We start from the raw sequence: 922,746 nt of genomic DNA, 5'->3' as shown, positions 1-922,746 counted from the left end.
TTCCACAATGGCGTGTCGCACGGCGGAGAGAATCAGCACGGGAACCGTCCACCAGTAGGCATCCAGGCCGCTGGGCACAATGGCAGTGGTGATTCCCAGCGCCCGGCCGGCCGCGTAGAGGCCAAGGGACGGTATGCCGATAAGCGCCGCGAGGCCCAGGCCCTGAAGCAGATCCTTGCCGGGGCGGACCAAGTTGAAGCCGAGCCGGGCGAACGCCGAACCTTCACCGTCCCTGGTGGCCTGGACGTGCGTGGACAGGAAGTAGAACACCAGCGCCACGGGCACCAGGGCGAACAGGATATCCAGAAGCTGGTACGTGAGATCGAAATATTCGCGGGTGCTCTGGGACCTGTTCAGCGTGGACGTTGCATCAGCCAGCGGCGCCCGCGTCATCTTGTCGAGCAGTTGCACCACGGAGTAGACAGCCGACTGGCCCAGGGACAAGCCCAGGACAATGAGCACTTCGGCGCGCAGCCGGCGACGGGAAGCAAGGAACATGTACCTATCTTGCCCGCAGTTCCTGCCTCTTTGCCGGGAACCGCCGCCCTATGCTTGGTGGGATGGGTGCCCCAGAGAGAATATTCATGATCCGGCACGGACAGTCCGCCGCGAACGCCGACACGTCCATCTACAACCGCGTGCCGGATTATCGGATTCCGCTGACGGACCAGGGCGTCGAGGAGGCGCGGTTGGCCGGCGAGGACCTGCGGCGCAAACTCGACGGGCAGCAGGTCTGCGTCTATGTTTCCCCCTATTTGCGCGCCTACCAGACGCTGGAAGCCCTCAACCTGGGGTCCCTGATTGAGCGTGTCATCGAGGAGCCGCGGCTCCGTGAGCAGGACTGGGCCAATTTCCAGATCGCCGGGGACATTGAGGACCAGAAGGAACTCAGGAACCTCTACGGCCACTTCTTCTACCGCTTCCGCGAAGGCGAATCAGGCTCGGACGTCTACGACCGGGTGTCGTCCTTCATGGAGACGCTTTACCGGCACTGGCAGAAGCCCACGTACGCACCGAACACCCTGTTGGTGACGCACGGGCTGACGATGCGGCTGTTCTGCATGCGCTGGTTCCACTGGACGGTGGAGTACTTTGAGTCGCTCAACAATCCGGGCAACGCTGAGCTGCGCACGCTGGTCAAGAACGACGACGACCAGTACAGCCTGGATCTGCCGTTCAGCCAGTGGGTGCCCAGGGATGTGGACGATTCGGTGCTCCACGCCCCGCGGATGCGGTTCTAGGGGTCCCCGTCAGCCTGCCGGTGCGACGATGACTTCCGTGCCGTTGGCTTCGAACGCCGCTTTGTCGTCGGGGCTGATCCCGGAATCGGTGATGAGGTGCCTGAAGTCGTAGCCGGCCATGGCGGCAAAAGAGCGTCGGCGCACCTTTGAGGAATCGGCTACCACGTAGGATTCCGTGGCTCGGCGTGCCATCACGGTGTTCACCATGGCTTCGCCCTCGTCAGTGATGGTGGGGCCGAGGTCCGGGTCCACGCCGTTGACGCCAATGAAGGCGATGTCCAAGGCGACCTTTTGCATGATCACGTCCGTGTACGGTCCCACCAGCTCATAGGACCGCGGGTTCAGGATGCCGCCGGTGACCATGATCTTGATGTTGGGGCGCACCGCCAGTTGGGAGGCGATGTTGATTGCATTGGTCACCACGGTAAGCGTGGGCCTGTTCGACGGTGCGTTGAGGTCTTCGCGGGTGGACAGGACCTGGGCCAGGGCGGTGTTGGTGGTTCCGCCGCTCAGCCCTATGACCGCTCCGGGACGGATCAGCGCGGAGGCCGCGAGCGCAATTTCCTGCTTGGCCTCGGCGTGGTCGTCACGGTTGTATCGTCCGGGAAGGTCGTATGCCACCGATCCCGTCGTGGCGCCTCCCCTGGTGCGGCTCAGCAGCCGCTGCTTGGCGAGGCTGTCCAGATCCCTGCGGGCCGTGGCAGGTGACACGCCTAGACGCGTCACGATGTCCTCGACTTCCACGTGGCCGGATTCGGCCAGGAGATCGAGGATGGCGGTCAGCCGATCGGTGCGGGTCATGACAAGCCTTTCGCGGTTTCCGGCTATTTCGCTTTGGCGAACAGCGTCAGCATACGTGCCGACTCCAGCACCAGGGCCTCCCGGCCGGCCTTGATGTACTTCCGGGAATCCACCACTGCGGGGTTGGCAGCGAGGTACTCACGGACGGCGCGGGTGAAGAACCCGTTCAAATGTGTGGATACGTTGATCTTAGTCATACCAGCGCCGATAGCGGATACGAGCATCTCATCTGTGACACCGGATGAGCCATGAAGAACCAGTGGTTTTCCAACGGCGGACTTCAGGCGGGCGATCAGGTGCAGGTCCAGCGCTGCGCTGCGCTCCGTCATGGCGTGGGACGAACCGACGGCCACAGCGAGTGCGTCCACTTCCGTGGCCTCAACGAAATCCCGGGCCTCGGACGGGTCGGTCCTGACACCCGGTGCGTGGGCTCCGTCCTTGCCTCCAACTTTTCCGAGCTCGGCCTCAACGTACACACCGCGCTCGTGCGCGTATTTGGCGACGCGGCGCGTGACCTCAACGTTCCACTCATAAGGCAAGTGGGCGCCGTCGTACATCACGGAACCGAACCCGAGGTCGACGGCGGCGAGCGCCAGGTCTTCGGACTCGGCGTGGTCGAGGTGGAGGGCCACCGGCACGGAGGCCGAACGCGCGATCGCAAGCGCTGCGGACGCGATGGGTTCCAGGCCGCCGTGGTACTTGGCGCAGTTCTCGGAGATTTGGAGAATCAGCGGAACGCCGGCGGCCTCGGCACCTCCCACCAGGCCCTCCGCAGTTTCAATGTGGATGACATTGAACGCGCCTTGGCCGGTGCCGGCGGCAGCTGCCTTGTCCATCAGTTCCCGCGTGTTGACCAGGGTCACCGGGTCTCCTTCCATGTCACGATCAGTTGGTCCTGCAGTTCCTGGTACCGCGGCGAGATCTCGCCTGCTGCCGGCATGAGCACGGCTGCTGCGGACCAGGCGGTGGCACGGCGAAGAATCTCGCGCGGCTCGGTGATGCCTTCGGCGAGCGCGACGGCGGCAGCCGCCACACCGGCGTCGCCCGCCCCTGTGGGGTTGCCGCTGAGCGACTCAGGCAAGCGCGCACTCCAATAACCGCCGGGGGCGGCGTGGTCGAAGGCGAGCATGCCGTCCGCTCCGGCGCTCACCAGCACAGTGCGGGCGCCCATGTCGATCAAAGAGAGGGCCGCTGCCTGGAGGCTGGACTCCCCCGTGGCTTCGGCGAGTTCATGGTGGTTCGGTTTGAGGATGTCCGCGCCGGCCTTGGCTGCGGCGATGATCCCGGGACCGGAGGTATCGATGATGGCGGGAATGCCGGCGTCGTGAGCCAGACGGACCAGCTCCGGGTAGAAGTCAGCGGGAGCGCCGGGAGGCAGGCTGCCGGAACCGACCAGCACGGAGGCGGGGAGGTTGGGGTTTCCGGTGACGGCTTCAGCGACGGCGGTCCGCAACGAGCGCCACTCATCGGGAAGCAGCGCCTGGCCTTCCTCGTTGAAGATGGACGTTTCGCCGCCCACGGTATCCACCAGGGCAATGCTGCGGCGCGTCTCGGCGGCGACCCCTACCAGGATGTGCGGCACTCCGCTGGTCCAGAGCTCGGCCGCCAGGGTCTGGCCCGCGGCACCGCCTGTGGGCGCTATGGCCAGCACCGGGTATCCGAGTTGGTGCGTCACACGGGCAACGTTGATGCCTTTGCCCCCGGCACGGCTGATGGGAGTGGGGACGCGGTGGCTGGCGCCTTCAGTGATGCCGTGGACGGTATACGTCATGTCGATGGCAGGGTTCGGCGTGACTGTGATGATGCGGTTCACGTTGGCTCGCTTCATTGTCCGGCTCCCAGCAGCTTGCGTGCGTTGTGGGCGGCACCGAGCAGGCCTGCGTCCTGACCCAGCTGGGCACGGATCAGATGGGGGCGGCGTTGGAAATCCAGGGTCTGGTCAACCCGGGCGCGCAGGGGCTGCAGGAGGTCCTCACCGGCCTCGGCGAGGCCTCCACCGATCACCACCGCTTCGGTGCCGATGATGTTGACGCATTGGCAGATGGTGAAGGCGAGCGCGTCCATCGCCTCTGCCCATACGCGTTCCGCCAGGGCGTCGCCGGACTTTGCCCTGAGCAGCACGCTGCGGGCGCCGTTGACCTTGTTTCCAGATTTCAGGTGGTAGCGCTTTGCGATGGCCCCGGCTGAACCGACGGCTTCCAGGATGGTGGCTGCGGTGCCGCCGGGACCGGCGTCGGGATCCGGAACCTGCGCGTGGCCGAGTTCTCCGGCGAAACCCCCGGCAGTCACGGCTTTGCCTCCGGAGAAGACTGCGGCCGCGATGCCGGTGCCCACCACCATGACGACAACGTCGCTGAACTCCCTGGAGCCTCCAAGCGCGTGCTCAACGGCAGCGGCGGAGCGGACGTCGTGGTCGAAGGCCACCGGAATCCCGAGACGCCTTTCGGCTTCGGCCGTGAAGGGAAAGTTCCGCCATCCGAGGTTGGCCGAGTAAACGCCCACCCCTGCCACCGAGTCGACAATGCCGGGGACGATGATTCCGGCGGCTTTGGCAGGGGTGCCCGGGAACTCGGCAGCCAGCTCGGCGGCGAGCTCTGCCAGCCGCTCAACGACGGCTTCGCCAGGACGTGCCGGGTCCAGTGGCGTGGGGACGCGGCGCATACCCAGCACCACGCCCTTGGCATCCACCAAACCGGCTTTGATGTCGGTCCCGCCAACATCGAAGGACAGCACCGGTGATTCTGCGGCTCCGAGAACCATGACGTGTACCTAGGCGGAGGCGTCGAGAATGACCGAGCGGGTCAGGTTGCGCGGCAGGTCCGGGTTCAAGCCACGGACCCGTGCACGCTCGAGGGTGACCTTATGGACCCGGGCGAGCTCGGCCAGGGGGTGCTTGTCCGTGTGGAGGTAGAGGGCGCCGGTGGCGGCCATGTCCTGGTCCAGTCCTTCGGGCTGGGTGCCGAACAACCAGGTAACCCGGCCGGGAGCGGCGATGGAGATCGGACCGTGGCGGTATTCCATGGCCGGGTAGGACTCGGTCCAGCCTTGGACGGCTTCGCGCATCTTGAGGCCGGCCTCGTGGGCCAGTCCTACCGTCCATCCCGTGCCGAGGAAAGTGAATTGCTCGGCGTCCAGGAGCTCCTGCGGGACCGGAGCGGAGACGGCGTCGCGTGCAACGGCGATGGCCGGCTGCACGTCGATGTCGAGGCTGGTCAGCATGTACACCAGCGCGGTGGTGGCGAAACGGGTCTGCACCACGGAGCGCTCGTCGGCATACTGGAGGCCGATCACGGTGTCGGCCAGTTCGATGATGGGCGAGGTGGTGTCTCCGATGATCGCGACGGTGGGGACGATGCCCTTCAGCGCGGCGAGGATCTCCAGCACTTCGGTGGTGGTGCCGGAGCGCGTGATGGCCACGACGGCGTCGTACTGACGGTCCGCACTGTTGCTGTTAAGGAAAGCCTCGGAGGCCGCAAAGGCGTCCGTGACCCCTTTGCCTGCGGATTCGCGGGCAGCTGCGTAGCTTTGGGCCATGAACCATGACGTGCCGCAGCCAATGACGGCGATGCGTTTTCCATCTGCGGGAAGCAGGTCTTCACTGCGGGCCTGCTCAACGGCGCGCTGCCATACGACAGGCTGGGAAACCAGCTCTTCCTCCATGAAGGCACCCAGTATGTTCTCGCTCATCGTGTGTTTCGCTCCCGCTCAAGTAATGACGTTTTTTGATCTATAGAAACACTAAACGATCATTTTCGATCTCACAAGGATCATCTACTGGAGAAGACTGCTCATTTGCCGCTCATGACGGAAGAGGTCCCGCCCACGTCGCAATCATGTTCTTGCGTGTGCTTTTAAGTTAACTACCTGTTAACTCTTGTCATGTTCTTGTTCGTGCAGCAGGCTTGGATGAGTCCGCAAGAAAGTGATTATTACTCACTCGGAATAATCAATAAGGAGCATCATGCCCCGCTTATCATCCCCCAGACGCCTCGCCTCGTTGAGTTTGGCCTGTGTCGTCGCCTCATCCTCGCTGGGCTTGATGGCAATCCAGCCCGCCACCGCAAGCCCCCTGGTCCTGCCTGCCGAGCTCGTCAGCGCCGCTGAAGCCGCCACCATCACCTCCGGCAGCCTCGCCGTGGACATCGCCACCACCTTCCCCCAAGTCCTCGGCTACACCGACACCGCCACCAAGGCCCGCCTCGACGGCACCCCGGCCCGGTTGAACACCATCACCCTCAACGGAGTGGAGTTCAATGTCAGCGGAACGTCCACGGCCTCCGGAAAGGATGCCCGGGATTACGTCCTCACCGTGCCCGATTTCGGCAACACCGTGATCAAGGCGCGGCTCTCCGTCAAGAAGAATGTGGTGTCCTTCAACGTCACGGAAATCAAGGACTCCGCGGACCACCTCGTGAAGACCCTTCAACTCCCCCGGCTAAACCTGGTCACTGTAGGTTCCACCCAGGCCGGGGCCCAGGTCTCCACAGCCAATCTGTCCGTCGACCGAAGCGTCAGCGGAGACGAATTCACGCCCGTTACTGCAGCTACGCCCCTGGATACTGCACCCAAAAGCTCCGCGTACGCGCTGGCCAACACCGCCGCGCTGGGTGCCGCCGTCGAATCAAACGCCCTCTACGACACTTCCTCCGGCCCGGGAGCGAAAGACAAGGGACGCTTCTGGCGCCAGGCCGTCAGCGACGGCGCCGGCGGGGTGGCCATGGGCATCGCCAGCGGCCAGTGGCTGTACCGTGCCGATGGTTCCACCACCACGGAGGAACTTCCCTGGACCCGGGTTGCCATCACCACCGATGCGAATGCCGATGGCGGCGTGGATTGGCAGGATGCGGCCATCGCCATGAGATCCATCCAGGTGTCCGCCAACAAGGGCGAACAGACCCCCGACAACGTGGTCACCCACATCCCCTTCAACTTCGCCTCACAAGCAACCCACCCGTTCCTCCGCACTCTGGACGATGTCAAACGCATCTCCCTGGCAACGGACGGACTGGGCCAGGTGGCCATGCTCAAGGGCTACACCAGCGAAGGCCACGACTCGGCCAACACCGACTACGGAAACAACTTCAACACCCGTGCAGGCGGCCTGGAGGACCTCAACACTTTGGTGAAGGAGGGCAAAGACTGGAACGCCAGCTTCGGCGTCCACATCAACGCCACAGAGATCTACCCCGAAGCGAAGTCCTTCAGCGAAGACCTGTTGCGCGCCGACAAGGGACTCGGCTGGAACTGGCTGGACCAGTCCTACTACATCAACCAGCGCCAGGACATCAACTCCGGCAAGCTCGCCCGGCGCATCAAAGAACTCCGCGAAGCCACGGACAAAAACCTGGACTTCGTGTACGTGGACGTCTACTACGAGTTCGGCTGGCTTGCCGAGAAGCTGCAGCAGGAACTGGTCAAGAACGGCTTCCGTGTCGGCTCGGAGTGGGCCGACCATCTGTCCCGCAACAACACGTGGTCCCACTGGGCCAACGATGAGAAGTACGGTGGCTCCACCAACAAAGGCGTCAACTCGCAGATCCTGCGCTTCATCAACAACACCCAATCAGACGTGTGGAACCCGGACCCCAAGCTCGGCGTGAGCCACATCGTGGAGTTCGAAGGCTGGACCGGGCAGAACGACTTCAACGCCTTCAGTGAGAACGTCTGGACAGCCAACCTCCCGGCGAAGTTCCTGCAGCACCACCAGATCACCAAATGGACACCAGACCGGATCGACCTCGCCGATGCCGTGGCCGTCACCGGAAACACCGCGGAAGAACGCAACATCACCGTCGCCGGAACCTCCGTGCTGCAAGGCGGAAGCTACCTGCTGCCGTGGTCCTCCAAGGAAAACGGCAAGGCCGACAAGCTCTACCACTACAACCCCGCCGGTGGCGCCAGCACCTGGACGCTCACCGAGGAATTCGCCAAGTCAACATCGCTGGAAATGTTCAAACTGACCGACAACGGACGAGTGAAGGTCGCTGATGTACCGGTAGTCAACGGCCAGGTCACCGTCACCGCGGACCCGAAGCAGCCCTACGTCCTCACGACCAAGAACAACGCGCTCCCCAAGAAGGCGGACTTCGGCGAAGGCACAGCCTTCAACGATCCCGGTTTCAACGGCGCCGACCTCTCCCCCTGGAACCCCACGGGCAACGTCACCCAGGTGCGCGACGACAAGGGCCGCCGCTTCGCCGAGATGGGGGCAACGCCGTCGTCGATCAGCCAGGACGTCAAGCTGGACGCCGGAACCCAATCCGTCAGCGCCTGGGTTGAAATCCAGCCCGGCAAGGCCCGGCCCACCACCCTCTCTGTCGAGATCAACGGCAAGACCGAAAGCACCACCATCGATTCATCCAACGCAGAAAACTACGTGGCCGGCGACGAGAAGCACGGGACCTCGTTCCAGCGCGTGCGGGTACTGGTTGATGTGCCGCGGAACAACACGAAGGCCACTGTTTCCGTCAAAGCCGCCGACGGCGACGCCACAGTGCGCGTCGACGACTTCCGGGCGGTCAAGACCGCCCGGGTGGCCACCACCGGCGTGCTCAGCGAAGACTTCGAGAACGTGGACCAAGGCTGGGGACCCTTCGTGAAGGGCAACGCCGGCGGCTCAACGGACCCCCGGACTCACATCACCGAGCGCAACGAGCCCTTCACCCAGAAGGGCTGGGACACCAATGTGATCGATGAAGTCCTGGACGGCACATGGTCCCTGATCGCGCACGACGAAAACACCGCCCCTGACGGCGGACCGGGCATGGTGTACCGCACCACCGAGGCGGGCGTTCCGTTCCAGGCCGGCCGCAAGTACAAGGTGTCCTTCGACTACCAGAACTCCAAGGCCGGGCAATACGCCTGGGTTTCCGGCTACGACTCGCAGGCGGGCCCCGCAGTGACGGGCAGCCAGGCCATCGACGCGAAAACCACCACCACGCGGTTCGAGCAGATCCTCGACACCGGCTTCTGCGGTGACTACTTCGTGGGCTTGCAGCGTACGGGCAGCGCCAACGGATCGGACTTCACGCTGGACAACTTCCTGGTGGAGGACCTCGGTGCCTCGGAAGCCGTTCCGGCGTGTGCGCAACTCACCGCCGGACTTCAAGGCGACGTGGTCCAGCAGGGCAAGGCACAGGACTTCGTCACCACGTTTATCTCCGACGAACCGGCGGCCATCAGCGACCTCGCCGTTGCGCTTGAGCTTCCCGAGGGATGGACCGCGACACCGTCCACGCCGGCCACGGCAGCAACCCTGCCCGCCGGTGGCACCCTCACCACCACCTGGAAGATCACGGCACCCGCGTCCGCGGACGGCGACTACCCCATCACGGCCAAGGCCGGTTACACCGCCGCAGCATCGGGCAACAACCCGGTAGGCGGCCGGACCATCGGCACCACCACCACTGTCCGGACACTGCCCAAACCGCCGCAGGCCACAGTGTTCGCCAGCGACCACCCATGGGTCAGCGCCACCAACGGCTGGGGCCCTGTTGAAAAGGACCAGTCCAACGGCGGAACCGGGGCCGGCGACGGCACCCCGCTGACGCTGAACGGCACCGTCTTCGCGAAGGGACTTGGCGCACACGCAAACGGCAACATCCGCTACTACCTTGGCGGCTACTGCACCGCCTTTACCGCAACAGTCGGCATTGATGATGCCCAGCCGACGCGGGGCAGCGTGAAGTTCTCCGTGGTGGCTGACGGGACAACCAAGGTAACAACCCCCGTCCTGGGAGCCACAAGCGCTCCCCTGCCGCTCACCGTTGACGTCACCGGCGCCCAGTACGTGGAACTCGTAGCTGACGACGCCGGCGACTCCAACGGCAACGACCACGCCGACTGGGCTGATGCCAGGTTCACGTGCTCGTCCACGTCCCAGGAACCGCCCGCACCCGTCCTGCAAGGCACCGTGTTCGCCTCCGACCTGCCCTGGATCGGCAGCATCAACGGTTGGGGTCCAGCGGAAAGGGACCGGGCCAACGGTGAGCAGAACGCCGGTGACGGACCCGCATTGCGGCTTGACGGCGTCGTCTACCCCAAGGGAATCGGCGTCCACGCCGACTCGAAGATCAGCATCGCCACCGAAGCAAAATGCACCGCCTTCACCGCCGTGGCGGGAGTGGACGACGCGAAGCTGAACAAGGGCCTGCACGGCTCGGTGGTCTTCATCGTGAAGGGCGACGGACGTGAACTGCTGCGGACTCCCGTTCTCAGCGCCGACTCTGCAGCACTTCCCCTCAACGTGGACATCACGGGAGTCCAGAACGTCGAACTGATCGCCGACAGGAACGGTGACGACGCCGGCGACGACTGGGGTGATTGGGCGGACGCGAAGTTCAGCTGCGCATAGTCCCTTCGCGCCTCAGTCTTTCCACGCACCAGTAAAGAAGGGCGGTGTTCCTACCGGAACACCGCCCTTCTTTACTGTTATCCCTTTGCCGTCATCTCTTTGCTGTGGCCTCTTTACTGGTGTCCTGGAACGCGCGCACGCCCGCCCGCCACACCGAGTGCGTCAACGGGACTCCCGGACGGTACGCCAGATGGGTCGCCGACGGTGCCTTCAGCATGTGCAGGTCAGCCCGGTGGCCGACGGCTAGCGAACCCACCGCCCGTTCGCCGTCGACGTCGTTCCCGGACTCCCGGCCCAACGCCAAGGCGCCGCCGTACGTCGCCGCGCGGACGGCCTCGTGGACGCTCAAGTGCATCTGGAGAACAGCTGTGGTGACGCAGAAAGCCATGGACGTGGTGTACGACGTTCCAGGGTTGCAGTTGGCCGCCAGCGCGATCTGCACGCCGGCGTCGATCAATTCACGCCCAGGCGCCAAAGGCTGGCGGGTGGAGAGATCGCAAGCCGGAAGGCAGGTGGCAACCGTGCCCCGTGCTCCGTTGCCTGTAGCGGCGTCCCAGCCGGTCCAGGTTTCCGCGAGGGCGGCGATGTCCTTGTCCGAGAGATAGTTCACGTGGTCCACACTCGCAGCCGCGAACTCCACGGCCAGCGCCACACCCGGCCCCTCGCCGAGCTGGTTGCCGTGGACCCGCAGGCCGAGACCTGCGTTGCGGGCCGCCGTCAGGACGCGACGGGACTGGTCTTCGGTGAAAGCGCCGCGCTCGCAGAAGACGTCTGCCCAGCGGACGTGCGGGAGGACGGCGTCGAGCATGGCACCGCAGACCAGGTCCGTGTACTCCTCAGGGTCCGAACCGGCGGGGACCAGGTGCGCGCCGAGGTACGTGACCTCGTCGACCTCGGCCGCGGCGATCCTGGCGCTGCGGGTCTCGTTGTCCACGTCCAGCCCGTAGCCCGTCTTGCTCTCCAAGTAGGTGGTCCCCTGGGAGACTGCCTCTTTGACCCGGTCCCGCACGAGGCGGCTGAGTTCGTCGTCGCTGACGCTGCGCGTAGCTCCCGTGGTCACGGCGATGCCGCCCGCGCTGTAGCTCTGCCCGGCCATGCGGGCCTCGAACTCGGCGGTGCGGTCCCCCGCGAAGACAAGGTGGGAATGCGAATCGACCCAGCCAGGCAGGACGGCGCGGCCTTCGGCGTCGACTTTTTCATCGGCGGCCGGAGCGTCCTGGCGGGACCCGATCCAGGAAATCCGTTCGCCTTCAAAGACGATGGCCGCATCCGTGAGGACCCGGTGCTCCAGGTCCTGGGTCATCAGCTCGCCGATGTTGGTAATGAGTGTGCTGGCTGGTGTGGTTCCGCTCATATGCCTATTGTTCAGCGCCGGATGGACCAACGGGTGGCCGCGAGTTGCTCCGCTGTCCGGGATTCCGGACTCTCCGCCTCGACGGTGCCAAGGATGAGGGCCGCAGCCAGTTCAGCGATGGCAGAGGACGTCTGGAAACCGTAGCCGCCCTGTCCGGCCAGCCAGAAGAAGCCGGGTGCTTCGGCGTCGAATCCCACCGCCGGGATGCCGTCGGCGGCCTCGGTCCGCAGGCCGGTCCAAGCGCGGTCCACGGACTGGATGCCCAACGTTGTCACGCTGTTGAGCCTGGAGATGAGGCTTTCAACGTCCCCGGGCTGTGGTTTCGCGTCTTCCGGACCGCTGGGAACGTGCTCTGACGGCGAGATCAACACTTGCTTGCCTTCAGGCCGGAAGTAGAAGGAATCATCCGCCGCGCACACCATGGGCGTTTCAAGCGTCAGCGGATTCCGGACGTTCACGATTGCGGCGGTCCGCCGGAACGGCTGAAGCCCCAGCTTCTCCACGCCGCTGATGACTGCCAGCTCATCTGCCCAGGCACCGGCCGCATTCACCACGACGCCGGACTGGAACCCTTCGGTGCCGGCGCCCACCTGCCAGCCACTCCCCAAGCGCTGGGCCGAATGGACCTTGGCACCGGTGATGATGTCCACGCCTGCGGCCTCTGCGGTGCGCCGGTGTTCGTCGAGCAGCAGTGGAGCATTACATCCGAACGAGCCGTTGTCGAGTCCTGCGGCAGTGAAGGAATCCGGGGCGAGGACAGGGCACAGGTCCATTGCCTCAGCGTGGGTGATCCGGTGCATGTTGCCACTGGCCTCGGCACTCACCGTCTCCTCATCCCCCACCAGCATGAAGCCTCGCGGAGTGAGGATCGGCTCCGTTGCCCGGGCGTCGCGGGCGGCCAGCAATTCCAAGGTCCGGAGAGTCAGCTCCTGCACCACCGGCGGCCCGTAGCTGGGGATCAGTTGACGGGCCGAGCGTGAAGAAGTGTGGAAGGCCAGCGATTGCTCAGCTTCCACCAGAGCTACTGTGCATTTGCCCGCCAATGCCGCCGCCAAGGACAGCCCGGCGATACCGCCGCCAACGATTACCACGTCATAATTCGAAGCCATGGATCCATCCTGTCAGAAGCCCGCCGAACCGCCAGCGATCCTCGCTCACATCCCACGGGCTTCCCGGGATCGCTCGCTCACTTTCTTGGGAAAAGCGATAGAGGGACGCCTTGAAACTCGAGGGGTGTGAGGAAGCGACGGAATTATGCACGCGGGAGGTGAGGAAGCGACGCGGGCAAGCACGCGGGGTGTGAGCAAGGGTTGAGAAGAAGCCCGAGGGATGTGAGGAAGCGTTCGGAGGGGTGACCGCGGCGCGACTGTTGACGACGACCCGAACGCACGCACCGCCGTCGACGTCGCCTGTCCGGGCAGCACCAACTACCAACGCTCACTCACGAAACAGGCCGTTAAACCCCAACGCTCACTCACTTGTTAGAAGGAAGTGAGTGAGCGTCGGAACCAAGCACGCGGGACGTGAGGAAGCGTCGGAACCAAGCACGCGGGACGTGAGGAAGCGTCGGAACCAAGCACGCGGGACGTGAGGAAGCGTCGGAACCAAGCACGCGGGACGTGAGGAAGCGTCGGGATCAAGCACGCGGGACGTGAGCGAGCGTCGCGGGCAAGCACGCGGAATGTGAGCGAGCGCTGTTAGGCGACGGCGGCGCGGCTCTTGACGAACGCTTGGACGCACGCTTCGACGTCGTCAGCACTGTGCGCGGCCGAAAGCTGCACCCGGATCCGTGCCACGCCCTTCGGCACTACGGGGAAGCTGAAGGCGGTGACGAAGACACCATTGTTGAGCATCTCGTCAGCGATCTTGGCGGCCACCACGGCATCGCCGAACATGACGGGGATGATGGCGTGTTCGCCGTCGAGGAGTTCGAAACCTTCCTCGCTCATGCGGCGGCGGAACAGCGCGGCGTTCTCGAAGAGGCGGGTGCGCAATTCTCCGGATTCCTGGACGAGCTCGATCGCCTTGATAGTGGCCGCAACAATAGCCGGGGCGAGGGAGTTGGAGAACAGGTAAGGGCGGGCTTTCTGGCGCAGCATGGCGACAATTTCGCCGCGGCCGGAAACGTATCCGCCCGAAGCCCCGCCGAGGGCCTTGCCGAAGGTTCCCGTGTAGATGTCGACGCGCTCGGAGACTCCGGCGTGCTCCGGCGTGCCGGCGCCGGTGGGGCCCATGAAACCGACGGCGTGGGAGTCGTCAACCATGACCAGGGCGTCGTGCTTCTCGGCGAGATCGCAGATGGCTTCCAGCGGAGCGAGGTACCCGTCCATGGAAAACACGCCATCGGTGACGATGATCTTGCGGCGTGAGCCCTCAGCTTCGACCAGCTTGGCTTCAAGGTCCGCCATGTCCTGGTTGGCGTAGCGGAACCGCTTGGCCTTGCTCAGGCGGATGCCGTCGATGATGGACGCATGGTTCAGCGAGTCCGAGATGATGGCGTCCTCGGGGCCGAACAGGGACTCGAAGACACCGCCGTTCGCGTCGAAGCAGCTGGAGAACAGGATGGTGTCCTCCGTGCCGAGGAACTTCGAGACGCGGGCTTCGAGCTCCAGGTGGAGGTCCTGCGTGCCGCAGATGAAGCGCACGGAGGCCATGCCGAAGCCGCGCTCGTCCATGGCGGACTTGGCGGCGGCGATGATGTCCAGGTGGTCGGCCAGGCCAAGGTAGTTGTTGGCGCAGAAGTTCAGGACCTTGTTGGCCGGCTGGCCGAGCTGTCCTGCGGCGATGTGGCTTGCCTGCGGGGAATCGATGTGGCGTTCGGTCTTGAAGAGGCCGGCGGTGCGGATCTCGTCGAGTTCGCCCTGCAGTTGGTCTTTGATGGCTGAGTACATGGGTGCTCCTAAGTCTTTGGCGGTCCGGGTGGCGGTTCGGTCCGGGTGACAGTTCGGTCCGGTTTACAGTTCGGTCCAGTTACAGTTCGGTCCAGTCGAGGACCACTTTGCCGCCGGTGCCGTTGCGGGCGATTTCGAAGCCCTTTTCCCAGTCGGCTGCGGACAGCTTGTCGGTGACGACGGCGGAGATGCTGCGGTGCAGCACGGGGTTGGACGAGAGCATGGCGCTCATGGCGTACCAGGTCTCGAACATCTCGCGACCGTAAATACCCTTGAGCGTCAGCATGTGGGTGACAACCTTGCCCCAGTCGATGTCGATGGACTGGCTGGGAAGGCCGAGCATGGCGATGCGTCCGCCGTGGTTCATGTTGTCGATCATCTCAGGCAGTGCCGTGGGGTGTCCCGACATTTCAAGACCGATATCAAAGCCTTCGCGCATGCCCAGTTCCTGCTGTGCCTCGCGGACGCGCATCTTGGAAACGTCGACGGCGAGGTCCACGCCCATCTGCCGCGCGAGTTCCAGGCGCGGTGCGGAGACGTCGGTGATGGCGATCTTGCGTGCACCGGCGTGCCGGGCCACAGCGATGGCCATCAGCCCGATCGGGCCGGCGCCGGTGATGAGCACGTCCTCGCCGACCAGCGGGAAGCTCAAGGCGGTGTGGACGGCATTTCCGAAGGGGTCGAAGATGGCGCCGAGCTCAGGGGTGACGGATTCGTCATGGTGGACCCAGACGTTCGTCTCCGGGATCACGACGTATTCGGCGAACGCGCCATCGCGCTGCACGCCCACGGAGACCGTGTGGATGCACATCTGGCGGCGTCCGGCGCGGCAGTTGCGGCAGATTCCGCATACTACGTGCCCTTCGCCGGAGACGCGGTCGCCGACCTTGACGTCGCGGACGTCCTCGCCGACTTCAACCACTTCACCGTAGAACTCGTGGCCTGCGATCAAGGGGGTTTCGATGATGCTCTGCGCCCAGGCGTCCCAGCTCTGGATGTGGAGGTCCGTGCCGCAGATTCCGGTGGTCATCACGCGGATCTTGACGTCGCCTGCGCCCGCTTCAGGTTCCGGACGGTCGACGAGTTCGAAACCGGCGTGGGGTCCGGATTTGTAGAGAGCCTTCATGGGATTCCTCACTGCTGGGGCTGCTTCACTGCTGCTGAGTCCATTGAAGCCCCGGCAACGATTTAGCACAACTAGATTCTTCTCAATCAACGATTTAGGATTTGCTAATGGAAATTCATCAGCTGCAGATGCTCCGTGAGCTCGGCGACCTGGGCAGCGTCAAGGCGGTAGCAGAGACACTCATGGTCACTCCTTCGGCTGTGTCGCAACAGCTCGCCCTGCTCCAAAGGTCCGTGGACGTGCCGTTGACACGGAAGGAGGGCCGCGCCCTGGTCCTGACCGACGCGGGCCGCGTGCTGGCCGAGGCGGGTGCCGCCGTCGTAAATGCCATGGCAGACGCGCGGGCAGCGATCGGCGCGTATCACGATGCTCCCGACGCGCCGGTCAGCGTGAGCGCCTTCCACAGCGCAGGGCAGGCGCTGTTCGCGCCGCTGGCAGCGCTGTTGGCGTCCGACGGCGGGAACTCGCCTCGCCTGCGCCTGGCCGACGAGGACGTGGCGCAGGAGGATTTCCCGGGGTTGGCAGCACGGTACGACCTGGTTTTGGCACATCGCATGGACAACAGCCCGCAATGGCCGGAGGACAAAGTCGCGGTGATCCCACTGGCCGACGAGCCGCTGGACATCGCGCTTCCGGCGGATCACCCACTCGCATCCCGCCGCGAACTGGAGCCTTCCGACGTCGTGGATGAACCCTGGGTGACCAGCCGCGACGGTTACTCCCCCGCGGACGTCCTCGCCGCCGTCGTTGCCGTGAGCGGGAGGCCCGCGGAGGTCCTGCACCGCATCAACGACTACTCAACCGTGGCCGCGCTCGTCTCGGCCGGCGGCGCGATCGGGCTGCTCCCGCGCTTCACGGCCCGGCGTGTCCTGGACGCCGGCGTGGTGCTGCGCCCGTTGTCCGGCGTGAACTCGGTGCGCAAAATCGACATCCTGGCCCGTCCGGAGACGCTTAAACGGAAATCGGTCATGACGGTTTGCGAGTCACTTCAAACCGTCATGACCGGGCTTTCCGAACCGCGCTGACTCAGTCGCGGACCAAGGCGGGCTGGCCGGCGTCGAAGTAGGCCACCAGTTCGGCCGGGAGTTCCGGGACCTCTCGCGCTGAGCCGTCGCCCCGCAGCGATTCTGCCGCGAGGATGCCGGCAACCACCGCCTGCCGTGCAGCAATGGGGCTGGTTTGCGTCTGCCCGCCCTCCGACGCGAAGCGGAGGAACTCCTCGATCAGGCGCGGGTCGGCGCCGCCGTGACCGCCCTCGCCGTCCTGGATGGTGATGACCTCATCCGGTGCCGCATACCCCGACGTCCGGGAAGTCCACACATTGATGGTCTCCCCCGGTCCATCGCCCAGGTTCTCGATCCGGCCCTTGGTTCCGATGATCGTGTAGTTGCGCCAGTAATCCGGGGTGAAGTGGCACTGCTGGTAGGAGGCCAGCACACCGTTGTCCAGGACCATGTTCATCATGGAAATGTCCTCGACGTCGATCACTTCCGCCAGATCCTTCTGCTCCGTCGGCGGCCAGTTGTCCAGGGAGAACCAGTCCCCCATGCGTTTGCCGGTGTTGTCGGCACGGTTGGCGACATCACCATAGACAGCCAGATCTCCGACGGCGGCAACCCGCTTGGTGTAGCCACCGGCGAGCCAGTGGATGACGTCGATGTCGTGGGCGCCCTTTTGAAGCAGGAGGGAGGTGACGTTGGCGCGCTGGGCGTGCCAGTCCTTGAAGTAGTAGTCCCCGCCGTGGCCGACGAAGTGGCGGCACCAGACCGCTTTGACGTCCCCGATCCTGCCTTCCTCGATGAGTTGGCGCATCTGTACTACCACCGGCATGTGGCGCATGTTATGGCCGACGTACAGGCGTGTGCCGGTTTCGAAAGCCGTGCTGAGGATCAGGTCCGCGGCCTCAACCGTGATGTCGAGCGGCTTTTCGCAGAAGGTGGGGATGCCCGCCTTGAGCGTCCGGACCGCGACGGCGGCGTGCTGGCTATCGGGGGTCAGGACCAGTACGGCGTCCAGGCCGCTGGCCAGCAGTTCATCGAGGTCGGCAGTGATGCGGGCTGTGGGAATGCGCTGGGCAGCATCGGCCCTGCCGCGTTCACTGAGGTCGCAGATGATGGTGACCTCGGAGCCGTTGCCGGGTTTGTGGGCGTGCTTCCACAACCCCGAACGCAGGCCGAATCCTACGATTCCGACCTTCAAATCCTTATCCATGGTGTGCATTTTCCTTCTGCTGTTTCTTAGTAAAGTCTGGTGGCGGTGCTGCGGTGGGGCGCCGATTCGCGGACGAACAGATGCCAGGGGAAGTCGAGGACGGCGGGCTCGTCGTGTTCGCCGTGGCTGGCAGCACGCTTCAAGAGCCGCCGGGCGAGCTTGTCGAAGAAGTCCACGGGACCAACGGTGCTGAGCGAGGGCGACATCCGCTCACCCTCCACTGTGTTGCCGACACCGATGATGTCCACATCCACGCCGACCCCGAGCCCCAGGCGCTGTGCTGCATTGATGGCACTGACCGCCGCGTAGTCCGTGGTGGCGTAGATGGCGGTGGGACGGTCCGGCAGGCTGAGGAGCCGGGTGGCAGCGGCATAGGCACTGGCTGTGGTCCCATCGAAGAGCCCCACATAGTCCTGCCGCTCCGGGATGCCGGCCGAGGCCAAGGCTTCCGAGTAGGCCCGGTACCGCGATCCGCCGGAGGTGCCCGCCGCCATTGCCGGAGTCAGGCAAGCGATCTGCCGGTGGCCGTGGAGCAGGTGCTCCACGGCCATCCGGCAGCCGGGGCCGGCAATGGAACGGATGACATCGAAGCCGTCCGCTTCCAGAACCTCGTCGAAAACCACCAGGGTGGTCCCGCGTTCCGCGAGTTTGCGCAGGTCATCGCGCTGGTTCTCGCGGACAGCATCGACGAACACCGCGTCTGCGTTGTGCGTGCCGAGTACTTTGACCCAGTCAGCATCGCCGAGGATCATCGGCGTGATTCCCAGCGGGACCGCGGCCTTCTGCACGGCTTCGATGACGGACAACGACCAAGGATCGGAGAGCATGGTCAGCGACAGGATCACGGTGTTCGTGCGGCCCGTCCGGATGGCCCGGGCCGCCTGGTTGGGGCGGTAGCCGAGCCGCTCGGCAGCAGCCTTGACCTTTTCCGCCGTCGGATCCGAAACGCCTGGTCCGCCGTCACCGCGCCGCCCTGACAACACATAGGACACCGTGGCGGTGGAGACGCCGGCCAGTTCGGCCACCATTCGAATGGTGGGCCTTACTCCGGTGCTGCTCGCTTTTGCCATGGTTCCCCCTGATTGTTCGCTGATCTCTGGTCACGCCATTCTGTGTCGAGGCTAGCTCCTGAAGCGGCCTAGCTTCGGAAGACTGGCGCGTTGGGGTCCAACGCGGCCTGGTACTCATCGCGCATCTTGTCCCCGCCTTCGCTCTTCCAGCGCTTGACCGCGTCCTTGAGCTCGTCGATCTTCGCCCGGCCTGTGATGATGTCCACCACTTTGTCGCGCAGCTGCTTGGTGATCTTGGCACCCACCTTGGCGTTGGTGTCCGAGTAGGAACCGTTGGTGGGGTTGCGCCAAGCGAACTCGAGGAGTTTCTCCTCCTGCTGGCTGACGTAGCGGGTGTCGTCGTCGAATCCGGGGTTGAAGATGACGTTTTCCGGGCTGGACATGATGTTCAACGCCGACACCAGGCCGGGTGCGTTGGTGGTCCCGGTTTCCGTGCGGACCGGGTTGCCGGCGGCATCGATGGTGTAGTCCTGGCCGAGCTCGCCGAAGTTCTTCTGCATGTACTCGACGGTGCCGAAGGGTGCCGACAGGTAGTTGATGAGTGCCAGCAGTTCGCGGATCCTGCCTTCGTCGGCCTTCTTGAACGGGGTGAATCCAACCGTGCCATAGCCCATGTCATAGACAGGCTTGACCTTGCCGTCGGCGCTGAAGGGGATCAGGATGTCGAACTGTACGTCCTTGTTCAGCGCACGGTAGCTGCGGATGTCGTGTGGACCCACGACAACCTGCGCCGCCACGCTGCCGTTGGCCACGCGGGAACGGATATCAGTGGCCTTGGAGTCCGGGTAGAAGACACCTGCTGCGAACATTTTGGCGGTGAACTCGACGCCGGCCAGGTATTCGTCGGTCTCGTACAGGTGCGTCAGGGTGCGGTCCTTGTTGACCGCCCAGCTGTTCGGGGCGCCGAACCACTCAGTCACCATGTGGAGGGCGTTGATGTAGGCCGGTTCCAGGGCGTATTGCTGGTCCCCCGGACGTGTCAATTCCTTGGCTTTGTCCAGGAATTCATCGGCATTGGCCGCTTCAAAGCCGCCCACTTTCGACCAGACATCGTGATTGCCTACGTATACCTGTCCGAACGGGGTGCTCGGGATGGGCGCTCCCCAGATCTTGCCGTTCACGACGGCGGTCTTCCAGGAATCGGGCTTCAGTGCGGCCAGGTTGGGGTACTCGAGGACGGCGTCGCCGGAGAGGTACGGCGTCAGGTCCTGGAACTTGGCTTCAAGCATGGGGCCGACGTTGGGAATGCCCTGGTTCGGCGGAACCCACATCATGTCCGGGAGATCATTGCTGGCTAGGACGGTAGCGAACTTCGCAGGGTAGCCGTCTCCGATGTCTTCGGCGATCTGCAGTTCCAGGTCGCCGCCGAGCTTGGTGTTGAGCCGCTGCCAGAAAGGATTGTCCTTCAGACCGGGGCTCATGGTGTCGAAGGTTTCGGTCAAGCCGGTGACCTTGCCCTTGAGCGGCGGCGTCTTCACGGACTGCACGGCTGTGGGCAGCTTGAAGTAACCGGACTGCAGGCCCTTGGCGTTGCCGGCGATGTCCGGGGTGACGCCGGTGAATTCCTTGTAGGTGGGCAACTTGACCGAAGCGGAGGCAGCGGCGCCTCCGTTGCCGCCGGCTCCGCCGCCACCGCAGGCGGACAATCCTGCTGCGGTCACGGCCAGGCCCGCTAGGCCAAGGAAACCGCGGCGGCTGAATCCAGCCTGTGAGGAAGTGCTCGTCATGGCATAACCCTTTCTGGTTATTTGCTTCATGGTGTGGGTTTCAGTTCTTTCGGACTCCGCGGGTGCGGGTTAGCCCTTGACGGCGCCGGTGATGACGCCCTTGGCAAAGTGCTTTTGGAGGAACGGGTAGACCATCAGGATGGGAACCAGGGCTACGACCACCACTGCCATTTGGATGGACTGCGGCGGAGGGGTTGTAGTGATGCCGAGCTGGTCGGCCGCCCCGCTCCCTTGGACCACGAAGTTGCGGAGCAACAGCTGGATTGGCCATTTGCTGTGGTCGTTGATGTAGAGGAGTGCGTTGAAGAATGAGTTCCAGAAGCCCACCGCGTAAAAGAGGCCGACGACGGCGATCACGGCTTTGGAGAGCGGCATCACGATGCGCCACAGGATTTGCCAGTCGTTGGCGCCGTCGATCCTGGCACTTTCGATCAGTTCACCCGGAATGTTCATGAAGAACGAGCGCATCACCACAAAGTTGAAGGCTCCAAAGATGCCTGGAAGGATCAGCGACCACAGGGAGTCCAGCAGTCCGAGTTGACGGATCATCAGGAACGACGGGATCAGTCCCGGTGCGAAGAGCAGCGTGAAGAGCACTGCCAGGATGACGGGCCTGCCGAAGAGGACCGAACGGCTGGTGGCATAGGCCATGGTGATGGTCACGAACAGCGCCAGAATGGTGCCGACCGCGGTGATCAGCACGCTGACCCCAAGGGATTGCAGGACCATGGGGCCCTTGAAGATGGTGGCGTAGGCCTCCAGCGTGGGGCGTTCAGGCCACAAGACGAAGCCTCCTGCCTTGACCAACTGCTCCGTATCGGCCAGGGACGTTGAGACCACCAGCAGGATGGGAGTGAGGATGGACAAGCTGAACACGACCAGGACCACTGCCTTGACCGTTTGGTACAGCGCAGATGGCTTTTCTTTCCACACCGGGCGCTTGGGGTTGTACGTCAGTTCCCGGGGTTTCTTGCTAAACAATGGTGTTGCCATGAAATTCTCCTTGTGCGGCAGCCCCGCGGGCTGGCATGACTTTCAGCGCGCTTGTTTTGCGAAGATTCCGTCTTCGCCAAAGCGGTGGGCAAGTTTGTTGGCTCCGTAGATCAGCAGGGCACTGACAACGCCCTTGGCCAAGCCGGCAGCAGCACCCGAGCTCCACCCGCCACCCACTACGCCGGTGTAGTAGGTGAAGGTGTCCAGGACCTCGGCCGCGCCGGCTCCGACGGCGTCCCGTTGCAGGATGAACTGCTCGAATCCGACCGAGAGGATGTCGCCGATGCGCAGGATGAGGAGCAGCACGATCACGGGGCGCAGGCCGGGGAGGGTAATGTGCCACATCCTCCGCCACCTGCCGGCACCGTCGGCGGCGGCGGCTTCATACAGCGAGGCATCGATGCTGGCCAGGGCTGCGAGGAAGATGATCATTGCCCAGCCGGCGTCCTTCCAGATCATCTGGACCACGACCATCACGGGGAAGGTCTCCGGGTTGGTCATGAAGGGAATGGGCTCCATGCCCCAGTCACGGAGCAGGTTGTTGACGAAGCCGGCCCCGCCCAGCATCTGCTGGAAGAACGCGATAACCAGTACCCAGGACAGGAAGTGCGGGAGGTACGCGATGCTTTGGAAAACCTTCCGGACCCGCGTGCTAACGAGCGAATCCACAATCAGGGCCAGTACCAGCGGCACCGGGAAGAGGAAGACCAACTGCCAGGCCGCCAGGTACAGGGTGTTCCAGAAGGCGTGGATGAAGTCGGGGTTGCCGAACAGGTCCACGAAGTTCTGCCAGCCGACCCAGAGGCTGTCACCGATGCCGAGGTATGGCTGGTAGTCCTGGAAGGCGATGACGTTGCCAAGGATGGGGATGTAGAAGAAGAGCAGAAGGAAGAGCACTCCCGGGACCATCATGAGCAGCATCTGTTTGTCCCGCCTCAGCCGGGACCGGAAGCTCTGCTGCGGGACCTTGTTTCTTTTCCGCTTCTTCGCACCGGCTCCGGCGGTCTTTCCACCTGCCCGGGCGGGGACTCGGCGAGCTTCGGGCAATGCCGGAGCCTGTTCCGTCGTCGAGTTCATGCTGTCTCCTCAAGTGTTGAGCGAAAGCCATCAATGTGATTCAAGCCACGCTCGTTAACCGTTTAACAAACCATAAGTGACGCTTGTCGCTTTTTGCAAGATCATGATCGAAACTGCTCGCAGAAATCAGCTTTCATCATTTTCGACGGCGGGCAGGTGCCAGTAGGATGTGTTGAACGGGGCGCCCGGCGGGAAGCCCGCGCCGCGTGGAACAAAGCCGCGTGGAACAAAGCCGCGTGGAACAAAGGAGATCGGTGTGGCAGATTGTTGTGCCCCGGGCCCGGGTGCCAGGGATCATTCGACGCCCAAGCTGTCTTTGCCCCTGTCCCAGGCGAGTGGCGGCACCGGCGCGGACACCGGCGTCGGGATATCCGGGCATGGGAAGCCTTCCACCCCCGCGGCCACGGGCGGCGACGTCCAGATTTTGGCGGGGACTTTCGCCATGGGCGACCCGTTCGGAGAAGGCTATGAGGCCGACGGCGAGTCCCCGGTGCACCAGGTTCGGCTTCCTGCTTTCAGGATCAGCGCCACAACCGTCACCAACCAGGAATTCGCGGCATTCATCGATGCCACCGGATACCGCACCGAGTCGGAGATCTTCGGGACATCGGCCGTGTTCCACTTGGCTGTCAAAGCGGACAGGAAGGACATACTCAACAGCGTCGGAAACGTCCCGTGGTGGCTGAATGTCCGCGGAGCCGACTGGGCCCACCCTGCCGGTCCGCTTTCCCACTGGAGCGAAGCAGCGGACCACCCGGTGACCCATGTGTCGCACAACGATGCCCTCGCCTACTGCGGATGGGCCGGCCGCCGGCTGCCCACCGAAGCCGAATGGGAGTACGCAGCCCGCGGAGGACTGTCCGGGCAGCGCTACCCCTGGGGCAACGAACTGCACAGTGACGCGCCGGGACAGGCGGCCCACCATTGCAACATCTGGCAAGGCGACTTCCCGGCCCGCAACGACCTCGACGACGGCTATCTCACCACAGCCCCCGCGCGGTCCTTTGCCCCCAACGGCTACGGTCTCTACCAAACCAGCGGGAACGTGTGGGAATGGTGCAGCGACTGGTTCCTGCCCAAGTACTACAAAACGTGCCTGGCACAAGGAACGGTGGAGAACCCGCAAGGGCCTACCATCGGCCGGGGCAAGGTGATGCGGGGCGGCTCGTACCTCTGCCACGACTCCTATTGCAACCGCTACCGCCTGGCCGCACGAAGCTCAAACACACCGGACTCGGCCAGCGCGAACCTCGGCTTCAGGACCGTAGCTCTGTAGCCTGCCTGGGTCCGTGCCCGCGGTGCCCGCCCATGAGGCCGTGCCCACCCATGAGGCCGTGCCCACCCTTGATGCCGGCCGGCAGCTCACCGGCGACGATCTTTGTTGCGGTCACGGTGCCGCCGTCCTTGATGCCGCTGATGTGGACCTTGTCACCGGCTTTCAGCTCGGCAGCCGTCACCGACGGCAATGCAGGCTTGCTCTTGCCGTTGCCATTGCCGTTGCCATTGCCGTTGCGGAGCTGCGACACGTCGGCGGGAATCTTGGCGATCCTTGTGTCGGTGGTGATCGCATACCCCTGGGTGAAGCCGTCTTCGCTCTTCACCGTGATGTCGGAGCCACTCACCGAATCAATGGTTCCGGCCTGGGTGAGGACGGTGCGGTAGCTCCCGTCCGGCTGCTTGACGACGTGTTCGCCATGAATGGCCTGGCCCCGGGCCGCCTGGGATGGGGCCGCCTGGGAAGGCTTGGCGGAAGCAGAGGAACTTGGCGTGGCTGAAGGTCCCTGCGTCCCTGAAGGGCTCTGAGTGCCGGCCCACACGGCAGCGCCTCCGGCGCAGGTCAAGGTGACAGCGATTCCGCCGGCACGAAGGGCCTTCCGAAGGCCCGGTTTGAGAGTGGCCATGCATCCATTGTGCGCCCAAAACAAAGCAGGCCGCAGCATCAACTGCGGCCTGCTTTGTAGGGAAATACAGGCGTCTAGCCCTCGACGCCGAGCTTCTCCAGGATCAGCTCGCGGACACGGCCTGCGTCTGCCTGGCCACGGGTGGCCTTCATGACGCCGCCAACAATCGCGCCGATGGCCTGGATCTTGCCACCACGGATCTTCTCCGCGACGTCAGGCTGTGCCGCCAGGGCGGCGTCGATGGCTTCCAGGAGGGGACCGTCGTCGGACACGACCGCCAAGCCGCGCTTTTCAACGATCTCCGCCGGAGTTCCTTCGCCGGCAAGGACGCCGTCCAGGACCTGCGTGGCCATCTTGTTGTTGATCTTGCCGCCCTCGACGAGCTTGTTCAGCTCGACGATGACCTGCGGCGTGACGCCGAGCTCGGAAGGATCGACGTCGGCCACCTTGGCGCGGCCGACGATCTCACCCATCCACCACTTGCGGGCAACATCGGCAGATGCGCCGGCGGCAATGGTTTCCTCGATCGAGTCCATGACCCCGGCGTTCACGACATCGCGGAACTCCAGATCCGAGTAGCCCCAGGCTTCCTTGAGGCGCTTGCGACGCTCAGCAGGCGGCTCGGGAAGGGTGGCGCGCAATTCCTCAACCCACTCGCGGGAAGCGACGACGGGAACCAGGTCCGGCTCCGGGAAGTAGCGGTAATCGTCAGCGTCGGACTTGGGCCGGCCCGACGTCGTCGAACGCGTGTCCTCGTGCCAGTGGCGCGTCTCCTGGATGACCGGTTCACCGGACTCAAGGACCGCGGCGTGGCGCTGGATTTCATAACGTACGGCGTGCTCGACGGCGCGCAGGGAGTTGACGTTCTTGGTTTCCGAACGGATGCCGAAGCGTTCACGGCCATGCGGCCGCAGCGAGACGTTGGCATCGCAACGGACGTTGCCGCGCTCCATCTTGGCATCGGAGACGCCGAGGTTCTTCACGATCTCGCGGACGGCCGCGACGTAGGCCTTGGCCAGTTCAGGGGCGCGGCTGCCGGCACCCTCGATCGGCTTGGTGACGATTTCCACCAGCGGCACACCGGAGCGGTTGTAGTCCACCAAGGAGTAGTCGGCTCCCTGGATACGGCCCGCAGCGCCACCCATGTGGGTCAGCTTGCCGGCGTCCTCTTCCATGTGGGCGCGTTCGATCTCCACGCGGAAGACCGTGCCGTCCTCCAGCTCGATGTCGAGGTAACCGTCATAGGCGATCGGCTCATCGTACTGCGAGGTCTGGAAGTTCTTGGGGGTGTCCGGGTAGAAGTAGTTCTTCCGGGCGAAGCGGCAGGACTCGGCGATTTTGCAGTTCAGGGCAAGGCCGATTTTGATGGAGGACTCCACAGCGGCCTTGTTGACCACCGGAAGAACGCCGGGCATGCCGAGGTCAACTTCGTTGACGTTGGTGTTCGGCTCGTCACCGAAGACGTTGGGTGCCGAGGAGAACATCTTGGTCTTGGTGTTGAGTTCCACGTGGACCTCGAACCCCAGGACGGGATCGTACTTCTCCATGGCTTCTTCGAAGCTCAGGGTTGCGTCGACGGACATTAGTTGGAACCTCCGGCGGTGTTGGACGTTGCGCCAAGGGCAGCACTTTTCAGTTCCGGCGCCTGCGCCAGAATCGGGCCGCCCCACTTCTCTTCAAGGATGGACTCGAGGACCGCACCCACGCGGTACAGACGGGCATCTTCGCGGGCCGGAGCCAGCAGCTGGATGCCGACGGGCAGGCCGTCCTCATCAGCCAGGCCACCCGGCAGGGACAGGCCGGGGATACCGGCGAGGTTCGCGGGAATCGTGGCGACGTCGTTCAGGTACATGGCCAAGGGATCATCAAGCTTCTCCCCCAGCTTGAACGCCGTGGTGGGCGCCGTCGGGGAGATCAGGACATCGGCCTGGGCAAAAGCGGCGTCGAAGTCACGCTGGATCAGGGTGCGGACCTTCTGCGCGGAACCGTAGTAGGCGTCGTAGTAACCGGCGCTCAGCGCATAGGTTCCCAGGATGATGCGGCGCTTGACCTCATCGCCGAAGCCGGCAGCCCTGGTGGCACCCATCACGCGTTCGATGGTCATCGGACCGTCCTTGGGCAGGACTCGCAAGCCGAAGCGGACGCCGTCGAACTTGGCCAGGTTGCTGGAGACCTCGGACGGCATGATCAGGTAGTAGGCACCCAGGGCGTACTTCAGGTTGGGGCAGGAAACCTCGACGATTTCCGCACCGGCGTCCTTGAGGATCTGGAGCGACTCGTTGAAACGGTTCTCGACGCCGGCCTGGTAGCCCTCGCCGTGCAGCTCTTTGACGATGCCGATCCTCATCCCGGCGACGTTGCCCACGCGGGCGGCGGCAACCAGGTTGTTGAACGGATCGGTCAGGGACGTGGAGTCGAAGGGGTCGTGACCGCCAATGACTTCCTGGAGCAGGGCCGAGTCAAGCACGGTACGGGACACCGGGCCGATCTGGTCCAGCGAGGACGCCATGGCGATGGCACCGTAGCGGGAAACAGCGCCGTAGGTGGGCTTGACGCCGACGGTTCCAGTGACGGCACCGGGCTGGCGGATAGAACCACCGGTGTCCGTGCCGAGCGCCAGGGGCGCTTCGAAAGCGGCGACGGCGGCCGCGGAGCCACCGCCCGAACCGCCGGGGATGCGGTCCAGGTCCCACGGGTTGCGGGTGGGTCCGAACGCAGAGTGCTCCGTGGAGGAACCCATGGCGAACTCATCCAGGTTGGTCTTGCCCAGGATGGGCATCCTGGCCGCGCGAAGCTTCTTCACCACAGTGGCGTCATACGGGCTGTGCCAGCCCTCAAGGATCTTCGAACCAGCGGTGGTCGGCTGGCCAATGGTGACAATGAGGTCCTTGACCGCGATCGGCACGCCGGCAAGGGCGTGCAGTTCCTCGGCAGCGGCACCGCCGGCAGCGCGGGCAGCGTCGACGTCGGCGGCAACGGCCAAAGCCTCTTCGCTGTTAACGTGCAGGAACGCATTAACCTGACCGTCGACGTCGGCAATGCGGTCGAGGTGCGCCTGCGTCACCTCGACGGCGGAAACTTCGCGGGCGGCCAGCTTGGCTGCGAGGTCGGCAGCGGAGTGGCGGATGAGTTCGTTCTTCAGCTCAGTCATAGTGATTAGTCCTCATCCAGGATTGCCGGGACCTTGAAACGGTTCTCGAAAGCATCCGGAGCGCCGGACAGCGCCTGTTCGGCCGTGAATGTGTGACCCACGACGTCCTCACGGAACACGTTGGTCAACGGAATCGGGTGCGATGTCGCCGGAACATCGTCCCCGGCAGCCTCGCTCACGCTCTTTACCGAATCCACGATGACAGCAAGCTCAACAGCCATCCTGTCCAGTTCTTCGGCACTCATTTCAATGTGAGCCAGACGCGCAAGATGCGCGACGTCGTCACGGTTGATCGCAGCCATGGATCTCCCCTGCAAAGTTCAAATGGTTTTCCGAACCAGTCTACTTGGCTGTGCACCGGCTTCAGCGCCGGTTCAGGTGCTGCGCGTTCAGCTCCTCCAGTTGCGCGTCCGTCAGTTCATCGAAACCGCGCGCCTCACGTTTGTCGCTCCTGGAGAAACGGATGAACATGAGGATGATAAGTGGCAGATCGACGATTTCGCAGATGAACCAGAGGACATCCCCCGCCAGTTGCTGGTCGCGTAGCGGGTCCGGGAACCACCCCGCCATGGCCTGGGTTGTCATGACGTGGTCCAGGACCTGGCCGTTGAGACGCAGCAGGATACCCGGCACGGCATCTGCCAGAAGCTCAATGAAAACGAACACGAACTCCAGGGTGATGTACGCGCTGGAGCGCTGGAAATCCGCTTCTTCGATGATGGGCAGGGCCATCAGGAGGCCCAGCAAGGGAATGCAGACGGTCAGCAGGGTTTCGGCCAACGGATCGGCACGCAGCGCATGGAAGGCCGGTGTCAGGAAGGTGGAGAAAAGCGCCAATCCGATCAGCGGGGCGGCCAGCGAGTTGCTGAAGAAGCGCACAACGCGGTGGGCCAGCACTGCGTTCAGCACCGCTGTGCCCGTGTCTGGCAGTGCCGCACGGGCCAGCGTGATCGGCCGGCCCAGCCCCAGCAACAGTGGGACGACAAAAAGGAGCAAGGAGACTTTGAGGGTAAATGCCCAGCGAAGATCGGCACTGTAGACCCCGGTGAATCCGCAGCAAAGGACAGCCATGGATCCCAGGCCGGGACCGTAGAACGCAGCCGCCCGCCAGAGGGGCCATCTATGGCCGTTCCTGGTGGCGGCCCTGATCCCCAGGCCGTAGAGCACGCCAAACGTGCTGATCATTGCGACGGCTGCCCAGTCGATTCGCCAGGCACTGCCAAGGAGTTCAAGTGGCGGCACCAGCCCATGATATTCCCACCGCCTGAGCGGTTGGCCGATGGGGGAAATTCCCAGAATGGCTCAGTAATATGAGCCGCTTCTGACCCCCAAGGAAAGGCCGGCCCTGTGCAAGGTCGTCACGAAAGTCCCGACCCCAACCGCTCCGACCCAGCTCTTGCTGCCTACCCCGGGCAGGGAAACCTGGTTGACGGCAGCCTCGGTTCGCCCACCCGTAAACGTCGCCGCTGGCTGCGGCTCGGCGTCCTGGTGATAGCCGCAGTCCTCCTCGGTGTGCTGTGCTTCGGCGGCTATTGGTTGTGGCGGTTGCAGTCCAACATCTCCACGAGTGCGCTGGGAGCCGGAGGCGCCCGCACCGAGGGCCCGGTTGATGACCGCAAGGACCGGCTCCAGATCCTGGTCCTGGGCAGCGACACCCGCAGCGGCAAGAACAGCCAGTACGGTACGGCGGACCAGTCTTCGGGCTACGGTCAATCGGACGTCATGATGCTGGTGGATATTTCGGCAGACAACAACAACGTCAATGTCATCAGCTTTCCCCGCGACCTCATGGTGGATGTTCCTGAATGCCAGGACCAGGCCACCAAGCAGCAGCATGGTGCCCGTGAGGACGCGATGATCAACAGCGCCATGGCCGAAGCCGGCATTGGCTGCGCCGTGGATACCGTCAACAAGCTCACGGGCCTGGAAATCGACCACTTCATGATGGCGGACTTCAATGCCGTCAAGGAACTCTCCACCAAGGTGGGAGGCGTGGATGTATGCGTCAACTCGGATGTCTACGATCCCGATTCCGGACTGCGGCTTCCCAAGGGAACTTCCCAGGTGGAAGGCGACCAGGCCCTGGCGTTCCTGCGCACCCGGCATGCTTTCGCCGACGGCGGGGACTTGGGCCGCATCCAGGCCCAGCAGGCCTTCCTTGGCTCGCTGGTGCGCAAGCTCAAATCCGAAGGCACACTGACCAACCCGCAAAAAGTGCTGGATATCGCTGACACGATGACCAGCAACCTCACAGTGGACACCGGTTTGTCCTCCGTTCCGGCACTGCTGACCATCGCGGACCGGCTCAAGAACATCGACCCCGCAAAGGTCAACTTCATCACCGTACCTACTGTGCCCGCGCCGTCCGACCCCAACCGGCTGGCCTTGGCGGAGCCGGCGGCGTCGCAACTTTTCTCCGCCCTCCGGCAGAGCGCCGACCTCAGCCAGGGTGCGGCCCCTACGGCTGAGCCTTCCAGCCCGCCCGCCAAACCTTCCTTCGACAAAGCACTCCAGCCGGTTTCCGTTGCCAACGGCACTTCCGTGACGGGCCGGAGCAATGCCATCGCCGCGACGCTGGCCGCCGCCGGCTACACCAAGACAACCCGGCTGCAGGCCCAGCCACAAACCCAAACGATGATTTACTACCAGGCCGGTTTCGACGACGTCGCAACCGACATCGCCGCCATGTTCGGACTTCCGGCTACCAGCGTCCAGCAGGCCGCCGGCATTGAGGGCGTCCAGCTCTACGCAGGCGAGGACTTTGCCTCGGGCGACAAGCCGGTCCCGGCCCCGGCGGAGGGAAGCATTCCGAGCCAAACGGCAAATGACCAGACCTGCCAGGCAACAAACCCGGCAGGCTGATCATTTACAGCGGCGTATTCGGCGGTGCCGCAGCTTGTAGTCGAAGCTCGCGGCGCCTGCGGGCGGTCAGCCGATGCCGATCGCTCCGGTCAGGACACCGACGGCCAGCATGACGATCGAGATGACCGCGGTGCGCCAGAGCACCTTCTTGTGGTGGTCGCCCAGGTCGACCTTGGCCAGTGATACCAGCAGGAGGATGGCCGGAACCAGGGGGCTCTGCAGGTGGAACGGCTGGCCCGTGATGGAAGCACGCGCCATGTCGGCGGCGCCGACTCCGTAGTGGGCTGCGGTTTCGCTCAGGACCGGCAGGACTCCGAAGTAGAAGGCGTCGTTGCTCATGAAGAAGGTCATCGGGATGCTCAGCAGGCCGGTGATGACTGCCATGAACGGGCCCATGTCCGCGGGGATGATCTGGACCAGCCATTCGGACATTGCCTTGACCATGCCCGTGCCGTTCAGCACGCCGGTCAGGACAGCGGCTGCCATGACCATGCTGACCACGGCGACGATTGACGGCGCGTGCGCAATCAGCTGCGCGCCCTGGTCCTTGACCTTGGGGAAGTTCACCAGCAGGGCGATGGCTGAGCCGACCATGAAGACGAAGGGCAGCGGAACGATGTTGGCAACCAGGGTCACCATGACGGCAACCGTGAGGCCCAGGTTGAACCAGAACAGCTTGGGACGCAGCGTGGTGCGGTTGGGGTCCAGGGCCGTGTCGGCCATGGCGGTGTCGTGGTCGTCCACCAGGGTTTCGGGACGTTCAAGAACGGCGACGCCGGAACCTCCGCCGGTGCCGGGCTTGCCTGCGGTGCGGCCGAAGCCGAAGCGGCCCTTGCCCGAACCCGATCCGGAGCCCGTGCCGGAAGCTGCGGCGAGTGCGCCACCGCGTGAAGTGCCGCCGTCGAACGCTTCGGACGGATCAGCGACGTCGCCCCAGATTTCGGGGGCCGTGGTGCGGAGGCGGTTGCGTTCCTGCAGACCGAGCAGCCAGGAGAAGACCAGCACGACGATCAGGCCGACGATCAGGGACGGGACCATGGGGACGAAGACGTCGTTGACGTCGAGCTTCAGGGCTGTGGCAGCACGTGCGGTGGGGCCGCCCCAGGGCAGGATGTTCATGGTGCCGTTGGCCAGGCCTGCCACACAGGTAAGGACCACGGGGCTCATCTTGAGGCGCAGGTACACGGGGAGCATGGCGGCGGTAGTAAGGATGAAGGTGGTGGAGCCGTCCCCATCGAGGGACACTGCGGCGGCCAGGATGGCGGTGCCGAGGACAACCTTGGCGGGGTCGTTGCCCAGCTTGCGGAGGATGAACTTCACCAGGGGGTCAAAGAGTCCGACGTCGATCATGAGGCCGAAGTAGATGATGGCGAACATCAGCAGCGCCGCCGTGGACGTCATGGACTTCATGGAATCCATGACCATGGGACCGATACCGAGGCCTGCCCCGGCGAAAAGGCCGAAGACGGTGGGGACGATGATCAGCGCCAGGACGGGCGTCAATTTTTTGGTCATGATCAGGACCATGAATACCGCAATCATTGCGAATCCAAGCAAAACCAGCACGGCCGGCTCCTTACTACTGTGAATGGCGCCACGTCGGTGTGATGCGCACTACAGACATTAGGGTGGCGTCCGTCACTGGCAGGGGTTTCCGGGAATTGTTGGGAATACTGCTCGTTGCGAACGTTTTGCGCATTATGCTCAATGCTTCAATGGATCTGGAGGAAAGGAGTGACGGTGCCCCGCAACAACAGAACCAGCATGCGCTTTTCCACCCAGACCCTCCTCCTCCAGCTCGGGGTCGTACTGCTGGTAGTCCTGCTCAGCGGCATCGTCCACGCCTGGCTGGTGTATGAACGGATCGGTGACGAAGCAGAAAACCAGGCCCTGACCCTGGCAAGGACAGTTGCCGCCGATCCGGACATCCGCGCGGACGTCCAGGCCATCAGCAAAGAAGAGGGCACCCCGCCGCCCGACGTCCTCGCCGCCGGCCCCCTCCAGAACGCGGCGGAAGCAGCCAGGGTCCGGACCGGCGCGCTGTTCGTCGTCATCACGGACGAAACCGGGCTGCGGCTCGCGCACCCGGACACCGCACGCCTCGGTGAACGGGTCAGCACCGATCCCTCAGTGGCCCTCGCCGGCGAAGAAATCACCACACGCAATACCGGCACACTGGGGCCTTCCGCCGGTGCCAAAGTGCCCGTCTACTCCCCCGACGCCCCGGGCACAATCGTGGGCGAAGTCAGCGTGGGATACTCCGTGGAGTCCCTGACAAAGAGCCTGGTGCGGGACATCGCGCCCATCGCCCTCACCGCCGGCGGCGCCCTGCTCGCCGGTGTCCTTGCCTCGTTCCTGCTCCGCCGCCGGCTCCAGCGGCTCACCCTCGGCTTGGAACCTGAAGAGATCAGCACCCTGGTCCATGACCAGGTTGCTGTGCTCCAGGGCGTGGATGATGGCGTGATCGGCATCGCGGCCGACGGCCGCATCTCGGTATTCAATGCAGCCGCTGCCAGGCTCCTGGACATCCCTGATGCGACCGGCCAGGACTGGACCTCGGCCAACGTCCCGGAACAACTCAAGCAGCTCACGCGGCCGGCAGCGCGGGACGCCGAAGCCGTTGAAATCGTGGCGGGCGAACGGGTCCTCGTGGCAAGCGCACGCAAGGCGTGGCACCGGAAGGAAGACCTCGGCTGGGTGGTCATGCTGCGCGACCGCACCGAATTGCAGCAGCTGACCCGGCAACTGGATGCTGTAGGCACCATGTCCACCGCGCTCCGTGCCCAGCGCCACGAATTCGCCAACCAGCTGCACACCATCGCCGGATTCATGAGCATCGGCCAGTACGACTCCGCCAAGGAGTACCTGGCCAGGATCTCAGCCACCGGACCGTTGAAATTCCCGGTGGAGCAAGCCGAACTGTTGCAGGATCCCTACCTCCAGGCCTTCGTCGGCGCCAAGGGCGTGGAAGCTTCCGAACGCGGCGTCGCCCTGCGGATCGGCCCCGAAACCCTGGTGCGCGGGCACGTGGCAGACCCCCAGGACGTCACCACCGTGCTCGGCAACCTGATCGACAACGCAGTGAGCGCCGCCGTCGCCGGGTCTGCCGCGGAGCGCTGGGTGGACATCGAACTGCTGGACGAGCAAAGCCCCGGCGGCGGCGCGCTGCACATCGTGGTGGCGGACTCCGGCGACGGCTTGGGTGGCCTGGAACCCGAAGAGGTTTTCGCTGAGGGCTTCACGACGGCGGAGCAACCGTCACGTCCGGGGGCCGGACAGGGTTTGGGGCTCGCGCTGGTACGGCAGCTGGCGCGTCGGCGCGGCGGCGATGTCCGCGTCTTGGAACCGGGAACCGCAGGAGGGCCCGGTGCAGTGTTCATGGCCACCATCCCCGGAGTGATGGACGGCGCCGGATCCGGAACCACCGGATCCGGCTCAACGATGAGGGAGGACAACGGTGGCTGAGGACCTGAGGGTGCTGATCGTGGATGACGACTTCCACGTGGCACGGCTCCACGCTGCATACGTGGATTCAGTGGCGGGTTTCATGGCCCTGGCTCCGGCCGGATCTGTGTCCCAGGCACTCCAGGCGATCCACAGCCTGCGGCCGGACCTTGTGCTGCTGGATGTCTACCTGCCCGACGGATCCGGGCTGGATCTCCTGGGCCAACTGGACGTGGACGCCGTGATGCTCACCGCCGCTTCCGATGCCCAGTCCATCAAAGTGGCCTTCCGCAGGGGCGCTTTGGGGTATCTGCTCAAGCCATTTACTGCAGAGTCCTTATCGCAGCAGCTCAGGTCCTATGCCCGCTATCGCCGGATCCTGGGACAGCAGACCGCCATCGACCAGACCACCATTGAGCGGGCCAAGCGTTCCCTGATTCCCGGCGACGTCGCTCCTGCTGCGAAACCGCGGTCCGCCACCGAGGCTGCAGTCCTGGAATCCCTGCTCCCCGGCGAACAGTACTCCGCCGCGGAGGTCGCGGAACGGGTTGGCGTTTCCCGGGCCACAGCGCAAAGGTACCTGTCTTCGCTCGCGGACGACGGCGCCGTCGAGATCCAACTGCGCTACGGAACCACCGGCCGCCCGGAACACCGCTACGGCATTCCGGGCTGACCCGGCAGCCCACAAATCCGGTTTGCCGCGCTGCTACGCGGACTTCTGGGCCACCAGCTCGATCTCCACGAGCATTTCCGGATCCAGGAACGGCAGTACGTGGACCAGTGAGAGCGTCGGGCGGATCTCGCCGAAGACCTCGCCGTGCGCGCGGCCGGCATCTTCCCACTTGCTGATGTCCGTCAGGTACAGCTTGGACTGCACCACGTCTTCGTAGGAGAAACCGGCGTCTTCCAGGACCGTCCCCAGCTTTTCGAGGATGTACTTGGTCTGGGAGTAGAAGCCGTCGCCCACAATCGCCGGTTTGCCGTCCACGGTCCCGCTGGCAGCCGTCGCCGAAATGAAGAGGGTGTTGTCCACCTGGACTGCGCGGGAGTAGCCAAGGGTCTGCTCCCAGACCGAACCCGTACCGAATGTCTTGCGCATGTCGCGCCTTCCTGTCGTTGCGCCCGGCCCGGTGACCGGCGCTTCGAAGGAAACTTTATGACTGCCCGAGCTCGAGCCTGTAAACGAACAGTTTTATGTCGGTGCCGGGCACGAACCAGTCGCGATGCGGTGCGCGGTCAAAGCCGGTGCGGGCGTACAACGCGTTGGCGCTTTCCCAGGTGGCGCCCGTGGTCAAGGACACGGCGTTGATACCGTCCATGGCTTTGGCTTGGTCGACGACGGCCTGTACCAAGGCGCGCCCCGCGCCGGAGCGCTGGACAGCCGGATCCACCACAAGGGTGCGCAGTTCCAACTCGTCCTCAAGGCCAATGTCCGAAAAACCCCCGCCGGCCGGAGCAGCCGTGACGGAGCCGATGACCTCGCCGTTGCGCTCAGCCACCAGGATATCTGCGTGCTCTGCGCGGCCGGCCACGTCCTGAAGCTTCTGCAGGTACGGGTGGTCGGCATCGCCGTAGTACCCCGCGGTGACGTAAGAGTCCTGCGTAATCCGGGCAACGGCGTCGTAGTCTTCGGGCAGGGCGGGACGGACGGTAATCGGCGAAAGCACCTACCAATGGTAGTCGCGCCCCACCCATCCAGGTCACCAAAGGCGGCTTTCCGTGATGGAACTATCACCTCTGGTCACAGCACGACGCCGGATGGCCGACTTGCGCAGCCGTGTGGCGGAACCTCCCGCGGCGCCTTTCTGTTGCCTCCCGTGGCGTTCAATGCCGTTCCGTTGCGCCCGGTGAACCCCGGTTTCGCGCTGTTGCGGGCACATGTCGGGCTGCTGGCGGTGCTCTTCGCGGACGTGCTTATGTTGCCACACACCCGCCCCCACACCGTCCTGAACCGAGGAGAAACCATGACCCCGCCAGACCGCCAACTGCACCTCAACGCCTTCCTCATGAGCACCGGACACCATGAGGCCTCATGGCGCCTTCCGGAAAGCGACCCCTTTGCCTCGACCAAAATAGAGCACTACCAGCACCTTGCCCGTACCGCGGAACGGGGGAAGCTGGACTCCATCTTCTTCGCCGACTCGCCTGTCCTCTTCGGCGAGGTAGGCCGGCGGCCGGCCGGAAAACTCGAACCGACAGTGCTCCTGACAGCCATCGCCACGGCCACGGAAAAGATCGGCCTCATCGCTACCGCCTCCACCACCTACAACGACCCCTTCAACCTCGCACGCCGTTTCGCCTCCGTGGACTGGGTCAGCGGCGGACGCGCGGGGTGGAACGTGGTGACCACGGCCGGCCCTGACGCGGCACGGAACTTCGGAGTTGACGACCAGCCCGCACACGCAGTCCGCTATGAACGGGCAGCCGAGTTCATCGAAGTGGCGCAAAAGCTCTGGGACAGCTGGGACGACGACGCCATTCTTGCCGACAAGGCCGACGGAGTGTGGGGCGACGATAAGAAGATCCGCGTCATTGACCACGAAGGCAAGCACTTCCGGGTCCGTGGACCCCTCAACGTCCCCCGGTCACCGCAGGGGCACCCATTGATTGTCCAGGCAGGGTCCTCCGAAAACGGAAAGAACCTGGCGGCGCAGTATGCCGAAGCCGTCTTCACAGCACATCAGACGCTGGCAGATGCCCAGGACTTCTACTCGGACTTGAAGGCACGCACCGCGGCTACGGGACGCGATCCGGAGGGGATCAAGATCCTGCCCGGCATCGTCCCGGTGATCGGTTCAACCGAAGCCGAGGCCCTCAAGCTGGAGCGGGAGCTTGATCACCTGATCAAGCCCGAGTACGCGCGCGAGCAGCTTGCCCGGACACTGCGGCTTTCACCCGAGGACCTTCCCTTGGACCGGCCACTGCCGGCCGACCTGCCGTCGGAGGACGACATCGAAGGAGCCAAGAGCCGGTACACACTGATCGTCGAACTGGCCCGCCGGGAGCAACTGACCGTCAGACAGTTGATTGCCCGGCTCGGTGGCGGCCGGGGCCACAGGACGTTCACCGGCACGCCGGAACAGGTTGCGGATGCCATCCAGGAGTGGTTCCATGCCGGCGCGGCTGACGGTTTCAACATCATGCCTCCGGTCCTGCCTTCCGGCCTGGAAGTTTTTGTTGACCAAGTGGTGCCGATCCTGCAGGAGCGCGGTCTGTTCCGCACCGAGTACACGGCCTCCACGCTGCGCGGACATTACGGTCTGGAACGGCCCGTCAACCGCTACGCCGGAACTGCAGCGCAGGAGCTGACCTCCATCGGTTCGGCTTTCTAGTCCAGTCCATCCAGTCCAGTCCAGTCCATCCACTGTGGTGATCACCGCTTTGGCCAGCTCCACGATGGGCCCTCAAGCGCGCCGAGGCCCTTGATCCTGGTCTCGCCCATGTCCTTATAGAGTTCGTGCTCGTGTGCCGACCCGCTGGCCCGGAGTGCCGTGAGCAGGGCTTCGGAGTGCGTCACCACGATCACCTGGCTGTAGGCGCTGGCCTGGACAATCAGTCCGGCCAGCGCCGGCATCAGGTCAACATGGAGACTGGTCTCCGGTTCATTGAGCACCATGAGTTCCGGCGGCCGGGGAGTCAGCAAAGCGGCAGTGAGCAGAAGGAAACGCAGGGTTCCGTCGGAGAGCTCCGCGGCTTTCATGGGCCGGAGCATTCCGGGCTGTTTCAGCTCCACACTGAACCTGCCGTCAATTGACCGCAATCTCCAGCCGGCTTCCGGGAAAGGCATGGTGCACGGCGGCGTCCAGTTTCTGCTCGAAACCCACCTCGCGGAGGGTCTGGAGCGCGGCCGCGAGGTCCTTGCCGCTGTGGTGCAGCACAGGGGTACGGGTCCCGATCTGGGCTTGGCGGGCCGGTGCGTCCGTGTCGGTCCGAAAATGATCATAGAAGCGCCATGAACGGACCGAGTCCCGAACCCGCAGTACCTCCGGTGCCCGGTCCTGGTCCGACACTTCCGTGAGCATGCTTTGGAAGGTATCCAGGCGGCGCGACAGCTCGGTCCATTGGCCCTCGGCGTCACGGAGCCTGGCCAGGCTTCCTTTACGGTCCACCAACAAGGAGCCAGGCCTGGCGACCGGCCCTGAGAATATCTGCTCCCGCTTGATTTCGGGATCGAGTCCGAACGCCGAAGGCCTCGGGCGACCGGTTTCCTGGTCAAATCCGATGCCGCCGGGCACCGGCATGCCAAGATCCACCAGATAGCCGAATTCGTCCCCGGAATAGCCCAGTTTCAGGTTCACGGACTCCCGGCGGACAGTGCCTTGGACAGGAACTTCACCCCGGCGCATGGCGTCGCTGATGTTCTCCGGCCCTGCCCAGAGTGTCGATGACAAACCGCCATCCCTGGCCAGGGAGCCCACCACGTTTCCGGAGTCTCCCCCGGCGCATTCGGCCAACAACCGCAGGGCCCGGTACAGCGACGACTTGCCGCTGCCGTTGGCCCCGGTCACGACATCCAGGCCGTGAAGCTCGATGGCCAGATCCCGGATGGAGCGGTAGTTGGCGATGGCGAGTGTTTTGATCACGGAACGGTTTTCCTCCGGGGAAGTCGGATCACAGGGAAACCCGGGTCACGGCGAAATTCCGTCACAAGGGGAATTTGCCGGAAAGTTCCAAGGCACCAGCACACATCCACGCCGCCAGGCGATCCTCCGTGCTGGGCCCTCCATCCAGCGGACTCCTCAGTCTGGGCCGGCGAACCCAGCACCCCGCTTCTTCTGCGATCAACGCACCCGCGGCAAAGTCGTGTTCGTTCAAGCCACGCTCACCGTAGGCATCGAAGGTCCCGTCTGCCACCAGGCAAAGATCCAACGCCGCGGAGCCCAGGCGGCGCACATCCGCGAACCCCTCCATGAGCTCAGCCAGACCTGCCGACTGATCGGCCCTGGTCAGGGGATCGTAGCTGAAACCGGTGGCCAGGATCAGCCCTGTCCGGCCCGGCACGGGCCCCGACAAGGAGATGGTTTGCCCTCCGGTTTCCAGTTCCGCTCCCTGGCCCCGGGCTGCTGAGTACACGCGTCCCAAGGCAGGTGCGTGAACGACGCCGGCCAGCCATACGCCGTCGGAATCCGCCACGGCAACCGAGGTGGCGTAGTAGACAATGTTCCGGATGAAGTTGGTGGTCCCGTCCAGCGGGTCGATGGACCATCGGTAGCGGGAAGGCTCCGCGGGACGCGTGGTTCCGTGCTCCTCCCCCGTGATGGTGTCATCGGGCCGTTCGGACAGGATCGCCTCGCGGACCGCATTCTCCGCCGCCTCGTCAAAGGCGGTGACCCAGTCGCCGGCCTCGCCCTTGTTGGTGGTCTCCAGGCCGTGGCCTGCCGTACCGCTGACCGAGCGCCCGGCCAGCACGGCAGCCCCTGCGGCTGCGGCGCGCCTGGCAACGGCCAGTAACTCTGTGGTGTCCGTCATTCTGTTTCAGCCTCCGCCGCTGTGGCTTCAGGGTCTGCTTCGGCTTCGGGCTCTGCTTCGGTCTTGGCCGGTCCGTTGGCCAGCAGCTCACGGAATCCGTCCTCATCCAACACCGGAATACCCAGTTGCTCGGCCTTGTCCAGTTTGGTGCCGGCACTCTCGCCGGCCACCAGGTAGCTGGTGTTTTTGGAAACGGATCCGGAGGCCTTGCCGCCGCGGATAATGATGGCTTCCTTGGCCTCATCCCGGCTGAAATTCGGCAGGGTTCCGGTGACGACGACAGTGAGTCCCTCAAGGGTCCGCGGCATTGAGGTATCCCGCTCGTCCTCCATCCGCACTCCGGCTGCAGCCCAGCTGTCCACGATGTCGTTGTGCCAGTCCACAGCGAACCATTCCTTGAGTGCCGCCGCGATGGTAGGGCCTACGCCGTCAACATGGGCAATCTGCTCTTCAGTGGCGCTGCGGATGGCGTCCATGCTGCCAAAGGCGGTGGCCAGGGCCCGGGATGCCGTAGGACCTACGTGCCTGATGGACAGAGCCACCAGCACGCGCCACAGTGGCTGCTTCTTGGCCTTCTCCAGCTCAGCGAAGAGCTTCTCCGTGGTGGCTGTGGGCTTCGACGGCGACTTGGCTGTTCCCTTTGTGTAGAAGTACGGAACGAGCTCGTATTCACCGGTTCCCACACCCTTGGAACGCTTTTCACGACGGATCTTCACGTCCGCCAGGGCTTCACGGGTCAGGCTGAACAAGCCGGCCTCGCTCGTCAGGGGCGGGGTCTCGGGCTCTGCCGGCTGGGTGAGTGCGATGGCGGCTTCCCAGCCCAGGGCTTCGATGTCGAAAGCACCGCGGCCGGCCAGGTGGAACACGCGCTCACGGAGTTGGGAAGGGCAGGACTTGGCGTTGGGGCAACGGATGTCCACGTCGCTTTCCTTCGCCGGTGCCAACGGAGTGCCACAGGACGGGCACTCGGTGGGCATCACGAATTCGCGCACCGGAGGATCCTGCTTGTCGCGCAGTGCCAGCACGGGCCCCACGATTTCCGGGATGACATCGCCGGCTTTGCGGAGGATCACGATGTCGCCGATCATGACGCCCTTGGCCTTGACCACATCCCGGTTGTGCAGGGTGGCCATCCCCACTGTGGAGCCGGCCACTTTTACGGGTTCCATCAATCCAAAAGGAGTCACGCGTCCTGTGCGCCCAACGTTGACCGCAATGTCCAGGAGCTTGGTGTGCACTTCCTCCGGCGGGTACTTGTACGCTGCGGCCCATCTGGGGACTCGGGAGGTGTACCCGAGGGCGCGCTGGGTGGCGAAGTCGTCGATCTTGACCACAATGCCGTCGATCTCATGCTGAAGGTCGTGACGGTGAGTTCCGTAATGGGCGATGAACTCAAGCACTTCCTCAAAGGAGCCGAGCACTTTGAGGTAGGGGCTGACCGGGAGACCCCACTGCTCCAGCAGCTTGTAGGTCCCGGACTGGCTCTTCGCTTCCAGACCTTCGCGCGCACCGATGCCGTGCACGTACATGCTCAGGGGTCGCTTGGCTGTCTCGGCCGGGTCCTTCTGGCGCAATGAACCGGCCGCGGCGTTGCGCGGATTGGCGAGGGGCGCCTTGCCCGCGGCCACGAGTGTCTCGTTGAACTCCACGAACGCTTTGGAGGGAATGAACACCTCCCCACGGATTTCCACTTCCGAGGGGAATCCGGAGCCACTGAGTTCCCGCGGGATCTCCTTGATGGTGAGCACGTTATGGGTGATGTCTTCACCGGTGGTGCCATCGCCACGTGTAGCGGCACGGACCAGTTTGCCGTCCCGGTACAGCAGGTTCACGGCGAGCCCGTCGATCTTCAACTCCGTCAGCCACGCAATGGGTGGAACGCTTTCCCCGAGTTTCGCCACGGAAGCCTCGGCCTTCCGGACCCAGGCCTCAAGTTCTTCCAAGGAGAAGACGTCATCCAAGCTGTACATGCGCTGCAGGTGTTCCACGGCAGCGAACGCCGAGGAGACTTCCCCGCCCACTTCCTGGGTGGGGGAATCATTGGTGACGAGTTCCGGGTGGAGAGCTTCGAGTTCCTCGAGGCGACGGTAGAGTTCGTCGAACTCCGCATCGGAAACCGTGGGCGAGTCCTCCTGGTAATACGCATACCGGTACTTGCGGACGAGGTCTGCCAATTGCTCATGCTCGTCCCGCAAGGACTCCGCGGGCGGTGCTCCCTCCCCCTCCACGGCAACAGCCGGGGAGTGGTCACCTGTGGTTTCTACCGGATTCGCAGTTTCTGGTGTGCTCACAGGTCTATCTTGCCGCAAGCCACCGACATTCAAGCCCAACGGCCTCCTAGCTGCGGTTTTCCGGTGGCATGGCAATCTGCAGCTTGCGGACCTTTCCTCGACCCACGATGTACCCGCGGCCCGGGATGAAATCCTTGCTGATGCGGCCCAGGGAAGTGTTCAGGAGCGTGTCCCCTTCCACGTCCCCCGGGTTGAGCAGGAGGCCCCTGCGTCCGGACTTGAATGGCTGCGCCAAAGACCAGGCTTGGGACCAGGTGGATGTTTCGGACTCGCCAACCACCCATTGGTCTGCCTTGATGGCAGCGGTGACCAGCCGGCCAACCCCGGATTCGGCCAATGTGTCCGTGAACTCGGTCAGGCCCTCAATGAAGATGGCCATGCTGCCCGGGTTGTCGGAAGCCTTGTCAACGAGGTCGTCGATGACGTCGGAGACCTCATCGGCTCCTACCAGCGACCGGCTCCAGATGTTCAACGATGCCACCGCCGAGCGGCGCGAGCCGATGTAGATAAGGTCGGTGCGTGGGTTGGAGCGCCGCAGGGCGTAGGCCAACGTGACCAGCGCGACCGTCCGGCCCGAGCCGGGAGGGCCTGCCAGCAGGAGCGAACCCTTGGCGGCGATGGCCGCTGAACCCAGCGTTTCGTCGTCGACACCAATAACGGGGTTGTCCGGAGCGCCGATGGGCAGGATATCCAGATCCACAAGCTCCGGTAGGCGCTGGATCTGGGGTGCCTGCTCGAGGCCCTGGCGAACCATTGCCTGGCTCAGTTTGGACACTTCACGGGCCTGCAGAGCCAGGTTCGAGTTGCCGCCCAACACGGCGAGCTGGACTTCGAGGCCGTCCAGCAGTCCGCGGCCCGGAGGTGAGGCAGCGTTCAGGACATCCTTGGGGACGTCCAAGGTCATGTAGTCGTCTTCAGAACTGAGCCGCAGCACCAGTCGCTTCTGGATGGAGGCAAGCAACGACGCCGGAACGGAATTGGTGCGGTCACCGCTGACGACGAGGTGGATGCCCAGGGGACGGCCATCGGTTGCCAGGGTCAGGAAGATATCCCACAGCGCGGAGAGGTTGCTGTACTCATAGCTTTCCCGGAAAGAGGACATACCGTCCACCAGGATGAAGATGCGCTTCTCCTCCGGCCGGTTCGCCAGTTGGCGGTATTCAACAATGGTGGAGGCCCTGACTTCGGCGAACCTCGCTGCCCGGTCGTCGGCTACTTCCTTGAGCCACCGCAAAAGGCGCCCTACACGCTCGACGTCGTCACCATTGATGATCTCGCCAACGTGGGGAAGGCCGTCGAGCATTTTCAGGCCCGAGGAGCCACAGTCGATCCCATAGACGTGTACCGGTCCGCCACGGGGAGTTACCGCTGCCGCGATCGCGATACCCCGCAACGCTGCCGACTTGCCGGATCCACCCGTACCGTAGACGGCCATGTTGCCGTCCTTGTCCGGTTCGTAGAACACGGTGGGCTGGTCCTGGTGCGCGGGGTCATCGGCAACGCCCAACAGAAGCCGCTCATCGGTGCGCGGATTGGGGAGCTTGGAGAAATCGTAGGTTGTGGCGAGCTCGTTGAGCCACGGTTTCCGTGGCGGGGCAATGGACAGGACATCGGCTGCCCGGATGATGTTTCCCGTCATCCGCGCGATGTCGTTCGGGCCGGCGGGTTCTTCTTCCACCTGGGCTTCCAGCGGCGGCTCCCACACAGGTCCGGACCCGAAGGCCATCTCCACGATGTCGATCCTGGGACGCTGCGGTTTCTCGGTGGTCCAGCCACCGGCATATCCGGTCTGGAACCCCTGAATGCGCCCCGGTCCCGTCTTCGCGGCACCACGGCCGGGAATGGACGGATCAAAGTACGCGGCCGTGGGGACGCCCAGAATGTCCACGGCGTCCACTTCGTCAGCCATGCGCAGCGCGACACGGAGGTTGGTGTTGGCACGCAGGTTGTCCTTGATGACACCGGCGGGGCGCTGCGTAGCAAGGATGAGGTGCAGGCCCAGGGACCGTCCACGGGCCGCCACATCCACCACCCCGTCAACGAACTCGGGAACTTCGGTGGCGAGGGCCGCGAACTCATCGACAATGATGATCAGGTAGGGCGGAGCCTCGGGATCGGCCTCGCGTTGCAGAGCCAGCAGGTCCTTGGCCTTCTTGCGGTTCAGGAGACGTTCCCGGTAATGCAGCTCGGCCCGCAAGGAAGTCAGTGCCCGGCGAACCAGGTGCGGGGACAAGTCCGTTACCAGGCCCACAGTGTGGGGCAAGTGCAGGCAGTCGGCGAAAGCCGCACCGCCCTTATAGTCGACGAAGAGGAAGCTGACGCGGTCCGGGCTGTACGCGGCCGCCATGCCCATGACCCATGACTGCAGGAACTCGGACTTGCCGGCACCGGTGGTTCCACCCACCAGCGCGTGCGGGCCCTCGTTCTTCAGGTCCAGGTAGAACGGTTCCACGCCCTTGGATCCCACGAGGGCACGGAGGCTTCCGTTGTCCTTACGGTTGGGAACGGCCGTGGCGTGTACTGAGTTGTTTTCCTGCCACCGCTCGGCGACGGCCTGCGGGTTGTCCATCAGCTCCTTGCCGATCAACGTGGCGTAGGAGACAGCGCGCGGGAGGTCGGAGTCGTCCTCAAGCGGGTTGCCCACGTCCACCAGCGGCGACATCATGCGCGCCAGCTGCGTGGCGAGATCGGCGTCGAGGCTTTCACAGCTCACCGGGTAGGTGTGCCGGCCCAGGCGGACCTGGCCCGTAGTGGTGCCGTGGTCGCCGTCGACGGACAGGAAGTCGCGGCACGCGGCCGGAAGGGACTGCACATTTGCCGCCACCCACATGACGTGCACACCGTAGTCCGGACCCCGTTCAACCAGCCTGGTCAGGCGGCCGCGGTCCACGGGAGCGTCATCCTCCACGATCACCAGCACGGCGGGCACTACGGGAGACGGGATTTCCTGGTTCTCGTCCTTGAGGCCCGGACGCGGCTGGGGGCCCGGTTCCTTGGACAGGGACTCGCGCTCTTCCACGAGGTTTTCCAGGCGGGACAACAGGGCAGCGCCCGCGCCAGGGCCGGCCGCAAGGTGGTCACCCGAAAGGGGGCTGTGGCCTGAACCGACATGCGGGAGCCATTGCAACCAATCCCAGCGCTCACGCGAACGCGGCGACGTCAAGGCGGTCAGGACCACCTCGGCAGGCGAATGGAGGGCCACCAACTGGAGCACCATACCCCGGGCTACGTCATCAACCACACTGCGGTCCCCCGCAACGCCGAAGGAACCGGAAGTGCGCAGCTGTGACACGATCGGCACGCCCTCAATGACGCGCACCTGCTGCAGGCACTCCTGGATTTCGCGCATGTACTGCGGCTCTGTCGCGTTGGCGGCAGGCTCATCGAAGGGAATGCGCGAAGGCGCAGAGCCCAAACCGAAACGGACGCCCAGGAAGTGCTGGTGCTCGGGACGGTTGGTCCACAGCAAGGGCCCGAGCTTGTAGATCGCGTCCACGGTATCGCTCACCGAGGGCGCTTCCTGGAGCCGGACGGCGCGCTCAATGTTCTGTTGCTTGTCGATGTCCTCGCGGAATGCCAGCATGGCGGCCTTGAACTGCTTGTGGCCTTCCTTCGCCTGGCGCTTGCCCTGCATCTTGTGATCCACGTAGTGGCCCACAATGAACAGCGGCATCATCGCCATGAAGAGCACGGACAGGAGGTTCTGGGTTACCGCGAAGAGCACGCCGCCCATCAGCAGCGGGGCAACCAGCATGATGTACGGGAACGGCTGGTGTTCAGGCCGTTTCGGACCAGCTGGTGGAACCCGCTTGGGCGATTCAAACCGAGGCAGCACCCGCGGCGAGCGATTGAAATCCACCAGTGGCGACGACGGGCCGCCACCGTGGTTCCGGGAGAGGGAGACGACGCCCACCGTAGTGTCGCCCAGCGTCACGGTGTCCGATGATGCGAGCGTGGCCCGCGTTACCGGCAGGCCGTCCATGAGGAGACCGTTGGCGGAGTTCGTGTCCACGATCTCCACCGTCTCCCCCACGGTGATGCGCGCATGGCGCTTGGAGGTGAGCGGGTCGGAGAGCCGGATGTCGGCGTCCCGGTCCCGGCCGATGTAGCTGGTGCCGAACGGCAGCGAAAATTCGCGTCCGACGTCGGGCCCTGACATGACACGCAACGTCGCCGCGGCTGGGCCCCTGTTGGTGCCGTGGCCGTTGGAGGCGAATTCCTCACTGACGTGCGCCAGCGAAACCTTGGAACCCGGGCGAAGGCCCGATTCCAGGAGGTTCTCCGTGGGCCTGAGGACATGACCGGACAAGCCACCGCCGACGAACGCTTCGTCCACGCTGATGGACAGGTTCGACGGCGGTTCGGTGCCCTTGCGTGCGGGGTCGGCAGCCCACAGCTCGGTGGCGATGTCGGCCACGGTGGCGCGGCCGTCCACGGTTACGGCGAGGTCCTTTGCTTCCGCAGGGTCACGCCGCAATGTCAGGCGGAACTTCATCCTTCGTCGACCTCACTCATTTTCTCAAGAAGATGCAGGTCAGCCGGCGTCACCAGATGGGACGTCACGGCATGCTCCACCAGGCGCGCCCGGCGGTTGGTGGCCAATTTGCCGGCTCCACCGCGAAGACCCACGACGCCAACGCGGTCGAGCTTGTCGCACACATTGTCCAGCTTGCGGTTGAAACGGGTCAGGGCCCAGCCCAGGCGTTTGGCGGCCTCCGCAGAAGACGGTATGGCGCTGAAACCGGTACCCTCCCGGCGAAGCATCGGCTCGGCGAGGGCCACGATGAGTGCTTTTTGTGAATCGGTGAAGACCACGGGGCCAATGGTGGTGTCCCCGGCTTGGTCTTCCTCGCGTGCCTCGTGCCGGAAAGACGGCGTCTTCAGGTGTACCGCAAACTCGTAGGTGGTGGGGCCCGCGGTGAAAATGACGTTGGTGTGGCTGAACACCAACGGGATCCTGGCACCCGGTGCCAGCCATGCCTGCATGCCTCCGGAGCCATCCGCGATCGTGGCCGACAGCATGCTGCCAACGTTGCTCAGCCACCAGATTCCGTCGTAACGGGCAATCTGCAGGAAGCGGCGATGCAGGTACGGGTTGTCGTCTACTTCCAGGTCACCTTCGCGGCCGATGTCAAAGACGTCCTCGTCGGATGGTTCGTACCATTCCCCACAGAAATCTATTGCTAGATCCCCCATGATCTGTGCCTCCTTGCTGGACAACGTGTTTCTGTCATGAGCCGTCTATTTCTCCACACAGGCAATGGACTCGGGGCCGCCCGGCGATGCCGAACCATCCGCCCGGACCATGATGACCTGGATGCAGAGGGGCCGCTCGGCGTGGCCCGTGATGATGGCGTAAAGTTCGGACGTCGATTCGTAGGTGCCCTCGGACTTCGCGGATTTGAGTCGCCACTTGAAAGTGTCCGTCACCTTCCAGTCAGGGCTGTCCCAGCGAAAAACCACCAAGGGCGTCGTTGAGGTGCCCCCGCTTTGGATCTCGTAAGTGATGTCCGTAACCTCGGGAACCCCACCATCGCCTATCGGGTCCGCCGGCGGCTTGCTGGCCGCCTCTGTGGGTGCCACCTTCGGCTGCGCCTGGGCGCCCAGCACCACTCCGACCACGATCGCCACAACCAGCACCGCCGCGCCCGTTGCAGCAAGCCACAAGTTTCGTTTGCTGTGGTCCGCAGCCGGCGCTTCATTGCCGGTGTCCTGGGATGCCTGCGACGCGGAGCGACTGACAGTATCGTCAACGATGTCCTGCCTGCCCGAGGGTTGCCAGCCGCGAAGGACGGTGGACTCCGAAGAATCGGGCTCGTCCAAGACCGGCTGGGCCGTGTGGAATCGCGGCGGCGCTGTCTGTTGGGCAGCAGCTGCTGCCTGCTGGGCAGAGCCTTGGGACAGGGTCGGCCGTGCTGCCGGTTGCGGGGCTGTTTGCGGCGGGTTGTTCCCGGGAACAGTCGAAGGAAAAGTTCGGGCAGGGAAGGTCGGTGCAGAGCCTGTCGTGGCTGTGCCCGACGCGTCCGGGTCGATCGACGCGATGCTCCGGACCCGGGTTTCCTCGAAGTTGTCATCCGGGTGCTGCTCATCGCCGTGACCTGGTTCTTCGAGCACTTCGAAGGGCGTCACGGACAGGTTCAGCTCGGTCTGGATCCGCTGCAACGCCAAAGCGAAGGCGTGCGCTGAGGAGTAGCGGGAGCCTGGGGACTTCGCCATGGCGGTGGCCAGCACCAATTCCAACGATTCCGGAACGTCGGCGCGGCCCAGCCTGGGAAGGGGCGCGTTGGTGATGCGCGAGATCAGTTCCCGCTGCGAGTTGTCCTGCCCCGGAAGCACGAAGGGTGACCGGCCCGCCAGCAACGTGTAGAGCGTAGCTCCCAGGGCCCAGATGTCCACGGGAACGCCCTCCACGGCACCACCACGGAACTGCTCGGGCGGCGACCATGGAATGGACATGCCGGCGTCGTCCTCGGCATCGGCACCGATGGTGCCTGAGATGCCGAAGTCCGTGAGGGCCGGACGGTTGTAGTCGGTGACCAGGATGTTGGCCGGCTTGATGTCACGGTGCACGATTCCGGCCCGGTGGGCGGTCTCGACGGCGGACGCCACCTGGATGCCGACGGCAAGTACCTCGTCGACGCTGAAGCGCTGCCTACGGTAGCGCACGTCAAGGCTGGGCCGGGAGCAGTACTCCATGGCCAGATACGAGTGGCCGCTCTCAGTGATCTCCGCTTCGAAAATCGTCACGATGTACGGGTGCGAGGACAGCTGCGCCATCAGGTTGGCCTCGGACTCGAAGCGGCGCCGCGCCCCTTCCGTCTTGAGGTCTGACAGCAGCACCTTGACCGCTACCTTCCGGCGCGGCCGGTCCTGCTCGTAAAGGTAAACATCGGAAAAGCCACCGGAGCCAAGCAAGCTGATGTACTTGAACCCCGGGATGGGTGGAGGCGGCGCGGGGGGCCTCTTGGAACTCAAAGAATCTCCTCGAAACGCAATGAAATGTCGTCGCCGAGTTCGGCGATATCGCCATCCAGCAGGATGGCCATCTCGTTTTGGGCAAGCCGTCGGGGCGCTTGGCCCTCGCGGATAAGCACGGTGCCGTTGGTCGCCTTCAGGTCGCACAGCATCACGTGCCAGCCTTCCAGCCGGACCTCGACGTGGGAGCGTGAGATGTCCCCGCCGGGGCTCTCCACCTGGACCAGCCGTGGCATGGTGCCGCCCTGGACGCGCGAAACCGAGGGTTGGCGGCCGATGATGAGCGACTGATCCAGATCGATCAGTTCCCCGGTGGAAAGCCGCATACGTCCCAGACGGGGCCGCGGGACATGGACAGCATCCCCGGAGACGGGAACTCCGCACACCGAGCACAGCGGATAGGTGGGCGGGTTGGCATGTCCCTGGGAGCAGACCCTGGCCAGCACACTGGGACCGTTGGCGGCCGGCGTCGCGCCTGATGCGGCGGCAGCTTCCACGTCATCGGCCGCGGGCAGGCTGCTTTTCATGATTGTCTGACCGTCGTGGTCCGAGTCCTCGTCCACCGGGCCGCTGGCAGGCGCGGGTGTCCAGGCTGCAGGCACCTGTGGGGCGGGAGCAGCCACCGGTGACGACGTAGCGCTGCGCAGCCACGGCACCGAATCAATGAGTCCACCGGCCGGCGCCGCGGTGGCGGACTGACCGGCCACCGGCGCAGTTGCCTGCACGGGCGGGATGACCAACGGTTGAGGTGAAAGCGGTTCAGGTGAAAGCGGTTCGGGGCCAGCCGGGTCCGGGACGGTTCCTTCCGGCTCCGACGGCGGTTGCGGAGCCGACGGCGGTTGCGGGCCAAGTGCCTGGCCCGCAGGAGTGTCGTGGTCATCAGAGTCGCTCTGCAGACGGACTGCGGCGTCTTCGATGGTGCGCATCACCGTCTTGTCCCACAAATGGTCATAGTTCGTGGTGTTCTCCAGCGAGGGACCCACGGGATCAGTCGTGCTGGTGTGGACCGGGACTTCCGAATCGTCCACGGCACCGTCTTCGCCGGACCGGTCCGGAGCGGGGAGCTCTTCATCGCCGGAACGGACTTCAGCTTCTTTGGCTTCAGCAGCAATGTATCCCGCAGGGTCTTCCTGTCCAGCGGGCTCCCCCACTTCAGGCTCCCCCACTGCGAGCCCGGCCTGCTCCGTGTCTTCCTGTCCGCTGTCCCCGTCCTCGACGGCCCTCGTTTCAGGTGCGGCCGGGACAGGGCCCTCGATGGCGTGGGCTTGGGCTGGTGCAATCGTCAGCCCGAGGTCGGCTTCCTGGTAGCCGACCATGGTTTCGTCGGAAACAGACGCGACGTGCGCGTTCGGCATCACGGAGGTTTTGGGCGCCATGTCTTGTTCAGGAGCTGTGTCTTGTCCCGGCGCTATGTCGCTTTCCGGCACGGGATCCGCCGCTGAAGGGGCCGAACCGGCGGCCTCCAGGGAAGCCAACAGCACCACGCCGTCCTTGACGGGGAGGGAATCCAAAAGCGGGCGGTCCGTCCCGGCGGCAGCCGGCGCACCGATGTAGACGTTGAAGGAGGACACACCGACAATGCGGCGCTCCGTCCAGGTGGTGACGTCACGGCCTGTGAGATGTTCCTGGCGCCCGTCCAGATGCACTGCCAATTCGAGGTCGCCACGGAGGAACACCCGCAGCGCGTCCTTGGAATCAATGATGCCGAACGGCGGGATGCGGCTGAGCGAGACACCAAAAGCCCCGGTGACTTCGTTCAGTACTTCATGGGCCTCGGGTGAGGATTCCAGCAGCTCCCAGACAGTGTCGATCAAGGCATGGGGTGTTTCCGGCCCAAGAAGGACAACGGTTCCATTGCGAACAACACCAAACCATTCACCCTGCTGGTACCGCGTGTGGGAGAGGAGATTACTGCTTGCCATCGCTGCCTTCCTCTTGGTCGTTTTGCCCAATGCCGTTTACCCAGGCCTTGGGAAGGGTGTCCTCCTCCACCTCGGACCCGACTTCCGGGCGGGGCGCCGTAATGGCGATACCGGCGTCGTTCAGAACGTTCTTGGCGTCAACCACAATCACTGTGACGTTGTCCCGTCCACCGCTCCGCAGCGCAGCCTGGATGAGCGCGTCCACCGCGTCCTGCGGGTGGGCGACGGTGCTGAGGATGCGGAACATGTGGTCATCGCTGAGTTCGCCGTTGAGTCCGTCAGAGCAGACCATGATCCGGTCGCCCTCCTGGATGGGCAGCAACCAGAAGTCGGCCTCCGTCTCATCGCCGGTTCCCAGCGCGCGCGTCACAACGTGCCGGCGGGGATGAACGGCCGCCTGCTCGGAGGTGATATCGCCCGAGTCCACAAGCTCCTGGACTTCCGAGTGGTCAACGCTGATCTGGGCGAATTCGCCCTGGCTGAGCCTGTAGGTCCGGGAATCACCGATATTCATGACCAGCCAGTACGGAAGACCCATCTGCTCCACCACAACCACACCCGAAAGCGTGGTGCCGGCGCGGGCACCCGTGGCGTCGCGGATGGCGGCGTCGGCCTTCAACAGGCAAGCCTGCAGATCCGCCGCTGACGCCGTGCGGACCCCGGAAGCCAACTCGGGAGCGCTGCCCAGGGTGCGCACGCACATGCCACTGGCTATCTCGCCTGCCTCGTGCCCGCCCATGCCATCCGCGACGGCGAAGACCGGGTCCGCGGCGATGAACGAATCCTCATTCAGCTCGCGACGAAGTCCGCGGTCGGTTCCGTAACCGTAGCTGAGACGGAATGAGGTACCGCCTGCGGCTGGGCCGGCGTCGGCGTTTGCGGGAGTGGCCGGCTGTGAATTCATGCTTGTCCTAGGTGGAAGGAGCGGTCCCCGAAGTGGACTGTGGAACCGGGGCGGACGAAGACAGCTTCGCCCGGTTGGAGCCTGGTTTGGATGCCGTCGGGGGTGGTGACGGCACTGCCGTTGGTTGAATTGCGGTCCGTTACCCACACGCCGTCGCCGTCCACCCGGAGATGAAGATGGGTCTTGGAGATGGACCTGCCGGGATCGGACACCGGCAGGAGCTGCTCAACGTTTTCCCCGGGCTGGGCAGCGGGATTGCGGCCCAGCAGGACAGTTCCGCCGAGCTGGACATCCTGGCCGTCATCCACCCGTATCCGCAGGACTGCCTGGGCGCGGGCTGTGCCGGGACGCATCTGGGTGCGTTCGACGTCGTCGTCGGGGTGAGCGGCCGCAGCCGGCTGCGGACCGACCGGAGCCGCATGGGACGCGGCAGCCTGCTGGGGGGCAAGCTGCACCTGTGGCGTGGCAGGAACCTGGCGAGGCGGGGTCGGTGGACGCCACTGGTTGGGATCATGCGAGGGCTGCACAGCCGGTGCAACGGACGACGCCGGAGCGGCCTGGGCGGTCGGGGTCACCGGCGCGGTCGCCTGGGTTGGGTGAGCCTGCGCCGGGGCCGGGGCCCGCCCGGACGGCACGGGGGAAGCAACCGGTTGGACCGGCGGAAGGTCCATGGGAGCGAAGCTGTAGGGACCTTGGATGCCGCCCGAGATTACCGGATTCCGGCCGGCGTTGACATCGAACACCAAGGACTTTGCCGCTTTGTCATGCCAGCCGCGCAACTTGCCGTTTTTGTCCCAGGCGTTGGAGACCACCACCAGGATGGCCCATACAACACCGAGCACCATCAGCGGGAGCGCGATCCACGCGACAAGCCCCAGCAGGCCGAGGGCCGACAGGATGACTGCAGCCAAGGACCCCACAACGAGAAGGCCACCAGTCACGATGCCGCGAACGAAAACCGCCCCAGCACCCGGTGCGTAGCCGTCCGCGTCGGCGCTGCGGATGCCCATGAGCTGGTTGCCGATGGTGTTGCCCGACTTTGCCTCCACCCCCAGCAGAACGAACGTGTAGATCACGGTGACTGCGAGGCCGATGCTGCCAAGAAGAACCAGCAGGCCGGTGTCGTAGACAATAAAGCCGTTCCGGCGCGTCTGGGTGATGCCGGCGATGCCGATGGCAAATGTCGTGGCCAGGACGGCGACGGGACCCAACCAGTCCAAGGCTGCCGCGCCCATCCGTTTCCCGGCGGAAGCGGGTACGAGGTCGAGCTTGGTGGTCATGGTGGTCCCTCCCCCTGGCCCCTGCAGTCTGTCCGGTTCGGCACTTGTCCCCGGAAGCACCGGCGATACTGGCGCCGACACTACGGAGATACTACCGGGATCGGCCACGCCCTGCCGGGCGGCGGACTCCAGGGCCGCCCTTTGGGCATGGTTGATGTTGCCTTCTTTACGGGCGCCCCGGTTGTTCAGCGGCGATCCGCATTGGTTGCAGAACGCCGCCCCCGGACGGACAGCGTGACGGCAGGCCGGGCACAGTTCAACGTCACTGCTCATCCGTGGTGTCCTTCGTGAATGGCAGTTTCAAACGCCGCCCGCCGGGATTGGAAGGGTCTTGTTTCCGACGGCGGAGGGCCGCCCTGCCGTCGGACAACAACGAGCGCGGAGAGAACCGTGCCTGCTGCCGCTTCCAGAATCCGACGCTTCCAGTGATATCGGTCAGGGACGAGTCGACGATCTCCCAGTACTCCTTGACCTCCGACTCGCTCGGCTGGCCGGCACCGAACACCGCGGCGTCGGCGCGGTGCGCAAGCACGGTAGTGGTGTTGCCGGCTGTGGGGAAAGCGTCCGCAATCACCGAGGCAGACTCGCGCCTGGTGGACTTGGTGTCGATCGATGCACCCATGTCGGTGACAAGGCTCAATACCTCGCTCCATCCTGCGCCAACCCGCTGGGCCGGGTGGCCATCACGGAAACGTGCCTTCCGGCGTCGAGACTTCAACAGGAGGATCAACAGCAGCGGGATAGCCAGGATCCCCAAAGGAATCAGGGCAACACCGATCGCAGCCAGCAGGGGTCCCCAGAACAACCAGGGGTTGTTCTTCTTCTCGTCCGCGTCCAGGGCGTCGGGAGTGGAGTCCGGCGGCAGGTCCGCGGGCTCCTGCGGCGGCGGTGGCGGCTGCAGTACCTGGGGCTTCGGCTTTGACTTGTTCTGCGGATCCGGCGGGATGGGCACGTTGTCCTTGGGCGGTGTGGGATCGAAGGAAACCCAGCCAACGCGGTCAAAGGCCACCTCTACCCAGGCGTGGACATCCTTGCCCGTGATCTTGACATCGCCGGCGCCGTTTTCGGGGCTCTTGGGATCCGGGTAGAAACCCATCACAACGCGCGAAGGAATGCCCAAATGGCGGAGCATGAGGGACATGGATACTGCGTACTGCTCGTCATCGCCCAGCATCTGCTTGGCGGAGAGCATGTTGCGGATGCGGGCCGCGCTGTGGCCCGGAAGGCTGGGCAGCTGCCCCTCTGCCACCAGACCGTTGCTGAAGGCACCACTCTTCTGGAAGTGGGCCTCGATCTGCCGGACACGGTCGATCGCGGTGGGTGCATCCGCGGACAGTTCGTTGGCCTGCGAGGCAACGATCGGGGGAACTTCCTCAGCGTCGGGCAACGTGAGCTTCGCAAAGTCGTACTGGGTGAGCTGTCCATGCTCCAAAGTGCCGGGATCGGAAACCTGGACCGTGTAATTCTCGCCCTTGCCCAGTCCCTTGGTGGTCACCGCAGTATCAGTGCCCGCATTGAAGTAGAGCCCCGATGCCGCGCCGGAGGTGTCCGCGAAGCTCATCCCGGTGGTGTGGCGGCCGCCCGGGACAAAGTAACCCTGGTAGTCCTCCACCGTGATGTCCAGAGTGTAGTTGGTGCCTTCCACCGGGCTCCCGGAATCAGCCAGCGTGTTCAACGACTTGGCGTCGCCAACTTTGCTGAAGTTCCCGGAACTGTTCGGATCCATGGTGTAGTTCAGGCCGTTGAACGCATCCAGCGCTGCCAGCCGTACGCGGGCATCCTTGGGCAAGCCCTTGACTGTGAAGAGCGTGGTGTCCTTTTCGTCCTTGACGAAGCTCCGGAAGCTCGCCAGTGGAGTGATGTAATCACGGGGGTCGAACGGCGGGACGATCGTGTTCCGCAGCACCTTGCGGTCGTCGCTGGCGGTCACCAGGGGTGATGCGATGGCCGTTACGCCCACGGCCACGGCGATGACCGCGGCTGCAGTCCCCAGGCGGCGGAGCTGGCCGCGGCGGGCCGCACCGGCGTCGGAATCCGGCCTGTTGGCTGAGACGGTCCGGGTACTGCGCTGGCGGAGGACATCGCGGCGGAACGTCGCCCAGACGATCGAAACTATGGTCAAGGACACGCCGCGCTCCACGTTCAGGAAGCCCGAGCTGGTGCTGAAGGCGATGCCCGTGACGAACAGGACCAGAACCGGCAGCAACGGCCAGTAGGGGCTTTTCAGCCGCCAGGTCAGCAGCCCTGCCGCCAAGGCCATGAGCAGCGAGCTCAGGAACGGCACGATCAACGTGCCGTTGGCTGTTCCGACCGGAACGCCGACCGTGAGCATGTCCTTCCACGAGAACACAATGCCCAACAGGAGCGTTCGCAGGGAATCGAAGCTTGGCAGGAATCCGAGAACCGCGGAATCCGGCACGGCAAGCGCCGAACCGAACACCATGTAGGCGCCAAAGGCCAAAGCTGTTGTGATGAGGAGACCGAGCCGGAGATGGGCATTCAGGACGGCAACGCCGAGCCCGAGGATCACCCCGCCCAAACCAGCGACGAGGAAGCGTGCGTCCCCACCGAAGCTCAGCGTGAAGCCAAGAACGCCGAGGAACAGCAGCACTGTCAGGGCGCCGCAGTCCACGAAGAAGTGCCACAATGGCCGGTCGTCGGCAAAGACAGATCCGCCTGCGGCTCGTGCCTTGGCCCGGGCACCGGACTTAGCCTGCTTTTCCGCACGCGGACGGACGCGGAGGTTGGGCGCGGTGCTCATGCTGCCGCCTTTCGAAGGACAATGGCGAGATCGTCCAGGTCGCCCACAGTGAGGACCGTCAAGTCCGCGATGTTGGCCCTCGACGGCGCGGCGCCGGGTTGGACGCGGACGGCAAGGCTGCGGACTCCCGGTGGGACGGACGCTGAGGCCGAACGCAATTGCGTGGCCGTGACATGGCTGCCGACCACGAAGAACACCACGGAAGCATTCGGGACGGTATCGGAGAGGGTCCGGGCAAGATCGACGGCGGTCTTCCGCATCGGTGCACCGACAATCCTGGTCATGTCGTCCAGGAGGTTGCGGCCGGTTTCACAGCGGAGCGGCCCCTTCTGGGTCAGGACGTCCAGGTCCCGCTGTTCACTGATGGCTTGGCGGCCGATGGAGGCCGCCACCGAAATGGCCATTTCGAATTCCGCTTCGGTGTCGTACTCGTCGGTGTTGATGGACAGGGAAATGGCCAGGTGTGCCCGGCGCGTCTCCTCGAACTGGCGGACCATGAGTTTGTTGGTGCGGGCCGTGGTCTTCCAGTGGATGTGTCTCCGGTCATCGCCCGGCACATAGTCGCGCAGGGCATGGAAGGAGACGTCGGCGCTGGAAAGTTCCGTGGTGGGCATGCCTTCGAGGTCGCGGATGAACCCGGCAGCGGAACCCCCGAGCGCCACAGTCCTCGGGTGCACGAACAGATCGACCGGTTCGGTCCAGAGCACGCGGCGGCGCAGCAGGTGGAGAGGGTCGGCGCGAACGGAGCGCACCGGTCCGACCACGATCACCGCACGGCGGGCCGTGGGAATAGTGAAGAGGTCCTCGTGGACCTGGGCCGGCTTCATCCGCGGCAGGTGGAAGACGGCCGTGTTGGCTCCCACGGGAAGTTCCAGCGCGGCAGGCAGCAACGGGCGTGTGGAGACATTGGAAACGGCAATGCTCCCCACGGCGTCGTCACCCACCGCGACACGGGTGCGGGCAAGGTCCAGGACCACGCCGTACGCCGAGCGGCCCACAATGAAGCCAACGGCCAGCACGAAGAGCAGGAAGGCCACCAAGGCCGCGGACTTGGCTTCCTGCCAGCCCCAGGACTGGCCTGCCCACCAGAGCCCGATCGCCGCTGCGAGCACCACCCAGCCGAGCAGGCTGACAACGGAGAGTGCCGGCCAGACAAAGCGCAGCCATAGGGCACGGACTTTCTCCCAGGCCGGCGCGAGGAACTCCCCTGCCGTGCCAGCAGCCTCGGCCCACACAGCGGCGGGGTGCAGTTTCCTGGTTTTTCCGGACGTGCTTCGGCTGCCAGGGCGGTTGCCCGCTTCTTTGCCGGAGCCACGCAGGGAGCGCATCGTGCCGCCAACTGCTGACGTGGCGCGCTTAAGCGAATCAGCAGCCCTGGTCAGGGGTTTGCTGGAGGACATGTAGGGGCCTTTGTTCGAACGGTGCGAGAAGGGAACTGCGCTGGCTTAGGCGGTGGCGCGTTGCTGCGGGGCGGCCACTTCGGCCAGGACGCGCGTGAGCACGACGTCCGGCGTGGCGCCAGAGAACTCTGCCTCAGGATCCATCACCAAACGGTGCGTCCACACCACTGGAGCGAGCTCCTTGATGTCGTCCGGAAGCACAAAGTTCCGGCCCTGTCCCGCTGCCCACACCTTGGCCGCACGGACCATGGCCAGGGCTCCACGCACCGAAACGCCGAGGCGGGTTTCGGAGGCGTTACGGGTCTCCTCGCACAGCCGGGAAATGTACTCAAGCACTGCGGTATCCACGTGCGTGGTGGCGGCGAGATCCGCCATGTCGGCCACGGCCTGCGTCGTGATCAACGGCGTCAGATCCTTCGACCGGTCCTTCAGGTTGGCCCCGCCCAGCAGCCGGACGGTGGAGGCATGGTCCGGGTAGCCAATGGAGGTCTTGATAAGGAAGCGGTCCAGCTGGGCTTCCGGAAGCCGGTAGGTACCAGCTTGCTCGATGGGGTTCTGGGTGGCCAGGACCATGAACGGGCGGCCTGCCTCGTAGGTGGTGCCATCCACGGTCACCCGGGACTCCTCCATGACTTCCAGCAGCGCAGACTGCGTCTTCGGGGAAGCTCGGTTGATTTCGTCGGCGAGAACGATGTTGTTGAAGACCGGTCCCTTGTGGAACTCGAACTTCTGCGTCTTCTGGTCGTAGATGGTCACACCCGTGACATCCGAGGGCAGGAGGTCGGGGGTGAACTGGATGCGGTTGTGTGAACCCTGCACCGTGGCAGCCAAAGCACGGGCCAGGGAGGTCTTGCCCGTGCCGGGTGCATCTTCAAAGAGCACATGCCCCTCAGCAAGCATCGCAGTGAACGTCAGCCGGATGACGTGTTCCTTGCCCAGGACGGCTTGGCCCACGTTGGCAACGAGCTTCTCGAACGTTTCTGCAAACCACGCGGCCTGCTCGTTTGTCATGGTCATCGGTTGATCCTGTTCCTTGTGTTGGGGTGTTGGGATGAAGTTGTTGTTGGTGCCGGCCGGCCGGACGCGGCTAGCAACCGCCGGGCTTGGTTCCGCGCAGATCCACGGTGGTGGACTTCACGAACCAGCCGGGGTGGCTGCCCTGGGTGACGCGGTACCAGGGAGTGCCGTTGCTGTAGATGTCCTTGGTGCAGTTGACGTTCAACCACCCTTCGGAGTTGGAGACCCAGCCAACGCCGCAGCTCGGGCCGCTCGGGTTGTAGGTATCGGCCTGTCCGGGCTTACCGGGGCACGTGTTGTTGTGGGCCCTGATCTCGCCTGCCGGAGGCTGCGGGGGCGGCGGCGCATCGCCACTGCGCGAGGTGTCGCTGCCAACCCGTCCTGCCTGCCCGCCGCTGACGGCACGGACCCGCAGGGTCACCGTCTGGTTGTAGCCGACACTCGTGGAGAAGCTCCGCTGGCCCGTGTCCTGCCAGGCTCCGTTGTCAACACTGTACTGGTAGCCCGTCACCGGACGGCCGTTGCCGTTCGGGGCGTTCCAGGTCCACGACACCGTCTTGTCACCCACGCCGCTGCTCTTGCTGCCGGTCACAGTCGGCGCAAAGGCAAGGCCGTACGGATTGACTGTATTGGACGCCGGGCTCCTGTCGCCAGGGGTCGGGTTACGGGTCGAGATCGCCCAAACCACCACGGCGGTGTCTGTACCGTTGGGTGCTGCCACCACGCCGCCGCCGGCGGGAATGGCACCGCTGCCGCCGCCTGAGGTCAGCGCATATCGGTAACTGATCTCGTTGGCGTTGGCACCGTTGCGTTCTGACGCGGAGAGCGGGTTGAACGCGACGCGGATCTTGCCGCCGTCGGCGTTGGTTTCCACCAGGGCCGCCGACGGCGCGCCCACCATTCCGGGCTTGCCTGCAGCACGGATGGCATTGGACTGCTGGCTCACGCCACTGACGCCTGCCTTGTTCGTGGCCGAGACAGTGAACGAATAGTCGGCTTCGGAGTTGTCAACGGTCACGTTCTGGGAAGTCGCTGCTACAGCCTGCGAACCCACGACGGCGCCACCACGGTACGTGGTCAAGGTGTAGCTGGACACGGCGTCGCCGTTGTTGTTCGGCGCCGCCCAGCTGACCTGCAACTGGCTCTGGCTGCCGACCGATCCTGCGCCGGCCACCGACGGAGCGGCAGGTGTCGCGGGGACACCGGCCGGGGTCTCCGCAGCAGAGTAGGTACTCCACTCGGAAGGCTCCTTGGCGTCGTTGCGGGCCAGGACCCGGACCTTGTAGGCCACGCCGTTGGTCAGGCCCGTCCAGACGTGGCTGTTGCCCGTCAGGTTCTGGATTTGGGGATTCTGTCCTGCCGGGGCCGGGGAAATCTCAAGGTCGTACGACTTGATGGGCGAACCCTTGCTGCCGGGGGGAACCCAGGCAACCGACAATTGCTTGTCGCCGAACTTCAGCGTTGGAGCAACCGGCGTGTCCGGTTTCACGTCCGGCCGGACCTCGGCCGAGACCGGGGAGCGCTCGGATTCGTTGATGGCGTTCGTGGCAGTGACCGCAAAGTGGTATTTCACGTTGTTGGTCAGGCCGGTCAAGGTGCACGTGTTGGCCGGGCAATCCTGTTTGAAGCCGTTCTCGCCATAGACCGTGTATTTGGTGATGGGTGAGCCGCGGTCTGCAGGGGCGTTCCACGTGAGCAACGCTGTCTGGTCACCGACGCTTTGAGCCAAGGGTGTGGTGGGCGCCGCTGGTTTGTCCTTGACGGTCAAGCGGATACGCGCTGTGGCGTAGCGGGAAATTTCGCCCGTCTTGTCCTGCACCGTGTAGGCAACCACCATGGTCCCTGTGAAGCCGCCGGCAGGCGTCACGGTCACACTGTCGCCGCCGGCCTCGGCAGTTCCCTGCCCCGTCTCCGTGACCGCCGAGACTATCTTCAGCGGGGTGTCCGGGAACGGATTCGAATCATTGGCCAGCACGTTCACGGTGACAGGCTTCCCGGACTGTGCATCCGGTTCAGCGTCATCGTTGGCAACAGGCTTGGGACGGTTGGACGCCGAGAGCGCGAGCTTGTAGGTAGCAACAGCTTCCAGGCCACGGGGGTCCTTGGCCTTCACCTGGACAGTGCCGGACTGCCCGATCTGCACGGAGTCATCCGCGGAGACCTTCAGGGTTTTGCCGTCCACCGACACCTTGAAGCCACTCGTGGCAGAACCAGTGAGCTCGTACTTCATGTTCTGGACATCGTCGGAGTCAGGATCCGATGTCAGCTTCCCAAGATCCAGGCTTGCGGAATCACCCTTGGGAACTTCCACATCGCTGCCCAGGAGGACAGGCGGGTTGTTCTTGTTGGGATCAGGCAGGACCTTGGTGCGGATGCTCAGGGTGGACTTCAAGCCATTGGGGTCGTCCGGCCCGGTTCCGTCTGTAACTTCGAAGCTGATGGAGCCAGGACCCACGTATTCGGCTCCAGCAGTGTATTTCAGGCCGGTACCACCGTTGGCCACGGGATCAGCGCCGTCGGCGCCGATGAGCTTGATGCGGTCAGTCTGCGTCAGCCGTGGCGAGCGGCCCTCACGGACCTTCACCCATTCGGCCAGGTCAACGGTCACAGACTGGCCCGAAACGAGTTCAATGACCTCGTCCTTGGCGAGCGTCGGAACCTGCTGGCCGATGCCGGGAACCCAGATGATGGCCGTGGATTTCTGTCCGTCGACGTCCTCCACGGTGTAGGGCACCAACTGCGGCTGCTCGGTGAGTTCGACGATCACATTGCCCTCGGGACCCGGGCGCGCGGTTGTCACGTCGGTGCTGATCTTCAGGTTCTCCCCCACGCCGTCGGGGTCTTCGTCGTTCTTCAGGACCGGAACATCCACGGCGGTCTTGCCCAGTGTCTGTGCAGACGTCACCCGGTCATCGCGGGCGATCGGTGCCTGGAGCGGGATGTCGTTCTTCACCACCACGCGGATGCTGGCCTGTCCCACTGCGTCACGGTCATCGGCCACGGAGTAGCGGACGTTGACGGTACCTTCAGCGGCGGGCGCGGTAACCAGTATGCGGCCGCTGGTCTTGCTGACATGGGCGTCGAGGCCCGCATCGGCTTCAATGCTGTCCGTGAGGATACGGATGATGTCACCGTCGGGATCGGTGTCGTTGGCAGTGGCATCAACGGCGATCTGCCGACCGGGGCGAACCTTGGCCTCGTCATCGACGGGAGCCGGTTTCTGGTTGTTCTCCCCCCGGGGCGCGACGCCGACCGTGACGGTTCCGGTGTTGACCGCACCCTGCCGGTCAATCACCTTGTACCGGAAGGTATCCGTTCCCGCACCGTCACCAGCGGCGACGAAATCGATGAAGCTGCTTCCCGCCGTCGCGGTTCCCATGGTGGGTGTGCTGTCGATGCCGGTGAGCTGCACCGAGTCGCCGTCGGGATCGATGCCGTCCAGCGGCACCGGGATCCGGACGCTGCCTCCGGCCACGACGCGAGCGGTCAGGTTCTGCGGCTGCGGGCGCGAGTTCTGGGTGCCTTCCAGGGGAAGGATGTGGATGGTTACCGCGGCAGCACTCTTCTGGCCCTGCGGGTCCACTGCGTTATAGATGGCGCGCACCGTTTTCGGCGTGGGTCCGGCGATGAAGCGCAGGGTCTTCTCGGAAATGAAGGCCTTGCCGTCTTCTTCGGGAATGCCCTGGGCCAGGACGGGGTCCACGGAGAGCTCTTCGCCCTGCGGGTGCGTGTCGTTGTCCAGGACTGGAATGGTGACGACGTCGTTCACCCGCACGTTCACTTCGTCCGGTTTCGGTTGGGGAGCTTCGACGACGGCGGGAGCCGGCACCGGGACGACGCCCACCGTTCCGGTCGCTGAGGTGCGTCCGTTGGACATGGTGTAGCTGAAGACGAAGGGGTCCTTGGCACCGAGGACATCGGTGACACGCAGGACACTGTGGTCAATGACGCTGACCGACGCGGACGAGCCGTCCGGAACCGTCACTGACTGCAGGACCAGTACTCCCCCGGAAGGATCGGAGTCGTTGGCCAAGGGGTCCACCAGGACGCTGCCTCCAACGGGAAGCAAGGCAACGTCATGGACGGCAACGGGAGCTCCTGCGTCCTTGCCGGACTCGACATCGACGCGGATGAGGCCCTGGCTGCTCTGCGGCCCGTTGCTGGCGATGTACGTCAGGTAGATCGGACCCGGCGTGGTGCTCCGGAAGGTGAAAGTGCCGCCGTCGGTCACCGGTCCCAGCTCAGCGGGCCCGGCCGCCTCAACGTGGGCAACGCGCAATGCGCCGCCGTTGGGATCGACGTCGTTCTTCAACGGCGCAATGACGAGGTCTTGCCCCACAACGGCTGTCACGTGGTCGGCGTTGACCACGGGTGCCAGCGCGCCCGGGGGCTGTACGTTGACGACGATACGGCCCGTGGTGGTGGCCCTGCCATCCCACACGGTGATGGTGACGTTCTTCTTGCCCGGTGCTGCGCCGGAATCCTGGTAGGTGAGCAGGCCATCGCGGCGAACCTTCACCTGGTCCTGGTCGTTGTCCGTCTTGGCATCGAGCAGGACGAGGTCGTCACCGTCGGGATCCATCCAATCGGTGAGGATGTTCTGGCTGACGGACTTTCCCTGCTCCACGAGCATGGTGGTGGGCTCGCCCCGCTTGAAGAAGGGAGGCTTGTTCTCTTCGGGAGCCACCACATGGAGGGTGACCTTGCCACCGGCCGACAAACTCCGTCCGTCTGCGGCGTTGTAGTCGAAGACTTCCGTTCCCGGTTTGGCATCCGCGGGAACTTTGATCTGGAAAGCGGAGCCCCCGTAGATGTTTTCCAGCGTCCCCATCTTGGGGCCGTTGGGACCCACCGAAGCGGTGAGGACGTCGCCGTCGGGGTCTGAATCGTTGTCCAGCACGCTCAAAATGGAGGTCCGGCCCGGCCTGACGCCGAATTCGTCCGGCTTGGTCTCCGGCGGTCGGTTTGGCTTGGTGCGGTCCGGGAGGACGTTGATGGTGTTGTTGTCCGCGGACTCCTGGTCCTGGTCATCGGACTGGTTTTTGGGCGGGACAACGTCGTCCCAGTTGTTGACCAGCTGCATGTTCTGGTTGACCAGCCATACGCTGCCGGAGTTCACGTCGTTAAGCACCACGAGGTCGCGGTTAACGCGGAACACGTAGCTCGGGGAAGCGCTGGCTTTGGGGACGTCGTTCTTCTTGTCATCGGCGTCGTTCTCGCAGTCGCGAACGTACTTGTTGGCCCCTGACCAGGCCGCGTGGACACACTTGCTGACCTGGACAGGAGCGGCCGGTACGCCCTCGCCGTCGGCGTTGACTGTTGCGGCCGTGGATCCGTCCAGGGGTTGCTTCAGGAGGGCTTTGCGGGTCGCGATGGCGACGTAGCTGCTCTCCCCGCTGGTCTGCTGGAGTTTGGCTTCGCGGGCATCCTGGAGTTGGAGCTTGCGGCCACCGGGAAGGAAAAGGTTTCCGGAGGCGGCATCGAGGACAACGGGTTTGTCTCCCACCACCGAGATTTGAAGATCGCCTGCGCCCTTGAGCTCGTCCATCTTGGTGACTTCGGAGTTGGTCCGCTGGCCGTCCGCGTCCACGGTGATGGCCGTGATCTCGCCCTTGCCGGGGTCTGCGGTGTAGATGCGGTTATCCGCGCCGACTGCGGAGACGATGCCTTGATCGCCGGTCAGGACGGGTTCGGTGCCTTCCTCGTCGAAGCCGTTGACCGTGGACGGAGAAAGTGCCCACACCTTGCCACGGGCAGGATCGGTCACGGACAGGACCGTGGAACCATAGCTGACTTGCGACGACGACGGCAGCTGCTTATCGCCGCCAAGCTTCAGGTTGGCGGCGGACACCTGGTTGATGGTGGAACCGGATTCGTCATCGACGAAGACGTTGCCGTCGTGCTGCAGGACGTCGAACGTGGTGGTGGCAGGCGTTACGGCGCCATCGAGGACGCGGGACGGGTAGTTCAGCCGCCCCACAGCGTTCTTGGTTTTGCTCACAACCCACACGCCGCCGTCGTTCAAGTCCACCTCGGTGGTCTTGAAGCCCGGGTACAGAACAGCACCCGCGACCAGCAAAGCCCCTGCTGCAGTGGCAGCGGTGCCCGCTATGAATTTCTTGTTTTGACGCTTTTTCAGCCCCAGCTTGCCGAAGAAAGTTGTCACAGCCCCAGAATTCCCTTTGTTTGCAGCCGCCCCCCAGTGGCTTCCAAGCCATCCGGCAGGTGCCGGCAGCCGTACAATCCGCAGTACCCCCGAACGGCGGCGGAATTTTCAGTCCCTAAGACTATCCCACGCGCCCCACGGCCAGCCAAGGAAACCCGAGACCGGGCTATCCATTGGCTTTGACAGCGTACTGTCTTGGAGCCGTGAAGCGCGATGGGGACAACTGCCCCGCGCCGCGGTGCTGATGGCCTCAACATTGCGGTATCTGGTGGGGTCCGGGATCGCCCAGGGTGGTGTTGCCCTGCGCAATGAAGCGTCCGGCATTGGGACCGCTGGTCAGCCGGTACCACGCCGCGTAGTTCAGGTACGGGGTGCTGCGGTTGATGTAGCAATTGACCGTAAAGGAACCGTTTGACTCGTACTGCCACGGGGTGCCGTAGACCACGCCGTCACAGCGGTGGCCCGGCGTGTTCGGGTCCCAGGACGTCTGTCCCGATGCCGCCGTGTCCGTACAGGTACGGAAACTGCCGGCCGGCAGCGTAGCGTCCCACGACGTCTTCTGCGGACCGCTCTGGGCACTGGCCGAAGCCACGGCTCCACCCTGGCCCACCGAGTTGAAGGTCTGGACCTGAATGGTCCGGGTCTGGTTGTATCCGCCCGTGTTCACAACCCGGCTGCCGGAGGCGGATTCGTTGATCCACCCGGTGTCCGTTCCGCCGCCGGTGATCCTGATCTTGGTCGCGGCGACGTCGTTGCTGCCCGTGGAAGGCGAGGACCAGTTAAGGGTCAGCGTGGTTTGGTTCTGGCCACCGTTGGCACCGGACGCCGAGGGGGTGCCAGGCGAACCATACGGTGTGGTGGTGGCGGGTGCGCTGGGATTGGAGCTTGGGGCCACCGTGGACACGGCATTGACCGTGATGGTGGTGGCCTGCCCATTGGTGAAGCCGCTCACCGTCTGCCCTGGGCTGATAGGACCCGACTGTCCGGTACTGGCGACGTAGCGGTAGCTCACTTCGCTTTGGCTGGACCCATTGCGTTGACTTTGGTCGAGAACGGTGAAGTTGATGGTCACCGCACGACCTGCTCCCCCGGTGTTGGCCGGGGTTGCCGACACGTTGTTGACGGTGCCGAGCATGCCCGTGGCACGCCGGGGAGCGGAAGGCGCACTAACGCTTCCCTTTCCGGCCTTGTTCTCCGCTTGAACAGTGAATGTGTAGCCCTTTTCGTCGTTCTGTGCGGTGAAGACTGCGGAGCGGACGTTGCCTGGGATCGTTTGCGTCTGGGGCACCCCATTGCCACCACTCATGGTGACGTAGTACGCCTTGATGGGATCACCATTGACATCCGGTTCCGTCCAATCGGCGCGGATCTGGTTTTGGGCTCCCACGGACTGCACCACAGCGGTAGTGGGAGCCGCCGGTGCCCCCGGGAGGCCTGCGGGGTTGTCCTCAACGGAATACATGCCCCAATCGGAGGGCCCGAGCTCATTGACCGCTTGGGCACGCACCTTGTACTTCACACCATTGGTCAGTCCCGGCCAGGTGTATGTGAGTCCGGTGACCTCGTTCTTCACGGCAATGCCGTTGGCCGGAGGCGGTGAGATTTCCAGGTTGTAGTGCTTCACCGGCGACCCCTCCGTCTTGGCAGGGGTCCAGGTGATTGCCATGTTCTTGTCCCCGGCCTTGACCGTGGGGGCATCCGGGGGCGAGGGCTTCTCATCGGGCCGGATTTCGTTGGACGCCGTGGATGCCGGCGAGTCGCCTACCTCGTTCGTGGCGTAAACGGTGAACACGTACTTCACGTTATTGGTCAGTCCGGACAGCGTGCAGGTGGTGGTCGGGCATACCTGCTCGAAACCTGCCGCCTTCACGGTGTATTTGGTGATGGCTGCGCCATTGTCCGACGGCGGCGTCCACTTGAGGACGGCAGTCCTGCTCCTGACGTCGGTCGCTACGGGGGCGGACGGAGCATCGGGCTTGTCCCGCACTGTGATGCGGACACGGCCGGTTGCTTGCCTGGAAGGGTCCTTGGTCTTGTCCAGCACCGTGTACCGGACCACCATGACACCCTTGAAACCATCGGCCGGGGTGACGGTGATCGACTCTCCTGACACCGTCGGCTGGCCGGCGGCGGACCCGGTCTCCACTGCCGCGTTTTCGATGGTCAATGGTGCGTCGTTGAAAGGATTGAAGTCGTTGGCGAGGACGTTCACTGTTTCCGAACGGCCCGCGTTGGCCTTCTCAACGGCGTCGTCGTTGGCAACCGGCCGCGGCCGGTTAGACGAGACGACGGTGGCGGTGACAGTTGCGCGCACCGCGTCGGAGCGGCCATCGGTGACCTTGAGCGGGAACGAGCCTACGGCCCCTGGATTGAGCGAGAGGTCCGGGGTGATCTTAAGGACGGTACCTTCCACTTTGGCCTGGAAACCTGCCGCTTGCTGGCCGTCGAGCTCGAACTTCAGGTTGCCTTGGTCCCTTTCGTCGACGTCCTTGGCCAGGTTGGCCAGTTCAACGTCCGTAGTCTCACCCTTGGGAGCTTCCACGGATGCTCCGCTAAAGGTCGGCGGGTGGTTGGCGTTGGGGTCCGGAATGACCTTGGTAAGGATGGTCAACGTGGACTTCAACCCTTGGGAATCGTCCGGGCCGGAGCCGTCAGTGACCTCGAAGGTGATGGATCCGGGGCCAACGTAGTCGGCTTGGGCTGCGTACCGCAGCGCGTTTCCATCACCGGAGATGACGTTTGAGGGGTCCCCGCCTTGAACGCGGATCTTGTCCGCCACGGTGATGCGGGCTTGGCGGCCTTCCCGGACGCGGACATATTCCTGCAGCGCCAGCGTGACGTCCTTGCCGGACATCACTTCCACAGGTTCTGTTTTTGCCAGGGTCGGGTACTGGAGGCCCTGGCCTGGAATCCACATCACGGCGGTGGCTGACTGACCGTCCATGTCCGTGACGGTGTACGGGATCAGTTGCTCTTGCGGGACGAGGGTCACTACCACGTTGCCGGCGGTACCTACCCGTGCGTTTGGATTTCCATCCGGCAGTGAAATGGTGAGGTCCTCGGCGACGCCGTCGGGGTCGGAGTCGTTCTTCAATACCGGAACGTCGACGGCGGTCTTGCCCAACGTCTCAGCCAGTGTGACGCGGTCGTCCACAGCCACAGGAACGTGGAGGGCCGCCGTTGGACTTGTCTGGACCCTGACCACAGCGCTGGCTTCGGCCTTTTTGTCGTCCTGGATCCGGTAACTGATGCTCTCGGTTCCGGCAACGCCGGGTGCCGTCAGCAGGATCTTGCCGGAGGCAGCTTCCACCTGGAGATCAGGATTGGCTTCGAACGAATTGACCAGGCCGATGGGGTCGCCGTCCGGATCGGAGTCGTTCTTGAGGGCATCCACCGCAATGCGGCGCCCCGGCCGGACATCAATGGCGTCATCGACGGCGATCGGCTTTTGGTTGTTGGCCTCTGCCGGAGCGATCCCCACAATGACGGTGCCTGTGTTTTCGGCGCCGATGCGGTCCCGCACGCGGTAGCTGAAGGTATCCGTCCCGGCAGACTTGCCGCCGGCGGTGAACTCCATGTAGCCGTCCCGCACCACAGCGGTGCCCATCGCGGGTGCTTTGTCCACGCCGATGAGCTGGACGGAGTCGCCGTCGGCGTCAATGCCGTCCAGCGGGACCGGGATCTTGACGGTCATCCCGGCGACGACCCGTGCGGTCAGGTTCCGGGGCTCAGGGCGGGTGTTGGTGGCGTCATCCCTGGCGCGGATGCGTATGGTCACCTGCTGCGAGTCGGTCTGCCCCGAGGAGTTGCTGACCTTGTAGATCGCATACACCGTCTTGGGGACGTCGCCCGCAATGAAGCGCAGGTAATTGCCCGCGATGAACATCCGTCCGTCGGCCGCGTCCGGCTGCTGCGCCAGGACTGGATCGAGGGTCAGCTCACCGCCGTTGGGGTCGGAATCGTTCTCCAGGACGGGGATCGTGACCACATCGCCAACCCGTACTGAAACTTCGTCGGGCTTCGCCTGCGGTGCCTGCAGCTTGCTGGGGGCGGGGACCACCTGGACCGAGATGTCTCCGGTGGCGGAGGCCTTGCCATTCGAAATCGTGTACTTGAGGGAAAGTTGCCCCGTGGCATGGATATCGGTGATCTTGACCACCGAGTGGTCCAGCACCGCCACCGTGACTGGCAGGCCGTCCGCGGCTGTCACGGACTGGACAACCAGCACGCCGCCGGCCGGGTCCGAGTCGTTGCCAAGCACGTCCACCACTGTGCTGCCGCCGCTGGGAAGAAGGGCGATATCGCGCACCGCCACGGGCGCGCCGTCGTTGCTGCCGGACACGACGTCGACGCGCACCAGCTGCTGCGCGCTGGCAGGTCCGTTGGTGACCATGTAGGTGACGTAGTGCGGACCGACACTCGTGGAGTTGAACGAGAAGGTCTGCTGGTCCGGACCTATCACGGCCGTCGCCTGGTCATCCGCCTGCGCCTGAGCCAGGCGGAGCGTGCCTCCCTGTGGATCGGAGTCGTTCTTGAGGGGTGCAATAACCGTGTCCTGGCCGGCGACGGCCACCACGTGGTCTGCGTTGGCAATGGGTGGCAGGGCTCCCGGCGCACGGACATCCACGCTGATCCGCCCCTCGGAGCTCAACGTGCCATCGGAGACCGTCACGGAAATCGTCTTCTTCCCCGGACCGGCCCCCGAGTCCTGGAACGTCAAAAGCCCGTCGGGCCTGATCCGCACCTGGTCCGCGGGATCGCTGCTGCTGGCCGCCACGGCGAACAGGTCATCGCCGTCGGGGTCGATCCAGTCACTGAGAATGTACTGGTTGGCGATCTTTCCGGCCTGCACCACCAAGGCGTTGTTCCGGTTGGGCTTCTGCTGCGGTGCGGCGTTCTCACCGGGGGGAACGATCCTCAGATCCACAGTGGTCGAGGCAGTCCCTCCTCGGCCGTCATCCACGGAGTACTTGAACGATTCGCTCCCGGACTGATCGGCAGGAACCGTGATCTGGAAACCCGTGCCGCCGTACACGGGGGCCAACGCCCCCGATTTGAGCACCTGATCGGCCGAGACGGTCAGGACATCGCCGTCGGAGTCGGCGTCGTTGTCAAGCACGGGCAGGAGCGTTGTCTTACCCGCCCGCACGCCAAAAGCGTCCGGCTTCGCGACAGGTGGAGTGTTCGGTTTGCTGCGGTCCGGAAGGACTGTCTGCTGGACTTCGTCCGCGGAGTCCTTGTCGGCGTCGTCGGATGTTTGCTGGGGTGGGATGACGTCGTCCCAGTTGTTGACCAGCTGCATGTTCTGGTTGACCATCCAGACGTTGCCGGAGTTGACGTCGTTCAGTACCACGAGGTCCCGGTTGACCCGGAAAACGTACGACGGCGACGCACTCGCCTTGGGGACGTCAGCGCGGCGGTTGTCAGCCTCGTTCGTGCACTCGCGCAGGTACTTGTTGGCCCCGGACCAGGCCGCGTAGGTGCAGGAGCCCAGATGGACAGGCGCTGCGGGCACGCCTTCGCCGTCAGCTCGGATGGTTTTGGCTGTGCTGCCGTCCAGGGGCTGCAGCAACAGTGCCTTCTTGGTGGCGATGGCCACGAAGTCCGCGGCAGTCCCGCTCTGTTGGAGCTTGGCGTCGCGGGCGTCGTCCAAGTGGACGGTGGCTCCGCCCGGCAGGACGATGTTTCCTGTGGCCTCGTTGAGGACCACAGCCTTGTCCCCCACCGCGGTCAGCTGGAGGTCGCCGGCGCCCTTCAGCGCATCATCCTTGCGGACCTGGGAATCCACCGACTGGCCGTTGGCATCGACTTTGGTGGCCGTCAGGCTGCCGGTCTCCGGATCCACGGTGTGGATGGTGTCGTCGGTGCCAACGACGGACACGATGCCGGTGGACTGTTCCAGGACGGGCTCGGCCTCGTCACTGAATCCGCCGACCGAACCGGCTGTGAGCGCCCAGACTTTGCCCTTGGAGGGATCGGTGACGGCCAGGACCTTGTTGCCGAAGCTTACAGCTGCCGACCCCGGGAGCTTTTGGTCTCCGCCCAGGCGCATGTTGGCGGCGCTGACGGGATTGATGGTGGCGCCGTCGGCATCATCAATGAACACGTCACTGGCCTGCTGAAGGATGTCGAAGTCCTTGCTGGCCGGAGTGACGGCACCATCCAGGGACTTGGACGGATAGTTGAGCCGGCCGGCGGCATTCTTGGACTTGCTGACTACCCAGACACCGCCGTCGTTCAGGTCCACTTCAGTGGTCTTGAACCCGGGGTAGAGAATGGCACCCGTCACGAGCACTGCTGCGGCGGCTGTGAAGGCGGTAGCCGTGATAACCCTCCGCCGCCGGATCTTGCCACGACGATTCCCGGACCCATTGGTCAGAGTCATCCAAATTCCCCACTTTTAGGCAGCCAGCACCGAACCCCGGGCCATCACAACACAAACAAGCTAAGAGTACCGGGTTAATCCATCGATTAGCCAAGAGTGCGCAACATGGGCTGCCAGGAACGCAACAGTCCGTGGGGCCCGCCCAGCGATCGGCGGGGAACGTCGGGCATTGCCCGGGAACGAACAGTCCTAGTCGAGAACCAGGCCCTTGCCACGGCCGCGGGCCAGCATGACCGGATGGATCTCGCCAAAGCCACGGACGTTCTCCGACTTCTGGGGCACCAGCACGAAGCGGTCGTCCTGGCCGAGGGCAGCTGCGGTCATGGCGTCCACCAGCACCGTCCCGGGCTGGGCGAGCGTCGTGAGGCGCGCGGCCAGGTTCACGGTGGGACCATAAATGTCGCCGAGCCGCGAAAGAATGCGTCCCCACACCATGGAAACCCGGCATTGGGGCAGGATCTCGTCCTCGGTAAAGGCCTGCGCCAAAGCAAGCGAGATCTCGGCCCCGGCGGCCGGCGTCTCGGCAATGTACAGCACTTCGTCGCCGACAGTCTTGACCAGTCGACCACCGCCAACGGAGATGATTTCGGCGCATTTGTTCTCGAAACGCTGCACCAACTGGGCCAGCGTCTTCTCGTTCATCCTCCGGGAAAGGCTGGTGTAGGAGACGAGGTCCGCAAAGCCCACTGCGCGTGCCAAGGGCAACGGGGAATCGTCCTCGTCCCCTTCGCGGCCTTCCTCGCTGGCCTGCAAACCGGCTTCGGCCCGGACAGCGAGCCGTTGGACGCCGGCGTTGAGCTGGCGTCGGTACGAATAGACGAGGATCTCTTCCAGGGAATCCACCAGTGACGGCAAGCGTCCCACCAGTTGCTTTCGCGCAACGGCATCCGGAATGCCCTGTTCGGACACCATGTCCTCGACCAACGCTTCGATCTGCCAGACCACCATGCGGTCTGTCATCTGGCCGATGGAGCGGGTCACGGAGATGGCGGCTTCTTCGGTCAGGATGCCGGCGCGCACCAGGTCCAGGATGCTGGACAGTGCAGCCTGGTCGCGCTCGGTGAACGCGACGTCCTCGTCATTGAAGTTCGGGAAACCCAGCGCGCGCCACACCTTACGGGCAGACAAAATGGAAACGCCGGCACCAGCGGCCACTTCACGACGACGCAGCTTCCGTTCGCCGCCAAGAAGCTTTGCCTCCAGGGCCTTGATCGCCAGCCGCTCTGCCGACATCACGCCAGTGGGCGGGCCTGTAGGAACGGAGGCCTGGGATGGCCCGGCGGCTGTGTCGTCGTCTGTGTCGTCGTCGTCCGTGCCGTCGTCGTCCGTGTCGTCTTCTTCCGTGTCGTCGTCCACTGAAGGTTCGGGTACGGCGTCGAACTCCTGGTCCAGGTCCTCGCCGGACTGCTGATCCTCAACGCTCATCTCATCCACCTTCTCTCAATTCCCACGGCAATTCTTCATAGTCCCCCAGCAGTTCACCCTCAAAAACCTCACCTTGCGGGAGTTCGTCCAACGCGTCAAGGATGAAGCCCCTGAATTTCCCCACCTCCGGGACATCTGCCAGCAGCGCTGTTCCGGAGTGCCCGGTATCCAAGGATATATTCCCTGAGTGCAATGTCCGTTGGAGCAGGCTCTGATGGACTTCCACATGGCGGATGGCCGCCAGGGAAATCTGCCAGTCGTTGCGCCTGAACATTCCGTATCTGGCAAGTATGCGTCGACTGGTGAGGGTGTATCTGATGGATCGCCATTTCAGTACCCGCTTGATGCTGTAGGCCAGCAGGAACCACGCCGCCAGCACCACGCACGCACCCACGAGCCACGGTGTCCACTCCGTTGATATGAAGGGCACCAGCCGCTGGGCGTTGCCCTTGATGACCCAGGCACAGGCATAGGCAGCGACGGCAGGAACCACAATGAAGGCCAGCACTGGAAAGAAGAGCGAGCGGGCCTGTTGACGCGTGATGGTGATGACCTGCTCCCCCGGAAGCAACTCTTTACGCATAACCGCTTTCTGTGGCGCGGAGGTGCACCACATCGCCGGCAGTTATGACGTGTTCCCGGCCACCGTGGTCCACCACCAGCAACGAACCATGCTCATCCAGGCGGGACGCGTGGCCGACCAGCTCGAGGTCGCCCGGCAGATGCGCGCGCACCTCCCGGCCCAAGGTGACCATGGCCGATTCGACCCGCTTATGCAAGGACGCTCCCCCGGCCAAACCGGCCGAAGGGTCACCCTCGGAGTTGCAGAAGCTGCGGTAAAGCCGGGCGAAACGCGACAGGTAGCTTTTCAGCAGCGTGGTGCGGTCCGTCGTCGTGGCTCCTTCCACGGCGAGCGATGTCGCAGTCGGTACGGGGAGCTCGTCCTCGGCGAGAGAGACATTCAGTCCCACCCCGAGGATCACCGCTGGGACAGATCCGTCCCCGAGAGGCGTCATCTGGGCAAGGATGCCGGCGATCTTCCGCCCGTTAACAAGGACATCATTCGGCCACTTGATGTCGGCCGGCAGCCCGGCCGTTTCCTGCAGGGCTTCGCGCAGGGCAACGGCTGCGAGAAGTGACAGCCACGAGTAGCTTTGGGTCGGAACGGGCATTCCTTGGGACGTCACGGGCCGCAGCACGATCGAGACTGAGACCGCAGAGCGCTCTGGGGCTTCCCAGTGCCGGTCCAGGCGTCCGCGTGCGGCCGTCTGGTGTTCGGCCGTCAGCACCGCGAGATCGGCCCACTTGCCCGGCTCTACTGTCACGGCCCGAACCAGGTCCGCGTTCGTGGACCCTGTGGAGTCGACAATCTTCAGTTGCGAGATGCCGGCGGAGGACAGGAAGTCCGGATCCAGCAGCGCCGCGCGGTCCAGTGCGGGCCGCTCCATGCCGCTGGGCGGGTCAACTGCTTCGCTGCTGTCTGGCTGTTCGGCATCCATAGCTGAATCCTATCCAGTTGTGCCGTCCAGGAATGCCGGCGGCCCTGAAAAGAACCCGTGAAAACGCTTAGAGGAAGATGTCAGGCACCAGGCGGTCTTCCGGCGCACCGAGGCTGTAGGGGGAAAAGTCGGAGACGCCGGCCGCTCGCAGGACTTGCTCATCCGTATAGAAGTTGCCTGTGGCTCCGGACCCCGTCAGCACTGCATGCGCTGCGTCGGCCATGATTTCGGGGCCACGGGCTGCCTGTACCATTTGACGCCCACCGGGCATGTTGCGGATCGCGGCGGTGTCGATCAGGGTGCATGGCCACAACGAGTTGACCGATACGCCGTCGTCCTTCAATTCTTCCGCGAGGCCCAGGGTCGTCAGGCTCATCCCGTACTTGGCCATGGTGTAGGCCAGGTGCATCCCCGCCCACTTCGGGTCGAGGTTCAGTGGCGGGGACAACGTGAGGATGTGGCCGTGACTGGATTCCCGTAGGGCAGGCAGCGCCAGCTTGGACAACAGGAATGTTCCACGGACGTTGATGTCCTGCATGAGGTCGTACCGCTTCATGTCGACAGCGTCGGTGCGGGACAGGTCGATGGCCGAGGCGTTGTTGACCACGACGTCGATGCCTCCGAAACGCTCGACGGCGGCTGTGACTGCCGCGGCGACGTCGTCGTCATTGCGGACGTCCCCCACCAGCGGCAGGGCCTGGCCGCCGGCAGCGACCAACTGCTCCGCAGCCGTAAAGACCGTACCCTCCAGTTTCGGGTGGGGATCGCCGGTCTTGGCCATCAGGACGATGTTTGCGCCGTCGCGGGCCGCGCGGGTGGCGATGGCCAGCCCGATGCCACGGCTTCCGCCTGACATCAGGATGGTCCGGTCCTTGAGCGAACCCGTGGCGACGTAGGGGCTGCCACTCGGGGAAAGTGTGCTGGAAGCGTCGTTGCTTGAACTCATGGGGACACTCTAACCCAACTATGTTACCGACGGGTAACATAGTGAAGGATTTGGCTACGACGCGGAAAATTGTAGGGTTTCTACAGCGGTTCGCGGCAAAGGCGTCACTAGACTGGCCTGCGGGGCCTGTTCTTTGTACGGAAGCTACTTAAGTGAGCTTCTGTCCGCACCCAGGACTGCGCCAGCGAATATCAGCTACAGAGCCGGAGACACTTGATGAGCCACGATCTGACAACGACAGCGGGAAAGATTGCCGACTTCCGCGACCGCCAGGCACGGGCAGAGCAGCCTTCCGGCCCGGAAGCGGTTGAGAAGCAGCACGCACGCGGCAAGAACACCGCCCGTGAGCGCATCGACCTCCTGGTTGACCCGGATTCCTTCGTTGAGTTCGACGCCCTTGCGGTCCACCGTTCCACAGCCTTCGGCATGGAAAAGAAGAAGCCGCTCGGTGATGGCGTGGTCTCCGGTTACGGAACCGTAGATGGCCGCTTGGTGGCCATCTACAGCCAGGACTTCAGCGTCTACGGCGGCTCGCTGAGCCAGGTCAACGGCGAGAAAATCGTCAAGGTCCAGGAATTCGCCCTCCGCAACGGCTGCCCGGTTGTCGGCATCAACGACGGCGGCGGCGCGCGCATCCAGGAAGGCGTGGCCTCACTGGCCATGTTCGCGGACATCTTCCGCAACAACGTCCATGCCTCCGGCGTGGTCCCCCAGATCTCCCTCATCATGGGCCCTTGCGCCGGCGGCGCAGCATACTCCCCCGCCCTGACCGACTACGTGGTGATGGTGGACAAGACCTCACACATGTTCATCACCGGCCCCGACGTCATCAAGACCGTCACCGGTGAAGACGTGGACATGGAAACCCTGGGTGGCGCACGGCAGCACAACGCCACCACCGGTACCTCCACCTACCTGGCATCGGACGAGGCCGACGCGATCGAATTCGTGCGCGAACTCCTGGACTTCCTTCCGTCCAACAACCTCTCCGAAGCCCCGGTTGTTGAGCACGACCAGGAACTGGAACTCAACGACGACGACCTCGCCCTGGACTCGCTGATTCCGGACTCCGCCAACCAGCCCTACGACATGCGCAAGGTCATTGAGCAGATCGTGGACGATGCCCACTTCCTGGAGATGCAGTCGCTCTACGCGCCCAACGTGATCATTGGCTACGGCCGCGTCGAGGGACACACCGTGGGCATCGTCGCCAACCAGCCGATGCAGTTCGCCGGCACGCTGGACATCTCGGCCTCGGAAAAGGCGGCACGGTTCGTCCGCCATTGCGACGCCTTCAACGTCCCCATCATCACGCTGGTTGACGTCCCCGGCTTCCTGCCCGGCAAGGACCAGGAATTCCAGGGCATCATCCGCCGCGGCGCCAAGCTCCTCTACGCCTACGCCGAAGCCACGGTCCCCAAGCTCACCGTCATCACCCGCAAGGCCTACGGTGGCGCCTACATCGTGATGGGTTCCAAGAAGCTCGGAGCCGACCTCAACCTTGCCTGGCCCACGGCACAGATCGGCGTCATGGGCGCCCAGGGTGCCGTCAATATCCTCTACCGCCGCGATCTCGCAGCCGTCGCCGAGGCCGGTGGAGACGTAGAGGCCAAGCGCGCCGAGATCATCCAGGGCTACGAGGAAGAACTCCTCAATCCTTACCAGGCTGCACAGCTGGGCTACGTTGACGCAGTGATCGCCCCCTCGGACACCCGCCTGCAGATCATCCGCGGCCTGCGGGCCCTCCGCGACAAGCGCGCCAGCCTGCCCACCAAGAAGCACGGAAACATCCCGCTGTGACCGCACCCAAGCACCGCGCCGATTCCGCGCCGGACCAGTTGCCCGCCGAAGCAGCCGCCGAACCCCTGTTCTCAGTGGTCAAGGGCGAACCGACGGCCGAGGAACTCGCGGCGATTGCCGCCGTCGTGGTTTCCCTCAACGCTCCGCAGGAAGCGGCTCCAACCAAGCCGAATGTCCGGCACTGGGTCCGTCGCCAACAACTGCGCCTGGACCCCAGCCCGGGTCCCGGCGCGTGGCGGCGCAGCCGAGGGTAGTTTTCCTACCGCCCAAGAGTTCAACAACCCTTTCACGTAGACGCGGACGCGGTTAGGCTCTGTGGGTGACTACTGCAAACACCCCCGTACGCCCAAAGTCCGCCATTGATGCCGTCGCTGACGCGTACACAGAAAAGCTGATCGAACTCAATCCCGGTTTCGCCACCACGCTGGGCTTGCCAGGGCACGAAACGGAGTACCAGGACTACTCGCCTGCCGGGGCCGCAGCCCATGCGGAGGCCACAAGGTTGGCCTTGGACGCCCTGGCAGGCCTTGAGCCCTCCGATGATGTGGACGCCGTCACCCTCGACGCCATGCGCGAGCGGCTGGGTCTGGACCTTGAGATCCACGAGTCCGGCTGGGATGCCGCGGACCTGAACAACATCGCCTCTCCCGCCCAGGACATCCGCGCCGTTTTCGACCTCATGCCCACGGACACCGCGGAGCAGTGGGAACACATCGCCGGCCGCGCGGCCAACGTTCCCGGGGCCATCGAGGGCTACATTTCGTCCCTGCGCGCGGCCAAGGAAGACGGCAAGGTGGCCGCAGCCCGCCAGGTCCGGATTGTCATCGAGCAGACCGGCCGGTACGCCGCCGGGGACGGATTCTTCGCCAAGATGGCTGCCAACGCGGCCATTGATGGCGCGCCGCTGCCCGCCGGGGTCCAGGACAAGCTCGACGCCGGCACCGCAGCGGCACGCGCTGCCTACAGCTCTTTGGGTGCTTTCCTGCGGGACGAACTGCTCCCCGCAGCCCCGGAAAAGGACGCAGTGGGACGCGAACGCTATGCCCTCGCATCCCGCTCCTTCATCGGCGCCGAAGTGGATCTCGAAGAAACCTACGCCTGGGGTGTCCAGGAGCTTGAGAGGCTCATCGGCGAGCAGGAGAAAGTAGCCGGACAGATCAAGCCCGGCGCGTCGATCGAGGAAGCCAAGAACATCCTCAACAACGATCCTGCCCGCCAGATCAAGGGCACCGACGCTCTCAAGGCCTGGATGCAGGAGCTCTCCGATCGCGCCGTCTCGGAACTCGCCGACGTCCATTTCGACATCCCCGACGTCATGAAGACGCTTGAGTGCATGATCGCCCCTACCGATGAAGGCGGCATCTACTACACCGGCCCGTCCGATGATTTCTCCCGGCCCGGCCGCATGTGGTGGTCCGTACCGGCCGGCGAAGACACTTTCACTACCTGGTCCGAAACCACCACGGTGTTCCACGAGGGCGTCCCCGGCCACCACCTCCAGGTAGCGACGGCAACGTACCGGCGCGAACTCCTGAACAACTGGCGCCGCAACGTGTGCTGGGTCTCCGGGCACGGCGAGGGCTGGGCACTCTACGCCGAGCAGCTCATGCTGGAACTGGGCTACCTCAAAGACCCGGGCGACCACATGGGCATGCTCGATGGCCAGCGCATGCGTGCAGCCCGCGTGGTGTTCGACATCGGCGTCCACCTGGAACTGCCCGTCCCCGAACGCTGGGGCACCGGAACCTGGACCCCGGAAAAGGGCTTCGACTTCCTCAAGGCCAACCTCGATATCAGCGAAGGCCAACTCCAGTTCGAATTCGCGCGCTACCTCGGCTGGCCCGGACAGGCTCCGTCATACAAGGTGGGGCAGCGCCTCTGGGAACAGATCCGCGCTGAACTCGAATCGCAGGAGGATTTTGACCTGAAATCGTTCCACAGCAAAGCATTGAACATCGGCTCGGTGGGGCTGGACGTCCTGCGCCGGGCATTGCTGGGTTAGCCAAAACCCGCCCGGGACGGGCGTCCGGCGAGACGCACGCCACGTCCCGGGCGGGAATAACTTTCACGCACGTAACATTTCTCAACGTCCGTTCGCTATGTTATTTGAGGTGCACCTACCGTGTTCCGGTGAGCACCTCAACCAACACCTCCCCTTCAGCTGGAAAATCCGGCTTCCGGCTCCCCAAGTGGGCCGGATCCTTCGGCGTCCAGATCATCGCAGCCCTCATCATCGGCCTCGTTCTCGGCCTGATCGCCAAGTACACGGGCAGCACCAAGACAGCCCCCAACGGTCTCGGCGCAACCCTCCAGACGATCGGCTCCAGCTACGTCTCGTTGCTGCAGACCGCCGTCGTTCCCTTGATTTTCACCGCCGTGGTGAGCTCCATCGCGAACCTGCGCCAGGTCTCCAACGCCGCGCGCCTCGCATGGAACACGCTGCTGTGGTTCGCCATCACCTCGCTGGTTTCGGTGCTCATCGGCATCGGCCTGGGCGTGCTCCTGCAGCCCGGCGCCGCCACGGGCATCACCCAGAAAGCCGAATACGCCGGCAAGACCGGTGACTGGTGGGCCTTCCTGATCGGCCTGTTCCCGAAGAACTTCCTGGGCCTTGGTGCGAGCTCCACCGTCACGGAAAGCGCCAACACAGCCACCACGGTGAGCACTTCCGTCAGCTTCAACGTCCTCCAGATCCTGGTGGTCGCGATCGCCGTCGGCATCGCAGCCCTCAAGGTGGGCAAGCAGGCTGAGGCCTTCCTGACCTTCAACGCCTCCGCACTGGCCGTCATCCAGAAGGTCCTGTGGTGGATCATCCGCATCGCCCCGCTGGGCACCATCGGCCTGATCGGCAACGCTGTTGCCATCTACGGCTGGGACACCATCGGCTCGCTGGGCAAGTTCACCGCCGCCATCTACATCGGCCTGGCCCTGGTGCTGTTCGTCCTTTACCCCATCCTGGTACGGGCTCACGGACTCTCCATCAAGCAGTACTTCTCCGGCGTCTGGCCGGCAGTGCAACTGGCGTTCGTCTCCCGCTCCTCCATCGGCACGCTGCCGCTCACGCAGCGCGTCACTGAACGGAACCTGGGCGTGCCCTCCGGTTACGCTTCCTTCGCAGTGCCCCTGGGCGCCACCACCAAGATGGACGGTTGCGCTGCCATCTACCCGGCCGTTGCCGCAATCTTCGTAGCGCAGTTCTTCGGCATCAACCTGGACTTCACCCAGTACCTGCTCATCGTGCTGGTCTCCGTCCTCGGTTCCGCCGCTACGGCAGGCACCACCGGCGCCGTCGTCATGCTGACGCTGACCCTGTCCACGCTGGGACTGCCGCTGGCCGGCGTCGGCCTCCTGTTGGCCATCGACCCCATCCTGGACATGGGCCGCACGGCCGTCAACGTGGCAGGCCAGGCCTTGATCCCCGCCATCGTGGCCAAGCGCCAGGGCATCCTGGACGAGTCGCTGTACAACGCGCCGCGCAACGGTGCCGCCTTCGCCGATGAGTACGCGGCAGACAAGGCAGCAGCTGAAGCCGACGAGCGTGAACTGGCCGGTTCCAAGGCCTAACGCCTGCCGTCCTCAGCGCCAGTACGGACTGACGGAAATCCCCCGGGGAGATCTCCCCGGGGGATTTCCCCGTTAAAGGACCGAAAGCTGGATAGGCTCTGACCATGTTGATCGTCACCTCCAATGAAATCCCGGGCCACCGGATCGACGCCGTTTTCGGCGAAGTCATGGGCCTCACCGTCCGCTCGCGGGACATCGGTTCCCAGATGCTTGCCGGTTTCCGTTCCCTCGGCGGCGGCGAGCTGCCCGAAATGACCAAGGCACTCTACGAAAGCCGCCAGGAAGTCATGGCGCGCATGGTCAACGAGGCACAGCAGCGCGGCGCCAACGCCATCGTTGCCATGCGCTTTGACACCTCCGAAATGGGCACCAACTGGACCGAAGTCTGCGCCTACGGCACGGCCGTCTACGTCCTGCCCCTGGGCGAGGGCGAGCCCGGCGCCACGGGACAGTCGGTTTACCTGACAAAGACGGCCTCCCAGCAGCAGCCCGCTCCCGCGGCTCCGCCTCAGCAGCCGACTCCGCCAGCCCCGCCTCAGCAGTTCTGATCTGAAGCTCCGATAGTCCCGCCCTCGTTCGAACGAGGGCGGGACTTTCCACATTCACCATCCTCAAATTGCGCAGAGTGCAAACTTGCACTTAGTGTAATTACGTGACCCAAAGCAACACCCACGACCCCGCCGCCGATTCCCCTGCCCTCTCCGGCGCCGGCACCCCATCACGGCGCGAGCTGAACAAAGCGGCCACCCGCAGCTCCATCGCGGCCGCAGCCCTGGACCTTCTGCGCAGCCAAGGGTCCGGCAACTTCACCGTCGAAGACATCGCTGCCGCCGCAGGTGTATCGCGGCGCACGTTCTTCAACTACTTCCCCACCCTCGAAGCCGCCCTCGCCTCCGTGGCGGACGGCTTCATGGACCACGCATTGGAGCAGTTCCGGCTGCGCCCGGCGGACGAGTCCATCCTCGAATCAGCACAGGCCGCACTGATGGCCCTCGCTGACCCGATGTCCGTTGCCCCCATGGCCGAGTTGTTCAGCCTCACCCAGGACAACCGTTCGCTGGCCCGCTCCGAGCTTGAAGCCTGGGACCACTGCACGGAGCAGATCATCGACGCCGCCCGCACCAGATTGGGTTCCGGCGTCAGCGAGCTGTACCTCCACGCACTGGCGGGCTCTGTTATCTCCTGCGGCAAAGCCGCCATGAATGTCTGGTTCGCCGAACGCGGACCGGACCTCTCCTCCGAATCACTGGCGACCCTGCGCCAGCACCTCATCGATGCGATGGGCCTCCTCGGTGCCGGCTTCGCGCCGCCGTCGGGCGCCTCCCGCCATCCCGTCCCCACCTCCGCCGCAACCACCACAGATCGGTTCTGACATGGCTTCGTTCCTCTACCGTCTCGGCAAGTTTTCTTACCGCCGCCGCTGGCTGGTCATCTCAATATGGCTGGCCGTCCTGGTGGCAGTGGGCGGCTCGGCCGCAGCCTTCCACGGCACCATGTCCAACAACTTCACCATTCCGGGCACCGAAACCCAACGGATGGCCGACAAGCTCAAAGAAGCACTGCCTGACGCTTCCGGCGGGTCAGCCTCCGTGGTCTTCGACGCCGGGGATGCCGGATTCGACCAGGCCAAGAAGGACGCCGTGTCCGCAGCCCTTGAGAAGCTCAAGAGCCTGCCGGACGTCCAGGGAACGGTCAACCCGTTCACCACGCAGGAGCAGCTGGACAAGGCAGCCGGCGACATCGCCGCCGGTGAAGCCAAAGCCGCCGAAGGCAAGGCCCAGCTGAACGCAGGCCGCGCGCAACTGACCGCAGGCGAAGCACAGCTTGCCGGCGTGGAGCAGCAGCTTGCAGCATCCGGCCTCACGCCCGCCCAGATCGAAGCGCAACTGGCTCCGCAGCGCGCTGAACTTGCCGCAACCAAGGAAAAGCTCGACGCCGGGGCGAAGGAAGCCGCCGACGGCGCCGCGGCATTGGCGCTCGGCAAACGGCAGGCTGAAGCCTCCGAGGGGCTGCGTTTCGTCTCCAACGACAACAAGGCCGCCGTCGCGCAGGTCCAGTTCAAGACCTCCATCAATGCCGTCGATCCCGCTGTTCGCGAAGAAGTCCAGGAGATCGTGCACGGCGTTTCCTCGGCAGGCGTCACAGCCTACGCCAGCAAGGAGATCACCGAGGACGTCTCGGAAATCTTCGGCATCGCTGAAATCGTCGGCGTCGCGGTTGCGGCCCTCGTCCTGATCCTCATGCTGGGCACCCTTATCGCCGCCGGCCTGCCATTGCTCATGGCCCTGATTGGCGTGGCAGTGGGCGTCGGTGGAACGTTCGCGCTCACCGGCGTCATCGACATGAGCTCCATCTCCCCCATGCTCGCGCTGATGCTCGGCCTCGCAGTGGGCATCGACTACTCCCTCTTCATCGTCAACCGTCACCGCACCCAACTCCTGGCCGGCATGGACGGAGAAGAATCGGCCGCACTGGCTACCGGCACATCCGGCAACGCGGTGCTCTTCGCGGGCCTTACCGTGATCATCGCCTTGGCGGCCCTCGTGGTTCCGGGCCTGCCGTTCCTTGCTGTCATGGGTGTTGCCGCCGCAGCGACAGTTGCTGTCGCCGTCGTCGTGGCTTTGACCCTGACGCCCGCCGTCCTCGGCCTGATCGGCCGCAGGCTCATCTCCAAGCGCGCCTGGGCCAAGGCCGCCAAGCACAACGCCGAACCCGGCCACGAAGCTGCCGACCGCGAACTCGAAGAGAAGCGGAGCAGCGGCGGTTGGGGCGGGCTGGTGACGCGCCACCCATGGGTTTCCCTGATCGCAAGCGTCGTGCTGTTGGGCGCTTTGGCGCTGCCGGCTTCGCAGCTCCGCCTGGCCCTGCCCGACGGCGGATCGGAACCCGTCGATTCGCAGGCATATAAGGCCTACGACCTCACCCGCAGCAGCTTCGGCGAAGGCATGACCGGCCCGATCATCGTGGTGGGCGAATTCCCCGAGGGATTGAACGACAACGACGCCAAGAACAAGCAGTACGACGTCGCCGACCAGCTCCGGAGCGTCGACAACGTGGTTGCGGCCGTTCCGGTTGCGCTGAGCGACGACCACCGCACCGCAGTCTTCCAGGTCATCCCCAAAGAAGGACCTGCCAGCGCCGGGACCGTCCAGGTTGTCTCTGATCTGCGGGCCAAGGGCACGGCCATCCACGACGACCTTGGCGTGACCATCGGCCTGACAGGCCAGACGGCAGGCAACATCGACGTCTCCGCCAAGCTCGGCGCGGCCCTGCCGCCGTACCTCGCGATCGTGGTGGGACTCTCCCTGATCCTGCTGCTCCTGGTGTTCCGCTCCATCGTGGTGCCGCTGCTGGCCACGGGTGGATTCCTGCTCTCCCTCGCCGCCGCCTTCGGCGCAGTGGTCGCCGTTTACCAGTGGGGCTGGCTGGGAGGAATCTTCGACGTCGCCAATCCGGGTGCCGTCCTGAGCTTCCTGCCCATCATCTTGATCGGCGTGCTGTTCGGCCTGGCCATGGACTACCAGGTGTTCATTACGTCCGGCATGCGGGAGTCCTTCATGCACGGTGAGTCAGCCAAGCACGCCGTCCGCTCCGGCTTCAGCCACGCCGCCGCGGTGGTGACCGCGGCCGCCATCATCATGGTCAGTGTGTTCTCCGGCTTCATCTTCAGCCACTTGACCATGGTCCGGCCGCTCGGCTTCGCGATGGCATTTGGCGTGCTGATCGATGCGTTCGTTGTGCGCATGACAATCGTCCCGGCCATCATGTACCTGCTCGGCGAAAAGGCCTGGTGGCTCCCCAAGTGGCTTGGCCGGATCCTGCCGGACGTTGATGTTGAGGGCGCAAAGCTAAACCGCAGCGACCGCTCAAAGGACGGCGCCGAGGAACTGGTGCACTAACCCTTCCTCACATCACCACTGATAACCACGGACGCTCCCTCACTTGCTTCTCGCCAGTGAGGGAGCGTCCGGTATTTAAGGCCGGGATGTGAGGGAGGGTCTACGGCAAGCACGCAGGATGTGAGGGAGGGTCCACGGGCAGCACGCGGGATGTGAGGGAGGATCATATTAGGCTGGGGAGCGTGACCCGATTGATCCTTGCCTCCCAGTCCCCCGCCCGCACCAAACTCCTGGCCGAGGCGGGGATCAGGCACGAGGTCCTGGTTTCGGACGTGGACGAGGACGCAGTACAGGCAAAGTACGGCGTGACCGACGCCCACGACACCGCGCTCCTGCTGGCCAGGGCCAAGGCGGAGGCCGTCGCTGCCCTGCCTGAGGCCGAAGGTGCCCTGGTGATCGGCTGCGACTCCGTGTTCGAGTTCGACGGCGAGTCCCACGGCAAGCCCTACACAGCGGAGGTTGCCCGCGAGCGGATGCTGCGCATGAGCGGCTCACAAGGCGTGCTGCACACCGGACACTGGCTGGTTGATTGCCGGGACACTGCCGCCAACGTGGAAAACGATGAACCCGCCGAAGGCACGGGCGCTACTGTGGGAGCTGTGTCGAGCGCCGAGGTGCACTTCGCATCGATGAGCGAGAACGAGATCAACGCCTACATCGCCACCGGTGAACCGCTCCACTGCGCTGGCTCGTTCACCATCGACGGATTGGGCGGGGCCTTCATCCGCAAGGTGGACGGGGACCCGCACGCCGTCGTCGGTCTTTCCATCTCCACCCTCCGCGACTTGCTGGTGCATGCCAAGGTGGGCATCACCGAACTGTGGGGCGCGGACAGCCAGTAGGGAATTTGTAGCAACCCTACAAAGGAACATCGCCTCACACACGGAATCCCCCATCAATATGGGCGGAACCCTCACAATCGCGCTAGGCTCCCTGAAGGACAGAAGGAGTCAACAACTTGTCAGCTAACCCGGCGCAGCCCATTTCCAGCCCTCTTACCAAGGTCTTGATTGCCAACCGCGGCGAAATCGCGGTCCGCATCATCCGAGCCGCCCGGGACGAAGGCATTGCCTCCGTAGCCGTCTACGCAGACCCGGACCGCGACGCCCTCCACGTCCGCCTCGCCGACGAAGCGTACGCCCTGGGTGGGAACACGGCCGCTGAGTCGTACCTGGTGATGGACAAGATCATCGACGTCGCCAAGCAGTCGGGCGCGGATGCCATCCACCCCGGCTACGGCTTCCTGGCCGAGAACGCCGAGTTCGCCGCCAAAGTCATCGACGCCGGCATCAACTGGATCGGCCCGTCACCTGAGGCCATTTCGGCTTTGGGCGACAAGGTCCAGGCCCGCCACATTGCCGAAAAGGTGGGCGCACCCTTGGTCCCCGGCACGGCTGATCCCGTGGAATCCGCGGACGAAATCCTCAAATTTGCCGAAGAATTCGGCCTTCCGGTTGCCATCAAGGCTGCGTTTGGCGGCGGCGGGCGCGGCATCAAAGTTGCGCGCACCATGGAAGAAATTCCGGAGCTTTACGAATCCGCCGTCCGCGAAGCCACTGCAGCCTTCGGCCGTGGCGAATGCTTCATCGAGCGGTTCCTGGATGCCCCCCGCCACGTCGAAACCCAGTGCCTGGCCGACGCCTACGGCAACGTGGTGGTGGTCTCCACCCGCGACTGCTCGTTGCAGCGCCGCAACCAGAAGCTCGTGGAAGAAGCCCCTGCCCCGTACCTGAGCGAAGAGCAGAACAAGCGCCTCTACGAATCCTCCAAGGCCATCCTCAAGGAAGCCAACTACCTGGGTGCCGGAACCTGTGAGTTCCTGGTGGGCCAGGACGGCACCATCTCCTTCCTTGAGGTCAACACCCGCCTCCAGGTGGAGCATTGCGTCTCCGAGGAAGTCACGGGAATCGACCTCGTCCGCGAACAGTTCCGCATCGCCCGCGGTGAAGCACTCGGCTACGAGGACCCCGAGGTCCGCGGCCACTCCTTCGAGTTCCGCATCACCGGCGAAGACCCGGGCCGGAACTTCATGCCCGCACCCGGTACGGTCACCACCCTGAAGAACCCCACGGGCCCGGGTGTCCGCGTGGATTCCGGCATCGAGCAGGGCGACGTCATCAGCGGCAACTTCGACTCCATGCTGTCCAAGCTGGTCGTCACCGGCGCTTCCCGCGAGCAAGCACTCCAGCGTTCACGCCGCGCACTGGAAGAAATGGTGGTGGAGGGTATCCCCACCGTCATCCCGTTCGACCTCGCAGTGGTCACCGACCCTGCTTTCGCTCCCGCGGAGGGCCCCTTCTCGGTCCACACCCGCTGGATCGAAACCGAGTTCGTCAACAGCATCCCGGCCTGGTCTGCTGCGGGCGCAGACGCCGGAACGCCCGACGCCGGTGAGCGCCAGCGCGTCGTCGTCGAGGTTGGCGGCAAGCGCCTTGAAGTGGTTCTGCCGTCCGGCCTGGGTGCCGGCGTCGCCACCGCCTCTGCCGGGACGGGCACTAAGTCCGGCAAGTCCAAGAAGCGTTCCCGCTCGGCAGGTGCTGCGGCTGCCGCTGCCGGCGGCGATGCACTGACCTCGCCCATGCAGGGCACCATCGTCAAGGTGGCGGCCTCCGAAGGTGACGTGGTGGCCGAGGGCGATCTGATCGTGGTTCTCGAAGCCATGAAGATGGAACAGCCCCTCACCGCCCACAAGTCGGGCACCGTCCGGGGCCTGTCTGCCAGCGCCGGGGAAACCGTGGCCGCCGGTGCGGTCATCGCGACCATCGAGGACTAGGAACCGACGCTTAACGACGCCGGCCCCGCACCTTTCGGTGCGGGGCCGGCGTCGTTATTGGGCAGCTTGTTCTTAAGGTTCTTAGGCGACGTTGTTCTCGTAGTCCGTGTCCTTGGTCTCCCGGGTGAGGAGCAAGGCAATGAAGGTGACCACGGCAGCGGCGGCCATGTAGACGCCCACCAACCAAGTGCTGCCGTTTGCCGCCGACCACAGGGCGATGGCCACGAAGGACGCAGGGGCCGCTCCGATCATGGACGACAGGTTGTAGGCGACAGCCGAGCCGGTGTAGCGGACGTTCGCCGGGAAGAGCTCCGGCAGGATCGCCGCCATGGGGCCGAACGTCAGGCCCATGAGGGTGAAGCCCACGATCAGGCCCACCATGGCTGCGGCCTGGCCGGGTCCAAACATGGTGAACCAGAGGGCACCGAAAACGAAGATTCCGGCCGTAACGCCCAGCAGGAACTTCCGGCGGCCCCACTTCTCGGCCAGCGGGCCTGAAACCACAGTGAAGATGCCGAAGAAGACGACGCCGATGATCAGCATCCAGAGGAAGTCGGAGCGGGTGATGCCCAGCCCGGGGACGAACGCGGCGACCTGCTCGGCCGTCATCGGCTTGCCGGCCTTTTCGGCTGCGGCCTGAGCGCCGGCCAACGTTGGCTTGGTGCCGTAGGACAGCGTGAACGTGGTCATGATGTAGAAGAGCACGTACGTGGCGAACATGATGAACGTACCAGCGAGGACCGGGCGCCAGTGGCTCTTGAGCGTTGCAGCGAGGGGCAGCTTCTGGACCTTCTCCTGCTCGATGACCTTGGTGAAGGACACGCTCTCCACCAGCTTCAGGCGGACGTAGAGACCGACGATGACCAGCACGGCGCTGAGGATGAACGGCACGCGCCAACCCCAGGCAAGGAACTCATCAGCACTGAGCGCCACGTTCATCCAGATGAAGATCACGTTGGCGATGATGAAACCGATCGGCGCACCCAGCTGCGGGAACGTACCGTAAATTGCGCGCTTGCCTTCAGGCGCGTTCTCTGTTGCGAGCAAGGCAGCACCGGACCACTCGCCACCCAGGGCGAGGCCTTGGAAGAAGCGGAGCACGACCAGCATGATCGGCGCGAGGATGGCCCAACCCGGCATGGAGGCGGTGGGCAGGAGGCCGATGAGGAAGGTTGCAATACCCATGGTCAGCAGGGAGGCAACCAGGGTGCCCTTGCGGCCGATCTTGTCACCAAAGTGTCCGAAGACCACTGCGCCGATGGGACGCGCGAAGAAGGCGACACCGAAGATGGCGAAGGCGCTGAGCAGCGCGTTGATGTCGGTGGCGTCCGGGAAGAAGAGCTTGGGGAAGACGAGTACCGACGCGGTGGCATAGGCGTAGAAGTCGTAGAACTCGATCGTCGTGCCGATCAGGCTCGCGAAGATCACCTTGCCCCGCGAGTTCACTGGTTTAGTGGACTCGCCTTCCTTGGATGGTGCGGTGGAAGACATGTAGTTGCAGCTTTCGTTCATACCGGCCGATGCCCCTCGGAGCTTGCCCGGCGAAGGATTATTTGAGAGTTCAATAATAGTTCCCGCTGTCCATTGACTGGACAACCAAGTCCAGTATGCGGACGAACGAGAAAATCCCACCATGTGGTCTGCGCCACATTACCTCACCGCCGTCTCACGCGCTGGTGACCCCGCCGATAGGGAAATGTCACAGGGCGTTTACAAACAGCGACCGTCCGTGAAATGCGCCAAACCTACCTTGGAAGAACAACGTCCCCCACCAAGGAGGCACTCCGTGACTGTTGATAGCACCGCAGATGCACTGGCCCCCATCCAGTCCACCACTGCTGCCACCCCCGCCCTTGAGCACCGCCCCGGCCGCTGGATTGCCAACTGGGATGCCGAGGACAAGGGCCAGTGGGAAGCCGAAGGCCGGTCCATCGCCAAGCGGAATCTGTACTGGTCCATCTTTGCCGAATTCCTCGGCTTCGTCGTCTGGCAGCTGTGGTCCATCGTGGTGGTCCAGCTCCCCGCGGCAGGCTTCACCTTCGATTCCAACCAGATCTTCTGGCTCATCTCCATCCCCAGCCTCGTGGGCGCCACACTCCGCATTCCCTACACCTTCATGGTTCCGAAGTTCGGTGGCCGGAACTGGACCATCGTCTCGGCCCTCCTGCTCCTGATCCCCACCACCGGGCTGGCGATCTGCGTGTCGAATCCGCAGACTCCGTTCGGTGTCATGCTCCTCATCGCCGCCCTCGCAGGCTTCGGCGGCGGCAACTTCGCCAGCTCGATGGCGAACATCACCTTCTTCTACCCGGCGCGCGAAAAGGGTTGGGCGCTGGGCCTGAACGCCGCCGGCGGCAACCTCGGTGCCGCCGTCGCCCAGCTTGTTGTCCCCATCGCCATCACCCTGCTGGCCGCCGGAACCGTCAACCTGCCCATGGCGGGCATCATCTGGATACCGCTGATCATCATCGCCGCCTTCGGCGCGTACAAATACATGAACAACCTCACCAGCGCCAAAGGTGATGTGGCCGGCTCACTGGCCGCCCTCAAGGAACCTCACCTATGGATCATGGCGTTCCTGTACATCGGAACTTTTGGCTCGTTCATCGGCTTCGCGGGCGTCTTCCCCAAACTGATCAAGGACTACTTCCCGGACTTCTCCTCGTTCCACGTTGGCGCTGTGGCCTTGTCCCTGGCTTTCCTCGGCCCGCTGGTCGGTTCCCTGGCCCGACCCTACGGCGGACGCATGGCCGACCGCATGGGCGGGGCACGCATGACCATCGCCTCGTTCGCTTCCATGGCCGTCATCACGTTGACCATGATCTGGACGCTGCCGCTGAAGAACTTCTGGCTCTTCCTCAGCCTGTTCCTGCTGCTCTTCCTGGCCAGCGGCTTCGGAAACGGCGCGACGTACCGCATGATCCCGGTCATCTTCGCAACGTCCAGCCGTGCTGCCCGCTCCGGCGCCAGCAGCGCCGCCACAGCACGCCTCGCAGCATCGTCACTCGGCCTGATCTCGGCGATCGGCGCCTATGGCGGCTTCGTCATCCCGCAGGTGCTCAACGCATCCAACACAGCCAGCGGCTCCTACACCCCGGCCTTCTACGGCTTTGTCGGAGCCTACGTCCTGATGCTCACCGTCTGCTGGGTCTGCTACATCCGCCCCGCCCGGAAGCGCAACACGATCGGACACATCTAGATGCCCAACGGCGCCGATACCCACTGCCCCTACTGCGCGCTCCAGTGCGCCATGACGCTGACCCCGGCTGCACCCGCAGTCCAAGGCACAGCGGCAGCGCCCGCCGCAGAACCGGCCACCCCCGCCGTCCCGCTCGAGGTTTCAGGGCGCGACTTCCCCACAAACCGGGGCGGGCTGTGCCGCAAAGGCTGGACATCGGCGTCGTTGTTGCGCCATAGCGGCCGGGTCACGGAGCCGATGCTCAAAGGATCCGACGGCGTCCACCAGCCCATCTCCTGGGACCAGGCCCTCATGCTGATCGCCGCAGCCGTCAAAGACACCCAGCAGCAATACGGGAACGACGCTGTTGGGGTCTTCGGCGGCGGCGGCCTCACCAACGAGAAGGCGTACCTGCTGGGTAAATTCGCCCGCCTGGCACTGCGCACGTCCCGCATCGACTACAACGGCCGGTTCTGCATGTCCTCGGCCGCGGCCGCCGGCAACCGGGCGTTCGGAGTGGACCGCGGGCTCCCCTTCCCCGTGACCGACCTCGATTCGGCGTCGGTCATCCTTATGCTCGGATCCAACGTCGCCGAGACCATGCCCCCATTCGTCCAGCACCTCCAGGGCGCCCGCGACGTCGGCGGGTTGATCGTGGTGGACCCCCGCCGCTCGGCTACCGCCGCGTTTACGTCCGACGGCGGCGGCCTCCACCTGCAGCCGACGCCCGGCACCGACTTGGCACTGCTGTTGGGCATCTCGCACGTGGTGGTCCACGAAGGGCTCGTGGACGCTGAATACATCGCCGAACGCACCAGCGGATACTCAGCCCTGGTGCGCAGCCTCAACGCGTTCTGGCCGGAGCGGGTCCAGTCCATCACCGGCGTCCCTGCCAACCTCATCCGCGAAACGGCCCGGCGCCTGGCCCAGGGTGCCCGCGCGGGCGGCAGCTACATCCTCAGCGGCCGTGGCGTGGAGCAGCACGTGGACGGCACCGATACCGCCACCGCAGCCATAAATCTAAGCCTCCTCCTCGGACTGCCCGGCTCGGCACTCAGCGGCTACGGCACCCTCACCGGCCAGGGCAACGGACAAGGCGGCCGGGAACACGGACAGAAAGCCGACCAGCTGCCCGGCTACCGTAAGATCACCGACCCCGCCGCGCGTGCCCATGTGGCCAGCGTCTGGGGCGTTGACGAGTCGCTGATCCCCGGACCCGGCCTGCCCGCCGTCGAACTGCTCAAGTCGCTGGGACAGCCCGACGGCGTCCGCTGCCTTTTCGTGCACGGCGCCAACGTGGTGGTTTCCGCACCGGACACCAACGCCGTGACACAGGGCTTGCGCAGCCTGGATTTCCTGGTGGTGTGCGACTTCTTCATGTCCGAGACGGCCGCCGAAGCGGACCTGGTCCTGCCTGTCACGCAGTGGGCCGAGGAAGAAGGAACCCTGACCAACCTGGAGGGCCGGGTGATCCGCCGTCGCAAGGCACTCACTCCTCCCCCGGGCGTGCGCAGCGAGTTGTGGCTTATGGCCCGGCTCGCCGAGATGCTCGAAGCCCCTTCTACGTTCAGTGATGACCCTGAGACCGTTTTCGAAGAGCTGCGCCTGGCCTCGGCCGGCGGCCTGGCGGACTACTCGGGCATCGACTACGCCATGCTGGACCGTGGCGAGGCAGCCTATTGGCCGTATCCAGCCGGCAGCACCGGCACTCCGCGGCTCTTCGGTGACGGCTTTGCCCACGCTGATGGCCGGGCCGTGATGGTTCCCGTGACGCCGTCGAAACGGGCTGCGCGTTCATTTGCGGACGACTCCCTGGCGCTCGCTACGGGTCGTCTCCTGGAGCACTACCAGTCCGGCGCCCAGACCCGCCGGGTTGCCGAGCTGCTGGCGGCGCAACCCCAGGCACGGCTCCTCATCCATCCCGGAACCGCGGCAGCACGAGGGATTTCCGACGGCGATTACGCCACAGTGACCAATGAGCGGGGAGAAGTCCTGTGCCGGGCCGAGCTGAGCACCTCGGTCCGCCCCGACACCGTCTTCCTGCCCTTCCACTTCCCCGGCCAGGAAAATGCCAACCGCCTGACGGAGTCGGCCACAGATCCCATCTCCGGCATGCCGGAGTTCAAGACCAGCAGGGTGTGGGTCCGGCGCGCGGTCTCTTCACGAACCCTGGATGGCGTTCCTGCCGGAGCGGGAATTCCACTGCACATCAAGGAGGCTTCATGAGCGAGCGCATTGTCGTCGTAGGATTCGGGCCAGTGGCTGCCCGGCTCGTTGAGGAGCTTCTCCCCGCTGTCCGGACCGGTCTCGTGCAGTTGCTGGTGGTCGGTCAGGAAAGCGACGCTGCGTACAACCGCGTGATGGTGGCAGAACTAGGTGTCGGGCGGACAAGCGCCGAAGCACTGGCCATGGCTGATGTTCCCGGGCTGGAGGCCGACGGCGTGCAGCTCCGCCTGGGCGTCAAGGTCAAGAGGATCGACCGTGCCCGGCAGCACGTGGTCCTCGCCGACGGCACCACGGAGCACTATGACCGCCTGGTGTTCGCTACCGGGTCACGACCCGTCATTCCCAACCTCACGGGGCTCAACCCGGATCCTTCCGGTCCCGTCCTTCCTCCCGGCGTCATCACGCTTCGCGATCTTCAGGACGCCGCTGTGCTTCGCGCGGCGGTTAGGCAGCAGAAGCGGGTTGTCGTCCTGGGCGGAGGCGTCCTCGGCCTGGAAACAGCACTGGCAGCCTCGGAGGAGGGCGCCAAGGCCACCGTGGTCCACAACGGCCCCTTCCCCTTGGCCCGCAGCATCGACCGAGGCAGCGGCTCCGTCCTTAGCAACAGCCTGCGTGCAAGTGGCGTCCGGATGGCCGGCAATGCCCGCTCCACCGGGGTAGAGACTGCAGGTCCTGGTGGCTCATTCTCGGCCCTGCTGCTCGATGACGGATCCGCGATTGACGGCGATCTGCTGGTGTTGTCCTGTGGTGTCCGCCCTCGCCTTGAACTCGCCGAGGGCTGCGGGCTTCCCGTGGCGTCCGGCATCCTGGTGGACCACCACCTCCGGACCCATCACGAGCCTCACATGTTCGCGATCGGTGACTGCGCCGAAGTCCATTGCGCCGATCCTTCCTGCAAGGAGTGCCGGACCGCGGGCGGCCCTTCAGGACTGGTGGGGCCGGGCTGGCGACAGGCGGAATGGCTGGCGGAGTACCTGTTGGTCCTGGCCCGCGATGGCCAGTTGGCCGCGGACTCCCTGGAACCCCTGTCCTCGGAAAAGCCCGGCGTTGTGGTCCTGAAGGCCCGCGGCATCAACCTGGCCATGGCAGGCGACAACCAAGCCGATCCCTGGGACGAAGAAGTCCTGGAAGCCGGTGCTGCGGCTGGACGTGCACGACGCCAGATCTCCCAATGGGCCGACCCCGAGCACGGCCGCTACGTCAAGATGACCACGCGCGGCGGAGTGCTGGAGGGCCTGGTGGCTGTGGGAATGCCCCGCACCGCCGCTGAACTGGTGATGCTCTTCGAACGTTCCTCGGAGCTGCCCGCGGACCGCTCCCTGCTGCTCCGGCTGGACGGGCCCGACCACCTCGACGCCGGCGCCTCCAGCAACGATCCCCAGCGGACCGTGTGCCGTTGTGCTGGCGTGAATGCGGCCAGCATTGAGGATTCCGTGCTGGCTGGCTGCGCCACCGTAGGAGAGGTTTCCAAGGCCACCCGCGCAGGGACCGGCTGCGGAGGATGCCATGAGGACATCAAAGGGATCATCGAAAAGCACTTCCAGGCCGCAACCGCCTGAATCCGCCATTTCGTGGCCTCGCTGCTCACAGTGCCGCGCCTTCGGCATTGTGCGCAGCGAGGCATCGAAACAGACGGTCTAAACTTCCGGAGTGAACATCTCCGAACCCGCGCCCGGCGTCCACTTCGTCGAAGGACCCGCATCCAACTGGCTCATCGTCCGTAGTGCACCGGCCCCAACGGACGACTCCGGCTTCATCCTGATCGACAGCGGTTACCCCGCCGACCGCGACCTGGTGCTGCAGTCTGTCCGCGAACTCGGCCTGGACCCTGCTGATGCCAAAGCCATGCTCATCACCCATGGACACGTGGACCACACGGGATCGGCCGCCTACTTCTCAAGGACTTTCGGCACAGCCATCCTGTGCTCCCCCGAAGAACTTGCCCACGTCCAAGGCAAGGAGAAGCACCAGGTCACCCTCGGCCAGGTCCTGGCCCGGGTGTGGCGTCCGAAGGTGTTCCGCTGGATGCTCCACGTCATCAAGGCAAAGGCCCTCCAGGCAGAGCCGGCCACGCACGCAGAAGCCTGGACCCAGGACAGGCTCGCCGGCCTTCCGGGCAAACCCACGCCGATTGCAGTGCCGGGCCACACTCCGGGCAACGTAGCGATCCTGCTGCCGGATACCGGAGCGATTGCCGTAGGAGACACATTTGTCAGCGGGCATCCGATCAGCAGCAGGCAAGGCCCGCAGATGCTGCACAGGATGTTCCACCATCATCCTGCGGCCGCCCTCGAAGCAACCCGCCGGCTGGAGGAAGTCCAAGCACGCGTGATCCTCCCGGGGCACGGACCCGCGCTGCACCTGCCCGTGGCCGAAGCGGTGAACCAACTGCACTCCTAGGAACGCAAAACCCGTTTCGATGGCTCGCTGCGGATCATGCCGCGCGTACGGCATGGCCCGCAGCGAAGCCCCGAAACGGGCGTGTCTGCGCTGGAATTACATGTGCACGTGAAGGCGTCGTGCAGCTTCCGAGATGGATCCTGTCAGCGACGGGTACACGGTGAAAGCGCTCGCGACGTCGTCAACATGCAGTTTCTGGGTCACGGCCACGGAGATCGGGAAGATCAGTTCCGAAGCGTTCGGCCCCACCACCACGCCACCAATGACGGTGCCGGATCCCTTGCGGGCGATGATCTTGACGAAGCCGTCCTTGGTGTTGCGCATCTTGGCACGGGCGTTGCTGAGCAGGGACAGCATCACGACATCGCCCTGGTACTTACCGGACGCGAGGTCGGCCTCCGAAACGCCCACGGAGGCGATCTCCGGGGACGTGAAGATGTTGGACGCCACCTGGTTGAGCTTGAGCGGCTTCACGCCGTCGCCCATGAAGTGTGCAATCGCGATGCGGCCCTGCATGGCAGCAACGGAAGCCAACGCGAAAACACCCGTGCAGTCGCCGGCAGCGTAGATGTTGGGGGCCGTGGTGCGGGAAACGCCGTCAACCTTGATGTGCCCGGATTCGGTCAGCGTTACGCCGGCTTCCTCGAGTCCGACGCCGGCCGTGTTCGGGATGGATCCGACACATACCAGGCAGTGTGAGCCCGTGACGACGGAACCGTCACCCAAGGTGACCTTCACGCCGTCGTCCGTCCGCTCTACCGCGTTGGCCCGCGACTTGGACAAAACGCGCACGCCGCGGCGCTCGAAGACGCCTTCCAGCAGTTTGGCGGCGTCGGTGTCCTCGCCGGGGAGGACCTGGTCGCGGCTGGAGATAAGGGTGACCTTGGAGCCCAGGCCGTTGTAGGCGGAGGCGAATTCGGCGCCGGTCACACCCGAACCCACCACGATCAGTTCCTCGGGCAGTTCGTCCAGGTTGTAGATCTGGGCCCAGTTGAGGATGCGCTCGCCGTCGGGCTTTGCAGTGGGAAGTTCGCGCGGGTGGGCGCCGACGGCCAGGAGGATGGCGTCGGCGTCGATAGTCCGGGTCCCTTCGAGGGTCAGGACCTCAATGGTGTTGTTGTCCAGCAGCCGGCCGGAGCCAATGACGATCTCCACGCCCAGGCGCTCGAGGCCGGCGCGGATGTCGTTGGACTGGCCGTGGGCGAGGTTCAGGACGCGGTCGTTGATGTGCTTGAGGTCGGCGCGGGGCTTGGAGGCCGTGCCGTCGCCGTCGAACTTGACTCCCAGCTCGTCCGCCTCACCCACGCGGGTCATGAGGTCGGCGGTGGCGATCAGGGTCTTGGAAGGCACGACGTCGGTCAGCACGGCGGATCCGCCGAGACCGGCACGCTCAATGATGGTGACGTGGGCGCCGAGCGAGGCGGCTACCATGGCAGCTTCATATCCGCCGGGACCACCTCCCAGGATCGCGATACGGGGGGCACTGAAGTCAACTTGGGTGGTCACAATCCTCAATTCTCGCTCATTGCCTCCGTGGCTGCCAGTCAGCCCACCCTCACCTCCGCCCCTACCTGATTCAGCTGGCGGCAAGGTAGCTTGTACCAGTGAGTAACACTGAGCTGATGAACACAGACCCTTTCGAAGCCGCACAGGCCGCCGCAGACTTCATAGCCGCGGAGACCGGCGTCGAGTCCCACGACGTAGCGCTGGTGCTCGGATCCGGCTGGGCCGAAGCCGCCGATCTGATCGGCGAAACGACGGCCACACTGAACGCCTCGGAGGTCCCGGGCTTCCACAAACCAGCCGTGGTGGGGCACGTCGGCACCATCCGCTCCGTCCTCACCAAGGAGGGCAAGCGAGCCTTGGTCCTTGGCGCCAGGACGCACTACTACGAAGGCCGCGGCGTCCGCTCTGTCGTGCACGGCGTACGCACTGCGGCAGCCGCCGGATGCAAGACGCTGGTACTGACCAACGGCTGCGGCGGACTCAACGAGGATTGGACCCCGGGCACTCCGGTACTCATCAGCGACCACATCAACCTCACAGCAACATCGCCGCTGGAGGGCGCCACGTTCGTGGACCTCACGGACCTCTACTCCTCGCGCATCCGTACGCTGGCCCGTGAGGTTGATTCCTCCCTGCAGGAGGGCGTGTACGCGCAGTTCACCGGTCCGCACTACGAGACACCCGCCGAGGTGCAGTACGCCAAGCGGATCGGAGCGGACCTGGTAGGAATGTCCACCGCGCTGGAGGCAATCGCGGGCCGCCACGCGGGCATGGAAGTCTTCGGCATCTCCTTGGTTACCAACCTCGCTGCAGGCATCAGCCCGGTTCCCCTCAGCCACGCCGAGGTACTGGAAGCGGGACAGGCGGCCGGAAAGCGTATCTCCAAGCTCCTGGCGGAAATCATCGCCAAGCTCTGATCCACCGGCAACAATGCGCGGCCACCGCCTGGGTGCCCGCGCATTGTTGTTTAACCGTCAATGGAGTGTGCACGCTAACAGGCACGGCCGAAAGTAAACGCACAGTAAATTCCTAGATTAAATAGGATTTATTGCGCAACATTTGATTCCTGCCGCCGACCTGTGGCACGCGCGCCTGTTGGCAATGTAAGCGCTTGCGCATCTACCGGCGGGTAGCCCGGACGACCCACGAAACACCCTTTGATTTGCGGCCTAACACGTGTCTAGCGTGGAGTGTGCTCCGGTAAGTCGACGTGCCGGAGCCATGTGCGGCGAGCGCCCTGACGGGCTCACCGCCACCTCGAAACGATGGCGTCCCTCGAAGACGCCACCAGCGGATCGAGGGACGCCGGAGTAGAGATCCCCAACCGGGGAACAGGGCATGCGCCCCACTCCACGAAGTCCAACACTCCGCGAGAAGAGCAAGCATGAACACGCACTCAACCCCTCAACGGCCGCGGCGCCGTCTGCGACGGGCAGTAGCCGTCGCAGCGGCCGCCAGCGTGGCGGGCAGCATCCTGCTGGTCACGCCGGCGGCACAGGCAAACCTGCCGGCCGATCCGCCGTCGAGCACCATGCCGGCGCCCACGCCCGGCTTCCCGCTGCCGAGCCTGCACACCCAGCAGGCGTATGACCCGGCCGCGGACTTCACGTCCAAATGGACGCGCGCCGACGCCAAACAGATCATGGCCCAGAGCAACACCAATGTGACATCCGGCCAGAACTCCATGAGCCCCAACGTCACCATGCCGGAAATCCCCAAGGACTTCCCCGCCATGAACGACGACGTCTGGGTTTGGGACACCTGGTCATTGACTGACGAGAATGCCAACCAGATCAGCTACAAGGGCTGGGATGTCATCTTCGCCCTGGTTGCCGACCGGCACGCCGGCTACGGCTTCGACCAACGCCACTGGAACGCCCGGATCGGCTACTTCTTCCGGAAGACCAACGCCGATCCCGCCAAGGACAAGTGGAACTACGGCGGACACCTGTTCCTGGACAACACCTCCATCGGCAACACCGAATGGTCCGGTTCCACCCGCCTTATGCAGGGCAACAAGATCAATGTGTTCTACACGGCCACCACGTTCTACGACGTCGCCGAACGGAACGCAGGCGGTGGCGGGATCGCTCCCGACGCCGCGATCGCCAAAGCCCTGGGCAACATCCACGCCACCAAGAACGGCGTGACCTTCGACGGCTTCCAGCACACCAAGCTGCTGGAACCGGACGGAAAGCTCTACCAGAACAAGGCCCAGAACCCGGGCTTCGCGTTCCGTGATCCGTACACCTTCAGCGACCCTGCGCACCCGGGCAAAACCTACATGGTGTTCGAAGGCAACACCGGCGGCACCCGCGGCTCCTACAAGTGCAAGCAGGAAGACCTGGGCTACCGGCCCGGCGATCCCCACGCCGAGACCGTCGACCAGGTCAACAGCACCACCGGTGCCTGGTACCAGACCGCCAACGTGGGCCTGGCAGTAGCGGACAACAAGGACCTCACAAAGTGGACCTTCCTGCCCCCGATCCTGTCAGCGAACTGCGTCAACGACCAGACTGAGCGTCCGCAGATCTTCATCCAGAACGAGAACGGCAAGAACAAGTACTACCTGTTCACCATCAGCCACCAGTTCACCTATGCCGACGGCATGCGTGGCCCCGACGGCGTCTACGGCTTCGTAGGCGACGGCGTCCGCTCCGACTACCAGCCGGTGAACAACAGCGGGCTGGCCCTGGGCTCGCCCACGGACCTGAACATGCCGGCCAACGCACCGGAGGGTCCCGACCCCCGCCAGAACGGGCGGCAGTTCCAGGCCTACTCGCACTACGTGCAGCCCGGCGGCCTCGTCCAGTCGTTCATCGACAACGTCGACGGCGTCCGCGGCGGCTCCCTGTCACCCACCGTGAAGATGAACTTCAAGGGCGGCGTGACCCAGGTTGACCGCAGCTTCGGCCAGAACGGCCTCGGTCCGTTCGGCTACCTGCCCACCAACGTCCGCGTTGGCGGTGAAGGCCTCTACAAGTAGGCCGGCACACCCCGGCCGTCAGGCCACGGCAGGGGTGCCGGTTCCAGAAGAGCCGGCACCCCTGCCACCCCCAACCCTTCAGGATTTCTCCCCATGACTTACCCCAACCCCCTCCTGTCCCGCCGCCGGATGCTGGCCGCAAGTGCCGCCGTCGTGGTCTCTTTCGCTGCTGCCTCCTGCACAGCCGGCCCGACGCCGTCCCCCACCCCGGCGGGCCGGACGCCTACGCCTTCAGACCCGTGGCGTCCCGTGGCGCACCTGACAGCCGAAAAGAACTGGCTCAACGACCCCAACGGACTGGTCTATCACGACGGCACCTACCACGCGTTCTACCAGTACAACCCGCGTGCGAACTCGTGGGGCAACATGTCCTGGGGCCACTCCACCAGCACCGACCTGGTGCACTGGGAGCAGCAGCCTCTGGCCATGGAGGCGAGCGGCGAGGAAGAGATCTTCTCCGGCTGCATGGTGATGGACACCAAGAACGCCTCGGGCCTCGGTTCGGCGGAAAACCCGCCCATGGTTGCCCTTTACACCAGCGCTTACGGCAAGAACGGCGCGCTCCCCCAAGGCGCCCAGGCCCAGTCCGTCGCCTACAGCCTTGACGGCGGCACCAAGTGGCAGAAATACCAGGGCAATCCAGTCCTCAACCTCGCGCCTACCAACAACAACTTCCGGGACCCCAAGGTCTTCTGGTACGAGCCGGGCCAGTACTGGGTGATGACCACGGTGGTGGCAGACGCCCAGGTGGTCAAGCTCTTCAAGTCCACCGACCTGCTCCACTGGGACTACCTCAGCGATTTCTCCGGCGCGGGTGCGCAAGGAGGACTCTGGGAAGTGCCCGAGCTTGTCAGGATGAACGTGGAAGGCTCAACCGCCAAGAAGTGGGTCATGCTGCTGAGCATCAACCCCGGCGGCATCGCTGGAGGTTCGGGCATGCAGTACTTCGTGGGCGAATTCGACGGCACGCACTTCACAGCAGAGAACGCGGCAGCCCCGGACGCACCCCTCAGCGACTCACAATGGCTCGACCACGGCGCGGACTACTACGCGGCGAACTCCATTACCGGCGCGCCAGGCGAAAAGCCCGTGCTGCTGGGCTGGATGGGCAACTGGGACTACGCCCAGCACGTTCCCACGACACCCTGGCGGGGTTCCATGGCGATTCCCCGGGAGCTGACGCTGGTCCGGGGCGGCCACCGTTACGAGCTGCGCTCGGCCATCGCCACCGCAGCCAGGGAGGCCCTGGAACGCCGCAGCGGTGAGGTCAGAAGGAAAAACCTCACCATCGGCTCCTCAGTCCAGGACCTGGGAGCGGACTTCACGGGACGCAGCCAGCTGATCGAACTGGAGCTGGACCTTGGATCGTCCAAGGAGGCCGGGGTCACCCTACGCCAATCCTCCGACGGCACCTCCGGCCTGCGCGTCTCCTACACCAAGGAAACCCGGACCCTGAAGGTCGACCGTTCGCAGGCGGGAACCACCAACTTCTCAGAGAAATTCAGCCCGTACCACCAAGTCCCGCTTCCTTCTGCCGGGAGCGACGGGAAAGTCCGGCTCACCATCCTCCTCGATGCCTCGTCCGTGGAAGTCTTCGCCCACGATGGCGTGGCCGTCATATCGGACACGTTCTTCCCGGATTGGGACGCTACAGGATCATCAGTGTTCAGCGTGGACGGCGAATCCACCATCTCGGTGCAATCCCGTCCCCTCTAAAGGCAACGCGGGGTCGGATATGGCCCATTACGACCCTGTTTATGGGCCATACCCGACCCCGCGTTGCCCTTGCTGTGCGCAATGAGGATAGTTTTGACCCTATGACATCCAGCGATGCCGCATTTGAACAGCTGATCACCGACGCCCGCCACTGGGCTTCCCAAGACCCGGACCCGACGACGACGGCGGCGCTCCTGGAGCTCGCCGACCTCGCCGGCGCGGGCGATGCGGGAGCTGCACAGGAACTGGGCGACAGCTTCAACGGCACCCTCCAGTTCGGCACGGCAGGCCTCCGCGCAGCCCTCGGTCCAGGTCCGAACCGCATGAACCGCGTGGTCGTCCGCCGGGCAGCAGCGGGCCTGGCGGCCTTCCTCACCGAAACCGTCGCCGCGGCGGCCCCGGGAACCCGGCCACGCGCCGTCGTCGGTTTCGACGCCCGCCACAACTCGGACATCTTCGCGGAAGAAACGGCCGCCATATTCACTGCCGCGGGAATCGAAACGTTCCTTATGCCGGCCGCGCTTCCGACGCCGTTGCTCGCCTACGCGGTCAGGAACCTCGACTGCGACGGCGGCGTGATGGTCACTGCCAGCCACAACCCGCCGCAGGACAACGGCTACAAGGTCTACTTGGGCCGCCATGCGGTGTCCGAGAGCGGCCGAGGCGCCCAGATCGTCGCACCGTACGACGCCAAAATTGCGGCGAAGATCGAGGCCGTCGGTGCCTTGGAGTCCATCGAGTTGGCCGATTCCGGCTGGTCAGTACTGCCGACGTCCATCGCCTCGGACTACGAATCCGCAATGGCCGGGCTGGTCGACCGTGAACACTTCCCGGCGCGGGAGCTGAAGATTGTCCTGACTCCGATGCACGGGGTGGGCGGCGGGACGGCCGTCTCCGTCCTGAATGCGGCAGGGTTCAGCGACGTCACCCTGGTGGCCGAGCAGGCCGAACCGGACCCCGACTTCCCCACCGTCGCTTTTCCGAACCCGGAAGAACCCGGGGCGTTGGACCTGGCGCTCGCTGCGGCGGCTGCGGCCGGCGCCGACATCGTGCTGGCCAATGATCCCGACGCCGACCGCGCCGCCGTCGCTGCCTTGGACCCCGCGACCAATGCCTGGCGCATGCTGCGTGGCGATGAAGTCGGAGCCCTCCTGGGAGCGCACATTGTGGCGCGTTTGGCCGCTGCCGCACCCGACGAGCCGCACGCCGGCGTATTCGCCAACTCGATCGTTTCTTCACGGCTGCTCTCGCGGATTGCAGCCGCCGCAGGCTACGCCCACGAAGAAACACTGACGGGTTTCAAGTGGATTTCCCGTGTGCCGGGCCTCACCTACGGTTACGAGGAAGCCCTGGGCTACTGTGTGGCACCGGAGCTGGTCAGGGACAAGGACGGCATTTCAGCCGCTGTGCTGATCGCCGAGCTGGCGGCAGCCGCCAAAGCTGAAGGCAGAACGATCTTCGACACCCTGGATGACCTGTACCTCGTGCACGGCCTTCACGCGAGCGATCAATTGAGCATCCGGGTTGCTGACCTGGGACTTCTCGACGCCATGATGAACCGGCTCCGGGTCAACCCGCCGGAAGCGTTCGGAGGGTCCACGGTGGAGGTTTCCGTTGACCTGGCCGAAGGCAGCGACAACCTTCCTCCGACGGATGGGCTGCTGTACATCACTCGCGACCAGAGCCGTGTCATCATCCGGCCCAGCGGCACCGAACCGAAGCTCAAGTGCTACCTCGAAGTGATCCGCCCCGTGGAATCCGCGGCGGAACTCGCGGAAGCACGCCAAGCCGCGCGGACCGCCCTGGACGATGTCCTCAGGGATGTCCGCGAAGCACTGGGACAGTAACTTCCTAGAGCCCGACCTCAACGAAGCCGTCCACCAAGCGTGTAGTGAACGCGTCAAGGCGGAGCTCGGGATTGGTGAAGCACTCCCCCGTTTCAAGGTCGTAAACCTCTTTGTGAAGCGGCGAGGCGATGGTGGGCCGGCTTCCGCGGGACCCGATGATGCCGCGCGCCATGACGTTGGCGAGTGTCGCCGGGTCCTGCTGGGCTACGGCGAAGACTTCCGAAGGCCCGGTGCGGAACAGGGCAACCTGCCGGCCTTCGATCAGTGCTGCTTCTCCCCAGGCGGGCTCAAGCTCGTCCAGCGGGCACACACGGTGCCAGGTGGCGGCTGCGGCCGGGCCTCCGGCACTGTCAAGAGTCTCGGCACGGTCCAGAATTACGGTCATTTCAGCCCCTCTCACTGTGTCCGGGTGCTGGCATATTCGGTCATCACTCCCCGGACCGGGCCACGCTTGCGGCCACTCCTCCACGCTAGGACCGGGGTGTTTCAGCCGGGGTGCTCGTTTGTGTCCGGCGGGTAAAAGACACCTCACACGAGCTGAAACGCGTTCGTGATGCAGAAGTTAAGACCACGAAACAAAAGGGAAACTGAAGCGAAACTGCCCGTCCCTAGGCTGGGATCACAAGTTGCGGAGATCCGTCTGCAACATCTGCGAAAGGCCCACCAGTGACCGGACACACTTCAAGCACAGTGACTCCACGCCGCGTCGTCGTTATCGGCGGCGGACCTGCTGCCCACCGTTTCACCGACGCCATGGTCAATCGCGGTCTTGAAGGCTGGCAGCTCACGGTACTGACCGAGGAGGCACACCTCCCCTACGACCGCGTTGCATTGAGCAAGGCCCTCACCGAAACCGACGTCGACCTCACCTTGGGCGACGCCTCCATGTGGGACCACCAGGCGGTGGAGTTGAAGACCGGCGAGCGCGCGGTCAGGATTGATCCCGTTGCCCGGAACGTGGTGACCGCGGCGGGCAACGTTTACGGATATGACCATTTGGTGGTCGCTACGGGTTCCGATGCCGCCCGGCTCCCCATTCCCGGGTCCGAGCACACCCACGTTTACCGCACGCTTGAGGACGTTTGGTCCATCAACAAGGCCATCGAGGAATTGACCGCGAAACTCGGCCGGAAGGTCAACGCGGTAACCATCGGCGGCGGCCTCCTGGGACTCGAATCGGCTGCCGGCACGGAGCAACTCGGGGCGACGCCTGTGGTCATCAACGGCTCGCCGTGGCTGATGAACACCCAATTGGACGAAGGCGCCGGCCAGGCTTTGGGCCGCTTGATCGCGGCCAAGGGGTTCGAAGTGCACGGCGGTGTCTTCCCCTCCGAAGTGAAAACGGACGACGACGGCCAGGTCACCGGAGTCCTGATGGCTGACGGACGCACCATCGACGCCGACCTCGTGATTGTGGCCATCGGTGTCAGGCCCCGCGACGAACTGTTCCGCGCAGCCGAAGGCGAAGAGCAGCTGTTCAGCCTGGGCCAGCGCGGCGGCGTGGTCATCAACGATTTCTGCGCCACCGAAGTGGAGGGCATCTGGGCCATCGGCGAAGTGGCCAACTTCGAGGGCATGTGCCTGGGCCTCGTGGCTCCCGCCAACACCATGGCCGAGATCGTGGCGGACCGGCTGCACGGCGGTGAGGCGACATTCCCCGGTTTTGACACTGCCACCAAGCTGAAGTTGTCCGGTGTGGACGTTGCCAGCTTCGGCGATGCCTTCGCCAGGACCGAACACGCACTTGAAATCGTCTACGCCGACCCCGCCCGCGGCGTTTACCAGAAGATCGTTACTACCGACGACGCAAAGACCCTCCTGGGTGGCATCTTCGTGGGCGACGCTTCGCCCTACATGAGCCTTCGCCCGCTCCTGGGCCGCGAGCTGTCCGCCGAACCGGGTGCCTACCTGAGCGCCGCCGGTGGTGGCGAGGCTCCGGAGACCGAACTTCCCGATGACGCGATCCTGTGCTCGTGCAACAACGTGGCCGCCGGAACCATCCGTGACACCATCAACGGCTGCGGCGCCTGTGAAGGCAACGCCCCGGTGCAGGAACTCAGCGAACTCAAGGGCTGCACCCGTGCCGGAACCCAGTGCGGTTCCTGCGTTCCGATGCTGAAGAAGCTCCTGGAAGGCGAACTCACCAAGTCCGGCATCGAGGTCTCCAAGGCCCTCTGCGAGCACATCAGCCTTTCCCGTCAGGAACTCTTCGATGCCATCCGTGTCCTGGAGCTCACGTCCTTCGAAGACATCATGGCCAAGTACGGCACTGGTGCCGGTTGCGACATCTGCAAGCCGACCATCGCTTCCATCCTGGCCAGCCAGCACTCCGCCTACGTCCTGGACGCCGGGCGTGGTTCCCTGCAGGACACCAACGACCGCGCCCTTGCGAACATGCAGAAGGACGGCACCTACTCCGTGGTTCCCCGCATCGCCGGCGGCGAGATTACGCCCAAGGGGCTAGGTGTCATCGCTGCGGTGGCTGAGAAGTACAACCTGTACACCAAGATCACCGGCGGCCAGCGCATCGATATGTTCGGTGCCCGCCTTGAGCAACTGCCGGATATCTGGAAGGAACTGGTGGACGCCGGCTTCGAATCCGGCCAGGCTTACGGCAAGAGCCTGCGCACGGTGAAGTCCTGTGTTGGATCCACGTGGTGCCGCTTCGGTGTCCAGGATTCCGTGGCCATGGCCATCGCACTGGAACTGCGCTACCGGGGCCTGCGCAGCCCGCACAAGCTCAAGATGGGTGTTTCCGGTTGCGCCCGCGAGTGCGCCGAAGCCCGGGGCAAGGACGTCGGCGTGATCGCCACCGCGGACGGCTGGAACCTTTACGTTGGCGGCAACGGCGGTGCCACTCCGGCGCACGCCAAACTGCTTGCCAAGGACCTGGACGACGAAACGCTGCTGAAGTACATCGACCGTTACCTGATGTACTACATCCGGACGGCCGACCGCCTGCAGCGCACTGCCCGCTGGCAGGAAGAACTCGACGGCGACATCAAGCACGTCGAGGACGTGGTGGTCCACGACTCCCTGGGCATTGCCGCTGAGCTCGAGGCCGCCATGGCCAAGCACATCGACACCTACGAGGACGAGTGGGCCGAGACGTTGAAGGATCCGGAGCGCCTCCGCCGTTTCCGTTCCTTCGTCAACGCCCCCAACCAAAAGGACGAGTCCATCTCCTTCGTTCCGGAGCGCGGCCAGATCCGCCCTGCCACGAACGAAGAAAAGGGCGGCGTGCTCATCGCCTCCACCATCCCGGTCCGCAGCGAATAACAAGGGGTCCCCATGCAGCTCACCATTGACCTGACCGACCGTGATGTCCTGGTCGCAGGATCCGACAAAACCGTCCGCCAGGCCGTCCGCCGCTATCGGAGCGCCGGAGCCAACGTCTACCGGCTGAGCACGCCCGACGGCGCACCGGCCGACGGCCAGCTCCCCGAGCGTCCGTTCCTGGTGGCGGTAGTGGACGACGGCGACGACGGCTGGGGTGCGCTGGTGGACCGGTGCCGTGAGGCCGGCATCCCTGTTGCGTTCGAGCCGCAGCCGGGCGCCGAAGGCCACGTGACATTGGTGGGCGGAGGTCCCGGAAGCCTTGAGCTGCTTACCGTGGGCGCTGTCGATGCTTTGCGGGATGCCGACGTCGTCTTCTTCGACCGTCTGGCCCCCTACCAGGAGCTGGCGGGCCTGACCTCCGCGGACCTCGTGGATGTGGGAAAGCAGCCCGGCCTACACAAGGTGACGCAGCGCGACATTGAGAAGCTCATGGTGGAAGCGGCGCTGCTGGGCAAGAACGTGGTCAGGCTCAAGGGCGGTGACCCCTACGTCTTCGGTCGGGGCGCGGAAGAGGTAGCCGCTTGTGTTGCGGCCGGTGTTCCGGTCCGGGTGATTTCCGGCGTCACCAGCGCCATCTCCGTGCCTGCTGCCGCGGGCATCCCGGTGACGCACCGCGAAGTGAGCCACATGTTCACGGTAGTGTCAGGGCACGCGCCCCTGACGGAAAAGGAGCACACCCACCTTGCCGGACTCGGCGGGACGATCATTGTCCTCATGGGCATCGGTACTCTCCCCCAGTTGGCCGCCGGACTGCGTCGGGCAGGGATGGATCGTGAAATGCCGATGGCTGTGGTGGAACGTGGGTATCGGCCGGGCCAACGCACCACAATTGCCGACCTCGGTAGTATCGAAACAGCAGCGACCGGCTGCAGCAACCCTGCCGTGCTGGTGATCGGCGAGGTGGTCCGGGTGGCCGAGGCCAACCGGAATCACGCCGAAGCATCCGCTGAACTGAGCCGACTCGCGGCTTCGCTTCTTGAAGCCTGAAGGTAAGAACACATGACTGTTGCACGTGCCATCGAAAGCCTGGACCCCAATGCCGCTCCGGACACTTCCGAGGCGCCCGAGGCGCCCTTGGACGGATTCCGCATCGGCGTCACCTCGCACCGCCGTTCCCGTGACCTCATCGAGGCCCTGGAGAGGCGCGGCGCCAGTGTCCTGCACGCCCCTGCCCTGAAGATCGCCCCGGTCCAGGAGGACATGATCCTCGTAGAGGACACCCGGACCATCATCGAAGCGAAGCCGGATATTTGCATCGCCACCACCGCCTACGGCATGCGCCGCTGGTGCGAGGCGGCCGATTCTTTTGGCATCGGCGAGCAGCTCCTGGAGACCTTGTCCGCCTGCCGCATGTTCGTCAGGGGGCCCAAGGCCCGCGGTGCAGTCCGCGCGGCCGGGCTTGCCGACGTCGGAATCAGCAGCGACGAAACCACCGCAACCTTGGTGGACATGCTGCTGGTGGAGGGAGTTCGCGGCAAGACCGTGGCTGTGCAGTTGCACGGGTACACGGACGTTCGCCAGCTCGAGCGGCTCCGCATGTCCGGCGCGACCGTGCTGACGGTAACTCCCTACCGGTGGGTGAAGCCCGATGGTGAGGACAAGTTGCCGCGCCTGATCGAGGCCGTGGTCAATGGGAACCTGGACGTCCTGACCTTCACCAGCGCCCCGGCAGTGGACGCCATGTGGAGCACGGCGCATGAGATGGGCCTCTACCGACAGCTCATTGAAGCGCTCAAGGGCCCGGTGACGGTCGCCGCGGTCGGGCCGGTGACTGCCCAGCCCCTGGTCGACGCCGGGCTGACGCCCCTGATCCCCGACCGTTACCGCATGGGTGCGCTTATTCGGCTTGTGACCGAGCACTTGTCCTTGAACCATGTCCGCCGCCTGGAGACGAAGAGTGCCACCATCGAGCTGCGCGGACGGTGCCTGCGGATCAACGGCGAAGTGGTGGAGCTGGCCCCCGCTCCCCTCCTGCTGTTGCGGGCGTTGCTCGGCGCGGGCGGCGCGGTCTTGTCGCGTGAGGCGCTCTCTGACCTGTTGGATCTGCGCGGTTCCGTGCACGCCTTGGACATGACGGTCAGCCGGCTTCGGTCCGCGCTCCCGGACGGCAAGCTCGTGGAAACAGTGGTCAAACGCGGATATCGGCTGCGGGCCTAGGGTTGCGGCCCTGCTACGCCGCTTTCACCAAGGGCAGTTCATCCCAGTTGGTGGTGTAGCGGGGGCTGAGCATATCCCTCTTCATTGACCAGTCCGGGCCGCCCTTGATGCCGGCATGCCCCAATCCGATGGAGCCGCGGCCATAGCGTTTGCTGACCTCCTCCAGCAAGCTTCCGATACCCCGTTCCTCGTGGCGGTTCTCGAAGATCTCCAAGGGCTTCTGGTTGCCGCTGGGACGGAGGTCGGTGACCATGATTCCGGCCTTGGCGTACCTGACGCCCTCCTGGATTTTGGGGACCAGGGCGTGCGCAGCCTTGGTGAGCAGCACGGGATCGGCGGTGGGCATGGGCAGCTTGACGTTCACAGCAGGAAACGATTTGTCGTTCGGGTTGTACACCGACGTTGCTGCGAACGCCGTCAGCAGCTTGGCTTGGAGGTCGTGCTTGGCCAGCCTGGCGCTGGCCATCTGCCCGTAGACGCTGAGCACCTGCCGCAGCTGGGCCGCCGTCGTAATCGGCGTCGAGAACGAACGCGAGAAGATCAGCTGGTCCCGTCCGATCCTTTCCTCTTCCATGGGGATGCACGGCGTTCCCTGCAGTTCCAGGACGGTGCGCATCATGACGATGGAGAACTTGTCCCGGAGGGCCACGGGATCTGCCCGAACCAGGTCCAGGATTGAAAAGATGCCCATCGCATTCAGCCGCTTGGTGAGCCTGGTAGCCACGCCCCAGATCTCGATGACGGACAGCCGGGCCATGAGCGCTTCGCGCCGGGCTTCAGGAACCGAATCCCAACGGCACACGCCGTTGAAAGCCGGATTGTGTTTGGCCCATTTGTTGGCCAGCTTGGCAAGCGTTTTGGTGCGGGCGATTCCGACGCACACCGGAACTCCAACGTTCCTGCGGCAAGCATCCTTGATGGTTCGCCCCAGCTGCAGCAACTCCTCTGGCCGGCCCTTGACGCCCAGGAACGCTTCGTCGATCGAATAGACCTCTTGCCACGCCGAGTAGCGCCGCAATAGCTCCATGACGCGCGAGCTAATGTCTCCGTATAGTTCGTAGTTGCTGGACAGCGCAATGAGCCCCCATTCCTTGGCCCGTGGAGCCAGCTTGAACCATGGGTCGCCCAGCCCGATGCCAAGCTGCTTCGCCTCCGGCGACCTCGTCACGGCGCAACCGTCATTGTTGGAGAGCACGATCAGGGGTTTGCCCTCCAACGCGGGATTGAAGGCCCGTTCTGCTGAGGCATAGAAACAATTGATGTCCACGTGGGCGATCTCCTGCATCGTGTGCATAAGGGCCGGCCTGGACATGCTCCTCCTCGATTGGTCACTAACATGCGCGACCTCGGAAAATAGGAGGACACGCCGCTGATTCGAAGATATGTTCGAATAAGTCAACTGTACCGCCACCCACCGACAACGAAACTTCTTTGAGCAATTGAGCCCGCTTCAGGAGGAAAGGGCTTGGCTAATCACCCATGCGCGGCACCACGATGCCATCGGCTCCGCAGTGGAGCACGAGATCGCTGCTTCCGTCCGTCAGTATGCAGTCATTGGGGTCGAAGACCTCTGTGGCGGACAGCCACGGGACAGTTCGTTGCCAGAGTCCCCACGATTTTTGTGAGTAAACGGAATAGGTTTGTGGATCGAAACCTGATTGTTCGACGACGACACTGTCTCCGCTGCTTGCCGTCACTTGGGCGTATGTTGCCGCCGCGGCGGCTAGCCCCATGCCGGCAGCATATATAGACCACGGCAGAGCCGCCGTGGCACTGGCCAGAACTGCAAGAACGGCAGTCAGCCGACGGATCCGGCCGCGTGGAATCCGCGCGACCAGCGCCGGTACCAGCAGAACCAGCGCTGCCAAGGCGGCAGCCCCGCTCAGAAGGTGACAACAGAGAATGAGCGTCCACCCCGGCATGACGAAGTAGACCAGAACCTCAGGCCATGAATCACTGACCCACGCTGCGGAAGCTTGGGCTGCTACTCCCAGCAGCACCGAGACGAGGGCCAACACGATGCCCCACTTGAGGCGCCGCCGCGCTGCGGTAGATCGCGCCGAATCCGTTTCCGCGGAAACCTCCGTCCCCACTCGAGAAGCGCCCAACCGGGTCGCCGTTACATCGTCGCCTGGCAACCGTTTCCTTACACCGTCATCCAACCACGCTTTTGACGTCATCGTGGAGCTTTGGCCAGCGGAGCCAACGAGGAGCCGGGGCTGTTTGCGCAGGCCTTATTGCGCACGTTACGAAACATCCCGCCCTCCGGACTGCGGAAAAGTCCGAAGAGCGGGATATTTCGCGCTATGAGATTCACACCATGAGCCCGGCTACGGGCGGGCGGCGGCGTCCTTCTTGTGCACCAGATAGATGGCCCCGGTAGTGACGTCCTCTTCAAGCGCTTCCAGGGTGCGCCCACGGGTCTCAGGGACCTGGGTGTAGATGAAGATGAGGGCCGCGATGCCCACGCCGCCGAACAGGAAAAAGGTTCCGGTGATCCCCACGCCGGCCACCAGGGTCGGGAAGAACAGGCCCAGCAGCGCGTTGGCGATCCACAGGCAGAATACCGACAGGCCGATGGCGAAACCACGGACGTGAAGCGGGAAGATCTCCGACAGCATGACCCAGACGGCGATATTCAGGAACGTCTGCATCGAGCCGACGAACGCCACCACCAGGAACAGGATCACGAATGGACGGGCCTCGTTTCCTACGGGAAGGAGGACGGAGGCGATGCCGATCAGGAAGTGGCATGCCGTGGTCAAGGTGAAGCCCAGGAGCAGGGTGGTGCGGCGGTTGACGCGCTGCATCAACGTCAGGGCAATGACGCCTCCGACCACCGCGATCACGCCGGGAGCGATGTTGGCGATGAGGGCTGCGTTGGAGTCGAATCCAGCCTCGACCAGCACCGACTGACCGTAGTACATGATCGAGTTGATGCCGGTCAGCTGCTGGGCCACACCCAAGCCGATGCCGACCAGGATGATGCGAAGGATCCACTTGTCTTTGAGCGCGCCCCACGACGTCGCCTTCGACGCCCGCCCTTCGTCGGCGAGGTGCTTGACGTCGGCCATTTCGGCCTCTGCGCGTTCCACTGACCGGATCGTCTTGAGGACAACGAGGGCTTCTTCCCAACGGCCCTTGGATATCAGCCAGCGCGGCGATTCGGGCATCCGGAGCATGCCGAAGAACAACGCGATGGCAGGCAGTGCGGCAACGGCGAGCATGAGGCGCCATACTCCCCCGAACTCTCCCCAGACGTTACCGATGATGGCATTGACGACAAACGCCGCCAGCTGGCCGATAACGATCATGAGCTCATTCCGGCCGGCCAGCGAGCCCCGGATCTCGTAGGGCGCCAGTTCGGCAAGGAAGACAGGCACCACGGTGGACGCTCCGCCGACGGCAAGGCCGAGAACAACGCGTCCGAGCACCATCACTTCAAAGTTGGGCGCGAAGACGCAGGCGATGGTGCCGGCCAGGAACAGCACCGCGAGCAGGAGGATGGACTTGCGGCGGCCCCACGAATCGGACAGGCGGCCACCTCCCACGGCTCCGGCTGCCGCACCGAACAACAGGGAGCTGGTCACGATCCCTTCCGTCAGGGGCGTCAGGCCGAGATCGGCCGTCATGGGCCTCAGGGCACCGTTGATGACACCAGTGTCATAGCCGAACAGCAGTCCGCCGAAGGTTGCAACCAGGGCTACGAGGCCAAGGCGCTTTCTGTGCGGGCCGTTGGTCAGCGGAGGAAGGGCGGCCGCTTGGGCGCCTTCCCGCTGCATTTGCGTTGCAGACATCAGGACTCCTTTGTCAGTGTGTTGCGGGTCATACTCATCCGCTCTGAGTACAGACTAACGCGCGAAAGGCTTAAATGTAAGGTCAAACTAACAAACACCCGAATTAACCCTTTCTGTGACGTGGGAAGATGGAGGACATGGCCCCCGACCGCCCACTCCGCCCAGCTACGCAAAGTGATGTCGCCCGGGAAGTAGGCGTTTCCCGAACATTGGTGTCTTTCGCCTTCCGGGGCGCTCCTGGAGTCAGCGCCGAAACCAAAGAAGCCATTTTCGAAGCCGCCCGGCGTCTCGGATACCGACCCAACGCCGTAGCCGCCGACCTGGCACGCAAGCACCGCTCCGCCGTCGGGCTTTACCTGATGGATATCCGCAACGAGGTCTATGCCGACATTCTCAGCGGCGTCCGCGTGGCCCTCCCGCAGGACGGCAACCGGCTCATCCTGAGCGTATCCCGCTCGGTTGATGGTGTTGACCGGGGCGCGCTGGAGTCGCTCATAGAGGCTCGGGCCGGAATCATCATCGCCGCCACGCTCTTGGATCCGGACGAACGCGTGCAGGAACTGGCGCAGATCGTGCCGCTGGTCAGCGTCACACGGCCGGTACCGGGCGTGGACAGCGTCTATTCGGATGACGTCGTCGGGGCCAGGGCCGCGACTGAACATCTCCTCACCCTCGGGCACCGGCGCATCGCCCATCTGGCGGGTCCCGTGTACGACGGACACACCGTCCGCAGGCGGAGCTACCAACAAGCCATGCGCGACGCCGGGCTGAAGCCCCAAACGCTGGCGGCCGAGGACTTCACGCAGGAAGCCGGGGAACGCGCCACCATGCTCCTCCTCAAACAACCCGAGCGCCCGACGGCGATTTTCACGCACAACGACCAACTGGCCCTGGGCGCCCGCGAAGCCGCCTATTCCCTGGGCTTGTCCATCCCGCAGGACCTGTCGCTGGTGGGCTATGACAATTCGCGGATCGCCAAGCTTCACGGCATTGACCTCACGACAGTGGACCTCCATGCCGCAGTGTTGGGCCAAAGGGCGGGCGCGATAGCGCTGGAACGGCTCGGAAACCCGGAGGGCCCCATCGCCGACGAAAGGCTCACGCCTGAGCTGGTGGTCCGCAACTCAACAGCACCGCCGCCCCTTCAGACGTGATGCAGGCACGTGGTTGCGACGCCCCAAATAGTCAACTCCGACAAGGCAGCCACCCTGATGTCCGGGAATGCAGGGTTGTCCGCCTGCAGCACCACGCCCGTCGGGGTGATGCGCAAGCGTTTGATGGTCAGCTCACCATCCAGGACAGCCACGACGACGGACCCATCCTTGGGTTCCAGCGCCCGGTTGACGATCAGCTCGTCTCCGTCGCTGATGCCGGCGGCCTCCATCGATTGGCCGGTCACCCGGACGACGAACGTGCTGGTGACGTCTTTGATCAGGTGCTCGTTCAGGTCGATGCGGCCATCGAAGTAGTCCTGCGCCGGCGAGGGATACCCCGCAGCCACGGACACGGGAGCCAACAGCACCGACATCAAGGACAAGCCCGCATCTATCACGCGGGGGCCGACTATCACGCCCACAACACACCTTTATTCGAATATATGTTCGATAACTGAGTGTACAGCGAACTGCGGACATTCACGTCGTGGATGAATTAGTCTAATGAAATGATTATTTGGCGTGGTTGGGGAATTTTGGTCCTCGTCGTGTTCGGTATTTGCGGTGGTTTGGCGGGCGGCTTGTCGCACGGCAATCCGATCGCAGTAGGTGTGGGCTTCCTGGCCGGTGCAGCCGGGATCTGGTATCTCGGAAACTGGTTCAACCGCACCAGGCCCACAGCGGGCTACGAGGCAGCGGTCAACGCCAGAAGCCAGGAATTGTCCAGAATGGTAGAGGTCGGCGCCTACCAGCACCCCGGCCTTCCCGCTCCTCAATCCTTCGAGGAGGCACGTGCCCTCGCGGATGAGCAACTGAAATACGAGGCCGAGTCCGCCCGGCGCGGGTACTTCAACCGGCACAGCCTCTTCTTCCTGCCCATGCAGTACTGGGCGTTTGTGGCGGCCTTCGCCGGCGTTGCGATGATCATCAGCGGCCTGGTCCGGGGCTGATCCAAGAAGGGACGGGTTCAGCCCACCTTGTACCGCAGATGCGAGACCAGGCTGGTACCACGGACCTGAAGGGGTTCAAGCTTCAGCTCGCCTACACCGTCCAGCAAACGCTCACCTGCGCCCAGGACGATCGGCGCGATATGGAGCCGCAACTCGTCAATGAGGCCAGCGGACAGGAATTGTCTGGCGGTTGAGGCTCCACCGGCGATGGCAACGTTCTTCCCGCCCGCAGCTTCCTTGGCGCGCGAGAGCACTGAGCCGACGTCGTCATTGACGAAATGGAAAGTGGTGCCGCCCTCCATCACCATGGGTTTGTGCGGGTGCGAGCTGAGAACGAACACCGGCGCGTGATACGGGGGTTCTTCGCCCCACCAGCCGCGCCACTGCTCCGGCCACAAGTGCTCGCCCGGTCCAGCGAACATGTTCCGGCCCATGATGTAGGCGCCGGCTTCGAGGATCCCGGCGACCTCGGCGGCGTTGGTATCCCGTTCCTTGAACTGCCAACGGTGCAGCTTCTCTCCCCCTTCGCCGAGCGGTTGTTCCATACTCTGGTTCGGTCCGGCAACAAAGCCATCAAGGGACACAGTGAGGTCACACGTAACGAGGGTCATGCGCCCATCCTGCCATCGGCGCACCGGGGCCACCAGAGCACGCCGGCCTCAGGAGACGTTGAATCCGCCATTGCTGTGCAGGACCTGGCCGTTGATCCAGGAACCCGCGTCCGAGAACAGGAACCGCACCAGGTTCGCGGTGTCCGTGGGTGTACCCAGGCGTCCGGTCGGGGTCGCCCGGGTCGTCCAGCCGCGTACGTCGTCGTCCATCCAGCCGGTGTCAATCGGCCCGGGATTGATCACGTTGGCCCGCACCCCTTTGTCCCCGAGTTCGACGGCGGCCGCCGTTACGATCCGGTCCAGGGCACCCTTGCTCGCACCATATGGCAGGTTATGGACGGTGTGGTCGCTGGTCAACGCCACGATCCTGCCGGCCACTTCGCCGGGAGGTACGGCGGGCAGCTGCTCTGCAAACGCCTTGATGAGCAGCCATGGGGCCCTGGCATTGACGGCAAAATGGCGGTCCCAGCTTTCCACCGAAGTAGTGAGGATACTGCTGTCCACAGATTCGCAGTGCGAGACCACCAGCCCGGTCACGGGGCCCAGTTTCCGTCCCGCTGCAACGAGTGCCGCCGGTACACCAGGGTCGCTGAGGTCCCCGGATACGAGTTCGACGGCGACACCCTCCGCGCGGCACCCGGCGGCTATGGCGGCGGCATCGCCAGGTGACGATTCGAGGCCAAGCCGGTCGTCGTAGGACTTCCAGTGGTTCAGGACAAGGGACCAGCCGTCGGCTGCCAGGCCCCTGGCCAGTGCTGCCCCGATGGAGCGGCGCCTGCCTACGCCTGTGACAACGGCAACCTTGGTTTCTTTTTCCAACGTCATCCCTTGACCCTATGCCGCGGCCCCGGCGGGTTCTACGCTGGACCTCTTAGCACCCACGAATCAGCACCGCGGAAAGAAGGCGGCCATGGCACGGAAACCAGGACCCACGCTTGAGCAACTGAACATCCTCGTGGGTTCGTGGGAGACCACCATCCCCAGTGCCGGAACACAGGGACGGACCACTTTTGAATGGCTGGAAGGTGGCGGCTTCCTCATCCAGCGTTCCACCGTGGCAAGGCCCGAATACCCCAACGCAGTCAGCGTCATCGGTGCAACGGGCTCGGACCGGGCATTCCAACAGCACTACTTCGACTCACGCGGCGTTGCCCGCATCTACGACATGACGCTCAGGGACAATGTCTGGACGCTTTTCAGGGACGGACCGGACTGGCCGCAGCGCTTTGTTGGCCACATCAGCCCGGACGGCAACACCATCACCGCCCGCCTGGAGCGCGGCACCTATCCCGGAGGCCCACTGGAGCACGACTTCGACATGGTTTACTCGCGGATTCATTGAACCCTGTGCACCAACAGCATTACTCCACCTCATTTACAGATCCCTTGCCCGGTGGGAACATAAGGCCCATAGTCCGCGGAGGCAACGCCCGGCCACGCCCGGCATCCTCTGCCGCTGCCATGTAGTCAGCTCTCCTCTGAGAGGAACGGCCATGGGTCGTCTGGGGACCGGGAACAGTGGGGATGCGGGTCCCGAACCCGCTGATGATCCCCGACGCCACAGCCTGGACCGCATCGAAAAGGTGGACGCGGTGGTTGTCGGATCGGGGTTCGGCGGCTCGGTGGCAGCCCTGCGGCTCGCCGAAGCCGGACAGTCCGTGGTGCTCATGGAACGCGGCAAACCGTACCCGCCCGGAAGTTTCGCCCGTACGCCGTCGGAGATGGGCAAGAACTTCTGGGACCCAGACCGTGGGCTGTACGGCCTCTTCGACGCCTGGACCTTCCGCGGGACAGAGGGGCTGGTATCCAGCGGACTCGGCGGCGGCTCCCTCATCTACGCCAACGTGCTCTTGCGCAAGGACGAGAAGTGGTTCGTCAACGAATCCCCCATCCCGGGCGGCGGCTACGAGAATTGGCCGTTTACCCGGGCCGACCTCGATCCCTACTACGACGCCGCCGAAGCCATGCTTCAACCCGTTCCCTATCCCTACCAGGACACCGCCAAGACCGTGGCCATGGAAAAGACGGCAGCAAACCTGGGATTGTCCATCACCCGGCCACCCATTGCGGTCACCTTCGCCGCGGAACCAGGAGCAGCACCCCGGACCAACCAGGCGCTCCCGCTGCCCCACTACGGCAGCATCCACGGCCCCAACACCGTGCGGACCACCTGCACGCTCAGCGGCGAATGCGACATCGGCTGCAACGCCGGCGCCAAGAACACCCTCGACCACAACTACCTCTCGGCGGCTGCCTTCAAAGGCGCCGATATCCGTACCTTCCACGACGTCCGCGGCATCCGGCCCCTGGACCGGGACGGCGGCGGCTACGAACTCCGCTACGTCATCCACGAACCGGATAGTGGGGGCGGGCTGCTCACCGAACGCATCATCCATTGCCGCCGGCTCATCCTGGGAGCGGGCACCTTCGGCACCAACTTCCTCCTGCTTCGCAACCACGGCTCCCTGCCCGCGCTCAGCGACGCCCTGGGCACCCGCTTCAGCGGCAACGGTGACCTCCTGACGTTCATCATGGATGCCAAGACACCCGCAAGCAACGGCTCGCGGCCAGGAGTCAGGGCACTCTCCGGGAGCAAGGGGCCGGTGATCACCACGGCGGTCAGGGTCCCGGATGGGAACGACGACGGCGGCGACGGCCGCGGCTACTACGTGGAGGACGCCGGGTACCCGGCCTTCATGAACTGGCTCATCGAGACGGCCCAGCTGAAGACCGCTGTAAAACGCACGGCGAAGGTGGCGGGTCAGTTGTTCAAGGACCGACTGTTCGACGCCGGCCGCTCCAACGTCTCGGCAGACCTCGCCGCCGCGCTGGGAGACGGGCGCCTGTCATCCAGTTCCGTCCCCTTGCTCGGCATGGGGCGCGACATACCCGACGGCGTCATGACACTGCGCGACGGACGCCTCGCCATCGCCTGGACCATGGCGACGTCCACCGCGTATTTCGACCGTGTCCGCCGAACGATGTCGGATATTGCCAAGGACCTCGACGGCAACTTCATCGACAACCCGCTCTGGTGGGCCAAACGCGTCATCACCGTCCACCCCATTGGAGGAGCCCCCGCCGGGCGGCACCCGGGCGAGGCAGTGTGCGACTCCTACGGTGAAGTTTTCGGCTACCCCGGGCTGTTCGTAGTGGATGGCGCCGCAATGCCCGGACCGGTAGGCGCCAACCCCTCGCTGACCATCGCCGCCTTCGCTGAGCGCACGTGCGCCCACATCGTCGAGACCAGTGATAAAGCCCGCCACAGGGGCATCAGCCCCAGCGATGCGGTGACCGTTCAGCAGGAGGCGGCGGGCGCCGTCGTCGACGTCGGAAGTGTGGCTCCGCGCGCTTTGGCCCCCGACGCCACCAAGGGCAAGTCCGCGCTCCCGGAACGGCCTGCGAGCGCCGTTGCCCCGGGCACAGCGCAGCGTCCGGAGGGGCCCGGCACCCGTGGCCTGGCAATGCCCGGGAGCTCAAGGAAGGAAGCGACCTCCGTTCGGTTCACCGAGCAGATGCATGGGTGGTTCAGTCCAGGAGTCAGTGATCCGGAGAAGGGGCGCAGCCTGGGCAGGGACCGGTCCCGGCGGATCATGTTCGAGCTCACGATTACTGCCGAAGACATCGATCAGTTCGCTGCGGATCCTGAGCATCCGGCCAAGGCCGAAGGGTATGTGCTGGCTGATTATTTCGGCGGCCGGATGCCGGTGGAACGTGGATGGTTCAACCTGTTCGTCGCGGACGCCTCCGACGACGGCGGGCCGGCCAGGCGCATGCTGTACAGGTTGTGGCTGCGCGACCCCGGCGGTACGCCGTTCACGTTCACGGGTCACAAGCTCATCCACAATGAAGCGGGATTCGATCTCTGGCCGGACACGACCACTCTCTACGCAACGATCGCCCGGGGCCATGTCCCGCCACCTGAAAGGGACGCGCCACCTGAGGTCCCTGCTGAACCCCCAAGGGTGCAACAGGAGGGCACCGTGGGCGCCGGCATCCTCTACATCCGGCCTTTGGACTTCGCCCGGCAACTGACCACCTTCCGGGCCGAGGGCGCTGAGCCGGCCGCTGGACTGCTGACGTTCGGGAAGCTGTTCGGGGGCGAACTCTGGCAGGTTTACGGGCGAACACCCCGACGCATATCCTTTCCATTCACGCCGAAGCAATGAAGATCCGGGAGCTCGCGCAACACCACGCCGTCCTGGGTTTCACTCCACGGACCGCGGTCCGCTGGCTCTCGCCCATGTCGCTGGCGCGTACCGCCCTGAAGGTCATGGCCGCCACCGTCTTCGCCGATTTTGGCGACAAACGAGAGTTGGAGGGCAGCTTCCCGGACGATCCGCTGAGCCTGGACAAGCTGCCCGACGCTGGCCAGCCTGCGCAACCGGTGGTCAGCGAGCGCGGCCTGCCGGATCCCGCTGGCCCGGATCCAGGCAGCCCGGATCAACCCGCCGAACTGTGGCTCGACTTCGCGGCGGACCTCGGCGACGGATTCGATGCCACGTACACGGTTGCCTCCCTGCTGGCCCAGGATGCCCTCAGCGTCGGGGGTCTGGTCCTCCCGAGGGGCCACGTCCTGGTCCTGGGCGGCGACGAGGTCTACCCCGTGGCGTCCCCGGCCGGATATAAGGACCGGATGGTCGGGCCGTACAGGATGGCGTTGCCACGAAACCAGGCGCCATCTCCCGGCATGCCACCGAACCGGGCGCCGATCATGCTGGCCCTCCCCGGAAACCACGATTGGTACGACGGCCTGACCTCCTTCATCCGGGTATTCACGCGGCAACGAAGCATCGGCGGATGGCGGACCATCCAGACCCGCAGCTACTTCGGCCTGCGGCTCACCGGACAACCACCACGGCCCGGCCATCACGGCGTTCCGGGCTGGTGGCTGCTGGGCCTGGACAGCCAACTGGGCCAATACATCGACGAACCACAACTGGAATACTTCTACCGCAGCGTCACGTCCCAGCTGCAGCCTGGAGACGCGATCATCCTCTGCGTAGCCGCCCCCTTCTGGGTCAAAGGAACCACTGAATTCCAGCAAGTGAGCTTCTTTGAGCAGGACTATCTGCGCCGCCGCTTCAATCCGGCCACGCAGCTGTTCGAGGACACAGGGGCCAACGTCCGGCTCTGGCTCACCGGGGACCTCCACCACTACTCCCGCTATGAACAGGACACTTCCGGCGCCGATGCAGGGAAGACACAGCTCATCACGTGCGGGCTGGGTGGGGCGTACCTGTCGGACGCCCACTGGCTGCCGGACGAACTCCTCCTGCCTGCACACGCCGTCCCGGGAGACCCGTTCAGTGTGCCCGCCGCCGGGAGCCACCCGGCAGCGGGACGCCGTTTCACCAGAAGCTCCACCATCTATCCTGACCAGTCCGACTCACACCTCCTGGGACCACGCCTGGCCAACCCCTTGTCCCCTTCATGGCTACCGGTGCGCAACCCGGGCTTCGGATTGTCCATTGGCCTGCTCCATGTGGTTGCCGCACTCACGGCATGGACGGTGTTCAGTGCTTTCCGCGGTGAATCGTTCGTGGACGGGCTCCACGGGCTCACGCACGGAAACACCGTTCTCCTTCTTGCCGTGCTGGTCCTTGTCGTCCCCGTGCTGCTGGGCGTGACCACCCTGGCGGCCCGGACCTTCCGTATCGCCAGTTCCGGCGTTGTCGTCTTCGCCCGGGGAGCGCTCTTCCAACTCGCGGCTCTCGCGGTGAGTGCCGGCGTCGTCATCCTTGTTCCGTGGCCCGGCAATTGGCCGGACGTGGTGGTGGTGCTCCTGGCGCTGGCATTGGTCCACGTTGGCGGGTGGGTGCTGGGCAGCGAAGCCTTCGCACTGTACATCCTGGCTACCCCAAGCGGGGAGGTGTCCACCTGGAAAATGTCAGGGCAATCCATCGAGGACCACAAAGGCTTCCTCCGCCTCCACCTGGACTCGGACGGCTCATTGACCGTCTACCCCCTGGCCGTGGACACCATCTGCCGCGACTGGCAGCTGACCGGAAACGACGACGGCGCGCGGCTGCTTCCCGAGGCCGGCCTTCCTGCCGTCCGGCTGCTTGAACAGCCCATCACCATCGCACAGGAGGGACCCGCATCATGATCATCACCCGTGCCGGACACCGGACCGAGGTCATCCCGTTCCGTGCCCGGGACAACGCTCCGCTCAGCCTGGTCCACGTGACTTCGCCGGCGGAAACCACCAAAGGGCCGGTGCTGCTGGTCCACGGATCCGGCGTCAGGGCAGAACTGTTCAGGCCACCGGTCAGGACCACCATTGTCGATGTACTCCTCGAGGACGGCTGGGACGTGTGGATGCTGAACTGGAGGGCCTCCATCGACCTCGACCCCCTGTCCTGGACGCTCGCCGACGCCGCCGTGTACGACCACCCTGCCGCCGTCGAACACGTCCTCAACGCGACCGGAGCCGAAACGATGAAGGCCGTCATCCACTGCCAAGGCTCGACGTCGTTCACCATGTCCGCCGTCGCCGGGCTGCTGCCCCAGGTGGACACGATCGTCTCCAATGCCGTCTCGCTCCATCCGGTAGTGCCACCTTTCTCCCGCCTCAAGATCGACTACCTCACGCCGGTGGTGAAAGTCTTCACCCCGTATCTCTCGCCCGCTTGGGGATACAAATCCCAGGGCTACTTCACCCGGGCCATCCGCGGCCTGGTCAAAGCGACCCACCACGAGTGCGACAACACCGTCTGCAAAATGGTCAGCTTTACCTACGGCAGCGGACGCCCGGCCCTCTGGTCCCACGAAAACCTCGACGACGCCACCCACCAGTGGCTCAGCGGCGAGTTCGCAGAGGTGCCCGTGACCTTCTTCGAAGAGATGGGCCGAAGCATCAAGGCCGGGCATATGGTGGCTGCCGGCAACCACGCCGAACTCCCCGACAACCTTGTGGCGGAAGCCCCGCAAACGGATGCCCGGTTCGCCTTCATAGCCGGTCTGGACAACCGCTGCTTCCTTCCCGAAAGCCAGCAACGTACCTACAACTTCTTCCAGCACCACCGTCCCGGCAAAGATTCGCTCCATCTCATCCCCGGATATGGCCACCTTGATGTCTTCTTTGGCCACCATGCCTGGCGGGACACATTCCCCGTCATCCTCCAGGAGCTGAACGGAACCAAGGAGCCGAACACATGAAAACCCTCACCCAACTGGTCACTCCCCTGCTCAAGCTCATGCCCTCACCGGTTCCCCGCAGACAGGAACGCCTTCGCGGCCAGCATGCTTTCGCCGACGGAATCAAATATGTGATGCCGGTCAATTCCGATGACTCACCAGTGCTGATGGCAGCCTTTCCCATCAACAAACGCGCGGCCGCAGCGGTTCTTCCCGGGACTGAAATGCGCCCCTTCAGCCTGGGCGGCAAAGGGCTGCTGGTAGTCACAGTGGTCAACTACAAATCCACGGACATCGGCAAGTACATCGAATACTCCCTGGCCATTGCCATCACCCATGGCAGCCGGCCGGCGCCGCCCATCCTGCCGTTGCTGTTCCAGAGGACGTTCAAGCTGGGCCAGTTCGTGGTGGACCTGCCAGTCAGCACGGAAGTTTCGGTCAAGGGCGGCAAGGGAATCTGGGGCATGCCCAAGCACCAGGCCAACCTCGACTTCGTCGTCACAGACTCAACCGTCTCAGCGCTCTACGAGAAAGACGGGAAGCTGGGCTGCTACATCGAAATAGAGCGGCCCGCCGCACCAAGTCCACTGGCGCTGCCCCTGAAACTCGCCGCATCCAACTACTGCGTCTTCCGGAACATGCTGTGGAAGTCCGATATCTACTTCGAAGCCATCGGAGACATCGCCCTGGGAGCACAAGCCAAGGCGCGCCTCATTCTCGGCGACGTTCCCGGCGTCGAACCCTTAAAGGAACTGCAAGTGGAGACCAAACCCGTCTTCACAGCCTGGCTGCCCCAGGCCCACGGCATCCTGGACGACCACTACGAAGCCTGGTTCCTCACCGCCCCCACCCCATTGGAAGCAGCGGCCCTTCCAGGGGGCGACATGCTGGACAGCGTCACGGACCTCGGCCAAAGCCAGGAATGGCTCGCGCCCCCGGACCGCAGCAGGGTACCGGGCGCCGTTTCCAACCCTCATGCCGGCGGCACACCGTGAACTGGCTCCTCCTGATCAACGCCCTCTACTTTCTCTTCGGCGCCACCATGTATGTCGGCACCATGTGGGTTCTCAAGTTCTTCCTCTACCCCACCTGGCACTCGCTGGCACGGGACAACGTGGACATGCATTTCGGCATCCCCACCCGCGCCGCCACGAAGTTCTTTACCGTCGTGGTGCCTGTCATGTTCATCTCCGGAGGCATCCTGGTGTGGTCCGAATGGGGAACCATCCGCGTCGTCTTCGCCATCATCTGCCTGGCAGGAATCATTGCACTGACAGTTGTCGGGCAAGGCCTCATCATCCCCATCAACGTGAGGATCCGCGGCGGCGACTTCGCAGATGACACCGAACTCCGGTCCCTGCTCAAACGGTGGATGATGCTCAACGACATCCGTTTCTACGTCTCCACCCTGACCTGGGCCTCGATGGTGTGGCTGCTCGTTGACCGTGGCCGGCTGCTGGAGTCCTTCACATGACTGATCCCCTCCGTGCCGTTCTCGCGGTCATTGCCGCCATCACCGTCCTCACCGGCGCCACGCAATTGCCCTTCGGCGGTCCAATCCTTCAATTGCTGGGCTCCGAGGACACTGCTACGACCCGCCAACTGTTCGGGACAGTGGGCATGTTCATGGTGGTGGTGGGCGGGCTGCTCCTCCACACACTCCTCAGCGGCGCCCCCTCACCCGACGTAGTCCTTTGGTCAGGACTGCAGAAGGCCGGAGCCTTCAGCGCGGTGGGCATCGGGGTGCTGAACGGGGTATTTTCTCCCCTTGCACTCTGGGTCGCGTTCTTTGACCTCGCGACGGCGGGACTCCTGTTCGTCTACTGGCGCAGGATCCGCTTCGCTGCAGCCAGCCCTGGGCTGGCCGGAGGAAGAACACCGTGAAGCGCTCCCTGGTCCTTGCCGGCGGAGGGATGCGGGTGGCGTGGCAGGCAGGCGTGGTCAAGGCGCTCGCCGAGGAGGGTTTGGAATTCCAGCACATCGATGGCACCTCCGGCGGCATCCTCACGGCCGGAATGATGCTCTCCGGAATTCCCGCCGAGGAAATGTGCCGCCGCTGGTCCGGCGTGGACGTCAAAGACTTCAGCTCCGCCCTGCCCTTTGCTGATTACGTCAAAGGGCCGTGGTCCCTCCCCGCGCTGGGAGACGCCGACGGCATCCTGGGCAAGATCTTCCCGGCCCTCGGCATCAACGCAAAAAGCATCCGTGACCGCGCGGCCGGACCGGACGCTGTCGAAGGCTCCTTCAACGTAGTGGAGTTCACTTCGAAACAATGCCACGCCATCGATGCCGCTCACATTGACGCCGAACTGATGGCGGCCGGAATGTCGTTGCCCATCTTCCTCAAGCCGCTGCGCCGGGACGGGAAAATCTGGACGGACGCCGTATGGGTCAGGGATGCCAACATTGGCGAAGCCTTGCGGCGGGGGGCCGAGGAAATCTGGTTGATCTGGTGCATCGGCAACTCGCCGTACTGGGGGGACGGGCCGCTGGAACAGTACGTTCACATGATCGAGATGAGTGCCATGGGTGCCCTCCTGGCCGACTTCGAAGCTGCCGCCGCAGCGGGGCGCGAGTTTGTGCTGCATGTGATCCGGCCCGAGCACCCGTTGCCGCTGGATCCGGAGTTTTACCTGGGCCGGATCGACGCCGACACACTGATCGGCATGGGGTACCGCGACGCCAGGGCATATATGCGGACGATGTCGCCGACCGGACTCGCCAAAGACCCCCTCTGCACGGCGATGACCGAGCCGTCGCCTGGTGTCCGTTTCATCGATGTCCTGCACGGCGAACTGGACGGTCAACCGCTGACATTCCGGGCCGCCGTCGTGACGCCCTCCGAGCCCGGAGAAGGACTGGCGCAGCTCAGCGGACACCTTGACTACCCGCCGTGGGGGCGCGTCTTCCTTGCCGGCGGTCATGTGGAGACCGTGGGGGATGACATGGCCTATCGCTTTCGTTTGCGGCTGAACGGTGGGTGGCGGGATGCGGCCGTCATCCGGACCCTGCACGACGATCCCGGAGCAGATGCGTGGTCAGACAGCCGGAACGCCCGGCTCCACCTGGGCGAACAGGTGGTGGATCTCACTATGAGCCTGATCGATACGGCCGGCCTCCTGGCTTCTGTTGAACCCGTGGGCGTACACGGCCTGGCCGGGCGGGCACAAGCAATAGCCCGCTTCACAGCCAACGGATTCCGGGAGCTGTTGCGCCGATACTAACCGCGTCCCGGCTTCAATGTGATGCACGTTATTACCGGCGGGTAAACGGCACGCTACGAATGCGCCAAAGATGGCAACAGCGGTGAAACACCCGCGAAAAACCGGCATCCTACGCTGATGAACAACAGCACCAAACAGGTCATCAGCGAAAGGGCCCACCATGTCCTCTACTTCCCTTCACATCGTCATCGCCGGCGCAGGCCCGGCAGCCCAGGCACTGGTGCGGCGATTGGCTGGCAGGACCGACACCCGTCAGCGGCCCTTCGCCGGCACCATCACAGTGCTCAGCAATCGCGACGACTGCCCGGACGCCCTCCTCGAACTTGCCGAACTGCCCCAGGTTTCCGTGCGCTTCGGCCAGGCCGCCAGTTTCATCGACGCTGAGGCCAAGGTAGTCACCACGGTGGACGGCATGGAGTTCGCCTACGACCAACTGGTCATCGCCACGGGTTCGGCCCCCCTCCTTCCCCCGGTAGACGGTGCCGAGGCGGTCCTGAGCTACTCCACCATCGACGATGCCGCCTCCATTGGCGAAGCCGTCAAGGACGTCACCCGTTCTGTCGGCCGCCGTCCGCTGGGAATACTCGTCGGCAACGGTCCAGCAGCGGGCCAGGCCGAAGCGGTTCTCCGGGCACGCGGCGTCCGTCCCGTCCGAACCACCCTCCGCCCCACAGCTGTGGTTGCCTCTATTGCTGATTCGGCCATCCCCGGGCAAGCCCTGTCCCCCACGGGAATCGTCTTTGAGGACGGCAGCAGCATGAAGGGCGACCTCGTGGTCCTGGCCGAGGAACGCACCGCACGCAATGGCCTCGCCGAAAGTGCCGGCCTCCGGATCGCGTCCGACGGCGGGATCGCCGTGGGGCGCGACCTCGCCACGTCCGTCCCTGGCATCTGGGCGATCGGTGATGCCGCTTCCTGCGACGGCCTTCGCCTGGGCCTGCTCCTGTCCGCAGAATCTTCCGCGATGCTCTGCGCTTCCGGCATGCTGCTGGGAGCCGTGAGCAGCGAACCCCAGCCAGCCATGGCGGCGTGATTCGCCGACTCCGTAGCTCCCGCCGGGTGTCGGGCATCAGGGAACAGCAGGTGACGATTTCCTACGCAAGCAGTCTTCAGGCGCGACGCGTGCAACTCACGGCCTTGACACCTGGGAAACTTCACTCACGGCCGCCAGCGATAACTAATCCCGGCCATCCTTGGTCGACCTGATTCTGTCCGAGCCCCCTGGCAGCGGTGGGGCTTTGGATTCGTAGTTGTGCCCGCTGGGTGTTCGGAGTTTGAGGGTGTGGCGGGTTCTCGTGCCGGGATTTGCCGGGGTGGGGTTACCGGGCCTGGTGTTTGCGGCCTCGGTTGTTATGGGCTGGGTGGTTCCGGCCTCCGTGGTTGCTGCGGTCCAGCCAGGATGTTCTTTGGTGTGGTTGCATGCTTCGCAGAGCCCGGCGCCGTTGTCCACAGTGGTAGGTCCGCCGTGCTGCCAGGGCACCACGTGATCGATGTGCCTGATGGGCGCGTCGCAGTAAGGGGTTCGGCAGGTGTAGTCACGGGTTTCGATGAAACGCCGGAGCCGCGGCGGGAACAGCCTGGATTTGGAGTCCGTGGTGAGCAGTTCCCCGGAGGTCGGGGCGGTGTAGAGCCGCCGAAGCCAGAGTCCGTACTCGGAATCCCGAACCGGCGCTAGGGTTTGGGAAAGCGTTCCTGCCCGACCCATGCCACCGGTTCTGCGTCCTGAAATCCCGGCCTGTCCAGCGTCAGCGGTTGTGTTCCCCGCCGCCTCCGGGTTTGCAAGTTCGCGCGCCCATTGTGCCGGGACGACGCCATAGCCCTGTAACCGGGCGGGTTCACTATCGCCTTGGAAAAGGGCCCGATCGGTCATGACGAGCTGGACTTCAACCCCGCTGATCCCGCCGGCCTTGCCCGTGAGACGTTCAACCAAGGTATCTGCCATGACCTGGCCCCGGCCCCGTTCCGCAGCCCCTGAGCCAGCACCCCCGCGGGCCCGGACCGAATCCGCAGCACGAGACAACGCCGCGTAAGCTGCAACCCCCTGGGCCGCCGGCAGCAGGGCAGTCAAAACCGTCATTGTCTCCGGCGCCGGTCGCAACGTCACCGTTCGGTCCGCGGCTGCACGGGCCGCACGCTGGGCAACCGAGCGAGGATCACGCTGATACGCAGCAGCCCTGGCAGCCGCGATCACGCCCTTATCCCCCACGCCTTCAAAAGTCCCGGTATCCGCGGCCAATTCCGCATCTACCCCAGCCCGGTCCTCCACTGACAAGCACGCTGTTTCCTTCACCAACAACGTCGCCCGCCACTCATTCAACATCCCCGAGTCCAAGGCCGCCATCGTGCGCGGCATCTCGAACACCAGCGCCTTCGCCAGCCCCAGAAGCCGCGCTCCCCGGTTCGGGGATTCCCGCCGCGCCAACGCGATCTCGGCTCCCACATCATCGCCGCGTTCGGACACCGGCACCCCGGCAGCGGCCCGCTCAGCAGACCGGGCTGCCTCAAACGCCGCCGCAACCCTGGCCTGCAATCCGCAAATCGCCGACTTCATCTCCTCCAACACCCGCAACTGCCCAATCAAGTCACCACTTAGGGACCCAGGGCCCTCAACACCCGAACCGGGAACAGCCGGCCCGGGATCACTCTCAACCACCGACGCCCCAGCAGAACCAACCGGCCCCGCCGCCGACTGTCCTTCCACCGGCTCCCGCCCCTCCCGAATCCACTCCATACCGCAACCCTTCCAGCCACCACCAACAGCCAAAAGACACCGAGCCCCCTATGTGGAAAACCCCGCTCCAGCACCCGCGGAAATCCCCGCGCCCCACCCACCAGCGACCCCCACGGGGCCGCGGGGAGCCCCGCCGGATGTGGCAAGATGGTCCTTTGACGGGCAGTGACAACCCTGCGGCCACCGGGCCGGCCACGCCCTGCACGGAAGGATCCCATGAGCAACGAAGCCGTCGCCCCTGCAAACATCGCCTCCTACATCGACCACACGCTGTTGAAGCCCGAGGCCAGCGAGGCAGACATCCTCAAGGTGTGCGCGGAGGCCGTGGAGTACCGGTTCAAATCTGTCTGCGTGAACCCCGTGTGGGTCAAGTCCGTCACCAAAGCGCTCAAGGGCTCAGGAGTCCTGACCTGTTCGGTGATCGGGTTCCCGCTGGGTGCCACGCCCACCGACGTCAAGGTTTTTGAGGCCCGTGGTGCCGTGCTCGATGGTGCCAACGAAATCGACATGGTGATCAACATGGCTTCGGCCCGCGCCAATGACAAGGGCGCGTTGGTGGACGACATCCGAGCTGTGGCCGAAACGGTCCACGCAGGCGAAGCCATCCTTAAGGTGATCATTGAAACATCCATGCTCAATGACGAGCAGAAGGTCATCGCCTGCGAGGCAGCAGCGGAGGCAGGCGCGGACTTCGTCAAAACGTCCACGGGATTCAACGGCGGTGGTGCCACGGTTGAAGACGTTGCCCTGATGCGCAAGACCGTTGGGCCCGGCCTCGGCGTCAAGGCCTCCGGTGGCGTGCGCTCCCTGGCCGACGCACAGGCTATGATTGCTGCTGGTGCAACACGTATCGGAGCGAGTTCCGGAATTGCCATCGTTAAAGGTGAACAGGGTTCATCTGCCTACTAAGGCTTCCGCTACCGCCAGAGATTTTTGAGCCCTGCGGGGCCGAGGAGGAATGAATGTCCAAGAACACCACAAGTGCCCCCATTGAAAAAGAGAACAATCTCGGCACGAGCATTGTCTTGTTCCTGGTCATGATCGTGCTCTTCCTGGGCGCCATCTACTCGCTCTCCTTCCTGAGCCTGGACAACCCGTGGCCGATGGCCGTGTGCCTTGGCCTCTTCGCCCTGGCTTTCTGGATCCCCCAGACCATTCTCGGCCGGTCGGACTCCGCCGGCGAAAGCTAAACCTCAAACAGCAACGCGGTGTGACTTACGGCCCATCCCGAAGGGGACCATGGGCCGTAAGTCACACCGCGTTTGGCTTTTAAAGCGCGAGCGCGGCAAGGAACGCGGGCCAGTGCAGCTTCGCCAGTGTCCAGGCAGCGGCCCCCATCCCCACCATGGCGTAGCCGCTCACAGGAATCAGCACCAACCATTCCCGCCGTGACCCCGCCCTGCCCAACAGCGGCAGGGAGAAAGCCCCGTTCGCCCGCCAGATTCCACTGACAACGGATTTCCGCAAAAATTTCGGTGGTTTGATGACGATCGGCCACAAGAGCGGCACCCCGCCAACGGTGATCATGTCCCCCACAATGTGGACCACCACGCCCGTCAGCATGGACAACGGGAGCCAACCCCATTGGGCCGGGGCGAACCACGTCACTAGGCCGGCCATGAGCAGGGCGAACAGCCAGTTGGTGATCCACCCGGATTTGGGGAACAGGTTCAGCGCCTTGGCGGCCAGGTTGATCATGAACATGCACAAGAGTCCGGCACCCACCGACAGTTTTCCCACCGGCGTCACCATCTGGAATTGCGCCGCCATGGCGGCCAGCACCACGAAGGCCGAGGCGCCGAGCAGTGAGTGCGTTCCTTGCCGGTGCCCACCGCTGGCTTTCTCGATGCCCACGGCAATCACGTTGGACAGTGGCGGCAGCGAGTTGGCGATGGTGCTGTGCCGGTGGTCCCAGTCGCATACCAAGGCCGTTCCCGCCGTCGCCATGGCGCCAATCAGGATTCCAGTGGCATCCAGCGGGTACCAGCCGAGCGCGTAGGGGCCGGTTGAGGCAATAGCTATCCACGCCGCGGCTCCCGACGCGGCGTGGTGTCCTCCCATCATTCGCCTAGCCTGCCTTCACGGGGGCTTCGGCGAAGATCGCTTCAATGACGTTGTTGGCCCACTGCAGGATCTCGGCGTCCTGGAGGTCACGTCCGCCGATCCGGGCCGTCTTGGGCTTGGGGATCAGCACGGCGTCGAGCGCAGGCTTGACCTGGGAGCCCGGGTACATGCGGTTCAGGCGCATGGTTTTGGATTCGGGCAGTTGCGCCGGCGAGAAGCGGATGAAGTTGCCTTGGAGCGCGACGTCGGACAGGCCGGCTTCGCGGGCACCCACCCGGAAGCGCGCCACGGCAATGAGGTTTTGGGCCGGCAGCGGCGGCTCACCGTAACGGTCCACGAGTTCGGCCAGGACTTCATCAATGGCCTCATATGTGATGGCGGCAGCGAGCTTCCGATACGCCTCAAGACGCAGCCTCTCCCCGGGAACATAGTCATGGGGCAGGTGCGCGTTGACCGGCAGCTCGATCTTCATCTCGGCGGCCTTCTCTTCAGCCTCACCGCGGTACTCGGCCACGGCCTCGCCCACAAGCCGGATGTAGAGGTCGAAGCCGACACCTTGGATGTGGCCGGACTGTTCTCCGCCGAGCAGGTTGCCTGCGCCGCGGATTTCCAGGTCCTTCATGGCCAGTTGCATGCCGGCGCCGAGCTCGTTGTGTGCCGCCACTGCCTTGAGCCGTTCCAGCGCCACCTCACCCAAGGGCTTCTCGGAAGGGTAGAGGAAGTAGGCGTAGGCGCGCTCACGGCCACGGCCTACGCGGCCTCGGAGCTGGTGCAGCTGCGAGAGGCCGTACTTGTCGGCCCCGTCCACAATCAAGGTGTTGGCGTTGGAGATGTCCAGGCCGGTTTCGATGATGGTGGTGCACACCAGGACGTCGAAGCGTTTTTCCCAGAAGTCCACGATGATTTTTTCCAGGCGGCTCTCGGACATCTGGCCGTGGGCAACTTCCACCCGGGCTTCGGGAACCAGTTCACGGATCTGCGCGGCAATGCGTTCAATCGAGGACACCCGGTTGTGGACGAAGAACACCTGCCCTTCGCGCATGAGTTCACGGCGGATCGCGGCGGAGGTTTGCTTGTTGGTGTACGGACCTACATAGGTCAGCACCGGGTGGCGTTCCTCCGGCGGTGTGGCCAGTGTGGACGTTTCGCGGATTCCCGTCAGGGACATCTCCAGTGTTCGCGGAATGGGCGTGGCACTCATCGCCAGGACGTCCACGTTGGTGCGCATCTTCTTCAGCGCTTCCTTGTGTTCCACGCCGAAGCGCTGCTCTTCGTCCACGATCACCAGGCCGAGGTCCTTGAACTCGAAGTCCTTGGACAGCAGCCGGTGGGTACCGATCACGACGTCGACAGCGCCGCTCTTGACGCCCTCGGCCGTTTCCTTGGCTTCCTTGCTGGTCTGGAACCGGGACAGCGGCTTCACGCGCAGCGGGAAGCCGGAGAAGCGTTCAGTGAAGGTTTCGTAGTGCTGCTGCGCCAACAGGGTGGTTGGCACGAGCACCGCCACCTGCTTGCCGTCCTGGACAGCCTTGAAGGCGGCGCGGACGGCGATTTCGGTCTTGCCGTAGCCGACGTCACCCGATACCAACCGGTCCATGGGGATTTCCCGCTCCATGTCGGCTTTGACCTCGTTGATGGTGGTCAACTGGTCGGGTGTTTCCACGTAGGGGAACGCTTCTTCGAGCTCGCGCTGCCACGGTGTGTCCGGTGCAAAAGCGTGGCCGCGGGATGCCATGCGGGCAGAGTACAGCCGGATCAGTTCCCCGGCGATTTCCTTGACGGCCTTGCGTGCCCTGGACTTGGTGCTGGCCCAGTCCGCGCCGCCCATTTTGCTCAGCGCAGGCGTGTCCCCGCCCACGTAGCGGGTCACCTGGTCCAGCTGGTCCGTCGGTACGAACAGCCGGTCGCCAGGGGCACCGCGCTTGGACGGCGCGTACTCCAGCACCAGATACTCGCGCAGCCCGGCGTCGGACGACGACGTCCCGGTCACCTTGCGCTGGATCAGCTCCACAAACCGGCCGATTCCGTGCTGTTCGTGGACCACGAAGTCACCCGCGTGCAGCTGCAAAGGATCCACGGCGTTTCGCCGTTTGGACGGCATGCGCCGCATGTCTTTGGTGGAGCTCGCTGTCGCCCGTCCCAGCAGGTCGGCTTCGGTCAGCAGCCCCAGTTTGAGGCCGTCCAGGACAAAACCGCGTCCGACGGCGGCAGTGGTCACCTCGATGATGCCCGGTTGGGGTTCCTGATCCAGAGAGTCGACGCGGGAACAGGGAATCTCTGCGTCGTGGAACAGTTCAGCCAGGCGCTGCGCGGGACCCGGGCCGTCCGTAACCACTACGACGCGCCACTGCTCGCGGACACGGGAGCCGATGAACTCCAGCATCTCGGCCACATCTCCCTGGTAGCCACGCGGTTCGCGGGCACGCATGTTGAGGACATCGATGTCCAGGACCAGGTCCTCGTCAGAGGCGAGGGAGGTGATGGACCACCAGGACACGCCGTGTTCCAGCGCTGCCGAGCGGGTATCGGTCAGTGAGCGGAAACTGGCGGCGTGCAAGTCAGTGGAGGCCTGTGACGACAAATCAAGGGGCGCCGCACCGCCGTCGGACGCCGTGGACCAGGCCGCTTCCAGGAACTCTTCGTTGGTCGCCGCGAGGTCGTGCGCGCGCGTGCGCACCTTCTCGGGTTCGATCACAACGGACAGGGAGCCGGCCGGGAGCTGGTCCACGAACGGAACCATGGCATCCACCAGCACCGGGGCCAGGGATTCCATGCCCTCCACGGCGATGCCCCCTGCGATCTTCTCCAGCATGTCGGCCGCCGCGGGCATGTCTGCCTTCAGCTTCGCCGCACGGGACATTACCGAGGGTGTGATCAGGATTTCCCGGCACGGAGGGGCATGCAGTTCCGTGGGGTGGTGGATCCCGGGTGCACTCAAGGAACGCTGGTCGGCCACGGCGAACCAGCGCATCTGATCCACCTCGTCGCCGAAGAACTCCACCCGGATCGGGTGGTCCTCGGTGGGTGGGAAGACATCGAGGATTCCGCCACGGACGGCGAATTCGCCGCGGTGCGTCACCATGTCGACGCGCGCGTAGGCGGCGTCGGAGAGGGCCCGGACAACGTCGGTGAAGGAGCGTTCCTGGCCTACTTGCAGGGTGACCGGCACCAGGTCACCCAAGCCGGCCACGATCGGCTGGACCACAGCGCGGACCGGAGCCACCACCACACGCAACGGGGCCGCCGTCGAGGTTTCCGGATGGGTCAGGCGGCGCAGAACGGACAGGCGGCGTCCCACGGTGTCCGACCGCGGCGAAAGGCGCTCGTGCGGGAGGGTTTCCCAGCTGGGGAAGGTGGCCACAGAGTCCGCGGGGAGGTAGGAGCAGAGCGCCGCGGTGAGGTCTTCGGCTTCACGGCCGGTGGCGGTCACGGCCAGGACCACCGGGGCTGCCGCGTCATCGGCGCCGGTGTCCGCCAGGGCATCGGCCATTTCGGCGAGCAACACCGCACGCATCCCCGTGGGGGCGCTGATCTGGTAGTCGGCGTTCCGGTCGCTGAAGGACCGCTCCGCCTCGGTACGAACGCGCGCGAAAGTCTTGTCCTCCGCCAGTGCGCGGCGCAGACCGTTGAGGCTCATGGCAGAAACTCCTAGGGTGGGTCCAAGGGCAGGCAACACAAATGCCCGGAAATTCAGATGAATGCCGGGTCATTCCAGCCTACCTCCACCCCCAGCCACAGGAGTTCCTTTGCAGCCTTCGGAAGCTACGCATTCCAACACCACGCAGGACACCAGGACAGTGCTGGTGACCGGCGCCACCGGCTACATCGGCGGTCGGCTGGTCCCCCGGCTCCTCGAAGCCGGCCACAAGGTCAAAGTCCTGGTCCGCACGCCCCAAAAAATCGCAGACGTTCCGTGGCATGACGACGTCGACATCATTGAGAACAGCCTGTCCGACGCCGACGGCCTCTCCGAGGCGCTCAACGGCGTGGACGTCCTGTACTACCTGGTCCATTCCATGGCGTCGGGCAGCGGTTTCGAGGCCAAGGAAGAAGCCATGGCCCGCCTCGTCGCCGGGGCAGCTGCGGAGGCCGGAGTGGACAGGATCGTGTACCTCGGCGGACTGCACCCGGAGAACACGGAACTGTCCACACATATGCGTTCCCGCGAAACCGTGGGCAAAGTCTTCCTCGAATCACCCGTGGACTCGATCGTGTTCCAGGCGGGCGTGGTGATTGGTTCCGGCTCCGCATCCTTCGAAATGATCCGGCACCTGGCCGACACCCTCCCGGTCATGCCCGCGCCGAGCTGGGTCAACAACCGGATTGAGGCGATCGCGGTGCGCGACGTCCTGCACTATCTCGTGGCGGCGGCGGCCCTGCCGGACAAGCTGAACCGCTCGTTCGACATCGGCTCACGGGAGGTCCTGAAGTACAAGGAGATGATGAACGAGTACGCCGTGGAACGTGGCCTGCCTCGCCGGCTGGTCATCGCGCTTCCCGTTCCCGCGCCGAAACTCGCCGGACTGTGGGTCGCCTTGGTAACGCCGATTCCACTGTCCATGTCGCTGCCGCTGGTGCAGTCGCTGCAGCACGACGCCGTATCGCGGGAGCACGACGTCGACCGTTACATCAAGCAGCCCGACGGCGGCCTGACCTCCTACCGGCGAGCCGTAGCCTTGGCGCTGGGCAAGGAACGGGACGGTCAGGTGGAGACCACCTGGGCCAACGCCGGTATCGACGCCGATCCCCTGCCCAGCGACCCCGATTGGGCCGGCTACAAAGTGTTCCTGGACGAGCGGACCTTCCATAGCGAAGCCAAGCCGGAGCATGTGTGGACCATCATCGAGGGCATCGGCGGCAAGAACGGCTGGTACTCGCTGCCTTTGGCGTGGCGGGTGCGCGGCTGGCTGGACAAGCTGCAGGGCGGCGCGGGGCTGCTCCGCGGCCGCAGGCACCCCAAGACGCTGAACACCGGCGAAGTGGTGGACTGGTGGCGGGTTGAAGCCATCGACCGCGGCCACCTGCTGCGGTTGCGCGCCGAAATGCGCGCCCCGGGTGGTGCCTGGCTTGAGTTGTCGGTGGAGCCCGACGGCGACGGGAGCCTCTATAAGCAGCGCGCGATTTTCTTCCCCCGCGGCTTGGCCGGACGGCTGTATTGGTTGGGCGTGTATCCGTTCCACGGCTTCATCTTTCCGTCCATGGCCCGCAACATTTCGGCAGCCGCGACCACCCTTCAGGAGGAATCGGGTTCAAGTGTGTCCACCCGGACCCCGTAGGATGTTGGGAGCTAAAAAGCTTCACCACCACCATCCACGGAGGACCCATGGCCCTGAGTGCATCCACCACCCTGCCCCACAGCGTTGACCGCGTAGCGGCCGTCTTTGTCGACGAGGATTTCCTGCGCCACACGAGCGAATACGTGGGCGGCTCGCTGGAATCGTTCACCGTTGACGGCGACACTGCCGGCGCTTTCACCACCACCACCGTCCGCACGTTGCCCACCACCCGCCTGCCGGAGATCGCCCGCAAGTTCGTCGGCGAAACCTTGAAGGTCACCCAGACCGAGCAGTGGGAAGCCCCGGCTGCCGACGGCTCGCGCGCCAGCACCATCGCGCTGAAGATCGCCGGCGCACCGTTGGATGTCACCGCGGTCCAACGGCTCGTGGCCGAGGGCGGCAGCACCCGGATCGAACTCGAAGGCAATGTGACGTCCTCGGTTCCGTTCCTGGGTGGAAAGATCGCTGACGCTGCCGAGCCCATGGTGGGCAAGGCCTTGGGCATCCAGTCGCAGCAGGCCCAGGCCTGGCTCGAAAGCCACTAGCATGCAGATTCCCGCAATCCTTGCGGTGGTCCTGATTGTGGCCGGCGTGTGGTCGCTGGCTGTGTGGCCGCAGTTCCTCAAGCGCGTCATGAAGGATCCCCGGGCCCGCGACGCCGCAGGCAAGGCCACAAAGTTCCTGACGGTCCACGTCGTCCTGGTCACCATCTCCATGGTGCTGGGACTGGCGACGGCGGTCATCGGAATCGCGGGCCTCGTCGCCTGAGCCTCGTCCCACCCGACCGGGGACGGCAAACGCTCCACTGAGCCCTCAGTGGAGCGTTTGCCGTCCCCAGGTTGGGTAAGATGGACATTGGTGTGCCGGGAAGTCTGGTCGGCGTGTATTTGCTGTACCCGCCCTATGACCGCCCACTGTTAGGAGCCCTCAGTGGCCCAGCTGCCTCCCGTCCCGCCCAAAACCCCCTCCAGCAAAGTCTTCACCCGCTCCAGCTACCCGGAGTATCGCAGGATCCTCTCGATCCTGCGTACGGAAACCGTGGGCGGAGCACTTCTCCTGGCCGCAACAGTGATAGCCCTCATCTGGGCAAACTCCCCCGCAGCCGACGGCTACTTCGCACTCCGCGACGTCAAGATAGGCTACGAACCCTGGCACCTTGAGCTCAGTCTGGGCCACTGGGCCTCCGACGGACTGCTGGCGGTGTTCTTCTTCCTGGCGGGACTGGAGCTCAAACGCGAATTCGTGGCCGGGGAACTCCGCAAACCAGCCCGGGCTGTTGTTCCTGTGGCTGCAGCGATCGGCGGAGTCGCAGTCCCTGCGCTGATTTTTGTTCTCTTCAACCTCGGTTCCCCTGAAACCCTCAAGGGCTGGGCCATTCCCACGGCGACGGACATTGCCTTCGCACTGGCGGTCCTGGCTGTGATCAACACGCACCTTCCCGCCGCGCTCCGGACCTTCCTGCTCACGCTTGCCGTGGTGGACGACCTCATCGCCATCGGCATCATCGCCTTCTTCTACTCCACTGGGCTCCAGCCGCTCATGCTGCTGGCCGCGCTCGTCCCGTTGGCGCTCTTCACGTTCCTGGTCCAGAAGCGGATCCGCAGCTGGTACCTCGTGGTGCCGCTGGCCCTGGCGACATGGGGGTTCGTTCACGCATCCGGCATCCACGCCACCGTGGCAGGGGTGTTGCTGGGCTTCGCTGTCCCTGTGTTTGCCAGTGGGAAGAAGGGTGAGCCCGCCGAGGGCCTCGCCGAGCACTTTGAGCACCGCCTGCGCCCGTTCTCGGCAGGTTTTGCCGTTCCGGTGTTCGCGTTCTTCTCCGCCGGCGTAGCCCTGGGCGGGCTGGACGGCATGGGCGCGGCGTTGCGGGATCCCGTGGCGCTGGGCATCGTGGCCGCGTTGGTGCTCGGCAAGGCTGTGGGCGTCTTCGGCACGACGTTCCTGGTCACCAAGACCACGCGCGCCAGCCTGGATTCCGGCATCGCCTGGATCGACCTTTTCGGGCTGGCGCTTCTGGCCGGTATCGGCTTCACCGTCTCGCTGCTCATCGGGGAGCTGAGCTTCGGTGCAGGTTCAGCCCACAACGACCACGCCAAGGTGGCCATCCTGGCGGGTTCCTTGATCTCGGCGCTGTTGGCCGCCGTCGTCCTTAAGGCCCGTAACCGGCGGTACCGGCAGGTGCAGGCGGACGAAGAACGGGACGACGACGGCGACGGCGTACCTGATGTCTTTGCCCGCAGCTGACGCGGAGGTGCCTCGGAGCTAGGCCGTTGCCTGGTTGAGGGCGTCCTCGGCAGCCACCCACGAGATCATGGCGCACTTGACCCTGGCTGCGTAGCGGGCTACTCCTTCGAACGCTGCGGCGTCGCCCAGGATCTCCGGGTCTGCCTGCACTTTGCCGCGGGAACGCAGGACTTCCCGGAAGTTGTCGATCACGGAATGCAGTTCCGCCACGGACATCCCCTCCCCCATCTCGCTGAGCACGGAGGCCGAGGCCATGGAAATGGAACAGCCGGCACCGTCCCACCTGATCTGCTGGACTGTTCCGTCCGCGACGGCGAGCCGCAACGTCACTTCGTCCCCGCACACGGGGTTCAGCTGGTGCGATTGACCGGTGGAGGCACCCGCAGGGGCCAGTGTTTCGGCGAGCCCGCTGCCGTGCCGCTGCTTGGAATGGTCCAGGATGATCTGCTGGTAAAGCTGGTCAAGACTCATGGTGCTGATGCCCGTTTCTTTGCAAAGTCAGTGTGATCAGGCCTGGAAGTAGGCCCGCACGCCCGAGACGGCGTCGAGGAAAGCATCGACGTCGTCCGTGGTGTTGTAGAGGTAGGTGCTGGCCCGGGTGGTGGCCGTTAGGCCGAGGCGCCGGTGGAGCGGCTGGGCGCAGTGATGGCCGACGCGAACAGCGATGCCGCGGTCGTCGAGGAACTGCCCGACGTCGTGGGCGTGGACACCGGCGACGTCGAAGGCTGCCAAACCGATCCGCTCAGCGCCGGACGCAGGACCAACGACGCGGATACCCTCGATGCTCTCGAGTCCCTTGACCAGGCGCTGGCCCAGGGTGGCCTCCCAGGCGTGGATGCGGTCGATTCCCGTTTCGGAAAGGTAATTGACGGCTGTTGCCAACGCCACAGCCTGGGAGATGCGCTGCGTTCCGGCTTCGAACCGCTGCGGCGCGGGCAGGTATTCCGCACGTTCCATGGTGACTGTGGTGATCATGGAGCCACCCGTGAGGAAAGGCGGCAGCACGTCCAGGAGCTCCTGCTTTCCATACAGCACCCCGACTCCGGTGGGAGCCAGCATCTTGTGCCCGGAGAACACGGCGAAGTCGACGTCGAGCTTCTTCACGTCCACCGCCATGTGGGGAACCGACTGGCAAGCGTCCAACACTACGAGCGCCCCGACACGGCGTGCCATGGCCACAAGATCGGCAACGGGATTGATGGTGCCCAGGACGTTCGAGGCATGGGTGAAAGCAAGGAGCCGGGTCCGGTTGCCGATGATCTCTCCAGCGGCATCAAGGCGAAGCGCGCCGTCGTCGGTAATGGGGATGTGCTTGAGCGTGGCACCGGTGCGGAAGGCGAGTTCCTGCCAGGGAATGAGATTGGCGTGGTGTTCCATCTCCGTGACCACGATTTCGTCGCCGGGACCGATGGCCAGTTCCTTCAAGCCGGAGCTGCCGCGGCCCTGGGCTGCCCACAGCGCCGCGTTGGACAGGGCATAGCTGACGAGGTTCAGACCCTCGGTGGCGTTGGAGGTCCATACGGTTTCCTCGTAGCGGGCACCGATGAAGTCCGCCACGGTCTGGCGTGCGTCTTCAAAGGCTTCGGTCGCTTCGACAGCCAGGTGGTGGGCGCCACGGTGTACGGCAGCATTGCGTTGCTCGTAGAACTCCTGCTCGGCTTCGATGACGCTGAGCGGATTCTGCGAGGTGGCACCGGAATCAAGGTAGATCAGCGGTTTACCGTTGACCAGTTGGTCCAGCACCGGGAAGTCGTTCCGGATCCGCAACACCTCCGCGTTGTCCATGGCATGCATGGACTGTTGCAGTGAGGCTGGAGTTGATACGGCAGTCAAGGGGCGCTCCTTGGGAATCCTTCAGGGACTCCTCATTATCCCACGTGGGCCCGGATCGGGCGGTGTGCCGTACAGCACGTCAGTTCCCGGCCCTCCCCGGAACCCAACCCAGGGGTGGCACGGCCTCGCTCTCCGTGACACCGCGGAGCCGCTCAACGAGGACCGATACCCGCCGGGCCGCCGCAGTGCGGGCCTTCGCCTGGTAACCGGCAGCCGCACGTGCGTAGCAAAGTGCTGCGTGGGCGAATTGCCGGTCTGCTGACAGTGAGCGGCCGGCCGCCTCCAGCGACTTGGGGTCGTCTTCCACCATGGCGGCCGCAAAAGTCCGCAACGCCGCACCACCGGTACCTTCGACGCCGGAAGCCGCGGCCGCCAGCCGCGGCAGGATGGCCGGATCCACGACGCCGGCACGGCCTGCGTTGAGCGCCAGGAGGGACAGCGCCTCAACCTCCAACAAGACACTTCCCGAGGATTGGGCTTCGTCCGCGAGCGCCATCAGGTGGGTGTAGGTACCGGACGAAACGTCCCTGGCCGCGGCACAGTAGAGGGCACTGATCCGGGACAGGAGATCGTCAGGCGACCCCCCAGCCAACCCTGTTTCGGCTCCCGAGGTGCTTAGTGCGGCCAGTTCCAGTGCCTCACCCGGGTTTCCGCTGAGCGCCTCGCAGTAGGCCATCATGGCCGCAGCCAAGGATCGCACCGGCGGCAGTCCGGCGTCGGACAGTTCTGCCAGTACCGCCTCAAGCGTGCCGCGCGCCGCCCCGGGGAATCCCTGGCCGAGCTGGGCGTAGGCCCGTGCTGTTTCTGAACATGCGGCCAGGTGGCTGGGCACCCCGTAGGCGGAGTACTCCAAGAGCGGGACCATGGCACTCCACCCCAGATTGTGCCGCAGGCAGATCACGTGCCGAAGTGCCGCGCCCGCACGGAACGTCGCCATGGACGGATCACCACCGACGACTTTCATTGCCTCAGTGGTCTTTTCCAGGGCCTCGGCGGCCGCACCGGACAGGAGCAAGCGTTCGGCCTCCCGCACCTTTCCTGCGATCCGCGCGGCGGGGTCGGCAACCGTGTCCCCTGCAGTCAGCCCGCCGTGCGCTGCGCCGAGCAGCTCCAGCGCCATGAGCCGCCCACCGGCGTCGGCCTTCACCTCCGCCGAGCTCGCCGCCGTGGCCAAGTGACGGAGGACAGGTGCGGCCTCAGCCAGTTGGCCTTCGGCAATCAATGCCCTCGCCCTGAGCATTCCTGCTTCGTCCCGGTGGCCCGGAGACTTCACAGCCGAGGCAGCCTGGAGGGCAAGTTCGGCGGTTACGGGCCGGTCGGCTGCCGGCGCCGCCGCCAGCAGGAGCTCATCCGGCAGGCCCAGCCCGCAGTCCAGGGTCCAGGTCATCCACCGCAACATGCTCGGTGCCGTCTCAAGCGTGAGTCCGGGGTCCTCGATCCGTTGATGAAGGGCAAGACTCTGGGACCTCGGAACTGCAAGCCGGAGGCCCTCCCCCCGCAACCACGAGCCCATCCGGACCATCGGAGACCTGCCGGGCAACAGCCTGATCTGGCCTTCGGACAGTAGGTTCTCCACGGCTTTGTGACCGCAATGGCGCTCCAAAACCTCGACGGCGACCGGCTCGGCCAGCGCTGTCAGCTCCAATGCCAGCCGCTCCTCAGGCAGCCGGGCAGCGTTTTCCGCCTGGACGCGATCCACGACGCCAGGCCACTGGCAATGCGCCCGGGTGTTGATCGTCCAATACCCTTCCCTCTGCACCAGGAGCCCGGCGCGGCGTGCGTCCTCCACGGCGAGGCACAGGATGCCCACGTTGAAGCCGCTGATGACTGCCAGAAGGCTGCTGGCCCGGCGTTGGACCTTGCCGCCGAGGAGAGAAACACACAGGGCGTGCGCCTCCGTGAAGGTGAAAGGCGGAAGAAGGTACTGCTCCATGAAGCCGTCTTCCCAGAGCTGATAGAGATCCTGCGGCAGCGGGCTCCGGCTGTCAGCGGTGGCAACGAGTTTTGCACCGAATCCAGGGATGAGCTGGAGCAGCACACCCAGGGAGGCAGGATCCACGTAGTGGATGTCGTCCACCAGCAGCACCAGCTGGGGACGGGCCTGCTGGTTTCGGCGTTTGTTGCCTCGCCGGGCGACGGGGGGCGAATACAGGTAGCTGGCCGGTCCGAGTGTGCTGGTCAGGGCGCGCAGGACATGGAGCCCCGGGAGCAAGCCCTCGCCGGTCCCCTCGGTGCCGGTCCCCCCGGTGCTGGTCCCCCCGGTGCTGGTCCCCCCGGTGCTGGCCCCCAGGACACGCGCGGCGCCACCCAGGACGCCTGTTGAGGCACCCAGGACACCGTATTGGGTCGCCGTCAGGTCCAGGCTTCCGGCGAAGGTCCTGACATCCATGGTCCCGGGAAGTCCGGCTTTGAGGGAGAGCAACATGTGGCTCTTGCCCGAGCCCTTCTCCCCTGCCACCAGGATGCCGCTCTTGGAAGATGACCGTACGGCGGAAAAGACGAGTTCCAGCAATTGCGCCCTATCGGGCAGTGTCGGAGATCCCAGCCTGGCTGCGACGGTGTCTTCGTCCAGCCAAGGGTCCGGCAGCATGCACACTCCAATAGCAGCAGTCCCATGTCCGGGAAGTTTTGATGTCCGCGATTCGCGGGGTCCCTGGCTTAGAAGCCGGCGGCGGCTGGGGGGAGAGTCTCGGTCTCAGAAGACTCTGTCGCCGCCGGCTTCGTTCAGGGCCGGACCACCCTTCGGTGGCCGGGGCATCGGCTGAAGAGACCACCGATGCGGTTGATGCGACTTTCGGAATCCCGGTGATGCTTGGGGCTGAACCGTTCTTCCAAGATCAATACTGCCGGGGGCGCAAAAGCCAAACACCAGTAATCGGTACTCGATTACTGGGGGGCTTTTCAGGGCTGGATACTGTGTTGTACTCAGTACGGGGAAGGGGCACTACTTGGTTCCGACACGAAAAACCCGCGAATTACTCCATTGATTGGTTAAATAGGGCAGGATTCCGCGTCAGAGCGCTAAAGGGAGTTTTCGGGTACTCGATCGGGCTCCGCGTCAGTGACGGACAGCAGCGCCAAGATCTTCACGACGACGGATGCCCAGCTTCGCGTAGCTGCGGTACAAGTGGCCTTCCACGGTGCGAACCGAGACCATGAGTTTCTCGGCGATCTGGCGATCCGTGAGACCTGATACGGCCAGCGCCACAATGTCCTGCTCACGCCGGGTCAGGGGCACGGCGTGATCGGACTCGGTGTTGGGGTCATGGACCACGGAGTCGCCCAGGCTGGCCTGGTTGACGTCCCGCATGACGGCGGCCTGCCGCGCTTCCGGACGCTTGCCTTCGGCGTCGAAGGTTGCCGCCGCCTTGTCGAACGCTGCTGCAGCAGGCCCCGGCATCCCGGCCGCGGACAGCAGGTTTCCTGCGTTCACGAAGGCCTGGCCGCCACCCTTCAATTGGGCTGCGGCGAGCGATTGCCATCCGGCCGCCCAGGCGCCCGTCATCAGGGATGCGGTCTCCTCGATGGACTCCACTGCAGCGACGTCCCCGAGTTCAGTCCTCAGGATGAGGTTCTGCAGGTGCAGGCCCGGCAACGTGTGCAAACGGCCGGTCTCCGGCAGGTCCCGCAGTTTTGGAAGTCCGGATCCTTTGCTGAGGAGTTCTTGGCCGGCCAGCGTGAACAGCCCGGCAAGCGCCTCAACGTAGTTGCTCCCCCTGCCAGGGACCTGTTCGCTTGCCAGCCGTTGTGCGAGCGCAGTGTTTCCGGTTTTGCCGGCCGCATAGAACGCCAGGGCGTGCCCCAGGCTCCTGAGCAGTTGCGGGTCCTTCACCCGGAGGGCTTCGACTGCGGGGGTCAGGAGTTCCGTGGCCTGCTCCGTGCGTCCTTGCCGCAGCAGGGCCAACCCCTTGAGCGCCTGGATGTCTCCGCTGAAGGTGATGAGCCCCATGGCTGAGCTTGCCGCATACCGGTCCAGGGCAGCATCGGCTGCACCCCAGTCCCCCGATTCCAAGGCCGCCAACGCGTATCGGACCAGGACGAAGTCGCCGAAGTACAGCAGGTTGTCGCTGTGTTCATCCACGAGGACCATGGCTTCGCGTCCGGCGTCGAAGGCTTGCTCGGGCTGGCCCTCAACGGTGAGGAGCTCGCATTTCATGGCCAGGAGGAAAATCCGGTTCATCACGCTGTCCGGCTCGTCGGTCCGGAGTCCTTCGGCAAACAGCTCCAGCCCCTCGCGAAGTTCACCGTAACGGCCTTCGTGGGCCAGTGCGGCCAGTTCCAGGGCCGAGGCATGCCTGTTGACCTGCGCGGCCATGGGGTCCGACGACGCTGACCCGTCCGTCAGGGATTTGGCGGCGTTGCGGGCGTCCGCTGCGATGCTGGACGCCGAATCGCCTTTGGCCGAGCGGGCGGCAGCCCACAACAAGCCCGCGCCCGTCGGTCCCAGCGGATCGGCGTCCAGGAACCCGTTTCCCTCCTCCAGCAGACGCACGGCACTGCTGTAATCGCCGTCGTTATAGCTGACCATGGCCATCACAGCGCGAGCCCGCGGCCGCAGCGCCTCTGAGCGGACTCTGCTGGCGGCGGCAACCGCCAAAGGATTCTGCAGGAGTTTGGCCGCAAGGAAAGCTGCCTGCAGCAGCTGTTCATCGGCGACGTCGGCACCACAGTCAAGCGCCCAGCTCACCATGCGGAGCAGCCCCTCAGCCGTGGCCGGTTCCACCGCAAGATGCTGCACCATCCGCTGGCGGATCTGGAGGCTGCGGGCAGGCGAAACGATCTGGCGCAGGGCCTCGCTGTACATCGGATGCCACATCTTCAATGGGCTGCCGGGGCCGTTCGTGGGGATCACGAGCCTGTTGTCCATCAAAGCCCGAACAGTGTCCCTGCCGACCTCCGCGTCCAGCAAAGCGGCAGGGACGGGCTCGGACAAGGCAATGACGAACATCGCCTCCCGTTCGGCCTCACTGGTTCGCAGCACCCTGTTCCGGACAACCTCGGCCAGGTTTTCGCCACTGCCCGAGGGTTCCCGTGTCAGGAGCCAGACGCCGTTTCGCCGCACCAGGTTCCCGTCCGCCCTGGTGTCATCCAGGAGACAGCGCAACAGCAGCGGATTGCCCTCGGACAATCCATGCAGCACGTCCACCGCGCTTGCCATGACCGTCCCGCCCAAGGTCTTCTCCACAAGTTCCGTGGCTGTTTCCTTGTCCAGGGGATGAAGCTCCAACCGCTCGGCCAAACCGTCGTACCAAAGTTGGAGCAGTGCCGCCGGAAGGCCAGGCCTGGGCCTGCTGGTTGCGACCAACCGGGCCCAGCCTGCAGTAACCAGTTCAGCCAGGATCTGCGTGCTGCCTTCGTCGAGCTCGTGGGCGTCGTCAACGATGAGCAGAAGGCGCGCACCTTCGCCGCCACGCCGCTTCTCGAACTGCGACCAGAATTCACGGAGGATGGCCACCGGCGATGTGGCCTGCTCCACAGGAAGGTCCAGCAAATAGGGCGCCAGGACACCATAGGGAACGGCGGACAGCGCAGGGCTGCCATGGACCCGCATCACCACCATTTCCGATGCCAGGCGGGCGGCTATCTCATCGGAAAGGGCGGTTTTACCGATGCCGGGATCTGCCACGACCAGAACGGCCCCGGCACCTTCCTGACGCAATATCTCCAGAGCCAGCTCCAATTCGGAGTCCCGGCCAACAAGGTGCTCAGCCTGCATGTGCAGCCCGTGCCGGAGTTGCGGATACTGCCCGTCCTACCTCACAGGAGCCCATTTAGCTCGCCCCGAGACGACACACCGAGCTTGGTGAATACCTGGTACAAATGGCCTTCTACTGTTCGCACAGACACCCCAATATCCATCGCGATTTCGCGGTTACTGACACCCTTTCCGGCGAGTTTAGCAATTTGGCGTTCCCGCTCGGTCAATACCGGCGCGTCGCTTCTTGGCTGGATGGGAAGAGCGGAGACGGAATGCTCCAGGCGTTCCAGCCTCAACTGGGCCGTCCGCGCTGTTGTCGTCTCGCCGGCATCGCGGGCGAAGTCCAATGCCATGGCCACGCACCGTGCTTCGACTACCAGCAAATCCAAGGAAGCGGCGGCGTCGGCGGCTGCCAACAGGGACCGTGAGCTCTTGCTCAACGAGCCACGGGCAAGGTCGCCGGAGATTTTCGCGAGCGGCCCTTGGCGGCGGCCGGCAATGTCCTCAAGCAGCCTGTACTCCTCATCGGAGCCTTCCACCGTGGCGCCGAAAAGGCAGATGCCCGCCGTCGTGTACCGCTGTTGCCCGATGTCGTCGTGGACCCTGGCAAGGAGCCTTTCCTTGACGTCGGAGTCGCCCATCCACCTGCCCGCCATCTCGGCGCAAAACTCCGCCACGGACTCGGAGAAGTACATCCCCATGCCCCGGCAGGTCCTGTACAGGTCCAGGTAGCGGCCTGCTTCGGCGGAATTGCCCAGTTGGGCGTAAGCGAACGCGGTGGCAGCGTAGGCCACCTTGTTCATGTTCATGGCGGGTCGGAGCTCGAGCTGGGCAACAGCGGAACGCAGCGGTTCGATCGCGCTGGCGGGCTTGCCGGCGTAGGCGTACGCCAAACCAACGCCCAGCTCAGTAAGTGCTCCGCGGTACTGGAGGCGGGACGGCCTTGACGGTGTGCGCCGCATCAGTTCGATGCATTTGCGCCACTGGCCGGACAGCAGGAGAACCAGGAAAGCGTGTTTGGCGAACGCCTCCTCCAGTTGGGCGGGCCTGTCCGTGTCCCCCAGATGCCGTGAAACACGTCGGGCGAGCTCCTGCGCTTCCAGCTCCCTTCCCAGAATGCACCGCGCTTCCATGAGGAAGAACGAGGACCTCAGCCAGTGCTCACGGTCCTCGCAGGGGTCCTTGGCCAGTTCCCGTTCCAGGTCCTCGATCATGGACGCGTACTCGCCCATGAACGTCTTGTACTCGTAGCTGCACAGCTGCAGACGGTTACGGGCCTTTGACAGTTCTTCTGCCGGATAATCGGCGGACTTCGCCTCGAGCGTTTCGAAGGCACCTGCGATGACACTCGGAACCATCCCGGACCGGCCGTCAATACAGGTCATGGCCTGGCATTGTGCTGCCGTGACCTCGGCGAACTCCAATGGGTCCAGCCCGGCGAGGTGGGACTCGGAGATTTCATCCAACGCCTGGGCAGCGTGCAGCGGCAGGTCCAGCATCAGGTAGGCAGCGGCTTTGAGCCGCTGGCCACGGACCCATTCACTGTCCTTGGGGTCCAGGGATGCGATGCACTGGATGGCGAAGTTGGGGTCGTAATCGTTCAACGCGGCGCGGCCTGCCGCAAGGGCCAACGCCGGGGAAGGCTGCGGTTCGTCCTCGCAGGCATGCATCCATGCGGCATAGCTCAACAGGTCCTGTGGAGCCAGTCCGCTGAGCTCCGGCTCTTTGGGGCCGTACAGCATCGTCTTGAGTTCCTTGGTGCGGCGCGTGCTCAGCCAGCTACGCACTACCTCGCCCACGTAGGGATCCCGCAAGGAGACCCAGTGTTCACCGTTCCTCTGGACGGTGAGCAGCCCGGATTCTTCCATCTCCACCAGGACCTGTGTCCCAAAGATGGCCGCAAGATCCACCAGAGTAGCGCGCTGCGCGCAAGCCAGGACTTCGACGACCGTCCTGCTGGCCTGCGGTTCGCGCGCCAATCTGGAACGGACGAAGTCCTCCACCACCGTGGCTCCCTCCAGTGTGATCCGGTCACGGAGGGTCCACACGGAGTCGTTGAGAACCAGGTTGCCCCTGTGGCGCTGATCCTCCAGGAGCGCGTGCAGCAGCATGGGGTTGCCGCCTACGGCCGCGTGCAGCGACCCCGCCAGGGTGGTTGATACGTAGTGGCCCAAAACCGAACCAAGCACCTGCTTTGCCTGTTCTTCGCTGAGCGTGTTCAAGTGAACCTCGCCCAGCTCACCGTCCAGGACCATGCGGTGGAAATCCGCCGGGAGATCGCTGGCCCGCTGCACCGTGGCCACCACTTTGGCCGTGCCCGTGGCCATGAGGTTCAACAGCACGCCGGTACTCATCGGATCCATGCCGCCCGCGTTGTCAACGATGAAGACCGTTTCACGTCCGGCGGCTTCGGTCCTGATCAGATTGGTGACCGCGTGCAGGATGCCTGTCGGGGAACCCACGGCTTCCGAGGGCAAACGGGCCAGCAGGAAACCCAGGCATCCATAGGGGGTTTGGCCGTTCGCAACGGTATTGCGGAGCTGCAGGCTGTGGACCTTGGGGCCGAGGGATGACACCACTGCCCTGGCCAGCCCCGATTTGCCGATCCCCCGTTCGCCGGTGAGGACCACTCCGAAGGTCAGGGGCGATTCAAGGTACTTGATGGCCTTGGACAGGTCGTGGCTGCGGGCCAGAAGCGACCAGGTCTGGCGATCGCTGGGTCCGCCCACAAGATCGGGAGCCGCAGCCCTCGCTGCGCCTCCACCGCTCCTGTTTAGCAACTCCGACGACATCCGCATCCTTAGCTAACACATTCGCGATAGTCCCCCACCGCTCATCTGCGTACCATGCACACTACCTTCGGGCGCCGACAGTTTGTAGGCCTTAAGGTCCTCCGGACCGTCAGTCTTTGATCAGGCTTTACTCAAGATTTGCTCAAGCTTTGGGCGGGTGGTGCTTCTGCTGGGCCGCCAACAGGCCCTGGCTGATAAGCAACTCCACAGCGTCAGCTGACTCGTCGAGGAGGAAGGGCAGCTCTTTCTTCTCCGCGGTGGCGAAATCCCGCAGCACGTAGTCGGCCGTATCCATCCGTCCAGGAGGCCTTCCGACGCCCACTCGGACACGCAGATAGTCCTTTGTAGCCAGGGCCTTCGAAATGTCCCGGAGACCGTTGTGGCCTCCCTCGCCGCCGCCAATTTTTAACTTGACTGTGTTAAAAGGGATGTCGATCTCATCGTGGACAGCAATCACATGGTCCGGGGCGATGTCGAAAAACTTGCACAGCCCCGCCACGGGACCTCCGGAAACGTTCATGTAAGTCATCGGTTTGGCCAGCACCACGCGGGGACCGCCGATGCCCAGGCGTCCCTCCACTACCTGTGCGCGGGCCTTGTGGACCTTGAACTTTCCACCCATGCGGGAAGCCAGTTCGTCCAGCACCATCTGGCCAACATTGTGCCGGTTGTTGCTGTACTCACTACCGGGGTTGCCGAGGCCGACGATCAGCCAGGTGTCAGTCATGGGTCTCATCCTAGGGAACGTAGTTGGGAGGAGCGGAGATGCGGAGGGCTGGAGCAAAGGAAAGTGGCCGGGACCCAAAGGGACCCGGCCACTGAACGGCGTCAGCCTCAAGCGGTCAAAAGACTACTCGGCAGCTGCTTCCGTGGTCTCTTCTTCTTCGGTGCTTGCCTCTTCAGCAACGCGGACCACCAGGGTGTCACCTTCGGTGAGGAGGGTGGAACCCTTCGGCAGTTCGAGGTCCGAAGCGTGGATGTTCTCGCCGGCCTTGCGGCCTTCGATGTTGACCTCGACGGCGGTGGGCACGTGGGTTGCCTCGGCTTCGAGGGAAACCGTGGTGGCTTCGAGGCTGGCAACAGCACCCGGAGCAACTTCACCGGAGACGTGGATGGCGATGTCGACGGTAACCTTCTCGCCGGCCTTCACGGTCTGGAGGTCAACGTGCTCGATGATCTGCTTTACGGGATCGCGCTGGATGTCCTTCACGAGCGTCAGGTGCTGCTCGCCGTCGACGTCGATTGCGAGGAGGGCGTTGGAAACGCGCACGGCCAGGGTGGTGGCGCGGCCCGGCAGGTTGATGTGGATCGGCTCTGCGCCGTGGCCGTAGATGACAGCCGGGATCTGGCCGGCCATGCGTGCACGGCGGGCGAAACCCTTGCCGAATTCGGTGCGCAGTTCTGCGGTGAGCTTCTGCTCAGACATGTGTACTCCTTGATTACTGTGGCGCCCGGAAGGATCCGGGCTGGTATTTCAGCAAGGGCGGAGGTCTGGAGACCTTCTACGCCCGGCTGAAGCCGGCCGCGGAGCAGCCGTTCTGCCTGTGTTGAAGGAGATGCAGACCCAGTCGATAACGGAGACCCGCAATCTGGTCCACGAACTGCGGACCGGATGTGCTCTCCCTCGCCAAGGTATCCCCAAGAGTTTAGCAGCGGAACGTCCGCTTTCTGAAAACGGGCATGAAAAAACGGGCCACCCACTCGCCCGGAGGCGGCGGATGGCCCGTTCAGTCAGCTGGCTTCAGGCCTAAGCTTTGCCGTCGAACAGGCTGGTGACCGAACCGTCGTCGAACACTTCACGGATGGCGCGTGCAATCAAGGGTGCGATCGACAGAACCGTGAGCGACGGGAATCGCTTCTCAGCCGGGATGGGCAGGGTGTTGGTGACCACAACTTCGCGGGCGCCGGAGTCGGCCAGCCGCTGCGCTGCGGGATCGGAGAAAACAGCGTGGGTGCAGGCGATGATGACATCCTTGGCGCCGGCATTCTTCAGCACCTGGACAGCGCCGGAGATGGTTCCACCGGTGTCGATCATGTCGTCGATCAGAACACAGGTGCGGCCCTCAACCTGGCCCACAACGGTCTTGGAGACAGCCTGGTTTGGCACCGTGAGGTCGCGGCTCTTGTGCACGAACGCGAGCGGGGCGCCGCCCAGGCGTTCGGCCCACTGCTCGGCAACGCGGACACGTCCGGTGTCGGGGGAAACAACAGTGATGTTGTCCGCTTCAACCTTGGTCCGGATGTAATCAGCCAGCAGCGGGATGGCCATCAAGTGGTCAACGGGGCCATCGAAGAAGCCCTGGATCTGCGAGGTGTGCAGGTCCACGGACATGATGCGGTCCGCGCCGGCCGTCTTGTACAGGTCCGCGACGAGGCGGGCCGAGATCGGCTCGCGGCCGCGGCCCTTCTTGTCCTGGCGGGAGTACGGGTAGAACGGCGAGACAACCGTGATCCTCTTGGCAGAGGCGCGCTTGAGGGAATCGATCATGATCAACTGCTCCATGAGCCAGTTGTTCAGCGGTGCCGGGTGCGCCTGGATGACGAAGGCATCGGTGCCTCGCACGCTCTCGGCCGAACGGACATAGATTTCACCGTTGGCGAAGTCGTAGGCGTCGATGGGCAGGAGCTCGGTCTCCAGCTCCTTCGCGATTTCCTGCGCCAGCTCCGGATGCGCCCTTCCGGCGGCGAGAATCAGTTTCTTCTCACCGTGTGCGGTAATTTCGCTCATGCCTGATTGCCTTCTTCTGTGGTTGCCGGGGATTGTGAGGGAATGGAGGAGGACTTCTCTTGCGCGGCCTCGGCCAGCTTTGCGGAGCCGCTGCCGGGACGGTTCGCGATGACCCAGCCTTCAGCGTTGCGCTGGGCGGCCAGGCTGACGGCCAGGGCGCCTGCCGGCACGTCCTTGCGGATGACTGCCCCGGCACCGCTGTAGGCGCCGTCACCAACGGTGACAGGGGCGACGAAGACGGTGTTGGAACCGGTGCGGACGCCCGAGCCGATCACCGTGCGGTGCTTCTTCTCGCCGTCGTAGTTTGCGGTGATGTTGCCGCAGCCGATGTTGGTGTCCTCACCGATTTCGGCGTCACCGGCGTAGCCCAGGTGGGAAAGCTTGGAACCGCGGCCGATGGTCACGTTCTTGGTTTCGTAGAACGCGCCGATCTTGCCGGTCTCGCCCAGCACGGTGCCCGGGCGGAGGTACGTGAAAGGTCCTACGCTTGCCTTGGCGCCGATCGTGGAACCGGAACCGTGCGTTCGGGTCACCTTGGCACCCTCCCCCACGTTCACATCGGTGAGCGTCGTGTCAGGACCCACGACGGCGTCGCGCGCCACGGTGGTGGAACCGTGCAGTTGCGTGTTGGGCAGCAAACGGACGTCTTCGTCGAGGGTGACAGTGGAGTCGATCCACGTGGTGGCGGGGTCCACCACGGTCACTCCGGCGCGCATCCAGGCTTCGATGATGCGGCGGTTGTGCTCGGCGCCGAGTGCCGAAAGCTGGATGCGGTCGTTGGCACCCTCCACCTGCCAACGGTCTTCGGTCACGACGGCGGCAACCCGGCCGCCGGCGTCGCGCGCCAAACCGAGGACATCGGTCAGGTACATCTCGCCTTGGGCGTTGTCAGTGGTCACCTTGGCCAAGGCAGTCCGGAGCACTGCAGCGTCGAAGGCGTAGATACCGGAGTTCACCTCGCGGATGCTGCGCTCAGCATCGCTGGCGTCCTTGTGTTCGCGGATGCCCGTAACGGTGCCGTCAGCGGCGCGAAGAATGCGGCCGTAACCGGTGGCGTCATCCAGGACTGCAGTGAGAACGGTGACGGCGTTGGCTTCGGACTCGTGAGTGGTGACCAGTTCGGCCAGGAGCTCGCCGGTCAGGAGGGGAACATCGCCGTAAGTGACCACCACGGTGCCCGTGAGTTCGCCTTCGGTATCCAGGGCGTTCAGCGCGACTTCCACTGCACGGCCTGTGCCGGGAACCTCGTCCTGGTCAACAATGAGGGCCTCGGGGTCCAGTGCAGAGACGTGCTCGGCTACCCGGTCTCGCTCGTGCCGGACAACCAGAGCGAGCTTCAAAGGGTTGATGGCCCGGGCTGCGAGGAGGGCGTGGCCAACCATTGACCGGCCGCCGATTTCGTGGAGGATCTTGGGAGTGCGCGACTTCATGCGCGTTCCGGCGCCTGCGGCCAAGACGATCACCGCTGCGGGACCGTTGGTTTCGGGGCTCACGTACTGGCTCTCCTTGCTCGGTATGTCCCGGGTAACCCGGCTTCGGAATGCTGCCATCCAACAATGGACCCAGGCACCGTTAGAGCCGTCGCAGGTACAGAGAAGGAGCGCGTTTTCCGACCGTTCCGCCCATAGGATTCGAACCTATACTCCACGGCTCCAAAGGCCGGGGTGCTGCCGTTACACCAGAGCGGACCGTGCATGGTTCATCCTTCGGACCAGCGGCCCGTAAGGTCTCCCGGCTCACCGGGTTCCACACACAAGAAACTAGTTTGCCATGACCTTTGCATGCTTCGCGACTTGACCCCTCGGCAAACGCTTCGCGACGCACCATTGCACGGTGCGTTCACCCGCACCACCGACCATCTGGGGCATGATGGTCACGTGAGCAAGCGCACTGATCTTTCCCGGCCTGTGGGCACCTCTGCCCCGCTCGACCAAGCGTCCGAAGGCCAGCCAGTGCGCGTCAGGATGACGGGCCAACAGCGCAAGTCGCAGTTGATCGGCATCGGCCGTGCGCTGTTTGCCAGCCGGGGCCTGGACGGCACCACCATCGAGGAAATTGCCGCTTCTGCCGGTGTTTCCAAGCCCGTGATCTATGAACATTTTGGCTCCAAGGAAGGGCTGTACCGGCAAGTCGTCGAGACCGAGTTCCGGATCCTCCTGGACTCCATCACCGAGGCCCTCAGCACCGAAGCCAAGCCCCGCGTGCTGGTTGAGCGGGCCGCTTTGGCTCTCCTCGGTTACATCGAGGACCGCACGGACGGCTTCCGGATCCTGATGCGCGACGCCCCGCCGTCGCAGCCCGAGGGAGCTTTCTCCACTCTGCTATCGCATGTCACCGCACGGGTGGAGCACCTGCTCTCCGACGAGTTCGCCCGCCGTGGCTTCAGCGCAGCCGATGGAGCAATGTACGCCCAGATGCTGGTGGGGATGGTAGCGATGACCGGCCAGTGGTGGCTCGACAGCCGCGAGCCCGATAAACGCGCCGTTGCAGCCCACTTGGTGAACCTTGCCTGGAACGGGTTGACGGGGCTCCAGAAGGAACCCGGACTGCGCTCCGAGGACTGACCCTCCCTCACATCCCTCAAGCTTCACCCCACCCCTCCCTCACACCCCTCAAGCTTCACCCCAACCCTCCCTCACACCCCTCAAGCTTCACCCCATCCCTCCGCGGCATGAGTAGGATGTGCGCATGACAGCACCCCAGCTTTATCTCAGCTTTCCCGGCACAGCACGCGAAGCTCTGGGTTTCTACGCAGGAGTGTTCGGTGGAGAACTTACTCTTCACTCCTATGAGGACTTTTCGCGCACCGACGGTCCCGCCGACGCCGTCGCCCACGGAGTCCTCACCGGCGTCGTTGCCCTATACGGAGCCGATGCAGCCGCGGACCAAATGCCTGTCCGGATCGAAGGCGCCATGCTCTCGCTGCTGGGCACGGCGGAGCCTCGGATCCTCCACGAGTGGTTCGACAAGCTCGCCGACGGCGGCCGCATCGTGGACCCCCTGGCCAAGAAACCGTGGGGAGCTTCCGATGGTCAAGTCATCGACCGTTATGGTTTGCACTGGCTGATTGGCTACGAACCCACGCCGTGATGTGAGCAAGCGCCACGCCCAAACCCCAGGAACGTGAGCAAGCGTCACGCTCAAACCCTAGGGATGTGAGGGAGCGTCGTGGCCAAGCGACGGCGGGACCCCGCCGGACGCAACACACGACGGCGGACCCCGCCGCCGCAGCCGACGAGATTGCCGCCGGACGCACCAAGGCGCGGACTAATCGCCCAGGATCTCAGCGGCCTCGAGCCACTCCAGTTCCAGGCCCTCTTTTTCGTCGAGCAACTCACGGAGCTTGGTATTGAGTTCTCCCAGGGCGTCGAAGTCACCGGATTCGGACTTCGCCGCCATCTGGGCGTGGAGTTTCTCTTCCTGCTGCGCGATCTTGCCGAGCTGCCGGTCGATCCTGTTGAGGTCCTTGCGGGCTTCACGCTTCTCGGCTTCACTGGCACCGGACGGAGCGGCAGCGGACGAAGAAGACCCGCTGGCAGAAGTCGGCGCACCGGATCCCCCACCAACAGCGCCCGACGCCAGGGCGGCTTCACGCAGTTCGAGGTATTGGTCCACCCCACCGGGCAGGCCACGGAGTTTGCCGTCACCCAGCAATGCCATCTGGTTGTCGGTGACGCGTTCCAGGAGGTAGCGGTCGTGGCTGACGACCACCAAGGTGCCCGGCCAGCCATCAAGAACATCTTCGACGGCGGCAAGGGTGTCGGTATCGAGGTCGTTGGTGGGTTCGTCGAGCATGAGGACGTTGGGCTCCCCTACCAGCAAGCGCAGCAACTGGAGCCGCCGCCGTTCGCCACCGGAGAGGTCGCTCACGGGCGTCCACTGCTTCTCCTTCGTGAACCCCAACTGCTCGACCAACTGTCCGGCGGTAAACTCCTTGCCGCCAACACTGAATGACCGCTTTTCGCGTTCGATGACTTCGATCACACGCAAGTCCGACACGTCATCGAGCTCTTTGACGTCCTGGGTCAGCACTGCCGTCACTACGGTTTTGCCGCGTTTGACCTTGCCGGAAGTCGGCTGGATCTCGCCGTTGAGCAGTTTCAGGAGTGTGGACTTGCCGGCTCCGTTGACACCGACCAGGCCGAGCCGTTCGCCCGGCGCGAGCCGGAGGGTGATGTTGTCAAACAGTTTTTGACCACTCTGGCCACCCTCGAAGTCCAGGGTGACGTTTTCAAGGTCCAGCACGTCCTTGCCCAAGCGGGCTGTTGCCATCTTGCTGAGCGCCACGGAGTCGCGGGGGTCCGGCACGTCGGCGATGAGGTCGTTGGCAGCTTCGATGCGGAACTTCGGTTTCGCCGTCCGGGCGGGCGCACCGCGGCGCAGCCAGGCAAGTTCCTTTTTGACGAGCTGCTGGCGTTTACCTTCGACGACGGCGGCCATGCGGTCGCGCTCGGCGCGCGCCAGAACGTAGGCGGCGTAACCGCCGTCGAACATGTCCACCATGGCGTCGTGGACTTCCCAGGTGTAGTTGCAGACCTCATCCAGGAACCAGCGGTCGTGGGTGACCACCAGGAAGGCGCCCTGGTTGGTGCGCCACCGTGTCTTCAGGTGCCGGGCAAGCCAGGCGACCCCTTCGACGTCGAGGTGGTTGGTGGGTTCGTCCAGCATGATGACGTCATGGTCTTCAATGAGGAGCTTGGCCAGGGCCACACGGCGCTTCTGGCCACCGGAGAGGGCATGGACGTTGGCGTGCCAGTCGACGTCCCCCACCAGGCCGCCCATGACTTCGCGGATCTTGGCGTTGGCCGCCCATTCGTGATCTGCGCGGTCGCCGACAATCGCAGCGCCGACCGTCAGGTCGCCGTCCAGCACGTCTCCCTGGTCCAGGTAGCCCACAGTGACGTCACCGCGCTTGGTGACGCGGCCGGAATCCGGGGTGGATCGCAGGGCCAGAAGCCGCATGAGCGTGGACTTGCCGTCGCCGTTGCGGCCCACCATGCCAATCCGGTCGCCATCCTCCAAACCGAGGGTGACGCCGTCAAGGACAGTGCGGGTCGCGAACGAAACGGTGAGGTTTTCGCCGCCAAGCAGGTGGGCCAATGGGTACTACTTTCTACTGCCGGGAATGCGGAGAGGTACTAAAGGAGGGTATCGGAGATGATCCGGGCTCCGGGAACGGGGCCGTGGACGGCCACCGCTGTGTGCCCGCGGTGGGTCAGCTCCTCGGCGAGGACGCTGGCGGAGACGGAGTCCCGGGCCAACAGGGCGATGGTAGGGCCGGAACCGGAGACCATGCCGGCGAGGGCGCCGCGTGCTTCGCCCAAGCCGATGGTGTCGCGCAGTTGCGGCGCAAGGGCGATCGAAGCCCGCTGGAGATCGTTGATGAGGACGCGGCTCAAGGTTTCGGGATCCCCGTTGCGCAGGGCCTGCAAAATGGTGGGATCCACGGCAACCGGCTCGGGAATGTCCGCACCTTCGGAGTCACGCAAGCCATCCAGGGTACGGAAGACGTCCGGGGTGGAGAGCCCGTAATCGGCGAAGACGAGCACCCAGTCCATTTGGGCCTTGGCCAGAGCCGGCGACAGTTTGTCGCCCACGCCGAGCCCGACGGCTGTGCCGCCAAGGAGCGAAAACGGCACGTCTGCGCCCAGTTCAGCCGCCAGATGCGCGAGTTCCTCGCGGGAAAGGCCGCTGTTCCACAGCGCATCGCAGGCCAGGAGCGTGGCCGCCGCGTCCGCGGAACCGCCGCCCATACCGCCGGCGACCGGGACCCGCTTGGTGATCTCAAGGTGCACACCCGTGGGCTTTTCGGAGACCTCGGCCATGATTGCTGCAGCCTTGTAGGCGAGGTTTCGTTCGTCCAGGGGAATGTCCACGCCGTCCAGGTCCAGCGTGCTGTCCGGACTGATGCTGACGGTGATTCCAGGGCCTTCGGTGCTGGTGGCCGCAACTTCTTCGTACAGGGAGACGGCCAGGTAGACGCTCGCCACGGAGTGGTAGCCGTCTGGCCTGAGCGGACCAACGCTTAGGGAGACGTTGACCTTGCCGGGTGCCTTGACGCGGACTGTCCGGGCGTGGAAGCGGTCTCCCGCGAATGGGAGACCGCCCGGTCTGCTGGTTCCCGGATTCATGCGCCCACGGGGTGGCGGGCTTCGGCAATCCTGACATAGGCGGAGATATCCAGGACTTCGCCGCGTGCTGTGGGGTCGACGCCGGCCGCCACGAGGCAGCGTTCAGCCTCTGCGGCGCTTCCGGCCCAGCCCGCCAAGGCGGCGCGCAGGGTCTTCCTGCGCTGGGCGAAGGCAGCGTCGATGACGGCGAAGACCTGCTCGCGGGTGGCGTGCGTAACGGGAGGTTCGTGCCGGGTGAAGGCGACCAGTCCGGAGTGGATTTTCGGTGCGGGCCAAAAGACGTTCATCCCGATAACGCCGGCCTTGCGCATGTGCCCGTACCAGGCTGCCTTGACCGACGGAACGCCGTAGATCTTGGAGCCCGGGCTTGCAGCAAGGCGGTCGGCCACTTCGTCCTGCACCATGACCAGTCCGTGTTGCAGGGTGGGGAAATGCTGGAGGAGGTGCAGGACCACGGGAACGGCCACGTTGTACGGGAGGTTGGCCACCAACGCCGTCGGATCGACGGGCAGCTCCGTGACCTTCATGGCGTCGGAGAGCACCAGGTGGAAATTGTCCTGGGCCTCGGGGCGCCATTCCCGCACCGTCTCGGGCAGTTTTCCTGCCAGGACGGGGTCGATCTCCACGGCCACGACATTCTTGGCCGCATCCAGGAGTCCGAGCGTCAGGGAACCCAGTCCGGGTCCCACTTCCAGTACGGTCTCGTCGGCATCGATAGCGGCCGCTGTCACGATCCTGCGGATGGTGTTTCCATCGATCACAAAGTTCTGCCCCAGTGTTTTCGTGGGGCGTACACCGATTTCCTCGGCGAGCCGTCGGATGTCGGTTGCGCCCATCAAAGGCGCGACGGCGGCGGGTTCGGAATTCGGTTCAGTCACCTAGGTATCGTATCGCCTGTCCGGGGTCAGGCTGCGTGCGCGCAGCCCCAGTCGCTGAGGCCGTTCTTGGCGTACAGGCGGTTGGCGATCTCGATTTGCTGGGCCTTGGTGGCGAGGTTTGCGGTCGGAGCGTAGGCGCCACCACCGTTGGCAAGCCAGGTGGGGCCGGAGAACTGGAGTCCACCGTAGTAGCCGTTACCGGTGTTGATGGCCCAGTTTCCACCGGACTCGCACTGGGCGATCCTGTCCCACATGGCCTCGTTCGGAGCACCGGTGGGACCGCTTGATACAGGGGCTGCTGCAGCAGCAGCGGCTGCGGGTGCTGCCACGGGGCGGGCCTTGGTGCCTACGCTGATCTTTTCTGCGACCGGCGGGGTGGCCACGTTGCTGGAGACCAGGGTTCGCGACGCTTCGCGCCCATCCACGAGAACCAGCTTGAAGGTCTTGACCAGGGAACCGGCGACGCCTTCCTGGGTGACTTTTTCCTCACCCTTGAAGAGATCGGCGCTTTCGGTCTTGACGCTGTCGAACGGCACTTCTTCAGTGGCCTCGGCCGTCTTGCTGGTGTCCACGCGGGAAACCTTGATGACCATGTCCTGGATGACGGGGGCGTTGCCGGGCTGGGACAGGCGGTCGTTGGCGCCTACCGTGACACCGGCGTCCTTGAGGACGGTGGCAACGTCAGCAGCTGTGGTGGTGGTGCTGGTGCTCTTGCCGTCGGCAACCACGCTGATGGTCTTGGGGGTGGAAATGGAGACGAAGGAGCCCGTAACTTCCAGGGCAGCTTCCTTCGGCTGGGAAACCTGCGAGGAGCTGGCTACACCAAGTTCACTGACCAGTCCGGCGACGTCGGAGGCGGTGGTGTTGACCGTCTTGCGGGCGCCGTCCAGTTCAATGGAGACCGCCTTGGCCAGGTTGATGTTCACCACGGAGCCGTTATCGACACGCGCGTCCAGGGCCGGTGAAACGCGGTCTGCGTCCTTCAGCTCGACCTTGGCTGCCTTGACTACTTCGTCAACAGTGCCGCCAAAGGTCTGGATGGAGCTTACCTTTCCGTCAACGTTGAGGGTGACGGTCTTGTTGTTGCCGACGAAGGCGACCACACCGACCACCAGTGCTGCAACTACCAGCAACTGGGCACCTACTTTGAGGAAGCTGAACTTGCCATCCGTTGTGAAGAACTTGATCACGATTGCCCATAACTCTCAGACCATCCGGGCACGGGGAAAAGCACAGAAATAATGCCAGCCGCAAAACCGAGGGGCCAGGCAAAACTGCCTGGTCCCACTCTTGCTGCCGGCATCTGTGCCGCCAAAAAACATTCAACTGAACGGTCCGGAATCAACCGGACCAGTTGTCCGAAGGCCTTCCCCGACCCCGGCTACTTGTTTAACACAGTAACCGATCTGTTATAAACGAACCAAGACTTCTGCATACCGGGTATCCATCCCCGAACGCCCGCTGCGCGCAAATCACTACTGGTTCAGGCCCAGGAACCGTAGGCTTCCAAGGTATTTTCGGCCAAGCGCGAACAGAGTTCGGCCAAGTCACTTTCTGTCACCTCGGCCATGGACCGGACGGTGTACGGGACCATGTAGCTCGCGTTCGGACGGCCGCGGTGCGGGTGGGGCGTCAGGAAGGGCGAGTCGGTTTCAACCAATATCCGGCTTGGCTCGGCGATGGCCAGCGCCGATCGCAGGTTTCCGGCATTCTTGAAGGTCATGGTGCCGGCGAAGGACATGTACCAACCGTTGTCATTGCAGATCCGTGCGAGTCCCTCGTCCCCCGAGAAGCAATGGAACACCACGCGTTCCGGTGCTCCTTCTTCCCGCAGTACCTGCACCACGTCGTCGTGCGCGTCGCGGTCATGGATCTGCAAGGTCAGTCCCAGGCGCTTGGCGATGTCGATGTGGCGACGGAAGGAATAGCGCTGGTGGGCCAGCCCCTCACCGTGGGTGCGGAAAAAGTCCAAACCGGTCTCGCCGATGGCCCGGACACGGGGATGTGCTGCCAGTTCCTCAATTTCCGCGAGCGCGGCATCCAATTCACCGCGGCCCGCATAAACGGGAGCATCGTTGGGGTGGATTGCCACTGCCCCCAGCAGCCGCGGATCAGCGTCCACGGCCTGCACAGTGAAGCGCGAAGACTCAAGGTCGCAGCCAACCTGCACAGCTCCCTGCACGCCAACTGCCTCTGCGGAGTCCATGGCGTCCCGGACCGATACCTCGATCAATCCGTGCCGGAAGTCCAGATGTGTGTGGTTGTCCATCACCGGTACGGGCAGGGGTTCGGGCGCGGGCGGGTATTCCCGGCGGGCGTCCGGCTTTTCGTCAGCGCCCGGTGACGCGCGGTAAGGGGCAGGAGCAAGGGAATTGCACATGCTCCCACCTTAATCGGACTGCGGTCCTCCTGCAGTCCGGATAAATTCCAGTTGGCACATAAATTCCGGGGAGCACTATGTCAGGGACGGCCAAAGTCTGGGTAGTCTGGAACGGACAGGCGGCCAGCACCGGCGGTGCCGCGGCGAAGGCTGAAGGGCATTCCATGGAGTCAAAGCGACAAGCCACCGTTGAATCCTCGCCTCTTCAGGGCGAGGATTACAGTTCGCTGCCCCGTGATGGCGCAGGACTGAACGGGCACAGGCCGCAGGTCCTGGACCAGGACAGGTTCCATGATGCCAGCGAGCGCATCCTTGGATCCATTAACAAAGTCATTGACGGCAAGGCCGATGCCGCCAAGCTCGCGCTCACTGTCCTGCTCGCCCAAGGCCATCTGCTGCTGGAGGACGTACCCGGCGTCGGAAAGACCCTGCTGGCAAAGACGCTGGCCCGCACCGTGGACTGCACCGTCTCCCGTATCCAGTTCACCCCGGACCTGTTGCCCTCGGATGTGACCGGCGTTTCCATCTACAACCAGTCGTCACGGCAGTTCGAGTTCCGCCCCGGAGCGGTGTTCGCGAACATCGTGATTGGCGACGAAATCAACCGGGCATCGGCCAAAACCCAGTCTGCTCTGCTGGAATGCATGGAAGAGCACCAAGTCACTGTGGACGGCCATTCGTACCAGCTGGGTTTGCCGTTCATGGTGGTGGCAACCCAGAATCCGATCGAGATGGAGGGCACCTATCCGTTGCCCGAGGCCCAGCGCGACAGGTTCATGGCCAGAATCTCGATGGGGTATCCGGACAAGGACGCAGAAATCGAGATGCTGGAAACGCACCAGGCCACTTCGCCCCTGGCCAAAGTGACCCCGGTGGTCACGGCCAGCGACGTCGCGGCAATGATCGCCACAGTCCAACAGGTCCATGTCTCCACTGCGATCAAGGAATATACGGTGGCAATCGGCAGGGCCACCCGGGACAGTGCCCGCCTTCGCCTGGGTGCCAGTCCGCGGTCCCTGTTGCAGCTGCTGCGAGCGGCGAAGGCCACAGCCGCTCTGGATGGCCGGGATTTCGTCCTTCCGGATGACGTGGTGGATGTCGCTGAATCAGTGCTCGCCCACCGGATCATCCTGGACCGCAAGGCGGCCAGTTCCGGTGATACGCCGCAGAGCGTCCTTCGTGGAATCCTGGGGTCGCTGCCGGTGGCCCAGGACCCGCCCGGTGCGTGGCGCAGGGACCGCCACGCCGTTTAGGAGGTACCCGCAATGGCACTCATGGACCGGCTTCCCAAACACCTGTTCACTACCCGGGGCTGGGGTCTGCTGGCCGCGGGCGCAATCTCCCTTGGGGCCGCCTACGTGATGGGCCGGCGCGATCTTCTGACCCTTTCGGTACTTCTGCTCCTGCTCCCCCTGGTTGCCCTTGCCGGAGTACGGGTCCTCAAGCCCAAGTTCCAGGTGTACAGGGAGTTCAATCCGTCCACGGTGGAAACATCCAGCACCACCACAGTCCGCCTGGCTGTAGCGCGGACGTCCTATTCCACGGGGCATGTGATCATGGAGGAACAATTGCCGCCCCGTTTCGGCCAGCCGCCTGCCTTCCGTTTCCCCGCCCGCTCCGCTTCGGGAGGCACAAGCCGCTACGAGTACCACCTCCGATCCGGTAAGCGCGGACAGTTCCGGATCGGTCCGGTCACCGCAGAGTTCAGCGATCCCTTCGGCCTTTCCTTGCGGCGGCACTCAATCGACGACGGCGACCTCCTCACCGTGACGCCGGCCGCCGTCGAGCTTCCGGTCACCGGCCTCGCCGGGGCCCGCGGGAACGACGGCGTGACGGCGACGCGGATCCGCGCCAACCCCAGCGACGACGACATCATGACCCGCGAATACCGGCACGGCGACCCCATGCGCCGCGTCCATTGGGCTGCCACGGCACGTCACGGCCAGCTCATGGTCCGCCAGGAGGAATCCGTGACCACCCCGGAAGCCACCATTGTCCTGGATCAGCGCTTCTCGGCCTTCGCTGCCGGCGCTGGTTCCGTTTTTGGCGGCCATGACGAAGACTCCGACCTGGTGACTGGCCCGGATTTTGAATGGATGGTGACCGCTGCCGTATCGATCGCGGCGCATCTGTCGGAGCGGAACTATTCGCTGCGGATTCTGGATGTGTTCGGCGCACCGGCATTCCTCCGTTCCCGCTCGGCACCGGATCCCGACGCGGAGGAATTCTCCGGTGTTGGCGGCCTCCAGGCCATCGCGGAAGGGTTGGCGGCCATCGAGCTCAGCGGTCCCCGGCACGCCAGGGCGGAGCATCACCGGCCGGAGAACGGTTCCGGTCGCCCGAGGCCCCGGCCTGCACGCACCGAACATCCGGCACCAGGGCAACGCGACGTCAGGACGGGCCAGGCACCGGCCGACGCTGCAGATTCAGTCTTCGACGACAGGCTTATGGACAAGCTGGCGGCACACCGTTTGCGGGGACCGCTTCTGGCGTTGTTGGGTGCGCTGACACCCGCGGAAGCCAGGGCGCTGGCCCCTGCGGCCGCCTATGGCGCCAACGCCTTCGCCCTGGTGGTCAGCGATTCTTCGCGAAGCAGCGAGGATGCCCTGGAGATCCTGCGCCAGGCGGGCTGGCGGGTTGCCGCCGTGACCTCGAAGACCCAGTTGGCGTCTGCCTGGTCCTCCTTCGATGAAGGTGGAATAGTCGCCGCCGCAGGGGCTGCCATGGATGTCAGGCGTGGAGCGGCGGTGCCCCGATGACGACTACTTCCCACCGGAACTCCCCGGCCTCAAACCCGGCGAACGGAACGCCAGGCCAGAAACAGCCAACACCACCGTCCCGCCCAAGGACTGCGGGTCCGGGACCCTACCCATGGGTCATGGCCGCTGCCATTTCCGTAGCCGTCCTGGGCGCCGCGTTGTCGCTGAACGGTGTCCTCAGGGGCTGGGCCTGGTTCCTGCCGCTGATCACCACTGTCCTGGTGGTTTCCCTGACCCTGGCCGTCCTTCGAGCCCTCCGCGCCCAGCCCTTGCTGGCCACGCTTGGATCCTTTGTCTCCCTGGCAGCCGTGCTCACCTTCACTTTCTGCCGCCAGGACAGCCTGGCCGGCTTTATCCCCACTACCAGTACCTTTACCGCCGTCGGGCGCCTGATCAAACGAGCGGCCGAGACGGTGGTCTCGGAGAGCGCGCCGGTGGCACCGAACGCCGGGATCGTATTTGTCATGTGCGCGTGCCTGGGGCTCCTGGTGATCCTCATTGACGCTTTGGCGGTTCCTTTGTCCATGCCTGCTGCCAGTGGCATCGGGATCCTGGCGGTGATGGTGGTCCCGGCGACCATCAAACCCCAGAGCGTGGGCGTTGCCGGTTTCCTGGGTGCCGCCGTGGGATACCTGCTGATTCTCGGGTGCAGCCACTGGTTCGCCCCCGATGCCCGCCTGCAGTCCGGGGCGGGGCGGGGCGCCGGGCAGTTCCGGCGGTCGTTGGTGACCGGCGGCCTGGCGCTGGCCTTGACTATGGTGGTGCCCCTGGCGATTCCGGGATTCGAAACGGGAACGTTTCCTGAGGGTTCGCGGCTGAGTCCCTGGGGTGCTTCCAACGGACTAAACCCGATGATCACCTTGGGCAACAGCCTTCGGAGCCCCACCGGATCAGGCCGGATCACTTACTCAACCAGCTCCAGCGCACCGCTTTACCTGCGCTCGGTCACCATTGACCACTTCGACGGCGAAACCTGGGCGCCGGATGACCGCACAGCGCAGCGCCGCGCAGGTGCGGACAGGATCGAAACGGGCTATGCAGTCCAGGGTGAAATCGTTTATGCCGTTACCTCCGTCAGCGCCGGCCAGTTCACCAGCCCCTACCTCCCCGCACCGTTCGCCCCTGCCTCCGTCAACGGCCTCAACGGTCGATGGACCTGGGACCCTGACACCCTGAGCATCATGAGCACGGAAACCACCACGCGAGCACAGCGCTACGTGGTTTTCTCGGCCGCACCCAAAGTCACGGCAGCGGCCCTGGCCCAAGCTACGGCGCCACCCCGCTCCATCTCCGATGATTTCCTCCGGGTTCCCGGCAACCTGCCGGACATCGTCCGGCAAACCGCAGACTCCGTTACGGCGCCCGCGGGCAACAACAATTACGCCAAGGCGTTGGCCATCCAGAAGTACCTGAGGTCGGGCGCGTTCACCTATTCACTGCAAGCACCCGTCCAGAACGGCTACGACGGCAACGGCCTCTCTGTCCTGGCCGATTTCCTCACGGTCAAGAGCGGCTATTGCGTCCACTTCTCCTCAGCCATGGCCGTCATGGCGCGCGCCGAAGGCATCCCGAGCCGCATCGCGGTTGGCTACGCTCCCGGCCGCCTCACGGGAGAATCGGTTGCCCTGGTGGGACAGGGTTCGTTCCCTGAATATGAGGTGGACGCCAGGGACGCCCACGCATGGCCTGAACTCTACTTTGAAGGTCTTGGCTGGGTCCCGTTCGAGCCCACACCCTCGCGCGGCGTGGTACCCGACTACGCAACGGAAAGCTCCGTTGCCGGCAACCTCAGCACCAACACTGACGAGAAAGAAACCCTCACCACTCCCGCCCCGGTGGCTACCGCTCCCGTCCCTATCCCGGAGGTGGGCACACCCGCAGCAGGGTCCCCCGGCGTCAATCCCCTCCCTGCGATCGCAGCCGCGACGGCAGGGGCGTTGTTGCTGCTTGCTTTCCTGTGCTCGCCGAGGCTCAGCAGGATTGCCCTTCGACGACGCCGGTTGAGCATCAAACCCAGGGCTGACTCGGACATTCTGCCGCCAGGATTCAAGGATCCCGCCCCGGAACTGGCATGGGCTGAACTGCAGGATCTTGCCAGCGACTACGGGGTTCCTTCGACCTCCAGCGAGACGCCCCGGCACTTCTCCAGCAAATTGAGTTCCAGCGCCGCTTTGGGCGAGTCGGGAGGGCTCGACGACGCCGCGCACCAGGCCGTTGCGTCCCTCACCTCGGACTTTGAACGGCAACGCTACGGCCGCCTTACGGTGGCGGCCCCGGCGGCCGCGCCCCGCATCGCCGTCGTGCGTGAGTCGTTGCGGAACAATGCACGCTGGCTGGTCCGGTTCCGCGCGGAGTGGCTCCCGCCGTCGATGATGCGGCGCTGGGCCCGGGCACTCGGTGCGCCGTTCCGGGCCGTGGCTGCGCTGGGCAAGGCTGTGGCTTGGGCAGCCGTCCGCGGGTGGCGGTCCCTGCGCGGGGTCCTCCCCCAGCGGCGCTGACGCAGCGCCGACGGTCTACGTCACTGAACGTCAAAGGGCCCGGCAGTGGAACTTGTGGTTCCGCTGCCGGGCCCTTCAATCGTCAACCGTCTTGTTGCGAGAGCGGTGGACGGGATCCCTGCGCAGTTTAGTCGGCGTACGGGTCCGCGATACCTACGTACTGGGTGTAGAGGTACTCTTCGATGCCTTCGGAGCCGCCTTCGCGGCCCAGGCCGGACTGCTTGACGCCACCGAACGGTGCGGCGGCATTGGAGATCACGCCGGCGTTGAGGCCAAGCATGCCGGTCTCGAGGCGTTCGCTGATCCGCAGGCCACGGTTCAGGTCCTTGGTGAAGACGTAGGCCACCAGGCCATATTCGGTGTTGTTGGCCAGGCGGACGGCATCGTCTTCCGTGGAGAAGGTGATGATCGGGGCTACCGGTCCGAAGATCTCTTCCTGCAGGATGCGGGCATCAGCAGCAACGTTCTTCAGCACCGTGGGCTTGTAGAAGTAGCCGGGACCATCCACGTGCGCACCACCGGTAACCGCCGTGGCGCCACCTTCGACAGCTTCGGTGACGAGGGCGTGGACGCCGTCGCGGGCCTTGCCGTCAATCAGCGGACCAACCTTGGACTCAGGCTCGGTACCACGGGCGGTGGTCAGCGAACCGATCTTCGCAGCGAACTTCTCAGCGAAGGAATCCGCGATGGACTCGTGCACGATGAAGCGGTTGGCCGCCGTGCATGCCTCGCCCATGTTGCGCATCTTCGCGGCGATGGCGCCTTCAACGGCCTTGTCCAGGTCCGCGTCCTCGAAGACAACGAACGGGGCGTTGCCACCGAGTTCCATGGAGGTACGCAGGACCTTGTCCGCAGCTTCACGGATGAGGGCCTGGCCCACCGGGGTGGAGCCGGTGAAGGAGATCTTGCGGAGGCGGTCGTCCTTGATCAGCGGACCCGTCACGGCGCCGGCCGTGGAGGTCTGGATGACGTTCAGGACGCCGGCCGGGAGGCCTGCTTCCTGCATGACCTGGGCGAACAACAGGCTGGTCAGCGGGGTCAGGTTGGCGGGCTTGAGCACCATGGTGCAACCGGCGGCGACGGCGGGGGCAACCTTGCGGGTGGCCATGGCCAGCGGGAAGTTCCACGGGGTGATCAGCAGGCAAGGACCAACCGGCTTCTTCTGCACGAGCAGGCGGTTCTTGCCATCCGGGGCTGCGGAATAGCGGCCGGAAACACGCACCGCTTCTTCGGAGAACCAGCGCAGGAACTCGGCACCATAGGTCACTTCACCACGTGCCTCGGCCAACGGCTTGCCCATTTCCAGGGTCATGAGGAGGGCGAAGTCCTCGGCGCGCTCAGTCACCAGCTCGAAGGCGCGGCGCAGGATCTCGCCGCGTTCGCGCGGGGCCGTGCGGGCCCAGTCAGCCTGGGCGGCAGCAGCGGCGTCGAGTGCGGCGGCGCCGTCCTCAGCACCGGCGTCGGAGATGCTGAGCAGGACCTTGCCGGTGGCCGGGTCCTCAACATCGAAAGTTTTTCCCGATCCGGCCGGACGCCACTGACCGTTGATCAGCAGGCCGGTGGGAACGGAAGCCAGCAGTTCGCTTTCGCGTTCAACCGTGACAGTCATGGCGACTCCTTCGTCTAGGGTGCTTTGGAGATTTGCACCACTGGGGGTTCCTTGCCAGAAGTGGCTTGAATTACTGCCACGGTACTGCCCGTCCGGAAGCAGTGTCTACGCCTTGACGCACTGCCATGCAGATGCCAATTTGTGCAGGTGCACAGCCATGTCAGCGGGCAGCAAGGACCGCCGAGTACAGCTCCCGTTTGCTGACCCGGGCGTCCTCGGCTACTGCCGCAACCGCTTCCTTGAGGCGGATCCCCTGCGATATGAGCTCGTTGACTGCCGCAACGTGGTCTTCGGGTTTGCCGGGCTCCTGTTCAGGCGCACCACCGACTACCACTGCTATTTCGCCGCGGACTTCGTTGTTCTCGGCCCACTCCAGCAGCTCACGGAGGGTTCCGCGGATGACTTCCTCGTAGGTCTTGGTGAGTTCCCGGCAGACAGCAACCCGGCGTTCGGCGCCGAAACGCTCGTGCAACGCGCGCAGCATGACCTCAAGCCGGTGCGGAGCCTCGAAGAAGACCATGGTGCGGCGTTCATCAGCGAGGTCGGCCAGACGCGAGTTCCGCTCTCCCGACTTCCGGGGGAGGAAGCCTTCAAAGCAGAAGCGGTCCGTGGGTAGCCCGGACAGGGCAAGGGCGGTCAGAACGGCCGAAGGACCAGGGACCGCAGTGACCGTCAACCCGGCCGCAACAGCGCCTTCCACCAAACGGAACCCGGGGTCCGAGACTGCCGGCATGCCGGCGTCGCTGACCATCAGGATGGTTTTTCCGGCGCGGACATGGTCCAGGAGTTCGCCTGTCTTGGCTACTTCATTGTGCTCGTGGTAGCTGATGACGCGTCCGGAAACCTCCACGCCCAGTGCTGTCACCAGACGGTGCAGGCGGCGGGTGTCCTCTGCCGCCACGATGTCGGACGTAGCCAGGAGCTCCACCAAACGGGTGGACGCATCGCCGACGTTCCCTATGGGAGTCGCCGCCAGGACGATCCTGCCGACCCCCGGTGCCGCACCGGAACCCGGGGCTAGCGGAGGAAGCGCCCCGTCCTCGTCGTCGCTGAAGCGGGCCTCGTCCGGGGTATTGCGCTGTTCGTCCACCTGCCAAGCCTAATGCCGCGATACCTGCAACGCCTCACCTCAACGCTGCGGCAAGCATGGAAAGGTAGCATGGGCGGGTGAACCAGTCGCCCGTTCCTGCCGCCGCTTCCGGCACTCCTGTGGCGTCGTCCGCCGTAGCCGAAACGGATGAGCCCGCAGTCCAACGTCCAGCCGGCCACCTCGACGACGCCGCGAAAGCACATAACGCAGTGCGCGGCGGCACCAGGCAGGCCGGCAACGGATACCTGCCGGGCCGGGGCCTTGAACGCCACCGTTGGATAGAGCGGCCCGCAGAGGCTTTCAGCGTGGAGGCCCTGCGCACCCGCCTGATCGGCGGCATCCAGAGCTGGCGCGACTACCCTGCGTCCCTGCGGTTGTGGTTCTGGCTGATTCCCACCATCACGGCCGTCCTGGGCGGAATTCTCCGCTTCTTCCGACTCGACGCCCCGCACAGCCTGGTTTTTGACGAAACCTACTACGTCAAGGACGCGTACTCCTACTTGGTGAGCGGCTATGAACGAAGCTGGCCGTCCAACGCCAACGACTCCTTCAATGCCGGCAATCCCAATGTCCTCCTGAACACCCCCGAGTATGTGGTCCATCCACCGGTGGGCAAATGGATGATCGCTTTCGGAATGTGGCTGTTCGGCGGAGACAACCCCTTTGGCTGGCGCTTCAGCGCGGCACTGACCGGCACACTGACGGTATTCCTCGTGGCGCTTATCGCCATGAAGCTTTTCCGCTCCCACACGCTCGGGGCGGTTGCGGGCCTGCTGCTCGCCGTTGACGGACACCACCTGGTGCTCTCCCGGACAGCCCTGCTGGATGTCTTCCTCGCGTTCTGGATCTTCGCCGCCTTCGGTGCCCTGCTGTTGGACCGCGACGACGGCCGCCGTCGTCTGGCTTCCCGGCTCGCCGCGCAGGCGGCTGCTTCACCAAGCGGCATCCCGTTGACCAGCCAGCTGGTGGCAGGTCCTTGGCTGGGCATGCGGTGGTGGCGCCTCGTTGCAGGTATCTGCCTCGGACTCGCTGTGGGCACCAAATGGTCGGCGCTGTTCTTCGTGGCCGCCTTCGGCGTGATGACTGTGCTCTGGGATCTGAACGCCCGCCGGATTGCCGGGATCCGGAATTGGTTCAGCGCAGGCATCATCAAGGACGGGATCCCGGCGTTCTTCACCATCATTCCGGTTGCCGTTGTCACCTATATCGCCAGCTGGACCGGCTGGTTCCTGTCCAAGGATGCGTACTACCGGCAATGGGCCGCCACCAACCCGGCACCTGGCTGGGACTGGCTGCCTGACCCGATAAGGTCCCTGGCCCACTACCACCTCGAAGCCTACAAATTCCACCAGGGGCTCAGCTCAGACCACCCCTATGAATCCAGCCCGTGGACGTGGCTGGTCATGGGCCGTCCCACGTCGTTCTATTACCAGTCCCCCAAACAGGGAACCTCGGGTTGCCTCGTGGAGACCTGCTCCTCGGCGATCCTGCCCGTGGGAAATCCCGTGGTCTGGTGGGGCGGAACCATTGCCCTGGTCATCCTCTTGTTCTGGTGGGCGGGACGTCGCGACTGGCGGGCCGGTGCCATCCTCGCCGGTGTTGCTGCCGGCTACCTGCCCTGGTTCATGTACCCCGAACGCACCATGTTCATCTTCTATGCGGTCTCCTTTGAGCCCTTCCTCGTGCTTGGCCTGACGTACGTGTTGGGATTGGTGCTGGGCCGCAGCAGCGATCCGCCGTGGCGGCGACGGTCAGGACTCTACGTCGTGGCCGTGGTCCTGGTGCTGGCTGTCCTCGCAACGGCTTTCTTCTATCCGGTGCTCACGGCAGAAGTCATCAGTTACCAGGAATGGCGCATGAGAATGTGGATGCCATCGTGGATCTAGGAGGCAAGCAGTGAGGGAAGCAAGCACGGAGCTCCTCTTCGAAGCCGACACGGACTCCAACGTCACCGACCTCCTTCTGGAGCGGTGCGCCAAGGATCCGTTCGGCGTCCTGTACGCGCACAACACCCCCAACGGGTGGCTGAACGTGTCAGCTGCCAGGTTCCTGGCGGACGTCACCGCCCTGGCCAAGGGCCTCATCGCAGGCGGCCTCACCCCGGGTGACCCTGTGGCGGTGCTGTCACGTTCGAGCTTCGAATGGACCTTGGTGGACTTCGCCATCTGGATGGCGGGCGGCGTCACGGTGCCCATCTACGAGACCTCCTCTGCCAGCCAGATCGAATGGATCCTGGCTGATTCCGGAGCCCGCCGCATCTTCGTGGAGGACGCCGCGAAGGCCGCGCTCGTCCATTCCGTCGTGGAAAAGTCAGGCCTCCTCGGCGAGGACCCCGTCGCCATCATCCGGATGGAGCACGACGGTGACGCACCCAACCTGACCAGTGTGTCCGCCGTCGGCATCGGCGTCATGGACGCTGAGCTGGAGCGGCAACGCAGCACGGCAAAACTGGCCGACATCGCCTCCATCGTTTACACCTCAGGCACCACAGGCAAACCCAAAGGGTGCGAAATCACCCACGGCAACTTTGTGCTGGTGGCCAGGAACGTTATTCCGTTCCTCCCGGAGCTTTTGATGCAGCCCGGCGCGCGGACCCTCATGTTCCTTCCGCTTGCCCATGTCCTGGCCAGGGCTGTGCAGGTTGTTTGCCTCACTGCCGGTATCACCCTGGGGCACAGCGCCGGTGCCAGCGGTCTGATGGCGGACCTGGGTTCGTTCAAGCCGACGTTCCTGCTTGCGGTTCCCCGGATCTTCGAGAAGGTCTACGCCGGGGCCAGCCACAAGGCCGCAATGTCAGGCAAGTCCGCCCTCTTCTCGGCGGCTTCTTCAACAGCGGTGGAATATTCGACGGCGGTGGACCTCGCCTCCCGCGGTGAGGGGCCGGGTCCGGGTTGGCTGCTGAGAACCAAGCACAGGACCTTCGACAAACTCCTGTATCCCAGGGTGCGGGAAGTCTTTGGCGGCGATGTCGGCTACACGGTGTCCGGCGCCAGTCCCCTGAGCCCACGGGACAACCACTTCTTCCACGGTGCCGGGGTTCCCGTCCTGGAGGGCTACGGGCTGACCGAGACCACGGCGCCCTGCACAGTGAACACCCCCACCATGTCCCGGATCGGAACGGTGGGCATCCCGTTGCCGGGCACCACCATCCGCGTGGCCGACGACGGTGAGGTGCTGGTCAAAGGCATCGGAGTGTTCAAGGGCTACCACGGAAACCCGGAGGCCACGGAGGCCGCCTTTGTGGACGGGTTCTTCCGCACAGGGGACCTGGGCGAGCTCGACTCCGACGGCTTCCTGACCATCACCGGCCGCAAGAAGGATCTCCTGGTGACGGCCGGCGGCAAGAACGTCGCTCCCGGCCCCCTGGAAGAAAAGTTGCGCGAACACCCGCTGGTGGGTCAGGCCGTGGTGGTCGGAGACGGGCGTCCTTTTGTGGCAGCCCTGATCAGTCTCGACCCCGAAGGCCTTGCGGATTGGTGCTCGGAGAACAAAACCGGTGCCCTGTCCCTCGAAGAAGCAGTCCACGACGACCGCGTCAAGGCGGCCGTGCAGTCTGCTGTTGATGAGGCCAACAAGCTCGTCTCGGCCGCCGAATCCATCAGGAAGTTCGCTTTCATCACGGCGGAGCTCAGCGTCGAGTCCGGACACCTGACTCCGTCACTCAAGCTCAAGCGGGCGGCTGTGGTGGGAGACTTCGCGTCGGTTGTCGAAAAGCTGTACGCCAAGTAGGCCCACCACCTAGTCGCTTTTTGCGACCACCTATTTCTGCGGCTTCCAGCACCTAATTTTGCCCAATCACCACCTAACCGGGCCAATCTCTGCCTAGGTGGTCCTGGTGCCCCCGTAGCGTTTCCTTCACGAACCAACGTTCAAACGGGACCTCATGACAAGTCCATCACGCATACCAACACCCGCGCTCTACTATTCGCGTGTCCGGTCTACGTTGGTACCGCGAATCATGGGTTTCACCATGATTACGCTAAGCCCGGTGCTGTTCGGGCTGATCGTCCTCAACAACTCCGCTATCTGGGGCCCGGGATGGTCGGTTACCTCGTCGGCGGTCGCGAGATCCATATCAAGATGAAAAGCGGCAAGGCCGTTATCGCCAGCACGGACCGCCCTGAACAGCTCATTGGTGTTCTGACCGGAAGTCACCCTCCGGGACAGTAGGGCTAGCGCTTTGAGCTCGTCGTTTCCTTGGAAAGGGCATCATCGTCATCGGCTGCGCCGTCAACCGCACCATCAGAATCCTCGTCATCGAGCTTCTCCTGGGAAACGGCAACGCCGCGGCGCCGCTTCGTGGGCCACGTGAAGATGAACGTCAACGTCGCCGCGATGAACACCAAAGCACCGATCACGATGCCCGCGTCAACCCAGAACTGTCCCGGGAAGAGCCGGATCAGGGTGTCCTCCAAGGAGAACGTCCATGTGCCATTGGCAAAGAAGATCCGGTGGAATTCGGTGAAGAACTGCTGCCAGCTCAAAGCTGCCAGAACCGCAAGGCCGATGATGATGACAAGCGTGACAATGGAGCCGGCGAACAAGCCGCGGCGGATCCCGCCATTGCTGCGCTTTCGCAGGTACACAATGGCGATAATGCTGAGGATGATGAGCAGGACTCCCGCGCCGAATGAGGACAGAATCACCATCTTGACGTCCGCCATGTGCGCCACTTCGCTGTCCTTGAACAGCTTGGCGCCGTCTTGGTTGACCAAGCCTCCCAGGTACCGGGGACCCGCCCAGTTGCTGAGGTAGTCAACGGCATAGGAGCCATAGGTCATACGGTCGTCAGTGTTGAAGCCATAGCCGTCACCGGGGAAACCGGGACGGTTGTACTCCACCCACAGGAACAGTGGACTCGTGACCGCCCTGACTGCCAGAACCAGGAGGATCACGGGGTAGAAGACAGCCAACAGCACTTGGAAAACCCGGGGCCCTACAGGCTTGACCTTTGCCGCCTGCTCCCGTTCAGCATTGCGCCTGGCCACCTCATCTTCCGGCGGCCGGACCTGGAGGGCCGACGTCGGCAGCGGTTCGGAATAGTGCGACGGCTGCTTGCCGGAAGAGGCATTCGCAAGTGTGTCAGCGAACAGCGGCGGCTCCGTGTCGGCGTCGGCGGCTTCTGCAGCCTTGCGGTCTGCGCGGCTCTCCGGCTGGGCCGTTCCGGGCGCAGCTGACGCTTTTTCAGGCGCTCCAGACGCCGGTGCAGGCGCGGCGGTTGAGGCCGCGGATGAGGCACCACTGGACGTCTTTGGCTTCATCCAGTCGAAGGCCGGTTCGTTGGGGTCCTCGTGGACGTCCGTGTCCGGTTCTTGTGGTTTTGGGCTCTTGTCGCTCACAGCGGGGGTTCACTTCCGTAGGCATCCACCGGCGATTGCGTGCTGCCGGCTCTCTTGTCTGCCTTCGAGCCTACCGCCCGGCTTTGCGCCGACACGAGGAACTACCCCGCCTTGGAGCAGATTGAAACGCAACTGTAAGGTCTACGCGGCGATGCTTCTGTAACCGCCATCGTTGGCGTCCAAGTCACCTGTCTCCCCCGCACGGACAGCCCGGCCGCCAACAAGCAGCGTGTACGTCCAATAGCCGGCCAGCACCAGCGCGCCGATGGTGATCTTGGCCCAGACGGGCAGCTGGCTCGGAGTGACGAATCCTTCAACGATGCCGGAAACCAGGAGGACCAGCACCAGGCCCAGTGCGATGGTGATCAATGACCGCCCTTCATCCGCAACAGCCTGCATCCGGGTCCTGGGGCCGGGCCGCACCATAGCCCAGAAAATCCTGAGCCCTGCGGCGCATGCAATGAACACAGCCGTGAGTTCCATCAGGCCGTGGGGCAGGATGTAGCTGAAGAAGACGTCGATCTTGCCCGTTGCCAGGAAGACACCGGCGGCAACTCCCACGCCCTGGGCATTCATGAAAAGAATGTAGGGCACCCAGAATCCTGTGATGCCGAAGGCCACGGCTTGGGCGGAAATCCAGGCGTTGTTGGTCCACACGGCGCCGGCGAAGGAAGCCGCCGGATTCTCGGAGTAGTAATCGATGAAGTCTTCCTCGACGTACCTGCGCACCCTCTCGTCGCTGCCGAAGACGGCTCGAAGCGCATCCGGGGAGGTACCTATCCAGAAGGCATAGGCGGCACCGACAACCGTGAAGGCAAGCCCGCACCAAAGGGTCAGCCACCTGATCCGGTAGAAGGCGGCCGGCAACGAGATGACGAAGAAGCGGGCCAGGTCTTCCATGAAGTTCGAGCGGGCACCGGTAAACCTGGTGCGCGCCTGCGCCAACGCGGCGGACAACGACGACGACAGACCGGTTTCAGGAGCCACCGAACGGATCAGGGACAGGTGCCCGGAAACTGTTTGGTACAAGCGCAGCAGTTCATCCGCCTCGTCTCCCGTCAACCGGCGCTTGTGCGCCAGGAAATGAAGCCGCGACCATTTGTCCCCATGTACGGCCGAGAAGGCATCGATGTCCACGGCACCACCCTAATGCCTGAGGCCCGCGCGAGCGCCTGATCGGCGTCGTTTTGGCCTGTCACGCCGCTAGACTCGTTGTGCAGGCGCTGCTGGGCGCCGCATTGTCCGGAAGGCGTGGGGGCTGGCTTGAGTTCGATCATCACAGGCGAGGCAGTGGTCCTCGAGCTGCGCTCAGCGTCTTTTGCGGCCCGGGGGCTGGGCCTGATCCTCGACGTCATCTCGCAGGTGGTCCTCGCGATACTCCTGATCATCCTGGTCCTGATGGCTTCTTCGGACCTGGACGAGTCGGCCATCCGGGCTCTGGTCCTCAGCAGCGTCGTTTTCTCTGTGGTGGTCGTCCCTGTCACTGTGGAAACCCTCACCCGCGGCCGGTCGCTGGGTAAGCTCGCCACGGGTTTGCGGATCGTCCGTGACGACGGCGGTTCCATCCGTTTCCGGCACGCCCTTATCCGCGGGCTCCTCGGTTTCCTGGAAATCTACCTGACCTTCGGCGGACTGGCCATCGGAGTGGCGCTGTTCAACGAGAAATCGAAGCGGCTGGGCGATATCGTTGCCGGCACGTATTCGCTCCGCCTGCGCGTTCCCTCGAAACCCCGTATCGTGCCCAACGCACCGCACTATCTGCAGGGGTGGATTGCCATGGCGGACATCGGCAGGGTCCCGGACGCCACCGCCCGCCGGGCAGGGACGTTTGTACAGCAGGCTTACCTGATGGCTCCCGCCTCACGCCTGGCCATGGCGATGTCCCTGGCCACGGAACTCACACGCTATGTCGCACCGCCACCGCCGCCCGGCACGATCCCCGAGGACTACATCGGCGCAGTCCTCGGGGAACGACGCAACCGGGAGCTGGCGCGCCTGCGTCAGGCCGAACAGCGGAACGCCACGGTGGGCGCCCGCTTGCGCAAGCTGCCGTTTACCCAGGAGCCCTAGTTCCGGGCTGCCGGAGCCAGTGATCCGGTCTGGTGAGTTCCGTGGGCAGGAGCGTCCGTGCATCGCCTTCGGCAGCATTGACCTGCGGTTGAGTCAGGTAGAGGGCCCTGGACAGGTCCGCCCCCGCCAGCTCTGCACCACGAAGATCCGCCCCCAGAAGATCCACGGCAGCCAGGTCGCTGCCTGCCAGGTTGGCCCCTATCAGGTACGAACCCCGCAGATCTGCTCCACAGAGGCGCTGGTTCCCCAGGTCTGCGCCCATCAGGTCGGCACCAGGCTGGAGGCCGCCGTCGCGACTTTGCCGGTCTTCCGCGCCGTAGGACGCGCGGACTTCTTCGCTGACCTCCATCAGGAGGGCCCGCACCTGCCCGTGGTAGGTTTCGACGTCGGCACCCAGGACCGTGGCTGCGTCACCCACGGCGGTGGTCGCCAGCTGTTCCGCAAGGTGGGCGGCTGCAGAGGCGAGCTCGGGGTCGAACGTCCGTTGCCGGGCCTCGTTCAGGTACCAGAGCATCTCGTGGAGTTGCCTGACCCTTTTGAAAACGTCGAACATCGAGGACGCGGAGGCAGGGTTGTCCCGCCAGCTGTTTCCGCCGAAAGTGTGCTGGGAAACGAGCTGGCCGGCGCCGAAGCAATCGAAAACTGTGCAGCCACGGAAACCGCGGGGGCGCAGCCGTTGGTGGATGGCACAGGAAAAGTCCCCGGCCAGGTTTGGGCACGCCGAGGCGGCAGGCTTGTCGATGGCAAAGTCCGCTGAGCGGGTAAATCCCAGTGCGGTGCAGCACAGCGCAAAGCAGTTGCTGCAGTCAGGGCGAAGAATTGGTGTGATGGTCATGCGGTGCTCCAAATGATGAAGAGGGTCCGGGGTAAGGAGGCGGGGAACCCGTCAGCGGGTTCCCCTGAGGGACACCCGTGATCACCAGAGGGCAGCACAAAGTGGAGGCCAACACATGGTCGGCACAAATAGTCCGGGTCAAAGCGAAGTCCGGGTCAAAGCGCGCAGGAAATAATCACTGCGGCCATCTTAACAGCAGGTCTACCGTTGGGCGTAGCTGGCCCAGGGAATGTTCCAGTCGCCGAAACCCTCCAGTGGCTCGACAGCCGGGGCTCCCGTGTTCAGGATCTGCACCACGTCGCCGGTCTTCATGTTGTTGAAGAACCAAGCGGCATCATCCGGCAGCAGGCCGACACAGCCGTGCGAGACGTTGACGCGGCCGATGGCTCCCCACGCTGATTCCAGCGCCTGGTGGACATAGACTCCGGACCACGTGAGGCGGTTGGCGTAGTCCACCACCATTGGGGCGTAGTAGCCCTTGTCGCCGGGCTTCAGGCCGATGCTGCCGGCGTTGAAATTGGATTTGCGTTCCTGCTCCAGGATCACTGCGTAACCGGTGGGCGAGAGCCAGTCTTCGCCGCCGAGAGACACGGGCGCGGTGTGGAGCAGTTGGCCATCGGAGTACACGTTCATGGTCTTGGTGGTGTCATCCACCACGGCAATCCGCTGCGGACCCGTCGTAAAGGTGGAGACAACGTCCCCATTACCGATCATGTTGTTGCCGAAATCCACACCAAGCAGCTTCATGTCCACTGTGACAGTAGTGCCGGAGGCCCAGAATGCCTCGGGCCGGATCCGCACTTTCTTGTCGGAGTACCAGTGCCATGCCACAGGTTGGCCGGACGACACAGTGATGGCCACCCGCTTCTCCATGGCCACCTTGTCCACGACGGGTTCGCTGAAGTTGATTTCGATGGGCTGGCCTGAGCCTGCCGTGGTGCCGTTGCGGGGGTAGATGGACGCGTCTGCCTCGTACGCGGCGGAAACCGTGGTGAAGGTCTGGGTCTTCTTGGTTTCCTTGCCGGCGGTGTCCACGACGGTGAAGGAGTAGTTGTACTGCGTCTTGAACTTCAGGACTTCCTGGGTAGTCCAGGTAGAGCCGTCAGGACTGATCTTGCCCACCACGGGCGCCCCGCCACCGGCAGGGGTCAAAACGACATCCTTGACCTTGCCGTTGACCGCCTTGATCTGGGGACCCACCACGGGATTCCATTCAACAGCCCCATCCAGCGGAGTGATGCCCAGTTCCACGGGCTTGGCCTCGATGGTGGGAGTCGGGGAAGGTGCAGCAGCGTTGTTCTGCGTAGAACCGGGGAGCAATCCGGGTACGGTGGCCACGCCGATTCCGCCTGCCACAATGGCGGCGCAAATCCCTATGATGGCAAGGACCTTGCCCGTTTTCCGTTTGGCGGCCTGTGTCATGGTTCCCGTCATCCTGTCCCCCGGCAAGCTATACCGAACACCCAATTCTAGCCGAAAGGCCGGCCACGCTGTTCGCGTGTCCGGCCTTTCGCCATCGAATGTTCTTTGCGGAGGGCTGCTAGTAGCGGTAGTGCTCCGGCTTGTACGGACCCGCAACGTCCAGGTCGAGGTAGTCTGCCTGGTCCTTGCTCAGCTCGGTCAATTCCACTCCCAGGGCGTCCAGGTGCAGGCGCGCCACCTTCTCGTCCAGAATCTTCGGCAGAACGTAAACCTGCTTCTGGTACTCGCGCTCCCCGGCTGGCTGGTCCTTCTTGGTCCAGAGTTCGATCTGCGCGATCGTCTGGTTGGCGAACGAGTTGCTCATCACGAAGGACGGGTGGCCCGTGGCGTTGCCCAGGTTCAGCAGGCGGCCTTCGGACAGGACGATGATGGACCGCTCGGAGGCTGTCCCGGAGTCGAAGACCCACTCGTGGACCTGCGGCTTGATCTCGACCTTCTTGACGCCGGCAACCTTGGCAAGACCTGCGATGTCGATCTCGTTGTCGAAGTGGCCGATGTTGCCCACGATTGCTTTGTTCTTCATGCCAAGCATGTGCTCGGCCATGATGACGTCCTTGTTGCCGGTGGTGGTGATGAAGATGTCGCCCTGCGCCAGCACCGTCTCAAGCCTGGCCACCTGGTAGCCGTCCATTGCTGCCTGGAGGGCGCAGATGGGGTCGATCTCAGTAACGATGACCCGCGAACCCTGGCCACGCAACGCCTCGGCGGCGCCCTTGCCGACGTCGCCATAACCGCAGACGACGGCGACCTTGCCGCCCATCAGCACGTCCGTGGCCCTGTTGATGCCGTCCGGGAGCGAGTGGCGGATGCCGTACTTGTTGTCGAACTTGCTCTTGGTGACGGAGTCGTTGACGTTGATGGCCGGGAACAGCAGCTTGCCCTGCTCGGCGAGCTGGTACAGGCGGTGGACACCGGTGGTGGTTTCCTCGGTGACACCCTCGATGCGTGCTGCCAGGCGGGTCCACTTCTGCGGGTCGGCTGCGAGGGTCCTCCGGAGGAGGTTCAGGATGTGGACGTACTCTTCGGGATCGTCCTCGGTGGCGGCAGGAACTGCGCCGGCTGCCTCGAAGTCCACGCCCTTGTGCAGCAGCAGTGTTGCGTCTCCGCCGTCGTCGAGGATCATGTTGGGACCCAGCTCGGGGTTGGTCTCAGCGCCGGGCCAGGTAAGGATCTGCTCGGCAGTCCACCAGTACTCTTCAAGGGTTTCGCCCTTCCAGGCGAAAACCGGAACACCCTGGGGATCTTCCGGGGTGCCCTTGCCCACAACGACGGCAGCCGCGGCTTCGTCCTGGGTGGAGAAGATGTTGCAGGAGGCCCAACGCACCTCTGCGCCCAACGCGGTGAGGGTCTCGATGAGAACGGCGGTCTGGACCGTCATGTGCAGCGAACCCGCGATCCGTGCACCCCTGAGCGGCTGCGAAGCACCGAACTCGGCCCGAAGCGACATGAGGCCGGGCATTTCGTGCTCGGCAAGGCGGATCTGGTGGCGGCCTGCCTCGGCGAGGGAAATATCAGCCACTTTGTAGTCGAAAGTCATGGAAGTCCTTAGGGGTACCGTGCGGGTGTTGAGAAAAAGGGGCTGCTAGGCCTTGGCATCATGCTGGCTGGAGCCGGCCGCGTTGGCCGCTGCCAGGAGTTCCGGCGGCAGGAGCAGCGGAATGCCGTCTTCGATCGAGTAGCGGAGCTTTTCGCCGTCCGCGGCGGCAGCTGTTGATACCAGCTCCTCGCCCTCCTGGACCAGCGGTGAACCCGTCACGGGGCAGCGCAGGATGGACAACAGTTCAGGACTGACCTTTGGCATGAATGATGCTCCCTGGGTGGCGCCGGCCTGGCGCCGCTGGCGGATTTATCTGCAGATTCCAGACTACCGCGCAAGATCGCAGGGTTTTGATCACGACGCCGCTTTGAGTCACGACGCCGGTGCAGTCACCTTCGGTGGCTTAGGACGGTTCGCGGAGGATCCGCAGGTGTCCCCGGCGGGTACCTTCGACGCTTGCGGGCGGCTCCATCTGCGTGTGGTTGTGGCGGGCCGGCGTTTCGGGTGCCGCGGAGGCAGCCTCACGGACGGCGTTGGCCAGAGCGAGCAGATCGTCGGGTCCGGGCTGCGGTGGCGTGCTGGGCATGGCCAGGCGCAGCACTTCCCAACCCCGGGGAACGGTGAGGCTCTCGGCGTGCTGCGTGCAGAGGTCGTAGGCGTGCGGTTCGGCGTACGTGGCTAGGGGACCCAGGACGGCCGTTGAATCGGCGTACACGTACGTCAAAGTGGCCACCGCAGACTGGCGGCAGGCTGATCTTGAACACTGACGAATAGCACCCACAACATCCCAGATTAGCGCCACTTGGCTCCCGTAGCGCGCATTGAGCGTCCGTGGCTGCCCGGGAGGGGCTGGTATCGGCAGCTCCGGCGCGGTGCGCACGATGATGTCGCGCTGGCGGTTCCTCAGGACTAAAGTCGATATATGCAGTCACAGCCACATGTTCCCGGGTTTACCGTCCGGTGGACTGACGCCGATGGCGATCAGACAGAGGAACACGCCGTACCGGGCGTGCGGGGATTCCGGAAACGCCGCCGCAACCGTCATGGCAGGGGACTGCGTGGCGAGCTGATGCTGCCCAATCTTCCGGGTTTCCGGACGCGTTCCGAGCGTTTCGACGACATGGTGCTTGACTCCGCCGAACGCCTCCAGGACATGTGGGGCAAACAATTGGACGGCGTTCTCTTCGCCGTTGATGAGATCCCGCCGAACCTGGAACAGCTCGTTGCCACCGGCAACCCTGCACCCATGGGGTCCTACACTCCCGGCGGCCGTGGAGAACCGCCGATGATCACGGTCTACCGCCGGGTGGTGGAGCAGGGCTCCAACACCAGGGAAGAGTTGCAGGATCTCGTCCATGACGTCGTGGTGGAATACACCGCGGAAATGTTGGGCGTACCGCCGGAGACACTGGACCCGGTGTACCGGCGCCGGTACCAATAGGACGACGCCGGTCACCCGGCTGGCCGGTGAGGCCTGTAGCGGACCGAACCGCCGCTAGTAGCCGACGGAAACGGGAACCTTTTCAAGTCCCGCCGCAGCATCCTGGATCGCGACAACAGACACATCGTTGCGGCCCTGTTTTCCAAGGACCAGCGCGCCGTAGACGGGATCGCCGGATGCGGAAACAACGTATCCCGCTATGACCGCGTCCCCGGCCTTTGCAGGGAGTTCAATGACTGACGTGGTTCCACCGGCAAGGTCCATGTCAACAGCCTTGCCTACTTTGCCGTCGGCCGTGACCGGGGCGTAGCTGACGGTAGCGCGGCCTTCGGGCACCCCGAAGCTCAGGGAACGCAGGCCATCGCGGGGAACGGCCACCAGGTGCTGACTGCCAAGCCGGGCCGATGCTGGAGACCAGGCGAAATCGGTGGCCTCTTCGGCCTTTGAGCCGCGGGTGACCCTGGCCGATGCCACGAAGGAAACGTCCGAGCTGGCACGGATTGTGTAACTACCGGCCGGAACTCCATCGAGGCTCAGCGAGGCAACGGATCCACCCTTGACCGTCACCACTCCCCCGTTGGGAAGCTTTCGCTCGCCGTTCGCACCATACAACTTGACCTGGACCACGGCGTCCGTTGAGCCCGGAACAGCGATCTGGAGGGCCGGCACAGCGTCCGCGAATCCTGACTTGGCGGCGAGTGCCTTGATGCCTTCCGAGTCCTGGATGTCGACGCCGGACATCACCTGGAGGTTCGACGGTCCTTCGCCCGGTGAGAGGTATTCGACTCCCCCGGGAGCCAGCCCGCGCAGTACGCTCTGCTGGATGGTCCCGGCCACCGGACCGCCAGTGCTGCGCACGCGGATGCCCAGCTGGGATTGGCCCGGAGCGAGCCCGGCGAGGTTCACGGAGCGGGTGGTTCCCGGCGCCACCAGAAGCCCCCTGGCACCCGGAGCCTGAATCTGACCTTCGTACCCGTAGAGATCAAGGCTCACCGTGGCGGGCGTCTCTGATGAATTGCTGAGATTGAGGACAGCTGTGCGGCCGACAGCCGTGTTCGCGCCCAGCACCCACGCATCGTTGCTCGGCGGCTGGCATTGTGCGGAAGCGAGGCCACGGAGGTCGCCGTCGGTTGCCGAGTAACTGAGGTGGGCTGCCAAGGATGCTTGCTCGTTTCCGATGGGCCCGGCTTCCACCACCGTGGGCGAGGTTACCGGACTGATGGAAGCCACGCCCGCAGCAAGCACAGGGGGACCCGCCGTCGGCGTAGGAGTGCTCGTGGGAGTCTTGGCGATTTCCGCGACGTTCCCGCCTCCAAGGGAAGTGACCTTGCTGCCGGGAACGGTGCCGGCCGGATTGCTCAGCACCACAGCGTTGAGCGCGCTGGTAGCCGTCGTCGACACGGGGCTGAAGTCAGCATCCGTGCCCACCACTGTCCCATTGACCAGGCGGGCCGGTTCCGGGCAGACGCCCAAGGCCCTGCCGGCGGGAACATCCGCCTGCTGCACGTCGGTGCTCGTGCCGCCGGAGGGACCCGGAACCATCGAGCTGGCAGCCACAGCGCCTCCCCCGGCAGCCAGGATGACCACTGCCGACAGAACACCGGTGACCATGCCTTTGCTGGAGCTTCGGGACCCCCGCATGCTGCGGGAAGACTGTTCGCTGCGGGAAGACTGTTCGCCGCGGCGAGACTTTCCTTTAAACGTTGGCTTGTCCTCGACCGGCGTTTCGCCGGCCGTCTGCGGTGCGTCGTCGGCGTTTTTCTTCTGCTCGTCAGACACTGCTGTACTCCTTACGGAGGGAGACTTCGTCCCTCGACATGCCGGTACGGGACCGGCGGGCAGGCATCGGGATCGCCAGCAGGACCGTCAAGGCGATCACTACGGCCTGCAGGATCCCGAGCCACAGGGCCCACGGGTTCGTGTAGCGGATCTCCAACTGTCCGCCACCGGCCGGCAGGTCGAACGCCTGTGACCACCCGGATGTTGTTGCCTGCAGCTGCTTACCGTCCAACGTGGCCGTCCAACCGGGATCGGATCGCTCAGCCACGACCACTTTCCTGCCCCCATCACCGGATGGGACGCTGGCGTTGACGTTCACATCCTCCGAAGGCAAGGTGCCCACAGTGCTTCCTTGGGCGTCGATGATACGGACACGATGCGCCGTTTCTGCGGCGCCCGCCGAGGGCTGGTTCCGCGGAGTTACGCGCCACAACCACCCGGCGTCGGTCTGGCCGACAGCCACCAACCCTGGGACGGCGTCGATTCTGCTTGCCGTCAGTTGGGCAGCATTGTCCGCGGCCTTGAGGACCACGAAACCGGCACCGAGTTGCTCGAGGTCGGGACGCGGGTCAACGCCGGTGCTCGCCACGATAGTGGCCACTGCCCGCCGCAAAGACGCTGTAGCGGCATCATCGCTCGTGTTTTCCTCGCGTCCGGGAGCGCCAATGATGGTCCTCGCCGAGGCGATGGTGGACAAGCTGTCCAGGGTTGTTCCGGCCCCTCGCATGAGCGAGGAGGTAAACGCACCTTGCTCGCCGCTGGTGATCACCAATGTCCGCGTCCGCTCGGGTCCCTGGCCGCGGTCGACGGCGGTAGCAGGCAGCGTGCCTGATTCCATCGGCCGGACCTGACGCGGGCTACCCAATGACGAGGCCGCTTGCCGGGCTGCCGGGGCAGCCGGTGAATCCGTCGACGTCGAGGGCTGCAGGACGTTCTGCGCAGCCCAGGCACCCATTCCGGCCACAGGCCCGGCAACGAGGAGAGCAACCACCACACCGGACGCGACGCGACGCACCTGGAACTTCCGGCGGGCAGGATCGGATGCCCGCCGGCTCGCCGAAAAGAGCTTCTCCGCTCCGAGCAGGGCAGCACCGAGCAGCAACATGCCTGATGCTGAAACCGCCGGACCGGTAAACGGCCCGACAATGACGTTGTTGTTGACGCCGGTGGCTACATGCCCCACCAACCAGGCGCTGGCCAAGGTGGCCAGCGCAGCCAGCCAGAACACCCTGGCCAATGCTGTGCGTTTGCCGGGGAGGAACAGCGAGGCCACCGCAAGCAGCAACACCGGAGCCCCAATCAGCAAAGCCAGGATCAAAGCCCACGGAACAGCACCGGGACCGAACACCGAGAGTCCCGTCAGGCCGCCGTCGATACTGAAAGCCAGCGGTTGGCCGAGTAGCTGCTGCCACAAGGGAGCCGCATCAAAAGCAAGGGGAAGTCCAGGATCAGCCAGCAGGGACCGGGGCCTGTCGAGGACGGAAATGCCGTACGGAAGGAACAAGGCAAGAGTCGGCAGCAACGACCACCACATGGTTTTGCCCCGCTGTCCCAGAACTACGGCAGCGAGGATCACTGCAACGGCAATGGGACCCAGCAACGATGGTGCTGAGGCGGTGACGACGGCCATCACCAGGCCGGCGGCCGCTGCAGCCGTCCAGGAGGGTGTCCCGTTGATGCCGGGCTTACCGCGAAGAGGGGCCGGGAACCGGCCCGCAACGGCTGACGCGCTTCGCTGCGCGCCCGCCGTGCTTGATTGTGCCGTGCTCGTTTGACCGATGGCAGATCCGGACGCCCGCACCAGGGCCAGGAGCAGCAACGGCATCATGATGTGCGCCACGAGGGCACCGACGCGGCCTTCGTTGATGGCGATCAGGAGACTCGGCGCACCGGCCCACAGCAGGGCTGCCACGGTCCGGAACCGGCGCTTGGTGGTCAAGGCACCCGATGCGAACCACGCTCCGACAGCGGACAAAGGCATGGCCAGGACGAGGAGCCACGCCATGGATGCATTCGCATCCCCGCCACCGAGGATCGACAGCACCCATAAGACGTAGCCAAAGGGATCACCGTGGCCCGGAAGTCCGGCGCCCAGGGAAATCCACCACGTGGAGGCGTTGGCCCAGATCCCGGCCGGTGTTGCGGAAAGCGGGAGAAGCCCACCACCGGTGATCGCGCCGGAACGGAGCAGACCCAGCAAACCCACGAGGGCCGCTGCCAGGGCAACGCATGCGGCGGCAACAGCACCCGTTCCCACCCAGCCACGTTCGTTCGTGGCCAGGGCGGCGAAGTCGTCGGCGGCGTCGCCACTTGGTTCGGGAGACAGCAAGTCGCTCACGGGCGCGGCGTCATCGGCAGGCCGGATGGCTTCCAGCAAGGACCGCCGGTTGGCCCGGACCTCGCGTGTTGGTGTCTGGAGGCCCCGGACGACGGAACGATGGACCCGTCGCGTTTTCGCAGCTGTGCGGCGCCCCCTCGCGATTGCGACAGGACGCATCAAAGCGGCAAGTGTGGCAGTGAACTGGGAGAAGCCATAGCCTGGCTCCTTCACCAGGATGCTCAGCACCAGGCGGACAACCGCGCCAAAAAGTGCTCCCAAAGCCTGGAAGGGAACGTTCCACCAGGGCGTGTGCTTCAGGCGCAGGTGGATCTGGGCCTTGCGCGCTGCCGAGGACGTTCCCAGGCCATGGGGGCGGTGCTCAACGTGGAACATCCGGGCGCTGGGCACAACCACCACGCGGTTCCCGGCGAGCCAGTTCCGCCAGCAAAAATCGACGTCGTCGCCGCTGCCGGGCAGCGCTGGGTCGAACCCGTCCAACTGTTCCCAGACATCGCGTCGGATCAGCATGCCCGCCGAATTGACCGCGAATGTGTCGGAGCGGGCGTCGTACTGCCCTTGGTCGACTTCGTCGGCGTCAATCAGGGTGAGTCGCTCAGCCCAGCGGCTCGTTGAGAGGCCCACATCCACCAAGTGCCGGTCGTTGTCCCAGCCGAGCTGCTTGCAACCAGCGACGGTTACCGACGGCGCGCGCTCAACGGCATGGAGCAGCTCCGCCAACGCGTCAGGCGCGGGCGCCGCATCATCATGCAGGAGCCAGATCCACTCCACGGTCCGGCTGTCACCGGTCGCAGCAGCGGCGGGAGCGAGCTCCTGCAACCCCGCACGGACAGCCGCGCCAAAGCCTGACTTGGCTTGGTGGAAGGTGGTGGCATTGCCTTGGCCAAAGGCCTCCCGGAGCAGGTCCAGGGAGTTGTCCGTGGAACCTGTATCAACGCCAATGGCGGCATCTGCCGAACGCGTCTGGTCCGACAATGCCGCCAATGTCCTGGGCAGATAGTTGCCGCCGTCGTGGGAAACCACGACGGCGGTAACGTGCACTTCCTTGAGAATTAGACCGCTCGCTTCCTTAGCCGACGGCGCTCCCGCTCGGAAAGCCCGCCCCAAATACCGAACCGCTCGTCATTGGCGAGGGCATACTCCAAGCACTGCGAGCGAACGTTGCACGCTCCGCACACTTTCTTGGCATCCCGGGTCGATCCGCCCTTTTCAGGGAAAAACGCTTCAGGATCGGTCTGCGCGCACAGCGCGTCCGTCTGCCAGCCAAGTTCACCTTCGTCATCGAAATCCCCTTGGCCGGGGAGACCGATCCACACAGGCTGTCCGGGCGTCTCAAGCGGACGGCGCAGCTCCATGGGAGGATCGTCGAGGTCTTCTTCCGGACCAGCCGGCAGGTCGCCAATCAATGCCTCATGTGCTGCGAGGAGGGCTGTCGCCTGGTCCTCCAAAGACTGCTGCACATTCTGGTTGTATCGGTCTGCCGCTTCCGGATCCGCAGGATCTACGTACCAGTCTCCCGGCACCTCCCGCGAACGGTATTTCACCGACGCATGTTCTGCGACGACTGCATCTTCCTGGATACGCAACGCTTGCCCCATGGCGTCCCTCCTGAGTTTGCAGCTGCTGCTTGGATGTGTTTCCGATTCCCGGTGTCCCGGTTGTCTGCGCAGCGGCGTTGATTACTAATTACACGCGTGTAACTACCCGCCAGTCAAGCCGCGCCGGGATAATAATCAAGAAGCTGTGGAAAAGTGGGATGCGCCACGCCCAACATCCAGGCCGCGGCTTCCGCGGATTGCCGCGGGAAATGGAAGCACAGGATCGGTTGAGGTTAACTTTCGTTGAATTTCCGCGGAAATAGCAGCGGCACCCTCCCGAAGCCCAGCGAATGGACAAACATTGATGTGTCGCAATTCACATCCAAGGGGTTGCTGCCCGGAGTGGCGCGGGACCTGCGTGGCAAGATTGATCCATGAGCATTCCGGCAGTGAACTTGATGACCGCCCTGAGGTCCGGGCATTCCACCTCGCCCAGGCTCACCTGGTACGGCCCCGGCTCCGAGCGTGTTGAACTCTCCGGACGGGTCTTCGACAACTGGGTGGCCAAGACGGGCAACCTGCTGCAGGACGAGCTAGATGCCGAGCCCGGAATGGCCGTCCGGCTGGACCTCCCCGCGCACTGGAAGTCCTTTGTATGGGCCCTTGCCGCCTGGCAACTGGGCATGGAAGTCGTGCTTGACGGCACCTCGGCGGAGCTGCTGATAACCGACAAGCCCGACGACGGCGCCGAGTCGGGCTTCGACGCGGTCGTCGCCGTGCCGCTCGCAGCGCTTGCGATGCGCTGGCCGGGCGAGCTGCCGTCCGGCGTCGTGGATTACGCAGCGGAAGTCCGCTCCCATGGCGACGTGTTCATGGCGCATGACGAACCCGGGGCGGAAAACCCCGCGGTACGTGGCACGGCCGGATACGCGCACTCGGCTCTTCTCGAGGGATTCGCGGCTGCGCAGGAACCGGGTGTCCGCCTCCTGGTCCACGCCGGCGATGGCTTGGAATCAGGCCTCTCGGCCGCCCTGGGAGCATGGAAAGAAGACGGCTCCGTAGTGCTGGTGCACGAAGATGTCGAGGTCACCGCGCATCTTCTGGACAACGAGCGCGTCAGCCGGCCTTAGCGTTTGTGCCGGCCTTAGCGTTTGTCAGGGCTTCTTGACCGAAGGAAACTCGCCGGTCGACGGGTTGCCGGCGCCGGCTTCCGCCCCCGCCTTGGCCTTGGGATGCATGTCCAGAAGTTCGTGGTCGTGCGAGAACTCGGGTTCCTGGTCGAGTTCCTTGTTGAAGACCAGGAAGCGGTAGGCAAAGAAGCGGACCACTGTCGCCACCAGGATGCCGACCACGCCGGCCGCGAAAAGCATGTTCTTGTCAGTGATGTTCAACCAGTAGTTGGCAATGAACGTGAAGCCGGTGGAGATACCGATGCCGATACCGTTGATGATGACGAACATCACGAACTCGCGCACAACGTTGTCCTGCCGGCGGTGCCGGAAGGTCCAGAACCGGTTGGCAATCCACGAGAAGATCGTCGCCACCACGGCACCGACAAAACGTGCCTTGGACGGGCTGTCGGTCATGGGGCCATGCATCAGGTAGTACGTGAGGCCGTTGTCGATAACGAACGCAACACCACCAACAGCGCCGAACTTGGCTACTTCGCGCCAAAAAAGCGAAGCAAGTCCGCGGATGCGATCTGCGAGTGTGGTGATCATGACCCTCCATGGCCGTTGAAAGTGGGCCGATGGGCCTCGACCATTTTAGCGCCGATTTCCAAGCGCTGCCCGGGAGTACGCTGTGAGAACGCCAATACAGTGGCCGGAACTGACGATAAATGGCGCCAAAAGGGCGGCAGAATCAGTGATCCCCCTGCCGGTTCGGTAGGCTGAACCTTGTGACTTTTCCAGTAATTGGCGTTGTTGGCGGCGGCCAACTCGCACGAATGATGGCTCCGCCCGCTACCGCACTGGGCTTTGAACTCCGCGTTTTGGCCGAAGGCGAGGACGTTTCGGCTGTGGCTGCCGTAGCCACGGCCCCCATTGGCGACTACAAGGACCTCGAGGCCCTCCTTGAGTTCTCAAAAGGCCTGGACGTACTGACGTTCGATCACGAACACGTCCCCACCGGGCACCTGAGGGCGCTGTTGGACGCAGGCGTCAATGTCCAGCCCGGCCCCGATGCCCTGGTCAACGCCCAGGACAAGCTCGTGATGCGGGCCGCCATTGACCGCCTGGGCCTGCCCAACCCCGAATGGTCTGCCGTGCACACGGTTGACGAACTGGTCGCCTTCGGTGACAGGATCGGCTGGCCCGTAGTGCTGAAGACACCTCGTGGCGGCTACGACGGCAAGGGCGTCAGAATTGTCGACTCCGCCCAGGAGGCCCTGGAGACCAACGATTGGTTCCAGGCCATGAGCCCCCTGCTGGCCGAAGCGAAGGTGGAGTTCAGCCGTGAACTCTCAGCCCTGGTGGCGCGCACGCCCAGCGGCGAGTCCCGGGCCTGGCCGGTGGTCCACACCATCCAGGTGGACGGAGTCTGCGACGAAGTCATAGCCCCGGCACAGAACATTCCCGTGGAAGTAGCTGCCGCTGCCGAGGAAGCTGCGCTCCGCATCGCCAATGAGCTCGGCGTCACAGGCGTGATGGCGGCAGAGCTGTTCGAAACTCCCGGCGTCGGCGCGGGCTTCCTGATCAATGAACTTGCCATGCGTCCGCACAACACCGGCCACTGGACCCAGGATGGTTCCATCACCAGCCAGTTCGAACAGCACTTGCGTGCAGTTCTGGACCTGCCGCTGGGCGCCACCGATGCGCTCGCTCCGGTAGTGGTGATGAAAAACTTCCTCGGGGGCGAAAACCAGGACCTCTTCAAGGCCTTCCCGCAGGCGCTGGCCTATGAGCCCGCGGCCAAGGTGCATTCCTACGGCAAGTCCGTCCGCCCTGGCCGCAAGATCGGTCACGTCAACCTCGTGGGCACCTCTGCCTCCGACGTTGACTCGGTGCGCCAGCGCGCGACCACCGTGGCCAACATCATCCGCGACGGCCGCAAGCCTGAGCAGCCCACTCTGGAGGAGACCGTATGACGACAACACCGCAGGCCCCGCTGGTAGGACTCGTCATGGGCTCGGACTCCGACTGGCCCGTCATGGAGGCCGCGGCCGATGCCCTGGCCGAGTTCGGCATACCTTTTGAAGCGGACGTCGTTTCGGCCCACCGTATGCCCACGGAAATGATCAGCTACGGACAGAACGCCCACCAGCGCGGTCTCCGCGTCATCATTGCCGGAGCCGGCGGCGCGGCCCACCTTCCGGGCATGCTGGCCTCGGTGACCCCCCTTCCGGTAATCGGCGTTCCGGTTCCGCTCAAGACACTGGACGGCATGGACTCCTTACTGTCGATCGTGCAGATGCCGGCCGGCGTCCCCGTCGCCACGGTGTCGATTGCAGGGGCCCGCAACGCCGGCCTCCTGGCCGTGCGGATGCTGGCCTCCGGTACTGATGAACTTGCCGCCAAGCTTCGTGGCGACCTCCTGGCTTTCGCCCAGGAACTCAACGATGTGGCCACCAAAAAAGGGGAGAACCTTCGCCACAAGGTTGAGGAAGTCTTCTCCCCTGCCAACCCGTCAGCCCGGAGCCCCCGCTAGGAAGGCAGCGGATGACTACCATGCACAAGAACACGAATCAGCCCGGTTCCGCCCTGACTGATCCTGTCCGCTATCCATCCGGCGCCAGTGCGCCGGTGCGGACCAAACGCGCCTTCGTGCTGGTCCTCCTCACGCTCCTGGTCCCCGGCAGCGCACAAATCGTTGCGGGCGACCGCAAACTTGGCCGCATCGCGCTGCGCGTTACGCTCACGGTGTGGGCGCTGGCGCTGATAACCATCGTCATCGCAGTCACCAACCGGACCATGCTGCTGAGCATTGTCACCCACCCCGTGGGGTCGCTGTTCATTATCGTGGTCCTCGTGGCGCTGGCCCTGGGATGGGCCTACCTGTTCCTCAACACCCTGCGGATCATCAGGCCGTCACTCCTGGCACCCGGCATGCGTCCCATCATTGCCGTCGTGGTGGCAATCTCCACCGTGCTGGCGAGCGGATCGCTGGGCTACATTGCCTATGTCCTGAACGTCAGCCGCAACGCAATCGGCAGTATTTTCGACGCCGGTCCCGCGATCGATCCCGTGGACGGGCGTTACAACTTCCTGATGATGGGTGGCGACGCCGGCGATGACAGGACGGGACGCCGTCCCGATAGCCTGTCCGTGATCAGCGTCGATGCGAAAACGGGCGAAAGCGCCATCATTTCAGTCCCCCGCAACCTCCAGAACGCACAGTTCAGCGAGAGTTCGCCCATGCGGAAGATCTACCCCGAGGGCTACAACTGCGGCGACGAGTGCCTCATCAACGCCGTCAACACCGAGGTGACCAACAAGTACCAGGACCTGTATCCGGGCGTTCAGGATCCGGGCGCACAGGCAACCCTGGAAGCTGTGTCCGGAACCCTCGGTATCACGGTCCAAGCCTATGTCCTGGTGGATATGGATGGGTTCGCCAAACTCATCGACGCCATGGGCGGCATCCGCATCAAGGCCGGCGGTTGGGTACCCATCAGCGGCCCCGTCACCGATGAGGCCAACGGAATCCATGGCATGCCCGAGGGCTGGATCCCTGCCGGCGACCAGCATCTGGACGGTTTCCACGCCCTCTGGTACGGCCGCTCCCGCGAATTCGTGGACGACTACGCCCGCATTGCACGCCAGCAATGCGTGCAGCAGGCCATGCTCAAGCAGCTGGACCCGGCCACTCTCCTGACCAAGTTCGAGGACATCGCCAATGCCGGGACCAAGGTGGTCGATTCCAACATCTCGTCCAACCAGCTGGGCAGCTTTGTGGACCTCGCCTTGAAGTCCAAGAACCAGCCCGTCAAACGCCTCACCATCGGGCCGCCGGACTTCGACGCATCGTTCTCCACGGTGCCTGACTTTGACCTGATCCACTCCAAGGTCCAGGAAGTCCTCGCCTCGTCCAACAGCCCCAAGGCAAGTGACGCCGTCGTGACCCATGACCGTCCGGGCGCCGGGCCCGTCATGGCCGCCGGTCCGGTTACTGGCCTGCTGCCCGCAAGCCAACTGCCTTCACCCTCTGCGGACTTCACTCCGGTGACCACAACCCCCGACGGCACGCCGATCACCATTGAGTTGTTGAACGGCCTCAAAGCCCAGGGCGATGAGCAAGGCATCCGCGACCTCGTGGCCACCAACGGCCAGTGCGCACCACTGTAAATTCCCCCTTTGAGTTCCATCCCACGTCCAGCGCAACGATAAGGACTTTCTTTCGTGTACCAGATTGAGAATGTTTTGCGGCCCTATGCGTGGGGTTCGACGACGGCCATCGCCGGACTGCTGGGCCGGCAGGCCTCGGGCGGCCCGGAGGCCGAAATGTGGATCGGGGCCCACCCGGACTCCCCTTCGACGGCCATTCACCCCAACGGTGTCACCCAGCCCCTGGATGCCTTGATCGCCTCGGATCCGCAGCGCTTCCTTGGCTCCGAAAGCCTCGCCGGATTTGGTCCCCGCCTGCCGTTCCTCACCAAGCTCCTGGCGGCCGAAAAGCCGCTTTCCCTCCAGGTCCATCCGAGCCTGGAGCAGGCCCGTGAAGGGTTTGCCCGCGAGAACGCCGCCGGGATCGCCCCCGACGCCGCTGAACGCAACTACCGCGATGACAACCACAAGCCGGAAATGATCTTCGCCCTCACGCCCTTCAAGGCGTTGTGCGGCTTCCGCTCCCCTGCTGACTCCCGCGGCATCTTTGAACACCTGGCGCACGTCCTTGACTCCGCCGCCATCGACGTTCCCTCCGTTATCGCCGACGTCGTCACCGACCTTGCGCAAGCTGATGCTTCCGCTGCGCTGAAGGCTGCCTTCAGCCGGCTCATCCAGGGCGGCAGTGACGTCTCCGATGCCATTAACGAGGTAGTCGCGGTACTTTCTGCCGGGGCACCGCTGGAGCCGCACCGGGAAGCGCTGACCGCAATGCTGGACATCAATGAAGCCTTCCCCGGCGACCCCGGCGTCCTCATTTCCCTGCTCCTGAACCATTTGTCCCTCGAACCCGGTGAAGTGGTCTACCTCCCTGCGGGGAACATCCACGCCTATCTGCACGGCCTGGGCGTCGAGGTCATGGCGTCCTCGGACAATGTCCTTCGCGGTGGACTCACGCCCAAGCACGTGGACGTTCCGGAACTGTTGAAGACCGTACGTTTCGAATCCCTCGGGGTTCCGCGCGTCGAGGCCAGCGGGACGGAGTTCGGACAGGAGCTGTACCGCCCGCCGTTCAAGGAGTTCCAGCTCCAGCGCATCGAGCTCGGCCCTGACGCAGCACCGGTGCCGCTGGCGCAGACCGGGCCCGCCGTCGTCGTGGTTGTTTCAGGCGCCGTGCTTCTCGACTCGCCCAAGAGCGACCTCCAGCTTGGACGTGGCGCTGCAGCGTTCATCCCCGACGTCGAAGCCCCGGTCAACGTCCACCCGGTCCAGGGCGCGACGGACACCAGCATTGCCTTCGCAGTCACGACAGGCTTGGGGAACTGAACCGTGGAATTCTTCCTCCAAACGCCCGCATGGGCGGCAGTCCAGCGTTCCCTGGGGCGCCGCGTCCACGAAAAATCCGGCCCCGGATGGAGTTTCCTCGCTATTGAGGAGAAGAACCCCGCCGGCAAAGTCATCTACGCGCCCTATGGGCCGGTGGCTGATTCCGTCGAAGCATTCGACGCCGCCACGGCGGCTTTGGTGGCGCTGGCCAAGGCGGAGCACGCCGTCTTCGTCCGGATGGAACCTGCTGCGGCAGGTTTTACGGCGTCCGACGCCGGTCCCCTACTCCGCGCGCGGGGCTTACGGCCCGCGCCGGTCAACCAGCAGCCGGAACTCAGCTGGATTGTGGATCTAGACGGGGATTTCAAGGACGTCCTCGCGGGCATGAAGCCAACAAACCGGAACCTGTACCGGAACATCCACAAAAAGGGAGTGACGTTCCGGACCTCCCAGGACCCGGCGGACATCTCCATCCTGCTGCACTTCCTCCACCTGACGGCGGCGCGGAATGGCTTCAAGCCGCAAAGCGACGAATACCTGACCCAGGTGGCGGCGTCATTGCTGCCTGCAGGGGCCGGAACCTTGTTCATCGCCGAACTGGAAGGTGAGCCCATCGCGGCCGCCTTCGCCTACGATTCGGCAGACACCCGGGTCTACGCCCACGCGGCACTCGATGACACGCACCGCAAGCTCAGCGCAGGCATCCCCCTCCTGGTAACCCTCATGGCAGACGCCAAGGAAAAGGGTCTCAAGCACGTGGACCTCTGGGGCGTCGCACCCGAGGACCAGCCGGACCACAAATGGGCGGGCTTCACGGCGTTCAAGAAATCCTTCGGAGGCCGCGAAGTCTCCTACCCCGGCACCTGGGACCTCCCGGTCAACAAACTCCGCTACGGCGCCTACCAGCTGGCCAGGAAGCTCCGCGACAAACTCCGCTAAGCCTTTCCCCGCTCCACCCGCGCCCGGCACACCCCACAACAGCGCGAAGCGGAAGCCGGCCGGACACAGAGAAGGACGGCGGGTATCGCGACAGCGGCATCAAATCGACGAGGTACGAGGAGATAGCCGCCGAGCGATGCTCGCCGTCCTTCTGTGAGCTGCGGAGGTTACGGCTTGCGCGCGTACGTCTCCCACTTGGATGCGTGGTGCTCAGCATCAACGAAGCGGACGGTGCCGGACTTCGAGCGCATCACGATGGACTGGGTCAGGACGCGGTCCTTCTGGTAGCGGACGCCGTGCAGGAGGTCGCCGTCGGTGATGCCGGTGGCTGCGAAGTAGCAGTTGTCCGAGGTGACGAGGTCGTTGGTGGACAGGACGCGGTCGAGGTCGTGTCCGGCGTCGATGGCCTTCTGCTTCTCGTCGTCCGACGTCGGCCAGAGGCGGCCCTGGATGACGCCGCCGAGGGACTTGATGGCGCAGGCTGCAACGATGCCTTCCGGGGTGCCGCCGATGCCCATGAGGGCGTCGACGCCGGTGCCGGTACGGGCTGCTGCGATGGCGCCTGCGACGTCGCCGTCCATGATGAACTTGGTGCGCGCGCCGGCTTCGCGGATCTCTTCAACCAGAGGGCGGTGGCGGTCACGGTCAAGGATCATGACGTTGAGCTGGTTGACCTTGACGCCCTTGGCCTTGGCGATGAGGTGCAGGTTCTGCTTGACGGGCAGGCGCAGGTCCACCATGTCGGCGGCCTCGGGACCCGTGACGAGCTTCTCCATGTAGAAGACTGCGGAGGGGTCGAACATGGAGCCGCGCTCAGCGACTGCCAGCACTGCGAGGGCGTTGTTGATGCCCAGGGCGGTGAGGCGGGTTCCGTCGATGGGATCGACGGCGACGTCGCACTCGGGACCGGTGCCGTCACCAACCTGCTCGCCGTTGAACAGCATGGGGGCTTCGTCTTTTTCGCCTTCACCAATCACCACGACGCCGTTGAAGTGGACGGTGTGAAGGAACGAACGCATGGCGTCGACGGCGGCACCGTCGGCTTTGTTCTTGTCGCCGAAACCTACCCAGTGGCCGCCGGCAATTGCCGCGGCTTCGGTGACGCGGACGAGTTCAAGCGCAAGGTTGCGGTCGGGTTCGTCGATGCCGACGGCGAGCGACGGCGAAATCGTGGAATACTGCTGGGTCATTGGTGCAGGAGACACTTGAACCTCTTCTTCGAGTGACGATTCACGGGACCGGACATGGTTGCGCGGGGCAACCCGGGGTTCCTCTACCAACGATCATAGTCGCCACGTCCACTCCGGGTGGTTGAATGACCACCGGCCGCAATACCGGCGGTGAGGTTGCCCGATGTGTGTTCCCTGCCCCGATAAGGGATCATGGAAGGGTGAGTGAAACGCAGGACAAGCCCGCTGCCGGCAACCAACCGGATGCTGCCGCGGCTGAGCCAACCAGTGCCCCGGATGCCCCCTTCAAGCCCGTCATCGCAGCGAAAGCTGCCAAACGGGCCAACGCGTCCGTGATTGGCATGGTCATTGCCCTTTTGGTCTGCGTGCTGGCTTTCCTCCCCATCGTCCTGATGAATCCGGCTCCGAAGGGCGACGGCTTCAGGCCTCCCATCGATGTCTCCTCCATCGCCAGGAACGCCGAAGGTGTGGCGGGATTCACACCTGTCACTCCCGATACCGGCGACACATTTACCCCGAATTACGCGCGGTGGGAATCGGGCAGCGGGACAGGCGTGCCCACTTGGGAGGTCGGTTTCCTGACTCCCAAGGAAGCTTTCATCGGCCTCACCCAGACCAATAAGGCCAATCCCACCTGGGTATTGCAGCAGACGGGCAACCTCCCGGTCACCGGCACGCGCAACGCCGGCGGGCAGGAGTGGGAACTGCGCGATTCGGGCAAGGAAAAGCGCAGCATGGTCCTGGACTACAAGGGCACCACCATCATCCTGAGCGGCACGGCAAGCCTCGAGGAATTCGCGACGTTGGCCACCGCCGTCGTCAAGTCAGCGGACCAGGGCACCGCACCTTCGGCCTCAGCTGCCCCGTCCGCCTGACCGATTGGCGCGCAACAGTTTCACTGACTGCTGCCTCTGCGTCGTAAAGTAAGGTTCGTGCCTACTTACCTGACTCCAGCCCTGGCGTGGCGCCGTCTCCGCGAGGGCAACGAACGCTTTGTCTCCGGCGAATCCCTGCACCCCAACCAGGATGCCGCCCGTCGCTCGTCCCTCATCGAGGACCAAAACCCCTTCGCCGTCATCTTCGGTTGTTCCGATTCCCGGCTCGCTGCAGAGATCATTTTCGACCTCGGCCTTGGTGATGCTTTTGTTGTGCGGACCGCCGGCCAGGTGATTGACGATGCCGTCCTCGGTTCCCTGGAATACAGCATCAGCCAACTCCGGGTTCCGTTGATCGTCATCCTCGGCCACGACAGCTGTGGTGCGGTGAAGGCCACCAAGGCAGCTGTCGAGACCGGTGAGATGCCTGCGGGCTTCATTCGGGACCTCGTCGAACGCATCACCCCCTCCGTCCTGACTGCCAAGCGCAACGAGCAGGAAGACGTCAACGACATGGTGGTGGAGCACGTGAAGCAGACCGCCGCACGCCTGGCTGACAGCTCCCGTGTGATTTCCGACGCCATCGACGACGGCCGCGTCGCCGTCATCGGCCTGTCGTACAAGCTTGATGAGGGCCGCGCGGCCCTCGTTTCCGGGATCGGCAAGCTCTAAGAGGACGTGCTCCGGCGGCAACGCCGGAGCACGTAGCACTCTCCTCCGGGTTTTCTGTGAGGCGTCGGATCGCCATAAGCTAGCCCCATGACTTCCACCACTGAGTTCCGTATTGAACATGACACGATGGGCGAAGTTCGCGTCCCCGTGAACGCCCTGTACCGCGCCCAGACGCAGCGTGCTGTGGAGAACTTCCCCATCTCCGGCAAAACGCTCGAGCGCACACACATTGAAGCCCTTGCCCGGGTCAAGAAGGCCGCCGCACTGGCGAACGCCGAACTGGGGGTGCTCGATGGCGAGCTCGCCGAGGCCATCGCCGCAGCTGCCGATGAGGTTGCAACGGGCAAGTACGACGGCGACTTCCCGATCGACGTTTTCCAGACCGGCTCGGGTACCTCGTCCAACATGAACACCAACGAGGTCATCGCGGAACTGGCTTCCCGCGCCCTCTCGGCCGCCGGCAGCGACAAGGTGGTCCACCCCAACGACCACGTCAACGCTTCCCAGTCCTCCAACGACGTCTTCCCGACTTCCGTCCACGTCGCCGCCACCTCGGCCCTGATCAATGACCTGATCCCGGCCCTCGAGTACCTGGCAGCTTCCCTGGACCGCAAGGCCGTGGAGTTCAAGGACGTCGTCAAGTCCGGCCGTACGCACCTCATGGATGCGACCCCGGTCATGCTTGGCCAGGAATTCGGCGGTTACGCAGCGCAGGTGCGCTACGGCATCGAGCGCATCAACGCCGCTCTCCCCCGCGTAGCCGAGGTCCCCCTGGGCGGTACCGCTGTTGGTACCGGCATCAACACCCCGGCCGGCTTCCCGGAGCGCGTCATCGAACTCCTCGCAGCCGACACCGGCCTGCCGCTGACCGAAGCCCGCGACCACTTTGAAGCACAGGCGAACCGCGACGGCCTGATCGAGGGCTCCAGCCAGCTGCGCAACATCGCGATCTCCTTCATGAAGATCAACAACGACCTCCGCTGGATGGGCTCGGGCCCCAACACGGGCCTGGGCGAAATCGCCCTTCCGGACCTCCAGCCCGGCTCCTCGATCATGCCCGGCAAGGTCAACCCGGTCATCTGCGAAGCGTCCATCATGGTGTGCGCCCAGGTCATCGGCAACGACACCGCCATCGCCTGGTCCGGCACCAACGGCGCCTTCGAACTCAACGTCGGCATCCCCGTCATGGCCGCCAACCTCCTCGAGTCCATCCGTCTGCTGGCCAACACCAGCCGCGTCATGGCCGACAAGATGATCGACGGCATCACCGCCAACGTCGAGCGCGCCCGGTTCCTGGCCGAGGCCTCCCCCTCGATCGTGACGCCGCTGAACAAGTACATCGGCTACGAAAACGCCGCCAAGATCGCCAAGACCGCCGTCAAGGAGGGCCTGACCATCCGCCAGGCTACCGAGCAGCTCGGCTTCGTTGGCGAAGGCGAAGGCAAGGTCTCCGAGGCCGACCTCGATAAGGCTTTGGACGTCACCACCATGACGTCGCCGACCCACAAGGCCTGATTCTTGGCTTAAACCCAAAGCACGACGACGGCCGGTACCTTTCGCACGAGAGGTACCGGCCGTCGTCGTACCCGGGAGTTTTTGTACACCAGGTGCCCTCAAGAAACCTCCTTAGCGGCATCAGGTGTACAAAACCTCCGGGCGATATTTTGCACCCTACGGCGAAAAGTGCAAAACTTTACTTTGTGAGCAATAGTGCAAATATCGACGGCGGCCTCCGCGAGCGCAAGCGCGCCGCCACGCGGCTGGCCATCACGGCAGTCGCACGAACCCTGACCGCCGAACGCGGCCTGAATGGCTACACCGTGGAAGAGGTGTGCGAAGAGGCGGGCATCTCCCGCCGGACCTTCTTCAACTACTTCCACTCCAAGGAAGACGCAGTCATCGGAGCATTCTCCGATGACCTGCCCCAGGATTCGCTGGATAACTTCAACCGGGATCCTGAACGGCTGCCGGACGGCATCTCCGCCACGTTGCTCGCTGCCCTGTACCACCTCACCGTGGACATCGTGGAGCGTTCCACCATCAGCCGTACCGAGATCCAGCAACTGATTGCTGCCATCAAGGCCGAGCCCCAGCTCCTGGGCCGCATGACCCTTGAAGGCGAGGCCAGGGAGCGGCAGTTCATGGAACTGATCGCCGCCCGTGAGGGCCTCTCCCCCGGACATCCGGAGATCATCATGGCCTCAGCCGTGTTCGGCGCTGTTTCCAAGAAGACATCCCATCAGTTCTTCTCGGAGGACAACACGCGGCCTTACCGCGAGCTCCTGGACCAGAACCTTGCCGCAGCCCGGAAACTCTTATCGCAACCGCTGGACACCACTCCTGCACAGACACCGAAGGACCCCGCATGAGTACACTCTCGAAGGCGGCAGAACCACTGCTGCTGACCCAGAAACGGATCTGGATCATCTTCTCGGCGCTGATCGCAGGCATGCTCCTGTCCAGCCTCGACCAAACCATCGTTTCCACCGCCATGCCCACCATCGTGGGAAAGCTCGGCGGTGTCGAGCACCAGGCCTGGATCACCACGGCCTATCTCCTGGCCACCACGATCGTCATGCCCATCTACGGCAAGTTCGGTGACATCCTGGGCCGGCGCAACCTGTTCCTGGTTGCCATCGCCCTGTTTACCCTCGCTTCGGTGGGCTGCGCTTTCGCCACCGACTTCTGGGGCTTCGTGATCTTCCGCGCCATCCAGGGTCTGGGCGGCGGCGGCCTGATGATCCTCTCGCAGGCCATCATCGCCGACATCGTTCCCGCCAAGGAGCGCGGCAAGTACATGGGTCCGCTGGGCGCCATCTTCGGTCTCTCCGCCGTCGCCGGACCGCTGCTGGGCGGCTTCTTCGTGGACCATCTCACGTGGGAATGGGCGTTCTACATCAACATCCCCATCGGAATCGCGGCCTTTATCACCGCATGGTTCACCTTGACGCTTCCCAACAAAAAGGCCGAAAAGAAGATCGACATCCTGGGAGTCATCTTCCTCTCTGCCGCCACCACCTGCCTTATCTTCTTCACCGACTTCGGCGGCAAGAAGGACGAAGGCTGGGATTCGCCCCTCACCTGGGCCTTTGGCGCCGGCATGGTGCTGGCCGCCTTTGCCTTCGTCATGGTTGAACGGCGCGCCGAGGACCCCATCATTCCGCTGAGCCTGTTCAAGAACCCGATCTTCATCAACGCGACCGCCATCGGCTTCACGCTCGGCCTGGGCATGTTCGCTGCCATCGCGTTCGTTCCCACCTTCCTGCAGATGTCCTCCGGTACTTCAGCAGCCGAATCCGGGCTGCTCATGCTGCCGATGATGGTTGGCCTGATGGGCACGTCCATCTACTCCGGTATCCGTATTTCCAAGACCGGCAAGTACAAGATGTTCCCGATCCTGGGTGCGGCGTTGACCATTGCGGCCATGCTGTGGCTGACCACCCTGACGGCAGCAACCCCGATCTGGGTCATCTGCGTGCAGCTGTTCATCTTCGGTGCCGGCCTGGGGCTGATCATGCAGGTCATCGTCCTGGTGGTGCAGAACTCCGTTCCGGCGGACCAGATCGGCACGGCAACCAGCACCAATAACTACTTCCGCGAGGTCGGTGCATCACTGGGTGTCGCCGTGTTCGGTTCCATCTTCACCAACCGCCTGGCTGAATCACTCAGGGAGGCATTCACCGGTGCCGGCGCTTCTGCGGAGCAGGCTTCGCAGTCCACCAGCACGCTTGATCCCCAAGCCCTGGCGCAGCTGCCTGAGCAGTTGCGGGATGCGATTGTGAACGCGTACGCCAATTCCCTGGCTCCAGTGTTCTGGTACCTGGTGCCGTTCATCGCCATCGCCCTGGTTTTGGCCATCACGCTGAAGCAGATCCCACTCTCCGACACCGCCGGCATGGTGGCCCGTGGTGAAGCAATCGGGGGCGCGGAGGCTGACAGGCTTGAGGCTGAGCGCCGTGAAACCACGCAGACGGCGCCGGACGAGGACGACCTCAGGACGGATCGCCCGACAGCCGACGCCGGAAGCCAACAGCACTAATCCTCCATTTGGTAAGCCACGGGGCCCTCGGGCTCCGTGGCAAGCCTGATGGCTTCAAGGTTGCCGGCGCTCATCTCCGGAAGATCATCCAAGGCGAACCAGCCCACGGCCAGTGATTCGTCGTCATTGACCCTGGCGTCTCCCGAGACATACCTGCACCGGAAGGTGATGTCCAGGAAGTCGCACACGTCGCCGTTCGGGAAGGTCACGGGACCTACAACGCCGACGCCGACAATCCGTTCCGTTTCCGCCACCACCGCAGTCTCCTCGAAGATCTCGCGCACCAGCCCGGGGGCGGGGTGTTCGCCCGGTTCGAGCATTCCGGTGATGAGGGCCCAGTGCCCGTTGTCGGCCCGCTGGCCCAGCAGCACCCTGCCTTCGTCGTCGAAGACCACTCCCCTGACGGCCGGCAGCCAGAGGGGGTCATGGCCGATCTTCTCCCGCAGTCTGAGCACAAAATCCGGGGCACCCATGGTTCAGCGTTCCTCACAAGAATGGTCGGTCCCGGCGCGGTTTGCAGCCTTGCAGACAGGCTAGCCTCATGCGGGCAGCAGCACCATCGCAACAGCTGCTCCGGCCAGCATGAAAGGACCGAACGGAATGGCCGACCGCAGCGTTCCCCGCCGTGCGGCAAGGATGAACAAGCTCCACAGCCCTCCCAGGAGGAAGGCCGCAAAGGTTCCGGCAAAGATGTGGCTCCAGCCCAAATAGCCCAGGTAGAGGCCCAGCACCCCGGCCAGCTTCACGTCGCCAAAGCCCATCCCTGGTGGATGGATGAATCGCAGCACGAAATAGAAGAACCAGAGGGCCGCGCCGCCGGCAAGAACCGCCAGCCCTGGCACCCCCAACAGAGTGGCGGATGCTGCCCCTTGCGTAGGGGTACCGGGGAGCGACGCCGCGATCGCGGCAGCGAGCAACAGCACTCCGGCCACACCGTAGGACGGAAGCACAATCCGGTTGGGCAGCAAGTGGCTGCGGACGTCGATGACCGTGAGCCGGACAGCCATCACCACGAAATACAGGCAGGCTGCCGCCACCAGCCAAAAACCCAGCGGGCTGGCTGTCCAGAGCTCGGAGAGTCGTCGGATCACCCTCGGATGCTACCCCGTTTTGCTCGTCCGACCCGTTTGAACGCTTGGGTAAACTGTGGATATGGGGCGCTACAGTGCAGACGAACCGGGCTTTGACTTGTCCTCCACATTCCGGAATCTATGCCGTTCTTCGCCATGGAAATGGACCACCCTGCGATTTGAATATCTTGAGCGGCCCGGCAGTGGCGCCAATATTGTCCGTGCCTGGCTGCGACGCCCGGGCGCCCTCCGCCTTGAGACGGCTGAGGGTCAACTGCTCCACAGCACCACCGGCATCAACGACTCCCGGGATGACCTGTACGTCAGCTCCACGCGACGGTCCTGGCTGCTGCCGGCGCATCTGGTGACGCCCGTCTACGACGACGCCGGGCTGGTGCGCAGGCGTCCCGAGGCGGCGTACGGTGAGCCGTCCTTCGGCAATGGCCGCCTGGCTGCAGCCTTGGATCCAGTGGAGTTGGCCGGCAACGCGCCGGTTCCCATCGAATTCCCGGACACCAACCGCGTCTTCTTCGAACCCCCCAGGGAAGTGGACCACGAGGGCCGTCCCGCCCTGGAAACCATCGTCACGCCCAGCCGGACCTACGTTCCTTCCGATCCCGCCCAGCCCTTGGTCCATCCCGGCCGGACGCTGATCAGGATCGACACCGGAACAGGGGTCTGCGTGGCCAGCCAGAGCCTGGACGGCGACACCTCCGGTACGGGCCATTGGCTGAAGATCCTGGGTGTCGACGAGTACATGCTCGATGACCTGTTCCTGGCGGAGTCCATGAACCTCACGGACGTCCGGCGGCACATTCCGTGGGACATCGGCCCGGCCGCCTGACCGCGCCGCCTTTTCGGGCTAAGCTACGGCGATGACATCGCTGGCAGACATCTGGCCCCCGTTCGGACTCATTCTCACCACCCCGAGGCTGACCGTCCGTCCGATTCTCGACGACGACATCCCCGCCGCCGTGGACGCGGCCCGCTCAGGTATCCACGAACCCGGCAAGTGCCCCTTCAGCACGCCCTGGGCTGAAAGGCCGGCGGACGAGCTGGCACCGAACATGGCCCAGTGGTACTGGCGGTGCCGCGGAAACTTCACCAAGGATTCCTGGACCCTCCTCCTGGCGGTCTGGCGCGACGACGAATTCCTAGGCGTACAGGACCTCGGTGCCAAGAACTTCGCGACGCTCAAAACAGTAAGCACGGGTTCCTGGCTCAAGCAGTCCGCGCAGGGCCAGGGCGTCGGCAAGGAGATGCGCGCCGCCGTCGTCAGCTACGCCTTCGATTACCTTGGCGCCGAAGTGGCCGAATCCGAAGCAGCGTCGTGGAACCAACAATCCCTGGGCGTCTCCACCAGCCTCGGCTACGAACTCAACGGCATCTCCCGGGACGGCTGGGGAGAAAAAATCGAAGAAGTCCAAAGAGTCCGTCTCACCCCCACCACCTTCAAACGCCCCGACTGGACCCTCAAAGTCCAGGGCCACGAAGAACTAAAGAACTACCTGAAGCTGTAACTGCACCTGCACCTGCACCTGCGTCGTGTCTAAGCGACGGCGAAGGGCCGTGGCCCGGCGAACCGGACCACGGCCCTGGACACCACGTTCCAAGGAGATGCTTAGATCTCAGCCCCCTCCAGCAATTCCGTAACAAGGGCAGCAATCGGCGAACGCTCGGACCGGGTCAGCGTGATGTGCCCGAACAGCGGATGTCCCTTGAGGGTCTCCACGACGGCGGCAACGCCGTCGTGGCGTCCCACGCGCAGGTTGTCGCGCTGGGCAACATCGTGGGTGAGGACGATCTTGGAGTTTTGACCGATGCGGCTCATGACGGTCAGCAGGACGTTCTTTTCGAGCGACTGGGCTTCATCCACGATGACGAAGGCGTCGTGCAGCGAACGCCCGCGGATGTGGGTCAGGGGCAGGACTTCCAGCATGCCGCGGTCCATGACTTCTTCCACGACTTCCTGGCTGACCAACGCGCCGAGGGTATCGAACACGGCCTGGGCCCACGGGTTCATTTTTTCGGACTCGGATCCGGGAAGGTAGCCGAGCTCCTGGCCGCCCACTGCGTACAGGGGCCGGAAAACGACCACCTTCCGGTGCTCACGGCGCTCCAGTACGGCTTCAAGGCCTGCGCAGAGGGCGAGCGCGGACTTGCCTGTGCCTGCCCGTCCGCCGATGGACACGATGCCCACGGAAGGGTCCATGAGCATGTCGATGGCCAGCCGCTGTTCGGCGGAGCGTCCGTGGAGGCCAAAGACGTCGCGGTCGCCCTTGACCAGACGGACCTGCTTGTCGGCTCCCACGCGCCCCAGAGCGGATCCCCTGTTCGACAGAAGCACCAGTCCGGTGTTCACGGGGAGTTCGGCGGCTGCGGGAATGAAGACAGGTTCATGGCCGTAGAGCGTGGTGATTTCGTCGTCGTTGGCTTCTAATTCCGCCATGCCGGTCCAGCCGGAGTCCTTGACGAGTTCGTTGCGGTACTCGTCCGCCTGGAGTCCCATGGCAGACGCCTTGACCCGCATCGGGAGGTCTTTGGAGACCACCGTGACGTTGTGGCCCTCGTTGGCCAGGTTCTTGGCCACGGCCAGGATCCGGCTGTCGTTGTCGCCACCGCGGAAGCCCGCAGGAAGCACGTCCGGGGAAATGTGGTTCATTTCCACCCTGAGCAGCCCGCCGTCGTTCCCCAGGGGAATGGCCCGGTCCAGTCCGCCGTGTTCAATCCTGAGGTCGTCGAGGAGACGCAGGGCTTTCCTGGCGAAGTAGCCAAGTTCCGGATCGTGGCGCTTTCCCTCGAGTTCACTGATGACCACGATGGGAACGATGACCTCATGTTCTGCGAACCGCAGGAGTGCGTGGGGATCGGAAAGCAGGACGGATGTATCGATCACATAGCTGCGGCCCGTGGCGGACGCTGTTGCCCGCGCTTTTTGTGGGACCCGCTTGGCGCGAGAGGTAGCTGCACTTTCCCCGTCGGAAACCATTGCGGGCAGTTGCTCAGAAATAGCCACATCGACTCCAGCCCCGGGCGGTCGCCCGGCCTAATGGTGAAGCGGCTCGGCCGGAAGGCCGGGCGTGGCCTCCCATGTAACTGGTGCGATGTTCCGCTCCATATACTGGCCTCCCCGATCAGCGGGCGGTTTTGCCTGCTGATGGGATTAACGTAATCCCCGACACATTCATTTCCGCAATCCGTCGTCGGCAAGTCGCATGTCGGGCTCGTTAATTTTCGGTGAACCGCGCCCGGGCTAGGTTCCGTAGCGGCGCTGCCGCCCGGCATAATCCCTGAGCGCACGGAGGAAATCGACCTTGCGGAAGGCGGGCCACAGGGCTTCGCAGAAGTAGAACTCGCTGTAAGCGCTTTGCCACATGAGAAATCCGGAGAGCCGCTGCTCGCCTGAAGTGCGGATCACCAGGTCCGGATCGGGCTGGCCCCTGGTGTAGAGGAACCGGGAGATGTCGTCCACTGAAAGTTCATCTGCCACCTCGGACATGGTGCGTCCTTTGGAGGCGGCATCGTGCAGGAGTTCCCTGACGGCGTCGACAATTTCGCGGCGGCCACCGTAGCCGACTGCGACGTTGACGTGGATCTTTTCGTGGACCGGCGTCCGGGACGTGAGTTTGTTCAGCCGGTCAGCCAGGTAGTCCGGCAAAAGTTCCGGTGCTCCCATGGCGTGGACAGACACGTCTTCGTCTTCGTCGAGCCGGTCCATGGTGTTGGCGATGATGCCCATGAGCAGGTCCAGCTCCTCACCGGAGCGGTTCATGTTGTCCGTGGAGAGCATGTAGAGCGTGACGACCTTGACGCCCAGTTCCTGGCACCATCCCAGAAATTCGTGGATTTTGTCTGCGCCGGCCTGGTGTCCTTGGCTGGTGGGGGCATTGAACTGGCGCGCCCAGCGCCGGTTGCCGTCCACCATGACGCCGATGTGCCGTGGGATCTGGTCCTGCTTGAGTGAGCGCAGGAGTTTGCGCTCGTAGAAGCCATAGAGGAAACCGGGCAGCTCCACCGGACTCTCACCTGACTTCCTTGCTTGTACGACGACGCACATCCAAGGCTACCTTCCCGAGCTGCCGGGGCGGTGCAGTGGACAGTCAAAAACCGCCCAACACTTGTTACCCAGAAGTAACTTACCGAAACGTAGGTTATTCTTGGAGCATGGCTGAGCTCCTCGAAACCAAGCCCCTCTGGCGTGGATGGATCCACGCAGTTGCCGCTCCTTTTGCACTTGCAGCAGGGATAGTCCTGGTGACGGTTGCTCCCACTCCGGACCGCAAAGTCACGTCCACCATCTATGCCCTGACCGGTTTCCTGCTGTTTGGCGTCAGCGCCGTGTACCACCGGGGAAACTGGTCCCCCAAGGTCCGCATGCTCCTCAAACGGCTGGACCATACCAACATCATGCTGGTGATCGCCGGGAGCTACACGCCCCTGGCATGGTCCCTGCTGGAACGCTCTGAAGCTGTCACCTTGCTATGGCTTGTGTGGTCCGGGGCGATCGTCGGCGTCTTGTTCCGGATTCTGTGGACCCATGCTCCGCGCTGGCTCTATGTCCCGGTTTACATCGCCCTCGGTTGCGGGGCCCTGTTCTACCTGCCGCAGTTTTTCGCCGCGAATGCCGCCGCAGCCATCCTCATATGCGTCGGCGGCGCCCTGTACATTGCCGGCGCAGTGTTCTACGCCCTCAAGAAGCCAAACTTCAGCGCCCGGAACTTTGGTTTCCACGAACTGTTCCACGCCTTCACCGTGCTGGCCTTCGCCGCGCACTTCATCGCCATCATGATGGCCGTCCTGAGCTAGCCCGGAAAGACGGGTTCACCGCCCACAGCCATGGCGGCCAGCCGCGCCCCAGCCATGGAGGCAGCAACGGGACGTCACTCCGGGGGCCGGGGACGCGTCGTCGTACGTTTGATGGGCGACCACCACCCCTGGGCGGGCGACGTCAGCAACGCGCCGCACAGTTCGCGGCGATGCCGCGAGCCAGGACCGGCGACGGCGGCCGCAACCCGGCAGCGGCAAACGCCAAGCCGTCATCCCCGAACGGACGGCAGTGGACGGGATTGCCCGCGTGTTGCCGGAGATAGGCAGAGGGTTCCGAACCCAAGGCATCGCTTGCCCCGGGACAGCCGGTTCCGCCCGTTTTAGCGGGCTCCGGGGCCGCCATTGCCGATCTCGTCAGTGGGACCGCCGCTTTGTGCCGGATTCCCGTCCGCGGACGGCTCACCCGCTTCAGCAGCCAGACGGGCTTCCTCTACCTGTGCGCGATAGCGGACGCGTCGGATCCTCCGGACCATGTCCACGATCAGGAAGGTAGTGAGGATCACGATGAAGGCCGTGAGGACGAAGCCCCACGTGCCCGGCGTCACCTGATCCTCGGACAGGCCGGGCCGCAGCGTGCCCGTGGGATCGGGCGACGGAGTGACGGTCAGGGCGAGAATCAAGTGGTGCACGGTCAAACCTTCTATGGGAACTGGTGCGCGCCGGCCGGCAAAGCGTAACCGGGATGCTGATGGGCCATCCGGTAATTTCTACGAACGATAGAAACTACCGGCGTTCTTATCTTATCCCTGCGAAGAGATCCTTTTCGGGCAGCTCGGAAGGCACACGGGACTTGATCAGGGTGTAGTCCTCCCAAGGCCACGTGGTCCGCTGCAGTTCCGGCGATACGGCAAAGAAGAAGCCCAAAGGGTCGATCTGGGTGCGGTGGGCCCGCAGGGCGTCGTCGCGGACCTCGAAGTAGTCGCCGCAGTCGATCTGGGTAGTGGTCTGGTGACCGCCGGCGGGTGGCGTGTGTCCCTCGGCGTCGGCCTCCAACCACGCCGCCAGCCGCTCGGCGTACGGAGACTGCAGCCCTGCTTCCTCCAACGCGAAATGGAGGGCACGGAAACGTGCGGGGCTGAAAGCACGGTCGTAGTAGAGCTTGTCCGGGGCCCACGGCTCGCCCATGCCGGGATAGCGTTCGGGATCGCCTGCGGCTTCATAAGCTTCAACCGCCACCTTATGGGCCATGATGTGGTCCGGATGCGGATAACCGCCGTTTTCGTCGTAGCTGAGGATGACGTGCGGCTTGAACTGACGAACCAGGCGCACCAGTGGAGCTGAAGCCCGCTCCAGCGGCTGCAACGCGAAGCATCCCGGCGGCAGCGGCGGGAGGGGATCTCCTTCCGGCAGGCCTGAGTCCACGAATCCGAGCCAGCGCTGCTTGATTCCCAGCACCGCTGCCGCGTTGGCCATTTCCAGCCGGCGCGCACCGGCCATGTCACGCTTGGGATGCGGGGCATCCTCCATGGCGGGGTTCTGGATGTCTCCACGTGATCCGTCCGTGCACGTGGCGACCATGACGTCCACGCCTGCGGCGGCGTACATCGCCATGGTTGCTGCACCCTTGCTGGACTCATCATCCGGGTGGGCGTGGACGGCGAGCAGCCGCAGCTGCTGGTCGGAACTGCTGGACGCTGTCACGTGACGGCTCCTCTTTCATGGATCTGCTTCAGGGGCGGCAAAGTGCCACCGGGATCGGCACTAAACTGGATGGGTGACTTCAGAGGACCTTTCGGCCACCCAAGTACCGGCAAGCACCAGCCTAGCCAATCGCTACGGCGGTCAAAAGCGCGCCATGACAGGCAAAACCAAGCGGAACATCATCATCGCCGCGCTGGTGGTCGCCATTGGCTTGGCCGGGTATGTCGCGACAGGGTCCGCGCAGGCTCCGGTCACGTTCAAAGACATTGGCTACAGCACGGTGGACGACACCCAGGCCGAGGTCGATTACCAAGTCACCAAGTCCCCTCGCGCCACCGCGAAATGCGCCATCAAGGCCCTGGACTCGAAGTTCGCAGTAGTGGGTTGGAAGGTGGTCGAGATCGGCGCCAACGAGCCCCAGGACGACCCCGACGGCGGGAGGACCACTGTCCAGCGGACCACCCTGAGGACCGAGTCCCCGTCTGTCTCCGGCGTCGTGGATAACTGCTGGATTGTGGACAGCGGCAAATAACAAACGTGTGACCTACGGCTCAACCGGTTTGGGTTCGTCCAGAGGATTTACTACAATGGATGAAACCTTCACCCCGTTAAGTTGGTTACTGAGTTTTACGAGTGGCCACCTCGGCGGGGTCTTTTGCATTGTCAGATCTAGAGGAGAAATCCGTGTCTACCACCAACAGCGCCACTGCGGCTTGGCTTACCCAGGAAGCTTTCGACCGCTTGAAGGCTGAGCTGGACCACCTTTCCGGCGCTGGCCGGGCGGAAATCGTCCAGAAGATCGAAGCTGCCCGCCAGGAAGGCGACCTCAAGGAAAACGGCGGCTACCACGCAGCCAAGGAGGAGCAGGGCAAGATCGAAGCCCGTATCCGCCAGCTGACCGCCCTTCTGCGCGATGCGCACGTGGGCGAGGCCCCGGCCGACGACGGAATCGTCGAGCCCGGCATGCTGGTTGTTGCCCGCATCGCCGGTGACGAAGAGACGTTCCTGCTGGGCTCGCGCGAAATCGCCGGAGATTCCGATCTGGATGTCTTCAGCGAGAAGTCGCCCCTCGGTGCAGCCATCATCGGCCACAAGGAAGGCGACAGCCTCAGCTACGTCGCTCCCAACGGCAAGGAAATCGCGGTAGAGATCGTCTCCGCCAAGCCGTACGTCGCCTAGGTATCAGCCCGGGCACCACAAGCACGACGCCGGCCCCCTCCTTCGTGGAGGGGGCCGGCGTTTTTTGTGCCCGGCCCAGCTTTGGGACTTACTGTCCCCGTTGGGTCAGGGGGTGATGGCGGGCTTGGGCCGTAGCAAGAGGGCCGCGATGATGCCACCGATGGCGCCACCCAGGTGGGCCTGCCAGGAGATGTAGCCCATCACCGTAGGCAACACCCCGAAGAGGATGCTGCCGTAGGCCATGAACAGCACCACGGACAGCAGGATCTGCCACCAGCTCCGGTTGAAGAAACCCCGGACCAGCAGGAACGCGAAGAAGCCGAACACCAACCCGGAGGCCCCAACCGTCACCCCTCCCCCGCCGATGAGCCACACAGTCAGCCCCGAGCCCAGCCAACTGAACGCCAGGGCGGTGATGAACACGCGGATGCCGGACAGGAACACCAGGAAACCGAAGATGATCAGCGGCAAGGTGTTCGAGATCAGGTGGTTGAAGTTTGCGTGAAGCAAAGGAAAGGTGAGGATGTCCAGGACACCGTCCATGGAGCGGGGGCGGAGTCCGAAAGTGGCGTTCAGGGCGTGCCGCATCAGCGTATTGAGAATCTCGATGACGTAGAGCAGGACCACGAACCCGCCCATGAAGAGCAGGCCGCCCTTCGCCCGTCCGGCCAGCGATTCCTCGGCTTCGGCTCTTGATCCTTCAGGCGTTCCAAGCACCATGGGCGCTCCTCCCGTCAGTGCACCACGATCGGCTGGAAGCCCTCGGCCCGCAAGGCGCCAAGGACCTGTTCGCCGTGTTCGTGGCCCTTCGTTTCCAGGTTGATGGTGATGGAGACATCGCCCATGCTGATGGAACCGCCCAGGCGCGTGTGGTCCAGGCCGGTCACGTTGGCATCGTTCTCTGCGATGATCCGGGCGATCGTAGCCAATGAGCCGGGACGGTCATCGAGCATCATACGGACCGTCATGAAGCGGCCTGCAGCCGACAAACCGCGCTGGATGACCTTCAGCATCAGCATGGGATCGATGTTGCCGCCGGAAAGCACGACGGCGGTGTTCCCTGGGTTTTCGATCTTGCCGTCCATCAGTGCGGCTACTCCCACCGCGCCGGCGGGCTCAACGACCATCTTTGCGCGTTCCAGCAGGAAAATGAGCGCACGGGCCAATGAGTCTTCGCTGACGGTGACAACGTCGTCCACAAGCTCGCGGATGATGCTGAACGGCAGCTGTCCCGGTCGTCCCACTGCGATGCCGTCAGCCATCGTGGATACCTTCTTGAGCGGCACCAGGGCATCGGCAGCCAGGGAGGGCGGGTACGCCGCGGCGTTTTCTGCCTGCACGCCAATGACCCTGATCTCACGGCCAAGCTCCTTGGCGCGGGCTTTGATGGCCACAGCCACGCCGGCCAGCAGTCCACCGCCGCCGACGCCCATAAGGATGGTGTCCACATTGGGGATCTGTTCCAGGATCTCCAGACCGATGGTGCCTTGACCCGCTACGACATCCACGTTGTCAAAGGGGTGCACGAACACGGCACCGGTTTCGTTGGCGTAGCGTTGCGCTTCGGCCAGTGCCTCGTCCACATTGTGGCCGTGAAGGATGACCTCTGCCCCGTGGCTGCGCGTGGCGGCGAGTTTGGGGAGGGCGACGCCCAGCGGCATGTAGATCCGGGCGTTGATGCCCAGGCTCTTGGCGGCCACTGCGACACCTTGGGCGTGGTTGCCGGCGGAGGCCGCCACTACACCGCGCTTCTTTTCGTCGGCAGTGAGGCGGGCCATGCGTACATAGGCACCACGGACTTTGAACGAGCCGGCGCGCTGCAGGTTCTCACACTTGAAGAAGACATTTCCGCCCACAAGGTGGCCCAGCGCCCGGGACGACTCCACCGGAGTCTTGGTAATAATGCCCTCGAGCAGCTCCTGCGCCTTGAGGACATCGTCCAGGGTGACGGGCAGGGTATCGAGGGTATTCACTGACTATTCTCCTTTGTTGGTGTCGGCCTCGGGGCCCTCAGCAGAGGTGCTCCCCGGAGCCTTGGTCGTGCCGGCGCCGCCCCTGGCGAGACGGGATTCGGACTTTGGAAGGTGCACTTCCTTGAAGTTGGCGTCGCCGGAACCCGCGGAAGCGGCCGCCGGTTGGAGTCCGGCGCCACCCAATCCTTCATCATGTTCCCACGTCCGGCCGGCAATGTAGCGAACTGCCGTGTTTACTACGGCGAGCAGGGGAACTGCGAACAGGGCTCCCGGGATGCCTGCCAGATAAGAGCCTGCAGCCACCGAGAGGATGACGGCCACCGGGTGCAGGGCAACAGCCTTGCCCATGACCAGCGGCTGCAGGATGTGACTCTCAAGCTGCTGCACCAGCAGGACGATGGCCAGCATGATCAGGGCATTGACGGGCCCATTGGCGACGAGGGCCAGCAGCACCGCGATGGCACCGGTGACCAGCGCGCCCACAACAGGGATGAACGAGCCGATGAAAACAAGGACGGCGAGGGGCAGTGCCAAGGGGACCTGGATGATCGCAGCACCGACACCAATGCCTACGGCGTCCACGAAGGCAACAAACATCTGGATACGGACGTAGCTGACCATCGAGGTCCAACCCCGCCGGCCTGCACCGTCAGTTGCCCTCCGCGCCGTTTTAGGCAGAAGGCGTACCAGGAAGGCCCAGATCCGGCTTCCCTCCAGCAGGAAGAAGATCAGGATGAACAGCGCCAGCACCAGGCCGGCCGCGAAGTGTCCTGCGGTACTGCCAAAGGACAAGGCACCGCTGAGGATGCTGCTGCTGTTGTTCTGCAGGGCGTTGGCACCATCGGCGATGTACTGGTCGATCTGGTCGGCGGTGAGATGGAGGGGGCCGTCGGCCAGCCAGGTCTGGATCTGCTGGATTCCGGCGAGGGCTTCCTGCCACAGTGCGCCGAAGCCGGACACCAACTGCCGGCCCACAAGAGCCAGGGCGCCGGCAATGACGCCGATGAACCCGACTACGGTAATAGCGACGGCAGCGCCATTGGGAAGTTTGCGGCTCCGCAACCAGGCCACCACCGGATAGAGCAGACCGGCCAGCAGCGCTGCCACCATGACGGGGATGATGAGGAAGCTGACCTTCCCCAGGAGCCACACCAGAGCACCGATCATGAGCAGTATCAGACCTGCCCGCCACGACCAGGCTGCAGCAATGCGCACCCCATAGGGGATGTCCTCGGCGATTTGGCGGTCAGAACGGGGCTTGGCGTCCGGTGTTGGCGTCATGAACCCATAATTCCGTAGCCCGCTCCGTATGGGAAACCGACCCGCAGGCAGCGCCGCGGACTAAAGGGATGCAGTAATGCCCCAGTTCATGGTGAACGCCTCCCCCGGCGCCAACCAGCGGAGGCCGTCACCACTGTTGAAGGCGTTCGCCGGGCCAGTCATCGGTTCGATGGCCACTGCCCTGGAACGTCCAGGAAAGGTGTCAGTGATGAAGACATGGACATACTGGCAGTTCGTGTCCTGCTCCAGGCTTACACTGCGGCCATCAGGTGCGGTGAGCGTATGGCGGGCCGCGCCGCCGTCGAACTCCAGGTCCGTTAACGCGACGTCCACCAATGACGGGCCAACCGGGATGCCTGATGAAAAGTCGTACGGCCCGTCCGCCGGGGCCGTGCTGCGCGGGATCAGGCGCTCATCCGCCACAAGCCGGGTCCGGGCGTTGACGGTAAGGATGAGGTCTTCGGGGGCAGTGTCGCCCAAGCGCAAGTAAGGGTGGGCGCCAAGGACAAAAGGAGCCGGGCTCTGCGCTTGGTTGATCAAGGTCTGGGAAACACGGAGGTCCAGGGCGTCGTCGAGTTCGTAGCGCACCCGGTGAAGCACCAGAAACGGGTAGCCGTGCTGGGGAAAAACAGTGGCTTCCAGGGTGACGGAGAATTCGGACTCATCCACCAGCGCATATCCGGTGTTGCGCAATAGTCCGTGGCTGGCGTTGTTGCGTGAAACTTCCGTGATGTCGAGCTGCTGCTTCTTGCCGTCGAGGTACCAGATTCCGTCTTCAACCCGGTTGGCCCACGGCGCAAGGGTGATGCCGGTGGCCCCTGGAGAGATTTCAGCGTCGCCGTAGCTCTCGGTCAGCTGGACGCCGCCGCGGGAGTACAGCCGCAGTCCCGCAGCCAGTTCCGTCACGACAGCAACGGCGTTGTCCCGTCGCAGCTCGAACTGCCGACCCGTGGCGAAACGGCGGGATTCGGGGTGGTGGGCGCTGTCGGCTGGCATCGAAGAGGCAGGCATGGCATTACCGTACTGCATCCGGGAGGTCGGACCGGACCCGGCAATGTTTGCTTTTGTTAGAAACTATGCGCTTTTGGTCATTTGTGGAACAATGAAGTCATGAGCCGCATCACCACAACCCGCCTGGCGGACAGCCGGGAGCTGATCTACTTTGACGACCCCGGAACGCCGGAACGGTCACCGGAATCACTGGTTGACCATCGCCGGCTCCCCGCACGGGGGGAGCCCGGCGAAGTCAGGTACGACGCATTGTCAGGAGACTGGGTGGCTGTGGCAGCCCACCGGCAAACGCGGACGCATCTCCCTCCGGCCGATCAGTGCCCCATCTGCCCCACCACTGCCGCAAACCCCTCGGAGATTCCGGCGCCGGACTACGACGTCGTGGTGTTTGAAAACCGCTTCCCGTCCCTGGGACCGGCCCTGGGCGACATCCCTCCGCTGCCTGCAGCGGGACAGAACGCCCACGGCATCACAGGTCCCGCTTTTGGCCGCTGTGAGGTCGTGGCTTTCACGCCGCAGCATACTGGCTCCTTCGCAGGGTTGGGCGAGACCCGCGCCCGGACAGTGATCGAAGCGTGGGCACAGCGGACCGAGGCGCTGAGCGCCCTGCCCGGCATCAAGCAGGTCTTCCCCTTCGAGAACCGCGGCGCCGACATCGGCGTCACCCTGCACCACCCGCACGGCCAGATCTACGCCTACCCGTACGTGACGCCGCGGGCCGCCCAACTCGGCGCCGTAGCCCGCAAGTATTACGACGACGTCGACGCGAAGGAAACGCTCGGGGCCTCGCTCCTGAAGGCGGAACGTGAAGACGGCAGCCGCATGGTCCTGGAGGCCGAGCACTTCAGCGCCTATGTTCCCTTCGCTGCGCGCTGGCCCTTGGAAATCCACCTGGTGCCCCACCGCAGCGTGCCTGACCTTGCGGCGCTCACAGGGGCCGAGCGGGACGAGCTCTCGCACGTCTACCTGGACCTGCTCAAGCGCCTCGACGCCCTGTACCCCACTCCCATGCCGTACATCTCCGCGTGGCACCAGGCCCCGCTGGATCCCTCGCTTCGTCCGGCGGGGCAACTGCACCTGCAGCTCACCTCCCCCCGGCGCGCGGCCGATAAGCTCAAGTACCTGGCCGGATCGGAAGCGGCCATGGGAGCGTTCATCAACGACACCACCCCCGAAGCCGTGGCCGAGCGGCTCCGCAACGTCGCCGCTGCACCGGCCACCGACAAAACCATGGAAGGCATCCGAGCATGACCACCACCACGGACGCCAGCGTCCTCACCGCCCGTTTCCAGGAAACGTTCGGAGCAGCTCCCGACGGCGTGTGGCAGGCACCGGGACGCGTCAACCTGATCGGCGAACATACCGATTACAACGAAGGCTTTGTGCTTCCCTTCGCCATCGACAGGACGGCGAAGGTGGCCCTGCGCGTCCGCGACGATTCGACGGTGCGCATGCTGTCCACGTTCGGCGGCCACGGGATGGTGGAAGCCAGTCTCGTGGAGCTGGAACCCGGCTCGGGCGAAGGCTGGTCCCGTTATCCCCTGGGAGTCGCCTGGGCTTTGCAGGAGCGCGGCATCACCGTACCCGGCTTTGACCTGCTGCTCGATTCCGATGTCCCCTCGGGCGCCGGGCTGTCTTCCTCCCACGCCATCGAGTGCGCCGTCATCTCCGCACTCAACGAACTCACGGGTGCCGGCTTTGCGGCGGAGGAGCTTGTCCTGGCCACCCAGCGCGCCGAAAACATCTTTGTCGGGGCTCCCACGGGAATCATGGACCAGTCGGCATCCCTGCGTGGCGCCAAAGGACACGCTGTCTTCCTCGATTGCCGCGACCAACACGTTGAGTTGGTCCCGTTCGACGCCGAGGCCTCGGGCCTGGTCCTGCTGGTTATCGACACCAAGGTCTCACACTCACACGCCGACGGCGGATATGCCTCGCGCCGCGCGTCCTGCGAGCTGGGAGCCGAAATCCTCGGCGTTAAAGCACTGCGCGACGTCGGCGTCGAGGATTTGGAGGAAGCTTCCGGGCTGTTGGATGAGACCACACTTCGGCGGGTGCGTCACGTGGTCACCGAAAACGACCGCGTTCTCCAAACCGTCGAGATACTTGGCACCCGGGGACCTGCGAGCATTGGAGCCCTGCTGGACGCCAGCCACGTGTCCATTCGCGACGACTTCGAGATCTCCTGCCCGGAGCTCGATCTGGCCGTGGATACCTCCCGTGCCAGCGGCGCAATCGGTGCGCGAATGACCGGCGGCGGTTTCGGTGGTTCTGCCATCGCCCTGACGCCGGTGGGCCAGGAACAGCAGGTGAGGGACGCCGTCGTGCGTTCCTTTGCGGAGGCGGGCTTCACCGCACCGGACATCTTCACTGTCACCCCCGCTGCAGGCGCCTTCCGCCTGGTCTGACGCGCCCGGCCTGCGCCCGGTAAGCACAGCGGTGCCGGGCGTAAGCTGGGGCCATGACTGAGGCTGTCATTGTTTCCACTGCCAGAAGCCCGATCGGGCGCGCCTTCAAAGGGTCCTTGAAGGATGAACGACCCGACGACCTCGCCACTGCCATGGTGCAGGCGGCACTGGCCAAGGTTCCTGGCTTCGACCCGGGCTCGGAGGACGGGCGCGGCCTGGACGACATCCTCCTGGGCTGCGCGGAGCCCAGCGGCGAAGCAGGCTCGAACATGGCCCGCGTCGTGGCGGTGCTGGCCGGATTGGACCAGGTTCCGGCAGCCACCATCAACCGCTTCTGCGCATCGAGCCTCCAAACCCTGAGGATGGCCTTCCATGCCATCAAATCCGGGGAGGCCCACGCGGTGGTTTCCGCCGGGGTGGAGAGCGTTTCCCGCTACCGGAACTGGGTGGGCGCCGGCGAAACCGACACCGCCGACCACAATCCGCGCTTCGAAGCAGCCGCCCAGCGCACCGCAGCCCGCGCCGCTTCCAACATCCCGTGGACGGACCCCCGTTTTGGCGGCCGCTTGCCGGACATCTACATCTCCATGGGCCAGACCGCGGAGAACGTCGCCACGAGCTACGGCATCAGCCGCGCCGAGCAGGACGAATGGGGCGTCCTGAGCCAGAACCGTGCCGAGGCGGCAATTGCCTCCGGGTTCTACGCCCGGGACATCACACCCTTCACGCGTAAGGACGGAGTGGTGGTTGACCGTGACGACTCTCCCCGGCCGGGGGTGACACTGGAGGCGGTGTCGGCACTGCAGCCCGTGTTCCGCCCAGGGGGCACTGTGACGGCAGGTAATGCCTGTCCCCTCAACGACGGCGCGGCGGCCGTGGTGGTCATGAGCGATACCCGGGCACGCGAACTCGGCCTGGAACCCTTGGCGCGGGTGGTATCAACAGGCGTCAGCGCACTCTCACCCGAACTGATGGGCATGGGGCCGGTGGAGTCCACCCGGCGGGCACTTTCCCTCGCTGGCCTGACCATGGACGACATCGATCTCGTGGAGCTTAACGAGGCCTTCGCCGTGCAGGTGGTGGCAAGTGCCAGGGAGTTGGACATCGATCCTGCAAAACTCAACGTTCACGGCGGCGCCATCGCCCTGGGCCATCCATTCGGCATGACTGGCGCACGCATGACCAGCACGCTGCTGAACGGGTTGAAGGAACGGGACGGGACACTGGGGCTGGCAACACTCTGCGTGGGTGGCGGCCAGGGCATGGCTGTGGTGTTCGAACGCCTGAGCTGACGCGAGGGGTTGGATCCCACCCCTTTGACGCACCCTTTCCCCCGAAACCTCGCCCCTCGAAGACACGAAAAAGCCCCGAAGACGAATCTTCGGGGCTTTTTGCTTTGTAGCTAGTCGTCGCCTCGCAGGATGGCGAGCAGTCGAATGATCTCGACGTAGAGCCAGACCAGCGTGACTGTCAGGCCGAATGCTGCAACCCAGGAGTAACGCTCCGGGGCACCGGCGCGGACGCCTTCTTCGATGCTGGTGAAGTCCATGATGAGCGAGAACGCTGCCAGGCCGATGGCCAGGATACCGATGAAGACACCCAGCGGGATGCCGGCAATGGTGATGCTGGTGCGAAGGCCGAAGGGCTCCTGCACGGCACCCGTCCACATCATGACCAGGTTGATCAGCGCGAAGACCGCATAGCCGATGGTCGCGATCATGAAGAAGCGCACCATCTTCGGCGTAGCGCGAACCTTGCCGCTCTTGAACAGCACGAGTGTCACACCGAAGACTGCAAGGGTACCGATGACGGCCTGCAGGCCGACGCCCGGGTACATGCCATCGAGGATCCGGGTCAGGCCACCGAGGAACAGGCCCTCGAGGCCGGCATAGGCCAGGATCAGGGCCGGTGAAGGCTGCTTCTTGAAGGTGTTGACCAGGGCCAGGACGAATCCGCCCAAGGCGCCAACGATCATCAGCAGGCTGGACAGGCCAGGTGCCACAAACAGCGTCACGGCTGCGCCGATCACGAGGACCACCAGGCAGGCAACGGTCTTCATGATGACATCGTCATAAGTCATGCGGCCGGTGTCAGCGGGGCCTGCCGCCGGCTGGTTGTACATCTGCTGCAGTTGTTCGTTGGTCATGCCCTGCTGCTGGGCTGACCATGCGGCCTGGCCGTCCATGACCTGTCCGGGCGCCCGGCCAGCCTGGTTAAACTGCTGGCCGTACGGATTTTGCGGTACAGGCGGGGCCTGCTTTGCTCCACGGAAATTCTTTCCGTTGAAGACTGGGTTTCCGCCAAGTGCCATTACGGGTGTCCTCCTGAAAAAGGGCTAAGTGATAGTTCACGGTACCAATTACCACGCGTGCGCGGCAGGGAAAGTTCCCCTGCTCACCGAGACGAAACGCAACCGTGACACGGCAGGGGACGAATCCGGGACGCGTTTCGGCCCGCGAAACTTAAGTGACACTGCCACACAACAAATTTTTTGTTTAGGAATCCTGCATTAATAGTTGCCTATAGCTTCACAGTTGTTATCTGATCGCGATCTTCGCACCCCCGAACTGGGCATTCATTCGGTCCGTCGAGCGGTAACATAGGCCACACATGGGTGACTTAGATCACAATCGAGGCAGCTAGGCAAGAACTGTTCACAAGCCCCATGACCCGTTCGCACCGGCTGCAATGGCGCAGTCGGGACCACCCCCACTGTGGAGGTTTCCATTTTGAGAAGCACACTGCGCGACCCGTCCAAGAGACGGTCCAAGGGACTGCAGAGAGTCGTGGGGGCACTGTTCGCAGCCCTGATCGCAACTCTGTTGATCGCCGCCCCTTCGGCACAGGCAACCACCCCCTCGCCTTCGCCATCACCCACCAATTTCCAAAACAACATCAGCGGGTTCCTCCGCGATGACGCCCGGGCCCCCATACCCGGCGTCAAGATCAAAGCCTCGGGCAACGGATTCGAAGGTGAAGCCACCTCCGGAGCCAACGGTGCGTGGAGCATCGGCGTACCAGTCCAAGGCACCTATACCGTTGAGCTCGATACCTCGACCTTGCCCGATGGCATCAAGCTCGCCGATGGCCAGGACAACCCCAGGGATGTCACCTTCAGCCAGACATCCAACTTGTCGGTGATCTTCGCCTTCGGCAAAGGCATCGTGGTCCAGCAACAGGACTTCGGCCAGAACCTCTTGAACCGCCTGGTGGCGGGTTTGAGCTTCGGCCTCCTCCTCGCATTGGCTGCAGTGGGACTTTCGCTGATCTTCGGAACCACCGGCCTCACCAACTTCGCCCACGGCGAGATGGTGACCCTCGGCGCAGTCCTCGTCTTCATGTTCAACGGCTTCGGCCTCCCCTTCTGGCTGGCGATCCTGCTGGCCCTCGTAGGCGGTGGGCTCTTCGGCTACGTCCAGGACGCAGGACTTTGGCGTCCCCTGAGGCGGCGCGGTTCCGGACTGGTCCCCATGATGATCGTCAGCATCGGCCTCGCCCTTGCCATCCGGTACGTCATCCAGTTCTTCTTTGGCGGTGCTACACAGCAGCTGCCGGGAGCACAGAGCGCTGAGATCCAGATCGGCCCCGTGTCCATCTCCCCCAACAACCTGTGGTCGTTGCTCATCAGTGCCGTGGTGATCGCCTTGATCGGGTTCATTCTGTTGAAGACCCGGCTGGGCAAGGCGACCCGCGCGGTCGCCGACAACCCGGCGCTGGCAGCAGCCTCCGGCATCGACGTCGACTCCGTCATCCGGATCGTGTGGATCGTCGGCGGCGTCCTGGCCTCCCTGGGCGGCATCCTCTGGGCCTACTACCGCCCGGGTGTCACCTTCGATATGGGTTCGCAGATCCTGCTGCTCATCTTTGCGGGCGTGACGCTCGGTGGATTGGGCACAGTATTCGGTGCGCTGATCGGTTCGATCGTCGTAGGCATCTTCGTGGAACTGACAACAGTCTTCGGCCTTCCCGCCGACCTCAAATACGTCGGTGCCCTTTTCATCATGATCGTTGTTCTTCTGTTCCGACCGCAGGGTATCCTCGGCCGGCGTGAGCGTGTGGGTTAGGAGCGGGCCATGGATTTCGGATTTATTTTCTCCAGCGCCCTTGGTGAATTGTTCAGCCCGACGACGGCGGCCTACGCGCTTGCCGCTTTGGGCCTTGCCGTGCACTTCGGCTACTCGGGCCTCCTGAACTTCGGCCAGGCAGGCTTCATGGCTGTCGGCGCCTACGGTTTCGCCATCTCCACTCTCACCTTCGATGCCCCGTTCTTTGTAGCCCTGCTCGTTTCGGTCATTTGTTCGGTCATCTTCGCCTTCATTCTGGGTATCCCAACGCTGCGGCTTCGAGCCGACTACCTGGCAATCGTCACCATCGCAGCCGCGGAAATTGTCCGCTACGTGGTCACCACCAACCAGCTCACCAAAGTCACCGGTTCCGCCAACGGCCTGGCTGCCTTCGAGAACACGTTCTACGCCATGAATCCCTTCCCCGAAGGGTCCTACATGGGTATGAACAACCGCGATTTCTTCATCCGCGTCGTGGGCTGGGGCCTGGTTATCGTCTGCTGTGTCCTGGTGTGGCTGCTGATGCGCAGCCCGTGGGGCCGCGTCCTGAAGGGCATTCGTGAGGATGAGAACGCTGTCAGGTCCCTGGGCAAGAACGTTTACGCCTACAAGATGCAGGCACTCGTCATCGGTGGTGTCCTTGGCGCCCTGGCTGGCATGATCTTCACGCTCCCCCGCGGTGCTGTCCAGCCGTCCAACTACGGAACAGAACTGACGTTCTTCCTCTGGACATGCCTCCTGCTCGGCGGCATGGCCACCGTACTGGGGCCCGTTATCGGAGCAATGATCTTCTGGGTTGTCCTCTCCCTGACCCAGAGCCTGCTCTATGGCCTCATCGAATCAGGGGCGGTCACCTGGCTGACAACGGTCCAGGCGGGCCAGCTGCGCTACATCCTTGTGGGCGTGGCGCTGATGCTCCTGATGATCTTCCGCCCACAAGGCGTGTTCGGCAATAAGAAGGAGCTTGCTTTCGCATGAGTGAGACCAACGACAGCAATATCGGCAACAGCGAAAATATTGATTACATGACAGATTCGCGCCCGATCGCAGTTGGGGAAAACACACCCGGTTGCAAGAAACGCGATCCGATCGTGGTGGCAGAGGACGTGACCCGCTCCTTTGGCGGCATCAATGCTGTGGATGTCGAGTACCTCGAAATTCCCCGCCACAAGATCACCGCATTGATCGGACCCAACGGTGCGGGCAAAACCACCCTGTTCAACCTGCTGACGGGCTTTGACACTCCCAACTCCGGGAAGTGGCAGTTCGAAGGCAACAGCCTTGCCGGTGTTTCCTCCTACAAAGTGGCACGCATGGGCATGGTCCGGACCTTCCAGCTCACCAAGGTCATGGGCAAGCTGACGGTTATGGAAAACATGCGTCTGGGGGCAGCAGACCAACCGGGCGAGCGGCTCTCCAGGGCTCTGTTCAAGGGCATGTGGGGCGGCCGTGAAAAGGAGATCACCGCCCAGGCCAACATCCTGCTGGAGAAGTTCAAGCTGGATGCCAAGAAAAACGATTATGCTGCGTCGCTTTCCGGCGGCCAGCGCAAGCTCCTGGAGATGGCCCGCTCCTTGATGGTCAAGCCCAAACTGGTCATGCTCGATGAGCCGATGGCAGGCGTGAACCCGGCACTGACGCAGTCGCTGCTGGACCACATCAAGAACCTTAAGGCCGAGGGCATGACCGTCCTCTTCGTCGAGCACGACATGAACATGGTCCGCCACATCGCTGACTGGGTGGTGGTCATGGCCGAAGGCAAGGTAGTGGCCGAGGGACCTCCTGGCGAAGTGATGAAGAACCCTGCCGTCATCGATGCCTACCTTGGCGCCCACCACGACGTCGATCTCGGCGACGCTGAAGGCATCAAGGAACTCGAGGCCGAGCTGGAGGCCGACGACGAGTCGGTGGTCGGCACGGAAGACGCCGGCATTCTGTCGGACATCGTCGAACCCAGGATCGTTGAATCGAAACACGCTGAACCGAAACACGTTGAACCCAATCATGTTGAACCCAGGAATGAGGAGGGGAAATGAGCAGCACCAGCGCCATGCCGGCTCCGGCTCCGGCCCCCACAGGCGATTCAGTGGTGAAGGTCACCAACCTCGTTGCAGGTTACATCCCGGGCGTCAACATCCTGAACGGCTGCAGCATCGAAGCCCGCAAAGGTGAACTCATCGGCATCATTGGCCCCAACGGCGCCGGCAAGTCCACGCTGCTGAAAGCCATGTTCGGTTTGGTCAAGGTCCACTCGGGCACCGTTGTGGTGCGAGGACAGGACCTCACCGGGTTGAAGGCCAACAAGCTGGTCACCCAGGGCGTTGGTTTCGTACCGCAGACCAACAACGTTTTTGCCACGCTGACCATCGAGGAAAACCTCCAGATGGGTATGTTCCAGCGGCCCAAGGTGTTCGCCGAACGCTTTGACTTCGTCACCAGCCTCTTCCCGGAGCTGGCCAAGCGGCGCGCCCAGCGTGCAGGGTCACTTTCCGGAGGTGAACGCCAGATGGTGGCCATGGGCCGGGCACTGATGATGGATCCCGCAGTGCTGCTCCTGGACGAGCCATCCGCTGGCCTCTCCCCCGTCAAACAGGACGAGACCTTCCTTCGGGTCCACGAAATCAACCGGGCCGGAGTGTCCGTGATCATGGTGGAGCAGAACGCCCGCCGCTGTCTCCAGATCTGCGACCGCGGCTACGTCCTGGACCAGGGCAAGGACGCCTACACAGGCACCGGCCGGGAGCTCATGAAGGACCCCAAAGTCATCCAGCTCTACTTGGGAACCTTGGCTGACGAGGTCTAGCGAAAAGCAAAGCGGGGTCACTTCCTGCCCATGTTGGGTCTCCCAACGGGCCGGAAGTGACCCCGCTTTGTTGTTGCTGGCATGCTGGACGGATGACTGAAGGCCTCACTGAAGAACAGCGCGCCTTGCTGGAGTCCTGGCTGGGCCACTACCGGGTGGTGCGGGATCATTCCTGGCCACTCCAGGACACCACCGTGCTGCAGTTGGAAACCGCCTACGGAGACCAGGTCATCATCAACGCGAGTGAGACCAGCCACCATATCCGCCGCGAGATTGCAGCCTATTCCCGTGGATTACCCGGGCTTGATGGCATCGTCCCTGTCATGCTCCACGCCGCCCCTGGCGCCGGTCTCCTGGTCACGCGCTACCTTCCGGGGGCGGTGGTGGCAGGTACGCCGGCAGAGGACGATGCGCAGACCTATCGGCAGGCCGGGGAACTCCTGCGCCTTTTGCATCAGCCGGCAGGAACGTCGGGCAGCTATCTGAGGTCACTCAGCATCAGAACCAGCTCGATGCTGGACAAGGCGCACGGGCTGTTGGCGCGGCCCGTGCTGCGCGCCCTGGCTTCGGCGATTGCCGCCGTCGAACATCTTCCCGTCGAGGTGGTGACCACCCATGGCGACTATCAGCCCCGGAACTGGCTCCACGATGCCGGGACCATACGCGTCATCGACTTCGGGCGGGCCGAGCTGCGGCCTTGGGTCCATGACCTGGTTCGTCTCGGCCATCAGCAGTTCCTGGAGCAACCCGGGCTGTCAGCGCCCTTCCATGAGGGTTTGGGCAGGCTTGTGGACACAGAAGAGGAATGGCAGTCGTGGCGGCTGGAGAACCTCAACCAGGCGGTCGGAACAGTGGTCTGGGCACACCACGTGGGAGACCGGGACTTTGAACAACAGGGCGTCCGGATGGTGGAAAGAGTGCTTGACGGTTTCGAACCCTATCCCGGTTGACGCAGCAAATCCCGGTTGACGCAGAACAGGCCCCCTTCCTGGTGTGGAAGGGGACCTGTTGCAGACCGTGGTCTGTCGGTGTTCGGCTTAGAGCTTGCCGAACTCCTCACGGACCGGCTTGTAGGTGTTGTCGTCCTGGTACTCGTAGATACCGATGTACGCCTCGGTGGGGTCACCGGCGTCGGAGAACGTCACCGGACCCGACTGGCCGTCATAGTCGATGTCCTTGCCCTCGCGGAGCAGAGTGACGCAGGCGGGGTAGCTGGTGCACTTCTCGCCACCTTCGGAGACTTCCTTCAGCTTGGCTGCGATATCCGTGCCCTTGGTGCTCTTTGCGGCTTCGGAAGCCAGCGCGATCAGGTTCACGGCGTCGTAGGATTCACCTGCGTAGCTGTAGTCCTTCAGCGCGGGATCGATGGCCAGGAGCTTCTTCTTGAAGTCGTCCTTGGCGAACGTACCGGGAATCGTTCCCTGTGCACCCTTCAAGGTGCCTGCCTGGAAGTCCTTGCTGTAGTCCGAGGTGTTGCCGTCGACCATGAACAGCTGCGTGGGCTTGATGCCCTTGCCGGTGATCAGGGGGACAATGCTCTTGGCCTGGTCAAAGGTAATCAGGGCAATGGCATCCGGCTTTGCGGCCAGGACCTTGTCAACCTGGCTGCTGAACTGCGAGTCGCCTTCGTTGAAGAGTTCCTCAGCTACAACCTTGCCGCCGGCCGCCTCGAAGGCCTCCTTGACGTTCTTCTGAAGGCCGGTGCCGTAAGCGTCGTTGAGAACGATCATGCCAACGGTCTGGGCGCCACAGGTAGCCATGTAGTTACCAAGGACCTTGCCCTGCAGGACGTCTGACGGTGCAGTACGCCAGTACAGACCCTTGTCATCCCAGGTGGTGAAGTCGGGCGAGGTGTTCGCGGGCGAGAACTGGATGACGCCGGCACCCGTGATCTGGTTGATGACAGTCTTGGAAACACCCGAAGACGCCGCACCGATGACCGCGCTGACCCCCTGGCCCAGAAGTGCCGTGGTGGACTGCGTCGCGATGTCGGTCTTGGTGTCGCCGGAGTCACGGTGAACTACGGAAACCGGAGCGCCAAGGACGCCGCCGGCATCATTGACTTCCTTGATACCAAGGTTCACACCAGCGATTTCGGGTGGGCCGAGGAACGCCAGCGACCCCGTTGTCGGCAGGAGCGAACCAATCTTGAGCGGTGTGGACGTTGTAGTGGTCGAGGGGGGTACAGGTCCCGTGTTGGTGGCAGCCTGGCTGTTGCCGGCTCCCGCTCCGCCGCTCGGTGCCGGGCAGGAGATGCCTGCCGCCGCGGAAGCGGAGGAAGACCCAGTCTGTGTCGGCGTCGAAGACCCGCCACAAGCTGTGGCCAAAAGGGCGACCCCAATGCCAAGCGCTGTTAGCTTGGCGGCTCGGGGCGCCGCTGGGGAAAGATCAAACATTCGTTGTCTCCTCGATCGAAAGGTGCGAACTGCCTTTGATGCGATTACTCAGGTGTTCCTGATTAAGACTCAAACTAGTGCAATTGATCGGCGAACATAAGTGATTCAGGTCACATCCCTATAACACTCGTTGCCTGTGGGGAATCTACGAGGTCACTGGGAATTTTCACTGAAGAGGGAATGTGCTCCCCCTGCTTCCTGTGGCAGGGGGAGCCGTCGACGGCCGTACCGGTGCCCGTCAACTGTTCAACGCGGCAGTAGGCGGTGTTCTCGCGGCCCGAACTGCGGGGACAACACCTGCCACGGCGCCTATGGCCACCGTGGCGCCAACTCCAGCCACGAGCACTTCACCAGGTATGTCGGTGAGCCATCCGTTGCTGCGGGAAACGATCGCGGTAATGAACCACCCGAGAGTGACGCCCGCAATCCCGCCGTAGGCGGCGAGCAGCATGGCTTCAACGAGGAATTGTGCTTTGATGTGCCGGCGGGTTGCACCAAGGGCGCGTCGAAGGCCGATCTCACGGCGTCGTTCCAGTACGGAGATGACCATAGTGTTAGCCACCCCGATGCCCCCGACCAACAGTGCGATTGAACCGACGCCTACGAGCAGCCCCGTGAAAGCTAGATCGACGGTGTTCTTCGCCGCGAGCGCATCCGACGGTCGGCTGACCAGCACTTCATTTGGTGCTTCAGGGTTGATGGTGGCGGGGACCAATTGACGAATGCGATTGACTTCGGAATCGGCGGAACGTTGGTAGATGGTGGTAGGGGCGCCGTCATAGCCGAACATCGATGCGGCAACAGGCTCGCCGATCAGCGCTGACATGTCCAGTTCAGGAGCCAGCGGTGAACGATTCAGGATTCCGACGACGGAAAAGGTGTTGCCGCCAACATCAACCAACGCCCCCGGCGCGTTGAGGCCCAGACGTTGTGCGGTATCGAACCCCAAAACTACGGCCGGAAGCTCGATGGTCGCTGAATTCAACCACGTACCGCTCAGCAAGGTAGCACTCGTAGCTTCGAGTAGGTTGACGTCCGCGGCAACTACCGTGAATCCGCCGGAGTGGCTCTTCGGTACCTCTGCATTGCGCAGAAGGGGGACGTTCTTTATCGTCGACGTCGAACTCGCAGAGTCGACGCCCTCGATACGGCGGACGGCCGCTACCGAGTTACTTGGAAGTGAGGTCTCTTTGCCAAAGGCGTCCTCGCCGCTTGTCACTGTCAAAAGGTTCGTGCCCAAAGAAGCCAGTTCGCGTTGAACCAAGGCTTGGCTTGATGAGGAGATGCCGATAACAGCTACCATCGCAGCGATGCCAATTGCGATGCCCAGCGAGGAGAGAACGATGCGCATAGGGTGGGCCTTAAGGCCATGAACGCCCAATACCAGGACATCACTGAGTCGTAGACGGGAGGTAAGCGGCGCACTCATGCGGTTCCGTTCTTCGTATCGTGGATGATTTCGCCGTCGCGAATAGCCACCCGTCGCGGTACTTTCGCGGCAAGCGATTCGTCATGGGTGATTATCGCCACCGTAGTGCCCGTATTGTTGAGTTCGTCAAGGATTTCCATCACGGTGCGACCGGACTTGGTGTCGAGGCTGCCAGTAGGTTCGTCCGCAAGGAGCAACGGCGGTTCCCCGACGATGGCGCGGGCGATGGCCACCCGCTGGCGTTCTCCTCCGGACATTTGCTTGGGCTGATGACGCATTCGCCGGCTAAGTCCCACACGTTCGAGTGCGATCGCGGCCCTGGCCCGACGTTGACGGGCGGGAGCACCCGTGTAAAGCAAGCCCATAGCGACGTTGTCGACCGCACTCACCCCGTCAAAGAGGTGGAACTGCTGAAACACAAATCCGATGGTGTAGGCGCGCAACGCTGAGAGCTGTGCGTCGGTCATCCCTTCCACGTCCCTGCCCGCAATGGACGTCGTGCCTGAGGACGCGCGATCAAGCGTGCCGATCAGATTGAGCAGGGTGGATTTTCCTGACCCACTGGGGCCAACGATTGCAAGGTACTCCCCCTGGGTAATGCGCAGGTCGACCCCTTTGAGCGCCTGGGTGGGCGGAGAACCGTAGACGCGCGTTACCCCCTGAAGGGCGACGATGTCAGTCGTCATCGTCCGACCACCACGTTGTCGCCTTCGGTGAGCTCTCCGTCGGTCACTTCAACATTGCCGCTGGCGAAGGCGCCCAACGTCACTGGAACGGAACGGGTCTTTCCCGGCTCCTCAAGAACATCGACGGCATATCCACCGCCGCTTTGGGCGAGCAACGCGAGTACCGGAACAATCAGCACGTTCCGGCTCCTGACCTGGGTAAGGCCCACGGTCACGGTGACGTTGTCGAAGTCGTTCGCCGCGGAAGGGTCGTTCAGGGTAACAGTGGCCTGGATCTTGAGGGACTTATCCTCCATTTCTTTCGGAAGTCCGACTTTGGAGATCGTTCCTGTCGACTTGGAACCGTTCGGCAGGGCAATGGTGACCTCTGCCCCTGCCACGGCCACAGACTGAAGCGACGGGTCCAGGGCTGCGACTACTTCTTTGCCGAGCGCGGACACAGTGAGCAGTGCAGGGCCCGAAGGGTCGCCGACCGATGCATTGATGGCCGATACCCGCACATCGCCGCCCGCAAAGACAATACGGCCTACGGGGATGGTACCAGTGACTTCCAAGCCGATTGACATTTGCCAGGCTTTGATCGCATCGGCTGTTTGCCAGCTGAATTCGCGGTCGGGCTGACCAGTAAAATACCCCAGAGCCGCCAGATTTTGCTCCAACTGGAGTACATCCGTTCCATCCTCCATCCCGGATGCGAACCCGCGCCACACCGGTAAGGCGCCGTGCATGAGAACAACAGGCTGGTCATCGACTCGAAACAGCTCCCGCCCTGCGCCAATTACGGACGCCAAGTCCGGTAGCGCTGTTAGGACGCCGGGAAGAGGGGTGCCTATTGACCTCATCCCGGCGTAAGCCAGGGTGCCGGAAGCCCGAACCTGTTCGGTGAGGTCTCCCCGGGTCACCGCGACCGACTCAAGCGTGACCGTCGTCGCCTTCGACTCCGGCGTCGGTTCCATGAGGACCCCAACAAGGGCCAGTGTCGCAGCGACCGCCAGCCCTGCGCCGGTGAAAGCCCTGATGCGCCGCAACCTTCGGGAATGTACCGGCGCCGGGCCTGCGGGTTCAGTCGTTGTCGAGGTCACTTGCTTCCTCCGAAACCATTAAGGAAGTTCTCGCCATAAGCCTTGGACATGCAGTCGGTGAGGATTGTGCGGTCAAAGTCCCCCGGGCTGACGGCTTGTCCGGCCGAGGTGTCGTCCGCGTCGGGGTCCGGGTCCGGGTAGTCGTATCCGGCTTCGCGCATGCACTTTGCAAAAGCAAGGTCCATCTTCAGGCTTTCCTCCCTGGACGGTCGCGGCGGACCGTCGACCTGCGGGGGCGGGCCGACCTCTGCGTAGCACTTTGTGTAGGCGGCCTGGGAACCACCATTCGGCTGTCTCTTCCGGTTGGGATCCACCCCCTCTGCTGCGAGGCAGTCGTTGAGTTTCGTCTGCCAATCCGCCATCAGTGCTTGCCCGTTTCCAGCACTCGGCGCCGTGCCAGGGTCCGCATCCGGTTCAGGGGAGCACGCAGCCAGCGACAATATCAGCGCCACAGCGGCCGTGCCCAGCAGTGAACATGCAAAAAACGGTTTTGAATGGGTTCGGGTTCTCAACAATCCGGGTCCTCGATACTTCTGCTTTGACGGAGACCTTGTGTCACCGTCTGGATGAAGCACATCAAGGAGAAGGTTTTGTTAGCGTAAAGTGATCGGCTTTCGGGCCTGGCATAGTCGAATTTGCCTTCAAGACGTCACCAGCGTTGCCTCAAACGAGGGCCCCGGGAGACCGGGGCCGGACCCGGCGTTGGATCATCCCTCGTCAGCGGCTTTACCAGGAAGTAACCCCGGCTCTGCTTAACTGTTTCCGGGAAGAGAGGAGGGTTCGCGCATGCGGGTTCTGATCGTGGAAGATGAAGCTTTCCTGGCCGAGGCCATCCGCGACCGTCTTGAAGTCGACGCTATTGCCGGGGATATCGCCTTTGATGGTGACGCTGCCCTGGAGGCGACGACGCACACACAGTACGACGTTGTTCTCTTGGACCGCGATATTCCAGGCATCCACGGAGACGAGCTATGTCAATTGCTGTCCTCGAACCCGGAGGGACCGGCTGTCATCATGCTGACGGCGTCCGGGCATCTGGATGACAGGGTTGGCGGACTCGGGCTCGGTGCAGATGACTACCTCACCAAGCCGTTTGAGTTCACCGAACTGATAGCCAGACTCCGTGCGGTCCACCGAAGGCAGTTTGTGTCCCACCCACCCGTCCTCCGTTCCGGCGGGATCTCGCTGGACCCGTTCCGCCGTGATGTGACTCGAAATGGCCGGGCTGTGAATCTTACCCGCAAAGAGTTCGCTGTCCTGGAACTATTGCTCCGCGCAGGCGGGGGAATCATCAGCGCAGAAACGATTCTGGAGAAGGCTTGGGATGAAAACAGCAACCCATTCACCGGAACCGTCAAAGTAACAGTGAGCAACCTCCGGCGGAAACTCGGGTCTCCGGATCCCATCACCACTGTGATTGGTGTCGGTTATTCCATCACTGACCCTGGCCGCTGATATGCCCGTCCGACCCGCTTCCCGGTCCCGCCGCCGTCGGCTGACCATTCGAACGCGCTTCGCACTCACCTACGCCGGACTATCCATTGCCACCGGCACCCTCATGCTGACGATGATCTACCTGTTCATGCGTTATGTGCCGAACTACGACTTCGCTGTGTTCGACGGCAAAACGCTGCAGGTTGGCCCGTCGATACCACTCGATGGTGGCAACAGCGTCACCAGTGGTGCGGCCGCTCCCTTTCTCATTTCCTCAACCGAAGCCCTCTTCAATGTACTGCTTGCGACCTCGGCTGTGGTCCTGCTTATCCTCATTGCCGCGGGGATCGCAACAGGTTGGTGGATAGCCGGGCGAATGGTCTCTCCGCTGCTGGCCATCAACGCAGCCGCCCTGCGGGCAGCCACCGGGACACTTGACCAGCGTGTCAATTTGCTGGGGCCCCGCGATGAGATCTCGGACCTTGCCGCGGCTTTCGACCATATGCTTGACCGGCTGCAACACTCACTGACAATGACCAGTCGCTTCGCCGCGAATGCCTCCCACGAGCTCCGCACGCCCCTTGCCACCAACCGGGCGATGCTCGACGCAGCCGTCGCGCGGGTAACCGATCCCGCGGAACTGAGCCTGCTGGGCCGTCTCCGGCTCACTAACGAGCGCAGCATCACCATCGTTGAGGCACTTTTGGATCTGGCCGAGATCGAGGCCACGAGTGCACCGCTGACGCCGACCGAACTGTCAACCGCCACACACGAGGCACTCGCCAGCTGTGCAGACGAGGCCCGGTCCCGCGGTGTTGCAATCGAGCTGCATCTCGACCCGGTTGTCATCTATGCGAACCAGGCGCTCCTCGTGCAGCTCATCTCGAACCTTCTGCAGAACGCAATTCGTCACAATGAGCCGGGTGGATTTGTGCAGGTGAGCGTCGCGGCGAGCACGGCCGACACGGTTCCCCGTTTGGAGATTCTCAACAGTGGCCCGGTGGTCGACGAGCAGACACTCGCGAAGCTGACCGAACCGTTCACCCGTGCCGAAGGTCGTACCCGCTCAACCGGCTCAGGGTCGACAGGTCGCGGCCTTGGCTTGTCCATTGTTTCCGCCATAGCAGTGCGCCTCGACGCAGACCTCGACCTGAAGGTGCGCCCCGAGGGAGGATTGCGGGCCACAGTGTTCTTCCCGCTCACAACGTGAGCGCGGCCCTCGCGCGCCGGTCCTGCTGGGAGGCGAATAAAACTGCATGACAAAAGGCAGATGTGCACCTCCGTAGACAGTTCGAGAACCCTGACCCGGCCCTGAAGACCGTGGCCTCCCGCCTGTCTCGGGGCGTTTACCAGAATAGTCGGAGGCCGTCGGAGCCAGCGATCACGGATACGCGAGGCCGGTTGGTGCGAGCGGTCGGGATGGTGCACACCTTTCTGAGTGCTGGCCAGATCGATGAACTGGTGGCTCTGTATGTGCAAGGCATGACTCTGCCGGAACTAGGCGAGAGATTCGGCGTACACCATCGGACTGCCACGGCGCATCTCGTTCGCCGGACGGTGCCGCAGCGGACAAGAGGGCTGGCAGATGAGCATGTGCCCGAGGCCCGGAATCTCTACGAGAGCGGGATGACGCTGATAGAGATCGGACTGCACTTTGGAGTCAGCCAGGGTTCAGCCCGTCGGGCGGTATCGACCGCGGGCAGGACAACCCGCCCGCGCGGCCGCTGAGGCGGATACCCACTGTGAGTTCGCTCGACCAGCGGTGCGACCGGGATCGCCTGGCGCGACTTGCTTGGCTATCCGTGTCTGTTGGCACGCTATCCATCGAAGGCCGTCCTCTCGGGCTGGGTGGTCCGTCCGTCTCGTATACGTGCCGACAGCTACATGCACGTTGCTCCCCACGGAGGGACAGGATGACGTACGCGAAGCGCGATTGGGTGTCCACCCTCTGATCCCACCAGGGTGCGGCGCTCGCGTCGCCCGAATGTCTCGTCGATCGTGGTCACCAGGGTCGGCAGGGTTACAGGAAAACTACTGTCAGAGTCCCTGGCGTGTCTCCATGGATGTCTTCGAAGAGCGCGGAGACGAAGGCCTCGCGCTCTTGGCTGGAGAGTTGGCTACCGGACTCGTCTAAAGGTTTCGGGATCTCAAAGCTGTCCGCATGGTCCGGCTTGGGGTCCGGGCCTGTCGGCCCGGACCAGACGTTTGCCACGTTGTACTCCCAGGGCCAGCTGCTGTCGACTGGCAGCCTGCTGACTGGCAGCTTGCTGACACCTTGGGCCGGCGCAGGAACGGCCATAATGCCTCGGGCAGACGCGGAACGCGCGGGGCTGTTTTGTTTTCCTTCCATCATGTCCCAGTAGTAGACCCCGCCGAGCCGCGGAGCATTCACCGACATCGCTGTCTGCTCCCACCAGTCGGACCGGCAAGGCATCCAATTGCCGCGAATAACTTGAAGCTCTCGCTGGTACAGGGCAAGGTAACCGTGTTTCTCATAGGTGTCGCCATCCCAGACGAACGAGGCCGTGTTGAGGTGGCCTAAATGTTTCTGAGTGAGCGCAGATTTTAGGACGTACTCGTTGGCGGCGAGATCAATTTCCTTGACGAGCTTGGCCTGATAGACGCGGATCGTCTTCGCTCTGTCGACGATTGCAAGATCGCCACCAAAAACGGCCTTCTCCGCCGCGGACGTCACGGCATATACCGCATTTTCTCCAGCATGGCGCCAGAGAGCGGTCATCACGGTGTCCGTGACACCGACCTCGTTCAAGGACCAGGCAGCCGGTTTTCCCGATGCCACCACGGAATTTTTCATTTTGAGTACCGCGCCTGTTAAGTTCGACGCATCTTCGTACTCGCGCAAGGTCGCCCGTGCCTTCCACGAGGCGATCCCCATCGCTCCGGCCAATAGATGCTTGGTTTTGGAAGCCATGTGGCGATTATGGCGTCCGCCGAGCCCGATTTGCGGGATCTCATGCATAGTTTTGCCGAGCATGTCATTGACGCGACGCGACGCCGTGCCCGCTGGTCGCGAGCAACCGCGGTCGTGCTGGCCGGCAGCGATCGCGTCTACTGCGGCGAGCGAGTGTGCATCACTGCAGTGAAGGCAAACCTTTCGTCAGGCGAGACGTGCAGGTGAAGGTTGGCGGGACCCGCTATTACAGCGTGGCTCACACGACGACCCTGCACCGGTTGCGCTAAGGGTTGCATCCGCAACTCCGGGGTTGCACGGCGCAATCGTGCGCACCAGTCCGCACCACCACTCAAACGCTCCAGCATCACCTTCGTGCACCCACGGAAAAGCCCTCTGACCAGCCTATTTGCAACAATGTTGCGGAGCGGGCACCCACTTGCCCTGTGTGCCCCAGGTGGGACTCGAACCCACAACACGCGGATTTTAAGTCCGCTGCCTCTGCCAATTGGGCTACTGGGGCGCCCGGACCATGGTATCCCAGCTACAGCCGGTTGAAGGGTTCGGCGTACCGGAAGGTGCCGTGAACGCCGTCGGGCCAGTCCGGCAGTGCCAGCAGCTGGAAGTGATCTCCCCACCCCGTTTCCGGTGGTGCCACGCCCAGGGACCTTGCCGGCACGAAGCCGAACCGCTGGTAGTAGCCCGGGCTGCCCAGCAGCGCGATCCCCGGTTCCCCCATGGCGGTGGCACGGGCCACCGTCTCGCGCATGAGGGCAGAACCGACACCACGGCCCTGGAACTGCGGAAGCACGCCGATCGGCCCCAGCCCAAGGAGCTCCAGGTCTCCCACCCACCCCCGGGTTGAGATCGCATGGCCCACTATTTCGCCGCCCGCCTCAGCCACCACACTGAGTTCCGGAAGGTACCCGCTGCAGTCAAAGAGTTCCCGGAGCAGCCCTGCTTCAATCGGAACGCCCTCCACCGGCTCGCCCGTCACCGGCGAAATGGCGAAAGCGCGCGCGGTCAGTTCCAGGATCTCCGGGCGGTCTGCCGGCCGCTCAGTGCGCAGGACCAGACCCTGCGCCAGCAGCCGCAACACACCCATCGCCCGCGGCGCGTCCGCCACCGGCACCAGCAGGTGGTCGTGGTGGAACCCGGCAAGGACGTTGCAGCTGATGCCCGCGTGCGTGAGCGCTGCGCTGACTGCAGCTGTCAGCCCCACGGCTTCCAGCGCGGAGTGGACCTGCAGCGTAATCCACGAGGCCACAAAGTCGTAGCTGAGGCCGAGCCTGTCCGCCTCAGCGCGGTGCAGCACCACCGTCAGGCCCTCAGCCTCCCGGACAGCGGCCTCGATGGCGCCTTCCAACGGCCGACCGTGCGGCCAGAGCGCGTACACATAGTCGCCGTCGCGGAATACGGGGTGCAGGGATTCCAGCAGGGTGGTCAGATCTGTTTCACCGGGCATGGCTTCAGTCTAGAAGACGGATTAAACGACGACGGCGGCCACTCCCCGCAGGGGGGGCGGCCGCCGTCGTGCTTGTACTACTTGGTGCTTGTACTACTTGGCGTCAGCAGTCACCGGGGTCTTGTCCTCGACAGGCTTCCCGGGCGCAGGAGCGGGCGCCGGAGCTGCGGCAGGCTTGGGAGCCGGCGTTGCTGCGGCCACGAACGCACCGCGCGGGTTGTCGAGGTCGATCAGCTGGGTGGTGTCGCGGCCTGCGAAGAAGGACAGGATCCAGCCAAAGATCACACGGAACTTGCGCTCAACCGTCGGCATGGCCATGCCGTGGTAGCCACGGTGTGCAAGCCAGGCGAGGCCGCCCTTGAGGCCGATGCGGCCCAGCAGGTTGATGTTGGCAACGCCCTTCCACTCGCCGAAGCCGGCAACAGCACCAAGGTTCTTGTGCTTGTAGTCGTGGAGCGGCTTGTCCCAGCGGGAAGCCCACAGGTTCTTGGCAAGCTTCTTGGCCTGGCGGAGTGCGTGCTGGGCGTTGGGGACGCAGGTGCCGTCCGGCAGGCCCTTGCCCGTGAGGTCCGGAACAGCGGCGATGTCGCCGGCCGCCCAGGCGTTCTCCACGATGCCTTCGTCGCCTGCGATGCGCAGGTCCGGGAGGACGCGGACGCGGCCGCGCGGTTCCAGCGGGAAGTCGGTGGACCGGATCATCGGGTTGGCCTGCACACCGGCAGCCCAAACGAGCGTGTCTGCTTCGACTTCACCGGCAGAGGTCTTGTCCGGCAGGTTGATGAGCTTGAGGTTGCCCTCGGCGCTGTCCAGGGAGGTGTTGAGCAGAACTTCGATGCCACGGCTGCGGAGGTGCTCCACGACCCACTCGGCCTGCGAGGCGGTGACCTCGGGCATGATGCGGCCCATGGCTTCAACCAGGATGAAGCGGACTTCTTCCTGGCGGACGCGCGGGTTGTTGCGGACTGCTGCGCGGGCGAGGTCTTCCATTTCGGTGAGGCACTCGATGCCTGCGAAGCCGCCACCGACCACTACGAAGGTCAGTGCCTTGGCGCGCTCTGCGGGGTCGGTCATGGTGGAAGCGGCTTCAATGCGCTCCAGGACCTTGTTGCGCAGTGCAACGGCTTCTTCGATGGTCTTCAGGCCGATGCCCTTGTCCGCGAGGCCCTTGATGGGGAAGGTGCGGGTGATGGCGCCGGCTGCGATCACGACGTCGAAGTACGGGATCTCGAAAGGCTCGCCGCCATCGGAAGGAGCCACGACCGCAGTGCGGTTGGCGTGGTCGATGCTGGTGACGCGGCCCTGGATGAGCTCAGTCTGCTTCAGGTGCTGACGGTGGGAGACGACGGCGTGGCGTGCCTCGATGTTGCCACCTGCCACCTCGGGGAGGAACGGCTGGTAAGTCATGTAGGGCAGCGGATCCACGACGGTGACGATGCCACCGGCATTCGCGATCTTCTTCTGCAGTTTGAGTGCTACGTACAGGCCGACGTAGCCGCCGCCGACGACGAGAACCCGGGGACGGTCAATGAGCTCTGGGGTGGTTGCCATGGATCCAGAGTACAACACTTTGTGAAAATCTTCACTAACTACGTTTTACCGGGCGGATCCACCGTCTCCAAGGTGCCCGTTTCAACCTCTTCAGGCACGGCGGGTGGATTCTTCGACACCCGCCGCAGCTGGATGGCGGCGCCGGCCACCAAGGCGATGAAAAGCGCGCCAAAGCCCAGTACGACGGCGGCGGGCAAGGCATCGTCGACGGTCGCCGGAGACTTGGCGACAGGAACGGTGGGGTCGGCCAGGGTGGGCACAGCACTGGTCGGGCTGGCTACCGGTGCTTGTGAAGGCTCACTGAGCACCCCGCGGCGATGCACCCGGATCCAGTCCGCGATGGAACCCAGCGGATTGCTGCTGGTGGTGGGAACATCGGCCTTGAGCGCAGCCTCGGCGTCGAGGACGCCATAGCCGTACAGCGGATCCTTCCCAGGCGCTCCGGCATCCTTGGCCGTACTGACAATCCGGTTGATGACCTGGCTGGCACTCATCTCCGGCCATTTGGAGCGGATGAGGGCCGCCACGCCGGAAACGATGGGAGCGGCGCCCGAGGTTCCGGCCCATTCGGCGTAGCCGCCGCCGGGAATGCCTCCCACAAGGTTCTCCGCCGGTGCGGCCACCCCGATGCTGATGCCCTGTGACGACGAGTCCACGCTGGCGCGGCCTTCGCCGTCGAGCCCGGCAACGGTAAGGACGCCCGGGATGGTGGCCGGGGCCCCTACCTGGACGTTTCCGCCCACGCGGTTCCCTGCGGCAGCGACAATGACGACATCCTTCTGCTCCGCATAGAGGAAAGCCGCGTCCCAGCTCTGCGGCCAGTCCGGTGACGTACTGCCGAGGGAAATGTTGATGACCTTCGCGCCGTTGTCCACGGCCCAGCGAACGGCGTCGGGAATTTGCTCCTGATCGGTCTTCCCGCCGGGGTTGGGCGAACCAAGCCAGGTGGACACCGACAGGATCTGGGCTTCCGGTGCCACGCCGGTGATCCCGTCCGGTCCCCCGGCAGGAGGAGTCGTGGGGACAGGCGGGGACGAGGGTGTCGCGGAGGCCGAAGCCGACGCCGACGGTGGCGGCGTGGGCGTCGCATGCCCTCGCCCTGCCAGCATGGTAGCCACCAGCGTTCCGTGCTCGGTCTTGGCACCGATGCTCTTTTGCCCGTCGGGGGTACCGGCTCCGGAGACATCCGTACCGCCCACCACGGCACCCTTGAGGTCGGGGTGGTTTCCATCGACGCCGCTGTCGATGATCGCCACTTTGACCCCTGCCCCCTTGGAGACCTGCCAGGCGTTGGCAACCCCGGAATCCTTGATCCAGAACTCCTTGTCACGCCAGGCGTCCGCCACCGCGGCCGGAGCCGTCACGACGGCACCCAGCAGCGCACCGCCGGCCAGCACGGAGGCAAGGGCGGCGGAGAGGGTACGGCGGCGCAGCACCGTCATTCAGCGTCCCGGATGCTCAGGGCAATGCCGTCCAGGATGTCGTGCTCGCTCGAAACGGCTCCACGGATCCTCCCGTTGCCGGCCTCAGCCAGCCGGGCCAGGATCCGGCGCCACACCAAGGCTCCGGCCCCGATGACATCCACGCGTCCGGGATGCATGTAGGGAAGCGCTGCGCGTTCGGCCCGGGTCATTTCCAGCAGGCTGGTGCAGGCGTCGCTGATGGTCACAAGGTCCAGGGATGCGCCGTGGATCCGCTCGGGCTGGTATTCGCTCAGGCCCAACGCGTGCGCGGTGATGGTGGTGATGGAGCCCGCCACTCCAACCACGGCTGTGGCGCGGTCAAACGGGACCGTCCGGGCCGCGAGGTCGATCGCGGCATCGACGTCGGCCTCTGCGGCAGCGATTTGAGCGGCAGTGGGCGGATCGTTGCGAAGGTGGCGTTCGGTGAGCCGCACGCAGCCGATGTCCACGGATCGGGCGGCGATCACGCCGCCAGAGTCGCCCAGGACAAACTCCGTGCTCCCGCCGCCGAGGTCCACCACCAGGATGGCGTCCTCCCCCGTGACGGGCAGGACGCTGCTTGCGCCGGCGAAGGACAAGGCAGCTTCCTCGTCACCGGAGATGACCTCGGGCTCAACTCCCAGCAAGTCCCGGATCCCGTCCACGAAAACCTGCCTGTTACGGGCATCGCGGGTAGCCGAAGTTGCTGCGAAACGGACCCGCCGGGCGCCATGGTCCTCGATCAGGCGCGCGTAATCGCGGGCGGCTGCGAAGGTACGCTCAAGGGCCTCCGGAGCAAGCTCGCCGGTGGCATCCACGCCCTGGCCCAGCCGCACCACGCGCATCTCACGCACGACGTCGGTCAGCGGCCCCGGTGCGCCGCTCGCCGAAGCGTCGGCGATGAGGAGCCGGATGGAGTTGGTTCCGCAGTCGATGGCGGCCACACGGCTCATGCGTTTCCCTCTTCTGCAGGGGTTGCGGACTGGGCCTTGCGCACCGGCGCCGGGCGTCCCACGATCTCCGGAAGACCCTGGGGTCCGTGTCGGCTCAAGTCCCGGGAGGGCGCCTCCCCCGCGGTGTCCCATGCTCCGTCGCAGTAACAACGGTCCTTGGTCCACCACTCGGAGATGGCTTCGATGGCCTCGTCGCCGAGCGGGTTGACGCCCGGACCAGCGGCCAGGGAGTGGCCCACCAGGACGTGCAGGCATTTCACGCGGGTCGGCATGCCCCCGGCGGAGATTCCGTCGATCTCGGGGACGGCACCGGTGCCGGAGCGGCCGGCGATGTCGTTTCGAGCCTGCAGATACGCCTCATGGGCGCCCCGGTAGGCGTCAGCAAGGTCCTGCTCACCGGTCAGGCGCTGGTTCATTTCGTTCATGAGCCCACCTGCTTCAAGCCGCGAAACAGCGGAGGTGATGACCGGGTGGGTCAGGTAGAACGTGGTGGGAAACGGGGTCCCGTTGCTGAGCCGCGGCGCGGTCGCCGCCACCAGCGGGTTGCCGCACACACAGCGTGCCGGGATCTCCACGACGTCCCGGACCGGCCTGCCGAGCTGGCGGCTGAGGACCTCGAGGTCGTGTGCTGATGGCTGGCGGGATTCCTGCGGCACGGCTGCCGTGTTCTCTTCCACTTGCGCTGCCAACCTTCCTGCCCTTGTTGCCGTGTCCCATGCGGACACGACGGCGGTGGGCGCCGCGTCTAGTCTGTTGCCGATCGTCTGATGGACTCCCAGAGAGCATCCACCCAGGGCAGATTCTCCGGGTTTGCAGTTGATCCGGAGCCGGTGCGGCCACCCGGCGTGCCGGCGGCATCTTCCCCGCCAAACACCCAGTAACCTGTTTCACCCGGCATAACCATGTTAATGCGGTCGCGGGCCTGCTGTTTCACATAGTTGGGATCCTGCCACCGTGAGATCTGCTTGTTCAGCTCAGTTTGCTCCGCCTTGCGGCTGGCAATTTCGGCCTCCAGGGCTGAGATTTCAGCACGCTTCTCCAGGAAGATCTTCACGGTGGGCGCCAACAGGATGGTGATGGCAATCATCACCACGGCCAGCGCCAGCATCCTGCCTGAGAAGGCTTTTGCGGGCACGGGATCGAGATTGTCGGAGTCCTTGTCCGTCTTGCCTGCGGTGTCGCCCGCCTTTGCTGACGCACCTTTGCCGCCGGAGCCCGTCTTGCTGCCGCCTGCTTTGCCGGAACCTGTTCCGGCCTTGCCGGTGCCTGGCGCGGGGGTGCCGGGCGCTGTGGTGCGTGGCGCCGTCGGTTTGTCAGAGGTGCGCGGCTTATCAGCAGCGCGTGAGGCACCCAGGGAAATGACGTCGGCGTCCTCGGAGGCCTGCGGGGTGGCATGGCCGCCAGCGGACGTCCCGGGAGGGCGTGTTGCGCCTGCGGGGCGGGCTGTGCCTGAAGGACGGCCAAGGGCGTCGGCCCTGGGTACTTTTGGACGACGGGTGGCCATGACACTCCTGTAATGCCCGGTGCTTGCCTGGCGGGGTTGCTGCACTTGCTTGTCGAAACTTGCTTGTCGAATCTGGCCAGCTTTAAACAGAACCGGTGGCCATGGTCTTTCCACCATAGCCACCGGTCAACTGATTTCGCTGAAGGCTAGCCCTTGAAACGCGGGAAAGCGCTGCGGCCGGCGTAGCGTGCGGCGTCGTCGAGTTCTTCTTCGATGCGCAGCAGCTGGTTGTACTTTGCGACACGCTCGGAGCGGGCCGGGGCACCGGTCTTGATCTGGCCGGCGTTGGTGGCAACGGCGATATCGGCGATCGTGGTGTCCTCGGTTTCGCCGGAGCGGTGCGAGGTGATGGTGGTGTAGCCGGAGCGCTGGGCCAGGGAAACGGCGTCCAGCGTCTCGGTCAGGGAACCGATCTGGTTGACCTTGACCAGCAAGGAGTTGGCCGTGGCGGCGTCGATGCCCTGCTGCAGGCGGACCGGGTTGGTGACGAAGAGGTCGTCGCCCACCAGCTGGACCTTGTCACCGATGGTGTCGGTAAGGGTCTTCCAGCCTTCCCAGTCGTTCTCGTCCAGCGGGTCCTCGATGGAGACCAGCGGGTAGTCGGCAACGAGTTCGGCGTAGTAGGCGCTCATCTCGGTGGCGGAGAGTGCTTTGCCTTCGAACTGGTAGGCGCCGTTCTTGAAGAACTCGGAGGAGGCAACGTCCAGAGCCAGTGCGATGTCCGTACCCGGGGTGTAGCCGGCGTTCTTGATGGCTTCCTGGATCAGGTCCAGTGCGGCGCGGTTGGACGGCAGGTTGGGGGCGAAGCCGCCTTCGTCGCCGAGGCCGGTGGAGAGGCCCTTTTCCTGGAGGACAGCCTTGAGGTTGTGGTAGACCTCAACGCCCCAGCGGAGGCCTTCGGAGAAGGTTTCGGCGCCGATCGGGGCGATCATGAATTCCTGGATGTCGACGTCCGAGTCGGCGTGCGAGCCACCGTTGAGGATGTTCATCAGGGGAACCGGAAGCACGTGGGCGTTCGGGCCGCCGAGGTACTTGTACAGCGGCAGGTCAGCCGAAGCTGCTGCAGCGTTGGCCACGGCCAGGGAAACACCAAGGATGGCGTTGGCGCCCAGCTTGCCCTTGTTGGGCGTGCCGTCGAGGTCGATCATGGCCTGGTCGATGCTGCGCTGGTCAGTGGCGTCGAAGCCAATGAGTGCCGGGGAGATCTCGTCGATGACGGCGTCTACGGCCTTCTGGACACCCTTGCCGAGGTAACGGCCTTTGTCTCCGTCGCGGAGTTCGACAGCTTCGTGCTCGCCGGTGGAAGCACCGGAGGGAACTGCTGCGCGGCCGATCTGGCCGTCAGAGAGCAGGACCTCAACTTCTACGGTCGGGTTTCCGCGGGAATCAAGGATCTCGCGTGCGTGGATGGCATCGATAAGCGCCATGGATGTGCTCCTTATGGGCAAATTACAGGAATGAGGAGGGAAATTCTCAACGTCCTCGTCGCTACTAGCGTAGTCCAGAGTGGCTCAGGTTACGGAACGACTTCCAACCTTTCACGTCATGAAGGCCGGGCCTGGCTGTTCTGAAACGATCGAACTGCGGCGCGGAGGGCGCGTTCGGCGTCGAGTCCCTGCTCCCTGGCCCCGGCGACGACCGCCAGCAGCAACTCGCCGAGCGCCTCTTCCGTGGCAGGGATGACGGGAACGGCGACGCCGGCCGGCGCGCCTTGCGCGTCGACGTCCAAGCCTGCACGGACCGCCCGGTCCAGGGACTTCTGCGCCGCCGCCAACGCCGGAAGGTGGGGCGGAATGCCCTCGAAGGGGTCCTCCCGCTCCGGTTTCTCCGCACGCTTGGCCGCGTCCCACTTGAGGATGATTTCCTCGACACTGGCCGGAGAGCTTTCCTGGAGGGAACCGTCGGGCTTGAAGACGTGCCGGTTCCGCCGGATCATCTTGGCATTGATGTCCGCGGCCACGGCCTCGAAGTCGAAGCTGCCGCGCTCCTCGGCGAGCCGGGCGTGAAGTACTACCTGAAGCAGTACATCGCCCAGCTCGCCGCGAAGCTCATCGTCAACAGCACCCGCCTCGATCGAGTCCACCACTTCATAGGCTTCCTCGATCAGGTACTCCACCAGCGACTCATGAGTCAGGGCACCCATCCAGGGGCAATGCTCACGTAATGCGGCGATCGTCCCGATGAGCTCTGTGAGCCCGTAGCAATTGTCAGCCGAGGTTGGCGTAGGCATCGTTGATGTACTCGACCAGCGCCTCGCGCTCATCCAGCGGCAGGAAGGCCGCTTCGGCTGCGTTGAGTGTCAGTTCCAGCAGGTCATCGAGGTCATAGTCGAACGTCTCCACCAGGAGCTCGAACTCATCCGTCAGGGTGACGCCGCTCATGAGGCGGTTATCGGTGTTGATGGTCACGTTGAAGCCGAGCTGGAAGAGCATGTCCACCGGGTGGCTTTCAATGCCCTCGCCAAAACCGGAAATGGCGCCGGTCTGGAGGTTGGACGACGGGCAGATCTCCAGGGCGATGCCGCGGTCGCGGACCCAGGCAGCCACGCTGCCGATGGTCACCATGCCCACGGTGTCTTCGCCGTCGTCGTCCGAGTTGTCCTCGAACTCAACCGAGATGTCCTCGGCGATCCGCACGCCATGGCCAAGGCGCAGTGCCCGGCCGTCCACGAGTGCGGACTGGATGCTTTCGAGTCCGGCTGCCTCTCCTGCGTGGACTGTGGCGGGGAAGTTGTTCTCCGCCAGGTAGGTGAACGCATCCTTGAAGCGCGAGGGCAGGAAGCCGTCCTCGGCCCCGGCGATATCGAAGCCGACGGCTCCATTGGCCCGGTGACGGACGGCGAGCTCAGCGATTTCCTGGCCACGGTCGGCGTGGCGCATGGCGGTGATTAGTTGCCCGACCTGGATCTGCTGGCCACGCTCTTCTGCTGCATCCACGCCCGCTTCGAGGCCGGTCTGGACGGCTTCCACCACTTCGTCCAGGGTCAGGCCCTTCTGGAGGTGCTGTTCCGGGGCCCAACGGACTTCGCCGTACACCACGCCGTCTTCAGCCAGGTCCTCAACGAATTCCTTGGCGACCCGGAACAGGCCTTCCTTGGTCTGCATAACCGCGATGGTGTGGTCGAACGTTTCGAGGTAACGGACCAGCGAGCCGGAGTCGGCGGACTCGCGGAACCATTCACCGAGGGCGACAGCATCGGTGGATGGCAGCGTGTGGCCTACGGCTTCGGCCAGTTCGATGATGGTGGCGGGGCGCAGGCCTCCATCCAGGTGGTCGTGAAGGGAAACTTTGGGGAGGCTCTTCAGATCGAAGTCGAGGGCAGGGGCGGCGTCAAGTATGGGCTCAGTCACGTACTAAGACTAGGGCGACGGCGGGACCTTAGCCAGCAGGCTTTGAACGGTCGACGCCGACAACCGCCTTTTGGGACTTTTCCACCTCAGGTGCCTCGGCACTCGCGGCGGCGTCCTTGGAGTGATCCTTCTTCTCGAGGTACTTGTGCCACCAGCGGAGCGCGTGATCGACGACGATACCCAGGACTACGGCAAAGGCAACCGCAATGCCAACGCCCAGGAGTGGGTTGTTGTGGACCCACTGCCCGGCGAGCAGACCGATCCCGATGGAATAGGCCACCCACGTGATGCAGGCGAAGGCGTCCAGTAGGAAGAAGGTCCGGTGCCGGAATCCGGTCTGCCCGGCGACGTAGTTGACAGCTACGCGGCCCCACGGGATGTAGCGGGCCGTGAAGATGAGCACCGCGCCGCGCTTGTCCAGTTCGTACTGGGCCCACGCGAACATCTTCTGCACCTTGGGGCGGCGCATCCATTTCCACCGTGTGAGCCCGATCTTGCGGCCGAGCATGTAGGCCATGTTGTCGCCCGCCATGGCTCCCACCAGGGCGGTTGCCCCCAGTATCCATAGGTTGGGCTCTCCGCTGTGAAGGGACAGCGCCGAGAGGCCAACGATGGCTGTTTCGCTGGGAAGGATGGTGGCAAATCCGTCGATGAAGAAAAAGACCAGAAGGACCGGATATATCCAGGGCTGCCCGGCTGCATGCTCGAGCATTTGGTTCAAAAACTCCACGCGGCGGTAGCTCCTAGATGAATATGACTTGACAGTGTGACCGAAGTCGCTCTTAGTGTCCCATGGCCGGGACGTCGTTCGCTACGCCCCAGCCCCGGGATCACACGCTTAACGCTATCGGTCACGCTTCGTGGAGGCGTCAACCGGCGGACTGATCTTGGGAGGCCGTGAGTGTCATACCGTGGGTGGAGGCGGGACGTCCTGCCCGGGAATGTTCTTGCCGTCCAGGGGCACGGATCCGCGCACCCGGCTGATGATGCGGTCAATGATGATGCCGAGGATCACTGCCACCACAATCGCTATAACGGCACCCAGCAGATGGTTGTGCTCGAACCAGACGCCGAAGAAGTATCCGAGCACCACTGAGTAGCTGGCCCAGAGAACTGCCGAGGCTGCGGTCAGGAGAACGAAGCGGCGGTGATTGAAATGCGTGGCTCCGGCGGTGAGGTTGACCGCCACCCTGCCGATGGGAATGAACCTGGCGACCATGATGAGCGAAGCAGCACGCCTGCGCAGTTCCTTGCCGGCCCAGCGGAAGGCGCCCTGCATCCGTTGCCTCCGCATCCAGCGCCAGCGCTGCGTGCCGATCCGCTGGCCGATGATGTAGGCAATGTTGTCGCCGGCGAAAGCCCCCAGTGCCGCCATCAAGCCCAGCAGCCAGATATTCGGCGAACCGCTGCTGCCCGAGACCGCGCTCAGGCCCACCACCACGGACTCACTGGGGATCGGTGGGAAAAAGCCGTCAATGAGGCAACAGGCGAGCACCAGGAACAACACCCACGGCTGTTCCGCCGCGGCGAGGATGAAGTCGTTGATGCCCTGCACGGTTTCCTTCGAGTAGCGGCTCCCCCACAGGCGCCGGACGACGATTATTCCGGGCCATCCGCAGGACGGCCCGGAATAATCCAGCCTAGGCGATGCGGCTGATAATTAGCTGACGGGCGGGACGTGAACCCTCAGGGGCAATGACCACCGCGTCCTGCAGGGCTTCCTTGGCACGATCAAACTTCTCCGGAGTGTCCGTCAGGAGCGTCATGAGCGGCTCGCCGGCGCGGACCAAAGCGCCGGGCTTGGCGTGCATGCGCACGCCCGCCCCGGCCTGGACCTGGTCCTCTTTACGTGCCCTGCCGGCGCCCAAGCGCCAGGCTGCGACGCCCACGGAAAGAGCGTCCAGTTCCACCAGGACCCCATCTGCCGGGGCGTAGACAACCTCGGATTCCTTGGCTACCGGCAGTGCGGCCCGGGGATCGCCGCCCTGGGCTTCGATCATCCGGTTCCAGACATCCATGGCCCTGCCGTCCTTCAGCGCCGCTGCCGGATCAGCATCGTGGATACCGGCACCGGCCAGCATTTCCTCAGCCAGGCGGACCGTCAGTTCGACGACGTCTTCCGGACCGCCGCCGGCCAGGACCTCCACGGATTCCTCTACCTCGATGGCGTTTCCGGCCGTCAATCCGAGCGGGGTGGACATGTCCGTTATCAGCGCCACGGTGTGCACGCCGGCGTCCTTGCCCAGGGCCACCATGGTTTCGGCAAGCTCCCGGGCCCGGGCTTCATCCTTCATGAAAGCACCCGAACCAACCTTGACGTCCAACACCAGCGATCCCGTGCCCTCCGCGATCTTCTTGCTCATGATCGAGGAAGCAATCAGCGGAATCGCCTCCACCGTTCCGGTGACGTCGCGGAGTGCGTACAGCTTCTTGTCCGCAGGCGCCAGCCCCGAACCTGCCGCGCAAATGACCGCTCCCACGTCCTGGAGCTGGGACATGATCTCGTCATTGCTGAGGTTGGCCCGCCATCCGGGAATGGCCTCAAGCTTGTCCAGGGTCCCGCCGGTGTGGCCAAGTCCGCGGCCCGACAACTGCGGTACCGCGACGCCGAAGACGGCCACGAGAGGTGCCAGCGGCAGCGTGATCTTGTCCCCGACCCCGCCGGTGGAGTGCTTGTCGCTCGTAGCTTTCATGCCGCCGTCGGGCCTTGTGAGGGACGAAAAGTCCATCCGCTCGCCCGAGGCGATCATGGCGGAAGTCCACCGCGATATTTCGGCGCGGTCCATGCCGTTGAGGAGGATGGCCATGTTGAGCGCTGCCATCTGTTCCTCGGCGATCACGCCACGGGTGTACGCGTCGATGGTCCAATCGATCTGCTCAGGCGTGAGCGTGCCCTTGTCCCGCTTGATGGTGATGATCTGAACGGCGTCGAACGCTTCGGTACTGGTCACGTGGTTTCCTCCAGGTGTTCCGGACCAAAGGCGTCGGGCAGTACCTGGTCCATGGTTTTGATGCCTTGGGTGGTCATGAGCTGCATGCCGGGGGCCCTGAATTCATAGAGCAACTGGCGGCAGCGGCCACACGGCATGAGGATGTTGCCTTGCCCGTCCACGCAATAGAACGCGGCAAGCCTTCCGCCACCGGTCATGTGGAGTTGGCCCACCAGCGCGCACTCGGCACAGAGGGTCAGCCCGTAGCTGGCGTTCTCGACGTTGCAGCCGCTGACGATCCTGCCGTCGTCGGTGAGGGCAGCAGCCCCCACCGGGAACTTCGAGTACGGAGCGTAGGCGTTTTCCATGGCCTGTTTCGCGGCTGCTTCCAGGGCGGGCCAGTCGACGTCGTTTTCCGGCATCGTCAACCCTTCACGTACGGTATGCCGCTTGCGGCCGGTGGCCGCGACTTACCCACCAAACCGGCGACGGCGAAGATGGTCACCAGGTACGGCAGCATGGCCATGAACTGGCTGGGCACCGGGGTACCGATGATGCCCAGGATCGACTGCAGGTTGTACGCGAAACCAAAGAGCAGCGACGCCAGGAACGCGCCGATCGGATTCCAACGGCCAAAGATCAGGGCAGCGAGGGCAATGAAGCCGCGGCCACCAGAGATGTCCTTGGTGAAGGAATCGATGGTCACCAGGGTGAACACAGCCCCGCCGATACCGGCGATCGCACCGCCCAGGGTGACATTCCAGAATCGGGTGGCGTTGACGTTGATGCCCAGGGTATCGGCCGCTTGGGGGTGCTCACCGACAGCGCGGACGCGCAAGCCCCAGCGGGTCTTGAACAAGCCGAACCACACCACGGCCACTGCGATGTACATGAGGTAGCCCGCGATGGACTGCTCGAACAGGATGGGCCCGATGATGGGGATATCCGAGAGCAGCGGGATCGGCAGGATGTCCAGGCGGCCCGGGGTGTTGAACTGCTCCTTGTTGGGAACCATGAGGGTGCCGTACAGGAAGCCCGTGAGGCCCGAGACCAGGACGTTGAGCACCACGCCGACGATGATCTGGTTGACGAGGTACTTGATGCTGAAGACCGCGAGGACCATGGACACCACCGCGCCGGCGGCAGCAGCCGCAATCAGGCCGATGTACGGGCTGCCGGTCATGGTGGCTACGAGCGCCGCCGTGAAAGCGCCGCCCAGAAGCTGGCCTTCGATGGCGATGTTGACGACGCCGACGCGCTCACACAAAACACCGGACAGCGAGCCGAAAACCAACGGAACGGCGAGGGTCACCGACCCGGCGACCAGGCCCGCCAATGAGATGGATGGCTGGCGGGCCCCGGCCACGATCCACACCAGGAGGGCGAAGACAAAGACCACGGCAAAGGCAATGGGGAGCCACTTCGGCGATTTTTCCCCCTGCGTCCAGAGGTAGATCGAGTAGGCAGCCATGGCCAGCAGCAGGATGCCGAAGACAATGCCGCCCACCTGTCCCGGAATCATGAGGGCAGGAACGGCAACGGCGTCACCGGCGTCGCTGATTTTCATCTCCGCGGTCTTGTCCGAGCCCAGGAAGCCGAAGAACACCAGCGCGATGAGGGCGAGGACGCCCAGCGAAACCGGAACCTTCAGTGAGGGCCGGAACCCCGGCAGGGCCGTGGACCCGGGCGTTGGAGCGGTGGTTGTCGCGCTCATTTGGCACCTCCGGTGGCATTGGCAAGGGCAGCTTCAGGAGCCGCCTTCGGTGTCTTGTTCTTCTTCTTTTTCTTGCCCTCGAGCCGGAAGATCGACCTGATCAGGGGCGGTGCGGCGATGAACAGGACGATCAGGGATTGGACCACGAGCACGATGTCGATGGGGGTTCCCGTCTGGATCTGCATCTGCACGGCACCGGCACGGAAAGCCCCGAACAACAGTCCGGCGAAGAAAGTGCCCCACGGTGTACTGCGGCCCAGCAGGGCAACAGTGATGGAGTCGAATCCGATCTGTGCAGCCACGCCGCCGGTGAGGACTTTCTCCGTGCCCGCAACCTGTGCGACACCGCCAAACGCCGCCAGGGCACCGGCCAAAGCCATCACCATGATGGTGGCGCGTGGCACCTTCACCCCGGCCGTACGCGCGGCCACGGGGTTGGCGCCGACGGCACGGAATTCGAAACCGATGGTGGAGCGGTTCAGCAGCCACCACACGCCATAGGTCAGCGCGATGGCCACCAGGAAGCCCAGGTGGAGCCGGGATCCCGGGATCAGCACCGGATAGGTGGCCGATTCATCCAGACGCGGCGAAATGGGGCTGTTGTCCCCAGGGCGCCGGAAGGCGGCGGTGTTCAGGAGGAAGTCCAGCAGGAACAGCGCCACGTAGTTCAGCATGATGGTCACGATGACCTCGTGCGCGCCGGTCCTGGCCTTAAGGATCCCAACGATTGCGCCCCATGCGGCGCCACCGAGGACACCCATGATGATCACCAGGAGGAGGTGCAGGCCAAACGGCAGGTGCCAGGTGAAACCAACATAGGCGGCCAGGGTGGCACTGATGATGATCTGCCCCTGCGCCCCGATGTTGAACAGGCCTGCGCGGAACGCCAGGGCCACGCCCAGGCCCGCGCAAATGAGCGGCGTCGCCACTGTCATGGTTTCAAGCAGCGGAGCGAACCCCTGGCGGCTGTTGAACACCGCACCTTGGAAGAGGGCCACGTAGCTGTCCGTCATGGCAGACCACAGCGCACTCAGGAAGTCGCTGGGGCGGGCGAACAGGTACCCTGCGGTCTTGGCTACCTGGGTGTCCGTACTGGCAATCAGCAGTCCACCGAGGAAAAGGGCCACGATCACGGCCAGGACCGAAACGAAGCCATTGCCCATCACGATCCGACGCATGACGTTGCCCTGTTGGTGCCCCGGTTCGCCGCTCTGGGAGGAGACAGGAACGATGGACGGCTCCAACGCGCCGCCGGCAGTATCCAAGGCAACGTCAGCTGCCCGGACTTCCGCTGTGGATTCTTCAGGTCTCTGGTCCTTGGCGGACCCGTCGCTGCTACTGGTCATCGGAGCCTCCTTCGGGGCCGACGCCGGCCATCATCAAGCCGAGCGTGTCGCGTGGTGTTCCCGCCGGGACGATGCCCACGAGTTTGCCCTTATAGAGCACGGCTATCCTGTCTGCGAGCTCAATGACTTCATCAAGCTCTGTGGAAACGATCATGACCGGCGTTCCGACATCCCGCTCGGCGACGATGCGCTTATGCAGGAACTCGATGGAACCGACGTCCACACCGCGTGTGGGTTGGCTTGCAATGAACAACCGCAGCGGACGCGAAAGCTCCCTGGCCATGACCACTTTTTGCTGGTTACCGCCGGACAGGGTCCCCGCAGCCGACCCCGCGGAGGGGGTACGGATATCGAATTCCGCGATCTTGGCCTTGGCATGCTCTGCAACCTTGGCAGGCTTCATGCTGATGCCGCTGGCAAACGGTGCTTGGTCGTAGAGGTCAAGCACCAGGTTTTCGGCCACGGAGAACGGGCCCACCAGGCCGTCCACGGTACGGTCTTCAGGAACGAAGCCGACGCCGGAACGCAGGACTTCCTTGACGGGCAGTCCGAGAAGCTGCTTCCCGTCCAGGACCACCGAACCTGTGACATGTTCCTGGATGCCGAGGATGGCTTCCGTCAGTTCCGTTTGGCCGTTGCCCTGGACACCGGCGACGGCGAGGATCTCACCTTGGGCGATATCGAAGCTGATGCCGTCCACGACGTTGGTGCCGTTTGCGGCGCGGACAGTGAGGTTTTCGACGACGAACGTGGTTTCCTTCGGCTGCGCGGCAGCCTTGTTCAGGCTCAGGCTGACCGGCCGGCCCACCATCATGGAAGCAAGCTCCGTGGCCGATGCCGTAGGAGGGGCGTCGCCTACCACTTTGCCGCGGCGGACCACGGTAATGACGTCGGAAACAGCCTTCACTTCCCGCAGCTTGTGCGAAATGAAGACGATGGACGTGCCGCCGGCTCTGAGCTGGCGCATGATGTCCAGGAGCTCATCGGTTTCCTGCGGGGTGAGCACGGCTGTGGGCTCGTCCAAGATGAGGACCTTGGCTTCCCGTACCAGCGCCTTGATGATCTCCACGCGCTGCTGGACGCCCACGGGGAGGTCCTCCACCAGGGCATCGGGATCGACGTCGAAGCCGTACTTGTCGGAGATTTCCCGGATCTTCTTCCGGGTTTCATCGATGCTGAGGACACCGCCGAACGACGTCGGTTCAGCACCGAGCGCAACGTTCTCGGCGACCGTGAAGACCGGGACCAGCATGAAGTGCTGGTGCACCATGCCGATGCCCGCCGCCATGGCATCGCCGGGGCCGCGGAAGTTGACGGGTTGGTCATCTACCAGGATCTGGCCGGCGGTGGGCTCGTAGAGCCCGTACAGCACGTTCATGAGGGTTGATTTGCCGGCACCGTTTTCGCCTAGAAGGCAGTGGATCTGGCCGGATTCGACCACGAGGTCGATGTCTTGGTTGGCGTAGAAGGTCCCGAAGGCTTTCGAGATCCCCTTCAATTCGAGTTTCACAACTCCCACCGTTCTGTGAGTCCGAGGGACAGCTGAACAGCTCCAAAGCAACGAGCTTTGGGTTCAGCCTAGTCAGGGCAAAAACGCGCCGCCAGTACCGGGGCTCGGTACTGGCGGCGCGTCCAGGAATTGCTTACTTCTTGGGGCTTGCCTTCGATTCGACCACGAGCTTGCCGGAGACGATATCCGCCTTCAGAGCGTCAAGTTCGGACTTGGTTTCTGCAGAAACAGCCGAGTCGAGATCGTGGAACGGGGCAATGGCCACGCCGTCGTTCTCCAACGTGCCAACGTAGGCTTTGTTGCTGAACTTGCCGTCCTTGTCGTCCTTCACCACGGTTTCGACGGCCTCGCCCATCTGCTTGACCACGGAGGTCAGCATGAGGTCCTTGTATTCGGGAGCCGTCAGGTAGCCGTCGGAGTCAACCCAGATCAGCTTGACGTCCTTACCGGCGGCTTTGGCTTCCTTAAGCGCGGCACCGGCACCCTTGCCAACCGGACCGGCGACGGGCATGACGATGTCCGCGCCCTGGTCCAGGAGGTTGATGGTGACCTGCTTGCCGGTGTCCTGCTTCTCGAAGTCGCCGGTGAAGGAGCCGTCCTGGGTGTTCTTGTCCCAGCCGACAACCTGGACGTTCTTGTTCTTGGCCTTGTTGTAGGCCTGGACGCCGTCGTAGAAACCATCCATGAAGATCGTCACCGTGGGGATCTTGATGCCGCCGAAGGTTCCCACCTTGCCGGTCTTGGTGGTTGCAGCAGCGGCGTAGCCCGCAAGGTATGCAGCCTGGGCGGTGTCGTACACGACGGGCTTGACGTTGGCGATCGGGGCGTCGTACGCGAAGTCGATGATCGCGAAGTGCTTGTCGGTGTTCTTTTCGGCAGCGGCCTTGGTGGCGTCGCCCAAGAGGAAGCCCACCGTGACAGTCAGGTTGCAGCCTGCGGAGACCATGCCGTTGAGGTTGGTCTCAAAGTCGCTGTTCGCCTTGGATTCGGCCGACTTGGTCTGGATGCCCAGATCTGCTTCGGCCTTCTTCAGTCCCTCGAAGGAGGACTGGTTAAACGACTGGTCGTCGAATCCGCCGGAGTCGGAAACGATGCATCCGAGGAAGTCGCTCTTGGTGGCGGCGCCGGATCCGGCGTCGGGGGCCTGGCCACAGCCGGTCAGCAGGAGCGCTGCTGCGCCGACGGTTGCAACACCGGCCATTGAACCGCGCTTCAGGGTGGCACGCAGTGGTTTCTTCAATTTTCCTCCAGGAAGAAAGTGATTGGCGCTACGACGGATGGTCAATGAGTGTCCGTTTCCTATACCTGAGGCAGAAATTCTGTTTTCACTGATGCTCGCAGCTGCGCCGAAGCGCATTGATGACACCACCCTAGTGGCCTGGAACACACCCGGATAGCACAAAGGCGGCCTGCCGCTCAGATTGTTGACTTTTTGTTACCAAGCAGTAGCCGGGTGTGCAAGTCACACCCGGCTACTGTCGCATCACAGGCGGACGAGCATCTTTCCTGTGTTCGCTCCATCCAGCAAATCAATGAACGCCTGGGGCGCATTTTCCAAGCCGTCGACGATCGTCTCGTCGTAGCTGATGGTGCCGTCGGCAAGCCATCCGGCCATCTTTTGGGCAAACTCGGCAGCATGCTGGCGCTGCCCGCCGACGAGGAACCCGCGAAGGGTCAGCTGCTTGCCGATCGCCACTGCCATGTTCCGCGGCGCTGCCGGAGGTTCAGTGGAGTTGTACTGGGCGATCGCACCGCACATTGCCACGCGTCCGCCTACCGTGAGCGTTGCCAGGGCGGCCTCGAGGTGTTCCCCGCCAACGTTGTCGAAGTACACATCGATGCCGCGCTCCCCTGCAGCTTCCTGGAGCTGCTCGAGGACGGGACCATCGTTGTAGTTGAACGCGGAGTCGAAGCCCAGTTCCAGCAGCCGTGCGACCTTTTCCGGCGAACCGGCGCTGCCGATGACCTTGGAGGCGCCCATGGCCTTGGCAATCTGGCCCACCATGGAACCGACTGCACCGGCCGCTCCGGAGACGAACACGACGTCGCCCTCTTTGAACTCGGCAACCTTCAGCAGGCCGGCATAGGCCGTGAGGCCGGTCATGCCCAGCGCGCCGAGGAAGGCCGAGGTGGGAGCGAGTCCGCCCGGCACCGGCGTGGTGGCCGCAGCGTCAACCACCGCGTGTTCGCGCCACCCCAGTTGATGCACGACGACGTCACCCACCTTGTGCGCGTCCGAACGGGACGCGATCACCTCACCTACGGCACCGCCGTCGAGCGCTGCATCGAGGCGGAACGGCGCCGAGTACGACTTGACGTCGTTCATCCGGCCGCGCATGTAAGGATCCACGGACATGAACTGGTTCTTCACCAGGAGCTGGCCTTCAGCGAGCTCCGGCAGTTCAGCCTGTGCCAGACGGAAGTTCTCCGGCGCCGGACGGCCGACGGGGCGGGAGGCAAGGTGGATTTCGCGGGTCTGCACCGGGGTGCCTGCTACGGCGCTCATGCTGCGAACTCCACGAGCTTGAGGTCAACGTTCATGTTGCCGCGGGTGGCGTTGGAGTAGGGGCAGATCTGGTGCGCCTTGGCCATCAGGGCTTCGGCGGTTTCGCGGTCCAGGGCAGGCAAGGCGATCTCGAGTTCGGCAGCGAGGCCGTAGCCTTCGCTGTCGGTCAGCGCGCCAAAGTGGATCTTCGCCGCAACGGCGGAGTCGCTGACGTCGGCACGCTCCTTGCGGCCAACCAGCCGCAGCGCCGAGTGGAAGCAGGCTGCATAGCCGGCTGCGAAAAGCTGCTCGGGGTTGGTTCCCTGGCCGTTGCCACCGAGTTCCACCGGGCTGGCGAGGGCTACATCCAGCTTGCCGTCCTTGGTGCGGGCGTTGCCGTCACGGCCTTCGCCGGAGGCAAGCGCCTCCGCTGTGTAGAGAGTCTTCATGGTGTTTCCGTTTCTCTTCGGGAATGGGATGGCTTGGAAAAATTCAGAGTGAGCTGTTCAGGGCCTCAAAGTGAGCTGTTCAGGGCTGCGGTGAGCTTGCCGAGAGTTGCGTGGAGCTGCTCGATTTCGGCTGCGGAGAGTCCGGCAGCGTCGGCCAACCGTTGGGGCACCGCCTGGGCCTTGGCGCTCAGCGCTGTTCCGGCGGCGGTCAGGACCACATCCACGCGGCGTTCGTCCTCGGCGGAGCGTTTCCGCTCAACGAGCCCCAGGCCTTCAAGCCGTTTTAGCAACGGCGACAATGTTCCGGAGTCCAGCCCCAGTTCGGCACCGAGTTCCCGGACACTTCGCGGCTCCTGCTCCCACAACACCAGCATCACCAGGTACTGCGGGTAGGTCAGGCCGAGGTCGTCGAGGACGGGGCGGTAGACCGCCGTCGCGGCCTTTGATGCCGAGTACAGCGCAAAGCAGACCTGGTGGCGGAGGCGGGGTGCATCACTCATGGATAAAACGATAGTGCACAATTCAATTGTGCACAACTCAATTGGAGGCAGGCTGCCCAAGCAAGGGACAGCGAATGCTCCAAAGAGGGCTCAACGGGACATCTGCTGTCCCCCGGTTGGACTACTGGGGAAGGTCGCGGATGGTACGGAGTGCAGCCGCAGTGAGGACGCGGACAGCGTAGCCAAGGGCGCGCTCATCAACGATGAAGTCGCCGCGGTGAAGATCGTATTCCTCGCCGCCGGGGGTGTGCGTACCCAGGCGCATCATGGCGCCGGGCAGGTCCGCCAGGAACCACGCAAAGTCTTCGCCGCCCATGGACTGCGGGGTGAGCACAACAGCGTTCTCCCCCAGTTCCGCGCGGGCAGAGGCTTCGATGAGGGCCGTCTCATGCTCGGAGTTCACCACGGGAGGCACGCCGCGGGTGTGCTCCAGGTGCACGTCCACGCCGTAGGGCGCAGCGACCTGCCTGACGACGTCGTCCAGCAACTCGCCCGCACTGTGCCAGGCATCGCGGTCCAGGCAACGCATGGTGCCGGCCATGTAGCCCGTACCGGGAATGGCGTTCGGCGCCGAACCTGCCGAAATCTGTCCCCACACCACGGAGACGCCACTGCGGACGTCCACCCGGCGGGACAGCACTGCGGGAACATTCACCGCTATCTGGGCCAACGCGAACACCAGGTCCTCGGTCAGGTGCGGCCTGGAGGTGTGTCCGCCGCGGCCGGAGAGCTCGATTTTGATGGTGTCCGACGCTGACGTGATGGCGCCGATGCGCGTGCCGATCTGGCCCACGTTGATCCTCGGGTCGCAGTGCAGTGCCAGGATGCGCGGCACGCCCTCAAGCACCCCCTGCTCGATGCAGGACAACGCGCCGCCTGGCATCGTTTCCTCGGCGGGCTGGAAAATGATCCGCACAGTGCCGCCCAGCGGGTTGTTCTTGTGCATCCGCTGGAGTGTCAGGGCAATGCCCAGCATCGCAGTGGTGTGGACATCATGTCCGCAGGCATGCGTCACGCCGTGGTTCTTGGAGGCGAACGGCAGGCCGGTTTCCTCGATGATCGGCAAAGCGTCAATGTCCCCGCGAAGAGCCGTGGCGATGGGACCCTCCCCCACGTCGACGGTGAGCCCGGTTCCTTCGAGCCGGCGCGGCTTGAGTCCGGCTGCTTCGAGCCGCTCCACCAGTTTGTCCGTGGTGCGGAATTCCTTGAACGACAGTTCCGGGTGCGCATGGAGGTCCCGGCGGAACTCAATGAGCCCGGGGAGCAGCTCATCAACCCAGGGACTCACAACGGGGGCGGGCTCGGTTTCAGTCGTGTAATTGCGCACGTCACAACTCTAGCCATCCGGGGCTCCTGAAGACCGAAAGCCACCTCTTGGTTACGCCGCGTTCAGACGCAGGACAAGCAAAGAGGTGGCTCACGGTATAAGGCTCGGGCTACAGGACGTCCGTGTCGCCGCTGGCTTTCAGGGCGTCAACGGTGCCTTTCACCAGTTGGGCATGCTCTTTCGTGGTGACCAGCAGGGCATCCGGGGTGTCCACGATGACCACGTCTTTGATACCGATCAGGGCGATCACACGCTTGGTGTCCGAGACCACCACACCGCTGGCATCCTCCGCGAACACGCGTGCGCCCTCGCCGAGAACCGTCACTTCGTCGACGTCGCCGGCGTTGTTCAGGCGACCGATCGCGGCAAAGTCGCCAACGTCGTCCCAGCGGAAGGTGCCAGGCACGACGGCGACGTCGCCGGCTGCCGCTGCGGGCTCGGCTACTGCATAGTCAATCGCAATCTTGGGCAGGGTGGGCCACACACGGGCGGTAACCTCAGCCCGCTGCGGGGTGTCCCAGGCCTCGGCGATCTCCTGGAGGCCGGCGAAGAGTACGGGCTGGTTGGCTTCAAGGTGCTTGAGCATCAACGCGACGGGAGCCACGAACATGCCCGCGTTCCAAACGTAGTCGCCTGCTTCGACGTACTTGTTGGCAACTTCCTGGCTGGGCTTCTCCACGAATTCGGCCACCGCCAGCGCGTTCGGAGCGCCGTCAACGTTGAGCGCAGCGCCCGAACGGATGTAGCCGAAGCCCGTGGAGGCGTGGGTGGGCTTGATGCCGATGGTGACAATCTTGCCCGTGGCTGCGGTGTAGATCGCCTCCCGGACAGTCTCCTGGAACAGGTCGTCGGGGCTGATCACGTGGTCAGCGGCGAAGGACCCCATGATGGTCTCCGGATCGCGGCGGTAAAGGATGGCAGCGGCCAGACCGATCGCCGCACCTGAATCCTTGGGCTCGCTTTCGAGCACCAATTCGTCGTCCCCAACTTCCGGGAGCTGGCGGCAGACAGCCGCACGGTGGGCCTCGCCCGTCACTACCAGTACGCGTTCGCCGGCCAGTGGCTCCAGGCGGTCGTAGGTAGCCCTCAACAAGGTGCTGCCGGACCCGGTCAGGTCGTGCAGGAACTTAGGCGCGGCGGCACGCGAGAGCGGCCATAGCCGGGTCCCCACACCGCCCGCCGGAATAACCGCATGGAAGCGGTTCATGGGCGATTCCGGGTATTTCGCGTCTTCTGTACTCACCGCAACACTTTATCCGACGCAAGCGGTAAGCTCCGCAGAACGCCACGCATGTGGCGTTCGTCTCAGACAGTATCCAAAATCGCCTGAATCCGGGCAGGAAACATGGAATTAACACGCAGAGAAGCCCGTCCTAAATTGAATATGCTGTGAGCGAAGCCTAGATTTAGGCGTGAGCTACGAGTGCTCTCGCAGCAGGCGTTCCCCCCGCGTGGATCCCATGCCAGCGCCGCTGTGTTGCAGGAAGGTTTAATCAGTGCCGACAAAACCAGCTGGCACCTTGTACCGCGGCCGTGAAGGCATGTGGTCCTGGGTTGGACATCGTATTACCGGTGTAGTGATCTTTTTCTTCTTGTTGGTCCATGTGTTGGACACCTCATTGGTGCGCGTGTCCCCTGAGGCCTACACGGCCGTCATTGGTGCTTACAAGAACCCCCTCATGGCCCTGGGGGAAACGGGCCTGGTCGCCGCGATCATCTTCCACGCCTTCAATGGCCTGCGTGTGATCGCGATCGACTTCTGGAAGAAGGGCGCAAAGTACCAGCGCCAGATGCTCTGGGTCGTGCTTGCGCTGTGGCTGGTCACGTTCGCCGGCTTCGCCATCCGCCACCTTTCCCTCGCGCTGGGAGGCCACTAAGCCATGACAACCATCGAATCTCCGCGCAGCGGAAAGATCGCCCCGAAGTACAACCGCACCGGCTCCAGCCGTGGCAACTTCGAGATGATCGCCTGGCTCTTCATGCGCCTCTCCGGCATCGTCCTGGTAGTGCTGATCTTCGGCCACCTCTTCGTTAACCTGCTGGTAGGCGAAGGCATCCACGCCATCGATTTCGGTTTCGTCGCCGGTAAGTGGGCCGATCCCTTCTGGCAGTTCTGGGACCTGGCCATGCTGTGGCTTGCCATGCTGCACGGCACCAACGGTGTCCGCACCATCATCAACGACTACGCCGAGAAGGATTCCACGCGCTTCTGGCTCAAGATGGTTCTCTACGCAGCCACGCTGGTCATCATCATCCTCGGCACCCTGGTGATCTTCACGTTCAACCCGTGCCCCGTCGTCGACGGCGTTCAGCTTCCTGGCGGATTCTGCCCGGCCCCGTAGCGGCCCGTGCCGCATTGGCGTGGCCGGCTTGCCGGCCCGCCTGACGTAGCGGAGCAGCCTCCGCCGACCATCTGAATTTTTGAAAGAGAGAGCATCTGGTATGCAGGTCCATAAGTACGACGTCGTCATTGTCGGTGCAGGTGGCGCCGGCATGCGCGCCGCGATCGAGTCCGGTCAGCGTGCACGCACAGCGGTACTGACCAAGCTCTACCCCACCCGCTCGCACACCGGTGCGGCCCAGGGTGGTATGTGCGCAGCACTGGCCAACGTCGAAGAAGACAACTGGGAATGGCACACCTTCGACACCATCAAGGGTGGCGACTACCTGGTTGACCAGGACGCAGCCGAGGTCATGGCGAAGGAAGCCATTGACGCCGTGCTGGACCTGGAAAAGATGGGTCTGCCATTCAACCGCACGCCTGAAGGGCGCATCGACCAGCGCCGCTTCGGTGGCCACACCCGTGACCACGGCAAGGCTCCTGTCCGTCGCGCTTGCTATGCAGCCGACCGCACGGGCCACATGATCCTGCAGACCCTGTACCAAAACTGCGTCAAGCACAACGTTGAGTTCTACAACGAGTACTACGTCCTTGACCTGCTGATCGTCGAGGAAGACGCCGTCCGCGAAGACGGCACGCCGTACAAGCAGAAGCGTGTCGCCGGTGTGGTCTCCTACGACCTCGCCTCGGGCGAGCTGCACGTCTTCCAGGCCAAGTCCGTGGTGTTTGCCTCCGGTGGCGCGGGCAAGGTCTTCAAGACCACATCCAACGCACACACCCTCACGGGCGACGGCATGGGCATCGCCTTCCGCCGCGGCATTCCGCTGGAAGACATGGAGTTCTTCCAGTTCCACCCGACAGGTCTTGCAGGCCTGGGCATCCTCCTCACCGAAGGTGCACGCGGTGAAGGTGCCATCCTGCGTAACTCGGAAGGTGAGCGCTTCATGGAGCGCTACGCCCCCACCATCAAGGACCTCGCTCCCCGTGACATCGTGGCCCGCGCCATGGCCAACGAGGTGCGTGAGGGCCGCGGTTGTGGTCCGAACAAGGACTACGTCCTCCTGGACCTGACCCACCTCGAGCCGGCCCACATCGAAGCCAAGCTCCCGGACATCACGGAGTTCGCCCGCACCTACCTGGGTGTGGAACCGTTCACCGATCCCGTCCCCGTGTTCCCCACAGCGCACTACGCCATGGGCGGCATTCCCACCAACATCACCACCGAGGTACTCCAAGACAACGACACGATCGTTCCCGGACTGTACGCCGCCGGTGAGGTTGCCTGTGTTTCCGTGCACGGCTCCAACCGCCTTGGCACCAACTCGCTCCTGGACATCAATGTCTTCGGCAAGCGTGCAGGCATTGCAGCTGCCGAGTACTCCAAGACGGCCGACTTCGTCGAGCTGCCCGAGGACCCGGAAGCAATGACCCGCGGCATCCTGGATGGCCTGCTCAGCGGCACCGGCACCGAGCGTGTTGCCCAGATCCGCAAGGAACTGCAGGACACCATGGACGCCAACATGCAGGTGTTCCGTACCAAGGAATCCCTGGAGCAGGTCCTTCGCGACATCGCATCCTTCGAAGAGCGGTACAAGAACGTCACCGTCCAGGACAAGGGCAAGCGCTTCAACCTGGACCTCCTGGAAGCAGTGGAGCTGGGCTTCCTGCTGGACATGGCCAAGGTCATGACCGTCGGTGCTCTGCACCGTGAAGAGTCCCGCGGTGGCCACTACCGCGAGGACTTCCCGGACCGCGACGACGAGAAGTTCATGAAGCACTCCATGGCTTACCTGGACACGTCCGTCACTGCCGCCTCCTCGGCGGAATCCGTTGCGGGCATCCGTCTGGAGACGAAGCCCGTGATCTTCACCCGTTACGAGCCGATGGAGCGTAAGTACTAATGACGACCGAAATGGCAGAGCCCGCATCAAAGATCGAGCTTCCGGCGAGTGTTGCCGGCGACGGTGAAATTCCCACGTTCCACATCACGCTCCGCGTGCGCCGCTACGACCCCGAGATCTCGGAAGAAGCGCGCTGGGACGACTACAAGCTGACCATGTACGGCACGGACCGTGTGCTGGACGCCCTGCACAAGGTCAAGTGGGAAATCGACGGCAGCGTCTCCTTCCGTCGCTCCTGCGCCCACGGCGTCTGTGGATCCGACGCCATGCGCATCAACGGCCGCAACCGCCTCGCCTGCAAGACGCTGCTGAAGGACCTGGACACGTCCAAGCCCATCACCGTCGAGCCGATCAAGGGCCTCCCGGTGGAGAAGGACCTGATCGTGGACATGGAACCCTTCTTCCAGTCCTTCCGCGAGGTCATGCCCTTCCTGATCAACAAGGGCCACGAGCCCACCAAGGAGCGCCTGCAGTCCGTTGAGGACCGTGAGCGTTTTGACGACACCACCAAGTGCATCCTCTGCGCAGCCTGCACCTCGTCCTGCCCGGTCTTCTGGACCGATGGCCAGTACTTCGGCCCGGCAGCAATCGTCAACGCACACCGCTTCATCTTCGATTCCCGTGATGACGCCGGCGACATGCGCCTTGAGATCCTCAACGACAAAGAAGGCGTGTGGCGCTGCCGCACCACCTTCAACTGCTCGGAAGCATGCCCCCGCGGCATCCAGGTGACCAAGGCAATCGCTGAGGTCAAGCAAGCCATCCTGGCCCGCAAGATCTAACCAGCCGTTCCTCGAAGAACAGCACGTCGACGGCGCCGCTCACCTCTGCAGGTGAGGGGCGCCGTCGTCGTTAATCAACTCCCGCAACCACACATCGCAACGCAAGGAGACCAGCGTGTCACGCTCTGAGAAGATCACCTTCACGGGAAGCACCGGCGATACGCTGGCCGGAATCGTGGACGTGCCCGAGGGACCGGTACGCGGCTGGGGCCTCTACTCGCATGGTCTTACCCTGGGTAAGGACAGCCCGGCCGCTTCACGGATCTGCAAGGGCCTGGCTGAGCAGGGAGTAGGGATGCTCCGGTTCGACAACCTCGGCCTTGGCGGCTCGGGTGGCGAATGGTCCGCCGGCTCATTCAGCGTCAAGGTGGCCGACACGATCCTGGCCGCAGCCTTCATGCGTGAGCAGGGACGCGCGATTTCCCTGCTGGTGGGTCATTCCTTCGGTGGCGCAGCCGTCCTCGCCGCTGCCCGCGACATCCCCGGCCTCAACGCTGTCGTGACCGTGGCGGCGCCCTACGAGCCCAAGCACGTGGAGCACATGTTCGACACTGAGATCGACTCCATCCTGCGCGACGGCAGCGCCGTGGTTGACCTGGGAGGGCGTCCGATGGAGGTTCGCCGCCACTTTGTGGAGGACGTCGAAAGCGCTGACCTGCGCGACTGCATCCGGACGCTTCACAAGCCGCTGATGGTGATGCACTCCCCCACGGACAATACGGTGGGTATCGACAACGCCAGCGAGATCTTCCAAACCGCCCGGCACCCGCGGAGTTTCATCTCCCTGGAGGGCAGCGAGCACCTCCTCACGGGGAAGGGCCAGGCTGCGCGCGTGGCGCGGATCATCGGCGCGTGGGCCGACCCCTACCTGGAAGTCTCCTAAAGCAACGCGGGGTCACTTGTGGCCCATGTTCCACCCCTGGACGGGCCAAAAGTGACCCCGCGTTGCTCCTGGCTACTTGCCGATGGCCGCTTTGCTCTCGCTGAGCCACTGCTCGGCAGCCTTCTCAGGAGTCAGGCGTTTGAACAGGACATCGGTGTTGATGCGCGCAGTGATCTCCGAAACCGCCGTGGAACCGGTGGGGCCGATGAACGTCGGCGCGAAGTCCATCTTGCCGATCTGGTCAATGTAGGCGGCCTCAACCTTGCCTTGGGGAGTGAGCAGGTCCTGGATGGCCGTGCGCATGCCCGGGTTGCTGGGCACCCCGCGGTCGCTCTGGATGATCTTGGCGGCGGCCTCGTTGTTGACCAGGAAGCTCACCAGTTTGGCGGCGGCATCAGTGTGCTTGCTGCGGGCCGAAATCGTGTAGAACTGCGAAGACTGGAGCCAGATGCCCGCGGTGGGAGCTTCGCCCGGGAGCTTGAGCAGCTTCAGCTCCGCGCCGGAAGCCTTGCTCAGTGCTGAAAGGGAGTTGCTCCAGGTAAGCATCATGCCAGCCTGCCCCATGCCCATCAGCGTCTGCTCCGTGCTGACATTGAGCTTCTCCACGGTCTCCGAAGCGCTGGGGGCCGCGCCGGACTCGCTGAGCTTCAGCGAGAAGTCGAAGTAGTCCTGCACAGTGTCCTTGTCGAGCCCCAGCTGGCCATCCTGGGTGTACAGGGACTTGCCGCGTTGACGGGCGAAGGCGTCCAGGGAGTCGTGCGTGAGGACGGTGGCCGTGCCGTACGTTCCCTTGGGACTTTTAGCCGTCACTTCCGAGGCGGTCTTGGCGAAGTCGTCCCAGGACCAGCTGCTGTCATCCGGGACGGCTACGCCGGCTGCCTGGAAGACAGCAGGATTCACTACAACCGCCAGCGCGTTGGCACCTGTGGAGACACCGTACTGCTTGCCCTGGACCTGGCCGTTTTCCAGGGCGCCTTGGTCCAGCTTCGACAGATCCAGCGAGCCTTGGACCTTTGACAGATCCAGGAGAGCACCCCGGTTGGCGTATTCGGCCGGGTAGGCACCACCCATGGTGATCACATCGGGAGCATCGTTGGCAGCCACTTGCGTGGCCAGTTTGTCGAAGTAGCCACTGATGTCGCCGTATTCGGGCTTGACCTTGATATTGGGGTTGGCGGCCTCGAATTCCTGGATTGCCTTGTTGGTCAGTTCGGCGCGGGACGCATTGCCCCACCACGAAAAGCGGATCTCCACGGGCCCGTCCTCGGGCTGGTTTGATGAGGGGCTGGAGCAGGCCGCGGTCAGGCCCAGCATGCCCACGGCCGTCACGAAGGCCAGGGATTTGCGAATACTTCGGAGGGATTTACGCGTCATTGGGTAAGCTTCTTTCAACCTTGAGAAAACGGTTCCTGAAACGTATCAAGGCGGTGTATATTCGTCAATAGTTTTGAGCTTGAACTATTCATTCCCAGAGGAGCCCGCCGTGTCACAGCCCTTGGAACAGATCCAGATCCGGGATCCCTACGTCCTGACGCTGCCCGGCTCGCAGGAGTATCTGCTCTTCGGCAGCACGGACCGGAACATCTGGTCCGGACCAGCTACCGGGTTCGACTGTTACCGAAGCAGCAACCTCGTGGACTGGGAGGGCCCGTACCCGGCTTTCCGTCCTGCTCCGGACTTCTGGAGCAAGGAGCAGTACTGGGCGCCGGAAGTCCATGAGTACAAGGGCCGCTACTTCATGTTCGCCACCTTCACCGCTCCGGGTCACACCCGTGGGACCCAAATACTGTCGGCTGCGGCCCCGCACGGACCCTATGAACCATGGAGCGACGGCCCCGTCACGCCCCGGGATTGGGAGTGCCTCGACGGGACGCTTCATGTTGATGACGACGGCGTCCCCTGGATGGTTTTCTGCCACGAATGGAAGCAGGTCAACGACGGCGGGATGGTCGCCCAACGCCTCAGCCCGGACCTGCGTACATCCGAGGGAGAACCGGTGGTGCTGTTCACCGCCTCCGAGGCTCCATGGTCGCGAGCCTTGGAGCAGGCATCCGGCGCAGCCAAGGACGGCCCCGTGTACGTCACCGACGGTCCGTTCCTCCACAGGCTCGCCACCGGCAAGCTCATCATGTTGTGGTCCAGCTTTGCCCACAACGGATATGCCATGGGCATCGCGCGCAGCGAATCCGGGACCGTCCTTGGCCCCTGGATCCAGGAGGTGGAACCCCTGTGGAGCACCGACGGCGGCCACGGCATGATCGGCCGGAAACTGGACGGCAGCCTGTTCCTGACATTGCACCAGCCCAACAAGAGCCCCCACGAACGGGCGGCGTTCTTCCCGCTGCGGGAACTGGAAAACACAGTGGTGCTGGAGCCGGCGGGTGGGCCGCACTCCCCCGGCGGTATCGACCGGAAATCACTCGTGCGGCGCCATAACGTCCACCAACAGGAACTGGATCCCCGGAGCCCCGTATCCGTGGGCAACGGCGAATTTGCCTTCACCATGGACCTCACCGGTTTCCAGACGCTGCCCGATGCCTACCCGGTTGCTTCCCGCGATAACCTTCCGGCGGGCACCCTACTGGGCACCCAATCGCAGTGGGGCTGGCACACCATTCCGCCGGCGGAACCCTACGACCTCGCCGGGTCCACCGTCCTCTACGATTCGCCGCGCGGGCCCGTCCCTTACGTCGACATGGTGGGCGACATCGTCAACGACCGCGAGACCAACACATCCGCAGCCGAAGATTGGCTCCGTGCCAACTCCCACAGGCTAGATCTGGGCCGCATCAGCCTCCGCTGGCTCGAGAACGGTGTGGAGCGCGAGGTACAGCCCGGGGAACTCACCCCTACCGTGCAGACGCTGGACCTGTGGACCGGAGTGGTCACCAGCCGCTTCTTCCTCGCCGGGCACCCCGTCAAGGTCACGACGGCGTGCCACCCGGACCGCGACGAGCTCGGCTTCCGTGTGGAGTCGCCTGCCCTCGGGGCCGGTTTGGTGGTGGGCGTCGCCTTCCCTTACGGCTCGGGTGCATGGCATGACGCGGCCGATTGGAACAACCCGGGGGCACACCGGACCGTCCTAGCTGGTGGGACGCCATCCGATCTACATGCTGGTTCCACTGTCTGGACGGCTGACCGTGAGCTGGACGAATCGCGCTACCAGGTCCTGATCACCGGCCCGGACCTCACGGTGGAGCAAACGGAGGAGCACCGGCTGCGCGTGCTCCCGGGAAGTCCAGCCCACCCCGTCACCAACGGCGTCCTCGACTTCAGCATCTCCTTCCGCTCTTCCGGCGACGGCGACTGCCTTCCGCGGGGTGACCACAGCTCCGGTGACCGTGCGCCGGACCCGGGCGGCGCCGCCACGGCACGTACCGGCGTCGTGCTTTCTCCGGGCAGCAGCATTGCCGCGGCCTCCTCGGCCCATTGGCCCGGCTTCTGGTCCACGGGAGGTGCCGTGGAACTCCATGCCACGGAGGATCCACGGGCCAAGGAGCTGGAACGCAGGATCGTGCTGTCCCAGTACCTGACGGCGATCAACTGTTCGGGTTCGCTGCCGCCGCAGGAGACGGGACTCGTCTGTAATTCCTGGCGCGGCCGCTTCCACCTGGAAATGCACTGGTGGCATGCGGCGCATTTCGCACACTGGAACCGGGTGGAGCTGCTTCTGCCTTCCCTGCGCTGGTACGCAAGCATCCTGGAGGTGTCGCGGCAAACCGCCAAGGCACAAGGATTCGACGGCGTCCGCTGGCCCAAGCAGGTAGGTCCGGACGGGCGGGAGAGCCCCAGCCCGATCGGCACCTTCCTGATCTGGCAGCAGCCGCATCCGATCTACCTTGCCGAACTGGTGTACCGGGCCAATCCCAGCCGTGATGTGCTGGAGGAGTTCGCGGAGATCGTGTTCGAGTCGGCCGCGTTCATGGCCGGCTTCGCACACCCGACCCAGCGGGGCTTCGAGCTGGGTCCACCCCTGATCCCGGCACAGGAGAGTTACGGCTCCATCAGGGCATCGGTCACCAACCCAACTTTTGAGCTGGCGTACTGGCAATGGGGCCTGGAAACAGCTGCTGCCTGGCGCGAACGGCTGGGATTGGACCCTGTGGAGGAATGGTCTGTCGTAGCGAAGGCGATGGTGAAACCCAGGGTGATGGACGGCGTCTACGCAGCCATCGACGTGGAACCCTTCACCATCCGCACAGACCACCCGTCAATGCTGTGCGCACTGGGTGTCCTCCCCAAGACCGAGCTGATCGATCCTGACATCATGCGGGCCACCTTGAAGGACGTGCTGGCGGATTGGGACTGGGCGAGTACCTGGGGGTGGGACTATCCAGTGATGGCGATGACCGCTGCGCGCTTGGGAGATCCCGAGGCCGCGGTGGAGGCGCTGCTGTTTGATGCGGGAAAGAACACCGTGCTTCCCAACGGCCACAACCGCCAGACTGATTCGTTGCCGCTGTACTTGCCGGGCAACGGCGGTCTCCTGGCCGCTGTGGCACTGATGGCGGCCGGCTGGGACAAGGGACCCGGGCGGAACGCTCCCGGGTTCCCCGAAGACTGGACCGTGGCGTGGGAAGGGCTGGTGCAATCGCCCTAGCTGGAGGGCACTGCTCCTAACCGCGGCGGGGGCCCACTGCTGCGCCCACGAGCGCTCCGAGGCCAACGCCGATCAGGATGCCCAGGAAAGGCGAATTGAAGATCAGCTGCCCTGTTATCAAGCCCGCGGCAGCGCCCAGGAGGCAGGCGATCCACAGCTGATTGTTCATTGCGCCTCCACTGGATGCTCAGGTGCGCGGTGCTACGCGACGCGAACCGAGGACTTTCTTGCGCGGGGTCTCCCCCGATGCGAGGTCGGCCTCGCGGATGGCTGACCAGGACGCTGAGACGAGGTAGACCTGGCTCACCAGGTTGAACCAGATCAGCAGGCCGATGATGATGGCGAACGAAGCCAGGACAGGGTTGTTGCCGGAGCGGGCCAGAAGTTCCGTACTGAAGAATTGCAGAACCGTTGTCCCGACGCCGGCCAGCACCACGCCTTCGAGGAACGCCCGGCGCGTCAACGCCAGGCTGCCGGCGACGCGGAACAGGACGGCCGCCGTCGCGCAGTTCAGAAGGAGGGGGACGACGATCTTGACGACCGCCGCGATGGGGGCCGCGACGGTTTCGTCGAGCTTCAGGAGGTCGAAGAACCAGTCGGCCGCGGTGCCGAAAATCAGGGATGCCCCGGCGCTGACCACCAGGATCACGCCAAGGAGCAGCAGGGTTCCGGCGTCGATGAGTTTTTGAAGGATGGCGTTGCGGACCAAGGGGCCCAAACCCATGACTCCGCGCAGCCCCTCCCTGACGCTTGCGATCCAGCCCAGCGACGTGAAGATCGTGACGGCGGCGGCGATGACCGCGGTCCAGCCCAGGCCGGAGGGGTTCAGCAGGGACTGCGGATCCACCAAGCCCTCACCGCCATTGACCTGAAGCAAGCCGGGCGCCGCGGAGGCAACGCTGCCGATCACGGCGTCCTCCAAAATCGGATTTCCGCCCAGGACAATCCCTGCGACGGCAAAGCCCGTGGTGAGCAAACCTGTCACCGAGAAGAACATGTTGAAACCGATGCCCGCACTCAACAGGGGCCCGTGCTGTCGGGTGTAGTGCTGGAAGGAGCGCATGACGCGATTGGTGTTCAGCCGCGCCATGAACAACGCAAAGAAGGCGCCGGCCTTCTTCAGTGCGCCGTCGCCGGCACGCTTGGCATGGCCCCAGTCCTGCCGCTTCCGGAGCAGCTCAAGCTTGAGCTTTGCCAGCTCAGTTGGCAGTGGAGGAGTGTCCGCCTCCGTGGCCTGAATCCGCTTGCTGTTCTTCGTCAGTATCGCCGCCAAAGTCGAGCTCTTCCCGTAGCTGCCATATTCCGTTGGTGTCGTGCTCGTAAAGTCCCATGCTAACCACAGGGAAGGTGGCCCGGTAATCTCTGAGGACCGTTTCGGCCTCATCAAGATTTTCCTGGGCGACATCGTGAGCCACAGTGACGTGCGGGTGATAGGGGAAGGGCAGCCGCCGCTCGAGGGGACCGGTTTGAAGTTTCTCGTGCAACTGCACGCATTCTTCAAAGCCTTGTTCGACGTTGACGAACACTACCGGCGACACCGGACGGAACGAACCAGTGCCGGAAATCGTAATGTGGAACGGCTCCTGTGTGCGGGCTACTTCCCTGACGTGTTCCCGGGTGGCGTCCCAGTCCTGGGTGGGAGTGGTGGTGATCAAGGTGATGTGGGCCGGGATGACTTCGGCCATGGGATCGCCGAAGGAAGCCCGCCATTGCTGGAGTTCGCGGGCTATCTCCGGGGGGAAGCCAAGGATCACTCCAACGCACATGGCGTCACCGGCGCCGCAGTCGGCGCCGGTGACAGCAGGCTGGCGAGAGTCGTCAGGACCAACACCCTTACGGGTGTCGGTCTTGACGTTGAGCTGGCCAGCAGAGCACATGGAGTTAGCGGACCCCTTGCTCACCGTTGGCAGTCCCGCGGTACGGCAGGAAGCCGACCTTGGAGTAGACGTCAGTCAGGGTGGCTGAGGCGATTTCCCGTGCCTTGTCCGCGCCGTGTGCCAGGAGCCGGTCCAGTTCCGCGGGATCGGCCAGGAGTTCGTTGGCGCGTTCACGGATGGGAGCGAGGTGCCCCGAGACCAGTTCCGCGAGGTCGACCTTCAGGTGGCCGTACATCTTGCCCTGGTAGTCGGCCACGATCTTCTCCACCGGCGTACCACTGATGGCCGAGTAGATGGTCAGCAGGTTGGAAACGCCGGGCTTGTTCTCGCGGTCATAGCGGATCTCAGTTTCGGTGTCCGTGACGGCGGATTTGATCCGCTTGGCCACGGTCTTGGGGTCGTCCAGCAGGTTAATGAGTCCCGCCGGTGATTCCGCGGACTTGGACATCTTGGCCGTGGGGTTCTGGAGATCGTAGATCTTGGCCGATTCCTTCTGGATGAAGGCCTCGGGGACCTGGAACGTTTCCCCGAACCGGCTGTTGAAGCGGTTGGCGAGGTCGCGGCTGAGTTCCACGTGCTGGCGCTGGTCTTCGCCCACCGGTACGCCGTGCGGCTGGTACAGGAGGATGTCGGCCGCCTGCAGGATGGGGTAGGTGAACAGACCTACACTGGCGTGGTCTGATCCCTGCTTCTGGGCTTTGTCCTTGAACTGGGTCATCCGGGCGGCCTCGCCCATGCCCGTGATGCAGTTCAGGACCCATGCCAGCTGCGCATGCTCGGGTACCTGTGACTGGACGAACAAGGTGCACTTGTCCACGTCCACGCCACCGGCGATGTACTGGGCGGCAGTAACGCGGGTGCGTCGTGCGAGTTCCGCAGGATCCTGGGGCACGGTGATGGCGTGCAGGTCCGGAATGAAGAAGACGGCGTCGTACTCATCCTGCATGCGGACCCAGTTGACCAAGGCGCCGAGATAATTGCCCAGGTGCAGGGAGTCCGCGGAGGGCTGCATGCCGGACAGGACACGGTGCTTGGCGCCGACTGCCGGTTTGGTGGACGTGGCGGCTTCCGGTGCGGCCACCGGGTCGGTTTCAGTCGTGGTGGAACTTGTCATGGAGAAATACCTTAGGGAGCTCAGAGCCGGTAGTCGACTACCAGCGGTGCGTGGTCGGAGAAACGGGTGTCCCACGAAGGCGCCCGGTCCACCACAGCGGAGAAAGCAGCTGCAGCAAGGTCCGGCGTAGCCAGGTGGTAGTCGATGCGCCAGCCAGTGTCAGTGTCAAAGGCCTTACCGCGCTGGGACCACCAGGTGTAGGGGCCGGCGACATTTCCTGCCAGGCCCCTGTGGACATCCCTCCATCCGATTTCTTCGCCGAGGAAGCGGTCAAAGTAGGCGCGCTCCTCCGGGAGGAAGCCGGCACGCTTGACGTTGCCCTTCCAGTTCTTGATGTCGAGTTCCGTGTGTCCGACGTTGAGGTCGCCAACCACCAAGGCGTGGTCGCTGTGCTTGGCGAGCTCAGGGAGCCGGGTGATCATGGCGTCCAGGAAACGGAATTTGTCGTCCTGCTTGGGGGTTCCCACTTCGCCGGAGTGCACATAGGCGCTGACCACGGAGAGGGTGGTGGACTCCCCCGCACTGTTCTTTAAGTTGAAGTCCGCTTCGACCCAACGACCGGAAGTGTCGAAGTAGGAATCTCCGATGCCAATCCGGGTAGCCGTGGGCTCTTCGCGGGATGCAATGGCAACACCGGCACGGCCCTTGGCTTCAGCTTCGGTGTGGAGGATGTGCCAGCCTTCGCCGATCAGCTTCCGGACGATGTCATCGGGGGCGCGGACTTCCTGCAGGCAGAGAATGTCAACCTCGCGGGGCTCCAGCCATTCCGCCATGCCGTTCTTGTAGGCAGCCCTGAGGCCGTTGACGTTGACTGATGCGATGCGAAGGAAGTCCTTCTTCAATGCCGTACTCACCCGCTCTACTCTAGTCGATGATGGTGCCGGCAACGGGCTCGTCCGAGCCGCCGGAAGACTTGATCATATCCCTGGCGTTGGTGGCCGTAATGGCAATGGTTTCCAGCGCACGGTTGATGGTGTCCTGGTCCGCGGCAGCGCCCTTTGCACGCTCCCCGTCAACCACGCGCACCTGCACCTGCACGATCTTGAACGAGTGGTCCAGCTTGAGGTCACGAACCTCATCGGCCTGGCTGCGCTCGGCCACCACCCGCGTGCCACCGTTGTCCGCAACGTTCGACGACGGCGCGCGACCGGTTGCCGAGTTGAAGGCGGCTTGGGCTTCGCTCAGCTTTGCCCCGGCCCGCTGTGCAGCCCTGCGGATGCTCAACACGACGAAGGTGGCAAGGGCCAGCCAACCGAAGGCGACGACGGCAACTACCCAGCCCACCACGTCGTTCTGGTTTGCCGCGAAGATGACGGCCACCAGGAAAGCGATGATGACAACGGTCATGCCCAGGCCGCCGATGCGGAAGCCCTTGAACATGCCTTTGCCGGCGGGGGACGTGGACGGGTGCGGGTCACCGAGAGATTGCATGAGCCCATTCTCTCAAACCCCGAAAGGTGCCCGGGACTCTTCCACGGACGGCGAACACGAGCCCCCTTCCGTGGGAGTTTTTGTACACCAGATGCCCTCAACACGCCCTTTTACGGGCAGGAGGTGTACAAAAACTCCATCACTTGAGGAACAGCCGGCGCAGCCTTCCGGTGGTCAGCATGATGCCGAGCGCAATCATCACGACGTAGTAGCCCACATGGATGGCCGTGGCCGGGCTGAAAGACCCCACGCTGATCTGCCGCAGCAACTCCACACCGTGCCACAACGGCATGGCCTGGATAAACCACTGGATGACCTGCGGGTAGACGCTGAGCGGGTAGAACGTGGCGCTGAACAGGAACATGGGCAGCAGGAAGAAGTTGATCCAGTCCATTTGCTGGAACGTCTTCATGAAGCTGGTGATGCCCATGCCGAAGCTTGCGAATCCGAAGGCGATCAGCACCGACGCCGGGATGACCAGGAGGGACCACCAACTGGTGAGCAGGCCCATGACACCCATGACCGCGGTGAACCCGGTGGCATAGAGAAGTCCCCGCAGCAACGCCAGGAAGATCTCGCCAATGGCGACATCCAGCGGCCCCAAGGAGGTGTAGAGCATCCCCTGGTAGAGCTTTGCGAAGTTCATCTTGAAGAAGACGTTCCAGGTGGAGTCGTAAATGGCGCCGTTCATGGCGGACACGGCGAGGAGCGCCGGTGCGATGTAGGCCGCGTAACTGATTTCCTGGCCGCCTGGGCCTTCGACTGTTCCGACGATCGAGCCCATGCCCACGCCCATGGCCAGCAGGAACAGCACGGGCTCAAAGAACCCGGACACCAGGACCAGCCAGGTACTGCTCTTGGCCGCCATCAGACCACGGCCCACAACAGCCCTTGCGTTGCGGGAGTACAGGGAACCAAACTTGCGTTCGCGGGCATGGTCGGTGGCGCTGTGGCCACCCGTGAGGACACTCATGAACCCATCCTTTTCACGAACTGCCGGCGCACGAGCACCCAGCCCCCAACGGCAGCCGCCACCAGGAACACCACGTGGGTAATGGTGAGCAACGGCGGTTCATCCAGTCCGTACGTGAACACCCTGCCCAGCTCGGTTCCATGCCAGACCGGCGAAATCCAGCCGATCCAGCGGACAGCCAAGGGCAGGGTATCCAGCGGGAAGAAGGTCCCGGAGAACAGGAACAAGGGCATCACAATGAACCGCTGCACCAGCGCGAACTGCCCTTTGTCCTGGGTGATGCTTGCCGCATAGGCCATCAGGGGCAGGCCAAAGGACAGCGCCGCCACGGTCGCCACCAGCGCAGAGACCCAGCCCCACGGACTCGGTGAAGCTCCAAAGATGGCCACTACCGCGAAGTAGACCACTGATTGGAGGAGGAAGCGCAGGGAGCTCGCCATGATGTGCCCGCTGGCGATCTGCTGCGGAATCAACGGCGAGGCGTGCGGGCCATAGAACACCCGGCGCCATTTGAAGCCATCCATGACGGGGTACGAGAACTCACCGGACGCCGTCATCACCGCTGCGGAGACCAGCAGCGCCGGCGCAACGAATTCCAGGTAGCTGACGCCGCCGAACGCCGACGCGCTGTTGGCGTCCACCAACGTGGCCAGCCCGACTCCCATGGCGAACAAGTACGCAACGGGCTGCCCCACGCTGTAGAGGACCACGGACCAGCCGTAGTTGCGCATCACGCGGAGGACTTGCTCCGCATAGTAGAAGGAACCCCAGCGGCGAGCCCTGGCGGCCGAAACCTGCGGCGAGTGGGCCCGCAAAGGCTGCTCCGTCGTCGTGGTTTGCTTCTCAGTCAACGAGGCTCCTGCCGGTCAACCGGAGGAACACGTCCTCCAGCGATGAGCGGCGGACCAGCGAGGTCATGGGCCGCAGCCCGCGGGCGGACACCTGCTCCAGCGCGGCCTCGCCGTCGTGCGCGTAGATCAGTACGCGGTCCGGGAGGGTCTCCAGCCGCTCACCGATGCCTTCAAGTTCGACGCCGATGGTCGCGTTCCGCTCGGACCCGAACCTGAGCTCGAGTACTTCGCGCGAGGAGTGCTCGCGGATGAGGTTGGCAGGCGAACCCTCCGCCATGATCCGGCCCTTGTCCACCACGATCAGACGGTCACAGAGTTGCTCCGCCTCGTCCATGTAGTGGGTGGTCAGGATGAGGGTGACGCCGCTTTCCTTGAGCCGGAACAGCCGGTCCCAGAGGATGTGGCGGGCCTGCGGATCAAGGCCGGTGGTGGGTTCGTCCAGGAGGAGTATGCGGGGCTCGTTGATCAGCGAGCGGGCGATGGTCAATCGCCGCTTCATGCCGCCTGAGAGCGCGTCCACCTTGGAACTGGCTTTGTCGGTCAATTGCGCGAACTCGAGCAACTCGTCCGCCTTCGGACGCAAGTAGCGCAGGGGCAGGCCGAAATAGCGGCCGTACACGATCAGGTTCTCGCGGACTTTGAGTTCTTCGTCCAGGTTGTCCTGCTGCGGCACCACGCCCAGATGCGCCCGTACCTCGGGGCCGTGGGTCTCGGGGTCCAGGCCCATGATGCTCAGCGAGCCCGACGTGCGCTGGGAGACGCCACCGATCATTTTCATGGTGGTGGACTTGCCTGCACCGTTGGGCCCGAGCAGGCCGAAGGACTCCCCCGCCGGAACGTCGAAGGAGATGTTGTCGACGGCGGTGAGGTCACCGAAGGCCTTGGTGAGGTTCCGGGCACTGATGACGGTGGGTCGGTTCATGTCGAAGCCGGGTTGCTGTGATTCTGACTGTGTTGGTGACGGTGTCGATGACGGTGTTGGAGACGGTGACGGGGAGCGGATTGCTTCATTGTGCACCCTCAGCAGACTAGTAGCGCCCGCCGACATGTGAAAGATGTGTTCCGCAACTTTCTGGATTTAGCCGATGCAGGCACCGGGGACCTGCGCCCGCAACCAGCTGTCCTTTCCGAAAGACAGGCCCGGAATCGCGTCACAAACGCGGGAGCAGCCGCACGACGTTCTTGGGGTGAACCGCCCCCAACGCAAACAACCTCCAAAACTGAAAGGCTCAGCATGGCCAGCCGCAATACCAAGACCATCCCACGACCCACGGATCCCGGTGCCGGCCCGGCTTTGGTCTCCAGGCTCGGCGCTGAAGCTTTGGGCACATTTATTTTGGTTTTCGGTGGCGTGGGAACTGCGCTGTTCGCAGCAAGCTTCCCGGATCCCGCTAACGCCGTGGGGGTTGGATTCCTGGGCGTGTCCCTGGCTTTCGGACTGACGGTCGTCGCCGGTGCCTACGCTTTCGGTCACGTCTCAGGCGGGCACTTCAACCCTGCGGTGACGATCGGCCTGGCAGTCGCCGGGCGTTTTCCGGCCAAGGACATAGCGGCCTACATTGGGGCGCAGCTTGTGGGCGGCGCGGCAGGCTCCAGCGTGCTGGCCGTCATCGCTGCCGGCGGCTCCGACGGCTTCTTCACTGCCGCCCGGGCAGCCGGATTCGCCTCCAATGGTTTCGGCGACCACTCCCCCGGGGGCTTTGGCCTTGGTTCGGCGCTGATGACCGAATTCGTCCTGACCGCTGTCTTCGTCCTGGTCATCCTTGGCGTCACTGACCGGCGTGCACAGGCCGGATTCGCCGCACTTGCCATCGGGTTCAGCCTGACCCTCATCCACCTCATCAGCATTCCCGTGACCAACACCTCGGTGAACCCGGCCCGTTCCATCGCCACGGCCCTGTATGCCGACAACTGGGCGCTGGGCCAGCTCTGGGTCTTCATCGTTGCCCCCATCGCCGGAGCCATCGCTGCAGCCGCCCTGTACCGCGTCGTATTCGCAGCGAAAACACCATGACCGAGGTCCACTAGGGCGCTCCCCGCGGGACGGAAAAGGGCGCCTGCTCCCAAACGGAGCGGGCGCCCTTTCAGCATTCAGCGAGGTTACGCGATGCCGGCCTGGCGTTCGGCGCTCTCCACGACGTTGGCAAGCAGCATGGCGCGGGTCATCGGACCCACGCCGCCCGGGTTCGGGGACAACCAGGCGGCGACGTCGGCAGCTGCCGGGTCCACATCGCCAGTGACAACAGCCTTGCCGTTGCCGTCGTCCACGCGGCTGACGCCGACGTCGAGCACGATTGCGCCCGGCTTGAGGTCTTCTGCCTTGATCATGTGCGGCACGCCAGCGGCGGCAATCACGACGTCGGCCTGCTTGAGTTCCGCGGGCAGGTCCACGGTTCCGGTGTGGGCCAGGATCACCGTTGCGTTGACTTCCTTGCGGGTCAGCAGCAGTCCGATGGGACGGCCGATGGTCACGCCGCGGCCAACCACCAGGACGCGCTTGCCCTTGAGGTCGATGTCGTGGCGGCGAAGCAGCTCCACACAGCCCTTGGGCGTGCAGGGCAGCGGCGACTTCATTTCACCGTTCACGTTGGCCACCAGGCGGCCAAGGTTCATGGGGTGCAGGCCGTCGGCGTCCTTCTCCGGGTCCATGGCTTCCAGGATGACGTCCTGGTCGATGTGCTTGGGAAGCGGGAGCTGGACGATGTAGCCGGTGCACTCGGGGTTCTCGTTGAGTTCCTGGACGACCTTCAGGAGGTCTTCCTGGGAGATGTCCTCGGGGAGGTCGCGGCGGATGGACTGGATGCCCACCTCTGCGCAGTCCTTGTGCTTGCCGCCGACATACCAGGTGCTGCCGGGGTCGGAGCCCACCAGGATGGTGCCCAGGCCGGGGACGATGCCCTTGGCGGCAAGGGCAGAAACGCGGGTGGTCAGTTCTGCCTTGATGGCAGCGGCGGTGGCCTTGCCGTCGAGGATCTGTGCGGTGGACTGTGTCATTCCATCTGCTCTTTCTGCTGGGAGGCTCATGCCAACGGGACCCGCCGCCGTAGGTGTGGCGGCGGATCCCGTTGGCTCCGGTTCAGTGCCGGGGTAATGCGTGTTCAGCGCTTGTTGTCGCAGGAACCGCTGGTTACCACTGCTCGTGCTGCGGGTACAGCGGGAAGTTGTCGGCGAGCTTGTCGACGCGTGCCTGGAGGGCCTCTGCATCAACGCTGCCGGCGGCGCCCTTTACGAGTGCGGTGGCGATGATGTCGGCAACCTCGGTGAACTCGTCGGCACCGAAACCGCGGGTAGCCAGGGCGGGCGTACCGATGCGGAGGCCGGAGGTGACCATCGGCGGGCGGGGGTCGAACGGAACAGAGTTCCGGTTCACGGTGATGCCCACCGAGTGCAGGAGGTCTTCGGCCTGCTGGCCGTCCAACTGGGAGTTGCGCAGGTCAACCAGGACCAGGTGGACGTCGGTGCCGCCGGTCAGGACCGAGACGCCGGCTTCGGCGACGTCGGCCTGGTTGAGACGGTCAGCGATGATCTTGGCGCCCTCAAGGACACGCTCCTGGCGTTCCTTGAACTCTTCGCCGCCGGCGATCTTGAAGGCAACGGCCTTGGCTGCGATGACGTGCATGAGCGGGCCGCCCTGCTGGCCCGGGAAGACGCTGGAGTTGAGCTTCTTGGCCCACTCCTGCTTGCCCAGGATCACGCCGGAACGCGGACCTGCCAGGGTCTTGTGGACCGTGGAGGTGACGACGTCGGAGTGCGGCACCGGGCTCGGGTGCAGTCCTGCTGCTACAAGACCTGCGAAGTGCGCCATGTCGGTCCACAGGAGCGCACCGACTTCGTCGGCGATGGAACGGAAAGCTGCGAAATCGAGGTGGCGCGGGTAGGCGGACCAGCCTGCGATGATGACCTGCGGCTTCTCGGCGATGGCCTGCTCGCGGAGCTTGTCCATGTCGATGCGGAAGTTGTCCTCTTCCACCTGGTAAGCCGCTACGTTGTAGAGCTTGCCGGAGAAGTTGAGCTTCATGCCGTGGGTCAGGTGTCCGCCGTGTGCCAGGGACAGGCCGAGGATCTTGTCGCCCGGGTTGATCATGGCGGACAGTGCTGCAGCGTTTGCCTGGGCACCGGAGTGGGGCTGGACATTGGCGTATTCGGCGCCGAAGAGTTCCTTGACCCGGTCGATGGCGAGCTGCTCAGCGACGTCGACGTATTCACAACCGCCGTAGTAGCGGCGGCCCGGGTAACCCTCGGCATACTTGTTGGTCAGGACGGAGCCCTGGGCTTCCATCACAGCGCGGGGGGCGAAGTTTTCGGAGGCAATCATTTCCAGGGTGCCGCGCTGGCGGCCAAGCTCCTGGTCGAGGACTGCTGCGATCTCGGGATCGAGTTCGGCGAGCGACTGGTTGCTGACAGACGCTGAAGTGGTGGTAGTCACGGAGATCTCCTGGCTAGGGAACGGGTGGTGCTACAGGTCAGGCTACCGGCAGCAGCATTCCCGCGTCCCCTTGATGACAGGAGGCATCGGTCACTTGCGTGCGACGGTAAGACATGACCCTCGGCCCAGGCGTACGATCCGTGGTCTTCGTGATTGCCGCTCCCTGGTGGTAGTCCACCCAACGCCAGTTGCGACCCGTTAACAGTACAACAAGGCAGCACCGGTAGGCTTGTCCGTGTGACTGACTCCACCGCTTTTGTTGTGACCCTCTCCTGCCCCGACCGCCCCGGCATCGTGCACGCTGTTGCCGGCGCACTCCTTGACGCCGGGTGCAATATCGCCGATTCGCAACAATACGGAAGCCCCACCACCGGCAACTTCTTCATGCGCGTGGAGGCGACGACGTCGAGCACCCAGGCGGAACTGGCCGCCGCCTTGCAGCCGGTGGCCGATACCTTCGGCATGACGTGGCAGATCAACCCCGTTGGCCGGAAGGTGCGCACCATCATCCTGTGCTCCAAGGACGCCCACTGCCTCAATGACCTGCTGTTCCAGCAGCGCACAGGCACCCTGCCCATCGAGGTTCCGGCCATCGTCTCCAACCACCGCGACCTGGAGGAACTGGCCAACTTCTACGGCATCCCGTTCCACCACATCCCCGTAACACCGGAAACCAAGCCGCAGGCCGAGGCTGAGCTCCTGAAGCTGGTCGCCGAGCATGACGTCGAATTGACCGTCCTGGCCCGGTACATGCAGGTCCTCTCCAACGATCTCTGCACGGAGTTGAACGGCAAAGCCATCAACATCCACCACTCGTTCCTCCCCTCTTTCAAGGGCGCAAAGCCATACCACCAGGCGCACGCCCGCGGCGTGAAGATCATCGGCGCCACGGCGCATTATGTGACCGCAGACCTGGATGAGGGACCGATCATCGAACAGGAGGTCATCCGAGTGGACCATGCGCGCACGGCGGCCCAGTTCGTCCAGATGGGCCGAGACGTGGAGGGCCGCACGCTGGCCCAGGCAGTGCAGTGGCACGCCGAGCACCGCGTCCTCCTGGATGGCACCCGGACCGTGGTGTTCAACTAACACCACTCCTAAGCTGGGGGTATGCAGGGCCTTCCTGATCCGGAGCGCGACCTCGCTGTCTATTACGACCGCCATGCCGCCGCACGGAATACCCGCTCGCTGACTCCCCACCGGGTTGAGTGCCGGGAGTGGTTCATCCGGCTACTCAAGTCCGAACACCGTCGTTCCTTGCTGGAGCTCGGCTGTGGCACCGGTGTTGAAGGCGTGGAGTTCGTCCGCGCCGGGCTGCACTACACGGGTGTGGACCTGTCGCCGGAGAGCGTCCACGTGGCCCGCGCCGCAGGACTCGACGCCTCGGTTGCGAGCGGGCGGGACCTGCCGTTTGCGGATTCGGCCTTCGAAGCGGCGTGGACCATGAGCACGCTGTTACATGTCCCCAACAGCGGAATTCACGACGTCGTCCGCGAACTCGTGCGGGTCACCGCACCGGGTGCGCCAATCGCCGTCGGACTCTGGTCCGGTGACGACGACGAAGTTCTGAACCCGGAGGACCTGGAAGAACCGCGGCGTTTCTTCAGCCGCCGCAGTGACGAAACCGTGCGGCGGATTTTTGGGGAACACGGCGTGGTGGAGCATTTCCGAACGTGGCCGGAAGGTGTGGGCGTGGAGTCCGGCCCCGGCGCGGGCAACTGGGTGCAGCACTACCAATTCCTGCTGCTCCGCACCCCTTCACCCAACTAGGCTGGGCCCATGGCTCCTTCTTACACTTTCGCCGGGGACACCCCGGCCATCCATGAAACCGCCTTCGTGGCACCCACTGCGTCCATTATTGGGAAGGCAACGTTGGCTGAGGACTCCAGCGCCTTCTACGGGGTCTCCGTCCGCGCGGATACAGCTGCGATCAGCGTAGGCGCAGGCTCCAACCTGCAGGACAACGTAGTTCTCCACGCCGACCCCGGTTTCCCGTGCACTGTCGGCGAGCGCGTCTCCGTCGGGCACAGCGCTGTGGTCCACGGCTGCACAGTGGAGGACGACTGTCTCATCGGCATGAGTGCCACCATCCTCAACGGCGCGGTGATCGGCACGGGTTCCCTCATTGCTGCCGGCGCCGTCGTGTTGGAAGGCACCGTCATTCCCCCGCGCTCCCTCGTAGCGGGCGTTCCTGCCAAAGTCCGCCGCGAATTGACGGACGAAGAATTGGAGGGCGTGAAGCACAACGCCGCCCACTACAAGGAACTCGCAGCGGCGCACCGGGACATGCACGCTTAACGCCGAATGCGAGGCCCGCTCTGCGTCCCCTGCGGTGGGTTTGGGGCGTAGAGCGGGCCTCGCAATGCAAAAGGGACTAGTCCAAGCTGATCGGGCCGAGCTCGTCCAGCAGGTCACCCGGGCCGGGGTTTCCGGCGGCGGACGAGCCACCCAGGTGGTTCACCACGCCCCAGACGGCATTCAGGCCCGTGGTGACGGCGCCCTCGGCCCAGCCGGCGGTGAAGGACACGTCATCACCGGCGAGGAAGATGCCGCGCTGGTTCCCGGGCAACTTGTCCTGCTTGAAGTGCGTGAACAGCCGCTGCTGGTAGCGGTAGTGTCCGGGCAGGTTGGCCTTGAAGGCCCCCATGAAGTTGGGGTCCGCTTCCCAAGAGACGGTGATCGGCTGCCCCACAATGTGGCTCGCGATGTCAACGCCCGGATAGATCTGCTCCAGCGAGTGGAGCATCAACTTGACGCGCTCCTCCGCAGTGAGGGCGAGCCACTTCAGGGCGTCGTCGTTCCACGTGTAGGACAAGAGGATGACGGCGGGCTTGTCCGGGCCGTCGTCGAGCAAGTACGTTGCCCGGTTGAGGCGGTCGGTGAGGGTCATGGACAAGACTTCACGCCCGGTCTCCGGGTCGTTGTCCTTCCAGAACGGCCGGTCCACCATCACGAAGGTCTTGGACGACTGCATGTAGTGCGAGCGTTCGATCGCGGTCCACATCTCCGCGGGGAACAGTGCCTCTTCGGTGTGGATACGGGTGGAGAGCAGCCACGACTGGCATGTGGTGACCACGGCCTGGTAGCTGGCTTCGCGTCCCCAGTTTTCCCGCACCACGAGGTCGCCGTTCTCTGCCCGGCGGATGTTGTCCACGGCCCCGCGCGGCGAACCTGAGTGCAGGGAGGCCAGAGAGGTTCCTTCCGGCCAGTGCTTCAGGCCCGACGGCGCGTGGTTCCAAAGTGCCTCCGGGAGCCTTTGCGCGCCTCCCGAAATGGAGCGGTGCTGGTCGTCGGCGTCGGTGTACACGACGCGCAGGATCTCGAGGATGGAGTTGGGGAAGTCGGTGTCCCAACCGCCCGTGCCGAAGCCGACCTGGCCGAATGCCTCGCGGTGGGCGAAGCCGGCTTCCTTGAACGACTTGCTGGCAGCGATGAAGCCGTAGAAGGTCTGCTCGTCGAGTTCGGGCAGGAGCGCGTTCCACAGTTCCTTGATCCGCTTGGTGTCACGGGCCTTGATGGCTTCCTGCATCTCCGCGAAGGCTGCGCCGTCGTTGATCGCGGCTTTCCAGGCGTCGGCAACTTCGCGGAAGAACACGGGCAGTTCTTCGGCGGTGGTGGCGTAATGCTTCTTGCCCGCGAGCTCGATCACAGTGCTGGATGTTGCCGGTGCCATGGGGTTGGGGAATTCGTTGGTGTCCAGCCCCAGGAGGTCCACGTAGTGGTAGAACGCCTTGCCGGAAACCGGGAAGCGCATGCCGCCGAGGTCGGCTACGACGCCGGGCGCGGACGGGAAGCTCGCGGTCCGGAGCCGGCCACCGATCTGGTCGGCCTCGTAAATGACCGGTTTGAGGCCAAGCTTCATGAGTTCGTAGGCGGTCACGAGTCCGGAGAGGCCCGCACCGATGACGGCGACTTCGGTGCCGTACATTTCCTCCGGGACGGAGCCAAGCCCGTCCGGGTGTGCCAGGTAGTGGTCGTAGCTGAAGGGGAAGTCCGGGTTCAGCATGGTGATCGGCGCTTCACTAGCGCCGGGTGCTGCGGGTTCCCCGGCGACGGGAAGTTCGGTGGCGATGGTCATGGTTTTGCTGCTTTCACAGGTTCCGGGCTCATGGCCCTGGTGGTCATTTCACGGTAGTCCTGCTCGCTGAGCGCGGCTACCTTGGAGTTCCGGCGTCCATAGCCGAAGTAGACGGCGATGCCCACCAGCATCCACACCCCAAAGGTGATCCAGGTATCTGCGCCGAGGTTGAGCATCAGGTAGGCGCACATCAGGGCGCCGAGGATCGGCGTGACCGGGTATAGGGGAACGCGGAAGCTTCGCTCGAGGTCCGGGCGGTTGCGTCGCAGGTAGATCACGGCGACATTGACCAGGGCAAAGGCAAACAGCGTGCCGATGCTGGTGGCGTCCGCCAGCGCGCCCAGCGGGACAAGGCCCGCAGTGAGGGCGACGGCGGTGCCGATGATGAGCGTTCCCGCCACCGGAGTGCCGGTCCGCGGGGAGACGCGGCCGAAGATTTTGGGCACCATGCCGTCGCGGGACATGGACAGCATGATGCGCGTCTGGCCGTAGAGGACCGTCAGGACGATGCTGGCGATGGCGAGCACAGCACCGATGGAGAAGACCAGGGCGATCCAGGGCTGGCCGGTGATCTCGTGCAGGATCTGCACCAGGGCAGCTTCTGTACCGTCGAACCATCCCCACGGGCGGGCGCCGATGGCGGCCACGGATACGAGGACGTAGATGCTGGTGACGATCACCATGGACAGCATGATGGCCCTGGGAAGGTCACGCTTAGGGTTCCTGGCCTCTTCCCCTGCCGTGGAGGCGGCGTCAAAGCCGATGTAGGAGAAGAAGACGCTGGAGGCGGCTGCCGAAACACCTGCGGCGCCCATGGGCAGCAGGGGCTCGAAGTTGCCGGCATTGAAAGCCGTGAAAGCCACTGCGCAGAAGAAGATCAGGATGCCCACCTTGATGATGACAATCGCTGTGTTGATCCACGCACTCTCGCGGGCGCCCCTGACCAGCAGGATCATGGCGAAGACCACGATCACCACGGCCGGTATGTTGACCAGGCCGCCATCCCCCGGAGGTTGGGACAACGCGTCCGGAAGGACCTGCCCAAAGGCGGCCAGGGTCTCATTGACGTACTGTCCGGCGCCGACGGCAACTGCTGCCACGGAGACGGCATACTCCAGCACCAGGCACCAGCCGCAGATCCACGCCATGCCCTCGCCCATGGTGGCGTAGGAATAGGAGTAACTGGAGCCTGCCACCGGGACCAGCCCGGCCATCTCCGCGTACGACACAGCAGAGAGCAGCGCAGCCAGACCCGCGATGACAAAGGAGATCCAGATGGCCGGACCTGCCAGCGGAACGGATTCGCCGAGAATGACGAGGATGCCGGTGCCGAGCGTGGCACCAACGCTGATCATGGTCAGCTGCAGCACGCCGAAGCTGCGGACCAGCGGAGTGCCGCCTTCGCCGCTGCCGGACTCGCTGACCATCTGCCCAATGGGCTTTCGGCGCAGCAACTGGGCTCCGAGGCTCGGCCTCGCAGCGCCCACCGCCGCTGGATTTTCGGTGTTCACAGGCACAGTCACCCTTGACGTCCCTTCAAAGTAGTTTCGATTTCCCCTCCACAAGACTGGCATGTGAGCCACCTCTCACCACGGTGCAAAATGACCTATAGTGTTCAACCATGAGACGTAATGCACACTATCAAGAGGCTGCCCCAGCGGCCCTCTCCGGACAGGTCACCGTTGACCTGTCCGCCATTTCAGACAACGTCAAGGCCCTGAAACAGCGCACCGAGGCGCCGTTCTTCATGGCCGTGGTGAAGGGCAACGCCTATGGGCACGGCCTGGTGGAAGTGGCCCGAACTGCTGCCGATGCCGGGGCCGATTGGTTGGGAACAGCCCAACTCACGGAAGCCATCGCCCTCCGCAAAGCAGGCATCACCCTGCCCATCCTTTCCTGGCTCTATCTGGCATCCCAGACAAGTGCCACCATTCTCGAGGCGCTGGAAAACGACATCGACGTGTCCCTCGGGAGCGTTGGCCAACTGGAGGTCCTGGCGGGTATCGCCGGCCGCCTTGGCCGCCCCGCCGTCGTCCATCTCGAACTGGACAGCGGCCTCAGCCGTGGCGGCGCGCGCAAGGAAGACTGGGCGGAACTCGTGGCGCACGCGCGGCAAGCCGAAATCGACGGAACCCTCCGCGTCCGCGGCCTCTGGACCCACCTGGCCTGGGCCGATGTCCCGGCACACCCTGGCAACGCAGCCGCCGTCGCCGAGTTCGAGGACGCCGTCCGTGAAGCCCGTGACGCCGGGCTGACCCCGGAACTGCGGCACGTTTCCAGCTCCGCCAACATCCTGGACCGCCCCGAATTCCACTTCGACATGGTCCGCGCAGGGCTGGCAATCTATGGCCTCGCTCCGGCGGACCACCTCAACCCGGCGGACTTCGGGCTGCGCCCGGCGCTGAGCGTGACTGCGCCGCTGGTCATGGTGAAAAAGGTCCCAGCGGGCACCGGGGTCAGCTACGAACACCAGGCCATCACCTACGAACCCCGGTATCTGGGGCTCATCCCGCTCGGTTACGCGGACGGCATTCCCAAGGGCATCAGCGGACGCTCGGTGGTGAACATCGCTGGCCGCAGCGTGCCGGTAATCGGCAAGGTCTGCATGGACCAGTTCATGGTGGACCTCGGGCCGGATGCGTCCGGAATCGCAGTGGGAGACACCGCCGTGCTGTTCGGCGATCCCTCCAGCGGAGCGGCGAGCGCCGACGACTGGGGTGCCGCGATCGGCAGCCATGGAGACGAGATCATCAACAGGATCGCACCGCGCCTCCCCCGTGCCTACTCGACTACCGCCTACCAATGCCCCGACTACCAGGAGCCGGCAGCCGCCGGGCAAGGCAATGTCGCCTGAACCCGCCACCGCCCGCCTGAGCTTCGTCACGCTTGAGCAGTTCCTGGAGCAGCTGCCGCCCGAGTTGAAAATGATTCACGACGGCGGCAGCGGCGGCTCGCTGCTGCGGTGGGTGGAACCCAGTGAGCTCGAAGACCCCACGCCCTACCTGCCCGAGGGCGAATTCCTCCTCACCGCCGGGCTGCCCTTCCTTGGGGAGGGCGGCACGGCGGCGAAGGTTGACGCCTACGTCCGCCGGCTCGTGGACGCCAAGGTCGCTGCACTGGGGTTCGGCATCAGGCCCTACTTCGACGCCGTACCTGAGGCCTTGGTCGAAGCGTGCCGCACCCACGACCTCACCCTTTTCGAGGTACCGGAGTCCGTCCCGTTCGCCGCGATCGGTCTTGAATTCTCGCAGCTTCTGGAGACAGACAACGCACGCGTTTTCCGGCAGCTCGCCGAGACCAACCGGCAGCTCATGCGCGCGGTCCTCTCCCCCAGGCCGGAACACGAACTGCTGGCAGCCCTCGTCCAGCGCGTACCGGTGTGGGCGCTGCTGGTGGGGGCGGACGGGCGGGTCAGGGCACGCGGGCACAATGCCGGCGGCAGCAACGGCGTCGAGCATTCACTGCTGGCACCGATGCTGGAGCGGCTGCTGTCCGGCAGCGGTCCCCGCGTGGAGATGGACGGCTTTGAGCAGCCGGGATCGGCGCTGGTGTTTGGGCACCCCCTGCGGAGTACCAAAGACGCGAACCTTGGCGCGTTGATCCTCGGTTCGGACGCGCCGCTGACACCTGCGCAGAACAACGTGGTGCAGTCGGCCGTGGGATTGCTGGAACTGCTGGTGCGGCAACGAACCAGCGGATCCCTGGCTCCGAGCCAGCTCGCCACCGCGGTGTTGCTTCATCCGGACTCCCTGGCTACCGGCGGGACCAAGCACGTCAACGGCCTCAAGGACCTGCTGGCACAGAGTTTGTCGTCCACCAGGTCGGCGCAGATGCGGGTGGTGCAGGGTGTCCGGGTGGATGGGGCGGCCGACGACGGTCCCGTCCGCGAGGTGCTCCAATGGCGGCGTCTGCTCGACACCAAGCTGGTGGAGATCACCGAGTACGGTTTCGCGGCGATCACCCGTTTGAGGGTCGATGATTCGCTGCTGGCCGACATCGAAAAACTGGGCTGGCGCCTGGTGATTGGCGAACCGACGGAACTTCACGGGCTCTCAGCGGCCTACCAGCGGGCAAGCTCCCTGCGGTCCCGGGTTGTCTCCAGTGGCATGAGCGCACGCGTGGACGAGGTGACGTGGTCGGTCACCGGCCTTCTGGGACGCGAAGCGGGGACCATGCTGGCCGAGCGGCTTCTGGCGCCCGTGCTGGCGTTGGAACCGGACCGCAGGGATCCGCTGCTGTCCGTGCTGCGGGGATGGCTCAGCGAAAACGGAAGTTGGGACGGCTCCGCCAAATTGCTCGGCCTGCACCGGAACAGTGTGCGCCGGCAGATCGGCGTCCTCGGGGAGCTGCTGGACATGGACCTCAACCAGGCGCAGGTACGGGCAGAGTTGTGGTTCGCGCTGCAGTACGTGGACGGATTGGTGACGGCGGACCGGGAGGCCACTGCCTAGGCCTGCTGCTCCCACTCGCTGTACAGTTCCGGCCTGCGTTCGCGCAGGTACGGGACTTCGTCACGGGCGGCCTTGACCGTTTCCGTACCGACCTCCGCGAACAACAACGCTGCGCCCTCCCCCGCGGCGGCGAGCAGCGAACCGTCAGGACCGGCCACCACGCTGCCGCCCAGGAAGTTGTAGATGTCCTCGTGGCCGGAATGGTTGGCGTAGGCCACGTTGAGCTGGCTTTCCAACGCTCTGGCGCGGATGAGGACTTGCGGCACGTTCTCGAACCCGGCGGAAAGGGCTGTCGGCACCAGCAGGAGTTCAGCACCGCGGGTGGCCGCGGCACGCACTGCTTCAGGGAACTCGACGTCGTAGCAGATCAGCATCGACGTGCGGATTCCGTTGAAATCCACGACGGCGGGAGGTACCTGGGCGCCGACGAACGCCTTGTGTTCCTCCGGACCGAAGAGGTGGACCTTGGCGTAATTGAGGATTTCATCGCCCGAAGCGTCCAGCAAAGTGGCCGTGATGTGCCAGGCGTCGCCGGCCAAAGCCGGCTGCGCGGCGTCGTCGTGTGCTGCCTCCTTGGGGGCGACGGCCGGCAGGCTGTAGACCAAGCCAATGCCGTGAGTGCGCGCGATCCCGGCCAAGCGTTCGCGAACTGCCGGCAAAGTGGCGGGGTCCAACTCGGCATGCAGGCGCAGTGGCGCGTAACCAACAGGGAACAGCTCCGGGGTGAGCAGCAGAGCAGCTCCCGCGCTGGAAGCACGCTGGGCTGCGTCCTCGATTGTGCGCAGGTTGGCGTCCACGTCCATGACGGAGGCGTTCGCCTGCAGGATTGCGAGCAGCATCATTACCACCTTGTTTCACCTGATCCCTGCCGTCCGTGGGCATGGGACATCTTCTTGGTTCAAGCCTAGGCTTCGCTCCGTTGCATGCGGCGATGCAATTGGACCTGCGGGCCGCGAACCCGGGACGCATTGCACGCGCCTCCCCTGTTGCGGGGTTCGCTCTGCGCCTAAAAAGTTGGGGATAGGGCGCATATCGGGCCTCACAGGGGGTACTTAGAGAGTGTCCTTGCGTTGGAGTATGTCAGCGATACTTGACTCGCTGTGTTCACTTCTTGACTACAACGCATCTTCTGGGGCAATCTTCTTGTCATGCCCGCTACGCAGCGCTCAACGAAGAGCCACCCAAGAAAACCCGGCTCGCAGTCCGCGCTCCGCCACCTCAATCAGCAGCGCATCATCGAGTGCTTGCTGAGCGGACCGTCCACGCAAGCCGAGCTTTCGCGGCAGACCGGCCTCTCCACCGCCACGATCTCGAACATCGTCAAAATCATGCAGGACGCCGGCCTGGTGTCCACCGAACCGACCACGAGCTCCGGCCGCCGCGCAACCAACGTACGGCTGAACAGCAACGGGGCTGTCGCCGTCGGAATCGACTTCGGACGCCGCCACCTGCGGGTGGTTCTGGCCTCGCTGGGCTACCACGTTATTGCCGAGGACTACATCGAGTTGCCCTTGGGTCACCAGGCGGAAGAGGGCATCGCCGCTGCGGTCCGCCTGCTGGAGAAACTGCTCCGGGAGAACGGCATCGACCGAACGGCCGTAGTCGGAGCAGGAGCCGGCATTCCCGGCCCGATCGACCGCAGGTCCGGCACCGTCGCGCAAGGCGCCATCCTTCCCGAATGGGTGGGCATCGACATCCTCCACAGGCTGGAGGAAGCACTGAATTGCCCCGTCTTTGTTGACAACGACGCCAATCTTGGCGCGCTGTCCGAAGTGACCTGGGGACCGCACAGCGGTGTCTCCAACCTCATGTTCCTCAAGATCGGTTCGGGCATTGGCGCCGGCCTGATCCTCAACGGATTCCCGTACTACGGCAACGTCGGCATCACCGGTGAAATCGGCCACGCGACGATCCATGAACACGGCCTCGTGTGCCGCTGCGGGAACCGGGGTTGCCTGGAAACGATAGCGTCCACCACCACCATGATCGAGCTGTTGGGCCGCGGCCAGGAGACATTGCTGACGCCCCAGGACATCGTGCGCAATTGCCTCGCCGGGGACTCCGCGACACAGCGCGTCGTGGACGACGCCGGCCTGGCCGTGGGACGTGCACTGGGGAACGTTTCCAACCTGATCAACCCCGAGGTCATCGTTGTCGGTGGCCCGCTGGCTGGTCTTGGCGACCTGCTCCTGGACCCCATCCGCAGGGGCCTGGTACGCCATGCCGTGCCCGTGGTGGGCGAGACGACGCACCTGGCAATGTCCTCCCTCGGCGCCCGGGCAGAGGCCCTCGGAGCGGCCGCTTTGGTGTTCCAGCACGCCGGTATTACTGGTAGGTAACGAAATCGTTAGCTGGATCATGCGTTCAAGTCTTGACGACAAGATAGGTGATCCAGTTTACTTTTTCATCAGACAGCTCCGCCGTTTGCGGGGCCGACAACGAAGTCATGCATTGGAGGCGTAAGGGCTGATGACAACCCTCGACACGCAAGGCGAGCCCATCCTTTTGGAGATGCGCTCCATCACCAAGGAATTCCCTGGAGTGAAAGCCTTGTCGAACGTAAGCCTGCGCGTAATGGCCGGCGAGATCCACGCAATCTGTGGTGAGAACGGTGCAGGCAAATCCACGCTGATGAAGGTCCTGTCCGGGGTCTACCCCTACGGCAGCTACACCGGCGACATCGTGTACCAGGCCGAGACGCAGCAGTTCAAGGACATCCGCGCCAGTGAAGCGGCCGGCATCGTGATCATCCACCAGGAACTGGCACTGATCCCGGAACTGTCCATCATGGAGAACATCTTCCTGGGCAACGAACCGACGAAGTGGGGTGTCATTGACTGGGCCGAGGCCCGTAAGCGGTCCCTCGAACTCCTTGCCCGGGTAGGCCTCCGGGAAGACCCGGACACCCCCATCAAGGAAATCGGTGTCGGCAAGCAGCAGCTGGTGGAAATCGCCAAGGCGCTGAACAAGTCCGTGAAGCTCCTGATCCTGGACGAGCCCACCGCAGCACTGAACGAATCGGACTCCCAGCACCTGCTGGACCTGATCCTTGGCCTCAAAGGCCGCGGCATCACCTCGATCATCATTTCCCACAAGCTCAACGAGATCGAACAGATCGCGGACGAGATCACCATCATCCGCGACGGCAAGTCGATCGAAACGCTGAACGTCAAACGCGATGGCGTGGATGAGGACCGCATCATCAAAGGCATGGTCGGCCGGACGCTCGAGTCCCGCTTCCCGGACCACGAGCCCAAAATCGGCGAAGTCTTCTTCGAGGTCAAGGACTGGACAGTGGGTCACCCCCAGATCCAGGACCGCCTGATCTGCAAGGGATCCAATTTCTTTGTACGCCGCGGTGAGATCGTCGGCTTCGCGGGCCTTATGGGCGCCGGCCGCACGGAACTTGCCAGGTCGGTCTTCGGCCACTCCTACGGCCGGTTCATCAAGGGCCAGATCTACAAGGACGGCAAGCCGATCCAGCTCCGCAGCGTCAGGGCAGCGATCGACGCCGGACTCGGCTACGTGACCGAAGACCGGAAGTCGCTCGGGCTGAACCTGCTGGACGACATCAAGACGACCACCGTTGCGGCCAACCTTCGCGCCATCAGCAAGTACACCGTAGTTGATGACCGCAAGGAGTTCAGCGTCGCGGAGGAATACCGGAAGTCGCTTCGGACCAAGACCCCATCGGTTGAAGAGGGCGTAGCCAAACTCTCCGGTGGCAACCAGCAAAAGGTGGTGCTGGCCAAGTGGATGTTCACCGACCCGGACCTCCTGATCCTGGATGAACCCACCCGCGGCATTGACGTGGGCGCCAAATACGAGATCTACGGCATCATCCAGAGGCTGGCCGACCAGGGCAAGGGAGTGATTGTCATTTCCTCGGAGCTTCCGGAGCTCCTGGGCCTGTCCGACCGTATCTACACCATCTTCGAAGGCGCCATCACCGGCGTCCTGGACAAGAACGAAGCAAGCCAGGAAAGCCTCATGAAGCTGATGACTTCCTCCCGCAAAGCAGCCTGACCCTTTGGCCCAGCCCCGCCCCTTCCTGACACAAGGACCAAAACAATGAACGCGCTCAAGAAGCTATTTGGTGGCAATACCCGCCAGTTCGGCATGATCTTCGCCCTGGTGGCACTTATCGTCTTCTTCCAGATCTTCACGGACGGCCGCACGTTGACGCCCGGCAACGTGATCAACCTGTTCAACGGCAACTCTTACATCCTCATCCTGGCCATCGGCATGGTCCTGGTTATCATCGCCGGCCACATCGACCTCTCCGTGGGATCCGTGGCAGCATTCGTGGGCGTGTTCGTGGCCCTCGCAATGCGTGACTGGGGCCTGCCCTGGTGGGCCGGTGTGCTCTTCGGGCTGCTCCTTGGTGCCGTGATCGGTGCCTGGCAAGGGTTCTGGGTGGCATACGTCGGCATACCCGCTTTCATCGTGACGTTGGCCGGCATGCTCCTGTTCCGCGGCTTCAACCAGTTTGTCGGCAAGTCCAACACCATCCCGGTCTCCAAGGACTTCCAGTACCTCGGTTCCGGCTACCTTCCGGAGATCGGCCCGAACACCGGCTTCAACAACCTCACCTTGCTCCTGGGCATCGTTGCTGCGGCATTCGTCGTCATCATGTCGCTGCGTGCCCGCGCTGCCAACAAGGCTTTGGGCGCAGACGTTCCCGAGCTCTGGGTTGAGGTCACCAAGCTGGTCCTCATCTGCGGAGCGATCCTCTACGCCACGTACTTGTTCGCCACCGGCCGCCCCGGAACGTCCTTCCCCATCCCCGGCCTGATCCTGGCCGTCCTGGTCCTCATCTACGGTTTCATCGCAGACAAGACGGTCCTTGGCCGCCACGTCTACGCTGTGGGTGGCAACCGCCACGCAGCCGAGCTGTCCGGCGTGCAGTCCAAGAAGGTCAACTTCATGGTCATGATGAACATGTCCGTCCTGGCAGGCCTGGCCGGCATGATCTTCGTTGGCCGCTCCACGGCATCGGGCCCGTTCGATGGCGTTGGCTGGGAACTGGATGCCATCGCAGCCGTCTTCATCGGTGGCGCAGCCGTTACCGGTGGCGTCGGTACCGTGATCGGCTCGATCGTCGGTGGCCTTGTCATGGCCGTCCTCAACAACGGCCTGCAGCTTCTGGGCGTCGGCGCCGACCTCACCCAGATCATCAAGGGCCTGGTGCTCCTGGCCGCAGTTGCCTTCGACGTCTACAACAAGTCCCAGGGCAAGCGTTCGATCACCGGTTTGCTGCTGAAGAACTTCCAGCGCAACAACAACGAACTCAAGCCCGACGAAACCACCTCCACCAAAGAGGTCATCTCCAAGGAAGCGTAATCCCGCTTCCGCTCGACTCGCTCCACCCCACCCACACAGAAAGTGAACCAAGATATGCGAATGTTTGGTAAAGCAGGAAAGGCAGCAGCAGTCGCTGCCATCGCGGCACTGGCGCTGACAGCCTGCGGCCGCACTGACAGCGGCTCAAGCAGCAGCACGGCAGGCGGGGAAGCGTTCCCCAAGGACTCGCTGATCGGCGTCGCACTTCCGCAGAAGACCAGTGAAAACTGGGTCCTCGCGGAGAAGCTGTTCAACGATGGCCTCTCCGGCGCCGGCTTCAAGGCCGACGTCCAGTTCGCCAACGGCGGCGTGTCCGAGCAGCAGAACCAGATCAGCGCCATGGTCACCAAGGGTGCCAAGGTCATCATCGTGGGAGCCATCGACGGCGCCCAGCTGGGTACCCAGCTTCAGCAGGCCAAGGACTCCGGCGCCACCGTTATCGCCTACGACCGTCTGCTCCTGAACACGGACAACGTGGACTACTACGTGGCATACGACAACTTCAAGGTCGGTGTCCTGCAGGGCCAGGCGTTGCTGGACGGACTGAAGGCCAAGAAGCCTTCCGGCCCGTACAACATCGAGCTCTTCGCCGGTTCCCCGGATGACGCCAACGCCAAGGTCTTCTTCGACGGCGCCATGAGCGTCCTGAAGCCGAAGATCGACGACGGCACCCTCAAGGTTGTCTCCGGCCAGACCTCCTTCGAGCAGGCCGTTACCCAGGGCTGGAAGGCAGAGAACGCTCAGCGTCGCGCTGACACGCTGCTCACCGGCAGCTACGGCACCGCTTCGCTCGACGGCGTCCTGTCCCCGAACGACACCCTGGCCCGTGCGGTGCTGACGTCCGTCAAGGCCGCCGGCAAGCCGCTGCCCGTGGTCACCGGCCAGGACTCCGAAGTTGAGTCCGTGAAGTCCATCATGGCCGGCGAGCAGTACTCCACCATCAATAAGGACACCCGCAAGCTCGTTGAGCACGCCATCACCATGGTGAAGGACCTCCAGGCCGGCAAGCAGCTGGAGATCAACGACAAGGACTCCTACAACAACGGCGTCAAGACCGTTCCTGCGTTCCTCCTGCCGCCGCAGATCGTTACGGCTGAGAACGTCAAGACGGCTTACGTCGACGATCCGGTACTCGGCCCGATCACCAAGTAACACCCGAGCACCAAGTATTACAGCAAGCCCCGGTCCGCCAGCAGGCGGGCCGGGGCTTTCGCTTGCTCAGGTTCTGCTGGATCATCGAGCCCCCGGGGCGGGCCAGAACTCCGGAATTCGGGGTTCCGGGTAACTGCGAAAGTGAATGATCCAGCAGAATTCGTGACCCCAGGCTTTCACAGCCCACACATAGCTTCGGCTGGAGTGCCGCACAGCAGCGCTCAGCAATGTTGGACCTGCAGCCCGCGTCCCGTGGGCCACGAACTTGCAGGTCCAGAGGAGAAACGTGAGCGTCCTTGCCCGAAGCGTAGGCAATGCCTTCCGCAACAAAATCAGAACAGCGGCGGTGGTCGCCGTCCTCGCCGTAGCGATCGGGCTGGCTTTGGCCATGCTCGTTGCCAACCAGGCGGTGGGCGCCAAAGTGCAGGAGCTCAACGCCTCCGTAGGCACTACCCTGACGGTCAACCCGGCGGGCGGGCAAGGCTTCGAAGGCGGCGGCGAACCCCTCACGACGGCGGAAGCCGGGACCGTGGCGTCGGTCACCAATGTCACCTCGGTAGTCGGAACCAAGGCCCTGCGCCTGCAGACTGCAACGACAGGAACCACAGGAACCACGCAGCAGGCGGGCCCTGGAGGCGGCTTCGGCCCTGGCGGCCAGCAGGCTACGGTCAGCACCAACCTGACAGCGGCCATCGACGCCGGCACCCTGGGCAACCGCAACAACGCCAACGGAAATTCGGGAACGGGCACCACCGCCCTGCCCGCCCGGGCCCTTCCGATCACGGCAACGGGCATCGGTGCGGAGGTCGACAGCACCGGCAAAGCACTGAATATCACCAGCGGCACCGGGCTGGGCGATTACACGGCTGCCGGTGGGAAGGCCCTGGTAGGCACGTCCTTGGCAGAAAAGAACAGCCTGAGTGTCGGGTCCACCTTCACCGTGCAGGACAAGACGTTCACAGTGGCCGGTATCTTCGACGCCGGCACCGCGTTCGGCAACAATGCCGTCTACCTGACGCTCCCCGAAGCCCAGACCCTGGCGTCAACACCGGACGAGCTCTCCAGCATGATCGTCACGGTCAACAGCATGGAGAACGTCGACAGCACCAAATCGGCCGTCCAATCGGCTCTCGGCACGGATAAAGCCGATGTCACCCAAGGCCAGCGCAACCTTGAAACAGCCGTCAGCTCCTTGGACAGCGTGAAGAACATTTCCATGGTCGCCTTCATTGCGGCCCTCGCCACGGCGGGGATCATCATCCTGCTCATCATGGTCATGCTGATCCGTGAACGCCGCCGCGAAATCGGCGTGCTGAAGGCCATCGGTGCTCCCAACCGCACCATCGGCCTGCAATTTGTCCTCGAGTCCCTGGTTCTCGTTGCCATGGGCAGCGTAGTGGGCGCGGTGATTGCATCGTTCGCCAGTGGCGGCATCGCCTCGGCACTGATCAGTTCAAACACAACCACGACGGCGGCCCCCACCAACCAGCGCGGCGGCGGCCTTGCCGGCGCCATGCCAAACGGGGCGGTACCCGGTGGTGGCGGCTTCCCCGGCGGCGGGCAGGGAGGTCCGTTTGGCGGGGCCTCACAGTTGCTCAGCTCCGTCACGGCCAGCGTCTCCCCCGGCGTCCTCGCGGCCGGCATCGCCGCGGTGTTCGCCGTCGCCATCATCGGTGCGCTGGTTCCGGCGCTGCTGACCGCCCGCATCCGTCCCATCGAAGTACTCCGAGGAGAATAGCCGTGATTGAAGTCAAGGACCTGGTCCGTCAGTTCAAGTCCGGTGACCGGACCATCAAGCCCGTCAACGGCGTGAGCTTCGAGCTCGAAAAGGGTTCGTTGTCGTCCATCGTGGGCAAGAGCGGCAGCGGCAAGAGCACACTGTTGTCCCTCCTGGGCGCATTGGACAAGCCCACCTCAGGGGACGTCGTTGTCGATGGCGTGAGCCTGGCGGGGCTGCCGGACGGCAAGCTGACCGAGTACCGCCGCCGCGACATCGGTTTCGTCTTCCAGCAATTCAACCTGATCCCCAACCTCAGTGCCGTGGACAATGTCATGCTGCCCATGGAGTTCGCCGGAGTCCGCAAAGCGGCCAGGCTGAAGCGGGCCAAGGAACTGCTTGAGCAGGTTCAGCTGGATCCGGAGAAGCATTCGCGGCGGACCAACCGGTTGTCCGGTGGGGAGCAGCAGCGTGTGGCGATTGCCCGGGCGCTGGCCAACGAGCCCAAGCTGATCCTCGCCGATGAGCCCACCGGAAACCTCGATGAGCAGACCGGCGAGCACATCATCGAACTCCTGAGCTCCCTGAGCCGCGACCACAACACCACCATCCTGGTGGTCACGCACGACCGCAGCCTGGCTCAGAAAACCGAACGCTGCTTCCGTCTCCAGCAGGGCCGGCTGATCGAGGAGCTCAGAACCGGATCGCGTCGATGACCTTGACGCGCACCGCCACGAGCGCCGGAATGGCTCCGGCGAGTGCGCCCACAGGACGGCTGTGCCCTTGGCCGCCAACACCTGCGCGGAATGAGAGGATGGCTGGCATGACTCTTCCTATTGCCGTGCCGTGGCTCACAACCCAGTACAACCAGGATCCTCGCGCTGCCACCGGGCGGCCTTTGCGGTGGGGCGTGGTGTCCACGGGCAATATCGCCAAGAGCGTCTCCCAGGACCTGGCCCTCTTGGAGGACGCGGAACTCCACGCCGTGAGTTCCCGGACCCAGGCTGCCGCGGATGCCTTCGCCAACGCTTCGGGTTTCGCCAAGGGATATGGGGACGACGCCGGTGTTCCCGGCTACCAGCGTCTGTTCGACGATCCTGCGGTGGACGTGGTCTACGTGGCGACACCCCACGCCCAGCACTTCCAGATCGCCTCTGCGGCGTTGCGGGCCGGGAAGCACGTCTTATGCGAGAAGGCCCTCACCATCAATGCCCGTGAGGCCATGGAACTGGTGAAGATCGCGCGTGAGCAGAACGTGTTCTTCATGGAGGCGGTGTGGAGCCGCTTCCTGCCGAGCATGCAGCGGGCTTTCGAGATCGCAGCGTCCGGTGAGCTGGGGCAAATCCAGTGGGTTACCGCGGATCTCGGATTCCCGGCACCGTACGATCCTTCGGCCCGCATCTGGGCCCTGAACGACGGCGGCGGAGCGCTCTTGGACATCACGGTGTATCCCTTGCTCTGGGCCTTGGGGACGCTGGGCTTCCCGCAGTCGGTCACGGCGATCGGATCGCTGAATGAGGACGGCGTGGACACGCAGAACGCACTGACGCTGGGATATGACACGGGCGCACAGGCGCAATTGACGTCGTCCCTGATGGCCCATGGGCCAAGGACAGCCACCGTTGCCGGCGGCCTTGGCTACTTGCAGACAGTGGGATCGGTAAACAATCCGCGTGAGCTGCTGGTCAGGGTCGGCTGGGACGAGCCCCGTCACGAGCACTTCGACGTTGCAGGCATCGGCTACACCTATGAACTGCGCGAGGTGACCCGCTGTGTTCAGCAAGGACTCCTCGAGAGCCCGGTGATGCCGCTGGAAGACTCCATCAATGTGATGCGCCTCTTCGACGGCGTCCGTTCACAGTTGGGTGTCCGTTATCCCAATGATGCCCGGTGATTTAACCAGAACGGGTTAAGACCCCTTGCGGCCTGGCTGCCTGGCCAGTTTGCGGTCCAGCGAGAAGGCCCCGGAGCCCAGGAAAACGAAGGCCACGGACACGGCGAAGTAGATGATGAGCAGCTCCGCCGTCACGCCCGCTTTGTCCGTGAGCAGGGGCTTGCCCGCTTCCGTCACGAACCAGATCGAGGCGAACATCAAAGCCGACAGGAATCCGGCCACCCGGGTCAGCGCTCCGAGGACCAGCAGCAGCCCCAGTCCCAGCTCACCGGCGATCACCAGCCACGCAACGACTTCCGGCTTCTGCACACCCATGGCAGCAACGGATGCTGCGAACGCGGCATGGCCGGCCATGAACTTCTGGAAGCCGTGGACCATGATGAGCGCGCCGAAGACCACGCGCAGGATCGTGACGCCATGGGCGGAGGACTTGGGTGACGGGTGAAGGAATTTCACGCAGTCCAATCTTCCATGCCCGGCGCTCCCGGCCAAACGCCCGCAATCCGGCGACCTTGGAAAGAGAAGCTAGGACAGCAGCGCCGGGATGTCCTTCACTCCGGCCAGGATGTGGTGATGCGGGTGCGCGGCAAGCTCGTCGCGCCCGAGCTTGCCGGTGAGTACGCCGACGGCCAGGACCCCTGCGTTGTTGGCCGCAGCGAGGTCGTTGACAGTGTCGCCTGCTGCCATGACCGAGCGGACATCCTGGACTCCCGTCAGCTCCATGGCGCGGTGGATCATGAACGGCGCCGGACGCCCGGCGGCTACTTCGTCGGAGCACACGACGGCGTCCAGCAGGTTGCCGTCGCCGACGCCCCACCCCAGCCGCTCAAGAAGCGGCCGGGCGACGTCGCGTGAAAAGCCTGTCGTCAGGGCCACCTTGACGCCCTGGCGGCGGAGTTCGCGGAACGCGTCTTCCACGCCCTCCAGCGGGACCGGCGGGTTGGCATCGTAGAACCCGCCCAGGAGTTCCTTGAACCGCGCGAACGCTGCGGTCACTGCGTCCTCCGTTGCGGCTCCTCCCCCGGCTTCGATCAAAGCGGTAATGGCCTCCACTTTGTCCGCACCCATCCACTCCTGGACGGCCTCGGGGCTGGTGGCGGCTCCGGTTTCTTCGACGCAGCGGGCCAGGGCAACATAGACGTCACCGTGTTCGTCGATGGTGGTTCCGGCCATATCGCAGGCTACGAGCTTGATCATGGGGTGGCTCCTTCGGTGTGGATGCGGACCAGGGCTGCCCTGCGCTCCACGGTGTTGTCGATGGTGAAGTTGGTAAGGGCCGGCAGGTAGCGGTCCTCTGAGTATTCAAGGGGCTGGCCGTCACCGGAACGGGTGATGCGGCGTTCGCGCAGGAGCGGAATTCCTTCGGGTTGCTCCAGGAGTTCTGCGTCCTCGTCGCTGGCCGCTACTGCGTCGATGGTGTGCCGTGCGCTGTGCAGATCCACGCCTTGGTCCTTGAGGAACGCAAAAATGGATCCCGAGTCGGTGTCGAAGTCGAACAGTTTCCGGCCTACGTCCAGGACGAACGTGGTGCGCTCAATCATGGCCGGAGCTTCATCCAGATAGCGGACCCGCAGGACTTCCACAACCGTTGTCCCCGGCACCAGTCCGAGCGCTTCCGCAGCTTCCGGGCTCGCTTCGCGTCGTGCCACCTCCAGGGTTCGCTGGCCGGGCTTCTTGCCGATCCCCAGCGCCCACTCGGTGAACGAGTTGAAGGTGGAGAACGACTGCGACGGCACGGACGAACGGACCATCGGGGGACGGCCCCGGCCACCTGTAACCGCGCCTTCGGAACGGAGGAAGGCGAGCGCCTGGCGGATCGGTCCGCGGGAGGTTCCGAACTCCCGGCACAGCTCCGCCTCGCTTGGAAGCTGGAAACCTGGCGGCCATTCGCCGTCAGTGATGCGGCGCATGAATTCCTCGCTGAGCCGGACATGGAGGGGTGCGTTTTGCTGAGTGCTCACCAGTTGATAATACAAGTCGCCAGCATCAAAAGAGCCTCTTTCGCTGCATCCCACATGAATCCGGCGTGAACAAACATGAACGGAGGTTAAATTTTGATTAACTTGTATATACAAGTGGCAATGTGGCTTGATTCACCTCTTGCGTGCCGTCAAGGTCGATAGTGTGAACAACGCAAGCAACCCCACCTCAGCCACCGGCAACAGCCCCGGCCAAGCCGTCGACGTCGTCGTCGTCGGCGCCGGCATCATCGGCCTGGCACATGCCGCTCACGCTGTTGCCAACGGACTGACTGTCACCATCATCGAACGCGACCACCACGCCGCCGGCGCCTCGGTACGGAACTTCGGCCACTGCTGCATCACGGCGCAGTCCGGCGATCTGTACGAGCTCGCAAGGACGTCCCGGAAGTACTGGCTCGAGTTCGCCGAGCAGGCAGGTTTTTGGGCCGTTGAATCCGGAGCAGTGGTCCTTGCCCGTACCGATGCAGAGATGGCTGTCCTGCGCGAACTCTCCGCAGCCCGGGAGCCCGGCCAAGTGCAACTGCTCTCCCCTGACGCGACACGGGAGCGCCTGGACCCGGTTGCGGCCGGACTGCCCGACGGCGGCACCCGCCAAGGCGATTGGCCCGGCCTGGTCGGTGGAGCCTTCCTCCGCGACGACCTCCGCGTCGATCCCCGGACCACCGTCGCAAAGTTGGCCGAATGGCTGAGCCGGCAGCCCGGCGTCGAACTTCACTGGAACACCGCGGCACTGGGCTTCAGCCAATCGCCGGACGGCGTGACCGTGCAGACATCGCGCGGCGCGCTGCAGGCGAAGCAAGTGTTCGTGTGCGTGGGCCACGATGTCGACTACCTGTTCCCGGACCTCGCTGCGGAACACAGGATCCAGCGGTGCGCGCTCCAGATGTCATTGGCTGCCGGGCCAGCCGGAGTCCGCTTCACACCGGCTGTGCTCACCGCAACGTCCATGCTCCGCTACCCGGCTTTCACCGATATGCCCGCGGCGGAGGCCCTGCGCTCCGAAGTGAAAGCCAAGCAGCCGGAACTGTTGGACATCGGCGCCAACGTCATGTTCACCCAACGCCCGGACGGCACCATCATCCTGGGCGACTCGCACCACTACCACCGCACCGCCGACCCGTTCCTGGACGAGGCAGTCACCGACGCCCTGAACAACGACATCAGCGGCAGGATCGGCCGGCCCCTGGAAATCATCGAACGCTGGCAAGGCATTTACGCGTCCTCGGACGTTGCCCCGATCCTGGTCCGCAACATCCAACCGGGCGTCACCGTGGTGTCCGTGACCTCCGGCGTCGGCATGACCCTGTCCTTTGGCCTGGCACACCGCAATGTGTCGCGTCTGTCCTGAGTTCCTCCGTTCCCCCACCCCTCCCTTCGCCTAAGGATTCCCATGAAAACCACGCTCTTCACCGGCTCCGCGCTTGCCCTCGCCGCTGCTTTGGCATTGACCGCATGCGGCGGCTCAGCCCAGTCCTCTCCAGACCAGTCCTCCCCCGGGACGGTGTCGGCCACCTGCCCCAACGGCGGGATCAAGTTCGGCATCGAGCCCTACGAGGACCCGGCCAAGCTGAAGCCCGCCTACGACGTCCTGGCCGCTGCCCTTTCCAAAAAGCTCGAATGCCCGGTCACAGTCCAGGTGGTGGAGGACTACGCAGCCGAAGTCCTCGCCATGCGCAACGGCAAGCTGGACCTGGGGCAGTTCGGTCCGCTGGGCTACGTGTTCGCCGACACCAAGGCAGGCGCAGAACCACTGGTTTCATTCGGCACGGCAGAAAAGGAGCTCAGCAGCTACACGGCCGGAATCTGGGTACCCAAGGACAGCCCCATCCAGGCAATCGGCGATCTCAAGGGCAAGTCCCTGGCCCTGGGCAGCGTCGGATCCACCAGCGGCGATGTCCTGCCCCGGTTCGGTCTCCGTGAGGCAGGCATCGCTGACGCCGACCTCACCATGGACTACACCGGCGGCCACCCGGAGGCACTCCTTGCCCTGACCAACGGGAAGGTGGACGCGGCCGAGATCAACTCGCAGACGCTGGCCACGGCGATCGCCGCGGGAACCTTCGCCAAGGACGATTTCCGCCAGGTCTGGACGTCCAACCCCATCCCGAACGATCCCATCACCGTTCGCGGCGACGCCGATCCCGCCTTCAAACAAGCCGTCAAGGAGGCGTTCCTGTCACTGGAGCCCGCCGACGTTGCCAAGGTTGGAGAGTTCCTGGACGTGACCCCTCCAGGCCCGTTGCTGGAGGTCACCAAGGACAACTACACGCCCCTGTTCGAGCTCGCCAAGACCATGCACCTCACGGAGAAGGATCTGTAATGCCGCTCTCCGTCCAAGGGCTGGGTAAGTCCTTCAACGGCAGGACCGTCCTTCAGGGTGTCGACTTCTCCGTCGCCCCCGGTGAACTGGTTGCCTTCCTCGGCGCCAACGGCTCGGGCAAGTCCACCACGCTGCGTTGCGTCATGGGCATCACCGCTCCCGATGCCGGAAGCATCAGCATTGACGGCACGGCACTGGACCGTCTCCAGGGCCGCGAGCTCCAGCAGGCGCGGCAGCGGATGGCCATGATCTTCCAGAAGATCCACCTGGTTCCGCGCCGCACGGCCCTGGATAACGTCTGCGCCGGAGCCCTGGCACGCATTCCCACAGTGCGTTCCCTCACTCCGCTGCTGTTCCCCGCCGAAGTCCAGCAGGAAGCCCTGGACTGCCTGGACCGCGTTGGCATGGCGGACCGTGCCTTCGAGCGAGTTGGCCGGCTTTCCGGCGGACAGCAGCAACGCGTGGCAGTAGCCCGGGCACTGTGCCAGCGTGCCGACGTCGTACTCGCTGACGAGCCGGTCTCCGCACTGGACCCGCACGCCGCTGAACAAGTCATGGCACTGCTGCGCGAACTCGCACACTCCGAAGGCCTCGCCGTCGCGGCCGTGTTGCACCAGCCGGACCTTGCACTGCGTTACGCGGACAGGTCCATCGGGCTGCTGCACGGCTCCATGAACTTCGACCTTCCCTCCACGGAAGTCACCGCCGAACACCTCAACACGTTGTATGCCCCGGACAGGAACATCGCAGCATGACACCCCATACCTTGACCCCCGCCGTCGCGCGCCGGGACTCAACAAGCAAAAGCCGCGTGGCTCTGGTCCGCCCGAAGAAGCCCCTGCGGTGGATCACGACGGCGGCAGGGGCGGCCGTCGTCGTCGGACTTCACGCTGTGGCCATCCAAGGGACGGGCTTCAAACCCGAGTTGCTGGTGGACGGCTGGAAAGGCATGGCGGCGTTCATCGGTGATGCCTTCCCGCCGGACCTGAGCTGGGAACGGACCGTGAAGCCCGGGCTGGAAGCGACGCTCGTGACCCTGTGGATCGGCTTGCTCGGCACCACGTTTTCCGTGCCGTTCGCCCTGCTCCTGGCCTCGCTTGCGGCAAGGAACACCAGTCCGCATCCTTCGGTGTACCAAGCTGCCCGGGCTGTGTTGTCCTTCTTCAGGGCGGTTCCGGACATAGTGTTTGCCCTGATCTTTGTCACCGCCGTGGGCCTGGGTCCGTTCGCGGGCGTCCTCGCGTTGATCTGCCACAACACCGGTGTCATGGGAAAGCTGTGGGCCGAGTCCATGGAGGAGATCGACGCCGGGCCGCAGGAGGCACTGCGGACCGCCGGCGCCAACCGGATCCAGCAGGTAGCCAATGCCACGCTGCCCATGGTGATCCCGCAATTCGTGGGCCTGCTGCTGTACCGCTTCGACGTGAACGTGCGGTCCTCACTGGTCCTTGGCCTGGTGGGCGCCGGTGGCATCGGGTTGCTGATCAACCAGTCCATCAAGTCCTTCCAGTTCGATTCCATGCTCACGCACATCCTGATCGTGCTGGTGCTGATCGTCGTGGTGGACCAGTTCTCCGCGTGGATCCGCCGGCGGTTGGCTGCGTAACCCGCATTCCGGCCCAATCCACGTTCCAACCCAACTGGGGGCAGAATGGGAGGTGGCTCTTCTTGGAGCCACGGTTGGTCTCGCGGACGTTGTGGATGGAGCAGGCATGCAGGTTGATGTTGTAGTTGTTGGCGGAGGAGCCATGGGATCGGCCGCTGCATGGCAGTTGTCCCGCTCCGGACGTTCGGTGGTCCTGCTGGAACAGTTCGAGGCCGGCCACCACATCGGCGCCTCCCACGGAGCAACCCGCAACTTCAACACCGCCTACGCCGAGGCCGACTACCTTGACCTCCTCGCAGAGTCCAAGACCCTCTGGGACGAGCTCGCGGCAGAAAACGGGGCGCCGCTGCTGGACCTCGTGGGCTTGGCCAACCATGGCAACATCCCCAAGCTGGAACTGGTGCGGGAAGCACACCAGGAACGCGGCATCGAGAGCTACTTCATGTCCGCCGACGAGGCCGCGGACCGTTGGCGGGGCATGAACTTCTCCACCGATGTCCTCTTTGTGCCAGGATCCGGCCGGATCCGCTCGGCTGACGCCTTGGTGGCGCTGCGGAAATCGGCGGAGTCGCACGGCGCGGTCTTCAAGTATTCGACGCCGGTCCGGGACATCCGGGTGGACGGCGCCGATTCGGTGGTGGTGGTGACGGAGGAAACCGAGTACACCGCCAACCGCGTGGTGGTGACGGCTGGAGCATGGACCCCCAAAGTCCTGAAGGGCCTCGTCAAGCTGCCCGCACTGGTGGTCACCCAGGAGCAGCCCGCCCACTTCACCCCGACCGATAACACCTTGGTGTGGCCGAGCTTCAACCATAATCCGGACCCCGACCCGAACAACGAGCTCTACGAATACTGGTTCAGCCCGGTCTACGGAATGCTCACCCCCGGAGAGGGCGTCAAGGCGGGCTGGCACGGCGTCGGGCCCGTCATGGACCCTGATGAGCGCACGTTTGAGCCCATCCCCCAGCAGCTCGAAGCCCTGGTGCGGTACGCGGAAGAGTGGCTCCCCGGCGTCGACCCTTCCACTGCGGTTCCCATCAGCTGCACCTACACCACCACCCCCACGGAGGACTTCGTCCTGGACGGTTTCGGCCCGTTGGTGGTGGGCGCCGGATTCTCGGGGCACGGTTTCAAGTTCACGCCGGCCATTGGCCGGGTGCTGAAGGACATCGTCGACGGCGGCGTGGCACCTGACCGGTTCCTCGCCGACCGCTAGGAGTTTTTGTACACCTAATGCCCTTTAGAGGGGCTTTTAAGGGCGCAATGTGTACAAAAACTCCAATGGGGGGACGAAAAAGACCCCGCAAGCGTGATGCTCGCGGGGTCTTTTCGCAGTGACTACTTCAGGGTCGCAACGACCTTGTTGAACGTAGCCGACGGGCGCATGATCTCGGCAGCCTTGGCGGCGTCCGGACGGTAGTAACCGCCAAGGTCGACGGCGGGACCCTGCACGGCTGCCAGCTCACCGACGATGGTCTCCTCGTTGGAGGTCAGGGCTTCGGCGATACCGGCGAAGTCCTTGGCCAACTCGGCGTCCTCGGTCTGCTTGGCCAGTTCCTGTGCCCAGTACATGGCCAGGTAGAAGTGGCTTCCACGGTTGTCGAGCTCGCCAACGCTGCGGCGCGGGGACTTGTTTTCCAGAAGGAACGTGCCCGTGGCGCGGTCCAGCGTGTCAGCAAGAACCTGTGCCCGTGCGTTGCCGGTGGTGGTGGCCAGGTGCTCGAAGCTCACGGCCAGGGCCAGGAACTCGCCCAGGCTGTCCCAGCGGAGGTGGTTTTCCTTGACCAGCTGCTGGACGTGCTTGGGAGCGGAGCCGCCGGCGCCGGTCTCGAACAGGCCGCCACCGTTGATGAGCGGAACGATGGAGAGCATCTTGGCACTGGTGCCGAGCTCGAGGATCGGGAACAGGTCCGTGAGGTAGTCGCGGAGGACGTTGCCCGTGACGGAGATGGTGTCCTCGCCCTTGCGGATGCGCTCCAGGGTGAAGGCCGTGGCCTCAACCGGGGAGAGAATCTTGATTTCAAGGCCTTCGGTGTCGTGTTCCTTGAGGTACTCGTTGACCTTGGCGATGAGGTTGGCGTCGTGGGCGCGGCCCTCGTCCAGCCAGAACACTGCCGGGGTCTGGGAAGCACGTGCACGGGTGACAGCCAGCTTGACCCAGTCGCGGACGGGGATGTCCTTGGTCTGGCAAGCGCGCCAAATGTCACCGGGGAAGACCTGGTGTTCGGTCAGGACGTTGCCCTTGCTGTCCACGAGCTGGACGGTGCCCGCTGCCTGGATCTCGAAGGTCTTGTCGTGGCTGCCGTATTCCTCCGCTGCCTGCGCCATGAGGCCCACGTTGGGGACAGTGCCCATGGTGGTGGGGTCGAACGCACCGTTGGCACGGCAGTCGTCCAGCACAACCTGGTACACGCCGGCGTAGGAGCTGTCCGGGATGACGGCCAGGGTGTCGGCTTCCTTGCCGTCCGGGCCCCACATGTGGCCGGAGGAGCGGATCATGGCCGGCATGGAGGCGTCAACGATGATGTCCGAGGGAACGTGGAGGCTGGTGATGCCCTTGTCGGAATCAACCATTGCCAGCGCGGGACCCTCTTCGAGGCCCTTGGTGATCGCTGCCTTGACGCCTTCGCGGACGTCCTCCGGCAGGTCTTCCAGGCCGCTCAGGATGGCTGCGAGGCCGTTGTTCGGGCTGATGCCGGCGGCTGCGAGCTGCTTGCCGTAGGTGTCGAACAGCTCGGAGAAGTAAGCCTTGACCACGTGGCCGAAGATGATGGGGTCGGAGACCTTCATCATGGTGGCCTTCAGGTGTGCGGAGAAGAGGATGCCCTCTTCCTTGGCGCGGGCAACCTGTGCTTTGAGGAACTCGTCCAGGGCGTCGGCGCGCAGGACGGTGGCGTCAACAACTTCGCCGGCCAGGACCGGGAAGTCCTTCTTGAGGACCTTGGTGGTGCCGTCTTCACGGACCAGCTGGACGCTGAGGGAGTCGGCGGCGTCGAGGACGACGGACTTCTCGTTGGAGCGGAAGTCGTTCTGGCCCATGGTGGCGACGTTGGTCTTGGAGTCAGCGGACCAGGCACCCATGGAGTGCGGGTTCTGGCGGGCGTAGTTCTTGACCGACAGGGGTGCGCGGCGGTCGGAGTTGCCTTCGCGCAGCACCGGGTTCACGGCGGAACCCTTGATCTTGTCGTAGCGCGAGCGGATGTCCGTCTCGGTGTCCGAGGAGGGGTTGTCCGGGTAGTCCGGGAGGGCGAAGCCCTGGGCCTGGAGCTCGGCGATGGCAGCCTTGAGCTGCGGCACGGAGGCGCTGATGTTGGGCAGCTTGATGATGTTGGCTTCCGGCTGCTTTGCCAGTTCACCAAGTTCGGCAAGGGCGTTGCCCGTGCGCTGCTCTTCGGTCAGGAAATCGCCGAAGACGGCGATGATGCGGCCGGCCAGCGAAATATCGCGGGTCTCCACCTCTACACCTGCGGTCGAGGCATACGCTTCCACAATCGGCAGGATTGAGTAGGTTGCCAGCATCGGCGCTTCGTCTGTGTGGGTATAGATAATCTTGGCCATTGGCGGGGTTCTCCCTGAAAGTCTGCAGATTTCAACACTCCTAACTTACCCGAGTAGACCGTTTTGGCGGCCCTTCGTGTCCGGGATCACTCTCTGGGTTACCGCCCGGGAAAGCGATTTACCCCCGACGGCGACCTGACCGCCGCAGCTGCCTGCCGCCGTCGTGTACTCCTCCCCACCGCACGACAAGGAAATGACAGCAAATTATCACAAACTCTGAAACATCTCTTTACAAACTTGTCATACGTTGGGTAGCTTCGATTCCGTCAGTCGGCGGTCGCCATCACTGGCCGCCTCACTCCCTCGATAGGTAGGAACAACGTGACAAAAACCAAGACCCTGGCCACAAGCCTGCTGAGTCTGTCCGCTGCCGCAATCCTGGCGCTGGTAGGAACAACCAGCGCCAACGCAGCACCGTCAAAGGACGCGGACACCAGCGGCGCAGCGGTCAGCAGCCATGCAGTCTCCGACGCCGGCGCTGCAGATTACTGGACACCGGAACGCATGAAGAACGCCAAGTCCGGCGACATCCTGGCCGCAAAGGCACTGGAACGCGGCCGGCTCCTCAACCTGGGCAAAGCGCCAGCCACCGAAGCCCCGGGCGCCATCAGCAGCATCGCCGGCCAGCCTGCGGCCACCGACTCCACCACGATCGACCGGAAGGTCAACCAAAGCGAAACCCCGGTCAAGCACATCGGCAAGATCTTCTTCACCCTCGGCGGCTCCAACTACGTCTGCTCCGGCAACTCCGTGACAGCGGCCAACAAGAGCACAGTGTCCACCGCCGGCCACTGCCTCAACGAAGGTCCGGGCGCCTACGCAACCAACTTCGTCTTCGTGCCCGCCTACCTCAACGGTGCAGCACCCTACGGGAAGTGGACGGCAAAGGCGCTGTACGCCCCCACCCAGTGGGCATCGAACGGCAACATGCAGTACGACACCGCCTTCGCCGTCATGAACACCCTCAACGGCCAGAAGCTCGCCGACGTCGTGGGCTCCTCCGGTGTCCAGTTCAACGCCGCCCGCGGCCTGAGCTACAAGTCCTTCGGCTACCCGGCAGCCTCACCCTTCAACGGCGAATCGCTGAAGAGCTGCTCCGGCACCGCCACTAACGATCCCTACAACCCGCAGTTCGCCACGCAGGGCATCCCCTGCAACATGACCGGTGGTTCCTCGGGCGGTCCGTGGTTCATCGGCAACAGCTCCAGCGGCTACCAGAACTCCGTCAACAGCTACGGCTACGGCAGCAACTCCAGCACCATGTACGGCCCTTACTGGGGCACCGTAATCCAGTCCACCTACAACACCGCTGCGGCTTCGTAACTGATGTAGCAAGTCCCTGTTAACAACGACGGCGGCCGTCCCCTTCCGGGGGCGGCCGCCGTTTCCGTTGTGGGCCCACGCCGCCCGGGTTCCCTGGCCGAAGCGCAGCGAGGTTAGGGCGGCGGTGGGGACTAGTGGAAGAAGTGGCGTGCGCCGGTGAAGTACATCGTGATGCCGGCAGCGTTGGCTGCGGCGATGACTTCCTCGTCGCGGACCGAGCCACCGGGCTGGACGACGGCGCGGACACCGGCGTCGATCAGGATCTGCAGGCCGTCAGCGAACGGGAAGAACGCGTCGGAGGCTGCAACCGCGCCGCGTGCCCGTTCCGGTGCGTTGGCACCGCTGGCGTTGGACGCGCCGCCGGCACCTTCGACGTCGGACTCCACCTGGACGCCCAGCGTGTTGGCGCGCTCCACGGCAAGGCGGCAGGAGTCCAGGCGGTTGACCTGGCCCATGCCGATGCCCACGGCAGCACCGTGGTTGGCGATCAGGATGGCGTTGGACTTGGCAGCGCGGCAGGCAGTCCAGGCAAATGCGAGGTCCGCGAGGGTGGCGGCGTCAGCGGCTTCGCCGGCAGCAAGGGTCCAGTTGGCGGGGTTGTCGCCCTCTGCGTCCACTTTGTCGCTCATCTGGACCAGGACACCACCGGAAACCTGGCGCATCTCGGACGGGTAGCGGCCATAGCCCTCGGGCAGGGCGAGCAGGCGGATGTTCTTCTTCTTGGAGAGGATCTCCACGGCTTCGGGCTCGAAGTCAGGTGCGATGACGACCTCGGTGAAGATGTCGGCAACGGTGCGGGCCATGCCTGCAGTCACGGTGCGGTTGGCAGCGATGACGCCACCGAAAGCTGAGACGGGGTCGCAGGCGTGTGCCTTGGCGTGGGCGTCGGCGATCGGGTCGGCCGCGTCAGCGGAACCGACGGCGACACCGCACGGGTTGGCGTGCTTGACCACTGCAACGGCGGGCTCGGCGAAGTCGAACGCTGCGCGGAGGGCGGCATCGGCGTCGACGAAGTTGTTGTAGCTCATTGCCTTGCCGTGCAGCTGGTCGGCCTGGGCGATGCCCGCCGGAGCGGCCTTGTCCACGTAGAGGGCAGCCTGCTGGTGCGGGTTTTCGCCGTAGCGGAGGACCTCGGAGCGCTCCAAGGCCAAGCCGGCGTAGGCGGGCCAGTCAATGACGCCGTCGCCGTCTTCGTCCAGGAACTGGCTGGCGGTCCAGGAGGCAACAGCGTTGTCGTAGCTGGCCGTGTGCGCGAAGGCCTTGGCAGCCAGGCGGCGACGGGTGTTCAGGTCGAAACCGCCGTGCGCAGCGGCGTCGACAACGGCACCGTAGAAGTTCGGGTCCGTGACGATGGCGACGGCGGCGTGGTTCTTCGCGGCCGAACGCACCATGGCCGGGCCTCCGATGTCGATCTGCTCCACGACGTCATCCTGCGCCGCGCCGGACTTCACGGTCTCGACGAACGGGTACAGGTTCACCACCACGAGGTCGAAGGTTTCGATCTCCATGCCGGCAAGGGTGTCCATGTGCGCCGGAACGCGACGGTCGGCCAGGATGCCGCCGTGCACGCGGGGGTGCAGGGTCTTGACCCGGCCGTCCAGCATTTCCGGGGAGCCGGTGACTTCTTCGACTTCCTTGACCGGGATGCCTGCGGCGGCAATCTTCTTGGCGGTGGAGCCGGTGGAAACAATGGCGACGCCTGCTGCGTGCAGGCCCTTCGCGAGCTCCTCCAGTCCCGTCTTGTCGTAAACCGAGATCAGTGCACGGCGGATGGGAACACGGTCAAGCTGCGTCAAGCTCACAAAAGTCTCCGTCTTAGTTCGCGTAGATGTCGCGGGTGGTGGGGATACGGAGAGTTTATCGTGTTTCGTTGGCACCCCGCTTTTGCGTCTTCGCTCCTGGATTTCGGCACCCCGTTGCGGGGCCCGCTCTGCGCGCCATCCTTCCGATATGGGACGCACACCAGGCCCCACAAATTCGCCACCCCCGTTGTGGGGCCCGCTCTGCGCGCCATCCTTCCCACATGGAACGCACACCAGGCCCCACAACTCACGACGGCAGTCGCAGCCACCCGCGCGAACTCAGGGCATCCCTGATCTTCCGCTCGGAATGTGCCCAGCCGGCATGCATCTGGACCTGCGAGAACCTCAGCACGATCCACCCCATGGCCCGGAGCCGGTCATCACGTTCAATGTCCTTACCCCATTGCACCGGGTCACTCCGATGATGGTCACCCTCATATTCGAGAGCAATCTTGTACTCCTCGTACTGCAGGTCGGGCGTGGAAATGTAGATTCCACGCTCGTCGAAGATCGGCCGGCTAACCGCCGGCTCCGGCAGACCGGCGTCGTCGATCATCACGCGCAAGCGGGACTCCTGCGGTGAGTCCACTCCTGGGCGCAACAGCGGCAGGACCTCTCGAGCAATCCGGATTCCCTTTACCTTGGGACGCCGGTCAATGACTTCCTGGATGGCATCGATCGAAGAAAGCGGGTTCGTCCGCGCCAGCAAGTAGTCGCCGGAGGCTACGAGGGAAGCCCGGCCCATGTGTCGCGCGAGATCCACCCACGTCCACTCCGGAGATGTCAGGTTGATGCCCTTGAAGACCCGGACATCCCTGGCCAGGAGTGGAGCCCGATGCCCAACCACTCCCCGACGTTTTACGCGGCCTATCTCCTGGCGTCGAGTGACATGGATCAGGCCGCTGCGGCCTTCCTCCTCCAGATAAAGGGGCAGCGGAATGGACCACAGAAGGGCGGCGGTCACATGGCTCACGGCGCTCCGTGGCGTCACTGAGGAGTGCAACCGGCCCAGCAACTCAAGGTCGTGCTCGCCGGTTCTTGGCACTCGTAGGCCCCTGCTGGGGGTGATGAGGTCGCCGGTCTGAAGGCGCCATCGCGGGACTCCCTCGGCGTAGGCGTCTTTCACGAGGAAGCCACCGGGATCAAGGGAAGCTGGCAAGGGTGTCGGATTTCGCATTCAACCATGCTCCCGAAAAACGATATCCAACATTCAGTTATCCACAGATTCGTCCCTCCGAGCCGGGGCGACCCCTCCTCCACAGGGCGTTGCGAGGCCCGGTCTGCGCCTGATATCCGAACAATGGCACGCAAAGCCGGCCCCACAACGACATGCAACATAGGGTTGAGCCATGGAAGCGCCCAACGATGTCGTTCTTGTTGCCGATGTAGGAAAGAGCCGCTGCCGCGTGGAATTGCGCCGCGGAACTGAGCTGCTGGGCGCCGCAGACCAACACGGTTTTCCCGGCGTCCACGTGGAGAATGGCCCCACACTGGCGTTCGAGCTGCTCCTTGAAACTGTCGCCCTGCTTCCGCCCGCTCTTCCCCTCGGTGTGGTCACCAGCGTCGGGGCGGCCGTAGCGGGCGTGGCAGCTTCCGAGACGAAGGCCCAGGAACTGGCCACCCTGTTGTCGCAGCGCTTCAGCGTCCCCGCAGCTGTCCTGTCCGACGCCACGGCCGCCCAGCTCGGCGCACTCCAGGGCGCCCCGGGCACTACGTTGATTGTCGGCACGGGCGCCGTTGCCTTCCGCTTTGATGAAGCCGGGGTCCTGCACCGGGCCGACGGTTGGGGACCGTATCTGGGTGACCGCGGCAGCGGCCGCTGGATCGGCCAGCGGGGTCTGCAGGCAGTCCTCGAAGCGCACGACGGCGGTCCCTCCACGTCTTTGTCGGCCGCGGCAGGGGCGCTGGTCGAGTCGCCGGAACTCCTTCCGGGATGGTTGGCCGAACAGGAGAACCTCTACCGGGCGATGGCCCGGTTCGCGCCGCTGGTTCTGCAGGCAGCGGAGGCGGGTGACGCCGTCGCGCATGGCATCGTCGGTGAGGCATGCCGCATCCTGTCCCGCACCGTGGAGCTCGCCTCCGGCGGGGACGGCACGTCACGGCGCGTGGCATTGCTGGGCGGAGTGGTGGGATCGGACTTCTTTGCCGCGCTCTTGCGGAAGTCCCTCGCTTCGGCTGGGATTGAGGTGGTGGCGCCGCTCGGCGATGGCTTGGACGGTGCTGCCCTCGCTGCGACGCGCCGCGGGCTCATCCAGGAAAGGTACATCCACCGTGACGGAACAAACTGGCCCGACTGACGCGGACAAACTCGCAGGCCTGCGCTCGGAACTAGCCGGATTGCAGACCGAAGCCGCCGCCGAAGGCCTGGACAACCTGGACATCCTGGGCACCGAAGAACTCGTGGCGGCCATGCTCGCCCACAGCGCGGGAGTACACGCCGCCGTCGCAGCGGCCAGCCCGGCCATTGTGCACACCGTCGACGCCGTTGCGGAGCGGCTCCAGCGCGGAGGCCGCCTTTTGTATGTGGGAGCCGGGACGGCCGGTCGTTTGGGTGTGCTCGATGCCAGTGAGTGCCCACCGACATTCGGCACCCCGCCGGGACTCGTCGTCGGGCTGATCGCAGGCGGACCCAAAGCGATCCAGCACCCTGTGGAGTACGCCGAGGACAACGCAACGGCCGGGGCACGCGACCTGCACGATATCAACGTGACCGAGGCGGACGCCGTCGTCGGAATCACTGCCTCCGGGCGGACCCCTTACGTGATCGGCGCGCTGGAGGAAGCCCGGAAGCGCGGCGCGTTCACGGCGTCGCTGGCGTGCAACAAGGGCTCGGCCGTGAGCCATGTGGCGGATGCGGCGATCGAGGTGGTGGTGGGTCCGGAGTTCATCGCCGGCTCCACCCGGTTGAACTCCGGCACGGCGCAGAAACTTGTCCTCAACATGATCAGCACGCTGGTAATGGTGAAGCTGGGAAAGACCTACGGAAACCTCATGGTGGACCTGCGTGCGACGAACGAGAAGCTGCAGGCCCGTTCGCAGAGGACCGTCCAGCACGCCACCGGGGTTTCCGCCCAGGAAGCCGCCGCAGCATTGGACTCCGTGGGCGGCTCGGTGAAAGCCGCGATTCTGGTGCTCCTGACGGGCATCGATGCTGGTCAGGCCAAGGGTGCGCTGGAGGAAGCCGGCGGTTTCCTGCGCAGGGCCATCGAGAACCAGAAGTAACGTTGCCCGGCAGCGCATAAAGTTGCATGCAGGAGGCCCAATGAATACATACACAGCCGTGCCCAGCGGCGAACAAGTAGTGCAGGAACTGCCGTGGCGGTGGAAGGTTCAAGGCAGGATTTTCCTGATCGGTGGCCTCGGGTTCATGTTCGATGCCTGGGACGTCACGCTCAACGGCATCCTGATCCCCCTGCTGTCCAAGCACTGGTCGCTGCAGCCGGCCGACGCTGCGTGGATCGGTACCGCCAACCTGATCGGCATGGCCGTGGGTGCGTTTGCCTGGGGCACTATCGCCGACACCATTGGGCGGAAGAGGGCTTTCACCGCCACCCTCCTGATCTTCAGCATCTTCACCGTTCTGGGTGCGTTCTCGCCGGACATCGTATGGTTCTGCATCTTCCGCTTCATGGCCGGCTTCGGCCTTGGCGGCTGCATTCCCGTGGACTATGCGTTGGTGGGTGAGTTCACGCCGCGCAAGCAACGTGGCCGGGTACTGACAGCCATGGACGGTTGGTGGCCGGTGGGCGCTGCCCTGTGCGGGTTCGTATCGGCCTGGCTGGTTGCGGCTTACGGCGACTGGCGGCTCACCATGCTGATCATGGTGCTCCCCGCGTTGCTGGTTTTCTGGATCCGGCGCAGTGTTCCGGAGTCTCCTCTGTTCTTGATCCGAAAGGGCCGGCGGGCCGAGGCAGCGGCCGTCATCGATGGGCTGGTGGACGCGACCGGGGCTGAGCCGCGGGCTTACAGCCTGCCCGAACCCCAAGCCGCTCCCAGGCTCTCGGCGGGTTCCGCGTGGACCCAGTTGCAGCGGATCTGGCAGTTCAACTGGAAGATCACGACGGCTGCCTGGGCTTTGTTCTTCAGCATTCTGCTGGTCTACTACTTGTCTCTGACCTGGATGCCGCGCATTCTCATCGGCGCGGGGTTTGAGGAGTACAAGGCGTTCGTGACCACGGCGGGAATGGCCGCCGTCGGGCTTTTGGGCGTCGTGGTGGCCGCAGTCCTGGTGGAGCGTGTGGGACGCAAGTGGATCCTCGCCATCACCGGTCCGCTGTCCGCGTTGACGCTGGTGATTGTGGCGTTCGTGGTGGATGTGCCTTCCGCGGCCGTGTTCTGGCTGCTGGTGTTCGGCTTTGTGGTGCAGGTGGCCATCCCGGTCCTGTACGCCTATGTTTCCGAGCTGTATCCGACGGAGCTGCGTGGCTCCGGCTTCGGCTGGGCTTCTACGTTTTCCCGCATCGGCGCCGGATTCGGCCCATTGGTGTTTGCTTCCTTCTTCTGGCCGGAGTTCGGGTTGGCGACGTCGTTCGCGCTGGCGGGTGGGCTGGTGCTGCTCTCGGTGCTCTGGATGGCGTTCTTCGCCCCGGAAACCAAGCAGCAGATCCTCGACTAGCCCGTTTAGCCAGCGAGGGGACGGGGGCCCGTGGGGCGCCCGTGCGTGGGCCCGCTCAGTTGGCTGCGGCGGCGAGCTCGGCGAGGGTCTGGACCAGGAGGCGGCGCTCCACTACCTTGATGCGCTCGTGCAGGGTTTCTTCGGTGTCGTCCGGAAGCACTGATACAGCTTCCTGCGCGATGATGGGCCCCGTGTCCACACCGGCGTCGGCCCAGTGGACTGTGCAGCCTGTGACCTTCACGCCGTAGGCCATGGCGTCGCGGACACCGTGGGCGCCCGGGAAAGCCGGCAGCAGGGCCGGGTGTGTGTTGACGTACTTGCCGCCGAAAGCGTCGATGAACTCCGCGCTGACAATCCGCATGAATCCTGAGGAGACCACAACATCCGGGCTGTAGGACAGGACCTTGTCCCGCAAGGCAGCATCCCACTCCGCACGGGTTTCGAACGAGTTGAAGTTCACCACGAACGTCTCAATGCCGGCTTCGTCAGAGCGCTCCACACCGTAGGTATCGGGACGGTCAGCGCCCACAGCGGCGATCTCGACATCCAGTTCACCCGACTTCACGGCGTCGATGACAGCCTGAAGATTGGAACCGGTACCGGAGACAAGGACAACAATGCGCATTGCACTAGCTTATGGGCGGCTCGCGTAGGCTGGAAAACATGAATCCCGACGTCGGCCACCGGCCGAGCCAGCAACCTCGCTCCGAGGCCGAAAAGTCCGCCCTCGGCGTGACCCAGAACCTCTTCCGCGCTTTCCTTTTGTCGGCTTTGGGCGCGTTCTTTGTGTTCTCCCTGAACGTGAATTACGTGTGGTTGAGTGCCATTCTGACGCTGGCCGCGTTGGTGTTGGGCATCGCGGTTCTGGTGCGAACCGTCAAGTACAAGCACCCGCGGTTGATTCTCTTCGGGACCATTTCAGGCCTGGTGGTGACCGGCGTTATGTGCCTGCTCATCCTGACGTCGGCCCTTTTCTTCAAGCAGGTCAGCACGTACCAGGATTGCGCACGGTCAGCACTGACGGAGTCCGCGAAGACGCAATGCCTTACGCAACTTGAGAAGTCCATGCCGGGCTCGCTCAGGTAGCCCAGCAACACCGGACCTGCGCGCTCAGGCGTGCTCGTCGTCGTACGCTGCCTCGTCCAGGTTGGCCTCACGCAGCTTCTGGCGGCGTTCCAGCCAGGGCCCGACTGCGTAGCCAATCACGACGCCGATACCCACTTCCGCAGCCAGCCAGACTGCCGTCCACAGCGGGTGGGGCCCAATTTCCGTGAGCCGCCCTATGCCGGCAGAACCGCGCGCGACCCACGCCAGTGCGCCACCAAGCAGGCCCGCGACGGAACCAATGAAAGCGCCCAGGAACAGCGTGGACACGGTGGCCGTGAACCAGCGGGCCTTGATCTTGATGGAAAGCCACTCGTCGAAGTGGTTTTCGCCTTCTCGGAGGAACCACCAGCCGGCCAGGATGCCTGCCACTACCGGCAACGCGAGCGCCATGGCTCCGAAATCCAATTGCCCAGCCGGCAGGCTGCCCAGGATCGGGACCGCCGGAAGTGGTCCCACGGAAGTGCCCAGCGGACCCGCGGTGGAGCCGATGCCCAGTGAGAAGCCGGCTCCCGAGGACCATGACAAAGCGAAGATCACCAGGTTGGGCAGGAAGCCGAGTTGGGCGATCGTGAGCACAGCGCCGCCCAAGGCGCCGGCCTGCAGGCCTTCGTAGACTGCGATGATCTCCGTCCAGTGCCACACAATGGTCACAGCCAACAGCACGGCTGCCAGGCACACGGCGGCCATCGCGGCCACGAAACCGGCCTTCAGTGCTGAGCCGACATACGAGCCTGCCCACCGTGAATGCTGACTGGTCTTGGAGAGCCAGGCGACGGCGTCGACACCGATCAGGCGGCTCCAGGAACCGGCCTCGCGTCGGGCGCCGACGATCATGCCCAGGCCGAACGAGATCAAGGGGATGGACATGGCCAACCACAGATTGATGACTACTTCGGGTGTGCGGCACACAAATCCGGTGGCTGCGCCGAACGCCGCGTACACAACGAAAGCGCCCAGGAACGCCTGCCACAGCTGATCGGTGTAGGAGGCGCGGGCCAAGCGACGGCCGGCACGCCATGCCAGCAGGAACGGGATGAGGGTCAAACCCAGCGGAATCAAAGACAACAGTCCCGACCCCGGCTGCGCAGCCGCGGCGCCAACGTTCACGTGAGCCAGTTCCAGCGGCACCCCGTGGATCAGCAACCAGGCCTGGCCGCCCAGCCGCGCAAGGGTGTCCACGGCGCGGTCCTGGAAACCGTCTGTAGCCCACACTCCGACGAGCGGAAGCACCACAACAATGGCCGAAATGAACGCTGCCTGGGCCGCTTCCAACCCGCCCTGCAGCCAAAGGGGCATAGGGAGGCCACGGTTTCCGGTCTGATCAGCGCGCAGTTTCATCGTGTTCAATCGTGCCACGACGAGCCGCTCTCCCCCGTCAGGCGCCCCTGAAATACCGCGAATTTCAGCGCTTTTTCCTGCTGGTCGCCGTAAGATGGGAGGTGTTCTCCCGGGGCAGACCACCACCCCCTGACTGACATTGAAGCCCGGAAACAAACCGAAGCCGGGAACTAGGAGCGGCCAATGGATAGGTGTCACAACTTTTAACAGAAAGTCGTACTAGCAGCTGGTGCAGCCGCCTTGGAATTCTTTCCCAGGCTGCACCAGCCTTCTTTTGCCCACGCGCCCTTTCGCCGAGGGGTTGGCTCTCGGCACTTTGGGGGCGTGCCTTTCGCCGAGGGGTTGGCTCTCGACACTTTGGGGGCGCACCTTTCGCCGAGGGGTTGGCTCTCAGCACTTTGGGGGCGCACCTTTCGGTCGAAACCTCGCCCCTCGCGCCAACCACGACGGCGGTCCGCCGGGTTGGGGCGGCCACACCTCCTGCCCTGCGCCACATTTGTGGTTCCACGCCACCCAACCTGCCCTGCGCCACATTTGTGGTTCCGCGCCACCCAAACTGCCCTGCGCCACATTTGTGGTTCCACGCCACCCAAACTGCCCTGCGCCACATTTGTGGTTCCACGCCACCCAAACTGCCCTGCGCCACATTTGTGGTTCCACGCCACCCAACCTGCCCTGCGCCACATTTGTGGTTCCGCGCCACCCAAATTTGGGTGTCGTCAATGCGTATCCATGGCGGCCATCGGTTTGCGGGTCATAAACGCTCGACGCCGGCCGAGGCGTCGGCACTCACCTCGCCGAGGGGTTGGCTCTCGGCACTTTGCAAGCACACCTTTGGGTCGAGACCTCACCCCTCGCGGCAACCCACAAGACGCTCGAACGCTCACTCACAACTGCGGGCCGTAGATGAACTCCTTGGCATGATTGACGGCCTTCTTGAAGGCGTCGTTGCGAAGTGTCACCTGCTCCTGGTTGGCGCCTCCTTTTGGTTCCACGAACGTGGTGGGTCCGGGGCGCAGCATCCAGATGTCACCTGCCGGCGGCAAATAGAACACCCCGAAGGAGCGATGCTCTGGATCGTCGGTCCAGATGGGGACGACGGCGACCGCGGCACCGGTGTCCGGGTTGATCCACTGCGCCCGGGGAAGGGGTTGTTCGTGGACTTCCGGGTCCAGGAACGGCGCTGTCCCCCTGCCCCAGCGTTGTTCGAACCGCTCGTAGAACGCGGGGATGATGTGGCCGTCATACGGACGCCAAGCACTCATGGATTACTCCTTGGTGTTCTCAGGTTTCTGGACGAAGGTTCCCAACGGGTGGGCCCAAAGGTGAGCGGTGACTGCTCGCCGCTCGTCCCAGGCCGTGCTTCGCGCCTGTGCACCCGGACCTTCACGGGTGTTCCGCCGGCACCAACAATGGATCCACTCCGCCGCGCCCGATCGTATGCCGCCCGCTTTCCTGGGTCCGACAACACGACGTACGCCTGCATGATGGCGTGCAGTTCCTGGAGGTCGGCCGCGGAGGTGGTGTCGCCGTCGTCGACCTTTTGGCGGGTGTCCGGGTGGTGGGTTCGCAGCAGTGCGCGGTAGGCGCGGGTGATTTCACGCGCCGTCGCGTCCAGCGGCACGTGGAGGGTGGCGTAGTAGTCGGGTTGCGTACTCACTGCGGGTTCCGGTTCATGCTGCGGATCAGGCGATGGCCCCCGGCCTGGGCCGGGGGCCATCAATCGGGAGACGACGGGCGGGGGTCGCTTTCATGTGCGCTAAGAAACGCTGTGACGTGGCACGAAGCCTGCGCCCGACTTTTCCGATGCGGCCGCCTCCGTCGTTCCCGGTCGCTGCCCTGCCGGTCGGCCACCCCCGGGTGAGCCTTCCGGCAGGACGGACTGGATTATGCGTTGATCTCCTGCCTCTGCCCATTGGATGTGATTTCAATGCGCCGTGGCTTGGCCTTCTCGGCGACGGGGATGCGGAGTGTGAGTACCCCGGCGTCGTAGCTGGCCTGGACGCCATCGGTGTCCAAAGTGTCACCCAGGATGAGTTGCCGGCTGAAGACACCCTGCGGGCGCTCGGCGGCAATCATCTCCGTGTTCTCGCCCGCGGGCGACTTCCGTTCTGCCTTTACCGTCAGGACGTTCCGTTCGACATCCAACTCCACCGAATCAGGGCTTACGCCAGGCAGATCGAAGGCAACAACGAATTGTCCGTCCTCCTGCCATGCATCCATCGGCATTCCGGCCGGGCGTGCTGTTGTGCCAAAAACCTGTTGGGCGAGCCTGTCGAATTCGCGGAACGGGTCAGTGCGCATCAGCATTGGGTTCTCACTCCTTTGGTTTTGATGCTGATTCTGTTGTAGGTTCCAGCCTGTTCGATCTGTGTTGGCTGGTATAGATTTTTTATAGCACTGGTGAGAGAGTGGTGCAAGTAGCTTTTTGGAGGATTTTCGGAGGTTCTAATGGCGGTTTCGGATCGCGCGAATGCTGCCCAGGAGCACGACGGCGGCCTGCCCACCCCAGCGTCCGACGGCGGCACTGATGGTGGCCGGGACACGCAAGGGGTCTATGCGATCTCAGTTGCCGCGGAACTGGTGGGAACCGGGCAGCAGAACATCCGGCAGTACGAGCGCAAGGGTCTGCTCACCCCCGAGAGGACCGACGGCGGCACGCGCCGCTACAGCGAAAACGACCTGACCACGCTGCGCCGGATCGGGGTGCTCCTGGATGAAGGGTTGAACCTGGCCGGTGTGAAGCGGGTACTGGAGCTCGAGGAGGAGAACCGCGGGCTGAGCGAGGACAACCGTGGGCTGAGTGAGCACAACGAGGAACTCCGCGCGGACAACCGGGGGCTGCGGAAGGATTTGAAGAGGGCACAGGGTGGGCGACCAACCGAACATCAGTAAGTCGCTTCCGGCTTTCCTACTCCCAGTGCGAGTGTTTTCTTCAAGATTCCCCCTGCTTGCTGCGAGTCGGAGACCAGCCCAACCCACCTGTTAACCCACTCTTCCCGCACAGGCCACCCCCGCGCACCCAGTAAGCCACCCGCCGCGACCACCGTGGGAGGCGTGAGGATCGCAATCGTCGCCGAATCATTCCTGCCACTGATGAATGGGGTTACCCACTCGATACTGCGGGTGCTGGAGCATCTGCAGGAGCGCGGGGATGAGGTGATGGTGATCGCGCCGTCGACCTCGGACACTGATGTTTCGAGCGTCGAGAAGGGCGCGTATGTGCACCGGCTTCCCTCCGTGCCGCTGGCCGGTTACACGAATGTGCGGGTGGCGTTGGGTGGTGTGAATCGGGTCAAGCGAATCCTTGCCGATTTCGCGCCGGACGTCGTTCACCTCGCCTCCCCTTTCGTCCTCGGCTGGCGCGCCGTGCAGGCCGCCCACCAACTCGGCATCCCTACGGTCGCGATCTACCAAACCGAAGTTCCCAGCTACGCGGGCCGCTATGGCGTGCCGTTCCTGGAGAACTGGGCCTGGAACCGCGTGGACAACATCCACCTCCTGGCCACCCGGACCCTGGTGCCGTCCACTTTCGCGCTGAACCAGTTGCGCGGACGCGGCATCCTTCGCGTGGACATGTGGCGGCGCGGTGTGGATACCGCGCGCTTCAATCCCGCGAAACGTTCGCCGGCGTGGCGCAGCAAAGTAGCGCCTAACGGTCAGCGCATCATCGGCTACGTCGGCCGGCTCGCCGTCGAGAAGCAGGTGGAGGATCTCGCCGTGCTGGCGGATGTGCCGAACACCAAGCTGGTCATCGTCGGCGATGGCCCGCAGCGCGAAGCTCTCCAAGCCGCGCTTCCCAACGCCCATTTCGCCGGTTTCCTCGGCGGCGAAGCCCTGGCGGAGGCCGTCGCCGGTTTCGACCTCTTCGTCCACCCCGGAGAGTTCGAGACGTTCTGCCAAACCATCCAGGAAGCCATGGCGTCGGGCGTTCCGGTGGTGACCACGGGGCGCGGCGGCCCCTTGGACCTGGTGGAAAACTCCCGCACCGGCTGGCTGTACGAGCCCGGAAACCTCACCCAGCTCCGCGCCTACGTCCAGGACCTGATGGGCGACGACGCCAAGCGCCGCGCGTTCGCAACGGCAGCTGCCGCTTCGGTCCAGGGCCGGACGTGGCCGGTGCTCAGCGCCGAGCTGGTCCGTCATTACAACGAAGTCATCTCCGGCGTGCCCAGCGAAACAACCGGCCCCTCGGAACTCACCTCAAGCAAAGGACCCTCTTCATGAAGATCTCCGTGATCGGCTGCGGCTACCTCGGGGCAGTCCACGCTGCAACTCTGGCGTCCATGGGCCACACCGTGGTGGGCATCGACGTTGATGCCGCCAAAGTGGAGCAGCTCAACAAGGCGCTGGCCCCGTTCCATGAACCGGGCCTCGATGAGCTCCTGAAGGATGGCCGCACCACAGGCCGGCTCGTGTTCACCACGGATTTCGCGGCTGCAGCGGACGCGCAGGTGCACTTTCTCTGCGTGGGTACCCCGCAGTCCAAGACCTCTGACACCGCGGACCTCTCGTACCTGATGGGCGCCACGAAGAGCCTCCTGCCGCACTTGGCGAAGGGCGCCGCCGTCGTCGGTAAATCCACGGTGCCGGTAGGCACGGTGGAAACGCTTCGCGCGGTGCTGGCCCGACGCTCTGACGTCCTGCTCGGCTGGAATCCGGAGTTCCTGCGGCAAGGCACCGCGGTGAAGGACTCGCTGGTGCCCGATCGGCTGGTGTATGGGGTTCCGGGTGGCAAGGGCGCCGCTGCGGGCGCGCCCGTCACCGCCGTGCTGGATGCGGTATACGAACCTCTGATCTGCGCCGGCATCCCGCGGCTGGTCTGCAACTTCGCGACTGCGGAGCTGATCAAGTCGGCGTCGAACGCGTTCCTGGCCACGAAGGTCAGCTTCATCAACGCGATGGCCCAGCTGTGCGACGCATCGGGCGCGGACGTGAGTGAGTTGAGTGAGGCGATGGGTCTGGATCCTCGTATCGGCAACCGCTACCTGCACGCCGGACTCGGCTTCGGTGGCGGCTGCCTGCCCAAGGACATCCGTTCCTTCCGGGCGCAGGCGCGTGAATTGGACGTACCGTCCGTGGATGAGTGGATGGCGTTGGTGGATTCAGTGAACCTGGACCAGCGTTCCCGCGCGGTGGAGGTGGCCCGCGAAATGTGCCGCGGTTTCCTGTCCGGCCGCACCGTCACGATCCTCGGCGCCGCCTTCAAACCGGACACGGACGACATCCGCGACTCCCCCGCCCTGGACGTCGCCCAGCAACTCGCCGACGCCGGCGCCCACGTCACCGTCACCGACCCCAAAGCCATCAACAACGCGTGGATCCGCTACCCGCAGATCCGTTTCGAGGCCTCCACCAAACGCGCCCTCGATGGCGCCGAACTGGTGCTGCTGCTCACCGAATGGGACGAGTACGTTGCGTTGTCGCCTTCTGTTGCCGGTTCACTGGTACGACGCCGGATGGTGCTGGACGCTCGAAACGTACTGGACGCAGAGGCCTGGCGGGGCGCCGGGTGGACGGTGCGCGGCTTGGGTACGGGCGCGTCAGTGGTTGTCGACGAGGAAGGCACCACCGGCGGTGCCGACCGGAAGCGGCACGCGCGGGCGTAGCCCGCTGATCAGCGCTGCCGCTGTGCGGCCTCTGTTGCAGACAGCAGCCGCGGCTGTTCGGGAAGAGTGTTGTCGACAACCCGTGAGGCGCGCGTCCATGGCCGGCTCTCTTCAAAGTAGAGCCGCTGCCCACCAACGTAGCGGCGCATAGAGGGGTGTTCAGGGTCCGGGTTGCTGCCATCCCTGATAGACATGCGCCTGGCCGTTTCCGCGAAGGGAACATCGAGGAAAACGGAGTAGTCCCAGTGGCCGGCCATCCGGTCGCGGTGGAGGAACATTCCCTCCACCAGGATGATCGCATCGGACGGCGCCTTCCGGGGTTCGGGGTGTAGCGGCACATCCTTTCGGACATCCGCAGCTGCCGGACGATACACGCCGTCGCCGCCCTTCCCGAGCGGGGTGAGGACGTACTTCTCAAGCGCCTCGTAGTCATATGTATCCAGCCAGAATCCCTCGGGCGATGCCCGGCCCCGGCGGTGTCGGACTTCCTGAAGATTGAGGAAATCATCGACGTGAATAATCAGGACGGGACGGGCCTGGGACAACGTGAGCGCTTCCGACAACCCCTCGGCGAAGGTTGATTTGCCACTGCCATCCACGCCGTCGATGCCAACGAGCTGCCGTCCAGCCCCGAGTGCCTGCAAGTCCGCTGCCAAGAGACGGAAAAACCCAGCCTTTCCCATGGTCTCGTTCTCCCCAAGCATCCACCCATGGTTACACAGGGCAGGCTCAGCCATGTGGCACGTAATATGCGACTTTTTCGCTCTCGCCCTTAAGGCGGGTGTTATGGTCGCAGCACGCGCCATCGCATCGGCGCACTAAAAGGGGGCATTACGTTGCAAAAACAATTTTCGCGCGCCGAAAAACAGTCAGCATCCAGCCGGAGTACTCGGCCCAAAGCACTTGGCATCGCGGCCATGGGGTCACTGTTCATTCTGTTGACGGCCTGCGCACCGATTGGAATTGCCAGCTCAGTGAGCAGCTCCAGCGGGTCGCCGGCCACCACCGCATCACCAAAGCCCACGCCAACACCCAGCAAGATCTCGGGAACGTCCTGTTCTGCGGAGAAAAAGACCCAGGTTCTGGCAGGCGAGACGTACGTGTGCGCCGTTGATCAGGCCGGGAAACTGACGTGGTTGGATTCAGCCGCAGCACAGGAACTGAATGACCAGCGTGCCGCCTCGGCCAAGGCAGTGGCGGATAAGGCAGCTGCAGACAAGGCGGCAGCTGACCAAGCCGCAGCGGTAAAGGCAGCAGCGGACAAGGCGGCCGCAGACAAGGCGGCTGCCGACCAGGCAGCTGCAGCGAAGGCCGCGGCCGACAAAGCTGCAGCCGACCAAGCAGCCGCGAACGCGGCACCCAAGGCGGTTCCCGTCGCGCCGGCACAAAGCCAATGCGACCCGAACTATGCCGGTGCCTGTGTGCCGATTGACTCCGACGTCGACTGCGCTGGCGGCAAAGGCAACGGTCCCTCATACGTCCGAGGCCCTGTGACTGTGATCGGTTCGGACATCTACGGCCTGGACAACGACCACGATGGCATCGGCTGCGAAAAGTAAATCCTCGCGCTCCATGGACAAGATGATCTATGCACAGATAGTCTGTGCATAGATCATCTTCCAGAGGAGGCAGCCATGTGGGACTACGAACACACCGTTGAGACTGGCGCGGCACAACAGGACATCTGGCGCCTGTGGGCCGACGTCGAAAGTTGGGGCGACTGGAACGCCGAGATCGAACGGATCGAGATCGACGGCCCCTTCGCTAAGGGCGCTACCATCCTGATGACACCGCCGGGCGAGGACGCCATCGCGCTGCAGCTCGCCGAGGTGGTGCCGGGTGAGCTTTTCGTTGACGAAGCGCGATTCGACGGCTTGCTGCTGCGCACCACCCACCGCATCGAAAAGCTCGACGGCGGCCGCGTCCGGGTTACCTACCGGATGGAGATCTCCGGCGCCGGGGCAGACGATATCGGGCCCGGCATTGGACCTGGTATCACGGCAGATTGGCCCGAGACTATGGCTTCCCTCGTCGAACACGCACAGCTCTGATGCCGCTCAGCCCCGGCGAAAGTCCAGGATTCCTGTTGTGGCACGCGACTCTTCGTTGGCAACGTGAGGTCGCGGCGGCCCTGGCCCCGCACGGCATCACCCACGTGCAGTTCGTCCTGTTGGCGTGCACCTGGTGGCTCAACAAAGAGGGCGGCCATCCCAATCAGCTGGCCGTAGCCCGTCAGGCCGGCACCGATGTGAAGATGGCGTCGCAGGTTCTGCGCACATTGGAACAGAAGGGCCTCATCGAGCGCGAAGTGGACCCTGCGGACACGCGGTCCAAGCGGCTGCGAGTCACAGCGGCGGGGGCAGAGCTGGCCCCGCTTGCCATTGCCGCCGTTGAACTCGCCGATGCCCACTTCTTCGGACCTGCTTCCGGCGGTGACCTAGTCCCCCTGTTGAAGCGGTTGGCGCATCCGGAGGATTAGCCGGCGGTAATTCGCGTCATGGGTCCGCAGTTCGTCGCACTACCCCTATGCCGGGGGTAGGGCCGACGAACGACGAGGATTTTCCAGTGATTACGCACTTCTACCCTGCAGCCCTTCGAATATTCACGAGCATTGTTGCTGTCTGTTCTGCGGTGTCGGCTACCCTCCTGGGAATGGCTCCACCCCCGGAAGGCCTGAAGGTGCTTGATCCCGCGGACCTGCGGGCTACCGCGGTTGTGCTCACCATGGCATTGGGTGTGGTGGCGCCGGTAGCCGCCTTGGTAATGGACCCGTTGAGGTGTTTGCTGCTGAAAGCGGGAGTGTTTGCGGCGTCCGGATTCGGCAACGCCATGATGCTCAGTCCGTTGCTGGTTGTTCCCTTCCAGGAGACTCCCGCAGTGCTGGCGGTGATGTGTTCCCTTGCCATGACCCTCGCCAGCATTGTCACGTTCATGGAATCCGTTGAGCGCAGGAATGCCCGACGACGTGCCAACACCTAGAGCGGCCACACCCAACACCTAATTTCATGCTCTTTGCGAACTAAACCGCGCCCAGGACCACCTAGTTTCGGGGTTTCGATACCTAGGGCCGGAAATCCGGCCATATGGTTCTTTTGTGCCTCCGGAGCAGGGATCCCGGTGTCCTGCGGGTAACCCCACCTGCTCCAGACGTAGGCGGCACTACGGCACGGCTCCACCCCACTACCCCCGGTGGAGTCGTGCCCAGCCGGACCTCATTACACTTAGGTCCGGTTTCGGCGGAGCCGCAAAAGGCGGTAGATGATCCCCGCCGCGAACATCAGCACACCAAGCCCCACGGAGAGCGGCGGCAACGTCATCACCAGACCCACGCAGGCCACAGCGCCAGCCACCTGAAGGAACTTGGGATATCGGCGGTCTTCCTGCGGTTGGGTGTACGCGGCCACATTGGCCACCAGGTAGTAGAGCAGCACACCGAAGGACGAGAACCCAATGGCGCCCCGGAGGTCCGCCACTGCGATCACGAGGCACACCACAACGGCCAAGGCCGTTTCTGCCCGATGCGGGACCTTGTACTTGGGGTGCACGGCAGCCAGCCATGGTGGTAGGTCACGTTCCCGGGCCATCGCCAGGCTGGTGCGTCCGAGGCCCGCAATCAAGGCCAGCAGCGCCCCCAACGAGGCCACGGCCGCGCCGACTCGAACCACCGGAGCCGCCCACGCCATCGAGCCTGTCGCTACGGCGTCGGCCAGTGGCGTCGGTGTCCCGGCTACCCCCTGCGGACCGAGCACTCCGAGCAAGGTAATCGCAATGACGGCGTAGATGACAATGGTGATTCCCAGCGCGATGGTAATTGCCCTGGGGATGGTCCGCCGGGGGTCACGTACTTCCTCGCCCATGGTTGCGATTCTGGCGTAGCCGGCAAACGCAAAGAACAGCAGGCCGGCCGACTGGAGGACGCCGTACCAGCCGTGTGCCAGGAGCCCCTCCCCCACAATGTTCCCGAAGTCCGGGCCGGAACCACCCCAGACTGCTGCAATAGCGATCGCCAAGGCACCCAGCACGGCAACCACGAGCACCCGGGTAAGGCCCGCGGTTCGGGTCACGCCGTGATAGTTCACGGCGGTCAGAAGTACGACGGCGGCGATCGCCACCGGCCGCTCCCAGCCCTGCGGTGCGGCATAGGCGGCGAAGGTCATTGCCATCGCGGCGGCACTGGCCGTTTTGCCGATGACGAACCCCCATCCGGCAAGGAACCCGGGCCATTGGCCGAGCCGTTCACGACCGTAAATGTAGGTGCCCCCGGAAGTGGGGTACCTCGCCGCGAGCTGCGCAGAGGAGGTGGCGTTGCAGAAGGCCACGAATGCCGCCACCACCAGCCCGATCAACAAGCCTGATCCGGCTGCTGCGGCTGCGGGGGTGAAGGCCGCGAAGACGCCGGCTCCGATCATGGATCCCAAGCCGATAAGGGAAGCGTCGAAGGTACCTAGGCGTCGGGCCAACGTGGGTGGCTGGTTCACAAGAGCCCTTTCAGCATCTGCCACGGCACTTATGTATGTGCCATGGGAGGGACGCTGACAGCATATCCAGTGTCACTCGGGCGGCAGTGAATTTCTGGCCAGGATGAAGAGACGATTGCGCGAAGTTGCGCCGGTCTTTCGCAGAGCGTTGGAAATGTGGTTCTCCACGGTCCTGGCACTGATTCCAAGTTGTTCAGCAATCTCCACATTCGAGCGGTACCCGGCCAGCAAGGCTATTTCGGTTTCCCTGTCCGTGAGGAGCATTGACTTCACCGCAATGAAGGAGACCGGTTCGAAGGCTGCCGGGAATCGGGCCGCGAACAGTGATGACTCCCCCGCGAGGACTTCCGCAGTGTCGGAGTCGCCGTCCAGAACATGACGTTTGAGGCCGCCCTGGAGCAACATGCCAACCTGGTAGAGGTCGATGTCCGGTTCGTAGTGCTTCAACAAACTGCTGAGCGTCTTGTGGTCTCCCTCCACCACAGCAGTTGCGATGGCCAGGAACTGTTCATGAACGGTGATGTTGCTTTCCCTGAGGATCCTTTTCAGCAGGTCCAGCACCGGGCGAGCCGGACTCAGGCAGGTGCACAGCAGCGCCGTCATCATTCCTTCCAGTACGTAACCGCTCTTCAGCTGCCGGTTGATCAGTTGTAAGGCGCGGCGGTCAAATCCCGCCGGCCGAGTGTTGCTGCCGGCGACCAGTGCGTAAGTCCCCTTACCCACACCAGGCAACGGACCGACGTCGGGCACTTCCGTCCGCGCCTGAGTGGCGATGGATAGTTCCGGCGCCGCCGAAGACGTGGCGTGCCGCAGGCCCGCAAGGCGCAGCATGGCGTCGTAAAGTACATCCACCACAAAGCCCGGCCGGCCCATCGCGAACACGCTGCTCATCAGGTATTCGGCTTCCTCGAAGTAGCCGCGGTAGAGCAGCCCGTGGACCGCGATGTAACTGCTGCTGACCACTCCGAACTGGTCGAGGTTCTTACGGGCTTCGGCACGCCAGTCCAGTGCGAACACCAGCGATTCGTCGATCTTGCCACTGGCAAAAAGGGAGAAGCCGGTGATGAATGGCCGTAGGTGCGGGAAGGTCTCGTCGTCTTTCGTGTCCTTGATGACTTCCAGGGCCATGGTCGGATTGAGGCGGTAAAGATGCATAAGGCCCTCGATCAGCTTGCCGATCCCCGGCACCTGGCCTGTTCCCGACTCAAGTCGGGCCATGGGGACGCGGCTGTGGGATCCGCTGAAAAATAGAATGGCGGCGTCCGCACCAAATTTTAGTCCTGGATGTGTTTCACCCAAGTTCTTCAGAATCCCAACGGCCGAGTTCAATCCCCTGCCCGTGTTGATGGCGAGGAGGGCCTTGGAGATGGTGAACAGCAGCAGGTCCGAAGGGTCTGCGTCGTGGGTTGATGTTTCCGTGCAGACGCGCTGGGCGCGCTTCACATCCACAGGTGCGCCCCAATAGATGCGCAACAGTGCAGCCGCATTGGCGACAGACTTTTCGGCTTCCCACCGTTCAAAGCGGGCGCGCTCACGGACCGTGCTGTGTTCATGAAAGTGCCTGGCCGTAACGGCGTCGTCGCTGCTGCGCTCTCGGCGGAGTGAGGCGAGCACACGGGAGAGGCAGTCTGCGGTGGTGAAGGTGTCGGCAGCCGCTGGCGTTGACTCCAGCACACCAGCGATTCTGCTCCGCAGCAGGTGCCTGTCCCGTAGGGACTTCTGCCCGTTGAAGTAGTCTGCGACCACAGGCGGGCTGACCGCCGCCGTGGCGCCGTTGTGGTGATCGTCCATGACGGACAGCAGGCCCTTGCGCTCGAGCGCATCCAGCACGTCGGGGTGCACGATCTTCTGGAGGACATCGATACGGGCCGTACCCAGAATGGCCATGGTGTTCAACCCCGTAAACTCGTCCGCGGTGAGCTCCGCCAACAACCCCTCGATGGTTCCGCGGAGATGATCGCTCCAAAGCGTCTCACCGGTCATGCGCCACAACCCACCACGCCTGACCAACAGATCGCTCAGTGAGGCGGTCTCTGCGATCTTCACGATGAGGCGAGGGTTGCCGGCCGCCTTGGTCAGAATCCGCGCTGTCGTGTCAGCATCGGCTGATCCGCCCAGCACTTGGGAGAGCAGGGTGTGGACTTGCTCGTAGTGAAGAGGGTCCAGCTGGAGGACGGCTTCCCGCCCGTGGTTGAGGACAGCCAGTTGGCTCTCGGAGAAGGTGACGTTCTCGGGTGCCGTGGCAATCAACGGGCTGCTCGAACGGCCACGGACAGCTTCAAGAACAGCCAAGGATTCGTCGTCAACGAAATGGATGTCATCCAGGATCAGGACATGTTTGCCACTCATGGCCAGGTGACTTGAAAGGACATCAGCCAGATCCAACACCCCGCTGCGGCCTGGCCGCAGATCGAGTCCAAGGCTCTTGATGGCCGAGAAGGGGATGTTCCTGTGTGTACGGAGACCTTCGATGACATGGACCATCGCTCCGGATTTCTCCAGGCTCGCGATGACGTTGCGCACCACCGTGCTTTTGCCGCTGCCGGGTACCCCAACGATGCGCACACCAATGCCGTGCGCTACATAGTCCAGGACACGCTGGACCTCTACATCGAACACCCGATCCAACCTTCTGCTTCTGTGCATGACCGACATTCGGCTCACCTCGCAGGTTAGATCTTGAACAGCGGACTAGGTGCTGAAAATGGCTTGCACAGGCGAGATCTGCCAAATCTAGGTGATGATTTGGGTCGATTCAGGTGGTGAGCGGCATCAACTAGGTGGTGGCGGCGGAGTTCGCGCTGGTGTTTGGTGTTCGGGCAGATCATCGGTACCCCTTGCGTCGTGGTCTCTTGCTACCGACGCTACGGTCTGCGTTGGATGAATTACATTGGTGTAATTCGCTATGTGGATATGTATTCGAATCCACTCTCCATCGGTAGTAGACATCTTCTACCCGGGGAGCGACAAAAGGAGGATACGTCCCTGACCGGCAGGGCTCAATGCCCACGGGACGCCTCATGGAGGGAGCCGCAGGCCGCTGGTGTGATCGCGGAGTAGGGAGCGGAGTCGACCCGACCTACGAACCTAGGCGGGCTACACCGAGAAACGCGGACTAGGTGGCAAAACCGTCATGCACAGACTCATATGCGGCTTTCTAGGTGGCGAAAAGAGCAAATTTAGGTGCTGAATGTTGTCACCTAAGTGGTGCCGACAATTGGGAAACTCTTACCTCATAACCCTCAAATAAAAATGCTTGACAAACTGCCGCTCCCGGCTGAGAGTATTGACAATCACCCGCGCAGTCTGCGGCGCAACGAGCCGCCAACAGCGAGAGTGATTTCTCATGCATCTGCGAGCAAATGCAACACATTTCTGCGCACAATTCCCATTTCCATTGGGGGAAACACGATCATGAAACCACGCTCCAGCATTGCCGCCGTATTTCTATCCGCAATCATTGCCACGACGGCGGTTCCCGCTCATGCCGCCAACGATCCTGACAGCACACAGACGCTCAAAGGCATGACCACCCCTAGATCTACATCAAACAATGGCAACACGATGCAGCCAACCCTCAAGAAGGGAGAACCAACTTTCTCAACCACTGCACTGACCGACGCGGGGATAGGCACTCCTACCCCGTGGGGCGACGTCAACATTTATCACACAACCGTCGTCCAGAGTGCAAATGTTTACGGCGATGGCGCTTGGTACGCGTGGCAGGACTAGGCAAATAACCCGCAGTCTTGGGGCCGGCCGTCAACGGCCGGCCCTCCAATGATGAGGACTCATGCTACGCATATTAGATCTTTCCAAACGCTATGGGCGTAAGGACGTATTGCTCAATGTATCATTGACTCTTCCTTCGATAGGAATACATCTACTTCGCGGAGATAATGGAAACGGTAAGACCACTCTCCTAAAGTGCTTGGCTGGACTGGAGAGGTACCAGGGAAGCATTCTTTGGCATAATGGTTCATTGGCGAATAACGTTGCCGCAGCTTTCGATGACTCCACAGTACATGGGAGTCTCACAGGTGCACAGAACTTGGGAGCCTTACTGGACGCATCGCCTAGGGCGGTTCTGGAGGAGCCTTCGGTGAAGGCATTTTTCAACCATGATCTACTTGCAAAGCGATCGGCAACCTACTCCCTCGGTCAAAAGAAAAAGATTAAACTAGCGGCCGCTTTTGCATCTGGGAGACCTTGTATCTTGCTGGACGAACCGCTATCCGGCCTGGATAACACGGGCCGCACCGCCTTACTAGAGCTATTGGAGCACGCTTCAGATAGGAGCTGTGTGCTCATCTCTGATCATGAATCCTCCTTCTATCGGGACGTCGCCTCCTCTGAGTTCTCAATACGATGCGGAAAGATCCAGCGAAATGCAGGCGAACCACTAATCCAGGTCGACGACTTTGATGAGTAACCTACTCCGTTCCATACGAACCGAACTGAGGTATCAGTACTGGGGCAGAATGCTGCTGCTGCCCATAGCCGGACTATCGCTGTCTCTAGTGTTCGCATTCACTGGGAGTGTCAGCAACGTAGATGCCAGCATGACTCGTCTCCAGGCGACGGAGGCCCAGGCATCCGCTAATGGGGTTTCCCTGCCACAGGCAATGGAGCAACCCGTAAGGTTGGCGGTCCAGGACGGTCAGAAGCTGGTGGACAATCCGCTACGTTACGACTATGAACGAGCCTATTTCGCTTTCCAAGCTCTTGAAGGGACGAACGCAGTCGGTACCGGGCTTGAGATGATCACGTTCTTGGTCATCCCACTACTTTTCTTCATATACGGATGCGGAGTGGCGGCTGGTGACGCTCGTCGTCGGATCCTGAAGGATAGGGTGGTGATGCAAGGCGCCAGGCCATACGTCGTGGCGAAGGCGTTTACTGTCGTAATCGTTTCCCCGGCTGCCGTGTTGATTGCAGCCACGTTGAGTCTGGTTGCGGCGCCTGTCCTCAGGGCTGCGTTTCTGCCCTCGGCCGGTGGGAGCTTTCCTTACCCTGTAGCTGAAGCCTCAGCTGGAAGCCCTGCAGTCCAGATTGCATTCAGCGCGTCAACGGCGATCCTGTTCGGGCTACTTGGTCTATTTGTCGGGTTGGTGACCAGAAGCATGCTGATACCATGCTTGGCCGCCGGCGGGCTGCTTATGGTGGCGCCCTTCGCAGGGCCCTACGATCCGCGAAATATCCTTACGGCCGCCGGAGAGGGCATCTTCAACTATTGGGGTGGATTCAGTCCACGTCCGCCATTCCCTGTTCAGGTAGAAGTCGGATTGGCCTTCATGGCGGGGGGCTTGGTTTTGGCTGGCCTGATGTCCATAGTTATCTGGTCGCGCATGACGAAGTTTGTCTGACGATGGGTTGAGGGCGACAAAAAAGCAGGGCCGGTCAGTGACCGGCCCTGCTTTTTGCGTTATCCGAAGACTAGATAGCCTGGATGTTTACTGCCTGGGGACCCTTGGGGCCCTGCTCGACGTCGAAGGAAACCTTCTGGTTCTCTTCGAGGGAGCGGTAACCCGAGGAGTTGATCGCAGAGTAGTGAGCGAAAACGTCCTGGCTGCCATCTTCAGGAGAGATGAAGCCGAAGCCCTTTTCGGAGTTGAACCATTTCACGGTACCTGTAGCCATTTTTTTCAGTCCTTACTGAAGGTGGAGATTCTCCCGACTTTCGGGTCTCCGGTGTGGGGTGTTCTCCACCGTTACTTCAGAAGGTCACGATCCAGATGGATCATGGGGACTGCCTGAACTACCAAATGCCAAACACAACAACACCATCAAGTCTACAGAGTTCTGAGCAGATAGCTAGTGCTGGGAAATGTTTTATCCATCGGATGTGCCGGATTGGCCTGGAATCGGCTGATTTATGGTCCCTGAGGTGCCTGTGCAGCGGCGGATTCCGGAGCTTCCTGCTGAAGTTTCCCGTCGGTGCCCCGGGCCCAGTGACGTCCGTCGCTGTCCATGAACGTCACATTGCCCATGTAGTCGACATTCCCCGGAAGGGGTTCGCAGACATGACTCGCGTCGATGTACGTTGGCCAGCGATCCTGATGGCTGAAGAAGTAGCGTCCCGGAGGGAGAATCTTGGCGGTCGCCTTGATCGCCGGGATCGGGACGCCTTTCCGGGTGACGCCTTCGGGCCGCTCAAGGGTCAGCCGGAAGATCGGTGCCTCACTGGAGTTGACCAGCTCAATCCCCCACTGCTCTTTGCCCTGGTACTTCTTGCTGACGGGCCAGAAGGCAATCCGCCCGGCCTGGCGCCGCTCCGCCGTCGTTATTGCTCTTTCGTCCCGTTCTGCCTCCAAGCGGCGCATCCGCTGGGACTCCTCCACCGTCTGCCGCGAATGGCGTGCTGCCTTGGCGACGAAGAACAGCGCCGTAGCTGTAGCCAGCGCCCCAATAATCTGCGCTATATCCACCCAAAAATCCATGCCCAGCCTTTCCGAGATCCGCCTTCACGTGCCCTTCCTCTGATACAAGGCACCTCTTGTATGTGATCCGAGCCGGCCGGATATGACGGCGTTCGCGTCACGACCCGGCCTCAGCCCGCACTTCTCCTAAAGGAACACTGCGAGCGCCCAGGGGGCCAGTCACATTGAGTACCACCGAGATCCCGCATGGCGGATCGTCGTCCGATCACGCGCATCCCAAGAGTCCTTGGAGCAGTCATTTGCTGCGGAACTTCGACCTCGAGGTCATCATTGAGATCTCTGGATGCGAGCGCAGCGCCTCACGCCTGCTGCGCGGGGAGCCGTTGTCCGGAGTCGACGTCGGACCTCTCGCCATGGCGAATCATGCCGCCCGGCACATGGGCTACCTGCCGCTTTTCGAGCTGGGCGGCAAGGCGCCGTCCGTTGCTCCCGGTGTGGAGGATGCGCTCCGCAAAGTTCTCCCCAACGCACTGTTCCCAAGGGGTGGCCGGGCGTAAAGTCCACCCATGGGACGCATCCCGGATACGGTCATCATCGGCGCAGGCCAAGCCGGCCTGACGACGAGTTATTGGCTCACGCAATTCGGCGTGGAGCATCAGCTCCTGGAGCGGCGTGACACTTTGGGTGGCGCTTTTCAGGATCGTTGGGACGGCTTCTACATGAACACGCCCAACCTTTCGCTGGACCTTCCGGGGATGCCGTTCGACGACGGCGACCGTGACGCCTTCATCCCCCGCGACGCCGCCGTGAACCTTTTCAGGCGATACGCGGAGCTGATTGCGGCGCCGGTCCACACTGGCGTTGACGTGACCCGGTTGTCCGTTTCTCCGGAGGGCGGGTTCCTGATCGAGTCCTCCCTAGGGAGCCTGCGAGCCCGGAACGTCGTCCTGGCCACGGGCGCCTATCAGGTGCCCAAGGTTCCCGCCCCGGCCGTCAAGCTCCCCGCCGCCGTGACCCAGCTGCACACCCACCATTACCGCAATCCGGAGCAGCTGCCCGACGGTGCCGTGTTGATCGTAGGGACCGGCCAGTCGGGCGGTCAGATCGCCGAGGAGCTACACGACGCCGGCCGCGACGTCCACCTCGCCATCTCTGTCGTTCCCGAAGCCCCTCGCCGCTACCGCGGCCAGGACCTCATCTACTGGATGCTCGAGACCGGCAAACACGGACCTGACTACGGCGTCAACGCCCTCACCCGTGAGGCACTGCCCTCCCCCGCGTTGCGGTTTGCTCCCAATCCCCTGCTTTCCGGTACCGACGGCGGCCACAGCATCCACCTCCGCGAGCTCGGCCGCCGCGGCATGCACCTGCACGGTCACCTTGAATCAGTCGACGACGGCGTCATCACCTTCAGCGACGACCTCCCCGAACGCCTCGCAACCGTTGAGTCCGCGTTTGGACAGCGTTCACGCAAGGCGATTGATGCGTATATTGCGGCAGCGGGGATCGATGCACCGGAGCAGGCGGCTGCGGAAGCGGATGACTGGTTGCCTGCGGAGCCTTCGCGGGTGAGCCTTGCGGAGGCGGGCATCACTTCCGTGTTGTGGGCTTCCGGATACAAGCTGGACTTTGGGTTTGTGGACCTGCCACTGGTGGATGAGTGGGGCTATCCGAAGCACTCACGGGGAGTGACGGAGTTTCCCGGGCTGTATGTGGTCGGGTTGCCGTGGCTGACCCGGCACTACTCGTCGATAGTTGGCGGCGTGGGACTGGACGCGGAGTACGTGGCGGGGCGGGTTGCTGGGAGCTGACGGATGTTATTGCAGCAAGCTGACATCCTTCAGATCCCCAATTCTTGGTTAGGCTCCACGGGCTCCGCATGGAAACCACCGCCTGCAGAGATTACACGGGGCCTTAATCCTCCGTTTCCTCTCCGTTCTTCTCGCCACGCCAGCGCAAGACACGCTCAGAAAAGCCACTCGAAAACTTCCCAGTTGCTGATTTCGCCTCATCAAGAGTTTCTCTGCCCGCCCTTCGAGTGGCATCGAACCTCTCCGCACCAATTTCCAGCACGTTGTCTGTCGCAATCTTTGCGCGATCGACCGTCTCCGCAGTCATGCGCCTAGCTGCGTCCACACCTCCTGCCCCGGTTTCCAGAGCCCTATCTCTCAGCTCGGCTGCTGCATCTATCCAGCGTTTGGACTCAAACTCCGGCCGCCCCCGCTCAAGACCGAGTGACCCGTGAAAGTCAACCACCCCTGTTGCCACCCGATTGCTGGAGGAAACAACAGCCCGGGATGCTCCGGGGTGCAGCAACACCTTTGCGTTCGCCTTCTCTGCGGCCGCGTCCATGCGTGACAAGAGGCGTTCGGTGCTCTGCGAAATCAAACTCAGGCGCTTGTGTCTGGCCGCCTTTAGTCCAAGGCGGTGCCGGTCCAGTTCTCCGGGAGACGCATCCAGCACCCGGTCGAGTTCGAGCAAGGCAACGGCATCTTGGAGCTGGAAGCAACGAGCAAGCACGGCGAGCCATTCGCGGACCTTTGGTTCGATCTCACTGATGACTTCAGCCACTTCGCCCAGTTTGCTCTTCCGTTCTATCTTCTCGGCGAGAGCATCGAGTTGACGTAGCGCATATCCTTGGGTGCTTTTCAAAGTGGTTGATGTCGCCTGAACTTTCGACCAGGTCGTTTCCGAGACTTTCCCCACGTGCTCGCGAATCAGAAGCGCCTCTTCAATTTCGATGTCCACTCCGATCATGGCAGCGAACACCGCGTCCTTTTGGGCACGCAAGAGATCATCGACCTTCTCATCGATTGCGGCGAGATAATCGGTGATCTCATTCATAGCCTGCTGCATGGCGACCTGAGACATGATTCCGGCCGCACCAGACAGGACCGCTGGATTACTGATCAGGGTCCCTGGGACTTTGGCGAATTGAACGATGCCCTTGATCTGCCCACCCTTCGCCTGCACGACTCCCAGGTTGAGGCCGGTCGAAGAACTCTTCATAAGCCCGTATTTCTTTACGAGCTCCGCAGACTCCTTAGTGAGCTTGACCCACCGGCCGGAGTTGGCTGCGATCTCGGAAGTAGACTGTAAGGCGCCTGCCGCGGCGCCAATGGCCGGACCTAGCCTTTGCAGTCCAAGGTCTTTCGAGGTCAAACCTTCGGAGGTGAGGAAACGCTGGACAGCGTTTGAGTCTCCAATGACTGCCAGACCATCGCCGTCGCTTATTAGTTGAATTTCGTTTTCCATCGTGTCCCAACTTCCCGACAGCTACAGGTCGCTCTCTGGACTGAGTGTATGTGGAGTAAGGAGAGACAGGACCCAAGGCGACCCCACGTCTCCTCGGCATGGCTGCAGAGCACGGAGAACACTTCCATCCGTGGTCCAAAGGCGGAACCACTTCGCTCCGAAATTTCGTTGACGCTTATGGTCACTGCAGTCGGCGTAAGGCACACGCATCCCGAATCCTGGTCTACTCACGCGCCTCGACCGATGTCGTGCATAGTATGTCAGCGCTGTTAACGCGCTTCCCGTGGATAAACGGCGAATCCATTTAAGTATTCAACTCACGCGTCCCGCGAGCACTCGCGGCCGCTACTCCTGATCGATCTCCGCCATGTTCCCCACCCCAGGAGTCCCCTCAACCAAGGCGTAGCGTTGCATCACGGCACCCTTCGGTGAAGCAACTACGGGCTCGACGAGCCTGAGGTTCGTCGGCACCACCCCATCGGCGAACACCTTCTTCCCGTGGCCCAAGAGGATCGGATAAACCCACAGATTGAGCTGATCGAACAAGCGCTCCGCGAAAAGGGTTTGAACGAAGTCGAGGCTCCCGATGACGTGGATGTTTTGATGCTTCCCGCGGAGCTCCCGCAGCCCGGCTACCGTGTGGGCGCCGAGCAGCGTGGAGCCCTCCCACTCAAGCTCCGGCGACTGACGCGAGGCCACGTACTTCGGAATCCGGTTGAACAGCTCCGCGATTTTGCCATTCTGGTGCGGCCAGTACGAGGCGAAAATGTCATAGGTCCGCCGTCCCAATAGAAGTGCGTCCATCCCAGCCATACCGGAATCGATCTGCTCGCCGACAACCTCGTCGATGAGCGGCGCCTGCCAGCCGCCGAACGCAAAGTCGTTGGCAGTGTCCTCTTCCGGCCCGCCCGGTGCCTGCGCGACCCCATCGAGGGTGGTGAACAGGTCAATGTGGATCAGTCCCATGTCGGGTTCCTTCCCTGCTGCCTGCCGTCACCCCGGCGGCAGGATCAAGTCGAGAGTTCCACAGGAGGGACTGTCAGGCAATGGTCACCGGAAAGATACGACGACGCCGACAGCATCTTGCGCTGGCACAGGCCCACCGTCTTGGCCTTATAGACGAGAAGCCGGGCTAAGCCGAGTCCCGCATTTTCTCCGCGCCCTGGCGCCGCTCAAGAATCACCCAGGCCACCGTCGTCGGGGCCCCTATAAGCACCAGGAGCGTCATGCTCCAGAACCCGTCGATCACTTTGGTGGACTGCAGAGTCAAAACAGCTAACAGCAGGACTGTGGCTGCAATGTTCAAAATGCGGAGCTTACGTGCCGTAGTCATTTTCAGAATCGTCCCCCTACGATGTCGTCCAAGAAGCCTAACGTCATCCGCAGAAAGCAACGACTTTCTAGGCTTCCTTCAAGTCCAGCTGAGGTGCCGGTCGGCGGAACCCGCGGGTCAAGTACGCGAGCCAGACCAAACCAACTGCAGCCCATGCCAGACCGAAGCCGATGGACAACCCGCTCAAACTCGTCCACAACCAGACCGTCAGCGCGAACCCAATAGCGGGCAGCACCAGGTTGTGAACGACTCCCCTGGCTCCGCGGGCCTTCTCATCAATGAAGTAGTGCTTGATCACGGCGAGGTTTACCACGGAGAACGCAACCAGGGCGCCGAAGCTGATGAGCGATGAGATGGTCAGAAGGTCCAAAACGAAGGCCAGAAGCGAAAGGGCTGAGGTCAATAGGATCGGCAGCACAGGCGTGCCAAAACCGGCGTGCAGCTTGCCGAGGGCAGCTGGGAAGACGCCGCTGGGACCCATGGAGTGGATGATGCGCGAGACCGATGCTTGGGACGTCAGGGCCGACCCGAGGCTGCCTGCGATGTAGGCAGCAGTGAAGAAGGCGACCAACAGGTTCCCACCGGCTGCGCCAATCACTTCGATCGCGGCAGCGTCGACGTCGTTAAACGTGCTGACCGGGAGAACCAGATGGCTGATGTACGCCAGTCCCAGGAAGATCACGCCGGCCAGGACCGTGGTGATCATAATGGCTCGAGGCAGGTTTCGCTTGGGGTCCTTCGTCTCTTCGGCGAACGTGGACACGGCGCCCAACCCCAGGTAGGAGAGGCACAGAATCGCGGAGTCGGCGAAGATCGGCGAGAGGCCGTCAGCGCCGTCGGCTCCGGTGAAGGGTGCCAACAGGTCGACGGTGCCCGCGCCGGTGATGGACGAGAGTCCCAGGGCGACGAACAGCACGATGAACAGCCCCTGCAGTCCGACGACAACGAAGTTTGCCTTCGCGATCGCCGTAATGAGGACTAGATTCGAGTCAGTAGACCAGAAGTCCGGCCATGGAGGGTTGCTGCCCATACCGACCCAAACTGTCCAACAGATTTGGCCAAGGCCGGGATGTCGTGTGAGATCCGTCACGCGACATAGCCTGGCATGGAGGCGGACTTCATTTTTCCTGCAGCATTCCGGGACCCGGTCAGGGCAAGGGCGACCTTCCAAAGAGCTACGGAGTACAACAGGATTTGCCCCTTGGGCGACCGAAGGGTTACTTGTTACTGCTTCCCACAAAATGTCTGTGTCCTCTGGCAGGGTCAGACACGCAGGCCTGAGCGGCAAAGACGAGACTCTTCGAAATGAGATGATGAACGACATGACTACGACCCCCAAACTCACCGTGCTCGAAATCTGCGCCGGAGCTGGAGGTCAGTCAGTTGGCCTGGAGCAAGCTGGTTTCGGTCATTCACTGGCGGTCGAAATCGACAAGGACGCCGCCGCAACCCTCCGCCTAAATCGACCTTCATGGGACGTACACCATGGTGACGTCCGCGAAGTCAACGGCAAGGACTACAAAGGTATCGATCTTCTCGCAGGGGGCGTACCTTGCCCACCGTTTAGTATCGCTGGAAAGCAGCTGGGCGCCGACGATGAGCGTGACCTTTTCCCAGAAGCGCTTCGCCTCGTGAAAGAAGCAAATCCGTCGGCTGTCATGCTCGAGAATGTTAAGGGTCTGGCATCAGCGAGGTTTTCGACTTACCGTCAGTCAATTCTTGATGCACTCGAAGGTCTTGGCTACGAAGCCGACTGGCAGCTCTTCTACTCGAGCGAATTTGGCGTCCCACAGCTCCGACCCCGGTTCATTCTCGTGGCCGTAAAAAGGCGGTACCACAAGAAGTTTGACTGGCCCGCAGCTCACGGCACTCCGCCGACCGTTGGCGAAGTGCTGCTGCCGCTAATGAAGAGCGGGGGCTGGGCCGGTGCCACAGCCTGGGCGAAGAAAGCCAACGGCATTGCCCCGACTGTTGTCGGGGGTTCCAAGAAGCACGGCGGGGCTGACCTCGGTCCGACGCGAGCCAAGGCGGCCTGGCTTCAGCTCGGAGTAGACGGCAAGGGCATCGCCAATGAAGTTCCGGGGATCGAAACGCCCCTGGACCACATTCCCCGTCTGACCAACGAAATGGTTGCCCGCGTCCAAGGGTTCCCGTTGGACTGGCAGTTCTCTGGCAAGAAAACATCCGTCTATCGCCAGATTGGGAATGCGTTCCCACCCCCGGTCGCTGCAGCCATCGGGACTTCCATTGCCACTGCCCTAGGCGTCAAGGCCCCTGCCAACCAGCAGTTTGAACAGTCGGTGGAGCGTCACCTACGCGCTGCTAGCTAGAGGCCGACTTCTTGTCGGCTTTACGCGCCTTTTCGCGTTGGCGAATTTCCGCTGCAACGTCGCCATGCGGCCATGGCGTCCATGCTGTTAGCTCGTAGTAGCTACGCTTGCGTCCGTCCTCGTATCGATAGTGGACCCTATACTGCCAGTCAAGGACTTTTAACTCGCGCATTCGCTTCTGCCAGTCCTCTTGGAATTGGTGCATGCACGCGACCACGGCAATAATCTGGCTCGGCGCCAACTCACCAGCTGCCTCAAAGGCCTTCAGCGCTTCGCCGATGCGCTTGTGCGGCTCGAGCCAGGTCGCGGCGGCTCGTATCTTATCCGTGTGCTGGTCGATAGACGTGAAGTAGTCGCGCTTGCCGTTGTTGCATTCGTGACAAAGGGCCTGGAGGTTATCTATGTCGCTATCCCCGCCCCACTTAAGGGGAAGTTTGTGGTCTACCTCAAGCTTTACGCCGTCTTCATTTGGCGTCTTGCCGCACTGTGCACATCGCTGGCCGAGGAGGACCTGAGCTCGAAGTCGGCGCGAGATTCCGATTCTTCGAGGCTCGGTAGGATCTCGAAGTCCTTCCAGAACGTACCTCGGCTTGCCGTCGATGCGGCGACAAGGCACCTCAATCCCGTATACGTCTCGGAGGTCGCGAACTCGACGATCTGTTTGGGAATGACTGGCCCCAGCGACGGCGGCAGCGTGGGCCCGAATTTCCACCATCGTTGGGGGATCGTTCTTTCGCTCGTGGAGGAAGTCGTAGAGTACGCGGTGCGGTCCGGATGCGATTAGATCGAGAAGTTCGGGACTGCCTGGCTGCGGCAGTAGCAGAAAGTCAACGATCATTGGGCGAGGATTTTGGGTGCATGTGATGGTGTGGCTGTAGGTTCGCCTTCAATACTTCGCCAGTGCCGTCCCTCGAGATGGACGGAGTTCGCCATCGCAAAGTCGACAGGGCCGACCCGAATGCTGACCAGCTCGCCAGGCTCTGGCACGACGCAGCCGAGAGATCGGGCGATCGTTGTTTGCGCACTGTAGTCACCTCCAAGTATGAGGTAGCCTTCCGACCGAAGAACACTACGTGCACCACCGTTCTCGCGAACCCTCTTCATAAAGTCATCCTGTTGAGCGACGGTCGCAATGATGTTGCGTGAGATCCTCATGTTCGTAGCGACTCTCAACAGCTCATTGACGCGGGCCTGGCCGCTTCTAGGCGCGAAAATCCGAGACACGTGCGACGCGGGCAGCTCCAATAGAATGTTGGGCTGCATTTCCGCGTTTTTGAACAGCCACCGAATGCGAGATTTCCCAAGCGCATTTAGGCTCCCTTTCTGGTCTCGATTCATGCCGACGTTTCGGTTTTCTGGCGTCGCGCGGACAAGACCTATACTCCATGTGGATTTTTCGTCACTTGCGACGGAGCCCAGAATAATGTGGTTGATACTCTCGGGTGGGAGCATCCATTGCGCGGTCGCCGAGTACTTGCTATCTACCTCGTACCCGGCAATTTTGTAGTCGAGGACTTCGCCATCATCGAAGCCGAACTCGCGCTGCAAGTTAATTTCGATGAGCGTGCCGTAGTGTGTCTTTTCCGTCTTGAACAGCTGATCCCAGCGGTAGCGCCCTGTCCTTTGACCGTCATAAAGCTGGTCGAAGGTGGATCGAAAAACTCGGGCCATTCGGCTGCCGTCGGGGTCCGCTGCCAGGAGTGTCGTGGCAACTGCTTCGAGTTCAAGATCATCCGGGATGGACGGTTCGTCCAGCTCAAAGGGCAACATGACCCTTACCCTATTGCACCGCCGCGCCAACCCAGAATCGGAGAGCTGACTAGCCACTGACCAGGTCTAATGGGCCGTTTGACGCATGCAAGTATTGGACGCCAAATTGTCATGGGTGCCAGCTTGAGTTGCCCTGCGAAAGGTGAGGCCAAATTGAGGATCAACAGCACGAGTGGCAATCCAGATTGTCGGAGGAATTCTTTCCGAGTCGCGCGAAGTCGCCGGGCATATGCCTTCTAAGTCATTGAGGGAGCACTTCAAATACGCGAGCTTGCGACTTGGGCGCACCCCGTAGTCCGGCATGATGGGCGGGTTTGCCCCCGGCTTTGACTCCTTGAACTAGCGGGACAGGGCTCGTGGAAGCATGTTGACTATGCCCCGGCCGATGTGGCGGAGTTTCGCCAGGATGTTATTGATTTGTCCCACAAGGACGAAGAGCCGCTGGCGCAGATTGCAAAGGATCTGGGTTGCGCATCTCTGTTTGGGGCGCGCCTGTGATTCTGGCAGATACCGGCGTGGGATTCGAAGACCGCGCGGCTGGCTCTATTGCTGCGCTCAACGCAGGCGGAGTCTCCCGCGTGAATCGATTCCTCCTAGTACGGTACGCAGACGAAGGAAACGCAGGGGCTGTTGCTGCTGCTGTCGAGGCCCTCACAGACAGCGTTGACTACTTCGATGCCAATTCCCACGTGGACCCGAGCGATGGTGTTCGTGATGCGGTGAGGTCGCTTCAGCCAGGGCCTGTGATCTTGGATGTTTCAGCGCTCACCAAGCCTTTGATCTATTGCTTCACGAAAGAGCTGCTCAGCACCGGGCGCCAAGTCTTCATTGTCCATAGCGCGGCGACAACTTATGAACCACTGCCGGAAGAGCTGCAACCCGTCATGGACCTCCTTGACGCAGGGAAGTTCCCGGAAGGACTTAAGAAGCTTGACGCCATCACCCCGGGGGAAGGAACCGAGTTCGTCCCACTGTCCCTGGGGCATCCTTGGCTCGACGCTTCGCTCCGATCAATTCTTGTCGCGTTTGTAACTCTCAAGTACCGCAGGCTCGACTCGCTGCTGGAGAGTGTCGCAACGGACAAAATTATTGGCGTCAGGACCACCCATTCCAGCACACCGAAGGGCATCGAGAGCAGAGCGGTGGGTTTGATCAGTGACTACCTCGTTGCAAGTCAGAATGGTGAACTCCGTTCGGTCAGCGCCATGGACGCCGCCGCCACCTACGATCTCCTTATGGAGTACTACGACCAGTACGTCCTCGACAACGCATATCGCATGGAACTAGCTCTTACAGGTACCAAAATGCAGACAGTGGGAGCCGCGGCGTTTGCCTCGGTCGCGAGAGTTGCAAACGTGCTTTATTCCATCCCGTTGAATCGAGACACCTCTCGTTTCACTCATGGCACGGGACAGACCCGTCTCTTTGAACTCTCCACTCGACTAGCACATTGAGTTCCTTGATTCGAGTCAGTCATAGGTGGGCGCCCCGCGCTGAACCCAGAACAGGCGGTCCCAGGCGGCGAACCAGGGGACGGATGGTCCGGCAACGGAGATCACGATCTGGGATCTCGAGAACGCCGGCCAAGCCACGAAGAGGACGGCCTTCGCCCCGCTGATCTGTGGCCCGTCGCCGAAGACGTAATGAAGCACGCCCGGGCTCGGTGATCTTCTGCCGGTGCACCCGGGGGTGCCTAGGCGCCGAGCGGCCGTGGCCTGCGCGGTCGTCCCGAGGATGGACTAATGCAAAAGCGTGTAGCCCAGAGCGACGGGCTCTCTCGTGGGCCATATCTACGCGGAGCGGACTTTAGACGCTCCGATGGCTTCCTCGATATTGGGCAGATAGGCGTACGTGACCCACCAATCACCAATCACCAACTGAGGATGAGCCAGCACCGCTCCAATCTCCCCCAGGCACGGAAGTCCCACCGGATACCCGTTAACCCACCACGCAGTCCCCCCCTACCCACACAACCGGTCCTGAACCTCCATAAGCGCCGACAGTATCTGGCTGCTCATCAGATCACGTTCGTACAGCGTGCCGGGATTCTGTCGCGCCGACGGCTCCGGAGCAGGGGAAACAGTCATGGTTGCTTCGTACCGCCCATCGCTGGAACTGAGCGCGATGGTCCGGAAGTCGAGGAAACCGCCTTTGGCGAAGAACCGCGGCGCGCCACTGCAGTCCGGGGACCACTTGAACACCCCCAGCGCGAAGGAGCCGATGACAGCCTTCTTCATCTCCGCCAAAGCGCCGGCGGAGATGAGCCGGCCACCAAACAGGGCAGCCATGAAGTCATTGATGTCGGACATGGTCGAGACCACGCTTGGCATAGGGGAACCGAGCCGTTCCAATGCGGTGCCGCCGGTGACACGCTTGCCGTCAATGCTGACGTAGCCCTTGAGCAAGTCAGCCGCTTCCGATACCTCCTCGTCAACGGAAGTGCTGCTTAGCCCCAGGGGGTTGATGATGTCGTCGCGAAGAATCTGAGGGTATGACTTGCCACGGAACTTTTCCAGGATCAGTCCCAATGCCAGGTTGTTCGAGTCGGAGTACTGGAATAGCCCGACAGTTCGCGCTTCCCAAGGCAACGTACCGGCGAGCCGAAGAGCCTGCGGAGTTGTCAGCCCCTGAGAGGAAGCAGACACAAAGTCCTCCAAGCTCCGGATCATCACGTCTCGGTAATCTGGCATTCCCGACGTCTGGGAGAGCAATTGCCTCAGAGTGATCGGGACGGGAGGTTTGAGACCAACCCCAAAGCTCTCCAAAAGCCCGTTGACGGGATCATCAAGAGCGATCAGTCCGTCGTCAACGAGTTTCAACACAGAAACCGCCGTCATGGTCTTGGTAACGCTTGAAACGGGGACTCGATCCTGCGGCCGGGCCGGTTGCCTCGTGTCCAGATCTCGCACCCCGTAAGCCTTCGACCATTCACCACCCGGCCACCGCAGCTGGGCGAGGACAGCCACAGCGTCTTGGTCCATGAAGGTCTGCATCGCGTACTCCAGCGAGCTGATGGCCTCAGCGTCGCTGAACGACGGCGACGGCGAGTCCGAAGGCGATGGAGACGGCGACGGCGACGGCGACGGCGACGGGCCCGGTGATGTGCACCCGGCAAGCACCGATCCGGAGAGCACCGACGCGACCATCACTCCAGCCAGTCGAACGAGCCAGCCATGGCGGTTCATCAACGCACCAACTTGAACGCGAAGTAAGACCTCGGGGCCAGCGCCAGTCCGGCTTACGTCCAGCCGATGATCACTGCCTCCTGGATACGGCTCGGGGCCGCGACGACACAACACCGCGAGCGCATTCCAGCGCTAGGGCTAAATTGATCGTCCTCCCGCCACCCCTGCGGGACAAGCATCAAAACTCCGCTCCCGTCAGCTAAGCACTTTCACCTTCGCCGGCACCGGCCGCCCCGCCGCCGCCCCAGCCCGCTGCACCAAATACACCGACCCCAACACCAACACCGCGCCCACAATCTGCCAGCCCGACAACGCCTCCCCCAGGAACGCGAACCCCAGCACGGTCGCCACGAGCGGGCTCAGGAATCCCAGGAACGAGACCACCATCGTGGGCAGCCGCTGGATCCCCCGGAACCACACGGCGTAAGCCACCAACGCACCAATGACGCTGAGGTACGCAAAGCCCGCAACATTGGGCAAGGTAACCGACGTCGGCAACCCTTCGACCAGCAGCGTTACCGGCAGCAGCATCACCCCACCCATCGCCAACTGAAGGCCGGTAAACCCAAGCAGCCCCACGCCGTCGGGCTTTCCCCAACGTTTCGTCAGAACAATGCCGGCCGCCATGCTCAGCGCACCCGCCATCCCGGCAAGCACACCAATGACCGTCAGCGACGCGTCGGAGCGCAGGACCAGCAAACCGACCCCGGCAGCTCCCACGGCGCACGCCACGACATGCGCGAGGCAGATCCTCTCCCCCAGCAGTAACGCACCCAGGAAGAGCACGAACAGGGGCTGGATCGACCCGACCAACGCCGCCAACCCACCCGGCAACTGGTATGCGGTGAAGAACAGCAGGAAGAAGAACAGCCCGATGTTCAGTGCGCCCAGTGCCGCTGCTTTGAACCACCAGGTTCCCCGCGGCCACGTCCGGGTGACGAGCATCAGCACGATTCCGGCAGGCAGGGCCCGCACGGTTGCGGCAAGGAGCGGCCTGTCGGCGGGAAGGAATTGAGTTGTCACCAGATAGGTGGAACCCCAGACCATCGGCGCGAGCGCGGTGATGAAGAGGTCGCGGGGAGACATCCGAGCCATTGTTCACTTCCATACATTTCGATGTCGAACTATTTGATGTATGACAATGTAGGTGTTGTACTGTTTGAGGTCAAGCATGGGAGGGCAATGGACCGCGACGCAGTGGACACGATTCTTGACCAATGGAACCGGGAGCGCCCCGATCTGGATGTCAGCTCCATGGGCATTTTGGGCCGACTCGCAAGGGCTAACCGTTTGGCGTCACTCGATGTGCAGAGATTCATGAACCAGTTCGGGCTGGAGCCTTGGGAGTTCGACGTCCTGGCAACCCTTCGGCGGTCGGCAGCCGAGGCGCCGCTCACGCCCGGGCAGCTCGCCAGCCTGACCATGATCGGCTCCGCAGCCATGACCAACCGCGTCGACCGCTTGGTGAACCGCGGCCTGATCCACCGCGAAACCAACCCCGGGAACCGCCGTCAGCTACTGGTCAGCCTGACGCCCGAGGGACTTGCCCTGGTTGACGAGGTGATGGAACATCACGTGGAGAATCAGCAGAAGATGCTCGACGGCCTCTCCAAGACCGAACGCGAACAGCTGGCGAACCTCCTGCGGAAGTTCCTCCTGGCAAACAACGACGGCGAACCCTCCTAACCAGCCAGCCTCACCCATGCAAGGATGAGGCGTGGACACTTCCTCTGAGCAGCTGGCGATCGCAATCGGCAAGGCCATGGTGGGTGGTGACGGCACTTCCTACGATGCAATCTCACTATGCCAAGCTGGTGGGCACACTGAGCGGTACGCCATCTCAGTGCTTCCAAGAGGCTTCATATGGTCCGCGACGCGGCTATTGGACGGAACCACCCAGAGCTTTGACCCTCACACCATGACTGTTCAGGTTGACGGCGCAGCCCAGCATTCCCTCTCTATAGAGCGCGTCCCCCGCGCCTTTCCTGAGTCCGTTCAGTTGGCCTTCCCACTCTCCCTCCCCATATGGGGCCGGAGCATGGACAGCTACCATCCGGCGGCCGTGGAGATAAATGCCACAGACACAACACTGCTGCTAAGGCACCGCTCCGACCCAACAATCTTTGGATCCTTCACGTTCGAAACGGAAAGCGGAATCGCGAAAAGCTACTTCACGCCCAGCGAGGTACGGAAGCTGGAGCGCGAGTCAAAACCGGACGACGTCGGAATAGACTTCGGCTTCGTAGCGGGCATTGGGGAGAGCCTGCCACCAGGCATGCAGTATCCCACGAAATCTACGCAGACATAGAGGTGGCATCCAGTCCATCACTACCGGATCACTCAGACTCGCCGGCCTCCCGGGGTGCAGCATTCCGCTTGGCTTTCCGCAGGACATAAACTCCGTAGCACCCGAATCCCAGCATGAGCACGGCTCCCGCGGCCCGCCACCAGACCAGCGGTGGCCACATCGCAAAGATGATCGCCAAGGCAAAGAACATCACTACTTGCAATGGGCTCGGTGCGTTCTTCACAGGCCTTCCCCCCGAACTGGCGAAATCTTCCTTGAACTGTGAGTCTACGAAACAACCCGAATGTCACAGCGTAAGACGACTAACTTTTCATTTCGGAAATTTCCGACATATCATAAACCCGTGCCCTCCGACGTCTTCGGCGCCCTCGCGAACCCTTCGCGGCGGACCATCCTCGACACCCTCCTCGCCGGTCCCCTGACCGCGGGCGAACTGACGGGTCGACTGGAGCTCAGCCGCTCATCGGCGTCGGAACACCTGGCCGTCCTCAAGGAGGCAGGCCTGATCCGCGAGGAACGGCAAGGCAGGCACAGGATCTACCACCTCCAGCCGCAAGGACTGGGTGAAGTCAGCGGTTGGCTGCAGCACTACGAGCATTACTGGAACCAGAGGCTCGATGCCCTGGCCGGTCTTCTGGATGAGGAGAACACCCATGACTGAAAACGCCATCCGCCTCGAGCGCACCTTCCCCCACCCCAAAGAATCAGTGTGGGCCGCCCTCACGACGCCGGAACTGCTCGCCCGCTGGTGGGCGCCTGGCGATATCGCGCCCGTCGTGGGCCACCGCTTCACCATGGACATGGGCGCCTGGGGCCAGCAGCAGTGCGAAGTCACCGCCGTCGAGCCCGGCGAGTCCATCACTTTCGTCTTCGCCGAAGGCAGCTTGGATACGACCATCGCCTGGACGCTGGAAACGGTCGACGCCGGGACAACACTTCACTTCGAACACGCCGGCTTCAACCTGGACTCACCCATGGGACGGCAGGCCATCGAGGGCATGGGCAACGGCTGGCCGGGCCTGCTGGGGCGGATCGAGCAGGTGTTGGTGAGCGTGGGCTAGGATCGCCGCGGTGACGGGTTCCCGCCTATGGCTCGAAGTAGGTGGAGAAGCACTCGTATGGGTGGATCTATGTATCAAGCGGCAAACGACTATTCAGTATCGGAGGATGCCCGCCGAGCTCGCAGCTCCCGCGCGGAGGAATTCGGCCAGTTCGCCTACGTATTCTCTGCTACCGCGCCGAGCCCGCTCTCGATCTCGGGTCCATCGGAAGTCGAGACAGGGCTCGTGGTCGATGCACGCTTCGACCATCCGCCTATTGAAGGTGAAACCAGCCCACCGACAGAATGGCTGATCACCCTCAAGCCCGTTCTCAACCATCCACTGGGTGCCGGGCAGCTTATTGACCTTCTAGCCAAGGAACTTGTTCGATTTGGTCTTGGTCAAATGGTTGCCACGAATCCCACGGAACTGCTCCGGGCACTCGCCAGCGCCAGCGCCCAGCCGACGTCCATAACCATCAACGGCGTCGCAACCGTCGGGTGGAGTCTTGAACTTGCTGAAGTCCGGGGGTTAGTCGCCGGTTCCCATGGTCGGGTGTTCATGTGGCTCGCCACGCGAGTCTCATCAGCTCCCAAGCTCTTGGTCACGAAAGACCTGGGCTCATATGTGCGGGCACTGCTCGGCACCTAGACCGGCTGCTACATTGCAGGGAACCGCATGTCCAAGGGGGAACGGCATGGAAGCTTTGCAATGGATACCAGCGATCTTGGCGGGAGCCGCGGCACTCTTTGTCATGGGATCAATCATTTGGGGCTTGTTCGACGTTCTTGGTGACAAGCGCCTTGACCAAGCAACGCGAACTGTATGGGCGCTACTGATCTTCGCCCTGCCGCTCATTGGCATCTTGGCATGGCTTTACACCAAACCCCAGATCGCCGGCGGCAGTGACCACGTCCGCCTGAAAAAAACCCTTTAGGGGCACTTAGCCGCCGGGCGCTTACCCGCCGGGCGCCCGGCCCCCGCAAGGCGCGTCTCGCCGTCGCACGCCTTCCGACGGGCCGGCCGTCACCCGCCCGCAATCTCCCGCAGCGTCTGCAAGTGCGCTGCCCACACTTCACGCCCAGTGGCCGAGAGGCTGGCCGACGTCCGCGGCATCTTCCCGGCGAAGCTCTTTTTGATCTTCACGTACTCGGCCTTCTCCAGGATGGCCAGTTGCTTGCTCAAGACGGAATCGCTCACCTGGATGGCATCGCGGATGTCCTTGAAGTCCATCGATTCCGCGCCGGCGAGCGCAGCCATGATGGAGAACCGGACGGGTGAATGGACCAGTTCGTTGAGCTTGTGGCGCGGGTGTTCTGCGGGAGTGGTCATGCGCGCAGCTCGCGGAAGGCCGCTGCCAGGCCGACTACACCGAGAGCAATGGCCGCCGGGAGGTAGAACCACAGGTTGCCGTCCCGGAAGAACGAGGCGCCCACCACGAGCGCCACTATGTAAAGGGCAAAGTACGCAAACAGGGACGTGAGGAAGCGCCTGGTGTAGCCAGCCTTGGTGGACCGCTGGAACATGGGCCAGACGGAGGCTGTGATGGCAGCCCAGGCACCCACCGAAATGGCTAACAGGGCTGCGCCGTAACCTGTCACGAGCACGATGTGCATACCGATCATGAGCAGCGATCCAATGATCGCGAGGCTGGTAAAGGTGACGGCAACCGGCCAGGCCGCTGCGTTGGTTGAGGTGGCGCTGATGGCCTCTGCCTTGGCAAGGAGCTCGCGTGCTTCTGCAGCGGAAGGGCCGCCTGTGGTGTCGTTCATGGTTCCCCCAAAGGTGCGTTTACTTGATAGAGCAACTCTAAGAAAGTACTTTCCACTCTGTCAAGTACTTTCCACTGCCCTCCCGTTACCACCAGCCCCACCAGACCCGGTAAATTTGATTCCACGAGTTTGACCCTCGGTGAGCAACACCACTCGCGCGCCTCACGAAAGCAGGATCATATGACCGTCTCTCCCCTCATCTGGGGCATCACCATCGTCGTCATTCTGGCGCTCCTGGCCTTTGACTACTTCTTCCACATCCGCAAGGCCCACGTTCCTTCCCTGAAGGAAGCAGCCATCTGGTCGTCCATCTACGTAGGCCTGGCCGTCGTCTTCGGCATCCTGGTACTGGTCTTTGGCGGAGCACAGATGGGTTCGGAGTACTTCGCCGGATACATTACGGAGAAGGCCCTCTCGGTCGACAACCTGTTCGTCTTCCTGATCATCATGGCGAGCTTCCGGGTGCCGCGTGAAGACCAGCAGAAGGTCCTGTTGTTCGGCATCGTGTTCTCGCTGATCGCCCGCACCGGCTTCATTTTCCTCGGCGCCGCGCTCATCAACTCGTTCGCGTGGGTCTTCTACATCTTCGGCCTCATCCTGCTCCTTACGGCCGGAAACCTCCTCAAACCCGGCGACCACGGCGACGACCAAGCGAACAACTTCATCATCCGGCTCGCCAAAAAGCTCTTCCACACCACGGATAAATACGACCGCGACAAGCTCTTCACCATGGTCAACGGCAAGCGTGCCCTGACTCCCATGCTCCTGGTGATGGTGGCCATCGGCGGCACGGACATCCTCTTCGCCCTCGACTCCATCCCCGCTATCTTCGGCCTGACGCAGAACGTCTTCATCGTGTTCACGGCGACGGCGTTCTCGCTGATGGGCCTGCGCCAGCTCTACTTCCTGATCGACGGACTGCTGGACCGCCTCATCTACCTTTCCTACGGCCTGGCGGCCATCCTCGCGTTCATCGGCGTCAAGCTGATTCTCCACGCGCTGCACGAGAACAACCTGCCGTTCATCAATGGCGGCGAACACGTCAACGTCATCGAGATCACCACAGGCCTCTCGCTGAGCGTCATCATCGGCGTCCTGGTCATCACCGTGGTGCTCTCACTGATAAGCCCGGCAGGCAAGGCCCAAACTGCCATCAACAACGCCCGCCGCCACGCCGTGGACTACTTGGACCTCGACTACACCGCCGACGCCAATGAGCGCGAGCGTATCTACCGGGCATTGACCGCGGAGGAAGCCCAGATCGTCCAGATGCCCCTGAAATATCGGAACAAGGCCAAGGACGTGGAGAAGATCCGCGAACAGGTGGCAGAAGCCCACCGCCAGCACGAGGCGTTCCTCAACCGCTAAGCATAGCCCTCGGTTCAGCATGAAAAACGGGACTCTGGCACCACTGCCAGGGTCCCGTTTCGATGTTCACCTGCACCTTCGATGACGGGCAACGTCGAATGCGCAGCGGACCATCGAACCGGGCCCAACCGATCCGCTAAACGGCCGCCGGTTTCCGCCACATCACCGCGAGCACCAGCACCACGGCACTGAGTCCGAGCATCACCAGGACCATGATGCCCCAGTTCGCCTGGTTCACACCCGGACCGTACAGCACGCCGATCAGCACGGTTGCGGTGATCGCGCCAAGGTAGCGGCACGTCTGGAAGATGCCAGCCGCCACACCCCTCTCCTCGGGACGGGCCGAAACATACAGGCCTTGGTTCGACGCCGTACTGACCACGCCATACGGAACACCCATCAAGGCAGTCAGCACGAACACCACCGGAGCCCACAACGTCATCGTCAGGACGCCAAGTGTTCCTGCCGCGAGCGTCAGGATCCCGACGCCGGCGATCAGCACCGAACGCACACCGAACCGCTCAATGAACCGCACCGTCAGTGGCGTCACCACAACCGACAACGCCGCAAGGGGAAGCATCAGCAGGCCCACCACACCGGCGTCGTAATGGCCTGCTTCCTGCAGCAGCTGCGGCAGGCCGAAGAACGCAAAGTAGTACACGCCGCTGAAAACAATGAACAGCATGTAGACCAGCAACAGCGGCCGGTTGCGGCCCAGCAGCCGGAGGTCCAGGAACGGCGGCCTGAACCGCAGCTCGCGCCAGGCAAAAAGAGCGCCAATCACGGTAGCCGCTCCCAGAAGGTACCAGCGGTAGCCCGGCATCACGTTGAGCAGCGCCATCATGGCGAGCATGAGGGAGGTGACGAACGCGAGGATGCCGGGGATGTCGGAATCCCGTATCAGCGTTCCCAGCGAACCGGTCTCCCTCCCGGAATCGGCAGGTGCAGTTTGCCGGACAACAAACAACGCGAGCAACGCGATGGGCACGTTGATCGCGAACAGCGCCTGCCACCCCACCAGGCTCACCAACAGGCCGCCCACCACGGGACCCACAGCAGCGGCCGAGGTGTTGGCCATCTGGATCCGGCCCAGCGGCCGGGTGGACGGCAAGTTCGCCAGCCGGCTTAGTTCGGTAACCATCACGACGGCGGACGGGTACGCCGTCGCGGTCCCTACAGCCATGAGCGCGCGGGCCACGCAAACCAGCGCAAAGTTGGGCAGGAACGGTGCGATCGCACAAGTAACAGCGACCAAGGCCATGCCGAACATGAACAGCCGCCGGGGCCCGAACCGATCCGCCAGCCTGCCCATGAGGGGTTGCCCTGCCGCGGACGCCAGGTAGAACGAGGTGATCACCCAGGTGACTGTTGCGACGTCGAGCTCAAAATGCTCCCGAAGGACCACCAGTGCCACAGCGATCATGGACGAGTTCAGCGGGTTCAGTGCAGTTCCGAGGCTCAGCGCAGCAATCGCGAGCCCGGGACGGGGTTTCTTGGCGGTCACCCAACCCAGTCTGCTCCATGGTTGCCTCGGGTTACGAAACGGGTTCGGTGGGCGGACTTACTGGTTCGGGCAAATTTTGCTGGATCATCCGGCGTGGCACCGGCACCCAACCCTGGAATTCCGCGGGTGCACCGATGTGCGGGCGACGATGATCCAGCAGAATGTACTCACTCCTCGAAGTGCGTGGTGATCTTCCCGGAAGACACAGCCGCGATGATGGACTTGGCCAGATGCCTCAGCTTGATGTTCCGGTTGCTGGAGGCCGTCCGCAGGATAGTGAAAGCTTCCTCCTGGCTGCAATGGTTTTGCGCCATGATCGCCCCGACCGCGAGGTCGATGACGGTGCGCGACTGCATCGCCGTTGCCAGGTCGTTCCGGGCATCGCTGAGTTGTGCGATTTTCAAGGCGAGACGCAGCGACTTGGAGGCGTGGGAGGCGAAAACCTCGGCCCGCTCCATGTCCTCGGCTTGGAACGCATCCGGTTTCTCGGAGTACAGGTTCAGGGCAGCGCGCGTATCGCCCTCGACCAGGAGCGGAACGCTCAGGATGGAGCGAAGCCCTTGGTCGGAGGCGGCCTGGATATAGGCCGGCCAACGCTGGTCGCTCAGGAGGTCCGGGACCAGTACGGGGGTGAGCTTGTCCATGGCCGTGAGGCAGGGACCTTCGAAGGTGCTTTGGAGCTGATCCATGACGCGGGCGCGCTCGTCACTGCTTGCGGCTGTTGCCGACTTCTTGCGACGTAACACTGTAATGCCGCTGTATACCGGGCTCTCCGGGTGAGAGAGGCTCTCGGCTGAGAAAGCCGCGAGGTCGCTGAGAAAAGCCTCAACGTCCTCGCTTCCCAGGACGAGATCCAAAAAGTATCCGTTCTGGAGAGCTTCATGCTCGGGGAGGGGGTTGACCATGCACGTTCCTACTGACTGAAATGCGTCCCCAGCAGACAGCAAAGGAGCGAAAAGGGCCGCCCTCTGCAAAACGGTCTGGCAATACCTTATCGCCCAACGATCGACGGTACAAAGTGCGGCGCAAGACGTCGTTGACCTGCGGCTATGCTGAAACGCCCCCTGATGGTTTACCCCCCACCCTGAGTCGGGCCCGCTAGCCGCGGGCCACGAGGGAAAGTCCATTCAGACGTCCACAGGGTCCTTGGAGAAGCGCGCTGCACGAGCGTCCAGCTCGTTTCCCTGCTGGCGGCCGAGGATGCCGTACAGCTCTGGCCTGCGGCCACGAATCCATCTGCGCCCGGTTGAAAGTGGCACGAGATCAAAGTCCAGATCTGCCGTTACCACGGCTTCGTCCGCCACCCAGGTCTCGGCCACGATCGTTCCGTAGGGATCGATGATCATCGCATTCCCCGTCCGGATCTCGTCGTCGTCGCGGCCCACACCGTTGCTGAAAAGGATGAACATGCCGTTGTCGTGGGCACGGGCAGGCAGCCACCGCATAAGCCACCCACGGCCGTTGACCCCCCGGAACGCGTCCTCGATGGCCGCGGGATCCGCTGCACGGTTGTCCCATAGCTCTGCCGGGACAGGCTTCATGCCCCGGGGACTGGCCGAGTTGGTCCCGCCCGTCTGGTGGGGAGCGATAAGCACCGTTGCCCCGAGGAGGGCCGTGGCACGCACATTCTCCACCAGGTTGTTGTCCCAACAAATCAGAATCCCTGCTTTGACACCCCAAGGCGTATCGAACACTGTGAACTCCGAGCCGCTACTGATGGCCTCGTGCTCGAAGGCGTGGAGTTTCCGGTGGGTGTGAACGGTCCCGTCCGGGAGGCAGACGGAGTAGGAATTGAAAAGTCTCCCGTCGGCCTGTACTTCCAGGAACCCGATACCGATCCCCAGTTCGAGCTCTGCGGCAAGCTTCCTGATGGTTTGGACGTGTTCACCGTCCTCGGACTGTGCTAATTCATACAAGCGTTCCGGGGTCTGCTTGCGTAGATGCCAGTAACCGATCAGGCACATTTCCGGGAACGCAACAATCCGGGCGCCGTCCCTCGCCGCCTTGATGGCCAGCCGGCGAATGGTCCTTAGATTGAGGTCCGGGCGATCCGGGGCGGCTTCGAACTGGACAACCGAAGCGCGAAGGGTGGGGGCGGTGATCATTGGTTTCTCCTTGGTTGGGACACCTCCCATGCTCGCCGCCACCTAGCATTCCGTCTAATGAAACTTTAAGGACTTTTGATTCCCTTCGGGAATGAAACTAGGATCCCAGAATGGAACTACGGCTGATTCGCTCCTTCGTTGCTGTCGCCGAAACCGGGAACTTCGGGTTGGCGGCCAAGGCGCTTTCCACCACGCAATCCAACCTCACCAAACAGATTCAGCTCCTGGAGCGTCAGGCCGGAAGCCAGCTGTTCACCCGGGGTCGGCATGGGGCAGCACTCACCCGTGCCGGAGAGGCGCTGCTTGCCGATGCGGTCGACCTCGTGCGCCGCGCCGACGGGCTCGCGCAGCGCATGGAACGTATCGCGGCGGGGGCTGAGGGTGCGTTGAAGGTGGGATTCGGCATGTCCGCGATCGACGTGGCTCCGCGTGCTGTGGCCGCCTTCAGGACCGAACATCCGGCCATCGACATCGGATTGGACGACATGTCATCCACAGCGCAGTTCGAGGCACTGCGCAACGGGACGCTCAGTATCGGATTTGTTCGGCTGCCTGCCCCACCGGACATTGCCACCCGGATGATTCGCCGCGATCGTCTGGCCCTTGCGATTCCCAAGAGTGAGTCGGCTCCCCTATCGACCCGGGATGCGCTGCATCGGTTCATCGATGGTCGTCCTCTCATTCGCCTTGATCCGGCGCGCGGCCCAGGACTCACTGCCCAAACCAGCAATCTCTTCTCGGATCTGCGCGCACGCCCAGGCGTCCTCTATGAGACCTCGGACCTTCTCACTGTGCTGGCGCTCGTTGCAGCCGGAGCCGGCTCCGCCGTGGTTCCCGCCAGCACCTCGGCCATCGTTCCGGAAGGCGTGCAATTGGTGCCCATCGACCTCGAGTCCTCAGTGTGGAGCATTGGAACCGCGTGGCTGCGCGGAAACAACGACCCACTCATCCCATTGTTCCTGCAATCCATCGACGCCCTCAGTCTTTAGCCGGCCCCGCCGTCGAGCCCCTCACCACCAACTCAGTCCCCAGCTCGATCCGCTGCGGCAGCTCCTCATCTCCTTCGAGGTGGCGGAGGAGCGCGCGCATGGCAGTTTCGGCCATCTGCACCACGGGCTGGCGGATGGTGGTGAGGCCGGGTTCTATCCATTCAGCGGCGGGGATGTCGTCAAAGCCGATGATGGAAAGATCATCGGGAATGCGAAGGCCTGCTGAGCGTGCAGCCCGGTAAGCACCGAGCGCCTGGGCATCGTTGCCGGTAAAGATCGCGGTGGGCCGGTTGGAAAGGGCCAGCAACGCTTCCGTCCCACGGGAACCGGACTCGGTGGAGAAATCGCCCGGCACCATCAGGGAATGATCCAGCTCAATACCACCCCGCCGCAGCGCTGCCACGTAGCCGTCCTCACGGGCGCCGCTGCATTGGAGGTCCTCGCGGCCCCCGATCATTCCGATCCGGGTGTGGCCCAACTTCAGCAGATACTCGGTGGCAGAGAAAGCGCCGTCCCAATTGGCGGCACCCACGGTCATGAGGTCCGGCCCGGGTTGCCCCACAGGATCGATCAGAATGACGGGGATACCCAAGGATTTGATGCGCTGAATCTGCTTCTGGTCCAGACCGAAAACGGCAAGCAGCACGCCGTCGGACTTCCGCTCAGCGAGGTTCGCCAGCCAAGGACGGATCCTGGAACCGTCCAGGGACAGGCTGCTGACGACGGTGCCGTAGCCGGCTTCCTGCGCCACGCGCTCTACGCCTTCGATAATCTCGCAGGCCCATTCGGAGCCCATGCCTGGGAACACAAGATCCACGAGCCCGGCCTTCTTGCTCCGTTTGGCCGGCCGCCGCGCATAGTCACGCTTGGCGATGATCTCTTCGACCCTGGCACGTGTGGCTGCGGCAACATGGGCATGGCCGTTGAGGACCTTGGATACGGTGGGCACCGAGACTCCGGCCTCACGGGCGATCTCGCTGATCGTGGCCCGTCCAGAGTCCTGCTTGGTCACCATGGGTCCCCACCTTTCCAGCCCGGGATCACCCCGCGGCGATGTCTGTTTCGGAAAGTTCCCACGCCTGGATCCGGCCGCACATGCCATAGATCCTGCGGGTTTTCCGTTCGCCCATCGTAGTCCTCGCATCCTGCAAGTAGAAACTTTCCATGGACTCGAGAGACTCCAACTGCCGCCCCGTCAGCTCCGCCTGCCGCGCAGCGCCCCCAACCAAGTAGTCTCGCCAATTTCCGGTCTTGCCGCTCACCAACCTCGCGGCCGCGGCATGAAATTCCGCCAGCGCCCCGACCCCCGACTCCTGCACGGCCGCCTTCAGGGCCAGATAACCCTCCAAAGCCAGGTCCCGACGACGGCGCGCGGCCGCCTCCGCCGCCGCGTCACCGCCGTCGGCATCCCGGGACGGAAGGGACGCAACACGCGCGTAAGCGTCAACGTCCACCAGGTGCTCGGGCGGAAAGGTCATCACCGCGTCGCCGTTCTCCGGAAGGCCGGCGTTCTGCATGACAATCAGCACCCTCAAATCGCCCGAGTCGTTGATGGCACGGTGGACGGTACCCGGCGTGAACCAGACCACCGTTCCGGGGGCCAACGGCGTGGAGGTAAACCCTCGCGAGTCCAAGGTTTCCAAGCGACCAGTCCCCTGCTGCACCACATATGCCTCCGTAGAGGCGGTGTGCACGTGCGGTGAGCCGCCGGCTCCGCCATCCGCCCCTGGCCAGTCATAGATACTGACCTCGGATACGGCGGTGGCCCCCGGAAATGTGTTGCACATGTCAGGCCCAGCCCTCCAGCGCTGCCTTGGCGGCGACCGCGAGCGCGGCAGCTTGCCCGCCTTCCAGGTCGCCGTCGGCAATCACGACGGCGTACCGGTACGTGAGCGGCTCGGCCTCCGTGAGCGGGACTACTTCGCTGAAGAATGGAGCCGACCCGAGGCAGGCGAACATGGAGGAGCGGGCGAACCACTGGTTGGAGGCACCAGGGTTGGCTTGGTCCTCGACGAACAGGATGCTGGACTTCCGGCATGTGACGTCGTGCTGACCGGTGAAAGCGATCCACTCTGAGCGCGTGCCCATGAATTCGTCAGCACCGGTCCCTGCTTCGGAGCGGAATTCCCCGCCTGTGAATGAGCGCGGCCCGCGCCAGAACAGCCCGCCGTAACCTGCGTTGTCGCGACCCTCTGTTGTGGGGCTCCCGATGCCGATCTCGGCGCCGGAGACGTTGCTCATCTCTGTTTCGAAGAGGAGTGCCCACGCATTGAGGGTGGGAAGGAGCTGAATGCCGAACCGGCGCTTCTCGACGATGAGCGGCTGACCATTCTGCCCGGCGCCGGAGGGTTGCGCACTCCAGAGCAGTGTTTCCGCAGCGGTGATGCCTTCGCCGGAGTCTTCAATGGACGTAAATGCCTGATGGTTCATGGCACCGTTATTGTCCAGGTTCGCGTAGCCGGTGTCCCGGGTGTAGGTGGCACCGCCCCAGAAGTTGTGCTCTCCCACGTTCGGCAGCGCCCAGGACAGGCCTTTGTGCCAGACGTGGTCCCACGGCCTGGAAATGGTAACTTCATCGCCTTCCAGTGTCTTCAGTGGGTGGAAGAAGGGTCGGGGGCTCTCGTACTGCTCATCTACAGGCAGATAGGTGTACGTGGCGATGTCCTGGGCGCCGACCGTGAAGGTCAGGGCACGGCCGTCGTCGGTGTAACCAAGGGTTTGAGTGTAGGAGCTTTGGGCTGTGCTGGTCATGGTGTTCTCCGTTTACGTGGTGGTTAGGCGCGGGCGGTGGCGGCCAGGACGCGGGTCCCCCGGCCATCCCCGTCCATGCCCTCATAGAAGGCGTGGCCGGGGACGATCTCTCCGCGACGAACGGGGTCACCTGTGAAGGCCGACGCGTAAATCGCGGCAGCGAACTCCAGTGTCTGCCGGGCTGAGTCCGCCCCGGCTGGGAGCGGCAGGCCGGCGTCGAGCGCGTCATACATGGCGAGGAACTGCGCAGAGTGCCCACTGCCCCGCTCCAACGGTTGGCTGGACCAGGCGGCGGAGACGGCGGCCTCGTGGCCAGGCGCGGGCGTAATGGTCCAGTCCTTGGTGCCGTAACCGTAAAGGTGGCTGAGTTCGACGGTGGCGTATTCGCAATCCACGCGGATGTCCGAGGTTTCGCGCGGTGAGAGCAGCGAGTTGATGACCGTTGCGGCCGCGCCGTTTTCGAAGCGGACGAGCGCGGCGGAGAAGTCCTCGGTCGACGTGGCCCGGGCTTGCCGCGAGGCGATTGCGTGCACCTCGTCCCATGGCCCCAGGAGGTGCAGGAGGAGATCGAACTGGTGGATGCCGTGGCCCATCGTGGGCCCACCGCCCTCCGCTTTCCATGTGCCGCGCCACGGAAGATCGAAATACTCATCCGGCCGGTACCACAGCGTGTCGCAGCGGGCTACGAGGGGTCGTCCGAAATCGCTGCCACCAATCAAACCCCTTGCGGCTGCCGAGGCGTCACCGAAGCGGTGCTGGAAGACGCACGAGAACTGGGCGCCGCCCTTGGCTTCTGCGGTGTTGAGCCTGTCGAAGTCGGCAAGGCTGAGTGCCGGAGGCTTCTCGGACAGGACGTGCACACCGGCCTCAAGGCACTCGATCGCCTGGTCAATGTGCATCATGGGCGGAGTACACAGGTGCACGATGTCCGGTTTGGCCTCGGACAACAACTCCGTGAGGCTCTGGTAGCGGCCGGCGATCCCATGCTCATCCGCGAAGGCCTGCAAGCGTGCGTCTTCGACATCGCACGCGGCGATCAACGTCGCTCTGTTGTCGGTGCGGGCCAGGTTGGACGCGTGAACAGCTGCGATCCCGCCTGTTCCGATGATGGCCACCCTGTAAGTCTGCATATGGGTCTCTCCGTTGAGCGTAGGCAATTATGTCCGAAAGTTTCTGATTTTTTAGTGAGCAACTTATCCACAACGGCCCACCAGTGACACAACGCTATGAAGAAAATCCTCATAAATCAACAGAAAATCTGCCTAGCAAGTTGATTAAAGTTTCTGATACTTTCTAAGAACCAACCCAGATCCCGAGGAGAAGCTTGTGAGCACCGGTGCCGCCGATCAGCACGCACTCGCCCGCGTTCCAGCGTCCGGCATCGTGGAGCATCTCATCCGTGAAATGACTCTGGAAGAAAAGCTGGCACAGTTGGCAGGCGTGTGGGTCAACGCCTCCACAGATGGTGATTCCGTTGCGCCTTTGCAGAGCCAAATGGCCGGAGACGACCGCTCCTGGGACGACATCATTGCCGATGGCCTGGGACAGATCACCCGCATGTACGGGACTGTTCCCGTGGAGCCCGCGGAAGGTGCGCGACGGCTGGCCGCAGCCCAGGAACAGATCATGGCCGCATCCAGGTTCGGCATTCCCGCCCAAGTCCACGAGGAATGCCTGGCCGGGTTGGCCGCCTGGAAGGCCACAGCCTTCCCCGTCCCCCTGGCTTGGGGCGCCACTTTCAATCCTGGCCTGGTGAAGGAGATGGCCTCCCGGATCGGTGAAAGCATGCGGTCCCTCGGGGTGCATCAGGGCCTGGCTCCGGTGCTGGACGTTGTCCGTGATCTCCGCTGGGGCCGGGTCGAGGAGACAATCGGCGAGGACCCTTACCTGGTGGGAACTGTAGCAACCGCTTATGTTCAGGGCCTGGAATCAACCGGGATCGTTTCCACCCTCAAGCACTTTGTGGGCTACTCGGCCTCGCAGGCCGGCCGCAACCATGCCCCTGTCTCCATGGGTCCCCGGGAACTCGCCGACGTCATGCTGCCGCCTTTCGAAATGGCCCTCCGGCATGGTGGCGCCAGGTCGGTGATGCACGCCTATACCGACATCGACGGCGTACCCGCCGCCGCGAATCGTGCCCTTTTGACCGGGCTGCTCCGTCAGGAGTGGGGTTTCAACGGCACAGTGGTGGCGGACTACTTCGGCGTCGCGTTCCTCGATGTCACCCACGGCGTTGCAGCAGATTCCGGAGAGGCGGCCATATTGGCCCTCTCCGCGGGCGTTGATGTGGAGCTCCCGACCGTGAATTGCTTTGGCGCGCCGCTCCTCGCCCGTGTCCAAGAGGGCGCCCTGGACGTAGCTGTGGTTGACCAGGCACTCCGCCGGGTCCTGACGCAGAAGGCCCAGGTGGGGCTCCTGTCCCCCGACTTCTCCCCTGCTCCGCCGGCCTTGTCAGCAGCTGTTGACCTCGATCGCGCCGAAGACCGGGCCCTTGCGCGTGAGTTGGCCGCGCAGTCCTTGGTCCTGTTGAGCAACGGATCGTTCGACGGAGCTCCAGCGCTCCCGTTGCCATCCGGCGGATCTCTGGGTGTGGTGGGTCCCTTGGCCGATGACCCGTTCGCCATGCTGGGTTGTTACTCCTTCGATGCCCATGTCGGCGCATCGCATCCTGATGTTCCCATGGGCATCTCCGTTCCTTCGGTCGCGGCTGTTGCGGCCGGGCGATTCGATTCTGTGCTCAGTTCCGTGACCGGAAATTGTGAGGTGGCGACGGAGACTGAAATTGCCGAGGCATGCCAGATAGCCGCCTCCGTGGACACCTGTGTGGTGGTGGTCGGTGACAACGCGGGACTCTTTGGTCGCGGCACCTCAGGCGAAGGGAACGACGCCGCCGACCTCCACCTTCCCGGCGACCAGCACCGGATGCTTGACCGGGTCCTTGCGGCCTGCGCAGATTCCGGCTCCCGTGCCGTGGTGGTCGTCCTGAGCGGGCGACCCTATGCACTCGGCGACTTCGTCGACCGGGCCGATGCGATCGTTCAAGGGTTCTTCCCTGGCGAAGCAGGCGGTGAGGCACTCTGGGACGTGCTCACCGGCGTCGTCAATCCCTCCGGCAAGTTGCCAGTCTCCGTGCCGAGGTCGTCCGGTGGCCAGCCCGGCACCTACTTGCACTCCCGGCTTGCCGGTCGCACTGAAGTCAGTGCGCTGGATCCCTCGCCGCTGTATGGGTTCGGGCACGGTTTGTCCTACACCAGCTTCGAATTGTCGGGTCACCAGAGCAGCGCACCGGCGATGTCGACGTCGGACTCGGTCACCGTCAGCTGTACGGTCACAAACACCGGTTTCCGTGATGGCGCCGAGGTTGTCCAGCTGTATCTGGAAGATCCCGTGGGCGAAGTAGTGCGTCCGGTCCGCGAGTTGATCGGGTATGCGCGGGTGGAGTTGCCAGCAGGAGCTTCTTCCGAGGTGGAGTTCGTGGTCCATGCCGACCGCACGTCCTTTACCGGATTGGACCTGCAGCGCGTCGTGACGCCCGGCCTGGTGAAGCTGCACGTTTCCACCTCCTGCGCCTCAGATGCGGCCACCCACGAAGTAATCCTCCACGGGCCACGCCGTGTGGTCGGGTTCGAACGGGAGATGCTCACTCCGGTGCGGGTGCGGGCTACGGCTTGAACGGGTACCCACGTGGGCTGCCTGTAGGTTCACGACCCACTTTGACATTCGGTGGCCCCAAATTCAGCCGATTCCGGTTGCATAAGCGTCCAACGGAGTTCAAAGAAGGTAACGGAAGCACGGCCCACGGCGGGGTCAGCTGCCGGTAGGCTTCGGAGATGCTCCCCCTCCCAACCAAACGATTGCGCTTTCGCGAGATGACGCCAGCTGACATCGACGGGATGAGCAGCCTGCTCGGTGACCCCCACGTCATGACGTACTACCCGGCGCCCAAAACCCGGGAAGAAGCAGCCGCCTGGATCGACTGGAACCGGGCGAACTATGCCCACCACGGGTACGGGTTGTGGATCGTGGAAACCCACGACGGCGATTTTGTCGGCGACTGCGGGTTGACGTGGCAGAACGTCAATCGCCGGTCCGAGCTTGAGGTTGGTTACCACGTACGCCTGGATCTTCAGCGGCGGGGCTATGCCACGGAAGCCGCTTTGGCCTGCCTCGAATACGCCCGGGACGTGGTGGAAGTTGATCGCCTGGTAGCCATCATCCACCCCGACAATGGTGCCTCGAGGCGCGTCGCCGAACGGATCGGAATGCGGCACCTTGAGGACGACCTTGCGGGCTCCACGGTTCGGACCGTGATGGGTGTCAAGCTCCGTTAGCTGCCTCTCCGCGTCACGCGAACTTCACGTCCGTGTCCGGGTCCTTCCGGGTATCCAGCATTCCGGCGATTTTGCCTTCCAGCGCGGCAACTGTTGCTTCGGGAAGGACAATCAGGCCGTCGAGTTCCTTGCGGGCGCGCTTGTACGCCGTTTGCCGTTCCGCAGGTGTAGCTGCGGTGTCCTCCGCAATGCGCAGCAGTTTCCGTGCCGTAGCCAGTCGTTGCCGCTCCGGGCCGCTGAAGTTACCGTCCTTGATTCTCCGGGCTTCGCGTTCGGCTACGTCGAAGGCCAACTCGTAGCTGTGGACTGCCGCGCGGTACTCGGCGAGCCGGGCCGGCGTCGAAATTTCTTCAGGCGCTCCGGGACGCAAGCCGTCGGCTTCCTTCTTGGCGCGCAGGAAAGCGACGGTCAGTGGCTCACGGACGTCGGTCATCAGCGGAAAGTCGATGAGATTGCCGACGTCGAGTTCGTACTCCAGCCATCTGTGATTGACCGAATCGTGGGCGGACATCAGGGAAACCACTTCGGCCTGGTTCGCTTCCTCATGCACGGCCAATTGGTTTCGCAGCTTCAGCAGTTCCACCTTGCGGCGGTGCCGCTCTTCACTCGCTTTGGACCACGATCTCGCCCAACCGCCAGCCATCCCGCCGATGGGGAAGATGAGCCACCAGTAACTGCCAAGGAAGTCGAAGAGGGGTTCCACCGCTCCATCCTCCCACCGCCGCCGACGGTGCCTCAACAGGCCATGGCGAGTCGCTCAATCATCTGGATTTTTGGGCCCGCAGACGCTGCCACCGATCGGAACTTCAACGTCAAGCAGCCACACTCACTGGCTTGCTTAGAGGACCCAATAAGCACTGAGCATTAGATCCTCTATCCCTAAGCTAATCTAGGCATAAGCCAACCTTGTCCACCGGATATGCTCCTTCCGACCGTGATTACGTCTTGGAAGGACACACCTTGCCTACTACGAATGACCACAACGACGTGGCATCCACCCCGGCCCTCAACGTTGTGGTGGCAGGATCAACCAGTGCCGCCGGCCAGGCGGTTGTGGCGGCACTCCTCGCTGCGGGAGCCGGGGTTGCCGCCGTCGACCTCGACGCCGCCCGCCTGGAGGAACTCGCCCAGAACCACGACGGCGTGATCCCCTACACGTGCAACCTCGCGAACCTTGAGTCGGTGGAGAAGCTGGCCGCCGCAGTTCGAAGCGACCTGGGCCCAGTGGACGGACTCATCCACTTGGTCGGCGGTTGGCGCGGAGGCGAAGGAATCACGGGCCAGAGGGACGAGGACTGGGACGTCCTGCACACCAGCATCATGACCACCCTCCGGAATACCTCCCGCGCTTTCTACCCGGATTTGGAGGCATCGCCGCGGGGCCGCCTCGCCATCGTTTCCGCCACGGCGGCAGCGAACCCCACCGCCGGGGGCGCCAGCTATTCGGCCATCAAGGCCGCCTCCGAAGCATGGGTCCTCGGCGTCGCCGACGGTTTCAACGCAGCCCAGTCCGGCCACAAGACTGAGCCCAAGGAACAGACCTCGGCCGCCGTGGTTTTCATTGTGAAAGCCCTTTTGGACGATGCCATGAAGGAGGCCGCGCCGCACCGCAAGTTCCCCGGCTACACGCATGTCAACGAACTTGGCGAACACATCGCCGCGCTCTTCGACGCCCCGGCTTCCCATCTGAACGGCACCCGTCAGCGCCTGAGCTAGCTTCCGGCGTCGTACCCTGTCGCTAGCATGTCCGTATGGACCAGCGACTGCACTTCATCACGTTCGCCACGCCTGATCTCGACCGGGCCCGCGCCTTTTACAAGGACGGGCTCGGTTGGGAGCCGCTCATGGACGTGCCCGGCGAAATCCTCTTCTTCCAGGTTGCCCCGGGTTTGATGCTCGGCCTGTTCGACGCCGAAAAGTTCGACCAGGACCTGGCCAGCGGCATCCAAACCCCTGGTGTGAGTGGAGTGACGCTCTCCCACAACGTCGGCAGCGCAGCGGAGGTCTCCCGCACCATCGACGCACTTGTGACTGCGGGCGCCACGCTGATCAAACCCGCACAGGCAGGCGCTTTCGGCGGCATCTTCCACGGGCACGTCAAGGATCCCAACGGCATCGTCTGGGAGATCGCGTACAACCCCGGCTGGCGGATCGACGAGGACGGAACGGTGGTTTTAGCATGAGCGCCTCCACGCAGGACGTCACCCACGACGACATCCGGACGCAATTCGAGGCTTTCCTGGACGAGCACCGCCGCGCGCTGAACGCCAGCTTGGACGGACTCACCGAGGAACAGGCACGACGGCGGTTGGTCCCCTCACGTACGACGCTGCTGGGTCTCGTGAAGCACGCCACCTTCGTGGAGAAGGTGTGGTTCGACGAAGCCATCACCTGCAGGCCTCGGGCCGAGATTGGCATTCCGGCCACACCGGATGAGTCCTTTATCCTCGGTGAAGAAGACACCATCGCCAGCATTCAAGCGGCTTACTCGGCGGCCTGCGAGGCTTCGCGGAAGGCTACGTCGGACCTGGGGCTGGACGACCTTCTCCCCGGCAACCGCCGCGGCCCCCTCCCCTTGCGCTGGGTGTATCTGCATATGCTGCGTGAACTGGCCCAGCACTGCGGGCACGCGGATATCCTGCGGGAACAGGTCACAGAAGATTGAGGGGGCTGCCACCAAGACTGCTTACCCAAAAATCGGATAGGACAGCAGTTCCAGGCGACATGCCCCCTCTGAGTTTTGACGACCTAGGAACCCTTCACCGCTGCGGCGAAGTCTTCCAGGGTGCCCTCAAACTTTGTTCCCTCAGCGTCGAAAGGTGTGACCCTTCCGTTGATGACTTCAAAGCGCCCTGACGGTCCACCGATTACATAAAATAGGCCAGGCTCCGGCTCTTTGAGGAACAGGACGGCATTTTCAGAAATCTTGAACAACGGGTCGTCTGAGATCTGATGAAGAACCCCGTCAACAGACCCGCCGGTCTGTCGCACGGTTATGCGGGTCCCCTCTTTCAGGGTGCCCGCGGGATCATGGATTACTTCGTCAACGGTGAACTCAAAATCCGTGATAGGGACAGTTTTGATCTTGGATTCGTCTATGATTCGCGTGAAGCTTCCCTCGACAGCCAGCGCGCTGTGCGCTTTTAGATCCGTCAAATTGTCGTAGCTCTCCGCCCAACTGGCGTCCATGCCTACAGTGTTGGCGGAGCTGCTGGGATTAGCCGCCTCGGGCGAACCTGCGCATCCCGAGAGACCCGCAATAGTAACTAGGGCGATTATCGTTGAAGCCATACGTGGAAATGCGGACTTCTTTATGAATTGTGTCCTCATGATTTCAGCATCCTCTCTGAACAGAGCAATTAGTACAGGGCAATAGTGCCGTTGTTGTCATCATTGGTTGGCCCAAATACCCCACAGCTATTTCGTGTGGAGGTGGAGGAAGTCATGAGAACGCAGCCGCCGGCGTGGCCTAGTCCGATAGCGTGACCCAGCTCGTGAGCTGCGACTCCTTGGATCGTGGCCGAAGAGTAGCCTGACGTGTAGTAATAGTTCAGATACGCGTTGGCATAAGCAAAGCAGTTTCCTGTCGAGCAGCTGTGCCAGCTGTAATAGGTGACACCATCCCATCCCACGGTAGAGGCGTACGCATCGTCAACCGTCAGCGCGCCGGGTCCGCTGGGAAGGTAGATGTTGTCCGGAGCGACGTTCCATGCATAACGACCATTATCCCAGCCTGCTATGTTGATGCTGTACATACTTGGCTGGTACTGAATGTAAATGGTTGCGCAACAACCGCTGGTCGGCGTGCCTTCCCACCGAACGCCCTCAAGGACATATGCCTTTGCAGGGCTCATGCCAAGTGCTGTCATCAGAAGTATCACCAACCCTACGGTCAGCGATTTAAGCCAAAGCGACGTCGGCCCTTTTGTGCCGAGTTGAAATTTGATCCGCGGACGCAATTCTCCCTGTTCATATTTTTCCCCATCACTTGCCACAGAGGACGCCCATTGCACCCCCTACTCTTTCTGTGGGGCCGCCCTCGAGAACGTGATGCAGATCTCTTGAAAGAGTGCTGATTGATTTCTGTCGGTTCGGATAGGACACCGCCAGGCAGGATCCTGCGCCGTCCTCAGGTGAACCTGGCTTCAACGAACCTCAGCATTGAAAGGGAATTGAGGCAGACGAGGTACAGCACCAAACCGGCTGTAAAGAGCATCAACCAGACGGTGGTCATTCCCAGAATGAAGGCGGTCACGAACAGGATCCCGGCGGTGCCCAACGACACCCTCTTCTCCACGCCCAAAGCGTAGAGGGACAACCGGTAGACGTCCCGGGCGCGGAAGCTGAAGCGGGAAAGGATGAGCATCGCGTTCATGGCGGCAGTGCAGACCAGGAGCGCGAGACCCACCAGACCTATCCGTGCGGCGAACTGCATCCCGAATCCTGAGGCAGCGTCCGGTGAGCCGGGGAGGACGCTCAGGTTGAAAGCGATGACACCCAGGAACAGCATGTAGGGCAGCCACACGAGCAGTGCCTGCTTGAAGTTCAGACGGTACGAAGCCAGGAAGTCACGGAACACTCCCCTGTCCCCGCCTGCAAGAAGTCGATTGAAGGCATAGCAGGAAGCCACAACAGAAGGTCCCACTAGGACAAACCCCAGCAGCGCACCTGGCCCGAGTACACCGACCAGCAACGGCATGAGAACCGCCGGTGCATTGGCCAACACCAACAGAGCACTCCCGGTCATGATGCCATATACAGTGCCGGCGGCTTTGAACAGTGGTCCCGTTCCGAATTCTGGCTTCCTGCCTGCCATCAGATCTACTTCTTGTCCGCGTACGCTTTGTAGGCCTTGTTCGCCAGCTCCACGTATTTTGTCTGGCCTTTGCTGTCGAGTTCCTTGACGTAGGCGTCGAACTCGCCGAGGGGACGTTGGCCGGTGATGAACTTGAGGGTGTTCTGCTTGACGTGGTCTTTCAGCGGGGTGAGCGCCAACGTGGCTTGTTCGCGATCGACGTCGTTGAACGGGACCGGCGGCGCGACCGGGCGCGGCTTCTTCGACTTCATCGCTTCCTGGAAGGCCAGTTCTTCTTCATTGAACGTGGACTGCAGGAGTTCCGTCGTGCCGCCGTAGGCGAAGTTGCCGCCGGAGAACCCGTAGTCAACACGAAGATCCTTGGTGCCTGCAGGGTTGAGTCCCTGGAAGTTGATGTCGGCCGCGAGCTTGCGCTTGCCGCCTTCCTTGGTAAAGGTGGTTCCTTCCACTCCCCATTTACTGAATTCCTGCCCGGCGTCACTGTAGAAGAGCCAGTCGATGTACTGGATGAGCGCGACGAAGCTGTCTTTGTCTTTGACGGACGAGTTCAACATGATGCCGTTCTCCAAGCGGCTGCCACCGATGATGTCGCCCGCCGGGCCACCTGGAACGATGATCTTGCCGACTTCGAAGTTGCCCTTGCCCAGCGACTGCTCCATGGATGTGCGATACGTAATGACGTTCTGCGAGTTGGCGCTGATGACGAACGACTTCCCCGAGACAAATTTCTGGATGGCGGAATCGTCCGTCTGGGTGAAGCTTTCCGGGTCCATCAATCCTTCGGAGACCAGTGAGTTGAAGTACGTCACCAGATCTTTGAACTTGGAGGTGCCCGCTGCGAACCCGAACTGCTTCTTGTCCTGATCGAACTGGAGCCCGTCAACCAATCCCCAACCGGCCACCGTCCCGAACGCTGCGCTGGCGATGTTGAGGACGCTGTCACCCTTGAACCGGTCGGAGAAGGGAACAACGTCCGGGTAGGCCTTCTTCAGCGAGCGCAGCACATCGCGGAACTCGTCCCACGTCTTCGGCTCGGAAAGACCTTCCTTCTTCAGCACATCCTTGCGGAAACACAGGGAATAGTCCGGCCACAATTCCTCATGCAATCCGGGAAGAACGTAGTACTTGCCGTCTTCCTGGGTCAGCGCTTCAATTTCCGGTTCGAGCTTCCACTTCTTCACTTTCTCCTGGAAGTGCGGCATCAGGTCCACATAGTCGCTGACGGGCAGCACCGCTCCCGCGGAGACAAACGCCGACTCCTGTCCCGGGTAGGTCTTGGCGATGATTTCCGGTGCACTGCCGGAGCTGATGAGCAGGCTGCGCTTCTGCTCGTAGTCACTGTTGGGGACGATGGTCGGTTCCAGTGTGACGTTGTTGTCGCTGGCCATCTTGGTGAACAGCAGCCAGTCCTTCTTGTAGGGATAGGTGGGTTGGTCGGAGAACAGGAACGTGAACGTCAACGGCGTCGTCGCCTTGAATGTGTCACCAACCTTGAAACTCTCCATCGCACCGTTGCGGGATTTGGAAGTGTCCACCTTCTCGGAGGTGTCGGAATCACAACTGGTCATCATCAGGCCGATGGTGACAACGGATGCGAGGCCGAGGAAGTCCCTCCTGCGGAACTCTCGTGTGCTGATCATGGGGTTTCCTTTCATAGGTTCATTCCTTGACGGAGCCGAGCATGACGCCCGAGAAGAAGTACTTCTGGACGAAGGGGTAGACGCAAAGGATGGGAATGACGGTGAGCACGATGGTGACCGACTGGATATTGGCTGCGATCTGCCCGACGTTTTCAGCCGTCCCACCCGCTGATCCGGCCGTGGTGACACCGGCAATCATGTTGCGCAGATAGATGGTGACCGGGAAGAGGTCCGGGTTGTCGAGGTAGAGGAAGGCCTGGAACCAGGAATTCCAGTTGGCCACCGCGTAGAACAGCACCATGGTGGCCACAATGGCTTTGCTCAGCGGCAGCACTACCCGGAAGAGGATCCCGTACTGGGTAAGCCCGTCAATCGATGCCGCTTCCTCCAGCTCACGGGGCATGTTCTCGAAGAACGACTTCATGATGAGCAGGTTGAAGACGCTGATGGCGTTTGGCAGCACCACCGCCCAGATGGTGTCCCGCATTCCCAAGGAACTGATGAGTACGTAGTTCGGGATCAGGCCGCCGTTGAAGAACATGGTGAAGACTGCCAGGCCGATGAACACACTGCGGCCCTTGAGGTCCTTCTTGGCAATGGCGTAAGCGAAGGCCGTGGTCAGCACCATGGAAATAGCCGTTGCCACCACTGTGTACAGGACCGTATTTCCGTAGTTGGTCCAGAACGTGGAGTCGGCCAGGATCAACTTGTAGGTCTCCGTGTTGAAACCCATCGGGAACAGGTTCACCTGCCCGGCGTTGATGAAGCCTTCACTGGAGAACGACTGGGCAATGATGTTCAGGAACGGATACATCGTCAGGAACACCACGAGCAGCAGGAACACCAGGTTGAAGGCCCGGAAGATCCGCATCCCACGGGAAACCCGCATGTTCTTCAAAAGGACCCCTTGGGCCGCAGCGCCCTTGTTGGCAGTAGCTGACTTGTTCACCACAGGCTCGTTCCTGCGAGGCGCTTGGAAATCGCGTTCGCTGAGAGGATCAGCGTGAGGCCGATGACGGATTCGAACATTCCGATCGCGGCCGCGTAGCTGAAGTTGCTGGATTCCAGGCCTACCCGGTACAGGTAGGTGGAGATGACGTCTGAGGTTGCGTAGTTGAGCGGGTTGTAAATGAGAAGGATCTTCTCGAAACCCACAGCCATGAACGTTCCGATGTTCAGGATGAGCAGGGTGATGATGGTGGGTCGGATGGCCGGCAGGGTCACATGCCAGGTCTGCTGCCAGCGGTTGGCGCCATCGATCCGTGCCGCCTCGTACAACGATTCATCGACCCTGGTGAGCGCGGCGAGGTAGAGGATCGCTCCCCAGCCCATGGTCTGCCAGACTTCCGAGCTGATGTACATCGGCCGGAACCAACCTGGGTCCTGCGTGAAGTTCACCGAAGTTCCGAACAGGGACTCCGCGATCTGGTTTACGGTTCCCGTCATGGAGAAGTTCTGCAGGATCATCCCGGCGATGATCACCACGGACATGAAGTGCGGCAGGTATGCCACGGTCTGGACGAACTTCTTGAACTTCTGCGACCTCAACTCGTTGAGCATCAGCGCGAAGATGATGGGCATCGGGAAGCAGAACACCAGGGTCAGGACACCCAGGACGATGGTGTTCTGGAATGCCTGCCAAAAGCTGGGGTCATTGATGAAGAGGGTGACGTACTTGAGGCCAACCCACTTCTCCCCGAAGATACTGCCACCGGGTTGGAACTGACGGAAGGCAATCACATTGCCGGCCATCGGCAGGTATCTGAAAATCAGAAGATACAGCAGTGGCAGCGCCAACAGCGTGTAGAGTCGCCAATCGCGTTTGAAGGCCAGCTTCCAGCTCCCGGGCTTGTCACGCCGCCTCTTCGCTTTGCCTGGCTGGTCGCCCGGCACCACCTTTGGTGGAACATCCAGTCTTAGTGCCATGGTCCCCGCCTCTCCTGCTGTTCTTCGAGGATCAGCACGTCGTACGCAGGGAGCTCAACCGCCCCCTGAAGCGCACGACCGCTGATCAGGTCCGTGCCGCCGTCGAGGACGTCCACCCGGGACGGCGCATCATTATGGTTCAGCACCATGAGAAAGCTTTTGGCGGTGCCGTCGCCGCTGGTGCCGGCACGACGGCGGACCTGGACTCCTGTGGGTGCCTTCAGTTCCGGCTCAACGCCTGCGGTCCGCAGTTCGTCGTCGAGAAGTTGCTTGAGGAGTCCGTCGTCGACGCGGGCCGACACGTACACGGCCGAGCCTTTTCCGAACGAGTTGCGCGTCACTGCCGGTGCGCCGTTCAGGCGACCGGACGCATACCTGGCCAGGACCTCCGCGGTTTCGGCGTGCAGGTGCTCGGTCCAGTAATCCGCGGAGAAAGTACCGCCGTCGGCCGTGGTCAGCTTCACTTGCTCTCCGTCCCCTGCCAGTGGATGCATCTCCTCGCTCCAGGCACCAAGGACATTTCGCAACGCGCCCGGATACCCGCCCAGGCGGATGGTGTTGTCGCGGTCCACGATGCCGGAAAGGTAGGACACCACCAGGCGTCCACCCTCGGACACGTAGTCTTCGACCTTTTTAGCGGCTTCGTCCGTGAGGAGGTACGACGCCGGCATGAGCACCACGCCGTAGGCGGAGAGGTCGCTGTTGGCATTGACGAAGTCAACAGTGATGTTGGCGTCAAATAGCGGGCGGTAGAAGCGCAATACTTCCTGCGCGTAGTTCAGGTCCGAGCGGGGGGAGTTACCCAGCTCCAACGCCCACCAGCAGTCCCAATCGAAGACGATGGCCACTTTGGCAGCGGAACGGGTCCCCGTCAGCCCGCCCAGTGCTTTGAGTTCCTGGCCCAGCTCGCACACTTCGCGGAAGATCCTGGTGTTGGTGCCCGCATGGTTCACCATGGCCGAGTGGTAGCGCTCGGTCCCACCCTTCGCCTGCCTCCATTGGAAAAAGAGGATCGAATCGGCGCCTTGGGCAATGGCTTGGTAGGAGCCGAGCCGCATCTTGCCAGGAAGCTTGGACACATTCACGGACCACTGGCTGACCGCGCCCGTGGCTTGTTCCATGACCATCCACGGTTGGCCGTGGCGGAGGGAGCGCATGAGGTCGAAGTTCAGGGCAGCCGCGATGTGAGCGTCTTCTTCCCGCGGGTCCGGGTAGATGTCCAGGGCGGCGGCGTCTTCTTCGGCTGCCCATGCCCAGTAGTCGTTGGTTTTGTAAAAGCGCATGAAGTTGGTGACGATCGGCAAGTCCGGGCTGTGGCGCCTAAGAATGTCACGTTCGGCTTTGAAATGTTCCAGCATGCTGTCCGACGTGAACCGATGAAAGTCCAAACGCCGCGACGGGTTGGACCACGTTCGGGGCTGGGCCGGGACCCGGACCTGGTTCCAGTCCGAGTAGAGCTGGCCCCAGACGGTAGTGCTCCAGGCCTCGTTCAGTTCATCCAGTGAGGAATACTTCCGCTGAAGCCATTCCCGGAAGGCCTTCTCAGCCCACGGTCCGTAGGAAACGGGCCCATATTCATTGCCCACATGCCACATTCGCAACGCCGGATGGTTGGCGTATTGCTCCCCCATCCGCTCGGCCAGTGCCAGCGACTTGGCCCGATACACGGGGTGTGACACGTCAAAGTGCTGGCGGGAGCCGAATCCGAAGATGCTCCCGTCCGGGCGTTCCGGCATGATGTCCGGGTGCTGCTCCACCAGCCAGGCCGGCGGGACGGCATCCGGTGTTGCCAGGTCCACGCCGATGCCGTGCTCATGCATGAGATCCATGACCTCGTCCAGCCAGCCAAAGTCGAAAACGCCATCGCTGGTTTCCAAGCGGCTCCAAGAGAAGACCGCAAGCGTCACCAGGTTCACCCCGGCCTGCTGCATGAGTTTGGCATCTTCCAACCAGACTTCGCGCGGCCATTGCTCAGGGTTGTAGTCCCCGCCGTACGCGATACCGCCTAATCGCTGATGCAGGTGCTGCAGCCGCGTTTTTGCGGTCCGCAAGTCCTCAGGGTGGATGGTCATCATTGTCCTTCACTCGGGGTTCGTCGCTCCGACTTACAGTGCGACGCACATCACAGAGAGAAACTATCGTAAAGTTTCAGCAATAACAACAGTCCAGTATCCGAAACTCGCAAGTAACTTAGAGGCCTGAAATCTGCGTTCGAGTACGGCTTTCGGGCGTATGGCCTCGAGTAATTGATTCGGAATCGCGGAATAGTTTTGAAACGAGCGGACTTGTTTCGACAACAGTTCGGAAACTTTCGGAGCTTGTTAACAACTGTCTTGAATTCGCGGGAGGCCTGCGAGCGGCCAGGGGATGTTCAGCGAACTCGACCGAGCACCCGCGATCTCGCCGAGCCCCTACGAAAATCCGTTGACACGTGACCAAAAGGTCACCTATCCTGATCCCATGGACGCCGTGTTCAAGGCCTTGGCTGACCCCACCCGCAGGGAACTCCTGGACGAGTTGTTCCGCGCGGATGGCCAATCCGCCACCGCCCTCGGAGCCCGGTTCGAGATGACCCGTTTCGGCATCGCAAAGCACCTCAAACTGCTTGAGGATGCCGGGTTGGTGGTTGTCCGCCGTCGAGGACGCGAGAAGCTGCACTTCCTGAATCCGGTCCCCATCCGCCTCATCCACGATCGCTGGGTGAGTAAATACGCAGAACCATGGGCCGCTGCCCTCAGCGACCTCAAATCCAGATTGGAAAGTCCCATGGAAAAGATCTTCGAGATTTACATCAAGACCACGCCGGAAAAGCTTTGGGAAGCCATCACCGACAGCGAAATCCGCAGCAAATACCAGTTCGGGAACACCTTGGCATCGGACTGGACGCCGGGCAGCCGCTTCGAGATGCGCAACCCCAAAGCGGACGCGCCGCTGGGTGAAGGCGAGAACATCGAGGTCGATCCCCCACGCAGGCTCGTCCAGACCATGACGGCGCTGTGGGGCGAGGACGTCAAGGCCGAGGGGACGTCGCGGATCACCTGGGAAATCGAACCCGTCGGGGATTCCTGCCACCTCACGGTCACGCACGATCAACTCCGCGAAGGCGCGAACGACCAGCTCTACGGCGGCTGGCCCATGATCCTCTCCGGCCTGAAAACCTGGCTGGAAACCGGGGAAAAGCTCACCACACCCGGTTCGCTGATGTACGCATAAGCCTCTTAAAGAAGGACGACGACGGCGGGCCGCTGCCGCCGTCGTCGTCGATACCTCAGTCTCCCGCCCGTCAGGCGACGGGCTGTACTACCTGCTCTTCGCTGAGCCAAGCCGTCTGCAAGGTGCCCAGCAGGTGTGGAGCGAAATCCTCGCCGATCTCCAGGACGACGCGGCATCGCGCGCCGCGCTGCTCCGGGAACCCCGCGTACTGTCCTCGGAGATCGCAGACCGTCTGGCCCCGGCCTGGGCCGTCGGTGGTGTCCACTTGGACCCGGACGGTCGGGGCCAGGGTGGGTTCTACTCCCCTGACGGCGATGGCGGCGGCAAGGGGATCGTGCATGGCCGAGCAGGCCCGTCCGAAAATGTCGACGTAGAAGCCGAAGTAGTAGCCCAGCATCTCCCCCAAGGCCTGGGACACCGGGTGTTCGGTGGACAGCAGCTCCTGGCGGTGGTTTTCCTCCAGCACGTTGGTCATGGTGACATCCAGGGGAACCAGCGTCACGTTCCAGTCCGCGGCCAGGACCTCGGCTGCGGCCTCGGGGTCGTTGGCGATGTTGGCTTCGGCCACAGGAGAGATGTTTCCCGGTGCCAGCGCAGCGCCGCCCATGATGGTCACCTCGGCAATAAGCTCAGGCAGCTTCGGTTCCAGCCGCAACGCTTCGGCGATGTTGGTCAGCGGACCGATGGCCACCAACCGCAGCTCCCCGGCGTACTGGTGGGCCAACTGGACCAACAGTGCGGCAGCCGTGGCCTTCACCGGTTCGCGGTCGGAAGGAGCCAGGTCCACTCCGCCGATGCCGTTATCGCCATGGACGTGCGGCGCGCCGCCGTGGAAGGTGCCCACCAGCGGATCGTGCGCGCCGACTGCCACGGGGATGTCCGGGTGGCCCGCAAGGTTCAGCAGGTCCAGGGTGTTGCGGGCGCCGCCGGCTGCACTGACGTTGCCGCTCACGGTCCCTATTCCTACGAGCTCGGCCTTGGGTGAGGCCAGGAGGTAGGCAAGGGCGAGGGCGTCGTCGATGCCGGTATCGCAGTCAAGGAAGAAGGGTGCAGGCTGGTTCACAGGTCTCTCGTTTCAGGTGTAGCGGTGATGGGGGGTTCTGCTGGGTGTCCGCGCGGAACCGGCGGACCGGCGTCGCGCGTTAGATCTTTTCGCCTTTCGGCGCGGCGATGAACAGGCTGACAATGAACGCCAGGGCCGTGATCGATACCGAAATCCAGAGGGCAGCAGAGTACCCGGCGGCGGTGCCCTGGCCTGCGAACGGCGCAACAACCACGACGCCGAGACTCGCCCCGATGCCGAAGGAGGCGCCGTTGATGCCCGGCAGCGCTGCGGGTGCTTCCTTGGGCGAGAGCAGGACGGACAGGCCGTTGATGGCAGTGAGGAAGAATCCGTTGTAGAAGATACCCAAGGCGGCGATGGCGATGAGGACCGCGATCTGGTTGTGGGCGAACAAGGCGGCGATGATCGCGCAGGCGAGGCTGGTTGCGGTACCTACACGGACGGTCTTGATCCAACCGCGGCGGTCGGCGATCCAGCCGGCGAGCGGAGCGGCGAACACGCCAATCAGTGCTGCAGGGGTGAGGAACAGCAGGGCTGCCACCGACGCGGACAGTCCGAAGCCGCTGTCCTTGTCCTGGCTGAGCAATACCACGGTGAAGTTGATGATGGCGAAGATGCCCGCAAGTGTCAGCACGGTGGTGGCGATGACGGGCCACACCTGGCGGGAACGGAGGTGGTGGACTGCAACCAACGGGGTTTCGCGCTTTTTCTCGATGAGCCAGAAGGCCGTGAACGATGCAATACTGCCGGCCAGCAGTCCGAGGGCTGCCGGTGAAGTCCATCCGGCAGAGGAACCCGTGGACACGAAGTAGGTGATGAACACCAGGAACACCGACAGGGAACCCGCTCCCCACCAGTCCATCCGGCCCGGAGCCACGCTGGACCTACCGCCCGGGACTACCTTGATGACACAGACGACGGCGATGGCCGCCAGCACCAGCACGGCGACGAAGATCGACTGGAAGCCCAGGGTCTCGGCCATGAGCCCGCCAAAGTAGCCGTCCACGCCACCAACTCCACCGTTGATGGCGGCAATGATCCCAATGGAGGTGCCGAAGAGCCGGGCGGGCAGGTACTCGTTCAGGACGATGTAGGAGAGGGCGAAAATCGCGCTGGAGACGCCCTGCATGAAGCGGCCCGTCACCAGCAGCGGCAAGGTCGGGGCGAAGATGCACAACACGGTTCCGGCGCCCATGATGGCCAGCACCAGCAGCAATGCGTTGCGGCGGCCTATGAAGTCGCTCCACCGGCCAATCACAGGACCTGAGATGGCGCCGGCGAGGAAGAACATGGATTGAACCTGTGCGACGGCTTCCGGGGTCTCGCCGAAGAAGGAGCCGACATGCGGCAGTGCGGGGGTGATCATGCTGGCGTTGAGTTGGAACGCCAGGACGGCCAGGACCAGCGTGGTGATCAGCAGTGCGGCAGCCTTGCCGTGGACCCTGCCTTCATCGGGGGCGTCAAGATCGCCGGCCGGGGTTTGCGGGTCTACGGCCTGCGGATCTGCAGCCTGCTGGCCTGTGGCGGTGGGGATGTTCACATCAAACTCCTTTGTCCAGGGGCGCGGGGCGCCGCCACGAGATGTGAGTTGTTATACAAGCATGTATTACGAGCTTGTGCAACCTGTCACATTCATCCGGTACAGTGTCGGTAACCCATTCCAAGTGAGGCCTCCCTTGACCGACAAAGCCGTCCAGTTCCTGTCCCGCCCCATAGCTACCCAGCCCGGGCAGCCCCTTCGTGTTGCCGCGTACTCGCGCATCGCAGAGGCGATCCGGACAAAGATCTTGCCGCCGGGTTCGCTGCTCCCCACCGAGACCGAGCTGGGCACCATGATGGATGTCAGCCGCACCGTGATCCGGGAAGCGTTGATGTTGCTGGAAGAAGACGGCCTCACCCGGGCACGCCGTGGAGTCGGACGGTTCGTGGCTGATTCACTCCCCAGGATCGGGATTGAACACATCCGCCCGTTCGATCAACTCCTTGGCGGGCCGGACCAGGACATCCAGGTCAAGCGCGTGGCAGCCATCAAACAACCGGCGTCGGAGTTCGTTGCGCCGGGTATCGGAGTGGAGCCCGATGAGGACGTCTGGTTCTGGGAGAGCGTGCTCATCCGCAACGGCGAGCCCGTGGCCCACCTCCAGGAAAACGTTGCACAGAGAATTCCCGAAGCCGACCAACTCGCCGAGGCCGCAGAGGCGCCCACGCTTTCCGCGTCCACACTCCTGGAGGTGCTCAGCGGACTACCCGGCGCTTCCCTGGGACCCGGCGAATGCGAGATCAGCCTCAGTACGGCCGGGCCAAGCCGTGCAAAGCTGCTGGGACTGCGCCCCTCTGATCCGGTGCTGGTCCTCACCCAGTACGTGCGCCGGAACGGCTCCCCGTTCTACCTCGCAAAATGCCTCGTAGCCGCGAAAGCCGGCCACCTCTCCGTCATCCAGTCCTCCTGACATTCAGCTGATTTCTTCCAAAAAGGACCTTCCATGAGCACTCCCCTGCACTCTTCCGCGCCCATTTCCAGCTCCACGCTCACGGTGGTGGGCAGCATCAACCTCGACATCACGGCAACGGCCAGCCGGCTGCCCTCCCCCGGTGAAACCGTCGGCGGAGCAGTCCTCCGCCAGCAGCCCGGTGGGAAGGGCGCCAACCAGGCAGTTGCTGCGGCCCGGCTTTCCGGCCGCTCCCGCATGGTGGGGGCCGTTGGCCAGGACGACGCCGGCCGGACACTTCTGGACGCAATGGCCGGTGCCGGCGTCGACATCCACAGCGTTGCCCGCGTGGAAGCGGCGACGGGAACTGCCTTGGTGCTGGTGGACAGCGACGGCGAAAACCAAATTGTGGTGTGCCCCGGCGCCAACGGCTCAGTGGCCTTGGACGGGGTGTCATTCGGCGAAGAAGAAGCCCTGCTGTGCCAGCTCGAAGTGGACCAGGACGTGGTTCTGGAAGCTGCCCGCCGCGCACCGGGATTCTTCGCACTCAACGCCGCACCGGCAGCGCCGATCCTGCCGGAACTCCTGGAGCGCTGCGATCTGGTAATCGTTAACGAAACCGAATACGAGCTGATCCCCGCCCTCAAGAATGCGCCGCTGGTCGCGGTGACCTACGGCGGCGAGGGCTCGGCAATCTTCGTCGACGGCGAACGCGTCGCCGAGGCTCCGGCGGTAAAAGTCAAGGACATCGCCAACACCATCGGCGCGGGCGACGCCTTCTGCGCAGCCCTGGTCCTTGCCTTGCAATCCGGCTTGGACCACAGCCATGCCCTGGCCGTAGCCAACGCCGTGGGCGCTGACGCCGTCCGCGATGCCTCGTCCCAGCCCGGCTTGCATTCCTTGGAACACTACATTGAGGCGACGCGCCTGCCTGATGCAGCGGGTTCCGCCGCCAGCAAGTAGTCAGCCCACCGCTTCAGGGCAGTCTCCACAGGCGGATGATGCAATCCGTGTGCCTCAGCCAAGGCGAGCGCTGCCGCGGTGGGATACCGCTCTTCCGAGAGGAACGACAACGTCTCCGGATCCGCGCCGGTGAGTTTGGGCGGGAGCCTCTTCAGAAGAGCACTGGGGATTCTCAACCACGGGACCCTGACCTTCAGGTGCTTCCCGAGCATGCGCAACAGTTCCGGCAACGGCGGCGTGGCGTCATCGAGAACCCAGTACGAGGCGTTTTCCGCCTCGGATGTGATGGGGACCAGCGCCATGAATGACGCCAGGTAGTCCACAGTCACCACGGGGACGAACGTGCGGTTGTTCCCGGGCAGTGCGGGCAGCTTTCCACGGGAGAGGTCCATGACGCTCGCCGCGAGGCCCAGACCCTGCTGCGACTCGCCGTTGACGGAATCTCCGATCACGGAGGCCGGATTGACCACGGTGAAAGGGACGCCCAGGGAACGCGCTGTCGCTTGCACCACGGCGTCGGACTCCACCTTGGAGCCTTCATAGGCGCCCAGGTGTTTGTATTCCCTGGCGCGGCGCGAGTCGTCCCACGGCACCTCGTTCGGGTCTTGGCCGCCCACCCGGTAGCCGGACAGATGGACCAGCCTGGTCAGCGCCGGCAGCTGCGAGGCGAAACGAACCACGCGTTCTGCGCTGGTCACGTTCGCGGAGTAGGCATCATCGGCCGTCATGCCAAACGCGAACGCACCGGCGACATTGTGGACTTCAGTCACGGTCCGGAATTCGTCCGACCCAGGATCAACACCCAAGCCGGCGTCGTTAAAGTTCACGAGCACGTGCTTTGCGGTGCCGTCGGCATCGTGACGCGCGAGCCAGTCCGCCAGCCGGTGGAAGGAATCTTCGCTGCGCACCGCGGCTGTGACGGTCACCCCCTGGTGCAGGAGTTCCCGCACCAGCCACTGCCCGATGTGGCCCGTGGCTCCGAACACCAAGGCATGGCGGAGGCTCATGCGCCTGCTCCGGCCTGGGTTGCTGCCAGCAATGTCTTGAGCGTCCCGGCGGCTGCGTCCATTGGCTGGGTGGACTTGTGAGCGCGGGACAGGATGAGCGAGCCCTCCACCAGGCAAATGATCGATGTCGCCAGGCTATGGGCGTTTCCCTCTTCCACCCCGAACGTGGACAAGTAGCCGGATACGGCCTGGATCCATCCGTCGTAGACGCGGCTGCACGCCTCCCTCAGCGGCTCATTCTCCGATGCCGCGTCCAAGGCGACGGAGGAAACGGGACAACCTGCCTGATAATCGCTGGTTTCCAGGATGTTTTTGAGTTCGGCAATGAGTGCGTCCACTACCGCCGCAGGTGAGGTGGCCGTCGTCGTGGCCTTGCCAATCAGTTCTCCGAAGTGATCGCCGGCCAGCGCCACGGCGGCAACGCCGAGCCCCGTCTTCCCTTCGGGGAAATGGAAATAGAGCGAGCCTTTGGGAGCACCGGACCGGGCCAGGACAGTGTTGAGTCCGGTTCCGTGATAGCCGTGAAGTTGGACCAGATCAAGCATGGACTCGACCAAACGCTGCCGGGTTGCGATTCCCTTGGGGTATGAAGAAGACATATCTAGATAATAGACCAGTCTATATATTACTTCCACAAACAGCCGGGTTAGGTGCTACAGTTGCTACGATTGCTACGGAGGATCATCATGACAACTATTCCCCACCGGGAACTGCGCAACCAGAGCAGCAAGATTCTGGAACGCGTCAAGAATGGCGAAGTCATCGACGTCACCAATAACGGCCAGGTCGCGGCCACCCTCATTCCGCCATCCGCTTCGCCCTTTGAACGATTGCTCCAAGCAGGAAGCATCCGGCCTGCGATCGAGTCACCCGTGGACTTCCGCCTTGTGGCGCGTGTCAGCAGCGATATGACCACGGCCGACATCCTGGCTGACCTCCGCGGGGACCGGTGATCGTTTACGCGGACACCTCCGCGATTCTTAAGCTTGTTGTGGATGAGCAGGAATCTGAAGCTCTGGCCGCGCATCTCCAGGGAGTCCGGTTAGCTGGAGGTCACTTGGTGGCTTCCATGCTCCTCTACACCGAGCTTCACTGCGCTGCACGCCGACGCAGCCTTCCCTTTGACCAAGTCAACGACGTCCTTGCCGGCCTCAACCTTGTTGATGTCACCCGTTCGGATCTAATGTATGCCTCAGCGCTGCCCAGGCAACTTCGGAGCGCAGACGCCATTCACTTGGCAACCGCCATCCGGCTTCAAGTGGACTCCATGGTGGCCTATGACCAGGAACTGTGCTTGGCCGCGAAGGAATCCGGGCTCACGACCACGTCGCCCGGAACCTAGCCAGGCCTACCCCACGATCCGGAAGTCATCGAACTCCCCTGTACCGTCGGAGAGTTCGAAAGCCACCTTCTCAACGTGGCCCGGCGCCTGCGTGGACTGGAGCCACTTCACGAGGCGGTCAACGTCGGCTGCCGAACCCTCGGCAAGCAACCGGACGGAACCGTCGTGATCATTACGGACCGTCCCTGTCAGCAGGAGTTCGTCGGCCTTCCGGGCAGTCCAGTAGCGGAAGCCCACCCCCTGGACGACGCCGGTGATGCGGGCTGTGAGCCGAACGGTCCCGTCAGTCATGGCTCCACTTTAACCAGATCCGCCCTTGTCCGGCCCGTTCACCGTATAAGGGCGTGCGGGCCTGACAAGGGCGGGATCCGGCAGCAAACAAGCTAGCCGATCACGATGTCGCGCGTTTCGTGGCTGTAGGTGATGGTGACCGTGCCGCCGTCGTGGTTCAACTCGTGGTTGGCGCCGTCACGGACGCCGAACGCACCGTAGTTCTCGTCCCACGAGCGGTTCAAGGCCACTTTGTAGGTGTAGAAACCAGCGGGCAGTTCAGCCGTCAGCGTCCATACCTGGACCAACGGGTTGAACGTCATCTGGGCTTCGTCATACTGCGGCGCCCAATCCTCGGGGGCACCAAGGATCTTGTTGAAGTCCCCGGCAATCGCGACGGCGTCCGGCTGCGGCAACGTCTCGACGGCGGTGGCCGCCTTGCCCTTGGCCGGCGCCTTGCGCGTGGTGGCCTTCTTTGCCGCAGGTGCGGCTTTCGCCGCGGCAGCTTTAGTGGCAGTGGCCTTCGGGGCCGACACCCTGGCGGCGGCAACCTTCGGCTCGGCCACGTCGGTGGCCGCTTCCTTGGGTGCGGTCACTTTCTTCGCAGCAGCACGCTTGGTCGCCGCTGCCTTCTTCGCCTGGGGCTTCACCGGCGGCGCGGTGGGAACCGGGACGTCGGCTGGTACCGGCGTTCCGGCGTCGAGCGCTGCTGCAAAAGCTGCAACGTCGCCGAACGCGACCGTCGCACGCAAGCCGTCCTCGGGAATGGTCCAGCCCGAACGTCCCTTGACCAGCCAGCCGGCCTTGACCAACTTGGCCGAGGCGGAGGTGAGCGTCTTGTGGCCGCGCGGAATTCCGCCACTGAGCAGTTCGGCCTCGTGGTCGTTGAAAGGAACGCGCGCAGTCGCTTCGGCCAGCACTTCGCCGGCGTTCAGCGTTGCCCCGGACCATACGCCCTCTGCGAGGATGTCCAGGACGGCCTTCAGACGAAGGTTGGTGTTCTCGGCGGTGTTCGCGCCCATGCTTCTCCTTCTACGGTGGTTATTCCCTTGCAGTTTGCCAATGAATTGTTAATTCCCGCGACTGCAGTTGGTAAACACCGTGTGTCGTGACTGAGTGTGACATCACAATCGCCGCAAGTGATCTACGGGTCTCGGCTGGAGCGGTTCAGGCCCGCGTCACCGATGATTTGACCCACTCTGTGACCTTGTCCAGGAGCTCTGTTTTGCGCGCCTCGCTGGCGAAGGATGACCGGATGGAATTGGCAGCCAAGGTAGCCTGCTCGGGCACCGAGAACTTCAGGACCTCAACCAGCTTTCCGAAGTTATCGTCCACGTACCCGCCAAAGTAGGCGGGGTCGTCCGAGTTGACGCAGACGTTCAGGCCGATCGCCAGCATTTCGGGAAGCGGGTGGTCCTCCAGCTTGTCCACGGCGCGAAGCCGGACATTGGACAGGGGGCAGACCGTCAGGGGCACCTGCTCGGCCACCAACCGCTGCACCACGTCGGTGTCTTCCATGCACCGGATGCCGTGATCGATCCGCTCAACATGCAACACGTCCAGCGCCTCCGTGATGTAGGAGGCGGGGCCCTCCTCGCCGGCGTGGGCGATCCTTCGCAGCCCGGCCTCGCCTGCGCGCTGGTACAGGCGCTCAAATTTCGACGGCGGATTGCCCACCTCGGCCGAGTCCAGGCCGATGCCAGCAATGGGAGCATGCATGGCAAGGAGCTGGTCCAGCACTTCCAGCGCGGATTCCTCGGACATATCCCGCAGGAAGGCGGCAATGAGGAGGGTGGAGACACCAAAGTCCTCTTCCGATGTTGCCAGGGCTTTGGCCACGCCGTTGACGCAGGTCTCCAAGGCCACCCCGCGTGAGATGTGGGCCTGGGGGTCCATCATGATTTCCGCGTGCCGTACTCCTCCGGCGGCGGCGCGCTCCAGGTAGGCGCGGGTCATGTCCGTGAAATCCTGTTCGGTCTGCAGGACGGCCATGTTGGCGTAATAGAGGTCCAGGAAGGACTGCAGGTCGGAGAATTCATACTTCCCGCGCAGTTCTTCGATGTCTTCATAGGGCAGTTCAATGCCATTGCGTTCGGCCAGGGCAAAGATCAGCTCTGGCTGGAGGGTCCCTTCGATGTGCAGGTGCAGTTCGGCAACCGGAGGTGCCGGGGTGGTTGTTTTCTCGCCAATAGTTTCCACCCTGCAACTCTAGGCCCGAACACGGGCACGTGTCCCGGAGCACTCAACTTGGTTCTCACGCCCGGCACCCTCAAACTGAAAGGATGCAGACTTTCCTCCCTTTCGCCGATTTCCGTCAGAGCGCTGCGGCACTCGACACGTCAAGGCTCGGCAAACAGCGCGTCGAAGCACTCCAGGTCCTCCGCGCGTTGGTGATCCCGGAGTACGGTTGGCAGTCCCACCCGGCGGTCCGCATGTGGATGGGCCACGTTCCGGCGCTCACCATGTATGGCCTGGCCATGGCCGACGAATGGATGGAACGCGGCCACCCGGACAACACCCGCACCAACATCGCGGAGTTCGCACCGCAGGCCGCCCACCCGGACTACGCGTCCAGGATCATCATGCCGCCGTGGCTGGGACACGAGGACCTGCACCTCAGCCACCGTTCAAAACTGATCAGCAAGGACCCCAAGCACTACACGCAGATCTTCCCGGGTACCGAGGAGAAGCTGGAATACGTGTGGCCGGAGCCCAAGCATGAGTTCCACCCGGAAGATCCCGAAGAGGACAGCCTGTGGATCCTGCGCTCCAACGTTGAGGACCTTCGTCCCGAAGAGCTCACCACCGTCAGCATGCCTCCGCATGGCAAGGCCCGTTCCGCGGCGCCGGCGGACCCTGACGAGTACCAGTTCGTCTATGCCGAGGAAAAGTCGCGGCGGCAGGTGAAGGGCCCCAAAAAGCGCCCGGTGAAGCAGCTTGAGAAGAAGCCCACGCGCAAGCGCCAGGCCCAGGAGCAGGCCTTCAACACCCTGCCCGGCAAGACCGAACTGGCCGTCCCGTTCGACGGCGGCCAGACCTTCGCCGTCGGCCTAATCCATGGGCGCCCCATCACCGTGAACGGCCGCTTCGCACGCAACTTCGAGGTCACCAGCGTGATCAACCGCTCCGACTTCGACTACCCGGCGCTGTTGCAGGATCCCCGGGTGTTCTTCCCGGTCCCCGCACCCGCGCAGTAGCGGCACGTTTCCACCGACGCAGGGAGGGCCATGGATTTCCAGCACATCATCGAGGCCGTTGGCAGGTACATGGATGCTGCGGGGGTGGCCGTCATGGTGGTTGGAGCTTTGGTTTCCATCCCCATGGCCCTGCGCGGCTACCAGCCGGAACGGGCCAGGGGCTTGGCGCCATTCACCCCGTACCGGGCCTACCGGCAGTTGCTGGGCCGCTCCATCCTGTTGGGCCTTGAGCTCCTGGTGGCGGCGGACATCATCCGTACCGTCGCGGTGACGCCAACTTTCGAGAGTGTCGGCGTCCTGGCGATCATCGTGCTCATCCGGACTTTCCTCAGCTTTTCGCTCGAGCTGGAAATAACCGGCCGCTGGCCGTGGCAGAAGGAAAAAAGCCCGGACGCCACCGTGCCGCTACGATCGGATGCATGACGCAGCCGTGGGGACCGGACATTCTTGGCGAAGGTTTTGAACAGCAAACGCTGAAGCTCGACGGCGACGCTGTCGCCACCTTGGTGCGTTACGTCGGTTCCGGTCCGCAATGGCTCGATGCTCCGGAGGGCGTTGGCCTCGACGCAGACGTCCTCTACGTTCATGGCTGGTCCGACTACTTCTTCCAACGCCACCTCGCCGAATTCTGGCAGCGGGCCGGGGCGCGCTTCTACGCCCTGGACCTGCATAACTACGGCCGCAGCCTGCGGCCTGGACTGGTACCGGGGTTCGTCACCAACCTCACGGATTACGACGCCGACATCGCGGCCGCCTTGGACGCCATGGGGCGTTCAGGTGCGCCGGGTGAAGACCGTCCACTCATCCTGCTGGGACACTCCACCGGCGGGCTGACACTAAGCCTCTGGGCGCACCGCCATCCCGGTATGGCCTCGGCACTGGTCCTCAACAGCCCGTGGCTGGAGTTCCAGGCCACCGAACTTGGCCGCCGCGCGATTGCGCCGCTTGTGGGTCTGCATGCCCGGCTCCACCCGCTGGCGCCGCTGCCGCCCGTGGATCCGGGAATTTACACGCGTGCAGTCTCAGCAGCCCTCGACGGCGAATGGGACTACAACCTCGACTGGCGCCCCGACCGGGGATTCCCCATCACGCCGGCATTCCTGGACGCTGTATTCCGCGGCCAGGCAACAGTCGCCGCAGGTCTGGGCATCGACACACCCGTGCTCGTGTTGCTCTCCGACAAGAGCTACCTGCAACCGAAGTGGTCCGCAGATGCGCTCACTGCGGACGTGGCACTGAACGTGGACGCCGTGGCCCACCGTGCCCTGTCCCTGGCGGACACAGTCACAGTGAGCCGGCTGCCCAACGCCTTCCACGACATCTTCCTCTCCCCGGAACCCATCCGCAGGGAAGCGTTTGAGCGCATCGGCCGCTGGCTGCCCATGGCCCTGCAACCGGCCGACGCCATGGAGTGGGAAGCCAGGACAGCGGGCTTGTAGCCCTCGCCCGGTCCTGCCGTTGTTAGCCCGCTGCAGTGGGCCATGCAGTCCGCAGCAGCACGGGAGGGTACGCCAGCGAGGGCAGCCCGCGGGGATCCGTAGGCGGCAGGCCTACTTGCCAAGCCCCGCCCGGCGCAAGGCCTCAGCCATGGCGGTGTTGGCCGGAGCTGCTTGGGCCTGCTGGGGTTTGCCCTGTCGCGGGTTGCGTTGTTGCGGGCTGCCCTGGCCTTGCCGCTGGCCCGGCTGACCGCCGCGCTGACCCGACTGGCCGCCGCCCCGCTGGCCAGGCTGACCGCCCGAGTCACGCCCTCCTGCTGCACGCCCACCCGAGGTGCGGCCACCTGCAGAGCCGGGTTCGTCGTCGAGCCTGAGCGTCAGGGAAATGCGCTTGCGCTCCGGGTCGGCCTCCAGCACCTTGACGCGGACCACTTGGCCGGACTTCACGATTTCGCGCGGATCAGAGACGAACTTGTTGGACAGGGCCGAGACGTGCACCAGACCGTCCTGGTGCACCCCGACATCCACAAAAGCGCCGAACGCGGCAACGTTGGTGACCGTACCTTCCAGGATCATGCCCGGCTTGAGGTCGGAGATCTTCTCGATGCCCTCGGAGAACGACGCCGCCTTGAATGCCGGACGAGGGTCGCGGCCGGGCTTCTCGAGTTCGGACATGATGTCCTTGACCGTCGGCAGGCCGAAGGTACCGTCAACGAACGCCTGCGGATCCAGCGCCGTGGCGGGACCCCCGCCCGCTGCCACGAGGATCTTGCGGGCCACGGAATACGCTTCGGGGTGCACGCTGGAGGCATCCAGAGGCTCCGCTCCCCCGGTGATGCGGAGGAAGCCGGCGCACTGTTCGAACGCCTTGGCCCCCAAACGGGGAACCTTCTTGAGGTCGCTGCGCTTGGCGAACGGACCGTTCTCGTTCCGGTAGGCCACGATGTTTTCGCTCAGCAACGGCCCGACACCGGCCACGCGGCTCAGCAACGCAGGCGAGGCGGTGTTCACATCCACGCCCACGGCGTTCACGCAGTCCTCCACCACCGCGTCCAAGGACCGGTCCAGCTTCGCGGCAGTGACATCGTGCTGGTACTGGCCCACGCCGATGGACTTTGGCTCGATCTTCACCAGTTCCGCCAAGGGGTCCTGGAGGCGCCGTGCGATGGACACAGCGCCACGCAGCGAAACGTCCATCCCGGGAAGTTCCGAAGCCGCCAAGGCAGATGCTGAATAAACAGAAGCCCCGGCCTCGGAGACAACAAGCTTCTGGATCCCCTTGGAGCCGGCAGCTTCAAGGGACTTGATCAGCTCGGTGGCAAGCTTATCCGTCTCACGGGATGCCGTTCCGTTGCCGATCGCCACGAGTTCCACGTTGTGCTGCTTGGCGAGCCGGCCCAGGGTTGCCAAGGCTTCGTCCCATTTCCTGGCGGGAGCGTGGGGGTAGATCGTGTCCGTGGTGACCACCTTGCCGGTGCCGTCCACCACAGCCACTTTCACACCCGTCCGCAGACCCGGGTCCAGTCCCAGGGTGGCCCGGTTGCCTGCCGGGGCGGCGAGCAGGACGTCGCGAAGGTTGGCCGCGAAGACGCGCACAGCCTCGTCCTCTGCGTCAGCGAACATGCGGCCGCGAAGATCCGTGGTGAGGCGGTCCAGGATCCTGCCACGCCAGGCGAGCTGAGCCGTCTGCATCAGCCAAGCATCGGCGGGACGGCCCTGGTTGGCGACGCCGAGGCACTTGGCCACAGCGTTCTCGTACTTGCCGCGGGCGGCGGCCAGGGCGTCGTCGTCGGTCGGGTCTGCTTCGGCGAGATCCAGCTCAAGGACGCCGTCCTTCTCGCCTCGCAGCAGGGCAAGCACGCGGTGCGACGGCATCCCGGACGGCACCTGCGTGAACTCGAAATAGTCCTTGAACTTCTGGCCCTCGGCCTCCATGCCCTTCTTGACGCGGGACACCATGCGGCCCTGCTTCCACAGGCGTTCGCGAAGGTCCTCGGCGAGGTCCGGGTCCTGCCCGACGCGCTCCACCAAAATTGCACGGGCACCGGCGAGCGCCGTGGCGGCGTCCTCGATGGAGTGCTCGCTGTTCAAGTACTTGGCGGCTTCGGCGGCGGGGTCCAGCTGCGGGTTGGCGAGAAGGCCGTCGGCCAACGGCTCAAGACCGGCTTCGCGGGCGATCTGCGCTTTGGTGCGCCGCTTGGATTTGAAGGGAAGGTAGATGTCTTCGAGCCGGGCTTTGGTATCGGCCCCGATGACGGCGGCCTCCAGTTCCGGGGTCAGCTTGCCTTGCGAGGCAATCGCCTCGAGGACGGCCTTGCGGCGTTCTTCCAGCTCACGAAGGTATCTGAGGCGCTCTTCTAGGTCACGCAGCTGGGTGTCATCGAGCATCCCGGTGACTTCCTTGCGGTAGCGGGCGATGAAGGGGACGGTGGATCCGGCGTCGAGCAGTTCCACCGCGGCCTTGACTTGCCAGGCTTTGACGCCGAGTTCTTCTGCGATTTGTGCGTGGATGGCGGAGTCGGCTGACTGGTGTTGGAGATTTGAAGTCACCATGACAGTTTGCCTCACGAGGGCTTGCCTGTGGGAACGGGCCGCGAGGCGTTCCCGTGGCGGGAGTGCCTCGCGGCAGCTGGCCTTGCCCTCCGGCGTGGTTTAGTGCGCCATGTGCTCCTTGGCGGAGATGTGCTCCACCATTTCGCCGAGGCGCTGCTCGGCGTAGTGGTTGCGGGCAATGTCACCCTGGCTGATGATGCCCACCAGTTTGTGGTCGCTGATGACGGGCAGGCGGCGTACCTGGTGCTCCTCCATCATGGCCACGGCGTCGTCAACGCTGGCATCGGCGTCCACCCAGTAGGGCTTGCCGCCGGCGAGCTCGCTGGCTAGGACTTGCCGGGCGTCCTTGCCCTCGGCCAAACACTTGACCACGATGTCGCGGTCCGTGATGAAGCCGGTGAGCTTGCCGTCATTGCCGCAGATGGGAAGCGAACCGCAGTCCAGGTCCCTCATCAGCACGGCGGCTTCCTGGAGAGTTTTGTCCTCGGCGATGCACTGGGCATTCGTCGTCATGAATTCACGCACGGCACTCATGGGTCCTCCTTCATCGATTGGGATTATCGACGCGGGGCCCTTCGGCTCCAACGCCGATGATGCCAGACTACGCCCGCCAAGTAGCCGTGACCAGAAGGATTTCAGTCCTCCGCGATGTCCTCGGCCCAGAGTTCCGGATGCTCATCCTGGAAAGCGCGCATCATGTCCACGCAGCGTTGGTCATCCAGCACAATGACCTCCACGCCGCGTGAGCGCAGGAGTTCGAATTCGCCCGGAAACGTCTCGGCCTCCCCCACCACCACGCGCGGAATCTTGAACTGGATGATGGTCCCGGTGCACATCGCGCACGGGGCAAGGGTGGTGTACAGGGTGGTGTCGCGGTAACTCTTTTGCCGGCCGGCCGCACGCAGTGCCGACATTTCCCCATGCGCAATGGGGTCGCCGTGCTGGACGCGCTCGTTATGCCCGCTTGCTATGACTTCTCCGGCCCTCGCCAAGGCGGCTCCGATGGGGATTCCGCCCTCGTTGAGGCTCTTCTGCGCGGCTTGGTAGGCGGCTTCGAACGCGGGATCTGCTGTGGGCATTGTTTCGGTCATGGGTGCAGTCTAAATCGGAGGGAGGCTACATTGCCGGGCTATATTGTCGGGGCCCGCTGATAGCTTGGCTTGCAAGGGTATTCACAGCAAGGAAGGCAGGTGGCCCGCGGTGTTCTTTCTCGATCCGGAGCCGGCAGGCGCCCCGCAGGATCTGGTCTTCTCGGCCAGCGATCTGGTGATCGCGGCTACCTGCGAGTACCAATTGCTCCGCAAGCTCGACGAAAAACTGGGCCGCACTCCGAAGCCGGATTTCCCTGCCGATGCCATGCTGGAACGCACTGCGGCACTCGGCGACGTCCACGAACACCGGGTTCTGGAGGAATTCGTGGACCGGTTCGGCCAGTGGGACCCGGCCACGGGAACCGGGGTTTACGACGTCGTTCCCGCCACTGCGATGGACCGCGGCACGTTGAGGGCCAAGCATGCGGAATCCCTCGATGCCTTGCGTGCCGGTGCGGATGTCGTTTTCCAGGCCGCCTTCTTTGATGGCACGTTCCACGGTCGATCCGACTTCCTGGTCAAGCGGCCAGGCGGTCAGTATGCAGTGTTCGACACCAAGCTGGCGCGCCACGCCAAAGTCACAGCCCTCCTGCAGCTGGCCGCCTATGGGGACCAACTCATTCAGGCCGGCATCACACCGGACCCCCAGGTCACCCTGGTGCTGGGCAACCGGGTCCAGAGCGATCATCCGCTTTCCCAAATTTTGCCCGTGTTCAAGGAACGCCGCGAACGGTTCCTCGGAATGACCGCTGCGCACCGTTCAGGCAGCGAACCGGTTGCCTGGGGCGACCCCCGGTACTCTGCGTGTGGCCGCTGCGACTACTGCGCGGAGCAGGTCCAGCTGCACCGGGATCTGCTCATGGTCGCGGGCATGCGTATCAGCAGACGCAAGAAGTTGATCGAGGACGGCGTCACCACCATCGACCAGCTGGCCGCCCTGCCGGCCACGGGCGATCCCACGCTGCTGCGGTTCCGGGAACAGGCGAGGCTCCAAACGGGAACCGGGACCCCGGACGGCACTGTGGAGTACACGGACGCGTCCGGAGAAGCCAAAGCAATCAGTTACAACGTGCTGGCTGACAACACGCTGGGACGCCTCCCGACGCCGGACCCCGGCGACATCTTCTTCGATTTCGAAGGCGACCCCCTGTGGCAGGATCCAGCTACCGGAAAATGGGGCCTGGAATACCTGTTCGGTGTCGTGGAGAACCCTGTTGAGCCTGGCGCATCTCCGGTGTTCCGTCCCTTTTGGGCGCACTCCCGGACGGAGGAAGGCCAGGCGTTCGTGGACTTCCTGGAATACGTCGCCAAGCGCCGCGCACAATATCCGGGCATGCATATCTACCACTACGCTGCCTACGAAAAAACTGCACTGCGCAATCTTTCCCTGACACATGTGGTGGGTGAAACCGCCGTCGACGACCTCCTGCGCGAAGGCGTCCTCGTGGACCTTTACGACACCGTCCGGCACAGTATCCGGATTTCCTCGAACTCCTACAGCATCAAGAAACTTGAGCCCTTGTACATGGGCCAGCACCTCCGCTCCGGTGACGTGACCGACGCTGGCGCGTCCGTGGTGGCCTACGCGGATTTCTGTACGGCCCGGGACACCGGACAGGCTGCCGTAGCCGCTGAGATCCTGGAAGGTATCCGGGACTACAACGAGTACGACTGCCTCTCCACGCTGGAACTGCGCAACTGGTTGCTTGCGCGGGCGGCGGAACGCTCCATCACTCCCGGATCGTTCCGCGACGAGACCAATGACGCAGCAGATGCTGAAGAGGACAGCAGTAAAGACACTCCCAAGTACGAGGCCGCACCCGAAGAGACGGCACTGTTCGACTACCTCGCCGGGCTCCCGGAGGCCGAACGAGCCACTCCGGATGCCCTGGCCATCCGCATTGTCGCAGCGGGTGTCGGCTACCACCGGCGTGAAGACAAGCAGCATTGGTGGGGCCACTTCGATCGTCTTGAGAAACCCACCTCCCAATGGGACGACGCCCGTGACTTGTTCATCGTGGACCATGCCGAGTTGCTGCAGGACTGGGCCAGGCCAACGCCCCGCAGCAACCCGGTCCGGATCGTCAAACTGCTTGGACGTTCCGGTGACGGTGCGGGGTTGGATCCGGGCAAGAGCTACTTCAGGATGTACGGCCCCCCGCTGCCGGAGGCCCTGTCAGCGAAGGAATCATCAGTTCTCGGCCGCGCCGGCTGGAGCAACACCAAAGTCACTGAGGTGGGCGAAGACGGGGACTTCGAGTCAGTCATCATCGCCGAAAGCCTTCGCAAGGACTCCACGGAGTTCACCCAACTGCCCATGGCTTTGACCCCTGACAGCCCCATTCCGACGAACGGTCAGAGGGCAGCGCTGGCAGCATTGGCCACCAAGCTCCGGGACGGGTTGCCCGCATGGCCCAAGGACGCGGCGCTGGATCTGGTCCGCCGGCAACCACCCAGGCTGCGCAGCCTCGACGCACTGCCCGCTGTTGGGTCCGGGCCCGACGGATACATTGACGCAATTACCGCCGCAGTGAAGGACCTTGACCATTCATACCTGGCGGTCCAGGGCCCTCCGGGGAGTGGAAAAACCCACGTTGGCGCGCACGTTTTGGCCCGGCTCGTGGCCGAGGGCTGGAAGGTCGGCGTCGTGGCACAATCACACGCCGTGGTCGAGCACATGCTGTGCGCCGCCGTGGAGAAGGCCGGGGTGGACCCGATGCGGGTGGCCAAAGAGGTCAAACACAACGACCCCGTGCCGTGGAACGGGTGCGGGAAGGCCGACGTGGCGGAGGCGTTGTCCATGCCCGGCGGTGCCCTGATCGGCGGCACAGCCTGGGCCATGGTGGGCAAGGAGGTCCCTGCGGGAGCCCTGGACCTGCTGGTCATCGACGAAGCAGGCCAGTTCTCCCTGGCCAATACCATGGCCGTCAGCCGGGCAACCAAGCGGCTCCTCCTGCTGGGTGATCCCCAGCAGCTCCCGCAGGTCACCCAGGGGACGCACCCTGAGCCCGTTGACGAGTCAGCTCTGGGCTGGTTATCCGACGGTTACAACACACTGCCGGCTGAGCTTGGCTACTTCCTGGCGCTGTCATGGCGCATGCATCCGGATCTGTGCAGTGCCGTGTCCGAGCTCTCGTACGACTCCCGGCTGGAAGCGGCACCCGCAGCCTCAGAGCGCTGGCTGGAAGGTGCCGACCCGGGAATTTCGACCGTCTACGTCCACCACACCGGGAACTCGACATCCTCAGCCGAGGAAGCGGCGGAAGTCCTCCGGCAAGTGCAGGCCCACCTCGGCCTGACATGGCACGACCCCTCCCAATCCCCGAAAAGCCCATCCCCGGAGGGCCGTGCTTTGGAAGGCCGTGCCCCGGAGGGCCGTGCTTCGGAGGGCCGTGCCCTGGACGAGAGCGACATCCTGGTGGTCGCGCCCTACAACGCGCAGGTACAGCTCATCAAGCATGAACTCCACGCTGCCGGCCTGAACAAGGTCCGGGTAGGGACAGTGGACAAGTTCCAAGGCCAGGAAGCTCCCGTGGTCATCGTGTCCATGGCTGCATCCGCCGCCGGAGAAGTCCCTCGCGGCATGGAGTTCCTGCTCTCACGCAACCGGATCAACGTGGCGGTCTCCCGCGGACAGTGGCGGGCCGTCGTCGTGCGTTCTCCCGAACTGACCAACTACCTGCCGACACATCCGGAAGGACTGGAAAACCTGGGCGGCTTCGTGGCCCTCTGCCAGCGGAGTTTTTGTACACTTACTGCCCTTTAGAGGGCGCCTTAAGGGCGTCTGCTGTACAAAAACTCAGGGCCTCATCCAGGACACGGCCAAAGTTCGCTGCGTCGTGCGCGAAGCGGCCAAGGAAGAGGCCGGAAACACCCGTAAGTCGGGGCAGGAGGCCGGGTTTCGCCGAGCCCCCGTAGATCACGGGAAGGCCCGCCAAAGCGTGCTGCGCCAAAGCCTCGCGCAAGGCGCCGACCACCTGGGAAACGTATTCGGCCGAGGCCGGTTCGGGAGCGCCAATGGCCCACACCGGCTCATACGCAATCACGAGCCGGGCAGCCACGGCCCAGTCGCCGGACACGGCCGCCTTGATCTGGTGGAAGACAATCTCTGCTGCGGCCTCCGGCGCGCAGGCCTCGGTCTCGCCAACGCACAACAGCGGAGTAAGGCCGGACCCGACGGCGGCGCCCACTTTCAGGGCCACCACCGCATCGTCTTCGGCAAAGTGCCGGCGGCGTTCGGCGTGCCCGATTTCCACCAGGCCAACGCCAAGCTCAGCGAGCATCGACGGCGCTACCTCACCAGTCCAGGGCCCGTCGGACCAACCACAGTTCTGCGCGCCGAGGACCAGCGGCGAGTCAGCCACCAGCGCAGCCGCCGCAGGGAGGACCGGGAACGAGGGGATGACAAACGGGACTACCCGCCCGGCCGCGAGGGCCGGACGGGCGTCCACTTCTGCCACCAACTGCTCCAGCCACGCGAGGCTGCGGGCGTACCCCATGTACATCTTGGTACTGACTCCGATGTACAGGGCGTCCTGAGAGGTCCTGGCTGCTGCGTTCATTACTACTTGTCCAGCAGCTCGTCGGCCTTGTTGGAGAAGACACGGGTGCCGAACATCATCACCGCGGCCAGGAAGGGCAGGACCCCAAGGGCGTAAACACCCATGGTCCCCGTGTCCGAGGCCGTCATCTGGTTGACTGAGGTGCGCAGGATCGGTGCGACGAAACCGCCCAGGTTACCCAGGGAGTTGATGAGGCCGATGCCTGCAGCTGCAGCCGTTCCGGTGAGGAACGCCGTCGGGTATGACCATGCGATCGGACCGATCGCCAGGAAGCTGCACACCGCCAGGGTGATAAAGATGATGCCGAGGACAGGCTGGTGGTTGGCGCCGGCCCAGGCGGAACCGAAGATGCACAGACCTGTGGAGACGAACAAAGCCGTGCCCCAGCGGCGCCGGCGGAGGACCGTGTTGGCTGCCTTCCCGATGAAGAAGCAGGCAAAGATGCCAAAGAACCATGGGATGGCGGTCAGCAGTCCGACGGCGAGCCCTACCTTTTGTCCTGTCAGCTGGGACACCTGTTGGGGAAGGTAGAACGTGACACCGTACACCGCGATCTGCAGGCAGAAGTAGATGACGGTGAAGTACCAGACCTTGCCATTCTTCATCGAAGCCATGACGCCGCGGGGGCCGGATTCTTCCTTCACGGTGTCTTCCAGCGCCATGACATCGGTCAGGGCCACCTTTTCTTCCTTGCTCAGGAACTTGGCATCTTGGGGGCTGTTGATGAGGAAGAAGAAGGCAGCAATACCGGCCAGGACAGCGAGCATGCCTTCGACGAAGAACATCACCTGCCACCCGGCAACCCCCGGAACCTGGTCACCAATGTTGATGAGCCAGCCCGAGAGCGGGGCGCCGATCATCTGCGAGAACGGCTGGGCAAGGTAGAAGATGGCGAACATCTTCACACGGACCTTGTTGGGGAACCATGCGGCGAGGAACATGATCACGCCGGGGAACAGCCCGGCTTCAGTCACGCCCAGCAGGAACCGGAGGATGATGAACGAGGTTTCACCCTGCACGAACGCGAAGCATGCGGAGACTATGCCCCACGTGACCGCAATGCGTGCAAGCCACATTTTCGCGCCAAACTTGGTCAGCAGCAGGTTGCTGGGGATTTCAAACAGGGCGTAGCCGATGAAGAAAATACCGGCTCCCAGAGCGTAGGCCCCGGCGGTGATGCCCTTGTCCACACCGAGTGCCGCTTCGGCGAAGCCCACGTTGGTGCGGTCAAGGAAAGCTACTACGTACAGGATGACCAACATGGGCATCAGCCGGAATGAAGCCTTGGATATGGCCGATTTCAGGACCGGCGAATCCAGCAATTCCTTGGTGGAACTCGAGGCAACAGACATCGAAACTCCTCTTTGAGTAGTCAATTGGGGGGAGATAACCTCATCGGGCTATCAGCGCGGGAAGAAAATGAGCACCAGGCCCACGACGCAGACGACGACGCCCACGGCAAGGTAGATCTTTCTTTCTCGGGTCCAGGTCTTCATCGGCGAAGGCCTAGTGCATGTACAGTCCGCCATCCACATTCAGCGTCTGGCCGGAGATGTATCCGGAGTCCTCGCTGATGAGGAAGGCGATGGCGGCAGCGATGTCACGCGTGGAGCCCACGCGGTTCACTACCAGGTCCTTGGTGAGTTCATCCTTGCGTTCCTGGCTCAGCGTGCCACCCATGATGTCGGTGTCGATGGGCCCCGGTGAGATGGCGTTGACGGTAATGTCGTATTCCCCCAGCTCGCGCGCCGTAGCACGGGTCAGTCCGATGACGCCCGCCTTGGCCACGGAGTACGGGGTCTTGGAGAACGTGCCGCCGCCACGCTGGGCGGAAACCGATGAAATGTTGACGATTCGTCCGATGCGGTTCTTCACCATGGATTCGGCAACGCGCCGGGTGGCGTAGTGGACGCCGTTGAGGTTGATGTTCAGCACGCGGTCCCACTCGGCCGGCTCGAGTTCGAGGTAGCCGATGGGCGAGCTGACGCCGGCAACGTTGGCCAGTGCCACGATCTGGGGCAGTTCTGCCTCAAGCTCGTCAATGGCTGCACGTACTTCGGATTCGCTGGCAACGTTGGCGCCTACGCCGTGGGCTAGGACACCGTATTCGGCGGCGATCTCCTTCGCGGCAGCCTTGCAAGCAGCGTCGTCGAGGTCGATGATGCCGATGTTCCAGCCCTGCGCGGCGAGGTAGTTGACGGTGGCGCGGCCGATGCCGCGCTCGGAAACAGCACCCGTGACGATTGCGGTGCGTTCTGCGGGGAAAGTCATGTGGTTTCTCCTGGATTAGTTGATCGGGGCCGGGCCAAGCTCTTCAATGAGCTTCTGCATGGCGACGTAGGCCTTGTTGCGGTAGGCGATCAGTTCCGGGGTGCGTTCTGCCGGAACATTGAGGAAGCCCGCACCGGTCTTGGTGCCGAGCTTGCCGGCCTCCACCAAGTCGGAGAGGATCTTCGGCGTCGCGAAGCGCTCCGGGAATCCGGTCTGCAGCGACTTGTAGCAGAAGTTGTAGACATCCAAGCCGGCCATGTCCGCAATGGCGAACGGACCGAAGAAGGGCAAACGGAAGCCGAACGTCGTGCGCACCAGCGTGTCGACGTCGTCGGCTGTTGCGATTCCCTGCTCCACCAGCTGTGCCGCCTCGTGGAACAGCGCGTACTGCAGGCGGTTGAGGACAAAGCCGGTGACGTCCTTCACGACGGCGGTCTGCTTGCCGGCCGCGTGGACGAGGTCACGCGAAGCGGACACCGTTGCCGCGGAAGTACCTGCGTGGGGAATGACCTCCACGCCGGGAATGAACGGTGACGGGTTGGAGAAGTGGACGCCCAGGAAACGCTCCGGGTTTGTCACGGCCTCGGCCAGCGCCGCAATGGAAATCGTTGAGGTGTTGGAGCCGATCACTGCATCCGGACGGGCTGCGGCGCTGATCCGTGCGAGCGTTTGGTGCTTGATCTCCAGCACCTCGGGAACGCATTCTTCGATGAAGTCGGCGTCGGCAACAGCTTTCTCGATGTCCTTGGCAGCCCACAGGTTCTGCTTGAGGATCTCCGTGGAGCCTTCAGGGAAAAGGCCGTCCGCGATGAACTGCTCGGACTCCACCAGGAGGCGGTCGTAGTTCTTCTGCGCAACTTCGGCGGACACGTCAGCCAGCGCAACGCGTGCTCCACCGAGTGCCAGGACCTGCGCGATTCCGCCGCCCATGTAGCCGGAGCCAACGACGGCGATCTTCCGGGCTGCGTTGTTTACAGCGGCTTCAGTGGTTTGAGTGCCTTCGGAAACGGTCATGATCAGACTGCCTTTGTGTAGTCGGGCTCGTACGAGCAAATGGCGTCCACCTTGGCGGCGGAGGATGAGTTTTCGTCAAAACGGTGGCTGAGCCACTCTCCGACCAGCTTCTTGGCCAGTTCAAGGCCAATCACCCGCTGGCCGAGGGTGAGGACCTGTGCGTTGTTGCTCAGGACTGAACGTTCCACGGAGTAGCTGTCGTGCGCGGTGACTGCGCGGATACCGGGCACCTTGTTGGCTGCGATGGCCACACCCAGTCCCGTTCCGCAGATCAGCAGTGCCCGGTCCGCTTCGCCTTCTGCCACCTTGCGGGCAGCGTCAACGGCCACGTGCGGGTAGGCAGTGGAATCGTTGGGACCCACGCCGACGTCGGTCACTGACGCAACACGCGGGTCAGCTTCCAACAGGGCCAGGAGGGCGTTCTTGTATTCCACTCCGGCTTCATCGTTGCCGACGATGATGCGCCAGCCTGGTGTGTTGCTCATTCTGATGCTCCGTTTCCGGCCGCTGTGGAGGGAGCCGCGGCGGCCAGTTGTGAATCGATGTGGTGGGAGATCCTTGCGGCGATCAGGCCGAAGGACACTGCACCGGGATCAGGGTGGCCGATGCTCTTCTCGGCGAGGGGACGTGCGCGGCCCTTGAGCGGCCGGAGGTCAGCGGTATTGGCGGCAGCGGACTCGGCCGCTGCAGCGGCGACTGCCAGTGCGCGGTCAACGGGAGCTCCGCCGTCGAGCTCTGCAAGGAAGGCGTCCCGGAACGGCAGGAGGGCATCCACCATGGTCTTGTCACCGGGGTCGGCCTTGCCGAGTTCGGTGATGGCGCTGGTGAAGGCTTCCACCGCAGCGGCGGCATCCTTGGAACTGTAGGACTCCCGGTTTCCGAGCGACAACCCGGCTGCGATGACTGCCGAACCCCACAGCGCCCCCGAAGTGCCACCGGCCCGCTCACTCCACGCCTCACCGGCGCTGGCAAGAATCCGCGCAACGGAAGAACCGCTCGCAGCTTCTCCGGCCTGCGCGGCGGCATCCACGCCGCGGCGCATGCCGATACCGTGGTCGCCGTCGCCGGCGATTGCGTCCAGCTTGCCGAGCTCCTCTTCATGCTCGACGACGACGTCCCGCACCTGGGCGAGGACCGCTACGGCCTGCCGCCCGAGTTCGGCGGCAGCCGGGGTGGGCTGTTCGACGTCGACGGTTTCGGCGTCGTCGATGGCCGCAGCCGCGCGGGCTGCGCGCGGTGCCATGCTGCCCTTTCGGAAGGCGGGAGTGTCGGCGGGTGCTGCCCAATACTGTTCGAGTTCTTCGTCCAGCCACAGCAGCGTCAGCGAGAGTCCGGACATGTCCAGGCTGGTCACCAGCTCGCCGCATTCAGGTTCAACGACCGTCAGTCCTGCGGCACTGAGCAGTTTTTCGATCTTCCCGAACAGCAGGAAAAGTTCGTCGTATTTGACGGTGCCCAGTCCGTTGACGATCGCTACGACGCGGTCCCCTGCGTCCTCCGGCTTGTCGGCCAGCAGCTTGGACACCAGGAGATCGGCGAGCTCGGAGGCCGTGGGCATGGGGTGCTCGGAGATGCCGGGTTCGCCGTGGATCCCCAGGCCGAGGGACATCTGGCCGGCAGGGACATGGAACAGCGGATCCGTGGCTCCCGGGAGCGTGCAACCGTCGAACGCCACACCGAGGGAACGTGTGCGGTAGTTGGTCTTGATGGCCAAACGCTCGACGTCGTCGAGGTTCAGTCCTGCTTCTGCGGCGGCGCCGGCGATTTTGAAGACCGTGAGGTCTCCTGCAATGCCGCGGCGCTTTTCGATCTGCTCAATAGGCGCACTGGCGATGTCGTCGGTGACGGTGACCGTGCGGGTTTCGATGCCCTCGGCGTTAAGCCGCAGCTGGGCCTGGCCGAAGTGGAGGACGTCGCCGGCGTAGTTTCCGTAGCTGAGGAGGACTCCCCCGCCCGCATTTGCAGCCTTGGCCACGCGGTAGACCTGGCCGGCCGCCGGGGAGGCGAACATGTTGCCGCACGCCGAACCAGCCGCAAGGCCGGGTCCGACGAGTCCTGCGAAGGCCGGGTAATGCCCGGAACCTCCACCAACCACCAGCGCCACCTGGCCGGCGGGTACTTCGGTGGAGCGCACCACTCCGCCGTCCACCCTGGCTACGTAGCCGCGGTTGGCAGCGACAAAACCGTCGAGGGCTTCGTCGGCGAAGTCTGCCGGGTTGTCAAAGATCTGTGTCATTTCGCGGCTCCTGCCAACGCTGCCGCGGGCTGCTGCCGTCCCTGGGCGACCTGGCTCGTGCCCAGCGCATAGCCATGGGACTTCGGGAGGACGTGCCGGCGGAGGTATTCCTGGTTGCTCGCGGTCACGCTGAGGCCGTCTCCGCCGTAGTGCTCAGTGCAGAGGATGCCCTGGAAGCCCACCGAAAGCGCCACTTTGAAGGCCTCGCGGTAGTTGATGAGTCCGCTTTCCATCGGGGCAGGCATGGTGATGTAGCTGTCGCGGGCTACGTCTTCGTCGCGGATGTAGTTCTTCATGTGCCAGTAGTTGGAGTACGGGAGGGTCTTGGCCACCATTTCCCGCCAGTCCTCAATGGGCCTGTGCAGGCGGATCAGGTTGCCAAGGTCCGGGTTCAGGCCAACGTTGTCCAGGCCGATGTCCTGGACCAACTGAACGGAAGAGTCGGAGGTGCCCAGGTAGGTGTCCTCATACATTTCCAAGGAGAGCAGGATGCCGGCCTCTGCTGCGTGCTTTCCGAGTTCCCGGATACGGGAGACCGCGTTGCCCCATGCTTCCTTGTCCCCGACCGGATCCTTATAGCCCTCTACGGTCCAGAACCAGAGTTGTTTCTGCTGCTCGGCAGTGATGGCCTGGTGGAGTCCGATGGAGACAACTTCGCAACCGAGCTCTGCGGCGGCGTCGATGGTGCGGTGGCTGTAGGCGAGGTTGTCGGCCCAGTCCGTGGTGTGGATGACGCTGCGACGAATTGCTGAGATCACCGGCATCCCGATGCCCACATGGTCCGCGGTCTGCTTGAACTCGGCGAGGCGGTCCTTGCTGAGGTCTCCCGGACGGACCCAGCTGTCGGTCAGGTCGGCGTTCGCGAACCCTGCTTCCTTCACTTCCTGAAGGACTTCGGCCCAGACGGAAGCATCGGCGTCATTGATGTCCCGGCCCGTGCTGTCGGTGCCCGGGAACTGCAGGAGGGCCGCTGTAATGGGCCAATTCTCGGCGGTATACGCCATGATGATCACTCCTTCGTGGAATCCTGTTTCCTATAGGATTTACGAACAGAGAGGAACTGTCAAGACTTTTCGGAAACTTCCTAGATCCTATATGTCATACATATGTCTGTGAAGGGGGTCACAGGATCTGGTGACGGGGCGCTGCGGGCATGCGCGTGCGGTCAGCGGGCAAGTCCATGCCCGAACCAGACGCGGGCCGGTTAGTCCGCCGGCGTGGGCCGGTTAGTCTGCCGGCGCGTCCGCGATCGCCCGGCCGCGCACCTTTTCCACGTGCTCGGTCATTTTCTGCGCGGCTCTCTCCGGGTCGCCGCTCATCATCGCATCAAGCACAGCCTGGTGCTCGGAGATTGCCTGCTCAGCATCCGTGATGCCCACTCCCCCGAACAGCCTGAAGCGCTGAATCTGTCCGCCCAGGGTGTTATAGGCCGCCAAGAGGAACTGGTTGCTGGCCTGGGCCGCAATGAGCTGGTGGAATCGCTCGTCCGCTTCGAGATAGTTGCGGTATTCAGCGAACGTCCCGCCCCTGGGAGCTGTCTTCAAGTCCTCCACAGCCTGCTTCAGTGCTTCCAAGCCCTCCGGGGTCATGCGGGCACACGCCAGGCGGGCGTTGACGGGCTCAATTGAGAGCCGGGCTTCCATCAATTCGGCGAAGTCTTCGCGGGTGAAGACCGGCGCCACCCGGTAACCCTTCAGCGCGACACGACGCACCATCCCCGTATGCTCCAAGCGGGCCAGCGCCTCACGCACCGGCGTCGGCGAAACGTCCAGTTCCCGCGCCATTCCGTCGATGCTGACGGCAGCTCCGGGCTCCAACCGGCCGTCCATGAGCCATTCGAGCAAGGCTTCATACACGTGGTCGGCCAGGACTTGGCGACTGACAGGAAAGCCGGGGCGGGCGACTGCCGGCGAAGGTTGAGACATGCCACAAATCCTATAGGAACGCGGACCCATGGCCGATAGGGAGACGTCGTCACATTGCGCTGGATGCCGGTAGTTAAGGTGACCGGTACTTAAGGCACGACGCCGGCACGCACCACTGGAAACGAGTGGTGAGTGCCGGCGTCGTGGCGTGCTGTGGGTTAGTTCGCGTAGAACGGGTAGTCCGTGTAACCCTCGGCGCCGTCCGCGTAGAACGTCGAAGCGTCCGGTTCGTTCAATGGCAGGCTTTCACGCCAGCGGCGGGCAAGGTCCGGATTCGCGATGGCGGGACGGCCAACCACTACGGCGTCGGCGAGACCTTCTTCGATGATGGCGAACGCTTCATCGCGGGTAGTGATCTCGCTAAAACCGGTGTTGACCAGGAAAGTGCCGTTGAAACGCTCGCGAAGATCCTGGACCAGCGCACCCTTGGGCTCGTGGTGCAGGATGCTCAGGTACGCGAGGTTGAGCGGAGCGATGGTGTCCACCAGCACTTCGTAGGTGGCCCGGACATCGGTGGCATCCGTCTCGGCGATCCCCTGCACGTTGTGCTCCGGGGAGATCCGGATGCCGACGCGGTTGGCACCCAAGGCTTCCACCACAGCGTTGACGGTCTCGATCACGAAGCGTGCGCGGTTCTCGGGAGAACCACCGTAGCTGTCGGTACGGACGTTGGAATTCGGGGCAAGGAACTCGTGCAGGAGGTAACCGTTGGCGGAGTGGAGCTCAACGCCGTCGAAGCCTGCCTCAATAGCGTTCTTCGACGCTGTGACGATCTCCTGGATCACTCCCGGGAGCTCGTCAGTGCGGAGTTCACGCGGCACGGGGTAGGCCTGCTTGCCCTGCGGGGTCCGTACCTCACCGTCAATGGCTACCGCGCTGGGAGCCACGATCTCGTGGCCACCAGTGATGTCGGCATGCGAAACCCGGCCGCCGTGCATGATCTGGGCGAACATCCGGCCACCCTCTGCGTGAACGGCATCAGTCACCTTTTTCCATCCGGCAATCTGGTCCTCGGTCACGAGGCCAGGCTGCCCCGGGTAGGACTGGCCTGCCGGCGTCGGGTAGGTTCCTTCGCTCACGATCAAGCCCAAGGAGGCGCGTTGACGGTAGTGCTCGGCGATCAAGGAACCAGGCACACCCTGTTCACCGGCGCGGAGTCGGGTCAGCGGGGCCATTACCAGTCGGTTGGAAAGTTCAAGCTCGCCGAGGGCCAAGGGGGAAAACAGCATGCGCAGTTCCTTTCAGAATGAAACAGGTTCATTGCGCACAACTGCATGGCGTCTGCAACTATTCCGACTGAGTGGCAGATCACATCCTCGTTGCCGCTCCTGCTTCGCCAGGTCCCCCCGCTTGCTGATCCAGCAACGCATTCACTCTGCGGAGGTAGGAGCCCCAGTAGCGGCGGTATTCTTCTCCTTCCAAGGAGAAGTCACCAGAAACTTCAAGGTCGCTCTCAATGGTCAGCCGGGATCCGCCTCCGGTGCCCTCCAGCCTGTACCTCGTCAGCATGTCAGGGCCGACCGGCACCCGCGGGCGGGTGACGGCCAGCTGCTCCGGAACCTCTTCGACGACTTCCAGTACACCAACGTAGCCGTTGCGGTAGAAGAAACACTGAAGTTCGCCCGGCCCATCCGGAATAGCCGGCACGGACAGGGCGTGGTACACGCCGTCCTCCAAGGAGAGGGACGATTCAGCAGGGCGAATGACGGCCCACACGGCGGACGGTGAGTGTGCAAAATCCTCGGAGGCAACGACGGTGGTCGTCGTCGACTCCCGCGCGATGGCCCCGGGAGACCCAACAGCGCACCCGGCCTTGCTTTTCCGCCCAAGCAACACCCCCTGAACGAAGGTCAGCAACAGGCCACCGACCACCAAGGCAAGAACAGGGATGCCTCGGTTGTCGTTGCGCTGCAGCATGGATGCACCAAGGACACTAAGGGACACCAGCCCTGAGAGCGCCAGCACCGCAAAATAGCCAATAACAGTACTTTTCACAGGGATAGAGTGTCACGGCCACGCGCCCAGCCCGGGCTGACACACGCCGCCGCTGTTACTTGGTCAGCTCCCGCATGGACTCGTCGAAGCACTCACAGAGGGCAAGGACGGCCACCAGGTGCGCTTCCTCGGCATGTGGGGGGTCCGTGTTGATGTTGATGGCTTCACTGACGGATTGGGCCAGGTCCTTGGAGTCCCTGCCTGTCAGAGCCCACACCTTGGCGCCGGCGGCTTTGGCAGCGGTCGCGGCGTTGCGGAGATCGTCCGTAATCCCCTTGGCAGCCAGGAGCACCACGATGTCTCCCTGCCTGACCACTGAGGGAATTTGGTCACTGATGGTTTCCCCGGTTTCCTTGCTGGCGACGATGGCCGTGAACGAGCCGGGGCTGCCGTCGTGAGGATGCGCAGCGCCATGGGCGGTCAGCTCGGAGGTAAACCGGTCGGCTTCGTGGGCTGAGCCGTCGCTTCCGGCAGCGAACACACTGCCTCCCCGCAGGCGGACACGGGCCAGCTCTTCGCCCCACTCGGCGAGCCTGGACGACTCCCGGCGCAATGCCGCCACGGCCGGGCCGATCTCACCAAGGTGGCCAAGGACGACGTCGACCGCATGCCGGTTCGCCTTCGACTCCGTACCGCGGATCGCCTGACCTGTCCGTCTCACCACAATGCTCACTTTCCTACCTCCGCTTCGTCGTTGAAACTACAGGTTCCTTTCATCCTCACGCGTCGAGCCGTCGCGCCTGCTCCGGTCGCGTGTGAGTCGCTCACCCTCAGCCAGATTGGAGCGGTCAGATGCGTCGGCACGGTCCCCGTCATGGGAACCGTTTACGTCCTCGGCACGGTCCGCGCCGGCAGTGCCGCGGTCGTTTGCGCGGCTGGCATCGGCGGGTCGGGCCGAAGCGGCATTCGGATCAAGCTTTTCGGCATGCCGAAGATGTTCCTCGACGCGTCCGTGCGCTTCGTCGGCCTTTTCCGCGTGCTTTTCGGCGTCCATACGAAGCCGGTTCGCTTCGGCTTCAGCTTGCAAAGCATTGGCCTCGGCTTGGGCAGCATCCGCTTTGGCTTGATGGGCGCCAATGGCTTCTTCCTGCGCCTTTTCGCGCAATTCCTCGGCCCTGCGATGGTTGACTTCGGCCTTCTTGCGGCGTCCGACGACGACCGCGAAGATCACAGCGGCGATGACCACCACGGCCAGCACGATGATCAGTACCAGTTGTCCTGTATCCATAAGGATTACCTCCCTGGTGAGCGGGCTTCTGTGGGCGCCGCTCGCGGCCCTCGCTGTGCTTAATATCCGAGTCGTACCCAGATCGGGTTATTCCTAAACGTTTCCGGGTCCGGCTCTCCTTTATGGTAGCTAGTTATCAGGTTACTTACTAGTTTCAGCTGCCGGTCTCCTCCGGATCTTCCCTGGCGCGCTTCGCGTCCGGCGTCTCCCCGGAGTCATCCGGGACAAAAGTAGGGTCCAGTTCAGTTGTGAAGTCGCCCGATCCGGCGGTGCCTTTGTCAAGTTCGACGGCGGCAGGCGCCGCTTGCCCGGACTGTTCCGCTGGCGTCTCTTCAGCCTTGTTTGCTTCCTCGCTCATGGCCTCAATGTAGGCTTCGCCGGGGAAGCCTGTCGAGAGCGGGCGACCTTGTGCCTCGGCATGATCTCTGTTTCGCTGGGAAGGTCTCCAGAAGAGCGGGACCCACCCCCAGCAGCACAGCAGGGAGATCCAAAAGTGAAAGCAGTGACATGGCAAGGCCGGCGCTCACTCAGCGTCGAAGACGTTCCGGACCCCTCCATCCAGGAGCCCACGGACGCGATTGTCCGCATCACCTCCACAGCCATCTGCGGCTCGGACCTTCACCTGTATGAAGTCCTGGGACCGTACATGCATAAAGGCGACGTCATTGGCCACGAGCCCATGGGCATCGTGGAAGAAGTGGGATCCGGGGTCCATCGCCTCAAGAAGGGCGACCGCGTGGTTGTCCCCTTCAACATTTCGTGCGGGCACTGCTACATGTGCAACCTCGGCCTGCAGTCCCAGTGCGAAACCACTCAGGTCAAAGCAAAGGGTTCTGGAGCGGCTCTGTTTGGCTATTCCGAGCTGTACGGCTCCGTTCCGGGCGGACAGGCCCAGTACCTGCGAGTGCCCTTCGCGGACTACGGCCCCGTGAAAGTGGACTCGGACGCGCCGGACGAGCGCTATCTTTTCCTCTCCGATATTTTGCCCACCGCGTGGCAGGCAGTGGAGTACGCCAATGTTCCCGAAGGTGGAACCCTGGCGGTCCTGGGCTTGGGACCGGTAGGCCAGTTTGTCACCAGAATCGGCCTGCACAAGGGCTTCCGGGTCATTGGCGTCGATCCCGTTCCGGAACGGCGTGCCATGGCAGAGTCGCGTGGTGTGGAAACACTGGACTACAGTTCGGACGTTTCCGGAAAAGTCCGCGAGGAAACGCTTGGCCGGGGGCCCGACGCCGTGGTTGACGCCGTGGGCATGGAAGCGCATGGCTCCCCGGTGGCTTCCTTCCTTCACCGGGCAGTATCCCTCCTTCCGGACAAGCCCGCACAGGTCGCCATGGAGACCATGAGTGTGGACCGGCTTGCCGCGCTCCACACGGCCGTGGATATGGTCCGCCGCGGTGGCACCATTTCCTTGAGCGGCGTCTACGGCGGCCAAGCCGACCCCATGCCCCTCATGACCATGTTCGATAAGCAGATCCAGCTCCGCATGGGTCAATGCAATGTACGCAGCTGGATGGACGACCTGCTCCCGTTGGTAGAGGACGACGCCGATCCCCTGGGAGTGATGAACCTGGTCACGCACACCGGTGGCCTGGATGAGGCGCCTGCGCTCTACGAGAAGTTCCAGAAGAAGCAGGACGGCTGCATCAAGGTGGTGCTGAAGCCCTGACGGCGGGACGGGTATCCCGGACGCCTACGCCAGATGCTTTCCGCCCGTGACACCGATGACCGAGCCCGAAATGTAGCTGGAATCCTCGGTGGCCAGCAACACATAGGCAGCCGCGAGTTCGGCGGGCTGTCCGGCCCGGCCCAGCGGAATGCCCAAAGGGGACTCCCCCCGTTCTTCGTGGGCTGGGTTCTGCGCGGGCGGGGCGGACGGTTGCGCCGTTGTTCCTATGTCCCCGGGAGCAACGGCGTTGACGCGGATCCCCCGGGGTCCCAAGGCTTCGGCCAAGGAAAAAGTCATGCTGTTGACGGCTGCTTTGCTGGCGGCAAAGTCGATCAGCCACCGGCCGGGTTGGTAGGCCTGGTATGAGGAAGTGTTGATGATGGCAGCCCCGGGCTGCAGATGCGGCAGTGCAGCCTTGCAGAGCCAAAACAGGGCGTAGACGTTGGTTTTGAAGGTCCGGTCGAACTGTTCGTTGCCCAGGTCTTCAAGACCATGGCTGGTAAAGAGCTGATAGCCGGCATTGTTCACTAGGACATTGAGTCCGCCGAATTCAGCAACGGTCTGCGCTACGGCTTCCTGGCAGAACTCCTCGTCCTGCAGGTCACCGGGAAGGGCGAGCGCCCGGCTTCCGGCGTCTTCGATGAGTTTGACGGTTTGCTCGGCCTCCTGCTCATCCTCCGGAAGATACGTAAAAGCGACGTCGGCGCCTTCACGGGCGTAGGCGAGCGCCACGGGCGTAGGCGAGCGCCACGGCCCTGCCGATACCGCGTTCACCGCCGGTGATCAACGTGCGCATGCCCATCATCCGGTGGTGGCCAACATAGTTGCGCTCGCCGTAGTCCGGGCGGGCAATCGCGGCCTCAGCCCACCCATGGTCCTGGAGCTGAGGCCCGCTGGCTGCGGCCGGGTTTGCACCGACAGGAGCTTCGGATTCCTGGGCGTCGTCTTCGGGAGGATCCTCGGAAGGGCGGATTACCTGGTTCACCAAGGCCATCGCAATGTCCTCGTCCAAGTCCGTTTGTCCCGATTCCCCATTCGGGGTGTCCTGAACCATGGCTTCAGTGTAAGCATCCTGGCCGCTGGCGGAGTACGTTCAGGAAGTACCCAGAATTGCTCGTTAGCCTAGCAATTGTCAGCGTTGGACTACATCGAAGGAGATCCCATGGGACTCGGAGACAAGATCAGCAACAAGGCACAGGAAGTCACCGGCAAGGCCAAGGAAGCCTTGGGTGACGCCACGAACAACGAGAAACTGCACTCCGAAGGTGTTGCCGACCAGGCAGCAGCCAAGACCAAGCAGGCAGGCGAGAACGTCAAGGACGCCGCGAAGGACGCCTTCGACAAGTAAGCCCCACAGCTCGACCAACAAACGCAGAACACACAGCAGAACGCCCCGGCTCCCCCAAAGGAAGCCGGGGCGTTCTGCGTCGGCCAAGCAGGTAGCAATCAATGCCGCCGGTTTCTGATAACCGCGTCGGCCGCTCCCCGTTGGGTGGGTCCGGCTACTTTTGAGCGGGAAGGACCAGGCCGCCCGACTTGTCCGTGGACAAGGCGAGGGACGAGATGTACTGCGGTTCGCCGTCGGGACCGTCCTGGCCGGAGCGGAGCATGTCGGGGCGTTCGAACTCCAGGCCTGTGACGTGGCAGAGGAGCTTGGCGTCGCTTGGGTTGCCGTCGGCGTCGAACATCGGCAGCTCGATGCCGTCGTCGGTGCGGCGCAAGTAGTAGCGGCCCTTGGTCGCCAGAGCCAGCACCGGCGGCAGCACCAACGCCAGGCCCACAGCGAAGATCGGCGAGAACGGCTGGACGGCGGAGCCGAAAGCACCGAAGAACACCGCGATGGAAACTCCGGCGGAAACCAGCATGGACACGAAGCCCACCGGGTTCACGGCGTACAGCATGCCGCGCCGGAATTCCGGAACCTTGGGCGAGATCTTCAGCAGGTACTTGTTGATGGCGATGTCCGAGGCTACCGTGACCACCCACGCCATGGCGCAGTTGGCGTAGAAGCCCAGAATGGTGTTGAGGAACTCGAACATGTTCGACTCCATGAGGATCAATGCGATCACCAGATTCACCACCACGAACACCATGCGGCCCGGGTAGGTCTTGGTGATGCGGGTAAAGGAGTTGGTCCAGGCAAGTGATCCGGAGTAGGCGTTGGTCACGTTGATCTTGATCTGCGAAATGACCACCAGCACCACGGCCAGGGTCATGGCGAGCCAGGCCGGCATCATCTCTTCGTAGACGCCCAGGAACTGGTGGACCGGCTCATTGGCGTGGACTGCGGCTGCGGGGTCGAGCTTGGCGATGAGGTAGATGGCGATGAACAGGCCGATGATCTGCTTGATGGCGCCGAAGATCACCCAGCCCGGCCCGGCGAGGATCACTGCACGCCACCAGGCGCCCTTGTTTTCGGCGGTCTTGGGCGGCATGAAGCGCATGTAGTCGATCTGCTCGGCGATCTGGGCCATCAGGGACAGACAGACGCCTGCGGCCAGCATCACCGACGCCAGGTTTGGTCCGCCGTCGCCCGAAGCACCGGTGAACGCGAAGAAGGCGTCGATGCTCTCAGGGTGTGAAAGAAGAAGGTAGCCCACCGGAACCACCATCAGAAGGAGCCATAGGGGCGTGGTCCATACCTGCAGCGTGGCCAGGGTCTTCATCCCGTAGATCACCAGCGGAATGATGATGATGGTGGACACGGCATAGCCGATCCACTGCGGAATGCCCAGGCCCAGCTGGAGGCCCTGGGCCATGATGGAGCCTTCCAGGGCGAAGAAGATGAACGTGAACGTGGCAAAGATGATGTTGGTGACCACCGAGCCGTAGTAGCCAAAACCGGAGCCACGGGTGATGAGGTCAAGATCGATGTTGTACCGGGCCGCGTAGTAGGCAAGCGGAAAACCTGTGGCGAAGATGATCACTGCGGCCACGATGATGCCGAAGATGGCATTCACCGTCCCATAGGCAATCCCGATGTTCGCTCCAATGGAGAAGTCGGCCAGGTACGCAATTCCACCCAGGGCGCTGGTTGCCACCACGCCGGCGCTCCACTTCCGGTAGGAACGCGGTGCGAACCGGAGCGTGTAGTCCTCCAGGCTTTCTTTCGCTGCGCTCATTGCGTCGGCGTTGCCTGACGCTGGAACGGTTGAGGTGCCGTTGACGACGGCGGGGCCTGCCGCCGTCGTCGGCTCCAGCGTTGCGGTACTCGTCGTGTCGTCGCTCATGCGGGCTCGCTTTCTTCGTGGGTCCTGGGCTCGTCCACGACGCTAGTCACGCAGCGCGTCAATTCAGTCACGGGCGTGTTTCGCAGTTGTAACTTCTGCATCAGGGCTACCAAAGCTTCCATCACCAAAATCCCGGATCACCCTTTGTGCGCACCCCACAAAATGTCCTTCCACCTGCACGGATACCGTCGAGGACATGACCCACGCACCCCAGGAAAAGACCGTCCACGCCATTCTTGACACCGCCCGTCGGCAGGTCCTGAAACGCGGCGAGGGCCTGAACGAAGACCAGCTTGTCGAGATTCTGCGGCTGCCTGACGACGCCATCCCGGCGGCCCTGCAACTCGCGCACGAAGTTCGGCTGAAACACTGCGGCGAGGACGTGGAGGTGGAAGGCATCATCTCCATCAAGACCGGCGGCTGCCCTGAAGACTGCCATTTCTGCAGCCAATCCGGGCTGTTCGACTCCCCCGTCCGCGGGGTCTGGCTGGACATCCCGGAGCTCGTCAAGGCAGCCAAGGAAACCGCCGCGACAGGTGCCACGGAGTTTTGCATCGTCGCCGCCGTTCGTGGCCCCGACATCAAGCTCATGAACCAGATCAAGTTCGCGATCGACCGCATCAACGAGGACGTGGACATCAACATCGCGTGCTCCCTGGGCATGCTCACCCAGCGCCAGGTGGACCAGCTGGCCGGGTGGGGCGTGCACCGGTACAACCACAACCTCGAAACGGCCCGCAGCTACTTTCCCGAGGTCGTCACCACGCACAGCTACGAAGAACGCCTCGAAACCTGCGCCATGGTCAAGGCTGCCGGCATGGAACTCTGCTGCGGCGCCCTGATCGGCATGGGCGAATCCGTGGAGCAACGCGCCGAACTGGCCACCCAGCTCGCCGCCCTTGAACCGCACGAAGTCCCCCTGAACTTCCTCAATCCCCGCCCCGGAACGCCTTTGGATAACCAAGGGATCATGGACGGCAAGGACGCCCTCCGCGCCATCGCCGCCTTCCGCCTCGCCATGCCACGCACCGTGCTCCGCTACGCGGGAGGACGCGAACTGACGCTCGGCGACCTTGGCACCCGGGAGGGTCTCCTCGGCGGGATCAACGCCGTCATTGTCGGCAACTACCTCACCACCTTGGGCCGTCCTGCCAACGCCGACCTCAATCTCCTGGTGGAGCTGAACATGCCCATCAAGGAGCTCCAGAAGTCGCTGTGAGGGCCGCGGTGCCGCCCGCCTACTGCGGGCACTGCGGAGGTGAGGGCCCGACGTCGGACGCTCACCAAAGCTGCCGACAGCAGTTGGTGATGGAGCCGCCGCGCTATTGCCCGGCGTGTCGGAGGCGCATGAAGGTCCAGGTCACGCCGTTGGGGTGGACGGCCGAGTGTTCACGCCACCCCCTCACGAGTTTTTGTACAGATAATGCTCCTAAAAGCGCTCCATAAGGCCATTATCTGTACAAAAACTCCCTGGGTAGAGTGGTCTTATGGGCGAAAGCCGGGACCTGTTGACACCGGAGCAGCGCAGCCGCAACATGTCCAAAATCCGGGGAAAGGACACCAAACCGGAGTTGCTGGTCCGCAGGCTCCTGCATGCCAAGGGCTACAGGTATCGCCTGCACGGCCAATCCGGCGGATCAAAGCTCCCCGGCCGGCCCGATCTGGTGTTCGCCGGCCGCCGCAAGGTCATCTTCGTCAACGGCTGCTTCTGGCATTTCCACGACTGCAAGGCCGGCCTGCATGCTCCTGCCGCGAATGCGGACTTCTGGGCGGCCAAGCGTTCCCGGACCCGGGAGCGGGATGCCCGGCAGCGGGAGCAACTCGGTGCGTCCGGCTGGCAGGTGCTGACGGTCTGGGAATGCGAGCTGAAGGATCTTCCGGTTCTCGAAAACCGCTTGACGGATTTCCTGGGCAGGCGCGCCGGCTACGGCCTGGAGGACGTTGAGGGGGCAGACTCGACGGGGTGATCGGAGCCAACACTGTGTGATCCCTGCTCCCAGAGAGCATAGGCCGCGGTCCCGCCGATGCCGAGGAGGATCGCCAGGCAAAAGGCAATAGTGACCATCAGCCCAGGCGATGGGCGAGCACTGCTGTCCACGCTTTTCCCCTCTCCTTGGTAGACGCTGGAAGGTCCCCCGGATCAGGGATTTCTTCTGTTCGACCTACTCTGCGGCCCGGGAATCAAGACTCCCTCTGAGTCCGCTCAAGATTGGATCAAGCTTTGCTTTTATGGCACTTCCGCTGTTCCACGGGTTCTACTGTTGAAGCGTGAATCGATTGTTCGGAGGCGGGAGGGGTTTGGTGTCTGAGTATGACGAGTGCACAGACGCCTTGGTGGATCACACCGTTCTCACTGGACTCCAAGCCGAGCTCGGCGGCGACCCCACCATCATCCACGCGTTCGTTCGCAATTACGTGGCCCTGCTGCCCTGGCGGGTTTCCCGGCTGCATCGCGCCCTGGACAATCTCGACATCGAAGACGCCATGGACGCGGTCTTGAGCTTGAAGACGTCCAGCCATATGGTGGGGGCGATCTGCATGGAGCGCCTGGCGACGGAACTGGAGATGAGCATCCGGCTGCTGCCCACTGCCGATCACCTGCACGAACTGACGGATCAAGTCCGTGCGATCGAGAACTTCGTCTTCGGGACCATCCGGGAGCTGGAAACCCCGATTCCGTAAAATTCTTCACCTTAATGAAGAAAACCATTGACTCGCTAAAAATCTTCACTATAGTTGTGTGAGTTAGCTCACCAACGAAGGATGCGGCAATGACCACCGAGACTCCTGCCCCACCAGCCACCAGCGAACTGCTGGCGACTGTAGGAAACAAGGTGCGCACCATGCGCAAGGCAAAGGGCATGACCCTCGCCCAACTCTCGGACATTACAGGCCTCAGCCAGGCAATCGTCAGCCAGATCGAACGCGGCATGGCCAACCCTTCCTTCACCACGTTGGCCCAGCTGGCCCACGGCCTGGACATCCCCGTAGGGAGATTCTTCATAGGCCAGGACGAATCAAAGTCCCCCGTGGTCCGCAGGTCCGATCGACGCAACCTGAAGAACGTCACGCGCGAATCCGTCGGTGAAGCAGTACATGAACTGCTCACCCCGAACCGCGATGGAAGCATCGAAGCACAGTGGATCAGCACGCCCCCAGGGCACGACACCAGCGACACCCCTTTTACCCACAGCGGTGAAGAGTTCTGCTACATCATCTCCGGCCGTAAAGACGTCTATTTGAACGGCGTCTGCTACAGCCTCGAAGAGGGCGACTCCATCACCTACTCCTCAGAGATCCCCCACTGGTACAAGAACAGCTACGAAGAGGTATGCGTAGCCATCTGGGTCAACGCACCACACGCGTGGTAACCCTGCCGCCGTACAACGGCGCCGGCGTTTTCCCTTAACCGTCCGGGCACGAACACGTGGCCGCTGACACTCCTTGCCACTTTCGCATCAAACGCCTCCAACGGGCGTTCCTGCGTCATACCCTCCCACGCCCTCCCGGGCGTCAGCGTAAGGACACTTCCATGCTCGACATCCAAACGGACAACGTAGTCCCCTCACCCAAAACCCATGAATCCACTGCCGTGAAGAACGCCAGGTTCACCCCGGAAGTCCGTAAGGGCCTCCTCGGACTTGGCCTGGGCAACGCCCTTGAATGGTACGACTGGATGGTCTTCGGCCTCCTGTCAGCCTTCATCGGCCCCAACTTCTTCCCCAATACCGATCCCCTCTCGGCAACGCTGAACGCCTTGGCTGTGTTCGCCGTCGGGTTCGCTTTCCGCCCCTTGGGCGGCATCCTCCTGGGCACGCTGGCGGACCGGATCGGCCGACGACGCGTCATGCTCCTGTCCATCATGCTGATGGCAGGCACCACCCTAATCATCGCTATCACCCCGAGCTACGCAACCATCGGCCCTGCCGCCGGCATCATCCTCCTGGTGTGCCGCGTCCTGCAGGGAATCTCGACCGGCATCGAAGCTCCGCTCTCCACGTCCCACGCCGTGGAACTGGCACCAGAAGGCCGCGAAGGGTACGTCGCAGGCATCATGTCCTTCTATGTGAACATCGGCATCCTCATGGCCTCCCTGGTCAGCTTCCTCTGCAGCCTGGTCATCGGCGGGACCGCCATGGGCGAGTGGGGTTGGCGGGTCCCGTTCATCATCGGCGCCCTCTTCGGCTTCGTGGTCCTCTACCTCCGCCGTTCCCTCCCGGAAACCCTCAAGCAGGAGGAAATGGCAACCAACACCCCCCGCGCAGTCTGGAAGGGCGTCGGCAAGCACTGGTTGTCCGTCCTGGCCATCATCTTCGTGGTGGGCGCGGCACAGGCCTACAACTACGCCTGGAACGTAGGCCTCCCCAGCGCCGCCCGCAGCGGATTCAAGGAAGATCCCACCGCTGTATTCGCCCTGACCACCATCCTGGGCGTCATCCTGGTCATTGGCAGCTGGGTCATCGGAAAACTCGCCGACGGCAAAGCGATGTCCACCTGGTTCCTGGTCACCCGCATCCTTGCCATCCCCGCGGTCTTCCTGATGCTGCTCTACGTACAGCCGGGCATCGGAGGCTTCGCGGCAGTCCTCCTGGGCGGCTCGATCGTTCTGGTGCTCAACATGACCCTCTACAACGTGGTCAGCTCCTCCCTGATGCCCAAGAACATCCGCGGCACCGGCGTAGCCCTCGGCTACGGCATCGGTGTGGCCCTCTTCGGCGGAACCGCCTCCTACCTCCTGGTCTGGTTCCAATCACTGAACCTCAGCTGGATCTTCCCGGTCTACGTGGCCGTCCTGTCCATCCTCAGCATCGTTTTCTACATCGCCGCCCGCCGCAGCAACGGCATCTTCGTCGGCAAGTAAGGACTTCACCATGAACCCGCTCGAACACCACACGTCCCTCGAACTCAGCACTTCGACGGCGGACCTCACCGCCCCGGTCATCTCCCGCTCCGATGTCCTCGTCGTAGGTGGCGGGCCCGCCGGTGTGGCCGCCGCCGTCACCGCAGCGCGCTCCGGCGCGAAGGTCACCCTGCTCGAACGCTACTCATCCCTGGGTGGCCTCGCCTCCGGCGGCATGGTCCTTGTCCTCGACGACATGATCAACGGCCAGGAAATCACCGTCACCGGTATCGTCTCCGAGTACGTCGAACGCCTGCAGAAGCTGGGCCTGGCCATCGTCCCGCCGGCCGATGACCGCAAGACCTCCGAGGAACTCTGGAACAAGTGGGGGCGCTTCGGCACCTTCGACTTCCACTCCCACACCAACCCCAAGCCCATTTGCTACGCCGCCGCCTTCGACCCCGACGGCTGGAAGCGCGTATCCAACGACCTCGTCCGCGAAGCCGGAGTGGACCTCCGCCTGCACTCCTGGTTCTCCCGTCCCATCGTGGACAACGGCGTGATCAAGGGCGTCATCTGCGAAACGAAACTTGGCCCGCAGGCCTTCATGGCCGACGTCGTCATTGACACCACCGGTGACATCGACGTCGCATCCCGTGCCGGTGCCAGCTACGCCAAGGACAACTACCTCACCACCTTGGTCTTCCGCCTCGGGAACGTCGATACCAACGCGGCCGAAGCCTTCGAGCAGGCCAATCCGAAGGAAGCCCGCGCCATCAACCGCAAGATCAAGCGCCTCCTCGGCGGCGCCTGGGAACTGTGGTGGCTCAAGACCCCCATCGACGGCGTCGTCTGGTGCAACGCCCCGCACATGACCGGTTTCGACGGTGTCGACCCCGCCGACATGACCGCAGCAGAGTTCGCTGCCCGCGACCGGATCTCCGAGGCCGTGGATTACGTCCGCGCCAACCTCCCGGGCTTCGAAAACTGCTACATGCTGGACGTCGCCTCCCAGATGGGCGTCCGCCAGACCCGGCTCCTGCAAGGCGAATACGTCATGACCAAGGACGACGTCACCCAGCGCCGCCACTTCGCAGACACCGTGGCACGCGGCCGGGACTACTACTACCCCTACCGTTCTTTGCTGCCCAAGGAAGTGGACCAGCTCCTGGTGGCCGGACGGCACTACTCGGCAACGCCCGAGGCCCAGAAGATGTCCCGCGAGATCCCGCCCTGCATGGCCATGGGCCAAGCCGTTGGCGTCGCGGCGGCTCTCGCCGTCGAGAACAACGTCCTGGTCCGCGATGTCGCGGCAGCGGACATCCAGCAGGGCATGCGCCGCCACGGTGCAGACCCGGGCGACGTCCCGTCGTCGAACGCCACCGTCGACTCCGAAGCAGCGGTGCCGGCATGAGCACCGTGACCCTGGAACAAGCAGAACACACGACGGCGGCACACGCCGCAGAGTCCCGGGCACCCATGCGGCTCCCCCTGGACGGCATCAAGATCGTGGACTTCACCCAAGTGTTCATGGGCCCGTCCTGCACCCAGCTGCTGGGCGACTACGGTGCCGACATCATCAAAGTGGAGCGGCCCGGCGCCGGCGACATTTCCCGTAACTCCTTCCCGGACCAGGACGGGCAGGACAACCCGATCTTCCTGTCCATCAACCGGAACAAGCGCAGCGTCTCCGTAGACACCCGCACTGATGAGGGACGCGAGGTACTGCACCGGCTCATGGCCGACGCAGACGTCGTGGTCAGCAACTTCCGCTCAGGCGTCATGGAACGCATGGGCTTCGGCTACGAGGAACTCAAGGAGAAGAATCCTGGCATCATCTGGGCTTCCGGCACAGGCTTCGGCCCCGAAGGACCCTACTCCCACAAAGGCGGCCAGGATGCGATCGCCCAGGCCTATTCCGGCGTGATGTGGCGCCGCGAGTCCGAAGACGCCAAGCCGGCCATCTACCCCACCACCCTGTGCGACTACATCACCGGCATGCACCTCATGCAGGGCATCCTGCTGGCGCTGCGTACCCGGGAGACCTCGGGCACCGGCCAAAAGGTGGAAGTGACCATGTACGACTCCATGCTGCACCTCCAAATGCAGGAAGCATGCATGCAGCTGAACCGCGGCTACGAGGTCAACTGGGGTGCCATGCCTTTGAGCGGAGTCTTCGAAACCACCAACGGCGCCGTGTGCATGGTGGGTGGCTTCACCCCGGACCCGTTGGCCCGGATCTCCAATGCGCTGGACCTCGACGAGGACCTCACCGAACGGCCCGGGTTCGCCACCTTGGAACAACAGTTCAAGAACAAACCCGCCCTCCAGGCAATCTTCCGGGAGCACTTCGCCACGAACACCACCGAATACTGGACCGCGAAGCTTGAGGAACAGGGCCTGCTGAACGCCCCCGTGCACACCTTGGAGCAAGCGCTCGCCGACGCACAGACCGAAGCCAACGGGATGATCGTCGAAGCTGAACATCCGACGGTGGGCACCGTGAAAATGCTGAATGCTCCCATCCGGCTCTCCGCCACCCCTCCCACCATCCGCAGGACAGCACCCCGGCTGGGCGAGCACAACGTCGAGGTCCTGCTGGAAAACGGCTTCGATGAGGAAACCATCGAACGCCTGCAGCAGTTGGGAGTCCTGCGATGAGCGTCGTGGTTGAAGAAACCGTGGACGAGGTCACGCTGACGATCACCGGTGGAGTCGCCACCGTGGTCATCGACCGGCAGGGCGTGCTCAACGCCGTGGACGGCGCCACGCACGCACGGCTCAACGAAATCTGGGCCCGGCTGGAGGCAGATCCATCCGTGCGGGCCGTGGTGATCACCGGCGCCGGGCCTCGCGCGTTCTGCGTTGGCGCCGACATGTCGGCAGAGGCAGTGGACAAGACCGGGCTGGAATACTGGGCAGGATTGGACCCCAACGGCTTCGGCGGCCTCAGCCTCCGCACCAGCCTGGACATCCCCGTCATCGCCCGGGTCAACGGGTATGCCTTGGGCGGCGGCATGGAAATCGTGCTCGGCGCAGACATCGTGGTGGCGGCCGATACCGCGAAGTTCGGTTTGACCGAACCCCGGGTCGGGCGCTTGGCGCTCGACGGCGGCATCCATCAACTGGTGCGACGCATCCCCTACACGCAGGCCATGGGAATGCTGCTGACCGGACGCAAGGCCGATGCTGCCGAAATGCGTTCCATGGGGCTCGTCAACGAGGTGGTACCCGCCGAGGAACTCGACGCCGCAGTCCAGCGCTGGGTGGAGCAGATCCTTGCCTGCGCGCCCACTTCGGTCAAAGCCGTCAAACAAATGGTCAGCCGGACCGGCCACCTCACGGCCAAGGAAGCCCGGGGCTTGCGTCTTCCTGCCCTGATGGCCGCGCTGGACAGCGAGGACTCCGCGGAAGGCGTCCGGGCCTTCCAGGAGAAGCGTCCGCCTGTGTGGCCCGGCCGCTGAGTAAGCGCCCACCAACAGCCACTTCAGGCACCACAGCACCGCATTTGCACTGAAAGGAACCACATGCCTCTCTCTTCTGCGCCCAAAAACCGTGAATCCCTCCCGCCCGGCGTATGGGGCGTTGTCGCCACGCCGTTCCAAGGCAGCACCCTGGACGTGGACCTGGACAGCCTCGCCGGACTCGTGGAGCACTACGAGGCCATAGGGACGACCGGCCTCACTGTCCTGGGCGTCTTCGGCGAAGCGGCCTCCCTGACACCGCAGGAACGCCGCGATGTCCTGGAAACGGTCATCGACAGCACCGCCCTTCCGCTGGTGGTGGGCAGCACCGCTCTGGCCACCCGGCCGGCCATCGAAGAGGTCCTGGCCGCACAGCAGATCGCCGGCCCGCGCCTTGCCGCGGTCATGGTGCAAGCGAACTCGCCCCGCGCCGAAGCAGTCATCGCCCACCTTGATGCCATCCACCGGGCAACAGGGGCGAAGGTTGTCCTGCAGGACTATCCCCTGGCCAGCGGTGTCAGCATCCCGACACCGGCATTGATCACTGCGGTCAACGCCTGCGCCTCGGTCATCGCAGTCAAAGCCGAAGCCCCGCCCACCAGCGTGGCCATCGCGGAGCTGCGGGCCGCCGTCGGGGTTTCCATCTTCGGCGGCCTGGGCGGCCAGGGCCTCCTGGATGAACTCCTGGCAGGCGCAGCCGGTGCCATGACCGGTTTCTCTTATCCGGAAGCCCTCATTTCCTGCGTGCGGGCCTGGCAGGACGCCGGATATGCAGCCGCCGAACGCGAACTGCAGCCGTACCTGCCGCTCATCAACTTTGAGCAACAGGCGAAAGTTGCCCTCGCTATCCGCAAGGAATGCCTTCGCGAGCGCGGCATTATCAAGGACTCCGGCGTCCGTGCACCGGCGGCCGGATTCCCGGACGTGCTGCGCGAGGCCATGAACGTGCACCTGGCAGAAGCCGCTGCCGCACTGGCAGCACACACCACAGCAGGGAGCATCTGATGGATCTGGGCATCGCAGGAAAGACAGCGCTCGTAGCGGCCTCGACAGGCGGGCTTGGGTTGGCCGCTGCAGGGGCACTGGCCGCCGAAGGCGTCCGGGTGGCAGTGGTGGGCAGGCGGCGTGAGCGGGCCAAGGAAATCGTTGCCGAACTGCAGGCCGCCTACGGCACGGGAATGCTTGGCAGCACCGGCTTCGACGCGGTCGCGATCGAAGCTGACCTGGGCACTGAGGAAGGCATCGAATCCGCCGTGGACCAGACCGTGGCAAACCTCGGCCCGATCGACATCCTGGTCCTCAACGGTCCCGGGCCCAAGCCCGGCGCCGCCGCGACCCTGAGTTCGGCGGACATGGCAGCGGCTTTCGACCTCCTGGTCAAACCCCATCACGCCCTGGTCTCCAGGGTCTTGCCGGGAATGCGTGAACGCCGCTGGGGACGCATCCTGGCCATCGGTTCCAGCGGGGTCACTGCCCCGCTCCCCAACCTGGCGGTGTCCAACACCGGTCGTGCCGCGCTTGCCGGCTACCTCAAGACCCTCGCGGCCGAAGTCGCCTTGGACGATGTCACGGTGAACCTGCTCCTTCCCGGCAGGATCGCCACGGACCGCGTTGCCCAACTGGACCAGGCCGCCGCCAAACGCCGGGGTACCACGCTGGAGGACATCCAGCTCGAATCCCGCAAGACCATACCCGCCCGACGGTATGGAGAACCTGCCGAGTTCGGTGCCGCCGCAGCCTTCCTGTGCAGCGCACCGGCGTCGTACATCACCGGAGTCGCGCTCAGGTGCGACGGCGGCCTGATCCGCAGCCTGTAAACCATCTACCTAAGGACCGACATGACCTCCACGACTTTTGATACCAGCCTCACAACCGGCGGCACCCCCGGACCACACCTCACCGCCCAGCACCTCATCAACGGCCAATGGCTCGGCGAGGCCGGAACCAGGCGGATGAACCCGGCCCGTCCGGATGAGCTCGCCGCGCTCTCCCCCAGCGGCTCCGCCCAGGACGTGGACGCCGCCATCACGGCCGCTGCTGCCGCGCAGCCTGCGTGGGCCGCCCTGCCCGCACCGGCTCGCGGTGCCATACTGATCGCAGCCGGAAACCTCCTCCTCGACCGCCAGGCCGCCATTGCCGAGGATCTGGTCCGTGAAGAGGGCAAGACCCTGGCCGAAGCCAAGGGCGAAGTGAAACGGGCTTCCGACGTGCTCCGCTTCTTCGGCTCCCTGGGCTGGGCCGCCACGGGTGAAGTCCTGCCCAGTGGGCTTCCTGACACCACCATTACCACCCGCCGCGAAGCATTGGGCGTTGTCGGGCTCATTACGCCTTGGAACTTCCCTATCGCCATCCCCGCCTGGAAGACCGCACCGGCCCTCATCAGCGGCAACACCGTGGTGATCAAACCCGCCGAGCTCACTCCCCTCTCAGCCACGCACCTTGCCCGCGCCCTCCAGGATGCGGGACTCCCGGCAGGAGTCTTCAATGTGGTCCACGGCAAGGGCCGCATCGTGGGCGACGCCCTGGCCCGGGATCCACGGATCGCCGGACTGTCCTTCACCGGCTCAACCAAGGTAGGCCTCGGGCTGCAGGAAATCCTCAACGCACGCCGGGCCCGCGTCCAGTTGGAAATGGGCGGCAAGAACGGGGTCCTGGTGCTGGACGATGCCGATGCCCGTAAAGCCGCGCAGGTGGTGGCCGCCGGGGCATTCGGGCTGACGGGCCAGGCGTGCACGGCCACGTCGCGCGTCTATGTGACACCCGGCATCCGCCCTGCCTTCCTGGAAGCCCTCGTAGCGGAAGCGGCCACCTACAACCCCGGGGACGGCCTTGGCGGTGTTGATTCGGGCGAAGCCCGGATGGGCGCTGTGGTGAGCAGGCAGCAGTTCGAGCAGGACCAGGACGCGGTGCGGACCGCCGTCGAACGCGGCGCGACGCTCCTGCACGGACAGTACGACGGCGACCCCACCGGTCCGCTGTTCCTCGCACCGGCCGTCCTCACGGACCTGCCGTTTGACGACGCCGCAGTCACGGAGGAGATTTTCGGTCCGGTAGTGGCCGTGCTCGAGGTTGCCGACTACGAAGCGGGACTGGCCGCCATCAACGATTCCCGGTACGGCCTCACGGCAGGAATCTGCACGGACTCGCTGGCGTTGGCCAGCGACTTTGCTGCACGGGCACAGGCCGGAGTTGTGAAAGTGAACCGTCCAACAGCGGGCCTGGACCTGAACGTTCCCTTCGGCGGAGTCAAAGATTCCTCCACCAACACGTTCCGCGAACAAGGCCGCTCCGCGCTGGATTTCTTCACTTGGGGCAAGACCGTTTACACAGGGGTGTAGCCCGCCATGAGCTACGTGATCGCCCAGCCGTGCGTGGATGTGAAGGACAAAGCCTGCATCGACGAGTGTCCGGTCGACTGCATCTACGAGGGTGACCGTTCACTGTATATCCACCCCTCGGAGTGCGTGGACTGCGGGGCCTGTGATCCGGTGTGCCCGGTGGAAGCGATCTACTACGCGGACGACGTCCCGGATGAGTGGGCAGACTATGTCCGGGCGAACGCCGAGTTCTTCGAGGATCCGGCCCGCGACCATCCTGTGGTCGCGGCCGAGCCCTTGCGGATTGCCTAGTTGTTGTTGACGGCCGGGGCGAGCCGGTACCCGACGCCGCGGACCGTCTCGAGCCACCGCGGACCCTGGATACTGTCGCCCAGCTTCTTGCGCAGGTTGCCCATGTGCACCTCAACGGCACGTTCGTCCGCGTCGCTGACGTAACTGCCGACGTCGTAGGGTTCGTTGCGAAGGCGACGGGCGAGGTCGGCTTTGGTCCGCACGATCCGGCCGGTTTCCAGGAGCGCCAGCAACAGATCGAACTCTGTGCGGGTGAGCTTCAACTCGGTGCCGTTAAGGATTGCCGTGCGGGAACCGGCCGAAACGGCCAGTCCGTTGTGGATCATCTCCGGATCCGCTTCTTCCGGCGCGCTCTTGGTGTCCGACGACGCACGCGGCCTGCGCATCATGGCCTCCACCCGGGCACGCAATTCGCGCGGCCGGAAAGGCTTGGTGAGGTAGTCGTCGCCACCAGCCTCCAGGCCCATGAGAGTATCGAGTTCCTCGGCGCGGGCCGTGAGCATGATGATGTAGGCGTCGGAGGACTTACGGATCTGCCGTGCGACCTCGAAACCGTCGATGTCAGGAAGGCCGAGATCCAGGGTGATGACGTCCGGGTTGAGTTCGCGGGCCGACGTCACACCGGCAGAACCCGTCGACGCCGTGTGAACATCAAATCCTGCTTGGGAAAGAACTACCCGCACCAACTCGCGAATATCCTGGTCGTCTTCAATGACCAGCCCCACACGTACTTCACTCATCGCTGCCCCTCAGCCCCTTCGATAACCTCAGAAGTATATCCGTTATGGTTAGGCTGATCTCATGAACCGAATTTCTTCCGCACCCGTGGTGGTTGTGCCATGACCCAACCCTCAGCTTGGGATATTGGTGAAAAGAAGAAATTGTTGATTTTTCAGCGCTCGTTCCACGAACATACCCTGCGGATGCGGGTTGTCCTCAGTCAATTGCCGTTATCGGTGTGTGTCTGTCTTTCGGCAATTCTGGTGTGGCTGTTTTTCCCCGCCACACTCGAAAACCCGTTGTTCCTCATCTTCCTGCTGAGCCAGGCATTCCTGTTGGCATTGTGCATTGTGGTTCCTTGGCACCGCCTGCCCTTCGCCAGCTTCCTCACCATCCCCATCCTGGACATGGTTTCCATAGCCTTCGGCAGGGAAGGCGGACAGGAGGCGCTTACCGGCCTCAGTGTCCTGGTGGTGTTGCCTGTCATCTGGTTGTGCGCTTCCGGCCTCTACCCGCGGCTGGCCATCGTCATGTCCTTCCTGGGCCCACTCGGAATTGTCTGGGTACCGGTCTTCCTTCATAACGAGGTCAGCGAACAGGCCCTCACCAAACCCCTGCTGTTCCCCATCCTTATCCTCGGCATCGGCGTTTCGGTGAGTGTGCTCACCCTGAGCATGGTGCGCCAGCAGCGCGTCCTGGAGCAAAAGGACGAGGCCCTGAAAGAAGCGCTGGGTATCAGCACCAAACAGGAACGGCTGCTGAACACCGTCATGGAAGCCCTGCCGCTGGGCGTGGTTGCTGTTGACGGCGACGGGCACGACATCCTCATGAACAGGCGCCAGCGCCAGACCCACGCATTGGCCACACCGCCGGACAACGACGACCCCAACGAATCCCAGCTGCTGGTGTTCGACATTGACAGGAGCACTCCCCTGCCGCCCGACCGCCGGCCGGTGCGGCGCGCCGTCCTGGGCGAACGCTTCACAGACCAGCTGGTCTGGCTGGGTACAGGAGAGGAACAGCGGGCCTTCACCACCAGCGCCCGTCCCATGCTGGACGACGCCGGGAAGTTCGCGGGCTCTGTGGTGGTCTTCAGTGACGTCACGGATCTGGTGAACGCGCTGGCAGCCAGGGATGACTTCGTGGCCAACGTCTCCCACGAATTCCGCACCCCGTTGACGTCCATCCTGGGTTACGTCGAGCTGATCCTCGACGACGCCTCCCTCGATGCCCATTCCCGCAAACAACTCGACGTCGTCAGACGGAACGCGGAGCGGCTGCTGACCTTGGTTTCGGACCTGTTGGCGGTGCGATCCGGACAGATCGTCATTCAACGACACACGGCAGACGTTGCCGAATTGGTGCGGGGAAGCGTCACCTCCGCCGAGCCCCGCGCAGCCAAGGCCGGCATCCGGCTCTCGATGGACCTGCCCGATGCCCTGGAAGCACGCGTGGACTCATCACGCCTGGCCCAGGTCCTGGACAACCTGGTGTCGAATGCCATCAAGTACTCCCCCGACGGCGGCGATGTGGAAGTTGCGGCCTGGGAAGATGAGGACTTTGTCTTCTGCCGTGTCACCGATACGGGCATGGGCATGAACGAGGAAGAACAGGCCGAGGCCTTCACCAAATTCTTCCGCGCCGGCGGGGTCCGCAAGAGCGCCATCCCCGGGGTTGGGCTGGGACTGCCCATCAGCAAGGCCATTGTTGAAGCGCACGGCGGGACCATCACCTTGGAGAGCGAGCCCGGGCGCGGAACCACCTTCACAGTGAAGATGCCCGCCTAGCTCTCAGCGTTTTGCCGGGGTGCCGCCCACCAAGCCGGATTCGCGTCGCCTGCCGAACAGGAAATAACTGACCGGCCCAAAGAAATTGATGAACGAAAGCGCACGCCACATCACTTTCTTCCCCCTGATGTTCGAGTCCGGGGTTTTGGCGATGCTTCGCTGCGCTGCCACCAGCAACGCCAGGTTCACAGCCCCACTGACCAGCACAGAGATGCGCTGCCCTTTGCTCATATCACGCCACGTTTTCTTGCCGGCCATGGTGCCTCCTCAGGGCGAAAGGTCTACTTCACAGGCTAGTCCGACGCCGATCGTCCCGCCACAGCCTGGCGTACTACTTCGCCCCACGACTGTTCAGCGAGGTCTGCCACTGCAGCAAGGATTTCCGACGGCGGCCGGGACAGGTCCAGCGGGTACTCCACGATATCGATGTCCGTGTTCAGGATGCGCCGCAGCTTCACTTCCCCCGCCCCGGCATAAACCAGCCAGGCCGTGGGGACCCGCAGGGCGGTGCAGTAGGCCAGCAACTGGTAGTGGTCAGCGCTGAGGGAAGCCCCGGCGTCGGAAGCTGCCTTGTACTTGGAGTCGTACACCACCACCGGGCGGCCGCCCAGGAAGTGCACCGCATCCGGACGGACGGTCAAACGGTCTGAATCCCGGACGGCCTCGTTCAGGAGCGCGCCGTATTGCAGGCGCATCTCACCCGGGTGTGCGGCCATAGCGCTTCGCAGGGCGGTCCCCACGAATTCCTCGAACACCTGCCCCATGTCCACCACGAATGACGCCGTCTGCTGCCTGCCCTGGCCTGCCTCCGCTGAGGCATTGCGCAGGATGACCTCAGCCAGGCGCAGCACCGCGTGGAATCTCAGGTTCATCCGGCTGGCCCGCCACGGCGGCAGCGGCGCGCCGGGCTGAAGGCGGGTCACGGCGTCGAGCTTTCCCTTGAGCTGCCGCAAGCGGCTCAGGACGTCGGGACGGACCCCGGGAACCTGGCCCATGCGTTCCAGTGCGGCCCGGAGGATCCTGTTCTCGGCGATGTCCTCGGTGAACTCGTCATAGGAGACCTCCAGCGGCACCATCATTCCCGGACGCCGTGAGATCTGGTCCGAGATCCGGATACGGCCCTTGACGGTGCGCAACGACTCTTCGACGGTGAGGTAGCCCTGCAGAACCCCACGGCTGAGCGCTTTATCGGCCAGCTGCGCCAGGGACTCCGCCAGCGCACTCCACAGGTCCGGGTGCTCCACGGCTTCCACGGAATGGTCGCGAAAACCTTGGTCCCCGGCGTAGCTGAGCAGAAACAGCAAGCGGCTAAGGCCCAAACGGTCCTTGGGCCGGACTTCCAGTTGCACTGTGGCCGTCCGAACGGAGCCCACCTTGCCCGCGGGCTCAATACGGTAAAGGCCCAGGCCCATGGGGGATGCCTTGGCCAGCCCGCTGGTGTTGATGAAAGCCGCGGATTCGGGATCGAGTTTTTCCACCACCCCACCCGAGAGCTCGTCCATGACGATGTGCCGGGGCCCCTTGTTGGCGCCCCGGGCACTGGACGGTGCCCTCGCCGGCCTTGGGGGGATGGCGTTAGCGGTCCCCAAGACGTCCCAGCAACTGGTCCAGGCCGAAGCGCTCTTCCAACTGGGCCCGGTTCAGCTGCCCGTGGTAGTGCTCCTCCAGCAACGGCATGAGCTCGTACTTCCAGATCCGGCGCAACCCAGTGGGGTTCTGGGCGGCGTTCTTCATGAAATACGAGGGTCCGATCATGAGGTCCCGGTCCCAATCGTCGATCGAATCATTAAGGGCATCCAGCAGGTCCGCGTTGAGGGTGTCCAGCCCGCGGGCCTCCAGGAAGCGGCGCAGCGAACCACGGACCGGTTCCACCTTGGGGTGCAGTTCGATGAACGCGAAGCGGCGGCGGATGGCCGCATCCATCATGGCGATGGAGCGGTCCGCGGTGTTCATGGTGCCAATGATGTAGAGGTTGTCCGGCAGGCTGAAGGGCTCGTTGGGGCTGTACTGCAAGTAGATGCGGTCGTCCCGGTACTCCAGCAGGAAGTACAGCTCACCGAAGACCTTGGCCAGGTTGGCGCGGTTCATCTCGTCGATGATCAGGAAGTACGGCTTGTGGGCGTTTTCCGGCTTTGCCGCTTCCTCGGCGAGTCGCCGCAACGGTCCGGCGACCAGCTTGAAGGACACCTGCCCGTCGTCGGTCTTGTCCGGCCGGTACCCCTCAAAAAAGTCCTCGTAGGCGTACGACGGGTGGAACTGGACCAGTTTCACCCGTTCATCGGTGTGGTCACCGGCGAGCTCAGCGGCCAGGTGCTTGGCGAGGTAGGTCTTGCCGGTCCCCGGAGGGCCATAGAGGACCAGCTGGCGGTTCTCTTCGAGCAGTTCCGCGATCTCCTGCAGCGGCTCAAGGTCCATGTGCAGGGACGCTGCGAACTCTTCGGTCAAAGGCCGGAAGCCCTGCTGCACAACCTCGACGGCGACAGTGGGCGGCGCTTCGTCCTCGCCGTCGGTTTCGGCTTCCACGGGGAGCAGTTCCTGCAGCGCCTGGATGACCCTGGTGACATCGACGAGGATGCCGGGGGTGGACAGCTGCCGCTGGGCGTGGCGGGGAAGTTCGGGGATGGCATAGCTGTCGTCGAACCACCGGACTTTGCGGCGGATGCGGCGGTTGTCCTCGTCGTGCTCCGGCTCGCCAAGGACCACGCCGACGCGCACACGGCCGGCATGCTGGTACAGCGTGAGATCGCCGGGCTTCATGACGGTGAGGAAAGCGAAAACAGCCGTCTTGGTGTCTTCGCGTTCCACGTAGCCCAAGTGTTTGTAATCCTCGTCCACGGCGTGCTGGACGACACCGGCTGTGACGCCCGCGGTCAGGGTGCGGAGGTGCTGCACGTCCAGGGTTGCCTTCTCTTCGGCGACCCAGGAAGCGAGCAAATCCGCGTTGTCATGGTGGGTCCGCAGGAGCCAGGACCGGCGTCCCGGGTCTCCCACTTTGCGCCATTGGCTCACCAGTTGCCGGGCGTACCAATCGATGCGCTGCCCGGCCTGCTCGTCCAGGTGCAGCCGGATGCGGTGGATGTCCGCTGTGATGTCCTCATCCGTGTCACCCTTGGCACCGCCCACCAGCGAGGCGAAGGCGTCCCGGATTTCCTGGCGTTCAACGTCAGCCACCACGGGCTCGAAATAACTTGGCCACACCAAGTACTCGATGCTCCGGCGCAGGGCAGGCTGGTCATCGGGCGTTGCTGCTGCCAGTTCGTGGAACATCAAAGGGTCCGCGAGGGCCCTGTTAATGGTTGCCGTGCTTTGGCTGTCCACGTGGGCAACGAAACGGCACAGCCACTTCAGGTGGTCCCAGATGGTCCAGTTGAATTCGGCGGTACGGTCGCGGATCACCCCGTGGTCCGTCATGCCCTCGTACAGTTCTTCCGGAAGTTCGATGGGCGGCTCAACCCACGACGCAGCCTCGGCTACCCGGGCGCGCTTGACCCTCAGGGACTTGACCTCGTGCGCCAGCGGCAGCGACTGCAGGAAGAGCAATTCGACGGCCAGCAGCTTGGCTTCCCGGGAAGCGCCCTCCAGATTGTTCCGAAGGTTGGTCATCATGGGCGCCTTGGAGTCTTCCACCCCGCGCTCGAGCCTCTCGAGGAGCTCGGCGGCAGCATCCGCAGTCCAGGTGAGCGTCCGGCCATCCAGCGCCGAGGGTTTCCCGTGAAGCGCCGGACCGAGCACATACCAGGCTGCGTCCTCGATCTCCTTGGAGACTCCGGGGGCGCGGTCAATGGCAGGTTTCAGGGAGGGAATCACCCTGCCAACTTACCTTGTTTGGTTTAACCAAGCATCTGGATATCCACAAGCTTCACGTGCTATTGGCCCCGCACGCTGCTAGCTGCCATCCCGGAGGTCGGCGGGTGGTTTTTCCGTCAATTCGATGGCGTCAAAGCGGGCCTCGCAGCCGGGACCGAGTGGCGCCTGGGACATGAAACCCACGTGGACCGGTTTTTCCGTGTCCAACCGGAAAAGCCTGACGAATGACCATTCCCGCCCGTCCGCAGAGGAGTGGAACGCCCATGCCGGCCCTACCCGACTGACCCGCAGATATACCCAGGGCGCAGTGACCACAGGCCCGTTGGAGTCGTCCGAATAGCTGTTGGTCACCACGCTGACCACCATGGCCTCGCCTTGCGGAGAGAACTCGAAGCAGAGCTTGGCCCAGTGTTCGCTGTCCGCCCACAGACTCAGCACCCCGGCGTCGAACGTTGTCCTGGGCGACGCGACCAAAACCCTGGCGGAGAGCGAGAAAGCCGCTGGGGCCCTGAAGCCCAGCGCTGTGGCTCCGTGTTGCGGCTCTCCGCCAAGGGAGTCGTTGGTCCAGTCGACGCCGGGTGCGGCGGTGAGCACCAGCGCTCCCGCTGCGTCGTCGTAGCTGGCTTGGCCAACCGTCGAGGTCCACTCCAAGGGCGGGAGTCCTGCAATTTCGGGTATCACGTCCGTGCTCCGTTCATCGTCGCTGCTTTTCATCGTCGCTTGAGTCGTCCAGAACACGCTTTCAGAGCTTGCCCCGGATGTGCGGGAGGCCACACCGGGGCACCCCTCAATGCATTCCGAACTGGTAAGCGGCCGGCACCGGTTCGTCAGGACACACCTCTTGCCACAGCGCGGCAATCGCGTCCTCGCCCTCGCGGAGGTCCGGAACCTCCACGCCCGCGCGCAGAATCGAGGCCGCTTCATTGGCGTTTTCCGTTCGTGCCAGCGCCAGCGCCTTCAGGAAACGCAAACGCCCGACGGCGGCACCATCGCGGGGTACCGACTCCGCCAGTTCCAGGGCCATGGCCGGGTCCCCGTGGCGGATGCTGAGCGTCACGGCCTCCGTGAGCAGGGCTCTGTTGGAAGAGTCTGCCCCGACGCCCTTGCGGAGTTCAGCCAGCCCTTCGACGTCCTGGCCGTTTGCGAGCAAGGCCAGCCCCAGTCCACGGTGCGCGAGCGCCTTGATACCCGGTGCGACCCCGTCGTCGGAGATTACCTCGCGGTAAAGATCCTTGGCGCCGTCCAGGTCCTGGCGGGCATGGCGCATGGTGGCCAGGTGGAACGTAGCCGCGGGACCGTCCTGATCGGCCAGCAGCTGTTCCCAGTCCACCCCCGCGACGAAACTGGTCGCGCCGTCGAACGCCTTTCCCTTGAGCAGCCCAAGCCATGGCTCCTGTTCCGCGGAAACGCTCTCATCCACGAACGGCGTACCGCTTTCGTCAATCCACGACAGACCGGCCTTCAGCCGCCGGGCCCTCTCCACCACGCCCCAGCCGCTGCCGTGCAGCAGCATTTTCGACGGCGGGACGTCGGCATTGGTGATGGCCTCGGGCAGCATGGCTTCAAGGGATTCGTGTGGCAGGAGCTCTTCCAAACGCTCACCGGCGTGGGCTACCGCGGCATCCCAGTCAGTGCTGTGGGCCGTATCCGTATTCAGGTGTCCGTTGCCGTATGCCTCCACCCACGCCCACTCTGCACCGGCGGGCATGACCAGGTGTTCGAACTGCGTCTGTGCCAGGCCGGCCTGGATCTCCGCGTACGGGCCGGCTCCCGGGCTCAGCCATTCCTGCCAGCGTTTGCCGCCCTGTCCCTGGCCCCATACGAAGAGCTTCTTTCCCCGCAGGAGGCCCGTTGACAGCATCGCCAGCCCGTCGCCGTCGTCGTCCGCTGCCACAACCCAGCGCCGCTCGGAAGGGTCGATGTCGAAGAAGAAGTCCGCCGCGTGCGGGCTGTTGACCGGCCACGTGCCGTCATAGCCTTCGTGGGTGGTGGGCCTGACGCGGGTGATGTCCGTTGTGTAGTCGCTGCCGTAGGCCTCGTGGGCGGGCGCGATGACACGGGTGCGGTCAGTCTCCGGGATCGCGGCATTGCTCCACCAGTACATGGGGACGTCGTGGTCGTTCGGGTTCCGGATCCGAACCGCTGCCAGCACCACGGGCGATTCTGCGGGCAACCAGATGTCTACTTGGAACACCACTTCCCGGAGCCGTTCGTACTCCCACATCCGCAGGATGTGTTTGCCGTCCGGGGTGTGGACGATCGCCGTGTGCAACGGATCGCAGCTGGTGGGCGAATGACCGCGGGTCCCGATGTTCCACTCAAGCCCGCCCGCGAACCAGGCCTTGCGCAACGCGATGTTGGCCAGCTGGGGGGCGTCATGGGTGTGGAGGAGCTGCTTGCCTGTTGCTTTGTCGAACAGTTCCCAGATGCGGCCGCCCAGGGACGGGAGGACTGTCACCTTGAGCTTGCTGTTTTCAAGCACGACGGCGGGAAACTCCCTGGGTGCCGCCTCCCGGCTGAAGCCGTCCTGCATGAGATACGGGTAGATGTTGGGCACCACGCCGTAGCGGGCCGATGCCTGCAGTTCCTCCGGCACGCCTTCGCCTACCGTATAGGGCTGGTCCAGTTCGGCGGCAACCACCGGCAGCGGGTTGAGCGGGCCGAGCTCAGCCATGGTCAGGGAGATGGTGGTGACGGTGATGCTGGAAGTTGCGGTGTCTGGCACGTCAGTATCCGATCATGAGAAGGAGGCCGCGCTGCGGCTCAAGGGTGATGGCCTCGCCGGGCGCGTAGTCCATGGCGGGCTGGAAGCCGCGGATCGCGGGCGCCTTGATACTGGCGGCGCGGGCTGTGGAGGTTTCGTCGGTGAGGGCCGCGTCGTCGAAGATCAACGTCACGTCCTCAGTTTCCCCGGCCCATGAGGCCAGCGCCACCACCATCCCGTTGTCCGTCAACCACGTGGTTGCCAGGACATCCGGGTGGCTGGTCCGCACTGGCGTGTGGGGGTCCCAGAAACCTTGCATCCGGGCACGTTCCAGGTTGTTCGCCGTCCAGAACTCCCACAGCGGACGGTTGTCCACCACGGGTGCCCGGCCCGTCATGCCGAACACCATTCCGCGCCACGGATTGCCGCCGCCTTCGAGCATCTCGCCCATGAGGCCAAAAGGAATGCCGGACAATTCCACCAGCCAATAGTCGGGGTCGGTGCCGTCGTAGTCGAAGTACTCCCCCAGCCACAGCCTGTCCACATACGGCAATTGCTCCATGTACAAATTGGCTGATGAGGCGTAGCCGTCGTTGGCGGTGAACTGGTTGGCAGAGTGGAGGTCAATCTCCGGGCCCTCCACTCCCCCGGGCCTGCAGGCCCTTTCCAGGACCTTGCGGACGCGCACCATGGCGTGCCGGTCAAAGGCCAGGTCATCGAGGTAAATACCGTCGATTCCGTCGTCGCCGGCTGCCAGTTCCTGCAGGCTGCGCACGTAGAAGTTCTCCCACCGCGACCCGCCCGTGGTCACCACCGCGATGTCCTCCACGTTCGGGGCAAACCAGGCCGAGACGTAGCCACTGCCGGCATGCTCCTGCAACCAGCTATGGCCGGCGCCCGGACCGTCGCTGAAGATCTCGTGGTCCAAATGCAGCAGCGGCAGCAGCTCCGGGCTGTGGAACGTGAGCTCACGGACAGTGTTGTAGATCTTGGCTGTCAGGCCCTCCCGATGACACTGCGCCACGTATTGCCGAAGCGTTTCCTTCGTGAGCAACGGATCATTGATATACGGTGCAGGCGCTGTCGCATGGTGGATATTGACCACAGTGGCTCCGGCCGCCCTGATCTCCGATGGGTCTTCAGGGGCGTGAAAGTAGCGCTTGCCCAGATGCCTGCCGGGTTGGATCGGCTTGAAGGGTGTGAGCAGAAGCCGGAAATCGAAGTGGAGCGGCTCGTTCGGCGTCAGCGTGCGGGCACCGCTGAACGCGCAGAGGGACACTTTGCCGTTGGCAGTCCGAAGCCGGACGCCACCCCTCACCCTGCCCTCCTGGCGGTTGGCCCACGACGCCGGTTCCAGCAACGGCTTTTCCCGGTAGAAGTTGGTGTTCAGGGGACGCTGGTACTTCTCATCCCGCAACGACAACTGAAGCCCGGCGTTCACCCTTCCCACCCACAGTGCATCCTGGTTCCTGGCGGCCACGTCCCACGTCCAGTCCAGGGTCTCCGGGCGCCGCCCGCCCGGGACGCCCAAACCCATGGCCAGCGGCACGGCGTCCTCGTCAAACAACAGCTGCAGCCCGACGTCGTTCACGTCCAGAGTCTTCCGCGGCGCGAGCCGCAGCGAGTACTCGACTGTTCCATCGGCGTCGAGGGTGGCGTTCAGCTCCAGCGACAACACCGCAACGCCTTCCTGGCTGCCCGTCCAGTTGCAGCCCCACGAGACCCGCGCAGGCCCTTCCGCGTTGAACGTCAGTGGCGAAAACTCCCAGCTGGTCCCCTCGATGTGCACAGCCATCGGAACGTCGAAAAGCCCGACGGCGGGACCATCCGTCGACGTCACGTCGCCCGTGAAGCTGGACGTCACTTGGGCAGGCAACCCCGATGCCGACAACCGCAAGCTCCGGCCAAGGATCCCCAAGGTTCGTTCCCGCTCGTCCACGGTGATGGCAGTGAAAGGAGCCACGAGCTCGGCGTCCTGGGCCACGGCAGAATCCAGCCAGGCCAAGCGCCGAAGGAAACGTGGATCGCCGAAACCACCTTCCAGGATGTCCGGGTCCGTTTCCGTCGCCACGTCCAGCGTGACCTCGATTTCCTGCGCAGCCTCACCTTCCGCATGGATGGTGACCATGGCGGAATGCGTGCTTCCGGCGGCGCCACGGGGCACGGGAAGGACCACGAACAGGGCCCGTACAGTGCCCTCCGCGACGTTCAGCTCCTTGCGCCAGGGCCTGCCCAGCCGGTCTACGCCGTCGGAGTTGATGCAGTGGCCTCCGGCTGATGACACGACGTCCACGGAGACGCCAGCAAGGTCCTTCAGCGCGTACAACCCCAGCTGGACCACATAGTCCTCGCCCGCAACGGCGCTCGCCCGAAAGGTGTCCGACGGCCCGTTGGCCACCCAGTGCGCAGGCAGGTCAGTGCTCATGGAGACGGGATTCAGCCGGTCTTCGGGAAACACCAGGAAGGCTTCACCCTTGTGACACTCATGGAACGGTTCCAGTTCGTCCGCCCGGGCCGTGAAGTTCATCGGCGCGAACGAGTCCCGCTCACTTGCGGCCTCGTAACGGACGACCGTCGAGTTGGGCAGCCCGGCTTGCGCCGGTTCCCGCCAGGCCGAACGCCCGACGGCGGCAGCCCACCCCGGCTCTGCCGTCGGACGACGCGGGAGGTACTGGGCCTGGGGATAGTGGGGTTTGCCCAGCATCGCGTAGGGCAGGTAGTAAACGTAGTAGATGCCCGGGCCGTCGATGGCTTCGAAAAGGAGGGTTCCTGATTCCCTGGTGCACTCCTCTATGACAACATTGCGGACCCTGGCGCCCGTCTTCCCGGAGACGACGATGACATCCACTGTCGCGGGGTCCTCATCCTGGCGCCGCCACGGCAGGACAAGCTTGTATGCCTGGGCCGTCGGGGCAACCTGGGCCGTCGGGGCAACCGGGGGCGTTGGGACAACCTGGGCCGTCGGGGCAACTTCCACCACGAAGCGGTGGTTGCCGTACAGCAGTTTGTCCCACGTTCCGATGCCGCATGCCACCTCAGGATGGCCGGTGGTTGCGTTGTTGCTTCGACTGCTGGGTGGACGGGAATTTACGGCCGGTGAAACCGGCGAGGGCAGCGGCATCGCTGGGACTCCTGGAAGTAGCTTCGGGGGCTTCTTCACCGAGTTGGTGAATCCTTACATCATCCGGTCGTTCCGCGGAATCGTAAAGGGTCATTGCGATGCGTACTCACTGGGATTTGCCCTGCCAGAGGCTGGACGGCAGGACTAATTCGGCCTAGCCAGATTCAAGGCGTTGATTTTCGCTTTGGCGGCACGGACGGTTTCGCGGTCCGTGACCGTGTAGGCCGTGGGATCGCTGCCGTCCTGGGTACCCAGGGAAATCGTTCCTCGGCCGAGCGTGGAGACGGTTTTCTTGGCGGACAGGTGGACCGCGCTCAAACCTGCAGCGTGCATCGCCGGGATGTCTGCCAGGGCCAGTCCCCCGCCGGCCATGATCTCGATGGCACCTCCGGCGCGTTCCACCATGGTGGCGAGCGTGCCGAGGCCTACTCCCGCCGTCGCTGCATGCCCCGACGTGAGGACCCTGGTGAACCCCAGCTCCATGAGCTGGTCCAGGGCAGCCAACGGATCCTTCGATTGATCGATGGCCCGGTGGAAGGTCAGCTGTGCCTCCGGCTTGGTGTCCCTTGCAGATTCCAGCAAGCGCCGGATGGTGTGCACGTCGACTGTCCCGTTGGGTTCGAGTGCCCCGATGACAACCCCGTTTGCTCCTTGGCGCAGCAGATGCCTGATTTCATGCACCATGGTATCCACGTCGGAGGCCGAGTACAGGAAATCACCGGGCCGGGAGCGGATCAGTGGATGGATTTCCAAACGGCCGTCGACGTGTTCCATGCTGGCTTCCAGCAACCCCTGGCTGGGTGTGACGCCGCCCAGTTCCAGGCTGCTGCACAGCTCAATGCGATGGGCACCCTCAGCGGCAGCCACACCTGCACCGGCGGCGCTGACCACAGCGATTTCAAGTTTCATGGTGAAACTCTACGGGCAATTGGCCAACGTCCTGGCTACGCCTTATAGCGTTCGAGCTTTTCCTTCTGGGCAGCCGTGAGCCTTAGAACCCTCCCGGTTGCCTCGGCGACAAAGGCCAGGTGGGTGGTAGCCTTGACACACTCTTCCCGGGTCACGGGATCCTTGACGACGTAGTGAAGATCGAAGCTGGCCCCTTTGATGGCGCCCACCCAGATCTCCACGACCGCCGGGATGTTGCGATAGTCCAGGGTCCGGACGTAGCGGACCCTGTGTTCCACCACCAGGGTCATGACGCCCTCCTCAACGTCGTTGAAGAGGGCTGCCGGTGGTTCGACGCCGGGAAGCCCCGCACCGCTGGGCGGCCCGAAGGCTGCGATGCGGGCTTCCTCGAGGATGCGCACGATCTGGACATTGTTGATATGTCCGTAAGCGTCCATGTCACCCCAGCGCATGGGCACCAGGACCTCGATGCGCCGGGGTTCCACGGACTCCTCCGGTTGCTGCGTACTCAGCTGTGCACCGCCGTCGAATCATCCACCGCAGTCTCTTCCCCGCCAGCGAACTGGGACATGTACAAGCGGTAGTAGGCGCCTTCGAGGGCGAGGAGCTGGGTGTGGTTACCCTGCTCCACGATCTGGCCGTTTTCCATCACCAGGATGGTATCGGCGTCGCGGATGGTGGACAGGCGGTGGGCGATGACGAAGCTGGTCCGGTCCGTCCGGAGCGCTGCCATGGCCTTCTGCAGCAGCAGTTCCGTACGGGTGTCCACCGAGCTGGTGGCTTCGTCCAGGATCAGCAAGGAAGGATCGGACACGAATGCGCGGGCGATGGTGATGAGCTGCTTCTCACCGGCGCTGACATTGTTGCCTTCTTCATCGATGATCGTCTGGTAGCCATCCGGCAGGGCACGGACAAAGCGGTCCACGTACGTGGCCTTCGCCGCTTCCATGATCTGCTCTTCCGTGGCATCCAGCTTGCCGTACTTGATGTTGTCGTAGATGGTCCCGCCAAAGAGCCAGGCGTCCTGCAGCACCATGCCCACCTTTGACCTGAGCTCGGAACGAGTGAGGTCCTTGATGTCCACGCCGTCCAGGGTGATGCGGCCGGAATTGAGCTCGTAGAAACGCATCACCAAGTTCACCAGGGTGGTCTTGCCGGCTCCTGTGGGCCCAACAATGGCCACAGTGTGGCCCGGCTCGGCACTGAAGGAAAGATCCTCAATGAGTGGCTTGTCCTCCACGTAGCTGAACGAGACATGCTCGAACTCAACATGGCCGTCAGTCTTTGCCGGAAGGTGGCGCGTACCGTTCTCTTCGACCTCTTCATCAGCGTCCAGGAATTCGAAGACACGCTCAGCGGAGGCGACGCCGGACTGCAGCATGTTGGCCATGCCGGCGATCTGGCCCAGCGGCTGCGTGAACTCGCGTGAGTACTGGATGAAGGCAGTGGCGTCGCCCAGGCTCATGGAACCCGAAGCAACCCGCAGGCCACCCACCACGGCGATCCCGACATAGGACAGGTAAGAGACGAAGTTCATGGCCGGGAAGATCACGCCTGAGACGAACTGTGCACCGAAAGATGCCTTGTAAAGTTCCTCGTTCTTCTCGTCGAAGCGCGTCAGCATGTCGGCGTCGCGGCCGAATACCTTGACCAGGTCATGGCCGGAGAACGACTCCTCGATCTGCCCGTTCAACGCGCCGGTGTTCTTCCACTGCGCAGCGAAGAGCTTCTGGCTGCGGGCACCGATGACCCCGGCAACAACACCGGAAAGCGGCAGTGCGATCAACGCGATAAGCGCCAGCTCCCAGGACACGATGAACATCATGACCGTAATGCCCAGGACAGTGAGGACAGAGCTGACCAATTGGGAGAACGCCTGCTGGAGGCCCTGCTGGACGTTGTCGACGTCGTTGGTCACGCGGGACAGGATGTCGCCGCGCTGGCGGGTGTCGAAGTAGTTCAGCGGCAGGCGGTTGAGCTTGGCCTGGACATCGTTGCGCAGTTTCTTGATGACCCGCATGACGATCCTGTTGAGCAACCAGCCCTGCGCCCACAGGAAGATGTTGGCCACGAAGTACATGAGCAGCACTATCGAGATCAGGAACGTCAGCTTGGAGAAGTCGATCCCGTTGGTGAGTTCCATCTTGGAGACCATGTCGGCAAAGTTCCCCTGGCCCTGCTGCCGCATGAGCTCAACGAACTGTTCCTGCGATACCCCGGGCGGAATCTGCTTGCCCATCACACCGCCGAAGATGACATCCATGGCACTGCCCAGAACCTTGGGTGCGATCACGTTGAGGACCACGGAAACGATCACGAGGCCGATCACGATGAACACACCGATGCGTTCGGGCTTCAGCAAGCCCATGAGCCGCTTGGCGGAAGGCCAAAATTCCTTGGCCTTCTTTGCGGGCACATCCCCGAACATGCCGCCATCGGCCTCCGAGGGGACGTACTCCTCCTCAACGAAGTCGTCGTCGTCCAGTGCTTCCGTTGCAACCTCTGCCGCAGCGGTTGCCTTGGCATCTTTCGCGGCTTCGGCCTTGGCAGCCCAGCCACGCTTCTTCTGCTGGTTCTGCTCGCTCATGCCACTTCCTCCACACTCAGCTGGGATTCGACGATTTCCTGGTACGTCGGTGACGTCTCCAGCAGTTCGTCATGCGTTCCCCGGTCAACGATGCGGCCGTTGTCCAGGACAAGGATTTCGTCAGCATCGGCAATGGTGGAGACACGCTGGGCCACGATGATGACCGTGGCATCCTTGGTCTTCCCCTTCAGGGCCTTCCGGAGCCGGGCGTCGGTAGCCACGTCCAGTGCCGAGAAGGAATCGTCAAACAAGTACACGTTCGGCTTGGTCACCAAAGCCCGGGCGATGGAAAGCCGCTGGCGCTGTCCACCGGAGACGTTGGTACCGCCCTGGGCGATGCGCCGGTTGAGGCCGGAGGACTTCTCCTCCACGAAACCCTTGGCCTGCGCGGTTTCCAGCGCGTCCCACAGTTCCTCATCCGTGGCATCGGGCTTCCCAAAGCGCAGGTTGTGCTCGATGGTTCCGGAGAACAGGTACGGCTTCTGGGGTACCGCCGATACACGACTGGTGATTTCAGAGGCATCCATCTCGGTGACAGGAACGCCGTCGAGCAGAACCTCACCGGAGGCGACGTCATAAAGGCGCGGCAGCAGGGAGACCAGGGTGGTCTTGCCCGCACCGGTGGATCCGATGATGGCGAGGGTCTTGCCCGGCTCCGCCGTGAAGGAGATGTTGCTCAAGACAGGTGCTTCAGCACCAGGGTACTTGAAGGTGACGTCCCGGAATTCGACGCGTCCCTTCTTTTCGGCCGGCACTACCGGCGAGGAGGGGTTGTGGATGGACGGCTCAACGTCCAGGACCTCGCCAATGCGGTCTGCACAGACGGAGGCGCGCGGAATCATCATGGCCATGAAGGTTCCCATCATGACGGCCATGAGGATCTGCAGGAGGTATTGCAGGAAGGCCGTGAGGGCACCCACCTGCATGTCACCGGAATCGACCCGCTGCCCGCCGAACCAGAGCACCGCCGCAGTGGAAAGGTGCAGGATCATGCCGATCGCCGGGAACATCAGGACAAAGAGGTTGCCGATCTTCACGGACACGGCCGTGAGGTCCTGGTTGGCATCGCCGAAACGCTTGGCCTCGTGGGGTTCGCGAACGAAGGCGCGGACAACCCGGATGCCGATGATCTGCTCGCGCAGGACGCCGTTGATGGCATCGATCTTGGTCTGCATGGAACGGAAAAGCGGCATGAGCCGGACAACGAGATAGCCAACCACTGCCACCAGGACAGGGACCGAAACCCAGACGAGCCAGGAAAGGCTGAGGTCCTCACGGAGGGCCATGATGATGCCGCCAACGCACATGATGGGCGTGGAGACCATGAAGTTCAGGCCCATCAGGACGAGCATCTGGACCTGCTGGACATCGTTGGTGCCGCGGGTGATCAAGGTAGGGGCGCCAAAGCGGTTGACGTCCTGGGCGGAGAAGCTGCTGACCTGGCGGAACACGCTGCGGCGCAGGTCGCGGCCGATGGCCATGGACACGCGGGCACCGAAGTACACGGCGATGATGGCGGAAAGCACCTGTCCCAGGGCGACAGCGAGCATGAGCGCACCGGTCTGCCAGATGAAATCAGTGTCGCCGCGGGAAACTCCCTCATCGATGATTTTGGCGTTCAGGCTGGGGAGGTAGAGCGTGGCGATGGTGGACGCCAGCTGAAAAAACAGCACGGCCACAATCTGCGGCAAATACGGCTTTGAGTAGCGCCGTATAAGGGTGACAAGCATGCCCACGGGTCCTTAGAAAGAGTGCGTGAATGTGATGAAAAGAAGTTTGGCAGCAGAGGCCGACAGTATTAGCCTCCCCACTCTACGAAATCCGTTGCCCTGGCGAAACAACTTCGGGAAAAGATCATCCCAGCGGAGTATCTGCCGTGTCGTGCATACCCCCCAGCGGCAGAAGGTTGCCGGAACACAGCAAAGCGCCGGCTGGAATCCCAGCCGGCGCTTTCAGTCCTGCCGCCGTTTTCGGCCCTGTTCGCTGGACCTGTCCCGGGCCCCGTTCGCCGGACCTGTCAGCTGCTCATGTTTCGCTGCAGCCGCCCTTGCGGGCCCGGAATCCCGAACCGGGTGGGGTCAGTGCCTTTCAGCCTGCGTGCTTGCCGTGTTCCTGGCGGGCTTCAACACCCTGGAGCAGAAGCAACGCCATACGTTCCTGCTGCCTGCGTTCGCGCTTGAGTTCCTTACGGATCGCGGCAAGTTCCTCAGCGGTGCGGGTCTGCTGTTCCGCGATGGTCTGCTGATCCCGCAAGCGGGCCTGCAGTTCCACGTTGGCACGGCTAAGCTGCAACTGCTGTTCGGCCAGGACGTACTGCGTGCGTGTCAGTTGCTCCTGTACTTCCTTGACGTCGGCCGTAGCTGAGGGCCGTTCCTGGGTCAGGATGCGGGCGAACTCAAGGTCGAGGTCGGAACCGGAATCCTCCGGCCGTACCTCACGCCCGGCCCCCGGAAGGGGACGACGGGCACCCACGGGGCTCGCGGCGTCGTCGGTCTTCACCCTGTCGCCGGTCTTCACCGCGTCCATGGACGCAGTGTCCAGCGACATGCCGGCTTCTCCCGAGGCCGTGGCCACGAGTTCCTTTTCCGGTGCGGCATCAACGGTGCGGCGCAACGGGCGTTCCTTGATGAAGAGGACTGCCAGGAGGGCCACCACGCTGATGATCGCGGAGATCAGGAAGATCTGTGCAGTCGCGTCACCGTAGGCGGCACGCATGATGTCTGCGATGGGAGCGGGCATATCCGCCAGGTCCATGCTGGCGCCTGAAGCGCCGCCCTGGACGGGGATGCCGGCGGCAGCCATGCCTTCAACCGCCAGGTCCTTCACGTGGTTGGACATGATGGCGCCAAGAACGGAGACGCCGATCGCGCCACCCACCGAGCGGAAGAATGCCACCGACGCACTCGCCGTGCCGATGTCCTTTGCCTGAACGGTGTTCTGTACGGCCAGCACCAGGTTCTGCATCAGCATGCCCAGGCCCAGGCCGAACACGCCTGTGTAGATGGCCACGATCCAGAGTTCGGTGGTGTGGTCCATGGTTCCTGCAAAGGCAAGCCCGCCGATAAGGAGAACGGAGCCTGCAATCAGGAACCTCTTCCACTTGCCGAAGCGGCTGATCAGGATGCCCGATGCCACCGAACCGATGAGGTTTCCGGCGATCATGGGCAGCGTCAGCAGGCCGGCCTCGGTGGGTGTGGCTCCACGGGCTACCTGGAAGTACTGTCCCAGGAACGTGGAGGAGCCGAACATGGCGATACCAACCGCAACGGACGCAACGATGGCCAGCGCCGTGGTGCGCTCGGAGATGATCTTGAGCGGAATGATCGGCTGGGCAACCTTGGTTTCGACGAACACCAGGAGCGCAAGGAGTGCTACGCCGCCGCCGACCATGAGTGCCGACTGCCACGAGACCCAGTCGTAGTACTCCGGGTTGCCGGCAAAGGAGACCCAGATCAGGAGCAGGCTCACGCCGGAGGTCAGCAGGATGGAACCGAGCCAGTCGATCTTGGCGGGCCGCTTGATGTGCTCGATCTTCAGGGTGATCTGGAGCAGGATCAGCGCGACGACGGCCAGTGGCACGCAGACGAAGAACGTCCAGCGCCAGCCGAGCGGGCTATCCACGATGAAGCCACCCAGCAACGGGCCGCCGGCCGTGCCGACAGCCATGACGGCACCCATGTAACCGGAGTACTTGCCGCGGTCGCGGGGCGGAATCATGGATCCGATGATCGCCTGTGCCAGGGCCGTGAGGCCACCCATGGCGATGCCCTGGATAACGCGCGCGGTCAGCAGGAGCGGGATGGTTTCGGACAGGCCCGCCATGACCGAGCCGGCCACGAAGATGATGATGCTCAGCTGGACCAGGAGCTTCTTGTCGAAGAGGTCCGCGAGCTTGCCCCAGATGGGCGTGGTGGCCGCGTTCGCCAGCAGGGCGGCCGTGATGACCCAGGCGAAGTCGGTCTGGGTGCCCTTGAGCTCGGACATGATGGTGGGAAGTGCGTTGGCGACGATGGTGCTGCTGAGGATCGCCGTGAAGAAGGCCGCGAGGAGGCCGGTCAGGGCTTCCATGATCTGACGGTGGGTCATGGGCGCGGCAGCCTTGGCTGCGGCGTCCACCGCCTGCGGATGTTGTGGTGCTGCTGTAGCCATGCGTGGGCTCCTAAGCTGTCTGGTCTGTTGTGATGGAGCCGGCCGCCGTTGCCCGGATTGAATCCTTGAGGGATTCGGTGAGTTTGTTGATGACCTGGGAGGCCTCGAGGGCGTCAGCCTCGCTCCAATCCGCCAGGTAATCCCGCAGTCTCACGCTGCGTTGTTCTTCGAATTCGTGCAGCTTCGCCGTCCCGCGTTCAGTCAGGGCCAGAAGCTGCGCCCTGCCGTCTGCGGGATCCGGCCGCCTGGTAACGAAGCCGAGTTCTTCGAGCTCCGCGACGTGGCGGCTCAGTACCGGCGCACTCACGCCAAGGCGCGCGGCCAGGTGAGTGGCACGGGTCTCCCCCTCGCCGATGAACCGCATCACCCCTTGGACCGCCATTCCGACGTCGGGAACGCGGGCCATGTGCGCGGTTACCACGCAGCGCAGAGTCCGCTGCAGGTCAAAGATCTGATGCACAAGATCGGTTGCTGTGGCAGAACCGACAGACATGTAATACACCCCTTTTTGTTTGCCTAAAGCAACTATAACGCAGATTGATTGCTTTGGGAAACTAAAGGAAGAGCCTAGGCCTCCGGGCGGGTCAACTCCCGGGCCGCGTTGATGACTTCCTCCACGCGGCGCGGACGGCTTACGCCCGGCGCCACTACGGCTGCCAGTTCGTTCGCCGGCACCTTGTCCTCGATCGGGACAAGCGCAACACGCGCACCCGTGTAGAGGGACTCGATTCCCGGCCAGACATTCGTCACCGAGTACGCCCGGCCGCTGGCCACGATGCCGCGGATTGTCTGGGCCACCACGCTGCGCCACCGCACTTTCGGCTCGATGCCCGCCGAATGGAACATCGCGATGACCCGCTCCGCGCTGGGTGGAACATCGAACAGGACCACATCCTCATCGGCGAGATCGGCAAAGCGCAGCGAGGCACTGCCGGCCAGAGGATGATCGGCGGCCAGCATGAACTGCGGCCGGGAAGGAGCCACCGTCAGGATTTCGACGCCGGGAACCGCCTGGAGCGAATAGATGAACGCAACGTCCAACTCGCCTTCCCCCACGGCACGCTGCAGCTCTTCGGCGTTTCCCTCCACGAAGTCGAGCTCCACCTCCGGCCATTTGGCCGCAAAGACATGGATCAGCTCGGGAATCAAGCGAGGCGAGATGGCAATCATGCAGCCAATGGCGACCCGACCACGCATGTCCTCATGGGAACCACGAAGTGCCCCCTGGAGATCTGCGGCTTCACGGAGGATCCGCCGGGCCCGGACGCCGAGCTCAACTCCGGCCGGCGTCGGTTCCACCCGCTTGGCGCGCGTCCGGATCAGCAGGTCCAGGCCAAGGTTTTTCTCCAACTGGGCGATGGCCATGGATGCGGCAGCCTGGGAGATATTGCTTTCACTGGCGGCCTTGGTGAGCGAACCGTGGTCCAGCACGGCCACGAAATATTCCAGCTGCCGAAGCGTAAACTCACCCATCAATTCTCCTTATGAACTTCTTTGAATTGATTGATTATACAAGTGACGTGGTCCGCACCACACTGGAAGAAAGCCCATTCAGTCAAAGGAGCATCCATGACACCGACGTCATCCCTGAAGCCGCACATCGTCACCCTCGGAACGGCCGGCGGACCGCGATGGTGGGCAGCGGCTGACACCGGCGAGCGCACCGGGATCGCCACCGCCGTGGTGGTGGGGGATGCTTTCTACCTGGTGGATTTCGGCCAGGGCGCCGGACGGCGGCTCAGCCAGTCCGGCTTGCAGCTCAAGGACCTCCGGGCACTCTTCATCACGCACCTGCACTCGGACCACGTCTACGATCTCGCCGGGCTGGGAATCTTCGGCCTCTACGCCCTGACAGACCGCCTCGACTCCCCCGTAAAGATCATTGGACCGGGCAACCGCGGCGAGCTGCCCGCCGTGTCGCCGCGCGCCGTCGTCGAGCCTCAGCCGCTGGCGCCTGAAAATCCGACGCCGGGTACCCGGCAGATGTTCGAGCAGCTCATGAAAGCGCACGCCACCGACCTCAACGACCGCATCCTGGACAGCCTGCGGCCCAGCCCCTTGGACATCTTCCACGCCGAAGACATCCGGATCCCGGCGGAATCGGGCTACCACCCCAACAACAACCCGACGCCGGACATGGAACCCTTCGAGGTCTACCGCGACGAACTCGTCACCGTGACCGCGATCCTGGTGGAACACCCTCCCGTGGCCCCGGCATTCGCCTTCCGCTTCGACACCGCCGAGGGTTCCGTGACCATTTCCGGTGATACCGCTTACACGCAAAACATGATCACCTTGGCGCAGGACACGGACCTCCTGCTGCATGAAGCGATCGACTTCAACTGGGTGGAGTCGCTGTACGCAGACAAGACCGATGAGTCCAGCCGGGCTTCCCGCGACCACCACTACAAGTCCCACACCAGCGTCCGCGAAGCCGCGAAGCTCGCCGAGCTTGCCGGTGCCGGCCACCTGGCCCTGCACCACCTCGTGCCCGGTTCCGCTTCCGAAGCCGTATGGCGGGAAGCCGGGGAACATTTCTCCGGGACGTTCACGGTTCCCAATGATCTCGACACCATCCCGTTCGCCCGTCAGCGCTGACGAGCCAATACCCACACTGAGGAAGCACATGAGCTCAGCACCAACCGCCCCGAAGACAGGCACGGCCACTTCGGCGGATGCGTCCATGAACACCAAGGACATGCGCCGCATCCTCGCATCCAGCTTCATTGGCAGCGCCATCGAATACTACGACTTCGTTCTCTACGCCACGGCAGCAAGCCTGGTCTTCAACAAGGTGTTCTTCGCCAACCTCGGCCCCGGCTTTGATTTGTTCGCCTCGTTCGTCACGCTCGCCGTGGGATACGTTGCCCGGCCGGTGGGCGGCCTGATTTTCGGACACTTCGGTGACCGACTTGGCCGCAAGAAGATGCTGGTCCTGTCCATGCTCATCATGGGACTGGGCACCACGGCGATCGGCCTGCTGCCCACCACCGCCCAGATCGGCATGGCCGCGCCGCTGGCTTTGGTCCTTCTCCGCCTGGTCCAGGGTGTTGCCGTCGGTGGCGAGTGGGGTGGTGCCGCGCTCATGGCGATCGAGCACGCCCCCAAGAAGCACCGCGGTTTTGCGGCCGCCTTCGCCAACGCCGGCGGACCGGCCGGCGCCATTCTCGGCACCCTTGCCCTGTCCTTGTTCGCCGCGGTTTCCGGCAATGACTTCCTCGTGTGGGGTTGGCGCGTGCCGTTCCTGCTGAGCGCATTGCTCATTGTCGTCGGCATGGTCATCCGGCTCAAGGTGGCCGAAACACCCGCCTTCCAGCGCCTGGAAGCTGCCGGCGAACAGCGCCGGGTGCCCTTGCTCGATGTCCTGAAGAACAACCCCCGCGCCGTAGTCCTGGGCCTGCTGGCCACCACCTCGTTCTACGTGTGCCAGTCCATGACCACGGTGTGGGGCGTCTCCGTCGCCGTCGAGAGCGGGGCGGACAAGAACGGTGTCCTGAACATCAAGGCTGTTGCCGCGCTGCTGACCCTGGTGATCTGCTTCTACTCCGCCCGCCTCAGCGACCGGATCGGCCGGCGTCGTGTCCTCATTGGCGCGTCCCTCCTGGGCGCGGTGCTGGTCTACCCGATCCTCGTGCTGATGAGCAACGGTGAGTTGTGGGGCTTCGCGGCCGCGATCATCCTGGGCAACGGACTGGTCCAGGGCTTCCTGTACGGCCCGATTGCCGCTTACGTCGCCGAACAGTTCCCTACCCGCAACCGCTACACGGGAGCATCGCTGGCCTACCAGGGTGCCTCGATGATCGGTGCGGGCTTCACGCCCATGATCGTAGCCGGACTGAGCCTTGCCGCCGGCGGTGGAATCTGGCTCATCGCGGTCTTCTGGATTGCCGCCATGCTGGCATCGGCCATCGCCGTGAAGGCCACGCCCGAAGGCACCCAACGCGAACTCGACTAACCGCTTCCCTTGCCGCCGGCATCCCCGCAACGCAGTCAGCCCCCTCACGGTATTCCGTGCGGGGGCTGACTCTTTAGGGGCTTGATCGCCTTAGTCGTCCAGGTGGGTGGGGCCGAACATCTTCAGCAGCGTCTCAACCACGACGACGTTGGGTCCGTCCGCTGCGAAGGACGCCCTAAGCGCGTCCCCGACATCCTCCGGGGCAACCCGGCGGGCCGGGACACCGAAGGCTTCAGCGAGCTTCACGAAGTCCGGGCGGGCGAGCTCGGTGGCTGTGGCCTGGCCGAAAGCGCCCACCATGTACTCGCGCAGGATGCCGTAGCCGCCGTCGTCGACGATCAGCCAGGTGACCGGGACGTTGTGCTGCTTGGCGGTGGCGAGTTCCGAGATGGAGTACATGGAGGAGCCGTCACCGGACACGGCGAGTACCCTGCTGGGTTTACCCGTGGTTTCCAGGCCCACGGCTCCGCCGATGGCCGCGGGGAAACCATAACCAAGCCCGCCGGCGCCCTGGGCGGAGTGGAACTGGCCCTGCCGGGCATCCCAGCAGCTCCAGCCCCAGTACGCGGAGATGGTCATATCCCAGAACGTCTGCATGTCAGCCGGGACAGCCTCGCGGATGTCCGACATGAACTTCAGCTCCTTGGCCAGGTCCTGGGATTCCAGGCGGGCCTTGACCTTCGCCAGGGATTCCTTGACCACATCTTCCGGAGCGGCTCCGTGCCAGGAGCGCGTTGTTGCATTCGCGGCTCCGGCTGCTTTGAGCGCTTCGTCGAGGGCCGCGAGGGCCTGGCCGGCGTCGGCGCGGATGCCCAGGCCAGGCCTGTTGGATTCGAGGACGCGGGGCTCGGCGTCGATCTGGATGATGCGGCCGCGGGGTTCGAAGGTGAAGTAGTTCGACGTCACCTCGCCCAGGGAGGAGCCGATGACGATCAGGACGTCGGCGTCTTCGAGGATATCGGTCATGTACCGGTCCTCGATCCACGACTGCAGGGACAGCTCATGGGTCCACGGGAACGCGCCATTGCCGCCGGGGGTGCAAATGACCGGGGCGCGCAGTTGCTCGGCGATCGAGAGCAGCGACTTTTCGGCCCGGCCACGGCGGGTACCGCCGCCTGCGATGATCGCCGGACGTTCCGCCGTCGAAAGCCACTTCACGGCCTCGCGGACCAGCTCCACCCGGGGCGGGTTGTCGAAGGCTTCGGCGAGGGCGTCTTCCACCGGGGGAACCATGATGGGATCCAGGAGGACGTTCTGCGGGATTTCGATCCAGACCGGCCCCTGGGGCGAGGAGATGGCCTCGGTCCAGGCGTCCTGGATGGCCGACGGAATGCCGGAGGCGTGCTGGATGAGGCGCTGGCTCTTGGTGACGTTCGCCGCCGAGGCCTTCTGGTCATCGAGTTGGTGCAGCATACCCTTGCGGCGTGCGCCCAGTCCGTCGAGCGGGATCTGGCTGGCAACAACCACCATGGGAACACCCGTGGCATACGCTTCCTGGAGGCCGGCGAGGGACGTCAGCGCGCCCGGACCGGTGGACAGGAACAGCACACCGACTTCGCCGGTGGCACGGGAGTAGCCGTCAGCTGCGAACGCCGAGTTGTTCTCCACACGGGAGGACACGAAGTGCAGGTTGCCGCGGCCCATGGCATCAAAGAGACCCAGGGCGTGCTGGCCCGGGATACCAAAAACAGTCTTGGCACCCAGCGCTTCAAGGGTCTCGACGACGAGGTCCCCACCGTTGCGCTGGTTGGTCCCCTTGGTGGGAGCTGCTGTGCCAGGATCGAAATCGATCATCGCTGCCCTCCGATGGCCTGTGCGACTTCCTGGATGCGGGCGCCGAGGGCCTGCTGCGCGTAGCCGTTCGGGGCACCGTGGCGGTCACCTTCAACGGCGTTGTCTGCCATGAGGGTCACCAGTTCATAGGCAACGTGGCTGCCGGCGACTCCGGTGATTTCTGCGTGGTCGTAGGCCGGGGCGACTTCCACCACGTCCGCGCCAACGAGGTTCATGCCGCGGAAGCCGCGGATGATCTCCAGCAGTTCGCGGCTGGTGATGCCGCCTGCTTCGGGGGTGCCGGTGCCGGGGGCGTGGGCCGGATCAAGGACATCGATGTCCACCGAGATGTACAGCGGGCGGTTGCCGATGCGGTCGCGGATCTTTGCCACCGTCTCCAGGACGCCCTGGTAGTAGACGTCGGCGGAGGTGACGATTCCGAAACCGAAGCGGTGGTCGTCGTCGAGGTCCTTCTTGCCGTACAGCGGACCGCGGGTACCGACGTGGCTGATGGCCTCCGTGTCCAGGATGCCTTCTTCGACGGCCCGGCGGAACGGCGTACCGTGCGTGTATTCGGCGCCAAAGTAGGTGTCCCAGGTATCCAGGTGGGCATCAAAGTGCAGCATGGCGATGGGTTCGCCTGCGCGTTCCGCTGCTGCCCGGAGCAGCGGGAGGGCGATGGTGTGGTCGCCGCCGAGGGTGACCAGCTTGCTGCCGTTGGCCGTGAGGTCCAAGGCGTTCTGCTGGATGGTTTCGATGGCCTCGTTGATGTTGAACGGGTTCACTGCCATGTCGCCGGCGTCGGCTACCTGGATGTTCTCGAACGGGCTGACGTCCCAGGCCGGGTTGTACGGGCGGAGCAGACGGCTGGCCTCACGCACGTGGTTGGCGCCGAAGCGGGCTCCGGGGCGGTACGAAACGCCGGAGTCGAAGGGAACGCCGACCACGGTGACGTCGGCCTTGGAGACCTGGTCCAGGCGGGGCAGGCGGGCATACGTGGCGGCACCGGCGTAGCGCGGGATACGGGATGAATCGATGGGGCCCAGGTTGCCGTTGGCCTCGATGCGGAGCTCTTCCAAAGTACGCCACTCCTTGAGTGAATAGGGGGATTGATTCTGCGGACTGTGACACCCATCATACACTCAAAGTTGTCTAATATGCATCACTTGTTTACAACCTTCCAAAAGGATGAGACGCCGCTCACAGCAGGCGTAAAGATTCCATAAAAACCGGTGTCCCGGCGTCGAACCGGGCCATACGCTCCATGCGGAAGCAGTACCGTGCTGCGCGAAAGGACACCGTGACCACCCTGTCGAGGCCTCCGGCCGACCCGGCCAACCGGCCCAAGAATTCCTTCAAGCTCAAACCCTGGTTGCTTGAGGGAATGCCGGACACTTCAGGCAAGCGGCAAGGCCCCCACGGCCAGCCCTCGGAGTCCCACAAGCCGCAGGCCTGGTGGAAGGTCATGTGCCTCACGGGCCTGGACTACTTCTCGACGCTGGGATACCAGCCCGCCATCGCCGCCCTGGCAGCGGGCCTGCTTTCTCCCCTGGCGACGTTGCTGCTGGTCACAGCAACCCTGGCCGGAGCGCTGCCGGTTTACCGCCGGGTGGCAAAGGAAAGTCCACGCGGCGAGGGCTCCATTTCCATGCTGGAGCGGCTCCTCCCCCGCTGGGGCGGCAAGCTCTTCGTCCTGGCACTCCTTGGCTTCGCGGCCACGGACTTCATGATCACCATTACGTTGTCGGCTGCCGACGCCACGGCCCACCTCATCGAGAACCCGTTCGCGCCGGACTTCCTTGAAGGCCAGAACGTCGCCATCACCCTGGCGCTCATCGCGGGTCTGGGCATCGTTTTCCTCCGCGGATTCAAGGAGGCCATCAACGTGGCCGTCGTCCTGGTGGGCGCCTTCCTGATGCTCAACCTTGTGGTCATCGCCGTATCCATCGGCCACGTCTTCACCGAGACCCGCGTCATCACGGACTGGTGGACTGCTTTGACCACCTCCCACGGCGATCCGATCATGATGATCGCCCTGGCATTGCTGGTGTTCCCCCGCTTGGCGCTGGGCCTCTCGGGTTTTGAAACAGGCGTCGCCGTCATGCCCCAGATCAAAGGCCATGCCACGGACACGGAAGCCAATCCGGCCGGCCGCATCAAGGGTGCCCACAAGCTCCTGACCACCGCCGCGATCATTATGAGCTCGTTCCTCATCACCTCCAGCTTCACCACGATCATGTTGATTCCGGCCGCTGAATTCGAACCCGGCGGAAAGGCCGATGGCCGCGCCCTTGCCTACCTCGCGCATAAGTTCTTGGGCGATGGCTTTGGAACCGTTTACGACATCAGCACAATCGCCATTCTGTGGTTCGCCGGTGCCTCCGCGATGGCCGGATTGTTGAACCTTGTTCCCAGGTACCTGCCGCGCTACGGCATGGCACCGGCCTGGGCGCGGGCACTCCGCCCCCTGGTCCTCGTCTTCACGGTCATCGCCTTCATCGTCACCATCATCTTCCAGGCTGATGTCAATGCCCAGGGTGGCGCCTATGCCACTGGCGTGCTGGTCCTGATCACTTCCGCGTCCATCGCCGTGACGCTGTCGGCACGCCGAAGGAAGCAAAAAGCACAGGTCATCGGCTTCGGCCTCATTTCCCTGGTCTTCGTTTACACCACCGTGGTCAACTCCATCGAGCGCCCGGACGGCCTGAAAATTGCCGCCCTGTTCATCCTTGGCATTCTGGTGGTCAGCTTCGTCTCCAGGATGAGGCGGGCATTCGAGCTGCGGGCCACGCACATCAAGATGGACCGGAAGGCCCTGGAGTTCACGGCCAACAACACGCACGGACCGGTCCGGATCATCGCGCACGAACCCAAACGCTTCAGTGCCGACAGGTACCGGGAGAAGCTGCAGCACGCCCAGCAGGCCAACCACCTCCCCCTGGACTGCGACGCCGTCTTCATCGAGATCATCGTGGACGACAGTTCAGACTTCGAGCAGGAACTCCAGGTGGTGGGCAAGGAACGGCACGGGTTCAAGATCCTGGAAGTGCACAGCAACAATGTGCCGAACACGCTGGCGGCAGTACTCCTCCACATCCGCGACGTCACCGGCTTCATGCCGCACATCTACTTCCGGTGGACTGAGGGCAACCCGATTTCGAACCTGAGCCGCTTCCTCTTCTTCGGCGAAGGGGAGATCGCGCCCGTAACCCGCGAAGTGCTCCGGGAAGCCGAGCCGGACATCACCCGGCGCCCCTGGGTCCACGTGGGCTAGCCGCCTCGCACGCTCCTGCCCGGTTAGTCCCTTCGCAGGCTGCGCTCCTCCCCAGTTCGTCCCCCCGCGGACTCCGCTCATCCCCGGATTTCGGGCGCTCCGCTTGGCCCGTGGGACGAAGGGCGGCGGCAACCGGGGAGGAGCGCCGCCACCAGGAGCTCAAACCGGGATGGAGCGTCGGCTGGAGTTGCCCACATACGGCAAGTGCGTCATTTCGTGGAACGTTGGAAGCCTGTGGACTGGTCCGATGGACGCCTTCCAGTACCTCGAAAAAGTAGGCGGCGTGGCTCGGACCGGACAACTCCTGGCCGCAGGCTATTCGCGCCGGGACATCGCGCGCCTTCCAAGCAAGGGTGCGAAACAACCCCGGCGGGGCATCTTCATGCTTGCGGATCACAGACCCGAGTTGGCAACCGCCCTCCGCTACAACTCCTACGTCTCCTGCGCCAGCGCAGCTCAACACTACGGATTGTGGATACGCAAAGCACCTGATCTCCACCATCTGGCATGCGATCACGGTCACGGCACCGGGTTCGTCAGGCACAGGACCATGAGATTCGAACCTCATCCCAGCCTCCCAATCGCCGCGGTGGAAGATGTAGTCCTACATGCCATGGCTTGCCTGGCGCCGCCCGCTTCAACGGCAATGGCAATCTCGGCGGTTCGACTGCACGGTGTGCCGTTGGAACTGCTGAAGGAACAGTTGCAGGGAGACAGGTCGCGGCCCGTCCTCAACGCGCTCAAGGATCTCGACCTGCGTGCAGAGTCCATTGTGGAGGTCGATGCACAGCATCTGCTCCGCACCCACGGCATTGCATTCGACGCCCAAGTGGCAATACCTGGCATCGGGCGCGTCGACCTCCTTCTGGAAGAGTTCCTCATTATTGAAGTGGACGGCTTCGCGTTTCACTCCGATAGAAAGGCCCTCCGCAACGACTTGGCACGCAACAACGCCTCCACCATCAACGGGTATTTGGTCCTGAGGTACCCACCGGAAGTCATCTGGTTCGAGCCGGAGCGCGTGATCGCGGAGATCCAGGCGGTTCTCAAGCTGCGTCGTGACGATCCCGCCCGGTTGGTGGACGGCTTTGCCCAGCCGAGCCCCGGACTTTCGGGGATCGGCCCGGTCCCTGGCTTCCAATACAGGAGGTAACTGGGAGGGAGTGCACAACGCCGGGAGGGAAAACTACCGGCTTGCTGCGGGCACCAGTACCCAGAGCACTTCCACGGTTTCGTCCGTCGGGTTGATCCACGTATGCGGTTCGCGGCCCGGGAAGGAGAGGGTGTCCCCTTCCTCGAGGTCGTATTCTTCGTTGGTCAGGATGAGCTTGATGCGGCCCTTGACCACATGCAGCACGTCCACGTCGCAGTCCACCGCGTAAAGCTCGTTTTCGCCGCGCCCGCGGGGCTCGATGGTGGCTTGGAGTATCTGCAGGCGCCGCTCGGAACGTGCGGTCAGCAGGCGTTCCACAATGCCTTGGCCGCCCAGCGAGATCCTGGGGCCGTCGTCGCGACGCGTCAGATGGGTCTCCGGCGCGGCGAACAAGTCGCCGACGGAGACGGACAGAACCTGGCAGAGGGTCACCAAGGAAGCCACCGACGGCGACGTCAGGTCGCGCTCCACGCGGCTCAGGAAGCCTTTGGTCAACCCGGTGGCGTCCGCAACCTGCTCGATGGTGAGGCGCTGCGCTTGCCGGGCTGCGCGGATTCTGGAACCGATGGCAACGGGAACATTGCTCGGTTCAACGGGTAGAGCCTTCATTCACGAACCTTTCAGGCCTGTCATGTGGCCCTGTCATTGGAGCAATAGTAGCCGGGAGGCACGCCAACAGGGCCACTGCGGGCGTAACCAAGTCCAAAGGATCTTGACTGTTACTCCGATCACAACATATCCTCATAGGCAACAAGTGTTGTCTGTGAGGCACACAACACATCCCCAAGCTCCAAACCCAAATCTCCAATCATCCGCACAGAGACTTCGACGCATCGCAGGAGTATCGTCGAAAACCCCAACCTCCGTGCATCAGCTCCAAGGACCGTTCATGGAATCTTCGGCTATTAATATCGCAATCGTGGTGGTGTACCTGCTCGCCATGCTGGCCTTCGGCTGGTGGGGCAAGTCCCGCACAAAGAACAACAGCGACTTCCTGGTGGCCGGCCGCCGCCTGGGACCCTTCCTCTACACAGGCACCATGGCCGCCGTGGTCCTCGGTGGCGCATCCACCGTGGGCGGCGTGGGCCTCGGCTACAAGTTCGGCATCTCCGGCATGTGGCTCGTGGTGGCCATCGGCTCCGGCGTGCTGCTCCTTAGCCTCCTGTTCGCCGGCACCATCCAGCGGTTGAAGATCTACACGGTCTCCCAAATGCTGAGCCTGCGATACGGCAGCAAAGCCACCCAGACATCCGGAATCGTGATGTTGGCCTACACCCTCATGCTCTGCGCCACGTCCACCGGCGCCTACGCCACCATCTTCGTGGTGCTCTTCGACTGGGAACGCTGGTTGGCAATCGCCGTCGGCGGCGCCATCGTGCTGGTCTACTCAACCATCGGCGGCATGTGGTCCATCACCTTGGCAGACCAGGTGCAGTTCCTCATCAAGACCGTAGGCATTTTCTTCCTGATGCTGCCGTTCGTCCTGAACGCAGCCGGCGGAATGGACGGCATCCGTGAGCGCCTTGACGCCAGCTTCTTCCAGATCGACGGCATCGGCGTCCAGACCATCATCACTTACTTCGTGGTCTACACCCTCGGCCTCCTGATCGGCCAGGACATCTGGCAGCGCGTTTTCACCGCCAAGACCGCCACCGTTGCACGCTGGGGCGGAGCTACCGCCGGTGTTTACTGCATCCTCTACGGCATCGCCGGCGCACTGATCGGCCTGGCTGCCCGCGTCGCCCTCCCGGACATCGATGTCGCCAACCTCGGCAAGGACGTTGTCTACGCAGAGGTGGCAACCCACATCCTGCCCGTCGGCATCGGCGGACTGGTGATGGCCGCGGCTGTGGCTGCGATGATGTCCACCGCTTCGGGCGCCCTGATCGCCGCCGCTACGGTGGCCCGCGCAGACGTTGTCCCGTTCGTGGCCAGCTGGTTCGGCAAGACGATCAACACCGACGACACGGAAAACCCCGAGCACGACGTCAAGGCTAACCGCTACTGGGTCCTGGGCCTGGGCATCGTTGCCGTCCTGATTTCCATGGCAGCTCAGGACGTCGTTGTTGCCCTGACCATCGCCTACGACATCCTGGTAGGCGGACTCCTGGTCGCCATTCTCGGCGGCTTGGTCTGGAAGCGCGGAACGGGCATCGCGGCTGCATGGTCCATGGCAGTCGGCTCAGTTCTGACACTGGCCCTGCTCATCATGTACGCGGTTGGTGTCATCCCGAGCGAAGACGGCGTCTACGCCAACGAGCCCATCTACTGGGGCCTCGGTGCTTCCCTGGTGGTTTACGTCGTGGTCTCCCTGCTGACTCCGCCCACGGACGCAGCCGTCCGCGAGGCCTGGGACAAGCGCGTAGCCGGCGCCATCTCCGAGGAACTGCCGCCGGAAGTCCACCCGGTGGGCAGCAGCAAGTAACCAGGCAATACCCGACGGCGGTGCCGCCCCCTTCACGGGGGCAGCACCGCCGTCGTTTTGTTCCCGGCAAAAGGGCCTTCATAACCGCAGGTGCGGTACTGTTGTCCCAGCTTCAAGAGATGTGGCGCCAAGCTCCGACTGGCCATGCACCAACCCCATGTTCACGGGTGGTTCGGATGAGGAAGCGGCCCGTCCCGGACCTGAGACAACCGAGCGGGCAAGAGCACTCTCCACAGGAGCAGCACCTTGCCGTATCAGAGCGATACCAGCCACGCCCACAGCACCACCGGCCAAACCGAAGCCCGGACCGTCACGGTGATCCCCGCCGTCGACCTTTACCTGGGCACGGTCACCATAGTGGCCAGGAACGAAACCCTGTTCTTCCGGCATCCCCATCCGCAGCAGATCGCCAAAGCGCTGGCCCAGGCCGTCCGGCCCTCAACGTGGTGCGAGGCGTCCCGGACCCTGACGGTTACTGTGGCCGCGACAGGAAAACGGGATGGCCAGCCGCGCCTGTTCGCCCTCGGCAGCCGGGACGAGGACTAGATTTCCTCTTCCTCCCCACGGAATTCCTCGGTCTCATCGATCGGCACCACCCGTTCATCGTCCTCGGGGGCGTCCACTTCCTCAACCCAGGGCTCGTCCACTTCCTGGTCTTCGGCGTAGTCGTAGGCCGGGTCCGACTCGATGGTGGTGCGTTCCGGGTACTTGGCGTGTGATTCGGTGGTGTCCATGGTGCAACCTCCGTCCCGTGGGCCTGTAAGAGCCCGCTAACCGAGTGCGGGGAGGCTCCCCGCCCCTGTCCTTCCATCTGAGCACCGGCCAAAGCGAGGGTCAAGCAGAGCCGGAAATTACGGTACACCGAACATTCCAGCTAAGGAATACCAGCCAAAAAACCCTGCAAATAAGCGGTAGTGTGGGGCGTGCAATGGGGCCGCAACTACCCCACCCAGCACAGGAGATAAAGTGCAGATGCACCAGGAATCCCACAGTTCGTCGAGCCCCGCTCCGGACCCCGCCATCGAACCCGCAGCCCTCCACCACACCGCAGACCCGGCAGCACCCACTGCGTCGGACATCAGGCGTTGGCGGCAGTACCTTGCCGATGAACGCGCCGAGGCTGCGGTCTACCGCGAACTCGCCCAGCGCCGCGACGGCGAGGAACGGCAGATCCTGCTGGCTCTGGCCGAAGCCGAAGGGCGGCATGAAGCGCACTGGCTCAAACTCCTGGGTGAGCACGCAGGCATGCCCAAGGCAGCTTCCGCCCGCAGCCAGTTCCTGGGGTTCCTGGCCCGCAACTTCGGTTCGGTCTTCGTCCTGGCCCTGGCGCAACGTGCAGAGGGCCGCTCCCCCTACGGAACCGAGCCGGCCGCCACCCCCGCGATGGTGGCCGATGAACAAATCCACGAGGAAGTAGTCCGGGGCCTGGCGACCCGTGGACGCAACCGGCTCTCGGGTACCTTCCGCGCAGCAGTTTTCGGCGCCAACGACGGTTTGGTGAGCAACCTGTCGCTGGTCATGGGCATGGCCGCGACGGGTGTACCGAGTTCCGTGGTCCTCATGAGCGGCGTTGCAGGGCTCCTGGCCGGCGCACTGTCCATGGGTGCCGGCGAATACGTCTCCGTCCGCTCGCAACGCGAACTGCTCAACGCCACCCTCCCCACCCAGGCCACCCTCACCGCAGCCCCGTCGCTGGACATCGACCACAACGAGCTGGTCCTGGTTTACCTGGCACGCGGCATGACCCGCGAAGCCGCCGAGCACCGGGCAGCCGAGCGCATGGGATTGTTCAGCTGCGACTGCGATCCCAGCCTCTCCCTGCAGCCCGAGAAACCGGTGGCCGATGAGCATGAATCGGTGGGTTCGGCGTGGGGCGCGGCGCTGTCCAGTTTCTGCTTCTTCGCCTCGGGAGCCATCGTTCCGATCCTGCCCTTCCTTTTCGGGATGACGGGTATGGCCGCGCTCCTGGTGGCCGGAGTCCTGGTGGGCATCGCGCTGCTGGCGACAGGCGCCGTCGTGGGTTTGCTGTCCGGTACGTCGCCGCTCAGCCGCGGCCTGCGGCAACTGGCCATCGGGCTGGGAGCAGCTGCTGCCACCTACGGTCTCGGTTTGCTGTTCGGCGCGGCGATCGTCTGAGTTTGGACTGCTCCCCCGGCAGACCGTAATGTTGGTTCGTCCTCCGCGCTGCCCCGCGTGACCAAGGGCCTGAGGAATGGAGAACCGTGGACTGGGAGCGGGAAGCTACGCACGTGCCGAAGCACCGGCGATCGGGAACAACCCAGCGCGTTCTGCTCGGCCTGCTGATGGCATTCATCGCGGCGACGGTCGCTGTGCTGGTGTCCTGGTTCCTGAATGGCGACCCCCGCATCACGGCACTGTTCCCGGGCGTCAGCGTCCCGGGCGGCCCGCAAACCGGGAAGATACAGCCCACCTCGGCCCGCATTCCGGACGCGCCACCGCCGGGACTTGAGGAAGCTGACGCCCCGCTGGCCTCGCCGACGGCACCGGGCACCACCAATGATTCATACAAGTTCCTGGCCATGAACGACGACGGCACCCCGGTGGGCTATTCCCCTTGCCGGCCGCTGCACTACGTGGTGAACAACGCCTCCGCTCCCGAGGGAACCGACCCCCTCCTGGCGACGGCCATTGCCAATATCTCTGCAGCCTCGGGCATCCAGTTCGTCAACGACGGAACAACCGACGAACAACCCGCGGACCGGCGCGAGCCCTACCAACCCAACCGCTACGGCGACCGGTGGGCTCCCCTGCTGATCTCGTGGACCACACCAGAAGTGGCACCGGCCCTTGAAGGGAAGGTCATCGGCACGGGCGGCAGCACCATGTATTCGCTGGACAAGGGCCCCAAAAGCTACATCACCGGAAGCCTGGAGCTGGACACACCCCAGATCGCGGAACTTCTGGCCGATCCCGGCGGCGCGGACTACGTCCTTGCCGTCATGCAGCACGAGCTGGGACACGTGATGGGACTGGACCATGTGGACGATCCGATCCAGCTCATGTACCCGGAAATCGGGGCACCGGACGGTCTGGCCGCCGGTGACCTGAACGGCCTGCATCTCCTGGCATCAGCCCCCTGCCGCAAGGACATCTAGCAGCTTTCAGGCGTTGGGTACAAAGGCCATGGACTCACGGGGACACTGGACCTATGCTGGCGAATACGGCCGACGGCGGCGCCCCACCGCCCGTCCGCGGCCTCCACGTCAGGGGGTTCCATGGAACCTTATGGGTCGTCCAAGTGGCCGGACCCGGATCCTCCCCGGCCCCATTACCTTCCGCCTTCGGGTCCGCACGAGCCGCCTGAGCCCCGCCCGCCGATCAAGCACAGCAGCGTCGCCGCCATCCTGTTCCTGCTGGGCATCCTGGGGCTCGTGTGCGCCGGAGCCTATTTCGGCGGAGAGCTGCAGCAATTCCTCTACGGATCATCGGAAAGCCAGAGCCAGCCGCCACGTCCCGGGCTGGCACCCTTCGGACAACGGGACGATCCCCTGCCCGGACGTGAAGAAGCCGACGCGCCCCTCGGCACGCCGCCCCCGCTGGTCCAAGCCAGCAGCTCGTACAAGTTCCTGGCAGTCAAAGAAGACGGCACGCCCTTGGCGTACTCGCCCTGCAGGCCCATCCACTACGTGGTGAATTCGGACCTCGCACCGGCTTCCTGGCAGGTTCTTGTGGAGAAGGCCGTCCATGAAACCGGGAGAGCTACGGGGTTGAGATTCATTTACGACGGACCGAGTTCCGAGGTTCCCTCCCCCAACCGTTCCGGGTACCAGCCGGCCAGATACGGGGACCGTTGGGCGCCGGTGCTGATCGCCTGGAGCACCCCGGAGCAGGTTCCGCGCCTGAACGGGCAGACGGTGGGTCTGGGCGGAAGCTCCTCCATTGGCCTGAGCAACGGCTACAAGGCATACGTGACCGGGACAGTCTCACTGGATGCACCACAGTTTGCCGGGATCGTGGACACCCCGGACGGGGAGGACATCGGCGTGGCAGTCATCATGCACGAGCTCGGACACCTGGTGGGCCTGGACCACGTGGACGATCCCCGGCAACTCATGTTCGGGCAGGCATCGTGGGTACGGGAATATGCCGCAGGCGACCTGACGGGGCTCGCGGAACTGGGTTCAGGTCCTTGCAGCAAAGACTTCTGATCCGGGCTGTGTCTTAGCGGGCCAACACCGCGAGCGCATCCTCCACCGTGTCCACCAAAAAGATACGCTCCGCCATGGGCTTCCCGGCGGCCAGGCTCTGCAGCATAGGCCACGCCGGGAAGGTCCGTTCCCAGTGTTCGCGGCCCACCAGGACCATGGGGGTAATGGTTTCGGGCGCGCCGTAGTAGTTCTCACAGGCGTCCTGGAAAATTTCCTGCACCGTGCCTGCCGCTCCCGGCAGGAACACGATCCCGCCGTTGCAGACTTCCAACAGGATGGCTTCCCTGATGGCGTTGGCGAAGTACTTGGCGATGTGGGTGGCGAACAGATTGGGCGGCTCGTGCCCGTAGAACCAGGTAGGGATGCCGAGGGTCGGGGTGCCTTGCGGGTAATGTTCGACGACGGCCGCCGCCTGACGCGCCCAAGCCGTCACCGAGGGCCTGAACCCCGGGACATCGGCGAGTGTCGCAAGGGCCGCCTGCAGTTCGGCGTCGGGCCTTCCGCTGAAGTAGGCGCCCATATTGGCCGCTTCCATGGCACCGGGACCCCCGCCCGTGGCGACGGCGAAGCCGGCTTGGGCGAGCAGGCTGCCCAGCCGGGCGGCGTCGGCGAATTCCCTGGATCCTCGCTGGGCGGCATGGCCGCCCATGACTCCCACAATCCTGCTACCTGCGAAGGGGCCCTGATCCAATGCCTCGTCCAGGGCGTCGCCTATGGCGTGATCGTGCAGCGCTGCGGCGAGCGTGGCGTCGAGGCTCTGACGCTGGCCGGGCAGGATGCTCCACTGGTAGACCTGCGCGTCGAGGGTGGACTCGTACTCAGTAGCCGGGATGTCCCGGTAGAGCTCCGCCGGGGTGTAGAGAGTGCCGCGGTACGGGTCAAAGGGAACACCCAGCAGCTTCGGAAAGATCAGTGCGCCACGGCTTCGCAGACTTTCTTCCACGCCGGTGTCGAAGGTGCAGCCGAGGAAGATGGCACCTTGCGGATCCATCGCTTTGAGCTGGCGCGAGTAGCCGCGAAGGTCCAACGACTGCGCGTGCCAACCGTGCATTGACCGGGCTCCGGCACCGACCAGCCGATCGAAATGAACCACGCTTTCGACGTCGAGTGTTCGAGGACTTGGGTTTAGCGCTGCCGTGCGGTTCATGGTTTCAGCCTAGTAGCGGGCTTGCCCGCGCCACTGGGATTTCGCCCATACCGGTCTGGACCCTAGCCATGAATTTCCGCGAGGAGTACAGTATCGATCACTGCTCCACTTTCGATCCATGAAAAGTATTTGCAGTACCCAACTGAATTCAGGAAATGACGTCGCGGAGGCGTCGTAAGCTTGCCGGCTGGGGGGCCCAACATCTGCTCGAGGAGCATGGTTGTGGACCGTCCAAAATACGCTCGGCGTCATACTCATTTCACCCTGTTCAGCACCCGTTCCCTTTTCCGGAAAATCCTTGTTTTCCTGCTGGGTTCCTCTGTTGCCTTTTCTGCCCTGACCGTTGGTATGGCGGCGCCTGCCGCTGCTGCGGTCCCGCCGTGCCCGGGCACAGGCGGCGCCATGCAGATAGTGGCCCACACCGATGATGACCTGATTTTCATCAGTCCGGATTTCATGCGTGACATCCAGTCCAAGCGCTGCGTGCAGACCGTGTACGCAACGGCGGGTGAAGCCGGTGAAGGGGCTGCGTACTGGAACAGCCTGGAAGCGGGAATCAGGGCAAGCTACGCGAAAATGGCGGGTGTAGCCGATGCCTGGACCACCTCCGACGCGGGCGTTCCGGGCCGACCCCTCACCCTTCAGACCTTGAATGCGGCACCCAACGTTTCCGTCGTTTTCATGCGGCTTCCGGATGGCTTCCCGGATGGGAGGGGCAGCAGCCGCTACAACGGCCAGAGCATCCTGAAACTGTGGGACGGCCGGCTCAGCTCCATCCGTCCGGTTGATGGGGCCGCAGCGTTTACCAAGGCGCAATTCCAGACGACGTTGAACCAGCTGGTGGCCAATTACCAACCCACCACCTTCCGGACCCAGGATTGGACGGGAAATTACCAGGACCCCTACGACCACAGCGATCACTGGGCCACGGCAAAGTTTGCCCAGCTGGCCAGCAGGGCCTACACGGGACCCCATACGGCATCTGCATACGACGCCTATGTAATCGATGAATACGCCCAGAATGTGACGGGCGCGGACCTGACCAACAAAGTCAACACCTTTGTGCGCTTCGCCGATTTCGATAAATACCTCTGCGACACTCCCTGCCCGGCGCCGCCTTACAGCGACTGGCTCAAACGGCAGTACATCACGGCCATCGAGTGGACGGGCAATGCTGCCAAATCAGCAGGCACAACAGTGAGCGCTTCTTCGCAGAAGGCCTCGGGGCAGAGCCCCGAGAAGGCCCGCGACGGGTACGCATGGGGTACGCCCATGGACGCCAACCGCGAATGGGTCACCAACGGCGGCAAGGCAGGCAGCTGGATCCAGTACAACTTCTCCCCTGCCCGGACCATCAACGCCGTGACGCTTTTTGACCGGCCGATCCTCAGCGACCAGGTAACCGGCGGCAACCTGGCCTTCCCGGATGGCAGCACCGTGCCAGTGGGCGCCCTGCCTAACAACGGTTCGGGACTCACAGTGAATTTCCCGGCACGGACAGTCAGTTCGGTCCGCTTCAACATCACCTCCGTGAGCGGCTCCACCACGAACGTCGGCTTGTCCGAGTTCGAGGCCCACATCACGGCCGACGTCGTTGCACCCGAAGTGACGGCGACACCGCCCGGCGGCACCTATGACATCGGGCAAAAGGTCACCCTGTCCGCGAACGAACCTGCGACGATCTTCTACACGCTGGACGGGACGACCCCCACCACCGCGAGTGCCAAATATGCCACGCCGATCACCGTGAATGGTCCACTGACGCTGAAGTACTTCGCCGTGGACGCTGCGAACAATCCGTCGGCCGTCGTGACTCAGAGCTACTCCACCGGCCCGGACGTGACCAAGCCTGTGGTGACGGCCAACCCGCTGGGCGGCGCCTACGCCCCGGGCACCAGCATCACGCTTACGTCCAACGAGGCAAACTCCGTGATCAAGTACACCAAGGACAGCAGCGATCCCCTCACTGCAGGCTTGGTCTACTCCACGCCGATTGTCTTCGCGGGCCCGGATCCGATGACCCTGAAATTCTTCGCCATGGATCCTGCCGGAAACGTGTCCGATGTCGTCACGCAGACCTACAACGTTCCGCCTGACACGCGGGCGCCTGTGGTGACGGCAAACCCAATCAGCCGTGCGCTGGCCAGCGGGGCAACCATCACGCTTTCCGCCGATGAACCAGGCGCAAGCATCTACTACACCACAGACGGCAGCAGCCCCACGGCTACGGAGTCTGCCACCAACTTCAAGTATTCGGCTCCGCTTGTCATGGGGACATCACAGCTGACCCTGAAGTACGTCGGTGTGGACGCTGCAGGGAACACCTCACCCATTGGAACCCAGACGTACAGCGTTCCCGCAGCCGGGCCGCCGTCGTCCCATGACTTCAACGGCGACGGCAAGGCCGACGTCTTGTCCTCCGATACTGCCGGCAACCTGTACCTCTACCCGGGCAATGGCGGAGGCGGTCTGGGGCCGCGGCAAACGGCCTTGGCGGCACCTGCATGGTCCACGATCACCGACACCATAACCCCCGGCGACTTCAACCGGGACGGCAAACCGGACCTGCTGGCCCGTGCAGGTGACGTCCTGTGGTTCTACCCGGGCGACGGCGCCGGCAGCTTCGGCGCCAGGGTCCAGGTGAGCACCGGATGGAGCACCATGAGCCAGTTGTTCTCCCCGGGCGACTTCAGTGGCGACGGAATCCCTGACCTGATCGCCAGGCGGAGCACCGGCGATCTGCGCCTTTACGAAGGCAACGGCAGCGGCGGGCTCCGGACGCCAATCACGATTGGAACCGGCTGGAATGTTATGAATGCAATTCTGAGCACCGGGGACTTTAATGGAGATGGTACGGGAGACGTGCTGGCCAGGCGTTCGGATACTGGCGCCCTCTGGCTCTACCCCGGCGATGGAACCCGCGGATGGCTCGCATGGAAGCAAATCTCCACGGGTTGGGACAACCGAACATCGATCGCAGGCCCCCGGGACCTCGACGGCGATAACAAGAACGACGTCATCGGCCGCATCGGAGACACCCTGTGGCTCTACCCAGGCAGCGGCAACGGGACTCTCAGCAACGTCCCGCCCACTAGCCTCGGCACCGGTTGGCAGGCCATGAAGATCATCGGCTAGCCAACCCCATGGACCTGGCGCGGGTCGGAGTTTTCCCCCAGACTCTTCGGCCCGCGTCAGCCATGTCCGGAGCCTGTCCGGGGTGGGCTGCCAAAAATGTCAGACCCTCCTGGCAGGGTTAATGCATGGGAAGCATTGGGGATGTTTTGGCGCGGCGGGCAGGTTCGCCCGGCGCCAAAGTCCTGCCCCGACGCGTCCGCCACAGCGAGAAAACAGGTTCGACGGCGTCACTCGCCGCCGCGCTCACCGGCAGCGACCCTGGCGCGCGGCCAACCGCCGGTATGTCATTTGAGGGCCGCGCCGGAGCTGCAGGACTCGCCGAATCGCTGGCATTGGGTGCTGCAGCAGTGGCAGCTGTGCGTTCACTCGCGGCCGAGGAGACACGGCTGTTTGACTTCACGGAAGCCGCAGATTTCGCAGGATCGGTCGAAGAGATTTCCCGGGCCCTTGAGTACCTCCAGGTCGTTGCGGCGCAGACTGTGGAGCGGACCCGGACGGAGGCGCAGCGTGCGGCGCCGGCACAGCAGCCTGGACAGTCCCCGGCGTCCGGCGCGCAGGAATGGCGGACGGGGTGGACAGAACCAGCCGGTGAGTCAGAAGGTGGCGGTGGCGGTGACTCCGTCCTGGCTGCTGCTGCTGATGGTGCTGATGGTGCTGATGGTGCTGGTGGTGGCAGTGTTTTGGATGATGGGTACCGGAACGCGGCGGAGTTCCTCCGGGCCCGGTTGCGGATCGGGATCGGCGAAGCACGGCGCCGGCTCGCCCTCGCCACCGATGTCCTGCCCGGGGCCGGAATAACCGGCCAGGAAATCCCGGCCCGTCGTCAAAGACTCGCCGACGCCCTCCACACCGGACAGGTCCCGTCCCGGTCCGCGACGATCATCAGCACCGCCCTGGACAAAGCCCAACACTTCACCGACCCGGACACCCTCACCGGCATGGAACACGCCCTCACCACCACCGCCACACAATCCGACCCCGACTTCGTCACCACAATGGCCAACCGCTGGATCGACCACATCGACCACAACGGCCCCGAACCCACCGAAGAAGCCCTCCGCCACGTCCAAGGCGCGTTCCTCCGCCGCCAACGCCGCCACGGACTCCACCACCTGGAAATCTTCGCCACCACCGAACAATACGAAACCCTCACCACCGCCATGAACGCCGCCACCAACCCACGACTCACCAACACCACCGGCCCTGACCAAGGCACTGTCCAAGGCACGGTTCAGGGCACGGCCCTAGGCGCTGACCACGGCACGGCGACCGCGTCGGCACCGGATGCGGGTGTTCCGAACGGTGCGGGCCCCGGGCTGGACCGGCGCTCCCGCGCCCAGAAACTCCTCGACGGCCTCGTCGGAGCCTGCGCCGTAGCCATGACCACCGGGAAACTGCCCAGCAACGGCGGACTCCGACCCCAACTCACCGTCACCATCGACCACCACGACCTCTTCCAACAACTCACCCACACCACCACGAGCGCCACAGAAGAAACCAACACCCCGAAGCAGCCGCGCCTCCGGAACACTGTCAGTACCGGCACCGCGACCTTCACCGGCCCGATCCACCCCAACACCATCCGCAAAATCGCCTGCGACGCCGACATCCTGCCCGTCCTGCTCGGCACCGACTCCCAAATACTCGACATCGGCCGCACCACCCGGATCTTCCCACCCCACATCCGCAAAGCCATCACCGCCCGCGACCAAGGCTGCGCGTTCCCCGACTGCACCCTCCCCGCACCCTGGTGCGAAGCCCACCACATCACCTACTGGTCACAAGGCGGCACCACAGGAACAAACAACGCCACCCTGCTCTGCACCCACCACCACCACCTCATCCACAAAGAACACTGGCGCATCACCATCCAAAACGGCGTCCCCTGGTTCATCCCCCCACCCCACATCGACCCCCACCAAACACCCCGACGCAACCACCACCACACACCACCCAGAACATGACACCGGGCGAAGCAGACACGTCTCAGCTAGGCAGAAACCCTGACCGGCGCACCCGTCTCCAGGGACTCCTGTGCTGCATCCGCCACCTTGGAAGCAGCCACAGCGTCCTCCGGCGTGCAGGGATTCTTCCGCTGCCCGCGCACCAGTTCAACAAACGCAGCCATCTCCGAGCGATACGCCTGATCAAACCGCTCCGCAAAAGTCAGATGAGGAGTGCCCGTGGGAAACGCGACGCCGGGTTCGGCGGACCGCATGGCCATGTGCTCGTCCATCCCAACCAGGACGGAGCCATTGGAGCCTTGGAGTTCCAGCCGGACATCATGGCCGGCCCCGTTGTAACGGCTGGCCGAAACCGTGCCTACCGTGCCGTCGTCGAACGTCACCACCGCCAAAGCAGTGTCGACGTCGCCAACCTCACCAATTGCCGGATCGCCGTTGTTGGAGCCCTTGGCATAGACCTCCACGATTTCCTTGCCGGTGAGCCAGCGGAGGATGTCGAAGTCGTGGACGGAGCAGTCCCGGAACAAGCCACCCGAGGTGGCGAGGAACTGGACCGGCGGCGGGGTCATGTCGCAGGTGACTGCCCGAAGCGAATGGATCCAGCCAAGCTCTCCGGCTTCGTAGGCCCGTTTTGCCTCGAGGTAACCCGCATCGAAACGACGCTGGTGCCCGATCTGCACCACGCCGTTCTTCTCCCGGATATAGTCCAGGACCAGGAGGGATTCCGGAACGTTCACGCCCACAGGCTTTTCGCAGAAGACAGGGATCCCGGCATCGACACCGGCACGGATGAGCTCCGGGTGGGTTGCCGTGCCTGTGGCTATGACCAGACCGTCCACCGCGGAGGCAATCAATTCCTCCACAGAGCCCAGGAAGTCGGCGCCGACAGAGCCGGCCACCGCGCGCGCATGCTCCTCCGCGACGTCTGTCAGCTTCAGTCGTACCTTCACACCGTCCTGCGCCATGGTGCCGTTCAGCGCGCTGATGTTATTCGCATGCATCACACCGATCCGGCCAACGCCTACCAGTCCGAGGGTCACTTCGTTCGTCATGTTCTGTCTCCGTCACTGCAGCAGAAAGCGGTCTCGGGGCGAGAATCCTGAAGCGAGACTAGACCTTGTTAGTTTGTCCTGTCAAACTTTTTGCTTCAATGACTCCTCCAGTGCAGCATCCGCGTCCAGCAGGACCTTCGCCGCCACCTCGAGTCCTTCGATGCGCCCGAGGGACACGTCTTCATGCTCGATGTTCACCAGCATGTCCGGGTCCACGTCATGCAGCGCCCGGAGGAATTCGGTCCAAAAGGCGGTGTCGTGCCCACGACCCAGGGCAACGAAGTCCCACGCCGAGTTCTTGGGCCACTCATTGGCCCACTCATCGCCGCCAAGGTTGGTGCGATTCTCGTCGGCTGAGAGTCTGCGGAAGCTGTTGTCCAGCACACCGTAGAGCGCGGCATTTTCCTGATTGACGCGCACGTCCTTAGCTGCCGCCTGGAACACCAACGGGCCAAGCTCCCGGACCACGGCCACCGGATCCATCTGCTGCCAGAACAGGTGGGAAGCGTCGAGCTCCACGCCCACATGGGTGGCGCCGGTGAGCTCGATCAGCTTGTAGACGTCGGCGGTGTTGAACACGATGTTCTGCGGATGCAGCTCCAAAGCCACCTTGACACCGTGATCGGCAGCGAGGCGATCGGTTTCCTTCCAGAAATCCGCAGCCACGCCCCATTGGTAATCCAGCACATCCAGTGCGGCCGAGTTCCAGGCGTTGACCACCCAATTGACGGTACTCGCGCCAGGCTCACCACCGGGAAGGCCGGACATGGTGACCACCCGGTTCTGGCCCAGGCGGCTCGCCAAACGGATCGAGCGCCGAATGTCCTCTGCGTGCTTTTCACCGATCTCGCGTTTGGGGTGCAGGGGGTTGCCGTTGCAGTTCAAGCCTGCAATGGACACGCCAGTGCCCTCGAAGACCGCGAGGTAATCATCACGGGCTGCGTCGCTTTCCAGAATCTGGTCAAAGGTAGGCACATGCACAGCGGGCAGGAAGCCGCCCGTGTTGATCTCGATCCCCGTGAGCCCAAGGTCGGCAATGACTTTCAACGCTTCGGGCAGGGGGCGGTCGTGCAGGATCGCGTTGTAGACGCCGAGCTTCATAGCGTGATCTTCTTTCCGTTGTTGAGAGCGGAGTCGGTGACGGCGCCCAGGAGCTCCATATTGCGGACACCTTCATCGAACGTTGCGCAGCGGGGCAGGGAGGACTCCGCGCTGAGGCCTGCAACCTCTTCCAGGAAAGCCCGCGCCTGGTAGCCGAACGCGTCGTTCTGGCCGAAACCAACCTCGGGCGCATCCATGGCAAGGCCTCCGGCGATGTAGGGGTGGCCCGGGCCAAGGATGACTTGGCGGTAGCCGTTCTCATTCCCGGATCCACAGTTCAGGAACAACTGGATCTCTGAAGGCCTGCGCTGGTCGAACTTGGCTGCGCCGTTCTCGCAAAAGACTTCAAATTGCAGGCTGTTGGCGTGGCCTGCCGCCACACGTGAGACTTCGAAGCTGCCGGCACCGTTGGTGAACTCAGCGTTGAAAGCGGCGTAGTCGTCATTCTCCACGGCTTCAAATACGTCACTGACAGCAACATGGTCATGGCCCATCACGGCGCTGAGCGGCAGGGGACGCTTGTCGATCGCCGTCGTCAGTCGCCCGCCGCTGATGGATTTGATGTCGCCACAGAGGAATTCGGAGACGTATGTCAGGTGGCTTCCGACGTCGGCCAGCGCACCCGATCCGGGCCCGCCCTTGTAGCGCCAGCTCATGGGCGCGGCGGGGCTGAAGCCGTAATCCGTCCAGTATCGGCCACTGAAGTGGAGCACATTGCCAAGCGTTCCATTGCGGATCAGGTCACGAATGTAGGCGATGCCAGGGGTGCGGCGGAATGTGAAGCCGATGCGGGCAAGGGTTCCGCGGACTTCCGCTGCCCGGGCGGCGTCGGCCATGGCCCGTGCGTCGTCCAAGGTATCGCTGAGCGGCTTTTCGCATAGGACATGCTTGCCGGCGGCCAACAACCCTTCGACCACTTCGCGGTGCAGGGAGTTGGCGATGACCACGCTGACCCCATCGATGTCGTCAGCTTCGGCGATCGCCTGCCAGGAGGTGTCGTTGCGTTCGTACCCGAAACGGCGTGCTGCCAGTGAGCCGAATTCAGCATTGACGTCGCCGATCGAGACGAGGCGGACCGGTGGCAGCACCGGGCTGTAGAGGGCAGATGCGGTCCGGTAAGCGGCAGCGTGGGCCTTGCCGGCCATGCCCGCACCGATGACGGCGACGCCGAGGCTTTCAGCCATGATTTCTCCTTCGAAATTTCGCCTGCGCCCGAGGCGCTTTACGGCATTTTGTAGCGCTACAATTTTTACGCTGGATTTGATCGTAACTATGTCTATATGTCCTGTCAATCATTAACCGACTATCCTCGAAGACAGAACGAAAGGCATCCAGGAATCCCGTGACAAGCCCCGGAACACAGAACAGTCCCCTGGCCCGTCGGCCAACGCTCTACGACGTCGCCACCCAGGCGGGAGTCTCGCCGTCGTTGGTTTCCTTGTTCCTCAAGGATCCTGCACGCATCAGCGAAAAGCGCCGGGGCGCTGTGCAGAAGGCCATCTCGGAGCTCGGCTACCGGCCCAGCCGGGCCGCCACCACCCTGGCGAGCAGCAAGACCAAGAGCATCGGCCTGGTCATCGACGACTACCGGAACCTTTGGTTCGTGGATCTTCTCCGCGGCATGGAGTCCGTCCTTTCCGATCTCGGCTACCAAGTGATGCTCGCGGACTCCAGGCCAGGCGAGAACCGCATCAAGGAAGCCACCGACGGCCTGCTTGCCATGCATGTTGACGCCCTGGCACTCGCGGCCGAGCCCAGCGAAGCCATGTTGTCCGGAACCTGGGTTCCCACCGTGGTGGCAGGCTGGCGCAAAGGCATCCCGGAAGGCGCGGACCTGATCACCAACGACGACGACACCGGCGGCCGCCTGGCCGCCAACCATCTGCTGGAACTGGGTCACGTCCGCATCGGTCACCTCTCAGGTTCCGACGGCGCCTCCGCACACCGGCGGGCCGGCTTCCTGCGCGCTGTGGAGACTGCCGGCGTCGGGCCTGTCGTCAGTGAGTCCATCGGCACGTCGGAGGAAGATGGCTACGCTGCGACCGTGTGGCTCCTGGAGCACCACCCGGACACCACCGCAGTCTTCGCAGCCAACGACACCATGGCCCTGGGCGCCTTCGCCGCCCTCAAGGCCCGTGGCTTGTCCGTGCCGGATGATGTTTCGGTGATTGGCTACGACAACTCCCCCTTGGCGAAGTCGCGCTACCTGGACCTGACCTCCATCGACAACCGGAGCGATCTGGTCGGAGTGGACACCGCCCGCAGACTGCTCGCACGGATCGAGGACCCCGCGATCCTCCCCGAGCGGAAGCTTATTGAACCCGCCCTGGTACTGCGCGGCACAACGTCCATGCGCTGAGGCCCTGCTGCTGAAATAACTCTGCCCGGAACCGTTGCAGGCTCCGGGCAGAATTCCATGAAGGGCTGCCTAGTGGCGCTTGGGGGCGGCCTCCGTCGTGGCCTCGGCGACATCCGCTACCTCGGCTTTGACTTCCTCGAGCGCCGCGGAGTGTCCGCCAAGCTGCTCCAGCTCATGGGCCAGCTCAGCCAACTCCGCGCCACCAGCCATCTGGGCTGTCAGTTCATCCAGGGTGATGTCCTTCTTGTCGTAATAGCCGATCGACTTGCCGCGCTTGAGCAGCAGGAACCGGTCACCGACGGGGAAGGCGTGGTGCGGGTTGTGGGTGATGAAGATGACGCCCAGGCCCCGGTCGCGCGCCTGCAGGATGTAGCGAAGTACGACGCCGGATTGCTTGACTCCCAGCGCTGCTGTCGGTTCGTCCAGGATCAGGACTTTGGCGCCGAAGTACACAGCACGGGCAATTGCCACACACTGGCGCTCACCACCGGAAAGCTGGCCGATGGGCTGCTCGACATCGCGCAGGTCGATGCCCATGTCGGCGAGCTCCTTCCTGGTGATGTCCTTCATCTTCTGGACATCCATGCTCTTGAACGGACCGAAACCGCTGGTGAGTTCAGAGCCGAGGAAGAAGTTACGCCAGATGGGCATCAGCGGGACCACGGCGAGGTCCTGGTAGACGGTGGCGATGCCGGCGTCGAGGGCGTCACGGGGTGAGTTGAACTTCCGCTCGTCACCCATCACCTGAAGTGTGCCCTCGTCGTGCTGGTGCAAACCAGCGATGATCTTGATCAGCGTGGACTTGCCGGCGCCGTTGTCGCCCAGGACGCAGGTGACGCGGCCGTTGTCCACGGCCATGGTGACATCGCGCAGGGCGATGATGTTGCCGTAGTGCTTGCCTATGCCATCGAGTGAGAGCAGGTGCACCGGTGTGTGCGTCAAAGGGTCCTTCTCGTCTTTCAGCAGGGTTTGCTGGTCAATCTGTTGTGCGTTCATGGTTCCGGCCCCTTACTTCAGCTCTGCCCGGCGTTTGACGATGAGGTTGACGATGGTTGCCAGCAGGAGCATCAAGCCAAGGAAGAACTTGAACCAGTCCGGATTCCATTGTGCGTACACGATGCCCTTATTGGCCATGCCAAAGATGAAGGCACCGATGGCGCCGCCCACTGCTGAGCCGTAGCCGCCGGTGAGGAGGCAGCCACCAATGACTGCGGCGATGATGTAGAGGAACTCGTTGCCGACACCTTCACCGGACTGCACGGCGTCGAAGGCGAAAAGGTTGTGCATGCCCAGGATCCAGCCGCAGAAACCCACAGCCATGAACAGGCCGATCTTGGTCTTGGTCACAGGGACACCTACGGCCCGGGCAGCATTGGCGTCGCCGCCCACTGCGAAGATCCAGTTGCCGACCTTCGTGCGCAGGAGCACCCAGGATGCGATCAGGACAAGGACGATCCAGAAGAAGACGGTGATCTTCACTTCCACTCCGCCAATGCTGACGGAGGACGCGAAAACCGCACGTGCTGATTCGAAGCCGTCAAGCTTGGAGATGGACGGGGAGGAAACACTGCCGCCGATCAGGCGGGTCAGCGCCAGGTTGAGGCCGGTGAGCATCAGGAACGTGGCCAGGGTGACGATGAAGCTTGGCAGCTTGGTCTTGACCAGGATCCAGCCGTTGATGAATCCGATGCCCAGCGAGACCACCAGGGCCAAGCCCACACCAACCCAGGCGTTCAATGAGAAGTTCCAGCTGAACAGCGAGGCGGTCAGCGCTGACGAGATCACGGCCACGCCGGTGGAAAGGTCGAACTCGCCACCGATCATCAGCAGCGACACGCCCACGGCCATGATGCCGATGGTCGAAGAACCGTAAAGGACGGTGGCGAGGGCGTTCGGTTGGGTGAACGTCTGCGACACCGAGGCGAAGAAGATAAAGAGGACCACGGCACCAACGAGGGCACCAACCTCGGGCCTGGCGAGGAATTTCTGGAAGGGGTTGCGGCGGCCGACCCGTTCATCACCAGGCGATGTCGCCGGCGGCAGGGTTGCTGTGTTTGCCATGGGAGTGACTCCTTGTTGTCCAGGCTGCGCGGCGGTTGCCCGCCGCGCAGCCTGATGCCGGGATCTAGCGGACGCCCTGCTGGGCGAATTTGAGGACGTCGGAAGCGTTGGACTTGTCCACGATGGTTGGTCCGGTCAGGACCGGCTGGCCGCCACCGATCTTGAAGCCGCCGCGCTTTGCCTGCCACAGGGAATCCACGGACATGTAGCCCTGGAGCCACGGCTGCTGGTCAACAGTGAAAATGACTGCTCCGTCAACGATCTTCTGGGCGAGGTCGGCGTTGAGGTCGAAGCTGGCCACCTTGGACGAGCTTCCAGCGTCAGTAACAGACTTGAGCAGGGTCAGCGTGATCGGGGCACCGAGCCCGATGATCACATCCGCGTCCTTGGCCGCCTGGAGTTTGGCAGTGGCCGTGGACTGGACGGCTGTCATGTCCTTGCCGTCAACATAGAGGATCTCCGTTGCGGGAACCTTGGCCTTGACGCCGGCGCAACGGGCTTCCAAACCTACGTGGCCCTGCTGCTGGATGACGCAGACGGGGTGCTTGTAACCTTCGGCTGCGAGCCTGGTGCCGACGGCCTCGCCGGCCAGTTGCTCGTTGGAACCGAAGTGGGTGAAGGCGCCGAGCTGGGCCGAGACGGATTCGCCGGCATTGAGGCTGACCACCGGGATACCCGCATCGGTGGCCTTCTTCAGTACATCCTTCAGGGCGTCCGGGGTCGCCAGCGTTACGGCGATGCCGTCCACCTTCTGGTCAATGGCCTGCTGGACCAGCTGCGCCTGGCGGCCGGCTTCGGGGTCGCTGGTGTACAGCAACTCAACATTGTCCTTCGCCGATGCTTCCTCCGCACCCTTGCGGACGATGTCCCAGAAGGTGTCACCGGCAGCGGCGTGCGTAATCAGGGCAACTTTGATGCGATCAGTGCCGGCCACCTGGCCGGCGGCTGCTCCCCCACCGGAATCTGCCGGCTTGCCACCCTGGCTCGAACAAGCGCTCAGTGCCACCAAGGGAACCACTGCAGCGACGACCGCCGCTTTGCGCCATGAGAATTTTGCCACCGTTATCTCCTTTGATTTCAGGTTGAGGGGTCCGAAGACTCGTATCCGGATCTCCCCACTACACCGATCATGGTGACTCGCCTCACACTTTGTCAATAGTTTGTCCTGACATTAGGATGTTTTTACTTGACCTCCTCGTGTAGACGACAAAGAACGTCCCGCGTGGGGCGATGACCTTGACGGCCATAACCCGGCTGCTATCATCAAAAAAGGCAGTATGTCCTATCAAGAGAACATGACCGGACATACGCTTCCATCCGGCAGAGGAGCCACATCCTGCTTCCCTGGCCGGTCTTCAGCAGGCGTCTAGGAGAATCCAGTGGCGAACCAACTCAGTCTCAGCATCGATCGTTCGTCTCCAGTGCCCCTCTACCACCAAGTGGTCCAGGGCATCGAGGCCGCGATCCACAGCGGCATCCTGGAACCCGGGAGCCGCTTGGACAACGAGATCGACCTCGCGGCACAACTCAACCTGTCCCGGCCCACCATGCGCAAGGCAATGGATGAGCTCGTCCGCGCCGGTCTCCTGGTTCGCAAACGCGGGGTGGGAACACAGGTGGTAGCCAGCCAGGTCCGCCGGCCGCTGGAACTCTCCAGCCTCTACGACGACCTCAGCAACAACGGCAAGAAGCCCACCACCGAAGTCCTGAGCTTCTCCCACGTCGAAGCCGACGCGCTCACGCTCACAGCCCTCCAATTGCCCGCCGGCTCCAAGGTCTACCACTTCACGCGCTTGCGCAAAGTGGGCGGCAAGCCGCTGGCGCTCATGGAGAACTGGGTCCGCGATGACATCACCAGCATGGATGAAGCCCAGCTTTCCAAGGAGGGCCTTTACGCCATCCTCCGCCGTGGTGGCGTCAACTTCAGGCTCGCTTCGCAGCGCATCGGCGCCATGATTGCCAACGACTACCAGGCTCCCCTGCTCGAAGCAGAGGTGGGTTCAGCCCTGGTCACCATGGAACGCACTGCCGTGGACGACACCGGCCGCATGGTGGAAACCGGTCACCACGTCTACCGTGCCGACTCCTACAGCTTTGAAATGACACTCGTACAGCGCTAAAGCAAGGACTGATTACATATGGCCAACTGGGTCTACCCGCTGGGGACAGCCAATGACGGCAAGTGGGACATCTCCCTGGGCACGTCAGATTCCAACCTCGCCGTCGACGGTTGGGCCCACACGGGACTGAAGGTGGCGACGCTCGCCGCCGGGGCCGCCGTCGAACTTCCCGCAGCCGCGGAAGAACGCATAGTGGTGCCGCTGAGCGGCTCGTTCACCGTAACGGTCGACGACGGCGAGTACGTCCTCGCCGGGCGGCAGTCCGTTTTCCACGGGCCCAGCGACGTCCTGTACACGGGTATCGATAAGGCAGTCACCATCAGTTCGAACGACGGCGGCAGGGTCGCCATTGCGACCGCCCCGGCCAAGGCCGCGTACCCGACCCGGCTGATCACCGCAGCCGAGACCCCCGTGGAACTTCGCGGTGCCGGTAACTGCTCGCGGCAGGTCCACAACTTCGGTACGCCCGCCGCACTGGAAGCGGACCGTTTCATCGTCTGCGAAGTCATCACCCCGGCCGGCAACTGGTCGTCCTACCCTCCCCACAAGCACGATGAGGAGAAGGACGGCGAGACCAGCCTTGAAGAGATCTACTACTTCGAGACCCGGGTAGCTGCCGGTTCGCCCGCGCCTGAAGACGCCGACGCGTTCGGCCACGCGCGCGTGTACGCCTCCGACGAGCGCCCCATCGATGTCTCAGCCGAGGTCCGCACTGGCGACGTAGTGCTGGTGCCGTATGGCTGGCACGGACCTGCCATGGCGGCGCCGGGCTACGACCTGTACTACCTCAATGTCATGGCCGGTCCTGGCCGCGTGCGCGACTGGCTCATCAGCGACGACCCCCACCACGGCTGGATCCGCCGGACCTGGGAAGGCCAGGACATCGATCCCCGGCTCCCGTTCACGGCCTAACCGGCTGAGTTTTTGTACAGCTAATGCCCCCAAGACCGCGTCTTGGGGGCATTAGCTGTACAAAAACTCGCGTTACTTGGCCTGGGCGATGTAGTCGTTCATCGTCTTGAGCTGGTAGCGGGACACGTCTTCCGCGTTCTCATCCTCGGCGAAGACCGAAGAAACCATCACGGTGTTCGCCTTGTCCAGGAAGCCGATTTCTTTCAGCCCGCCAAAGAACTCGTCCCAGTTGACGTCCCCGTCGCCGATCTTCAGGTGCTGGTGGACGCGTACGGCGTTGCCGGGCGGGTTGGTGATGTAGCGCAGGCCGTGGGACGCGTGATGGTTCATGGTGTCCGAGACGTGGACCAGCCGCAGCTTGTCCCCGGCCGCCCGCATAATCTCCAAGGGTTGGTTCCCCATGTGGAACGTGTGCGAAGCGACATAGACCATGCCGATATTCGGCGAGTTGACGCCGCGGATCACGCGCAGGGCAGCAAGCCCGTCTTCAACGAAGTCGTCCGGGTGCGGGTCAATCAGCACGTCCAGATCTTCGCGTTCGATGATGGGCAGGAGCTCTTCCATGGAGCGGTAGAACGCCCGCTCCGACTCTTCGGCCTTCTCGGGACGGCCGCTGAACTCCGTGTTAATGGTCTGCACCCCGAGGTCCACGGCAATCTGGATGGCGCGCTTCCAGTAGCGGACCGCGGCTTCCCGCGCATCCTCGTCCGGACCGGACCAGCGCAGGACCGGCAGGACCGAGGCGATCTCGACGCCGGCGTCCTTGCACGCTGCTTTCAGCTTCCCCACCAGCTCGTCGTCTGCCTTGGGGTGGTTGAAGAACGGGATGAGGTCCGCGTGCGGGGTCATCTGCAGGTACTTGTAGCCCAGGTCCGCGGCCACACGCGGGAACTCCAGCAGGCTGTGACTGTGGTGGAACGGTGTGGGATCCAGTGCGATCTTCATGCTCAATCCCCTACTTGTACAGGTCCGGCTTGGTGTTCAGCTGGACTTTGACCTTCTCGCCGGACTTCTGGGCCTCGACGCCTGCCTCGCAGCAAGCCGCGGTGGCGTAACCGTCCCAAGCGGTGGGCCCGCCGATTTCGCCACGAAGGGCGGCGTCCACCCAAGCCTGCACCTCGACGTCGTACGCAGCTCCGAAACGCTCCTCAAAGCCCGGGGTGACGTTGCCGCCCCATTTGCCCGCGGACTGGATGTAGGGGCCGGAGTCCCCGCCGATGCTCACAATGCCGTCCTCGAAGGAAGCCTGCGTAGCCACCTGGTAGCCGAACTTGGCGTTGACATAGATTTCGACGTCGGCCAGCACACCTGATTCGGTTTCCAGCAACACGTGCTGGGGATCGTGCTGGCCGTTCGGGGCGTTACGCGTCGCCTTGCCCAGGCGGACCTGCACGGAGGTGATTTCCTCACCGGTGAAGTAGCGGATCGCGTCGAATTCGTGGACCACGGAGTCGTTGATCAGCATCTCGTTGGTGAAGCCCTCGGGCGTTGTCGGGTTGCGGTGCTGGTGGTGCAGCATCAACAGCTCCCCCAATTCGCTGTTGCGGATGACCGACCCGAGCGCCGCATACTCGGCGTCGAAGCGGCGCATGAAGCCCACCTGGATCCGCTTGTGGCCGAGCGCCTGCTCGGCCTGGACCACCTTCCAGGCGCTGTCAGCGTCAGGGGTCAGCGGCTTCTCGCAAAGAATCGGGAAGTCCTTTTCGAGCGCCTTGTAGAGGATTTCCTCGTGGAGGAATCCCGGGGTGGCAATGAGGACGGCGTTCACGTCACCGTTGTTGAGGGCCTCGTCGGCGCTGGCCAGCGCCACGGCGCCGTCGATGCCTTCAATGGCGGCTTGCGCGCGGGCGAGGTCGACGTCGACGACGGCGGCAACTTCAGCGCCGTGGATGCGGGTGCTGAGGCGCTTGATGTGGTCCGCACCCATGCGGCCCGCACCGATGACGGCAACGCGGAGAGTCTTGGTCACTGTTCTTATCCTTCGTGAGGTTCTTGTGGGGTGCTGTTGGCAGGCGTTACTGGACTGCGTTACTCAACGCGGGTACGGGATCCGCAGGAAAGCAGATAGTTGCGGGTCCGCTTGGCGATGGGCATCGGCACATCGAATGCCACCGGGTACATGTCCTGCTCGACGATGCCGAAAATGGGGCGGTTGAGCGCCTCCACGGCGTCGATGACGGCGCGCAGGTCCGGGAGTCCGTTCGGCGGCTCGGTCATCACGCCGGCAATGTTGGCAGCTGCCCACGTCATGTTCTTCTCGTTGACCTCGGCAAGGACCTCGGGGTTGATCTGCTTGAGGTGCAGGTAGCCGATCCGGTCCGGGTAGTTTTTGATGAGTTCCAGGCTGGAAGCGCCGCAGTATTCTGCGTGGCCCGTGTCCAGGCAAAGGTTCAAGTACCGCGGATCCGTCGCCGCCAGCAGGGTTTCGATGTCCTGCTGCGCACCGACGTGCGAATCGGCGTGCGAGTGGAACTGCTGGTGCAGCCCGAAGTCCTCCAGCAGGACCTTGCCCATGCGGTTGTGGCCTGCGAAGAGGTCCGCCCACTGCTCATCCGTCAGGTTACCGTTTTCCACGGCCTCGCCTGTGACATCGTCCCGCCACATCGCGGGGATGACCACGACGTGTTCACCGCCCATGGCTGCCGTCAGTTCGGCAACCTTGCGCGCCGGTTCCCACGCCTCGTCGTACTGCTTGGCCCCGCGGTGGAAGGCCGTGAAGACGGTCCCCGCAGTGACCTTGAGGTCACGCTGCTTGAGCTCTTCGGCCAAGCGTGCGGGGTCGTTCGGCAGGTAGCCGTACGGGCCCAGCTCGATCCACTTGTAGCCGGACTCCGCAACCTCGTCCAGGAAGCGTTCCCACGGGGTCTGTTGGGGATCATCCGCGAACCATACGCCCCAGGAGTCAGGGGCGGTGCCGATGATCAGCTTGTTCTCAACATCAGTCATGACAGCGTTGTCTTTCTTCGGGAAGCTGCTAGTTGGAGGGGAAGTTGTACGAGGCGCCGGAGGCGTGGGTGGGCTCGGGCCAGCGTGAGGTGATGACCTTGCCCCGGGTGTAGAAGGAGACGCCTTCGGGGCCGTAGATGTGCTTGTCTCCGAAGAGGGAGTTCTTCCAACCACCGAAGGAGTGGTAGGCCACCGGCACGGGCAGGGGAACGTTGACGCCGACCATGCCCACGGTCACGGAGCGCTGGAACTTCCGGGCGTTCGCGCCGGAGGAGGTGAAGATCGCGGTGCCGTTGCCGTACGGGTTGGAGTTGATCAGGGCGATGCCTTCTTCGAGGTCGGCCACGCGGACCACCACCAGAACGGGTCCGAAGATTTCCTCGGTGTAGGCGGTCATTTCGGTCTTGACGTGGTCGATCACGGTTGGGCCCACCCAGAAGCCGTCTTCGTGGCCGGGGACCACCAGGTCACGGCCATCCACCACCATTGCCGCGCCGGCCGTTTCGGCTTCGGTGACGATCTTGACGATGCGTTCCTTGGAAGCCGGGGTGATGACCGGGCCCATTTCAGCGTCGGGTTCGGTGCCGTTCTTGACCTTCACGGCCAGGGCGCGTTCTTCGACCTTCTTTACGATCAGGTCGGCGGCGTCACCGACGGCCACAGCGACGGAGATGGCCATGCAGCGCTCCCCCGCTGAGCCGAAAGCGGCAGCGGCGAGGTGGTCTGCGGCGTTGTCGAGGTCGGCGTCGGGCATTACGATGGCGTGGTTCTTCGCCCCGCCCAGGGCCTGGACGCGCTTGCCGTGCTTGGTGGCGGTCTCGTGGACGTACTGGGCGATCGGGGTGGAGCCGACGAAGGAGATGCCGTCCACGTCCGGGTGGGTCAGCAGGCCCTCAACGGTTTCCTTGCCACCGTGCAGGACCTGGAACACTCCGTCCGGCAGTCCGGCCTGCTTCCACAGCTTGGCCAGCAGCATCGAGGCGGACGGATCGCGCTCGGAGGGCTTGAGGATGAACGCGTTGCCGGTGGCGATGGCCATCGGAGCCATCCACAACGGAACCATGACCGGGAAGTTGAACGGCGTGATACCGGCTACCACGCCCAGCGGCTCACGGAACGAGAAAACATCGATGCCCGTGGAGACCTGGTCAGAGTAGTCACCCTTGAGCAACTGCGGAATGCCACAAGCGAACTCGATGACCTCCAGGCCACGGCCGATCTCGCCCTTGGCGTCAGAGAGGACCTTGCCGTGCTCGGCGGTGATCAGCTCAGCGAGTTCGTCCACGTGGGCGGCCACGAGCTCACGGAACTTGAACAGCACGGCGGTGCGCTTGGCCAGGGAAATGTCACCCCAGGACTCCGCGGCCTTCTTCGCGGCGGCAACCGCTGTGTTCAGGTCAGCCTCGTTGGCCAGGCGCAGTTCAGCCGTAACCTGGCCGGTGGCCGGGTTGTACACCGGCTGGGTGCGGTCGCCCTCACCGGTGGTTTCAGCGCCGTTGATGAAGTGGTGAATGGTGGTCAGTGTGGTCGTCGTCGACATGTGCGGACTTCCTTTGGTCTGTAGCGTGACGTGTGCGGGAATCAGCCGAGCAGTTTGCGCTGGCGGTTCTTGTGGTCGGTGTACGTCTTGTAAGCCTGCTGGGTGGACTCCAGGTCCGAGACCTGCGAGACGGGGACGTCCCACCAGGATTCGGAGGACGGCGCATCCAGCAGCGGATCGGATTCGACGTGGATCACGATCGGGCCGGTCTCCGGGGCTGCCTTGGCTTCCTTGATGGCTGCGCCCAGGGACTCAATGACGTTCTCCCCAGGCTCGATCCGGATGACCTTCGCGCCCAGGGATTCGGCGTTGGTGGCGAGGTCGATGGGCAGGTGTTCACCGGCGTCGAAACTGTGCTGTTCTTTGTCCAGGACGCGGTACTGCGTACCGAAGCGCTGCGAGCCGAGGGACTCGGACAGCGAACCGATGGAGGCGTAGCCGTGGTTCTGTATCAGGACCACGATCAGCTTGATGCGTTCGGCGACGGCGGTGACCAGTTCGGTATGCATCATCAGGTAGGAGCCGTCCCCCACCATGACCACCACATCCCTGTCCGGACCACCGGCGGCGGCTTCGGCCAGCGCTGCGCGCTTCACGCCCAGCCCGCCGGGGATTTCGTAGCCCATGCAGGAGTACGCGTATTCCACGTGGTAGCCGAACGGGTCGCGGACACGCCACATCTTGTGCAGGTCACCCGGCAGCGAACCGGCGGCACAGATGACAACGTCCTGGTCATCCATGGCCTTGTTGGTGGCACCGATGATCTCGTTCTGGGCCGGCAGCGGTGTGTAACGGGTCTCGAAAGCCTCGTCCACGATCGCGTTCCAGCGCTTCTTTTCCGCAGCGACCTTCTGTTCGAGGTCAGCACCGACGCGGTACCCGCCCAGGGCCTCGTTCAGCTTCACCAATGCCTTGCGGGCGTCAGCGACGATCGGGAGCGTTGTCCCGTGCTTGTAAGCGTCGATGGGGGCCACGTTGATGTTCACGAACTTCACGTCCGGGTTTTGGAACGCCGTGCGGGACGCGGTGGTGAAGTCCTCGTAGCGCGTGCCGATACCGATGATGAGGTCCGCTTCGGCGGCGATGGCGTTGGCCGCCGTCGTGCCGGTTGAACCGATGGCACCGAGGGAGAACTTGTGGTCCCACGGCAGGACGCCCACGCCGGCTTGGGTGTTGCCTACCGGAATGCCGGTCAGTTCAGCGAACTTGGCGAGTTCATCGTTGGCGTAGGCGTAGAGGACTCCACCACCGGCGATGATCAGCGGGCGCTTGGCCGCACGGATGGCCTCCACGGCGCGGCGGATGTCGTCATCGTCGGCCTCGGGGCGGCGGATCCGCCATTCACGTTCGGCCAGGAACTCTTCCGGGACGTCGAAGGCCTCCGCCTGGACATCCTGCGGCAGCGAAATGGTGACGGCACCAGTCTCCGCCGGATCCGTCAGGACACGCAGCCCGTGGTGGAACGCGGAGAACAACTGTTCCGGACGCGAAACCCGGTCGAAGAACTTGGACAACGGACGGAAGGCATCGTTGACCGTGATGTCGTAAGCGTATGGGAGCTCCAACTGCTGCAGCACAGGGTCCGCCGCGCGGGTTGCGAAGGTGTCACTCGGCAGCAGCAGCACGGGAAGGCGGTTGGTGGTGGCCAAGGCGGCACCTGTCAGCAGGTTCGAGGAACCCGGGCCGATGGAGGTGCTGATCGCGAACGTCTGGCGGCGGCGCGTGTGCCGTGCGTAACCTACCGCCTGATGGGCCTGGGCCTGCTCGTTGCGGCCCTGGTAGTACGGCATGATGGTGGGGTCCGCGGCCTGGTACTGCTTCAAGGCCTGTCCCACACCAGCAACATTGCCGTGTCCGAAGATGCCGAACGTGCCCGGAATCAGGCGCTCACGATACTCCACTCCGTTAATGGAATCCACGGTGTACTGCTTGGAAAGGAACTCGACCACGGCCTGCGCCACGGTCATCCGACGGGTTGCTGTTCCCATGGGTCTTCTACTCCGATACTTTCACTGGAATACGGGCATCAGCGCCATTCTTCGCCGCGACGGCGGGCACGGACGCAGTGTTGTTCAGCAGCGAGGCGGCCGTTGCTACGGCACCTGCGACGTCGCCGTCGTGCGGGTACAGCAGGGTGCGCCCGACCGTCAGGCCACGCACGCCCGGAAGTGCCAATGCCGCTTGCCAGCTGGCGAACACCTCGTCCTGGGTACCGTCCGGGTCGCCGCCCAAGAGTACGGTCGGCAGGGTGGTGGAGGCCATGACGCGTTCCATTTCGGCCACCACCGGCAGCTTCATCCAGGTGTAGGCACTGGTAGAACCGAGGCCCTCGGCAATTCCCACGGACTTGATCACAGCATCCGCGCGGAGGTCGTTGCGGACTTTGCCGTGGGCGTCACGCACGGACAGGAACGGCTCCACCATGGCGATCAGCTTGCGTGCTGCCAGGGAATCAATGGCTTTGGCAGTGGCTTCGAGGGTGGCCACCGTGTCCGGGTCGCCCAGGCAGATACGGGTCAGCATCTTGCCGCCATCGGCGCCGAGTGCTTCAAGGGCCTCTGCCGTGTGTCCGGTGAAACGGTCGTCGAACTCGTTGACCAGACCGGCCAGGCCGCCACGGTTCATGGAACCAAAAATGAGTTTGCCATCCAACGCGCCCAGGAGCAGGAGGTCGTCCATGATGTCCGGCGAGGCGAGGATGCCGTCCACGGCGGGGTTGGCCAACGCAATCTGGAGGCGGTCCAGGAGGTCGCGGCGGTCGGCCATCGCCATGGGCTCGGAGCCGACGGCCAGGGCACCACGGGCCGGGTGGTCAGCCGCGACGATGAAGTTCTGCTTGCCGTGCTTCAGTCCAGGGTGCCTGCGGCGCGTGGCTGCCGCGCGGGCAACAGCTTCCGGGTCTTCAAGCCTGATCCGGCTCAGGTGCTCATAACGGCGGGGGTCATCGTTGAGGCTCAACGCACTGCTCCTTCTGCGAGGGTCGAGGAGGCTGCAAGTGAGGCACCGGGAATGGGCCGGCCACGTTCGGCGAGCAGCGAGGTGACCTCGTCCGGCGTCGGCATCGCATCCGCGCACGACACCCGGGAGGCGACAATCGCGCCCGAAGCGTTGGCGTAGTCGAGGACTTCCGACAGCGGCCAGCCGGACAGCAGTCCGTGACAGAAAGCGCCGCCGAAGGAGTCGCCGGCGCCCAGGCCGTTGACGGTTTCCACCGGGACAGGCGCCGAGACCACGCGTTCCGTGCGGGTCTTGGCCATCACGCCTTCAGCGCCAAGCTTCACGACGGCGATTTCGACGCCGGCGGCCAGCAAGCGGTCTGCCTGCTCATCAGGCGTTCCCTCACCCACGGCGACGGCGCATTCCTTATCGTTGCCGATCGCGACAGTGACGTGCGGGAGGATCTTGGCGACCTCGGTGCGGGCTTCTTCTTCGGACGACCAGAACATGGGGCGGTAATCCAGGTCCAAGATGGTGAACTGGCCCGGCTTCAAGCCGGTCCGGGGACGGGCCTGGTGTGCGGCGATGTGTGCGCTGCGGCTGGGCTCCTGGCACAGGCCGGTGACGGTGGACCAGAAGATTCCTGCTTCGCGGACAGCTTCCAGATCAAGCTCTTCGGCTTTGATCTGCAGGTCAGGCGCCGTGGGGAAGCGGCCGTAGAAGTACAGCGGGAACTCGTCCGTTGCGGGCTTGATCGCGCAGAACGTCACTGCCGTGGGGTATTCCGCAACCGGCGACACGAACGAATCGTCAACGCTGAACTTGTGAAGTTCGCGGTGCAGGTACTTCCCGAAGGCGTCATCGCCGGTGCGGGTGATGACACCGGTGCGGCGGCCATGGCGGGCTGCCGCAACAGCCACGTTGGAGGGCGAGCCTCCGAGGTACTTACCGAAGGACGTCACGTCCTCCAGGTCCACTCCGATGTCATTCGGGTAGATATCAACGCTGATGCGCCCGATCGTGAGTAGTTCGTGGGTCACGGTAATCGTTGACCTTTCTCTTGTGAACTCTGAACCTTTGAGCGCTGGGCCCCAATGCCTTGCCACCCCTCAGTGAGCGGGGCCACATGACTACTTTGCACCAGATTTCATGTCCTGTCAAAGGTTTGTACTGACATATTTACAACATGACACGGGCGGCTTTTACTTGCTCGGAACAGCCAGTTCCCCACTGACATATTGGCTGCGCCCAAAGCCAAAGGACCAGTCCCCCGGCGAGTTCTCCACGTAGCCAACAAAGACATCCTCGCCCGCAACGCCCACACCGGCCAGGCCAGTCGCGATGGCCTCAAAGAGGGAGCTCTTGGCCTCCTGGCTGCGTCCACCCTGGGTGAAGATCTGGATCATGACCACACTGTCGGTGCGCTCGAAACCGAGGCCTGCGTCCTGGGCGACGATTTGACCCTGCGCATGTTCCGTAAGGATGTGGAAGTAGTCCCGCTCGGGGATTCCATACTCGGCAAGGATGGCGTCGTGGATGGCGCGGCTGAGGGCAGCCAGCTCCGCGGGCGAGCGACCTTGGTTTACATCGATTCGAACAAGCGGCATTGCGATCCTCCTGGAGTAGTTTGTCCTGACATACTAACAAATAATTGCATCTGGAGTACAGCAAAAGCCCGCCCGGGACATTCCGGACGGGCCTTTGCTTGAGCGTTGCGAGGCCCACTCTACGCCCCCAAACACGCGAATACCCCGCACAGCGGGCCCCACAACGGGGAACCTCACGTTGCGAGGCCCACTCTGCGCCCCAAAACACGCGAATACCCCGCACAGCGGGCCCCACAACGAACGCTTAAAGTACGACGGCGGCCCGGTACCTTCCGCGGGGAAGGGACCGGGCCGCCGTCGTAAATGACACCCAAACTCCTGAGCGACACCCAACCCGACCCAGGACACCCACATCCGGGCGTCACCAACGAATATGCGCGTCCCCAGCAAACATGCGCGTCACTCGTCCCCGCGCTACGCCACCCAAACACGCGAACACCCTGCACAACAGGCCCCACAACGAGGAACTTCACGTTGCGAGGCCCGCTCTGCGCCCCCAAACACGCGAACACCCTGCACAACAGGCCCCACAACGAGGAACTTCACGTTGCGAGGCCCACTCTGCGCCCCAAAACACGCGAATACCCCGCACAGCAGGCCCCACAACGAACGCTTTAAGTACGACGGCGGCCCGGCGCCTTCCGCGGGGAAGGGCACCGGGCCGCCGTCGTAAATGACACCCAAACTCCTGAGCGACACCCAACCCGACCCAGGACACCCACATCCGGGCGTCGCCAGCAAACATGCGCGTCCCCAGCGAACATGCGCGTCACTCGTCCCCGCGTTGCGCCCCAAAACACGCGAATACCCCGCACAACGGGCCCCACAACGAACGCTGAAAATACGACGGCGGCCCGGCACCTTCCATGGGAAGGCACCGGGCCGCCGTCGTCAGTCTTACTGCGGAACCTAGAGCGTTGCGTAAACTTCGCGCAGCAGCTTCGCGGTCTCGGACGGCGTCTTGCCGACCTTCACGCCTGCAGCTTCGAGGGCTTCCTTCTTGGCCTGTGCGGTACCAGCGGAACCGGAGACGATGGCGCCGGCGTGGCCCATGGTCTTGCCTTCGGGAGCGGTGAAGCCAGCCACGTAGCCAACAACAGGCTTGGTGACGTTGGCCTTGATGAAGTCGGCTGCGCGCTCTTCAGCGTCGCCACCGATTTCGCCGATCATGACGATTGCCTTGGTCTCGGGGTCAGCTTCGAACGCGGCCAGGGCGTCGATGTGCGTGGTGCCGATGATGGGGTCGCCACCGATGCCGATCGCAGTGGAGAAGCCGAGGTCACGGAGTTCGTACATCATCTGGTAGGTCAAGGTACCGGACTTGGACACGAGGCCGATGGGGCCCTTGCCCGTGATGTTCGCAGGGGTGATGCCAACCAGGGCCTCGCCCGGGGTGATGATGCCGGGGCAGTTCGGTCCGATGATGCGCGTGACCTGCTTGCCGTCGGCGTCCACCTTGGACTGGGCCAGTGCCCAGAACTCTGCGGAGTCCTGAACCGGAACACCTTCGGTGATGACAACCACGAGGCCGATGCCGGCTTCGATGGCTTCAACCACGGCGTCCTTGGTGAATGCCGGCGGAACGAAGACGATGGAGACGTCAGCGCCGGTTTCAGCCATGGCTTCCTTGACGGTGCCGAAGACAGTGATTTCCTTGTCGCCGTGCAGGACCGTGGTGCCGGCCTTGCGGGCATTGACGCCACCAACAATGTTGGTGCCGGCCTTGAGCATCAGGGCGGTGTGCTTGGTGCCCTCGCCGCCGGTGATGCCCTGAACGATGACCTTGGAGTCCTTGTTGAGGTAGATAGACATTGTCGCGTCCCTTTACTTAGCTGCGTTGGCGAGCTCGGCGGCCTTGTCGGCGCCCTCGTCCATGGTGGCGGCCAGGGTTACCAGCGGGTGGTTGGCCTCGGTCAGGATGCGGCGGCCTTCCTCAACGTTGTTGCCGTCGAGGCGAACAACCAGCGGCTTGTTCGCGGAAGAACCGAGCTCGGCCAGTGCACCCACGATGCCCTTGGCAACAGCGTCACACGCGGTGATGCCACCGAAGACGTTCACGAACACGCTCTTGACCTGGGAGTCGCCCAGGATAACGTCCAGGCCGTTGGCCATGACCTCGGCGGAAGCTCCACCACCGATGTCCAGGAAGTTGGCGGGCTTGACGTTGCCGCGGTTCTCGCCGGCGTAAGCAACGACGTCGAGGGTGGACATCACAAGACCGGCGCCGTTGCCGATGATGCCTACTTCGCCGTCCAGCTTGACGTAGTTGAGGTCCTGCGCCTTGGCCTTGGCCTCGAGGGGGTCAGCTGCGTCCTTGTCTTCCAGCGTTGCGTGGTGCACGTGGCGGAAGTCGGCGTTCTCGTCCAGGGAGACCTTGCCGTCGAGGGCAACGATGTCGCCTGCTCCGGTGCGGACCAGCGGGTTGACCTCAACCAGGGTTGCGTCTTCCTTCTTGAAGACATCCCAGAGCTTCAGAATGACGTCGGCGACCTTGCCGCGCAGTTCTTCAGCGAAGCCTGCAGCTGCGACGATCTCGTCAGCCTTGGCCTGGTCGATGCCCACAGCCGGGTCGATGGCGATCTTGGCCAGGGCCTCGGGACGCTCGACAGCAAGCTGCTCGATTTCCATGCCGCCTTCAACCGAGCACATGGCCAGGTAATTGCGGTTGGCACGGTCCAGGAGGACCGAGAAGTAGAATTCCTCGGCGATGTCAGCACCCTGGGCGATCATCACCTTGTTGACGGTGTGGCCCTTGATGTCCATGCCCAGGATATTGGTGGCGTGCTCAAGTGCCTCGTCGGCAGACTTGGCAACCTTGACGCCGCCGGCCTTGCCGCGGCCACCAACCTTAACCTGTGCCTTGACGACTGTTACGCCGCCGATCTTCTCGGCAGCTGCCTTCGCTTCTTCAGGAGTGTGCGCCACGATGCCGGCGAGCACGGGTACACCGTGCGCTTCGAACATATCGCGCGCCTGATATTCAAACAGGTCCACGGTTTAGTGTCCTTCTACGTCGAAGTAGTTTTCTGTTCAGCCGGGAACCGCGATGACCGCGATAGCCAGCTGCGGAGAGTACGCGGTAACAACCAGGATTGAAGCCGGTCACATTGCGTAAGGTCCTCTCGGAACTTTAGCCCTTTGAGGAGTCCCGCCAGCTACACAGTACCCGTTAAGTGAGTAACCTTACACTTCTATCGTATGTAGAAAAACCGCATAATCACGCGGATTTTGGGTTCTTCCGGATCCGTGCAAAGCCCATCAGAAGCCTTCCTTCAGGCTCCCGCGGACCGTCTTGCCGCCGTCGGAAACCAACTGGTAACCCTCACGGCTGACGAAGAACGCCACGCCCCCGGAGACGTTTCCGCAGGCTACTCCCCCGTTGTAGGCAGAACACCGCAGGCCGTTGCGTTCGATGTTCTGGCCGTCGGCCAGCTCGCGAAGCTTGGAGATGGGACCGTTGCGGCTGCCCTTGGGTCCGAACTCCGACTCCATTTGTGTTACGCCGGAACGACACGAGCCGTAGACGGCCTTGTCCGGAGTGAGGAGCGCTGTTCCGCCAAGGTAGCCCAGCCCGGTGCCTGCGCAATCGTCCGCCATGTCGTCAAGCTCAGCCTTGGCGTACGCGGCAAGTTCGCAGTGCACCACCGGCACTACCGCGAATTTGTTGTTGGCTGCGTCCGAGTAGCTGTTGGCCTCGTACGGGAGGTTGAGGTGGCCGCCCCTTGAGGACGTCATGGCGCACACGATGTTCCGGTCCCCGGTGACGAAAGCTGTGACGTCCTCGCCCGCAGCCAGAGTGGTCTGCTCAGAGACAGGTACCTGCTGCAGTTGCTCCAGCGGCGGCAAAGGGGCAGGCGGAACGTAGTCCGGGTCCTTGGTGGCGAAGGAGCAACCCGACACCAACACCAGGAGCAAGGCGGCCAGAATCCCCCACACTGTGCGACGCATGGCACCAATTATGCCGTGCGGCCTCATGCATCAAGCTTGGTCAGCGGCGCATAACGCAACAACAGGCGCTTCTCGCCGACGTCGAACTTCACCTTCGCGACCGTCTTGTCGCCCGCACCTTCGACGCCGAGCACCACGCCGTTGCCGAAACTCGTGTGGTTGACCTTGTCCCCCACCACTACGGAAATGACTTCCTTCTGTGGCTGCACCCTGTTGCGTGCGACGGCGGCAGGAACGTCGGCGTCGAACCCTGCGGTTGGGCTCGCGGCCACACCGCGGGAGGTACCCGCACCCCAGAACGAACCACCGTAACGGTTGGAACCGATGGGAGCACTCCCCCATCCGCCCGCCTGCCGGCTCATGACTTCGCGCTTCCACTCCACGAGTTCGGACGGAATCTCTTCGAGGAACTGGCTGGCCGGGTTGTACTGGCTTTGGCCCCACATGCTGCGGACCTCCGAGCGCGTGACGTAGAGCCGCTGGCGTGCCCGGGTGAGCCCCACGTAGGCCAGCCGGCGCTCTTCTGCCAGTTCCTTCGGGTCCGTGGCCGAGCGCTGGTGCGGGAAAATCCCGTGCTCCATGCCGGTCAGGAAGACCACAGGGAACTCAAGGCCCTTTGCTGTGTGCAGAGTCATCAGCGTGACAACTCCCATGCGCTTGGCTTCTGCCACCGCAGCATCGATGTCCGCGCCGGGAGCGTCCGGAATCTGGTCGGCATCAGCCACCAGGGACACCTGTTCCAGGAACTCGCCCAGTGAACCCTCCGGGTTGTCCCTTTCGTACTCACGGACGACGGCTACAAGTTCGGCAAGGTTCTCTACCCGCGATTCGTCCTGCGGGTCGGAACTGGCGCGCAGTCCGGCGAGGTAGCCGGTCTGTTCCAGGACTGCCTCGAGGGCTGCAGCCGCGCCGGATCCGGAGGCGACTTCCGCGAGGTCGTCCAGGAGCTTCACGAAGCCGAGGACAGCGTTGACCGAACGCGTGGCCATGCCCGGCGCCTGGTCCGCCCGACGTGCCGCAGCCATGAAGGATGTCCGCTCGCGCTCGGCAAGGGCGGCGACGGCACCCTCGGCACGGTCGCCGATCCCTCGTTTGGGTTCGTTGAGCACGCGGCGTAGGTTGACGTCGTCGTCCGGGTTCACCAGGACGCGCAGGTACGCCAGGGCGTCCTTGATTTCCTTGCGCTCGTAGAAGCGGGTGCCGCCAACAACCTTGTACGGCAGGCCCACGCGGACCAGGACGTCTTCAATGGAGCGCGACTGTGCGTTGGTCCGGTAGAAGATGGCAACGTCTCCGGGACGCAGGCCTTCCTCGTCCTGCAGGCGGTCGATTTCCTTGGCAATGAACTGGGCTTCGTCGTGCTCGTTCTCGCCCACGTAACCGATGATCTTCTCGCCATCGCCTTCGGCCGTCCACAGCCGCTTTTCCTGGCGGTTGGGGTTGCGGGAGATGACGGAGTTTGCTGCGCTGAGGATGTTCTGCGTGGAACGGTAGTTCTGCTCCAGCTTGATGGTGCGCGCGTTCGGATAGTCGGCTTCGAACTCCACAATGTTGCGGATGTCCGCACCGCGGAAGGCGTAGATGGACTGGTCCGAATCACCCACCACGGTCAGTTCGCTGGGTTGGACCTCCGTGTCAGTGCCCAGGCCCACGATCTCCCTGACCAGCGCGTACTGTGCATGGTTGGTGTCCTGGTACTCGTCCACCAGGACGTGCCGGAAGCGCCGCCGGTAGGACTCCGCGAGCGCAGGGAAAGCCCGGAACATGTAGACGGTCTCTGCGATGAGGTCGTCGAAATCCATGGCGTTGGCCTGGCGCAGGCGTTGCGTGTAGCCCTTGAAGACATCAGCCACGGCGGTTTCGAAGGGGTCATTGTGATTCGCCGCGGAGGAGTAGGAGTCGGCGTCGATGAGCTCGTTCTTGAGGGCCGAGATCTTGTGCTGGATGGCCTTGGGCGCGAACTTCTTGGGATCGAGGTCCAGGTTCTTGGCCACCAGGGTGATGAGGCGCAGCGAGTCGGCGGAGTCGTAGATGGAGAAGTTCGAGTTCAGGCCCACGTTGGCGGCCTCGCGCCGCAGGATACGGACACAGGAGGAGTGGAAGGTGGAGATCCACATGCCCTTGGCCCGCGCTCCCACCAACGCTTCAATGCGCTCCCGCATCTCGGCTGCTGCCTTGTTGGTGAAGGTAATGGCAAGGATTTCGCCGTGATGTGCCCGTTTGGTGGCGATGAGGTAGGCGATGCGGTTACTGAGCACACGCGTTTTGCCCGAACCTGCGCCTGCAACGATGAGCAGCGGACTTCCGGCGTGCTTGACTGCCTCTTCCTGCTGCGGGTTCAGCCCTTGGAGCAGGGCATCGGCAGAGGGGAGCCCGGGCGTGCCCGGGTTGCCCCATCCCCCTGAGGCAGGAGCGTCCGACTGGCCGCCGCCGCCCTCCTGAAGACGGGGACCCGGCGCACCACCACCTGGGCGTGATAGCTCCGGGGCAGCCTTGACTGCGGCTTTGGTGCCTGCTTTGAAGGGTCCGTCTGCGTAGGGGTCAAACAACATATCCATGGTGCCTACCAGTCTAGGCGGTGCCCCCGACACTATAGGGCGGTACGTCCACGGCCCCGGGGCCAACCACCGGAATCTACTGCCGCGGGTCCTCCAGCAGCCATCCGCCGGCAGTGAGCCGCTCCCGGAGTCCCAGCCTCGTCAGGGGCTCGGGACCGTCCTGGAACTTCCGGCGCACTGACGCCAGGTGTTTCTTCACACCATCCACGGAGATACCCAGCAGCTGGGCTGTCTCCGCCATGGTCCCGGCCTCTCCTCCGAGGTAGACGGAGACCACTTGGTGCTCCCTGGCGGACAATTGCGGTTCCCCCCGGCCGGCATCCATGGCTGCGGCCACTTCAGGGGTGATGTGTTGCAGTCCTTGCGCTGCGCGCCGGAGCGCGGTTTCCACCACACTCGCGGAGGCTGTCTTGGGGATGTAGGCCATGGCGCCGGCCGCCATGGCCTGGCGCATTACGGCAGGGTCAAGGACTGAACTGCACACCACAACCTGCGGGCCGGAGGAAAGGATGGCCTGGATCTTGGCGCGCAGCGGGACCTGGTCACCCAGGAGAACGTCCAGGATAACGACGTCGGACAGGGCACCCAGGCTTGCTGCGGCTTCGGCCCAGGAGGCGAACCGGCCAACCACACGGATGCCCGTGGTGTTGTCCTGGAGCCACTGGGAAAGCCCTTCGAGCAGGACGGCGTGGTCCTCCACGATGTCCACTTCGATCGTGGGTTGGGACACCGGGTATCGCACTTAAATCGGTCCTCCCCGCATATGATGCTGGCTAAGTGGTCATCATATTCCGATGACGGGTTTGGGGGAGACATTCATGGGGGCATGGATAACGCGGCTGGCAACCTGCCGGCCCGCGTTGGAGCGCTCGGACCTGCTGGCCAGATCCGGGACGGTAATGAGCTTCGTTTTCGTGGCGGCCTCCTGGCTATACCTGTTTCCGATCATGGGCGGACCCCTGTGGCACCGGGCCTTGGCGTGGGTGCTCGTGATGATGCTGGTGATGTGCTTCGCTACGATGCTGCGGACCGATTTCTGGCCCCTTCGGCTGATGATCGTCGTGGGCCTGATCGCCCTGTCCGAACTCCTGGCAGGAGTCAGCTACCGCCAGGATTCGGACTCGCTGCTCCTGGCGCACAGCCTGCTGATCGGTGCCAGCTCCACGGTGGCCTTGTCCTTGCGAGCTTCTTGGCAGTCGGCGGTCTATACGGCGCTGCTGGCCGTCCTGGTATTTGGGCATACCATCGCGACATCAATCCTGCATCGCCTCGGTCCCATCACCTTCTCGATTCTTGTGGGATTCTGGCTCATCATGCTCGCCATCCGTCACTCAGCGCCCAGGGCCCTGGATATTTTCCTGCGCGACCAAGCCGTGAAGGCGGAATCCCTTGCTGCCCAGGCGGTCGTCCGTGACCGGACCAGTGCTGCCGCCCATGACGCCCGATTGCTTCACGACACCGTGCTGCGGGGGCTGACCCTCTTGGCCCGGGGCGGCGCCGGGTTGGCTCCGGAGGACTTCCGCAGCATGTTCGCCGCTGGGGAGTACGACGGCGTCGGATCAGGTCACCGGAGCCCCGGCACCCTGGCGGAAGCCACCACGCTGGACGGCCGGCGCGCGGCCCTTGGCAGCGGAGGCGGGCTGGCCGTCGTCGAGTCTTCCACTGCCGCTGACGTGGCGTCGTTGCTGAAAGAGCGGGCCCGCGAACACAGCCGGAACGGCTTCACCGTGGACGTTTTCGGCGAGGGCGGAACCCTGCCGCCGGATACCTTGCGGGCGGTTGCTGATGCTGCCGGGGAATGCATGGTCAATGCGGCCCGGCATGCCGGGAGCGATCACGTGGATGTGCTCATTTCGCGCACAGGTCCTGTGGTGTCGGTCCTCGTCAGCGATGCGGGCCGCGGATTCGACCCCGGGTCCCTCCCGGCGGAGAGCTTCGGGGTGAGGCATTCGATCATTGAGCGAATGGCACAGGTCGGCGGGAACGCCAGGCTGTTGTCGACACCAGGGCGTGGAACCACTGTTGTCCTTGAGGTCGAGGCGGCATGAACCGATTCCTTCCGGATGTACACGTGGCCACTGCCGGTCCCCTTTTCCTGTCCCGGGGCATCCTGGTGAGCATCAGTCTGACGCTCTGGATATTCTCGGCCATGACGCAGATGGTGTCCTTCGACGGGAGCAGCCTTGATCGCTCAAGGTTTGCTGCCGTGGCCCTCGACCTCATTGGCTGCTGCGCGGCTTTCCTGGCGTCTGGGCCGGCAACGCCCCGCAGGCATCTTCCCTATGTGCGCCTGGCCTGGCTGGCCACGTCCATTATTTCGGGCGTGATGACGGCCCAAGTGGTGACGCTGGGCTCGGGCTATCTGGCCCTCGCCTTCAACGTCATGCTGGGGTCGGCTTTGGTCTTCCTTGTCTGCATGCGGTGGGACCTGATGGGTTTCATGCTCCTGTCGGCCGCCAACTCGGTCCTGAGCAGCTTCTACTACGCCACCACTCCGAGATTCGGGTCCGGCGAGGGCCTGCTGATTTTCTTCATCACGCTTATCCCGGGGCTTTTGGGCGCTTTGTTCGTCGTGGGAATCCGGAGCCGCATGGAGGAACAGCTCGCCCGGCATTCCGCCCAGGCCATGACTGCCCTGACCAGGCAGGCTGATACCCGCAGTTCGGCCTACACCGAGGAGCTGTCAGCCACACACCATCAGATCCAGGAGCTGTTTGCGAGGGCAGCCCGGAGCGAAAGCCACCCGCTGACGCCGGGCCTGGCGGAGGAAGCCCAGTGGCTCGCCTCGCGGTTGCGTGCCCAGTTGATGGTGGCACAGGGCAGCGACTGGTTGTCGGAGTCCTTGGTGCTGGCCGGCCTGGACTCCACGGCCACTGTGACGGCCCAGCCGGACCTCCTTCAACGTATCCCGCAGGCACAGCGCCCGGCACTCCTCGCTGTCACCATGCTGCTGCTGAAGCCGGTGCCGGACGGGCCGCGCCAAGGCAGCAGTTTGCCCGGAAGGGTACATGTCTATGTGGAGCCGCATGTGAACGATCATTTGCTGATTACCTGGCGTGTGACCGGACTCAATCCGAACCGCTGCACCCCCGCGTTGTGGAGCGAGGTGGAAGCCCTGGGTTCGCCACGCGTTCACACGGACCCCGGAGGAGCCAGCATCATTGTCCCCATCAAGGCACCCAAGCCATGGTGACGCGCCTGATGGTGGTGGACCAGCACCAATTGATGATCGATACCTTGGATGCGTGGTTGCGCCGCAACGCCCCGGACCTGGTGGTCGCGGCGGGCTTCACTACCGTTCCCACGCAACTCCAGCAGGAGGCCTTGGGCGGCCTTTCGGTGACGGTGGCTGTCCTGGGTACCCTCGATCGCCGGGAAAAACTGGTCCCGGCAGTTCAACAGCTGGTGCGGGCCGGATTGCGGGTGGTAGTCCTTGCCACCGCCCTGGACCGCTGGGATGCGGGCGCGGTCCGCTCTGCCGGTGCCTTGGGTTATGTGCCCAAGGCAGCCGGCCCCCGGCACACGGAACTCGCCCTCCGCGCCGCTGCATCCGGACAGGAATATCTGCATCCTGACGTCCTGGCCGGTCATGACAACAGCACACCGCTGCGCATCACACTTTCACCCCGGGAACAGCGTCTTGCCGAGCTGTACCTCGGCAGTGACGCCATGTCCGTTCGTGGCGTTGCGGATGCCATGGGAATCAGCGAGCAAACAGTCAAGGCGCACCTTCACCGGATCCGGCAGCGCTACGCCACGGCCGGCATCAAGCTCGGCAATGTCATCAGCCTCCGCAAGCAGTTAAGCAACGATGGCTGGATCAGCTGACCCTTGCTGTGCCTTGGCCCGCCGGCCCCTGCGCTTTCGCGCCGGCACCTTCCCCGGATCCGAAGCCAGGATGCTGATCAGGGCCACCAGCAATGGCCCGCACAAAGCCGCCATGTAGCCCGCAATGATCATCTGCTTGTAAATTTCGGCCTGGCCGCCATTGAGCATGACGGCCCAGAACTGGAACCAGCATCCCAGCACCATGATGACCGCCAGCCTTCCCACGGCACTCCGCTTCCGGAAAGCCACGGCCAGGCCCAGCAGCAACGTCACCAACTGCATCCCGACGAAGGCCACCGGAGCAGCTTTTACGGCGCTGAACAAGCCCAACACCACGGGAAAACGCCGTTCCTTTTCATAAGGGCCATGATCGGAACCCTCAAGGTACGAGCCAACATAGCCCAGTTCCGGAGTCAGCATGGCAGTCACTCCGCGTTCGCCCATGGTGATGAGCCGTTCCGGATGCGTGGCGTAAAAACCGGCGATCGTGCCCAGGCTGATCTTCTCCTGGAACTGGGGGTACAGCGGGTTGTAAACAGCCGAACGTGTGGAGGCCACCGTAGTGTCCATGGAGTTGATGAAACTTGGGTCCAGCCCCAACCATTCGAGGTCTGCCTCAGGGGTTGGGCTGTACGGAAGAAGCTCCACAAAGACGGCGTTGTAAAGGTTCACTTCCGAGAAGCGCTTGGGTTGGACGTTGATGAATGCCACCGAAAACGCAACGATGAGCAGCACCGCCGTCGCGGGCAGCATTAGCGCGCGCCACTGTCGACCCCTGCCGAGCGCGCCGTCGGCCGGTTTGCCGTCGGACGGAGGCACGACGACGGCCGCCTCACCGTCCGCTGTGCCCCGCCGCCACGGCACCCAGAGCAGCGCCAGGGCAATAACGGGCAGCCACGAGACAGTTTGTGTTTTTGCCGCAACGGTAAAGACCGTCGCGAAGACGACCAGCAGCAAAGCCAGCCACCGCGGACCGCTGCCGTTCCAGTAGTGGAGCAGCGCAACGGACACGGCAAGAACGCCAAGGAAGGCCGCGGGTTCGCTGTAGGGCGAGACGAAGAAATCAGCGAAGACGCCGTCTGCCATCACCCCGGTGACCAGCGCGGCGATGAGGATACGGAACCAGGTCCGGCCAGGCAGCACGTTGATCAGGGCCGCGATCAGCAATCCGAAGACCACACAGCAGACGATTCCAACGGCACGGGTGTCCAGCCCCGGTCCCCAGCCCAGGAGGGGTGTCAGCAGTTTCCCCAACCACAGGAACAGCAGCTGGGAAGAGTAGTACGGCTCCCCGGTGCCGTTGGCGCCGCAGCCTTCACCGTAGAACTGGTGCGGGACCCAGGAAGGGTGGATGTACTTCGTGAACCCCGCGTAATCCCAGGGCCGTTGGTTCATGACCCCCAGGGAGCACAGCAAACCATGCCCCTCGCCCTGGTCCCCCATCCCCACAGGTTCCGGAATGAACAGCCGGACCATCATGAGGGCGGCCGCTACCAGCCCCGCGATCAGGGCCGCGCCGTGGACTGGTCCCAGCGTCAAGGTACCGGGACCGAAGGTCCTCGCAAAGTATCGTCCCAGGCTGCCGAGCGGACGGGCCTTGGTGCCCTTGCGTCCGCGCACAGGGGCAGGAGTGAACGTTCTCTGCGCTTTCCCGCCACGTTCACGGAGCTGCGTGGCGCTCCCGGATCCTTGATCAGCCATTGTTTACTGCTCCCCCGGTGACAGGCACGCGCACGGGAGCCAGGGTTCCAGTCACCAATTCCGGAGCTTCACCCGGTACTGGCTGCCGGGCGGAAGCCACGGCGCAGCGGACGGTCCGGGCAGTGCCCACCGTCCGGATGATGGGATGGACTGTGACGCCTGCCGGCAGTTTTTGCGTGCCGAGGAATTCGAGCGCATAGGGAAGGCAACGCGCTTCACGCGCCACGGGTGTTGCCAGTGACGCGTCCTGGGCGATCCATGCGCTGATGTCCTCCGCGGTATGGGGCTCCGAACACGGGACATCGGTTCCGTCGTCAGAAAGAACGCCGTCCTTGTATTCCTGCCGGTAGCAGAGCCGTACCGCTGCCGAGTGTGGTCCCGCCAAAGCATCCTTGAGGTCAAGGCCGGTTTCCTGCGGGGTGCCGTCTTGGTCCGTGACCGCTACGTCGCAACGAACCGCCCGGCTGCCGGCAGCCCAAGCGTCCCTGTCAGGGAAGTAACTGGTGACCGCCAGTCCGAAGGTCCCGTCCCTGTCGGACGCGGAGAGATAAGTACGCAGGTCCTCGCTGGTGCACAGCCGTTTGCCGGCAGCCTTGAGCTGCTGCTGGTTGGGACGTGACTCCTGGCGGGCCAGGGGTTCGGGCATCGTCGTGACCAGGAAAGTCTGGGTGGTGTGGCGTTCGGTGCAGGAAACAGGCGGGCTGGCTTCGCTGCTGGCATCGAATTCTTCCGGGGACACCACGGCATGGCAGAGTCCTGTTTCCGGACTCGCCGTGTCCACCCCTTGTTTTCCTTCATCACAGGCGGCCAAGGCTGCCGTTATCATCACCGCGGCCATGACGGCCGACGCCCGGAACAGACTACGAGGACGCACGCCGGCCCTTGCTGCGGGTCGCTGCACGGTCTTTGCGGACGACGGCGGCCCGGACCAGCACGATGATGGCCGCGACGAAGCCGAAAATCACCACGAAGGAACCCAGGAAGTGGTGCATGACATCGAATCCCTGCTGCCCCCAGCTCTGTTGCGCCGCTGCGATCATGAAATAGCGGGTTGCGTTGCTGATGCAGACTATGAGGAGTGCGATGAGGGCCGCGGGCATGAGCCGGGAGACGGGGATGCGTCCCATCAGGAAAAGAATCCCGGCGAGGCCTGCGATCGGCGTGAGGAGGACGGCGCTGGAGCACAGCCCGGTGACTTGGAGGGCGAAGGGCTGGCCCCCGCCCACATTGTGGAAAATGATGTCGCCCACGCTGTAGGAAGCCCCGCCGAGGACGCCGTCGAGAATGGCGGACATGAGCCAGGCTTCGGCTGCCCTGATGTGCTCCTGCTGCAGCATGGCCGCAGCCGCGGCAGCGATGAAGACCAGCCCGATGAGACCCCCGCCACGGGCCTTCCGTACGGGGATCGCACGGGGTCCGGTGGGGACGCTGATGTTGCCGGCTTCGGCGCTCATGGCCACTAGGCTTCCTTCGCTAGGAGTTTGACGTCTGTCTCCTGGTTGCGGCGGGTCTTGGCCCACCCCTGCCGTCCTGTGATGAGGCGGTAGGTTGCCCTGAGCACCGTGACGTAATTCTGGTACATGTAGAGCCAGTAGCCGAAGCCCCAGAGGACACCGAGCATGAAGTTCTTCTCCGGTGTGACCTGCTTCCGGTACACCAGGCCCCACAGCGCGAACGGCAGCACGCCTGTTGCGAAGATCAGGGGAATGATGAACCATGCCGCACTGATCCAGGCGCCAAAGCTGCCCATGGTCAATGAGCCCTGCGCCACCATGGTGATAAACAGCGTTGGCCACAGGACCAAGCCGAGAATCTGGATGAAAGGCTGGACCAGGAAGTAGCTGGATTCGATCGCGCCGACGTTGCTGAAGTAGGGCGATTCGAAGATCCGCTTGAGGTAGACGCTGCACTGCATGCCGCCGTGGCACCACCGCGTGCGTTGCGTGAGGAGCCTGCGGAGGTCAGGGAGTGCTTCCTGGGCTACGTGGGTGTCATGCATGTAGACGGTCTTGTAACCACCCAGCATGATGTGGATCGCGAGTTCGTAATCTTCAAGGAGCGCCCCGTGCCATGGCTGGCCGGACGTCCTGGCGATGACATCCAGGGCGGACAACCGCGTGAACTGGCCGTTGCCGCCCAGGCCGACCGTCAGGGTGTGCCGCCGAAGGGACTGCATGGCCGCGATGGTGGTGCGGAACTCCATGTCCTGCATCAGGACCAGGTACCGTCCGAAGGACTTCCTGAGACGCTGCATCCCGGTGCCGCCTTCGAGGGCCGGGTCCTGCAGGTTGGACATCCAGACGGCGGTTTGGGCGGCGCCGACTTCCGGGTCACCGAACGCCAGGGGACCAGCCGCCTGACGGAACGCATTGTCAGCCAGGTGGCCATCGGCGTCGACCACCAGGACAATCACCGACGACCGGTCGACGTCGGCGGGCAGCCAACCGTCCAAAGTGCGGTAGGCCGCGTTAAGCGCATCTCCCTTGCCGGTGCGGGCCAGTGGCCGGCGACGGCGAACGAGGTGGATCATGGCGTCGCGCTCAGAGGCCGCGTCCACGATGTCGGCGGTGGCGTCGTCGCTGTCGTCATCGACAACCCATACGTGGGCCTGCGGGAATTGCCTGCGGAGCAATCCCAGGGTTTCGCCGATCACCACTTCTTCATCGCGGCACGGAATGAACACATGCCACGAGAAAGAGTCGGGATCGCCCTCGGGATCGGGTTTGCGCCGGAGGAAGGGCACCAGAATCACCAGGATGTACGACAGAAAAACCACCAGGAGCACAAAAGCCAGCGCCTGTGCGGATTCGAGTACCGACATTTACTTCCGATGCTTGGGCGAGGCCGGAAAGGCCCGGGAAAAATGGGGATGGCGGGACGGCCCGGAAAGAGCCGCCCCGCCGATGGTATTACGAGTTGGGATGTGCTCCCCGCTTTGCGGCTTTGAGCCTGCTGTTTCGCAGGACTACAAAACCGGTAATCAGCAGGGCTACCCCCACGAGGATGACCCAACCAAGGGTTGGGGCTCCCGTGACAGCGAGCGTGGTACCGCCGGCGGCGGTACCGCCTGCGGTCCAGTTATTGCCGTACATTGACTGTTCTCCTTTCGCCGTGCGTGATCGCCGGGGCGATCAGACAGCGGCTACCGCGGTGCGGCGGCGTGAGCGGACGAACAACCAGGTGAGCAGAGCCAGGAGGGCCACGCCACCGCTGATGGCCATGGTGTCGGCGTTGACCAGCGGGATCGCCGCTGCGTCAAGGTTGGGTCCGACGGTTGCGTTGGCCAGGTTGACGGTGGCGATGGAGCCGCCGGCAACGGCGATCTGCAGGGCGCGCTGGGTAAAGGCCCCCGACGGAGCGGTTTCCTGGACGTTGACCTTGGCCGAAACGAGGGCGGTCAGCGCGGTGCTCAAAGGAGCCACAACGCTGGTAGCAACTGCTCCGGTCACGCCGTTCAGGGTGGTGGTCAGGACAGACAGGGCAGGTCCTGCGACGAGCTGGGCGATCGGTCCAAGACCGTTCACGGCGGCCGTGGCGGTTGCCAGGGTGCTGCTGACGATGGAGGTCAGCTTGTTGGCAACAGCCTGCGGCAGGAACGAGATCAGGTCGGTTCCGGCCGGCAGGGAGTTCAGGTCCGGCACGCCGGCAACGGCCAGCAGGTCTGCCTCGGTGATGGAGATGGTTCCACCGGCCACCGGGTTGGCCACCGTGACGCCCAAGGGGGTCAGGACGGCGTTGGCCGTGTTGATGGCGGTGCTGATGGTGCCTGCGACGCCGCCAATGACAGTGCCGCCGACTTCAGCCGAAACGCCGGCCAGTGAGTAGGCACCCTGGGGGGCTGCACCCTGGTCCTTCTTGGCTGCCGCCGCGAGGGTGGCCACCTGAAGGTTGACGTTGACCAGGTCCGTGCCACCGAGGATGGCTGCAGTGCCGAGGCTGACGCGGGCTGCCGGGATGGCAGGATCGCCGGACGTGGGAAGGCCGCCGGGCAGGGTCACCAGACCGGGAGCGCCGCTCACGGTACCGGAGAATGCTTCCGAGGAACCATCGTTGACTGCCTTGCCGTACTGGCTGACAGCACCAACCTGGATGATGCCGTTGTTCTGGAGCAGCGGGATGTTGCCCGCGCCCACGTTGACGACGCCGAAGACTGCGCTGAGATCCAGCGGGTCGGTGGCCTCAATGACTGCCGGGCCGCTCGGCGGGGTGCCGATCTGCTGGGCAGTTGCTGCTCCGTTGGATGCCAGGTTGGCAAAGTTCGGAAGTGTCAGGACAGAACCATCGATGATCTGTCCGCTGCCCACCGAGATGACGTCGGTGGGCGCTGCGTTTGCGGCTGGTGCGGCCACGAGGCCGATTGCCAAGGCCGATACGGCGGTGACGCCGACGGCTGTGGGCCACAGCTTGCTCTTGCTGTTCAAGTATTTCCCCCTTGCGAACGCTGCAGGACAGGGCTGTTCTGCAGCTGAGACCGTGGGGGCAAACGCCCCCCGGTGCAAAATAACAAGGGGAATGGGGCCAGGTCCGCGGGGGTACCCGAAGGGGTTAACCGGCGTCCTGGTTCTATAGTTGTTCTATTTACTGAGTTGCTGTCAGTCCGGCAGTTCCAGCTGGAAGCCGCACTGACACCGCAGCAACTTCGTGCCGACGTCGACTGCCGAAGCGTCGCCGCCGGGTTCGTCGGTCGACAAGGGCGCGTAGATGCTCTTGACGTTGGAGCCTGCCAGGGACATTGCTTCGCCGCAATGGAAGTACTCTCCTGCGAAGCGGAGCAATCCCTCCAGCGAGCGCACCTTGTTCAGGACCGCTGCCACATCACGGAACCGTGCCCTGTGCAGGTAGTTGCCTTGGCATTTGCGGCAGACGTACCCGACCTGGACCTGCAGTTCGCCCGGATGCGGCGGCAGGGACTCGATGGATTCGATGGCAACATTTTCGTTCGTTCCGCAGTGCGGGCAGCCAAGGGGCCGCATGTCTTGCGTCAGCCGTGGAAGGCTGGGACCACCAATGCCTTGCATGGCGTCTCCTGGGGCTCGGCAGCTGACCGGTCAGCACCTGGGCAGCGGGACGAACCATTCGTCCCAGTACAAGGAAACCATTACTAAGGCTACTTAGCAATACCTTGCGGGGTACGTTGGCGGCAGCTAGGCGAACTGCGGAACCGAGGTGAGCGCGGCACCCAACTCGCGGACCGCCGTCGGGCTTCCGGCAACGAACCAGTTCATCCCGTTGACCTTCACGACGGCGGTGTCCCCGCCGGCCGCGCGAACGATCGCCTTGCCGGGCAGCCAGTCCCATTCGGGGCAACTGTGCTGGAACCAGCAACCGAGTTCGCCATCGGCCACCCGGCCCAGGTCACAGGAACCTGAGCCAAACATCCGCAAGGAGGCGGCGGTGATGGCGGCCGCGTGCCACGGCATGGCCGTGCGCGGATCCGCGAGCCAGGTCGGATGGATGTACGTGGCTGCGCAAATCCCGGCCACCGAAACATCGCCGGAACCGGAAATGGGTTCTCCGTTGAGCGTCGCCGCCTGGTCCTCGCCGCCCAGCCAGAGCTTGTCCAGTTCGGGCTGGTAGATCGCCCCCAGCAACACCGACGGGTCCACCAACGGGATGCCGGACTGGCCACTGTGGGCGGTGTCATCACGCTTCAAGGCAATGGCCGAGCACCAGTAGGTAGAGCCGTGCAGGAAGTTGTAGGTGCCATCAACGGGGTCGATCACCCAGGTCCGTCCGCTGGTCCCGGCCACCGAGGCACCCTCTTCACCAAGGATGCCGTCCTCCGGCCGGCAACGGCGCAGTTGCTCCAGGACGTAGGCCTCGGCTGCGTGGTCGGCTGCGGTGACGACGTCCGAGACGGACGTCTTGCGTTCGCCCTGCAACCCGCCCATCCGCATGAGCAACGCCAGTTGCCCCGCTTCCCGGACCAGGGCGCTGGCCAACTGGTAGTCATCAAGTGAAGGATCGAGTTCAGTTGCGGTGTGCCTGCCGGTGGTCATGGATCTAGCTTAGGTGGCGGGATAATGAATGACATGGCCAAGACACCAGCTCAGCGGATCAAAAAGCACGGAGCGAAGGCAGTGGTTCCCAACAACACACTGCCTCCCGTGATCAACAGCACCACCGCGCGGACGCCGCAGAAGGCACAAAGCAACTCTAGGTTGATCGTGATTGCCGGCGTGGTGGCCAGCCTGTTCCTCTTCTGGTACCTGCACCTGTTGACCCTGAACCAGATGACCCAGCTTTCCGGCGGGCTGGCAATGCCGGACTCCCTGATCGGCGGTTTCTCCCCGGACTACATCGCCCAACTGCGCGCAGCCATGGATGACGCGGCACGCGGCCAGCTCAACTACGTCCACAAGACGGCCGGCACGCTGTTCCCATTGATCTTCGGCTTCAGCTGGCTGCTGCTCATCGGCACCAACGTGGCGCGGAAGTCCTGGCGCTGGGCCATGTGGGCCGCTCCCCTGCTTTTTGCCGTGGCCCACTTGTGGTCGAACGTGGCCATTGATTCGGTGCTGGCCGCAGAGACGCCCGACGCCGGTTCGGTCGCCGTGGCATCGGCCGTCACCGTTGCCTCCTGGGTACTTTTCCTGGTGAGCCTCGTGTGTGGCGTCGTCGCCGTCTTCCTGGGAAAGAAGCGCGCGTCCTGAAACGGGGGGCCACCTCCCCGCCCCCGCCCCCGCAGCAACCGTTGAGGATAGCTCTCCCCATTCCGCGTCCCGGCCCGCCCGGATAGTGTTGCGCTTGCCGCCAAGTGCTGGCGCGCAGTAAGTGGATCTTGGGGGATCAATGGGGGAAATTCACGTCGATGCGAGGCTCAACATCGTTGAGCTCAGCGGAATCGCCTGGGCAGAAACTGTCCGCAGGGCGGCCGAAGCAACGGGCAGCGAGGCCGACGCCGCCGCCTTTCCGGAGTACTTTCCACATCCGGACGCGCACCACCAGGACGCCGGGGACGAACTTCGCCGTGCCGGCATCCTCGATGCGCAGGGCACCTTGTCACCGCAATGGATACTGGCGGTTACCCTCGCTGTATCGGCACCCCTGACGGCCACCACGGTGGTGCAGTTCCAAGACCAGTCCATCCACAGCAGGGCCGGCCTGGCAGGAGGGCGGGGCGTCGCCGTCTCCTATCGACGCCGTATAAGCCACCAGCCAAACGGTGTGGTGGTGACGGAAGTCCGCAACGCCGTCGAGGTTTCCTTCTTCCAGGAGGAAAATGCGTGGGCTGCCCTCAGCCGCCATTTTCCCCGGTTCCATCAGCTGGAGCCGCTGCCCGAAGCGACGCCGCAGGCGGTAGCGGCCAACACCAGCTGCACCATCCACCTTGACGTGTCAGGCCACCTTGATGTTCCAGGCACTCCGGCGCCAGGTTCCCGCCCCTATACCAGCCGGCGCGTTTGGACCGTCGCGGACCAGCTGTACTCCGTTGACCAGCTGAACTCCGTGGAAACCGGGTCAGGACAGAACCCCGCGCCCGCCCTGACCGCCGTTCCATCCACGGACCCCGGGCTCGAATTCGCCTGGTCCCTCCTGGGAGCAAAGGAATACCTTGGCAGCGCCGCCGGTCGGAGCGTGCGCTCATGAGCCTTTACGGAATGGATGTGGAGGGCGGGCGACGCCTCAGCAAAGAGTTTGCCCGCAGCAGCCAACGCCTGCTGGACCTGAGCGGCAACCTCACTCCCTTGATCACCGGTGTGGACTGGCACGGCGATGACGGGAAGCGCTTCACGCAGGAGTGGATGGCCTACCGCAGCCAGCTCATCGCGGCAGGGCATGCGCTCGCCGCCGCCTCCAGTGCCGTGCAACGCAACGTCGACGAGCAAATGGCCGCCAGTACCACCGCGGCCGGCTCCGGGAATCCGTCCGTCCTTGACCGGCTCCTGGACGCCGCCGCCGGGGAGGCTGGGGACCTGTGGGATGCCAGCGGAAAAGTCACCAGCCTGTTGGCAGGCACTGCGTCCACCATGTGGAACCTTGCCCAGGACCTGGCTCCCCTCCCTGTGGGGAACCTCATGGATGCCGAGGAAAACCGTGCCTCGCGGCTGGGCGACTTCGTGAACATGGGCTGGGGGTGGCTGACCTCGGGCGAGCCACCGTCGATCACCCAGCTGGTGTCCAACGGAGTGCTGTTCGTAGCGGCGACACTGAACACAGCCGCGACGGTGACGAGTTTCGGCTTCCACAATCCGCATTTGATGGATGACGGCAGGCCGGTGGCCGGCGAGCCCAACCCCCTGAGCGTTGGCAAACCCGGAACCGCCGACGTGAACGGCAGGCCGGTCACGCCCGTGCCGTCAACCATCAGCTCCGTCCTGGCCGCCACCGACGCAGCCTACGCCGACGCAGGAATCGCGGGCACGGAAGATACCGGGATCCGGATCACCACAGTCGACAAGCCGGGCAGTCCCCCTGCCTACATCATCAGCATTCCAGGAACCACCCGGTGGATGCCGGACGGCGCGGCCAACCCCACCGATCTCACCGGGAACCTTGAACTTGCCGGTGGGAACCTGTCCACTGCCGCCCAAGCGGTCCGCATCGCCATGGAGAAAGCCGGCATTCCCCAGGACGCACCGGTGATGCTGTCAGGTCATTCGCAGGGCGGCATGATCGCCACGGCCTTGGCATCCGACAGCAGCTTCACCGACAGGTTCAACGTCACCAACGTTGTCACGTACGGATCGCCGGTGGATTCGGCCCCCATCCCGGCATCCATCGACGTCCTGGCCCTTCAGCACGCCGGTGACCCCGTCCCGCAGGTGGACCTGGCGGATGCCACTTTGCTTCCCGGCGGCAGCATCACCACGAGCCGGGACAACAACGCCCTGGTGGTGACGCTGCCCAATCCGGACATCGACCCGGGATTCGCCGGAATCAGCTACCACGACTCCTACCGTTACGTTGACTCGGTAGCGCAGCAGGAAGCCGGGGGTCCCATCGCCCAGTACAGTCAAAAGGAATCCACCCAGCAGTTCCTCACAAGCGATGCCGGCCAGGTGTCCTCAACCGTGTCCAACATCTCCCGAAAGCAGTGACCTTGAAGAAACTTCCCAAGCCGGTGCCGGCCCTGATCATCATGATGCTGATTCTGGGCATCACGGCTTGCGGTGTGGGTGGCCCGTCCAAAGCCGAGCGGCTCGGCAAGGACATGCAGGACGCTGCTGCGTCCGTGCCGGGAGTAAAGGACGCCCAGGTCCACGTGAACATGAATACGTCCGGCAACTTCATCACCGCCAAGCTCACAGGAACCGGCTCCGAGCACGCCGCGCTTGCACAGGCCCTGGAAGAGGCCCTCCCGGACATGCTGGAGAAGACCACGGACTTGGACTCGGGATCCTTCTCGGTCAGTATCTTTTCACCCGACGACTCGGTTTCGGTGGGTGCTGGCGACCTCGGCTACGCGGGAGGGACTTCACTCGTGGACTTCCGCGAGTACTTCCTCAATCGGCCCTGAGCGCTTTTTCGTTCCGTTCGTACCCGCTGGGCAATAACAAGGCCTGCAGTGGCCAGACCGATAGTGACCGGATACCCCATGAAGCGTTCCAGAGTTCCGGGCCGGGGTACATCCATCGCGGTGATGCCGCCAATGACCAGCGCCCCAAGGCAGAGAATCCCGCAGATTCCGAGGAACCAACTGACGGGGGTTTGCCTGAACCACAATACGGCCAGCAGGAGCAAGGCGAACCCTCCCCCAATGAAGAACATGAGAGCCCCTGCAAAATGCCACGGCGAGCCCAGGTCTTCGGGTACCAGTCCCACAATCACCGTGCCCACCCCCGCAACGCCCGTCAGGATCCGGATGGCGACCGCCATGATCCAGGGCACGGCCAGCACGCGGATGGGCGTTTCACCCTCCTGCGTCGCCCGGAAACGCCTTGCCTGGACTTCCGGCCTCGCCGCGACGCACAGGAGCCCGGCCGTCAGGAGGATTGCCCCGAGGACCAACGCCAGCCCCTGGACCACGAAAGAGGCATTCATCAGCCAATGCAAGGGCGAACAGACTGACCGGTCCTCATACAGTCCGCAGGAAACAGCGCCCAGGTCGCTGATGAAGCCCGTGGCCCTGCTGTAGGGCTCCGGACCGGCCCAAGCCTCGATCACAGCCGCCTCGGCCACGAAGTACTGGACGACGCTCAGTTGCGCCCATCCCCCAATATTTGCCCTGATGCTGCGGACATCCGGAAGGAACCATCCCGCCGGTGCCGACGCCGTTGCACGCCCGTTCATGGTGGCCAGCCTAGCTGTGTTCGGGCATCGCCCCGGCAGCTTGTATGCTTGTAGTCGTGTCCGGGCCCTTGAGCTCCAGCAGTGGGATTCCGAGCCATGGACACACAGGCCCTCGTAGCTCAGTGGATAGAGCACGGCTCTCCTAAAGCCGGTGTCGTTGGTTCGATTCCAATCGAGGGCACTTGAAGCACCAGCAGCGCATCCAGGACTTGCGGGCCTACCTGGCCGGCAGCTGGAGGGTGGAGCGAAACCTCCTGGACCGCGCCTCCGGCACCCGCGGAACCTTCACCGGCGTCGTGCACTACAGACCGAACCCCGACGGCGGCCTGGACTACCGCGAAGACGGCACCATGCACTGGCCCACCCACACCGGCCCCGCCTTCCGTGAATACGTCCTGACACCCGGCGCCGCACCGGACACCATGGACGTGTCCTTCCCCGACGGCAGGCCTTTCCACGTCATGGGATTCTCCGAAAAGGGCCACCAGGACAAGCACTGGTGCGATCCCGACGACTATCACGTCAACTACCGCTACGAGGGGCCGGATTCGTTCAGCTTCACCTGGGACGTCACAGGGCCCGCCAAGGACTTGCTGCTGGAATCGCATCTGGTCCGCATCGACGCCAGGAGGCATGAATGACAACAACGGACCTGATCGTGGTCAGCGCCGTGTGCGTCTACAACAACGAAGGGCAGCTGTTGACCGTCCGCAAGCGCGGCACGGACAAATTCATGCACCCCGGCGGCAAACCCGAACCGGGTGAAACCGCCGCCCAGGCCGCTGCCCGGGAACTGTCCGAGGAAGTCGGCATCGAGGTATCACCGGAGCAGCTGGAACCCCTGGGTGTCTGGCTCGCCGTAGCCGCCAACGAAGCCGCCACGAACATCGAAGCCACCGTCTTCACGGCGCCCGGAACCTGGGACGCGCACCCCTCCGCCGAGATCGCGGAAATCCGCTGGCTGGACCTCTCAGCACCCCTGCCCGCGGACCTGGCGCCGCTGCTCACGGACCACGTCCTTCCGGCCCTCAAGTAGCGCTAGAGCTCCGGGACAGCTTCCTGCGCCACTGCCGTGGCCTCCGCGAACTGGGTCTGGTACAGCTCGGCGTAGCGCCCGTCCGCCGCCAGCAGCTCGGTATGCGTGCCACGCTCCACGATCCTGCCGTCCTCAACCACCAGGATCGCGTCAGCGGCGCGGATGGTGGACAAGCGGTGCGCAATCACGACGGCGGTACGTCCCTCGAGCGCCTCACCCAGGGCCGCCTGCACGGCGGCTTCGTTGGTGGAGTCCAGCGCCGCCGTCGCCTCATCCAGAATCACCACGCGCGGCTGCTTGATGAGCAAACGTGCGATGGTAAGGCGTTGGCGCTCGCCGCCGGAGAGCCGGTAGCCACGCTCTCCCACCACTGTCTCCAGGCCATCGGGCAGGGAACGGATCATCGGTTCCAGGCGGGCGCGCCTGAGCACATCCCACATGTCGTCCTCGGTAGCATCCGGCCGTGCCAGGCGCAGGTTGGAGGCGATGGTTTCGTGGAACAGGTGGCCGTCCTGGGTCACCATGCCCAGCGTGTCGCGCAGGGAATCGAAACTGATGTCCCGCACATCGGCACCCGTCCGGGGCCCGTTCCCGCCCAGGCGCACTGCTCCGGAGTCGACGTCGTACAAGCGGGACAGCAGCTGGGCGATGGTGGACTTGCCGGCACCCGAGGAACCCACCAGGGCCACTGTCTGGCCCGGTTCCACCCGGAAGCTCACCCCGTGCAGCACTTCCTCTCCGCCGCGGGTGTCCAGCGTGGATACCTCCTCCAGGGAGGCCAGGGAAACTTTGTCTGCTGAGGGGTAGGAGAAGCGGACGTCATCAAATTCCACCGCGACAGGGCCCGGAGCGACCTCAATGGCATGCGGCTTTTCGGTGATGAGCGGCTTCAGGTCCAGGATTTCGAAGACCCGTTCAAAGCTGACCAGTGCGCTCATGATTTCCACCCGCGCGTTGGACAGCGCGGTCAGCGGCGCGTAAAGCCTGGTGAGCAGGAGCGCCAGGACCACCACATCGCCCGGTGCCAGCTGGCCGCTGAGGGCCAACCAACCGCCCAGGCCGTACACGAGGGCCAGTGCCAACGCCGAGACCAGGGTCAGGGCGGTGACGAAGGTGAACTGCAGCATGGCGGTGCGGATGCCGATATCCCGCACCCGTCCAGCCCGGTCGGCAAATTCACGCGATTCCTCGTCCGGGCGGCCGAACAGTTTCACCAGCGTGGCACCGGGCGCCGAGAAACGCTCCGTCATCTGCGTGCCCATGGCGGCGTTGTGGGCTGCAGCCTCACGGCGAAGATCTGCCAGTTTGGAGCCCATGCGCCGCGCGGGGATGAGGAAGATCGGCAGCAGCACCATGGCGAGCACCGTCACCAGCCAGGAAGTATTGAGCATCACGGCGAGGGTCAACGCCAGGGCCACTACGTTGCTGACCACACCGGACAACGTGCCGGCGAAGGCGGACTGTGCCCCGATGACGTCATTGTTCAACCGGCTCACCAAAGCGCCGGTCCGTGTCCGGGTGAAGAACGCGATGGGCATGCGCTGCACGTGGTCGAACACCCGCGTGCGCAGGTCCACGATGACGCCTTCACCAATGATCGACGACAACCAGCGCGTCAGCAGGCCCACTCCGGCCTCACCCACCGCAACGATCGCAATGAGGACGGCCAGCCAGATGACCGTTCCTACGCCTGCGTTCGCGATGATCGCATCCACCACTTGTCCGGCAAGCACCGGGGTGGCCACTGCCAGGAAGGCGCCCGCGATGGAAGCTATGACGAACGCAATCAGCTTCCCCTTGTGAGGGGCAGCGAAGGCGAGGACCCGTTTGAGGGTTTCCTTGGAGAACGGCTTGGAGCCGCTCTTGGCAGTGGTGATGTTGTACAGCGAGCTCCAGGCCACGCGGTCCATGCTCATGGGTTACTTCTCCTGGCTTGGGGTGTGGTGGAGTTCCCGGACTTGTCCGTTGTCCAGGTGCCACCGCGAATCGAGACGGACGTTTTCCAGCAGCCGGCGGTCGTGGGTGACCAGCAGGAGCGCACCGTCGTAGCTCTCCAGCGCTTCTTCAAGCTGTTCGATCGCCGGAAGGTCCAGATGGTTGGTGGGCTCGTCCAGCACCAGCAGGTTCACGCCGCGGGCCTGCAGCAATGCGAGCGCAGCCCGGGTCCGCTCCCCCGGGGACAACGAGTCCACAGTGCGTGAGGTGTGGTCCGCTTTGAGCCCGAATTTGGCCAGGAGGGTGCGGACGTCTGCGCTGTTCCAGTCCACGAGCACGGCTTCCACCGCGTCGCCGAGCGGCTGCCCGCCGTCGAGCAATCCGCGTGCCTGGTCGATTTCGCCGATGGCGACGGACGCGCCCATGGAGGCAACGCCGTCGTCGGGTTGTTGCGTCCCCAGCAGCAGGCGCAACAAGGTGGACTTGCCGGCGCCGTTCGGACCCGTGATGCCGATCCGCTCCCCACCGTTGAGTTGGAGGTTCACCGGTCCCAGCGTGAAGTCGCCCTGGCGCGCGACGACGTCACGCAAGGTCGCGACGACGGCACTTGAGCGGGGTGCCTGGCCGATGCTGAACTGCAGCTGCCACTCCTTGCGGGGCTCCTCCACCTCAGTGAGCCGGGCAATGCGGGACTCCATCTGGCGGACCTTCTGCGCCTGCTTCTCCGACGATTCGACGCTGGCGGCCCGGCGGATCTTGTCGTTGTCCGGGTTCTTCTTCATGGCGTTGCGGACACCTTGGGAGCTCCACTCCCGCTGGGTGCGCGCGCGGGAAACAAGGTCCGCTTTGGTATTGGCGAACTCCTCGTAGCGCTCCCGGGCGTGGCGTTTGGCCACCGCGCGCTCTTCGAGGAAGGCTTCGTAGCCGCCGTCGTAGACAGCTACCGAGCTCTGGGCCAGGTCCAACTCCACCACTGTGGTGACGCAGCGGGCCAGGAATTCGCGGTCGTGGGAAACCAGCACCACTCCGCCGCGCAGGCCCTGGACGAAGGCTTCAAGGCGTGCCAGCCCGTCGAGGTCCAGGTCATTGGTGGGTTCGTCCAGGAGCACTACATCGAAGCGGCTCAGCAGCAGCGCCGCCAGAGCCACGCGGGCGGCCTGGCCACCGGAAAGGCCGGTCATCAGTGCCTCGGTGCCAACCTCCAGCCCGAGATCGGCCAGAACGGCCGGAATGCGGTCTTCCAGGTCTGCCGCGCCGGAGGCCATCCAGCGGTCGAAGGCAAGGGAGTAGGCGTCGTCGGCTCCTGCGGCACCTGAGCCGAGGGCTTCGGCAGTGGATTCCATCTCGGTGGTGGCTTGCGCGCAACCGGTGCGTCGGGCGATGTAGCCGGCGATGGTTTCGCCTTCGGTGCGCTCGTGTTCCTGCGGCAGCCAACCCACGAACGCATCCGAGGGTGCAAGGCTGAGGCTGCCTTCCTGCGGCTGGTCGACGCCCGCCAGGATACGGAGCAGCGTTGATTTTCCGGCGCCGTTGGCTCCCACTACGCCCACCACGTCGCCGGGCGCCACCGTGAGGGACAGCTTGGAAAAGAGTGTGCGGTGGCCATGCCCACCGGCCAGTTCCTTGGCCACCAAGGTTGCAGTCATTTGTCTATCCTCCAGCAAGGAAACGCAGATCATCAGGCCCCGATTCCCGCGGGCATGGAAAAACCCGCTGGTCCGGACTTGGGGGGTGTACGGACCAGCGGGTTCAATCATCAAGCATAATTCAATGTGGCGTCGGCGTAAAATCGATCTGTACTCCCACTTACCGCAATTTGCCGGTTTGCCGCGCCCCACATCACAGAGAGTTCCACATGCCCTTACAGTCCAAGGCGTTCCAGCGCTGGCTTCATGGCGTTGCGCCCGATGCCAGCACGGCGGACGTCTGCAGGATCGCCGGCATCAAACGGACAACCCTGGCCCAGCAGCTGGTCCGCGGCAAGGTGGCCGAGTCCACGCTGGTGAGCATCAGCCGGGGCTTCAACATCAACCCTGTGCAGGCCCTGGCCACTTTCGACCTCTACTCCGATCTCCGCGGCGACCCCGTTCCGCCCACGGGCTGCGAACTGGTCAGCCAGGTTGCCACGATCGATCTTCTGCGTGCCGTAGTGGAGCGCAGCGAGCCCGGCTCCGCGCCCGTGGCCCGCCTTTCGGAACCACCTCACCCCACCTCCGTGCGCAACTGGGTGGACGCAATCGACGACGGCGAGTTGCGGCACCGGGTCAGCGACACCACCGGCATCGCGCCCCAGAATTTCTCGGCCCACCTGACAGCCAACAGGCTTCCGCCGGAGCTGGCGATTGCCACCTCCCGTGCGGCCGGGGTGGGACCGGCAGGAGGGTTGGTGGCCGGAGGACTGATCACCGAAGCCGAAGCCGGCTGGCCACCCAATGCACGCCGGGAGGCCTTGGACGCAATGTCCCAAAGTGCACTGGTGACCCTTGCCGGTGAGCGGCTGCTGGCATTGGGAAAAACCCTCCGCCGCCAGGAACAAGACCACGAACGAACTGAACGAATTTGGGAGAACCTCGGATGACGGCTGTCCTGCCCTGGGTCACGCTGGCAGTTTGCCTGGCGATTACGATCGCACGGATTCCGAGCGCACTGCGTGGGGAGAACCGCGTTGTCTTCTACATCTTTTCGTTGATCTCACTGAGCATCTTCATCAGCATCGAGGCGCCCTACCTTGTCATCGACGGCTGGCTTGGCGGGATGAACGTTGGGAACCTGATTCTGCGTTTCCTGCTGTATGCGACGTTCTTCTTCATGGGCATCAAGATCGCCACCGCGTTCGGCTCCCAATCGGCAGTGCGGGCCATCCGCGGGCCACTGGGTATCACGGTTGCCGCAATCGTGGGCGTGCTGACCATCTACTTTTTCCTCATCACCGACACCCGGGGCTCGTCGGCGGGGATGAGCGGGCTGGTGTGGGGGCCGTCGTTGGAGGCCTATGCCTTTATGGGCCGCTTCTACCCGGGATTCGTTGCTGCCTGCCTGGTGCCGGCCATCTGGCGCACGGTGGCGAGCCAGGCGCCTGTGTTGCTGCGCGTCGCCTCGGGCCTGCTCTTGCTGGGACTTTCGTTGCTTTTGCTGTCACAGCTTTTTCCGCTGATCCCGTTTTCGGAGGCCTGGCTGCGGGTGCTGATCAACTACTCCGCAGCCATGTTCACGTGCATCGGATTGGCCGGAATCTGGTTCTCGAAAGCAGTTGCGCGTCGAAAACGGCGTCTCTCAGCGTAAGACTTTCACAAAACCATTAGATCGTGGCACAATCATGAATGTGTGAACGCGGCTGCAGCCTGACACCGGAATCAGAGAACGGGTTTCCGGTGGATGTGGCGCCCACGGGATCACAATTGGGGGGATGAGTGGTGGCCGGCTGTTGGGGACCGCCCCCACTCAGCCTTTTTAACGCACCTTTACCTGGCACTGGTGTCCACCGCCGTGCCCGTTCCCTCCGGTGACTAAGATGGCTCCATGAACAGCCTCCGCACCCGACGTTCCATCCTTGCCGCCACCTTGGCTTCCGCTGCCCTCGCTCTTTCGGCGTGCGGTGGTGGCTCAACGCCGGCGCAGTCCGGCGGGGACACCTCCCTCTCTGACGTGAAGTCCAAGGGCGAACTGGTAATTGTCACCGAGGGCACCTACCGCCCGTTCAGCTTCCACGCCGAGGGAGCCGGCGACCTCACCGGATTCGACGTCGAGATTGCGCAGGCCGTCGCCGGGAAGCTCGGCGTCAAGGCGTCTTTCCAGGAGACCCAGTTCGACGGCATCTTCGCAGGCCTCGACTCCAAGCGTTTCGATACCATCGCCAACCAGATCTCCATCAACGACGACCGCAAGGCCAAGTACGAGTTCTCCACCCCGTACACGATCTCCACCGGCGTAGTGGTCACCAAGTCGGACAACTCCAGCATCAACAGCTTCGCCGACCTCAAGGGCAAGACCACCGCCCAGTCCCTCACGAGCAACTTCTACAAGATGGCCGTGGAAGCCGGCGCCAATGTCCAGGCCGTTGAAGGATGGGCCCAGTCCGCCACGCTGGTCCAGCAGGGTCGTGTGGACGCCACGGTGAACGACAAGCTCACCTACCTGGACTATGCCAAGACCACTCCCGACTCCGGCTTGAAGGTGGCAGCCGAAGCACCGGACAAGACTGAGAGTGCCTTCGTCTTCCGCAAGGGTTCCAGCGAGCTCACCAAGGCCGTGGACAAGGCTCTTGAAGACCTCCGCGCGGACGGAACCCTGGCGAAGATTTCGGACAAGTACTTCGGCGCGGACGTCACCAAATAGATGAACTGGGACCTCATCTGGAGTTCCTTCGGACCACTCATCACCGGCGCCGTGACAGGGACCATCCCCCTGACACTGGCTTCCTTCGCCTTTGGCTTGTTGCTGGCCTTGGTAGTGGCCCTGATGCGCCTGAGCCCCAACCGGTTGTTGTCCGGCATTGGCCGGTTTTATGTCTCGGTCATCCGCGGCACTCCCCTGCTGGTGCAGCTGTTCGTGATCTTCTTCGGACTGCCCAGCATCGGTGTGCGGCTTGATCCGTGGCCCAGTGCCATCATCGCGTTTTCGTTGAATGTGGGTGGTTACGCCGCCGAGATCATCCGCGCCGCCATCCTTTCCGTGCCCAAGGGCCAATGGGAAGCCGGGCACACCATCGGCATGTCCAACCGGCAGACGCTGGTACGGATCATCCTTCCGCAGGCTGCCCGGGTCTCGGTTCCACCGTTGTCCAACACCTTCATTTCCCTGGTGAAGGACACGTCCCTCGCATCACTGATCCTGGTCACCGAACTGTTCCGGAACGCCCAGCAGATCGCCGCTTTCAGCCAGGAGTTCATGGCCTTGTACCTGCAGGCAGCCCTGGTCTACTGGGTGATCTGCCTGGTTCTGTCCACGGCGCAGTCCGCGGTCGAAAGAAGATTGGACCGCTATGTCGCCCACTGATCCGTCATCCATGGTCCTGGAGGCAAGGAACCTCGCCAAGGCCTTCGGCAGCAACACAGTATTGCGGGACATCGATATCACCATCCGCCGCGGCCAGGTGGTGGCCCTGATCGGGCCTTCCGGCTCCGGTAAGACCACGGTCCTGCGTTCGCTCAACGGCCTGGAAGTTCCCGACGCCGGTACGGTCACCTTCGGCAGCGGCGATGCCTCAAGCGGGCTGGCCATTGATTTCGGGGCCAAGGTGGGCAAGAAGGAGATCGCAGCGCTCCGCGACCGCAGCGCCATGGTTTTCCAGCACTACAACCTGTTCCCGCACATGACGGTGCTCAAGAACGTCATCGAGGGGCCCGTCCAGGTGCAGAAGCGGCCGAAGGCGGAAGCCATAGCCGAGGCCGAGCGGCTCCTGGAACGCGTGGGCCTGGCGGACAAACGCGATGCCTATCCGTTCGAGCTTTCCGGCGGCCAGCAGCAGCGTGTTGGCATCGTCCGGGCCCTCGCCCTCAAGCCGCAGCTCCTGCTGTTCGACGAGCCCACGTCCGCCTTGGACCCGGAGCTTGTGGGTGATGTCCTGGGCGTCATCAAGGAGTTGGCCGAGGAAGGCTGGACCATGGTGATCGTGACGCACGAACTCGCCTTCGCCCAGCACGTTGCCGACGAGGTGATCTTCATGGACGGTGGAGTCGTGGTCGAACGTGGCCCGGCCGCCGAGGTACTGCGGGCGCCACGGCAGGAACGTACCAAGCTCTTCGTGAAACGGCTCCAACACGACGTATAGCCTTTTTCAAAAATATGGGGGATCAGACTTTGGAAGAGACCAACAAGGACTCCGGGCGCAGCAATTCCCGGCGTACAGGCATCATTGTTGTCGTGGTGGTCCTGGCCTTGGCCGCCGGGGGGGTCGGCGCCTGGTTCGCCTTTCTCCGGCCAACCGGAGTGCAGCGCGCGGACGTGGAGCGGCTGGACAAGCAACGGGGCATCGTGGATCGCTCCATGAACCTTTACGACCCCTTGCTTGAGGAGTTCACGGCACGGTACACCAACGTGGTCGCCGAGGAAGAGGGCGATCAGGAAAAAGAGCAGGTGTTCACCCGGGAAAGCGATGTGATCAAACGCGAGTCGGCCGCCAACACCGGCAGGCTCGACGCCATGGCCGCTTCTCCCGTGGCGCAGGAGCCGGAGATTGCCGAGGCGTTCCGGCGGTTCAAGGACCAATACGTAGCGGTGATCGCCTACAACGACCAACGACTTATCAATACGGCCAACATCACCCGTTCTGTGGGTGGACCGTGCGCCCCGCTCCACAGGGACCTGAACGTCAGCGGTGGCGACTATGCGCAGGCGTACGTCAAGACGGCCGATTCCTGCCTGCTGGCCTTGGCAGGTGCCAAGGACAAGGCAGATGCGGACACGGTCCAACTCCTGCAGGGGATCGAAGGCATCGTCAAAGGACAACGCGACAAGCAGCAGGAAGTCCTGGACGCGACGGATGACCTCGGACGCCTCGCCAAAAGCACCACCGCGGGAGTGGCCTTGCTCGACATCAATGATGCACTGAACAAGGTCCGCACCACGTATGAGGACGCCGTGAAGGCCAGCTCAACCAAACTCGTCGACGACGCAAATGCCGCCAATGCCGAGCTCGAACGTGTCCTGAAATCCCGGCTGGACCAGTTCAAGGCCTCCGGCCAGGAGGGGAAATAGACCATGACCTACGAGAACCCCGGGGTCACCCCCGAACCCGCCCGCTCACGCCGCCGCCCCGTCATCCTGGTGACCTGCATTGTCCTTGCCGTGCTGGCGATCGCCGTCAGCGCCCTTGTGGCCGTCAACAACTTCGCCGGACAGCAAAAGGCCGAAAGCCTTTCCGCGTTGAAGGGAGACCGCCTCAACGCACTGGGCGACGCCAGGGGCAAGGTCCAGCCGGCAGCCAATGCGTACCTGGCCGCCTACAAGAAGGCCCGGAACGCCCCTGCCTCGCGGGACCAGGCCGTGAAGGACAGCCAAAAGGAAAAGGACGAATTCCAGCAGGCATCGAAGTCCGCCCGCTCTGCCCTGCAGGAGCTGAAGTCAGGGAATGACTCCGTCGACACTCCCGTCGGCGTCGCTGTTCACCAGCTGGTCGAATCCCACGAGGACTACTTTGACTACATGGAAGGCCTGGTGGAGTCCTACCCGCAATTTGAGGGCCTCTTCCGCGATGACGACGCGGCCCGATGCAACGGCCTGTTCGTCGGCTCGAAAGCATCCACCCTCCGGGAACGCCAAACCCTGCTTGCCCAGGCCGCGGAGCCTTGCCGGAAGGCGGCAAGCGATCTGTTGCAGTCAAAGAACAATGCCTACGTGGAGTTCGCCCGGACGTTCGACAACAAGGTAGCTGAGCTGCAGGAACGCGCCGAAGTTACGGCCAAGGGCGAAGAAAACTACGCTGGGTTTGTCCGGCTCAAGGACGACCTCGTCAAAAGGGCGGATGATGCTGAGGCACGCAACGCCCCGGAGGCGGAAGTGCAGAAAATTGCCGATGACGCCAAGGCAGTCAACGCCCAAATACGTACAAACCGCTCCGAGTTCGACTTTGCAGCCAAGCGCTACCTGGCCGGAGTGAAGGAGATGCCCTCCACAGTGGAGAATGTCTTTTCCAAAGAGGTCTCAGCCGACATCAAGCACTTCGACGCGGTGATCCCGGCCAGGGAGCAGATCCTCAAAGACACGATCGACGTCGAGTTGACCACCAAGTAGGCAGTCGTTGAGGGCCCTGCACTTCCGTGCGGGACCCCCAACCGCCTACTACCTGGAAAAACGCAGCGTGACCAGCTGGAACGGACGCAGCACCAGGCTGGCAGTGGAGTCGTCCTTCACCGTCACGCCAGGGGCGTCGGTGGCGCGCTCCAGCAAGTCCGTGGCAGTGGCTCGCCTGGCATCGAAGCCAGGCTTAACCAGGGCAACTGACCGCTCCCCCAGTGATTCGTAGAGCCGCACTATGACATCACCCGAACCGTCCTCAGCCAGCTTCACGGCTTCGACCACGATTGCCGGGTTGGATACGAGAACCACTGGGTCCACCGCATGTCCGCCGGTAACGAACCGCGGACGGAGATTAGTGCGGTAGCCCTCCTCCACGGCGTCGGCGATTGCGGCGCCGGGCCTGATGGACAGCTCGAGCGTGTGCTCGCCCCTGTCTGCTTCCGGATCCGGGAAACGGGCCGAACGCAGCAGCGAGGTGCGGACCGTCGTCGTAGTTCCGCCGTCGTCGCGGACCGCCCTGGTGACGTCGTGTCCGTAACTGGAAGCGTTGCTGATGGCCACGCCGTAGCCGGGTTCGGACACGTGGATCCAACGGTGCGCGCAGATCTCGAACTTCGCCGCTTCCCACGAGGTATTGGTGTGGGTAGGCCGGAAGACATGGCCGAACTGGGTCTCCGAGGCCGATCGGTCCGCCCTGACGTCCAGGGGGAAGGCGATCTTCAGCATCTTCTCCCGTTCCTGCCAGTCCACCGTAGTGGAGATCCCCAGCGACCTGGCGCCGGCGTCGAGCGTCAGGCGTTGGGTAATGGTTGAGCTGCCCACCGCGCGCTTAACCACGACGACGGCACCGTTGGGTGTCCGCTCCAGCTCAATTCCTTCTGCCTGGGTCAACGGAGTGACGTTGCGGCGGTAGAACTCCTCGATGTCCCAGGCGTCCCATTCATTGGGGGTGTCCCGGAACAATTCGAGCAGATTGCCGGCCTGCCCCGGAGCGATGGCTTCCCTGCCGCTGGCATGGTCCACCACGGAGGTCAGGAGGCCGTTTGCGTCCACCACAACCCGGATCAGTCCGTTATCCAGTACGAAACCATCGCCGGACTGGTCCACCTCAACCACGGAATCGTCCTGGCTGATCTTCCCGATGCCAAGAGCGGGCACGCCATGACGCTGGTGCGGAGCGGCGTTGAGCAGGAACTCCTCGGTGCCCTGCCCTGCCAACGCCTGGGCCGCGTGGGTGATGATCCGTTCAAGATCGCGGGAAATGGCCTCATAATTCCGCTCGGCATCCTGATGGACCCACGCGATGGAGCTGCCGGGAAGGATGTCATGGAATTGCTGGAGGAGAACCAGCCGCCACAGCCGCTTCAGTTCCTCGCGGGGATACTCGTATTCGTTGCCCAGCCGGACAGCAGCCGTGGTGCACCACAGCTCAGCCTCGCGAAGGAGGTGTTCGCTGCGCCGGTTGCCCTTCTTGGTCTTGGCCTGGCTCGTGTAGGTTCCTCGGTGCATCTCCAGGTACATCTCCCCCACCCAAACGGGAAGGTTGGTGTACTCGGCTTCCGCTTTGGTGAAGAAGTCCTTGGCCGTGCCCATCCGGACCTTCGGTGAGCCTTCCAGGTTCTCCGTGCGGTGTGCCGCAGCCACCATTTCGCGCGTGGGTCCGCCACCGCCGTCGCCGTATCCGAAGGGCACCAGCGACATGGTGCCGCGGCCGTGCTCACGGTAGTTGCGCTCGGCGTGCGCCAGCTCGCGGCCATGAAGCTCGGCGTTGTAGGTGTCCACCGGTGGGAAGTGGGTGAACAAGCGGGTGCCGTCAATGCCTTCCCAGGAAAAGGTGTGATGCGGCATGCGGTTGACCTTGTTCCAGGAAATCTTCTGCGTGAGGAACCACCGGGATCCCGCTTCCTTGACGATCTGCGGAATCGCGCCGGAATAGCCGAAGGAATCGGGGAGCCAGGCTTCCCGGCATTCGATGTCGAACTCCTTGAGGAAGAAGCTCTTGCCTTCCACGAACTGCCGCGCCATGGCCTCGCCGCCGGGCATATTGGTGTCCGATTCCACCCACATGCCACCCACGGGGACGAACTGGCCGGCCTTCACTTTCTCGCGGATGCGCACAAAGAGCTCGGGGAAGTATTCCTTGATCCAGGCCATCTGCTGTGCCGAGGAGCAGGAGAACACAAAGTCCGGATCTTCGTCCATGAGCGCCACCACGTTGGAGAACGTCCTGGCGCACTTGCGGATGGTTTCGCGGACAGGCCACAGCCAGGCTGAGTCGATGTGTGCATGGCCCGTCGCCAGGAGTTCGTGGGCTGAGGCATACGCGGGACGGCCCAGCACCTCCCTGAGGGCCTCACGGCCGGCTGCGGCGGTTCCGGCGACGTCGTCCGGGTCCATGATGTCCAGCATGCGTTCGAGGGCGCGCAGGATCTCGTGGCGGCGGGGCAGCTCCATGGGCAGCTCATGCATCAGGCCGGTGAGCGTCCAGATGTCCTGGTTGAGTTCCCAGACGGTCTCGTTGAGCTCGGCGATGGCGATCCTGCCAAGGCGGTACCGTGGCTCATCGCCGGAAGTGGCCTTGTCCCCGAGCGGAGTGGGGGCAAAGGACCAGCCCTGCGCCACATCCGGGTTGGCCGCCGCTTCCACATAGAAGTCAACGGATTGTCCGCCACCCAGCAGCTTCAGCGGAACGTGGTAATTCCGGGGCGATATTGCTTTGATGATGCTTCCATCGGCACGCCAGGCAGTTCCTTCGCACTGGAATCCCGGGACGTCGCTGTTGAAGCCCAGATCCACGATGATCTCCACAGCGGTGGCATCGGACATGCCCCAGTCCGGCGGAACCTCGCCCTGCAGACGCAACCACTTGGTGCTCCATGCCTTACCCCAGGGCGCCCCGGGCTCCTGCGGTGTGAACAGTTGGCGCATCGCTTCTGCGGCCGGCACCGGTTCTCCGGGTACATCCCAGCTGCTGAGTTCAAGCGGTATCGCCCTGCCGTAAATGGCCGGAAGAATGCGGTCCCGAACAAATCGGTCGAGACGCTGTTCAGTGATCCGGCGGTCGTCGTGCAATTATTTCCCCTTTGGGCGTTGGCTGGGCGGCCAGGCTTGGTGACCCGGCCCCGGCGTGCTTGGCGTGGACGGCATTTATGGTTTTCGCCGCGCTTCCAATCGATGGATAAAATCTACGGCGTTCGCGGACAATAGCCAAGTGATTGGACACTATCCCCAGGCACCCACCAGCTTTAACCTGGCTGCCCGACTATCCGGTCCCGGCCGGCGTACACGTTCAGGCTCGATCCCCGGCTGAAGCCCACCAAGGTGATGCCGGACTCCACGGCAAGTTCAGCAGCAAGGCTGGAGGGCGCGCTGACCGCGGCCAGGACGGGGATCCCGGCCATGGCCGCTTTCTGCACCAGCTCAAAAGATGCCCGCCCGGAAACCTGCAGCACGGTACCGCGCAAGGGCAGCTTGCCGGCGCGCAGTGCCCAGCCCACCACCTTGTCCACCGCATTATGCCGGCCGACATCTTCCCGGAGGCACAGCAGCTCGGTGGTGCCGTCGTCGTGAATCCGGAAGAGTCCGGCAGCGTGGACGCCGCCCGTCTTGTCAAAGACCGCCTGTGCCTCGCGGAGCCGGTCCGGAAGTGCGGCCAGCGCCGCCACGGGGATGGTGACGTCGTCCTCCTTGGGGCTGTGGCGGGAGGACTTGCGGACGGCCTCGATCGAGTCCGTGCCGCAAATGCCGCACGAACTGGACGTGTACACGTTCCTGCCCGTGTCAGGGCGGTCCACGTCAGGACGGAGCTGGGCATCCACGACGTTGAATGTCTGAACCCCGTTCTCGTCCTCCCCCGAACAAAAACGCTCGGAAATCAGCTGCGAAGGCTCCCACACAATGCCCTCCGACACCAGGAAGCCCGCCACCAGGTCAAAGTCGTCCCCCGGGGTCCGCATGGTCACCGAGAAGGACATGTCTCCAAGCCGGATTTCCAGGGGCTCCTCCACCGCCAGGACATCTTCCTTGAAACGGACGGGATGCTCCAAAGCCTGGGGCGAACCGTCAAGGACGAACTTGTGCACCTTGCGGCGTTGCGTCACGCGTCCCACGTCAGGATCCGTTCTCCTCATGGTTTACAAAGCGCACAGTCATGGCCTTGTAACCGGGGGTGTTTGATTCCCGGGCCACCAGCTCACGGTGCACCAGGGCATTGGCTTCCGGGAAGTACGCCGCAGCGCATCCCCTGGCGGTCGGGTAACCGATGAGCCGGAACTTGTCGGCCCGGCGCTCGGTTCCGGCGAAGGTGGAGATGACATCCACCAGATCACGGTCATTGAAACCCAGCTCCGTCAGGTCGTCCGGGTGGACCAGGACCACCCGGCGCCCATCCGAGACGCCACGGTAACGGTCATCCAGGCCATAGAACGTGGTGTTGTACTGGTCGTGGCTGCGCACGGTTTGCAGGATCAGGTGGCCCTCGGGCGCTTCAAGGTACTCCAGCGGCCGCACGGAGAACCGGCCCTTTCCGATATCCGTAGCAAAGGTGCGGGAATCACGGGGCGGGTTCGGCAGTACGAAGCCGTTCTTTGTCCGGACCCTTGCGTTGAAGTCCTCAAATCCAGGTATGACGCGCGAGATGTGGTCCCGGATCACGTCGTAATCCTCGGCCATGGCCCGCCAGTCCACGCTGTGGTCGTCACCGAAGGTGGCCTGGGCCATGCGGGCTACGATCACGGGTTCGCTGAGCAGGTGTTCGGAGACCGGTTCCAGCCTGCCTTGTGTCTTATGGATGACGGACATGGAGTCTTCCACCGAAAGGAACTGCTTGCCTTTGGGGTGCTTGTCGTCCGTGTCGGTCCGCCCCAGTGTCGGCAGGATCAGCGACGTCCGGCCATGGACAATGTGGGCGCGGTTGGGTTTGGTGGAGATGTGCACGGTCAGCCCGGCCCTCTTCAGGCCCTCCTCCAACGCCGCCGTGTCCGAGCCGGCAGCGGCAAAGTTCCCGCCCATGGAGACGAACACGTCCACGTCTCCCTTTTCCAGGGCGTGCTGTGTTTCCACGGAGTCGTAGCCGTGGTCCCGGGGCATGTGGAAGCCGAATTCCTGGTCCAGGGCAGCCAGGAAGGATTCCTTGGGTTTCTCCCAGATCCCCATGGTGCGGTCGCCCTGCACGTTGGAGTGGCCACGAACCGGACAAGCACCAGCGCCGCGCTTGCCGAAGTTGCCCTGCAGCAAGAGCAGGTTGATGATCTCGCGCAGCGTGTCCACCGAGTGCGGCTGCTGGGTCAGCCCGAGCGCCCAGCAAATGACCGTGGCCTTGGAAGCTGCCATCATCCCGGCAACCTTGGTGATCTCCGCGCACGAGAGTCCGGTGGCCCGTTCTGTCTCAGCCCAGTCCAGCACGGAACGCGCTTCCCGGTAGGCGTCAAAGCCTTCGGTCTGGCTCTCGATAAAGGAATGGTCGACGACGGTGCCCGGGTTGCGCTTCTCTTCCTCCAGGAGCAGGTGGCCCAGGGCCTGGAACAGCGCGAGGTCGCCACCGACCTTGATCTGGAGGAACTCATCGGCAATGGTGGTGCCGCCACCGATCACGCCGTTGAGGGACTGGGGGTCCTTGAAATTCAGGAGTCCGGCCTCGGGAAGCGGGTTTACGGCCACCACTTTGCCGCCGTTGTTCTTGCAGTCCCGCAGGGCGGACAGCATCCGCGGATGGTTGGTGCCCGGGTTTTGGCCCACTACCAGCACCAGCTCCGAGTGGTGGATGTCGTCCAGCGAAACAGTGCCCTTGCCGATCCCGATGGTGGGGTTCAACGCACTGCCTGAGGACTCATGGCACATGTTGGAGCAGTCCGGCAGGTTGTTGGTGCCCAGGCTTCGTGCGAACAGCTGGTACATGAAGGCGGTCTCGTTGGCTGTCCTGCCGGAGGTGTAGAACACACACTTATCCGGGGTGGTGGCATTGATGTGTTCGCCGATCAAGGCGAAAGCATCGGTCCAGCTGATCGGTGAGTAGTGCGTGTCCCCCGGCCTGATGACGACAGGCTCGGCGATGCGGCCCTGGCTGCCCAGCCAGTACTCGGTTTTGCCTTCCAGTTCGGCAATCGGGTGCTCAGCCCAGAATCCGGCACCCACTGTACGGGTGGTGCTTTCCTCGGCGATGGCTTTGGCGCCATTCTCGCAGAACTCTGCCGGGCTCCGCCTGCCGGTGATCGATTCCGGCCACGCACAGCCGGGGCAATCGAAGCCGTCATGCTGGTTGACCCGCAGCATGGACCGGACAGTCCGGGTTACACCGGCTTGGGCATAACCGCGCTCGAGGGCGACCGTGACGGCCTTGACACCTGCTGCGGCTCGTTTGGGCGGATGGATTTGCAGGTCATCTTCATTGATGTCCTGTTCGGGAGCGTGCCTGTTCATAGGTCCATCATTGCATCTTGCATCCTGCGGTCAGGCGTCCAGTCCGCTCCAATCGACAGGACCAGCGGGAGCCTTGCGCGGAGGCCGGGCCTGCGTCTTCCGCGGTTTGTCCTCCGGCGGCTTCGGCGCGGGCAACGGCTTCGCCCAGGGCAAAGGGAAAGCAGGGACCAGTTCCCCCAGCTGGACTCCATGGGGAGGCACAATCATGACCCCGTCAGCGCCGGCCAATCCCCGCATCATTCCCGGACCTGTGTGCTGGGCCGGCGACGCCAGGCCATAGACCAGCCTGAAGGGCATCAGACGCGTTCGCCCCGGATCAGCATCGATGGTGGTGCCGCACGGCACTTCTCCCACGTCAGCCGGGCGGGCATGCCCGAGGGCTGCAAGCAACGGCGCCCCGACAGTGAAGAGAGCCATCATCGCGGCCAAAGGGTTGCCCGGCAGCCCCACCACGAACCTTCCATCAGGAAGTTCCGCCAAAACGGCCGGGTGCCCTGGCCGCATCGCGATGCCATCGATCAGCAGGCGGCCGCCGAGTTCGGCCACGGCCCTCCGGAAGTGGTCCGTTCCGGAGCGCCCGGTCCCGCCGGTCGTGATGACGACGTCGGCCGGCGGCTCTGTTTCTGCGTCCGGTCCGCCTGGTTCCGGCTCAGTATCCTGAAGCGCGGCCATCCATTCCTCGTAGCTGTCACCCACCCGGAGTTGTTCGCCGGCGATTCCGCCCAGGAGTTCCACTACTGCACCTAATTGTGGCCCGAAAGTGTCCCTGACCTGACCCGGTTGCGGGATGCCGCGCTCCACCACTTCCGAGCCTGTCAGGAGGAAGCGGACCAAGGGCTTTCCCAGAACATCCACGTGATCCAGGCCGGCAAGGGCCGCTAGGGCAATGTGCGCGGGGTTCAGGCGTGTTCCGGCCTTGAGCAGGACGTCACCTTCGGCCGCTTCTTCTGCGGCCTTGCGGATGTGCTGGCCGTTGCGGGGCTCCCCCGGCTTGGCGGCGCCGCCAAGCGCGAGAACCGGCAGACCGTCGTCGTCGGTGGTGATGATACCGCTCTCGCTTCGCAAGACGGCCTTGGCGCCGGGCGGAATGAGTCCGCCGGTGACTATCGGGCTCGCTTGGTGGGGCGCCAGACGCTGACCGGGTTCACTGAGGATCCACGGGCCGCTGCCGTTCACTGCCCATCCATCCATCGCGGAGGAGGCGTAGTGGGGCATGTCCTGGATAGCCAGGGCATCAGAGGCCAGGGTACGGCCAAGGGCTTTTGCCAGGGGAACCGGCCCCGGGGGTATGGGCGTGGCGGCGTCGAACGCGCGCTGCCGGGCTTCCTGCCATGTGTGTGCCGCGTGGTGGCCCTCGCCGGGGGCCTCCGTCATTCGGCGTCAGTCCCGGTCTCCGAGTACTCCTTGGCGATTTTGCGGGCCAGGTCCAGGGCCGCTTTCATGGAGGCGTCATCGCTGGCCTGGCCAATACCACGGGCCATTCCCGCCGCGAAGCCTGCAATGAAGGTGGTGAGCGGCGCGGCCGGGCGAACCACCGAATGCGCGGCCACTCCTGCCACGGCCAGTACCTCGTTGATGTCTATTTCCACGCCCTCAAGCTCAAACGCCTGCAGCAATATGCGGCACCAGTCCTCGAGCGTTTCTTCCTGGCTCTTCACGTCCGCCTCCAACTCGTAGTCAATACCCAGCACCGCGGCGTCCTCCCACGTATCCACGTCGTCTGTGGACCCCGCGGGGACGTCAACGTCCAGCAGGTTCAGCCTAGCAAGCAGCTTGAACACTGAAGAGTTCGTTAACCCGGAACCCCGGATGGCCGAGGCCACCTCCCGGTCCAGAGCAGCCGTGCTGTAAATGCCCAACAACGGCTGCTTCCGCCCGTCAGCGGATACCGCCATGACACCCTCTACCCCGGGGTGCCCAGCGAGCACTTCCAACAGGCGGCCGATCCCCTGCGATGCCTTGGGCATATCGCAGGCCAAAACCAGTGTCCAGGGGGATCTCATCCCGGCCGTATCAAGTGCCGACAACCCTGCGGCGATCGCCGCTGCCGGGCCCGCATAGGCCGGCTCCTCACGCGCGAGCAGCACGGATCCGGGCAAATGCACTCCGTGCTCGCCGGGACCCACCACTACGGTGGCCGCAGCAGCCCGGGCAGCCTCCAGTGCGTGCGAAAGGAGGGTGCCGCCGTCGTACTTCAACGTGGGCTTGGGCACGCCACCGAGGCGGGTGGCCCTGCCACCCGCCAAAACAACGGCGTTGAACTCCATCCGCCCAGCGTACCCGGACGGCGGGAGGTCAGCAGAAATCGATCAGGCAGCGGATTCCGGCAGAAGGAACGGGTCCCAGTCCGGCGCAGGTTTCTCGAGTTCTTTGATCTGCCACATGGTCCCCTGGGGCACACCGGGTTTGAAACGGAGTTTCCAGCCCATTTCGGCAAGCGTGTGGTCGCTCTTGGCGTTGTTGCATTTCAAGCACGCCGCAACCAGGTTTTCCCAGGAATCCGCGCCGCCCCTGGACTTGGGGTGGACGTGATCTATGGTGTGGGCTGTTTTCCCGCAGTAGGCGCAACGGTGACCGTCGCGGCGAAGAACCCCGCGGCGACTCACGGCAGTGATCTTGTTGTACTTGGGGCGGATGTAGCGGTTAAGGAGGATCACGGAGGGGCGTCCGAGAATCTCCTGTGGCCCGACGACAGGCTCGTCGCCTTCGGCCACTACGCTTGCTTTCCCAGTGAGCACAAGGACCAGCGCCCGGCGGAATGTTATTACCGCCAGCGGTTCATATCCAGCATTCAGAACGAGTGTGCGCATGCACGTACCTCTTCACGGCCGCACCCGTCAGGGGCACGAGGGCCGGCTGCCCTCTGCATGTACGGGCTGTGGATCGACAACACAAGGGTAAGCACTTATATGCCGTATCAACGAATTTATTTGTCGTTTCGCTCACAGTGTCGGCAAAAGTTCACGCGTGATTAAAGCAAAACACCCCGCAGGCATCTGCCTGCGGGGTGTTCCGGGAGCTGATTGTCAGCCGTTGACGCGGATGAAGACCGGGCCGGAGCCGACGTTGACGCTGAACAGTGCCGTGGTGGATCCGTTCCATCCACCGTGGACTGCCATGCCGTTGCCGACGTACACAGCAATGTGTGCCTGTCCGGCCAAACCGCCGTTGGCGTAGTAGGCGAGGTCCCCGGGCTGCGCTTCTGCTGCACTCACGGTGCGGCCCAGCGAAAGGTAACCGGCGGGCCAGTCGTGGAAGTGAATTCCCACTGCTGCCAGGGAGTTGGTGACCAGCATGGTGCAGTCCTGCGTGACACCGAGCTGGGCGTACGCGGCGGCAGCAATTGCTGCACCGAGTCCGCTGGACGCAGCCGGAGCAGCGGGTGCAGGGGTGGCAGTGCTGACGGCCAATGAGGCGTTCGTGGCCGGAGCCGCGGTGGCGGTGGACTTGGTCGATGCCTTGGCCTCAACCTTTGCCGGAGCCTCTTCAACCACGGGAGCCGGAGCTTCCACGGTGGTGACCACGGGACGCTCGTAAGAGATGGCAACCGTGGAGTCCGCAGCGATGGTGGCCTGGGCAACAGACTGGACATCGAGGGCGGACGTCGACGTCGATTCGCGGTCGACATTCGTCTCAGCAGCATTGGCAGCGATACCGCTGGTCAGCACCAAGCCTGAAGCTGCGGCGATGACTGCTGCCTGGCGGCCGACGCCACCGGCGTTGACGGTGACGGCCTTTGCGATGACGGCAAGCGAGCTGGTCTTGGGGGCCTCAGCGCGGTGCCGTGCAACTTTGTGTGCACTGGTCATTGTTTTCTCTTTCGTATCCGCAGGCAGTTGGGGTACCTGTGGGTAGTGGGTCAGCTGGCAGGGGTACGTCAGCCGGCCCCGAATCGGGTTGTTTCTAGCGGAGGGTGAAGAACGAAGACGTGCCGGTGGAGGCCACGGAGTGCAGCAGGGTTCCCTGGCCCGGGTTCAAAGCACTGATCATCATGCCGTTGCCGACGTAGATGCCTACGTGCGCACCGCCGTTCTGCATGACCAGGTCACCGGGCTGGGGGGCGCTGGTGGGCTTCATGGCCGTCCAGGCGTTGACGCGGGGGATGCTGATGCCGGCCTGGGCGTAGACCCACTGGGTGAAGCCGGAGCAGTCCCAGCCGCTCGGAGTAGTGCCGCCCCATACGTAAGGCGAGCCGATTCCTGTGTAGGCAATCGCTGCGAGCCCGGATGCTGCCGCGCTGGAGGCGGACTCCTTGGCTTCGGAGGACTGGGCAGTGACTGCAGTGGCTTCATCCGCCGTGCGCTCTGTGACCAGGGCCGCACGCTGGACAACCTTGGGGGCTTCCTTGGTGGCCACGACGGGGCTCTCGAAGGAGACGGTGGCTGTTGGCTCTGCAGTGACCACTGCGGTGGCAGCCAGCTGCTGGGTGCTGGAGACTTCCGAGGTGGAGACGTCGGTGTCAGCGGCGTGAGCCGGCAACCCGACAGTAAGGACGAGGCCTGAGGCTGCTGCCAGCACGGCGGCCTGGCGGCCAACGGTACCGGCGTTCGAGGAAACAGCCTTCGAAAGAGTGTTCAACGGGTTCGAACGAACCGATTCAGCGCGATGGCGCGCAGGGGTAGTGCGTGATGACACGTAGGTAGCCTCTCCCAATGCCTGCGAGGTGAGCTGTCGGATTCGGATGGGAGTCATCCGGCCGCGCTGCTTCACTGGGAAACTTTGCGACTTAACCCCAAGGCCTTCATTCGAAGACCAGAAGTGGTTCCCCCGCCCCTGCCAGACGATTTTGCGAACGGACCTCGAGTGGTGGCAGAGCTAGGCAATCCACTCAAGTGCACCGGCCCCCTAAAAAGCCGATGCGCTCTGAAGGTTATAACAATTGAAAGCGAATGTCACATTCAGGTCACGAGGCCTGTCATCAATGCGAGAGAGCACCATCAACTGGCTTAGAGCCAGCCCATGGGGTCAACGACCTCGCCGTTGACCTGTACTTCGAAGTGGAGGTGGCAGCCGGTGGAGGCGCCTGTGGTGCCGCTCAGGGCTACGGTGTCCCCGCGGTTGACCGTCTGGCCCACCTGGACGTTGAAGGACGACAGGTGGTTGTACGTGGTCTCCAGGCCGTTGCCGTGATCCACAACCACACGGTTGCCTCCGCCGTACTCGTGCCACCCGGCAAAAGTCACTTTGCCTGCTGCAGCTGCATGCACGGCAGTTCCGCATTGTGCCACGAAGTCCTGGCCGCGGTGGAAGTCGCCGGTGCCGCCCGTGAGGGGGCTGACGCGGTAACCGAAGGGGGAAGCGGTGGTGAGCGTGTCGAGGGGGCTGCCCAGGGTGCCCACGGAAGAAGCACGCTGGATGCTGCCGGCCGACTGGGCGCTGAGCAGTTGCTTCAGTTTTCCGTCAGGGTCCGCAGCGGTGGCTACAGCTGCGCGGCTGAAGTCGATTTTGGCTGATGCTGCCGCGGAAACCTCGGGCTGGCTTCCCACAGTGCCGCCAACGGCCAGGGCAGATTCGGACTGTCCCGATTCCGAGGTGGCCATGACGGGGCTGGTGGCCGGCAGGCCGACAGTCAGGGCAAGTCCGGTGGCGGCAAGCGCAACTCCGGCCTTCTGCCCGACGCCACTTGCTGCGGCGAAGTCGGCAACCTGGCGCAACGGGCTCTTACGGCGGCGCACCTGGCGTTCGGTGTCGCGGGGCCGGATCTCCGTTACGACGCGGGCTGGCCGCAGCTCAGTAGCGGGGCCGGACGCACGGCGGCGGCCCCTGACGTTCTGCGATGTCAAACTCTGTTCCTCTCTGAAAAGCCTGCGAAGTTAGCTGTCGGATTCGGGTCAGAGAGTTCAAAGACCCGGTCCGCACGAAGCGCTCACGGCACACAGGTATCCAAGGAGGGACTTGCATCAATGGGCACTTCTGCTGCGGACTTCACCCCAAGGCTGCTTCTTTAGACAGCCGCTTGTGGTTCCCCCGCCTCTGCCAGTGGTGATGGTTCACCCGATCCGCTGGCAGAGCTCGGCTCCGGATCAGGTAACGCTTTGGTATCAGCGCTAGTAGATAACTATAGGGGATTAAGGCCCTTGGTAATAAATTCGTTATCAACAGAAAGACGCCTGCGGCGGCGGGCCCTTATCATCAATTTCGAAAAACCGCAGGTCACACGCGCGCCAAAGCCCCTCAAAGTGAGGTTTGACACTGCCGGGAGGGTTGTCGGACCGGAAGACTGTCAGTTGAGGGACACGAAGACGTGCGCTGCAACTTCAGGCGGGAGCTCCAAGGCTCCTTCGATGCCGGGCACCCGGACGGAGATGTACTCGCCCACGCGCTCGAGGGAGACCGGCGCCCCGGGCCGGATTCCACCCTCATCCAACTGGGTGAGCAGTTCCGGCTCCACCTGGATGGGCTCGGCCAGCCGCGTGACAACCACCCGGGAGTCGGAGGCGTAGCCGTCCATGGCCTGCAGGAGGTTCACGTCGATCCGGGGGAACTGTGTTCCGGCCAGGCCTCCCAGTGCTTCCAGTCCCGGAATCGGATTTCCGTAAGGTGACTCGGTGGGATGCTCAAGCAGTTCATAGAGCCGGCGCTCCACGCGCTCGCTCATCACGTGCTCCCAGCGGCAGGCTTCATCATGCACGTACGCCCAGTCGAGTCCGATGACATCGGCCAGGAGCCGCTCCGCCAGACGGTGCTTCCGCATGACTTCGGTGGCACGCTTGCGTCCGACTTCGGTCAGCTCCAGGTGGCGGTCGTTGGACACAATCACCAGGCCATCGCGCTCCATCCGGCCGATGGTCTGGGAGACCGTGGGGCCGGAGTGCCGCAGGCGTTCGGCTATGCGGGCCCTGAGAGCCACAATGTTTTCTTCTTCAAGCTCCAAAATGGTCCGAAGATACATCTCAGTGGTATCGATCAGATCCGTCATCCAGCTCAGCTCTCCTCGAACGCAGTTCTTGCGTAATCTCCACCGTACCGCGTCCCATACCGGGGTGGGCGGTGCCACCGCCACCCTTCGAACGCCAACCCCCAGCCTAGCTTATTTGGAATTACTCCGGATAATTCCGGACCCATTGCGGTCGCATCTTGTTCGTCCGCGTTCCACGTGGCGGACTATGACAGGGGCAGGTTCCTGCGCGCGGGCCATGTCAGGCAGAATTGGGGTGTCGAAGGGGCAGCTGACGCCACCTGCCACGACCCATCTTGAGCCGATACCCTTTGGAGCCACACGTGAGCGACAACAGCATCACCATACCCGCCGACCTCCTGCCGAAAGACGGACGCTTCGGCGCTGGACCGTCCAAGGTCCGCCCGGAACAGCTCGAGGCCCTGTCTGCCGCTGCCACCACCATCCTGGGCACCTCCCACCGGCAGGCTCCCGTCAAGAACCTGGTGGGTTCCGTCCGGGAGGGCCTGAGCCAGTTCTTCCGCGCCCCCGACGGCTACGAGGTTGTCCTCGGCGTCGGTGGTTCCACCGCGTTCTGGGACGTCGCCGCGTTCGGCCTGGTGGACAAGAAGGCCCAGCACCTCTCCTTCGGCGAGTTCGGTTCCAAGTTTGCCGCCGCCACCAACAAGGCACCTTTCCTTGATGCGTCCTCCATCATCAAATCCGAACCCGGCACCCGTCCTGCCGCCCAGGCAGAAGCCGGCGTTGACGTGTACGCGTGGCCGCAGAACGAAACCTCCACCGGCGTCGCGGCTCCCGTAAAGCGGGTCCAGGGAGCCGACGAAGGTTCGCTGGTCCTGGTGGACGCGACCTCCGCCGCCGGCGGCCTGGACGTCGACGTCTCGGAGTCGGACGTCTATTACTTCGCGCCGCAGAAAAACTTCGCCTCCGACGGCGGCCTGTGGCTCGGTCTTTTCTCCCCCGCCGCGTTGGAGCGGGCCGCCCGCATCAAAGCCAGTGGCCGCTGGATCCCTGACTTCCTGGACCTCCAGACAGCCATCGACAACTCCAAGCTGAACCAGACGTACAACACGCCGTCGCTCTCCACCCTGGTAACGCTGGATGCCCAGGTGCAGTGGCTGAACAGCAACGGCGGCCTGGACTTCGCCAGCAAGCGCACGGCAGATTCGGCCAACCGCATCTACTCATGGGCAGAAGCTTCCGAGTACGCGACGCCGTTTGTCGCCAACGCCGAAGACCGCTCCAACGTCATCGCCACGATCGACTTCGACGATTCGATTGACGCCGCCGCCATCGCCAAGGTCCTGCGGGCCAACGGCGTGGTGGACACCGAGCCGTACCGCAAGCTTGGCCGCAACCAGCTGCGCATCGCCACGTTCGTGGCCATTGAACCGGACGACGTCTCGGCCCTGCTCGCCAGCATCGACTACGTGGTGGGCGAACTGAAGAAGTAACTCCCCCAAAAAAGGATCGAACGGAGCCGCCTGGGTCATGCCCGGGCGGCTCCCCCGTTTAAATCCCCCACGTTTAAATCCCCCAAGGCGCCTTAGCGGACCGGCCCAGGGCCGCCGTCGCCATCCTCAGTAACCGGACCGGACAGCAGCGACTCCACCCGGAAATGCCGCAGGCCGCGGGCCCTGCGATCGAAGCGGAGGCGCAGCTGCTTGGCCCTGATGATCCACACCAAACCCACGACGGCGGTGCTGACGCCGGCTACGGCCGCGACGCCGACAGCCCAGCGCGGGCCGCCCACATTGGCCACCCAGCCCACCAGCGGAGCGCCAATTGGTGTGCCGCCCATGAAAATAGCCATATAGAGGGACATCACGCGGCCACGCATGACTGCCTCGGTGGTGGACTGTACGTAACCGTTGGCGCTGGTAATCAGGGTCAAGGCGAACAGGCCACAAGGGACCAGGGCGAGCCCGAACATCACGGCGTTGGGAGCCAGGGCTGCGAGGGCACTTGCCACGCCGAAACCACCGGCTGCAGCGAAGATCAGCCTAAGGCGGGGCCGGCCACGGCGCGCGGCCAGCAGCGCCCCGGTCACTGAGCCGATGGCCATGACGGAGTTCAGCAGCCCGAATGCGCCTGCATCCATGCCGAACTGCGTACCCACCATGGCTGCGATGAACAGCGGGAAGTTAAGTCCGAAAGTGCCCACGATGAAAATGGCCACCAGGACCACCTGGATATCGGGCCGGCTCTGCACGTAGCGCAGCCCTTCCCGGATTCGTCCCTTCCCGGCGGCGGCACGGGGTTGGGCACGAAGCGACGACACCGGAATCAGCTTCAATGCCACAAGCATGGCCACGAACGAGACCGTGTTGATAAGGAAAACCCAGCCGGGGCCCACCACCACCGTCAACACGCCCGAGACCGCGGGTCCGATCATGCGTGCCACGTTGAACGAAGCGCTGTTGAGGGCCACCGCATTGGACAGGTAGTCGTCGGTAACCAGCTCGGAGACGAACGTCTGGCGCACCGGCGCGTCCAGGGCAGTCACGATTCCCAGGAGCAACGCGAAAATGTACACGTGCCACAGCTCAGCCACCCCCAGCAATACCAGGATGCCCAGGCCGGTACTGAGCAAGGCCATGGCTATGAGCGTGATGAACAGCAGCTTGCGGCGGCTGTAGCGGTCAGCCAGCAGGCCCGCCCAGGGCGCAAGGAACAGTTGAGGCCCCAGTTGCAGGGCCAAGGTAATGCCCATCGCCCCGGCGTCATGCGCTGTCAGGTGGTCAAACACCAGCCAGTCCTGGGCTGTGCGCTGCATCCAGGTCCCGATGTTGGATATCAGCGCACCGAAGAACCAGATGCGGTAGTTGAGGATTCCGAGCGACCTAAACGTGGACATCAGTGTCCGCCATCCATTGAGTCACCCAGTGTTTCCGCAATGCTTATTCAGCCCCGGCTTCGTCGCTGTCCACAGCGATGTCTTCGTCCCCGGACTCGTCCGGTTCGTCGTCGTCTTCGGCGGCCGGGCCGGTTGCCTCGTCTTCGGCAGCCTGCACGGACTCTTCGGAAACGTCACTTTCTGTCTCCTCCACCAAGGGCGTCTCGTCCTCGGGCCGGACACGCTTGGCCCAAGGCACCCACTCCGGCGCCAGGATGGAATCCTCGGAAGGCAACAGCCCGAGCTCACTCACAGTGACGATCTTGGAACGCGAGTTGCGGGTCACCACGGCATACCACTGCCAGCCGCCGTATCCGGCAAGCCTGGACTCAAACAGGTGGGTGACCACTCGGTCACCTTCGGATTTGGCGCCAAGGTGCGCGCCCACCTCGCCCGGTTTGGCGATGCCCTCCACAGCCTCACGGGCAGTATCGACGGCGGCTGCCAGGAAGGCGTCCGGCTTGCCTGTGCGCCACACGGGCAAACCGGCACGCGGCTTGGTGGCCGTGGGCTTCCGCGCGGGAGCTTCCCCGTTGCCAGGAGCCTGGGCACCACGAGGACCTGCCCCGGCGTTATCCAGGACATCCTGTGCGGGCGTTGTTTCCTGTGCGGATTCCGAGGTCATGGCCGGTCCTAGGCTTCCAGCTCGTCGGCAACCTTGCGCAGCGCCATGCTGATGGCCTTGGCCTTGTTGCCATCGGGGTACTTGCCGGAGGACAACGAACCGGAGAGGTTGTCCAGGACGGTGACCAGATCCTGCACCATCGGAGCGAGGTCCCTGGCATTCATGCGCTTGGCCTTGGCAATCGACGGAGTCTTCTCCAGGACGCGAAGTCCCAGTGCCTGGGCACCGCGGCGGCCGTCGGCGACGCCGAACTCCACGCGGGTACCGGCCTTGAGCTCCGTTACGCCCGCAGGCAGGGACGTCTTGGGCAGGAAGACTTCCTGGCCGTCTTCAGCTGCGAGGAAGCCGAAGCCCTTTTCCTTGTCATACCACTTGACCTTGCCGGTAGGCACGTAATCAACCTTCTTCGTTCTTGCTGTGGGAGACACGCCGGGCCGTTACCGCATCCGCAGATAGCTACGGGATCGAGGGTGACAGTCCGGTCCGTGTTGGTCTGTTCCTTCAAGGTTATCCTGCCGGACCCCCTAATCCCGCTTTGTCGGCCATGCACGGGCAAGCTGCGGCTTCATTTCCTGCGGCGCGCAGCCCCGGACTGTCTGCTGCTAGCGTTGAAGGCATGACTTCCCCGGGTTACCGCCGCCCCCTTATGATTGCCGCCGTCGCCATTGCCGCCTTTTCCCTGGCAGCTGTTGCGGTGGTCATAGCAGTGGCATATTACGGTGGCGTGGCACCCGTTTGGGTTACCTCCACTGCCCTTTATGGTTTGCCTGTGGCCTTCACGCTCGCGATGGTCCTGATGCTGGACGCAGTCCGGCAACGCCGCCGGCAGTAGGGCGGCCGGCCCAGGATCGGGCACGAGTTGCCGCGGGGCGGTAACGTTGGATTGATGTCCCTTATTCGCGCGCTCAGCAAGGAACTGGAAGCGCGCAGCGACAATTCGCTGCGGGCCTTGTTTGCCGCGCGGCCTGATCTCATTTCCCCCATGGCGCCGGACTTTGCGGCATTGGCTGCGAGGGCGAGCGCACGCGTCAGTGTGCAGCGGGCACTTGAACGCCTGAACAAGCCGGAAATGCAGGTCCTGGAAACCCTCCATCTGTGTACCAACACCGATACCGGGCACAGCGTTTCGGCGGCAGGGTTGAAGAAGGTCATCGCCGGTTCCACTCTTTCGGCCTTGGATCCGATCCTCGCAAAGCTGCAGGAGCTGGCCTTGATCCACCGGGCTGACCCGCCCCAGGGTTCTCCGCCCACCTCGTCGCGCCAGCGTTTCTACCTTCCGGTGGGCAGCCTCAAGGACGTGATCGGCATCTACCCGGCTGGACTGGGCAGGAGCTACACGGAACTTGTGCGGTTGCAACCCGCTTTCGCCCAGCGGGTGGTCCAGTTGGTCGCCGAGCTGCACCAAAGCGGCCTGGGAATCCATCCGGCCAGCACACCCATGGATGCGGCCCTGGCCCTGCAGCGATGGACGGCCACCCCCGAGAACCTGCGGGCCATCCTTTCGTCAGCGCCCGAACGGACGCTTGGCCTGCTGAACAAGTTCGGCAGCTGGGCCATGGGCGCAGTACCCCAGGCACAGCGGCGGGCTTCCGTTACGCACGAAAGCCACGACGTCGGGCCCATTGACTGGTTGCTGGCGCGCGGCCTGCTGGTTCCCCTGGATGCCGGCCACGTCGAATTGCCCCACAGCGTGGGCCTTGCACTCCGGGGCGGCGCCATCATTGACGACTTCACTCTTTCCCCGCCGGTTCCGGAGTTGGGGCACACCAGTGCGGCACTGCGGCGCAACGCGGCCATGGGTGCCATCGCGGAAACACTGCGGTTGGCCAACGAGCTGCTGTTCGCTGTCCGGGAGCAGCCCCTCACCACGCTCCGGAGCGGTGGCGTGGGCGTCCGGGAACTGCGTCGCCTTGCCGAGTCGATCCGCCTGGGTGTGCACGAAACGGCGATTCTCCTGGAGCTGTGTGCCTTGTCCGGCCTGCTGCGCCTGGACGTCGACAGTTCAACGTGGATCCAGCCGCCGTCCCTGGAATGGCTCAGTCTGCCCCGGCAGGAACAATGGCTATGGCTGGTCAATGCCTGGCTTGCCAGCGAGCGCGCCCCTTCGCTGGTGGGGCAGCCGCTGACGGGCCCTTCGTCCTCGACGGCCCATCATGGTGCAGCGGGCACCACCATCAACGCCCTGTCCGCAGAGGCCCAGCGGCCGGATGCCCCGGTGGTCCGGCGTCGTGTCCTTGAAATCCTGAACGAGCTGACCGTCGAGGCAGCCGCGCCCGACGGCAAAGCACCTGTCCTGGACGCCAGGGCCGTACTCCAACGCGCCGAGTGGGCTCAGCCGAGGATGTCCCGCCGTTTCAGCTCCCTGGTCCGCGGCATCCTCGACGAGGCCGCCCTGCTGGGTTTGATGGGTTCCGGGGCGTTGACGCAACTGGGCTCAGCCATTGCCGATGCCCAGCCGGAGCAGGCCATCACCATCCTCGGCGAGCATCTGCCGGCCGCCGTCAACCACATCCTCCTGCAGGCCGACCTGACGGCCGTCGCCCCGGGCTACCTGGCTCCGGAGCTCAGCGAGACGCTGTTGCTGATGGCCGACGCCGAAGGCCAGGGGCCGGCGTCGATCTACCGTTTCTCTGCCATCACCATCCGCAGGGCCCTCGACGCCGGACAGGACGCGGAGTCGCTGTTGGCTTTCCTTCGCGAGCACTCGGCCACCGAGGTACCCCAGCCATTGGCGTACCTCATCCAGGACACAGCCTCCCGCCACGGCCGCCTCCGGATCGGAACCAGTGCCAGCTTCATCCAAAGTGACGACGAAACCGCCATCTCCGATCTCCTGCAGGAAGCCAGGACCTCCGTGCTGAGCCTGGTACGCATCGCCCCCACCGTGCTCACGTCCTCGGCCAGCCCCCGTGAAACGGCCCGCGTCCTGCGCGAGCTGGGACTTTCGCCGGCCGTGCAGGAGGCCGAACCCGCCGTCGTGCGTTTCAAGCGGACCACCGCGGTGCCGGGCAGCGCGCGGCCTGTCTACACCGCCCCCAGGACCGCACCCCCGGACGACGACGTCGAGGCGCAGCTGACGGTTCTTCGTCAGCACCGCGGCGTCCCGGCCGAGGCGACGGGCGAGGCATCCACGCAGCTGGGCCTGGAGACGCTCCAAACCGCGATCCGGCTCAAACAGGCGGTCACCATGAACGTGGTGGACAGCCTGGGGAATGCCAACACCGAAACCGTTGTTCCTGTATCCGTCTCCGGCGGACGGGTCAGGGTGTTCGATCCTGCCAGGGACACCGAACGGGTGTTGTCCATCCACCGGATCATCGATGTGGAACCCGCCGGAGAAATGCGTTCATGAAAACAGCGCTGCCAGCCAAACGGCGCTTTGACGGTGCCAAGTGAGGATTCAGCTGTGAACGTGAGGATTCAACTGTGAACGACGGTCCGCTGATCGTGCAAAGTGACAAGACCATACTGCTCGAAGTCGACCACGAGCTCGCCACCGAAGCCCGGCACGCCATTGCGGCCTTCGCCGAACTGGAGCGCGCCCCGGAACACATGCACAGCTACCGGCTCACGCCACTGGGCCTGTGGAATGCACGCGCTGCGGGCCTGGACGCCGAGCAGGTACTCGATACCCTGCTGAAGTACTCGCGCTTCCCCGTGCCGCACGCACTACTGATCGACATTGAAGAAACCATGTCCCGCTACGGCCGCCTGCGGTTGGAGAAGGACCCCCAACACGGCCTGGTGATGCGCACCGACGACTATCCGGTACTCGAGGAAGTCATCCGCGCCAAGAAGATCGCTCCCCTGCTGGGGCCGCGGATCGACGGTGAAACCGTGGTGGTGCATTCCTCGCAGCGGGGACAGTTGAAACAGTTGCTCCTCAAACTGGGCTGGCCCGCCGAAGACCTCGCTGGATACGTTGACGGGCAGCCACACCTCATCATGCTGGACGAGAGCGGCTGGCAGCTGCGGCCGTACCAGAAGCTGGCCACGGAGAACTTCTGGGCCGGCGGCAGCGGCGTCGTCGTGCTCCCCTGTGGTGCCGGGAAGACACTGGTGGGCGCGGCAGCCATGGCGACGTCCTCCACAACAACCCTGATCCTGGTGACCAACACTGTTTCGGCGCGGCAGTGGAAGCACGAACTCCTCAAGCGGACGTCCCTCACCGAAGACGAAATCGGTGAGTACTCCGGCTCCGTCAAGGAAGTCCGGCCCGTCACGATCGCCACCTATCAGGTCCTCACAACCAAGCGCGGGGGCCTGTATCCGCACCTGGAACTCGTGGATGGGCACGACTGGGGACTCATCATCTACGACGAGGTCCACCTGTTGCCTGCCCCGATCTTCCGCATGACGGCGGATCTGCAGGCCCGCCGTCGTCTGGGCCTCACCGCCACGCTGGTCCGTGAGGACGGCCGGGAAGGCGAAGTCTTCAGCCTTATTGGTCCCAAGCGGTACGACGCGCCATGGAAGGACATCGAAGCACAGGGTTACATCGCACCCGCGGACTGCGTCGAAGTGCGGGTGGACCTCCCCCGCGACGAACGCGTGGCCTACGCCATGGCCGATGATGCCGACAAGTACCGCCTGTGCGCTACCTCCGAAACCAAAACCAAACTGGTGGAAGACCTGGTGGCCGTCCACAAGGGCGAGCAGTTGCTGGTGATCGGACAGTACATCGACCAGCTGGATGAAATTGCCGAGCGCCTGGACGCGCCCCTGATCAAGGGCGAAACCACTGTCAAGGCCCGCCAGAAACTCTTTGATGCTTTCCGCAAAGGCGAGATCCAAACCCTGGTGGTCTCCAAGGTAGCCAACTTCTCCATTGATCTCCCCGAAGCGTCCGTGGCCATCCAGGTGTCAGGTTCCTTCGGTTCCCGGCAGGAAGAGGCGCAGCGGCTGGGGCGCCTCCTGCGTCCGAAGCAGGACGGCAGGGCTGCCCGGTTCTACTCACTGGTGGCCAGGGATACGCTCGACCAGGACTTTGCCGCCAAACGCCAACGGTTCCTGGCCGAACAGGGCTACGCCTACCGGATCATGGATTCGAAGGACGTCGGCAAGGACGTGGGTCAGGAACAGTAGCGGCCCTTCCGGGAATGTACCTCAGGACCCTTGCTATTCACCTCCAGCGAATTTACGATTCCTAGTGAAGCTCTCCGCCCTACGTGGTTGCCCCTGGTCCAGGCAATCCGGCGGCCAGCCGTCGGCGGTGGGGGTAGCCCGCAGCCAGGGAGCCGGCGGTTCGAAGGCCTAGAAGAATCCGAAAAGAAGTTTTCCCCAGAGGATTCCCCATGCGTAAAGCCCTCCTGGTCATTTCCGCAATCGTCCTGTTGTCAGCACTCGCGCAGTTGTTTTTCGCAGGATACTTCCACTTCCAGAACACCATTGAAGCCCAGCGCGAAGCTGGTGTCTTCCACGTGATGAACGGCCAGTATGTGCTGCGTTACTCGGCGCTCCTCGCCGCCATTGTGGCCGCCATCGCCCGGATGGGCGCCCGGACAATCTGGCTGGCAGCCGGAATTTTCCTGCTTTCCTGGGTCCAGCTGTTCATTTTCATCATCGGCGGCATGTTGACCGGTTCTTCGGAAGACTTCATCACCCCTGCCGGATCATGGGTTGTCTCTATCCACCCGATCACCGGTGTGCTGATGATCTTCATGTCCTACTGGCTCTTCAACCGCGCACGCGCAGCGGCCCTCAATCCGCAGCCGTTGCCTCCGAAAGCTGCTGCTTCGGATGCTTCTGCCTCCTCCAGCGCAGCCTGAGCAAAGGCAGCTGTGAATACCTCGCAGCTGCTGGCGGTGGATTTGGTGTTGTCCATCCTCGCGGCCGCAGCCTGGACGGCTGCCGTGTGGATGACTGTTGTTTCAAGCACTGACCCGAAGCCGGGGCCGCGCCGCGGGATTGACCTGGCTTTGCTGTTGGTGGGTGTTGCCGTGATCGTGACGGTGTCACGCTATGCCTTGCTTCCGTCTTTGGTGGCCGGCGGTTGGTGGTTTGCCAGCGAACGCATAATCATCAGTCTGCCTCTGACCGCCATCCCCGCGGCTTGGGCCGCGATGGCCGGTGTTCCGTTCTTGCTGAGGAGGCGGAACACCGGCGCCAAACCTGCCAGGGCCCGGTGGTGGTTCGGGCGAAGCCGCCGAGGGGCGGTGATGGCAATGGTGGCGGCGGCCTCGTCCGCTGCCGCCGCACTGGTTCTAGTCCTGGTCCTCGGACCGTTCCCCGCACCGTGGAGCATCGCAGTACTACTCTTCATGGTGGGCGGAACAATGCTGATCGCCTGGATCGCCCTGGGAAAGCCGGCCGGCACCGGCGTCGCGCGAACCCATGGCAGACGTTCGACGACGGCGTCGGCCGCCGTGGCCGCCCTTATGCTTTGCACAGTGTTGGGGTCGGGAGTCTTTGCATGGCTCGGGAGCCGCTCCGCCGATGGCGCGGCGATAGCCGCCGCTGTAAGCCATCACCGCGGTAACAGCGCCGCCACGGTCGCGGACCCGACGCCGGTGACCAGCCTTGTGGGTGAGACACCCAAAGATGCGGTGGTCCGGCACTACGAACTGACAGCCCGGGTGGAGCAGCTGACCCTGCCATCCGGACGAACCACGGAAGCCTGGACCTTCGGGAGCGTTCCTGGCCCGATGATAGAAGCCACGCTGGGCGAGGTAGTGGAGGTGGTTCTCAAGAACCGGGATGTCGCCGCCGGTGTGACTGTCCATTGGCACGGCTACGACGTCCCCAATGCCATGGACGGAGTGGCTGGCGCAACACAGGACGCAGTGATGCCTGGCCAGTCCACCACCTACCGCTTCACCGCAGCACAGGCCGGTACGTACTGGTATCACACACATCAGGATTCGGCCGAGGGGGTCCGCAAGGGCCTCTACGGCGCATTCGTCGTGCACCATCCCGCGAAGGTCCGTGCTGACACGGATATCGTGGTGGCGGGGCACGACCTCAGCGGTCTGGGGTTGCTGGGCTCCTCAGACCGCAGCAGCGAATACCGGGCCGCCCCGGGGACGAGTGTGCGGGTGCGGCTGGTGAACACCGATTCCTTGCCCCAGCGCTACCTTGTGGAAGGCACGTCCTTCAAGGCCGTGGCCGTGGACGGTACCGACGTCAATGAGCCCGGGGACATCAAGGGAAAGTTGGTGCGGCTGGGAGCGGGCGGCCGGGTGGATGTTGCTTTCAGCATGCCGGACTCCCCCGTCACCCTGCGCTCGGATTCGGCAGCCGACGCCGTGGTGGTCATTGCCCCACCCGGATTCCCCACAACGGCCCAAGGGCGGGCGCCGTCAGGCGTTTTTGCCACCACTCCTGTGCTGGACCTTTTGGATTATGGCAGTCCACTGTCCGCCGGGAATACGCTGGCCGGGAATACGCTGGCCGGGACTCCGACAGAGGCGTCCGGTCCACCTGCCTCTGCTGTCACCCGCGAAGAGGTAGTGGTGCTGGACCGGCAATTTCGTTTTGTGGATGGTGTCCCGCGGTATGCCTTCACTGTGAACGGGGCGGCGTACCCGCTGGTGCCGTCCATTGAGGTGGCGGAGGGTGACACCGTGAAAGTGACGGTGGTGAACAGGACCGCCGAACCCCACCCGATGCATCCGCACGGTCATCACGTGCAGGTCCTGAGCAGGAACGGCGTGGCACCCAGCGGCTCACCGCTGGTCCTGGACACCGTGGATGTGCTGCCCGGCGAAGTATGGGAAGTACTGCTGCATGCCGACAACCCGGGAATTTGGATGGATCACTGCCACAATCTGGATCATGCTGCCGAGGGCATGATGATGATGCTCAAATACGAAGGCGTGTCATCACCGTTCGTCCACGGCGGCCACGCCGGGAACCGGCCCGAGTAAGGCGTTCAGGCGACCCGCCAGGGGTTCAGGCGACCATCCGGTTTGAGGGCGTGGTGTCCACTTGATCAATGACGGCCCAGGAGTCCGCGTCGCGGAGCTGCGCATTGGCGAAGCGTTCTGCCTCCATGAGGTCCTGGAAGTCTTCACGCCGGACCCGTCCGGTGTCCGTGTCCAGGTAGGTGACATGGAATTCGACCTCACCGGTGAGGTGATGGATGCTGACTGGAGCTGCTGAGTTTGCCATGTTTTAAGTGTGGAACGGGGCACCGACATTTTTGGAAGCATCGGCGGGCGTGTTCGGATTTAGCGTCTTCAGGACTGGCGGAGGTATTGTGCCGACACCCGGCGGACCGTCTCGCTGAGCGTGTCCAGTGCAGAGGACGCCGTGCTCCACCGCTGCCAGTACAGCGGCACATCGAAAGGCTGCTCCGGAGCGAGCTCTATCAGCCGCCCGTCCGCAATGTCGGGACCGCATTGGACTTCCGGGATGAGACCCCAGCCGAGTCCTAGCCGGATCGCATCGCCAAAGTCCTGGGATGCCGGGACATAGTGGCGCGGGCCTTTCCTCTCGGGAACCGGCCGCCCCTCGGCGTTGATCACGGACTGGACGAAGGCCCATTGGTAGGTGTCTTTGCGGTCGAAGTCCACTGTTGGCGCAGCATTGAGTGCTGCGCCGTCGAGGCCCTTGGGAAGGCCCGGAAACCAACGTTCCACGAACGTCGGAGCGGCCACGGGGAGGTACCGCATGATGCCGAGGCTTTCGACGCGGCAGCCTTGGACGGGCTCGGGCGTGGCCGTCACAGCAGCCATGACCGTGCCTGACCGGAGCAGCGACGTGGAGTGCTGCTCGTCGTCACGGTGGAGATCGAACGTGACGTTATGGCTGCCGGGCACTTGGGCAAGCGCCTTCAGGAACCACACCGCCAAAGAATCCGCGTTGACCACGATCGGCAGGGCCAGTTGGGGCTGGCCACCATCCAGACCCAGTTCCTTGCCCGCGTCGGCTTCCAGCTGTCCCACCTGCCGCGCCAGCCGCAGGACAACCTCGCCGGCTTCAGTTGCCAGGGCGGGGTTGCTGCGTTGCAGCAGGACCCGGCCCGTGGATTGTTCCAGTGCTTTCAGCCTTTGGGACACCGCCGACGGCGTGATGTGAAGCATGCGCGCCGCCGCTTCCAACGTGCCCTCGGAGAGGACAGTGGCAAAGGTCAGCAACTGTTCGGATGGAAACTGGCTCATAAGCTCAGCTTACGCAGATTCAGAAACTTTAGCTGGTCTTAGGTTTGGGACCGCCGTAACTTCGGGAGGGTGACTTCCCTTGACTACTTCCATTCCGCAGGCCTCGGCCTGGCCACGGGTCTTGCCCTCATTGTTGCCATCGGCGCCCAGAATGCGTTCGTGCTGCGCCAAGGCATCAGGGGCGAACACCTCGTCCCCATCGTCGCTGTCTGTGCGCTTTCGGATGCCGTCCTGATCGCGGCCGGAGTTTTCGGTACAGGTGCGCTGATGACGGCAGCGCCTGCCGCCGTCGTCGTCCTCCGCTATGTAGGCGCCGCATTTTTGGTGACGTACGGCGTGATGGCGGCCAGGCGCGCCATGCGGCCGCAGTCGTTGACGACGGGCGAAAGCACCAGTGGTAACGGTGGTACCGGCCGCAAGGGCGGTGCCCTGGCCGCGGTAGCCACCGTCCTCGCACTGACCTGGCTCAATCCGCACGTCTACCTGGACATCGCCCTCATCGGCTCGCTGGCGAACGCCCAAGGCAGTCCCCTGCGGTGGTGGTTCGGGGCCGGCGCCATGGTGGGCAGTATTCTCTGGTTCTGTTCCCTGGGATTCGGTGCGAGGTTCCTCCGCGGCTTCTTCGCCCGTCCGTTGTCCTGGCGGTTCCTGGACGGCGGGATTGCCGTGACCATGGTGGCGCTGGGAGTCGGGTTGGTCCTGCAGGCATAACCAACCTGACACGCCGTTGGCACTTGGGGGGCTCACATGCAGCATTCAGAGAACTCCCAGTTTCTGGGAGCACTATGGGTGTCATGAAAAAGAACGGTCCTGAAGCCAAGCTCCTTGTGGTTGACGACGAGCCCAACATTCGCGAGCTTCTTTCCACGTCTCTGCGTTTCGCCGGCTTCGAGGTGGTGGCCGCGGCCAACGGTCGCGAAGCCCTCGCCGCCGCCGACCTTCATGCCCCGGACCTGGCGGTCCTGGACGTCATGCTTCCGGACATGGACGGTTTCACCGTCACCCGCCGCCTCCGCGCGGCCGGCAAGCACTTCCCCGTGCTTTTCCTGACCGCGAAGGATGACACCGAAGACAAGGTCACCGGCCTGACGGTGGGCGGCGATGACTACGTCACCAAACCGTTCAGCCTTGACGAGGTTGTGGCCCGGATCCGCGCCGTACTCCGCCGCACGCAGCCGCTGGAGGACGATGACGCCGTCATCCGCGTTGACGATCTTGAACTCGACGACGACGCCCATGAAGTGCGCCGCGGCGGCACCGTGATCGAGCTGTCCCCCACCGAATTCAAGCTGCTCCGCTACCTGATGCTCAACCCCAACCGCGTGTTGTCCAAGGCCCAGATCCTTGACCACGTGTGGGAATACGACTTCAACGGAGATGCCTCGATCGTCGAGTCCTACATTTCCTACCTTCGCCGCAAGGTGGACATCGATCCCGATGCCGCAGCCCTCATCCAGACCAAGCGCGGCGTGGGCTACGTGCTGCGAACGGCAGAGAAGCGCTGACCTTGCTGCAACGCTGGAAGTCGGCTTCCCTGCGGTCGCAGCTGGTAGCCATCATCATGTGCCTGCTCCTGCTTGCCCTCGCGGCGACCGGCGCGGGTACCCTGACGCTCGTCAAGAGCTACCTGCAGGGCCAAGTCGACGACAAGCTCAAGGCCGCTGTCGCCTTGGCCCAGGACCGCCAGTCCTTCGACAGGCTGACCGAGCCTAACAGCGCCGTGCCCGCAGACACCGCGGTTCCCACGGACTATTCCCTGACGCTTTACGTCCCTGACCTTGCACCGTATCCATTCGGCGGCAGCCAGAGCGATCGTCCGGCGATTTCCAACATCACCCCGCTGGAAGCGAAGCAGCGCGCCAATGCGCCCTTCCAGGTCAAGGGAACCGCCGGAACCAACTGGCGGGTTGTTGCTGTGGGAGTCGTGGCCAACGGGCAGAATGGCGTGGTCATCATTGGGCTGCCGCTGACTCCCGTGGACAAGGTCATGGAGCACGCCGTCCTCGTGGTGGTGGGCGTCGGCCTGCTGACGCTGGTCCTGGCGTTCTTCATAGCCACCTGGACAGTTGCACGGTCCTTCCGCCCCCTGGCCAAGGTGGAAAAGACCGCAGCGGCCATTGCCGCAGGCGACCTCTCCCGCCGTGTGGAAGTAGACAATCCGCATACCGAAGTGGGCAGGCTCGGCGGTTCCCTCAACGCCATGCTCGCCCACATCGAAGCCTCGTTCGCCGCACGTGCCGCCTCTGAGGGCCGGATGCGCCGCTTTGCCGCGGACGCGTCCCACGAACTGCGGACTCCCCTGGTGACTATTCGAGGCTTCTCCGAGCTGTACCGGCACGGAGCCCTCTCCACCGAGGAAGACGTGGCCATGGCCATGGGGAGGATCGAAAGCGAAGCCAAGCGGATGGGTTCAATGGTGGAAGACCTGCTGCTTCTGGCGCGCCTGGACGAACAGCGGCCGCTCCAGCTCAAGCCTGTAGACCTGCAGCTCCTTGCCCACGACGCCATGGTGGACACCAAGGCGTCCTCCGGCGACCGGACCATCACCCTCACAGGTCTCGACGGCGATTCCCCCTCTGCGGCGCCGGTCCAGGGGGATGAAGCGAAACTTCGCCAAGTGATTGGGAACCTGGTGGGCAACGCCTTGCGGTACACGCCGGAGGGAAGCCCGATTGAGCTCGCCGTCGGCGTAAGCACCACCCCCGCCGGGAAAATGTCCGTCATTGAGATCCGCGACCACGGGTCCGGGATTCCGGAGTCGGAAACCAACAAGATCTTCGAACGCTTTTACCGGGCAGACACCTCGCGGACCCGGGAAACCGGTGGCAGCGGCCTGGGACTGGCGATTGTGGCGGCGATCGTCGGCTCCCACGGTGGCTCGGTCCAGGTGACAGAGACCGACGGCGGCGGCGCCACTTTGGTGGTCAGCCTCCCCTTCCGTGAAGAACCGGCCGAGGTGCCGTCCGCATAGTGCTTTTGCACATAGCAGTCTTATCCACATAGCGATGAAGGGCCGTTACGGGCTGCAGGCGCAGTCCCTAGGCTGAATGCAGTGGCCACGCTTCCCAAGCAGCCCGCGCATACGGCGGGACATCTTCATCGAAAGGCACCATCCATGACCGTCATCTCCGTTGATACCGAGCTGCTGCAGCTCAAGTCCGCCAACGTCAAAGGAACTGTGGACCGCATCAGTACAGACGTGCACACCATGAGACGCGGCCTGGAAGAACTGCAGGCCAGCTGGAAAGGCTCAGCGGCCAACAACTTCCAGGCCCTCCTGGTGGAATGGTCGCTCACCCAAAGCAAGGTCGAAGCCTCTCTGGATTCCATCACCATGGCATTGGCCTCGGCCGCAACCAGCTACTCAGAGGTGGAACAAGGCAATACCCAACGCTTCGCCTACTAGGATCCCCTCGGACCAAACGTCCCGATCCAGGACGCTTCGATTTCCTGCGGGGCCGGCTGTCTTCCCCCTGTGCATCCGGCCCTGCAGGTTATACCGGGCTGTCTCAGCTACTGTTTTTCGAGCGTGCCCTGGTGGAACCGCAGCCGCCATTGGCCCCGGTCGAGCGTCCAGACGGAGCTGCGGAGCGCTGAACCGGAATGGCTGAAACTGCGGTAAGTCAGCAGGATGGTGTTTTCGCTGAGCCGGTCCGCGCTCAGGAGTTCCAGTTCCGTTGCCTCTCCCGGGTCTTCTTCCAGGGCCATCATCATGGCATCGCGTGTCCAGTAGCGTCCCGAGCTGCCGATCTCGGCGAAGTCCGGGTGAAGGAGAACTCCGATCCTTCCGATGTCGGCCCTGACGTCCGGCCTGAGCAGTTCGCGTTCCAAGGCAAGGACGGTGTCCTCAGCCGAGAGCTCGGGCGCTGAAGTGTCATCTCCCAGTTCGCTGAACAGGTCGGGCTGGCCGAAAAGGCCCGCCTCGCCAAACAGGGTGGGCTCGAAATGTGGCCGGATGCTCCGGTCAGGACGCGCGGACGCCGGAAGTGCATTCGAGCCGGACACAGAAGCGACCCCGGAGGCCACGGCAACGGGCTCGGGCCGGACCGGTACCTCCGATACCGTCGTCGCTGCCGGAGATCCCTCGCCGGCAGCGGTTGCCTTCTCCTGGGCTCCAGGGAAGCCGGGGCCACTGCGCGGCGCTATGCCCTGCTGATAAGCCGTGGCCACCGCGCGTGCGCGCTCGTCCGCTGCCTCATTGAGGTCATGGCCAGCATGGCCCTTGACCCACTCAAACGTGTACTTGCGTCCCGCGATCGCGTGGTCGATCTCTTTGAGGAGGTCCACATTCAAGACGGGCTTCCCATCGGCCTTCCGCCAACCCTTTCGCTTCCAGCCCGGCATCCACTTGGTTATGCAATTGATGACGTATTGGCTGTCGCAAAGGATCAGCAGTTCTTCGTGAGGTACGTGGGCTGTTGACCGGAAAAGGTCAAGCACAGCCATCAATTCACCCTGGTTGTTGGTGCCGTGCGGCCACCCTCCCGCGCGCCAACAGGAGTCATCAACGTACCAGGCCCAGCCGGCCGGTCCAGGATTACCGAGGGCAGACCCATCGGCGGCAGCAATAATCGTCATGCATTAATCCTGCCAGACCGCACCGACACTTAAACGCGCCCGCGCCCCGGCAGCCAGCAGCAGCAGGCTCCAGAAAACCTGGCCGCAGACGCACAACGGCGGCCCCCACCGGAGTGGGGACCGCCGTCGCGTGTTTTCAAGCGTGAGCCTGGCGCTGTATCGCTACAGCTGTGGGGCTTAGAAGCCGCCCATGCCGCCCATGTCGTCGCCGCCGGGAGCCGGAGCGTTCTTCTCGGGCTTGTCTGCAACAACAGCCTCGGTGGTCAGGAAGAGACCAGCGATGGAAGCAGCGTTCTGGAGAGCCGAGCGGGTGACCTTTACGGGGTCGTTGACGCCGGCAGCCAGAAGGTCTTCGTAGACGCCCGTGGCAGCGTTCAGGCCGTGGCCGGAAGGAAGGCCGCGAACCTTGTCCACCACAACGCCCGGCTCCAGGCCGGCGTTGAAAGCGATCTGCTTTAGCGGTGCGTCGATGGCAACCTTGACGATGTTGGCACCCGTTGCCTCGTCACCCTGCAGGGTGAGGTTGGCGAATGCCTTGGCGCCTGCCTGGATGAGGGCAACGCCACCACCGGCAACGATGCCTTCTTCAACAGCAGCCTTCGCGTTGCGGACTGCGTCCTCGATGCGGTGCTTGCGTTCCTTGAGCTCAACTTCGGTGGCGGCACCGGCCTTGATGACTGCAACGCCGCCGGCCAGCTTGGCCAGGCGTTCCTGCAGCTTCTCGCGGTCGTAGTCGGAGTCGGAGTTCTCGATCTCGGCGCGGATCTGGGCCACGCGGCCTGCGATTGCGTCAGCGTCGCCGGCACCTTCAACGATGGTGGTCTCGTCCTTGGTGACAACAACCTTGCGGGCGGTGCCGAGGAGGTCCAGGCCGGCGTTTTCGAGCTTGAGGCCAACTTCTTCGGAGATGACCTGGCCACCGGTGAGGATGGCGATGTCGGCCAGCTGGGCCTTGCGGCGGTCACCGAAGCCCGGAGCCTTGACGGCAACAGACTTGAAGGTGCCACGGATCTTGTTGACGATCAGGGTGGCCAGGGCCTCGCCCTCGATGTCTTCGGCGATGATCAGCAGCGGCTTGTTGGACTGCATGACCTTCTCCAGAACCGTGACGAGTTCCTTCACGTTGGAGATCTTGGAGTTGACGATCAGGATGTACGGGTCTTCGAGGACCGTTTCCTGGCGTTCTGCGTCCGTGACGAAGTAAGCGGAGATGTAGCCCTTGTCGAAGCGCATGCCTTCGGTGAGCTCAAGTTCCAGGCCGAAGGTGTTGGACTCTTCAACCGTGATGACGCCTTCCTTGCCCACCTTGTCCAGGGCTTCGGCGATCAGGCTGCCGATTTCCGGGTCACCGGCAGAGATGGAAGCCGTAGCTGCGATCTCTTCCTTGGTTTCGATTTCCTTGGCGGAGGCCAGCAGTTCGCTGATGACTGCCTCAACAGCCTTCTCGATACCGCGCTTGAGGGACAGCGGGTCGGCGCCTGCGGCAACGTTGCGCAGGCCTTCCTTCACCAGTGCCTGGGCGAGGACGGTTGCAGTGGTGGTACCGTCGCCAGCGACGTCATCCGTCTTCTTGGCAACTTCCTTGACCAGTTCTGCACCGATCTTCTCGTAAGGATCGTCCAGCTCGATCTCCTTGGCGATGGAAACGCCATCGTTGGTGATCGTGGGGGCGCCCCACTTCTTTTCGAGGACGACGTTGCGTCCACGCGGGCCGAGGGTGACCTTGACGGCGTCTGCGAGGATGTTCAGGCCCCGCTCGAGGCCGCGGCGTGCCTCTTCATCAAATGCAATGATCTTGGCCATAACGGCGGTAGTCCTTTCGGGACAGTCGTTAAGAAGGTACCTGTCAGATGGGGTGCCCGCGACGGACGGTCCTTCACGTGCGGCCTCTGTATGCCCCGCGTTCCGAACCTCACCCCACCAAGGTGTTTCTTGATCTCCCAGCGATCCCACCACTGTCCGCCACCGGGGAAACCCGGGCCGGATTTAGCAGTCGAACCGCAGGAGTGCTAAATCAATAATTAGCACTCGACCGGGGAGAGTGCAAGCAGAGTCTCCACTTTTCGCAGTAAAAACACGGGTTTCAGCCGATAGCTGATGGCGATGCGGGACAACCCTGAAAGTCAGGCGACGCGAACACCCTCGGCCTGCGGTCCCTTCTGGCCCTCCCCCAGTTCGAACTCAACCCTCTGGCCCTCCTCGAGGGCACGGAAGCCATCCATCTGGATAGCCGACCAGTGCACGAAGACGTCGTCGCCGGACTCATCCACAGTGATGAATCCGTAGCCCTTTTCGGCGTTGAACCATTTGACGGTTCCCAATGCCATGATGCCCACACTTTCGCAGTAGCCAAGACCGGTTGCCGGGATCTCCGGACCGGAATTAGTCCACTGTAACCACAGTCACTCCGCCGGCGCTGCCCCCAATGGGCGGGGTGCTGGTTTTGTTATTGAGGCTTAACCGAGTTGGCCGTTTTGGGCCGTGGAGCCGCGCCGTTACTGGTAGCCGGGTCCCGCTACGACAACCAGCGGCTGCTGCACATCCGGGGTCTCAATGATCGTCTGGATGCCCAGGAGGGTTCCCAAGGCCTCTGCATTGGCCTTCTGCGCCGGAGCGTTGTAGAAGATCACCGAGGTCTGCTGGGGAATGCCGCCCCAGTTGGCTACCGTGCTGAGCGTCCAGCCACCGCCCTGCACCAGGCCTGCAACCCTGCCCGCCAAGCCGGCAGTACCTGCCCCGTTGTAAACCGCCACCGGAACGCTCTTGTCTACCGGCGCCGATGACGGCGTCGCTGACGGAGTGCTCGACGGCGTCGGCTGGGTGCTCGGTTCGCTGGAAGCGGGCGGGGCGCTGCTCGATTCGGAAGGCGCAGCGGACGGCGAGGTGGATGTTTGCTGGGGTACCGGCGTCGAGACGTTTGACGACGCGCTGGGCGCGACAAGCCCAAGGTTCGGCAGGATGAGGAACGCTACGAGGCCGAGCACCAGAGCCACAGCTCCAACAGTCAGAACCGGCCACAAGGTGGGACGCGCGATGTCCTGGCCGTCGCGATGAACGCCCTGCCGGGAGGTGTTCTGTGGGACCTGGTCGAATTCGTCCCTGGCATATTTGGTCATGGTGAAGCGTTGTCCTTGCTGGTTGCTGCTGACAGATCAGCCTGGCGATTTACGCGTCCGACCCCAAGCGCCGCGCTGTCCGCGCGCGTTGGCGGGACGTACGTAGTCTACGCAATCTCTTGACGAGCATGGGGTCGTGGGCCAGCGCGTCCTCGGTGTCGATCAGTGCATTCAGGATCTGGTAATAGTGGGTGGCAGAGAGGTCGAAGAGCTCCCGGATAGCCTGTTCTTTCGCGCCGGCATACTTCCACCACTGCCGTTCCAGCGCCAACATCTGCTGATCACGCTCACTCAACGGGGAGTCGCTTCGGGTACCGGCCGTGAGATCTTCCAAGGCCAACCCGTCGGCCTGCGGCGCCATTGGTTCCGGTGCTGGTTCTGCCACGGCACACTCCTTCGACGCTTGTTGGGGAAAATGTCCTACCCCCATGTTACGGGCGAATAACATCACTGTCATTCGCCCGACCTCCGCCACGCGGGAGACAATGGCCGGGTGACTGGCGAGGATGCTCTCTTTGATCTTGAACCTGCGGGCCCGGAGGACGCGGGCTTGGCTGCGCTGCTTGACCGTCCGATTGAGGAGCTGATGGCTCCCGACTGGGCCGATGCCCTGCGTCCGGTCGAAGGCCAACTGCGCGATGCCCTGTCCTTTGCCGCCCGGCGTGCCAACGACGGCAAACAGATCCTCCCCGCCTCCGGGAACATCCTCCGGGCGTTCCAGCAACCCTTGTCCGACGTCAAAGTCCTCCTCCTGGGCCAGGATCCCTATCCGACACCGGGACACGCCGTGGGACTTTCCTTCTCCGTCTCGCGCGAAACACGGCCCATCCCCCGCAGCCTTGCCAACATTTACCGAGAGCTTCATGACGACCTCGGCCTCCCACCCCGCGTCCATGGCGATCTCAGCGCATGGACGGAGCAAGGCGTCCTCCTCTTGAACCGCGTCCTCACCGTCGAGGCCCGCAATGCCGGCGCCCACCGGGGGAAAGGATGGGAGGCCATCACGACGGCGGCAGTCACCGCCGTTGCACTGCGGACGGACGGTGCGGGACGGCAGAAGCCGCTGGTCGCAATCCTGTGGGGCAAAGACGCCGAAAGTGTCGTGCCGCTGCTGGAGGGGGCGCCGTCGGTGGTCTCCGTCCATCCAAGCCCGCTCTCGGCGTCCCGGGGCTTCTTCGGTTCCAAACCCTTCAGCAGGACCAACGCATTGTTGGTCGAACAAGGCGCGAAACCTGTCGACTGGGAACTCCCGGTCCTGTAGGACGTGAGGAAGCGTTTGGCCCAAGCACGCGGAACGTGAGGAAGCGTGCGGCCCAAGCACGCGGAACGTGAGGGAGGGTTTGTAACCTTCGACTCATACCCGGCCGGGGCCCAGTCCATTAGCTTAGGCTTACCTATATGACTGCTCTCCCCGTCACCTCGTCCGCCACACGCAAAAGCCGTCCGCAGGTCAACCTGACCGTCTTGCGGAACGAGCGCCTTTCACCCCACATGGTGCGGATCGTGGCCGGCGGTCCGGGGTTCAACGACTACGTCAACAACGACTACGTGGACCGCTACGTCAAGATCGTCTTCCCGCAGGACGGCTTCGACTACGAGCAGCCCCTGGACTTGTGGGCCATCCGCGAGACCATGCCACGCGAACAGTGGCCGCATACCCGGACCTACACCATCCGCTGGGTGGACCTGGAGGCACAGGAACTGGCCATCGACTTCGTGGTGCACGGGGATGAAGGCCTTGCAGGTCCTTGGGCGGCCAAGGCCGGGCCCGGGGATTCGCTGATTTTCACTGGTCCGGGCGGCGGCTACAACCCATCCCCCGACGCCGACTGGTACCTGTTTGCCGGAGATGACGCAGCGATCCCTGCGATCGCCGCATGCATTGAGGCCCTGGACGCCGACGCCCGGGGAACCGCCTACCTCGAGGTGGACAGCGAAGCCGACATTCTTCCCCTCGCAGCGCCCCACGGCGTCGAACTGCACTGGCTGCTGCGCAAGGGCACGCCGGCCGGCTCCAGCCCCCTGCTCCTGGACGCCCTGCGCAGCACCGAATGGCTGCCGGGACGCGTCGACGTCTTCGCGCACGGCGAGCGGGGGTACATGAAGGGCCTCAGGGAGATCTTCTTCGTCCAGCGCGGCCTGGAGCGTTCGCAGGTTTCGTTGTCCGGGTACTGGGCGCAGGGCCGCGTGGAAGAAGTGTTCCAAGCTGAGAAGAAGCTTCCCGTCGGCCAGATCTAGCCGACTTTTTGTACAGATATTGCCCCTAAAAAGGCCTTTTAGGGGCAACATCTGTACAAAAACTCGAGAGGGGGAGGCGGCCTAGCGCCGGCGCACCCGGCGGCGTTCGTTGCTGGAAAGACCCTTGGTCAGCGGCCTGGCGAGGTTGTCGCCGAGCACGATTCCAGCGGCTACCCCGAGTACGATCGCGCCTGCATTCAGCATTCCGCCCGCACCCAGCAGGATGTTGCCGCCTTCCACGGTCAAGGCATACATTGACCGGAAAATGGTGAGCCCCGGCAGCAGGATGAGCGCGGCCGGAACAGCCACCACCAGCTGCGGGGCACCCAGCTTCAACGCCACCACACGGGCCAGGAGGCCAATGGCCACGGCCGCAACGGCTGGAGACAAACGGTCCCCCAGGCCGGCCTGGCCGACCCCCCACAAAACGAAGAAACCTACCAACCCGACTGCCGCCGTCGGAATCAACAACCGCATCTGGGTCTGTTCCGTCACGCCGATTGCCACCACGGCGACGGCGATCAGGATGGCCTGGCCCCACAGCGGGTACGCGTCGGGGAACGTCTGGGTGACGTCGAGGACGGCACTGCCCATCAGTGTCCCGACCACCACGGCCACGCCAATGCCCGCCACGATCGCGCCAAAGGTCAGCAGCGTGGAGAGGAACCGGCCTGCGGCAGTAACCGGGAAGCCGTTGATGGCATCCTGCACCGAGGACACCAGCCGGCCCGTGGGAAGGAGCAGCAGGATTCCACCGGCCACCACAATGGATGGGGCGATCTCCACCCCCGCCCAACGGAGCATCAGGGCAACGAACGTAACCAGGAAGGCGCAGGCCATGGTGTTGAAGAAGTCCGCCGTCCGCCATCTAACAAGCTGGCGGGACAGCAGGCTGATGAGGATGTTGGAACCGAAAGCCACCGCCGAGGCACCAATGCCGCCACCCAACACACCCACAAAGACTGCGGCGAAGATACCGAAGGCGATCGTCACCATCCACCGGGGGAAGGGTTTGGCACTGCGGATGATGCCGTTCAGCCGGCGAACGGCTTCGTCACGGCCAACTCCCCCGGCCACGATGTCGGTGACCAGTTGATGGACCTGAGCCAATCCGGCGTAGTTGTTGGTCCAGGAGCGCACCACCCTCAGCAGGGTGATGGGGGTCTGGTCCTTGGGAGCGTAGTTGATGGCCACCGACTGGTTGGTGATGTCCACTTCCACGTTCTTCAGTCCGAGCGCGGCCGTGACAGCGATCATGCTCGTCTCTACTTCCAACGCACCCGCACCGTAACGGAACATCACTTCGGCCAAATGGAGCGCGAAGTCGATGGTCTTGCGGGCCGAGGCGTCCACGCCAACCACCTGGATGGTGGGATTGGCGTAAGGACTCCCGGCGAGCCGGTCCACGATGTTCATGGGAGCGGTAGGCGGACTATCGCCCTGCACCAGGCGCATCAGCATGCGTTTGGCGTTGACGTTCTGCCGGACCTGCGACGGGCGCAACGGCTGGGTCTTTGGCAACCCGTCGGTCTGGGGCCGGCTGGCGGACCCATCGGGGCGTTCAGTCACGCGGCGATCCTCCCTTGGCTGTTTGATCAGCGGTTACCCCGCAGGTTTCGTACTACCGGCAATTTGCCCAGCGGCAATCGTCCCAGAACTGTCTGGGCGGCCCCTGCGAGCTTCCTGGCCACACGGTACGCCGTGTACTTCAAGGGACTGACCGGAGCAACGAAGTCACCCAGCAGCTGGACTACCTCGCCACCGAATCCCTTTTTGAATTCATAGCCACCGTGCCCGGTTTCGTCCTGGCCCTGGATGCCGAAAGTCCCGTAGAAGTTGTAGCGGGAGTAGCCGTTGTTCAGCGCGTGTAACATCATGCCCCAGTAAAGGGACGTTGCGCCGTTGAAGTAGATGTAGTCCTGCACGGTGCCGCCGATGACGCACGTGAGTTCGTCACCTGAACACGCAAAGTGGATGGCAGCTACGGTAGCCACGCCCACGGAGTCCGGGAAGCGCTCGATGTCCTTCAGGCTTCGCTCGTAGCTGTCCACGAGATCCTGGACCACTTTGACGCGGTTGGCTTTCTTCTTGCTGCCGGTTTCCTCAACCTCCCGCTTGAGGTCAGCAAGGGTAGCGGATTCAGCTTCCAGGCGTTCGGTAATGGAGGCCCGGTACTCGGGGATGTTGATCTTGGCCATCATGAGCTTGGTGAACTCATCGGAGGTGTTCCTGAGGAGTTGCTCGTAGTACTCGCGTTCGCGGTACGTGAAGCCCTTCTCGTCGCCGGCAGTGCTCAGCGCGCTGTAGAAGTCATCCAGCGTTTCCAGCGTGGCCTGTTCCAGGTACACGCCGTTCTTCTCCGCTTTCCTGATGGCCTTGCGGGTGCGGTAGTTCATACCCATGATGAGCTCTTCGGAATCGGCGATGCCGTCGAGCTGCTTGATGAACATCCAGTTGATGTTGGCGAAGTTCATGTCGAAGCCCTGGTGCTGGAAGCCAAGGCCTTCCAGTTCCTTGAGCAATGGACGGTTGTCCTCGACTTCCGGGTGCTCCGCGCCGTCCTCATCGCGCGCGATGTACCGGAGGTTGGGTGATATCCGTAGCTCTGCGGCCTTCTTCGAGGCCGCGTGCTTCTTCAACTGCCCGACGACGAAGCGAACCACTGCCGGGTCGCTGTAGTCCATCAGTGGTCCCTTAGCGCAGTCGGCTGTCTTGTAGCCAAAACGGTTGGACGTGTACACGAGCTTTCCTGCTGCGATAAGGCTCCCGCCCCGGGTCACGCCGAAGAGCTCGACTTCCTGTCCGCGGGCGCGCTGGAAACGCGTCAGGTCCATGGACTGGATGAAGCTCCCCTGCGGGTGTCCCTTGGCAAACGTCTCGAAATCAGCGTCGCTGAGAATCACGAATTCCATGTCGGTTCCAGCCTCGATCGGAGTCAAAGAAATTACCTCGCCTAAGTTAGATTTGCGCCCGTTGGTGGCCGGGGCGGGCCTTTTCGCTGGCTTGTTGGCTTTTGCTGCCGGTCAGTAGAACTGGCCTCCGGTGCGCATGGTTTCAAGTCGACGGAACACCCGCTCGGCCCCTTTGAGCCACAGCTTGTAACGGACCGGACCCAGCACGAGGTCGTAGCAGCCCACGAAGTCCGTGACCGTCTTGGTGAAGCTTGTCTTGAACGATCCCAGGCCATACAGCGGGTGGGTCTTGTCCTTGATCCGGGCTCCTGGAGGGGTGCCGCAGAAGTCATACTCGACGCAGCCAAGTTCCTGCATGCGCTGAATGGCAGCCCACTGGACCAGGTGCGAGTCGCCATACTGTTTGCGGTCCTGCGTCGACCCGCCATCCTTGTAGGTGGCTTTGGAACCGTAATTGATCACAAACGCGCCTACGCTCGGGGCATCGTCCTCGTACACGAAGAAGAACTGTCCCTGTCCACGACTGCAGAATGCACCCCAGAACGCGGCATAGTACTCATAGCTCCGCAGAGGCATGGCGCCCTTGGCGTTCACGGTGTTCTGCATGAGGGCGTAGAGCTTGCGGTAGCTTTCCTCGCCGGCCTCTTCCTGCCGGACAACGCAGCCCTCGCGCTCTGCACGGCGGACTGCGTTGCGGGCCCGGGAGGAAATGCTCCGAAGCACTTCATTGGCAGGCGCTGAGATGTCCAGCAGCGCGGTGGAGTCGTTGGACTGGATATTCGGGGCCTTGACCAGGCCACTGGCCTTCAGGTGAGCGGCTACCTCAGGCGACTCCACGACGTCGGGCTCTATCTTGATGGTGAAGACGTTCATCTTCTGTTCCCGCGCCAAGGAAGCGACGGCGTCCAGCATGGGCTTGATGTCGTCAACGGACCCGGCGTCCGGACCCTTGATCAGGTACCAGAGCCGTCCCAGGACGGGGAACTTCTTCTCCAGCAGGAGGTTGTAGCTGGCGTAGTCAGCGGTCTCGATGACGAGCCGGCGGACAAGCCACCCATTGCCGTCCTTGACTGCCGCATAGGCGTCCGACTGCAGCATGTTGCCACCGTTCGGGTTGGCAGTGACGTGCTTGTCCCAATTATCGATTTCCTCGGCAGTGGCAAAGCGGGCGGTAAATTCTCGCAAGGTGGCCGTGTCCAATCTCAGGGTTTTGGTGCAGTGTTCAAAAGCATCGTGCGCATGCGGACATGCAGCCCCAAGTCTATCGGGCCGAGAAAAATCGGGCTGATTCCCGGGCGGACCGGGCAAACGAAACGCTCAGCACAAGCCCGGCAAGGGGTTCGCTAGGCTTGGAAGCCACCATCCACTCGTTCCACTGCGTACATCGTCCACAGCTGATCCGGGGAAATCCATGCCAACGAACATCGAAATCAAAGCGCATGTAGACAGCATCGAACGTCTGCTGCCCACCGTGCTTTCCCTGGGTGGCTCGGAACCCGGGCACAGCTCGCAGGACGATACTTTCTTTGAGTGTCCGGGCGGCCGGCTCAAGCTGCGCGTGACCGGCGATGGCCACGGAGTGCTGATCTTCTACCGCAGGGCAGACGAACCCGGTCCGAAGTCTTCCTACTATGTTCATTCAACAACGTCCGATCCGGATGGTCTGCGTCAGGTCCTGGCCGACGCTTACGGGGAACTTGGGCGCGTTCGCAAGCACCGTGCCGTGGTCCAGGTGGGAGAGGCCAGGATCCATCTGGACTCCGTGGACGGGCTCGGTGACTTCCTCGAGCTGGAAGTGGCCGTGGGTGGAGTGTTCGGACCCGAAGAGGCCACCGAACAGGCCCATCAACTCATGGAAGCCCTGGGAATCAGCCCTGCGGATCTGGCGAAGGGCGCCTACCTGGATCTGATCATGGCCAAGCTGTGACCCCGTTCCACCAAGTGGGCGAGCCTAGAGCCTGATCTGCTCCATGCTCTCCAGTTCGATGGCTTTCGGCTGCTTCCCCAGTTCACGCTGGCCACTGCCAAGACGGTCGGCGTTCGCGAGGCGGCTGAGGCTCAGCCCGGTTAGGTCGGCGATCTCCCCGATAGGGACCTGGAAGGTCCGGAAGGGACCCAGGGGCGGAGGTTCGCCTTCCAGAAGCCGTTGATCAATGGCCCTCTTCAGTTCCACCTTCCCGAGCAGTGGTGACTGGTCCAGAACGAACCCGACGGCGGCCAGCTTGGCATCGTTGGTCCATGCCGCAATCTTCCAGAACTTTCGAGGGATCCGGACACCACGGTAGGGCTGATCATCCTCAAGCAGGACCGGCCCCGTGAAGACGCTGATCTTGGCGTCATGGGCATCGGCGTGCCCCAGGACATGGTCCTCCAAGCCCACCCAGAGTTCCTTGCCTTGGTTGAAATCGTCCACTTGCGGCGCCGCATTGGTGAATGAGAACGTCTCCTGGTTGGCCTTCTTGGCAGTGGCGGCGTCCCCCCAGACGGGATCCAGCCGGCGCACCAAGTGGCCGCGATCGAAGGCGTTGTTCTTGTAGACGTCCGGACCCGCCTGCTGTTCCCGGGGGATCCTGTCATCGAAGTGCCAGGTTCCTTCCCGCGCCAACGGGTTCAGTTCTGCACCGCTGATGTTGACCCCCACGATCGCCGCGAGCTTCCGGGCGGCCCGGAAACGCACGGAGAAGTGGGTGTAGTCCAGCAGTATCGTCGTTGCCGACGGACTGGGCAGTTCAAGGCGTGCCCGCAAAAAATCCCTGTCGTATCCCCCGCTCATGGATACAGCATGGCACTACGCACTGACAGTAAAAAGACTCAGCATTCGACGACGTTGACGGCGAGGCCACCCATCGCGGTTTCCTTGTACTTATCGGACATGTCCTTGCCCGTCTCACGCATCGTCACGATCACCTCGTCCAGGGAAACCCGGTGCGTCCCGTCCCCCCACAACGCCATCTTCGCCGCGTTGATCGCCTTCGCCGCCGCGATCGCGTTCCGCTCAATACACGGAATCTGCACCAACCCCCCGATCGGATCACACGTCAACCCCAGATTATGCTCCATCGCGATCTCCGCAGCGTTCTCCACCTGACCCGGAGAACCACCCATCACCTCAGCCAACCCCGCAGCAGCCATCGACGACGCCGAACCAACCTCACCCTGACACCCCACCTCAGCACCCGAAATCGACGCCTGCTCCTTATACAACACACCCACCGCACCAGCAGCGAGCAGGAACTTCACCACCACATCATCCCTGTCCTGCTGACTGGCCTGATCCATGCCCGGAGCGTAATTCAACGCGTAATACAACACCGCCGGAATAATCCCCGCAGCACCATTGGTCGGCGCCGTCACCACCCGCCCACCAGAAGCGTTCTCCTCATTGACCGCCAAAGCAATCAGGTTCACCCACTCCTGCCAATACTTCGGATCGTTCCGGTCCTTGTCCTCCTTCAACAACCGCTCCAACCAATCAGGAGCACGACGCCGGACCCGCAACCCGCCAGGCAACACACCCTCACGCTTCAAACTGGTTTCAACACAGGCCTCCATCACCGACCAGATATGCAAAAGACCCTCCCGGATCTCCTCCTCAGACCGGGACGCCCGCTCATTGATGAACATGATGTCCGAAATCCCCAACCCCTTGGACGCACACCTGCCCAACAACTCCGCCGCCGTCCTGAACGGCAACGGCAACTCCTTCTTCGACTCCTCCAACTCCTGCCGCGCAGCGTCCTCCTCACCCTCACGGACAATGAACCCACCACCAACCGAAAAGAACGTCGCCTCATGCACAGTGTTTCCCTCAGCATCAGCCACGGCGAACTTCATCCCGTTCGTATGCCGCGGCAACACCGTCAACGGATGCAACACCATATCCTCCACCGCATACGGCAACTCCACACCCCCGCCGGATGCCCCCGCAAGGTTCAGCACACCGCTCTCAGCGATCGTCGCGAGCCGCTCCTCCACTTCCTCGGGAAGGATCAATTCAGGGTGGTAGCCCTCCAAGCCCAGCAACGTCGCCGTCATGGTTCCGTGACCACGACCCGTCGCCGCCAACGAACCATACAAATCAACCCGCAACGACGCCACCGAGTCCAGGACACCAGCGTCCTTCAACTCACCAGCGAACACAGCGGCGGCCCGCATCGGCCCCACAGTATGGGAACTCGACGGACCAATGCCCACAGAGAACAGATCGAAAACACCAACAGCCATAGCCGGGATCCCTTTTATACAGCTTGAAACGGTCCGGCAGATGGTCCTGCCGGATGGCCTCCCCCGCTTGTGGCGGAAGACGACCGAAGCACGACGCCGGATGGCCCCCAAAGGCGGCAACCCGGCGTCGCAAATTATTCAGTTACTACAAACGCTACGCCCTGCACGCTCGTTCCGTGCCGGAGCGCGGACCTTAGGAGAGGTCGCCGCCGTTCTTGGAGGCGTATTCCTCTGCCGAGAGCAGCGGGCCGTCGGACTCAGCAGCGACCTTGAAGAGCCAGCCGGCGCCGTAGGGGTCGTTGTTGATCAGGGCCGGGTCCGAAACAACGGCGTCGTTGATTTCCGTGACCTCGCCGGTGACGGGCGAGTACAGGTCGGAGACGGACTTGGTGGATTCAACTTCGCCACAGGTCGCGCCTGCGGTCACAGTCGAACCGACCTCGGGCAGGTCAACGTACACAATGTCACCCAGTGCGTCGGTGGCAACCTCGGAGATCCCGACGGACACCGAGTTCCCCTCGCCGCGGGAGACCCACTCGTGCTCGTCGGAGTACTGAAGTTCGGGCGCTACTTTGGGCATTCTGTTTCCTTTACGTGGTCGAAATGAAAAACGTGGAGATTTTGTACAGCTAATGCCTTTATAGCTGGGCTATGGGGTCATTAGCTGTACAAAAACTCGCTACTTTTGGCGCTTGTAGAAAGGCAGTGCGACGACTTCGAACGGCTCGCTCTTGCCACGCAGGTCAATGTCCAGCGCGGTTCCAAGCTCGGTGTGTTCGACGTCGACATATGCCAACGCTACCGGGTACCCGAGGGTCGGACTGGGCTGGCCGGAGGTCACTTCGCCGACTACCGCGCCGTCCTTGAGGACCGGGTAGTGGCCGCGTCCGGCGCGACGCCCCAGGCCCTTGAGGCCCACGAGCTTGCGTCCCGTGGTGGAACCGGCACCGTCGGCCTTCAACGCAGCCAGTGCGTCCTTGCCAACGAAGTCACCTTCCTTGGACAGCGCCACCACGGCTCCGAGCCCTGCAGCGAAGGGGTTGCCTTCACGGGAGAGCTCGTTGCCGTAGAGCGGCATGCCGGCTTCCAGGCGCAGGGAATCGCGGGAGGCAAGGCCGGCCGGAACCAGTTCTCCTTCTTCGGCGACGGCGGCAATTGCCTGCCACAGCGCGGCAGCGGATTCGTTGGGTACGAAGATCTCGAAACCGTCCTCGCCCGTGTAGCCGGTGCGTGCAAGGAGAAGGTCCTGGCCGCTGCCTGCCACCAGGAAGGTCACCTCAACTGCGGCGTAGTACTTGAGCCCGGTGACCAGCGCGTGCTGGTCGGCCGGAACCAGGCGCAGCAGGATGGCTTCGGCGAGCGGACCCTGCACGGCAATCAGGGACGTCTCGGCGGAGGCGTCGTCAACCACGACGTCGAAACCGGCGGCGCGTTCAAGCAAAGCGTCAGCCACAACCTTGGCGTTGCCGGCGTTCGGCACCACCAGGAACTTGTCGGCACCACGGCGATAGGTAATGAGGTCGTCGATGATGCCGCCGTCTTCCTGGCAGATCAGCGAGTACTTGGCCTTGCCGTCCGCCATGGCCGAGATCTTGCCCACCAGGGCGTAGTCCAGGAAGGCTGCGGCTTCGGGGCCGGTGACCCAGACTTCGCCCATGTGGGAGAGGTCGAACAGGCCTGCGGACTTGCGGACTGCGTGGTGCTCGGCCAACTCGGAGGAGTACTTGAGCGGCATCTGCCAGCCACCGAAGTCGGTGAACGACGCGCCAAGTTTCTTGTGTTCTTCGTAAAGGGCTGTGTAGTTCTCAGTCATGACGAGTCCTTAGTTTTCGAAGTCTTCGATCGGTGGGCAGGAGCAGACCAGGTTGCGGTCGCCCGCGGCACCGTCAATGCGGCCAACGGGCGGGAAGTACTTGTCCTGCTTGAGGTGGTGGACCGGGAAGGCGGCCTGCTCGCGCGGGTACGCGCGGTCCCAATCAGAAGTTACGACGGCGGCAGCCGTGTGGGGCGCCCGGCGAAGCGGGGAATCCTGCACGGAGAAGTCGCCGTGGGCCACCTGGTCGATTTCCTTGCGGATGGTGATCATGGCTTCGATGAAGCGGTCAATCTCCACGAGGTCCTCGGACTCGGTGGGCTCCACCATCAAGGTACCCGCAACCGGGAAGGCCAGGGTGGGGGCGTGGAAGCCGAAGTCGATGAGACGCTTGGCCACATCCTCGGCCGTGACGCCGGTCTTCGCGGTCAGTTCACGCAGGTCCAGGATGCACTCGTGGGCCACGAGTCCGCCTTCACCCGTGTAGAGCACCGGGAAGTGCTCGTTGAGGCGCGATGCGATGTAGTTCGCAGCCAGCAGCGCGGACTTGGTGGCTTCGGTCAGGCCCTGGCCACCCATGAGCTTCACGTACGCCCAGGAGATCGGGAGGACACCGGCCGAACCGAAGCGGGATGCCGAAATCGGGACATCGTTGCCTTCGGTCCAGGATGCCGCGTCACCGGGCATGAACGGCGCCAGGTGTGCCTTGGCAGCAACCGGGCCAACGCCCGGTCCGCCGCCGCCGTGCGGGATGCAGAAGGTCTTGTGCAGGTTCAGGTGCGAGACGTCGCCGCCGAACTTGCCCGGCTGGGCCAATCCCACAAGTGCGTTGAGGTTGGCGCCGTCGATGTAAACCTGGCCGCCGGCCTCGTGGATGGCATCGCAGACTTCGCGGACGTCGGCGTCGTACACGCCGTGCGTGGACGGGTAGGTGATCATGATGGCCGAAAGGGCGTCGCGGTGGGCTTCGATCTTGGCCTTCAGGTCAACGTGGTCGATGGTGCCATCAGGAGCGGTGGCCACCACCACGACCTTCATGCCGGCCAGCACTGCCGAGGCAGCGTTCGTGCCGTGCGCGGACGCCGGGATGAGGCAGACGTTGCGCTGGTCATCGCCGTTGGACAGGTGGTAGCCGCGGATGGCCAGCAGGCCTGCGAGCTCGCCCTGGGAACCGGCGTTGGGCTGGATGGAGACTTGGTCGTAGCCGGTGATTTCGGTCAGCTGGGCTTCGAGGTCGCTGATGAGCTCACGCCAGCCCTCGGTCTGGGAATCCGGAGCGAACGGGTGGATGGAGGCGAACTCCGGCCAGGAAATGGCTTCCATCTCGGCAGTGGCGTTGAGCTTCATGGTGCAGGAACCGAGCGGGATCATGGTGCGGTCCAGCGCGAGGTCGCGGTCAGAGAGCTTGCGGATGTAGCGCAGGAGCTGGGTTTCGGAGCGGTGGGTGTTGAACACCGGGTGCTGCATGAATGCGCTGGTGCGCTCAACGGAAGCCTCCAGGGCAAAGTCCTCGGCGGCATCGGTGACCGAAGCGCCAAAGACATCGAGCAGGCGGCCGACGATGTCGGACGTAGTCGTCTCATCAACGGAGATGCCAACAGTGTCGGCATCGATGCCGCGCAGGTTGATGCCCTTGGCCTCGGCGGCGGCGACGATCTCTGCTGCCTTGCCCGGGACGCGGACCGTGAGGGTGTCGAAGAACGAACCGTGGAGGACCTCGACGCCGGCAGCCTTCAGGGACGCTGCGAGCGTGCGGGCGTGGCTGTGGGCGGTCTCGGCGATCGCTTTCAGGCCTTCGGGGCCGTGGTAGACGGCGTACATCGAAGCGACGATGGCCAGCAGCGCCTGCGCGGTGCAGATGTTGGACGTGGCCTTCTCGCGGCGGATGTGCTGTTCGCGGGTCTGCAGGGCCAGACGGTAGGCGGGGACACCGGCGTCGTCCTTGGAAACGCCCACCAGACGGCCCGGCATGGAACGCTCGAGACCCTTCTGGACGGCCATGTAGGCCGCGTGCGGGCCGCCGAAGAAGAGCGGGACACCCAGGCGCTGGGCGGAACCCACGGCGATGTCAGCGCCCTGCTCACCCGGAGGGGTGATGAGCGTCAGGGAAAGGAGGTCGGCGGCAACGGTGACCAGTGCGCCGCGTTCCTTGGCCTCGGCAATGACGGCGGAGTGGTCGAAGACGCGGCCGGAAACACCGGGCTGCTGGAGGACGACGCCGTTGATGGCACCTTCCGGAAGGCCGGCTGAAAGATCGGCAACCTCAACCTCGAAGCCGAGGGCTTCAGCACGGCCCTTGACGATGGCGATGGTCTGCGGGAGGCAGTCTGCGTCGAGCACAGTCTTGCCGTCCTGCACGGCCTTGTTCTTGTTGGCGCGGCGCATCATGAGGACGGCCTCGGCCACGGCGGTTGCTTCGTCAAGCAGCGAGGCGTTGGCGATAGGCAGGCCAACGAGGTCCTGGACCATGGTCTGGAAATTCAGGAGTGCTTCAAGGCGGCCCTGCGAAATTTCAGGCTGGTACGGGGTGTAAGCGGTGTACCAGGCCGGGGACTCAAGGATGTTGCGGCGGATGACCGGCGGCGTGATGGTGTCGTAGTAGCCCTGGCCGATCATCTGGACCGCGGTCTTGTTCTTGGAGGCGAGCTTGCGCAGCTCGGCCAGGACCTCGACTTCGCTCAGCGCGTTCTGCAAGGTGAGGGCGACGTCCTGGCGGATGTCGTTCGGAACGGCAGTGTCGACCAGCGAGTCAACAGAGTCGTAGCCAACGGACTTGAGCATGGTCTCAATGTCGGCCTGGCGGCGGGCGCCGATATGCCGATCGACGAAGGTGGTGGAGGCAGAACTAACCGTCACGAAGGAACTCCAATACTTGGGCGGCGTTTGGGTACGCCACAGCGGCTCGGGTTCCTCCCCGCTCTGTATTGGACCTGAGAGTTTCCGCGTGTTGTCCGCACAACGAATCGCTTGCACCGTCGGTGAGCACAGCATCCCACGTCAATGGCGTGGAGTGCCTGCTGCTTTCCAGAGTTGCCTCGCCGCGGCGGTGCGTGGGCCTGAGAGATTCCTGGGGAGGGTTTGCTCCTACGGCGCCTGCATCACGTGCCTGCAGGACTCTCCCGCCGCAGATCAAAGGCATGTTCAGTTGTCTGTGGGCGCCACGCTGGGCACGCCACAAGGCTTAATTGTCCTACGTGCAAGGCCCTGCGGCAAATGGATGAGCAGTCACTTCCGCAGGCGGTCCAGGACCCCCAGCAGGATTTCGACGTCGGCCTCCCGACCGGCGATGCCGGCCCCCTGCCCGCCCTCGAACATCGCGTTGAAATAAAGGCCGTCGCCCATGTAGCTGACGGCCTTGGCGATCTCCGGTCCTACGTCTTCGGCCAGGACATCAAGCCACTGCTGCTGGATTCCTGCGAAGCGCCGCCGCGTTTCCTCATGGGCTACTTCAGCGAGCCTGGTGGCGGCAACGAAGGCCCTGTCCATGGGGGTGTCGGCCCAGAGGGAGGACCGGATGAAGTAGGCGGCCGAACCGTCCGGCGCGGCCTTCATCTGCTCAATGTCCTCCTGCGCCAACTCGTCCAGGCGTTCCAGCAAGGCGCTGATCAGGGCTTCCTTGTTGGGGAAGTGATACAGCAGCCCGCCCTTGGAGACACCGGCCCTCTTGGCGACGGCATCCAGGGTAGCGGCCCGCTCCCCTACCTCGATCAGGAGGGATTCGTAGGCATCCAGGACGGCGTCCCGGGCAACTGGTTTTCGTGGCATGTGTACATCATTCCCTAAAGAATTGCGGGGGTTGAATTTGTAACTATACCGTCTGGACGGTACAGTAAAAGGCATGTTCTCGCCGTCCTCAACCCAAGCACCCCGTTCCGCCGCCCCCTTGACGGGCCCGGCTGCACCGTGGCGCGACTGGACGGCCTTGGCACTGCTGATGTTCCCGGTGCTGCTGGTGGCCGTCGATAACACCGCGCTCACTTTTGCCCTGCCGGAAATCGCCCGCTCCCTGGACGTGGGCGGCATACAGCTCCTGTGGATCGTTGACGCCTACCCGCTGGTGCTCGCTGCGCTCCTGGTCTCCATGGGCAACCTTGGTGACCGGATCGGACGACGCCGGTTGCTTCTGATCGGCAGCACAGGCTTCGCGGCGGTTTCGGCTGCTACGGCATTCGCTCCGTCCGCGGAGTGGCTTATTGCCGGACGCGCTGCACTCGGCGTCTTCGGCGCCATGCTGATGCCATCCACGTTGTCCTTGATAAGGAACATCTTTACCGACCCCAACCGCCGTCGGCTCGCGATCGCTGTATGGGCTGCCGGATTCTCCGGCGGCGCAGCCCTTGGTCCCATCTTCGGCGGCTGGCTGGTGGAGCACTTCTGGTGGGGCGCCGTCTTCCTGGTAGCAGCATTCCTGCTTCTGCCACTCCTTGCCTTTGGCCGGGTACTCATTCCCGAGTCCAAGGACGCCAACCCCGGCCGGGTGGATGTGTCCAGCATTGTCCTGTCCGTGGTCACCATGGCGCCCTTCGTTTACGGCATCAAGGAATTCGCGGTCCACGGCTTCGGTGCGTCAGCTGCTGCTTTCATGGGCTTTGGCCTGGTGATGGGCATTCTGTTCGTCCGCCGCCAGCAAAGGATCGAAAGCCCCATGCTGGATGTTTCCCTGTTCAAGAACAAGGTCTTTAGCACGGCCATCGTGGCCAACGTGCTATCCCTGTTTTCCATGACGGGGTTCATCTACTTCTTTGCCCAGCACCTGCAGCTGGTCGAAGGGCAGTCCCCCATGGAAGCCGGCATCGCCATGATCCCGGCCCTCCTGGCCACCGTCATCGCCGGCCTGCTCGTAGTACCGCTGGTCAAGAAAGTACGGCCCGGCTTCGTGGTGGCCGGCGGACTGACACTGAGCGCCATAGGCTACCTGGTGGCCGTCGTGGGTGACCACGGCAGCGGACCGGTGTTCCTCCTGTCAGCCCTGACGGTCCTGGCCGTCGGCGTGGGTGCAGCGGAGACCATCTCCAACGACCTCATCCTGGCGTCCGTGCCGGCAGACAAATCAGGGGCGGCCTCGGCCATCTCCGAGACCGGTTACGAACTCGGTTCCCTCCTGGGAACAGCCGTGCTCGGTTCAATCCTCACCGCGTCCTACCAGCACAACCTCGTCATTCCCGACGGTGTGCCCACAGAGGCGGCGAGGAAGTCCGGGGAGACTCTGGCAGGTGCGGTTGACGCGGCATCCGGGCTCCCCGCCCAGTTGTCGGAGGCACTGACCACCGCCGCCCGGATAGCCTTCAACTCCGGCGTCCACATCACCGCGGCGATTGGGCTGGTACTGATGGCAGGAGCAGCAGTGATGGCCGCCGTCGTACTGCGCAAGGTTCCCAGAGCGCAATAAGGGAAGCTACACCGCTTCCGTGGGTGCCGCCTTCGTGTCGACGCCGGCAGTCAGTTGGTCGATTCGCTCCAGGGCGTCGCTGAGCCGGCCGACCGTTGTCCACAGCCCAGGCTGCTGATCCCTGACCTCCTCGAGGGAAGTCCCCGCGGAGGTCAGGGAAGCGAGGTCGAAGCTCACGTTGGTCCTCGCCCCCGCTATGGCGGCCCGCAGCGCACCGAAACCCACCACGACGTCGGCGACGAGGGCCGGGTTCCCGTGGGAAGCGAGCCAGCCGAGATCTTCAATGGCGTCGATTGCCCGTTCACCCAGGACGGCGGAGGCCTTGGCTGCGTCCACGGAGGCTTGGTGGATGGCTTCTTCGCGTTCCGGTCCGGGGTCGAGGCGGAAAGCAGCCCCGAAGGCGTTGGAGGCAGATGCGTCCTCGTCCGCGAGCCGGAGAGCCGCTTCCCTGAGCTCACGGGCCCTGGCATGGATAGCGGAAAGCTCGTCACGCTGCTGCCCCTCGGCTTCCGTGTACCCGGCCACCATTGACGTCAAGGCAGCCGCAATGGATAGCATCACCCCGGTGCCGGCGCCGCCCCCGGGCGAGCCGCTCGACTCTGCCAGGGCTGCGGTCCAGTCCTCAACCGTGGAGTGCTGCGTGGTGGCGGGTTCGGAATTCGTCATGCCATCAAGTGTGCCGTGACAGCCAGGTTCGCACACACAGGGTTCGCACAAAGCGGATGGATACACTGGCCAGACCGAAGGCGTCGAACGAAGGGTAAACCCATGACCATTGACCTCGAAGAGCTTTACAAAGACCTGCACGCCAACCCGGAGCTGTCCTTCCAAGAGACCAGGACCGCCGGGATCGCAGCCGGGCACCTGGAGAATCTTGGCTTCACCGTCCACCGCAACATCGGCAAGACCGGCGTGGTGGGCACCCTTGAGAACGGAGCCGGGCCGGTCGTCATGCTCCGGGCCGACATGGACGCCCTCCCGGTCAAGGAGTCAACGGGACTGGACTACGCAAGTACTGCCATGGGTGTCGACCCTGACGGAAACGATGTTCCGGTCATGCATGCGTGCGGACACGATGTCCATGTCAGCTGCCTCGTGGGAGCAGCAGAAGCGTTGGCCGGACAACGTGACCGGTGGCAAGGCACACTGATCGTCGTGTTCCAGCCCGCCGAGGAATGGGGTGGCGGTGCGCAGGCGATGGTTGGCGACGGCCTCTATGACGTCGTGCCGAAGCCCGATGTAGTGCTCGGACAGCATGTGGCCCCCTTCCCCGCCGGATGGTTCGGCATCCGGGCCGGCGTCACCATGGCCTCCGCAGACTCCCTCAACATCACCTTGCACGGCCGCGGCGGGCACGGATCGCGCCCGGAAACCACCATTGATCCGGTGGTGATGGCCGCCGCTGCCACCATCCGCCTGCAGGGCATCGTGTCGCGTGAACTCGCCGCCAGCGACTCCGCCGTGGTCACCGTAGGGCAGATCCACTCCGGTACCAAGAACAACATCATCCCCGAGACGGCAACCCTCGGCCTCAGTGTCCGCACCTTCAGCGATTCCACCAGGGACAAAATCCTCGCTTCGATTGAGCGCATTGTGCACGGGGAATCAGCGGCATCCGGCGCCCCCAAGGACCCGGAGATCCATTTCGAAGAGCACTTCCCGCTGACAGTTAACGACGAGTCGGCAGCAGGCAGGATTACAGCAGCCTTCAAGGCCAGGTTCGGCGAGGCACAGGTCATTGATCCCGGGCCCGTATCCGGCAGCGAAGACGTAGGAGCCTTGGCAAAGGGCGCCGACGCACCGTTGGTGTTTTGGTTCCTCGGCGGCGCCGACCCTGCCCTGTTCCGCGAATGGGCGACGACGGGGCGCCTCCCCGAAGATATTCCCTCGAACCACTCACCCTACTTCGCGCCCCTGATCCAGCCCACGCTGGCCAAGGGAACGGAAGCATTGGTCACAGCCGCTCTGGAGTACCTCGGTTCAACAGGCGGAAACAACTAGCCTGCGCGTGGACGGGCACACGGGAAAGGCGCCGGCAGACCGGCGCCTTTTTCGTGATCTTCTACTCGTTCCAGTCCAGGCGGGGCCTAGACCTTCTCGTGGATGCGGTCAACCTTCGGTTCGTAAACCACAGGTTCCCTGCGACGGCGTGCCAGGAAAGTCCAGAGTGTCCCTTCCGATGCCTGGCGGGTCTCCGCCGGGGCAACCGGTTCCTTCCTGGCCTCTTCAGTTGTGGTCTCGGGCTTGCGCGCGGAGTCCTTCTTCGTGCGCCGCTCGAAGTCGTCATAGTACGCGTAGCACATACAACCTCCCTTAGTGGCGTTCTTTAATAGTCCTCGCACTCCAGCCGCACGTCGACCACTTTTTTGCAGTCGACCACTTTTCTGCAGGGTTTCCGTTCAGCTTGTGGTGGTCACCGGGCGAGGCTGGACAGCCGCGCAACGTCCACCGCCAACCTGGTTTCCTCCGCCACCAAGTGGGCGTTGATGGCGGCCCCGGCCATGACGCCCGAAGCGGCCGACGCCATGACCTGTCCCATCAGGTCCGCGACATTGCCCGCAGCCCAGACGCCGGGCACCGCGGTGGCCCCTCCCATGGGATTCACTTCCACGTGGTGCCCTACTCCCATGGGGTGTTCCACCACCGGGACGCCAAGCGACTCCAGCACTGCGGACCTTGCCTCCAGCCTGGTTGCCGTCACTACGGCCTCCAGCGGGATGACTGTTCCCGAGGCCAGGACGACGCCCCTCAACGCATCATCCTGGATGGCGAGTGACTCCACCTTGCCTTCCACCACGCTGATCGAGCGTGCAGCCAGCTGCTCCCACTCTGCGTCCGTCGGCTCCACCACGTCATTAAGGAACAGCGTGATGTTCGGGCTCCACTGCCTGAAGAGCATCGTCTGGTGCAACGCCATGGGAACAGAGCCCAGTATGCCGATCGCTTTGTTCCGGACCTCCCAGCCGTGGCAGTAGGGGCAATGCAGGACATCACGACCCCACCGCTCCCGGATGCCGTCGATGTCGGGCAGAACATCGGTCAGCCCCGTGGTCACAAGGATCCGGCGGGCCTTCACCGTCCGCCCATCGGCCAGTTCAACATCAAAGGAGAGCTCCGCGCCTTCCTCGGCCCCCGCCGTCGAGCGCGCTGCGACGGCGACGCCCGCGACGAAGTCCACCCCGTAGCCGCGTGCTTCTTCCCGCCCCATATCCAACAATTCCCTGGGATCAATGCCGTCCCTGGACAGGAAACCATGGACCCCGGCAGCCGGCGCGTTCCGCGGCTCGCCGGCGTCGATCACCAGGACGGACCGGAGGGCCCTGCCAAGCGTCACTGCGGCACTTAACCCAGCTGCGCCACCTCCGATCACCACAACCTGGTACTCGTCCGCGGTTTCCGTCTTCGTATCTCTGCTCACTGTGCCTCCGTCGACTCGTTGCGGCCTTCCGCCGCTCCTACCATCCTTGGTCGATGTCGACAGAAGCGGCAAGAAAAATTGCCACTATGGCAAACTGGGGACATGGCAAAGGATTTCAGCGCAATGCTCGACGCCGTCGGCCCGCGCCTGCGCGCGATGCGGACCCAACGGAACCTGACGCTGGCAGAGGCATCGGAAGGCACGGGGATCTCGGTGAGCACGCTGTCCCGCCTGGAGTCGGGCCAGCGCAAACCCACCCTGGAACTGTTGCTGCCGATTGCACGGCTTCACCAAGTACCTCTTGAGGAGTTGATCGACGCCCCGGAAACGGGCGACCCCCGCATCCATCTCAAGCCACACGTCCATCATTGGGGCACCGCGCTGCCCCTCACTCGCCGCCCCGGCGGAATCCAGGCCTTCAAGATGGTGCTGAAAGCCGGAACGGGCAAGGAAATTCCAGACCCGCAATCCCACGACGGCTACGACTGGATGTACATCCTCAATGGGAAACTGCGGCTGGTCCTGGGCGGGAACGACTTCATCCTTAAACCCGGGGAAGTGGCGGAATTCGACACCCGCACCCCACACTGGTTCGCCAGCGCTACCTCTGAACCGGTGGAACTGCTCACCCTGTTCGGCCAGCAAGGCGAGCGCCTGCACGTCCGGGCACGGCCCAAGCGACAGGACCAGCAGGCGGAAATCTAGGAAGCCAGGAACTCCCGGGCATTGCGGCGCGACACGGCGGGGTCCGCTCCGGCGTCGGGCTGGTTGATCTCGGACCACACCTCATCGAGCGAAAGTCCAAGAACATCGGCAATGGCCGCCACCGTGGGAAAGGCGGGAGTGGCAACCCTTCCCGACTCGATTTTGCGCAGCGTTTCGGGGGAAACACGGGCGTCGAGGGCGATCTCCAGCATGGAGCGTGCGCCCCGCGCACGGCGGAGCAGGGCACCGAGACGCTGTCCGCGCTCGGCCTCTGCGGGTGTGAGCGGCAACCTGACCATGGCTCCAATTGTAATACCGGGATAATATGGCCGGGATAGTTATTGGCATCAACCCCGGAAAGGTCCCCTATGATCGAGATCCTCAGCGCCAGCGAACTAACCCGCGCCCGGGCTGCAGGGACCCTGGTGGCCAACATCCTGCACACGCTCAAGAGCCGATGCACTGTTGGCACCAACCTCCTGGAGCTCGACGCGTGGGCCAAGGCCATGATCCTCGAGGCCGGCGCGGTGTCCTGCTACGTGGACTACGCGCCATCGTTTGGGCGCGGCCCCTTCGGCCACTACATCTGCACAGGCGTCAACGACGCCGTCCTCCATGGACTGCCGCGGGACTACGCGCTTGCCGACGGCGACCTGCTGACCCTTGACCTGGCCGTCTCCCTGAAAGGGATCGCAGCAGACTCTGCCATCAGCTTCATCGTCGGCGACGCGAAGCCCGCCGAAAGCGTGGCCATGATCGAGGCAACCGAACGCGCCCTGCGTGCCGGCATAGCAGCGGCGCGGCCCGGCGCGCGGATCGGCGATCTGTCCTACGCCATTGGCTCCGTCCTCGGCGAGGCAGGATATCCCGTTAACACGGAGTTTGGCGGCCACGGAATCGGCTCAACCATGCACCAGGAACCGCATGTGCCCAACATGGGACGCCCTGGCCGCGGCTACAAGCTGCGCCCTGGCTTGCTGCTCGCTTTGGAACCGTGGGTCATGGCGGATACCGCCCAGCTCGTGACCGATCCCGACGGCTGGACCCTCCGCAGCGTCACCGGCTGCCGGACGGCCCACAGCGAGCACACGATCGCCATCACCCCGGACGGAGCCGAGATTCTTACCTTGCCCAACGTGGCCGGCTAGGCTGCTCCCGGGACGGGACGGGGCGGTAGGGGCGCTCGGCCAGGGCGTCCGCAGGTGTGCTGGGTAGGGGTCCGGGCTGTCATAAATGATTGGCATTCGTTTTCCCCTTGCACTCCGGCGTGACTCGCGTCATACTAAATGAACGCTATTCATTTAGTGACTGTCGTCTCATCGGAGTACATGCCACCATGATTGAAATAACCCGCCTCGAAGCCCCGACTTCCCTGGCCCGCACCGAACCCTCCACGCGGACGCCGCTGCGCGTCGGCGTTGTCCAGCACCGCTGGCATGCCGACGAATCCGCCCTCCGCGCAGAACTTACCGAAGGCATCGAGCGCGCCGCCAAGCTGGGAGCCACTGTTGTTTTCCTGCCTGAACTGACGCTCTCCCGCTACCCCGCCGACACCCGGCCGGAGAACAACCCCGCGGCAGGCATCCGCCCATCGGACATCACCGAGGACCTCCTCACCGGACCCACCTTCACCTTCGCTGCCGAAGCTGCCAGGAAGTTCGGCGTCTCGGTCCACGCATCCTTGTACCAGCGGGCTGAGAACCCGGATGGCACTGACGACGGCCTCGGCCTGAACACCGCGATCCTGGTCTCCCCCGCCGGGGAACTCGTAGCCCGCACCCACAAGCTGCACATCCCCGTCACCGCCGGCTACTACGAAGACAAGTTCTTCCGCAAGGGCCCGGAAGCCGAGGATGCCTACGCAGTGTACGCACCGGCTGAACTCGGCGGTGCACGCCTGGGCATGCCCACCTGCTGGGACGAATGGTTCCCCGAACTCGCCCGGATGTACTCCCTGGGCGGAGCTGAGATCCTGGTCTACCCCACCGCAATCGGCTCCGAACCGGACCACCCAGACTTCGACACGCAGCCGCTCTGGCAGCAGGTCATTGTGGGCAACGGCATCGCCAACGGCCTGTTCATGATCGCGCCGAACCGCTACGGCAACGAAGGCACCCTGAACTTCTACGGCTCCTCCTTCATCTCCGATCCCTACGGCCGCATCCTGGTCCAGGCACCGCGGGACGAATCCGCCGTACTGGTCGCCGACCTCGACCTCGACCAGCGCAAGGACTGGCTCACGCTCTTCCCGTTCCTGGCCACGCGCCGCCCTGAAACCTATGGTCGCCTCACCGAACCGGTGGACCCCAACGCGCCCTTGGGAGCAAGCGCTGTCGCCACTGCCTACCAGGCGGTCTCCGCGTGAGCGTCTGGCGCATGCCGTCGGAGACGGCCCCGCAGGACCGCGTCTGGATGGCCTTCCCCACCGGCGGTTACACCTTGGGCGACACCGAGGAAGAGGCGCATGCAGCGCGCTTCACCTGGGCCGCCGTCGCGAATGCCGTCCTTGAGTTCGAGCCGGTCACCATGGTGGTAGCGCCCGACGACGTCGAAACAGCCGCGCGCTACCTGGACCCCCGCGTCGAGGTACTCACCGCGGAACTGAACGACGCCTGGATGCGGGACATCGGACCGTCGTTCGTGTTGGATGCGAACAAGCAACTCGGCGCCGTGGACTGGATCTTCAACGGCTGGGGCGCCCAGGACTGGGCGGCGTGGGACAAGGATTCGCAGATCGCTGCCAACATCACCGGCCGTGCCAACGCCACACACCTCCCCTCGGGAATCGTGAACGAAGGCGGCGGCATCCAGGTTGACGGCGAAGGCACCGTCCTTGTCACCGAGACCGTACAGCTTGACGAGGGCCGCAACCCCGGCCTGACCAAGTCCGACATCGAGGAAGAGCTCGCCCGCACCATCGGCGCTACCCACGTGGTGTGGCTGCCGCGCGGCCTCACACGCGATTCGGAGAAGTTCGGCACGCGCGGCCATGTGGACATCGTGGCCGCCATCCCCTCCCCGGGCACACTCCTTGTCCATTCCCAGCAGAACCCTGAGCACCCCGATCATGCGGTGTCCCGGGAGATCATCGACTTCCTGCGCACCACCCATGACGCAGCCGGACGGGACTGGAACATCATCGAAGTTCCGGCACCCGAAACCCTCACTGACGACGAGGGCTACGTGGACTACAGCTACATCAACCACTTGGTAGTCAACGGTGGGGTCATTGCGTGCAGCTTCAACGACCCCATGGACGAGAAAGCGCTCCGCATCCTCGCCGATGCCTACCCCGGACGCCGCGTTGTCAGTGTTGACGCGCGCGAACTCTTCGCCCGGGGCGGCGGCATCCACTGCATTACGCAGCAACAGCCTTCGGCCATCTAGAAAGGGCCCTCCATGAGCCAGACAATCCGCGCCGGTGCTTCCAAAAGCACCGGAGCCGCTGCAGAGTCGCACAACATCAGCGGCAAGGGACTGAAGACGGGGCAGTTGGGGCTCCTCGCCGTCGTCGTTCTTGGCATTTCAACCATCGCCCCGGCGTACACGCTCACCGGTGCGCTCGGTCCAACAGTCAACGAAGTCGGGCTGCAGTTGCCCGTCATCTTCCTGATCGGGTTCATTCCGATGATCCTGGTATCGCTGGCCTACAGGGAGCTCAACGCAGACTCCCCGGACAGCGGCACCACTTTCACCTGGGTCACCAAGGCATTCGGACCCTGGGTGGGTTGGATGGGCGGTTGGGGCCTGCTCGCAGCCAACATCATTGTCCTGTCCAACCTGGCCGGTGTAGCGGTGGACTTCTTCTACCTTTTCCTCGCCCAGGCCACAGGTTCCCCTGAGCTGGCCGACCTCGCCTCGAACAAGCTGCTGAATGTGGCCACCTGTTTTGTCTTCGTGGCACTGGCCGTGTGGATCAGTTACCGCGGCCTGCACACCACCAAGATCGTCCAGTACGGGCTGGTGGGTTTCCAGCTGCTGGTTCTGGGCTTGTTCGTGGCCATGGCATTCGCCAACTGGTCCACGTCCGAGACCGCTGTTCCCTTCAGCTGGGATTGGTTCGACGTCACGAAAGTCGAGACCTTCGGCCAGATCGCCGCCGGCATTTCGCTGTCCATCTTCGTGTACTGGGGTTGGGATGTCTGCCTCACCGTGAACGAGGAAACCGCCAACGGCAAGAAGACCGCGGGCGCCGCCGGAACCCTCACGGCGGTAATCGTCCTGGGGATCTACCTGCTGGTGACCATCGCCACCATGATGTTCGCCGGCGTCGGCGACACCGGAATCGGGCTGAACAACCCCGAGAACCACGCCAACGTGTTCACGGCACTCGCTTCTCCGGTCATGGGGCCGTTCGCGATCCTCATGTCGTTGGCGGTGCTGTCCAGCTCGGCGGCTTCGTTGCAGTCCACGTTCACTTCGCCGTCACGGAGCCTGCTTGCCATGGCGCACTACGGCGCGCTGCCGGAACGCTTCAGCCACATGAGCAAGAAGTTTTCGACGCCGGGCTTCGCCACCATTGCGGCAGGCGTACTGTCCGCGGGCTTCTACGCCGTGATGCACGTGATCAGCGAGAACGTCCTCAACGACACCATCCTGGCCTTGGGCCTGATGATCTGCTTCTACTACGGACTGACGGCCATTGCTTGTGCTTGGTACTTCCGCAACAGCGTCTTCAGCAGCGCCCGCAACTTCCTCCTGCGCCTGGTGTGCCCTGTGCTGGGTGGTGTGGGCCTGTTCGTTGTGTTCCTGCAGACCGCGATGGACAGCTGGGATCCGGAGTTCGGCAGCGGCTCGGAGATCTTCGGGGTGGGCCTCGTGTTCATCCTCGGCATCGGGATCCTGGCCTTGGGTGCCGTCGTCATGCTGATCCAGTCCCGCATGCGGCCAGGGTTCTTCCGTGGCGAGACCATCCGGAAAGACACTCCCGCCCTGGTGGTGCCTGAGTAGCCGGGCGCGCCGAACAGCGAGAACGCCGGAAAGCGGCCAGTTCGCCGGAGCTATCCGGCGAACTGGCCGCTTTTGCGCGTTTTGGCAGTGTTTCACCAGTGATGGGCGACATCCACGACCAGCCGCGAGCCGCCGTCGGGTCCGTCCAGGGTGAAGACCCGGAACGGAAGCCTGGCACGGACACCCAAGCCGATGCTGGTAGTTCCTTCGAAACTCCCGGCGTAGACCACCTGACGGAACGTCTGGTAGCCCGATACGTTGGAGAGCTCGGCCTTGGCTGCCGGAACGTAGGTGGGCTGGCTGTACTGGTTGTACGACGGCGCCGTCACCACCACTTGCAGGTCGGCGTCACCGAGCACCGGGATGGGGAAGCCCGTTGCATCCTGGGTGATCACCGGAACGTACTGCACTGAATAACCGGCCACTTTCCCGGTCATGTCGATCACCAGTCGGTCGTAGCAGAGCTGTTGGCCCGTGCGGACATTGGTGACCTGCGCGGCGCTCATATCGGGGTCGGCCTTGGCCAGGGAACCCCAGGTGATGCCGCAATAGGAAGCCGCCGAGGCTGGCCCCGGTGCTGCCAGACCGAGCCCGGCCGCTGCCACAACAGCCGCCAAACCCGCTCCAATTTTCCTCATTTTTTGTGCCCCCTTCAGGCGAAGTTGATACTTCAACTGTAGGAGTGCATCCACGGGTTTTAGCGGGTTGTGGCCGCTTCGGAGCACAACCGTTAAGAGGACCCCCGTCAGGTTACGGGCGGGTCATCCGAAGCCGCTTCCGGCATCAATTCCGGGCCGTTTCAGTCGGCTTCAACCACGTTTTCGTGACCGAAGATAACGTGATCAGCGCGTTATTCAGCCTTCGCAGTCCTTGCAGAACTTAAGGCCGTTCTTTTCCAAGGCAATCTGCGACCGGTGACGGACCAGGAAACAAGACCCGCACGTGAATTCGTCCGACTGCTCCGGAACCACAACGACGGTCAGTTCCTCGCCCGAAAGATCGGCGCCCGGAAGGTCGATTCCTTCGGCGGTATCGACGTCTTCCACGTCGATGACAGCGGTCTGGGCACCGCCCCCGCGGGACGCCTGGAGAGCCTCAAGTGATTCAGCGGGAGACTCTTCTTCTGTCTTGCGCGGGGCGTCGTAATCAGTAGCCATTGAGGGTTCGCTTTCGTTGCTGCATAGTGCCTATTCCGGCACCTCAGTGAAGCAGTTTAGGGCATACTACCCGGCATCAACGAAAAGTGTGCTCAACGCAACATTGTGCAGCTTATAGCGCGGTTCCTACGTGGCCGTCGGCGGGCGTCCTGCGTGCGATTGGATGGCCTGGGCTCCTGCCACTGTCACCCCGCTCAGGGCTGGAAGCCATGTCCAATCCGAAGCCGACCCGTGCGGTCCTTCAGGCTCGGGACCGGCGCAATCCAGGACGTACGCGGCCTCGATCCAGCGGCCCAGGGAATCGCCGAGTCGGGTAGCAAGTGCGGCCAGTGAGGTGATCATGGAGCAAAGCTATCCACCCCGCATGTGGGCGCCGTTTCCGGATCGTCACGGGCTTGTTAACTCACGCCGCTCCCGACCCTCCCCGGCCAAACAGCCCTCGCCTGCTAGTCCGCCAGCGCCTGCTCAACGATGTACTCGGCGATCGCCATGGACGAAGTAGCCCCGGGCGACGGCGCGTTCCGCACCAAAACGGTGTCCCGGCGTCGTGCGATGACAAAGTCGTCCACCAGCGATCCGTCGCCGTTCATGGCCTGGGCGCGGACGCCGCGGGTGCCGGGTAGAACAGTGGTGCCCTCCAGGGACGGAACAAAGCGGACAGCTTCGCGGATGAATTTCTTTCGGCTCACCACGGTCTGGAATTCACGGACAGCCGACGGCACATTCTGCCGCGCAAAATTCCAAAAGCCCGGGAACAGGGCATAATCCAGGACATCGCGGACCTTGACATCCTTCCAGCCGTAGGATTCCCGGCCAAACGAAATGAACGCATTCGGTCCGAGCATCATTTCGCCGTCGATGCGTTTGGTCAGATGCACGCCCAGGAAGGGATGCCGGGGGTCCGGGACAGGATAGATAAGGCCCTTCACCTGCTCGCGGGCCGCGCGGTCCAGGAGAAAGTACTGCCCGAAGAACGGCACGATCCTCGGGTTCGCGGCCTCACCCGCCGCCTTCGCCAAACGGTCCGATTGCAGGCCGGCGCAGGCGACCACCAGGTCAAAGTGTTCACTGTCGTCCTTCGTATGGACAACCGCGCCACTCGCTTGCTGTTCCACCGACGTGACTTCCTGCCCAAGCCGGATGGTCCCTCCCGAGGCCCGAACGTCGTCGGCGAGCGCTTCGGTGATGGCCGAATAGTCGACGATCGCCGTTTCCGGCGAGTGCAAAGCGGAAAGCCCGACTGCGTTCGGCTCCACCTCGCTTATCCGGTCACCGCCCAGCATCCGTGCTCCGGGCACCCCGTTGGCTGTGGCGCGGGCAAAGATGTTGTCCAGGCGTTTTTGCTCTTCTGGCGTCTGGGCAATGACCAGCTTCCCGCAAGCTTCGTAGGGAAGGGCCTTCGCGGCGCAGAATTCCTGCAGCAGCTCCACTCCCCTGCGGCACAGCCGTGCCTTCAACCCGCCGGGTTCGTAGTACAGCCCTGCGTGGACCACCCCTGAGTTGTGGCCTGTTTGGTGGGCAGCGAGGCGCCCTTCCTTCTCATAAACGGTGACCTGGACGCCGTCGAGCTTGTTGGAAAGTTCCCGCGCAACCGCGACGCCGATGATCCCGCCGCCAACCACGGCGCAGCGCTTGATCGGTTTCATGGCTGGCTCTCCTCGTCATCGGGGTCGGTCCGCGTCAAGGACAGCATTTCACGGAGTGGTCGCGCGGGCACGCAGTGCGGGCACGAAAAAGGGGCTGCACACTAGGTGCCGCCCCTTTCTACGTGGTGCGTGGGTTACTACGCGGTCGGCTGGTCGAAACGCTGGCCGGCCGGGTTGGACGGCAGGAGCGAGAAGACCAGAAGGGCAAGGCCGCCCACAAACGGGATAAGTCCCAGCAGGGCCAGCCAGCCACTGAAGTTGCCGTCGTGCAGGCGACGAACCAGCAGCGCGATGGACGGGATCAGGACTGCCAGGTAGAAGACGAAGATCAGGATAAGGCCGACGATACCGCCAGGGCCGGGAACGTTTCCGGTGCTTGTAGTGGTTGAGCCTGCTGCGCCGAGAAGGCCGGTAAGGATCTGCAGGATAAAGCCCACGACGCCCAGTACGAGGGCAACCCACCAGTATTCACTGCGGCTGGCACGGCCCGAGAACGCGGCGTACTTCTTGAAGAAACGCTTGACGGCTGCACCGATCGGAGCGCCATAGTAGGGTGCCCACAGCGGCGGCTCGCCGGCTTGCGCTGCGTAGGGCTGGGTCTGTTGCGGTTGTTGCGGGTAGCTCATTGGTATATCCCCCGGGGTTTCGTTGTGATGAATGCGTACTCAGAGACGAGTCGACCCAATCGTAATGCCCCGAACGCTGTTTAGGCAGTTCGATGGACAAAATTAACCGGGATTTAGCCCAGTAACGGAATATGTCGCCCGAAAGCCGCATTCAACACCCGGAACGTGAGCACGCGTCCCACCCAAGCACGCGGAACGTGAGCAAGCGTCCCACCCAAACACCCGGAACGTGAGCACGCGTCCCACCCAAACACCCGGAACGTGAGCACGCGTCCCATCCAAGCACGCGGAACGTGAGCAAGCGGTCCCACCCAAACACCGGGAACGTGAGCAAGCGTCGGGAGGGCTACTGTGCGAAGTGCTTGCGGAGGTCGGTCTTCCTGATCTTCCCGCTGGCCGTGCGCGGCATCTCTTCCACGAACACCACGGACTTGGGGATCTTGTAGCGTGCCAATCGTCCGTCCAGATGCGAGCGCAGCTGCTCTTCGGTCAGGGCAGCACCCTCCCGCAAAGTCACGATCGCCCTCGGGACTTCGCCCCATTTCCCGTCGGCGACGCCGATAACGGCCACGCTTCCCACGGCGGGCAGTTCCGCAATGGCTGCTTCCACCTCGGCCGGGTAGATGTTCTCGCCGCCGGAAATGATCATGTCCTTGAGTCTGTCGGAGACGAATAAGAAGCCTTCCTCGTCCTGGTGTCCCATGTCCCCGGAGCGGAACCAGGAGGAGTCCGCGTAGCTGTCGGCAGTTGCCTCCGGCCGGTTCCAGTATTCCTTGATGACGTTGGGCCCGGAGATCTGGATCTCCCCCACTTCGCCCGCGCCCACGACGCTCCCGAACGGGTCAACGATCCGCACATCCGTGAAGAAGTGCGGCAAACCCGCTGATCCGGCCTTCACCTTGGAAGCGGAGACCGGGAGCATGGTGGCTCCTGGCGCGGTTTCGGTCATGCCGTAGCAGGCGGTGAATCCGATGCCACGTTCCTCATAGGCGTCCAGTACCCGCTGCGGAACGGCGGACCCGCCGCAGGTGAGTTTGTCCAGGGAGCTGAGGTCCGCCGTCGACCATGCCGGATGGTCGCAGAGCATCTGGAAGGTGGTGGGGACGCCGTTCAGGGTGGTGACCCTGTGCCGGCCCACCAGTTCCAGGACGCGACCGGCGTCGAACTTGGATTCGAGGACCACCGTGGCGCCCTTGAGCAGCATCGGGAGCAAACCCATGTCCAGGGATGCGACGTGGAAGAGCGGCGAAATCATGAGCGCTATGTCGTTGCGGCTCAGGTCCATGTCCACCACGGTATTGATGCAGTTCCAGGTGATGTTGCCGTGCGTGAGCAGCGCACCCTTCGGCTTCCCTGTGGTGCCGGAGGTGTAGAGGATCATGGCGGCGTCGTCCAGTGACACCGCAACATCCATCGCTGTACCGTCCGAGGCGCCAATCACCTCCTCATAAGGTTCGACGCCGGTCGGCAGCTTGACCGCGGACCCTTCAGGTCCGCCGTCGGGAGCCACCACAAACCGGTGGGTGACCGCAGTGTCAGCCACGGCGGCCGTCGCAACAGGCTCCAGGGCCGCGGCGTTGATGAGGATCCGGGCTCCCGAGTCCTGCAGCTGGAACTGAAGCTCGGGAGCGGCCAGGCGCGTATTCAGAGGCACGAAGATGGCGCCCACCAACCCGCAGGCAAAGAAGGTTTCCACAAAGGAGGGGTGGTTTTCCCCGAGGTAGGCAACGCGGTCTCCCTTGGCTACTCCCCTGTCCTTGAGGGCATTGGCCAGGTGATCGGCCCGGTTGGCCATTTCGAGGTAGCTCAGCTTCTGCTCACCGCAAACAAGTGCCGTTGCGCTTCCGGACTTGCTGCGGCGGCGGTGCAGCCAGGATCCAACTCCGTTGTTGTCCATGGTGGTTTCTCCTAACTGACCGTAGAGAGGTCGTTGTTCTTAGACTCCCGCGTCAGCAGGATGAAGACAATCGACACCAAGGACATGATGGACAGGAACACCACGACGGGGACGATGCTCTGGCCTGCGTCCTTATAGAGTCCGGCGACGATTCCGGGGGTGAAGCCCGCACCGATCAGGGTAGCCAGCTGATAGCCGACGGCAGCACCCGTGTAGCGGTTGGTGGTGCCGAACTGTTCCGATACGAACGCTGCAAGGGGTCCGTAGAGGGACGAGTGCAGGACGAGCGCCACCGTGAAGGCCAGGAAAATCAGGGCGATGTTGCCTGAGCTGAGCATCCCGAACATGGGGAACAGGTAAAGGATGAAGAGGGCCAAACCGGCGACCATCACGGGACGTCGACCGAAGCGGTCTGACAAGCGGCCGCCCAGGAGGACGAACAGGATGGAAATTGCCGAAGCTCCCGCGAAGGCATAAAGCACTCCCTGCTGCGGCGCGCCCTTGGAAACCGCGTAGGTGACGGAGAACGTGGGAAGCACTACCTGAAGGCCGAAGCCAGCAGCACCGGCAAACATGATCATGATGAGTGCTTTGGGGCGCTTCAGGACCTCCAGCAGCGGGATCTTCCGCTTGCTGCCTTGGGCGCTTTCCTTGGCTACGGCCTCGGCGAAGATCGGACTCTCGGAGACCCGGAGCCTGACGAACATGCCCACGATCAGCAGTACGAAGGAGAGCAGGAACGGCACGCGCCAGCCCCACGCCAGGAAGGCGTCTTGCGGCAGGGCGGAGAAAATGCCCATCACAACCGTGCCGAGTACGGCGCCTGTCGGCGCACCGGCGTTCACGAACGAGGCAGCGAAACCGCGCCGCTTGGGATCGGAATGTTCCAGCGCCATCAGCGCGGCGCCACCCCATTCACCCCCGACGGCGATGCCCTGGCAGACGCGCAGGAGCACCAGCAGCACGGCACCCCAAGGACCGATCACGCTGGATCCCGGGATCAAGCCGATCAGTGTGGACGCGACGCCCATCATGGCCATGGAAACGATCAACATTCCCTTCCGGCCGATTCTGTCGCCGAAGTGGCCGAAAATGATGCCGCCCAAGGGCCGGGCAACGTAACCGGCGGCGAACGTTGCGTAGGCAGCTACGACGCCCACCCATTCGTCCGTTCCGGCGAAGAACACCTTGGGGAAGGCAACCGCTGCCGCCGTCGCGTACAGCAGGAAGTCGTAGAACTCGATGGTGCTGCCCAGATAGCTGGAAAGGATGACCGTACGCGCTTCTTTACGCTTTGCGGCCGTGCTCGACTGTGCGAGCGCAGTGTGTCCTGACATGGCTGTTCCTTGGAAGAGGAGGGAAGTTGCTGGAAAGGGAGTGTTTATTTGTAGAAGCGTGCGAGGAATTCGGCCACGACGGCGGGCCGTTCCTGGCCTTCGATTTCGATGGTGGCGTTGACCTTGATCTGGGCGCCGCTCTTGACCTCGGTCACCTCGGCGATGCTGCCCTGCATACGGACTTTGGAGCCCACCTTCACCGGTGACGTGAAACGGACTTTGTCCAGGCCGTAATTGACCTTGGTGGTGACGCCGTCGACGTCGAACAGTTCGCCCCAGAACGGGATGATCAGGGACAGGGTGAGGAAGCCGTGGGCGATCGGTGCACCGAAAGGACCATCCTTGGCGCGTTCGGGATCAACGTGGATCCACTGCTGATCGTCCGTGGCATCGGCGAACAGGTTGATCTGCTGTTGGGTGATCTCCCGGTAGTCGGTGGTGCCGAGGTCCTTGCCGGACATGGTGAGCAGGGTGTCGAAATCGACGACGAGATTGGGCATCGTTGCCTCCTGGTTGTTGTGTTTTTGTGTGCGTTGTTCAGTGGGTGAAAGCACTCTCGCCCGTGAGGGCGCGTCCGACGATCAGTGCATTGATTTCGTGGGTGCCTTCGTACGAATAGACAGCTTCCGCGTCGGCATGGAAACGGGCGACGTCGGCGGCGAGCGTGATGCCGTTGCCGCCCACGACTTCGCGGGCCAGGGCGACGGTTTCGCGCATCATCAGGGACGTCTGCATCTTGGCCAGGGCGGAGTCCTGGTCCCGGTAGATGCCTTTGGCCTGATGTTCGGTCAGGCGGGTCACCAACGAGAGCGAGGCGGTGGTATTTCCGAGCATTCGCGCCAGCTTTTCCTGCACGAGTTGGAAGGACCCCAAGGAGCGTCCGAACTGCCGGCGTTCCCTGACGTAGGCAAGGGCGGCTTCGAAGGCACCGGCCTGGATACCGGTGGCGATCCACGCGACATCCGAGCGCATGGCCCGCAGCATCGCGGCCACGTCCTTGAAGGAATTTACGCTGTGCAGCCGCATGGCTTCCGGCACCCGGACGCCCTTCAGGGTGATGTGGGAGTTCTGCATCATCCGCAGGGACGTCTTGCCGTGGATCTTCTCCAAGCCGACCCCGGGAGCGGTCCGGTCCACGAGGAACCCCTTGACCTGTCCGTCGGCCACATCCCGGGCGAACACGCACAGCACATCCGCCGTGGAGGCTCCCCCGATCCAGCGCTTGGCGCCGTCCAAAACCCAGCCGCCGTCTCCCGGTTCAAAGCGTGCGGTGGTGGAAAGCCCTCCCGCGATGTCCGAACCGTGCTCCGGTTCGGTCAACGAGAAGACACCCTTGAGGGAGAAGTCCACAACGCCGGGCATCCACTCCTTCTGCTGTTCCTCGGAGGCCCCCACCCGGATTGCCGTCCGGAACAGGCCGGCCTGTGCCGTGTACCAGGTGGCCAGGGACGCATCGGTTCGGGCGAGCTCGAAAATCCGGAAACCGTGGAAGATTCCCCGCGCCGGATGTTCGAACGGCTCCATCAGATCAAGGTCGATCAGCGGCTGCGCCAACTGCTCCGGAAATTCCGCTCGCTCCCAGTACTCGGCCAACAGAGGCTTCGCCTCGGTGTCCAGGAACTCCCTCAGGCGGGCCAGCACTGTGCGTTCGTCCGTGGTGAGGAGAGCTTCAGCGTCGTACCAGTCAGCATCGCCGTAGAGCCGGGCACCCAGGCGAGCTTCCGTCGTCGTGCTTGTGGTCATCTCAGCTACCCAACCCGAGCAGCCGGACGGCGTTGTCCTTGAGGATCTTCGGGCGGACTTCGTCCTTCAAGGGCAGGTCGGCAAATGCGCCCAGCCACTTCTGCGGAGTGATCAGCGGGAAATCCGTCCCGAACAGCACCTTGTCCTGCAACACCGAATTCGAGGCCTTCACCAGCGATTCCGGGAAGTACTTCGGCGACCACCCGGAGAGGTCGATGAACACGTTGGCTTTGTGTGTGGCGATCGAATTTGCCTCGTCCTGCCACGGCACCGAAGGATGGGCCATGATGATCTGCAGCCCCGGGAAATCGGCCGCCACGGCGTCGAGCAGGAGCGGGTTCGAGTACGCCAGCTTGATGCCGTATCCCCCGGGAAGCCCGGCACCCATACCGTTCTGGCCCGTGTGGAAAATACACGGCAACCCCAGCTCCTGGAGCGTTTCCCAGAGCGGGTAGAACTGCTCGTTGGATGGGTCGAAGCCCTGGAGTGAAGGATGGAATTTGAATCCCCGGGCACCGAGCTCAACGGCCTGGTGCTTGGCTCCGGCGATCGCGTCCTCCCCCGTCCGCGGGTCCACGCTGCCGAACGGAATCAGAACATCGTTGTTCCGCCCGGCTCCGGCGATCAGTTCCGGGATGCTGTTGGGTTCGTGCTTTAGTTGCGTCCTGGCGTCGACGGTAAAGACGACGGCGGCCATGTTCAGTTCGCGGTACACCTCGGCGATCCTGTCCAGCGACGGGGTCCTGTCCTCGGCTTTGAAGTACTTGGCCGAGGCTTCCGTCAGGGCATCCGGGAGCGAGCCGTGGCCGCAGCTGTCCACTTCGAGGTGGACGTGCATGTCGATCGCATCAAGGGCTGCGGCGTCGATGCCGAGCTCGTATCGGTCAGCCATGATCAGCGGGCCTGTACCGCTTCGGGCTTGGCCGGCTCGGGCTGGAGTTCCTCGGGAAGGGGCAGGAATTCCTCACCGTAGCTCTGCAACGCATCCGGGCCGAAGAGTGATCCGGCGTTCTCCACCAGTGCTTCGTAGCTCCAGCCGCCGTCGCGGTATTCGGTGGTTGCCGCCGTCGGGTGCGTCCAGACCTGCAGCCGGTCACCACCGGCACCGATCGCTTGGCCGGTAATGCCGGCCGCCTCATCCGAGGCGAGGAAGGCGATGAGCCCGGCGACGTCGTCGGCAGTTCCGAAACCGAGGTCATGACGGAAGAACGACGGCATAGCCTCGCCACGCTCGTCAGATTCGACGGCCTTCTGGAAATAAGGGACCGTCTTGGTCATGGCCGTAGCCGCCACAGGGATCACGGAGTTGACCGTCACGCCGGCCCTCTTCATCTCCAGCGCCCATGTGCGGACCATGCCCACGATCCCGGCCTTCGCAGCCGCGTAATTGGTCTGCCCGAAGTTGCCACGCTGGCCCGTCGGCGAACCGATAGTGATGATCCGGCCCGCGACGTTGTTTTCCTTGAAGTACGCGAAGGCCTCACGGACGCAGGTGAACGTGCCCTTCAAGTGGACGTTGATGACAAGGTCGAAGTCCTCGTCGGTCATCTTCAACAGGCTCTTATCGCGGAGGATTCCTGCGTTCGTGACCAGGATGTCCAAGCGACCGAAGGTCTCCACGGCACCGGCGACCAGTGCCTTGGCGGCATCCGTGGTGCCCACCGGAACGACGACGGCGGTGGCCCGGCCGCCGTCGGCCTCGATCTGCGCGACTGCTTGCGCTGCGGTCTCAGCGTTCACGTCATTAATGACGACGGCGGCACCCTGGCGGGCGAGCTCCCTCGCGTAAGCGAAACCAAGACCCTGTCCACTCCCGGTAACGATTGCAACCTTGCCGTTCAAGCTCATGGCGTGCTCCTTCGCATGCAGTAACCGGCCGGAGCCGGTGGGGCCGATCCCACTGCGTCGTGAGATCCTTGTCATGATCAATGAGAATACGGATCATTGAAAAAGTCAACGATTGTTTTTCATTACTATTGGAGTTGTCATGGGCCCGCAAAGCACCGAAGTGGAAACCCCGCGCCTGGCCGAGGCCAAAATCGGCAACGATGTGGGCCTGTTGCTGGCCAAACTGCACGCGACAGGCTCCCTTCTGAACAACAAGGCACTGGCGGATTACGGGCTTCGTGAGCGGTCCTTCTCCGTGCTGACACTTGCCTGCAGCGGCCTGGAACCTACGCAGCGCGAGCTCGCCGATTTCCTCAGCCTGGACCCCAGCCAAGTGGTCAGTCTGGTTGACGACCTTGAACACCGCGGCCTGGTTAAGCGGGCGCAAGGCAAGCAGGACCGGCGGGCCAAGATCATCGTTTCCACCGCGGAGGGCCGCCGGATCCACAACAAGGCCCGGGCTGCGCTTGAGGTGTGCGAGCAAACGCAGCTGGCAGCGCTCAGCGAGGACGAGAACACGCAGCTGCGGGCACTGCTGAAAAAGGCGCTGTGGGGCTAGGAGCAATGACGACGTCGACTTCCTCGGCCGGCCGGACTCCTACGCCATCGATCCAGCCCTTCCGATTGCGCGGGGCACCCACTCCGTGAGAGGACTGCCAGGTGCATTTGCTGACGCCTCCCGAAGTTCTGACGAGCAGCCCCGCAGAGCACGCCAGCGGGAAGTAGCAATTGTTGCCGATGACCTCCGCGCGCTAATGGCGAGGACCGCTGGAAACGGAACCGTGCGTTAAGAAACCACCCACAGGGGTACATCCTCACCATGGGCATCCACATCGGCACATCGGGCTGGAGCTACGATCACTGGGAAAGCGTGCTCTATCCCCCGGGACTGCCCGCCTCCAAGCGGCTGGCCCACTACACTGCGCGGTTCACCACCGTGGAACTCAACGCGAGTTTCTACCGCTGGCCCCGGGACACCACCTTCGCGGGTTGGCGGAACCGCCTGCCGGAAGGCTTCGCGATGTCGGTCAAAGCGCCGCGTGGCCTTACCCATGCCAAGAAGCTCTACAGCCCCGAGGTATGGGTGGAAAGAATCGTGCGCTGCTGGCACGAGCTCGGCGACAAAAGGGCGGTTCTGTTGGCGCAGTTGCCACCTGATTTTGCCCGTGATGATGCCCGGCTCGACTACTTCCTGGCCGCCCTGCCGCACTGGATCCGCGTCGCCGTCGAGTTCCGGCACGACAGCTGGGACCATCCGGACGTGTACGCGCTGCTGGAACGCCACCAGACCGCCTACTGCATCATGAGCGGCGCCAATCTGCCCTGCATCCTCCGGGCCACGGCTCCGTTCGTCTACATCCGCATGCACGGCCCGGACCACCAGCACCTCTACGGCGGCTCCTATTCGGACGACGATTTGAGGTGGTGGGCAGACAGGATCCGCGAGTGGAGCGGCGTCGGCAAGGACGTGTATGTCTACTTCAACAACGACGGCGGTGGTAACGCCGTGCGCAACGCTGACACTCTGCGGTGGCTGCTTGGGGTCAACTGACCCGGTGGCGGTCAGGCCAAGCGGGCGCGCACGATCTCGCTGACGGTCTTGCCATCGAAACGTCCTGCGACCTTCGCGGTAACAGGCTTCATGACGGCACCGATGGAGCGCATTGAGAGTTCCTGGCCTTCAGCTTTCAAGGCATCAATGGTTTCCTCCACGATGGCCTCAACCTCTTCACGGGTGAGCGCTTTGGGGAGGTAGGCCTCGATGATCTCCGCCTCGGCAACTTCGGCCGCTGCGCGGTCAGCTTCCCCCGCCTCGGTGTAGATCTTCGCCGTGTCCCGGCGCTTGGCGGCTTCCTTCTGCAGCAGCGAGGTGACCTGGGCGTCGTCGAGCTCCACTGGCGTCTTGCCTGACTTTTCACGGGTGGTGATTTCACCCAGGACATTGCGAACCGTGGTCAGGGCAACTTTGTTGCCGGCCTTCATGTGGTCGACGACGTCTGCCTTCAAGCGTTCTTTGAGTGTCATACTGCTCCTTGTTCGAATTCCTCCTGCTATCTTCCCAGCAGATCCCCACGGGCGCTCATTGCCGGCAAATTGACGCTTGCGATCTTAATAATCAGCATGCTTAGCTAATTTGGAAAACATAGCGCCGAGGAGGACCACTATGCCGCTTTCAGAACGCGAGCGCCGGGTTCTGCAGCAGCTCGAGCGGGAGCTCTTCATCCAGGATCCCCACCTCGCCCGGCAACTGGAATCCGGTGTCCCCGTGCGCGGCCCCATCCACCCGCGCCTCCGTGACGTCATGGCCGCCGCTTTGGGAGTACTGCTGGTCCTGATGGCGATACCTCTGCACGTACCCCTGTTTGGCGTGGCCGGCACACTTCTTGGGGTTCACGCGGTGTTGTCCCACCGCAACTACAAGAAACAGGCCCCCTCAAGATTCCTTTGACGGTGCCGGCACAGGCGGCCCCTGCCCGGGAGGTTCCTTGTCCAAGGGTCCGCTGACCACCACTTGGGCGGGACTGTGCAGGAGATAGCCGTTGAGCCAGGAAAACAGTGCCCGGATCTTTTGCTGGAGCCCTGACAACAGGGCTAAGTGCACCAGCAGCCAGGACAGAAACGCAAAGAGGCCCTGAAGCTGAATGCGCTTGCGACCAAGTTCCGCCACTGCCGCACCGCGTCCCACCATCGCCATGTAGCCCTTGTCGACGTACCGGAAAGGCGTTCGGCTGCCGCCGCCAAGGTCAGCAAGGATGTTCTTGGCCGCCCATTTACCCGCCTGCTGGGCTACCGAGCCCAACTGCGGCAATTTGGCTCCCGTGGAGTCCGTGATGTTGGCAGCATCCCCAATGACGTAAACGCCATCCACGTCCGGCGCTGTCAGGTCCGGGTGGACATCGACACGTCCACCCCTCCCCTGGGCCAGCCCCGATCCGGCGACAATGCCGCCCGCTTTCAGGCCGCCGGCCCAAACGACGATCTGCCCCGGGACGGAGCTCCCGTCCGCCAAGGTGACACCATCAGGCCGGACCTCAGTGACACCCACACCCATGTGAAGCTGGACACCGACTTTCTGCAGGTGTTCGGTCGCGTACTTTTGGGACTTCTGGGAGAACATGTTCAACACGCTGGGAACCATGTCCACCAGGTGTACCCGGCAGCGGGCAGCCAGCTCGGGCGAGAAGTACTTCCGCACCACGTATTTGACGTTTTCAGCCATCGCTCCGGCTGTCTCTACACCTGTGGGACCGCCGCCGACCACCACCACATCCACGAAGCTGTCGGGATTCCCGTCAGCCTGGTCCAGCAAGCGGGTGAGCCCGCCGCCAAGTCTTGTTGCGTCTGTGACGGAGTACAGGGGGAAGGCCAATTCCTCCGCGCCCGGAGTGTTGAAAAAGTTCGGGACGGCCCCCACGGCAAGGACCAGGATGTCCGCCCGCAGGGTCTGCCCCTCGGACGTCGTCACTGTGCGTTGCGATGCGTCCACGGATTCCACTTTGGCAGTGAGGACCTTGACCGTTTTGAGGCGGCGAAACACAGAACGGAGTGGCCGGGCAATGGCCGACACCCCGATTTGGGACGTAGCAAGCTGGTAGAGGAGGGGCTGGAACTGGTGGTAGTTGTTCGAGTCGATGAGCAAGACCTGTACACCCTTGCGGCCGAGTTCCCTAGCTGCTGCAACGCCTGCAAATCCGCCACCGACCACAATGACCTGGTATGTGTCCTTAATGCGAGCAACATACTTCACCGGGGGTCCGGGCAACAGAGGTTCCCGATCCGTCGTCGCGTGTTTATTCTCTGGACCGGTGGGTACGCAGTGGGTAGTGTTCTGCATTCGGCAACGCACGCGGAGGGGTGGCTTTTGTGAACGAGGACGGTCTGACGGACGCCGTGCAGGAGGCCGGTGCCGTGGAATTATTGCTGGTCCGGCATGGTGAGAGCGAAGGAAACGTGGCGGCCACCGAGGCGCGGCTGGCAGGGGCGGAGGTCATTGCGGTCCCGGCCCGGGACCCCGACGTGAACCTCTCGGGCACCGGACAGGACCAAGCCAAAGCGCTTGGGACCGCGCTGGCCCGCATCGCCGAAGACATGAGGCCGGACGCTGTTGTCTCCTCCCCCTACGCCCGTGCCAGGCAGACGGCGGAAATAGCCGTCCAGACTGCCGGATGGCCAGTGAAGGTGCTCACCGACGAACGCCTCCGGGACAGGGAATTGGGCATCCTGGACAGGCTGACAAGCCTGGGCGTGGAAAACCGCTACCCGGATGAGGCCGAGCGGCGTCTGTGGCTGGGCAAGCTGTACTACCGTCCGCCCGGCGGTGAGTCCTGGGCCGATGTTGCCCTCCGGCTGCGCTCGGTGCTGGATGAACTCAACACCTTGGGCTCGGGCCAGCGGGTGATGCTGGTCTGCCACGATGCCGTCATCCTTTTGGTCCGCTACGTCCTGGAAGGCATGTCAGAAGAGGAGATCCTGGACCTCGCTGCGACGACGTCGGTGTTGAATGCCTCGATCACGCGCTATGTGCGTCCCACCGGCTCGGGGCCCTGGGAATTGGAGAGCTTTAACGTCGCCGACCACCTCACAGAGCAGGGTGTCACAGTCACCGAACACGCCGGAGATGCCAGTGTCCACCCCCAGTGAACCCACTTTGGTGACTCCGTCCCTTCTGCGGGACTGGCCACTGCCGGCCCCTGGCGGGGACAAGTATTCGCGCGGGGCAGTCCTGGTCATCGGCGGGGCACGCGCGACCCCCGGGGCGGCCATACTCGCCGGGACGGCGGCGCTGCGTGCCGGGGCGGGCAAAATAACCTTGGCCGTGGCCGAATCCGCGGCGGTGCAGGTGGGCGTAACCCTGCCGGAGTGCGGTTCACCCGGTCTTCCCGAAACAGCCGACGGGTCATTGACCGGAGAAGGGCTGGAGCGAATCGGATCCGACCTGGAGCGGGCCGACGTCCTGCTGATTGGGCCGGGGCTGGATGATCTGGATCTGGCCGGGACGATGCTGCGGGCGCTCTTGGAGCGGGAGGAATCCAACGGTCCCGCTGACGCTGCGGGCGGTCCCGCCGTCGTTCTTGACGCCTATGCCCTGGGGGCACTTGGGAAGGTTGAGTCGCTGCTGGGACCATGGCGTGGGCGCCTGATCCTTACCCCCAATCCCACAGAGGCCGGGGTCCTGTTGGGGAAGGATGTCGATGACCTGGAAGCTGCAGTGATGGACATTGCCCAACGGTTCGATGCCGTGGTGAGCTGCCAGGGATTCATCGCCGGCCCGCAGGGGATGTCGGATCAAGGATCCGGACTCTGGAAGATCACCACAGGCTACGGAGGGTTGGGAACCTCGGGCAGCGGGGACGTCCTGGCGGGTGCGATTGCCGGTCTCAGGGCCCGCGGAACCAGCGACGCCCAGGCCGCCTGCTGGGGTACCCATCTGCATGCAGCCGCTGCGGACCGCCTGGCCAGCAAACTGGGTCCCCTCGGATTCCTGGCCCGGGAGCTCGCCGACGAACTGCCGGCCCTGATGGTGGAACTGAACACCTGAGTCCTCCACTAGGCTGCCAGCATGGGGACAACCGGGGGAAGTAAACGAACACCGCGTGTCATTGCCAGTTTGTTCGGGCTGGCTGCAATAGCTGCATTCGCAGTTGTGGGAGCGTTCCAGATTCTTGTATGGAATCCCCTCGCAGCTGTGCCCGGTGCCAGCCTGGACGAAATTCATGAAGGGCTGGCGCGGGCCAACGAGTCAATCTCAGCGCCCACGGTTGTGACATGGGCCTTTTTGGGAACAGCGCTGGGGGCCGTTGTGGTGCTGCTTTCAGCGGCCGGCTCTCTCGGGCGGCTGAGGACCGTTGTCCTCCTCGACCTCCTGATCCTTGGGCTCGGCGCCCCATCCTATTCGTTGGTGTCTTTCCACGCCGGAATGGCTTTGGCTGATGCGTTCTTCATTTCCGGTGGCGATTACGCCCCGTGGGGCGGAGTGCTGTACACGGTCAGTGCGGCAGCCTTGCTTGCCGGGTTGATCGTGGTGGTCACCAATGGCCGATCCGGCGCGGCTCCCGCCACCGCCTAGGCCGGTTTCAGCAGCTCATGCTCCACGACGGCGGTACGGGACAGGGTCTTGTAACCCTCCTGTTCGAACAGGACAGTAATGACGTCGTCCTCGTGCCGCATCACCAGACCAGGCCCCCACTCCTTATGGACCACGGTGGACTGCAGGGGGAACTGTTCCTCGCCGCCCGGGGCCGCGGGGTTGCCGGAACCCGGGGCCTCTTGTTGGACCTCAGCGCAGGAATCGCAGTTGCCGCAGGGCTCCGGCAGCTCCTCCCCGAAGTAGCCCAACAGGAACTGGCGGCGGCAGGCATCCGTCTCAGCGTAAGCCCGCATCATGGTCAGCCGGGACTGGTCAACCCTTTGCCGTGACTCGGCCAGATCCACAGCGCGGTTGACCAGCGTAGCCGGTTTTGCCTTGGAAATGAGCCGGGTGCCGCGCTTGCCGGTTTTCACCGCGCAGGCCTCCTCCAACTGGTTGACCAGCCCGGTAACCCGCCGGGCGGGGAATCCCGTCAGTTCCACCAGGGCGCTCTTCGGAGCCGGCCCGCCGGCGTTCCTGATCACCTTCAGGATCGTTTTGAGGGCATCAGGGTCCGGCGAATGGGTACCGAAGAACTTGCGCAAGCCCAGGTCCTCGGCCCGGTAATGCAGGATGGCCGCAGCAGCTTTGCCATCACGGCCCGCCCTGCCGATTTCCTGATAGTACGAGTCCAGTGACTCGGGGATGTCCGCGTGCAGCACGAACCTGACGTTGGGCTTGTCGATGCCCATGCCAAAAGCAGTTGTAGCGACCACCACATCAAGTTGGTCGTCCAGGAAGCGCTCGTGAATGCTTTCGCGGTCCGCGTCCGTCCTGCCCGCGTGATAGGCCTCAGCACGCAGGCCCCGTTCGGTCAGTTTGGCAGCATACTTTTCGGTGTCTTTTCGCGTAGCCGCGTACAGAAGCCCCATCCCCTTCGACGCGGACAGCTCCACTACCTGTTCCACCACGGCTTTGCGCTTGGCCTTGTCCTCCTGGTGGCGTATGACGTCCAGGCTGATGTTGGGCCTATCGAACCCCCGGACCAGGACCAAAGGATCGCGCATGCCAAGCCGTTGGACGATTTCATCGCGGACCGGCGGGGAAGCTGTTGCCGTCAGCGCTATCACCGGCGGATTGCCCAACCGTTCGCGGACGTTGCCCAGCTCCAGGTAGTCGGGGCGGAAGTCATGGCCCCACGCGGAGACGCAATGGGCCTCGTCCACCACGAACATGGAGATGTCCAACGTGGCGATCCGGTCCACTGTCTCCTGCCTGGCCAATTGCTCCGGCGCGAGAAAAAGGAAGACAGCCTGGCCGGATTCGGCCGCTTGCCAGGCGGCCTCCACTTCAGAGTCACTGCGGGACGAATTTATGGCGACGGCGGAACCCTCACCCAGGTCCCCGGCCAGGCCCTCCAGTTGGTCCTCCTGCAGGGCAATGAGGGGAGAAACCACGACGGCGGGGCGCTTGGTTTGTTGGTGAAGGTGAAGTGCCGCTACCTGGTAGGTGGCAGATTTTCCGTATCCGGTCGGCATGACTGCCAAAACATCACGGCCCTCAGCAAGGGCGCTCATGCCGGCGAGTTGGCCATCGCGCAACTCAGGAAGGGAAAAGGAGGACGCCGCAAGGGCAGTCAGGGCAAGGTCAACTGACATGGAAAGATGGCTCCGCTTGGTGGTTCCTGCGGCCACTTGCATCAGCCGAGATGACCAGCCTAGCGCGAGGCACGGCTCTGCGCCGTTTACGAAGTCTGGGTTGTGGATAAGCGCCTTGGGGTGCTGCGGTTTTCTTGAGGGTTTCCTGAGGAAGTGTTGTGGGTTTGCAGGATTGGTTCTTGATCCAGGCCCGGCAAAGTATTTCTTGTCAGCCACACAGGCTGGAGAAACGGCCGGCCGGTCTCACGGTGGCCACACGAAAGGACACTGATCCCCATGGCCATCAGCCTCAAAACCACCTCCGGCAAAATCCTCGCCTCCGTCGCACTGGTCGGCACCGCAGCCGCCGTCGCCGGCATGGGAACCTACGGCGCGTTCACCTCCTCCACCTCCGCCTCCCAAGCCGTCACCGCAGGCACCGTCACCATCGCCCTGGGCGCCCCCGGACCAGCCAACACCCTCAACGTCCCCATCGCCGGCCTGCTGCCCGGCGACAAAGTCGAAAAACTCGTCACCCTGGCCAACACCGGCAACTCCGACCTGAACAACGTCACCCTCACCACCTCCGCCGGCGCCACCGCCTCCCTCCTCACCACCGACACCACCAACGGCCTGCAACTGACCATCGAAAACTGCAGTGTGCCCTGGACCGGCACCGCCGCCCCCTACACCTGCGCCGGCACCAAAACCACCGTCCTGGCCAACGGCCCCGTCATCGCAGCGAACAAAACCCTGAACAACCTCACCTCCCTGACCTCAGCCAAGACCGACAACCTCAAAGTCACCACCGCGTTCCCCACCACCGCGGACAACACCTTCCAAGGCGCCACCTCCACCATCGCCTTCGCCTTCACCGGCACCCAACGCACCGAAACCACCAAATAGACCACCCCAAACCCCGGGAACCGGCCCGTCTTGCCCTTCAGGCCGGTTCCCGGCCATTACTGTGCCGGTCAAATCCAGGCTTTCCCTGAGTCTTGAGTAGACCTTGAGGGTCCGAAGGATCTTTTCCTGAGGATCCCTTGGGAGAGTTGGATCAAGGCCAATCCACACCATCAGAAACGGAAGTGACGACGAGCATGCGGATCAAGTTCATCCTCTGGCGCGGACCGGCCATCTTCCTGGCCGTCCTGCTGATGCTGATGGGCTTTTCGTTGTCTCCGGCCCATGCACAGTTCCACGACACCGAAAGCGCCGGCATGGCCGTGGCGGCAGCGCGGATCCCGGCACCGGCGGCCAATACCGTCTCCGTAACCAAGAGCTGTGATTCCTTCTTGTGGTTCGGCCAGGCCAAGATCAGTGTAGGAAGCTACACCGCCGTAACCTATGCGAACTACTACGAGCTCAAAGTCATCGATCCCGACGGCGTCGTCCAGTTCACTGGAGATCTGAGCAAGTCGTCCGGCCGTTCCTACAGTTCGGGAATCCAGAGCGTGGGAAACCTCAGCGGAACGTGGACTTACCAGATCCGCGGTTATTACAAGGTGCCCAACTCCACCAACAGCTGGGCAGGCCAGCCGCTGACCGGCACGCTGAACTGCCCCTGAGCCGCGGAATCCGCGACGCCACGAAGAGCTTCTAGATGGGGTTGCCGAACTCACGGATGGTTATCCCCGTGAAGTTGGCAGGGCCACCATCGGCATAGAGGGAAATCCCGGTGTCCCCGTCCGCGAAGTGAACTTGCTGCGAAACAACGGTGTGTCCGGAATTCACAAAGACCTCCACGCTTTGTTTATCGACAAAGATGCGCAGGTGGACGGAGCGGGCGTTGGCATCAATGGGTGCGGCAGCACGGGTGTACGGTGCCAGCGAATAGCCGGCCAGCTCGGAGGGACTCCTGTCCACGTACAACTCATCGCCGTACTTTCCGATGTTCGTGTGCCGCGTTCCATCGGCCGAACGGCCCACTGACACCCCGACGTTGGCTGCTGCGTCCCAGGAGATACTGAGCTCCAGCTCATAGGCACGGCCGGTCCATTGCAGGACGGCGCTGCCATTGACGACGCGGTCCGGGAGGGCGGTGGTGGCGCTGACGTAGCCCTGCAAGGCAGCAACCGGGGAACTCAGCAGGCTGTACCAGCCTCCTGACTGCCTTTCCAGCCTCAGCTCCCGGACAATCGAGTTTTGCCCGTTGTACCCATCGGATGCGTCGGTGGGGACGTCCCGGGCGGCGTATTTCCAGTTGTTCATCCACGCAACGGCAAGACGCTTGGTCTCCGGCGCATCCACGGCCGGCCAAGTCACCCCGGCGTACCAATCCCAGCCCCAATCCAACCACTGCGGCGTCAAGTCATCGGCAATGAAGGCCGAGCCGTTCCAGCTGCCGGTCCAGTACGCATAGGTCATGGGCAAGCCCACACTGTAGGCATCCATGCTCGCGGCGAAGATCCAATGCCGGGTGCCATCGCCTGCAGTCATTTCAAACAGGTCCGGGCACTCGATCCCGCCGAGTGCGTGGTTGGGGTAATCGAAGTTGGAGGTCCACTGCCAATCACGCAGGTTCGCGGAGGTGTAGAAGGCCGCATAGCGGGCCCGGCCGATGACGCACACCCATTCGCTGCGTGTCGCATCCCAATGGATCTTGGGATCGCGGAACCACTCAGCGTTGTCGATCTCGGCGGGTGTGGTGGCGGCCCGGCCGTCAGTGTTCACGATCACCGGATCCGGCAGCGCCGTGAAGTTGTAGCCGCCGTCGGTGGACCAGTACAGGTACTGCTCCTGGTACTTGCGGATGCCGTCGGTCGGCTTGGTGGCGAGCACGACGACGGCTCCCGCGCCAAAGCCTGCGGTGTTGGCCGTGTCCACCACCCCCGACCCGGACCAGACGGGGAAGTTCGGTTGAAGCGGCAGGACTACGCCGTGGTGGCTGAAGGACACCGCGTCAGTTGTGGTGGCGTGATCCCAACCGCCCTGGCCGTTGTTGATGCTGGAGTGCAGGTAGTACAGCTGATAGGCGCCGTTGGTGTGCACCGGCCTCTGCGGATCACACAACCATCCGGACGGCGGGGTCATGTGATAGACCGCCCGCTGCGAGGCAGCAGCCTGGGCGGAGCCGGACACGGCACCACTCATCAGCAGGGCCAAAGCGCCGGCTCCGGTGCCTTGGAGAAGGGTTCGTCGTGGAAATTTGGGCGTCATGAAGCGGTTTCCTCTCAAACATTCTTTGGTTGAGAACGCGGTGGGTGTGCGGATACGGCTGCGCATCCGGGCACGCCAAAGTGCGCCATCAAAGGAACTGGATTACTTCGTCCGGTGGGCGTGACCAAAGGTGTCTGCTCGGCGTCGAGGGACACAGGTGTGCCTCCGGTAGCAAGGACGTTAGTGGCTGGGGGTTTCGGTGGTCAAGCGTTTTAGCGAAGAATATTTCTGAGCAAATTAACTTTGCTAAAACGCTTGATCAACGTGTGTGACCTGCGCTACCTTCAGTGTGATCAAACGCTTTAGCAGAATGGACATCAGCGCAGATGAAACGCTCAGTCTTCTTCCAACCCGCCGACGGCTGGGTCGGCGACCTCATCCCTTTCGAGAAAGACGGGGAGTTTTGGCTCTACTACCTCCATGAAGTCCGGTCACAGCCCAAACCGGGCACTTCATGGAACCTCATCACCACCAAGGACCTCACCCAGTTCGAGGACCACGGCGTTGCCCTCCCGCACGGAACCGAAGCGGAACTGGACTTCAACGCCTACACGGGCAGCGTCGTCGTCGATGACGCCGGAGTCCACCACCTGTTCTACACCGGCCAGAACCCCCGCAACCTGGGCCCCGACGGCGCACCGCTCCAACTGGTCATGCACGCCACCAGTACCGACGGCATGCAGAGCTGGACCAAGCACCCGGAGCTCACCTTCGGAGCTCCCGACGGGTACGAATCCGGGGACTGGCGGGATCCCTTCGTTTTCCGGGATGAAGCCAAAGGCCAGTGGCGGATGCTGCTCGCGGCTCGGCATTCAGAAGGACCCGAGCGGCGTCGCGGTGTCATCGCCCAGTGCGTATCCACGGACCTGATGACCTGGGAGCACACCGAGCCTTTCTGGGATCCCCGCCGCTACATCACTCACGAATGCCCGGACGTTTTCCAGTGGGGCGACTGGTGGTACATGGTCTACTCAGAATTCTCGGAATCGTTCACCACGCGGTACCGGATGGCCAAGAGCCCTGACGGCCCATGGACCGTGCCGGCCTTGGACAGCGTCGACGGCCGGGCCTTCTATGCGTCCAAAACAGCCGAACGCGACGGACGCCGCTTCTTCTTCGGATGGATCGCCAGCAAGGAAGGCAACAAGGACCACGGCCCTTGGGAATGGGCCGGCACCATGTCCGTCCTGGAGGCCCGACAGAATCCGGATGGCACCCTCGGGTTCTCCTTCGCGGATGAACTGGTGGAGAGCTTTTGGGAAGACGTGCACGTATCGCTGGCGGACGAGCTGCCGGTAGCTTTGGACGTGCCGGACAGCTACGCAGCCCTGGTCTCCCGGGAGGAGCTCCCCTCGCAGTTCTACGCCAAAGCCGTGCTGGACATAGGGCCCGACACCACCGAATGCGGCCTGCTCCTGCGGGCAAGCCACGACGGCGACCAGTCCTATATCCTGCGCCTGGAACCCAAGCGCGGCCGCCTGGTCTTTGACCGATGGCCCCGCGCCATCACCGGCGACGCCCAGTGGCACGTTTCCGGGGACGTCCCCTTCGATATCGAACTGGAACGCCCCTGCGACCTCACCCCGGGCGAGCACAGCCTTGAGGTGATTGTCGACGGCGACACTTGCGTCGCCGTCGTCGACCGCCAAGTTGCGCTCAGCGCCCGGATCTACGACCTGACGGCGGGACGGATCGGCGTTTTCGCCGGTGAAGGTTCCGTCAGCGTCACCGAACTCGAAATCCGTCAACGCACCGAAAACTAATACCCCCAACCCCAACCTCTGTTCCAATCAAGGGAGATTGCCGCAATGAAAAAACTACTCCGCGTTGCCGCCGTCGCAGCCGCAGCCGCACTGGCATTGACAGCCTGCGGCGGCGGAGGAAGCACCGCCGACCCTGCCAATGTCAGCCCCACCGGCGAGATCAAACCCCGCGAAATCTCGTGGCTGCTCTCCAGGCCCGCCGACGGCGCAGTCATCAACATCATGAAGAAGCTCGCCGATGACTACGCCAAGGACCACCCCGGCTTCGCGCTGAACCTCATCACCACACCGGACCGGCCGTCCTACATCCAGAAGCTCGAGACCCTGGCTGCAGCGAACAAGCTTCCTGAACTTTTCGACACCGACGCCACCCCGTTCGCCCAGCAACTGGCGAAGCAAGGCAAGATGGTGGACGCCGACAAGCTGTTGAAATCCTTGAACCTCTACGACGACTACCGTCCGGGCGCCTTGGACTACCAGCGTTTCGACGACGGTTCGCTCTACATGATTCCGTTCCAATTCGAGCTGGAATTCATGTGGTACAACAAAGCCCTCCTGGAGAAGGCCGGCGTTTCCATCCCCAAGTCCCTCGATGACATCCCGGCCATGTGCACGGCTTTGAGGAAGGCCGGGATCACCCCGATCGCCATTGACGGGCAGGACCAGTGGCCGCTGGAACGCTACGTTGCCTACCAGCCCTTCCGCGAAGCCGGTCCTGACTTCGTGCAGAAACTGAAGAAGGGCGAGTCCTCATTCTCCGACGCCCCGGGCCAGAAGACAGTCAAGTGGATGGCTGATCTCGGCAAGGCCAATTGCTTCCAGGACGGGTTCTCTTCGCAGGGATACTCGGATGCGCAGAACCAGTTCACGTCCGGCCAGGCGGCCATGTACAACATCGGAACGTGGGAGCTGCCTAGCCTTGCCACGGACAAGCTCAACCCGGCAGTCCGGGACAACATAGATTTCTTCACCCTTCCCACCACTGAGGGGTCCGTGACCGCGGCCAACGAGTTCGTCTCACCGTCCGGCATCGGCATGGCCGTGAACTCGAAGACCTACGATCCGTTGGTCAGCGACTTCCTGAAGTTCGCCCTGGAGAAGTACCCGTCCGAGTACGCGGCCACCGGCGCACTGTCCCCCACCACCAATGTTCAGACGGCAATCCCGGCCAACGCCACCCCGCTCTACAAGAAAGCGCTGGAGACGGCCAACGATCTTGGTGACAAGCAGGCCATGCCGTGGGATACGCAGTTGGACCCAACCACCAACGGCAGGCTCCAGCAAGAGCTGGTCCTGCTGGTCCAAGGCAACATCACGCCCGAACAGTTCACCAGCACGATGAACGACGCCATCAAGCAGAACGCGCCCAAGTTCTTCAAGTAAACGTAGCAGCGGGGGGTCGCAAGGCCCCCCGCCCGAAAGGCCCCGCCATGCTTCCCAACCGGTCAAGGACGTCCGTCCTGGTCTTCCTGCTCCCTCCACTGCTGCTGTACTGCGCAGCCGTGCTGTTCCCCATCCTGCAATCCCTGTTTCTCAGCTTCTTTTCCTGGAACGGCATCAGCGACATGGAGTTCGTCGGGCTTCAGAACTACGTCCGCATGCTCACCGCCGATGATGTTTTCTGGCGCTCCTTCTTCAACGCGCTCCTCTACCTGGCCATCTGCCTGGTCCTGCAACTTGGCGGCGCCCTGGTTGTCGCCAGCCTGTTGACCTCGCTGCGCCGGGGCCGGGAGCTCATCAAGACCCTGTACCTGCTGCCCGCGGTCATCTCCACTGTGGCGATCGCCTTCCTGTTCGTGCGCATCTACTCCATCGATCCCGTCGGCCTGCTCAACCAGCTCCTGCACTGGGTGGGACTCGGTTCCTTTGAACGCGCCTGGCTCTCCGATGTGAATACCGTGCTTGCCGCAGTTTCGGCCCCGGAGGGATGGCGATTCACCGGGCTCTACATGCTCATCATCTACGCCGCACTGATCGCCGTTCCCAAGGAACTTGAAGAGGCCGCCGTCCTGGATGGCGCCTCCAAATGGACGCTCTTCACCAAGATCCGTTTTCCGTACATCCGCCCTGTCTGGATCACTACCACCATCATGGCCACCACCTACGGCCTGCGCGGCTTCGACATCCCCTATCTCATGACCAACGGCGGCCCCGGACAATCCTCCGAGCTGCTCACCACCTACATGTACAAGACAGCGTTCACCAGTACGGACTTTGGCTACGCAAGCACCATCTCCGTCTTCATCGTGATCGAGTGCCTAGTCGCCGTCGGCCTCATTCTTTTCATGCTCAAGCGGAAGGCAGACTCATGATCGCCCAGACAGTCCCGGCCACCAAGTCACCGGCAGTTCCGCCGTCCGCGCCGGCACCCAAACGGCGTCGCCGCAAGCCGAGCCTGTACCGGACGCTTTCGCGGGTCCTGATCATGCTGATCGTGATCGTCCAGGTGTATCCGTTGGCCTGGCTGTTCCTGACAAGCCTCCGCACGGAACAGGACTTCGCCACCGGAGACCCGTTCGCCCTGCCGAGCGCATTGACCTGGGACAACTACACCCGGGCTTTTGAGACGGGTGACCTCGGCCGGAACATCCTCAACAGCTTCATAGTGACCATGGGCGCCAACCTTCTCATCGTCCTGTTCGGCATGATGGCCGCGTACGCCATCCAGGTCCTTGGCTTCCGTTTGAGCCGGTTCGTGCGGGGATTGTTCCTGGTGGGCATCATAGTTCCCGTCCAGATCGCCCTGGTCCCCCTGTTCATCGACTACTCCACCGTGAATCTGCTGGACACCTACCAGTCGATGATCATTCCCCTGGCCGGCTTTGCGCTGCCCATGTCCATCTATCTGTTCTCGTCCTTCTTTGAGTACATTCCCCGGGAAACCTATGAAGCGGCTTCCCTGGACGGTGCCGGACCGTACCGGATCTTCGGCCTGATCACCCTGCCGTTGTCGCTGAACACCGTGGTGACCGTGGTCCTGGTCAACAGCATCTTCATTTGGAACGACTTCATTTTCGCCAACACCTTTGTCCTCTCCGAGGACCTCAAGACCATTCCCCTCGGTCTGCAGAACTACATCGGCGCCATGGGCAAGGTGGACTGGACAGCAACATTTGCTGCTGTTTGCGTGACGATCACACCGCTGCTGCTGGTCTTCCTGGTGTTGAACAAGGCCATGATCCAGGGCCTGGAGAGCGGGGCGAGCAAGGGATGACCACCACAGCGGATGGATATACTCCTGATGGAGGACAGATGATTTCGCAGGAGAAAAATTCAGGCAGCGCGGCCGATGTTCCAACTATTACCGACCGCGCCCATCCGGTAACCCTCCGCGAAGTTGCTGAAGCAGCCGGTGTTTCGACGGCAACTGTCTCCTTGGTCATCAACAAGAAGAAGAACGCCCGCATCGCTGACGACACACGGCAGCGCGTTCTGGAGGCCATCCAGCTCCTGGGCTACCGGCCCAATGCGATGGCGAAGAATCTGGTCAGCGGAACTTCCAAGTTCATCGGGCTTGTAGCGGACGGCGTGGCAACCACCCCGTTCGCGGGGCAGATCATCCACGGCGCGCAGGACGAAGCCTGGAAGCACGGTTACGCCCTGCTGATCGCCAACACCGAAGGAAACGTGGACCTGGAAAAGGACGCGATCGCCATGATGCTGGAGTACAAGGTCCGCGGCATCCTGTACTCAACCTGGTTCCATCGGGCCACGGAAGTTCCGGAAACCCTTCGTGAGTCCGACTTCGTGCTGGTCAACTGTTTTTCGCCGGATTCGCCGGCATCCCGCGCAGTAGTGCCCGATGAAGCCCAGGGCGGGAAATCGGCCACGGAAATCCTGCTGCGCGGGGGGCATCGTCGTATCGCCTTCATCAACACCACCACTCCCGCTCCGGCCAAGGACGGCCGGCTCGAGGGCTACCGGGAGGCGTTGGAAGCGGAGGGAATTGCCTTCGATCCGGAACTGGTGATGGAGGCGTACCCGGACCAGGAAGGTGGCTACGGCGCGACGGAGGAGCTGCTCAAGCTCAACGTTTCCGCCGTCTACTGCTACAACGACCGCATGGCCATGGGCCTCTACGATGGCCTGCGGGAACACGGGCTCGCCATTCCTGAGGACATGGCCGTTGTGGGCTTCGATAACCAAGAGGTCATTGCCGCGCACCTCCGCCCGCCGTTGTCCACCGTTTCCCTGCCGCACTACGAACTCGGGGCGGCCGGCGTCCGCATGTTGCTCGGCCTGGATCAGGCCGCTGGCGACGGCCCCGTGAAAATCGCGTGCCCCGCCGTTGAACGGGCTTCCGTGGCGGTGCACACAGCAGCTTGATACGGGAGGTGGTTCCCCGGTTTGGCAGGGACGCCTTCACGTGTCTAGGCTGAAATCATAAGCTTACTTAGCTTTCGTGTTCCACGCCTAAGAAACCGGAGGACCACCATGACTGACCAGTACACCTTCCGCAACCCGGTCACCGCCTACGAGCAGATCTCCCCGCCAAAGCAGCACCAGCCCGAGCCCGGCCTCGACGCCGAACTCACGCCCAAGGCGGATCTCGGCGAGGAAAGCTACCGCGGCACCGGACGGCTTGAGGGGCGCAAGGCGATCATCACCGGCGCCGACTCAGGGATCGGCGCAGCCACCGCCATCGCCTTCGCACGTGAGGGGGCCGACGTCGTACTGTCCTACTTGCCCGAAGAAGAAGAGGACGCCGCGCGGATTGCGGCACTTATCGAGGCAGCAGGCCGTAAGGCCGTGAAAGTCCCCGGCGACCTCAAGGACCCGGCGACCTGCCAGGAACTGGTGGGCACCGCCGTCGCGGTTTTGGGCGGCGTGGACATCCTGGTCAACAACGCCGGAAAGCAGGTTGCCCAGGAAAACCTGGCCGACATCACGGACGAACAATTCGACCACACACAGAAAACCAATGTGTATGCAATGTTCTGGCTGACAAAAGCGGCGCTCCCGCACCTGCCGGCGGGCTCGACGATCATCAACACCACGTCCATCCAGGCATATAACCCGTCGCCCACCCTGGTGGACTACGCCACGACCAAGGCGAGCATCAACAACTTCACCAAGGGACTCGCGCAACAGCTCGCACCGAAGGGCATCCGCGTCAACGCTGTTGCACCCGGACCCATCTGGACTCCCCTGCAGGTCAGCAGCGGTCAACCCAAGGAAGAGCTCCCGGAGTTCGGCCAGTCCACTCCCCTGGGCCGCGCCGGGCAGCCGGCCGAACTGGCTCCGGCCTATGTCTTCCTGGCGTCGGCGGAATCCAGCTACGTAGTGGGCGAGACCCTCAACGTCAACGGGGGCAGCCCCACGCCATAGGCGCCACTTGGCACCATCACGACGGCGACGCCTCCACACGCTGGGGCGTCGCCGTCGTCGTCCCAGCCGCGCAGCCCTCGCGTCAGGGCCGGACAGCACTTCTGGGAGATGCGTCCGGCCCTGCGCCGCGGATCCGATGGGCAGCACCGGCCGACGAGGGGGGTCATGGGCCGTTGCTTGGATCCGCTGGATTCAGTCAAGTCGCTCCCACCCGCGGGGACACGAGTAATGTGTACTCGTTTTTTGCTCCCGTTGGAGCCTCCCGCTACTTGGACTCTCTTCGGGACTATTGGGAGAGCAGCCGTTCTCGAACAGCTTCACGGTTTACCTTGAGCTCCTCGAACAGGGCGGACACGGGGTCATGTTCCTCCCGATCCAACAGGGAGAGTAAAAGGCTCGATGCGGTGATCTTCCGGGATTTTTGATCCACAGCAGATTTCACCATGCTCGCCATGACCTCCTTGGCTCCGGAGCTGAAAGGCGGCTTCCTTCCGCGGGTTGGCATGGGTGCCCGTACAAGTCCCTTGCTTTTGAAGCCGATGGCCTCCAGCGCAGCGGCGTCAAGCCTGGCCGCCGCCTTCCGCGCATCGTCCAGGGAGACGCCCAGGACATCAGCGGGGCCGCGTTCGTGGAGTGCCCCCAGGAGCAGGTGCTCAGTTCCCATTCGCTTGTCGCCCAGACTGCGTGCTTCTTCCATGGCAAACCCGACGATCCGGCGGGTGTCATGGGTAAATTGCTCAAACATTGCTCAACTCATTCCCTGTACTTGGTCATTCTCCGTAACTGGTCATTCCCTGTATTTGGCATGCACCGATTGCCGGGAAACACCCAAAGCGTCACCTATCTGCTCCCACGTCCAGCCTTGCTCGCGTGCCGCCCGAACATGGACGGCTTCCACTTGCTCGGCCAGGCGGTGAAGGGCACCCACGGCCCGCAATCCGACGGCGGGGTTGGTGGAGTGGATCTGCTCGGAGAGTTCATCAGCTTCCATGCTGTCAGGCTAGACTGACATGAGTCTTTGTGTCAATGCAGACTGACAAGGAGCTTCTTGCCGGCATCCGGACCTACACGGCTAGACTCGTCGTGAAGGACGGATTGGGGGATCCACAACGACGCGCGCAATCGGTCGTTCCGCTGGTCGGTCGAAACCAGCGAGCAAAGGACCCCATGGCCTTCTTCCAGGATTTCCCCATTCCAACCCAGCCCAAACGTGGGCGCCAAGGCCGCTTCGTTCCCCCGCCATGGTCCGGAACACCCCGCTACGAGCTCCCCGCGCTGGTCCACATCGGTCAGTTCCTGTACTTCAGCCCCACCAGGGTGATTGCCGTCAAGGGCGTTGAAGTGTTCTCCACCGGATGCAATTTCGATCTGACCTGGATCATCCGCCGGGCCGACGAGACAGACGAGGAATGGGAAGCCCTCAATGGCGTGTTCTTCCAGCACGGATTCCGGCCGAAGCCCGAACAAAATCTGCTGGACGTGCTTCTGCTGTTCGGCGTAGAACTCCCTGACGGTTCCCGCGCTTTCACCGGAGCCCACGGAGGTGGCCGGTACATGGACCCGACACAGCAGCCCACAGCTCCCGTCCTCTCCTTCAACGGCGGTGGAGGCAGTGGCGGTGACGACGAACTTGCCGGCTCGGGATCACTCTGGCTGTGGCCTCTTCCCGAGGAAGGCGACCTTCGGCTGGTCACGCAATGGCCCGCCCTCGGCATCGAGGAAAGCTCTCTAATTCTCGACGGCGGACAGCTGCGGGCCGCTGCCACAGGGGCCAAGGAGTTCTGGCCGGGCGAGTACACGCCATAAAAACGCTCGAAGGCTACGCAGGCAAGGATTTGCAGTGAGTAGCTGCCACTACCGTGTGCCTCCGGAGAATCCAGTTGACCAATATAGCGGCCACGATTGTGATCGCCGCCAGAGACCACGGACGTTCGAGCCGGAACAGGGCAGCGATTCCGATCATTGCGCCCATGTTGCCGCAGTCCGTCACTGCCCGTCCGACTCGCTAGGCTGGCCGTATGCCTTCGCCGTGGACTTTCCTGATCGCCCTGCACGCCATCGCTGCGGGCTACGCCCTGATCTTCGGCGCCGTAAACCTGCTCAAGCGCAACAAAGGCACCGCAGCACACAAGATCCTGGGCCGCATCTGGGCGGCGACCATGTACGTCGTCGTCCTCACCTCATTCGGGATCCGGACCATCGACGGCGGGTTCAACTGGCTTCACGCACTTTCTGTGCTGACTTTCTGCACCTTGACCCTGGGCTTGTGGTCCGTCCGCAAGGGCAACATCCGCGCTCACCAACGATTTATGACCGGCAGTTACTTCGGACTCATTGGCGCGTTCATCGGCGTCGTTGCTGTACCGGACCGACGTCTCCCCCAAATGGCCGTTCACGACCTCGTCGGCTTGACCCTCTGGGTAGCAGCGTTGGCTCTCACCGCCGGGCTGGCTGTCGCCGGCCTGACGCAGCTTCGTCAGAAGACCACGCCAGGGGCCAGCGTCCGGCAGTAGTGCCGAACAGCGTCCCGAGACTTTCAATAATATGAAGGTGCGCCCGCTGAAAGACGTGTAACACCAGACCGCCCAGCCACGGCCACACCGCACAACAGCCGATCCACCAGACCAACCAACGAGAAACGAATATGGACCTTCTTGACGCCCCCACAGTAGTGATCCCTGCCGTCCTCCTAGTGCACATCACCGGCGTGATGATCGTAGTGGCATCGGCTGCCGGCCTGGCGATTTCCCTGTTCACAGTAGTGATGGCCGTGCACCTCACCCGAACAACATGGGGACTGACGCAAAACCTGCGAGACCAGGAGCCGTTCCGCAGCAGCTGGAGTAAGGTTCTTGGCACTTTGAAGGCAGGGGTTGTCGCGGCACGCCCTCTGATCGTGGCGACACGGCAGAAGATCAGCCAGCTGAGATCGTACAAACCCCAGTAGCCGGCTGACGTCCATGCAGCGCTTCTTCTTCTCGTCGGGCCCGCTCCATCGTGTGCGTTGCGTAGGCTGGGGCGAATAAGCGACGTGACTCGGCTTAGGGAGACGACCCCTCAGGAGTCCCACAAGATCCGCATGATCGATCGGTCGGAGCAGATTGAATCCCTCGCCCTACGAGACGGCGTGTCCCTTATCGTGTCATGCCTGGAGTGGGCCTGCTGCAGTCCTTGAATAAGGCATCGTGGCGGGCAGCGACGTGCCAGCACACTCCTACATGTTGAACATCAGACGCCATTTGACCGGCACACCGTTGACGGTGCTGATGACGGTGCAGTACTGAACGATAGTGCCGCGCTGGGCGTAGTATTCAGCGGCCTGGTTGCACGTTGAAAGTGACTCATAGGTGTACACCCTCAACGTGGCCGCCTGGGCAGGAATCGCACCGCCGACGAGTGTGGAACCTGCGATGCCCAATCCGAGCAATGCTGCGGCAATTCTGCGTTTCATGGTTACTCCCCCAAATAGTCCTGTATGGATAGAGCGAAACTATCAGCGGGGGTTTCTGGCGTATATGGGCAGGGGTGCCCATGTCCGCCAGATGTAGGCGCCATGCCCTCTCCGCAAGAGTTTCTCAGGGAGCCGAAGTGGCGGCTGAGCTCAAGTAGCTCCGCCACCACACGCTTAGCCCAGCCTGGCCGCCCAGTACTGGCGCTGCTGCGAAGTTGCGGAGAGAACCCGCGGCGCTAACACCGCCTCAGGCCAGATCTGCACCAGATAGTCTTCAACAGCTGTCGAAGAGACCAAGTCGGGAGCCGCATCGCGGCCCACAGCGGACACTCGGATTCTGTAGTCTCCGGATTCGTCCTCCCCCATTTCTCCCAACGCCGTCAGTTCCTCCATGGGTCTGCCGGCGGCCACCCGCCCTGCAGGAAGATTGGCTGAGACTTCATGAACGTCCTCCCACCCTTCCAGAACAGACTCGGGACGGGCACCTAGGACGTCTACAGTCATGGTGACCGGCCCCGAATTGATGCCGGTGTGGAACAGTGTGGTCCGGAAAGGCTGCTGGGCTCCACCTGCCCGGCTGGCTTGCAACGCCGCCACGGGGTCAGCAGGCGGGACCGGCTCCACTACCTGCTCGGCGGCTCGTAGCCCGTAAACACCTGAGATAATCATCGCTGCCTTATGAGACGTGTGCTTCCCTCCAGACGCTGGGAAGCGGCTCCGCGAGGCTCGTGGTGCCAAGCCACAACCCCACCCTCTATGACCCGGCACAGCGGACCTTTCACTGCAGTGGGGGACTTGACTTGCAATCCTCAGATCCTCTCTTAACACTGGACTGATCGGCAACGGACCGAAAATAGTCAAGATTACTGGGGGATACCTTGAAAAAATCCGCGTTCGGAACCGCAATTCTTCTTGCTGCTGGTTTGACCATGGCATCTGTTCCGGCAGCAACAGCTGCTCAGTCGCCGGCACCCAAAGTGGCCGTTTCAGACGTGAACCAGTCCCTGGAACAGGCTCGTGAGTTCCTTACCCTTTACAAGGTAACGGCGGAAACTCAGGAGAGACTGGTCGCCAAATACCAGCGTGGTGAGACCTGGGACTCATTGAATGGGGCCACGCCGGTGGATACCCAAACCGTCGAGAAGACGGGCAAGACAGAAACTGTTTCCCGGTTCGCTGACGGCTCCGTTAACGTCACGTCAATTCAAAAGCCAGCGGCCGCGCCTCAAGAGGGCGAAATAACAACCCGTGGTATCAGCGAGTGCGGGTACTACCGTGTCGGAGCGACCGAGAACTACGACAATTGCTTGGTCGACTTCTGGGCGGGCCTGGTCTACATGGGCTTCCGCGCCGACTACTCTGCTGTCGATAACAATGTCGACTACATTCGAAGCATCTACTCCCCCGATTACATCATCGGCGGAGCATCGAGCGCAGAACAGACGGAGTTCGCGGTAACTCGAGAGTATGAAACACCCGGGGCCCCCGCGACGGCTCGCTTGACCGTCCTCGCCTATCCTGCCGGTACGCCCTTCGCGTTCAACTTCTGGGTTCAGCTGAATGTTGGCTTCGGCGGAGCCTACATGACCTACTCGTCCTAATTATCCAAGGAGGATCACCATGGGTGGAATCGCCGCCTGGCACCTCATCATTGCCGCAGTAGTCATACTCGTTCTCATCGTCGTGGGAGTGCTGATCTACATAGCCAAACGCGGCATCCCGAAGGGCATCGCACGCCGTGCTGCCCGCGGTAACGCAAAACGAACCCACTGACGGTCCCTATACGCAGGAGTCAAAGGCGACGGAGAGATCCTCCGTCGCCTTTGACTCCGCAGACCGGCCGTCTGCTTCAGCTCGAATGACAGCTACGTATTCAAGCGAAATGCTGTTAGCGAATCCAATTGGTGGTGGAACCAGACAGGCATAGTTTTGAATTGGAAGCCCCGCCGGTCCCCCATCGGCGGGGCTTTCCTGCGTTGTGGCTAGAATCAAACACACAAGAGCCTGAGGGGGCAGCGCCATTAAGAAGCCAAAGTTCGCATTCCTAGTCACGACGCTCGCAGTTAGTTCGTTTCTCGCGGGTTGTTCCGGCGAGGCACCCGGTTTCAAGGCGCTCGAGCGTCAATCCACAGCGAGCGACAGCCTTCCCGACGGTGTGAATTTCGGGCCCGACACAAACCTGAGCAAAGTACTTTTGGTCGCCGAGGCCAACGATAAGAAATTCTTCCTCGGACAGGATGAGGAAGGGCTTACCTCATGCCTCGCTGTCTATCCCGTTGAAAACCCCGCCGGCTGGCACGCCAGTTGCGCAGGAAAGGGTTCAGGACGTGGAGAGATCCTGAAGGCGTCAGGGCCTGACCAGAAAACATCCATTCTCGTCCCAGACGGCTACGACACCAAAGACCTGGAAGCTTCCGGCTTCACCAAGGTACACGCCAACATTCTGGTCTCGAATAGTTAAGGCACGTCGGCTCGGCGCGAGTTGTTTAGAAAGCTTGGCCCGCCATGCACCTGGTTCAGCACATAGACGACGCGGTCGACCGCTACTGGACCGTGGACGTGAAGATCATCGGCATCTGGGAGGACGGACCGGCCGCCTGCGTAGTGCACCGCCGCTCCATGGACCCAACCACGATCCTGGGCCACCGGTTCGAGTTCACGCCCACCTCAGCGGACGGCACCATCGAAGGCTACGCGCGGGACATAGCGATCAATCTTGCCGAACCCCTAGGCACACTTGCGGCCACCACCCGACAGGACGAGCACGGCATCGTCTGGGTCGTCATCCCCGCGGACCGGCCAACACCGGAGCCGCCTGCCGAGGTCTTGGAGAAGCTCGGCGATCGGTAGGACATTAGTTCACTTCACCACAGCAGTTTGAGGCTGACGACATCAACTGTCGGCCTTGAACGCTGCCAAGGAAGCAGGGGTCATCTTCGGCCCGCTCATGGCCCTGATCTTCATCCCGTTCTACGCAATCAGCCTCATCCTGTCCGACCCAACAGCGGACCGAGGCCGTCCGCAGAGCCATCTACTGGGCCGAGCACGCCACCGGTCAGTAGTAGTCAGGCGCAGACCTCACACGCAGCGGTCGTCGAGTTCGGCGTTCCAGATGGCGTCCTCGTTCTCCTGGATGTGCAGCCGGATGTCCCACGCCTTCGAGTGGCTTCTCCGGTCCGGCGCAGCCACCTCCTTGGGGCCTGCCTGAGCGATGGTGTTCTCCCAGTCCACGAGCTCCGATGTCAGTTTCAGGTCTGTCGTCATGCGGACCATCTTGTCCAGCGCCAGTGTGTAGTAGACGCCATCGGATGGCTGGTCGAACGGGTACAGGCCTTGGTCCTTGTAGAGCTTCCGGATGACGGCCATCTGCTTCTTGTTCGGATAGAACGCCTTGTAGACGGACATACCGTTGAACTTCTCGTACTGGACGCTGATGAACGCCGCCGTGTACTCACGCACCGCTGCCGGCGCTTCCAGCAGTGTCGGGGCGACCAGGACACTGAGTCGCGGGTTGGTGATCTCAAACGTCGGGTAGGCCAATGTCCCATGCTCATCGAGGCCTACGCTCAGGGATGCCTCCGCCGGATGAGAGCTGTACCGCTGCAGGCTTTGCTCAAATTCGGTCCGGGCGTCATCCCAAGGGGTGGGCTTGGCAAAGCGCTTGTACCCGGTCATCGGGAACGTCGCATCATAGGGCGGGTATTCGACGCCGGACGGGTGGAGCTGCTTCCATTCAACCGGCTCCTGGCAGACCCGTTGGGTCAGATCCTCGTAGCCTGCTCTGGCTTCTGCCAAGGTGTATCCGAGCCGTTCCCGGGAATCCCCAAGCAATTCGATCATCACTGCGCGGCCGGTCGGGACGTAGAAGTCATCCTCGAACGGCTCCAGTCCAAGCTGACGGCAGTACTCGACGAGCATCTCGTGGGTGAACCGGTCCGTCGTTTTCGGTTCCTCGTACTTGGACGTGTCCTCGAAATCGTAGGGCTCGCCATTCTGGTTGAATTTCCACGGCTCAAAGTTGCTGAGGCTCAGGAACCGCTTCAGCCCTTCCTTGTCGTGGACTGTGAAGGTCCGTGAACCCCAACGGCCTCGGCCTGGTTCATCGTCGAACCGTTTGATGTTCCGGGGTTCGTCCTCGACCTCGACAGTAGTGATTCCGCGGGCGTCCGGGAAATGCATGTGAAGGGCGGCATGAAGGTTGGACCCTCCGCGGGAGTTGTCCACGATGGCAGTCCATTCCGGGTTGCTCGTCTCCAGAAGAAGCCACCGATAGCTCCAGTCGAGGGGTAGGAGTTTCTCGAAAAGTTCGGGAAGCGTGCCGTTCAGTTCAGTGACACCAACCCCTGTCCCGCCTTCCGTCGGACGGCCTTGAGCCCACACCCGCCACTCGTGAGCGCTGTCGTCCAAGGGCAGGTTGATGAAACCCATCCGGGTGGTGATCGGCGCCCATTCATTGCCCAGCAATAGCTTCGCTGACAACTTTTGGGCAGGTGTTTGACGCGGTGGCACTATGAGTTCCCTTCCTGAACGGGCGATTGATCGCCCCGACAGCATGCATGCTGCCACATCAAGCCCTTCAACTTTGACATGCGTAGTTTCAGCCTGCGCTTTGCTCTTACGTCAAATAACAATGGCCGGGATTTTATGACCATTGTTTTTAGACAGCCGCTCCTCGACGTTGTCAGCCGGATTTGAGGCGGTTGGCTGGCGGCAGGCTGTGATTGGCGGCAAGTATGCGCAGCGCGTCCATCGCCGGTGTCCGGTCGACCGGGTCCAGCAGCTGCCACGATCGGTGCCCCGGATCGGCCAGCTCTTTGTGCAGGGAAAGAACCCGTGACCTATCGCTGCCCTTCATCTGGGCCGCCGTGGCCAGCGGTGTTCTGATGGTCGCGCAGAGGACGACGGCATCATCGAGGTGCCGATCCCTGTCGCGGGAGTCCTCGCGGTAGGCCGCGCCTTTCAAGACCAACGCCCCGAGGGCATTCGGGATGCTGATGAGTACCGGTTCGTCGTCGTCGCCGCACCGGTCTCGATGTGCAGCACAATGTCGACATCCGCCGTTGGCCTGGAGACGGCAAGACCGGCGGCCGCAGCGTGCAGTTGCACCATGAGCCCACCGACCAACGTCCATTGGGTGGACGGCAGGGCACGGGCCAGTTCCACGCACTGTGGCCATGGTGTTCCCCAGCCTCCAGGAGGCACAGGCACGTCCCAGGTCTCGCGGTCATCTTCCGCTTCGGCGACTGCGTCCAGTTCAGGTTCAGACATGGAGCAGTTCGTTGATGACGCGTTGTCCGGCGCTGCGTTCGCGGGTTGCCAGTGAGTCCATGAGGTCCACGGCGATCGCTGCCACCGGCGCCCGGCCGTCGGCAAAGGGTTCATCCAAATCGACTTCATGAATGATGGCGTTGCCGTCTGGATCTTCAACCAGGCCGAACGCGTCCGCGAGGGCGGATACGTCGCCGATCATGACATAGCCCTCTGCAGTCCCGCTCCCGCCGGCCATCCCGAAGGTCCCTGCAATGGACTCCTCGCGCATGGCCGAGGCGCCACTTGGGATCAGGTGGTCGCTAAGTGCGGCCAGCCCGTCCGAAGTCGCCCTATAGCGATGGGTTATGTCCTTGTTCCGGGCAAGAACACGAACGGCGTCGGCGTCCAGCTCACGCAGTCGCCTCTTCAACCGGGACTTCTCCGAAGCGCTGATCCAGGTGGGGTTCTGGCCAGAGAGCAGCGCCAATGCAGCCCAAGCAATCCTGGCCGTCCAGGCGCGGCCGCGACGGGTACCGGCCAGGGCCAGGCGCTCCACCGACTGACGATCGATGAGCAGCATACGGCCAGCCCTGCCACTGGCCGTCAACTGGCCAGAGCCGAGCAGGCCATGAACGGACGCGCGGGTGATACCGAGCCTCTCCCCCACCTCCGCGACGGTCATCGCGTTCATGTTCTGCATACACTAAACCATACCTAGGTAAGGATATGTGTCAATACTAGGAGCCACTGCAGTGTGCGTCCTGCCAATCCTGCGGGCCCGATACTGAGTGCGAAGATTGAGGCCAGATGAAAGGGCTGTGATGGGGAAGAGCAGGCCAAAGGCATGGGGCATTGTTGTGCGCCTCGATACGGGCGAGACGCTCTATTACTAGCTGCACCCCAGCCGGCCAGGAGACCGCTGACAGCTTCAAGTCTGGTCTCTCGCGTCTGTCGTCGCACGTTCAAAGTGGGGTTGGCAGCGCGGTTGTGGCTTTGCCCTTGGTCGAACCGAACTTGCTGTACGTCCGAGTGGCCCCGTCCCAGCCGCGGAACCTGCAACTGGCCCGCCACTTCCCTGTCGTCTCGTCCTTCGCGGCGCTGATCGTTCCCCAAGTGCCAATCGGCAGGCTGGACCTTCCCATCAGGCGGTCCCGTTCAAAGGCTCAGAATCAGTCCGGTACTTGGCCGTCCTTCGCACACTGCCTCTGCAACTCTGATGCTTCGACGCGTCGGAAGTACAGCCGGCACCGGTGTTGTTCCTGGTGTCCACCGGAATGGGTTGACACCTGCCGACGGTCCTATTTGTATCCCTGAGCGTCCCTACGTTGTCTCGGTCCGTCGTCGCCCTCAGGGCCTTCTTCTCTGGCTCCATGGCTCCCTCTATGCAGCTGGGGAGCCCGCTGGTGTCGTCTGCCTTCTTGAAAACGTGTAGTGCCCTGCATTTCAGACAAGAAAACCCCTCCGTTCCGGGCAGAATCGCCGGAATGGAGGGGTTCGTGGAGCCCCCTGTCGGATTCGAACCGACGACCCCCGCTTTACAAGAGCGGTGCTCTGGCCAACTGAGCTAAGGAGGCACGCTCCGGCTACCCGGAACCATGCGCGAAAGAGCGCTAGATAAGGTTAGCCCAGACCATCCCCGTCAACGAAATTTGCCTGAGCAACAACGGCCGGCCACCTCAACGAGAAGGTGACCGGCCGCCGTCGTGATGTCAGATAAAGGCTTAGCCCTTTGCCGTGATGGCGGTCTGGATCTCGGCGTTCAGGTCAGTGGAACCGTCCCACTGCTTGCCGTCGACGAAGATGGTCGGCGTGCCGGTGATGCCGATTGCGGCTGCTTCTTGCGTGGCAACCTTCACCCAAGGACGGAACTGCTTGCTGTCCACGCACGAGTCGATATTGGCGGCGCCAACCTCAGTGGCCATGGCCTTCAGGTCCTTGTCGGAGATGCCTGCGCTGCCTTCGGCCGGCTGGCGTTCGAAGAGCAGGTTGAAGAAGTCCGCGTACTTCTCCGGGGAGGTGTTCGCTACGCATGCTGCGGCGTTGGCTGCGCGGGATGAGTAGTTGGTGGTGGACTGCAGGTCCAGGAACCCGAGGGGACGGTATTCGAGGGAGATCTTGCCTTCGTTGCGGAGGTTGGTCAGGGACTCTCCGTAGGTGGTCTCGAACCGCTTGCAGACGGGGCAGATGAAGTCGATGTAGGCGATCACCTTGACGGGCTTCCCGGCCTCGGCTTCGCCGCCGGGCACGGTCACCGTGGCGGGCTTGGTGGCGGGAGCGGAGGGAACATCGGCGACGTTGACGCTGCCGGGCTCCGACTTGACGACTTCGCTGCCAGCCAGCAGCGTGACGCCGCCGTGGACGTTGCCGTTGGCCGGCGTCGGGCCCTGGTCTGCAACCGGCGCGTTGTTCTGGATGTTGCCGATGACCACTGCGGCGATTATGGCAATGATGACGACGATGGCAACCACGATGCCCCAGCCGACCAGAAGCTTGTTGCGCTTCTCCTTCTTCAACTGTTCTTCGCGGATTGCTCGCGCTTTTTCCCGTGCCTGGGCGGTGCGTTCAGCCTTTGACAGGCGGGATTCGTTTGCGGGGCTCATCAGTTCCTCGGGTTACTCGACGTCGTAGTGAATAGCTAGGGCAACGGGGACAGTTTACGGGAGCCAACTTGGAGCTCTACCGCGCACCCGTCCGCCCGGTAGTTGAACGATCAACCGCCGGGGAAGATTCCGCTAGTAGGCTGGGAGTTGAGTCACAGCAACCCCAGGGAGCATTGATGCAGGATTTGGCAAGCGAGAAACTCACAACCGAAGAAGGCGTTCGGGCTTCCCCCGTCAAGAAGCCCACGGCAACCAAGTTCGATTTCATGGTGGTCTCCAACAGGTTGCCTGTCGATCGGATCAGCGACGACGGAGATGAGAAGGACGGCTGGCGCCGCTCGCCCGGCGGCCTGGTGACGGCGCTCGCGCCGATGATGACCAAGTCCGACGGCGCGTGGGTGGGTTGGCATGGCGCTCCGGATGAGACCGTGCGCCCGTTCAGCCATGAGGGCATGGACCTGATCCCCGTACAGTTGAGCAGCGATGACGTTGAACTCTTCTACGAGGGCTTCTCCAACGCGACCATCTGGCCGCTCTATCACGACGTCATCGCGCCGCCGGAGTTCCACAGGACCTGGTGGGATTCGTACCGCAAGGTCAACAGGAAGTTCGCCGACGCCGTAGCCCGGCACGCAGCACAGGACGCCACTGTGTGGGTGCAGGACTACCAACTCCAACTGGTTCCGCGCCTGTTGCGGGAATCCCGGCCGGACCTCAAGATCGGCTTCTTCAACCACATTCCCTTCCCGCCGCCGGAGATCTTTGCCCAGCTGCCGTGGCGCCGCGAAATCATCGACGGCCTCCTTGGCGCTGACCTGCTGGGCTTCCAACGCCCCAGCGACGCCGGCAACTTCATGCGCTCCGCCCGCCGCTTCCTGGGCGCCAGCGTGAAGCAGCAGCAGGTTCATGTGAAGGGCCCGGACGGGGAAGTGACCCACATCGCCAGGGCGCAGGCGTTCCCCATCTCCATTGATGTGGACCAGATCCGCGAGCTCGCCGCCAGGCCGGACATCATTGAGCGGGCCCGGCAGATCCGCACGGACCTGGGCAACCCCAAGACCATCCTCTTGGGCGTGGACCGGCTCGACTACACCAAGGGCATCCGGCACAGGCTCAAGGCTTTTGAGGAACTCCTGGCGGACGGACATATCAAGGTAGAGGACGCTACCCTCATCCAGGTGGCCAGCCCCAGCAGGGAGCGCGTGGAGCAGTACAGGCTTCTGCGCGAGGAAATCGAGGGCACCGTAGGCCACATCAACGGCACGTACGACACCATCCAGAACACGGCCGTGCGCTACCTGCACCACAGCTACCCGGTGGAAGAGATGGTGGCCCTGTATCTGGCTGCGGACGTCATGTTGGTGACGGCCTTGCGCGACGGCATGAACCTGGTGGCTAAGGAATACGTCACGGCCCGTTCCGAGGACGACGGCGCGCTGGTCCTCAGTGAGTTCGCCGGCGCAGCCGATCAGCTCAAGCAGGCCCTGCTGATCAACCCGCACGACATCGACGGCCTCAAGTCCACCATCCTGCGCGCCATCAATCTCTCCCCGAAGGAAGCACGCCGCCGCATGAAACTTATGCGCAAGCAGATCCTGGACCACGATGTCGATCATTGGTCGGCCGAGTTCCTGGCCGCCTTGGAGGAGAAGGTGGTTCGTGATGACAGCTGAGAACCTGTCGCTGTCACCGGAACTGTTGGACGCCGTCCGTCGTATTTCCGGCACGGAGCACCTGCTGGTGGCGTTGGACTTCGACGGAACCCTCTCGCCGATCGTCGACCGGGCCGAGGACGCGCGTCCCCTTCCGCGTTCGGCTGCAGCGCTTGCGAGCCTCGCCGAACTGCCACGCACGACGACGGCACTCATCTCCGGCAGGGCCCTGGACAGTCTGCGGCGGGTCGCCTCTCCGCCGGCCAACACGCTGCTGATAGGCAGCCATGGCGCCGAGGTGTGGCTGGGCGAGGGATCCCTGGGCCTGGAATTGGATGAGGACCAGCGGAAGAAACTGGCTGCCGTCCGTGAGGTGCTTGCCGAAATCGTGAACATCGCCCCCGGTACCGTCCTCGAAGACAAGCCTGCCGGAGTTGTCCTCCATACCCGGATGGCCGAGGACGACGTGGCGGAGGACGCCGTCGAGGCCGCCACGCGGGTCCTGGGCGACTATCCAGGGGTGTACCTGAAGACGGGGAAGCGGGTGTTGGAAACCTCCGTGGTCCACGCTTCCAAGGGCGAAGCCGTGGAGTTCCTCCGCCAGGCGACAGGTGCCACGGCCATCCTGTTTGCCGGGGACGACGTCACGGATGAAGACGCCATGGGCAGGCTCATGGGTGATGACGTCGGCATCAAGGTTGGCTTGGATTACACCCAGGCACAGTACCGAGTGGAGGCTCCCGTCCACGTGGCGGAGTTGCTGGAAGCGCTTTTGCGGGAGCGCCGACGGGTCACCGCAGAGGCCTGATATGTGAGCAGTTGCATATGTGATGTTCGTAACATTTAGGTAGTTAGTCAAAAAGTCTGACATACTCTTGGTTGTGATGTGACGCACAGTACCGTGCGGCGTTACACGATCCTCCCCGGCCTCAGGCCGGGGAGTTCAACTGAAGAAAATGAACCATTCACAACGGATCGTCCGGCACGTACCTGCCGGTGAAGGGATTGATAACTGTGGCTACAGTTACTTTTGATAACGCTACGCGTCTGTACCCGGGCACAGATAAGCCCGCCGTCGATAAGCTCAACATCGACATCGCCGATGGCGAATTCCTGGTCCTCGTTGGACCCTCCGGTTGCGGTAAGTCCACCTCCCTGCGCATGCTCGCAGGTCTTGAGGATGTGAACGCCGGCCGCATTCTGATCGGTGACCGCGACGTCACGGATGTTCCCCCGAAGGACCGCGACATCGCAATGGTCTTCCAGAACTACGCCCTGTACCCGCACATGACCGTTGCGGACAACATGGGCTTCGCGCTGAAGATCGCCGGCGTTTCCAAGGAAGAGCGCGCAGAGCGTGTTCGCGAAGCCGCCAAGCTTCTTGACCTTGAGCAGTACCTGGACCGCAAGCCGAAGGCTCTCTCCGGTGGTCAGCGTCAGCGTGTTGCCATGGGACGCGCAATTGTCCGTAACCCGCAGGTCTTCCTCATGGATGAGCCGCTTTCCAACCTTGACGCCAAGCTCCGCGTCCAGACCCGTACGCAGATCGCATCCCTGACCCGCCGCCTCGGCGTCACCACGGTTTACGTGACGCACGACCAGGTCGAGGCCATGACCATGGGTGACCGCGTTGCAGTCCTGAAGGACGGCTTGCTCCAGCAGGTTGACACCCCGCGCAACCTGTACGACCGCCCGAAGAACGTCTTCGTTGCAGGCTTCATCGGCTCCCCGGCCATGAACCTGCTGGAACTGCCGGTCGTCGACGGCGGCGTCCAGTTCGGCGGAACGGTTTACCCCGTGCCGCGCGACGTTCTCCAGGAAGCCCACGGCCAGACCGTTACCGTTGGTTCCCGTCCGGAAGACCTCGAGACCGTCGGCAACGGCGAAGGCCTCCAGGTTGAGGTTGACGTGGTTGAAGAACTCGGTGCCGACGCTTACGTCTACGGCCACACCATCCTTGATGGCAAGAGCCACGACATCGTCGCACGCGTCGACGGCCGCCGCCCTCCGATGAAGGGCGAGTCCATCTTCGTTCGTCCGCAGTCCGGCCACGTGCACCTGTTCGACACCAAGACGGGCCTGCGCCTGGGCGACTAATCGCGTCTGTACGTTCCGCATTGTGATGGCGGCCCGACCCTTCCGGTCGGGCCGTTATCACGTTAACCTTCTTCCCGGAAAGAACGGCATGAACACCACAGATCACCTGATTCCCCGGCCCTCCCATGTCGCACCCCAGGACGGCCCGGCTTTCACCCTCTCCCCCGGCGCCAGGATCGCGGCCGGCCATGCCGCGGCGCAGCCCGCTGAACAGTTGGCCGCGCTGCTCCGCACCGCCACCGGCTTTGCACTGCCGCTGGTTGAAGAACACCGCCCAGGAGATATCGCCTTGGAGTTGGTGGATTCGTTCGACGGCGGCCGTGAGGCTTACACACTGACCGTCGCCGAGGATGGCATCCGGCTTACCGCCTCCACCCCTGCCGGCCTGTTCAACGGACTGCAAACGCTCAGGCAGCTATTCCCCGCAGCGATCGAAGAAACCGACGCCGCCCAAAACCGCGACGCCGGCACCTGGGTGGTTCCCGCCGTCGAGATCCTCGACGCTCCGCGCTTTGCCTACCGCGGCCTCATGCTCGATGTTGCCCGCAACTTTCTCACGGTGGAGGAGGTCAAGGAGCAGATCGACGTCATGACGCAGTTCAAGTTCAATGCCCTTCACCTGCATCTGACCGACGACCAAGGCTGGCGGATCGAAATCCGCCAACCGGAAGAGAACCCGTCCGGCTTGGACTACAGCAAGCTGACCGACGTGGGCGGGCAGGGAGCGGTGGAAGTCGCCACGGCAGTTCCGCCCCGCGGCAAGTCCGGTTTCTACACCCAGCAGGATTTCAAGGAACTCCAGGCGTACGCCGCTGTCAGGAACGTCGTCGTCATTCCGGAGATCGACCTTCCCGGACACGTCAACGCCGCCCTCGCGGCCATTCCGCAGCTCAACCCGGACGGCGTCGCCAAGGACATGAGCACCACTGCCGACGTCGGCTGGTCAACACTGGACGCCTCACTCCCGGCGACCTATGAGTTCGTAGCCGAGGTCCTGGGCCAGCTTGCCGCGATAACCGTTGGCCCCTACCTGCATATCGGTGGCGACGAAGCGTTGGTAACGGGGCACCGGAACTACCTCGACATGATGCAGGAATTTGCCCGCTTGGCTTCGCTGACCGGAAAGACCGTGGTGGGCTGGAACGAGTTCGCCGAGGCAGAGCTTCCGAACGGGGCCGTGATCCAGTACTGGTTCGGAGATCTGGAAGCGATTGTCCAGCAGGCTGATACCGGCACATCCACAGTGATCATGTCGCCGGCAGCCAACACTTATCTGGACCAGAAGTACTCCCCGGAGAGTCCTGTGGGCCTTGAATGGGTCAAGGGCGGCCCCTTCACCTGGGCCGAGTACTACAACTGGGACCCGGCCCAAGGCGGCCTGACGGACCAGCAGATCCTGGGTGTCGAAGGCCCCCTCTGGACCGAGACCGTCCGCAACAATCAACAAGCACAGTGGTTGCTCTACCCACGGGCCATCTCGCTGGCGGAAGTCGCCTGGACCGGCCAGGAGTTGCGCAACGCCGGTGACTTCCGACGTCGACTGGGCGCCTTTGGTGAGCGCCTCACCAAGCAGGGCGTCGTCTTCCAGGAGGCCCCCGACGTCGAATGGTCAGCCCCGCCGCTGAACCCCTTCAAGGACGCGGGTGCGTCCGCTTCCCCTGAGTACGGAACAATTGAGGCATGAGCGAGCAAAACGAAGCCCAGTGGCACGACGAACCCACCGACTACGGGCAGATCGGCAAGCTCCCGCGGACCGAGGCTGCCAGCGCGCAGGATGCCGCCCCTCCGGCAAGCGTCATCGGTTCGCTGAACATCACGGCGGCAACGGCAGATCCGGAGTTGCTGGATCTGCCCTGGCACATTGCGTTGGAGGATTGGCCGGCTGAGAACCTTGCCGCCCTTCCCCGCGGTATTTCCCGGCACATTGTCCGGTTCGCCCACTTGGGCGGTTCGGTGATCGCCATCAAGGAAACGTCGGAGCACGTTGCACGGCACGAGTACCATATGCTGCGCAAACTGGCGCGGCTGGATGTGCCCTGCGTGGAGCCCGTAGCCGTCATTACCGGCCGCACCACGGCAGATGGCCGGCCGCTCAATCCGGTGCTGGTGACCCGGCACCTGAAGTTCTCCATGCCTTACCGCGCCCTGTTTTCGCAGATGCTCCGCAAGGACACCCTGACACGCCTTATTGATGCGCAGGCCCTCCTGCTGGTCCGCCTGCACCTGATCGGCTTCTACTGGGGCGACGTCTCGCTGTCCAACACGCTGTTCCGCCGTGACGCAGGTGCCTTTGCCGCCTATTTGGTGGACGCCGAAACGGGCGAGCTCTACCCGGACCTTTCCATGGGCCAGCGCGAATACGACCTTGAGATCGCCAGGGTGAACATCGCCGGTGAGCTCATGGACCTGCTGGACGGCGGCCTCATTGAGGAGAAGGTGGATCCTGTAGCCACCAGTGAGCTGATCATGGGCAGCTACCGCCGGTTGTGGACTGAACTGACCGAGAAGGAATCCTTCGAACTGGGCGAGCGCTGGCGCGTGGGTGCACGCATCCGGCGCCTCAACGAGCTCGGCTTCGACGTTGAAGAATACGCCATCAAGACGACGGCGGACGGCTCCACCATCCAGCTCCAGCCCAAGGTGGTGGACGCCGGGCACCACCAGCGGCGGCTGCTGCGCCTGACCGGTTTGGACGCCCAGGAGAACCAGGCCCGCAGGCTCCTGAACGACATGGACCAGTTCCGGGCCGACAACAACCCGGACCTGGACGAGGAAATCAGCGCGCACATCTGGGTCAGCCAGATCTTCGAGCCCATTGTCCGCTCCATCCCGCGCCATCTGGCGGGAAAGCTGGAGCCGGCAGAAGTCGTTCACGAGGTCCTGGAACACCGCTGGTACATGAGCCAGAAACAGGACAGGTACGTGCCGTTGGCTGAAACCGTGCAGTCCTACCTGGACACTGTGCTGCAGCACCGCCGTGACGAGGCCGCCATCATGTTGAACCCGGACACGGAACTGCTCAAGATCCTTGAGGTCGAGGTGGAGGAGTCAGGCCGGTACGACGACGAGGACGAGTACCCGGACGCCGACGACTAATGGAGTTTTTGTACAGCTAACACCCCTAAGACGGCTCCTAAAGGGCGTTATCTGGACAAAAACTCAGGGTTCCAGGGTTTCCGCGAGCCCGTTCAGCACGGGCTCGCGGCCCAGCTCGATGTGCGAGTACGCCAGTGAATACGCCAGGTCCGGCTTGCCCTTGAGGATCGCGTTGCAGAGTTCCGTATGCTCGTCGCGTTGGAGTTCGTTGCTGCGGTTGTGCGTGAGCCCGAAAATCCAGCGCATCCGCCCAAACAGCGGCTTCACGGATTCGATGAGGAGCCTGTTCCCTGACAGGCGCACGATCTCGGCGTGAAGCTCTGCGCTGATCACGGCTACATCCTCGGTCCGGTCCTCGTCGATGGCGGCGTTGGAGGCCTCCATGAGTTCCTCCAACCGGCCGCCGTCGCTGCCCTCGGCCACCCGGGTGGCGGCCATCCTCGCGGCGAAGGTTTCCAAGCACAGGCGGATATCAAAGAGCTCATTGACGTCCGTGAGAGTCAGCTGGCGGACCACCGCCCCGCGGCGCGGGAAGGTCTCCACGAAGCCGTCCTGCTCCAGGCGCTGGATGGCCTCACGGACCGGGATGCGGGAGACGCTGTAAATCTCTGAGAGTTCGCGTTCGCGCAGCCGCACGCCTTGGGCGTACTTGCCCGTGACAATGCCCTCCAGTACCAATTGGTAGACGTTCTCTGCGCGGGCCTCGTCATCGCGGCCATTCCCGGTTTCCGGCATCGCCTCAGCCACTGTGGAACTTCCCTTCATCACTGCGTACGCTGCCGCCACCGGACGGCGCCGGTCAGCGTTCCAACCGAGCATACACGGGCGGAAACAGCTCATCGGCCGGGCGGTTCCCAAAGTCACGGCTGCTGTAGGCTCCACGCATCCTGTCGAATAATTCCTGCCCCTTGGACCGCCAAAAGGCCAGGTCAACGCCTTCGATCGTCCCGTCAACCATGATGGTCCGGCCTGCCACGACGGACAGCACGGCCTGGCGGGCTGTGCCGTTGAGAAGGAGGGTCCGCAGCGGGTCGTCGTGGACGCCGTCGCGGACGTCTTCCAAGGAGAACGCCACCAGGTCAGCCTGGGCGCCGGGCTCAAGCCGGCCCAGGTCCGGGCGCCTCAAGGCGTGGGCACCGCCCAGCGTGGCGGCGTCGAAGTATCCGGCGACGTCTCCGGCGTCGTTGCTTCCGGCGAGGATTTTGGCGAGCTGCACGCCGGCATCGATGCCCCGGATGAGATCGGGCGGGAACGAGTCCGTGCCCAGCGAAATGTTGATGCCCGCGCTCTTGTAGGCGTTGAAGGAGTCCAATGTACTGCCGTAACGCATGGAGGTGAGGGGGCAGTGGATGATGCTGGCGCCGCTGTCCGCCAACTGCGCGAGGTCGCCGCGATCCTCGCCATGGACCGCAGGGTTCCTGTCCGTGTAGGTGGCGTGCGGGATCAGGAGCCGCTCGTTGAGGAGGCCCACCTGGTCGAGGAGTTCCAGTGGCGTTACGCCGTGCCAGTCCTGGATGAGTTGTCGCTCCACGAGCCCTTGCAGGGAGTGCAGGCGCACCAGCACGTCCCGCTCGCTGGAAGCTGCGGCAGTGGCTTTGAGCAATTCGATGTCCAGCGTCTCAATGCGGCACGGGAGCAGGACTCCGTTGACCAAGGGATCGTTGAGCTCGTTCGCGTGGTCAATGAAGCGCAAGGCGTCGGCAAGACCCTCACGGCCGCGGTCGTCGTCGAACATGACTGAACGGCTGCCATCGTCCAACACGACGTTCACGCCCGAGCGGTAGGCCGGGCCGAGGTAACCGCGCAGTCCCAGCCGCCGGCTGGTCTCCGCCATGCCCACCAGCTCCTCGAACGATTCCGCCCATTCGGAGTGCACTTCGGAGGCGATGGGCATGTAGGTGGTGATCCCGTGCAGGACGAGTTGGATCAGGGCGTACTCACGGATCTGCTGGCGTTCCCCGGCCGTGAAGACATCGGTGCGGCGGTTACGGAAATAGTCCTCGGACCACTGGTGGCCTTTGGCTTGCTCAGCGCCGGCCCAGCTGTCCAGGATGAGGTGATCGATGTCGGTCAGGGCATCGAGATCGATCAGGCCGGGCATGAGCAGCGCATCCCCCATGTGCCGTTCCTCGTCCACAGGACCGGTGAAGTCATGGCCCACGAAGTCGATGGTGTGGCCGCTGTAGACCACGCACGCGTTTTCCAGCAGCACGTGATGTCCGTTGTGGTGGCCCAGCACGTAGCGGGCGGTGACCTTTGTGCGCACGTCGTCTCCTGTTTCCTGTCCCGTCCGGACAACTCGTATTACTCTCTGGTATTCCAAACAGTACATTATTTGTGATTTACATCGCATGAATCCTGCTCTAGTCTATTTTGGTATACAAGAACTCCGGAGCAAGCTCCTGATCACGAAACGAGCAGAACCGTTGACCCAGATACAGTCCGTCGAACCAAGTACCGGCAGTCCGCCGCTGCCTCCGGCAACGACGCCGGAAGGCAAAGTGGCGGCACCTGCCGAAGCCCGCTCACTGCTCGCCACCGCATGGATGCGGATCCGACGCAGCAAGGTGGCACTTCTTAGCCTGTGCGTCGTGGTGGCAATCCTGTTGTTCGCCATCCTTGCCCCTGTGCTCAGCGCCATGTCCGGCAACGATCCCTACACGTCCAACACCAGCCCCGAAGTCCTGGACGACTTCCAAACACCCGGGCTGCCCCTCCCAGGGTTCATGTACCCCTCGGCGCAGCATTGGTTGGGTGTGGAGCCCGGACTGGGCCGGGACCTCTTCGCGCGGCTTGCCTACGGCGGCCAGGTCTCCCTGACCATTGCGCTGCTTTCCACTGCAGTCTCCGTGGTCCTCGGCACGGTCCTTGGCGCAGCCGCCGGCTACTTCGGCGGCAAGACAGACGCAATCATCAGCCGGATCATGGACCTGTTCCTCGCGTTCCCGCACCTGCTCCTGGTGCTCTCGCTGACACCCATCCTGCAGTCACGGCTCCGCGATACCCCGCTGGGCGAAGGCAGCTTCCTGCCCATGGCCTCGCTGGTGATCATTCTGGGCTTCTTCGGCTGGGCCTACCTTGCACGCATCGTCCGCGGCCAGGTGCTGAGCCTCCGCGAGCGCGAATTCGTGGAAGCCGCCCGATCCTTCGGTGCCTCCCACCTCAGCGTCCTCTTCCGGCAGATCATCCCCAACGTCATGGGAGTCGTCCTTGTGTACGCCACCATGCTGATCCCCACCAACATCTCCGCCGAAGCGGCACTGTCCTTCCTCGGCGTCGGTGTCAAGGACCCCACACCGTCGTGGGGCCAGATGCTCAACGCCGCCCAGTCCGGCAACTGGTACCTCAGCGACCCGTGGTTCCTGGCAGTACCGGGCATCATGCTCATCGTCACCGTGCTGGCCTTCAACCTCCTAGGCGACGCCGTCCGGGATGCGCTGGATCCCAAGTCCTCCCGCTGACAAAGAACCCCGCCGACAAATTCCGCACCATTCCCCGCATCGCCCCACCCTCTACAAGGAGCATCATGAAAACCCCCGCAAGAGCCCTTGCTCTTTCCGTGCTGATTGCCGTGGCAGCCACCGGCTGCGGCGCCGGCCAAAACCAGCCGGGCAACTCCAAGCCCGCAGAGTCCGTCACCGAACTGGCCCCCAATGTGGTCAAGTCCGGCTTCACTTCCAAGGGCGGAAACCTCAACGTCCTGATGTCCTCCGATTTCCAGACCCTGGACCCGGGCAACAGCAACTACGTCCAGACGGCCAACGTCGGCCAGCTGTATTACCGCACGCTCACCATGGCCAAGGAAACAGCGGGCCAACCGCCAACGGTCGTCCCGGACCTCGCCACGGACACGGGCAAGGTCTCCGATGACGGCCTCAGCTGGACGTTCACCCTCAAGGACGGCGTGAAGTTCGAGGACGGAACACCCATCACCTCCGCCGACATCAAGTACGGAGTGGAACGCACCTTCGCCCAGGATGTCTTCACCCAGGCGCCGCAGGAGTTGAATGCAGCGCTCGACGCCGGCGGGTACAAGGGTCCGTACAAGGATCCTGCCGCTGTGCTTCAGGCTGTTGAAACGCCCGACGAGCGCACCGTGGTCTTCCACTTGAAGAAGCCCTTCGCCGAGTTCCCGGCCTTGGCGTCGCGCTCCAACACGGCTCCGGTCCCCAAAGCCAAGGACACCAAGCTGGACTACACCAACCATCCCGTTTCCTCGGGCCCATACATGGTGGAGTCCTACAACCGCGGCAAGTCCCTCAAGCTGGTCCGCAATCCGCACTGGGATCCGGCAACCGACCCCAACCGCTCCGCCCTCCCGGACACTTTCAGCTTCTCCCTGTCCACGTCCCAGGCCACCATCAGCCAGCAGTTGCTTGCCGACTCGGACCCCAACGCCATCACGCTCGACTCCAACGGCGCGCTCCAAACCTCCGACTCCGCAAAGCTGGCGGATGCCAAGGTCAAGGACCGCGTAGCTTCGGGCCTGCTGGGCTGCAACGACGTCCTGAGCCTGAACACCCAGAAGATCAAGGACCCGGACGTCCGCAAGGCGATCGCCTTGGCCCTGGACCGCCAGTCCATCCTGGTGCAGTACGGAGGACGCCGCTTCGGCGAGATCACCCAGAGCCCGCTGAACTCCAAGATGCGCGGCTACGTGGAAACGGAGCTGGAACTGGACCCCACCGGCAAGCCCAAGCTCGAGGAAGCCAAGAAGCTCCTGGAAGGCAAGGACTACCCCAAGACCCTGACGTACGGCTACGCCAACAACCGGGACGCCTTCAAGAACACCGGCACAGTGGTCCAGCAGAACCTCAAGGCCCTGGGCATCGACGTGGAACTGGTTCCGATTCCCGCCCCGAACTACTACTCGGTCCTTGCCAGCGAACAGCTCCCGGACATGGGCCGCTCAGGCTGGTGCGGTGGCGCCGACCCGGCATCGGTCCGCACCTCCGCCGACCCTCTGTTGGGACCGAACAATGAGGGCACCAGCTACGGCTTCTCCAACACCTCCCGTTACTTCGACCCCGTTGTGTCCAAGGCCATGTTCGATCTGCGCAACACGGACGGCACCTCCGAGGAACTTGGCAAGAAGTGGGCAGAGGCCTTCGGTTCTGCCTTGAAGACCTACCCGATCGTCCCGCTCATCCGCAGCCACACGAACAGCGTGGTCGGTTCGAATGTCCGCAATGCCCAGGTGGGCTACTTCTTCGGCGGCATCGACCTCTCCATCGTCGGCGTCGAGCAGTAACCGGCTTTGACAACCATTCGGGCATAGTCCAGAAGGAGAAGCGGGCCGCCTGCCACGGCGGGCGGCCCGCAACCACCACCATGATGACTTTCATTCTTCGCCGGACCGGATCGCTGGTCCTGCTGCTTGCCGCCGTCAGTTTCATTACGTTCACGCTCTTCCAGCTCGGTCCGTCTGATCCCGCCGCCGCAGCCTGCGGCCAGGAGTGCACTCCCGAACGCGTGGCTGAAGCCCGCGTAGCCCTGGGCATGGACCAGCCATTCCTTATCCAGTACATCGACTACATCCGCGGCTTCTTCTCCTCGCGCATGATCGGCGCTCCGGGAGCCCAGACGCTTTGCGAATGGCCCTGCCTCGGCAAGTCGTTCCAAACCAATGAGAACGTTGCCGACATCATCGGCCGCTCGCTCCCCTACACCTTCTCCATGGCCATCGGCGCGCTGGTCCTGTGGACCATCACCGGCGTCGGACTGGGTCTGCTGGCCGCCCTCCGCAAAGGAACGCCGGTGGACAAGTTCATCGTGGGTGCTGCCTCAGTGGGGGTCTCGCTGCCCATCCCGGTCACCGGCTTGTTTCTGCTGTTCCTGTTCGTCAACCAGCTGCATCTCCTGCCGTTCACCACCAACGAAATCAACAGCCCGTTCGGACCGCAGGGTCCCGGAGCCTGGGTGGCCAACTATCTGTTGCCGTGGATCGCCTTGGCTGTCCTGTTCAGCGCCTCCTATATCCGCGTCACCCGAACCAACATGATTGAAACCTTTGGCGAGGACTTCATCAGGACCGCCCGTGCGAAAGGCCTGGCACCCCGGACGGTCACGTTCAAGCACGGCGTCCGTGCGGGCATCACCCCGGTTGTCACCATGCTCGGAATGGACATCGGCCTCCTTCTCGGCGGAGCGGTCCTCACTGAACAGATCTTCTCCGTCCCGGGCCTGGGCTTCACGGCAGTGCATGCGGCCATCTCCGGCGACCTTCCAGTCACCATGGCCATCACCATGCTGGCCGCGTTCTTCGTCATCGTTGCGAACGTCGCCGTGGACCTCGCCTACGCCGCCATCGATCCCCGAGTGAGGCTCCAATGACCCAGCTTCAGACCAACACCGCGAGCGCTACTGCCGGAAGTACAGCAACCGCTGCTTTCCTTGAAGTCCGCGGTCTCACAGTGAAGTTCCCTACGGATGACGGCGTTGTCTCCGCAGTGAACGGCATGGACTTCGCCCTGGAACGTGGCGAGACCCTGGGCATCGTGGGTGAATCCGGATCCGGGAAGTCCGTCACCAGCCAGGCCTTGATGGGCCTGCTCAAAGGCACCTCCGCGCAGGTGACCGGGCAGGCCATGTTCCAAGGCAAGGACCTGGTGACGCTGCCCGAGTCCGCCATGCGCAAGCTCCGCGGCCGCAACATCGGAATGATCTTCCAGGATCCACTGTCGGCACTGCACCCCTTCTACACTGTGGGCCACCAGATTGCCGAGGCCTACCTGGTCCACAACAAGGCGAGCAAAAAGCAGGCCCGGGCGGCCGCCGTCGACATGCTGGGAAGGGTGGGTATCCCCAGCCCGGAGCAGCGCTTCGACGAGTACCCGCACCACTTCTCCGGTGGAATGCGTCAGCGCGCCATGATCGCGATGGCGCTGATCTGCGAGCCGGAGCTGCTGATTGCCGACGAACCCACCACCGCCCTGGACGTGACTGTCCAGGCGCAGATCCTGGACCTCATGTCAGAGCTCCAGGAGGAAACGAACTCTGCGCTGATCCTCATCACGCACGACCTCGGCGTAGTGGCCGAGGTCTGCGACAACGTGCTGGTCATGTACGGCGGCCAGTGCGTCGAGTCCGGGCCGGTGGACGACATCTTCTACGACACCCGGCATCCATATACCCTGGGCCTGCTCAACTCCATGCCCACGCTGAACAGCGCCGCAGGCCGGCTGAACCCGATACCCGGCCAGCCGCCGTCGCTCCTTGACCTGCCCAAGGGGTGCATCTTCAGCGCGCGGTGCCAGTACGCCGAACTCGTCGGCGACGGCGTCTGCGCCAAGCAGCGTCCGGAGCTGACAATCGACGACGGCCACGGCCAACGCTGCCACTTGAGCGGCCCGCAGATCATCACCATCCGGAATTCGCGTTAGGACCAGCCGTGGAACATGAACCAATTCTCCAGGTGGAGAACCTGCAAAAGCACTTCCCGCTGAAGGGCGGGTTTCTGCCAGGAGCCGTCAAGCGATCGGTCAAAGCGGTCGACGGCGTGTCCTTCAGTCTCGCCCGCGGCCAGACTTTGGGGCTCGTGGGTGAGTCCGGTTGCGGCAAGTCGACCACCGGCCGCATGGTGGCCCGGCTTATGGACCCGACGGCCGGGCGGATAGTGATCGACGGCGTGGACATCAGCCAGTTGCGCGGCCGGGAGCTGTACAACTTCCGCCGCAAGGTCCAGATGATCTTCCAGGATCCTTTCGCTTCCCTGAATCCGCGGCAGAGCGTGGGCACAGCCATTGCCGCTCCCATGGTGGCGCAGAAGATCAACCCGCCTGGCGGCCTGAAGAACCGGGTCAAGGAACTTCTGGACCAGGTTGGCCTGAAGCCGGAACACTACAACCGGTTCCCGCATGAGTTCTCCGGTGGCCAACGCCAACGCGTGGGTATTGCCCGGGCCATTTCCCTGAACCCGTCGGTCATTGTGTGCGATGAGCCCGTCTCCGCGCTGGATGTCTCCGTGCAGGCCCAGGTGGTGAACCTCCTGCAGCAGATCCAGCAGGACACCGGCGTTTCCTACATTTTCATCGCCCACGATCTCTCCGTGGTCCGGCACATTTCCCACGAAGTTGCGGTGATGTACTTGGGCAAGATCGTGGAGCAGGGACCCCGCGACGAGCTCTTCCGGAACCCCCTGCATCCATACACCAAGGCCCTGCTCTCGGCAGTGCCCCTGCCGGATCCAAGGGCTGCCCGGGAACAGGTGAAGATCCGGCTTCGCGGCGACCTGCCCTCTCCTGCCAATCCGCCCAGCGGCTGTGTCTTCCGGACCCGTTGCCCCTTGATCGGGACCCTTCCGGAAGAACAACGCCAGCGCTGCATCGACGAGATTCCAACACCGGCGACGCCCGGCGCGCCGGCCTGCCACCACGCGGGTATGGCCGCAACGGCCCTGGCGGGCGTGAAATAGACGCAGTCAATTGATCCACAACCAAAGGAGCAACCATTGAATACCCTGATCCGTGCGGTCCGCCCGTGGGGGCAAGCGCTCAGCGATGTCACCATCGTCGCGGGTGAAGCAGGCGGCAAGATCACCGGCGTCGAACCTCATGACCCGGACCGCGCCGTTCCAGCCGGCGTGACCGTAGTGGAGGGACGCGGACGCTTGCTGCTGCCCTCCTTCTCCGATGTCCACGTCCACCTCGATTCCACCCGGATCGGTTTGCCGTTCCGCGAGCACACCGGCGGTCCGGGTGTGTGGACCATGATGATGAACGACCGGCAGAACTGGCGCAACGCCGAGGTGCCACTGCAGGATCGCGTGAACGACACCCTGGGGAGGATGATCGCGAGGGGCACCACCCGGGTCCGCTCCTACGCACAGGTTGACGTGGACTGCAGGCTGGAACGCTTCGACGCCGTTGCTGCCGCCAAGGAGAAGTTCGCCGGCCAGGCTTCGGTGGACATTATTGCTTTTCCCCAAGCCGGCTTGTTACTGGAGGAAGGGACGGTGGAACTCATGGAGGAAGCGCTCAAGGCCGGTGCCAACGTGATGGGTGGCATTGATCCCTGCACCCTGGACCGGGACCCTGCGAGGCACCTCGACATCGTGTTCGGCCTCGCCGAGAAGTACCAGGTCCCCATTGATATCCACCTTCACGAACCCGGCGAACTCGGCGTCTTCAGCACGGACCTCGTGCTGGAACGGACGCAGGCCCTGGGGATGCAGGGCAAGGTGACCATGTCCCACGCCTACCAACTGGGCAGCGTCAATGAGGCCACCACGCGCAGGCTGATTGACGCCTTCGCAGAGCTTGATGTCTCCCTGGCTTCGGTGGCTCCAGCTGCTGCCGGCCAGTTGCCCATCCCGCTGCTGACCGAGGCCGGGGTACGGCTCGGCCTGGGCGAGGACGGCCAGCGTGACTACTGGTCCCCCTACGGCAACACCGACATGCTGGACCGGACGTGGCAGCTCGCTTTTACCCATGGCTTCCGCAAGGACGAGTTGATCGAGCACTGCCTGGCCATCGCCACCATCGGCGGAGCGAGCATCCTGGACCCCGCCGCGACCCGGCTGAAGGACACGGCCCACCGTCCCGGCGTCGAGGTTGGCGATCCGGCGGAACTGCTCCTGGTGGACGGCGAAACTGTGGCGTCCACGGTGATGGACCGGGGCAGGGACCGCACGGTCATCCACGCCGGCAAGGTAGTGGCCGACCAGCTGGAACTCGTCTAGCCGGCACGAAACCCGCCCCTGACCAAGCTCCCGCCCCGCCAGGGGAAGAAGCCGGACAGGGGCGGGTTTCTTGGTTCGGCCTATTCGGCGCGGGCCGTGGGGGCGTTATCGAGCGGCGTCCACCAGGTCACGGCAGGAGTCACCGTGAAACGCCGTCCCGTTACTTTGTTGGGCGTGATGCGGATGAACTGGTCCTTTTGCCCTGCCTCCCAGGGAAAGAGCAGGAGCCCGATGGTGTCCAGCACCTCCTGGGTCAGTTTCACGGCCGACGCCTGGCCTTTGACCACCACGCTCCACGCCACTCCCGTTTCGGCATTGACCCCATCGGCTTCGATGGCCACTGGCGCGTCGCCGAGGGCAGCGTGGAGCTTGGTACCCTCGCCGGTCCGGAACACCATGGTGCCGTGGTCAACCTTGTAGTTCACGGGGAAGATGTCCGGGTGGTCGTCCACCCACACGGCAAGCCTGCCCACTGAGACGCTCCGGAGGAGCTCCCAACATTCGTTGGTTTCAAGGATTTCGGTGGCGGGTGTTGCTGGCTGGTTCGTCCTTGATGAGTTCGTCATAACGCCGAGGATACGCCGCGGGGGTCCGCCCCGACAGGCCCGGCCGGCTCCAGGGCTGAGTCGGCTGATCCCACGCTGACCAATGGTCCGCGGATTGCGAAGAATCCAGCACCGGCCAGCACCACAGCTTCCGCGGCAAGCACGCAGAACGTCACCTCCCACCCTCCGGTCACCGCATGCAGCAACCCTGCCAGCAGCGGGCCGAGGGAGGCCAGGGCGAATCCGAAGCCCTGGCTCATGGCCGATAGCCGCCCGGCAGATTGCGGCCCGGCTGACCGGATCACCACCAGGGCCATGGCCAATCCGAAGCCTGCGCTCTGGACAACCCCCAAAACCCCGACGGCGATGAACTGCAGTTCTGTCGGTGCCGTGAGGACTCCCAGGAGGGCAACGGCCACCGACAACCCCAGTCCCGGCGCCATGACCCGCAGGATACGCGGGCGGCTGGCAAGGACCGGGGCCAGCAAACTGGCCGGGAGTCCCGCCAGGCTGAACCAAGCGAGCAATGCCGCAGAGTCGGCTGGCGAAAGACCCCGGGATACCAGGTACACGGCCAGCCACGACGTGATGGCGAAGTACAGCATCGCCTGAAGACCGAAGAACGCCGTGACAGCCCACGCCGTGCGCTGTCTCCGCAGCGGTGTGGCTGCACCGGAGGCTCCGGAAACCGTACCCGCAGCGGCGGGTGCCGCCGTCGGCCGTCCTCCGGACCGATGGATCAGGAAGGCGCCGATCAAGGCGGGCACCGCCCACACCGCGAGGGCTGAGGGCAGGTTTCCGCCAAAGGCCTGCTCCAGGGGCTGAACGAGTCCCGCGCCCAGCGCAGCGCCGAGACCGAATCCCATGGTGCACAGGCCAGTCCACCAGCCGGTGCCGCGATTGGCTTTGACGATCTGCGGTACCAGCACACTTGCGGTCATGATCGCCGAGCCCGCCAGGAATGTACCGGACAACAGCAGCGCAGGCACCGTCGCACGAACGATTAAGGCCGCCGCCAGTACCAACAGGGCCACCGCAACGGCACGCCCGGTTCCGACCCGCCGGGCCAGCCAAGGCCCGATCGGACCCGAAATGCCAAAGGCCAGCACCGGCAGAGTCCCCAGCAGCGGAAGCAGCGCAGGATCCAGCCCAAACACCCCGGGAACCTGATTCATCACCCCGGCGACGGTGGTAATGGCTGGCCGGAGATTGATGGAAACCATCACGAGAGCAAGCAGCACGAGCCCCGTAGCGAGTCGGCCCCCACTCCCCAAAGGTAGGACACCAGCTCTGCGCCGTTCTTCCACGTCAATCTCCTCATAGCCACTTTGGTATACCAAGTAAGACTATGAGGAGATTGGCGGAAAGTAAATGCAGGGAATCGGCGGAGTGTAATAAGCGGTCGGTAAAATTTGGGATACCAGTGGGTGCCCAAGGCGCACAGCCCCAAAGGGCCGGAACGCGGCAGCGCGCGTCCAAGGTGGGCAGCCTACGTCACCGCCCCAAAGGGCCGGAACGCGGCAGCGCGCGTCCAAGGTGGGAAGGCTACGTCACCGGCCCAAAGGGCCGGAACGCGGCAGCGCGCGTCCAAGGCGGGAAGGCTACGTCACCGGCCCAAAGGGCCGGAACGCGGCAGCGCGCGTCTAAGGGAGGCACGACCGAGCGCGCAGAGCGTTCTGGCCCTTTGGGCCGCCCACGCGCCCACGCGCCCACGCGCCCACGGACTGCCCTAGATGGCCTTCCCCGGATTCAGGATCCCCTGCGGATCGAACAACTCCTTGATCCGCCGCTGCAACTCACGCACCGGCTCAGGCTGCTCAAGCCCCAGCCAGCGGAGCTTGTACTGCCCGATCCCGTGCTCGCCCGTGATGGTCCCGCCCATTTCCAGGCCTACCCGGATGGATTCGTCGAGGGCGGCGTTGAGGCGGACCAGTGCGTCGGCATCCGTGGCGGGGTCTACCCGGTCCATCCAGAACGTGGGGTGGAGGTTGCCGTCGCCGGCGTGGGCCACTACTTTGAGGCGGACCTGGAAGCGTGCGGCCATGGCTTCCAGTTCGGCGACAAAGTCCACCAGGCGTGAACGCGGCACCGCGATGTCTTCCCCTACCCTGAACTCGTCGTCGACTTCCACGCCGCGGCTGTTGCGGCGCAGTTCCACCAGCATTTCCGCTTCGGCGCTGGCTTCGGTGGTGACTGTGGCGCCGCCCGCGGCGAGGACCTCCCGGACTACGTCGGCCTCCGCAGCGGCGCCGAAGCCGTCGGTCTGGATGAGGAGCAGGGACTTGCCGCGCTTTTGCAGGTCGCCTCCGTGCAATTCGTCCAATTGCTCAAGTGTGCCGTTGTCCAAGAGTTCCATGATGGCGGGTTGTACCCTCGCCCGGCCAACGGCCAGCACTCCGGCGGCAGCGTTGCGGAAGTCCTGGTAGAACGCAGCGATGGTGTGGACTTCGCGCGGGAGGTACTTCAGCCGGACAGTTATCCCGACCACGATGCCCAGGGTTCCCTCGGAGCCCACCAGCAGCGCGGTCAGGTCGTAGCCTGCCACGCCCTTGAAGGTCTGGTGGCCGGTGTGCATAAGCGAACCGTCCGCCATGACAACATCCAGCGCCAGCACGGAATCGCGTGTCACACCGTACTTGGCGCAGCGCAGGCCTCCAGCGTTCGTGGCCACGTTGCCGCCGATGGTGGACATTTTGTAGCTCGCCGGGTCGGGCGCATACATGAGGCCGTGCGGGGCGGCGGCGGCGTTCAGCTCGGCGTTGATGACGCCCGGTTCGACGACGGCGGTCTCGTCATCGGGGTTGAGGTCCAGGATGCGGTTCATCCGTTCCAGGCTCAGGACGATGCAGCCTTCGGTGGCGTGCGCTCCTCCCGATACGCCGGTTCCCGCGCCACGGGCGACGATCGGCACGTGATGGGCGGCGCAGCTGCGAACCACGTGCTGGACATCCTCTACGGATTCTGCCCACACAACGGCCAATGGAAGGTGTCGCTCCACTGTGGGCCCTTGGTCGATTGAGTAGACCGTGAGGGTTTCTTCGTCCCGGGCGAGTTGGCGGTCTTCAAGGCCGTTGGCCAGTTCCGCCAGGAAGTCCCTTTGCGCGGCCGTGTGCCGTGCAGTTTCTGTTCGGCCGACTGTGCGGCTCCTGACGCTTTCTCCTGATGTTCCGGCGATAGCCGTTTCGTCCGACAAGACATTCCCTCCACATGTGCACCGCGGACACGCCAAACCGGCAGTCTTCGCAGTGTTTTCTGTGGTGCCAGTCTAGCCAGACCGGCGTCGGCCGGCACGGAACCTGGCGCCCCCTACCGGCCCGGCACTGCGGTTCCCGGGAGCTCCCAGACGCCGGCCGACGGCCCTTCCGCCCTCAGCCGCACGCCGTCGACGCCGGTTGGTCCGGCCGGTGCCGACGTCACCGTCCCGGACTGGTGCCGTGGCGCGGCCAGCAGGGCCCGCAATTGCGGTTCGGACAGGACAGAGGAATCCATGACGACAGTGGCGTCGCACCTCGCGGCGAAGACCAGCGCTGAGGTCCCGGAGCATTCACGGATGAAGACCAGGGCATCCCCTTGGGCGTGGAGCCATCGGATCCCGCCGTCGCCCAGTGCCGGCAGCTCTTTGCGGAGCCGTCCCAGGGTGGCGTAAGCCGAACGCAAGTCCTTGCCCACCCGTTCCGGGGCGTCCCAGGGCATGGGGGCCCGGGAGTCTTCGCCGTTGAACCCTTCCAGGCCGAACTCATCGCCGGCGAACATGACGGGAACGCCCGGCAGGCAGAAGGCGAGTACTGCGCCCACTTCCGGGCCGCCGTCGATCATGACCGTTGCCGCCCGGGCGGTGTCGTGCGTGTTCAGGGCGTTCATGTTGTTTTGTCGCACACCCCAGCTAAATCCGGCGGACAGATCCTGGTGGGTGGCCAGGAAATCTTCCGCGCCGATCCTGTTTGGCCCTGTTTGGGGCGAGCCGAAGAAGTTCACATCCGGAGCGTCCTTGGCGAGCCAGGACCACAAGGGGCGGGTGAAGTTGGAGTACGTCATGGCACCCTGCCAGTGTTCACCGGTGACATCGGGGGCTGCGTCGGACGTGGACTCGGCCAGCAGGGCAGCGTCCGGGTTGATCTCGCGAACCCGGTCCGCGATGAGCCGGGCTACTTCGTGATTGAGGTCCACGGATCCGAGGCGCCCGGTCATGTTGCCGACGTCGATCCGCCAACCGTCCAGGCTGAATGGTGGCTTGAGCCAGCGCGCCACCACCGAGTCTTCGTCGGTGATGAAGCGTCGGCGCAGAGCATCCGAGGCCCAGTTGAACTTGGGCAGCGACGGCACTCCCCACCAGGACTCGTAGCTGGAATGGTCGGCGCTGAAGTAGTAGTAGCCGGCTTCCTTCGAGCCCGGATCTGCGAGCGCCTTCACGAACCACTCATGCGCAGCGCCCGAGTGGTTCGCGGTGAGGTCCCCCAGGACCTTGATCCCGCGTGCGTGCGCCGCTTCCACCAGCTGCACCAGGGCCTGGTCCCCGCCCAGGAGCGGGTCCACCGAGTCGAAAGTGGATGCGTCGTAACGGTGGTTGGAGCGGGCCGGAAAGAACGGAGTCAGGTACAGGACATCGACGCCCAGCTCCCGGAGGTGATCGAGCTTGCCCGTGATTCCCGGCAGGTCTCCCCCGTAGAACTGAGTAGCTGCCTGCCCGCCCGTCCCGACAACCGGCTCATCCCAGGAACATCCGATGGCCCAATCGGGAACAGGGTGGCCATCTGCCTGCTCCGAGCGGGCGAACCTGTCCGGGAACACCTGGTACATGGTGCCTCGGCGGAGCCACTCCGGCGCCGGGGCAAACGTTGTCACCCTGAAATCGGCGGCGTCGGACACATCGCGCCGGAAAAGCCCTTGGGCGTTGAGGTTCCAGTAGCTCCGCCCCACCGTGCCAGATACCGCCGTGCCAGATACCGCCGTGCCGGCGGGAGCGCCGTCGTCGTGCGCTTCTGTGACTTCCAGCAGGAAGCGGTACTTGGCCACGGGATTGGCTACCAGCATCGCCGCTTCCCACCATTCCCAGCCGTCGGCCGTGCCCAGCCGGATGGCGGCGTCGTAGCGCGGCTCGCCGTCCTGGACGGACCGGACCCAGACCTTCGACGCCGGACCCCACCCCTGGGGGACGCGTACCCGGAGGCGGACGGTATCGCCAAGGGATACGGACTGAGGGGAGGACGTGGAGACGAAGAGGCTGGAGCCGTCGTGGTGCGGAAGCGCGATGGGCATGGTCAGCCTTTCACTGAGCCGGCGGTGAGTCCGCTGACAATGTATTTCTGCAGGAACAGGAACAGCGCCATGACAGGGATTGCCGCGATGACTGCGCCGGCTGCGAAGATTCCCCAGTTCTCCGAACGCTGCTGGGCCACGTAGGAGTAAAGCCCGACGGCGAGTGTCTGGCTGTCAGGGTCGGTCAGGACCACGCTGGCGATGACGAATTCGCTGGAGATTCCAATGAATGCCAGCAGTCCCACGACGGCAAGGATCGGTGTCACCAGGCGGAGGATGATGCCGAAGAAGATCTGCACGTGGCTGGCGCCATCGATCTTGGCGGCTTCGTCCAAGGATTGCGGGACAGTATTGAAGAACCCGTACATGAGATACGTGTTCACGCCCAACGCACCTCCGAGGTACACCATGATGAGGCCCAGTTGGCTGCCGAGCCCCAGGGCCGGGATCACCTGTGAGATGCCGCTCAGGAGCAGGAAGATCGCGACGACGGCCAACAATTGCGGGAACATCTGCAGCAGGAGCAGCGTCAGCAGGCCCACCCGGCGGCCCTTGAAGCGCATCCGGGAGAAAGCGTACGCAGCCATGGCACCGAGGAACACCGTGGCGGCTGAGGTCACCACCCCCACCACCAGCGTGTTCACGAACCAGCGGGCGAATGGGCGGCTTGGATCGCTGAAGAGAGCCGTGAAGTTGCCGGTGTCGAATCTGGAGAACAGCCCGTTGGAACCTACCAGGGTGCCGTTGGAGTCCAGTGCCGCGGACAATACGTACAGGAGGGGGAACACTGCGAAGATCGTCGTGACGACTCCCACCACATGCCGCCACCCCTTGTCTTTGAACCAAACCCCGAACGGGCGGCGCTTGGGCACCAGCGGCGAGGGGCCGCCGTCGGACGCTGTTTCCTTGCTGGCGGCGAGAGTGCGTACGCTCATCAGTTCACGTCCTCGAGTGCTTTGGTCTGCTTGAAGCTGATGGCCGAGATCGTGGCCACGATGATGAAGATGATGATGGCCAGTGCGCTGGCCAACCCGTAATCACGGCCTGTTCCCTGGCCGAAAGCCACCTTGTAGACCAGGGTGATCAGGATGTCGGTGGCTCCGATGTCGCGATCGGTGTCCGCGAAGCGCGGCCCACCGCCGGTGAGCATGTAAATCACGTTGAAGTTGTTGAAGTTGAACGCGAAAGACGAAATCAGCAGGGGTGCCACGGACACCAGGAGCAGCGGCAGCTTGATGGAGCGGAACACCCGCCAGGCAGAGGCGCCGTCCATGCGTGCGGCCTCGTCAATTTCGGAGGGCAGCGACTGCAGCGCGCCGGTGCAGACGAGGAACATGTACGGGAAGCCGAGCCACACGTTGACCACCAGCACGCTGACCTTGGCCAGGACGGGGTCGGTCAGCCACCCGATGTTCGCACCGCCCAGCAGGGTCTGGTTGAGCCAGCCGAACTCGGGATTCAGGATGCCGGACCATACCAATCCGGAGAGGAAAGCCGGGAACGCGTAGGGCAGGATCATCAGGATCCGGTACACCTTCTTGCCACGGAGGTCCTCACGGTTGAACGTGATGGCCAGGAAGAGGCCCATGATGAAGGTCAGTGCCACCGATGCAATGGAGAAGGTGAAGGTCCAGATAATCACGCCGAGGAGCGGTCCGCGGAGGCTGGGATCGGTGAAGGCGCGGGCAAAGTTGTCCAGGCCGACGTCGATCTTCCAGCCGGTAGCCAGCGTTTCACCCTTGGAATCCGCGAACGCACCTTTGCCGTTGTCGGTGTACTGGGTACCGGTTTCAGTGTCCGTGAAGGTGTCCGTGCCGGCGTCATAGTGCAGGGCGGGCTTGAACTGGTAGGCCGTGCTGCCGTCCGCAGTGCGCAGCGTTCCGTCAGCGGGATCGCTGGAGACCGGGACCGCGATCTTCAGGATCTCCTGTTGATTGGCCACGATCTCCTGGAACTTGAGGGTCTCGTAGCCGGGCAGGGAGTTTGCTTTGCCGGTGGAATCCTTGCCCGCAGCCGTCGCGTCTGCGAGTGCTTGCCCGGTGCTGCCAATCTGCGCTTTCCCGGAGGGGTCCGTGAACAGCAGGTAGAAATCACTGCCCTTGGTGAGCACGGATGCCTTGTACGCGGGCGAATCCGGGACACGCTTCTGGGCAGTTAACTGGATGGCGGAGATGGCATCATCCTTGGTGCTGTTGTGGCCATCTCCGTAGTTGGTGAACGCGATGTAGCCGCTGAAAACCACCACCAGGACCTGGAAAACGAGCAGGAACAGCACACCGGGAGCGAGGTACTTGGCCGGCAGCCCACCCTTGCGGAGGTAGATCCAGTTGATGGCAAGGACCACCAGGGCGGACACTCCCAGCGCAGCCCACGACTGGCTCAGGAAGAGCATCATCAGCACGTAGACGGCGAAGGCATCCACCAGGCCCAACAGGACAATCTTCAGGGTGGTGCCCTTGAGGGAATCGGGATGGTGTTTGCCCTGCATGCGGCGGGTATTGCCGCGACGCGGCCGGGGCGGTGCGGTGCTGGCGGCGGTTGCCGGGAGTTCTTGGAGGTCTGGGGTTGGCATTGTGGGTCCTTGCGTCAAGCGGATGGCGGCAGGCACGGGCCGGACGGTGGTGTGCCGCCCGGCCCTGGGCAGACCGGTGGAATCACCGGTGCGGGATCAGCCGCCGATCTTGGACTTGATGCTGGCGGCCATCTTGGCCCATGCCTCAGCCGGGTCGCCCTGGCCCTTGATAATGGCAAGCTCCGTAGCTCCCCAATCAGCCCACACTGCACTCATCTCGGGGATGGCAGGCATGGGAACGCCGGTGGCACCGATCTTGCCGAACGCTTCCACCACGGGATCGCTGGCAGCCTTCTCGAAGGAGGACTTGAGGGCCGGCGGACGGCCGCCGGCTGCATACATGGAATCCTGGGCAGATTCCGAGGTGAGGTAGTTGGTGACGAATTCGTTGGTGGCCAAGGCGTTGGCGCTCTTGGCACTGATGAAGAAGCCGTTGACGCCGATGAAAGGCTGGGCAGGTTCGCCACCGGCGGTGGGCAACTCGTCCACCGCGAACTTGATGCCCTTTTTCTGGACATCCGGAACGTTCCACGGTCCGGTCAGGAAGTACGGGGATTCGCCGGCGAGGAACTTCTCCTTGGCGATGTCGCCGGTGATGTTGGAGTTGATGATTTTCTCGCCGGTATCGCCCCAAACGGCCAGCTTCTTGGCAAATTCGACGCCGGCAGCGTCACCAATGAGGAGCTGCTTGGCGTCATAGCCACCATCGGCATTCTTGCCGAAGACCTGCGAACCCATGGAGGCCTGCAATGGGTACAGATGGTACGGGTCGCCCTGTTTGGGGTCCATGCCGACCAGGAACGGGAACGTGGCTTTACCGTCAGCAACGGCTTTCTTTCCATTGGCCACAACTTCGTCCAAGGTGGCGGCTTTGCTGTCCACGATGCCGGCGTTACGAAGGAGCGCGATGTTCTCGATGGCGTACGGGACACCGTAAACAGCCCCGTTGTAGGTCATGGCCTTGATGGAGGAGTCCTGGAACTGCCCGGCCTTGTCGCCGAGTTCCACGGGTGCGATGACGCCGTTCTGGACGAATTTGCCGATCCAGTCATGGGGTCCAACAATGAGGTCCGGCCCCTGTCCGGTGGGCACCTGGGTAATGAAGTCGTCCCGGACCGCTGCGAAGTCCTTGACCACGAGCTTCACTTCGATGCCGGTGTCCGACTTGAATTTCTCGGTGATGTCCTTCAACGCCGGCGAGCGTTCGGCGTCTACCCACATGGTGATGACACCGGCTCCTGACGCTTTGAGGTCGGGCTTTGCGGCTTCGGAGGTGGGCGATGTGGAAGCGCTTCCGCCGCAAGCGCTCAGGGCCAGGGCTGCCACGGCAGAGATGGCTCCCGTGGTGAAAACGCGGCGGGTGGTTCGAGTCTCGAGGGTGTTGTGCACCTTCATTGGTGTCCCTTTCGTTCTTTTTCCTTCGACGGCAGGGGCTCTGGGCCCGGTCGCATCGCCGGTGACATGGCTCACAACTGCAAGCGCTTCCACACACTACAGGGCAATTGCTTCTTTTGAAAAGCGCGCTTGCATGTCAGCCTGTAAAGAAAGCATCCTTAGGACTGGAAACGTTTACAATTTTGCGCTTTCTCTTCTACGATGACTCCATGTCCGTTGATTCCTTGCTCCAGGTTGCGGCCCACGAGCCCCCTGCAGCCTTCACACAGCTCACCCCGGTCCACGACGCCTCCACGGCTCACGGATGGTGGCGCTCCGCTGTGATTTACCAGATCTATCCACGCTCCTTCCGGGACCTGAACGGGGACGGTGTGGGAGACCTGGCGGGCATTACTGCCGAACTCAGCCAGTTGGCACGCTTAGGGGTCGACGCCGTCTGGCTGTCGCCCTTCTACCGCTCACCGCAGCGGGACGCCGGTTACGACGTCAGCGACTACTGCGACGTAGATCCACTGTTCGGGACCCTGGCGGACTTCGATGCCCTTATCTCGGAGGCCAACAGGCTCAACCTCCGGGTCATCGCCGACATCGTTCCCAACCACTGCTCGGACCAGCACGTCGCCTTCCAGGCAGCGCTGGCCGCCGGTCCCAACAGCCCCGAGCGGGATGTTTTCATCTTCCGGGACGGTCTGGGACAAGACGGCAACGAGCCACCCAACAACTGGCAGTCGCACTTCGGCGGACCCGCCTGGACGCGGGTCATCGAAGCCAACGGGCGGCCAGGACAGTGGTACCTCCACCTCTTCGATTCCTCGCAGCCCGACTTCAACTGGGACAACCCCGCAGTGCACGCCGAGTTCGAACGCGTGCTCCGCTTCTGGCTGGACCGTGGAATCTCCGGCTTCAGGGTCGACGTCGCCCATGCACTGGTCAAGGCTCCCGGCCTGCCCAACTGGGGTGGCCGGGCTGACGGCAACAGCACGGAAGGCTTCCCCGGCCAGGACGCCCCCATGTTCGGCCAGCCTGCCCTCCACGGGATCTACCGCCGCTGGCGGACCATCCTGGAAGAGTACGGTTCGGACCGCATCCTGTGCGCCGAAGCCAACGTGGATCCGCTCCCGCGCCTGGCCCAATGGGTACGTCCGGACGAAATGCACCAGGCGTTCAACTTCCCTTACCTGCACGCAGGTTTGGACCTCAACCGCCTGCGCCACATCATCACCGACTCCTTGGTCTCGCTGGACGCCGTAGGCGCCCCCAGCACCTGGGTCCTTTCGAACCACGACGTCGTCCGCCACGTCTCACGCTTCGGCTACGACGGCCCTGGTCCCCGTGACGGCGATGGCATCGGCCCTGACGACGTTCAGCCCAACGAACAGCTGGGACGACGCCGGGCTGCCGCGGCCACAATGTTCATGCTCGGCCTCCCGGGCGGTGCCTATCTCTACCAGGGCGAAGAGCTGGGCCTTCCCGATTCCTCCAGCATTCCCGGGAGTCTGCGTCAGGACCCCACCTTCGCGCGAACCGGCGGAGCCAGGATCGGACGCGACGGTTGCCGCGTACCCCTGCCGTGGCGTTCCGCGGAGCCCCATGCAGGATTCGGTCACGGTCGGGACCCCTGGCTTCCCCAGCCCGAGTCCTGGCCCGCACTGGCGAGGGACGAGCAGGAGTCTGATCCGGCGTCGCACCTTAACCTGTACCGGGCGTTGCTGGCGGAACGGGCACGGCTGCGGCTGGGCGCCGGGTCCCTCGCCTGGGTGGAGGACTACTGCACGCAGTCCACACTCGCGTACCTCAACGGGGAAACGCTGGTGGTCATGAACGTCGGCGAAGAGCCCCTTCCGCTTCCGGCGGGCGAGGTCATCCTGCGCAGTTCCGCGGCGGACGCCACCCATCCATTAGGCTCGGGGGAGACAATCTGGCTGTCAGCCAGCTAACTTTCCCACCAAGGAGCAGCATGACCGGCATCAAGGACGTAGCCGAGCGCGCAGGGCTGTCCGTTGCCACTGTTTCACGGGCCTTGAGCGGGAAGGGCCACGTGTCCCCCGCCAGCCGGGAACGCGCGAGGGCAGCAGCCGCGGAGCTCGGTTTCGTGTTGTCGTACCATGCCTCAAGCCTCGCTTCCGGCCGTACGCACAACGTTGGCCTGGTGGTGCCCTCGGTCCACCGCTGGTTCTTTTCAGCGGTGATCGAGGGCGCTTCGGCCGCCCTCCTCGAAGCCGGCTACGACCTCACCCTGTACAACATCGGTGAAAACCCGGCTCATCGGCACAGCGTCTTCAGTGACTTCCTGCTCCGCAAACGGGTGGACGCAGTGATCGCTGTTTCCCTGGAACTCAGCGAAGCCGAAATCCAGCAACTCCATGCCATGCACCGGCCCATTGTCGGCATTGGCGGCCCCCTTCCCGGGGCTTCGACCATCCGGATCAACGATGCCGGCATCGCGATGCAGGCCACCAATCATCTGCTGGGGCTTGGCCATACCAAGATTGCCCACATCACGGGAAGCGAAACCTACGACCAGGACTTCCAGCTGCCCGGAACCCGCCGCGGCGGTTTCGAAAAAGCAATGAACGACGCCGGCTGCCCGGTGAGGCCCGAATGGATCGTTACGGCGGACTTCACCATCGAAGGCTCCTACGCCGCTGCCCGGCAACTGCTGGCCAGTGCGCCCGAACGGCCCACCGCCGTGTTCGCAGCATCGGATGAGATGGCGATCGGCACCATCCTGGCCGCCCGCGATTTTGGGCTGCGGATTCCCGAGGACCTTTCCGTGACGGGCATCGACGGCCACGACCTGGGGAACGTCATGGGCCTGACCACGATCGACCAGGATGCCAAGGGGCAGGGGGCACTGGCGGTTCACACTCTGTTGGGTGCCATCAATAACGGCCTGGTACTGGAGCCCGAGGACGCCGAACACCCCACCAAACTGGTGGTGCGTACAAGCACGGCAGTGCCCAAGGTGGGCTCAGCCTAAGCCGGGGCGCAACCTAGGACAGCCGCCGCTCCATCACGAGCTCACGCTTGGTGGTGTCCTGCGGATAGGGCTTGCTGGCTCCGGTGGTTTCGAATCCGTGGCGTCTGTAGAAGGCCTGGGCGCGGGAGTTGTCCTCATGCACGCCCAGCTCCAGATAGCCGGCCCCGAGCTCGTTTGCCGCAGCTGCGCAGGCCTCCTGGAGAAGCTCGTCAGCCAGGCCCAGCCCACGATGCTCAGCTGCGACGTACACGCTGATGAGCATCGCCTGCAGTGGGCGCTCGGGATCTTGTGGATGCTTGGCCACTACCCGCATCAGGCCACAGAGTCTGGAGCCGTCCTCGCCGCCGTCAGCCACCAGGGTAACGCTGGATTCCCCGGACATGGCAGCGGCTCGTTCCCGCCACTGGCTGTCCGTCTGACGCCGCGCAGCTGCAAGGCTCTCCACGTACGCCATGGGGGTGTCGGCAAGCATCTCCAGCCGGACATTCTTGAGCAGCAGCCAATCGCCTGCGTGGAGCCTGCGGACCCTAGGCAACTGCTCCGCCCATGAACCGGGCGTAGCGCTGGAGGACCCGAGGCCAGCCCTCGGCATAGGAGGCCCTGGAGGCCGCAGGATCTTCCGCGCCCTCCCAGCCATCGTGGATCAGGCGCACCTCCGTACCATTTTCGACGGCGCTGAACACCACCCGGATCTCGGTGGACCACAAGGGAGTTCCGGCGGGATACCAGCTGGCGTGGAAGGACAGCGGGGGCTGCCAGTCATCGATTGTTCCCCACACGGACGTCCGGCCGTCTTCAGCCGTCTCCAGGATGAGGTTCTCCTCGAACTCAACGTGGGAGCCCGCACCGTAGACGCTTTCCTCTTCCAAGGGCCACCAGAGATGCGGGTGGTCCGTGAATCCTTGGAAGGCGTGGGAGACGTTGCTGGGGACCACAACACAAACGATGAGCGGCTCGAGGTCGTTACTGCCCTGTTGGGCCGACTCGGGCTCCGACTCGGGGTGGCTGAAGAGGTTTTCCATGACCACCAACTCTACCGGTGGACCGAGCCCAGACGCATTGTGGTCCTGAGGGCCAGTACGTGGGGAAGCTGAAGTGTTTGTTAAATGGAAGAGCCCCAACCGTGGTTGGGGCTCTTCGTTAATGGTTGTCCGGCGGTGTCCTACTCTCCCACACCCTCCCGGGTGCAGTACCATCGGCGCTGTGGGTCTTAGCTTCCGGGTTCGGAATGGGACCGGGCGTTTCCCCCACGCTATGACCGCCGTAACTCTGTTACCCGTCCCGACCCCGTTGGTGTGGGGGTGGGTGGGAAGCTTTGTGGTTACAACTGTGGTGTTATGTAGTTGTTGTTGTTGGTTCCTGGAACGGTTGTTGTTCGGGAACCACATAGTGGACGCGTGCAGTGTTTTGTGTGTGGTGTAAGTTGTTGGCCTATTAGTACCGGTCAGCTTCACGAGTCTTTAGTCCTCGCTTCCACATCCGGCCTATCAACCCAGTGGTCTGGCTGGGGGCCTCTCACACATAATGTGTATGGAAATCTCATCTTGAAGCGAGCTTCCCGCTTAGATGCTTTCAGCGGTTATCCCATCCGAACGTAGCTAATCAGCGATGCACTTGGCAGTACAACTGACACACCAGAGGTTCGTCCGTCCCGGTCCTCTCGTACTAAGGACAGCCCTTCTCAAATTTCCTGCGCGCGCAGCGGATAGGGACCGAACTGTCTCACGACGTTCTAAACCCAGCTCGCGTACCGCTTTAATGGGCGAACAGCCCAACCCTTGGGACCTACTCCAGCCCCAGGATGCGACGAGCCGACATCGAGGTGCCAAACCATGCCGTCGATATGGACTCTTGGGCAAGATCAGCCTGTTATCCCCGAGGTACCTTTTATCCGTTGAGCGACGGCCATTCCACAATGTACCGCCGGATCACTAGTCCCGACTTTCGTCCCTGCTCGAGATGTCTCTCTCACAGTCAAGCTCCCTTGTGCACTTACACTCGACACCTGATTGCCAACCAGGCTGAGGGAACCTTTGGGCGCCTCCGTTACTTTTTAGGAGGCAACCGCCCCAGTTAAACTACCCATCAGGCACTGTCCCTGACCCGGATCACGGGCCGAAGTTAGATGTCCAAAGTGACCAGAGTGGTATTTCAACGATGACTCCACCCGAACTGGCGTCCGGGTTTCAACGTCTCCCACCTATCCTACACAAGCCACTCCGAACACCAATACCAAACTATAGTAAAGGTCTCGGGGTCTTTCCGTCCTGCTGCGCGTAACGAGCATCTTTACTCGTACTGCAATTTCGCCGAGTTTATGGTTGAGACAGCGGGGAAGTCGTTACTCCATTCGTGCAGGTCGGAACTTACCCGACAAGGAATTTCGCTACCTTAGGATGGTTATAGTTACCACCGCCGTTTACTGGGGCTTAAATTCTCAGCTTCGCCACAAGTGGCTAACCGGTCCTCTTAACCTTCCAGCACCGGGCAGGAGTCAGTCCGTATACATCGTCTTGCGACTTCGCACGGACCTGTGTTTTTAGTAAACAGTCGCTTCCCCCTGGTCTCTGCGGCCCACACCCGCTCACGGAGAGCAAGTCTCCATCACGGGGCAGGCCCCCCTTCTCCCGAAGTTACGGGGGCATTTTGCCGAGTTCCTTAACCATAATTCTCTCGATCGCCTTGGTATTCTCTACCTGATCACCTGTGTCGGTTTGGGGTACGGGCGGCTAAAACCTCGCGTCGATGCTTTTCTTGGCAGCATAGGATCACCGGATCCCCCCTTACGGGAGTCCCATCAGATCTCAGGAACGTGCTCGAAGCACACAGGAACGGATTTGCCTATCCCTGACCCTACATCCTTAGACCGGGGCAACCATCGCCCGGCCCGGCTACCTTCCTGCGTCACACCTGTTAATACGCTTACCTCCCGGGATCAGGTCCCGCGCTCGGCCAAAACCCACAACACCACAAGGGTGAGCGGGCAGGCTCCGGGCGGTTAGTATCCCCCGCTTGGCATGGGCGGTTTTTCGCCGGTACGGGAATATCAACCCGTTGTCCATCGACTACGCCTGTCGGCCTCGCCTTAGGTCCCGACTTACCCAGGGCAGATTAGCTTGACCCTGGAACCCTTGATCATTCGGCGGACGGGTTTCTCACCCGTCTTTCGCTACTCATGCCTGCATTCTCACTCGTGTAGGCTCCACCGCTGGTTTCCACCGCGACTTCACTGCCCACACGACGCTCCCCTACCACTCCACACCCCTGAACCACGAAGGCTAGGGTACTGTGTGAAATCCACAACTTCGGCGGTGTACTTGAGCCCCGCTACATTGTCGGCGCGGAATCACTTGACCAGTGAGCTATTACGCACTCTTTCAAGGATGGCTGCTTCTAAGCCAACCTCCTGGTTGTCTTCGCAACTCCACATCCTTTCCCACTTAGCACACGCTTAGGGGCCTTAGTTGGTGGTCTGGGCTGTTTCCCTCTCGACTATGAAGCTTATCCCCCACAGTCTCACTGCTGCGCTCTGACTTACCGGCATTCGGAGTTTGGCTGACGTCAGTAACCTTGTAGGGCCCATCGGCCATCCAGTAGCTCTACCTCCGGCAAGAAACACGCAACGCTGCACCTAAATGCATTTCGGGGAGAACCAGCTATCACGGAGTTTGATTGGCCTTTCACCCCTACCCACAGCTCATCCCCTCCATTTTCAACTGAAGTGGGTTCGGTCCTCCACGACGTCTTACCGTCGCTTCAACCTGGCCATGGGTAGATCACTCCGCTTCGGGTCTAGATCACGCCACTACACTCGCCCTATTCAGACTCGCTTTCGCTACGGCTACCCCACACGGGTTAACCTCGCGACGTAACACTAACTCGCAGGCTCATTCTTCAAAAGGCACGCCGTCACAGTAACAAGACTGCTCCGACGGATTGTAAGCACACGGTTTCAGGTACTGTTTCACTCCCCTCCCGGGGTACTTTTCACCTTTCCCTCACGGTACTGGTCCGCTATCGGTCATTAGGAAGTATTTAGGCTTATCAGGTGGTCCTGACAGATTCGCACGGGATTTCTCGGGCCCCGTGCTACTTGGGATACTCTCCAGGCGGCACACAACATTACGGTTACGGGGCTCACACCCTCTCTGGCCGGCCTTTCAAGACCGTTCACCTATGCACGCACTCTCACCTCACTGGCCCGGCAGAACCAGAACGGAAAGTCCCACAACCCCGCCCATGCAACGCCCGCCGGCTATCACACATGGAAACGGTTTAGCCTGATCCGCGTTCGCTCGCCACTACTAACGGAATCACTCTTGTTTTCTCTTCCTGCGGGTACTGAGATGTTTCACTTCCCCGCGTTCCCCCCACGCACCCTATGTGTTCAGATGCGGGTCACACAATCACCATGACAGCGTTGTGCGGGGTTTCCCCATTCGGACATCCTGGGATCAACGCTCGGTTATCAACTCCCCCAGGCTTATCGCAGATTCCTACGTCCTTCTTCGGCTCCTAATGCCAAGGCATCCACCGTGTGCCCTTAAAAACTTGACCACACAAACATGATCAAAAACTTACTCGAGAGAACCACGAGCCACTACGGCCCAAGGTTCATTCATAAGAAATTGCTGTATGGAACACACACACCAAAGCGTGTATGTCCCAGATGCTCGCGTCCACTATGTAGTTCTCAAACAACAACCCCATCAACCAACCCCCCAACCCGCCACAACCCACACACGCAGGCCGCAACACAAAGACCGGAGGAACCGGCTGCAGGAACAAAAGAAACACCAGAAGTGCCCCCCTGCATTGCTGCAAAAAGGTCCTGTTGCCTCAGGACCCAACAGTGCGCCAAACACAACCCCCACCAGCCGCACCCCGGACACGTTCCCAACAACCCACACCCCCACACAAAGCAGGAGCACGAACCGCCGTACTAGCACCAGGACACAACCACGAAAGCCATGCCAAAAAAATGATTCGTTGATATTCCACCCATGAGCACCCACCGCAGAACAAACGCCTGCGCAATGGGCAACACTGACAACAACCAGACACCCCATGCAGGGCACCAATCATTGCAAGCAGCTCCTTAGAAAGGAGGTGATCCAGCCGCACCTTCCGGTACGGCTACCTTGTTACGACTTAGTCCCAATCGCCGGTCCCACCTTCGACGGCTCCCCCCACAAGGGTTAGGCCACCGGCTTCGGGTGTTACCAACTTTCGTGACTTGACGGGCGGTGTGTACAAGGCCCGGGAACGTATTCACCGCAGCGTTGCTGATCTGCGATTACTAGCGACTCCGACTTCATGGGGTCGAGTTGCAGACCCCAATCCGAACTGAGACCGGCTTTTTGGGATTAGCTCCACCTCACAGTATCGCAACCCTTTGTACCGGCCATTGTAGCATGCGTGAAGCCCAAGACATAAGGGGCATGATGATTTGACGTCGTCCCCACCTTCCTCCGAGTTGACCCCGGCAGTCTCCTATGAGTCCCCGGCCGAACCGCTGGCAACATAGAACGAGGGTTGCGCTCGTTGCGGGACTTAACCCAACATCTCACGACACGAGCTGACGACAACCATGCACCACCTGTAAACCGACCGCAAGCGGGGCACCTGTTTCCAGGTCTTTCCGGTTCATGTCAAGCCTTGGTAAGGTTCTTCGCGTTGCATCGAATTAATCCGCATGCTCCGCCGCTTGTGCGGGCCCCCGTCAATTCCTTTGAGTTTTAGCCTTGCGGCCGTACTCCCCAGGCGGGGCACTTAATGCGTTAGCTACGGCGCGGAAAACGTGGAATGTCCCCCACACCTAGTGCCCAACGTTTACGGCATGGACTACCAGGGTATCTAATCCTGTTCGCTCCCCATGCTTTCGCTCCTCAGCGTCAGTTACAGCCCAGAGACCTGCCTTCGCCATCGGTGTTCCTCCTGATATCTGCGCATTTCACCGCTACACCAGGAATTCCAGTCTCCCCTACTGCACTCTAGTCTGCCCGTACCCACTGCAGAACCGGAGTTGAGCCCCGGTCTTTCACAGCAGACGCGACAAACCGCCTACGAGCTCTTTACGCCCAATAATTCCGGATAACGCTTGCGCCCTACGTATTACCGCGGCTGCTGGCACGTAGTTAGCCGGCGCTTCTTCTGCAGGTACCGTCACTTACGCTTCTTCCCTACTGAAAGAGGTTTACAACCCGAAGGCCGTCATCCCTCACGCGGCGTCGCTGCATCAGGCTTGCGCCCATTGTGCAATATTCCCCACTGCTGCCTCCCGTAGGAGTCTGGGCCGTGTCTCAGTCCCAGTGTGGCCGGTCACCCTCTCAGGCCGGCTACCCGTCGTCGCCTTGGTAGGCCATTACCCCACCAACAAGCTGATAGGCCGCGAGTCCATCCAAAACCACAAAAGCTTTCCACCCCCCACCATGCGATGAGGAGTCATATCCGGTATTAGACCCAGTTTCCCAGGCTTATCCCAGAGTCAAGGGCAGGTTACTCACGTGTTACTCACCCGTTCGCCACTAATCCCCCAGCAAGCTGGGATCATCGTTCGACTTGCATGTGTTAAGCACGCCGCCAGCGTTCATCCTGAGCCAGGATCAAACTCTCCGTTGAAAACAAAAAAAAATCAAACAGACACAACCACACCCACCGGAAATAACGGCAAACACGGCTGCACAAAATTCGAAACCAGCTGAAAACCAGACCACCACACACGGGGGTGCGCAGCAACCTGGCAAAAATTTCAACCAATCAATAAAACAATCGGTATCAACAAACTTGGCACACTATTGAGTTCTCAAACAACAGACACTACCGACACCACCCACACCCCACAGGGTCCAGGATCGCTCCGGAGCAACTTTCCAAACTTACCGGCTACTTCCCTCCGAGTCAAATCGGCAAGCTTGACTTGATTTTTCCTTGCGGTTTCTTGTCAGCTTGCGATCTCAACTCGTGGAGCAGCGCGGGTATTAACTATACACACACTCTGCCGGGTTGGCAAAGCCCCTCTCCGATGGACTCCCTGGGCCCAACGAAAGCAGGCAACACTCCCCGGCCGCAGTGAGGGAGCGTTGCCTGGAAACACCGGTTATGTGAGCGGGCGTCGGGCCCAATCACGCGGGAACTGGAGAGGCGTTACTCAGCCGGCGTGAACCAGGATGCTCCGAGCGGCGGCAGCGTGACGGACAGCGCCGCCGGCTGCCCGTCCGTGCCGGGGGCAGTGGCCTTCAGCGAACCGGCGTTCACCACACCTGACCCGCCATATGCTTCGGCATCGGTGTTCAGGACTTCGGTCCACTCCCCCGCCAGCGGAACACCCAGGATGTATTCCTGGTGCGGACCGCCGGAGAAGTTCACCGCGCAGACCAACGGCTTGCCGTTGTTGCCCCAGCGGATGAAGGTGAGGACGTTATGGTCCGCGTCGCCACCGTTGATCCACTGGAACCCGCCGGCCTCGTTGTCCTTCTCGTAGAGCGCAGGAGTGGCGGCGTACACCTCGTTGAGGTCCTTGACCAGGAGCTGCAGGCCGCGGTGAGCCGGAATGTCGGAGAGGAACCAGTCCAGTCCGTACTGCTCGGACCACTCCGCTTCCTGGCCGAACTCAGTACCCATGAAGATGAGCTGCTTGCCGGGGTGCGACCACTGGTACGCGAAGAAGGCACGAAGGTTGGCCAGTTGCTGCCAGCGGTCGCCCGGCATCTTGCGCAGCATGGAGCCCTTCCCATGGACCACTTCGTCATGGCTGATGGGCAGGAGGAAGTTCTCCGTGAACGCATAAACCAGCGAGAAGGTGATGGTGCCGTGGTGCCACTTGCGGTTGATGGGGTCTTCGGAGATGTACTTCAGGGAGTCGTGCATCCAGCCCATGTTCCACTTCAGGCCAAAGCCCAGACCGCCGTGGTTGGTGGGTGCCGTAACGCCGGGGAATGCGGTGGACTCCTCGGCAATGACGATAGCGCCGGGGTGTGACTTGTAGACCGTCGCGTTGACTTCCTGCATGAAGGAGATGGCTTCCAGGTTCTCCCTGCCGCCGAACTTGTTCGGGCGCCACTGACCCTCCTCGCGGGAGTAGTCGAGGTAGATCATGGAGGCCACGGCGTCCACGCGCAAGCCGTCAATGTGGAACTCCTCCAGCCAATACAGCGCGTTGGCCACCAGGAAGTTCCGGACCTCGCTGCGGCCGAAGTCGAAAATCAGCGTGCCCCAGTCCGGGTGTTCGCCCAGCGCCGGATCGGAGTGCTCGTACAACGGCTGGCCGTCGAACTGGGCCAGGGCCCAGGAATCCTTGGGGAAGTGGGCAGGGACCCAGTCCAGAAGGACGCCGATACCGGCCTGATGGAGCGAGTCCACCAGGAACCGGAACTCATCCGGGTGCCCGAAGCGTGAGGTCGGGGCAAAGTATGACGTCACTTGGTAACCCCATGAGCCGCCGAACGGGTGCTCGGCGACGGGCATGAATTCAACGTGGGTGAAGCCAAGCCACTTCACGTACTCGACGAGTTCCTTGGCAAGTTCCTTATAGCCCAGACCCAACCGCCAGGAGCCCAGGTGGACTTCGTAGACGCTCATGGGCGAGTTGTGCGGATCCCGCTTGGCCCGGGCAGCCATCCAGTCCGCGTCTTTGAAGCGGTAGCTGGCGTCCACTACCCGCGATGCCGTGAGCGGAGGGACCTCGGTCCCGAAGGCCAGCGGGTCGGCTTTCTCGATCCACTGACCCGCCTTGGTCAGGATCTCGTATTTGTAGCACGCCCCTGCTACAACACCTGGAATGAAGAGCTCCCAGACGCCCGAGGACCCCAGCGAGCGCATTCCGTGCGAGCGTCCGTCCCAACCGTTGAAGTCACCCTTCACGCGGACAGCCTGCGCATTCGGCGCCCACACAGCGAAGGAAACACCATCCACGTCGCTCAAGGCGGACCGGTAGTGCTGGACGTGCGCACCCAGGACATCCCAGAGCCGTTCGTGGCGGCCTTCGCCGATCAGGTGCAGGTCAACCTCACCCACAGTGGGCAGGTAGTGGTAGGGGTCATCGATGGTGACGGGTTCGACGTCGTACACCACTTCCAAACGGTAGTCCGGCACATGCCCGGCCTGCAGCGGTTCCAGGACCGCAGTCCATACTCCGTGCGACTCGTGTTCCATGGGGGTGCGGCCGGTCTCCGTCACCACGGTGACGGACTTGGCCAGGTGCTTCACTGTCCTGATGGTCACGTGGCCGTGGTCATCGAGGTGGGCGCCAAGGACCGAATGCGGCGCGTGGTAAGCGCCGGCCGCCACGCGTTCCAAGGTCTCGGAGTCCACGTGCAAGGGAACTCGGGGCCGTTCGGTACGTGCTGAGCCAGTCATGTCATTACCTTCCGCTGTTGCTGCCGCATGCTTGCCGCGGCTTGTGTTGTCGAGGATCCGTCGGGATGCATTCACCGGTATCGACAACCAGTCGGGCCGGTTACGCAGCTCGTACACCACCTCGTATAAGGCCTTGTCCAGCCACAATGCCACAAAGAGCGGCGACTGGAGGTCAATGGTTCCCGGGGTGACTTCGCTGTACCCCTCAAGGAAGGCGGCAGCACAGTCATCCACCCAGGTCTCCGGTACCTGAGCGTCAGGATTCTCCCTGGTCGCGGCACCGGCGGCGTAGTCGAACGAGCGCAACATGCCGGTGACATCGCGGAGCGGAAGATCAGGGGTGTTCCGCTCGTCGATCGTCCGCAGCGGCTCGCCCTCAAAGTCCAGGATCGCCCAGCGGCCCGGTTGCGCCCCGTTACCGGCAACCCGCAGGATCTGGCCCAGGTGGAGATCACCGTGGACGCGCTGCAGCTGTCCCACGGCCCGGGGCTCCAGGGCCGCCAGCAGTTCTTCAAGGTTTGCGTCATAGGGCCCGACGGCGGACGCCGCCTCAGCCCACGACTGCCGGACCCGCCGGGCAACAGTGGCGATGATGTCCGGGCCCTGCTCCTGGCCGTCATGGGTGCCGAAGGTTTCCGCCAGCCTGGCGTGAACCGTGGCGGTGGCGTTGCCGAGTCCCCGCGCTTCAGCCGTGAAGTCGTTGCCGGCCGCGGCGGCATCAACAGCCAGACGCCAGGCGTCCAGGCCGCCGAGCAGGAATTCGTGCGCGACTGTCAGCTCACCTGTGGCCACTGCACCGTCTTTCGACGCCGGTTCATTCCACGAGCCCGTGATCCAGCCCAGCGTCGCGGGAACCTCGCTGGTCCCTGCAGCGGTCAGCGCCGCACCCAGCTCAACCTCGGGATTCCGGCCGGGCGAAAGCACCCGGAAGATCTTGACGATCGCCGCCGAGTCACCGTCGTCGATAATGACGGACGTGTTGGACTGTTCGCCGGAAAGGACCCGCACGGACACTGGGTTTTCCGGAAGCGGGATGCGGCCACGGGTGAGGTGGCCGCGGGCTGAACCAACATTCCCTTCGCTGCGCATGAGCTGCAGCCACGCCGTGACGAATTCGGAGTCGTAAACGGCGTCGTACACCAAACGAAGGCCCAGTTCCGGATCCGTGTACTCGCCCAAAAGCGCCGAAGGCGCATCCACAAGCGGTTGGCTGTGGAAGCTCAACGGCACCTGGACCACATCGGTCCGGGGACCGCCGTCGGCCGTCCGGTGGGTGACGGCCAGCACCAGGACCTCCAACACAGCGTCGCCGCTGCCCTGAAGTCTGAAGCCGCCCACCTGCTCCAACGCGAAGTCGGGGCTCTTGACCGGGAACCAGCGTTTGCCGGGAAGCCAGGTCCGCAGAAGTCCTTCAATGGAGGGGTTCAAGTTTTCCTTGTTCATCTCATCCTTTGGAGGTCACCACTGGAATCGCCTGGGTAAAAGGCGACGAGGGATTCGAAAATGCCGAGCGTACCCGCAGCCAGTAGAAGCTGTGGCTGCCCAGCATCACGGTCAGGTGACCGTTGTCACCGACGGCCGGGAAAGGCTGGCCGCCAAAAATATCGCGCAAGCCGCGGCCTGCGAACTCGGGAATATCCAACGTTGCCGCGACCGGGTGCTGCGAGAGGTTGAAGACACAGAGAATGGTTTCCGCGTCTTCCCCTTCCGGGTTTCCTGCGGGAAGCTCACGGACGTAGGCCAGCACCACCTCGTGGTCGGCCTCGATGTGCCGGAAACCGCCCAAGCCGAATACCGGGTGGTTCTTCCGGACACTAAGGATCTGCCGGGTCCACCGGAGCAGGGAGCCTGAGTGTGCGGCTTCGGCCTCGACGTTGGCCATGCTGTAGTTGTAGACCAGCGACTGGATTACCGGAAGATACAGCTTGCCCGGGTCCGCCGAAGAGAAGCCGGCGTTGCGGTCCGGGTTCCACTGCATGGGGGTGCGGACGGCATCGCGGTCATCAAGCCAGATGTTGTCGCCCATGCCGATTTCGTCCCCGTAGTACAGGAACGGGCTGCCGGGCAGGGACAGCAGCAGCGCATTGATGAGCTCGATCTCGGAGCGGGAGTTGTCCAGGAGCGGTGCCAGACGGCGGCGGATACCGATGTTGGCCCGCATGCGTGGATCCGGCGCGTACCAGCCAAGCATGGCCGCACGCTCCTCCGCAGGCACCATCTCCAGAGTCAGCTCGTCGTGGTTCCGCAGGAAGGTACCCCACTGCGCACCCCGCGGGATTTCCGGCGTATCGCGCAGCGTGTCAATGATCGGCGCGGCTTTCTGGTCACGGAGTGCGTAATACAGCCTGGGCATGATCGGGAAGTGGAAGGCCATGTGGCATTCGGGCGCTTCTTCTGTCCCGAAATACTCCACCACTTCGTGCGGAGGCTGGTTGGCCTCCGCAATGATCACCCTGCCCGGATAGTTCGCATCCACCATCCGGCGCAGGTCCTGCAGGAAGGTGTGGGTCGCCGGCAGGTTCTCGCAATTAGTGCCCTCCTCTTCGAAGAGGTACGGAATGGCGTCAGCCCGGAAGCCGTCGATGCCCTGGTCCAGCCAGAACCTGATGACGTCGTAGAGAGCCTCGATGACCTTGGGGTTTTCGAAGTTCAGGTCCGGCTGGTGGCTGAAGAACCGGTGCCAAAAGAACTGCCGACGGATGGGATCGAAGGTCCAGTTCGATTCCTCCGTGTCAACGAAGATGATGCGGGCGTCCTGGTACTTCTCGTCCGTGTCGCTCCACACATAGAAATCACCGTAGGGACCGGTGGGATCCTTGCGGGACTCCTGGAACCAGGGGTGCTGGTCCGACGTGTGGTTCAGCGGAAGGTCGATGATCACCCGGACGCCACGGGCGTGAGCCTCGGCCACCAGCCGTTTGAAGTCGCTGATGGTACCGAATTCGTCCAGTACCGAGGTGTAGTCCGCGATGTCGTAGCCGCCATCGCGCAACGGGGAATGGAAGAACGGCGGCAGCCAGAGGCAGTCAACGCCCAGCCACTGGAGGTAGTCCAGTTTGTCGATCAGGCCTTGGAAGTCGCCGGAACCATCCCCGTTGGCATCCGCAAAAGCCCGCACCAGTACCTCGTAGAAGACTGCCTTCCGGTACCAGAGCGGATCATGCTGGAGGCCGGGGGCGTTCAACTCGAAGGTGTTCTTCGGGGTGAAGTACTGGCTGGGATTCTGCGGAGAAAAACTCACTAAGGCTGCCTCCGGATGCTCAGGACGTGTGCCGGTTCAACGTGGGCATCGAGGCGGACATAGTTATGCTCGCCCCACCACCAGCTCTGGCCGCTGATGAGGTCGTCAACACGGAAGAGCCCGTCTTCGTTGAGATCGGCCGGGTCAAGGTCCAAGGCCGCCAGATCCAGTGAAACGGTGCTTTCACGGGCACTGTGCGGATCCACGTTGACCACCATGATCAAGGTGTCCTTAGTACCGTCAGCCAACGTCTTGTGCTTGGAGTAGACGATCGTGGCGTCATCGGTGCTGCGGTGGATGGTCAGGTTCTGCAGGTCCCCCAGCGCCAAGTGGTCCTTGCGGATGGTGTTCAGGCGTGTGATGTACGGGGCCAGCGTCCGGCCGGATTCGGCGGCACCGTCCCAGTCCCGGGCTTTGTACTCGTACTTCTCGTTGTCGATGTACTCTTCCGCGCCGGGACGGGCCACGTGTTCGTACAGCTCGTAGCCGGCGTAGACGCCCCACAGCGGGCTGGCCGTCGCTGCAAGGACGGCCCGGATGCGGAAGGCCGCGGGTCCGCCGTACTGCAGGTACTCGGTAAGGATGTCCGGGGTGTTGACGAAGAAGTTCGGACGGAAGTATGCCGGGCTCACGTGGCTGACTTCGTGGAAGTACTCCTCCAGCTCGGTCTTGGTGTTCCGCCAGGTGAAGTACGTGTAGGACTGCTGGAATCCGGCCCGGCCCAAGGCATGCATCATGGGCGGGCGTGTGAAGGCCTCTGCAAGGAATACGACTTCGGGGTTCTTCTTATTGATCTTGCCGATCAGCCATTCCCAGAACCACACCGGCTTGGTGTGCGGGTTGTCCACACGGAAAATCTTGACCCCGTGGCTGATCCACAACTGCACGATGCGCAGGATCTCCTTGGAGAGGCCTGCGGGGTCGTTGTCGAAGTTCAGGGGGTAGATGTCCTGGTACTTCTTTGGCGGGTTCTCGGCGTAGGCGATCGAGCCGTCCACGCGGGTGGTGAACCATTCCGGGTTTGACGTGACCCAGGGGTGGTCCGGAGCTGCCTGCAACGCCAAATCCAGGGCCACTTCCAGGCCAAGCTCATTGGCCCGGGCCACGAAAGCGTCAAAGTCCTCGAAGGTTCCGAGCTCCGGGTGAATGGCGTCGTGTCCGCCGTCCTTGGAACCAATGGCCCATGGCGAACCGGGATCCTGCGGCCCCGGGGTCAAGGTGTTGTTACGGCCCTTGCGGTGCTGGAAACCGATCGGGTGGATGGGCGGCAGGTAGATGACGTCGAAGCCCATGTCCGCGACGGCGTCGAGCCTCTTGGCCGCCGTGCGGAAGTTGCCGGACGTCCACACCCCGGTGGAGTGGTCCAGGACGGCGCCTTCAGAGCGCGGGAAGAACTCGTACCAGGAACCACGCCCCGCCAGGTCGCGCTCCACTTGAAGCGGAAAGCGCTCCGAAACGGTCACCAGCTCGCGGATGGGAAGACGCCCGACGGCGGCCAGCACCTCAGGGCTGAAGCCGGCGCCAAGGCGCTCCTCGGCTGTCTTGGTGGTATCGGAAAGCACGACGGAAGCGGCACGCAGGGTGCGCTTTTCAGCGCCGGTGCGACCGGCGTCGTCGGCTGCTCCCGCGAGGAGGGCTGCGCCTTCGGCGAGCATCAACTCAACGTCAATGCCCGCGGCGACCTTCACCTCGGCATTGTGGTGCCAGGTGCCGTAGCGGTCATGCCATGCCTCAATGACGAAGGACCAGGCGCCGGTGCCGCTGGGGGTGATCAGGCCCTCCCAGCGGTCCAGCCCCTTCCACTGCTCGCCTTGGGCCGGGTGCAGTCGCACGCGCTGGCGCTCCCTGCCCCGGGGATCGAGAAGCACGGCGGAGACGCCCAGCTGGTCATGCCCCTCTCGGAAGACGGTGGCTCCGACCACCAGATCCTCGCCAGGCAACGCTTTCGCGGGGAAACGGCCACCCTCAACCACCGGCTGCACGGCAGTGATGGGGAACCGCCCGAAGCGAAGGCCGGCGGTGATGTCCGAGGTCGTCTTGGAATTCAGAACGGTGGTGGTTCGCGCAGTTTTCGTCACAACCACGACGTTAGCGACAAAAATCACAGAATGCTAAGCAAACGAGGTTTCTCCTTGACGCAAGATGACTTTTACCTAAAAGAAACCCAATGCAGTTCCGACTGCCATGGGAGTCCGTTAGTGTGGCGCTCGTGAAGGCTATTCGAAGGTTTACAGTCCGTACCGTCCTCCCCGAGCCCATCCGGCCGCTGGCCCGATTGGCGACCAATTTGCGCTGGTCCTGGCACCGGCCAACAAGGGAACTTTTCGCGAGCCTTAACCCGGCTCTTTGGGAGGCCTCGCAGCACGACCCCATCGCTCTCCTGGGATCAATCAGCCGCGAGCAGCTACAGGACCTGGCCAACAACGGCGAGGTAGTGGACCGCGTACAGCACGCCGCAGCCGACCTGGACCGCTACCTCAGCGAACCGCGCTGGTACCAGGGCCTCGGCGAAGATGCACCGGCCTGCATCGCCTACTTCTCCCCCGAATTCGGCATCACCGAAGTTCTCCCCCAGTACTCCGGCGGCCTCGGCATCCTCGCCGGCGACCACCTCAAAGCCGCCTCCGACCTCGGTGTGCCCCTGATCGGCGTCGGGCTCCTCTACCAGGCCGGCTACTTCAAGCAGTCACTGTCCCGCGATGCATGGCAGCAGGAAACCTACCCCGTGCTGGACCCCGATGGTCTCCCCCTGACCCTGCTCCGCCACCCGGCCAAGGACGGCGCCCAAGGCAAGCCGGTGCAGATCTCCCTCCCGCTGCCCAACGGCCGCGAGCTTCACGCGCACGTGTGGCGTGCCGACGTCGGACGCGTTCCGCTGCTGCTGCTGGACTCCAACGTCCCGTCGAACGATGAAGCCGCCCGCGGCATCACCGACCGCCTCTACGGCGGCGGCGGCGACCACCGCCTGCAGCAGGAACTCCTGCTGGGCATGGGCGGGGTCAAGGCCCTGCGCGTCTACCAGGCACTCACCGGCACGCCCGCGCCCGAGGTCTTCCACACCAACGAAGGCCACGCAGGGTTCCTGGGGATCGAACGCATCCAGGAAGCCATGTCCGACCCCAACGAGCCCCTCACCTGGGACGAAGCCCTCGCAGCCGGCCGTGCGTCCACCGTTTTCACGACGCACACGCCGGTGCCGGCCGGGATCGACCGTTTTGAGTCCCTCCAGATCAAGCACTTCTTCGACGCCGGACTGGCACCTGCCGTCCCCACCGAACGCATCCTGGAACTCGGCCGCGAAAACTACGACGGCGGCAACCCCTCCGTGTTCAACATGGCCGTGATGGGCCTGCGCCTGGCGCAGCGCGCCAACGGTGTGGCAAAGCTCCACGGCGTGGTCTCCCGCGAAATGTTCTCCGGCCTGTGGCCGGGATTCGACCATTCCGAAATTCCCATCACCTCCGTGACCAACGGCGTCCACGTCCCCACCTGGGTGGACCCCCGGATCTCCTCCCTGGCCCGGCACCAGTTCGGCGCCGAAGCTGAGGCGATGGGACGCTGGGACCTGGCCTACAACGTCAGCGACGAGGACGTCTGGAGCCTCCGGCGCGAACTGCGGGCACAGCTCATCGAGGACGTCCGACGCCGGCTCCGGGCTTCGTGGAAAAAGCGCGGCGCCGCCGATGCCGAGCTCGGTTGGACGGACTCCGTCCTGGATCCGGACGTACTCACCATCGGCTTCGCACGCCGGGTACCCACGTACAAGAGGCTCACCCTCATGCTGCGCGACCCCGCCCGGTTGAAGGCCCTGCTGCTGGATCCGAAGCATCCCATCCAGCTGGTCATCGCCGGCAAGTCACACCCTGCCGACGACGCCGGCAAGAAGATGATCCAGGACCTGGTCCACTTCACCGACGACCCCGAGGTCCGGCACCGGATCGTGTTCCTGCCGAACTACGACATCGCCATGGCACGCACCCTGTTCCCCGGCTGCGACGTCTGGCTCAACAACCCGCTGCGCCCGCTCGAAGCCTGCGGCACGTCCGGCATGAAGGCCGCCATCAACGGCTCCCTCAACCTCTCCGTCCTGGACGGCTGGTGGGACGAGATGTACGACGGCGAAAACGGCTGGGCCATCCCGACGGCCAACAACGGCGCATCCGCCGACGAACGCGACGACATCGAAGCCTCGGCACTGTACGAGCTCCTGGAAACCCAAGTGGCACCACGCTTCTACGGCACCACCGTCGCCCAGGGCGCAGGAGCAGCAGGCCCGTCCGAGTCCAGCCAGGAAACCGTGCCGACCCACTGGGTGTCCATGATCAAGCACACCCTCGCCAACCTCGGCCCGGCCGTCTCCGCCGAGCGGATGCTGCACGACTACGTCAACAACCTCTACTGCCCCGCCGCCGTCTCCGGACGCCGGGCGGTTGCGGAATCATTCAAGGAAGCCAAGGAGCTCGCAGCCTGGACGTCCAAGGTGCGCAGCGCATGGCCCGAGGTCGTAGTGGAACACGTGGACTCCGTCGGTGTGTCCGAGGAACCCCAGGTCGGCGACAGCCTCCAGGTCAACGCCTACGTCGCCCTGAACAACCTGACTCCGGACGATGTCTCCGTGGAGGTGGCCTTCGGCCGCGCTGAGGAATCCGACGAACTCGAAGACATCGTAGTGGCGGAACTGGACTCAGTGGAGGACCTCGGCAACGGGCGGCACCTCTTCAACGGATCGCTGGTCATCAACCGTTCGGGCTCCTTCGGCTACACCGTCCGCGTGTTCCCGAAGCACTCCGCGCTGGCTTCCAAGGCCGAACTTGGTTTGATCGCGAACGCCTAAGCGCAATAACGTGGCTGACCCGCTGGGCAACACTGATCCGCTGCGCGCTGCTCCTTCGTCGCTGTGACGAGCGCTGCCGGACCGCTGTTGCCCAGTGGGGCCCGCAGGACCCGGGCGGGTTCGCGGGTTAGTTTTCGAACACCGCAATGACTGCCAGGTCGCGGCCGGCGTAGCGCTCTGCGTCTTGCAGGATCTCGCAGACGACACCGAAGGAGCGATCCGTGCGGTATGCCGCGGGGACCTGCCAGATCATCGTGACGGGGCTGCCGTCGTCCTCCGACAGGGCATCCGCGTAGTCGTGGAGGGAATCGTTCAGGGCATCCAGGTTCACGCCGTAGTACTCGGGGAAATCCAGGACCTGGCCGAAGACCTCAAGGACTGTCTGCTTGGTGGTTGCGGGTGGGACCAGTACAGTCCTGCGGCCTGCGTCGGATAGCTGCTCCTGCAGTTCCTCCATGGTCCAGGTGTCGGCTGAGTAGATCTTCATGGGCTCCTCTGTTGTCTTCGACTATTTGTCCTCGACGATGAACTTGAACGACTCGTAATGATCCGGCGTGTAGTACTTCGCAGCGTCCTTGCCAACAATGATCCGCCGTGCGCCGCGATCCGACTCTCCCGGGGTGGGCACGGTGTACTCCTTGTAAAAGCCGCCGGACTTCTTGGGCAGCAGGCCCTCGAAATTGCCGAAGTTCACGCCGTCCCGGTCGTAGGGATACGGGCCGCCTTTGGCGATGAGGGCCAGGGTTTGGCGGGCTTCCTTCGGCAGTTGGGAGGCATTGATCGACGGCAGGCCCGACGGGTTCTCCACAGCTGCCGCCGCCGTCGTCCGGCCTGGCACGGCGGCGGGTGAGGTCGGCACCAAGCCTGCGGACGGCGTCGTGGTTTGGACGCCTCCCCCTGGTGTGGAAGAGGGCGCCGTCAGCGCGCCTCCGCCCACCATCGCGACCACCAGCACGACGACGGCGATCACCAAACCCGCGAATGCCACGAGTTTGCTGCGGCTGCGGTTCATGCGGAGTTCTCCTGTGTGGTTGGTGCCTACGTGCGGTAAATGTTGATCGTATTGGCTTGCAGGATATCCCGCTCCCCGGAGGCAACCAACGCGCCCTTCCGGCGGTCGTGCAGCACCGACGTGGTGAACCGGAGTTCGAACATGCGCTTGCCGATCCCTGTTTCACTCAGGATCTCCGGAAGCACCATCTTCACGTCCTGGTTGCTGCCGTTCACCACGATCAGGCCACGGATTTCGCTGTCCTCGTGACCCATCAACAGCTGGACCGCACGAACGCCCGGATCGTTCCACCGTGCCGGTGTCATCCGCTTGCCCTTGTCATCAAACCACTGAAGGCTTGAATCGTTGGCCTGGCCCGGAAAGCTCTCGGGCTGGTGCCGAAGGAACCAGCGGCGGAGCCTGACAAGCTCCCGGGTGGTCCGGAACATGGCGTTGGCTTCCTGCGTGCGGCTCCAGTCAAGCCATGCCGTCGGGTTGTCCTGGCAGTAGGCATTGTTGTTGCCCTGCTGGGTGCGGCCGAGTTCGTCGCCGGCAGTGATCATGGGCACGCCGATGGAAATCAGCAGCGTGGCCATCAAATTCCGGATGGACAACGCCCGCGCCGCCACAATGGCCTCGTTCTCGCTGCGGCCTTCCACGCCGTGGTTGTAGCTGCGGTTGTCGCCGTGACCATCACGGTTCTGCTCACCGTTGGCCTCGTTGTGCTTGCGGTCGTAACTGACAAGGTCCTTAAGGGTGAAGCCGTCGTGCGCCGTGATGAAGTTCACCGACGCCAGCCGGGTGCGGCCAGAGGACGCAAAGAGGTTCGCGGAACCGGCCATCAGCTCAGCCAACGACGCCACCGACCCTCCTTGGCCACCGGCTTCGATGGCCGCGCGGTCCGAAAGCCAGAAGCTGCGGACGCCATCCCGGAAATGGTCATTCCAGTCCGACCATCCCTGCGGGAACCGGCCCGTCTGCCAGCCGCCGTAGCCCACGTCCCAAGGCTCGGAGATGAGTTTGACTGCCGACAACACCGGATCCTCGGCGATGGCCTGCAGGAAGGGGTGCTGGGGATCGAAGGTGTTTCCGGCGTCACGGCAAAAGGTCACTGCGAGGTCGAAGCGGAATCCGTCCACGTGGAACTCGTTGACCCAATAACGCAACGAGTCCAGCGCGAGGTCCACCACTACGGGGTCGCTGAAATCCAAGGTGTTGCCGCATCCAGTGGTGTCCAGGTAACGGCCATGCGCGTCATGACGGTAGTAGCGTTTCTCCCCGAGTCCCCGGAAGCTCAGCGCCGGCCCGTCAGGACCGGCCTCGGCAGTGTGGTTATAGACCACGTCCAGGATGACTTCGATCCCGGCCGCGTGCAGGAGCTTGACCATGCCCTTGAGTTCGTCCTGCACAGCGTGGGGACCTGCGTTGCGGGCAGCTTCCGTGGCGTAGTCCGAATGCGGGGCGAAAAAGGCCGCGGTGTTGTAACCCCAGTAATTGGTCATGCCGAGGTCCTGGAGGTGCGATTCATCCAAGTGGAAATGGATGGGCAGCAGCTGCACGGCGGTAATGCCCAGCTCGGTGAGGTGCTGGATCATCACAGGGTGCGCCATCCCGGCATACGTGCCGCGGAGGTGCTCGGGAATTTCCGGGTGAAGCATCGTCTGGCCGCGGACGTGGGCCTCATAAATGACCGAAGTCCGCATGGGGGTCCGGGGCGGTTTGTCCTCACCCCAGTCAAAGCCGGTGTCCACGTGGACACTCGTCAGGAACTCGCCATGCTGATCCACGGCGCGACCGTAGGGATCGAGCAGGAGCCTCTGTCCGCCGTCGTCATCCGGGTCCAGCGCCGGAACCGACATGGGCAGCACGTCTTCCAAGGGCGCCGCGCGGAAACCATAGCGCGTGCCCGGAGGGAAGCCGCCCACCAGCCCGAAATGCACGTCGTCTTCGATGTTGGGAAGTATCCGGGCGCGCCACGGTTCGCCCGGCGCTTGGAACACGATCTCCACCCGTTCCAGGTCCGGCGCGAAGACTGCGACGTTTACTTCCTGGTTTTGCGTTCTCTCCGCATCCGTAAGACCGGGCTGGGGCGTGCTCAGTCCGAGGGGTCGTGGCCGCGACGCGTCGACGGCAGCTGTTGTGTCAAAGATAGGCATAACCATTGAAGGCAAGTTTAGTTCCACGCCCGGTATGTGCAGTGCCCGCAGCCCATATGACGACGTTCGAGGCAGCGATTTTGTGTTCCTTGGCATACTGGGAGGCAGAGAAGTGGAGGTTCTATCGTGCGCGTGGCACTCGCCCAAGTCATCTCAGGCCGCGACCTGGCCGAAAACCTGCGTCTCCTGGAGGAGTACGCGCGGCGTGCCAAGGATGGTGGGGCCGGCCTGGTGGTCTTCCCCGAGGCGATGATGCGCGCGTTCGGCAATTCACTGTTGGACATCGCGGAACCGCTGGACGGTCCCTGGGCAGGCCGTGTTCGTGCCATCGCCGAGGAGCTGCAGCTGGTCATCGTGGCGGGCATGTTCACGCCCGGCGCTGCTGCGGAGTCCGGGGCGCCGCGTGTGCGCAACACCCTTCTCGCCACCGGGCCCGGCGTCGACGCCAGCTACGACAAGATCCACCTTTTCGATGCGTTCGGCTTCGCTGAATCGGACACCGTTGAGGCCGGTACAGAACCCGTGACGTTCGACGCCGGCGGCCTCACCTTTGGTTTGGCCACCTGCTACGACATCCGATTCCCCGCCCTGTTCACTGCCAACGCCCAGCGCGGTGCCGTGGTGAACATCGTTTCGGCGTCCTGGGGAGCTGGTCCGGGGAAGGCCGATCAGTGGCAGCTCCTGGCACGTGCCCGCGCAGTGGACACCACTACGTTCGTCCTCGCCTGCGGCCAGGGTGATCCAGCCACTCAGGGAATTGAAGCCAAGGGTGCCGCCCCCACGGGAGTCGGGTACTCCGCCGTCGTGTCCCCCTTCGGCCAGGTTCTGGAAGCCCTCGAAGGTGAGCCGGGCCTGATCTTCGCCGACCTCGATGCCGCAGTCGTGGACGACGCCCGGCAGAAGCTCCCCGTCCTGGCCAACCGCCGCGACTTCTGACCCTCGCTCACATCCCTAAGGCTTCCCGCCGACCCTCCCTCACATCCGCCGTGCTTCACATCGACACTCACTCACATCCCCCGTGCTTCACATCGACGCTCCCTCACATCCCCCGTGCTTCACATCGACGCTCACTCACATCCCTAAGGCTTCCCGCCGACGCTCGCTCACTTTCCGCGTGCTTCCCGCCAACCCTCCCTCAACTTTTGGCTGTGGGGCCAATGCTGCCTTTGGTCTATTCGCGGTCAGGAATCGAACCGCTAAAAGGCAGGACGCCAGGCGGTCTACGTCCGAGCGATTGGCGCTCAGGCGGGTGGACCAACCGAGGCCGCTGTCGCCGTCGTGATTCCAGAGCGGCCTAAAGGGTGAGAACGTGAGCAAGCGACCGGCCCAAACAAGCGGGACGTGAGCAAGCGACCGGCCCAAACAAGCGGGACGTGAGCAAGCGACCGGCCCAAACAAGCGGGACGTGAGCAAGCATCAGGCTCAAGCACGCGGAACGTGAGCAAGCATCAGGCTCAAGCACGCGGAACGTGAGCAAGCATCAGGCTCAAGCACGCGGAACATGAGCAAGCATCAGGCTCAAGCACGCGGAACATGAGCAAGCATCAGGCTCAAGCACGCGGAACATGAGCAAGCGACCGACCCAAACACGCGGAACGTGAGCAAGCATCAGGCTCAAGCACGCGGAACGTGAGCAAGCGACCGGCCCAAGCACGCGGAACGTGAGGAAGCATCGGGCATGCGAAAGGCGGCGGTCGCGTCTGCGACCACCGCCTTGGGCACTGCTTACTGGGCGGAGCGTTGCCTCGACACTTCGTACAGCGAGATGCCGACGGCCATGGATGCGTTGAGAGACTCCATGGCGGAGTCGATCGGGATGGAGACGATCTGGTCGCAGTTTTCGCGCACGAGCCTGCTGAGGCCCTTGCCTTCGGAACCAACCACGATGCAGACCGGTTCGGTGGCGACCGTGAGGTCGGGCAGCGAGACGTCGCCGTCGCCGTCCAGTCCCAGGACGTAGATGCCCATGTTCTTGAACTGCTTGAGCGCGTTGTTGAGGTTCGACGCGCGGGCCACCGGTACGCGGACAGCGGCACCAGCGCTGGTCTTCCATGCGGACGCGGTGACGCCCACGGAACGACGCTCGGGTACGATCACGCCGTGCCCGCTGAACGCGGAGACGGAGCGGATGATGGCGCCGAGGTTGCGGGGATCGGTAATGCCGTCCAAAGCCACGAAGATCGGCGCATTGGAAATGTGCCCCTTCTTCCACTTGGCGAGGGTCTGCTCGGCGAGGTCGTAGGCGTCCTCGTATTCGTACGGCGGGATCTGCAGCACGAGTCCTTGGTGGACGGCGTCCTCGGTCATGCGGTCCAGCTCGGGCTTGCCGGTTTCCAGCAGCGGGATGCCGCGCTCGGCCGCGAGCTTGAGGGACTCCTTGACGCGGTCATCCATTTCAATCCGGATGGCTACGTGCAGTGCCTTGGCAGGGATGCCGGCACGCAGGGCTTCGACCACGGAGTTACGGCCGGTGACCAGTTCCTCGGTGGCGCGGCCCTTGGGGCCGGAGCGGGCGCCGGCGCCGCCCGGACGTGCCGGTCCGCGCTTGGCGGCCGAGCGCTCAGCGAGCTGCTTGTTCTTGTACGCCTTGTGGTAGGTGCGGTCCTCCGCCTTGGGTGTGGGACCCTTGCCTTCCAGAGCCTTGCGGCCATGGCCACCGGTTCCGGTGGAGGGGCCCTTCTTGTTCTTGACCGACCGGCGACCATTGTTGGCCATGAGATTCCATCCTTGATTTTGTGAGTAAGTCTGGAATCAAGTCTACTGACCCGATGCAATTCGGCCGCAGCGCCCGTTTGTCAGTCGCGTTTGAGGCTCCAGGTGGCCCCGTCCGCACCATCTTCGACGACGACGCCGGCGGCGGCGAGTGTGTCGCGAATCGCGTCGGAGGCTGCCCAGTCCTTGTTGGCCCTTGCGGCAGCGCGGGCCTGGAGCTGTGCGTCCACGAGGACCTTCAGCGCGGCATGCTCACGGCCCTGCACGGCTTCGGGTTGCTTCACTGCGTCCAGCCCCAGCACCTCGGTCATGGACAGCACGCCGTAAAGGGCCGCCTTGGCGCCGTCCAGGTCACCGCTCGCTAGGGCTGTGTTGCCCGCGCGGACGGTTTCGTGCAGCACGCCGAGGGCTTGCGGGACGTTGAGGTCGTCATCCATTGCAGCAGTGAACGCGGCGGGCATGTTGGCCTGCGGTGCCACGTCCGCGCCTGACCTGCCGGGAACTTTGGCGGACGCTTTAGAAATGAATCCGTCAATGCGTTCGACGGCGGCCGCGGCCTCCTGCAGCGACGTGGGCCGGTAATCGAGCACCGAGCGGTAGTGTGCCTGGCCGAGGTAGTAGCGGACGACCCGCGGTGAGGCGAGGTCGAGCATCTCTGCCGGGCTCACGGTGTTGCCGATGGACTTGGACATCTTTTCGCCCTCGTACGTGACCATGCCGTTGTGCATCCAGAAGTTGGCGAATTCGTCGCCGGCGGCCTGCGACTGGGCCATCTCGTTCTCGTGGTGCGGGAAGCGCAGGTCCAATCCCCCGCCGTGGATGTCGAAGCGCGCACCAAGGTACTTGGTGACCATCGCGGAGCATTCAAGGTGCCAGCCCGGACGGCCCGCACCCCACGGCGACGCCCAGCTCGCGGACTCCGGTTCGCCTTCCTTGTAGCCCTTCCACAGTGCGAAGTCGCGGGGATCGCGCTTCCGGCTGACGAACTGGGCTTCGACGTCGGGGGCGCCCTGCATGTCGTCGATGTTCTGCCGCGTCAGGGAGCCGTACTTGCTCCACGAGCGCACGTCGAAGTAGACATCGCCCGAGTCGTCCGGCGCGGGGTAGGCGTGGCCCCGGTCGATGAGTCGCTGGATGAGCGCGTGCATTTCCGGGATATGTCCGGTGGCCCGCGGCTCGTAGGTGGGGCTCTGGACGCCGAGGGATTCGTAGGCGTTCTCGAATTCCTGCTCGTAGCGGTAGGCCAGGGCCCACCATTCTTCGTTCTGCCGTGCGGAGGGTTCGGCGTCCCAGTCCGGGCCGAACGACTGGGCGGACTTGGCCAGGATCTTGTCGTCGATGTCGGTGACGTTGCGCACCACGGTGACACGGAGGCCACGGAATTCGAGCCAACGGGTCAGCTGGTCGAAGGCGATCGCGGACCGCACGTGGCCCACGTGGGGCATTCCCTGGACGGTGGCCCCGCAGTAGTACACGCTGGCCTTGCCGTCTTCGAGGGGAACGAAGTCGCGGACTTCGGCGGAAGCGGTGTCATAAAAGCGCAGGGTCACCGCTCCAGATTAGCCGATGACGCGGCGTGACCTGCCTACTTGCAGTATTCGCCGATCTTATTGAACTGCACCTTGAGTTTTTCCTGCTGCTCCTGGGTGGCCGCGCCCAGCGACGACGCTGCAGCCTTATCCATGATCACGGCCATCTCCTTGATGGGGTCGCCGATCTCCGGAGCCAGCTTGTCCGCGATCTGGTGGTAATGCTCAGCGATCTGCTTGGATTGCTGCTGCTGGTTGCCGTCCGGTTTGAAGGCGTCGTTGTTGAGGAAATCGCAGCTGGCTTTCACGTCCATCTTCGGCGTCCCGGCACAACCGCCCAGCAGGAGCGCGGCCGCCAGGGCCGCCGGCAACAGGACAGCGGAACGCACGACGCCGGCACCTGGCTTACGCATGCGGCGCCCCTTTCGCGGGCCCGCGCCCTGCGGCAGGTACCTCGTGGCCAGGCATCGGGTAGACCAATGCTGTGGCGACGGCAGAGATGCCCTCTCCACGTCCGGTGAAACCCAATCCGTCGCTGGTGGTGGCCGTGACGGTCACGGGAGCGTTGGCGGCTTCGGAGAGGACCCGCTGGGATTCTTCCCGACGCGGAGCAAACTTGGGGCGGTTGGCCACGAACTGCACAGCTACGTTGCCGATCTCGAAGCCGGCAGCACGGACAAGCCGCGCTGCCTCTCCTAGGAGTTTGACGCCAGATGCGCCGGCGTACTCGGGACGGTCCGTACCGAAGTGCGTGCCAAGATCCCCGATGCCGCTGGCGGAGAAGAGCGCATCAGCGGCTGCATGGGCGACGCAATCGCCGTCGGAATGGCCGGAGAGTCCCTGTTCGCCTTCCCAGAAGAGGCCACCCAACCAGAGCGGCTGGGGGTCGTCTTCGGGCGCGAAAGCGTGGACGTCCATCCCGATGCCGGTGCGTGGCAGGATCATGTTTTCCTGGGCCACTATCCCTCCACCCAACGAATCCCAAGGGGGCCTTCCAGGAGGCCTTCGGCGATGATGAGGTCCAGCGGCGTGGTGATCTTGAGGGATTGGCTTGCCCCGCGGACGGCGTGGACCGGGACGCCAAGAAGTTCCACCAGCATGGCGTCGTCGGTGACCGCGGCGGCTTGCTTGTCGTCAAAGAGTTCTGCGGCCTCATGTGCCCGCCGCAGGGTGGCGAGTTCGAAGCCCTGGGGGGTTTGGACGGCGCGGAGCTGTTCGCGCGGTGCCGTGCCGGTGACAACCTCGGGGGCTATGGAGGCGTCCTGGCCATCCGTTTCTGCGACGGTCTTGATGGTGTCCACCACCGGCATTGCGGGTATGACCGCCTTGGCGCCGGACGACAACGCATCGGCGACCCGCTGGAAGACCCGTTCAGGGGTGAGCGCCCGGGCCGCGTCGTGGACGAGGACGAATTCCGTTCCGTCTTCCAAGGCAGCCAGGGCAGCGCGGACGGAATCCGCGCGGGAGGAACCGCCGTCGACGACTGTGACCTCAGGGCCACCATCCACCAGGTCGACTGTGAAGTCCGCGATGGACTCGCGCAGGACGGTGTCGCCCTTGGGCACGGCTACGCAGATCTGGCGTGCGACGTCGGACGAAACAACTCCGCGCAGGGCGTGCATCAGGATGGTCTCGCCGCCCAGCGGAACCTGGGCTTTGGGCATGCCGTAGCCGAGCCGCTCACCGGAGCCGGCGGCAACCACGATCACGGCCGTGACGGCGCGCTTGGAAGGAATACTCATGGTCACCAGAGTACTGCGAGGCATCAGGGGTGATTTGTGGCAAAAAGAAACCCGGCGGCGCTTTCGCACCACCGGGGCTCAATTCTTAGGAAGCCAAGACCTCGTCAAGAACGCTTGCAGCCTTCTCTTCGTCCGTCTTCTCAGCCAGGGCCAGTTCTGAAATCAGAATCTGCCGTGCCTTGGCCAGCATTCGCTTCTCGCCTGCCGAAAGGCCGCGATCGTGATCGCGGCGCCAAAGATCGCGAACGACCTCTGCCACCTTGATGACATCGCCGGAAGCAAGCTTCTCCAGGTTCGCCTTGTAACGACGTGACCAGTTGGTAGGCTCTTCAGTGAACTCGGCGCGGAGAACGTCAAAAACGTGCTCCAAGCCTTCTTTGCCCACTACGTCCCGGACCCCAACAAGGTCAACGTTCTCTGCTGGAACTTCAATGGTCAGATCACCCTGAGCCACCTTGAGCTTGAGATACATCTTCTCTTCGCCCTTGATGGTGCGCATCTTGATTTCCTCAATTTTTGCTGCACCGTGGTGAGGGTAAACTACTGTCTCGCCGACCTCAAAAACCATGTGGACTTTCCCCTTTCCCGCAGATTAGTCTATCACGATTAAGGCATACGACTGGCACCCAAAGGCCTCCTCACCCGCGCCAATACAGGGAAACAGGCCTTAAACGGGTTCATCCAACCTCTTGACGTATTCGCCGAAAGATGCATCAGGCACCCAGTGTGAGCGGCCGGACTTCTCCACCGACTCCGCCACAAAGCCCTCCCGAATCCTTGTTTTGGACCGTTTGCCGATAGGCTATGGCTGAAAAAGTTTCCAATGACTCTAGGAGTAGGTGTCGTGCGCATTTCTGCGATGAACACTGTCCAGCGCGGCAAGCTGGCAATTGCGGCCGCTGCAATCGGCGTCGGCCTTCTGTCCGTCACCGGCTGTGGCTTCGTCAACGCCCAGCAGACTTCGCACCAGTATTCGGCTTCAGACGGGGTCAAGGCCGACCTCGGCAAGCTGCAGCTGCGCAACATGCTGATTGTTGCTTCCGGCGAAAACCAGCCTGGCCGCGTCATCGGTGCGGTCTTCAACCAGTCGAACTCCGACGCCACGCTGTCGATCAGCGGCGCCAACGGCTCCCAGACCGAGATCCCGGTCAAGGCAATGTCCGAGACTTATCTCAACGACGCTGCCGATCCCGCCATCCTCAGCAGCGCTGGAGTCATTCCCGGCGGGCTGACTCCCGTGACGATCCGCAGCGGCTCCGACTCCGCCACGATCAACGTCCCGGTGGTTGACGGCACCCTCCCCGAGTACGCCAAGTACCTCCCGAGCCCCAGCCCTTCGGCCAGCCCGAGCGGTTCGGCAACTCCCGGCGCAACGGGCACCGAGACCAGCTCGGCCACCCCGTCGGCTACCTCCACGAGCTCCGCAGCCGGCCACTAAGGGCCCCTGCCAAGAACCACACAAAAGGAAGGGTCCCGCCGCGGCGGGACCCTTCCTTTTTGCCCCCTCTGGAGTTTTTGTACAGATAACGCCCTTTAGAAGGCTTCTAAAGGGCGTTATCCGTACAAAAACTCCGCCAGGGGTTACGGCTCGAACTTGTAGCCCAGGCCGCGCACGGTCACCAGGTAGCGCGGCGCTGATGGATCCGGCTCGATCTTGCTGCGCAGGCGCTTCACGTGGACATCCAGGGTCTTGGTATCCCCCACGTAGTCGGAGCCCCACACACGGTCGATGAGCTGTCCACGCGTCAGGACGCGGCCCGAGTTCCGGAGCAGCATCTCCAGCAACTCGAATTCCTTCAAGGGCAGGGAAACCTGCTCGCCGTTGACACTGACCACATGGCGTTCGATGTCCATCCGGACAGGACCGGCCTGGACTGTGGAGGTGATGAGCTCCTCGGGCTCCCCTTGCCGGCGGAGGACCGCGCGGACACGGGCCACCAACTCGCGGGAGGAATACGGCTTGGTGACGTAGTCGTCGGCTCCGAGTTCGAGCCCCACAACTTTGTCGATCTCCGAGTCCTTGGCTGTCAGCATGATCACCGGGACGCTGGAGCGTTGGCGCAACTGGCGGCACACCTCTGTTCCCGGCGTCCCGGGCAGCTGCAGGTCGAGGAGGACGAGGTCGGCGCCGTTCCGGTCGAACTCCACCAGGGCATCGCTGCCGTTGTCCACTACCTCGACGTCGAACCCCTCTTTGCCCAAAAGATAGGACAGGGGGTCGCTGAAGGACTCTTCGTCCTCCACTATCAAAATCCGGCTCAAGCGCTGGCTCCTTGCTCTCGGGCGCCAGTGGCGCCCCCTTGGTGGTTCACGTGGTGGGGTTGCCCGGCAGCAATTCCAGGTCCGACGGCGGCACCAGCCGTTGCGGGCCCGGGCGGAAGCGCCGCCGTGGCAGCCGAAGGCGGGAGGCCGGCGTCGTCGTCCTGGCCTTCCATCTCGGGCAGTCGGATGGTGAAGGTGGAACCCTGGCCGGGCTGCGACCAGACGGTCACTTCGCCGCCGTGGTTGGAGACAACGTGCTTGACGATGCTGAGGCCAAGGCCGGTGCCGCCGGTGTGCCGCGAACGTGCTGCGTCGACGCGGTAGAAGCGTTCGAACACCCGTTCCTGGTCCTCGGGCGTCAATCCCTCGCCCTGATCCGTGACGGAGACGGCAACCACGCCTTCCCGGGTCCGGACACCCACGCCCACGCGGGTGTTTTCAGGGGAGTAACGGATGGCGTTGTCGATCAGGTTGCGCAGGGCAGTGACCAGGAGGTCGCGGTCACCGAAGACCAGGGAATCGGAGTGGCCGCCCACCACGATCTGGATGTTCTTGCTCTCGGCGGGAAGCTGCGAACGGTCCACGGCTTCGGTGATCACCGTGTTGATGTCCACAGCGTGGCCCTGCTGGGCGACGTTGGCGCCCTGGAGCCGAGAGAGTTCGATGATGTCCTGGACCAGGGCCGCCAGCCGACCGGACTCCTTGTGCATGCGCTTGGCGAAGCGGCGCACCGCTTCTTCGTCGTCGGGCGATGCTTCCAAGGCCTCGGCCAGGAGCGAGATCGCGCCGACGGGAGTTTTGAGTTCGTGGGACACGTTGGCCACGAAGTCGTTGCGGATCTCCTCGGTGCGGGTGATCTCGGTCCGGTCATCGGCCAGGAGGACGATATATTCCCAGCCGAGCATGGCGGCCCGTACCTGCACCACGATGGTGCCTTTCCCGAGCGGCCCGCGGGGAAGTTCGTATTGTTCCTCCAGGATCACACCGTCGCGGCGGACCTTGGCGGTCATGTCCAGGAGCTGCTTATGCACTACCGTGTGGCCGCGGACCAGCCCGTAGGCGTAAGCGGCGGGGCTCGCACGGACCACGCCGTCGATCGCGTCGACCACGACGAACGCACGCCCGACGACGGCAAGGACTTCCGCTGCCCCCTCAGGGAGGAGGGGCTCGGCGACGTCGAGGTCCACGATGCTGCGCTGCCGTTCGCTGATCCTGAAAGCGAGCATGCCAAAGACGCCCAGCGACAAGCCAACGAGGCCTGCAATGACACCTATGAGCAACGGATCCACGTGTCCAGCTTATGCTGTGGAATCAGGGCGGAGCATTGATCCGGCGCCAAATGCCGACGGTTCAACTAACGTTCATCTAAAGGTGCCAAACAGTTCACGGGGCCCTGACACAGTTACTGGTTGGACTGCCAATGTTTTTGAAGTCCTGTCCCTTCAGGGGGCCCGGGATTTCCAAGGAAAGGACGCCTTAGTGCGCAAGGTTTTTCAGGAGGAGCTCACCCAGGTAGGTGACGACCTCATCGAGATCTCCAAGCTGGTTCACGAAGCGATCACGAAGGCCACGACGTCCTTCGAAGGCGCCGATGTGGACCTTGCACAGGATGTCATTGCGGCAGATGCCAGGATCGATTTCCTGCAGAACAGCCTTGATGAGCGCGCCATCGACATCCTGGCATTGCAGGGTCCCGTGGCCAGCGACCTCCGCATGATCGTGGGTTCGCTCCGCATGAGCGCTTCCCTGGAGCGCATGGGCGACCTCGCCCGCCACGTGGCCCAGCTGGCCCGCTTGCGCTACCCGGCAACCGTGATTCCTGCTTCGCTGACCCAGACCTTCAAGGCCATGGCCCAGCACGACATCGACATCACCGCGAAGGTCATCGAGCTCCTCGAGACGCGCGACCTTGAAGTTGCCCGCGACATCCTCAAGATCAACATCGCCGTGGACGACCTCCACCTCAGCGTCTTCAAGGCCATTGCCTCCCCCGAATGGAACGAGAACCCCGCCACCACGGTGGATGTTGCCTTGGCCAGCCGTTACTTCGAGCGCTTCGCCGACCACGGCGTCTCGGTTGCCCGCAAGGTCACCTACCTGGTGACGGGCGAATGGCAGCCTGAGGGCTTCTAACGCACAAACCGCAGAACATACGACGGCGGCCGGTCACCTGAGGTGACCGGCCGCCGTCGTTAGTCTGGGGCGAAGAACCGCGAAGCCCTATTTTTTGCCCTGGTTCGCTACCGCGAGGATGGCCTCAGCAGCTGCGTCGGGATCCAGGTAGGTGCCACCGGGCTTGATCGGATGGAAGTCCTCATCCAGTTCGTAAACCAGCGGGATGCCGGTGGGGATGTTCAGGCCGGCGATGGCGTCGTCGCTGATGCCGTCCAGGTGCTTGACCAGGGCGCGCAGGGAGTTGCCGTGGGCCGTGACCAGAACGGTCTTGCCAGCCTTGAGGTCTTCCTTGATGTCCGATTCCCAGTAAGGGAGGAGGCGGACCAGGACGTCCTTGAGGCATTCGGTGCGGGGCAAGGCGTCGCCGAGGTCCTTGTAACGGACATCGTGCGCCTGGGAGAACTCGCTGTCATCGGACAGCGGCGGCGGCGGTGTGTCGTAGCTGCGGCGCCATTCCATGAACTGCTCTTCGCCGAATTCGGCGAGGGTCTGGGCCTTGTCCTTGCCCTGCAACGCACCGTAGTGGCGTTCGTTGAGGCGCCAGTCGCGCTTGACGGGGATCCAGCCACGGTCGGCCTTGTCCAAAGCCATGTTGGCCGTGTTGATGGCACGCTTCAGCAGGGAGGTGTAGAGGATATCCGGGAGGATGTTGTTCTCTACCAGGAGCTCCCCGCCGCGTACTGCTTCTTTGCGGCCTTGGTCGTTCAGGTCAACGTCCACCCAACCGGTGAACAGGTTCTTGGCGTTCCATTCGCTGTGGCCATGGCGCAGCAGAATCAGCTTGTAAGTCATGGTTTTCATCCTAGCCGAGGGCTCCGGTGCCCTGCCCGGCGTTACGAACAGCAACGTGGGCTCAGTCACGGCCCATCAGACGCCATCGAACGGGCCGTAAGCGACCCGGCGTTGCAGGATAAAGTGGGGCCGTGGTGCAAAAGGCGGAACGGGTGGGCTCTCCCCGCAGTCGGGGCGGCAACCCGTTACGCAAACCGATCGGCAATATTACCCGCGGCACCACCAACCCCAACCGGATGCGGCGGCTGGACCGCTGGCTGGCCGGCCCGCAGGCGTGGCGGCTGCGCACCGCCGTCGAGCCTTTGGTAGTGGACCTGGGCTACGGCGCCTCGCCGGCCACCGCCGTCGAGCTTTTCGAACGGCTGCAGGCCGTCCGGCCGGATGTACAGGTCCGTGGAATCGAAATTGAACCGGAGCGTGTCCGCAGCGCCAAGGCCCTGGAAAGACCCGGACTCAGCTTCTCGGTAGGCGGTTTCGAAGTTCCGGTGCCGGGCAATCCCGTGCTGGTCCGGGCATTCAACGTGCTCCGGCAATATGAAGAAGCGGACGTCGCCGCGATCTGGGCCCTGGTGCAGTCCCGCCTGGCGCCGAACGGACTGTTCATTGACGGCACGTGCGACGAAATCGGCCGCCGCGTCACCTGGGTGGCCCTGGATCCGGAGCGTCCGCTGAGCCTGAGTTTTTCTGTCCGGTTCGGAAGCTTCGAGCTGCCTTCCGAAGTCGCCGAGCGGCTGCCCAAGGCGCTCATTCACCGGAACGTGCCGGGTGAGCCGATCCACGCGTTCCTGCAGGCAATGGACAAGGCCTGGCTGGAGGCGGCGCCGTTGGCTTCGTTCGGCAACAGGCAGCGCTGGACCGGGATGTGCCGTTCACTGCGCGACGCCGGGTGGCCGCTTCAGGATGGTCCTTCGCGGTGGCGCCTTGGAGAAATGACGGTGGCGTGGGACGCGGTGGCGCCCGGCCAGCGCTGATACAGCAGGGGCTGGGTCTACCAGGGTCCGTACGGGCCGACGTTGCGGTTTCCGCCGCTGCCAGCCTCGCGGACTGCCGGCCGGACATCGGCGAGGTAGACGCAGGAGGCTGTGACTGCGGCGATGCCGAAGAGACCAAGGCTGCCGCCGCCGGTAAGCATCGTCAGTCCACCGATGGCGAGAGCCACGCCGGTGAGGGCCAACCAGAACGTCTTGGTCCGCTTGGAAGCGGCCACAAACAGGGTGGGTCGGTGGCGCAGGCAATCAACGAATGCCCACAGTTCCAAGGCAAGGGCCACCAGTCCCAGGATGATGTAGACCCCGGAGGTGACGTACGCGATCAAGATTTTTCCGTCCACGTCCTCCAGCCTAGCTGTCCAACGCCTTCAGTGCTTGCTCAAGGTCGGACCAGAGGTCTTCCACGTTCTCAATTCCGACGCTCAAGCGGACCAGGTTCTCCGGAACGCTCAGCGGCTCGGCGGTGTGCCGGCGTCGTCGCTCAATCAGCGACTCAACTCCGCCCAGTGATGTTGCCGGGAGCCAGAGCTGCAACGCGCGGACCAGTTCGTCAGCAGCTTCGGCACCGCTGCGTTGGTTGTCGCCGGCGATCTGGATGCACAGGACCGAGCCGAAACCCTTCATCTGGGCCTTCGCGCGCTCATGGCCCGGATCCGTGGGGAGGCCGGGGAACCGGATGGCTTCCACGCGTGGATGGGTGCTGAGCCTTTCAGCGAGCGTGGCTGCGGAGGCCTGCGAGCGCTCGATCCTCAACGCCAGGGTACGCAGGCCGCGAAGAGCCAGCCAGGCCTCGAACGGCCCGGCGATTCCGCCGTGGATGATGCGGTGGTGAAGGAGCGTGGCGCGCAGCTCAGGGTTGGACGTCACCAGAGCCCCGAGGACGACGTCCGAATGCCCGGCCAGGTATTTGGTCACCGAGTGAAGCACGACGTCGGAGCCCAGGCTGAGGGGCTGCTGCACCAGGGGCGTGGAGAAGGTATTGTCCGTGACCACGAGGGCGCCCACGGCGTGGGCGGCATCAGTGAGCGCGCGGATATCTGCGATTCCGAGCATGGGATTGGTGGGGCTTTCCAGCCACAGCAGGTCAGCTTTTTTGCCGTCCTCAGGGCTGATCAGGGCCTTCACCGCCTCCGTGTCCGTGATGTCCACGGTGCGGAGTTCCAGGAAGCCTTTCTCCGCCAGCTCCGTGGCCATGACAAGCGAACCTGCGTAGCTGTGGGACGGCATCACCACGACGCCCCCGGCGGGAACCAGGGAGAGCGCCGAACTCACTGCGGCCAGCCCGGATGCGTAAAGCAGTCCCGGCAGGGTGGCGCCTTCAAGTTTGGCCAGCGCGTCCTCGAAGGGGTCCCAGGTGGGGTTGGCGTAGCGGCCATAGCCCCGGTCGCCGTCGCCCAGGCTGCCTGTACCGAAGTATGTGGAGGACAGGACGATGGGTGGATTCACCGGTTCGTCGTGGGCGCGTTCAGGACGACCGGCAGCAACCACAACGGTTTCAGGCGACAATTCGGCGGCGTGCTGATCGGAAAGGCTCATGCTTTCAGCGTAGTCGCGGGGAATGCTGTGGATGAAAGGCATTACGCGCCTTTGCTGTCAGGGAAGCTCGGTAGGCTAGACGCGTGAGTATTCAGAGCACAGGTCTTTTCATCGCGTTCGAAGGCGGGGACGGAGCGGGCAAGTCCACACAGGCCGCCCGGCTCTCCGACGCCCTCGAATCCCGGGGGCTCACCGTACTGCGCACCCGGGAACCGGGCGGCACCCCTATTGGCGAGAAACTGCGCTCCCTTGTGCTCGACCATGGCCACGGCACCATCGATGCCCGTACCGAGGCCCTGATGTTCGCCGCTGCCCGCGCGGCCCACGCGCACCAGGTCATCCGCCCGGCTTTGGCTCAGGGAACGGTGGTCATCACGGACCGCTATGTTGATTCCTCCGTCGCCTATCAGGGTGTTGGCCGCGGCCTGGGCGCTGAAGGCGTTTTGTCCCTCAACGAATGGGCCACCGAAGGCCTCCATCCGCACCTGACGGTGCTGCTCGACGTCGATCCCGCCCATGGCCGCCGACGCCGCACCGCAGGGGACACCGCTGAGGACCGGCTGGAATCCGAGCCCGACGAGTTCCATTCAGCCATCCGCCATGCTTTCCTGGACCTGGCCGAGGCCGCACCATCGAGCTATCTGGTCCTGCCGGCCGGCGAGGAAATCGAGGCCTTGGCTGCCCGGATCCTGGAGCGCGTGGAGTCACTGTTGGGTGACCGGGTTCCCGGTTCACGCCAGTGAGCGTCTGGGACGACCTCCAGGGCCAGGCCCCGGTTGTCGCACAACTGAAGCAAGCGGCGCAGGGCGACACGGGCCTCACCCACGCGTGGCTCTTCACCGGTCCCCCCGGCTCCGGCCGTTCAAATGCGGCCAAAGCGTTCGCCGCGGCACTGAACTGTGAGCAGGATGATGTCACGCAGCGTGGCTGTGGTGTCTGCGCAGCGTGCCACACCATCCTCGGCGAGACCCACTCCGATGTGACCTTCGTGCGGACGGAAAAAGTCACCATCACCATCGATGAAGCCCGCGAGCTTGTTTCCAAGGCCGGAGACCGTCCGGCCACCGGCCGCTGGCGGATCATCGTGGTGGAGGACGCGGACCGCATGGCCGAGCGCACCACCAATGTCCTGTTGAAGGCCATCGAAGAACCGACCCCGCGCACCATCTGGATGCTGTGTGCCCCTTCGCCGGCCGACGTCCTGGTCACCATCCGTTCGCGCTGCCGTCCGGTGAGCCTGCGGCTTCCGCCGGCTGCCGACGTCGCGGACCTCTTGGTGAGGCGCGACGGCGTCGAGCGCCAGCTTGCGGAGCGGGCGGCGCGGGCGGCCCAGAGCCATATCGGCATTGCCCGCCGCCTCGCCCGCGACGCGGATGCCCGGGAGCGCCGCCTGGAGACCGTTCGGATCCCCTTGGGCCTGCGGGGAGTCACGGCCGCTGTGATGATGGCCGAGAAGCTGGTCAAGATCGCCACGGAGGAAGCCAACAGCTCCAACGATGAACGGGACGCCGCTGAGAAAATAGCGCTGCTCGCGAGTCTTGGCGCCCCCGAGTCCGGGACTCTGCCGCCCTCCATGCGCAGCCAGGTCAAGCAGCTTGAGGATGACCAGAAGCGTCGCGCCAAACGCTCCATCACGGACTCCCTGGACCGTACCCTGACGGATCTGTTGTCCTTTTACCGGGACGTACTGATCATCCAATTGGGGAACGCCGTTGAACTGGTCAACGTTGAGCTGAAGGGTGATCTGGAAGAATACGCCGGCCGTTCAACGCCCGAAACCACCCTGGCCCGGATGGACGCCATCAACAAGGCCCGGGTCCGGATTACCACCACCAACGTGGCGCCGCTGTTGGCGGTCGAGTCCATGGCAACCAGCCTCATCCAGCAATAGGAGAACGCATGACGTCCGCACCACGCCGGCCCGCCGGTAACCCTTCAAGGGACCGGTCTGCCCGGCTGTCTGCGGGTGGTGCTGTTCCTCGGGGGGCTGCACGACGTGGAACCCGCAGCCGCGGGTTCGCGGCGATGTGCGTGGCATTGGCGTCAATGCTGGTCCTCAGCGCCTGCACGGTGCCGTTCCTGCCGGCGCCCACCGCGAAGCCCTCCACCAGCACTGTGGATCCCTCCATCGCGGCCTCGGCCCCCAAGGGCCTGGAGAAGTTCTACTCGCAGTCCGTGGAATGGAGCTCTTGCGGAGACGGACTGCAGTGCGGCAAGATCCAGGTCCCCATGGATTACGCGCAGCCGGGTTCCGCGGAGATAACCCTCGCGGCCATCAAGCTGCCCAGCACCGGAGACAAAAAGGGCTCCATCCTGGTCAACCCCGGGGGTCCCGGGGGCTCGGGGGTGGACTTCATCAAAGATGCAGGCACCACGCACTTCACAGAAAAACTCCGGGCGAATTACGACGTCGTGGGCTTCGACCCCCGCGGCGTGAAGGACTCCGCGCCGGTCAAGTGCATGACCGACGCCGAGCGTGATGCCGCCAGGGCAAAGGTGTTCCGCAAGAACACCGACGAAGGCCTGGCAGCGGCCATAGCGTTCAACAAGTCTTTTGCCGAGCAGTGCGCCCAGCAGACAGGGCCCGTCCTCGGACACATTGATACCGTCAGTGCGGCCAAGGACCTCGACATCCTGCGTGCCGTGGTGAACGACGCCAAGCTCAACTACCTGGGCTTTTCCTATGGGACGTTCCTTGGGTCCACCTACGCTTCGCTCTTCCCGGACAACGTTGGCCGGCTGGTCCTCGACGGAGCGGTGGACCCGTCCATCAGCAATGAGGAGTTGACCGCAGGCCAGGCCAAGGCGTTCGAAAAGGCAATCCACACCTACGTAGCCAGCTGCCAGAAGCAGAACCAGTGCCCTATGAGCGGGTCGGTGGAAAACGGTGTGCAGGAAATCAGGGACCTCATCAGCGCCGTGGACGAGAACCCGCAAACCGCCAAGGACGGCCGGTTGGTTACCGGCAACGACTTCGTCAACGGCCTCATCCTGCCCCTCTACAACGACCAGAGCTGGCCGGCACTGACCCAGGCCCTGGACAGCGCCTTCTCCGGCGACGTTTCGCAGATGATGCGGCTCGCCGACCTTGGCGCGGACCGCGAACCCAACGGAACGTACAGCTCCAACTCCGCTTTCGCTTTCCAAGCCATCAACTGCCTGGACTACCCCATGGTCATGGACACCGCAGGCATGCGTGCGGAGGAGGCCAGGCTCATCCAGGACTCCCCCACGTTCGGTGCATTCTTTGCCTACGGCGGCGTGAACTGCAAGGACTGGCCGTACCCGAACACCCGGACACCGGCGCCCGTCAAGTACAGCGGTGAAGCTCCCATCGTGGTGGTGGGCACCACGGGAGACCCCGCCACTCCCCTGGCGTGGTCGCAGTCGCTGCGCAAGCAGCTCGAGAACGCTTCCCTCGTCACGTGGGAAGGCGAGGGGCACACCGCCTACGGCCGCTCGAATTCATGCGTCAGCTCCGCCGTCGACGACTACTTTGTTGATGGAAAGCTGCCGCAGGACGGCCTCACCTGCTAGAGGTGCCGGCGCCCGCTAGAGGTGCCTGGCTTCGCGTTTCTCCACCAGGAGCGGGAGCTGCTTGATGGAATCGACGACGGCGGTGGCGCCGGCCGCGCGCAGGGTTGCCTCTGAGTGTGAGCCGGTGAGCACCCCTGCGACGAGTGAGGCCCCCGAACGGACGCCCGAGAGCATGTCCGAGCTGGTGTCGCCCACCACGGCGACTTCGCGCACGTCATCGAGGTCGAGTGCGAGCACTGCGGTGAGGATCATGTCCGGGTAGGGTCGTCCGCGTCCGGCATCCGCCGGGCACAGACTGAGATCGGCCAGGCCCATCCACCCCAATGATTCGAGCACCATGTTCTGGGTGTGGCGTCCGAAGCCGGTGGCCAGGCAGACCTGCATCCCGGCCTCACGCATCCACAAGATGGCGTCTTCCGCTCCGGGAATGGGGCGGACGCCGCCGTCGGCAATCATGTCGTCGTAGGCCCGTTCGAAGACCTTGTTCGCGCTCACGGCCACGGCAGCGTCCTCGAACAGGTGGCTGAAAACCGTCATCTTGGAGAAGCCCATGGTGTCCCGGGCATAGCCGAGCATGCTCTCGAAACGGCTGCTGCCCGGTTCAATCCCGTGTTCCACCAGCGCCCGGGACATAGCCTGCCCGGTCCGGCCATCGTCGGTGATGGTAGTCCCCACCATGTCCACGACCGCCAGCTTCAGCCGGTTGGGTGTGTGGTTGGCGTCCCTGGTCAGTGCGTCCCCGGTCATTGAGCGGCTCCTTCGGCTGTGCTTCGCGGCGAGTGGACCGCGCCGCAGTTGATTCCCCAGCTTCCGGCGAGCGGGAAACCGCAGCCTGAACCGGGCCCGACGCCCGGGTGAACATCCCCGCAACGGCCGCCACCGTGCTCGTTTTGACCCGGGCGCGGTGCCTCTATTACAGTTATGTCTTGCGTGATCGCCCGGGAAACCGGGGATGAACGCGGTGCTTCCTTAGCTCAGTCGGTAGAGCGTTTCACTCGTAATGAAAAGGTCATCAGTTCGATTCTGATAGGAAGCTCGGACAAGGAAACCCCTGGAAATCATGTGATTTCCAGGGGTTTCCTTTTGCCCTTCGACCCCTCGGCGATGGTCGAAATATCGAACATATCCACCCGATAGTCGATATGTTCGAAATATTGATCAAAGGGGCGTTTTGGCCATATGATCAATATATGGAACATCCTGACGAGACTCCCTTCTACCGCGCCGTCGATGGGCCATCCTTGGGCCGCGCGATCAGCGAGTCGCGCAAGGAAGCCGGGTTGACCCAACAGGAGCTTGCTACCCGGCTCAGAGTCACGCGGGGAACGATTGTCCGGCTGGAGCGCGGAGAAGCCGTCTCCCTCGTGGTCGCCATGAATGCCATCCGGACGCTCGGGCGTGACGTGGCACTGGTACCGCGCTTTTCCAAGCTTCAGGTTCGCCCATGAGCCGCCGGAAGACGCTCGACGTTTTTCTTCGCTCAAGGAAGATTGGCGAGCTCACGGGAAGCGGGCTTAATCTCGCCTTCAGGTACGACCCGGAAACTGTGGCGGAATACGGTGCGGGCTCCATATTGCTTTCACTGTCGATGCCCCTGAGCCGAAGGAAGTTTGAAGGCCCCGTTGTCTACAACTACTTCGACGGACTCCTTCCCGAAGGGCAGGTGCGCTCTCACCTTGCGAAGGAAAACGGCCTCTCGACCCCCGACGCCTTCGGCCTGCTGCGCATACTTGGGGCAGATTGCGCCGGGGCAGTCCAGATTCTCCCGCCCGGCGAAGCACCTGAAGTCCCGGGCGCCGCCATCCCGATGGCCGACCACGAGGTCACAACAGTGGTGGAATCACTCCCCACGTGGGATTTGCCGGGTGACTTTCTGGTCACCGCGTCCTTGGGCGGCATCCAATCCAAGGTGCTCCTCACCAGCCAGGGTGACGGCTGGGCATGGCCCGGCCGCGGAGCAGTCTCAACCCACATCATCAAACCGGCGCCTTTGGAGTCCACCATCCCGGATCTTCTGGCATCGGAAGACTGGGCTCTGAAAATTGCGGCAGCCGCCGGGATCCCGGCCGCGAGGACCCGCCTGCATACGTTTGGGGCCCGGGAAGCCCTCGTTGTGGACCGGTTCGATCGGGCACCCGACGGCATGCGGATCCACCAGGAAGATTTCACCCAGGCCTTGGCCCTTGGAAGTGAGGCCAAATACGAAGGCACGTCGGCCCCACCTTCTCGACTGACCCGACTGGCCAACGCGGCGGCTCCCCATGCACGGGATGACGCCGCATTCCGAAGGGCATTGCTGACGGCGGTTACCTTCAATGTGGCAATCGGAAACGGAGACGCTCACTCAAAAAACTATTCCCTCACGCTTCTTGACGGCGGCGAGTTGCGCCTCGCCCCGCTCTACGACGTGGCTCCTACTTTGCTGCTGTACGCACCCAGCAACAACGCAGGCCACAGCGTCGGCGGACAGATCCGATTGGGCTACATCACCTTGGAACATTTGGTTCGTGAGGGTGTGGCTTGGGGCATGGATGATGGGGACGCCCGACAGACCGCCGTATCGGTCTTGGAGGCACTGGGGTCCGTGGCCTCCACTTTCCACACACCGGAACGCTTGGAATTCCTGCGAAAACTGGTTCCGGCACGAGTGCATGATCTATTGAACGGCGGTACAGCCAGACGGCAGTGACGCTCGCAACCTAGCCGATCAGCGCCCGGTACTTGGACCGCCGTTCCTGCCAACCGGGCGCACCCCGCCCCGCCAGGCCTTGAAGCTCGACGGCGATCACCGCACCTACCCGGCGGCAGAACTCCACCGGGGCGGCCGCCGCATCCGGGACTTCCTCCACCACCACGTCCACTATTCCCCGGCCTGCAAGCACAGAGGCAGTGATGCCTTGGCTCTCGGCGAGCGCGGGAGCCTGGGACGTGGTCCTGTGCACGATCGCTGACGCCCCTTCCGGGGGCAGGGGTGCCAGCCACGCATGCTGGGCTGCGATCGTACGGTCTGCCGGGAGCAAGGCCAGCGCCCCTCCCCCGGTTCCTTGACCCAGCAGGACTGACAACGTAGCTGTTCCCACTCCGAGGAGGTCGTACAACGAGCGGGCGATCTCGGCGGCGAGCCCGCCTTCTTCGGCCTCCCGGGAGAGGGAGGCCCCCGGTGTGTCGATAACGGTGACCAGCGGCAGCCGCAGTTCCTTGGCCAGACGCATCCCGCGCCGGGCATCCCGCAGCGAGGCCGGTCCCATCGCGTTGTTGCGTTGATGCCCCACCAGCACGCACGAGGTGGCGCCGAATCGGGCAAGGGCCACCAGCATGCCGTGGTCTTTGGTGCCATCACCCGCCCCACGCAGCAACACAACACTGCCCGCGGCATGCCGCAGGAGTTCAGCAGTGGATGGCCGCAGGGGATCCCGGGAACGGAGGACGGACTCCCAAGCAGTCTGCCCGGCTGCCCCGGCCGTGGCGGAGCTGGTGGACGGCAGCGCACCGCCGGCCACCACGTGCCCGGGCTCAAGCAGATCCAGCACCCGCCCAAAGTAGTCCCCCAACCCTTCAGGCGGAACCACGGCGTCCACCAATCCGTGGTCGAAGAGGTTCTCCGCCGTTTGGACACCTGAGGGAAAAGCCTCTCCATGCAGTGCCTCATAGACGCGCGGGCCCAGGAAACCCAGGAGCGCACCCGGCTCTGCAACGGTCACATGTCCCAGCGAACCCCACGATGCCATGACCCCACCCGTGGTCGGATGCCGGAGGTACACCAAGTACGGCAGGCCCGCGGTTCGATGTTCCTGCACGGCCGCCACGATGTCCACCATGCCCAGGAACGCAGGGGTTCCCTCCTGCATGCGCGTCCCCCCGGATGCAGGCATCGCCACCAGCGGCAGCCCAAGCCCGGTGGCACGTTCGACGGCGGACACCAACCTTTGGGCGGCATCGCGCCCGATGGACCCGGCCAGGAAAGCGAAGTCGGAAACCACGACGGCGACCCGATGGTTCCGTATCCGGCCCTCCCCGGTGAGAACGGATTCGTCGCTGCCGGACTTGCCCCGGGCCGCTGCCAGGTCGGCCGCATACCCGGTGTTTCGGGTCCCGTCGCCTGCCACCCCGCGAACCGGGGCGTCCCACGAAAGGTAGCTCCCGGCGTCGAGCATTGTCTCCAGCAGTTCGCGCGCGCCGAGGCGCCGTCGCGTAGCCGTTTCAGTCATCAATGTCCTCCCCCGCGAGCCAGCCCCGGATCTCCTCGTTGTGCTGGTTGAGCACCGGAGGCGCACAATGGGCTCGCCGGGTGGCTTCCGCCCCGGAGACGTTGTCGAAGAAACGCAGCGGCGGTCCGGGCAGCGTGACAGCTCCGAGCACCGGGTGGTCAACGTCGATCAGCAGGCCTTGCGAAGCCAGTTGCGGCCACTCATAGACCTCTTTCAAGGAGCGCACCTTCCCGGCGGGAATTCCCGCGCCGGCAAGTTTCGCCAGCAACGGTTCGGCGTCGTAGTCGGCAAACGCTGTTTCGACTACGTCGATCACGTGCGTGCGGTTCCGCACCCGATCAGCGTTGGTGGCAACGCCGTCGGCCGTGGGATCAAGGCCAAAGGCGGAGGTGAAGGCCGCCCACAGCTTCTGGCTGCCGACGCTGATCTGCACACTTCCGTTACGGCACCGGAACAGGCCGTACGGGGCGATGGAAGGATGGTGGTTGCCCTGCGCTTCAGGCGACTCCCCCGCAACCGTCACCTTGGTCCCTTGGAAAGCATGGACCCCCACGAGCGAGGCCAGTAGCGACGTCCGCACCACCTGCCCACGGCCGGTTTGTTCACGCTCCAGCAGGGCGGCGACGACCCCGTATGCCCCGTACATGCCGGAGAGCAGGTCCGCGATGGGCACCCCCACGCGTTGTGGATCATCGGGTCCCGAGCCCGTCAGCGACATGAGCCCGGCCTCGCCCTGGAGGATCTGGTCGTAACCGCTGCGCTGTGATTCGGGACCATCGTGGCCAAATCCGGTGATGGACAGGATCACCAGGCGCGGGTTGATGCGGTGCATGGCGTCGGTGCTGAAGCCCAACCGGTCCAGGACCCCGGGCCGGAAGTTCTCCACCACCACGTCCGCACGTTCCAGGAGTTGGCGCAGGACTGTCCGGCCGTCGTCGCTCTTGAGGTCCAGAGCCAGGGACTCCTTGTTTCGGTTGCAGGAGAGGAAGTAGGTGGCCTGTGGATCGTCCTCGGGGCCGACGAAAGGCGGACCCCACCCGCGGGTGTCATCCCCCGTGCCAGGATTCTCGATCTTGATGACCCGTGCTCCCAGGTCGCCCATCATCATGGCCGCATGCGGGCCTGCGAGCGCCCGGCTGAGGTCCACCACGAGCCTGCCGGAAAGCGGGCCGCCGGTGTCCTGAAGCGCAGGTGCCGGTTCGGTCAATGCTGAAGTCATGGGGACGCTCCTTGCAGCTCAGTTGCCCAGGCGGGACAGGAGGACGGCGACGGCGGCAGAGATTCCCCCGGCCAGGGAACCTTCCAGCTCGGGGGCGAAGAAGGGCGAATGGTTGACCGGGACAGGTCCCGGACCGTCGAACACAGCACCCGGCGTACCGCCGAACATCCAGAACACGGAAGGGATGCCAATGGCCGTACCCAGGTGTCCAAAGTCTTCGCTGCCCATCATGGGCGGGGTCACCTCGACAGACTCAGCCCCCAACGCATCTCGCAGTGCCTCCAAAACAGAAGGAACGGCGTCGGGGTCGTTGTAGCACTGCGGGAAGCGGTACAGCTCTTCGATCTTCGGGCCCGGTGCTCCGGAGGCAGCTGCCTCGGCCTCAATGATGCGTCGGACAGCGGTCAGGACCTGGCCTCGGACCTCTTCGTCGAAAGTGCGGATGTTGAGGGTGAACTCCGCGGAAGCCGGGATGATATTCTCCTTCAGGCCGGCGTGGAAGGTTCCAACCGTTACGACGGCGGACTTCCGGGGATCCAGCTCGCGGGACACGATGGTCTGCAGCCGGGTAACCATGTGGGCTGCCATGACGATGGGATCGATGGAGTCCTGGGGCTGCGAGCCGTGCGACTGCTGTCCGTGGACCGTCACGCGGAGGGAATCGGCCATTGCTGCCACCGGACCGCTGGAAATCGATACCGTGCCCACGGGCCGTGGCATGACGTGCTGCCCGAACACGACCTCCGGGCGGGGAGCCCTGTCCCAGAGCCCGTCCTCCAGCATGGCCAACGCCCCGGCGGCCGTTTCTTCACCGGGCTGGAAAATCAGCACCAGCGTCCCTGACCAGGCGTCCTGGTTTCCGGCGAGGATTTCCGCAGCTCCCAACAGGCTGGCCACGTGGGTGTCGTGGCCGCAGCCGTGCATCACCGGAACCTCGGAACCGTCCAGCATTCCCGTGTCCGTGCTGGCGTAGTCCAGGCCTGTGGCCTCTTCGATGGGCAGCCCATCCGTGTCCGCGCGGAACGCGACGACGGGCCCCTCACCGTTGCGCAGGATGCCGACCACTCCTGTCCCGCCGCAGCGGAAGTGGTCCGCACCGAGCCGGTCCAGCTGTTCCTCGATAAGGGCAGCCGTGGCGTGCTCCTGCATGGAGAGTTCGGGGTGTGCGTGGAGCCTGCGGTACAGCTCGTGGAGCGCCGTGGTCTGTTCGGTATCGAGCTGGAGGACAGTGGCTGTTTGGGTCATGGTCTTCTTCTTTCTGCTGCGTGCTGACGGTGTGGGGGGGGCGGCGGCGGCTACTCGATGTGGATCGGTGTGGCGGCCGCAACCTGCTTTCCGCGGAAGAACCAGGCCAGCAGGATGGTCCCCAGCACGGCGATGGCTGTGGACACCATGGCGAGCGAGGGCACCAGGGGCAGCACCACGAAGACGACGACGGCGGACACCACCAGTGCGAACACGGTGGTGCGGGGCTGCTTCATGGAGACGATGGCCTGGACCAGCACCGCGCCGAGGACGGTGGGCAGGACGTACAGCCGGGTAACGGTCAGCACCGACGGCGGAATGACGCTGATGAGCCAGCTGCCCAGGAGGCCGACGAAGATGGCGAGCGAGACCAGGTGCACCACTGCGGCTCCGCAGATGGCAACAACGGCGGCCAGTTCGGCCCGCTTGCTTCCCGGCTTTGCGCCGATGTTGGTTTGGGCAATCAACGCCGCGGGCAGGAGCTTGTTGGAAATATTGCCGATCATGAATGCTTGGTACATAGCTGCAGGGCCGAGGATCGGGAAGTAGGTCAGCGGCTCGACGATCCAGATGATGCCGAATGTTGCGGCGACCGCGGCAAAGGCGATCCAGAGTTGGGCCGGTGCGATGTCCAAGCCACCGGCGAAGACCAGGTACAAGGGACCGGCCACTGAGATGAGGAGTCCGGCGATCATGGTGATCTGCCCCCAGCGGGACGTGGTCCGGTTGAAGTCCGCCATGGCATTCGTGGTGGCTGAGGTGGTGAGGGTGGAGGTCATGATGTTGTTCCTTTCGTGTCCTGACGGTCCTTCAGGCGGCCAGTCCGGGCGCGGCGGCCAGGAAAGCGGCACCTAGGCCAATGACGATTGAGAAGCCCAGGCCCCATTCGCGCAACCAGCTCTTGCCGAGCCGCTTGGCCAGCAGCAAGCAGAGCCCCATGACGGCGGCAGAGACGACGAAGGAGAGGACGTGGATGCCGGACTTGGGAAGTTCCGTCAGGCCAAGGCAGGAGAACGCACCGATCAATGCGGCTGCCGGGACAATCGCCATGGCGGCCGGATTCACCGAACGGATCTTGGCGTCACCCTTACGGAGGATTGGAGTGAGGATGAGGGTGGCCAGCATCCACATGGCTCCGCCGATGCTCATGGCGAAGAAGGCCACCGCGAAGACGCTTTGGGTGTAGCTGGCATCGCCGAGTTTGGCCCCCATGGACCCGGCAGCGATGCCCGCGGCCGAGACGTCGTAAGCTGCGGAGCCGATGAGGCCGATCCTGGAGAGGACCGCCGGTGCGCCGAACAGACCAAGGAGGGCGATGGCTACGAGGGAGACGGCGAGAGAAGGGCCGATCGCCGAAACCGCCCCGGACCGGAACGACGTCCGGATGTCTTGGCTGCTCATCTCCACGGAGGGGGCAGCACGTCGGGCCGCCTTCATGAAGATGACGGACTGGATGATGATGACGCCGAACACGCCTGCAACGCAGATCCAGAGAACCGGGTTGTTGGCTATGGCCAGGATGTCGCTGGAGCTGCCGGCAGCCAACGGCTGCGCTGTCAGGGGCTGAAATGCCTGGGGTTGGAACATGGAAACCTCCGCGTGAAAGCCCCTCCTGCAGTTCCCAACCGGACGACGTTGTGCGGCGCGGGCTACAGCTTGGGGCGGGTCCATGCCCATCGACCGGATCGGCCAGTGGGTTAGCAACACCTTCCGCTATGAGCCGGATCACACACAATAGCTGACGGAATCCGCCAAATATCTGGCCGAAACAGTCAAACGATGCCGCTTGGGCGGGGCGCCCTTCCGGGGTGCGATGTGACTCGGCACACTTTCAGCAAGCGAATATCCAGCAAAGGAGCACCATGTCCAGCACCATTGGCGAGCTGTCCGCCGTCGAACTCACCGCCGCGATCCGCAGCAAGGAAATCTCGGCGCGCGAAGCCCTGGACGATCATCTCCAGCGGATTTCGGATGTGAACCCGGTGATCAACGCCGTGGTGACGTTGGATGCCGAAGGCGCACGTGCCCTGGCGCTCAATGCCGATCAGCTGACGGCGTCCGGGGCCGAACTGCCTCCCTTGCATGGCCTGCCCATGACCCATAAGGACACCAACAACACCGCCGGCATGCGCACCACCCAAGGCTCCCTGGCGTTGCGCGACTTCGTGCCCGACGCCGACGACCTCATCATTGCGCGGCTCAAGTCGGCGGGCGTCGTCAGCACCGGCAAGTCCAACGTTCCCGAGTTCGGAGCCGGATCACACACGTTCAACGACCTCTTCGGAACCACCACCAACCCGTACGCGCCCGCCCTGAGCGCCGGGGGCAGCAGTGGCGGGGTGGCCGCCGTCGTCGCTTCCCGGATCCAGGCGATCGGCGACGGCAGCGACATGGGCGGTTCGCTCCGGATCCCGGCTTCGTTCTGCAACGTGGTGGGCTTCCGGCCGTCGACGGCGGTGATCCCCATGCCGTCCGACGTCAACGCCTATGCGTGGCTGGGAAGGACAGGGCCTATGGCCCGCAGCGTGGAGGACATTGCGTTGTTCATGTCCGTGACCGCAGGCAGCGATCCCCGGGTACCGCACCCCGAAGGGCTGGATCCCAAGGTTTTCCGCTCCAGCTTGGAGACGGACATGCGGGGTGTGCGGATCGGCTGGTCCCGGGATTTCGGGATCGGCGTGCCAGTGGAACCGGAGATCCTGGAGCACCTGGAACGACAGTTGTCAGTGTTCGCTGACCTGGGGGCCATCGTCGAGGAAGCAACGCCGGACTTCAGCGAGGCTGACCTCGTTTTCGGGAACACCCGGGCCATGGACTTCGCCGCAGGACTGGGCCCGATCCTGGAGCGTTCCGGCGACGTCATCAAGCCGGAAGTGCATTGGAACGTGAACAAGGGGTTCGCGCTGACTGCCCGGGACCTCATCGAAACCACGGCTGCCAGGACTCGCCTGGAACGCAGCGTGCAGGAGTTCTTCGGCCGCTTCGATCTCTTCGCAAGCCCCTGCGCCCAGGTGCTTCCCTTCGACGCTACGCTTCGTTATCCCGACGACGTCGCGGGCGTTGCCTCCGAAACCTACCTGGACTGGATGCGCTCGGCGTGCCTGTTGTCCGCTACGGGGCTCCCCGTCCTCAGCGTCCCCGCCGGGTTCAGCTCCGCCGGGCTGCCCATCGGGCTTCAACTCGCTTCCAACCACTACACCGATATGCAGCTTCTCCGCTATGGGCGCGCCTTCGAGCAGCAGACGGGGTACGCCGCCGTCGCCCCTGTTGTCACAGCAGAACCGGCACGGCTTACGACGGTGAGCGCATGAGCCGACCACCGCGCTTGCGGGCATCGAGCAGGATGGAAACGTCCACGCCAGCGGCGTTCCGGGCCCATTCCGAATCGGTGATGAAGCGATAGAGGGACGACATGTCCTCCACAGTGACGTCGGCCATGATCTGATAGTCGCCGGCAATTGCCGCAGCATAGCGGACAGTGGGGAGCTCCGCGAGGCTCTTTCCCACCGGCTCGACCTTGTGCGGCGACGCCCGGATCCACAGCAGGGCCTCGACACCAAGACCGAAAGCGGCAGGCTCAACGATCGCCCGCAAGTGGACCTGGTTGTTGGTCAGCAGCCATTCGCTGCGCCGACGCGCCGTAGCCTCGGAAACACCAACCCGGCGCCCCAGCGCTTCGAAACTCATCCGGCCGTCGGCGCACAGCGCATCGATGAGCTCGTTGTCCTGGCGGCTGAGCTCCTGCCGCGGAACCAGGACGCCCGAATCAGGGGTCAGGGCTGAACGGAATGCCTCTACCCGGTCAGCGGTGAGGATCTCAGGCCGCCAACCTCGGATAGTGCGGAAGTACCGAAGAACGGGATAGCTGGTGGAATCGCGTAAACCAATAGTGGACGGCAACTCATCGGACAGGACGGTGCCCATACGGGACGGTTCAGTGAGGATCTCGGCCACACAGTCGCCGGTTCCCGTGGTGGTGTAGACGAACGTAGTGTCATTGCGCTGCGACAAGGCCTGAGCGGCGGCACGGACCGTTCCAGGCATGCATCGCATCTGCACCAGCACTACAGCGGGCCTGGGGCGAATCCCGACGACGGCCACCGCACCGGATTCCAGCAGCTGCGATCCACGGCGCGCCACTGTCCGCTCGGCTTCCCCGAGCACCGCGGCCATCTTGCGCCAGGGGCAGCGGGGGTCCAACTGCAAGGCGGCAACGATCTGCCGTTCCAGGGGGTCAAACAGCACCATGCGCGCTCCGTCCGCTCCGGTTCATGGGTACGGGTCAATTTGACCACGGACTCCCGGAGCGGCGGAGCGCGGCGACGGTCAGCGTTCGGGGCTGAGCACCTTCGAGAACACCGCAGCTCCATTGGCGTTGCGCAGACTCACGGTGAACGAATCATCCGAACCGAGTTCCACATGCCCGAAGAACTGGTTCTCCCCGTTGCGCGGGGACTCACCCGGGAACCGGCCCGCCTTGGAAAACACGACGTCCGGCCCGAAGGTCCCGTCCATGTCGTTCGGGCCGAAAGAGCCGGCGTTGATGGGCCCCGCAACGAACTCCCAGAATGGCTGGAAGTCCTTGAAGGATGCCCGCTCCGGAGAATAATGGTGGGCGGCGCAGTAGTGGACGTCGGCGGTGAGCCACACCGTGTTCTTCACGCCATACTTCTTGAAGGCGCTCAAAACCCCGGCGATCTCCAGTTCCCGGCCCAGCGGCGCACCATTGTCCCGGTTGGACAGGCTCTCCTGGTTCACGGGACCGTCAGGCACCACGATGCCCAAGGGCAGGTCCGCGGCGATGACCTTCCAGGTGGCCTTGGACTGCCGGACTTCCTTGATCAGCCAGTCCACCTGCTCCTGGCCCAGGATGTTGGTGGTGTAGGGCTCCTTGCCGTCGGTGTTCGGCGACTTGTACGTCCGCATGTCCAGGCAGAAGATGTCCAGTTGCGGGCCGCGTGGAATCTTGCGGTAGATGCGTGCGGGCTGGTACTGGCCGGCGTCGTAGGTTCCGGGGCGCCACAGCGCCGCCGAGTCCGCGATCGGCATGTTCTCCTGCCACGCCTGCCGCCCGCGCGCGGCGAGGACGTTGGCGTTGCGTTCGGTATAGCGCGCGTCGTCCAGGACCTGGCCCGGGTACCAGTTGTTGTGCGTTTCGTGGTCGTCCCACTGCGCGATGACCGGCACGTCGGCGAACAAGGAACGCATGTTGGCGTCGAGGGAGTTGTAGCGGTGCCGGCCCCGGAATTCCTTGAGGGTTTCGGCTACTTTGGAGACTTCCTCGGTGACGATGTTGCGCCAGACCTGGCCGTCCTTCTCGGTTACTGATTCCGCGATGGGGCCGTCGGCGTAGATGGTATCTCCCGAATGGATGAAGAAGTCCGGGCGGACGTCATGCATGGCCTTGTAACCGCGCATGCCGCCGATCTCCTCGTTGATGCCCCAGCCTTGGCCGGCGGTATCGCCGGTCCAGACGAAGGACTGGGAGGACGACGCCGGCCTGCCGCCCCCGCGGCCGCCCGAGGGGCCGCCGTCGTTGGGTTCCTTGTTTCCGGGCGCCGTGCTGAAAGTGCCTTGCCCGGCTTCGCCCATGCCGTTCTCATCCTCAAAGTTCAGCTCCAGCCTGAACCTGGTGCCCGCAGGCAGTCCATTGGCGTGGATTTTCGCGGTGAAGTCACTGGCTTCCGTGGCCAGGGGTCCACGAATGGTTCGGCTGAACCCGTAGCGTCCACGCAGGAGCTCCCCGGCGTCGTCGATGGCGTTGAGGGTGGCGGTGAGACGTCCGGGTCCTGAGGCGCGCGACCACAGGACGGCCGAATCCGTGGTGACGTCCCCGGTGGCAATGCCCGTGGGGAGCGTGAGTCGCTTGCGGAACAGCGGGATGGCTGCAGGTGCTGCGCCGGCCGGGCCGGCGGCCCCTACGGTGAGGCCGGCCAGCGTAAGGCCGGCGAGGGAGGACTTGACGAGGGTGCGGCGTGAAAAGTCGGTCATGGCATCCACCCTTTCCGGCCGTCATGAACGGAATGTGAGGGTGGGGTGAAGATTTTCGTGGGTTGCCAGTCCTGAAGGGAGCACACTTTGCGGGCCCGGATCCCGGGGCGGGGTGCCGATCTCGACCCCGCCGCCCCTCCTACCCCCGCGAACAGCCAGGCATCGAGACTGGCGCGCACTGGGACTTCCCCGAGCGCCAGCCTGAGAAATGGCCCCGGGAAGCGACGGCCGGGTCGTCCACTGGCTGCTGCTCGTTGCAGGCGCCGTCGTCGTGTTCAGGTCCCTACGGAAGGTCCGCTCAAGCTGACCTGTCCGCAGGACCCTGCAGGCTAGGTATCTCTTCCTGAATGGCGTGTTGCCTGCGTGGAACTTTCGCGCACAACAAGGGTGGGCGCGATCGGGGTGCGGTCGACCTCCCGCCCCTCCATGGCGCCCAGGAGGACCTCCATGCTCATGTGCGCCAGGGCTGTGAAGTCCTGGCGCACAGTGGTCAGCGGGGGCAGGAAATAGTCTGAACCTTCGATGTCGTCGAATCCCACCACACTGACGTCCTCCGGGACACGGATTCCATTTTCGGTCAAGGCCCGTATGAGTCCGAGTGCCGTATGGTCGCTGGCTGCAAAAACAGCTTGGGGAACCTTTCCCTCCCGGACAAGGCGGAGGCCGGTTTCATAGGCCCATCGGGGACTCCAATCGCCCTCCAGGCACAGCCCCGGCGGAAGTCCGGCGTCACCCAGGGCCGCCTCCCAGCCGCGCTTGCGCACGCGCCCGTCAAACCAGTCCATGGAGCCTGCCAAGTGCGCGATGTCGGTGTGGCCGAGGTCGATGAGATGCTGGGTGGCGAGCCGGGCTCCGAGTTCCTGGTTTTCCGAGTAAGTGAAGACATTCGGAGTTGATGACGCTCCTGCCGCGATCATTTCCACGGGTACCCGGCAGGAGGCATTCCAGACAGCCGACGCCATGTCGACCAAGGGTGCGACGACGATGATGCCCCCAACGCCGGTGTCGTCCAGAGTGTCCAAGGCCGCCTGCACGGACTCGTCGTAGGGTTTATCCACGCTGATGACTGTTGTGGCATACCCCTTCTTCCGTGCAACGGTTTCCAGGGCCATGAGTGTCCCTACCGGACCGAACCGCGGGGAACCATCAGAGAGCAGCCCGATGGATGTTGACCGGTTGGTGACAAGGGCAGTGGCTGCCCGGTTCCTGCGGTAGCCGATGTCCTTTATGGCCTGCAGGACGCGTTCCCGGGTGGCCGCACTCACGTCCGGGGCGTTGTTCAGGACGCGGGAGACAGTACCAAAGGACACGCCCGCAATCTCCGCCACATCGTTGATGGTCGGCTTCCGCCGCAACGTGGCTCCTGTTTGCCCGTTCGCTCCACGTGGAACCGTTATGCCTGACACGCTCTCTCCTGTCCCCACACCGTCCAACCGGGCCGATGCGTACCAATACTACGTGCGCCCGTCCCATCCGGTTACTTCGAAATGGGCGGGGCGTGATGTTTGACACTCTCCACCGTAAACGTTTACGATCGGTTCCGTAAACGTTCACGGAACACCCGTAAGCGATTACGGTCCGGGTTCACCAAGGATGAAGCGGACCGCCCCCGCAGACTCTTCGGCGTCCACCATCGACGGTTCCGCCGGAAAGGGTCCGTCCCCCCTAACACCGGTTGCAGGCGCGCTCGTTCCCGCCCTCCACCACCACATCCCCTCATAAGCACTGGAGAACAATGATGATCCGCAGGCTTCCCCTCGTGGCTTTGGCCGCTGTCCTGTCACTTTCCGTAGCCTCGTGCAGCAGCTCGGCGGCGAGCACGTCGAACGCACCCGACGCCGGCGTGTCCGAAAAGGCCCAGCAGGCCCTCGACAAGATCAAGGGCCAGGTCCTGAGCAAGGGCCCCAACGGCGAATCCCCCTCCCCGGCATCCGTGTCAGATCTGACGCCGGAGGAGATCGAGAAGATCAAGGCACTCAACGCCAAGGCCGCAATCGTGATGCACTACGGCGGCAACGACTGGGCAACGGCCCAGGTCAACGGCCTCAAGAGTGAATTCGAAAAGCTCGGCATCAAGGTCATCGCGACAACGGACGCGAATTTCAAGCCGGACAAGCAGGTTTCGGATATCGAGACCGTCATGACGCAGGACCCGGATGTCATCGTCTCCATCCCCACGGACCCGGTGGCCACGGCCTCCGCGTACAAAAAGGCTGCGGCTGCCGGCACAAAGCTCGTCTTCATGGACAACGTCCCCCAGGGTCTGACTCCCGGCACGGACTACGTTTCAGTTGTTTCGGCTGACAACTACGGCAACGGCGTCGTCTCCGCTCACCAGATGGCCAAAGCCCTGGGCGGCAAGGGAAAGATCGGCCTCGTGTTTCACCAAGCCGACTTCTTCGTGACCAAGCAGCGACACGAAGGGTTCAAGGAGACTATCGCCAAGGAATACCCCGACATCCAGATCGTCGAAGAAAAGGGCATCGCGGGCCCGGACTTCGCTGGAGACGCACAGGCTGCTGCCAACGCGATGATCAGCAAGTACCCTGACCTGGCCGGCATCTGGGCCGTGTGGGACGTCCCGGCTGAAGGCGTCATGGCGGCGGCCCGCGCGGCCGGCCGGCAGGACCTGAAAATCGCCACGGAAGACCTCGGCAAGAACGTGGCCATCGCCCTGGCCAAGGACGAACTCGTCGTCGGCCTCGGCGCCCAGGTTCCGTTCGACCAGGGTGTCACCGAAGCCCGGCTCGCGGCAGGAGCACTTCTCGGCAAGCAAGCACCTCCGTACGTGGCCCTGAGCGCCCTCCCTGTTGACCACTCGAACGTCCTTGAAGCCTGGAAGCAGGTCTACCACGAGGACGCTCCCAAGGACATCCAGGACTCCTACAAGAAGTAGCCAGATCCTACGGTGCGGGGGCCCAGGCCCCCGCACCGCGCCGAAAGGGCGGGAAATGAACACCGCAGACAATGTCGTCGAGATGCGCTCGATATCCAAGGCCTTCAACGGCGTGTCCGTTCTGAAGGATGTCGGCTTCGATGTCCGCAAGGGCGAGGTCCACGCACTGGCCGGGGGCAACGGGGCCGGCAAGTCCACCCTCATGAAGATCCTCCAGGGCGTCTACCAGACGGATGCCGGAGAAATCCTCATTGGCGGCAAACCGGCCGCCATCAACTCGATCCAGGATGCGAAGTCCGCCGGAATCGGGATGGTTTTCCAGGAATTCAGCCTCGTACCCAGCCTTACCGTTGCCCAGAACATCTTCCTTGGCGCAGAGCCGCTCGGCCGGGGCGGCCTCATCGATGACCGCGCCGCGGTGCGACGGGCCAAGGAAGTCTTCGCCGAGATGGAGGTCGACGTCGACGCCGGCGCCCAGGTCTCGCGGCTTGGCACCGCCTATTGGCAGCTGACCGAGATCGCCAAAGCCCTCGCGCAGAACGCACAAGTGCTGATCATGGATGAGCCCACGGCAAGTTTGGCCCGGCACGAGTCCGAGGCGCTCTTCGAATTGATCGACCGCCTCAAGCAGCGCGGAATCTCCATCATCTACATCTCCCACCGCATGGATGAGGTGTACAGGTTGGCGGACCGGATCACCATCCTGCGCGATGGAAGGCACCTCTTCACCGAGCCACTGACGGAGGTCACTCCCGAACAAATCGTCGAAGGAATCGTGGGCAAGAAGGTCGAGGGCCAACTTTCCTATCGGGCGCGGAACGATGTGGGCACCGACGTCGAGCCACTGTTGGAAGTGCGCGGGCTGAACGCGGGCCTACGGGTCCGGGACGTTTCTTTCGCACTGCGGCCCGGCGAAATCCTCGGCCTGGCCGGGCTCATGGGCAGCGGGCGGACAGAACTCGCGCGGGCACTTTTCGGCATCGACAAACTGGACAGCGGGCAGGTCCTCATCCGGGGCAGGAAAGTTACCCTGGCATCTCCGCAGCAGGCCATCAACGCCGGTATCGCCCTTGTCCCGGAGGATCGCAGGGCCCAAGGCCTCGTCCTGGAACACTCGGTCCAGGACAACCTGCTGCTGCCGCTCCTGAAGCACATTCAGCGTGGCCCCCTTCTTGATGGCGCCAAGGGCAACGAGTTGTCCGCGTCGCTGATCAGGAGGTTCGCAGTCAAGGTCGCCCACCCCCACCGGCCCGTGCGGCTGCTCTCGGGCGGCAACCAACAAAAGGTGGTCATCGCCAAGTGGCTGGGCACCGATCCCGACATCCTGATCCTCGATGAGCCGACGGCCGGCGTCGACATTGGCACCAAGAGCGAAATCCTGGACATGATCCGCAAACTGGCAAGCGATGGCAAAGCCATCATCGTCATCTCCTCCGAGTATCCCGAACTACTCGCGGTCAGCGACCGCGTCCTCGTCCTCAAGGACGGCTCCATCATCCGCGACATCCCCCGCAGCGACATTGCTGACGAGGAATATCTACAACTTGCAGTCCAGGGAGTCTGAACAGTGAGCAAGACAAACACCATCGCGCCACGGGACACCGGGGCACCCCGCAACGTCGGCACCATCCTGAAGGACCTCGACTGGCGGCGCTACGTCATTTACATCGGCTTCGTCGTCGTCTTCCTGATCTTCGCGGTCCTGCTGCGCGACCAGGGATTCATGTCACCGAACAACCTGCTGAACATCTTCCGGCAGACGGCCACCATCACCGTCATCGCAGTGGGCATGACGTACGTCATCGCCTGCGCCGAGATCGACCTGAGCGTGGGATCCGTCGCCGGCCTCTCCAGCGTCTGCACCGCTATGGCCCTGTCCCAATGGGGCCTGGTCCCTGGCATACTTGCCGGCCTGGCCGTGGGCCTCGTGGTCGGATCGGTCAACGGCGCACTGGTCAGCCTCCTGGGCATCCCTTCCTTCCTCGTGACACTCGGCATGCTCGGCATTGCCGTGGGCGTCGCGCAGTGGATCACCGCCTCAGCGCCCCAGCCCATCCTGGACGACACCTTCAACACGGTGTTCGGATCCGGGAACTTCGGACCCATTCCGGGCCTTGTGGTGTGGAGCGGCATCTTCGTAGCCATCGGCGCCGTCGTGCTGAACCGGACCAAATTCGGCCGGCAGGTCCTGGCAACGGGTGGCAACCGCAACGCCTCCGAATTCACTGGCATCAATACAAAGCGCATCAAGTTCCAGGTGCTGCTGATCTCCGGCATGGTTGCCAGTGTTGCCGGAATGCTCTACGCCGGCCGCCTCCAGTCCGGACGGTTCCAGTGGGGCGCCGGTGACGAACTCTCAGCCATCGCTGCGGTCATCCTCGGCGGGACCAGCCTCTTCGGCGGATTCGGCTCCATCATCGGAACCCTTTTCGGCGCCCTGTTGATCGGCCTGATCAACAACGGACTGATCCTTGCAGGCCTCGACAGCAGCCAGCAGCAAGTAGTGCGCGGAGCCATCATCATCCTTGCAGTCGCCCTCGCCCGGAAGAAGTGACAGTCCATGGCCTCCACACCACGTGCCGGGATTATCGGCACAGGATTCATGGGCACAGTCCACTCCCATGCCGTCCGGGCCGCAGGAAGCACGGTCAGTGCAGTAGCCGGGAGTAGTTTGGCCAGCGCCGAGGCCGCTGTGGCCCGATTGGGTGCACAGGCCGCGGCCGGCTCCCCCGAAGCCCTGATTGCCCGCGATGACGTGGACGTCGTCCACATCTGCACCCCAAACGCCACCCATGCGGGCCTTGCACGCTTGGCCATCGCCGCCGGCAAGGCCGTCATCTGCGAGAAACCCCTGGCCACCACCATTGAGGACGCCAAGGAACTGACGGACCTTGCAGAACAGGCAAATGTGGTCACCGCCGTGCCCTTCGTCTACAGGTTCTATCCGGCAGTCCGGGAGGCCCGCGAGCGCATCCACAACGGGGAGGCAGGCCGACTCTGGCTGCTGCACGGATCCTATCTGCAGGACTGGCTGGCAGGTGCAGCGGCAACAAACTGGCGGGTCGACTCCAAGCTCGGAGGAGCGTCCAGGGCCTTCGGTGACATCGGAGTGCACTGGTGCGACCTGATGGAGTTCACCACGGGACACCGCATCTCCAGGATCATGGCTAGTACCAGCCGGGCCCATGAACAACGCGAAAGCCTTGGCCAGTTGTCCCCGGTATCAACTGAGGACGGGGCAACACTGCTCTTCGAAACCGACAAGGGGGCCACCGGTTCGTTGGTGGTGAGCCAAGTTAGTCCAGGAAGAAAAAACCGCCTCTGGTTCTCTTTCGATGGAACTGCGGCATCGTTCAGCTTCAACCAGGAAACACCGGACACCCTGCACATCGGACGCGTGGATTCCACTTCGCACATTCCTGTGGGGCCGGAGACCCTTTCCACCCCGGGCGGCGGGCGCTACGCCAAGCTCCCGGCGGGCCACCCCCAGGGGTACCAGGACAGCTTCAACGCTTTCGTCGCTGACACCTATGCAGCTGTCCAAGGACACGAACCCGAGGGCCTGCCCACCTTCCGGGATGGCCTCCGGGCAGCACTCCTCACGGACGCAGTGGTTACCTCCGCGGCACGACAGTCATGGGTGGACGTTCCCACCGGCAACCTCTTCGATTTTCCCAACTCTTCTCCGGCAGTTGAAAGGCAAATGCAATGAAACTCGGTTACTGTTCCATCACCTGGGGCGGGGTCGTCGGACACCCGCAAGGCGTGACCAGCGTCAAGGACCTTTTCTACATGACCCACGGATCCATGCGCGACGCCGTGCGTGACATCGCCGCCGTCGGCTATGAGGGCGTGGAGATGTTCGACGGAAACCTGGCCGAATATGCCGACAAGCCGGAGGAACTCAAAGAGATCCTCAGCAGCAACGGAGTCGTGCTGACGAGTGTCTACACGGGGGCCAACTTCATCTACGCCGACATCCTTCCCGACGAGATGCACCGAATCCACAAGGCCGCAGAACTGGCTGCGAACTTCGGAGCTGAACGGCTGGTGGTTGGCGGCGGCGCGCGCCGGGCTGCTGGAACCACCGAACAGGACTATTACCTGCTGGGCCAGGCGCTGGACCGCGTAGCGGACATCGCGGAGAGCTTCGGCCTGTCCGCGAGCTACCACCCGCACCTCAGCACCATCGTGGAGAGCCCGGACGAGCTGGAAAAGCTCATGCCGCTGACCAGGATCGGGTTCTGCCCCGACACGGCGCACCTTGCGGCAGGCGGGGCGGACCCGGCCGCGGTTATCCGCAAGTACTCCGACAGAATCCAGCATGTCCACCTCAAGGACTTCCAACAAGACCCGTTCAACTTCCTCCCCCTGGGCGAAGGTGAGCTCGATTTCCCGGACATCATCGCTGCGATCCGGGAGAGCGCCTACGACAGCTGGCTCATGGTCGAACTCGACAACTACGACGGCGACCCCGCCGAAGCAGCAAAAATCAGCAAGAAATACCTCGAGACACTCCTCTAAGCAATCCTTACGGAAGGACCTGATCCACATGCAAAACCTCAACGTTGGCCTCATTGGTGGAGGCTTCATGGGCAAGGCCCACTCCTTGGCCTATGCCGCCATGCCCATGTTCTTCTGGCCTGCCCCGGCATTGCCGGTCCGCAAAGTCATCGCCGAGGCGAACCCCGAGCTGGCCGCAGAAGCCGCCAGGCGCTTCGGTTTCGAGAACTCGACCTCGGACTGGCGGTCCATCATCGACGATCCCGACATTCACGTCGTCGACATCGCGACGCCGAACCACCTTCACGCCGAAATCGCCATCGCCGCCGCCGAGGCGGGCAAGCACATCATTTGCGAGAAGCCCCTCGCACGCACCGGAGAAGAGTCCAAGGCCATGTATGACGCCGTCAAGGACAAGGACATCGTCCACATGGTCGCCTTCAACTACCGGCGTACTCCAGCCGTTGCACTGGCAAAGAAGTACATCGAAGAAGGTGCCATTGGCCAGATCCTCAGCTTCCGCGGAACCTATCTCCAGGACTGGAGCGCCGACCCGAACTCGCCGCTGTCATGGCGGTTCCAGAAGTCCATCGCAGGTTCCGGCGCGCTTGGCGATATCGCGACCCACGTCATAGACATGGCGCGGTACCTCGTGGGAGAGTTCAGCGCCGTCAACGCAGTCCTGTCGACGTGGATCCCCGAGCGGCCACTCCAATCCGGCGGGGCCGATGCCCTCGGCACCGTGCGCGGCGGAGAGGGCCCGAAGGGCCCGGTTGACGTCGACGACGAAGTGATGACCATGATCCGTTTCGCAAATGGAGCGGTTGGATCGGTCGAAGCCACACGCAACGCGCACGGCAGGAACAACTACATCACCTTCGAAATCCATGGAACCGAAGGCAGCATCGTCTTCAACTACGAGCGACGCGACGAGCTCCAGGTTTGCTTCGCTTCAGACCAAGCAGACCGTCGCGGGTTCCGGACCATCTACACAGGCCCGGCCCACCCCTACGGTGAGGGGCTGTGGCCCATTCCGGCCCTGGGCATTGGCTACGGAGAGACCAAGATCATCGAGGCCCATGACTTCTTCAAAGCCATCGCCGAAGGCGGAAGCGTTAGCCCCAACTTCGCCGACGGCTACCAAGTCGCCCTCATCGATGACGCGATCGTCGAATCCGCGGCCAAAGAGTCCTGGGTTGAGGTTCCACAAATCACCGCTTGATCCCTTTCGGGAGGGACGGCGAAGTTCCGTCCCTCCCGGCCCCTCCGGCCCATCATCAAGGAAACAAGAATGACCAGCCCAACCCACAAAGAGCCCGCAGAAGTGTGGCTCATGCCGGTATTTATCGCCAAAGCAGGACGCGAAAGCGAGCTGCAAGGAGTCCTCAGCTCACTGCAGACGAACAGCCGCAAGGACCAGGGCTGCCTGGAGTACACCGTTTTCGCCGATGGGCAGCAGCCCGGCACCTTCGTCATGTTTGAAGGCTGGGCAAGTGCCGAGGATCTCGAAGCCCACAACCGGCAACAGCATGTGAAGGACTTTGTGGAAGCGGTAAAGACATTGCTGGAAGTGCCCTTCTCAGTGACCACCCTCGCGCCCATCAGGTGAAACGCCAGGTGCCCCGCCCCCGGAAGGGAGCGGGGCACCTGAGTAAGGCGCGGGGCCTAGGCGAAGTCGGAGACTGCCGGGTCCGGGCCGATACGGCCTTCAGCGCCGCGGTCCAGACTGTTGATGGCCTCGACGTCGGTAGCGTCCAGCGTGACGTCCAGGGCTGCGAAGTTCTCCTGGATGCGGGACTCCGTGACCGACTTGGGGATCACGACGTTGCCGATGGCCAGGTGCCATGCGATGACAACCTGCGCCGGCGTGGCACCATGCTTGGCTGCGATCTCAGCAATCGTGGCGCTCTCCAGGAGCTCGCCACCCTGGCCCAGCGGGGACCATGCCTGCGTGAGGATGCCCTTGGAGGCGTTGAATTCGCGCAATTCGGCCTGGTTGAAGAAGGGGTGCAGTTCAACCTGGTTGATGGCCGGAACGACGCCGGTTTCATCGATGATGTGCTGCAGGCCTTCCTTGGTGAAGTTGGAGACACCAATGGACTTCACCCGTCCGCGCTTCTTGAGCTCGATGAGGGCCTTCCACGTATCGACGTACTTCTCCTGCTTGGGCTGCTGCCAGTGGATGAGGTAGAGGTCCAGGGTTTCCAGGCCAAGGCGGTCGAGTGACTTCTCGAAGGCCTCCAGGGTGGATTCGTAGCCCTGGTCCGCGTTCCACAGCTTGGTGGTGATGAAAATTTCTTCGGCGGAGAGGCCCGAAGAGGCGATGGCACGGCCAACGCCGGCCTCGTTGCCGTAGATCTTTGCGGTATCGATGTGGCGGAACCCGGCGTCGAAAGCCTGGCGTACAACCTTTTCGGCTACATCGTCTTCAACCTGCCATACCCCGTAGCCGAGCTGGGGGATGGTGTTGCCGTCGTTAAAAGTAAGTTCTGGTGACGAAGTCATGGTTGTCATCCTGCCAGCTACCGCCTGGGTCATGGGCCGATTATGACGAAGATCAGCTATCCGCTTAACTTCTTGCATGCAGGGAATAGGGGCGCACGCGTGTAGTTGTCAACGCCTGCCTTATTTCCGGATTACTCCTGATTACTTAGTTTCCGGATCAGGGATTGAGTTGGCGCTCCGCGTCGGCCACCTGCTCGAAGACGGACTCAGCACGGCGCCGCACGGATAATGCACCGACCGGTACAGGACCTACAGCCAGACGCAACATCGCCGCAGCCTCAGCCGTGGTGGCGAGCGAGTTGCCGGCTTTGGACAGCGCCCGGTGCACGCCCGCGAGCGCTCCTGGCACGTCCAGCCCATCGCTGGGCGAGCGCTTTTGCGCCTCTACGCAGATGCTCCGCACCCGTGGGGACAACTCCGCCAGTTCATTGGCGATCTCCACAAGCTCGTTGTAGAGCTGCTCGTCGTCCACGCCTTCAAGGACCTGGTGATAACGGTCCAGCCCGCGATGGAAGCGGTCGTGGGCGCGGCGCCACAGGCCCTTGCCGAGCTCAAGATCGTCCTTCCGTCCCTGCCGGACGGCCCCAAAGAAACCCACCCGCGAACTCAGAGGTACTGGCCCGGGCCGTGGTCGGGATCTTCCGGGCGTCCATTGGAAGCAGCACCCGAAGCCCCGGGCGCAGCAGCCCGCTGCGGTTGCCCGTTTTCACCAATGATGATGCCCGGCGCGATGACCGTACCCGGGGGCAGCTGCCGCAGCTGCATTTGCGCGGCAGCGTGTTCTTTCGCTGCCTGCTGGGCGGCAATGGCTGCCTGGATGCCATGGAACAGCCCTTCCAACCAGCCCACCAGCTGGGCCTGTGCGATGCGAAGCTCAGCGTCCGAGGGGGCCTTGTCCTCGGGAAACGGGAGGCTGATGCGTTCCAACTCGTCAATGAGCTCAGGTGCCAACCCATCTTCGAGCTCCTTGATGGACCGCTCGTGGATCTCGGCGAGGCGACCGCGCGCTGCATCATCAAGCGGGGCGCTCTTGACTTCTTCCAGAAGCTGACGGATCATCGTGCCGATCCGCATCACCTTGGCAGGCTCGTCCACCAGTTCCTGAAGGTTGCTGGGCTTGGGCTTGACGTCGTTCGCTGCCTCGCCCTGCGGGGATTGCCCGCCATTGGGCGCAGCCGCATCCCCGTCCAGCGTGGTTCCTTCCACGGGAGTGTCGTCCGAAGCCTCATCCGTGGGCTGAATGTCGTTCAGATCGCTCATTCGTTCATACTCTCATGTGCTTCCCGTGAACCTCCGGCCACAGCCGGATTTTGGACTTCGTTCGTAGCGAAACTACAGCTCAGCAGCAGCGGCCTTGGGGATTGCTGTCCTGCCGGTCCATCCGGTCCCGCCAAAACTCGCGTTCGGTCATGGCGGGACCGGCGTGGCCGGAGGCGGTGAAGTGCTCAAGGTATTTCGTGTACGCGTCAGCGCCCATAAGCGAACCCATGTATGCGGCAAAGCCACGAAAGCCCCTGGTGACCGCGTTCATCAGTGATGCCCCGCCTTGTGGGTGCGCTTGTCAGCAGGCAACGCGTTCCATTCGGCGAGCAGCGCTTTCTCAGCCGGGGTGGGAAGGAGCCCTGCAGGAGCAAACACCTTGGACGGCACGGCAGGATCTTCATGATCCTGTCCCCCACCGGCCCGGATGGCCTTGACGGTGGCGATCAGGGCCGTGAGGATCACGATGATGCTCAAGACCACAAAGATCACCGACAACCATCCCTGAATGGCCGTATTCCGGACGACAGCTTCCATGGCCGCGACGCTCTTGGCCGTGCCGAACTCCGTCTTGCCATCGGCAAGTGCCTTGGAGAACGCCTGGTTGTTGGCGAAATAGCCTACGGCCGGTACCGGGGAGAAGATCTTGTGGAAGCTGGCAGTGATGGTGACGACAGCCGCGAAAGCCAGCGGGACGGCCACGATCCACAGCCACTTGAACGTGCCCCGCTTGGCCACGATGGCCAAGCACACCGCCAGGGCGATGGCTGCCAGCAGTTGGTTGGCGATGCCGAACAGCGGGAACAGCGTATTGATGCCGCCCAGCGGATCCGTCACACCCATCAACAGCACAGCGCCCCAGGCACCCACCATGATGGCCGTGCAGAGCCAGGCACCGGGGCGCCATGAAGCTCCCTTGAACTTGGGAACAAAGTTGCCGATGGAATCCTGCAGCATGAACCGGGCAACGCGGGTTCCGGCGTCCACGGCGGTAAGGATGAAGAGCGCCTCGAACATGATGGCGAAGTGGTACCAGAACGCCATCATGGCGGGCCCGCCGATGAACTGCTGCATGATGTGCGCCAAGCCAACTGCCAGCGTCGGGGCACCGCCGGAGCGGGAGATGATGCTTTCCTCGCCCACGTCCTTGGCCGTCTGGGCCAGCACGTCCGGGGTGATGTTCACGTTGGCCAGGCCCAGGCTGTTCACCCAGGTGGCGGCTGACTCCACCGTGCCGCCGGTCAGTGCCAGGGGCGCGTTCATGGCGAAGTAGATGCCGCGGTCAATCGAGATTGCAGCCACGAGCGCCATGATGGCCACGAACGACTCCATCAGCATGCCGCCGTACCCGATGAAACGGGTCTGGCGTTCCTTCTCGATCAACTTGGGGGTGGTCCCCGAGGAAATGAGGGCGTGGAAACCGGACAAGGCACCACAGGCAATCGTGACGAACAGGAACGGGAACAGCGCGCCGGAGAACACCGGGCCGTTCTCGCGGCCCGCGAACTCGCTGAAGGCAGGGACGGTGATTTCCGGCCGCACAACGATGATGGCGAGGGCCAGCATCACGATCACGCCGATTTTCATGAACGTGGAAAGGTAGTCGCGCGGCGCGAGCAGCAGCCACACGGGCAGGATCGCGGCAATGAATCCGTAGATGATCAGGCCCCAGGCGATGGTCACCTTGTCCAGGTGGAAGAATGCCGCACCCCACTCGGTACCAGCCACAGCACCGCCGCCGATGATGGCCGCCATGAGCAGCACGAAACCAATGATGGAAACCTCCATCACCTTGCCGGGCCGGATGAACCGAAGGTACACGCCCATGAACAGCGCAATCGGGATGGTCATTCCAACGGAGAAGACGCCCCACGGGCTCTCACCCAGGGCATTGACCACTACCAGCGCAAGGATGGCCACGATGATGATCATGATCAGCAACGTTGCGATCAAGGCCGCTGTACCGCCAATGACTCCCAGTTCCTCACGGGCCATCTGGCCCAGGGACCGGCCGCCTCGACGCATCGAGAAGAACATCACCAGATAGTCCTGCACGGCACCGGCAAACACGACGCCAATGATGATCCAGATGGTGCCTGGAAGGTAACCCATCTGCGCCGCGATGACCGGGCCCACCAAGGGGCCTGCACCGGCGATCGCCGCGAAGTGGTGCCCGAACAGGACGTTCCGGTCCGTGCGGACGTAGTCCTTGCCGTCGGCCTTATACTCGGCGGGCGTAGCCCTGCGGTCATCCGGCTTCAGCAGGTAGCGTTCAATGACCTTCGAATAGAAGCGGTAGCCGATGAGGTAGGTACAGACTGCGGCGAAGACAAACCAGATGGCATTCACCGTCTCGCCGCGAACCAGGGCGAGCATGAACCACGCCACTGCACCGAGCAGCGAAATCGCCACCCAAAGACCGATTTTCGCCGGAGTCCATTTGCGTTCCTCGGCGTCCCGGGCGGAATGGTCCACCGCGGGTGCAGGCAGCGTAGGATCAAGTCCTTCCATGAGTCCGGTCTGGTCAGGATTCTTGCCCATATCTCCTCCTTGAGAACTGCTGCGCTGCCTTGGCTCGGACGTGCGTCACGGGCAAGTTAGCAATAAGGTTCCCCGGGAAGTGGCCGTACCCACCGCCGGATCCGTTGGCTGCGCTGAGCGGTAGCCTGCCTGCGGCAAACGGTGGGCCCGATATGCAGTTAGCTGGCACCAGCGGTGCTTGGCCCGCCCTTGCCCAGGCTCTGCACCATGCGGGCTTCGCACAGGTCCAGCCACCGGACTTCGGCCTCTGCCTGGAACACCAGGGAATCGAGCACCAGCAGGAACGCCGTGTCTGCTGAGCGCTGGTTGGCCGAGACCGCTTTGCGCGCCTGGGTGTGCTCCTGCAGCGCCTTGACGGAAACTTCACGCTGGGACTGGATCACCGCAGCGGCATCCACCCCGGGCATGGTCACGGCGAGCGCCAGTTTGATGGCGATCTCGTTCCGCGGCGGATTTCCCCGGTCGACAGCCCCGGAAAACCACGCCGCGACTTCCTCGACCCCAGCGTCAGTGATGCTGTAGATGACGTGCCCGCCGCCGTCGTCGCCGTCCTTGCTGACCAGGCCGTCGCGCTCAAGCCGGTCCAGGGTGGTGTAAACCTGGCCGATGTTCAGCGGCCAGGCGGCGCCGGTCCGGTCCTCGAATTCGACACGCAACTCATAGCCATACCTGGGCTGGTCCTGGAGCAGGGCCAGAAGGCTGTGCCGGATGGACATGGAGCTCCTTGCTGCGGGTTGGCTGGAATGTCAGAGGAGCAAGAGGACCTTGCCCACGTGCTCCCCCGAGTCGAAGTACTCATGCGCTTCGCGGACCTGGTCCAGCGGAAAAGTCTTGGCGACGAGCGGCGTGATGCGACCGTCGGTGACCATGGGCCACACGGACTCGCGCACCGCCGTCATGATGATGCCTTTTTCGGCAACCGAACGGGGCCGGAGGGCTGTGCCGATCACGGCTGCACGCTTGCTGAGGAGCTGGCCCAGGTTGATCTCCGCCTTGGCGCCGCCCTGCAGCCCGATGATGATGAGCCTGCCGTACTCAGCGAGCGCGTCGACGTTCTGCTGGAGGTACTTGGCACCCACAACGTCGAGGATAACGTCCGCGCCTTTGCCGCCGTTTTGTGCCTTGAGGCTTTCAACGAAGTCTTCTTCGGTGTAGTTGATGGCGATGTCGGCCCCGAGGAACGCCTTGGCCGTGCCGACTTTTTCATCCGACCCCGCCGTTGCAGCAACTGTGGCACCGTAGGCTTTCGCGAGCTGGATGGCCATGGTGCCGATTCCGCCGGTGGCGCCGTGGATGAGCACCGTCTCGCCGGGTTGCAGCTGGGCCGTCATGATGAGGTTCGAGTACACGGTCGCGGCAACCTCGGGCAGGGCAGCTGCGGTGATCAGGTCCACGCCTTCAGGAACGCGGAGTACCTGTTCGGCAGGAACCGCCACCTGTTGGGCGTAGCCGCCGCCGGAAAGCAGCGCCACTACCTTGTCCCCCAGGGAGAAGGCCTTGGTAACGCCGGGGCCGAAGGCGGAGATCCGACCGGAAACCTCGAGTCCGGGGATTTCCGATGCCCCGGGCGGCGGTGGATAGAAGCCGCGGCGCTGCTGGACGTCCGCACGATTCAGGCCCGCAGCAACGACGTCGATCAGTACCTCGCCATCGCCCGGCACCGGGGAGGGGACCTCGCGGACCTCGAGGACTTCGGGCCCGCCCGGCTCTGGGATAAAGACGGCTTTCATGACGAACTCCCGGTTTCTTGCTTGTCCGCCGGCCCCGGGACGGGGACTGGTGGACGTGATGTTTTGGAACAGCCAACTCCCTATGAAACACTACTAGGCGAGGAAGGTTGTCCGAGCGGCCTAAGGAGCTGGTCTTGAAAACCAGTGTGCGGTAACCCCGTACCAAGGGTTCAAATCCCTTACCTTCCGCCAACGAATGCCCCGGGTTCTTCAACCCGGGGCATTTTTGTTGCTTCCGCTACCTGCTCGCCACCCCGCTCCGGGAACCGTCTTCCGGCAGATCATTGAAAGTGTCAGACCCCCGGCATAGTGTTCTGACTGTCTCCAAACAACCGACATCAGACGCGGTTTTCATCGCGGAACAACAACAGGAGCCTCACCTATGCCAACCCCTGACATCGCTCCGGGAGCACCTTGCTGGATCGACCTGATGACCTCCGATACCGAACAGGCGAAGTCTTTCTACGGCACCCTCTTCGGTTGGACGTTCGAGACCGGCGACCAGGAGAAGTACGGCGGCTACATCACAGCGTCCAAGGACGGCCGGATGGTTGCAGGGATCATGCAGAAGCAGGAGGACATGGGAGCCATGCCGGATGTGTGGTCCACTTACCTGCGCACCGATGACATCAAAGCAACCACGGAAGCCGCAGCTGCCAACGGCGGCCAGGTGTACCTGGAACCGATGGAGGTTCCCGAGCAAGGCAGCATGGCCATGTACGGTGACTCTTCGGGTGCCTCGATCGGTGCTTGGCAATTCGGGGAGATGAAGGGCTATGAGATCGCAGCCGAGGCCGGCGCTCCAGCTTGGCATGAGCTCCTCTCCAAGGACTACGACTCCGCGGTCGCCTTTTACCAGAAGGTGTTCGGCTGGGAAACGGACGTCATGAGCGACACCCCTGAGTTCCGGTACACCACCCTCGGCTCGGGAGACAACGCACAGGCCGGCATCATGGATGCCTCCGGCTTCCTCCCCCCGCAGGTCCCTTCCATGTGGAGCGTGTACTTCGCGGTGGCGGACACCGATGCCACCGTTGAGCAGGCTGCGGCCTTGGGCGCCACCGTCATGGAACCCGCCGAAGAGACGCCCTTCGGCCGCCTGGCAACGTTGTCCGATCCCACGGGTGCAGTCTTCAAGGTGATCCAGGAGCAGGGCCAGACGGCCTAGACTATGAAAATTCGGGTCCGGCCGGTCTGCCTCCTACCCAGGGGCAGTCCGGCCGGAGCCTCTCATCGTCGGCCTTGGGGGATCGACCGGCGTGGGAATACCTTGTTGGGTCCCTCATCGTTGACCACAGGGCCTTTCCGATCAGGAATCCTGTGCTCCTTCTGGAATGAGGACCAGAATGCTCCACCTTTCAAAGACCCTCAGGGCTGCTGCCGTGCTGACCATGGCATCGCTGGCACTGGCGGGATGTTCGCTCATCAGCAGCGGGGACGCCAAGCGGGATGAATCCGGCAAAGCAACGGAATCGTCCAAAGCAGACGCCTTCAAAGTGAAACTGGGCGACTGCATCGCCAACCCTGATACCCAGGAAGTCGTGGACGTCACCATCATTCCGTGCGACCAGAGCCACGACCTCGAGGCCTACGCCGTCACCAAAATGGACACGTCCGCGTTCCCCGGTGACACCGAAGTGGGCACCAAGGCAGAGGAGTTCTGCGGTGCCCAGTTCGCAACTTTCGTAGGCGTACCCTTCGAAGAGTCCGCCCTGGATGTCACTTTCCTCCACCCCACCAGCGATTCCTGGAAGACCGGCGATCGTGAGATCGTCTGCCTGATCGGCGCTGCTGCTGGAGCCGCAACCACCGGAACCCTCAAGGGCGCGGCCAAGTAGGAGCCTCGGTGGCCGGGAGAACCTTCCGGCCACCGATGCGCCACCTCCCATTCATCCGTTCGTGTTCAGCTATGCCCGAGGCAGCTTTACCCCGGAGTAACTTCCGGGCATATCGCCCACTTCACAAGACAGCGGGCGTCGTCCACAGGGCCCCACAGGGCTCCCTAATGAAAGTTAGAGCGGATGCAACATCAATATTGGAAATCAGCTGCGGGAACGGTCCTGTCAGTCGGGTTGCTTGCAGCCCCGCTGACGGCGGCACCCGCCTTCGCGGCGGACGATCCGGCAGCACCCACCGGCACTTCGCCTGTGGTAATCAATGAGGCGTACCTCAGCGGCGGCAGTACGGGCGCCGCCTTCAAGAACAAGTTCGTGGAGCTCTACAACTCCTCGGACACTCCCGTCAGCCTGGCCGGATGGTCCCTGCAGTACAGATCAGCCACCGCCACTACGGCACCTACCGGCATCACTCCCTTGACGGGCAGCATCCCGGCCAAGGGCTACTACCTGGTTCAGGGAGCCACGAACAACGGCAGTTCCACGGCCCCGAACCTCCCCACGCCCGATGTGCAGGCAACCGGCACTCTGAATCCCAGTGGCACCACGGGAACCCTGGTCCTGGCCAAGCAAGCCAACGCGGTCTCACCGCTCCCTGCCGGCTCGGTCACCGGAAACCCCGCCATTGCCGACCTCCTTGGCTACGGCACCTCCAACACCTTCGAGACCGCCGCAGCCAGCGCACCTGCCGGCAACGCAGACGTCAAGAGCCTGAATCGAACCAACGGTGCGGACACCGACTCCAACGCCGCCGATTTCAGCCTCAGCACCACCATCACCCCGACAGGTTCCAACGGCGGAACCCCGCCCACGGACCCCGGTCCGCAGCCCGGCGTCAAGACCATCGCAGAGATCCAAGGCACCGGCACGGCAAGCCCGTTCGTAGGCAGCACCGTCACGACGCGCGGCAAGGTCACGGCCGTCTACGCAACCGGCGGATTCAACGGCTACTACGTCCAGACCCCCGGAACCGGCGGCGACGCCGGCGGGGCGGCCAGGACGGCGTCGGACGCTTTGTTCGTCTACTCGCCTACGACGGCGGCAACGGTACAGCCGGGTGACTACCTGGAACTCACCGGAGCCGTGAGCGAATTCGCCAACCAGACCCAGATCACGGTCGAAGCCGCAGGCTTGAAGAAGCTCAGTGAGGCAGCGCCCGAGGTCAAGTCCACCCCGTTCTCCCTGCCGGCCAATGAAGCCGCCCGTGAGAGCCTGGAGGGCATGCTCGTCGCTCCGCAGGGCGAGTTCACCGTCACGGACAACTACTCCCTCAACCAGTACGGCGAGGTCGGCTTGGCGGCCGGCACATCACCACTGGTGCAGCCGACGGCAGTGGCCACTTACGGTTCGCCGGAGTACGCCGCTGTGGTTGCCGACAACGCCCTGCGGGCCATCAAGCTCGACGACGGCGCGTCCACGAACTTCCTCAAGGACGCCACCACCAAGGCACAACAACTGCCGTACCTGAGCACCTCTGATCCCGTGCGGGTCGGATCGCCGGCACAGTTCCGCACCGACGTGATCCTGGGCTACGGCAACAACTCCTGGAAATTCCAGCCGCTGGCCGCGCTGACCCCGGCCAACGCGGACTCAGTCCAGCCTGCGTCGTTCACCTCCACCCGGCCCGACGGTCCGGCCAACGTTGGTGGAAACCTTAAACTGGCGTCCTTCAACGTGCTCAATTACTTCCCCACCACCGGGGACCAGCTGAGCGGCTGCGTCTTCTACACCGACCGCGAGGGCAACCCGATTACGGTCAAGGAAGGCTGCAACGCCCGCGGAGCCGCCAACGCGGAGAACTTCGAGCGCCAGCAGGCCAAGATCGTAGCAGCCATCACCAAGTCCGGCGCGGACGTCATATCCCTTGAAGAGATCGAGAACTCGGCACAGTTCGGCAAGAACCGCGACGATGCCCTGTCCAAGCTGGTTGACGCGCTCAACGTCAAGACTCCGGGTGTTTGGGACTACGTGCGGACTCCGGCCAACGCTCCCCCGCTGAGCGATGAGGACATGATCCGCACCGCGTTCATCTACAAGAAGGCCGCTGCCGAGCCCGTGGGCGAGTCCATCATCCACAACGACACCGTGGCCTTCGCAAGCGCCCGCAAACCGCTGGCACAGGTGTTCAAGCCGGTGGGCGCTGCCGACGACAAGAAGTTCATAGCAATCGTGAACCACTTCAAGTCCAAGGGTTCCGCGGCCACCCCGGACGATACCGACAAGGGCCAGGGTGCCTCCAATATCGCCCGCACCAAGCAGGCCGAATCGTTGCTCGCATTCTCCAAGGACCTGCAGGCTTCCAAGGGCACGGACAAGGTCTTCCTCATCGGTGACTTCAACGCCTACGCCAAGGAAGATCCCATCAACGTCCTGACGGGCGCCGGCTACACCGACCTTGAGGCCGGCACCGGCAAACACTCCTACCTGTTCGGTGGCATGGTGGGTTCGCTCGACCACATCCTTGCTTCCCCGGCGGCTGCGGAAAAAGTCACCGGGACCGACATCTGGAACATCAACTCCGTAGAGTCCGTCGCGCTGGAATACAGCAGGTATAACAACAACGTGACCAACTACTACGCCGCGGACGAATTCCGGGCCAGCGACCATGACCCCGTGGTGGTTGGACTGAACCTGACTCCCGACGCACCGGCCACCGTTGACCTGCAGTTCCTGGGCATCAACGACTTCCACGGCCGCATCGACACCAACACCGTGCTCTTCGCAGGAACCGTGGAGAAACTCCGTGCCGCTGCAGCACCGGGCGCAACGGCGTTCATCTCCGCTGGTGACAACATCGGCGCTTCCTTGTTCGCGTCGTCAGTGGCGAAGGACCAGCCCACGATCGACGTCCTCAACGCGCTGGAGCTGCAGGCTTCCGCTGTGGGCAACCACGAGTTCGACGGCGGTTGGCAGGACTTGCGCGAGCGAGTCATCGCCGGAGGGACCAACGCGAAGTTCGCCTACTTGGGTGCGAACGTCTACCAGAAGGGCACCACCACCCCGGTCCTCCCGGAGTACAAGGTACTGGACATGAACGGGATGCGCGTGGCCGTGATCGGCACCGTCACCCAGGAAGTTCCCTCCTTGGTAACTCCGGCCGGAATTGCCGATCTTGAGTTCGGGGACCCCGTGGAAGCCATCAACCGCGTGGCGGCAAAAATCAAGGCTGAGAACCTGGCAGACCTGATCATTGTGGAGAACCACGACGGCGCCGCTTCCGGCACGCCCGAAGGCGCCACTTTGGAACAGGAAGTCGCAGCAGGCGGACCGTTCGCCAAACTGGTCAACGAAACCACTCCTGACGTCGCTGCCATCTTCACCGGCCACACGCACAAGGAGTATGCCTGGGACGCACCGGTCCTGGACGCCAACGGCCAGCCCACAGGCAAGACCCGGCCGATCGTGCAGACCGGCAACTACGGCGAAAACGTGGGCAGCGTGACGCTTACGGTAGACACCGCAAGCAAGTCCGTCACCGCCTACAAGGCCGCTGTGGTGGACCGGACGACCGATACCGCCGAGAGCCTCGTGGCCAGCTACCCGCGGGTGGCGGCAGTGAAGACCATCGTGGACAAGGCCCTTGCCCAGGCTGCCGAGATCGGCAACCAGCCGGTGGGTGCAGTGACCGCTGATATCACCACCGCTTTCACCCCGGACCCCGCCGGCGGGGCTCCCAAGCGTGACGACCGCGCGAGCGAGTCCACGCTGGGAAACCTGGTGGCGGACTCACTGGTGGACACGCTCAAGGCGCCTGAACTGGGCTCGGCGGAGATCGGCGTCGTAAATCCCGGCGGCCTGCGCAACGAGCTCTATTACGCACCGGACGGCACCATCACCTACGCCGAGGCCAACGCGGTGTTGCCGTTCGTGAACAACCTCTGGACTACGTCCCTGACCGGCACGCAGTTCAAGACACTTCTTGAACAGCAGTGGCAGACCAACCCGGACGGCACTGTTCCCAGCCGCCCGTACCAGCAGCTGGGTCTGTCCAAGAACGTCAACTACACCTATGACGCCGCCCGCCCTGCAGGTGACCGCATCACCGGCATCTGGGTAAACGGCGCCGTGATCGACCCCGCCAAGCTGTACAGGATCGGCACCTTCAGCTTCCTGGCAACCGGCGGTGACAACTTCCGGGTCTTCAAGGAGGGCAGCAACACCAAGGACACCGGCCTGGTGGACCGTGATGCGTGGATCAAGTACCTGCGCGAACACAACCCGGTGTCCCCGGACTTCGGGCGCCGTTCGGTTGCCGTCGCCAACTCGACGGCGGCCCAGGTGAAGGCCGGTGAGCCCATCACCCTGGCTGTTTCCAAGCTGAACCTGACGTCGATCGGCAGCCCGGCCAACGCCTCGCTGAACGCCGTCTTCGTGGACAGCAAGGGCGCCGCTGTGGCGCTCGGTTCCGTGCCGGTGACGGCAGGCGCGGCAACGGTGAACCTCAAGGTTCCCGCGGCGGCAGCTGCAGGTACCGGCACCCTGGTGCTGACCGCCGTCGAAAGTGGAACGGTGGTGAAGGCTCTGATCACTGTGGCGGACAGCGGACCGCAACCGCCCCAGTGCACCCCACCCACCAAGCCGTCCAAGTGGTACGACATCGCGGGCTGGCTGCGGTATGCCTTCGCCTGGTTGGACTACCAGAAGTGCTTGAGGGGCTGACCACTCCCGGCAAAAGCAACATAAGCAGGGCCCTCCACGCAGCCAGCGTGAAGGGCCCTGCTTTTGCGTTCGGGAAGCCTACTTGGTGGCCGGCTCCGGCTCGGCCGTCCTCTCAGCATCCCGCTGCAATTCAGCCTGGAACTCCGCGTAGCGTGCCAGATGCGCGGGCCGGCGCCGAAGGATGATCCACGCGACCCCCAGAATCACAAACCACACGGGGGTGGCGAGCAAGGCAATCAGGGTGTCCGGCTGGGTGGTAAGGGCCCACAGCACGAAAGCGAAGAACGCGAACACCACCCAAACCATCACCACGCCACCGGGCATCTTGAACGCTGACGACTCGTGCAGGTGTGGCCGGCGCTTCCTGAAGGCAAGGTAGCTGGCCAGGATGATCGACCAAACGAACACGAAGCACACCGCGGACACTGTGGTCACCATGTCGAAGGCCTTGCCAACGTCCTGGCCGGCGTACATGAGCACGACGCCGGACAGCAGCAGGACGCAGGACAGGAACAGGGCGTTGCGGGGTACTTTGCGTCCGGAGAGGGCGCCAAACACCTTGGGCGCGTCGCCCTCCTGGGCGAGACCAAACACCATGCGGGACGTGGAATAGATGCCGGAGTTGGCAGAGGACATGGCCGATGTCAGCACCACGAGGTTGACGATGGTGGCCGCTGCGCCGAGGCCTGCCAGGGAAAACATCGCGATAAACGGGCTGTGGCCGGCGGCGAACTGCGTCCACGGTGTGACGGACATGAGGATGATGAGGGCACCGACGTAGAACAGCAGAACCCGGATGGGGATCGAGTTGATGGCCTTGGGGAGGTTCTTCTCCGGGTCCTTGGCTTCGGCAGCGGTGGTGCCCACCAGTTCGATGCCCACGAACGCGAACACGGCGATCTGGAAACCGGCCACGAAGCCCATGAACTCGTTCGGGAAGAAGCCGCCATGGCTCCACAGGTTGGAGAAACCGGCCGGACCGGCGTCGGACTCGAAGCCGCTGAAGATCATGAACAGGCCAACAATGATGAGCGCAGCGATGGCCACGATCTTGATGAGCGCGAACCAGAACTCCGTCTCACCGAAGGCCTTCACGGTGGCCAGGTTCAGGAGCAGGAGAATGCCGATGGTGATGAGTCCCGGAACCCACAAGGGCAGGGAAGGCCACAATTCCTTGGAGTAGCCGGCGATGGCGATCACGTCGGCGATCCCGGTAATGACCCAGCAGAACCAGTAGGTCCAGCCGGTGAAGAACCCGGCCCAAGGGCCCAGGAGGTCAGCGGCGAAATCGCTGAAGGACTTGTAGTTCAGGTTGCTGAGGAGCAGTTCGCCCATGGCACGCATGACGAAGAACAGCATGAAGCCGATGATCATGTACACAAAAATGACGGATGGGCCGGCTGCGGAAATGGTCTTTCCCGAGCCCATGAAAAGGCCGGTGCCAATCGCTCCACCGATGGCTATGAGCTGGATGTGGCGGTTGCTGAGCTGGCGTTCGAGATGGGGTGAACCGGCACTCGCGGAAGGATGAATCGTCAAAGGAACTCCGTCGTTCAGGCGGCACAAGGTGCCGCATTGATTCGGGTTCCTCCCCGCTCTGTACGTGGACCTGAGAGTTTCCGCGGGCATGGGCCTGCTTGCACCTTCGGTGAGTCCGGTATGGCCGGACTGCTTTCCAGAGTTGCCTCGCCGCGGCGGTACATGGGCCTGAGAGATTCCTGGGGAGGGTTTGCTCCTACGGCGCCTGACGGGATGTACCGGCAGGACTCTCCCGCCGCAGATCAAAAGCGCGCACACCCTTGCGGGTGATGCAGCTCACACAGTAACGAAGGCTGGCAGGCAACGCAAGCCTGTGACGGCTAGAGGCCCAGGATGCTGCGGGCGATCTCGTCAGCGTCCCGCAAGGTCCGCTGGCCGCTGGCATAGGCCCGCCCGGAGCGGGGACGGGCTTCGGCGGCAATGGCATTGCCCCACTGCGACGCGGACAACTGCAAGCCCAGAACGTACATGTTTTCCGTGATGGATCCGTTGGCGGCAAGGGGACGGTAAGGGTGCGGCTCAACGTCCAGGCCGGTGGTTTGCATGGGCGTCCCCTCCACACTCATCATGATCTTGGTCCGCACCAGGCCGTCGGCCATGAGCTGCTCGAGCAGCGGAGAAATGTTGATGCCCACCCTGTTGGCGGGTGACATCGCTTCGATCAGGGTGCGTGCTTCAGCGGGCCCCTCGTGGACCCAGGGTGACGCCGCCCGGAACACTTTTGCGCCACGATCGACGCTGAACTTGGGGTCCGGTCCCACAAAACTCACGACGCCGGCACGCGCCAAGGCGGCCAGCTGCTCCGAACGCAGCGCAGGAGGTCCGCTGGCCAACCCTTCGACAAACGACTCGAACCAGCCGCGCAGCCCTGCCAGCCAGGACTCGTCGGTGATGCCGCCGTCGGCTACAACGGTCTTGAGGATGGCACGGCCGGTGTGGAGCGCGCCGATGGCCATCTTCACGGGGTCCGATTCGCCCAGCGCCGAACGCCGCGCGTCGTCGTCCAGGTACGCGGTGATCGCAGCATCCAGGTCACGCCGTGACGCGAACGTCCGGCCCGCCAACGGCGCCGCGAGCCCGCGCAGGTTCAAACGCCGTGATGCCACCACATGCTTTTCAACCAGGACCTCCACGTCGCTTTCCCAGTTTGCCGTGGTGTGGGCATGCGGTTGGAGCGCGTCTTCGAGGTCGGCCAGGAACTGCGCCGGGTCCTTGATCGCGGCCGGCTGGGACCGGGCCAGCGTCGAATAATAGGCCCACAGCGCGTCCCGGTGCAGCAAGGGCCACAGGTCATGGTCGAAGCCGGGCTGGATGCCTGCGGCCCGGAACCGGTCCACTGCGTCCTCGGTCAGGTAGCGCATGGTGATGCTGCGCGGGTAATAGCCCTCCAAACCGGCTTTGGCCCGGTACGGCGTTCCCCTGCGTGACGCGGCGATGATCCTGGGCTCCCGGCCCGAGGCCCGGTACTCCAACACCCCGGCACCGGGCGCTCCGGCTTCAAGGAACTTGCCGCCGCGGCCTTCGGTCAGCTGACCCATCACATCAAAGAAGTTCAAGCCCATGCCGCGGACAAGAACCGGCTCATTGTCCGGCACAACCTGCCAGTCAACGTCGGCGGGCGGTGCCGGCGGGAAGTACAGCAGGCCCAACTCGTCAGCTGCGCGCTTGAATGATTTCTGCTCCGGATTCAGCCGTGATTCGATGTGACCCAGAGCCAGCACCACCGAATCGACGGTGAGCGTGCCGCCGTCGACCAGTTCGACGTCGAACATCCCGTCCACGGGCCGCGCCGCAACGGCGAGCGTTTCATGGAAGGTGACTTCCACGCCCTCGGGCTTCCGCTCCAGCAACCCGGCCAGGGTTTGGCGCAGGTACCGCCCGTACAGCGCACGGCTGGGGAAATCGTGGGACTCGAGCGTGGCCAGCTCTGCCTTTTCGGCGTCGTTCAGCCCGGCACCGTCGCGACGCCGGGCCTCGCGCCACTGGTCGAAGGAACCACCCGCCAACGGTGCCGCCAATCCGGAATCCTCGGGGATGAGGGTGGGATAGAACGACTGGGTGTTCATCAGGTAGAGGCGCGACTGTTCCGGCTGCCACACGTGTCCGGAGCCGGCGGGGTACGGATCCACCACATGGATCTGCAGGGTGGCGCCTCCAGCTCTCTTCGCAGCCCAATTCGCGAGCAACCGTTCGAGGACACTGGTGCCCCGAGGGCCCGCCCCCACAAGGGCAACACGGTTGATTTGGGATTTAGCCACGCTCCAGCCTAACTTCTGCGTGACTTGCTTACCGTCGAAGTGTGTTGCTTGGATGGGGCGATGACCACCACAGAAGCTGATCCGTCGCCACTTTCCGGGAATGACACCGCGCCGGCCTCCGGACCGCGCCACGCGGCGGAGTCCGCACCTGAGCCCACGGATGAAAACGCCTGGCTTGAGGACATCCACGGCGAAGAGCAGTTGGCCTGGGTCAGGGAACAGAACGCCCGCACCGAAGAGCTGCTCGAAGACGCCGATTACGCGGCGGTCGAGTCCGGCATCCTGGAAGTCCTGGACTCCACGGACCGGATCGCCATGGTCAACAAACGCGGCGATTTCTACTACAACTTCTGGAAGGACCAGGAGCACCCCAAGGGCCTTTGGCGCCGCACCACCTGGGAGAGCTACCTCACCGAGGATCCCGAGTGGGATGTACTGCTCGACGTCGATGCCCTTGCCGCTGCTGAAGGTGTTGAGTGGGTGTTCCACGGCGCCGGTTTCCTCCGTCCTTCGGACGGCGCAGAGTACCGCTTTGCCATGGTTTCGCTCTCCCCCGACGGGGGCGACGCCGACCGCCACCGCGAGTTCGACGTCGAAACGCGAACCTTCGTGGACCCGGCAGCAGGTGGCTTCGACATTCCCACAGCCAAAGGCAACATCAGCTGGTTGGATGCCGACACCCTTCTCGTGTCCAGCACAGCTGAAGGCTTGCCCGCCACGTCGTCCTCCTATGCACGGACCGGCGTCAAGCTTCGCCGCGGGCAGTCGCTCGCGGACGCTGAGCGCCTGTTCGAAATTCCGGAGAACCACATGCTGGCCATGGTGGCGCACGATTCCACGCCCGGTTTCGAGCGGACCTTCGCCGTTGACTACATCGACTTCTACAACCGCAGTACGTGGCTGCTGCGCGACGACTCGTGGGTGGCCATTGACGTGCCCACCGATGTCAACATCAGCGTCCACCGCGATTGGCTGCTTTTCCGCCCCCAGGGCGACTGGGAAGCAGCGGGGGTCACGTACCCGGCCGGCTCCCTGCTGGCCGCAGATTTCGAAAGCTACCTGGCTGGCCCGGCCGAGCTGCTGGTCCTGTTCACCCCTGATGCCCACACGTCATTGCAGTCCTGGAGCTGGACCAAGGATTACCTGCTGCTGAACCTCCTCCGGGACGTCTCCTCCGAGATCAGGGTCCTGGATCCGTCGGCTGTTGACGCCTCGGGCTCGTGGGCCTCCACCGTCCTGGACGCCTGCCCTCCCCTGCACGACGTCAATGCCTACGCCGTGGATGATGAGGACGTCTCCGACTCCGGAGCCGGGAACGACTTCTGGTTGGTGGCCACAGGCTTCACGACACCCACCACTTTGACCCGGGGGACGCTTTCGCCTGCAGCAGCGCAGGACACGGCCGACGGTGACGTGGCTGACGGCGGCGTGGTGAGCGGTGGCGTGGTGAGCCGGCACACCGAAGTGAAGCGGTCGCCGTCGTTCTTCAACGAAGCCGCCTACGAGGTCCAGCAGCACTTCGCGGTTTCCTTGGATGGCACCAAGGTTCCGTACTTCCAAGTGGCCTCCAAGGACCTGGTACTGGACGGGGAGAACCCCACCCAGCTCTCCGGCTACGGCGGGTTCGAAGTTTCCCGTACCCCGGCGTACAGCGGGACGATCGGGCGCGCCTGGCTGGAGCGCCGTACTGCGGGCATAGCGTCCGACGACGGGGCTGCCGCCCACTCACGCGGCGGCGTGTACGTGGTTGCCAACATCCGCGGCGGCGGGGAGTATGGCCCCTCGTGGCACCGTGCAGCACTCCAGGAGAACCGTCACCGTGCCTACGAGGACTTCGCCGCAGTAGCCAAGGACCTGATCTCGCGTGGCGTGACCAGTCGTCGTCGCTTGGGCTGCGTGGGCGGCTCCAATGGTGGCCTGCTGGTGGGCAACATGCTGACCCAGTACCCGGAACTGTTTGGCGCTGTCTCCTGTGGCGTGCCCCTCCTGGACATGCGCCGGTACACCAAGCTCTCGGCGGGCTACTCCTGGATTGCCGAGTACGGTGACCCGGATGTGCCGGAACAATGGGATTTCATCCGGACTTTCTCGCCGTACCACCTGCTTCGGGACGGCGTGGAGTACCCCGAAACCTTAATCTGGACAGCAACCTCTGACGACCGGGTGGGGCCGGTGCAGGCCCGGAAGATGGCGGCACGGATGCAGGCCATGGGGATTCCGAACGTCTGGTTCCACGAAGCCCTCGAAGGTGGGCACGCGGGAGCCTCGGACAACCGGCAGGCTGCAGCACTGCAGGCACGGAGCAACCACTTTCTGTGGGTTTCCCTGGCCGGAAGCAACTGACGCCTGTTTCGATGGTTCCCTGCGCACAAGGCCACGCGCACGGCACGAATAGCAGCGGGACATCGAAACGGACACCCGGCTTTGGCGTGTTTTGCGCTGGACGGCAGGTTCTGCGTATCCTTGGTGGGCTAGCAATAGCAAAGGGAGACGTGCCAGAGCGGCCGAATGGGCTTCACTGCTAATGAAGTGTGGGGCACAACTCCACCGGGGGTTCAAATCCCCCCGTCTCCGCGAACAGGCCCCGGTTTTCGAACCGGGGCCTTTTGCGTTTAAGCGAGCCAATGGCCGTGGCAGCGCCCGTGGCGGCGGCCGTGGCAGCGCCAGTGTCAGCGCCAGCGACCAAGCCGGGACGCCCGCCGGCAGGGTTCAGGCGCGCTTTGCCCCGGCTGAGGTACCGCTGACCTCGGCTCCTGCGTGACGGTGGAGGGTCAGGCTGTCCACCGTACTGATGAGCATCAGGACGGCCATGGCGATGAAAGCACCCTTGTATGCCCCCACCTGGTCCGTCCCGAAAAGACCCGTGGCTTCGAAGAGGCGCAGGAACAAAGCTCCCACCGCGATCCCGGCCGCAGCTGCCAACTGAACGAGGGTTGCCGAGATGGCGTTGGCCGAGGGCAGCTGCCCCGGGACGATGTCCGCATATTGCACCGAAGCGTAGGCGGAAAAACCAATGGAGCGGAAGGCGCCGCTGAACAGCAGCAAAGCGAAAATCAGCGGTTCCGGTGTTTGGGCGTCAAGGAACGCGCACAAAGCGAACGTTACGGCGGAAGCGAACGACGCGAAGACAAGCACGGCTTTGAACCCGAAGCGCCTGATCAGTGGCGTGGTGGCAGGTTTGATCCCGATATTGCCGACGAAGACTGCCGCCACCATGACGCCGGCCTTCAGCGGGTCCCAGCCGAATCCAGCCTGGAACATCAGGGGCAACAAGAAGGGGACCGAACTGATGGTCAGCCGGTAGATGAAGCCACCGGTTGAGGTCGCCCGGAAAGTCCTGGTACCGAAGACGCTGAGGTTGAACAGTGGTACTTTCGCTTTCCCCATCCACCAGACCGCCCCTGCCAAGGACAGCACTCCGGCGGTTACCACCACTACAGCGAGGACATTGGATGCGTGGCCGCCCAAGGTTTCCAGCCCCACCACCAACGCCCCGACGCCAAGGGTGGTCAGCATCAGCCCGAACCAGTCAAGGCGGCGCTTTCCATCGAATTGCGTCCGAGGCACCAGCCGAAGTGCAGCGATGAAGGCTGCCAGGCCCAGCGGGATGTTGATGAGGAAGATCCAATGCCAGGAAAGGAACGTTGTGAGGGCGCCACCGACCATCGGCGCAAGTACCGGTGCGAGGAGCCCGGGCCAGACCAGATAGGCCGTTGCCCGAAGGAGCTCGGATTTCGGCGTACCCCGCAGGACCACCAGTGTCCCGACAGGAACCATCATGGCCCCGCCCATCCCTTGGGCCACCCGGCTGAGTGTGAGCATGGTCAGGTCGGTGCTCACGGCGCAGAGCAGGGAAGCAATGGTGAAAACGGCTATGGCCAGGCAGAAGATCCGGCGAGCGCCGAACCGTTCAGCGAGCCAACTGCTCAGTGGGATTCCCATCGCGACCGTCACCAAGTAGGCCGTCATGGTGATGTTGATGTCGGCCGGTGCGACTCGGAAGTCGGACGCAATGCTCGGAATAGCGGTGGTCAGGATAGTCCCGTCAAGGAACTCCATGAAAAACGTCGCGGCCACCAACAAGGCCAAGCGGGGGCGCCAACTGGTCTCGCTGGCTTCTTCGATGCCTGCGCTGGGTCTTGTGGTCATGGCTCCGGTCCAAGTTCGTCGCTGGTGCTCCACGAAGGCAGCAGGGGGCGTTTCCTCGATCCTATAGACCTGATGTGGGAGCGATCACAAAATGACGCTTTCCTACCTTCCGCTACCCCGCTTGCGCCAATGCAAGTGGGAGGACCGCTGCTGCGCCTGCCTGCCGCAAAGCCCGTGCCGATACCGTCATCGTCCAGCGACTGTCGACCAGATCGTCCACCAACAACACAGGCTGGCTCCCAATATCGGCAAGAGCCTGGGCAAGTTCAGGCCCGACCACCAGCCGGTCCCACACGCCGGCGAGCCTGTAGGCGCTATTGCCGCCACGCGCGCCGGTTGGACCACCGTGAGCCGGCTGCAGCTGCCCCAAGTACGGCATTCTGCCTATTCCGGCTATCCCCTGGGCCAGCGAATCCACTAGTTGCGGTTTGCTTCGCGACGGGATGCTGACGACGGCCACCGGGCGTCCGACGCCGCTCCACGGCGTTCCGCCCTCGGCGCCTGACCACTCCCTCAGGACCTGCACGCATGCCTGCAGCATCCCCTGATCTACGGCCCGGTCCGGCGCACCGGCAGCAAACAGTTCACGGAGGGCGCCGCCCCAGCCAAGGTCTGTCAGCCTGGCCAGGACACGTCCCTCTGCAACGCTTTCGTCGGGTTTGATCTTTCCCTTGACGGCAACACCGAGCCGGTCCATTCCGCTGGGCCATTGAAGGCGCGGCTCTATTGCGATTCCTGCCCGGCGAAGAGTCTGATCTGCCGCCTCCACCGCCGAGTCCGCCACATCCACAGGGAACCATCGGCCCGCACAGTTGTCACAACGTCCACAGGCGGCAGCAGTTTCATCATCAAGCACCGAGGTGATGTACTCCATCCGGCAACCGGCCGTGTCCTGGTAGACCACCATGGAATCCTGCTCATCCACCCGCGCCTCGGCAATGCGCGCATAGCGTTCGGCGTCGTAATTCCATGGCCGGCCGGTTGACCGCCAACCGCCGCCAACGCGCTCGACGGCGCCATCCACCGCCAAAACCTTCAAGAGCAATTCCAGTGGCGTCCGGCGAAGGTCCACGCGGGCTTCCAATGCGACGGTGGACATGGCTGTGCCGGCATCGCCGAGGACAGCCAGCACGGCAGCTGCCTTCTCCTCGGACGGCATGGATGCTGTAGCGAAGTATTGCCAGATCTCGCGGTCTTCCGACCCAGGAAGGAGCAGTACATCGGCATTGGCGGCGCCACGGCCCGCGCGGCCGACTTGCTGGTAGTAGGCGACCGGTGATGATGGCGCCCCAAGGTGGATCACGAAGCCGAGGTCGGGTTTGTCGAAGCCCATGCCCAGGGCAGAGGTTGCCACCAGCGCCTTCACCTGATTGTCCTTGAGCAGTTGCTCTGCCCGCTCCCGGTCAGCGGGATCGGTCCTGCCTGTGTAAGAGAGCACGTTGTGTCCGGCTCCGGCAAGCAACCGCGCAGTGTCCTCGGCCGCAGAGACGGTGAGCGTATAAATGATGCCGCTCCCCGGCATGTCTGCAAGGTGGGTCAGCAGCCAGCCCAGCCGGTCCTTGGAGTCGGAGAGATTAAGGACCCCAAGACGCAGCGACTCCCGCCCCAAGCCCCCGCGGATGGTCAGCACTCCTGCGCCGAGCTGCTCTTCAATGTCATGGACCACCCTGGAGTTGGCAGTAGCAGTGGTTGCCAGGACTGGAACGGTCTCCGGCAACTGGGCGATGAGGTCGGAGATGCGGCGGTAATCGGGCCGGAAGTCGTGTCCCCAGTCGGAAATACAGTGGGCTTCGTCGATCACTAGAAGCCCTGTCCTCCGGATAAGCTCCGGAAGCTGGTTCTCCCGGAAGGACGGATTGGTCAGGCGCTCGGGAGACACGAGGAGAACGTCGACCTCGTCTGCCGCCAACTGGGCCAGGACTGTGTCCCATTCAAGGGCGTTGGCGGAATTGATGGCCACAGCACGGACACCTGCACGCGCAGCGGCGGCCACCTGGTCACGCATGAGCGCCAGCAGGGGTGAGACGATCAGGGTCGGTCCGGCTCCCCTGCGGCGCAAGAGCAAGGATGAAACGAAGTAGACGGCGGACTTTCCCCAGCCGGTGCGCTGGACCACGAGCGCCCTTCGGCCGGCATCCACCAAAGCCTCGATCGCTTCGAACTGGCCATCGTGGAACTGCGCCTCAGGGTGGCCTACAAGTTCGCGAAGGCAAGCCAGCGCCTCCTGCTGGGTTGTCGATTGCACGGGAGCGGCAGTGTTTGGGGAGTTGTTGGCCATGACCCCAGTATTCCAGTCGCCCCTGACAGCAAGACCGGAGCAGATCAGCTATGTGGATAAACAGCCAGTGGATGACTGCTATCCACATGGGGAGGCCCCCGGTTCATGCCGTGCTGGGTAGCCACAGTAGGATTGAGCCCGTGACTAGCGAGCAGAACAAGACATTCGACCTCTCGGCATCCTTCAAGGCGTACGACGTCCGGGGGATCGTGGGTGAATCCATCACGTCTGAAATCGTCGAGGCAGTCGGCGCTGCCTTCATCGACGTCCTGGGCCTTGAGGGCGAAACTGTCCTGGTCGGTGGCGACATGCGTCCTTCGTCACCGGAGTTCAGCCAGGCCTTCGCCAACGGCGCGGCCACGCGTGGGGCCAGTGTACAACTCCTGGACCTGATCTCCACCGATGAGCTCTACTACGCATGCGGCGCCCTGAATGCAGCCGGCGCCACGTTCACCGCCAGCCACAACCCCGCCGAATACAACGGCATCAAGATGGCCAAGGCCGGCGCCCAACCCATTTCCTCCGAAAGCGGATTGAAAGAGATCCAGGCGCTCGCGGAGCAGTATCTGAACGCAGGCACCATCCCTTCCGCAGCGACGCGCGGCGAGATCGGTGTCCATGATGTCTTGAAGGACTACTCCGAGTACCTGCGCAAGCTGGTGGACCTTTCCGGTTCCCGGCCGCTGAAGATCGTGGTCGACGCCGGCAACGGCATGGCCGGCCTCACCACCCCTGCCGTCCTGGGAGACAAGTTGCTCCCGGCCCTGCCCTTCGAGATCATCCCGCTCTACTTCGAACTGGACGGTTCCTTCCCGAACCACCCCGCCAACCCGCTGGAACCGGAAAACCTCCGCGACCTCCAGGCGGCGGTCGTCAAGCACGGCGCGGACATCGGCCTGGCGTTCGACGGCGACGCCGACCGCTGCTTCGTGATCGACGAAAAGGGCGAGCCCGTGTCCCCGTCGGCCATTACCGGCATGGTTGCCCGCCGCGAGATCGCCCGGGCACGGAAGGCCGGGGAAGAAACTCCAGTCATCATCCACAATCTCCTGACCTCAAAGGCCGTTCCCGAGCTCGTGGCAAAGGATGGCGGCCGTGCCGTCCGGACGCGTGTGGGGCACTCCTTCATCAAGGCAGTCATGGCGGAAGAAGGAGCGGTGTTCGGCGGGGAGCACTCCGCGCACTTCTACTTCAGGGACTTCTGGAACGCAGACACCGGCATGCTCGCAGCCATGCACGTACTCGCTGCCCTCGGAGAGCAGGACGGCCCGCTCTCCGAACTCGGCCGCCAATACGAACCCTACGTTTCGTCGGGCGAAATCAACTCCGAGATCGAAGACAAAGCCGGCGCCGTAGAGCGTGTCCGCGTCGACTTTGAAAGCGAAGACATCGAGATCGACCACATGGACGGCAGCACCTTCACCGCGAAGGACGGCAGCTGGTGGTTCAACCTCCGCCCGTCCAACACCGAGCCCTTCCTGCGGTTGAACGCCGAGGCCAAGGACCAGCCCACCATGGAGAAGATCCGCGACCGCGTCCTGGCGCTGGTACGCGGCTAGGCTTACAGCCGTGACGCAGCTTTCGCCCGAGGAACGGACCTCTCCCGAATCCGAATTGGCCGCTGTCGTGGCCGAGGCCTTGAAACTGGCCGACGCTCAATTGGTCCTCAACAAGAGCTTCGCCCCGTTCGTCTTCATGCTCGACGCTGAGGGCGCCGTCCACCGCGGCGAGGTCCCCCAGGAAATCCGGGGGACCATGCCCTCGGACCCGGAGGTGTCCGTTAAGCTGACCGTCGATCTCTTTTCGGGCTATGCCGAAAACCTCTTCGCGATGGTCGCTGTATTGGATCCGGAGTCGGGCAAGAATGAGGACACGCTCCACCTCTGGGCCGAACACCGCAGTGGCATTGCCCAGCTCATCCGGGTGGACTTCACCCGCAAGAAATTCCTGAAGCACCCCACATTCAGCGAACCCCGGGTCGAGGCCCAGGCTGCCCACCTGTGGAATGGCGAAACGGCCTCACCCGCGGAGGAATGGTGGCACCAAGGACTTTCGGAGCAGGCCATCCAGGATGTTTTCAAGCTTGTGGGTGTCGCAGTTCCGTTCGCCGAGGATCAGCTGTCCAGGAACGGCGTCCTGGCCCCATACGGCGCAAGCACCGATCTCTCCGGCGAGGTAGCGCACCGCATGGCCTACTTGGAGCCCAACGAGGATGACGAACTGGATTCCTCCGAAGCAATCCAGTTAATGACCGAAGGCTTTCGGCTGGAGAAAGACACACTGCGCGGAACCTGCATCGTGGCTGACGTCAGCATCAAGCTCGAGGAGGGCGGTGTTTTGGACGCCGTCAGACTGCACATCGAGCATTCCGAAGGGTTGTCAATGCACATCGTCAAGCCTTATGAGCTGGACGGCGAATCCGGCACGGTCGCCTTCGGCGAGTCAGCGGTGGTTCCCGCACAGGCCCAGGTGTGGTCAGTATGAGTGAACAACCAAACGGCAGCACCCTGCCGGAAGAATCGGAAGAATCAGCCCAGGACCGCGAGCTCCGGGAAACCCTGGGCACTGGCCTCGGGACCGCCCAGGAGCATCTCCAACAGAATGGCGGCTTCTTCCCCTTCGGCATCACGCTCGGGAGTGATGGCGAACTCCGGATCGTCATGGTGACTCCCGGGGAACCTGACGAGGATGGCCAGGTAGATGCCGGTCAGATGCTGACCGATCTTCACGAACTCTTACGCCAAGGCCGGGATGAATACCGCGCGGTTGCCATCGTCAGCGATGTCAGTTTGCCCGAACATGGTTCAGACGGCATTCACGGCGCGGCGGAGCACCGTGATGGTGCTGTCCTGGCCGCCATCATTCCGTATGTCCCGGGAGCTGAGGGATTTACCTTCGCTGCCATGGAACCGGACACCCACGAGCCATCCATCTGGGTGGACTAGACCTACGATCTAGACTGATTCCATGAAAATCAACGCCTTCGCAGATGTGAGCCTTCGGGCCATCATGGTGTTGGCCGCAGCTCCCGAGGGTGCACTGCTGACCACCCAGGCAGTGGCAGATGCTGTTGGAACTCCGTACAACCACGTCAGCAAGGCCATGGTCCGTTTGCGTTCACTGGGGCTGATCGACGTCGAACGAGGCCGGCTGGGTGGGTCCCGGTTGAACGAAGCCGGGCGGAAAGCCACTGTGGGCGAGGTGCTGCGCCATTTGGACAGCCGGCAGGACCCGGCAGAGTGCCAGTCCCCCACCAAGAACTGCCCCCTCATCACCGAGTGCGGACTCCGTCACGCCATGACGCGCGCCAGGGAGGCGTTCTACCGTGAGCTCGATGCGGTGGTCATCTCATCCCTTCCCCACGCCCGGCAGATGAACCCGGTGTTCCAGTCAATCGGGCTTCGGCCTGAGATCCGGATGCCTGCAGCGCAGTAGCGGCCCACAGCCCCGCGCAAGGGACCTTCACGGAGCCTCCCGCTTCATAATTTGCACATCATTTCTACGAAGTGTAGAACTTGGAGTAAATACAAGCATTTCAAATGCCTGTATTTATCCGGCCGGACAGAAGGCCCGGCCTTAACCGCCAGGAGAACCATGCTCTCGGAAAAATCCCGTCCCGTCATTGAAGCCACCCTGCCATTGGTCGGATCCCGGATAGGCGAAATCACCGCGGATTTCTACAACCGCCTCTTCACCGCGCACCCCGGACTGTTGGACGGCCTGTTCAGCCGCTCCAACCAGCGTTCAGGCGAACAACAGAAGGCACTTGCCGGGAGCATCGCCGCTTTCGCCTCGCACCTGCTTACTAACCCGGACTCCCTGCCCGAGAAGGTCCTCTCCCGCATCGCTCACAAACACGCTTCCCTGGGCATCACCGAGGAACAGTACGACGTGGTCTACAAGCACCTGTTCGCAGCAATCGCGGCGGATCTGGCCGACGTCATTACCCCGGAAATTGCCGAGGCCTGGACCGAGGTCTACTGGCTCATGGCCGATGCCCTGATAAAGCTCGAGAAGGACCTCTACGCTAGCCAGGCAAACGACCGGATGTGGATGCCGTGGCGCGTGGTCGCAAAGGAACCCGCGGGCAAGGATTCCATTACTTTCACCTTGGAACCCGCGGATGAAACCCCGGTCACCGAAGCCAAACCGGGCCAGTACGTCAGCGTCAAAGTGACGCTCGCCGACGGCCTCCGACAGGTCCGTCAGTATTCGCTGTCCGGCGATGCCGGCACCAGCCGGATTTTCACCACCAAGCTCAACGACGGCGGTGAGGTGTCCACCGTCCTGCATGCCGACGTCGAACCCGGTGACATCCTGGAAATCTCGAATCCCTATGGTGAGATCACCCTCAAGGATGGCGAGGGACCGGTGATTCTCGCCTCGGCAGGCATCGGCTGCACTCCCACCGCATCCATCCTGCGTTCACTCGCCGAATCCGGCACGGATCGCGAGGTCATCGTGCTCCATGCCGAAAAGGCCATGGACAACTGGGCACTCAGCGGCCAGATGACCCAGGACGCATCCAGGATCGACGCCAAACTCGAGCTCTGGCTGGAGACGCCGCACGCCGGAGCCAAGGAGGGATTTATGTCCCTTCGCGAAATGGACCTGCCGGCTGACGCGTCACTTTACCTCTGCGGCCCGCTCCCTTTCATGAAGTCCATCCGCGACGAAGCAATCGACGCCGGGATTCCGGCCACCCGGATCCACTACGAAGTCTTTGGACCGGACGTCTGGCTCGCAAACTAACGCCGGAGCGCCAGGGAAACTTGCAGCCCAGGGACTCCAGCACCAAGCACGACGGCGGCCCGCCACCTTTCCAACGAAAGGTGACGGGCCGTCGTCGTTCACTTAAGAACGCCGTTGTTCCTAAGAGGTCTAGCCCAGACGGGTCTTGAGTCCGTCCAGCTCGGACTGGAGTGCCGCCGGGAGGGATTCGCCGAAGTTAGCGAACCATTCCTCGATGGACGCCAGCTCGGTTGCCCACTCGTCTGCATCGACGCGAACCGCGGCCTCAACCTCGGCCGGGGTCATGTCCAGGCCCTCAAGATCGATGGATTCGCCGGTCGGAACGAAACCGATCGGAGTCTCCACAGCGTCGGCCTTGCCTTCGAGGCGCTCGATGGCCCACTTGAGGACACGGGCGTTGTCCCCGAAGCCGGGCCACGCGAAGCCGCCTTCGGCCGTGCGACGGAACCAGTTGACCAGGAAGATCTTGGGCAGCCGCTCCGGGTTTGCCTTGGCCGACAGGTTGACCCAGTGGTTCAGGTAATCGCCGGCGTCGTAGCCGATGAACGGGAGCATGGCCATGGGATCGCGGCGCACAACGCCGACGGCACCGGCGGCAGCAGCAGTGGTTTCCGAGGACAGCGTGGAGCCCATGAAAATGCCGTTGGACCAGCTGCGGGCTTCGGTCACCAGGGGGATGGTGGTCTTGCGGCGGCCGCCGAACAGGATCGCGGACAGCTCCACGCCTTCCGGGCTGAAGTATTCTTCGGCCAGCATGTCGATCTGGTCGATCGGCGTGCAGAAGCGGGAGTTGGGGTGCGCTGCCGGGGTATCGGAGTCCGGAGTCCAGGACTCGCCACGCCAGTCGGTCAGGTGCGCCGGAGTTTCCTCGGTCATACCTTCCCACCAGACGCCTCCGTCATCTGTCAGGGCAACGTTGGTGAAGATGCTGTTGCCCTTGGCAATGGCGCGCATGGCGTTGGGGTTGGTGCCCCAACCGGTGCCGGGTGCGACGCCGAACAGGCCGGCCTCGGGGTTGACGGCGCGGAGTTCGCCTTCCTTGCCGAAGCGCATCCAGGTGATGTCGTCTCCGAGGGTCTCGACCTTCCAGCCCTTGATGGTGGGATCCAGCAGGGCGAGGTTGGTTTTGCCGCAAGCGGAGGGGAACGCAGCGGAGACGTAGTAGGTCTTCTGCTCGGGGGAGGTCAGCTTCAGGATGAGCATGTGCTCGGCGAGCCAGCCTTCATCGCGGGCCATGACCGATGCGATGCGCAGTGCGTAGCACTTCTTGCCGAGGAGGGCGTTTCCGCCGTAGCCGGAGCCGAAGGACCAGATGGAGCGCTCTTCGGGGAAGTGGACGATCCATTTGTCCGGGTTGCAGGGCCAGGCGACGTCGGCCTGGCCGGCTTCCAGAGGTGCGCCCAGCGAGTGGAGGGCGGGAACGAAGAATGCGTCGGTCTGGGTAATGCGGTCCAGGACATCGGTGCCGATGCGGGCCATGATGCGCATGGACGCTACGACGTAGGCGGAGTCAGTGATCTCGACGCCGAATTTGGGGTCCTCTGCGTCAAGGTGGCCCATGACGAACGGGATGACGTACATGGTGCGGCCACGCATGGAGCCGGCGAACAGGCCGCGCAGCTTCTGCTTCATCTCAGCCGGAGCCATCCAGTTATTGGTGAAGCCTGCGTCGCGTTCGTTTTCGGAGCAGATGAAGGTCTGCTCTTCCACGCGGGCAACGTCAGCGGGGTCGGAGAACGCCGCGAAGGAATTCGGGAACGTTTCCGGGTTGAGCCGCTTCAGCGTGCCGGCCTCGACGAGTTCGTCGGTGAGCTTCTTGTTTTCTGCTTCGCTGCCATCAACCCAGTGGATGCGGTCCGGCTGTGTCAGCTCGGCAACTTCCTCAACCCAAGCCAGCAGGCGTGCATGCGTAGTAGGTGCCTTCTCAAGCAGCGGCAGTCGCGCCAGATCGCCCATTGCGGTTCCCTTCCTCGGGTTCAGTGGTGTGTCCTAAACGATAGGGGCCGCGGACCAGACCATTCCCCTGTCAGACATCGGACATCCACCTACTCGAAAAGTAAAAACCCCTAAAAATCAACGATTCGGATTGAGGACGCGGCGTTTTAAGTGACTAAGGTCACGTAGACCGGTCTAGTTGCGCAGATTACAGCTTTTCGATTTGGAACTTCACATGAACTTCTGTAAAGTTTATTGAGGTTCGAGGGGGTCAGAGAAACAGACCGCCGAGAATCACGCGAAATGCGCCCATAGCTCAGCTGGATAGAGCGTCTGTCTACGGAACAGAAGGTCAGGGGTTCGAATCCCTTTGGGCGCACAAATCAAGACCCGCACCGGTTCGCCGGTGCGGGTCTTTTTTATGCCCGGAACAGCGGCAGGCGAGCCGTCCCGAAAACCGCAAGGGCCGCCGTCGGGCTTCTTCAGAAGATTCGACGGCGGCCCTTGGCGTCCGCTCAAGCGTCCGGAATAAACGGCAACGGCGGTGCGTACACGCGCCGCCGGGCCTTGGGGACCTCATGGACAGGGGCCGCGCGGCCCACAAGGTTGGTCAAAGTACCCAGACCCTCCACCGTCAGGCTCACAACATCGCCTCGTTCCAGCGGCGGCGGGGTCATGGCCCCGTACCATCCCCAAAATTCAGCCAGGCAGCCGCCCCCGCTGGTCCCGGATCCCAGGATGTCACCGCGACGGACCCAGGTTCCCCTGCTGGCGTAGGCCACAAGCTCCGCGAAGGTCCACGCCATGTTGGCCAGCGAATCCGTGGCAAGAACCCGTCCATTGACAGAAACGCTCATGGAGAGATTCAAGAAGCCGTCAGAAGTAACGTCGGCGAGTTCATCCTTGGTCACGAAGACCGGGCCCAGGGACGTGGCGGTGTCCTTGCCCTTGGCCGGCCCCAGCCCCACGGTCATCTCGCCGCGCTGAAGATCCCTTGCGGACCAGTCGTTCAGGATCATGTACCCGGCGATGTGCTCGCCGGCTTCCTCCACCGAGAGGTTGTAGCCGTCCGCACCAATGACCGCCGCCACCTCCAGCTCAAAGTCGAATTGCCCGGTACCTGGAGCCATCGCGACCGTGGCGTTGTGTCCGGTCACCGCGTGCGGGTTGGTGAAATAGAACGACGGCGCGTCATACCAGGCGGAGGGAATGCCCTTCCCTGCGGCTACTGAACGCAGGGCTCCGACGGTGTGCTGCTCGAAGGTGATGAAGTCCCGGATGGTCGGAGCCACGACGGGAGGCAGCAGTTCCACCGCCGCGAAATCCAGGGGTTCACCCTCCGTTGCTGTCCAGGGGCGGTCCAGCACGTCGAAGGCATCGAGCCCTGCCGGGTACAGGCGGCCTGACACCAAGTCGTCGTCGGCTTGACCAAGACGCGGTACGCCGTCAATGAGGAGTCGGAAGAATTTCACGCGGCCGCCCCGGAATCAAGAATGGCTACAGCACGGGTCCAGCCGGCGGAGGCTCCGTGGATCTTCACCGGGAAGCACGAAATGTTGAACCCGGTGGCCGGGAGCGCTTCCAGATTGTGCAGTTTCTCGATGTGGCAGTAACCGATCTCCATCCCGGCTTTGTGGCCTTCCCAGATCAACGTGTTATCGCCGGATTCCGCATACCGCTTGGCGGTGTGGATGAAGGGGGCGTCCCAACTCCAGGCATCGGTGCCGGTGACGCGGACGCCCCGGCTGGTAAGGAAGAGAGTGGCTTCGCGTCCCATCCCGCAACCCTTGGAAAGGTAATCGTCAAAGCCGTACCGGGTGCCGGCAGAGGTGTTGACCACCACGATGTCTCCCGGGACCAGCTCGTGCCCGATCCGGTGAAGCTCGGCCTCGACGTCGGCGGCCGTGGCAACGTAGCCGTCTTCGAATCCACGGAAGTCCAGTTTCACCCCGCGGCCGAAGCACCACTCCAAGGGAACCTCGTCAATGGTGATGGCGCGCGCTCCCCCGTCCATGGTGGAAGCGTAATGATACGGAGCATCCAGGTGTGTACCGGTATGGGTCGTGGCACTGATGCGCTCAATGGCCCAGCCTTCTTCCCCTGGAAGGTCCTCTTCGCCCATCCCCGGAAAGTAGGACACCAGGTCCTTGGCCGTTTCCTTGTGGGTGTAGTAGTCAATATGCGGCGTCATTCCGGGTGGATCAGAGGCGATACCGGCTCGGAGGCTGACGGAAAGGTCTATCAGGTCAGGCATTCTTGATGGATTCCTTCTCAAAATGGAAGTCGGTTGGGGAGTTGTCCGTGGAGGCGCCGCGGTGGGTATGGGGAAGGAGCAGCATGAGGGCAGCACCGGCCAGGAAGACTGCTCCGGACAGGATCAGCCCGGTGGAGAATCCCCAGGAGGCTGCAATCCCACCCATCACCAGGGGTGCGAACGCCGCCACTCCGCGTCCGATGTTGAAGCAGAAACCGGCGCCGGTGGTACGGATCCTGGTGGGGTACAGCTCCCCGAGGTACGAACCAAAAAGTCCGGCAAAGGTCATGAAGAAGGCGTACAGCGGTCCCATCCACAAGAGGACCGACTGGTTGGTGACCAGGCCGTACAGCGGCATCAACAGTCCGGTGCCGGCCAGGGAGAGCAGGATGGCGTTGCGCCTGCCAATCCGGTCGGCGATCCAGCCGAACACTATGTAGCCGGCAAACATGCCCAGGTTGAGGACGGTCATGAAGAGGCTGACCTGCCGGGGATCGAGGCCCCGCTCGGTGGAGAGGTAGCTGGGCATCCACGTTGAGGCTCCGTAGAAACCTACGAATGCGCAGACTGCCACCACGGTGGCGATGACTGTGCGGCGGCGATAAGTACCGGTGAAGAGTTCTTTGACGGTGACGTTGCCCTTCTGTTGCCGTGCGCGTTCTTCCAGCCAGGCCCTGGATTCGGGGAAGAAGAACACAACCATGAGCAAGGGCAGCAGTGCCGACAAACCGGTAACCAGGAAAAGGAGCCGCCAATCGGGCATGAAAGCGCCTGCAATCAGCGCTGCGGCCGCCCCGCCCAAGGGGTAGGCGGCCAGCACGAACGCCACGGCCCGCCCCCTTTGTTCGGCGGGCCAGGTCTCCACAATGTACGTGGACAGCACTGACCAGACTCCGCCAAGGCCTATGCCGGCCAGGAAGCGGAGGGCGACGAACACGCCATAGTTCGGCACCACGAAGAGCGCCGACGTCAGGGCAACGAACACCGCCATGGAGCCGATGAGCGCGATGCGGCGGCCGCGGTTGTCGGCCACCCACCCGGTCACGACGCTGGAACAACCCATGCCAAGCAGCGTGGCGGTAGCCAGGAGGCCGCCGGCAACCGGGGTCAGCTTCAGTTCGGCACTGATGGCCGGCAGCGCGAACGACAGCACTGCGATTTCCAGTGCATCAAACAGATAAATGATGAACGACCCAACAAGGATGAACCACTTGGTTCCACGTTTCATGGGATCCCTTTCGATGGGGGCATCGTTGCCCGGAACAGAAAGAGAACTTTGACACCCGTTCAGTTTCTGCTGGAATAGAATTTATACACCCATTCAATTTGTGTCAACGCTCACAGCTCCGACCAGCAAGGAGGCCGATAAGGTGGGACTCATGTCCACGGAAGTACAGGGAAATACCGCCGGAACCCGCCGCCGGGAGCAGATCTTGGATGTCGCGGTGGAAATGTTCGCCAACCGCGGCTTTGAAAGCACCACCATGCGGGCGGTTGCGGAGGAAACCGGCACAACGGCACCCCTGGTGATCTACCATTTCGCCACCAAGCTGGAGCTCTACAGGGCCGTCTTCGCCCGGTACCAGTACCTCAATGAGGAACGCCGCCGGCAGGTCCTCGCGGTGGATGCTTCGGCGGCCGACGCCGTCGAACGCATTGTGGACGCTTTCCTGATGCCGACCCTGAAAGCGCAGGAAACCGCGGACGGAAAGCTGTTCGCCCGCCTCGTCCTTCGGGAGGCCTCGGACCCGTCAGCTCACGACCGCGGAATCCTTGCCGAATACTTCGATCCCATGGCCAGGGACTTCATCCAGGTGATGCGCAAAGCCCTTCCGGACAAACCACCGGGGTTCCACGAGTGGGCCTATATGTTCGGCGTAGGCGCACTGACCGGCACCGCGCTCCCCCACCGCATCGCTTCCCTGTCGGAGCTGCCGAACATCAACGACTTCCGCTACGACTACCTCCGGACAGTCCTCATCGCCGGCTGGCGCGGCCACTGACCCGCGAAGCTGAGCCGCGCCGTTAACGGCAAGGGCCGCCGTCGTACTTCCGGTGAAAGTACGACGGCGGCCCTTGGGTGGAGTGCGTTACTCGCCGACGGCCTCGCTGATGCGGCGGCGAATGCCATCGAAATGCCGGTTGAGCAGCTCAGCGGCCGCTACCTTGTCCCCCGCGGCAACGGCGGCGTAGATGTCGCGGTGCATCGCTGCTGTTTTGACGAGGTCCTCGTTGCCCGGGCCGATCTCCACGTGGATCTTGCGGTAGACCTTCCAAAAGACGCCCATGAGGTTGATGAGGAGCTCGTTGTTGAGGGGTTCGAAAAGGCGTCGGTGGAACTCGGCGTCGGCGGCAACGAAGTTCTCGCCGGCTCCCGCCAATTCCTCCATCTGCTTGACCGATTCTTCGATGGACGCCAACTGCTCTTTGGTCATCACGTCCATGGAGGAACCAATCAGTCCCGACTCAAGGGCCTGGCGTACGTCCACCAACTGCAGCGCTTCGAGTCCCTGGTGACGCAGCGAGAGCCTGCCACGGAAGGTCAGCCCGTCGGCGAGCGCGTCGAAGTTGCTCGGCGCGACGAACATCCCGAACCCGTGGCGGATTTCGATGACGCCCAACGCCTGGAGCACCTTCAGTGACTCACGGAGGGTGTTGCGCCCAACACCGAGGGCTACCGACAGTTCGCTTTCCGTGGGCAAGGGATCGCCGGCCTCAAGCTCGCGCTCAAGGATCAATTCCATAATGTCCGACTGCAATGCGCGCAGCCGGGCCTGTGCGCTGAACCGCGCCTGCGGAACCACACCGGAAGTTGTCATGGCTTTCTCCTTGCCGTGCACCGGCCCCAAAGGTTTGAAGTGGTGCGGTGTTAATATTGAGGCGAGCTTAGCGCTCACCACAGAATGAGTAGCTCGCAACATACAATATCGGATGTCCCACCTCCCTGATAGACGTGGAGTGCGATTTCCCCGGATATCCCTGAGATTTCCGCCACGAACCGGCCGTAGCCGGATAACCGCAAGGCGCGCGGACTGCGCCCCGGCCGCTTAATCTCACTTGACGTTCCGCTGTGACCGCCCTTACAGTTTCCATACGAGCATCGGACGTCCTACATCCGATAACCCACGAAACTCGAATGGTGAGGCACCCTATGAGCAAGACGATCCAAAGCCTGCCGCTGGTCAACGATGCCAGCCGCCGGAACTTCCTGAAGCTGAGCGGCGCAGTTGGTGCAGCAGCCGCCTTCACGGCAACCCTTTCTGCGTGCGGCGGCGCTGCCAGCACCACGACCGGCAACGCAACGAACACAGCTGCAGTGAACAAGGACCTCATCATCGAGGCAGGCATTTCCTATGCACTCTCCACAGGCTTCGACCCCCTGAGCTCCTCGGGTGCGACCCCGATGGCAGCCAACCTGCACATCTTCGAAGGACTCATCGAGCTTCACCCGGCTACCCGGCAGCCGTACAACGCCCTGGCGGCAGCGGACCCCAAGAAGGTCAACGACACCACCTACCAGGTAACCATCCGCGACGGCGCGAAATTCCACGACGGTTCCCCCGTCACCACCGAAGACGTCGCCTTCTCCTTCACCCGCGTCATGGACCCGGCGAACAAGTCCCTCTTCTCCCAGTTCATCCCCTTCATCCAGGCCGTGAAGCCGCTGGATGAGAAGACGGTTGAATTCACGCTCAAGTACGCTTTCCCGGGCTTCGGTCCACGCATCTCCGTAGTGAAGATCGTCCCCAAGGCCCTCGCCACCGACCTGAAGGCCTTCGACGCCAAGCCGGTGGGCTCGGGCCCCTACAAGCTGGTCTCCGCCGTCAAGGACGACAAGATCGTCTTCGAGGCATTTGCCGACTACAACGGCCCCAAGCCCGCCCTGGCAAAGGGCATGACCTGGCTTCTCCTTTCCGATGCAGCAGCACGCGTCACCGCCGTCCAGTCCGGCCGCGTCCAGGCAATCGAGGACGTTCCGTACCTGGATGTCGACGGTTTGAAGTCCAAGGTGAAGGTCGAATCCGTCCAGTCCTTCGGCCTGCTGTTCCTCATGTTCAACTGTGCCAAAGCACCGTTCGACAACAAGCTGGTCCGCCAGGCCCTGCACTACGGCCTGGACAAGGAAGCCATCATCAAGAAGGCACTGTTCGGCAACGCCAAGGCAGCCACGTCCTACTTCCAGGAAGGCCACCCGGATTACGTCAAGGCCAAGAACGTCTATGGCTTTGATACCTCCAAGGCCGCGGACCTCCTGAAGCAGGCCGGCGTGACCAACCTGGAATTCGAGCTGCTCACCACGGACACCGCCTGGGTCAAGGATGTGGCCCCGCTGATCCTCGAATCCTGGAACAAGATCCCCGGTGTCAAGGTGACGGTCAAGAGCCTCCAGTCCGGTGCTTTGTACAGCGACCGCGTGGGCAAGGGCGACTACTCCGTGGTCGCAGCACCCGGCGACCCCTCAGTCTTCGGCAACGACGCGGACCTCCTCCTGAGCTGGTTCTACTCCGGCGCAACCTGGATGGACAAGCGCGCCTTCTGGACCACCCCGGAGCGCACCAAACTCCAGGACCTCATGGACAAGGGCTCCCAGGCCTCCGGTGATGCAGCCAAGAAGATCGTGGGCGAAATCGTGGACATGGTCTCGGACGAAGTTCCCCTCTACCCGGTCTTCCACCGCCAGCTCCCCAGCGCCTGGGACGAGAAGAAGCTCAACGGCTTCCAGCCTCTGCCCACCACCGGCCTGTCCTTCATCGACGTCGGACGCACGGCCTAAGCACCCCTCGCGTTGCGGGGCCTGCTCTGCGGCCTGAAACCCCCACAGAGCCCGCAGAGCAGGCCCCGCAACCAGCACCACCAACCAACCGGAGAACAAATTGGTCACGATATTGCGTCTGCTTGGCCGCAGGCTTGCAGCATTGCCATTGATGATCCTGGGCATCACGTTGCTCGTCTTCCTCGTCCTGCAGGCCGCTCCCGGAGACCAGGCAAGCTCCGCCCTCGGTGACGGCGCCAGCGAAGAAGCGAAGCAGCAGTACCGCCAGGACAATGGCCTCAACGATCCCCTGGTCCTGCAGTACTTCCGATTCCTCGGCAAGCTCCTGCAGTTCGACCTTGGCACCACCACCCCGCCGGCCAAGTCCGTGGCTTCCATGATCGGCTCGGCTTTCCCACTGACGCTCCAGCTCACTTTCCTGGGCGTCCTCATCGCCATCGTGCTCTCGCTGGCGTTCGGCATCCTCGGCGCGCTCTACCGCGACAAGTGGCAGGACCAGTTGGTCCGCGTCTTCTCCATCGCCGCGATCGCCACGCCGTCGTTCTGGTTGGGCATCCTGCTCATCCAGTGGTTCGCGCTCGGCGAGAACCCGATGTTCCCCTCGGGCGGAATTGCGACGCCGGAATCCGGCTTCGGCGGTTGGCTCAACTCGATGGCCCTCCCGGCCCTCGCCCTCGGCATTCCCGTGTCCGCCTCGCTGATCCGCGTGGTCCGCACCTCGATGGTGGAAGAACTGGACCGCGACTACGTCCGCACCGCCATCGGCAATGGTGTCCCCTACCGTGAGGTCGTCTCCAAGAACGTCCTCCGCAACGCACTCGTCACCCCGGTGACCGTGCTGGGACTGCGCGTCGGCTACCTGCTGGGCGGCGCCGTCGTGATTGAAATGATCTTCGCCCTGCCCGGCATGGGACAGCTGATCCTCAACGGCATCACCAACCTGGACGTCAACCTGGTCCAGGGCGTGGTGCTCACCATCTCCGTCACCTTCGTTCTGGTGAACATCGTGGTGGACCTTCTTTACCTGCTCATCAACCCCCGAATCAGGACGGTATAGCTCATGCGCAGCAAGCTCGCAGAACGGCTAAGTGCCCCGGGCATTCGTTTCAAGGCCCTGCCCTGGGGCTCCCGTATCGCCCTGCTCTTCCTCATCGTGATTGTCCTGGCCGCGGTCTTCGCGCCGGTCATTGCCCCGCACGATCCGCTGGAAACCTTCATTCCAGCCACCCCGCCCGGCGCCGAGCACTTCTTCGGTACCGACCGCCTAGGCCGCGACATCTTCTCCCGGCTCCTGTTCGGCGCACAATCGTCGCTGATGATCGGCCTCGGTGCGGTGGCTCTGGCCATCCTCGCCGGCGCTCTCCTGGGCTCCTTCGCGGCGACCTCCAGCAAGTCCGTGAATGAAATCATCATGCGGCTCATGGACATCCTCATGGCGTTCCCGGGCATCGCCCTGGCCGCCGTGCTGCTGGCAGCATTCGGCAACTCGGTCCCGACCATCATCATCGCGATCGCCATCATCTACACCCCGCAGTTGGCCCGCGTGGTCCGCGCCAACGTGCTGGCACAGTACGGCGAAGACTACGTCCGAGCCGAACGGGTGATCGGTGCCGGACGCTTCTACATCCTGGTCAAGCACATCGTCCGCAACACCGCCGCTCCGGTGCTGGTGTTCGCTACGGTCATGGTGGCAGACGCCATCATCCTGGAAGCTTCCCTGTCCTTCCTCGGCGCCGGTGTGCAGGATCCCGCCCCGTCCTGGGGCAACGTGATCTCCTACGGACGCAATCTAGTGCTGTCCGGCGGCTGGTGGGCCACCACCTTCGCCGGCCTGACCATCCTCCTGACAGTTCTGTCCCTGAACATCCTCGCCGAGGGCCTCACGGATGCGATGGTGAACCCGAAACTCCGCCGTGCGCCCGTAGTAAAGGACGACGACGGATCCGCCGCAGTTGTGGCCGTTGACACTGAGGTGGCAACCTCAGTTGCCCAGCCTTCGGTGGTTGAGGAACATGAGCTCGACGGCGTCCTTGCGGCTTCCGGTGACGGATCCGCTTCTGATGTGGCCACTTCAGCCGTGCTCACCGACGTCCGACTCGCTGCCGCGAATCCACACCTCCTGCTGGACCGTGAGCTGGAACTGCTCGCAGCCATCGAAGCGAAGCGCACCGACCGCCTCCCCCAGGTTGCGGCCGGCGCACGCAACGTCCTTGAGGTGAAGAACCTGTCCATCCGCTTCCCGGGCCGCTTCGGCGACATCGCGATCGTGGACAACGTGTCCTTCACCGTCCGCGAAGGCGAAACGATGGGCCTGGTGGGCGAATCCGGTTGCGGCAAGTCCATCACCTCGCTGGCCGTCATGGGCCTTCTTCCCAAAACAGCCCAGGTCACCGGTTCCATCATGTTCGACGGTAAGGAACTCCTGGACGCCAAGACGCAGCACAGCAATCCCAAGGCGTACGAGGGCCTCCGCGGTGAGCAGATTGCCATGGTCTACCAGGACGCCCTGAGCTCCCTGAACCCGTCCATGAAGATCAAGGACCAGCTGGAGCAGCTCACCAAACGCGGCGGACGGAAGACGCCCACCGAGCTCCTTGAAATGGTGAAACTGGACCCTGTCCGGACCCTCGCCAGCTACCCGCACGAGCTCTCCGGCGGCCAGCGTCAGCGTGTGCTGATCGCCATGGCCCTGTCCCGTTCGCCGAAGATCGTGGTTGCCGACGAGCCCACGACAGCCTTGGATGTCACCGTCCAGAAGCAGGTTGTGGATCTCCTCAACGAACTGCGCGAACAGCTCGGCTTCGCGATGGTATTCGTCAGCCACGACCTCGCGCTGGTGGCTTCCTTGGCGCATCGCATCACGGTGATGTACGCCGGCCAGGTGGTGGAATCCGCACGAGCCTCCGAACTCCTGCAGAACCCCAAACACGAGTACACCCGGGGTCTGCTGGGCGCCGTCCTTTCCATCGAAGCCGACGCCGTCCGGCTGCACCAGATTCCCGGCACCGTCCCGTCGCCCCGGGACTTCGCAACGGGCGACCGCTTCGCGGCCCGCTCACTGCGACCCGACGCCGATCCCCACCAGAAGCTGGTCCTCACCACGGTTTCTTCGGTTGACTCCGCAAACGGTGACGATGCCGACCACTACTGGGCCAGCCACTTGAAGGAGGACGCGAAATGAGCGAGTCAACCGGCAAGCCGGTCATCGAACTCAAGGACGTCAAGGTCTACCACCACGCACGGACCGGTGGTCTGTTCCGGCCGAACATCGTCAAAGCCGTGGACGGCGTGGACTTCACCATCAGCCGCGGCGAAACCGTGGGCATCGTCGGTGAGTCCGGCTGCGGCAAGTCCACGCTCGCGTCAGTGCTCGTGGGACTGCAGCCGCCGACGTCGGGCCAGGTCATGTTCCACGGAAAGCCTGCCATCAAACGGAACGCCGCCATGCGCAAGCAGTTCGGCCGCTCCGTCTCCGTGGTCTTCCAGGACCCGGCAACGGCACTGAACCCGCGCATGACCATCCAGGACATCCTCACGGATCCTTTGCAGATCCACGGCATCGGTAACGCGTCATCACGCGCCGCCAAGGTCAAGGAACTGTTGGCGCTGGTTGGCTTGCCGCAATCGGCAGCCGAAGTAACGCCGTCGCAGGTTTCCGGCGGCCAGCGCCAGCGTGTGGCGATCGCCCGCGCACTGGCCCTGGACCCGGACATCATCGTGGCGGATGAGCCGACGTCGGCCTTGGACGTTTCAGTCCGTGCGCAGGTTCTGAACCTGCTGTCCGACCTGAAGACCCAGCTGAACCTCGGCATGGTTTTCATTTCGCACGACATCCAAACCGTCCGGTACGTCTCGGACCGCATCTGCGTCATGTACTTCGGCAAGATCGTCGAACAGGGCACAGCCGCGCAGGTCTTCGACAACCCGAGCAACGACTACACCAAGAAGCTGCTGGGTGCCGCGCCGAGCTTGCTTCACATCTAGTTTTTCCCTTCACAAGTTACAAACAACGGAGAATTCTGTGTCCACTCAGTTCCAGGGCGTCATCCCCCCGGTCATCACCCCCCGCCACGCTGACGGCAGCATCGACACCGCGTCGCTGAAGAACGTCACCAAGCACCTGATCGACGGCGGTGTGTCCGGCCTCTTCGTCCTGGGCTCCTCCGGCGAAGTCCCGTACCTCAGCAACGACGAGCGTGAGCTGGTGGTCTCCACCATCGCCGACGCCAACGCCGGCGCGGTTCCGCTGATCGTGGGCGCCAACGAGCAGACCACCAACCGCGTGATCGAAGAAGCGCGCAAGGTGGTTGACCTGGGCGCTGACGCGATCGTAGTCACCTCCATGTACTACGCAATCGGCAACGCAGCGGAAACCGAAACGCACTTCCGCAGCATCCACGCCGCCATCGACAAGCCGATTTTCGCTTACGACGTCCCCGTCCGCACGCATTTCAAGCTGCCCACCGACCTCCTGGTCCGCCTCGGCCGTGACGGCGTCATTGCCGGTGTCAAGGATTCCTCGGGCGACGACGTTTCCTTCCGCCAGCTGCTCCTCGCAGCCAAGGACATCCCCGACTTCGACATCTTCACCGGTCACGAAGTTGTGGTGGACGGCGCCCTTCTAGGCGGCGCGCAGGGCGTTGTTCCGGGCCTGGGCAACGTTGACCCGGCAGGCTACCGCCGCCTGTTCGACGCCGCGCAAGCAGGCGACTGGGCAGGTGCGGCCCGCGAGCAGGACCGCTTGGCCGACGTCTTCGAGATCGTCTACACCCCCAACGGACGCGTCTCCGGCGGTGCCGCCGGCCTGGGTGCCTTCAAGACCGCGCTGCAGGTGATGGGCGTGATCGAGTCCAACACCATGAGCTCGCCCATGCTGTCCCTGAATGAATCCGAGACTGCTGCGATCCGCGAAATCCTTGAACGGAACGGGCTGGTCTAAGCATTCATGACCGCTCCCCTAGCCCAAGCGACCCACGTGATCGGCGTTGACCTCGGCGGCACCAAAACCGCTGCCGGGGTTGTTGACTCCACTGGTGTTGTGCTGATGTCGGAGACCATTCCGACGTTGAACCGGGCAGGTGGTGAAGCGATCCTCGACGCCACCTCTGCGCTGATCGCGGGCTTGGTGGAGCGCGCTGCCGACGCCGGACATACCGTGTCCGGCGTCGGTGTCGGCTCCGCAGGGGTTATCGACGCCGCTTCAGGGACCGTGGTGTCGGCAACGGATGCCATCCTCGGCTGGGCTGGGACGGCGCTTGCCGCCGGCTTGTCCGCGCGCCTCGGCCTGGACGTGCGTGCCGTCAACGACGTCCACGCCCATGCCCTCGGCGAAGCCTGGCTGGGTGCCGCCGCGGGATCGTCGAGTTCCCTCATGGTGGCCTTCGGGACCGGCGTCGGAGGCAGCTTTGTCCTGGACGGCACCCCTGTTCTTGGCCACCGGTTTGTCGGCGGGCATGTAGGGCACTTCGCTTCGCCTTACGCCACGTTCGACGGCGTTCCCCTGGCCTGCGTCTGTGGCTCTGCCGGGCACGTGGAGGCGATCGCTTCCGGACCTGCCATCCACGAGTCCTACCTCCGCTTGGGGGGTTCTGCCCTGGATGCCGCTGACACCCGTGGCGTGTTCGCGCTGGCCGAACCTGACAGCAACGCCGACGCAGCCACCGCGAGCACTCTCGCCGCGGCCCAAGCCGTTGAACTCGGCGCTGCCGCCGCCGGGCAAGCCGTCGGTGGCCTCATCAATATCCTGGACCCTGAAACCGTCGTGGTCTCCGGCGGCGTTGCCGACGCGGGCGACCTCTGGTGGACGCCCATGGAGATCGCCTTGCGCCGGGAACTGCTCTCGCCGCTGCTTTCCGTGCCGGTAGTCCGGGCAACCCTCGGCAACAGCGCTGCCATTGTTGGTGCTGCGAAACTCGTCCTTCAGTAAGGAAGACATCTTGATCCTCACTCCAGCAGGCCTCGAAGGCCTCCGTGCCCAACTGATCGTCTCCTGCCAGGCCTACCCGGGTGAGCCCATGCGCGATCCCCGGACCACCGGGCAGGTGGCCGCCTCGGCCGTGATCGGCGGGGCTGCGGCGATCCGTGTCCAGGGGTTGGCCGACGTGCAGTTCACGCGCACCGCCGTCGAGGTCCCTGTCATAGGCCTGTGGAAGGACGGACACGACGGTGTCTTCATCACTCCCACACTGCGGCACGCCCTCGCTGTGGCCAATGCCGGCGCACACGTTGTAGCCATTGACGGGACACGGCGTTCCCGACCGGATGGGCTTTCCCTCGCCGGGACCCTTGCCGGAATCCATGCGGAATCCCATGCTTTGGTCATGGCTGATTGCGGTTCGTTCGACGACGCCGTCGCCGCCGTTGAGGCGGGCGCGGACCTGATCGGGACCACCTTGGCCGGCTACACCGGCGAGCGCCCCAAGACCGACGGGCCGGACCTGGAGCTCCTGGAACGGATCGCTTCTGCCGGCTTGGGAAAGCCCTTGATAGCCGAGGGCCGCATCCACACCCCCACCCAGGCCCGCCAAGCCCTCGACGCCGGCGCCTTCGCCGTGGTTGTCGGGACCGCCATCACCCACCCGGCCAGCATCACGGGCTGGTTCAAGGGTGCGATGCACGCGTAGCTGCATTTTCTGCTGGATCATTCCGTGGACCCACCCTGTGTGTGCCCCGCATGGCGTGGGTTACCCCGCTCGGGACGGCGATGATCCAGCAGAATCTCCACGAACCTGTCCCCAGGACGTCTCCACCGGCCTGTCCAGCGCCTGTCCGTACTGGGACCACCCGCCGACAAACAGCTTGCCGCGGCCCATTCCCAGGTGCTCCATCATCAGCAGGTTGTGGCAGGCAGTCACCCCGGAGCCGCAGTAGGAAAGGGTGTTGTCCGCGGACTTGATGCCTGCCCGTTCGAAGTTTGCACGGATCCGGAGTTCGGGCAGCAACTGCCCGGAAGGGTCGAGGTTGCCGCGGCAAGGGACGTTGACGGCTCCGGGAATGTGGCCCGGACGAGGATCGATGGGGTCCTGTTTGCCCTCGAAACGGTCACGGTTCCTGGCATCCACCGTCACGTACCTCCCGGAAGCAGCGTCCGAGATATCGGCGAGATAGCCCGCCGGCCATGCCCGGGCCGTGAAGTTCCCTCGCGGCCTTGGCGCGGTTTCATCGGTGAGTCGGCCTGGATGGGAGTCCATCCCTCCCTGCAGGACCGCTGCCTTGTGTCCCGTCGACCTGAGCATCCACACGAGCCTGGCCGCGATGACTCCACCGGCGTCGTCGTAGGCAACTACTGTGTCCGCGTCATTGATACCGGCGGCCCGCATCCCCTCGGCGAACACTTCGGGATCGGGCAGCGGGTTCCGCCCGGCCTCAGGGGACGCCGGACCGGATAGCCAGCGGTCCAGATCGATGAACACCGCGCCAGGGAGATGCCCGCGCAGGTACTCGTCCCGCCCGGACGAGCCGTCGAGATACCATCGGGCGTCCGCCAGGACGATGCCCTCAAGGCGCCCCGCACACCACTTCCAATCAACAAAAGGCCTCAGGTGTTCGTTCATGTTCGGCAGCCTAATCAATCAATCCATATTTTGAGATACGGATATCAATATATGGACAATGCAAGGCTCCTGCCCTCACAACGCCAGCGGAGCGGTTGTAGGCTTTCCCCATGACTGCCGAGAGCTCCCGCGAATACGACGTAATAGTGATCGGCGCAGGCGCCGTTGGGGAAAACGTGGCGGACCGGGTGGTTCGGGGCGGCCTCTCGGCAGTAATCATTGAAAGCGAATTGGTTGGCGGCGAATGCTCGTATTGGGCCTGCATCCCCTCCAAGGCACTTCTCCGCCCCGGCAGCGTCCTCCATGCCGCCCAGGGAATTCCGGGTGCGACGGAGGCCGTTACCGGAACTATTGATGCCAACGCAGCTTTGAAGCACCGGGACTGGTTCACCAACAATTGGCAGGATGGCAGCCAGGTTGAATGGCTGGATAGCGCCGGCATTGACCTGATTCGCGGGCGCGGCCGGATAACCGGCCACCGCGAGGTTCACGTGGATGGGCTTGACGGCAACAGCTACGCCCTCAAGGCACACCACGCCGTAGTGGTCGCCACCGGCTCGAAGCCCACCGTCCCGGGTATCGAAGGCCTGCAGGACGTACCTTTCTGGACCACCAGGGAGGCCACAGCAGCCAAGGAAGTTCCGAAGCGGTTCGTCGTCCTCGGCGGTGGCGTGGCCGGCGTCGAACTGGCCCAGGCATTCGCCCGCTTGGGTTCCAATGTCACGCTGGTGGCGCGCGGGCGGCTGCTGAGCAGCTATGCGGAGGAAGCAGCGAACCTGGTCCTGGCCGGCCTTCGCGCCGATGGCGTCGCGGTCCACCTCCATAGCGACGTCCACAAGGTGGAGAAGAACGACGACGGTTCCATCACCGTGGTGCTCGACGGCAAGACACTCGTTGCCGACCAGCTGCTGGTCGCCTCAGGACGGCATCCCGCCCTGGCCAACCTGGGCTTGGAAAGCGTGGGCCTTGAAGCCGGGGACGGCAAACCGCTCCGGCTCACGACGGATGCCAGCGGGCTCGTCGAGGGCCCATCCGGCGGCGAAAGCAACGCACCGTGGCTCTATGCCGCCGGAGACGCTGCCGGGAAGGTGCTCCTGACACACCAAGGCAAATACGAAGCGAGGGCAACGGGGGACGCCATCGTGGCCCGGGCCAAGGGCGAACTGAAAGGCAGTCCGCAGCCTTGGAGCCCCTGGGCGCATACCGCCAATGATCACGCGGTGCCCAGCGTCGTCTTCACCGACCCCGAGGTTGCGTCCGTGGGTCAGGGCCTTGAGCAGGCACTCCTGCAGGGCAAGAACGTTACGGGGGTCGAACTTCCCATCAACGTCAGCGGCTCACAGCTGTACTCGCCGGACTACAAGGGGTGGGCCCAGATTGTGGTGGATGAGGACAGGAAGGTGATCCTGGGAGCGACGTTCGCAGGTCCCGGCGTCGCCGAACTCCTCCATTCGGCGACGATCGCCATCGTTGGGGAAGTGCCGCTTGACCGGCTCTGGCATGCGGTTCCGTCGTATCCGACCATCAGCGAGGTATGGCTGCGGCTTATGGAAAAGTACGGCCTCTGATTCTTATTTGAACTGACCAGTCAGTTCAGTTAGACTTTCAACAGACAACAGTTCTGCGAAAGGCTTCATTGTGCTGTCCGTACAGCAACTCCAGATCAACGGCCGCCGGGACGATCTCCTCCCGGCAACCTCGCTCCAGGTGCACCGCGGCGAACTCCTCCTGGTTGCAGGGGAAGGCCAGGACCAGCGGACCGCCCTCGCTTTGGCCCTGAGCGGCCGCATGAAGCCCAGCAACGGCGTCCTCAGCTGGGACAACACCACCAAAACAAAGAAGATCAGGCTTGCCAGCGCCCTGGTGGACTCCCCCGGAGTCAACGAACCGGAGCAGCACCTCAGCGTCCGCGACCTCGTCACCGAAGACCTTTCCCTTATCCCGCGACGCTACCGCGGTGCGCTGCTGAGCAAACCCTGGCTCAAAGTGAACAGCTTCGAGGACATCGCCGGCCTCTGGATCGAACAACTTCCCGCCGGCCGACGCCTTGAACTGCTGACGGCCCTCGCCCTGGCAGACCCTGCCACGGACCTCCTGGTCATCGACTCCCCCGACCGACACAGCGCGGATCCTGAGACCTGGTTGCCCCGGCTCCAGGCATTGGCGTCCGACGCCGGGCGGCCGCTTGCCGTCGTCGCCGTCGTCGGTGCCCTCCCGGACAACTGGACGGGCGCCGCAGCCGTGATCGGCAACTCAGTGACCCATCCCCCTGAACCGGAAGCGGAGCCCGCGCCGGCAGCGGCCGAGCCGGCCGCCGTCGTCGAACCGGCCGTCGTCGAACCCAAAGCCAAGCACGCCGCCGGCGCAACGCCGGACGTGACCGAAGAACCTGAAACCGAAAACCTCCAAAGGACTGCAAAGTGACTGTTCTGCGGCTTGCCCGCTCCGAACTCAAGCGCATGACCGGCGGGCTCCTGCCCAAGCTGACCATCCTCGCCCTGACCATGGTTCCGTTGCTGTACGGCGCGGTGTACCTGTACGCGAACTGGGATCCGTACGGCAACCTGAACCAGATCGACGCTGCCTTGGTGGTCGAAGATACCGGAGCGACGTCGAAGGACGGCACCGAGCTGCAGGCCGGCAAGAAGGTGGCCGACAGCCTGGAAGAAGGCCATGTCTTCAACTGGAAGCAGGTCTCCAGCGCGGAGGAAGCCGACGCCGGCGTCCGGACGGGCGAATACGCCTTCGCATTGCGTATCCCCAAGGATTTCTCAGCAAACCTGGTCTCGCCCGGCAGCTTCGACGCCGCAAACCAGGCCATGCTGCACGTCACCACCAACGACGCCAACAACTACCTCCTGAGCACCATCGTGGACAAACTCACCACTGCCGTGCACTCGACGGTGGCCAAGGAAGTAGGCGAGGAAACGGCCAACCAGCTCCTCACCGGTTTCGGCACCATTCACGCGTCGATCGTGAAGGCAGCCGACGGCGCGTCCGAGCTGGCCACGGGCGTCGGAAAACTCAGCGACGGCGCCGCGACCCTCCACACGGGCACCGGCCAGCTGGTCACCGGCGCGGATCAGCTCGTGTCCGGTCAAACCCAGCTGCGGGATGGCGCCGTGCAACTGAACACGGGTGCCGGCCAGCTGAGTTCCGGCCTCACGGAATTGAAGAACAAAACCGCCACTTTGCCTGCCGATTCGCAGAAACTCGCGGACGGTGCAGCCCAGGTGGCCGCTGGAAATGCGGAGCTGAACGCCAAGGTCCAGGAGGTCGTCGGACAGTTGGACGCCGCCGACAAGGGCCTGCGCAACCGCGTGGTGGAGTCGAACGCACGGCTCGTCACGGCGGGCGTGCTGACACAGGAGCAGGCCGATAAGGTCCTGGCAGATTTCGATGCCGCCGCAGCATCCAGCCCGGTCACCGATGCCAAGGCGAAGATCTCCGGTGATGCGGCCAAGATCCAGCAGCTCTCGGACGGTTCGGCAGCAGTGAGCGCCGGCGCCCAGAAGCTTGCCGGCGCCACGCCGACGCTGACCGATGCCATCTCGCAGGCTGCGGCTGGTGCCGGGCAGCTGAATTCCGGCGCAGCAACCCTGGCCGCCGGCCAGCAGACCGCTTTGGACGGCGCAGTAAAGCTCGACGACGGCGCCCGCCAACTGGACGACGGCGCGGGACAACTTGCCAGTGGTGCAGTGACCGCTTCCGATGGCTCGCACACGCTGGCCACGGAGCTCGCCAAGGGTGCGGGTGAGATCCCCAACCCGAACGATGAACAAAAGAGCAACGTCTCCAAGGTCATCGCCGACCCCGTTTCGGTGAACAACGTCTCCCAGGCGAAGGCAGGTTCCTACGGCGCTGGATTGGCGCCCTTCTTCCTGACCTTGGCCCTGTGGATCGGTGTCTTCATGCTGGTCCAGGCCATGCGGCCCATCACCCAGCGGGCCCTGGCGTCGAACGCCCCCGCCTGGAAAATCGCCGTCGGAGGCTGGCTGCCGTTCTTCGTGGTCTCGGTGCTGCAGGCCACCATCCTCACCCTGGTGGTGGACCTCGGACTTGGCTTGAATCCGGCCCATCCGATCGGGATGTGGCTGTTCATGCTGGCCGCGGTGATGGCGTTCAGTGCCATCATCCAGGGCATCGTGGCGCTGATGGGTACGCCCGGCAAGTTCGTTGTGCTGATCCTGCTGGTCCTGCAGCTGGTCTCCTCCGGTGGTACCTTCCCCTGGCAGACCACCCCCATGCCGCTTCATGTGGTGCATGAGGTCCTGCCCATGGGTTACGTCGTCACTGGCATGCGGCACCTGATCTATGGCGGTGAACTCAGCATGATCTGGCCGACAGTTCTGGGCCTGCTTGGATACACTTTGCTCGGAGCGGCGCTGTCAACGCTGGCAGTCCGCAAGCACAAGATGTGGACCCTGAAAACCCTGAAGCCGGAGATCGCAGTATGAGCACCACCCAGCCATCCGATTCCGGCGATACCGGAAAGAAACTGCGCCCGGGTCGCACCAACGCCACCAAGCAGCGCCTGTTCGAAGCGTCCATGGAGCTGATCGGCGAACGTGGTGCAGCGGGAGTGACGGTTGACGAGATCGCGGCCGCCGCAGGAGTGTCCAAGGGGACTGTGTATTACAACTTCGGCAGCAAGTCGGACCTGATCGCGCAGCTCCTGCGGCACGGCGTGGACATCATGCTGGTCAGGCTCCAGGACGTCCAGGGGCAAAGCAGTGATCCGCTGGAATCCATGAAGAACATGGTGGCACAGGCCATGGAATTCATGGACGACTACCCGTCCTTCGCCCGGCTGTGGGTCAGCGAAAACTGGCGGACACCCGGCGAGTGGAGCGCTGTGTTCACCGAACTCCGCGCAGAGCTGCTGGCCGTGATCGGTTCCGCAGTTGAGCGCGTCGCCGCCGGCTACAAGGTTGACCAGAGCATTGTCCGAGGCAGCCTGGAAGCAGCCATCTTCGGGGCCATCTTCGTGGTGGGCCTGGACCGGCAAACGTACAACCCGGAGCGGACCCGCGAGCAAAGCGTGGCCGCAGTGATGACCATCATGCACGGCTACGTGATCAAGTAGCTTCAAGCACGTTGTGAGGCCCGGTCTGCGTGGCATGACGCGCTCATAGCCTGCTCAGCAGGCCCCGCAACGGTATGCAACTGCAATGTACGACGGCGTGGCGCGGCCACATGGTCGGCGATGATTAACCTCATGCGTCACATGGGGAACAGCGGGAAGCTTGCGGTGGTGGCCGCCTTTGTGTCCCTGGGACTCTTGGTCATGGCAGCCGTCGTGCTCGAGGAATTGGTGCTGTACCTGTTCCTGGGCAGCGTGCTGCTTTGCTACCTGGCGTCCCTGGTCCAGGTCTTCAACCGGCGGCGGTACTTTGTGATCCTGCTCGGCGCCATCGGAACGAGCCTGTTCATCGGCTGCAGCATCGCCTTCCTGCGGATGTGGGGCATCGCGTTCACCCAGGATGCCAACGCTTTGGGCAGTGCGGTGAGCACCAAGGACTCCGACATCTATTTCTACTTAGCGGTGGCCGCCGGGGTGGGAACACTGGCCGTCATGTTCCTCGGAGCCGTGGTGCCTTCGTTTGGTTCGCGGGCTGCAGCTCCCGCGAAACGGCCCGTCCCTGCGGCAAGGAAACGGCCGGCAGCGCGCACGCCAACTACCCGCCAGGCGACGCAGTCCAAGCGTCCGGTTGCGCCGGCCCAACGCCCCGCGGGCACTGCAAAGCCGGCTGCCCCTAAGCGCCCCGCACCATCCCGGACGCCGACCACGGCAGCCATGCGGCCGGCGTCGAACGCTCCAAACCAACGCAAGGCAGCGCCCAAACGCTAACGCCCCTGCGTTGCGAGGCCCGCTCTACGCGCTTACGCCAGGTTTAGACGCGCAGAGCGGGCCCCACAACGGGAACGTCCGGGCGCTTCCTTGGGATTCCCAGCACCGCCGTCGCGACGCCGAGTAGCAGGATCAGGCCACCCATGACTTCGGCGGGCGTGGGAATTTCGTTCAGGACCAGCCACGCAGCCGTCATGCCCACCACCGGAACCAGCAGCGTAAAAGGCACGACGTCGGAGCTCGGGTACAGCGACAACAGCCGGTTCCAGATGCCGTAACCCACCAACGAGGCAAACACCGCCGTGTAGACCGCGCTCAGGACGGTGGCCGGCTGCAGATCCGTGAGCGTGCCCCACACGACCCCGGGCCCGTCCACCAGCAGCGACAACCCGGCCAACGGCAGCGGCACCACAGCGCCGGACCACACCACCAGCCCCAGGCCCGATGCAGCTTTGGAATGACGCGCCACCACGTTCCCCACGGCCCAGGACAACGCGGCTGCGAGCACAATCATGAGCGGCAGCACGGGCGCCACGGCACTGCGTCCCAGCGCCACGACGGCCAAGCCTGCGATACCGAGCGCCACGCCGACCAGTTGCCTCCGGCTTGGCTTTTCGCCAAGGAAACGCGCGGCGAGCAGCACCGTAAACAGCACCTGCGCCTGCAGTACCAGGGACGCCAGACCTGCAGGCATCCCCAGCGCCATGCCGAGGTACAGCAGACCGAACTGCCCGGCACTCATGAAGAGCCCGACGCCGATAATCGCCTTCCAGCCGACGTCCGGTTTCCGGATGAAGAAGATGAAAGGAAAGACCACCAGGAGGAAGCGCATGGCCACGAAGAGCAGCGGCGGGACGTCCCGGCCGTTCGTGTGGAGTCCGAGGTCGATTGCGACGAAGTTGATGCCCCAGAGGACGGCGACAAGCACGGCAAGGAAGGAGTGGCGAAGGTTCACAAGTACACTCTGACGCCCTTTTCCTTGAAGCACCAGCGTTGAATTCAGCAACAAACCAAGTAGATTTGCTTCATGATCGATATCTCGGCTTTGCGCGCATTGGTCGCCGTGGAACAGCACGGTTCCGTAGTGGCCGCCTCGGACGTCATGGGCTACAGCCCCTCAGCGGTTTCCCAGCAGATCAAGAAATTGGAGAAGCAGACAGGCGTGGCCGTCCTGGAGCGGAACGGCCGTGGAGTGCTGCTGACTGAGCGGGGGCTGGCGCTGGCAGGGTACGGCCGGCGGATCATGGGCGAACTTGAGGAACTCCAGGCAACCCTCCTGGCCGATCCCGCCAAACCGTCAGGGCTGCTGCGGCTGGTGGCTTTCTCCACAGCCTGCCGGGGCCTGGTGGGACCGGTCCTCGGACGAATGGCAGCCGCACATTCCGCGCTGGACATCACCGTCCTGGCGGAGGATCCGCGTGAAGCTGTGCAGCGCGTGGCGTCAGGCGAAGCCGAACTGGCGGTGGTCCACAACTGGAACTCCGTTCCGCTGGTGATACCGGATAACGTCGTGCACGAGGACCTGTGTGTCGACCAGGCCGATGTCCTGGTCAACAGCACGCACCCGCTTGCGGCGCGTACCGCCGTCGAGCGTGAGGACCTGCTGGACGAGACGTGGATCAGCACCCCGGCAGGAGCCATCTGCAATGAGGCTCTTTTGCAGATCTTCGCCGGACTGGGCCGCGTCCCGGACATTCGCGTTTACGATCCCGATTTCTCTACCCACATCGCCATGGTCGAACAGGGGGTGGCGATTGCGCTGGTCCCCCGCCTGGGCAGGCCTACCCTGCCGCCCGGCGTGGTGGCCATTCCCGTGGTCAGGCCTGCCCAGCAGCGATCCGTGGGAATCGTGTACAGGAAGACCATGACTGCCAGCCCCAACATCCGGCACGTTGTCCGCCTGCTGCGTGAAGTGGCCGCGGAGGAGTTGACCGCATAGCAGCAGCTAGTGGCGGGGCACCGTGAAGTGCGTCAGCCGCGCATCCTGCCCGTCGAGCTCAGCCCAGGACTTTTCCGTTTCCATGACCGTCAACGCGCTGGTTGGGTAGCGGGTGGCGGCCTCCATGTAGGCGTCGTGATCCGAATCCCGGGAGGCCAGGTGCATGGCAAGATCCTGCACCCCCGGCATGTGCGAGATAACCATGAGCGTTGTCACCGTGTCCGGCACGTGGTTGATGACCGTCAGCATGCGGTTGGCCGAGGCGGAATACAGGCCGTCCTCAAGTTTGGGCGTGGGCGCCTTCTCCCCGAGCTCGTCGCACACCCAGGTACAGGTCTGGCGCGTCCTCAGGGCCGAGGAACAGAGGATGAAGTCCGGAACAACACCGTTTTCGAGCAACCACTTGCCGGCCAGCGGCGCCTCGCGGTGTCCGCGTTCCTCCAGTGGACGCTCATGATCCGGCACACCCGTGGGCCAGTCGGCCTTGGCATGGCGCATGATCACAAGCCGCTTGATGTGATGGTCACTCATAGATCAACCCTATCCCTCCCCTTGACCGTGGAGGCCAATGCTCACTGGCCGGACAACGCGAAAGCGCCCGCCCTGGAGGGCGGACGCTTTCGCAGTCAAAAGATTAGATCGAGTATTCCGGAGCGGCCCAGACGATGACCTCGGGGTGCTCGTAGAAGCGGTAACCCTGTCCACGGACGGTACGCACGGTGTTCGCCAGGCGGCCCAGCTTGGAGCGGAGGCGGCGGATGTGGACGTCGATGGTGCGCTCGTTCGGCACCTCTTCGGCGTTGCGCCACAGGCCTTCCAGCAGCTCGTCGCGGCCCACGGTGCGGGTGCCGTTTTCGACGAGGTAGTTGAGAAGCTCGAACTCCTTGAACGTCAGGTTCAACGACTCGCCATCCAGGTGCACTTCGCGACGGGCAAGATCGATCAGCACGCCTGAGGGGCGGGCTTCCTGCTGCGGAGCCGGACGTGCCGCTTCCGCACGCTGGCGGGAGGCTACGGTGGGGTCACCGAAGGTGGAACGCACGACGTCGAGCGCGGACCCGGGTGCCCCGGCGGGAGCGACGGCCACTGCCGCGTAGCTCTCGGCACCGGTCACCAAGGACTGCGCGTAGGCACGGATTTCCTGGGCCAACTTGGCAATGGAGGTTCCAGCCGCAGCTGCGGTCTCTTCGTCAATACCCATGTAGAGCACGAAACCGCGGGCCACGTTGTCGTTGGCGACGGGGCGCAGCCTGTCCGACTGGGCGATCACCGGCGTGGGCGCAGTCATGGGTGCCGGCTCGGCGGCAGGTACTGCACGCAACTGGCCGTAGGAGTTGGGGTTGTAGCCCTGCGGCACGTACCCGGGAGCCTGCTGGCCGGCGCCTTGCTGGGCGGGGGCGTAGCCGGGGCGGTTGCCGAAACCGGGGCGGAGCCCTGCGTTCGACGCGGCCTTGTTGGCGTTACGGACGGAGATGTGGACGTATCCAGATGCAACTGACATGGAGTGCTTACCTCAAAAGTGAATAGCCGTCATCGCGGCTTCGAATGCTGAATGTCCCCGCAATGAGTTTGGGGAGGGGCGCCCAACGCTGGGCTAGGGGGCGAATGCCTGAAACTTCTTGGGGTGGAAAGTTAGGCTTGCATTCGACAACAGCGGTCATCATGGCCAGCGGGTGTGCTGGACCAGGTTGCTGCGGCTGCAGGTGCTGTTGAGTTCTTGTTCACATTGGAAGTGTGCAACGTAACAATGGCAACACGCAAGTAACAAAGCGCCGAACCGTCCACATTTTGAGACGTAGAGGTCTATTGTGCTGCAAATCACAATTCCGTGGACCCCTAAAATGAACGCCATTTCATTCGTTGCGAGGAAGAAATATTAGCCTTCCAGTGAATTTTCTTCGGCTGATCGGGCATGATTCGCACTCTCGTGTTCGCGATCGCAGCTGATTCGGAATCTCACGTTCTGAAACACTTGTTGTCCAATCGTCGGCCGGCAACTTCTCGAATTTTTTGTCCGGAATCTGGTAGAGACGGCGAAATCGTCCTCCGTTTCAGGACCAAGTGCCACCCCGGGCCGGGTCCCACCTCGCTAGTGTTGAGTTCACAGCGTCTTCACAGGACCGGCAAAGCGCTGGCAAACCAGCAGAACAGAGAGTTGTCCCATGGCCTCCTCGCACTCCATGACCAACAACCTTCCCCAGCTCACCCATCCTGACGGGTCCCCCATCCGTGCACTGGTGGTCGACGACGAACCCAGCCTTGCCGAACTCATGAGCATGGGCCTCCGCATGGCCGGCTGGTCCGTAGCTGTGGCCGCAGACGGTCCCGTGGCGGTGAAGCTTGCCAAAGAATTCCGGCCCGACGTGCTGGTGCTCGATGTCATGCTGCCCGGATTCGACGGCGTCGAGGCCCTCAACCGCATCCGTGCTTTCGCCCCGGAAGTTCCCGCCCTGTTCCTCACCGCAAAAGACGCCGTCCAGGACCGCATTGTGGGCCTGGCAGCCGGGGGCGACGACTACGTCACCAAGCCCTTCAGCATGGAGGAAGTACTGCTCCGCCTCCACCGGCTGGTCCAGCGTTCCGGCGTCGCTGCCATGGACACCGCCGAACTGGTGGTGGGAGACCTGACCTTGAACGTGGATACCCGCGAGGTGACCAGGGCCGGTGAAGACATCACCCTCACCGCCACGCAGTTCGAACTACTGCGTTACCTCATGGAAAATCCCAAGCGCGTCGTCAGCAAGGCCCAGATCCTGGACCGCGTCTGGGACTACGACTTCGGCGGCCAGGCCAACATCGTGGAGCTCTACATTTCGTATCTCCGCAAGAAGATCGAGGCGAACCACCCACCCATGATCCACACCATCCGTGGTGCCGGCTACGTCATCAAACCCGCGGACTAGGCATTGGGCACCCTTTCAGGAGTTGCCAGGAGCTCCCGGCGCAGCTGGCTCAATCCCTCCACCTGGCATTTGCGCACCCGCCTGGTGCTGGTAGCCATGGCCTTGCTGGTAGCAATCTGCAGCGCCGTCGGAATCGTCAGCTACGCTTCCATGGACGCGGTGTTCAACAAGCAACTGGACCAGCAGCTTCAACAGGCCTCCAGCCGCGCGAACGAGTTCGGCAGGCCGCCGTCGAGCTTTCCGAACGCACCGTCCGGGAGGCCGGATCCGCTGGAGGCCCGCGGCCAGGCCGCCGGGACGCTGAACGCCCGGATCGACGGATCAACTGTTCGGAGTTCAGGCCTGATCGACGCCCAGGGCAAGAGGGTCTCCCTTTCGGACGCTGACGAGCAGGTACTTCTGACACTCCCCCGGGACAGCCGCCCTGTGGACCGTTCCCTGTCCAACGGCGACTACCGTCTGGTGGCCGTGACAACAAACTACGACGACGTGATCGTGACGGGTCTGCCGCTGGCGGACAAGCAGACCGCCGAGGCGTCCCTGGTCTGGACCATGGTGCTGGTATCGCTGGGTGGCCTGGTGGTGATCGGCCTGGTTGGCACGGTGATTATCCGGCGAACCATGCGGCCGCTTGAGCAGCTCTCCGAAGTCGCCACCAAGGTTTCACGCCTCCCTCTCGACGCCGGCGAGGTGGCACTTGCGGTGCGGGTCCCGGCGTCGGCCTCCCATCCCGGCACTGAAGTAGGGAGCGTCGGCTACGCCCTGAATCAGATGCTGAACAACGTATCCAGCGCGCTGGAGGCCCGGCAGGAAAGCGAAACCAAGGTGCGGCAGTTCGTCGCCGACGCCTCGCATGAACTGCGTACGCCGCTGACCGCCATCCGCGGCTACACCGAGTTGCTGCGGATGACCGAAAACTTCACGGACGACGGCAGGAAGTCGCTGGCCAGGGTCCAAAGCCAGTCCGAGCGCATGACCACGCTGGTGGAGGACCTCCTGTTGCTTGCACGGCTGGATGAAGGCCAACCGGTCAAGGTCACCGATGTGGACCTGACCCAGCTTGTGGTTGAGACAGTGAGCGACGAGAAGGTCATGGCCCCGGACCACATTTGGCAGCTCTCGTTGCCCGATGAACCCATCACCGTCCGCGGCGATGCCACGCAGCTCCACCAGGTGCTGGCCAATCTGCTCTCGAACGCCAGGAAGCACACAGATCCCGGAACTACGGTTGTCACCGGCGTGATGCTCTCGGCCGACGGCAGTGCAGTGGTGACCGTGACGGACAACGGGCCCGGCATTCCGGACGATTTCCAAGGCCGGATCTTCTCCCGCTTTGCCCGGGCCGACGCAGCGCGGTCGGGGTCTGAAGGGACGTCGGGGCTGGGCCTGTCGATCGTGGAATCCATAGTTGAAGCGCATGGTGGAAGCGTCGAAGTGACCTCCCGTCCGGGTCGTACGGAGTTCGCCGTGAGGCTTCCAACCGTGAGCGGCGGACAACTGTAACGATCCCGGCAAGGCGACTCACCGTCGTCGTGATCTCTGTTACCTAAATGTGACTTCAGCAGAAACCTCCTGTACCGTCGAAAGGGTGGGTCGCCCCAACTGGCCCACATCCGGGATGCGCCGAGCTCTGCCACTTCCCGGAGTCCGTACTTTCTCCGAGGCAGAGACGGGGGACCCAGAGTCTCCGGGCCCAGGCATTTATTGCCGGCCCTTGGGGTGAAGCCGCAGCGTGATGCGCGGCCGGATGACCTCATCCGAACCCGACAGCTAACTCCGCAGGCGCTGAGAGGTAATCACACATGTCTGAATTCAACGATCAGACGCGCCCTTCCGCGCGTCACCGCGACCATAACGACAACCCGTCGACCAAGTCGCAGTCAGTCCTCAAGAAGGCAGCCCGTGACGGCAAGTCCGGTGCACGCATGTCCGTAGTAGCCGGCGTTATCGCCGCTGCACTGGGCGTTGCATCGCTCGGAACCGCCGCCAACGCAGCTCTTACTCTCCCTGAGGCAAGCCGCGTGGCCGAAGCCCGGACCGCCGCCGAGGCCAGCAACAACAAGGCCGCTGAGGAAGCCGCAGCAGCCAAGAAGGCCGCAGCTGAGAAGGCTGCCGCCGACAAGGCCGCAGCTGACAAAGCCGCCGCCGACAAGGCCGCAGCTGACAAAGCCGCCGCCGATAAAGCCGCTGCAGATCAGGCGGCCGCCGCGCAAGCAGCAGCCGACCAGGCCGCCGCAGAAAAGGCTGCCGCAGAAAAGGCCGCCGCTGACGCTGCCGCAAAGCAGGCAGCCGACGCCGCTGCTGCCGCCGCCGCAGAAGCCGCAGCCGCCGCAGCTGCTCCCAAGGCTGTGGATGACCCCGCTGCTGCCAAGGCCTACGCCGCCAGCATTCTGGGCAGCTACGGCTGGAGCGCCGCCGAAATGACGGCACTGAACACGCTGTGGGAGAAGGAATCCAACTGGAAGACCACTGCCACCAACGCCTCCAGCGGCGCCTACGGCATTGTCCAGTCCCTTCCGGCCGGCAAGATGGCTTCTGCCGGCGCTGACTGGCAGACCAACTACCAGACCCAGATCAAGTGGGGCCTGAACTACATCAAGGAACGCTACGGATCCCCGTCAGCTGCCCTGGCCTTCCACTTGGCCAACAACTGGTACTAAGCCAAGCTGTTTGATTGCCGCCCCGGCTTCCGCCGTTTGCCTCAGTTCTTACTGGAGCGGATGGCGGGAACCGGGGCGGCTTCTTTCGTTTTCACAGGTGCTTGCCGGGGCTCACAGTAGTGTCACAGCTTCCGCCTAAAGGGTTCATAATCTGATCCTTCATTCTGGATCCATGACCATCACGGATCCAGGGACCGTAGTCCACCACCCGCAGGACCCGGGCGCGGGCGTCCCCGCCCGGGTTCCTGTCCTGGACCTCACCGTGCCCGTCTGCAACGAGGAAGCGCGGCTCGAGACGAACCTCCGCCGGTTGCACGGCCACCTCATGGAGTCACTGCCGCACGCGTTCCGGATCACTGTTGCCGACAACGCCAGTACGGACGGTACGCTTCGGGTAGCCGAGCGCCTGGCCCGGGAACTGCCCGAACTTCTCGTCGTCCGTTTCCAGGACAGAGGCCGTGGGAACGCGCTCCGCCAGGTCTGGCAAAACTCGCCGTCGCCCATTCTGGCCTACATGGAAGCCGAGCTGCCGGCGGACCTTTCCGCTTTGGCACCCTTGCTGGCCCCGCTGCTCTCCGGGCACTCGGATGTCGCTGTCGGCACCCGGCTGTCACCGGCCTCGCACACGAACCTGAGCCCGCAGCGGCAGATCATTTCCCGCAGCTACAACGCCCTGCTGCGGACCCTCATGGGCGCCCACGTCTCCGATGCCCAGTGCGCTTTCAAAGCCATCCGGGCCGACGCCGCACGCAAGCTCCTCCCCTACATCAAAGACGACCGCTGGTTCTTTGACACTGAACTCATGATCGACGCCGAGCTCTGCGGTTTGCGCGTCCACGAGGTCCCCGTGGACTGGACTGACGATCCCAACTCAAGCGTCGACGTCGTACGGACAGCCTTTGCCGATCTGCGCGGTATGGCGCGGTTGATGCGCGACCTCGCCCGGGGACGGGTCCCCGTCCGTGAGCTTAGGAGGGAGCTCGGTGCGGTGGCGGAAACGGGAAGCGGTATTCCCGGCAGAGTACTTCGCGCCCTGGGGTGGGCTGCGATCTTCGTCGTTGTGGTCCTGCTGACGTCCAATCCCCTCGGTTTATTGCCGGGCGCCCTGACCGCGCTGGTTCTGACGGGATCGGCCGCCCGGGTGGCCGCAGGGTTACGCGTCGTCCTGCGCGGGAAGAAGTCCGCCCACCGTCCCCACAGCATTGAGCTGCCGCAGGCCAGGGCACAGTAACGGGCGTCTATTCTTCAGGTTCCGCCTCAACCGCGCCACGGACGGCTGCGATGGACGCTGCAACGTCCCCGGCGTCCGTGGTCCAGTTGCTCACCGAGATCCTGAGGATTTCCCGGCCGCGCCAGGAAGATCCGGACATCCACACCGCCCCCTCGGCCATGAGCCGCTGCGTGATCCTGTGGGTCCGGTTATCGCTGCCGAAGCTCACGGACACCTGGGTGAACACCACGTCATTGAGGATCTCAACCCCAGGGATAGCGGCCAGGCCTTCCGCCAACGCCCGTGCGTTCGCTGCGAGCCTGTCCACCATGGCGATCACACCGGAGCGGCCCAGCTGCCGCAACGCAGCCCACACCGGGATGCCGCGTGCGCGCCGGGACATCTCAGGAACCTTCTCCAACGGATCCCCCAGGCCTGTTTCCGTGGCGATCAGGTAGCTGGTGTGGACACTGAACGCGCGGCGGAGGGATTCCGGCCGCGAGACGATCGCCAATCCGCAGTCATAGGGAACGTTCAGAGTTTTGTGGGCATCCGTGGCCCAGGAATCTGCCTCCTCGACGCCGGCCAGCCTCGGCCTCAGGGTGGGGCTGACGGCTGCCCACAAACCAAAAGCACCATCAACATGGACCCACGCTCCGCGGTCGTGGGCCACCGCGATGGCTTCTTCCATCGGGTCAAACGCGCCTGAGTGCAGGTTGCCCGCCTGTAGGCAGACCAGCGACGGTCCGGGCTGCTCATCCATGGCCGCAGCCAAAGCTTCGGGAATGATCCTTCCCTGCCGGTCCGCTTCAACAGGGACGCATGCTCCCAAACCCAGGTACCGCAGCGCCAGGTCCACGGCGGCGTGGCGCTCCCTGCCGGCAAAAGTGGTGATGCGCGGCCCGCCGTTGAGTCCCAACGATTCCAGGTCCCAGCCTGCCTCATCCATCAAAAACTGGCGTCCCGCTGCCAGGCCCACGAAGTTGGCTGTGGTGGCACCGGTAGTGAACCCGACGTCGGACGTTGCCGGAAGGTGGAGAAGGTCCAGCAGCCAGGCAGCCGCGGATTCCTCGATGGCGGCCGCCGCCGGTGTGGCGAAGCGGAGTCCGGTGTTCTGGTCCCATGCCGACACGAGCCAATCGGCGGCCATGGCTGCGGGCAGGGTCCCGCCCATGACCCATCCGAAGAACCGGCCGGACTGGATGGCCATGAGGCCGGGCTCAGCCAAAGCGGCGAGTTCATCCACTACCTCGGCGGCATCGGTGGCCTCATCAGGCAGCCGCGGCAGGATGCTTTTAGCCACCTGGTCGGCGTCGGACGAAGGACGGACAGGGCGGGTAGGCACTGACGTGAGCCAAGCACCGGCATGGACCATGGCCCGTTCCAATGCAGCACCGTAAGCCTCCGGCATCGCAGACATGCGCACAGCCTACGCCCGGTTAACTGGCTGGAACAGTACGAATTGAAAGCTAGAGGGTCAGCGTCAGGAGGTGGCCGCCGTCGTCATCCTTCACGACGGTGACCGTCACGGCTGAGTAGTCCAGGATCCGCCACATGCCAGGCTCAAGGCCGCCGCCTGCGTCGCCCACCACAACAGTCCGCATCCCCGCGGCCCGCGCAGCCGCGATACCTGCCGGTGCGTCTTCGAAAACCACGACGTCGGCCGGCTCGGCTCCCAGCAGCGCGGCCGCTTTGAGGTAGCCCTCCGGATGCGGCTTGCCCCGGGTGACGGACTCTGCGGTGACGGTGGTGGACGGCATGGGGAGCCCGGCGGCCTGCATGCGGATTTCGGCCAGGATGCGGTCTGCGGAGGTAACCAACGCAATGGCCTCATCCGGCAGGCCAGCCAAGAGCGCTTCGGCGCCGGGCAGCGCGATCACACCGTCCGTCCGGGACCGCTCCATTTCACCGAGCTCGGCAGTCAGCGCCTCCATGTCGGAACCCGCGGGAGCATAGCGGCGGACAGTATCGCCTGCCTGGACGCCGTGGGACGTGCGGAGGATCTCGTCGAAGTCCAGGCCATAGCGTTGGGCGAACTCCAGCCACACCTGTTCCACGATGGCCGTGGAATCGACCAGGGTGCCGTCCATGTCGAAAAGGACGGCACGGGCATTCAGCACCGGCGGGGAGGCAGGCTCGGCAGGATGGCTCATGGTTCCATCCTGCCGCACCCGCGGGACGTGGTGCTGCTGTGTGACTTAGCCGTTCGGCCGCTGCGGCAAGTACTGGAGGGCCCACTTGTTTCCGTCGGGGTCGGCGAAGTACACAAAGTGGCCCCAGTCCTGGATGTCGACATCGCTGACGTCCACGCCGTTTGCCTTGAGCTGATCGTGGGCTTTGTTGATGTCGCTCACCACCACCTGCAGGTTAGGGGCGGTACCTGGAGGAGCATCTGACAAGCCCTCGCCGATAGCGATGGAGCAGGCCGAACCCGGCGGGGTCAGTTGCACGAAGCGAATGCCGTCCATGGGACGCTCGTCAAAGTCGGCGTTGAAACCGACCTTGTTGACGTAGAAATCCTTCGCGCGGTCGACGTCGGACACAGGGACAAATACCAGTTCAAGTTTCCAGTCCATGCGCCACAGGCTAACGGGGCCGCCGGGAAACCGGTAGGGGTGTGAGTCAGCCAGCCACGCCGTAGAGGCGGTCGCCGGCGTCGCCCAGGCCGGGCACGATGTAAGACTTTTCGTTGAGTTTCTCGTCGATCGAGGCCAGGACGATCTTCACGTTGGCGTCAGACAGCTCTTCTTCCAGCTTGGACAGGCCTTCGGGGGCTGCGAGGAGGCAGATGCACGTGACATCCGAGGCGCCGCGCTTGAAGAGGAATTTGATGGCCTCGCGCAGGGTGCCGCCGGTGGCGAGCATAGGATCCAGGACGAAGATCTGCCTGCCTGTGAGGTCCTCGGGGAGGCGCTCGGCGTAGGTGATGATGTCCAGCGTCTCTTCGTCGCGGGCCATGCCCAGGAAGCCGACCTCGGCCGTGGGAACCAGCTTGGTCATGCCCTCCAGCATGCCCAGCCCTGCGCGCAGGATGGGGACCACCAGCGGCGTGGGCTTGGTGAAAGCCGTGCCGATGGTCTTGGTGACGGGGGTCTCGATCTCTACTGGCTGGACCTTGACCTCGCGGGTGGCTTCATAAGCCAGCAAGGTGACCAGTTCTTCGGTGAGTTGCCGGAAGACCGGTGAAGGGGTGTTCTTGTCCCGCAGAACGGTGAGCTTGTGAGCGACCAGCGGGTGGTCCACGACGAGTGTGCGCATCCCCCAAAACTATCATTGAGACATGAGCGCCACCGAGCCGTATCACGCAGAACACCTGGCCTGGATGGGCCTTGCCCTGGACGAAGCCCGGTTGGCGTTGAAAACCGACGACGTGCCGATCGGCGCCGTGGTGCTGGGGCCCGACGGCGGCGTGCTGGGTTCCGGACGTAACGAACGGGAGGCGCACGGTGACCCGACCGCCCATGCCGAGGTGGTGGCGATCCGCCAGGCGGCCGCATCGCTGCGACAACGCGCCCTGGATTCCGGAGGGGGCGACGACGGTTGGCGGCTCGAGGACTGCACCCTGGTGGTCACCCTGGAGCCGTGCGCCATGTGTGCCGGGGCGATCGTCCTGGCCCGCATTCCCCGCGTCGTTTTCGGCGCGTGGGACGAGAAAGCAGGAGCGGCGGGATCCGTGTTCGATATCCTCCGCGAGCGCCGCCTCAATCACTGGGTGGAGGTCTACGCCGGGGTCCGCGAGCAAGAATGTGCGGCGCTCCTCAAGGACTTCTTCGCCTCGCATCGCGCTCCGGCAGGACACGCTCCGGCGGAACACGCTGTAGAGCACCGCCCATCCTGATCCCTTCCTTCACGGGAGCAAGCCATGACAGTTTCGTTCAATCACACCATCGTTTACGCCACGGACAAGCAGCGATCCGCAGAGTTCCTTGCCCGGATCTTCGGGCTCCCGGCACCGAAGCCGATGTGGTCCTTCGTCACGGTGTCCTTCGAGAACGGCGTGACACTGGATTTCCTGGGCGCGGACGGGGACATCACACCGCAGCACTACGCCTTCCTGGTCAGTGAAGAAGAGTTCGACCAGATCTTCCTCAGGATCACCGCAGAACACGTGCCCTACTGGGCCGACCCTGCACGTTCCCGCGGGCAACAGATCAACCACAACGACGGCGGCCGCGGCATCTATTTCACGGACCCCGACGGACATTTCCTGGAGGCGATCACCCGGCCGTACGGTTCGGGCTGATGCTGCCCTACCGCCCTGCCGCCGCGTCCAACGCGTCGATCCGCACCTGACGTGATGCCGGGGAGTCCAGGCTGAACGAACGGAAATCGCCGAGTTCATCGCGGATCCAGGCCTCCACCTCGGCGATCCGTTGGCTCACAGCTGCAGTGGGAGCGTCAAAAGTCCACGCCGCGATCCGTTCCTTACCGGGATCGTATTGCCATAGTCCGATGATCCGCCCACGATCCAGGATGGGGTGGTCCGGCAGGTCGGCCTGAAGTGCCAGCGTGGTGTCCAGGACCTTCTTTCCCTTGTCCTCATCGGCGAACATGTCCCCCGAATTGCGCCTGTGGAGGACCAATGAGTCTGTGCCTGCCAACAGCTGGATTTGTTCGTCACCCGGCTCCTCGAAGTCCGCCAAACGCTCGACGTCGGAAGGCAGCATCCAGAGCACATCTCCACTGGCTGTGGTCACCTCCATGGCACCAATGGAGGCGAGCGCTGCCTTGCTCTGGGCCACCGTAAAGGCAGTGAACCACTGTGTCTGCTTGAACGTCGCTCCCCCGGTCCAGCGCAAGTACCGTTCCAGCAGCAGGCGGCGGGCGCCGTCGTCGTCCATATCGCTGGGCGGCAGGCCCCAATTCGTGTAGGCGTAGCGCTGTTGGTCCAGACGGCCGTTGACCGGGACGCGACGGATGCGGCCTTCCGCCTGCAGGAGTCCCAGGGCCGTGGGCAGCGTGGTGGAGGCGCCCTTCTTCTTGCCTTCCTCACCCAGGCTGCGGACCGAATCGCCCAGCACGTCCCTGAGTTGTTTGGGGTCCATTGGCTCACTGGACTCTTTGAGGGCGTGTTCCACTTCGCCCTCCAGGAGGGTGATCTCGCCGCGTTCCACGCCGAGCCGTGCCAGCACCTTGAACGGGGCAATCGCGGCGTCGCGGCCGATCTGGAGAGCCCACGGGTAGTCACTTTGGCCCAGGACATACGTGCATCCGCGGGCGGTCGGGAGTTCGTGGATCCTGAGCGCCCTGACGTCCTTGTCAGCTTGTTCGCGACTGGTTCCTGCCCTGGCGAACAGCGTCAGGTACGGGTTGGCGCCGCCTACGGATCGGGCCCAACCGGCGTGGTCCAAGACTTCCTCTGAGGTTTTGCCTTGGAGCGAACCGTCCAGGCCCTGCTTGTGCCAGGCCCAGGCCCGGAGCCGTTCAGGGGTCAGGGTGTCTGCGGCAGGCGCGATGCTGGTCATGGCCCCATTCTGCACCCGGTTATCAGGGCGAAGCTGTCACGGCTTTCAAAACAATCGCAGCAGTGTTGTCCCAGCCCGAGAGGTTGTCGCGGGCCAGGATGGCGTTTTCATGCCAGGACCCTTGGATTTCGACGTCCGTCAGCCAGCTCCGGAGAGTGTCCGCGAGAGCTTCCCGGGGATCCCACGCGGCGCCCGCCCCGGTACCGCCCAGCGCCTCCACTGCACCTGTCCCTTGCCGGACAAGGACCGGGACGCCATGTGCCAACGATTCGGTCACCACCATCCCAAAGGACTCGGAGTGCGAAAGCAGGACGCTGAGGTCGGCTTGGTGCCACTGCTCTTCGAGTGAGGTGCCGGTCAGCTCGCCGGTGACACGGATGCGGTTTTGCAGCGCGTGATGTTCGACGGCGGCCCTCACCTCGGCCGCGTACGCCGGGTCAGCTTCCTCCGAACCGATGAGCGCTGCGGTCCAGGGCAGGTCCTTTATCTGGCTCAGGGCCTCTACCAAGTGTGCTTGGTCCTTGTTGGGCAGCAACGCCGCGACAGCAACGATGTGCTTGGGCTGTGAACCTGCGCTGAGGTCTGCTGGTTCGGCGCCGGGGGTGGCCACCGCTATGTCCAGGGAGCCGTGTTTAGCCTGCAATTCAGCGGCGGAGTGGACGCTCGGGCAGATAATCCCGGTCGCGGCCGCCAACGCCTTCGACTCAAGGTCACCGTGCTCCGCCAATGCCATGTGCGAGAGGATCCAGACCTTGGTTCCGGCCTTGACCGCGCCGGCGATCTCCTCCGGAGCCCCACTCGCTACCAAGCCGTCGGCAATCACGGTGGTGCCGCCGTCGAGCGCTTGCGCGAACCGCTGCCGGTCCGCCGGGCTGCCAACCGGCCAGTCGCCGTCGACGGTTACCGTCTCAACGGAGGCGCCGAGGGCCGTCAGGTGCTCGGCGAGTTTGGCGTTGTATTTGTTGCCGCCGGAGCCGTGCCTGACGTTCCCCGGAACCAGGAAGCGGATGTGCACTTACTTGGCCGGGAGCTCCAGCGAGTAGCCCGCCCAGGCGTCGGGGTTCTCGCGGAGGACGACATCGATGCCGGCGAGCGCAGGCCCGTCTTCGGTGTCCTGGATCCGGGTGGCCATGGCGTCTGCGATGTGCTTTGCGAGTGCCTCGGTGGTGGAAAGTTTGCCCTTGAACGCGGGGTGTTCGTCCAGGTTCTTGTAGTTCAGGTCTTCAAGGATTTCCTCGAGGATGCCGCCTGCTGCGCCGATGTCCAGGACGATTGCGTCGTCGTTGAGGTTTTGGCGGCGGAAGCTGACTTCGGCAACGAACGTGGCCCCGTGGAGGCCCTGCGCCGGGCCGAACGCTTCGCGGGGAAGGCTGTGGGCGATCATGAAGTGGCGTCGGACGGTCAGGCTGAACATGTACTAATCCTCCGGGTTTGGGTACGCGACCACATGGCAGAAACCGCCGGGCCGTTCGAACAACTTAACAAGTGTGGTGGGCAGGTTTTGGAACTGGCATTCGCTGCTGAGGAAGGTGTCGAACAGCGGATCCTTGAGCTGGTTGACCGCTTCCTGAAGCCGCTGGGCGTTGCTGCGCCGGTGCCTCCTGGGGAGAGCGACGGCGCCCACCTGGCTGGAGCGGATGTTCAGCCTGCGGGCGTGGAAGTCCTCGCCGAGCGGGAGCGTGACTTCCTTGTCCGCGAACCAGGAAAGTTCGATGACGTCCGAATCATCACCGGCCAGTTGCAGGCTCAGTTTCAGGCCGTCGTTGGAGGCGGAGCAGTGGAAGACGATGTCGTTGTCGTTGGCTGCGTCCTCAGGCTCGGCGAATTCGATGCTGAGCTTTTCGGCGAGGTTGCGCTTCTCCGGGTCGGCATCCACCAATTGCAGACGGCCCAGCGGATACTTCCGCAGGAGCGTCGCCAGGACGCCACCCACCAAGCCACCACCGACGACGGCGACCCGGTCTCCCAGCCTCGGTCCGGCTTCCCAGAGGGCATTGATGGCAACCTCGACGATGCCGGTCAGTACGGCGCGGCGGGCCGGGACGTCCGCGGGGATAGCCGTGAGCTGGCTGGTGGGAACGATGTAAAAGTCCTGGTGCGGGTGGAGGCTGAAGACAGTCTTTCCCCGCCATTCCTCCGGGCCCTCTTCGACGGTGCCAACGCTCAGGTACCCGTACTTCACCGGGCCGGGGAAGTCGCCTTCCTGGTGCGGAGCCTGCATCAGATCGGCGACCCGCTCCGGGACGCGGCCTTCATGGACCACGCGCTCGGTTCCGCGGCTGACTCCTGAGTACAGGGTCCTGACCAGGGCTTCTTCCTTTTGCCTCGGCGGCAGGGACTCCGGGCGTAGTTCGCCATCGCCTGACTTGGTGACCCAGTAGGCGTGGGCTTCGTGCACTTGATCGTGAGGAATAGTCATGATGCTTATGAATCTATCGGTGGGTCGCTTCGGATGGAAGTTGACCTTTTTTCGCGGGGCTTGGGGTGGTTCTGCCGACGGCTTCCCGCGGGCCCGTTTTGGGGAACCGGCCCCGACTCCGGTACCCTATTTCAGTTGGTGACGTGTCCGAGCGGCCGAAGGTGCAACACTCGAAATGTTGTTTGGTGTAAAAGCCAACGTGGGTTCAAATCCCACCGTCACCGCCAATGAAAACCCCCGGGAAACCGGGGGTTTTCTGTATTCTCAGCGTCTTTGTGGTGTATTTTTCGAGCAGTGGTCGTCCACCAATAAGCCATTTCGGAAAGGCCACTGCAGCCATCCAAAGAGGGGAATCCACATGCGTCGACGCATCGTGTTGGCCGCATTGGCGGTCTTCTGTGCGGGAATGGCCACATCCTGCGCCGGCTCCGCTCCTCTTCAGTTGGATGCCGGCACCACAACTGTCGAGTACAGCTTCCGCGACAGCTCAGTCCCGCCCCAGTACCACCGCAGCTTCGTGATCAAAGCTTCGAAAGACGAGGCATCCATCACCGTGGACTCATATGGCGACGTGCTGGGCCAGGAAACCAGTGTCATGCCGGCCGATACGTGGACCCAGGTCTTGGACTCGGCAAAAACCCTGCCCTCCCGTGCCGCCAAGATCAGCGAACCCAAACCCGGTTGCACGGGAGGCACGGGATCGAAAATCACCATCCGGGACAGCGGCGGGGAACGCTACTCCAAGTCAGTTGAAAACTGCGGTGGCCGATCCGACCAGCCTCTGACCGAGACCGCGGGCCTCCTTGAAGCCCTGTTCGACATGGACAAACTGTTGAAAACCGGCAAATAGCGCGTCGAGGGGCGAGGTTTCGGGACTTTCGCGAAGGCAAAGAGCCGGGATCTAACCCTTCGCCGCGGCCAGGAGTAGATTTAGGCCGGATGCCGCATGGCACCCTCGGAACCTCACTGACCGTGGAGGCGGCAATGGCCAGGTCATCACAGCAAAAAGGCAAAAGCACGGACTACGAGTTCGTCACCGTGTGGCGAGTGGCCGGCACACGTGAGGAAGTCGTGGACATCCTCGGCGGCGCCGGAACCCTCACGGAGTGGTGGCCCTCGGTCTACCTCGCTGTCTCACCGGTAGCCCGAGGCGGCCCCGACGGCGTGGGTGAATCCTTCGACCTCCACACCAAGGGATGGCTCCCCTACACCTTGCGGTGGCGGCTCACCATCACCGAACCGGTCACCCTTGACGGCTTCGCACTCGCAGCCAAGGGCGACCTGAATGGAACCGGCCGCTGGACGTTCGCAACCGACGGCCCCGAAGTTGTCATCACCTACGACTGGCGGGTCAGCACAGCCAAACCGCTATTACGCAGACTGAGCTGGCTTCTGAAACCGGCCTTCTCCGCGAACCATCACTGGGCCATGGCGCGAGGTGAGGAAAGCTTGAAACTCGAGCTCCGCCGTCGTAGGTCCACAGCCGATCCGGCCCGCGTACCGGCACCGCCGGGTCCGACCTTCACTCCGCGGCGCAAAGCAACGCCCGGGCAAAGAAGTTGACATTCTTTCAGCTCGCCCTGATCTCGGCAGCGGCCCTCTTGGGGCCGCTGCTGGCGTTGCCACGGAAATGGCATTTGCCTGTTGTCCTGGGCCAACTGCTGGCGGGCATCGTCATTGGCCGGACAGGCCTGCAGGCAGTGGACCCCGGGGACCCTGCGTTTACGTTGATGGCCGATGTCGGCTTCGCGCTGATCATGTTCGTTGCCGGCACGCACGTTCCTATACGGGACAAAGCGATCAGGGCCGCCGTGGGCGGCGGCGCGACCAGAGCGGGGGCCGCGGCACTACTGGCCGTCGTGACGGGTTTGGGGATTGCTGCCGTTTTCGGAACCGGCCATGCGCCCGTGTACATCGTGTTGCTGGCGTCGTCTTCCGCAGCCTTGGTGCTGCCGATCGTCGATTCCTTGGGACTGCGCGGACCCAAAGTGCTGACCATGACCGCCCAGGTGGCGATAGCCGACATAGCCTGCATCGTGGCACTCCCCCTGGCGGTCGATCCGCCCAACGCGGGCCGCGCAGCTCTGGGCGCCGCCGCGGTAGCGGTCAGCGCGCTGCTCCTGTACGTCATCCTCCGCGCCTTGGAACGCCGCGGCACACGCGGCCGCCTGCACGACGTTTCCGAAGACAGAAAGTTCGCGCTGGAGCTACGAATCCAGTTGACCTTGTTGTTTGCCTTGGCAGGGCTGGCCGTTTTCGGGCACGTGTCCGTGATGCTGGCCGGGTTCTCCTTTGGCCTTGTCGTGGCAGCCGTGGGTGAACCCCGGCGGCTTGCCCATCAGCTTTTCGCAGTGAGTGACGGTTTCCTGGGACCCGTCTTCTTTGTATGGCTTGGCGCGTCCTTGAACCTGAACGACCTCGGATCGAACCCCCAAATGATTCTCCTGGGCCTCTGCCTTGGCGCAGGCACCCTTTTGGTTCACGCCGCCATGCGGCTCCTTGGACAGCCTCTGCCGCTGGCCGTCCTCTCGGCATCCCAACTCGGCGTTCCCGTGGCGGCCGTGACCATCGGCGCACAGTCGCACCTTCTTCAACCGGGCGAGGGCGCGGCGATGCTTTTGGGCGCGCTCATCACCATTGCGGCCAGCGCAATCGCAGGGCGGACGGCAGCCGCCGCCCAAGACGCGGCAGCGAACCCATCCAAGACCAAACCGGCACCGAACTCCCGATAGAATCGAAGCCGTTGCCGTCCACGTCGACAAGCCAACACAAGCAAGAAGAAAGGGAGGACCCGTGCGCACTTCACAGCCCCGGGCACCCTTCCACGCCTTGCGGTCCGGCGCGATCGCGCTGGTCATCCTTGGCTTGGCTGCCGGAGCCCACGTCATTGGCGGCGGATTGCTGCCGATGGCCCCGGTGCTCCTGGCCTTGCTCGCGCTGACGGCGCTGGCCACCACGCTGGCCACCCGGTTCCGGCTGAACGCCGTCACCATGGCAGCGCTGCTTGGCGCAGGACAACTCGCACTCCATGAGGCTTTCACTGCCCTAGGGCCCGTTGCTGCCGACTCACCAGGAACAGCCCACCACCTCGGCAACGAATCACTGAACCCTGCCCTGCAAACGGTGACAGAACATACCCACGAGCTTGGTTCCACCGTGGGCGTCCTGATGCTGATGGCGCACGTCGCGGCTACCCTGGGGTCTGCCCTGGTCCTGGCCAAGGGCGAGGATGCGCTCTGGCAGCTGGCCGCGTGGCTCCGACCGCTGGTTGCCCTGCCCACGCTGCTGTTCAGGCCCGACGCCGGTGCGTCTCCTGTCGCAGTAGGCGCACCTGACGTTTTCATCCCCCGCCCCTGGCGGAACCTAAGGCAAGACAGCCGCCGCGGCCCGCCCGCCGTCGTCGTCCTTAGCTAGTTCCGCCCGGCACCCAAGCTGCAAAGCACCAATGCTGCAAAGCCAGCAAACGCCTTTGCACGGTGACGGGCTCCCAAACCCGTACCCCAGCGCCCCCTCACTTGGCGCACCCGAAAGGCAACCCCATGAAGAAGTCCTCGCTTCGCCGTACCCTGTCCGCTACCGCCGTTGCCGGTGGAACCGCTGCCCTGATGATGGCCGGTATCGCAGGGGCGTCGGCCCACGTCGGCGTCGACCCCAACAAGACCGCGGCAAACTCCTACGCTCTGTTGACGTTCAGCGTTCCCCACGGCTGCGGCACGTCCGGCACCACCAAAATTGCCATCAGCCTCCCCGAGGAACTGACCGACGCAACCCCCACCGTCAACCCGAACTGGAACGTGGAGAAGGTGACGGAAAACCTCGCCGAGCCCAAGAAGCTGGACGACGGCACGTCCATCACCAAGCGCACCAGCCAGATCGTGTACACGGCCAAGGCGCCACTGGATCCGCACATGCGCGATGCCCTGGTCCTCTCGGTGAAGCTGCCTGACGCTGCCGGCAAGACCATCTACTTCCCCACGTTCCAGACGTGCGAAACGGGAAAGACGGACTGGATCGAGATTCCCAAGGACGGCCAAAGCGAGGATGACCTGAAGTCGCCCGCTCCGGCCATTGCCATCACTCCGGCGGACGCTGCGGGAGACCACCACGCTGCCGCAAGCGTGTCCACCGAGCAGGCGTCCTCGGTAACCGACGACGGTTCACAGGCCCGGAGCTGGGCCGGCCTGATCGCAGGCATCGCGGGCCTCGGACTCGGTGGCGCGGCGTTCTTCCGCAGCCGCTCGGCCAAGCCCGCTGCAGTGAAGGCAGACACCAAGTAAATCAGTGCAGGTGGCGCCCGGAAGATCACGATCCGGGCGCCAATCTGCCCTGTAACCCGTGGCTGAATTGACTAGCGCCACCGCCGAAGCAAGGCTGGTGCCCATGTGGACTCAGCGCATCAAAACCGGTCTTGTGACGACGACGGCGGCCGCCTCGCTGCTGCTTCTTGCGGCTTGCGGGCCAAGCCCCAGCCCGGCGGAATCAAGCAGTGCCCCGCCAAGTTCTTCCACTCCCTCGGCATCGTCGACGTCGGCCTCCCCCTCCGCGACGGCCTCCACGACGCCTTCGCAGTCTCCCACCCCGACCACCACGTCCGCGCCTCCTGCAGCCGTTGGACAGTGCAAGGCCGCAAGCCTGACTGCGGCCACCGATGCCACTGGTGGCGGAGCAGCCGGCAGCGTCTACGAGAAGCTGATCCTGACGAACTCGGGAACGGCTCCGTGCATTGTTGAGGGCTTCGCCGGGGTATCCCTGACGGCAGACGCCAATGGCGAACCGATCGGCGAACCGGCGACCCGCGAAACCACCACCCCGGTGACCAAGATCGAGCTGGCTCCGGGCAAGTCGGCGTGGGCGGAAATCCGCTACACGCAGGCGGGCAACTACGGCGACTGCACCAAGGTTACTGCGGCCGGGCTGCGCATCTACCCGCCGAATGACACTGCCTCGCTGTTTGTCGCCGAACAGCACGATGCGTGCAGCAACTCCGGGATCAAGCTGCTGACAGTCACTGCCTTCCAGGCTGTTTGACCGCTCCCCACGGTTCCGGCTTATTCTGTCGGAGCCGTGGGGCATGATGGATGAATGCAGGAGCCGCAGACGTCCGTTGGCGCCATCAGCCGTTTCAGCCAGGCAACCAGGGAATGGTTCCTCGGCGCTTTTTCCGAGCCCACGCCTGCGCAGGACGGCGCCTGGAATGCCATCTCTTCGGGTTCCCATGCCTTGGTCGTAGCGCCCACCGGATCCGGTAAAACGCTCGCCGCCTTCCTGTGGGCCCTGGACAGACTCCACGCAACCCCCACTGACACGCTCCCCGGGCTGGAGAGCGTGCCGGCGAACGGCAAGGGGCGGGCCAAGCGTCCGAAAACCAAAACACGCGTCCTCTATATCTCACCGCTCAAGGCGCTGGGTGTCGACGTCGAACGAAACCTCCGGTCACCGCTGATCGGCATCACGCAGACCGCCAAGCGCTTGGGATTGCCGGCACCACTGGTGACGGTGGGCGTTCGCTCCGGAGATACGACGGCGGCGGATCGCCGCACGCTGCTGACCAACCCTCCGGACATCCTCATCACCACCCCGGAATCCCTGTTCCTTATGCTGACGTCCCGTGCCCGGGAGACGCTCAGCGAAGTGGACACCATCATCATTGACGAAGTGCACGCCGTTGCGGGGACCAAGCGTGGGGCACACCTGGCTGTCTCCCTGGAGCGCTTGGATGCGTTGCTTCCCAAGCCCGCGCAGCGCATCGGGCTCTCTGCCACGGTCCAGCCCCGCGAGTTGGTGGCCCAGTTCCTGGCCGGCCAGGCTCCAGTGGAGATTGTCGCGCCGCCGTCAAAGAAGAACTGGAACCTCACGGTCACTGTGCCTGTGGAGGACATGTCGGACCTGCAGGGTGCTGCCGGAGCGTTCGATTCCGGCCCTGCGTCAGGGCTGCAACCGCAGGCGTCGATCTGGCCGCATGTGGAGGAACAGATCGTGGATCTGGTCCTGTCCAAGCAATCCACCATTGTCTTTGCAAACTCCCGACGCCTTTCGGAGCGCCTGACGGCCCGCTTGAATGAGATCTATGCCGAACGCCAGTTGATGGCAGTGGGAGGTGGGGAATGGGCGGCCCCCGAGTCCAACGCGGGCGAGCCCAACCCTGCCGTTCCGGCCTCCACGTCAACCCCCGCGCACATGATGGCCCAGGCAGGCAGTACCACCGGCGCGGATCCTGTCCTCGCCCGCGCCCACCACGGCTCGGTTTCCAAGGACCAGCGCGCCATGATCGAGGACGACCTCAAGTCGGGCAGGCTGCGTTGCGTCGTTGCCACGTCCTCCTTGGAACTGGGCATCGACATGGGTGCCGTGGACCTCGTGATCCAGGTGGAATCGCCGCCGTCGGTGGCCAGCGGACTGCAGCGCGTGGGACGTGCCGGCCACCAGGTGGGCGAGATCTCCGAAGGCGTGTTGTTCCCCAAGCACCGGGCTGACCTCCTGCACACCAGCGTCACCGTCGAGCGGATGCTCAGTGGCCAGATCGAGCGGCTGAGCATACCTACCAATCCTTTGGACATCCTGGCCCAGCAGACGGTCGCAGCCACGGCATTGGGAAGCATCGACGTCGAAGAGTGGTTCAGCACGGTGCGTCGTTCGGCGCCGTTCGCCAGCCTTCCACGCTCAGCGTTCGAGGCCACCTTGGACCTGCTGGCAGGCCGCTACCCCTCGGACGAATTTGCTGAGCTCCGGCCACGCATCATCTGGGATCGGCACGCAGGAACCATCGAAGGCCGGCCCGGCGCCCAACGCCTGGCGGTAACCTCCGGCGGTACCATCCCGGACCGTGGCCTCTTTGGCGTCTACATCATCGGCACAGAAGTTGAGGGCTCGTCCTCCCCGGCCAGTGCGGACGGCAGTGAACCCACGGCCTCTGCCCGCGCAGCGAAGGGCGGACGCCGCGTCGGCGAGCTTGACGAAGAGATGGTGTACGAGTCCCGGGTAGGCGACGTTTTCGCCCTCGGTGCCACCAGTTGGAAGATCGAGGACATCACCCACGATCGCGTGCTGGTCTCCCCCGCTTTCGGCCAGCCCGGGAAGCTTCCTTTCTGGAAGGGTGATTCCCTGGGCCGTCCTGTTGATTTGGGCAAAGCACTGGGCGCCTTCATCCGGGAACTCTCAGCTGCCGATGATGCCCCCGCCATGGAACGCTGCCAAGCCAGCGGCCTGGATGCCTTTGCCGCCAGCAACCTGCTGCAATACCTCCGGGAACAAAAGGAAGCCACGGAAATCGTTCCCAGTGACCGGACCCTGGTGGTGGAGCGTTTCCACGATGAACTCGGAGACTGGCGGGTGGTCCTGCACAGCCCCTTCGGCATGCCGGTCCACGCCCCATGGGCCCTCGCCGTCGGACAACGCCTGCAGCAACGCTACGGCCTGGATGGCTCGGCCATGGCCGCCGACGACGGGATTGTCCTCCGCGTGCCCATGATGGAAGACGAACCACCCGGAGCTGAGCTGTTCCTCTTCGACCCCGAAGAACTTGAACAGATTGTCACGGCAGAGGTCGGTGGCAGCGCACTGTTCGCCTCACGATTCCGCGAATGCGCCGCCAGGGCCCTGCTCCTCCCCCGGCAGAATCCCGCAAAGCGTCAACCCCTGTGGCAGCAACGGCAGCGCTCGGCCCAGTTGCTGGATGTCGCCCGGAAATACCCCTCTTTCCCCATCGTGCTCGAAACGGTGCGGGAATGCCTGCAGGATGTTTACGATCTGCCGGCGCTGAAAGACATCGCAGCATCCGTGGAGCGCCGCGAACTACGGATCGTGGAAACCACCACCCAGCAGCCCTCGCCTTTCGCAAAGTCACTCCTGTTCGGATACGTAGCCCAGTTCCTCTACGAGGGCGACTCCCCCTTGGCCGAGCGCCGGGCTGCCGCCCTGGCACTGGACTCGACGCTGCTCAACGAACTCCTGGGCCGCGTGGAACTGCGCGAACTCCTGGACGCCGCGGTCATCGACGCAACCGAAATGGAGCTGCAACGGCTTGCACCGGACCGCCGGGTCCGTGGGATGGAAGGAGTCGCCGACCTGCTGCGACTCCTCGGCCCACTCAGCATCGACGAGGTGGCCGAGCGGCTGCAAGGGATGGAACAGCCGGAGGCTTCACTGCAACCGGCCACGCTGGACCATCCGCTGGACCCCGACGATCCGGACCACGTTGAGGAAACACCTCCGGCCGCTCCCCACGGCACAGTGTTCGACGCCGAATCCCACCTCGCTGCGCTGCAGAAAGCCAACCGCGCACTCAAGGTGACAATCGGCGGCGTCGAACGCTTTGCTGCGGTGGAGGACGCGGCCCGGCTCCGCGACGCCATCGGTGTCCCGCTGCCCATGGGCGTTCCGCTGGCCTTCATCGAACCGGTCAGCGATCCCCTGGGCGATCTCGTTTCCCGCTACGCCCGCACCCATGGGCCCTTCACGGCCGCGGAGGCAGCGTCGAGGCTGGGGCTGGGCGTCGCTGTCGTCAATACCGCCCTGAAACGCCTGGCCGGGGATGGCCGCGTGGTGGAAGGCGAGTTCCGGCCGCACGCTGTGGCGGAGCAGCCCACCGAAGCCGTTGAACCGGAACTGATGACCCTTGATGCACCGCCCTCCAGCGAGTGGTGCGATGCCGAGGTCCTCAGGAAGCTCCGGCGCCGTTCCCTCGCCGCGCTGCGCGCCGAAGTGGAACCCGTGGACACAGCAGCCTACGGACGGTTCCTTCCTGCATGGCAGAACGTGACCACCCCCGGAAAGTCCCGCAGCCAGGCGCTCCGCGGACTCGACGGCATCATCACGGCCGTGGACCAGCTCTCCGGAGTACCCATTCCCGCGTCCGCCTGGGAACCGCTGGTGCTGGCGAGCCGCGTGGCTGACTACAAACCGGCCATGCTCGATGAACTGATGGCGGCCGGGGAACTCCTCTGGTCCGGGGCCGGGTCGCTGCCAGGAAACGACGGCTGGATCAGCCTGCACGTGGCCGATTCCGCAGAACTGACCCTCAACCCCGCACCTGACTTTGAACCGGGCGACGCACAGCAGCGGCTCCTGGAACACTTCAGCGCCGGAGGCGGCTACTTCTTCCGGCAACTTACCGAAGTGGCAGGCGGCATGGACGCAGTACTCAGCGACGACGCCGTCGTGACGGCCCTGTGGGACCTGGTGTGGGCCGGCCGCGTCACCGGCGATACCTTCGCCCCCGTGCGGGCCATGATCTCCGGCGGCAAGACAGCCCACCGGCAAGTTGCCAAGGCCCCCAGGGCGAGGACTCCGCGGATGAGCAGGCTTGGCCGCTCGCACGGGACCGGACTGCTGGGCTCGCCCGGTCTCACCGGCGGACGCTACGGCTCGGTTAGCGGCGGCGTTGCACCGGCACCACCCTCGGCTGTGGGCCGGTGGTCGGCGTTGCCTGCGCCCGAACTGGACCCCACCATCCATGCCCGGGGCACCGCTGAGCTGCTGCTGGACAGGTACGGTGTGGTGACCCGCGGTTCGGTCATGGCGGAGAACATCATCGGCGGCTTCGGCCTCATGTACAAAGTCCTTGCACGGCTCGAAGAAGCCGGGCGGTGCCGCCGCGGTTACTTCATCGAGCACCTCGGAGCGGCCCAGTTCGCCGTCCCCGCGACGGTGGACCGGCTGCGGTCATTCACCGAAGACGCCCGCATCTCCAAGGCGGAGCCCGTTGCCCTTGCACTGGCCGCAACCGATCCCGCGAACCCGTACGGTGCAGCGCTCCCTTGGCCGGCCCTGTCCGTCGACGCCGGGTCCGGCCACCGGCCCGGACGCAAGGCGGGGGCGCTGGTGGTCATGGTCGACGGCGCCCTGGTCCTTTACGTCGAACGCGGCGGCAAGACGCTGCTCACCTTCAACCAGGAAGAGCCCGTGTTGGCTGTTGCCGCCCAGGCGCTGGTTGATGTGGTGCGTCGTGGAGCCGTGGACAAGCTCTTCATGGAGAAGGTCAACGGCCACGACCTCCTGGACACCCCGATTGCCACTGCTTTGGCGTCCGCCGGGGCCTACTCCACTCCGAAGGGACTACGGATCCGTGCCTGAAGGCGATTCCATTTGGCGGGCCGCCAACCGGCTCAACGAGGCCTTGGCGGGCCAAGTCATCACAGCTTCCGACTTCCGCGTGCCCCGTTTCGCCACCCTCAACCTGACTGGCTGGACCATGACGGAAGTGGTCCCCAGGGGCAAGCACCTGCTCATGCGCTTGACCGGCCCCGTTGACGACGAGCCCGGTGCCAGCAGGAAACCCCGGGCACTGACCATCCACTCCCACCTCAAAATGGAGGGTAACTGGATGATTTACCCGCCGGGTGGTCGATGGACCAAGCCGGGCCACACGGCACGTTGCGTCCTTCGCACGGCAGTTGCCGACGCGGTCGGGTTCTCCCTGGGCATCCTGGAAGTCGTGCCCACCGCCGAGGAAGACAAGATCGTGGGACACCTCGGCCCCGACCTCCTGGGGCCGGACTGGGACGAGGAAGAAGCCCTGCGCAGGCTGAAGGCCGAGCCGGACGTTACGGTCGGCTTCGCCTTGCTGGACCAACGGAAACTGGCAGGGATCGGCAACATTTACCGCTGCGAGGCATGCTACCTTTCGGGCATCCACCCGGCCCTGTCTGTCGGAGAAGTCCCGGATCTGGCCAAGACCGTCACCGACGCCAAACGCCTCCTGGGCGAAAACCTTGGACCTGGCCGCCGGACCACTTTGGGCCCACGAGCCCTGCGTCCCGGCTACTGGGTTTACGGCCGGGAACGCCAACCCTGCAGGCGATGCGGCGCCACGATCCGCCGTGCCCTGCTGGCAGGACCGGACGGAACCGAAGAACGCGACATCTACTTCTGCCCGCGCTGCCAACCCGCTCCCTAGAAGCCGGCTGCCTGGAGACCAAGTCCCCCGAGACCGGCTCTTGCCAGCCCACTTCCCGGACACCTACCGTGAAACCGTGGCCCGGCCGGAGACGTCGGATTCGTCCCGGCCGGGCACAGCGGCAACCGCCGCGACGGCGCCGCGCCCCATGCAAACCGCGCCGACTACTCCAGGAAGCTCCCCAGCCGCCCCAGCAATAGTCGTCGGATCAGCGCTGGCTGCGCGTCGCCGTCGGACGTTTTCTACACCGTCCGCCACCATTTCTGGTTGGCGGACCCGGCGCAATCCCATAACTGCAGGCGTGAACCATTCGACCACGACCAGTCGGCTACGTCCACGCATTTGTTCGCCTGGGGGTTCACCAGATCTCCGGCAGAGTTCAGCACGAACTGCTGCGCGGCGTTTCCGTTGCACGCGGCCAGCTGGACGCGAGCGCCGTTACTGGTGGAACCCCAGGCCACGTCCATGCATTTGCCCAACGACTGCACCGTGCCGTTGGAAGCGAAGGTCCATTGTTCGGAGGCAGCCGCCTCACAGTCCCACAGTTGCAGCTGGGCACCGTCGGTGGCCTGGCGTCCGGCAACATCGATGCATTTGCCCGCGTAGCCCTGGATCCTGGCACTGGCGGGAGCCGCTGACGGAGCCGCAGCGAGCTCGTACACACGGACGTAGTCGACCAGGAGCGACTGCGGAAAAGTGGTGCCTGAATCCGGCGCTCCGGGCCAATAACCACCCACGGCCAGGTTCAGCAGCAGGAAGAAGTTGTGGTCGAATACCCATGGCCCGGGTGTGTTGGCCTTGGTCTTGTGTGAGTACGGGACCCCGTCGATGTACCAGGTGATTGAATCCGCCGCCCAATCCACGGTGAACGTGTGGAAAGCGTCCCCCAACGCGGCACCGTGCGGCAAGGTGTAGCTGGCGTTGGCGGCGTTTGCACCTGAATACCCGGGACCGTGGATGCTTCCCCACGTTGTCCCGGGTTCCTTGCCGACGTTTTCCATGACGTCGAGCTCGCCGCTGTTGGGCCAGCCATCAGTGAAAACGTTGTCGCCCAACATCCAGAACGCGGGCCACATTCCTTGTCCTTTGGGCAGTTTGAGCCGGGCTTCGAACCGGCCCTGGGTGCGGCTGAACTTCCCCGCCGTCAAGAGGCGCGCGGAGGTGTACTGACATGCCCCGTAATGGCATTGATTTCCGGCCGGGTTTTCCCGCCGCGCGGTGATGGCAAGGTTGCCTTGCCCGTCGGCGGCGGCGTTCCGCGTGCTGGCGGTGTAGTACTGGAGTTCGCCGTTACCCCACCCCGATCCCCCGGTGTCGTGGACCCATTTGGCGGAGTCGGGCGCTGTTCCGGCTGGTCCGTTGAATTCATCGCTCCACACCAACGCACCGGGAGCCGGCATGCCGGCCGCTGCCAGCGCCGGCGGTTCAGGAGCGATGAGTGTCGCTGAGACGGCCAGTCCGACGATGACCATCACCAAAGGCATGAGTCTTCGCTTCATGGTTGCCACTCTGACCGCCTTTTCGCCACGCACGCAAGGCTTTTTGTAGCGACACGCAAAACGTCACTGCGAGGAAATATTCCGCGCGAAATTACTTATCAAGTCCGTAACGGCGACGAAATGTGAGCGGGCGAGAGTGGGATAAGGACAGGTAAATTCCGTTCGCAACGTGTTTCCTTCCTCTGAGCATCGACGATGCATGCTCCAGGCGCGTCAGCCGTGTCTTCCCAACTTTCGCCTAGCGGCGTCCGGACAGACTGACGTGCCTTTGCCTTTTCCCCAGCAGTTACCCGGAGGCTAAAAATGGGCATTCGTAAGCAGATTTTGGTAAGGATCCTTGCCGTCCTGGTGGTTTCCTTTGGATTGATCTACATCAGTTGGCGCTGGTCGGGCACCGTTGCGTGGGACGCATGGTGGATTTCCCTGCCCCTCGTTGCGGCGGAAACGTACAGCCTGGGCGAATCGGCGTTGTACGCGGCTACCATGTGGAATGCACGACGGCGGCCGCCTCCCCCTCCTGCCCTGCCGGGCAGGACCGTGGACGTTTTCATCGCCACCTATAACGAGCCGCTCGACCTCGTCCTCAGGACGGCCATCGCGGCCAGGGACATGGAATATCCGCACGAAACGTGGATCCTGGACGATGGCGACCGCAGTGACTTCGCCACGGCAGCCCGGCAGATCGGCGTCGGATACATCAGGCGGGGCCCCGAATGGGATGGCCGGCAGCGGTTCGCCAAGGCAGGCAACGTCAATAATGCCCTCTCCATGACCACCGGTGAATTCGTGGCCATTCTGGACGCGGACCAAGTCCCGGAACCCCGGTTCCTGGACCGTGTCCTTGGCTACTTTGATGCCGGAGAGGTGGCGTTCGTCCAGACGCCGCAGCACTTTTGGAATGTTCCGGACCGTGATCCCCTGGGCAGCCAGGCGGAGCTGTTCTACGGACCTATCCAGCAAGGCAAGGACGGGTGGGATGCGGCGTTCTTCTGCGGTTCCAATGCTGTCCTGCGCAGGGAAGCCCTCATGGCCCTGGGCCTGACGCGTTACACCCGGACCGCCACCGAACACACGTGGAGCGCCCTGCGCAGGGGTCGCGCCCGGTTGCAGGATCTCCTTGGCGAGCTGGGCAGGCGGCATCCGGCGGCCATGCCGGTGGTTGAGCAGGCGCTGGAGGCGATCACCCGCGCGGAACATCAGGTCCGCAGGGGCGATGTCCTGGCGGAAATCACCTTCGAACTCCGCGTCTCCTTCCATGCTGCGGCGTTGGGGAACCCCGATGCCATGGACGATGTGGTGCCTGAACTTGATGCGGTGCTGGAATCGGTGGATGTGGCGCACACGGATCAGGCACTTGCCATCCACCCGATGGACACCACCACCATCACCGAAGACATGGCAACCGCCATGCACCTTCACGCCATGGGATGGGGAAGCGTCTACCACCATGAAGTGCTGGTGCACGGGCTGGCCCCGGAGGACGTGTCCACCATGTTGTCGCAGCGCCACCGCTGGGCAGCCGGCACCATGCAGGTGTTCTTCAAGGACAATCCGCTGTTCCTTCGCGGCCTGACGTTGGCACAGCGCCTCATGTACCTGGGCACCATGACCAGTTACCTCAACGGCTTCGCCGCCTTGAGCTACATTGCGGCGCCGGTGGTTTTCCTGGTCGCGGGAACCTACCCCCTCACGGCGAGCCCCGTGGTCTTCTTCTGTTTGTTCCTGCCGTTCTTCATTTCCTGCCAGCTGCTCTTCCAGGTGGCGGGCAACGGAGCCAAGGGTCTCTGGCGCGGCCAGCAGTGGTCCTTTGCTCTTTTCCCCACGTGGATCGCGGCGACGTGTTCCGGTGCGGCAGCCGTCTTTCTGGGCAAACACCTGGCGTTCTCGGTCACTGCCAAAAGCAAACAGGCCACTGGGCGCGGTTTCCAGCACGTCCGGCTCCAGATCGGGGCCATGGCCGTCCTGGTTTTGTGTTCGGGCATAGGGATAGCCAGGGCAGCGACCGGCGAAGCTCCCCTGTACCCCACCCTCATCACCCTTGTCTGGGTGGCCTTGGACCTGGCCCTTTTGAGTGTGGTGATCGGCGCCGCAAGGTACCGGGGTCCCGGAGATGACCTGAAGGATCCCATGCCCGTCCCCAGGGAACTCGTTGAGGTCCTCGGGCCGGATTCCGCTGGAGCCCCGCACAGCGCAGGACCACACACCTGAGCACCGCACATCACAACGCCGCACAGTGAGAGCTGACCGGCTACCTTTCCCCACGACCGCCGTTCCAACCCCCAGCCAGGAGCGACCACCATGTCCACACTTTCCCGCGTCCACAACATCATCCCCACATCACTGGCGCACGTCGACCTGACCCTAACCGGCGCTTTGAACGCGGCAACCGTTCAGGCCATCCGCCAGGACTCAGCCAAGGCAGCAACCGACGGGCCCGTGCTGGTCCTGCTCGACGTGACCGCAGTGACCACCATCGGCGCGTCCGGCGTCGTCGGTCTTCTGGAGGTGCTGCACTTCCTGCGCGCCCGCGGAGGAGATCTTCGCCTCTTCGGTAACTCCCTGGCGCTCGAAACCACCCGCCTCCAGGCCCATCTGGGGCAAGTCGCCCGTGTCTACGAGAACCGCGAGGAAGCCGTAGACGGTGGTCGGACACTCGTGCGTGCACGCCACCTCACGTCCAGGTTCGCCTGGCTCAACCTGTTCACCCGACGTCCACGCACTCTTGGTTGGGGCTGACATGGCCCGGACATTAGTGTCTCCGCCACGGCCGCCGCGCCAGAAGCCGGCTCCGCCTTCCTTCACTGGCCATCCTGACCGCAAACGGAGGCGTGCAAGCCTTCTTGTTCCCGTCCTGGTAACAGCACTGGCCGCCACCGGTTTGGGGTTCGCTTCCAGGGAAGTGGTCCCCATCGTCCAGGCGTTGTCCTTGTGCAAGGCCGCCGATGCGGCATCCATCATTCCCAAAGATGGCGTGCTTCTTGGGGTCAACCTGGATTGGGATTCAGAGACCTTGGCCGAACACCGCGCAAACCTCGGCCATGATCCCGCGGTGGTGGTCCAGTTCTCGGACATCCCCTACGACGACGAGACGTGGTCCCACACCACGAACGCCGTCACCCAGGTCCGGGCAACAGGCGGTGCGCTGCTCCTGACCCTTGAGCCGCACGGCGGCCTGGCGACCATGAGCGATGAGGTGATCGCGAAATTGGCCACAGACTTGCGGGCCATCAACGATCAGGGGACGCCCGTCGTCGTGCGTTTTGCGCATGAGATGAACGGCTCCTGGTACTCGTGGGGCCAGCAGCCGATCCACTACGTGGAGGTGTTCCGGAAGGTGGCGGCAGCCATTCATTCCCAAGCCCCCGGCACCTCCATGATGTGGGCGCCCAACTACGGCGGAGGCTATCCGTTCACGGGTGGCCAGTTCGCGGCCCGTCCGGGCACTCCGGATTTTGCCGCGCTGGACACCGACCACGATGGCACGCTCACGATGTCCGATGACACCTACGCTCCCTACTATCCGGGGGATGACGCCGTGGATTGGGTGGGGGTGTCGCTGTATCACTGGGGCAACCAGCGGCCTTGGGGCAACAACGACATTGCCGAACCGGGCAAGTTCCTGGCCATGCTCACGGGCACGTACAACGGCACAGCAGGTAACGACAGTGCCGTGCCGGATTTCTACCAGGTGTACGGTGTGGACCATAACCGCCCTGTGGCCATCCCGGAGACCGCAGCGATCTTCACTCCTGCCCGCAGCGGGGCCTCCGAGCTGGACGTCAAGCAGGCATGGTGGCGCCAGGTCTTCTCCGCCGAAACCCACCAAAAGTATCCGCAGTTGAAAATGATCAACTGGTTCGAGTGGAAGAAGTACGAGATCGAGATTAACGACGACGTCGACTGGAGGAGCGCAGGATCGCCCACCATCCGCGACGCGCTGGCCCGGGACCTGCCGGACTGGTTGCGCTACGGCGAGGACTTGGGGGCGTGCCGCTAGGCGGGAGGACCAGGCTCACGCAGCGGCTGCGGCCTCCACGGCTTCCGTGGGGGCCGTTGCCTTTGGCCGCTCCGGGACCATGAACTTCGGCAGCAGGACCTGCACGATCGGACCGATGGCCAGGGCGTAGACCACGGTGCCCACTCCCACGGAGCCGCCAAGCAGGAACCCCACAGCCAGGACCACTACTTCGATGCCGGTGCGGACCAGTCGCACGGACCACCCGGTGCGCCGGACAAGGCCCGTCATGAGCCCGTCACGCGCGCCGGGACCCAAACGGGCTCCGATGTAGCAGGCGGAGGCGATGCCGTTGAGGATCACGGCGCCGGCCAGCATGGCGATCTGCCCGCCGAGGTGCGAGAACGACGGGATAAGCCAGAGTCCAAGGTCTGCGAAGAGGCCCACCAGGACCGCGTTGGCGATGGTACCGATGCCGGGCATCTGCCGGAGTGGGATCCAGAGCAGGAGAACCAGGAAGCTGACCGCGATGACCACTACGCCGATGCTGAAGCCGGTCTTCTGGGACAGGCCTTGGTGGAACACATCCCAAGGGTCCAGCCCAAGGCCGGCCCGGATGAACATGGCCAGGGAAATGCCGTACATTGCCAGGCCGATCAGGAGTTGAGTGATTCTGCGGGTCATCATGTTCTCCATCCTCCAAGAAAACTGGCCTTGTATTCCATAGCCAGTTTGGAATACTGGTCTTATGGCTCCCTCACTGAATCCCACCGCCCTCCTCCGCCTCCTGGGGCAGTGGAACGCCGGCGTCCTGCCCGCCTACCGCGAGCTCGCCGACGTCGTGCGTTTACTCGTGATGGACGGTCGCATCCCGCTGGACGTCGCGCTGCCCAGCGAGCGGGCGCTGGCCCAGTCGCTGGGCGTCAGCCGCACCACCGTGACGGCCGCGTACGCGAGCCTCCGGGAACAAGGATTCCTCACGGCCGGGCAGGGCAGCCGCGGGCGGACCTGCATCCCCTTCCGCTCGACGCCGGCGAGCATGCCCGGCCTGGCCGCACCGGAGGGTATCCTCGACTTGGCCTACGCCTCCTTGCCCGCGGCGGGTGAAGCAGTACACCGGTCCTTCGCGGAAGCACTCACCGAGCTGCCGGCGCTCCTGCCGGGCTTCGGTTACGACGCCATGGGCGTAGCGGCCCTTCGCGAGGCGATCGCGGACAAATACTCGGCAGAAGGCGTGCCCACCACCCCTGACCAGATCCTTGTCACTTCCGGGGCGCAGCATGCGCTGAACATCGTGCTGCGGACCCTGGCGGGCAAGCAGGACCGGGTCATGGTGGAACACCCCAGCTACCCCAACGCACTGGATGCCATCCGTGCCGCAGGATGCCGGATCCTCCCGGTCGCCTTGCCTGCGGGAACCTCTCCGGCGTGGGACATCGACGCCATGGTGGCCATGATGAACCACCAGCGGCCCGCGATGGCCTACCTCGTTCCGGACTTCCACAACCCGACCGGGCGCATCATGTCCGATCTGCAGCGCCGGCGACTGGCCCGCGCGGCCGCGTCCGTGGGGACGGTGCTGGTTGTTGATGAGACGCTTCGCGGGTTAAACCTCGACGGCGTCCGCACGGCTCCGATGTCCGCCTTCAGTCCCGCCGTGGTTTCCATCGGCTCGCTCAGCAAGTCGCATTGGGCGGGCCTGCGGACCGGCTGGATCCGGGCGGACGAGGACCTCGTTGCCCGATTCATAGCGACCCGTACCGTCATGGATCTGGGTGGCCCCGTGGTTGAGCAACTGGCGGCGGCGCGCCTGATCAGGTCGTTCTCCGATCCCCTGGACGCACGCCTCGAGGAGCTGCGCCATAACCGGGAATCACTGTTGCGACTCCTGGGGCAGCAATTGCCCGAGTGGGAGGTGGAAACGCCCAAGGGTGGATTGACTGCTTGGTGCCGGCTGCCGAGTCCATGCAGCACCGCCCTGACGGTATTGGCACCTGACTTCGGCGTGCGCCTGGCCGCCGGTCCGCGCTTCGGCGTGGGAGGCGCGTTCGAGCACTACCTGCGCGTGCCCTACACCTTGCCCCCGGCTCAGTTGGAGATTGCCGTCGGTGCGCTCCGCGCCGCCCAGGACAGGCTCGACGCAACACCCCAGCTCCGCCGCACGCTCAAGACCGGGCCGGCCACCGCCGTCGCGGTCGCCTAGTGCCCCGCGCGGGTTGCTGAACCCATCCGCTGCTTGGCCGTGTTCGTGCCGGGGCCGATGGGAACCTGCGTTGTCGCCTTGGCCAGGCCGAACAGCGGCATGCCGTTGTACACCACTTCGATGCCGGACGCGGGAACCTGGTACGTCTCGTGCCAAACGCCAACGTCGCCGCTGCCCGCGATCTCCTTCATGAACTTCCGCCAGGGCCCAAGGTGGGGCGAGTCCCGGTCCGCCGCGAACCGCCGCAGGTGTTCCGGGCTTTCCCAGTAGCTCAGGATGATGGTGGTGCGCCCAAACCACTGTTCGCTCCCGAGCAGGCCGGCGTCAGGGTTGGTGGCGAGGTGTTGCATCATGGCGGGCATGGCCGAGGCAACCTTGGCTACCTGGCCCATCTTCCACCACTTGTTGGCCCGCATGCCGATGAGGAAGACCGTGACGTCGCTGCGGCCGATGTCCGCGGTGAAGCGGCCGGGAAAGACTTTTTGTGCCATGACATTCCTTCGCTTTGTGGACTCTCAGGTCCGGTTTCATAACAACGTTATGAAACGATGTTATGAAACAATGGAAGGCATGGCAAGACCCATCGTTCATGACCATCTGGTCCAGCAAAGACTCCTGACCGTCACGGCCGAACTCGTCGACCGCGAGGGCCCCGCCCGCGTCACCCTGCGCGACGTCGCCACGGCAGCGGAAACGTCAACCTCGGCCATCTACTCGCTTTTCGGCGGCAAGGCCCAGCTGCTGCAGGCAGCCATCGACGACGGCTTCCGCTCCTTTGGTGAATCCCAGCGCCAGGCGGCTCCGGGCGGCCTGCTGGACCTTGGCCGGGCTTACCGGACCTGGGCCCTGGACCACCCGGCGCTGTATCGACTGATGTTCGGCGGCGCGCTCGCGGCGTACGTCGAATGCACTCCGACGCCGGAAGTCGCCTCCGACTCGATGCTTCCCCTGGTGGAGGCGGTCACCTCCGCGCAGGAAGCGGGAAGGCTCCGGGCCGGAGACCCTACGGTGGTGTCTATGGCTATCTGGGGCCAGGTCCACGGCCTGGTGGGCCTGGAACTGGCCCGGATGAATGCGCCGGAAACCGACTGGGCCGGCATTTACGAAGCCGCCCTGGAATCGGTGGCCCGCGCCTGGGCCCCCTAATCCCCGGACAGGGGAACCCAGGCACCCAGGCAGGGGAACCCTACGCGTACACCTTCTCCAGGAAGGCACCCCAGGTTTTCGCGGTCAGCTCCGCATCTCCGGAACCACTGAAATCGTGCACGGTCATCCCCACCGGGGCCCCGAAAACGTTGCGGCCGAAGAACCGGTACATGGCATCCGCCGTCCGCAGGCCGAGGAAGTTCTCATCAGAGAAGTCCACCTCGCCGCTCAGCCGCCCAACGCCGTCGAGCTCCAGGTCAACAGCAGTCCCGGCAGCGGTGCCGTCGACTCCCAGGGCCTTCTTCAATTGCACGAAACCATCCGGCACCTGCGACGCCGCCAGCGCCTGGATGTCCGTGAACGTCACCGGCTTGCCGTCGAAGTACTGCAGGTACTGGCCCAGGGTGTGCAGGTAGAAGCGGGTGTGCTTGCTGGCGCCGTCGTATTGCTCATCCCAGTTGTCGGCGAAAATCCCGCTGTGGACGTAGTGCAGCTTGGCGCGGCCACCTTCCAACGGCTCAAGGACGTGTTCCAACTGGTTGAACCAGCCGTCGGGGCCCTCCATCCGCGACACCAAATGAGTGGGGTGCTCCTCCACCGTTTTCTCCGCGGGCCACTGGTCCGTGGGGAACATCCAGGCCGCTGTGTCGGCAGTGACGGCGTTCCAGACGCGTTCGGGCGTGCCGGGCAGCTCGGTGTCCGCCACGATTTCGAATTTACGGTTGTCAGTCATTGCTTTGGTCCTTATCTGCCGGTTTTTCCGTTTGCGAGGGGGTCTTCAGTGCGGGGTGGAGGACGACGACGAGCCGGTGCTTGCGCCCGCCGCCCGCCACCGCGGCAGCACCGCCGTCGTGGTACTTGTCCACGAGGCGCGTCACCGCCACCCCAAGTTCTTCAGCGAACGCCGCGCGTTCAGCGGCGGAGCGGAAAGTGATTTCGCCGTCGATGGCAAAGCTGGCCAGCTTCTTCCTTGCCAGGGCCGCACCGGAGATGAGCTTGCCCATCTCCTGGACGGTGCGGGAGGCGAGCGCCAACAGCCAGAACGCCGAGAAGTGGTCGGAGAACCGCCGCGGGTCCGGCGCGACGGAAGCCAGGGCAACGGGCGAGATCAGGTAGGAGGCCGCCGTTGCGCGCAGGACCCGTTCCGTGACGTTGCCTTTGCGCCGCTCCTCCACCAGTTCCACCAAGCCGTGGCGTTCCAGGGCCTTGAGGTGGTAGTTCACCTTTTGGCGGGGCAGCCCGACTTTGGCAGCCAGTTGCGTGGCCGACGCCGGCTCGACGAGTTCCCGGAGGATCCGCGTCCGGATGGGGTCCAGCGAAGCTTCCGCCGCCGCCGGGTCCTCAATCACTTCGATGTCCAACATGCTTACAGTATGGCAACCGACAACTTTTATTGTCAAGAACTTTTTTATGTTCGGAAGCTGCATCTGTTGTGGGGCCTTGTCTGCGCGCTTTCAGCCACGAATTGGACGCAAAGCAGGCCTCACAACGCAGGCAAAGTAGAATTGCCCGGTGATGCAATCCCCCCTCCCCGTGCGCGACGGCGTGAACGCGACCCGCCTCCGCCTCCCGGACGAGGGGCCCTGGGTCACCGCGATGGACTACATGATGCACCGCTGGGGACACATCGACCCCCAGGGCATCGAGGACCGGTTCGATGCCGGCGAAATCGTGGGCGAAGGCGGCGTACCGCTGACCCGCAGCACCAAGCTGGAGGACCACACCTTCATCTGGTACTACCGCACCCTGCCCCCGGAAACCCGGCTGCCCGTGGAGATCAGCATCCTCCACCAGGACGAGCACATCCTCGTGGTGGACAAACCGCACTTCCTCCCCACCACCCCCGGCGGAACCTACATCCAGGAATCCGCCCTGGTCCGGCTGCGGAACCTGCTGGATCTCCCGGACCTCATCCCCATGCACCGGCTGGATCGCATGACTGCCGGCCTGCTCCTGCTCTCCACCAACCCGGAGACGCGCGGCAAGTACCAGGTCCTCTTCGAGAAGCGCCAGGTCCGGAAGGAATACGAGTGCGTGTCCGCCGCGACACCTGCCGCAGGTTTTCCCGCCGTCGAATTTCCCGCCACCGTCCGCAACCGCATGACCAAGTCCCGCAGCTACCTGCTGGCCGAAGTCATCGACGGCGAACCGAACGCGGAAACGCGGATAGAGCAGGTAAGGACGTTCGACGCCGGCCCCCGGCAGCACGCGCTGTACCGGCTGGAGCCGCACACCGGCAAGACACACCAATTGCGGGTACACATGGCTTCGCTCGGACTGGGCATCGTCAATGACGCCTTCTATCCGGACCTGCTGGACAAAGCCCCGGACGACTACAGCAAGCCGCTCCAACTCCTGGCACGCGGCATCACCTTCGTGGACCCCATCACCAAGCAGCCCGTGGAATACCGGAGCCAGCTGGAACTCAGCGAAGCCCACCCCTCTTAAAGCAACCCAAGGTGGCCGGCGTCAGGCGTCGAACACGGACCGGAAGACTGCCGTCGTGTCCTCGGAGAACAGCACGAACTCCACCAACTCCAGCGGACCAGCGGCCGTATCGCGTTCCGCTGGCGACGACGCAAACGACCCGACGGCGTCGAACGCCACCTCGGCAACCTGATGGGCGTCCCACCCATAGATTCCGGCGCTGATCGCAGGGAAGGCGACGGACCGGGCACCAAGTCCGACCGCCACCTTCAGGCTTTCGCGGAAGCAGGATCCAAGCAATGCCGGATCAGTTTCTCCGGCATGCCGGTTGGGGCCCACCGTGTGGATGACCCAACGTGCCGGAAGCCGGAAGCCAGGCGTCGCGACAGCCGCGCCAACCGGCAGCCCGCCGGGCAATTCCGCGTGCCTCAGCCCCCGGCACGCATCAAGCAGGTCCGGACCGGCGGCCCGGTGAATGGCCCCATCCACTCCCCCTCCACCGAGCAGCGACGAATTGGCTGCATTGACGATTGCGTCCACTGAACGCGTTGTGATGTCACCGTGCAGGATGTCGATGCGCATGCCCACAGTCTCGCGCCCGCGCGGCGGGGTCGGCAAGTGCGGTACCTTGTGCCCATGGACATCACTGCCCCGGAGACATGGGGATCCGCTATCTACCTGTGGATCGTCCCCATTGTGCTGGGCGATGCCATCTTCCCGCCCATCCCCTCCGAAATGGTGGTCATCACCGGTGGAGCGCTCGCAGCCGATGGACACGCCAACTTCTGGCTGATTCTTTTCCTGGCCGCTTTCGCATCCTGGCTCGGGGACATGGCGGTCTTCCTTCTGTTCAAACGGCGGATCAGCCATGTCCTGGACCGCTGGTCATGGGGCCGCCGGGTCCACCGCGGAATCCACGAGGCCATCGCCAAAGCCGGCCGCTCCTCCACCTACGGGACAATTATCGGCGCGCGCTTCATCCCCGGCGGCCGGCTCGCGACGTCGGCCGCAGCAGGAATTGCCAACGTTTCGGTCCGCGGATTCGGATTGTGTGCAAGCCTGGGCGGAGTCCTGTGGGCTGTGTGGCAGGTGGGTCTGGGCTACTTCACCGGTTCCACCACCAAGCTGCCGTTTTGGGCCAGCTCGCTCATCGGCGTTGGTGTGGGCCTGGTGATCGGCGTGGTTGTTGGCCTGATCGTCACGCGGCGGCGCGGGACCCGCTCCCCCGTGGACGAACCTTTCGACGGCGACGCTCCCGGCGACGTAGCGCGGCCCGAAGAGGGCCTGCAGCCCTAGACAGGCGACCAGCGGCCCCGGTTCCGGCGCAGCACGTACAGGCTGCCGGTCACCGCAACACGCTCGACGGCGTCACGCATCATCGCAGCCGAACTCCGGGCTTCGTCGTTCTCACCCGAATAGTCCCTGGCATCCACCATGAAACGAAGGCTGATCTGCGGGACGCCGCCAACGATATCCAGCTGGTTCGCTTCAACGTGGTGGCGGGTTTCCAAGGCTTCGACCGCTGCGGCCATGACGGACTCCGGAGCGTTGCCCGGTTTGAGGCCAGTGATCTTCAACTTGGTCTGGAACGACGGCATCCCACCACCCTAACGCCCTCCCGTGGCCCGCTTAAGCAGGAATGCTCCCCCACCAGGAAGTGAGGGAGCATTCCGGTCCGGCGGCCGCCTAGCCCGTGTTGCGCAGGCCGGCTGCCACGCCATTGACCGTGATGAGCATGGCCCGCTGAAGCCGCTCGTCGATCTCGGCGCCGGAGACCGACTCCTCGCGCACGCGGCGGAGAAGTTCCACCTGCAGGTAGCTGATCGGATCCAGGTACTGGTCGCGGATTTCCAGGGAACGCTTCAGCGTCGGCTGGGCGTCCAGCAACTCCATCTCGCCGGTGAGCCGTTCAACCTCAGCCACGGTGAGTTCGTACTCGTCACGGATCATGTGGAACAAGCGGTGCAGTTCCTCAGGGACCAAGGAGGAAACGTAGTGCCCCGCAATCTCCATGTCCGTCTTGGCCAAGGTCATTTCCACGTTCGAAATAACTGAACGGAAGAAGTGCCAACGGTCCATCATTTCAACGAGTTGTCCGGTGTTCCCGGCCTCGCGCGCAGCCTTCAACCCTGAGCCCACACCGAACCAGCCCGGAACGATCTGCCGGGACTGCGTCCACCCGAAGACCCACGGAATGGCACGGAGCCCGCCGAGTCCTGCCCCGGAATCCGGACGCTTGGAAGGACGTGATCCGATGTTCAGGGACCCCAGCTGCTCCACCGGGGTGGAGGCGAGGAAGTAGGCAGGAAGGTCGGGATCGTCGATGAGCTTGCGGTACCGGGCAAACGCGGCGTCGGAGATGGTCTCCATGACGTTGGCGTAGCGCTCGCGCTCGTCTTCGGAGGTACGCGGAGTGCGGTGGAGCGCCGAACCCTGCATCACCGCCGCCAGGGACAGTTCAAGGTTCTCGCGGGCCAGTTCAGGAAGCGAGTACTTGTCCGAGATGACCTCGCCCTGCTCGGTGAACTTGATCTCTCCTTCGAGCACACCGTTCGGCTGGGCCATGATGGCGTCGTAGGTAGGTCCGCCACCACGGCCAACCGAACCGCCGCGGCCGTGGAACAAGCGCACCCGCACGCCATGCTTCGCAGCAATGTCTCGCAGCTTGCGCTGGGTCTTGTGGATCTCCCACTGGCTGGTCATCACACCGGACTCCTTATTGGAATCCGAGTACCCGAGCATGACTTCCTGGATGTCGCCGCGGAGGCGGACAAGTTCGCGGTACGAAGGATCGGACAGCAACTGGTCCACGATCTCCGCCGAAGCACGCAGCTCTTCCACGGTTTCCAGCAGCGGAGCAAAACCGATCTTGGCGTGGGGCTTGGCTCCGAAGAGGTCGAACAAGCCGGCCTCGCGGGCCAGCACAGCTGCGGCCAGGACGTCGTCCGCGCCTCGGGTCATGGAGATGATGTAGGTTTCCACCACGTCCGGGCCATAGGTGTGCAGTGCTTGGCGGATGCTCCGGAAAACGTCGTACGTGCCATCTGCCGTGCCCTCGAGCTTGATCGGGTGGCCGGAGAGGGGCCGGCGTGACGCGAGCTCCGCACCGAGAAACGCGAACCGTTCCTCGCGGGTCAGCTCGCCGTACGGCTTTTCGGTACCGAGGCGGTCCACAAGCTGTCCGACGGCGTCATGGTGGTAGTCGGCGTGCTCACGGATGTCCAGGGTGGCCAGGTGGAGGCCGAAGGCGGCGATGGCCCGGCGAACGCGCGCCAGGGCACCATCGGCCACCAGCCCGGCCGAGTGGTTCCGCAGGGAATCCTCGAGCAAGCCGAACTCTGCCAGCAGCTCGGACGTGGTGGCGTAATCGCGGCCCGGTTGGTGGTGCGTGGAACCGGAAACCCGGCGGCCCGTGTTGATCAGCTTCGCTTTGATGCAGGTCAGCTTGAGCCGGTACGGCTCCTGCGCGTTCAGTTCAAGGATGCGCTTGTCCAGGCCCGGCAGGTTCTTCAGGTCCTCGGTGATGGAATCAAGGAGCGCTTGGTCGGCACCGAAAAGGGCCGTGGAGTTGGACAGGACCGAAATGAGCTCATCGATCAGGGCAATGCTGATCCGCACGGCATTCTGGTTCTGGAGCTGCAGGATCTCGCGGGTCACGGCAGCCGTCACATTCGGATTGCCGTCGCGGTCTCCACCAATCCAGGAACCAAAACGAAGAGGGGCAGCCGCTGCGGGCAGCTTCACGCCGTGTTCCTCGAGGAGCTCGGACAGATCAGTCAGCATCTCCGGCATCGCGTCGGTGAGGATGCTGTTCAGGTAGTAGATGGCATTGCGCGCTTCATCCACCGGAGTGGGGCGCACTTGGCGGAGTTCATCCGTCTGCCACATCTGGTCGATGATTTCGGCAAGCTGGCGGTCCTGGCGGCGCCTCGCCGAGGTGCCTTCCTCCGTAGCTTCGGCCAGGACATCAGAGAGCTTGCGGACCTTGTCCAGCACAGAACGCCGCGAAGCCTCCGTGGGGTGCGCCGTGAAGATGGGACGCACATCGAGTTCATTGATGACGTCCTGGAGAACCTGCGGGCCTGCCTGCCCGGCGATCTCGGACACGGCCTTGGCCAGCCAGCCATCCTTTTCCTGACGGGTGCGGAGTCCCCGGACGCGGTGCACTTGCTCGGCCGCATTGCTGAGGTGGAAATAGAACGCAAAGGCGCGGACCAGATCCGTCGCCTGGTCCAGTGGCAGGGAGGCGAGCAACTCGCGGACCTGGGCTACGACGTCGTGCGCGCTCCATGGACCCGTCGCATCCGCGCCGCCCCGCGCGGCTTCCTTCGATTCCTTGGTCAGCAGACGCACCTGCTCCACGAGCTGGAGCAATTCCGGACCGTGCTGCCGAACCAGCGACTCCCCCAGAAGAGTCGAAACGCGACGCACGTCGGCCCGCAGTTCTGCAGCGAGGTCGGTGTCTTGATGGGCAGTGTGAACCATGGATACATACCTTCGGGGTCAGGTTTGGCCCGTACACTGCGCTGGATACTGTGAGCCGGATTACTGTTGTTTCCTACGGGATCTTACCCGGCCCCGACCCCAGCAAAGAATGCGTCTCAAAATTTGGCACGGGCTTCTCCTCCCGGCCGTAACGCACTATGCCGGGCTCCGCGACGGCCACCGGGTCCCAACCCGGTTGGTTCGAGCTCGTTCCAGCCAGCCTGCCGGACTGCAATCAGTCACACGGCTCCCCGGAGCATCTGCCCGGCCGCGTACTGCCTCATGGCGCGCTCCAGGAGCTCGGGCGCATAGGCACTGTTGGCACCAAAGCGGGCATTGACTTCCACAACCACAGGGCGCCCGTCGGGCATTCGACGGATGTCGATGGCAGCGGCGCCCGTGAGCCCCAAAGCCTCAGTCGCTGCCGCTGCCGTCCTGGCCACGTCCGGTGCCATCGACGCTTCCAGTCTCTTGAGCGGGGCCACGTTGTCCGGACGTCCGCGGGTGAGCTTGGATTTCTCCAGGACCACCACAAGGGTGTCGTGGTCATGGCTTGCTCCATCTCTGTGAACCATTGACGCGTATCCGGTTCCGGAGGCACAGCGTTGAACAAGCCAGGAGTCATCCAGGGAACGCCAAAACCGTTCGGCGTTCCGGCCGCCGTCGCTGTGTCTTTTCAACACCCGCGCCTCCCGGCCACCACGCGAAACCCTTGGCTTCACCACCAGGCATCCGCCCATCCTGGCCATGGCCTCGTTAACGGAGCTGAAGTCCCCCGGCAACCCGAAATCGGGAACTCCCACCCCCGCGGTGGCAAGGCATCCCATCGTCAGGTATTTGTCGTGCGCGATGGACATCGGAGCCGGATCGGCGATCAGCACCTCCACCCCTGGCGCGAAACCTTCCCGGGCAACCGAGGCGGTGAGCAGCTCCGCGTTCACCGTAGGGATGACCAACTCGATCCCGTGGGCCGCCACGAGTCCGCGCAGCTCCCACAAATACGCCGGTGCGTCGACTGGCGAAACCACTGCCAAAGCATCTGCCGCCGAAGCGTGGACCCGCCGCATGTCAACGCCCAAAACCCAGTGTCCTTGGTCCCGCAACTGACGGGACAAAGAAAGCCCGGCCGAACCGCCAACACCTGTCACCAACACCCGCACCATCGCAACTCCCCTCAGTACTCGCAGGCAAAGTTGGCCGGCGTGAGCCCCGTGCCGCTGAGGGAGTACCTGAGCACTCCGCCGGTATTGGGCACTTTGGGGGCGGACTCCAGATGGAAGTGGAGGTCGCTCCTCTGGACTGAATCCGTTACACAGGAGACAGCATTGGAACTTGCTGCCGAACACGACCAACCATCAGGAGCCGCAACGGACCTGGCTTGGATCAGGTCACCGTTTTCCAGCGCAATGACGACTTTGCCGTTACCCAGGGGTTGTGTGCCTGACGCGGTGAAAGCGATGTCCCAGCTTGAAATGCTGGAAGTCTTCGCGCCGTTCCGATCCGTCGTAGTGACCCATTTCGCTGAACCGCCGACAACGGCCAGCGACGTCGAAGGCGGCTTGGGCGCGGTGGCGGCGGACGGCGTCGCCACCGGAGCAGGCGTCGCCACCGGTTCAGGGGAAGTGACGGGTACCGGTTGCTCTTCCACGGGAGCAGGGGCAGGTGTGGGCGCGGTAGTGGGTGTAGGTGGGAGCGGGGGTATGAAGGGCCATGGACTGGGATCCACATGCACAGCGCCGGTTTCAAGGGCCCGGGGCTCCAATGAAGCATCGGGCGAAATGAGGTCGACGATTCCCACGGCACCGAGCACCAATCCAACGGCGGCAGCAGTGGAGAGGGCCATGACCGCCGGCTGCGCAAGCGCAGGTACGGCAAGGAAACCCTTGACCGGCAGAATCCCGCCCAGCATCCCAAGTCCGGCACCTTTCCCCACCCATGCTGCAAGCGGGATGCCCGTGATCAGGGGCAGAAGCACGGCACGCATGGTTCCTTGGACATCGTTCAGCTCGGCGAGGGCTGCCGTACATTCTGCACAGCCGCGCAAGTGTCCGCGGACTTTGGCCTCGGCACCGCTGGAGAGGCCGCCGCGAATGAAGTAGCCGAGCTTCGTGACAAACTCCGCGCAGGCGCCCTCGGCTTTTTCGTCAAGGTGGAACTGCAGGTACTGTCTCCGCAGACCTTCACGGGCTCGTACAGCCAAAGCGGAAACGGCGTTGGCCGACACTCCCAGTATTGGCGCAACAGCCGCCGGTTTCATGCGTTCAACGTCCAGGTACCACAGGACTGCCTGCCACCGTTCCGGCAATGAGCGGAACGCCCGGGCCACCGTGCTCGACTCGAAAGCCTGGACGGCGGCATCGGGCTCGGCCATGGTCTGGTCCAGCACCGAATCATCCCCGCTGGGAACAACCCTGCTGCTCTTACGATTCTGCTGATGCGACAACCGGGTCACCGTGGACAACAGATATGCCCGGAAGAATGTGTCCGGGCCTTTGCCGGCCACCAGGCTCTGAAGAACTGATTGGAAGGCCTCGGCCACGACATCTTCAGCATCGCTCGGATTGTCCACATTGCGCTTGGCAACGGTGGAGGCAATGGCTACGTGCCGCTCATACAGGTGGTTAAAGGCCGACATATCCCCGCTGCGGACCAGCTCAATCAGATGTCCATCGTCGTTGACTCCGCGGTTTGATTTGTTGCTCGAGCGTGACCGCCGTGCCATCTAAGCGCCCCCAAAACGTAATGAACCCTGCCCATACATATGAAGTGGGGGTCGCCCGGGAGTCGTGACGCGAATTTGTCCACAATGTTTACCAACGATCTCTTGGAGCTGTTTCGTCACGAAACGCCCGAAAAGTGCACTGCTCGAATATGACATCGTTCCGCACCAAATCACTGGGCGAATGCACCTTTGCGCGGCACCTTCTGCTGCGCAGATGGCAGAGCACCAGCTATCAGGCCGGCTGGCGTTTCCGCTCGGATTGGTTTCAGCCGGAGGTCCGCTCCGTGGTGACTTCCCTCGCCACAAGCGCGGCGGTTCCGGCAACCTCAGCCAAATCCCTGGGCGCCGCCAGGGCGAGGAACGGAGTGAGTATCGGCGAGACCATGACGGATTTCAGGGCACTTTTTACTGCGGCCAAACAATCCCTGGACATCGATGCCCTCCAATCATTGGCAGAAGGCTGGGCGGAAGTTGCTGAGACGGCCCCGCCCATTTCCTGCACCGACGTGTACACGGGCCTGGCCAGCAAAGCCCATTTTCAGCGACGCATCCATGAAGTGTCCGGGATCGCCACTGAATGTCAGGGGGCACACGCACTGGCCGTCATCTCGGTTCCCGGCCCGCAGGAAACCCGCAGTCATTGCTGGACGTTGCTGGCCCTCATAGGGGAGGTCGTCAAGGCGCAACTGGGTGGAACAGGCGCCACAGCCATGTACTTGGACTCCGCGGTCCATGTTCTCTTTCCGCTCAGTGAAGGCAACCTCGCCCGGGTGATGAAATGCAGAACAGCCATGGAGGAGGTCGGTGACGGCGCCCTCAGGCCGTCGCGCATCAAGTTCTATCCACTGGCAGGAGGGACGGCGGCAGTATCAACAGCCGCCCCCTCCAAAGCCCCGGTGGTCTCTTTCTTCGAATCGAGCTAAGACCCGGTTCCATCGCGTCATGAAATGCGCGGTACGGCCACTCACCCTCTGATGGATCGTTCCCGGGCTCTCCGGGGATCGACCATCAAACGCGGCTCGCGCTGGCATGGGTTGGGGGCCAGCGCGAGCCGTTCCAACGCCATGTGCCGGCGACAGGAATTCGGGGAATGCCGCAGCCCGGTGCATGGTTGAGGAAAGTGCACCAACGCACCACCGCCAGCCAAGGAGAGCCATGAGTTCATCTGCCACAGCAACCGACCCGCGGATCGCCCGATGGGAGCGGTTCCGTGAGGGCCGTAACTCAGCGCTTGCCACAGGGCATGGCTGGCTGACCCTGACCTCCTTCCAGTGGCTGGCCGAAGAACCGTCCGAGGTCGAGCTCGCGCCCGGGCTCTGGTCCACTGACGGAACAACAGCATTTCTGACTGCCAGCGCCGCAGACGGCCTCACATTGGTGGCCAGCGGTGACAAGGTGGACGGCACCATCAGCGCGGTCTTGGAAGACGAAGAATCCCTGATGTGGGTCCAGTGCGGAGGCGCAGACGGCAAGCAGGTAGTGGTTGAGCTGGCCATGCGTGCCGACAAGTACGCCATCCGGACCCGGGATGACGCATCTCCGGTCCTGACAGAGTTCACGGGCGTGCCGACCTACGACTACAACCCTGACTGGGTGGTCACTGGCCGCTTCGAGCCGTATGAAGAACCCCAGGACGTCCCCATCGGAACGGCCAACCCCCTGGTGGACGGCGTACACCGTTCCGTGGGCGAGGTTGTTTTCCAAGTCCCCGGCATCGGGCACGGGATCCGGCTCCATGCCGAGGCGGAGAAGCTCGGCGCGCTCAACGTCACGTTCCACGATGAAACCAATGGCGACACAACGGACGAGTGGCGCAAGGTCTTCATTCCCCGGCCCCGGCCTGACGGCTCGGTGGTGATCGATTTCAACCGTGCCATCAACTACCCCAGCGCCTTCACCCCATACGGCACCTGCCCCATGCCCGTCCGGGGAAATTCGATCGACGTCCGGGTGGAGGCCGGTGAGAAGGTCCCCCAGGCCTAGGCAGCCCCGGCTCCGGCCTGGGCCTAGGCGATAGCGGAAACGCCCGTCACGGCGCGGCCTACGATCAGCGAGTTGATCTCATAGGAGCCTTCGTAGGTGTAGATTGCCTCGGCGTCAGCGAAGATCTTGGCCATCCGGTAATCGGTGACGATCCCGTTCCCGCCCAGGATGGAACGGCCCCGCGCCACGGTTTCGCGCATCCGCGCACTGCAGTAGGCCTTCGCGAGCGCCACTTGGGCCATATCCGCACCACCGTGCCGGAGACCATGCGCGTCAGTGAAGATATCCTCCTGCAGTTGGGCTATGCGGACCATCATCCCCATGCTGGCCACCGCGTTACCGAGCATTTCCACCAGGTGCTGCTGGATGAGCTGGAACCTGGCCAGCGGCTTTCCAAACTGCAAGCGCTCGACGGCGTACTGCCGGGCGACGTCGAAAGCGGCCAACTGCTGGCCTACCGCCTGCCAGGCGACCATGATGCGGGAGCCGCGCAGAAGGTGGTTGGTGTCGGCAAAGCTGCTGATGCCTGAGAACCTGTCTGCCTCGGCCACTTCCACGTCCCTGAAGACGATGTCGGCGTTCTGCACGGTCCGGAGTGCGATTTTGTTCTCGATCCGGCTCCTGGTGATGCCGGGCAACGAAGCGTCCACGATGAATGCCCGCACGGCTCCGTCGGCTTCGTCCTTGGCCCATACCAGCATGTAATCGCAGAACGTCCCGTTGCCGATCCAGCGCTTGGCGCCGTTGAGCACCCAGTAGTCGCCGCCGTCGGACGCTGGGCGTGCCACGCGGCGGGCCGTGGTTTCCATGCCACCGGCGACGTCGGAACCGTGGTCCGGTTCGGTGAGCGCAAAGGCGCCTGTGGTGCGGAGGTTCGAGGCGTCGTCGAGGTAGCGGTCCTGCTGGGAGTCGCTGCCGAAGTCGTACAGGGACTCGACGAAGAGATCGTGGTGGACCATGAAGAAGGTGGCGATCGAGGTGTCGACGCGCGTCATCTCCGCGATGACCAGGCCGGCGAAAAGATGGGTATACCCCCGCTGGGCCGGCGCGCTGAGCCGCAGCGCGGCGAGTTTCGGCAGGATATGCTCCGGAAATTCCGCTTTCTCCCACCATTGCCCGGCGTACGGCGCGATCTCGGAGGCGAGAAACGCCCGGAGTTCGTTGAGTTTCCGCTGTTCCTGGACGCTCAGGAGCGACTCGAAGTCGAAGAAGTCCGCTGTGGGAAGATCCGCTGCTGACGCCTGGGTGCCACCTGAGGATCCCGCCGTTACCGGTGTGCCGCTGTAGTCGCCCATCATTTGATGCCCATCCGGATGGCCCCATCCAGGCGGATGGTTTCACCGTTCAACATGGCGTTTTCCACGATGTGCGCGGCCAGGTTGGCGTATTCGGCGGCCCGGCCCAGGCGTGCGGGGTGCGGGACCTGCTGGCCCAGCGAGTCCTGGGCCGCTTGGGGAAGTCCGGCCATCATGGGTGTTTCAAAGATGCCCGGGGCAATGGTGTCCACCCGGATCAGCGAGCGCGCCAGCTCGCGCGCCAGCGGCAGCGTCATGGCAGCCACCGCTCCCTTGGAGGCGGCGTAGGCGGGCTGACCGATCTGGCCTTCGAAGGCCGCCACGGATGCGGTGTTGATGATGACGCCGCGTTCGGGACCACCCAGCCCGGTGGTCACCGGTTCTGTTTCCACCATGGAAGCAGCTGCCAGCCGGATCACGTTGAACGTGCCGATGAGGTTTATTTGGATCACTTTGTTGAAGGTCTCCAAGGGCAGGACGCCGTCCCGGCCGAGGACCTTTCCCGGCGTCGCGATACCGGCGCAGTTGACCACGATGCGCAGCGGCCCCAGTGATGTCGCCGCGTCCACGGCGGCCTGGACCTGGGCCTCGTTGGTGACGTCCGCAGGAGCGAAGACCGCCTTGCCTCCGCTGCTCCCGGCGTTGAGTTCCGCCGCGTAGGCCTCGCCTGCGGACTGGGGCAGGTCCACCAGAACCACTGATGCTCCGGCGTCGAACAGGCGCTTTGCGGTGGCAGCGCCCAAACCTGAAGCTCCTCCAGTGACCAGTGCCACCGTGCCGTTGATGTCCATCCATCCTCCTTGATGCAGAACCCAAATCCGTTAATGCATGTTAACTGGAATTGTGAGCCAGTGCACGCCCGGTCCCCGGATAGGCTGTTCCCATGCCCGTGCACGATGCCCTCGACAACCAACCGCTCCCCACCCCGGATGATGCCGATTGGGCCGGCCGCGCCGACCAGGCAGCCCGTTCCGTGACCCGCAGCTTCGGGCGGCGGCTGCTCTTCCTGCCCGGCACGCACATCGGCGCCATCAGGATCCCGGGGAACACGCTCCGCAGCCTGCTGGGCCCCTGGCACTACTGGTGGCAGGCACATTATGTGGATTGCCTGGTGGACACGGGTCGCCGGGAGCTCGCCAGGAAAACAAGGTTCGACGGCGGGTCCCGCCCGAGCGCCGGAAGGCTCGCTTCCCGGCTGGTCACCACTATCCGGCTAAGGAACCTGTTCAGGTTCGAGAACCACTACTACGACGACATGGCATGGCTCGCCCTCTCAACGCTCAGGCTCGAAAGGCTCGCGGAGGAGACCCGGAAACCGGGGCGCCGACGCAACGCGTACATCCAAAAACGGTTGACGCTGCAGTTCGATTCTGCGTCCACTGACGATCTGGGCGGCGGGACGTTCTGGAGTACCAAGAGGGACTTCAAGAACACTCCTGCTACCGCACCCGTGGCCCTGTATTTCGCCCGGACCGGCCGCCGCGAGCGGGCACAGGCCCTGGTGGGATGGCTCAATTCCAGGCTGCTTCATCCCGAACGCGGCGTTTATCAGGACGGGATCCGGATCAGGAACGGTGAACCCGTCCTGGAGGAAGCCGTGTACACCTACAACCAAGGCCCGGTTCTTGGGGCGCTGCTGGAACTCGGCGGCCCGGACAACCTTGAACGGGCAGCGCAGCTGGTGGCGGCCACTGACCGGGAGTTGACGGTTCCCGGCACCCGGGTGATCCGAGGCGATGGAACCGGCGACGGCGGCCTGTTCACCGGGATCCTGGTCCGCTACCTCGCTTTGGCGGGACGGGACGAACGGCTTCCCTTGGAGGCGCGCACGGTTGCCCGCGAACTGGTCCTCGCCACCGCCGGGGCCTTTTGGACAGGCCGCCGTGAAGCACCGGAATTGGTGCGCGGCACGCCGACAGGACACACTCCGTTGCTCTTCTCCCCCAACCCCCTGAGTCCGGCGACCGAGACCTATCCGGCGGGTGCCGGCGTCGAACTTTCCACCCAACTCCAGGCCTGGATGACTTTCGAGGCCGCCGCCACGCTTTAGCCGGCGGGTTTCGGGGGTGTGGCGGGCTGTTTCTTTTGCGGATAAGGCGTTTCGTGGCGGGACAGCATCTCCACGAACCCGGCGATTTTGCGCGCCCGGGTATCGGCCCGCTTGACCAGGTTGGTGCGGTGGACCAGGGCGAAGCGGTTCTGGGACGTGAGGACGTCGAACATGGCCTGCGCCTCAGGAACAGCGGCGATGGCAGCGGCGAGGTCGTCCGGAACCACGGAGTCGGCAGGGCCGGCGTAGGCAGCCTCCCAGCGGCCGTCGGCTTTCGCAGCGTCGACGGCCGCGCGGCCGGCGTCGGTCATCCTGCCCTCGGCTTCGAGCCGGGCAATATGGCCCACATTCCGCGCGGACCAGATGCTGCGGCGACCCCGCGGGGTCATGCGCTGGAAGTAGCTTTCGGCGTCCCGGCTCCTGGACTGCCCGTCGATCCAACCGAAACACAGGGCCTCGTCCAGGGCGGCGTCGTAGTCCAGTTCCGTGACGTTGCCGCCCTTTTTGTGCAGGATCAACCACACGCCAGGGCTCTCTGCTGCGTGTTCAGCCAGCCAGGCGCGCCAGGCCGTGCCGTCTTTGACTACCAATTCCTCAAGCTCAATGGGCATGGTCCCATTCTGCTGGTGAAAGGGCGGGACCCGATACGGGCACGCGGAATAGGCTTGGAACGACGCCCAGAACCTGGAGGACCAATGTTGCGCGCACGCCCCATCCATTACACGTCCCGTCCGGAACAGTGGTCCGTACTCATGCGGGCCCTGGGTTTGGTGGTGACCGTCGAGGACGGTGACTGGTTGGAGTTCGACGCCGGTTCCGGGCGCGTCGCCCTGGGGCGTGTGGAGCACGGACACCCCCTGGATGGCAGCACGGTCTTCAGCGTCGAGGCAGGAGATTTGGAAGAGTTCGCGCGGCGTACCGACGACGACGGCACGCAGGCCGAAGTCCACCATGGCCCCGACGGGCCTGCCGTCCGGATCTCCTCGGACGACGGATTCGAGTTCTTCGCCTTCCCGGCCACGCGTGCCGCTGATGGCTCCTGGGCCACGTCCGCCGACGCTGATCCCGCCCTCACTGTCGTGGCGACCTGGGTCAGCCCGCTGGTGGCCCTGGCCGCCGTCGACCTCCGGAACATCGGCGCACGCCCACGCGCCGACGACGACGAATCGGCCTCCTTCACCACGAAGAACGGCGGCGTCCTGCGGGTAATCCACGGCGCGGACAGCACCAACGGCGACCTCGCGTTCGAATACGACGGCGACCTGGAATCCTTGCTGGGACGGCTGAAGGCAGCGGACATCGAGGCGAGGATCAGCGAGGACGTCCTGTACGTGGCCAATCCGGATGCCGTGGGCGGTTCCGCGCCGGCGTCGATTGTGGTGGAGAAGGCCCCCGGCTCCCATCCGTAATACAGCCGAGAGCGTAACGGCCCCGGCAACCGGAATGCCTCCACGGAACTTCGGCCGGGGATGCGGTAGAACTTAACCATGAGCGTACGTACACCGGACCCGTATCCAGGCTGGCTTTCTGATGAGGACCTCTTCGAAGCCCGCGGCCGCCTCCCCATGGTCTACGTGGAGGCCGTCCCCGTCCGGCTGGATCCGCTCGGATACGTGAACGAGGTTGGCACGCTCCTGCAAGGCGACGCCGACGGCAACATGGTGCGCTATCTCGTCTCCGGCCGCGTCCTCTACCGCGAAACCATCCGCGCGGCGCTTCTACGGCACATGGAAAAGGACCTCGGTCCCCTGGCCTTCCCGCAACTGCCCATCAGCCCCGTTCCCTTCACCGTGGCCGAATACTTCCCGGCGCCGTCCCAGACAGGCTTCACGGACGACCGCCAGCACGCGGTTTCCCTCGCCTATGTCATTCCGGTGACCGGAGAATGCGATCCGCGCCAGGACGCCCTGGAACTGACCTGGATGACGCCGCAGGAAGTGCTGAGCGAGAACGTCCAGCAGGAATTCGACGGCGGCCGGGGCAACCTCGTGCGGCAGGCTTTGGCATTCTCGGGCGTGATCCTCTAGCGGGTCCCGGCCCCGGCAGCAGCGCGTCTTTGTAGACTGGACGGCGGACCCCAAGAGAACCAAAGGACTTCCGATGACTCACAGCCCAGCCACACAGCAGTACAGAGAGAAGCAGGCTGGGGACCTGCGGCCCGGGGACTTTGTGTTCCCGCCCGGTGACGGGCCGGCCCAGGAAATCGTCAGTATCGACGTCGAAAACGATGACTACGGCGTTGCCGCTTTGCTGCGCCTGGCAATGGACGACGGCGGCACGGTGCGGATCGCTGTCGCGTCCAGTGTTCCTGTGGGTGACGGGGCTCCGGCCGACTCAGGCGCGGACGCCGGCGACGCCGGCACGGCCGACTCGCCCGGGCCCGACTCCGGCACCGCCGACTCCAGCACCACGGACTCCAGCACCTCCTCCGAAGCCGACGCCGATGCTCCCGCCGGACCCGCCGTCGTCGTGCCTCCACGGCCGGAAACGCCGCCCGCCTACACCGGACCGAGTGCTGAAGAACTCGCGCTCATTCCCGAACCCGAAGGAACCCCGGAAGCTGTGGTGAGCGCCGCCGCGGCCAACCACAAGGGCAAAAACGGCGTGCAAGTGCTCGCAGACCGGCTCGCGAAGGGCATCAACACCAAATCCGGAAGCTGCCTCCGGGACCTCAGCAACCTCGCATTCGATCTGTGCATTGTGCTGCGGGATCCGGACCACGCTTTGGAGGTCGCGGATCTGCTGAACGTTCTGCCGTTCGATGGAAACCTGGACCGGTGGGCGTCGATCGAGCGTGCTTTGGCGTTGTCCAGTTTCATCTGCCGCGAGGCCGGCCAGACTGAACGCGCCGCCGTCTACGAGAAGCTGCTCCGGGCACCGGAGTCCCAGGAAGAGGACCCGTTCAAGGCCCGGATCAACGCCAGGGTGCGGCAGCGCTCGCTCAACGAACCCAACCTTTATGACAAGGAAATCTTCCGCGCGATCGACAACGGCAACCACGAAGCCGAACGCGAATGGCGCTTCCTGCGCCTCGAAGCGCTGATGTTCCTGCGCGCCCACGGCGGGTCCAAGACCATTGGCGAGGACGAGCTGGCCCGAAGGATCGCAAACGAACTGGAATCGGTCCGCGCCTAAGCCGTTTTCCGGGAAATTCAAGACCTGTTATGTGGGCGCCAACGGCGGTAGATTCGGGGCCATGACGAACAATCTGAGCGTTGTGGTTAATGCCGATGCGCAGCAGGTTTGGAACATGCTGCGCGAACCGTCGTTGGTTGCCCAATGGCACGGTTGGGAAGCCGACGATCTCGCCGACGAAATCAAGCAAATCTACTTCAACACGGACGTTGTGGAAGGACCCGATCACACCAGCCTCACCGTCAACGGCGGGGACATCTTTGAACTGCACCCCGTCTCCGGCGGCACGGAAGTAAGAATCACCAGGGTCGCCCTGGACCACGATTCCGAGTGGGCTGACTGGGACGAGGACATCACGCAGGGCTGGCTCACGTTCCTGCATCAGCTGCGCTTCGCCCTGGAACGGCACCCGCACGGGCACCGGCGGACGCACTTCGTCTCGCTGCCGGGCAAAGGCGGCCCCGCGATCGAGAAGCTGGGGCTCGGAGATTTGCCGCCCGTTGGGGAGGAGTACTCACTCACTCTCGCGACGGGTGAGAAGATCTCCGGCAAGGTCTGGTTCAAGAGCCGGCACCAGGTTGGCCTCACCGTCCACAGCTACGCCGAGCACGGGGATGGGCTTTTGATCGTCGCCGAGCAGCTGCCAATTCCGGAGAAAAGGCCCGACGGCGGCTCCATGGTGATTGCCTCCACGTACGATCTGGGGGCCCACACCTTGGCGGACATCCGGTCGTCGTGGGACAACTGGAAAGCTGAAAACTACGGGTCGTAGCCTTACCCGGGCAGGTTACCCACGGTAAAGCTGGCACACTTGGTAGCGTGCCAGCTTCAGTTCCTGCTCCTGCTTCTTCCCCTGCGCTGCCCGGTTTGTCCGACCGGCAATCCGAGTTCTCCTTCTCGGTGGGCACGCGCCTGACTGAGACGTGCTCGCCGTCGGACGCTCAAGTGGACGCCAACGGCGGCGCCTTCCTGGGCCGCACCGGGACCATCACCACGCCGCACGGGACCATCCAGACGCCCGCGTTCATCGCCGTCGGGACCAAAGCCACCGTCAAAGCGGTGCTGCCTGAGTCCATCGCCGAGCTCGGCGCCCAGGCCGTCCTTGCCAACGCCTACCACCTGTACCTGCAGCCCGGCCCCGAAATCCTCGACGCCGCCGGCGGGCTGGGCGCGTTCATGAACTGGTCCGGGCCCACCTTCACCGACTCCGGCGGATTCCAGGTGATGAGCCTGGGTTCGGGGTTCAAGAAGGTCATCGACATGAAGAACGTGGATTCTTCCGGCCCCGATGACGCCGTGGCTCCCGGCAAGGAGCGGCTGGCCCACATTGACGATGACGGCGTCTGGTTCAAGTCGCACCTGAACGGGGACCGGCACCGCTTCTCCCCCGAGATCTCCATGCAGGTTCAGCACCAGATCGGCGCGGACATCATGTTCGCCTTTGACGAGCTCACCACGCTGCAAAATTCGCGGGCGTACCAGGAAGAGTCACTGGAGCGGACCCGTTTGTGGGCGCTGCGGTGTTTGGAAGAGCACGCTTCACTGACCGCTTCCCGCGTGGGCAAGCCGTACCAGGCACTGTTCGGCGTGATCCAGGGCGCCCAGTATGAGGACCTTCGCCGCAAGGCTTGCCAGGACCTCGGTGCCATGCCCTTCGACGGCTACGGAATCGGCGGTGCGCTGGAGAAGGAAAACCTGGGCACGATCGTCCGCTGGTGCAACGAGGAACTTCCCGAGGACAAGCCGCGGCACCTGCTGGGCATCTCCGAGCCGGACGACATCTTTACGGCCATCGAGAACGGCGCCGACACGTTCGACTGCGTCTCCCCCACCCGTGTGGCCCGGAACTCCGCGTTCTACACTCCGTTCGGGCGCTTCAACTTGTCGGGAGCCCGCTACAAGACGGACTTCGGCCCCCTGCAGGACGGCTGTGACTGCTACACGTGCGTGAATTACTCCCGCGCGTACATCCACCACCTGTTCAAGGCCAAGGAAATGATCTCGGCAACGCTGATCTCCATCCACAACGAGCGATTCGTGGTGAAGATGGTGGACGATGCCCGCCTTGCCATCGAATCCGGGGACTTCTTTGAGTTCAAGGCCGAGACGCTGGGGCGCTACTACTCGTAGGCCGGGGTTGCGCTCGCTCCCGGCCCGACGCCCGCTGGCGCGCTCCCGCTGGCGCGCCGAGATCGCGGGTCCGGTGCCAAATCGCTAGTCCGGTTCCAAATCGCTGGAGCTGAGCCGCGACCTCGCACAGCTCCCGCGTCGTCGGCATGACTACAGCGATCTCAAGCGTTTTCCACATAGCGGCAGCAGGGGCTGTCTTGGGGCGGACGCGCAGCCAAGGCTGGTTACATGAGCCAGAAACTTATGCCGACCCTCCCCCAGCTGGGAACACTGTGGCGCACACAGCAACTCAACGAACTGGGACTTGGTTCACGCGCAATCGCCGGATTGGTCCGGAAGGGTGAGCTTCTCCGTGTACGCCAGGGATGCTACGTCCGAAAGGCGGCGTGGGACAAACAGCCCGTCGACGCCCGCGGTAAACAACTGATTCACGCGCATGCTCACGGAACGCTCGTCACGTCCAAAGGGGACTTCGTCTACAGCCATACTTCCGCGGCCCGCCTGCACGGCTTGTTCCTATGGAACGTGGACCAGCTGATCCATGTCATTCTTCCCACCAACCCCTCCAGCGGCCGGCTTGGCAAGGACGTCCGCGGCCACAGGCTGCGGTTGCCGGCCTCCCAGATCGTCACCGTGGAGTACCTACCCGTAACGGACCTGGAACGAACGGTGGTGGACTGTGCCATGACCCTGAGCTACCCGCAGGCCCTGATCATCATGGATCATGCGCTTCGGCTCGGAGCCGACAGGCTTCTCATGATGGCGTGCGCCGGTGCCTCAACGGGACGCCGAGGAGTCACGACCCTGCGGAGATGCTTGGCCAATGCTGACCCCGCCTCCGAATCCGCAGGTGAGACGCTGTGCCGTGATCTCCTCCAGCGGCTCAAGTTGCCGATGCCCGAGTCGCAGGTAGAGGTGCAAAGCCGGATGGGCCGCTACCGGATGGACTTTGCGTGGAAGAAGGAGAAGGTGGCCCTGCAGTTCGACGGAGAGGTGAAGTACTTCAAGTACGCCCGTACGGATCGGGTGATCTTTGAGGAACGACGCCGGGAGAAAGCACTCGTTGAGGACGGCTGGTTCTTTATCCGGGTGGAGTGGCGGGACCTGTTTCAGGAGCAGGAGTTCAAAGCGCGCGTCCTGAAAGCCCTCCGTCGGTGAGCTCAACGCCGGCCGCGAGGACCGCCGTCGTGCTGGTTCGCGAGATCGTTTGGACTGCGCGGGAAGCGGGATCTGTGCGAGATCGCCGCTCGTGTCCGGCGATCTCGCGCAGCCCCAGCGTCCGCAGCGCTGTTCCGGCGAACTCAGCTAACTCCGTAGCTCGGCTCGCGCTTCTTGATCCAGCCGACAACCAGCACGGTGACCGGCACGAACAGGAACTCCACGGCGGTCTTGTAGACGAAGCCCACCAGGACGTAGTTGACGAACGAGCCGGCGTCGGTGATGCCGATGACCGACGCCGCGATGCTGCAGAAAATCAGGGTGTCCACGAACTCGCCCACCACCGAGGAGCCCATGAGGCGGGCCCACAGGCTCTTCTCACCCGTGCGTGCCTTCATCTTCACAAGGATCCACGAGTTGATGGTCTGGCCGGCCAGGAACGCAAGCAGCGACGCGAGCACGATCTGCGGCACGGGACCGAGGGCGCCCTCGATGGCGGCCTGCTTGGCGGTTCCGTAGTCGTCGTTGAAGCCGGGAAGAATGATGATCACCCAGTAGCAGAGGGATGCGAACACCGAGAGGGCAAAGGAAGTGATGATGGCCTTGCGTGCCACTTTGAAGCCGTAGACCTCGCTCATGACATCGCCCAGGATGTAGGCCAGCGGGAACAGGAAGAACCCGCCATCGGTGATGATCGGTCCGAGCACCACACCCTTCGAGGCGCCGATATTGGACAGGATCAGCACCACGGCCATGACGGCAAGCATGATGCCGAAGTACGGTGATCCGATCGAGGCGAAGCGGGGTGCAGGCTTGCTCAGCGTGCTGGAGCCGGAGGGCGAGGGCATGGGTCATCCATTTCGTAGTGGTTCGCGCAGGCATCCTGTTCCGAGGAGCCCCGCTGTATTAGCACTGGGGTGGTGGGGCATGCAGCCGGCACCTCCACCATTCTCCCACCCCCTTCAACCAAACCCTCCCTCACACCCCACCCCCTTCAACCAAACCCTCCCTCACACCCCACCCCCTTCAACCAAACCCTCCCTCACACCCCACCCCCTTCAACCAAACCCTCCCTCACATCCCACACCCCACACCCCCTCATCTTTTGAACACGTTCAAGAATGTGTGCCATACTCATTTCTGAACACGTTCAAAATTTCCGTCAGGAGCACCGCATGGCCGCGAAAAGTGAGCAGACCCGCCAACTGGTGGCCGACGTCGCGCTGAAGATGTTCCGCGAGGTCGGCTTTGAAAAAACCACCATGCGCGCCATCGCCCAGGAAGCCGGGGTGTCGGTCGGCAATGCGTACTACTACTTCGCATCCAAGGATGAACTGGTCCAAGAGCTATACATCCAGGTACAGGATGAGCATGCAGTTGCCGCAGCGCTGGCACTCGAAAATGCCCAAGACCTCGCGGGCCGGCTCAAGGCGGTCCTCCACACCGGCATCGATGTCATGGCGCCGTATCACCAATTCGGTTCCGACTTCATCTCAACTGCCATCCGGCCGACGTCGCCTGTCAACCCGTTCGGCGAGGCGTCCACCGCCGCCCGCGACGCTTCGCTCGCGATCTTCCGTTCCGCCGTCGAGGGTTCCTCCCCCGCGGTCGCTAAGAAACTGCGCGCCGATCTGCCCGAATTGCTGTGGCTGGCATACATGGGCGTCGCGTTGTTCTGGGTTTACGACAAATCCGCGGGCCAACGCCGCACGCGAAAACTGATCGACGGTGCGGCACCGCTGGTGGCTCGTGGTTTGTCGCTCGCGAAAATTCCCGGTGTGAGCAAGGTGTTTGACGACGTCCTGGGACTCGTCCGCAGCGTGAAGGAGGACTCGTAATGACCCGGACCGTGGTGATCGCGGGCGCGAACGGCTTCATCGGCAGCTACTTCCGACGGCGGTTTGCTGATGACGGATGGCAGGTGCGGACGGTTGGACGCGGCCCTTCGTCTGACGCGCAATGGAACGACGACGGCGCCATCACCAAGGCGCTGGACGGCGCCGAACTTCTGGTGAACCTCGCCGGACGATCCGTGAACTGCCGCTACGACGAGCGCCACCGTCAGGAAATCCTGGACTCCAGGGTTCTGACCACACGGGCCTTGGGCCGGGCCGTTGCTGCATGTGACGAGCCGCCCAGGACCTGGATCAACTCAAGTACCGGCACCATTTATCGGCATGCCGAGGACCGTCCGCAGTCAGAGATCTCAGGCGAACTGGGCAGCGGGTTTTCCGTAGACGTTGCCCGAGCATGGGAAGACGAGTTGGCGTCGGCTGTTGTGCCGGAGACCCGGAAGATTCCGCTCAGGATTGCGATCGTGCTGGGTCCCGGCGGCGGGGTCATGCCTCCTTTCCGGAACCTTGCGCGGCTGGGTTTGGGTGGGCACATGGGGCCCGGAACGCAGAAGTTCAGCTGGATCCATGTGGAGGACCTGTTCCGGACAGTGTTGTTTCTCCACGAGTGGCCTGAGCTGACCGGTCCGGTCAACGCAGCGTCACCCTACCCGGTGGACAATCGGGAGCTGATGGCACTGGTTCGGCGGAGCCTTGGTATTGCGTTTGGCATCCCGACGCCGTCGTGGCTGCTCGAGGCTGGCTCTGTTCTCATTCGGACCCAGACCGAGCTGGTGCTGAAGAGCCGGTGGGTGGAGCCCCGGAAACTGCTCGACGCGGGGTTCGCATTTGAATACCCATCGTTGGCCGGTGCGCTCAACGAGATCGCCACAGGGCGCCCCAAACCCTCACTCACGTAACCACCCCATCCGCCCAACCCTCACTCACGTAACCACCCCATCCGCCCAACCCTCACTCACCAAACCGCCCCATCCGCCCAACCCTCACTCACGTAACCACCCCATCCGCCCAACCCTCACTCACCAAACCGCCCCATCCGCCCAACCCTCACTCACAAACCGGGAGCAACTATGAACGATGACAGTTGGGCGGACGAGTCCGAGTACGGACTGGTGGCGCCTGGGTCGCGGAATAGCTGGCGGTACGGATCGAAAGACCGGGTAGTGATCGGAGGCGGAGGCCTCGCTGTCGGCGTCGCGGTGGCGCATCTGACTTTCTGCCTGTTGCTTGCAGTCCAGTCACCGGGGGGCTGGGCCCTCGTCTTCTTCATATACAGCCTGATTCCAGTGTGGGCTATCGGTGTTACGGCCGGATCTCTGCTCGGCCTCGTCCTGCGACGCATCACCAACCAATGGATCCACGTGGCGGTCTTTTTCCTCGCCCCGTTGCTCGTCTGCGCGCCATTCGGCGGGCTCTCCCCGAACGGCGCGATCTTCTTTTCAATGTCCATAGCTATTGCAGCTGGCTTCGGACGGCTCGCAATCTGGAAGCTCGTTCGCATCAATAGGCCCCTCCCGATCATGGACGGATGGATGTGAGCGAGCGTCCCCACCAAACCCCCGGGATGTGAGCAAGCGTCCCCACCAAACCCTAGGGATGTGAGCAAGCGTCGGTTGTACCCGGAACGGGGCCCCCTCCACCTCACCCCGAAACCTAAGGAAGTGTTAGGAAATCCCCTCCCACGTTGGTTGTGCCGTGCATCACCCATAGTTTGGAATACGTCCTCTTCACCCCAAGAGGGCCTTTCTTAGTCGACGAAGAGCCATGCGCAAGGACGCCATGAGCACGAGCTTCATGGACAGAACGAACTCATGCAAGACACGGCTGCCGCATGCGCAGCCGCCAGGAAGGTTCATTGATGAGCACCCAACAAGCTGCACCTCTGAGCGAAGCCGCCCAGACACGCAAGGCAGTGAGCAACATCCTCAAAGGCTCCGCGGGCAACCTCGTGGAGTGGTTCGACGTATACGTCTACACCGCTTTTGCGGCGTATTTCCAGTCGCACTTCTTCAACTCCTCGGACGATCTCCAAGCCGGCCTTGAAGCGATGGCCGTGTTCTCGACGTCGTTCCTCATGCGCCCGATCGGTAGCTGGTTCTTTGGTCGCTACGCCGACCGCAAGGGCCGTAAAGCCGCGCTTACTCTCAGTGTGACCATGATGTCCGCCGGCTCGTTCGCCATTGCGATCATGCCGACCCAGGACGTCATCGGTCTATGGGCCATGATCCTCCTGGTCTTCATCCGCATGGTCCAAGGCTTCTCGGTGGGCGGCGAGTACGGAACCAGCGCCACCTACATGTCCGAGGCTGCTACGGCCAAACGCCGCGGCTTCTTCTCCAGCTTCCAGTACGTGACGCTGATTGGCGGCCAGATGCTGGCACTCCTGGTGCTCGTGATCCTGCAGAACACCATGAGCAAGGAAGACCTGACCGCGTGGGGTTGGAGGATTCCGTTCGCGATCGGCGGCGTGGCCGCACTGGTGGTGCTCTGGCTGCGACGCTCCATGGAGGAGACCCTCTCTGCCGATCAGCTGCGCGCTGCGCACATCAAGGTTGAAGGCGAAGCCCAGCCGGGCACCATGAAGCTCCTGTTCACCAAGCATTGGAAGCCGCTGCTGATCTGCATCGGCATCACGCTCGGCGGCACGGTTGCCTTCTACACATACACCAACTTCATCCTGAAGTTCATGAACGATACGTCCGGTATCGCCAAGACGGATACCTCCGTGATCAACTTCTGGGCGCTCTTCATCTTCATGCTGCTCCAGCCCGTCTACGGCATGCTTTCGGACAAGATCGGCCGGAAGCCGCTGCTGATCTGGTTCGGTGTGACGGGCGTTCTGTTCACGTGGCCTTTGCTCTCGGCGCTGGCCGGGACCAAGGATCCGTTCGTGGCATTCCTGCTGATGTTCGGCGGCCTGTTGATGGTGGGTGGCTACACGTCCATCAATGCCTTGGTGAAGGCCGAACTCTTCCCGGCATCCATCCGTGCGCTCGGTGTGGGCCTCGGCTACGCGATCGCCAACTCGCTGTTCGGCGGTACGGTTCCGCTGATTGGTGCAGCTTTGCAGAAGTCGGACCAGGTGGACCTGTTCTTCACCTACGTCACGGCGGCCATCTTCATCTCGCTGCTGGTGTACATCTTCGCCCTGAAGAACAAGAAGCCGACGCACTTGGATGCGGAGCAGGGCCACGCGTTCAAGGCCCGGGCCACTGCAGACGACGACGGCGACGAGAAGGATCGCGTCAACGCCTGACTTGGCTGCCTCTTGGGGCCCGTTCTGCACTCTTTGGATACTCCGAAGGGCGCAGAGCGGGCCTCACAACGTTAAGCTCTAGTAGCGAACCCAACCAGCGAACCCGACCAACGAACCCACCAGCGATCCCCGCTCAGCGAACCCCCGAAGGACTACACCGTGCATGTGCTCATCGTCGAGGATGACGACGCCATGGCCTCAGCCTTGAGCGCCGCCGTCGCCTCTGCCGGGCACAAGCACACCCGGGTTTCCCGCGGCGAGGACGCGCTCCTGGCCCACCGTCAGCACGAGGTCATCCTGCTCGATCTGGGCTTGCCGGACCTTGATGGCCTGGACGTCCTCAGGAAACTCCGCCAAGTCACGCAGATCCCCATCCTGATCCTGACGGCCCGCGATGACGAGCGGAGCGTGGTCCTTGGCCTTCGCTCGGGCGCCGACGATTATCTGGTGAAGCCCGTGAAACTCGTGGAATTGCTCGCCAGGATCGAGGCGGTGACGCGCCGGACCAACCGCGGCGGCCAGGCAGCACCACACACTATCGCCCTCGGTGAGCTGGAGGTGGACCTCGACCGCCGTGTCGCAGCGGTCGGCGGCAAGCAACTTGCCCTCACCGCCACGGAGTTCGACCTCCTGGGCCTGCTGGTCAGGCATGCGGGCTCGGTGGTCACCCGGGAACAAATCCTGGACGCGCTCTGGGGCGACGCGTTTCTTGCGCACTCCCGGTCGTTGGATGTGCACCTGACCGGTCTCAGGTCCAAGCTCCAGCTGCCCGGCTTCATCATCAATGTCCGGGGCGTCGGCTACCGCGTCGAGCAACCGTGAAACTCCGGGTCCTGGGCATCCTCAGCCTGCTGGTGGTGGTGATTGTGGTGACGGTGTCCAGCGTGATCCTGACGTCGGCCAGCCGGGAGCTCACGCAGGAGCTGCAGATCAACAGGGTCGCTGCCCTCAACCGCTTCGCCCAGCTGGCCAGTGACGCCCTGGAGGACAACAACACCACTCAACTGCAGCGCGAAATGGACCGCTACGCCGAGCTTTACGGCGAAGGAATACTGATCCATATGCAAGGCCAGAGCAACCATTCCGGCGGCCTTCGCGACGATCAACCGGAGGTCATGGACGCGCTCGGCAGGGCAAGCCTGAACCTGAGCGACACAACGCTCAGTCCAATCCGCGCCTTCGGGACGGGCAACGAGATCATCTCAAGGTCCTTCGGCACGGCAAGCCAGGTTCTCGGTGAAGTTGTCATGGAGGTAAACCTCGACGCCGCCCGCCAGAAACTACGGGAGCGGTGGCTCGTCGTCGTCGTCGCCGCCGTGGCGCTTGGCGCGCTGCTCCTGCTGGCCGCTGCCCGTATCACCGGCTGGGTTTTGCGCCCGGTCCAGCGCCTCAGCAAAGCCGTCCACGAGCTCGAAACCACCGGCGCGACCACCCAACTGCCTGAAGCCGGGCCGCCTGAGCTGCGCGAACTCAGCCGCTCCTTCACCACCATGGCCCATGCCGTGAGCGAGAGCATGGAATCCCAACGGCGACTCATCGCCGACACCTCGCACCAGCTCCGCAATCCGGTGGGGGCGTTGCGGTTGCGGATCGATCTGCTGCAGCTCGCCTTGCGATCGGAACCGGAAAAGGCCGCCGCTTCGGGCGTCGTCGCTGAACTTGAGCGCGTGGAGGAAATGCTCGACGGCGTGCTGAAGCTGGCCACCGCGGAACATCGCGCCTCTGCCGGGGCTGCCCGCGCGGACCACGGAACGGGACACCAGCGCCTGACGGTCATCGACCCGTTTCCTGTCCTGCAAGGTGAGGCGGAACGGGCCACGCCCTCTGCCCTTCAGGCAGGTGCCACGATCACGCTTCTCGAGCCGGGCCGGCCGATCACCATCGCCTGCAATCCGGAAGAACTCGCGCATATGGTGGGCGAGCTTCTGGCCAATGCCGTCAAATACGCCCCAGGTTCCCACATCACGGTGGCGACCGAACCCACCCCGGGTGGCACCGCCGTCGTGGTTTCCGACGACGGTCCCGGCCTCCCCGCCGATCAGCTCGCCGCGTCAACCACCCGGTTCTGGCGGGCGCCGCAGCACAGCAAGATCCCGGGCAATGGCCTGGGCATGACCATTGTGGAACGGTTGGCCGAGGCGAACGGAGCAAGGTTGGTGCTGGAACCCCGCGTGCCGCACGGGCTGACGGCGCGCCTCGAGTTTGTGCACCCGCAGGGCGGTTCCGATGCCTGAAAGCCGCACAGTGACGCGAAGGAATGCCATGAGGGCAGCTGTGGCGTTCGGCCTGCTGGCGTCAACGGTTGGCTGCTCCGCGGAGGAACGGCCGCAGGAACTCACGGTGGCCGGTGGCGAATCGGGCGGCTTCTACCTTGAGTTCGCCACCCTCCTGGCGGACCTGCTGCAACGGGAACGGATCGCCGACAAGGCGCGGGCACTGACCACCGGCGGGAGCCTTGAGAACATCCAGCGGGTGCTGTCCGGCGAGGCGACCTTCGCCGTCGCCCTCGCCGATGCGGCAGCCCAACCCGCCGCGAACAGCCACAGCGAAGGACGCCTGAGGGCTTTGGGGAAGGTCTATCAGAACTACGTGCACTGCATTGTGCGGGAGGACAGTTCGATCCGGTCCTTATCGGACCTCGCCGGCAAGACCGCGGGGGTGGGCGAAGTCGGTTCGGGGACCACCCTCACCGCCGGAAGGATCATCGCCGCAGCGGGGCTAGCACCGCAGTCCGCCACGCCGGACCGGGCCTTGAAACAGGTCAACCTTGGCTTGAACCAAGCGATCGCGGCCCTTGCCGACGGTTCGATCGACGTCATGATCCAGTCCGGAGGGGTTCCGACGGCGCCGATCGCCGCGGCTGCGCAGGACCTTCGCGTGCGGCTTCTTGATCTCTCCGAACTGATTCCGGCAACGCGAGCACAGTCAGGCTTCTTCTACGACCGGGTCCTCATCCCCGCCAACAGTTACGGGGACGCGCCCGCCGTCTGGACGGTGGGGGTCGCCAACCTTCTCCTGTGCCGGAGCGACCTTGTCGACCACGTTGTCCGGCAGACCGTCGAACTCCTGGTGGAGCAGGCCCAGGACCTGGTTCCCAAGTCCAGCGCAGGGGTCCAGTTCCTCAGTCCCGAAACGCTGATCAACACTGCCGGAGTGCCGCTGCATCCAGCCGCTGAGGCCGCTTACCGGGCGTTGCACGGCTAGCCCCGTTTAGGAGTCAAACCGGAGCAACTGCCAAAATGAACTCATGACTTCTGCCGTTGCCCCTGCCATTGCCCTGACCATCGCCGGCTCCGAAGCGACCGGTGGCGCCGGCGCCCAGGCCGACCTCAAGACCTTCCAGGAACTCGGAGTGTTCGGCATCGCGAACCTCACGTGCATCGTTTCCTTCAACCCGCAGGACAACTGGAACCACCGCTTCGTGCCGGTGGACCAGCAGGTCATCGCGGACCAACTGGAAGCCACGACGGCGGCATACGGCGCCGCTTCCGGCGCACCGTCGGTTCTGGATACCGTGAAGATCGGCATGCTTGGAAGCCCGGCAACCATCAGCACGGTGGAGAAGGCTTTGACGGACGGCTCGTTCAAGCACGTGGTGCTGGATCCGGTGTTGATCTGCAAGGGCCAGGAACCGGGCCACGCGCTGGACACCGACCAGGCTTTGAAGGCACAAATCCTGCCGCTGGCTACCTTCGTGACGCCGAACCATTTTGAAGCCGAGTCGCTGTCCGGGCTCACCATCACGGACGAAGAATCGCTGAAGGCTGCTGCCATCCGCATCCACGAAATCAGCGGCGCGGCAGTCCTCGCCAAAGGTGGGGTGCGGCTGGAAGGCCCGGACGCCGTCGACGTCTACTACGACGGCGACACGCTGGAAGTCCTGCGGGCCCCGAAGGTGGGCGAGGTTGCCGTGTCGGGCGCCGGTTGCTCGCTTGCCGCTGCTGTGACCGCGGAGTTGGCAAAGGGCGCGACCCCGGTGGAAGCAGCCCGCACGGCCAAGGCTTTCGTGACGGCGGGTATCAAGAACCGCGTGGCCTCAGGGGCGCCGTTTGATGCCCTGTGGCAGGGCGGCGCGCTGAGCTAGCGCCTCCAGCGTGCGAGAGGCTAGCGCCTGCGCGCGAAAGAGCCGCCCTGGAAAGCCTTCCGGGGCGGCTCTTCTTTTGCAGGCGCTTAGCGCGAGACTTTGCCCATGAGCGAGGCAATGGGTCGCAGGAACAGTGGCCTGGCAAGGAACCAAGCGGCCGCCGTGAACACGATCGATGCTGCGAAGATGGCGAATCCCCACCAGCTGTAATCGTTGTTCGAGGCGTACATGTGGTTGAGGTTGTTCAACGCACCGGTGGCCAGCACCAGGGTTACGTGGACGATGACGAAGGCTACGAAGTAGATCATCACCGGAAAGTGGATCTTGCGGGCCAGTTCGATCGGGTAGAACTTGTTGATCGCGGCTTTCTTCGGCCATGCCCCAGACATCCGGATGCCCGTGATGATGGCCAGCGGGGCGGCGATAAAGACGGTGATGAAGTACGTCAGCAGCTGGAGGCTGTTGTAGTTGTTCCAGCCGTTTTCCACCGGCCAGTTCAGGGAGGCGTACTGCAGGCCGGCCGAGACGGCGTTCGGGAAGACGTCCCAGTTGGTGGGGACAATCCTCAACCATTGGCCGGTGGCGAAGAGGAGCACGATGAAGATGATGCCGTTCAAAACCCAGAGGGCGTCCAGCGTCAGGTGGAACCAAAGGTCCAGACTGATTTTGGCGGGTGGGTTCTTTGTCTTGATGAGGCCCTTGTTGTTCCGGGTCCAGTACGCCGGCGGGCGAGTGGTGGTGCGCACCTGCCAGCCAGAACGGATGATCAAAACGATGAAGAACATATTGAGGAAGTGCTGCCAGCCAAGCCAGGCCGGGAACCCCGTGGGCGTGCCGTCGGGGATTGCGGAATGGCCGGGGTAGTCCGTCAGGAACTGCTGGACCGGCTGAAGGGTCCGAAGCCATTGCGCAACGAGCACGAGGATCAGTGCCACCACCAAAGCTCCTGCGGTGACGACGACGGGCATGAACCACCTGTTCGACGTGATCCCGGACGACTTGCTTGAAACGGACATCAGGCCGCGTTCCTCTCTGGCTTGGTTGGCTGCGACCAGTTGGCGCTATATAGCGATTCAACCAGTTGCAGCCCGACGGTGAAAACGGCACCCGGGTTTCGGGGCGTCCGACGTCAAAAATCGCAGCATTCGGATACATGCCGCAATATGGATTTCTAGAACAGACTTCCAGAATTATTTCCTTTCACTCACTGGTCCGTCAAGGTTCGCTGTTCGCTATGTGGATTATTCCGGGGGTAGGATTCCAGAAAATAGGCAGTAGACACACCGGTCTTCGTTCTGACTGAGGGAGGAGCCCCACCATGGTCCGCAAGACCTCCGAAGTTGCCAGCAACGCGGGCTCCTGGCAGTGGACCCGGACGGCGGCTACGCAGCGCACCTTGCTGGACGCGGCGGCCGAGGTATTCGTGGAACATGGATTCACCGATGCCAGCATCTCGGACATTGTTTCCCGCGCAGGATCGAGCGTAGGCAGCCTCTACCACCACTTCGGCGGCAAGACCGAGCTCTTCCTTGCCCTGTGGAACGACTACCAGAATGAACATGAGCGACTGGTGGCTTCTGCAGTGGCCAAGGCACGCAAGGCAGGCGAGACAGACCCGCTGGCACTGTTCAACGTGGGCAGCCGCAGCTACTTCGACTACACCTGGAAGCACCGGGAACTGGAGAGGGTGTTCATTGAGGGCGACACTCCCCCGGGCTTCGAGGTTTTGCGGCGCGAGCGCGGACGCGAATGGGTCCGGCAGAACTCGGTCCTGCTTGGCGCCAGCGACGACACCCTCGGTCGGTTGACGGTAGCGGTGATCACGGACATCGTGACTGTTTCGGGGCAGGAAGTGGCGTTGAGTGCCTCAAAGCGTGAGGCGGACGAGGTTGTGGGTGCGGCGGCCGAGCTGGTGGGCCGCTTGGTCCGCTGAGGCTCGGCCCTTAGTTGCCGTGAACGGCTTCCTCGGCAGCTCGCCTCGACCTGGTGATGGCCAATCCCACGACGCTACCTGCGGCGGCGAGGAAGAAGACCAGAACCAGCAGCGGTCCCGTCATCCCAGGGAAGAGCGGGCTACCACCCGTCAGGAAAATCGAGGCCAACAAACCCACCATCGACAGGCCGAATACGAGCGCCAGTGCTCTCTGCAGGCGGCTTTGCCTCATCAACAGTGACTCGCTTGTAGTGGCCATAAGTGGAGTCTATCCGGCTTCTCCACGGGTAGCTGCTCTGGGGTAGTCGATGTCGCTGTACAGCGACAGAGGGAGGCTTCTCCATGGATTCCTCTCCCCCGCAGCCAACTGGAGTGCAGTGCGAGTAGACAAGCAGTCGCTTCGGTGAGTCGTGAGAACATCATTGAGTGACCGACAGTACTTCGCTTGAACTGCCGCCCCTGTACGAGTCCCTGACCTGGCTTACCCCGCTCTCTGAAGAACGTGCTGCACACCTTGTGGCATTCCTGACCGACCCGGCGCCGGCTGAGGTTCTGGACATGGGGTGCGGATGGGGTGAACTGCTTCTTCGGGTCTTGGACTCGGCCCCGCAGGCTCGTGGACGCGGAGTGGACAGTGCTTCCGTGTTCATCAACCGAGCCAGGCAACAAGCCTTGGCTCGTGCACTGCTTGAGAGAGTGACTTTTGATTCAGTGCCCGGGCTGGAAGCCCAGGATCGCCCCGCAGACGCGGTCATCTGCATCGGTGCGAGCCAGATCTGGGGACCGCCGGTAGAGGACGCGCAGCCGCTTGACTACGCCGCAGCCCTGCGGGCCCTTCGGGCTTTGGTGCTGCCCGGCGGAAGGCTCGTCTATGGCGAGGCAATCTGGTCAGCAGCACCTCATCCCGCCGCCACCGCACCACTCGCTGGGCGTGATGACGAGTACCTGACAGAACATGCGCTACGCGAGCAAATCAGCGCCGCTGGTTTCGAGGTAGTGGACCACGACCAGGCAAGCGTTCAGGAGTGGGACGTCTTTGAGGCCGGGTATCGCGACAGGTTCACCCGCTGGCTGGAAGCACATGATGCCGACCACCCCGCGGCAGAGCACGTCCGCGCGAGACATGAGGAACAACGCGCTGCATATGAAGAAGGCTACCGAGGCGTACTAGGGATGGCGTATTTCTGCTTACGGGGTTAGAAGTCCAGCAGACTGACGAGCAAGACCATGAATTCTGTGACGGGAAGATCATCGACCGGATCTTGCCCAATCATCGACAACAGGGTCTGAGTTCATCCGTGCGGCCACTGACCTGTCAGGCGTCCAAGTCCATGTATGGATGCCCGTCGATTACTGGCGCAACGTATCGATACCTGATCATGCAGTCCACGAGTAAGTATCCCTGGAGCCTCCAGCGATAGCATGCCGCATTCGACGCCCCGCCCCGGTGAAGATTCCGGGTGTGCAATGATTCAGGTCATGGGGAACACGTTGAAGACGTTCTTCTTACGCTTCACGCCCCAGAGGCGCACTGATCCGTCCGCCCTCATAACAGCCACAGACTGTTGTACTTTCAAGATGTCAACGTCTTTTGGGTAGTCCTCTTTGGTGTGCGCGGCAAACTCTGCGGCGAATCGCTGGTTGATGAGGGGTACAAGCTCTTTCTGCTTCCGCCACCCGTAAATGGAAAATGCCACGAACAGCGCGAATGACATGAGCCTTAGGCTGAACCACGGAAGGTCCGGGACATCCGAACCCCCGAAAGAATCGATACCCCACAGAATCCAGAACACCAGGAAGGAAGCTGTGGCCAAGGTGCTGGCCGTTCTCGTTCTTTTAGCCTCGGGAAAGGCAACTGTAAAAGCGGTGTTGCCTTCATTCATAAGACGCCCCCGTATCGCCAAAAGACTCTGACGATAGAGTAACGCGGCGGGAGCCGGAATGCAGCACAGCTTGTCTACGCCCAGCTAGACGTGGTCACTTGGCCGCATCCCGGCCGGTAGATGCGTCCACGGGACGATCTTTCACCGGACGCCGGGAGCCCCGTTGAGTGTTGTGCCTGACTCCAGCTGGGGAACGCTTTCGTCGTGGAGGATCACCGCAACGACGGTCTCGGTAGCATGCTCCGCAACGGGATCCTTCACCGTGCACCTTCCTACTGCCTCGTTGTGCAGTTTTTTCCAGGCTTCGATGAAGTCCGCGATCAAGTTTTGCCCGCCCGACGCTTCCCTTAGCAGACGCCTTTAGATCCACCGGCCCTCTGCCAGGTCAGACCAGAACTCGATGCGATGCGGGGATGATTCTCGGTCAGCAGTGTTGAAGAACTCTCTTTGAAAGTAGGAGGCGAGATCGCTGCCGTAGTAGATGACATCAGTTTGATACACGGAAAAAACCGGGCTGCCGGCGGGTGCAGGAGCTGCGGGCATGAAACGGTGCGAATAGATCGGGACGAGGACAGGCACCGTGCGCAATCGCTGACGTGCCGCTGGGAGGGCTTCCTCAACTTCGGTTGGCCGCTCGCCCCATTCCTCAGGCCAGAAAGCACTCTCCCGAACGTCAAACAACACGCCATCGCGCGGCCAGTCGAGCCTCTTCTGAATTCCGACGGGGTCGCCCAGCCAATCAACCCAGCCAGGGCCTATAGGCATCGCCAGACTCAAAAACCGCGCATGATCAGGACTGAACTCGAACGAGAACCGCTCTTCAACATCCTCGAGCTGCCATGGCGATAAGCCCGGAGCCAGAGGAACCTTGGCCGCATAAAGCACCTCTAGGGCTTCTTCAACAAGAGAACTCACGCAATAAATCTAGCCGTAGGGTTACTCGTTCCAGTTCAACACGTCACGCTGCCAGTCGTGGTTCGAGTGCCGTCATGTATCGAGAAATTACTGCGACGGACTTCCGGAATGTCCACGGCAGTAATGCTCCCGTAAGCATCGGTCCCTTAACGGACGCCGAGTAGTGTGAATGACTTCCAGCCAGTTGGGATGATTGCCGCGGTTAGTGGACCGGAGGGGGACTTCCGTGGTGTCGCAGGATCCAATACGCGAAGCGCTCTATGACCTCATACAGTTGCGTCGTCCATTAGCCGAGTTGTCAGCTCGATTGTTGACGTTTGAATGGTCCTCCCAAGAGGAGCTAGCCACTGCTTTCGCTCAGGATATCGGCCATGCCCTTGACGAATTCTGGGCCGGGAAGATCAGTGCAGATGATCTTTGCGCATGGGCGGAGGAGCTGCAGGGACGCGAAGATATTGCACTGAACCCGCAGGAACGCGATTTCTTCTCCGATTCCGAACGCTGCTGAGCAACCGTCACACCCGAACACACGGAACGTGAGCAAGCGTCACCCCCAAACACCCGGAACGTGAGCGAGCGTCCAGCCAAAACACGCGGGACGTGATAGAGCGTGGACGTCAGCGCTCGGAGTGCGCCGCCAGGAAGGAGTACACCTCGGTCTCGTCCACGCCCGGGAACGCGCCCGGAGGCATGGCGGCAAGCAGGTGCGAGTGGGCCCGGGCGGAAGGCCATGCGTTGCCGGCCCACTCGTTCGCCAAAGAAGCCGGGGGCCTCTTGCAGCAGTTCGGGTCCGGGCAGTTGGATGTGGCACGGGCAGTCGTCTCACGGCCGCGGAACCATTTCACGTGCTGGTAGGGCACCCCGATGCTCAAAGAAAATTCACCGGCTGCCGAGCGCTCCGTCCGGGCCGTGCACCAGTACGTGCCCGACGGCGTATCCGTGTACTGGCTGTAGGCGCTGAACTTGTCCGGCACATCGAAAACGGCCCTTGATGTCCACGCTTTGCACGACGGTTGGCCCTCGATCGCCCCGGTGTGGTCCTGCGGGAAGGTCACGCCATCGTTCTCGTAGGCCTTGTAGATGATGCCCGACTGGTGGGTTTTCTGAAAGTGCGTGGTGATGCCCAGATGCTTGGTGGCCAGGTTCGTGAACCGGTGCGCGGCGGTCTCGTAGGACACAGCGAAGGCGTCGCGGATGTCCTCCACCGCGATTTCCTTGGCGGCCTTGGCCTTTTGGAGGAACTCCACCGTGGCCTGCTCCGGCAGCAGCAATGCCGCAGCGAAGTAGTTGGTGGCCACCCGCTGCGCCAGGAAGTCCCCATAATTCCGTGGAGTTTCATGCCCCAGGACATAGTGACCCAGCGCCTGAAGCAGGACTGAGCGGGGATCGTGATCCTGGCGCTGGTTCTGCGTCAGATAAATTCTGCGGTTCTTCAAATCCGTCACGGACCGCGTCGAGTGCGGCAGATCGCCCACGTGATGGAGGGAGAAACCAAGGTTCTCGGCGATGTCAGCAATGACGTGCTGGCTGAGCGGACCGGTGGTGTACCCGACCCCTTTGAGGACCTTCTGTGCCTCGGCTTCATACTCGGGGAAATAGTTACCGCGCTCACGCATCATGGCACGCAACTCGCCGTTCGCGCGGCGGGCCTCTTCCGGCGTCGCGACTTGCTCGTTAAGTTTGCGTTCGAGTTCCTGAAGCAGCCCCACCTGCGACTCCAGAACATCCAGCGGAAGCCGCGAGCTGATGCGGATTTTGGGCAGGTTCAGCGACTCGTAGAGCGGTCCGCGCTGGTACCGTTCCAGCTCGATTTCCAGGGCCGCGCGACGGCTTGGCGGCTCCGCCCCGAGCAGTTGGTCGATGCTCACGTTGAGGGACGCAGCGAGCTGCTGAAGCAACCCCAGTTTGGGTTCGCGCTTGCCGTTTTCGATCAGGCTCAGCTGGCTTGGCGCGGTCCCTACGGCGGCACTCAGGTCATCGAGCGTCAGCCCCGCCTGCTTGCGCAGATGGCGCACGCGGCGGCCAAGGCTGATGACGTCCAGTTCGGGGGACGCAGGGGACAACGACGGCGACGCGACTTCGCGATTCCAGCTCACAGGCGACATTTCTTGAGAATACGCGAAGAAGTGCATTTCTTTCCATAGTTTTCCTCTAGCAACCCTCTTGGAAGTGCAGAAAAGTAGGTCTTACGAAAAAGAAATATAGACCCGGATAAGCCGGCCGATGCAGCAAAGGTGCAGCGGAGGCCGGCCCGGGCACCACAGAGGAGATCAAGATGACCGCTTCATTTGAACCCGCAGAGCAGTCCGCAGAGCAGCAGGCAGCAGCGCTGGAACTCGAATGGTCCGCCAACCCGCGGTGGGAAGGCGTCACCCGTGATTACTCGGCTTCCGACGTCGTCCGCCTCCGTGGCCGCGTCTCCGAAGAGCACACCCTGGCCCGTCGCGGTTCCGAAAAGCTCTGGAAGCAGCTCACCGAGGAAGCTCCCACCGGCGGCTACACCAACGCCCTGGGCGCACTGACCGGTAACCAGGCTGTGCAGCAGGTCAAGGCCGGCCTCCGCGCCATCTACCTCTCCGGCTGGCAGGTGGCCGCCGACGCCAACCTGTCGGGCCAGACCTACCCGGACCAGTCCCTGTACCCGGCCAACTCGGTGCCGCAGGTTGTCCGCCGCATCAACAACGCGCTGCTCCGTGCGGACCAGATCGAGTATGCCGAAGGCGTCAAGACCGTTGAAGACTGGCTGGTCCCGATCGTCGCCGACGCCGAAGCAGGCTTTGGTGGCCCGCTGAACGCCTACGAGCTCATGAAATCCATGATTACCGCAGGTGCCTCGGGCGTTCACTGGGAAGACCAGCTCGCTTCGGAAAAGAAGTGCGGCCACCTGGGCGGCAAGGTGCTGATTCCCACCCAGCAGCACATCCGGACCCTGAACGCAGCCCGCCTGGCAGCCGACGTCGCCGGTACCCCGACGGTGGTCATCGCCCGCACCGACGCCGAAGCAGCAACCCTGATCACCTCCGACGTCGACGAGCGGGACCAGGAATTCATCACCGGTGAACGTACCGCGGAGGGCTTCTACAAAGTCCGCAACGGCATCGAACCCTGCATCGCCCGCGCCAAGGCCTACGCACCGTACTCCGACCTCATCTGGATGGAGACCGGCACCCCGGACCTGGAGCTGGCCCGCAAGTTCGCCGAATCGGTCAAGGCCGAGTTCCCGGACCAGATGCTCTCCTACAACTGCTCCCCGTCCTTCAACTGGCGCAAGCACCTGGACGACACCACGATCGCCAAGTTCCAGCGCGAACTCGGTGCCATGGGCTTCACGTTCCAGTTCATCACTTTGGCCGGCTTCCACGCCCTGAACTACTCGATGTTCGACCTCGCCCACGGTTACGCCCGTGAAGGCATGAGCGCCTACGTCGAGCTCCAGGAGAAGGAATTCGCCTCCGAGTCCCGCGGCTACACCGCCACCAAGCACCAGCGCGAAGTCGGCACCGGCTACTTCGACGACATCGCAACCGCGCTCAACCCGAACGCATCAACCTTGGCCCTGGTGGGATCCACCGAAGAAGGCCAGTTCCACTAACCAAACGCCCAAAGGTGAGCTGTTCGCTGAGCTCACCGGAAGGCACGACGGCGATTGTCGCCTCCGGCCTGCGGACCGGTACCGCTCTGCCTGCTATTCCCCACGTCCCGGTTTCGACCTCGCTGAGCGAGGACGGACCGGGATGCAGGGCCCCTTTTACGCAGGCTGCCGCGGCACCGGCTCCTTGGCCTAGTGCCCACGCGACCCAAGCACCGCCGTCGAACATTTGCTTCTCATAGGAGAGATTGAAATGAACAGCTTCACTGACAACTTCACTATCAATGGCATCACTTTGACCGCTCAGCCCATTTGCCGGCAGAACGAGGTCCTCACGCCGGACGCTTTGGAGTTCATCGGCCAACTGCACCGGGCTACGGCTGATCGTCGTCAGGAGCTGATGCAGGCGCGGCATGCCCGCCGTGGGCAGATCGCCGCCGGTCAGGATCCGCGGTTCCTGCCGCAGACCGAGGCCATCCGGAACGACCCGTCCTGGCGCGTTGCTCCCCCGGCACCGGGACTGGAGGACCGCCGTGTTGAGATCACGGGACCGGTGGATAAGAAGATGACCATCAACGCCCTGAATTCGGGTGCGAAGGTGTGGCTGGCCGACATGGAGGACTCCTCCACGCCGACGTGGCGCAACGTCATCCAGGGCCAGCTGAACCTGACCGACGCGTTGGAGCGCCGGATCGATTTCACCTCTCCCGAGGGCAAGGAATACAAGCTCAAGGCGGCCGAGGATCTGCCCACCATCGTGGTCCGTCCCCGTGGCTGGCACCTGCCGGAGAAGCACATGCTGATTGACGGCAAACCCATCGCCGGCGGAATCGTGGACTTCGGACTGTTCTTCTTCCACAACGCCCGCCGCTTGCTGGCGCAGGGCAAGGGCCCATACTTCTACCTGCCCAAGATCGAGAACCACCTCGAGGCACGGCTGTGGAACGACATCTTTGTCCTGGCCCAGGATCTGCTCGGCATCCCGCAGGGCACCATCCGCGCCACGGTGTTGATCGAGACCATCACGGCAGCGTTCGAGATGGAAGAGATCCTCTACGAACTGCGGGACCACGCAGCTGGTTTGAACGCCGGCCGCTGGGACTACATCTTCTCCCTGATCAAGAACTTCCGGACCCGCGGACCGCGTTTCGTGCTCCCGGACCGCGGCCAGGTGACCATGACCCAGCCGTTCATGCGGGCCTACACCGAGCAACTGGTCCGGGCCTGCCACCGCCGCGGTGCCATGGCGATCGGTGGCATGGCTGCCGCTGTTCCCAACCGCAAGGACGAGGCCGCCAACACCGCCTCGTTCGAGAAGGTCCGTGCGGACAAGACCCGTGAAGCCAACGACGGATTCGACGGCTCCTGGGTTGCCCACCCGGACCTGGTGCCGGTGTGCCGCGAAGTGTTCGACTCAGTTCTCGGAGACCGCCCCAACCAGCTGGACCGTTCCCGCGAGGACGTCACCCCGGATGACCGTGCGCTGATCGACATCTCCACCACCGAGGGCACCATCACGGAGGCCGGGGTACGCCTGAACATCGAGGTAGGCATCCGCTACATCGAGTCCTGGCTGCGGGGCAACGGCGCTGTGGCAATTCACAACCTCATGGAGGACGCCGCCACCGCCGAAATTTCGCGGTCCCAGCTGTGGCAGTGGATCCACTCCCACGCCATCACTGACCAGGGCGACATCATCAGCCGTGAATGGGTAGAGGACATGTTGGACGAGGAATTCGCCCGCCTGGAACGCTTCGATGGGGATCGCTTTGCAGATGCCCGCGCCATCTTCGAGGAAGTCACCCTGGCTGAGGAATTCCCCACCTTCCTGACCATCCCCGCCTACGCCCGTTTCCTCACCGAGGCCCGTGAAGAGGCCACGGAAGAGGAACTCGTCGCCGCCTAGCTGCACTGTACTGGTCGTCGACACGCCAAGCCCCGACGCTGGGCTGCCTGCACTCTTCGCAACAAGTGACCCCGATGGTCGGGGAGGCAGCCCAGCAACGGGGCTTTTCCATGCTCAAGGCCCTCCGGATTCGATGGTTCGCTGCACACCATGCCGTGCGCACGGCATCCTGTGCAGCGAACCCCCGAATCGGCCGCTGGAGGGACCCGGCCCGGCCCCTTAGCGCTGCCGGGCCACCCAGCGCACGGACAACGTCGTGCACACGCAGAACGCGAGCACCGATCCGAGGATCACGAAGAGCGGACCCGTCCAGCCGTCGGTAACACTGTGCACGTATCCGACAACGGTGGGCGCCAGGGCAGCAAAACAGTAGCCAACACCCTGGACCACGGCGGACATCTTCCCTGCGGCGGCCTGCGAGCGGGCGAACTTGATGATCGCAATGAAAATCACCGTGATTCCACCACCTTGGGCAACGCCTCCCAGCGAGGACCACAACCACCAGAAGCCCGGTGCCAGCAACAAGCCAACGGGAACGGTCAGCCACATCGCACTCAAGGTGACCGCAACCGTCGTCGTACTGGTGAAACGGGCCAGGAGCGGAACGCCCAGGCCGCCCACAATCGCGAAGATCTGGAAGAGCGAGGAGCCCGCGCCGGCCTCGGCCGTGCCCATGGCGAGTTCGTCGGACAGGAAGCTTGGCAGCCACGCGGTGACGCCGTAGTAGGAGAACGCCTGGCCGGCGAAACCGAGCGTCAGGCCGACGGTCAACCAGCCCACCCCCGCAACTGGTCCCGAACCTGAAGGAACGGCAGCCTCAACCGCGGCTGGGACAAAGGCCCGGCGCGTACCCACTGTGGGCACCCAGAACAGGATTGCCGCCAAGGCCAGCAGCGCGCTGGCAGCCAAGGAAAGCCGCCACCCCACCAGCTCGGCCAGCGGAGCCGTGGCCACTGAGGTGAGGAACGAACCGATGTTCAGGGCCGCGGTGTAGACGCCCATCGCTGTCGCTTGCCGGCGGGGAGCGAAGTCGCGGCGGATGATCAGCGGCACGGCGATGTTGCCGATGGTGATGGCCACGCCAATGACCACTGTGCCGGCCATGACCAGGGCGCCACCGCTGCTGGAACGGATCACCACACCGGCCAGCACGCCGAGCAACGTGAGCATGACGGCGAATTCGGCGCCCAGCCGGCGTCCGGCCAACGAAGCCAACGGCGAAGCCAGGGAGAAGCAGAGCACGGGGATGCCTGTCAGCAGTCCGAGTTCAACCGGGGAGAAGCCAAGGTCCTGTCGGAGCAGATCCACTACGGGCGCCACGGCGACGAACGGTCCGCGCATGTTCAAGGCAATCAGCCCTATGCAGGCGAGGATCAGCCAGCCTCGGGGAACTTTGGCGAGGAACTGGCTCATGGTGCGGACCGGAAAGGGACAGGAAGCGTTTTCATCAGTTTCATTGCTATCACGCCCCCGGCCGCCCCACGGCATCCATGAAGGCCTAGCCCGTCGCTTGGAGTGTGGCCTCAATCACCGCAGGCGAGAGAACGTACTGGGTCACCATCTGGCTGGCACCCAGGATCGCGGAGCGGTCTCCGGCCATGGAAATGCCGATCCGAAGATGCGTGGTGGCCAACGGCAACGACCGCCGGTAGACCACTTCGCGGATTCCCGCCACCAGGTGTTCGCCTGCCTCCCCCACGCTGCCGCCAATGATGATCATGGAGGGGTTGAGCAGGTTGACCACGGTTGCCAGGACATCTCCGACATCACGTCCGGCCTGTCGCAGCGCCTGGATAGCCTGGAGGTTTCCCTCGCCCACGAGCCGCAGGACATCGGCGCCGTTGGTGGCTTCCAGCCCCTGCGTTTGCAGTTGATGCGCGACGGCGGGACCGGAGGCGAGCGCTTCAAGGCACCCGTAGTTGCCGCAGCGGCAGAGGACGTCGTCGCCACGTGGCACCCGGACGTGGCCGAGGTCGCCGGCGGTGCCGTTGGCACCCCGCTGCAGCTCACCACTGCTGATGATGCCCGCACCGATGCCGGTGGCCACCTTGATGAACAGGAAGTTGTCGTGGTCCGGCCAGTAGGCGGTCCGCTCCCCCAGGGCCATGATGTTGACGTCGTTGTCCACCAGTACGGGAACAGGCAGCGAGCGCTGAACGTAAGTGACGACGTCGAATCCGTCCCAGCCCGGCATGATCGGCGGCTTCACGGGCCGTCCGGTGTCATGCTCCACGGGCCCGGGGAGGCCGATGCCTATCCCGGCGAGGTCGCCCGGTTCCCGTCCGGCTTCGGCAAGCAGCTCCCGGCCTGCTGAAACCACGCGGCCCAGCACTACCTCGGGACCGTCGGCGACTTCCTGTCCCAGCCGGCGCTCCGCCAGGATGCTGCCCCCGAGGTCGGTGACGGCAACAATCACGTGGGTCGCTCCGACGTCGACCGCCAGCACGACGCGCGCGGCCGGGTTGAAGGCAAAGCGCGACGGCGGCCTGCCGCCGCTGGAGCTTGCCTCACCGGCCGGGCCGACCAGCCCGGAGTTGATCAGGGCGTCGATGCGGGAAGCCACGGTTGAGCGGGCAAGTCCGGTGGTGAGGGCAAGTTCGGCGCGTGTCCGGGCTTGGCCGTCGCGGAGAAGTTGGAAGAGATCGCCAGCGCGCGACAGGTTGCCGGCCTCTAAGACCATGGTGTTTCCGGCGTCGTTTCCGGGTGCTGGAGTCATGCATTTAGTGAAGCACGATTGCTTATGCATGTCATGCAATGAAAGTTTGTCGGCCATATTTCAACTTTTGCTTGACGATCGACAAAAGTCCCCCTAGGTTGTGATGAGCAGCACATCACGACGCTCGATGTCAGGGATCCACAGCATCGATCCCTCCCGTTCCGCTCATGCGCCAGTCCGCTTACGAAGAGGTAACTGAACTTGTCCAGCCCTACAGACGCCACCCAAATCCTGGGTGTTGGCATCCTCGGCGCCGGCCCGGTCACCCAGGCCATCCACCTGCCATCCTTGGCGCGTTTGGACCACATCCTGTCTGTCCGCCACATCATGGATGTCGACCCCAAGGTGGCTGAGTCCGTTGCCGCCCGCGTTGGCGCCACCCACAGCACCAGCATCGACGCCCTTCTGGGTGACCCGGACGTGGACATCGTGGCCATCTGCAGCCCGCACCAATTCCACGCTGAGCAAGTCATCGCCGCATGCCACGCCGACAAGAAGGCTGTCCTCTGCGAGAAGCCCTTCGCCATGAACGCCGAAGAAGCTGCCCGCATCTCCGCCGTCAGCGCGGAAACCGGAGTACCGATCATCGTGGGCGCCATGCACACCTTCGATCCCGGCTGGCTCGCCGCCCGGAACAACTGGGGCGAACTTCCGGAGAAGGCACACACGATCCGTTCCTCCATCGTCCTCCCGCCCAACTCACGGTTTGAGGACTTTGCCACAGAGATCATCACCCGTCCCGCCGGCGGCGCCCCCGACTACTCGGACCCCGAGGTCATCAAAGGCGCACTCCGCGGTGGGGTCATGGGGCTCGCTATCCACGACCTCCCCTTGATCCGCAGGTTCACGCCGGACTTCAAGGACATCGAAGTGCTTGAAGCACGCCATGTCCGCCCGTTCGGCTACGTTATCTCCCTCCGGACCCCCACCCGGACCATTGAGCTCCGCGCAGCCATGAACAACACCTGGAAGCCCGAATGGAGCTTCGAAGCCCTGTCCGACGACGAGTCCCTCCGCATCGACTTCACCCCGTCGTACGTCCAGGCCGGCTCAGCGGTGGCAACGTTCTCCCGCGGGTCGCAGAAAACCATCCTTGGCCCCTTTGAGCACAACGGTTACGAAGGCGAATGGCGCGAACTCGCGGCCCTCGCCGCCGGCACCAAGCAGCCGCCGTCTGCCCAAACCCTGATTGACGACCTCACGTTCGCGTTGGACATCGCCGAGGCCACGGTGGCCACCCTTGATCGCCGGACGGTAGTACAGCCCGCAGTCTCCGAAGGAGTCCACGCATGAGCGCCGCCGCCTTCGAGCACTACACAGTCCAGGCCACACCCGAGGCGCAGAAAGCAGGCGCCGTTGCCTTGGCAGTGGCTTCCCTGCCCGAATCGTTCGGCCCGGCCATGGATGAGAACAGCGCCGACGTCCAGGTCATCGCCGGACAGCCCGGCTGGACCCGGCACGCCGTGGAAGCCATCAGTGCGGGAGCCCGCGGCATCGTAGTGGTCAACCCTTCACCCGAAAACGTCAACGAGCTCACAGAGACGGCAGCACGGCACAATTCGGCCGTGGTCCTCGACCAACGTTGGGCGTCCAACCCGGCCACCGCGGCAGCCGAGGACGCAGTCCGGTCCATGGCCGGCCGCGCCGTAGTCCTCGACGTCGTCGCCACCGCTCCGGTAGGAACCGACAGCGGCGCGTTGCTCGCGGACCAACTTGCCGCCGTCGTGCGTCTCACCGGACCGTTGGGAAACCTCAGGCTCCTGGACCGCAGGCCGCACGGCTACACCGCGACGGCGGTACTCGCCAACGGCGCACCGGTGGCCCTGCAGGGCATCCTTTCCAACGCCCGGGCCGCAAGCGTCACCGTCACCATGCTGACGGACGACGGCGGCGCCGCCGTTTCGCTGCCGGATCCGGTGGCTGCCTGGCCGGCCACCGTGAAAGTCACCGGTCCGCACGGTGAACTGCTTCTGCCAACGATCTACGAATCCGCTCACCGCGCCACCTGGCGCCGGCTCAAGGAACACCTCGACGCCGGCACCCTCCCCTCGGATCTGCAGCAGTTCGCTGCGGTTTCGGAATCCATCGCAACCCTCACCTGAAACACCAGCACCTCCGTTCCACCAGCCATTCAGTATCCGTTGCCCTACTCAAAGTTGAGCTGGACCGGCAAACCAACGCACAGCGTCGCCGGTCCCGAAAGGAATCACTATGAATGTTCAGTCCGCAGCCACCCGGTCCTTCTCCCGCCGCAATTTCCTCGGCCTGTCCGCGGCGGCCGCTTCCGTGCCGCTGCTGGCAGCCTGCGGCGGAGGCTCGGCTACCCAGGGCGGAGGTGGCGGCGCCGGTGGAACGGTCAAGTTCTGGGACATGCCGTGGGCCACCCCCGCCTACAACGAATCCGCCAAGAAGATCGCAGAAGGCTTCTCCGGCGCGAACAACGCCAAGGCCAACTACCAGATCATCCAGTGGAACAACTTCTACCAGACGTTCTCCTCGGCCATCGCTTCCAAGACCGGCCCGGCCGTTTCCACCGGCGGCGGCTTCCAGGCCTTCCAGTTCGAGCAGCAGGGCCAGATCGCGTACGCCGACAAAGTCATTGAAAAGCTGAAGTCCAACGGTCAGTTCGATGACTTCCTGCCCGGCGTGCTGGACCCGTTCAAGTCCGACAAGGGATACGTCGCCGTGCCGTGGCAGTTGGACATGCGCGTGTTCTGGTACCGGAAGTCCCTGTTCGAGAAGGCGGGCGTGTCGCTGCCCACCGACTGGCCGTCACTGCTTGAAGCCGGCAAGGCGCTGAAGAAGGTCGGCGCGTTCGGCTTCGCCACGGGCGCCGGTTCGGGCAACAACTATGGCAACCACTCGATGATCATGATGATGGTCAACAACGGCGGCGGCGTCTGGAACAAGGACGGCGAGCTGGACCTCCTGAACGACCGCAACGTGGAAGCCATCGAATTCGTCCGCGAGCTTGTCTCCAACGGCATCGTGGATCCCGCAGCCGTCAGCTACACAACGGACAACATGTCAGCACAGTGGAAGGACGGCAAGGCCGGCTTCGGCCTGTTCCAGGTCAACGTGCCGCAACGCGTCGGCGACACCTCCGGAGACCTGCTGGTGGCCGACCCCATCACCGGTCCCCACGGTGACAAGGCAACCATCGTGTTCCCGAACAACATCATGATGTACAAGAACACCCCGTCGCAGGAAGCCTCGGAAGAGTTCCTTGTGTACTACCTGGGCCAGCTCAAGGAACTGTGGAAGCAGAAGCTCATGTCCGCACTGCCCGTCTTCAAGTCGATCACCGAGCTGCCCGAGTTTGCCGACGACCCCAACAACGTCAAGATCGTCAAGGACTGGCAGCCGATCGCCAAGACCTTCGCAGCCCAGGGCAGCACGCTCAACGCAAACCTCGCAGCCCTTGACGGCGGCCAGGCGCTGAACCAGTTCAGCCAGTCGATCCTTACCGGCCAGGCAGCTGATGCCAAGAGCGCCCTGCAGGCCTTCCAGTCCGGCCTCGAATCGGTCTTGAAGAAGTAGAACGGTACCTCTGCCATGTCATCAACTACTGCAACATCGGGCCTGTCCCGGGCCCGACGGGGAGTGGCCCCCGGCGGCTCGGGGGCCGGCCCCGGCAAACGCAAGAGCAAACTCAGCGCGCAGACCACCCGTACTTTCTTCTGGCTGTTGCTGCCTTCGGTGGTGCTGCTGGTCCTGATCCACGGCTACCCGCTGATCCACGCCGCGGTACAGGCCACCCACGACGGCGACCTCCTCCAGACGGGCAACTTCGTGGGCGGCGAGAACTTCGCCAGCGTCCTGTCCTCCCCCGCGTTCTGGAAAGCTGCACAGTTCACGCTCTGGTTCACGATTGTCGGAGTCTTCGGCTCCTGGCTGGTAGGACTGGGCCTGGCCCTGCTGCTGCGGACCAGGATCCCCGCAGGCAATACCTTCAAGGTCCTCTTGCTCCTGCCGTGGGTCGTGCCGATCGTCGTCTCCTCCACCGCCTGGAACTGGTTGGTGGCCACCCCCGACAGCCTCATTCCGTCGATCTTCCGCGGGCTCGGACTGGGGACCCCGCTGTTCCTGGCCGACCCCACACTGGCATCCATCACCGTGATGGTGTTCAAGGTCTGGGTCTCTTTCCCCTTCATGATGATGATGATCTCCGCGGCACTGGCCTCGGTGGACACCACCGTCTACGAAGCAGCCAGCATGGACGGCGCCTCCAAGTGGCAGCAGTTCACGCAGATCACGCTCCCGCTGATCGCCCGCTCCACGTACATCTCGTGGATCCTCATGACGATCTTCTGCGTCAACGACTTCCCGACCATCTACCTGCTCACCGGCGGCGGTCCCGTCAGTGCCACCACCTCCTTGGTGGTCCTTGCCTACCGCACGGTCTTCCAGGACTTCGCCACCGGCCCCGGCGTCGCCATCGCCTTCCTGATGACCATGACCCTGGTGGTCATTTCCGTCATCCTGTACCGCCAGATCCGAAAGTCGAGCGTCGAATAATGAGCACAGTACTTCACGCCCACCCCGAATCCGGTCCCGCCCTGGGTATCACCGACTCCGGAAAAACCCGCCGGGTGCTCTCGGAAGCCGGTATGCGCGGACGCTGGTGGAGGTTCGCCCTGATCCTGGCCATCACGGTGATCGTCCTGGTCCCCATCATGGTCACTGTGGTCCTGGCCTTCACTCCCGGAGCCAACAGCACCGCCACAGGCTTCACGTTCGAGAACCTGGCCAACGTGTTCAACGGGACGCTCGCCGCCACCTGGCTCCAGAACAGCCTGGTCACCACACTGTCCACTGTCCTGGTTTCGGTCGCGGTGGCCGCTCCCGCCGGCTACGTCCTCTCCCGCGGACGTTCCAAGGCAGTGTCCGGTTACTCACTGCTCCTGTTCGTCATGCAGTCCCTGCCGATCATCACCTCCGTGGTCCCCCTCTTCATCCTCTTCGCTGCCATGGGACTGGTGGACAACCTCCTGGGCATCACCATCATCTACGTCGGTTCCACCATGACCGTGGCTACCTGGATGATGGCCGCCTACTTCGACTCCATCCCCATCAGCCTCGAAGAAGCCTCCTGGATCGATGGCTGCTCAGTCTTCGGATCCTTCACCAAGGTGGTGCTCCGCAACTCGCTGCCGGGCATCCTCTCCACCGCGATCTTCGCCTTCCTGCTCGCCTGGAACGACTACCTGGTAGCCATCGTGTTCCTCCGTTCCAACGAGATCTTCACCCTGCCCATGGGTGTCCAATCCTTCTTCCAGCAAAACGCGACTGACTGGACATCCGTCATGGCCCTGGCCGTGGTCATGATGCTGCCGCCGATCATTGTTTTCGCCACCCTGAACAAGTACTTCAGCGTCGGCGGAATCGGCGGCTCCCTGGCCGGCCGCTGATTAGACTGGCGCCAAGTCCCCGAACTCCCGGAAAACCACTCCCGAAAAGGAAACCCATGTCTTACTCACTCCAGCTGTACACCCTCCGCAACGCCATCCAGGAGGACCTGCCTGGAACCATCAGGAAGGTCGCTGAGATCGGCTACACGCAGGTGGAGCCGTACAACTTCGTGGCCACAGCTTCGGAACTCGGCAAGGCTTTGAAGGAGAACGGCCTGACCGCTCCGTCCGGTCACGCCCCGCTCCTGTCACAGGACCAGGACGAAATTTTCGCTGCCGCCAAAGAGCTGGGCATCACCACCGTCATCGATCCGTTCCTCCCGGCTGAGCACTGGCAGGATGCGGAAACCATCCAGGGCACGGCAGCCAAGCTCAACGCCGCCGCGAAGAAGGGCGCCGAGTACGGTATCCGGGTTGGTTACCACAACCACGCCTGGGAGCTGCAGTCCACCATCGAAGGCACCACTGCGCTTGAATACTTCGAAGGACTGCTGGATCCGGAACTCGTCCTCGAGGTAGACACGTACTGGGCAGCCGTCGGAGGCCAGGACCCAGTGGAACTCCTGGCCCGTCTGGGTGATCGCGTGAAGCTCATCCATATCAAGGACGGCCCGGGCAACACAGACACCAAAGCCCAGCAGCCCGCCGGCCAGGGCACCATCCCCGTCCTGGACGTCATCGCCGCGGCGAAGTCCTTGGAAGTTGGCGTCGTTGAGTTCGACGACTACTCAGGCGACATCTTCCAGGGCATCACGGAGAGCCTCGCATTCCTCAACGCAGAATCGGCAGGGGCCAAGGCATGAGCTTCACACCCTCAACCCGCAAGGGCCCCGTAGGCGTCGCCGTCATCGGCGCGGGCAACATCAGCAAGCAGTACCTGGATAACCTCACCACCTTCCCGGACGTCAAAGTCCTGGTGATCGCCGACCTGTTCGAAGAGGCAGCCAAGGCCCGCGCCGAGGAATACGGGATCGCCGAGTTTGGCGCGCCGGAGCTGGCACTGAACCATCCCGACGTCGAAATCATTGTGAACCTGACCATTCCTGCGGCGCACGTCGAGGTAGCCACCGCTGCCGTCAACGCGGGCAAGCACGTATGGACTGAGAAGCCGTTCTCGCTGGACCGTGAATCCGGTCTGGGCCTCCTCAAGGCCGCAGATGCAGCGGGGATCCGCCTCGGAACCGCACCGGACACGTTCCTGGGTGCCGGCCTGCAGACCGCGCGCCGCATCATTGAACGCGGTGACATCGGCACGCCGCTGACCGGCATGACCACGTTCCAGACCCCGGGTCCGGAATCCTGGCACCCGAACCCGGCCTTCCTGTTCCAACACGGCGCCGGCCCGCTGTTCGACATGGGTCCGTACTACCTCACGGCCCTGATCCAGACCTTCGGCTCCGTCCGCAAGGTGGCCGCCGTCGGCTCCTCCGCCAAGGCCACCCGCGTCATCGGTTCCGGACCCAAGGCCGGCGAGGAGTTCGCCGTCGAGGTTCCCACGCATGTGTCCGCGATGGCGCAGTTCGAAGGCGGACAGTCCAGCCACAGCGTGTTCTCCTTCGAGTCGCCGCGCCTCCGGATGGGCTTCGTGGAAATCACCGGCACTGAGGCGACCCTCTCACTGCCGGACCCGAACTATTTCGACGGCGAGCTGAAGCTCTGGCGTCCAGGCGCGGAAGAACCCGAGATCATCGCCGCAACCGGCCCCGCCAACGGCCGCGGCCTGGGTGTGCTGGACATGGCCCGGGCGCTTCGGGCCGGAACTCCGCACCGAGCCACCGGCGATCTGGCCTACCACGTGTTGGACAGCATGGTCTCGATCGCCGAGTCCGTGGAATCGGGCACGTTCGTGGATGTCACCAGCAACGCGCCGGCCTCGGCGGCAGTCCCTGAGGACTGGGCTCCCGAAACCGCCACACTCTAAGTCCGCAGCAACAGCGAGGAACCTGACCATGAGCACGCCCACACACTCGTCCCTGCCTTCCGACAGGCGGGCTTCCCGCGAGGATAAGGCCCCCCTGGGGGTTGCCGCCATTGGCTATGCCTTCATGGGGAAGGCCCATTCGAATGCGTGGCGGAATGTGGCCAGTTTCTTCGACGTCCCGGCCTTCGAGCAGAAAGTGCTCGTTGGCCGGGACGCCACCCAGGTAGCCGAGGCCGCTGCCAAGTACGGCTGGGCCGAATCCGCCACCGACTGGCGCTCCGTGATTGAACGCGATGACATCCACATCATCGATATCTGCGCCCCCGGCTGGATGCACGCGGAAATCGCCATCGCCGCCCTTGAAGCGGGCAAACATGTGTTGGTGGAGAAGCCGCTGGCCAACACATTGGGTGAGGCCGAACTGATGACCGCCGCTGCCGCGAAAGCCCGCCAACGCGGAGTGCAGTCCATGATCGGCTTCAACTACCGCCGCGTCCCCGCCCTTGCACTGGCCCGCGAACTCATCGCCGAGGGCCGCCTCGGCACCGTCCGCCACGTCCGTGCCGCCTACCTCCAAGACTGGCTCTCCGACGCGCAATCCCCCATGACCTGGCGCCTCCGTAAGGAAACCGCCGGTTCCGGCGCGCTCGGCGACATCGCTTCGCACGCGATTGACCAGGTCCTGTTCCTTCTGGGCGATGCCGTTACCGAGGTCTCCGGCCGCCTGCAGACGTTCGTGGACCGACGCCCCGGAACCTCTGATCCCGCAAGCGCCATGGAGGATGTCACGGTCGACGACGCCGCCTGGGCAACGCTGACGCTCGCCTCCGGAGCAATCGCCTCCGTTGAAGTCAGTCGGGTGGCCACGGGCCAGAAGAACTCCCTCAAGCTCGAAATCTACGGCGATAAAGGCACCATCCTGTTTGACCTCGAGGCACTGAACGAACTCGGCTTCCTGGACGCCACCGTCCCGGTCCGGGAGCAGGGCTTCCGACGGATCCTGGTCAACGAGCCCGTTCACCCCTACCTTGAAGCATGGTGGCCGCAAGGCCACATCATCGGCTGGGAACACACCTTCACCCACCAGATCCGGGACTTCCTCCTTGCCGTTCGCGACGGCAGCCAGCCATCGCCGTCGTTCGAAGAGGGCCTGAACGTCCAGCACATCCTCGCCGCCGTGGAAGAGTCCGCAGCCGCCAAAAGCTCACTGATCCAGTTGCACGCAAACCCTACCGAAGGAGCCTGATATGCCCCGCCCGTACACCCTGTTCACCGGCCAGTGGGCCGACCTCCCCTTCGAGGAAGTCGCGCGCCTTGCCTCGGGCTGGGGCTACGACGGCCTGGAAATCGCCGTCTCCGGAGACCACCTGGACGCCTGGCGCTGGGACGAACCCGGCTACGTCGAATCCAAACTCGCCATCCTGGACAAGTACAACCTCAAGGTCTGGGCCATCTCCAACCACCTCAAAGGCCAAGCCGTCTGCGATGACCCCATCGACTTCCGCCACGAGGCGATCGTTGGGTCCAAGGTGTGGGGCGACGGCGACCCCGAAGGCGTGCGCCAACGCGCTGCCGAAGAAATGAAGCACACCGCCCGCCTCGCAAAAGCGCTCGGCGTGGACACCGTCGTCGGGTTCACCGGCTCCTCCATCTGGCAATACGTCGCCATGTTCCCGCCTGTCCCCGAGAAAGTCATCGAGGCCGGCTACCAGGACTTCGCCGACCGCTGGAACCCCATCCTGGACGTCTTCGACGAATGCGGGGTCCGCTTCGCCCACGAAGTCCACCCGAGTGAGATCGCCTACGACTACTGGACCACCGTCCGGACCCTCGAAGCGATAGGCCACCGTCCAGCTTTCGGGCTGAACTGGGACCCGTCGCACTTCATGTGGCAGGGCATCGATCCCGTGTCCTTCATCTGGGACTTCAAGGACCGGATCTACCACGTGGACTGCAAGGACACCAAGCTCCGCCCCACCGGCCGGAACACCGTCATGGGCTCCCACTTGCCCTGGGGCGACCCGCGCCGCGGTTGGGACTTCGTCTCCGCCGGACGCGGCGACGTGCCCTGGGAATCGTCCTTCCGCGCCCTGACCGCAATCGGCTACGACGGACCCATCTCCGTGGAATGGGAAGACGCCGGCATGGACCGCCTCCACGGCGCCCCCGAAGCCCTCGCCGCGCTCAAGAAGTTCGACTTCCCCGCCTCCCAGACCAGCTTCGACGCCGCCTTCAGCCAGGACTAACCCTCCGGAGTTTTTGTACAGCTAACGCCCTTTAGAAGCCTTCTTCAGGGCGTTACCTGTACAAAAACTCCCATCAAAGTGGCAAGGAGCCAACCGTGATCCGCACCCTTCAACCCGGCCAGCGTTGCGAGGTGCGGATCGCGTCGGTCACGGGCCACAGCGAAACCCTCTACGCCACTGACCACATTCTCCTCGAAGCCCCGAACTGGACCATGGACGGTTCAGCCCTCATCCTGAACGGGGACGGGAAACTGTGGCGCCTTGACGCTTCCACTGCGAAACTGACCCAAATCCCGCTCAGTGGCATCCCCGACCTCAACAACGACCACGTCCTGGCGCCGGACGGCACCGGCATCTTCCTCTCCGCCAACGACGGCCATATCTACCGTGGACTGCTCAAGGGCGGCCCTGCCACCCGCATCACCGAGGACGACGGCTCCTTCCATTTCCTCCACGGCGTCAGCCCCGACGGCAAAGAACTCGCGTACGTCGGAATTAAGGCCGGCGACTTCAAGCAGCCCGGCAAGCTCATGACCACGGCGTCCGACGGCGGCGCTGCCGCCCGGGTCGACGTCGGTTCAGGCCACTGCGACGGGCCCGAATACTCGCCTGACGGGCAATGGATCTACCTGAACACGGAGTCGTTCTCAACAACACCGGGCCATGCCCAGCTTGCACGGATCAGACCGGACGGCAGCGACTTTACTCAGCTGCTGAAGTCCGACACCGTCGACTGGTTCCCCCACCTGTCCCCGGATGGCCGCTACGCCAGCTACATCCGGTTCCCCGGCGGTACCGTTGGACACCCCGCTGACTTGCCCGTCGACGTCGTGCTTGTTTCGACCAGGGACTGGACCACCCCACTCCAAGCATGGCCACTTTACGGTGGCCAAGGTACCCTCAACGTCAACAGCTGGTCGCCGGACTCCGCGCGCTTTGCGTATGTGGCGTACCCGCTCACTGACTCTGCAAAGGACTAACTACGTGACCCTAAGCAACGGTACTTCCGACGGAACCATCCGCTGGGGCATCCTCGGCACCGGATTCATAGCCGGGCTGCAAACGCAGGATTTGAAGGAGAACGGCTTCACTGTCCAGGCGGTGGGTTCGCGTTCGGCAGAGTCCAGCAGGTCCTTCGCGGAAAAATTCGGGATCGCCACCGCGCATGGCAGCTACGAAGACCTGGTGGCCGACCCCTTGGTTGACGTGGTCTACATCGCCACGCCGCACCCCTTCCACCACGCGAACGCCCTCTTGGCCTTGAACGCCGGCAAGCACGTGCTGGTGGAAAAGTCGTTCACCATGAATGCCCGTGAAGCCCGGGACATTGTAGGACTCGCGGAATCAAAGGGGCTCGTGGCGCTCGAAGCCATGTGGACCCGTTTCCTCCCGCACATGATCCGTCTCCGGGAAATCATCGCCGCAGGCACCATCGGAGAAGTCCGCAAGGTGGTGGCCAGCCACAACCAGAACCTCCCAAAGGACCCGGCACACCGCCTCAACAATCCCGCCCTAGGCGGCGGCGCACTGCTGGACCTGGGGGTCTACCCGGTCTCCTTCGCGTTCGACATCCTGGGCACGCCGGCCTCGATCAGGGCCAGCGCTGCCATGACTGCTACCGGCGTCGACCGCCAGACTGCGGCGGTTTTCGATTACGACGGCGGTGCGCAGGCGATCGTCGACTGCGAACTTGACGCAGCAAGCGCCAACCGGGCCATGGTGATCGGAACCGAAGGCTGGATCGACGTCGAACACACCTGGTACAACCCTGTCCCCTTCACCGTTCATGCGGCCGACAATTCCGTGGGTGAGCGCTACGAGCAGCCCGTGAACGGTCGCGGCATGCAGTTCCAGGCAGCTGAGCTGGAGCGCCTGGTCCGGGAAGGTTCCACCGCAGGCACCATCCTTCCGCCGGACGAGAGCGTTGCCATCATGGCTGCCATGGATGAGATCCGCCGCCAGATCGGGCTGAGCTACGACGCTGATGCCGCCCCGGAAGGAAACCACCGTGACTGAATCCCCACGCCTCGCCGAGCTTCGCCGGCAGGAAGAAGAACTGGTCTTTGCTTCGTTCGATCACCATGACGCCTGGCGCCTTGGTTCGTTGATCGCCAATCATGCCATCAGTTCGGAGTTCGGGGTTGCCATCGACATCCGCCGGCACAACATCGTGCTCTTCCGCTGCGTCCTGCCCGGCGCCACGGCGGACCAGGAAGAGTGGATCCGCCGGAAGTCAGCTTCGGTGCTGCGTTTCGAGCACAGCACCGCACTGTTGACCGAGCTGTTTGCCTCCCGTACCCACAGCCCCCTGGGCAACGGGTGGCTGGCCCACGAGGACTACACCCTGGCGGGTGGTTCCTTCCCTCTCCGCGTGCGTGGTGCAGGTGTGATCGGGGCTGTGACGGTGTCCGGCCTCAGCTCCGACGAGGACCACCAACTGGTTGTCGATGGCATCCGGAACTACCTGAAGACGGTCGGGGTTTAGGGGCAGCAGGGCTTGAACCCGGCCAGGGCTGGTTTGGCCTCACCGCCCCTTCAGCACATAGCGCCTTTCGGGACGTCCGACGCCGTACTTGAGTCGAACGTCCAAGGCGCCTTCGTCGTGGAGGTACTCAAGGTAGCGGCGGGCACTGACACGGGAGGTCCCGAGTTGTTCTGCAAGCTCAGCGGCTGACAAATCACCCGGTGCTGATTTCAACGCGGACTCCACCAGTTCCAGGGTCTCCACGCTGCAGCCCTTCGGCAGGGTCCGCTCGGAAACACCCAACCCAAAGACCCTGTTCACGTCGGATTGTTCAGCCTCGACCTTGGAAGCATCCAGCCCCTGGTAGGCGCTGAGGTAGTGTTCCAGCCGTTCCTGAAGATCGGACTGGGAAAAGGGCTTGATCAGGTAGTGGACGATGCCGCCGCGGAGGGCTTTGCGCACGGTCTCAACCTCGCGGGCTGCACTGATCACCAGCACGTCGAGGTCCGGGGCAACGTCCCGCAACTGGTGCATGAGGTCCAGGCCGTTGATGTCCGGGAGGTGGATGTCCAGGAGCACAAGGTCGGGTTGCAGCCTACGCGTTTCCGCCAAGGCCTGTGCGCCGGTGTGGGCAACACCCACCACCCCGAAACCGGGGCTTCGCTGGATGAACCCGGCATGAACCTTGGCCACCATGAAGTCGTCATCGACAATCAAGACCTTGATCACTTGTGGTGAGCCCCTTTGCTGAATCGTGCGGTGAACACTGCACCGTCGTCGTTGGCCACGGTCAGTTCGCCCCCGCTGCGCCGGCAGATGACCCGCGAAAGCGCCAAGCCGAAGCCCCGGGCATCCCCCGGTCCCGGTTCCTTGGTGGAGTAGCCCTGTTGGAAGATCTCCTCGGCAGAACCGGCGGGCACTCCCGGGCCGTTGTCCTGGACAGTCACCCCGACACCGTCCGGCGAGTCCTCCACGAGCACGCGGACCGATGCCCCGGCGAGGCCAGTGACGGCGTCGAACGCGTTGTCCACGAGGTTGCCCACCACGGTGGTGATGTCCCGGGACAGTTCGTCCTTGACGCGCGGAAGCGCGGACCGGGGGTCCAGTTTCAACTCGACGCCGCGCTCAGTGGCCAGGCTGGCCTTGGCGATCAGCAGGGCAGCGAGCGCGGGATCCTCGATCCGCCGGGTCACGTCGTCATTGAGCCGGGTCCGCTCCACGGTGGCACCGTTGACGAACTGCACCACGGAATCGTACTCGCCGATCTGGATGAGGCCCGAAATGACGTGGAGCTGGTTGGCGAACTCGTGGGCCTGGGCGCGGAGGGTGTCCGTGACCGTACGGGTGGCACCAAGTTCGCTCTCAAGGGAGGACAACTCGGTGCGGTCCCTCAGGGTGGTCACAGAACCGATGTCGCGCCCGTGCGAGCGCAGCGCCACCCGGTTCATCACCACCAGCCGCTCCCCTACCAGCACCAGTTGGTCCGGGTCCGACTGTTCGCGGGTCAGCACCACTTTCAGGGCGGATTCGACGGGGAGGGAGCGCAGCTTCCTGCCTACGCAGTCGTCGGGCAATCCGAGCAACTGTCGGGCGCTCTGGTTGGCCACCGTGATCCGCTCATGGGGGTCCAACGCCACAACACCTTCCTTGAGGCCCTGCAGCATGGCTTCGCGGTTTTCCACCAGTCCGGTGATTTCCCGGGGTTCCATGCCGAGGGTTTGCCGTTTGACGCGACGGGACAGGAGAAGCGAACCCGCCACCCCCAGGACGCTGGCCACGCCCAGGTAGGTGAGGAGGTTGGGGACGGCGTCGCCGAGTCTTTCCAGGGTGGAGGGGTAGTTGCGGCTGATGGATGCGATGCCGATCATCTGCCCGGAGTCGTCGATTACCGGCACGTGGGCGGACAGCACTGTCACGTTGTTGCTGGTGACGACGCCGGTCCAGGCTCTTCCTTCCATCACCCGGCTCTCTCCCAGTGGCAAGGGCCGGCCGATCAGTCCGGGGTCCGAGGCCGTGATGACGGTGCCGTCCAGTTTTGCCAGGGCCACGTGCGCTGAACCCGAGACTGTCCTGACGGATTCGGCGACGGCGGGAAGCGCCGAACCGCCGCGCGGTTCCGCCGTGGGGAGCAGCGCGCGTACGGTGGGGTTGTTGCCCAGGGCTTCGGCTGCCGACAACGCCCGCCTGCCCTCAGTCCGTTCGAACGCGGCGGCCGACTGCGCCAGGGAGATGGCGACCACCGCCACCAGCACCGCCAGGACGATCAGCAACTGCAGCACAAGGTATTGCCCGGCAAGGGACATTCCTCTTCTTCGAGTCACTGCGTGGTTTCCTTTGGTGGTGCCAGAGTCCGGAGGTGTCTGGGGGCGCTCCGCGTGGCGTATCGGAACTATACCCCAGAGCCGTGATGGACCGTCCAGGACCGTGAACGCAATGAACTTAAAGATCACTGCGAACACAAGAGTGATCGGCGTCACTGCGGCCCCTAGCATCAGTTCACGGGGCACAACGTTGATCGCCCTGCAGAGAATTCAAAACTGAGAAGAGGAACACCATGCGCCAGATCCGCGCATTGCGAGTCGCCGCCGTCGCCGCCGGCCTCGCCCTGATGGCCACCGGTTGTGGTGCCACCGGCAAGAACTCCACTGGTTCCGAAAGCTCCTGCGCTGCCGCCGGACCCATCACCGGCCTCCAGATCATGGTTCCGAACACTCCCGGTGGCGGCTACGACACCACCGCCCGGGCAGCGGCCAAGGTCCTGGACGATGAGAAGATCGCCAACAACACTGAAGTGTTCAACCTTGCAGGCGCAGGCGGCACTGTGGGCCTGGCCCGCGTGGTGAACGAAAAGGGCAACGGCGATCTGACCATGCTCATGGGCCTGGGCGTGGTGGGTGCCAGCTACACCAACAAGTCACAATCGAAACTGACGGACACCACGCCCTTGGCCCAGCTGATTGAAGAGCCGGGCGCCATCATGGTCAGCAAGGACTCTCCCTACAAGACCATCGATGACCTGGTGAAGGCGTGGAAAGCAGATCCCGCGTCGATCTCCGTAGGCGGCGGCTCCTCGCCCGGCGGCCCGGACCACCTCCTGCCGATGCAGTTGGCCGGCGCTGTGGGCATCGACGCCACGAAGGTCAACTTTGTCTCCTACGACGGCGGTGGCGACCTCCTTCCCGCCATCCTTGGCAACAAGCTCGGCTTCGCAGCTTCCGGCGCAGGCGAGTACCTGGAACAGATCAAGTCCGGAGAGGTCCGCGTCCTTGCCACGAGCGGCGAGAAGCGGCTTGACGGCGTGGACGCCCCCACCCTCAAGGAATCCAACATCGACCTCGTGTTCACCAACTGGCGCGGTGTCGTAGCCCCTCCGGGCATCAGCGACGCCGACAAGAAATCCCTGATCGCCGCGCTGGAGAAGATGCACGAGTCCGCCGGTTGGAAGGAAGCACTCAAGACCCACAGCTGGACGGATGCCTTTGTCACCGGCGACGAATTCCAGACGTTCCTGACTGACCAGGACAAGCGGGTGGCGGACGTCCTCACCAAGCTTGGCTTGGCGTGAGCTCTCCAGCAACAGGCTTGAAAGGCCGCGCCGAGCTGGGGGTCGCCCTCCTGCTCGGCGTGGTCGGAGTCCTGGTCTTCCTGGACGCCAACGGCCTGGTAACCCCGTACTCGAAATCGGACCCTGTGGGTCCAAAGACTGTCCCGTTCATCGTTGCCGGACTCCTGGTGGCCTGCGCTGTTCTGCTTGCCATCAATGTCCTCCGTGGCGGCAGGGGCGAGGCCGAAGGCGGCGAGGATGTGGACCTGGCGCACCCTGCCGATTGGAAGACCGTCCTGCCGCTGGCGGGAGCCTTCCTGCTCAACATCCTGCTGATCGATTGGGCTGGTTGGGTCATCTCCGGCACGGTACTTTTCTGGGGCAGCGTCCTTGCCCTCGGAAGCCGCCGTTATGTCCGTGACGGACTCATCTCCGTGGCACTTTCCCTGCTGACCTTCTACGGCTTCTACCTCGGCCTGGGCATTGCGCTGCCGGCCGGACTCCTGGAAGGAATCCTCTGATGGACGTCTGGTCCTCCTTGATGGACGGGTTCTCCACCGCCCTCACTCCTTTGAACCTCATGTACGCCATGATCGGCGTCATCCTCGGCACCGCTGTAGGTGTCCTTCCCGGGCTCGGTCCGGCCATGACCGTTGCCTTGCTGCTCCCGGTCACGTACGCACTTGAACCCACCAGCGCCTTCATCATGTTCGCCGGTATCTACTACGGCGGAATGTACGGCGGCTCCACCACCTCTATCCTGCTGAATACTCCCGGCGAATCGTCGTCCGTGGTGACGGCCATCGAAGGCAACAAGATGGCCAAGGCGGGGCGGGCGGCGCAAGCACTCGCGACGGCGGCCATCGGCTCGTTCGTGGCAGGCACCATTGGCACTACCCTCCTTGCGGTCTGCGCACCGATCGTTGTGAAGTTCGCGGTCAGCCTGGGCTCCCCCAGCTACTTCGCGATCATGATGTTGGCCCTGCTGGCTGTCACTGCGGTACTGGGGTCGTCGCGGTTGCGCGGCTTCGCCTCCCTCGGCCTGGGACTGGCCATCGGTTTGGTGGGCCTGGACTCCGTTACGGGCCAGAGCCGGCTCACGTTTGGCCAGCCACTGTTGTCCGACGGTTTGGACATTGTGGTGGTGGCTGTGGCCATCTTCGCGGTGGGCGAGGCCCTCTGGGTGGCGGCACACCTGCGCCGCACCCCGTTGCATGTCATTCCCGTTGGCCGTCCCTGGATGGGCAAGAAGGATTGGCAACGCTCCTGGAAGCCATGGCTTCGCGGCACGGTTTTCGGTTTCCCGTTCGGGGCTTTGCCGGCAGGCGGAGCGGAAATCCCCACGTTCCTGAGCTACGTCACCGAGAAGCGCCTCAGCAAGCACCCCGAAGAGTTCGGCCATGGAGCCATCGAAGGCGTGGCGGGTCCGGAAGCTGCGAACAACGCAGCCGCCGCCGGTACCCTCACTCCCATGCTGGCCCTCGGCCTGCCCACCAACGCAACCGCGGCAGTGATGCTGGCAGCGTTCACGTCCTACGGCATCCAGCCCGGCCCGCAGCTCTTCTCAAGCCAGGGACCACTGGTGTGGGCGCTGATCGCGAGCCTCTTCATCGGCAACCTGCTCCTTCTGCTGATCAACCTGCCCCTGGCGCCGCTGTGGGCCAAGCTGCTGCAACTGCCCCGCCCGTACCTGTACGCAGGCATCCTGTTCTTCGCCACCTTGGGCGCCTACTCGGTGAACCTCCAGGCCTTCGACCTTGTGATCCTGCTGATACTGGGTGCTTTGGGGTTCATGATGCGCCGCTTCGGACTCCCCGTCCTGCCGCTCATTCTTGGCGTTATCCTGGGCCCGCGACTGGAAGGCCAGCTCCGGAAGACCCTGCAGCTCAGTGCAGGCGACCCGGCCGGGCTCTGGAGCGAGCCGATCGCCGTCGGTATTTACGTCATCATCGGAATCATCCTGGCCTGGCCGCTGGTCCTCAAGCTCATCCGGCGGAACCGTCCGACGGCAGCTCTTACAGGACCGTCCATGCTTTCGGACCAGGATGAGCCGCAGACCCCGGCGTCGCCTTCACCCACGAAGACCGAACCAACCACGCCCGCACACCATCGGCAGGAGAAACCATGACCATCGTGGTGGGATACGTCCCCACACCAGAAGGCGAAGCAGCACTGACGCAGGCCATCGCCGAGGCCAAGAAGAGCAACGACACCCTGCTGGTCATCAATTCCTCCAAGGGCGACGCCCTGGTGGACAACCGTTATGCCCAGGAGCCGGAGATCCAGAGCATCGAGGACCGGCTGGCTGAGCACGGCATCCAGCACATCATCAAGCAACCCATCCGCGGTCATGACGCAGCGGCCGAGGTGCTTGATGCTGCAGACGAGCACGACGCCGGATTGATCGTGATCGGCCTCCGCCGCCGCAGCCCGGTAGGCAAGCTCATCATGGGCAGCGTTTCCCAGCGCATCCTCCTGGAAGCGGACTGCCCGGTCCTTGCGGTGAAGGCGGACTAGGAGTTTTCGTACAGCTAATGCCCCTAAGAGGCGTTCTTAGGGGCATTAGCTGTACAAAAACGCTCGACGGCGGCTTACCACATCGCCTTGTTGAGCGGCGTGACGGTGAGGCTTTCGAGCCGGGCGGTCCCTCCTTCCGAGAAGAGGGACAGGGAGCTGGCGCCTGCCGAAGGGAAGACCTGGTCCGTGAGCGTCGTCAGGCCACCCTGGGCAAACACCTCCACGGAGGCCTTGTCCACAAAGATCCGCAGGGTGAGCTTGCCATTGATGAGCTGGACCGGCGCGTCGTCCAGCGACGCGAACGCAGGGTGGAAGCCCTCGTTTCCGGAGGCGGTCCTGTCAATGAATGCCCGCCCGGAGGCCGTCGTGTAGCCGATCCTGGTCGCCTCCGTGCCGTCGCCCAGAACCTTCAGCCCGAACGCCGTCGCCGTTCCCGGCGAGAACTGCGCGTCGATCTGCAGCACGTCCCCGGAAATCGGAAGACTGCTGGTTCCCGAAGCGATGTCCTGTGCGGTCGCGGTGTAGGCAGCCCCCGTGTTCTTCAGGCTATCCACCTGCTGGACGGCTTTCTGGCTGAGCCGGGGACCCTGGCTGGTCTGCGTGAGCTGGACTTCGCGGGGCAGGGCCATGGAACCCCGCCAAGTGCTGGTAGGTGTGGACTGCCCATAGTCCCAGTTGTTCATCCAGCCGAGCATGATCCGCTTGCCGTCCGGGACGTTGTTGAACGAGACGGCCGCGTAGTAGTCCCTCCCCCAGTCCAGCCAGTCGTGCTGTTCCAAGCGGGTGATATCGGAAGCCACAAACTCGTCCGCCAGGATGTGCCCCCACCCACCACGGTTGTTGTCCACGATTCGGATGGTCGCCTGGCTTCCTTTGTAGGCACTGACGTCCCAGGTTTTCCAGTCGAGGTGCTCTGAATCGGAGCCGGTGGTAGTGCGGATGGCCTGTCCGTTGACCATCAAGTTGACCGTTGTCTCGCTGCTTCGCGGTTGCGCCGGTTGAGAGCCCAGAACCATATTGTCCAGTGTCAGGTGGCCCCAAGGTCCTGTGGCGTTGTCCACGATCCGGATCCGTGCGATCTGCCCGTAGTACTGGGAGACATCCCAGTTCTTCCAGTTGAGGTCGCCCGAGTTGCTGCCGGTGGCGCTCCGGACAGGAACGCCGCCTACCAACAGTTCCACTTGCAGTGAGCCGTCAGTCCGGTTGCCGCCGCCCAGGAGGAACCCGATGTTCGTGTTGGTCAGATAGAACTCCGGTGAGGTGACGGTTCCAGTGTTGTTATCGGCGCTGGGTCCGCCTTCAAAGGTGTTGATGCGCTTTCCGATGGCGTATTCACCACCCGCTGTTGACGGGTTCCTGGCTGCTTCGAAGTCTCCGGTCAGCTGCCAGCCGGCGGCACTGAGTGTTCCCGGGTAATCAAAGCCGTCGAACAAGAGGTAGCCCGGTGGCGGTGCGTTGCCTGGCTGCTCCCCCGGTTGCCGCGGGTGGTTTCCTCCGCCGGCCAGGAAGTTGATGTAATCCTTGGTGAGGGTGAACGGCGCCGACTCCAAGGTGCCGGTTGGGACGTCTCCGCCGTTGAACCCGTTCACGAGCCCGGAACCGATGGAACCGGTCACGGTTTGCTGGCCCGTCAGCGTTCCGCTGGCCGGCGCACTTCCCCAGGGGCCCCCGGGGTTGGCCGGGTCATTGCCCACGTTCCAGCCGCTGTAGCTACCGCCATTGAACCCGGCGATCACGTTTCCCGGCGGAGCGACGTCTACCGGATCGGTTGTTTCTGACGTAAAGGTGGTGCCGTCAAAACTTCCAACGAAATACTGACCCCCACTGCCGCCGGCTACTGATCCCGGGTTGATGTTCACCGCCAAGACCCATTTGGTGTTGTTGGTGTTGCCGTCCACTGCCAAGGGGAAAAGATCGGGGCATTCCCACTGCCCGCCGGTGGCATTGGCTGGCTTGAAGTCGTCCAGGTAGGTCCAGCTCTTCAGGTCGCTGCTCTTGTAGAACAGGACCCTGTGCTCGTTGGCTTCCACGGCCGACATCACCCAGTAGGAACCGGCAGAACCTTGGTACCGGAACACCTTGGGGTCCCGGAAGTCCGTGGTGTTCCTGCTGAGCACCGGATTTCCGGAGTACTTGGTCCACGTCTGCCCGCTGTCCGTGCTGTACGCCAGCGATTGCGCTTGCTTCCCCGGATAGAGGGGATGGTTGCCAGTGAAATTGCTGGTGTAGACGGCAACCATCGGCGGGTTTTGCGCTGTGCCCAGGCCACTGGTGTTCTGCGAATCCACCACGATGGAACCGGAGAAGATGTCCTCCGTGGCCTGTCCGCTGCCGTTGAAGGTCTGCGGGATGGCCAGGGGCTGTTCGGACCAATGCAGCAGGTCCGTGGACGTCGCATGGCCCCAGCTCATGTTCCCCCACGTGGTTCCGTAGGGGTTGTACTGGTAGTACATGTGGTAGGTGCCGTTGTTGTAGACCAGCCCGTTGGGATCGTTCATCCAGTTCTTCAACGGGGTGTAGTGCACAGAGGGCCGGTACTGCTGGGTTGCGTGGTCGGGATCGGTGGCGTGCGCCGGAGCGCTTGTCGTCGCGAGGGATAGGGAAACCACGACGGCGGCTATCACCGAGGTGACCACCGGCGGTTTGGTGCGTCTTGTCATCATTGACAGACCTTCCTGCTCAGCCGGGCGCTAAGGGGTTGCCCGGAACGAGTAGGAGCTGGTGTAGTGCACAAATTCACCGGTACCGCCGCTGTCCAGCACCTTAGTGCCGGTGGTTGAACCGTCCAACACCACCGTGTTCGCCGCCACCGAGGAGATGGTGTTGTTCGCAGCAATGTAGTTGTTGGCACCGGAGGCCACCAGGATGATGGTGGGTTTCTGGCCGGCCGGGCTCACTGAACCCGAGGGGACGTCGTAGCTGAAGTGGTTGCCCGTTACCGTGTTCCCGCTTCCTGCCAGATGAACCAGACCAAAGAGGTCATCCAGGCCATTGTTGTAGGGCTTGAGGGGATCGAAGGGTTCCATTTGCCGCAGGAAGTGGTTGGCGCCCACGAGGTTCTCCGTGCAGCTGCCTTCGAAGTTGACCATGCCGGGGTAGAACGCGTGGAAGCGGTTGCTGGTGATGGTGGAGCGCGTGCAGTTCTTGAAGTGCACGCTGCTCTTACCCCGTGGGAAGACATTGTTGGAGCTGACCAGCAAGCCCATGTGACCCTCCGCGTAAATGGAGAAACCCACGTAGCCCGCGCCGATCAGGTTGTCGGTGACCTTGGAGGCCTGCCCTGATCCGGTGAGCTCCACGCAGCTGCCGCATTCGGCGAGGAAGTTGCCGCTCACACTCAGGGCATCGGTATCCCGGACCACCAGGCCGTGTTCCAGGTAGACCATGCCCATGCCTTCCACCCGGCAGGAGTCGTTCGCGGAGTCAAAACGGATGCCCGTTTTGCCGTTGACGTAGGAGTTCTGGTTGGAGTTGAAGGACACCCCGTCCAAGCAGAAGTTCTGAAAGACGATGGAACTCAGGCGTGGGTCGCCGGTCCGGTAAACCCTGAAGGCATCGGTGTTTCCGTCCGTATTTTCGACCCGGATCCGACTGCCACCGGGGTTGATTTCATGCCAGCTGGACGTGTTGCCTGCGTTGTAGCGGATGCTGCTGGACGTGAAGCCGTGACCGGATCCGCGGATGGTCAGGAAGCTGATGTCGACGTTGACCCGGGTCTTGAGCGAGTAGTCTCCTGGCGGGATGTAGACCACCGCGCCGGGCTTGGAGGCCTGGTTGGTCTGTTGGGATTTCACATCGGCGATGATGCTGTTGATGATGAGCCCAATGTCGTTGTAGGGCGTAGCGGACGGGTTTCCGGGGACAGACCAGGTGGTGACGTCGTAGACAGTGGTCACAGCGTGTTCTCCTCACATCGTTGGGGGTACTGCTTGAGTGGCCTTGCGTGGTGCTGGGTTGTGCTGGCGTTGCGCTAGAGCATGCCGATGATGGCTCGGTGCCCGTGCACTGCGGGGTGCTCCGGGGCCGCCTGCCGGGCGGGCTCCTTCGCCAAGGCTTCCTTGGCGGACAGCACGACGGCGGAGGCCGCCACTGCCGCAGCGGGAATCAACCGGAGGATGCTCCTTCGGCTCAGCGATGGGGATGGGGATGGGTCCATGGTTCTCCTTCGAACTCGTGGGGCTGGTTTGGAGTGGGCCAGTGTCCGGTTCATGGGCAGCGGCACACCCGGTGCCAAAATGTGCCAAATCAGCCAAAATATGCCAAAACGATTTGTCGAGTGGCGCGGATCACTTTATGGGCATCCGATCCCTACCGTCAAGAGGCCGAAAAGTTTCGCGGGAAACAGTTGACACAAGCATTCATCCGGCCCTAATGTCATTGCCAAGTCGTTTTGGCAAAACGATTTTTCAAGCCAAAGACGTGAAATCCCCATCTCTCTGCAATTTCCGTTCAAGAGAAAGTGAGTCGACAGCGATGTCCACTCGAAACACCATCTCCAAGCTCGTCACCCTCGGCGGGCTGTGCACCGCCGTCGCACTCGTTGCCACCGGTTGTGGCGCCGGCGGTCCCGCACCATCCTCAGGCGGATCGGGCGGCTCCAGCTCCATCAACGTCCTGGTTGAAGCCGGCGGCCACGCCGAACTGACAGGCGTAGCCGAGCAGTGCAAGAAGGACGCCGGCATCGACGTGAACTTCGTCGAACTCCCCTACGACGGCATGTTCAACCGCCTCTCCAGCGAGTTCTCCTCCGGCAACGTCTCCTTCGACGTCGCCGCACTCGACTCCGTATGGCTTCCCAGCTTCAAGGACGCCGTGCAGCCCCTGGACGAACTCTTCACGGACGACGTCAAGAAGGACATCTTCCCGGCCCTCGTCAAGGAAGCCAACGTGGATGGCCACTTCATCGGCATGCCGGCCTGGACCAATGCCGAGATCATCCTGTACCGCAAGGACCTGTTCGAGGACGCCAAGAACAAGGCTGACTTCCAAGCCAAGTACGGTTACGAGCTCGCCGCCCCCAAGACGTGGAAGCAGTACCAGGACATTTCCGCGTTCTTCACCAAGGACGGCATGTACGGCACGGACGTCAAGGGCGCCGTGGAAACTGAATGGCTGGCCCACGTCCTTCAGGCGGGCTCCCCCATGGTCCTGGACAAGGACAACAATGTGGTCATCGACAACGCCGCCCACAAGGAAGCCCTGGACTTCTACGTGAGCTTGGCCAAGGATGCCCCGAGCGGTGCAGCGCAGGTTGACTGGGCAGCAGCACAAAACCTGTTCAACCAGGGCAAGACCGCCATGACCCGCTTCTGGGCCCACGCCTACCGCCAGATTCCCGCCGATGCTCCGGTGGCAGGAAAGGTGGGAGCCGCAGCAATGATTGGCGGCAGCGCCGGCGTCGCAGGTGTTCCGGGACCGTGGTACCTCTCCGTTCCCAAAGCCACCAAGAACACTGACGCCGCCAAGAAGTTCGTCAAGTGCGCCTATGACTACAACGACAAGGGAATCGAATCCAAGCTCGGTTTGGCCTCCCGTATCAGCGCGTTTGAAAAATACCAGGACCAGCCTGGCTACGAGAGCTTCAAGCCGCTGATCGAGACCCTCAACGGCCAGGCAACGGCCACCCGACCCGCTACCGCCAAGTGGCAGCAGATCGTTGATACCGTCCTGATCCCGTTGCTGCAGAAGGCCGTGGCCGGTGGCGACACCTCAACCCTCCTGGCCGATGCCAAGAAGCAGATCCAGGACCTCCTGAAGTAGAACTCCGCGGCCGGCACCGTTAGCAACTGAATGACAGTGCCGGCCGCGGTCCCAACCAGCAGAAAAGAAATACCGTGCGTATCTCCGATCGCCGCTTCGCCCTCTATCTGATGACGCCCGCGGCACTGTTCCTGGCCGTATTCGTGGCCTACCCCCTCTTCCGCCTGGTGGCAGACAGCTTCTTCAAGATCTCCCCCATCGCCGGCGGGCCCCGCGATTTTGTGGGGTTCCAAAACTACGTCACCGCCTTCACCTCCGAGGCCTTCACCAGCGCAGGGTGGCGTACGTTCGCCTACACCCTGGTGGTGGTGACCCTCGAATTCGCGCTCGGCCTGGGCATGGCACTGCTGTTCACCACGCTGGGCAGGAAATCCCAGATTTGGCGGACCGTCTTCCTCTACCCGTTGATGATCGCCCCGATCGTGGCGGGCCTGCTGTGGAAGTTCCTGATGATCGACAACTTCGGTCTGATCGGAACTCTCCTCCACCAGGCAGGGATCCTTTCGGACCCCAACCAGATCGGCTGGCTGTCCGACCCCAACATCGTGCTGTTCTCGGTGGCCATCCCGGACATCTGGCTCACCACGTCCTTCATGTGCCTGGTGCTCTTCGCAGGCCTCCAGAACATCCCCGGCGATCTGATTGAGGCCGCCCGCCTGGATGGTGCACGGGCTCCGGCACTCCTGTTCCGGATCATCCTTCCCCTGCTCCGCCCAGTGATCGCCGTTGCGCTGGTGGTCCGCGGAATCGATGCGGCCAGGGCCTTCGACACCATCCTCATCCAGACCAACGGCGGACCGCAGTCAGCCTCCGAGACGATGAGCCTGTTGATCTACCGCACCATGATCCGCTTCGGCGACCCTGGCCTGGCCAGTGCCATGGGCACCATCTACCTCCTCGCAATGCTCGCCATTGCCTTTGTTGCAGTGACCACCATCTGGCGGCCAGGAAAGGACAACTGATGAGCACCACAAGCGTCACCACCAAAGCCAGCCCGCCGTCGTCGGACTTCCCGGAAGCGCAGCCGCTGCGCAAGCGGCGCGGGGCCAACCGCGAAGGCCTCGAAGCCGGCCGGCGAAGCACCCGGACCATCCTTTGGATCCTGCTGGCAGCGGCCATGGTCCTCTACGGTTTCCCGTTCCTGTACCTGCTGTTCACGTCCTTCAAGACGCCGATCGATACCATCGCCGTCCCACCGACCATCCTTCCCAGGGAATGGACGCTGGAGAACTACACCAACGCCCTGGGCCGGAGCGGGGTGGTGGCATCCTTCATCAACAGCATCCAGACCGCCGTCATCAGCACCCTGCTATCGCTGGTTCTGGCCGTTCCGGCCGCCTACGGCATTACCCGCTACAAGACCCCCAGCGGCCAGGTATTCATCATGGCTGCACTGGTGACCCGCATGGTTCCACCCGTGGCCATCGGCATTCCGCTGGCGTCCATGATGGCCTCGGCGGGCTTGTCCGATACCCCGATCGCCCTCTCCATTGCGCACACCACCATCTCGCTGCCGCTCTCCATTTGGCTGATGTGCAGCTTCTTCGAATCCGTCCCCCGGGACCTTGAAGAGGCCGCAACCGTGGACGGCTGCAGCAGGTTGGGCGCGCTGTGGCGGGTAGTGATCCCGGTAGTGTCCGGCGGCATTGCGGTCACTGCGATCTTCGCCTTCCTGGCATCCTGGAACGAATTCCTGTTCGCACTCCTGATGACCGCCATCCGTTCGCAAACCACACCTGTGGTGATCGCGAACTTCCAGACTCAGTTCGGCCTGGATTGGGGATCCATGACGGCCCTCGCCGCCGTGTACTCGATTCCGGTCATCCTGCTGACGCTTCTGCTGCAGCGCAAGATCGTCGCGGGCATGACGCTGGGCGCAGTCAAGGGCTAATGCCACCAAGGCCACTGCCACCATCAACGAGTAGCCTACTGATAGCCCTTCCGGGGCATCGCCAACCATAAGGACGTGGGAGCCACATGAGCAGCAAGAACATCGGTATCAAGGACGTTGCCGTCGCCGCCGGCGTGTCCGTCACCACCGTCTCCCACGTCCTTAACGAGGTCTCTTACGCACGGATCAGCAGTGAAACCCGGGACAAGGTCCGGAACGCCGCCGAGGAGCTCGGCTACGGCCCCAACCGCCTGGCCCAGGCCCTTCGCACGCAGCGGACAGGAATGCTCGGCCTGGTAAGCGAGGAAATCGCTACCACACCCCATGCAGGCCGGATCATCCTCGGTGCTGATGAGGCTGCCAAGGCCCGGGGCTACAACCTGATGATCATCAACACCCCGGGCTCCGCCAGTCTCGAATCGAGGCAAGCCGACGTCCAGGCCCTCCTGGAGCGCCGGGTGGACGGGATCCTGTACGCCACCATGTACCACCGCAACGTGGAACTTCCCCGGAACCTGGAAAACGTACCGTCGGTCCTGGTGGACTCCGTGGCCATCGGCGGAAACATCACCGCAGTGGTCCCGGACGAAGACGGCGGCGCCCGCGCCGCCGTTGGGGCACTCCTGGACGCCGGCCACACCCGGATTGGATTCATCAACAACACCGACGACGTACCCGCCACCCGCCAGCGGCTCCAGGCCTTTCGGGCCATGCTCACCGAAGCCGGGCTCGACGGCGATGCCGCACCGGTCGAGTCCGAAGTCTCCGAAGTTCATGGCGGCTATGCGGCTGCCAAACGGATCCTGTCCCGGGAAGACCGCGCTGACGTGCCGACGGCACTGTTCTGCTACAACGACCGGATGGCCATGGGCGCCTACCGGGCAGCCGCCGAGTTAGGGCTCAGCATTCCCAAGGACCTCTCCGTTGTGGGCTTCGATGACCAGGAACTCATTGCCGCCAACCTCTACCCCGGCCTTACCACCGTGGCCCTCCCCCATTACGAGATGGGGGCTTGGGCAACGGATCACCTTATTGATGCCATCGAGGGCAAAGAAGATCTTTCCTTAATGGCGCTCCACCCCACCGTCCTGGGCTGTCCCCTGGTTCGCCGTGACTCGGTCGCGGCTCCACGGTAAGCCCAACCAGCCCTTCAACGTCCCAAAAGGAACGCACCACATGTCCAGTAGCCTTGACGCCGCACGCCCGGAAACAGCCCCGGCCGTCACTCCCAGGTTCCGGCCTGCCATCCATTTCACGGCACAGGACACCTGGCTGAACGACCCCAACGGCCTGGTCTTCCACGACGGTTTGTACCACCTCTTCTTTCAGAACAATCCCTACGGCAGCGTCTGGGGCAACATGTCCTGGGGGCACGCCACCTCCCCGGACCTCCTGCGCTGGACCGAACACCCCGTGGCTATCGCAGGCGATGAAACAGAGGACATTTTCTCCGGAAGCGTGGTGGTGGACCACGGCAACACCTCCGGTTTCGGCACAGCCGGGGCGCCGGCTTTGGTGGCCATATATACCAGCGCTTTCAAGCCCGGGACCGAACACAGTGGCACGCAGGCCCAGTCCCTGGCGTACAGCTCCGATTCGGGAATGACCTGGCAAAAGTACGGCGGTAATCCGGTGCTCACCCGGGACTCAGCCCACTTCCGGGACCCCAAAGTCTTCCGCTACCACAGCGGAGCGAGCGCGTACTGGGTCATGGTCGCCGTCGAAGCCCAACAGCAGAAAGTGGTTCTCTACCGTTCCGACGACCTAAAAACCTGGGACTTCCTAAGCGACTTTGGCCCGGCCAACGCCGACGCCGGTGAGTGGGAATGCCCTGACCTCTTTCCCTTGGCGGTGGACGGGGATCCTAAGGACATGAAGTGGGTGCTGATCGTCAACGTGAATCCCGGCGCTGTCGCGGGAGGTTCCGGCGGACAGTACTTCGTAGGACAGTTCGACGGCGTCAGCTTCATTCCGGACGCGGGTTCCCTTGCGGCGCCAGCGGGAGTCACCTCCCTGCCGGACGAATCTGCCAGGGCTGAGGCACTGCAGCAATGCCTGTGGTTGGACTGGGGCCGCGACTGCTACGCCTCGGTGTCCTTCAGCGACGTCCCGGATGAGAAGCGCATCATCATCGGCTGGATGAATAACTGGGACTACGCCAACCAGTTGCCCACAGCACCGTGGCGGTCCTCCATGACCCTCGCCCGCGAGCTGAAGCTGAAATCGGTCAGCGGCACCGCCCGGCTGGTCCAGTACCCCGTCCTAGCGGGTCCGGAGGAAGAACTGTTTCGCGCGGGCACCATCGAGTTGGGGTCGGAAGCCCTCACCTTGCCGGACGCCGTACCGGGCACGGCGCAGGTTATTGAGGCTGAGATCGCGCCGGGAACCGCAGAGCGTGTTGAGCTGCGACTGCTGGCCAGCTCCGACGGACGCCAAGGCACCCTGCTGAACTACACCCCGGGCAGCGGCAGGCTGACCCTTGACCGGACCCAGTCAGGGGACACATCGTTCCACGGGAAGTTCGCATCCGTCGAATCCGCACCGGTTGCACTGGAAGACGGCGTCCTTAAGCTGCTCATTGTGGTGGACCAGTGCTCCGTGGAAGTCTTCGCCCAGGACGGCACGGTGGTCCTGACGGACCTGGTCTATCCGGATGCCGACAGCCGGGAAACCCGGTTGTCCGCCCAAGGCGGCACCGCCACAGTTCTCAAGCTCGTTGTCTCAACACCCGCCTAAGGAGCAGGTTCCAATGCAGAACATCCAAAAGCCAACCAGCAGTCCGGCAACCGAAGTCATGGTTGTGGGCGAGGCCCTGGTGGATATCGTCGTCTCGACCCACGGCACCGTGGAGCATCCGGGAGGATCTCCGGCGAACGTGGCCTACGGCCTCGGCAGGCTCGGCGTGCCCACCTCATTGCTGACCTCCATTGGAGAAGACCACCATGGTGCTGCCATCCAGCGGCACCTGGCCGGTGCCGGCGTCGAACTCCTGGCCGGTGCCCGCGCAGGCGTCCGCAGCGCTACGGCAACAGCCACCCTGGCGTCGGACGGTTCAGCACGCTACGACTTCGACATTCAGTGGGATCTTCCCCGGATCACCCCAACCACCCTGCCCAAGATCCTGCACACAGGATCGATTGCCACCTTCCTGGAACCCGGAGCGGCAACTGTGCGCGATCTTCTTGAGCAGGTACATCAACGCTGTGTGGTCACCTACGATCCCAACATCCGGCCGGCCCTGGTGGGCAGCCACGCCCAGGCCACCACCACTTTCGAGGAACTCATTCCTTTCACCGACGTGGTCAAACTCAGTGATGAGGACGCGCACTGGCTTTACCCGGGCCTGTCCCTCGAAGACACTTCACGGCGCATCCTGGGCCTTGGGACCGGCCTCGTGGTGGTGACCAAGGGTTCGGAAGGATCCATGCTCTCGACCACCGGCGCCCAGGTCTTGGTTCCCTCCGTGACGTCCACCGTGGCTGACACCATTGGCGCGGGCGACTCGTACATGTCCGCCTTGATCTACGGGCTCCTCCAGACCGGAGTTGACCGACTCACTGAGGAGGCGCTGGAGTCCCTGGGCGGCCGGGCCGCCAAGGCCGCAGCCATCACTGTCCGTCGTGCGGGCGCCAACCCGCCGACGTCGGACGAGCTGCTGGCCGAACTGCCCGAACACCAGCCCGCCACCTGACCACCCCCAACTCCACGAGGATCCACACCATGTCCAGCAGCAACTACTACGATGTGACCACCTGGCCCACCGGCGACCCGTCCAAGGATGTCGGCGAGGTCATCAACAGCATCATCGCCGACGTCAAGGAACGCCAGAACGCCACAGATGTGAACGACGGCGGCAAGCCCGGTGCGGTGATCTACCTGCCACCGGGTGACTACCGGCTGCGCACGCAGGTCCTGATCGACATCAGCTTCCTTCGGATCCAGGGCTCAGGCCACGGGTTCACGTCCTCGAGCATCAGGTTCAACGTTCCCCAGGACGAATGGTCCGACCTTCATGAGCTGTGGCCCGGCGGCAGCCGCGTGCTGGTGGATCTTCCTCCCGCTGACAGCTCGGACCCCGCCAGCGGAGCAGCGTTCCTTGTTGAGCGTGCGGGCAGCCCCCGGATCAGTTCGGTGGAGTTCGCCAACTTCTGCATTGATGGCCTGCACTTCACCCCGGACGGCTCTGACATGCCGGCCGAGAATACATACATCAATGGCAAGACCGGGATTCACGTTGCCAGCGCCAACGACTCCTTCCGGATCAACGAGATGGGCTTCATCTACCTCGAACACGCCCTGACCATCCACAACGCCGATGCCCTCTCCATCCACAACAACTTCATCGCCGAATGCGGAAGCTGCATCGAATTGCGAGGCTGGGGTCAGGCATCGAAGATCACGGACAACCTGATCGGCGCGGGATTCAAGGGCCACTCGATCTATGCGGAGAACCATGGCGGACTCCTGGTCACGGCCAACAACGTCTTCCCACGGGGTGCCAGCAGCGTCCATTTCAGCGGTGTGACGCGCTCCAGCATCACCAACAACCGCCTGCATTCCTTCTATCCGGGCATGGTGGTCCTGGAGCGGAACAGCTCGGAAAACCTCGTGGCCACCAATCACTTCCTCCGCGACCACGAGCCCTGGACGCCGTTCCTCGGGATCGATAACGGGCTGGATGACCTCCACGGGGTCCTCAGTGTCAGCGGCAACAACAACTCGGTGATCGGGAACCACTTTTCACAGATCATCGACTCGGAGAGCGTCCGTCCGGAGGGCGCAACGCCGGTCATCATCCGCTTGCGTGAAGGCGCGGGCAATTTCGTCTCCAACAACCACGTGGTGGCCTTGAACGTGCACGCCAACGCCAGCGACGACTGCTTCGAGGCCCAGGTGGATGCCCTGCTGACCACCGATGCGGCTGAAGACCTGGCCGTGACCGCGGTCCTGGTGGACCCGGAATCAGCGCGGAACACTATCCTCGACTCGGGTAGGGAAACCCAAATCACCGCCGACCGGGCAAGCAACGCCATCCGTCCCACCCCTTAACCTGGGAGTTTTTGTCCAGCTAATGCCCTTAAGATTCGTTCTTAGGGGCATTACCTGTACAAAAACTCGCAAGGGGGACCACGTGCCAGAGACTATCCGCACCGCAACAGCCAACGACGCCGGGAAGCTGGCTGAGCTTGCCGCCATCACCTTCCCGCTGGCGTGCCCGCCGGGCTCCTCACCGGACGACATCCAGGCGCACCTTGAGAAGACACTCAGCGAGGCCAACTTTTCGGAATACCTCGCCGATGCGAACATCACGGTCATGGTGCTCGACGACGACGGGCAGCTCACCGGGTACACCATGCTGATTGCCAAGCCGGCAAGCGACCCCGACGTCGCCTCGGTGCTTTCGGCGCAGCCCTCCACCGAACTGAGCAAATGCTACGTCCACCCGGACCACCACGGAAAGGGCGCCGCAGCACGGCTGATCCAGGCATCCCTGGCCCTGGCCGCGGACAAGGGCGCATCCGGGGTGTGGCTGGGCGTCAACAGCGAGAACGCCAAGGCCATCCGCTTCTACGAGAAGAGCGGTTTCCAGCGCGTCGGCACCAAATCGTTCAAGCTCGGCAACACGGTGGAACACGACTTCGTCATGGAGAACAGGCTTTAGCCAAACAAGTCCCCGGCCAGCTGCGGCCGGGGGTCGTTGCGCAAATGGAGTCCCTCCGGAAGGCCGCTGACTGTACCCGAGGAACCGGACGCCCGCACGGTGAGCCGCGAACTCCCGAGCAGCACGTTGTCGGCCGTGAACCCGCCGAAGGACTCCGGGAGGATCGGAGCCAAGTGGAGCACGTCCCGCGTGAAATCGGGATCGAACCGCAACAGGATCCGGGCCAGTTGGACCGGTGCCGCAGCCGCCCACGCCTGCGGGGAACACGCCGTCGGATACGGTACGGGCTCCGCGAACTCTGAACGGTCAAAGCCGCAAAACAGCTCAGGGAGCTGACCGCCAAAGTGCTCGGCGGCGTCGAACAGTCCACTGGCCACCCGGCTGGCTTCGTCCACGAAGCCGTAGCGCATGAGTCCCGTGGCGGCGAGCGCCGTATCGTGGGGCCAGACCGAGCCGTTGTGGTAGCTGACGGGGTTGTAGGCACCCATGTCGGAGCCGAGGGTGCGGATGCCCCAGCCGGTGAACATCTCCTTGGACATCAGCCGCTCCGCCACCTGTGGCGCCTTGTCCTCGTCGACGATGCCCACCCACAGGCAATGGCCCATGTTGGACGTACACGAATCCACGGGGTTCTTGTCCTTGTCCAGCGCCAGGGCGAAGTAACCCTTGTCCGGCAACCAGAAGGTCTTGTTGAAGGCCTCCTTCAGCTCTGCGGCCTTGTCCGCGCAACGGCGTTCGACGGCGGTGTCGCCCGCCGCGCGCGCCAGCAGGGACCGGCCCACGTATGCCGCGTAGGCGTAGGCCTGGACTTCACACAGGGCGATCGGGGCCTCCGCCATCCGGCCGTCAGCAAAGTTGATCCCGTCCCACGAGTCCTTCCATCCCTGGTTCACCAGGCCGTGGTTGTTGGGGCGCTGGTATTCGATGAACCCGTCCCCGTCACGGTCGCCGTACTGCTCCATCCATTCGATGGCCCGGTCAGCATGCGGCAGAAGGGACTCGATGATGTCCTCGCCCAGGCCCCAGCGGCTCAACTCGCCCAGGGTGGAGACGAAAAGCGGCGTCGCATCGGCTGTGCCGTAATAGGCGGTGCCGCCCAACGACAACCCCGCCGTGATCCCGAGCCGGACCTCGTGCGGCATGCGCCCGGGCTCCTCTTCGGAATCGGGGTCCACCTTGCTGCCTTGCAGTCCGGCCAGTGTTTGGAGCGTCCCGGCGGCCAGGCTCGGATCAACCATGAGGGACATGTAGGAGGCCAGCAGGGAGTCCCGTCCGAAGAGGGCCATGAACCACGGCGCCCCGGCGGCGATGGCGGCACGGCCGGGGTGTTCGTCGTCGAAAATCCTCAGTGATCCGAGGTCCCGCTGACTTTGGGCAAGGACGTCCGTGACGTTTTGGTCGCTGACCGTGATGCGCGGAACGTGCTCCTCCCATTGGGTCTGCCGGCGTGCTCCCGTGCTGTGTTTAAGGGGCGTTCCTGCGGTGAAGGGATCGTCCGGGGCCTCACCGTTGACCAGCGGCAGGGCAATGATGGTGGTCGACCACTGCTCACGGGCAGGGATGGTGACGTTGAACGTCAGCCCTTCCTCCGTGACTTTTGCTCCGTGCGCCTGGAACAGCACTCCCCGTCGCTGTCCGCTGGAGTGCAGGGCGTCTATGTGCAGCCCGTCCTCCCGCGCCGCCTTGATGGTTTGCTCGGCGGTTCCCACCCTGCCGCCTTTGACGTCGAAGAGGTCGGCGAGGTCGGCGTCGATCAGCAGTTCGATGGTGCACGTTGACGGGGTGCCGGAGTAGTTGGTGATGGTGAGGTCATCGCGGAGCCCTGATCCGACGCTGCGCTGGTGCCGGACCAGCAGCGGGCTTTCAAAGCGCCCGTCCTCGGTACAGGCCCGGCCCACGTATTCGGCCTGGAACGACGCCGGGTTGCGGGCCACCAGGGGCTCCCGGGGTTCGCCGTTGATGCGCAGCACCCAGCGGGACACAATGCGCGTGTCCTGGTAATACGCGCCTTGCGAACCGCCTGCGTGGATGTCGCCCGGGTGGGCGGAAATGCAGAAGGACGAGCCTTCGACGACGGTCACCGCCCCCAGTTCGGATGCTCCGGCTTCCGTGTCTGCGTTCCAAGCGGTCATGCGCGGCAGGGCTCCTCTGGCGGGGTTGGTTTCGCGGACAAGCAACCTCTGGCTACGAGGCCTGCCTCTGATTCTCTTCCACGTAGCCGCCGTCGGGAAGCCCCTTGCTGCTGAATTGTTGAAGGATGCGCGAATAGAGGGCCAGATGCTCGGCAGCCATCCGGCCGGCGCTGAAGTACTCGTCCACCGAGCGCCGGCATTCGGCCCGGCTCAGGCGTGCGGCGGTATCCAGGAAGCCGGCGAGGTCCCGGACCTCGCCCAGGAAGCCGGTCTTGCCGTGCTTGACGATTTCAGGAGCGGCACCCATCGGGGTGGATATCACGGGAGTGCCCGTGGCCAGTGACTCGATCATCACCAACCCAAAAGGCTCGGGCCATTGGATGGGGTTGATCAATGCCACGGCACCGCCCATGAGCTCGTATTTTTCGGGGTCGGAGAGTTCACCCAGGAACTCCTCCTGCGGGCCCAGGGCAGGCTTCACGACCTCCCGGAAGAAGTCCTGTTCGTCTTGGGCGTGCATTTTGGCGGCTATTTTCAGCGGTACACCGGCCTCGCGGGCAACTGCCACCGCTTCCATGAGCCCCTTGTCCTGGCACATCCGTCCCACAAAGCACGCATAACCGCCTAGCCCGTCCCCCATGGACACAGTGGACAAGTCCAAGCCATGGTGGATGACCGCTGCAACGTTGAGGTCCGGGAACATGGACCGTTGGTCATTGGAGATGGCGATGATGGACGTGTCCCGCTCCATGGCGCGGTAGAGCTCCGCCGACTGGGCGGTGAACTGGCCGTGGATGGTGGTGACTACCGGGATGGCAGGAGGTCGGTAAGCGTAGAGGGGTCCGGCCAGCGTATGGTCGTGGATGATGTCCACCCCGCCCAGCCCGCGGTAGGCCTTGATGACATGGTCCAGCTCGCTGAGGGTCAGTCCGAGTTCATCCGGCTGGCTTGGGCCGAAACCGGGGATGCGGGGCACCGGACAGGTGCTGTCGGAGGCTGCCGCCAGGAGGACTTCATGCCCGGCGTCAACCAGCGCGCGGGCGAGGGCGTCCACCACCCTTTCCGTGCCGCCGTATTTTTCGGGCGGGACGGTAAACCATGGTCCAACAATGAGTCCAATGCGCATCCGGGCCTCCGCGCATAACCCCCAAACCATGGGCTGGCTTCATAACCCTCCTCAAGGCTAGGCGTCCCGTGAGGAAAATAACAGGCCGCCGCCGGAATGCCCTGGAGCCGGGCGGGGTTGACGCAACCATGAAGATTGAGATCTGGTCAGACGTCGCGTGCCCGTGGTGCTACATCGGCAAGCGCCGTTTCGAGACCGCCCTGGCACAGTTCCCCCACCGCGACTCCGTGGACATCGAATGGAAGAGCTACCAGCTGGATCCCTCCGTTCCGGGGCATTATGACGGCACGGAGCTGGACTACCTCAGCCAGCGCAAGGGCATGGCTCCGGAGCAGGTCAAGCAGATGTTCGCGCACGTCACGGAGACCGCCAAGGGCGAAGGCCTGGATTACCACTTCGACAAGGTGGTTGTGGCCAACAGCTTCACCGCCCACCGCCTCATCCACCTGGCTGCCGGCCACGGACGCCAGGACGCCGCCAAGGAACGACTGCTCAGCGACCACTTTGAGCACGGCAAGGACATCGGCAACCAGGAGTACCTGACGGAGCTCGGTGAAGCCCTCGGCCTGCCGGCACAGGAAGTTGCCGAACTCTTCACGTCCGACAAGTTCACGGACGAGGTCAAGGAAGACATCAACGAGGCCCGTGCCATCGGCGTGACCGGCGTTCCGTTTTTCGTGATCGACCGCAAGTACGGCATCTCCGGCGCCCAGCCTGCCGAACTTTTCAGCCAGGCCCTGAACCAGGCATGGCAGGAAGCCAACCCGCTGATCCCGGTCGGCGCTTCCGACGCCGAGGCCTGCGGCCCGGACGGCTGCAGCGTTTAACCCAACGCGGGGTCACTTATGGCCCAAAATCCCCCTTGGGATAGGCCATAAGTGACCCCGCGTTGCTTTATTGGCGAGGGCTAGGCCTTCGCCACCTCAAGCTCGACGACGGCCCAGGACAAGGCGGGCAGCGTCAGGCGCAGCTCCGAACCAGTCGCCTTCACGCCGTCCAGCGGCTTGAGCCCAACCCGGCCCGGCTGGTCCTGGCTGTTGATGGTGAAGCGGTCGCCGCCGTCGGGAATTTCCAGGACCTCGGCGCGGACCACCTGCCGGGCGTCGAACCCCCGCAGGGCGGTCTCGACGTCGGCCGCTTCCTCCAGGCCGCGGTTCGCGAAGAACAAGGCAACCCGGCCCGTTTCCTCGTTCCACGTTGCGCTGACGTCCACCAGGTCGGTGTCCCCGAACCGGTTGTTGGAGTACTTGTCCGAATCAACTGAGAGCCGCAGGATCTGTCCTGTGGCGAGCTCCGCCATCCGGGCGAACGGGTGGAAAATGGTCTGCTTCCAGGCCGGCCCGTTTTCCTCGGAAAGGATCGGTGCGATCACGTTGACCAGCTGCGCCTGGTTGGCGATCTTTACCCGGTCGCCATGGCGCAGCAGCGAGTTGAGCAGGGTCCCCACCACCACGGCGTCGGTCACGTTGTACTGGTCCTCGATGACACGCGGGTGTTCGCGCCACGGAGCCTTGACGATGTTGCTCAGCTGGTCCTCGGTGTCCCGGCCGCGCTGGTACCAGACGTTCCACTCATCAAAGGACAGGTTAATGTGCTTCTTGTGCTTGCCCTTGGCCCTGACGGCATCGGCCGTAGCGATCACTGACTCAATGAAGTAGTCGGTGTCGACGGCGGACGCCAGGAAGCTGCCGACGTCGCCCTCCTCCTCGAAGTAGTAGGCGTGGAGGGACACATAGTCCACTTCCTCATAGGTGTGCGTGAGGACGGTCTGCTCCCAGGCCCCGAAGGTGGGCATCCTGGAATTCGAGCTGCCGCACGCGACGAGTTCAATGGACGGATCCACGTATCGCATGGCCTTGGCGGCTTCCTGGGCCAGTCGGCCGTATTCATCGGCTGTCTTGTGCCCGATCTGCCACGGGCCGTCCATCTCATTGCCGAGGCACCAGAGCTTGATGTCGAACGGGTCCTTGTGGCCGTTCTTCGCCCGGAGGTCAGACCAGTACGTGCCTCCGCTGTGGTTGGAGTACTCCACAATGGCACGGGCTTCCTCGACTCCCTTGGTGCCCAGATTGATGGCTTCCATGATTTCGGTGCCGGCCTGCCTGGACCAGTCCACGAATTCGTGCAGTCCAAAGGCGTTGGTCTCCACGGTGTGCCAGGCGCCATCCAGGCGGCGGGGCCTGTTTTCCCGTGGACCGATCCCGTCTTCCCAGTTGTAGCCGGAGACGAAGTTGCCGCCGGGGTACCGGACAACGGTGGCGCCGAGTTCCTTGACGAGCTTGAGGACGTCCTGGCGGAAGCCGTGCTCGTCAGCCTCCGGGTGTCCGGGTTCGTAAATCCCGGTGTAGACGCAGCGGCCCATGTGCTCCACGAAGGAGCCGAAGAGCCGGCGGGGTACCTCCCCGATGGTGAAGTCGCGATCGAGGGTGATGCGTGCGCGGGACATGTATCTCCTTGGTTGTGTGTTTCAGGTCTGGTGGTGCAGCAATGCGGACCGGTCAGGTCCCGGCAAGTCCTGTGGTGGAAATGCCCTTGATGATCTGGCGCTGGAAGAACAGGAAGACGACAATCAGCGGCAGCGCGGCCAACAACGCCGACGCCATGTTCTGGGCGTACTGCACGCCGTAGGCGCTCTTGATGGTCTGCAGGCCCACCGGAAGGGTCAGCAGGGAATCGTCGTTGGTGGAGATGAACGGCCACAGGAAGTTGTTCCACGCGCCGATGAACACAAAGATCGCGACGGCGGCCAGGATCGGCCGGGACAACGGCAGGATGATCTGCATGAAGATCCGGAGCCGGCTGGCCCCGTCCATCACGGCCGCTTCCTCGAGTTCACGCGGAATCTGGTCGAAGAACCTCTTGAGGACGAACACCATGGCGGGGTGGATCACCTGCGGAAGGATGATGGCCCACGGGGTATCGATCATCTTGAACGCGAGCATTTGGTAGAAAAGCGGGATCATGAGTACCGGCGGCGGCACGATGATGCTGGCGATGATGGCCGTCATCAGTACCTTCTTGCCCTTGAACTCGATCCGGGACAATGCATAAGCGATGAGGGCGGAGATCACCAGCGTGATGAGGGTGATCGCAGCGGAGGTGTAGAGCGAATTCCATGTCCAGAGCGGGATGTTGCCGGCTTGGAAGACGTTGGCAAAAGCGTCGAACGTAAAGCCCGACGGCGGGATCCAGCTGACCTTCGAGGCCGAGGCGTCCGCTTCGGATTTGAAGGCGGTGACCGTTGCCCAGGCGAAGGGAACCAACCAGAGGACAGCGAGGACGGCGGCGACCACGACGGCTGCGGCCTTGCCCACTGTCAGCTTCTTGCGTGGTTGGCGGATGACCTGGCCGGCAGTGCTGCGCGGGATGGATCGGGTGAGGGTGGTATTTGCCATGGCTATGCACTCCTGCGGCGGGTGATGACGAACTGCAAGGCAGAGACCAGCACGATCAGTCCGAAGAAGATGTAGGAGATGGCTGCGGAGTATCCCAGCCGGTATCCGGTAAACCCGGTTTCGAAGATGTACTGAACCACGGGCCTGGTCGATCCGCCCGGACCGCCGGACGTCATCTGGTAGATCTGGTCGAAGACCTTCAGGGAAGCGAGGATCTGGAGCAGCACGATCATCACCGTGGTGGGGGTGAGCTGTGGCAGCGTGATGGAGAAGAACTGCCGCCAGGCTCCGGCGCCGTCCAGCGATGCTGCCTCATAGTGCTGAGCGGGAATGTTTTGCATTGCCGCCAAGTACAGAAGGAAATTGAATCCCACGGTCCACCAGAGCGTTGCAATCACGATCGACCACATGGCCACATTGGGATCGTTGAGCCACCCGATCTTCGGGATGCCGAACTTGGACAGGAAATCGTTGATCAGTCCGAGCTGCGGGTTGTACATCCAGACGAAGAACAGGGAGACAACCGTGGATGCCAGAAGGAAGGGCGCGAAGTAGGAAAGCCGCCAAAGCCACTGGGCGGGAAGGCCGATGTTCAACAGCGCAGCCATCACCAACGCCACCAGCACCAATGGCACGGTGCTGATCACGGTGAAATAGAGCGTGTTTCCCAGGGAACGCCACATACCGGCATCGGCAAAGGCCTCGGAGTAGTTGGAAAATCCAATGAGGACGTCGTTGGCTCCCGTGAGGGATTTGCCCGTCAGGCTCATATAGAAGCCGTACAGGATTGGCCATACAAGGAACACGAGGAAGAAGACGAGGAACGGCGCAGCGAAGGTCCAGCCGCTCACGTTGTCCCTGCTGTTGCGCAGGGAGGGCCCGGTCTTGGTGCCGGGAGTGGGTTTTGTCCGTACTTGGCTGGTCTGCCGGGACACTGTAGAGGAACTCATGAAGGACTCCTTTGTCGCTCGGTGTGCTGTGCCGGTCAGACCGGGTTGGGCCGGGATAGAAGGTCGTTGGTGCGGGCCACGAAACCGTCCCACCCCTCAGCTGCTTTGCTGCGTCCCAGAAGTACGTTCTGGATGTACTCGGCAAAATAGTTCTGCCAGTCCGAGCCTGATCCGCTGAACCAGGCCTCGGGGTCGTAAGCGATGATGTCTGCGGCGTTGGCATAGTGGACTTGAGGGGTGAGTTCCCGGTATGCCTGCGACTGCACTACGGGCTGGTATGCCGGGATGTGCCCCGCCTCGGCCCACGACAACGAACCCTTGAGGATGTCGCTGACGAACTTGTAGGCGTCCTTGCGTTTTTCTTCATCCACCGCGAGTTGCCGTGGAAGCACGAAGGAATGCGAATCGGCGTACGACGCGGGCGTCCCGTAGAGCGTCGGGATGGTGGCAGCGTCAACCGGAAGCTTGGCCTTCTTCATGGTGGGCAGTTCCCAGCCGCCGCTGAAGAGCATTCCCGAGTCGCCCCTGACAAACTCGGCGATGCCGGTGTTGATGTCGTTGCCCTTGGCCGCGATCGTGTCATCAAAGAGCGACGCCATGAATTCCAGTGACTCAACGGCAGCGTCCCTGTCGGCCTGCATGGGCTGGCCTGGAGTCAGTACGATCTCGGCCCCGTGCTGCTTGTAGAGCGTGTAGAACAGGCGCCACATTTGCGAGCCGAGGTTCAGGTATCCGAAGGAGAGGCCGTGGGCCTTGGTGACTTTTTGCATCTCCAGTGCCATGGCTTTGAATCCGTCCGGCGAGTTCACTTCCTGCAAGAGGCCGTTGCTTTCCAGGAGCCCCGCTTTACCGGCGATGTCCGTGTTGTAGAACATGATGAACGGGTGGGAGTCCAGTGCGAGCGAGAACACCTTTCCGTCCTGCTGGCTCTTTTCCCAGATACGCGGGGCAAAGTTCTCCGGCGTGATGCCGTTCTCTGCCAGCAGGCCCAGGTCCCAGGGCTCGATGAGGCCGCCGGGGGCGTAGCCGGGAACCCGGCTGGCATGCATGATGGCTACTTCCGGCGGCCGTCCGCCGGCCGATGCCATGGCCAGCTTGGTGTAGTAGGGCGGTCCCCAGGCCAACACCGTGGGGTGGACCTTGAAGCCCGGATTGGCGCTGTTGGCGTTGGCGATCATGGCCTGCATCTTGGTGCCGTCTCCTCCGGAGAGGAGGTGCCAGAAGTTGATGGTCGGGACGGCCGCGGCTCCCGCCGATCCGCCGCATCCTGTGAGGCCCGTGGCCAAAAGCCCGCCGCCCAGCAGCGCCGAGCCTGTCAATAACTGTCTCCGGGACAAACTTCTCCCGGTCAAAGATTCAAACTGCTTCACCCGTCACTCCTTTGGAAGGGTCCGCTGAAAGGACACACAATGCTGCACGAAAGTCCGGCTTCGCTGCGTCTCCACGCGTGGGTAAAAGGTGGCCCCTGGGTGACGCAGGTCTCACATTACATCGTTGTAATGTGCAGGGCAAGAGAAATTGTTAGCGCCAACAATTTCTCTTTTCGGGAACCTATCGGGTGCTGTCCCGCTCTTCGATGCTGTACGGAACGGACACTATGCGCTGTCCATGGCCCCTGTCCGCCATACGTTCGGTGAGCAGGCGCAACGCCTCGGAAGCGATCATGCGCTTGTCAAAGGACACGGTGGTGAGCGACGGTACAGCGAACCGGCCATCGGCAATATCGTCAAAACCGGCCACAGCAATGTCTTCGGGAACCCGCACGCCGCGCTTCCACAAAGCGTTCAAGGCACCAAGGGCCATTGAATCCGTGAAGCAGAAGAGTGCCTCCGGCAGCGGGTTGCTGTCGAGATACCGCATGACGGACTCCGCCGCGGAGCCAGGCGTCCATTCATCGCAGGCGATCATGAGGGATTCATCCCACGGGATGCCCAGGGAGCGCAGGGCTGCCTCATATCCCTGGGTCCGTTGGATGGCGGTGGCCGATTTCCTTCCCTGGTTGATGCCCAGTACCGCTATGCGGCGCCGCCCCGGGCGGGCCAGGGCCAAGGTCATATCCCGGGCCGCGGCAAAGCTGTCCACAAAAACGCGGTCGGCGAGTTCTTGCGACACCTCACCCAACAGGACCACCGGAGGCAACGCCACACCCACCCGCACGGCACTCTCATCGAGAACAACAGGATTCAGGATCAGGCCATCGATCAGGTTGGCCCGCGCGCGTGTCATCAGTTCCTGTTCCCGTTGGGGGTCGGAACCGGTTTCTTCAATCTGCACGCTCCAGCCCCGGGCATGGGCAACTTCAACGAGGCTTTGGGCGAGTTCCGCAGAGAACGGGGTGCCGAGGTTGGGCAATGCCAGGCCGATCACACCCGAGCGTCCATTGCGCAGTCCACGGGCCGAGAGGTTGGGGACGTAGTCCAGCTCCTGCATGGCCTGCTCAACCCTCAGCCGCGTAGGTCCACTCACCGGAACGATTCCGTTCATGACATTCGAGACCGTTTTGGGTGAGACCCCCGCGCGGCGCGCTACGTCTTTGACCGTTGCGCGCAAGACGCCCCCTTGCTGCAATGTTTTACGGATTTTCCCGTTTTCCACGATGTTACCGCCCGGTTCCCCGGGTACCGCGTCGGGACCCGGTTTGCTGACAGATCACTGTAAAGTGTCTATATGCCCAGGATCACGGCCCCCACGAACGCTGCCCAACGCGCCGAGACCCAACGTCGGATTCTCACGGCCTTCGGCGAGCTCCTCTTCACCCATGGCCTGCCCGGATTGACCATGACCGATGTCGCCCGCCATGCAGGCGTTGGCCGCACAGCGGTCTACAACTATTACGCGGACATGGAGCAGCTCCTCATCGCGTACGCCCTGGACGAGACCGAACGTTTCATCGTCGACCTCCGGGAATCCCTGGCCGCGCTCCAGAACCCGGTGGACCGGCTGGCCCTCTACGTCCGCGCGCAGGTGGAGGACCTCAGCCGACGCCACCTGCCGCCGGGTCCGGCCATGGCAGCCGTCCTCTCCCCCGGCTCCTTTGCCAAGCTCGCAGACCACGTGGGCGACCTCAACGCCTTGCTCGAGGACATCCTCCGGGATGGCGTCCACCAGGGCTACCTTCCGGACATCGACGTCACCCAGCTCGCGCGGCTCATCCACGGCACACTGTCGGCAAGTGCCGCGCGACGCAACCGGACGCCCGACGGCGGGACTCCCCCGCCGCCCCCGGCCTCCGACGTCGGGCTTCTTGCCGCGCAAGAGGCGCAGACAGCGCAGACTGTGCGTTTCATCCAGTTGGGTGCGGGTGCGCGTTTCGACGACGCCGGCAGGCCGGTCCTGCTGGCCACCGCTACCCCAACTGTTTAGTGCCACCCAAACGGGCTAACGCCACGCAAATCCCCGCGTCGCCCACGACTTTGCGTGGCGAAAACCGGGTAGCGGGTCAGCCTGCAGGTCGTGTGGGGATGATGGGCCACTTGGAGTTGTCCGCGATCCGCAGTTCCTCACGCGGACAGAGGAGCTTGCCGGGAGTCTGATCCACCAGCTGCGGCTCCACCAGGCCCTCATAACCCGGGGTGATGATGACGTCCACCGATTCGTCTTCGCGGTTGTCCTGGAAATAGTCAGTCCCCGCCAGGTTGCGCTGGATGTTGAAGGCGGCTGCTTGGCCCTTGACCCCGGACACCACCACGCCGATGCCTGAATATGTGGTGTCACTGTTGCCCACGGACGCCACTGTGTATCCACGGGCAGTGAACTGGTCGGCTACCGTTGCCGCGAGTCCACCGCGGGACGTGGCATTGAGGACGTTGAGCCGCACGGTGTTGTTGGGCACGTAGTCGAAAGTGGTGGAAGGGCACAGGCTGGTGGGGGCTTTGCTGGCAATCGCCGTCGGGACTTTGATGACGCCGTTCATGACCGCCCAGGCACCAACTGCTCCCGCGGCGATCACTCCGAGCAACACCACCAGGACAATGCCGTGGAACAAACGACGCCCGAAGCTGCCTCGCCGGACCGGGGCGTCGTCGGCAAAGGTTGCCCGTAGCTCCGGCCCCGTCACAACACGGTGGCCATGGAGCTGCGTCACATCTTTGGGACGCTTACGTTTTTTTGGCCGGGAGTTATCCTCCCCCGGACCGGACAGCCTAGCCATCGATGACCAATACACGTGCGTGGATGGCAGTCCTTTGGTGCAGCGCCGTGCGGACCGCCCGGTGAAGACCGTCCTCGAGGTACATCACGCCCTGGTACTGGACCACGTGCGGGAACAGATCGCCAAAGAAAGTGGAGTCCTCCGCCAGCAATGCCTCCAGGTCCAAGGTCCGCTTGGTGGTGACCAGATCGTCCAGGCGGACAGGGCGCGGGGGCAGGGCAGCCCAGTCCCTGGGCGCGGAGTATCCATGGTCAGGGTACGGGCGTCCCTCGCCCACAGCTTTGAAGATCACCCTGCAAGCCTATGGAAGATACCGCCGTAACGGAACTTGTGACCCGCGGCACAGGCAGGTTGTAGCCAAAAGGTGACTATCCTTCGCGGGGCGTCACAGACGTCATAGCTGTGTGGTGGGTCTGCGGGACTGACAGAATAGGGGCATGACCCAACCGTTCCCAGGTACTGACCGTGCCGCTGCCCGCACCGAGCCCGCACTGGCCCTGCTGCTGGACGTCGATGGCCCCATAGCCAGCCCTGTGACGCGCGACGTCAAACCGGACATCATCGCCGACATGGTGGCACTTGCCTCAGCCGGAATCCCGGTCATCTTCAACACGGGCCGCTCGGACGCGTTCATCGCCCAGCAGGTCATGGAACCCATGATCGCCGCCGGCATGCCCGCCAACACGGTGATCCACGCCATTTGCGAGAAGGGAGCCGTGTGGTTCAGCTACACCGCTGACGGCCCCGGACCCATCCACGTGGACCGCGAGCTCGCGGTACCGAAGGCCTACGGCGACGATATCCGCCGGCTGGTGGCCGAGGATTACTCCGCCCACATGTTCTTCGATGAGACAAAACGCGCCATGGTTTCCGTGGAGCAACACCTGAACGTAGCCAGCGCGGATTACCTGGCTGAACAGAAACTCTTCGACGCCGACGCCCTGGGCATCATGGAACGGCACGGCCTCAGTGCCGCCATCCTGGACCATCACGCGCCCGGATCCGATGACACTGCAGACTACCGTCTGGACCCCACCATCATCTCCACGGACATCGAGTCCGTGCGCCTGGGCAAGGACCTTGGAGCAAGCCGGGCCGTTGAACTCCTGGCCGCCCAGGGCATCACCCCGCTCTCCTGGCGCACCGTGGGAGATTCCCGGACGGACTACGCCATGGCAGACTGGCTACACCACAACGATCATGACGTGAAGCACGTAGATGTCCGGCCCGCGGACGGCATACCGGTAAAGCCCTACACCATCCTGACTGCCGCAGACCTTGACCTTACAGAGGACGTGATCCACGACGACGCCGGCGGAGCGTTCCTCCGCAGCTGGCGCGAGGCCCTGGCCATCTAGCGGCGACGCAGCACCACCTACACCCAGAAACACCGAAGATCCCGGAGAAACAGCCATCACACAAGCACAGGTCGATCCGATTTACCACGGCAGCCCTTCCGTCGAAGAGGACACGATTGCGGAGGCGGTTTCGCCTGCCGTCGTCGCGCATCTCAAGCACAGGTCCGACGTCGTCCGTCACCGTGGGCGGTACGCCCTGATCAACAGCGACCTGACACCTCAACAGGCCATGGTTTCGGACCTCCTGGCTGTGCGGGCCGCCCTGGATGCCGCAGGCATCGATTTCATCCTGGTGCGGGGCAACGACGAACGTCCGGTCATCGCCGTCGACTGGGAGTCCCGCAAGGACGTCCGGGATGCACTGGCTGCTGCCTTCAAGAACGAGCCCTTCTACGCCATGACGGTGGACGCCCGGAAGAAGACCTCCGTGCTGGTGGCCGACGGCGAACTCTCGGCCAACAGGAAGGCCCGGATCTTCCGCCTGTACCGCCCCCGCGTCGAGGTCGGCGGCGGGCTTTGGTACGGCCCCGCCTTAGGCGTCCAGCTTGAGCTGTGGAGGTTCGAAGGCGACCACCTGGAACTCCCCGTGGAGAACTCACTGACGCGCCGGACCATGCTCCGGCAGGACGCCGTCCGCGGAACCGTGCAGCGGCATGGTTTGGCTTGGCCCACTATCGAGAACATGTTCGCCGACCACGCCAGTGACATCGATTTCGACGTCGACATTGTCTTTTCCTGGGTTGATGGCAGCGATCCCGAGTACATCGCACGCAGGCGCGCCCAGCAGGCCGAAGCCGTCCTTGGTGAAGGCGATGACCATGAGGCCCGATTCCGGCAGATCAACGAACTCAAGTACGCGCTGCGTTCGGTGCACATGTTTGCGCCGTGGATCCGGCGGATCTTCATTGCCACCGATTCTCCCGCCCCTGAGTGGCTGGCCGACCACCCTGCCGTGACGATCGTTCGGAGCGAGGAATTCTTCGCCGATCCTTCCGTGCTGCCCACCCACAACTCCCAGGCGGTGGAGTGCCAGCTCCACCACATCGAGGGCCTGTCCGAGCACTTCCTGTACTCGAATGACGACATGTTCTTTGGCCGGCCCGTGGGCCCGGACATGTTCTTCACGCCCGGCGGCATCACCAAGTTCATCGAAGCGGACACCCGCATCGGCCTGGGCGAGAACGACGCCGAACGCAGCGGCTTTGAGAACGCCGCCCGCGTCAACCGCAAGCTTCTCTGGGAACGGTTCGGCCGCATCACCACGCGGCACCTGGAGCATACCGCTGCCCCGTTACGGCGCAGCGTGGTGGCACAGATGGAGAAGGAATTCCCCGCCGAGTTCGCCAAGACCGCAGGCAGCCGTTTCCGCGCCGCGGACAACATCTCGGTCACCAACTCGCTGTACCACTATTACGCCCTGCTGACCGGCCGCGCCGTGACGCAGACCGCCGCCAAGGTCAGGTATGTGGACACCACCATGTGGGCCGGGCTGCACTACCTGCCCAAGCTTTTGGCCAAGCGTCACATGGACTTCTTCTGCCTGAACGACGGCAGCTTCCCTGAGGTTGACTCGGAAGAACGAGCTGAGCTGGTGACCGACTTCCTGGAGAAGTACTTCCCTGTCAAGGCGCCTTGGGAGAAATAAGCGGCAAGGACGACGTCAGCGTTCCCGGGGAAGTGTGGGCCCCCACACGGGACTCGTGCGGGATGCGGATGCCGGCAGCGGCCAGTCGCCGCTGAACCTCCGCCGCGTCCACGGGTTCGCCCACGGTGACCCCGCCGGACATCGGCACCACGGAGTGCACAATGGTGTGCTCGTACACGTGGATCATGTTGTAGGACTGGGCGCCGTCGCGTCCCCGTTGCCCGCCCGCGCGCACGCCCAGGTCCTGGGTGTAACACGTCGCCGAGGCGACGGACACCGGGATGCCGGCGAAGCTCGCCGTCGTGGAGTAATGCAGGTGTCCACCCAGGATGGTCCGGACGTCGGTATTACGGACGACGGCGGCCAGCGCGGCCTGGCCGCGCAGCTCCACCAGGACCGCGAGGTCCTGCACGCACGGGACCGGCGGGTGGTGCAGCGCCAGGATGGTGCCGTCCGGCGCCGGGGTCGCGAGCTCGGCTGCCAGCCAGTCCAGCTGGGCCTCGGACAGTTCACCGTAATGGTGGCCCGGGACCGTGGTGTCCAGGGTAATGATGCGGAGTCCATCGACGAAGTAGCTGCGGTCAACAGGGTCCTGCGGCTGGCTTGCTTCCGAGGCGTCCATGAAGGCGGTGCGGAAGTTGGCCCGGTTGTCATGGTTTCCCATGGCCCAGATCGCCTTGGCGCCCAGGGCGTCGCAGACCGGCTCTATCATGACGCGGAGGCGTTTGTAGGCTTCGAGCTCGCCCTTGTCCGCGAGGTCGCCGGTAAAAATGATGGCCGCGGGCTTGATCCGGGAAGCAATGATCTGTTGGCAGATCTCCTGCAACCGGGCAGAACTGTCGACTGAGCCGTGGAGCGTGCCTGGACCACCCACCAGGTGAAGATCGCTCAAGTGCAAAAGCACATGACCTGGGTGGGGGTACTCTGCCTCGATGAGCTCCATAGCTTGCCTTAGCGTTTGGTGGGAGACGGCGTCTCCCGTGTCAATCCAGTAGGGCCAATCCAACCAGACAACAAGCCAACAACTGGCTAATTTCCGGCGGAATGTTGGAAAATTACTTTCCTCCCTTCAGGTTTGGCGGCTTACGCCAACGCCTTTTCCACTGCCGTCAAAAGGTCTTCGGAGTCAGGCTCCACTGCGGATGGGAATCTCCCCACGAGTTCTCCCGCCCGGTTAATGACGAACTTTTCGAAGTTCCACTTCACCTTGACGGGCTGGCCGTCGTCGTCCCGGGTGAGCTCGGCGAAAAGGGGGTGCTGCTCCTTGCCCAGGACGTTCGCCTTGCTGGTCAGCGGGAACGTGACACCAAAGTTACGCTCGCAGAACTCCGCGATCTCCGCATCTGCACCCGGCTCCTGGCCGCCGAACTGGTTGCAGGGGACGCCGAGAATCTCCAGTCCCTGCCCGCGGTACTTGCCGTACAGTTCCTCAAGGCCCGCGTATTGACGGGTGAAGCCGCACTCCGAAGCCACATTCACCACCATTACAGCCTTGCCCTGGAACCGTCCGAAGTCACCTTCGGAGCCGTCATTGAACGTGATGGGAATGCTGTAAAGGCTGGTCATGGGATTCGCTTCCTGACGTCTTCGGCTGGCGGGATCGCCGCCATCGAGCTTACGGGAGCCGGCTGAGGGCCACGAAATGCAGGCCCTTGCGTTTTTTAGGGAGCGGGAATGACGAGCGTGGACAAAGGCACTATTACGCCGTCCGGCCGCTGGACCAGGTCCGGTGCGATCAGGATGTAACCGGGCGGGAGCGTCACAACCGGAAGCGCGGACGGGAGGACCGCCACCGGCGTCGGCGCGGGTGCCGGGGCCACAGGCGTCGGAGCGGGTGCCACGGCTTGCGTAACCGTAGGAACGATCGGTGCCACCGCAGGTGCGGGCTCCACGACCGCGGGTGCGGGCGGCGCGGGTGCGGGCGGTGCGGGTGGTTCGACGACGGCGGCTGGCGGCGGTGCGACAGCTGACTGGACGGTTGGTGCCTGGACGGTTGATACCGGATCCGTCGGCGCAACCGGAGCTGTGGTGGTTTCAGGAACCGCGGGCGGGGACGTCGGAGTATCGGTGGGTGTCGGCGTGGGGGTAACCGTCGGCGTCGGGGTGACCGCCGGCGTGGGAGTCGGCGTGGGAGTCGCTGTGGGGGTCGGGGTGACCGTCGGCGTCGCGGGGGCTGTCGGCGTCGCCGTCACGGACGGTGACGGTACCGGCGTCGTGGTTTGTGTCGGTGACGTCACCACAGGGCCGGGCGGGTTGACCGAGGTGACGGGCGGGACCACCACTGGTGGCGCGACGGGTTCTTCGTGTTCGCCGCCGATGACAGCGCGGTTGGTGCCGTCGGCAACGGGGACGGCCCACTGGGGCGCGGAGGCTCCCGTGCCAACTCCCGGCTGGTAGTTCACGAACGTCATGGTTTGCAGCGGATCCACCTGCTTTATGGGCAGGTACGTCCAACCGTTGGGGTTGGTGTGGAGTCCGTTCACGATTGTTTCGAAGTGGAGGTGGCATCCCGTGGACCAACCGGTGGTGCCAACCTCGGCAATGACTTCGCCGACGCGGACCGACTGGCCCTGCGTCACTCCGATGGCTTGAAGATGGTTGTAGGTGGTGACCAGGCCGTTGCCGTGTTCGATCTCCACCCGGTTGCCGCCACCCCAGATGTGCCAGCCAACCGCGCGGACCACGCCGGCGTCGGCTGCATAAACACGCGTTCCGCAAGCTGCAGCGTAGTCCTGCCCCCAGTGGAACTCACCGGCCAGCCCGGTCAGTGGGCTGTAGCGGTAACCGTAGGGGGAACTAGGATTGAGGACTTCGAGAGGGGCGTAGAGGCTGCCGGCGGGCGGACGGGAGAGTCCGGCCGAAGCCACCGTCAGCCCGGTGGAACCGTCCTTGCTTACTGTCCGGACCATCGCCCGGTCAAAGAAGACCATTGGCGTGCCGGGCGTTTGCTCGGGGGGCGCCTGTGTGGGGTCAATGACCATGGTTTCGGCTTCCGGCGGGGTTAGGCTCCCCAATGCCGTGGGGCCTACGACGCCCTGGGCAACTGTTCCGTCCACATTTCCTACGGGGACGGACGTCAGGGGCTGGAAGCCGAAGGCGAAGAAGGCCAGGGCCGCAAGGCATCCGGCGATAAGAACGCGGCGGAATTTTTCAGTGCGGATCAGGTCAATCGCCCGGTCTGATTCATGATGCTTGCCCACAAAACACTCCCCAAAAGCCAGCGGCACCAAACCCCAGCCTGGCGTGCAAGCACCATTGTTGCGGGTATCACCTCAGAAATAAAGGCTTCGCGGGCGCCGTGGAGCGAAAGGTTGGATCAGTTTTTGCTCAAGACGTCTTGAGCTTCGCCGGGGGCGCTTTTGCTGTGGATACTCATGGAAACCGACAGGCTCGAAAAGCACCCCTACCGTCGAGTGAATGCGTTGCGTTAAGGGCCCCTTTACCGGCAGTTTTGCGGGCGGGCCTTCGCGGGCGGGCCTTCGGGCGGCGGCACTCAGCCCTCTGACCGACCGCGGGTATTCGGCGGCCTTGACCTTCAGACGGGTCCGAGATGTTCTCGAAGTTGATTCAGACCATCCCGGATCCTCGATTTGATGGTAGGCAGCGGTTTTGAGAGTCTTTCGGCGACCTCGCGGTAGGTGAGGGAGCCGAAATAGGCCAGGACGATCGCTTCACGTTGCAACGGCGATAGTGCTGCAAGTGAGTCCGTGAGTTCCAGCACTTCCGTTCGGTCCATCAAAGAGGCTGCGACCTCGTCGTAGGGCCGGGTCCAGGATGCGGCGGCCCATCGTGCGTTGCGGGTGTTGCTGCTTTGATGCGAACGAACCTTGTCCACAGCCTTGCGGTGGGCGATCGTCAACAGCCAAGTGGTCGGGCTACCTTTTGCAGGATCGTAGGTTGCTGCGTCACGCCACACCACAATGAAGACTTCCTGGGCTACTTCCTCGGCGAGGCCAGGATCCAACACCACTCGGCGCGCAAGCCCGAAAACCCGAGGTGAGGTGCGCCTGTAAAACTCTGTGAAGGCCTCCTGACTGCCCTGTCCGGTAGCCCGCAGTAATCCGATGAGATTCGTGTCATGGTCTTCGGGAGCGGGAGTATCGCTGTGGACGGCACCGCTACCCTGCGGCGCAGCGGTGCCGTCCAGGGTAGATCGAGTGAGGTCCACGTGGCTATCCGTGATGTCGGTGCGTTTGCCCAGGACATTACAAAGTCCAGACGGTGGATCTTCGATGAAAGTAGTCAGGACAATCACGACTCCGTTGGGAAGCGACAGGAACAATCGTAAGAATACATATAACTAGTCTGTCTAGCTAGTTTTCCGCGTGAAATTTCTCCCTTTCACCGGCGGGTACGATCCACAGCCGCCCGGCACAGGATTGACTTACGGGCGCTGCAGCCCCTTCTCGCGGGTAGTGAATTGGAGCTGGATGCTCTTGAGCTCGGCGCGTGGAAGTGCGGCCGTCACGACGCCGCCGATTGCCGGTTGGGCGCCGACGCCGTAGACGAACGGGTCCGCATCAACCTCCGCACCGGGCACACTGACTCCAGTGATGACGGTGCTGGCCTGACTGTTGACCACCCGACCGGTTATTGGGGGTGCGTGTTGGTCCCAAGGTTTGCTGCCCGGCCAAATCCCCTGCCGGTACTGAATCATGAGGATGGTACGTGTAAACGGGCCTAAGTTTTCGAGTGTCAATGTTCCACTGACGGAGCCCCGTCGGGACGCCCGGGGTTTGCCCGAGGCCGGATCAGCCCAGGTTTTCCTTGAGCAGCGCGCGGTGCTCGACGGCAGCGGTGGAGTGGAGCGCACGGCCCGCCTCGGTAAGTTCCAGGAACAGCGAGCGGCGGTCCTCTTCGCAGGTCTGCCGGGACACCAAGCCCGCCTTTTCCAAGCGGTCCACCACTTTGGAGACAGCACTTTGCGTCATGGGGGTCCGCTCCCCCAGGGACTTCATGCGGCACGACGACTCTTCGCTCTCGGCCACGAGGTCAAGGATTTCGAACTCATTGAGGCCGATGTCGAATTTGGCTTCCAGGGCGCGGTCGATTGCTCCTGCGGTTCGGAAGTAGGAGCTCTGGATGTCGCGCCACTGCTCGACCAGTTCACGGTCTTCCAGCTGGCGGTCACGCGTCGTTGCCATGCCCCGATTCTAGTTCATGAACCACTTAAAATCCACGTCATAAGATTCCGCGTCATATTCCTTGTCATTGAATGACACGTCATATAGATTGATCGCATGACCTCACCCACCACCCTCAAAACCTCTGCCGAGCCGCCCTTGGTTTCAGCTGTTCGCTGGACCCGGGCCCAATGGCTCCTGTTGATGGTCGTCTGCACCGTCCTGGCCTTGGACGGGCTGGACGTATCCATGGTCGGCGTCGCGCTTCCATCCATCGGACAAGAACTCCACCTCGGAACCGATTCGCTGCAGTGGATCGTCTCTGCCTACGTCCTTGGTTACGGCAGCCTGCTGCTCCTTGGTGGCCGCCTCGCGGACCTGCTGGGCCGCCGTCGAATCTTCCTCATCGCCTTGACGGTGTTCGCAGCAGCGTCGCTCCTTGGCGGCCTGGTGGACGACCCCGCCGTCCTGATCGCCACGCGTTTCGTGAAGGGTCTCGCAGCGGCCTTCACCGCACCTACCGGATTCTCGATCATCACCACAAACTTTGCCGAAGGACGCGAGCGCAACAAGGCGCTGTCCATCTTCACAACGTTCGGAGCCAGCGGATTCTCGCTGGGACTGGTGGTCGGCGGCCTGATGACCAGCCTCAGCTGGCGCTGGACCTTCCTGGTCTCCGTCCCGATCGCCGTCGTCGTGGTCCTGCTGGGGATCAAATTCATCCCCAAGGACAAGCCGTCCGCCGAAAACAGCGGACACGACATCTGGGGTGCGGTGACGCTGGCACTGGGCATGCTCGGCCTTGTGTACACCTTGGTTTCAGCACCGGAGCAGGGCTGGGGATCTGTGGCAACAATCGCCGGGTTCACAGTTTCTGTCGCCGTGCTGGCAGCCTTTGCAATCATTGAAAACAAGGTCAAGCATCCGCTGATCCGTTTCGGCATCCTGAAGGAGGGCTGGGTAGCAAGGGCCAACCTCAGCGCCGTGGGACTGTTCGGGTCCTACCTGAGCTTCCAGTTCATCGTCACCATGTTCCTGCAGTCCGTCCTCGGCTGGACACCGTTGGGTATGGCGCTGGCCCTGCTGCCGGCCGGCCTTCTGGTGGCCACCAGCGCACCGTTTGCGGACCGGCTCATTGAAAAGTTCGGGGCCACGCAGCTGATCCTCACCGGCCTTACCGCCCTCGGCCTGGGTTACGTCCTCTTCCTCCGCGTGGGCACAACTCCGAACTACGCCCTGGACATCCTGCCCTCAGTGGTCCTGCTGGGCGTCGGCTTTGCCCTGGCCTTCCCTTCCATCAACGTCCAGGCCACAGCCGGGATCAAGGACTCCGAACAGGGACTCGCCGCGGGCCTGATCCAAACGAGCACCCAGGTTGGGGCGGCGCTGGTCCTCGCCATCACCACCGCATTGGTCAGCGGTCACGGCCAGGCCGCGGGAACAGTCAGCGCCCAAGCCATGCTGGAACAGTACCGTCCGGGACTTATCCTGAGTGCCGCCGTCGCAATTGCCGCCCTGCTGGTGGCCGCAGCGCCTTCCCGTCGTCGCGTCCGCCCCTAACCCGGAGTTTTTGTACAGCTAATGCCCTTATGAGCCCTTCATAAGGGCATTAGCTGTACAGAAACTCCCTCTGTACGGTCTGGCGAATCTGCGGTCTCATGGGATGCATGAGGAATTACCTCACTGAGTACCGCCACGAATTGCAGCGCACGTTCACCGGCACGTCGGGGACGCCGCCTGAGTGGGTGCCGCGCCTGGCGGAAGGGAACGACGCCGGATATCACCTCCCGGGCTCGGCCGTCTGGGCGGTTCACGGCCACGTCGCCACCATCGTGGCAGGCATCCGGGTCCTGCTGATGCAGGCCCTCCACCCCGGCGCGCTGGCCGGAGTGTATGAGCACTCGGGTTTCCAGAAGGACCCCTTGGGTCGCCTGGCTAACACGGTCCGGTGGATCTTCACCGTGACCTACGGATCCACCGAAGCGGCCGAGTCCGCAACCGCCGTGGTGCGCCGGATCCACGAACGCGTCCGCGGGACCTATGTGGACGGGCTCGGCGTCCAACGACCGTACGCGGCCAATGATCCCGAACTCCTCCGCTGGGTCCACGTCACCTACGCCGACTCGTTCCTCACGGCCAACCGCATTTGGGGTGCTGCCATCCCGGGCGGGGCCGACGCCTACGTCCGCGAATGGGCTGCGGCAGGCCGACTCATAGGCGTTCAGGATCCGCCGCTCACCGAATCGCAGGTCCGTGACGAGCTGGAGGGTTGGTACGCCTCCGGCATCCTTCGGGCGGACGACCGCCTGGCAGAGACCGTCTCGTTCATTCGGCACCCTCCTTTGAGCCCACTCCTCAAACCCGGGTACCGCATACTGTTTGCGGCCGCCGTCGCAAGCCTTGAACCGAAGTACAGGGAACTGCTGGGGCTCCAGCGAGCCCGGCTGGGCTTCGTCCCGCTGCCGGTCATCACGGCGGCGAGGGTGGTGCTGGGCATGGTCCGGCTCGCTCTGGGATCACACGGCCCCAGCGAACAGGCGGCGCGGCAAAGACTGCAACGTCTCGGCTACGCCGCCTGACATCACCCAGGGGCGAGCTCTCACCCTTTTGGGGACTCCGCGAAATGCCGAAAGCCAACCCCTCAGCGGACCTCACCTTGTGTGGGGTTCGCCGAGGGGTTGGCTTTTGGCATTTTACGGGCATTTGTTGTGCCGAGAGCTCACCCCTCGGCACCTGAACTAGATCAGGTGATCCGACAGGTGGTTCGGGGTGCCGAAGCGGTGGGCCGTGATGGACACCGCCTGCTCGCGGAGGAACGGCAGCATCTCGATCCGTCCGGCCTGGGTCACGGCGCCGTGGTACACCGCGACGTCGGGACGGCCACCCATCGCTGCGCTCAGCGCGGCGAAGTCGCCACCGATCAAGCGGATCCGGCCGGCGTCGAAGTTGGCCGCACGGCCCAGCCACGCGGCGTCGTCCTCGATCCGCACGTTGACGCCCAGACCGGCGAAAGCGGTCACCACAGCGTCAGGAAGTGCGACGGCGGAGCTCACCGTGAGCTTCGAGCCCGCCACTGCACCGGCTGCCACAACGCGGATCAGCTCAGCGAGCCGCTCGCCTTCGGAGAGGCGGATGGTCACGGGCAGGGACCGGTAACGGAAGACGTTGCGCTCTGCGGTCAGTGCGGAGACGTCCTTGCAGGTGCCGAACTCGGATTCCCAGGCTGCGGCGTCGCTGAAGAGTGCCTGCTGGAGGGTCTCGTATTCCTCGGCGGTCACGTCAGCGGACTTGGCTGCAGCGAGGAGCTGGGCAGCAGCACCCTGAAGGACGGTGCCCCGCTGGCCCTTGGCCTCGGCTGGCACCCACGAGCCGAGCCCGATCAGGTAGTTCGGTCCGCCTGCCTTGGTTCCTGCACCGACGGCCGACTTCTTCCAGCCACCGAACGGCTGGCGCTGCACAATCGCACCGGTGATGCCGCGGTTGACGTACAGGTTTCCGGCCTGGATCTTGTCCAGCCAGACACCCATTTCAGCTGAGTCCAGGGAGTGCAGGCCGGCGGTGAGGCCGTACTCGATCTCGTTCTGGATGGCGATGGCTTCTTCGAGGGTTTCAGCGGTCATGACACCCAGCACAGGGCCGAAGAACTCGGTCAGGTGGAAGTAGGAGCCACGCTTGACGCCCGAACGGATGCCCGGGGACCACAAGCGGCCGGTCTCGTCGAGGCGCTCGGGCTTGATGGCCCAGGTTTCGCCGTCGCCCAAGGTGGTGAGGGCGTTCAGGAGCTTGCCGTTGGCGGGCTCGATGATCGGCCCCATCTGCGTGGTGGCATTCTCCGGGTAGCCAACGGTCAGGGAGCGCGCGGCGTCGATCAGCTGGTTGTGGAAGCGGGCACTCTTCGCGACCGAGCCCACCAGGATCACCAGGGATGCGGCCGAGCACTTCTGGCCCGCGTGGCCGAACGCCGAGTACACGACATCCTTGGCTGCGAGGTCAAGATCGGCGCTCGGGGTGACGATGATGGCGTTCTTGCCGGAGGTCTCGGCGAGCAGCGGCAGGTCCTGGCGGAAGGAGCGGAACAGCTCAGCGGTTTCATAGCCACCGGTGAGGATCACGCGGTCAACGCTCGGGTGCGAGACCAGCTGGGTGCCCAGCTCACGCTCTTCGAGCTGCACCAGCGCCAGAACTTCACGCGGTACACCGGCTTCCCACAGCGCATCCACCATGACCGAACCGGACCGGCGGGCCTGCTTTGCAGGCTTGATCACGACGGCGGAACCTGAGGCGAGCGCTGCGAGCGTCGAGCCTGCGGGGATCGCCACCGGGAAGTTCCACGGTGGTGTCACCACGGTGAGGTTCGCTGGGACGAATGTGGCGCCGTCGACCGTTTCCAGGTCCTTGGCGCGCTCGGCGTAGTAGTGCGCGAAGTCGATTGCTTCGCTGACCTCGGGGTCGCCCTGGTCGATGGTCTTGCCGGTTTCGGAAGCCATGACCTCCAGGAGTTCGGCGCGTCGGGCCTCAAGGACTTCACCGGCGCGGTGCAGGATGGCTGCCCGCTCGGCGGCGGGACGGGCGCCCCAGGCCTTCCCGGCGTCAACGGCGGAGGCAATGATCTGCTCGAGTTCGGCGGCGTCGGAAACCTTGGTGGATTCGACGATCTTGTTCCCGGCCGTGGATCCCGGGATGCGCTTGAGGATGTCGCGGCCCCAGGCACGGTTTGCCGGGAGTGCCGGGTCGGTGTCAGGGGTGTTGCGGAAGCCTTCGGTGGGGGCGGGTTCGGCCGGAAGGCGGCGGTCCTGCTGGCGGTTGGGCCCCGGAACTTCACTCTTCATGTTGGCCAGTGAGCTCAGGAAGCGCTGCTGTTCGCGCTTGAAGAGACTCTCATTTTCACTGAGTTCGAAGACCGCGGACATGAAGTTTTCCTGGCTCGCACCCTCTTCGAGGCGGCGGATCAGGTAGGCGATGGCGACGTCGAACTCGCCCGGGTGGACCACCGGTGTGTAGAGCAGAAGGCTGCCGACATCCTTGCGGACCGCGGTGGCCTGGCCTGTTGCCATGCCCAGGAGCATTTCGAACTCGATGCCCTCGGTAACCCCGCGCTGCTTGGCCAGGAGCCAGGCGAAGGCAACATCGAAGAGGTTGTGACCGGCGACGCCGATGCGGACGGCGTCAACGCGCTCCGGGGTGAGGGCGTAGTTGATGACGTTCTTGTAGCTGGTGTCCGAGTCCTGCTTGGTGCCCCAGGTAGCCAGCGGCCAGTCGTGCAGCGAGGCTTCAACCTGCTCCATGGGGAGGTTGGCACCCTTGACGACGCGGACCTTGATGGGTGCGCCACCTTCGGCGCGACGGGCGGAGGCCCACTCCTGCAGTTCCTGCATGGCACCAAGTGCGTCAGGCAGGTAGGCCTGGAGGACAATGCCGGCTTCCAGGTTCTTGAACTCCGGCATGTCCAGGATGCGCTTGAACACCGCGATGGTCATGCTGAGGTCCTTGTATTCCTCCATGTCCAGGTTGATGAACTTGGGCTTGGGGAAGGACGCTGCGAGGCGGTAAAGGGGGGTGAGCTTCTCAACAACGTGGTCGACGGCTTCGTCGAAGGCCCACGGGGAGTGCGGAGCAACTGTGGAGGATTCCTTGATGGAGACGTAGTCAACGTCCTCGCGGGCCAGCAGCTTCAGGGTGCCTTCCAGACGACGCTGGGCTTCGTGCTCGCCCAGGACGGCTTCGCCGAGGAGGTTCACGTTCAGGTGCACGCCGTCCTGGCGGATCTTGGCGATGGCCGGACCGAGCTTGGCGTCGGTGGCGTCAACGATCAAGTGGCCCACCATCTCGCGGAGCACGCGGCGGGCGATCGGGATGACAATTTGTGGCAGGATCGGGGCCATGACGCCACCCACCCGGACAGCGCTGCGCATGTACCAGGGAAGGAACTTGGGAACCTTCGGGGCGAGCTCGGCGAGTTTACGGCCGGCGACCGACAGGTCCTCGGGGCGGATGACGCCGTCGACGAATCCAACCGTGAAGTCAAGGCCGTTCGGGTCCTTCAGGACGCCGGCGAGGCGCTGGGCGGAGACGTCCACGGGGATCTTGCCGGCTTCAGTCAACCAGTGGCGGACCAAGGCAATGGCTTCCTGGGCCAGAGCATCGAACTGCCCCGATTCCTCGGTGCGCGGGGCGGTGGCATCCGGGAGGGTGCTGGTCATGGGGGCTCCTTCTGAGACGGAGAAGTTTGTTTGTTTCCATCAGTATGGATCTACAATCTCATTAGGAAAAGCGATCTTTTCTGACGAATATTGATTACCCATCCCGAACCTTTGGAGGCCGCCTTGCTGGATGTCCGCAGGCTGCGTTTGCTGCACGAGCTGAAGATCCGCGGGACCCTGGCCGAGGTCGCCGACGCGATGCAATACAGCCCTTCATCGGTATCCCAGCAATTGACGCTCTTGGAGAAGGAAGCCGGGGTGGAACTGCTGCGCAAGGCGGGCCGCCGGGTCCAGTTGACGCCCCAGGCCGAGATCCTCGTGGCACACACCGCAGCGCTGCTGGAGACCCTGGAACGGGCGGAAACCGAGCTCGCTGCATCCCTGTCCATGGTGACCGGGACCGTGCGCCTGGCCGTGTTCCAGTCCGCAGCACTGGCGCTGCTGCCCGATTTCCTCAGCATTATGCGCCGGGAGTACCCGGAAGTGCGCGTGGAAATGACCCAGCGCGAGCCCGAGACCGCCCTCTACGAAACGTGGGCCCGCGACTTCGATCTGGTGGTAGCCGAGCAATACCCCGGCCATGCCGCGCCGCACCACAGCGGACTGGACCGGGTCACGCTGACCAGCGATGCCATCCGGCTGGCCACTCCCCCGGTCGGGCTGGGCGGCGAAACAGTTGCGACCCTGGCCGACACGGCCTCGATGCCGTGGGTCATGGAACCCCGTGGTGCCGCTTCAAGGCACTGGGCCGAGCAGGCGTGCCGCTCCGCAGGCTTCGAACCGGACGTGCGCTACGAAACGGCCGACCTCCAGGCGCAGATCCGGCTCATCGAGTCCGGAAATGCCGTGGCCCTCATGCCGGACCTCGTCTGGACCGGGCGAAGCAGGACGGTCCAGCTCCTGGATCTCCCGGGCCTGCCGAAACGGACCGTGTTCACCTCAACCAGGACAGCCGGCAGAATCCACCCGGCCACCGCAGCGTGCCGCGAGGTACTGGAACGCGTGGCGGCAACCCAGCAGCAGGACGCCGAACAACAGGCGGACGCAGGCTAGCCAGGCTCAGCCGCAGTGTCCAGGGAACGCAAAAGGCCCCGGTCCAGTGGACCGGGGCCAAACGCGGAGAATGGGGGATTTGAACCCCCGAGGGCGTTAACCCAACACGCGTTCCAGGCGTGCGCCATAGGCCGCTAGGCGAATTCTCCTTGCTTCCGATTCGAAAGCAGATACTACTGTACCTGAGAATTTCGGCATCGTGTAATCGGGCCGAATCGCCCCTTTTGCCCAGCCAGGGGAGCACGCCGCTTAACGGAAAAATGGACGCCCCCAACGCGCCCATTCTTGCGGCACAACCGTTGAGCTACCGGGTCCGGCCCCTCGCCCCCAGGCCCCGCAGCTCACAACCTTGAGATTGCCCCAATCGGTGTACATACCCATGGTCCGCTGCCACCCCTTCTTTTGCAATGGTTGAGACCGCTTTGTAGCCTAATTTGCTGACAAGATGTCCCCATGACGCAGCTTCATGCCTTGGTGGTCTACGTGCCCGAGTCGCATCTCGAAGAGGTCCTGCTGGCCATCGGCGACGCCGGCGCGGGACGGATAGGCGACTACTCCCACTGTTTCTACACGTCCCCGGGCACAGGCCGGTTCACTCCCCAGCCCGGCGCGCAGCCCTTCGTGGGAGCGGTCGGCATCGAGGAGCAGGTGCCCGAAACCCGGGTTGAGTGCGTGGTTGAGGAGGCAGCGCTCGACGGCGTGGTGCTGGCCCTGCGGGCGGCACACCCTTACGAGGAACCGGCCTTCATGACGTGGCCGGTGAACGGCTGGCGGTGACCCAACCACCCGCCGTCGAGCGTTATCCACAGCCGTCCGCACCGATTCGAACCCCGAACCAAGTTCGGGTAAGCTTATCGACGGCCCCTCATGTGGCGTCATCCTGTTGAACTCCCCCAGGACCGGAAGGTAGCAAGGGTAGATGGGCTCTGGCGGGTGCATGAGGGGTCACTTACTTTAACTGTCAGTCCCTATAGGTAGGTTTCACTTGTGACTGTTACAACTGCCCTGTATCGAAGGTATCGCCCGGACTCTTTCGCGGACGTTATCGGGCAGGAACACGTCACAGAGCCCCTGATGACGGCACTCCGGAAGAACCGCGTGAACCACGCCTACCTCTTCTCCGGGCCGCGCGGCTGCGGCAAGACCACCTCCGCGCGCATCCTGGCACGCTGCCTGAACTGCGCCGAAGGCCCCACTGACACGCCTTGCGGCAAGTGCCCCAGCTGCATCGAACTTGCCCGCGGCGGCTCGGGCTCCCTGGACGTCATCGAGATCGATGCCGCCAGCCACGGTGGCGTGGACGATGCCCGCGATCTCCGTGAGCGCGCCACCTTCGCCCCGGTCCGGGACCGCTACAAGATTTTCATCATCGACGAGGCCCACATGGTCACGTCTGCCGGCTTCAACGCTCTGCTGAAGATCGTGGAGGAGCCGCCGGAACATATCAAGTTCATCTTCGCCACCACGGAGCCGGACAAGGTCATCGGCACCATCCGCTCCCGCACGCACCACTACCCCTTCCGGTTGGTGCCACCCGAGCCGCTGATGCACTACCTTGAGCTGCTCTGCCAGCAGGAGAACGTTCCTGTTGCCCCAGGCGTGCTCTCGCTCGTTATCCGCGCTGGCGGGGGTTCTGTCCGGGACACCCTTTCGGTGCTCGATCAGCTCATGGCCGGCGCCGGCCCTAACGGCCTGGACTACGAGCTCGCCGTGGCGCTGCTCGGCTACACCCACGCTTCGTTGCTGGATGACATCGTCGACGCCGTCGCTGCCGCCGACGCCGCCACCGTTTTCCGCGCTGTGGACCGCGTCATCCAGACCGGCCACGACCCCCGGCGCTTCGTCGAGGACCTGCTGGAGCGCTTCCGCGACCTCATCATCGTGCAGGCGATGCCCGAAAGCGCCCAGGCCATCCTTCGAGGAATGCCCGCCGATCAGATCGCCCGCATGCGGAACCAGGCAACCAACCTGGGCGCGGCTGAGCTGTCCCGGGCCGCGGACGTCACCAACACCGCGCTCACGGAGATGACGGGCGCAACCTCGCCCCGGCTCCACCTTGAGCTGCTGTGTGCGCGCATCCTGCTCCCCAGCGCTGAACAAACCGAGCGTGGTATCGCCGCGCGCATCGATCGCGTGGAACGTCGCCTGAACTTCGCGGGCGACGGCGGAACACCGGCTGTTGCTGCCGGCGCGCCTACAGCTGCGGCTGCTTCGGCTGTTCCGCCGGCGGCCGCGCCCGTTACACAGTCGGCCCCGGCCCCCACGGCTTCTCCCGCACCTGCAACTGAGCCCGCAGCAGTGGAGCAGGTCCCTGCGGCTTCAGTCCCTGCCGTTCCCGAACCATCCACCGCAGCTGGTCCGCGCGATGCCATCTCAGCACCGCGGGTGTCCACCAACGATTGGCCCGTGGAGGAACGTCCGGCCTCCGGTCGCGCAGCCCAGGCTCCGCCGGCCCCGGCTGCTCCGAGTGCTGCGGCTGCTCCGACCCCGGCACAAACCCCGCAGCCTGAGCCTGTACAGGCATCTGCTTCCGCAGCGCCGCAGACGCAGCCATCACAAGCAACGCCCCCGGCAGCGCCGTCACAACCAGCGCCGTCACAACCAGCGCCGTCACAACCAGCGCCGTCTCAGGCGATGCCCTCTCAGGCAGTGCCGCAGGCACAGCCGTCCCCATCCGCATCTCAGGCACCTGCGTCAGCGCCGCAACCTGCGGCTGCCCCGGCTCCGAGTGCTGGAGGCAGCGGGGACGTCGAGGCCCTTCGCCGGGCATGGCCGGATGTGCTCCAAACGCTGACCAAGATCAAGCGCAGCACGTGGGCCCTCGTTGAGCCCAACGCCCAAGTTGCCCAGTTCGACGGCCAGGTGCTGACCCTCGCGTTCACCACCGGCGGCCTTGCTGGTGCCTTTGGACGCGCAGACCACTCCGAGAACCTACGCCAGGCAATCCACAAGACCATCGGCATCGACTGCCAGATCGTCGCAGTGGCCGGCGGCAACAGTTCAGCGAGCTCTGAGCCAAACCCAAAAGCGCCTACTAGCCGGGAGAGTCCGGCTGCTCCAACGCCAACGGCTGGCCCGGCACCGGCTCCGGTGTCTTCGGTCGACTCTGCGTGGGGCCTCGCTCCAGCCACCCCTGCCTCGGCGACCGTTCCATCGGCCGGCCCTCACGCGGGCACAGTTGCGTCCTCGGCGCCATCCCGTGCAGCTGATGTGGCTCCTGCAGAGAAGCCCCAGCCACCGGCGACCCCCGTCCCGGCAGCAGCATCAGTTCCTGCCACTGCGGCGCCGGCTCAGGCAACCGGCCAGACGCCCACTCCGGCTTCTGCTCCCGCTCCAGCTACAACACCGACACCGACACGACCACCGGCCCCTGCTCAGGCTGCGCCTGTGCCTGCCGTCGTCGAGACCGCTCCCTCCTCCGCCGGAGAGTACTCCTACCCTGACGACGACTGGGGTCCGCCCCTGGACGAGGACGCCCCTCCATTGGAGGAAGAGCCGCCGGCTGATTGGGAGCCACCGTACGGCCATCAGGGAGAACCCCGGAGCTACCCACAAGCAGCCTCCGCCTCCTCTGCCGCCCCGACACCTGCACCAGCACCAGCAAGCGCGCCCGCACGCACAGCCGCGCCTCAAGCCACCACGGCACACGCCTCCTCGGATGACCCGTGGTCCCGCGCGGTGGAACAAGCTCCGGGCACGTGGGTGGTCGGCACGGAATCCAACGTCGGCAAAAACCCGCAGGCAGCAGAAGAAACCGTCGTTCCAGCAGCGGACACCCCGGACTATGAGCCGGCCGCGGCACAGGTCCCGGAGCCGACCCCCGCCGCATCGTACGGTCACCCAACCAACGCCGAAGAGAACCCAAGCTCCAGCTGGGACGTCGCACCGGCGTCGAACTGGCCTGGAACTCAGGCGCCCAGCGCGGCCGTTTCGGGTGCACCGACCGCCGGCAGCATCCCCACGTGGCCGTCGTTGGCGACCCAACCTGAGGAAGCACGCGGTTCCGTCGCCACGCTCGAGGACGACGCGCCGTCGGGCAATCCGAACGGACGCCAGAGCCTGTACCAACGGCTCACTAACAGCCCCGAAGCCCAGGCAGGACGTGTGCAGGCGCCTGTGCGGACACAGGCAGCGCCGGCCGCCGCGCCGGAGGACATCCCCAGTCCCGAGGACGAAACCATCGAAGAGTCGAGGGTCTTTGGGCGGGCTGCGGTGGAGCGTATTCTGGGCGGAAAGCTGATCGAAGAGCGCGCCTTGGACGGTTCTCCCCTGCAAACCCGCTGATCCCGGCATTGATTTCAAACAAACGAGGACATTGTGTACGAAGGTGCAGTTCAAGAGCTGATTGACGAGCTCGGCCGGCTTCCCGGCGTGGGCCCCAAGTCAGCGCAGCGCCTGGCGTTCCACATCCTGGAGGCCGACCCCGAGGACATGAAACGCCTGGTTACGGCTATCACCACGGTCAAGGAACGGGTGAAGTTCTGCTCCGTCTGCTTCAACGTCACCGAGCAGGAAACATGCAACATCTGCCGTGATCCCCGTCGGGATCCTTCGGTGATCTGTGTGGTCGAAGAGTCCAAGGATGTGCTGGCTGTGGAACGGACACGTTCCTTCCGCGGCCGATACCACGTACTGGGCGGCGCCATCAATCCCATTGCAGGCATCGGCCCCGAGCAGCTGCGCATCCGCGAGCTCCTGACGCGGCTCAACGACGGCGCCATCCAGGAAATCATCATCGCCACGGACCCCAACCTGGAAGGTGAGGCCACGGCCACCTACCTGGCCCGCATGCTCAAATCCATCGGGATCACGGTGACGCGGCTGGCGTCCGGCTTGCCCGTCGGCGGAGACCTTGAGTATGCCGATGAGGTCACGCTGGGACGCGCCTTCGAAGGCCGGCGCAACGCCCTGTTGTAATCTCGCAACCACAACATCAATCGTGATTGGGGTCCCGTGCGAGAACTTGTCTACTACGTTGCCGTCAGCCTGGACGGCTACATTGCCGGTCCGGGAGGCGAGTTCGACGCTTTTCCCGTGGAGGGCGATCATATGACCGCCCAGAATGAACGCTTTGCCGATGCCATCCCCACGGTCATTGCCGATGCCATGGGCATCGAGCGCACCGGAACCATGTTCGACACCGTAGTGATGGGTTGGAACACGTACGCCGTCGGACTGCCGGTAGGCATGACAAGCCCGTACCAACACCTCCGCCAAGTGGTGTTCTCACGGACAAAATCCGAGGCTGACATCCCGGGCGAACATCCCAACCTGACGTTGACCTCCGAGGACCCCGTAGAGGTGGTGCGACGGTTGAAGTCGGAGCCTGGCCGGTCGATCTGGCTCTGTGGTGGCGGAGAGCTGGCCACAAAGCTGGCCGATGAAATCGACAGGCTTGTGCTCAAACGCAGCCCGCTGCTCTTTGGCGACGGGATTCCGCTCTTTGCACCCGGCACCTACCAGCCACGTGCTTTCGACGAGGCAGGCACCACGGCATTCGACTCGGGCGTCGTGATCTCCGAATACGTGCGGCGGAAGATCTAGCCGGAAACCGAATCAGTCGTCATCCGTCGGGAGGCCTGCCAGCGGCCTGCAGCAAGCACCACCGCGGCGAGCAGGCCCTGCAGGAACAACCCCGTGAGAGCCACTGGCACCGCGGGTGCCAGTCCGTCGCTGGAGACCCCGCCGAGACACGGGACTTCCCTCGCAGGCCCGTCAGCCGCGAACTGGAGCCCGGACAAAACCCAGGCTACGTCGTTGTCCGGCGGAACAAACTCCGCCCCGACGCTGGCTAGCAACAAGGCCGGGTGCGACGCCGCCAACCATGCCACCCTGTCCGTGTGTGCAACTTCCACCTGGTGCAAGCTGCCAACACACTCATAGGCAGTGATTCTCCCGGCGTCGTCGCGCTCCACGTTCACGGGGACTGAAGCGCTGGCAAGGTCCGTGGTGCCGGGCAGCAGGAGAACGGTGAGGGCAACGTTTCCTGCGCAGAAAAAGGCCGCCAGCACGGAGGCCAGGGCGACGCCCGGGACGGTAGCTGCGAAGCAAGCACGCGAACCGGCCCCCATGAGCCCGAACACAGCCACTTCAAGGACCACCACGACGACGGCGGCACCGGCCAGCGCGAGAGGCCCGCCGCTGCTGATGCCCAGCATGAGCAAAAACGGCAACGCCACCACAGCCAGAGCCAGCCCCCGCAGAGCGCCTGCCAGAAGCATCACCAGGACGCTTTCATGGACGTGCCGGAATCCCCAGACGACACCGAGCACGGCTGCCGGGAAACCCAGGAATGCCGCCATGATCACGAAGGTGGCCGCGGGCATCGCGTTCTCTATCCAACCATTCCGCAGAGCCCAGGCGACCAGTCCTGCAGCCGTTCCTGCGGCGAGGGCCACCCCTGAACAGCATGAGAGCCAAAACAGCCACGATGAAAAGGACTTCCGGGCATCCCGCCAGGCCATTCCGACGGCGTTCTTGAAGACAGCGTTTTTGAAGGCTGCGTTCTTGTAGCCGGCGTCGCGTGGTGGATTGGAACCATGGCCGGACTGCCCGGTACGGGGCTGGTCATCAACCAACCCACCCCCGATGACCTCATACTCGGGCTCATTCCAGCCGTCATCACGGCCTGGATGGTCAGGGACGCCGGCCATTGCCACACGCAATCCTCATGATGTGGATGGTACGCCGGGCGGACCGGCACCGACATCCATTCCGGGGAGAAGGTGGCACCATGGAGAGATGGTCCCCATTCCCGGTTTCCCCCGTTCCAAGCGTCCGCACCGCATCACACCGGAAGCTGGACAGGAATCGGTGTGGGACTATCCGCGGCCGCCGCAGGTCGAGGCCCGTTCGGAGCGAATCGTGGTGCGGCTGGGTGGCCATGTCATTGCTGACACCGTGGATTCAGTGCGGGTACTGGAGACAAGTCATCCGCCCGTCTATTACCTGCCGTTGGATGCCTTTGCGCCCGGGGTGCTCGTCCCCGTGGACGGCGCCACCTTCTGCGAATACAAGGGCATGGCCGGGTATTTCGATGTCGCAGCTGGCGGGATGGTGGCTTCCCGTGCCGGATGGACCTACCCGGAACCCAGCCGCGGTTTCGAAGCACTGGGGACCCGGGTGGCCCTCTACCCCGGCCGGATGGACTCCTGCGAGGTGGACGGCGAGCAGGTAACGCCCCAGGACGGCAACTTCTATGGCGGCTGGATTACGCGGAACATCGTGGGTCCTTTCAAGGGTGCTCCGGACACTGCCGGGTGGTGAGCTCCCCCGGCCGCTGTTTGTGTGGCCGCCATATGGTCACAATTCCTGCCAGCACTCCACGCGGCGATAAACTGGGCAAATAAGCTACGCAGGCGTGCTCCAATTTGGAATCCAGCATGCCGCGTTCGAACCCTATTGATGCAGTGAGGGTGCGCGCATGACTATGCCCACTACCGAAGTGAAGATCGAAGAGCTCTCCAACGAGGCTGCCATTACCAAGCAGCTGATCGTTCAAAAGTTCGGCGGCTCCTCGGTTGCCGATGCCGATGGCATCAAGCGGGTCGCACAGCGCGTCGTGGATGCGCAGAAGGCCGGCAACGAGGTCGTGGTGGTTGTCTCCGCAATGGGTGATACCACCGATGAGCTCCTGGACCTTGCCGCCCAGGTGACGGACTCCGCACCTGCCCGCGAGATGGACATGCTGTTGTCCGCCGGCGAGCGGATTTCCATGGCCCTCCTTGCCATGGCCATTAACAAGTTCGGTGCCTCGGCGCAGTCCTTCACGGGTTCCCAGGCCGGCATGATTACCGACGGCATCCACGGCAAGGCGCGAATTATCGCCGTCGACCCGCACCGCATCCGCACCGCCCTGGACAAGGGACACATCGCGATCGTCGCGGGCTTCCAGGGCATGAGCCGCAGCACCAACGAGATCACCACTTTGGGTCGCGGCGGTTCCGATACCACTGCGGTCGCCCTGGCCGCAGCCCTCGAAGCCGATGTGTGCGAGATCTACACGGACGTGGACGGCATCTACACGGCCGACCCCCGCGTGGTGACGTCGGCCCAGAAGATCGACCGGATTTCCAGCGAGGAAATGCTGGAACTGGCCGCCTCCGGTGCCAAGATTCTCCACCTGCGTTGCGTTGAGTACGCCCGCCGCTTTGGTGTGCCCCTGCACGTCCGTTCGTCATTCAGCCAGAAGGAAGGCACCTGGGTCATCCCGGGCGCCGACGAAAAGTTCACGATTGAAGAGGGAGTTGCCTTGGAGCAGCCAATCATCTCCGGCGTTGCACACGACCGGTCCGAAGCCAAGGTCACCGTTGTGGGCGTCCCCGACATCCCCGGCAAGGCTGCCGCGATCTTCCAGGTGATCGCAGACGCACACTCGAACATCGACATGATCGTCCAAAACGTGTCCACGCACGGCACGGGCCGCACGGACATTTCGTTCACCCTGCCCATCGTGGAAGGCGCCGACGCCCTGGCTGCCCTCCGCGCTGCTGAAGGACAGATCGGCTTCGAGAGCATCGAGTACAACGAGCACGTAGGCAAGCTCTCCCTCATCGGCGCAGGCATGCGTTCCCACCCCGGCGTTTCGGCCACCTTCTTCAAGGCACTCTCCGACGCAGGCATCAACATCGACATGATCTCCACGTCGGAAATCCGCATCTCCGTTGTCACCAGTGCCGACGCCCTGGATGACGCCGTTCGCGCCATCCACAATGCGTTCGAGCTCGACGGCGACGCCGAGGCTACCGTTTACGGCGGCACCGGCCGCTAGGCCAGCCGCTACGACGACATGAAGGACCGGAGCCAGCGCTCCGGTCCTTCATGTCTTTCAGGCGAAAAGCCCTTCGCCGACGAAACCGCCGGGAGCGCATCCCGGTGGAATCGCGAAGACGGCCGAACCCACGGGCGTGGTCCAGAGATTCAGCAGGTCCAGCTCGTCGAGGCGGCGCTGGATGGGAACGAACTGCCGTCCGATGTCCGCTTGGTAGGACGCGAAAATCAATCCGGAATCCGACACGCTCCCGGCCCCGGGAACGGAGTCGTAGTTGAAGGCCCGCCGGAAAATCCGCTGGGACGGGTCATCCGGGCGAGCCCTCCGCAGATGGGCGAAATCGGCTATGACCGGAAACCCGACGGGCGTGACGGCGGCAAAGTCCGGCTCGTCGTGCTCGGCCGTGCCCGTCAACGGAGCGCCGTTCGCCAATTTGCGGCCCACGGACTCTTCCCGTCCGGACCTGTCCAGCTCGTCCCATTTGTCCAGGTGCATGCTGATCCGGCGGATCACCAGGGATGTTCCGTGGGGCGCCCATGACCCGGTACCACCGTCGCCATAGACAACCTTCTCAAAGTCCGCGCTTCCCGGCACTGGATTCGATGTCCCATCCACCTGGCCAAAAAGGTTCCTCATGGTCGTTCCGGACTGTTCCGTGCCGTAGGCGCGCCGGAACCCCGTTTGGACCCAGCGCACCGTGGTGAAACGGCGGCTGTCCTTAAGCAGCATGCGCTGGGCGTGCGCAACCGAAAGGGGGTCGTCGGCGCATATCTGCAGCAGGAGGTCACCTCCGCAGAACTCCGGTACCAATTTGTCGATGGAGAAGGCCGGAAGTCCGGATACGCCGTCCGGGACCGGCACGGTGCCCGAAACCCGGAACAGGCCAGGACCAAAGCCGAACGTGACCGTCAGGCGTGCGGGCCGGAGCGCCAATTCACCCTCGGTATCGGCCAGCGCTGCCTTTCCCTGGGTCAAGTTCGCGGCATCGTCACTCAGCAGTTTCAGGAGCGACTTGAGCCGCTCAGGCGTTGTCCCTTCCTTCAGGTCGAGAGCAAGGAAAACACCGTGGGCCTGGGCAGCCGTGCCAACGCCCGCCTGCCTGTCACCGTAAAACGGCACCGTCCTGGCACCGTTTGCCCCGTCCCCGGAATCACTTGGCAGCGGTGGGACCGGTTTCCCGGCGAGTTGCGTGCCCACGGCGGCCAATGCTCCGACGCCCGCGGCAGCACCGCCAAAGAGGAGGTGCCGCCGCCGCACTCCGACCCCGGGCTTGGGGGTGGTGTTGTCCCGTTCGGAACTTCCCACGGCTACTGCCCTACTTGGCTGGCGCAGCGGGTGCCGAACCGCTGCCTTCGCCTGCTGTGTAGTTCTCGTTGGCACCCGTGAAGTCTTTCGCTTGGGCAGTAAAGGTGACCGAGCCGCCGTCGGACGTCTTCAGGTCGAAGGTGACCTGATCCCCGGCCTGGACCGGCTTGGTCAGGTCCATGAGCATGATGTGGTTCGCCCCGGGCTCGAGTTTGAGTTCGCCCTTCGCGGGGATGACGAATCCGCCCTGTTTGGCCTGCATTTTCATGGTTCCGTCCGGTCCCATCACGGTTTCGTGCAGTTCCAACATGGTGGCCACCGGAGCTGCCGCGCTGACGATGGTCACATCCTTGTCGCTCGTGTTCCGAATGGTCCCGAACGCGGCCGACATCCCTGAGTCCGCGGCTTTGATCCACGTGTCACTCACCGTCAATGGTTGGGAGGACCGGGAAGCGGACTGGGCTGTGGTGGTTGGTGTGTTGCTTTGTCCGCAACCTGTCAGGGCCAACGAGGCCGCTGCCAGGATGGACACGACGGGAATGACTTTTCTTTTTGTCATGGTGATGCTCTCTGTGAAAGTGGTGTGCTGCACCGGGCTGAATCAGCTCCGGAACAGGTGGGATGGCAGGTTGGTGGCTTAGCCGCCCCGCGGGCCGGACCGGCGTCGGCGCTTGAAAAAACCCCAGCCCAAATACAAGGCGAGGCCCGCGACCGCCCCGAGGGCTGCAGCAATCAGCCAATCGGGTACCTGGACCGTGGAGGCCGTGGCTCCTGGTTCGGCTGATCCGGGAGGAACGCCGGGGGTGGCCGTGTTTCCAGGGGCCGGGATGGCACCTGCTGTGGCGCCGGCCCCCACCAGGAAGGAGTAACTGCCGTTGATGGGGTGGCCGTCGCTGGAAACCACGCGCCACCTGACCTGGTACTCCCCGTCGGGCATGCCCGGGGCGAGCGGCTGGGTCAAGGTCCCGCGGTCCAGCGCAGAATCGCCCTGGACCCAGTTCTTTGATGCCGCATCTACGACGCGGACTTCGTGGCCGATGGCCAGCAACGGTGCACTGAATTTCAGTTCAATGGTCGACGGCGGCACGGCCAGCCGCTCGCCGGTGGAAGGTGTGGACGAAACCAGTTGGTCGTGGGCGGACGCCGCCGGCGCGCTGACGAGCCCGAAGGCGATGCACAGCGCAAAGACGGTAAGGAGGAACGCTCCGCCGGGTCCTGGGTTTCGCCATGAAAAAGTACGCAAGGATTTTCTTGCCATGGCTGCTTCCCGCCCCGCTGCCTGTGAAAAAGGTCCGGCAGTCCGTGGAAGGATGGCCTCCCCTCACGGGGTGGCGGGGCTTATAGGGTGATGAAGGCGCCGGGCGCCTGGGACGTTGCTGCACGCCGTGGCGGTCCTCGATGGCGCATGGCAAGCAACGGAACGCCAAGATTGCGCAGCGGGCGTACCGCCCAGTCCGAGGGGATGACGTTCGGCCCGGGGTTCACCGCCAAGGGCTGGATGATCCTCAGGAAAGGAATCAGGCGCAGGCCAAGGGCGGCCAGCAAACGGACAGCCGTGACCTCGCCGTACCGCAGGACTGCGATGGTGGCGACGGCTGCGAGGACGTGCCCCACCACCATCGACGGCGAGGAGTGGTCCGAGGGACCGGCGGCGACGGAAGCGAGTGTGTGCGCCCCGTGCCCGGCGTGCCCTGCTGCGGCCGCGGTCCCGACGTCGTGGTGGGCGCCGGGATCAAGGCTGTACAGGCCATGGAAGACGGTTTGGCTTACCAGCACGGCCGTGGCAAGACGCCATAGCGACAGCACTCTACCGGCCAGGGCCATGCACACAAGCCCGGAAAGAGCCAAGGACAGGATCAGGACAGGGGCTCCCGGCGCGTTGCCGCCGGACAGCACGTGCGAGGCAGCAGCGATGAGGGTGGCGGCAACGGCGGCCGCCCACCCGCGCGCGAAGCGCACCGTGCGTGCCGTCATGTCCCTCCCGCCTGTTGAGGGGCCGCCTGGGGCCCTCCCATAATGAAGTAATTCTACGCAGCGTAGAATCTTCCAAGCATAATCACAATCCGGGCGCTGCGGCGCCGGCTGAATCCCCGGCGTCGGCTGCACCGTCGTCGTTCTCCGCGCCGCCAGCAGGGGCCGAAGCGCCAGGAGCCAGCAGGATGATCGTCAATTGCCGCAACCCCTCGGCCATGTCCACATCTTTGTCGTACAACCACTGCAATTGAAGGCCGTCAAAGGCAGCTACGACCAGCCGTGCCAGAGGGATCGCTGCAACATCCGTCCGGACTTCCCCTGCTTCCTGGCGGCGGGCAATGTCCGCGCTGACGTCGCGCACGATCACCGAATAGCGTTCCTGGAAGTACGCGTGGGAGTCGTGCCCGGGGTCGTTCGCCGTAGCCGATGCGACCGCGTAGAGCGTGGTCAGCCCGGGCTCGCTCCGATTCCGTTCGGCGATGGCGGGCATGTGGTTCAGCCCGATGTCACTCTGCCCCGTTGCCGCCAGAGAGCGCTTGTCCCGTTCCGTGAGGACCGCCGTAAGGAGCTCCTGCTTGCCCTTGAAGTAGTGGAAAAGCGTGGCTTCCTTGACCCCCACAAGCTCGGCGACCCGCTTGAGCGCTGTTCCTTCGAAGCCTTCCGTAGCGAAGACGTCCGTGGCCGTCTGGATGATCTGTTCGCGGCGTTCCGCACCCTTTGCGTACTGACCCCGGGCCTTCGACGATGACATTCGTTCAGTGTAGATGAGCAAACAAAAACCTAGTCATACTAGATTTTGACGAATAGACTCAACAAAGATGCCCAACGATGGGCCACGAAGGAATCATGAAATGAACCCGACACTCTCGGCCGCCGTCACCGTCCCGCCCGCCGAAGGCCAGGACGCCGACACGAAGATCCGCGAACTCGCCCGGAGCCCCAGCCTTGAGCAGCAGATCCGGCTTCTGACAGGGGCGGACGTTTGGTCCACACACGCCATCCCGGAGATCGGCCTGGCGCGCGTGGTGCTGTCGGACGGCCCAGCCGGAGTCCGTGGCGAAGACTTCGACGAGCGCCACGATTCCGTTTCCCTTCCGTCCTCCTCGGCGTTATCGGCTACGTGGAGTGTCGAAACCGCCCACCGCTACGGCCAGATCCTGGGCCAGGAAGCGCGGCGCAAGGGCGTCCACGCCGTCCTCGGTCCCACCATCAACCTGCACCGCTCCCCGCTGGGCGGCCGGCACTTCGAATGCATGAGCGAAGACCCGCGGCTCACGGCAACCATGGCAGCCGGGTACGTCGCCGGAGTGCAGTCCATGGGCGTCGGCGCAACGCCCAAGCACTACCTGGCCAACGAAGCTGAAACCGAGCGCTTCACGGCGGACTCCGTGGTGGACGAGCGGCCCTTGCGCGAGCTCTACCTTGCGGCGTTCGAAGACGCCATCACCGAGGCCCGCGCCTGGCTGGTCATGAGCTCCTACAACTCCATCAACGGGACCACTGCCAGCGAGAACAAGCTCCTCGAAACGCCGCTGTCCACCGAATGGGGCTTCGACGGCGTAGTGGTTTCCGACTGGACGGGCGTCCGCTCAATCGACGCCGCCAACGCGCACCAGGACCTCGAAATGCCTGGCCCGGTGGGCCACTGGGGCCCCAAGCTACTCGCCGCCGTCCATGATGGCCGGGTCAGCCGTGACGCCATCCTTGAAAAGGTCACCCGCATCCTTCGCCTGGCAGCCCGCGTGGGCTCATTGGAGGGTTTCGAACCTGCGGTGACCCAGCTTCCGACGCAGCTTGACGGGGCCGCCGTCGCGCGTGAAGTTGCGGTCCGCGGGGCCGTCCTGGTCCGCAACAAGGGCCTCCTGCCGCTGGATGCCAAGGCGCTCAGCAGCGTCGCGGTGATCGGCCACAACGCCGACGAAGCCCGCACGCAGGGCGGCGGCAGCGCCACCGTCATGCCCAAGTACACCGTGTCCCCGCTCGAAGGCCTCCGGAAAGCATTGCCCGACGACGTCAAAGTCACCTATGCGCGCGGCGCCAAGGTGGCCGAGGGCATCCAGGCGTTCCCCCGCACAAGCCTGCACAACCCGGTGTCCGGCGTTCCGGGAATCCGGGTGACGTTCCTCGCGGAGGACGGCTCGGAGATCTCGGGCGAAGACCGCCTGGCGTCCCACCTGATCTGGTTCGGCGTGGGGATTCCCGACGGTGCCGCCTCCATCCGGATGGAAACGGACTGGACTGCCGAAACAGCGGGCGTGCACCACCTGGGCGTCGGTACTGTGGGCCGGATCCGTTTCGCCCTGGACGGAGCAGAGGTATTCAACAGTGAACTTGAAGACGACACGGAAGTCCTCGGCGCCGCGCTGTTCGACCCGCCCAAGACAACCCACCCAATCGAAGCCGCTGCCGGGCAGACCGTGCGGATCGAGGCCGAATACCAACTGCCCAAGCAGCAGGTCATTCCGTTCACCGCGATTCTCCTGGGCGAGGAAACGGTAGTAGCTGATCCACAGGCCGAGATCGACGCGGCAGTGGAGGCCGCCAGGGCGGCCGATGTCGCCGTCGTCGTGGTGGGTACCAACGCAACGATCGAATCGGAGGGCTTCGACCGGAAGGACCTTGACCTCCCCGGCTATCAGAACCACCTGGTGGAGGCGGTGGCGGCAGCCAACCCGCGGACAGTGGTGGTGGTGAACTCCGGCTCACCGGTGGTGATGCCTTGGCTCGACACGGTGGATGCGGTCCTGTTGGGCTGGTTCGGAGGCCAGGAATTCGGCAGCGCGATCGCCGACATCCTGTTGGGCAAGGAAGAGCCCGGCGGCCGCCTTCCCACAACCTGGCCGGCGGCGCTGGAGGACGTCCCCGTCCTGAGCACCACACCCGTTGACGGCAAGGTGGTCTACTCCGAGGGAATCCACGTCGGCTACCGCGCATGGCTGAAGCAGGAAGCCGAAGGCGGAGCCAAGCCGGCCATCCCGTTCGGCTACGGCCTCGGATACACGACGTTCGAGCTCGGGACCGCCCACGCACCGCAGGTGGTCACGGCGGGGAGCGATGTTGTGGTTCACGTGCCCGTCAGGAACACGGGCTCGCGTACAGGCCGCGAAGTGGTGCAGGTTTACCTGGACCGACCGGCCTCCGCGGTTGAGCGCCCGGTCCGCTGGTTGGCCGGTTACGCCGGAACGCACCTCGCTCCAGCCGGCACCGAGAGCGTGGAAGTCCGGATCCCCGCCAAGGCATTTGCGCATTACGACGGCGGCTGGCAGTTTGAGCAGGGCACGTTCCGCCTGCTGGTGGGTCGCCATGCAGCTGACGAATTCCAGTTCCTTGAAATAGAACTCCGGTAATACAGGAGTAGGATCTCCGTGCGTGGCAGCCTTTTTTTGACCGCCACGCACGTGGTTTTCGCCACAAGCTGTAGAACTGGGGTATGGTATGGAATTTTCATGGCATGCTGTACGTTGCATACCCGGTAACCCCCTAACACGAAGAGGCATTAAAAAGTGGCAGCCGATTACGACGAACTCCGTACCGATGTAAAAGAGAACCAGGAGCAGTCGCTCCAGGCTCTTCAATCTGCCAGCGCCCCCACGGCCAAGAGCGTCGTGCTGGAACTGGACGAAACCGACGGCCTTGACGCCAATGGCCCCGGTGGCGAAATCGTCGCCGAGGAACTGGTCATCCAGGTCATCCCGCAGGCAAACGACGAGTTCACTTGCAACTCTTGTTTCCTGGTCCGCCACCGCTCGCAGATCGCGCGCGAAAAAGATGGCGTTGCCTACTGCACTGACTGCGAAGGCTAAGACGACCCCAACACCCCGGCGGACTGAACGTCGTCAGGGAGTGCCGGCGTCGGGATTAAATTGCGGAAGGACCGGAGCATGCGCTCCGGTCCTTCCGCAGTTAAACCTGGGCGCCGGATGAATCTAGGGTGCCGTTCCCGGACCGCCCACGACCTTCTTGCGCCGATGATTGCCCATTCGGAGTTGAAGGATGCGCGCTCCCCCGGCGAGGGCAACCAGCACTCCGCCACCCACCGCTGCGATGAAGAGCGTGGTGCCCAGGGCGAGTGTCCCCTCCAGCCCGAAGAACCGGACGGTGATCATGTCCTGGTTTTGGACGAAGAACACAATCAGCATCACCAGGACCACCAGGCCGACTGCCACCGCTACCCACAGGGCTGCGGTGCGGGTGGGCCGGGCGTGGCCTGGCGCGGGCGGTGGGATCACCCGCTCGTGGTGCCCGGAACCGGCCCGGTCCGGGCGTGCCGAACCGCCCGGAACTCCTGCTGCATCTTCATGGAAACTCATTGACGGCCCCCTTAGTACGCCAGCACCTACCGTGCAATTGCATAATAAGCATGCTGACTAGTTGCTCAACAGTGGCACGGCCACCAAACCGGGGTCAAGGTGGCGCGTTTGCCGGCACGCAAGGAAGGGCCGGAGTTCGCGGTCCGGCCCTTCGGCATCTCACGCCCCGCTACAGGGCATAGTCCTACAGGGCATAGTCAGTGGTGGTGGGGCCGGGATCGTCGTTGCGGACTGCGTAGTGGTGACCCTCGGAGTCAGTCTCGATATCGAAGTGCTTCAAATCTTCCTCGGAAGCGGATTCGAAATCATCATGCTTATGCACCACGGGGCTGTCCGTATCGCCGTGGGTTGCCGGTCCAAAAACGGACTGCAGCCGCTCGGTCACGTGGACGAAGCCTTCCATTCTGCGTCCCATGTTTTCCACCTCCCTTCTTACCGGAGAGCGAAAAAGCGGCAGGGCTGGTGCGTGCCGTTCAGTGAGCCAATTTTACGCCCGCAGGCCCGAAAAGGCTCCGGGTCGGCCGTGCGCCGAGTTGGCAGTTAATGACAATCCGAGTGCGGCGGTTTCAGCTTGCTAGTGCAACACCATCGATTAGTTTGGTCAGTCTTTCAGTTGGGGTGTCCCATTGGAGTGTTTGACGCGGTCGGATGTTGAGCAGGTGCTGGGTGTGGGCGAGTTCTTCGTCGCTGACCTGGTTGAAGTTCGTGCCTTTGGGGTGGATATCGCGGACCAGTCCGTTGGTGTTCTCGTTCGTGCCGCGTTGCCAGGGTGAGTGCGGGTCACAGAAGAACAGCTGGCAGCCGGTCGCTACTGTGAACTTGGCGTGTTGAGCCATTTCCGTGCCTTGGTCCCAGGTGATCGTTTTAAGGATCGCCTGGGGCAGGGTGTGGATCATTTTCTGCATGACCTCGATGACCGTCGCGCTGTCCCTGGCTCCCGGCAGCCGGCCCAGCAAAGTGAACCGTGAGGAGCGCTCGACCAAGGTGACGATCCCGGAGTTACCGGGACCCACGACCAAATCACCTTCCCAATGGCCGGGCACGGCCCGGTCCTGGACTTCGGCGGGCCGGTCGCTCAGCCGGGCCCCTTCAAGCCAGGGCCTTACGTTCCTGGCAGGCAGCTTTGATTGGGGCTTACGACCGGTCCGGCCCGAACGTAGGGCCTTCTCCACGGCAAGTTCATGCCGCAAGGCACCCCGGCCCTGCACGTAAAGGGCTTGGTAAATTGACTCGTGGGACACGTGCATCTCCGGCTGCTCGGGGAACGTCTTCTTCAGGTCCGCAGCGCTCTGTTGAGGTGAGAAACGCTGGTTCAAGCGTGCCACGACCTCCTTCCACACCGCCGTTCCCGCAGAGAGCTTCACGGGCCGGTTCCGTCTACGGCGGACCAGTGCCCGGTGTTGGGCAACCCCGGCGTCGTAATAGCGCCGGGCCCAATGCTCGATACTGTGTCGGCGGATCTCCCGGGACACCGTTGATGGATGCACGCCCAACTCCTTGGCGATCTGTCGCATGGAACGCGGCTCCGGCAAGCCCAGACAGGCCTTGATATTAGCCCGGTCCTCCAAAGTCAGCCGCCGGTACCTTCGCTCCTTATCCCGCGAAAGCCCCTCCGAAGCCATCGGAAGACGCACGCCACCACCAGGGCCGGAGATAAGTTCCATGCCCGCTAGTTTCGCCCAATGCGACACCGCTTGCCGGGACACCCCAGCCGCGGCAGCACTTCGTCCCGTGTCCTCACCCGCCAGCAAGTGCTCATACGCACACGCACGAACCGACCACGGCAACTTCTTGACCATGACACCCCTCCAACTACAGGGGTGTTGCACTAGCCACCTGAAGACGCCTGCCCGGCATTGTCATTAAATGCCACCTCGGCGAGAGGAGAAGGGACCTAGCGCAAGGACTTGTCGTCCGGGTTGCGGGGAACTACGTAGGTGCTGCCATCCGGACGGCGGAGGGTTTCCCACTGCTGGGTCTCCGCTTGGCGCTGGGCGAGCAGCTTCCGGTTGGCTTCCGTCATTTCGTGATCCAGGGAGCTGCTGTGTGCCGGGCCAAAAATCACGCGAAACTTTCCGGTTGCGCGCATGAATTTCCGGGTGAAGGATTCCTTTGCCACGCGGATCGACTCCTCAGTGTTCGACGACTCTATACGTTCATAGTACGCTAATCATTAGTACACTAACTAATTGGTTCGGTGTAGCCTCGTCAGTGCAGCAAGCAGGAGGAAGCCATGACGACCATCAGCGATACCAGCCAGGAAACCGATGACCTCCTTCTGGAGCGCCAACTGTGCTTTGCCCTCACCGTAGCCTCGCGCAGCGTTGTGGGTGTCTACAAGCCCGTTCTTGAAAAGCTCGGCCTGACCCACCCCCAGTACTTGGTGATGTTGGCACTGTGGGAACGCAGCCCGAGGACGTTGAAGGACATCAGCGACAGCCTGCTCCACGATCCCGCCACCCTCTCCCCTTTGCTCAAACGCCTGGAAGAAGCACAGCTCATCACCCGCGAGCGCGTGCCCGGTAATGAGCGCGCACTGGCCATCACCCTCACTGACAAGGGAGCGGCCCTCCGCGCACAGGCCACGGCTGTGCCCGGCGAAATCCGCAATCGCCTGCACCTCAGCCGCGAAGAAGTCGCCGAGCTCCACCAAGCGATGACCGGCCTGATTGCCGCCACTCAGCGCACCGCCGACGAGCCACGTAAAATGGAGGCAACCTAGGAGATCCCATGAGCATGCGAAGTGTCCGCCCGTTACTGGCAGTACTTGCTGTTGCAAGCCTCGCCGCATGCTCCGGTGCCCCCTCACCAGGTTCCTCAGGCAGCCCAACCCCGGCGCCGACGTCGGGCCCTTCAAGCAGCAGTACAGCACCCGGCAGCCCCTCCACCAGCAGCACCCCGACGGCGGGCGGCAGCCAATCGGCAACGGCCGGACGCGGCGACGCTGAACTGAGCATCACACTCCTGGAAACCCCCGAGGCCGCGCCCAAGACCTTCACCCTTGTCTGCACGGGCGGAACTCCCGCTGCGGAGAGCAACCACCCGTCGGCCGCCGAAGCATGCGCCGCGATCAAGAACAACCCCTCCATGCTCAGCCCGGCTCCGCCCCGGGCCGACCGGGCCTGCACCATGCAGTACGGCGGCCCCGCAACCGCCAAGGTGACCGGCGCGGTGGACGGCAAGGAAGTAGTCGCGGCCTTCAACCGCACCGACGGCTGCCAGATCGGTATGTGGGACGTCGCCAAGAGCGTCCTCGGATCAGATGGCGGTTTCTAGGCTGCGACACCTCCCCCAAGAGGAATGGCTTGGGCTGGAGGCTGCCCATCACACTCGGGTCGCACGCTATGCGGACCCGTACTTGGCCCGGCGTTCGGCCGGGAAGAAGCACCCCGTGGAGGACTTCCTCTTCACCTACTACACCCAGAAGCCGGGCCAGTTGCTTCGCTGGCACCCCGGGGATGCCGTAGTCCTCAGCGGTGAGCGGGCATTGGAGCGCAGCGCGTGGAAGTTCTACAGGACACCCGACGACGGCGAACTCGCCTCACTGGGGTTGCCCTCCGGTACACCGGCGGTCACCTTCGACCGGGCCGGCTTCCTGGCCGACCGCGCCGAGGCCGTCCGCTTCGCGGGCATCATCCTCTCCGGGACCGCGAAACGTCCGGCCCAGTTCGGCTGCTTCGGCCTGCACGAGTGGGCCATGGTGTACCGGCAGGAAAAGTTCGAGCTGCGCCACGAATACCTCAAGCTCAGGCTAGGCGGCGAGGGTACTGACACCGTGGTGGAAGAGAACCGGATCCGCTGCTCCCACTTCGATGCCTTCCGCTTCTACACCCCCGACGCCTTGCCCCTTAATGAGCTCACGCCAACCCGCGAAAACCAGCGGACCATGGAGCAACCGGGCTGCCTGCACGCCAACATGGACCTGTACAAGTGGGCCTACAAACTGACGCCCGCGTTGCCAAGCGGGCTGGTGATGGACTGCTTTGAGTTGTCGTGGCGGATCCGGGCCATGGACATGCAGGCTTCTCCGTACGATCTCGAAGAATGGGGCTACCCGCCCATCAGGATTGAGACACCGCAGGGCAAGGCCGAGTACGTTGAGTACCAGCGGGCTTTCGCAGCCGAATCCCAGGAGCTGCGGGCCCGCGTGCTTCAGGCAGTAAGCCCGCTCTTGGACGAGCTGAGCGGCGCGGCCGCCTGAGCACCCGACGCCACCAGCGAAAGGTCACCATGGTTTCCCCAAGCAACAGCGACACCACCGACGCAAACGCAAGCGAAAACGACGTCGACCTCACTGTCACGCTGACAGAGTCACCGGGCGCTGACAGCCGGGTGTTCCACCTCCGGTCGGCAGGGGGTGTCCTCTCCCCCGACCCGGACTCGGTCGACTCAAACCTGCCGGATGCGACGGCGGCGCTTGCCGCCGTCGAGCAGTTCGGGGAGGAGATCTTCTTCCCGCAGCCGCGGCCGGACCGGATCTGCACGCAACAGTACGGGGGCCCGCAGGTAGCCGAAGTCCGGGGATGGTTCCGTGGGCGTAAAGTCCATAGCCATTTCAGCAGGACTGATGGTTGCGAGATCGCCCGGTGGAAGACCATGGCGGCGTTGCTGGGCAATACCGGAGGCGCAACTTCCGGCTCATGACACGCAAATGGGCTGGGGACGCCCGGATTCGGGTGTCCTCAGCCCATTTGCGTGTCCCGCAGAGTTTTAGCCGGCGTTGTTGCTCTGTGTCGGCTCATCGCCGCGGATCTTGCCCCGCGGCTTCTTGTCCTTCTTGTCCTTCTTGGGGTCTTCCTCATCCGGAACCACAACAGCTCCGCCGGGGTTGACCAGGACCGTGACGAAGCTCGGCTCGCTGGTTCCTGCGAAGGTCAGGCGGCCAATGTAGGAACCCGGTTCCAGGTTCTTCCAGTTCAGCGAAATCTGGCCCGTCTTGCCGTTGGCGAGTCGGATCGGATTCGGCGTCACGGTGGCGTTGCCCTGGTTGGCCCCCAGCACTGCAGCATCAACGGTTGCCTTGGTGGGCTGGTTGTTGGGGCTGGCGTAGAGGTTGGCGTAGACAAAGTAGTCGCCCGGGGCCGGGTTGGGAACGGACAGGGTTTCGCTGGCCGATGCCGTTGCGGCCGGCAATTGCTGACCGGACGGAGTCAGGACCAGCATGTCGAAGTCGGCGGCCTCATTGGAGGAGATCACCGAGAACTTGGCCAGGGCACTGCCCTCACCAACGGTCACCTTCTTCACGAAGTTCGATGCGTTGGTTTGGCCGGCAAACGGGCCGGGAACCAGCTCGATAGCCGAAGAATCCGCCTTGGACAGGCCATCAATGGTCACGCCCACCGGCAGGTTGGTGCCGGAGGTGATGTTGATGGTGCCCGAGCCGTTGGGGCCCGTGCCGGTGAAGGCCAGGGCCTTGTCCGCGATGACGGACTGCGGACGGACGGCGATCGGCGAGGTGACGGTCTTGTTGGCACCCTGCCAGTTGAGCGAACCCATGGCGAACTTGCCCAGTTCGGCGTTCTTGTTCTCAAACTGGACCTTGAAGGTCTTCTTTTCACCGGGCGCACCGAAGGTCAGCACGGACGGTGTCACCTTGACGTTGACGCCCGGAACGTTGGCCGTGGCCCGGTAGGTGCCCGGCGTCAGCGCAGTCAGCGTACGCGTGACTTCGATCTTGCCGGCCAGGTTGCCCAGCGCGAAGGAGGGAACGTTCATGTCGCGCGCGGCCGTGGTGCCGAGCCCTTCCATGCCCAGGTCCATCCCGGTGCCCTGGATGAACTTCAGGTAGTCCTCGGTGGTGGCGTCGTAGACCAGGCCAGGGTTGAGGACCTTTGCCGGGTCAACCTGTCCGGCGCCGGTGGCGAAGACGTCCTTGTTGACGGCGCCGTTGGCCAGCTTAACCGGACCAGCGGTGGTCATCATGGCGGACTTCACCGTAGCCGGGGACCACTGCGGGTTCTTGCCGAGGATCAATGCGCCGAAACCGGCCACGTGCGGTGAAGCCATGGACGTTCCGGACAGGAAGCCGAAGTTGTCGCCGCCGGTTCCGATCGGGGATACACCCGCGAGGATGGCGACACCGGGTGCCGAAACATCCGGCTTCAGCAGGTCCGAGTCAGTGGCAAGCAGCGGCCCGCGCGAGGAGAACCCGGCGATCTGCGGCTGTGCTTCGGCCGGCAGTCCCGTGGTGTCGCGGTTCAACAGGGACACAGTGATGGCCGGGTTCGCCGTGACCTTGTCCTTGATGGTCTGCGTGGCGGGCGGGTTCACGTGCACGGTAGGAATGACGTGCTTGTCAGTATCCAGCGACGAGTCCGTCAGGTTGACGAGGATCATGCCAACGCCGCCGCCGCGCAGGACTTCAGCGCTCTTGGCGGTGCGGTCAACCACGCCACGGTCACAAACAACAACCTTGCCGGCAACCTTTGCCGGGTCCAGGGACCCGGGAGCACACAGCGCTGCGTTACCTTGGCCGCTTGCGGCGTTGGTGGACAGCACGACGCCGGCCCCGCTCACCTCGCGGTTCATGATGCTCGCTCCGCGGAACTTGCTGCCGTCGGAGAATTCAACTGTGCCCTGGAGTTCCTGGGAGAAGGATGTCGCAGCAACGGTGGTCAGCCAGGGAGCTCCGTGATTGACAGTGCTGGCGGTTGGTCCGGAGTTGCCGGCCGAGGTGGCGACGAAGATGCCGGCTGACGCTGCGGACAGGAATGCCAGCGACACCGGATCCGTGGTGGAAGTGGTGGAACCGGAGATGGAGTAGTTCAGTACGTCCACGCCGTCCAGGATGGCCTGCTCGATCGCATCCACGGAAGCGGACCCGTAGCAGCCACCGGTGGCGGGATCGGTGTCTTCCCAGCAGACTTTGTAGATGGAGAGCTTGGCGGCCGGTGCAATGCCGCTGGTGGTTCCGAAGCTCCTGCCATCCACGACGGCGTCAACGTTGCCGTTGCCTGCGGCCGTGCTGGCGGTGTGGGTGCCGTGGCTGTCCACGTCCACCGCTGAAATGACTTCTTCGGGAGCCCGGTTTTCCGGGGGAACTGTTTCCAGGAAGGCGTCTGCGAAGTAGTGGGTGCTGAGGACCTTGGAGTTGCAGGCGCTGCCGTCGTAGTCGGCGCCCGTCCCGGTGCCCGGCTGGCATTCGCCGACGAAAGTGTCGCCGTCGGCCTTGAGCATGGCGATCTTGCCGTCCGCAGTGCGGTAGGGAACGCCCACCTGGGGGTTGCCGACCAGCGGACCCACGGGCTCACCGGCGAAGAACGGGTTTGAAGGGGTGTAGCCGGTGTCGATGACGCCCACGACCGTGCCCTTGCCGGCATTCTCCTGCCCGCCATACTGGGTGGCCCAGGTGCCGTTTGGGCCGCTGAGCTTCAGGAAGTCGGTGGTGGAGTAGTCCGGAGCGTATTGCGTGTCCGGTGCGACCATCAGGACTTTGGGATCCTTGGCAAGGTTGATGGCCTGGTCCGCGGTCAGGTTGGCGCTGAAGCCGTTGACGGCGGTGGTGAACTCGCGCTTGATGGTGACGTTTTCCTGCCGGGCAACTTCCTGCTGCTTCTGCTGCAGGTGCTGCTGGTATTCCTTCACCTCGGCACTGTCGGCGTCGAGCTTTTTGCCTTCCTCCGGTTTGGTCGGCGCGAGCCCTGCCGTGCCGCCGTCGTAGGTTGCCGCAGGCTTTTCGGCAAGGACCACCATGTAGCGGCCGTCCTTGTAGGAACCGGGGTCAAGGTTCTTCTTGGCCACGCCTGCAACATTTCCGGGCGCCTCCGGGGCAGGGGCGGCCTGGGCCGGCATCGCCATGGACGAGAGCAGCAACGGCAGGCCGACGGCAAGCACTGCGGCCTTCCGGAGTCCCCCGCTTCTGACGAAGCTCTTTCCTTGTGATTTCACGAGTGGTTGCACCTTTCACTGAGGAGGCCCGGGCTCCATCGCCAAGGCCTGTCAACTTTCAGATGGTTGAACCTTTGACAGTTCTTGTCAAAGCCGCACAACCAGCCGAGTCATAGAGTATCTACTGAGAGCCGAATATGACATACAGCACATTTCAGCGAATTTGTCTTGTCACAATGGCCGCGATTCGTCATGGAAAGCAGCAACGGACCGCAGGGAACAACCCTGCGGTCCGTCGTGTGCAGCCAGCCGTAAACGACTAGCCCTTGGGTGTCACCTGGAGCCGGTCAAACGAAACCTGCACGCCATCCTTGTCCAGGACCACGACGTCGTCGCGGCCGTTCTTGACATCCGAAGGCAGGATGAACTCCACGGTGTTGTCGGTGGTGGGGAAGATCCAGCCGAGACGGTACATCGTCTTGTTGAGATAGACGTAGTACCACTGACCGTATTCAAGACCCTTGAGCTCTACCTTCTGTCCGGTCCGGTACTTGTCCGTCGTGCCCAGGTCAAAGGGCGGCGTCCGGCCGTCGAAGTCCTGGACTGTCAGCGCAGGCACGTTGCCCGGCTTGGCCGGCTGGACAGTCAGTACCAGCGGATCCGCTGCCGCAGCCGCAGCCACTTCCGTTGCACCGTTGCGGGCCGTCGCCTCGAAACCCACTGCCGCAAGGCTTCCGGCGGCCACGTCCGCAGCTGTCAGGACATGCTCCCGGGTGGACGTCACCGTGGCGCCCTCAGCAAGCGCGACTGCGGAAATACCGGCGTCGGGGGCCTCCAACCCGGTTACCGCAACGTTGCCCGCGTTGCCCACCGTGTACGTGTAGGTCACGGGATCACCGGGGCTGGCGAAACGATCTCCGTCAGCGTCCCGCCATTCAGCGGAAACCGTTGCCGCAAGCTTCGGTTCGCGCACTTTGAGGTCCACCTCGCCGCCGTTCACCGTAATGGTCTTGGTGCTTTGGCCGGCAGCGCTGACCTCCCAAGTGGTGTCCGGGACGAAGAAGCCCTGCTCGGCTTCGGCGGCAGTCACCGTGTGCCGCGGGGTGGTGCACTCGTAACTCTGCCCCGCCGGCAACACGCTGTAACGGCAGTTCCCCGGACCCTCGGGAAGGAACGGGCTGAAGTTGCCGGCGGTGGGGACTGTTTTCTCCACCAAAGGGCTCGTGTTCTTCACCGTGAACGTGTACGGGACCAGCTCACCTGCGGCGTAGGGCCGGGTTGCGAGGTCACGTCCGACGTCGGCACGCGCCCCGCTGATGTCGGCCGTCAGCAGACCGTCGCGCAACGCGACCGCAGCACCAGTGAACTGCACCGTTTTGCTGAGCGACGGCGTCGCGCTGGCTGTGACGCTGAAGCTCGCGTCGGGCACGAAGTAGCCACGCTGGACGTCCGTAGCCGTGATCACATGCTTGGCAGTGGTGCAGTTGTACGCGGCACCTGCGGCCAGGTTGTTGAACCGGCAGTTGGGAGCCGAGGGCGGCAGGAAGCCGGAGTCGAAGGTTCCCGAGACCGGTACGGAGTTGGCCGTGACGTTGGCCGTGCTCTTGACATTGAACGAGTAGCTGAGGACTTCGCCCACCTGGTAGGGGCTGGCCACGACATCGCGTGCGGGTGCAGAACCGGTGATGGTGAGGCCAACCTGAGGCGCCACCGGCACGGTGGCGGTGAAGGTGAACTGCGAAACCCGGCCATCCGCCGTCGTGAAGGCCGCGTTGAGGTTCTGCGGCCCGCTGGCGTTTGCCGGTGCGGTGAGGGCCACGTTGACGCTCACTGAAGCGCCGGGGGCGACGTCCGGAACCGGCACCGTGCTGGCTGACCATCCGGTGGGGGTGTAGACAGTTGCGTTGGCGCCAGTGAGCGTGGTGGCTTCCTGGTTTGTCACGGTTACCGGCACTTGCTGGGTAGCTCCGGGCGCGGTGGTGACGGCCGGCACGGACAACGGTGCGCAAACGTAGTTCAGCCAGGCGTCGTCGAACTTGGCGAACGGCATGTTGTCCGTGTAGTTGCCCTCGTAGAGCACGCCGAACTTGCCATCCTCCAGCCGGGTCACAGTGGAGTACGCGGAGAAACCGGAGCGGATGGTGCGGACGCCCGGCCACGTAGCGCCGTCGTCGCAGGAGACACGGGCGGAGACATTTTCGCGGCCGGTCTTGGAGTTGGCGTTGGTGAAGATGAGCTTCCTGGCATCGGCCGAGCCCTGCGCGGCGTTCGGGAACATGCGCGCGATGGCTCCGTTGTTGGCGGGATCCGGAAGCTCCGTGTCCTGCGTGACCGGACCATAAGTGGCGCCACCGTCAGTGGAAACGGCCACCTTGCGGTAGCCCTGGTTGGCGTTGTCCCGGGAGTTCAGGAGGACACGGCCGTCGGAGAGTTCAACGGTCTTGTTTTCGTCCATCCGGTCACCGACGTTGGCACCCTTGTGCCAGGTGGCGCCGTGATCGTCCGAATAGACGCTGTAGGCCTGGATCTTGTTGGTGCCGTCGGCCTGGCGCACATCGCCGGCGTACTGCTGGATGAGCCGGCCCTTGTACTGGCCGTACTTGAGCTGGATGCCTTCGCCGGAGGAGGCAAAGTTCGAGCGGACGTCCCCGGCCGCCGGGCTGGTCTTGCTGGTCCCGGGCTTGGTCACGTTGGTGATGAGCCGGGGCTGGCTCCAGGTGATTCCGCCGTCGGAGGACTCGATGACTGCCGAGGAGATCACTGCCCTGTCGGCGTCGTCGTTGCCGAACTGGCTGCCGCCGAAGCCTTGGTCTTTTGAGTAGACGAAGAAAGCGAAGACCTTGCCTGCTTCCGCGTCGTAGATGTAGGAGGGGTCGCTGTAACCGTATTTGGGTCCGCTGGCGTCAGCCACGTGACCCGCAGCGATGACCTGCACCGGCCCCCAGGTCTGGCCGCCATCAGTGCTGCGGCGCTGGACTATCGAGTTGGGGTTGGGCGCGTCGGCCGCTGAGCCGGGACGTCCGTCCCAGGCTGCCAACACCACATTGTTGCCCAGGTAGGTCAGGGCGGGGATCCGGTAGAAGAAGTTGGCAGCCGTGCGGTCAGCGGCGATGTTGGCCTCGGTGAAGGTGCCGGGGGATGCAGAGGGGTTGCTGGGCGGGATGGGGGCGGCGGTGGCCGGAAGGCCGAGCCCGGCCAGCAGGCCCAGGCTCAGGGTGCCGGCAGCCGCGACGCGGGCGAGCGATGGTGCAGGGGGTATGGATTTCAAATCCAGTGTCCTTTCGAATCGGCTCCGGGTTGGCACTTCACGCGTGGTTGGTTCAGGGATTGGCGTGTAGTGCTACCTCGTGATGGGCGTTCGTGTTACGTGCTACGTCGAACGTCCTACAACCATAGAGTGCTGGCCGTCACATTGCCAGAGATGGAGCAGGAGCAGATGCGCGGCGGGATAAAGCGGTAGCCTCGAGTGCAAACTGCCCGACGCCCGTAAACCTTGGAGTTGCCGTGAAAATCCTCGTCCCGGACACCATCGAACTGGACCTTTCCGATCCCGCAACCTCCGGGGACGAGATCGTGGTCTACGCAGTGGACAAGCCCATCCCCGGCGAGCACCGCGACGCAGAGGTTCTGGTGGCATGGCGGAACACCTCGGAGAACCTCGCCGATGCCGCCAAGGAAATGACCTCGCTCAAGCTGGTCCAGACACTCGCAGCCGGACCCGACTCCGTACTCGCCGCTGAATTCGGGGACACCACAGCCATCACGTCCGGACGCTCACTCCACGACGGCCCGGTCGCTGAACACGCGCTGGCGCTGGTCCTGGCTGCCGTGCGGCGCCTGGATGTCCTCCTGGAATCGCAAAAAGCCGCTACCTGGAACCAGCCGTACAACGCCGAGCAGTCCAACCCCGGCACCGAACAGCTCTACACGCTCGACGGCGCCAAGGTCACCATTTGGGGGTTCGGTTCCATCGCCGGGCGGCTGGCTCCCCTGCTGGCCGCGCTGGGCGCGGAGGTCACCGGCGTCGCAAGTTCCGCCGGCGAGCGCTATGGCTTCCCGGTGGTGGCCGCGGATGGGTTCCCGGAGGTCCTGGGCACCACGGACGTGCTGATTTCAATATTGCCCGCGACCCCGGAAACCGCCGACGCCCTCAATGACGAGGTCCTGCGTCATCTGCCGGCGACCGCCGTGTTCGTCAACGTGGGCCGCGGCGCGACGGTGGATGAGGACGCGCTGCTGGCAGCGCTGAAGGGGGGCCGCCTGCGTGCAGCAGCACTGGATGTGACCAAGGTGGAACCACTGCCGGCCTATTCGGAATTGTGGTCGGCTCCCAACCTGATCCTCACGCCCCACGTCGCGGGCAACCGCCCCAAGGGTTCGGCGAAGCTGGTCCTGGCCAACATTTCCGCCCTCAAGGAAGGCAAGCCGCTCACCAATCAAGTGGCGGGCTGAACGAATCTCCACTTACTTGCGAAATTCCTTGCGCGGAAATAGTAAGCATGCTTATGTTAGGTGGGTCCGGGGTGGCCAGCAGAGGGTTCCCATCCCACGCATAGCATGAGGCAACGTGAGGAAACGCATGTACCTGCACACCCAACTTCTCATCAATGAAATTGCTGCCGACGAGCCTGATCCCGCTGCAGCCAACGCCCTCCAGGAAGGCCTGGGCGGACAGTTCGGCGAAATGCGGACCATGATGCAGTACCTCTTCCAAAGCATGAACTTCCGCGGCGATCCAGCCTCCAAGCCCTACAAGGACCTCCTCCAGGGCATCGGTACCGAAGAGATCAGCCACGTGGAACTCATCGGAACCACCATTTCCCAACTCCTTGATGGGTCACCCCGCTACCAGGGCAAGAAGTCGGATCCGGTGGACGAGCCAGGCGCCGGCGGTGCCACTCCCCTGAAGATCGCCCTGGACACCAGCAATATCCACCACTACGTGGTGGGCGCCCAGGGTGCGTTGCCCGTGGATGCGGCAGGCAACCCTTGGAGCGGTTCCTACGTCTACAACAGCGGGAACCTCGTCCTGGACCTGCTCTACAACCTGATGCTCGAATCCACGGGGCGGCTCCAGAAATGCCGCATCTACGAGATGACGGAAAACAAGACGGCACGCTCCACCATCGCCTACCTGATTGTCCGCGACCAGGCCCACGAGAATGCTTACGCAAAGGCCCTGGAAAGCCTGGGCGTGAACTGGGGCAAGGTCCTCCCGATCCCCAAGACCAACGCCGAGCAGTTCCCGGAAGTGAAGAAGCTCCTGGACCTGGGACTCCAGAGCGTTCAGTACACCTTCAGCGCTGACAACCTCAGCGAAGCAGGCAAGCTCTACCGTGGGGCGTCACCGTCCAACGACGGCACCGAACTGAGCACCGAGCAGATGCCGGACGGTTTCCCCATGACCATGTCGGCGGAACGCAAGGAAGAGTTTGCGCCCGGACTCGATCCTGAACTCCTGGCCTTGATCCAGGCAACGGCCGAGCAGGAGATGAAGGACGCCGACAGCCCCAAGGAAGCCGCGGCAACCCCGGCCAAATCCAAGACGGCCAAGAAGTAGCCTGACAGCAAGAAAGTGGGCCCAACCTCGCAGGAGGTGGGCCCACTTTTCGCTTAGTCAGCAATCAGGCGTGCTCGTAGGTAAGGCAATCGGCGGCTTCGCGGCCGGGTCCGACCTTGACGTCGTGGGCCTCGCACATGAGGTTGTTGTTGTGGACGCACTCGGACCGCTGGCAGGCGCCGACGTGGGCCAGGACCTTGGGCAGGCCGCCCATGGCATTGGTGTCAATGAAAGTTGCGCAGGAAGCGTGGTCCTGGGTTCCGCCGATGGTGATTCCAAAAGCGGTGCAGCCATCGTGGTTGAATCCGCAGCTGCCAACGCTACAGGCGGATACTTCTGCAATGTGATCGGTCATTGGTCCTCCTGGTTATCTTTGTTTTACCAGGGGGGTGAACCCCCGCGTGTATCTCCAAAGTACGCCGGAATCACGCCGTTTAACCCCTTTGAATAGCGCATTTGTACGTGCGCTATTCAGGTTCCCTACCGGGGTCCGCGCAGGGCGTCGCTGATTTTCGCCCGGGTCTCCGCGTCCAAGGGAGCTGTCACCCTGTGGTCGCGGGCAGCTTTGTCAGCCCTGATCTTTTGGATGACCATGCGGCCCAAACCTGCAAAAACGGCTGCGGCCACAACACCCAGCACCATCGATTTCGGTTTTTCAGCCATGCGGCAATCCTAGTGACGCCGGGCCGCGGCGGCCAGCGCCGACAGGCGCTCGTACCTGCCGCCGTCGGACGTTCCCTTGGCACGATTTCCGCCGTGACGGCGGGGTGTCCTCGCAGAATCGGGCTGAATAGGGTATGTGCGCCGCTCCCGGTAGAATGGTTGTGCAAGCTCGCGGAGCGCCCCCATGCCGTTCAAACAATGCAGTTCACAACCGTGTTTAACCCTGTGTCCATAACGCTGTTTGAATGCGGCTGAACGGCGTGAGACGGCATCTCCGCGGCAGCCTTATTTAAGGTTCACCCAACTCACGCACAGGAGTTACCGGATGCCCCGGATCGTCGTTGACGTCATGCCCAAGCCCGAGATTCTGGACCCCCAGGGGAAGGCCATCGTGGGTGCACTGCCCCGCCTCGGCTTCAACAGCTTCAGCGCAGTCCGCCAGGGCAAGCGCTTTGAACTGACTGTCGACGGCGAGGTGACCGACGCTATCCTGGCCCAGGCCCGCGAAGCTGCCGAGACCCTCCTGTCCAACCCGGTGATCGAGGATGTCGTCAACGTCGAGGTCGTCGAGGCCTGATATGACTTCACTCCCCCTGATCGGCGAGGCTATCGCCGCCGACGCTTATGGTGCTCGTGGCCTCGCTGGTGCCAAGATCGGCGTCGTCACCTTCCCCGGCACCCTTGACGACCGCGACGCCGCCCGTGCAGTGCGTCTCGCAGGTGGCACAGCGGTGCCGCTCTGGCATGCCGACTCCGAACTCGGCGATGTTGACGCAGTCATCATCCCCGGCGGATTCTCCTACGGCGACTACCTCCGTGCAGGCGCCATCTCGCGTTTCGCACCGCTGATGTCCAAGATCATCGATGCTGCGAACTCCGACGCCAAGCTCCCGGTCCTGGGTATCTGCAACGGCTTCCAGATCCTCACCGAGTCACACCTGCTGCCCGGTTCCATGATCAAGAACGACCACCTGAAGTTCATCTGCCGCGACCAGACGCTGCGCGTGGAAAACGCCAACACAGCCTGGACCGTGGACTACACCGATGGCCAGGAAATCATCGTGCCGTTGAAGAACCAGGACGGACAGTACATCGCCGACGAGAAGACCCTGGACGCCCTTGAGGCTGAGGGCCGCGTGGTGTTCCGCTACGTGGGCTTCAACCCGAACGGCTCCCGCCGCGACATCGCCGGTATCTCCAACGCAGCCGGCAACGTGGTGGGCCTCATGCCCCACCCAGAGCACGCAGTGGAGGCCGGCTTCGGCCCCGAGTCGCTGAACGGCGAACCCCGCGACACCGACGGCCTGGGCTTCTTCACCTCCGTACTGACCAAGATTGTGGGAGGCGACAAGTGACCACGGAAACCACCAAGAAGTTCAACATCGACACCGTTGAGCACGCTGCCAAGACCCCGGACACGGAACTCCCGTGGGCCGAGCTGGGCCTGAAGCAGAACGAATTCGACGAGATCGTCAAGGTCCTTGGCCGGCGCCCCACCGGTGCCGAGCTGGCCATGTACTCGGTCATGTGGAGCGAGCACTGCTCCTACAAGTCCTCCAAGAACCACCTCCGCCAGTTCGGCGAGAAGGTCACCGAGGAAATGAAGAAGGACATGCTGGTGGGCATCGGCGAGAACGCCGGCGTCACCAACCTG

At 63.7% G+C, this 922,746-nt stretch carries 806 protein-coding genes, 10 tRNA genes, 3 rRNA genes, 1 other RNA gene, 4 pseudogenes and 7 riboswitches (2 of these 831 running past the window's edge); of the genes and pseudogenes, 386 read left to right on the top strand and 438 right to left on the bottom strand.

Features of this window, described 5'->3' with window-relative positions:
• On the bottom strand, positions 1 to 498 hold the 5' portion of the coding sequence (locus JMY29_RS06900; protein WP_189075831.1) for a CPBP family intramembrane glutamic endopeptidase. Its footprint begins 273 nt before the window's first position; only the first 498 of its 771 coding nucleotides appear in the window; the start codon lies at positions 496 to 498; the stop codon falls past the left edge of the window.
• 86 nt (positions 499 to 584) lie between these two features.
• Between JMY29_RS06900 and JMY29_RS06895 the strand changes: the two genes are divergently transcribed.
• Positions 585 to 1,241: a histidine phosphatase family protein gene (locus JMY29_RS06895; RefSeq protein WP_227453517.1), complete on the top strand. Its 657-nt coding sequence runs from the start codon at positions 585 to 587 to the stop codon at positions 1,239 to 1,241.
• A gap of 9 nt (positions 1,242 to 1,250) precedes the next feature.
• On the opposite strand, the gene JMY29_RS06890 is transcribed toward JMY29_RS06895, so the two are convergent.
• From JMY29_RS06890 to JMY29_RS06870, 5 genes are read right to left on the bottom strand one after another with little or no spacing between them, the layout of a single operon-like run.
• Entirely contained in the window at positions 1,251 to 2,042 is a 792-nt protein-coding gene (locus tag JMY29_RS06890) for a DeoR/GlpR family DNA-binding transcription regulator (RefSeq protein ID WP_189075832.1), read from the bottom strand.
• A gap of 23 nt (positions 2,043 to 2,065) precedes the next feature.
• A complete protein-coding gene (locus tag JMY29_RS06885) occupies positions 2,066 to 2,920 on the bottom strand; it encodes a class II fructose-bisphosphate aldolase (protein WP_189075833.1) in 855 nt (284 codons plus the stop codon).
• Entirely contained in the window at positions 2,902 to 3,870 is a 969-nt protein-coding gene (locus JMY29_RS06880; RefSeq protein WP_189075834.1) for a 1-phosphofructokinase family hexose kinase, read from the bottom strand. The genes JMY29_RS06885 and JMY29_RS06880 overlap by 19 nt, the downstream gene beginning before the upstream one ends.
• Entirely contained in the window at positions 3,867 to 4,802 is a 936-nt protein-coding gene (locus tag JMY29_RS06875; protein WP_018777442.1) for an ROK family protein, read from the bottom strand. Before JMY29_RS06875 ends, JMY29_RS06880 begins: the two co-directional genes overlap by 4 nt.
• A gap of 9 nt (positions 4,803 to 4,811) precedes the next feature.
• Positions 4,812 to 5,729 carry an SIS domain-containing protein gene (locus JMY29_RS06870; RefSeq protein WP_189075835.1) on the bottom strand — a complete coding sequence of 306 codons (918 nt, stop codon included), beginning with the start codon at positions 5,727 to 5,729 and terminating at the stop codon, positions 4,812 to 4,814.
• Between the two features lie 274 nt (positions 5,730 to 6,003).
• Here JMY29_RS06870 and JMY29_RS06865 point away from each other — a divergent pair, with 274 nt between their 5' ends.
• Positions 6,004 to 10,395, top strand: a complete 4,392-nt coding sequence (locus JMY29_RS06865; protein WP_189075836.1) for an endo-alpha-N-acetylgalactosaminidase family protein — start codon at positions 6,004 to 6,006, stop codon at positions 10,393 to 10,395.
• Positions 10,396 to 10,486: 91 nt separating this feature from the next.
• On the opposite strand, the gene hutI is transcribed toward JMY29_RS06865, so the two are convergent.
• The 4 genes from hutI to tdh form a co-directional block, all read right to left on the bottom strand.
• Complete coding sequence (gene hutI, locus JMY29_RS06860; RefSeq protein WP_189075837.1) at positions 10,487 to 11,749, bottom strand: imidazolonepropionase; 1,263 nt, start codon at positions 11,747 to 11,749, stop codon at positions 10,487 to 10,489.
• A gap of 11 nt (positions 11,750 to 11,760) precedes the next feature.
• Positions 11,761 to 12,858, bottom strand: a complete 1,098-nt coding sequence (locus JMY29_RS06855; protein WP_189075838.1) for an NAD(P)/FAD-dependent oxidoreductase — start codon at positions 12,856 to 12,858, stop codon at positions 11,761 to 11,763.
• A gap of 588 nt (positions 12,859 to 13,446) precedes the next feature.
• The gene (locus tag JMY29_RS06850) at positions 13,447 to 14,640 is read right to left on the bottom strand and encodes a glycine C-acetyltransferase (protein ID WP_189075839.1); all 1,194 of its coding nucleotides are present in this window, start codon (positions 14,638 to 14,640) and stop codon (positions 13,447 to 13,449) included.
• 79 nt (positions 14,641 to 14,719) lie between these two features.
• On the bottom strand, positions 14,720 to 15,766 hold the full coding sequence (gene tdh / locus JMY29_RS06845) for an L-threonine 3-dehydrogenase (protein WP_055975051.1): 1,047 nt from the start codon (positions 15,764 to 15,766) through the stop codon (positions 14,720 to 14,722).
• Between the two features lie 107 nt (positions 15,767 to 15,873).
• On the opposite strand from tdh, the gene JMY29_RS06840 reads away from it, so the two are divergent.
• Entirely contained in the window at positions 15,874 to 16,791 is a 918-nt protein-coding gene (locus tag JMY29_RS06840; RefSeq protein ID WP_110504529.1) for a LysR family transcriptional regulator, read from the top strand.
• 1 nt (position 16,792) lies between these two features.
• On the opposite strand, the gene JMY29_RS06835 is transcribed toward JMY29_RS06840, so the two are convergent.
• From JMY29_RS06835 to JMY29_RS06815, 5 genes are all read right to left on the bottom strand, one after another.
• On the bottom strand, positions 16,793 to 17,986 hold the full coding sequence (locus JMY29_RS06835; protein ID WP_039240430.1) for a Gfo/Idh/MocA family protein: 1,194 nt from the start codon (positions 17,984 to 17,986) through the stop codon (positions 16,793 to 16,795).
• 17 nt (positions 17,987 to 18,003) lie between these two features.
• Positions 18,004 to 19,047, bottom strand: coding sequence for a LacI family DNA-binding transcriptional regulator (locus JMY29_RS06830; protein WP_189075840.1), 1,044 nt, complete (start codon positions 19,045 to 19,047; stop codon positions 18,004 to 18,006).
• Positions 19,048 to 19,115: 68 nt separating this feature from the next.
• On the bottom strand, positions 19,116 to 20,774 hold the full coding sequence (locus JMY29_RS06825; protein ID WP_055975045.1) for a type 2 periplasmic-binding domain-containing protein: 1,659 nt from the start codon (positions 20,772 to 20,774) through the stop codon (positions 19,116 to 19,118).
• Between the two features lie 69 nt (positions 20,775 to 20,843).
• The gene (locus JMY29_RS06820) at positions 20,844 to 21,767 is read right to left on the bottom strand and encodes a carbohydrate ABC transporter permease (protein WP_018777431.1); all 924 of its coding nucleotides are present in this window, start codon (positions 21,765 to 21,767) and stop codon (positions 20,844 to 20,846) included.
• Positions 21,768 to 21,809: 42 nt separating this feature from the next.
• Complete coding sequence (locus JMY29_RS06815; RefSeq protein ID WP_055975042.1) at positions 21,810 to 22,844, bottom strand: ABC transporter permease; 1,035 nt, start codon at positions 22,842 to 22,844, stop codon at positions 21,810 to 21,812.
• Positions 22,845 to 23,100: 256 nt separating this feature from the next.
• Here JMY29_RS06815 and JMY29_RS06810 point away from each other — a divergent pair, with 256 nt between their 5' ends.
• Entirely contained in the window at positions 23,101 to 24,120 is a 1,020-nt protein-coding gene (locus JMY29_RS06810; protein ID WP_189075841.1) for a formylglycine-generating enzyme family protein, read from the top strand.
• Here the strand turns inward: JMY29_RS06810 and JMY29_RS06805 are convergent.
• The 5 genes from JMY29_RS06805 to JMY29_RS06785 all read right to left on the bottom strand — a co-directional run bounded on the left by JMY29_RS06805 (position 24,101) and on the right by JMY29_RS06785 (position 29,138).
• Positions 24,101 to 24,745, bottom strand: coding sequence for a DUF5666 domain-containing protein (locus tag JMY29_RS06805; protein ID WP_189075842.1), 645 nt, complete (start codon positions 24,743 to 24,745; stop codon positions 24,101 to 24,103). The genes JMY29_RS06810 and JMY29_RS06805 overlap by 20 nt on opposite strands.
• Before the next feature lie 74 nt (positions 24,746 to 24,819).
• Positions 24,820 to 26,328, bottom strand: a complete 1,509-nt coding sequence (gene gatB / locus JMY29_RS06800; protein ID WP_018777427.1) for an Asp-tRNA(Asn)/Glu-tRNA(Gln) amidotransferase subunit GatB — start codon at positions 26,326 to 26,328, stop codon at positions 24,820 to 24,822.
• Positions 26,328 to 27,896 (bottom strand): Asp-tRNA(Asn)/Glu-tRNA(Gln) amidotransferase subunit GatA, encoded by a 1,569-nt coding sequence (gene gatA / locus JMY29_RS06795; RefSeq protein WP_064721852.1) that lies wholly within the window; start codon positions 27,894 to 27,896, stop codon positions 26,328 to 26,330. The genes gatB and gatA overlap by 1 nt, the downstream gene beginning before the upstream one ends.
• 5 nt (positions 27,897 to 27,901) lie before the next feature.
• Positions 27,902 to 28,198, bottom strand: coding sequence for an Asp-tRNA(Asn)/Glu-tRNA(Gln) amidotransferase subunit GatC (gene gatC / locus JMY29_RS06790; protein WP_018777425.1), 297 nt, complete (start codon positions 28,196 to 28,198; stop codon positions 27,902 to 27,904).
• A 61-nt stretch (positions 28,199 to 28,259) separates the two neighbouring features.
• Positions 28,260 to 29,138, bottom strand: coding sequence for a cytochrome c oxidase assembly protein (locus tag JMY29_RS06785; RefSeq protein ID WP_079581036.1), 879 nt, complete (start codon positions 29,136 to 29,138; stop codon positions 28,260 to 28,262).
• Between the two features lie 105 nt (positions 29,139 to 29,243).
• Between JMY29_RS06785 and JMY29_RS06780 the strand changes: the two genes are divergently transcribed.
• Entirely contained in the window at positions 29,244 to 30,758 is a 1,515-nt protein-coding gene (locus tag JMY29_RS06780; protein ID WP_189075843.1) for an LCP family protein, read from the top strand.
• 66 nt (positions 30,759 to 30,824) lie between these two features.
• On the opposite strand, the gene JMY29_RS06775 is transcribed toward JMY29_RS06780, so the two are convergent.
• Positions 30,825 to 32,324, bottom strand: coding sequence for a CitMHS family transporter (locus tag JMY29_RS06775; RefSeq protein WP_055975027.1), 1,500 nt, complete (start codon positions 32,322 to 32,324; stop codon positions 30,825 to 30,827).
• 198 nt (positions 32,325 to 32,522) lie between these two features.
• Here JMY29_RS06775 and JMY29_RS06770 point away from each other — a divergent pair, with 198 nt between their 5' ends.
• Positions 32,523 to 34,223 (top strand): sensor histidine kinase, encoded by a 1,701-nt coding sequence (locus tag JMY29_RS06770; RefSeq protein WP_189075844.1) that lies wholly within the window; start codon positions 32,523 to 32,525, stop codon positions 34,221 to 34,223.
• Complete coding sequence (locus JMY29_RS06765) at positions 34,216 to 34,875, top strand: response regulator (RefSeq protein WP_018777420.1); 660 nt, start codon at positions 34,216 to 34,218, stop codon at positions 34,873 to 34,875. The genes JMY29_RS06770 and JMY29_RS06765 overlap by 8 nt, the downstream gene beginning before the upstream one ends.
• A 33-nt stretch (positions 34,876 to 34,908) precedes the next feature.
• On the opposite strand, the gene JMY29_RS06760 is transcribed toward JMY29_RS06765, so the two are convergent.
• Positions 34,909 to 35,301, bottom strand: a complete 393-nt coding sequence (locus JMY29_RS06760; protein ID WP_018777419.1) for a RidA family protein — start codon at positions 35,299 to 35,301, stop codon at positions 34,909 to 34,911.
• A 55-nt stretch (positions 35,302 to 35,356) separates the two neighbouring features.
• Positions 35,357 to 35,869, bottom strand: a complete 513-nt coding sequence (locus JMY29_RS06755; protein WP_055975024.1) for a GNAT family N-acetyltransferase — start codon at positions 35,867 to 35,869, stop codon at positions 35,357 to 35,359.
• A 297-nt stretch (positions 35,870 to 36,166) separates the two neighbouring features.
• On the opposite strand from JMY29_RS06755, the gene JMY29_RS06750 reads away from it, so the two are divergent.
• On the top strand, positions 36,167 to 37,534 hold the full coding sequence (locus JMY29_RS06750) for an LLM class flavin-dependent oxidoreductase (protein WP_189075845.1): 1,368 nt from the start codon (positions 36,167 to 36,169) through the stop codon (positions 37,532 to 37,534).
• A gap of 41 nt (positions 37,535 to 37,575) precedes the next feature.
• On the opposite strand, the pseudogene JMY29_RS06745 reads toward JMY29_RS06750, so the two are convergent.
• From JMY29_RS06745 to JMY29_RS06660, 18 genes and pseudogenes are all read right to left on the bottom strand, one after another.
• A pseudogene (locus JMY29_RS06745) lies at positions 37,576 to 38,785 on the bottom strand (AAA family ATPase).
• Positions 38,786 to 38,846: 61 nt separating this feature from the next.
• Positions 38,847 to 39,671, bottom strand: a complete 825-nt coding sequence (locus JMY29_RS06740) for an inositol monophosphatase family protein (protein WP_189075846.1) — start codon at positions 39,669 to 39,671, stop codon at positions 38,847 to 38,849.
• On the bottom strand, positions 39,668 to 41,962 hold the full coding sequence (gene ligA, locus JMY29_RS06735; protein ID WP_189075847.1) for an NAD-dependent DNA ligase LigA: 2,295 nt from the start codon (positions 41,960 to 41,962) through the stop codon (positions 39,668 to 39,670). Before ligA ends, JMY29_RS06740 begins: the two co-directional genes overlap by 4 nt.
• Before the next feature lie 46 nt (positions 41,963 to 42,008).
• Positions 42,009 to 46,457, bottom strand: a complete 4,449-nt coding sequence (locus tag JMY29_RS06730; protein WP_189075848.1) for an FtsK/SpoIIIE domain-containing protein — start codon at positions 46,455 to 46,457, stop codon at positions 42,009 to 42,011.
• Positions 46,454 to 47,158: a hypothetical protein gene (locus tag JMY29_RS06725; protein ID WP_018777412.1), complete on the bottom strand. Its 705-nt coding sequence runs from the start codon at positions 47,156 to 47,158 to the stop codon at positions 46,454 to 46,456. Before JMY29_RS06725 ends, JMY29_RS06730 begins: the two co-directional genes overlap by 4 nt.
• 45 nt (positions 47,159 to 47,203) lie before the next feature.
• Entirely contained in the window at positions 47,204 to 48,937 is a 1,734-nt protein-coding gene (locus JMY29_RS06720) for a serine/threonine-protein kinase (protein ID WP_018777411.1), read from the bottom strand.
• Positions 48,934 to 50,859 (bottom strand): hypothetical protein, encoded by a 1,926-nt coding sequence (locus JMY29_RS06715; RefSeq protein ID WP_189075849.1) that lies wholly within the window; start codon positions 50,857 to 50,859, stop codon positions 48,934 to 48,936. Before JMY29_RS06715 ends, JMY29_RS06720 begins: the two co-directional genes overlap by 4 nt.
• Positions 50,846 to 51,763, bottom strand: a complete 918-nt coding sequence (locus JMY29_RS06710; RefSeq protein ID WP_189075850.1) for a PP2C family protein-serine/threonine phosphatase — start codon at positions 51,761 to 51,763, stop codon at positions 50,846 to 50,848. Before JMY29_RS06710 ends, JMY29_RS06715 begins: the two co-directional genes overlap by 14 nt.
• Positions 51,760 to 53,316, bottom strand: coding sequence for an RDD family protein (locus JMY29_RS06705; protein ID WP_189075851.1), 1,557 nt, complete (start codon positions 53,314 to 53,316; stop codon positions 51,760 to 51,762). The genes JMY29_RS06710 and JMY29_RS06705 overlap by 4 nt, the downstream gene beginning before the upstream one ends.
• A complete protein-coding gene (locus JMY29_RS06700; RefSeq protein WP_039240413.1) occupies positions 53,306 to 55,804 on the bottom strand; it encodes a transglutaminase-like domain-containing protein in 2,499 nt (832 codons plus the stop codon). Before JMY29_RS06700 ends, JMY29_RS06705 begins: the two co-directional genes overlap by 11 nt.
• A complete protein-coding gene (locus JMY29_RS06695) occupies positions 55,801 to 57,204 on the bottom strand; it encodes a DUF58 domain-containing protein (protein WP_018777406.1) in 1,404 nt (467 codons plus the stop codon). Before JMY29_RS06695 ends, JMY29_RS06700 begins: the two co-directional genes overlap by 4 nt.
• A 45-nt stretch (positions 57,205 to 57,249) precedes the next feature.
• On the bottom strand, positions 57,250 to 58,221 hold the full coding sequence (locus JMY29_RS06690) for an AAA family ATPase (protein WP_018777405.1): 972 nt from the start codon (positions 58,219 to 58,221) through the stop codon (positions 57,250 to 57,252).
• A 70-nt stretch (positions 58,222 to 58,291) separates the two neighbouring features.
• Entirely contained in the window at positions 58,292 to 64,387 is a 6,096-nt protein-coding gene (locus JMY29_RS06685; RefSeq protein ID WP_189075852.1) for an Ig-like domain-containing protein, read from the bottom strand.
• Positions 64,388 to 64,637: 250 nt separating this feature from the next.
• Complete coding sequence (locus tag JMY29_RS06680; protein WP_189075853.1) at positions 64,638 to 70,772, bottom strand: Ig-like domain-containing protein; 6,135 nt, start codon at positions 70,770 to 70,772, stop codon at positions 64,638 to 64,640.
• Between the two features lie 189 nt (positions 70,773 to 70,961).
• Positions 70,962 to 72,197 (bottom strand): adenylate/guanylate cyclase domain-containing protein, encoded by a 1,236-nt coding sequence (locus JMY29_RS06675; protein ID WP_189075854.1) that lies wholly within the window; start codon positions 72,195 to 72,197, stop codon positions 70,962 to 70,964.
• 1 nt (position 72,198) lies between these two features.
• The gene (locus JMY29_RS06670; RefSeq protein WP_189075855.1) at positions 72,199 to 72,780 is read right to left on the bottom strand and encodes a PH domain-containing protein; all 582 of its coding nucleotides are present in this window, start codon (positions 72,778 to 72,780) and stop codon (positions 72,199 to 72,201) included.
• Positions 72,773 to 73,696, bottom strand: coding sequence for a biotin--[acetyl-CoA-carboxylase] ligase (locus JMY29_RS06665; protein WP_018777400.1), 924 nt, complete (start codon positions 73,694 to 73,696; stop codon positions 72,773 to 72,775). The genes JMY29_RS06670 and JMY29_RS06665 overlap by 8 nt, the downstream gene beginning before the upstream one ends.
• Positions 73,697 to 73,763: 67 nt before the next feature.
• Positions 73,764 to 74,642: an SDR family oxidoreductase gene (locus JMY29_RS06660; RefSeq protein ID WP_189075856.1), complete on the bottom strand. Its 879-nt coding sequence runs from the start codon at positions 74,640 to 74,642 to the stop codon at positions 73,764 to 73,766.
• A gap of 216 nt (positions 74,643 to 74,858) precedes the next feature.
• On the opposite strand from JMY29_RS06660, the gene JMY29_RS06655 reads away from it, so the two are divergent.
• The 9 genes from JMY29_RS06655 (at position 74,859) to JMY29_RS06615 (ending at position 86,678) form a co-directional block, all read left to right on the top strand.
• Complete coding sequence (locus JMY29_RS06655) at positions 74,859 to 76,442, top strand: acyl-CoA carboxylase subunit beta (protein WP_018777398.1); 1,584 nt, start codon at positions 74,859 to 74,861, stop codon at positions 76,440 to 76,442.
• On the top strand, positions 76,439 to 76,696 hold the full coding sequence (locus tag JMY29_RS06650; RefSeq protein ID WP_018777397.1) for an acyl-CoA carboxylase subunit epsilon: 258 nt from the start codon (positions 76,439 to 76,441) through the stop codon (positions 76,694 to 76,696). Before JMY29_RS06655 ends, JMY29_RS06650 begins: the two co-directional genes overlap by 4 nt.
• Positions 76,697 to 76,761: 65 nt before the next feature.
• Positions 76,762 to 78,444, top strand: a complete 1,683-nt coding sequence (locus JMY29_RS06645) for a DUF885 domain-containing protein (protein WP_189075857.1) — start codon at positions 76,762 to 76,764, stop codon at positions 78,442 to 78,444.
• A gap of 128 nt (positions 78,445 to 78,572) precedes the next feature.
• Positions 78,573 to 80,006, top strand: coding sequence for a dicarboxylate/amino acid:cation symporter (locus tag JMY29_RS06640; protein WP_189075858.1), 1,434 nt, complete (start codon positions 78,573 to 78,575; stop codon positions 80,004 to 80,006).
• A 104-nt stretch (positions 80,007 to 80,110) separates the two neighbouring features.
• Complete coding sequence (locus JMY29_RS06635; RefSeq protein WP_064721867.1) at positions 80,111 to 80,554, top strand: YbjQ family protein; 444 nt, start codon at positions 80,111 to 80,113, stop codon at positions 80,552 to 80,554.
• Positions 80,555 to 80,658: 104 nt separating this feature from the next.
• Complete coding sequence (locus tag JMY29_RS06630) at positions 80,659 to 81,378, top strand: TetR family transcriptional regulator (protein ID WP_039240398.1); 720 nt, start codon at positions 80,659 to 80,661, stop codon at positions 81,376 to 81,378.
• 1 nt (position 81,379) lies between these two features.
• The gene (locus tag JMY29_RS06625; RefSeq protein ID WP_189075859.1) at positions 81,380 to 83,905 is read left to right on the top strand and encodes an MMPL family transporter; all 2,526 of its coding nucleotides are present in this window, start codon (positions 81,380 to 81,382) and stop codon (positions 83,903 to 83,905) included.
• 182 nt (positions 83,906 to 84,087) lie between these two features.
• Complete coding sequence (locus tag JMY29_RS06620; RefSeq protein WP_026267118.1) at positions 84,088 to 84,747, top strand: Maf family protein; 660 nt, start codon at positions 84,088 to 84,090, stop codon at positions 84,745 to 84,747.
• 116 nt (positions 84,748 to 84,863) lie between these two features.
• Positions 84,864 to 86,678, top strand: a complete 1,815-nt coding sequence (locus tag JMY29_RS06615; RefSeq protein WP_189075860.1) for an acetyl/propionyl/methylcrotonyl-CoA carboxylase subunit alpha — start codon at positions 84,864 to 84,866, stop codon at positions 86,676 to 86,678.
• Between the two features lie 81 nt (positions 86,679 to 86,759).
• Here the strand turns inward: JMY29_RS06615 and JMY29_RS06610 are convergent, their stop codons facing one another.
• Complete coding sequence (locus JMY29_RS06610) at positions 86,760 to 88,169, bottom strand: MFS transporter (RefSeq protein ID WP_026267117.1); 1,410 nt, start codon at positions 88,167 to 88,169, stop codon at positions 86,760 to 86,762.
• Positions 88,170 to 88,464: 295 nt separating this feature from the next.
• Here JMY29_RS06610 and JMY29_RS06605 point away from each other — a divergent pair, with 295 nt between their 5' ends.
• The 4 genes from JMY29_RS06605 to JMY29_RS06590 all read left to right on the top strand — a co-directional run bounded on the left by JMY29_RS06605 (position 88,465) and on the right by JMY29_RS06590 (position 94,482).
• Positions 88,465 to 89,877, top strand: a complete 1,413-nt coding sequence (locus tag JMY29_RS06605) for an MFS transporter (protein ID WP_039240395.1) — start codon at positions 88,465 to 88,467, stop codon at positions 89,875 to 89,877.
• Positions 89,878 to 92,082: a molybdopterin oxidoreductase family protein gene (locus JMY29_RS06600; RefSeq protein WP_189075861.1), complete on the top strand. Its 2,205-nt coding sequence runs from the start codon at positions 89,878 to 89,880 to the stop codon at positions 92,080 to 92,082.
• Complete coding sequence (locus JMY29_RS06595) at positions 92,079 to 93,641, top strand: FAD-dependent oxidoreductase (protein ID WP_189075862.1); 1,563 nt, start codon at positions 92,079 to 92,081, stop codon at positions 93,639 to 93,641. The genes JMY29_RS06600 and JMY29_RS06595 overlap by 4 nt, the downstream gene beginning before the upstream one ends.
• A 91-nt stretch (positions 93,642 to 93,732) precedes the next feature.
• On the top strand, positions 93,733 to 94,482 hold the full coding sequence (locus tag JMY29_RS06590; protein ID WP_189075863.1) for an MBL fold metallo-hydrolase: 750 nt from the start codon (positions 93,733 to 93,735) through the stop codon (positions 94,480 to 94,482).
• Positions 94,483 to 94,578: 96 nt separating this feature from the next.
• On the opposite strand, the gene JMY29_RS06585 is transcribed toward JMY29_RS06590, so the two are convergent.
• Positions 94,579 to 95,988, bottom strand: a complete 1,410-nt coding sequence (locus JMY29_RS06585; protein ID WP_026267116.1) for an NAD(P)H-quinone dehydrogenase — start codon at positions 95,986 to 95,988, stop codon at positions 94,579 to 94,581.
• A 116-nt stretch (positions 95,989 to 96,104) separates the two neighbouring features.
• Between JMY29_RS06585 and JMY29_RS06580 the strand changes: the two genes are divergently transcribed.
• From JMY29_RS06580 to JMY29_RS06565, 4 genes are all read left to right on the top strand, one after another.
• Positions 96,105 to 96,905 (top strand): purine-nucleoside phosphorylase, encoded by an 801-nt coding sequence (locus tag JMY29_RS06580; protein WP_018777383.1) that lies wholly within the window; start codon positions 96,105 to 96,107, stop codon positions 96,903 to 96,905.
• A gap of 467 nt (positions 96,906 to 97,372) precedes the next feature.
• Positions 97,373 to 98,974, top strand: a complete 1,602-nt coding sequence (locus JMY29_RS06575) for a glycoside hydrolase family 68 protein (RefSeq protein WP_189075864.1) — start codon at positions 97,373 to 97,375, stop codon at positions 98,972 to 98,974.
• 93 nt (positions 98,975 to 99,067) lie between these two features.
• Positions 99,068 to 100,690, top strand: a complete 1,623-nt coding sequence (locus JMY29_RS06570) for a glycoside hydrolase family 32 protein (RefSeq protein ID WP_189075865.1) — start codon at positions 99,068 to 99,070, stop codon at positions 100,688 to 100,690.
• Positions 100,691 to 100,791: 101 nt separating this feature from the next.
• A complete protein-coding gene (locus JMY29_RS06565) occupies positions 100,792 to 102,537 on the top strand; it encodes a phospho-sugar mutase (RefSeq protein WP_079581057.1) in 1,746 nt (581 codons plus the stop codon).
• A gap of 4 nt (positions 102,538 to 102,541) precedes the next feature.
• Here JMY29_RS06565 and nirD read toward each other — a convergent pair whose 3' ends face one another.
• Entirely contained in the window at positions 102,542 to 102,922 is a 381-nt protein-coding gene (gene nirD, locus JMY29_RS06560) for a nitrite reductase small subunit NirD (protein WP_189075866.1), read from the bottom strand.
• Positions 102,923 to 103,203: 281 nt separating this feature from the next.
• Between nirD and nirB the strand changes: the two genes are divergently transcribed.
• Genes nirB through JMY29_RS06545 form a run of 3 tightly spaced genes read left to right on the top strand, consistent with a single transcriptional unit; the run spans position 103,204 to position 108,033 of the window.
• Positions 103,204 to 105,816 (top strand): nitrite reductase large subunit NirB, encoded by a 2,613-nt coding sequence (nirB, locus tag JMY29_RS06555; protein WP_055974963.1) that lies wholly within the window; start codon positions 103,204 to 103,206, stop codon positions 105,814 to 105,816.
• 12 nt (positions 105,817 to 105,828) lie between these two features.
• Positions 105,829 to 106,863 carry a uroporphyrinogen-III C-methyltransferase gene (gene cobA, locus JMY29_RS06550; protein WP_189075867.1) on the top strand — a complete coding sequence of 345 codons (1,035 nt, stop codon included), beginning with the start codon at positions 105,829 to 105,831 and terminating at the stop codon, positions 106,861 to 106,863.
• A 12-nt stretch (positions 106,864 to 106,875) separates the two neighbouring features.
• A complete protein-coding gene (locus JMY29_RS06545) occupies positions 106,876 to 108,033 on the top strand; it encodes a uroporphyrinogen-III synthase (RefSeq protein WP_055974960.1) in 1,158 nt (385 codons plus the stop codon).
• 13 nt (positions 108,034 to 108,046) lie between these two features.
• Here the strand turns inward: JMY29_RS06545 and JMY29_RS06540 are convergent, their stop codons facing one another.
• The 3 genes from JMY29_RS06540 to JMY29_RS06530 all read right to left on the bottom strand — a co-directional run bounded on the left by JMY29_RS06540 (position 108,047) and on the right by JMY29_RS06530 (position 111,830).
• Entirely contained in the window at positions 108,047 to 109,345 is a 1,299-nt protein-coding gene (locus JMY29_RS06540) for a Y-family DNA polymerase (RefSeq protein ID WP_020608514.1), read from the bottom strand.
• Positions 109,346 to 109,502: 157 nt separating this feature from the next.
• Entirely contained in the window at positions 109,503 to 110,171 is a 669-nt protein-coding gene (locus tag JMY29_RS06535) for a hypothetical protein (RefSeq protein WP_189075868.1), read from the bottom strand.
• Positions 110,172 to 110,363: 192 nt separating this feature from the next.
• Entirely contained in the window at positions 110,364 to 111,830 is a 1,467-nt protein-coding gene (locus tag JMY29_RS06530) for a sugar porter family MFS transporter (protein ID WP_189075869.1), read from the bottom strand.
• A gap of 137 nt (positions 111,831 to 111,967) precedes the next feature.
• Between JMY29_RS06530 and JMY29_RS06525 the strand changes: the two genes are divergently transcribed.
• Positions 111,968 to 112,984 carry a LacI family DNA-binding transcriptional regulator gene (locus JMY29_RS06525; protein ID WP_018777372.1) on the top strand — a complete coding sequence of 339 codons (1,017 nt, stop codon included), beginning with the start codon at positions 111,968 to 111,970 and terminating at the stop codon, positions 112,982 to 112,984.
• On the opposite strand, the gene JMY29_RS06520 is transcribed toward JMY29_RS06525, so the two are convergent.
• Entirely contained in the window at positions 112,975 to 113,406 is a 432-nt protein-coding gene (locus tag JMY29_RS06520) for a LexA family protein (protein ID WP_018777371.1), read from the bottom strand. The genes JMY29_RS06525 and JMY29_RS06520 overlap by 10 nt on opposite strands.
• A gap of 87 nt (positions 113,407 to 113,493) precedes the next feature.
• Between JMY29_RS06520 and JMY29_RS06515 the strand changes: the two genes are divergently transcribed.
• On the top strand, positions 113,494 to 113,934 hold the full coding sequence (locus JMY29_RS06515) for a hypothetical protein (protein WP_039240372.1): 441 nt from the start codon (positions 113,494 to 113,496) through the stop codon (positions 113,932 to 113,934).
• A 17-nt stretch (positions 113,935 to 113,951) separates the two neighbouring features.
• Here the strand turns inward: JMY29_RS06515 and JMY29_RS06510 are convergent, their stop codons facing one another.
• Both JMY29_RS06510 and JMY29_RS06505 read right to left on the bottom strand, forming a co-directional pair.
• Positions 113,952 to 114,545 (bottom strand): dihydrofolate reductase family protein, encoded by a 594-nt coding sequence (locus JMY29_RS06510; RefSeq protein ID WP_189075870.1) that lies wholly within the window; start codon positions 114,543 to 114,545, stop codon positions 113,952 to 113,954.
• A 48-nt stretch (positions 114,546 to 114,593) separates the two neighbouring features.
• Positions 114,594 to 115,370 carry an SDR family oxidoreductase gene (locus JMY29_RS06505; protein WP_189075871.1) on the bottom strand — a complete coding sequence of 259 codons (777 nt, stop codon included), beginning with the start codon at positions 115,368 to 115,370 and terminating at the stop codon, positions 114,594 to 114,596.
• 85 nt (positions 115,371 to 115,455) lie between these two features.
• Here JMY29_RS06505 and JMY29_RS06500 point away from each other — a divergent pair, with 85 nt between their 5' ends.
• From JMY29_RS06500 to JMY29_RS06460, 9 genes are all read left to right on the top strand, one after another.
• Positions 115,456 to 115,887, top strand: a complete 432-nt coding sequence (locus JMY29_RS06500) for a hypothetical protein (protein WP_039240369.1) — start codon at positions 115,456 to 115,458, stop codon at positions 115,885 to 115,887.
• Between the two features lie 151 nt (positions 115,888 to 116,038).
• Positions 116,039 to 118,714, top strand: a complete 2,676-nt coding sequence (locus tag JMY29_RS06495; RefSeq protein ID WP_209783724.1) for a GMC oxidoreductase — start codon at positions 116,039 to 116,041, stop codon at positions 118,712 to 118,714.
• Complete coding sequence (locus tag JMY29_RS06490) at positions 118,711 to 120,654, top strand: hypothetical protein (RefSeq protein WP_189075872.1); 1,944 nt, start codon at positions 118,711 to 118,713, stop codon at positions 120,652 to 120,654. Before JMY29_RS06495 ends, JMY29_RS06490 begins: the two co-directional genes overlap by 4 nt.
• Complete coding sequence (locus tag JMY29_RS06485; protein ID WP_189075873.1) at positions 120,651 to 121,706, top strand: alpha/beta fold hydrolase; 1,056 nt, start codon at positions 120,651 to 120,653, stop codon at positions 121,704 to 121,706. The genes JMY29_RS06490 and JMY29_RS06485 overlap by 4 nt, the downstream gene beginning before the upstream one ends.
• On the top strand, positions 121,703 to 122,680 hold the full coding sequence (locus JMY29_RS06480; RefSeq protein ID WP_189075874.1) for an acetoacetate decarboxylase family protein: 978 nt from the start codon (positions 121,703 to 121,705) through the stop codon (positions 122,678 to 122,680). The genes JMY29_RS06485 and JMY29_RS06480 overlap by 4 nt, the downstream gene beginning before the upstream one ends.
• Positions 122,677 to 123,159 carry a hypothetical protein gene (locus JMY29_RS06475; RefSeq protein ID WP_018777362.1) on the top strand — a complete coding sequence of 161 codons (483 nt, stop codon included), beginning with the start codon at positions 122,677 to 122,679 and terminating at the stop codon, positions 123,157 to 123,159. The genes JMY29_RS06480 and JMY29_RS06475 overlap by 4 nt, the downstream gene beginning before the upstream one ends.
• The gene (locus JMY29_RS06470) at positions 123,156 to 123,569 is read left to right on the top strand and encodes a hypothetical protein (protein ID WP_189075875.1); all 414 of its coding nucleotides are present in this window, start codon (positions 123,156 to 123,158) and stop codon (positions 123,567 to 123,569) included. Before JMY29_RS06475 ends, JMY29_RS06470 begins: the two co-directional genes overlap by 4 nt.
• Positions 123,566 to 124,909: a patatin-like phospholipase family protein gene (locus tag JMY29_RS06465; protein ID WP_189075876.1), complete on the top strand. Its 1,344-nt coding sequence runs from the start codon at positions 123,566 to 123,568 to the stop codon at positions 124,907 to 124,909. The genes JMY29_RS06470 and JMY29_RS06465 overlap by 4 nt, the downstream gene beginning before the upstream one ends.
• Positions 124,910 to 125,069: 160 nt before the next feature.
• Complete coding sequence (locus JMY29_RS06460; protein ID WP_018777359.1) at positions 125,070 to 125,942, top strand: FAD-dependent oxidoreductase; 873 nt, start codon at positions 125,070 to 125,072, stop codon at positions 125,940 to 125,942.
• 144 nt (positions 125,943 to 126,086) lie between these two features.
• On the opposite strand, the gene JMY29_RS06455 is transcribed toward JMY29_RS06460, so the two are convergent.
• Positions 126,087 to 127,640 carry an HNH endonuclease gene (locus JMY29_RS06455; RefSeq protein WP_081623337.1) on the bottom strand — a complete coding sequence of 518 codons (1,554 nt, stop codon included), beginning with the start codon at positions 127,638 to 127,640 and terminating at the stop codon, positions 126,087 to 126,089.
• 216 nt (positions 127,641 to 127,856) lie between these two features.
• Between JMY29_RS06455 and deoC the strand changes: the two genes are divergently transcribed.
• Both deoC and JMY29_RS06445 read left to right on the top strand, forming a co-directional pair.
• On the top strand, positions 127,857 to 128,549 hold the full coding sequence (gene deoC / locus JMY29_RS06450) for a deoxyribose-phosphate aldolase (protein WP_018777357.1): 693 nt from the start codon (positions 127,857 to 127,859) through the stop codon (positions 128,547 to 128,549).
• A gap of 53 nt (positions 128,550 to 128,602) precedes the next feature.
• Positions 128,603 to 128,830 carry a hypothetical protein gene (locus JMY29_RS06445; RefSeq protein WP_018777356.1) on the top strand — a complete coding sequence of 76 codons (228 nt, stop codon included), beginning with the start codon at positions 128,603 to 128,605 and terminating at the stop codon, positions 128,828 to 128,830.
• Positions 128,831 to 128,909: 79 nt separating this feature from the next.
• Here the strand turns inward: JMY29_RS06445 and JMY29_RS06440 are convergent, their stop codons facing one another.
• Together JMY29_RS06440 and mfd are read right to left on the bottom strand one after the other, a co-directional pair.
• Complete coding sequence (locus tag JMY29_RS06440; protein ID WP_079581068.1) at positions 128,910 to 129,704, bottom strand: metal-dependent hydrolase; 795 nt, start codon at positions 129,702 to 129,704, stop codon at positions 128,910 to 128,912.
• 4 nt (positions 129,705 to 129,708) lie between these two features.
• Positions 129,709 to 133,341, bottom strand: a complete 3,633-nt coding sequence (gene mfd, locus JMY29_RS06435; RefSeq protein WP_055974947.1) for a transcription-repair coupling factor — start codon at positions 133,339 to 133,341, stop codon at positions 129,709 to 129,711.
• 109 nt (positions 133,342 to 133,450) lie between these two features.
• Between mfd and JMY29_RS06430 the strand changes: the two genes are divergently transcribed.
• The 4 genes from JMY29_RS06430 (at position 133,451) to nhaA (ending at position 137,224) form a co-directional block, all read left to right on the top strand.
• Entirely contained in the window at positions 133,451 to 134,980 is a 1,530-nt protein-coding gene (locus tag JMY29_RS06430) for an SDR family oxidoreductase (RefSeq protein WP_018777353.1), read from the top strand.
• 47 nt (positions 134,981 to 135,027) lie between these two features.
• Entirely contained in the window at positions 135,028 to 135,525 is a 498-nt protein-coding gene (locus JMY29_RS06425) for a DUF2505 domain-containing protein (protein WP_018777352.1), read from the top strand.
• Position 135,526: 1 nt separating this feature from the next.
• Complete coding sequence (locus JMY29_RS06420) at positions 135,527 to 135,748, top strand: SCO4848 family membrane protein (protein WP_018777351.1); 222 nt, start codon at positions 135,527 to 135,529, stop codon at positions 135,746 to 135,748.
• 162 nt (positions 135,749 to 135,910) lie between these two features.
• Positions 135,911 to 137,224 (top strand): Na+/H+ antiporter NhaA, encoded by a 1,314-nt coding sequence (gene nhaA / locus JMY29_RS06415; protein ID WP_189075877.1) that lies wholly within the window; start codon positions 135,911 to 135,913, stop codon positions 137,222 to 137,224.
• Between the two features lie 18 nt (positions 137,225 to 137,242).
• Here the strand turns inward: nhaA and sufU are convergent, their stop codons facing one another.
• The 10 genes from sufU to JMY29_RS06365 form a co-directional block, all read right to left on the bottom strand.
• Positions 137,243 to 137,695 (bottom strand): Fe-S cluster assembly sulfur transfer protein SufU, encoded by a 453-nt coding sequence (gene sufU, locus JMY29_RS06410; protein ID WP_018777349.1) that lies wholly within the window; start codon positions 137,693 to 137,695, stop codon positions 137,243 to 137,245.
• Positions 137,696 to 137,731: 36 nt separating this feature from the next.
• Complete coding sequence (locus tag JMY29_RS06405) at positions 137,732 to 139,057, bottom strand: cysteine desulfurase (RefSeq protein ID WP_110504436.1); 1,326 nt, start codon at positions 139,055 to 139,057, stop codon at positions 137,732 to 137,734.
• 79 nt (positions 139,058 to 139,136) lie between these two features.
• Complete coding sequence (locus tag JMY29_RS06400; RefSeq protein ID WP_189075878.1) at positions 139,137 to 141,647, bottom strand: ATP-binding protein; 2,511 nt, start codon at positions 141,645 to 141,647, stop codon at positions 139,137 to 139,139.
• 468 nt (positions 141,648 to 142,115) lie between these two features.
• On the bottom strand, positions 142,116 to 144,773 hold the full coding sequence (locus JMY29_RS06395) for an AAA family ATPase (protein WP_189075879.1): 2,658 nt from the start codon (positions 144,771 to 144,773) through the stop codon (positions 142,116 to 142,118).
• Positions 144,774 to 144,814: 41 nt separating this feature from the next.
• Positions 144,815 to 147,547: a helix-turn-helix transcriptional regulator gene (locus JMY29_RS06390; RefSeq protein ID WP_229778605.1), complete on the bottom strand. Its 2,733-nt coding sequence runs from the start codon at positions 147,545 to 147,547 to the stop codon at positions 144,815 to 144,817.
• A 142-nt stretch (positions 147,548 to 147,689) separates the two neighbouring features.
• Positions 147,690 to 148,274 (bottom strand): aminoacyl-tRNA hydrolase, encoded by a 585-nt coding sequence (gene pth / locus JMY29_RS06385; RefSeq protein WP_189075880.1) that lies wholly within the window; start codon positions 148,272 to 148,274, stop codon positions 147,690 to 147,692.
• Positions 148,275 to 148,397: 123 nt separating this feature from the next.
• Positions 148,398 to 148,973 (bottom strand): 50S ribosomal protein L25/general stress protein Ctc, encoded by a 576-nt coding sequence (locus tag JMY29_RS06380; protein ID WP_018777343.1) that lies wholly within the window; start codon positions 148,971 to 148,973, stop codon positions 148,398 to 148,400.
• A 321-nt stretch (positions 148,974 to 149,294) separates the two neighbouring features.
• On the bottom strand, positions 149,295 to 150,275 hold the full coding sequence (locus tag JMY29_RS06375) for a ribose-phosphate diphosphokinase (RefSeq protein WP_011774071.1): 981 nt from the start codon (positions 150,273 to 150,275) through the stop codon (positions 149,295 to 149,297).
• The gene (gene glmU, locus JMY29_RS06370) at positions 150,272 to 151,768 is read right to left on the bottom strand and encodes a bifunctional UDP-N-acetylglucosamine diphosphorylase/glucosamine-1-phosphate N-acetyltransferase GlmU (protein ID WP_018777342.1); all 1,497 of its coding nucleotides are present in this window, start codon (positions 151,766 to 151,768) and stop codon (positions 150,272 to 150,274) included. Before glmU ends, JMY29_RS06375 begins: the two co-directional genes overlap by 4 nt.
• A gap of 123 nt (positions 151,769 to 151,891) precedes the next feature.
• Positions 151,892 to 151,963: transfer RNA gene (locus JMY29_RS06365), tRNA-Gln, on the bottom strand.
• Positions 151,964 to 152,239: 276 nt separating this feature from the next.
• On the opposite strand from JMY29_RS06365, the gene JMY29_RS06360 reads away from it, so the two are divergent.
• Together JMY29_RS06360 and JMY29_RS06355 are read left to right on the top strand one after the other, a co-directional pair.
• Entirely contained in the window at positions 152,240 to 152,839 is a 600-nt protein-coding gene (locus JMY29_RS06360; protein ID WP_026267111.1) for a TetR/AcrR family transcriptional regulator, read from the top strand.
• 124 nt (positions 152,840 to 152,963) lie between these two features.
• A complete protein-coding gene (locus JMY29_RS06355) occupies positions 152,964 to 153,365 on the top strand; it encodes a VOC family protein (RefSeq protein WP_039240347.1) in 402 nt (133 codons plus the stop codon).
• 177 nt (positions 153,366 to 153,542) lie between these two features.
• Here the strand turns inward: JMY29_RS06355 and JMY29_RS06350 are convergent, their stop codons facing one another.
• The 5 genes from JMY29_RS06350 to JMY29_RS06330 form a co-directional block, all read right to left on the bottom strand.
• Complete coding sequence (locus JMY29_RS06350; protein WP_189075881.1) at positions 153,543 to 155,375, bottom strand: ABC-F family ATP-binding cassette domain-containing protein; 1,833 nt, start codon at positions 155,373 to 155,375, stop codon at positions 153,543 to 153,545.
• A gap of 38 nt (positions 155,376 to 155,413) precedes the next feature.
• Positions 155,414 to 156,406 carry a 4-(cytidine 5'-diphospho)-2-C-methyl-D-erythritol kinase gene (locus JMY29_RS06345; protein ID WP_064721898.1) on the bottom strand — a complete coding sequence of 331 codons (993 nt, stop codon included), beginning with the start codon at positions 156,404 to 156,406 and terminating at the stop codon, positions 155,414 to 155,416.
• A complete protein-coding gene (gene rsmA, locus JMY29_RS06340; protein ID WP_039240344.1) occupies positions 156,403 to 157,284 on the bottom strand; it encodes a 16S rRNA (adenine(1518)-N(6)/adenine(1519)-N(6))-dimethyltransferase RsmA in 882 nt (293 codons plus the stop codon). Before rsmA ends, JMY29_RS06345 begins: the two co-directional genes overlap by 4 nt.
• A gap of 26 nt (positions 157,285 to 157,310) precedes the next feature.
• Positions 157,311 to 158,474, bottom strand: coding sequence for a resuscitation-promoting factor (locus tag JMY29_RS06335; protein ID WP_039240342.1), 1,164 nt, complete (start codon positions 158,472 to 158,474; stop codon positions 157,311 to 157,313).
• A gap of 293 nt (positions 158,475 to 158,767) precedes the next feature.
• Positions 158,768 to 159,664 (bottom strand): TatD family hydrolase, encoded by an 897-nt coding sequence (locus JMY29_RS06330; RefSeq protein ID WP_055974914.1) that lies wholly within the window; start codon positions 159,662 to 159,664, stop codon positions 158,768 to 158,770.
• A gap of 164 nt (positions 159,665 to 159,828) precedes the next feature.
• On the opposite strand from JMY29_RS06330, the gene JMY29_RS06325 reads away from it, so the two are divergent.
• Genes JMY29_RS06325 through JMY29_RS06315 form a run of 3 tightly spaced genes read left to right on the top strand, consistent with a single transcriptional unit; the run spans position 159,829 to position 164,921 of the window.
• Positions 159,829 to 160,917: an AAA family ATPase gene (locus JMY29_RS06325; protein WP_039240530.1), complete on the top strand. Its 1,089-nt coding sequence runs from the start codon at positions 159,829 to 159,831 to the stop codon at positions 160,915 to 160,917.
• Between the two features lie 12 nt (positions 160,918 to 160,929).
• On the top strand, positions 160,930 to 162,423 hold the full coding sequence (locus JMY29_RS06320; protein ID WP_018777333.1) for a DUF58 domain-containing protein: 1,494 nt from the start codon (positions 160,930 to 160,932) through the stop codon (positions 162,421 to 162,423).
• The gene (locus JMY29_RS06315; protein ID WP_189075882.1) at positions 162,420 to 164,921 is read left to right on the top strand and encodes a transglutaminase family protein; all 2,502 of its coding nucleotides are present in this window, start codon (positions 162,420 to 162,422) and stop codon (positions 164,919 to 164,921) included. The genes JMY29_RS06320 and JMY29_RS06315 overlap by 4 nt, the downstream gene beginning before the upstream one ends.
• Before the next feature lie 127 nt (positions 164,922 to 165,048).
• Here the strand turns inward: JMY29_RS06315 and JMY29_RS06310 are convergent, their stop codons facing one another.
• Positions 165,049 to 166,530: an NAD-dependent succinate-semialdehyde dehydrogenase gene (locus JMY29_RS06310; protein ID WP_018777331.1), complete on the bottom strand. Its 1,482-nt coding sequence runs from the start codon at positions 166,528 to 166,530 to the stop codon at positions 165,049 to 165,051.
• A gap of 160 nt (positions 166,531 to 166,690) precedes the next feature.
• A complete protein-coding gene (gene rsmI, locus JMY29_RS06305; RefSeq protein ID WP_018777330.1) occupies positions 166,691 to 167,620 on the bottom strand; it encodes a 16S rRNA (cytidine(1402)-2'-O)-methyltransferase in 930 nt (309 codons plus the stop codon).
• A gap of 209 nt (positions 167,621 to 167,829) precedes the next feature.
• Between rsmI and JMY29_RS06300 the strand changes: the two genes are divergently transcribed.
• Together JMY29_RS06300 and JMY29_RS06295 are read left to right on the top strand one after the other, a co-directional pair.
• On the top strand, positions 167,830 to 169,506 hold the full coding sequence (locus JMY29_RS06300) for a dolichyl-phosphate-mannose--protein mannosyltransferase (RefSeq protein ID WP_374757514.1): 1,677 nt from the start codon (positions 167,830 to 167,832) through the stop codon (positions 169,504 to 169,506).
• Between the two features lie 10 nt (positions 169,507 to 169,516).
• Positions 169,517 to 171,349 (top strand): AMP-dependent synthetase/ligase, encoded by a 1,833-nt coding sequence (locus JMY29_RS06295; RefSeq protein ID WP_189075884.1) that lies wholly within the window; start codon positions 169,517 to 169,519, stop codon positions 171,347 to 171,349.
• Positions 171,350 to 171,792: 443 nt separating this feature from the next.
• Here JMY29_RS06295 and JMY29_RS06290 read toward each other — a convergent pair whose 3' ends face one another.
• Together JMY29_RS06290 and JMY29_RS06285 are read right to left on the bottom strand one after the other, a co-directional pair.
• Positions 171,793 to 172,959 (bottom strand): TIGR01906 family membrane protein, encoded by a 1,167-nt coding sequence (locus JMY29_RS06290; RefSeq protein ID WP_189075885.1) that lies wholly within the window; start codon positions 172,957 to 172,959, stop codon positions 171,793 to 171,795.
• Between the two features lie 141 nt (positions 172,960 to 173,100).
• Entirely contained in the window at positions 173,101 to 174,096 is a 996-nt protein-coding gene (locus JMY29_RS06285; protein WP_018777325.1) for a stage II sporulation protein M, read from the bottom strand.
• A gap of 126 nt (positions 174,097 to 174,222) precedes the next feature.
• Here JMY29_RS06285 and JMY29_RS06280 point away from each other — a divergent pair, with 126 nt between their 5' ends.
• On the top strand, positions 174,223 to 175,029 hold the full coding sequence (locus tag JMY29_RS06280; protein WP_055975200.1) for an RDD family protein: 807 nt from the start codon (positions 174,223 to 174,225) through the stop codon (positions 175,027 to 175,029).
• Here the strand turns inward: JMY29_RS06280 and JMY29_RS06275 are convergent.
• The 5 genes from JMY29_RS06275 to JMY29_RS06255 form a co-directional block, all read right to left on the bottom strand.
• Positions 175,013 to 175,864 carry a pentapeptide repeat-containing protein gene (locus JMY29_RS06275; protein ID WP_189075886.1) on the bottom strand — a complete coding sequence of 284 codons (852 nt, stop codon included), beginning with the start codon at positions 175,862 to 175,864 and terminating at the stop codon, positions 175,013 to 175,015. The two genes, JMY29_RS06280 and JMY29_RS06275, sit on opposite strands and share 17 nt — an antisense overlap.
• 201 nt (positions 175,865 to 176,065) lie before the next feature.
• Positions 176,066 to 177,298 carry a L,D-transpeptidase gene (locus JMY29_RS06270; RefSeq protein WP_026267106.1) on the bottom strand — a complete coding sequence of 411 codons (1,233 nt, stop codon included), beginning with the start codon at positions 177,296 to 177,298 and terminating at the stop codon, positions 176,066 to 176,068.
• Between the two features lie 106 nt (positions 177,299 to 177,404).
• Positions 177,405 to 178,883: an adenosylhomocysteinase gene (gene ahcY / locus JMY29_RS06265; RefSeq protein ID WP_039240331.1), complete on the bottom strand. Its 1,479-nt coding sequence runs from the start codon at positions 178,881 to 178,883 to the stop codon at positions 177,405 to 177,407.
• Positions 178,884 to 178,928: 45 nt separating this feature from the next.
• Positions 178,929 to 179,147 carry a Trm112 family protein gene (locus tag JMY29_RS06260; protein ID WP_018777320.1) on the bottom strand — a complete coding sequence of 73 codons (219 nt, stop codon included), beginning with the start codon at positions 179,145 to 179,147 and terminating at the stop codon, positions 178,929 to 178,931.
• Positions 179,148 to 179,286: 139 nt separating this feature from the next.
• On the bottom strand, positions 179,287 to 179,664 hold the full coding sequence (locus tag JMY29_RS06255) for a DUF3499 domain-containing protein (RefSeq protein ID WP_026267105.1): 378 nt from the start codon (positions 179,662 to 179,664) through the stop codon (positions 179,287 to 179,289).
• A 141-nt stretch (positions 179,665 to 179,805) separates the two neighbouring features.
• On the opposite strand from JMY29_RS06255, the gene JMY29_RS06250 reads away from it, so the two are divergent.
• On the top strand, positions 179,806 to 180,324 hold the full coding sequence (locus JMY29_RS06250) for a metallopeptidase family protein (protein ID WP_018777318.1): 519 nt from the start codon (positions 179,806 to 179,808) through the stop codon (positions 180,322 to 180,324).
• 54 nt (positions 180,325 to 180,378) lie between these two features.
• On the opposite strand, the gene JMY29_RS06245 is transcribed toward JMY29_RS06250, so the two are convergent.
• Genes JMY29_RS06245 through JMY29_RS06235 form a run of 3 tightly spaced genes read right to left on the bottom strand, consistent with a single transcriptional unit; the run spans position 180,379 to position 186,039 of the window.
• Entirely contained in the window at positions 180,379 to 182,103 is a 1,725-nt protein-coding gene (locus JMY29_RS06245) for a DUF5719 family protein (RefSeq protein WP_189075887.1), read from the bottom strand.
• Entirely contained in the window at positions 182,096 to 185,482 is a 3,387-nt protein-coding gene (locus JMY29_RS06240; RefSeq protein WP_189075888.1) for a glycosyltransferase family 2 protein, read from the bottom strand. The genes JMY29_RS06245 and JMY29_RS06240 overlap by 8 nt, the downstream gene beginning before the upstream one ends.
• Before the next feature lie 11 nt (positions 185,483 to 185,493).
• Positions 185,494 to 186,039 carry a WhiB family transcriptional regulator gene (locus JMY29_RS06235; RefSeq protein WP_018777315.1) on the bottom strand — a complete coding sequence of 182 codons (546 nt, stop codon included), beginning with the start codon at positions 186,037 to 186,039 and terminating at the stop codon, positions 185,494 to 185,496.
• A gap of 374 nt (positions 186,040 to 186,413) precedes the next feature.
• Between JMY29_RS06235 and JMY29_RS06230 the strand changes: the two genes are divergently transcribed.
• The gene (locus JMY29_RS06230; protein WP_189075889.1) at positions 186,414 to 187,109 is read left to right on the top strand and encodes a TIGR03089 family protein; all 696 of its coding nucleotides are present in this window, start codon (positions 186,414 to 186,416) and stop codon (positions 187,107 to 187,109) included.
• Positions 187,110 to 187,133: 24 nt separating this feature from the next.
• On the opposite strand, the gene JMY29_RS06225 is transcribed toward JMY29_RS06230, so the two are convergent.
• A complete protein-coding gene (locus tag JMY29_RS06225) occupies positions 187,134 to 187,700 on the bottom strand; it encodes a GtrA family protein (RefSeq protein ID WP_018777313.1) in 567 nt (188 codons plus the stop codon).
• A 227-nt stretch (positions 187,701 to 187,927) separates the two neighbouring features.
• Between JMY29_RS06225 and JMY29_RS06220 the strand changes: the two genes are divergently transcribed.
• The 5 genes from JMY29_RS06220 to JMY29_RS06200 are packed head-to-tail and all read left to right on the top strand — an operon-like array spanning position 187,928 to position 193,508.
• On the top strand, positions 187,928 to 189,067 hold the full coding sequence (locus JMY29_RS06220) for a 5-(carboxyamino)imidazole ribonucleotide synthase (protein ID WP_039240324.1): 1,140 nt from the start codon (positions 187,928 to 187,930) through the stop codon (positions 189,065 to 189,067).
• Positions 189,064 to 189,627: a 5-(carboxyamino)imidazole ribonucleotide mutase gene (gene purE, locus JMY29_RS06215; RefSeq protein ID WP_018777311.1), complete on the top strand. Its 564-nt coding sequence runs from the start codon at positions 189,064 to 189,066 to the stop codon at positions 189,625 to 189,627. Before JMY29_RS06220 ends, purE begins: the two co-directional genes overlap by 4 nt.
• Before the next feature lie 11 nt (positions 189,628 to 189,638).
• Entirely contained in the window at positions 189,639 to 191,264 is a 1,626-nt protein-coding gene (locus JMY29_RS06210) for an LCP family protein (RefSeq protein WP_229778606.1), read from the top strand.
• Positions 191,265 to 191,318: 54 nt separating this feature from the next.
• Positions 191,319 to 192,569, top strand: coding sequence for a mannose-6-phosphate isomerase, class I (manA, locus tag JMY29_RS06205; RefSeq protein WP_079581092.1), 1,251 nt, complete (start codon positions 191,319 to 191,321; stop codon positions 192,567 to 192,569).
• A 3-nt stretch (positions 192,570 to 192,572) separates the two neighbouring features.
• Positions 192,573 to 193,508, top strand: a complete 936-nt coding sequence (locus JMY29_RS06200; RefSeq protein ID WP_189075890.1) for a lipid II:glycine glycyltransferase FemX — start codon at positions 192,573 to 192,575, stop codon at positions 193,506 to 193,508.
• A gap of 167 nt (positions 193,509 to 193,675) precedes the next feature.
• On the opposite strand, the gene glpX is transcribed toward JMY29_RS06200, so the two are convergent.
• Positions 193,676 to 194,698: a class II fructose-bisphosphatase gene (gene glpX, locus JMY29_RS06195; RefSeq protein ID WP_189075891.1), complete on the bottom strand. Its 1,023-nt coding sequence runs from the start codon at positions 194,696 to 194,698 to the stop codon at positions 193,676 to 193,678.
• A gap of 200 nt (positions 194,699 to 194,898) precedes the next feature.
• On the opposite strand from glpX, the gene JMY29_RS06190 reads away from it, so the two are divergent.
• The 5 genes from JMY29_RS06190 to JMY29_RS06170 all read left to right on the top strand — a co-directional run bounded on the left by JMY29_RS06190 (position 194,899) and on the right by JMY29_RS06170 (position 200,284).
• Positions 194,899 to 195,573: a DUF4245 domain-containing protein gene (locus JMY29_RS06190; protein WP_018777306.1), complete on the top strand. Its 675-nt coding sequence runs from the start codon at positions 194,899 to 194,901 to the stop codon at positions 195,571 to 195,573.
• A gap of 57 nt (positions 195,574 to 195,630) precedes the next feature.
• The gene (locus JMY29_RS06185) at positions 195,631 to 196,245 is read left to right on the top strand and encodes a carbonic anhydrase (protein WP_018777305.1); all 615 of its coding nucleotides are present in this window, start codon (positions 195,631 to 195,633) and stop codon (positions 196,243 to 196,245) included.
• A gap of 87 nt (positions 196,246 to 196,332) precedes the next feature.
• Positions 196,333 to 197,760: a class II fumarate hydratase gene (locus JMY29_RS06180; protein WP_189075892.1), complete on the top strand. Its 1,428-nt coding sequence runs from the start codon at positions 196,333 to 196,335 to the stop codon at positions 197,758 to 197,760.
• A gap of 185 nt (positions 197,761 to 197,945) precedes the next feature.
• Positions 197,946 to 198,614, top strand: coding sequence for a TetR/AcrR family transcriptional regulator (locus tag JMY29_RS06175; RefSeq protein ID WP_018777303.1), 669 nt, complete (start codon positions 197,946 to 197,948; stop codon positions 198,612 to 198,614).
• Positions 198,611 to 200,284 carry an MDR family MFS transporter gene (locus JMY29_RS06170; RefSeq protein ID WP_039240319.1) on the top strand — a complete coding sequence of 558 codons (1,674 nt, stop codon included), beginning with the start codon at positions 198,611 to 198,613 and terminating at the stop codon, positions 200,282 to 200,284. Before JMY29_RS06175 ends, JMY29_RS06170 begins: the two co-directional genes overlap by 4 nt.
• Here JMY29_RS06170 and JMY29_RS06165 read toward each other — a convergent pair.
• Both JMY29_RS06165 and JMY29_RS06160 read right to left on the bottom strand, forming a co-directional pair.
• Entirely contained in the window at positions 200,281 to 200,757 is a 477-nt protein-coding gene (locus JMY29_RS06165; RefSeq protein ID WP_018777301.1) for an NUDIX hydrolase, read from the bottom strand. The genes JMY29_RS06170 and JMY29_RS06165 overlap by 4 nt on opposite strands.
• A 66-nt stretch (positions 200,758 to 200,823) precedes the next feature.
• Positions 200,824 to 201,375, bottom strand: coding sequence for a prepilin peptidase (locus JMY29_RS06160; RefSeq protein ID WP_039240317.1), 552 nt, complete (start codon positions 201,373 to 201,375; stop codon positions 200,824 to 200,826).
• Between the two features lie 61 nt (positions 201,376 to 201,436).
• On the opposite strand from JMY29_RS06160, the gene JMY29_RS06155 reads away from it, so the two are divergent.
• On the top strand, positions 201,437 to 202,198 hold the full coding sequence (locus tag JMY29_RS06155; protein ID WP_110504396.1) for a hypothetical protein: 762 nt from the start codon (positions 201,437 to 201,439) through the stop codon (positions 202,196 to 202,198).
• 31 nt (positions 202,199 to 202,229) lie between these two features.
• On the top strand, positions 202,230 to 202,874 hold the full coding sequence (locus JMY29_RS06150; protein ID WP_189075893.1) for a GNAT family N-acetyltransferase: 645 nt from the start codon (positions 202,230 to 202,232) through the stop codon (positions 202,872 to 202,874).
• A 101-nt stretch (positions 202,875 to 202,975) separates the two neighbouring features.
• Here JMY29_RS06150 and JMY29_RS06145 read toward each other — a convergent pair whose 3' ends face one another.
• Together JMY29_RS06145 and JMY29_RS06140 are read right to left on the bottom strand one after the other, a co-directional pair.
• Complete coding sequence (locus JMY29_RS06145) at positions 202,976 to 204,370, bottom strand: PhoH family protein (protein ID WP_189075894.1); 1,395 nt, start codon at positions 204,368 to 204,370, stop codon at positions 202,976 to 202,978.
• A 237-nt stretch (positions 204,371 to 204,607) separates the two neighbouring features.
• The gene (locus JMY29_RS06140) at positions 204,608 to 205,411 is read right to left on the bottom strand and encodes an isoprenyl transferase (protein ID WP_052247135.1); all 804 of its coding nucleotides are present in this window, start codon (positions 205,409 to 205,411) and stop codon (positions 204,608 to 204,610) included.
• Between the two features lie 107 nt (positions 205,412 to 205,518).
• Between JMY29_RS06140 and trhA the strand changes: the two genes are divergently transcribed.
• A complete protein-coding gene (gene trhA / locus JMY29_RS06135; protein ID WP_039240310.1) occupies positions 205,519 to 206,160 on the top strand; it encodes a PAQR family membrane homeostasis protein TrhA in 642 nt (213 codons plus the stop codon).
• A 341-nt stretch (positions 206,161 to 206,501) separates the two neighbouring features.
• Here trhA and JMY29_RS06130 read toward each other — a convergent pair whose 3' ends face one another.
• A complete protein-coding gene (locus JMY29_RS06130; RefSeq protein WP_055975197.1) occupies positions 206,502 to 206,810 on the bottom strand; it encodes a hypothetical protein in 309 nt (102 codons plus the stop codon).
• A gap of 106 nt (positions 206,811 to 206,916) precedes the next feature.
• Positions 206,917 to 207,822: a mycothiol conjugate amidase Mca gene (gene mca / locus JMY29_RS06125; RefSeq protein WP_039240309.1), complete on the bottom strand. Its 906-nt coding sequence runs from the start codon at positions 207,820 to 207,822 to the stop codon at positions 206,917 to 206,919.
• A 73-nt stretch (positions 207,823 to 207,895) separates the two neighbouring features.
• Here mca and JMY29_RS06120 point away from each other — a divergent pair, with 73 nt between their 5' ends.
• Both JMY29_RS06120 and greA read left to right on the top strand, forming a co-directional pair.
• Positions 207,896 to 208,354, top strand: coding sequence for a DUF4307 domain-containing protein (locus tag JMY29_RS06120; protein WP_018777292.1), 459 nt, complete (start codon positions 207,896 to 207,898; stop codon positions 208,352 to 208,354).
• A 152-nt stretch (positions 208,355 to 208,506) separates the two neighbouring features.
• Positions 208,507 to 209,001 (top strand): transcription elongation factor GreA, encoded by a 495-nt coding sequence (gene greA / locus JMY29_RS06115; protein WP_018777291.1) that lies wholly within the window; start codon positions 208,507 to 208,509, stop codon positions 208,999 to 209,001.
• Positions 209,002 to 209,106: 105 nt separating this feature from the next.
• Here the strand turns inward: greA and JMY29_RS06110 are convergent, their stop codons facing one another.
• Genes JMY29_RS06110 through JMY29_RS06095 form a run of 4 tightly spaced genes read right to left on the bottom strand, consistent with a single transcriptional unit; the run spans position 209,107 to position 213,266 of the window.
• Positions 209,107 to 209,721 carry a rhomboid family intramembrane serine protease gene (locus JMY29_RS06110; protein WP_018777290.1) on the bottom strand — a complete coding sequence of 205 codons (615 nt, stop codon included), beginning with the start codon at positions 209,719 to 209,721 and terminating at the stop codon, positions 209,107 to 209,109.
• A 14-nt stretch (positions 209,722 to 209,735) separates the two neighbouring features.
• On the bottom strand, positions 209,736 to 210,974 hold the full coding sequence (ilvA, locus tag JMY29_RS06105) for a threonine ammonia-lyase (RefSeq protein ID WP_018777289.1): 1,239 nt from the start codon (positions 210,972 to 210,974) through the stop codon (positions 209,736 to 209,738).
• A gap of 3 nt (positions 210,975 to 210,977) precedes the next feature.
• Positions 210,978 to 212,255 (bottom strand): AI-2E family transporter, encoded by a 1,278-nt coding sequence (locus JMY29_RS06100; protein WP_018777288.1) that lies wholly within the window; start codon positions 212,253 to 212,255, stop codon positions 210,978 to 210,980.
• Between the two features lie 60 nt (positions 212,256 to 212,315).
• Entirely contained in the window at positions 212,316 to 213,266 is a 951-nt protein-coding gene (locus JMY29_RS06095; RefSeq protein WP_229778607.1) for an aldose 1-epimerase family protein, read from the bottom strand.
• 99 nt (positions 213,267 to 213,365) lie between these two features.
• Here JMY29_RS06095 and galT point away from each other — a divergent pair, with 99 nt between their 5' ends.
• From galT to JMY29_RS06080, 3 genes are read left to right on the top strand one after another with little or no spacing between them, the layout of a single operon-like run.
• Positions 213,366 to 214,517, top strand: coding sequence for a galactose-1-phosphate uridylyltransferase (gene galT / locus JMY29_RS06090; protein WP_189075896.1), 1,152 nt, complete (start codon positions 213,366 to 213,368; stop codon positions 214,515 to 214,517).
• On the top strand, positions 214,514 to 215,674 hold the full coding sequence (gene galK, locus JMY29_RS06085; RefSeq protein WP_189075897.1) for a galactokinase: 1,161 nt from the start codon (positions 214,514 to 214,516) through the stop codon (positions 215,672 to 215,674). Before galT ends, galK begins: the two co-directional genes overlap by 4 nt.
• A 53-nt stretch (positions 215,675 to 215,727) precedes the next feature.
• Positions 215,728 to 216,966: an acetyl-CoA C-acetyltransferase gene (locus JMY29_RS06080; protein ID WP_189075898.1), complete on the top strand. Its 1,239-nt coding sequence runs from the start codon at positions 215,728 to 215,730 to the stop codon at positions 216,964 to 216,966.
• 110 nt (positions 216,967 to 217,076) lie between these two features.
• On the opposite strand, the gene JMY29_RS06075 is transcribed toward JMY29_RS06080, so the two are convergent.
• Positions 217,077 to 217,985, bottom strand: coding sequence for a Bax inhibitor-1/YccA family protein (locus tag JMY29_RS06075; protein ID WP_018777283.1), 909 nt, complete (start codon positions 217,983 to 217,985; stop codon positions 217,077 to 217,079).
• A 418-nt stretch (positions 217,986 to 218,403) separates the two neighbouring features.
• On the opposite strand from JMY29_RS06075, the gene JMY29_RS06070 reads away from it, so the two are divergent.
• The 5 genes from JMY29_RS06070 to JMY29_RS06050 all read left to right on the top strand — a co-directional run bounded on the left by JMY29_RS06070 (position 218,404) and on the right by JMY29_RS06050 (position 223,491).
• Positions 218,404 to 219,738: a branched-chain amino acid ABC transporter permease gene (locus tag JMY29_RS06070; RefSeq protein ID WP_227453511.1), complete on the top strand. Its 1,335-nt coding sequence runs from the start codon at positions 218,404 to 218,406 to the stop codon at positions 219,736 to 219,738.
• A 9-nt stretch (positions 219,739 to 219,747) separates the two neighbouring features.
• Positions 219,748 to 220,716, top strand: coding sequence for a branched-chain amino acid ABC transporter permease (locus JMY29_RS06065; protein WP_018777281.1), 969 nt, complete (start codon positions 219,748 to 219,750; stop codon positions 220,714 to 220,716).
• Positions 220,713 to 221,774, top strand: coding sequence for an ABC transporter ATP-binding protein (locus JMY29_RS06060; RefSeq protein WP_189075899.1), 1,062 nt, complete (start codon positions 220,713 to 220,715; stop codon positions 221,772 to 221,774). Before JMY29_RS06065 ends, JMY29_RS06060 begins: the two co-directional genes overlap by 4 nt.
• A complete protein-coding gene (locus JMY29_RS06055; protein WP_018777279.1) occupies positions 221,771 to 222,541 on the top strand; it encodes an ABC transporter ATP-binding protein in 771 nt (256 codons plus the stop codon). Before JMY29_RS06060 ends, JMY29_RS06055 begins: the two co-directional genes overlap by 4 nt.
• Positions 222,542 to 222,633: 92 nt before the next feature.
• Positions 222,634 to 223,491 carry a phosphotransferase family protein gene (locus tag JMY29_RS06050; RefSeq protein WP_189075900.1) on the top strand — a complete coding sequence of 286 codons (858 nt, stop codon included), beginning with the start codon at positions 222,634 to 222,636 and terminating at the stop codon, positions 223,489 to 223,491.
• A gap of 87 nt (positions 223,492 to 223,578) precedes the next feature.
• Here JMY29_RS06050 and JMY29_RS06045 read toward each other — a convergent pair whose 3' ends face one another.
• From JMY29_RS06045 to JMY29_RS06025, 5 genes are all read right to left on the bottom strand, one after another.
• Complete coding sequence (locus JMY29_RS06045; protein ID WP_018777277.1) at positions 223,579 to 224,937, bottom strand: ABC transporter substrate-binding protein; 1,359 nt, start codon at positions 224,935 to 224,937, stop codon at positions 223,579 to 223,581.
• Positions 224,938 to 225,175: 238 nt separating this feature from the next.
• Positions 225,176 to 226,288 carry an ABC transporter permease gene (locus tag JMY29_RS06040; RefSeq protein WP_227453702.1) on the bottom strand — a complete coding sequence of 371 codons (1,113 nt, stop codon included), beginning with the start codon at positions 226,286 to 226,288 and terminating at the stop codon, positions 225,176 to 225,178.
• A gap of 74 nt (positions 226,289 to 226,362) precedes the next feature.
• Positions 226,363 to 227,052: an ABC transporter ATP-binding protein gene (locus JMY29_RS06035; protein WP_189075902.1), complete on the bottom strand. Its 690-nt coding sequence runs from the start codon at positions 227,050 to 227,052 to the stop codon at positions 226,363 to 226,365.
• Positions 227,049 to 228,134 (bottom strand): peptidoglycan-binding protein, encoded by a 1,086-nt coding sequence (locus tag JMY29_RS06030; protein ID WP_189075903.1) that lies wholly within the window; start codon positions 228,132 to 228,134, stop codon positions 227,049 to 227,051. Before JMY29_RS06030 ends, JMY29_RS06035 begins: the two co-directional genes overlap by 4 nt.
• Entirely contained in the window at positions 228,131 to 228,496 is a 366-nt protein-coding gene (locus JMY29_RS06025) for a hypothetical protein (protein WP_110504374.1), read from the bottom strand. Before JMY29_RS06025 ends, JMY29_RS06030 begins: the two co-directional genes overlap by 4 nt.
• 424 nt (positions 228,497 to 228,920) lie before the next feature.
• Here JMY29_RS06025 and JMY29_RS06020 point away from each other — a divergent pair, with 424 nt between their 5' ends.
• Positions 228,921 to 229,589 carry a response regulator transcription factor gene (locus tag JMY29_RS06020; protein WP_110504372.1) on the top strand — a complete coding sequence of 223 codons (669 nt, stop codon included), beginning with the start codon at positions 228,921 to 228,923 and terminating at the stop codon, positions 229,587 to 229,589.
• 1 nt (position 229,590) lies between these two features.
• Complete coding sequence (locus JMY29_RS06015) at positions 229,591 to 230,778, top strand: sensor histidine kinase (RefSeq protein WP_189075905.1); 1,188 nt, start codon at positions 229,591 to 229,593, stop codon at positions 230,776 to 230,778.
• An 810-nt stretch (positions 230,779 to 231,588) separates the two neighbouring features.
• Here JMY29_RS06015 and JMY29_RS06010 read toward each other — a convergent pair.
• From JMY29_RS06010 to JMY29_RS05895, 24 genes are all read right to left on the bottom strand, one after another.
• Positions 231,589 to 232,500 carry a hypothetical protein gene (locus JMY29_RS06010; protein WP_189075907.1) on the bottom strand — a complete coding sequence of 304 codons (912 nt, stop codon included), beginning with the start codon at positions 232,498 to 232,500 and terminating at the stop codon, positions 231,589 to 231,591.
• A 428-nt stretch (positions 232,501 to 232,928) separates the two neighbouring features.
• Positions 232,929 to 233,002: transfer RNA gene (locus JMY29_RS06005), tRNA-Leu, on the bottom strand.
• Between the two features lie 21 nt (positions 233,003 to 233,023).
• A complete protein-coding gene (locus JMY29_RS06000; RefSeq protein ID WP_055974693.1) occupies positions 233,024 to 233,944 on the bottom strand; it encodes an N-acetyltransferase in 921 nt (306 codons plus the stop codon).
• A 93-nt stretch (positions 233,945 to 234,037) separates the two neighbouring features.
• The gene (locus JMY29_RS05995) at positions 234,038 to 235,492 is read right to left on the bottom strand and encodes an NAD(P)/FAD-dependent oxidoreductase (protein ID WP_018777275.1); all 1,455 of its coding nucleotides are present in this window, start codon (positions 235,490 to 235,492) and stop codon (positions 234,038 to 234,040) included.
• 38 nt (positions 235,493 to 235,530) lie between these two features.
• Positions 235,531 to 236,934 (bottom strand): S8 family serine peptidase, encoded by a 1,404-nt coding sequence (locus JMY29_RS05990; protein ID WP_064721923.1) that lies wholly within the window; start codon positions 236,932 to 236,934, stop codon positions 235,531 to 235,533.
• On the bottom strand, positions 236,931 to 237,887 hold the full coding sequence (locus tag JMY29_RS05985; protein WP_018777273.1) for a Ppx/GppA phosphatase family protein: 957 nt from the start codon (positions 237,885 to 237,887) through the stop codon (positions 236,931 to 236,933). Before JMY29_RS05985 ends, JMY29_RS05990 begins: the two co-directional genes overlap by 4 nt.
• Positions 237,884 to 238,564 (bottom strand): DUF501 domain-containing protein, encoded by a 681-nt coding sequence (locus tag JMY29_RS05980; protein WP_189075908.1) that lies wholly within the window; start codon positions 238,562 to 238,564, stop codon positions 237,884 to 237,886. Before JMY29_RS05980 ends, JMY29_RS05985 begins: the two co-directional genes overlap by 4 nt.
• A gap of 68 nt (positions 238,565 to 238,632) precedes the next feature.
• The gene (locus JMY29_RS05975) at positions 238,633 to 239,391 is read right to left on the bottom strand and encodes an FtsB family cell division protein (protein WP_018777271.1); all 759 of its coding nucleotides are present in this window, start codon (positions 239,389 to 239,391) and stop codon (positions 238,633 to 238,635) included.
• 146 nt (positions 239,392 to 239,537) lie between these two features.
• A complete protein-coding gene (gene eno / locus JMY29_RS05970; protein ID WP_189075909.1) occupies positions 239,538 to 240,818 on the bottom strand; it encodes a phosphopyruvate hydratase in 1,281 nt (426 codons plus the stop codon).
• Between the two features lie 116 nt (positions 240,819 to 240,934).
• On the bottom strand, positions 240,935 to 241,534 hold the full coding sequence (locus tag JMY29_RS05965; protein ID WP_229778608.1) for a MazG nucleotide pyrophosphohydrolase domain-containing protein: 600 nt from the start codon (positions 241,532 to 241,534) through the stop codon (positions 240,935 to 240,937).
• Between the two features lie 64 nt (positions 241,535 to 241,598).
• Positions 241,599 to 242,741 (bottom strand): adenosine deaminase, encoded by a 1,143-nt coding sequence (locus JMY29_RS05960; protein ID WP_018777268.1) that lies wholly within the window; start codon positions 242,739 to 242,741, stop codon positions 241,599 to 241,601.
• A 28-nt stretch (positions 242,742 to 242,769) separates the two neighbouring features.
• Positions 242,770 to 243,453, bottom strand: a complete 684-nt coding sequence (locus tag JMY29_RS05955; RefSeq protein ID WP_055975192.1) for a DedA family protein — start codon at positions 243,451 to 243,453, stop codon at positions 242,770 to 242,772.
• Between the two features lie 192 nt (positions 243,454 to 243,645).
• On the bottom strand, positions 243,646 to 244,296 hold the full coding sequence (locus JMY29_RS05950; RefSeq protein WP_018777266.1) for a DedA family protein: 651 nt from the start codon (positions 244,294 to 244,296) through the stop codon (positions 243,646 to 243,648).
• Positions 244,297 to 244,381: 85 nt separating this feature from the next.
• The gene (locus tag JMY29_RS05945) at positions 244,382 to 245,692 is read right to left on the bottom strand and encodes a thymidine phosphorylase (protein WP_018777265.1); all 1,311 of its coding nucleotides are present in this window, start codon (positions 245,690 to 245,692) and stop codon (positions 244,382 to 244,384) included.
• A complete protein-coding gene (locus JMY29_RS05940) occupies positions 245,689 to 246,093 on the bottom strand; it encodes a cytidine deaminase (RefSeq protein WP_018777264.1) in 405 nt (134 codons plus the stop codon). The genes JMY29_RS05945 and JMY29_RS05940 overlap by 4 nt, the downstream gene beginning before the upstream one ends.
• Positions 246,094 to 246,095: 2 nt before the next feature.
• Entirely contained in the window at positions 246,096 to 247,385 is a 1,290-nt protein-coding gene (locus JMY29_RS05935; RefSeq protein ID WP_018777263.1) for an ABC transporter permease, read from the bottom strand.
• Complete coding sequence (locus tag JMY29_RS05930) at positions 247,382 to 248,731, bottom strand: ABC transporter permease (protein ID WP_189075911.1); 1,350 nt, start codon at positions 248,729 to 248,731, stop codon at positions 247,382 to 247,384. Before JMY29_RS05930 ends, JMY29_RS05935 begins: the two co-directional genes overlap by 4 nt.
• Positions 248,721 to 250,241, bottom strand: coding sequence for an ABC transporter ATP-binding protein (locus JMY29_RS05925; protein ID WP_189075912.1), 1,521 nt, complete (start codon positions 250,239 to 250,241; stop codon positions 248,721 to 248,723). Before JMY29_RS05925 ends, JMY29_RS05930 begins: the two co-directional genes overlap by 11 nt.
• Positions 250,242 to 250,374: 133 nt before the next feature.
• Positions 250,375 to 251,481: a BMP family lipoprotein gene (locus JMY29_RS05920; protein WP_018777260.1), complete on the bottom strand. Its 1,107-nt coding sequence runs from the start codon at positions 251,479 to 251,481 to the stop codon at positions 250,375 to 250,377.
• A gap of 243 nt (positions 251,482 to 251,724) precedes the next feature.
• Entirely contained in the window at positions 251,725 to 252,747 is a 1,023-nt protein-coding gene (locus JMY29_RS05915; RefSeq protein ID WP_018777259.1) for an NADP-dependent oxidoreductase, read from the bottom strand.
• On the bottom strand, positions 252,744 to 253,175 hold the full coding sequence (locus JMY29_RS05910) for an organic hydroperoxide resistance protein (RefSeq protein ID WP_018777258.1): 432 nt from the start codon (positions 253,173 to 253,175) through the stop codon (positions 252,744 to 252,746). Before JMY29_RS05910 ends, JMY29_RS05915 begins: the two co-directional genes overlap by 4 nt.
• Before the next feature lie 65 nt (positions 253,176 to 253,240).
• On the bottom strand, positions 253,241 to 253,675 hold the full coding sequence (locus tag JMY29_RS05905) for a MarR family winged helix-turn-helix transcriptional regulator (protein ID WP_018777257.1): 435 nt from the start codon (positions 253,673 to 253,675) through the stop codon (positions 253,241 to 253,243).
• Between the two features lie 121 nt (positions 253,676 to 253,796).
• Complete coding sequence (locus JMY29_RS05900; protein ID WP_018777256.1) at positions 253,797 to 255,002, bottom strand: amidohydrolase; 1,206 nt, start codon at positions 255,000 to 255,002, stop codon at positions 253,797 to 253,799.
• Between the two features lie 109 nt (positions 255,003 to 255,111).
• Positions 255,112 to 256,209, bottom strand: coding sequence for a mannose-1-phosphate guanylyltransferase (locus tag JMY29_RS05895; protein WP_018777255.1), 1,098 nt, complete (start codon positions 256,207 to 256,209; stop codon positions 255,112 to 255,114).
• A 334-nt stretch (positions 256,210 to 256,543) separates the two neighbouring features.
• Here JMY29_RS05895 and sdhC point away from each other — a divergent pair, with 334 nt between their 5' ends.
• From sdhC to JMY29_RS05870, 5 genes are all read left to right on the top strand, one after another.
• Complete coding sequence (sdhC, locus tag JMY29_RS05890; RefSeq protein WP_026267095.1) at positions 256,544 to 256,879, top strand: succinate dehydrogenase, cytochrome b556 subunit; 336 nt, start codon at positions 256,544 to 256,546, stop codon at positions 256,877 to 256,879.
• Between the two features lie 3 nt (positions 256,880 to 256,882).
• Positions 256,883 to 257,344 carry a succinate dehydrogenase hydrophobic membrane anchor subunit gene (locus JMY29_RS05885; RefSeq protein WP_017197835.1) on the top strand — a complete coding sequence of 154 codons (462 nt, stop codon included), beginning with the start codon at positions 256,883 to 256,885 and terminating at the stop codon, positions 257,342 to 257,344.
• A gap of 100 nt (positions 257,345 to 257,444) precedes the next feature.
• Positions 257,445 to 259,244, top strand: a complete 1,800-nt coding sequence (gene sdhA, locus JMY29_RS05880) for a succinate dehydrogenase flavoprotein subunit (RefSeq protein ID WP_018777253.1) — start codon at positions 257,445 to 257,447, stop codon at positions 259,242 to 259,244.
• The gene (locus JMY29_RS05875; protein WP_018777252.1) at positions 259,244 to 260,026 is read left to right on the top strand and encodes a succinate dehydrogenase iron-sulfur subunit; all 783 of its coding nucleotides are present in this window, start codon (positions 259,244 to 259,246) and stop codon (positions 260,024 to 260,026) included. Before sdhA ends, JMY29_RS05875 begins: the two co-directional genes overlap by 1 nt.
• 115 nt (positions 260,027 to 260,141) lie before the next feature.
• On the top strand, positions 260,142 to 260,909 hold the full coding sequence (locus JMY29_RS05870; RefSeq protein WP_018777251.1) for an alpha/beta hydrolase family protein: 768 nt from the start codon (positions 260,142 to 260,144) through the stop codon (positions 260,907 to 260,909).
• A gap of 72 nt (positions 260,910 to 260,981) precedes the next feature.
• On the opposite strand, the gene JMY29_RS05865 is transcribed toward JMY29_RS05870, so the two are convergent.
• Positions 260,982 to 262,283, bottom strand: coding sequence for an ABC transporter substrate-binding protein (locus JMY29_RS05865; RefSeq protein WP_189075913.1), 1,302 nt, complete (start codon positions 262,281 to 262,283; stop codon positions 260,982 to 260,984).
• A 109-nt stretch (positions 262,284 to 262,392) separates the two neighbouring features.
• On the opposite strand from JMY29_RS05865, the pseudogene JMY29_RS20960 reads away from it, so the two are divergent.
• Positions 262,393 to 263,160, top strand: a pseudogene (locus JMY29_RS20960) (glycoside hydrolase family 43 protein); the annotation flags it as partial.
• 153 nt (positions 263,161 to 263,313) lie between these two features.
• The gene (locus JMY29_RS05860; RefSeq protein ID WP_189076084.1) at positions 263,314 to 265,509 is read left to right on the top strand and encodes a hypothetical protein; all 2,196 of its coding nucleotides are present in this window, start codon (positions 263,314 to 263,316) and stop codon (positions 265,507 to 265,509) included.
• Between the two features lie 16 nt (positions 265,510 to 265,525).
• On the opposite strand, the gene JMY29_RS05855 is transcribed toward JMY29_RS05860, so the two are convergent.
• From JMY29_RS05855 to JMY29_RS05815, 9 genes are all read right to left on the bottom strand, one after another.
• Positions 265,526 to 265,678: a hypothetical protein gene (locus JMY29_RS05855; RefSeq protein WP_018777248.1), complete on the bottom strand. Its 153-nt coding sequence runs from the start codon at positions 265,676 to 265,678 to the stop codon at positions 265,526 to 265,528.
• Positions 265,679 to 265,696: 18 nt separating this feature from the next.
• Positions 265,697 to 266,782, bottom strand: coding sequence for a YihY/virulence factor BrkB family protein (locus JMY29_RS05850; RefSeq protein WP_189075914.1), 1,086 nt, complete (start codon positions 266,780 to 266,782; stop codon positions 265,697 to 265,699).
• Positions 266,709 to 267,386: a 2'-5' RNA ligase family protein gene (locus JMY29_RS05845; protein ID WP_189075915.1), complete on the bottom strand. Its 678-nt coding sequence runs from the start codon at positions 267,384 to 267,386 to the stop codon at positions 266,709 to 266,711. The genes JMY29_RS05850 and JMY29_RS05845 overlap by 74 nt, the downstream gene beginning before the upstream one ends.
• Positions 267,387 to 267,390: 4 nt before the next feature.
• Positions 267,391 to 268,500: a tryptophan--tRNA ligase gene (gene trpS / locus JMY29_RS05840; protein WP_039240278.1), complete on the bottom strand. Its 1,110-nt coding sequence runs from the start codon at positions 268,498 to 268,500 to the stop codon at positions 267,391 to 267,393.
• A gap of 20 nt (positions 268,501 to 268,520) precedes the next feature.
• Complete coding sequence (locus tag JMY29_RS05835; protein WP_189075916.1) at positions 268,521 to 269,354, bottom strand: exodeoxyribonuclease III; 834 nt, start codon at positions 269,352 to 269,354, stop codon at positions 268,521 to 268,523.
• 10 nt (positions 269,355 to 269,364) lie between these two features.
• Complete coding sequence (locus JMY29_RS05830; protein ID WP_189075917.1) at positions 269,365 to 269,931, bottom strand: hypothetical protein; 567 nt, start codon at positions 269,929 to 269,931, stop codon at positions 269,365 to 269,367.
• 139 nt (positions 269,932 to 270,070) lie between these two features.
• On the bottom strand, positions 270,071 to 270,904 hold the full coding sequence (locus JMY29_RS05825; RefSeq protein ID WP_055974659.1) for an ABC transporter permease: 834 nt from the start codon (positions 270,902 to 270,904) through the stop codon (positions 270,071 to 270,073).
• Positions 270,901 to 271,755, bottom strand: a complete 855-nt coding sequence (locus JMY29_RS05820) for an ABC transporter permease (protein WP_064721934.1) — start codon at positions 271,753 to 271,755, stop codon at positions 270,901 to 270,903. The genes JMY29_RS05825 and JMY29_RS05820 overlap by 4 nt, the downstream gene beginning before the upstream one ends.
• Positions 271,748 to 272,677, bottom strand: a complete 930-nt coding sequence (locus JMY29_RS05815) for an ABC transporter ATP-binding protein (protein WP_189075918.1) — start codon at positions 272,675 to 272,677, stop codon at positions 271,748 to 271,750. Before JMY29_RS05815 ends, JMY29_RS05820 begins: the two co-directional genes overlap by 8 nt.
• Positions 272,678 to 272,989: 312 nt before the next feature.
• Between JMY29_RS05815 and aqpZ the strand changes: the two genes are divergently transcribed.
• Positions 272,990 to 273,769, top strand: a complete 780-nt coding sequence (gene aqpZ / locus JMY29_RS05810) for an aquaporin Z (RefSeq protein WP_197493540.1) — start codon at positions 272,990 to 272,992, stop codon at positions 273,767 to 273,769.
• 86 nt (positions 273,770 to 273,855) lie between these two features.
• Here aqpZ and JMY29_RS05805 read toward each other — a convergent pair whose 3' ends face one another.
• Both JMY29_RS05805 and glyA read right to left on the bottom strand, forming a co-directional pair.
• On the bottom strand, positions 273,856 to 274,749 hold the full coding sequence (locus tag JMY29_RS05805) for a bifunctional methylenetetrahydrofolate dehydrogenase/methenyltetrahydrofolate cyclohydrolase (RefSeq protein ID WP_018777238.1): 894 nt from the start codon (positions 274,747 to 274,749) through the stop codon (positions 273,856 to 273,858).
• Positions 274,750 to 274,882: 133 nt separating this feature from the next.
• A complete protein-coding gene (glyA, locus tag JMY29_RS05800; protein ID WP_209783725.1) occupies positions 274,883 to 276,181 on the bottom strand; it encodes a serine hydroxymethyltransferase in 1,299 nt (432 codons plus the stop codon).
• 116 nt (positions 276,182 to 276,297) lie between these two features.
• Positions 276,298 to 276,383: riboswitch (ZMP/ZTP riboswitch) on the bottom strand.
• Between the two features lie 35 nt (positions 276,384 to 276,418).
• Here glyA and purU point away from each other — a divergent pair.
• Genes purU through JMY29_RS05785 form a run of 3 tightly spaced genes read left to right on the top strand, consistent with a single transcriptional unit; the run spans position 276,419 to position 278,479 of the window.
• On the top strand, positions 276,419 to 277,270 hold the full coding sequence (gene purU, locus JMY29_RS05795; RefSeq protein WP_189075919.1) for a formyltetrahydrofolate deformylase: 852 nt from the start codon (positions 276,419 to 276,421) through the stop codon (positions 277,268 to 277,270).
• 21 nt (positions 277,271 to 277,291) lie between these two features.
• A complete protein-coding gene (locus tag JMY29_RS05790) occupies positions 277,292 to 277,951 on the top strand; it encodes a class I SAM-dependent methyltransferase (protein ID WP_189075920.1) in 660 nt (219 codons plus the stop codon).
• Between the two features lie 9 nt (positions 277,952 to 277,960).
• Complete coding sequence (locus JMY29_RS05785) at positions 277,961 to 278,479, top strand: gamma carbonic anhydrase family protein (RefSeq protein WP_189075921.1); 519 nt, start codon at positions 277,961 to 277,963, stop codon at positions 278,477 to 278,479.
• Positions 278,480 to 278,555: 76 nt separating this feature from the next.
• Here the strand turns inward: JMY29_RS05785 and JMY29_RS05780 are convergent, their stop codons facing one another.
• Positions 278,556 to 280,259, bottom strand: a complete 1,704-nt coding sequence (locus JMY29_RS05780) for a flavin monoamine oxidase family protein (RefSeq protein WP_189075922.1) — start codon at positions 280,257 to 280,259, stop codon at positions 278,556 to 278,558.
• Entirely contained in the window at positions 280,256 to 281,770 is a 1,515-nt protein-coding gene (locus JMY29_RS05775; protein WP_064722074.1) for an amino acid permease, read from the bottom strand. Before JMY29_RS05775 ends, JMY29_RS05780 begins: the two co-directional genes overlap by 4 nt.
• 110 nt (positions 281,771 to 281,880) lie before the next feature.
• Here JMY29_RS05775 and alr point away from each other — a divergent pair, with 110 nt between their 5' ends.
• Entirely contained in the window at positions 281,881 to 283,113 is a 1,233-nt protein-coding gene (gene alr, locus JMY29_RS05770) for an alanine racemase (protein WP_110504342.1), read from the top strand.
• Positions 283,103 to 284,710: a PucR family transcriptional regulator gene (locus JMY29_RS05765; RefSeq protein ID WP_055974637.1), complete on the top strand. Its 1,608-nt coding sequence runs from the start codon at positions 283,103 to 283,105 to the stop codon at positions 284,708 to 284,710. The genes alr and JMY29_RS05765 overlap by 11 nt, the downstream gene beginning before the upstream one ends.
• On the opposite strand, the gene JMY29_RS05760 is transcribed toward JMY29_RS05765, so the two are convergent.
• On the bottom strand, positions 284,707 to 285,552 hold the full coding sequence (locus tag JMY29_RS05760; RefSeq protein WP_229778610.1) for a carbon-nitrogen hydrolase family protein: 846 nt from the start codon (positions 285,550 to 285,552) through the stop codon (positions 284,707 to 284,709). The two genes, JMY29_RS05765 and JMY29_RS05760, sit on opposite strands and share 4 nt — an antisense overlap.
• A gap of 306 nt (positions 285,553 to 285,858) precedes the next feature.
• Here JMY29_RS05760 and JMY29_RS05755 point away from each other — a divergent pair, with 306 nt between their 5' ends.
• From JMY29_RS05755 to JMY29_RS05730, 6 genes are all read left to right on the top strand, one after another.
• On the top strand, positions 285,859 to 287,049 hold the full coding sequence (locus tag JMY29_RS05755; RefSeq protein WP_018777228.1) for an ROK family transcriptional regulator: 1,191 nt from the start codon (positions 285,859 to 285,861) through the stop codon (positions 287,047 to 287,049).
• 130 nt (positions 287,050 to 287,179) lie between these two features.
• Complete coding sequence (gene mmsA / locus JMY29_RS05750; RefSeq protein ID WP_189075923.1) at positions 287,180 to 288,736, top strand: multiple monosaccharide ABC transporter ATP-binding protein; 1,557 nt, start codon at positions 287,180 to 287,182, stop codon at positions 288,734 to 288,736.
• Between the two features lie 45 nt (positions 288,737 to 288,781).
• The gene (gene mmsB, locus JMY29_RS05745) at positions 288,782 to 290,053 is read left to right on the top strand and encodes a multiple monosaccharide ABC transporter permease (protein ID WP_018777226.1); all 1,272 of its coding nucleotides are present in this window, start codon (positions 288,782 to 288,784) and stop codon (positions 290,051 to 290,053) included.
• 54 nt (positions 290,054 to 290,107) lie between these two features.
• The gene (locus JMY29_RS05740; RefSeq protein ID WP_035733403.1) at positions 290,108 to 291,205 is read left to right on the top strand and encodes a substrate-binding domain-containing protein; all 1,098 of its coding nucleotides are present in this window, start codon (positions 290,108 to 290,110) and stop codon (positions 291,203 to 291,205) included.
• A 286-nt stretch (positions 291,206 to 291,491) separates the two neighbouring features.
• Positions 291,492 to 292,943, top strand: coding sequence for an ABC transporter permease (locus JMY29_RS05735; RefSeq protein WP_189075924.1), 1,452 nt, complete (start codon positions 291,492 to 291,494; stop codon positions 292,941 to 292,943).
• 2 nt (positions 292,944 to 292,945) lie between these two features.
• Positions 292,946 to 293,638, top strand: coding sequence for an ABC transporter ATP-binding protein (locus JMY29_RS05730; RefSeq protein WP_189075925.1), 693 nt, complete (start codon positions 292,946 to 292,948; stop codon positions 293,636 to 293,638).
• On the opposite strand, the gene JMY29_RS20875 is transcribed toward JMY29_RS05730, so the two are convergent.
• Entirely contained in the window at positions 293,616 to 293,747 is a 132-nt protein-coding gene (locus tag JMY29_RS20875; RefSeq protein WP_267912485.1) for a hypothetical protein, read from the bottom strand. The genes JMY29_RS05730 and JMY29_RS20875 overlap by 23 nt on opposite strands.
• Here JMY29_RS20875 and JMY29_RS05725 point away from each other — a divergent pair.
• Positions 293,746 to 294,816 carry a Gfo/Idh/MocA family protein gene (locus tag JMY29_RS05725; RefSeq protein WP_189075926.1) on the top strand — a complete coding sequence of 357 codons (1,071 nt, stop codon included), beginning with the start codon at positions 293,746 to 293,748 and terminating at the stop codon, positions 294,814 to 294,816. The two genes, JMY29_RS20875 and JMY29_RS05725, sit on opposite strands and share 2 nt — an antisense overlap.
• 15 nt (positions 294,817 to 294,831) lie before the next feature.
• Here JMY29_RS05725 and JMY29_RS05720 read toward each other — a convergent pair whose 3' ends face one another.
• The 3 genes from JMY29_RS05720 to JMY29_RS05710 form a co-directional block, all read right to left on the bottom strand.
• On the bottom strand, positions 294,832 to 295,272 hold the full coding sequence (locus JMY29_RS05720) for a DoxX family protein (protein ID WP_189075927.1): 441 nt from the start codon (positions 295,270 to 295,272) through the stop codon (positions 294,832 to 294,834).
• Between the two features lie 69 nt (positions 295,273 to 295,341).
• Positions 295,342 to 296,013 (bottom strand): phosphonatase-like hydrolase, encoded by a 672-nt coding sequence (locus JMY29_RS05715; RefSeq protein ID WP_189075928.1) that lies wholly within the window; start codon positions 296,011 to 296,013, stop codon positions 295,342 to 295,344.
• Positions 296,010 to 296,777 (bottom strand): GntR family transcriptional regulator, encoded by a 768-nt coding sequence (locus tag JMY29_RS05710; RefSeq protein WP_026267088.1) that lies wholly within the window; start codon positions 296,775 to 296,777, stop codon positions 296,010 to 296,012. Before JMY29_RS05710 ends, JMY29_RS05715 begins: the two co-directional genes overlap by 4 nt.
• A gap of 163 nt (positions 296,778 to 296,940) precedes the next feature.
• Here JMY29_RS05710 and JMY29_RS05705 point away from each other — a divergent pair, with 163 nt between their 5' ends.
• The 5 genes from JMY29_RS05705 to JMY29_RS05685 all read left to right on the top strand — a co-directional run bounded on the left by JMY29_RS05705 (position 296,941) and on the right by JMY29_RS05685 (position 301,940).
• A complete protein-coding gene (locus JMY29_RS05705) occupies positions 296,941 to 298,146 on the top strand; it encodes a TIGR03364 family FAD-dependent oxidoreductase (protein ID WP_189075929.1) in 1,206 nt (401 codons plus the stop codon).
• Between the two features lie 42 nt (positions 298,147 to 298,188).
• Positions 298,189 to 299,118 (top strand): phosphate/phosphite/phosphonate ABC transporter substrate-binding protein, encoded by a 930-nt coding sequence (locus JMY29_RS05700; protein WP_079581117.1) that lies wholly within the window; start codon positions 298,189 to 298,191, stop codon positions 299,116 to 299,118.
• A complete protein-coding gene (locus JMY29_RS05695) occupies positions 299,118 to 299,873 on the top strand; it encodes a phosphonate ABC transporter ATP-binding protein (RefSeq protein ID WP_189075930.1) in 756 nt (251 codons plus the stop codon). Before JMY29_RS05700 ends, JMY29_RS05695 begins: the two co-directional genes overlap by 1 nt.
• Complete coding sequence (gene phnE / locus JMY29_RS05690; protein ID WP_189075931.1) at positions 299,870 to 300,724, top strand: phosphonate ABC transporter, permease protein PhnE; 855 nt, start codon at positions 299,870 to 299,872, stop codon at positions 300,722 to 300,724. The genes JMY29_RS05695 and phnE overlap by 4 nt, the downstream gene beginning before the upstream one ends.
• 106 nt (positions 300,725 to 300,830) lie before the next feature.
• Positions 300,831 to 301,940, top strand: a complete 1,110-nt coding sequence (locus JMY29_RS05685) for an FAD-dependent oxidoreductase (protein ID WP_110504321.1) — start codon at positions 300,831 to 300,833, stop codon at positions 301,938 to 301,940.
• Positions 301,941 to 302,062: 122 nt separating this feature from the next.
• On the opposite strand, the gene JMY29_RS05680 is transcribed toward JMY29_RS05685, so the two are convergent.
• Positions 302,063 to 304,282, bottom strand: a complete 2,220-nt coding sequence (locus JMY29_RS05680; RefSeq protein ID WP_189075932.1) for an NADP-dependent isocitrate dehydrogenase — start codon at positions 304,280 to 304,282, stop codon at positions 302,063 to 302,065.
• Between the two features lie 321 nt (positions 304,283 to 304,603).
• Between JMY29_RS05680 and JMY29_RS05675 the strand changes: the two genes are divergently transcribed.
• Positions 304,604 to 305,605 (top strand): trypsin-like serine peptidase, encoded by a 1,002-nt coding sequence (locus JMY29_RS05675; RefSeq protein ID WP_018777212.1) that lies wholly within the window; start codon positions 304,604 to 304,606, stop codon positions 305,603 to 305,605.
• A 131-nt stretch (positions 305,606 to 305,736) separates the two neighbouring features.
• On the opposite strand, the gene purH is transcribed toward JMY29_RS05675, so the two are convergent.
• On the bottom strand, positions 305,737 to 307,407 hold the full coding sequence (purH, locus tag JMY29_RS05670) for a bifunctional phosphoribosylaminoimidazolecarboxamide formyltransferase/IMP cyclohydrolase (protein WP_018777211.1): 1,671 nt from the start codon (positions 307,405 to 307,407) through the stop codon (positions 305,737 to 305,739).
• Positions 307,408 to 307,654: 247 nt separating this feature from the next.
• On the bottom strand, positions 307,655 to 308,584 hold the full coding sequence (locus JMY29_RS05665) for an endonuclease domain-containing protein (protein WP_189075933.1): 930 nt from the start codon (positions 308,582 to 308,584) through the stop codon (positions 307,655 to 307,657).
• A 172-nt stretch (positions 308,585 to 308,756) separates the two neighbouring features.
• Between JMY29_RS05665 and JMY29_RS05660 the strand changes: the two genes are divergently transcribed.
• From JMY29_RS05660 to JMY29_RS05650, 3 genes are read left to right on the top strand one after another with little or no spacing between them, the layout of a single operon-like run.
• On the top strand, positions 308,757 to 309,704 hold the full coding sequence (locus JMY29_RS05660) for an N-acetylglucosamine kinase (RefSeq protein WP_189075934.1): 948 nt from the start codon (positions 308,757 to 308,759) through the stop codon (positions 309,702 to 309,704).
• Positions 309,679 to 310,629 (top strand): N-acetylmuramic acid 6-phosphate etherase, encoded by a 951-nt coding sequence (gene murQ, locus JMY29_RS05655; protein WP_018777208.1) that lies wholly within the window; start codon positions 309,679 to 309,681, stop codon positions 310,627 to 310,629. Before JMY29_RS05660 ends, murQ begins: the two co-directional genes overlap by 26 nt.
• A 40-nt stretch (positions 310,630 to 310,669) precedes the next feature.
• Positions 310,670 to 312,022 carry an MFS transporter gene (locus tag JMY29_RS05650; RefSeq protein WP_189075935.1) on the top strand — a complete coding sequence of 451 codons (1,353 nt, stop codon included), beginning with the start codon at positions 310,670 to 310,672 and terminating at the stop codon, positions 312,020 to 312,022.
• A 55-nt stretch (positions 312,023 to 312,077) separates the two neighbouring features.
• On the opposite strand, the gene purN is transcribed toward JMY29_RS05650, so the two are convergent.
• A complete protein-coding gene (purN, locus tag JMY29_RS05645) occupies positions 312,078 to 312,647 on the bottom strand; it encodes a phosphoribosylglycinamide formyltransferase (RefSeq protein WP_189075936.1) in 570 nt (189 codons plus the stop codon).
• Positions 312,648 to 312,658: 11 nt separating this feature from the next.
• On the opposite strand from purN, the gene JMY29_RS05640 reads away from it, so the two are divergent.
• The gene (locus tag JMY29_RS05640; protein WP_189075937.1) at positions 312,659 to 313,108 is read left to right on the top strand and encodes a hypothetical protein; all 450 of its coding nucleotides are present in this window, start codon (positions 312,659 to 312,661) and stop codon (positions 313,106 to 313,108) included.
• A gap of 24 nt (positions 313,109 to 313,132) precedes the next feature.
• Here the strand turns inward: JMY29_RS05640 and JMY29_RS05635 are convergent, their stop codons facing one another.
• From JMY29_RS05635 to JMY29_RS05620, 4 genes are all read right to left on the bottom strand, one after another.
• Positions 313,133 to 314,467 (bottom strand): cell division protein PerM, encoded by a 1,335-nt coding sequence (locus tag JMY29_RS05635; protein ID WP_189076086.1) that lies wholly within the window; start codon positions 314,465 to 314,467, stop codon positions 313,133 to 313,135.
• An 887-nt stretch (positions 314,468 to 315,354) separates the two neighbouring features.
• Positions 315,355 to 315,732, bottom strand: coding sequence for a hypothetical protein (locus tag JMY29_RS05630; protein WP_018777203.1), 378 nt, complete (start codon positions 315,730 to 315,732; stop codon positions 315,355 to 315,357).
• Positions 315,729 to 316,127, bottom strand: coding sequence for a J domain-containing protein (locus JMY29_RS05625; RefSeq protein ID WP_189075938.1), 399 nt, complete (start codon positions 316,125 to 316,127; stop codon positions 315,729 to 315,731). The genes JMY29_RS05630 and JMY29_RS05625 overlap by 4 nt, the downstream gene beginning before the upstream one ends.
• A 227-nt stretch (positions 316,128 to 316,354) precedes the next feature.
• Entirely contained in the window at positions 316,355 to 316,777 is a 423-nt protein-coding gene (locus JMY29_RS05620) for an Hsp20/alpha crystallin family protein (protein WP_018777201.1), read from the bottom strand.
• Between the two features lie 141 nt (positions 316,778 to 316,918).
• Here JMY29_RS05620 and JMY29_RS05615 point away from each other — a divergent pair, with 141 nt between their 5' ends.
• The 3 genes from JMY29_RS05615 to JMY29_RS05605 all read left to right on the top strand — a co-directional run bounded on the left by JMY29_RS05615 (position 316,919) and on the right by JMY29_RS05605 (position 320,076).
• Positions 316,919 to 317,362 (top strand): MerR family transcriptional regulator, encoded by a 444-nt coding sequence (locus JMY29_RS05615; RefSeq protein ID WP_209783727.1) that lies wholly within the window; start codon positions 316,919 to 316,921, stop codon positions 317,360 to 317,362.
• A 162-nt stretch (positions 317,363 to 317,524) separates the two neighbouring features.
• Complete coding sequence (locus JMY29_RS05610; protein ID WP_189075939.1) at positions 317,525 to 318,694, top strand: glycosyltransferase family 4 protein; 1,170 nt, start codon at positions 317,525 to 317,527, stop codon at positions 318,692 to 318,694.
• The gene (locus JMY29_RS05605) at positions 318,691 to 320,076 is read left to right on the top strand and encodes a UDP-glucose dehydrogenase family protein (RefSeq protein WP_039240229.1); all 1,386 of its coding nucleotides are present in this window, start codon (positions 318,691 to 318,693) and stop codon (positions 320,074 to 320,076) included. Before JMY29_RS05610 ends, JMY29_RS05605 begins: the two co-directional genes overlap by 4 nt.
• Positions 320,077 to 320,084: 8 nt before the next feature.
• Here the strand turns inward: JMY29_RS05605 and JMY29_RS05600 are convergent, their stop codons facing one another.
• The gene (locus JMY29_RS05600; protein ID WP_189075940.1) at positions 320,085 to 320,780 is read right to left on the bottom strand and encodes a nucleoside/nucleotide kinase family protein; all 696 of its coding nucleotides are present in this window, start codon (positions 320,778 to 320,780) and stop codon (positions 320,085 to 320,087) included.
• A 270-nt stretch (positions 320,781 to 321,050) separates the two neighbouring features.
• Here JMY29_RS05600 and JMY29_RS05595 point away from each other — a divergent pair, with 270 nt between their 5' ends.
• From JMY29_RS05595 to JMY29_RS05580, 4 genes are all read left to right on the top strand, one after another.
• A complete protein-coding gene (locus tag JMY29_RS05595; protein ID WP_307730313.1) occupies positions 321,051 to 321,635 on the top strand; it encodes a hypothetical protein in 585 nt (194 codons plus the stop codon).
• A gap of 75 nt (positions 321,636 to 321,710) precedes the next feature.
• The gene (locus JMY29_RS05590; protein ID WP_189075942.1) at positions 321,711 to 322,127 is read left to right on the top strand and encodes an SRPBCC family protein; all 417 of its coding nucleotides are present in this window, start codon (positions 321,711 to 321,713) and stop codon (positions 322,125 to 322,127) included.
• Entirely contained in the window at positions 322,127 to 322,555 is a 429-nt protein-coding gene (locus tag JMY29_RS05585; RefSeq protein WP_189075943.1) for a MarR family winged helix-turn-helix transcriptional regulator, read from the top strand. Before JMY29_RS05590 ends, JMY29_RS05585 begins: the two co-directional genes overlap by 1 nt.
• Before the next feature lie 86 nt (positions 322,556 to 322,641).
• A complete protein-coding gene (locus JMY29_RS05580) occupies positions 322,642 to 323,055 on the top strand; it encodes a hypothetical protein (protein ID WP_189075944.1) in 414 nt (137 codons plus the stop codon).
• A gap of 242 nt (positions 323,056 to 323,297) precedes the next feature.
• On the opposite strand, the gene JMY29_RS05575 is transcribed toward JMY29_RS05580, so the two are convergent.
• Complete coding sequence (locus tag JMY29_RS05575) at positions 323,298 to 324,485, bottom strand: APC family permease (RefSeq protein WP_233461070.1); 1,188 nt, start codon at positions 324,483 to 324,485, stop codon at positions 323,298 to 323,300.
• A 141-nt stretch (positions 324,486 to 324,626) separates the two neighbouring features.
• Positions 324,627 to 327,173 carry a helix-turn-helix transcriptional regulator gene (locus JMY29_RS05570; protein WP_227453695.1) on the bottom strand — a complete coding sequence of 849 codons (2,547 nt, stop codon included), beginning with the start codon at positions 327,171 to 327,173 and terminating at the stop codon, positions 324,627 to 324,629.
• 633 nt (positions 327,174 to 327,806) lie between these two features.
• Between JMY29_RS05570 and JMY29_RS05565 the strand changes: the two genes are divergently transcribed.
• The 3 genes from JMY29_RS05565 to JMY29_RS05555 all read left to right on the top strand — a co-directional run bounded on the left by JMY29_RS05565 (position 327,807) and on the right by JMY29_RS05555 (position 329,920).
• Entirely contained in the window at positions 327,807 to 328,286 is a 480-nt protein-coding gene (locus tag JMY29_RS05565) for a hypothetical protein (protein ID WP_229778611.1), read from the top strand.
• Between the two features lie 61 nt (positions 328,287 to 328,347).
• On the top strand, positions 328,348 to 328,986 hold the full coding sequence (locus JMY29_RS05560; protein WP_229778612.1) for an ABC transporter ATP-binding protein: 639 nt from the start codon (positions 328,348 to 328,350) through the stop codon (positions 328,984 to 328,986).
• Complete coding sequence (locus tag JMY29_RS05555; protein ID WP_039240512.1) at positions 328,979 to 329,920, top strand: membrane protein; 942 nt, start codon at positions 328,979 to 328,981, stop codon at positions 329,918 to 329,920. The genes JMY29_RS05560 and JMY29_RS05555 overlap by 8 nt, the downstream gene beginning before the upstream one ends.
• Positions 329,921 to 329,990: 70 nt before the next feature.
• Here the strand turns inward: JMY29_RS05555 and cspE are convergent, their stop codons facing one another.
• Together cspE and JMY29_RS05545 are read right to left on the bottom strand one after the other, a co-directional pair.
• Positions 329,991 to 330,194: a transcription antiterminator/RNA stability regulator CspE gene (gene cspE, locus JMY29_RS05550; RefSeq protein WP_011773907.1), complete on the bottom strand. Its 204-nt coding sequence runs from the start codon at positions 330,192 to 330,194 to the stop codon at positions 329,991 to 329,993.
• Positions 330,195 to 330,427: 233 nt separating this feature from the next.
• Positions 330,428 to 330,994, bottom strand: coding sequence for a hypothetical protein (locus JMY29_RS05545; RefSeq protein WP_039240218.1), 567 nt, complete (start codon positions 330,992 to 330,994; stop codon positions 330,428 to 330,430).
• 164 nt (positions 330,995 to 331,158) lie between these two features.
• Between JMY29_RS05545 and JMY29_RS05540 the strand changes: the two genes are divergently transcribed.
• Together JMY29_RS05540 and JMY29_RS05535 are read left to right on the top strand one after the other, a co-directional pair.
• Positions 331,159 to 331,491: a hypothetical protein gene (locus tag JMY29_RS05540; RefSeq protein WP_189075947.1), complete on the top strand. Its 333-nt coding sequence runs from the start codon at positions 331,159 to 331,161 to the stop codon at positions 331,489 to 331,491.
• A gap of 9 nt (positions 331,492 to 331,500) precedes the next feature.
• Positions 331,501 to 332,745 (top strand): flavin-containing monooxygenase, encoded by a 1,245-nt coding sequence (locus tag JMY29_RS05535; RefSeq protein WP_189075948.1) that lies wholly within the window; start codon positions 331,501 to 331,503, stop codon positions 332,743 to 332,745.
• A 103-nt stretch (positions 332,746 to 332,848) separates the two neighbouring features.
• On the opposite strand, the gene JMY29_RS05530 is transcribed toward JMY29_RS05535, so the two are convergent.
• The 4 genes from JMY29_RS05530 to JMY29_RS05515 all read right to left on the bottom strand — a co-directional run bounded on the left by JMY29_RS05530 (position 332,849) and on the right by JMY29_RS05515 (position 336,552).
• Entirely contained in the window at positions 332,849 to 334,189 is a 1,341-nt protein-coding gene (locus JMY29_RS05530) for a hypothetical protein (RefSeq protein WP_064721984.1), read from the bottom strand.
• A 345-nt stretch (positions 334,190 to 334,534) separates the two neighbouring features.
• The gene (locus tag JMY29_RS05525; RefSeq protein ID WP_064721986.1) at positions 334,535 to 335,155 is read right to left on the bottom strand and encodes a dihydrofolate reductase family protein; all 621 of its coding nucleotides are present in this window, start codon (positions 335,153 to 335,155) and stop codon (positions 334,535 to 334,537) included.
• A 166-nt stretch (positions 335,156 to 335,321) separates the two neighbouring features.
• Positions 335,322 to 335,522, bottom strand: coding sequence for a hypothetical protein (locus tag JMY29_RS05520; protein ID WP_189075949.1), 201 nt, complete (start codon positions 335,520 to 335,522; stop codon positions 335,322 to 335,324).
• Positions 335,523 to 335,589: 67 nt separating this feature from the next.
• Positions 335,590 to 336,552: an APC family permease gene (locus JMY29_RS05515; RefSeq protein WP_229778613.1), complete on the bottom strand. Its 963-nt coding sequence runs from the start codon at positions 336,550 to 336,552 to the stop codon at positions 335,590 to 335,592.
• 280 nt (positions 336,553 to 336,832) lie between these two features.
• Here JMY29_RS05515 and JMY29_RS05510 point away from each other — a divergent pair, with 280 nt between their 5' ends.
• Positions 336,833 to 337,852, top strand: a complete 1,020-nt coding sequence (locus JMY29_RS05510) for a DNA cytosine methyltransferase (RefSeq protein WP_237567110.1) — start codon at positions 336,833 to 336,835, stop codon at positions 337,850 to 337,852.
• Here JMY29_RS05510 and JMY29_RS05505 read toward each other — a convergent pair.
• On the bottom strand, positions 337,845 to 338,690 hold the full coding sequence (locus tag JMY29_RS05505; RefSeq protein ID WP_189075951.1) for an HNH endonuclease: 846 nt from the start codon (positions 338,688 to 338,690) through the stop codon (positions 337,845 to 337,847). The genes JMY29_RS05510 and JMY29_RS05505 overlap by 8 nt on opposite strands.
• Positions 338,687 to 339,622 (bottom strand): NaeI family type II restriction endonuclease, encoded by a 936-nt coding sequence (locus tag JMY29_RS05500; protein ID WP_189075952.1) that lies wholly within the window; start codon positions 339,620 to 339,622, stop codon positions 338,687 to 338,689. Before JMY29_RS05500 ends, JMY29_RS05505 begins: the two co-directional genes overlap by 4 nt.
• Positions 339,623 to 340,089: 467 nt before the next feature.
• On the opposite strand from JMY29_RS05500, the gene JMY29_RS05495 reads away from it, so the two are divergent.
• Positions 340,090 to 341,076, top strand: coding sequence for a hypothetical protein (locus tag JMY29_RS05495; protein ID WP_189075953.1), 987 nt, complete (start codon positions 340,090 to 340,092; stop codon positions 341,074 to 341,076).
• Positions 341,077 to 341,097: 21 nt separating this feature from the next.
• Here the strand turns inward: JMY29_RS05495 and JMY29_RS05490 are convergent.
• Together JMY29_RS05490 and JMY29_RS05485 are read right to left on the bottom strand one after the other, a co-directional pair.
• A pseudogene (locus tag JMY29_RS05490) lies at positions 341,098 to 341,311 on the bottom strand (IS21 family transposase); the annotation flags it as partial.
• 272 nt (positions 341,312 to 341,583) lie between these two features.
• Positions 341,584 to 342,603 (bottom strand): serine hydrolase domain-containing protein, encoded by a 1,020-nt coding sequence (locus JMY29_RS05485; RefSeq protein WP_189075955.1) that lies wholly within the window; start codon positions 342,601 to 342,603, stop codon positions 341,584 to 341,586.
• On the opposite strand from JMY29_RS05485, the gene JMY29_RS05480 reads away from it, so the two are divergent.
• Positions 342,602 to 342,823, top strand: a complete 222-nt coding sequence (locus JMY29_RS05480; protein WP_189076098.1) for a hypothetical protein — start codon at positions 342,602 to 342,604, stop codon at positions 342,821 to 342,823. The genes JMY29_RS05485 and JMY29_RS05480 overlap by 2 nt on opposite strands.
• Positions 342,824 to 343,002: 179 nt before the next feature.
• Here JMY29_RS05480 and JMY29_RS05475 read toward each other — a convergent pair whose 3' ends face one another.
• Positions 343,003 to 343,893, bottom strand: coding sequence for an EamA family transporter (locus JMY29_RS05475; protein WP_189075956.1), 891 nt, complete (start codon positions 343,891 to 343,893; stop codon positions 343,003 to 343,005).
• Between the two features lie 96 nt (positions 343,894 to 343,989).
• Between JMY29_RS05475 and JMY29_RS05470 the strand changes: the two genes are divergently transcribed.
• Together JMY29_RS05470 and JMY29_RS05465 are read left to right on the top strand one after the other, a co-directional pair.
• Positions 343,990 to 344,493: a MarR family winged helix-turn-helix transcriptional regulator gene (locus JMY29_RS05470; RefSeq protein ID WP_189075957.1), complete on the top strand. Its 504-nt coding sequence runs from the start codon at positions 343,990 to 343,992 to the stop codon at positions 344,491 to 344,493.
• Between the two features lie 31 nt (positions 344,494 to 344,524).
• The gene (locus JMY29_RS05465; RefSeq protein ID WP_189075958.1) at positions 344,525 to 345,115 is read left to right on the top strand and encodes a hypothetical protein; all 591 of its coding nucleotides are present in this window, start codon (positions 344,525 to 344,527) and stop codon (positions 345,113 to 345,115) included.
• 28 nt (positions 345,116 to 345,143) lie between these two features.
• Here JMY29_RS05465 and JMY29_RS05460 read toward each other — a convergent pair whose 3' ends face one another.
• A complete protein-coding gene (locus JMY29_RS05460) occupies positions 345,144 to 345,338 on the bottom strand; it encodes a hypothetical protein (RefSeq protein WP_189075959.1) in 195 nt (64 codons plus the stop codon).
• Between the two features lie 120 nt (positions 345,339 to 345,458).
• Between JMY29_RS05460 and JMY29_RS05455 the strand changes: the two genes are divergently transcribed.
• The 4 genes from JMY29_RS05455 to JMY29_RS05440 all read left to right on the top strand — a co-directional run bounded on the left by JMY29_RS05455 (position 345,459) and on the right by JMY29_RS05440 (position 347,092).
• Positions 345,459 to 345,776 carry an ArsR/SmtB family transcription factor gene (locus JMY29_RS05455; RefSeq protein ID WP_189075960.1) on the top strand — a complete coding sequence of 106 codons (318 nt, stop codon included), beginning with the start codon at positions 345,459 to 345,461 and terminating at the stop codon, positions 345,774 to 345,776.
• Positions 345,769 to 346,176 (top strand): SRPBCC family protein, encoded by a 408-nt coding sequence (locus JMY29_RS05450; protein ID WP_189075961.1) that lies wholly within the window; start codon positions 345,769 to 345,771, stop codon positions 346,174 to 346,176. Before JMY29_RS05455 ends, JMY29_RS05450 begins: the two co-directional genes overlap by 8 nt.
• Before the next feature lie 69 nt (positions 346,177 to 346,245).
• The gene (locus tag JMY29_RS05445) at positions 346,246 to 346,806 is read left to right on the top strand and encodes a hypothetical protein (protein ID WP_189075962.1); all 561 of its coding nucleotides are present in this window, start codon (positions 346,246 to 346,248) and stop codon (positions 346,804 to 346,806) included.
• 46 nt (positions 346,807 to 346,852) lie between these two features.
• Positions 346,853 to 347,092: a PLDc N-terminal domain-containing protein gene (locus tag JMY29_RS05440; protein ID WP_064722006.1), complete on the top strand. Its 240-nt coding sequence runs from the start codon at positions 346,853 to 346,855 to the stop codon at positions 347,090 to 347,092.
• A gap of 89 nt (positions 347,093 to 347,181) precedes the next feature.
• Here JMY29_RS05440 and JMY29_RS05435 read toward each other — a convergent pair whose 3' ends face one another.
• Together JMY29_RS05435 and JMY29_RS05430 are read right to left on the bottom strand one after the other, a co-directional pair.
• Positions 347,182 to 347,487: a winged helix-turn-helix domain-containing protein gene (locus tag JMY29_RS05435; protein ID WP_189075963.1), complete on the bottom strand. Its 306-nt coding sequence runs from the start codon at positions 347,485 to 347,487 to the stop codon at positions 347,182 to 347,184.
• Complete coding sequence (locus JMY29_RS05430) at positions 347,484 to 347,927, bottom strand: hypothetical protein (protein WP_189075964.1); 444 nt, start codon at positions 347,925 to 347,927, stop codon at positions 347,484 to 347,486. The genes JMY29_RS05435 and JMY29_RS05430 overlap by 4 nt, the downstream gene beginning before the upstream one ends.
• Positions 347,928 to 348,107: 180 nt before the next feature.
• Between JMY29_RS05430 and JMY29_RS05425 the strand changes: the two genes are divergently transcribed.
• Positions 348,108 to 349,295, top strand: coding sequence for a TerC/Alx family metal homeostasis membrane protein (locus tag JMY29_RS05425; RefSeq protein WP_189075965.1), 1,188 nt, complete (start codon positions 348,108 to 348,110; stop codon positions 349,293 to 349,295).
• Between the two features lie 136 nt (positions 349,296 to 349,431).
• Here JMY29_RS05425 and JMY29_RS05420 read toward each other — a convergent pair whose 3' ends face one another.
• From JMY29_RS05420 to JMY29_RS05410, 3 genes are all read right to left on the bottom strand, one after another.
• Complete coding sequence (locus tag JMY29_RS05420; RefSeq protein ID WP_039240172.1) at positions 349,432 to 350,799, bottom strand: MFS transporter; 1,368 nt, start codon at positions 350,797 to 350,799, stop codon at positions 349,432 to 349,434.
• A 167-nt stretch (positions 350,800 to 350,966) separates the two neighbouring features.
• A complete protein-coding gene (locus JMY29_RS05415; protein WP_039240170.1) occupies positions 350,967 to 351,704 on the bottom strand; it encodes an ANTAR domain-containing response regulator in 738 nt (245 codons plus the stop codon).
• A 222-nt stretch (positions 351,705 to 351,926) separates the two neighbouring features.
• The gene (locus tag JMY29_RS05410; RefSeq protein ID WP_189075966.1) at positions 351,927 to 352,904 is read right to left on the bottom strand and encodes a nitrilase family protein; all 978 of its coding nucleotides are present in this window, start codon (positions 352,902 to 352,904) and stop codon (positions 351,927 to 351,929) included.
• A 110-nt stretch (positions 352,905 to 353,014) separates the two neighbouring features.
• Between JMY29_RS05410 and JMY29_RS05405 the strand changes: the two genes are divergently transcribed.
• Positions 353,015 to 353,893 carry a LysR family transcriptional regulator gene (locus JMY29_RS05405; RefSeq protein ID WP_189075967.1) on the top strand — a complete coding sequence of 293 codons (879 nt, stop codon included), beginning with the start codon at positions 353,015 to 353,017 and terminating at the stop codon, positions 353,891 to 353,893.
• Here the strand turns inward: JMY29_RS05405 and JMY29_RS05400 are convergent.
• From JMY29_RS05400 to JMY29_RS05385, 4 genes are read right to left on the bottom strand one after another with little or no spacing between them, the layout of a single operon-like run.
• Entirely contained in the window at positions 353,883 to 354,908 is a 1,026-nt protein-coding gene (locus JMY29_RS05400; RefSeq protein WP_189075968.1) for a LacI family DNA-binding transcriptional regulator, read from the bottom strand. The genes JMY29_RS05405 and JMY29_RS05400 overlap by 11 nt on opposite strands.
• A 25-nt stretch (positions 354,909 to 354,933) precedes the next feature.
• The gene (locus JMY29_RS20870) at positions 354,934 to 355,680 is read right to left on the bottom strand and encodes a cupin domain-containing protein (RefSeq protein WP_189075969.1); all 747 of its coding nucleotides are present in this window, start codon (positions 355,678 to 355,680) and stop codon (positions 354,934 to 354,936) included.
• 1 nt (position 355,681) lies between these two features.
• Positions 355,682 to 356,644, bottom strand: a complete 963-nt coding sequence (locus JMY29_RS05390; RefSeq protein WP_189075970.1) for a DUF6807 domain-containing protein — start codon at positions 356,642 to 356,644, stop codon at positions 355,682 to 355,684.
• Positions 356,645 to 356,667: 23 nt separating this feature from the next.
• Positions 356,668 to 357,774: a Gfo/Idh/MocA family protein gene (locus JMY29_RS05385; RefSeq protein ID WP_189075971.1), complete on the bottom strand. Its 1,107-nt coding sequence runs from the start codon at positions 357,772 to 357,774 to the stop codon at positions 356,668 to 356,670.
• A gap of 196 nt (positions 357,775 to 357,970) precedes the next feature.
• Here JMY29_RS05385 and JMY29_RS05380 point away from each other — a divergent pair, with 196 nt between their 5' ends.
• Positions 357,971 to 360,316, top strand: a complete 2,346-nt coding sequence (locus JMY29_RS05380; protein WP_189075972.1) for a glycoside hydrolase family 3 N-terminal domain-containing protein — start codon at positions 357,971 to 357,973, stop codon at positions 360,314 to 360,316.
• Positions 360,317 to 360,474: 158 nt separating this feature from the next.
• Entirely contained in the window at positions 360,475 to 360,975 is a 501-nt protein-coding gene (locus JMY29_RS05375; RefSeq protein ID WP_189075973.1) for a GNAT family N-acetyltransferase, read from the top strand.
• Positions 360,976 to 360,988: 13 nt separating this feature from the next.
• On the opposite strand, the gene JMY29_RS05370 is transcribed toward JMY29_RS05375, so the two are convergent.
• Positions 360,989 to 361,678 carry a hypothetical protein gene (locus JMY29_RS05370; protein WP_189075974.1) on the bottom strand — a complete coding sequence of 230 codons (690 nt, stop codon included), beginning with the start codon at positions 361,676 to 361,678 and terminating at the stop codon, positions 360,989 to 360,991.
• Between the two features lie 257 nt (positions 361,679 to 361,935).
• On the opposite strand from JMY29_RS05370, the gene JMY29_RS05365 reads away from it, so the two are divergent.
• Genes JMY29_RS05365 through JMY29_RS05355 form a run of 3 tightly spaced genes read left to right on the top strand, consistent with a single transcriptional unit; the run spans position 361,936 to position 363,640 of the window.
• A complete protein-coding gene (locus JMY29_RS05365) occupies positions 361,936 to 362,691 on the top strand; it encodes an SDR family oxidoreductase (protein WP_189075975.1) in 756 nt (251 codons plus the stop codon).
• Between the two features lie 35 nt (positions 362,692 to 362,726).
• Positions 362,727 to 363,158 (top strand): VOC family protein, encoded by a 432-nt coding sequence (locus JMY29_RS05360; protein ID WP_189075976.1) that lies wholly within the window; start codon positions 362,727 to 362,729, stop codon positions 363,156 to 363,158.
• The gene (locus JMY29_RS05355) at positions 363,155 to 363,640 is read left to right on the top strand and encodes a DinB family protein (RefSeq protein WP_079581158.1); all 486 of its coding nucleotides are present in this window, start codon (positions 363,155 to 363,157) and stop codon (positions 363,638 to 363,640) included. The genes JMY29_RS05360 and JMY29_RS05355 overlap by 4 nt, the downstream gene beginning before the upstream one ends.
• An 83-nt stretch (positions 363,641 to 363,723) precedes the next feature.
• Here the strand turns inward: JMY29_RS05355 and JMY29_RS05350 are convergent, their stop codons facing one another.
• The 7 genes from JMY29_RS05350 to JMY29_RS05320 form a co-directional block, all read right to left on the bottom strand.
• Positions 363,724 to 364,305 carry a hypothetical protein gene (locus JMY29_RS05350; protein WP_144027595.1) on the bottom strand — a complete coding sequence of 194 codons (582 nt, stop codon included), beginning with the start codon at positions 364,303 to 364,305 and terminating at the stop codon, positions 363,724 to 363,726.
• A 29-nt stretch (positions 364,306 to 364,334) separates the two neighbouring features.
• Entirely contained in the window at positions 364,335 to 364,970 is a 636-nt protein-coding gene (locus tag JMY29_RS05345; protein ID WP_189075977.1) for a matrixin family metalloprotease, read from the bottom strand.
• Positions 364,971 to 365,104: 134 nt separating this feature from the next.
• Positions 365,105 to 365,722 carry a YesL family protein gene (locus JMY29_RS05340; protein ID WP_229778614.1) on the bottom strand — a complete coding sequence of 206 codons (618 nt, stop codon included), beginning with the start codon at positions 365,720 to 365,722 and terminating at the stop codon, positions 365,105 to 365,107.
• 74 nt (positions 365,723 to 365,796) lie between these two features.
• Positions 365,797 to 367,446, bottom strand: a complete 1,650-nt coding sequence (locus JMY29_RS05335) for an ABC transporter substrate-binding protein (protein ID WP_189075978.1) — start codon at positions 367,444 to 367,446, stop codon at positions 365,797 to 365,799.
• Positions 367,447 to 367,450: 4 nt separating this feature from the next.
• Entirely contained in the window at positions 367,451 to 368,320 is an 870-nt protein-coding gene (locus JMY29_RS05330; RefSeq protein WP_026267080.1) for a carbohydrate ABC transporter permease, read from the bottom strand.
• 56 nt (positions 368,321 to 368,376) lie between these two features.
• Positions 368,377 to 369,357 carry an ABC transporter permease gene (locus tag JMY29_RS05325; RefSeq protein ID WP_026267079.1) on the bottom strand — a complete coding sequence of 327 codons (981 nt, stop codon included), beginning with the start codon at positions 369,355 to 369,357 and terminating at the stop codon, positions 368,377 to 368,379.
• Entirely contained in the window at positions 369,348 to 371,432 is a 2,085-nt protein-coding gene (locus JMY29_RS05320) for a beta-galactosidase (RefSeq protein WP_237567109.1), read from the bottom strand. The genes JMY29_RS05325 and JMY29_RS05320 overlap by 10 nt, the downstream gene beginning before the upstream one ends.
• A 385-nt stretch (positions 371,433 to 371,817) precedes the next feature.
• Here JMY29_RS05320 and JMY29_RS05315 point away from each other — a divergent pair, with 385 nt between their 5' ends.
• Entirely contained in the window at positions 371,818 to 372,570 is a 753-nt protein-coding gene (locus JMY29_RS05315) for an ArsR/SmtB family transcription factor (RefSeq protein WP_189076091.1), read from the top strand.
• Positions 372,571 to 372,640: 70 nt separating this feature from the next.
• Here the strand turns inward: JMY29_RS05315 and JMY29_RS05310 are convergent, their stop codons facing one another.
• Both JMY29_RS05310 and JMY29_RS05305 read right to left on the bottom strand, forming a co-directional pair.
• Entirely contained in the window at positions 372,641 to 373,633 is a 993-nt protein-coding gene (locus JMY29_RS05310; RefSeq protein WP_189075979.1) for a nucleoside hydrolase, read from the bottom strand.
• Between the two features lie 79 nt (positions 373,634 to 373,712).
• Positions 373,713 to 375,173: an MFS transporter gene (locus JMY29_RS05305; protein WP_189075980.1), complete on the bottom strand. Its 1,461-nt coding sequence runs from the start codon at positions 375,171 to 375,173 to the stop codon at positions 373,713 to 373,715.
• Positions 375,174 to 375,309: 136 nt separating this feature from the next.
• On the opposite strand from JMY29_RS05305, the gene JMY29_RS05300 reads away from it, so the two are divergent.
• Both JMY29_RS05300 and JMY29_RS05295 read left to right on the top strand, forming a co-directional pair.
• On the top strand, positions 375,310 to 376,083 hold the full coding sequence (locus JMY29_RS05300; RefSeq protein ID WP_018777144.1) for a GntR family transcriptional regulator: 774 nt from the start codon (positions 375,310 to 375,312) through the stop codon (positions 376,081 to 376,083).
• 33 nt (positions 376,084 to 376,116) lie between these two features.
• Positions 376,117 to 377,025: a ribokinase gene (locus tag JMY29_RS05295; protein WP_064722030.1), complete on the top strand. Its 909-nt coding sequence runs from the start codon at positions 376,117 to 376,119 to the stop codon at positions 377,023 to 377,025.
• Here JMY29_RS05295 and JMY29_RS05290 read toward each other — a convergent pair.
• Both JMY29_RS05290 and JMY29_RS05285 read right to left on the bottom strand, forming a co-directional pair.
• On the bottom strand, positions 376,971 to 378,032 hold the full coding sequence (locus tag JMY29_RS05290) for an SDR family oxidoreductase (protein WP_189075981.1): 1,062 nt from the start codon (positions 378,030 to 378,032) through the stop codon (positions 376,971 to 376,973). The genes JMY29_RS05295 and JMY29_RS05290 overlap by 55 nt on opposite strands.
• The gene (locus JMY29_RS05285; protein ID WP_189075982.1) at positions 378,029 to 378,631 is read right to left on the bottom strand and encodes a TetR/AcrR family transcriptional regulator; all 603 of its coding nucleotides are present in this window, start codon (positions 378,629 to 378,631) and stop codon (positions 378,029 to 378,031) included. The genes JMY29_RS05290 and JMY29_RS05285 overlap by 4 nt, the downstream gene beginning before the upstream one ends.
• Before the next feature lie 87 nt (positions 378,632 to 378,718).
• On the opposite strand from JMY29_RS05285, the gene JMY29_RS05280 reads away from it, so the two are divergent.
• Both JMY29_RS05280 and JMY29_RS05275 read left to right on the top strand, forming a co-directional pair.
• Entirely contained in the window at positions 378,719 to 378,985 is a 267-nt protein-coding gene (locus JMY29_RS05280) for a type II toxin-antitoxin system Phd/YefM family antitoxin (RefSeq protein ID WP_039240147.1), read from the top strand.
• The gene (locus JMY29_RS05275) at positions 378,982 to 379,374 is read left to right on the top strand and encodes a type II toxin-antitoxin system VapC family toxin (RefSeq protein WP_189075983.1); all 393 of its coding nucleotides are present in this window, start codon (positions 378,982 to 378,984) and stop codon (positions 379,372 to 379,374) included. Before JMY29_RS05280 ends, JMY29_RS05275 begins: the two co-directional genes overlap by 4 nt.
• 6 nt (positions 379,375 to 379,380) lie before the next feature.
• Here the strand turns inward: JMY29_RS05275 and JMY29_RS05270 are convergent, their stop codons facing one another.
• The 3 genes from JMY29_RS05270 to JMY29_RS05260 form a co-directional block, all read right to left on the bottom strand.
• Positions 379,381 to 379,665 (bottom strand): acylphosphatase, encoded by a 285-nt coding sequence (locus tag JMY29_RS05270; RefSeq protein ID WP_055974464.1) that lies wholly within the window; start codon positions 379,663 to 379,665, stop codon positions 379,381 to 379,383.
• A 92-nt stretch (positions 379,666 to 379,757) separates the two neighbouring features.
• Entirely contained in the window at positions 379,758 to 380,666 is a 909-nt protein-coding gene (locus JMY29_RS05265; protein WP_039240145.1) for a pullulanase X25 domain-containing protein, read from the bottom strand.
• A gap of 145 nt (positions 380,667 to 380,811) precedes the next feature.
• Positions 380,812 to 381,843 (bottom strand): adenosine deaminase, encoded by a 1,032-nt coding sequence (locus JMY29_RS05260; protein WP_189075984.1) that lies wholly within the window; start codon positions 381,841 to 381,843, stop codon positions 380,812 to 380,814.
• A gap of 83 nt (positions 381,844 to 381,926) precedes the next feature.
• Between JMY29_RS05260 and JMY29_RS05255 the strand changes: the two genes are divergently transcribed.
• From JMY29_RS05255 to JMY29_RS05245, 3 genes are read left to right on the top strand one after another with little or no spacing between them, the layout of a single operon-like run.
• Positions 381,927 to 382,841, top strand: a complete 915-nt coding sequence (locus JMY29_RS05255) for an MSMEG_6728 family protein (protein WP_189075985.1) — start codon at positions 381,927 to 381,929, stop codon at positions 382,839 to 382,841.
• Between the two features lie 30 nt (positions 382,842 to 382,871).
• Positions 382,872 to 383,264, top strand: coding sequence for a DUF1622 domain-containing protein (locus JMY29_RS05250; RefSeq protein ID WP_189075986.1), 393 nt, complete (start codon positions 382,872 to 382,874; stop codon positions 383,262 to 383,264).
• On the top strand, positions 383,261 to 384,280 hold the full coding sequence (locus JMY29_RS05245) for an alpha/beta hydrolase (RefSeq protein ID WP_189075987.1): 1,020 nt from the start codon (positions 383,261 to 383,263) through the stop codon (positions 384,278 to 384,280). The genes JMY29_RS05250 and JMY29_RS05245 overlap by 4 nt, the downstream gene beginning before the upstream one ends.
• 111 nt (positions 384,281 to 384,391) lie before the next feature.
• Here the strand turns inward: JMY29_RS05245 and JMY29_RS05240 are convergent, their stop codons facing one another.
• The 3 genes from JMY29_RS05240 to JMY29_RS05230 all read right to left on the bottom strand — a co-directional run bounded on the left by JMY29_RS05240 (position 384,392) and on the right by JMY29_RS05230 (position 387,921).
• A complete protein-coding gene (locus JMY29_RS05240) occupies positions 384,392 to 386,830 on the bottom strand; it encodes a Tex family protein (protein ID WP_189075988.1) in 2,439 nt (812 codons plus the stop codon).
• Between the two features lie 99 nt (positions 386,831 to 386,929).
• Positions 386,930 to 387,364, bottom strand: a complete 435-nt coding sequence (locus JMY29_RS05235; protein WP_018777131.1) for a CBS domain-containing protein — start codon at positions 387,362 to 387,364, stop codon at positions 386,930 to 386,932.
• 101 nt (positions 387,365 to 387,465) lie between these two features.
• Positions 387,466 to 387,921: a nucleoside deaminase gene (locus JMY29_RS05230; protein ID WP_189075989.1), complete on the bottom strand. Its 456-nt coding sequence runs from the start codon at positions 387,919 to 387,921 to the stop codon at positions 387,466 to 387,468.
• Positions 387,922 to 388,030: 109 nt separating this feature from the next.
• On the opposite strand from JMY29_RS05230, the gene JMY29_RS05225 reads away from it, so the two are divergent.
• Positions 388,031 to 391,687 carry a TM0106 family RecB-like putative nuclease gene (locus tag JMY29_RS05225; RefSeq protein WP_189075990.1) on the top strand — a complete coding sequence of 1,219 codons (3,657 nt, stop codon included), beginning with the start codon at positions 388,031 to 388,033 and terminating at the stop codon, positions 391,685 to 391,687.
• On the opposite strand, the gene JMY29_RS05220 is transcribed toward JMY29_RS05225, so the two are convergent.
• From JMY29_RS05220 to JMY29_RS05160, 13 genes are all read right to left on the bottom strand, one after another.
• The gene (locus tag JMY29_RS05220; protein ID WP_189075991.1) at positions 391,674 to 392,483 is read right to left on the bottom strand and encodes a triose-phosphate isomerase family protein; all 810 of its coding nucleotides are present in this window, start codon (positions 392,481 to 392,483) and stop codon (positions 391,674 to 391,676) included. The two genes, JMY29_RS05225 and JMY29_RS05220, sit on opposite strands and share 14 nt — an antisense overlap.
• Positions 392,484 to 392,485: 2 nt before the next feature.
• The gene (locus JMY29_RS05215; protein WP_018777127.1) at positions 392,486 to 393,835 is read right to left on the bottom strand and encodes an MFS transporter; all 1,350 of its coding nucleotides are present in this window, start codon (positions 393,833 to 393,835) and stop codon (positions 392,486 to 392,488) included.
• 154 nt (positions 393,836 to 393,989) lie between these two features.
• Positions 393,990 to 394,754, bottom strand: coding sequence for an SDR family NAD(P)-dependent oxidoreductase (locus JMY29_RS05210; protein ID WP_189075992.1), 765 nt, complete (start codon positions 394,752 to 394,754; stop codon positions 393,990 to 393,992).
• 15 nt (positions 394,755 to 394,769) lie between these two features.
• Positions 394,770 to 395,768, bottom strand: coding sequence for a 3-hydroxyacyl-CoA dehydrogenase family protein (locus JMY29_RS05205; RefSeq protein ID WP_189075993.1), 999 nt, complete (start codon positions 395,766 to 395,768; stop codon positions 394,770 to 394,772).
• Positions 395,769 to 395,770: 2 nt separating this feature from the next.
• Entirely contained in the window at positions 395,771 to 396,253 is a 483-nt protein-coding gene (locus JMY29_RS05200; RefSeq protein ID WP_039240134.1) for a ribose-5-phosphate isomerase, read from the bottom strand.
• On the bottom strand, positions 396,250 to 398,004 hold the full coding sequence (dhaL, locus tag JMY29_RS05195) for a dihydroxyacetone kinase subunit DhaL (protein WP_189075994.1): 1,755 nt from the start codon (positions 398,002 to 398,004) through the stop codon (positions 396,250 to 396,252). The genes JMY29_RS05200 and dhaL overlap by 4 nt, the downstream gene beginning before the upstream one ends.
• Complete coding sequence (locus JMY29_RS05190; protein ID WP_189075995.1) at positions 398,001 to 399,008, bottom strand: sugar phosphate isomerase/epimerase family protein; 1,008 nt, start codon at positions 399,006 to 399,008, stop codon at positions 398,001 to 398,003. Before JMY29_RS05190 ends, dhaL begins: the two co-directional genes overlap by 4 nt.
• Before the next feature lie 222 nt (positions 399,009 to 399,230).
• Positions 399,231 to 399,929, bottom strand: coding sequence for a GntR family transcriptional regulator (locus JMY29_RS05185; protein ID WP_189075996.1), 699 nt, complete (start codon positions 399,927 to 399,929; stop codon positions 399,231 to 399,233).
• 158 nt (positions 399,930 to 400,087) lie between these two features.
• Entirely contained in the window at positions 400,088 to 401,158 is a 1,071-nt protein-coding gene (locus JMY29_RS05180; protein WP_055974438.1) for an alkene reductase, read from the bottom strand.
• Positions 401,159 to 401,237: 79 nt separating this feature from the next.
• Positions 401,238 to 401,924 (bottom strand): hypothetical protein, encoded by a 687-nt coding sequence (locus JMY29_RS05175; protein WP_189075997.1) that lies wholly within the window; start codon positions 401,922 to 401,924, stop codon positions 401,238 to 401,240.
• 55 nt (positions 401,925 to 401,979) lie between these two features.
• Entirely contained in the window at positions 401,980 to 402,564 is a 585-nt protein-coding gene (locus JMY29_RS05170) for an SIS domain-containing protein (RefSeq protein WP_039240495.1), read from the bottom strand.
• Positions 402,565 to 402,624: 60 nt separating this feature from the next.
• Positions 402,625 to 403,152: a hypothetical protein gene (locus JMY29_RS05165; RefSeq protein ID WP_055974429.1), complete on the bottom strand. Its 528-nt coding sequence runs from the start codon at positions 403,150 to 403,152 to the stop codon at positions 402,625 to 402,627.
• Between the two features lie 154 nt (positions 403,153 to 403,306).
• Entirely contained in the window at positions 403,307 to 403,510 is a 204-nt protein-coding gene (locus JMY29_RS05160; protein WP_189075998.1) for a hypothetical protein, read from the bottom strand.
• Positions 403,511 to 403,645: 135 nt separating this feature from the next.
• Between JMY29_RS05160 and JMY29_RS05155 the strand changes: the two genes are divergently transcribed.
• Entirely contained in the window at positions 403,646 to 404,821 is a 1,176-nt protein-coding gene (locus tag JMY29_RS05155) for a zinc-dependent alcohol dehydrogenase (protein ID WP_110505854.1), read from the top strand.
• A 24-nt stretch (positions 404,822 to 404,845) separates the two neighbouring features.
• On the opposite strand, the pseudogene JMY29_RS05150 reads toward JMY29_RS05155, so the two are convergent.
• A pseudogene (locus JMY29_RS05150) lies at positions 404,846 to 405,875 on the bottom strand (SDR family oxidoreductase).
• 108 nt (positions 405,876 to 405,983) lie between these two features.
• On the opposite strand from JMY29_RS05150, the gene JMY29_RS05140 reads away from it, so the two are divergent.
• Positions 405,984 to 406,169 (top strand): CsbD family protein, encoded by a 186-nt coding sequence (locus JMY29_RS05140; RefSeq protein ID WP_189075999.1) that lies wholly within the window; start codon positions 405,984 to 405,986, stop codon positions 406,167 to 406,169.
• Between the two features lie 154 nt (positions 406,170 to 406,323).
• On the opposite strand, the gene JMY29_RS05135 is transcribed toward JMY29_RS05140, so the two are convergent.
• A complete protein-coding gene (locus JMY29_RS05135; RefSeq protein ID WP_189076000.1) occupies positions 406,324 to 408,051 on the bottom strand; it encodes a purine-cytosine permease family protein in 1,728 nt (575 codons plus the stop codon).
• Positions 408,052 to 408,247: 196 nt separating this feature from the next.
• On the opposite strand from JMY29_RS05135, the gene bioB reads away from it, so the two are divergent.
• From bioB to fdxA, 13 genes are all read left to right on the top strand, one after another.
• A complete protein-coding gene (gene bioB, locus JMY29_RS05130) occupies positions 408,248 to 409,270 on the top strand; it encodes a biotin synthase BioB (protein WP_189076001.1) in 1,023 nt (340 codons plus the stop codon).
• Entirely contained in the window at positions 409,267 to 409,497 is a 231-nt protein-coding gene (gene bsaP, locus JMY29_RS21015) for a biotin synthase auxiliary protein BsaP (protein ID WP_456153853.1), read from the top strand. Before bioB ends, bsaP begins: the two co-directional genes overlap by 4 nt.
• A 41-nt stretch (positions 409,498 to 409,538) precedes the next feature.
• Entirely contained in the window at positions 409,539 to 410,018 is a 480-nt protein-coding gene (locus JMY29_RS05125; protein ID WP_079581183.1) for a very short patch repair endonuclease, read from the top strand.
• A gap of 334 nt (positions 410,019 to 410,352) precedes the next feature.
• Positions 410,353 to 410,733: an Hpt domain-containing protein gene (locus JMY29_RS05120; RefSeq protein ID WP_018777108.1), complete on the top strand. Its 381-nt coding sequence runs from the start codon at positions 410,353 to 410,355 to the stop codon at positions 410,731 to 410,733.
• An 89-nt stretch (positions 410,734 to 410,822) separates the two neighbouring features.
• Complete coding sequence (locus JMY29_RS05115) at positions 410,823 to 411,422, top strand: helix-turn-helix domain-containing protein (RefSeq protein WP_018777107.1); 600 nt, start codon at positions 410,823 to 410,825, stop codon at positions 411,420 to 411,422.
• 161 nt (positions 411,423 to 411,583) lie between these two features.
• Positions 411,584 to 412,912, top strand: a complete 1,329-nt coding sequence (locus tag JMY29_RS05110; RefSeq protein WP_018777106.1) for an MFS transporter — start codon at positions 411,584 to 411,586, stop codon at positions 412,910 to 412,912.
• 10 nt (positions 412,913 to 412,922) lie between these two features.
• Positions 412,923 to 414,305, top strand: coding sequence for an FAD-dependent oxidoreductase (locus JMY29_RS05105; RefSeq protein WP_055974408.1), 1,383 nt, complete (start codon positions 412,923 to 412,925; stop codon positions 414,303 to 414,305).
• Positions 414,302 to 415,552: a CaiB/BaiF CoA transferase family protein gene (locus JMY29_RS05100; protein ID WP_189076002.1), complete on the top strand. Its 1,251-nt coding sequence runs from the start codon at positions 414,302 to 414,304 to the stop codon at positions 415,550 to 415,552. Before JMY29_RS05105 ends, JMY29_RS05100 begins: the two co-directional genes overlap by 4 nt.
• Complete coding sequence (locus JMY29_RS05095) at positions 415,549 to 416,355, top strand: enoyl-CoA hydratase-related protein (RefSeq protein WP_189076003.1); 807 nt, start codon at positions 415,549 to 415,551, stop codon at positions 416,353 to 416,355. Before JMY29_RS05100 ends, JMY29_RS05095 begins: the two co-directional genes overlap by 4 nt.
• Before the next feature lie 63 nt (positions 416,356 to 416,418).
• Entirely contained in the window at positions 416,419 to 417,360 is a 942-nt protein-coding gene (locus JMY29_RS05090; protein ID WP_189076004.1) for a dihydrodipicolinate synthase family protein, read from the top strand.
• Positions 417,360 to 418,172 (top strand): SDR family oxidoreductase, encoded by an 813-nt coding sequence (locus JMY29_RS05085; RefSeq protein WP_189076005.1) that lies wholly within the window; start codon positions 417,360 to 417,362, stop codon positions 418,170 to 418,172. The genes JMY29_RS05090 and JMY29_RS05085 overlap by 1 nt, the downstream gene beginning before the upstream one ends.
• Before the next feature lie 21 nt (positions 418,173 to 418,193).
• Positions 418,194 to 419,693 (top strand): aldehyde dehydrogenase family protein, encoded by a 1,500-nt coding sequence (locus JMY29_RS05080; protein ID WP_189076006.1) that lies wholly within the window; start codon positions 418,194 to 418,196, stop codon positions 419,691 to 419,693.
• Between the two features lie 6 nt (positions 419,694 to 419,699).
• The gene (gene fdxA / locus JMY29_RS05075) at positions 419,700 to 419,984 is read left to right on the top strand and encodes a ferredoxin (RefSeq protein WP_055974393.1); all 285 of its coding nucleotides are present in this window, start codon (positions 419,700 to 419,702) and stop codon (positions 419,982 to 419,984) included.
• Here the strand turns inward: fdxA and JMY29_RS05070 are convergent.
• Positions 419,981 to 420,724 (bottom strand): response regulator transcription factor, encoded by a 744-nt coding sequence (locus JMY29_RS05070; protein WP_018777098.1) that lies wholly within the window; start codon positions 420,722 to 420,724, stop codon positions 419,981 to 419,983. The two genes, fdxA and JMY29_RS05070, sit on opposite strands and share 4 nt — an antisense overlap.
• Positions 420,725 to 420,823: 99 nt before the next feature.
• Here JMY29_RS05070 and JMY29_RS05065 point away from each other — a divergent pair, with 99 nt between their 5' ends.
• Entirely contained in the window at positions 420,824 to 422,491 is a 1,668-nt protein-coding gene (locus JMY29_RS05065; RefSeq protein ID WP_189076007.1) for an ATP-binding protein, read from the top strand.
• Positions 422,492 to 422,494: 3 nt separating this feature from the next.
• On the opposite strand, the gene JMY29_RS05060 is transcribed toward JMY29_RS05065, so the two are convergent.
• The 13 genes from JMY29_RS05060 to JMY29_RS05000 form a co-directional block, all read right to left on the bottom strand.
• Positions 422,495 to 422,749: a PLDc N-terminal domain-containing protein gene (locus JMY29_RS05060; protein ID WP_018777096.1), complete on the bottom strand. Its 255-nt coding sequence runs from the start codon at positions 422,747 to 422,749 to the stop codon at positions 422,495 to 422,497.
• Positions 422,750 to 422,784: 35 nt separating this feature from the next.
• Positions 422,785 to 423,993: a 5-methylcytosine restriction system specificity protein McrC gene (locus JMY29_RS05055; protein ID WP_064722052.1), complete on the bottom strand. Its 1,209-nt coding sequence runs from the start codon at positions 423,991 to 423,993 to the stop codon at positions 422,785 to 422,787.
• A gap of 73 nt (positions 423,994 to 424,066) precedes the next feature.
• Complete coding sequence (locus tag JMY29_RS05050; protein WP_055974383.1) at positions 424,067 to 426,298, bottom strand: McrB family protein; 2,232 nt, start codon at positions 426,296 to 426,298, stop codon at positions 424,067 to 424,069.
• 78 nt (positions 426,299 to 426,376) lie between these two features.
• Positions 426,377 to 427,012, bottom strand: a complete 636-nt coding sequence (locus tag JMY29_RS05045; RefSeq protein ID WP_189076008.1) for a DUF1349 domain-containing protein — start codon at positions 427,010 to 427,012, stop codon at positions 426,377 to 426,379.
• 73 nt (positions 427,013 to 427,085) lie between these two features.
• The gene (locus JMY29_RS05040; RefSeq protein WP_229778620.1) at positions 427,086 to 429,023 is read right to left on the bottom strand and encodes a DUF5107 domain-containing protein; all 1,938 of its coding nucleotides are present in this window, start codon (positions 429,021 to 429,023) and stop codon (positions 427,086 to 427,088) included.
• A 1-nt stretch (position 429,024) separates the two neighbouring features.
• A complete protein-coding gene (locus JMY29_RS05035) occupies positions 429,025 to 432,123 on the bottom strand; it encodes a glycoside hydrolase domain-containing protein (protein WP_189076009.1) in 3,099 nt (1,032 codons plus the stop codon).
• A 144-nt stretch (positions 432,124 to 432,267) separates the two neighbouring features.
• On the bottom strand, positions 432,268 to 433,032 hold the full coding sequence (locus tag JMY29_RS05030) for a copper homeostasis protein CutC (protein ID WP_189076010.1): 765 nt from the start codon (positions 433,030 to 433,032) through the stop codon (positions 432,268 to 432,270).
• A gap of 35 nt (positions 433,033 to 433,067) precedes the next feature.
• Positions 433,068 to 433,484 carry an acyl-CoA thioesterase gene (locus tag JMY29_RS05025; RefSeq protein ID WP_189076093.1) on the bottom strand — a complete coding sequence of 139 codons (417 nt, stop codon included), beginning with the start codon at positions 433,482 to 433,484 and terminating at the stop codon, positions 433,068 to 433,070.
• 56 nt (positions 433,485 to 433,540) lie between these two features.
• Positions 433,541 to 435,619 (bottom strand): ABC transporter ATP-binding protein, encoded by a 2,079-nt coding sequence (locus JMY29_RS05020; protein ID WP_039240107.1) that lies wholly within the window; start codon positions 435,617 to 435,619, stop codon positions 433,541 to 433,543.
• Positions 435,616 to 437,349: an ABC transporter ATP-binding protein gene (locus JMY29_RS05015; RefSeq protein ID WP_189076011.1), complete on the bottom strand. Its 1,734-nt coding sequence runs from the start codon at positions 437,347 to 437,349 to the stop codon at positions 435,616 to 435,618. The genes JMY29_RS05020 and JMY29_RS05015 overlap by 4 nt, the downstream gene beginning before the upstream one ends.
• A gap of 358 nt (positions 437,350 to 437,707) precedes the next feature.
• Positions 437,708 to 439,768, bottom strand: coding sequence for an MDR family MFS transporter (locus tag JMY29_RS05010; RefSeq protein WP_189076012.1), 2,061 nt, complete (start codon positions 439,766 to 439,768; stop codon positions 437,708 to 437,710).
• 10 nt (positions 439,769 to 439,778) lie between these two features.
• Positions 439,779 to 440,261 (bottom strand): MarR family winged helix-turn-helix transcriptional regulator, encoded by a 483-nt coding sequence (locus tag JMY29_RS05005; protein WP_018777085.1) that lies wholly within the window; start codon positions 440,259 to 440,261, stop codon positions 439,779 to 439,781.
• A gap of 74 nt (positions 440,262 to 440,335) precedes the next feature.
• Entirely contained in the window at positions 440,336 to 441,241 is a 906-nt protein-coding gene (locus JMY29_RS05000; RefSeq protein WP_055974375.1) for a LysR family transcriptional regulator, read from the bottom strand.
• A gap of 96 nt (positions 441,242 to 441,337) precedes the next feature.
• Here JMY29_RS05000 and JMY29_RS04995 point away from each other — a divergent pair, with 96 nt between their 5' ends.
• Both JMY29_RS04995 and JMY29_RS04990 read left to right on the top strand, forming a co-directional pair.
• Entirely contained in the window at positions 441,338 to 442,366 is a 1,029-nt protein-coding gene (locus JMY29_RS04995; RefSeq protein ID WP_110505867.1) for an MBL fold metallo-hydrolase, read from the top strand.
• A 28-nt stretch (positions 442,367 to 442,394) separates the two neighbouring features.
• On the top strand, positions 442,395 to 443,723 hold the full coding sequence (locus JMY29_RS04990; protein ID WP_189076013.1) for an MFS transporter: 1,329 nt from the start codon (positions 442,395 to 442,397) through the stop codon (positions 443,721 to 443,723).
• 90 nt (positions 443,724 to 443,813) lie between these two features.
• Here the strand turns inward: JMY29_RS04990 and JMY29_RS04985 are convergent, their stop codons facing one another.
• The gene (locus JMY29_RS04985; protein ID WP_189076014.1) at positions 443,814 to 445,517 is read right to left on the bottom strand and encodes a thiamine pyrophosphate-binding protein; all 1,704 of its coding nucleotides are present in this window, start codon (positions 445,515 to 445,517) and stop codon (positions 443,814 to 443,816) included.
• The gene (gene speB, locus JMY29_RS04980) at positions 445,514 to 446,575 is read right to left on the bottom strand and encodes an agmatinase (RefSeq protein ID WP_018777080.1); all 1,062 of its coding nucleotides are present in this window, start codon (positions 446,573 to 446,575) and stop codon (positions 445,514 to 445,516) included. The genes JMY29_RS04985 and speB overlap by 4 nt, the downstream gene beginning before the upstream one ends.
• Before the next feature lie 221 nt (positions 446,576 to 446,796).
• Between speB and JMY29_RS04975 the strand changes: the two genes are divergently transcribed.
• On the top strand, positions 446,797 to 448,770 hold the full coding sequence (locus tag JMY29_RS04975) for an APC family permease (RefSeq protein WP_039240095.1): 1,974 nt from the start codon (positions 446,797 to 446,799) through the stop codon (positions 448,768 to 448,770).
• 247 nt (positions 448,771 to 449,017) lie between these two features.
• The gene (locus tag JMY29_RS04970) at positions 449,018 to 449,923 is read left to right on the top strand and encodes a type IV toxin-antitoxin system AbiEi family antitoxin domain-containing protein (protein WP_035733454.1); all 906 of its coding nucleotides are present in this window, start codon (positions 449,018 to 449,020) and stop codon (positions 449,921 to 449,923) included.
• 33 nt (positions 449,924 to 449,956) lie between these two features.
• On the opposite strand, the gene JMY29_RS04965 is transcribed toward JMY29_RS04970, so the two are convergent.
• Positions 449,957 to 450,532, bottom strand: a complete 576-nt coding sequence (locus JMY29_RS04965; protein WP_018777077.1) for a helix-turn-helix domain-containing protein — start codon at positions 450,530 to 450,532, stop codon at positions 449,957 to 449,959.
• Positions 450,533 to 450,812: 280 nt separating this feature from the next.
• On the opposite strand from JMY29_RS04965, the gene JMY29_RS04960 reads away from it, so the two are divergent.
• Both JMY29_RS04960 and JMY29_RS04955 read left to right on the top strand, forming a co-directional pair.
• Positions 450,813 to 452,348: a sodium:solute symporter gene (locus JMY29_RS04960; RefSeq protein WP_018777076.1), complete on the top strand. Its 1,536-nt coding sequence runs from the start codon at positions 450,813 to 450,815 to the stop codon at positions 452,346 to 452,348.
• 110 nt (positions 452,349 to 452,458) lie between these two features.
• Positions 452,459 to 452,578: riboswitch (SAM riboswitch) on the top strand.
• A gap of 16 nt (positions 452,579 to 452,594) precedes the next feature.
• On the top strand, positions 452,595 to 452,894 hold the full coding sequence (locus tag JMY29_RS04955) for a hypothetical protein (protein ID WP_189076015.1): 300 nt from the start codon (positions 452,595 to 452,597) through the stop codon (positions 452,892 to 452,894).
• Here the strand turns inward: JMY29_RS04955 and JMY29_RS04950 are convergent.
• Positions 452,891 to 453,082, bottom strand: a complete 192-nt coding sequence (locus tag JMY29_RS04950; RefSeq protein WP_018777074.1) for a hypothetical protein — start codon at positions 453,080 to 453,082, stop codon at positions 452,891 to 452,893. The genes JMY29_RS04955 and JMY29_RS04950 overlap by 4 nt on opposite strands.
• 238 nt (positions 453,083 to 453,320) lie before the next feature.
• Between JMY29_RS04950 and JMY29_RS04945 the strand changes: the two genes are divergently transcribed.
• The 3 genes from JMY29_RS04945 to JMY29_RS04935 all read left to right on the top strand — a co-directional run bounded on the left by JMY29_RS04945 (position 453,321) and on the right by JMY29_RS04935 (position 456,517).
• Positions 453,321 to 454,484 carry a VIT1/CCC1 transporter family protein gene (locus JMY29_RS04945; RefSeq protein ID WP_035733445.1) on the top strand — a complete coding sequence of 388 codons (1,164 nt, stop codon included), beginning with the start codon at positions 453,321 to 453,323 and terminating at the stop codon, positions 454,482 to 454,484.
• Between the two features lie 86 nt (positions 454,485 to 454,570).
• Positions 454,571 to 455,464 carry a matrixin family metalloprotease gene (locus JMY29_RS04940; RefSeq protein WP_179128333.1) on the top strand — a complete coding sequence of 298 codons (894 nt, stop codon included), beginning with the start codon at positions 454,571 to 454,573 and terminating at the stop codon, positions 455,462 to 455,464.
• Positions 455,465 to 455,584: 120 nt separating this feature from the next.
• Positions 455,585 to 456,517 carry a zinc metalloprotease gene (locus JMY29_RS04935; RefSeq protein WP_189076016.1) on the top strand — a complete coding sequence of 311 codons (933 nt, stop codon included), beginning with the start codon at positions 455,585 to 455,587 and terminating at the stop codon, positions 456,515 to 456,517.
• Positions 456,518 to 456,530: 13 nt separating this feature from the next.
• On the opposite strand, the gene JMY29_RS04930 is transcribed toward JMY29_RS04935, so the two are convergent.
• The gene (locus JMY29_RS04930; RefSeq protein ID WP_189076017.1) at positions 456,531 to 457,664 is read right to left on the bottom strand and encodes an LOG family protein; all 1,134 of its coding nucleotides are present in this window, start codon (positions 457,662 to 457,664) and stop codon (positions 456,531 to 456,533) included.
• A 216-nt stretch (positions 457,665 to 457,880) separates the two neighbouring features.
• Between JMY29_RS04930 and JMY29_RS04925 the strand changes: the two genes are divergently transcribed.
• On the top strand, positions 457,881 to 460,799 hold the full coding sequence (locus JMY29_RS04925) for a chitobiase/beta-hexosaminidase C-terminal domain-containing protein (RefSeq protein WP_189076018.1): 2,919 nt from the start codon (positions 457,881 to 457,883) through the stop codon (positions 460,797 to 460,799).
• Between the two features lie 125 nt (positions 460,800 to 460,924).
• A complete protein-coding gene (locus JMY29_RS04920) occupies positions 460,925 to 462,763 on the top strand; it encodes an HNH endonuclease (protein WP_189076019.1) in 1,839 nt (612 codons plus the stop codon).
• Positions 462,764 to 462,789: 26 nt separating this feature from the next.
• Here JMY29_RS04920 and JMY29_RS04915 read toward each other — a convergent pair whose 3' ends face one another.
• The 3 genes from JMY29_RS04915 to JMY29_RS04905 all read right to left on the bottom strand — a co-directional run bounded on the left by JMY29_RS04915 (position 462,790) and on the right by JMY29_RS04905 (position 466,100).
• Positions 462,790 to 463,815 (bottom strand): Gfo/Idh/MocA family oxidoreductase, encoded by a 1,026-nt coding sequence (locus tag JMY29_RS04915; protein WP_189076020.1) that lies wholly within the window; start codon positions 463,813 to 463,815, stop codon positions 462,790 to 462,792.
• Between the two features lie 81 nt (positions 463,816 to 463,896).
• The gene (locus tag JMY29_RS04910) at positions 463,897 to 464,916 is read right to left on the bottom strand and encodes a sugar phosphate isomerase/epimerase family protein (protein WP_039240072.1); all 1,020 of its coding nucleotides are present in this window, start codon (positions 464,914 to 464,916) and stop codon (positions 463,897 to 463,899) included.
• The gene (locus JMY29_RS04905; protein WP_189076021.1) at positions 464,913 to 466,100 is read right to left on the bottom strand and encodes a Gfo/Idh/MocA family protein; all 1,188 of its coding nucleotides are present in this window, start codon (positions 466,098 to 466,100) and stop codon (positions 464,913 to 464,915) included. Before JMY29_RS04905 ends, JMY29_RS04910 begins: the two co-directional genes overlap by 4 nt.
• A gap of 158 nt (positions 466,101 to 466,258) precedes the next feature.
• On the opposite strand from JMY29_RS04905, the gene JMY29_RS04900 reads away from it, so the two are divergent.
• Positions 466,259 to 467,275 (top strand): LacI family DNA-binding transcriptional regulator, encoded by a 1,017-nt coding sequence (locus JMY29_RS04900; RefSeq protein ID WP_189076022.1) that lies wholly within the window; start codon positions 466,259 to 466,261, stop codon positions 467,273 to 467,275.
• A 69-nt stretch (positions 467,276 to 467,344) separates the two neighbouring features.
• On the opposite strand, the gene JMY29_RS04895 is transcribed toward JMY29_RS04900, so the two are convergent.
• From JMY29_RS04895 to JMY29_RS04885, 3 genes are all read right to left on the bottom strand, one after another.
• Positions 467,345 to 468,271, bottom strand: coding sequence for an ATP-binding cassette domain-containing protein (locus tag JMY29_RS04895; RefSeq protein WP_018779627.1), 927 nt, complete (start codon positions 468,269 to 468,271; stop codon positions 467,345 to 467,347).
• A 12-nt stretch (positions 468,272 to 468,283) separates the two neighbouring features.
• Positions 468,284 to 469,336, bottom strand: coding sequence for an ABC transporter permease (locus JMY29_RS04890; protein WP_018779626.1), 1,053 nt, complete (start codon positions 469,334 to 469,336; stop codon positions 468,284 to 468,286).
• A gap of 64 nt (positions 469,337 to 469,400) precedes the next feature.
• Positions 469,401 to 470,396: a substrate-binding domain-containing protein gene (locus tag JMY29_RS04885; protein ID WP_018779625.1), complete on the bottom strand. Its 996-nt coding sequence runs from the start codon at positions 470,394 to 470,396 to the stop codon at positions 469,401 to 469,403.
• A 319-nt stretch (positions 470,397 to 470,715) separates the two neighbouring features.
• Here JMY29_RS04885 and JMY29_RS04880 point away from each other — a divergent pair, with 319 nt between their 5' ends.
• Both JMY29_RS04880 and iolB read left to right on the top strand, forming a co-directional pair.
• Positions 470,716 to 471,456, top strand: a complete 741-nt coding sequence (locus JMY29_RS04880; protein WP_018779623.1) for a GntR family transcriptional regulator — start codon at positions 470,716 to 470,718, stop codon at positions 471,454 to 471,456.
• A gap of 18 nt (positions 471,457 to 471,474) precedes the next feature.
• Positions 471,475 to 472,368: a 5-deoxy-glucuronate isomerase gene (iolB, locus tag JMY29_RS04875; RefSeq protein WP_189076023.1), complete on the top strand. Its 894-nt coding sequence runs from the start codon at positions 471,475 to 471,477 to the stop codon at positions 472,366 to 472,368.
• Between the two features lie 72 nt (positions 472,369 to 472,440).
• Here iolB and JMY29_RS04870 read toward each other — a convergent pair whose 3' ends face one another.
• From JMY29_RS04870 to JMY29_RS04810, 13 genes are all read right to left on the bottom strand, one after another.
• Positions 472,441 to 473,313, bottom strand: coding sequence for a sugar phosphate isomerase/epimerase family protein (locus JMY29_RS04870; RefSeq protein WP_189076024.1), 873 nt, complete (start codon positions 473,311 to 473,313; stop codon positions 472,441 to 472,443).
• A 10-nt stretch (positions 473,314 to 473,323) separates the two neighbouring features.
• Complete coding sequence (locus JMY29_RS04865; protein WP_079581220.1) at positions 473,324 to 474,337, bottom strand: Gfo/Idh/MocA family protein; 1,014 nt, start codon at positions 474,335 to 474,337, stop codon at positions 473,324 to 473,326.
• Between the two features lie 59 nt (positions 474,338 to 474,396).
• Positions 474,397 to 475,314, bottom strand: coding sequence for a sugar phosphate isomerase/epimerase family protein (locus tag JMY29_RS04860; RefSeq protein WP_039240059.1), 918 nt, complete (start codon positions 475,312 to 475,314; stop codon positions 474,397 to 474,399).
• Between the two features lie 28 nt (positions 475,315 to 475,342).
• Positions 475,343 to 476,854 (bottom strand): CoA-acylating methylmalonate-semialdehyde dehydrogenase, encoded by a 1,512-nt coding sequence (locus JMY29_RS04855; RefSeq protein WP_055973489.1) that lies wholly within the window; start codon positions 476,852 to 476,854, stop codon positions 475,343 to 475,345.
• A gap of 41 nt (positions 476,855 to 476,895) precedes the next feature.
• On the bottom strand, positions 476,896 to 478,842 hold the full coding sequence (iolD, locus tag JMY29_RS04850; RefSeq protein WP_189076025.1) for a 3D-(3,5/4)-trihydroxycyclohexane-1,2-dione acylhydrolase (decyclizing): 1,947 nt from the start codon (positions 478,840 to 478,842) through the stop codon (positions 476,896 to 476,898).
• Positions 478,843 to 478,849: 7 nt separating this feature from the next.
• On the bottom strand, positions 478,850 to 479,812 hold the full coding sequence (locus JMY29_RS04845) for a Cgl0159 family (beta/alpha)8-fold protein (protein ID WP_018779616.1): 963 nt from the start codon (positions 479,810 to 479,812) through the stop codon (positions 478,850 to 478,852).
• On the bottom strand, positions 479,809 to 480,831 hold the full coding sequence (gene iolC / locus JMY29_RS04840; protein ID WP_110505758.1) for a 5-dehydro-2-deoxygluconokinase: 1,023 nt from the start codon (positions 480,829 to 480,831) through the stop codon (positions 479,809 to 479,811). The genes JMY29_RS04845 and iolC overlap by 4 nt, the downstream gene beginning before the upstream one ends.
• 162 nt (positions 480,832 to 480,993) lie before the next feature.
• On the bottom strand, positions 480,994 to 481,398 hold the full coding sequence (locus JMY29_RS04835; RefSeq protein WP_079581222.1) for a tautomerase family protein: 405 nt from the start codon (positions 481,396 to 481,398) through the stop codon (positions 480,994 to 480,996).
• A 909-nt stretch (positions 481,399 to 482,307) separates the two neighbouring features.
• Entirely contained in the window at positions 482,308 to 483,210 is a 903-nt protein-coding gene (gene sucD / locus JMY29_RS04830; RefSeq protein ID WP_018779613.1) for a succinate--CoA ligase subunit alpha, read from the bottom strand.
• Between the two features lie 12 nt (positions 483,211 to 483,222).
• Complete coding sequence (gene sucC, locus JMY29_RS04825) at positions 483,223 to 484,392, bottom strand: ADP-forming succinate--CoA ligase subunit beta (protein WP_189076026.1); 1,170 nt, start codon at positions 484,390 to 484,392, stop codon at positions 483,223 to 483,225.
• Between the two features lie 264 nt (positions 484,393 to 484,656).
• Positions 484,657 to 485,346 carry a hypothetical protein gene (locus JMY29_RS04820; protein ID WP_018779611.1) on the bottom strand — a complete coding sequence of 230 codons (690 nt, stop codon included), beginning with the start codon at positions 485,344 to 485,346 and terminating at the stop codon, positions 484,657 to 484,659.
• A 23-nt stretch (positions 485,347 to 485,369) separates the two neighbouring features.
• Positions 485,370 to 487,904 (bottom strand): DNA helicase PcrA, encoded by a 2,535-nt coding sequence (gene pcrA / locus JMY29_RS04815; RefSeq protein WP_189076027.1) that lies wholly within the window; start codon positions 487,902 to 487,904, stop codon positions 485,370 to 485,372.
• A gap of 76 nt (positions 487,905 to 487,980) precedes the next feature.
• Positions 487,981 to 488,634: a response regulator transcription factor gene (locus JMY29_RS04810; protein WP_018779609.1), complete on the bottom strand. Its 654-nt coding sequence runs from the start codon at positions 488,632 to 488,634 to the stop codon at positions 487,981 to 487,983.
• A gap of 88 nt (positions 488,635 to 488,722) precedes the next feature.
• On the opposite strand from JMY29_RS04810, the gene JMY29_RS04805 reads away from it, so the two are divergent.
• The 3 genes from JMY29_RS04805 to JMY29_RS04795 are packed head-to-tail and all read left to right on the top strand — an operon-like array spanning position 488,723 to position 491,732.
• Positions 488,723 to 489,952 (top strand): sensor histidine kinase, encoded by a 1,230-nt coding sequence (locus JMY29_RS04805; RefSeq protein WP_189076028.1) that lies wholly within the window; start codon positions 488,723 to 488,725, stop codon positions 489,950 to 489,952.
• Positions 489,949 to 491,097, top strand: coding sequence for a hypothetical protein (locus JMY29_RS04800; protein ID WP_189076029.1), 1,149 nt, complete (start codon positions 489,949 to 489,951; stop codon positions 491,095 to 491,097). Before JMY29_RS04805 ends, JMY29_RS04800 begins: the two co-directional genes overlap by 4 nt.
• Positions 491,091 to 491,732, top strand: coding sequence for a LuxR C-terminal-related transcriptional regulator (locus JMY29_RS04795; protein ID WP_189076030.1), 642 nt, complete (start codon positions 491,091 to 491,093; stop codon positions 491,730 to 491,732). The genes JMY29_RS04800 and JMY29_RS04795 overlap by 7 nt, the downstream gene beginning before the upstream one ends.
• On the opposite strand, the gene JMY29_RS04790 is transcribed toward JMY29_RS04795, so the two are convergent.
• The 8 genes from JMY29_RS04790 to JMY29_RS04755 all read right to left on the bottom strand — a co-directional run bounded on the left by JMY29_RS04790 (position 491,706) and on the right by JMY29_RS04755 (position 499,432).
• Complete coding sequence (locus tag JMY29_RS04790) at positions 491,706 to 493,433, bottom strand: sugar ABC transporter permease (RefSeq protein ID WP_189076031.1); 1,728 nt, start codon at positions 493,431 to 493,433, stop codon at positions 491,706 to 491,708. The two genes, JMY29_RS04795 and JMY29_RS04790, sit on opposite strands and share 27 nt — an antisense overlap.
• Positions 493,426 to 494,307, bottom strand: a complete 882-nt coding sequence (locus JMY29_RS04785) for a septum formation family protein (protein ID WP_189076032.1) — start codon at positions 494,305 to 494,307, stop codon at positions 493,426 to 493,428. Before JMY29_RS04785 ends, JMY29_RS04790 begins: the two co-directional genes overlap by 8 nt.
• The gene (gene xrtS, locus JMY29_RS04780) at positions 494,294 to 494,887 is read right to left on the bottom strand and encodes an exosortase S (protein ID WP_189076033.1); all 594 of its coding nucleotides are present in this window, start codon (positions 494,885 to 494,887) and stop codon (positions 494,294 to 494,296) included. Before xrtS ends, JMY29_RS04785 begins: the two co-directional genes overlap by 14 nt.
• A gap of 5 nt (positions 494,888 to 494,892) precedes the next feature.
• Positions 494,893 to 496,254: a glycosyltransferase gene (locus JMY29_RS04775; RefSeq protein WP_064723368.1), complete on the bottom strand. Its 1,362-nt coding sequence runs from the start codon at positions 496,252 to 496,254 to the stop codon at positions 494,893 to 494,895.
• Between the two features lie 88 nt (positions 496,255 to 496,342).
• Positions 496,343 to 496,525: a hypothetical protein gene (locus JMY29_RS04770; RefSeq protein WP_018779601.1), complete on the bottom strand. Its 183-nt coding sequence runs from the start codon at positions 496,523 to 496,525 to the stop codon at positions 496,343 to 496,345.
• 39 nt (positions 496,526 to 496,564) lie between these two features.
• A complete protein-coding gene (locus tag JMY29_RS04765; RefSeq protein WP_018779600.1) occupies positions 496,565 to 497,854 on the bottom strand; it encodes a PVV-CTERM domain-containing choice-of-anchor G protein in 1,290 nt (429 codons plus the stop codon).
• Between the two features lie 171 nt (positions 497,855 to 498,025).
• Positions 498,026 to 498,451: a hypothetical protein gene (locus JMY29_RS04760; protein ID WP_039240037.1), complete on the bottom strand. Its 426-nt coding sequence runs from the start codon at positions 498,449 to 498,451 to the stop codon at positions 498,026 to 498,028.
• Positions 498,452 to 498,577: 126 nt separating this feature from the next.
• Positions 498,578 to 499,432 carry an inositol monophosphatase family protein gene (locus JMY29_RS04755; protein ID WP_110505743.1) on the bottom strand — a complete coding sequence of 285 codons (855 nt, stop codon included), beginning with the start codon at positions 499,430 to 499,432 and terminating at the stop codon, positions 498,578 to 498,580.
• Positions 499,433 to 499,465: 33 nt separating this feature from the next.
• On the opposite strand from JMY29_RS04755, the gene JMY29_RS04750 reads away from it, so the two are divergent.
• From JMY29_RS04750 to JMY29_RS04735, 4 genes are all read left to right on the top strand, one after another.
• A complete protein-coding gene (locus JMY29_RS04750) occupies positions 499,466 to 500,086 on the top strand; it encodes a hypothetical protein (protein ID WP_189076034.1) in 621 nt (206 codons plus the stop codon).
• A gap of 139 nt (positions 500,087 to 500,225) precedes the next feature.
• On the top strand, positions 500,226 to 501,023 hold the full coding sequence (locus JMY29_RS04745; RefSeq protein WP_189076035.1) for a hypothetical protein: 798 nt from the start codon (positions 500,226 to 500,228) through the stop codon (positions 501,021 to 501,023).
• Positions 501,020 to 502,474, top strand: coding sequence for a PGAP1-like alpha/beta domain-containing protein (locus JMY29_RS04740; RefSeq protein ID WP_189076036.1), 1,455 nt, complete (start codon positions 501,020 to 501,022; stop codon positions 502,472 to 502,474). The genes JMY29_RS04745 and JMY29_RS04740 overlap by 4 nt, the downstream gene beginning before the upstream one ends.
• Positions 502,471 to 502,893, top strand: coding sequence for a hypothetical protein (locus JMY29_RS04735; protein WP_189076037.1), 423 nt, complete (start codon positions 502,471 to 502,473; stop codon positions 502,891 to 502,893). Before JMY29_RS04740 ends, JMY29_RS04735 begins: the two co-directional genes overlap by 4 nt.
• On the opposite strand, the gene JMY29_RS04730 is transcribed toward JMY29_RS04735, so the two are convergent.
• Positions 502,836 to 503,666: a DUF998 domain-containing protein gene (locus JMY29_RS04730; protein WP_079581231.1), complete on the bottom strand. Its 831-nt coding sequence runs from the start codon at positions 503,664 to 503,666 to the stop codon at positions 502,836 to 502,838. The genes JMY29_RS04735 and JMY29_RS04730 overlap by 58 nt on opposite strands.
• Before the next feature lie 108 nt (positions 503,667 to 503,774).
• Between JMY29_RS04730 and JMY29_RS04725 the strand changes: the two genes are divergently transcribed.
• From JMY29_RS04725 to JMY29_RS04715, 3 genes are all read left to right on the top strand, one after another.
• Positions 503,775 to 503,847: transfer RNA gene (locus JMY29_RS04725), tRNA-Arg, on the top strand.
• A gap of 1 nt (position 503,848) precedes the next feature.
• A complete protein-coding gene (locus tag JMY29_RS04720) occupies positions 503,849 to 504,307 on the top strand; it encodes a DUF6314 family protein (RefSeq protein WP_189076038.1) in 459 nt (152 codons plus the stop codon).
• Entirely contained in the window at positions 504,304 to 504,702 is a 399-nt protein-coding gene (locus tag JMY29_RS04715) for an NUDIX hydrolase (RefSeq protein WP_039240031.1), read from the top strand. The genes JMY29_RS04720 and JMY29_RS04715 overlap by 4 nt, the downstream gene beginning before the upstream one ends.
• 2 nt (positions 504,703 to 504,704) lie before the next feature.
• On the opposite strand, the gene JMY29_RS04710 is transcribed toward JMY29_RS04715, so the two are convergent.
• Positions 504,705 to 506,618, bottom strand: coding sequence for an ABC transporter ATP-binding protein (locus tag JMY29_RS04710; RefSeq protein ID WP_079581233.1), 1,914 nt, complete (start codon positions 506,616 to 506,618; stop codon positions 504,705 to 504,707).
• A 3-nt stretch (positions 506,619 to 506,621) separates the two neighbouring features.
• The gene (locus JMY29_RS04705; RefSeq protein ID WP_189076039.1) at positions 506,622 to 508,283 is read right to left on the bottom strand and encodes an ABC-F family ATP-binding cassette domain-containing protein; all 1,662 of its coding nucleotides are present in this window, start codon (positions 508,281 to 508,283) and stop codon (positions 506,622 to 506,624) included.
• Positions 508,284 to 508,492: 209 nt separating this feature from the next.
• Here JMY29_RS04705 and JMY29_RS04700 point away from each other — a divergent pair, with 209 nt between their 5' ends.
• The 7 genes from JMY29_RS04700 to JMY29_RS04670 all read left to right on the top strand — a co-directional run bounded on the left by JMY29_RS04700 (position 508,493) and on the right by JMY29_RS04670 (position 514,368).
• A complete protein-coding gene (locus tag JMY29_RS04700; protein ID WP_018779588.1) occupies positions 508,493 to 509,215 on the top strand; it encodes a hypothetical protein in 723 nt (240 codons plus the stop codon).
• A complete protein-coding gene (locus JMY29_RS04695; RefSeq protein WP_018779587.1) occupies positions 509,212 to 509,919 on the top strand; it encodes a hypothetical protein in 708 nt (235 codons plus the stop codon). The genes JMY29_RS04700 and JMY29_RS04695 overlap by 4 nt, the downstream gene beginning before the upstream one ends.
• 237 nt (positions 509,920 to 510,156) lie before the next feature.
• Complete coding sequence (locus JMY29_RS04690; RefSeq protein ID WP_189076040.1) at positions 510,157 to 510,972, top strand: amino acid ABC transporter substrate-binding protein; 816 nt, start codon at positions 510,157 to 510,159, stop codon at positions 510,970 to 510,972.
• Positions 510,973 to 511,632, top strand: a complete 660-nt coding sequence (locus JMY29_RS04685) for an amino acid ABC transporter permease (protein ID WP_018779585.1) — start codon at positions 510,973 to 510,975, stop codon at positions 511,630 to 511,632.
• A complete protein-coding gene (locus JMY29_RS04680; RefSeq protein WP_018779584.1) occupies positions 511,619 to 512,407 on the top strand; it encodes an amino acid ABC transporter ATP-binding protein in 789 nt (262 codons plus the stop codon). The genes JMY29_RS04685 and JMY29_RS04680 overlap by 14 nt, the downstream gene beginning before the upstream one ends.
• Positions 512,408 to 512,421: 14 nt before the next feature.
• Positions 512,422 to 513,333 (top strand): hypothetical protein, encoded by a 912-nt coding sequence (locus tag JMY29_RS04675; RefSeq protein WP_189076041.1) that lies wholly within the window; start codon positions 512,422 to 512,424, stop codon positions 513,331 to 513,333.
• 3 nt (positions 513,334 to 513,336) lie between these two features.
• A complete protein-coding gene (locus JMY29_RS04670) occupies positions 513,337 to 514,368 on the top strand; it encodes a hypothetical protein (protein ID WP_189076042.1) in 1,032 nt (343 codons plus the stop codon).
• 48 nt (positions 514,369 to 514,416) lie between these two features.
• On the opposite strand, the gene JMY29_RS04665 is transcribed toward JMY29_RS04670, so the two are convergent.
• The 10 genes from JMY29_RS04665 to JMY29_RS04620 all read right to left on the bottom strand — a co-directional run bounded on the left by JMY29_RS04665 (position 514,417) and on the right by JMY29_RS04620 (position 527,710).
• Entirely contained in the window at positions 514,417 to 517,446 is a 3,030-nt protein-coding gene (locus tag JMY29_RS04665; protein WP_189076043.1) for an alpha-mannosidase, read from the bottom strand.
• 173 nt (positions 517,447 to 517,619) lie between these two features.
• Complete coding sequence (gene fdhD, locus JMY29_RS04660; RefSeq protein ID WP_189076044.1) at positions 517,620 to 518,483, bottom strand: formate dehydrogenase accessory sulfurtransferase FdhD; 864 nt, start codon at positions 518,481 to 518,483, stop codon at positions 517,620 to 517,622.
• A gap of 1 nt (position 518,484) precedes the next feature.
• The gene (locus tag JMY29_RS04655; RefSeq protein WP_189076045.1) at positions 518,485 to 520,791 is read right to left on the bottom strand and encodes an FdhF/YdeP family oxidoreductase; all 2,307 of its coding nucleotides are present in this window, start codon (positions 520,789 to 520,791) and stop codon (positions 518,485 to 518,487) included.
• Between the two features lie 30 nt (positions 520,792 to 520,821).
• On the bottom strand, positions 520,822 to 522,165 hold the full coding sequence (locus JMY29_RS04650; RefSeq protein WP_018779578.1) for a molybdopterin molybdotransferase MoeA: 1,344 nt from the start codon (positions 522,163 to 522,165) through the stop codon (positions 520,822 to 520,824).
• A complete protein-coding gene (locus JMY29_RS04645; RefSeq protein ID WP_189076046.1) occupies positions 522,162 to 523,058 on the bottom strand; it encodes an NTP transferase domain-containing protein in 897 nt (298 codons plus the stop codon). Before JMY29_RS04645 ends, JMY29_RS04650 begins: the two co-directional genes overlap by 4 nt.
• A gap of 42 nt (positions 523,059 to 523,100) precedes the next feature.
• Complete coding sequence (locus JMY29_RS04640; RefSeq protein ID WP_039240018.1) at positions 523,101 to 523,601, bottom strand: HNH endonuclease; 501 nt, start codon at positions 523,599 to 523,601, stop codon at positions 523,101 to 523,103.
• Positions 523,602 to 523,817: 216 nt separating this feature from the next.
• Positions 523,818 to 524,600, bottom strand: a complete 783-nt coding sequence (locus tag JMY29_RS04635; RefSeq protein ID WP_064723379.1) for an NlpC/P60 family protein — start codon at positions 524,598 to 524,600, stop codon at positions 523,818 to 523,820.
• 94 nt (positions 524,601 to 524,694) lie between these two features.
• Positions 524,695 to 525,426, bottom strand: coding sequence for a C40 family peptidase (locus JMY29_RS04630; protein WP_237567108.1), 732 nt, complete (start codon positions 525,424 to 525,426; stop codon positions 524,695 to 524,697).
• A gap of 4 nt (positions 525,427 to 525,430) precedes the next feature.
• A riboswitch (cyclic di-AMP (ydaO/yuaA leader) is annotated at positions 525,431 to 525,592 on the bottom strand.
• A 145-nt stretch (positions 525,593 to 525,737) separates the two neighbouring features.
• Positions 525,738 to 526,574: a M23 family metallopeptidase gene (locus JMY29_RS04625; RefSeq protein ID WP_018779573.1), complete on the bottom strand. Its 837-nt coding sequence runs from the start codon at positions 526,572 to 526,574 to the stop codon at positions 525,738 to 525,740.
• Between the two features lie 4 nt (positions 526,575 to 526,578).
• Positions 526,579 to 526,819, bottom strand: a riboswitch (cyclic di-AMP (ydaO/yuaA leader).
• 195 nt (positions 526,820 to 527,014) lie between these two features.
• A complete protein-coding gene (locus JMY29_RS04620; RefSeq protein WP_189076047.1) occupies positions 527,015 to 527,710 on the bottom strand; it encodes a metal-dependent transcriptional regulator in 696 nt (231 codons plus the stop codon).
• Between the two features lie 302 nt (positions 527,711 to 528,012).
• On the opposite strand from JMY29_RS04620, the gene serC reads away from it, so the two are divergent.
• Positions 528,013 to 529,143, top strand: a complete 1,131-nt coding sequence (serC, locus tag JMY29_RS04615; RefSeq protein WP_189076048.1) for a phosphoserine transaminase — start codon at positions 528,013 to 528,015, stop codon at positions 529,141 to 529,143.
• 92 nt (positions 529,144 to 529,235) lie between these two features.
• Here the strand turns inward: serC and JMY29_RS04610 are convergent, their stop codons facing one another.
• From JMY29_RS04610 to JMY29_RS04600, 3 genes are read right to left on the bottom strand one after another with little or no spacing between them, the layout of a single operon-like run.
• Complete coding sequence (locus JMY29_RS04610) at positions 529,236 to 530,546, bottom strand: MFS transporter (RefSeq protein ID WP_018779570.1); 1,311 nt, start codon at positions 530,544 to 530,546, stop codon at positions 529,236 to 529,238.
• Between the two features lie 43 nt (positions 530,547 to 530,589).
• Positions 530,590 to 531,210, bottom strand: a complete 621-nt coding sequence (locus JMY29_RS04605; RefSeq protein ID WP_018779569.1) for a DUF3027 domain-containing protein — start codon at positions 531,208 to 531,210, stop codon at positions 530,590 to 530,592.
• Positions 531,211 to 531,218: 8 nt separating this feature from the next.
• Entirely contained in the window at positions 531,219 to 531,602 is a 384-nt protein-coding gene (locus tag JMY29_RS04600; RefSeq protein ID WP_011773749.1) for a cold-shock protein, read from the bottom strand.
• A gap of 224 nt (positions 531,603 to 531,826) precedes the next feature.
• On the opposite strand from JMY29_RS04600, the gene JMY29_RS04595 reads away from it, so the two are divergent.
• The 5 genes from JMY29_RS04595 (at position 531,827) to JMY29_RS04575 (ending at position 539,075) form a co-directional block, all read left to right on the top strand.
• Positions 531,827 to 532,042, top strand: coding sequence for a hypothetical protein (locus tag JMY29_RS04595; RefSeq protein ID WP_055973402.1), 216 nt, complete (start codon positions 531,827 to 531,829; stop codon positions 532,040 to 532,042).
• A 54-nt stretch (positions 532,043 to 532,096) separates the two neighbouring features.
• Complete coding sequence (locus JMY29_RS04590; protein WP_189076049.1) at positions 532,097 to 534,562, top strand: helicase-associated domain-containing protein; 2,466 nt, start codon at positions 532,097 to 532,099, stop codon at positions 534,560 to 534,562.
• 74 nt (positions 534,563 to 534,636) lie between these two features.
• Positions 534,637 to 536,295, top strand: coding sequence for a DNA repair helicase XPB (locus JMY29_RS04585; RefSeq protein WP_189076050.1), 1,659 nt, complete (start codon positions 534,637 to 534,639; stop codon positions 536,293 to 536,295).
• A 209-nt stretch (positions 536,296 to 536,504) separates the two neighbouring features.
• The gene (locus JMY29_RS04580) at positions 536,505 to 536,978 is read left to right on the top strand and encodes a hypothetical protein (protein ID WP_018779565.1); all 474 of its coding nucleotides are present in this window, start codon (positions 536,505 to 536,507) and stop codon (positions 536,976 to 536,978) included.
• A gap of 12 nt (positions 536,979 to 536,990) precedes the next feature.
• Entirely contained in the window at positions 536,991 to 539,075 is a 2,085-nt protein-coding gene (locus JMY29_RS04575; protein WP_189076051.1) for a multicopper oxidase family protein, read from the top strand.
• Between the two features lie 25 nt (positions 539,076 to 539,100).
• Here JMY29_RS04575 and JMY29_RS04570 read toward each other — a convergent pair whose 3' ends face one another.
• Both JMY29_RS04570 and JMY29_RS04565 read right to left on the bottom strand, forming a co-directional pair.
• Positions 539,101 to 539,319, bottom strand: coding sequence for a hypothetical protein (locus tag JMY29_RS04570; protein ID WP_189076052.1), 219 nt, complete (start codon positions 539,317 to 539,319; stop codon positions 539,101 to 539,103).
• Between the two features lie 68 nt (positions 539,320 to 539,387).
• A complete protein-coding gene (locus tag JMY29_RS04565) occupies positions 539,388 to 540,311 on the bottom strand; it encodes a LysR family transcriptional regulator ArgP (protein WP_189076053.1) in 924 nt (307 codons plus the stop codon).
• A 69-nt stretch (positions 540,312 to 540,380) separates the two neighbouring features.
• Here JMY29_RS04565 and JMY29_RS04560 point away from each other — a divergent pair, with 69 nt between their 5' ends.
• The 4 genes from JMY29_RS04560 to JMY29_RS04545 all read left to right on the top strand — a co-directional run bounded on the left by JMY29_RS04560 (position 540,381) and on the right by JMY29_RS04545 (position 543,717).
• On the top strand, positions 540,381 to 541,022 hold the full coding sequence (locus JMY29_RS04560; RefSeq protein ID WP_189076054.1) for a LysE/ArgO family amino acid transporter: 642 nt from the start codon (positions 540,381 to 540,383) through the stop codon (positions 541,020 to 541,022).
• A gap of 83 nt (positions 541,023 to 541,105) precedes the next feature.
• On the top strand, positions 541,106 to 541,816 hold the full coding sequence (locus JMY29_RS04555; RefSeq protein WP_026267426.1) for a response regulator transcription factor: 711 nt from the start codon (positions 541,106 to 541,108) through the stop codon (positions 541,814 to 541,816).
• Between the two features lie 2 nt (positions 541,817 to 541,818).
• Positions 541,819 to 543,282: a sensor histidine kinase gene (locus tag JMY29_RS04550; RefSeq protein WP_039240006.1), complete on the top strand. Its 1,464-nt coding sequence runs from the start codon at positions 541,819 to 541,821 to the stop codon at positions 543,280 to 543,282.
• A gap of 144 nt (positions 543,283 to 543,426) precedes the next feature.
• Positions 543,427 to 543,717, top strand: a complete 291-nt coding sequence (locus JMY29_RS04545; protein ID WP_018779558.1) for a WXG100 family type VII secretion target — start codon at positions 543,427 to 543,429, stop codon at positions 543,715 to 543,717.
• 107 nt (positions 543,718 to 543,824) lie between these two features.
• Here the strand turns inward: JMY29_RS04545 and JMY29_RS04540 are convergent, their stop codons facing one another.
• The 5 genes from JMY29_RS04540 to JMY29_RS04520 all read right to left on the bottom strand — a co-directional run bounded on the left by JMY29_RS04540 (position 543,825) and on the right by JMY29_RS04520 (position 548,390).
• Positions 543,825 to 544,889: a ribonuclease HI family protein gene (locus JMY29_RS04540; RefSeq protein ID WP_189076055.1), complete on the bottom strand. Its 1,065-nt coding sequence runs from the start codon at positions 544,887 to 544,889 to the stop codon at positions 543,825 to 543,827.
• A 177-nt stretch (positions 544,890 to 545,066) separates the two neighbouring features.
• Complete coding sequence (gene groL, locus JMY29_RS04535; RefSeq protein WP_018779556.1) at positions 545,067 to 546,692, bottom strand: chaperonin GroEL; 1,626 nt, start codon at positions 546,690 to 546,692, stop codon at positions 545,067 to 545,069.
• A 320-nt stretch (positions 546,693 to 547,012) separates the two neighbouring features.
• Positions 547,013 to 547,216, bottom strand: coding sequence for a cold-shock protein (locus JMY29_RS04530; RefSeq protein ID WP_011773737.1), 204 nt, complete (start codon positions 547,214 to 547,216; stop codon positions 547,013 to 547,015).
• Positions 547,217 to 547,384: 168 nt separating this feature from the next.
• Positions 547,385 to 548,005, bottom strand: coding sequence for a LytR C-terminal domain-containing protein (locus JMY29_RS04525; RefSeq protein WP_039240003.1), 621 nt, complete (start codon positions 548,003 to 548,005; stop codon positions 547,385 to 547,387).
• A gap of 49 nt (positions 548,006 to 548,054) precedes the next feature.
• Complete coding sequence (locus JMY29_RS04520; RefSeq protein ID WP_039240001.1) at positions 548,055 to 548,390, bottom strand: DUF3263 domain-containing protein; 336 nt, start codon at positions 548,388 to 548,390, stop codon at positions 548,055 to 548,057.
• A gap of 108 nt (positions 548,391 to 548,498) precedes the next feature.
• On the opposite strand from JMY29_RS04520, the gene JMY29_RS04515 reads away from it, so the two are divergent.
• Both JMY29_RS04515 and JMY29_RS04510 read left to right on the top strand, forming a co-directional pair.
• Positions 548,499 to 549,266 carry a uracil-DNA glycosylase gene (locus JMY29_RS04515; RefSeq protein ID WP_189076056.1) on the top strand — a complete coding sequence of 256 codons (768 nt, stop codon included), beginning with the start codon at positions 548,499 to 548,501 and terminating at the stop codon, positions 549,264 to 549,266.
• Between the two features lie 137 nt (positions 549,267 to 549,403).
• A complete protein-coding gene (locus JMY29_RS04510) occupies positions 549,404 to 550,243 on the top strand; it encodes a siderophore-interacting protein (RefSeq protein WP_189076057.1) in 840 nt (279 codons plus the stop codon).
• 81 nt (positions 550,244 to 550,324) lie between these two features.
• Here the strand turns inward: JMY29_RS04510 and JMY29_RS04505 are convergent, their stop codons facing one another.
• The 3 genes from JMY29_RS04505 to JMY29_RS04495 all read right to left on the bottom strand — a co-directional run bounded on the left by JMY29_RS04505 (position 550,325) and on the right by JMY29_RS04495 (position 554,355).
• On the bottom strand, positions 550,325 to 551,812 hold the full coding sequence (locus JMY29_RS04505) for a threonine/serine exporter family protein (protein WP_018779551.1): 1,488 nt from the start codon (positions 551,810 to 551,812) through the stop codon (positions 550,325 to 550,327).
• 26 nt (positions 551,813 to 551,838) lie between these two features.
• Positions 551,839 to 553,155, bottom strand: coding sequence for a peptidoglycan bridge formation glycyltransferase FemA/FemB family protein (locus tag JMY29_RS04500; RefSeq protein ID WP_018779550.1), 1,317 nt, complete (start codon positions 553,153 to 553,155; stop codon positions 551,839 to 551,841).
• Between the two features lie 111 nt (positions 553,156 to 553,266).
• The gene (locus JMY29_RS04495; RefSeq protein ID WP_189076058.1) at positions 553,267 to 554,355 is read right to left on the bottom strand and encodes a lipid II:glycine glycyltransferase FemX; all 1,089 of its coding nucleotides are present in this window, start codon (positions 554,353 to 554,355) and stop codon (positions 553,267 to 553,269) included.
• A 211-nt stretch (positions 554,356 to 554,566) separates the two neighbouring features.
• On the opposite strand from JMY29_RS04495, the gene JMY29_RS04490 reads away from it, so the two are divergent.
• A complete protein-coding gene (locus JMY29_RS04490; RefSeq protein WP_189076059.1) occupies positions 554,567 to 555,082 on the top strand; it encodes a class IV adenylate cyclase in 516 nt (171 codons plus the stop codon).
• Positions 555,083 to 555,106: 24 nt separating this feature from the next.
• Here the strand turns inward: JMY29_RS04490 and JMY29_RS04485 are convergent, their stop codons facing one another.
• The 6 genes from JMY29_RS04485 to JMY29_RS04460 all read right to left on the bottom strand — a co-directional run bounded on the left by JMY29_RS04485 (position 555,107) and on the right by JMY29_RS04460 (position 562,957).
• Positions 555,107 to 555,928 carry a DNA/RNA non-specific endonuclease gene (locus JMY29_RS04485; protein ID WP_189076060.1) on the bottom strand — a complete coding sequence of 274 codons (822 nt, stop codon included), beginning with the start codon at positions 555,926 to 555,928 and terminating at the stop codon, positions 555,107 to 555,109.
• A gap of 38 nt (positions 555,929 to 555,966) precedes the next feature.
• Complete coding sequence (locus JMY29_RS04480) at positions 555,967 to 557,379, bottom strand: L-serine ammonia-lyase (RefSeq protein ID WP_110505696.1); 1,413 nt, start codon at positions 557,377 to 557,379, stop codon at positions 555,967 to 555,969.
• Between the two features lie 193 nt (positions 557,380 to 557,572).
• Positions 557,573 to 557,959, bottom strand: coding sequence for a glycine cleavage system protein GcvH (gene gcvH / locus JMY29_RS04475; RefSeq protein WP_018780132.1), 387 nt, complete (start codon positions 557,957 to 557,959; stop codon positions 557,573 to 557,575).
• A 99-nt stretch (positions 557,960 to 558,058) separates the two neighbouring features.
• A complete protein-coding gene (gene gcvT / locus JMY29_RS04470; protein WP_189076061.1) occupies positions 558,059 to 559,192 on the bottom strand; it encodes a glycine cleavage system aminomethyltransferase GcvT in 1,134 nt (377 codons plus the stop codon).
• A 9-nt stretch (positions 559,193 to 559,201) separates the two neighbouring features.
• A complete protein-coding gene (gene gcvP, locus JMY29_RS04465) occupies positions 559,202 to 562,048 on the bottom strand; it encodes an aminomethyl-transferring glycine dehydrogenase (protein WP_189076062.1) in 2,847 nt (948 codons plus the stop codon).
• A 178-nt stretch (positions 562,049 to 562,226) separates the two neighbouring features.
• A riboswitch (glycine riboswitch) is annotated at positions 562,227 to 562,324 on the bottom strand.
• A 93-nt stretch (positions 562,325 to 562,417) separates the two neighbouring features.
• Positions 562,418 to 562,957: a TetR/AcrR family transcriptional regulator gene (locus tag JMY29_RS04460; RefSeq protein WP_189076063.1), complete on the bottom strand. Its 540-nt coding sequence runs from the start codon at positions 562,955 to 562,957 to the stop codon at positions 562,418 to 562,420.
• A 73-nt stretch (positions 562,958 to 563,030) separates the two neighbouring features.
• On the opposite strand from JMY29_RS04460, the gene JMY29_RS04455 reads away from it, so the two are divergent.
• On the top strand, positions 563,031 to 564,581 hold the full coding sequence (locus JMY29_RS04455; protein ID WP_189076064.1) for an MFS transporter: 1,551 nt from the start codon (positions 563,031 to 563,033) through the stop codon (positions 564,579 to 564,581).
• 6 nt (positions 564,582 to 564,587) lie between these two features.
• Here JMY29_RS04455 and JMY29_RS04450 read toward each other — a convergent pair whose 3' ends face one another.
• Positions 564,588 to 565,247, bottom strand: a complete 660-nt coding sequence (locus JMY29_RS04450) for a cyclodeaminase/cyclohydrolase family protein (protein ID WP_189076065.1) — start codon at positions 565,245 to 565,247, stop codon at positions 564,588 to 564,590.
• Between the two features lie 102 nt (positions 565,248 to 565,349).
• Between JMY29_RS04450 and JMY29_RS04445 the strand changes: the two genes are divergently transcribed.
• A complete protein-coding gene (locus JMY29_RS04445; RefSeq protein ID WP_189076066.1) occupies positions 565,350 to 566,582 on the top strand; it encodes an amidohydrolase in 1,233 nt (410 codons plus the stop codon).
• Between the two features lie 86 nt (positions 566,583 to 566,668).
• Here JMY29_RS04445 and JMY29_RS04440 read toward each other — a convergent pair whose 3' ends face one another.
• Both JMY29_RS04440 and JMY29_RS04435 read right to left on the bottom strand, forming a co-directional pair.
• A complete protein-coding gene (locus JMY29_RS04440; protein ID WP_018780139.1) occupies positions 566,669 to 566,884 on the bottom strand; it encodes a hypothetical protein in 216 nt (71 codons plus the stop codon).
• A gap of 110 nt (positions 566,885 to 566,994) precedes the next feature.
• A complete protein-coding gene (locus JMY29_RS04435) occupies positions 566,995 to 567,999 on the bottom strand; it encodes an NAD(P)/FAD-dependent oxidoreductase (protein WP_189076067.1) in 1,005 nt (334 codons plus the stop codon).
• Between the two features lie 102 nt (positions 568,000 to 568,101).
• Between JMY29_RS04435 and JMY29_RS04430 the strand changes: the two genes are divergently transcribed.
• A complete protein-coding gene (locus JMY29_RS04430) occupies positions 568,102 to 568,704 on the top strand; it encodes a helix-turn-helix domain-containing protein (RefSeq protein WP_189076068.1) in 603 nt (200 codons plus the stop codon).
• Here the strand turns inward: JMY29_RS04430 and JMY29_RS04425 are convergent.
• Positions 568,701 to 569,003, bottom strand: a complete 303-nt coding sequence (locus JMY29_RS04425) for a helix-turn-helix domain-containing protein (protein WP_018780142.1) — start codon at positions 569,001 to 569,003, stop codon at positions 568,701 to 568,703. The genes JMY29_RS04430 and JMY29_RS04425 overlap by 4 nt on opposite strands.
• 69 nt (positions 569,004 to 569,072) lie before the next feature.
• On the opposite strand from JMY29_RS04425, the gene map reads away from it, so the two are divergent.
• The 4 genes from map (at position 569,073) to JMY29_RS04405 (ending at position 573,654) form a co-directional block, all read left to right on the top strand.
• Positions 569,073 to 569,852 (top strand): type I methionyl aminopeptidase, encoded by a 780-nt coding sequence (gene map, locus JMY29_RS04420; RefSeq protein WP_189076069.1) that lies wholly within the window; start codon positions 569,073 to 569,075, stop codon positions 569,850 to 569,852.
• Between the two features lie 188 nt (positions 569,853 to 570,040).
• Complete coding sequence (locus tag JMY29_RS04415; RefSeq protein ID WP_039239928.1) at positions 570,041 to 571,069, top strand: nitrilase-related carbon-nitrogen hydrolase; 1,029 nt, start codon at positions 570,041 to 570,043, stop codon at positions 571,067 to 571,069.
• Positions 571,066 to 572,091, top strand: coding sequence for an agmatine deiminase family protein (locus JMY29_RS04410; RefSeq protein ID WP_209783732.1), 1,026 nt, complete (start codon positions 571,066 to 571,068; stop codon positions 572,089 to 572,091). Before JMY29_RS04415 ends, JMY29_RS04410 begins: the two co-directional genes overlap by 4 nt.
• Before the next feature lie 12 nt (positions 572,092 to 572,103).
• Positions 572,104 to 573,654: an APC family permease gene (locus JMY29_RS04405; RefSeq protein ID WP_079582818.1), complete on the top strand. Its 1,551-nt coding sequence runs from the start codon at positions 572,104 to 572,106 to the stop codon at positions 573,652 to 573,654.
• A gap of 92 nt (positions 573,655 to 573,746) precedes the next feature.
• Here JMY29_RS04405 and JMY29_RS04400 read toward each other — a convergent pair whose 3' ends face one another.
• From JMY29_RS04400 to JMY29_RS04350, 11 genes are all read right to left on the bottom strand, one after another.
• The gene (locus JMY29_RS04400; RefSeq protein ID WP_055975249.1) at positions 573,747 to 574,292 is read right to left on the bottom strand and encodes an AMIN-like domain-containing (lipo)protein; all 546 of its coding nucleotides are present in this window, start codon (positions 574,290 to 574,292) and stop codon (positions 573,747 to 573,749) included.
• Positions 574,293 to 574,508: 216 nt separating this feature from the next.
• Complete coding sequence (locus JMY29_RS04395; protein WP_018780148.1) at positions 574,509 to 574,811, bottom strand: DUF4193 domain-containing protein; 303 nt, start codon at positions 574,809 to 574,811, stop codon at positions 574,509 to 574,511.
• A 126-nt stretch (positions 574,812 to 574,937) separates the two neighbouring features.
• A complete protein-coding gene (locus JMY29_RS04390; protein WP_018780149.1) occupies positions 574,938 to 575,153 on the bottom strand; it encodes a hypothetical protein in 216 nt (71 codons plus the stop codon).
• A gap of 104 nt (positions 575,154 to 575,257) precedes the next feature.
• Positions 575,258 to 576,457: an L-2-hydroxyglutarate oxidase gene (gene lhgO, locus JMY29_RS04385; RefSeq protein ID WP_189076070.1), complete on the bottom strand. Its 1,200-nt coding sequence runs from the start codon at positions 576,455 to 576,457 to the stop codon at positions 575,258 to 575,260.
• Between the two features lie 137 nt (positions 576,458 to 576,594).
• Positions 576,595 to 577,083: a DUF805 domain-containing protein gene (locus JMY29_RS04380; protein WP_039239916.1), complete on the bottom strand. Its 489-nt coding sequence runs from the start codon at positions 577,081 to 577,083 to the stop codon at positions 576,595 to 576,597.
• Between the two features lie 346 nt (positions 577,084 to 577,429).
• A complete protein-coding gene (gene menE, locus JMY29_RS04375; protein ID WP_079582811.1) occupies positions 577,430 to 578,980 on the bottom strand; it encodes an o-succinylbenzoate--CoA ligase in 1,551 nt (516 codons plus the stop codon).
• 11 nt (positions 578,981 to 578,991) lie between these two features.
• Positions 578,992 to 580,317: an MFS transporter gene (locus tag JMY29_RS04370; protein WP_079582809.1), complete on the bottom strand. Its 1,326-nt coding sequence runs from the start codon at positions 580,315 to 580,317 to the stop codon at positions 578,992 to 578,994.
• 44 nt (positions 580,318 to 580,361) lie between these two features.
• Positions 580,362 to 580,817: a MaoC family dehydratase gene (locus JMY29_RS04365; RefSeq protein ID WP_079582806.1), complete on the bottom strand. Its 456-nt coding sequence runs from the start codon at positions 580,815 to 580,817 to the stop codon at positions 580,362 to 580,364.
• Positions 580,818 to 580,854: 37 nt separating this feature from the next.
• The gene (locus tag JMY29_RS04360) at positions 580,855 to 582,060 is read right to left on the bottom strand and encodes an acyl-CoA dehydrogenase family protein (protein WP_079582803.1); all 1,206 of its coding nucleotides are present in this window, start codon (positions 582,058 to 582,060) and stop codon (positions 580,855 to 580,857) included.
• A gap of 1 nt (position 582,061) precedes the next feature.
• Positions 582,062 to 582,952, bottom strand: a complete 891-nt coding sequence (locus JMY29_RS04355) for a 4-hydroxyphenyl-beta-ketoacyl-CoA hydrolase (protein ID WP_018780157.1) — start codon at positions 582,950 to 582,952, stop codon at positions 582,062 to 582,064.
• Positions 582,953 to 582,954: 2 nt separating this feature from the next.
• Entirely contained in the window at positions 582,955 to 583,908 is a 954-nt protein-coding gene (locus JMY29_RS04350) for an SDR family NAD(P)-dependent oxidoreductase (RefSeq protein WP_189076071.1), read from the bottom strand.
• Positions 583,909 to 584,047: 139 nt separating this feature from the next.
• On the opposite strand from JMY29_RS04350, the gene JMY29_RS04345 reads away from it, so the two are divergent.
• Together JMY29_RS04345 and JMY29_RS04340 are read left to right on the top strand one after the other, a co-directional pair.
• Positions 584,048 to 584,506, top strand: a complete 459-nt coding sequence (locus tag JMY29_RS04345; protein WP_018780159.1) for a MarR family winged helix-turn-helix transcriptional regulator — start codon at positions 584,048 to 584,050, stop codon at positions 584,504 to 584,506.
• Positions 584,507 to 584,767: 261 nt separating this feature from the next.
• Positions 584,768 to 585,499 (top strand): DUF72 domain-containing protein, encoded by a 732-nt coding sequence (locus tag JMY29_RS04340; RefSeq protein ID WP_079582797.1) that lies wholly within the window; start codon positions 584,768 to 584,770, stop codon positions 585,497 to 585,499.
• A gap of 11 nt (positions 585,500 to 585,510) precedes the next feature.
• Here the strand turns inward: JMY29_RS04340 and JMY29_RS04335 are convergent, their stop codons facing one another.
• Positions 585,511 to 585,972, bottom strand: coding sequence for a GatB/YqeY domain-containing protein (locus JMY29_RS04335; protein WP_039239905.1), 462 nt, complete (start codon positions 585,970 to 585,972; stop codon positions 585,511 to 585,513).
• Between the two features lie 139 nt (positions 585,973 to 586,111).
• On the opposite strand from JMY29_RS04335, the gene JMY29_RS04330 reads away from it, so the two are divergent.
• A complete protein-coding gene (locus JMY29_RS04330) occupies positions 586,112 to 586,396 on the top strand; it encodes a DUF3040 domain-containing protein (RefSeq protein ID WP_079582795.1) in 285 nt (94 codons plus the stop codon).
• Here JMY29_RS04330 and JMY29_RS04325 read toward each other — a convergent pair.
• The gene (locus tag JMY29_RS04325; RefSeq protein WP_189076096.1) at positions 586,382 to 587,677 is read right to left on the bottom strand and encodes an NAD(P)/FAD-dependent oxidoreductase; all 1,296 of its coding nucleotides are present in this window, start codon (positions 587,675 to 587,677) and stop codon (positions 586,382 to 586,384) included. The genes JMY29_RS04330 and JMY29_RS04325 overlap by 15 nt on opposite strands.
• 125 nt (positions 587,678 to 587,802) lie before the next feature.
• Between JMY29_RS04325 and JMY29_RS04320 the strand changes: the two genes are divergently transcribed.
• Genes JMY29_RS04320 through JMY29_RS04310 form a run of 3 tightly spaced genes read left to right on the top strand, consistent with a single transcriptional unit; the run spans position 587,803 to position 590,014 of the window.
• Entirely contained in the window at positions 587,803 to 588,588 is a 786-nt protein-coding gene (locus JMY29_RS04320) for a histidine phosphatase family protein (RefSeq protein WP_189076072.1), read from the top strand.
• Positions 588,566 to 589,486: an NAD(P)H-hydrate dehydratase gene (locus JMY29_RS04315; RefSeq protein WP_189076073.1), complete on the top strand. Its 921-nt coding sequence runs from the start codon at positions 588,566 to 588,568 to the stop codon at positions 589,484 to 589,486. Before JMY29_RS04320 ends, JMY29_RS04315 begins: the two co-directional genes overlap by 23 nt.
• A 21-nt stretch (positions 589,487 to 589,507) precedes the next feature.
• Positions 589,508 to 590,014: a hypothetical protein gene (locus JMY29_RS04310; RefSeq protein WP_229778621.1), complete on the top strand. Its 507-nt coding sequence runs from the start codon at positions 589,508 to 589,510 to the stop codon at positions 590,012 to 590,014.
• Here the strand turns inward: JMY29_RS04310 and JMY29_RS04305 are convergent.
• Positions 590,011 to 591,672 (bottom strand): RecQ family ATP-dependent DNA helicase, encoded by a 1,662-nt coding sequence (locus tag JMY29_RS04305; RefSeq protein WP_189076074.1) that lies wholly within the window; start codon positions 591,670 to 591,672, stop codon positions 590,011 to 590,013. The two genes, JMY29_RS04310 and JMY29_RS04305, sit on opposite strands and share 4 nt — an antisense overlap.
• 276 nt (positions 591,673 to 591,948) lie before the next feature.
• On the opposite strand from JMY29_RS04305, the gene JMY29_RS04300 reads away from it, so the two are divergent.
• Together JMY29_RS04300 and JMY29_RS04295 are read left to right on the top strand one after the other, a co-directional pair.
• Positions 591,949 to 592,557, top strand: coding sequence for a TasA family protein (locus JMY29_RS04300; RefSeq protein ID WP_209783733.1), 609 nt, complete (start codon positions 591,949 to 591,951; stop codon positions 592,555 to 592,557).
• Positions 592,558 to 592,739: 182 nt separating this feature from the next.
• Positions 592,740 to 593,219 carry a hypothetical protein gene (locus tag JMY29_RS04295; RefSeq protein WP_144027695.1) on the top strand — a complete coding sequence of 160 codons (480 nt, stop codon included), beginning with the start codon at positions 592,740 to 592,742 and terminating at the stop codon, positions 593,217 to 593,219.
• Positions 593,220 to 593,250: 31 nt separating this feature from the next.
• On the opposite strand, the gene JMY29_RS04290 is transcribed toward JMY29_RS04295, so the two are convergent.
• On the bottom strand, positions 593,251 to 594,810 hold the full coding sequence (locus tag JMY29_RS04290; RefSeq protein ID WP_189076847.1) for a glycoside hydrolase family 32 protein: 1,560 nt from the start codon (positions 594,808 to 594,810) through the stop codon (positions 593,251 to 593,253).
• 326 nt (positions 594,811 to 595,136) lie between these two features.
• Between JMY29_RS04290 and JMY29_RS04285 the strand changes: the two genes are divergently transcribed.
• From JMY29_RS04285 to JMY29_RS04260, 6 genes are all read left to right on the top strand, one after another.
• Entirely contained in the window at positions 595,137 to 596,573 is a 1,437-nt protein-coding gene (locus JMY29_RS04285) for a GH32 C-terminal domain-containing protein (protein ID WP_189076848.1), read from the top strand.
• 45 nt (positions 596,574 to 596,618) lie between these two features.
• Complete coding sequence (locus JMY29_RS04280; protein WP_018779915.1) at positions 596,619 to 597,956, top strand: ABC transporter substrate-binding protein; 1,338 nt, start codon at positions 596,619 to 596,621, stop codon at positions 597,954 to 597,956.
• A gap of 47 nt (positions 597,957 to 598,003) precedes the next feature.
• Positions 598,004 to 598,885, top strand: coding sequence for a carbohydrate ABC transporter permease (locus tag JMY29_RS04275; RefSeq protein ID WP_018779914.1), 882 nt, complete (start codon positions 598,004 to 598,006; stop codon positions 598,883 to 598,885).
• Positions 598,882 to 599,787 (top strand): carbohydrate ABC transporter permease, encoded by a 906-nt coding sequence (locus JMY29_RS04270; protein ID WP_189076849.1) that lies wholly within the window; start codon positions 598,882 to 598,884, stop codon positions 599,785 to 599,787. Before JMY29_RS04275 ends, JMY29_RS04270 begins: the two co-directional genes overlap by 4 nt.
• Positions 599,788 to 599,825: 38 nt before the next feature.
• A complete protein-coding gene (locus JMY29_RS04265) occupies positions 599,826 to 600,899 on the top strand; it encodes a LacI family DNA-binding transcriptional regulator (RefSeq protein ID WP_189076850.1) in 1,074 nt (357 codons plus the stop codon).
• Positions 600,900 to 601,007: 108 nt separating this feature from the next.
• Positions 601,008 to 601,901 carry a glucose 1-dehydrogenase gene (locus tag JMY29_RS04260; RefSeq protein WP_064723555.1) on the top strand — a complete coding sequence of 298 codons (894 nt, stop codon included), beginning with the start codon at positions 601,008 to 601,010 and terminating at the stop codon, positions 601,899 to 601,901.
• A gap of 286 nt (positions 601,902 to 602,187) precedes the next feature.
• Here JMY29_RS04260 and JMY29_RS04255 read toward each other — a convergent pair whose 3' ends face one another.
• Together JMY29_RS04255 and JMY29_RS04250 are read right to left on the bottom strand one after the other, a co-directional pair.
• Positions 602,188 to 602,646, bottom strand: a complete 459-nt coding sequence (locus tag JMY29_RS04255) for a Clp protease N-terminal domain-containing protein (RefSeq protein WP_055974177.1) — start codon at positions 602,644 to 602,646, stop codon at positions 602,188 to 602,190.
• A gap of 42 nt (positions 602,647 to 602,688) precedes the next feature.
• Positions 602,689 to 602,892 (bottom strand): helix-turn-helix domain-containing protein, encoded by a 204-nt coding sequence (locus JMY29_RS04250; RefSeq protein WP_039239890.1) that lies wholly within the window; start codon positions 602,890 to 602,892, stop codon positions 602,689 to 602,691.
• Positions 602,893 to 602,927: 35 nt separating this feature from the next.
• Between JMY29_RS04250 and JMY29_RS04245 the strand changes: the two genes are divergently transcribed.
• The 3 genes from JMY29_RS04245 to JMY29_RS04235 all read left to right on the top strand — a co-directional run bounded on the left by JMY29_RS04245 (position 602,928) and on the right by JMY29_RS04235 (position 604,848).
• A complete protein-coding gene (locus JMY29_RS04245) occupies positions 602,928 to 603,707 on the top strand; it encodes a hypothetical protein (protein WP_229778710.1) in 780 nt (259 codons plus the stop codon).
• A gap of 212 nt (positions 603,708 to 603,919) precedes the next feature.
• Positions 603,920 to 604,414: a DUF2306 domain-containing protein gene (locus JMY29_RS04240; protein WP_189076851.1), complete on the top strand. Its 495-nt coding sequence runs from the start codon at positions 603,920 to 603,922 to the stop codon at positions 604,412 to 604,414.
• A gap of 131 nt (positions 604,415 to 604,545) precedes the next feature.
• Positions 604,546 to 604,848, top strand: coding sequence for a hypothetical protein (locus JMY29_RS04235; RefSeq protein ID WP_079582576.1), 303 nt, complete (start codon positions 604,546 to 604,548; stop codon positions 604,846 to 604,848).
• Between the two features lie 267 nt (positions 604,849 to 605,115).
• On the opposite strand, the gene JMY29_RS04230 is transcribed toward JMY29_RS04235, so the two are convergent.
• Together JMY29_RS04230 and JMY29_RS04225 are read right to left on the bottom strand one after the other, a co-directional pair.
• Entirely contained in the window at positions 605,116 to 605,352 is a 237-nt protein-coding gene (locus JMY29_RS04230) for a hypothetical protein (RefSeq protein ID WP_018779905.1), read from the bottom strand.
• A gap of 174 nt (positions 605,353 to 605,526) precedes the next feature.
• On the bottom strand, positions 605,527 to 606,021 hold the full coding sequence (locus tag JMY29_RS04225) for a hypothetical protein (RefSeq protein WP_189076852.1): 495 nt from the start codon (positions 606,019 to 606,021) through the stop codon (positions 605,527 to 605,529).
• A gap of 209 nt (positions 606,022 to 606,230) precedes the next feature.
• On the opposite strand from JMY29_RS04225, the gene JMY29_RS04220 reads away from it, so the two are divergent.
• The 4 genes from JMY29_RS04220 to JMY29_RS04205 all read left to right on the top strand — a co-directional run bounded on the left by JMY29_RS04220 (position 606,231) and on the right by JMY29_RS04205 (position 608,202).
• Complete coding sequence (locus JMY29_RS04220; protein ID WP_144027694.1) at positions 606,231 to 606,953, top strand: hypothetical protein; 723 nt, start codon at positions 606,231 to 606,233, stop codon at positions 606,951 to 606,953.
• Between the two features lie 19 nt (positions 606,954 to 606,972).
• The gene (locus JMY29_RS04215) at positions 606,973 to 607,125 is read left to right on the top strand and encodes a hypothetical protein (RefSeq protein ID WP_018779902.1); all 153 of its coding nucleotides are present in this window, start codon (positions 606,973 to 606,975) and stop codon (positions 607,123 to 607,125) included.
• A gap of 382 nt (positions 607,126 to 607,507) precedes the next feature.
• The gene (locus tag JMY29_RS04210) at positions 607,508 to 607,813 is read left to right on the top strand and encodes a hypothetical protein (RefSeq protein ID WP_229778711.1); all 306 of its coding nucleotides are present in this window, start codon (positions 607,508 to 607,510) and stop codon (positions 607,811 to 607,813) included.
• A gap of 44 nt (positions 607,814 to 607,857) precedes the next feature.
• On the top strand, positions 607,858 to 608,202 hold the full coding sequence (locus JMY29_RS04205) for a hypothetical protein (protein ID WP_079582573.1): 345 nt from the start codon (positions 607,858 to 607,860) through the stop codon (positions 608,200 to 608,202).
• 228 nt (positions 608,203 to 608,430) lie between these two features.
• On the opposite strand, the gene JMY29_RS04200 is transcribed toward JMY29_RS04205, so the two are convergent.
• The 6 genes from JMY29_RS04200 to JMY29_RS04175 all read right to left on the bottom strand — a co-directional run bounded on the left by JMY29_RS04200 (position 608,431) and on the right by JMY29_RS04175 (position 613,202).
• Positions 608,431 to 609,861 (bottom strand): hypothetical protein, encoded by a 1,431-nt coding sequence (locus tag JMY29_RS04200; protein WP_156369792.1) that lies wholly within the window; start codon positions 609,859 to 609,861, stop codon positions 608,431 to 608,433.
• 172 nt (positions 609,862 to 610,033) lie between these two features.
• Positions 610,034 to 610,315: a hypothetical protein gene (locus tag JMY29_RS04195; RefSeq protein WP_055974205.1), complete on the bottom strand. Its 282-nt coding sequence runs from the start codon at positions 610,313 to 610,315 to the stop codon at positions 610,034 to 610,036.
• Complete coding sequence (locus JMY29_RS04190; protein ID WP_064723544.1) at positions 610,312 to 610,620, bottom strand: hypothetical protein; 309 nt, start codon at positions 610,618 to 610,620, stop codon at positions 610,312 to 610,314. Before JMY29_RS04190 ends, JMY29_RS04195 begins: the two co-directional genes overlap by 4 nt.
• Positions 610,613 to 611,302, bottom strand: a complete 690-nt coding sequence (locus tag JMY29_RS04185) for a helix-turn-helix domain-containing protein (RefSeq protein ID WP_189076853.1) — start codon at positions 611,300 to 611,302, stop codon at positions 610,613 to 610,615. Before JMY29_RS04185 ends, JMY29_RS04190 begins: the two co-directional genes overlap by 8 nt.
• A 797-nt stretch (positions 611,303 to 612,099) precedes the next feature.
• Positions 612,100 to 612,176: transfer RNA gene (locus JMY29_RS04180), tRNA-Thr, on the bottom strand.
• Positions 612,177 to 612,323: 147 nt separating this feature from the next.
• Positions 612,324 to 613,202: a DsbA family protein gene (locus JMY29_RS04175; protein WP_018779880.1), complete on the bottom strand. Its 879-nt coding sequence runs from the start codon at positions 613,200 to 613,202 to the stop codon at positions 612,324 to 612,326.
• A 176-nt stretch (positions 613,203 to 613,378) separates the two neighbouring features.
• On the opposite strand from JMY29_RS04175, the gene JMY29_RS04170 reads away from it, so the two are divergent.
• From JMY29_RS04170 to JMY29_RS04150, 5 genes are all read left to right on the top strand, one after another.
• On the top strand, positions 613,379 to 614,875 hold the full coding sequence (locus JMY29_RS04170) for an alpha,alpha-trehalose-phosphate synthase (UDP-forming) (RefSeq protein ID WP_064723542.1): 1,497 nt from the start codon (positions 613,379 to 613,381) through the stop codon (positions 614,873 to 614,875).
• Positions 614,865 to 615,662 carry a trehalose-phosphatase gene (gene otsB, locus JMY29_RS04165; RefSeq protein WP_189076854.1) on the top strand — a complete coding sequence of 266 codons (798 nt, stop codon included), beginning with the start codon at positions 614,865 to 614,867 and terminating at the stop codon, positions 615,660 to 615,662. The genes JMY29_RS04170 and otsB overlap by 11 nt, the downstream gene beginning before the upstream one ends.
• Positions 615,663 to 615,868: 206 nt before the next feature.
• Positions 615,869 to 616,951 (top strand): ABC transporter ATP-binding protein, encoded by a 1,083-nt coding sequence (locus tag JMY29_RS04160; protein WP_018779877.1) that lies wholly within the window; start codon positions 615,869 to 615,871, stop codon positions 616,949 to 616,951.
• Positions 616,952 to 617,039: 88 nt separating this feature from the next.
• Positions 617,040 to 618,635: a beta-N-acetylhexosaminidase gene (locus tag JMY29_RS04155; protein WP_189076855.1), complete on the top strand. Its 1,596-nt coding sequence runs from the start codon at positions 617,040 to 617,042 to the stop codon at positions 618,633 to 618,635.
• Entirely contained in the window at positions 618,632 to 620,047 is a 1,416-nt protein-coding gene (locus JMY29_RS04150) for a DUF4032 domain-containing protein (RefSeq protein WP_018779875.1), read from the top strand. The genes JMY29_RS04155 and JMY29_RS04150 overlap by 4 nt, the downstream gene beginning before the upstream one ends.
• 63 nt (positions 620,048 to 620,110) lie before the next feature.
• On the opposite strand, the gene JMY29_RS04145 is transcribed toward JMY29_RS04150, so the two are convergent.
• The gene (locus JMY29_RS04145) at positions 620,111 to 620,812 is read right to left on the bottom strand and encodes a GntR family transcriptional regulator (RefSeq protein WP_229778712.1); all 702 of its coding nucleotides are present in this window, start codon (positions 620,810 to 620,812) and stop codon (positions 620,111 to 620,113) included.
• A 34-nt stretch (positions 620,813 to 620,846) separates the two neighbouring features.
• The gene (locus JMY29_RS04140) at positions 620,847 to 622,313 is read right to left on the bottom strand and encodes a chlorohydrolase family protein (protein ID WP_189076856.1); all 1,467 of its coding nucleotides are present in this window, start codon (positions 622,311 to 622,313) and stop codon (positions 620,847 to 620,849) included.
• A 160-nt stretch (positions 622,314 to 622,473) separates the two neighbouring features.
• Between JMY29_RS04140 and JMY29_RS04135 the strand changes: the two genes are divergently transcribed.
• The 6 genes from JMY29_RS04135 (at position 622,474) to JMY29_RS04110 (ending at position 629,726) form a co-directional block, all read left to right on the top strand.
• Positions 622,474 to 623,508, top strand: a complete 1,035-nt coding sequence (locus JMY29_RS04135; protein ID WP_209783734.1) for an ABC transporter permease — start codon at positions 622,474 to 622,476, stop codon at positions 623,506 to 623,508.
• A gap of 65 nt (positions 623,509 to 623,573) precedes the next feature.
• Complete coding sequence (locus JMY29_RS04130; RefSeq protein ID WP_039239854.1) at positions 623,574 to 625,298, top strand: ABC transporter substrate-binding protein; 1,725 nt, start codon at positions 623,574 to 623,576, stop codon at positions 625,296 to 625,298.
• A gap of 80 nt (positions 625,299 to 625,378) precedes the next feature.
• Positions 625,379 to 626,380 carry an ABC transporter permease gene (locus tag JMY29_RS04125; protein WP_189076857.1) on the top strand — a complete coding sequence of 334 codons (1,002 nt, stop codon included), beginning with the start codon at positions 625,379 to 625,381 and terminating at the stop codon, positions 626,378 to 626,380.
• On the top strand, positions 626,377 to 627,429 hold the full coding sequence (locus JMY29_RS04120) for an ABC transporter ATP-binding protein (RefSeq protein WP_039239850.1): 1,053 nt from the start codon (positions 626,377 to 626,379) through the stop codon (positions 627,427 to 627,429). Before JMY29_RS04125 ends, JMY29_RS04120 begins: the two co-directional genes overlap by 4 nt.
• An 8-nt stretch (positions 627,430 to 627,437) precedes the next feature.
• The gene (locus JMY29_RS04115; RefSeq protein ID WP_189076858.1) at positions 627,438 to 628,460 is read left to right on the top strand and encodes an ABC transporter ATP-binding protein; all 1,023 of its coding nucleotides are present in this window, start codon (positions 627,438 to 627,440) and stop codon (positions 628,458 to 628,460) included.
• Positions 628,461 to 628,496: 36 nt separating this feature from the next.
• The gene (locus JMY29_RS04110; protein WP_189076859.1) at positions 628,497 to 629,726 is read left to right on the top strand and encodes an amidohydrolase family protein; all 1,230 of its coding nucleotides are present in this window, start codon (positions 628,497 to 628,499) and stop codon (positions 629,724 to 629,726) included.
• Between the two features lie 80 nt (positions 629,727 to 629,806).
• Here the strand turns inward: JMY29_RS04110 and JMY29_RS04105 are convergent, their stop codons facing one another.
• From JMY29_RS04105 to JMY29_RS04075, 7 genes are all read right to left on the bottom strand, one after another.
• The gene (locus tag JMY29_RS04105) at positions 629,807 to 630,292 is read right to left on the bottom strand and encodes a pyridoxamine 5'-phosphate oxidase family protein (RefSeq protein WP_189076860.1); all 486 of its coding nucleotides are present in this window, start codon (positions 630,290 to 630,292) and stop codon (positions 629,807 to 629,809) included.
• The gene (locus JMY29_RS04100) at positions 630,289 to 631,446 is read right to left on the bottom strand and encodes an MFS transporter (protein WP_237567114.1); all 1,158 of its coding nucleotides are present in this window, start codon (positions 631,444 to 631,446) and stop codon (positions 630,289 to 630,291) included. Before JMY29_RS04100 ends, JMY29_RS04105 begins: the two co-directional genes overlap by 4 nt.
• Before the next feature lie 554 nt (positions 631,447 to 632,000).
• Positions 632,001 to 633,464, bottom strand: a complete 1,464-nt coding sequence (locus tag JMY29_RS04095) for an FAD-binding oxidoreductase (RefSeq protein WP_189076862.1) — start codon at positions 633,462 to 633,464, stop codon at positions 632,001 to 632,003.
• 113 nt (positions 633,465 to 633,577) lie between these two features.
• Positions 633,578 to 635,527: a glycoside hydrolase family 13 protein gene (locus JMY29_RS04090; RefSeq protein WP_189076863.1), complete on the bottom strand. Its 1,950-nt coding sequence runs from the start codon at positions 635,525 to 635,527 to the stop codon at positions 633,578 to 633,580.
• Between the two features lie 2 nt (positions 635,528 to 635,529).
• On the bottom strand, positions 635,530 to 636,462 hold the full coding sequence (locus JMY29_RS04085) for a sugar ABC transporter permease (RefSeq protein WP_189076864.1): 933 nt from the start codon (positions 636,460 to 636,462) through the stop codon (positions 635,530 to 635,532).
• A complete protein-coding gene (locus JMY29_RS04080) occupies positions 636,462 to 638,099 on the bottom strand; it encodes an ABC transporter permease subunit (RefSeq protein WP_189076865.1) in 1,638 nt (545 codons plus the stop codon). The genes JMY29_RS04085 and JMY29_RS04080 overlap by 1 nt, the downstream gene beginning before the upstream one ends.
• Positions 638,100 to 638,195: 96 nt before the next feature.
• Positions 638,196 to 639,494: a sugar ABC transporter substrate-binding protein gene (locus tag JMY29_RS04075; protein ID WP_189076866.1), complete on the bottom strand. Its 1,299-nt coding sequence runs from the start codon at positions 639,492 to 639,494 to the stop codon at positions 638,196 to 638,198.
• A gap of 209 nt (positions 639,495 to 639,703) precedes the next feature.
• Here JMY29_RS04075 and JMY29_RS04070 point away from each other — a divergent pair, with 209 nt between their 5' ends.
• Both JMY29_RS04070 and JMY29_RS04065 read left to right on the top strand, forming a co-directional pair.
• Positions 639,704 to 641,431, top strand: coding sequence for a glycoside hydrolase family 13 protein (locus tag JMY29_RS04070; RefSeq protein ID WP_229778713.1), 1,728 nt, complete (start codon positions 639,704 to 639,706; stop codon positions 641,429 to 641,431).
• A gap of 20 nt (positions 641,432 to 641,451) precedes the next feature.
• Positions 641,452 to 642,474 (top strand): LacI family DNA-binding transcriptional regulator, encoded by a 1,023-nt coding sequence (locus JMY29_RS04065; RefSeq protein WP_189076867.1) that lies wholly within the window; start codon positions 641,452 to 641,454, stop codon positions 642,472 to 642,474.
• Between the two features lie 13 nt (positions 642,475 to 642,487).
• Here JMY29_RS04065 and JMY29_RS04060 read toward each other — a convergent pair whose 3' ends face one another.
• The 8 genes from JMY29_RS04060 to JMY29_RS04025 form a co-directional block, all read right to left on the bottom strand.
• Entirely contained in the window at positions 642,488 to 643,009 is a 522-nt protein-coding gene (locus JMY29_RS04060; RefSeq protein ID WP_229778714.1) for a GNAT family N-acetyltransferase, read from the bottom strand.
• Positions 643,002 to 643,496, bottom strand: coding sequence for an SRPBCC domain-containing protein (locus JMY29_RS04055; RefSeq protein WP_026267458.1), 495 nt, complete (start codon positions 643,494 to 643,496; stop codon positions 643,002 to 643,004). Before JMY29_RS04055 ends, JMY29_RS04060 begins: the two co-directional genes overlap by 8 nt.
• Before the next feature lie 127 nt (positions 643,497 to 643,623).
• Positions 643,624 to 643,740 (bottom strand): 5S ribosomal RNA (gene rrf / locus JMY29_RS04050).
• A 147-nt stretch (positions 643,741 to 643,887) separates the two neighbouring features.
• Positions 643,888 to 647,031: ribosomal RNA gene (locus JMY29_RS04045) — 23S ribosomal RNA — on the bottom strand.
• A 545-nt stretch (positions 647,032 to 647,576) separates the two neighbouring features.
• Positions 647,577 to 649,095, bottom strand: a 16S ribosomal RNA gene (locus JMY29_RS04040).
• Together the 16S, 23S and 5S rRNA genes form the textbook arrangement of a ribosomal RNA operon.
• Before the next feature lie 525 nt (positions 649,096 to 649,620).
• The gene (locus tag JMY29_RS04035) at positions 649,621 to 653,274 is read right to left on the bottom strand and encodes a 1,4-alpha-glucan branching enzyme (RefSeq protein ID WP_189076099.1); all 3,654 of its coding nucleotides are present in this window, start codon (positions 653,272 to 653,274) and stop codon (positions 649,621 to 649,623) included.
• 1 nt (position 653,275) lies between these two features.
• Positions 653,276 to 655,072 carry a maltose alpha-D-glucosyltransferase gene (treS, locus tag JMY29_RS04030; protein WP_018777880.1) on the bottom strand — a complete coding sequence of 599 codons (1,797 nt, stop codon included), beginning with the start codon at positions 655,070 to 655,072 and terminating at the stop codon, positions 653,276 to 653,278.
• The gene (locus JMY29_RS04025) at positions 655,072 to 657,156 is read right to left on the bottom strand and encodes an alpha-1,4-glucan--maltose-1-phosphate maltosyltransferase (RefSeq protein ID WP_189076207.1); all 2,085 of its coding nucleotides are present in this window, start codon (positions 657,154 to 657,156) and stop codon (positions 655,072 to 655,074) included. Before JMY29_RS04025 ends, treS begins: the two co-directional genes overlap by 1 nt.
• A 125-nt stretch (positions 657,157 to 657,281) precedes the next feature.
• On the opposite strand from JMY29_RS04025, the gene glgP reads away from it, so the two are divergent.
• Positions 657,282 to 659,906: an alpha-glucan family phosphorylase gene (glgP, locus tag JMY29_RS04020; RefSeq protein ID WP_189076100.1), complete on the top strand. Its 2,625-nt coding sequence runs from the start codon at positions 657,282 to 657,284 to the stop codon at positions 659,904 to 659,906.
• A gap of 127 nt (positions 659,907 to 660,033) precedes the next feature.
• Here glgP and JMY29_RS04015 read toward each other — a convergent pair whose 3' ends face one another.
• The 3 genes from JMY29_RS04015 to glgX are packed head-to-tail and all read right to left on the bottom strand — an operon-like array spanning position 660,034 to position 663,059.
• Positions 660,034 to 660,393, bottom strand: a complete 360-nt coding sequence (locus JMY29_RS04015; protein WP_189076101.1) for a barstar family protein — start codon at positions 660,391 to 660,393, stop codon at positions 660,034 to 660,036.
• A 21-nt stretch (positions 660,394 to 660,414) separates the two neighbouring features.
• Positions 660,415 to 660,918 carry a ribonuclease domain-containing protein gene (locus JMY29_RS04010; protein ID WP_189076102.1) on the bottom strand — a complete coding sequence of 168 codons (504 nt, stop codon included), beginning with the start codon at positions 660,916 to 660,918 and terminating at the stop codon, positions 660,415 to 660,417.
• A gap of 26 nt (positions 660,919 to 660,944) precedes the next feature.
• Entirely contained in the window at positions 660,945 to 663,059 is a 2,115-nt protein-coding gene (glgX, locus tag JMY29_RS04005) for a glycogen debranching protein GlgX (protein ID WP_189076103.1), read from the bottom strand.
• Between the two features lie 120 nt (positions 663,060 to 663,179).
• Between glgX and JMY29_RS04000 the strand changes: the two genes are divergently transcribed.
• Entirely contained in the window at positions 663,180 to 663,989 is an 810-nt protein-coding gene (locus JMY29_RS04000; protein ID WP_189076104.1) for a carbon-nitrogen hydrolase family protein, read from the top strand.
• A 789-nt stretch (positions 663,990 to 664,778) separates the two neighbouring features.
• On the opposite strand, the gene rlmB is transcribed toward JMY29_RS04000, so the two are convergent.
• From rlmB to JMY29_RS03970, 6 genes are all read right to left on the bottom strand, one after another.
• Complete coding sequence (gene rlmB / locus JMY29_RS03995) at positions 664,779 to 665,768, bottom strand: 23S rRNA (guanosine(2251)-2'-O)-methyltransferase RlmB (protein ID WP_018777891.1); 990 nt, start codon at positions 665,766 to 665,768, stop codon at positions 664,779 to 664,781.
• 80 nt (positions 665,769 to 665,848) lie between these two features.
• A complete protein-coding gene (cysS, locus tag JMY29_RS03990) occupies positions 665,849 to 667,315 on the bottom strand; it encodes a cysteine--tRNA ligase (RefSeq protein WP_064722654.1) in 1,467 nt (488 codons plus the stop codon).
• 35 nt (positions 667,316 to 667,350) lie between these two features.
• Positions 667,351 to 667,707, bottom strand: a complete 357-nt coding sequence (locus JMY29_RS03985) for a hypothetical protein (RefSeq protein WP_189076105.1) — start codon at positions 667,705 to 667,707, stop codon at positions 667,351 to 667,353.
• Entirely contained in the window at positions 667,700 to 668,239 is a 540-nt protein-coding gene (gene ispF / locus JMY29_RS03980) for a 2-C-methyl-D-erythritol 2,4-cyclodiphosphate synthase (protein WP_064722672.1), read from the bottom strand. The genes JMY29_RS03985 and ispF overlap by 8 nt, the downstream gene beginning before the upstream one ends.
• A 14-nt stretch (positions 668,240 to 668,253) precedes the next feature.
• On the bottom strand, positions 668,254 to 669,036 hold the full coding sequence (gene ispD / locus JMY29_RS03975; protein ID WP_055973335.1) for a 2-C-methyl-D-erythritol 4-phosphate cytidylyltransferase: 783 nt from the start codon (positions 669,034 to 669,036) through the stop codon (positions 668,254 to 668,256).
• A gap of 85 nt (positions 669,037 to 669,121) precedes the next feature.
• Positions 669,122 to 669,604, bottom strand: a complete 483-nt coding sequence (locus tag JMY29_RS03970) for a CarD family transcriptional regulator (protein WP_011690592.1) — start codon at positions 669,602 to 669,604, stop codon at positions 669,122 to 669,124.
• 291 nt (positions 669,605 to 669,895) lie between these two features.
• Between JMY29_RS03970 and JMY29_RS03965 the strand changes: the two genes are divergently transcribed.
• Entirely contained in the window at positions 669,896 to 670,474 is a 579-nt protein-coding gene (locus JMY29_RS03965; protein WP_018777897.1) for a hypothetical protein, read from the top strand.
• A 143-nt stretch (positions 670,475 to 670,617) separates the two neighbouring features.
• Here the strand turns inward: JMY29_RS03965 and JMY29_RS03960 are convergent, their stop codons facing one another.
• The gene (locus tag JMY29_RS03960) at positions 670,618 to 671,298 is read right to left on the bottom strand and encodes a response regulator transcription factor (protein ID WP_020608526.1); all 681 of its coding nucleotides are present in this window, start codon (positions 671,296 to 671,298) and stop codon (positions 670,618 to 670,620) included.
• Complete coding sequence (locus JMY29_RS03955; RefSeq protein ID WP_229778629.1) at positions 671,295 to 672,578, bottom strand: sensor histidine kinase; 1,284 nt, start codon at positions 672,576 to 672,578, stop codon at positions 671,295 to 671,297. The genes JMY29_RS03960 and JMY29_RS03955 overlap by 4 nt, the downstream gene beginning before the upstream one ends.
• A gap of 199 nt (positions 672,579 to 672,777) precedes the next feature.
• Here JMY29_RS03955 and phoU point away from each other — a divergent pair, with 199 nt between their 5' ends.
• A complete protein-coding gene (gene phoU / locus JMY29_RS03950) occupies positions 672,778 to 673,431 on the top strand; it encodes a phosphate signaling complex protein PhoU (protein WP_018777899.1) in 654 nt (217 codons plus the stop codon).
• 87 nt (positions 673,432 to 673,518) lie between these two features.
• On the opposite strand, the gene JMY29_RS03945 is transcribed toward phoU, so the two are convergent.
• Positions 673,519 to 674,265 (bottom strand): phosphoglyceromutase, encoded by a 747-nt coding sequence (locus JMY29_RS03945; RefSeq protein ID WP_189076106.1) that lies wholly within the window; start codon positions 674,263 to 674,265, stop codon positions 673,519 to 673,521.
• 131 nt (positions 674,266 to 674,396) lie between these two features.
• Here JMY29_RS03945 and JMY29_RS03940 point away from each other — a divergent pair, with 131 nt between their 5' ends.
• Positions 674,397 to 675,236 (top strand): hypothetical protein, encoded by an 840-nt coding sequence (locus JMY29_RS03940; RefSeq protein WP_018777901.1) that lies wholly within the window; start codon positions 674,397 to 674,399, stop codon positions 675,234 to 675,236.
• A 17-nt stretch (positions 675,237 to 675,253) separates the two neighbouring features.
• On the opposite strand, the gene JMY29_RS03935 is transcribed toward JMY29_RS03940, so the two are convergent.
• Both JMY29_RS03935 and JMY29_RS03930 read right to left on the bottom strand, forming a co-directional pair.
• Entirely contained in the window at positions 675,254 to 675,595 is a 342-nt protein-coding gene (locus JMY29_RS03935; RefSeq protein ID WP_018777902.1) for a DUF2516 family protein, read from the bottom strand.
• Between the two features lie 10 nt (positions 675,596 to 675,605).
• Positions 675,606 to 676,790: a trans-sulfuration enzyme family protein gene (locus JMY29_RS03930; protein WP_039239823.1), complete on the bottom strand. Its 1,185-nt coding sequence runs from the start codon at positions 676,788 to 676,790 to the stop codon at positions 675,606 to 675,608.
• Between the two features lie 83 nt (positions 676,791 to 676,873).
• On the opposite strand from JMY29_RS03930, the gene tmk reads away from it, so the two are divergent.
• Genes tmk through JMY29_RS03915 form a run of 3 tightly spaced genes read left to right on the top strand, consistent with a single transcriptional unit; the run spans position 676,874 to position 680,327 of the window.
• Positions 676,874 to 677,533, top strand: coding sequence for a dTMP kinase (gene tmk, locus JMY29_RS03925; RefSeq protein ID WP_039239777.1), 660 nt, complete (start codon positions 676,874 to 676,876; stop codon positions 677,531 to 677,533).
• Complete coding sequence (locus tag JMY29_RS03920; protein WP_055973292.1) at positions 677,530 to 678,681, top strand: DNA polymerase III subunit delta'; 1,152 nt, start codon at positions 677,530 to 677,532, stop codon at positions 678,679 to 678,681. The genes tmk and JMY29_RS03920 overlap by 4 nt, the downstream gene beginning before the upstream one ends.
• An 8-nt stretch (positions 678,682 to 678,689) precedes the next feature.
• Positions 678,690 to 680,327 (top strand): alpha/beta hydrolase, encoded by a 1,638-nt coding sequence (locus tag JMY29_RS03915; protein ID WP_039239774.1) that lies wholly within the window; start codon positions 678,690 to 678,692, stop codon positions 680,325 to 680,327.
• Positions 680,328 to 680,342: 15 nt separating this feature from the next.
• On the opposite strand, the gene JMY29_RS03910 is transcribed toward JMY29_RS03915, so the two are convergent.
• Positions 680,343 to 681,074 carry an HAD family hydrolase gene (locus JMY29_RS03910; RefSeq protein WP_189076107.1) on the bottom strand — a complete coding sequence of 244 codons (732 nt, stop codon included), beginning with the start codon at positions 681,072 to 681,074 and terminating at the stop codon, positions 680,343 to 680,345.
• Between the two features lie 216 nt (positions 681,075 to 681,290).
• Here JMY29_RS03910 and JMY29_RS03905 point away from each other — a divergent pair.
• The 3 genes from JMY29_RS03905 (at position 681,291) to JMY29_RS03895 (ending at position 683,016) form a co-directional block, all read left to right on the top strand.
• Positions 681,291 to 681,363, top strand: a tRNA-Thr gene (locus JMY29_RS03905).
• A gap of 154 nt (positions 681,364 to 681,517) precedes the next feature.
• The gene (locus JMY29_RS03900) at positions 681,518 to 681,775 is read left to right on the top strand and encodes a helix-turn-helix transcriptional regulator (protein WP_079581508.1); all 258 of its coding nucleotides are present in this window, start codon (positions 681,518 to 681,520) and stop codon (positions 681,773 to 681,775) included.
• Entirely contained in the window at positions 681,772 to 683,016 is a 1,245-nt protein-coding gene (locus JMY29_RS03895) for a type II toxin-antitoxin system HipA family toxin (protein WP_052247107.1), read from the top strand. Before JMY29_RS03900 ends, JMY29_RS03895 begins: the two co-directional genes overlap by 4 nt.
• 10 nt (positions 683,017 to 683,026) lie before the next feature.
• Here the strand turns inward: JMY29_RS03895 and JMY29_RS03890 are convergent, their stop codons facing one another.
• The 5 genes from JMY29_RS03890 to JMY29_RS03870 are packed head-to-tail and all read right to left on the bottom strand — an operon-like array spanning position 683,027 to position 688,586.
• A complete protein-coding gene (locus tag JMY29_RS03890; protein WP_189076108.1) occupies positions 683,027 to 684,535 on the bottom strand; it encodes a carboxyl transferase domain-containing protein in 1,509 nt (502 codons plus the stop codon).
• Positions 684,528 to 685,754 (bottom strand): CaiB/BaiF CoA transferase family protein, encoded by a 1,227-nt coding sequence (locus JMY29_RS03885; RefSeq protein ID WP_189076109.1) that lies wholly within the window; start codon positions 685,752 to 685,754, stop codon positions 684,528 to 684,530. The genes JMY29_RS03890 and JMY29_RS03885 overlap by 8 nt, the downstream gene beginning before the upstream one ends.
• A gap of 18 nt (positions 685,755 to 685,772) precedes the next feature.
• Positions 685,773 to 686,999, bottom strand: coding sequence for an amidohydrolase (locus tag JMY29_RS03880; protein WP_189076110.1), 1,227 nt, complete (start codon positions 686,997 to 686,999; stop codon positions 685,773 to 685,775).
• 50 nt (positions 687,000 to 687,049) lie between these two features.
• Positions 687,050 to 687,778 (bottom strand): hypothetical protein, encoded by a 729-nt coding sequence (locus JMY29_RS03875; RefSeq protein WP_018777911.1) that lies wholly within the window; start codon positions 687,776 to 687,778, stop codon positions 687,050 to 687,052.
• A gap of 31 nt (positions 687,779 to 687,809) precedes the next feature.
• Positions 687,810 to 688,586, bottom strand: a complete 777-nt coding sequence (locus JMY29_RS03870) for a DUF5058 family protein (protein ID WP_018777912.1) — start codon at positions 688,584 to 688,586, stop codon at positions 687,810 to 687,812.
• Between the two features lie 275 nt (positions 688,587 to 688,861).
• Here JMY29_RS03870 and JMY29_RS03865 point away from each other — a divergent pair, with 275 nt between their 5' ends.
• A complete protein-coding gene (locus JMY29_RS03865; protein ID WP_110505063.1) occupies positions 688,862 to 690,310 on the top strand; it encodes an amidase family protein in 1,449 nt (482 codons plus the stop codon).
• Here the strand turns inward: JMY29_RS03865 and JMY29_RS03860 are convergent.
• From JMY29_RS03860 to JMY29_RS03850, 3 genes are all read right to left on the bottom strand, one after another.
• Positions 690,291 to 691,247 carry an Lrp/AsnC family transcriptional regulator gene (locus JMY29_RS03860; protein WP_189076111.1) on the bottom strand — a complete coding sequence of 319 codons (957 nt, stop codon included), beginning with the start codon at positions 691,245 to 691,247 and terminating at the stop codon, positions 690,291 to 690,293. The genes JMY29_RS03865 and JMY29_RS03860 overlap by 20 nt on opposite strands.
• 78 nt (positions 691,248 to 691,325) lie before the next feature.
• Entirely contained in the window at positions 691,326 to 692,990 is a 1,665-nt protein-coding gene (locus tag JMY29_RS03855; protein WP_189076112.1) for an alkaline phosphatase D family protein, read from the bottom strand.
• 329 nt (positions 692,991 to 693,319) lie between these two features.
• Positions 693,320 to 694,396 (bottom strand): LacI family DNA-binding transcriptional regulator, encoded by a 1,077-nt coding sequence (locus JMY29_RS03850; RefSeq protein ID WP_189076113.1) that lies wholly within the window; start codon positions 694,394 to 694,396, stop codon positions 693,320 to 693,322.
• Between the two features lie 329 nt (positions 694,397 to 694,725).
• Between JMY29_RS03850 and JMY29_RS03845 the strand changes: the two genes are divergently transcribed.
• The 7 genes from JMY29_RS03845 (at position 694,726) to JMY29_RS03815 (ending at position 701,998) form a co-directional block, all read left to right on the top strand.
• Positions 694,726 to 695,886, top strand: a complete 1,161-nt coding sequence (locus JMY29_RS03845; RefSeq protein ID WP_018777917.1) for a substrate-binding domain-containing protein — start codon at positions 694,726 to 694,728, stop codon at positions 695,884 to 695,886.
• A 55-nt stretch (positions 695,887 to 695,941) separates the two neighbouring features.
• Positions 695,942 to 697,450, top strand: coding sequence for a sugar ABC transporter ATP-binding protein (locus tag JMY29_RS03840; protein ID WP_189076114.1), 1,509 nt, complete (start codon positions 695,942 to 695,944; stop codon positions 697,448 to 697,450).
• Positions 697,451 to 697,453: 3 nt separating this feature from the next.
• Positions 697,454 to 698,440: an ABC transporter permease gene (locus tag JMY29_RS03835; RefSeq protein ID WP_039239756.1), complete on the top strand. Its 987-nt coding sequence runs from the start codon at positions 697,454 to 697,456 to the stop codon at positions 698,438 to 698,440.
• Positions 698,441 to 698,446: 6 nt separating this feature from the next.
• Positions 698,447 to 699,598, top strand: a complete 1,152-nt coding sequence (locus tag JMY29_RS03830; RefSeq protein WP_189076115.1) for a Gfo/Idh/MocA family protein — start codon at positions 698,447 to 698,449, stop codon at positions 699,596 to 699,598.
• Positions 699,595 to 700,410, top strand: coding sequence for a sugar phosphate isomerase/epimerase family protein (locus JMY29_RS03825; protein WP_018777921.1), 816 nt, complete (start codon positions 699,595 to 699,597; stop codon positions 700,408 to 700,410). Before JMY29_RS03830 ends, JMY29_RS03825 begins: the two co-directional genes overlap by 4 nt.
• Before the next feature lie 28 nt (positions 700,411 to 700,438).
• Positions 700,439 to 701,611: a levoglucosan dehydrogenase gene (locus tag JMY29_RS03820; protein ID WP_189076116.1), complete on the top strand. Its 1,173-nt coding sequence runs from the start codon at positions 700,439 to 700,441 to the stop codon at positions 701,609 to 701,611.
• A 69-nt stretch (positions 701,612 to 701,680) separates the two neighbouring features.
• Positions 701,681 to 701,998: a putative quinol monooxygenase gene (locus JMY29_RS03815; protein ID WP_018777923.1), complete on the top strand. Its 318-nt coding sequence runs from the start codon at positions 701,681 to 701,683 to the stop codon at positions 701,996 to 701,998.
• Between the two features lie 56 nt (positions 701,999 to 702,054).
• On the opposite strand, the gene JMY29_RS03810 is transcribed toward JMY29_RS03815, so the two are convergent.
• From JMY29_RS03810 to JMY29_RS03780, 7 genes are all read right to left on the bottom strand, one after another.
• Positions 702,055 to 702,894 carry an aldo/keto reductase gene (locus tag JMY29_RS03810; protein WP_055973260.1) on the bottom strand — a complete coding sequence of 280 codons (840 nt, stop codon included), beginning with the start codon at positions 702,892 to 702,894 and terminating at the stop codon, positions 702,055 to 702,057.
• A 157-nt stretch (positions 702,895 to 703,051) separates the two neighbouring features.
• Entirely contained in the window at positions 703,052 to 703,492 is a 441-nt protein-coding gene (locus tag JMY29_RS03805) for a hypothetical protein (RefSeq protein ID WP_018777925.1), read from the bottom strand.
• A gap of 8 nt (positions 703,493 to 703,500) precedes the next feature.
• Entirely contained in the window at positions 703,501 to 704,154 is a 654-nt protein-coding gene (locus tag JMY29_RS03800) for a bacterial proteasome activator family protein (RefSeq protein ID WP_039239748.1), read from the bottom strand.
• A 79-nt stretch (positions 704,155 to 704,233) separates the two neighbouring features.
• Positions 704,234 to 704,425 (bottom strand): YbdD/YjiX family protein, encoded by a 192-nt coding sequence (locus tag JMY29_RS03795; RefSeq protein WP_018777927.1) that lies wholly within the window; start codon positions 704,423 to 704,425, stop codon positions 704,234 to 704,236.
• A complete protein-coding gene (locus JMY29_RS03790; protein ID WP_189076117.1) occupies positions 704,425 to 706,695 on the bottom strand; it encodes a carbon starvation CstA family protein in 2,271 nt (756 codons plus the stop codon). The genes JMY29_RS03795 and JMY29_RS03790 overlap by 1 nt, the downstream gene beginning before the upstream one ends.
• A 158-nt stretch (positions 706,696 to 706,853) precedes the next feature.
• A complete protein-coding gene (locus JMY29_RS03785; RefSeq protein WP_189076118.1) occupies positions 706,854 to 707,411 on the bottom strand; it encodes a PadR family transcriptional regulator in 558 nt (185 codons plus the stop codon).
• Between the two features lie 30 nt (positions 707,412 to 707,441).
• Positions 707,442 to 708,425, bottom strand: coding sequence for an NAD(P)H-quinone oxidoreductase (locus tag JMY29_RS03780; RefSeq protein ID WP_055973249.1), 984 nt, complete (start codon positions 708,423 to 708,425; stop codon positions 707,442 to 707,444).
• 101 nt (positions 708,426 to 708,526) lie between these two features.
• On the opposite strand from JMY29_RS03780, the gene JMY29_RS03775 reads away from it, so the two are divergent.
• The 4 genes from JMY29_RS03775 to JMY29_RS03760 all read left to right on the top strand — a co-directional run bounded on the left by JMY29_RS03775 (position 708,527) and on the right by JMY29_RS03760 (position 714,979).
• A tRNA-Ser gene (locus tag JMY29_RS03775) sits at positions 708,527 to 708,617 on the top strand.
• Between the two features lie 190 nt (positions 708,618 to 708,807).
• The gene (locus tag JMY29_RS03770) at positions 708,808 to 709,593 is read left to right on the top strand and encodes a VOC family protein (RefSeq protein ID WP_018777931.1); all 786 of its coding nucleotides are present in this window, start codon (positions 708,808 to 708,810) and stop codon (positions 709,591 to 709,593) included.
• Between the two features lie 178 nt (positions 709,594 to 709,771).
• Positions 709,772 to 710,263 carry a septum formation family protein gene (locus JMY29_RS03765; RefSeq protein WP_018777932.1) on the top strand — a complete coding sequence of 164 codons (492 nt, stop codon included), beginning with the start codon at positions 709,772 to 709,774 and terminating at the stop codon, positions 710,261 to 710,263.
• 183 nt (positions 710,264 to 710,446) lie between these two features.
• Positions 710,447 to 714,979: an ExeM/NucH family extracellular endonuclease gene (locus JMY29_RS03760; protein ID WP_039239739.1), complete on the top strand. Its 4,533-nt coding sequence runs from the start codon at positions 710,447 to 710,449 to the stop codon at positions 714,977 to 714,979.
• Between the two features lie 78 nt (positions 714,980 to 715,057).
• Here JMY29_RS03760 and cycA read toward each other — a convergent pair whose 3' ends face one another.
• The gene (cycA, locus tag JMY29_RS03755; RefSeq protein ID WP_055973246.1) at positions 715,058 to 716,518 is read right to left on the bottom strand and encodes a D-serine/D-alanine/glycine transporter; all 1,461 of its coding nucleotides are present in this window, start codon (positions 716,516 to 716,518) and stop codon (positions 715,058 to 715,060) included.
• A gap of 146 nt (positions 716,519 to 716,664) precedes the next feature.
• Positions 716,665 to 716,763, bottom strand: a riboswitch (glycine riboswitch).
• A gap of 75 nt (positions 716,764 to 716,838) precedes the next feature.
• Positions 716,839 to 718,776 (bottom strand): FAD/NAD(P)-binding protein, encoded by a 1,938-nt coding sequence (locus JMY29_RS03750; protein WP_055973244.1) that lies wholly within the window; start codon positions 718,774 to 718,776, stop codon positions 716,839 to 716,841.
• A gap of 60 nt (positions 718,777 to 718,836) precedes the next feature.
• On the opposite strand from JMY29_RS03750, the gene JMY29_RS03745 reads away from it, so the two are divergent.
• On the top strand, positions 718,837 to 721,119 hold the full coding sequence (locus JMY29_RS03745; protein ID WP_189076119.1) for a prolyl oligopeptidase family serine peptidase: 2,283 nt from the start codon (positions 718,837 to 718,839) through the stop codon (positions 721,117 to 721,119).
• Positions 721,120 to 721,262: 143 nt separating this feature from the next.
• Positions 721,263 to 721,350, top strand: a tRNA-Ser gene (locus JMY29_RS03740).
• Between the two features lie 135 nt (positions 721,351 to 721,485).
• On the opposite strand, the gene JMY29_RS03735 is transcribed toward JMY29_RS03740, so the two are convergent.
• Positions 721,486 to 722,925: an MFS transporter gene (locus JMY29_RS03735; RefSeq protein ID WP_189076120.1), complete on the bottom strand. Its 1,440-nt coding sequence runs from the start codon at positions 722,923 to 722,925 to the stop codon at positions 721,486 to 721,488.
• 112 nt (positions 722,926 to 723,037) lie between these two features.
• Positions 723,038 to 725,203: a RecQ family ATP-dependent DNA helicase gene (locus JMY29_RS03730; protein ID WP_189076121.1), complete on the bottom strand. Its 2,166-nt coding sequence runs from the start codon at positions 725,201 to 725,203 to the stop codon at positions 723,038 to 723,040.
• A gap of 140 nt (positions 725,204 to 725,343) precedes the next feature.
• On the opposite strand from JMY29_RS03730, the gene JMY29_RS03725 reads away from it, so the two are divergent.
• From JMY29_RS03725 to JMY29_RS03705, 5 genes are all read left to right on the top strand, one after another.
• A complete protein-coding gene (locus JMY29_RS03725; protein ID WP_189076122.1) occupies positions 725,344 to 726,762 on the top strand; it encodes a phosphomannomutase/phosphoglucomutase in 1,419 nt (472 codons plus the stop codon).
• A gap of 10 nt (positions 726,763 to 726,772) precedes the next feature.
• Positions 726,773 to 727,687 (top strand): hypothetical protein, encoded by a 915-nt coding sequence (locus JMY29_RS03720; protein WP_055973232.1) that lies wholly within the window; start codon positions 726,773 to 726,775, stop codon positions 727,685 to 727,687.
• Entirely contained in the window at positions 727,684 to 728,148 is a 465-nt protein-coding gene (locus JMY29_RS03715; RefSeq protein WP_018777941.1) for a hypothetical protein, read from the top strand. Before JMY29_RS03720 ends, JMY29_RS03715 begins: the two co-directional genes overlap by 4 nt.
• 22 nt (positions 728,149 to 728,170) lie before the next feature.
• A complete protein-coding gene (locus JMY29_RS03710) occupies positions 728,171 to 728,638 on the top strand; it encodes an RrF2 family transcriptional regulator (protein WP_018777942.1) in 468 nt (155 codons plus the stop codon).
• Between the two features lie 159 nt (positions 728,639 to 728,797).
• Complete coding sequence (locus JMY29_RS03705) at positions 728,798 to 729,955, top strand: globin domain-containing protein (protein WP_110505035.1); 1,158 nt, start codon at positions 728,798 to 728,800, stop codon at positions 729,953 to 729,955.
• Positions 729,956 to 730,084: 129 nt separating this feature from the next.
• Here the strand turns inward: JMY29_RS03705 and JMY29_RS03700 are convergent, their stop codons facing one another.
• A complete protein-coding gene (locus tag JMY29_RS03700; protein WP_018777944.1) occupies positions 730,085 to 731,911 on the bottom strand; it encodes a phosphoenolpyruvate carboxykinase (GTP) in 1,827 nt (608 codons plus the stop codon).
• 284 nt (positions 731,912 to 732,195) lie between these two features.
• On the opposite strand from JMY29_RS03700, the gene JMY29_RS03695 reads away from it, so the two are divergent.
• Positions 732,196 to 732,269: transfer RNA gene (locus JMY29_RS03695), tRNA-Arg, on the top strand.
• A gap of 136 nt (positions 732,270 to 732,405) precedes the next feature.
• On the opposite strand, the gene JMY29_RS03690 is transcribed toward JMY29_RS03695, so the two are convergent.
• Genes JMY29_RS03690 through JMY29_RS03680 form a run of 3 tightly spaced genes read right to left on the bottom strand, consistent with a single transcriptional unit; the run spans position 732,406 to position 735,372 of the window.
• Positions 732,406 to 733,362 carry a fumarylacetoacetate hydrolase family protein gene (locus tag JMY29_RS03690; protein ID WP_189076123.1) on the bottom strand — a complete coding sequence of 319 codons (957 nt, stop codon included), beginning with the start codon at positions 733,360 to 733,362 and terminating at the stop codon, positions 732,406 to 732,408.
• On the bottom strand, positions 733,359 to 734,144 hold the full coding sequence (locus JMY29_RS03685; protein WP_189076124.1) for a cyclase family protein: 786 nt from the start codon (positions 734,142 to 734,144) through the stop codon (positions 733,359 to 733,361). The genes JMY29_RS03690 and JMY29_RS03685 overlap by 4 nt, the downstream gene beginning before the upstream one ends.
• Entirely contained in the window at positions 734,137 to 735,372 is a 1,236-nt protein-coding gene (locus JMY29_RS03680) for an MFS transporter (RefSeq protein ID WP_189076125.1), read from the bottom strand. Before JMY29_RS03680 ends, JMY29_RS03685 begins: the two co-directional genes overlap by 8 nt.
• A gap of 151 nt (positions 735,373 to 735,523) precedes the next feature.
• Here JMY29_RS03680 and JMY29_RS03675 point away from each other — a divergent pair, with 151 nt between their 5' ends.
• Positions 735,524 to 736,147 (top strand): TetR/AcrR family transcriptional regulator, encoded by a 624-nt coding sequence (locus tag JMY29_RS03675; protein WP_189076126.1) that lies wholly within the window; start codon positions 735,524 to 735,526, stop codon positions 736,145 to 736,147.
• An 87-nt stretch (positions 736,148 to 736,234) separates the two neighbouring features.
• Here the strand turns inward: JMY29_RS03675 and JMY29_RS03670 are convergent, their stop codons facing one another.
• A complete protein-coding gene (locus JMY29_RS03670) occupies positions 736,235 to 736,963 on the bottom strand; it encodes a FadR/GntR family transcriptional regulator (protein ID WP_018777949.1) in 729 nt (242 codons plus the stop codon).
• Between the two features lie 332 nt (positions 736,964 to 737,295).
• On the opposite strand from JMY29_RS03670, the gene JMY29_RS03665 reads away from it, so the two are divergent.
• The 7 genes from JMY29_RS03665 to JMY29_RS03635 all read left to right on the top strand — a co-directional run bounded on the left by JMY29_RS03665 (position 737,296) and on the right by JMY29_RS03635 (position 745,541).
• Entirely contained in the window at positions 737,296 to 738,918 is a 1,623-nt protein-coding gene (locus JMY29_RS03665; protein WP_374757515.1) for an ABC transporter substrate-binding protein, read from the top strand.
• 151 nt (positions 738,919 to 739,069) lie between these two features.
• Positions 739,070 to 739,975 (top strand): ABC transporter permease, encoded by a 906-nt coding sequence (locus tag JMY29_RS03660; RefSeq protein ID WP_018777951.1) that lies wholly within the window; start codon positions 739,070 to 739,072, stop codon positions 739,973 to 739,975.
• Positions 739,976 to 739,978: 3 nt separating this feature from the next.
• Positions 739,979 to 742,099: a dipeptide/oligopeptide/nickel ABC transporter permease/ATP-binding protein gene (locus JMY29_RS03655; RefSeq protein WP_064722627.1), complete on the top strand. Its 2,121-nt coding sequence runs from the start codon at positions 739,979 to 739,981 to the stop codon at positions 742,097 to 742,099.
• Positions 742,096 to 742,902 carry an ABC transporter ATP-binding protein gene (locus JMY29_RS03650; RefSeq protein WP_018777953.1) on the top strand — a complete coding sequence of 269 codons (807 nt, stop codon included), beginning with the start codon at positions 742,096 to 742,098 and terminating at the stop codon, positions 742,900 to 742,902. Before JMY29_RS03655 ends, JMY29_RS03650 begins: the two co-directional genes overlap by 4 nt.
• A 37-nt stretch (positions 742,903 to 742,939) precedes the next feature.
• Positions 742,940 to 743,857 carry a dihydrodipicolinate synthase family protein gene (locus JMY29_RS03645; RefSeq protein WP_018777954.1) on the top strand — a complete coding sequence of 306 codons (918 nt, stop codon included), beginning with the start codon at positions 742,940 to 742,942 and terminating at the stop codon, positions 743,855 to 743,857.
• Positions 743,858 to 743,863: 6 nt separating this feature from the next.
• Positions 743,864 to 744,844, top strand: a complete 981-nt coding sequence (locus tag JMY29_RS03640) for an ROK family protein (protein WP_189076127.1) — start codon at positions 743,864 to 743,866, stop codon at positions 744,842 to 744,844.
• Between the two features lie 10 nt (positions 744,845 to 744,854).
• Complete coding sequence (locus tag JMY29_RS03635; protein WP_189076128.1) at positions 744,855 to 745,541, top strand: N-acetylmannosamine-6-phosphate 2-epimerase; 687 nt, start codon at positions 744,855 to 744,857, stop codon at positions 745,539 to 745,541.
• A gap of 60 nt (positions 745,542 to 745,601) precedes the next feature.
• On the opposite strand, the gene JMY29_RS03630 is transcribed toward JMY29_RS03635, so the two are convergent.
• Positions 745,602 to 746,471, bottom strand: coding sequence for a sulfurtransferase (locus JMY29_RS03630; RefSeq protein WP_055973198.1), 870 nt, complete (start codon positions 746,469 to 746,471; stop codon positions 745,602 to 745,604).
• 110 nt (positions 746,472 to 746,581) lie between these two features.
• Between JMY29_RS03630 and JMY29_RS03625 the strand changes: the two genes are divergently transcribed.
• The 5 genes from JMY29_RS03625 to JMY29_RS03605 all read left to right on the top strand — a co-directional run bounded on the left by JMY29_RS03625 (position 746,582) and on the right by JMY29_RS03605 (position 752,322).
• The gene (locus JMY29_RS03625) at positions 746,582 to 748,039 is read left to right on the top strand and encodes a dihydrolipoyl dehydrogenase family protein (RefSeq protein WP_189076129.1); all 1,458 of its coding nucleotides are present in this window, start codon (positions 746,582 to 746,584) and stop codon (positions 748,037 to 748,039) included.
• Between the two features lie 70 nt (positions 748,040 to 748,109).
• Positions 748,110 to 748,895, top strand: coding sequence for a P-loop NTPase family protein (locus JMY29_RS03620; RefSeq protein WP_189076130.1), 786 nt, complete (start codon positions 748,110 to 748,112; stop codon positions 748,893 to 748,895).
• Positions 748,892 to 750,928: a YhgE/Pip domain-containing protein gene (locus tag JMY29_RS03615; protein WP_018777960.1), complete on the top strand. Its 2,037-nt coding sequence runs from the start codon at positions 748,892 to 748,894 to the stop codon at positions 750,926 to 750,928. The genes JMY29_RS03620 and JMY29_RS03615 overlap by 4 nt, the downstream gene beginning before the upstream one ends.
• Positions 750,925 to 751,557 carry a TetR/AcrR family transcriptional regulator gene (locus JMY29_RS03610; protein WP_018777961.1) on the top strand — a complete coding sequence of 211 codons (633 nt, stop codon included), beginning with the start codon at positions 750,925 to 750,927 and terminating at the stop codon, positions 751,555 to 751,557. Before JMY29_RS03615 ends, JMY29_RS03610 begins: the two co-directional genes overlap by 4 nt.
• A gap of 141 nt (positions 751,558 to 751,698) precedes the next feature.
• Complete coding sequence (locus JMY29_RS03605) at positions 751,699 to 752,322, top strand: hypothetical protein (protein ID WP_229778624.1); 624 nt, start codon at positions 751,699 to 751,701, stop codon at positions 752,320 to 752,322.
• Between the two features lie 43 nt (positions 752,323 to 752,365).
• Here JMY29_RS03605 and JMY29_RS03600 read toward each other — a convergent pair whose 3' ends face one another.
• Positions 752,366 to 753,277 (bottom strand): EamA family transporter, encoded by a 912-nt coding sequence (locus JMY29_RS03600; protein WP_018777962.1) that lies wholly within the window; start codon positions 753,275 to 753,277, stop codon positions 752,366 to 752,368.
• A gap of 72 nt (positions 753,278 to 753,349) precedes the next feature.
• Between JMY29_RS03600 and JMY29_RS03595 the strand changes: the two genes are divergently transcribed.
• Entirely contained in the window at positions 753,350 to 754,261 is a 912-nt protein-coding gene (locus tag JMY29_RS03595; RefSeq protein WP_189076132.1) for a LysR family transcriptional regulator, read from the top strand.
• Positions 754,262 to 754,267: 6 nt separating this feature from the next.
• Here the strand turns inward: JMY29_RS03595 and JMY29_RS03590 are convergent, their stop codons facing one another.
• Positions 754,268 to 754,792, bottom strand: a complete 525-nt coding sequence (locus tag JMY29_RS03590) for a SixA phosphatase family protein (protein WP_079581544.1) — start codon at positions 754,790 to 754,792, stop codon at positions 754,268 to 754,270.
• Positions 754,793 to 754,895: 103 nt separating this feature from the next.
• On the bottom strand, positions 754,896 to 755,762 hold the full coding sequence (locus tag JMY29_RS03585) for a winged helix-turn-helix domain-containing protein (RefSeq protein WP_018777965.1): 867 nt from the start codon (positions 755,760 to 755,762) through the stop codon (positions 754,896 to 754,898).
• A 661-nt stretch (positions 755,763 to 756,423) separates the two neighbouring features.
• On the opposite strand from JMY29_RS03585, the gene JMY29_RS03580 reads away from it, so the two are divergent.
• From JMY29_RS03580 to JMY29_RS03565, 4 genes are all read left to right on the top strand, one after another.
• On the top strand, positions 756,424 to 757,164 hold the full coding sequence (locus JMY29_RS03580) for a response regulator transcription factor (RefSeq protein ID WP_189076133.1): 741 nt from the start codon (positions 756,424 to 756,426) through the stop codon (positions 757,162 to 757,164).
• 3 nt (positions 757,165 to 757,167) lie between these two features.
• Complete coding sequence (locus JMY29_RS03575) at positions 757,168 to 758,667, top strand: sensor histidine kinase (protein ID WP_039239705.1); 1,500 nt, start codon at positions 757,168 to 757,170, stop codon at positions 758,665 to 758,667.
• A gap of 132 nt (positions 758,668 to 758,799) precedes the next feature.
• Positions 758,800 to 758,961: riboswitch (cyclic di-AMP (ydaO/yuaA leader) on the top strand.
• Between the two features lie 5 nt (positions 758,962 to 758,966).
• Positions 758,967 to 759,824, top strand: a complete 858-nt coding sequence (locus tag JMY29_RS03570) for an aggregation-promoting factor C-terminal-like domain-containing protein (RefSeq protein ID WP_079581546.1) — start codon at positions 758,967 to 758,969, stop codon at positions 759,822 to 759,824.
• Between the two features lie 172 nt (positions 759,825 to 759,996).
• The gene (locus tag JMY29_RS03565) at positions 759,997 to 761,055 is read left to right on the top strand and encodes a glycosyltransferase (protein WP_189076134.1); all 1,059 of its coding nucleotides are present in this window, start codon (positions 759,997 to 759,999) and stop codon (positions 761,053 to 761,055) included.
• A gap of 7 nt (positions 761,056 to 761,062) precedes the next feature.
• Here JMY29_RS03565 and JMY29_RS03560 read toward each other — a convergent pair whose 3' ends face one another.
• The 4 genes from JMY29_RS03560 to upp are packed head-to-tail and all read right to left on the bottom strand — an operon-like array spanning position 761,063 to position 764,292.
• Positions 761,063 to 762,454, bottom strand: coding sequence for a pyridoxal phosphate-dependent decarboxylase family protein (locus JMY29_RS03560; RefSeq protein ID WP_026267196.1), 1,392 nt, complete (start codon positions 762,452 to 762,454; stop codon positions 761,063 to 761,065).
• A 49-nt stretch (positions 762,455 to 762,503) separates the two neighbouring features.
• Positions 762,504 to 763,187 carry an HAD-IA family hydrolase gene (locus tag JMY29_RS03555; protein WP_189076135.1) on the bottom strand — a complete coding sequence of 228 codons (684 nt, stop codon included), beginning with the start codon at positions 763,185 to 763,187 and terminating at the stop codon, positions 762,504 to 762,506.
• Between the two features lie 45 nt (positions 763,188 to 763,232).
• On the bottom strand, positions 763,233 to 763,610 hold the full coding sequence (locus JMY29_RS03550) for a VOC family protein (RefSeq protein WP_018777972.1): 378 nt from the start codon (positions 763,608 to 763,610) through the stop codon (positions 763,233 to 763,235).
• Between the two features lie 46 nt (positions 763,611 to 763,656).
• Positions 763,657 to 764,292 carry a uracil phosphoribosyltransferase gene (upp, locus tag JMY29_RS03545; protein WP_018777973.1) on the bottom strand — a complete coding sequence of 212 codons (636 nt, stop codon included), beginning with the start codon at positions 764,290 to 764,292 and terminating at the stop codon, positions 763,657 to 763,659.
• Between the two features lie 22 nt (positions 764,293 to 764,314).
• Between upp and JMY29_RS03540 the strand changes: the two genes are divergently transcribed.
• Positions 764,315 to 764,872 carry a nucleoside deaminase gene (locus JMY29_RS03540; protein WP_189076136.1) on the top strand — a complete coding sequence of 186 codons (558 nt, stop codon included), beginning with the start codon at positions 764,315 to 764,317 and terminating at the stop codon, positions 764,870 to 764,872.
• A gap of 24 nt (positions 764,873 to 764,896) precedes the next feature.
• Positions 764,897 to 765,277 (top strand): VOC family protein, encoded by a 381-nt coding sequence (locus tag JMY29_RS03535; RefSeq protein WP_144651627.1) that lies wholly within the window; start codon positions 764,897 to 764,899, stop codon positions 765,275 to 765,277.
• A gap of 7 nt (positions 765,278 to 765,284) precedes the next feature.
• Here the strand turns inward: JMY29_RS03535 and JMY29_RS03530 are convergent, their stop codons facing one another.
• The 4 genes from JMY29_RS03530 to JMY29_RS03515 are packed head-to-tail and all read right to left on the bottom strand — an operon-like array spanning position 765,285 to position 768,918.
• The gene (locus tag JMY29_RS03530; protein ID WP_189076137.1) at positions 765,285 to 766,499 is read right to left on the bottom strand and encodes a DNA glycosylase AlkZ-like family protein; all 1,215 of its coding nucleotides are present in this window, start codon (positions 766,497 to 766,499) and stop codon (positions 765,285 to 765,287) included.
• A 22-nt stretch (positions 766,500 to 766,521) separates the two neighbouring features.
• The gene (locus JMY29_RS03525) at positions 766,522 to 767,514 is read right to left on the bottom strand and encodes a glycosyltransferase family 4 protein (protein WP_189076138.1); all 993 of its coding nucleotides are present in this window, start codon (positions 767,512 to 767,514) and stop codon (positions 766,522 to 766,524) included.
• The gene (locus JMY29_RS03520; RefSeq protein WP_018777978.1) at positions 767,515 to 767,913 is read right to left on the bottom strand and encodes a 6-pyruvoyl trahydropterin synthase family protein; all 399 of its coding nucleotides are present in this window, start codon (positions 767,911 to 767,913) and stop codon (positions 767,515 to 767,517) included. It lies immediately after the preceding gene.
• A gap of 3 nt (positions 767,914 to 767,916) precedes the next feature.
• Entirely contained in the window at positions 767,917 to 768,918 is a 1,002-nt protein-coding gene (locus JMY29_RS03515; protein ID WP_039239698.1) for a zinc-dependent alcohol dehydrogenase, read from the bottom strand.
• 137 nt (positions 768,919 to 769,055) lie between these two features.
• On the opposite strand from JMY29_RS03515, the gene JMY29_RS03510 reads away from it, so the two are divergent.
• The 9 genes from JMY29_RS03510 to JMY29_RS03470 all read left to right on the top strand — a co-directional run bounded on the left by JMY29_RS03510 (position 769,056) and on the right by JMY29_RS03470 (position 779,812).
• Positions 769,056 to 769,145, top strand: a tRNA-Ser gene (locus tag JMY29_RS03510).
• A 131-nt stretch (positions 769,146 to 769,276) separates the two neighbouring features.
• Positions 769,277 to 769,768 (top strand): hypothetical protein, encoded by a 492-nt coding sequence (locus tag JMY29_RS03505; RefSeq protein WP_189076139.1) that lies wholly within the window; start codon positions 769,277 to 769,279, stop codon positions 769,766 to 769,768.
• 89 nt (positions 769,769 to 769,857) lie between these two features.
• Entirely contained in the window at positions 769,858 to 770,481 is a 624-nt protein-coding gene (locus JMY29_RS03500; protein WP_374757516.1) for an SRPBCC family protein, read from the top strand.
• The gene (locus tag JMY29_RS03495) at positions 770,478 to 771,650 is read left to right on the top strand and encodes a cation:proton antiporter (protein ID WP_189076140.1); all 1,173 of its coding nucleotides are present in this window, start codon (positions 770,478 to 770,480) and stop codon (positions 771,648 to 771,650) included. Before JMY29_RS03500 ends, JMY29_RS03495 begins: the two co-directional genes overlap by 4 nt.
• Before the next feature lie 61 nt (positions 771,651 to 771,711).
• Positions 771,712 to 772,332, top strand: a complete 621-nt coding sequence (locus tag JMY29_RS03490) for a hypothetical protein (RefSeq protein ID WP_018777983.1) — start codon at positions 771,712 to 771,714, stop codon at positions 772,330 to 772,332.
• A 125-nt stretch (positions 772,333 to 772,457) separates the two neighbouring features.
• Positions 772,458 to 773,195 carry a YcnI family copper-binding membrane protein gene (locus JMY29_RS03485; RefSeq protein WP_018777984.1) on the top strand — a complete coding sequence of 246 codons (738 nt, stop codon included), beginning with the start codon at positions 772,458 to 772,460 and terminating at the stop codon, positions 773,193 to 773,195.
• Between the two features lie 103 nt (positions 773,196 to 773,298).
• Positions 773,299 to 773,946 (top strand): DUF4232 domain-containing protein, encoded by a 648-nt coding sequence (locus JMY29_RS03480; protein WP_189076210.1) that lies wholly within the window; start codon positions 773,299 to 773,301, stop codon positions 773,944 to 773,946.
• 54 nt (positions 773,947 to 774,000) lie between these two features.
• The gene (locus JMY29_RS03475) at positions 774,001 to 778,989 is read left to right on the top strand and encodes an Lhr family ATP-dependent helicase (RefSeq protein WP_189076141.1); all 4,989 of its coding nucleotides are present in this window, start codon (positions 774,001 to 774,003) and stop codon (positions 778,987 to 778,989) included.
• On the top strand, positions 778,982 to 779,812 hold the full coding sequence (locus tag JMY29_RS03470; protein WP_189076142.1) for an Fpg/Nei family DNA glycosylase: 831 nt from the start codon (positions 778,982 to 778,984) through the stop codon (positions 779,810 to 779,812). The genes JMY29_RS03475 and JMY29_RS03470 overlap by 8 nt, the downstream gene beginning before the upstream one ends.
• A gap of 242 nt (positions 779,813 to 780,054) precedes the next feature.
• On the opposite strand, the gene JMY29_RS03465 is transcribed toward JMY29_RS03470, so the two are convergent.
• Entirely contained in the window at positions 780,055 to 781,311 is a 1,257-nt protein-coding gene (locus JMY29_RS03465; protein WP_189076143.1) for a glycoside hydrolase family 16 protein, read from the bottom strand.
• Between the two features lie 303 nt (positions 781,312 to 781,614).
• Here JMY29_RS03465 and JMY29_RS03460 point away from each other — a divergent pair, with 303 nt between their 5' ends.
• From JMY29_RS03460 to JMY29_RS03450, 3 genes are all read left to right on the top strand, one after another.
• Entirely contained in the window at positions 781,615 to 783,519 is a 1,905-nt protein-coding gene (locus tag JMY29_RS03460) for a glycosyltransferase family 2 protein (protein ID WP_189076144.1), read from the top strand.
• Positions 783,520 to 783,609: 90 nt separating this feature from the next.
• Complete coding sequence (locus tag JMY29_RS03455) at positions 783,610 to 784,047, top strand: STAS domain-containing protein (protein WP_189076145.1); 438 nt, start codon at positions 783,610 to 783,612, stop codon at positions 784,045 to 784,047.
• 1 nt (position 784,048) lies between these two features.
• Positions 784,049 to 785,308 carry a glycoside hydrolase family 26 protein gene (locus tag JMY29_RS03450; protein WP_189076146.1) on the top strand — a complete coding sequence of 420 codons (1,260 nt, stop codon included), beginning with the start codon at positions 784,049 to 784,051 and terminating at the stop codon, positions 785,306 to 785,308.
• Positions 785,309 to 785,323: 15 nt separating this feature from the next.
• On the opposite strand, the gene yczE is transcribed toward JMY29_RS03450, so the two are convergent.
• Positions 785,324 to 785,953 (bottom strand): membrane protein YczE, encoded by a 630-nt coding sequence (gene yczE / locus JMY29_RS03445; RefSeq protein ID WP_026267203.1) that lies wholly within the window; start codon positions 785,951 to 785,953, stop codon positions 785,324 to 785,326.
• A 61-nt stretch (positions 785,954 to 786,014) separates the two neighbouring features.
• Between yczE and yczR the strand changes: the two genes are divergently transcribed.
• Entirely contained in the window at positions 786,015 to 787,469 is a 1,455-nt protein-coding gene (yczR, locus tag JMY29_RS03440; protein ID WP_189076147.1) for a MocR-like transcription factor YczR, read from the top strand.
• On the opposite strand, the gene JMY29_RS03435 is transcribed toward yczR, so the two are convergent.
• Positions 787,466 to 787,960: a DUF4188 domain-containing protein gene (locus tag JMY29_RS03435; RefSeq protein ID WP_189076148.1), complete on the bottom strand. Its 495-nt coding sequence runs from the start codon at positions 787,958 to 787,960 to the stop codon at positions 787,466 to 787,468. The genes yczR and JMY29_RS03435 overlap by 4 nt on opposite strands.
• Positions 787,961 to 788,039: 79 nt before the next feature.
• On the opposite strand from JMY29_RS03435, the gene JMY29_RS03430 reads away from it, so the two are divergent.
• Positions 788,040 to 788,615 (top strand): TetR/AcrR family transcriptional regulator, encoded by a 576-nt coding sequence (locus JMY29_RS03430; RefSeq protein WP_229778625.1) that lies wholly within the window; start codon positions 788,040 to 788,042, stop codon positions 788,613 to 788,615.
• A 40-nt stretch (positions 788,616 to 788,655) separates the two neighbouring features.
• Here JMY29_RS03430 and JMY29_RS03425 read toward each other — a convergent pair whose 3' ends face one another.
• Positions 788,656 to 789,348 carry an SRPBCC family protein gene (locus tag JMY29_RS03425; RefSeq protein WP_189076150.1) on the bottom strand — a complete coding sequence of 231 codons (693 nt, stop codon included), beginning with the start codon at positions 789,346 to 789,348 and terminating at the stop codon, positions 788,656 to 788,658.
• Positions 789,341 to 789,979 carry an ArsR/SmtB family transcription factor gene (locus tag JMY29_RS03420; protein WP_189076151.1) on the bottom strand — a complete coding sequence of 213 codons (639 nt, stop codon included), beginning with the start codon at positions 789,977 to 789,979 and terminating at the stop codon, positions 789,341 to 789,343. Before JMY29_RS03420 ends, JMY29_RS03425 begins: the two co-directional genes overlap by 8 nt.
• A 151-nt stretch (positions 789,980 to 790,130) precedes the next feature.
• Here JMY29_RS03420 and JMY29_RS03415 point away from each other — a divergent pair, with 151 nt between their 5' ends.
• Positions 790,131 to 791,063 carry an RluA family pseudouridine synthase gene (locus JMY29_RS03415; RefSeq protein ID WP_039239687.1) on the top strand — a complete coding sequence of 311 codons (933 nt, stop codon included), beginning with the start codon at positions 790,131 to 790,133 and terminating at the stop codon, positions 791,061 to 791,063.
• Between the two features lie 21 nt (positions 791,064 to 791,084).
• On the opposite strand, the gene JMY29_RS03410 is transcribed toward JMY29_RS03415, so the two are convergent.
• Positions 791,085 to 791,624 carry an O-acetyl-ADP-ribose deacetylase gene (locus tag JMY29_RS03410; protein WP_189076152.1) on the bottom strand — a complete coding sequence of 180 codons (540 nt, stop codon included), beginning with the start codon at positions 791,622 to 791,624 and terminating at the stop codon, positions 791,085 to 791,087.
• Between the two features lie 54 nt (positions 791,625 to 791,678).
• Here JMY29_RS03410 and JMY29_RS03405 point away from each other — a divergent pair, with 54 nt between their 5' ends.
• On the top strand, positions 791,679 to 792,338 hold the full coding sequence (locus JMY29_RS03405; protein ID WP_035733737.1) for a DedA family protein: 660 nt from the start codon (positions 791,679 to 791,681) through the stop codon (positions 792,336 to 792,338).
• Here JMY29_RS03405 and JMY29_RS03400 read toward each other — a convergent pair.
• The 4 genes from JMY29_RS03400 to JMY29_RS03385 form a co-directional block, all read right to left on the bottom strand.
• Positions 792,335 to 792,640, bottom strand: a complete 306-nt coding sequence (locus JMY29_RS03400; protein ID WP_189076153.1) for a hypothetical protein — start codon at positions 792,638 to 792,640, stop codon at positions 792,335 to 792,337. The genes JMY29_RS03405 and JMY29_RS03400 overlap by 4 nt on opposite strands.
• An 88-nt stretch (positions 792,641 to 792,728) precedes the next feature.
• Complete coding sequence (gene ppc, locus JMY29_RS03395) at positions 792,729 to 795,527, bottom strand: phosphoenolpyruvate carboxylase (RefSeq protein WP_110504971.1); 2,799 nt, start codon at positions 795,525 to 795,527, stop codon at positions 792,729 to 792,731.
• Between the two features lie 239 nt (positions 795,528 to 795,766).
• Positions 795,767 to 796,690, bottom strand: a complete 924-nt coding sequence (locus JMY29_RS03390) for an ATP-grasp domain-containing protein (RefSeq protein WP_189076154.1) — start codon at positions 796,688 to 796,690, stop codon at positions 795,767 to 795,769.
• A gap of 11 nt (positions 796,691 to 796,701) precedes the next feature.
• Positions 796,702 to 798,249, bottom strand: coding sequence for a sigma-70 family RNA polymerase sigma factor (locus tag JMY29_RS03385; protein WP_189076155.1), 1,548 nt, complete (start codon positions 798,247 to 798,249; stop codon positions 796,702 to 796,704).
• 149 nt (positions 798,250 to 798,398) lie between these two features.
• Between JMY29_RS03385 and JMY29_RS03380 the strand changes: the two genes are divergently transcribed.
• Positions 798,399 to 799,172 (top strand): hypothetical protein, encoded by a 774-nt coding sequence (locus JMY29_RS03380; protein ID WP_189076156.1) that lies wholly within the window; start codon positions 798,399 to 798,401, stop codon positions 799,170 to 799,172.
• 232 nt (positions 799,173 to 799,404) lie between these two features.
• A complete protein-coding gene (locus JMY29_RS03375; RefSeq protein ID WP_189076157.1) occupies positions 799,405 to 800,232 on the top strand; it encodes a DUF1684 domain-containing protein in 828 nt (275 codons plus the stop codon).
• 23 nt (positions 800,233 to 800,255) lie between these two features.
• Here JMY29_RS03375 and JMY29_RS03370 read toward each other — a convergent pair whose 3' ends face one another.
• Together JMY29_RS03370 and JMY29_RS03365 are read right to left on the bottom strand one after the other, a co-directional pair.
• Entirely contained in the window at positions 800,256 to 801,527 is a 1,272-nt protein-coding gene (locus JMY29_RS03370; RefSeq protein ID WP_374757518.1) for an acyl-CoA dehydrogenase family protein, read from the bottom strand.
• Positions 801,527 to 802,318, bottom strand: a complete 792-nt coding sequence (locus JMY29_RS03365) for an SDR family NAD(P)-dependent oxidoreductase (protein WP_189076159.1) — start codon at positions 802,316 to 802,318, stop codon at positions 801,527 to 801,529. Before JMY29_RS03365 ends, JMY29_RS03370 begins: the two co-directional genes overlap by 1 nt.
• A 92-nt stretch (positions 802,319 to 802,410) precedes the next feature.
• Between JMY29_RS03365 and JMY29_RS03360 the strand changes: the two genes are divergently transcribed.
• Positions 802,411 to 803,577: a glycoside hydrolase family 76 protein gene (locus tag JMY29_RS03360; RefSeq protein ID WP_189076160.1), complete on the top strand. Its 1,167-nt coding sequence runs from the start codon at positions 802,411 to 802,413 to the stop codon at positions 803,575 to 803,577.
• Here JMY29_RS03360 and JMY29_RS03355 read toward each other — a convergent pair.
• Positions 803,574 to 804,188 (bottom strand): YdeI/OmpD-associated family protein, encoded by a 615-nt coding sequence (locus JMY29_RS03355; protein ID WP_189076161.1) that lies wholly within the window; start codon positions 804,186 to 804,188, stop codon positions 803,574 to 803,576. The two genes, JMY29_RS03360 and JMY29_RS03355, sit on opposite strands and share 4 nt — an antisense overlap.
• An 84-nt stretch (positions 804,189 to 804,272) precedes the next feature.
• Between JMY29_RS03355 and JMY29_RS03350 the strand changes: the two genes are divergently transcribed.
• The 6 genes from JMY29_RS03350 (at position 804,273) to JMY29_RS03325 (ending at position 810,000) form a co-directional block, all read left to right on the top strand.
• Positions 804,273 to 804,986, top strand: a complete 714-nt coding sequence (locus JMY29_RS03350) for a hypothetical protein (RefSeq protein WP_189076162.1) — start codon at positions 804,273 to 804,275, stop codon at positions 804,984 to 804,986.
• Between the two features lie 78 nt (positions 804,987 to 805,064).
• Positions 805,065 to 805,604 carry an NUDIX hydrolase family protein gene (locus JMY29_RS03345; protein WP_018778016.1) on the top strand — a complete coding sequence of 180 codons (540 nt, stop codon included), beginning with the start codon at positions 805,065 to 805,067 and terminating at the stop codon, positions 805,602 to 805,604.
• Between the two features lie 73 nt (positions 805,605 to 805,677).
• Complete coding sequence (locus JMY29_RS03340; protein WP_189076163.1) at positions 805,678 to 806,712, top strand: DUF6707 family protein; 1,035 nt, start codon at positions 805,678 to 805,680, stop codon at positions 806,710 to 806,712.
• A 61-nt stretch (positions 806,713 to 806,773) separates the two neighbouring features.
• A complete protein-coding gene (locus JMY29_RS03335) occupies positions 806,774 to 807,484 on the top strand; it encodes an SRPBCC family protein (protein ID WP_055976891.1) in 711 nt (236 codons plus the stop codon).
• Between the two features lie 47 nt (positions 807,485 to 807,531).
• A complete protein-coding gene (tgt, locus tag JMY29_RS03330; protein WP_039239673.1) occupies positions 807,532 to 808,842 on the top strand; it encodes a tRNA guanosine(34) transglycosylase Tgt in 1,311 nt (436 codons plus the stop codon).
• A 228-nt stretch (positions 808,843 to 809,070) separates the two neighbouring features.
• Positions 809,071 to 810,000: a type IV toxin-antitoxin system AbiEi family antitoxin domain-containing protein gene (locus tag JMY29_RS03325; protein ID WP_189076164.1), complete on the top strand. Its 930-nt coding sequence runs from the start codon at positions 809,071 to 809,073 to the stop codon at positions 809,998 to 810,000.
• Positions 810,001 to 810,143: 143 nt separating this feature from the next.
• On the opposite strand, the gene JMY29_RS03320 is transcribed toward JMY29_RS03325, so the two are convergent.
• Positions 810,144 to 810,848: a queuosine precursor transporter gene (locus tag JMY29_RS03320; RefSeq protein WP_018778021.1), complete on the bottom strand. Its 705-nt coding sequence runs from the start codon at positions 810,846 to 810,848 to the stop codon at positions 810,144 to 810,146.
• Between the two features lie 327 nt (positions 810,849 to 811,175).
• On the opposite strand from JMY29_RS03320, the gene JMY29_RS03315 reads away from it, so the two are divergent.
• The 8 genes from JMY29_RS03315 to JMY29_RS03280 all read left to right on the top strand — a co-directional run bounded on the left by JMY29_RS03315 (position 811,176) and on the right by JMY29_RS03280 (position 819,193).
• Entirely contained in the window at positions 811,176 to 811,838 is a 663-nt protein-coding gene (locus JMY29_RS03315) for a TetR/AcrR family transcriptional regulator (protein ID WP_189076165.1), read from the top strand.
• Positions 811,838 to 812,752, top strand: a complete 915-nt coding sequence (locus JMY29_RS03310) for a TIGR01777 family oxidoreductase (RefSeq protein WP_189076166.1) — start codon at positions 811,838 to 811,840, stop codon at positions 812,750 to 812,752. The genes JMY29_RS03315 and JMY29_RS03310 overlap by 1 nt, the downstream gene beginning before the upstream one ends.
• Before the next feature lie 171 nt (positions 812,753 to 812,923).
• A complete protein-coding gene (locus tag JMY29_RS03305; RefSeq protein ID WP_189076167.1) occupies positions 812,924 to 813,391 on the top strand; it encodes a hypothetical protein in 468 nt (155 codons plus the stop codon).
• A 320-nt stretch (positions 813,392 to 813,711) separates the two neighbouring features.
• Complete coding sequence (locus tag JMY29_RS03300) at positions 813,712 to 815,109, top strand: MFS transporter (protein WP_189076168.1); 1,398 nt, start codon at positions 813,712 to 813,714, stop codon at positions 815,107 to 815,109.
• A gap of 159 nt (positions 815,110 to 815,268) precedes the next feature.
• Positions 815,269 to 815,931 carry a response regulator transcription factor gene (locus tag JMY29_RS03295; RefSeq protein WP_189076169.1) on the top strand — a complete coding sequence of 221 codons (663 nt, stop codon included), beginning with the start codon at positions 815,269 to 815,271 and terminating at the stop codon, positions 815,929 to 815,931.
• A complete protein-coding gene (locus JMY29_RS03290) occupies positions 815,928 to 817,343 on the top strand; it encodes a sensor histidine kinase (protein ID WP_189076170.1) in 1,416 nt (471 codons plus the stop codon). The genes JMY29_RS03295 and JMY29_RS03290 overlap by 4 nt, the downstream gene beginning before the upstream one ends.
• Before the next feature lie 28 nt (positions 817,344 to 817,371).
• Positions 817,372 to 818,313: a TAXI family TRAP transporter solute-binding subunit gene (locus JMY29_RS03285; RefSeq protein WP_229778626.1), complete on the top strand. Its 942-nt coding sequence runs from the start codon at positions 817,372 to 817,374 to the stop codon at positions 818,311 to 818,313.
• Positions 818,314 to 818,356: 43 nt separating this feature from the next.
• Positions 818,357 to 819,193, top strand: coding sequence for a hydroxymethylpyrimidine/phosphomethylpyrimidine kinase (locus tag JMY29_RS03280; RefSeq protein WP_018778029.1), 837 nt, complete (start codon positions 818,357 to 818,359; stop codon positions 819,191 to 819,193).
• Between the two features lie 86 nt (positions 819,194 to 819,279).
• Here JMY29_RS03280 and JMY29_RS03275 read toward each other — a convergent pair whose 3' ends face one another.
• Positions 819,280 to 820,209: a cytochrome b/b6 domain-containing protein gene (locus JMY29_RS03275; protein WP_189076172.1), complete on the bottom strand. Its 930-nt coding sequence runs from the start codon at positions 820,207 to 820,209 to the stop codon at positions 819,280 to 819,282.
• 302 nt (positions 820,210 to 820,511) lie between these two features.
• Between JMY29_RS03275 and JMY29_RS03270 the strand changes: the two genes are divergently transcribed.
• Positions 820,512 to 821,126, top strand: coding sequence for a TetR/AcrR family transcriptional regulator (locus tag JMY29_RS03270; RefSeq protein WP_189076173.1), 615 nt, complete (start codon positions 820,512 to 820,514; stop codon positions 821,124 to 821,126).
• 10 nt (positions 821,127 to 821,136) lie between these two features.
• On the opposite strand, the gene JMY29_RS03265 is transcribed toward JMY29_RS03270, so the two are convergent.
• Positions 821,137 to 821,385 carry a hypothetical protein gene (locus tag JMY29_RS03265; RefSeq protein WP_055976917.1) on the bottom strand — a complete coding sequence of 83 codons (249 nt, stop codon included), beginning with the start codon at positions 821,383 to 821,385 and terminating at the stop codon, positions 821,137 to 821,139.
• A gap of 167 nt (positions 821,386 to 821,552) precedes the next feature.
• Between JMY29_RS03265 and JMY29_RS03260 the strand changes: the two genes are divergently transcribed.
• A complete protein-coding gene (locus JMY29_RS03260; protein WP_039239653.1) occupies positions 821,553 to 822,326 on the top strand; it encodes an SAM-dependent methyltransferase in 774 nt (257 codons plus the stop codon).
• Between the two features lie 272 nt (positions 822,327 to 822,598).
• On the opposite strand, the gene JMY29_RS03255 is transcribed toward JMY29_RS03260, so the two are convergent.
• Positions 822,599 to 822,940, bottom strand: a complete 342-nt coding sequence (locus tag JMY29_RS03255) for a hypothetical protein (RefSeq protein WP_189076174.1) — start codon at positions 822,938 to 822,940, stop codon at positions 822,599 to 822,601.
• A gap of 429 nt (positions 822,941 to 823,369) precedes the next feature.
• Positions 823,370 to 823,924, bottom strand: coding sequence for a hypothetical protein (locus JMY29_RS03250; RefSeq protein ID WP_189076175.1), 555 nt, complete (start codon positions 823,922 to 823,924; stop codon positions 823,370 to 823,372).
• A 226-nt stretch (positions 823,925 to 824,150) separates the two neighbouring features.
• On the opposite strand from JMY29_RS03250, the gene JMY29_RS03245 reads away from it, so the two are divergent.
• Complete coding sequence (locus tag JMY29_RS03245; protein ID WP_189076176.1) at positions 824,151 to 824,432, top strand: hypothetical protein; 282 nt, start codon at positions 824,151 to 824,153, stop codon at positions 824,430 to 824,432.
• 109 nt (positions 824,433 to 824,541) lie between these two features.
• On the opposite strand, the gene JMY29_RS03240 is transcribed toward JMY29_RS03245, so the two are convergent.
• Positions 824,542 to 826,056 carry an XRE family transcriptional regulator gene (locus JMY29_RS03240; RefSeq protein ID WP_020608529.1) on the bottom strand — a complete coding sequence of 505 codons (1,515 nt, stop codon included), beginning with the start codon at positions 826,054 to 826,056 and terminating at the stop codon, positions 824,542 to 824,544.
• 143 nt (positions 826,057 to 826,199) lie between these two features.
• Between JMY29_RS03240 and aceA the strand changes: the two genes are divergently transcribed.
• Complete coding sequence (aceA, locus tag JMY29_RS03235; protein ID WP_018778036.1) at positions 826,200 to 827,516, top strand: isocitrate lyase; 1,317 nt, start codon at positions 826,200 to 826,202, stop codon at positions 827,514 to 827,516.
• Between the two features lie 250 nt (positions 827,517 to 827,766).
• Positions 827,767 to 829,419: a malate synthase A gene (gene aceB / locus JMY29_RS03230; RefSeq protein ID WP_189076177.1), complete on the top strand. Its 1,653-nt coding sequence runs from the start codon at positions 827,767 to 827,769 to the stop codon at positions 829,417 to 829,419.
• A 219-nt stretch (positions 829,420 to 829,638) separates the two neighbouring features.
• On the opposite strand, the gene JMY29_RS03225 is transcribed toward aceB, so the two are convergent.
• Entirely contained in the window at positions 829,639 to 830,832 is a 1,194-nt protein-coding gene (locus tag JMY29_RS03225) for an MFS transporter (protein WP_079581591.1), read from the bottom strand.
• 85 nt (positions 830,833 to 830,917) lie between these two features.
• Positions 830,918 to 832,135: an ROK family transcriptional regulator gene (locus JMY29_RS03220; RefSeq protein ID WP_018778039.1), complete on the bottom strand. Its 1,218-nt coding sequence runs from the start codon at positions 832,133 to 832,135 to the stop codon at positions 830,918 to 830,920.
• 201 nt (positions 832,136 to 832,336) lie between these two features.
• On the opposite strand from JMY29_RS03220, the gene JMY29_RS03215 reads away from it, so the two are divergent.
• The 12 genes from JMY29_RS03215 (at position 832,337) to JMY29_RS03160 (ending at position 844,198) form a co-directional block, all read left to right on the top strand.
• Positions 832,337 to 833,428: a Gfo/Idh/MocA family protein gene (locus JMY29_RS03215; protein WP_189076178.1), complete on the top strand. Its 1,092-nt coding sequence runs from the start codon at positions 832,337 to 832,339 to the stop codon at positions 833,426 to 833,428.
• Entirely contained in the window at positions 833,425 to 834,237 is an 813-nt protein-coding gene (locus JMY29_RS03210; RefSeq protein WP_189076179.1) for a hypothetical protein, read from the top strand. Before JMY29_RS03215 ends, JMY29_RS03210 begins: the two co-directional genes overlap by 4 nt.
• Positions 834,238 to 834,346: 109 nt before the next feature.
• Positions 834,347 to 835,675, top strand: coding sequence for an ABC transporter substrate-binding protein (locus JMY29_RS03205; protein WP_018778042.1), 1,329 nt, complete (start codon positions 834,347 to 834,349; stop codon positions 835,673 to 835,675).
• Positions 835,676 to 835,690: 15 nt separating this feature from the next.
• On the top strand, positions 835,691 to 836,653 hold the full coding sequence (locus tag JMY29_RS03200) for a carbohydrate ABC transporter permease (protein WP_018778043.1): 963 nt from the start codon (positions 835,691 to 835,693) through the stop codon (positions 836,651 to 836,653).
• Positions 836,653 to 837,546 carry a carbohydrate ABC transporter permease gene (locus tag JMY29_RS03195; protein WP_018778044.1) on the top strand — a complete coding sequence of 298 codons (894 nt, stop codon included), beginning with the start codon at positions 836,653 to 836,655 and terminating at the stop codon, positions 837,544 to 837,546. The genes JMY29_RS03200 and JMY29_RS03195 overlap by 1 nt, the downstream gene beginning before the upstream one ends.
• Positions 837,547 to 837,602: 56 nt before the next feature.
• The gene (locus JMY29_RS03190; protein ID WP_018778045.1) at positions 837,603 to 838,349 is read left to right on the top strand and encodes a sugar phosphate isomerase/epimerase family protein; all 747 of its coding nucleotides are present in this window, start codon (positions 837,603 to 837,605) and stop codon (positions 838,347 to 838,349) included.
• Complete coding sequence (locus tag JMY29_RS03185; protein ID WP_055976951.1) at positions 838,346 to 839,467, top strand: Gfo/Idh/MocA family protein; 1,122 nt, start codon at positions 838,346 to 838,348, stop codon at positions 839,465 to 839,467. The genes JMY29_RS03190 and JMY29_RS03185 overlap by 4 nt, the downstream gene beginning before the upstream one ends.
• Positions 839,468 to 839,495: 28 nt before the next feature.
• Complete coding sequence (locus JMY29_RS03180) at positions 839,496 to 840,713, top strand: Gfo/Idh/MocA family protein (protein WP_189076180.1); 1,218 nt, start codon at positions 839,496 to 839,498, stop codon at positions 840,711 to 840,713.
• 1 nt (position 840,714) lies between these two features.
• Complete coding sequence (locus JMY29_RS03175) at positions 840,715 to 841,713, top strand: sugar phosphate isomerase/epimerase family protein (protein WP_055976956.1); 999 nt, start codon at positions 840,715 to 840,717, stop codon at positions 841,711 to 841,713.
• A 95-nt stretch (positions 841,714 to 841,808) separates the two neighbouring features.
• Positions 841,809 to 842,693, top strand: coding sequence for a TolB family protein (locus JMY29_RS03170; RefSeq protein WP_189076181.1), 885 nt, complete (start codon positions 841,809 to 841,811; stop codon positions 842,691 to 842,693).
• A 4-nt stretch (positions 842,694 to 842,697) separates the two neighbouring features.
• Complete coding sequence (locus tag JMY29_RS03165) at positions 842,698 to 843,729, top strand: Gfo/Idh/MocA family protein (protein ID WP_189076182.1); 1,032 nt, start codon at positions 842,698 to 842,700, stop codon at positions 843,727 to 843,729.
• Positions 843,722 to 844,198 carry a heme-degrading domain-containing protein gene (locus tag JMY29_RS03160; protein WP_018778051.1) on the top strand — a complete coding sequence of 159 codons (477 nt, stop codon included), beginning with the start codon at positions 843,722 to 843,724 and terminating at the stop codon, positions 844,196 to 844,198. Before JMY29_RS03165 ends, JMY29_RS03160 begins: the two co-directional genes overlap by 8 nt.
• Before the next feature lie 39 nt (positions 844,199 to 844,237).
• Here the strand turns inward: JMY29_RS03160 and JMY29_RS03155 are convergent, their stop codons facing one another.
• Both JMY29_RS03155 and JMY29_RS03150 read right to left on the bottom strand, forming a co-directional pair.
• On the bottom strand, positions 844,238 to 844,906 hold the full coding sequence (locus tag JMY29_RS03155) for a response regulator (protein ID WP_018778052.1): 669 nt from the start codon (positions 844,904 to 844,906) through the stop codon (positions 844,238 to 844,240).
• Entirely contained in the window at positions 844,903 to 846,480 is a 1,578-nt protein-coding gene (locus JMY29_RS03150; RefSeq protein ID WP_064722834.1) for a sensor histidine kinase, read from the bottom strand. Before JMY29_RS03150 ends, JMY29_RS03155 begins: the two co-directional genes overlap by 4 nt.
• A 251-nt stretch (positions 846,481 to 846,731) precedes the next feature.
• Between JMY29_RS03150 and JMY29_RS03145 the strand changes: the two genes are divergently transcribed.
• The 4 genes from JMY29_RS03145 to JMY29_RS03130 are packed head-to-tail and all read left to right on the top strand — an operon-like array spanning position 846,732 to position 850,238.
• Entirely contained in the window at positions 846,732 to 847,742 is a 1,011-nt protein-coding gene (locus JMY29_RS03145) for a Bug family tripartite tricarboxylate transporter substrate binding protein (protein ID WP_189076183.1), read from the top strand.
• The gene (locus JMY29_RS03140) at positions 847,739 to 848,242 is read left to right on the top strand and encodes a tripartite tricarboxylate transporter TctB family protein (RefSeq protein ID WP_039239631.1); all 504 of its coding nucleotides are present in this window, start codon (positions 847,739 to 847,741) and stop codon (positions 848,240 to 848,242) included. The genes JMY29_RS03145 and JMY29_RS03140 overlap by 4 nt, the downstream gene beginning before the upstream one ends.
• Complete coding sequence (locus JMY29_RS03135) at positions 848,242 to 849,849, top strand: tripartite tricarboxylate transporter permease (protein ID WP_189076184.1); 1,608 nt, start codon at positions 848,242 to 848,244, stop codon at positions 849,847 to 849,849. Before JMY29_RS03140 ends, JMY29_RS03135 begins: the two co-directional genes overlap by 1 nt.
• Positions 849,846 to 850,238: a universal stress protein gene (locus JMY29_RS03130; protein WP_018778057.1), complete on the top strand. Its 393-nt coding sequence runs from the start codon at positions 849,846 to 849,848 to the stop codon at positions 850,236 to 850,238. Before JMY29_RS03135 ends, JMY29_RS03130 begins: the two co-directional genes overlap by 4 nt.
• Positions 850,239 to 850,312: 74 nt before the next feature.
• On the opposite strand, the gene JMY29_RS03125 is transcribed toward JMY29_RS03130, so the two are convergent.
• The 3 genes from JMY29_RS03125 to JMY29_RS03115 form a co-directional block, all read right to left on the bottom strand.
• Positions 850,313 to 852,901, bottom strand: a complete 2,589-nt coding sequence (locus JMY29_RS03125; protein ID WP_374757517.1) for a GH32 C-terminal domain-containing protein — start codon at positions 852,899 to 852,901, stop codon at positions 850,313 to 850,315.
• 27 nt (positions 852,902 to 852,928) lie between these two features.
• On the bottom strand, positions 852,929 to 854,134 hold the full coding sequence (locus tag JMY29_RS03120; RefSeq protein WP_079581599.1) for a NosD domain-containing protein: 1,206 nt from the start codon (positions 854,132 to 854,134) through the stop codon (positions 852,929 to 852,931).
• 74 nt (positions 854,135 to 854,208) lie between these two features.
• Positions 854,209 to 854,394 (bottom strand): hypothetical protein, encoded by a 186-nt coding sequence (locus JMY29_RS03115; protein WP_146230296.1) that lies wholly within the window; start codon positions 854,392 to 854,394, stop codon positions 854,209 to 854,211.
• A 317-nt stretch (positions 854,395 to 854,711) separates the two neighbouring features.
• On the opposite strand from JMY29_RS03115, the gene JMY29_RS03110 reads away from it, so the two are divergent.
• From JMY29_RS03110 to JMY29_RS03075, 8 genes are all read left to right on the top strand, one after another.
• Complete coding sequence (locus tag JMY29_RS03110) at positions 854,712 to 855,998, top strand: ABC transporter substrate-binding protein (protein ID WP_189076185.1); 1,287 nt, start codon at positions 854,712 to 854,714, stop codon at positions 855,996 to 855,998.
• Positions 855,999 to 856,072: 74 nt separating this feature from the next.
• Positions 856,073 to 856,960: a carbohydrate ABC transporter permease gene (locus JMY29_RS03105; protein ID WP_039239628.1), complete on the top strand. Its 888-nt coding sequence runs from the start codon at positions 856,073 to 856,075 to the stop codon at positions 856,958 to 856,960.
• Positions 856,960 to 857,889 carry a carbohydrate ABC transporter permease gene (locus tag JMY29_RS03100; protein ID WP_227453676.1) on the top strand — a complete coding sequence of 310 codons (930 nt, stop codon included), beginning with the start codon at positions 856,960 to 856,962 and terminating at the stop codon, positions 857,887 to 857,889. The genes JMY29_RS03105 and JMY29_RS03100 overlap by 1 nt, the downstream gene beginning before the upstream one ends.
• Positions 857,890 to 857,975: 86 nt before the next feature.
• Complete coding sequence (locus JMY29_RS03095; protein WP_018778062.1) at positions 857,976 to 859,025, top strand: LacI family DNA-binding transcriptional regulator; 1,050 nt, start codon at positions 857,976 to 857,978, stop codon at positions 859,023 to 859,025.
• A 40-nt stretch (positions 859,026 to 859,065) separates the two neighbouring features.
• Positions 859,066 to 860,625: a glycoside hydrolase family 32 protein gene (locus JMY29_RS03090; protein WP_189076186.1), complete on the top strand. Its 1,560-nt coding sequence runs from the start codon at positions 859,066 to 859,068 to the stop codon at positions 860,623 to 860,625.
• A 13-nt stretch (positions 860,626 to 860,638) separates the two neighbouring features.
• Positions 860,639 to 861,580, top strand: coding sequence for a carbohydrate kinase family protein (locus JMY29_RS03085; protein ID WP_189076187.1), 942 nt, complete (start codon positions 860,639 to 860,641; stop codon positions 861,578 to 861,580).
• Positions 861,581 to 861,609: 29 nt separating this feature from the next.
• Entirely contained in the window at positions 861,610 to 862,938 is a 1,329-nt protein-coding gene (locus JMY29_RS03080; protein ID WP_189076188.1) for a NosD domain-containing protein, read from the top strand.
• Positions 862,939 to 863,020: 82 nt separating this feature from the next.
• Positions 863,021 to 863,551: a GNAT family N-acetyltransferase gene (locus tag JMY29_RS03075; RefSeq protein ID WP_018778066.1), complete on the top strand. Its 531-nt coding sequence runs from the start codon at positions 863,021 to 863,023 to the stop codon at positions 863,549 to 863,551.
• Here the strand turns inward: JMY29_RS03075 and JMY29_RS03070 are convergent.
• Both JMY29_RS03070 and JMY29_RS03065 read right to left on the bottom strand, forming a co-directional pair.
• The gene (locus tag JMY29_RS03070) at positions 863,548 to 865,683 is read right to left on the bottom strand and encodes an amylo-alpha-1,6-glucosidase (RefSeq protein ID WP_189076189.1); all 2,136 of its coding nucleotides are present in this window, start codon (positions 865,681 to 865,683) and stop codon (positions 863,548 to 863,550) included. The two genes, JMY29_RS03075 and JMY29_RS03070, sit on opposite strands and share 4 nt — an antisense overlap.
• Before the next feature lie 52 nt (positions 865,684 to 865,735).
• Positions 865,736 to 866,809 carry a glycosyltransferase family 4 protein gene (locus tag JMY29_RS03065; RefSeq protein ID WP_189076190.1) on the bottom strand — a complete coding sequence of 358 codons (1,074 nt, stop codon included), beginning with the start codon at positions 866,807 to 866,809 and terminating at the stop codon, positions 865,736 to 865,738.
• Between the two features lie 128 nt (positions 866,810 to 866,937).
• Between JMY29_RS03065 and JMY29_RS03060 the strand changes: the two genes are divergently transcribed.
• Positions 866,938 to 867,636 carry a DsbA family oxidoreductase gene (locus JMY29_RS03060; RefSeq protein ID WP_189076212.1) on the top strand — a complete coding sequence of 233 codons (699 nt, stop codon included), beginning with the start codon at positions 866,938 to 866,940 and terminating at the stop codon, positions 867,634 to 867,636.
• Positions 867,637 to 867,716: 80 nt separating this feature from the next.
• On the opposite strand, the gene arfA is transcribed toward JMY29_RS03060, so the two are convergent.
• The 5 genes from arfA to JMY29_RS03035 form a co-directional block, all read right to left on the bottom strand.
• Complete coding sequence (gene arfA / locus JMY29_RS03055; protein ID WP_018778070.1) at positions 867,717 to 869,255, bottom strand: arabinosylfuranosidase ArfA; 1,539 nt, start codon at positions 869,253 to 869,255, stop codon at positions 867,717 to 867,719.
• Positions 869,256 to 869,307: 52 nt separating this feature from the next.
• A complete protein-coding gene (locus tag JMY29_RS03050) occupies positions 869,308 to 870,204 on the bottom strand; it encodes a carbohydrate ABC transporter permease (RefSeq protein ID WP_018778071.1) in 897 nt (298 codons plus the stop codon).
• Positions 870,205 to 870,206: 2 nt separating this feature from the next.
• The gene (locus tag JMY29_RS03045) at positions 870,207 to 871,154 is read right to left on the bottom strand and encodes a carbohydrate ABC transporter permease (protein ID WP_110504916.1); all 948 of its coding nucleotides are present in this window, start codon (positions 871,152 to 871,154) and stop codon (positions 870,207 to 870,209) included.
• A gap of 35 nt (positions 871,155 to 871,189) precedes the next feature.
• Positions 871,190 to 872,524, bottom strand: coding sequence for an extracellular solute-binding protein (locus tag JMY29_RS03040; RefSeq protein ID WP_026267213.1), 1,335 nt, complete (start codon positions 872,522 to 872,524; stop codon positions 871,190 to 871,192).
• 181 nt (positions 872,525 to 872,705) lie between these two features.
• Entirely contained in the window at positions 872,706 to 873,704 is a 999-nt protein-coding gene (locus JMY29_RS03035) for a LacI family DNA-binding transcriptional regulator (protein ID WP_189076191.1), read from the bottom strand.
• Positions 873,705 to 873,821: 117 nt separating this feature from the next.
• Between JMY29_RS03035 and JMY29_RS03030 the strand changes: the two genes are divergently transcribed.
• Positions 873,822 to 874,517, top strand: coding sequence for a TetR/AcrR family transcriptional regulator (locus JMY29_RS03030; protein WP_018778075.1), 696 nt, complete (start codon positions 873,822 to 873,824; stop codon positions 874,515 to 874,517).
• A gap of 76 nt (positions 874,518 to 874,593) precedes the next feature.
• Here the strand turns inward: JMY29_RS03030 and JMY29_RS03025 are convergent, their stop codons facing one another.
• Positions 874,594 to 875,238, bottom strand: a complete 645-nt coding sequence (locus JMY29_RS03025) for a LytR C-terminal domain-containing protein (RefSeq protein ID WP_020608530.1) — start codon at positions 875,236 to 875,238, stop codon at positions 874,594 to 874,596.
• Positions 875,239 to 875,296: 58 nt separating this feature from the next.
• The gene (locus tag JMY29_RS03020; protein ID WP_018778077.1) at positions 875,297 to 875,596 is read right to left on the bottom strand and encodes a type II toxin-antitoxin system VapB family antitoxin; all 300 of its coding nucleotides are present in this window, start codon (positions 875,594 to 875,596) and stop codon (positions 875,297 to 875,299) included.
• A gap of 145 nt (positions 875,597 to 875,741) precedes the next feature.
• Here JMY29_RS03020 and JMY29_RS03015 point away from each other — a divergent pair, with 145 nt between their 5' ends.
• Together JMY29_RS03015 and JMY29_RS03010 are read left to right on the top strand one after the other, a co-directional pair.
• The gene (locus JMY29_RS03015; RefSeq protein ID WP_189076192.1) at positions 875,742 to 876,662 is read left to right on the top strand and encodes a Cof-type HAD-IIB family hydrolase; all 921 of its coding nucleotides are present in this window, start codon (positions 875,742 to 875,744) and stop codon (positions 876,660 to 876,662) included.
• 229 nt (positions 876,663 to 876,891) lie between these two features.
• Entirely contained in the window at positions 876,892 to 878,307 is a 1,416-nt protein-coding gene (locus JMY29_RS03010; protein WP_018778079.1) for a stealth family protein, read from the top strand.
• Here JMY29_RS03010 and JMY29_RS03005 read toward each other — a convergent pair.
• From JMY29_RS03005 to JMY29_RS02980, 6 genes are all read right to left on the bottom strand, one after another.
• On the bottom strand, positions 878,285 to 879,250 hold the full coding sequence (locus tag JMY29_RS03005) for a phosphodiesterase (RefSeq protein WP_018778080.1): 966 nt from the start codon (positions 879,248 to 879,250) through the stop codon (positions 878,285 to 878,287). The genes JMY29_RS03010 and JMY29_RS03005 overlap by 23 nt on opposite strands.
• A gap of 140 nt (positions 879,251 to 879,390) precedes the next feature.
• Positions 879,391 to 879,873 carry a glutathione peroxidase gene (locus JMY29_RS03000; RefSeq protein ID WP_018778081.1) on the bottom strand — a complete coding sequence of 161 codons (483 nt, stop codon included), beginning with the start codon at positions 879,871 to 879,873 and terminating at the stop codon, positions 879,391 to 879,393.
• A 95-nt stretch (positions 879,874 to 879,968) separates the two neighbouring features.
• Positions 879,969 to 881,507, bottom strand: a complete 1,539-nt coding sequence (locus tag JMY29_RS02995) for a M23 family metallopeptidase (RefSeq protein ID WP_189076193.1) — start codon at positions 881,505 to 881,507, stop codon at positions 879,969 to 879,971.
• Positions 881,508 to 881,842: 335 nt separating this feature from the next.
• Positions 881,843 to 882,562 carry an ECF RNA polymerase sigma factor SigK gene (sigK, locus tag JMY29_RS02990; protein ID WP_189076194.1) on the bottom strand — a complete coding sequence of 240 codons (720 nt, stop codon included), beginning with the start codon at positions 882,560 to 882,562 and terminating at the stop codon, positions 881,843 to 881,845.
• A 129-nt stretch (positions 882,563 to 882,691) separates the two neighbouring features.
• Positions 882,692 to 882,889 carry a hypothetical protein gene (locus tag JMY29_RS02985; RefSeq protein ID WP_229778628.1) on the bottom strand — a complete coding sequence of 66 codons (198 nt, stop codon included), beginning with the start codon at positions 882,887 to 882,889 and terminating at the stop codon, positions 882,692 to 882,694.
• A gap of 169 nt (positions 882,890 to 883,058) precedes the next feature.
• The gene (locus JMY29_RS02980; protein ID WP_018778087.1) at positions 883,059 to 883,451 is read right to left on the bottom strand and encodes a MarR family winged helix-turn-helix transcriptional regulator; all 393 of its coding nucleotides are present in this window, start codon (positions 883,449 to 883,451) and stop codon (positions 883,059 to 883,061) included.
• A 96-nt stretch (positions 883,452 to 883,547) separates the two neighbouring features.
• On the opposite strand from JMY29_RS02980, the gene JMY29_RS02975 reads away from it, so the two are divergent.
• Together JMY29_RS02975 and JMY29_RS02970 are read left to right on the top strand one after the other, a co-directional pair.
• Positions 883,548 to 884,990 carry an MFS transporter gene (locus JMY29_RS02975; protein ID WP_189076195.1) on the top strand — a complete coding sequence of 481 codons (1,443 nt, stop codon included), beginning with the start codon at positions 883,548 to 883,550 and terminating at the stop codon, positions 884,988 to 884,990.
• A 98-nt stretch (positions 884,991 to 885,088) separates the two neighbouring features.
• Entirely contained in the window at positions 885,089 to 886,009 is a 921-nt protein-coding gene (locus JMY29_RS02970) for an oxygenase MpaB family protein (protein WP_035733698.1), read from the top strand.
• Between the two features lie 159 nt (positions 886,010 to 886,168).
• Here JMY29_RS02970 and JMY29_RS02965 read toward each other — a convergent pair whose 3' ends face one another.
• Positions 886,169 to 889,630 carry a proline dehydrogenase family protein gene (locus JMY29_RS02965; RefSeq protein ID WP_189076196.1) on the bottom strand — a complete coding sequence of 1,154 codons (3,462 nt, stop codon included), beginning with the start codon at positions 889,628 to 889,630 and terminating at the stop codon, positions 886,169 to 886,171.
• 123 nt (positions 889,631 to 889,753) lie between these two features.
• On the opposite strand from JMY29_RS02965, the gene JMY29_RS02960 reads away from it, so the two are divergent.
• A complete protein-coding gene (locus JMY29_RS02960) occupies positions 889,754 to 890,683 on the top strand; it encodes a LysR family transcriptional regulator (RefSeq protein ID WP_055977164.1) in 930 nt (309 codons plus the stop codon).
• Positions 890,684 to 890,747: 64 nt separating this feature from the next.
• On the opposite strand, the gene JMY29_RS02955 is transcribed toward JMY29_RS02960, so the two are convergent.
• Positions 890,748 to 890,832 (bottom strand) — tRNA-Ser (locus JMY29_RS02955).
• Positions 890,833 to 891,136: 304 nt separating this feature from the next.
• Between JMY29_RS02955 and JMY29_RS02950 the strand changes: the two genes are divergently transcribed.
• The 5 genes from JMY29_RS02950 to JMY29_RS02930 all read left to right on the top strand — a co-directional run bounded on the left by JMY29_RS02950 (position 891,137) and on the right by JMY29_RS02930 (position 896,227).
• Entirely contained in the window at positions 891,137 to 891,460 is a 324-nt protein-coding gene (locus JMY29_RS02950) for a hypothetical protein (protein ID WP_039239596.1), read from the top strand.
• Between the two features lie 79 nt (positions 891,461 to 891,539).
• Positions 891,540 to 891,636, top strand: an RNA gene (ffs, locus tag JMY29_RS02945) — signal recognition particle sRNA small type.
• Between the two features lie 34 nt (positions 891,637 to 891,670).
• Positions 891,671 to 894,967: a DNA polymerase III subunit gamma and tau gene (locus JMY29_RS02940; RefSeq protein ID WP_189076197.1), complete on the top strand. Its 3,297-nt coding sequence runs from the start codon at positions 891,671 to 891,673 to the stop codon at positions 894,965 to 894,967.
• Between the two features lie 33 nt (positions 894,968 to 895,000).
• Positions 895,001 to 895,600, top strand: a complete 600-nt coding sequence (gene recR, locus JMY29_RS02935) for a recombination mediator RecR (RefSeq protein ID WP_018778094.1) — start codon at positions 895,001 to 895,003, stop codon at positions 895,598 to 895,600.
• Positions 895,601 to 895,636: 36 nt separating this feature from the next.
• Positions 895,637 to 896,227, top strand: a complete 591-nt coding sequence (locus tag JMY29_RS02930) for a dihydrofolate reductase family protein (protein ID WP_189076198.1) — start codon at positions 895,637 to 895,639, stop codon at positions 896,225 to 896,227.
• Here the strand turns inward: JMY29_RS02930 and JMY29_RS02925 are convergent.
• Positions 896,224 to 897,336, bottom strand: coding sequence for a hypothetical protein (locus JMY29_RS02925; protein ID WP_189076199.1), 1,113 nt, complete (start codon positions 897,334 to 897,336; stop codon positions 896,224 to 896,226). The genes JMY29_RS02930 and JMY29_RS02925 overlap by 4 nt on opposite strands.
• An 88-nt stretch (positions 897,337 to 897,424) precedes the next feature.
• Here JMY29_RS02925 and JMY29_RS02920 point away from each other — a divergent pair, with 88 nt between their 5' ends.
• Positions 897,425 to 897,949, top strand: a complete 525-nt coding sequence (locus JMY29_RS02920) for a DUF427 domain-containing protein (protein ID WP_189076200.1) — start codon at positions 897,425 to 897,427, stop codon at positions 897,947 to 897,949.
• A 157-nt stretch (positions 897,950 to 898,106) separates the two neighbouring features.
• On the top strand, positions 898,107 to 899,453 hold the full coding sequence (locus tag JMY29_RS02915) for an aspartate kinase (protein ID WP_026267216.1): 1,347 nt from the start codon (positions 898,107 to 898,109) through the stop codon (positions 899,451 to 899,453).
• Between the two features lie 57 nt (positions 899,454 to 899,510).
• Here the strand turns inward: JMY29_RS02915 and JMY29_RS02910 are convergent, their stop codons facing one another.
• From JMY29_RS02910 to JMY29_RS02890, 5 genes are all read right to left on the bottom strand, one after another.
• Positions 899,511 to 900,758, bottom strand: coding sequence for a Dyp-type peroxidase (locus tag JMY29_RS02910; protein WP_189076201.1), 1,248 nt, complete (start codon positions 900,756 to 900,758; stop codon positions 899,511 to 899,513).
• Positions 900,759 to 900,768: 10 nt separating this feature from the next.
• Complete coding sequence (locus tag JMY29_RS02905; RefSeq protein WP_189076202.1) at positions 900,769 to 901,317, bottom strand: copper chaperone PCu(A)C; 549 nt, start codon at positions 901,315 to 901,317, stop codon at positions 900,769 to 900,771.
• Positions 901,318 to 901,395: 78 nt separating this feature from the next.
• Entirely contained in the window at positions 901,396 to 902,001 is a 606-nt protein-coding gene (locus JMY29_RS02900) for a copper resistance CopC family protein (RefSeq protein ID WP_189076203.1), read from the bottom strand.
• Between the two features lie 95 nt (positions 902,002 to 902,096).
• Positions 902,097 to 902,732, bottom strand: a complete 636-nt coding sequence (locus JMY29_RS02895; protein WP_189076204.1) for a hypothetical protein — start codon at positions 902,730 to 902,732, stop codon at positions 902,097 to 902,099.
• 82 nt (positions 902,733 to 902,814) lie between these two features.
• Entirely contained in the window at positions 902,815 to 903,483 is a 669-nt protein-coding gene (locus JMY29_RS02890; protein ID WP_189076205.1) for a TetR/AcrR family transcriptional regulator, read from the bottom strand.
• A 100-nt stretch (positions 903,484 to 903,583) separates the two neighbouring features.
• Here JMY29_RS02890 and JMY29_RS02885 point away from each other — a divergent pair, with 100 nt between their 5' ends.
• Positions 903,584 to 906,079: a beta-glucosidase family protein gene (locus JMY29_RS02885; protein ID WP_189076206.1), complete on the top strand. Its 2,496-nt coding sequence runs from the start codon at positions 903,584 to 903,586 to the stop codon at positions 906,077 to 906,079.
• 156 nt (positions 906,080 to 906,235) lie between these two features.
• Positions 906,236 to 906,535 (top strand): DUF4193 domain-containing protein, encoded by a 300-nt coding sequence (locus JMY29_RS02880; RefSeq protein WP_018778105.1) that lies wholly within the window; start codon positions 906,236 to 906,238, stop codon positions 906,533 to 906,535.
• Positions 906,536 to 906,658: 123 nt separating this feature from the next.
• Here JMY29_RS02880 and JMY29_RS02875 read toward each other — a convergent pair whose 3' ends face one another.
• The 4 genes from JMY29_RS02875 to JMY29_RS02860 all read right to left on the bottom strand — a co-directional run bounded on the left by JMY29_RS02875 (position 906,659) and on the right by JMY29_RS02860 (position 909,161).
• Entirely contained in the window at positions 906,659 to 907,042 is a 384-nt protein-coding gene (locus tag JMY29_RS02875; RefSeq protein ID WP_039239589.1) for a LapA family protein, read from the bottom strand.
• Positions 907,043 to 907,226: 184 nt separating this feature from the next.
• On the bottom strand, positions 907,227 to 907,457 hold the full coding sequence (locus JMY29_RS02870; protein ID WP_026267218.1) for a hypothetical protein: 231 nt from the start codon (positions 907,455 to 907,457) through the stop codon (positions 907,227 to 907,229).
• Positions 907,458 to 907,608: 151 nt separating this feature from the next.
• The gene (locus tag JMY29_RS02865; protein ID WP_307807987.1) at positions 907,609 to 908,841 is read right to left on the bottom strand and encodes an IS30 family transposase; all 1,233 of its coding nucleotides are present in this window, start codon (positions 908,839 to 908,841) and stop codon (positions 907,609 to 907,611) included.
• Between the two features lie 95 nt (positions 908,842 to 908,936).
• Positions 908,937 to 909,161 (bottom strand): hypothetical protein, encoded by a 225-nt coding sequence (locus tag JMY29_RS02860; RefSeq protein WP_018779981.1) that lies wholly within the window; start codon positions 909,159 to 909,161, stop codon positions 908,937 to 908,939.
• Between the two features lie 114 nt (positions 909,162 to 909,275).
• Between JMY29_RS02860 and JMY29_RS02855 the strand changes: the two genes are divergently transcribed.
• Genes JMY29_RS02855 through JMY29_RS02840 form a run of 4 tightly spaced genes read left to right on the top strand, consistent with a single transcriptional unit; the run spans position 909,276 to position 911,686 of the window.
• The gene (locus tag JMY29_RS02855; protein WP_018779982.1) at positions 909,276 to 909,764 is read left to right on the top strand and encodes a MarR family winged helix-turn-helix transcriptional regulator; all 489 of its coding nucleotides are present in this window, start codon (positions 909,276 to 909,278) and stop codon (positions 909,762 to 909,764) included.
• 8 nt (positions 909,765 to 909,772) lie between these two features.
• The gene (locus JMY29_RS02850) at positions 909,773 to 910,318 is read left to right on the top strand and encodes an SSI family serine proteinase inhibitor (protein WP_189076871.1); all 546 of its coding nucleotides are present in this window, start codon (positions 909,773 to 909,775) and stop codon (positions 910,316 to 910,318) included.
• Positions 910,305 to 911,243, top strand: a complete 939-nt coding sequence (locus JMY29_RS02845) for a hypothetical protein (RefSeq protein ID WP_055977086.1) — start codon at positions 910,305 to 910,307, stop codon at positions 911,241 to 911,243. Before JMY29_RS02850 ends, JMY29_RS02845 begins: the two co-directional genes overlap by 14 nt.
• Positions 911,244 to 911,272: 29 nt before the next feature.
• Positions 911,273 to 911,686, top strand: a complete 414-nt coding sequence (locus tag JMY29_RS02840; RefSeq protein ID WP_018779985.1) for a hypothetical protein — start codon at positions 911,273 to 911,275, stop codon at positions 911,684 to 911,686.
• Between the two features lie 66 nt (positions 911,687 to 911,752).
• On the opposite strand, the gene JMY29_RS02835 is transcribed toward JMY29_RS02840, so the two are convergent.
• Positions 911,753 to 914,929, bottom strand: coding sequence for a S8 family serine peptidase (locus tag JMY29_RS02835; protein WP_416430313.1), 3,177 nt, complete (start codon positions 914,927 to 914,929; stop codon positions 911,753 to 911,755).
• 259 nt (positions 914,930 to 915,188) lie between these two features.
• Positions 915,189 to 918,137: an exo-alpha-sialidase gene (locus JMY29_RS02830; RefSeq protein WP_189076872.1), complete on the bottom strand. Its 2,949-nt coding sequence runs from the start codon at positions 918,135 to 918,137 to the stop codon at positions 915,189 to 915,191.
• 236 nt (positions 918,138 to 918,373) lie between these two features.
• Between JMY29_RS02830 and JMY29_RS02825 the strand changes: the two genes are divergently transcribed.
• Complete coding sequence (locus JMY29_RS02825) at positions 918,374 to 919,321, top strand: NAD(P)-dependent oxidoreductase (protein ID WP_189076873.1); 948 nt, start codon at positions 918,374 to 918,376, stop codon at positions 919,319 to 919,321.
• A 127-nt stretch (positions 919,322 to 919,448) separates the two neighbouring features.
• Positions 919,449 to 920,429, top strand: a complete 981-nt coding sequence (locus tag JMY29_RS02820) for a manganese catalase family protein (protein WP_189076874.1) — start codon at positions 919,449 to 919,451, stop codon at positions 920,427 to 920,429.
• Between the two features lie 64 nt (positions 920,430 to 920,493).
• On the opposite strand, the gene JMY29_RS02815 is transcribed toward JMY29_RS02820, so the two are convergent.
• Both JMY29_RS02815 and JMY29_RS02810 read right to left on the bottom strand, forming a co-directional pair.
• Positions 920,494 to 920,784, bottom strand: coding sequence for a DUF1540 domain-containing protein (locus tag JMY29_RS02815; RefSeq protein WP_018779990.1), 291 nt, complete (start codon positions 920,782 to 920,784; stop codon positions 920,494 to 920,496).
• 125 nt (positions 920,785 to 920,909) lie between these two features.
• Entirely contained in the window at positions 920,910 to 921,092 is a 183-nt protein-coding gene (locus JMY29_RS02810; RefSeq protein WP_018779991.1) for a hypothetical protein, read from the bottom strand.
• 325 nt (positions 921,093 to 921,417) lie between these two features.
• Here JMY29_RS02810 and purS point away from each other — a divergent pair, with 325 nt between their 5' ends.
• The 3 genes in view from purS to purL are tightly spaced (at most 1 nt apart) and all read left to right on the top strand, a layout consistent with a single transcriptional unit that may run on beyond the window.
• On the top strand, positions 921,418 to 921,669 hold the full coding sequence (purS, locus tag JMY29_RS02805; protein ID WP_011773385.1) for a phosphoribosylformylglycinamidine synthase subunit PurS: 252 nt from the start codon (positions 921,418 to 921,420) through the stop codon (positions 921,667 to 921,669).
• A 1-nt stretch (position 921,670) separates the two neighbouring features.
• Entirely contained in the window at positions 921,671 to 922,447 is a 777-nt protein-coding gene (purQ, locus tag JMY29_RS02800) for a phosphoribosylformylglycinamidine synthase subunit PurQ (protein ID WP_018779992.1), read from the top strand.
• Positions 922,444 to 922,746: the beginning of a phosphoribosylformylglycinamidine synthase subunit PurL gene (gene purL / locus JMY29_RS02795; protein WP_237567106.1), read on the top strand. 2,007 nt of this gene lie beyond the right edge of the window; 303 of the gene's 2,310 nt are visible here — the first part of the coding sequence; its start codon is at positions 922,444 to 922,446; its stop codon lies off the right edge, out of view. The genes purQ and purL overlap by 4 nt, the downstream gene beginning before the upstream one ends.

It is taken from the genome of Paenarthrobacter nicotinovorans, assembly GCF_021919345.1.
Lineage (GTDB): Bacteria > Actinomycetota > Actinomycetes > Actinomycetales > Micrococcaceae > Arthrobacter > Arthrobacter nicotinovorans.
Note: the sequence above shows the minus strand (reverse complement) of the source record. Positions and strands in the feature narration are given on the sequence as shown.

Bases quoted from the DNA above. Each gene is read 5' to 3' on its own strand.
- JMY29_RS06695 (WP_018777406.1), bottom strand. From the start codon at position 57,204: ATGTCCTCCAGCAAACCCCTGACCAGGGCTGCTGATTCGCTTAAGCGC.
- JMY29_RS05385 (WP_189075971.1), bottom strand. From the start codon at position 357,774: ATGCAGACTTACAGGGTGGCCATCATCGGAACAGGCGGGATCGCAGCT.
- JMY29_RS05535 (WP_189075948.1), top strand. From the start codon at position 331,501: ATGGGACGCATCCCGGATACGGTCATCATCGGCGCAGGCCAAGCCGGC.
- JMY29_RS05220 (WP_189075991.1), bottom strand. From the start codon at position 392,483: ATGAACGCAGCAGCCAGGACCTCTCAGGACGCCCTGTACATCGGAGTC.
- JMY29_RS06895 (WP_227453517.1), top strand. From the start codon at position 585: ATGATCCGGCACGGACAGTCCGCCGCGAACGCCGACACGTCCATCTAC.
- JMY29_RS03970 (WP_011690592.1), bottom strand. From the start codon at position 669,604: ATGGTTTTTGAGGTCGGCGAGACAGTAGTTTACCCTCACCACGGTGCA.
- JMY29_RS06230 (WP_189075889.1), top strand. From the start codon at position 186,414: ATGAGCATTCCGGCAGTGAACTTGATGACCGCCCTGAGGTCCGGGCAT.
- JMY29_RS02865 (WP_307807987.1), bottom strand. From the start codon at position 908,841: ATGGTCAAGAAGTTGCCGTGGTCGGTTCGTGCGTGTGCGTATGAGCAC.
- galT (WP_189075896.1), top strand. From the start codon at position 213,366: ATGAGCCGCATCACCACAACCCGCCTGGCGGACAGCCGGGAGCTGATC.
- JMY29_RS06310 (WP_018777331.1), bottom strand. From the start codon at position 166,530: ATGACTGTCACGGTTGAACGCGAAAGCGAACTGCTGGCTTCCGTTCCC.
- JMY29_RS03530 (WP_189076137.1), bottom strand. From the start codon at position 766,499: ATGACCAGCATCGCGCCTGCCGCAGACACCCTGACCCCTGAACGGCTC.
- JMY29_RS04655 (WP_189076045.1), bottom strand. From the start codon at position 520,791: ATGAACAGGCACGCTCCCGAACAGGACATCAATGAAGATGACCTGCAA.
- JMY29_RS05290 (WP_189075981.1), bottom strand. From the start codon at position 378,032: ATGAGCCTCCGCCATGCCTTGGTGTTCGGAGCCACGGGCCACATCGGG.
- JMY29_RS05940 (WP_018777264.1), bottom strand. From the start codon at position 246,093: ATGCCGGAAAACGACGTCGACTGGCCCGCCCTGGAAGCAGCCGCGAAA.
- JMY29_RS04855 (WP_055973489.1), bottom strand. From the start codon at position 476,854: ATGTCGACGACGACCACACTGACCACCATTCACCACTTCATCAACGGC.
- JMY29_RS04795 (WP_189076030.1), top strand. From the start codon at position 491,091: ATGGTGACGCGCCTGATGGTGGTGGACCAGCACCAATTGATGATCGAT.
- sdhC (WP_026267095.1), top strand. From the start codon at position 256,544: ATGTGGTCCTGGGTTGGACATCGTATTACCGGTGTAGTGATCTTTTTC.
- JMY29_RS04930 (WP_189076017.1), bottom strand. From the start codon at position 457,664: ATGAACCGCACGGCAGCGCTAAACCCAAGTCCTCGAACACTCGACGTC.
- JMY29_RS05995 (WP_018777275.1), bottom strand. From the start codon at position 235,492: ATGGCAACCACCCCAGAGCTCATTGACCGTCCCCGGGTTCTCGTCGTC.
- JMY29_RS03355 (WP_189076161.1), bottom strand. From the start codon at position 804,188: ATGCCCATTGAGCTTGAGGAATTGGTAGTCAAAGACGGCACGGCCTGG.
- JMY29_RS03410 (WP_189076152.1), bottom strand. From the start codon at position 791,624: ATGCGCATCGACATCCTGCACGGTGACATCACAACGCGTTCAGTGGAC.
- JMY29_RS06835 (WP_039240430.1), bottom strand. From the start codon at position 17,986: ATGCACACCATGGATAAGGATTTGAAGGTCGGAATCGTAGGATTCGGC.
- JMY29_RS05685 (WP_110504321.1), top strand. From the start codon at position 300,831: ATGCAGGTTGATGTTGTAGTTGTTGGCGGAGGAGCCATGGGATCGGCC.
- JMY29_RS02975 (WP_189076195.1), top strand. From the start codon at position 883,548: ATGACCTCACCCACCACCCTCAAAACCTCTGCCGAGCCGCCCTTGGTT.
- JMY29_RS04915 (WP_189076020.1), bottom strand. From the start codon at position 463,815: ATGACGAACGAAGTGACCCTCGGACTGGTAGGCGTTGGCCGGATCGGT.
- arfA (WP_018778070.1), bottom strand. From the start codon at position 869,255: ATGTCCCGCGCACGCATCACCCTCGATCGCGACTTCACCATCGGGGAG.
- JMY29_RS04935 (WP_189076016.1), top strand. From the start codon at position 455,585: ATGGAACCTTATGGGTCGTCCAAGTGGCCGGACCCGGATCCTCCCCGG.
- JMY29_RS05325 (WP_026267079.1), bottom strand. From the start codon at position 369,357: ATGGCACTAAGACTGGATGTTCCACCAAAGGTGGTGCCGGGCGACCAG.
- cobA (WP_189075867.1), top strand. From the start codon at position 105,829: ATGCAGCTCACCATTGACCTGACCGACCGTGATGTCCTGGTCGCAGGA.
- JMY29_RS05855 (WP_018777248.1), bottom strand. From the start codon at position 265,678: ATGAACAATCAGCTGTGGATCGCCTGCCTCCTGGGCGCTGCCGCGGGC.
- JMY29_RS03965 (WP_018777897.1), top strand. From the start codon at position 669,896: ATGAACACTGTCCAGCGCGGCAAGCTGGCAATTGCGGCCGCTGCAATC.
- JMY29_RS05845 (WP_189075915.1), bottom strand. From the start codon at position 267,386: ATGTGCTCTGCTGGCCAGCTCAACGTCAAGACCGACACCCGTAAGGGT.
- JMY29_RS06705 (WP_189075851.1), bottom strand. From the start codon at position 53,316: ATGAGCAGTGACGTTGAACTGTGCCCGGCCTGCCGTCACGCTGTCCGT.
- JMY29_RS04255 (WP_055974177.1), bottom strand. From the start codon at position 602,646: ATGTTTGAGCAATTTACCCATGACACCCGCCGGATCGTCGGGTTTGCC.
- JMY29_RS06010 (WP_189075907.1), bottom strand. From the start codon at position 232,500: ATGGCTTCCAAAACCAAGCATCTATTGGCCGGAGCGATGGGGATCGCC.
- JMY29_RS04650 (WP_018779578.1), bottom strand. From the start codon at position 522,165: ATGACGGAGGCCCCCGGCGAGGGCCACCACGCGGCACACACATGGCAG.
- JMY29_RS04700 (WP_018779588.1), top strand. From the start codon at position 508,493: ATGCCCTTACAGTCCAAGGCGTTCCAGCGCTGGCTTCATGGCGTTGCG.
- JMY29_RS05660 (WP_189075934.1), top strand. From the start codon at position 308,757: ATGGAAGCGCCCAACGATGTCGTTCTTGTTGCCGATGTAGGAAAGAGC.
- lhgO (WP_189076070.1), bottom strand. From the start codon at position 576,457: ATGAAACCGATCAAGCGCTGCGCCGTGGTTGGCGGCGGGATCATCGGC.
- JMY29_RS05865 (WP_189075913.1), bottom strand. From the start codon at position 262,283: ATGACGCGTAAATCCCTCCGAAGTATTCGCAAATCCCTGGCCTTCGTG.
- JMY29_RS03670 (WP_018777949.1), bottom strand. From the start codon at position 736,963: ATGACAACTTCCGGTGTGGTTCCGCAGGCGCGGTTCAGCGCACAGGCC.
- JMY29_RS03275 (WP_189076172.1), bottom strand. From the start codon at position 820,209: ATGTCCGTTTCAAGCAAGTCGTCCGGGATCACGTCGAACAGGTGGTTC.
- JMY29_RS04070 (WP_229778713.1), top strand. From the start codon at position 639,704: ATGTCCGTTGATTCCTTGCTCCAGGTTGCGGCCCACGAGCCCCCTGCA.
- JMY29_RS03475 (WP_189076141.1), top strand. From the start codon at position 774,001: ATGCAGGAGCCGCAGACGTCCGTTGGCGCCATCAGCCGTTTCAGCCAG.
- JMY29_RS03340 (WP_189076163.1), top strand. From the start codon at position 805,678: ATGACTCACAGCCCAGCCACACAGCAGTACAGAGAGAAGCAGGCTGGG.
- JMY29_RS05585 (WP_189075943.1), top strand. From the start codon at position 322,127: ATGCCGCTCAGCCCCGGCGAAAGTCCAGGATTCCTGTTGTGGCACGCG.
- JMY29_RS04380 (WP_039239916.1), bottom strand. From the start codon at position 577,083: ATGAGCTACCCGCAACAACCGCAACAGACCCAGCCCTACGCAGCGCAA.
- JMY29_RS06715 (WP_189075849.1), bottom strand. From the start codon at position 50,859: ATGGCAAGCAGTAATCTCCTCTCCCACACGCGGTACCAGCAGGGTGAA.
- JMY29_RS05180 (WP_055974438.1), bottom strand. From the start codon at position 401,158: ATGCTGTTTTCCCCCTTGGCCCTCGGCGAGCTTGAACTTTCCAACCGA.
- JMY29_RS04820 (WP_018779611.1), bottom strand. From the start codon at position 485,346: ATGCGTCGCACAGTGTGGGGGATTCTGGCCGCCTTGCTCCTGGTGTTG.
- JMY29_RS06325 (WP_039240530.1), top strand. From the start codon at position 159,829: ATGGAGTCAAAGCGACAAGCCACCGTTGAATCCTCGCCTCTTCAGGGC.
- JMY29_RS05765 (WP_055974637.1), top strand. From the start codon at position 283,103: ATGTCGCCTGAACCCGCCACCGCCCGCCTGAGCTTCGTCACGCTTGAG.
- JMY29_RS06530 (WP_189075869.1), bottom strand. From the start codon at position 111,830: ATGTCTGCAACGCAAATGCAGCGGGAAGGCGCCCAAGCGGCCGCCCTT.
- JMY29_RS20875 (WP_267912485.1), bottom strand. From the start codon at position 293,747: ATGCCAGCCATCCTCTCATTCCGCGCAGGTGTTGGCGGCCAAGGGCAC.
- JMY29_RS03895 (WP_052247107.1), top strand. From the start codon at position 681,772: ATGAGCCGCCGGAAGACGCTCGACGTTTTTCTTCGCTCAAGGAAGATT.
- ispD (WP_055973335.1), bottom strand. From the start codon at position 669,036: ATGAGTATTCCTTCCAAGCGCGCCGTCACGGCCGTGATCGTGGTTGCC.
- JMY29_RS03045 (WP_110504916.1), bottom strand. From the start codon at position 871,154: ATGAGTTCCTCTACAGTGTCCCGGCAGACCAGCCAAGTACGGACAAAA.
- JMY29_RS04355 (WP_018780157.1), bottom strand. From the start codon at position 582,952: ATGGCTGACCGATACGAGCTCGGCATCGACGCCGCAGCCCTTGATGCG.
- JMY29_RS06495 (WP_209783724.1), top strand. From the start codon at position 116,039: ATGGGTCGTCTGGGGACCGGGAACAGTGGGGATGCGGGTCCCGAACCC.
- JMY29_RS05045 (WP_189076008.1), bottom strand. From the start codon at position 427,012: ATGAAAAGCAGCGACGATGAACGGAGCACGGACGTGATACCCGAAATT.
- JMY29_RS04035 (WP_189076099.1), bottom strand. From the start codon at position 653,274: ATGAACAAGGAAAACTTGAACCCCTCCATTGAAGGACTTCTGCGGACC.
- JMY29_RS05055 (WP_064722052.1), bottom strand. From the start codon at position 423,993: ATGGACGAGCTCTCGGGTGGGGTGGTGGAAAAACTCGATCCCGAATCC.
- JMY29_RS03415 (WP_039239687.1), top strand. From the start codon at position 790,131: ATGCAATCCCCCCTCCCCGTGCGCGACGGCGTGAACGCGACCCGCCTC.
- JMY29_RS03280 (WP_018778029.1), top strand. From the start codon at position 818,357: ATGACTTCTGCCGTTGCCCCTGCCATTGCCCTGACCATCGCCGGCTCC.
- JMY29_RS06015 (WP_189075905.1), top strand. From the start codon at position 229,591: ATGCCCGTCCGACCCGCTTCCCGGTCCCGCCGCCGTCGGCTGACCATT.
- JMY29_RS06065 (WP_018777281.1), top strand. From the start codon at position 219,748: ATGGATTTCGGATTTATTTTCTCCAGCGCCCTTGGTGAATTGTTCAGC.
- JMY29_RS06485 (WP_189075873.1), top strand. From the start codon at position 120,651: ATGATCATCACCCGTGCCGGACACCGGACCGAGGTCATCCCGTTCCGT.
- gcvT (WP_189076061.1), bottom strand. From the start codon at position 559,192: ATGACTGAGAACTACACAGCCCTTTACGAAGAACACAAGAAACTTGGC.
- JMY29_RS06600 (WP_189075861.1), top strand. From the start codon at position 89,878: ATGCCCAACGGCGCCGATACCCACTGCCCCTACTGCGCGCTCCAGTGC.
- mfd (WP_055974947.1), bottom strand. From the start codon at position 133,341: ATGAGCCTCAACGGTCTGCGCCGCGCACTGGCGGAGGACAAGACTTTC.
- JMY29_RS03200 (WP_018778043.1), top strand. From the start codon at position 835,691: ATGTCATCAACTACTGCAACATCGGGCCTGTCCCGGGCCCGACGGGGA.
- JMY29_RS05240 (WP_189075988.1), bottom strand. From the start codon at position 386,830: ATGGTGACTTCAAATCTCCAACACCAGTCAGCCGACTCCGCCATCCAC.
- JMY29_RS05805 (WP_018777238.1), bottom strand. From the start codon at position 274,749: ATGACACAGTCCACCGCACAGATCCTCGACGGCAAGGCCACCGCCGCT.
- JMY29_RS04730 (WP_079581231.1), bottom strand. From the start codon at position 503,666: ATGAACGGGCGTGCAACGGCGTCGGCACCGGCGGGATGGTTCCTTCCG.
- JMY29_RS05230 (WP_189075989.1), bottom strand. From the start codon at position 387,921: ATGACCGAAACAATGCCCACAGCAGATCCCGCGTTCGAAGCCGCCTAC.
- JMY29_RS04570 (WP_189076052.1), bottom strand. From the start codon at position 539,319: ATGGCAAACTCAGCAGCTCCAGTCAGCATCCATCACCTCACCGGTGAG.
- JMY29_RS06165 (WP_018777301.1), bottom strand. From the start codon at position 200,757: ATGGGTGCCCCGGATTTTGTGCTCAGACTGCGGGAGAAGATCGGCCAT.
- JMY29_RS04190 (WP_064723544.1), bottom strand. From the start codon at position 610,620: ATGTCTGAACCTGAACTGGACGCAGTCGCCGAAGCGGAAGATGACCGC.
- JMY29_RS06020 (WP_110504372.1), top strand. From the start codon at position 228,921: ATGCGGGTTCTGATCGTGGAAGATGAAGCTTTCCTGGCCGAGGCCATC.
- JMY29_RS04055 (WP_026267458.1), bottom strand. From the start codon at position 643,496: ATGGAAAACCTCTTCAGCCACCCCGAGTCGGAGCCCGAGTCGGCCCAA.
- JMY29_RS05905 (WP_018777257.1), bottom strand. From the start codon at position 253,675: ATGAGTGATGCACCCCGCCTCCGCCACCAGGTCTGCTTTGCGCTGTAC.
- JMY29_RS05205 (WP_189075993.1), bottom strand. From the start codon at position 395,768: ATGACCGTTTCCGAAGGCACTCAAACCACTGAAGCCGCTGTAAACAAC.
- JMY29_RS05090 (WP_189076004.1), top strand. From the start codon at position 416,419: ATGCCTCTCTCTTCTGCGCCCAAAAACCGTGAATCCCTCCCGCCCGGC.
- aceB (WP_189076177.1), top strand. From the start codon at position 827,767: ATGAACAGCTTCACTGACAACTTCACTATCAATGGCATCACTTTGACC.
- JMY29_RS05190 (WP_189075995.1), bottom strand. From the start codon at position 399,008: ATGGCGTATACCGCCGAGAATTGGCCCATTACAGCGGCCCTCCTGCAG.
- JMY29_RS03005 (WP_018778080.1), bottom strand. From the start codon at position 879,250: ATGGAGCTCATCGAGGCAGAGTACCCCCACCCAGGTCATGTGCTTTTG.
- JMY29_RS06760 (WP_018777419.1), bottom strand. From the start codon at position 35,301: ATGCGCAAGACATTCGGTACGGGTTCGGTCTGGGAGCAGACCCTTGGC.
- JMY29_RS06420 (WP_018777351.1), top strand. From the start codon at position 135,527: ATGCAGATTCCCGCAATCCTTGCGGTGGTCCTGATTGTGGCCGGCGTG.
- JMY29_RS05450 (WP_189075961.1), top strand. From the start codon at position 345,769: ATGACTGAAAACGCCATCCGCCTCGAGCGCACCTTCCCCCACCCCAAA.
- JMY29_RS03220 (WP_018778039.1), bottom strand. From the start codon at position 832,135: ATGACTCCAGCACCCGGAAACGACGCCGGAAACACCATGGTCTTAGAG.
- JMY29_RS04285 (WP_189076848.1), top strand. From the start codon at position 595,137: ATGAAACGCTCAGTCTTCTTCCAACCCGCCGACGGCTGGGTCGGCGAC.
- JMY29_RS03345 (WP_018778016.1), top strand. From the start codon at position 805,065: ATGAGCGTACGTACACCGGACCCGTATCCAGGCTGGCTTTCTGATGAG.
- JMY29_RS04525 (WP_039240003.1), bottom strand. From the start codon at position 548,005: ATGACCAAATATGCCAGGGACGAATTCGACCAGGTCCCACAGAACACC.
- JMY29_RS03675 (WP_189076126.1), top strand. From the start codon at position 735,524: ATGTCCACGGAAGTACAGGGAAATACCGCCGGAACCCGCCGCCGGGAG.
- menE (WP_079582811.1), bottom strand. From the start codon at position 578,980: ATGGACAACAACGGAGTTGGATCCTGGCTGCACCGCCGCCGCAGCAAG.
- JMY29_RS04635 (WP_064723379.1), bottom strand. From the start codon at position 524,600: ATGACCAGTGCACACAAAGTTGCACGGCACCGCGCTGAGGCCCCCAAG.
- JMY29_RS03915 (WP_039239774.1), top strand. From the start codon at position 678,690: ATGACGTCCGCACCACGCCGGCCCGCCGGTAACCCTTCAAGGGACCGG.
- JMY29_RS06665 (WP_018777400.1), bottom strand. From the start codon at position 73,696: ATGGATGCCGAACAGCCAGACAGCAGCGAAGCAGTTGACCCGCCCAGC.
- JMY29_RS03400 (WP_189076153.1), bottom strand. From the start codon at position 792,640: ATGCCGTCGTTCCAGACCAAGTTGAAGATCACTGGCCTCAAACCGGGC.
- rlmB (WP_018777891.1), bottom strand. From the start codon at position 665,768: ATGGCCAACAATGGTCGCCGGTCGGTCAAGAACAAGAAGGGCCCCTCC.
- JMY29_RS04605 (WP_018779569.1), bottom strand. From the start codon at position 531,210: ATGACCTCGGAATCCGCACAGGAAACAACGCCCGCACAGGATGTCCTG.
- JMY29_RS06890 (WP_189075832.1), bottom strand. From the start codon at position 2,042: ATGACCCGCACCGATCGGCTGACCGCCATCCTCGATCTCCTGGCCGAA.
- JMY29_RS05375 (WP_189075973.1), top strand. From the start codon at position 360,475: ATGCTCCCCCTCCCAACCAAACGATTGCGCTTTCGCGAGATGACGCCA.
- JMY29_RS04400 (WP_055975249.1), bottom strand. From the start codon at position 574,292: ATGAGGAAAATTGGAGCGGGTTTGGCGGCTGTTGTGGCAGCGGCCGGG.
- galK (WP_189075897.1), top strand. From the start codon at position 214,514: ATGACCACCACCACGGACGCCAGCGTCCTCACCGCCCGTTTCCAGGAA.
- ppc (WP_110504971.1), bottom strand. From the start codon at position 795,527: ATGGTTCACACTGCCCATCAAGACACCGACCTCGCTGCAGAACTGCGG.
- JMY29_RS05830 (WP_189075917.1), bottom strand. From the start codon at position 269,931: ATGCAATCTCTCGGTGACCCGCACCCGTCCACGTCCCCCGCCGGCAAA.
- JMY29_RS02925 (WP_189076199.1), bottom strand. From the start codon at position 897,336: ATGGCCGGCGTCCCTGACCATCCAGGCCGTGATGACGGCTGGAATGAG.
- JMY29_RS03890 (WP_189076108.1), bottom strand. From the start codon at position 684,535: ATGACTGAAACGGCTACGCGACGGCGCCTCGGCGCGCGCGAACTGCTG.
- JMY29_RS05520 (WP_189075949.1), bottom strand. From the start codon at position 335,522: ATGACTACGGCACGTAAGCTCCGCATTTTGAACATTGCAGCCACAGTC.
- JMY29_RS06525 (WP_018777372.1), top strand. From the start codon at position 111,968: ATGGCCCCCGACCGCCCACTCCGCCCAGCTACGCAAAGTGATGTCGCC.
- JMY29_RS03580 (WP_189076133.1), top strand. From the start codon at position 756,424: ATGGCCTCCTCGCACTCCATGACCAACAACCTTCCCCAGCTCACCCAT.
- JMY29_RS04970 (WP_035733454.1), top strand. From the start codon at position 449,018: ATGGACGCCTTCCAGTACCTCGAAAAAGTAGGCGGCGTGGCTCGGACC.
- JMY29_RS04925 (WP_189076018.1), top strand. From the start codon at position 457,881: ATGGTTGTGGACCGTCCAAAATACGCTCGGCGTCATACTCATTTCACC.
- JMY29_RS03175 (WP_055976956.1), top strand. From the start codon at position 840,715: ATGCCCCGCCCGTACACCCTGTTCACCGGCCAGTGGGCCGACCTCCCC.
- JMY29_RS04390 (WP_018780149.1), bottom strand. From the start codon at position 575,153: ATGATCACCTCACTGGCCGCACTTGCTACCCGACTCGGCGATTCCCTG.
- xrtS (WP_189076033.1), bottom strand. From the start codon at position 494,887: ATGAGCGCCGAAGCCGGCAACATCAGCGTCCCCACCGGACCCCGTGCG.
- JMY29_RS06150 (WP_189075893.1), top strand. From the start codon at position 202,230: ATGACATCGCTGGCAGACATCTGGCCCCCGTTCGGACTCATTCTCACC.
- JMY29_RS05215 (WP_018777127.1), bottom strand. From the start codon at position 393,835: ATGTCTGTTGCCTCGAGTTCCACCAAGGAATTGCTGGATTCGCCGGTC.
- JMY29_RS06395 (WP_189075879.1), bottom strand. From the start codon at position 144,773: ATGCAGGCTGAGCACCTTGTTGGCCGGGACTCCGAATTGGAGCTGGCT.
- gcvH (WP_018780132.1), bottom strand. From the start codon at position 557,959: ATGCCCAAAGTAGCGCCCGAACTTCAGTACTCCGACGAGCACGAGTGG.
- JMY29_RS03540 (WP_189076136.1), top strand. From the start codon at position 764,315: ATGAGCGCCACCGAGCCGTATCACGCAGAACACCTGGCCTGGATGGGC.
- JMY29_RS06545 (WP_055974960.1), top strand. From the start codon at position 106,876: ATGACTGTTGCACGTGCCATCGAAAGCCTGGACCCCAATGCCGCTCCG.
- JMY29_RS05435 (WP_189075963.1), bottom strand. From the start codon at position 347,487: ATGACCACTCCCGCAGAACACCCGCGCCACAAGCTCAACGAACTGGTC.
- JMY29_RS03685 (WP_189076124.1), bottom strand. From the start codon at position 734,144: ATGCCTGACCTGATAGACCTTTCCGTCAGCCTCCGAGCCGGTATCGCC.
- aqpZ (WP_197493540.1), top strand. From the start codon at position 272,990: ATGGCCAGCCGCAATACCAAGACCATCCCACGACCCACGGATCCCGGT.
- JMY29_RS03305 (WP_189076167.1), top strand. From the start codon at position 812,924: ATGAACGATGACAGTTGGGCGGACGAGTCCGAGTACGGACTGGTGGCG.
- JMY29_RS05510 (WP_237567110.1), top strand. From the start codon at position 336,833: ATGATGAACGACATGACTACGACCCCCAAACTCACCGTGCTCGAAATC.
- JMY29_RS03660 (WP_018777951.1), top strand. From the start codon at position 739,070: ATGATCCTGGGCATCACGTTGCTCGTCTTCCTCGTCCTGCAGGCCGCT.
- JMY29_RS05070 (WP_018777098.1), bottom strand. From the start codon at position 420,724: ATGAGTGAAGTACGTGTGGGGCTGGTCATTGAAGACGACCAGGATATT.
- JMY29_RS04620 (WP_189076047.1), bottom strand. From the start codon at position 527,710: ATGACGGATCTGATCGATACCACTGAGATGTATCTTCGGACCATTTTG.
- JMY29_RS05530 (WP_064721984.1), bottom strand. From the start codon at position 334,189: ATGGAAAACGAAATTCAACTAATAAGCGACGGCGATGGTCTGGCAGTC.
- JMY29_RS04290 (WP_189076847.1), bottom strand. From the start codon at position 594,810: ATGACGCCCAAATTTCCACGACGAACCCTTCTCCAAGGCACCGGAGCC.
- JMY29_RS05335 (WP_189075978.1), bottom strand. From the start codon at position 367,446: ATGAAAGGAAACCCCATGATCAGCACACGAGAGTTCCGCAGGAGGGAC.
- JMY29_RS03790 (WP_189076117.1), bottom strand. From the start codon at position 706,695: ATGGGCAAGAATCCTGACCAGACCGGACTCATGGAAGGACTTGATCCT.
- JMY29_RS04710 (WP_079581233.1), bottom strand. From the start codon at position 506,618: ATGAGCATGGACCGCGTGGCCTGGAGCTCGCTGTACAACATCACCACT.
- JMY29_RS06830 (WP_189075840.1), bottom strand. From the start codon at position 19,047: ATGGCAAAAGCGAGCAGCACCGGAGTAAGGCCCACCATTCGAATGGTG.
- JMY29_RS06225 (WP_018777313.1), bottom strand. From the start codon at position 187,700: ATGATCACCACACTCGCAGATCGCATCCGCGGACTTGCTTCGCTTTTT.
- JMY29_RS05915 (WP_018777259.1), bottom strand. From the start codon at position 252,747: ATGAGCGCCGTAGCAGGCACCCCGGTGCAGACCCGCGAAATCCACCTT.
- JMY29_RS03985 (WP_189076105.1), bottom strand. From the start codon at position 667,707: ATGCGTAAGCCAGGTGCCGGCGTCGTGCGTTCCGCTGTCCTGTTGCCG.
- JMY29_RS03810 (WP_055973260.1), bottom strand. From the start codon at position 702,894: ATGACTTCGTCACCAGAACTTACTTTTAACGACGGCAACACCATCCCC.
- JMY29_RS06045 (WP_018777277.1), bottom strand. From the start codon at position 224,937: ATGTTTGATCTTTCCCCAGCGGCGCCCCGAGCCGCCAAGCTAACAGCG.
- JMY29_RS02920 (WP_189076200.1), top strand. From the start codon at position 897,425: ATGGTCCCCATTCCCGGTTTCCCCCGTTCCAAGCGTCCGCACCGCATC.
- JMY29_RS03085 (WP_189076187.1), top strand. From the start codon at position 860,639: ATGCAGAACATCCAAAAGCCAACCAGCAGTCCGGCAACCGAAGTCATG.
- JMY29_RS04365 (WP_079582806.1), bottom strand. From the start codon at position 580,817: ATGCCCAATCTCGTCGTCGATTTCGACACCCTGCTCACCATGTCCGGC.
- JMY29_RS04680 (WP_018779584.1), top strand. From the start codon at position 511,619: ATGTCGCCCACTGATCCGTCATCCATGGTCCTGGAGGCAAGGAACCTC.
- JMY29_RS04065 (WP_189076867.1), top strand. From the start codon at position 641,452: ATGACCGGCATCAAGGACGTAGCCGAGCGCGCAGGGCTGTCCGTTGCC.
- JMY29_RS04740 (WP_189076036.1), top strand. From the start codon at position 501,020: ATGAGCCTTTACGGAATGGATGTGGAGGGCGGGCGACGCCTCAGCAAA.
- JMY29_RS04205 (WP_079582573.1), top strand. From the start codon at position 607,858: ATGCACCTGGTTCAGCACATAGACGACGCGGTCGACCGCTACTGGACC.
- JMY29_RS03115 (WP_146230296.1), bottom strand. From the start codon at position 854,394: ATGGACCCATCCCCATCCCCATCGCTGAGCCGAAGGAGCATCCTCCGG.
- cspE (WP_011773907.1), bottom strand. From the start codon at position 330,194: ATGGCTACAGGTACCGTGAAATGGTTCAACTCCGAAAAGGGCTTCGGC.
- JMY29_RS05125 (WP_079581183.1), top strand. From the start codon at position 409,539: ATGGGCGAAAGCCGGGACCTGTTGACACCGGAGCAGCGCAGCCGCAAC.
- JMY29_RS05015 (WP_189076011.1), bottom strand. From the start codon at position 437,349: ATGCTTGTCACCCTTATACGGCGCTACTCAAAGCCGTATTTGCCGCAG.
- JMY29_RS05725 (WP_189075926.1), top strand. From the start codon at position 293,746: ATGACTCTTCCTATTGCCGTGCCGTGGCTCACAACCCAGTACAACCAG.
- JMY29_RS03735 (WP_189076120.1), bottom strand. From the start codon at position 722,925: ATGACCACAAGACCCAGCGCAGGCATCGAAGAAGCCAGCGAGACCAGT.
- JMY29_RS03780 (WP_055973249.1), bottom strand. From the start codon at position 708,425: ATGAAAGCCGTCTTTATCCCAGAGCCGGGCGGGCCCGAAGTCCTCGAG.
- JMY29_RS03375 (WP_189076157.1), top strand. From the start codon at position 799,405: ATGAGTTCATCTGCCACAGCAACCGACCCGCGGATCGCCCGATGGGAG.
- glpX (WP_189075891.1), bottom strand. From the start codon at position 194,698: ATGACCCAGCAGTATTCCACGATTTCGCCGTCGCTCGCCGTCGGCATC.
- JMY29_RS06680 (WP_189075853.1), bottom strand. From the start codon at position 70,772: ATGACTCTGACCAATGGGTCCGGGAATCGTCGTGGCAAGATCCGGCGG.
- JMY29_RS05640 (WP_189075937.1), top strand. From the start codon at position 312,659: ATGGGCGGCTCGCGTAGGCTGGAAAACATGAATCCCGACGTCGGCCAC.
- JMY29_RS05030 (WP_189076010.1), bottom strand. From the start codon at position 433,032: ATGAAACTTGAAATCGCTGTGGTCAGCGCCGCCGGTGCAGGTGTGGCT.
- JMY29_RS05035 (WP_189076009.1), bottom strand. From the start codon at position 432,123: ATGCCGCTGCCCTCGCCGGTTTCACCGGCCGTAAATTCCCGTCCACCC.
- JMY29_RS04130 (WP_039239854.1), top strand. From the start codon at position 623,574: ATGAAAACCCCCGCAAGAGCCCTTGCTCTTTCCGTGCTGATTGCCGTG.
- deoC (WP_018777357.1), top strand. From the start codon at position 127,857: ATGAGCAACGAAGCCGTCGCCCCTGCAAACATCGCCTCCTACATCGAC.
- JMY29_RS03570 (WP_079581546.1), top strand. From the start codon at position 758,967: ATGTCTGAATTCAACGATCAGACGCGCCCTTCCGCGCGTCACCGCGAC.
- JMY29_RS05065 (WP_189076007.1), top strand. From the start codon at position 420,824: ATGACCCAACCCTCAGCTTGGGATATTGGTGAAAAGAAGAAATTGTTG.
- JMY29_RS03320 (WP_018778021.1), bottom strand. From the start codon at position 810,848: ATGCCCTCGCCCTCCGGCTCCAGCACGCTGAGCAAGCCTGCACCCCGC.
- JMY29_RS02875 (WP_039239589.1), bottom strand. From the start codon at position 907,042: ATGAGTTTCCATGAAGATGCAGCAGGAGTTCCGGGCGGTTCGGCACGC.
- JMY29_RS06445 (WP_018777356.1), top strand. From the start codon at position 128,603: ATGTCCAAGAACACCACAAGTGCCCCCATTGAAAAAGAGAACAATCTC.
- JMY29_RS06580 (WP_018777383.1), top strand. From the start codon at position 96,105: ATGAACACAGACCCTTTCGAAGCCGCACAGGCCGCCGCAGACTTCATA.
- JMY29_RS03315 (WP_189076165.1), top strand. From the start codon at position 811,176: ATGGCCGCGAAAAGTGAGCAGACCCGCCAACTGGTGGCCGACGTCGCG.
- JMY29_RS03150 (WP_064722834.1), bottom strand. From the start codon at position 846,480: ATGTCCCTTGCCGGGCAATACCTTGTGCTGCAGTTGCTGATCGTCCTG.
- JMY29_RS04405 (WP_079582818.1), top strand. From the start codon at position 572,104: ATGAGCCAGACAATCCGCGCCGGTGCTTCCAAAAGCACCGGAGCCGCT.
- JMY29_RS04250 (WP_039239890.1), bottom strand. From the start codon at position 602,892: ATGGAAGCTGATGAACTCTCCGAGCAGATCCACTCCACCAACCCCGCC.
- JMY29_RS03360 (WP_189076160.1), top strand. From the start codon at position 802,411: ATGCCCGTGCACGATGCCCTCGACAACCAACCGCTCCCCACCCCGGAT.
- JMY29_RS05575 (WP_233461070.1), bottom strand. From the start codon at position 324,485: ATGATCGGAGCCGGCGTCTTCGCGGCCTTCACCCCCGCAGCCGCAGCA.
- JMY29_RS06425 (WP_018777352.1), top strand. From the start codon at position 135,028: ATGGCCCTGAGTGCATCCACCACCCTGCCCCACAGCGTTGACCGCGTA.
- JMY29_RS06675 (WP_189075854.1), bottom strand. From the start codon at position 72,197: ATGAGCGTTGAGGATCAGCAGTCCGGCGAGGACCTGGACCAGGAGTTC.
- JMY29_RS05715 (WP_189075928.1), bottom strand. From the start codon at position 296,013: ATGATCAAGCTCGTAGCCTGCGATATGGCCGGAACCACCATCGACGAA.
- JMY29_RS04395 (WP_018780148.1), bottom strand. From the start codon at position 574,811: ATGGCTACTGATTACGACGCCCCGCGCAAGACAGAAGAAGAGTCTCCC.
- JMY29_RS05445 (WP_189075962.1), top strand. From the start codon at position 346,246: ATGTATCAAGCGGCAAACGACTATTCAGTATCGGAGGATGCCCGCCGA.
- JMY29_RS06025 (WP_110504374.1), bottom strand. From the start codon at position 228,496: ATGGCGGATTGGCAGACGAAACTCAACGACTGCCTCGCAGCAGAGGGG.
- JMY29_RS06840 (WP_110504529.1), top strand. From the start codon at position 15,874: ATGGAAATTCATCAGCTGCAGATGCTCCGTGAGCTCGGCGACCTGGGC.
- JMY29_RS03610 (WP_018777961.1), top strand. From the start codon at position 750,925: ATGAGCACCACCCAGCCATCCGATTCCGGCGATACCGGAAAGAAACTG.
- JMY29_RS06710 (WP_189075850.1), bottom strand. From the start codon at position 51,763: ATGAATTCACAGCCGGCCACTCCCGCAAACGCCGACGCCGGCCCAGCC.
- JMY29_RS04705 (WP_189076039.1), bottom strand. From the start codon at position 508,283: ATGACTGCAACCTTGGTGGCCAAGGAACTGGCCGGTGGGCATGGCCAC.
- JMY29_RS05470 (WP_189075957.1), top strand. From the start codon at position 343,990: ATGGACCGCGACGCAGTGGACACGATTCTTGACCAATGGAACCGGGAG.
- JMY29_RS04985 (WP_189076014.1), bottom strand. From the start codon at position 445,517: ATGATCGATTTCGATCCTGGCACAGCAGCTCCCACCAAGGGGACCAAC.
- JMY29_RS06510 (WP_189075870.1), bottom strand. From the start codon at position 114,545: ATGACCCTCGTTACGTGTGACCTCACTGTGTCCCTTGATGGCTTTGTT.
- JMY29_RS03225 (WP_079581591.1), bottom strand. From the start codon at position 830,832: ATGAGCCAGTTCCTCGCCAAAGTTCCCCGAGGCTGGCTGATCCTCGCC.
- JMY29_RS06080 (WP_189075898.1), top strand. From the start codon at position 215,728: ATGACTGAGGCTGTCATTGTTTCCACTGCCAGAAGCCCGATCGGGCGC.
- JMY29_RS04430 (WP_189076068.1), top strand. From the start codon at position 568,102: ATGGCAAAGGATTTCAGCGCAATGCTCGACGCCGTCGGCCCGCGCCTG.
- JMY29_RS03465 (WP_189076143.1), bottom strand. From the start codon at position 781,311: ATGAAGCGAAGACTCATGCCTTTGGTGATGGTCATCGTCGGACTGGCC.
- JMY29_RS04415 (WP_039239928.1), top strand. From the start codon at position 570,041: ATGATTGAAATAACCCGCCTCGAAGCCCCGACTTCCCTGGCCCGCACC.
- nirD (WP_189075866.1), bottom strand. From the start codon at position 102,922: ATGACCGTAATTCTGGACCGTGCCGAGACTCTTGACAGTGCCGGAGGC.
- JMY29_RS03095 (WP_018778062.1), top strand. From the start codon at position 857,976: ATGAGCAGCAAGAACATCGGTATCAAGGACGTTGCCGTCGCCGCCGGC.
- JMY29_RS05760 (WP_229778610.1), bottom strand. From the start codon at position 285,552: ATGATGCTGCTCGCAATCCTGCAGGCGAACGCCTCCGTCATGGACGTG.
- pcrA (WP_189076027.1), bottom strand. From the start codon at position 487,904: ATGGATATGTTGTTTGACCCCTACGCAGACGGACCCTTCAAAGCAGGC.
- JMY29_RS04485 (WP_189076060.1), bottom strand. From the start codon at position 555,928: ATGAGCGGGGGATACGACAGGGATTTTTTGCGGGCACGCCTTGAACTG.
- JMY29_RS05875 (WP_018777252.1), top strand. From the start codon at position 259,244: ATGACGACCGAAATGGCAGAGCCCGCATCAAAGATCGAGCTTCCGGCG.
- JMY29_RS05740 (WP_035733403.1), top strand. From the start codon at position 290,108: ATGCGAATGTTTGGTAAAGCAGGAAAGGCAGCAGCAGTCGCTGCCATC.
- JMY29_RS05245 (WP_189075987.1), top strand. From the start codon at position 383,261: ATGACGCAGCCGTGGGGACCGGACATTCTTGGCGAAGGTTTTGAACAG.
- gatB (WP_018777427.1), bottom strand. From the start codon at position 26,328: ATGTCCGTCGACGCAACCCTGAGCTTCGAAGAAGCCATGGAGAAGTAC.
- JMY29_RS04995 (WP_110505867.1), top strand. From the start codon at position 441,338: ATGACACCGACGTCATCCCTGAAGCCGCACATCGTCACCCTCGGAACG.
- JMY29_RS04120 (WP_039239850.1), top strand. From the start codon at position 626,377: ATGACCCAGCTTCAGACCAACACCGCGAGCGCTACTGCCGGAAGTACA.
- JMY29_RS03480 (WP_189076210.1), top strand. From the start codon at position 773,299: ATGTGGACTCAGCGCATCAAAACCGGTCTTGTGACGACGACGGCGGCC.
- JMY29_RS06570 (WP_189075865.1), top strand. From the start codon at position 99,068: ATGACTTACCCCAACCCCCTCCTGTCCCGCCGCCGGATGCTGGCCGCA.
- JMY29_RS05975 (WP_018777271.1), bottom strand. From the start codon at position 239,391: ATGGCCACCCGTCGTCCAAAAGTACCCAGGGCCGACGCCCTTGGCCGT.
- JMY29_RS03180 (WP_189076180.1), top strand. From the start codon at position 839,496: ATGAGCACGCCCACACACTCGTCCCTGCCTTCCGACAGGCGGGCTTCC.
- JMY29_RS04305 (WP_189076074.1), bottom strand. From the start codon at position 591,672: ATGTCAGTTGACCTTGCCCTGACTGCCCTTGCGGCGTCCTCCTTTTCC.
- JMY29_RS05010 (WP_189076012.1), bottom strand. From the start codon at position 439,768: ATGGCTACAGCAGCACCACAACATCCGCAGGCGGTGGACGCCGCAGCC.
- JMY29_RS03405 (WP_035733737.1), top strand. From the start codon at position 791,679: ATGGACATCACTGCCCCGGAGACATGGGGATCCGCTATCTACCTGTGG.
- JMY29_RS06180 (WP_189075892.1), top strand. From the start codon at position 196,333: ATGACTTCCACCACTGAGTTCCGTATTGAACATGACACGATGGGCGAA.
- JMY29_RS05990 (WP_064721923.1), bottom strand. From the start codon at position 236,934: ATGACGGTGCTGCGCCGCCGTACCCTCTCCGCCGCCCTTGCCTCCGTG.
- JMY29_RS03585 (WP_018777965.1), bottom strand. From the start codon at position 755,762: ATGTCAGTTGCATCTGGATACGTCCACATCTCCGTCCGTAACGCCAAC.
- JMY29_RS04490 (WP_189076059.1), top strand. From the start codon at position 554,567: ATGCCAACGAACATCGAAATCAAAGCGCATGTAGACAGCATCGAACGT.
- JMY29_RS06035 (WP_189075902.1), bottom strand. From the start codon at position 227,052: ATGACGACTGACATCGTCGCCCTTCAGGGGGTAACGCGCGTCTACGGT.
- JMY29_RS03335 (WP_055976891.1), top strand. From the start codon at position 806,774: ATGACGAACAATCTGAGCGTTGTGGTTAATGCCGATGCGCAGCAGGTT.
- JMY29_RS03390 (WP_189076154.1), bottom strand. From the start codon at position 796,690: ATGGTGCGGGTGTTGGTGACAGGTGTTGGCGGTTCGGCCGGGCTTTCT.
- JMY29_RS02845 (WP_055977086.1), top strand. From the start codon at position 910,305: ATGGCGGTTTCTAGGCTGCGACACCTCCCCCAAGAGGAATGGCTTGGG.
- JMY29_RS03815 (WP_018777923.1), top strand. From the start codon at position 701,681: ATGACCAGCCCAACCCACAAAGAGCCCGCAGAAGTGTGGCTCATGCCG.
- JMY29_RS02855 (WP_018779982.1), top strand. From the start codon at position 909,276: ATGACGACCATCAGCGATACCAGCCAGGAAACCGATGACCTCCTTCTG.
- JMY29_RS03325 (WP_189076164.1), top strand. From the start codon at position 809,071: ATGAGCCAGAAACTTATGCCGACCCTCCCCCAGCTGGGAACACTGTGG.
- JMY29_RS05505 (WP_189075951.1), bottom strand. From the start codon at position 338,690: ATGATCGTTGACTTTCTGCTACTGCCGCAGCCAGGCAGTCCCGAACTT.
- JMY29_RS04455 (WP_189076064.1), top strand. From the start codon at position 563,031: ATGTTCTCGCCGTCCTCAACCCAAGCACCCCGTTCCGCCGCCCCCTTG.
- JMY29_RS03550 (WP_018777972.1), bottom strand. From the start codon at position 763,610: ATGGACTGGAAACTTGAACTGGTATTTGTCCCTGTGTCCGACGTCGAC.
- JMY29_RS03065 (WP_189076190.1), bottom strand. From the start codon at position 866,809: ATGCGCATTGGACTCATTGTTGGACCATGGTTTACCGTCCCGCCCGAA.
- JMY29_RS06490 (WP_189075872.1), top strand. From the start codon at position 118,711: ATGAAGATCCGGGAGCTCGCGCAACACCACGCCGTCCTGGGTTTCACT.
- JMY29_RS03485 (WP_018777984.1), top strand. From the start codon at position 772,458: ATGAAGAAGTCCTCGCTTCGCCGTACCCTGTCCGCTACCGCCGTTGCC.
- JMY29_RS04480 (WP_110505696.1), bottom strand. From the start codon at position 557,379: ATGGCTGTTGGTGTTTTCGATCTGTTCTCTGTGGGCATTGGTCCGTCG.
- JMY29_RS04775 (WP_064723368.1), bottom strand. From the start codon at position 496,254: ATGTCGGTACTCGAATCCGCACAGGCGCTGGCTTTTGTGCTCCTGGTG.
- JMY29_RS06390 (WP_229778605.1), bottom strand. From the start codon at position 147,547: ATGTCGTCGGAGTTGCTAAACAGGAGCGGTGGAGGCGCAGCGAGGGCT.
- JMY29_RS03185 (WP_055976951.1), top strand. From the start codon at position 838,346: ATGAGCTTCACACCCTCAACCCGCAAGGGCCCCGTAGGCGTCGCCGTC.
- JMY29_RS06670 (WP_189075855.1), bottom strand. From the start codon at position 72,780: ATGCGTAAAGAGTTGCTTCCGGGGGAGCAGGTCATCACCATCACGCGT.
- JMY29_RS06740 (WP_189075846.1), bottom strand. From the start codon at position 39,671: ATGACGGACACCACAGAGTTACTGGCCGTTGCCAGGCGCGCCGCAGCC.
- JMY29_RS06575 (WP_189075864.1), top strand. From the start codon at position 97,373: ATGAACACGCACTCAACCCCTCAACGGCCGCGGCGCCGTCTGCGACGG.
- JMY29_RS05415 (WP_039240170.1), bottom strand. From the start codon at position 351,704: ATGGTCAACCCCCTCCCCGAGCATGAAGCTCTCCAGAACGGATACTTT.
- JMY29_RS05935 (WP_018777263.1), bottom strand. From the start codon at position 247,385: ATGAGCGCGACAACCACCGCTCCAACGCCCGGGTCCACGGCCCTGCCG.
- glgX (WP_189076103.1), bottom strand. From the start codon at position 663,059: ATGGTTATGCCTATCTTTGACACAACAGCTGCCGTCGACGCGTCGCGG.
- JMY29_RS06380 (WP_018777343.1), bottom strand. From the start codon at position 148,973: ATGTCTGAGCAGAAGCTCACCGCAGAACTGCGCACCGAATTCGGCAAG.
- JMY29_RS04225 (WP_189076852.1), bottom strand. From the start codon at position 606,021: ATGATTATCTCAGGTGTTTACGGGCTACGAGCCGCCGAGCAGGTAGTG.
- JMY29_RS06095 (WP_229778607.1), bottom strand. From the start codon at position 213,266: ATGCCTGCCTCTTCGATGCCAGCCGACAGCGCCCACCACCCCGAATCC.
- JMY29_RS04580 (WP_018779565.1), top strand. From the start codon at position 536,505: ATGCGTAAAGCCCTCCTGGTCATTTCCGCAATCGTCCTGTTGTCAGCA.
- JMY29_RS05430 (WP_189075964.1), bottom strand. From the start codon at position 347,927: ATGAACGACACCACAGGCGGCCCTTCCGCTGCAGAAGCACGCGAGCTC.
- JMY29_RS06155 (WP_110504396.1), top strand. From the start codon at position 201,437: ATGGGGCGCTACAGTGCAGACGAACCGGGCTTTGACTTGTCCTCCACA.
- JMY29_RS05620 (WP_018777201.1), bottom strand. From the start codon at position 316,777: ATGCTGATGCGCACTGACCCGTTCCGCGAATTCGACAGGCTCGCCCAA.
- JMY29_RS05255 (WP_189075985.1), top strand. From the start codon at position 381,927: ATGCAGACTTTCCTCCCTTTCGCCGATTTCCGTCAGAGCGCTGCGGCA.
- bioB (WP_189076001.1), top strand. From the start codon at position 408,248: ATGACCCACGCACCCCAGGAAAAGACCGTCCACGCCATTCTTGACACC.
- JMY29_RS04545 (WP_018779558.1), top strand. From the start codon at position 543,427: ATGACCGTCATCTCCGTTGATACCGAGCTGCTGCAGCTCAAGTCCGCC.
- map (WP_189076069.1), top strand. From the start codon at position 569,073: ATGATCGAGATCCTCAGCGCCAGCGAACTAACCCGCGCCCGGGCTGCA.
- ahcY (WP_039240331.1), bottom strand. From the start codon at position 178,883: ATGACTTTCGACTACAAAGTGGCTGATATTTCCCTCGCCGAGGCAGGC.
- groL (WP_018779556.1), bottom strand. From the start codon at position 546,692: ATGGCCAAGATCATTGCATTTGATGAAGAGGCACGCCGCGGCCTCGAG.
- JMY29_RS03930 (WP_039239823.1), bottom strand. From the start codon at position 676,790: ATGAGCCTTTCCGATCAGCACGCCGCCGAATTGTCGCCTGAAACCGTT.
- JMY29_RS05965 (WP_229778608.1), bottom strand. From the start codon at position 241,534: ATGGGTGCCCTGACTCATGAGTCGCTGGTGGAGTACCTGATCGAGGAA.
- JMY29_RS05295 (WP_064722030.1), top strand. From the start codon at position 376,117: ATGAGCACTCCCCTGCACTCTTCCGCGCCCATTTCCAGCTCCACGCTC.
- JMY29_RS06270 (WP_026267106.1), bottom strand. From the start codon at position 177,298: ATGACGGGAACCATGACACAGGCCGCCAAACGGAAAACGGGCAAGGTC.
- JMY29_RS03450 (WP_189076146.1), top strand. From the start codon at position 784,049: ATGGCCCGGACATTAGTGTCTCCGCCACGGCCGCCGCGCCAGAAGCCG.
- JMY29_RS06820 (WP_018777431.1), bottom strand. From the start codon at position 21,767: ATGGCAACACCATTGTTTAGCAAGAAACCCCGGGAACTGACGTACAAC.
- JMY29_RS03665 (WP_374757515.1), top strand. From the start codon at position 737,296: ATGAGCAAGACGATCCAAAGCCTGCCGCTGGTCAACGATGCCAGCCGC.
- JMY29_RS06855 (WP_189075838.1), bottom strand. From the start codon at position 12,858: ATGGCTTCGAATTATGACGTGGTAATCGTTGGCGGCGGTATCGCCGGG.
- JMY29_RS06170 (WP_039240319.1), top strand. From the start codon at position 198,611: ATGAGTACACTCTCGAAGGCGGCAGAACCACTGCTGCTGACCCAGAAA.
- JMY29_RS03205 (WP_018778042.1), top strand. From the start codon at position 834,347: ATGAATGTTCAGTCCGCAGCCACCCGGTCCTTCTCCCGCCGCAATTTC.
- JMY29_RS03820 (WP_189076116.1), top strand. From the start codon at position 700,439: ATGCAAAACCTCAACGTTGGCCTCATTGGTGGAGGCTTCATGGGCAAG.
- JMY29_RS03860 (WP_189076111.1), bottom strand. From the start codon at position 691,247: ATGGTGCTGTTTGACCCCCTGGAACGGCAGATCGTTGCCGCCTTGCAG.
- JMY29_RS03240 (WP_020608529.1), bottom strand. From the start codon at position 826,056: ATGCACTTCTTCGCGTATTCTCAAGAAATGTCGCCTGTGAGCTGGAAT.
- JMY29_RS05785 (WP_189075921.1), top strand. From the start codon at position 277,961: ATGGCTCCTTCTTACACTTTCGCCGGGGACACCCCGGCCATCCATGAA.
- JMY29_RS06500 (WP_039240369.1), top strand. From the start codon at position 115,456: ATGGCACGGAAACCAGGACCCACGCTTGAGCAACTGAACATCCTCGTG.
- JMY29_RS05695 (WP_189075930.1), top strand. From the start codon at position 299,118: ATGCCGCTCTCCGTCCAAGGGCTGGGTAAGTCCTTCAACGGCAGGACC.
- JMY29_RS06885 (WP_189075833.1), bottom strand. From the start codon at position 2,920: ATGGAAGGAGACCCGGTGACCCTGGTCAACACGCGGGAACTGATGGAC.
- JMY29_RS04965 (WP_018777077.1), bottom strand. From the start codon at position 450,532: ATGAAGGCTCTACCCGTTGAACCGAGCAATGTTCCCGTTGCCATCGGT.
- JMY29_RS04690 (WP_189076040.1), top strand. From the start codon at position 510,157: ATGAACAGCCTCCGCACCCGACGTTCCATCCTTGCCGCCACCTTGGCT.
- JMY29_RS05085 (WP_189076005.1), top strand. From the start codon at position 417,360: ATGGATCTGGGCATCGCAGGAAAGACAGCGCTCGTAGCGGCCTCGACA.
- JMY29_RS04860 (WP_039240059.1), bottom strand. From the start codon at position 475,314: ATGACTGATGTTGAGAACAAGCTGATCATCGGCACCGCCCCTGACTCC.
- JMY29_RS04085 (WP_189076864.1), bottom strand. From the start codon at position 636,462: ATGAGCGTACGCACTCTCGCCGCCAGCAAGGAAACAGCGTCCGACGGC.
- JMY29_RS06870 (WP_189075835.1), bottom strand. From the start codon at position 5,729: ATGAGCGAGAACATACTGGGTGCCTTCATGGAGGAAGAGCTGGTTTCC.
- JMY29_RS04185 (WP_189076853.1), bottom strand. From the start codon at position 611,302: ATGCAGAACATGAACGCGATGACCGTCGCGGAGGTGGGGGAGAGGCTC.
- JMY29_RS04145 (WP_229778712.1), bottom strand. From the start codon at position 620,812: ATGAAGGGAAGTTCCACAGTGGCTGAGGCGATGCCGGAAACCGGGAAT.
- JMY29_RS04460 (WP_189076063.1), bottom strand. From the start codon at position 562,957: ATGCCACGAAAACCAGTTGCCCGGGACGCCGTCCTGGATGCCTACGAA.
- JMY29_RS04745 (WP_189076035.1), top strand. From the start codon at position 500,226: ATGGGGGAAATTCACGTCGATGCGAGGCTCAACATCGTTGAGCTCAGC.
- JMY29_RS05780 (WP_189075922.1), bottom strand. From the start codon at position 280,259: ATGACCATCGCCACCGAACTTCCCGTCGCCGGGGAACCCGCAGCACCC.
- JMY29_RS03425 (WP_189076150.1), bottom strand. From the start codon at position 789,348: ATGACTGACAACCGTAAATTCGAAATCGTGGCGGACACCGAGCTGCCC.
- JMY29_RS04790 (WP_189076031.1), bottom strand. From the start codon at position 493,433: ATGGCTGATCAAGGATCCGGGAGCGCCACGCAGCTCCGTGAACGTGGC.
- JMY29_RS05340 (WP_229778614.1), bottom strand. From the start codon at position 365,722: ATGACCGGGAGTGCTCTGTTGGTGTTGGCCAATGCACCGGCGGTTCTC.
- JMY29_RS04530 (WP_011773737.1), bottom strand. From the start codon at position 547,216: ATGGCATTGGGAACCGTCAAATGGTTCAACGCCGAAAAGGGCTACGGA.
- JMY29_RS04450 (WP_189076065.1), bottom strand. From the start codon at position 565,247: ATGACGAATTCCGAACCCGCCACCACGCAGCACTCCACGGTTGAGGAC.
- JMY29_RS05665 (WP_189075933.1), bottom strand. From the start codon at position 308,584: ATGCGAAATCCGACACCCTTGCCAGCTTCCCTTGATCCCGGTGGCTTC.
- JMY29_RS04685 (WP_018779585.1), top strand. From the start codon at position 510,973: ATGAACTGGGACCTCATCTGGAGTTCCTTCGGACCACTCATCACCGGC.
- JMY29_RS05005 (WP_018777085.1), bottom strand. From the start codon at position 440,261: ATGTCTGTCGGTTCTGCCACAGCAACCGATCTTGTGCATCAGATCTTT.
- JMY29_RS02895 (WP_189076204.1), bottom strand. From the start codon at position 902,732: ATGACGGCACGCACGGTGCGCTTCGCGCGCGGGTGGGCGGCCGCCGTT.
- JMY29_RS04555 (WP_026267426.1), top strand. From the start codon at position 541,106: ATGAAAAAGAACGGTCCTGAAGCCAAGCTCCTTGTGGTTGACGACGAG.
- JMY29_RS04540 (WP_189076055.1), bottom strand. From the start codon at position 544,889: ATGACGATTATTGCTGCCGCCGATGGGTCTGCCCTCGGTAATCCTGGA.
- JMY29_RS03730 (WP_189076121.1), bottom strand. From the start codon at position 725,203: ATGGCCAACAACTCCCCAAACACTGCCGCTCCCGTGCAATCGACAACC.
- JMY29_RS06815 (WP_055975042.1), bottom strand. From the start codon at position 22,844: ATGAACTCGACGACGGAACAGGCTCCGGCATTGCCCGAAGCTCGCCGA.
- JMY29_RS05600 (WP_189075940.1), bottom strand. From the start codon at position 320,780: ATGCTTGGGGAGAACGAGACCATGGGAAAGGCTGGGTTTTTCCGTCTC.
- JMY29_RS05555 (WP_039240512.1), top strand. From the start codon at position 328,979: ATGAGTAACCTACTCCGTTCCATACGAACCGAACTGAGGTATCAGTAC.
- JMY29_RS04715 (WP_039240031.1), top strand. From the start codon at position 504,304: ATGACAACAACGGACCTGATCGTGGTCAGCGCCGTGTGCGTCTACAAC.
- JMY29_RS02965 (WP_189076196.1), bottom strand. From the start codon at position 889,630: ATGACCAGCACCCTCCCGGATGCCACCGCCCCGCGCACCGAGGAATCG.
- JMY29_RS05700 (WP_079581117.1), top strand. From the start codon at position 298,189: ATGAAAACCACGCTCTTCACCGGCTCCGCGCTTGCCCTCGCCGCTGCT.
- JMY29_RS04175 (WP_018779880.1), bottom strand. From the start codon at position 613,202: ATGAGCCCCGCAAACGAATCCCGCCTGTCAAAGGCTGAACGCACCGCC.
- pth (WP_189075880.1), bottom strand. From the start codon at position 148,274: ATGACTGACACCTGGCTGATCGTCGGCCTCGGCAACCCCGGTAGTGAG.
- JMY29_RS03210 (WP_189076179.1), top strand. From the start codon at position 833,425: ATGAGCGCCGCCGCCTTCGAGCACTACACAGTCCAGGCCACACCCGAG.
- JMY29_RS04440 (WP_018780139.1), bottom strand. From the start codon at position 566,884: ATGTGCTACGCGTACTATGACGACTTCGAGCGGCGCACGAAGAAGGAC.
- JMY29_RS04275 (WP_018779914.1), top strand. From the start codon at position 598,004: ATGCTTCCCAACCGGTCAAGGACGTCCGTCCTGGTCTTCCTGCTCCCT.
- gatC (WP_018777425.1), bottom strand. From the start codon at position 28,198: ATGGCTGCGATCAACCGTGACGACGTCGCGCATCTTGCGCGTCTGGCT.
- JMY29_RS04640 (WP_039240018.1), bottom strand. From the start codon at position 523,601: ATGCGCACACTCGTTCTGAATGCTGGATATGAACCGCTGGCGGTAATA.
- JMY29_RS04510 (WP_189076057.1), top strand. From the start codon at position 549,404: ATGACTGCTCTCCCCGTCACCTCGTCCGCCACACGCAAAAGCCGTCCG.
- JMY29_RS04890 (WP_018779626.1), bottom strand. From the start codon at position 469,336: ATGGCAAACACAGCAACCCTGCCGCCGGCGACATCGCCTGGTGATGAA.
- JMY29_RS05350 (WP_144027595.1), bottom strand. From the start codon at position 364,305: ATGAGGACACAATTCATAAAGAAGTCCGCATTTCCACGTATGGCTTCA.
- JMY29_RS05895 (WP_018777255.1), bottom strand. From the start codon at position 256,209: ATGAACCGCTTCCATGCGGTTATTCCGGCGGGCGGTGTGGGGACCCGG.
- JMY29_RS04270 (WP_189076849.1), top strand. From the start codon at position 598,882: ATGATCGCCCAGACAGTCCCGGCCACCAAGTCACCGGCAGTTCCGCCG.
- JMY29_RS03130 (WP_018778057.1), top strand. From the start codon at position 849,846: ATGACCATCGTGGTGGGATACGTCCCCACACCAGAAGGCGAAGCAGCA.
- yczR (WP_189076147.1), top strand. From the start codon at position 786,015: ATGGCTCCCTCACTGAATCCCACCGCCCTCCTCCGCCTCCTGGGGCAG.
- JMY29_RS04280 (WP_018779915.1), top strand. From the start codon at position 596,619: ATGAAAAAACTACTCCGCGTTGCCGCCGTCGCAGCCGCAGCCGCACTG.
- JMY29_RS06690 (WP_018777405.1), bottom strand. From the start codon at position 58,221: ATGACCATGACAAACGAGCAGGCCGCGTGGTTTGCAGAAACGTTCGAG.
- JMY29_RS06055 (WP_018777279.1), top strand. From the start codon at position 221,771: ATGAGCAGCACCAGCGCCATGCCGGCTCCGGCTCCGGCCCCCACAGGC.
- JMY29_RS05060 (WP_018777096.1), bottom strand. From the start codon at position 422,749: ATGGCCGGCAAGAAAACGTGGCGTGATATGAGCAAAGGGCAGCGCATC.
- JMY29_RS05110 (WP_018777106.1), top strand. From the start codon at position 411,584: ATGCTCGACATCCAAACGGACAACGTAGTCCCCTCACCCAAAACCCAT.
- JMY29_RS03270 (WP_189076173.1), top strand. From the start codon at position 820,512: ATGGTCCGCAAGACCTCCGAAGTTGCCAGCAACGCGGGCTCCTGGCAG.
- JMY29_RS02840 (WP_018779985.1), top strand. From the start codon at position 911,273: ATGGTTTCCCCAAGCAACAGCGACACCACCGACGCAAACGCAAGCGAA.
- JMY29_RS05100 (WP_189076002.1), top strand. From the start codon at position 414,302: ATGAGCACCGTGACCCTGGAACAAGCAGAACACACGACGGCGGCACAC.
- JMY29_RS03795 (WP_018777927.1), bottom strand. From the start codon at position 704,425: ATGAACGCGGTCACCAGGGGCTTTCGTGGCTTTGCCGCATACATGGGT.
- JMY29_RS03785 (WP_189076118.1), bottom strand. From the start codon at position 707,411: ATGTCCATCCGGCACAGCCTTCTGGCCCTGCTCCAGGACCAGCCCAGG.
- JMY29_RS05825 (WP_055974659.1), bottom strand. From the start codon at position 270,904: ATGAGTGTCCTCACGGGTGGCCACAGCGCCACCGACCATGCCCGCGAA.
- JMY29_RS02950 (WP_039239596.1), top strand. From the start codon at position 891,137: ATGACGCAGCTTCATGCCTTGGTGGTCTACGTGCCCGAGTCGCATCTC.
- JMY29_RS03000 (WP_018778081.1), bottom strand. From the start codon at position 879,873: ATGACCAGCCTTTACAGCATTCCCATCACGTTCAATGACGGCTCCGAA.
- sucD (WP_018779613.1), bottom strand. From the start codon at position 483,210: ATGTCTATCTACCTCAACAAGGACTCCAAGGTCATCGTTCAGGGCATC.
- JMY29_RS03680 (WP_189076125.1), bottom strand. From the start codon at position 735,372: ATGAAACGTGGAACCAAGTGGTTCATCCTTGTTGGGTCGTTCATCATT.
- JMY29_RS06610 (WP_026267117.1), bottom strand. From the start codon at position 88,169: ATGTCTTCCACCGCACCATCCAAGGAAGGCGAGTCCACTAAACCAGTG.
- JMY29_RS02810 (WP_018779991.1), bottom strand. From the start codon at position 921,092: ATGGCTGAAAAACCGAAATCGATGGTGCTGGGTGTTGTGGCCGCAGCC.
- JMY29_RS02970 (WP_035733698.1), top strand. From the start codon at position 885,089: ATGGGATGCATGAGGAATTACCTCACTGAGTACCGCCACGAATTGCAG.
- JMY29_RS05815 (WP_189075918.1), bottom strand. From the start codon at position 272,677: ATGAACCGACCCACCGTCATCAGTGCCCGGAACCTCACCAAGGCCTTC.
- JMY29_RS05680 (WP_189075932.1), bottom strand. From the start codon at position 304,282: ATGGCCAAGATTATCTATACCCACACAGACGAAGCGCCGATGCTGGCA.
- JMY29_RS04645 (WP_189076046.1), bottom strand. From the start codon at position 523,058: ATGGAGTTCAACGCCGTTGTTTTGGCGGGTGGCAGGGCCACCCGCCTC.
- JMY29_RS05210 (WP_189075992.1), bottom strand. From the start codon at position 394,754: ATGACTTTCCCCGCAGAACGCACCGCAATCGTCACGGGTGCTGTTTCC.
- JMY29_RS06355 (WP_039240347.1), top strand. From the start codon at position 152,964: ATGACAGCACCCCAGCTTTATCTCAGCTTTCCCGGCACAGCACGCGAA.
- JMY29_RS05160 (WP_189075998.1), bottom strand. From the start codon at position 403,510: ATGAGCGAGGAAGCAAACAAGGCTGAAGAGACGCCAGCGGAACAGTCC.
- JMY29_RS05630 (WP_018777203.1), bottom strand. From the start codon at position 315,732: ATGAGTGCTTGGCGTCCGTATGACGGCCACATCATCCCCGCGTTCTAC.
- JMY29_RS05360 (WP_189075976.1), top strand. From the start codon at position 362,727: ATGGACCAGCGACTGCACTTCATCACGTTCGCCACGCCTGATCTCGAC.
- JMY29_RS05320 (WP_237567109.1), bottom strand. From the start codon at position 371,432: ATGATGACCATCCACCCTGAGGACTTGCGGACCGCAAAAACGCGGCTG.
- JMY29_RS04945 (WP_035733445.1), top strand. From the start codon at position 453,321: ATGCACCAGGAATCCCACAGTTCGTCGAGCCCCGCTCCGGACCCCGCC.
- JMY29_RS04755 (WP_110505743.1), bottom strand. From the start codon at position 499,432: ATGACCACCGGCAGGCACACCGCAACTGAACTCGATCCTTCACTTGAT.
- JMY29_RS05525 (WP_064721986.1), bottom strand. From the start codon at position 335,155: ATGGGACTGATCCACATTGACCTGTTCACCACCCTCGATGGGGTCGCG.
- JMY29_RS04230 (WP_018779905.1), bottom strand. From the start codon at position 605,352: ATGAAACGCAGAATTGCCGCAGCATTGCTCGGATTGGGCATCGCAGGT.
- hutI (WP_189075837.1), bottom strand. From the start codon at position 11,749: ATGAGCGGAACCACACCAGCCAGCACACTCATTACCAACATCGGCGAG.
- JMY29_RS03060 (WP_189076212.1), top strand. From the start codon at position 866,938: ATGAAGATTGAGATCTGGTCAGACGTCGCGTGCCCGTGGTGCTACATC.
- JMY29_RS03590 (WP_079581544.1), bottom strand. From the start codon at position 754,792: ATGAGTGACCATCACATCAAGCGGCTTGTGATCATGCGCCATGCCAAG.
- JMY29_RS06000 (WP_055974693.1), bottom strand. From the start codon at position 233,944: ATGCCCGGTGAAACAGATCTGACCACCCTGCTGGAATCCCTGCACCCC.
- JMY29_RS06345 (WP_064721898.1), bottom strand. From the start codon at position 156,406: ATGAATCCGGGAACCAGCAGACCGGGCGGTCTCCCATTCGCGGGAGAC.
- JMY29_RS04445 (WP_189076066.1), top strand. From the start codon at position 565,350: ATGACCATTGACCTCGAAGAGCTTTACAAAGACCTGCACGCCAACCCG.
- JMY29_RS06865 (WP_189075836.1), top strand. From the start codon at position 6,004: ATGCCCCGCTTATCATCCCCCAGACGCCTCGCCTCGTTGAGTTTGGCC.
- JMY29_RS04350 (WP_189076071.1), bottom strand. From the start codon at position 583,908: ATGAGCTTGAACGGCAAGGTTGCAATCGTTACCGGGAGTGGACAGGGT.
- JMY29_RS04235 (WP_079582576.1), top strand. From the start codon at position 604,546: ATGGACCTTCTTGACGCCCCCACAGTAGTGATCCCTGCCGTCCTCCTA.
- JMY29_RS03090 (WP_189076186.1), top strand. From the start codon at position 859,066: ATGTCCAGTAGCCTTGACGCCGCACGCCCGGAAACAGCCCCGGCCGTC.
- JMY29_RS04345 (WP_018780159.1), top strand. From the start codon at position 584,048: ATGGGCCCGCAAAGCACCGAAGTGGAAACCCCGCGCCTGGCCGAGGCC.
- JMY29_RS06850 (WP_189075839.1), bottom strand. From the start codon at position 14,640: ATGTACTCAGCCATCAAAGACCAACTGCAGGGCGAACTCGACGAGATC.
- JMY29_RS03455 (WP_189076145.1), top strand. From the start codon at position 783,610: ATGTCCACACTTTCCCGCGTCCACAACATCATCCCCACATCACTGGCG.
- JMY29_RS06750 (WP_189075845.1), top strand. From the start codon at position 36,167: ATGACCCCGCCAGACCGCCAACTGCACCTCAACGCCTTCCTCATGAGC.
- JMY29_RS06440 (WP_079581068.1), bottom strand. From the start codon at position 129,704: ATGATGGGAGGACACCACGCCGCGTCGGGAGCCGCGGCGTGGATAGCT.
- JMY29_RS03825 (WP_018777921.1), top strand. From the start codon at position 699,595: ATGAAACTCGGTTACTGTTCCATCACCTGGGGCGGGGTCGTCGGACAC.
- JMY29_RS05135 (WP_189076000.1), bottom strand. From the start codon at position 408,051: ATGAGCGACGACACGACGAGTACCGCAACGCTGGAGCCGACGACGGCG.
- JMY29_RS06825 (WP_055975045.1), bottom strand. From the start codon at position 20,774: ATGACGAGCACTTCCTCACAGGCTGGATTCAGCCGCCGCGGTTTCCTT.
- JMY29_RS02820 (WP_189076874.1), top strand. From the start codon at position 919,449: ATGTACCTGCACACCCAACTTCTCATCAATGAAATTGCTGCCGACGAG.
- JMY29_RS05615 (WP_209783727.1), top strand. From the start codon at position 316,919: ATGGCGGTTTCGGATCGCGCGAATGCTGCCCAGGAGCACGACGGCGGC.
- JMY29_RS06455 (WP_081623337.1), bottom strand. From the start codon at position 127,640: ATGGAGTGGATTCGGGAGGGGCGGGAGCCGGTGGAAGGACAGTCGGCG.
- JMY29_RS06260 (WP_018777320.1), bottom strand. From the start codon at position 179,147: ATGCCAAAGGTCAGTCCTGAACTGTTGTCCATCCTGCGCTGCCCCGTG.
- purQ (WP_018779992.1), top strand. From the start codon at position 921,671: ATGACTTCACTCCCCCTGATCGGCGAGGCTATCGCCGCCGACGCTTAT.
- JMY29_RS05270 (WP_055974464.1), bottom strand. From the start codon at position 379,665: ATGACTGACGGGACCGTTCGGCTCACAGCCCGCATCACCGGCGTCGTC.
- JMY29_RS04500 (WP_018779550.1), bottom strand. From the start codon at position 553,155: ATGGAATTCGTGATTCTCAGCGACGCTGATTTCGAGACGTTTGCCAAG.
- JMY29_RS04750 (WP_189076034.1), top strand. From the start codon at position 499,466: ATGGCCAAGACACCAGCTCAGCGGATCAAAAAGCACGGAGCGAAGGCA.
- JMY29_RS04910 (WP_039240072.1), bottom strand. From the start codon at position 464,916: ATGAAGCTCGGCGTCTACAACGCGATCCTGCACGACCGCCCCCTGCCC.
- JMY29_RS03420 (WP_189076151.1), bottom strand. From the start codon at position 789,979: ATGTTGGACATCGAAGTGATTGAGGACCCGGCGGCGGCGGAAGCTTCG.
- JMY29_RS05500 (WP_189075952.1), bottom strand. From the start codon at position 339,622: ATGTTGCCCTTTGAGCTGGACGAACCGTCCATCCCGGATGATCTTGAA.
- iolB (WP_189076023.1), top strand. From the start codon at position 471,475: ATGGCCAACTGGGTCTACCCGCTGGGGACAGCCAATGACGGCAAGTGG.
- sdhA (WP_018777253.1), top strand. From the start codon at position 257,445: ATGCAGGTCCATAAGTACGACGTCGTCATTGTCGGTGCAGGTGGCGCC.
- JMY29_RS04340 (WP_079582797.1), top strand. From the start codon at position 584,768: ATGGGCATCCACATCGGCACATCGGGCTGGAGCTACGATCACTGGGAA.
- JMY29_RS03710 (WP_018777942.1), top strand. From the start codon at position 728,171: ATGAAAATCAACGCCTTCGCAGATGTGAGCCTTCGGGCCATCATGGTG.
- aceA (WP_018778036.1), top strand. From the start codon at position 826,200: ATGACCGCTTCATTTGAACCCGCAGAGCAGTCCGCAGAGCAGCAGGCA.
- JMY29_RS04010 (WP_189076102.1), bottom strand. From the start codon at position 660,918: ATGAACCGCAGCCGCAGCAAACTCGTGGCATTCGCGGGTTTGGTGATC.
- JMY29_RS03190 (WP_018778045.1), top strand. From the start codon at position 837,603: ATGTCTTACTCACTCCAGCTGTACACCCTCCGCAACGCCATCCAGGAG.
- JMY29_RS06770 (WP_189075844.1), top strand. From the start codon at position 32,523: ATGCGCTTTTCCACCCAGACCCTCCTCCTCCAGCTCGGGGTCGTACTG.
- JMY29_RS03365 (WP_189076159.1), bottom strand. From the start codon at position 802,318: ATGGACATCAACGGCACGGTGGCACTGGTCACTGGAGGAGCTTCAGGT.
- JMY29_RS04155 (WP_189076855.1), top strand. From the start codon at position 617,040: ATGAACACCACAGATCACCTGATTCCCCGGCCCTCCCATGTCGCACCC.
- dhaL (WP_189075994.1), bottom strand. From the start codon at position 398,004: ATGACACAGATCTTTGACAACCCGGCAGACTTCGCCGACGAAGCCCTC.
- JMY29_RS05790 (WP_189075920.1), top strand. From the start codon at position 277,292: ATGCAGGGCCTTCCTGATCCGGAGCGCGACCTCGCTGTCTATTACGAC.
- JMY29_RS04960 (WP_018777076.1), top strand. From the start codon at position 450,813: ATGGAATCTTCGGCTATTAATATCGCAATCGTGGTGGTGTACCTGCTC.
- JMY29_RS02905 (WP_189076202.1), bottom strand. From the start codon at position 901,317: ATGACAAAAAGAAAAGTCATTCCCGTCGTGTCCATCCTGGCAGCGGCC.
- JMY29_RS03595 (WP_189076132.1), top strand. From the start codon at position 753,350: ATGATCGATATCTCGGCTTTGCGCGCATTGGTCGCCGTGGAACAGCAC.
- JMY29_RS04870 (WP_189076024.1), bottom strand. From the start codon at position 473,313: ATGAAGATCGCACTGGATCCCACACCGTTCCACCACAGTCACAGCCTG.
- JMY29_RS05635 (WP_189076086.1), bottom strand. From the start codon at position 314,467: ATGAAACTGCGCGCTGATCAGACCGGAAACCGTGGCCTCCCTATGCCC.
- JMY29_RS03760 (WP_039239739.1), top strand. From the start codon at position 710,447: ATGCAACATCAATATTGGAAATCAGCTGCGGGAACGGTCCTGTCAGTC.
- JMY29_RS04245 (WP_229778710.1), top strand. From the start codon at position 602,928: ATGCAGACTGACAAGGAGCTTCTTGCCGGCATCCGGACCTACACGGCT.
- JMY29_RS03110 (WP_189076185.1), top strand. From the start codon at position 854,712: ATGTCCACTCGAAACACCATCTCCAAGCTCGTCACCCTCGGCGGGCTG.
- JMY29_RS05400 (WP_189075968.1), bottom strand. From the start codon at position 354,908: ATGGTGACCAAGCAGGACTCTGGACGGGCCACGATCAGCGAGATCGCC.
- JMY29_RS05475 (WP_189075956.1), bottom strand. From the start codon at position 343,893: ATGTCTCCCCGCGACCTCTTCATCACCGCGCTCGCGCCGATGGTCTGG.
- JMY29_RS06360 (WP_026267111.1), top strand. From the start codon at position 152,240: ATGACGGGCCAACAGCGCAAGTCGCAGTTGATCGGCATCGGCCGTGCG.
- JMY29_RS03015 (WP_189076192.1), top strand. From the start codon at position 875,742: ATGACCCAACCGTTCCCAGGTACTGACCGTGCCGCTGCCCGCACCGAG.
- purS (WP_011773385.1), top strand. From the start codon at position 921,418: ATGCCCCGGATCGTCGTTGACGTCATGCCCAAGCCCGAGATTCTGGAC.
- gatA (WP_064721852.1), bottom strand. From the start codon at position 27,896: ATGACTGAGCTGAAGAACGAACTCATCCGCCACTCCGCTGCCGACCTC.
- JMY29_RS04425 (WP_018780142.1), bottom strand. From the start codon at position 569,003: ATGGTCAGGTTGCCGCTCACACCCGCAGAGGCCGAGCGCGGACAGCGT.
- JMY29_RS05115 (WP_018777107.1), top strand. From the start codon at position 410,823: ATGACCACCGAGACTCCTGCCCCACCAGCCACCAGCGAACTGCTGGCG.
- JMY29_RS03945 (WP_189076106.1), bottom strand. From the start codon at position 674,265: ATGACTTACAAGCTGATTCTGCTGCGCCATGGCCACAGCGAATGGAAC.
- JMY29_RS05080 (WP_189076006.1), top strand. From the start codon at position 418,194: ATGACCTCCACGACTTTTGATACCAGCCTCACAACCGGCGGCACCCCC.
- JMY29_RS05605 (WP_039240229.1), top strand. From the start codon at position 318,691: ATGAAGATCTCCGTGATCGGCTGCGGCTACCTCGGGGCAGTCCACGCT.
- JMY29_RS05000 (WP_055974375.1), bottom strand. From the start codon at position 441,241: ATGGGTGAGTTTACGCTTCGGCAGCTGGAATATTTCGTGGCCGTGCTG.
- JMY29_RS06625 (WP_189075859.1), top strand. From the start codon at position 81,380: ATGGCTTCGTTCCTCTACCGTCTCGGCAAGTTTTCTTACCGCCGCCGC.
- JMY29_RS02815 (WP_018779990.1), bottom strand. From the start codon at position 920,784: ATGACCGATCACATTGCAGAAGTATCCGCCTGTAGCGTTGGCAGCTGC.
- JMY29_RS04170 (WP_064723542.1), top strand. From the start codon at position 613,379: ATGCAGGATTTGGCAAGCGAGAAACTCACAACCGAAGAAGGCGTTCGG.
- JMY29_RS04015 (WP_189076101.1), bottom strand. From the start codon at position 660,393: ATGAAGATCTACTCAGCCGACACCTGGACCATGGAGGAACTGCAGGAG.
- JMY29_RS03430 (WP_229778625.1), top strand. From the start codon at position 788,040: ATGGCAAGACCCATCGTTCATGACCATCTGGTCCAGCAAAGACTCCTG.
- otsB (WP_189076854.1), top strand. From the start codon at position 614,865: ATGACAGCTGAGAACCTGTCGCTGTCACCGGAACTGTTGGACGCCGTC.
- JMY29_RS05025 (WP_189076093.1), bottom strand. From the start codon at position 433,484: ATGCGCTGGGGTGACATGGACGCTTACGGACATATCAACAATGTCCAG.
- JMY29_RS03010 (WP_018778079.1), top strand. From the start codon at position 876,892: ATGGTTTCGGACCTCCTGGCTGTGCGGGCCGCCCTGGATGCCGCAGGC.
- JMY29_RS03655 (WP_064722627.1), top strand. From the start codon at position 739,979: ATGCGCAGCAAGCTCGCAGAACGGCTAAGTGCCCCGGGCATTCGTTTC.
- JMY29_RS03500 (WP_374757516.1), top strand. From the start codon at position 769,858: ATGCCGCATGGCACCCTCGGAACCTCACTGACCGTGGAGGCGGCAATG.
- JMY29_RS03565 (WP_189076134.1), top strand. From the start codon at position 759,997: ATGACCATCACGGATCCAGGGACCGTAGTCCACCACCCGCAGGACCCG.
- JMY29_RS05425 (WP_189075965.1), top strand. From the start codon at position 348,108: ATGACCGTCTCTCCCCTCATCTGGGGCATCACCATCGTCGTCATTCTG.
- JMY29_RS05330 (WP_026267080.1), bottom strand. From the start codon at position 368,320: ATGCGGGTTTCCCGTGGGATGCGGATCTTCCGGGCCTTCAACCTGGTG.
- JMY29_RS05105 (WP_055974408.1), top strand. From the start codon at position 412,923: ATGAACCCGCTCGAACACCACACGTCCCTCGAACTCAGCACTTCGACG.
- mmsA (WP_189075923.1), top strand. From the start codon at position 287,180: ATGACAACCCTCGACACGCAAGGCGAGCCCATCCTTTTGGAGATGCGC.
- JMY29_RS03100 (WP_227453676.1), top strand. From the start codon at position 856,960: ATGAGCACCACAAGCGTCACCACCAAAGCCAGCCCGCCGTCGTCGGAC.
- JMY29_RS05885 (WP_017197835.1), top strand. From the start codon at position 256,883: ATGACAACCATCGAATCTCCGCGCAGCGGAAAGATCGCCCCGAAGTAC.
- JMY29_RS02915 (WP_026267216.1), top strand. From the start codon at position 898,107: ATGACTATGCCCACTACCGAAGTGAAGATCGAAGAGCTCTCCAACGAG.
- JMY29_RS04090 (WP_189076863.1), bottom strand. From the start codon at position 635,527: ATGCCCATCGCGCTTCCGCACCACGACGGCTCCAGCCTCTTCGTCTCC.
- phnE (WP_189075931.1), top strand. From the start codon at position 299,870: ATGACACCCCATACCTTGACCCCCGCCGTCGCGCGCCGGGACTCAACA.
- JMY29_RS04800 (WP_189076029.1), top strand. From the start codon at position 489,949: ATGAACCGATTCCTTCCGGATGTACACGTGGCCACTGCCGGTCCCCTT.
- JMY29_RS06100 (WP_018777288.1), bottom strand. From the start codon at position 212,255: ATGACGCCAACACCGGACGCCAAGCCCCGTTCTGACCGCCAAATCGCC.
- JMY29_RS06480 (WP_189075874.1), top strand. From the start codon at position 121,703: ATGAAAACCCTCACCCAACTGGTCACTCCCCTGCTCAAGCTCATGCCC.
- JMY29_RS03310 (WP_189076166.1), top strand. From the start codon at position 811,838: ATGACCCGGACCGTGGTGATCGCGGGCGCGAACGGCTTCATCGGCAGC.
- JMY29_RS06880 (WP_189075834.1), bottom strand. From the start codon at position 3,870: ATGAAGCGAGCCAACGTGAACCGCATCATCACAGTCACGCCGAACCCT.
- JMY29_RS03135 (WP_189076184.1), top strand. From the start codon at position 848,242: ATGGACGTCTGGTCCTCCTTGATGGACGGGTTCTCCACCGCCCTCACT.
- JMY29_RS05590 (WP_189075942.1), top strand. From the start codon at position 321,711: ATGTGGGACTACGAACACACCGTTGAGACTGGCGCGGCACAACAGGAC.
- JMY29_RS03145 (WP_189076183.1), top strand. From the start codon at position 846,732: ATGCGCCAGATCCGCGCATTGCGAGTCGCCGCCGTCGCCGCCGGCCTC.
- JMY29_RS04370 (WP_079582809.1), bottom strand. From the start codon at position 580,317: ATGTCAGGACACACTGCGCTCGCACAGTCGAGCACGGCCGCAAAGCGT.
- JMY29_RS05545 (WP_039240218.1), bottom strand. From the start codon at position 330,994: ATGGATTTTTGGGTGGATATAGCGCAGATTATTGGGGCGCTGGCTACA.
- JMY29_RS03875 (WP_018777911.1), bottom strand. From the start codon at position 687,778: ATGACCTCCACCCTCACCACCTCAGCCACCACGAATGCCATGGCGGAC.
- JMY29_RS03505 (WP_189076139.1), top strand. From the start codon at position 769,277: ATGCGTCGACGCATCGTGTTGGCCGCATTGGCGGTCTTCTGTGCGGGA.
- JMY29_RS03435 (WP_189076148.1), bottom strand. From the start codon at position 787,960: ATGGCACAAAAAGTCTTTCCCGGCCGCTTCACCGCGGACATCGGCCGC.
- JMY29_RS05165 (WP_055974429.1), bottom strand. From the start codon at position 403,152: ATGGATACAGGACAACTGGTACTGATCATCGTGCTGGCCGTGGTGGTC.
- JMY29_RS05910 (WP_018777258.1), bottom strand. From the start codon at position 253,175: ATGAAGACTCTCTACACAGCGGAGGCGCTTGCCTCCGGCGAAGGCCGT.
- JMY29_RS03285 (WP_229778626.1), top strand. From the start codon at position 817,372: ATGAGGGCAGCTGTGGCGTTCGGCCTGCTGGCGTCAACGGTTGGCTGC.
- JMY29_RS06210 (WP_229778606.1), top strand. From the start codon at position 189,639: ATGACTACCATGCACAAGAACACGAATCAGCCCGGTTCCGCCCTGACT.
- JMY29_RS03880 (WP_189076110.1), bottom strand. From the start codon at position 686,999: ATGACCCAAACAGCCACTGTCCTCCAGCTCGATACCGAACAGACCACG.
- tdh (WP_055975051.1), bottom strand. From the start codon at position 15,766: ATGAAGGCTCTCTACAAATCCGGACCCCACGCCGGTTTCGAACTCGTC.
- trpS (WP_039240278.1), bottom strand. From the start codon at position 268,500: ATGACAAGTTCCACCACGACTGAAACCGACCCGGTGGCCGCACCGGAA.
- JMY29_RS06540 (WP_020608514.1), bottom strand. From the start codon at position 109,345: ATGTCCAGGCCGGCCCTTATGCACACGATGCAGGAGATCGCCCACGTG.
- JMY29_RS02980 (WP_018778087.1), bottom strand. From the start codon at position 883,451: ATGGCAACGACGCGTGACCGCCAGCTGGAAGACCGTGAACTGGTCGAG.
- JMY29_RS06040 (WP_227453702.1), bottom strand. From the start codon at position 226,288: ATGCGCATCGTTCTCTCCTCGCTGGGCATCGCAATTGGCATCGCTGCG.
- JMY29_RS04565 (WP_189076053.1), bottom strand. From the start codon at position 540,311: ATGAGCCAGTTTCCATCCGAACAGTTGCTGACCTTTGCCACTGTCCTC.
- JMY29_RS05955 (WP_055975192.1), bottom strand. From the start codon at position 243,453: ATGCTCGAGCATGCAGCCGGGCAGCCCTGGATATATCCGGTCCTTCTG.
- JMY29_RS20870 (WP_189075969.1), bottom strand. From the start codon at position 355,680: ATGTGCAACACATTTCCGGGGGCCACCGCCGTATCCGAGGTCAGTATC.
- JMY29_RS04590 (WP_189076049.1), top strand. From the start codon at position 532,097: ATGTCCCTTATTCGCGCGCTCAGCAAGGAACTGGAAGCGCGCAGCGAC.
- JMY29_RS04950 (WP_018777074.1), bottom strand. From the start codon at position 453,082: ATGGACACCACCGAATCACACGCCAAGTACCCGGAACGCACCACCATC.
- JMY29_RS06330 (WP_055974914.1), bottom strand. From the start codon at position 159,664: ATGTGCAATTCCCTTGCTCCTGCCCCTTACCGCGCGTCACCGGGCGCT.
- JMY29_RS03630 (WP_055973198.1), bottom strand. From the start codon at position 746,471: ATGAACGAACACCTGAGGCCTTTTGTTGATTGGAAGTGGTGTGCGGGG.
- JMY29_RS05285 (WP_189075982.1), bottom strand. From the start codon at position 378,631: ATGTCTTCTTCATACCCCAAGGGAATCGCAACCCGGCAGCGTTTGGTC.
- JMY29_RS04760 (WP_039240037.1), bottom strand. From the start codon at position 498,451: ATGCAAGGCATTGGTGGTCCCAGCCTTCCACGGCTGACGCAAGACATG.
- JMY29_RS03070 (WP_189076189.1), bottom strand. From the start codon at position 865,683: ATGACCGCTTGGAACGCAGACACGGAAGCCGGAGCATCCGAACTGGGG.
- JMY29_RS06050 (WP_189075900.1), top strand. From the start codon at position 222,634: ATGACTGAAGGCCTCACTGAAGAACAGCGCGCCTTGCTGGAGTCCTGG.
- JMY29_RS06060 (WP_189075899.1), top strand. From the start codon at position 220,713: ATGAGTGAGACCAACGACAGCAATATCGGCAACAGCGAAAATATTGAT.
- upp (WP_018777973.1), bottom strand. From the start codon at position 764,292: ATGCGCACACTCGTCGTGGACCACCCGCTGGTCGCTCACAAGCTCACC.
- JMY29_RS06075 (WP_018777283.1), bottom strand. From the start codon at position 217,985: ATGGCACTTGGCGGAAACCCAGTCTTCAACGGAAAGAATTTCCGTGGA.
- JMY29_RS05560 (WP_229778612.1), top strand. From the start codon at position 328,348: ATGCTACGCATATTAGATCTTTCCAAACGCTATGGGCGTAAGGACGTA.
- alr (WP_110504342.1), top strand. From the start codon at position 281,881: ATGAGACGTAATGCACACTATCAAGAGGCTGCCCCAGCGGCCCTCTCC.
- JMY29_RS06635 (WP_064721867.1), top strand. From the start codon at position 80,111: ATGTTGATCGTCACCTCCAATGAAATCCCGGGCCACCGGATCGACGCC.
- JMY29_RS03080 (WP_189076188.1), top strand. From the start codon at position 861,610: ATGTCCAGCAGCAACTACTACGATGTGACCACCTGGCCCACCGGCGAC.
- JMY29_RS05480 (WP_189076098.1), top strand. From the start codon at position 342,602: ATGAAGGTCTGCATCGCGTACTCCAGCGAGCTGATGGCCTCAGCGTCG.
- JMY29_RS03555 (WP_189076135.1), bottom strand. From the start codon at position 763,187: ATGAGCCATCCTGCCGAGCCTGCCTCCCCGCCGGTGCTGAATGCCCGT.
- JMY29_RS05200 (WP_039240134.1), bottom strand. From the start codon at position 396,253: ATGAGCAACACACCAGGCTGGCGCATCATCGTCGGCAACGATGAAGCC.
- JMY29_RS05650 (WP_189075935.1), top strand. From the start codon at position 310,670: ATGAATACATACACAGCCGTGCCCAGCGGCGAACAAGTAGTGCAGGAA.
- JMY29_RS04360 (WP_079582803.1), bottom strand. From the start codon at position 582,060: ATGACCACAAGCACGACGACGGAAGCTCGCCTGGGTGCCCGGCTCTAC.
- JMY29_RS03765 (WP_018777932.1), top strand. From the start codon at position 709,772: ATGCTCCACCTTTCAAAGACCCTCAGGGCTGCTGCCGTGCTGACCATG.
- JMY29_RS06655 (WP_018777398.1), top strand. From the start codon at position 74,859: ATGAGCCACGATCTGACAACGACAGCGGGAAAGATTGCCGACTTCCGC.
- JMY29_RS06730 (WP_189075848.1), bottom strand. From the start codon at position 46,457: ATGAAGTTCCGCCTGACATTGCGGCGTGACCCTGCGGAAGCAAAGGAC.
- JMY29_RS03885 (WP_189076109.1), bottom strand. From the start codon at position 685,754: ATGACTTCAGCATTGACCGAACCGGCACCTGCGCTTCAGGACACCGGC.
- JMY29_RS04805 (WP_189076028.1), top strand. From the start codon at position 488,723: ATGGGGGCATGGATAACGCGGCTGGCAACCTGCCGGCCCGCGTTGGAG.
- JMY29_RS03560 (WP_026267196.1), bottom strand. From the start codon at position 762,454: ATGTCTGCGATGCCGGAGGCTTACGGTGCTGCATTGGAACGGGCCATG.
- JMY29_RS03380 (WP_189076156.1), top strand. From the start codon at position 798,399: ATGACATCGTTCCGCACCAAATCACTGGGCGAATGCACCTTTGCGCGG.
- JMY29_RS05280 (WP_039240147.1), top strand. From the start codon at position 378,719: ATGACAACTATTCCCCACCGGGAACTGCGCAACCAGAGCAGCAAGATT.
- JMY29_RS06220 (WP_039240324.1), top strand. From the start codon at position 187,928: ATGATGGCTCCGCCCGCTACCGCACTGGGCTTTGAACTCCGCGTTTTG.
- JMY29_RS05390 (WP_189075970.1), bottom strand. From the start codon at position 356,644: ATGACCAGCACAGCCCAAAGCTCCTACACTCAAACCCTTGGTTACACC.
- JMY29_RS03535 (WP_144651627.1), top strand. From the start codon at position 764,897: ATGACAGTTTCGTTCAATCACACCATCGTTTACGCCACGGACAAGCAG.
- JMY29_RS05185 (WP_189075996.1), bottom strand. From the start codon at position 399,929: ATGTCTCAACCTTCGCCGGCAGTCGCCCGCCCCGGCTTTCCTGTCAGT.
- JMY29_RS05355 (WP_079581158.1), top strand. From the start codon at position 363,155: ATGAGCGCCTCCACGCAGGACGTCACCCACGACGACATCCGGACGCAA.
- JMY29_RS03770 (WP_018777931.1), top strand. From the start codon at position 708,808: ATGCCAACCCCTGACATCGCTCCGGGAGCACCTTGCTGGATCGACCTG.
- JMY29_RS06275 (WP_189075886.1), bottom strand. From the start codon at position 175,864: ATGACCATCACACCAATTCTTCGCCCTGACTGCAGCAACTGCTTTGCG.
- JMY29_RS03300 (WP_189076168.1), top strand. From the start codon at position 813,712: ATGAGCACCCAACAAGCTGCACCTCTGAGCGAAGCCGCCCAGACACGC.
- JMY29_RS06470 (WP_189075875.1), top strand. From the start codon at position 123,156: ATGACTGATCCCCTCCGTGCCGTTCTCGCGGTCATTGCCGCCATCACC.
- JMY29_RS06140 (WP_052247135.1), bottom strand. From the start codon at position 205,411: ATGTGCGTCGTCGTACAAGCAAGGAAGTCAGGTGAGAGTCCGGTGGAG.
- JMY29_RS03385 (WP_189076155.1), bottom strand. From the start codon at position 798,249: ATGGCACGGCGGTCACGCTCGAGCAACAAATCAAACCGCGGAGTCAAC.
- JMY29_RS04105 (WP_189076860.1), bottom strand. From the start codon at position 630,292: ATGACGAACTCATCAAGGACGAACCAGCCAGCAACACCCGCCACCGAA.
- JMY29_RS05985 (WP_018777273.1), bottom strand. From the start codon at position 237,887: ATGAGCCGTGTGGCCGCCATCGACTGCGGAACCAACTCCATCCGGCTC.
- JMY29_RS03605 (WP_229778624.1), top strand. From the start codon at position 751,699: ATGGGGAACAGCGGGAAGCTTGCGGTGGTGGCCGCCTTTGTGTCCCTG.
- JMY29_RS06460 (WP_018777359.1), top strand. From the start codon at position 125,070: ATGTCCTCTACTTCCCTTCACATCGTCATCGCCGGCGCAGGCCCGGCA.
- JMY29_RS03125 (WP_374757517.1), bottom strand. From the start codon at position 852,901: ATGATGACAAGACGCACCAAACCGCCGGTGGTCACCTCGGTGATAGCC.
- JMY29_RS06320 (WP_018777333.1), top strand. From the start codon at position 160,930: ATGGCACTCATGGACCGGCTTCCCAAACACCTGTTCACTACCCGGGGC.
- JMY29_RS04300 (WP_209783733.1), top strand. From the start codon at position 591,949: ATGGCCATCAGCCTCAAAACCACCTCCGGCAAAATCCTCGCCTCCGTC.
- JMY29_RS04330 (WP_079582795.1), top strand. From the start codon at position 586,112: ATGCCGCTTTCAGAACGCGAGCGCCGGGTTCTGCAGCAGCTCGAGCGG.
- JMY29_RS03830 (WP_189076115.1), top strand. From the start codon at position 698,447: ATGGCCTCCACACCACGTGCCGGGATTATCGGCACAGGATTCATGGGC.
- JMY29_RS06565 (WP_079581057.1), top strand. From the start codon at position 100,792: ATGACATCCAGCGATGCCGCATTTGAACAGCTGATCACCGACGCCCGC.
- JMY29_RS06515 (WP_039240372.1), top strand. From the start codon at position 113,494: ATGATTATTTGGCGTGGTTGGGGAATTTTGGTCCTCGTCGTGTTCGGT.
- JMY29_RS04315 (WP_189076073.1), top strand. From the start codon at position 588,566: ATGCCAGTGTCCACCCCCAGTGAACCCACTTTGGTGACTCCGTCCCTT.
- JMY29_RS05235 (WP_018777131.1), bottom strand. From the start codon at position 387,364: ATGAGTGCCGTGCGTGAATTCATGACGACGAATGCCCAGTGCATCGCC.
- JMY29_RS03745 (WP_189076119.1), top strand. From the start codon at position 718,837: ATGACCACCACAGAAGCTGATCCGTCGCCACTTTCCGGGAATGACACC.
- JMY29_RS04770 (WP_018779601.1), bottom strand. From the start codon at position 496,525: ATGTACGGCAATAACTGGACCGCAGGCGGTACCGCCGCCGGCGGTACC.
- JMY29_RS06315 (WP_189075882.1), top strand. From the start codon at position 162,420: ATGACGACTACTTCCCACCGGAACTCCCCGGCCTCAAACCCGGCGAAC.
- JMY29_RS03640 (WP_189076127.1), top strand. From the start codon at position 743,864: ATGACCGCTCCCCTAGCCCAAGCGACCCACGTGATCGGCGTTGACCTC.
- JMY29_RS03050 (WP_018778071.1), bottom strand. From the start codon at position 870,204: ATGGCAAATACCACCCTCACCCGATCCATCCCGCGCAGCACTGCCGGC.
- JMY29_RS06250 (WP_018777318.1), top strand. From the start codon at position 179,806: ATGCAGTCACAGCCACATGTTCCCGGGTTTACCGTCCGGTGGACTGAC.
- JMY29_RS04215 (WP_018779902.1), top strand. From the start codon at position 606,973: ATGGGTGGAATCGCCGCCTGGCACCTCATCATTGCCGCAGTAGTCATA.
- JMY29_RS03265 (WP_055976917.1), bottom strand. From the start codon at position 821,385: ATGGCCACTACAAGCGAGTCACTGTTGATGAGGCAAAGCCGCCTGCAG.
- JMY29_RS04240 (WP_189076851.1), top strand. From the start codon at position 603,920: ATGCCTTCGCCGTGGACTTTCCTGATCGCCCTGCACGCCATCGCTGCG.
- JMY29_RS04905 (WP_189076021.1), bottom strand. From the start codon at position 466,100: ATGGCTGAAAGCCTCGGCGTCGCCGTCATCGGTGCGGGCATGGCCGGC.
- JMY29_RS04080 (WP_189076865.1), bottom strand. From the start codon at position 638,099: ATGCCAACCCCAGACCTCCAAGAACTCCCGGCAACCGCCGCCAGCACC.
- JMY29_RS03900 (WP_079581508.1), top strand. From the start codon at position 681,518: ATGGAACATCCTGACGAGACTCCCTTCTACCGCGCCGTCGATGGGCCA.
- JMY29_RS05020 (WP_039240107.1), bottom strand. From the start codon at position 435,619: ATGAGCGAGCAGAACCAGCAGAAGAAGCGTGGCTGGGCTGCCAAGGCC.
- JMY29_RS05250 (WP_189075986.1), top strand. From the start codon at position 382,872: ATGGATTTCCAGCACATCATCGAGGCCGTTGGCAGGTACATGGATGCT.
- JMY29_RS06110 (WP_018777290.1), bottom strand. From the start codon at position 209,721: ATGGTGCTTGGAACGCCTGAAGGATCAAGAGCCGAAGCCGAGGAATCG.
- JMY29_RS04265 (WP_189076850.1), top strand. From the start codon at position 599,826: ATGATTTCGCAGGAGAAAAATTCAGGCAGCGCGGCCGATGTTCCAACT.
- JMY29_RS03030 (WP_018778075.1), top strand. From the start codon at position 873,822: ATGCCCAGGATCACGGCCCCCACGAACGCTGCCCAACGCGCCGAGACC.
- JMY29_RS04695 (WP_018779587.1), top strand. From the start codon at position 509,212: ATGACGGCTGTCCTGCCCTGGGTCACGCTGGCAGTTTGCCTGGCGATT.
- JMY29_RS03650 (WP_018777953.1), top strand. From the start codon at position 742,096: ATGAGCGAGTCAACCGGCAAGCCGGTCATCGAACTCAAGGACGTCAAG.
- JMY29_RS05315 (WP_189076091.1), top strand. From the start codon at position 371,818: ATGGACGCCGTGTTCAAGGCCTTGGCTGACCCCACCCGCAGGGAACTC.
- JMY29_RS06375 (WP_011774071.1), bottom strand. From the start codon at position 150,275: ATGAGCGAAATTACCGCACACGGTGAGAAGAAACTGATTCTCGCCGCC.
- JMY29_RS05140 (WP_189075999.1), top strand. From the start codon at position 405,984: ATGGGACTCGGAGACAAGATCAGCAACAAGGCACAGGAAGTCACCGGC.
- JMY29_RS04150 (WP_018779875.1), top strand. From the start codon at position 618,632: ATGAGCGAGCAAAACGAAGCCCAGTGGCACGACGAACCCACCGACTAC.
- JMY29_RS03715 (WP_018777941.1), top strand. From the start codon at position 727,684: ATGAGTGAACAACCAAACGGCAGCACCCTGCCGGAAGAATCGGAAGAA.
- JMY29_RS02890 (WP_189076205.1), bottom strand. From the start codon at position 903,483: ATGTCATCGTCGAAGGCCCGGGGTCAGTACGCAAAGGGTGCGGAACGC.
- trhA (WP_039240310.1), top strand. From the start codon at position 205,519: ATGGCTGAGCTCCTCGAAACCAAGCCCCTCTGGCGTGGATGGATCCAC.
- JMY29_RS06235 (WP_018777315.1), bottom strand. From the start codon at position 186,039: ATGGGGCAAGCGTTGCGTATCCAGGAAGATGCAGTCGTCGCAGAACAT.
- JMY29_RS04675 (WP_189076041.1), top strand. From the start codon at position 512,422: ATGGGGGATCAGACTTTGGAAGAGACCAACAAGGACTCCGGGCGCAGC.
- JMY29_RS03370 (WP_374757518.1), bottom strand. From the start codon at position 801,527: ATGGGCGACTACAGCGGCACACCGGTAACGGCGGGATCCTCAGGTGGC.
- JMY29_RS02850 (WP_189076871.1), top strand. From the start codon at position 909,773: ATGAGCATGCGAAGTGTCCGCCCGTTACTGGCAGTACTTGCTGTTGCA.
- JMY29_RS04125 (WP_189076857.1), top strand. From the start codon at position 625,379: ATGATGACTTTCATTCTTCGCCGGACCGGATCGCTGGTCCTGCTGCTT.
- JMY29_RS03705 (WP_110505035.1), top strand. From the start codon at position 728,798: ATGCTCTCGGAAAAATCCCGTCCCGTCATTGAAGCCACCCTGCCATTG.
- JMY29_RS03625 (WP_189076129.1), top strand. From the start codon at position 746,582: ATGACTGCCGAGAGCTCCCGCGAATACGACGTAATAGTGATCGGCGCA.
- JMY29_RS04335 (WP_039239905.1), bottom strand. From the start codon at position 585,972: ATGACACTCAAAGAACGCTTGAAGGCAGACGTCGTCGACCACATGAAG.
- JMY29_RS06660 (WP_189075856.1), bottom strand. From the start codon at position 74,642: ATGAGTTCAAGCAACGACGCTTCCAGCACACTTTCCCCGAGTGGCAGC.
- JMY29_RS05515 (WP_229778613.1), bottom strand. From the start codon at position 336,552: ATGGGCAGCAACCCTCCATGGCCGGACTTCTGGTCTACTGACTCGAAT.
- fdxA (WP_055974393.1), top strand. From the start codon at position 419,700: ATGAGCTACGTGATCGCCCAGCCGTGCGTGGATGTGAAGGACAAAGCC.
- JMY29_RS03800 (WP_039239748.1), bottom strand. From the start codon at position 704,154: ATGAGCGATCTGAACGACATTCAGCCCACGGATGAGGCTTCGGACGAC.
- JMY29_RS03515 (WP_039239698.1), bottom strand. From the start codon at position 768,918: ATGACTATTCCTCACGATCAAGTGCACGAAGCCCACGCCTACTGGGTC.
- JMY29_RS04670 (WP_189076042.1), top strand. From the start codon at position 513,337: ATGACCTACGAGAACCCCGGGGTCACCCCCGAACCCGCCCGCTCACGC.
- yczE (WP_026267203.1), bottom strand. From the start codon at position 785,953: ATGATGACCCGCAGAATCACTCAACTCCTGATCGGCCTGGCAATGTAC.
- JMY29_RS06725 (WP_018777412.1), bottom strand. From the start codon at position 47,158: ATGGGGGATCTAGCAATAGATTTCTGTGGGGAATGGTACGAACCATCC.
- JMY29_RS04835 (WP_079581222.1), bottom strand. From the start codon at position 481,398: ATGCCGCTTGTTCGAATCGATGTAAACCAAGGTCGCTCGCCCGCGGAG.
- eno (WP_189075909.1), bottom strand. From the start codon at position 240,818: ATGGCGCTTATCGATGCCATCCACGCACGCGAGATCCTTGATTCCCGC.
- sufU (WP_018777349.1), bottom strand. From the start codon at position 137,695: ATGAGTCTTGACCAGCTTTACCAGCAGATCATCCTGGACCATTCCAAG.
- JMY29_RS03910 (WP_189076107.1), bottom strand. From the start codon at position 681,074: ATGACCGGGGACGCACTGACCAGGGACGCCAACCACACACCCAACCGG.
- purE (WP_018777311.1), top strand. From the start codon at position 189,064: ATGACGACAACACCGCAGGCCCCGCTGGTAGGACTCGTCATGGGCTCG.
- JMY29_RS04895 (WP_018779627.1), bottom strand. From the start codon at position 468,271: ATGAACGCACAACAGATTGACCAGCAAACCCTGCTGAAAGACGAGAAG.
- JMY29_RS05485 (WP_189075955.1), bottom strand. From the start codon at position 342,603: ATGGACCAAGACGCTGTGGCTGTCCTCGCCCAGCTGCGGTGGCCGGGT.
- JMY29_RS02885 (WP_189076206.1), top strand. From the start codon at position 903,584: ATGAACCCGACACTCTCGGCCGCCGTCACCGTCCCGCCCGCCGAAGGC.
- mmsB (WP_018777226.1), top strand. From the start codon at position 288,782: ATGAACGCGCTCAAGAAGCTATTTGGTGGCAATACCCGCCAGTTCGGC.
- JMY29_RS06400 (WP_189075878.1), bottom strand. From the start codon at position 141,647: ATGCTGCCGGACCCTTGGCTGGACGAAGACACCGTCGCAGCCAGGCTG.
- JMY29_RS02870 (WP_026267218.1), bottom strand. From the start codon at position 907,457: ATGGGACGCAGAATGGAAGGCTTCGTCCACGTGACCGAGCGGCTGCAG.
- JMY29_RS04595 (WP_055973402.1), top strand. From the start codon at position 531,827: ATGACTTCCCCGGGTTACCGCCGCCCCCTTATGATTGCCGCCGTCGCC.
- JMY29_RS06505 (WP_189075871.1), bottom strand. From the start codon at position 115,370: ATGACGTTGGAAAAAGAAACCAAGGTTGCCGTTGTCACAGGCGTAGGC.
- JMY29_RS03840 (WP_189076114.1), top strand. From the start codon at position 695,942: ATGAACACCGCAGACAATGTCGTCGAGATGCGCTCGATATCCAAGGCC.
- JMY29_RS05930 (WP_189075911.1), bottom strand. From the start codon at position 248,731: ATGACCAGTAGCAGCGACGGGTCCGCCAAGGACCAGAGACCTGAAGAA.
- JMY29_RS04100 (WP_237567114.1), bottom strand. From the start codon at position 631,446: ATGAATCAGGTTCCCGGGGTGTTTGGGCTGGATCCTGCGCTGCTTCCG.
- JMY29_RS04610 (WP_018779570.1), bottom strand. From the start codon at position 530,546: ATGTCCACGTTTAGGTCGCTCGGAATCCTCAACTACCGCATCTGGTTC.
- JMY29_RS03870 (WP_018777912.1), bottom strand. From the start codon at position 688,586: ATGTTCCAACCCCAGGCATTTCAGCCCCTGACAGCGCAGCCGTTGGCT.
- JMY29_RS06875 (WP_018777442.1), bottom strand. From the start codon at position 4,802: ATGGTTCTCGGAGCCGCAGAATCACCGGTGCTGTCCTTCGATGTTGGC.
- JMY29_RS06700 (WP_039240413.1), bottom strand. From the start codon at position 55,804: ATGAGCACCGCGCCCAACCTCCGCGTCCGTCCGCGTGCGGAAAAGCAG.
- JMY29_RS04920 (WP_189076019.1), top strand. From the start codon at position 460,925: ATGGGAAGCATTGGGGATGTTTTGGCGCGGCGGGCAGGTTCGCCCGGC.
- purN (WP_189075936.1), bottom strand. From the start codon at position 312,647: ATGCGCATTGTTGTCCTTGTCTCCGGTACCGGTTCCAATCTTCAGGCT.
- JMY29_RS03700 (WP_018777944.1), bottom strand. From the start codon at position 731,911: ATGGGCGATCTGGCGCGACTGCCGCTGCTTGAGAAGGCACCTACTACG.
- JMY29_RS05755 (WP_018777228.1), top strand. From the start codon at position 285,859: ATGCCCGCTACGCAGCGCTCAACGAAGAGCCACCCAAGAAAACCCGGC.
- JMY29_RS05265 (WP_039240145.1), bottom strand. From the start codon at position 380,666: ATGGGCGCGAACACCGCCGAGAACACCAACCTTCGTCTGAAGGCCGTC.
- JMY29_RS03350 (WP_189076162.1), top strand. From the start codon at position 804,273: ATGTTGCGCGCACGCCCCATCCATTACACGTCCCGTCCGGAACAGTGG.
- JMY29_RS05440 (WP_064722006.1), top strand. From the start codon at position 346,853: ATGGAAGCTTTGCAATGGATACCAGCGATCTTGGCGGGAGCCGCGGCA.
- JMY29_RS05405 (WP_189075967.1), top strand. From the start codon at position 353,015: ATGGAACTACGGCTGATTCGCTCCTTCGTTGCTGTCGCCGAAACCGGG.
- JMY29_RS05410 (WP_189075966.1), bottom strand. From the start codon at position 352,904: ATGATCACCGCCCCCACCCTTCGCGCTTCGGTTGTCCAGTTCGAAGCC.
- JMY29_RS05095 (WP_189076003.1), top strand. From the start codon at position 415,549: ATGAGCGTCGTGGTTGAAGAAACCGTGGACGAGGTCACGCTGACGATC.
- JMY29_RS04075 (WP_189076866.1), bottom strand. From the start codon at position 639,494: ATGAAGGTGCACAACACCCTCGAGACTCGAACCACCCGCCGCGTTTTC.
- JMY29_RS03195 (WP_018778044.1), top strand. From the start codon at position 836,653: ATGAGCACAGTACTTCACGCCCACCCCGAATCCGGTCCCGCCCTGGGT.
- JMY29_RS06805 (WP_189075842.1), bottom strand. From the start codon at position 24,745: ATGGCCACTCTCAAACCGGGCCTTCGGAAGGCCCTTCGTGCCGGCGGA.
- ispF (WP_064722672.1), bottom strand. From the start codon at position 668,239: ATGATCCTGCCACGCACCGGCATCGGGATGGACGTCCACGCTTTCGCG.
- JMY29_RS03865 (WP_110505063.1), top strand. From the start codon at position 688,862: ATGTCCAGCACCATTGGCGAGCTGTCCGCCGTCGAACTCACCGCCGCG.
- JMY29_RS03845 (WP_018777917.1), top strand. From the start codon at position 694,726: ATGATGATCCGCAGGCTTCCCCTCGTGGCTTTGGCCGCTGTCCTGTCA.
- JMY29_RS03520 (WP_018777978.1), bottom strand. From the start codon at position 767,913: ATGTTCAGCCTGACCGTCCGACGCCACTTCATGATCGCCCACAGCCTT.
- iolD (WP_189076025.1), bottom strand. From the start codon at position 478,842: ATGGGAACAGCAACCCGTCGGATGACCGTGGCGCAGGCCGTGGTCGAG.
- JMY29_RS03855 (WP_189076112.1), bottom strand. From the start codon at position 692,990: ATGACCGACTTTTCACGCCGCACCCTCGTCAAGTCCTCCCTCGCCGGC.
- JMY29_RS05565 (WP_229778611.1), top strand. From the start codon at position 327,807: ATGCTTGACAAACTGCCGCTCCCGGCTGAGAGTATTGACAATCACCCG.
- JMY29_RS06595 (WP_189075862.1), top strand. From the start codon at position 92,079: ATGAGCGAGCGCATTGTCGTCGTAGGATTCGGGCCAGTGGCTGCCCGG.
- JMY29_RS03460 (WP_189076144.1), top strand. From the start codon at position 781,615: ATGGGCATTCGTAAGCAGATTTTGGTAAGGATCCTTGCCGTCCTGGTG.
- JMY29_RS04990 (WP_189076013.1), top strand. From the start codon at position 442,395: ATGAGCTCAGCACCAACCGCCCCGAAGACAGGCACGGCCACTTCGGCG.
- JMY29_RS04260 (WP_064723555.1), top strand. From the start codon at position 601,008: ATGACTGACCAGTACACCTTCCGCAACCCGGTCACCGCCTACGAGCAG.
- JMY29_RS04310 (WP_229778621.1), top strand. From the start codon at position 589,508: ATGGGGACAACCGGGGGAAGTAAACGAACACCGCGTGTCATTGCCAGT.